910 protein-coding genes, 16 tRNA genes, 3 rRNA genes, 1 other RNA gene and 15 pseudogenes (2 of these 945 running past the window's edge) are annotated in these 896,699 nt (G+C 65.4%); 480 read left to right on the top strand and 465 right to left on the bottom strand.

What is annotated here, in order from left to right; translation table 11 throughout:
- Positions 1-2,114, bottom strand: the 5' portion of a protein-coding gene (locus P1L41_RS06175; protein ID WP_276297989.1) for a cation-translocating P-type ATPase. 601 nt of this gene lie to the left of the window's left edge; only the first 2,114 of its 2,715 coding nucleotides appear in the window; the start codon lies at positions 2,112-2,114; its stop codon lies off the left edge, out of view.
- 1,161 nt (positions 2,115-3,275) lie between these two features.
- Positions 3,276-4,160, bottom strand: a complete 885-nt coding sequence (locus P1L41_RS06170) for an alpha/beta fold hydrolase (RefSeq protein WP_276297988.1) — start codon at positions 4,158-4,160, stop codon at positions 3,276-3,278.
- A 110-nt stretch (positions 4,161-4,270) separates the two neighbouring features.
- On the opposite strand from P1L41_RS06170, the gene P1L41_RS06165 reads away from it, so the two are divergent.
- A complete protein-coding gene (locus tag P1L41_RS06165) occupies positions 4,271-5,011 on the top strand; it encodes a helix-turn-helix transcriptional regulator (RefSeq protein WP_276297987.1) in 741 nt (246 codons plus the stop codon).
- Positions 5,012-5,570: 559 nt separating this feature from the next.
- Here the strand turns inward: P1L41_RS06165 and P1L41_RS06160 are convergent.
- The gene (locus tag P1L41_RS06160) at positions 5,571-6,092 is read right to left on the bottom strand and encodes a hypothetical protein (protein WP_276297986.1); all 522 of its coding nucleotides are present in this window, start codon (positions 6,090-6,092) and stop codon (positions 5,571-5,573) included.
- Positions 6,093-6,419: 327 nt separating this feature from the next.
- On the opposite strand from P1L41_RS06160, the gene P1L41_RS06155 reads away from it, so the two are divergent.
- Positions 6,420-7,253, top strand: a complete 834-nt coding sequence (locus P1L41_RS06155) for a cupredoxin domain-containing protein (protein ID WP_276297985.1) — start codon at positions 6,420-6,422, stop codon at positions 7,251-7,253.
- A 341-nt stretch (positions 7,254-7,594) separates the two neighbouring features.
- Here P1L41_RS06155 and P1L41_RS06150 read toward each other — a convergent pair whose 3' ends face one another.
- From P1L41_RS06150 to P1L41_RS18615, 8 genes and pseudogenes are all read right to left on the bottom strand, one after another.
- Positions 7,595-9,310 carry a hypothetical protein gene (locus P1L41_RS06150; RefSeq protein ID WP_276297984.1) on the bottom strand — a complete coding sequence of 572 codons (1,716 nt, stop codon included), beginning with the start codon at positions 9,308-9,310 and terminating at the stop codon, positions 7,595-7,597.
- A gap of 745 nt (positions 9,311-10,055) precedes the next feature.
- Positions 10,056-10,340: a type II toxin-antitoxin system RelE family toxin gene (locus tag P1L41_RS06145; RefSeq protein WP_276297983.1), complete on the bottom strand. Its 285-nt coding sequence runs from the start codon at positions 10,338-10,340 to the stop codon at positions 10,056-10,058.
- Entirely contained in the window at positions 10,330-10,626 is a 297-nt protein-coding gene (locus P1L41_RS06140) for a ribbon-helix-helix domain-containing protein (protein WP_276297982.1), read from the bottom strand. The genes P1L41_RS06145 and P1L41_RS06140 overlap by 11 nt, the downstream gene beginning before the upstream one ends.
- 361 nt (positions 10,627-10,987) lie before the next feature.
- Positions 10,988-11,332, bottom strand: coding sequence for a DUF5615 family PIN-like protein (locus P1L41_RS06135; protein ID WP_276297981.1), 345 nt, complete (start codon positions 11,330-11,332; stop codon positions 10,988-10,990).
- Between the two features lies 1 nt (position 11,333).
- A complete protein-coding gene (locus tag P1L41_RS06130; protein ID WP_276297980.1) occupies positions 11,334-11,627 on the bottom strand; it encodes a DUF433 domain-containing protein in 294 nt (97 codons plus the stop codon).
- A gap of 390 nt (positions 11,628-12,017) precedes the next feature.
- Positions 12,018-12,398: a cupin domain-containing protein gene (locus tag P1L41_RS06125; protein WP_276297979.1), complete on the bottom strand. Its 381-nt coding sequence runs from the start codon at positions 12,396-12,398 to the stop codon at positions 12,018-12,020.
- Positions 12,399-12,592: 194 nt separating this feature from the next.
- Positions 12,593-13,846: an inorganic phosphate transporter gene (locus P1L41_RS06120; RefSeq protein WP_276297978.1), complete on the bottom strand. Its 1,254-nt coding sequence runs from the start codon at positions 13,844-13,846 to the stop codon at positions 12,593-12,595.
- An 80-nt stretch (positions 13,847-13,926) separates the two neighbouring features.
- Positions 13,927-14,146: pseudogene (locus P1L41_RS18615) on the bottom strand (DUF1328 domain-containing protein).
- Positions 14,147-14,319: 173 nt separating this feature from the next.
- Between P1L41_RS18615 and P1L41_RS06110 the strand changes: the two are divergent.
- Complete coding sequence (locus P1L41_RS06110; protein WP_276297976.1) at positions 14,320-14,814, top strand: amphi-Trp domain-containing protein; 495 nt, start codon at positions 14,320-14,322, stop codon at positions 14,812-14,814.
- A 280-nt stretch (positions 14,815-15,094) separates the two neighbouring features.
- Entirely contained in the window at positions 15,095-15,295 is a 201-nt protein-coding gene (locus P1L41_RS18610; protein WP_419181089.1) for a DUF7501 family protein, read from the top strand.
- 375 nt (positions 15,296-15,670) lie between these two features.
- Here the strand turns inward: P1L41_RS18610 and P1L41_RS06105 are convergent, their stop codons facing one another.
- Positions 15,671-16,477: an HpcH/HpaI aldolase family protein gene (locus P1L41_RS06105; protein ID WP_276297975.1), complete on the bottom strand. Its 807-nt coding sequence runs from the start codon at positions 16,475-16,477 to the stop codon at positions 15,671-15,673.
- 646 nt (positions 16,478-17,123) lie between these two features.
- Between P1L41_RS06105 and P1L41_RS06100 the strand changes: the two genes are divergently transcribed.
- Complete coding sequence (locus P1L41_RS06100; protein ID WP_276297974.1) at positions 17,124-18,131, top strand: tyrosine-type recombinase/integrase; 1,008 nt, start codon at positions 17,124-17,126, stop codon at positions 18,129-18,131.
- A 653-nt stretch (positions 18,132-18,784) separates the two neighbouring features.
- Here the strand turns inward: P1L41_RS06100 and P1L41_RS06095 are convergent.
- Positions 18,785-19,060 carry a hypothetical protein gene (locus P1L41_RS06095; protein WP_276297973.1) on the bottom strand — a complete coding sequence of 92 codons (276 nt, stop codon included), beginning with the start codon at positions 19,058-19,060 and terminating at the stop codon, positions 18,785-18,787.
- 334 nt (positions 19,061-19,394) lie between these two features.
- On the opposite strand from P1L41_RS06095, the gene P1L41_RS06090 reads away from it, so the two are divergent.
- Complete coding sequence (locus tag P1L41_RS06090; RefSeq protein ID WP_276297972.1) at positions 19,395-20,303, top strand: DpnII family type II restriction endonuclease; 909 nt, start codon at positions 19,395-19,397, stop codon at positions 20,301-20,303.
- Between the two features lie 9 nt (positions 20,304-20,312).
- On the opposite strand, the gene P1L41_RS06085 is transcribed toward P1L41_RS06090, so the two are convergent.
- On the bottom strand, positions 20,313-21,233 hold the full coding sequence (locus P1L41_RS06085) for a DNA adenine methylase (protein WP_276297971.1): 921 nt from the start codon (positions 21,231-21,233) through the stop codon (positions 20,313-20,315).
- A gap of 106 nt (positions 21,234-21,339) precedes the next feature.
- Between P1L41_RS06085 and P1L41_RS06080 the strand changes: the two genes are divergently transcribed.
- Positions 21,340-21,561, top strand: coding sequence for a transcriptional regulator (locus tag P1L41_RS06080; protein ID WP_276297970.1), 222 nt, complete (start codon positions 21,340-21,342; stop codon positions 21,559-21,561).
- 13 nt (positions 21,562-21,574) lie between these two features.
- Here P1L41_RS06080 and P1L41_RS06075 read toward each other — a convergent pair whose 3' ends face one another.
- Both P1L41_RS06075 and P1L41_RS06070 read right to left on the bottom strand, forming a co-directional pair.
- Positions 21,575-22,132, bottom strand: coding sequence for a hypothetical protein (locus P1L41_RS06075; RefSeq protein WP_276297969.1), 558 nt, complete (start codon positions 22,130-22,132; stop codon positions 21,575-21,577).
- 1,742 nt (positions 22,133-23,874) lie between these two features.
- A complete protein-coding gene (locus tag P1L41_RS06070) occupies positions 23,875-24,105 on the bottom strand; it encodes a hypothetical protein (RefSeq protein ID WP_276297968.1) in 231 nt (76 codons plus the stop codon).
- Between the two features lie 169 nt (positions 24,106-24,274).
- Here P1L41_RS06070 and P1L41_RS06065 point away from each other — a divergent pair, with 169 nt between their 5' ends.
- Complete coding sequence (locus P1L41_RS06065) at positions 24,275-24,811, top strand: SWIM zinc finger family protein (protein ID WP_276297967.1); 537 nt, start codon at positions 24,275-24,277, stop codon at positions 24,809-24,811.
- 207 nt (positions 24,812-25,018) lie between these two features.
- Positions 25,019-25,705, top strand: coding sequence for an SHOCT domain-containing protein (locus P1L41_RS06060; protein WP_276297966.1), 687 nt, complete (start codon positions 25,019-25,021; stop codon positions 25,703-25,705).
- A gap of 265 nt (positions 25,706-25,970) precedes the next feature.
- On the opposite strand, the gene P1L41_RS06055 is transcribed toward P1L41_RS06060, so the two are convergent.
- From P1L41_RS06055 to P1L41_RS06030, 6 genes are all read right to left on the bottom strand, one after another.
- Positions 25,971-26,042: transfer RNA gene (locus P1L41_RS06055), tRNA-Ala, on the bottom strand.
- 140 nt (positions 26,043-26,182) lie between these two features.
- Positions 26,183-26,494, bottom strand: a complete 312-nt coding sequence (gene rpsJ / locus P1L41_RS06050) for a 30S ribosomal protein S10 (RefSeq protein ID WP_276297965.1) — start codon at positions 26,492-26,494, stop codon at positions 26,183-26,185.
- Positions 26,495-26,497: 3 nt separating this feature from the next.
- A complete protein-coding gene (gene tuf / locus P1L41_RS06045) occupies positions 26,498-27,763 on the bottom strand; it encodes a translation elongation factor EF-1 subunit alpha (RefSeq protein WP_276297964.1) in 1,266 nt (421 codons plus the stop codon).
- 231 nt (positions 27,764-27,994) lie between these two features.
- Positions 27,995-28,942 (bottom strand): homoserine dehydrogenase, encoded by a 948-nt coding sequence (locus tag P1L41_RS06040; RefSeq protein WP_276297963.1) that lies wholly within the window; start codon positions 28,940-28,942, stop codon positions 27,995-27,997.
- Positions 28,939-29,472: an amino acid-binding protein gene (locus P1L41_RS06035; protein ID WP_276297962.1), complete on the bottom strand. Its 534-nt coding sequence runs from the start codon at positions 29,470-29,472 to the stop codon at positions 28,939-28,941. Before P1L41_RS06035 ends, P1L41_RS06040 begins: the two co-directional genes overlap by 4 nt.
- A gap of 399 nt (positions 29,473-29,871) precedes the next feature.
- Positions 29,872-32,058: an elongation factor EF-2 gene (locus tag P1L41_RS06030; RefSeq protein WP_276297961.1), complete on the bottom strand. Its 2,187-nt coding sequence runs from the start codon at positions 32,056-32,058 to the stop codon at positions 29,872-29,874.
- 207 nt (positions 32,059-32,265) lie between these two features.
- On the opposite strand from P1L41_RS06030, the gene P1L41_RS06025 reads away from it, so the two are divergent.
- On the top strand, positions 32,266-33,219 hold the full coding sequence (locus tag P1L41_RS06025) for a hypothetical protein (RefSeq protein WP_276297960.1): 954 nt from the start codon (positions 32,266-32,268) through the stop codon (positions 33,217-33,219).
- Positions 33,220-33,274: 55 nt separating this feature from the next.
- Entirely contained in the window at positions 33,275-34,075 is an 801-nt protein-coding gene (locus P1L41_RS06020; RefSeq protein ID WP_276297959.1) for a DUF5781 family protein, read from the top strand.
- A gap of 16 nt (positions 34,076-34,091) precedes the next feature.
- Here the strand turns inward: P1L41_RS06020 and P1L41_RS06015 are convergent, their stop codons facing one another.
- The 11 genes from P1L41_RS06015 to P1L41_RS05965 form a co-directional block, all read right to left on the bottom strand.
- The gene (locus P1L41_RS06015) at positions 34,092-34,796 is read right to left on the bottom strand and encodes an energy-coupling factor transporter transmembrane component T family protein (protein WP_276297958.1); all 705 of its coding nucleotides are present in this window, start codon (positions 34,794-34,796) and stop codon (positions 34,092-34,094) included.
- Positions 34,790-35,494, bottom strand: coding sequence for an energy-coupling factor ABC transporter ATP-binding protein (locus tag P1L41_RS06010; protein WP_276297957.1), 705 nt, complete (start codon positions 35,492-35,494; stop codon positions 34,790-34,792). The genes P1L41_RS06015 and P1L41_RS06010 overlap by 7 nt, the downstream gene beginning before the upstream one ends.
- Positions 35,491-36,075 (bottom strand): biotin transporter BioY, encoded by a 585-nt coding sequence (locus P1L41_RS06005; RefSeq protein ID WP_276297956.1) that lies wholly within the window; start codon positions 36,073-36,075, stop codon positions 35,491-35,493. The genes P1L41_RS06010 and P1L41_RS06005 overlap by 4 nt, the downstream gene beginning before the upstream one ends.
- Positions 36,076-36,186: 111 nt before the next feature.
- Complete coding sequence (locus P1L41_RS06000) at positions 36,187-36,801, bottom strand: 30S ribosomal protein S7 (RefSeq protein WP_276297955.1); 615 nt, start codon at positions 36,799-36,801, stop codon at positions 36,187-36,189.
- 2 nt (positions 36,802-36,803) lie between these two features.
- Positions 36,804-37,232, bottom strand: a complete 429-nt coding sequence (locus tag P1L41_RS05995) for a 30S ribosomal protein S12 (RefSeq protein ID WP_276276341.1) — start codon at positions 37,230-37,232, stop codon at positions 36,804-36,806.
- Between the two features lie 142 nt (positions 37,233-37,374).
- On the bottom strand, positions 37,375-37,800 hold the full coding sequence (locus tag P1L41_RS05990; RefSeq protein WP_276297954.1) for a NusA-like transcription termination signal-binding factor: 426 nt from the start codon (positions 37,798-37,800) through the stop codon (positions 37,375-37,377).
- Positions 37,800-38,990, bottom strand: a complete 1,191-nt coding sequence (gene rpoA2, locus P1L41_RS05985; RefSeq protein ID WP_276297953.1) for a DNA-directed RNA polymerase subunit A'' — start codon at positions 38,988-38,990, stop codon at positions 37,800-37,802. Before rpoA2 ends, P1L41_RS05990 begins: the two co-directional genes overlap by 1 nt.
- Positions 38,991-38,992: 2 nt before the next feature.
- Positions 38,993-41,902 carry a DNA-directed RNA polymerase subunit A' gene (locus tag P1L41_RS05980; protein ID WP_276297952.1) on the bottom strand — a complete coding sequence of 970 codons (2,910 nt, stop codon included), beginning with the start codon at positions 41,900-41,902 and terminating at the stop codon, positions 38,993-38,995.
- Complete coding sequence (rpoB, locus tag P1L41_RS05975) at positions 41,899-43,725, bottom strand: DNA-directed RNA polymerase subunit B (protein WP_276297951.1); 1,827 nt, start codon at positions 43,723-43,725, stop codon at positions 41,899-41,901. The genes P1L41_RS05980 and rpoB overlap by 4 nt, the downstream gene beginning before the upstream one ends.
- Before the next feature lie 3 nt (positions 43,726-43,728).
- The gene (locus tag P1L41_RS05970; RefSeq protein WP_276297950.1) at positions 43,729-45,294 is read right to left on the bottom strand and encodes a DNA-directed RNA polymerase subunit B''; all 1,566 of its coding nucleotides are present in this window, start codon (positions 45,292-45,294) and stop codon (positions 43,729-43,731) included.
- Complete coding sequence (locus tag P1L41_RS05965) at positions 45,294-45,521, bottom strand: DNA-directed RNA polymerase subunit H (RefSeq protein WP_276297949.1); 228 nt, start codon at positions 45,519-45,521, stop codon at positions 45,294-45,296. Before P1L41_RS05965 ends, P1L41_RS05970 begins: the two co-directional genes overlap by 1 nt.
- A 288-nt stretch (positions 45,522-45,809) precedes the next feature.
- Here P1L41_RS05965 and P1L41_RS05960 point away from each other — a divergent pair.
- The 6 genes from P1L41_RS05960 (at position 45,810) to P1L41_RS05935 (ending at position 49,877) form a co-directional block, all read left to right on the top strand.
- Positions 45,810-45,882, top strand: a tRNA-Asp gene (locus P1L41_RS05960).
- Between the two features lie 573 nt (positions 45,883-46,455).
- On the top strand, positions 46,456-47,109 hold the full coding sequence (locus tag P1L41_RS05955; RefSeq protein ID WP_276297948.1) for a hypothetical protein: 654 nt from the start codon (positions 46,456-46,458) through the stop codon (positions 47,107-47,109).
- 104 nt (positions 47,110-47,213) lie between these two features.
- Complete coding sequence (locus P1L41_RS05950) at positions 47,214-47,525, top strand: winged helix-turn-helix transcriptional regulator (RefSeq protein ID WP_276297947.1); 312 nt, start codon at positions 47,214-47,216, stop codon at positions 47,523-47,525.
- 36 nt (positions 47,526-47,561) lie between these two features.
- A complete protein-coding gene (locus P1L41_RS05945) occupies positions 47,562-48,050 on the top strand; it encodes a metallophosphoesterase family protein (RefSeq protein WP_276297946.1) in 489 nt (162 codons plus the stop codon).
- Between the two features lie 89 nt (positions 48,051-48,139).
- Positions 48,140-48,913: a coenzyme F420-0:L-glutamate ligase gene (locus tag P1L41_RS05940; protein ID WP_276297945.1), complete on the top strand. Its 774-nt coding sequence runs from the start codon at positions 48,140-48,142 to the stop codon at positions 48,911-48,913.
- Positions 48,900-49,877, top strand: a complete 978-nt coding sequence (locus tag P1L41_RS05935) for a 5,10-methylenetetrahydromethanopterin reductase (RefSeq protein WP_276297944.1) — start codon at positions 48,900-48,902, stop codon at positions 49,875-49,877. Before P1L41_RS05940 ends, P1L41_RS05935 begins: the two co-directional genes overlap by 14 nt.
- On the opposite strand, the gene P1L41_RS05930 is transcribed toward P1L41_RS05935, so the two are convergent.
- The gene (locus P1L41_RS05930) at positions 49,837-50,052 is read right to left on the bottom strand and encodes a DUF8024 family protein (protein ID WP_276297943.1); all 216 of its coding nucleotides are present in this window, start codon (positions 50,050-50,052) and stop codon (positions 49,837-49,839) included. The two genes, P1L41_RS05935 and P1L41_RS05930, sit on opposite strands and share 41 nt — an antisense overlap.
- A 317-nt stretch (positions 50,053-50,369) precedes the next feature.
- On the opposite strand from P1L41_RS05930, the gene P1L41_RS05925 reads away from it, so the two are divergent.
- The 6 genes from P1L41_RS05925 (at position 50,370) to yciH (P1L41_RS05900) (ending at position 55,415) form a co-directional block, all read left to right on the top strand.
- The gene (locus P1L41_RS05925) at positions 50,370-50,723 is read left to right on the top strand and encodes a DUF7573 domain-containing protein (protein ID WP_276297942.1); all 354 of its coding nucleotides are present in this window, start codon (positions 50,370-50,372) and stop codon (positions 50,721-50,723) included.
- A 163-nt stretch (positions 50,724-50,886) separates the two neighbouring features.
- Complete coding sequence (locus P1L41_RS05920; protein WP_276297941.1) at positions 50,887-51,846, top strand: AAA family ATPase; 960 nt, start codon at positions 50,887-50,889, stop codon at positions 51,844-51,846.
- The gene (locus tag P1L41_RS05915) at positions 51,843-52,664 is read left to right on the top strand and encodes a DUF58 domain-containing protein (protein WP_276297940.1); all 822 of its coding nucleotides are present in this window, start codon (positions 51,843-51,845) and stop codon (positions 52,662-52,664) included. Before P1L41_RS05920 ends, P1L41_RS05915 begins: the two co-directional genes overlap by 4 nt.
- The gene (locus tag P1L41_RS05910) at positions 52,661-52,819 is read left to right on the top strand and encodes a hypothetical protein (RefSeq protein WP_276297939.1); all 159 of its coding nucleotides are present in this window, start codon (positions 52,661-52,663) and stop codon (positions 52,817-52,819) included. The genes P1L41_RS05915 and P1L41_RS05910 overlap by 4 nt, the downstream gene beginning before the upstream one ends.
- The gene (locus P1L41_RS05905) at positions 52,816-55,056 is read left to right on the top strand and encodes a transglutaminase TgpA family protein (RefSeq protein ID WP_276297938.1); all 2,241 of its coding nucleotides are present in this window, start codon (positions 52,816-52,818) and stop codon (positions 55,054-55,056) included. The genes P1L41_RS05910 and P1L41_RS05905 overlap by 4 nt, the downstream gene beginning before the upstream one ends.
- Positions 55,057-55,121: 65 nt before the next feature.
- A complete protein-coding gene (gene yciH / locus P1L41_RS05900; RefSeq protein ID WP_276276325.1) occupies positions 55,122-55,415 on the top strand; it encodes a stress response translation initiation inhibitor YciH in 294 nt (97 codons plus the stop codon).
- A gap of 226 nt (positions 55,416-55,641) precedes the next feature.
- Here yciH (P1L41_RS05900) and engB read toward each other — a convergent pair whose 3' ends face one another.
- A complete protein-coding gene (gene engB, locus P1L41_RS05895) occupies positions 55,642-56,259 on the bottom strand; it encodes a GTP-binding protein EngB (protein WP_276297937.1) in 618 nt (205 codons plus the stop codon).
- 91 nt (positions 56,260-56,350) lie between these two features.
- On the opposite strand from engB, the gene P1L41_RS05890 reads away from it, so the two are divergent.
- Together P1L41_RS05890 and P1L41_RS05885 are read left to right on the top strand one after the other, a co-directional pair.
- Positions 56,351-57,628, top strand: coding sequence for a TIGR00341 family protein (locus tag P1L41_RS05890; protein ID WP_276297936.1), 1,278 nt, complete (start codon positions 56,351-56,353; stop codon positions 57,626-57,628).
- 61 nt (positions 57,629-57,689) lie between these two features.
- Positions 57,690-58,403, top strand: coding sequence for an SIMPL domain-containing protein (locus tag P1L41_RS05885; RefSeq protein WP_276297935.1), 714 nt, complete (start codon positions 57,690-57,692; stop codon positions 58,401-58,403).
- A gap of 25 nt (positions 58,404-58,428) precedes the next feature.
- Here the strand turns inward: P1L41_RS05885 and P1L41_RS05880 are convergent, their stop codons facing one another.
- Positions 58,429-59,427 carry an NOG1 family protein gene (locus tag P1L41_RS05880; RefSeq protein WP_276297934.1) on the bottom strand — a complete coding sequence of 333 codons (999 nt, stop codon included), beginning with the start codon at positions 59,425-59,427 and terminating at the stop codon, positions 58,429-58,431.
- Between the two features lie 91 nt (positions 59,428-59,518).
- Here P1L41_RS05880 and P1L41_RS05875 point away from each other — a divergent pair, with 91 nt between their 5' ends.
- Positions 59,519-59,836 (top strand): ASCH domain-containing protein, encoded by a 318-nt coding sequence (locus P1L41_RS05875; protein ID WP_276297933.1) that lies wholly within the window; start codon positions 59,519-59,521, stop codon positions 59,834-59,836.
- A gap of 78 nt (positions 59,837-59,914) precedes the next feature.
- Here the strand turns inward: P1L41_RS05875 and P1L41_RS05870 are convergent, their stop codons facing one another.
- Complete coding sequence (locus P1L41_RS05870; protein WP_276297932.1) at positions 59,915-60,643, bottom strand: DUF7345 domain-containing protein; 729 nt, start codon at positions 60,641-60,643, stop codon at positions 59,915-59,917.
- Positions 60,640-62,355 carry a hypothetical protein gene (locus P1L41_RS05865; protein WP_276297931.1) on the bottom strand — a complete coding sequence of 572 codons (1,716 nt, stop codon included), beginning with the start codon at positions 62,353-62,355 and terminating at the stop codon, positions 60,640-60,642. The genes P1L41_RS05870 and P1L41_RS05865 overlap by 4 nt, the downstream gene beginning before the upstream one ends.
- Positions 62,356-62,546: 191 nt before the next feature.
- Between P1L41_RS05865 and P1L41_RS05860 the strand changes: the two genes are divergently transcribed.
- A complete protein-coding gene (locus P1L41_RS05860) occupies positions 62,547-63,527 on the top strand; it encodes a helix-turn-helix transcriptional regulator (RefSeq protein ID WP_276297930.1) in 981 nt (326 codons plus the stop codon).
- 2 nt (positions 63,528-63,529) lie between these two features.
- Here P1L41_RS05860 and hisE read toward each other — a convergent pair whose 3' ends face one another.
- Together hisE and pdxT are read right to left on the bottom strand one after the other, a co-directional pair.
- Positions 63,530-63,817: a phosphoribosyl-ATP diphosphatase gene (gene hisE, locus P1L41_RS05855; protein ID WP_276297929.1), complete on the bottom strand. Its 288-nt coding sequence runs from the start codon at positions 63,815-63,817 to the stop codon at positions 63,530-63,532.
- 36 nt (positions 63,818-63,853) lie between these two features.
- Positions 63,854-64,447, bottom strand: a complete 594-nt coding sequence (pdxT, locus tag P1L41_RS05850) for a pyridoxal 5'-phosphate synthase glutaminase subunit PdxT (RefSeq protein ID WP_276297928.1) — start codon at positions 64,445-64,447, stop codon at positions 63,854-63,856.
- A 144-nt stretch (positions 64,448-64,591) separates the two neighbouring features.
- Between pdxT and P1L41_RS05845 the strand changes: the two genes are divergently transcribed.
- A complete protein-coding gene (locus P1L41_RS05845; protein WP_276297927.1) occupies positions 64,592-65,623 on the top strand; it encodes a PrsW family intramembrane metalloprotease in 1,032 nt (343 codons plus the stop codon).
- On the opposite strand, the gene P1L41_RS05840 is transcribed toward P1L41_RS05845, so the two are convergent.
- Both P1L41_RS05840 and P1L41_RS05835 read right to left on the bottom strand, forming a co-directional pair.
- On the bottom strand, positions 65,620-66,198 hold the full coding sequence (locus P1L41_RS05840) for a riboflavin synthase (protein ID WP_276297926.1): 579 nt from the start codon (positions 66,196-66,198) through the stop codon (positions 65,620-65,622). The genes P1L41_RS05845 and P1L41_RS05840 overlap by 4 nt on opposite strands.
- 54 nt (positions 66,199-66,252) lie before the next feature.
- Entirely contained in the window at positions 66,253-67,461 is a 1,209-nt protein-coding gene (locus tag P1L41_RS05835; protein ID WP_276297925.1) for a phosphoglycerate kinase, read from the bottom strand.
- Between the two features lie 160 nt (positions 67,462-67,621).
- Between P1L41_RS05835 and yciH (P1L41_RS05830) the strand changes: the two genes are divergently transcribed.
- Positions 67,622-67,921, top strand: a complete 300-nt coding sequence (yciH, locus tag P1L41_RS05830) for a stress response translation initiation inhibitor YciH (RefSeq protein WP_379788545.1) — start codon at positions 67,622-67,624, stop codon at positions 67,919-67,921.
- Between the two features lie 75 nt (positions 67,922-67,996).
- Here yciH (P1L41_RS05830) and gap read toward each other — a convergent pair whose 3' ends face one another.
- On the bottom strand, positions 67,997-69,004 hold the full coding sequence (gene gap / locus P1L41_RS05825) for a type I glyceraldehyde-3-phosphate dehydrogenase (protein WP_276297924.1): 1,008 nt from the start codon (positions 69,002-69,004) through the stop codon (positions 67,997-67,999).
- A gap of 172 nt (positions 69,005-69,176) precedes the next feature.
- On the opposite strand from gap, the gene P1L41_RS05820 reads away from it, so the two are divergent.
- Positions 69,177-69,563 carry an Hsp20/alpha crystallin family protein gene (locus tag P1L41_RS05820; RefSeq protein ID WP_276297923.1) on the top strand — a complete coding sequence of 129 codons (387 nt, stop codon included), beginning with the start codon at positions 69,177-69,179 and terminating at the stop codon, positions 69,561-69,563.
- Positions 69,564-69,735: 172 nt separating this feature from the next.
- Here P1L41_RS05820 and P1L41_RS05815 read toward each other — a convergent pair whose 3' ends face one another.
- Positions 69,736-70,599, bottom strand: a complete 864-nt coding sequence (locus P1L41_RS05815) for an ATP-grasp domain-containing protein (RefSeq protein ID WP_276297922.1) — start codon at positions 70,597-70,599, stop codon at positions 69,736-69,738.
- 185 nt (positions 70,600-70,784) lie between these two features.
- Between P1L41_RS05815 and P1L41_RS18505 the strand changes: the two genes are divergently transcribed.
- Together P1L41_RS18505 and P1L41_RS05805 are read left to right on the top strand one after the other, a co-directional pair.
- Positions 70,785-71,081, top strand: a complete 297-nt coding sequence (locus tag P1L41_RS18505) for a DUF3303 domain-containing protein (protein ID WP_336399826.1) — start codon at positions 70,785-70,787, stop codon at positions 71,079-71,081.
- Positions 71,082-71,186: 105 nt separating this feature from the next.
- Positions 71,187-72,023, top strand: a complete 837-nt coding sequence (locus P1L41_RS05805) for an alpha/beta fold hydrolase (protein ID WP_276297920.1) — start codon at positions 71,187-71,189, stop codon at positions 72,021-72,023.
- Positions 72,024-72,447: 424 nt separating this feature from the next.
- Here P1L41_RS05805 and P1L41_RS05800 read toward each other — a convergent pair whose 3' ends face one another.
- On the bottom strand, positions 72,448-72,702 hold the full coding sequence (locus P1L41_RS05800) for a DUF4242 domain-containing protein (protein WP_276297919.1): 255 nt from the start codon (positions 72,700-72,702) through the stop codon (positions 72,448-72,450).
- A gap of 437 nt (positions 72,703-73,139) precedes the next feature.
- Entirely contained in the window at positions 73,140-73,673 is a 534-nt protein-coding gene (locus P1L41_RS05795) for a 50S ribosomal protein L16 (RefSeq protein ID WP_276297918.1), read from the bottom strand.
- 185 nt (positions 73,674-73,858) lie between these two features.
- On the opposite strand from P1L41_RS05795, the gene P1L41_RS05790 reads away from it, so the two are divergent.
- Positions 73,859-74,857 (top strand): glutathione S-transferase family protein, encoded by a 999-nt coding sequence (locus P1L41_RS05790; protein ID WP_276297917.1) that lies wholly within the window; start codon positions 73,859-73,861, stop codon positions 74,855-74,857.
- 66 nt (positions 74,858-74,923) lie between these two features.
- Positions 74,924-75,424 (top strand): type IV pilin N-terminal domain-containing protein, encoded by a 501-nt coding sequence (locus P1L41_RS05785; protein ID WP_276297916.1) that lies wholly within the window; start codon positions 74,924-74,926, stop codon positions 75,422-75,424.
- A gap of 30 nt (positions 75,425-75,454) precedes the next feature.
- Here P1L41_RS05785 and P1L41_RS05780 read toward each other — a convergent pair whose 3' ends face one another.
- Positions 75,455-76,135, bottom strand: a complete 681-nt coding sequence (locus tag P1L41_RS05780) for a DUF4864 domain-containing protein (protein WP_276297915.1) — start codon at positions 76,133-76,135, stop codon at positions 75,455-75,457.
- Between the two features lie 83 nt (positions 76,136-76,218).
- Here P1L41_RS05780 and P1L41_RS05775 point away from each other — a divergent pair.
- Positions 76,219-76,896: pseudogene (locus P1L41_RS05775) on the top strand (IS6 family transposase).
- A gap of 27 nt (positions 76,897-76,923) precedes the next feature.
- Here P1L41_RS05775 and P1L41_RS05770 read toward each other — a convergent pair.
- The gene (locus tag P1L41_RS05770; RefSeq protein WP_276297914.1) at positions 76,924-77,631 is read right to left on the bottom strand and encodes a nucleotidyltransferase family protein; all 708 of its coding nucleotides are present in this window, start codon (positions 77,629-77,631) and stop codon (positions 76,924-76,926) included.
- A gap of 76 nt (positions 77,632-77,707) precedes the next feature.
- On the opposite strand from P1L41_RS05770, the gene P1L41_RS05765 reads away from it, so the two are divergent.
- From P1L41_RS05765 to P1L41_RS05755, 3 genes are all read left to right on the top strand, one after another.
- Positions 77,708-77,866 (top strand): hypothetical protein, encoded by a 159-nt coding sequence (locus P1L41_RS05765; protein WP_276297913.1) that lies wholly within the window; start codon positions 77,708-77,710, stop codon positions 77,864-77,866.
- A gap of 30 nt (positions 77,867-77,896) precedes the next feature.
- On the top strand, positions 77,897-78,097 hold the full coding sequence (locus tag P1L41_RS05760; protein ID WP_379788540.1) for a hypothetical protein: 201 nt from the start codon (positions 77,897-77,899) through the stop codon (positions 78,095-78,097).
- A gap of 63 nt (positions 78,098-78,160) precedes the next feature.
- A complete protein-coding gene (locus P1L41_RS05755) occupies positions 78,161-78,904 on the top strand; it encodes a DUF429 domain-containing protein (protein ID WP_276297912.1) in 744 nt (247 codons plus the stop codon).
- A gap of 65 nt (positions 78,905-78,969) precedes the next feature.
- Here P1L41_RS05755 and P1L41_RS05750 read toward each other — a convergent pair whose 3' ends face one another.
- The 3 genes from P1L41_RS05750 to P1L41_RS05740 are packed head-to-tail and all read right to left on the bottom strand — an operon-like array spanning position 78,970 to position 79,558.
- A complete protein-coding gene (locus tag P1L41_RS05750; protein ID WP_276297911.1) occupies positions 78,970-79,164 on the bottom strand; it encodes a cold-shock protein in 195 nt (64 codons plus the stop codon).
- A gap of 2 nt (positions 79,165-79,166) precedes the next feature.
- Entirely contained in the window at positions 79,167-79,361 is a 195-nt protein-coding gene (locus P1L41_RS05745) for a cold-shock protein (protein ID WP_276276289.1), read from the bottom strand.
- A 2-nt stretch (positions 79,362-79,363) separates the two neighbouring features.
- Positions 79,364-79,558, bottom strand: a complete 195-nt coding sequence (locus P1L41_RS05740) for a cold-shock protein (RefSeq protein ID WP_276276288.1) — start codon at positions 79,556-79,558, stop codon at positions 79,364-79,366.
- Between the two features lie 151 nt (positions 79,559-79,709).
- Between P1L41_RS05740 and P1L41_RS05735 the strand changes: the two genes are divergently transcribed.
- On the top strand, positions 79,710-80,222 hold the full coding sequence (locus tag P1L41_RS05735) for a hypothetical protein (RefSeq protein ID WP_276297910.1): 513 nt from the start codon (positions 79,710-79,712) through the stop codon (positions 80,220-80,222).
- A 212-nt stretch (positions 80,223-80,434) separates the two neighbouring features.
- Positions 80,435-81,064, top strand: a complete 630-nt coding sequence (locus P1L41_RS05730; protein ID WP_276297909.1) for a DUF3179 domain-containing (seleno)protein — start codon at positions 80,435-80,437, stop codon at positions 81,062-81,064.
- A gap of 42 nt (positions 81,065-81,106) precedes the next feature.
- On the opposite strand, the gene P1L41_RS05725 is transcribed toward P1L41_RS05730, so the two are convergent.
- Together P1L41_RS05725 and P1L41_RS05720 are read right to left on the bottom strand one after the other, a co-directional pair.
- Entirely contained in the window at positions 81,107-82,189 is a 1,083-nt protein-coding gene (locus tag P1L41_RS05725) for a DUF4352 domain-containing protein (RefSeq protein ID WP_276297908.1), read from the bottom strand.
- A 278-nt stretch (positions 82,190-82,467) separates the two neighbouring features.
- Positions 82,468-82,541 (bottom strand) — tRNA-Phe (locus P1L41_RS05720).
- Between the two features lie 319 nt (positions 82,542-82,860).
- Between P1L41_RS05720 and P1L41_RS05715 the strand changes: the two genes are divergently transcribed.
- Positions 82,861-83,574, top strand: a complete 714-nt coding sequence (locus tag P1L41_RS05715) for a creatininase family protein (RefSeq protein WP_276297907.1) — start codon at positions 82,861-82,863, stop codon at positions 83,572-83,574.
- 6 nt (positions 83,575-83,580) lie between these two features.
- On the opposite strand, the gene P1L41_RS05710 is transcribed toward P1L41_RS05715, so the two are convergent.
- The 3 genes from P1L41_RS05710 to P1L41_RS05700 all read right to left on the bottom strand — a co-directional run bounded on the left by P1L41_RS05710 (position 83,581) and on the right by P1L41_RS05700 (position 85,696).
- Positions 83,581-84,024: a DUF5790 family protein gene (locus P1L41_RS05710; RefSeq protein ID WP_276297906.1), complete on the bottom strand. Its 444-nt coding sequence runs from the start codon at positions 84,022-84,024 to the stop codon at positions 83,581-83,583.
- A 113-nt stretch (positions 84,025-84,137) separates the two neighbouring features.
- Positions 84,138-85,247 (bottom strand): DUF7544 domain-containing protein, encoded by a 1,110-nt coding sequence (locus P1L41_RS05705; protein ID WP_276297905.1) that lies wholly within the window; start codon positions 85,245-85,247, stop codon positions 84,138-84,140.
- Positions 85,248-85,348: 101 nt separating this feature from the next.
- Positions 85,349-85,696 (bottom strand): dihydroneopterin aldolase family protein, encoded by a 348-nt coding sequence (locus P1L41_RS05700; RefSeq protein ID WP_276297904.1) that lies wholly within the window; start codon positions 85,694-85,696, stop codon positions 85,349-85,351.
- A gap of 148 nt (positions 85,697-85,844) precedes the next feature.
- Between P1L41_RS05700 and azf the strand changes: the two genes are divergently transcribed.
- The gene (gene azf / locus P1L41_RS05695) at positions 85,845-86,627 is read left to right on the top strand and encodes an NAD-dependent glucose-6-phosphate dehydrogenase Azf (RefSeq protein ID WP_276297903.1); all 783 of its coding nucleotides are present in this window, start codon (positions 85,845-85,847) and stop codon (positions 86,625-86,627) included.
- A 63-nt stretch (positions 86,628-86,690) separates the two neighbouring features.
- Here azf and P1L41_RS05690 read toward each other — a convergent pair whose 3' ends face one another.
- Complete coding sequence (locus tag P1L41_RS05690) at positions 86,691-87,302, bottom strand: DUF309 domain-containing protein (protein ID WP_276297902.1); 612 nt, start codon at positions 87,300-87,302, stop codon at positions 86,691-86,693.
- Between the two features lie 156 nt (positions 87,303-87,458).
- On the opposite strand from P1L41_RS05690, the gene P1L41_RS05685 reads away from it, so the two are divergent.
- The 3 genes from P1L41_RS05685 (at position 87,459) to P1L41_RS05675 (ending at position 90,499) form a co-directional block, all read left to right on the top strand.
- Positions 87,459-88,490, top strand: coding sequence for a PAS domain-containing sensor histidine kinase (locus tag P1L41_RS05685; protein WP_276297901.1), 1,032 nt, complete (start codon positions 87,459-87,461; stop codon positions 88,488-88,490).
- Between the two features lie 72 nt (positions 88,491-88,562).
- Positions 88,563-90,257 carry a sugar-transfer associated ATP-grasp domain-containing protein gene (locus tag P1L41_RS05680; RefSeq protein WP_276297900.1) on the top strand — a complete coding sequence of 565 codons (1,695 nt, stop codon included), beginning with the start codon at positions 88,563-88,565 and terminating at the stop codon, positions 90,255-90,257.
- Complete coding sequence (locus P1L41_RS05675; RefSeq protein WP_276297899.1) at positions 90,254-90,499, top strand: hypothetical protein; 246 nt, start codon at positions 90,254-90,256, stop codon at positions 90,497-90,499. Before P1L41_RS05680 ends, P1L41_RS05675 begins: the two co-directional genes overlap by 4 nt.
- A 343-nt stretch (positions 90,500-90,842) precedes the next feature.
- On the opposite strand, the gene P1L41_RS05670 is transcribed toward P1L41_RS05675, so the two are convergent.
- Positions 90,843-90,915 (bottom strand) — tRNA-Arg (locus tag P1L41_RS05670).
- 135 nt (positions 90,916-91,050) lie between these two features.
- Between P1L41_RS05670 and P1L41_RS05665 the strand changes: the two genes are divergently transcribed.
- From P1L41_RS05665 to P1L41_RS05650, 4 genes are all read left to right on the top strand, one after another.
- Positions 91,051-91,539: a hypothetical protein gene (locus P1L41_RS05665; protein ID WP_276297898.1), complete on the top strand. Its 489-nt coding sequence runs from the start codon at positions 91,051-91,053 to the stop codon at positions 91,537-91,539.
- A 152-nt stretch (positions 91,540-91,691) separates the two neighbouring features.
- Positions 91,692-93,149 (top strand): single-stranded DNA binding protein, encoded by a 1,458-nt coding sequence (locus tag P1L41_RS05660; protein WP_276297897.1) that lies wholly within the window; start codon positions 91,692-91,694, stop codon positions 93,147-93,149.
- Positions 93,150-93,204: 55 nt separating this feature from the next.
- Positions 93,205-93,642: a histone gene (locus tag P1L41_RS05655; RefSeq protein ID WP_276297896.1), complete on the top strand. Its 438-nt coding sequence runs from the start codon at positions 93,205-93,207 to the stop codon at positions 93,640-93,642.
- The gene (locus P1L41_RS05650) at positions 93,643-94,650 is read left to right on the top strand and encodes a histone deacetylase family protein (RefSeq protein ID WP_276297895.1); all 1,008 of its coding nucleotides are present in this window, start codon (positions 93,643-93,645) and stop codon (positions 94,648-94,650) included.
- Here P1L41_RS05650 and cca read toward each other — a convergent pair.
- Positions 94,629-96,035, bottom strand: coding sequence for a CCA tRNA nucleotidyltransferase (gene cca / locus P1L41_RS05645; protein WP_276297894.1), 1,407 nt, complete (start codon positions 96,033-96,035; stop codon positions 94,629-94,631). The two genes, P1L41_RS05650 and cca, sit on opposite strands and share 22 nt — an antisense overlap.
- A 95-nt stretch (positions 96,036-96,130) precedes the next feature.
- Between cca and P1L41_RS05640 the strand changes: the two genes are divergently transcribed.
- The 3 genes from P1L41_RS05640 (at position 96,131) to P1L41_RS05630 (ending at position 98,111) form a co-directional block, all read left to right on the top strand.
- Positions 96,131-96,233, top strand: a tRNA-Asn gene (locus P1L41_RS05640).
- A gap of 164 nt (positions 96,234-96,397) precedes the next feature.
- Positions 96,398-96,472: transfer RNA gene (locus P1L41_RS05635), tRNA-Ile, on the top strand.
- A 268-nt stretch (positions 96,473-96,740) separates the two neighbouring features.
- Positions 96,741-98,111: a tyrosine-type recombinase/integrase gene (locus P1L41_RS05630; RefSeq protein WP_276297893.1), complete on the top strand. Its 1,371-nt coding sequence runs from the start codon at positions 96,741-96,743 to the stop codon at positions 98,109-98,111.
- 596 nt (positions 98,112-98,707) lie between these two features.
- Here the strand turns inward: P1L41_RS05630 and P1L41_RS05625 are convergent.
- From P1L41_RS05625 to P1L41_RS05610, 4 genes and pseudogenes are all read right to left on the bottom strand, one after another.
- Entirely contained in the window at positions 98,708-99,616 is a 909-nt protein-coding gene (locus P1L41_RS05625; protein ID WP_276297892.1) for a hypothetical protein, read from the bottom strand.
- 415 nt (positions 99,617-100,031) lie between these two features.
- Complete coding sequence (locus P1L41_RS05620; protein ID WP_276297891.1) at positions 100,032-100,706, bottom strand: hypothetical protein; 675 nt, start codon at positions 100,704-100,706, stop codon at positions 100,032-100,034.
- Positions 100,702-102,738 (bottom strand): annotated as a pseudogene (locus P1L41_RS05615) (hypothetical protein); the annotation flags it as partial. The gene P1L41_RS05620 and the pseudogene P1L41_RS05615, both read right to left, overlap by 5 nt.
- Entirely contained in the window at positions 102,738-103,577 is an 840-nt protein-coding gene (locus P1L41_RS05610) for a BrxA family protein (RefSeq protein WP_276297889.1), read from the bottom strand. The pseudogene P1L41_RS05615 and the gene P1L41_RS05610, both read right to left, overlap by 1 nt.
- 402 nt (positions 103,578-103,979) lie before the next feature.
- Here P1L41_RS05610 and P1L41_RS05605 point away from each other — a divergent pair, with 402 nt between their 5' ends.
- Complete coding sequence (locus P1L41_RS05605; protein ID WP_276297888.1) at positions 103,980-105,815, top strand: DUF262 domain-containing protein; 1,836 nt, start codon at positions 103,980-103,982, stop codon at positions 105,813-105,815.
- Positions 105,816-105,982: 167 nt separating this feature from the next.
- On the opposite strand, the gene P1L41_RS05600 is transcribed toward P1L41_RS05605, so the two are convergent.
- Entirely contained in the window at positions 105,983-108,406 is a 2,424-nt protein-coding gene (locus P1L41_RS05600) for a DEAD/DEAH box helicase (protein WP_276297887.1), read from the bottom strand.
- 369 nt (positions 108,407-108,775) lie between these two features.
- Here P1L41_RS05600 and P1L41_RS05595 point away from each other — a divergent pair, with 369 nt between their 5' ends.
- A complete protein-coding gene (locus tag P1L41_RS05595) occupies positions 108,776-110,032 on the top strand; it encodes a metallophosphoesterase family protein (protein WP_276297886.1) in 1,257 nt (418 codons plus the stop codon).
- 89 nt (positions 110,033-110,121) lie between these two features.
- Here the strand turns inward: P1L41_RS05595 and P1L41_RS05590 are convergent, their stop codons facing one another.
- Together P1L41_RS05590 and P1L41_RS05585 are read right to left on the bottom strand one after the other, a co-directional pair.
- Positions 110,122-111,141: a hypothetical protein gene (locus P1L41_RS05590; protein ID WP_276297885.1), complete on the bottom strand. Its 1,020-nt coding sequence runs from the start codon at positions 111,139-111,141 to the stop codon at positions 110,122-110,124.
- A 110-nt stretch (positions 111,142-111,251) separates the two neighbouring features.
- A complete protein-coding gene (locus tag P1L41_RS05585) occupies positions 111,252-111,656 on the bottom strand; it encodes a hypothetical protein (protein ID WP_276297884.1) in 405 nt (134 codons plus the stop codon).
- A 190-nt stretch (positions 111,657-111,846) separates the two neighbouring features.
- Here P1L41_RS05585 and P1L41_RS05580 point away from each other — a divergent pair, with 190 nt between their 5' ends.
- The gene (locus P1L41_RS05580; protein WP_465260856.1) at positions 111,847-113,052 is read left to right on the top strand and encodes a competence protein CoiA family protein; all 1,206 of its coding nucleotides are present in this window, start codon (positions 111,847-111,849) and stop codon (positions 113,050-113,052) included.
- Between the two features lie 35 nt (positions 113,053-113,087).
- Here P1L41_RS05580 and P1L41_RS05575 read toward each other — a convergent pair whose 3' ends face one another.
- On the bottom strand, positions 113,088-114,359 hold the full coding sequence (locus P1L41_RS05575; protein ID WP_276297882.1) for a GTPase family protein: 1,272 nt from the start codon (positions 114,357-114,359) through the stop codon (positions 113,088-113,090).
- 224 nt (positions 114,360-114,583) lie between these two features.
- Between P1L41_RS05575 and P1L41_RS05570 the strand changes: the two genes are divergently transcribed.
- From P1L41_RS05570 to P1L41_RS05545, 6 genes are all read left to right on the top strand, one after another.
- Positions 114,584-115,036: a hypothetical protein gene (locus P1L41_RS05570; protein WP_276297881.1), complete on the top strand. Its 453-nt coding sequence runs from the start codon at positions 114,584-114,586 to the stop codon at positions 115,034-115,036.
- 42 nt (positions 115,037-115,078) lie between these two features.
- The gene (locus P1L41_RS05565; protein WP_276297880.1) at positions 115,079-115,777 is read left to right on the top strand and encodes a rhomboid family intramembrane serine protease; all 699 of its coding nucleotides are present in this window, start codon (positions 115,079-115,081) and stop codon (positions 115,775-115,777) included.
- Between the two features lie 74 nt (positions 115,778-115,851).
- A complete protein-coding gene (locus tag P1L41_RS05560) occupies positions 115,852-118,533 on the top strand; it encodes an McrB family protein (RefSeq protein ID WP_276297879.1) in 2,682 nt (893 codons plus the stop codon).
- Positions 118,526-119,815, top strand: coding sequence for an McrC family protein (locus P1L41_RS05555; protein ID WP_276297878.1), 1,290 nt, complete (start codon positions 118,526-118,528; stop codon positions 119,813-119,815). Before P1L41_RS05560 ends, P1L41_RS05555 begins: the two co-directional genes overlap by 8 nt.
- 78 nt (positions 119,816-119,893) lie before the next feature.
- On the top strand, positions 119,894-120,139 hold the full coding sequence (locus P1L41_RS05550; protein ID WP_276297877.1) for an antitoxin VapB family protein: 246 nt from the start codon (positions 119,894-119,896) through the stop codon (positions 120,137-120,139).
- Positions 120,136-120,531, top strand: coding sequence for a PIN domain-containing protein (locus P1L41_RS05545; protein WP_276297876.1), 396 nt, complete (start codon positions 120,136-120,138; stop codon positions 120,529-120,531). Before P1L41_RS05550 ends, P1L41_RS05545 begins: the two co-directional genes overlap by 4 nt.
- Before the next feature lie 122 nt (positions 120,532-120,653).
- Here P1L41_RS05545 and P1L41_RS05540 read toward each other — a convergent pair whose 3' ends face one another.
- Positions 120,654-121,580 carry an ADP-ribosylglycohydrolase family protein gene (locus tag P1L41_RS05540; protein WP_276297875.1) on the bottom strand — a complete coding sequence of 309 codons (927 nt, stop codon included), beginning with the start codon at positions 121,578-121,580 and terminating at the stop codon, positions 120,654-120,656.
- 123 nt (positions 121,581-121,703) lie between these two features.
- Here P1L41_RS05540 and P1L41_RS05535 point away from each other — a divergent pair, with 123 nt between their 5' ends.
- The 5 genes from P1L41_RS05535 (at position 121,704) to P1L41_RS05515 (ending at position 129,247) form a co-directional block, all read left to right on the top strand.
- Complete coding sequence (locus P1L41_RS05535) at positions 121,704-122,108, top strand: MarR family transcriptional regulator (protein ID WP_276297874.1); 405 nt, start codon at positions 121,704-121,706, stop codon at positions 122,106-122,108.
- A gap of 312 nt (positions 122,109-122,420) precedes the next feature.
- The gene (locus P1L41_RS05530) at positions 122,421-124,337 is read left to right on the top strand and encodes a PD-(D/E)XK nuclease family protein (RefSeq protein ID WP_276297873.1); all 1,917 of its coding nucleotides are present in this window, start codon (positions 122,421-122,423) and stop codon (positions 124,335-124,337) included.
- Entirely contained in the window at positions 124,330-125,238 is a 909-nt protein-coding gene (locus tag P1L41_RS05525; RefSeq protein ID WP_276297872.1) for a PD-(D/E)XK nuclease family protein, read from the top strand. The genes P1L41_RS05530 and P1L41_RS05525 overlap by 8 nt, the downstream gene beginning before the upstream one ends.
- Positions 125,235-128,672 carry an ATP-dependent helicase gene (locus P1L41_RS05520; protein WP_276297871.1) on the top strand — a complete coding sequence of 1,146 codons (3,438 nt, stop codon included), beginning with the start codon at positions 125,235-125,237 and terminating at the stop codon, positions 128,670-128,672. The genes P1L41_RS05525 and P1L41_RS05520 overlap by 4 nt, the downstream gene beginning before the upstream one ends.
- A 113-nt stretch (positions 128,673-128,785) precedes the next feature.
- Positions 128,786-129,247: a hypothetical protein gene (locus tag P1L41_RS05515; protein WP_276297870.1), complete on the top strand. Its 462-nt coding sequence runs from the start codon at positions 128,786-128,788 to the stop codon at positions 129,245-129,247.
- 21 nt (positions 129,248-129,268) lie between these two features.
- Here the strand turns inward: P1L41_RS05515 and P1L41_RS05510 are convergent, their stop codons facing one another.
- Genes P1L41_RS05510 through P1L41_RS05495 form a run of 4 tightly spaced genes read right to left on the bottom strand, consistent with a single transcriptional unit; the run spans position 129,269 to position 134,719 of the window.
- On the bottom strand, positions 129,269-130,324 hold the full coding sequence (locus P1L41_RS05510) for a hypothetical protein (protein WP_276297869.1): 1,056 nt from the start codon (positions 130,322-130,324) through the stop codon (positions 129,269-129,271).
- On the bottom strand, positions 130,324-130,812 hold the full coding sequence (locus P1L41_RS05505) for a hypothetical protein (protein ID WP_276297868.1): 489 nt from the start codon (positions 130,810-130,812) through the stop codon (positions 130,324-130,326). Before P1L41_RS05505 ends, P1L41_RS05510 begins: the two co-directional genes overlap by 1 nt.
- Positions 130,813-130,856: 44 nt before the next feature.
- A complete protein-coding gene (locus P1L41_RS05500) occupies positions 130,857-132,641 on the bottom strand; it encodes a HEAT repeat domain-containing protein (RefSeq protein ID WP_276297867.1) in 1,785 nt (594 codons plus the stop codon).
- Positions 132,638-134,719, bottom strand: a complete 2,082-nt coding sequence (locus tag P1L41_RS05495; protein ID WP_276297866.1) for a vWA domain-containing protein — start codon at positions 134,717-134,719, stop codon at positions 132,638-132,640. Before P1L41_RS05495 ends, P1L41_RS05500 begins: the two co-directional genes overlap by 4 nt.
- A 336-nt stretch (positions 134,720-135,055) precedes the next feature.
- On the opposite strand from P1L41_RS05495, the gene P1L41_RS05490 reads away from it, so the two are divergent.
- A complete protein-coding gene (locus P1L41_RS05490; RefSeq protein WP_276297865.1) occupies positions 135,056-136,621 on the top strand; it encodes an ATP-binding protein in 1,566 nt (521 codons plus the stop codon).
- 149 nt (positions 136,622-136,770) lie between these two features.
- On the opposite strand, the gene P1L41_RS05485 is transcribed toward P1L41_RS05490, so the two are convergent.
- Complete coding sequence (locus tag P1L41_RS05485) at positions 136,771-137,136, bottom strand: hypothetical protein (RefSeq protein ID WP_276297864.1); 366 nt, start codon at positions 137,134-137,136, stop codon at positions 136,771-136,773.
- Between the two features lie 260 nt (positions 137,137-137,396).
- On the opposite strand from P1L41_RS05485, the gene P1L41_RS05480 reads away from it, so the two are divergent.
- Genes P1L41_RS05480 through P1L41_RS05470 form a run of 3 tightly spaced genes read left to right on the top strand, consistent with a single transcriptional unit; the run spans position 137,397 to position 139,175 of the window.
- Positions 137,397-137,705, top strand: coding sequence for a DUF8065 family protein (locus tag P1L41_RS05480; protein WP_276297863.1), 309 nt, complete (start codon positions 137,397-137,399; stop codon positions 137,703-137,705).
- Between the two features lie 3 nt (positions 137,706-137,708).
- Positions 137,709-138,317, top strand: coding sequence for a hypothetical protein (locus tag P1L41_RS05475; RefSeq protein WP_276297862.1), 609 nt, complete (start codon positions 137,709-137,711; stop codon positions 138,315-138,317).
- A gap of 60 nt (positions 138,318-138,377) precedes the next feature.
- Positions 138,378-139,175, top strand: coding sequence for an SWIM zinc finger family protein (locus tag P1L41_RS05470; protein WP_276297861.1), 798 nt, complete (start codon positions 138,378-138,380; stop codon positions 139,173-139,175).
- Positions 139,176-139,294: 119 nt separating this feature from the next.
- On the opposite strand, the gene P1L41_RS05465 is transcribed toward P1L41_RS05470, so the two are convergent.
- The 4 genes from P1L41_RS05465 to P1L41_RS05450 all read right to left on the bottom strand — a co-directional run bounded on the left by P1L41_RS05465 (position 139,295) and on the right by P1L41_RS05450 (position 143,063).
- On the bottom strand, positions 139,295-139,957 hold the full coding sequence (locus tag P1L41_RS05465) for a recombinase family protein (RefSeq protein ID WP_276297860.1): 663 nt from the start codon (positions 139,955-139,957) through the stop codon (positions 139,295-139,297).
- 395 nt (positions 139,958-140,352) lie between these two features.
- Positions 140,353-140,877: a hypothetical protein gene (locus P1L41_RS05460; RefSeq protein WP_276297859.1), complete on the bottom strand. Its 525-nt coding sequence runs from the start codon at positions 140,875-140,877 to the stop codon at positions 140,353-140,355.
- Positions 140,878-140,901: 24 nt separating this feature from the next.
- Positions 140,902-141,921: a methyltransferase gene (locus P1L41_RS05455; protein WP_276297858.1), complete on the bottom strand. Its 1,020-nt coding sequence runs from the start codon at positions 141,919-141,921 to the stop codon at positions 140,902-140,904.
- Positions 141,922-142,058: 137 nt separating this feature from the next.
- The gene (locus tag P1L41_RS05450) at positions 142,059-143,063 is read right to left on the bottom strand and encodes an ArsR/SmtB family transcription factor (protein WP_276297857.1); all 1,005 of its coding nucleotides are present in this window, start codon (positions 143,061-143,063) and stop codon (positions 142,059-142,061) included.
- A gap of 398 nt (positions 143,064-143,461) precedes the next feature.
- Here P1L41_RS05450 and P1L41_RS05445 point away from each other — a divergent pair, with 398 nt between their 5' ends.
- Entirely contained in the window at positions 143,462-144,259 is a 798-nt protein-coding gene (locus P1L41_RS05445; RefSeq protein WP_276297856.1) for an alpha/beta fold hydrolase, read from the top strand.
- Positions 144,260-144,397: 138 nt separating this feature from the next.
- On the opposite strand, the gene P1L41_RS05440 is transcribed toward P1L41_RS05445, so the two are convergent.
- A complete protein-coding gene (locus tag P1L41_RS05440; protein WP_276297855.1) occupies positions 144,398-144,937 on the bottom strand; it encodes a cupin domain-containing protein in 540 nt (179 codons plus the stop codon).
- 135 nt (positions 144,938-145,072) lie between these two features.
- Between P1L41_RS05440 and P1L41_RS05435 the strand changes: the two genes are divergently transcribed.
- Entirely contained in the window at positions 145,073-145,759 is a 687-nt protein-coding gene (locus P1L41_RS05435; protein WP_276297854.1) for a cupin domain-containing protein, read from the top strand.
- Between the two features lie 291 nt (positions 145,760-146,050).
- Here the strand turns inward: P1L41_RS05435 and P1L41_RS05430 are convergent, their stop codons facing one another.
- Positions 146,051-147,052 carry a tyrosine-type recombinase/integrase gene (locus tag P1L41_RS05430; RefSeq protein ID WP_276297853.1) on the bottom strand — a complete coding sequence of 334 codons (1,002 nt, stop codon included), beginning with the start codon at positions 147,050-147,052 and terminating at the stop codon, positions 146,051-146,053.
- A 326-nt stretch (positions 147,053-147,378) separates the two neighbouring features.
- On the opposite strand from P1L41_RS05430, the gene P1L41_RS05425 reads away from it, so the two are divergent.
- From P1L41_RS05425 to P1L41_RS05400, 6 genes are all read left to right on the top strand, one after another.
- Positions 147,379-147,597, top strand: a complete 219-nt coding sequence (locus tag P1L41_RS05425) for a hypothetical protein (protein WP_276297852.1) — start codon at positions 147,379-147,381, stop codon at positions 147,595-147,597.
- A gap of 213 nt (positions 147,598-147,810) precedes the next feature.
- Positions 147,811-148,011, top strand: a complete 201-nt coding sequence (locus P1L41_RS05420) for a hypothetical protein (RefSeq protein WP_276297851.1) — start codon at positions 147,811-147,813, stop codon at positions 148,009-148,011.
- 272 nt (positions 148,012-148,283) lie between these two features.
- Positions 148,284-149,099 (top strand): DUF7839 domain-containing protein, encoded by an 816-nt coding sequence (locus P1L41_RS05415; RefSeq protein ID WP_276297850.1) that lies wholly within the window; start codon positions 148,284-148,286, stop codon positions 149,097-149,099.
- A 172-nt stretch (positions 149,100-149,271) separates the two neighbouring features.
- Positions 149,272-150,726 carry an amidase gene (locus P1L41_RS05410; protein WP_276297849.1) on the top strand — a complete coding sequence of 485 codons (1,455 nt, stop codon included), beginning with the start codon at positions 149,272-149,274 and terminating at the stop codon, positions 150,724-150,726.
- 134 nt (positions 150,727-150,860) lie between these two features.
- A complete protein-coding gene (locus tag P1L41_RS05405; protein WP_276297848.1) occupies positions 150,861-151,706 on the top strand; it encodes a cysteine hydrolase family protein in 846 nt (281 codons plus the stop codon).
- A gap of 156 nt (positions 151,707-151,862) precedes the next feature.
- The gene (locus tag P1L41_RS05400; protein ID WP_276297847.1) at positions 151,863-153,242 is read left to right on the top strand and encodes a dihydroorotase; all 1,380 of its coding nucleotides are present in this window, start codon (positions 151,863-151,865) and stop codon (positions 153,240-153,242) included.
- A 154-nt stretch (positions 153,243-153,396) separates the two neighbouring features.
- On the opposite strand, the gene P1L41_RS05395 is transcribed toward P1L41_RS05400, so the two are convergent.
- The 9 genes from P1L41_RS05395 to P1L41_RS05355 all read right to left on the bottom strand — a co-directional run bounded on the left by P1L41_RS05395 (position 153,397) and on the right by P1L41_RS05355 (position 163,707).
- Positions 153,397-154,710, bottom strand: a complete 1,314-nt coding sequence (locus tag P1L41_RS05395) for an urea ABC transporter substrate-binding protein (protein ID WP_276297846.1) — start codon at positions 154,708-154,710, stop codon at positions 153,397-153,399.
- 257 nt (positions 154,711-154,967) lie between these two features.
- Positions 154,968-156,344, bottom strand: a complete 1,377-nt coding sequence (atzF, locus tag P1L41_RS05390) for an allophanate hydrolase (RefSeq protein ID WP_276297845.1) — start codon at positions 156,342-156,344, stop codon at positions 154,968-154,970.
- Positions 156,344-157,843, bottom strand: coding sequence for an amidase (locus P1L41_RS05385; RefSeq protein ID WP_276297844.1), 1,500 nt, complete (start codon positions 157,841-157,843; stop codon positions 156,344-156,346). The genes atzF and P1L41_RS05385 overlap by 1 nt, the downstream gene beginning before the upstream one ends.
- 7 nt (positions 157,844-157,850) lie before the next feature.
- Positions 157,851-158,546, bottom strand: coding sequence for an ABC transporter ATP-binding protein (locus P1L41_RS05380; RefSeq protein ID WP_276297843.1), 696 nt, complete (start codon positions 158,544-158,546; stop codon positions 157,851-157,853).
- A 1-nt stretch (position 158,547) separates the two neighbouring features.
- Positions 158,548-159,351, bottom strand: a complete 804-nt coding sequence (locus P1L41_RS05375) for an ABC transporter ATP-binding protein (protein ID WP_276297842.1) — start codon at positions 159,349-159,351, stop codon at positions 158,548-158,550.
- Positions 159,348-160,442 (bottom strand): ABC transporter permease subunit, encoded by a 1,095-nt coding sequence (locus P1L41_RS05370; protein WP_276297841.1) that lies wholly within the window; start codon positions 160,440-160,442, stop codon positions 159,348-159,350. The genes P1L41_RS05375 and P1L41_RS05370 overlap by 4 nt, the downstream gene beginning before the upstream one ends.
- The gene (gene urtB / locus P1L41_RS05365) at positions 160,442-161,323 is read right to left on the bottom strand and encodes an urea ABC transporter, permease protein UrtB (RefSeq protein ID WP_276297840.1); all 882 of its coding nucleotides are present in this window, start codon (positions 161,321-161,323) and stop codon (positions 160,442-160,444) included. The genes P1L41_RS05370 and urtB overlap by 1 nt, the downstream gene beginning before the upstream one ends.
- 1 nt (position 161,324) lies before the next feature.
- Complete coding sequence (locus P1L41_RS05360; protein WP_276297839.1) at positions 161,325-162,611, bottom strand: urea ABC transporter substrate-binding protein; 1,287 nt, start codon at positions 162,609-162,611, stop codon at positions 161,325-161,327.
- Positions 162,612-162,987: 376 nt separating this feature from the next.
- Positions 162,988-163,707 carry a HoxN/HupN/NixA family nickel/cobalt transporter gene (locus P1L41_RS05355; RefSeq protein WP_276297838.1) on the bottom strand — a complete coding sequence of 240 codons (720 nt, stop codon included), beginning with the start codon at positions 163,705-163,707 and terminating at the stop codon, positions 162,988-162,990.
- Positions 163,708-163,932: 225 nt separating this feature from the next.
- Between P1L41_RS05355 and P1L41_RS05350 the strand changes: the two genes are divergently transcribed.
- From P1L41_RS05350 to P1L41_RS05310, 9 genes are all read left to right on the top strand, one after another.
- Complete coding sequence (locus P1L41_RS05350; RefSeq protein ID WP_276297837.1) at positions 163,933-164,325, top strand: urease subunit beta; 393 nt, start codon at positions 163,933-163,935, stop codon at positions 164,323-164,325.
- On the top strand, positions 164,322-166,028 hold the full coding sequence (gene ureC, locus P1L41_RS05345; RefSeq protein WP_276297836.1) for an urease subunit alpha: 1,707 nt from the start codon (positions 164,322-164,324) through the stop codon (positions 166,026-166,028). The genes P1L41_RS05350 and ureC (P1L41_RS05345) overlap by 4 nt, the downstream gene beginning before the upstream one ends.
- A 158-nt stretch (positions 166,029-166,186) precedes the next feature.
- Complete coding sequence (locus P1L41_RS05340; RefSeq protein WP_276297835.1) at positions 166,187-166,564, top strand: urease subunit beta; 378 nt, start codon at positions 166,187-166,189, stop codon at positions 166,562-166,564.
- Positions 166,565-168,277: an urease subunit alpha gene (ureC, locus tag P1L41_RS05335; protein WP_276297834.1), complete on the top strand. Its 1,713-nt coding sequence runs from the start codon at positions 166,565-166,567 to the stop codon at positions 168,275-168,277.
- Positions 168,274-168,654, top strand: a complete 381-nt coding sequence (locus tag P1L41_RS05330) for an urease subunit gamma (RefSeq protein WP_276297833.1) — start codon at positions 168,274-168,276, stop codon at positions 168,652-168,654. The genes ureC (P1L41_RS05335) and P1L41_RS05330 overlap by 4 nt, the downstream gene beginning before the upstream one ends.
- Positions 168,651-169,274, top strand: coding sequence for an urease accessory protein UreG (gene ureG / locus P1L41_RS05325; protein ID WP_276297832.1), 624 nt, complete (start codon positions 168,651-168,653; stop codon positions 169,272-169,274). The genes P1L41_RS05330 and ureG overlap by 4 nt, the downstream gene beginning before the upstream one ends.
- Positions 169,274-170,233 carry an urease accessory protein UreD gene (gene ureD, locus P1L41_RS05320; RefSeq protein WP_276297831.1) on the top strand — a complete coding sequence of 320 codons (960 nt, stop codon included), beginning with the start codon at positions 169,274-169,276 and terminating at the stop codon, positions 170,231-170,233. Before ureG ends, ureD begins: the two co-directional genes overlap by 1 nt.
- Positions 170,233-170,865, top strand: coding sequence for an urease accessory protein UreE (locus P1L41_RS05315; protein WP_276297830.1), 633 nt, complete (start codon positions 170,233-170,235; stop codon positions 170,863-170,865). The genes ureD and P1L41_RS05315 overlap by 1 nt, the downstream gene beginning before the upstream one ends.
- Positions 170,862-171,551, top strand: coding sequence for an urease accessory protein UreF (locus P1L41_RS05310; RefSeq protein ID WP_276297829.1), 690 nt, complete (start codon positions 170,862-170,864; stop codon positions 171,549-171,551). The genes P1L41_RS05315 and P1L41_RS05310 overlap by 4 nt, the downstream gene beginning before the upstream one ends.
- Before the next feature lie 56 nt (positions 171,552-171,607).
- Here P1L41_RS05310 and P1L41_RS05305 read toward each other — a convergent pair whose 3' ends face one another.
- The 7 genes from P1L41_RS05305 to P1L41_RS05275 form a co-directional block, all read right to left on the bottom strand.
- Positions 171,608-172,801: an MFS transporter gene (locus P1L41_RS05305; RefSeq protein WP_276297828.1), complete on the bottom strand. Its 1,194-nt coding sequence runs from the start codon at positions 172,799-172,801 to the stop codon at positions 171,608-171,610.
- Between the two features lie 412 nt (positions 172,802-173,213).
- On the bottom strand, positions 173,214-174,218 hold the full coding sequence (locus tag P1L41_RS05300; protein WP_276297827.1) for an Ldh family oxidoreductase: 1,005 nt from the start codon (positions 174,216-174,218) through the stop codon (positions 173,214-173,216).
- Complete coding sequence (locus tag P1L41_RS05295) at positions 174,218-175,384, bottom strand: UxaA family hydrolase (protein WP_276297826.1); 1,167 nt, start codon at positions 175,382-175,384, stop codon at positions 174,218-174,220. Before P1L41_RS05295 ends, P1L41_RS05300 begins: the two co-directional genes overlap by 1 nt.
- A gap of 2 nt (positions 175,385-175,386) precedes the next feature.
- Complete coding sequence (locus P1L41_RS05290; RefSeq protein WP_276297825.1) at positions 175,387-175,710, bottom strand: UxaA family hydrolase; 324 nt, start codon at positions 175,708-175,710, stop codon at positions 175,387-175,389.
- Positions 175,711-175,789: 79 nt separating this feature from the next.
- Complete coding sequence (locus P1L41_RS05285; protein ID WP_276297824.1) at positions 175,790-176,788, bottom strand: YeiH family protein; 999 nt, start codon at positions 176,786-176,788, stop codon at positions 175,790-175,792.
- 2 nt (positions 176,789-176,790) lie between these two features.
- On the bottom strand, positions 176,791-176,925 hold the full coding sequence (locus tag P1L41_RS05280) for a hypothetical protein (protein ID WP_276297823.1): 135 nt from the start codon (positions 176,923-176,925) through the stop codon (positions 176,791-176,793).
- Between the two features lie 294 nt (positions 176,926-177,219).
- Positions 177,220-178,485, bottom strand: a complete 1,266-nt coding sequence (locus P1L41_RS05275) for a mandelate racemase/muconate lactonizing enzyme family protein (RefSeq protein ID WP_276297822.1) — start codon at positions 178,483-178,485, stop codon at positions 177,220-177,222.
- Between the two features lie 858 nt (positions 178,486-179,343).
- On the opposite strand from P1L41_RS05275, the gene P1L41_RS05270 reads away from it, so the two are divergent.
- Entirely contained in the window at positions 179,344-179,718 is a 375-nt protein-coding gene (locus P1L41_RS05270; protein WP_276297821.1) for a group I truncated hemoglobin, read from the top strand.
- On the opposite strand, the gene P1L41_RS05265 is transcribed toward P1L41_RS05270, so the two are convergent.
- The gene (locus tag P1L41_RS05265; RefSeq protein WP_276297820.1) at positions 179,715-180,425 is read right to left on the bottom strand and encodes a class I SAM-dependent methyltransferase; all 711 of its coding nucleotides are present in this window, start codon (positions 180,423-180,425) and stop codon (positions 179,715-179,717) included. The two genes, P1L41_RS05270 and P1L41_RS05265, sit on opposite strands and share 4 nt — an antisense overlap.
- A 116-nt stretch (positions 180,426-180,541) precedes the next feature.
- Between P1L41_RS05265 and P1L41_RS05260 the strand changes: the two genes are divergently transcribed.
- The 10 genes from P1L41_RS05260 to P1L41_RS05215 all read left to right on the top strand — a co-directional run bounded on the left by P1L41_RS05260 (position 180,542) and on the right by P1L41_RS05215 (position 192,196).
- The gene (locus tag P1L41_RS05260) at positions 180,542-182,020 is read left to right on the top strand and encodes an AMP phosphorylase (protein ID WP_276297819.1); all 1,479 of its coding nucleotides are present in this window, start codon (positions 180,542-180,544) and stop codon (positions 182,018-182,020) included.
- A gap of 45 nt (positions 182,021-182,065) precedes the next feature.
- Positions 182,066-182,593, top strand: coding sequence for a phosphopantetheine adenylyltransferase (locus tag P1L41_RS05255; RefSeq protein ID WP_276297818.1), 528 nt, complete (start codon positions 182,066-182,068; stop codon positions 182,591-182,593).
- Between the two features lie 381 nt (positions 182,594-182,974).
- Positions 182,975-184,858, top strand: coding sequence for a type II/IV secretion system ATPase subunit (locus P1L41_RS05250; RefSeq protein ID WP_276297817.1), 1,884 nt, complete (start codon positions 182,975-182,977; stop codon positions 184,856-184,858).
- A gap of 1 nt (position 184,859) precedes the next feature.
- A complete protein-coding gene (locus P1L41_RS05245; protein WP_276297816.1) occupies positions 184,860-187,001 on the top strand; it encodes a type II secretion system F family protein in 2,142 nt (713 codons plus the stop codon).
- A 6-nt stretch (positions 187,002-187,007) separates the two neighbouring features.
- The gene (locus tag P1L41_RS05240; RefSeq protein ID WP_276297815.1) at positions 187,008-188,690 is read left to right on the top strand and encodes a hypothetical protein; all 1,683 of its coding nucleotides are present in this window, start codon (positions 187,008-187,010) and stop codon (positions 188,688-188,690) included.
- A gap of 101 nt (positions 188,691-188,791) precedes the next feature.
- Positions 188,792-188,971 (top strand): HVO_0416 family zinc finger protein, encoded by a 180-nt coding sequence (locus P1L41_RS05235; protein ID WP_276297814.1) that lies wholly within the window; start codon positions 188,792-188,794, stop codon positions 188,969-188,971.
- A gap of 394 nt (positions 188,972-189,365) precedes the next feature.
- Positions 189,366-189,716 (top strand): ArsR/SmtB family transcription factor, encoded by a 351-nt coding sequence (locus tag P1L41_RS05230; RefSeq protein WP_276297813.1) that lies wholly within the window; start codon positions 189,366-189,368, stop codon positions 189,714-189,716.
- A gap of 75 nt (positions 189,717-189,791) precedes the next feature.
- Positions 189,792-190,049 (top strand): DUF7521 family protein, encoded by a 258-nt coding sequence (locus P1L41_RS05225; RefSeq protein WP_379789143.1) that lies wholly within the window; start codon positions 189,792-189,794, stop codon positions 190,047-190,049.
- Positions 190,050-190,116: 67 nt separating this feature from the next.
- Positions 190,117-190,275, top strand: coding sequence for a DUF7563 family protein (locus tag P1L41_RS05220; RefSeq protein WP_276297811.1), 159 nt, complete (start codon positions 190,117-190,119; stop codon positions 190,273-190,275).
- A 76-nt stretch (positions 190,276-190,351) separates the two neighbouring features.
- Positions 190,352-192,196 (top strand): UvrD-helicase domain-containing protein, encoded by a 1,845-nt coding sequence (locus P1L41_RS05215; protein WP_276297810.1) that lies wholly within the window; start codon positions 190,352-190,354, stop codon positions 192,194-192,196.
- A gap of 6 nt (positions 192,197-192,202) precedes the next feature.
- Here P1L41_RS05215 and P1L41_RS05210 read toward each other — a convergent pair whose 3' ends face one another.
- Positions 192,203-193,318 (bottom strand): RNA ligase, encoded by a 1,116-nt coding sequence (locus tag P1L41_RS05210; RefSeq protein WP_276297809.1) that lies wholly within the window; start codon positions 193,316-193,318, stop codon positions 192,203-192,205.
- Between the two features lie 91 nt (positions 193,319-193,409).
- On the opposite strand from P1L41_RS05210, the gene P1L41_RS05205 reads away from it, so the two are divergent.
- The gene (locus tag P1L41_RS05205; protein WP_276297808.1) at positions 193,410-194,084 is read left to right on the top strand and encodes an RNA ligase partner protein; all 675 of its coding nucleotides are present in this window, start codon (positions 193,410-193,412) and stop codon (positions 194,082-194,084) included.
- Here P1L41_RS05205 and P1L41_RS05200 read toward each other — a convergent pair.
- The gene (locus P1L41_RS05200) at positions 194,081-194,329 is read right to left on the bottom strand and encodes a DUF7533 family protein (RefSeq protein WP_276297807.1); all 249 of its coding nucleotides are present in this window, start codon (positions 194,327-194,329) and stop codon (positions 194,081-194,083) included. The two genes, P1L41_RS05205 and P1L41_RS05200, sit on opposite strands and share 4 nt — an antisense overlap.
- 317 nt (positions 194,330-194,646) lie before the next feature.
- Complete coding sequence (locus P1L41_RS05195; protein WP_276297806.1) at positions 194,647-195,180, bottom strand: hypothetical protein; 534 nt, start codon at positions 195,178-195,180, stop codon at positions 194,647-194,649.
- A gap of 291 nt (positions 195,181-195,471) precedes the next feature.
- Here P1L41_RS05195 and P1L41_RS05190 point away from each other — a divergent pair, with 291 nt between their 5' ends.
- The gene (locus P1L41_RS05190; RefSeq protein WP_276297805.1) at positions 195,472-195,963 is read left to right on the top strand and encodes a metallophosphoesterase; all 492 of its coding nucleotides are present in this window, start codon (positions 195,472-195,474) and stop codon (positions 195,961-195,963) included.
- A 120-nt stretch (positions 195,964-196,083) separates the two neighbouring features.
- Here P1L41_RS05190 and P1L41_RS05185 read toward each other — a convergent pair whose 3' ends face one another.
- Complete coding sequence (locus tag P1L41_RS05185) at positions 196,084-197,154, bottom strand: type II glyceraldehyde-3-phosphate dehydrogenase (protein WP_276297804.1); 1,071 nt, start codon at positions 197,152-197,154, stop codon at positions 196,084-196,086.
- A 166-nt stretch (positions 197,155-197,320) separates the two neighbouring features.
- Here P1L41_RS05185 and P1L41_RS05180 point away from each other — a divergent pair, with 166 nt between their 5' ends.
- The 4 genes from P1L41_RS05180 (at position 197,321) to P1L41_RS05165 (ending at position 200,460) form a co-directional block, all read left to right on the top strand.
- Positions 197,321-198,274: an aminopeptidase gene (locus P1L41_RS05180; protein WP_276297803.1), complete on the top strand. Its 954-nt coding sequence runs from the start codon at positions 197,321-197,323 to the stop codon at positions 198,272-198,274.
- A 129-nt stretch (positions 198,275-198,403) separates the two neighbouring features.
- The gene (locus tag P1L41_RS05175) at positions 198,404-199,057 is read left to right on the top strand and encodes an HVO_0476 family zinc finger protein (RefSeq protein ID WP_276297802.1); all 654 of its coding nucleotides are present in this window, start codon (positions 198,404-198,406) and stop codon (positions 199,055-199,057) included.
- Between the two features lies 1 nt (position 199,058).
- Entirely contained in the window at positions 199,059-199,685 is a 627-nt protein-coding gene (locus P1L41_RS05170) for a protein-L-isoaspartate(D-aspartate) O-methyltransferase (RefSeq protein WP_276297801.1), read from the top strand.
- A gap of 43 nt (positions 199,686-199,728) precedes the next feature.
- Positions 199,729-200,460, top strand: coding sequence for a protein-L-isoaspartate O-methyltransferase family protein (locus P1L41_RS05165; protein WP_276297800.1), 732 nt, complete (start codon positions 199,729-199,731; stop codon positions 200,458-200,460).
- A 30-nt stretch (positions 200,461-200,490) separates the two neighbouring features.
- Here P1L41_RS05165 and P1L41_RS05160 read toward each other — a convergent pair whose 3' ends face one another.
- A complete protein-coding gene (locus P1L41_RS05160; RefSeq protein ID WP_276297799.1) occupies positions 200,491-200,934 on the bottom strand; it encodes a DUF7382 domain-containing protein in 444 nt (147 codons plus the stop codon).
- A 75-nt stretch (positions 200,935-201,009) separates the two neighbouring features.
- Between P1L41_RS05160 and P1L41_RS05155 the strand changes: the two genes are divergently transcribed.
- From P1L41_RS05155 to P1L41_RS05145, 3 genes are read left to right on the top strand one after another with little or no spacing between them, the layout of a single operon-like run.
- Positions 201,010-202,089 carry an ATP-binding protein gene (locus tag P1L41_RS05155; RefSeq protein WP_276297798.1) on the top strand — a complete coding sequence of 360 codons (1,080 nt, stop codon included), beginning with the start codon at positions 201,010-201,012 and terminating at the stop codon, positions 202,087-202,089.
- Positions 202,090-202,117: 28 nt separating this feature from the next.
- On the top strand, positions 202,118-202,513 hold the full coding sequence (locus P1L41_RS05150; protein ID WP_276297797.1) for a fluoride efflux transporter FluC: 396 nt from the start codon (positions 202,118-202,120) through the stop codon (positions 202,511-202,513).
- Positions 202,510-202,857 (top strand): fluoride efflux transporter FluC, encoded by a 348-nt coding sequence (locus tag P1L41_RS05145; protein ID WP_276297796.1) that lies wholly within the window; start codon positions 202,510-202,512, stop codon positions 202,855-202,857. The genes P1L41_RS05150 and P1L41_RS05145 overlap by 4 nt, the downstream gene beginning before the upstream one ends.
- 9 nt (positions 202,858-202,866) lie before the next feature.
- Here the strand turns inward: P1L41_RS05145 and P1L41_RS05140 are convergent, their stop codons facing one another.
- Genes P1L41_RS05140 through P1L41_RS05130 form a run of 3 tightly spaced genes read right to left on the bottom strand, consistent with a single transcriptional unit; the run spans position 202,867 to position 205,717 of the window.
- Positions 202,867-203,874: a metal ABC transporter permease gene (locus tag P1L41_RS05140; protein ID WP_276297795.1), complete on the bottom strand. Its 1,008-nt coding sequence runs from the start codon at positions 203,872-203,874 to the stop codon at positions 202,867-202,869.
- The gene (locus P1L41_RS05135) at positions 203,874-204,641 is read right to left on the bottom strand and encodes a metal ABC transporter ATP-binding protein (protein ID WP_276297794.1); all 768 of its coding nucleotides are present in this window, start codon (positions 204,639-204,641) and stop codon (positions 203,874-203,876) included. Before P1L41_RS05135 ends, P1L41_RS05140 begins: the two co-directional genes overlap by 1 nt.
- Positions 204,638-205,717, bottom strand: a complete 1,080-nt coding sequence (locus P1L41_RS05130; RefSeq protein ID WP_276297793.1) for a metal ABC transporter substrate-binding protein — start codon at positions 205,715-205,717, stop codon at positions 204,638-204,640. Before P1L41_RS05130 ends, P1L41_RS05135 begins: the two co-directional genes overlap by 4 nt.
- Before the next feature lie 136 nt (positions 205,718-205,853).
- Here P1L41_RS05130 and P1L41_RS05125 point away from each other — a divergent pair, with 136 nt between their 5' ends.
- On the top strand, positions 205,854-206,957 hold the full coding sequence (locus P1L41_RS05125; RefSeq protein WP_276298438.1) for an aminotransferase class V-fold PLP-dependent enzyme: 1,104 nt from the start codon (positions 205,854-205,856) through the stop codon (positions 206,955-206,957).
- Positions 206,958-206,994: 37 nt separating this feature from the next.
- Positions 206,995-208,290 carry an eIF2B alpha/beta/delta subunit family protein gene (locus P1L41_RS05120; protein WP_276297792.1) on the top strand — a complete coding sequence of 432 codons (1,296 nt, stop codon included), beginning with the start codon at positions 206,995-206,997 and terminating at the stop codon, positions 208,288-208,290.
- Positions 208,291-208,342: 52 nt separating this feature from the next.
- Here the strand turns inward: P1L41_RS05120 and phoU are convergent, their stop codons facing one another.
- From phoU to P1L41_RS05095, 5 genes are all read right to left on the bottom strand, one after another.
- Positions 208,343-209,017: a phosphate signaling complex protein PhoU gene (gene phoU, locus P1L41_RS05115; protein ID WP_276297791.1), complete on the bottom strand. Its 675-nt coding sequence runs from the start codon at positions 209,015-209,017 to the stop codon at positions 208,343-208,345.
- 6 nt (positions 209,018-209,023) lie between these two features.
- Positions 209,024-209,935, bottom strand: coding sequence for a phosphate ABC transporter ATP-binding protein PstB (gene pstB, locus P1L41_RS05110; protein ID WP_276297790.1), 912 nt, complete (start codon positions 209,933-209,935; stop codon positions 209,024-209,026).
- On the bottom strand, positions 209,928-212,579 hold the full coding sequence (gene pstA, locus P1L41_RS05105) for a phosphate ABC transporter permease PstA (protein WP_276297789.1): 2,652 nt from the start codon (positions 212,577-212,579) through the stop codon (positions 209,928-209,930). The genes pstB and pstA overlap by 8 nt, the downstream gene beginning before the upstream one ends.
- Complete coding sequence (gene pstC / locus P1L41_RS05100) at positions 212,576-213,694, bottom strand: phosphate ABC transporter permease subunit PstC (protein WP_276297788.1); 1,119 nt, start codon at positions 213,692-213,694, stop codon at positions 212,576-212,578. The genes pstA and pstC overlap by 4 nt, the downstream gene beginning before the upstream one ends.
- Positions 213,695-213,817: 123 nt before the next feature.
- Positions 213,818-214,996 (bottom strand): PstS family phosphate ABC transporter substrate-binding protein, encoded by a 1,179-nt coding sequence (locus P1L41_RS05095; protein ID WP_276297787.1) that lies wholly within the window; start codon positions 214,994-214,996, stop codon positions 213,818-213,820.
- Between the two features lie 1,024 nt (positions 214,997-216,020).
- Between P1L41_RS05095 and P1L41_RS05090 the strand changes: the two genes are divergently transcribed.
- Positions 216,021-217,154 carry a PfkB family carbohydrate kinase gene (locus P1L41_RS05090; protein WP_276297786.1) on the top strand — a complete coding sequence of 378 codons (1,134 nt, stop codon included), beginning with the start codon at positions 216,021-216,023 and terminating at the stop codon, positions 217,152-217,154.
- A gap of 61 nt (positions 217,155-217,215) precedes the next feature.
- On the opposite strand, the gene P1L41_RS05085 is transcribed toward P1L41_RS05090, so the two are convergent.
- Complete coding sequence (locus P1L41_RS05085; RefSeq protein ID WP_276297785.1) at positions 217,216-218,529, bottom strand: nickel pincer cofactor-dependent isomerase, group 22; 1,314 nt, start codon at positions 218,527-218,529, stop codon at positions 217,216-217,218.
- Positions 218,530-219,022: 493 nt separating this feature from the next.
- On the opposite strand from P1L41_RS05085, the gene P1L41_RS05080 reads away from it, so the two are divergent.
- Together P1L41_RS05080 and pdxA are read left to right on the top strand one after the other, a co-directional pair.
- Positions 219,023-220,294, top strand: coding sequence for a four-carbon acid sugar kinase family protein (locus P1L41_RS05080; protein ID WP_276297784.1), 1,272 nt, complete (start codon positions 219,023-219,025; stop codon positions 220,292-220,294).
- Positions 220,284-221,282, top strand: a complete 999-nt coding sequence (gene pdxA, locus P1L41_RS05075) for a 4-hydroxythreonine-4-phosphate dehydrogenase PdxA (protein ID WP_379788490.1) — start codon at positions 220,284-220,286, stop codon at positions 221,280-221,282. The genes P1L41_RS05080 and pdxA overlap by 11 nt, the downstream gene beginning before the upstream one ends.
- 56 nt (positions 221,283-221,338) lie before the next feature.
- On the opposite strand, the gene P1L41_RS05070 is transcribed toward pdxA, so the two are convergent.
- From P1L41_RS05070 to P1L41_RS05030, 9 genes are all read right to left on the bottom strand, one after another.
- Complete coding sequence (locus P1L41_RS05070; RefSeq protein WP_276297782.1) at positions 221,339-222,037, bottom strand: cyclase family protein; 699 nt, start codon at positions 222,035-222,037, stop codon at positions 221,339-221,341.
- Between the two features lie 136 nt (positions 222,038-222,173).
- Entirely contained in the window at positions 222,174-222,953 is a 780-nt protein-coding gene (glpR, locus tag P1L41_RS05065) for an HTH-type transcriptional regulator GlpR (RefSeq protein ID WP_276297781.1), read from the bottom strand.
- A gap of 75 nt (positions 222,954-223,028) precedes the next feature.
- Positions 223,029-223,868, bottom strand: a complete 840-nt coding sequence (locus P1L41_RS05060; RefSeq protein ID WP_276297780.1) for a class I fructose-bisphosphate aldolase — start codon at positions 223,866-223,868, stop codon at positions 223,029-223,031.
- A gap of 63 nt (positions 223,869-223,931) precedes the next feature.
- Entirely contained in the window at positions 223,932-224,714 is a 783-nt protein-coding gene (locus P1L41_RS05055; RefSeq protein ID WP_276297779.1) for an SDR family NAD(P)-dependent oxidoreductase, read from the bottom strand.
- A 727-nt stretch (positions 224,715-225,441) separates the two neighbouring features.
- Positions 225,442-227,034 (bottom strand): DUF3604 domain-containing protein, encoded by a 1,593-nt coding sequence (locus P1L41_RS05050; RefSeq protein ID WP_276297778.1) that lies wholly within the window; start codon positions 227,032-227,034, stop codon positions 225,442-225,444.
- Between the two features lie 267 nt (positions 227,035-227,301).
- A complete protein-coding gene (locus P1L41_RS05045; RefSeq protein ID WP_276297777.1) occupies positions 227,302-228,294 on the bottom strand; it encodes a formylglycine-generating enzyme family protein in 993 nt (330 codons plus the stop codon).
- 90 nt (positions 228,295-228,384) lie between these two features.
- Positions 228,385-229,902 carry a sulfatase family protein gene (locus P1L41_RS05040; RefSeq protein WP_276297776.1) on the bottom strand — a complete coding sequence of 506 codons (1,518 nt, stop codon included), beginning with the start codon at positions 229,900-229,902 and terminating at the stop codon, positions 228,385-228,387.
- On the bottom strand, positions 229,902-230,114 hold the full coding sequence (locus P1L41_RS05035) for a DUF1450 domain-containing protein (RefSeq protein ID WP_276297775.1): 213 nt from the start codon (positions 230,112-230,114) through the stop codon (positions 229,902-229,904). The genes P1L41_RS05040 and P1L41_RS05035 overlap by 1 nt, the downstream gene beginning before the upstream one ends.
- A gap of 59 nt (positions 230,115-230,173) precedes the next feature.
- Positions 230,174-231,742: an oligosaccharide flippase family protein gene (locus P1L41_RS05030; protein ID WP_276297774.1), complete on the bottom strand. Its 1,569-nt coding sequence runs from the start codon at positions 231,740-231,742 to the stop codon at positions 230,174-230,176.
- A 257-nt stretch (positions 231,743-231,999) separates the two neighbouring features.
- Between P1L41_RS05030 and P1L41_RS05025 the strand changes: the two genes are divergently transcribed.
- On the top strand, positions 232,000-233,415 hold the full coding sequence (locus P1L41_RS05025; protein WP_276297773.1) for a sulfatase family protein: 1,416 nt from the start codon (positions 232,000-232,002) through the stop codon (positions 233,413-233,415).
- Between the two features lie 51 nt (positions 233,416-233,466).
- Here P1L41_RS05025 and P1L41_RS05020 read toward each other — a convergent pair whose 3' ends face one another.
- From P1L41_RS05020 to P1L41_RS04975, 10 genes are all read right to left on the bottom strand, one after another.
- The gene (locus tag P1L41_RS05020) at positions 233,467-234,936 is read right to left on the bottom strand and encodes a sulfatase-like hydrolase/transferase (RefSeq protein ID WP_276297772.1); all 1,470 of its coding nucleotides are present in this window, start codon (positions 234,934-234,936) and stop codon (positions 233,467-233,469) included.
- A gap of 51 nt (positions 234,937-234,987) precedes the next feature.
- The gene (locus P1L41_RS05015) at positions 234,988-235,983 is read right to left on the bottom strand and encodes an aldo/keto reductase (RefSeq protein WP_276297771.1); all 996 of its coding nucleotides are present in this window, start codon (positions 235,981-235,983) and stop codon (positions 234,988-234,990) included.
- A gap of 115 nt (positions 235,984-236,098) precedes the next feature.
- Positions 236,099-237,655 (bottom strand): sulfatase family protein, encoded by a 1,557-nt coding sequence (locus tag P1L41_RS05010; protein WP_276297770.1) that lies wholly within the window; start codon positions 237,653-237,655, stop codon positions 236,099-236,101.
- 78 nt (positions 237,656-237,733) lie between these two features.
- The gene (locus tag P1L41_RS05005; protein ID WP_276297769.1) at positions 237,734-238,849 is read right to left on the bottom strand and encodes an ABC transporter ATP-binding protein; all 1,116 of its coding nucleotides are present in this window, start codon (positions 238,847-238,849) and stop codon (positions 237,734-237,736) included.
- A gap of 148 nt (positions 238,850-238,997) precedes the next feature.
- Positions 238,998-239,846, bottom strand: a complete 849-nt coding sequence (locus P1L41_RS05000) for a carbohydrate ABC transporter permease (RefSeq protein WP_276297768.1) — start codon at positions 239,844-239,846, stop codon at positions 238,998-239,000.
- Positions 239,843-240,760, bottom strand: coding sequence for a carbohydrate ABC transporter permease (locus P1L41_RS04995; protein ID WP_276297767.1), 918 nt, complete (start codon positions 240,758-240,760; stop codon positions 239,843-239,845). The genes P1L41_RS05000 and P1L41_RS04995 overlap by 4 nt, the downstream gene beginning before the upstream one ends.
- A gap of 88 nt (positions 240,761-240,848) precedes the next feature.
- Positions 240,849-242,270, bottom strand: coding sequence for an ABC transporter substrate-binding protein (locus P1L41_RS04990; protein WP_276297766.1), 1,422 nt, complete (start codon positions 242,268-242,270; stop codon positions 240,849-240,851).
- Positions 242,271-242,372: 102 nt separating this feature from the next.
- Positions 242,373-243,446, bottom strand: coding sequence for a TrmB family transcriptional regulator (locus P1L41_RS04985; RefSeq protein ID WP_276297765.1), 1,074 nt, complete (start codon positions 243,444-243,446; stop codon positions 242,373-242,375).
- A 79-nt stretch (positions 243,447-243,525) separates the two neighbouring features.
- Positions 243,526-245,064: a sulfatase-like hydrolase/transferase gene (locus P1L41_RS04980; protein WP_276297764.1), complete on the bottom strand. Its 1,539-nt coding sequence runs from the start codon at positions 245,062-245,064 to the stop codon at positions 243,526-243,528.
- Positions 245,065-245,277: 213 nt separating this feature from the next.
- Positions 245,278-246,033, bottom strand: coding sequence for an IclR family transcriptional regulator (locus P1L41_RS04975; protein ID WP_276297763.1), 756 nt, complete (start codon positions 246,031-246,033; stop codon positions 245,278-245,280).
- 353 nt (positions 246,034-246,386) lie between these two features.
- Between P1L41_RS04975 and P1L41_RS04970 the strand changes: the two genes are divergently transcribed.
- The gene (locus P1L41_RS04970; RefSeq protein WP_276297762.1) at positions 246,387-247,784 is read left to right on the top strand and encodes a sulfatase family protein; all 1,398 of its coding nucleotides are present in this window, start codon (positions 246,387-246,389) and stop codon (positions 247,782-247,784) included.
- Between the two features lie 687 nt (positions 247,785-248,471).
- Here P1L41_RS04970 and P1L41_RS04965 read toward each other — a convergent pair.
- The 10 genes from P1L41_RS04965 to P1L41_RS04920 form a co-directional block, all read right to left on the bottom strand.
- Entirely contained in the window at positions 248,472-249,263 is a 792-nt protein-coding gene (locus P1L41_RS04965; RefSeq protein ID WP_276297761.1) for an IclR family transcriptional regulator, read from the bottom strand.
- A gap of 53 nt (positions 249,264-249,316) precedes the next feature.
- Positions 249,317-250,399 carry a Gfo/Idh/MocA family protein gene (locus tag P1L41_RS04960; RefSeq protein ID WP_276297760.1) on the bottom strand — a complete coding sequence of 361 codons (1,083 nt, stop codon included), beginning with the start codon at positions 250,397-250,399 and terminating at the stop codon, positions 249,317-249,319.
- Positions 250,400-250,537: 138 nt separating this feature from the next.
- Positions 250,538-251,551 carry an aldo/keto reductase gene (locus P1L41_RS04955; protein ID WP_276297759.1) on the bottom strand — a complete coding sequence of 338 codons (1,014 nt, stop codon included), beginning with the start codon at positions 251,549-251,551 and terminating at the stop codon, positions 250,538-250,540.
- 473 nt (positions 251,552-252,024) lie between these two features.
- Complete coding sequence (locus P1L41_RS04950; RefSeq protein WP_276297758.1) at positions 252,025-252,375, bottom strand: rhodanese-like domain-containing protein; 351 nt, start codon at positions 252,373-252,375, stop codon at positions 252,025-252,027.
- Positions 252,376-252,481: 106 nt separating this feature from the next.
- Positions 252,482-253,024 (bottom strand): NUDIX hydrolase, encoded by a 543-nt coding sequence (locus P1L41_RS04945; RefSeq protein WP_276297757.1) that lies wholly within the window; start codon positions 253,022-253,024, stop codon positions 252,482-252,484.
- Positions 253,021-253,425: a hypothetical protein gene (locus tag P1L41_RS04940; RefSeq protein WP_276297756.1), complete on the bottom strand. Its 405-nt coding sequence runs from the start codon at positions 253,423-253,425 to the stop codon at positions 253,021-253,023. The genes P1L41_RS04945 and P1L41_RS04940 overlap by 4 nt, the downstream gene beginning before the upstream one ends.
- Complete coding sequence (locus P1L41_RS04935; RefSeq protein WP_276297755.1) at positions 253,425-253,838, bottom strand: DUF5809 family protein; 414 nt, start codon at positions 253,836-253,838, stop codon at positions 253,425-253,427. Before P1L41_RS04935 ends, P1L41_RS04940 begins: the two co-directional genes overlap by 1 nt.
- A 24-nt stretch (positions 253,839-253,862) precedes the next feature.
- Positions 253,863-254,276 carry a DUF5810 domain-containing protein gene (locus P1L41_RS04930; RefSeq protein WP_276297754.1) on the bottom strand — a complete coding sequence of 138 codons (414 nt, stop codon included), beginning with the start codon at positions 254,274-254,276 and terminating at the stop codon, positions 253,863-253,865.
- Positions 254,277-254,334: 58 nt separating this feature from the next.
- A complete protein-coding gene (gene rimI, locus P1L41_RS04925; RefSeq protein ID WP_276297753.1) occupies positions 254,335-254,826 on the bottom strand; it encodes a ribosomal protein S18-alanine N-acetyltransferase in 492 nt (163 codons plus the stop codon).
- A gap of 396 nt (positions 254,827-255,222) precedes the next feature.
- Complete coding sequence (locus P1L41_RS04920) at positions 255,223-257,196, bottom strand: aconitate hydratase (protein WP_276297752.1); 1,974 nt, start codon at positions 257,194-257,196, stop codon at positions 255,223-255,225.
- A gap of 142 nt (positions 257,197-257,338) precedes the next feature.
- On the opposite strand from P1L41_RS04920, the gene P1L41_RS04915 reads away from it, so the two are divergent.
- The 4 genes from P1L41_RS04915 to P1L41_RS04900 all read left to right on the top strand — a co-directional run bounded on the left by P1L41_RS04915 (position 257,339) and on the right by P1L41_RS04900 (position 259,759).
- A complete protein-coding gene (locus P1L41_RS04915) occupies positions 257,339-257,803 on the top strand; it encodes a deoxyuridine 5'-triphosphate nucleotidohydrolase (protein WP_276297751.1) in 465 nt (154 codons plus the stop codon).
- Positions 257,804-257,897: 94 nt separating this feature from the next.
- Positions 257,898-258,557, top strand: coding sequence for a helix-turn-helix domain-containing protein (locus P1L41_RS04910; protein WP_276297750.1), 660 nt, complete (start codon positions 257,898-257,900; stop codon positions 258,555-258,557).
- An 86-nt stretch (positions 258,558-258,643) separates the two neighbouring features.
- Positions 258,644-259,024, top strand: a complete 381-nt coding sequence (locus P1L41_RS04905) for a methylglyoxal synthase (RefSeq protein WP_276297749.1) — start codon at positions 258,644-258,646, stop codon at positions 259,022-259,024.
- A gap of 60 nt (positions 259,025-259,084) precedes the next feature.
- Positions 259,085-259,759, top strand: a complete 675-nt coding sequence (locus P1L41_RS04900) for a hypothetical protein (RefSeq protein ID WP_276297748.1) — start codon at positions 259,085-259,087, stop codon at positions 259,757-259,759.
- Positions 259,760-260,252: 493 nt separating this feature from the next.
- On the opposite strand, the gene P1L41_RS04895 is transcribed toward P1L41_RS04900, so the two are convergent.
- The 3 genes from P1L41_RS04895 to P1L41_RS04885 are packed head-to-tail and all read right to left on the bottom strand — an operon-like array spanning position 260,253 to position 261,894.
- Entirely contained in the window at positions 260,253-260,963 is a 711-nt protein-coding gene (locus P1L41_RS04895) for a DICT sensory domain-containing protein (protein WP_276297747.1), read from the bottom strand.
- 21 nt (positions 260,964-260,984) lie between these two features.
- The gene (locus P1L41_RS04890; RefSeq protein ID WP_276297746.1) at positions 260,985-261,401 is read right to left on the bottom strand and encodes a DUF7344 domain-containing protein; all 417 of its coding nucleotides are present in this window, start codon (positions 261,399-261,401) and stop codon (positions 260,985-260,987) included.
- Between the two features lie 52 nt (positions 261,402-261,453).
- A complete protein-coding gene (locus P1L41_RS04885) occupies positions 261,454-261,894 on the bottom strand; it encodes a DUF302 domain-containing protein (RefSeq protein WP_276297745.1) in 441 nt (146 codons plus the stop codon).
- Positions 261,895-262,100: 206 nt separating this feature from the next.
- Here P1L41_RS04885 and P1L41_RS04880 point away from each other — a divergent pair, with 206 nt between their 5' ends.
- Positions 262,101-263,252, top strand: coding sequence for an MBL fold metallo-hydrolase (locus P1L41_RS04880; protein WP_276297744.1), 1,152 nt, complete (start codon positions 262,101-262,103; stop codon positions 263,250-263,252).
- Between the two features lie 63 nt (positions 263,253-263,315).
- A complete protein-coding gene (locus P1L41_RS04875; protein ID WP_276297743.1) occupies positions 263,316-264,029 on the top strand; it encodes a DUF2270 domain-containing protein in 714 nt (237 codons plus the stop codon).
- Positions 264,030-264,066: 37 nt separating this feature from the next.
- Here P1L41_RS04875 and P1L41_RS04870 read toward each other — a convergent pair whose 3' ends face one another.
- From P1L41_RS04870 to P1L41_RS04850, 5 genes are all read right to left on the bottom strand, one after another.
- On the bottom strand, positions 264,067-265,107 hold the full coding sequence (locus P1L41_RS04870; RefSeq protein ID WP_276297742.1) for a YihY/virulence factor BrkB family protein: 1,041 nt from the start codon (positions 265,105-265,107) through the stop codon (positions 264,067-264,069).
- Positions 265,108-265,208: 101 nt separating this feature from the next.
- Positions 265,209-266,030 carry a hypothetical protein gene (locus P1L41_RS04865; protein ID WP_276297741.1) on the bottom strand — a complete coding sequence of 274 codons (822 nt, stop codon included), beginning with the start codon at positions 266,028-266,030 and terminating at the stop codon, positions 265,209-265,211.
- A gap of 58 nt (positions 266,031-266,088) precedes the next feature.
- Positions 266,089-266,859: a DUF7260 family protein gene (locus P1L41_RS04860; RefSeq protein ID WP_276297740.1), complete on the bottom strand. Its 771-nt coding sequence runs from the start codon at positions 266,857-266,859 to the stop codon at positions 266,089-266,091.
- A 156-nt stretch (positions 266,860-267,015) separates the two neighbouring features.
- The gene (locus P1L41_RS04855; RefSeq protein WP_276297739.1) at positions 267,016-267,435 is read right to left on the bottom strand and encodes a universal stress protein; all 420 of its coding nucleotides are present in this window, start codon (positions 267,433-267,435) and stop codon (positions 267,016-267,018) included.
- An 86-nt stretch (positions 267,436-267,521) separates the two neighbouring features.
- Positions 267,522-268,997 carry a methyl-accepting chemotaxis protein gene (locus P1L41_RS04850; protein WP_276297738.1) on the bottom strand — a complete coding sequence of 492 codons (1,476 nt, stop codon included), beginning with the start codon at positions 268,995-268,997 and terminating at the stop codon, positions 267,522-267,524.
- A gap of 189 nt (positions 268,998-269,186) precedes the next feature.
- Here P1L41_RS04850 and P1L41_RS04845 point away from each other — a divergent pair, with 189 nt between their 5' ends.
- The 4 genes from P1L41_RS04845 (at position 269,187) to P1L41_RS04830 (ending at position 273,974) form a co-directional block, all read left to right on the top strand.
- A complete protein-coding gene (locus tag P1L41_RS04845; protein WP_276297737.1) occupies positions 269,187-269,639 on the top strand; it encodes a hypothetical protein in 453 nt (150 codons plus the stop codon).
- Between the two features lie 275 nt (positions 269,640-269,914).
- Positions 269,915-271,468: a high affinity choline transporter 1 gene (locus tag P1L41_RS04840; protein WP_276297736.1), complete on the top strand. Its 1,554-nt coding sequence runs from the start codon at positions 269,915-269,917 to the stop codon at positions 271,466-271,468.
- A 156-nt stretch (positions 271,469-271,624) separates the two neighbouring features.
- On the top strand, positions 271,625-272,644 hold the full coding sequence (locus P1L41_RS04835; protein ID WP_379789140.1) for an AbrB/MazE/SpoVT family DNA-binding domain-containing protein: 1,020 nt from the start codon (positions 271,625-271,627) through the stop codon (positions 272,642-272,644).
- A gap of 220 nt (positions 272,645-272,864) precedes the next feature.
- Positions 272,865-273,974, top strand: coding sequence for an agmatinase family protein (locus P1L41_RS04830; RefSeq protein ID WP_276297734.1), 1,110 nt, complete (start codon positions 272,865-272,867; stop codon positions 273,972-273,974).
- 221 nt (positions 273,975-274,195) lie between these two features.
- Here the strand turns inward: P1L41_RS04830 and P1L41_RS04825 are convergent.
- From P1L41_RS04825 to gnd, 3 genes are all read right to left on the bottom strand, one after another.
- Positions 274,196-274,268: transfer RNA gene (locus tag P1L41_RS04825), tRNA-Arg, on the bottom strand.
- Between the two features lie 49 nt (positions 274,269-274,317).
- A complete protein-coding gene (locus P1L41_RS04820; protein ID WP_276297733.1) occupies positions 274,318-274,902 on the bottom strand; it encodes a 2Fe-2S iron-sulfur cluster-binding protein in 585 nt (194 codons plus the stop codon).
- A 257-nt stretch (positions 274,903-275,159) separates the two neighbouring features.
- Complete coding sequence (gene gnd / locus P1L41_RS04815; protein WP_276297732.1) at positions 275,160-276,056, bottom strand: phosphogluconate dehydrogenase (NAD(+)-dependent, decarboxylating); 897 nt, start codon at positions 276,054-276,056, stop codon at positions 275,160-275,162.
- 86 nt (positions 276,057-276,142) lie between these two features.
- Between gnd and P1L41_RS04810 the strand changes: the two genes are divergently transcribed.
- Entirely contained in the window at positions 276,143-277,225 is a 1,083-nt protein-coding gene (locus tag P1L41_RS04810) for an aminopeptidase (RefSeq protein WP_276297731.1), read from the top strand.
- 34 nt (positions 277,226-277,259) lie between these two features.
- On the opposite strand, the gene P1L41_RS04805 is transcribed toward P1L41_RS04810, so the two are convergent.
- From P1L41_RS04805 to P1L41_RS04720, 18 genes are all read right to left on the bottom strand, one after another.
- Positions 277,260-277,496, bottom strand: coding sequence for a hypothetical protein (locus P1L41_RS04805; RefSeq protein ID WP_276297730.1), 237 nt, complete (start codon positions 277,494-277,496; stop codon positions 277,260-277,262).
- A 105-nt stretch (positions 277,497-277,601) separates the two neighbouring features.
- On the bottom strand, positions 277,602-279,350 hold the full coding sequence (flaJ, locus tag P1L41_RS04800) for an archaellar assembly protein FlaJ (protein ID WP_276297729.1): 1,749 nt from the start codon (positions 279,348-279,350) through the stop codon (positions 277,602-277,604).
- Positions 279,351-279,352: 2 nt separating this feature from the next.
- Positions 279,353-281,023, bottom strand: a complete 1,671-nt coding sequence (locus P1L41_RS04795; protein WP_276297728.1) for a type II/IV secretion system ATPase subunit — start codon at positions 281,021-281,023, stop codon at positions 279,353-279,355.
- Between the two features lie 14 nt (positions 281,024-281,037).
- Complete coding sequence (gene arlH / locus P1L41_RS04790; protein ID WP_276297727.1) at positions 281,038-281,799, bottom strand: archaellum protein ArlH; 762 nt, start codon at positions 281,797-281,799, stop codon at positions 281,038-281,040.
- Complete coding sequence (arlG, locus tag P1L41_RS04785) at positions 281,796-282,251, bottom strand: archaellum stator protein ArlG (RefSeq protein WP_276297726.1); 456 nt, start codon at positions 282,249-282,251, stop codon at positions 281,796-281,798. Before arlG ends, arlH begins: the two co-directional genes overlap by 4 nt.
- A 1-nt stretch (position 282,252) precedes the next feature.
- Positions 282,253-282,687 carry an archaellum stator protein ArlF gene (gene arlF / locus P1L41_RS04780; RefSeq protein ID WP_276297725.1) on the bottom strand — a complete coding sequence of 145 codons (435 nt, stop codon included), beginning with the start codon at positions 282,685-282,687 and terminating at the stop codon, positions 282,253-282,255.
- Positions 282,671-284,287 carry a FlaD/FlaE family flagellar protein gene (locus tag P1L41_RS04775; RefSeq protein WP_276297724.1) on the bottom strand — a complete coding sequence of 539 codons (1,617 nt, stop codon included), beginning with the start codon at positions 284,285-284,287 and terminating at the stop codon, positions 282,671-282,673. The genes arlF and P1L41_RS04775 overlap by 17 nt, the downstream gene beginning before the upstream one ends.
- A gap of 250 nt (positions 284,288-284,537) precedes the next feature.
- Complete coding sequence (locus P1L41_RS04770) at positions 284,538-285,062, bottom strand: chemotaxis protein CheD (RefSeq protein ID WP_276297723.1); 525 nt, start codon at positions 285,060-285,062, stop codon at positions 284,538-284,540.
- The gene (locus P1L41_RS04765) at positions 285,062-286,279 is read right to left on the bottom strand and encodes a chemotaxis protein CheC (protein WP_276297722.1); all 1,218 of its coding nucleotides are present in this window, start codon (positions 286,277-286,279) and stop codon (positions 285,062-285,064) included. The genes P1L41_RS04770 and P1L41_RS04765 overlap by 1 nt, the downstream gene beginning before the upstream one ends.
- Complete coding sequence (gene cheY / locus P1L41_RS04760) at positions 286,280-286,639, bottom strand: chemotaxis protein CheY (RefSeq protein ID WP_276297721.1); 360 nt, start codon at positions 286,637-286,639, stop codon at positions 286,280-286,282.
- Positions 286,640-286,746: 107 nt separating this feature from the next.
- A complete protein-coding gene (locus tag P1L41_RS04755) occupies positions 286,747-288,873 on the bottom strand; it encodes a hypothetical protein (RefSeq protein WP_276297720.1) in 2,127 nt (708 codons plus the stop codon).
- The gene (locus P1L41_RS04750) at positions 288,873-289,349 is read right to left on the bottom strand and encodes a hypothetical protein (RefSeq protein ID WP_276297719.1); all 477 of its coding nucleotides are present in this window, start codon (positions 289,347-289,349) and stop codon (positions 288,873-288,875) included. The genes P1L41_RS04755 and P1L41_RS04750 overlap by 1 nt, the downstream gene beginning before the upstream one ends.
- A gap of 42 nt (positions 289,350-289,391) precedes the next feature.
- Positions 289,392-289,955: a DUF7500 family protein gene (locus P1L41_RS04745; RefSeq protein ID WP_276297718.1), complete on the bottom strand. Its 564-nt coding sequence runs from the start codon at positions 289,953-289,955 to the stop codon at positions 289,392-289,394.
- A 78-nt stretch (positions 289,956-290,033) separates the two neighbouring features.
- Positions 290,034-290,636: an archaellin/type IV pilin N-terminal domain-containing protein gene (locus P1L41_RS04740; RefSeq protein WP_276297717.1), complete on the bottom strand. Its 603-nt coding sequence runs from the start codon at positions 290,634-290,636 to the stop codon at positions 290,034-290,036.
- 264 nt (positions 290,637-290,900) lie between these two features.
- Complete coding sequence (locus tag P1L41_RS04735; protein ID WP_276298437.1) at positions 290,901-291,176, bottom strand: DUF7521 family protein; 276 nt, start codon at positions 291,174-291,176, stop codon at positions 290,901-290,903.
- Between the two features lie 132 nt (positions 291,177-291,308).
- On the bottom strand, positions 291,309-291,644 hold the full coding sequence (locus P1L41_RS04730; RefSeq protein ID WP_276297716.1) for an ArsR/SmtB family transcription factor: 336 nt from the start codon (positions 291,642-291,644) through the stop codon (positions 291,309-291,311).
- Positions 291,645-291,799: 155 nt separating this feature from the next.
- Positions 291,800-292,525 carry an RAD55 family ATPase gene (locus tag P1L41_RS04725; protein WP_336399761.1) on the bottom strand — a complete coding sequence of 242 codons (726 nt, stop codon included), beginning with the start codon at positions 292,523-292,525 and terminating at the stop codon, positions 291,800-291,802.
- Positions 292,526-292,630: 105 nt separating this feature from the next.
- Positions 292,631-293,065: a chemotaxis protein CheW gene (locus P1L41_RS04720; RefSeq protein WP_276297715.1), complete on the bottom strand. Its 435-nt coding sequence runs from the start codon at positions 293,063-293,065 to the stop codon at positions 292,631-292,633.
- Positions 293,066-293,242: 177 nt separating this feature from the next.
- Here P1L41_RS04720 and cheB point away from each other — a divergent pair, with 177 nt between their 5' ends.
- The 5 genes from cheB to P1L41_RS04695 all read left to right on the top strand — a co-directional run bounded on the left by cheB (position 293,243) and on the right by P1L41_RS04695 (position 299,358).
- The gene (gene cheB, locus P1L41_RS04715) at positions 293,243-294,376 is read left to right on the top strand and encodes a chemotaxis-specific protein-glutamate methyltransferase CheB (RefSeq protein WP_276297714.1); all 1,134 of its coding nucleotides are present in this window, start codon (positions 293,243-293,245) and stop codon (positions 294,374-294,376) included.
- The gene (gene cheA / locus P1L41_RS04710; RefSeq protein WP_276297713.1) at positions 294,376-296,352 is read left to right on the top strand and encodes a chemotaxis protein CheA; all 1,977 of its coding nucleotides are present in this window, start codon (positions 294,376-294,378) and stop codon (positions 296,350-296,352) included. Before cheB ends, cheA begins: the two co-directional genes overlap by 1 nt.
- Positions 296,349-297,158: a CheR family methyltransferase gene (locus tag P1L41_RS04705; RefSeq protein WP_276297712.1), complete on the top strand. Its 810-nt coding sequence runs from the start codon at positions 296,349-296,351 to the stop codon at positions 297,156-297,158. The genes cheA and P1L41_RS04705 overlap by 4 nt, the downstream gene beginning before the upstream one ends.
- A 4-nt stretch (positions 297,159-297,162) precedes the next feature.
- Positions 297,163-298,395, top strand: coding sequence for a HEAT repeat domain-containing protein (locus tag P1L41_RS04700; protein WP_276297711.1), 1,233 nt, complete (start codon positions 297,163-297,165; stop codon positions 298,393-298,395).
- Between the two features lie 99 nt (positions 298,396-298,494).
- Positions 298,495-299,358 (top strand): CheF family chemotaxis protein, encoded by an 864-nt coding sequence (locus tag P1L41_RS04695; protein ID WP_276297710.1) that lies wholly within the window; start codon positions 298,495-298,497, stop codon positions 299,356-299,358.
- Positions 299,359-299,364: 6 nt separating this feature from the next.
- Here the strand turns inward: P1L41_RS04695 and tenA are convergent, their stop codons facing one another.
- The 5 genes from tenA to P1L41_RS04670 form a co-directional block, all read right to left on the bottom strand.
- Positions 299,365-300,030 carry a thiaminase II gene (gene tenA, locus P1L41_RS04690; protein WP_276297709.1) on the bottom strand — a complete coding sequence of 222 codons (666 nt, stop codon included), beginning with the start codon at positions 300,028-300,030 and terminating at the stop codon, positions 299,365-299,367.
- A 68-nt stretch (positions 300,031-300,098) separates the two neighbouring features.
- Complete coding sequence (locus P1L41_RS04685; protein WP_276297708.1) at positions 300,099-300,977, bottom strand: CheF family chemotaxis protein; 879 nt, start codon at positions 300,975-300,977, stop codon at positions 300,099-300,101.
- Positions 300,978-301,074: 97 nt separating this feature from the next.
- Complete coding sequence (locus tag P1L41_RS04680; RefSeq protein WP_276297707.1) at positions 301,075-301,503, bottom strand: DUF7112 family protein; 429 nt, start codon at positions 301,501-301,503, stop codon at positions 301,075-301,077.
- A 6-nt stretch (positions 301,504-301,509) separates the two neighbouring features.
- Positions 301,510-301,905 carry a 30S ribosomal protein S6e gene (locus P1L41_RS04675; protein ID WP_276297706.1) on the bottom strand — a complete coding sequence of 132 codons (396 nt, stop codon included), beginning with the start codon at positions 301,903-301,905 and terminating at the stop codon, positions 301,510-301,512.
- 83 nt (positions 301,906-301,988) lie between these two features.
- Positions 301,989-302,411 carry a dCTP deaminase/dUTPase family protein gene (locus P1L41_RS04670; RefSeq protein WP_276297705.1) on the bottom strand — a complete coding sequence of 141 codons (423 nt, stop codon included), beginning with the start codon at positions 302,409-302,411 and terminating at the stop codon, positions 301,989-301,991.
- Positions 302,412-302,499: 88 nt separating this feature from the next.
- On the opposite strand from P1L41_RS04670, the gene P1L41_RS04665 reads away from it, so the two are divergent.
- Positions 302,500-302,931: a DUF5807 family protein gene (locus P1L41_RS04665; protein ID WP_276297704.1), complete on the top strand. Its 432-nt coding sequence runs from the start codon at positions 302,500-302,502 to the stop codon at positions 302,929-302,931.
- 115 nt (positions 302,932-303,046) lie between these two features.
- On the opposite strand, the gene P1L41_RS04660 is transcribed toward P1L41_RS04665, so the two are convergent.
- The 4 genes from P1L41_RS04660 to P1L41_RS04645 all read right to left on the bottom strand — a co-directional run bounded on the left by P1L41_RS04660 (position 303,047) and on the right by P1L41_RS04645 (position 305,853).
- Positions 303,047-303,310 (bottom strand): HalOD1 output domain-containing protein, encoded by a 264-nt coding sequence (locus tag P1L41_RS04660; RefSeq protein ID WP_276297703.1) that lies wholly within the window; start codon positions 303,308-303,310, stop codon positions 303,047-303,049.
- A gap of 154 nt (positions 303,311-303,464) precedes the next feature.
- The gene (locus tag P1L41_RS04655; RefSeq protein ID WP_276297702.1) at positions 303,465-304,103 is read right to left on the bottom strand and encodes a helix-turn-helix domain-containing protein; all 639 of its coding nucleotides are present in this window, start codon (positions 304,101-304,103) and stop codon (positions 303,465-303,467) included.
- A gap of 156 nt (positions 304,104-304,259) precedes the next feature.
- Positions 304,260-305,351 (bottom strand): DHH family phosphoesterase, encoded by a 1,092-nt coding sequence (locus P1L41_RS04650; RefSeq protein WP_276297701.1) that lies wholly within the window; start codon positions 305,349-305,351, stop codon positions 304,260-304,262.
- Between the two features lie 37 nt (positions 305,352-305,388).
- Positions 305,389-305,853 (bottom strand): universal stress protein, encoded by a 465-nt coding sequence (locus P1L41_RS04645; protein WP_276297700.1) that lies wholly within the window; start codon positions 305,851-305,853, stop codon positions 305,389-305,391.
- A 92-nt stretch (positions 305,854-305,945) separates the two neighbouring features.
- Between P1L41_RS04645 and P1L41_RS04640 the strand changes: the two genes are divergently transcribed.
- Complete coding sequence (locus P1L41_RS04640) at positions 305,946-306,380, top strand: universal stress protein (protein ID WP_276297699.1); 435 nt, start codon at positions 305,946-305,948, stop codon at positions 306,378-306,380.
- Here the strand turns inward: P1L41_RS04640 and P1L41_RS04635 are convergent.
- Together P1L41_RS04635 and P1L41_RS04630 are read right to left on the bottom strand one after the other, a co-directional pair.
- Positions 306,377-306,898: a GNAT family N-acetyltransferase gene (locus P1L41_RS04635; RefSeq protein ID WP_276297698.1), complete on the bottom strand. Its 522-nt coding sequence runs from the start codon at positions 306,896-306,898 to the stop codon at positions 306,377-306,379. The genes P1L41_RS04640 and P1L41_RS04635 overlap by 4 nt on opposite strands.
- Entirely contained in the window at positions 306,895-307,266 is a 372-nt protein-coding gene (locus P1L41_RS04630; protein ID WP_276297697.1) for a universal stress protein, read from the bottom strand. Before P1L41_RS04630 ends, P1L41_RS04635 begins: the two co-directional genes overlap by 4 nt.
- A 120-nt stretch (positions 307,267-307,386) precedes the next feature.
- Here P1L41_RS04630 and P1L41_RS04625 point away from each other — a divergent pair, with 120 nt between their 5' ends.
- Both P1L41_RS04625 and P1L41_RS04620 read left to right on the top strand, forming a co-directional pair.
- Positions 307,387-308,073 (top strand): DUF5806 family protein, encoded by a 687-nt coding sequence (locus P1L41_RS04625; RefSeq protein ID WP_276297696.1) that lies wholly within the window; start codon positions 307,387-307,389, stop codon positions 308,071-308,073.
- 51 nt (positions 308,074-308,124) lie between these two features.
- Entirely contained in the window at positions 308,125-308,514 is a 390-nt protein-coding gene (locus P1L41_RS04620; RefSeq protein ID WP_276297695.1) for a hypothetical protein, read from the top strand.
- 18 nt (positions 308,515-308,532) lie between these two features.
- Here P1L41_RS04620 and P1L41_RS04615 read toward each other — a convergent pair whose 3' ends face one another.
- Positions 308,533-309,834, bottom strand: coding sequence for a dihydroorotase (locus tag P1L41_RS04615; RefSeq protein WP_276297694.1), 1,302 nt, complete (start codon positions 309,832-309,834; stop codon positions 308,533-308,535).
- A gap of 25 nt (positions 309,835-309,859) precedes the next feature.
- Positions 309,860-310,543, bottom strand: coding sequence for a lipoyl protein ligase domain-containing protein (locus P1L41_RS04610; protein ID WP_276297693.1), 684 nt, complete (start codon positions 310,541-310,543; stop codon positions 309,860-309,862).
- Between the two features lie 332 nt (positions 310,544-310,875).
- On the opposite strand from P1L41_RS04610, the gene P1L41_RS04605 reads away from it, so the two are divergent.
- Positions 310,876-311,718 carry a DUF8155 domain-containing protein gene (locus P1L41_RS04605; RefSeq protein WP_276297692.1) on the top strand — a complete coding sequence of 281 codons (843 nt, stop codon included), beginning with the start codon at positions 310,876-310,878 and terminating at the stop codon, positions 311,716-311,718.
- A 21-nt stretch (positions 311,719-311,739) separates the two neighbouring features.
- Here P1L41_RS04605 and P1L41_RS04600 read toward each other — a convergent pair whose 3' ends face one another.
- Positions 311,740-312,312, bottom strand: coding sequence for a cysteine hydrolase family protein (locus P1L41_RS04600; RefSeq protein WP_276297691.1), 573 nt, complete (start codon positions 312,310-312,312; stop codon positions 311,740-311,742).
- A 76-nt stretch (positions 312,313-312,388) separates the two neighbouring features.
- On the opposite strand from P1L41_RS04600, the gene P1L41_RS04595 reads away from it, so the two are divergent.
- The 8 genes from P1L41_RS04595 to P1L41_RS04560 all read left to right on the top strand — a co-directional run bounded on the left by P1L41_RS04595 (position 312,389) and on the right by P1L41_RS04560 (position 318,497).
- Positions 312,389-313,510, top strand: coding sequence for an Hvo_1808 family surface protein (locus tag P1L41_RS04595; protein ID WP_276297690.1), 1,122 nt, complete (start codon positions 312,389-312,391; stop codon positions 313,508-313,510).
- Positions 313,507-313,899 (top strand): hypothetical protein, encoded by a 393-nt coding sequence (locus P1L41_RS04590; protein ID WP_276297689.1) that lies wholly within the window; start codon positions 313,507-313,509, stop codon positions 313,897-313,899. Before P1L41_RS04595 ends, P1L41_RS04590 begins: the two co-directional genes overlap by 4 nt.
- Complete coding sequence (locus P1L41_RS04585; RefSeq protein ID WP_276297688.1) at positions 313,892-315,235, top strand: Hvo_1808 family surface protein; 1,344 nt, start codon at positions 313,892-313,894, stop codon at positions 315,233-315,235. Before P1L41_RS04590 ends, P1L41_RS04585 begins: the two co-directional genes overlap by 8 nt.
- Before the next feature lie 190 nt (positions 315,236-315,425).
- Positions 315,426-315,602, top strand: a complete 177-nt coding sequence (locus P1L41_RS04580; RefSeq protein ID WP_276297687.1) for a hypothetical protein — start codon at positions 315,426-315,428, stop codon at positions 315,600-315,602.
- An 80-nt stretch (positions 315,603-315,682) separates the two neighbouring features.
- On the top strand, positions 315,683-316,837 hold the full coding sequence (locus P1L41_RS04575) for a nicotinate phosphoribosyltransferase (protein WP_276297686.1): 1,155 nt from the start codon (positions 315,683-315,685) through the stop codon (positions 316,835-316,837).
- A gap of 94 nt (positions 316,838-316,931) precedes the next feature.
- Entirely contained in the window at positions 316,932-317,756 is an 825-nt protein-coding gene (locus P1L41_RS04570; RefSeq protein WP_276297685.1) for a M48 family metallopeptidase, read from the top strand.
- 100 nt (positions 317,757-317,856) lie between these two features.
- The gene (locus P1L41_RS04565; RefSeq protein WP_276297684.1) at positions 317,857-318,141 is read left to right on the top strand and encodes a DUF6360 family protein; all 285 of its coding nucleotides are present in this window, start codon (positions 317,857-317,859) and stop codon (positions 318,139-318,141) included.
- A gap of 56 nt (positions 318,142-318,197) precedes the next feature.
- Positions 318,198-318,497: a CPCC family cysteine-rich protein gene (locus tag P1L41_RS04560; protein ID WP_276297683.1), complete on the top strand. Its 300-nt coding sequence runs from the start codon at positions 318,198-318,200 to the stop codon at positions 318,495-318,497.
- Here the strand turns inward: P1L41_RS04560 and P1L41_RS04555 are convergent.
- Complete coding sequence (locus P1L41_RS04555) at positions 318,494-319,345, bottom strand: ZIP family metal transporter (protein ID WP_276297682.1); 852 nt, start codon at positions 319,343-319,345, stop codon at positions 318,494-318,496. The genes P1L41_RS04560 and P1L41_RS04555 overlap by 4 nt on opposite strands.
- An 85-nt stretch (positions 319,346-319,430) precedes the next feature.
- Between P1L41_RS04555 and P1L41_RS04550 the strand changes: the two genes are divergently transcribed.
- Complete coding sequence (locus P1L41_RS04550) at positions 319,431-320,786, top strand: arylsulfotransferase family protein (protein ID WP_276297681.1); 1,356 nt, start codon at positions 319,431-319,433, stop codon at positions 320,784-320,786.
- On the opposite strand, the gene P1L41_RS04545 is transcribed toward P1L41_RS04550, so the two are convergent.
- A complete protein-coding gene (locus P1L41_RS04545) occupies positions 320,783-321,919 on the bottom strand; it encodes a site-2 protease family protein (protein ID WP_276297680.1) in 1,137 nt (378 codons plus the stop codon). The two genes, P1L41_RS04550 and P1L41_RS04545, sit on opposite strands and share 4 nt — an antisense overlap.
- A 103-nt stretch (positions 321,920-322,022) precedes the next feature.
- Between P1L41_RS04545 and P1L41_RS04540 the strand changes: the two genes are divergently transcribed.
- Together P1L41_RS04540 and thiE are read left to right on the top strand one after the other, a co-directional pair.
- Positions 322,023-322,898 (top strand): DUF502 domain-containing protein, encoded by an 876-nt coding sequence (locus tag P1L41_RS04540; RefSeq protein ID WP_276297679.1) that lies wholly within the window; start codon positions 322,023-322,025, stop codon positions 322,896-322,898.
- A gap of 45 nt (positions 322,899-322,943) precedes the next feature.
- A pseudogene (thiE, locus tag P1L41_RS04535) lies at positions 322,944-323,587 on the top strand (thiamine phosphate synthase).
- Here the strand turns inward: thiE and P1L41_RS04530 are convergent.
- Positions 323,584-323,832, bottom strand: coding sequence for a glutaredoxin family protein (locus P1L41_RS04530; RefSeq protein ID WP_276297678.1), 249 nt, complete (start codon positions 323,830-323,832; stop codon positions 323,584-323,586). The pseudogene thiE and the gene P1L41_RS04530 overlap by 4 nt on opposite strands.
- A gap of 81 nt (positions 323,833-323,913) precedes the next feature.
- Here P1L41_RS04530 and P1L41_RS04525 point away from each other — a divergent pair, with 81 nt between their 5' ends.
- Positions 323,914-324,852: an oxidoreductase gene (locus P1L41_RS04525; RefSeq protein ID WP_276297677.1), complete on the top strand. Its 939-nt coding sequence runs from the start codon at positions 323,914-323,916 to the stop codon at positions 324,850-324,852.
- A gap of 38 nt (positions 324,853-324,890) precedes the next feature.
- Positions 324,891-325,967, top strand: a complete 1,077-nt coding sequence (locus P1L41_RS04520; RefSeq protein ID WP_276297676.1) for a CNNM domain-containing protein — start codon at positions 324,891-324,893, stop codon at positions 325,965-325,967.
- Between the two features lie 93 nt (positions 325,968-326,060).
- On the opposite strand, the gene P1L41_RS04515 is transcribed toward P1L41_RS04520, so the two are convergent.
- Positions 326,061-326,363, bottom strand: a complete 303-nt coding sequence (locus tag P1L41_RS04515; protein WP_276297675.1) for a cupin domain-containing protein — start codon at positions 326,361-326,363, stop codon at positions 326,061-326,063.
- Between the two features lie 142 nt (positions 326,364-326,505).
- Here P1L41_RS04515 and P1L41_RS04510 point away from each other — a divergent pair, with 142 nt between their 5' ends.
- Entirely contained in the window at positions 326,506-326,673 is a 168-nt protein-coding gene (locus tag P1L41_RS04510; RefSeq protein ID WP_276297674.1) for a ribbon-helix-helix protein, CopG family, read from the top strand.
- Between the two features lie 47 nt (positions 326,674-326,720).
- Here the strand turns inward: P1L41_RS04510 and P1L41_RS04505 are convergent, their stop codons facing one another.
- Entirely contained in the window at positions 326,721-327,227 is a 507-nt protein-coding gene (locus P1L41_RS04505) for a hypothetical protein (protein ID WP_276297673.1), read from the bottom strand.
- 81 nt (positions 327,228-327,308) lie between these two features.
- Here P1L41_RS04505 and P1L41_RS04500 point away from each other — a divergent pair, with 81 nt between their 5' ends.
- Positions 327,309-327,803 (top strand): HPP family protein, encoded by a 495-nt coding sequence (locus P1L41_RS04500; protein WP_276297672.1) that lies wholly within the window; start codon positions 327,309-327,311, stop codon positions 327,801-327,803.
- Between the two features lie 18 nt (positions 327,804-327,821).
- Here the strand turns inward: P1L41_RS04500 and P1L41_RS04495 are convergent, their stop codons facing one another.
- Together P1L41_RS04495 and P1L41_RS04490 are read right to left on the bottom strand one after the other, a co-directional pair.
- Positions 327,822-328,562 (bottom strand): type 1 glutamine amidotransferase, encoded by a 741-nt coding sequence (locus P1L41_RS04495; RefSeq protein WP_276297671.1) that lies wholly within the window; start codon positions 328,560-328,562, stop codon positions 327,822-327,824.
- A 281-nt stretch (positions 328,563-328,843) separates the two neighbouring features.
- Entirely contained in the window at positions 328,844-329,614 is a 771-nt protein-coding gene (locus P1L41_RS04490) for an alpha/beta fold hydrolase (RefSeq protein ID WP_276297670.1), read from the bottom strand.
- Positions 329,615-329,704: 90 nt separating this feature from the next.
- Between P1L41_RS04490 and P1L41_RS04485 the strand changes: the two genes are divergently transcribed.
- On the top strand, positions 329,705-331,567 hold the full coding sequence (locus tag P1L41_RS04485; protein ID WP_276297669.1) for a cation:proton antiporter domain-containing protein: 1,863 nt from the start codon (positions 329,705-329,707) through the stop codon (positions 331,565-331,567).
- A 111-nt stretch (positions 331,568-331,678) separates the two neighbouring features.
- Here the strand turns inward: P1L41_RS04485 and P1L41_RS04480 are convergent, their stop codons facing one another.
- The 4 genes from P1L41_RS04480 to P1L41_RS04465 form a co-directional block, all read right to left on the bottom strand.
- Positions 331,679-332,065 carry a hypothetical protein gene (locus tag P1L41_RS04480; RefSeq protein ID WP_276297668.1) on the bottom strand — a complete coding sequence of 129 codons (387 nt, stop codon included), beginning with the start codon at positions 332,063-332,065 and terminating at the stop codon, positions 331,679-331,681.
- A gap of 117 nt (positions 332,066-332,182) precedes the next feature.
- A complete protein-coding gene (gene alaS, locus P1L41_RS04475; protein ID WP_276297667.1) occupies positions 332,183-334,966 on the bottom strand; it encodes an alanine--tRNA ligase in 2,784 nt (927 codons plus the stop codon).
- A 51-nt stretch (positions 334,967-335,017) separates the two neighbouring features.
- Positions 335,018-335,653 (bottom strand): archaellin/type IV pilin N-terminal domain-containing protein, encoded by a 636-nt coding sequence (locus tag P1L41_RS04470; protein WP_417376041.1) that lies wholly within the window; start codon positions 335,651-335,653, stop codon positions 335,018-335,020.
- Between the two features lie 88 nt (positions 335,654-335,741).
- Positions 335,742-336,719: a replication factor C small subunit gene (locus tag P1L41_RS04465; RefSeq protein ID WP_276297665.1), complete on the bottom strand. Its 978-nt coding sequence runs from the start codon at positions 336,717-336,719 to the stop codon at positions 335,742-335,744.
- A 115-nt stretch (positions 336,720-336,834) separates the two neighbouring features.
- Here P1L41_RS04465 and samp2 point away from each other — a divergent pair, with 115 nt between their 5' ends.
- Together samp2 and P1L41_RS04455 are read left to right on the top strand one after the other, a co-directional pair.
- A complete protein-coding gene (gene samp2, locus P1L41_RS04460) occupies positions 336,835-337,035 on the top strand; it encodes a ubiquitin-like small modifier protein SAMP2 (protein ID WP_276297664.1) in 201 nt (66 codons plus the stop codon).
- A 4-nt stretch (positions 337,036-337,039) separates the two neighbouring features.
- The gene (locus P1L41_RS04455) at positions 337,040-337,408 is read left to right on the top strand and encodes a GNAT family N-acetyltransferase (RefSeq protein ID WP_276297663.1); all 369 of its coding nucleotides are present in this window, start codon (positions 337,040-337,042) and stop codon (positions 337,406-337,408) included.
- On the opposite strand, the gene P1L41_RS04450 is transcribed toward P1L41_RS04455, so the two are convergent.
- From P1L41_RS04450 to larB, 5 genes are all read right to left on the bottom strand, one after another.
- Positions 337,405-337,857 (bottom strand): pyridoxamine 5'-phosphate oxidase family protein, encoded by a 453-nt coding sequence (locus P1L41_RS04450; RefSeq protein ID WP_276297662.1) that lies wholly within the window; start codon positions 337,855-337,857, stop codon positions 337,405-337,407. The two genes, P1L41_RS04455 and P1L41_RS04450, sit on opposite strands and share 4 nt — an antisense overlap.
- Before the next feature lie 24 nt (positions 337,858-337,881).
- Positions 337,882-339,282 (bottom strand): phosphohexomutase domain-containing protein, encoded by a 1,401-nt coding sequence (locus P1L41_RS04445; RefSeq protein ID WP_276297661.1) that lies wholly within the window; start codon positions 339,280-339,282, stop codon positions 337,882-337,884.
- Positions 339,283-339,325: 43 nt separating this feature from the next.
- On the bottom strand, positions 339,326-339,586 hold the full coding sequence (locus P1L41_RS04440) for a GIY-YIG nuclease family protein (protein ID WP_276297660.1): 261 nt from the start codon (positions 339,584-339,586) through the stop codon (positions 339,326-339,328).
- Positions 339,587-339,613: 27 nt separating this feature from the next.
- The gene (locus P1L41_RS04435; RefSeq protein ID WP_276275997.1) at positions 339,614-339,763 is read right to left on the bottom strand and encodes a DUF7563 family protein; all 150 of its coding nucleotides are present in this window, start codon (positions 339,761-339,763) and stop codon (positions 339,614-339,616) included.
- Between the two features lie 93 nt (positions 339,764-339,856).
- Positions 339,857-340,618, bottom strand: a complete 762-nt coding sequence (gene larB / locus P1L41_RS04430) for a nickel pincer cofactor biosynthesis protein LarB (RefSeq protein WP_276297659.1) — start codon at positions 340,616-340,618, stop codon at positions 339,857-339,859.
- 267 nt (positions 340,619-340,885) lie between these two features.
- On the opposite strand from larB, the gene P1L41_RS04425 reads away from it, so the two are divergent.
- Positions 340,886-341,053 (top strand): DUF1931 domain-containing protein, encoded by a 168-nt coding sequence (locus P1L41_RS04425; protein ID WP_276297658.1) that lies wholly within the window; start codon positions 340,886-340,888, stop codon positions 341,051-341,053.
- A 59-nt stretch (positions 341,054-341,112) separates the two neighbouring features.
- On the opposite strand, the gene rpiA is transcribed toward P1L41_RS04425, so the two are convergent.
- On the bottom strand, positions 341,113-341,793 hold the full coding sequence (gene rpiA, locus P1L41_RS04420; RefSeq protein WP_276297657.1) for a ribose-5-phosphate isomerase RpiA: 681 nt from the start codon (positions 341,791-341,793) through the stop codon (positions 341,113-341,115).
- A 59-nt stretch (positions 341,794-341,852) separates the two neighbouring features.
- On the opposite strand from rpiA, the gene P1L41_RS04415 reads away from it, so the two are divergent.
- Both P1L41_RS04415 and glmM (P1L41_RS04410) read left to right on the top strand, forming a co-directional pair.
- On the top strand, positions 341,853-342,029 hold the full coding sequence (locus P1L41_RS04415; protein WP_276297656.1) for a hypothetical protein: 177 nt from the start codon (positions 341,853-341,855) through the stop codon (positions 342,027-342,029).
- A gap of 51 nt (positions 342,030-342,080) precedes the next feature.
- The gene (gene glmM / locus P1L41_RS04410; protein ID WP_276297655.1) at positions 342,081-343,397 is read left to right on the top strand and encodes a phosphoglucosamine mutase; all 1,317 of its coding nucleotides are present in this window, start codon (positions 342,081-342,083) and stop codon (positions 343,395-343,397) included.
- Positions 343,398-343,483: 86 nt separating this feature from the next.
- Here glmM (P1L41_RS04410) and P1L41_RS18605 read toward each other — a convergent pair whose 3' ends face one another.
- The 3 genes from P1L41_RS18605 to P1L41_RS04400 form a co-directional block, all read right to left on the bottom strand.
- Positions 343,484-343,642, bottom strand: a complete 159-nt coding sequence (locus P1L41_RS18605; protein ID WP_419181080.1) for a DUF7563 family protein — start codon at positions 343,640-343,642, stop codon at positions 343,484-343,486.
- 64 nt (positions 343,643-343,706) lie between these two features.
- Positions 343,707-344,285: a DUF7090 family protein gene (locus P1L41_RS04405; protein WP_276297654.1), complete on the bottom strand. Its 579-nt coding sequence runs from the start codon at positions 344,283-344,285 to the stop codon at positions 343,707-343,709.
- A gap of 342 nt (positions 344,286-344,627) precedes the next feature.
- Entirely contained in the window at positions 344,628-345,068 is a 441-nt protein-coding gene (locus P1L41_RS04400) for a DUF2391 domain-containing protein (protein WP_276297653.1), read from the bottom strand.
- A gap of 83 nt (positions 345,069-345,151) precedes the next feature.
- Here P1L41_RS04400 and P1L41_RS04395 point away from each other — a divergent pair, with 83 nt between their 5' ends.
- Positions 345,152-345,832, top strand: a complete 681-nt coding sequence (locus P1L41_RS04395; RefSeq protein ID WP_276297652.1) for a class I SAM-dependent methyltransferase — start codon at positions 345,152-345,154, stop codon at positions 345,830-345,832.
- A gap of 52 nt (positions 345,833-345,884) precedes the next feature.
- On the top strand, positions 345,885-346,892 hold the full coding sequence (locus tag P1L41_RS04390) for an AI-2E family transporter (RefSeq protein WP_379788455.1): 1,008 nt from the start codon (positions 345,885-345,887) through the stop codon (positions 346,890-346,892).
- 6 nt (positions 346,893-346,898) lie between these two features.
- Here the strand turns inward: P1L41_RS04390 and P1L41_RS04385 are convergent, their stop codons facing one another.
- Positions 346,899-347,681, bottom strand: a complete 783-nt coding sequence (locus P1L41_RS04385) for a sulfurtransferase (protein WP_276297651.1) — start codon at positions 347,679-347,681, stop codon at positions 346,899-346,901.
- A gap of 246 nt (positions 347,682-347,927) precedes the next feature.
- Between P1L41_RS04385 and P1L41_RS04380 the strand changes: the two genes are divergently transcribed.
- Complete coding sequence (locus P1L41_RS04380) at positions 347,928-348,782, top strand: sulfurtransferase (RefSeq protein ID WP_276297650.1); 855 nt, start codon at positions 347,928-347,930, stop codon at positions 348,780-348,782.
- An 88-nt stretch (positions 348,783-348,870) separates the two neighbouring features.
- Positions 348,871-349,185 (top strand): WNWW family protein, encoded by a 315-nt coding sequence (locus tag P1L41_RS04375; protein ID WP_465260860.1) that lies wholly within the window; start codon positions 348,871-348,873, stop codon positions 349,183-349,185.
- Positions 349,186-349,259: 74 nt separating this feature from the next.
- Here the strand turns inward: P1L41_RS04375 and P1L41_RS04370 are convergent, their stop codons facing one another.
- Complete coding sequence (locus tag P1L41_RS04370) at positions 349,260-349,382, bottom strand: hypothetical protein (RefSeq protein ID WP_276297648.1); 123 nt, start codon at positions 349,380-349,382, stop codon at positions 349,260-349,262.
- A 255-nt stretch (positions 349,383-349,637) separates the two neighbouring features.
- Here P1L41_RS04370 and fba point away from each other — a divergent pair, with 255 nt between their 5' ends.
- Positions 349,638-350,630, top strand: coding sequence for a class II fructose-bisphosphate aldolase (gene fba, locus P1L41_RS04365; RefSeq protein ID WP_276297647.1), 993 nt, complete (start codon positions 349,638-349,640; stop codon positions 350,628-350,630).
- 151 nt (positions 350,631-350,781) lie between these two features.
- Positions 350,782-352,014, top strand: a complete 1,233-nt coding sequence (locus tag P1L41_RS04360) for an MBL fold metallo-hydrolase (protein WP_276297646.1) — start codon at positions 350,782-350,784, stop codon at positions 352,012-352,014.
- Positions 352,015-352,042: 28 nt separating this feature from the next.
- Here the strand turns inward: P1L41_RS04360 and P1L41_RS04355 are convergent, their stop codons facing one another.
- From P1L41_RS04355 to P1L41_RS04345, 3 genes are read right to left on the bottom strand one after another with little or no spacing between them, the layout of a single operon-like run.
- Positions 352,043-352,510 carry a cupin domain-containing protein gene (locus P1L41_RS04355; protein ID WP_276297645.1) on the bottom strand — a complete coding sequence of 156 codons (468 nt, stop codon included), beginning with the start codon at positions 352,508-352,510 and terminating at the stop codon, positions 352,043-352,045.
- A gap of 49 nt (positions 352,511-352,559) precedes the next feature.
- Positions 352,560-352,724, bottom strand: a complete 165-nt coding sequence (locus tag P1L41_RS04350; RefSeq protein ID WP_276297644.1) for a DUF6757 family protein — start codon at positions 352,722-352,724, stop codon at positions 352,560-352,562.
- A gap of 54 nt (positions 352,725-352,778) precedes the next feature.
- A complete protein-coding gene (locus tag P1L41_RS04345) occupies positions 352,779-353,555 on the bottom strand; it encodes a PHP domain-containing protein (RefSeq protein ID WP_276297643.1) in 777 nt (258 codons plus the stop codon).
- 136 nt (positions 353,556-353,691) lie between these two features.
- Here P1L41_RS04345 and P1L41_RS04340 point away from each other — a divergent pair, with 136 nt between their 5' ends.
- Complete coding sequence (locus tag P1L41_RS04340; RefSeq protein WP_276297642.1) at positions 353,692-353,979, top strand: DUF5789 family protein; 288 nt, start codon at positions 353,692-353,694, stop codon at positions 353,977-353,979.
- Positions 353,980-354,060: 81 nt separating this feature from the next.
- On the opposite strand, the gene P1L41_RS04335 is transcribed toward P1L41_RS04340, so the two are convergent.
- From P1L41_RS04335 to P1L41_RS04315, 5 genes are all read right to left on the bottom strand, one after another.
- Positions 354,061-354,471, bottom strand: coding sequence for a DUF8057 family protein (locus tag P1L41_RS04335; protein WP_276297641.1), 411 nt, complete (start codon positions 354,469-354,471; stop codon positions 354,061-354,063).
- Positions 354,472-354,476: 5 nt separating this feature from the next.
- Positions 354,477-355,160, bottom strand: coding sequence for an RAD55 family ATPase (locus tag P1L41_RS04330; RefSeq protein WP_276297640.1), 684 nt, complete (start codon positions 355,158-355,160; stop codon positions 354,477-354,479).
- Positions 355,161-355,220: 60 nt separating this feature from the next.
- Positions 355,221-355,931, bottom strand: a complete 711-nt coding sequence (locus tag P1L41_RS04325; protein WP_276297639.1) for an Nmad3 family putative nucleotide modification protein — start codon at positions 355,929-355,931, stop codon at positions 355,221-355,223.
- Positions 355,932-355,960: 29 nt separating this feature from the next.
- The gene (locus P1L41_RS04320) at positions 355,961-356,200 is read right to left on the bottom strand and encodes a DUF7577 domain-containing protein (protein WP_276297638.1); all 240 of its coding nucleotides are present in this window, start codon (positions 356,198-356,200) and stop codon (positions 355,961-355,963) included.
- Between the two features lie 64 nt (positions 356,201-356,264).
- A complete protein-coding gene (locus P1L41_RS04315) occupies positions 356,265-357,167 on the bottom strand; it encodes an acyltransferase (protein WP_276297637.1) in 903 nt (300 codons plus the stop codon).
- 136 nt (positions 357,168-357,303) lie between these two features.
- Here P1L41_RS04315 and P1L41_RS04310 point away from each other — a divergent pair, with 136 nt between their 5' ends.
- Positions 357,304-358,335 carry a CPBP family intramembrane glutamic endopeptidase gene (locus P1L41_RS04310; RefSeq protein ID WP_276297636.1) on the top strand — a complete coding sequence of 344 codons (1,032 nt, stop codon included), beginning with the start codon at positions 357,304-357,306 and terminating at the stop codon, positions 358,333-358,335.
- A gap of 24 nt (positions 358,336-358,359) precedes the next feature.
- Positions 358,360-359,412 carry an aldo/keto reductase gene (locus tag P1L41_RS04305; protein WP_276297635.1) on the top strand — a complete coding sequence of 351 codons (1,053 nt, stop codon included), beginning with the start codon at positions 358,360-358,362 and terminating at the stop codon, positions 359,410-359,412.
- A gap of 290 nt (positions 359,413-359,702) precedes the next feature.
- Here the strand turns inward: P1L41_RS04305 and P1L41_RS04300 are convergent, their stop codons facing one another.
- Together P1L41_RS04300 and radA are read right to left on the bottom strand one after the other, a co-directional pair.
- Positions 359,703-360,746 carry a sensor histidine kinase gene (locus P1L41_RS04300; protein ID WP_276297634.1) on the bottom strand — a complete coding sequence of 348 codons (1,044 nt, stop codon included), beginning with the start codon at positions 360,744-360,746 and terminating at the stop codon, positions 359,703-359,705.
- Positions 360,747-360,809: 63 nt separating this feature from the next.
- Entirely contained in the window at positions 360,810-361,856 is a 1,047-nt protein-coding gene (gene radA / locus P1L41_RS04295; protein ID WP_276297633.1) for a DNA repair and recombination protein RadA, read from the bottom strand.
- A 173-nt stretch (positions 361,857-362,029) separates the two neighbouring features.
- On the opposite strand from radA, the gene hisA reads away from it, so the two are divergent.
- The 5 genes and pseudogenes from hisA to P1L41_RS04270 all read left to right on the top strand — a co-directional run bounded on the left by hisA (position 362,030) and on the right by P1L41_RS04270 (position 365,868).
- Positions 362,030-362,767, top strand: coding sequence for a 1-(5-phosphoribosyl)-5-[(5-phosphoribosylamino)methylideneamino]imidazole-4-carboxamide isomerase (hisA, locus tag P1L41_RS04290; protein WP_276297632.1), 738 nt, complete (start codon positions 362,030-362,032; stop codon positions 362,765-362,767).
- A gap of 79 nt (positions 362,768-362,846) precedes the next feature.
- The gene (locus P1L41_RS04285; protein ID WP_276297631.1) at positions 362,847-363,533 is read left to right on the top strand and encodes a HalOD1 output domain-containing protein; all 687 of its coding nucleotides are present in this window, start codon (positions 362,847-362,849) and stop codon (positions 363,531-363,533) included.
- A 57-nt stretch (positions 363,534-363,590) separates the two neighbouring features.
- Positions 363,591-364,703 (top strand): annotated as a pseudogene (locus tag P1L41_RS18600) (GAF domain-containing protein); the annotation flags it as partial.
- Positions 364,600-364,854 (top strand): annotated as a pseudogene (locus P1L41_RS18595) (PAS domain S-box protein); the annotation flags it as partial. The pseudogenes P1L41_RS18600 and P1L41_RS18595, both read left to right, overlap by 104 nt.
- Complete coding sequence (locus tag P1L41_RS04270; protein ID WP_379788449.1) at positions 364,834-365,868, top strand: sensor histidine kinase; 1,035 nt, start codon at positions 364,834-364,836, stop codon at positions 365,866-365,868. The pseudogene P1L41_RS18595 and the gene P1L41_RS04270, both read left to right, overlap by 21 nt.
- A gap of 5 nt (positions 365,869-365,873) precedes the next feature.
- Here P1L41_RS04270 and P1L41_RS04265 read toward each other — a convergent pair whose 3' ends face one another.
- A complete protein-coding gene (locus P1L41_RS04265; RefSeq protein ID WP_276297630.1) occupies positions 365,874-366,938 on the bottom strand; it encodes a TrmB family transcriptional regulator in 1,065 nt (354 codons plus the stop codon).
- A gap of 60 nt (positions 366,939-366,998) precedes the next feature.
- Here P1L41_RS04265 and P1L41_RS04260 point away from each other — a divergent pair, with 60 nt between their 5' ends.
- Positions 366,999-368,192 (top strand): MFS transporter, encoded by a 1,194-nt coding sequence (locus P1L41_RS04260; protein WP_276297629.1) that lies wholly within the window; start codon positions 366,999-367,001, stop codon positions 368,190-368,192.
- Between the two features lie 215 nt (positions 368,193-368,407).
- On the top strand, positions 368,408-368,995 hold the full coding sequence (gene hisB, locus P1L41_RS04255; RefSeq protein ID WP_276297628.1) for an imidazoleglycerol-phosphate dehydratase HisB: 588 nt from the start codon (positions 368,408-368,410) through the stop codon (positions 368,993-368,995).
- A 1-nt stretch (position 368,996) separates the two neighbouring features.
- Here hisB and P1L41_RS04250 read toward each other — a convergent pair whose 3' ends face one another.
- Complete coding sequence (locus P1L41_RS04250; RefSeq protein ID WP_276297627.1) at positions 368,997-369,212, bottom strand: hypothetical protein; 216 nt, start codon at positions 369,210-369,212, stop codon at positions 368,997-368,999.
- A gap of 117 nt (positions 369,213-369,329) precedes the next feature.
- Between P1L41_RS04250 and P1L41_RS04245 the strand changes: the two genes are divergently transcribed.
- Positions 369,330-370,124 carry a hypothetical protein gene (locus tag P1L41_RS04245; protein WP_276297626.1) on the top strand — a complete coding sequence of 265 codons (795 nt, stop codon included), beginning with the start codon at positions 369,330-369,332 and terminating at the stop codon, positions 370,122-370,124.
- Positions 370,125-370,142: 18 nt separating this feature from the next.
- Here P1L41_RS04245 and P1L41_RS18590 read toward each other — a convergent pair whose 3' ends face one another.
- Both P1L41_RS18590 and P1L41_RS04240 read right to left on the bottom strand, forming a co-directional pair.
- Complete coding sequence (locus tag P1L41_RS18590) at positions 370,143-370,553, bottom strand: DUF7344 domain-containing protein (protein WP_419181088.1); 411 nt, start codon at positions 370,551-370,553, stop codon at positions 370,143-370,145.
- An 80-nt stretch (positions 370,554-370,633) separates the two neighbouring features.
- The gene (locus tag P1L41_RS04240; RefSeq protein ID WP_276297625.1) at positions 370,634-371,377 is read right to left on the bottom strand and encodes a helix-turn-helix domain-containing protein; all 744 of its coding nucleotides are present in this window, start codon (positions 371,375-371,377) and stop codon (positions 370,634-370,636) included.
- A gap of 353 nt (positions 371,378-371,730) precedes the next feature.
- Here P1L41_RS04240 and P1L41_RS04235 point away from each other — a divergent pair, with 353 nt between their 5' ends.
- From P1L41_RS04235 to P1L41_RS04225, 3 genes are read left to right on the top strand one after another with little or no spacing between them, the layout of a single operon-like run.
- On the top strand, positions 371,731-372,234 hold the full coding sequence (locus P1L41_RS04235) for a TrpY family transcription regulator (protein ID WP_276297624.1): 504 nt from the start codon (positions 371,731-371,733) through the stop codon (positions 372,232-372,234).
- Between the two features lie 32 nt (positions 372,235-372,266).
- Complete coding sequence (locus P1L41_RS04230) at positions 372,267-372,614, top strand: 2Fe-2S iron-sulfur cluster-binding protein (protein WP_276297623.1); 348 nt, start codon at positions 372,267-372,269, stop codon at positions 372,612-372,614.
- 32 nt (positions 372,615-372,646) lie between these two features.
- Entirely contained in the window at positions 372,647-373,249 is a 603-nt protein-coding gene (locus P1L41_RS04225) for an IMPACT family protein (RefSeq protein WP_276297622.1), read from the top strand.
- Between the two features lie 219 nt (positions 373,250-373,468).
- On the opposite strand, the gene upp is transcribed toward P1L41_RS04225, so the two are convergent.
- From upp to P1L41_RS04200, 5 genes are all read right to left on the bottom strand, one after another.
- Entirely contained in the window at positions 373,469-374,146 is a 678-nt protein-coding gene (gene upp, locus P1L41_RS04220) for a uracil phosphoribosyltransferase (RefSeq protein WP_276297621.1), read from the bottom strand.
- Positions 374,147-374,184: 38 nt separating this feature from the next.
- Positions 374,185-376,899 carry a TRAP transporter permease gene (locus P1L41_RS04215; protein WP_276297620.1) on the bottom strand — a complete coding sequence of 905 codons (2,715 nt, stop codon included), beginning with the start codon at positions 376,897-376,899 and terminating at the stop codon, positions 374,185-374,187.
- A complete protein-coding gene (locus tag P1L41_RS04210; protein ID WP_276297619.1) occupies positions 376,892-377,386 on the bottom strand; it encodes a DUF1850 domain-containing protein in 495 nt (164 codons plus the stop codon). The genes P1L41_RS04215 and P1L41_RS04210 overlap by 8 nt, the downstream gene beginning before the upstream one ends.
- A gap of 72 nt (positions 377,387-377,458) precedes the next feature.
- Positions 377,459-378,550: a TAXI family TRAP transporter solute-binding subunit gene (locus tag P1L41_RS04205; protein WP_276297618.1), complete on the bottom strand. Its 1,092-nt coding sequence runs from the start codon at positions 378,548-378,550 to the stop codon at positions 377,459-377,461.
- Positions 378,551-378,713: 163 nt separating this feature from the next.
- On the bottom strand, positions 378,714-379,406 hold the full coding sequence (locus tag P1L41_RS04200) for a type 1 glutamine amidotransferase domain-containing protein (protein ID WP_276297617.1): 693 nt from the start codon (positions 379,404-379,406) through the stop codon (positions 378,714-378,716).
- Between the two features lie 147 nt (positions 379,407-379,553).
- On the opposite strand from P1L41_RS04200, the gene P1L41_RS04195 reads away from it, so the two are divergent.
- A complete protein-coding gene (locus P1L41_RS04195) occupies positions 379,554-380,264 on the top strand; it encodes a DUF5828 family protein (protein WP_276297616.1) in 711 nt (236 codons plus the stop codon).
- A 183-nt stretch (positions 380,265-380,447) separates the two neighbouring features.
- The gene (locus P1L41_RS04190) at positions 380,448-381,647 is read left to right on the top strand and encodes an inorganic phosphate transporter (protein ID WP_276297615.1); all 1,200 of its coding nucleotides are present in this window, start codon (positions 380,448-380,450) and stop codon (positions 381,645-381,647) included.
- On the opposite strand, the gene P1L41_RS04185 is transcribed toward P1L41_RS04190, so the two are convergent.
- Positions 381,644-381,823: a DUF8107 family protein gene (locus tag P1L41_RS04185; RefSeq protein WP_276297614.1), complete on the bottom strand. Its 180-nt coding sequence runs from the start codon at positions 381,821-381,823 to the stop codon at positions 381,644-381,646. The two genes, P1L41_RS04190 and P1L41_RS04185, sit on opposite strands and share 4 nt — an antisense overlap.
- Before the next feature lie 83 nt (positions 381,824-381,906).
- Between P1L41_RS04185 and P1L41_RS04180 the strand changes: the two genes are divergently transcribed.
- The 6 genes from P1L41_RS04180 to P1L41_RS04155 all read left to right on the top strand — a co-directional run bounded on the left by P1L41_RS04180 (position 381,907) and on the right by P1L41_RS04155 (position 386,211).
- A complete protein-coding gene (locus P1L41_RS04180; RefSeq protein ID WP_276297613.1) occupies positions 381,907-382,224 on the top strand; it encodes a hypothetical protein in 318 nt (105 codons plus the stop codon).
- 137 nt (positions 382,225-382,361) lie between these two features.
- On the top strand, positions 382,362-382,673 hold the full coding sequence (locus tag P1L41_RS04175) for an SRPBCC family protein (protein ID WP_276297612.1): 312 nt from the start codon (positions 382,362-382,364) through the stop codon (positions 382,671-382,673).
- A 75-nt stretch (positions 382,674-382,748) separates the two neighbouring features.
- Positions 382,749-382,973, top strand: a complete 225-nt coding sequence (locus tag P1L41_RS04170) for a hypothetical protein (RefSeq protein ID WP_276297611.1) — start codon at positions 382,749-382,751, stop codon at positions 382,971-382,973.
- Between the two features lie 6 nt (positions 382,974-382,979).
- Positions 382,980-383,276 carry a DUF7990 family protein gene (locus P1L41_RS04165; protein WP_276297610.1) on the top strand — a complete coding sequence of 99 codons (297 nt, stop codon included), beginning with the start codon at positions 382,980-382,982 and terminating at the stop codon, positions 383,274-383,276.
- 1 nt (position 383,277) lies between these two features.
- Positions 383,278-384,249 carry an ArsA family ATPase gene (locus P1L41_RS04160; protein ID WP_276297609.1) on the top strand — a complete coding sequence of 324 codons (972 nt, stop codon included), beginning with the start codon at positions 383,278-383,280 and terminating at the stop codon, positions 384,247-384,249.
- Positions 384,250-384,363: 114 nt separating this feature from the next.
- Positions 384,364-386,211 (top strand): carbon starvation CstA family protein, encoded by a 1,848-nt coding sequence (locus P1L41_RS04155; RefSeq protein WP_276297608.1) that lies wholly within the window; start codon positions 384,364-384,366, stop codon positions 386,209-386,211.
- A 114-nt stretch (positions 386,212-386,325) separates the two neighbouring features.
- Here the strand turns inward: P1L41_RS04155 and P1L41_RS04150 are convergent, their stop codons facing one another.
- Complete coding sequence (locus P1L41_RS04150) at positions 386,326-386,985, bottom strand: DUF8052 family protein (protein WP_336399723.1); 660 nt, start codon at positions 386,983-386,985, stop codon at positions 386,326-386,328.
- 5 nt (positions 386,986-386,990) lie between these two features.
- Positions 386,991-387,362 (bottom strand): cupin domain-containing protein, encoded by a 372-nt coding sequence (locus P1L41_RS04145; RefSeq protein WP_276297607.1) that lies wholly within the window; start codon positions 387,360-387,362, stop codon positions 386,991-386,993.
- Between the two features lie 93 nt (positions 387,363-387,455).
- Here P1L41_RS04145 and P1L41_RS04140 point away from each other — a divergent pair, with 93 nt between their 5' ends.
- Positions 387,456-387,662, top strand: coding sequence for a DUF8007 family protein (locus P1L41_RS04140; protein ID WP_276297606.1), 207 nt, complete (start codon positions 387,456-387,458; stop codon positions 387,660-387,662).
- An 82-nt stretch (positions 387,663-387,744) separates the two neighbouring features.
- Here the strand turns inward: P1L41_RS04140 and P1L41_RS04135 are convergent, their stop codons facing one another.
- A complete protein-coding gene (locus tag P1L41_RS04135; protein WP_276297605.1) occupies positions 387,745-389,154 on the bottom strand; it encodes a hemolysin family protein in 1,410 nt (469 codons plus the stop codon).
- A 95-nt stretch (positions 389,155-389,249) separates the two neighbouring features.
- Here P1L41_RS04135 and P1L41_RS04130 point away from each other — a divergent pair, with 95 nt between their 5' ends.
- The 3 genes from P1L41_RS04130 to P1L41_RS04120 are packed head-to-tail and all read left to right on the top strand — an operon-like array spanning position 389,250 to position 390,609.
- Positions 389,250-389,513: a glutathione S-transferase N-terminal domain-containing protein gene (locus P1L41_RS04130; RefSeq protein WP_276297604.1), complete on the top strand. Its 264-nt coding sequence runs from the start codon at positions 389,250-389,252 to the stop codon at positions 389,511-389,513.
- Positions 389,513-390,025 (top strand): redoxin domain-containing protein, encoded by a 513-nt coding sequence (locus P1L41_RS04125; protein ID WP_276297603.1) that lies wholly within the window; start codon positions 389,513-389,515, stop codon positions 390,023-390,025. The genes P1L41_RS04130 and P1L41_RS04125 overlap by 1 nt, the downstream gene beginning before the upstream one ends.
- The gene (locus P1L41_RS04120) at positions 390,022-390,609 is read left to right on the top strand and encodes an L-threonylcarbamoyladenylate synthase (protein WP_276297602.1); all 588 of its coding nucleotides are present in this window, start codon (positions 390,022-390,024) and stop codon (positions 390,607-390,609) included. The genes P1L41_RS04125 and P1L41_RS04120 overlap by 4 nt, the downstream gene beginning before the upstream one ends.
- A gap of 17 nt (positions 390,610-390,626) precedes the next feature.
- Here the strand turns inward: P1L41_RS04120 and P1L41_RS04115 are convergent, their stop codons facing one another.
- Complete coding sequence (locus P1L41_RS04115) at positions 390,627-391,289, bottom strand: CRISPR-associated protein Cas4 (protein ID WP_276297601.1); 663 nt, start codon at positions 391,287-391,289, stop codon at positions 390,627-390,629.
- 44 nt (positions 391,290-391,333) lie between these two features.
- Positions 391,334-391,951: a conditioned medium-induced protein 4 gene (locus P1L41_RS04110; RefSeq protein WP_276297600.1), complete on the bottom strand. Its 618-nt coding sequence runs from the start codon at positions 391,949-391,951 to the stop codon at positions 391,334-391,336.
- 145 nt (positions 391,952-392,096) lie between these two features.
- On the opposite strand from P1L41_RS04110, the gene P1L41_RS04105 reads away from it, so the two are divergent.
- Together P1L41_RS04105 and P1L41_RS04100 are read left to right on the top strand one after the other, a co-directional pair.
- On the top strand, positions 392,097-394,169 hold the full coding sequence (locus tag P1L41_RS04105) for a (Fe-S)-binding protein (protein ID WP_276297599.1): 2,073 nt from the start codon (positions 392,097-392,099) through the stop codon (positions 394,167-394,169).
- Between the two features lie 53 nt (positions 394,170-394,222).
- Positions 394,223-394,954 (top strand): competence/damage-inducible protein A, encoded by a 732-nt coding sequence (locus P1L41_RS04100; RefSeq protein ID WP_276297598.1) that lies wholly within the window; start codon positions 394,223-394,225, stop codon positions 394,952-394,954.
- Here the strand turns inward: P1L41_RS04100 and P1L41_RS04095 are convergent.
- The 3 genes from P1L41_RS04095 to P1L41_RS04085 all read right to left on the bottom strand — a co-directional run bounded on the left by P1L41_RS04095 (position 394,951) and on the right by P1L41_RS04085 (position 396,258).
- Entirely contained in the window at positions 394,951-395,271 is a 321-nt protein-coding gene (locus P1L41_RS04095) for a hypothetical protein (protein WP_276297597.1), read from the bottom strand. The two genes, P1L41_RS04100 and P1L41_RS04095, sit on opposite strands and share 4 nt — an antisense overlap.
- Positions 395,268-395,558, bottom strand: a complete 291-nt coding sequence (locus P1L41_RS04090; RefSeq protein WP_276297596.1) for a hypothetical protein — start codon at positions 395,556-395,558, stop codon at positions 395,268-395,270. Before P1L41_RS04090 ends, P1L41_RS04095 begins: the two co-directional genes overlap by 4 nt.
- 61 nt (positions 395,559-395,619) lie before the next feature.
- Positions 395,620-396,258, bottom strand: a complete 639-nt coding sequence (locus P1L41_RS04085) for a DedA family protein (RefSeq protein ID WP_276297595.1) — start codon at positions 396,256-396,258, stop codon at positions 395,620-395,622.
- Between the two features lie 89 nt (positions 396,259-396,347).
- On the opposite strand from P1L41_RS04085, the gene hemB reads away from it, so the two are divergent.
- Positions 396,348-397,328: a porphobilinogen synthase gene (gene hemB, locus P1L41_RS04080; protein WP_276297594.1), complete on the top strand. Its 981-nt coding sequence runs from the start codon at positions 396,348-396,350 to the stop codon at positions 397,326-397,328.
- A gap of 6 nt (positions 397,329-397,334) precedes the next feature.
- Here the strand turns inward: hemB and P1L41_RS04075 are convergent, their stop codons facing one another.
- The gene (locus tag P1L41_RS04075) at positions 397,335-398,681 is read right to left on the bottom strand and encodes a PAS domain-containing sensor histidine kinase (protein ID WP_276297593.1); all 1,347 of its coding nucleotides are present in this window, start codon (positions 398,679-398,681) and stop codon (positions 397,335-397,337) included.
- Positions 398,681-399,970 (bottom strand): methyl-accepting chemotaxis protein, encoded by a 1,290-nt coding sequence (locus P1L41_RS04070; protein ID WP_276297592.1) that lies wholly within the window; start codon positions 399,968-399,970, stop codon positions 398,681-398,683. Before P1L41_RS04070 ends, P1L41_RS04075 begins: the two co-directional genes overlap by 1 nt.
- Positions 399,971-400,422: 452 nt before the next feature.
- Here P1L41_RS04070 and P1L41_RS04065 point away from each other — a divergent pair, with 452 nt between their 5' ends.
- The 6 genes from P1L41_RS04065 to prs all read left to right on the top strand — a co-directional run bounded on the left by P1L41_RS04065 (position 400,423) and on the right by prs (position 405,896).
- Positions 400,423-401,757 carry an ammonium transporter gene (locus P1L41_RS04065; protein WP_276297591.1) on the top strand — a complete coding sequence of 445 codons (1,335 nt, stop codon included), beginning with the start codon at positions 400,423-400,425 and terminating at the stop codon, positions 401,755-401,757.
- Positions 401,750-402,106: a nitrogen regulatory protein GlnK1 gene (locus tag P1L41_RS04060; protein WP_276297590.1), complete on the top strand. Its 357-nt coding sequence runs from the start codon at positions 401,750-401,752 to the stop codon at positions 402,104-402,106. The genes P1L41_RS04065 and P1L41_RS04060 overlap by 8 nt, the downstream gene beginning before the upstream one ends.
- 8 nt (positions 402,107-402,114) lie before the next feature.
- On the top strand, positions 402,115-402,573 hold the full coding sequence (gene lrp, locus P1L41_RS04055; RefSeq protein ID WP_276297589.1) for an HTH-type transcriptional regulator Lrp: 459 nt from the start codon (positions 402,115-402,117) through the stop codon (positions 402,571-402,573).
- A gap of 167 nt (positions 402,574-402,740) precedes the next feature.
- Positions 402,741-404,078: a glutamate-1-semialdehyde 2,1-aminomutase gene (gene hemL, locus P1L41_RS04050; protein ID WP_276297588.1), complete on the top strand. Its 1,338-nt coding sequence runs from the start codon at positions 402,741-402,743 to the stop codon at positions 404,076-404,078.
- Complete coding sequence (locus P1L41_RS04045) at positions 404,075-404,878, top strand: HVO_0234 family beta-propeller protein (protein ID WP_276297587.1); 804 nt, start codon at positions 404,075-404,077, stop codon at positions 404,876-404,878. The genes hemL and P1L41_RS04045 overlap by 4 nt, the downstream gene beginning before the upstream one ends.
- Positions 404,879-405,041: 163 nt before the next feature.
- The gene (gene prs, locus P1L41_RS04040) at positions 405,042-405,896 is read left to right on the top strand and encodes a ribose-phosphate diphosphokinase (protein WP_276297586.1); all 855 of its coding nucleotides are present in this window, start codon (positions 405,042-405,044) and stop codon (positions 405,894-405,896) included.
- On the opposite strand, the gene P1L41_RS04035 is transcribed toward prs, so the two are convergent.
- The 3 genes from P1L41_RS04035 to ileS all read right to left on the bottom strand — a co-directional run bounded on the left by P1L41_RS04035 (position 405,897) and on the right by ileS (position 411,155).
- Positions 405,897-407,153, bottom strand: coding sequence for an MFS transporter (locus tag P1L41_RS04035; RefSeq protein ID WP_276298432.1), 1,257 nt, complete (start codon positions 407,151-407,153; stop codon positions 405,897-405,899).
- Positions 407,154-407,263: 110 nt separating this feature from the next.
- On the bottom strand, positions 407,264-407,698 hold the full coding sequence (locus tag P1L41_RS04030) for an ester cyclase (protein ID WP_276297585.1): 435 nt from the start codon (positions 407,696-407,698) through the stop codon (positions 407,264-407,266).
- A gap of 205 nt (positions 407,699-407,903) precedes the next feature.
- On the bottom strand, positions 407,904-411,155 hold the full coding sequence (gene ileS / locus P1L41_RS04025) for an isoleucine--tRNA ligase (protein ID WP_276297584.1): 3,252 nt from the start codon (positions 411,153-411,155) through the stop codon (positions 407,904-407,906).
- A 200-nt stretch (positions 411,156-411,355) separates the two neighbouring features.
- On the opposite strand from ileS, the gene P1L41_RS04020 reads away from it, so the two are divergent.
- Together P1L41_RS04020 and P1L41_RS04015 are read left to right on the top strand one after the other, a co-directional pair.
- Complete coding sequence (locus tag P1L41_RS04020) at positions 411,356-414,001, top strand: PAS domain S-box protein (protein WP_276297583.1); 2,646 nt, start codon at positions 411,356-411,358, stop codon at positions 413,999-414,001.
- A gap of 47 nt (positions 414,002-414,048) precedes the next feature.
- Positions 414,049-414,417, top strand: a complete 369-nt coding sequence (locus P1L41_RS04015) for a DUF7344 domain-containing protein (protein WP_276297582.1) — start codon at positions 414,049-414,051, stop codon at positions 414,415-414,417.
- Here P1L41_RS04015 and P1L41_RS04010 read toward each other — a convergent pair.
- Positions 414,392-414,604, bottom strand: coding sequence for a DUF4177 domain-containing protein (locus P1L41_RS04010; protein ID WP_276297581.1), 213 nt, complete (start codon positions 414,602-414,604; stop codon positions 414,392-414,394). The genes P1L41_RS04015 and P1L41_RS04010 overlap by 26 nt on opposite strands.
- Before the next feature lie 106 nt (positions 414,605-414,710).
- Between P1L41_RS04010 and proC the strand changes: the two genes are divergently transcribed.
- From proC to P1L41_RS03970, 8 genes are all read left to right on the top strand, one after another.
- On the top strand, positions 414,711-415,484 hold the full coding sequence (proC, locus tag P1L41_RS04005; RefSeq protein ID WP_276297580.1) for a pyrroline-5-carboxylate reductase: 774 nt from the start codon (positions 414,711-414,713) through the stop codon (positions 415,482-415,484).
- Entirely contained in the window at positions 415,477-416,310 is an 834-nt protein-coding gene (proB, locus tag P1L41_RS04000; protein WP_276297579.1) for a glutamate 5-kinase, read from the top strand. The genes proC and proB overlap by 8 nt, the downstream gene beginning before the upstream one ends.
- Entirely contained in the window at positions 416,303-417,631 is a 1,329-nt protein-coding gene (locus tag P1L41_RS03995; protein ID WP_276297578.1) for a glutamate-5-semialdehyde dehydrogenase, read from the top strand. Before proB ends, P1L41_RS03995 begins: the two co-directional genes overlap by 8 nt.
- Before the next feature lie 6 nt (positions 417,632-417,637).
- Positions 417,638-418,258 carry a uracil-DNA glycosylase gene (locus P1L41_RS03990; RefSeq protein WP_276297577.1) on the top strand — a complete coding sequence of 207 codons (621 nt, stop codon included), beginning with the start codon at positions 417,638-417,640 and terminating at the stop codon, positions 418,256-418,258.
- A 155-nt stretch (positions 418,259-418,413) separates the two neighbouring features.
- A complete protein-coding gene (locus P1L41_RS03985; protein WP_276297576.1) occupies positions 418,414-418,770 on the top strand; it encodes a helix-turn-helix domain-containing protein in 357 nt (118 codons plus the stop codon).
- Entirely contained in the window at positions 418,770-419,393 is a 624-nt protein-coding gene (locus tag P1L41_RS03980) for a restriction endonuclease (protein ID WP_276297575.1), read from the top strand. The genes P1L41_RS03985 and P1L41_RS03980 overlap by 1 nt, the downstream gene beginning before the upstream one ends.
- A 296-nt stretch (positions 419,394-419,689) precedes the next feature.
- On the top strand, positions 419,690-420,109 hold the full coding sequence (locus P1L41_RS03975; protein ID WP_276297574.1) for an HIT family protein: 420 nt from the start codon (positions 419,690-419,692) through the stop codon (positions 420,107-420,109).
- Positions 420,110-420,174: 65 nt separating this feature from the next.
- Positions 420,175-420,897, top strand: coding sequence for a ParA family protein (locus P1L41_RS03970; RefSeq protein WP_276297573.1), 723 nt, complete (start codon positions 420,175-420,177; stop codon positions 420,895-420,897).
- On the opposite strand, the gene P1L41_RS03965 is transcribed toward P1L41_RS03970, so the two are convergent.
- Positions 420,894-421,271 (bottom strand): universal stress protein, encoded by a 378-nt coding sequence (locus tag P1L41_RS03965; protein WP_276297572.1) that lies wholly within the window; start codon positions 421,269-421,271, stop codon positions 420,894-420,896. The two genes, P1L41_RS03970 and P1L41_RS03965, sit on opposite strands and share 4 nt — an antisense overlap.
- A 144-nt stretch (positions 421,272-421,415) precedes the next feature.
- Here P1L41_RS03965 and P1L41_RS03960 point away from each other — a divergent pair, with 144 nt between their 5' ends.
- Both P1L41_RS03960 and P1L41_RS03955 read left to right on the top strand, forming a co-directional pair.
- Complete coding sequence (locus tag P1L41_RS03960; protein ID WP_276297571.1) at positions 421,416-421,577, top strand: hypothetical protein; 162 nt, start codon at positions 421,416-421,418, stop codon at positions 421,575-421,577.
- A 63-nt stretch (positions 421,578-421,640) separates the two neighbouring features.
- Positions 421,641-422,378 carry a ribonuclease H-like domain-containing protein gene (locus P1L41_RS03955; RefSeq protein WP_276297570.1) on the top strand — a complete coding sequence of 246 codons (738 nt, stop codon included), beginning with the start codon at positions 421,641-421,643 and terminating at the stop codon, positions 422,376-422,378.
- A 77-nt stretch (positions 422,379-422,455) separates the two neighbouring features.
- On the opposite strand, the gene P1L41_RS03950 is transcribed toward P1L41_RS03955, so the two are convergent.
- Positions 422,456-423,058, bottom strand: a complete 603-nt coding sequence (locus tag P1L41_RS03950; RefSeq protein ID WP_276297569.1) for a rhomboid family intramembrane serine protease — start codon at positions 423,056-423,058, stop codon at positions 422,456-422,458.
- A 134-nt stretch (positions 423,059-423,192) separates the two neighbouring features.
- Here P1L41_RS03950 and P1L41_RS03945 point away from each other — a divergent pair, with 134 nt between their 5' ends.
- A complete protein-coding gene (locus P1L41_RS03945; RefSeq protein WP_276298431.1) occupies positions 423,193-423,624 on the top strand; it encodes a GIY-YIG nuclease family protein in 432 nt (143 codons plus the stop codon).
- Here the strand turns inward: P1L41_RS03945 and P1L41_RS03940 are convergent, their stop codons facing one another.
- Complete coding sequence (locus tag P1L41_RS03940) at positions 423,625-423,831, bottom strand: heavy-metal-associated domain-containing protein (RefSeq protein WP_276297568.1); 207 nt, start codon at positions 423,829-423,831, stop codon at positions 423,625-423,627.
- Positions 423,832-423,922: 91 nt separating this feature from the next.
- Between P1L41_RS03940 and P1L41_RS03935 the strand changes: the two genes are divergently transcribed.
- Complete coding sequence (locus P1L41_RS03935; RefSeq protein ID WP_276297567.1) at positions 423,923-424,366, top strand: acyl-CoA thioesterase; 444 nt, start codon at positions 423,923-423,925, stop codon at positions 424,364-424,366.
- 48 nt (positions 424,367-424,414) lie between these two features.
- On the top strand, positions 424,415-424,849 hold the full coding sequence (locus tag P1L41_RS03930) for a universal stress protein (RefSeq protein ID WP_276297566.1): 435 nt from the start codon (positions 424,415-424,417) through the stop codon (positions 424,847-424,849).
- Positions 424,850-424,862: 13 nt separating this feature from the next.
- Here the strand turns inward: P1L41_RS03930 and P1L41_RS03925 are convergent, their stop codons facing one another.
- The 4 genes from P1L41_RS03925 to P1L41_RS03910 form a co-directional block, all read right to left on the bottom strand.
- Positions 424,863-425,861, bottom strand: coding sequence for a hypothetical protein (locus tag P1L41_RS03925; protein WP_276297565.1), 999 nt, complete (start codon positions 425,859-425,861; stop codon positions 424,863-424,865).
- Between the two features lie 85 nt (positions 425,862-425,946).
- The gene (locus tag P1L41_RS03920; RefSeq protein ID WP_276297564.1) at positions 425,947-426,678 is read right to left on the bottom strand and encodes a hypothetical protein; all 732 of its coding nucleotides are present in this window, start codon (positions 426,676-426,678) and stop codon (positions 425,947-425,949) included.
- Positions 426,679-426,907: 229 nt separating this feature from the next.
- Positions 426,908-426,979 (bottom strand) — tRNA-Thr (locus P1L41_RS03915).
- A gap of 65 nt (positions 426,980-427,044) precedes the next feature.
- Positions 427,045-427,698 carry a DUF7114 family protein gene (locus P1L41_RS03910; protein ID WP_276297563.1) on the bottom strand — a complete coding sequence of 218 codons (654 nt, stop codon included), beginning with the start codon at positions 427,696-427,698 and terminating at the stop codon, positions 427,045-427,047.
- Between the two features lie 61 nt (positions 427,699-427,759).
- Here P1L41_RS03910 and P1L41_RS03905 point away from each other — a divergent pair, with 61 nt between their 5' ends.
- Positions 427,760-428,437: an enoyl-CoA hydratase/isomerase family protein gene (locus P1L41_RS03905; protein WP_276297562.1), complete on the top strand. Its 678-nt coding sequence runs from the start codon at positions 427,760-427,762 to the stop codon at positions 428,435-428,437.
- 49 nt (positions 428,438-428,486) lie between these two features.
- Positions 428,487-429,197 (top strand): DUF3105 domain-containing protein, encoded by a 711-nt coding sequence (locus tag P1L41_RS03900; protein WP_276297561.1) that lies wholly within the window; start codon positions 428,487-428,489, stop codon positions 429,195-429,197.
- Position 429,198: 1 nt separating this feature from the next.
- Here P1L41_RS03900 and P1L41_RS03895 read toward each other — a convergent pair whose 3' ends face one another.
- Positions 429,199-430,032 (bottom strand): NAD+ synthase, encoded by an 834-nt coding sequence (locus tag P1L41_RS03895; protein WP_276297560.1) that lies wholly within the window; start codon positions 430,030-430,032, stop codon positions 429,199-429,201.
- Positions 430,033-430,195: 163 nt separating this feature from the next.
- Between P1L41_RS03895 and P1L41_RS03890 the strand changes: the two genes are divergently transcribed.
- The 9 genes from P1L41_RS03890 (at position 430,196) to P1L41_RS03850 (ending at position 438,058) form a co-directional block, all read left to right on the top strand.
- Positions 430,196-430,266, top strand: a tRNA-Gly gene (locus tag P1L41_RS03890).
- Between the two features lie 131 nt (positions 430,267-430,397).
- Positions 430,398-430,553 carry a hypothetical protein gene (locus P1L41_RS03885; protein ID WP_276297559.1) on the top strand — a complete coding sequence of 52 codons (156 nt, stop codon included), beginning with the start codon at positions 430,398-430,400 and terminating at the stop codon, positions 430,551-430,553.
- Positions 430,554-430,746: 193 nt separating this feature from the next.
- Positions 430,747-430,896 carry a hypothetical protein gene (locus tag P1L41_RS03880; protein ID WP_276297558.1) on the top strand — a complete coding sequence of 50 codons (150 nt, stop codon included), beginning with the start codon at positions 430,747-430,749 and terminating at the stop codon, positions 430,894-430,896.
- 50 nt (positions 430,897-430,946) lie between these two features.
- Positions 430,947-433,349 carry a bacterio-opsin activator domain-containing protein gene (locus P1L41_RS03875; RefSeq protein WP_276297557.1) on the top strand — a complete coding sequence of 801 codons (2,403 nt, stop codon included), beginning with the start codon at positions 430,947-430,949 and terminating at the stop codon, positions 433,347-433,349.
- 54 nt (positions 433,350-433,403) lie between these two features.
- Positions 433,404-434,594 (top strand): sensor histidine kinase, encoded by a 1,191-nt coding sequence (locus P1L41_RS03870; protein WP_276297556.1) that lies wholly within the window; start codon positions 433,404-433,406, stop codon positions 434,592-434,594.
- A 55-nt stretch (positions 434,595-434,649) separates the two neighbouring features.
- A complete protein-coding gene (locus P1L41_RS03865; RefSeq protein WP_276297555.1) occupies positions 434,650-435,660 on the top strand; it encodes an AAA family ATPase in 1,011 nt (336 codons plus the stop codon).
- Between the two features lie 133 nt (positions 435,661-435,793).
- A complete protein-coding gene (locus P1L41_RS03860) occupies positions 435,794-436,108 on the top strand; it encodes a 30S ribosomal protein S24e (protein ID WP_276297554.1) in 315 nt (104 codons plus the stop codon).
- Between the two features lies 1 nt (position 436,109).
- Complete coding sequence (locus tag P1L41_RS03855) at positions 436,110-436,241, top strand: 30S ribosomal protein S27ae (protein WP_276297553.1); 132 nt, start codon at positions 436,110-436,112, stop codon at positions 436,239-436,241.
- 8 nt (positions 436,242-436,249) lie between these two features.
- The gene (locus P1L41_RS03850) at positions 436,250-438,058 is read left to right on the top strand and encodes a bifunctional N(6)-L-threonylcarbamoyladenine synthase/serine/threonine protein kinase (RefSeq protein ID WP_276297552.1); all 1,809 of its coding nucleotides are present in this window, start codon (positions 436,250-436,252) and stop codon (positions 438,056-438,058) included.
- 494 nt (positions 438,059-438,552) lie between these two features.
- Here the strand turns inward: P1L41_RS03850 and P1L41_RS03845 are convergent.
- Positions 438,553-438,625: transfer RNA gene (locus P1L41_RS03845), tRNA-Gln, on the bottom strand.
- A gap of 135 nt (positions 438,626-438,760) precedes the next feature.
- Here P1L41_RS03845 and P1L41_RS03840 point away from each other — a divergent pair.
- From P1L41_RS03840 to P1L41_RS03825, 4 genes are all read left to right on the top strand, one after another.
- A complete protein-coding gene (locus P1L41_RS03840) occupies positions 438,761-439,369 on the top strand; it encodes an IMP cyclohydrolase (protein WP_276297551.1) in 609 nt (202 codons plus the stop codon).
- A gap of 51 nt (positions 439,370-439,420) precedes the next feature.
- Complete coding sequence (locus P1L41_RS03835) at positions 439,421-440,119, top strand: metallophosphoesterase family protein (protein WP_276297550.1); 699 nt, start codon at positions 439,421-439,423, stop codon at positions 440,117-440,119.
- Between the two features lie 203 nt (positions 440,120-440,322).
- Entirely contained in the window at positions 440,323-440,778 is a 456-nt protein-coding gene (locus tag P1L41_RS03830) for a DUF7344 domain-containing protein (RefSeq protein WP_276297549.1), read from the top strand.
- Positions 440,762-441,103: a HalOD1 output domain-containing protein gene (locus P1L41_RS03825; RefSeq protein WP_276297548.1), complete on the top strand. Its 342-nt coding sequence runs from the start codon at positions 440,762-440,764 to the stop codon at positions 441,101-441,103. Before P1L41_RS03830 ends, P1L41_RS03825 begins: the two co-directional genes overlap by 17 nt.
- Here P1L41_RS03825 and P1L41_RS03820 read toward each other — a convergent pair.
- Positions 441,100-442,275: an aspartate kinase gene (locus tag P1L41_RS03820; protein ID WP_276297547.1), complete on the bottom strand. Its 1,176-nt coding sequence runs from the start codon at positions 442,273-442,275 to the stop codon at positions 441,100-441,102. The genes P1L41_RS03825 and P1L41_RS03820 overlap by 4 nt on opposite strands.
- Before the next feature lie 139 nt (positions 442,276-442,414).
- Between P1L41_RS03820 and P1L41_RS03815 the strand changes: the two genes are divergently transcribed.
- Both P1L41_RS03815 and P1L41_RS03810 read left to right on the top strand, forming a co-directional pair.
- Positions 442,415-442,831: a hypothetical protein gene (locus P1L41_RS03815; RefSeq protein WP_276297546.1), complete on the top strand. Its 417-nt coding sequence runs from the start codon at positions 442,415-442,417 to the stop codon at positions 442,829-442,831.
- A 47-nt stretch (positions 442,832-442,878) separates the two neighbouring features.
- On the top strand, positions 442,879-443,139 hold the full coding sequence (locus tag P1L41_RS03810) for a zinc ribbon domain-containing protein (RefSeq protein ID WP_276297545.1): 261 nt from the start codon (positions 442,879-442,881) through the stop codon (positions 443,137-443,139).
- A gap of 81 nt (positions 443,140-443,220) precedes the next feature.
- On the opposite strand, the gene P1L41_RS03805 is transcribed toward P1L41_RS03810, so the two are convergent.
- The 4 genes from P1L41_RS03805 to P1L41_RS03790 form a co-directional block, all read right to left on the bottom strand.
- Positions 443,221-443,886, bottom strand: coding sequence for a DUF4166 domain-containing protein (locus P1L41_RS03805; protein ID WP_276297544.1), 666 nt, complete (start codon positions 443,884-443,886; stop codon positions 443,221-443,223).
- A 129-nt stretch (positions 443,887-444,015) separates the two neighbouring features.
- Entirely contained in the window at positions 444,016-445,395 is a 1,380-nt protein-coding gene (gene thrC, locus P1L41_RS03800; protein ID WP_276297543.1) for a threonine synthase, read from the bottom strand.
- Between the two features lie 313 nt (positions 445,396-445,708).
- Complete coding sequence (locus tag P1L41_RS03795) at positions 445,709-446,089, bottom strand: helix-turn-helix domain-containing protein (RefSeq protein WP_276297542.1); 381 nt, start codon at positions 446,087-446,089, stop codon at positions 445,709-445,711.
- A gap of 74 nt (positions 446,090-446,163) precedes the next feature.
- Entirely contained in the window at positions 446,164-446,394 is a 231-nt protein-coding gene (locus tag P1L41_RS03790) for a DUF8001 family protein (protein ID WP_276297541.1), read from the bottom strand.
- A gap of 244 nt (positions 446,395-446,638) precedes the next feature.
- Between P1L41_RS03790 and P1L41_RS18585 the strand changes: the two are divergent.
- Positions 446,639-447,121, top strand: a pseudogene (locus P1L41_RS18585) (halocyanin domain-containing protein); the annotation flags it as partial.
- Between the two features lie 1,676 nt (positions 447,122-448,797).
- Here the strand turns inward: P1L41_RS18585 and P1L41_RS03780 are convergent.
- Positions 448,798-449,775 carry an NAD-dependent epimerase/dehydratase family protein gene (locus P1L41_RS03780; protein ID WP_276297539.1) on the bottom strand — a complete coding sequence of 326 codons (978 nt, stop codon included), beginning with the start codon at positions 449,773-449,775 and terminating at the stop codon, positions 448,798-448,800.
- A 93-nt stretch (positions 449,776-449,868) separates the two neighbouring features.
- Here P1L41_RS03780 and P1L41_RS03775 point away from each other — a divergent pair, with 93 nt between their 5' ends.
- The 3 genes from P1L41_RS03775 (at position 449,869) to P1L41_RS03765 (ending at position 451,285) form a co-directional block, all read left to right on the top strand.
- Positions 449,869-450,147 carry a hypothetical protein gene (locus P1L41_RS03775; protein ID WP_276297538.1) on the top strand — a complete coding sequence of 93 codons (279 nt, stop codon included), beginning with the start codon at positions 449,869-449,871 and terminating at the stop codon, positions 450,145-450,147.
- Positions 450,148-450,217: 70 nt separating this feature from the next.
- Positions 450,218-450,961 carry an SDR family oxidoreductase gene (locus P1L41_RS03770; RefSeq protein ID WP_276297537.1) on the top strand — a complete coding sequence of 248 codons (744 nt, stop codon included), beginning with the start codon at positions 450,218-450,220 and terminating at the stop codon, positions 450,959-450,961.
- Positions 450,962-451,105: 144 nt separating this feature from the next.
- Positions 451,106-451,285, top strand: coding sequence for a DUF7317 family protein (locus tag P1L41_RS03765; RefSeq protein WP_276297536.1), 180 nt, complete (start codon positions 451,106-451,108; stop codon positions 451,283-451,285).
- A gap of 442 nt (positions 451,286-451,727) precedes the next feature.
- Here the strand turns inward: P1L41_RS03765 and argF are convergent, their stop codons facing one another.
- From argF to P1L41_RS03715, 10 genes are all read right to left on the bottom strand, one after another.
- Complete coding sequence (gene argF, locus P1L41_RS03760) at positions 451,728-452,621, bottom strand: ornithine carbamoyltransferase (RefSeq protein WP_276297535.1); 894 nt, start codon at positions 452,619-452,621, stop codon at positions 451,728-451,730.
- An 8-nt stretch (positions 452,622-452,629) separates the two neighbouring features.
- A complete protein-coding gene (locus tag P1L41_RS03755; protein WP_276297534.1) occupies positions 452,630-453,691 on the bottom strand; it encodes a [LysW]-lysine hydrolase in 1,062 nt (353 codons plus the stop codon).
- Positions 453,688-454,815 carry an aspartate aminotransferase family protein gene (locus P1L41_RS03750; protein WP_276297533.1) on the bottom strand — a complete coding sequence of 376 codons (1,128 nt, stop codon included), beginning with the start codon at positions 454,813-454,815 and terminating at the stop codon, positions 453,688-453,690. The genes P1L41_RS03755 and P1L41_RS03750 overlap by 4 nt, the downstream gene beginning before the upstream one ends.
- The gene (locus P1L41_RS03745; protein ID WP_276297532.1) at positions 454,812-455,651 is read right to left on the bottom strand and encodes an acetylglutamate/acetylaminoadipate kinase; all 840 of its coding nucleotides are present in this window, start codon (positions 455,649-455,651) and stop codon (positions 454,812-454,814) included. Before P1L41_RS03745 ends, P1L41_RS03750 begins: the two co-directional genes overlap by 4 nt.
- Before the next feature lie 19 nt (positions 455,652-455,670).
- On the bottom strand, positions 455,671-456,708 hold the full coding sequence (argC, locus tag P1L41_RS03740) for an N-acetyl-gamma-glutamyl-phosphate reductase (RefSeq protein WP_276297531.1): 1,038 nt from the start codon (positions 456,706-456,708) through the stop codon (positions 455,671-455,673).
- Positions 456,705-457,601, bottom strand: coding sequence for a lysine biosynthesis protein LysX (gene lysX, locus P1L41_RS03735; protein WP_276297530.1), 897 nt, complete (start codon positions 457,599-457,601; stop codon positions 456,705-456,707). The genes argC and lysX overlap by 4 nt, the downstream gene beginning before the upstream one ends.
- 63 nt (positions 457,602-457,664) lie before the next feature.
- Positions 457,665-457,829: a lysine biosynthesis protein LysW gene (gene lysW, locus P1L41_RS03730; protein WP_276297529.1), complete on the bottom strand. Its 165-nt coding sequence runs from the start codon at positions 457,827-457,829 to the stop codon at positions 457,665-457,667.
- 165 nt (positions 457,830-457,994) lie between these two features.
- Positions 457,995-459,494: an argininosuccinate lyase gene (gene argH / locus P1L41_RS03725; RefSeq protein WP_276297528.1), complete on the bottom strand. Its 1,500-nt coding sequence runs from the start codon at positions 459,492-459,494 to the stop codon at positions 457,995-457,997.
- A 6-nt stretch (positions 459,495-459,500) separates the two neighbouring features.
- Positions 459,501-460,724: an argininosuccinate synthase gene (locus P1L41_RS03720; RefSeq protein WP_276297527.1), complete on the bottom strand. Its 1,224-nt coding sequence runs from the start codon at positions 460,722-460,724 to the stop codon at positions 459,501-459,503.
- Between the two features lie 308 nt (positions 460,725-461,032).
- On the bottom strand, positions 461,033-461,776 hold the full coding sequence (locus P1L41_RS03715) for a hypothetical protein (RefSeq protein ID WP_276297526.1): 744 nt from the start codon (positions 461,774-461,776) through the stop codon (positions 461,033-461,035).
- Between the two features lie 312 nt (positions 461,777-462,088).
- On the opposite strand from P1L41_RS03715, the gene P1L41_RS03710 reads away from it, so the two are divergent.
- A complete protein-coding gene (locus P1L41_RS03710) occupies positions 462,089-462,511 on the top strand; it encodes a DUF2391 family protein (protein WP_276298430.1) in 423 nt (140 codons plus the stop codon).
- A gap of 3 nt (positions 462,512-462,514) precedes the next feature.
- Here P1L41_RS03710 and P1L41_RS03705 read toward each other — a convergent pair whose 3' ends face one another.
- Positions 462,515-463,588 (bottom strand): helix-turn-helix transcriptional regulator, encoded by a 1,074-nt coding sequence (locus P1L41_RS03705; RefSeq protein WP_276297525.1) that lies wholly within the window; start codon positions 463,586-463,588, stop codon positions 462,515-462,517.
- A gap of 89 nt (positions 463,589-463,677) precedes the next feature.
- On the opposite strand from P1L41_RS03705, the gene P1L41_RS03700 reads away from it, so the two are divergent.
- From P1L41_RS03700 to P1L41_RS03680, 5 genes are all read left to right on the top strand, one after another.
- Positions 463,678-463,866 carry a DUF7554 family protein gene (locus P1L41_RS03700; protein ID WP_276297524.1) on the top strand — a complete coding sequence of 63 codons (189 nt, stop codon included), beginning with the start codon at positions 463,678-463,680 and terminating at the stop codon, positions 463,864-463,866.
- A 45-nt stretch (positions 463,867-463,911) separates the two neighbouring features.
- Positions 463,912-464,421, top strand: a complete 510-nt coding sequence (locus tag P1L41_RS03695) for a 2'-5' RNA ligase family protein (protein WP_276297523.1) — start codon at positions 463,912-463,914, stop codon at positions 464,419-464,421.
- 160 nt (positions 464,422-464,581) lie between these two features.
- Entirely contained in the window at positions 464,582-465,004 is a 423-nt protein-coding gene (locus tag P1L41_RS03690) for a PPC domain-containing DNA-binding protein (RefSeq protein WP_276297522.1), read from the top strand.
- Position 465,005: 1 nt separating this feature from the next.
- Positions 465,006-469,112 carry a DNA-directed DNA polymerase II large subunit gene (locus tag P1L41_RS03685; protein ID WP_276297521.1) on the top strand — a complete coding sequence of 1,369 codons (4,107 nt, stop codon included), beginning with the start codon at positions 465,006-465,008 and terminating at the stop codon, positions 469,110-469,112.
- 123 nt (positions 469,113-469,235) lie between these two features.
- On the top strand, positions 469,236-469,457 hold the full coding sequence (locus P1L41_RS03680) for a hypothetical protein (RefSeq protein ID WP_276297520.1): 222 nt from the start codon (positions 469,236-469,238) through the stop codon (positions 469,455-469,457).
- 17 nt (positions 469,458-469,474) lie between these two features.
- Here the strand turns inward: P1L41_RS03680 and serA are convergent, their stop codons facing one another.
- Positions 469,475-471,061 carry a phosphoglycerate dehydrogenase gene (gene serA, locus P1L41_RS03675; protein ID WP_276297519.1) on the bottom strand — a complete coding sequence of 529 codons (1,587 nt, stop codon included), beginning with the start codon at positions 471,059-471,061 and terminating at the stop codon, positions 469,475-469,477.
- Positions 471,062-471,298: 237 nt separating this feature from the next.
- The gene (locus P1L41_RS03670; RefSeq protein ID WP_276297518.1) at positions 471,299-471,466 is read right to left on the bottom strand and encodes a DUF7556 family protein; all 168 of its coding nucleotides are present in this window, start codon (positions 471,464-471,466) and stop codon (positions 471,299-471,301) included.
- A 358-nt stretch (positions 471,467-471,824) separates the two neighbouring features.
- On the opposite strand from P1L41_RS03670, the gene P1L41_RS03665 reads away from it, so the two are divergent.
- The 4 genes from P1L41_RS03665 (at position 471,825) to P1L41_RS03650 (ending at position 477,519) form a co-directional block, all read left to right on the top strand.
- On the top strand, positions 471,825-472,670 hold the full coding sequence (locus P1L41_RS03665) for a CBS domain-containing protein (protein WP_276297517.1): 846 nt from the start codon (positions 471,825-471,827) through the stop codon (positions 472,668-472,670).
- Positions 472,667-474,403, top strand: coding sequence for a glycine--tRNA ligase (gene glyS / locus P1L41_RS03660; protein ID WP_276297516.1), 1,737 nt, complete (start codon positions 472,667-472,669; stop codon positions 474,401-474,403). The genes P1L41_RS03665 and glyS overlap by 4 nt, the downstream gene beginning before the upstream one ends.
- 1 nt (position 474,404) lies before the next feature.
- On the top strand, positions 474,405-474,995 hold the full coding sequence (locus tag P1L41_RS03655; RefSeq protein WP_276297515.1) for a dolichol kinase: 591 nt from the start codon (positions 474,405-474,407) through the stop codon (positions 474,993-474,995).
- A gap of 64 nt (positions 474,996-475,059) precedes the next feature.
- Positions 475,060-477,519: a DEAD/DEAH box helicase gene (locus tag P1L41_RS03650; RefSeq protein ID WP_276297514.1), complete on the top strand. Its 2,460-nt coding sequence runs from the start codon at positions 475,060-475,062 to the stop codon at positions 477,517-477,519.
- Here the strand turns inward: P1L41_RS03650 and P1L41_RS03645 are convergent.
- A complete protein-coding gene (locus P1L41_RS03645; RefSeq protein ID WP_276297513.1) occupies positions 477,516-478,238 on the bottom strand; it encodes an Sjogren's syndrome/scleroderma autoantigen 1 family protein in 723 nt (240 codons plus the stop codon). The two genes, P1L41_RS03650 and P1L41_RS03645, sit on opposite strands and share 4 nt — an antisense overlap.
- A 173-nt stretch (positions 478,239-478,411) precedes the next feature.
- Between P1L41_RS03645 and mdh the strand changes: the two genes are divergently transcribed.
- The 3 genes from mdh (at position 478,412) to P1L41_RS03630 (ending at position 480,265) form a co-directional block, all read left to right on the top strand.
- Positions 478,412-479,326 carry a malate dehydrogenase gene (mdh, locus tag P1L41_RS03640; protein ID WP_276297512.1) on the top strand — a complete coding sequence of 305 codons (915 nt, stop codon included), beginning with the start codon at positions 478,412-478,414 and terminating at the stop codon, positions 479,324-479,326.
- A 270-nt stretch (positions 479,327-479,596) separates the two neighbouring features.
- A complete protein-coding gene (locus tag P1L41_RS03635; protein WP_379789137.1) occupies positions 479,597-480,016 on the top strand; it encodes a CBS domain-containing protein in 420 nt (139 codons plus the stop codon).
- 6 nt (positions 480,017-480,022) lie between these two features.
- A complete protein-coding gene (locus P1L41_RS03630) occupies positions 480,023-480,265 on the top strand; it encodes an amphi-Trp domain-containing protein (protein ID WP_276297510.1) in 243 nt (80 codons plus the stop codon).
- A gap of 149 nt (positions 480,266-480,414) precedes the next feature.
- Here the strand turns inward: P1L41_RS03630 and P1L41_RS03625 are convergent, their stop codons facing one another.
- Genes P1L41_RS03625 through P1L41_RS03615 form a run of 3 tightly spaced genes read right to left on the bottom strand, consistent with a single transcriptional unit; the run spans position 480,415 to position 482,130 of the window.
- Entirely contained in the window at positions 480,415-481,101 is a 687-nt protein-coding gene (locus P1L41_RS03625; protein WP_276297509.1) for an OapC/ArvC family zinc-ribbon domain-containing protein, read from the bottom strand.
- Positions 481,101-481,484, bottom strand: coding sequence for a DUF2073 domain-containing protein (locus P1L41_RS03620; RefSeq protein ID WP_276297508.1), 384 nt, complete (start codon positions 481,482-481,484; stop codon positions 481,101-481,103). Before P1L41_RS03620 ends, P1L41_RS03625 begins: the two co-directional genes overlap by 1 nt.
- 4 nt (positions 481,485-481,488) lie before the next feature.
- On the bottom strand, positions 481,489-482,130 hold the full coding sequence (locus P1L41_RS03615; protein WP_276297507.1) for an Era-like GTP-binding protein: 642 nt from the start codon (positions 482,128-482,130) through the stop codon (positions 481,489-481,491).
- 1,073 nt (positions 482,131-483,203) lie between these two features.
- Here P1L41_RS03615 and P1L41_RS03610 point away from each other — a divergent pair.
- On the top strand, positions 483,204-484,781 hold the full coding sequence (locus P1L41_RS03610; protein WP_276297506.1) for a Cdc6/Cdc18 family protein: 1,578 nt from the start codon (positions 483,204-483,206) through the stop codon (positions 484,779-484,781).
- 7 nt (positions 484,782-484,788) lie between these two features.
- On the opposite strand, the gene P1L41_RS03605 is transcribed toward P1L41_RS03610, so the two are convergent.
- Positions 484,789-485,439 carry a S26 family signal peptidase gene (locus P1L41_RS03605; RefSeq protein ID WP_276298429.1) on the bottom strand — a complete coding sequence of 217 codons (651 nt, stop codon included), beginning with the start codon at positions 485,437-485,439 and terminating at the stop codon, positions 484,789-484,791.
- 104 nt (positions 485,440-485,543) lie between these two features.
- Positions 485,544-486,254, bottom strand: a complete 711-nt coding sequence (locus P1L41_RS03600) for a S26 family signal peptidase (protein ID WP_276297505.1) — start codon at positions 486,252-486,254, stop codon at positions 485,544-485,546.
- Between the two features lie 78 nt (positions 486,255-486,332).
- Here P1L41_RS03600 and P1L41_RS03595 point away from each other — a divergent pair, with 78 nt between their 5' ends.
- Together P1L41_RS03595 and P1L41_RS03590 are read left to right on the top strand one after the other, a co-directional pair.
- On the top strand, positions 486,333-487,901 hold the full coding sequence (locus P1L41_RS03595) for a DNA-directed DNA polymerase II small subunit (RefSeq protein ID WP_276297504.1): 1,569 nt from the start codon (positions 486,333-486,335) through the stop codon (positions 487,899-487,901).
- Between the two features lie 268 nt (positions 487,902-488,169).
- On the top strand, positions 488,170-489,468 hold the full coding sequence (locus P1L41_RS03590; protein WP_276297503.1) for an O-acetylhomoserine aminocarboxypropyltransferase/cysteine synthase family protein: 1,299 nt from the start codon (positions 488,170-488,172) through the stop codon (positions 489,466-489,468).
- A gap of 379 nt (positions 489,469-489,847) precedes the next feature.
- On the opposite strand, the gene serB is transcribed toward P1L41_RS03590, so the two are convergent.
- The 4 genes from serB to P1L41_RS03570 form a co-directional block, all read right to left on the bottom strand.
- Positions 489,848-490,480 (bottom strand): phosphoserine phosphatase SerB, encoded by a 633-nt coding sequence (serB, locus tag P1L41_RS03585; protein ID WP_276297502.1) that lies wholly within the window; start codon positions 490,478-490,480, stop codon positions 489,848-489,850.
- A gap of 76 nt (positions 490,481-490,556) precedes the next feature.
- Positions 490,557-492,734: an ATP-dependent DNA helicase gene (locus tag P1L41_RS03580; RefSeq protein ID WP_276297501.1), complete on the bottom strand. Its 2,178-nt coding sequence runs from the start codon at positions 492,732-492,734 to the stop codon at positions 490,557-490,559.
- 60 nt (positions 492,735-492,794) lie between these two features.
- Positions 492,795-494,726, bottom strand: coding sequence for an acetate--CoA ligase (locus P1L41_RS03575; protein ID WP_276297500.1), 1,932 nt, complete (start codon positions 494,724-494,726; stop codon positions 492,795-492,797).
- A gap of 122 nt (positions 494,727-494,848) precedes the next feature.
- The gene (locus P1L41_RS03570; RefSeq protein WP_276297499.1) at positions 494,849-495,814 is read right to left on the bottom strand and encodes a cation diffusion facilitator family transporter; all 966 of its coding nucleotides are present in this window, start codon (positions 495,812-495,814) and stop codon (positions 494,849-494,851) included.
- Positions 495,815-495,880: 66 nt separating this feature from the next.
- On the opposite strand from P1L41_RS03570, the gene P1L41_RS03565 reads away from it, so the two are divergent.
- Entirely contained in the window at positions 495,881-496,390 is a 510-nt protein-coding gene (locus tag P1L41_RS03565) for a metallophosphoesterase (protein ID WP_276297498.1), read from the top strand.
- 30 nt (positions 496,391-496,420) lie between these two features.
- Here the strand turns inward: P1L41_RS03565 and P1L41_RS03560 are convergent, their stop codons facing one another.
- Positions 496,421-497,089, bottom strand: a complete 669-nt coding sequence (locus tag P1L41_RS03560) for an ArsR/SmtB family transcription factor (protein WP_276297497.1) — start codon at positions 497,087-497,089, stop codon at positions 496,421-496,423.
- A 160-nt stretch (positions 497,090-497,249) separates the two neighbouring features.
- Between P1L41_RS03560 and P1L41_RS03555 the strand changes: the two genes are divergently transcribed.
- The 3 genes from P1L41_RS03555 to P1L41_RS03545 all read left to right on the top strand — a co-directional run bounded on the left by P1L41_RS03555 (position 497,250) and on the right by P1L41_RS03545 (position 499,013).
- A complete protein-coding gene (locus tag P1L41_RS03555) occupies positions 497,250-497,372 on the top strand; it encodes a DUF7859 family protein (protein ID WP_276297496.1) in 123 nt (40 codons plus the stop codon).
- Between the two features lie 43 nt (positions 497,373-497,415).
- Positions 497,416-498,495 carry an aminopeptidase gene (locus P1L41_RS03550; RefSeq protein ID WP_276297495.1) on the top strand — a complete coding sequence of 360 codons (1,080 nt, stop codon included), beginning with the start codon at positions 497,416-497,418 and terminating at the stop codon, positions 498,493-498,495.
- Positions 498,496-498,638: 143 nt separating this feature from the next.
- Complete coding sequence (locus P1L41_RS03545) at positions 498,639-499,013, top strand: YccF domain-containing protein (protein WP_276297494.1); 375 nt, start codon at positions 498,639-498,641, stop codon at positions 499,011-499,013.
- A gap of 39 nt (positions 499,014-499,052) precedes the next feature.
- On the opposite strand, the gene P1L41_RS03540 is transcribed toward P1L41_RS03545, so the two are convergent.
- The 3 genes from P1L41_RS03540 to P1L41_RS03530 form a co-directional block, all read right to left on the bottom strand.
- Positions 499,053-499,889 (bottom strand): DUF1109 domain-containing protein, encoded by an 837-nt coding sequence (locus P1L41_RS03540; protein ID WP_276297493.1) that lies wholly within the window; start codon positions 499,887-499,889, stop codon positions 499,053-499,055.
- Between the two features lie 115 nt (positions 499,890-500,004).
- Positions 500,005-500,298: a DUF7967 family protein gene (locus tag P1L41_RS03535; RefSeq protein WP_276297492.1), complete on the bottom strand. Its 294-nt coding sequence runs from the start codon at positions 500,296-500,298 to the stop codon at positions 500,005-500,007.
- Positions 500,299-500,413: 115 nt separating this feature from the next.
- Positions 500,414-501,442, bottom strand: a complete 1,029-nt coding sequence (locus P1L41_RS03530; protein ID WP_276297491.1) for a radical SAM protein — start codon at positions 501,440-501,442, stop codon at positions 500,414-500,416.
- Positions 501,443-501,560: 118 nt separating this feature from the next.
- Here P1L41_RS03530 and P1L41_RS03525 point away from each other — a divergent pair, with 118 nt between their 5' ends.
- The 5 genes from P1L41_RS03525 (at position 501,561) to P1L41_RS03505 (ending at position 505,000) form a co-directional block, all read left to right on the top strand.
- On the top strand, positions 501,561-502,907 hold the full coding sequence (locus P1L41_RS03525) for an MFS transporter (RefSeq protein WP_276297490.1): 1,347 nt from the start codon (positions 501,561-501,563) through the stop codon (positions 502,905-502,907).
- Positions 502,908-502,944: 37 nt separating this feature from the next.
- Complete coding sequence (locus tag P1L41_RS03520; protein WP_276297489.1) at positions 502,945-503,463, top strand: phosphate-starvation-inducible PsiE family protein; 519 nt, start codon at positions 502,945-502,947, stop codon at positions 503,461-503,463.
- Between the two features lie 23 nt (positions 503,464-503,486).
- On the top strand, positions 503,487-504,587 hold the full coding sequence (locus P1L41_RS03515; RefSeq protein ID WP_276297488.1) for a DUF373 family protein: 1,101 nt from the start codon (positions 503,487-503,489) through the stop codon (positions 504,585-504,587).
- On the top strand, positions 504,587-504,883 hold the full coding sequence (locus P1L41_RS03510) for a hypothetical protein (RefSeq protein WP_276297487.1): 297 nt from the start codon (positions 504,587-504,589) through the stop codon (positions 504,881-504,883). Before P1L41_RS03515 ends, P1L41_RS03510 begins: the two co-directional genes overlap by 1 nt.
- 42 nt (positions 504,884-504,925) lie before the next feature.
- A tRNA-Arg gene (locus P1L41_RS03505) sits at positions 504,926-505,000 on the top strand.
- A gap of 271 nt (positions 505,001-505,271) precedes the next feature.
- On the opposite strand, the gene P1L41_RS03500 is transcribed toward P1L41_RS03505, so the two are convergent.
- Positions 505,272-505,568, bottom strand: a complete 297-nt coding sequence (locus P1L41_RS03500; RefSeq protein ID WP_276297486.1) for a type II toxin-antitoxin system RelE family toxin — start codon at positions 505,566-505,568, stop codon at positions 505,272-505,274.
- Positions 505,558-505,755 (bottom strand): hypothetical protein, encoded by a 198-nt coding sequence (locus tag P1L41_RS03495; protein WP_276297485.1) that lies wholly within the window; start codon positions 505,753-505,755, stop codon positions 505,558-505,560. The genes P1L41_RS03500 and P1L41_RS03495 overlap by 11 nt, the downstream gene beginning before the upstream one ends.
- 324 nt (positions 505,756-506,079) lie before the next feature.
- Here P1L41_RS03495 and P1L41_RS03490 point away from each other — a divergent pair, with 324 nt between their 5' ends.
- A complete protein-coding gene (locus tag P1L41_RS03490) occupies positions 506,080-506,571 on the top strand; it encodes a redoxin domain-containing protein (protein WP_276297484.1) in 492 nt (163 codons plus the stop codon).
- Positions 506,572-506,638: 67 nt separating this feature from the next.
- Here the strand turns inward: P1L41_RS03490 and P1L41_RS03485 are convergent, their stop codons facing one another.
- Entirely contained in the window at positions 506,639-507,793 is a 1,155-nt protein-coding gene (locus P1L41_RS03485; RefSeq protein ID WP_276297483.1) for a signal peptidase I, read from the bottom strand.
- A gap of 165 nt (positions 507,794-507,958) precedes the next feature.
- Complete coding sequence (locus tag P1L41_RS03480; protein WP_276297482.1) at positions 507,959-508,528, bottom strand: hypothetical protein; 570 nt, start codon at positions 508,526-508,528, stop codon at positions 507,959-507,961.
- A 397-nt stretch (positions 508,529-508,925) separates the two neighbouring features.
- On the opposite strand from P1L41_RS03480, the gene P1L41_RS03475 reads away from it, so the two are divergent.
- The 5 genes from P1L41_RS03475 to P1L41_RS03455 all read left to right on the top strand — a co-directional run bounded on the left by P1L41_RS03475 (position 508,926) and on the right by P1L41_RS03455 (position 512,751).
- Positions 508,926-509,432: a DUF7344 domain-containing protein gene (locus P1L41_RS03475; RefSeq protein ID WP_276297481.1), complete on the top strand. Its 507-nt coding sequence runs from the start codon at positions 508,926-508,928 to the stop codon at positions 509,430-509,432.
- 1 nt (position 509,433) lies between these two features.
- Positions 509,434-509,838: a hypothetical protein gene (locus P1L41_RS03470; protein WP_276297480.1), complete on the top strand. Its 405-nt coding sequence runs from the start codon at positions 509,434-509,436 to the stop codon at positions 509,836-509,838.
- A 113-nt stretch (positions 509,839-509,951) separates the two neighbouring features.
- Positions 509,952-511,052 (top strand): DUF5305 family protein, encoded by a 1,101-nt coding sequence (locus tag P1L41_RS03465; RefSeq protein ID WP_276297479.1) that lies wholly within the window; start codon positions 509,952-509,954, stop codon positions 511,050-511,052.
- Between the two features lie 113 nt (positions 511,053-511,165).
- A complete protein-coding gene (locus P1L41_RS03460; protein WP_276297478.1) occupies positions 511,166-511,615 on the top strand; it encodes a TRAM domain-containing protein in 450 nt (149 codons plus the stop codon).
- A gap of 353 nt (positions 511,616-511,968) precedes the next feature.
- Complete coding sequence (locus P1L41_RS03455; protein WP_276297477.1) at positions 511,969-512,751, top strand: SDR family oxidoreductase; 783 nt, start codon at positions 511,969-511,971, stop codon at positions 512,749-512,751.
- Here P1L41_RS03455 and P1L41_RS03450 read toward each other — a convergent pair.
- The 3 genes from P1L41_RS03450 to P1L41_RS03440 are packed head-to-tail and all read right to left on the bottom strand — an operon-like array spanning position 512,748 to position 514,348.
- Positions 512,748-512,981 carry a hypothetical protein gene (locus tag P1L41_RS03450; protein ID WP_276297476.1) on the bottom strand — a complete coding sequence of 78 codons (234 nt, stop codon included), beginning with the start codon at positions 512,979-512,981 and terminating at the stop codon, positions 512,748-512,750. The genes P1L41_RS03455 and P1L41_RS03450 overlap by 4 nt on opposite strands.
- 40 nt (positions 512,982-513,021) lie before the next feature.
- Entirely contained in the window at positions 513,022-514,014 is a 993-nt protein-coding gene (locus P1L41_RS03445; protein ID WP_276297475.1) for a mannose-1-phosphate guanylyltransferase, read from the bottom strand.
- 49 nt (positions 514,015-514,063) lie between these two features.
- Positions 514,064-514,348 (bottom strand): DUF7091 family protein, encoded by a 285-nt coding sequence (locus P1L41_RS03440; protein WP_276297474.1) that lies wholly within the window; start codon positions 514,346-514,348, stop codon positions 514,064-514,066.
- 199 nt (positions 514,349-514,547) lie between these two features.
- Here P1L41_RS03440 and P1L41_RS03435 point away from each other — a divergent pair, with 199 nt between their 5' ends.
- Positions 514,548-515,489 carry a replication factor A gene (locus P1L41_RS03435; RefSeq protein ID WP_276297473.1) on the top strand — a complete coding sequence of 314 codons (942 nt, stop codon included), beginning with the start codon at positions 514,548-514,550 and terminating at the stop codon, positions 515,487-515,489.
- The gene (locus P1L41_RS03430; RefSeq protein WP_276297472.1) at positions 515,490-516,095 is read left to right on the top strand and encodes an RPA family protein; all 606 of its coding nucleotides are present in this window, start codon (positions 515,490-515,492) and stop codon (positions 516,093-516,095) included.
- Here P1L41_RS03430 and P1L41_RS03425 read toward each other — a convergent pair.
- Positions 516,092-516,508, bottom strand: coding sequence for a VOC family protein (locus tag P1L41_RS03425; protein WP_276297471.1), 417 nt, complete (start codon positions 516,506-516,508; stop codon positions 516,092-516,094). The two genes, P1L41_RS03430 and P1L41_RS03425, sit on opposite strands and share 4 nt — an antisense overlap.
- A gap of 123 nt (positions 516,509-516,631) precedes the next feature.
- On the opposite strand from P1L41_RS03425, the gene P1L41_RS03420 reads away from it, so the two are divergent.
- Both P1L41_RS03420 and P1L41_RS03415 read left to right on the top strand, forming a co-directional pair.
- The gene (locus P1L41_RS03420; RefSeq protein ID WP_276297470.1) at positions 516,632-517,063 is read left to right on the top strand and encodes a DUF8146 domain-containing protein; all 432 of its coding nucleotides are present in this window, start codon (positions 516,632-516,634) and stop codon (positions 517,061-517,063) included.
- A 97-nt stretch (positions 517,064-517,160) separates the two neighbouring features.
- Positions 517,161-517,337 carry a hypothetical protein gene (locus P1L41_RS03415; protein WP_276297469.1) on the top strand — a complete coding sequence of 59 codons (177 nt, stop codon included), beginning with the start codon at positions 517,161-517,163 and terminating at the stop codon, positions 517,335-517,337.
- A 36-nt stretch (positions 517,338-517,373) separates the two neighbouring features.
- Here P1L41_RS03415 and P1L41_RS03410 read toward each other — a convergent pair whose 3' ends face one another.
- The 4 genes from P1L41_RS03410 to P1L41_RS03395 all read right to left on the bottom strand — a co-directional run bounded on the left by P1L41_RS03410 (position 517,374) and on the right by P1L41_RS03395 (position 521,799).
- Complete coding sequence (locus P1L41_RS03410) at positions 517,374-517,826, bottom strand: DUF5814 domain-containing protein (RefSeq protein ID WP_276297468.1); 453 nt, start codon at positions 517,824-517,826, stop codon at positions 517,374-517,376.
- An 841-nt stretch (positions 517,827-518,667) separates the two neighbouring features.
- The gene (locus P1L41_RS03405; protein ID WP_276297467.1) at positions 518,668-519,438 is read right to left on the bottom strand and encodes an IclR family transcriptional regulator; all 771 of its coding nucleotides are present in this window, start codon (positions 519,436-519,438) and stop codon (positions 518,668-518,670) included.
- 163 nt (positions 519,439-519,601) lie between these two features.
- Entirely contained in the window at positions 519,602-520,606 is a 1,005-nt protein-coding gene (locus P1L41_RS03400; protein ID WP_276297466.1) for a Gfo/Idh/MocA family protein, read from the bottom strand.
- Positions 520,606-521,799: a pyridoxal phosphate-dependent aminotransferase gene (locus P1L41_RS03395; protein WP_276297465.1), complete on the bottom strand. Its 1,194-nt coding sequence runs from the start codon at positions 521,797-521,799 to the stop codon at positions 520,606-520,608. Before P1L41_RS03395 ends, P1L41_RS03400 begins: the two co-directional genes overlap by 1 nt.
- A gap of 82 nt (positions 521,800-521,881) precedes the next feature.
- Between P1L41_RS03395 and P1L41_RS03390 the strand changes: the two genes are divergently transcribed.
- Complete coding sequence (locus P1L41_RS03390; protein ID WP_276297464.1) at positions 521,882-522,607, top strand: MBL fold metallo-hydrolase; 726 nt, start codon at positions 521,882-521,884, stop codon at positions 522,605-522,607.
- Between the two features lie 13 nt (positions 522,608-522,620).
- Here the strand turns inward: P1L41_RS03390 and P1L41_RS03385 are convergent, their stop codons facing one another.
- From P1L41_RS03385 to P1L41_RS03375, 3 genes are all read right to left on the bottom strand, one after another.
- Entirely contained in the window at positions 522,621-523,775 is a 1,155-nt protein-coding gene (locus P1L41_RS03385) for a M20 family metallopeptidase (RefSeq protein WP_276297463.1), read from the bottom strand.
- Positions 523,772-524,881: a mandelate racemase/muconate lactonizing enzyme family protein gene (locus tag P1L41_RS03380; protein WP_276297462.1), complete on the bottom strand. Its 1,110-nt coding sequence runs from the start codon at positions 524,879-524,881 to the stop codon at positions 523,772-523,774. The genes P1L41_RS03385 and P1L41_RS03380 overlap by 4 nt, the downstream gene beginning before the upstream one ends.
- Before the next feature lie 91 nt (positions 524,882-524,972).
- Entirely contained in the window at positions 524,973-525,926 is a 954-nt protein-coding gene (locus tag P1L41_RS03375) for an LLM class flavin-dependent oxidoreductase (RefSeq protein WP_276297461.1), read from the bottom strand.
- 101 nt (positions 525,927-526,027) lie between these two features.
- On the opposite strand from P1L41_RS03375, the gene P1L41_RS03370 reads away from it, so the two are divergent.
- Genes P1L41_RS03370 through thrC (P1L41_RS03350) form a run of 5 tightly spaced genes read left to right on the top strand, consistent with a single transcriptional unit; the run spans position 526,028 to position 531,469 of the window.
- On the top strand, positions 526,028-527,461 hold the full coding sequence (locus P1L41_RS03370; RefSeq protein ID WP_276297460.1) for an ABC transporter substrate-binding protein: 1,434 nt from the start codon (positions 526,028-526,030) through the stop codon (positions 527,459-527,461).
- Between the two features lie 2 nt (positions 527,462-527,463).
- Positions 527,464-528,378 (top strand): carbohydrate ABC transporter permease, encoded by a 915-nt coding sequence (locus P1L41_RS03365; protein ID WP_276297459.1) that lies wholly within the window; start codon positions 527,464-527,466, stop codon positions 528,376-528,378.
- Positions 528,375-529,211: a carbohydrate ABC transporter permease gene (locus P1L41_RS03360; RefSeq protein ID WP_276297458.1), complete on the top strand. Its 837-nt coding sequence runs from the start codon at positions 528,375-528,377 to the stop codon at positions 529,209-529,211. Before P1L41_RS03365 ends, P1L41_RS03360 begins: the two co-directional genes overlap by 4 nt.
- A gap of 1 nt (position 529,212) precedes the next feature.
- Positions 529,213-530,307: an ABC transporter ATP-binding protein gene (locus P1L41_RS03355; RefSeq protein WP_276297457.1), complete on the top strand. Its 1,095-nt coding sequence runs from the start codon at positions 529,213-529,215 to the stop codon at positions 530,305-530,307.
- Positions 530,308-530,311: 4 nt separating this feature from the next.
- Positions 530,312-531,469, top strand: a complete 1,158-nt coding sequence (thrC, locus tag P1L41_RS03350) for a threonine synthase (protein ID WP_276297456.1) — start codon at positions 530,312-530,314, stop codon at positions 531,467-531,469.
- A gap of 52 nt (positions 531,470-531,521) precedes the next feature.
- Here the strand turns inward: thrC (P1L41_RS03350) and P1L41_RS03345 are convergent, their stop codons facing one another.
- Complete coding sequence (locus P1L41_RS03345; RefSeq protein WP_276297455.1) at positions 531,522-532,496, bottom strand: LLM class flavin-dependent oxidoreductase; 975 nt, start codon at positions 532,494-532,496, stop codon at positions 531,522-531,524.
- A 98-nt stretch (positions 532,497-532,594) separates the two neighbouring features.
- On the opposite strand from P1L41_RS03345, the gene P1L41_RS03340 reads away from it, so the two are divergent.
- The 3 genes from P1L41_RS03340 to P1L41_RS03330 are packed head-to-tail and all read left to right on the top strand — an operon-like array spanning position 532,595 to position 536,246.
- Positions 532,595-533,653 carry a Gfo/Idh/MocA family protein gene (locus P1L41_RS03340; RefSeq protein ID WP_276297454.1) on the top strand — a complete coding sequence of 353 codons (1,059 nt, stop codon included), beginning with the start codon at positions 532,595-532,597 and terminating at the stop codon, positions 533,651-533,653.
- Between the two features lie 43 nt (positions 533,654-533,696).
- Positions 533,697-535,043: a 7,8-didemethyl-8-hydroxy-5-deazariboflavin synthase subunit CofH gene (gene cofH, locus P1L41_RS03335; RefSeq protein ID WP_276297453.1), complete on the top strand. Its 1,347-nt coding sequence runs from the start codon at positions 533,697-533,699 to the stop codon at positions 535,041-535,043.
- A gap of 39 nt (positions 535,044-535,082) precedes the next feature.
- Positions 535,083-536,246, top strand: coding sequence for a hypothetical protein (locus P1L41_RS03330; protein WP_276297452.1), 1,164 nt, complete (start codon positions 535,083-535,085; stop codon positions 536,244-536,246).
- A gap of 208 nt (positions 536,247-536,454) precedes the next feature.
- On the opposite strand, the pseudogene P1L41_RS03325 reads toward P1L41_RS03330, so the two are convergent.
- The 3 genes and pseudogenes from P1L41_RS03325 to P1L41_RS03315 all read right to left on the bottom strand — a co-directional run bounded on the left by P1L41_RS03325 (position 536,455) and on the right by P1L41_RS03315 (position 539,954).
- Positions 536,455-537,792, bottom strand: a pseudogene (locus P1L41_RS03325) (purine-cytosine permease family protein).
- Positions 537,793-537,999: 207 nt separating this feature from the next.
- Positions 538,000-538,374 carry a Rid family detoxifying hydrolase gene (locus tag P1L41_RS03320; RefSeq protein WP_276297451.1) on the bottom strand — a complete coding sequence of 125 codons (375 nt, stop codon included), beginning with the start codon at positions 538,372-538,374 and terminating at the stop codon, positions 538,000-538,002.
- 386 nt (positions 538,375-538,760) lie between these two features.
- Complete coding sequence (locus P1L41_RS03315; RefSeq protein WP_276297450.1) at positions 538,761-539,954, bottom strand: site-2 protease family protein; 1,194 nt, start codon at positions 539,952-539,954, stop codon at positions 538,761-538,763.
- 88 nt (positions 539,955-540,042) lie between these two features.
- On the opposite strand from P1L41_RS03315, the gene P1L41_RS03310 reads away from it, so the two are divergent.
- The 10 genes from P1L41_RS03310 (at position 540,043) to P1L41_RS03265 (ending at position 552,908) form a co-directional block, all read left to right on the top strand.
- A complete protein-coding gene (locus tag P1L41_RS03310; RefSeq protein WP_276297449.1) occupies positions 540,043-542,088 on the top strand; it encodes a DEAD/DEAH box helicase in 2,046 nt (681 codons plus the stop codon).
- A gap of 62 nt (positions 542,089-542,150) precedes the next feature.
- On the top strand, positions 542,151-543,488 hold the full coding sequence (locus P1L41_RS03305; protein ID WP_276297448.1) for an ICP22 family protein: 1,338 nt from the start codon (positions 542,151-542,153) through the stop codon (positions 543,486-543,488).
- An 83-nt stretch (positions 543,489-543,571) separates the two neighbouring features.
- Positions 543,572-545,431, top strand: a complete 1,860-nt coding sequence (locus P1L41_RS03300) for an SLC13 family permease (RefSeq protein ID WP_276298428.1) — start codon at positions 543,572-543,574, stop codon at positions 545,429-545,431.
- A gap of 56 nt (positions 545,432-545,487) precedes the next feature.
- Positions 545,488-545,558: transfer RNA gene (locus P1L41_RS03295), tRNA-Pro, on the top strand.
- Positions 545,559-546,496: 938 nt separating this feature from the next.
- Complete coding sequence (locus P1L41_RS03290; RefSeq protein WP_276297447.1) at positions 546,497-550,024, top strand: LAGLIDADG family homing endonuclease; 3,528 nt, start codon at positions 546,497-546,499, stop codon at positions 550,022-550,024.
- Positions 550,024-550,296, top strand: a complete 273-nt coding sequence (locus tag P1L41_RS03285) for a DUF7854 family protein (protein WP_276297446.1) — start codon at positions 550,024-550,026, stop codon at positions 550,294-550,296. Before P1L41_RS03290 ends, P1L41_RS03285 begins: the two co-directional genes overlap by 1 nt.
- An 80-nt stretch (positions 550,297-550,376) precedes the next feature.
- Positions 550,377-550,712 (top strand): DUF7855 family protein, encoded by a 336-nt coding sequence (locus tag P1L41_RS03280; RefSeq protein ID WP_276297445.1) that lies wholly within the window; start codon positions 550,377-550,379, stop codon positions 550,710-550,712.
- Positions 550,709-551,521: a DUF7856 family protein gene (locus P1L41_RS03275; RefSeq protein WP_276297444.1), complete on the top strand. Its 813-nt coding sequence runs from the start codon at positions 550,709-550,711 to the stop codon at positions 551,519-551,521. The genes P1L41_RS03280 and P1L41_RS03275 overlap by 4 nt, the downstream gene beginning before the upstream one ends.
- A 32-nt stretch (positions 551,522-551,553) precedes the next feature.
- On the top strand, positions 551,554-552,246 hold the full coding sequence (locus tag P1L41_RS03270; protein WP_276297443.1) for a DUF7857 domain-containing protein: 693 nt from the start codon (positions 551,554-551,556) through the stop codon (positions 552,244-552,246).
- On the top strand, positions 552,243-552,908 hold the full coding sequence (locus P1L41_RS03265; protein ID WP_276297442.1) for a MinD/ParA family ATP-binding protein: 666 nt from the start codon (positions 552,243-552,245) through the stop codon (positions 552,906-552,908). The genes P1L41_RS03270 and P1L41_RS03265 overlap by 4 nt, the downstream gene beginning before the upstream one ends.
- Here P1L41_RS03265 and P1L41_RS03260 read toward each other — a convergent pair.
- Positions 552,887-553,588, bottom strand: a pseudogene (locus tag P1L41_RS03260) (transcription initiation factor IIB); the annotation flags it as partial. The gene P1L41_RS03265 and the pseudogene P1L41_RS03260 overlap by 22 nt on opposite strands.
- A 210-nt stretch (positions 553,589-553,798) precedes the next feature.
- Here P1L41_RS03260 and P1L41_RS03255 point away from each other — a divergent pair.
- Both P1L41_RS03255 and P1L41_RS03250 read left to right on the top strand, forming a co-directional pair.
- The gene (locus tag P1L41_RS03255) at positions 553,799-554,815 is read left to right on the top strand and encodes a tyrosine-type recombinase/integrase (protein WP_276297440.1); all 1,017 of its coding nucleotides are present in this window, start codon (positions 553,799-553,801) and stop codon (positions 554,813-554,815) included.
- Positions 554,816-554,882: 67 nt separating this feature from the next.
- Entirely contained in the window at positions 554,883-555,926 is a 1,044-nt protein-coding gene (locus P1L41_RS03250) for a hypothetical protein (protein ID WP_276297439.1), read from the top strand.
- Between the two features lie 16 nt (positions 555,927-555,942).
- Here P1L41_RS03250 and P1L41_RS03245 read toward each other — a convergent pair whose 3' ends face one another.
- Complete coding sequence (locus P1L41_RS03245; RefSeq protein WP_276297438.1) at positions 555,943-556,500, bottom strand: hypothetical protein; 558 nt, start codon at positions 556,498-556,500, stop codon at positions 555,943-555,945.
- A 333-nt stretch (positions 556,501-556,833) separates the two neighbouring features.
- On the bottom strand, positions 556,834-557,535 hold the full coding sequence (locus tag P1L41_RS03240) for a hypothetical protein (RefSeq protein WP_276297437.1): 702 nt from the start codon (positions 557,533-557,535) through the stop codon (positions 556,834-556,836).
- A 766-nt stretch (positions 557,536-558,301) separates the two neighbouring features.
- Here P1L41_RS03240 and P1L41_RS03235 point away from each other — a divergent pair.
- From P1L41_RS03235 to P1L41_RS03220, 4 genes are all read left to right on the top strand, one after another.
- A complete protein-coding gene (locus P1L41_RS03235) occupies positions 558,302-558,589 on the top strand; it encodes a hypothetical protein (protein WP_276297435.1) in 288 nt (95 codons plus the stop codon).
- Positions 558,590-558,591: 2 nt separating this feature from the next.
- Complete coding sequence (locus P1L41_RS03230) at positions 558,592-559,323, top strand: hypothetical protein (RefSeq protein ID WP_276297434.1); 732 nt, start codon at positions 558,592-558,594, stop codon at positions 559,321-559,323.
- Positions 559,324-559,424: 101 nt separating this feature from the next.
- Positions 559,425-560,147, top strand: a complete 723-nt coding sequence (locus P1L41_RS03225) for a hypothetical protein (protein WP_276297433.1) — start codon at positions 559,425-559,427, stop codon at positions 560,145-560,147.
- Positions 560,140-560,460, top strand: coding sequence for a MarR family transcriptional regulator (locus P1L41_RS03220; protein ID WP_276297432.1), 321 nt, complete (start codon positions 560,140-560,142; stop codon positions 560,458-560,460). The genes P1L41_RS03225 and P1L41_RS03220 overlap by 8 nt, the downstream gene beginning before the upstream one ends.
- A 400-nt stretch (positions 560,461-560,860) precedes the next feature.
- Here the strand turns inward: P1L41_RS03220 and P1L41_RS03215 are convergent, their stop codons facing one another.
- Positions 560,861-561,661 carry a hypothetical protein gene (locus tag P1L41_RS03215; RefSeq protein ID WP_276297431.1) on the bottom strand — a complete coding sequence of 267 codons (801 nt, stop codon included), beginning with the start codon at positions 561,659-561,661 and terminating at the stop codon, positions 560,861-560,863.
- Between the two features lie 181 nt (positions 561,662-561,842).
- A complete protein-coding gene (locus P1L41_RS03210; RefSeq protein WP_276297430.1) occupies positions 561,843-562,073 on the bottom strand; it encodes a TFIIB-type zinc ribbon-containing protein in 231 nt (76 codons plus the stop codon).
- Positions 562,074-562,246: 173 nt separating this feature from the next.
- Between P1L41_RS03210 and P1L41_RS03205 the strand changes: the two genes are divergently transcribed.
- Positions 562,247-562,744, top strand: a complete 498-nt coding sequence (locus P1L41_RS03205) for a DUF7858 family protein (RefSeq protein WP_276297429.1) — start codon at positions 562,247-562,249, stop codon at positions 562,742-562,744.
- A 63-nt stretch (positions 562,745-562,807) separates the two neighbouring features.
- Entirely contained in the window at positions 562,808-564,328 is a 1,521-nt protein-coding gene (locus P1L41_RS03200) for a glutamate-cysteine ligase family protein (RefSeq protein WP_276297428.1), read from the top strand.
- Positions 564,329-564,333: 5 nt separating this feature from the next.
- On the opposite strand, the gene P1L41_RS03195 is transcribed toward P1L41_RS03200, so the two are convergent.
- Complete coding sequence (locus P1L41_RS03195) at positions 564,334-564,909, bottom strand: NADPH-dependent FMN reductase (RefSeq protein ID WP_276297427.1); 576 nt, start codon at positions 564,907-564,909, stop codon at positions 564,334-564,336.
- Between the two features lie 126 nt (positions 564,910-565,035).
- On the opposite strand from P1L41_RS03195, the gene P1L41_RS03190 reads away from it, so the two are divergent.
- Positions 565,036-565,953, top strand: coding sequence for a DUF7351 domain-containing protein (locus tag P1L41_RS03190; RefSeq protein WP_276297426.1), 918 nt, complete (start codon positions 565,036-565,038; stop codon positions 565,951-565,953).
- Positions 565,954-565,975: 22 nt separating this feature from the next.
- Here the strand turns inward: P1L41_RS03190 and P1L41_RS03185 are convergent, their stop codons facing one another.
- The 5 genes and pseudogenes from P1L41_RS03185 to P1L41_RS03165 form a co-directional block, all read right to left on the bottom strand.
- Entirely contained in the window at positions 565,976-566,425 is a 450-nt protein-coding gene (locus tag P1L41_RS03185) for a TIGR00725 family protein (protein ID WP_276297425.1), read from the bottom strand.
- Between the two features lie 41 nt (positions 566,426-566,466).
- Positions 566,467-567,891, bottom strand: a pseudogene (gene phaC, locus P1L41_RS03180) (class III poly(R)-hydroxyalkanoic acid synthase subunit PhaC); the annotation flags it as partial.
- On the bottom strand, positions 567,863-568,405 hold the full coding sequence (locus tag P1L41_RS03175; protein ID WP_276297424.1) for a poly(R)-hydroxyalkanoic acid synthase subunit PhaE: 543 nt from the start codon (positions 568,403-568,405) through the stop codon (positions 567,863-567,865). The pseudogene phaC and the gene P1L41_RS03175, both read right to left, overlap by 29 nt.
- A 46-nt stretch (positions 568,406-568,451) precedes the next feature.
- Positions 568,452-569,009, bottom strand: coding sequence for a hypothetical protein (locus P1L41_RS03170; RefSeq protein ID WP_276297423.1), 558 nt, complete (start codon positions 569,007-569,009; stop codon positions 568,452-568,454).
- A gap of 7 nt (positions 569,010-569,016) precedes the next feature.
- Complete coding sequence (locus tag P1L41_RS03165; RefSeq protein WP_276297422.1) at positions 569,017-569,316, bottom strand: AbrB/MazE/SpoVT family DNA-binding domain-containing protein; 300 nt, start codon at positions 569,314-569,316, stop codon at positions 569,017-569,019.
- A 307-nt stretch (positions 569,317-569,623) separates the two neighbouring features.
- On the opposite strand from P1L41_RS03165, the gene P1L41_RS03160 reads away from it, so the two are divergent.
- A complete protein-coding gene (locus P1L41_RS03160) occupies positions 569,624-570,169 on the top strand; it encodes a MaoC family dehydratase (RefSeq protein WP_276298427.1) in 546 nt (181 codons plus the stop codon).
- On the opposite strand, the gene P1L41_RS03155 is transcribed toward P1L41_RS03160, so the two are convergent.
- Positions 570,166-571,008 (bottom strand): alpha/beta fold hydrolase, encoded by an 843-nt coding sequence (locus P1L41_RS03155; protein ID WP_276297421.1) that lies wholly within the window; start codon positions 571,006-571,008, stop codon positions 570,166-570,168. The genes P1L41_RS03160 and P1L41_RS03155 overlap by 4 nt on opposite strands.
- Before the next feature lie 112 nt (positions 571,009-571,120).
- The gene (locus tag P1L41_RS03150; protein ID WP_276297420.1) at positions 571,121-572,431 is read right to left on the bottom strand and encodes an oxidoreductase; all 1,311 of its coding nucleotides are present in this window, start codon (positions 572,429-572,431) and stop codon (positions 571,121-571,123) included.
- A gap of 205 nt (positions 572,432-572,636) precedes the next feature.
- On the opposite strand from P1L41_RS03150, the gene P1L41_RS03145 reads away from it, so the two are divergent.
- Positions 572,637-574,574 carry a cation:proton antiporter domain-containing protein gene (locus tag P1L41_RS03145; protein WP_276297419.1) on the top strand — a complete coding sequence of 646 codons (1,938 nt, stop codon included), beginning with the start codon at positions 572,637-572,639 and terminating at the stop codon, positions 574,572-574,574.
- Position 574,575: 1 nt separating this feature from the next.
- Here the strand turns inward: P1L41_RS03145 and P1L41_RS03140 are convergent, their stop codons facing one another.
- The 4 genes from P1L41_RS03140 to P1L41_RS03125 form a co-directional block, all read right to left on the bottom strand.
- Positions 574,576-575,028 carry a PaaI family thioesterase gene (locus P1L41_RS03140; protein ID WP_276297418.1) on the bottom strand — a complete coding sequence of 151 codons (453 nt, stop codon included), beginning with the start codon at positions 575,026-575,028 and terminating at the stop codon, positions 574,576-574,578.
- 67 nt (positions 575,029-575,095) lie between these two features.
- Entirely contained in the window at positions 575,096-578,401 is a 3,306-nt protein-coding gene (locus P1L41_RS03135) for a glycoside hydrolase family 97 N-terminal domain-containing protein (protein ID WP_276297417.1), read from the bottom strand.
- 334 nt (positions 578,402-578,735) lie between these two features.
- A complete protein-coding gene (locus P1L41_RS03130) occupies positions 578,736-580,001 on the bottom strand; it encodes a tRNA(Ile)(2)-agmatinylcytidine synthase (protein ID WP_276297416.1) in 1,266 nt (421 codons plus the stop codon).
- Between the two features lie 41 nt (positions 580,002-580,042).
- Complete coding sequence (locus tag P1L41_RS03125) at positions 580,043-580,258, bottom strand: DUF7561 family protein (protein WP_276297415.1); 216 nt, start codon at positions 580,256-580,258, stop codon at positions 580,043-580,045.
- Between the two features lie 66 nt (positions 580,259-580,324).
- On the opposite strand from P1L41_RS03125, the gene P1L41_RS03120 reads away from it, so the two are divergent.
- The 3 genes from P1L41_RS03120 (at position 580,325) to P1L41_RS03110 (ending at position 582,216) form a co-directional block, all read left to right on the top strand.
- Positions 580,325-581,185 (top strand): YkgJ family cysteine cluster protein, encoded by an 861-nt coding sequence (locus P1L41_RS03120; RefSeq protein ID WP_276297414.1) that lies wholly within the window; start codon positions 580,325-580,327, stop codon positions 581,183-581,185.
- Between the two features lie 75 nt (positions 581,186-581,260).
- The gene (locus P1L41_RS03115) at positions 581,261-581,485 is read left to right on the top strand and encodes a hypothetical protein (protein WP_276297413.1); all 225 of its coding nucleotides are present in this window, start codon (positions 581,261-581,263) and stop codon (positions 581,483-581,485) included.
- Positions 581,482-582,216 carry a DUF7530 family protein gene (locus tag P1L41_RS03110; RefSeq protein ID WP_276297412.1) on the top strand — a complete coding sequence of 245 codons (735 nt, stop codon included), beginning with the start codon at positions 581,482-581,484 and terminating at the stop codon, positions 582,214-582,216. The genes P1L41_RS03115 and P1L41_RS03110 overlap by 4 nt, the downstream gene beginning before the upstream one ends.
- On the opposite strand, the gene P1L41_RS03105 is transcribed toward P1L41_RS03110, so the two are convergent.
- Complete coding sequence (locus P1L41_RS03105) at positions 582,200-582,376, bottom strand: DUF5786 family protein (RefSeq protein ID WP_276297411.1); 177 nt, start codon at positions 582,374-582,376, stop codon at positions 582,200-582,202. The genes P1L41_RS03110 and P1L41_RS03105 overlap by 17 nt on opposite strands.
- A gap of 153 nt (positions 582,377-582,529) precedes the next feature.
- On the opposite strand from P1L41_RS03105, the gene P1L41_RS03100 reads away from it, so the two are divergent.
- Positions 582,530-583,504 carry a DUF5784 family protein gene (locus P1L41_RS03100; RefSeq protein WP_276297410.1) on the top strand — a complete coding sequence of 325 codons (975 nt, stop codon included), beginning with the start codon at positions 582,530-582,532 and terminating at the stop codon, positions 583,502-583,504.
- Here P1L41_RS03100 and leuS (P1L41_RS03095) read toward each other — a convergent pair.
- Positions 583,501-586,230 carry a leucine--tRNA ligase gene (gene leuS, locus P1L41_RS03095; protein ID WP_276297409.1) on the bottom strand — a complete coding sequence of 910 codons (2,730 nt, stop codon included), beginning with the start codon at positions 586,228-586,230 and terminating at the stop codon, positions 583,501-583,503. The genes P1L41_RS03100 and leuS (P1L41_RS03095) overlap by 4 nt on opposite strands.
- Before the next feature lie 365 nt (positions 586,231-586,595).
- Between leuS (P1L41_RS03095) and P1L41_RS03090 the strand changes: the two genes are divergently transcribed.
- Positions 586,596-587,804, top strand: coding sequence for an inorganic phosphate transporter (locus P1L41_RS03090; protein WP_276297408.1), 1,209 nt, complete (start codon positions 586,596-586,598; stop codon positions 587,802-587,804).
- A gap of 7 nt (positions 587,805-587,811) precedes the next feature.
- Here P1L41_RS03090 and P1L41_RS03085 read toward each other — a convergent pair whose 3' ends face one another.
- Positions 587,812-588,243, bottom strand: a complete 432-nt coding sequence (locus P1L41_RS03085) for a universal stress protein (protein WP_276297407.1) — start codon at positions 588,241-588,243, stop codon at positions 587,812-587,814.
- Between the two features lie 215 nt (positions 588,244-588,458).
- Between P1L41_RS03085 and hisI the strand changes: the two genes are divergently transcribed.
- Complete coding sequence (gene hisI / locus P1L41_RS03080; protein ID WP_276297406.1) at positions 588,459-588,821, top strand: phosphoribosyl-AMP cyclohydrolase; 363 nt, start codon at positions 588,459-588,461, stop codon at positions 588,819-588,821.
- Between the two features lie 4 nt (positions 588,822-588,825).
- Complete coding sequence (locus P1L41_RS03075) at positions 588,826-589,944, top strand: DUF7118 family protein (RefSeq protein WP_276297405.1); 1,119 nt, start codon at positions 588,826-588,828, stop codon at positions 589,942-589,944.
- Between the two features lie 26 nt (positions 589,945-589,970).
- On the opposite strand, the gene glmM (P1L41_RS03070) is transcribed toward P1L41_RS03075, so the two are convergent.
- Positions 589,971-591,323 carry a phosphoglucosamine mutase gene (glmM, locus tag P1L41_RS03070; protein WP_276298426.1) on the bottom strand — a complete coding sequence of 451 codons (1,353 nt, stop codon included), beginning with the start codon at positions 591,321-591,323 and terminating at the stop codon, positions 589,971-589,973.
- A gap of 109 nt (positions 591,324-591,432) precedes the next feature.
- Between glmM (P1L41_RS03070) and pyrE the strand changes: the two genes are divergently transcribed.
- From pyrE to P1L41_RS03050, 4 genes are all read left to right on the top strand, one after another.
- Positions 591,433-591,978 (top strand): orotate phosphoribosyltransferase, encoded by a 546-nt coding sequence (gene pyrE / locus P1L41_RS03065; RefSeq protein ID WP_276297404.1) that lies wholly within the window; start codon positions 591,433-591,435, stop codon positions 591,976-591,978.
- A gap of 100 nt (positions 591,979-592,078) precedes the next feature.
- Entirely contained in the window at positions 592,079-593,515 is a 1,437-nt protein-coding gene (locus tag P1L41_RS03060) for an NCS2 family permease (protein ID WP_276297403.1), read from the top strand.
- A gap of 65 nt (positions 593,516-593,580) precedes the next feature.
- Entirely contained in the window at positions 593,581-593,838 is a 258-nt protein-coding gene (locus P1L41_RS03055; protein WP_276297402.1) for a glutathione S-transferase N-terminal domain-containing protein, read from the top strand.
- Between the two features lie 101 nt (positions 593,839-593,939).
- Positions 593,940-594,923, top strand: coding sequence for a calcium/sodium antiporter (locus tag P1L41_RS03050; RefSeq protein WP_276297401.1), 984 nt, complete (start codon positions 593,940-593,942; stop codon positions 594,921-594,923).
- An 18-nt stretch (positions 594,924-594,941) separates the two neighbouring features.
- Here P1L41_RS03050 and P1L41_RS03045 read toward each other — a convergent pair whose 3' ends face one another.
- On the bottom strand, positions 594,942-595,829 hold the full coding sequence (locus tag P1L41_RS03045) for an EamA family transporter (protein WP_276297400.1): 888 nt from the start codon (positions 595,827-595,829) through the stop codon (positions 594,942-594,944).
- Positions 595,830-595,937: 108 nt separating this feature from the next.
- The gene (locus P1L41_RS03040; protein WP_276297399.1) at positions 595,938-596,906 is read right to left on the bottom strand and encodes a transcriptional regulator; all 969 of its coding nucleotides are present in this window, start codon (positions 596,904-596,906) and stop codon (positions 595,938-595,940) included.
- A gap of 169 nt (positions 596,907-597,075) precedes the next feature.
- Between P1L41_RS03040 and P1L41_RS03035 the strand changes: the two are divergent.
- Both P1L41_RS03035 and P1L41_RS03030 read left to right on the top strand, forming a co-directional pair.
- A pseudogene (locus P1L41_RS03035) lies at positions 597,076-598,795 on the top strand (helicase C-terminal domain-containing protein).
- Between the two features lie 286 nt (positions 598,796-599,081).
- Positions 599,082-600,059, top strand: coding sequence for an AAA family ATPase (locus P1L41_RS03030; RefSeq protein ID WP_276297398.1), 978 nt, complete (start codon positions 599,082-599,084; stop codon positions 600,057-600,059).
- Positions 600,060-600,095: 36 nt separating this feature from the next.
- Here the strand turns inward: P1L41_RS03030 and P1L41_RS03025 are convergent, their stop codons facing one another.
- The 4 genes from P1L41_RS03025 to P1L41_RS03010 are packed head-to-tail and all read right to left on the bottom strand — an operon-like array spanning position 600,096 to position 603,497.
- On the bottom strand, positions 600,096-600,833 hold the full coding sequence (locus tag P1L41_RS03025) for a DUF7519 family protein (RefSeq protein WP_276297397.1): 738 nt from the start codon (positions 600,831-600,833) through the stop codon (positions 600,096-600,098).
- A complete protein-coding gene (locus tag P1L41_RS03020; RefSeq protein WP_276297396.1) occupies positions 600,830-602,101 on the bottom strand; it encodes a DUF58 domain-containing protein in 1,272 nt (423 codons plus the stop codon). The genes P1L41_RS03025 and P1L41_RS03020 overlap by 4 nt, the downstream gene beginning before the upstream one ends.
- Positions 602,098-602,754, bottom strand: a complete 657-nt coding sequence (locus tag P1L41_RS03015; RefSeq protein ID WP_276297395.1) for a DUF7269 family protein — start codon at positions 602,752-602,754, stop codon at positions 602,098-602,100. Before P1L41_RS03015 ends, P1L41_RS03020 begins: the two co-directional genes overlap by 4 nt.
- Complete coding sequence (locus P1L41_RS03010) at positions 602,751-603,497, bottom strand: DUF4129 domain-containing protein (RefSeq protein WP_276297394.1); 747 nt, start codon at positions 603,495-603,497, stop codon at positions 602,751-602,753. Before P1L41_RS03010 ends, P1L41_RS03015 begins: the two co-directional genes overlap by 4 nt.
- Before the next feature lie 259 nt (positions 603,498-603,756).
- Here P1L41_RS03010 and aglM point away from each other — a divergent pair, with 259 nt between their 5' ends.
- Complete coding sequence (gene aglM, locus P1L41_RS03005) at positions 603,757-605,058, top strand: UDP-glucose 6-dehydrogenase AglM (protein ID WP_276297393.1); 1,302 nt, start codon at positions 603,757-603,759, stop codon at positions 605,056-605,058.
- Between the two features lie 73 nt (positions 605,059-605,131).
- On the opposite strand, the gene P1L41_RS03000 is transcribed toward aglM, so the two are convergent.
- Together P1L41_RS03000 and P1L41_RS02995 are read right to left on the bottom strand one after the other, a co-directional pair.
- Positions 605,132-606,166, bottom strand: coding sequence for a class I SAM-dependent methyltransferase (locus P1L41_RS03000; RefSeq protein ID WP_276297392.1), 1,035 nt, complete (start codon positions 606,164-606,166; stop codon positions 605,132-605,134).
- On the bottom strand, positions 606,159-607,301 hold the full coding sequence (locus P1L41_RS02995) for a 60S ribosomal export protein NMD3 (RefSeq protein ID WP_276297391.1): 1,143 nt from the start codon (positions 607,299-607,301) through the stop codon (positions 606,159-606,161). The genes P1L41_RS03000 and P1L41_RS02995 overlap by 8 nt, the downstream gene beginning before the upstream one ends.
- Before the next feature lie 126 nt (positions 607,302-607,427).
- On the opposite strand from P1L41_RS02995, the gene htpX reads away from it, so the two are divergent.
- The 11 genes from htpX (at position 607,428) to P1L41_RS02945 (ending at position 617,111) form a co-directional block, all read left to right on the top strand.
- On the top strand, positions 607,428-608,312 hold the full coding sequence (gene htpX / locus P1L41_RS02990) for a zinc metalloprotease HtpX (RefSeq protein ID WP_276297390.1): 885 nt from the start codon (positions 607,428-607,430) through the stop codon (positions 608,310-608,312).
- Positions 608,313-608,483: 171 nt separating this feature from the next.
- The gene (locus P1L41_RS18580) at positions 608,484-609,458 is read left to right on the top strand and encodes a homing endonuclease associated repeat-containing protein (protein WP_379788386.1); all 975 of its coding nucleotides are present in this window, start codon (positions 608,484-608,486) and stop codon (positions 609,456-609,458) included.
- A gap of 329 nt (positions 609,459-609,787) precedes the next feature.
- Entirely contained in the window at positions 609,788-610,405 is a 618-nt protein-coding gene (gene pspAB, locus P1L41_RS02985; RefSeq protein WP_276297389.1) for a PspA-associated protein PspAB, read from the top strand.
- 1 nt (position 610,406) lies between these two features.
- Positions 610,407-610,640: a hypothetical protein gene (locus tag P1L41_RS02980; protein ID WP_276297388.1), complete on the top strand. Its 234-nt coding sequence runs from the start codon at positions 610,407-610,409 to the stop codon at positions 610,638-610,640.
- An 84-nt stretch (positions 610,641-610,724) separates the two neighbouring features.
- Positions 610,725-611,915, top strand: a complete 1,191-nt coding sequence (locus P1L41_RS02975) for an inorganic phosphate transporter (protein WP_276297387.1) — start codon at positions 610,725-610,727, stop codon at positions 611,913-611,915.
- A gap of 71 nt (positions 611,916-611,986) precedes the next feature.
- Positions 611,987-612,376: a ferredoxin Fer gene (gene fer / locus P1L41_RS02970; protein ID WP_276297386.1), complete on the top strand. Its 390-nt coding sequence runs from the start codon at positions 611,987-611,989 to the stop codon at positions 612,374-612,376.
- Positions 612,377-612,473: 97 nt separating this feature from the next.
- Positions 612,474-613,445 (top strand): A24 family peptidase, encoded by a 972-nt coding sequence (locus P1L41_RS02965; protein ID WP_276297385.1) that lies wholly within the window; start codon positions 612,474-612,476, stop codon positions 613,443-613,445.
- A 58-nt stretch (positions 613,446-613,503) separates the two neighbouring features.
- Positions 613,504-613,776 carry a DUF5808 domain-containing protein gene (locus tag P1L41_RS02960; RefSeq protein ID WP_276297384.1) on the top strand — a complete coding sequence of 91 codons (273 nt, stop codon included), beginning with the start codon at positions 613,504-613,506 and terminating at the stop codon, positions 613,774-613,776.
- A gap of 43 nt (positions 613,777-613,819) precedes the next feature.
- The gene (locus tag P1L41_RS02955; RefSeq protein ID WP_276297383.1) at positions 613,820-614,494 is read left to right on the top strand and encodes a non-canonical purine NTP pyrophosphatase; all 675 of its coding nucleotides are present in this window, start codon (positions 613,820-613,822) and stop codon (positions 614,492-614,494) included.
- Positions 614,494-615,264: an SDR family NAD(P)-dependent oxidoreductase gene (locus P1L41_RS02950; RefSeq protein WP_276297382.1), complete on the top strand. Its 771-nt coding sequence runs from the start codon at positions 614,494-614,496 to the stop codon at positions 615,262-615,264. Before P1L41_RS02955 ends, P1L41_RS02950 begins: the two co-directional genes overlap by 1 nt.
- Before the next feature lie 131 nt (positions 615,265-615,395).
- Positions 615,396-617,111, top strand: coding sequence for a methyl-accepting chemotaxis protein (locus P1L41_RS02945; RefSeq protein ID WP_276297381.1), 1,716 nt, complete (start codon positions 615,396-615,398; stop codon positions 617,109-617,111).
- Here P1L41_RS02945 and P1L41_RS02940 read toward each other — a convergent pair.
- The 3 genes from P1L41_RS02940 to P1L41_RS02930 all read right to left on the bottom strand — a co-directional run bounded on the left by P1L41_RS02940 (position 617,108) and on the right by P1L41_RS02930 (position 619,487).
- A complete protein-coding gene (locus P1L41_RS02940; RefSeq protein WP_276297380.1) occupies positions 617,108-617,590 on the bottom strand; it encodes a DUF7384 family protein in 483 nt (160 codons plus the stop codon). The genes P1L41_RS02945 and P1L41_RS02940 overlap by 4 nt on opposite strands.
- Before the next feature lie 291 nt (positions 617,591-617,881).
- Positions 617,882-618,547 (bottom strand): potassium channel family protein, encoded by a 666-nt coding sequence (locus tag P1L41_RS02935; RefSeq protein WP_276297379.1) that lies wholly within the window; start codon positions 618,545-618,547, stop codon positions 617,882-617,884.
- Between the two features lie 82 nt (positions 618,548-618,629).
- Positions 618,630-619,487, bottom strand: coding sequence for a hypothetical protein (locus P1L41_RS02930; RefSeq protein ID WP_276297378.1), 858 nt, complete (start codon positions 619,485-619,487; stop codon positions 618,630-618,632).
- 327 nt (positions 619,488-619,814) lie between these two features.
- On the opposite strand from P1L41_RS02930, the gene rnz reads away from it, so the two are divergent.
- Complete coding sequence (gene rnz / locus P1L41_RS02925; protein ID WP_276297377.1) at positions 619,815-620,738, top strand: ribonuclease Z; 924 nt, start codon at positions 619,815-619,817, stop codon at positions 620,736-620,738.
- Between the two features lie 9 nt (positions 620,739-620,747).
- On the opposite strand, the gene P1L41_RS02920 is transcribed toward rnz, so the two are convergent.
- Both P1L41_RS02920 and P1L41_RS02915 read right to left on the bottom strand, forming a co-directional pair.
- The gene (locus P1L41_RS02920; protein WP_276297376.1) at positions 620,748-621,152 is read right to left on the bottom strand and encodes an ATP-binding protein; all 405 of its coding nucleotides are present in this window, start codon (positions 621,150-621,152) and stop codon (positions 620,748-620,750) included.
- Positions 621,153-621,443, bottom strand: a complete 291-nt coding sequence (locus P1L41_RS02915; RefSeq protein WP_276297375.1) for a PAS domain-containing protein — start codon at positions 621,441-621,443, stop codon at positions 621,153-621,155. It lies immediately after the preceding gene.
- Between the two features lie 101 nt (positions 621,444-621,544).
- Between P1L41_RS02915 and P1L41_RS02910 the strand changes: the two genes are divergently transcribed.
- From P1L41_RS02910 to P1L41_RS02900, 3 genes are all read left to right on the top strand, one after another.
- A complete protein-coding gene (locus P1L41_RS02910) occupies positions 621,545-621,922 on the top strand; it encodes a VOC family protein (RefSeq protein ID WP_276297374.1) in 378 nt (125 codons plus the stop codon).
- A 48-nt stretch (positions 621,923-621,970) separates the two neighbouring features.
- A complete protein-coding gene (locus P1L41_RS02905) occupies positions 621,971-622,234 on the top strand; it encodes a DUF7577 domain-containing protein (protein ID WP_276297373.1) in 264 nt (87 codons plus the stop codon).
- A gap of 68 nt (positions 622,235-622,302) precedes the next feature.
- A complete protein-coding gene (locus P1L41_RS02900; protein ID WP_276297372.1) occupies positions 622,303-622,686 on the top strand; it encodes an ACT domain-containing protein in 384 nt (127 codons plus the stop codon).
- A gap of 190 nt (positions 622,687-622,876) precedes the next feature.
- Here the strand turns inward: P1L41_RS02900 and P1L41_RS02895 are convergent, their stop codons facing one another.
- The 5 genes from P1L41_RS02895 to ilvA all read right to left on the bottom strand — a co-directional run bounded on the left by P1L41_RS02895 (position 622,877) and on the right by ilvA (position 625,808).
- Complete coding sequence (locus P1L41_RS02895) at positions 622,877-623,713, bottom strand: hypothetical protein (protein WP_276297371.1); 837 nt, start codon at positions 623,711-623,713, stop codon at positions 622,877-622,879.
- 146 nt (positions 623,714-623,859) lie between these two features.
- A tRNA-Ser gene (locus P1L41_RS02890) sits at positions 623,860-623,941 on the bottom strand.
- 28 nt (positions 623,942-623,969) lie between these two features.
- Positions 623,970-624,173 carry a DUF7981 family protein gene (locus P1L41_RS02885; protein ID WP_276297370.1) on the bottom strand — a complete coding sequence of 68 codons (204 nt, stop codon included), beginning with the start codon at positions 624,171-624,173 and terminating at the stop codon, positions 623,970-623,972.
- Entirely contained in the window at positions 624,174-624,551 is a 378-nt protein-coding gene (locus P1L41_RS02880) for a Rid family detoxifying hydrolase (RefSeq protein WP_276297369.1), read from the bottom strand.
- A gap of 45 nt (positions 624,552-624,596) precedes the next feature.
- On the bottom strand, positions 624,597-625,808 hold the full coding sequence (gene ilvA, locus P1L41_RS02875; protein ID WP_276297368.1) for a threonine ammonia-lyase: 1,212 nt from the start codon (positions 625,806-625,808) through the stop codon (positions 624,597-624,599).
- A 114-nt stretch (positions 625,809-625,922) separates the two neighbouring features.
- Here ilvA and P1L41_RS02870 point away from each other — a divergent pair, with 114 nt between their 5' ends.
- Positions 625,923-627,557 (top strand): potassium channel family protein, encoded by a 1,635-nt coding sequence (locus tag P1L41_RS02870; protein WP_276297367.1) that lies wholly within the window; start codon positions 625,923-625,925, stop codon positions 627,555-627,557.
- A gap of 12 nt (positions 627,558-627,569) precedes the next feature.
- On the opposite strand, the gene P1L41_RS02865 is transcribed toward P1L41_RS02870, so the two are convergent.
- Positions 627,570-627,743 carry a hypothetical protein gene (locus P1L41_RS02865; protein ID WP_276297366.1) on the bottom strand — a complete coding sequence of 58 codons (174 nt, stop codon included), beginning with the start codon at positions 627,741-627,743 and terminating at the stop codon, positions 627,570-627,572.
- A 168-nt stretch (positions 627,744-627,911) separates the two neighbouring features.
- Complete coding sequence (gene citZ, locus P1L41_RS02860; RefSeq protein WP_276297365.1) at positions 627,912-629,057, bottom strand: citrate synthase; 1,146 nt, start codon at positions 629,055-629,057, stop codon at positions 627,912-627,914.
- A 200-nt stretch (positions 629,058-629,257) separates the two neighbouring features.
- Between citZ and P1L41_RS02855 the strand changes: the two genes are divergently transcribed.
- Positions 629,258-630,475 carry a potassium channel family protein gene (locus P1L41_RS02855; protein ID WP_276297364.1) on the top strand — a complete coding sequence of 406 codons (1,218 nt, stop codon included), beginning with the start codon at positions 629,258-629,260 and terminating at the stop codon, positions 630,473-630,475.
- A 3-nt stretch (positions 630,476-630,478) separates the two neighbouring features.
- Here P1L41_RS02855 and P1L41_RS02850 read toward each other — a convergent pair whose 3' ends face one another.
- A complete protein-coding gene (locus P1L41_RS02850; RefSeq protein WP_417375460.1) occupies positions 630,479-630,742 on the bottom strand; it encodes a DUF7536 family protein in 264 nt (87 codons plus the stop codon).
- A gap of 102 nt (positions 630,743-630,844) precedes the next feature.
- Between P1L41_RS02850 and P1L41_RS02845 the strand changes: the two genes are divergently transcribed.
- The gene (locus P1L41_RS02845; RefSeq protein ID WP_276297363.1) at positions 630,845-631,801 is read left to right on the top strand and encodes a succinylglutamate desuccinylase/aspartoacylase family protein; all 957 of its coding nucleotides are present in this window, start codon (positions 630,845-630,847) and stop codon (positions 631,799-631,801) included.
- Positions 631,802-631,894: 93 nt separating this feature from the next.
- On the opposite strand, the gene P1L41_RS02840 is transcribed toward P1L41_RS02845, so the two are convergent.
- From P1L41_RS02840 to P1L41_RS02820, 5 genes are all read right to left on the bottom strand, one after another.
- A complete protein-coding gene (locus tag P1L41_RS02840; RefSeq protein WP_276297362.1) occupies positions 631,895-632,098 on the bottom strand; it encodes a hypothetical protein in 204 nt (67 codons plus the stop codon).
- 56 nt (positions 632,099-632,154) lie between these two features.
- Entirely contained in the window at positions 632,155-632,379 is a 225-nt protein-coding gene (locus tag P1L41_RS02835; protein ID WP_276297361.1) for a DUF7511 domain-containing protein, read from the bottom strand.
- A gap of 186 nt (positions 632,380-632,565) precedes the next feature.
- The gene (locus P1L41_RS02830) at positions 632,566-633,699 is read right to left on the bottom strand and encodes a thiolase family protein (protein ID WP_276297360.1); all 1,134 of its coding nucleotides are present in this window, start codon (positions 633,697-633,699) and stop codon (positions 632,566-632,568) included.
- Positions 633,700-633,775: 76 nt separating this feature from the next.
- Entirely contained in the window at positions 633,776-634,243 is a 468-nt protein-coding gene (locus P1L41_RS02825; protein WP_276297359.1) for a pyridoxamine 5'-phosphate oxidase family protein, read from the bottom strand.
- A gap of 55 nt (positions 634,244-634,298) precedes the next feature.
- On the bottom strand, positions 634,299-635,906 hold the full coding sequence (locus P1L41_RS02820) for a DUF1508 domain-containing protein (RefSeq protein WP_276297358.1): 1,608 nt from the start codon (positions 635,904-635,906) through the stop codon (positions 634,299-634,301).
- 123 nt (positions 635,907-636,029) lie between these two features.
- On the opposite strand from P1L41_RS02820, the gene P1L41_RS02815 reads away from it, so the two are divergent.
- On the top strand, positions 636,030-637,388 hold the full coding sequence (locus tag P1L41_RS02815) for an ATP-binding protein (RefSeq protein WP_276297357.1): 1,359 nt from the start codon (positions 636,030-636,032) through the stop codon (positions 637,386-637,388).
- 19 nt (positions 637,389-637,407) lie between these two features.
- On the opposite strand, the gene P1L41_RS02810 is transcribed toward P1L41_RS02815, so the two are convergent.
- Entirely contained in the window at positions 637,408-637,851 is a 444-nt protein-coding gene (locus tag P1L41_RS02810) for a universal stress protein (RefSeq protein WP_276297356.1), read from the bottom strand.
- A gap of 81 nt (positions 637,852-637,932) precedes the next feature.
- Between P1L41_RS02810 and P1L41_RS02805 the strand changes: the two genes are divergently transcribed.
- From P1L41_RS02805 to P1L41_RS02795, 3 genes are read left to right on the top strand one after another with little or no spacing between them, the layout of a single operon-like run.
- A complete protein-coding gene (locus P1L41_RS02805) occupies positions 637,933-638,202 on the top strand; it encodes a hypothetical protein (RefSeq protein ID WP_276297355.1) in 270 nt (89 codons plus the stop codon).
- A 49-nt stretch (positions 638,203-638,251) separates the two neighbouring features.
- Positions 638,252-639,133, top strand: a complete 882-nt coding sequence (locus tag P1L41_RS02800; protein WP_276297354.1) for an MBL fold metallo-hydrolase — start codon at positions 638,252-638,254, stop codon at positions 639,131-639,133.
- Positions 639,134-639,188: 55 nt separating this feature from the next.
- On the top strand, positions 639,189-639,533 hold the full coding sequence (locus P1L41_RS02795; protein WP_276297353.1) for a hypothetical protein: 345 nt from the start codon (positions 639,189-639,191) through the stop codon (positions 639,531-639,533).
- 2 nt (positions 639,534-639,535) lie between these two features.
- Here P1L41_RS02795 and P1L41_RS02790 read toward each other — a convergent pair whose 3' ends face one another.
- Positions 639,536-640,486, bottom strand: a complete 951-nt coding sequence (locus tag P1L41_RS02790; protein ID WP_276297352.1) for a DUF5787 family protein — start codon at positions 640,484-640,486, stop codon at positions 639,536-639,538.
- 132 nt (positions 640,487-640,618) lie between these two features.
- Between P1L41_RS02790 and P1L41_RS02785 the strand changes: the two are divergent.
- The 7 genes and pseudogenes from P1L41_RS02785 to P1L41_RS02755 all read left to right on the top strand — a co-directional run bounded on the left by P1L41_RS02785 (position 640,619) and on the right by P1L41_RS02755 (position 645,711).
- A pseudogene (locus P1L41_RS02785) lies at positions 640,619-642,013 on the top strand (APC family permease).
- 3 nt (positions 642,014-642,016) lie between these two features.
- On the top strand, positions 642,017-642,667 hold the full coding sequence (locus P1L41_RS02780; RefSeq protein WP_276297351.1) for a potassium channel family protein: 651 nt from the start codon (positions 642,017-642,019) through the stop codon (positions 642,665-642,667).
- Positions 642,668-642,788: 121 nt separating this feature from the next.
- Positions 642,789-644,021 carry a translation initiation factor IF-2 subunit gamma gene (locus tag P1L41_RS02775; RefSeq protein ID WP_276297350.1) on the top strand — a complete coding sequence of 411 codons (1,233 nt, stop codon included), beginning with the start codon at positions 642,789-642,791 and terminating at the stop codon, positions 644,019-644,021.
- A complete protein-coding gene (locus tag P1L41_RS02770; RefSeq protein WP_276297349.1) occupies positions 644,018-644,392 on the top strand; it encodes a twitching motility protein PilT in 375 nt (124 codons plus the stop codon). Before P1L41_RS02775 ends, P1L41_RS02770 begins: the two co-directional genes overlap by 4 nt.
- 1 nt (position 644,393) lies before the next feature.
- Positions 644,394-644,972, top strand: coding sequence for a DNA-directed RNA polymerase (locus P1L41_RS02765; protein WP_276297348.1), 579 nt, complete (start codon positions 644,394-644,396; stop codon positions 644,970-644,972).
- Positions 644,972-645,169, top strand: coding sequence for a transcription elongation factor subunit Spt4 (spt4, locus tag P1L41_RS02760; protein ID WP_276297347.1), 198 nt, complete (start codon positions 644,972-644,974; stop codon positions 645,167-645,169). The genes P1L41_RS02765 and spt4 overlap by 1 nt, the downstream gene beginning before the upstream one ends.
- A 2-nt stretch (positions 645,170-645,171) precedes the next feature.
- Positions 645,172-645,711 carry a GTP-dependent dephospho-CoA kinase family protein gene (locus P1L41_RS02755; protein ID WP_276297346.1) on the top strand — a complete coding sequence of 180 codons (540 nt, stop codon included), beginning with the start codon at positions 645,172-645,174 and terminating at the stop codon, positions 645,709-645,711.
- Between the two features lies 1 nt (position 645,712).
- Here P1L41_RS02755 and P1L41_RS02750 read toward each other — a convergent pair whose 3' ends face one another.
- A complete protein-coding gene (locus tag P1L41_RS02750) occupies positions 645,713-645,868 on the bottom strand; it encodes a rubrerythrin-like domain-containing protein (RefSeq protein WP_276297345.1) in 156 nt (51 codons plus the stop codon).
- A gap of 88 nt (positions 645,869-645,956) precedes the next feature.
- Positions 645,957-646,985 carry a methyltransferase domain-containing protein gene (locus P1L41_RS02745; RefSeq protein ID WP_276298424.1) on the bottom strand — a complete coding sequence of 343 codons (1,029 nt, stop codon included), beginning with the start codon at positions 646,983-646,985 and terminating at the stop codon, positions 645,957-645,959.
- A 160-nt stretch (positions 646,986-647,145) separates the two neighbouring features.
- On the opposite strand from P1L41_RS02745, the gene P1L41_RS02740 reads away from it, so the two are divergent.
- From P1L41_RS02740 to P1L41_RS02730, 3 genes are all read left to right on the top strand, one after another.
- Positions 647,146-647,706: a TATA-box-binding protein gene (locus tag P1L41_RS02740; protein WP_276297344.1), complete on the top strand. Its 561-nt coding sequence runs from the start codon at positions 647,146-647,148 to the stop codon at positions 647,704-647,706.
- 161 nt (positions 647,707-647,867) lie between these two features.
- Positions 647,868-648,257, top strand: coding sequence for a DUF7473 family protein (locus tag P1L41_RS02735; RefSeq protein WP_276297343.1), 390 nt, complete (start codon positions 647,868-647,870; stop codon positions 648,255-648,257).
- Position 648,258: 1 nt separating this feature from the next.
- Positions 648,259-649,497: an MFS transporter gene (locus tag P1L41_RS02730; protein WP_276297342.1), complete on the top strand. Its 1,239-nt coding sequence runs from the start codon at positions 648,259-648,261 to the stop codon at positions 649,495-649,497.
- Between the two features lie 609 nt (positions 649,498-650,106).
- Here the strand turns inward: P1L41_RS02730 and hisG are convergent.
- Positions 650,107-650,955 (bottom strand): ATP phosphoribosyltransferase, encoded by an 849-nt coding sequence (hisG, locus tag P1L41_RS02725; protein WP_276297341.1) that lies wholly within the window; start codon positions 650,953-650,955, stop codon positions 650,107-650,109.
- A 40-nt stretch (positions 650,956-650,995) separates the two neighbouring features.
- The gene (locus P1L41_RS02720) at positions 650,996-652,195 is read right to left on the bottom strand and encodes an MFS transporter (protein WP_276297340.1); all 1,200 of its coding nucleotides are present in this window, start codon (positions 652,193-652,195) and stop codon (positions 650,996-650,998) included.
- A 96-nt stretch (positions 652,196-652,291) separates the two neighbouring features.
- Between P1L41_RS02720 and P1L41_RS02715 the strand changes: the two genes are divergently transcribed.
- From P1L41_RS02715 to priL, 5 genes are all read left to right on the top strand, one after another.
- A complete protein-coding gene (locus P1L41_RS02715) occupies positions 652,292-653,593 on the top strand; it encodes an amidohydrolase (RefSeq protein ID WP_276297339.1) in 1,302 nt (433 codons plus the stop codon).
- A gap of 129 nt (positions 653,594-653,722) precedes the next feature.
- Entirely contained in the window at positions 653,723-654,634 is a 912-nt protein-coding gene (locus tag P1L41_RS02710) for a hypothetical protein (protein ID WP_276297338.1), read from the top strand.
- Positions 654,635-654,688: 54 nt separating this feature from the next.
- On the top strand, positions 654,689-655,966 hold the full coding sequence (locus tag P1L41_RS02705; RefSeq protein ID WP_276297337.1) for an adenosylhomocysteinase: 1,278 nt from the start codon (positions 654,689-654,691) through the stop codon (positions 655,964-655,966).
- Positions 655,967-656,137: 171 nt separating this feature from the next.
- A complete protein-coding gene (locus tag P1L41_RS02700; protein ID WP_276297336.1) occupies positions 656,138-656,287 on the top strand; it encodes a hypothetical protein in 150 nt (49 codons plus the stop codon).
- 81 nt (positions 656,288-656,368) lie between these two features.
- On the top strand, positions 656,369-657,451 hold the full coding sequence (priL, locus tag P1L41_RS02695) for a DNA primase regulatory subunit PriL (protein WP_276297335.1): 1,083 nt from the start codon (positions 656,369-656,371) through the stop codon (positions 657,449-657,451).
- On the opposite strand, the gene P1L41_RS02690 is transcribed toward priL, so the two are convergent.
- Positions 657,448-657,657: a DUF7472 family protein gene (locus tag P1L41_RS02690; RefSeq protein WP_276297334.1), complete on the bottom strand. Its 210-nt coding sequence runs from the start codon at positions 657,655-657,657 to the stop codon at positions 657,448-657,450. The two genes, priL and P1L41_RS02690, sit on opposite strands and share 4 nt — an antisense overlap.
- Before the next feature lie 145 nt (positions 657,658-657,802).
- On the opposite strand from P1L41_RS02690, the gene P1L41_RS02685 reads away from it, so the two are divergent.
- A complete protein-coding gene (locus P1L41_RS02685; protein WP_276297333.1) occupies positions 657,803-658,408 on the top strand; it encodes an SWIM zinc finger family protein in 606 nt (201 codons plus the stop codon).
- Between the two features lie 58 nt (positions 658,409-658,466).
- Here the strand turns inward: P1L41_RS02685 and P1L41_RS02680 are convergent, their stop codons facing one another.
- Positions 658,467-658,628, bottom strand: a complete 162-nt coding sequence (locus P1L41_RS02680; protein ID WP_276297332.1) for a hypothetical protein — start codon at positions 658,626-658,628, stop codon at positions 658,467-658,469.
- Between the two features lie 115 nt (positions 658,629-658,743).
- Complete coding sequence (hjc, locus tag P1L41_RS02675; RefSeq protein ID WP_276297331.1) at positions 658,744-659,262, bottom strand: Holliday junction resolvase Hjc; 519 nt, start codon at positions 659,260-659,262, stop codon at positions 658,744-658,746.
- 120 nt (positions 659,263-659,382) lie between these two features.
- Between hjc and P1L41_RS02670 the strand changes: the two genes are divergently transcribed.
- Positions 659,383-660,354, top strand: a complete 972-nt coding sequence (locus P1L41_RS02670) for a DUF4382 domain-containing protein (protein WP_276297330.1) — start codon at positions 659,383-659,385, stop codon at positions 660,352-660,354.
- Here P1L41_RS02670 and P1L41_RS02665 read toward each other — a convergent pair.
- Genes P1L41_RS02665 through P1L41_RS02655 form a run of 3 tightly spaced genes read right to left on the bottom strand, consistent with a single transcriptional unit; the run spans position 660,351 to position 662,616 of the window.
- Positions 660,351-660,962: a cell division protein CdpA domain-containing protein gene (locus tag P1L41_RS02665; protein ID WP_276297329.1), complete on the bottom strand. Its 612-nt coding sequence runs from the start codon at positions 660,960-660,962 to the stop codon at positions 660,351-660,353. The two genes, P1L41_RS02670 and P1L41_RS02665, sit on opposite strands and share 4 nt — an antisense overlap.
- A 36-nt stretch (positions 660,963-660,998) precedes the next feature.
- Positions 660,999-661,862 (bottom strand): alpha/beta fold hydrolase, encoded by an 864-nt coding sequence (locus P1L41_RS02660; protein ID WP_276297328.1) that lies wholly within the window; start codon positions 661,860-661,862, stop codon positions 660,999-661,001.
- Positions 661,863-661,872: 10 nt separating this feature from the next.
- Positions 661,873-662,616, bottom strand: a complete 744-nt coding sequence (locus P1L41_RS02655) for a DNA polymerase sliding clamp (RefSeq protein ID WP_276297327.1) — start codon at positions 662,614-662,616, stop codon at positions 661,873-661,875.
- Between the two features lie 347 nt (positions 662,617-662,963).
- On the opposite strand from P1L41_RS02655, the gene P1L41_RS02650 reads away from it, so the two are divergent.
- On the top strand, positions 662,964-663,761 hold the full coding sequence (locus P1L41_RS02650; RefSeq protein WP_276297326.1) for an RlmE family RNA methyltransferase: 798 nt from the start codon (positions 662,964-662,966) through the stop codon (positions 663,759-663,761).
- A gap of 2 nt (positions 663,762-663,763) precedes the next feature.
- Here P1L41_RS02650 and P1L41_RS02645 read toward each other — a convergent pair whose 3' ends face one another.
- The 3 genes from P1L41_RS02645 to tatC (P1L41_RS02635) form a co-directional block, all read right to left on the bottom strand.
- Complete coding sequence (locus tag P1L41_RS02645) at positions 663,764-664,462, bottom strand: queuosine precursor transporter (RefSeq protein ID WP_276297325.1); 699 nt, start codon at positions 664,460-664,462, stop codon at positions 663,764-663,766.
- Positions 664,455-664,628, bottom strand: coding sequence for a ribbon-helix-helix domain-containing protein (locus P1L41_RS02640; RefSeq protein WP_276297324.1), 174 nt, complete (start codon positions 664,626-664,628; stop codon positions 664,455-664,457). Before P1L41_RS02640 ends, P1L41_RS02645 begins: the two co-directional genes overlap by 8 nt.
- A 75-nt stretch (positions 664,629-664,703) precedes the next feature.
- The gene (tatC, locus tag P1L41_RS02635) at positions 664,704-666,902 is read right to left on the bottom strand and encodes a twin-arginine translocase subunit TatC (protein ID WP_276297323.1); all 2,199 of its coding nucleotides are present in this window, start codon (positions 666,900-666,902) and stop codon (positions 664,704-664,706) included.
- Between the two features lie 211 nt (positions 666,903-667,113).
- On the opposite strand from tatC (P1L41_RS02635), the gene P1L41_RS18575 reads away from it, so the two are divergent.
- Genes P1L41_RS18575 through P1L41_RS02625 form a run of 3 tightly spaced genes read left to right on the top strand, consistent with a single transcriptional unit; the run spans position 667,114 to position 669,537 of the window.
- A complete protein-coding gene (locus P1L41_RS18575; protein WP_379788368.1) occupies positions 667,114-667,746 on the top strand; it encodes a hypothetical protein in 633 nt (210 codons plus the stop codon).
- A complete protein-coding gene (gene tatC / locus P1L41_RS02630; protein ID WP_379788366.1) occupies positions 667,686-668,900 on the top strand; it encodes a twin-arginine translocase subunit TatC in 1,215 nt (404 codons plus the stop codon). The genes P1L41_RS18575 and tatC (P1L41_RS02630) overlap by 61 nt, the downstream gene beginning before the upstream one ends.
- Positions 668,901-668,904: 4 nt before the next feature.
- On the top strand, positions 668,905-669,537 hold the full coding sequence (locus tag P1L41_RS02625; RefSeq protein WP_276297322.1) for a histidine phosphatase family protein: 633 nt from the start codon (positions 668,905-668,907) through the stop codon (positions 669,535-669,537).
- A 30-nt stretch (positions 669,538-669,567) separates the two neighbouring features.
- Here the strand turns inward: P1L41_RS02625 and larE are convergent, their stop codons facing one another.
- Positions 669,568-670,437, bottom strand: a complete 870-nt coding sequence (gene larE, locus P1L41_RS02620; protein ID WP_276297321.1) for an ATP-dependent sacrificial sulfur transferase LarE — start codon at positions 670,435-670,437, stop codon at positions 669,568-669,570.
- Positions 670,438-670,680: 243 nt separating this feature from the next.
- On the opposite strand from larE, the gene P1L41_RS02615 reads away from it, so the two are divergent.
- The gene (locus tag P1L41_RS02615) at positions 670,681-672,714 is read left to right on the top strand and encodes a helix-hairpin-helix domain-containing protein (RefSeq protein ID WP_276297320.1); all 2,034 of its coding nucleotides are present in this window, start codon (positions 670,681-670,683) and stop codon (positions 672,712-672,714) included.
- A gap of 118 nt (positions 672,715-672,832) precedes the next feature.
- Complete coding sequence (locus P1L41_RS02610; protein ID WP_276297319.1) at positions 672,833-673,960, top strand: ORC1-type DNA replication protein; 1,128 nt, start codon at positions 672,833-672,835, stop codon at positions 673,958-673,960.
- Between the two features lie 22 nt (positions 673,961-673,982).
- Here P1L41_RS02610 and P1L41_RS02605 read toward each other — a convergent pair whose 3' ends face one another.
- From P1L41_RS02605 to P1L41_RS02595, 4 genes are all read right to left on the bottom strand, one after another.
- Positions 673,983-674,768, bottom strand: coding sequence for a DUF7089 family protein (locus P1L41_RS02605; RefSeq protein WP_276297318.1), 786 nt, complete (start codon positions 674,766-674,768; stop codon positions 673,983-673,985).
- On the bottom strand, positions 674,769-674,864 hold the full coding sequence (locus P1L41_RS18570; protein WP_419181087.1) for a hypothetical protein: 96 nt from the start codon (positions 674,862-674,864) through the stop codon (positions 674,769-674,771). It lies immediately after the preceding gene.
- Positions 674,865-674,934: 70 nt separating this feature from the next.
- On the bottom strand, positions 674,935-676,401 hold the full coding sequence (locus P1L41_RS02600) for an MATE family efflux transporter (RefSeq protein WP_276297317.1): 1,467 nt from the start codon (positions 676,399-676,401) through the stop codon (positions 674,935-674,937).
- Between the two features lie 48 nt (positions 676,402-676,449).
- Positions 676,450-676,692, bottom strand: a complete 243-nt coding sequence (locus tag P1L41_RS02595; protein WP_276297316.1) for a ferredoxin — start codon at positions 676,690-676,692, stop codon at positions 676,450-676,452.
- Positions 676,693-676,879: 187 nt separating this feature from the next.
- Between P1L41_RS02595 and P1L41_RS02590 the strand changes: the two genes are divergently transcribed.
- Positions 676,880-679,288, top strand: a complete 2,409-nt coding sequence (locus P1L41_RS02590) for an ATP-dependent DNA helicase (protein WP_276297315.1) — start codon at positions 676,880-676,882, stop codon at positions 679,286-679,288.
- Positions 679,288-679,785 (top strand): KEOPS complex subunit Cgi121, encoded by a 498-nt coding sequence (gene cgi121 / locus P1L41_RS02585; protein ID WP_276297314.1) that lies wholly within the window; start codon positions 679,288-679,290, stop codon positions 679,783-679,785. Before P1L41_RS02590 ends, cgi121 begins: the two co-directional genes overlap by 1 nt.
- On the opposite strand, the gene P1L41_RS02580 is transcribed toward cgi121, so the two are convergent.
- From P1L41_RS02580 to P1L41_RS02570, 3 genes are all read right to left on the bottom strand, one after another.
- Positions 679,786-680,694, bottom strand: coding sequence for an MBL fold metallo-hydrolase (locus P1L41_RS02580; RefSeq protein ID WP_276297313.1), 909 nt, complete (start codon positions 680,692-680,694; stop codon positions 679,786-679,788).
- 47 nt (positions 680,695-680,741) lie between these two features.
- The gene (locus P1L41_RS02575; RefSeq protein WP_276297312.1) at positions 680,742-681,764 is read right to left on the bottom strand and encodes a methyltransferase; all 1,023 of its coding nucleotides are present in this window, start codon (positions 681,762-681,764) and stop codon (positions 680,742-680,744) included.
- Between the two features lie 120 nt (positions 681,765-681,884).
- Positions 681,885-682,262 (bottom strand): winged helix-turn-helix transcriptional regulator, encoded by a 378-nt coding sequence (locus P1L41_RS02570; RefSeq protein ID WP_276297311.1) that lies wholly within the window; start codon positions 682,260-682,262, stop codon positions 681,885-681,887.
- Between the two features lie 124 nt (positions 682,263-682,386).
- Between P1L41_RS02570 and serS the strand changes: the two genes are divergently transcribed.
- Positions 682,387-683,769 carry a serine--tRNA ligase gene (gene serS, locus P1L41_RS02565; RefSeq protein ID WP_276297310.1) on the top strand — a complete coding sequence of 461 codons (1,383 nt, stop codon included), beginning with the start codon at positions 682,387-682,389 and terminating at the stop codon, positions 683,767-683,769.
- Here serS and P1L41_RS02560 read toward each other — a convergent pair whose 3' ends face one another.
- The 3 genes from P1L41_RS02560 to P1L41_RS02550 all read right to left on the bottom strand — a co-directional run bounded on the left by P1L41_RS02560 (position 683,770) and on the right by P1L41_RS02550 (position 686,009).
- Complete coding sequence (locus P1L41_RS02560) at positions 683,770-684,249, bottom strand: NUDIX hydrolase (protein WP_276297309.1); 480 nt, start codon at positions 684,247-684,249, stop codon at positions 683,770-683,772.
- Positions 684,250-684,427: 178 nt separating this feature from the next.
- On the bottom strand, positions 684,428-684,766 hold the full coding sequence (locus P1L41_RS02555; RefSeq protein ID WP_276297308.1) for a nuclear transport factor 2 family protein: 339 nt from the start codon (positions 684,764-684,766) through the stop codon (positions 684,428-684,430).
- A 34-nt stretch (positions 684,767-684,800) separates the two neighbouring features.
- A complete protein-coding gene (locus P1L41_RS02550; protein WP_336399630.1) occupies positions 684,801-686,009 on the bottom strand; it encodes a peroxiredoxin in 1,209 nt (402 codons plus the stop codon).
- 97 nt (positions 686,010-686,106) lie between these two features.
- Here P1L41_RS02550 and P1L41_RS02545 point away from each other — a divergent pair, with 97 nt between their 5' ends.
- Positions 686,107-686,622: a DUF367 family protein gene (locus P1L41_RS02545; protein ID WP_276297307.1), complete on the top strand. Its 516-nt coding sequence runs from the start codon at positions 686,107-686,109 to the stop codon at positions 686,620-686,622.
- Positions 686,623-686,780: 158 nt separating this feature from the next.
- Here the strand turns inward: P1L41_RS02545 and P1L41_RS02540 are convergent, their stop codons facing one another.
- Entirely contained in the window at positions 686,781-687,845 is a 1,065-nt protein-coding gene (locus P1L41_RS02540; protein WP_276297306.1) for an enolase-like domain-containing protein, read from the bottom strand.
- Between the two features lie 115 nt (positions 687,846-687,960).
- Here P1L41_RS02540 and P1L41_RS02535 point away from each other — a divergent pair, with 115 nt between their 5' ends.
- Positions 687,961-688,110: a 50S ribosomal protein L40e gene (locus P1L41_RS02535; RefSeq protein WP_276297305.1), complete on the top strand. Its 150-nt coding sequence runs from the start codon at positions 687,961-687,963 to the stop codon at positions 688,108-688,110.
- A gap of 60 nt (positions 688,111-688,170) precedes the next feature.
- Here P1L41_RS02535 and P1L41_RS02530 read toward each other — a convergent pair whose 3' ends face one another.
- On the bottom strand, positions 688,171-688,782 hold the full coding sequence (locus P1L41_RS02530; RefSeq protein ID WP_276297304.1) for an MBL fold metallo-hydrolase: 612 nt from the start codon (positions 688,780-688,782) through the stop codon (positions 688,171-688,173).
- A gap of 81 nt (positions 688,783-688,863) precedes the next feature.
- Here P1L41_RS02530 and P1L41_RS02525 point away from each other — a divergent pair, with 81 nt between their 5' ends.
- The 5 genes from P1L41_RS02525 (at position 688,864) to hisH (ending at position 692,102) form a co-directional block, all read left to right on the top strand.
- Complete coding sequence (locus P1L41_RS02525) at positions 688,864-689,583, top strand: ThuA domain-containing protein (RefSeq protein WP_276297303.1); 720 nt, start codon at positions 688,864-688,866, stop codon at positions 689,581-689,583.
- A 92-nt stretch (positions 689,584-689,675) separates the two neighbouring features.
- A complete protein-coding gene (locus P1L41_RS02520) occupies positions 689,676-689,879 on the top strand; it encodes a DUF5786 family protein (RefSeq protein WP_276297302.1) in 204 nt (67 codons plus the stop codon).
- Positions 689,876-690,427, top strand: a complete 552-nt coding sequence (locus tag P1L41_RS02515) for an endonuclease dU (protein WP_276297301.1) — start codon at positions 689,876-689,878, stop codon at positions 690,425-690,427. Before P1L41_RS02520 ends, P1L41_RS02515 begins: the two co-directional genes overlap by 4 nt.
- A 57-nt stretch (positions 690,428-690,484) precedes the next feature.
- The gene (locus P1L41_RS02510; protein ID WP_276297300.1) at positions 690,485-691,072 is read left to right on the top strand and encodes a uracil-DNA glycosylase; all 588 of its coding nucleotides are present in this window, start codon (positions 690,485-690,487) and stop codon (positions 691,070-691,072) included.
- 379 nt (positions 691,073-691,451) lie between these two features.
- Positions 691,452-692,102 carry an imidazole glycerol phosphate synthase subunit HisH gene (gene hisH, locus P1L41_RS02505; protein WP_276297299.1) on the top strand — a complete coding sequence of 217 codons (651 nt, stop codon included), beginning with the start codon at positions 691,452-691,454 and terminating at the stop codon, positions 692,100-692,102.
- Between the two features lie 203 nt (positions 692,103-692,305).
- Here hisH and P1L41_RS02500 read toward each other — a convergent pair whose 3' ends face one another.
- Positions 692,306-692,653 carry a hypothetical protein gene (locus P1L41_RS02500; protein ID WP_276297298.1) on the bottom strand — a complete coding sequence of 116 codons (348 nt, stop codon included), beginning with the start codon at positions 692,651-692,653 and terminating at the stop codon, positions 692,306-692,308.
- A gap of 374 nt (positions 692,654-693,027) precedes the next feature.
- Here P1L41_RS02500 and P1L41_RS02495 point away from each other — a divergent pair, with 374 nt between their 5' ends.
- Entirely contained in the window at positions 693,028-694,701 is a 1,674-nt protein-coding gene (locus tag P1L41_RS02495; protein WP_276297297.1) for a histidine kinase N-terminal 7TM domain-containing protein, read from the top strand.
- A gap of 39 nt (positions 694,702-694,740) precedes the next feature.
- Here the strand turns inward: P1L41_RS02495 and P1L41_RS02490 are convergent, their stop codons facing one another.
- Positions 694,741-695,295, bottom strand: a complete 555-nt coding sequence (locus tag P1L41_RS02490) for a diadenylate cyclase (RefSeq protein WP_276297296.1) — start codon at positions 695,293-695,295, stop codon at positions 694,741-694,743.
- Positions 695,296-695,456: 161 nt separating this feature from the next.
- Between P1L41_RS02490 and P1L41_RS02485 the strand changes: the two genes are divergently transcribed.
- Positions 695,457-696,560, top strand: coding sequence for a tRNA (guanine(26)-N(2))-dimethyltransferase (locus P1L41_RS02485; RefSeq protein WP_276297295.1), 1,104 nt, complete (start codon positions 695,457-695,459; stop codon positions 696,558-696,560).
- Position 696,561: 1 nt separating this feature from the next.
- Here the strand turns inward: P1L41_RS02485 and P1L41_RS02480 are convergent, their stop codons facing one another.
- On the bottom strand, positions 696,562-696,981 hold the full coding sequence (locus P1L41_RS02480; RefSeq protein ID WP_276297294.1) for a hypothetical protein: 420 nt from the start codon (positions 696,979-696,981) through the stop codon (positions 696,562-696,564).
- A 450-nt stretch (positions 696,982-697,431) separates the two neighbouring features.
- Between P1L41_RS02480 and P1L41_RS02475 the strand changes: the two genes are divergently transcribed.
- Positions 697,432-698,874, top strand: a complete 1,443-nt coding sequence (locus tag P1L41_RS02475) for an MATE family efflux transporter (protein ID WP_276298423.1) — start codon at positions 697,432-697,434, stop codon at positions 698,872-698,874.
- 34 nt (positions 698,875-698,908) lie between these two features.
- On the opposite strand, the gene P1L41_RS02470 is transcribed toward P1L41_RS02475, so the two are convergent.
- Positions 698,909-699,376 carry an NUDIX hydrolase gene (locus tag P1L41_RS02470; RefSeq protein ID WP_276297293.1) on the bottom strand — a complete coding sequence of 156 codons (468 nt, stop codon included), beginning with the start codon at positions 699,374-699,376 and terminating at the stop codon, positions 698,909-698,911.
- Positions 699,377-699,613: 237 nt separating this feature from the next.
- On the opposite strand from P1L41_RS02470, the gene P1L41_RS02465 reads away from it, so the two are divergent.
- Positions 699,614-700,867 (top strand): YihY/virulence factor BrkB family protein, encoded by a 1,254-nt coding sequence (locus P1L41_RS02465; protein ID WP_276297292.1) that lies wholly within the window; start codon positions 699,614-699,616, stop codon positions 700,865-700,867.
- Entirely contained in the window at positions 700,864-701,751 is an 888-nt protein-coding gene (locus P1L41_RS02460; protein WP_276297291.1) for a phosphatase PAP2 family protein, read from the top strand. Before P1L41_RS02465 ends, P1L41_RS02460 begins: the two co-directional genes overlap by 4 nt.
- Before the next feature lie 13 nt (positions 701,752-701,764).
- On the opposite strand, the gene glnA is transcribed toward P1L41_RS02460, so the two are convergent.
- Positions 701,765-703,120 (bottom strand): type I glutamate--ammonia ligase, encoded by a 1,356-nt coding sequence (glnA, locus tag P1L41_RS02455; protein ID WP_276297290.1) that lies wholly within the window; start codon positions 703,118-703,120, stop codon positions 701,765-701,767.
- Positions 703,121-703,246: 126 nt separating this feature from the next.
- On the opposite strand from glnA, the gene lrp (P1L41_RS02450) reads away from it, so the two are divergent.
- From lrp (P1L41_RS02450) to P1L41_RS02435, 4 genes are all read left to right on the top strand, one after another.
- Entirely contained in the window at positions 703,247-703,705 is a 459-nt protein-coding gene (lrp, locus tag P1L41_RS02450) for an HTH-type transcriptional regulator Lrp (RefSeq protein ID WP_276297289.1), read from the top strand.
- 78 nt (positions 703,706-703,783) lie between these two features.
- Positions 703,784-704,380 (top strand): TetR/AcrR family transcriptional regulator, encoded by a 597-nt coding sequence (locus tag P1L41_RS02445; RefSeq protein WP_276297288.1) that lies wholly within the window; start codon positions 703,784-703,786, stop codon positions 704,378-704,380.
- Entirely contained in the window at positions 704,377-705,864 is a 1,488-nt protein-coding gene (locus tag P1L41_RS02440) for an MATE family efflux transporter (protein ID WP_276297287.1), read from the top strand. The genes P1L41_RS02445 and P1L41_RS02440 overlap by 4 nt, the downstream gene beginning before the upstream one ends.
- Positions 705,865-706,701: 837 nt before the next feature.
- Complete coding sequence (locus P1L41_RS02435; RefSeq protein ID WP_336399620.1) at positions 706,702-707,337, top strand: protein kinase domain-containing protein; 636 nt, start codon at positions 706,702-706,704, stop codon at positions 707,335-707,337.
- Position 707,338: 1 nt separating this feature from the next.
- On the opposite strand, the gene P1L41_RS02430 is transcribed toward P1L41_RS02435, so the two are convergent.
- The gene (locus tag P1L41_RS02430) at positions 707,339-708,289 is read right to left on the bottom strand and encodes an AEC family transporter (RefSeq protein WP_276297285.1); all 951 of its coding nucleotides are present in this window, start codon (positions 708,287-708,289) and stop codon (positions 707,339-707,341) included.
- An 81-nt stretch (positions 708,290-708,370) separates the two neighbouring features.
- On the opposite strand from P1L41_RS02430, the gene P1L41_RS02425 reads away from it, so the two are divergent.
- The 3 genes from P1L41_RS02425 (at position 708,371) to P1L41_RS02415 (ending at position 710,325) form a co-directional block, all read left to right on the top strand.
- Positions 708,371-709,549, top strand: coding sequence for a thiolase family protein (locus tag P1L41_RS02425; RefSeq protein ID WP_276297284.1), 1,179 nt, complete (start codon positions 708,371-708,373; stop codon positions 709,547-709,549).
- Positions 709,550-709,586: 37 nt separating this feature from the next.
- Positions 709,587-710,120, top strand: a complete 534-nt coding sequence (locus P1L41_RS02420) for a DUF1349 domain-containing protein (RefSeq protein ID WP_276297283.1) — start codon at positions 709,587-709,589, stop codon at positions 710,118-710,120.
- A gap of 67 nt (positions 710,121-710,187) precedes the next feature.
- The gene (locus tag P1L41_RS02415) at positions 710,188-710,325 is read left to right on the top strand and encodes a hypothetical protein (RefSeq protein ID WP_276297272.1); all 138 of its coding nucleotides are present in this window, start codon (positions 710,188-710,190) and stop codon (positions 710,323-710,325) included.
- 16 nt (positions 710,326-710,341) lie between these two features.
- Here the strand turns inward: P1L41_RS02415 and thsA are convergent, their stop codons facing one another.
- The 6 genes from thsA to eif1A form a co-directional block, all read right to left on the bottom strand.
- On the bottom strand, positions 710,342-712,030 hold the full coding sequence (gene thsA / locus P1L41_RS02410; protein WP_276298422.1) for a thermosome subunit alpha: 1,689 nt from the start codon (positions 712,028-712,030) through the stop codon (positions 710,342-710,344).
- A 188-nt stretch (positions 712,031-712,218) separates the two neighbouring features.
- Entirely contained in the window at positions 712,219-713,214 is a 996-nt protein-coding gene (locus P1L41_RS02405; protein WP_336399940.1) for an ATP-binding protein, read from the bottom strand.
- Between the two features lie 165 nt (positions 713,215-713,379).
- On the bottom strand, positions 713,380-713,928 hold the full coding sequence (locus tag P1L41_RS02400; RefSeq protein WP_276297281.1) for a KH domain-containing protein: 549 nt from the start codon (positions 713,926-713,928) through the stop codon (positions 713,380-713,382).
- Positions 713,929-713,999: 71 nt separating this feature from the next.
- On the bottom strand, positions 714,000-715,517 hold the full coding sequence (locus P1L41_RS02395) for an HTTM domain-containing protein (protein WP_276297280.1): 1,518 nt from the start codon (positions 715,515-715,517) through the stop codon (positions 714,000-714,002).
- A gap of 38 nt (positions 715,518-715,555) precedes the next feature.
- Positions 715,556-716,494 (bottom strand): serine/threonine-protein kinase Rio1, encoded by a 939-nt coding sequence (gene rio1, locus P1L41_RS02390; protein WP_276297279.1) that lies wholly within the window; start codon positions 716,492-716,494, stop codon positions 715,556-715,558.
- A gap of 43 nt (positions 716,495-716,537) precedes the next feature.
- Positions 716,538-716,825 (bottom strand): translation initiation factor eIF-1A, encoded by a 288-nt coding sequence (eif1A, locus tag P1L41_RS02385; protein ID WP_276297278.1) that lies wholly within the window; start codon positions 716,823-716,825, stop codon positions 716,538-716,540.
- A gap of 142 nt (positions 716,826-716,967) precedes the next feature.
- On the opposite strand from eif1A, the gene P1L41_RS02380 reads away from it, so the two are divergent.
- Together P1L41_RS02380 and P1L41_RS02375 are read left to right on the top strand one after the other, a co-directional pair.
- Entirely contained in the window at positions 716,968-717,381 is a 414-nt protein-coding gene (locus tag P1L41_RS02380) for an SCP2 sterol-binding domain-containing protein (protein ID WP_276297277.1), read from the top strand.
- A 45-nt stretch (positions 717,382-717,426) separates the two neighbouring features.
- On the top strand, positions 717,427-717,666 hold the full coding sequence (locus P1L41_RS02375) for a DUF7470 family protein (protein ID WP_276297276.1): 240 nt from the start codon (positions 717,427-717,429) through the stop codon (positions 717,664-717,666).
- Positions 717,667-717,736: 70 nt separating this feature from the next.
- Here P1L41_RS02375 and P1L41_RS02370 read toward each other — a convergent pair whose 3' ends face one another.
- Positions 717,737-719,716 carry a DUF460 domain-containing protein gene (locus tag P1L41_RS02370; protein ID WP_276297275.1) on the bottom strand — a complete coding sequence of 660 codons (1,980 nt, stop codon included), beginning with the start codon at positions 719,714-719,716 and terminating at the stop codon, positions 717,737-717,739.
- 135 nt (positions 719,717-719,851) lie between these two features.
- Here P1L41_RS02370 and P1L41_RS02365 point away from each other — a divergent pair, with 135 nt between their 5' ends.
- The 3 genes from P1L41_RS02365 to thsB all read left to right on the top strand — a co-directional run bounded on the left by P1L41_RS02365 (position 719,852) and on the right by thsB (position 722,468).
- Positions 719,852-720,163 carry a hypothetical protein gene (locus P1L41_RS02365; RefSeq protein ID WP_276297274.1) on the top strand — a complete coding sequence of 104 codons (312 nt, stop codon included), beginning with the start codon at positions 719,852-719,854 and terminating at the stop codon, positions 720,161-720,163.
- A 62-nt stretch (positions 720,164-720,225) separates the two neighbouring features.
- A complete protein-coding gene (locus P1L41_RS02360; RefSeq protein WP_276297273.1) occupies positions 720,226-720,615 on the top strand; it encodes a DUF7383 domain-containing protein in 390 nt (129 codons plus the stop codon).
- 176 nt (positions 720,616-720,791) lie between these two features.
- The gene (gene thsB / locus P1L41_RS02355; protein WP_379788350.1) at positions 720,792-722,468 is read left to right on the top strand and encodes a thermosome subunit beta; all 1,677 of its coding nucleotides are present in this window, start codon (positions 720,792-720,794) and stop codon (positions 722,466-722,468) included.
- Between the two features lie 16 nt (positions 722,469-722,484).
- Here the strand turns inward: thsB and P1L41_RS02350 are convergent, their stop codons facing one another.
- From P1L41_RS02350 to P1L41_RS02340, 3 genes are all read right to left on the bottom strand, one after another.
- On the bottom strand, positions 722,485-722,622 hold the full coding sequence (locus P1L41_RS02350; RefSeq protein ID WP_276297272.1) for a hypothetical protein: 138 nt from the start codon (positions 722,620-722,622) through the stop codon (positions 722,485-722,487).
- A 113-nt stretch (positions 722,623-722,735) separates the two neighbouring features.
- Positions 722,736-722,948, bottom strand: a complete 213-nt coding sequence (locus P1L41_RS02345) for a HalOD1 output domain-containing protein (RefSeq protein WP_276297271.1) — start codon at positions 722,946-722,948, stop codon at positions 722,736-722,738.
- Positions 722,949-723,199: 251 nt separating this feature from the next.
- A complete protein-coding gene (locus P1L41_RS02340) occupies positions 723,200-724,048 on the bottom strand; it encodes a hypothetical protein (protein ID WP_276297270.1) in 849 nt (282 codons plus the stop codon).
- 76 nt (positions 724,049-724,124) lie between these two features.
- Here P1L41_RS02340 and P1L41_RS02335 point away from each other — a divergent pair, with 76 nt between their 5' ends.
- On the top strand, positions 724,125-725,132 hold the full coding sequence (locus tag P1L41_RS02335; protein ID WP_276297269.1) for an ornithine cyclodeaminase family protein: 1,008 nt from the start codon (positions 724,125-724,127) through the stop codon (positions 725,130-725,132).
- A 64-nt stretch (positions 725,133-725,196) separates the two neighbouring features.
- Here the strand turns inward: P1L41_RS02335 and P1L41_RS02330 are convergent, their stop codons facing one another.
- Positions 725,197-725,406: a DUF7535 family protein gene (locus P1L41_RS02330; protein ID WP_276297268.1), complete on the bottom strand. Its 210-nt coding sequence runs from the start codon at positions 725,404-725,406 to the stop codon at positions 725,197-725,199.
- A 152-nt stretch (positions 725,407-725,558) separates the two neighbouring features.
- Between P1L41_RS02330 and leuS (P1L41_RS02325) the strand changes: the two genes are divergently transcribed.
- Positions 725,559-728,240, top strand: a complete 2,682-nt coding sequence (gene leuS / locus P1L41_RS02325; protein WP_276297267.1) for a leucine--tRNA ligase — start codon at positions 725,559-725,561, stop codon at positions 728,238-728,240.
- Here leuS (P1L41_RS02325) and P1L41_RS02320 read toward each other — a convergent pair whose 3' ends face one another.
- From P1L41_RS02320 to lpdA, 7 genes are all read right to left on the bottom strand, one after another.
- Complete coding sequence (locus P1L41_RS02320) at positions 728,241-728,699, bottom strand: peroxiredoxin (RefSeq protein WP_276297266.1); 459 nt, start codon at positions 728,697-728,699, stop codon at positions 728,241-728,243.
- Positions 728,700-728,701: 2 nt separating this feature from the next.
- Positions 728,702-729,106, bottom strand: a complete 405-nt coding sequence (locus tag P1L41_RS02315; RefSeq protein ID WP_276297265.1) for an Hsp20/alpha crystallin family protein — start codon at positions 729,104-729,106, stop codon at positions 728,702-728,704.
- Between the two features lie 87 nt (positions 729,107-729,193).
- Positions 729,194-730,009: a prephenate dehydratase gene (pheA, locus tag P1L41_RS02310; protein ID WP_276297264.1), complete on the bottom strand. Its 816-nt coding sequence runs from the start codon at positions 730,007-730,009 to the stop codon at positions 729,194-729,196.
- Between the two features lie 61 nt (positions 730,010-730,070).
- Positions 730,071-730,553, bottom strand: a complete 483-nt coding sequence (locus tag P1L41_RS02305; RefSeq protein WP_276297263.1) for a hypothetical protein — start codon at positions 730,551-730,553, stop codon at positions 730,071-730,073.
- A 42-nt stretch (positions 730,554-730,595) separates the two neighbouring features.
- Positions 730,596-731,435 (bottom strand): aldo/keto reductase, encoded by an 840-nt coding sequence (locus P1L41_RS02300; RefSeq protein ID WP_276297262.1) that lies wholly within the window; start codon positions 731,433-731,435, stop codon positions 730,596-730,598.
- A 48-nt stretch (positions 731,436-731,483) separates the two neighbouring features.
- Positions 731,484-732,107 carry a hypothetical protein gene (locus P1L41_RS02295; protein WP_276297261.1) on the bottom strand — a complete coding sequence of 208 codons (624 nt, stop codon included), beginning with the start codon at positions 732,105-732,107 and terminating at the stop codon, positions 731,484-731,486.
- Positions 732,108-732,180: 73 nt separating this feature from the next.
- Positions 732,181-733,599: a dihydrolipoyl dehydrogenase gene (gene lpdA / locus P1L41_RS02290; protein WP_276297260.1), complete on the bottom strand. Its 1,419-nt coding sequence runs from the start codon at positions 733,597-733,599 to the stop codon at positions 732,181-732,183.
- 110 nt (positions 733,600-733,709) lie between these two features.
- Here lpdA and P1L41_RS02285 point away from each other — a divergent pair, with 110 nt between their 5' ends.
- Positions 733,710-734,582 (top strand): CheF family chemotaxis protein, encoded by an 873-nt coding sequence (locus P1L41_RS02285; RefSeq protein ID WP_276297259.1) that lies wholly within the window; start codon positions 733,710-733,712, stop codon positions 734,580-734,582.
- 24 nt (positions 734,583-734,606) lie between these two features.
- Here P1L41_RS02285 and P1L41_RS02280 read toward each other — a convergent pair whose 3' ends face one another.
- The 5 genes from P1L41_RS02280 to P1L41_RS02260 all read right to left on the bottom strand — a co-directional run bounded on the left by P1L41_RS02280 (position 734,607) and on the right by P1L41_RS02260 (position 740,416).
- Positions 734,607-736,121 (bottom strand): 2-oxo acid dehydrogenase subunit E2, encoded by a 1,515-nt coding sequence (locus P1L41_RS02280; RefSeq protein ID WP_276297258.1) that lies wholly within the window; start codon positions 736,119-736,121, stop codon positions 734,607-734,609.
- A gap of 73 nt (positions 736,122-736,194) precedes the next feature.
- Positions 736,195-737,184: an alpha-ketoacid dehydrogenase subunit beta gene (locus P1L41_RS02275; protein ID WP_276297257.1), complete on the bottom strand. Its 990-nt coding sequence runs from the start codon at positions 737,182-737,184 to the stop codon at positions 736,195-736,197.
- A complete protein-coding gene (gene pdhA, locus P1L41_RS02270; protein ID WP_276298420.1) occupies positions 737,181-738,287 on the bottom strand; it encodes a pyruvate dehydrogenase (acetyl-transferring) E1 component subunit alpha in 1,107 nt (368 codons plus the stop codon). Before pdhA ends, P1L41_RS02275 begins: the two co-directional genes overlap by 4 nt.
- 128 nt (positions 738,288-738,415) lie before the next feature.
- A complete protein-coding gene (gene lipA, locus P1L41_RS02265) occupies positions 738,416-739,336 on the bottom strand; it encodes a lipoyl synthase (protein ID WP_276297256.1) in 921 nt (306 codons plus the stop codon).
- Positions 739,337-739,543: 207 nt separating this feature from the next.
- Positions 739,544-740,416, bottom strand: a complete 873-nt coding sequence (locus P1L41_RS02260) for an NmrA/HSCARG family protein (protein ID WP_276297255.1) — start codon at positions 740,414-740,416, stop codon at positions 739,544-739,546.
- A gap of 158 nt (positions 740,417-740,574) precedes the next feature.
- Here P1L41_RS02260 and P1L41_RS02255 point away from each other — a divergent pair, with 158 nt between their 5' ends.
- Both P1L41_RS02255 and P1L41_RS02250 read left to right on the top strand, forming a co-directional pair.
- Positions 740,575-742,971, top strand: coding sequence for a DEAD/DEAH box helicase (locus tag P1L41_RS02255; protein ID WP_336399608.1), 2,397 nt, complete (start codon positions 740,575-740,577; stop codon positions 742,969-742,971).
- 170 nt (positions 742,972-743,141) lie between these two features.
- Positions 743,142-743,387 (top strand): DUF8028 family protein, encoded by a 246-nt coding sequence (locus P1L41_RS02250; protein WP_276297253.1) that lies wholly within the window; start codon positions 743,142-743,144, stop codon positions 743,385-743,387.
- On the opposite strand, the gene P1L41_RS02245 is transcribed toward P1L41_RS02250, so the two are convergent.
- Positions 743,369-744,043 (bottom strand): HAD family hydrolase, encoded by a 675-nt coding sequence (locus tag P1L41_RS02245; RefSeq protein WP_276297252.1) that lies wholly within the window; start codon positions 744,041-744,043, stop codon positions 743,369-743,371. The genes P1L41_RS02250 and P1L41_RS02245 overlap by 19 nt on opposite strands.
- Positions 744,044-744,176: 133 nt before the next feature.
- Between P1L41_RS02245 and P1L41_RS02240 the strand changes: the two genes are divergently transcribed.
- From P1L41_RS02240 to pheT, 5 genes are all read left to right on the top strand, one after another.
- Positions 744,177-744,899, top strand: a complete 723-nt coding sequence (locus tag P1L41_RS02240; RefSeq protein WP_276297251.1) for a PDDEXK family nuclease — start codon at positions 744,177-744,179, stop codon at positions 744,897-744,899.
- Between the two features lie 63 nt (positions 744,900-744,962).
- Complete coding sequence (gene endA / locus P1L41_RS02235) at positions 744,963-745,961, top strand: tRNA-intron lyase (RefSeq protein ID WP_276297250.1); 999 nt, start codon at positions 744,963-744,965, stop codon at positions 745,959-745,961.
- Positions 745,958-747,628 (top strand): tryptophan--tRNA ligase, encoded by a 1,671-nt coding sequence (locus tag P1L41_RS02230; RefSeq protein ID WP_276297249.1) that lies wholly within the window; start codon positions 745,958-745,960, stop codon positions 747,626-747,628. Before endA ends, P1L41_RS02230 begins: the two co-directional genes overlap by 4 nt.
- Positions 747,629-748,096: 468 nt before the next feature.
- Entirely contained in the window at positions 748,097-749,608 is a 1,512-nt protein-coding gene (gene pheS / locus P1L41_RS02225; protein WP_276297248.1) for a phenylalanine--tRNA ligase subunit alpha, read from the top strand.
- Complete coding sequence (gene pheT, locus P1L41_RS02220) at positions 749,608-751,362, top strand: phenylalanine--tRNA ligase subunit beta (RefSeq protein WP_276297247.1); 1,755 nt, start codon at positions 749,608-749,610, stop codon at positions 751,360-751,362. Before pheS ends, pheT begins: the two co-directional genes overlap by 1 nt.
- 34 nt (positions 751,363-751,396) lie before the next feature.
- Here the strand turns inward: pheT and P1L41_RS02215 are convergent, their stop codons facing one another.
- Genes P1L41_RS02215 through P1L41_RS02205 form a run of 3 tightly spaced genes read right to left on the bottom strand, consistent with a single transcriptional unit; the run spans position 751,397 to position 753,208 of the window.
- A complete protein-coding gene (locus P1L41_RS02215) occupies positions 751,397-751,876 on the bottom strand; it encodes an RDD family protein (RefSeq protein WP_276297246.1) in 480 nt (159 codons plus the stop codon).
- Positions 751,877-751,916: 40 nt separating this feature from the next.
- Positions 751,917-752,969 (bottom strand): quinone-dependent dihydroorotate dehydrogenase, encoded by a 1,053-nt coding sequence (locus P1L41_RS02210; RefSeq protein ID WP_276297245.1) that lies wholly within the window; start codon positions 752,967-752,969, stop codon positions 751,917-751,919.
- A 41-nt stretch (positions 752,970-753,010) separates the two neighbouring features.
- Positions 753,011-753,208 carry a hypothetical protein gene (locus tag P1L41_RS02205; protein ID WP_135303304.1) on the bottom strand — a complete coding sequence of 66 codons (198 nt, stop codon included), beginning with the start codon at positions 753,206-753,208 and terminating at the stop codon, positions 753,011-753,013.
- Between the two features lie 250 nt (positions 753,209-753,458).
- Between P1L41_RS02205 and P1L41_RS02200 the strand changes: the two genes are divergently transcribed.
- The 7 genes from P1L41_RS02200 to P1L41_RS02170 all read left to right on the top strand — a co-directional run bounded on the left by P1L41_RS02200 (position 753,459) and on the right by P1L41_RS02170 (position 760,167).
- Complete coding sequence (locus P1L41_RS02200; protein WP_276297244.1) at positions 753,459-753,767, top strand: non-histone chromosomal MC1 family protein; 309 nt, start codon at positions 753,459-753,461, stop codon at positions 753,765-753,767.
- Between the two features lie 824 nt (positions 753,768-754,591).
- Positions 754,592-756,062 (top strand): 16S ribosomal RNA (locus tag P1L41_RS02195).
- 104 nt (positions 756,063-756,166) lie between these two features.
- Positions 756,167-756,238, top strand: a tRNA-Ala gene (locus P1L41_RS02190).
- A 207-nt stretch (positions 756,239-756,445) separates the two neighbouring features.
- A 23S ribosomal RNA gene (locus P1L41_RS02185) occupies positions 756,446-759,372 on the top strand.
- 146 nt (positions 759,373-759,518) lie between these two features.
- Positions 759,519-759,641: ribosomal RNA gene (gene rrf / locus P1L41_RS02180) — 5S ribosomal RNA — on the top strand.
- The 16S, 23S and 5S rRNA genes sit together here with 1 tRNA gene alongside, the layout of an rRNA operon.
- Before the next feature lie 146 nt (positions 759,642-759,787).
- On the top strand, positions 759,788-760,045 hold the full coding sequence (locus tag P1L41_RS02175; protein ID WP_276297243.1) for a DUF2795 domain-containing protein: 258 nt from the start codon (positions 759,788-759,790) through the stop codon (positions 760,043-760,045).
- Between the two features lie 46 nt (positions 760,046-760,091).
- A tRNA-Cys gene (locus P1L41_RS02170) sits at positions 760,092-760,167 on the top strand.
- A gap of 208 nt (positions 760,168-760,375) precedes the next feature.
- Here P1L41_RS02170 and P1L41_RS02165 read toward each other — a convergent pair.
- Positions 760,376-761,140 (bottom strand): pirin family protein, encoded by a 765-nt coding sequence (locus tag P1L41_RS02165; protein ID WP_276297242.1) that lies wholly within the window; start codon positions 761,138-761,140, stop codon positions 760,376-760,378.
- 212 nt (positions 761,141-761,352) lie between these two features.
- Positions 761,353-761,706, bottom strand: a complete 354-nt coding sequence (locus P1L41_RS18565) for a type IV pilin N-terminal domain-containing protein (RefSeq protein ID WP_276297241.1) — start codon at positions 761,704-761,706, stop codon at positions 761,353-761,355.
- Positions 761,707-761,995: 289 nt separating this feature from the next.
- Here P1L41_RS18565 and P1L41_RS02155 point away from each other — a divergent pair, with 289 nt between their 5' ends.
- Positions 761,996-762,856, top strand: coding sequence for a hypothetical protein (locus P1L41_RS02155; protein WP_276297240.1), 861 nt, complete (start codon positions 761,996-761,998; stop codon positions 762,854-762,856).
- A 75-nt stretch (positions 762,857-762,931) separates the two neighbouring features.
- Here the strand turns inward: P1L41_RS02155 and P1L41_RS02150 are convergent, their stop codons facing one another.
- The 4 genes from P1L41_RS02150 to P1L41_RS02135 form a co-directional block, all read right to left on the bottom strand.
- Positions 762,932-763,147 (bottom strand): DUF8123 family protein, encoded by a 216-nt coding sequence (locus P1L41_RS02150; protein WP_276297239.1) that lies wholly within the window; start codon positions 763,145-763,147, stop codon positions 762,932-762,934.
- Positions 763,148-763,328: 181 nt separating this feature from the next.
- Positions 763,329-763,402: transfer RNA gene (locus tag P1L41_RS02145), tRNA-Lys, on the bottom strand.
- Positions 763,403-763,436: 34 nt separating this feature from the next.
- Complete coding sequence (locus P1L41_RS02140) at positions 763,437-764,114, bottom strand: DUF7119 family protein (RefSeq protein ID WP_276297238.1); 678 nt, start codon at positions 764,112-764,114, stop codon at positions 763,437-763,439.
- A 38-nt stretch (positions 764,115-764,152) separates the two neighbouring features.
- Positions 764,153-764,314, bottom strand: a complete 162-nt coding sequence (locus P1L41_RS02135) for a hypothetical protein (protein ID WP_276297237.1) — start codon at positions 764,312-764,314, stop codon at positions 764,153-764,155.
- 268 nt (positions 764,315-764,582) lie between these two features.
- Here P1L41_RS02135 and P1L41_RS02130 point away from each other — a divergent pair, with 268 nt between their 5' ends.
- The 13 genes from P1L41_RS02130 (at position 764,583) to P1L41_RS02070 (ending at position 777,580) form a co-directional block, all read left to right on the top strand.
- Complete coding sequence (locus tag P1L41_RS02130) at positions 764,583-764,924, top strand: DUF8134 family protein (RefSeq protein ID WP_276297236.1); 342 nt, start codon at positions 764,583-764,585, stop codon at positions 764,922-764,924.
- A gap of 94 nt (positions 764,925-765,018) precedes the next feature.
- On the top strand, positions 765,019-766,782 hold the full coding sequence (locus P1L41_RS02125; protein WP_276297235.1) for a nitrite/sulfite reductase: 1,764 nt from the start codon (positions 765,019-765,021) through the stop codon (positions 766,780-766,782).
- 75 nt (positions 766,783-766,857) lie between these two features.
- Entirely contained in the window at positions 766,858-767,490 is a 633-nt protein-coding gene (locus P1L41_RS02120) for a hypothetical protein (RefSeq protein ID WP_276297234.1), read from the top strand.
- Positions 767,491-767,556: 66 nt separating this feature from the next.
- Positions 767,557-767,835, top strand: coding sequence for a DdfA family disk-determining factor (locus P1L41_RS02115; protein ID WP_276297233.1), 279 nt, complete (start codon positions 767,557-767,559; stop codon positions 767,833-767,835).
- 70 nt (positions 767,836-767,905) lie between these two features.
- Positions 767,906-768,310 carry a hypothetical protein gene (locus P1L41_RS02110; RefSeq protein ID WP_276297232.1) on the top strand — a complete coding sequence of 135 codons (405 nt, stop codon included), beginning with the start codon at positions 767,906-767,908 and terminating at the stop codon, positions 768,308-768,310.
- A 234-nt stretch (positions 768,311-768,544) separates the two neighbouring features.
- Positions 768,545-768,967: RNase P RNA component (gene rnpB / locus P1L41_RS02105), an RNA gene on the top strand.
- A gap of 93 nt (positions 768,968-769,060) precedes the next feature.
- Entirely contained in the window at positions 769,061-769,675 is a 615-nt protein-coding gene (locus tag P1L41_RS02100; RefSeq protein WP_276297231.1) for a rubrerythrin family protein, read from the top strand.
- A 51-nt stretch (positions 769,676-769,726) separates the two neighbouring features.
- The gene (gene uvrB, locus P1L41_RS02095) at positions 769,727-771,787 is read left to right on the top strand and encodes an excinuclease ABC subunit UvrB (protein ID WP_276297230.1); all 2,061 of its coding nucleotides are present in this window, start codon (positions 769,727-769,729) and stop codon (positions 771,785-771,787) included.
- 149 nt (positions 771,788-771,936) lie between these two features.
- Complete coding sequence (locus tag P1L41_RS02090) at positions 771,937-773,484, top strand: ATP-binding protein (protein WP_276297229.1); 1,548 nt, start codon at positions 771,937-771,939, stop codon at positions 773,482-773,484.
- 49 nt (positions 773,485-773,533) lie between these two features.
- Positions 773,534-773,995 carry an FKBP-type peptidyl-prolyl cis-trans isomerase gene (locus tag P1L41_RS02085; RefSeq protein ID WP_276297228.1) on the top strand — a complete coding sequence of 154 codons (462 nt, stop codon included), beginning with the start codon at positions 773,534-773,536 and terminating at the stop codon, positions 773,993-773,995.
- A gap of 43 nt (positions 773,996-774,038) precedes the next feature.
- Entirely contained in the window at positions 774,039-774,527 is a 489-nt protein-coding gene (locus P1L41_RS02080) for a cation:proton antiporter regulatory subunit (RefSeq protein WP_276297227.1), read from the top strand.
- Positions 774,527-775,723 carry a cation:proton antiporter gene (locus P1L41_RS02075; protein ID WP_276297226.1) on the top strand — a complete coding sequence of 399 codons (1,197 nt, stop codon included), beginning with the start codon at positions 774,527-774,529 and terminating at the stop codon, positions 775,721-775,723. The genes P1L41_RS02080 and P1L41_RS02075 overlap by 1 nt, the downstream gene beginning before the upstream one ends.
- A gap of 930 nt (positions 775,724-776,653) precedes the next feature.
- Positions 776,654-777,580 (top strand): hypothetical protein, encoded by a 927-nt coding sequence (locus P1L41_RS02070; protein WP_276297225.1) that lies wholly within the window; start codon positions 776,654-776,656, stop codon positions 777,578-777,580.
- Here P1L41_RS02070 and P1L41_RS02065 read toward each other — a convergent pair whose 3' ends face one another.
- From P1L41_RS02065 to P1L41_RS02055, 3 genes are all read right to left on the bottom strand, one after another.
- Positions 777,581-778,519: a M48 family metallopeptidase gene (locus P1L41_RS02065; protein WP_276297224.1), complete on the bottom strand. Its 939-nt coding sequence runs from the start codon at positions 778,517-778,519 to the stop codon at positions 777,581-777,583. It lies immediately after the preceding gene.
- Between the two features lie 708 nt (positions 778,520-779,227).
- Positions 779,228-780,964: an excinuclease ABC subunit C gene (locus tag P1L41_RS02060; RefSeq protein WP_276297223.1), complete on the bottom strand. Its 1,737-nt coding sequence runs from the start codon at positions 780,962-780,964 to the stop codon at positions 779,228-779,230.
- A gap of 33 nt (positions 780,965-780,997) precedes the next feature.
- Positions 780,998-781,618 carry a hypothetical protein gene (locus P1L41_RS02055; RefSeq protein WP_276297222.1) on the bottom strand — a complete coding sequence of 207 codons (621 nt, stop codon included), beginning with the start codon at positions 781,616-781,618 and terminating at the stop codon, positions 780,998-781,000.
- Between the two features lie 630 nt (positions 781,619-782,248).
- On the opposite strand from P1L41_RS02055, the gene P1L41_RS02050 reads away from it, so the two are divergent.
- The 4 genes from P1L41_RS02050 to ligA all read left to right on the top strand — a co-directional run bounded on the left by P1L41_RS02050 (position 782,249) and on the right by ligA (position 786,487).
- Positions 782,249-782,740, top strand: coding sequence for a zinc ribbon domain-containing protein (locus P1L41_RS02050; protein WP_276297221.1), 492 nt, complete (start codon positions 782,249-782,251; stop codon positions 782,738-782,740).
- 65 nt (positions 782,741-782,805) lie between these two features.
- A complete protein-coding gene (locus P1L41_RS02045; protein ID WP_276298485.1) occupies positions 782,806-783,915 on the top strand; it encodes a pyridoxal-phosphate-dependent aminotransferase family protein in 1,110 nt (369 codons plus the stop codon).
- 106 nt (positions 783,916-784,021) lie between these two features.
- Positions 784,022-784,333 (top strand): HalOD1 output domain-containing protein, encoded by a 312-nt coding sequence (locus P1L41_RS02040; protein ID WP_276297220.1) that lies wholly within the window; start codon positions 784,022-784,024, stop codon positions 784,331-784,333.
- A 60-nt stretch (positions 784,334-784,393) separates the two neighbouring features.
- The gene (ligA, locus tag P1L41_RS02035; protein ID WP_276297219.1) at positions 784,394-786,487 is read left to right on the top strand and encodes an NAD-dependent DNA ligase LigA; all 2,094 of its coding nucleotides are present in this window, start codon (positions 784,394-784,396) and stop codon (positions 786,485-786,487) included.
- Between the two features lie 11 nt (positions 786,488-786,498).
- Here the strand turns inward: ligA and P1L41_RS02030 are convergent, their stop codons facing one another.
- The 3 genes from P1L41_RS02030 to P1L41_RS02020 form a co-directional block, all read right to left on the bottom strand.
- Entirely contained in the window at positions 786,499-787,536 is a 1,038-nt protein-coding gene (locus P1L41_RS02030) for an ABC transporter permease subunit (RefSeq protein ID WP_276297218.1), read from the bottom strand.
- Positions 787,533-788,447 carry an ABC transporter ATP-binding protein gene (locus P1L41_RS02025; RefSeq protein ID WP_276297217.1) on the bottom strand — a complete coding sequence of 305 codons (915 nt, stop codon included), beginning with the start codon at positions 788,445-788,447 and terminating at the stop codon, positions 787,533-787,535. The genes P1L41_RS02030 and P1L41_RS02025 overlap by 4 nt, the downstream gene beginning before the upstream one ends.
- Positions 788,448-788,510: 63 nt before the next feature.
- Positions 788,511-788,786, bottom strand: coding sequence for a DUF7967 family protein (locus P1L41_RS02020; RefSeq protein ID WP_276297216.1), 276 nt, complete (start codon positions 788,784-788,786; stop codon positions 788,511-788,513).
- 457 nt (positions 788,787-789,243) lie between these two features.
- Between P1L41_RS02020 and P1L41_RS02015 the strand changes: the two genes are divergently transcribed.
- The 5 genes from P1L41_RS02015 to P1L41_RS01995 all read left to right on the top strand — a co-directional run bounded on the left by P1L41_RS02015 (position 789,244) and on the right by P1L41_RS01995 (position 795,706).
- Complete coding sequence (locus P1L41_RS02015) at positions 789,244-791,733, top strand: ribonucleoside-diphosphate reductase subunit alpha (RefSeq protein ID WP_276297215.1); 2,490 nt, start codon at positions 789,244-789,246, stop codon at positions 791,731-791,733.
- 19 nt (positions 791,734-791,752) lie between these two features.
- Positions 791,753-792,745: a ribonucleotide-diphosphate reductase subunit beta gene (locus P1L41_RS02010; RefSeq protein ID WP_276297214.1), complete on the top strand. Its 993-nt coding sequence runs from the start codon at positions 791,753-791,755 to the stop codon at positions 792,743-792,745.
- Positions 792,746-792,877: 132 nt separating this feature from the next.
- Complete coding sequence (locus P1L41_RS02005; protein WP_276297213.1) at positions 792,878-794,164, top strand: O-acetylhomoserine aminocarboxypropyltransferase/cysteine synthase family protein; 1,287 nt, start codon at positions 792,878-792,880, stop codon at positions 794,162-794,164.
- Complete coding sequence (gene metX, locus P1L41_RS02000; RefSeq protein WP_276297212.1) at positions 794,161-795,369, top strand: homoserine O-acetyltransferase MetX; 1,209 nt, start codon at positions 794,161-794,163, stop codon at positions 795,367-795,369. Before P1L41_RS02005 ends, metX begins: the two co-directional genes overlap by 4 nt.
- A gap of 34 nt (positions 795,370-795,403) precedes the next feature.
- Positions 795,404-795,706 carry a DUF7130 family rubredoxin-like protein gene (locus P1L41_RS01995; RefSeq protein ID WP_276297211.1) on the top strand — a complete coding sequence of 101 codons (303 nt, stop codon included), beginning with the start codon at positions 795,404-795,406 and terminating at the stop codon, positions 795,704-795,706.
- Here P1L41_RS01995 and P1L41_RS01990 read toward each other — a convergent pair.
- Entirely contained in the window at positions 795,703-796,251 is a 549-nt protein-coding gene (locus P1L41_RS01990; RefSeq protein ID WP_276297210.1) for a hypothetical protein, read from the bottom strand. The two genes, P1L41_RS01995 and P1L41_RS01990, sit on opposite strands and share 4 nt — an antisense overlap.
- Positions 796,252-796,336: 85 nt before the next feature.
- On the opposite strand from P1L41_RS01990, the gene P1L41_RS01985 reads away from it, so the two are divergent.
- Entirely contained in the window at positions 796,337-797,236 is a 900-nt protein-coding gene (locus P1L41_RS01985; RefSeq protein WP_276297209.1) for a ketopantoate reductase family protein, read from the top strand.
- A 65-nt stretch (positions 797,237-797,301) separates the two neighbouring features.
- Here the strand turns inward: P1L41_RS01985 and P1L41_RS01980 are convergent, their stop codons facing one another.
- Together P1L41_RS01980 and P1L41_RS01975 are read right to left on the bottom strand one after the other, a co-directional pair.
- The gene (locus P1L41_RS01980) at positions 797,302-798,327 is read right to left on the bottom strand and encodes a lysylphosphatidylglycerol synthase transmembrane domain-containing protein (RefSeq protein ID WP_276297208.1); all 1,026 of its coding nucleotides are present in this window, start codon (positions 798,325-798,327) and stop codon (positions 797,302-797,304) included.
- Between the two features lies 1 nt (position 798,328).
- Positions 798,329-799,831 (bottom strand): sulfatase family protein, encoded by a 1,503-nt coding sequence (locus P1L41_RS01975; protein WP_276297207.1) that lies wholly within the window; start codon positions 799,829-799,831, stop codon positions 798,329-798,331.
- 377 nt (positions 799,832-800,208) lie between these two features.
- Here P1L41_RS01975 and dgoD point away from each other — a divergent pair, with 377 nt between their 5' ends.
- Positions 800,209-801,381: a galactonate dehydratase gene (dgoD, locus tag P1L41_RS01970; RefSeq protein ID WP_276297206.1), complete on the top strand. Its 1,173-nt coding sequence runs from the start codon at positions 800,209-800,211 to the stop codon at positions 801,379-801,381.
- A 15-nt stretch (positions 801,382-801,396) separates the two neighbouring features.
- On the opposite strand, the gene P1L41_RS01965 is transcribed toward dgoD, so the two are convergent.
- Complete coding sequence (locus tag P1L41_RS01965; protein WP_276297205.1) at positions 801,397-802,173, bottom strand: SDR family NAD(P)-dependent oxidoreductase; 777 nt, start codon at positions 802,171-802,173, stop codon at positions 801,397-801,399.
- A 420-nt stretch (positions 802,174-802,593) separates the two neighbouring features.
- Positions 802,594-802,962, bottom strand: coding sequence for a NifU family protein (locus P1L41_RS01960; protein ID WP_276297204.1), 369 nt, complete (start codon positions 802,960-802,962; stop codon positions 802,594-802,596).
- A gap of 1,008 nt (positions 802,963-803,970) precedes the next feature.
- Here P1L41_RS01960 and P1L41_RS01955 point away from each other — a divergent pair.
- The 9 genes and pseudogenes from P1L41_RS01955 to P1L41_RS01920 all read left to right on the top strand — a co-directional run bounded on the left by P1L41_RS01955 (position 803,971) and on the right by P1L41_RS01920 (position 812,085).
- Positions 803,971-805,206: a mandelate racemase/muconate lactonizing enzyme family protein gene (locus P1L41_RS01955; RefSeq protein ID WP_276297203.1), complete on the top strand. Its 1,236-nt coding sequence runs from the start codon at positions 803,971-803,973 to the stop codon at positions 805,204-805,206.
- A gap of 18 nt (positions 805,207-805,224) precedes the next feature.
- Positions 805,225-805,346: pseudogene (locus P1L41_RS18560) on the top strand (alcohol dehydrogenase); the annotation flags it as partial.
- Between the two features lie 75 nt (positions 805,347-805,421).
- On the top strand, positions 805,422-806,492 hold the full coding sequence (gene gfo6, locus P1L41_RS01950) for a D-xylose 1-dehydrogenase Gfo6 (RefSeq protein WP_276297202.1): 1,071 nt from the start codon (positions 805,422-805,424) through the stop codon (positions 806,490-806,492).
- A gap of 129 nt (positions 806,493-806,621) precedes the next feature.
- On the top strand, positions 806,622-807,599 hold the full coding sequence (locus tag P1L41_RS01945) for a Gfo/Idh/MocA family protein (protein ID WP_276297201.1): 978 nt from the start codon (positions 806,622-806,624) through the stop codon (positions 807,597-807,599).
- A gap of 566 nt (positions 807,600-808,165) precedes the next feature.
- Positions 808,166-809,143 (top strand): 4-demethylwyosine synthase TYW1, encoded by a 978-nt coding sequence (twy1, locus tag P1L41_RS01940; RefSeq protein ID WP_276297200.1) that lies wholly within the window; start codon positions 808,166-808,168, stop codon positions 809,141-809,143.
- 90 nt (positions 809,144-809,233) lie between these two features.
- Complete coding sequence (locus tag P1L41_RS01935; RefSeq protein WP_276297199.1) at positions 809,234-809,932, top strand: CTP-dependent riboflavin kinase; 699 nt, start codon at positions 809,234-809,236, stop codon at positions 809,930-809,932.
- Complete coding sequence (ribB, locus tag P1L41_RS01930) at positions 809,919-810,590, top strand: 3,4-dihydroxy-2-butanone-4-phosphate synthase (protein ID WP_276297198.1); 672 nt, start codon at positions 809,919-809,921, stop codon at positions 810,588-810,590. Before P1L41_RS01935 ends, ribB begins: the two co-directional genes overlap by 14 nt.
- Before the next feature lie 112 nt (positions 810,591-810,702).
- Positions 810,703-810,996 (top strand): stress response translation initiation inhibitor YciH, encoded by a 294-nt coding sequence (gene yciH, locus P1L41_RS01925; protein WP_276297197.1) that lies wholly within the window; start codon positions 810,703-810,705, stop codon positions 810,994-810,996.
- Between the two features lie 174 nt (positions 810,997-811,170).
- A complete protein-coding gene (locus P1L41_RS01920) occupies positions 811,171-812,085 on the top strand; it encodes a branched-chain amino acid transaminase (RefSeq protein WP_379789132.1) in 915 nt (304 codons plus the stop codon).
- 51 nt (positions 812,086-812,136) lie between these two features.
- Here the strand turns inward: P1L41_RS01920 and P1L41_RS01915 are convergent, their stop codons facing one another.
- Positions 812,137-812,781, bottom strand: coding sequence for a DUF502 domain-containing protein (locus P1L41_RS01915; protein ID WP_276297195.1), 645 nt, complete (start codon positions 812,779-812,781; stop codon positions 812,137-812,139).
- A 122-nt stretch (positions 812,782-812,903) separates the two neighbouring features.
- Here P1L41_RS01915 and P1L41_RS01910 point away from each other — a divergent pair, with 122 nt between their 5' ends.
- The 4 genes from P1L41_RS01910 to P1L41_RS01895 all read left to right on the top strand — a co-directional run bounded on the left by P1L41_RS01910 (position 812,904) and on the right by P1L41_RS01895 (position 816,168).
- Entirely contained in the window at positions 812,904-813,449 is a 546-nt protein-coding gene (locus tag P1L41_RS01910; RefSeq protein WP_276297194.1) for a CDP-2,3-bis-(O-geranylgeranyl)-sn-glycerol synthase, read from the top strand.
- A 66-nt stretch (positions 813,450-813,515) separates the two neighbouring features.
- Entirely contained in the window at positions 813,516-814,658 is a 1,143-nt protein-coding gene (hemC, locus tag P1L41_RS01905) for a hydroxymethylbilane synthase (RefSeq protein WP_276297193.1), read from the top strand.
- Complete coding sequence (cobA, locus tag P1L41_RS01900) at positions 814,655-815,416, top strand: uroporphyrinogen-III C-methyltransferase (protein ID WP_276297192.1); 762 nt, start codon at positions 814,655-814,657, stop codon at positions 815,414-815,416. Before hemC ends, cobA begins: the two co-directional genes overlap by 4 nt.
- The gene (locus P1L41_RS01895) at positions 815,416-816,168 is read left to right on the top strand and encodes a uroporphyrinogen-III synthase (RefSeq protein ID WP_276297191.1); all 753 of its coding nucleotides are present in this window, start codon (positions 815,416-815,418) and stop codon (positions 816,166-816,168) included. Before cobA ends, P1L41_RS01895 begins: the two co-directional genes overlap by 1 nt.
- 6 nt (positions 816,169-816,174) lie before the next feature.
- Here the strand turns inward: P1L41_RS01895 and P1L41_RS01890 are convergent, their stop codons facing one another.
- Positions 816,175-816,903 carry a PspA/IM30 family protein gene (locus P1L41_RS01890; RefSeq protein WP_276297190.1) on the bottom strand — a complete coding sequence of 243 codons (729 nt, stop codon included), beginning with the start codon at positions 816,901-816,903 and terminating at the stop codon, positions 816,175-816,177.
- A gap of 450 nt (positions 816,904-817,353) precedes the next feature.
- Here P1L41_RS01890 and P1L41_RS01885 point away from each other — a divergent pair, with 450 nt between their 5' ends.
- The 7 genes from P1L41_RS01885 (at position 817,354) to P1L41_RS01855 (ending at position 824,816) form a co-directional block, all read left to right on the top strand.
- The gene (locus P1L41_RS01885; RefSeq protein ID WP_276297189.1) at positions 817,354-817,893 is read left to right on the top strand and encodes a hypothetical protein; all 540 of its coding nucleotides are present in this window, start codon (positions 817,354-817,356) and stop codon (positions 817,891-817,893) included.
- Between the two features lie 245 nt (positions 817,894-818,138).
- Entirely contained in the window at positions 818,139-818,615 is a 477-nt protein-coding gene (locus P1L41_RS01880; RefSeq protein ID WP_276297188.1) for a hypothetical protein, read from the top strand.
- Between the two features lie 43 nt (positions 818,616-818,658).
- A complete protein-coding gene (locus P1L41_RS01875; RefSeq protein ID WP_276297187.1) occupies positions 818,659-820,140 on the top strand; it encodes a RecJ family nuclease in 1,482 nt (493 codons plus the stop codon).
- A gap of 76 nt (positions 820,141-820,216) precedes the next feature.
- Complete coding sequence (locus P1L41_RS01870) at positions 820,217-820,450, top strand: hypothetical protein (RefSeq protein ID WP_276297186.1); 234 nt, start codon at positions 820,217-820,219, stop codon at positions 820,448-820,450.
- Between the two features lie 46 nt (positions 820,451-820,496).
- A complete protein-coding gene (locus tag P1L41_RS01865) occupies positions 820,497-820,817 on the top strand; it encodes a DUF5783 family protein (protein ID WP_276297185.1) in 321 nt (106 codons plus the stop codon).
- Between the two features lie 62 nt (positions 820,818-820,879).
- A complete protein-coding gene (locus P1L41_RS01860; protein WP_276297184.1) occupies positions 820,880-822,847 on the top strand; it encodes a heme-binding protein in 1,968 nt (655 codons plus the stop codon).
- Positions 822,848-823,091: 244 nt separating this feature from the next.
- On the top strand, positions 823,092-824,816 hold the full coding sequence (locus P1L41_RS01855; RefSeq protein WP_276297183.1) for a sensor histidine kinase: 1,725 nt from the start codon (positions 823,092-823,094) through the stop codon (positions 824,814-824,816).
- A 126-nt stretch (positions 824,817-824,942) separates the two neighbouring features.
- On the opposite strand, the gene P1L41_RS01850 is transcribed toward P1L41_RS01855, so the two are convergent.
- The 7 genes from P1L41_RS01850 to P1L41_RS01820 form a co-directional block, all read right to left on the bottom strand.
- Positions 824,943-825,707 carry a methyltransferase domain-containing protein gene (locus P1L41_RS01850; RefSeq protein ID WP_276297182.1) on the bottom strand — a complete coding sequence of 255 codons (765 nt, stop codon included), beginning with the start codon at positions 825,705-825,707 and terminating at the stop codon, positions 824,943-824,945.
- 30 nt (positions 825,708-825,737) lie between these two features.
- Positions 825,738-826,166 (bottom strand): Fe-S cluster assembly sulfur transfer protein SufU, encoded by a 429-nt coding sequence (gene sufU / locus P1L41_RS01845; RefSeq protein WP_276297181.1) that lies wholly within the window; start codon positions 826,164-826,166, stop codon positions 825,738-825,740.
- A 120-nt stretch (positions 826,167-826,286) separates the two neighbouring features.
- Positions 826,287-827,534, bottom strand: coding sequence for an aminotransferase class V-fold PLP-dependent enzyme (locus tag P1L41_RS01840; protein ID WP_276297180.1), 1,248 nt, complete (start codon positions 827,532-827,534; stop codon positions 826,287-826,289).
- 64 nt (positions 827,535-827,598) lie between these two features.
- On the bottom strand, positions 827,599-828,051 hold the full coding sequence (locus tag P1L41_RS01835) for a hypothetical protein (RefSeq protein WP_276297179.1): 453 nt from the start codon (positions 828,049-828,051) through the stop codon (positions 827,599-827,601).
- A gap of 125 nt (positions 828,052-828,176) precedes the next feature.
- Positions 828,177-828,467, bottom strand: coding sequence for a DUF424 domain-containing protein (locus tag P1L41_RS01830; RefSeq protein WP_276297178.1), 291 nt, complete (start codon positions 828,465-828,467; stop codon positions 828,177-828,179).
- On the bottom strand, positions 828,464-829,195 hold the full coding sequence (locus P1L41_RS01825) for a tetratricopeptide repeat protein (protein ID WP_276297177.1): 732 nt from the start codon (positions 829,193-829,195) through the stop codon (positions 828,464-828,466). Before P1L41_RS01825 ends, P1L41_RS01830 begins: the two co-directional genes overlap by 4 nt.
- Before the next feature lie 45 nt (positions 829,196-829,240).
- Positions 829,241-829,459, bottom strand: a complete 219-nt coding sequence (locus tag P1L41_RS01820; RefSeq protein ID WP_276297176.1) for a hypothetical protein — start codon at positions 829,457-829,459, stop codon at positions 829,241-829,243.
- Positions 829,460-829,540: 81 nt separating this feature from the next.
- Here P1L41_RS01820 and thpR point away from each other — a divergent pair, with 81 nt between their 5' ends.
- Positions 829,541-830,104 carry an RNA 2',3'-cyclic phosphodiesterase gene (gene thpR, locus P1L41_RS01815; RefSeq protein ID WP_276297175.1) on the top strand — a complete coding sequence of 188 codons (564 nt, stop codon included), beginning with the start codon at positions 829,541-829,543 and terminating at the stop codon, positions 830,102-830,104.
- Here the strand turns inward: thpR and P1L41_RS01810 are convergent.
- Entirely contained in the window at positions 830,101-830,379 is a 279-nt protein-coding gene (locus tag P1L41_RS01810; protein WP_276297174.1) for a DUF7999 family protein, read from the bottom strand. The two genes, thpR and P1L41_RS01810, sit on opposite strands and share 4 nt — an antisense overlap.
- Positions 830,380-830,542: 163 nt before the next feature.
- Here P1L41_RS01810 and P1L41_RS01805 point away from each other — a divergent pair, with 163 nt between their 5' ends.
- From P1L41_RS01805 to P1L41_RS01780, 6 genes are all read left to right on the top strand, one after another.
- Positions 830,543-831,355, top strand: coding sequence for a ZIP family metal transporter (locus tag P1L41_RS01805; RefSeq protein WP_276297173.1), 813 nt, complete (start codon positions 830,543-830,545; stop codon positions 831,353-831,355).
- A 92-nt stretch (positions 831,356-831,447) separates the two neighbouring features.
- On the top strand, positions 831,448-831,645 hold the full coding sequence (locus tag P1L41_RS01800) for a hypothetical protein (protein ID WP_276297172.1): 198 nt from the start codon (positions 831,448-831,450) through the stop codon (positions 831,643-831,645).
- A 357-nt stretch (positions 831,646-832,002) separates the two neighbouring features.
- Positions 832,003-832,155 (top strand): 50S ribosomal protein L39e, encoded by a 153-nt coding sequence (locus P1L41_RS01795; protein ID WP_276275507.1) that lies wholly within the window; start codon positions 832,003-832,005, stop codon positions 832,153-832,155.
- Entirely contained in the window at positions 832,155-832,433 is a 279-nt protein-coding gene (locus P1L41_RS01790) for a 50S ribosomal protein L31e (RefSeq protein ID WP_276297171.1), read from the top strand. Before P1L41_RS01795 ends, P1L41_RS01790 begins: the two co-directional genes overlap by 1 nt.
- Before the next feature lie 2 nt (positions 832,434-832,435).
- Positions 832,436-833,098 (top strand): translation initiation factor IF-6, encoded by a 663-nt coding sequence (locus P1L41_RS01785; RefSeq protein WP_276297170.1) that lies wholly within the window; start codon positions 832,436-832,438, stop codon positions 833,096-833,098.
- Positions 833,099-833,185: 87 nt separating this feature from the next.
- Positions 833,186-834,625 carry a PAS domain-containing sensor histidine kinase gene (locus tag P1L41_RS01780; protein ID WP_276297169.1) on the top strand — a complete coding sequence of 480 codons (1,440 nt, stop codon included), beginning with the start codon at positions 833,186-833,188 and terminating at the stop codon, positions 834,623-834,625.
- A 6-nt stretch (positions 834,626-834,631) separates the two neighbouring features.
- Here P1L41_RS01780 and P1L41_RS01775 read toward each other — a convergent pair whose 3' ends face one another.
- Positions 834,632-834,796 (bottom strand): hypothetical protein, encoded by a 165-nt coding sequence (locus tag P1L41_RS01775; RefSeq protein ID WP_276297168.1) that lies wholly within the window; start codon positions 834,794-834,796, stop codon positions 834,632-834,634.
- 43 nt (positions 834,797-834,839) lie between these two features.
- The gene (locus tag P1L41_RS01770; RefSeq protein WP_276297167.1) at positions 834,840-835,199 is read right to left on the bottom strand and encodes a DUF5658 family protein; all 360 of its coding nucleotides are present in this window, start codon (positions 835,197-835,199) and stop codon (positions 834,840-834,842) included.
- Positions 835,200-835,327: 128 nt separating this feature from the next.
- Between P1L41_RS01770 and rpl18a the strand changes: the two genes are divergently transcribed.
- From rpl18a to ftsY, 3 genes are read left to right on the top strand one after another with little or no spacing between them, the layout of a single operon-like run.
- Entirely contained in the window at positions 835,328-835,501 is a 174-nt protein-coding gene (gene rpl18a / locus P1L41_RS01765) for a 50S ribosomal protein L18Ae (RefSeq protein WP_276275502.1), read from the top strand.
- Positions 835,498-835,965 carry a prefoldin subunit alpha gene (gene pfdA / locus P1L41_RS01760; protein ID WP_276297166.1) on the top strand — a complete coding sequence of 156 codons (468 nt, stop codon included), beginning with the start codon at positions 835,498-835,500 and terminating at the stop codon, positions 835,963-835,965. The genes rpl18a and pfdA overlap by 4 nt, the downstream gene beginning before the upstream one ends.
- A 10-nt stretch (positions 835,966-835,975) precedes the next feature.
- Positions 835,976-837,115, top strand: coding sequence for a signal recognition particle-docking protein FtsY (gene ftsY / locus P1L41_RS01755; protein ID WP_276297165.1), 1,140 nt, complete (start codon positions 835,976-835,978; stop codon positions 837,113-837,115).
- A gap of 17 nt (positions 837,116-837,132) precedes the next feature.
- On the opposite strand, the gene P1L41_RS01750 is transcribed toward ftsY, so the two are convergent.
- The 4 genes from P1L41_RS01750 to P1L41_RS01735 are packed head-to-tail and all read right to left on the bottom strand — an operon-like array spanning position 837,133 to position 839,471.
- Entirely contained in the window at positions 837,133-837,783 is a 651-nt protein-coding gene (locus P1L41_RS01750) for a bifunctional 4-hydroxy-2-oxoglutarate aldolase/2-dehydro-3-deoxy-phosphogluconate aldolase (protein WP_276297164.1), read from the bottom strand.
- Positions 837,784-837,830: 47 nt separating this feature from the next.
- Entirely contained in the window at positions 837,831-838,103 is a 273-nt protein-coding gene (locus P1L41_RS01745) for a hypothetical protein (protein ID WP_276297163.1), read from the bottom strand.
- Positions 838,104-838,151: 48 nt separating this feature from the next.
- Entirely contained in the window at positions 838,152-838,526 is a 375-nt protein-coding gene (locus tag P1L41_RS01740) for a cupin domain-containing protein (protein ID WP_276297162.1), read from the bottom strand.
- A gap of 36 nt (positions 838,527-838,562) precedes the next feature.
- On the bottom strand, positions 838,563-839,471 hold the full coding sequence (locus P1L41_RS01735) for an AEC family transporter (RefSeq protein WP_276297161.1): 909 nt from the start codon (positions 839,469-839,471) through the stop codon (positions 838,563-838,565).
- Positions 839,472-839,895: 424 nt separating this feature from the next.
- On the opposite strand from P1L41_RS01735, the gene P1L41_RS01730 reads away from it, so the two are divergent.
- The 6 genes and pseudogenes from P1L41_RS01730 (at position 839,896) to P1L41_RS01700 (ending at position 846,236) form a co-directional block, all read left to right on the top strand.
- Positions 839,896-841,293, top strand: coding sequence for a signal recognition particle protein Srp54 (locus tag P1L41_RS01730; protein WP_276297160.1), 1,398 nt, complete (start codon positions 839,896-839,898; stop codon positions 841,291-841,293).
- Positions 841,294-841,411: 118 nt separating this feature from the next.
- Positions 841,412-843,253, top strand: coding sequence for a bacteriohemerythrin (locus P1L41_RS01725; RefSeq protein WP_276297159.1), 1,842 nt, complete (start codon positions 841,412-841,414; stop codon positions 843,251-843,253).
- A 190-nt stretch (positions 843,254-843,443) separates the two neighbouring features.
- Positions 843,444-843,844, top strand: a pseudogene (locus P1L41_RS18555) (universal stress protein).
- A gap of 126 nt (positions 843,845-843,970) precedes the next feature.
- On the top strand, positions 843,971-844,549 hold the full coding sequence (locus P1L41_RS01710) for a magnesium transporter (protein ID WP_276297157.1): 579 nt from the start codon (positions 843,971-843,973) through the stop codon (positions 844,547-844,549).
- Positions 844,550-844,589: 40 nt separating this feature from the next.
- Complete coding sequence (locus tag P1L41_RS01705) at positions 844,590-845,117, top strand: magnesium transporter (protein ID WP_379789130.1); 528 nt, start codon at positions 844,590-844,592, stop codon at positions 845,115-845,117.
- A 63-nt stretch (positions 845,118-845,180) separates the two neighbouring features.
- Complete coding sequence (locus tag P1L41_RS01700; RefSeq protein WP_276297156.1) at positions 845,181-846,236, top strand: nucleoside recognition protein; 1,056 nt, start codon at positions 845,181-845,183, stop codon at positions 846,234-846,236.
- Between the two features lies 1 nt (position 846,237).
- Here the strand turns inward: P1L41_RS01700 and P1L41_RS01695 are convergent, their stop codons facing one another.
- On the bottom strand, positions 846,238-847,131 hold the full coding sequence (locus tag P1L41_RS01695; protein ID WP_276297155.1) for a CBS domain-containing protein: 894 nt from the start codon (positions 847,129-847,131) through the stop codon (positions 846,238-846,240).
- Positions 847,132-847,209: 78 nt separating this feature from the next.
- On the opposite strand from P1L41_RS01695, the gene P1L41_RS01690 reads away from it, so the two are divergent.
- A complete protein-coding gene (locus P1L41_RS01690; protein ID WP_276297154.1) occupies positions 847,210-848,169 on the top strand; it encodes a lamin tail domain-containing protein in 960 nt (319 codons plus the stop codon).
- 9 nt (positions 848,170-848,178) lie between these two features.
- Here the strand turns inward: P1L41_RS01690 and P1L41_RS01685 are convergent, their stop codons facing one another.
- On the bottom strand, positions 848,179-848,394 hold the full coding sequence (locus tag P1L41_RS01685) for a hypothetical protein (RefSeq protein WP_276297153.1): 216 nt from the start codon (positions 848,392-848,394) through the stop codon (positions 848,179-848,181).
- Positions 848,395-848,520: 126 nt separating this feature from the next.
- On the opposite strand from P1L41_RS01685, the gene P1L41_RS01680 reads away from it, so the two are divergent.
- Positions 848,521-849,576, top strand: a complete 1,056-nt coding sequence (locus P1L41_RS01680) for a molybdopterin-dependent oxidoreductase (protein WP_276297152.1) — start codon at positions 848,521-848,523, stop codon at positions 849,574-849,576.
- Position 849,577: 1 nt separating this feature from the next.
- On the opposite strand, the gene P1L41_RS01675 is transcribed toward P1L41_RS01680, so the two are convergent.
- From P1L41_RS01675 to P1L41_RS01645, 7 genes are all read right to left on the bottom strand, one after another.
- Positions 849,578-850,195 carry an HAD family hydrolase gene (locus P1L41_RS01675; RefSeq protein WP_276297151.1) on the bottom strand — a complete coding sequence of 206 codons (618 nt, stop codon included), beginning with the start codon at positions 850,193-850,195 and terminating at the stop codon, positions 849,578-849,580.
- Complete coding sequence (locus tag P1L41_RS01670; RefSeq protein ID WP_276297150.1) at positions 850,192-850,611, bottom strand: RNA-binding domain-containing protein; 420 nt, start codon at positions 850,609-850,611, stop codon at positions 850,192-850,194. The genes P1L41_RS01675 and P1L41_RS01670 overlap by 4 nt, the downstream gene beginning before the upstream one ends.
- Positions 850,608-851,168: an AAA family ATPase gene (locus P1L41_RS01665; RefSeq protein ID WP_276297149.1), complete on the bottom strand. Its 561-nt coding sequence runs from the start codon at positions 851,166-851,168 to the stop codon at positions 850,608-850,610. The genes P1L41_RS01670 and P1L41_RS01665 overlap by 4 nt, the downstream gene beginning before the upstream one ends.
- Positions 851,169-851,200: 32 nt before the next feature.
- Positions 851,201-852,043, bottom strand: coding sequence for a polyprenyl synthetase family protein (locus P1L41_RS01660; protein ID WP_276297148.1), 843 nt, complete (start codon positions 852,041-852,043; stop codon positions 851,201-851,203).
- 293 nt (positions 852,044-852,336) lie between these two features.
- Complete coding sequence (locus tag P1L41_RS01655; protein ID WP_276297147.1) at positions 852,337-853,290, bottom strand: electron transfer flavoprotein subunit alpha/FixB family protein; 954 nt, start codon at positions 853,288-853,290, stop codon at positions 852,337-852,339.
- A complete protein-coding gene (locus P1L41_RS01650; RefSeq protein ID WP_276297146.1) occupies positions 853,290-854,084 on the bottom strand; it encodes an electron transfer flavoprotein subunit beta/FixA family protein in 795 nt (264 codons plus the stop codon). The genes P1L41_RS01655 and P1L41_RS01650 overlap by 1 nt, the downstream gene beginning before the upstream one ends.
- Positions 854,085-854,346: 262 nt before the next feature.
- Positions 854,347-855,321, bottom strand: a complete 975-nt coding sequence (locus P1L41_RS01645; protein WP_276297145.1) for a formyltetrahydrofolate deformylase — start codon at positions 855,319-855,321, stop codon at positions 854,347-854,349.
- Positions 855,322-855,443: 122 nt separating this feature from the next.
- On the opposite strand from P1L41_RS01645, the gene P1L41_RS01640 reads away from it, so the two are divergent.
- The 5 genes from P1L41_RS01640 (at position 855,444) to P1L41_RS01620 (ending at position 858,519) form a co-directional block, all read left to right on the top strand.
- On the top strand, positions 855,444-856,325 hold the full coding sequence (locus tag P1L41_RS01640) for a GAF domain-containing protein (protein ID WP_276297144.1): 882 nt from the start codon (positions 855,444-855,446) through the stop codon (positions 856,323-856,325).
- 1 nt (position 856,326) lies between these two features.
- On the top strand, positions 856,327-856,980 hold the full coding sequence (locus P1L41_RS01635) for a DUF7504 family protein (RefSeq protein ID WP_276297143.1): 654 nt from the start codon (positions 856,327-856,329) through the stop codon (positions 856,978-856,980).
- A gap of 38 nt (positions 856,981-857,018) precedes the next feature.
- Positions 857,019-857,273, top strand: coding sequence for a phosphoribosylformylglycinamidine synthase subunit PurS (gene purS, locus P1L41_RS01630; RefSeq protein WP_276297142.1), 255 nt, complete (start codon positions 857,019-857,021; stop codon positions 857,271-857,273).
- Positions 857,270-857,947, top strand: coding sequence for a phosphoribosylformylglycinamidine synthase I (gene purQ, locus P1L41_RS01625; RefSeq protein ID WP_276297141.1), 678 nt, complete (start codon positions 857,270-857,272; stop codon positions 857,945-857,947). The genes purS and purQ overlap by 4 nt, the downstream gene beginning before the upstream one ends.
- Before the next feature lie 275 nt (positions 857,948-858,222).
- Complete coding sequence (locus P1L41_RS01620; protein ID WP_276297140.1) at positions 858,223-858,519, top strand: DUF7967 family protein; 297 nt, start codon at positions 858,223-858,225, stop codon at positions 858,517-858,519.
- Positions 858,520-858,539: 20 nt separating this feature from the next.
- Here the strand turns inward: P1L41_RS01620 and P1L41_RS01615 are convergent, their stop codons facing one another.
- Genes P1L41_RS01615 through P1L41_RS01605 form a run of 3 tightly spaced genes read right to left on the bottom strand, consistent with a single transcriptional unit; the run spans position 858,540 to position 861,511 of the window.
- Positions 858,540-859,655, bottom strand: coding sequence for an archaeosine biosynthesis radical SAM protein RaSEA (locus tag P1L41_RS01615; RefSeq protein ID WP_276297139.1), 1,116 nt, complete (start codon positions 859,653-859,655; stop codon positions 858,540-858,542).
- A gap of 48 nt (positions 859,656-859,703) precedes the next feature.
- The gene (locus tag P1L41_RS01610) at positions 859,704-861,092 is read right to left on the bottom strand and encodes a PQQ-binding-like beta-propeller repeat protein (RefSeq protein ID WP_276297138.1); all 1,389 of its coding nucleotides are present in this window, start codon (positions 861,090-861,092) and stop codon (positions 859,704-859,706) included.
- A gap of 41 nt (positions 861,093-861,133) precedes the next feature.
- On the bottom strand, positions 861,134-861,511 hold the full coding sequence (locus P1L41_RS01605) for a VanZ family protein (protein ID WP_276297137.1): 378 nt from the start codon (positions 861,509-861,511) through the stop codon (positions 861,134-861,136).
- Positions 861,512-861,683: 172 nt separating this feature from the next.
- On the opposite strand from P1L41_RS01605, the gene P1L41_RS01600 reads away from it, so the two are divergent.
- Complete coding sequence (locus tag P1L41_RS01600; RefSeq protein ID WP_276297136.1) at positions 861,684-864,023, top strand: STT3 domain-containing protein; 2,340 nt, start codon at positions 861,684-861,686, stop codon at positions 864,021-864,023.
- A gap of 7 nt (positions 864,024-864,030) precedes the next feature.
- Here P1L41_RS01600 and arcS read toward each other — a convergent pair whose 3' ends face one another.
- Positions 864,031-865,818, bottom strand: coding sequence for an archaeosine synthase subunit alpha (arcS, locus tag P1L41_RS01595; protein ID WP_276297135.1), 1,788 nt, complete (start codon positions 865,816-865,818; stop codon positions 864,031-864,033).
- Between the two features lie 92 nt (positions 865,819-865,910).
- Here arcS and P1L41_RS01590 point away from each other — a divergent pair, with 92 nt between their 5' ends.
- The gene (locus tag P1L41_RS01590) at positions 865,911-866,282 is read left to right on the top strand and encodes a CBS domain-containing protein (protein WP_276297134.1); all 372 of its coding nucleotides are present in this window, start codon (positions 865,911-865,913) and stop codon (positions 866,280-866,282) included.
- A gap of 7 nt (positions 866,283-866,289) precedes the next feature.
- On the opposite strand, the pseudogene P1L41_RS01585 reads toward P1L41_RS01590, so the two are convergent.
- Positions 866,290-866,903, bottom strand: a pseudogene (locus P1L41_RS01585) (class I SAM-dependent methyltransferase).
- Positions 866,904-867,103: 200 nt separating this feature from the next.
- Here P1L41_RS01585 and P1L41_RS01580 point away from each other — a divergent pair.
- The 3 genes from P1L41_RS01580 to P1L41_RS01570 are packed head-to-tail and all read left to right on the top strand — an operon-like array spanning position 867,104 to position 871,593.
- A complete protein-coding gene (locus P1L41_RS01580) occupies positions 867,104-868,288 on the top strand; it encodes a poly-gamma-glutamate biosynthesis protein PgsC/CapC (RefSeq protein ID WP_276297133.1) in 1,185 nt (394 codons plus the stop codon).
- On the top strand, positions 868,285-869,469 hold the full coding sequence (locus P1L41_RS01575; RefSeq protein ID WP_276297132.1) for a Mur ligase family protein: 1,185 nt from the start codon (positions 868,285-868,287) through the stop codon (positions 869,467-869,469). The genes P1L41_RS01580 and P1L41_RS01575 overlap by 4 nt, the downstream gene beginning before the upstream one ends.
- A 6-nt stretch (positions 869,470-869,475) precedes the next feature.
- Positions 869,476-871,593: a CapA family protein gene (locus P1L41_RS01570; protein WP_276297131.1), complete on the top strand. Its 2,118-nt coding sequence runs from the start codon at positions 869,476-869,478 to the stop codon at positions 871,591-871,593.
- Positions 871,594-871,626: 33 nt separating this feature from the next.
- On the opposite strand, the gene tgtA is transcribed toward P1L41_RS01570, so the two are convergent.
- The 7 genes from tgtA to P1L41_RS01535 all read right to left on the bottom strand — a co-directional run bounded on the left by tgtA (position 871,627) and on the right by P1L41_RS01535 (position 880,453).
- The gene (gene tgtA, locus P1L41_RS01565; protein ID WP_276297130.1) at positions 871,627-873,099 is read right to left on the bottom strand and encodes a tRNA guanosine(15) transglycosylase TgtA; all 1,473 of its coding nucleotides are present in this window, start codon (positions 873,097-873,099) and stop codon (positions 871,627-871,629) included.
- A 196-nt stretch (positions 873,100-873,295) separates the two neighbouring features.
- Positions 873,296-873,841: an NUDIX hydrolase gene (locus tag P1L41_RS01560; RefSeq protein ID WP_276297129.1), complete on the bottom strand. Its 546-nt coding sequence runs from the start codon at positions 873,839-873,841 to the stop codon at positions 873,296-873,298.
- A 57-nt stretch (positions 873,842-873,898) separates the two neighbouring features.
- On the bottom strand, positions 873,899-876,025 hold the full coding sequence (locus P1L41_RS01555) for a hypothetical protein (protein WP_276297128.1): 2,127 nt from the start codon (positions 876,023-876,025) through the stop codon (positions 873,899-873,901).
- Between the two features lie 129 nt (positions 876,026-876,154).
- On the bottom strand, positions 876,155-876,610 hold the full coding sequence (locus P1L41_RS01550) for a VanZ family protein (RefSeq protein WP_276297127.1): 456 nt from the start codon (positions 876,608-876,610) through the stop codon (positions 876,155-876,157).
- Positions 876,611-876,696: 86 nt separating this feature from the next.
- On the bottom strand, positions 876,697-877,293 hold the full coding sequence (gene trmY, locus P1L41_RS01545; RefSeq protein WP_276297126.1) for a tRNA (pseudouridine(54)-N(1))-methyltransferase TrmY: 597 nt from the start codon (positions 877,291-877,293) through the stop codon (positions 876,697-876,699).
- A 71-nt stretch (positions 877,294-877,364) separates the two neighbouring features.
- On the bottom strand, positions 877,365-878,636 hold the full coding sequence (locus P1L41_RS01540; protein WP_276297125.1) for a glycosyltransferase family 2 protein: 1,272 nt from the start codon (positions 878,634-878,636) through the stop codon (positions 877,365-877,367).
- Between the two features lie 578 nt (positions 878,637-879,214).
- A complete protein-coding gene (locus P1L41_RS01535) occupies positions 879,215-880,453 on the bottom strand; it encodes a glycosyltransferase family 4 protein (RefSeq protein WP_276297124.1) in 1,239 nt (412 codons plus the stop codon).
- Positions 880,454-880,726: 273 nt separating this feature from the next.
- Between P1L41_RS01535 and P1L41_RS01530 the strand changes: the two genes are divergently transcribed.
- The gene (locus P1L41_RS01530; protein WP_276297123.1) at positions 880,727-882,703 is read left to right on the top strand and encodes a hypothetical protein; all 1,977 of its coding nucleotides are present in this window, start codon (positions 880,727-880,729) and stop codon (positions 882,701-882,703) included.
- Between the two features lie 161 nt (positions 882,704-882,864).
- On the opposite strand, the gene P1L41_RS01525 is transcribed toward P1L41_RS01530, so the two are convergent.
- Positions 882,865-883,890, bottom strand: a complete 1,026-nt coding sequence (locus P1L41_RS01525; RefSeq protein WP_276297122.1) for a DUF1616 domain-containing protein — start codon at positions 883,888-883,890, stop codon at positions 882,865-882,867.
- A gap of 333 nt (positions 883,891-884,223) precedes the next feature.
- Between P1L41_RS01525 and P1L41_RS01520 the strand changes: the two genes are divergently transcribed.
- Both P1L41_RS01520 and P1L41_RS01515 read left to right on the top strand, forming a co-directional pair.
- Positions 884,224-885,159 (top strand): glycosyltransferase family 2 protein, encoded by a 936-nt coding sequence (locus tag P1L41_RS01520; RefSeq protein WP_276297121.1) that lies wholly within the window; start codon positions 884,224-884,226, stop codon positions 885,157-885,159.
- Positions 885,160-885,329: 170 nt separating this feature from the next.
- Positions 885,330-886,262, top strand: a complete 933-nt coding sequence (locus tag P1L41_RS01515; protein ID WP_276297120.1) for an alkaline phosphatase family protein — start codon at positions 885,330-885,332, stop codon at positions 886,260-886,262.
- Positions 886,263-886,277: 15 nt separating this feature from the next.
- On the opposite strand, the gene P1L41_RS01510 is transcribed toward P1L41_RS01515, so the two are convergent.
- A complete protein-coding gene (locus P1L41_RS01510; protein WP_276297119.1) occupies positions 886,278-887,327 on the bottom strand; it encodes a glycosyl hydrolase in 1,050 nt (349 codons plus the stop codon).
- Between the two features lie 1,282 nt (positions 887,328-888,609).
- On the opposite strand from P1L41_RS01510, the gene P1L41_RS01505 reads away from it, so the two are divergent.
- From P1L41_RS01505 to P1L41_RS01490, 3 genes are all read left to right on the top strand, one after another.
- Positions 888,610-889,734 (top strand): hypothetical protein, encoded by a 1,125-nt coding sequence (locus P1L41_RS01505; RefSeq protein ID WP_276297118.1) that lies wholly within the window; start codon positions 888,610-888,612, stop codon positions 889,732-889,734.
- 846 nt (positions 889,735-890,580) lie between these two features.
- On the top strand, positions 890,581-892,038 hold the full coding sequence (locus P1L41_RS01495; protein ID WP_276297117.1) for an oligosaccharide flippase family protein: 1,458 nt from the start codon (positions 890,581-890,583) through the stop codon (positions 892,036-892,038).
- A 135-nt stretch (positions 892,039-892,173) separates the two neighbouring features.
- The gene (locus P1L41_RS01490) at positions 892,174-893,787 is read left to right on the top strand and encodes an alkaline phosphatase family protein (RefSeq protein WP_276297116.1); all 1,614 of its coding nucleotides are present in this window, start codon (positions 892,174-892,176) and stop codon (positions 893,785-893,787) included.
- Between the two features lie 51 nt (positions 893,788-893,838).
- Here P1L41_RS01490 and P1L41_RS01485 read toward each other — a convergent pair whose 3' ends face one another.
- Both P1L41_RS01485 and P1L41_RS01480 read right to left on the bottom strand, forming a co-directional pair.
- Positions 893,839-895,551 (bottom strand): carbamoyltransferase family protein, encoded by a 1,713-nt coding sequence (locus tag P1L41_RS01485; protein ID WP_276297115.1) that lies wholly within the window; start codon positions 895,549-895,551, stop codon positions 893,839-893,841.
- 3 nt (positions 895,552-895,554) lie between these two features.
- A protein-coding gene (locus P1L41_RS01480) for a protoporphyrinogen/coproporphyrinogen oxidase (protein ID WP_276297114.1) crosses the window boundary here: on the bottom strand, positions 895,555-896,699 show its 3' portion. It continues 97 nt past the right edge of the window; the window shows 1,145 of its 1,242 coding nt (coding positions 98-1,242); its start codon lies off the right edge, out of view; it ends in the stop codon at positions 895,555-895,557.

Genomic DNA, 896,699 nt, shown 5'->3' with positions numbered 1-896,699 from the left:
ACGTTACACGACATGAGATACAGCACGAACTTCCGAATGTTACTGAAAATGATCCGTCCCTCTCTGACGGCGTGATAGATGCTCTCGAAGTTGTCGTCCTGTAGAATCATGTCCGACGCTTCTTGGGCGACTTGCGTCCCGCGCTGACCCATCGCCACGCCGATGTCGGCCCGCTTGAGTGCCGGTGCGTCGTTGACACCGTCGCCAGTCATTGCGACGATAGAACCGGTTGCCTGGTGAACGTCGATCAAATCGAGTTTGTTCGCGGGATTGACTCGCGCGAAGACGGAGGCGTTCACGAACCGGTCCCGCTCCGCCTGGGTGAGGTTTTCGACGTCGTCGAGTTCGCGGCCCGCGATGACCTCGGTGTCGTCCGGGTCTACCAGCCCGACGCTCCGGGCGATGTTACTGGCCGTTCCTGCGTGATCGCCGGTCACCATGACGACACGTATTCCTGCGTCCTGACACCGCTGGATAGTCGATCTGACTTCTTCGCGCGGTGGATCGATCAGCCCAACGAGCCCGATCAGCGACAAGTCCTCGTACGGCGAGCCCTCTGTATTATCCACGTTTTTCCGAGCGAGTCCGAGAACGCGCAACCCGTCCTCGGCCATTCGTTCGCTCTTTTCGATCCACTCGTCCTTCTCGGTCGCCGATAACTCCCGGGAGTCCTCTCCCGTCACCACCCGGGAAGACGCGTCGATGACCGCCTCCGGAGCCCCCTTTACGGCTACCGTGTACCGTCCGTCGAAGTCGTGGTACGTTGCCATCATCTTGACGGCCGGGTCGAACGACACCTCCCGGGCTTCCGGCAACGATCCGAGGAGATCGTCCCGGTCGAGCCCTCCCTTCACCCCGGCGATCAGGAGGGCAACTTCCATCGGATCGCCCGTCACGTTCACCTCGCCGTCTTCCTCGGTAACGGAGGCGTTGTTACAGAGGACACCCACTTTGAGTGCCTCCTGCATAGCGGGATCCTGTGGCTCGTCTCGCTCTTGGCCGCCGTGCTGAAACGTCCCGTCGGTGTCGAGTCCAGTCCCCGTGACCTCCACCGAGCCATTCGCCAGCTCGTAGGCGGCCACAGTCATCTTGTTCTCCGTCAACGTCCCCGTTTTATCAGTGCAGATGATGGTTGTGGAGCCGAGCGTCTCGACGGAGGCGAGGTTGCTGATGAGTGCGTTGCGGTCGGCCATCCGCCACATCCCCCTCGCCAACACGAGTGTGGCGACAATGGGGAGCCCTTCCGGCACGGTCGCAACCGCTAGCGCGATGGCCGTTTCAACCATCAAGAAGAGGTCCTGCCCCCTGAGCCATCCGGACACGAGGACGATAGCCGCCACCACGAGGAGTAATGGAACGAGCTTCTGTCCCAGCTCGTCGAGCTTCTCCTGGAGTGGCGTCTTCTTCTCACCTGTCTCTTGGAGCGATGCCGATATCTGCCCCAGTTCCGTGTCCGGTCCCGTGGCGACAACGACTGCTTCTGCGGTCCCGCGGGTCAGGTACGTCCCCTTGTAGAGCATGTTCTCCCGCTCGGCAAGGGGTACGTCCTCGTCAAGGTGGGCGCTCGTCTTGCCGACGGGGACCGATTCGCCAGTGAGAGCCGACTCGTCTACCTGGAGTTTAGACGGATCTATCACCCGCAGATCGGCTGGGACAATATCCCCAGCATCGAGAATGACGATATCGCCCGGCACCAGATCTGCTGCCGAGATTTCTTGATCGTCACCGGCTCGACGGACTCTGGTTGCGACCTCCGTCATCTCCTGCAGGCTCTCCATCGAACGGATGGCGCGCATCTCGGTGACGAAGCCGATAGCGCCGTTGATGACGAGCACAGCGAGAACCGCGGTTCCTTCGATAACATCCCCCATCACGAACGCCGCCACGGCCGCGACTGCGAGCAGAAGGACGATGACACTCGTAAATTGGCTTATCAGAACCGCTAGCCAACGTCGCTGTTCGACTTCGTGCAGCTCGTTGAGACCGAACCGTTCTCGTCTGCTCTCGACTTCCTCTTCCGTCAGTCCCTCGTCTTTGGATACGTCGAGTCGCTCCAGAACGTCGCTAACCGACCGCGACCACGGTGACGGAGTATCGTCCTTGTTTCGTACCATTACTTAACGAGGGTGCCGTATTTCTTACAGAACATATCGACTGCGACGCCTTGTGTAGCTTCGGTACGTATCGCCGAGAGAGTCAAGCGTCGTTCGCCTGTCCTCGCCTCCATCGTTCAATCAGCTATTGATCTATTGACGTCACCGCCGAGTCTACTAGTAGTTTCTGAGTGTGGAACACCGTTTCCCGGAGAGTCTCTCTACAATTGTGAGGTCACGACACCTGAGAACCACTGGTAGGCCACCACCGGCGAACATCAGAGACGTATTGAATCTCAGACAGGAACAGCGTGCGAGATACAGAGGCTGTAGTCAGCAAACGTCCACTCTTTGTTTCGCCACAGATTCACTGAATGAGTTGATGAGTTCAGACTGGGAGCTTATTGCTGGGGTCTGGAAGCCGTGGGAGTATACTGATTGCGAAGTTCAGAAACCAGTCCGACGATTCCTGCGAGGATGAACAACCCCGCAAGAAGGAGCCAGTCGCCGTCAAGATACTGGAGGACACCAATTGCCATAAAACCGCCATACATAAGGGGTTGGTAGAGGTAGTGGCTCCGGACACCATCCACTGTCGTAGAGAACAACAGTGGAACGACGATTATCCAGAGAGCAACTGAATACAGACTTGCTGGCCCAGAATATACGAACTCAAAGTAGGTAGCGCCCCCAACGAACACTGTAATAAACAACAACGCTCTCGGACGGATTCGGTCTCTGAGGGAGGGACTGGAACGCATGCGCTGTCTTGTCTCTGTGGCAGCATCATCTTACTGTTCGTCACTCAATGGCCCATAGACGCCGACACTCAGCATCAAGACCGGCAGGGCCGAGTGACCGACTCGCGACCTCTATTCAGCACACCCGCAGAAACCTCACCGAACGCTGTCAGAAGTGGTGTGCAACACTCAAAGCGTCTATGCATCACCCCATCACGGTTTAGTTCAAGCCGCTACCTATGAATCAACTCCTCAGTCTTCGTACATAGTAATCATTCTCCAACCGTTCTTCTACGCGCTGTATCTCCGGCATTAGGGCTTCCTTCTCGATTTTGCCAGGGCTTTGCCTAACTCTATTGCGGCGGTGGCGACTTCAATTTGCCCTGTAGATTATTCGGCGGCCGTAACGCCCGCTCCGTCGCCACACGCCCGACAGCCGCGCTCAGGCTGGCACCCGCATTCCGAGGAACGCGTCGAGCAGTTCCACGAGGCGCTCGGACTGGTCCTCCGGGACCAACGCGTACGCATCCGCGACCCGCTCAAGCCGCGCGTTCGGGAACTCGGTGACCAGTCGCTCGGCGTCCGCGACGGGGAAAATGGGGTCGTCGGTCCCCCAGACGACGAGGACGGGCCGCTCGAAATCGGGGAACGACGCAGCCGCCTCGTTGGTGTAGCGCGGTTCGACGCCGAGCAGCGCCCTCCGGAGGTCACGCCGCACCTCCGGCTCACGGGTGAGCGAGTCGACGTAGCCCGCGAGGACGCTGTCCTCGACGGGGTGTTTCGTCAACAGGCGGAAGGCGAGTCGTCGGACCGTCGCCGACCGGAGCGACCGGGCGAACAGGCCGAGGACACCCGGCACCCGTGCGCCGATGGTGAACGGCTTGGCCGCCAGCGGCGGGAAGTTGTCGTACGCATCGCAGTTCACCAGCACCAGCCGCTCGACCCGTTCGGGGTGTCGAGCGAGGAACACCTGACAAATCGCGCCGCCGGTGTCGTTGCCGACGAGCGTCACCCGGTCGACTTCGAGGGCGTCGAGGAACGCCGCGAGCAGGTCGGCCAGCCCCACGGGCGTGAGGTCGGCGTCCGCGTCCATCGGCAGTCGGTGGCCACCGAGTGGGAGCGTCGGGACGAGACAGCGGTGGGACTTGGCGAGCGGCCCGGCCACGTTCCGCCACAGATCGCCGTTCACGAACGCGCCGTGGACGAAAAGGATCGGGTCCCCGCTCCCGACATCCACGTACTCAAGAGTGCCACCGGTCAGGTCGACCCGCGACCTCTCGTTCACCGCGCCTGGCCAGGCCGCCCCGTCTGTCTCCGGTCGTGTCATACCGGGAGGAGGCGTCGTACGGGCCTCAAGACACCGGCCGGGAAATTCCGAGCCGCTCGGAATCGGCTCGCGATGGTAGGACTGATGTACCGTTGACGTGACGGGATGGTATGGACGGGTCGGATCTCACTGAGTTGCTGGGCCTCCGGCACGAAATCCTTCGGGCCATCGTCGACAAGCCACGCCCACGTCACGAACTCGTTGACGCGCTCTCGGACTCGAAGTCGACGGTCTACAAGGGCCTCACACAGCTGGCGGAGGCGGGGCTAATCGAACGAACCGACGGGGGATTCACCCCGACGCTGTTCGGCGTGGCTGCACTCTCGCGGTTCGAGTCACTTGCGGACACGGCCGGCTACGGAGACCTGCTCGTGGACCTGCCGGGGGACGCAGTGGACCCGGCGGCGCTCGTGGGCGCGACAGTCGTCCGGCCCGACGACTCCGACGCCGAGCGGCACCTCGAAGCCGTCTGGGACCTGCTCGCGGGCGCCGACCGGGTCCGAGGCATCGCACCTGTCGTCTCGCCGGGATATGTCGATCGGTTCCGGGCGATACTCGACGCCGGACTGGACGCCGAACTTGTGTTACCGGCGGGCGTCGTTGAGACGCTCCGCCGGGACCACGGCGATGCGCTCGCGGACGTGGCCGAGCGTGCGGCCCTCTACGAGACGGCCGACCCCGTCCCGTACGGCGTCATCGTCACTGACGGCTCGCCGGCACGGATGGCCATCGAACTCCGCGAGGGGGCGCTCATCACCGGCCTGATAACGAACGAGACGCCGGCCGCGGCGGCGTGGGCGCGGGAGACGGTCGACCGATACCGCGAGGGCGCGACCCCAGTAGAAGTGTAGACACGACTCACTCGACCAGCACGCTCTCGCCGGCCCGCACCTTCTCATCACGCTCACGCGGCTGTCGGCGGGCGAGCGGTAGCCGTCGGCGTCGACGTGCGTCAGTTGTCAGCGTAGCGGTCCGCGGAAATCCTACATCGACACCCTAGGGTAAGCGATTCAACAGCTTACCGAGGTACTGACAGAAACCTCGCTGATCGGGAGTTCCACGCTGCGGATATTATTTCGGCACTCGAACCCGGGATCTCAACTACGTAATTCTGGCAGTGAACAACATACAAATCCGTGTATCAATGATTTTCACCAACTGCCTTGCGAGATACGCGCCCTGTACTGATTACTCCAACCACCCGTAATTGGGGGACAACTGCCTGCGAGATATGCGCGCTGTATGCAGCAGTGAATTTTCGAACTACACAGGGTCTGTCAATATATAGGTAACCGATACAGAGGGTGGGTCTACCACTCCTTGTGCTTACGTTGCACGGTCTCTGTGTGCGACACCCAGGTACGGGTATCAGCTCGTCACGGACTGCCCACTTAGATGGTTAGTACTGAGTTAGGCTTCGATGTCGGCCATGGCGTCATCCAGTGCATCCAGGAGTTGGGTATTGCTTGGAAGGTCGCTCCACGAATACCGGTATGTCGTAGCAGTCGTTCCAGCTGCTGCGGCAACGAGCAGATGTGGTTCGGGAGTCGCTTCACTCTGCCCTTTCGATTGGAACGTCTCGCGGTAGACATCGCTCTGCGTCCATTCTATCCACGTACTCTGGGCACTGTCTCCGAGGAGGGCGACAGCGCGTTCGTCTGCAAGCCACGTCACCGCCTGTTCGGCGTCGACTGCAGGGTTCCCATGTATCACAATGAGATCTGCATTGGTTGGTGCCTCGACTGTCGGGAGTCGATCTGGGATTCGAAGTCCGACATCGTCACTCCGATAGACCGGGGTATTTCTGAGGTGGTTGTAGGAGGGAGTCGGCGTGGGAGTGGAGGTACTATCGGAAAGGGCCGAACAGCCGGCAAGCACCACGGCGGGGAGGGTGGTCATGGTTTCGAGGAGCCGGCGGCGGGGGAGCTCCATGGCTACCCCGACGCACGAACGGAGAAAGAAGGTTGCGAAGACTAAAAGCTACAGTTGAGCGTCCGACCAGTGGCCCACGTCAGTCGACGCGATATGCACCGCCACGATATCTCTGAGAGCAATTCGACCCGAATGCTGACTATGCGTGCTGTATACAGCAGCGTCTGGACGAACTGCTCAGTGCCTGTCAGTAACGGTGTTACCGATACATCGGTTGCTTGTAACACTCGTCCAACGCAAACGCATGTTTAGAGGCCGTCCAGACTCTGCTTTTCCAGACGGTATCTCCCCCAACAAATATTGCTCGATGGGGTCGAATTCACCGTAATGGCGCGGTGGACACGACGGTCGCTCCTCCGAACAGTGGGTGTCGCCGGACTCGTCGGGACCACAGGCTGTTCCACATCGCTCCCTGGAGTGCCCCCATCAGAGCCCCGTGTCGATGTCCAGCCCAACTGGTTCGAACCCGGTCGGCTCGTCATCGACCCCGGTGAGACGGTCACGTGGTGGAACATCGAAACCCTAGAGCACACTGTTACAGCCTACGAAGGTCGAATCCCCGACGATGCGGACTACTTCGCAAGTGGTGGATTTGACTCCGAAATCGCTGCTCGAGCCGAACAGTCGGATGCCGGACTCCTTGGTCCGGGCGATCGCTTCGAGCACCGGTTCACTGTCCCCGGACACTATCATTACTGTTGCCTGCCCCACGAGGATTTCGACACGATGGCCGGCAAAATCGTCGTTCGAACGCCGGCAGGCGATATCCCACCACCTCCCGAGGTCGTCCAGCCCGATACCGACCACGTCGTCCAGATGGGCCCGATAGCCTACTACCCGGAGTCATTGACAGTTCGACCGGGTGACAGCGTCGGCTGGGTGAACGGGACGGGAATCGCCCACTCAGTCACCGGCGAGGACGGCGGACAGGCGATCCCCGAAGGAGACGATAGAGAGTTCCCGGAGAACGGCGAGTACTTTGCCAGTGGGGGATTCGATTCGGCGGAGGCCGCGGTCGAGGACTGGCTGACGGCTCGGAAGGGTGATGTCCTCCCTGAGGAGCCATTCGTTCATACGTTTGAGGAAGCTGGTACGTACCCGTATCTGTGCCTCTTGCATGCCCTCAATATGGTAGGAACCGTGACTGTACGTAATGTGTGAACTGCCGACTCCACAGACCACCATTCTTTCCGTCGATGTGGCCCGGCATGTGCTGCATACGCGCGCCGTATTCAGCACGGCCGATAGAATCCACTCGATTTCTCTCGGGAGCGGCGTGACCGATACAGCGAATGTAATCAGCAGCTCGGTTCTCTGTGAGTTCGTTCTAAACAATCGCTTGGCAAATGCGCTGGGACTCTCTTCGTCCTCTATCAGCGGAAGGTGGTGCTCATCCAATCGATCTGAGACACAGGATAGCACCGACGTTCGATACCGATGGATGAACTCTTGAAACGGGACGCTGAGCGTCGCGAATGGTACACCAGAGAACACCGAGGCTCTCAGTTGATCGATTTCGACAGCTCTGCCCCTGCTTTGAACTTCACGTCTTTCGATGCGTCGGCAGCCCCGACGAAGTGCAGTACTGGGGCATCGAGCGCCGTTATGACGGCTGACGGGTGGATGTCGGGATCTTGGTCGTCACAGTCTTTCGTGTCGTGATTGGCGAGTGCTTCGCGAGACTGGACTCCCCAACAGTATAGGTCGCCGTCGTCTCTGCACACTGAGTGGGCATCCGCCGGCAAGTACTCGGCGTCCAGATCATACTGGCCCTTTAGCGTGATGTTCGAGTATTTCGTCCGCCCAGGCTTTTTCCGAGTGCCGCTATCGCTGGCCATCTTCGCGAGGTCAAGACCGCCGTCATCGATGTCCGAGCGCGTGACGCCGGTGACGACGTTCGGGCCGTCGGCGACCAGCAGTGTCGCAGCGTTCTCGTAGAGTGCACCGTCGTCTATGTGCCAGCCGCCGACGTAGAGCAGCTGGTCGTCATGGCGGATCCGGCGCACGTGGAATAGCGCGGGCATCGGAGACGGGCAGTCCGGCGGCGTCGCTGCCACGGGAACGACGAACGTCTCGGACACGGTGGCCTCCCCGGAAGTGGTCTCATCGCCCCAGGACTCCAACTCCTGTATGATTACCGGAGTCGACTGCCCATTTCCACAGCATCCGGCCGTGACGCGTGTAATCGGCTCGGACCCGTCGACATCCGGCGACGCACCGGTGACGACGACGCCGCCCGAGGTACCGAAGGCGGCGACGTTGCGAGACGTCATTCCCCGACGGATGTCCTTCTTGTCGATGCCACGAAGCTGTGACCCGACGGCGTCACCGACTTCGAGCGTCGACGTGAGGAGAGTCCGGCACGCGAGGTCCCGATGGACCGCGACCGCCCGGTCGCTCTCGCCGCAGCTATCGGCGCCGCGTTTGCCGAAGAAGTACGCGAGGACGCGCTCGAGCGTGAGTTCCTCCGCAAGCGCCGGCCCGCCGCCCCGGACGCGGGCGTCCGGGAGGCTGACGACGAAATGCTCGCCGATCGTCGGCTCCGCGTCGAGGTAGTCGTAGAGCGATTCCGTGCCGTCCAGGAGTCCGTCGTCGTCGCTGTCGAGGTCGTCGAAGATGTCGTCGACGTCGCCCTGGACGATGCGGCGGGCCTGCTGGAGGGACCGCTTCGCGCTGTCCCACTCGCCTGCGTCCATGGCGTCGCTCGCTTCTCCGGCGAGCTGTTGAGCAGTCTCTATGTTCTCTCGAATCGTCCCGCAGCGGTCGGTGGAGCAACGGTTGATTCGATCCCCTTTCTTCAGCGCCTTCGTGGTCGCGTTGATGAACGCGTCGAGCGTGGCCTTCGCGTCGTCGGTCGTCCGGTCGTCCACGGCCTCGATGGCAGCGTCGGCATAGACCAGTAGCGCCCGCTCGATGTCGAGGAGCGTCAGGAGGTCGTCGATACCGTCGCCATCGACGTCGGGACCGGGCCACCAGATGCTGGTCGGTTTGTTCGACCGCGTGGCGTTGTAGTCCTGTGCCTTCGTCGTCGTGCTGGTACTCCAGCCGTCGATTTCGATCCGCTGGCCCTCGGCCTGCAACGTTGGCGGAATGAATCGCACGTCGACCGGCCCGCTCCGGTAGAGATCACCGGAGGTGTCGAGCGTCTCCGATCCTGTGTAGAATCCCGCCGGCGACGCCGTCCTGTTCTGTACTATCTGGTCGCTGGCGCTGTCCAACAGCCCCTCAAGCGCACTACAGCCAGCTAATCCGCTCAGTGCGCCTGCTCCGCACGCGGCGAGAATCGCTCGTCTCGTCGTTCCGGGTTCGTCAGTACTTTTCCCGGCCTGGCGTCTCAGGTCGCTCGATATACGATACATAAAACGAGTACACAAACAACTTATAAGTATATAAATTAGTAGTATATGATAATAAATAGCGTATCAAATCCTGTTCGGTGTCAGCCGCACTGATCGGGGAAACAGCGGACAGAGCGATGGTCCGGATTCGTCTCCTTCCAGAGACACGCACTGTATCCCGCACTCGCTGCCAGATGTTTCTCGAATCTACCAGAAGCGGACCACGGTCAGTCCGCGGTGAGTCCGCAAACGGGTGTACTGTATCGCACCGGTTCGGTCGTGATCACACCGAGCGGACTCGATACTGCATACACGCTCTGTATTCAGCACAGCCGTCGAAATGGATCAGGGCTCAAGACGATTAAATGCAGCAAATCACACGACTGTGAGGGGTACATCACGAACCGTGACGGAATCGATTTGATATTTGTCGGCAAAACAGCCGTATCAGGCCATCTAATCGCCGAATGTTCGATAGAGACTGAGTGGACTCGCCGGGATTGAGCGAACGCGTCGCGTTCGCGATGTGCGAGAGACGCCGGTGGCGTCTCTCGGGATACGATGACGCTGCGTGAAAGAATCGATTATATCGGTCCGTCGTCCGGTGATTTCGCGTGTGGGGAATCTAATCGTCGTCAGCAGTGTAGGCACCGCTTCGGTGTTCGATGCGATGAACTTCCAGTACCGATCCGCTCCGGTCGAGTGTACAGGCGAGTCGATACTGCCCGACTCGGAGTTTCGAGAATGGACCACCAGTTAGCGGTTCGAGAAAATCGTCGGGTTCGCGCCATTCTGACTCGACGATCTCATCTAACTTCGAGACAATTCGGTCCTGTACGTGCGGGTCGAGGGAATCGAACTGGTCGGCCGCCCTCGTCGTGAACTTCCACGTCCACTCGTCACTCGTCATCTTCGTCTCGATCCATCATCTCGACGACTTCCTCACGCGACACTAACTCTGCGTCGCCAGACCGCAGCTCGTGTTCACTGGCAGCAATCTGTTTCCATCCCTCGCGAGAAAATTCGGGGTGCTTCACCGCGTCGCGTGCTGCGTATCGGAGGAACTCATTCCGAGAGTTGAATCCTTCCTCTTTCCACGTCGTGTCGATATCTTCGAGAAACGCCTTGCTCAACCGGAGGTTGATTTGGACCATCTCTGGCCCGTCGTCGCCAGCCGTGGTATCTGCATCAGACATATACAATTGCTTTACGAGCGCATATACAAAATCTTGCCGCTGGACTGAACACGAGAGCGGCGTCTGGTGAGGTGTGACTCATTAAATAGCCTCTGTCATAGAGCGTGATGGATTCACGAGGAGTTGATCACGCCCTCGAAGATCGGCCACAGAGCACTCCTAACGGGAGTATAAGTAGGAATGGACTCGCCGAGATTGAGCGAACGCGTCACGTTCGCGATGTGCGAGAGACGCCAGTGGCGTCTCTCGGGATACGATGACACCGCGTGAAAGAATCGAGTATGTCAGACTGCCTTCTGGTGGTTCCGGAAATACTCACTGCACCGCTTGCGGCAAAGCTGTATCAGTCTTCATGGGCGTGTCACACCCACGCGTCTAGTTCTTCACGACCAGTGAACGCGTCTCGGTCTGGATACGCATCGACAAGTGCAATGAGTGCTGCTGCGACTCTGTAGGCTGGCATCGTATCGTCGTACAGAAGAATGATTCCAGCGTGAGAATCTGATGGTAGTGCGCCGAAATCGTTCACATCGCTCGTTACGATGATGCGGTCCTGTTCACGAGCGTAGGGAAGTACGTCAGCTTCGTCGTCGGCACCTTGTCCAAGCGTATCCCGAACGTGGGTTGCATCCAGCGCTTCTTTCTCCAGATACGTCGCTACTTTCGGGTCGATATTTTCGTCGAGCAGAAATACCCACTCGGACATCTCAGGCTGTGTCGGGTTCGACACCCTCGGGGCGGTCGATCGACTCTCGGAACGATTCGATAGCCTCCTCACGCTCGGCTTCGACGTCGCTCATCTCCCGTGGGTGATCGTGGTAGTACGCAAGGGCGTGGTAGACGTCAGCCACGTCGAGGTCGTACCGGTCGGCGACAGCTTCAGGATCGACATCTCGTTCCTCGACGAGCGCGTACACCTGGCGGACGCTGATACGCCGCCCGGTGATGTGGGGTTCGCTCAGTAACTCGTGGGCGATCCGCCGCGACTCGCGCTCGGCCATACCGGTTTCTATCGCCCGCTATCGCAAAAACGTTCGCACAACCAGAGAGAACAGTAGTCCAAATCGAGCTGCGTTTAAATCGAATCCATCACGCTCTGTGACGAATGCTATTCGATTTCATAACGACCCCGAGAAAGAACGGACAGAAGCGTTGTAACGAGGATACAGCGAAGAATGGACTCGACGGGATACGATGACGGGACGTGAAAGAATCGATTAAACCGGGCCGTCTTCCGGCGGTTTCGAGAATCGTCTCACCACCAGCGTTGAGTCAATGATCAATCCCACAGATCAAGAGTGTATCCCGTATCTGTCAGTACCGGCGTGCGAGATACAGAGGGTGGATTCGGCACCCATCCCGTGTCAGTCGAGGTTGCTCTCAATCGTCATTCACATAGCGGGTGGGAGCGGGCCAAGTCTCTTCATCTCATATTTCGGGCTGGCGGCCATCATGCGTTCGAGGTCCTCTTCTGTCGGGCCGCGATACTTGGGGATCTCTCTCGTCTCAACGGAGGTTCCGACCTCCCGGAAGAAGTCCCCCATTCCGGCGGGTACAAAGATAGCGAGGACGTGGAGAGGGTCATCACCGGTGACGCGAAACCCGTGCGGCTGATTGGCTGGAACGAATCCGGTTTCACCCGGCGTCAACTGATGCGACTGCCCGTCTACATACAGCGTCATCGTTCCCTCAAGGACGTAAAACAGTTCATTCGGCGGGTGCGTGTGGAGGTTGTGCTCTGTACTGAGCGATTCGTCGGAACACTCGTTCATCGCGGGCAGGACTCTCTCGCTATATGAAGATAGAGCCGGGGATGAGGTGTTGGTCACGGGAGCGACGAGGGATACAGCGGTTCGAGCGAACCGTAGATACTTCTCGAGAACCGAACCAAATCGATTGACGCTCTGTGCCGTGGGTAGCACAGGAGACCGGCCGGAGACGTGGACGTACTGAACTCAGGGTAGGCCTACAGTACCAAGGCAAAGAGGAGATAGGAGCTGACGACCGAGAGCGATGGCGCGAGAATCCAGAGGATGACGATTCGGCGTGTGGCAGCTCGATCGAACAAACTCTCTGCGCTGAGTTCATCGACGTGTTCCTCCCCGATCGGGGGAACCGCTGTGTCTCTGTCCCGTCGACCCGGTCGCTCGCCAGCCATACTGCTCGCCAAGTCGCCGACTGTCGGGCTCAACGGTGGGTCATCCGAATCCGTCGACGCGGCCAGCGCACCCGTGGTGAGGCCTGCACCCAGATCACCCTCGACAGATGGGGTTGCGATCTCTGCGAGCGTGACAGCACGACTCGCTCGGCCCCAGCCGAGTCCGATAATACAGCAGGTCGTGCTCACCGCGAGGCTCGCCGGAATACCGAGATACGAGAGAACAGTGATGATAGTCGCTCCGATGCTCGAGACGACGAGTGCGGCCAAGATGGGGAGATCGGTGATGCCGTCACTGACCGTCGCGAGCGTCCGTCGGGCGATCGTGAACCCTCCGAGGCCGATGGCAGCGACGGCGAGCACGATGCCTTGCTCGAGGGTAATCGACCCATTCCCGACGAGCGGTGCGACCGCATTCGCGGCGTTCGACGCCCCTGCACTGAACCCCATGTAGCACGCGATTACGATGACCAGAAGCGAACCGACGAGGTCGCGTGGGGCAGCGTTCGTATTGAGCCGTAGGCGCGGAACCCTGCCCGATCGGTCGAGTTGGACAAGGTGCCGCTCGAAGCGCGTAAACGACAGGCGAACTTCTAACTGAGGGTACAGATACCGCCCGACGATGGCACCAGCCACGAACCCGAGCAGTGGCGCAACGATCCATGCGGAGATAATTGTGAACATCAACGCCTCGTTGAGCGAATCCGTCGCGAGACCGAGCCCGACGATGGCACCGACTGCAGTCATCGATGTCGAGGCGGGAACCCCGTAGAGGTTCGAGACCAAGAGCGACAGACCAGTGAAAAACAGGACACCGACGGCAGCAGTCGGCGAGAACTGCGCCGCCGGAATGATGCCGTCACTCATGGTGGCAATGACGTTCCGACCGACCGTCCACGCACCCAGAAACGCGAACAGTGAGAACAGGGCTGCGGCAGTGACTTTCCTGAGGAGACGACTCCCGACGGCCGGCCCGAAGGCCACCCCGGTCGACGACCCACCGATATTGAACCCGACGAACGCAGCCACGAGCAACCCTACGACAACCAGTGTCGATACCATGTCACCTGGGCCTCATCATACTGGTTCCAAGTCGCCGGTTCACGCGTTGTGCGTCTCATCGAGGGCAGTTGGGGGTGAGTCTACAGAACGAACGTCACGATAGCGAGGACGATGAAGATGATAACAAGCCATTTTGCGATATCCATGCTGAGTCCGGCGACTCCTCGGACGCCGAGCACCGCCGCGACGATCGCGAGTAGCAAAAAGAGGACTGCAAGCTCGATGAACCCACCCCCCGAACTGCAACAGCACCGCCTGGACTGAGACAGCACTATCTAGAGCTCCGTGTGAAGCTATCATAGCATATCTACGGCTCCCGAATATGTTAACCCCTGACATATTCATCTCCATCCTGTTTTTGATTAACCGGGTGACTCTGTCTGGGCGGCATCGATTCATCCGATTAATCAGAACACAGTCTCAGTCGGAAATTCGGGGCTACTATTCTCTCGCCAACCGTATTGGACTGTACTGTGTCCCGAGACGACTACGGAAATGAACTGACAGCCGGTCGGGAGGAGATTGCATCCATACTAAGCGGTGTGGCGGAGGGAATTCGCACAGGAACCGTTCGGTTAGGCGATAGCCCGGATGCCGTGACTGTCGAGACGCCAGACGAACTCACGCTGGAAATCGAACTCGAAACCGAAGACGACGAGATGAGTCTGGAACTGGAGCTGGAGTGGACCGTATCGAGTGACGTGTCTCCTGTTTCGTCCCCCGACGTTACTCCCGAGGGTGAGGACGAGGAGACCTCCCGTTTGGGAGCTACCGATGTAGCACAATCACTGGCTCGATTCGAAGTCTACCGGGCCCGAGATGAGGAATGGCGCTGGCGACTCCGCCATCGAAACGGGAACATCATTGCGACCAGTGGCCAGGGGTACACCCGAAAACACAACGCCCTGAAGGGCTTCCGGAGTGTGATAGCGAATTCGGCAGACGCAACAATAGTTGAAGAGACATGATAGGGAAAATCAAGACCTTACTTGGTCGACTGAACACGAGGTCCGCCGACGGTGTCGCTAACGCCTGGTCACATGGTCGAACGTTGGTCAGCGAGGATGGCGAGATGGCGGACGAAACCACCACGGGCGGTTCTGACACCGTCTCATCACCGCACCTCTACGAGTGCCCATCGTGTAATCGAGTCTATGTTGCCACCGACAAACGCACGTGCTCTTCGTGCGACATTGCCCTCGATCGCGCCGCATAGACTGACGACAGTACTCTGTTCAGAAATAAAATATGAAATCAGACAACTCACACCCACCGCGAGATTCCACGGAGTGGGATACCCCCGACCTCTGTCCGTTCTGTGGCACGGCCTTGCGAGACGGGGGAGCCGGATTCATGGAACACATCGAGACAGCGGATACGTGTCGGGAACGGTTTGGGGCGTGGTTGGAGAACATCAGTGGCGATATGGGGAGTACGTGGACGGGATAATCCCAGGTCAATCACGATCTCTGTCATCCCGGGAGACCTCAGTCTGTAATGACGCCGCCACTGCTTCGGCGTGCGCTCGCGCATCTTCCAGACGACGTACCCACAGGGACGGCCTGAATTGGCATCGCTATCTGTCGCTTCGGACGTCAGAGTCGGTCGGGAGACAGTGACTTCGTTCAATGGTTCTCATCGTATATCGTCCCGGTAAGAGATATCTCGCCGTTTGTACGCGGTGACTTCTCCGAGCCATTCGACGGAGTTCTTGAAAATCTCCATGCCACCGAGGAGCAATGCACCCGCCCCGATGAGGACTCCGAGGTTCAACAGCGGAATCGAAAATATCTCGACCGAGTGAGGCCTAGCTGCGTGTTCAATTCAAGCGTCGTTCCCTTCGTAGGCATCGAACCAGCCTGTGACGACCTGCTTGAGCGCCCCGGTCGTGCTCCCGAGGTTCAGCATCTGGTAGCCGTTCGTCACTTTCTCGTTGACATCATCCATCCCGAATCCGAGGCCTGCAACGGGGACGCCCGCACCGACGGCCGTCGATCGAACCGTCTCGACGGCTTCCTGCACTTTCGGGTGATCGATTTCACCGGGATAACCGAGCGACACCGAGAGATCAAGCGGGCCGATGAAGACAAACCCCAGCTCCGGGACAGCGAGGATGTCATCCAGATTCCCGATTGATGCCTTGGTCTCGATGGTCACACCGACGAGGGTTTCCCTGTCTTCGGTCGCAATGTAATCGTCAGCGAGACCCCAGCGAGACGCCCGTGGCGAGGACAGTCCCCGATCACCGGGGCCGTCGTCGTAACGGAACCGTGCGGACCGAACCGCATCGCGGACTTCGTCGGCGCTTTCCACGCGGGGGAGGAACACGTTTCTCACACCGAGGTCCAGCGCTTTCCGGACGAGCGTTGGATCCGTATCGGGAAGTCGGAGAAGTACTTCCACATCCGTTCGTTCGGCTGCGCGGAGCAGGTCTTCCAACTGACGTGCATCCCACGGGTTCGGTCCACCGTGTTCGAGGTCCAACCAGACGAAATCAATACCGAGTTCACCGTAGAACTCCACGAGCGTCGGGCTGTACGTATTGTCGAGTACGCCGAGAGCGACACCTCCGTCGTTCAGGGTAGCGGCGAGATCGTTGGCTGGCTGTGAAGCTTTCTTTTCGTTACTCATCGCAAGCGGGGTATTCGGTAGCCACGTATAAAACACATTACAGTTTTCATCGCACACGGGATTGTGATTAATCGAGAGATAGGTGGTAGTCGGACGATCGCTGAGTGGGTACGGCTCACTTCCATCGAGGATCTATCGTGGAATCGTGAGTAGTACAACTCATGGTCCTCGGACGTTGGTGTCGGTGAAGGCAGAGCCCTCAACGGTGCATTTCGTGAGGCTCCGGACGGGACATCTGATGCGGGCGCAGCATACGTGTTTTCCACGTAGAAAAGCAGACTCAGTAGACTCAACTTTGCACGATTCGCGCTGTGTATTCAGCACAACCGTTGAAACACTTCAGGGCTCGAGACGATTGAATGCGGCGAACCACACGACGACAGAGGGTGCGTCATGAATCGTGACAGAATCGAGTTAATTGAATTCGACAAAATGACCGTTTTAGGCCCTATAACCGCCGAACAGCCGATAGAGAATGAGTGGACTCGCCGGGATTTGAACCCGGGGCCTCTACCGCCTCGGGCAAGATGGCCCCATAACCGCAAGATGGGGCCGCCCTCGGCGGCCGTGGCGAAGGCACGCAATGCACTATCCTGCGTGCCCGCATCCAACTGCGTGGACTCGTTCGGTGATACGAGGTACGAGAATGAACGCAATCCCACCGCACGAAGCGAAGAACCGATACCTGAAAGACAAATCTACCGACGTAACCGACTCGACGCTGTCGAACTACCGCACTACGTTGAACGGATTCTGTGATTGGCTATGCGATGAGGCGGGAGTGAAGATGCTCAACACCCTGACGAGTGACGAGATTCAGCAGTTCAAGGAATGGCGGCTGGAACGTGTGAAGACCATCACGCTCAAAACCGATATGACCTGCATAAAGGGATTCATCCACTTCTGCGAACACATTGACGCTGTCCCTGAAGGGATGCATCAGTTGGTTCGCGTCCCAAAGCCGAACCGTGAGGACGAGGTTGCTGATAGCATTCTGACGAGCGATGAGGCAACCGAGATTCTGGCCTACCTCGAAAAGCACGAGTACGCGAGCCTGCGCCACGTCATCTTCTCGATTCTGTGGAAGACTGGAATGCGACGGAGTTCGCTTTACGGACTCGACAAACGTGACTTCGAGGACGGGGCGAACCCATACCTCCGCGTTCGTCATCGGCCAGAAACCGAAACGCCACTCAAGAACAAGAGTCGGGGAGAACGTGACGTGCGTATAAGCGATGAGGCCGCCAGTGTGCTACGTGACTATCTCCGGTTCAACCATCCCGATGATGAGGATGAACACGGACGCACGCCGCTACTCACGTCGTCTCACGGGAAACGATGCGAGCCGTCTACCATCCAGCGGAACATCTACACGGTGACTCGCCCCTGTCACTACACGGGGAAGTGTCCGATGGGACGCGACCTCGATGAGTGCGAAGCGACCTCGTACAATACCGCGAGCAAGTGTCCTGGCTCTGTGAGTCCTCACGCACTCCGACGTGGCTACGTCACCGAGGCGCTGAACGCAGGTCAACCAAAGGACGTGACTGCCGACCGTGTGGATATGAGCCACGAGGTGATGGATAAGCACTACGACAAGGCGACGAAGAACGAGCAAATGGAACGGCGGGAGGACTATCTCGTGGACGTGTAGAGCACTATCAATTCACATCGAGGCGCTTCGCAATCCACACGACGAAGTTCGGATTTGGGTATAGTAACCATCGGACAGTGCGCCCAATGACACCCCTATCTGTGTGCTTGGTCATTTGTGCATGACGACGTTGGTAAGTAGCCACTCCGAGTTTTGAGACAGCGAAAAGTTCCGCATATCCCTCATCCAACCACCAAATTAGGACTATCGGGATAGTTAGGAGTAGAACCGAAATTAGTGTAGTCACGGTGAAAGTCGTCAATTGTCCCAATTCAGGTACAGAGAGAGCGAATCCAAGCCATCTGCCAATCAGCACGGGAACACCTATGATTGCTAAAAATGTCAAAGGAATCCTTAGAATGATACTCGCTACACTCAGGATTGTAGGGGTCTTCGTATGGCCCACTTCATGCAAGAAGACATAATCTTTCACACTATCGGGAACGTTACTCAATCGGTCTTCGTTCAGTAGTATCGTCCCGAACGGGGTACACTGCCCCGCCGCAGACCAATCCTCAGCATCTATCCAGAACACTTTCTGTTCTTCATTATGGCTCTGGTATGTTTCCTCTCTGCTAACCCCACTGAAATCAAGCGCCCTCGCATAGCCCCGGGTGAGCCATCTTGAAAGTCGGTCGTGAACCCGCATGGTGCTAATCAAATTTGCTTCCGAGATACCACAGAATGGTCATTAATGCGAGGCCTGTCACAGCGAGTTTAGCGAACTCCGAGGGCGTGGTGATGAAGATACTCAAAAAGCCCCGCAGTATCTCCTTAGGGTTATTCAGGTTTCTGAGGATGTGAGCGAATCCGAGGATGTAGTCCATTGGATGAAGTAATCCATCCATGTAGAGATACGCAGTGATTAGCCCCCAACCACTGGTCAGCATCCCGAAGAAGTACTTGACTGCACCAGTTTCGTACCCCATGTTTGCTTAATCGCCGCCAAGTGTCAAAAAGATAGGCTGACCGTAGTGAAAGTAAACGGGCTAATATTCTTTTCTCACTAATTCCTTGGAAGTTCGTTCTGTTTCGCTTAATTGAGTCGGTACGCGAGGACGCCGCGCGTTTTGACCTGGTACACTACTCGCTTAGACCCACGTATGCCGAACCAAGACCAGTCTGTTTCGCTAATTAGAGTGGTGAAAAGAAGGCTCCACGCGATGAGGCGGTGATGTTGGGATATTTAGAGACGTATCTTAGCCGACCCATTCAATTCGGATGTAAAGGACGCCTTTCTATCAATTCTGTTTTTTATCAACTATGCCTATTCGTCAGCATCGTCCCCAAACGGACGAGTTCGTAGATGAGTTTCAAGAAACTATTGTCCCCTCCGCTATCCCTTCGACAGAGTTCATTGACTGGAGCGGGATTGAGGACGAAATCGAAAACTACGAAGTTCAGATTGATGCGATTCTTGACCTCGAAGATGTTTCCGAAGATAAGTTTGTGGAAGGGCTTGCAGATGCTTTGATGGCCGCCGATGATACTCGAAAATGGATTGATTTCTACTTCGAGATTCTCGGGGAGCGAGGCAACAAATACAGCGCCCTCGAAGGTGTCTGGAAGTTCTACGATATTCAACGCGCTATCGACTCCGGTGACAGACAAGCCGCTCGTGACTTGGCTGACATACTCCAAGAAATTGGCCTCCAATACGTCGTGGACAAAGCAGATGTTCGTGACCACTATCGGGGGATGCTCGTGGGGATGGAATCTCACGCCCGGAAAAACCGGCAGGGAGAGTGCTTCGAGGATTTAGTGGGTGAGCAGATAGCCGAAATTGCTGACCGACTCAATAACGCCGGATACTCCGTCGAAATGGACGATGAATACACGACCGAGTACAACGACGAATCAGGGCAGAAGAAGACCGTGGACTTCGCGCTGTTCGAGGACGGTAATCTCCGGCTCGTCGTGGAAGCGAACGCCTACAAAGTCGGTGGAAGCAAGCCCTCCGAGATACGCCGTTCGTACAACCACGTCGCTCAACGGATGCGAAACGACGACGTGGCGTTCGTCTGGATTACCGATGGACAGGGATGGGAGAAGTCACTCACCAACGTACTGCGCGAGAGTTATAACGATATAACCGACCTCTACAACCTCCATCAAGCAGAAACCCAACTTCCCGAAGACGTGGAAAGGTTCTTAGAGACGAAAGAAGTGTAGGGCGACTCCTTAGAAGTCTGCGAGTCCCTGCTGTCCTGCTCGACGCCGCTCTTTTGGCGGAACGTTCGTGGCGATGACTTCATCTACCTCATCTCGATTCTCCGCGTCACTATTGATGGCCCGTGTCGCGCCTTCCACTTCCACGTAGAATCCTGCTTCATCGTACATCTCGTACATCACCCCGCTGTTGCTGAGGATGACGTTCACGCCCCTTTCATCGAGTTTCTGAGCAACATCGCGGAGTTGTTCTTGGTCTTCTTTCCCGAACCCTTCGGCGCTGTAATCTGTGAAGTAGGCCGTCGGACTCATCGGCTCATACGGCGGGTCAAAGTACACCAAGTCGTCTTCCTCAGCCACCTCTAAGATGTACTCGAATCCGGTATTCCGAATTTCTGTATCTTCGAGGACGTGGCTGGCCTTTCGGATTTCTTCGGCTCGAACCCAATCCGGATTACTGTATCGCCCGATGGGTACGTTGAAGCCTCCACTACTATTCTCACGGTAAAGCCCGTTGTAGCACGTCCGGTTCAGGTAGAGGAGTAGGGCCGCTTCTTCGAGTTCATCGTAATCGTCGTCGTAGGGGCGGTTATTGAATAACTCTCGTTGCTGGTAGTAGTAGTTCTTAATCTCCTTTCCTTTCCGGTTGGTATCCGAAAATCGACGGTCAGGGTCGGGGTCAGATTCAGGGTCGTCGAAAGAACGGAGAGTGTCGATTAGTTCCTCTGGTCGGTCGCGTACGTGTTCGTAGAAGTTGATGAGCCGGTCGTTCGTGTCGTTGATTGAGCCATTGGACGGCTCAAGGTCGAAGAATAGTGCCCCACCTCCGAAGAAGGGTTCGTGATAATGCGCGTAGGAGTTAGGGAACCGGCTGTATAGTTCATCGAGGAGTTGCCGTTTTCCACCGGCCCACTTCAGAATTGGGCTGACCATCTTGTTAGCGATTGTTGCGGCTTCAGGTTTAAACATACCCTTTCAATATATGTTGAACGGTAGTCGGTTCTGCACGTTTAAGCCATTTCCTTCTCAACCATCATCTGTGACTGCTGACCGCGATGAGGACTCGGGAAAGTTCACGGAGCAATATCCCCGCGAGGCGTTTCTTCAAGCGGTCAATTCACTTGATAATGCAACGACGGCACGGGTGGCAGATGAAGTCGGTTGCTCGTATGATTTGGCCTACAGACGGTTGAAAGATTTAGAAAAAGAAGGAGATGTGACCCGAACGGAAATTGGGTCGTCTTTCGTCTGGTCGCAATAATTTATTCCGCCCTCTAAATCCGAAGGTTCACCCGGTAAAATGCCTCAACCGGGTGAGTGCCGTTCGAAATATCACAAAATAGAGAGATAGCAAGTTCACTCCCTTTGCGCCCCTCAGGAGTGTTTACACCTTGTTGCTGAAGGATTTCATCAATCTCACGTTGCTTGGAGGCGTCACGGCCATCCGGCTCGTAATTAATATCCTCTTGTTCCAGAATCCAAGCCATTGCGTAGAAGATGTAATCAAGGTTGTACCCCGGTAGCCCCTCTTGATAGGAGGACTCTCGCCACTCATCGAGTTCCTCCTCTACATCATTTCCGTGCCAAATATCCACGAGTGACTGGAGAACTCGGCCCCCTATCTCGCGGTCGTACTGGAGTTTACCAAAGAAATCGATAGCGAAATGAGCGTGTTTGACTGTGACGCCTCGAGGGTGGTGTTCGTTGATTAATTTGACCCGGAAATCTTCTTCTGAAAGTGTTCCTTCCGTCCGAATCAACGTTTGATTATCTGAAAGTTCTTTAACCTCAAGAATTTCGTCACCATTGCTGGTATCTCCTACTTCCACCATTACTAAGAAGAAGACATTTCACAGAAATAATACACCATTACAGATGTATTGAATGGTATTAGTCAACAATCAAAGCCACGATGAGCGGACTGTCTCCCATTCATTCACTTGCCAAAAAGTTAAATCATTTGCGAGATGAAAGACAAATGACTCGGAAAAATATAAGTAAATAGTGTATAGTGGCAAACCTACCAGATAAATTTAGTAAATTGTTGCCCTGTATTTCACGAATCCGGGCCTTGGGTTCCTACTGAGAGTCTCCGAAACGCAGAGCAGGCTCGTAGAGCGGTTTATTTTCTTAATACGATGTGTCCCTCTCGGAGTTATCAGAAACGCCCTCACGGGTCGTATGTAGCCACGGGTGGCTTCTCTCACTCCACTCAGTCGGTGGCTCTCGGTGGTGTTCCTGATTCACCCCGAAATTGGCTTGAAATCACTCTGTCATAGGACGCTCCGTGCGGCTCCCTACGCGGTTTCATTTTTCTTTGATGAAAGGTACTCGACCGTCCACGAAAGCCGTCCACCGGCTTATCAGAGTGCTTAGGATTGACGAGAAGATAGGTGGAGAGTCAGGGTGTCGAACTACACATCGCCCTCACCCCAAGCGTCTCGCTAAGAATCCCTCCAGATGGTACTGTGTCGTTCCTGAGACAACCGTTCGACTGAGAGGATACTTCCCCCTTCCTCGGTGCCTCGAACATCCACAGCCACTCGTCGTATGGCTGAGTGGGCTTAGAAGCGATTGTGCCACGTCTCGTTCTGCGGCGTGCCCCACGCGGGCGCACTGCTGTAGCGGCACATCTATGGGCACTACTGGGTGAGGCTACATGCACTACCATATCACTATTCCATATTCAATTCAAAGAGAATTAACGCGATGAGGGGGAGTGTATGTAACAGAACTTGGCGGTAGAATTTAACCTCATGTATTGAAGTTCATCGAATTGAATTAGAATTGTCCATAGTACCAGTCTAATAGTCGTTCTAATCTATACTTCAGAGAACTGCAGTTATTGAGTTGCTATACTTCTTGTATGGCCCACCTGGAGTTAGAACTGTATGGCATTCGTTGAGTGGCAACGCGAACTATCGGCTTGACCTCCGCGCCGCCTCATCGCATATCTCCTCGTGGTCGTGAGCGCGACGAGAGCGAGTAGGCGAATAACTATCAGAAAAAACTGTATTAGTAGAAACTGATACTAATCCAGTCCCAATGCTCGCGCGACTTCCTCGGGTGGCTCCGGAGTGAACTCCCATCCCCAATAGACGTAGGGACACTCCTCTTTAAGATATTCTCGATACTCCTCATCGCTGTCTTCCAGTCGCTCCTTGATTTCGAGGCGACCGTCAGCGAGCCAGTCGTCGTGGTCAGAGATGGACGTTCTTCTCGACGTGGGGATAAGAAAATCAGTGTTCACAAAATTGCATACTCTCCATACACTCACCTTTCCATTTCTCTCGTTGTCGAAAATTCGACGGACTGGCGAGCCACACAGCCCGCGAGGTCACATTCCCGTCGAAAGCCATCGACATATCGCAATCGCTCCGAAATTGCTTCGAGAATCGAGATATTTCTCGCACGGGGTTACGTAAGTCCGCGCCCGCGCTCACCCGTCGTGTGCTAACCGGGCAGTCGGCTTCCCACGGGCAGACTCATACACACAGCCGTCGAGCCTACTGTAGTGCTGTTCATAAGTTGGAGTGCGATGACGGGGCGGTGAGTTACCACGAATTAATTCAGATTACTTTTCTGAAATCCACCAGATTGAGTTTCGCCCGCCAATCTTCTTGCTGTCCAGCCGGCCCTCATCGCGTAGCGACACGAGACGGTTATACACGGAACGCCGTTCGAGTGGTATCTGCTCGGCCACCTCCGCAGTCGAAAGGACGGGGTCGCTCGTCGCGTGAAAGACCTCCAAAATCTCCTCGTCGGTTACGCTTGGTTTTGGTCCCGGAGTAGATTTTTCGCCCATATGGGACAGTCTCGCTCTGTCTACTAATCACTTCCCTCTAAGGAATAGACTTAATACACTTCCCTCTAAGGTAGTAATACGGAGGTCGCTCTCCCTCGGGGCGTAGTCGTTCGGAAAACGCCCGGTGCTGGAACACCGGACGAGTGGCCTTCTGTGGAGCAGAACGCCAATGCAAGATAGCACGACTACGGCTGATAAACGCATCGTTGAGGAACTAAACTACGGCTCGAAGACTGCGAAACGCGTTGGATGGGAAGCGTGGGAGTTCAGCGTAGAAGCGCCCCATCTCGTTCGGGTGACGAATGCGAGTTACGGGTGTGAGAAAGACGACCACTCGTACCTCGTTGGTGTCGAAGACCGCGACGGACTTCTCGTTCCTGCCGAATGTGAGTGTCCGGCTGACAAGTATAACGAGGAGTACGACTGCAAGCACAAGGTCGCGCTCGCTACAATCGGCGGCCCGGTCGTTCTGCAAACGGCTGTGGACTGTCCAACCCCCACCGTGGACGGCGAAGGAGCGGACTCCAAGACGCTTGTGGAGCGCTTGCGTGCTGACGGCGGTGTGATTGTCGAGGAACAACGCGAGGACGGCGCGGGCGTCATCGAAGCCGAACACGGGTGTCCGAACGGCGAGAAGTGGTGTTCGGGGCCGGGTGCTGATTCACTCCCCTGCTTTGCGTGCTTCCAGTCCACGGAGGGCGAATAATGGCGCTCCAATGTGACCCACCCCACCTCGGGGATATTGGTGACGGCGAGCCGGAAGCGGAACCCAACCCCGACCGGGTCTATGAGCGGGAGATTGGAAGAAAGGGGCGAGAGGTGAGGGAGGAAGACTAACTCAACCCGCCCCTCATCGCGTTAAAATATATGGAATAAATACATATACTTTGGTTGTAATTTGCCGATAGTGTCTGTGGGCGAGTCGGATAACGATGATTCAGAGGATGGGTATAGTGAAATGGAAAATGTCGCAGGAGTGGACTTAGAGAATGCGCGCCCTATCGGGATACTTGGGTTAATACTCACAGTCCCACTCACGTTTTATCTCTTGGTGTTTGGACTGATAGAATTGAATCTTGGATTGATTGCCTTTGCTGGGATTCCTGCAATCGGGATGGGGCTTTCATATATGTATAGTGTATCGGAAAAGCGCTGGATGGATTCGTGGATTATGACTGCAGGGGCAGACGCAGAGGAGTTAGAACACGCAGGCGAAGGCAGTACCACGGAAGATAACGTGAAATCTATCTGCCGAGAGTGCCGTACAGAAATCTCACCAAATGTGAAGCGGTGTCCAAACTGCGGATGGAAACCCAAGAAGCGCGGAGGGTTGTGGTGGGGAACAACGGCTGTGATGAGCCTCAATCCGATTGGGTGGGCTATGGGAGCGAAAGGTGCCTCCGACAATATCAAGGCATCAAAGGGAGTCTCAAAGGAGGTTCCAGCAAACGAGACGGATGGTACAGAGGAAGAAGTCGAAGTATCCTCTGAATCCGACCCTACAGATACGCTTGAACGACTGAACGAACTCCGAAACCAGGGTGCGATTACGGAGGCCGAATTTGAGAGGAAAAAGAAAGAACTGCTTGACCGAATCTGACTGACGCTAAGGTACTACCAGATTTGTTCTACCGCGCTGTTACGCGTCTCGGTTTCAAGATGGTGGTATATGATACTGGCTGAGTCGGACATTGAAAATCTTCATTCTGGAAAACCGCCACTCGGCGCACGGTGGACTCGGAGAAATCACGAAAACATAACCGGCAAGCCGTGCCTCGTGACGGAGCGAACACACGGCTCAACGGTGTATGGGTTTTATAAAGAATGACCGCCTTGGGGCGATTACCGAACGAGCGAAATTCGCATGGACTCGCCGGGATTTGAACCCGGGGCCTCTTCCTTGCGAAGGAAGCGATCTGCCACTGATCTACGAGCCCGCACCTGCCTCTCTAACGCGGGGTGGTAAAAACCCTGCGCGTGAGGGCGACCTTCGATAGCGATGCACACAGCGTGTGGAGTGTGTCCCGGCCTGCGATTCGGATGGAAGCCAGGTGCGACCGAGCGGTCGCGACCCGTCTCAGTCCTCGAGGACGATCTCGATGGAGACGTCGTTGGGAACCTGGATGCGCATCAGCTGGCGCAGCGCCCGTTCGTCGGCGTCGATGTCGATGAGGCGCTTGTGGACGCGCATCTCCCAGTGTTCCCACGTCGCGGTCCCCTCACCGTCGGGGGACTTGCGGGTGGGGACTTCCAGCGTCTTCGTGGGGAGCGGGACGGGGCCGGACAGTTCGACGCCCGTCTTGCTCGCGATCTCCCGCACGTCGGCGCAGATGTCGTCGAGGTCCTCGGGGCTGGTCCCCGCGAGCCGAACGCGTGCCTGCTGGGCCATGCGTTATCGCTCGTTGACGCTGAGGACCTTGCCGGCGGCGATGGTCTGACCCATGTCGCGGATGGCGAAGGAACCCAGCTCCGGAATCTCGCCGGACGGCTCGATGCTGAGCGGCTTCTGCGGGCGGATGGTGACGACCGCTGCGTCGCCGTTCTGGATGAAGTCCGGGTTCTCCTCGGCGACCTCGCCGGAGGACGGGTCGATCTTCTTGTCGATGGACTCGACGGTACACGCGACCTGTGCGGTGTGCGCGTGGAAGACCGGGGTGTAGCCCTCGGTGATGACCGACGGGTGCTGCATCACGACGATCTGGGCCTGGAACGTCTCGGCGACCGACGGCGGGTCGTCGGCGGGGCCACAGACGTCGCCGCGGCGGATGTCGTCCTTGCCGACGCCACGGACGTTGAACCCGACGTTGTCACCGGGCTCGGCCTTCGGGACTTCCTCGTGGTGCATCTCGACGGTCTTGACCTCACCAGCGACGTCGGACGGCTGGAAGCTGACGTTGTCGCCGGTGTTGAGGATGCCCGTCTCGACGCGGCCGACGGGGACCGTCCCGATGCCGGAGATTGTGTAGACGTCCTGGATCGGCAGGCGGAGCGGCGCGTCCGTCGGCGGCTCCGGAGCCGGCAGGTTGTTGAGTGCCTCGAGGAGGATCTCGCCGTCGTACCAACCGGTGTTGTCGGACGCTTCGGCGATGTTGTCGCCCTCGAAGGCCGAGATCGGGATGAACTCGGCGTCGTCGGTGTTGAAGCGGACCTGGTTGAGGAGCTCTTTGACCTCCTCGACGGTCTGCTTGTAGTCGGATTCGTTGTAGTCGACGAGGTCCATCTTGTTGACGGCGACGATGAGTTCGCCGATGCCCAGGGTGCGGGCCAGGAAGACGTGCTCCTGGGTCTGCGGCTGGACACCGTCGTCGGCGGCGACGACGAGGACGGCGTTGTCGGCCTGGCTCGCGCCCGTGATCATGTTCTTCACGAAGTCGCGGTGGCCGGGACAGTCGACGATGGTGAAGTCGTAGGTGTCCGTGGTGAACTCCTGGTGGGCGATGTCGATGGTGACACCGCGCTCTCGCTCTTCGGCGAGGTTGTCCATGACGTAGGCGAACTCGAAGCCGCCCTTGCCCTTCTCCTCGGCCTCTTCCTTGTGCTGTTCGATGACGTGCTCCGGTACCGATCCTGTCTCGTACAGGAGTCGGCCGACGAGCGTGCTCTTCCCGTGGTCGACGTGGCCGATGATGGCCAGGTTCTGGTGTTGTTCGTCGCTCATTGATTATCTCACGCGCAGGGGCGCTATGTGAGTGTCTTTACTTTGTAGTTCATAAAACGATTTCGATAGCGAGCAAGCGTCAGGCCCGCGCTTTCGTGCGATTTGCCACATAGTGTCATGGGGCCGGCGCGCACGGTCTCCCCGCGACGGCGACGGTGCCAGCCGGCTGACGGCTCGAAGCGCCACGGCTAGCCGGGGAACGACGACGGGAGAACAGCCGCAGGCGTATGACTACTCCAGTCGGCCGACGTCGGCGAGCACCGCACTCGCCGTCTCCGGACCGCCCGCACCCCGGCCCGAGATGTTGAGCCGGCCGGCGTGTTCGGTCTCTAACTGGACGATGTTGCGCGTGCCCGTGGGTGCGAGCGCCGCGTGTTCGTGGACGAGCCGCGGCCCGACACGCACGTCGCCCTCGGTGACTTCAGCGATGAGCCGGACCGTCTGGCCGTCTTCCTGGGCGAGTTCGAGCGCACTCCCCGAGATGTCCTGGATACCCTCGACGTCGGCGTCCGCGAGCGTATACTCCTCGCCGTCGTCGGCCAGGACGTTCGCGACGATGACGCCTTTCAGCGCGGCGTCGGTGCCATCGACGTCGAAGGTCGGGTCGGCCTCGGCGACGCCGAGGTCCTGGGCTTCGGCCAGCACGTGCTCGTAGCCCAGTCCCTCGGCGGACATCCGCGAGAGGATGAAGTTCGCCGTCCCGTTGAGGACGCCGCGAACCGCCGAGATGTGGTCGGGGTCGAAGTCGGCGATGGTCGAGAGGACCGGCATCGCGCCGCCGACGGTCGCCTCGAACAGGACCGTGCCCTCGCTGTCGGCCTCCAGTGCGCGGACCTCGGCGAACCGCTCTGCGACGGGGCCCTTGTTGGCCAGCACGACGTGGCGGTCGAGTTCCAGAGCGGTCTCGACGTGGCCGAAGCCGGGCTGGGCGTCGCCCAGCGTCGTCGGCGTCGCCTCGACGAGCACGTCGTAGTCGGCGGTCAGCGCGTCCTCGGGGCCGGCGTCGCCGACGATGCCGTCCCGCGCTTTCCGGTCGAGTGCGCCCTGCGGGTCGATGCCGTCGGTGTCGACGACGGCGCTCTGGGAGTCCGCGAAGGCGGTCACGGTGTGGCCGTAGTCCGCGGCGAGGTCGACGACCGACCCGCCGACGGCGCCGGCGCCCAGCACGGCGAGCCTCATGTGTCACCACCCACCGTGAGCGGCTCGATGAGACGCAGGTCCTTCTCCGTGGCCACCTCGCGGACCGCGGCCAGCGCCTCCTCGACGGCGCCCTCCTCGGTCGCCAGCCGGAGGCGTGCGCTGGAAGCGTCCTCGGTTCCCTCGGGGGCGGACAGCGAGAGGTCGGTGACGGTGGCGCTGGTCGACTCCTGGATGTGCGAGAGTGTATCCGAGAGGTCGGTGTCGACCAGGTGACCCGAGAGGACGATGGTGAGCGCCTCGCTGTAGCGCTCGGCGCCGGCCTGGATGACGTTGATGCCCGCATCGCGCAGAGCGTCGACGATGCCGTCGAACCGGTCGGGCGTCGCCTCCAGGTCGACCTCCACGGGGATGTGGCCACGCGGGGTGACGTTCCCCCGCTCGTGGAAGATAGAGAGGAGGTTCCCGCCGTTGTTGGCGATGGGCTCGAGCGCCCGCAGCAGTTCGCCCGGTTCGTCGACCAGTTCGAGCCGAACTGTGTACGCACGAACCTCTTCGGTCGAGTCGCTCATCGCCCGCTCACCTCCTGTGGAGTGAATCCGCTCATTGTCGGATACTCAGCAGAGGTGGCTATAAGAATCCCGTCCTTTCGGCCCGAGGGCTGCACGACGATGATGGGCGGGTCGGGGCGGTCGGCGGTCTGATGCACTCAAAACCGCCCCTGAGATAGCGACGACGGCGGCCCACCCCAAGCGCAGGGGAATTCACTGCAAGCAGACCGCGCCGAACGAAGTGAGGCGCGGTTTCACGGGACCGAGCGAAGCGAGGTCCCGCCTTTTCTCCAAGTTTTTGCAAGTCGAGCGGGACTTTCGGTCCCGCTGACTATGCGAACGGGCGCTGCACGCCCGTGAGCAGAGAGGTTCGAGCGCGCCGAAGGCGCGACTCGAACGCGACGCAGCAAAAAGTGGGTTCTAGAAGTAGTCGATGGCCTCGGGCAGTTCGAGCTTCATGCCCTTGCGCTCGCGGATCTCGGTGATCTTCTCCGGCTGGAGGTTGTCGGCCATGACCTGGAAACCGGCGTTCTCCGTGTTCCAGGAGGCACGACCCTCCGTCGCGGAGCGGATGTCCGAGGAGAAGCCGATCATCTCGTCGACGGGGGCGATGCCCTCGACGACCATCAGGTCGCCTTCCTGGTACATGTCGTCGACGCGGCCACGGCGACCCTGGATCTCACCGGACGCGGCGCCCATGTGGTCGTTGGGCACGTCGATGCGGACCTGCTGAATCGGCTCGAGCAGCTTGATACGCGCGTCGATGAGCGCGTTGTGGACCGCGTTCCGGACCGCGGGGATGACCTGGGCCGGACCGCGGTGGATGGCGTCCTCGTGGAGGCGGGCGTCGTGGAGACGCAGGAGCGAGCCCTGAACCGGCTCCTTCGCCAGCGGCCCCTCGTCGAGGGCTTCCTCGAGCCCCTCGATGACGAGTTCCATCGTCTCGTTGAGGTGCTGAATCCCCTTCGTGTCGTCGATGAGGATGTTGGTGCCGTGGATGTGCTCGACGTTCTGGGACGTGTCCTTGTCGAGGCCGGCCTCCTGCAGCGCCTCACGGCGCTCGAGTTCCGGCATGTCCATCGACGCTTCGCCCATCTTGATGGTCTCGACGATGTCCTCGGCGAGCGGGTGGACGGAGATGTAGAACCGGTTGTGGCGGTTCGGTGAGATGCCCTCGACCTCGCGGGACTCCTGCTGCGGGGCCTCGCGGTAGACGACGATGGGCTCACCGGTGTTGATGGGGATGCCCTGGTTGCGCTCGATACGCTGGCCGATGACCTCCAGGTGGAGCTCACCCTGGCCGGAGATGAGGTGCTCGCCGGTGTCCTCGTTGATCTCGACCTGGATGGTCGGGTCCTCCTTCGCGACCTGCTGGAGCGTCTTGATGAGCTTCGGCAGGTCGTCCATGTTCTGGGCCTCGACGGATTTCGTGATGACCGGCTCCGAGATGTGCTCGATGGACTCGAAGGGCGTCATCTCGACACTGGAGACGGTGGAGCCGGCGATGGCGTCTTTCAGACCGGTGACGGCGGCGATGTTCCCGGCGGGAACCTCTTCGACTTCCTCGCGCTCGCCGCCCATGTAGATGCCGACGCTCTGGATGCGGTTCTTGCCCGCGGTCCCGGAGACGTACAGTTCCTGGCCCTTCTCCAGCGTCCCGGAGAAGACACGCCCGGCGGCGATCTCGCCGGCGTGGGGGTCGATACCGATGTCGGTGACCATCAGGACGACCTCGCCGTCCTCGTCGACCAGGCGCATCTGCTCGGCGAGTTCGGAGGTGTCGTCGCCGCGCCAGATGCGCGGGATACGCATCGGTTGGGCGGCGTTGGGGTTCGGGAAGTGCTCACAGACCATGTCGAGCACGACGTTCGACAGCGGCGTCCGCTCGTGGAGTTCCTGGCGCTTGTCGGCGCGCTCCAGTTCCATGATGTCGCCGAAGTCCATCCCGGTGCGCTGCATCGAGGGCATCGAGACGCCCCACTTGTACAGCGCCGAACCGAAGCCGACGGTCCCCTCCTCGACGGAGACGGTCCAGTCGTCGATGTCGTCCATCTCCTCGGTCATGCCGCGGATGAGGTCGTTGACGTCGCTGATGACCGAGAGGAGCCGCTTTTGCATCTCTTCGGGCCCTTCCTGCAGTTCGGAGATGAGGCGGTCGACCTTGTTGATGAAGAGGGTCGGCTTGACGCCCTCGCGCAGCGCCTGGCGAAGCACCGTCTCGGTCTGGGGCATCGCGCCCTCGACGGCGTCGACGACGACGAGCGCACCGTCGACGGCACGCATCGCACGGGTCACGTCGCCACCGAAGTCGACGTGGCCAGGCGTGTCGATGAGGTTGATGAGGTGGTTGGTGTCCTCGTACTCGTGGGTCATCGAGACGTTGGCCGCGTCGATGGTGATGCCACGTTCCTGCTCGTCTTCCTCCGTGTCCATGGCGAGCTGCTGGCCGGCCGTGTCGTCGGAGATCATGCCCGCACCGGCGAGCAGGTTGTCTGTCAGCGTCGTCTTCCCGTGGTCGACGTGAGCCGCGATGGCGATGTTCCGGATGTTCTCCGGGTCGTGCATCAGGGACTCACATTCCTGAACGATTTTCTTGCGTCGGCCCATTATACAGAAGCGTATCAACAGGAGGGTCAAAAGGATAGTGTTTCCGCCTGAGCGTGTCAGAGACACCCGAACGCGGAAGCCCGGCGGGGAGCGACCCTGTCGAGCGGCCTGTCGGTGTTTCGGCGGACGTATGTGAGCGGCCCACAGGCCGCGGGCGAATCGAGGGAGGCCAAGAGTTACCAGGGTAGCAGTATCAAACCGGAGGCAATGGTTGCGCTGGTCGATATCTTCGTGGCCGTCTTCGTCCTCGTCTTCCTCGTCCCGGTTCTCGCAATGCTCGCGGTGCTGTGGTACTACTTCCGGCTGGGGCGGTCGCTCACGCACGTCGGCCGTCGCCTGGGAGTCAGGTGGTGGGACGCCGCCGGACCGGTGATCGCCGGGACCGGGCTCCTCGCACTGGTCGCGCTCCCGGGTGACGTGCCCGCCGAAGGCGAGCCCGGGTCGCTCCCCTTCGCGGTCGGGTTCGGATTGGTCGTCGTCGGCACGGTCGGCGCGGCCGTCGCCATCGGAAATCTCGACGAGTACCGGCAGGTCAGGCGCGGAACCGACGCGATGGCCGGGCTCGACGAGGGGCCGACGATCGTCTCCGGGACGGGCGAGGTGGACGAGGACGCCGTGACCGCGCCGCTGTCGGGCGAGCAGTCGCTGTGGTACTCGCTCAGAGTCACCGAAGATCGGGGCATCGCACACCGGACGGCCCCCGCTGAGTGTCATTACGAGCGGACAGACGCGCGCTTCGTCGTCGACGACGGAAGCGGAGCCGTCGTAGTCGACCCCTCCGGCGGGTCAGTCCGGCTCTGGGGGCGACCGCTCATGGGTGGCGAAGACGTCCGAGTACGAGGAGGGACAGGGAGCACCGACGCACCCGACCTGGCGGCCGTCCGCGAGCAGGCGGGACTCGACGCCGACCCCGACCAGGCGTTCGTCGAGCACCGACTCGAACCGGAGTGTGCGGTGACGGTACTGGGGACGGTCACCCGCGACCCCGAGACGCGGTATCCGCTGGTGAGCGACGGAGAGCGACGGCTCGTCGTGTTCGAGGGCGAGGCCGAGGCAGTCAGGCGGCGACTCCGGCGCTGGGTCCGGGCCGGTGCGGTCATCGGCGTCGTGGGGTTCGCCGTCGGAGCGGCCGTGGTGCTCTCGGTCGGGGGCGTGGTGTAGTTCGGCCGCCGACCCCGCAAGAACCATACAGCCTCGGCCCGTGTGAACAATATACATGGACGTTCACGTGCGGGGCGGCCCGGCCGAACCGTTTCTCGGAGCGCGCGACCTCTTCTCGACGGAGTACGACCTCGACCGTCCGGTGACAGTCCGCGTGCGCACGGACCCGGACGAGCGCACGCGCGTCAGCCACGACGAGGAGAGTCACCTCCTCATCATCTCCCGGCAGGCCGCGACGAGCGCGCTGGCCCGCGAGCTCGCGCTGCACGAGTACGCCCACATGCACCACTACGAGCGGGGTCACCCCTCACACACCCAGTCGACGGAGGAGGCTATCTTCCTCGCGATAGCGGGCCGGTCGGTCGAGCGCCGGAAGCTCGTCCACTGCTACCAGATCGCGAACCACATGAAAGACGTCTACGCGGACGACGTCTGGATGCAGATGGTGCCGGGCGACAAGGTGGTCGACTTCCTCGAGGCGAGTCTCGCGGCGGCCGTCGCCGACCGCCCGGTCGACCCGCCGGCGTGGGACGGCGTGGGGACGCGGGTGGCACCGCGGGACGGCACGCCCGAACCGTCGAGCCGTCGCACGCCGGCCGCCGACCCGGACATCACGGCGGTCAACGCCGCGTTCGCGCTGGCGCTCTGTGAGCGACACGACCTGCTCGAGTCGGACCATCGGCTGTACGACCTCGCGCACGCGGCCGCGTCGGACGCTCCGGACCTCGATTTCGGCGCGTTCAAGCGCCAGTTCGCGGCGTTGTCACCGGACCCCGACGAGTCCGAGTTCCGCAAGGCCCTGGTCGACGCGACGAAGGCCTACCTCACGAGCGGGTCGAGCCAGGCGGCCGACTGAGTCACGCGAGCGGTGGTCACAACAGCGGCGACAGCGTCAGCGCGAGCCCCAGTGCCAGGACCGGGTAGTCACGCCCCTCGAATGCCAGCGCCGGGAGCGTCGGGTTCCAGGCGAAACACCGGGCCCGGAGCGCGACCCCCAGGCGGTCCGAGCGGGCGAGCGTCCGGTCCAGCGACCGGACGACCAGTACCCGAGCCCGCTCCCACGGCGACCGCCGCTCCCCGCCGCGGGCCCGAATCGCGTCCCGCACTTCCCGGACGTCGCTGAGTACGAGGGGGAAGAGTCGCACGACCAGCGCCATCCCGACGCCGAGCAACTGACCGGGCTTGCCGGGGACGACTCGCTGGACGGCGGCCCGGGTCTCACGGACCGACGTCGTCCGGAGGTAAGCGGCGCTCACGAAGAGGATGGGAACCACCCGCGCGACGGCGCGAAGCGAGTCGAGCGCCGGGTCGACCCGAAACCAGGGTGGACCGAGGGCCACGCCGGCCAGCAGCGGGGCGACGGCCAGCACTGCGAAGACGACCCAGTACGCCCGGAACACGGTGAGCGGGGAGAGCCGTGCGGCCGCCAGCGCGGCCAAGCCGAGCAGCGTCGCGCCGACGAGCCACGGGACAGTCGGGTGCGCGACGACGGCGATGGCCAGGCCGAACTGCACGAGGAGTTTCCCCCGCGGGTCGAGGCGGTGGAGCGCCGTCGCCCCCGACTGGTAGGTCAGCATCGCGGGTCCCGGACGCCGAGGGGTTCGACGCGGTCCAGTGCCGCCGCGGGCGCGTCGTCGAGGACGACCTGCCCGCCGTCGAGTCCCACGATCCGGTCGGCCCGCTCGTGGAGGTCGCGCAGGTCGTGGGTCACGACCAGCAGACCAGTGCCCGCGTCGTTGAGTGCCGAGAGGTGTTCGAGCACGGACTCGCGGGCCGGCCAGTCGAGGCCGACGAGCGGTTCGTCCAGCACGAGGTAGTCGGGCTCCATCGCCAGCGCCCCGGCGATGGCCGCCCGCGCCTGCTCGCCGCCCGACAGCGAGTCCAGCCGGGCGTCGACCCGGTCGGCCAGTCCCACGGCCGACAGCGCGTCGTCGACCCGGCGGTCGATTTCGTCCCGCTCGAGCCCGAGGTTCTCCGGCCCGAACGCCACGTCGGCCCCGACGGTGGCGGCGACGAACTGGTCGCGTGGGTGCTGGAACACCATCCCGACCGTGGTCCGGGCGACCACCGGGGACTCGCTCACGTCGACGCCGTCGACGGTGACGGTCCCTGCCTCGGGCGTCAACAGCGCGTTCAGGTGCCGGACGAGCGTCGTCTTCCCGCTCCCGTTGGGGCCGACCAGCAGGCAGAACTCCCCGTCGGGAACCGACAGCGAGAGCCCGTCGAGGACGCGGGTATCGTCGTAGCGGAAGGTGACGTCCTCGAGCGTTATCATCGCGTCGCGAGGTAGCCACCCTCGACGATGGCGACGGCGATGCCGAGCTTCACCACGTCGAAGGGGACGTACGGGAGCATCACGGTGGCCGCCCGGACGAGCGGGAGGCCGGTGACGGCCGAGAGCCACGGGACGCCGATGGCGTAGACGACGACGAGCGCGGCGGCGAGACCCACCACCTGGACGAGCACCGACACCGTCGAGAGGTCACGCGGGTCGATGTCACGGTGGACGATAGCGCCGGCGACGACCGCGCCGGCGAGGAAGCCCACGAGGAAGCCACCGGTGCCCTGGCCCACGAGGACGTAGCCGAGGCCGGCGTTCCCGTTGGAGAACACCGGGACACCGGCGACGCCGACCAGGATGTACAGCGCCAGTGCCAGCCCGCCCCACAGCGGGCCGAGCAGCAGGCCGGCGAAGAACATCCCGAACGGCTGGAGCGAAAAGGGCGGGAGCGACCCCGGCAGCGGAATCGAGATCTGCGAGAGCGCCGCCGTCAGCGCCGCCACGAGCACCGCCATCGTGAAGTGCTTGACCGTCTCGTCACCGACCAGCTCGACCGAGCTGTACTCCTGTGACATGGACGAACGTCTATCGTCAACCCCAATATAATCGTGGGTTAACGGCAGGGCCGACCGACTCTCGGCGTCGTCACTGGGCAGCGAGTGAAGACGAAAAGACAGTCCCGCAGATTATCGAGCGGCCGCCGCGACGCGCTCTTTCTCCTCTTTCTGGTTGACCGCGTAGGTCTGGACGTCGGCGTTCGCCGCGCCGATGAGCTGCTGGGCGAGGGCCTCCTCGGCGCTGGTGGTCGTCTTGAACGAGCTGCCGTAGACGCCCTCGGCGAGGAACTTCAGGGCCTGGTCGACGCGGCGCTGGGGCGCGACGTCGACGGCCTTCGGGACGCTGATGCCCCCGTACTTCAGGCGGACGGTCTCCTCCCGGGGCGCGCTGTTCTCGACGGCGCGGACGAGCACCTGGATCGGGTTCTCGTCGGTGCGGTCGTGGACGATGTCGAAGGCGTCGGTGACGATAGACGTCGCCAGCTGCTTCTTGCCCGTGTTCTCGTCGGTCTGCATCAGGCGGTTGATGAGCCGCTCGACGACGCTGATGTCGGACTTCTTGAACTGCTTCTCGGCGTGGCGCCCCATCGTGTGGGCGATGGGCGTGACGTTGATGTAGCGCTCGGTGGAGGGGTCCGTGTACTCGATGTCGGAGATGTCCCACTCGCCAAAGAGCTTGGCGCGGGTGGTCTCTTCCTCGACGTCTTCGGGCTCCTCGCCTTCGGGTGTGTCTTCGGCACTCATGGTTATCGGACCGGTTTCTCCGCGTTCCCGCGAACGAGCTCGATCATGGAGACGCCGTTGACCTTCTCGACCTTGTAGTTGACACCGGAGAGGTCCCCCATCGCACGACCCTTCGCCCCACCGATACCGGCGATGGTGACCTCGTCGTGCTCGTCGATGAAGGAGATGGCACCGTCACCGGGACAGAACGCGGTGACCTGCTTCCCGTTCTTGATGAGCTGAACGCGGACGCACTTCCGGATGGCGGAGTTGGGCTGCTTGGCCTCGATGCCCACTTTCTCCAGTACGATGCCTCGGCCCTGGGGCGCGCCCTCGAGCGGGTCGGACTTCTTGCCCAGGCCTCGCTCGCGGCGCGCGTAGTCGGAGTCGGACCACCGGTGCTTCTGGCGGTCCTTCTTGAGTTTGCGCGCGGCGTATTTGCCGTTCGTCATAGTACGCGTTCGTAGCCTGCCGAGATACTTAAGACTCCTCTTTTGTTTCCGGGCGAGAGCAGGCGTGTGTGGCGTTCTGTCCCACAATCGTGTCCCACAGCCATCGCTCTCGGTGTAGCGAACGACCGGAGAGCGCCCGGTCTCAGGTGAGTTCGATGCCGTCGATGTCGAAGTGGCGCTTCGCCAGGTCCCGTGCGGCGTCGATGTTGCGGCCGTCGCGGCCGATGGCGGCCCCGCGGTCCTCCTGGGCCACCTCGACGTAGGCGACGGTGTCGTCGTTCTCGGAGATGGTGACGTTGTACACCGCCGCCGGGGCCAGCGCGTTGGCGACGAAGTCCGCCGCCGTCTCGGCCCCCTCGACGAGTTTCACGTCGCGGCCGAGCTGCTCTTCGACGCGCTGGACGGTCTGGCCACCGGGGCCGATTGCGTCGGCCATGTCACCACGTTTGACGAGATAGACCACCTGGTCGTGGTCCTCGTCGACCACGCAGTCCCGGACGGTGATGGACGCCTCGTTCTCGAAGAGGGCGACCAGTTGTCGGGCCTCGTCCGAGAGCTCGACCCGCATCAGTCGGCGTTACGACTGACGCCCATCCGGAGGTCGACGTCTCCGGTGCCGAGCTTGATGGGTTTGCCGACGATGACGTTCTCCGTGACGCCGTCGAGCTGGTCGACCTCGCCGTGGATGGCGGCGTCAAGCAGGTGGTTGACCGTCACCTCGAACGCGGCGCGGGCGAGCACCGAGTCCTTCGACCCGGAGATACCGTGGCGACCGATGGACTCGATGGTCCCCTCGTTGGTCATGATGTCCGCGACCAGCATCAGGTGGCGGACGTTCACGTCGTCCAGCCCCTGCTCTTCGAGGGTGTTCATCGTCTCGTTGATCAGCGTTTCGCGGGCGGCCTCGACGCCCAGTTCGCGGTAGATCTCGTGGATGTTGTTACACGTGGTCCGCGAGGCGTCGACGCCCTCGATACCGAGGACGTCGCCGAAGTCCGACCCCTCGGTGTAGAGGACAAACTCCTCGCCGTCCTCGAGGTCTTCCTTGCGGATGACGACGCGGGAGACCTCCTCGATGCCCTTGAAGATGATGTCGCGCAGCTCCTCGACCAGCTGCAGCAGGTCGCGGTAGCTGGGCTCCTCGGGGCCGAACTCGATGACGGTTCCGACCTGGCGGGCCTCGACGCCGAGGTTCGACTCGATGGTCTCGGCGATCTCCTCGGCGATGGCGTCGACGTCGTCGACGGTCGGCCACCGCTCGAGCAGGGTGTCGTCGTTGAGGTCGATCTCGACGAGCATGTCCGCGACGTTCGTCGAGATGTCACCCAGCGCGAGGATGCGGGTGGCCTCGATCTTCCAGACGACCTCGTGGGCCTTCTCGCGGTCGGTCGCGTACTCGTCGTCGAGGTGGACGGTCATCATCGGCGTGTCCGGCGTCTTCCGGGCGTCGACGAGCTCGATGAGGCGCGGGAGCCCCTGGGTGACGTCGATCTCCGCCACGCCGGCGTAGTGGAACGTGTTCATCGTCATCTGCGTGCCCGGCTCCCCGATGGACTGGGCCGAGACGGTCCCGACCGGGTCCAGCGGGTCGACCCGCGTCTCCATGTAGCGCGACTCGACGGCCTGTGCGATGCGGTCGGCGTCCTCGACGCCGAGGTCGCGGTCTTCGATGGTGCTGTACACCTCGTCTTTCAGCCGTCGCGGGAGCTCCGTGTCCTCGACGACCGCTTCGATGTCTGCGGAGACGTTTGCTGTCATTGTTAGTCGTCACCCTCGGCCATCCACCAGTCGTCGGCCTGTTCCGAGAGGTTGGTGTGTTCGGTCCGCTGTCCCAGGAACGACTCCTTCTCGCGCTCGGAGCCGAACTCCTCGTTGAGGACGCTGTCGGCGATCTGCTCGACGTCGACGGCGGCCTCGTCCTGGCTGGAAGAGACGTTGACCGGCGAGGTGCCGTCCTCGCCGAACTCGAACTGGACGATGGTGTCCGAGGTGTCCCGGACGGTACCGTCGTACTGCGTCTCCAGTTCGGACAGGGCGTTGATGAGCCGGCGCTGGAGGTAGCCGGACTTCGACGTCCGGACTGCCGTGTCGACCAGGCCCTCGCGGCCACCCATCGCGTGGAAGAAGAACTCCTTGGGCGAGAGCCCCGAGCGATAGGAGGCCTCGACGAAGCCGTGGGCGTCCGCCGAGAGGTCGCCCTCCTCGAAGTGCGAGAGGGTTCGGCCCTCGTAGCCACGGTTGATGCGCTCGCCACGGACCGCCTGCTGGCCGACACAGCCGGCCATCTGGGTCAGGTTCAGCATCGACCCACGCGCGCCGGACTCGGCCATGACCACGGCCGGGTTGTCGTCGTCGAAGTGGTCTTCGGCGATGTCACCGGCGGAGTCACGCGCCTTGCCCAGCGTCTGCATTATCTTCATCTCCAGCGTCTCGTCGACGGTTCGACCGGGCAGGGACTCGAGGTCGCCCTGCTCGTAGGTCTCGATGAGCTCCTCGACGCGGTCGTACGCGGAGTCGATGGCGTCGTTGATCTGCTCTTCGGCCGCTCGCGGGATGGACTCGTCGTCGATTCCGATGGAGAACCCGAAGTGCATGATGGAGCGCATCGCCAGCGCCGATACCTCGTTGACGAGGATGCGGGCGCGGGTCCGCGAGTACTCCTTGGCGATGGTGTCGACGACCTCGCCGCCGAACGCGCCGACGGCGTCCTCGTCGATGGTGCCATCGTGCATCTGGCCGTCCTCGATGAGGACGGTGTCGCCGGCTGATGACATGAACTCGAGGTTCAGGTCGTCGGGCAGCAGTTCGGAGAACAGCGACCGTCCGGTCCAGTAGGCGTCGCCGTTCTCGTCTTCGCCGTCGGGGTCGGGCAGTTCGTCGATGCGCGTCGCCCGAAGCAGGTCCAGGGCCTGCGTCTCGTTGAACTGCGGGTTGGTGTGGGTCAACAGGTACGTCCCGCTGATGTGGTCCTGGATGGCGCCGATGATGTTCTCGCCGAAGCGCGGCGAGAGCATCTGTTCCTGCACGCGCATGAGGACGCGCGCTTCGGCCCGTGCCTCCTCGTTTTGCAGCGCGTGCATGTTCATCTCGTCGCCGTCGAAGTCGGCGTTGTACGGCGGGCAGACGACGGTGTTGAGCCGGAACGTCTTGTACGGCATCACGACGACCTCGTGAGCCATGATGGACATCCGGTGCAGCGAGGGCTGCCGGTTGAAGATGATGATGTCGCCGTCCACGAGATGTCGGGAGACCTCCCAGCCGGGTTCGACCTTCTCGGCCAGTTCCTCGCAGTTCTTCTCGGTCACCTTCAGGCGGCGGCCGTCCGGTCGTCGGACGTAGTTCGCGCCGGGGTGGCCTTCGGGCCCGTTGGCGACGTAGCGCCGGGCCTTCTCGAGATTGCGCTCGTTGGCGTTCATCGTCTGGGTCATCTCACGCGCGACGCGCTCGGGGACACCGACCTCGTTCAGGCTGAGCGTCGGGTCCGGCGAGATGACGGTTCGCGCCGAGAAGTTGACGCGCTTCCCGGACAGCGAGCCACGGAATCGCCCCTCCTTGCCCTTGAGGCGCTGGGAGAGGGTCTTCAGCGGGCGACCGGAGCGGTGTCGCGCCGGCGGCGTGCCCGAGATCTCGTTGTCCATGAACGTCGTGACGTGGTACTGCAACAGTTCCCAGAGGTCCTCGATGATGAGCTGGGGCGCACCGGCCTCGCGGTTCTCCATGAACCGCTGGTTGATGCGGATGATGTCCACGAGCTTGTGGGTCAGGTCGTCCTCGGAGCGCTGGCCGTTGTCCAGCGTGATGGAGGGACGGGCGGTGACCGGCGGCACCGGCAGCACGGTGAGAATCATCCACTCGGGTCGCGAGCGGTCGGGGTTCATGCCCAGAACCTCGATGTCCTCGTCCGGGATGTCCTCGAACCAGTCGCGGATGTCCGAGGGCATCAGCTTGTTGTGGTCCTCCTCGGTCAGGTCGACGTTCAGCGCCTTCTCTAAGGCGCGGCGGTCCTCCTTCCGGGGGCGGAACTCGCCGCTGAGGATCTCCTGGACGCGGCTCTGGTCGATGCCGGTCTCTTCGGCGAGGTCGACGGGCGAGATTGGGTCGTCGGCCTCCTCCATCGCGGCGGCGATGAGCGAGGGGTACTCCGAGGAGAGGACGTCCTGGACCTCGTAGTACGTGGTCGGCTTCTCGTGTTTGATGTCGTACTGCTTCTCCCCACAGAACGGACAGCGGTCCTTCTTGCGGGCCTGCCGGATGGCGGCCTTCGTGACGTCGTTCAGGTCGCGGCCCAGGTCGCGGGTCCGCTGGAGCTGACCGGCGAACTCCTCGCGTTCGGCTTCGTCGAGACAGAGCCGCGAGCACTCGCGACAGGTCCCGCGCAGCAGCCGTCGGATGAGCTTCGAGAACCCGACGTGGATGACCGGCGCGGCCAGTTCGATGTGGCCGAAGTGGCCGTTACACGACCCGCTGTGTTTCCCGCAGGTCTTGCACTCCAGGCCGGGGTCGATGACGCCCAGGCGCGGGTCCATCAGGCCCATGTCGATGGGGAAGCCGTCGTCGTCGTAGGTGTCGGCGGTGATGACCTTCGTCGCCGACATGTCGCGGTACTCCTCGGGGTTCATCAGCCCGAAGCTGATCTGGCCGATCTCTTTCGGTGTCTGTTGGGAACTCATACTGCGTCCTCCAGTTCGATCCGCGGGGCGATTCCGAGCGCCTTCATCTCGTCTAAGAGGAGCTTGAACGCGTAGGACATCTCGACCTCGTGGATGTCGGTCTCCTCCTCACAGTTCGGACAGTAGACGCGCCGTTGCTCGACGTTCTCGACGGCGGTCATGCCACACTGGCCACAGACGTTGATGAACTCCCGGTCAGACTCGTCGAGGAGTCGTTCCTTGAGTGCCATCGCCGCCCCGTGGCCGATGAGCACGTCCCGTTCCATCTCACCCACGCGCAGGCCACCTTCGCGGGCTCGCCCTTCGGTGGGCTGGCGGGTGAGCACCTGCACCGGCCCGCGCGAACGGGCGTGCAGCTTGTTCGAGACCATGTGGTAGAGTTTCTGGTAGAAGATGTCGCCGACGAAGATGTCGGCTTCAATCTTCTCGCCGGTGACCCCGGAGTACATCGTCTCCTTGCCACTGGAGTCGAAGCCGTGCTCCTCCAGGGAGCCACGGAGTCGCTCCTCGTCCTCGCCGGTAAAGGCGGTGCCGTCGACGCGCCGACCTTCCAGCGCACCGACCTTCCCGCCGATCATCTCTAAGATGTGGCCGACGGTCATCCGCGACGGCAGCGCGTGCGGGTTGATGACCAGGTCCGGGACGACGCCCTCCTCGGTGAAGGGCATGTCCTCCTGGGGGGCGATGTGGCCGACGACGCCCTTCTGGCCGTGCCGGCTGGCGAACTTGTCGCCGAGCTCTGGGATTCGCTCGTCACGCACGGAGACCTTCGAGAGTTTCGAGCCGTCCTCACCCTCCATCAGCGTGACCGTGTCCACGACGCCGGATTCGCCCGAGCGCATCGTGACGCTGGTTTCACGTCGTTTCTGGGGCGAGAGGCCGCCCATGTCGTCCGGTTCCTCGAGGAACCGGGGCGGGCTGGTCTTCCCGAGCAGGACGGCGTTCTCGCCGACCTTCGTCTCGGGGTTCACGAGGCCGTCGTCGTCGAGGTGCGTGTAGGCGTCCTCGCCGCGGGCGCCCCGGACCTCGTCGTCCGGAATCTCGAAGCGGTCCTCCTGCCCACCGGGGTAGCGCCGTTCCTCGCCCTCGTAGGTCCGGAAGAAATGGGAGCGGGCGAGCGCGCGGTCGACCGACCCCTGGTTCATCACTAAAGCGTCTTCGATGTTGAACCCCTCGTAGGACATGACGGCGACGACGAAGTTCTGGGCCGCCGGGCGGTCGTCGTAGCCGATCTGCTCGGTGGTCTGGGTCTTGACCATCGAGAGCTGCGGGTAGTGCAGCAGGTGCTGGCGGGTGTCCGGGCGGATGCGGTAGTTCGCGCTCGGGAGCCCCAGCGACTGCTTGATCATCCCCGACCCCATCGTAATCCGGGGCGAGGCGTTGTGTTCGGGGTACGGAATCATCCCCGCGCCGATACCGAACATCAGCTGCGGATCGACCTCGAGGTGGGTGTGGTTCTCGGTGAGTTCCGTCTCGTCGACGCCGACGAGGATGTCCTCCTCTTCTTCGGCGTCGATGAACTCGACGAGACCCCGCTCGACGAGTTCGTCGAACCCGAGGTCGCCGTCCTTGACGGCCTCGATCTCCTCGTCCGTGATGAGTGGGTCGCCGTCCTCGACGACCAGGAGCGGGCGGCGGGCCCGGCCGGCGTCGGCGTTGATGATGACCTCGTCGGTGCGGTCCTTGACCGACACGTTGACCATCTGGGAGACGTCTCCCCGTCGTCGCGCCTGTCGGACCTGTTGTGCGAGCTGTTCGGGGTCGGGGTGTGTTCCGACCAGACTACCGTTTACGTAAACTTTGGCTTCGCGTCCCTGGCTCATGGTTTAGTCGTCCGCGGGCTGTGTTTCGATCGATTCGATTCCGGGGATGCCCTGGACCCCCATCTCTGCGAGTTCCTGTTTCAGTCCCTGTGCGTCCTCGACGTCCTGCGAGAGTTCCATGGCCTGGGCGAAGTTCTTCACCAGTCCACAGTTCGGTCCCTCCGGCGTCTCGGAAGGACAGATGCGACCCCACTGGGTCGCGTGCAGGTCACGCGCCTCGAAGTGGGGCTGCGAGCGGGAGAGCGGCGATCGCAGGCGGCGGAGGTGTGACAGCACGCCCATGAAGTCGGTCCGGTCGACCAGCTGGGAGACACCCGAGCGTCCGCCCACCCAGTTGCCCGTCGCGATGGGATGTTCGAGCCGCTCGGTCAGCACGTCCGAGCGAACCACGGTGGAGACAGAGAGCTGGCGGTTCCGCATGTTGGCTCGTTCGAGCTGGTATTTCACGTCCCGGGCGAGCTTGTTCAGCGCCGTCCGGAACAGGTCGGTCATCAGGTCGCCGCTGACCTTCAGTCGCTTGTTCGCGTAGTGGTCCTTGTCGTCGGACTCGCGGCGGTTGAGTGCGAGTTCGAAGCACGCCTCGGCCATCCGGCAGAGGTAGAACGCCTTGTTGATACGGACCTCCTCCTCGTCGACGCCCTCCTCGTGGAGGTGCGGCAGGAGGTAGCGGTCGATGACGTAGTTGGCCCGCTTGAGCTGGTAGTTCTTGCCCTGGCCGGAGGCGACGCGCTTCCCGAGCGCCTCGATGGCGCCCTCGGTCGTCTGGACTTCGGCTTCCTCCAGATTCTCGAGCATGAACTTCACGATCTCGGGGTCCTCCGAGACGCGGTGGACGATCTCCTCGTCGGATTCGAGGCCGAGCGCCCGGACCAGCGTCACGAAGTCGATGCTGCCCGAGACCGAGGGGAACGAGACTTCGAGCAGTCCGTCACGGGTCCGCTCACAGAGCACGAGGGCACGGTAGCCACGGCGCTGGGAGAAGGTCTTTGCGACCTGGACCTCGTCGCCGTACTTGGTGTCGTACTCGGCCAGAATCTTGTTCGGGGCGAGGTCCTCGCTGGTCATCAGCACCCGCTCGGAGCCGTTGACACAGAAGTAGCCGCCGGGGTCGGCGGGGTCCTCGCCGATGTCGATGAGCTCCTCGCGGGTGAAGCCCGCGATGTTGCACTTGTTCGAGCCGACCATGATGGGCATGCGCCCGATCTTGGTCTCGGTCCGGTCGACGACTTCCTCGGGTTCCTCTTCGCCGCCCCGGACGATGGCCATCTCCATGAACACCGGCGCGGAGTACGTGATGTTGCGCAGTCGGGCTTCCTGGGGATAGAGCAGTTCCTCGCTCCCGTCGGCCTCGCGGACGCGGGGGGTGACGACCCGGACGTCGCCGAGTTCGACCCACACCGGTTCCTGTCCTTCCTTGTCGCCGATGTCGGTGTCGATGGTCTCTTTCTCGTCGACCACCTGCTGCATCCCTCTGTCGAGGAAGGCATTGAAGGAGCGGAAGTGATGTTCTGCGAGCCGTTCTTTCGCGAAGTACTCACGCGAGATTGCGCGTCGGTCCTGTGTGTTCATTATTCCACCACCAGTCGGTATACGATGGCCTCGTCGGTCGTCCGTGAGTCACGAACGATTCGAATCACGTCACCTTCCTCGGCGTCGTCGGGCAACGCCGGGTCGGCACGTTTGATCTTCGGGAGGTCCGTCCGCTTGATGTCGTACTCGTCGAGCACTGCTTCGAGGTCGTCCTCGTCGACGACGCTGTGGTCGGGGACGAGGTCGTGTTGACTTACATCTACCATGTGTGTGTGCGTGCGTGGGGCCTGCTGCTAGAGAAGGTGGCTGTCACGAGATACTACAGGTCAGTATTGTCGGGACGCATATAACACTTGCCAACTCAGCCTGCCGTGGCTACTCGACCCCGGTCGGCGACGCCACACGCCGGCCATGGGATGTCCTTGCGTGCCAGTCCGTTGGCCGAGGGCCGACATAGAAGTTTGGGTCCGCTACGGGGTACCGTCACAGGGCGTCCTTGTTTGGAAAGTCTTAATACCAGCACCGGGATACCACGAAGTGCAGCAAGGCAGCGTGCCCGGATGGTGTAGTGGCCCATCATACAACCCTGTCACGGTTGTGACGCGGGTTCAAATCCCGCTCCGGGCGTCTTCTATTGCGAACAACTTCGACGAGCGCCGCGTAGCGTGTGCTCGTCACCGTGAGCAAGGAACCGCCGAAAGGGATTTGAATCACGCAAACGCGAGCGACAGCGACGCGTTTGCCCGGGTTCAAATCCCGCTCCGGGCGTACTTTTGTCGAACTTAATTCCCAGCGAGACGTCTCGTCGCCGAGCAACTGCGAGTTCGACGAATACGGCGACGGGCGGATATGAACCCTGCCAGTCGCGCACAGCGAACGGAGTGAGCGAGCACGTCTGGCTCGGTTCAAATCCCCTCGACCACACTGCTGTCGAATACGATCGGTCCGTCTCGTCGCCGTGGCAATACCGGGTCACGACGGGCAGAGCGGGAGAAGTCGGCGCATAACCAAGCGACGCTCACGGGAACTGGCGGCACGCGAGGGGGAAAACCCCCCTCACCCTGTCATAGCCGTCCGTCCCACCTCGGGGAGCGGACGTGTTAGTCCTTACAGCGATATGGCATATGTTTTGTGTTACCGGGAACCGTGGGACGGGCGTGGGCAACAAACTGTTTAGTGACCACACCTGAAGGAGAGAACATGGACGACGTGGACGGCGAAGAGATGCCGGGGGCAATCGTCGAGTCGTTTCTCGAGCGCGAACGGGGGGTCAGGACGCTGCTCGACGAGCTCGAACGCCAGACCATCGAAGGCCATCACGAGGAGGTCCGCGAGCGGGTCCGGAACCTGGCAGACAGCGACGAATCGGTCTTCTACACGGTGGCGTTCAGCCTCACCAACTCCCGACAGTTCTTCGGCGACGTGGAGGCTCAGCTCGACGTGACGGCCGCGGACCAGCTGCGGGACCTGGCCGACACCTACGCGTCGCTCGCAGAGCCGTTCAACATCGTTCGGACCGAGCGGGCCGAGGACCGACACAACCCGGTCACGGACACCAGCTACACGGTGACGTACCATCGCGAGATCGAGTCGCCGATGGTGACCTACCGACCGCTGTCGGGCGACGTCGAGCTGTACGAGTCGCGGGGGACGCCGAGCGAGGTGCTGCGCGTCTCGACGGACCTCGCCGCGGCGACCACGGATGCCCTGGACGTCGCCCTGGAGAACGACTACTCGGTCAACACCGAGGAGTTGAGCACGCTCATCGACCGGCGCGAGGAGCTCGAGACGGAGCTGAGCCGCCTCCGGGACCAGCTCGACGAACTCCGTCGGAAACCGGTCGGGAACGAGTGAACGGGCGGCTCGCCGGCGGACGGCGACGCACGCAGCGCCTGGCACTGGACTCGAAACCGCCGGCGTTTATATAGCGTCGAACGGTATCCTGTCGTACGATTTCAATGGGAACGGACCGACTTATCAATCAGGTAGACAAGGAGAGCCGCGACCTCGCCATTCTCGAGGCGGTCATCACTGACGGCCCCATCGGCATCGTCAGGCTCTCCGAAGAGACCGGGATTCCCGAACACAAGGTACGGTACTCGCTGCGGATGCTGGAAGACGACGAACTGGTCGAGCCGACGCCACAGGGGGCGATTCCGGCCGACGACATCGAGGCGCGCGTCGACACCATCAACGAGGGCATCGACCACCTGGTCGCCCGCATGGAGGAACTCAGGGACGTCCTGCCGTCCATCGAAGCCGTCGAGTAGCGACAGACAGTTTTGTTCGGCGGCCGATGTGTGGGTATGGACGTCGCAGTCATCGGCGATACTCACATCCCGTCGCGGGCGCACGCCATCCCGGCCCCGTTCCGGGAACGCATCGAGGCGGCCGACCACGTCATCCACACCGGCGACTTCGACGCCGAGGGGACGCTCGCGGACATCAGAGCGATGGCGTCGCGACTCACCGCCGTGGCCGGGAACGTCGACCGGCGGATGGGATTGCCGGACGTGGCGACCGTGGAACTCGGCGACGTCACGTTCGTCGTCACGCACGGCGCCGGGTCACACCGGGGCTACGAGCGTCGCGTGGCGAACATCGTCCGCGAGGAAGCGGGGCCAAACGCCGTCGGCGTCGCCGGCCACACCCACGAGGTCCTCGACACGGTCCACGACGGCGTCAGACTGCTGAACCCCGGGAGCGCCACGGGCGCGCCGTCGGCCGACCGGGCGACGATGCTGACCCTTGGGGTACGGGACGGGGAGCTGGACGTGACGGTCCACGAGGCCTGACCAGGCCACCGGAATCAGCAACGATTGCCACCGTTGGCCGGGCTTGCACGTATCAAGGGGCTTTTTCGGGTGCACCACGCAGAGGGGGTATGGAGGTATTCGCGGTCGAGGGACTGCCGGAGGTCAGACCCGGCGACGACGTCGGGCAGCTCGTCGCCGAGCGGGTCGACCTGCAGGACGACGACGTGGTCTGTGTCGCCAGCACCATCGTCTCGAAGGCCGAGGGACGACAGGCTAACCTCTCGTCGTTCCCGCCCGGTGACCGCGCACGGGACATCGCCGCCGCCATCGAGGCCGCGGTGGACGAGGAGAAAGACCCCCGTTTCGCGCAGGCGGTCGTCGAGGAGAGCGAGGAGATACTGACAGACGCCCCGTTCATCCTGGCGGTCACGCGCTTCGGGCACATTACGGTCAACGCGGGCATCGACCGTTCGAACGTGCCCGACGCTGACCTGCTCTTGCTCCCCGAGGACCCGACCTCGAGCGCCGAGAGAATCCGAGACAGCATCCAGGACCACGCCGGCGTCGCCCCAGCGGTGGTCGTGACCGATACGTCGGGTCGCCCGTTCCGACACGGCCAGCGCGGCGTCGCGCTCGGCTGGGCTGGTATCCACGCCTCTCGGGACTGGCGCGGCGAGCACGACAGAGAGGGCCGCGAACTCGCTGCGACGGTCCAGTCGGTCGTGGACGAACTCGCCGGCGCGGCCAACCTCGTCACCGGCGAGGGCGACGGCGGCACGCCCGTGGCCGTCGTCCGGGACTTCGACTTTGGCGACCACGCGGGTAGCGACAACCTCTTTCGGGACGACGAGAACGATATCGTCCGACAGGCGCTCAGGGAGTGGACACATGTACGCGATTGAACTCACGCCGGAACACCCAGTGGCACAGCTCGCCGACTTCGCCGGCCATGCCGAGGCCGAGGGCTTCGACGCGGTGTTCGCCAGCCACCACTACAACAACCGCGACCAGTTCATGGCCCTGGCCCAGATGGCCGCCCGAACGGACGAGGTGGCACTTGGCCCCGGCATCGCCAACCCCTACGAGACGCATCCGGTGACGCTGGCCTCGCGGGTCGCGACGCTCGACGAGCTGAGCGACGGGCGCGCCATGTTCGGCGTCGGCCCCGGCGACAAGTCCACCATTCGGAACCTGGGCTTCGACCACGACGACGCGCTGCGGCGCGTCCTGGAGACGTTCACGGTCGCCAGGCGGCTGTGGGCCGGCGAGCGCGTCGACCACGACGGCACCTTCCAGGCCGAGGACGCGGGCCTGAACTACGACGTCGGCGACGTCCCGGTGTACGTCGGCGCACAGGGGCCACACATGACCCGGATGGCCGCGAAACACGCCGATGGCGCGCTGTACAACGGCGCGCATCCGGCGGACCTCGCATGGGCCCGCGAGCAGGTCGAGGCCATGGCCGACGAGCGCCCCGACTCGCGAGGCGAGTTCGACCTGGCAGCCTACGCCAGCGTGTCGGTCGCAGAAGACGCCGACGCAGCCCGCGAGGCCGCCCGGCCCCCCGTCGCGTTCGTCACCGCCGGGTCACCGCCGCCGGTGCTCGACCGGCACGGCCTGGACCAGTCGCTCGCGAGCGACATCGGTGAGGCCATCTCGGCCGGCGAGTTCGAGCGGGCGTTCGGGCTGGTCACCGACGAGATGATAGACGCGTTCTGTATCGCCGGCACGCCCGACGCAGTCGCCGAACGGACCGACGAGCTGCTGGAACACGCCGACAGCGTCGTCTACGCCTCGCCGCTCGGGCCGGACGTCGAGACGGCGATTACTCTGCTCGGGGCGGTTGTTTCCCGCCGGACGGGTTGAACAACGAGAGCGCAGCCCCCAGCGAGAGGTATCCGAAGACGGCGACGGACAGCGTCGTGATGACGGCACCCACCAGCAGCATCACTGCGGCGAGCGGGTCGTTGAGCGCGACGGTGAGGAACCGGCCCGGCATCTCCAGGACGCTCGTGACGAGTTCCGTGAGGAGTCCTTGCATGGGCGGCCGTTAGCAGGGGGCCTACTTTGCGCTTCTGTTCGAGTCGGCGGTGTTTACTTTAGCTAGTATTGAGTTAGAGAGCCAGAAAGCCCCCGCGTTCTCAGCTTTGGTTCGCGGGCCGATAGCCCGCTCGCCAAGACGTGGGACCTCCGGTCCCACGCGACCCGCGGCTCGCTGAGAACGCGGCCCCTTTCAGTCCCACCCGAAGCCGGGTGGCCAGCCGGGGCTTTCTGGCTCTCTGTACTCCTACTTTCGTAACTAACCACTACCGAACCAACGCGGGACAGGTATTTGCCGCGCCCGGCCTGAGAGGGGACATGGTCGAAGACGCATCGCTGGACGACTTCCTCGGGAGCGGGGACGACGATGCCGACGAGGAGCGGGACACGGGGTCGACTGACGCGGATGGAAGCGAGACGGAGCGAGGCGACGACCCAGCGACCGACGCCGGGACGGCGGAAACCGAGGCCGGCGCATCGGACGAAGAAGCCGACAGTACAGACGGCGACGATGGCGAGACCGCACCCGAAGACGGCCGGGATGTCGCGCCGGCGACGACCACCTACGCCTGGTCGGACGAGGGGACCACCTGCGAGGAGTGTGGCGCGCCCGCCGAGCGCCGCTGGCAGCAGGACGGGGCGCTCGTCTGTCCGGACTGCAAGGTCTGGTGAGGGCGGCGTGTGGGACTGGGTCGCACCCAGCAAAGTTACCTGTATTCGCTCCCAAGGCGGGGGTACGACCGACCCGCACAGGACATGCGAAGGAACGACACCTCGCTGGGGGGACGAGGCGCTGTCGACCCATCGGGCGCGTTCCGCGGACTGACACGGACCTATGACAGACACGGACACCTCACGAGGGCAGCAGTCGGACAGCGCGCTTCCAGACGCCACACGGGTAGCGACGGACGTCATCGAGAACGTCGAAGAGGTCATCGTCGGCCACCACGACGAGATCGAGCACCTGGTGGTCGCCATCCTCGGCCGCGGCCACGTCCTCCTCGAGGACGTCCCCGGCGTCGGCAAGACGATGCTGGCCCGGGCCGTGGCCGCGTCCGTCGACGGCGTCTTCAAACGCATCCAGTTCACGCCGGACCTGCTGCCGACGGACGTGACCGGTGTCAACGTCTTCAACCAGAAGTCCCAGGAGTTCGAGTTCCGGCCCGGACCCATCTTCGGTAACGTGGTGCTCGGCGACGAGATCAACCGCGCCCCGCCGAAGACCCAGTCGGCGCTGCTCGAGGCGATGGAGGAAGGGCAGGTCACCACCGACGGAACCACCCACGCCGTCCCGCAGCCGTTCACCGTCATCGCGACGCAGAACACGGTCGAGCAGAACCGGGCCTACGACCTGCCGATGGCCGAGCTCGACCGCTTCATGACGAAACTCCACCTCGGCTACCCCGACGAAGCCGAGGAGGCCGCGATGCTTGGAAGCGTGGTAGGCCACCACCCCATCGAGGAGCTGTCGCCCGTCGCCAGCATCGACGCGCTCGCGACCGCCCGGAACACCGTCGCCGAGGTGACCGTCGAGGAGGCGATACGCGAGTACGCGACCCGGCTGGCGCGGTACACCCGGGAGCGGGCACAGCTCGGTGTGAGCCCCCGGGGAAGTCTCTCGCTGCTCCGTGCCGCCCAGGGCCGGGCCGTCCTCGAGGGGCGCCCCTACGTCGTCCCGGACGACGTCCAGCAGGAGGCCCCCGTGGTGCTCCCTCACCGGGTTCAGACCGACAGTAGCGAACAGACCGCCGAGGCGCTGGTCGCCGAGGCGTTAGAGACCGTCGCCGTCGAATGAGACCGACCCGTCGCGGCGTCGGGGTGCTCGTCGTCGCCCTCGCGGCCGTCGCGATGGGTGCACGGTACGGTCAGGCGGGCCTGAACGCCGTCGCCGGCCCGCTCCTGGTCGCGCTCCTCGCGGCCGCCGTCCAGGTCCGCCTCGCGGGCACGCCGACCGTCGAGCGCGACCCGCCGCGACGCGGGTTCCCCGATGACCGTCGCCAGGTCGAGCTCACCGTCGAGGGCAGCGGCATCGCGACGCTGACGGACCGCCTGCCCGAGGGAGTCGCCGGAACAGCCAGTGCCAGGCGCTCGCTGCCGACGACCGTCACCTACGACCTCACCTACGAGCGGCGCGGCGAGCACCGTCTCGGCCCCGTCGACGTCGTCCTGACCGACGTGCTGGGCCTGGTCCGGCGGTCGGCGACCGTCGAGGCCGTCGACGACGTGCTCGTCTACCCGCCGGTGTACCGGATGGGCGGCCCGGACGCCTTCGCCCGGACGCTGGCGCCCGAGCCAGAGGACCGGCAGGCGTTCGACCGCCTGCGCGAGTACGTCCCCGGCGACTCCCTTCGGGACGTCCACTGGAAGTCGAGCGCGAAGCGCGACGAGCTTACTCGTCAAGGAGTACGACGACCGCCGGAGCGACGACGGGGTCCTCGTCGTCGGCGAGGCGACGCCGGGCACCGACGACGCGATGGCGGCGGCCGTCGCGACGGTGGCGATGGCGGCCCTCGACAGCGGCATCGCCGTCGAACTGGCCGTCCCCGGCGGGACCGTCCCCCCCTGGATTCGGCGACACCCACCGGACCCGACTCCTCGAGGTGCTCGCCGTGACACCCGACGGGAAGACAGACCGAGCCGACGACGCCGACGTACTGGTACAGGCCGACGACGACGGCGTCACCATCGCCACCGACGGTCGCCAGCATCCCTTCAGCGACGTGACCACCGACCAGCCGACGCCGCTAGCGGGGGAGGGCGAGCCGTGAGTCCGACGCTGTCCGAACGCCTCGGCGACCGGGTGCCCGTGAGTCGGACGCGGGGCGTCGCACTGCTCGCCGTCGCGCTCGCGCTCGGCGCGCCGCTGCGGACGCTGTATCACCTGACGGACGTCGTCGGGTCGCCAACGCTCTTTCTCGTCGTCGTCGCCCTCTCGCTGGTCGTCGGGACCGCGATGGCCCGAGTCGTCCGCCCCGCGCTCGCTATCGTCGTCGGCGCAGTGTTGCTCGCCGGCGGACTGGTGTGGTACATCTCGACCCTCGCGATCCAGCCCCCGGTGTCGGCGCTGCTCGCGGACACCGTCGCGCTCCTGACCGGGCGGTCGCTGTTGCAGATCGAGAACGTCCGGCTGTGGGCACTCGCCATCGCGCCGGCACCGGTGGTGCTGACCTGGTACTTCGCCCTCAGGCGGTGGTACGTCACGGCGACGGTCACCGCGGCGACCACCCTCGGTTTCCTGGTGCTGACGACGGACGCGGCCCTGATTACGGCACTGCTCGGCGTCGTCGGGGGCGTCGCGACCATCGGCTTCGGAACGCTCGATACGGTCGCACCGGCAGACCCGGTAGACGACGAGCGCCGCCTCGACGCCCCGCTGTTCGGCGAGCGACGCACACAGGCGGACGGCGTGGACACCGGCCGTCGGGCCGTCCTCGAACAGCTGGCGGCCATCATCGTGCTGCCGGCCGTCCTGTCCCGCGTCCCGTCGGTCGGCGGGCAGTCGCTGTCGTTCACCGAGGACGGCGAGCAGGCGACGATGGAGGGGAGCCTGCTGAGCGCCGACGAGTCCATCGACGTCCTGGGCTCGATCACGCTCTCGCCGGAGGTCCGGTTCACCGTCGAGAGCCCGGAGGCCCGCTACTGGCGAGTGGCGACCTACGACCGCTACACCGGCCAGGGGTGGGTCCGGACCGGAAGCACGGGGGCCTACGGCGGCGGACGGCTCGGCGCACCGCCGGGGAACACCCGGACCCTGCGCCAGTCCTTCGAGGCGGAATCGACCGTCAGGACGGTCCCGGCGGCCTGGAAACCGGTCCGGTACGACGGCGACGTCGACGTCGAGGTGACGACCCACGACGGGTTCCAGCCGACGACGTCGCTGTTCTCCGGCGACCGGTACAGCGTGGAGAGCGAGGTGCTCGTCGCGACGCCACAGCAACTGCGCGAGGCCGGCGACGACTACCCCGAGGACATCGTCGACCGGTACACGCGGGTCCCGGAGAGTACGCCGGCCCGAGTCGCCGAGCGAACCGCCATCCTGACTTCGAACGCCGAGACCCCCTACGAGGTGGCGCTCGTCGTCGAGCGGTGGCTCCAGAACAACAAGGACTACTCGCTCGACGTGAGCCGGCCGGACCGGGACGTCGCGGACACGTTCCTCTTTCAGATGGACGAAGGGTACTGTGTCTACTTCGCGACGACGATGGTGACCATGCTGCGCACGCAGGGCATCCCGGCCCGGTTCGCCGTCGGCTACACGCCCGGCCAGCGGGTCGACGACGACCGCTGGGTCGTCCGGGGGCTGAACTCCCACGCCTGGGTCGAGGTGTACGTCCCCGACCAGGGCTGGATTCAGTTCGACCCGACCCCGAGCGGCCCCCGCGAGACGGCCGAACAGAGCCGAATCGACGAGGCGCGCGACGACTCCGAGTCGGGCGTCGACACCAGCGAGACGAACAACGACACCGAGTTCACCCCGACACCGACGCCGACGCCACCGCCCCTGACCGAGACACCCGAGACCGCCACCCCGACCGAGACGCCAGAGACCGCCACCCCGACGCCCCAGGACTTCGAGACGCCGACCGCGGTCGGCGGCAGTGGCGCAGCCGGAAGCGGGGGCGGTGGGTTCCAACTCCCCGACCTGCCGTCACGGGAAGAGACGGCGCTCGGCCTCGTCGCGTTACTTGGCGTGGCCGCTGGCGCCAGACGGGCGGGAGTCGTCGACCACCTCCAGCGGGAGCTGTGGCTCCGCTACCAGCGCCGCGAGGACCCAGAGACGGACGTCGAAGTCGCCTTCCAGCGGGCGATGTACGTCCTCGGGACCGAGACCCGCCAGCGCGACCCCGGCGAGACGGTCCGGGCCTACCTCCAGGCGGTCGACGCCGACGAGCGAGTCCGTCGGCTGGCGAGCCTCCGAGAACGGACCCGGTACGCCGGCGAGGTCGACGAATCGGTGGCGGCGGAAGCGGTCGAACTGGCCGACAGTGTCGTCGCAGAACGGTAGCGTCGCCTGCCGGTGTTCGCCTTCCCGACAGTGTTTAATATGACCCTTTCGTACGTCTGGGTGTAATGTCGGAAGTCTGCTCGACGTGCGGGCTCCCTGAGGAACTCTGCGTCTGTGAAGACGTCGCCAAAGAGTCCCAGGAGATCAACATCCGCATCGACGAGCGCCGCTACGGTAAGGAGGTAACGATCATCGAGGGGTTCGACCCGAAGGACGTCGACATGGACTCGCTGTCCTCCGACCTCAAGTCCAAGTTCGCCTGCGGGGGCACCGTCGAGGACGGGCAAATCGAGCTCCAGGGCAACCACACCGGTCGCGTCGAGGACTTCCTCCGCGACAAAGGCTACAGCGTCGCCTGACCTCCCGACAATCGGTCGGTTCTGTGGGAAGCGACTCGCGAGTGACTACGCCGTCGATTGAGCCGTTTTATAGGCTCAAACAGCCATCCGTCGGAGCATCCGCCGAGCGAAGCGAGGCGGTTCACGGAATCGCCGCGGTGCGGCGATTCCGCCTTTTCGCCCACGTTTTTGGGCGGGGGTTGAGCGCTCGCCCCCGGCGAGCGCGAACCCCGTGGAAAAAGGTGGTTTAGAAGAACTGAAACAGGTCGTCGCGCTGGGCCTCGTGCAGATGGTGTCGAACGGCCTCGTTGAGCGGGCCGATGCTGCCGCGCTTGGCGCTGATGGGGGCGATAGTCTCTTGCCACTGTTGCCAGGGCGGGTGCAGCCCCAGGCGCTCACAGAGGTCGTTCAGCCGCTCGTCCGTATCGTCGACCTTGTCCATCTTGTTGACGGCGACGACGGGTTCGACGCCGACCTCCCGGAGGAAGTGGAACATCTCGACGTCGTGGGGGATCTCGTCCGGCCCCGAATGACGGTCGATGATGTCGATGACCGATTTCCCGTCGACGACGAGGACCCCGACGAGAATCTTGTCGGCGTTCTCTTCGACGTAGCGGACCACGTCGGTCTTAATCTGCTCGCGGACCTCGTCGGGGACGCCCTTCATGAAGCCGAAGCCGGGCAGGTCCGTGATGACGAAGTCCTGTGGCGCCCAGTCGTAGTGGTTGGGCTTGCGGGTGACGCCGGGGCGCTGGCCGGTCGAGAACGTGTGGCCGGTGAGTTCGCGCATCAGCGTCGACTTGCCGACGTTCGAGCGGCCGACCAGCACCACCTCGGCGTCTCGGTCGGGGCGTGAGTCGAACATACCCGGCGTAGACGGCCGGCAGGGAAAAGCGCGTCAGTTCGCGGGCGGCGGCACCCACGGGTTTTTGCCCCCTCGCTTCGGACCGGAAGCCGTGCGGTTCGTCCAGATCACGATTCCGAAAGGCAAACACGACGCGGTGCTCGGCGTCCTCGACGACGAGGGCATCGACTACGTCGTGACCGACGAGACGAGCAACCGGGAGTTCACCGGCGTCGTCGAGTTCCCGCTGCCGACGAACGCGCTGGAGCCCGTCCTCGAATCGCTGCGCAGCGTGGGCATCGACGAGGACGCCCACACGGTCGTGATGGACGCCAACACGGTCATCTCGCGGAAGTTCGACGAACTGGAGGAGCGGTACGCCGAGACGGAAGACGAGGACCGCATCGCCCGGGAGGAACTGACCTCGAAGGCGGAGGACCTCGCGCCCAACGTCGTCATCTACACCGCGATGACGGTCATCAGCGCCGTCATCGCCACCGCCGGCCTCCTGTTGAACTCGCCGGCCGTCGTCGTCGGGTCGATGGTCATCGCGCCGCTCATCGGGCCGGCGATGTCCGCCAACGTCGGCACCGTCGTCGACGACCACGACCTGTTCGTCCGCGGCGTCAAGCTCCAGGCGTTTGGCCTCCTGCTGGCTATCGGAAGCGCCACCGTCTTCGCGCTGGTCGTCCGGTACGCCAACGTCGTCCCGCCGCTCACGGACGTCACCACCGTCGACCAGGTCCGCGAGCGGGTCGCGCCGGACTTCCTCTCGCTCGTGGTGGCGCTGGGCGCCGGTGCGGCGGGCGTGCTGAGTCTCACTTCGGGCGTCTCGACGGCGCTGGTGGGGGTGATGATCGCGGTCGCGCTCATCCCGCCGGCGGCGACGGTCGGCATCGGTATCGCCTGGGGCCAACCCCTCGTCAGCCTCGGGTCGGGCGTGCTCGTGCTGGTGAACGTCCTCTCGATAAACCTCGCGGTGCTGGTCGGCCTCTGGTACCAGGGCTACCGGCCGGAACACTGGTTTCGCGAGGGGAACGCCCGAACGGCGACTATCAAACGAATCGGCGTACTCATCGCGGCTATCGTCGTCCTCTCGGCGTTCCTCGGCGGGGTCACGCTCGACTCGTTCCAGCGGGCGACCACCGAGACGGAGATTCGGACCCAGGTGACAGACAGCGTCGACCCGCCGCTGCGCATCCTCGACGTCGAGATCAGACTGACCAACACCGTCATCTTCCAGGAGCCGCGTCGGGTGGTGGTCACCGTCGGCATCCCGCCCGGGACCCCACCCCCCGACCTCGTCGGGCGCATCGACACGGTCGCCGACGGCGCCGCCGGGCTGGACGTCGAGACGGAGGTCCGGTACATCGTCTCCGAGACCGCGTGACGCTCAAAACCGGGTTTGAGCGTACGACGAGGTCATTATGTCGCGTAGCGATATATGGAGTATGGCATCGAAACTACTCCCGGTCGTCGCGGTCGTGGCCCTCCTCGTGGCCGGCGGCGTCGGCTTCGCGGTCGCACAGACCGGCGACACGCAGGTCGCCGAGAACGCCACTGTCAGCGTCAGCGCGGACGCGAGCGTCGAACGCAGCCCCGACCGCGCGACCGTCACCGTCGCGGCCATCGGTCGCGGTGACACTGCCGAGGCTGCTCGCAACGCCGTGAGCGGTGACGCGGACGCCGTCCAGCAGGCGCTCGCAGACGAGGGCGCGTCGGTCACCTCCTCGCGGTTCAGCATCCACCCGGAGTACGAGCGCACCGAGGATGGGCGTGAACAGGTCGGCTACGTCGCGGTCCACACCATCGAGGCCGAGACCGACGACGTCGAGAACGTCGGCGCACTCATCGACGCGGCGGTCGACGCCGGCGCCGACCGAGTCGACGGCATCCGCTACGAGCTGAGCGAGGAGACCCAGCAGGAAGCGCGTGAAGAAGCCCTGACGACGGCGATGGACCGAGCGCGGGCCGACGCCGAGACCGTCGCCGCCGCCGAGGAACTGACCGTCGACGGCGTGGTCACCATCCAGACCAGCCAGAGCGGGCGGCCCGTGGTGTACGCGGAGATGGCCGCAGGCGGTGACGGCGGCGCCCGGACGAACATCTCGCCCGGCCCGGTCACTGTCGACGCGACGGTCAGCGTCACCTACGAACTGGCCTGAAGAGAACAGCAGTCTGGTTTTCCAGTTACTCGTCGTCGAACGGCAGTTCGAGTTCGTAGCCGACGGCGTCGACCGCGGCCTGCAGGACGCCGTCGACGTTGTCGTCCTCGGTGACGCTCATGTAGTGGTCGGCCTCGACGTCGGTCGAGCGGTCGCTCTTGTTGGCGATAGTCAGGACCGGCGCGTCGAAGCGCGACTCGATGTCGTCCCGGAGGTCGAGCTGCTGGGCCAGCGGGTAGCCACACTCCTCGCTCGGGTCGACGAGCACGAGCACGGCGTCGGCGAGGTGTTCCAGCGCGCTGACGGCCTGTGACTCGATCTCGTTTCGGTCCTCCGGCGGGCGGTCGAGCAGGCCCGGCGTGTCGACCAGCTGGTAGCGGATGCGCTGGTCCTCGAAGTGACCGACGCGAATCTGCGTCGTCGTGAAGGGGTAGGAGGCAATCTTGTTGTCCGCGCGGGTCACCCGGTTGACGAACGAGGACTTGCCGACGTTGGGGTAGCCGGCGACGACGATGGCCGGTTCGTCGGGGCGGATGTCGGGCAGGACTTTCAGCGCGTCGCGGGCCTTCGAGACGGCCACGAGGTCGTCCTCGACCTCCTCGACCACGTCGGCCATGCGGGCGAAGGCCTGCTTGCGGAGTTTCCGGGCGGTGTCCTTGTCGCCCCGGACCAGCCGACCCTCGTACTCCTGGCGGATCTCCTTGGCCTTGCGGCCGGCCCAGGAGATCTCCGAGAGGTGCTGTTTCAGCGCGTCGATGCCGTCGTCGTCGTCCGCGGGGTCGGTCTCGCTGATGACGGCGTCGGCCAGTTCGACGTAGAACGGGTCCAGGTCGTCGATGGTCGGCCACGACTGGGCGACGTTCTGGAGATTGTCGGAGATGATGTTCGAGGCCGTCATCAGCATCGACTGCTGGGCCTCCACGCCGTCTTTCGCGCCGCCGGCCCGCGTCGCCCGCGAGAAGGCCTGGTCGATGACCTCCTCGGCGGTCGGTGTCGTCGGGAGATTCTCGAAGGGATGGCTCATTGCGCCGAAGTAGACGACCAGCGCGTAAAAGCGCGTTCAATCGGGCCTGAGAGCGAGCCACGCTTTTGCCCGTCGAGGCCCCAGACCCGCTATGGCACACATCGACGCCAGCGAAATCCTCCCGAACGAGCACGTCCAGCAGCAGGCGGCCGAGGGGCGCGTCACCCAGTTGCATCGCGGCCACCAGTACGCCGACGAGGGCGACACCTTCGACATCGACGGACAGCGCTTCGAGGTGACGGACGTGACCCACCGGACGCTCGGCGACCTCACCGACGAGGACGCGCGGAGAGAAGGGTCCGAAGACCTCGAATCCTATCGGGACCGACTGGCTCGCGTCCACGACTCCTTCGAGTGGGACGACGACAGTGAGGTGGTCCGTCACCGGTTTACACCCGCAGAGGAGTAGCGCGACGGGTTCGCTCCGCCGCCGAGCCAGTTCGTCGCGCAGGAATCGGGTCTGGAGGGCCGACTCGTCAGCAGGGAGTCACTGCAGGCGGCGGTGGGCCAGCACGCCGGCCGAGAACAGGGCGCCGAGCGCGACAGCAACGCCGAACCCGGGCCCCGAGGACCCGGTCGAGGATTCGGAAGGGGGCGTCTGCTGACTGGCCGGCGTGGCGACCACGCGGAAGTCGTCGAGACCGGTGTCCGGTGCCCAGTTCGCGACGGTCCCCTCGGTGCCGGCGACGTCGGGCCGTGGCGTCACCGTCGAGAGGACGAACCCGTCGGGCGCGGTGACGACGAACTGTCGCTCGGGGTCGAACGAGGACGCGAACGGTTCGGTGAGCGTGACCTGGTCGCCGTCGACGGCGGCGAGTCCGACCCACGTCGCCGAGAGCGAGACGGTCCCGACCGTGTCGGTGGCTTCGACGGTCACCGTCGCGTTCTCGACGGCCATCGAGCGCCCGGTCGATTCGGCCGTCGCCGCCGCCACCGCTCGGAGTCGCTCGGAGAACCCGTCGCGGAGCGCGGTCGTCTTCGTCTCGTTGTCACGCAGTTCGCGGAACGCCGTTCGCTGACTCTCGGTGGTCAGGTCGAACGTCGACCGGAGCGTCACCGTCGCGGAGCCGTCCGCCTCGAGGGCAACGACGAACGCGTCCCCCGAGTGGTCGGCCCCGCTCGCGGTCCCCACGGGGCCCACCAGGCTCACGACGACCAGAGCGGCGAGGGCGAACGCTGCGACGGGGCGTCGCGTCGGTCCACCTGTCCCGCTCATCTGTCGTCCTCGTCGGACTCCTCGTCGTCGGACTCCTCGGTCTCGTCGTCTTCAGGTTCCTCCGTCTCATCCTCTTCAGGTTCCTCCGTCTCGTCTTCCTCAGATTCCTCCGTCTCGTCTTCCTCAGATTCCTCCGTCTCGCCTTCCTCAGATTCCTCCGTCTCATCCTCGTCGGATTCGTCCGCCTCGTCGTCCTCGGACTCCGCGTCCTCGCGCTCGACCTCGCCGTCGGGGCCGTCGGTCAGGACCAGCGAGCCGTCGCGGAGTTCGTACTCGAACTCGGCCTCGAACTCGCCTTTCACGATTTCGACGTCGAGTTCCTCGGTCCCTTGGGGCACGTCGAACGCGACCGTCCCGTCGCCGTCGGTGGTTCCGACCTGCCGGTCGTTGGCGTAGACGACGGCGTCCGCGACGCCGCGGTCCTGGTACGTGAGGGTCACGGTGACCGTGCCGTCCGCGAGCGCGGTGTCGGCACGGAGGTCACGGAAGACCTCGTTCTCGTCTTCGCCGAGTTCGAACTCGAGTTCACCCTCGCCCGCAGTGAGTTCGGCGTCGCCGCCAGCGGGGAGCGTCACCGAGACGAGCCCATCAGCATCGGTCGTCCCGACCGGCTCGCCGTTCAGCGAGACGGTGACGTCGGCGGCGGGCTGTCCGTTCTCGAGGGCCTGGACAGTGATCGTCTCGGAGGCGGCGACGGTACCGTCCGCGACGACCAGCGCCAGTTCGCGGTCCTCGTCGTCCTCGCGCTCGTCGTCTTCTTCACGCTCGTCGTCGTCCTCACGGTCTTCTTCGCGCTCTTCGGCTTCTTCGCTCGGTTCGATCTCCTCCTCGATGCGGAAGACCTCGCCGGAGGACCCGTCGACGCGGATCTCCGCCTCGCCGGTCCGGTTCGCCGTGGCGAAACCGAACTCGAACCTGTAGTAGCCGCTGTCCTCGTGGACGCTGGCCGACTGCAGCCGCCACGTCGCGCCGGCCTGTGTCGAGAGGGCACCTCGTGCGGTCTCGAGCGCATCGGCCTGACTGGTCGTCAGCGAGGAGTCACCGTCGGTCGGGCGGGTGATCTCACGCGAGAACTCGCCGTCCTCGCCCTCGACTTCGATCGAGAGGCCACCGGTGGTCTCGAGCTCTATCTCGCCCTCGCTCGTCCCGGTGAACCGCTGGAGGAGCGCCGCCGCGCCGACCCCACGGACTCTGTCGAGGTCGGTTACCGCGGCTCGAAGTTCGGTCTGGTTGAACCCGGCGGCGCGGAGTTCGAGTTTCGAGACGTCACCGAGCCGGTCCTGGAGCCGGTCGTGGCTCTCGACGAGGTTCTCCGCTCGCGCGTTGAGCGTCGCGATGCGCTGGGCGTACGCCGAGCGGCTGAGTTCGCCGGCCTCGTAGGCCTCGGTGGCGTTCTCGTAATCGTCGCGGATGGCTTCGGCCCGTTCAATAAGTCGGGTGCCCCGCTCGGCGACGACCTCGGCGCGTCGCTCGTCCGAGCGGTTCTCGTACTCGACCTCGAACTCGGTCTCGTCGACCTCGCTCTGGACGTCGTCGCTCGTCGCCGACAGCACAGTCGAGAGCTGCTGGCCGGTCGTGACGTCCACGGTACTGTTGCCCGCGGACTGCGCTTGCATGCCCGACCCGTCGAGGAGTGCAGCCGCACCCGCCGGGACGCCGGCGGCCACGACGAGCACTGCCACGAGGGCGGCGGTGAATCTGGTCCATTCCATACCTGTCCCATGTATCCAGCCCACTATCAACCCGGAAGTCCGTTGCACTCGTTCCCACCGGTTTCCGGACGATTGCAGACGTTTGCAGACGCTTGCATCGGACCGCAGTCGTGTGGTTTTCGAAAATATCGTTTGTTTGTCACTTGGAGCGTCGGAAACATACTTGCTTGGGCTGGGACTACCCCTACTCGATGGATGGCACGCGGGTCGTGGGAATCGTGCTGCTGGCACTCCTGGTCACGCAGGCGGGTGCGGGCCAGACAGTCCCGGACACGGACAACACGGTGACACGCATCTCGGTCGCGGCCGACGGCGACGCCGAGTGGACGGTCACCGTCCGGACCCGACTCCACGACGAGTCCGACGTCCGGGCCTACCGTGCCTTCGAGGACCGGGTCCGGGAGAACCGGTCGCAGTATCTGGACCCGTTCCGTGACCGCCTCACCGGCGTCGTCGCGACGGCGGCCGACCGGACCGGGCGGTCGATGACCGCCGAGAACTTCGCCATCTCGACGACCGTCCAGCAGGTGCCCCGGCGCTGGGGCGTCGTCGAGTACACGTTCACCTGGACGGCGTTCGCCCGCTCGGACGGTGACGCGCTGGTCGTCGGCGACGTGTTCGACGGCGGGTTGTTCATCGCGCGCAACGACACGCTCGTCGTGACGGGCCCGTCGTCCTACGAGGTCACGCAGGTGACGCCCAACCCCGAGACACGCGACGACGGGACGGTCAGCTGGCTCGGTCCGCGGGAGTTCGCCGACGACCGGCCAAAGGTTCGGTACGTGCCAGCGCCAGCGACCGACGAGACGGGGACGGCCCAGCCCGGAGCGCCTCGCCAGGACGCTCTCCCGTTCGTCCTCGGGATAATCGGCCTCGCTGTCGCTCTCGCGGGTGCAATCGTGTATCGGCGCCAGCGCAGGCGTGGCGACCCCGGGGACGGAGAACAGCCGGGAACGACAGCGGCGGCGATACAGACGGACGGTGACCGCGTGGTCCAGTTGCTCGGGGACAGCGGCGGGCAGATGAAGCAGTCGGCCATCGCGGAGCAGTTCGACTGGTCGGCCTCGAAGACGTCGCGGGTGGTCTCGGCCCTGACCGACGACGGTCGGGTGGAGAAACTCCGCATCGGCCGCGAGAACGTCGTCTCGCTCCCCGACGAGCGCGAGGAGTGAGGCTACCGCCGCTTCGCCAGCTCTTCGCGCAGATCTCCCACGTCCATGTCTTTCATCGCCAACAGGACCAGCATGTGGTAGACGATGTCGGCGGCCTCGTGGGCCAGTTCGTCGTGATCGTCGTCCTTCGCCGCGAGGATGAGTTCGGTCGTCTCCTCGCCGAGTTTCTCTAAGACGGCGTTCTCGCCTTTCTCGTGGGTGAACAGCGAGGCCGTATAGGAGTCTTCGGGCAGCGTCTCCTTGCGGTCCTCGATGACGGCGAACAGCTCGTCGATGACGTCGTCGCTCATACCCGGAGGTCGGCGGGTGGCCCCTTCAGGCCGTCGCTACGCCTCGACTGTCTCGAAGAAGGCAAGGTCGTGGATGCGGGAGTCGGGCGTGAGTTCGGGGTGAAAGGAGGTCCCGACGACAGGGCCGTCTCGAATCGCGACCGGGCGGCCGTCCCACGAGGCGAGCACCTCGACGTCGTCGCCGACGCTGTCGATGACCGGCGCTCGGATGAACACGCCGGGGAACGGGTCGTCGAGTCCGGTGACGTCGAGCGGGGCCTCGAAGCTGTCCTTCTGCCGGCCGAAGGCGTTGCGCTGGACGGTCGCGTCGACCAGCCCCAGCGTCTCGACGCGGTCGTCCTGGGCGTCGCTCGCGGCGACGATGAGGCCGGCACACGTCGCCAGCACCGGCTTGCCGGCCGCGACGTGGGCCCGAATCTCGCTGGCGATGCCCTCACGCTGGACGTGCCGGGAGATGGTCGTCGACTCGCCGCCCGGCAGCAGTAACACGTCACAGTCGGGAACCAGGCCCGACGTCCGGATCTCGACGACCTCGGCGTCCTCACCGTGGGCCTCGGCCGCCCGCTCGATGGCCGCTGCGTGCTCCGAGACGTCGCCCTGGACGGCGAGTACGCCAGCCCGTATGGTCATGGGGAGGGGTAGGAAATCGAACGCGAAAAGCGCCTCGGTGTCCTCGCGTTAGTCACTGTCCACCTCATACGCGGTCGAACGACGCACGGCTCGCCGAACGAGGAAGGGCCAAACCGTTAGGTGCCGCCGACCCCAGGTCCGACTATGGCGAAGCGACGACAGGACCCCGTCGAGGCGAACGCCGGGTCCTCGGTCGACCTCTACGAGATAACGGAGTGGGAGCCCCGGTCGACGCTCGACCGGTTGCTCCACTGGCTCTATCACGCGGCGCTGTGGGCGGTCCGGAGCCTGGTCATCGTGCTCGCAGTGGCGATTCTCGTCCTCCAGCTCGCGTTCGGGAGCCTCGGCGCTATCGGGAACCAGCCGGTGTTCGCGGGGATGGCGGTGCTCTCGGCCGTCCCGGCGCTACTGCTTGCGGGCTACGTCTGGTACGCCGACGTGACGACCGCAGAGCCGCTGACGCTGCTGGTGGGGACGTTCTGCCTCGGGGTGCTGTTCGCAGGCTTCGCCGGCCTGCTCAACGTCTTCCTGGGCGGCCCGGTACAGGCCATCGGCTCCGGGTTCGGACTGCTCCCCTACGTCGGGCAGGTGGTCTTCTTCTTCGTCGTTGTTGGACCGGTCGAGGAGAGCGTGAAGCTGCTCGCAGTGCGGCTCTACGCCTTCCGCGACGACCGCTTCGACGCGGTCATCGACGGCGCGGTGTACGGCGCGGCGGCGGGGCTGGGCTTTGCGACCATCGAGAACGCCCTGTTCATCACGCAGAACACGGAGATGGTCGCCGGGTCGCTCCAGGCGTTCAACGAGAGCGGCGACATCGCGGCCGTCCGCGCACTGGCGGGCCCCGGACACGTCATCTACTCGGCGTTCGCGGGCTACTACCTGGGCCTGGCGAAGTTCAACCCCGAGAACGCCGGCCCCATCGTCATGAAGGGGTTGCTCATCGCGGCGCTCATCCACGGGACGTACAACTCGCTCGTCGGGCCCGCCTCGTTCGTCCTCTCGAACGTCTACAACCTCAACCCGTTCGTCGCGTTCTTCGGCTTCGTCATCGTCTTCGACGCCATCTTCGGCCTCCTGTTGCTACGGAAACTCGACGCCTACCGGCAGGCCTACGAGCGCGCCCACGAGACCGACGAGGTCGGCCCGCCCTCCGAGCAGGTCGAGTTCGACCCCTAGCAGAGCTGTTCGACGTACTTCGCGACGACGTCGACCTCCAGGTGGACGGGGTCGCCGACCGACTTCTCGGAGAGCGTCGTCTCGCGGTACGTCGTCGGGATGATGGCTACGTCGAAGGCGTCCTCGCGCCGGTCGGCGACGGTGAGGCTGATGCCGTCGACCGTTATCGACCCCTTCTGGACGAGGTAGTTCTGCTGGGCCTCGGGCAGCGAGAAGGTGTAGGTCCAGTCTTCCCCCTCCGCTTCGATTGCCAGGACCTCGGCGGTGGCGTCGACGTGGCCCTGGACGACGTGGCCGTCGAAGCGTCCGTCGGCGGGCATCGCCCGTTCGAGGTTGACCACGTCGCCCGCAGCGAGGTCGTCGAAGTACGTCCGGGCGAGCGTCTCGCGAGCGAGGAACACCTCGAAGTACTCGGCGTCGACGGCGTCCTCGACAGTGAGACACGCCCCACTCACGCTGATTGACTGGCCGTCCGAGAGGTCCGAGAACGGCGTCCCGATGCGGACCCGACGGCCGCCCTCGTCGTCTACGACTGCCTGCACCTCGCCGGTGGCCTCGACGATGCCGGTGAACATACCCGACGTTGGTGGGCGGGCGCCCAAAGGGCTTCGTTTGACTCGTCGGGAACCTTACTGCTGGAGGGCTTCGACGCCGACGAGGTCGGCCCCGGTGAGCGCGCGGATGTAGGCGCCGCCGGCGATAGAGACGTGGTCGAAGTCGGCCTCGTCCAGCCCGTACATCCCGATAGCGCGCGAGGTGTCGCCGCCGCCGACGACGGAGAAGCAGTCGGTGTCGGCGATGGCCTCGAGGACGCCGACGGTCCCGACCGAGAACGCCTCGACCTCGAAGACGCCGAGTGCCCCTTTCAGGAAGACGGCCTCCGACTCGCGGATGACCGGCGAGTACTCCATGACGGTCTCGGAGCCGACGTCGAGGAAGGCGATGTCCTCGTCTTCCGGGACGTCCTCGACAGCCATCTCCTCGCGGTGGCCGTCCTCGCCCTCGTAGGCCATATCGACGGGGAGCGTAATCTGGTCGCCGTACTCCTCGAGCATCCGCACGATCGTGTCCTCGTTCGCCTCGTACTGCTCGTCGAAGAGCGCTGCGTCCCCGACGTCGTACCCGAGCGGGTGCCCCTGGGCCCGGAGGAACAGCTGGGCAGCGACCCCGCCCAGCAGGAAGTCGTCGACCTTCTCGCCGAGGTGGGACATCACGTCGATGACGTCGGTGGCCTTCGTCCCGCCGACGACCATCGTCACCTGGCCGTCGAACTCGCGTTCGGCGATGGCGGTGTTGGCCTCGTACTCGGTCTCCATGACGCGGCCGGCGTAGGCGTCCATCACGACGGGGAAACCCACGAGCGAGGCGTGCGAGCGGTGGGCTGCCGAGTAGGCGTCGTTGACGTAGGCGTCGAAGTGCGGCGCGAGCGCCTGGACGAACTCGGTCTCGGCCTTCACGTCGGGGGCTTCCTCGGGGAGTTCGTCGTCGCACATCCGGGTGTTCTCCAGGACGAGAACGTCGCCGCCCTCCAAGGCGTCGATGGCCGTCAGCGCGTCCTCGCCGTACGTGTCGGCGACGAAGTCGACGGCGTGCCCGACGTGGTCGGCGAGAATCCGGGCGTGCTGTTCGAGCGAGACGAAGTCCTCACCGCCCGGACGGCCCTGGTGGGCCATGACGGCGACGGCGAAGTCGCGGTCGACGAGTTCGCGGATCGTCTTCGCGTGCCTGGAAAAGCGGCGGTTGTCCTGTACCTCGCCGTCCTCGACCGGCGAGTTGAGGTCGAGACGGACGAGGACGCGCTGTCCGTCCTCGAGGTCGTCGAGCGTCTGGAAGGTCATGTGTGCGGACCCACGATTGGGGGACGTTTAGAGATTGTGTCATCGGCCGAGACGTGCCAGGACGGCCCGAACTGGACCGCTATCGTGGTCCACGTCGACGCGGCGTGTTGCCGTCCGCCACGCACACCTTTTGTCCGTGCAGCACCTACTCAGACAGGTATTGAGTAAAGATATACTCGACATCGCAGGGCTCCCCGAGGAGCTCGGTATCGGAGACGACCTCGACCGCGCACAGCAACGCGTCTCGATTACCGTCGACACCCGCCGCTACGGGAAAGCGGTGACCGTCGTCGACGGCCTGGACCCGAAGGCGGTCGACCTCGACGACCTCGCGTCGACGCTGAAGCGCACGCTCGCGGTCGGTGGAAGCGTCTCGGACGGACGAATCGAACTCCAAGGGAGACACGACGCCCGGCTTCGAGCAGCGCTCGCCGACGAAGGGTTCGACGTCGAGACCTGACGGCCCGGTTTTTTCGCGGTCTCCCCGTGTGAGCCGTACGCACGACCCGGAGAGTGCGAGACCAGTGGTCGTGACTTACTGTTCGGTGATGTACTCGGCGACGTCGAGCATCCGGCACGAGAAGCCGTACTCGTTGTCGTACCAGGTGAGAATCTTCGTCATCCCGTTGACGACGTTGGTCGACTGGAGGTCGACCTGCGTCGAGTAGGGGTCGCCGAGGATATCGGAGGAGACGACGTGCTCGTTGGTGACGCCCAGAACGCCCTCGAGCTCGCCCGCGGCGGCGTCCTGGAACGCGGCGTTGACGTCTTCCTCGGTCACGTCGTCCTGGAGGTCGACGACGAACTCCGTGATAGAGCCGTTCGGGACCGGGACGCGGATGGCCATCCCGTCGAGCTTGCCGTCGAGTTCGGGCAGGACCTCGGTGGTCGCCTGGGCGGCACCCGTCGAGGTGGGGATGATGTTCTCGGCGGCCGCGCGGCGGCGACGGGGCTTGCCGTTCGGCCCGTCGATGAGGTTCTGCGAGCCGGTGTAGGCGTGGACCGTCGTCAGCTGGCCCGCCTCGATGCCGAACTCGTCGTCGAGTACCTTCGCGACCGGCGTGATGGAGTTGGTCGTACAGGAGGCGTTCGAGACGACGTCCTCGCCGTCGTACTCGTCCTGGTTGACACCGTAGACGATCTGCTTGACCGCTTTCTCGCCTTTCGGCGGGGCCGAGATGAGCACCTTGTCCGCACCGGCTTCGAGGTGCTGGCTGGCGTCCTCGTAGGTGCGGAAGATGCCGGTCGCCTCGAGGGCGACGTCGACGTCGAGGTCGTCCCACGGGAGCTGTGTCGGGTCGGTCTCGTGGAAGACGCCCGCCTCGAAGTCGGTGCCCTCGACAGTCAGGACGCCGTCCTCGACGCTCGCACCCTCGAGTTTCCCCATGACGGTGTCGTACTTGGCGAAGTAATCCATCTCCTCGTCGTCGATGACGTCGTTGATGCCGACGAGCTCGACGTCGTCGTTCTCCAGCGAGGCACGGAATACGTTGCGGCCGATGCGGCCGAAGCCGTTGAGGCCGACGCGAACTGGATCGCTCATATCGTGTAAAATACATCAGGTCCGGAGTAAAGTATTTTCGAAGTTGAACTCGGATGTGTGTAAATGATTGATTTCGTGCAAATCGTATCATCGACACCGAAAGTTCACTCGGTCTCCAGTTTCGAGCGCGTCAGAAGGCTTTTGAGACGGTCGCTCGTACTCACAGGCACTGATGAGACGTGACGACAGAGACGACCCCTTCGACGAGTTCTTCCGCGAGATCGAACGGATGATGGACGAGATGATGGGGACAGAGGGGAACGTCCACATCGACCGGAACGCGAGCGCCGACGGAGGGAACTTGCACGTCGACGTCCACGAGACCGACGACGAGATCCGTGTCGTCGCCGACGTCCCGGGGGTAGACAAGGACGCCATCGACCTCAAGTGCGACGGGAGCGCGCTGACCATCGACGCGACCAGCGACCAGCGGGAGTACCACGAACGCCTCACCCTGCCCGCCCGCGTGGACGAACACTCCGCGTCGGCCACCTACAACAACGGTATCCTCGAGGTCACGTTCGACCGCGAGGAAGACTCTGCGGACATCGAGCTCTAGAAACCACTTTTTAGTTCGGGGGGTGTCCTCGCTCGCTGCGGGCACCGCTCTCTGCTCACGGGCGCTGCGCGCCCGTTCGCTTACGAGGTCACGAAGTGACCTCGCTGTTCGCGACCGGTGAAACGACTCGCATCGCTCGCCGTATGCTACTGCGACGTAGAACCGCACTGCCCTATCGCTCGGCCGTCTTCTCGATCAGGTCGGCCAGCCGGTCCCAGAACCCGTCTTCGTACTTCGTCGCGCTGTCGATGGTCGGCCGGGCGTTCGTCTCGTTGACGACGGCGCGGTCCTCGCTCACGAGCAGGTCGACGCCCAGATAGGGTATATCGAGCACCTCGGCCGCACGCTCGGCCAGTTCTCGAAGGTCGTCCGGCAAGGCGACTCCCTCGGCAACCGCCCCGCGGTGAACGTTGTGCTTCCAGCGGCCGCGCTCGCGGGCGTCAGCAGGGAGTCGCCGTTCGACGGCTCCGACGTACTCGCCGTCGACGACCATCGCCCGGTAGTCCCTCGCGTCGACGATGACCTCCTGGACCAGAAACGACCGGTCGCCAGTCGCTCGGTAGTCGTGGACCAGCGAGAGGTAATCACAGATGCCCAGGAAAGAGTCCAGGTCGTGGGCCTTCGCGACGCCGACGCCCCGCGTTGTCGAGTTCGGTTTGACCACCACCGGCGGGTCGAGGCGCTCGAACGCGGCCACGAGGTCGGCCTCGTCAGCGGGGTTCGACACCATCACGGTCTCGGGGACTGGAACGTCAGCCCGGCCCAAACGGGTGAGCACGTCGGCCTTGTTGCGCGACCGGAGAATCGCCTCACGGTCGTTGACCCACGGGACGTCGAGGAAGGCGTCGACGACGGCCCCCTCCATGAGGCGGGTCGGGTAGACGAAGCCCACGTCGAAGTCGTCGAAGGGGGTCTCGGTGAGCGGAATCGCTCGCTCTTTGGCCCGGACGTGGCCCACATCGATACCCCGCTCGGCGAGCGGATCCTGCATCCGCTCGTAGGTCTCGGCCTCCGTCGCGACAGCGAGGTCCAGCATCGCTCGCCGGTTGGGCCGGTCGGTACAAAGGCCTGTCTCAGGGCGTCGGGATTCGAGGAGTCCATTGTAACTCTCGCCCTCTGTCAATACTGGCGTGCTGAATATAGAGGGCGTATTCCTCGGGTTAGTAATCTATAAGTATCTTTTTCGCCTTCACTCCGGAAAATCCTTGTCAAGAGTTACCAATGCACTATATCGCCACTTTAGAGCACAGCCCAGATAATTGCTGGGGACGCGAGGAAAACCAGGAGACAGCACTGGAGTTGATACCCCAGTTAGACCAGCGAGCGGAGGAACACGGCGTGGAACTGCACGGAGCGTACGGCACCCCGAACGAACACAAGTTTTATTTCATTATGGAAGCCGATAGTTTCGAGGCCGTCACTGGCTTCCTTGGCCCGCCTATTCTCGAAGACCACGACGGGCACATCGCGCCCGTCCTCACATTACAGGAGTCTATCGACGTGGTCGTTGAAGAGTGACTGTATGCCACGAATATTGTCCGCGTATTGGCGAAGAGTACGTGCGCAGCGAAGCCGTGTTGGGGTCAAGACCCGTCGAGTGAGGCGCTGGAACGGAGACACTACATGACTAACGGCACAAAGCCAGCTCAAGAAACGGAGATAGAAACAGTTAGGTCCGCAGATGGGACTGAAATCGCCTACGCACGGTCGGGTAGTGGGCCGCCGCTCGTACTCGTCCACGGGGCGATATTTGATCGTTCGATATGGGAAATCGGTGGCGTCCGTTCTACGCTCGCGGAACATACTACGGTCTACGCCATGGACCGACGGAATCACGGCGATAGCGCGTCTTCTGACGATTGCCGTCCGGACGCACAGATTGCCGACGTGGTCGCGGTCGTCGAGTCGATCGACGAGCCAGTCCACCTGCTCGGTCATTCCTCAGGAGCCAACTATGCGTTATGGGCGGCCCTGCGAACCGACAATCTCCGTAGCGTTATCCCGCACGAGCCTGCTGCCCCGCCCGAAGAGGACGTGAGAGCCATCCTCAAAGAGACGATGGAAAAGACGATTGCGTTGATAGAGAAGGGGCAGAGCGAGGAGGCGCTCACGATGGTCGTCAACGATTTCGTGGAAATCGCGTCGGCTGAACTTACCGAGCTTCGCTCATCACCGGTATGGGACGCCCACGTGGATACGTTCCATCAGACCCTCCTGCCCGAAGCGAAAGTTGCTGGGGAGTTCGACTGGTGGGATCTCGAACCGTTCGGAGCGCTCTCCACCCCGACGTTACTGCTCGTCGGGAGTGAGAGCCCCCACAAAAGCATGGCCGAACGACTCCACGGAATGCTGCCGAACAGTCGGCTCGATACCGTGGAGGGATACGGACACTTTGTGCATCTCGTCGCCCCAGACCGCTACACCGACGAGGTGCTGTCCTTCATCAGCGAAGTAGACTAAGGGATAGTTTTCCTACACACGACCCTTGTGGTGCATTCGAGTCTTCCGAAACGTGAATGTCCCATGTGTTGAGAGTTAGTTGGTGTTCCGATGGCTGGGCCCGCAACAACGTCACCTCGCCCGAGGACTCACCACTTTCGTAGGTTGAGCCGGATCTCGTGCTGTATTCGCACTCTGTCTGCAGCAGACCGTTCCCACCTCCCCCATCGCCTGCCATGACCGGCGTGACCGATACAGAGCGCGTAGTCAGCACAGCACCGTTGTTTCATTCAACGACTCGTCGCTGAATCAGTCGGTCAGTGTGCGCGCGGATGGACCGCTGGGAATTTCGGCAGCGAGAAACCGGCTTCGAAGAATTGTTCGAATAGCGGTTGTAACTCTCACATCACGGTCCCAGTTACTACGAATCGTGGTTCTTAGCGGTTTAGTTCGCCTCGCCCTGTTCGACTTCGAAGATTTCGTCTGCGGTTAGACCGTGGGCTTCACGATGGACCTTCTCGCCCGCTTCTTTGCTTGGGCCTTCGAACAGGCAGAAGACGGCACCTTCGTCCTCGTCAACCCAGTAATTTAGGTATTTGACACCGTGTTTATCTTGTGTTTCGACGTCTTTCTTGTGAGCCTCTACGACGTCTTCGACACTGGCGTCAACATCTCTGTGGACGTCCAGGTATAGTGGCATGGTATATCCTGTTAGGATATCGAAACGTATAAAGTTAATTAATAATAATTATATTAGTTTATTGGTATTCGATCGATTCTCATCTACTATCGCTCAACGACAGTAGCATCACAGATATTCTACGTTATCAGTTCGCCTGCCTGCAAGCGGGACGTAACTCCGTGCGAGCTACGCACCAGTATTCAGCATGGTTACTGAAACCAGTCACTGACTGAGCGTTACAACAAGGCCGATTAGCGGAACCCCTGAAACGAGCATACGGCGAGCGGAGCGAGTCGCGATTTTTCCACACGTTTTTACAAGTCGAGCGGGACCGACGGTCCCGCTGACCATGCGAACGGGCGCGCAGCGCCCGTGAGCAGAGAGCGGTGCCCGTAGCGAGCGAAGCGAGCGCGCGAGGACACCCGACGCAGCAAAAAGTGGTCGGTGAGAAGTGGTTATGCGATCAGCAGCTCTTCGCCGCGCTCGACCTTGATGCGACAGGAGGGCGTGATCTTGTTGTACGCGCGGCGGAACGCCTCCTTGACGTGGGCGGCGTCCTCGACGTTGCAGTAGGCGGTGAACAGCTGCTCGCCGGACTGGATGCGGGCGGCGGTCCCGACGATCTTCCCGAACGCCTGGCGCATCCCGTCGGAGACACGGTCGGCCCCGGCACCGGTCGCCTGCTTGTTCTCGCGCAGGACCTGGTGGGGGAACTTCCGCAGGGTCATCTTGTAGTCGCCCTCCTCGCCGAGCGTCTTGATGAGGTGGCGGTTGGCCGACAGGCGCGAGGCCTCCAGCGAGCCGTGACGGAGCTGGCAGGACTCCTCGACGATGAGGCTGATCTGGACGGGGTAGTCGTCCGCGTCCTTCTGCTTGCGTCCCATCTTGTGCTGTGCGATCTTCGAACCGGGAATGCCCGTGATGTACTCCCGTCGGGTGTACGAGGGCTTGTCGATATCCCGATACATCGAGGCGGGTTTGTCAGACATGGGTACTCTTGAGTTATCACTCGCCCAGCGCCCCAATAAGCGCTTCGAAGGGCGCGCGCGCGGCGCTGTATGGCCGTGTTTGACACACGCACGGCACGACCTGGCTCGGTTCCCGCCGGCTCACGTGGTGACACTGGGGTAACTTCGCTAGGGTGTTTATGCCCGTCAAGCCCCTTCCTGCGACCATGAACATGCTCGTCGACGGCGAGTGGCGAACCGACGCGTACGAGAGCACGAACGACGACGGCGAGTTCGACCGGCAGGACACGACGTTCCGGGACCGGATTCGCGACGACCCCGACGCGCGATTCCAGCCGGAGGCCGGTCGCTACCACCTCTACGTCTCGCTGGCCTGCCCGTGGGCACACCGGACGCTGCTCGTCCGGGCGCTCAAAGGCCTGGAAGACGCCATCAGTGTCGACGTCGTCGACCCGTACCGCGCGGACGACGGCTGGCAGTTCACCCCCGAGAAGGACGGCTGTACGGTCGACTCCCAGTACGGTTCGGACTATCTCCGCGAGCTGTACGTGAAGGCCGACCCCGACGCGACCTGTCGCGTGACCGTCCCGGTCCTCTGGGACACACAGGAAGAGACCATCGTCAACAACGAGTCGGAGGAGATCCTCCGGATGCTGGACACCGAGTTCGACGCCATCGCCGAGAACGACGTCGACCTGTACCCCGATGGCTACCAGGACGACGTGGACGACGTCATCGAATCTATCTACGAACCAATCAACAACGGCGTGTACAAGTGCGGGTTCGCCGACACCCAGGAGGCGTACGACCGCGCCGCCGAGGCGCTGTTCGACGCGCTCGACCACTGGGACTCGGTACTCGACGACCAGCGCTACCTCGCCGGCGACCGCCTGACGGAGGCGGACCTCTGCATGTTCACGACGCTGATCAGGTTCGACGAGGTGTATCACACCCACTTCATGTGCAACCACCAGTTGATTCGGGAGTACGACAACCTCTGGCCGTATCTCCGTGACCTCTACCAGACGCCCGGCGTGGCGGAGACGGTGAACATGGCCCACATCACGGAACACTACTACACGACGCACCCGGGCGTCAGCCCCAAGCGCATCGTCCCGATGGGGCCCCACCCGGACTTCGATGCCGCCCACGACCGGGACGACCTCCCGGGAGACCTGCCGGACGACCTCGTCGCCACGGTCTGACCGGCCGTTTTCTCTCCGTGAAAGGGGTGGGGTAGTTATATCAGACAGTACCACCGACACTCGCTAATGAGTAGTGTGCGGGACGCGACGCGCGGTGTGGGCCCGGTCATCGGCGTGGTGCTCATGGTCGCCATCGTCGTCGTCCTCGGGACGGTCATCGGGGCGTACTTCGTCTCGTTCAGCGAGCAGGAACCGACGCAGGCCCCACAGGTCGCCATCGTCGCGGACTACAGCCAGCGCACCGGCGGCAACGGCGAGTACCTCAACCTGAGTTTCGAGAGCGGCGACACGATCGAACGCGACGACCTCTCGCTCGTCATGCGCGACGCGCGGAGCTCCGGCGGCGGGGCGGCGACGTTGACCGGCGACCCGGTCCAGGCACAGGCACCGACGCGCATCACGGCCGGGACCGAGGTATCAATCCACGCCGGCCAGTTCAGCGGTGTCGGGACCGGCGAGCATCTGGACCTGGGCGAGGCGACGCTGCGACTCGTCTGGCAGACGGACGCCCACGAGGAGACGGAGACCTACGTCATCTACCGGTGGCCGGCGCCGAGTCAGCGGTAGCGGCGACGAGGAGAGCAGCCCGAGGACGGGCTACTGACTCGTCACTGGAACCACGCCCGTCGTCATCCAGCACCCCTCGTAGGCGGCCGCGGTCTGGTTCTCGACGCGCCAGGTGTAGCTCGTCGTCGCGCCATCCGGCCCCAGCACGCTGACCCGCTGGGTTGCGACGTCGCCGTCCAGCGTGAGCGGGCCGTACGCGACGGCCCGGGCGGTGAACAGCGGCCGGTACTGGACGATGAAGGTGTCGGTGAACCCGGTGTAGGAGCCGAACGACTGGCGGTAGGACGGGGCGAAGAAGCGCCAGGTGGCGTTGAGTCCCTCGTCGGTGGTCGGGTCGTTGTTACCGAGCGCGGCCACCTGGATGTGGACGACCTGCCCCGGCGGGCGCTCGCAGGTCGGTTCGAGGGCGAGGTATCGCGGCTGAGTAACGGCCGTCCCGTTTTCGTCGGCGGTGATACCGGCCCAGTAGTCGCGAGGGGGCGCCGTCCCGCCGAGGGCGCGACCGTTGGGCGGTGACGTCGACAGGGTCGGCGTGGCCGTCCCGGTGTCGGCGGGCGGCGTGTTGCGCCCGGCGTCCTCGGGCACCGGGGCTGGCGTCACCGTCGGCTCTGGTGTCTCGGTGTCCTCGCCGGCGAAGAGACCGGCACAGCCGGACAACACCACGAGGGCCGCGACGGCCGAAGTGGCGAGCCGCGGACGCGAGGGAGCCATACGCTAGCGAGGGGCGCGAGCCTCTTCGCGGCACTGTCTAGTTGAGGGATTGAGAAGTGAGCAGGCCGTAGCGAGAAGTGTTCATGCAACTCGCAGACCTGCTCAGAGAAACGTTGGAAACGGACAGTCAAGACGTTTGGGAGAACGAGCGCACCCCGACACCCGTCCGGCGATTTGGGGTGCGTCTCCACACGGCAGGGTTGTCGATCAGGGAGACGGTCGTTATCTTAGAATCATTGGGTGTCGACCGTTCTCACGGCGCGGTCTGGAATTGGGTGCATAAGCGTCCGAAGCCAGAGCGACCCGCCGACGGCGGAGCCGTCGCGGGTCGCGGTCGACGAGAAACAAATCAAAGTTGACGGCGAAAAGAAGTGGTTATACGCCGCTGTCGACGTTGATTCGAAGCTGTTGCAGATATCGACGTATTCAGCCGCCGTGGGACTGACCCCGCGGCGGCGTTCCTGCATCGACTCACTCAGAAACACGATGTCGCCGATACAGAGTTTCTCGTCGATGCTGGCGGCTATTTGACTGCCCTCTCACGCCACGATCTGAGCGGTCGGCTCGACTATCGACTCCGGAACCACATCGAAAAATGGTTCCAGACTGTGACCATGCGAATCGACCGCTTTCACACGTTTTGGAGGGGCAGTCAATCCAGCGCGAAACAGTGGCTCAGACGCTTCAGACATCACTATAACCACGAACGGCCGAACCAAGCACTCGATGGACGAACGCCAGCTGAGGTCATCCAGAACTAGACAGTGCCCTCTTCGCTGTTGTGTCGGTCAGTCTAGTCGACCCTCGACGTGCGTCCGGTCGGCCGGTTCGTTCACGTTGTGACACCAGCCGTCGAGTTCGACGGCCTCGACGCGGTGCCCGGCGGTACACAGCAGGTCGATGGCGGCGGGGAGTTCGTACTCGCCGCGAGCGCTGGGCGTGACGAGCCGGCATGCGGGGTCGATGGCCGGTCCGAAGACGTAGAACCCGCGGCTGACCAGTGTCGACGGCGGGTCGTCAGGTTTCTCGACCAGGCCGGTCACGCGGCCGTCGGGGCCCGTCTCGACGACGCCAGTCTCCTTGGCCTGCGCACGGGAGACGCGTTCGACGAGCAGTGTCGCGGCAGCGTCCGTCTCGCGGTGTCGGTCGAGGACGGCCGCGAGGTCCGCCCGGCAGACGTTGTCACCGTTCATCGCGACGAACGTGCCCTCGACAGCCGGGAGCGCCTGTCGGAGCGCGTGGGCGAGGCCGAGTCGCTCGTCCTGCCGGACGTACTCGATTGGTGTCCCCTCGTAGGCGTCGCCGTAGTAGTCGACGATGTCGTCGCCACGGTACCCCACCACGACGACGAGCCGCTCGATACCGACCGACAGCAGGGTATCGAAGCAGTGTGAGAGCAGCCGCCGCCCGGCGACGGTGACGAGTCCCTTCGGTCGGTCGGCGGTGAGCGGGCGCATCCGGGTCCCCTCGCCCGCCGCGAGTACCACGCCGTCCATACGCGTGGCGTGGGAGCCGATGCCGAAGGCTCTGTCGGCCAACGCGTTTTTCCGTCAGAAATCCTGACAGACGGCTATGGGTCGCTCTGTCTTCGAATGTGGAACCTGTGACCGGACGGTCCAACCGGATGCGGCCATCCGCTCGAGCACGTTCGGGGGCCTCGACGACGACCGGTGGGAGACGATGTGCTGCCCGCACTGCGGCGAGCGACTGAAGACCGTCTTCGTCGGGTGAGTCGGGGGGAAAGAACCGGGTGGCCAGCATATGTCACCACATCACATGGAAAGCGGGGCGTGGCAGTCGGTGGACGTCAACCGGAACAACGAGGGCGTGCCACACGTCCTAAAGCAGAACGTCGCGGTGGACACGAGCGGGCCCACCGAGGCGTCGTCGGGGTACACGAAGCCGACCATCGAGCACCGACTGGTGCCGCTGACCGAGTTCACGAAGTTCGGCACCGAGTGAACGGCCCGGCGGGAGTACCGTCGACGGGTCAGACTTTTGTTCTCAGGTATCCGATATCGAACAATGGCCACGGAGCTGTACGTCGGCGTCGTCTGGAGCGGAGAGACGTGGCTCGGCGTCGGCTTCACGAAGTCCGGCTTCGACCACACCGCCGCGTTCGACGGCATCGGCGACTGCTGGGCCCGGTACGAGGAGACGGCGCGGTCGATCCTGGTCTCGCTCCCCGTCGGCCTCGTCGAGTCCGGCGACCCGACCCGGGAGTGTGACGCGCTCGCCCGGTCGGTCCTCGGCCCGCGCGACGTCGCCGTGCTGACGCCGCCGGTCCGTGAGGCGACGCGCAAGCGACGCTACTCGACGGGGAACCGGGTCCACGAGCGAAAGAGCGGCGAACCGCTCTCCGAGGCGGCCTTCGGGCTCAGCGACGGTATCGCCATGCTCGACGAGTTGCTCCAGGAGATTCCCGAGGCGGCGGCGGTGGTCCGGTCGGCCCATCCCGAGCTGTGCTTCCGGGCCTTCGCCGACGAGCCGCTAGAACACTCGCGGGAGACGGCAGCGGGCTACGCCGAGCGGATGCGGACGCTGGCACACTACGACCGCGACGCCGCGCCGACCGTCCAGAAGGCCGCCGAGGCGACCGACGGCGCGCCCGTCACCATCGCCGACGTCCTCGACGCGGTGGTGCTCGCCTACACCGCACAGCCCGGGTCGGGAACGCTCCGGACCCTGCCAGCCGACCCCCCGACAGACCGGAAAGGGCTCCCGATGGAGCTGGTGTACCGCGCGGACGCGCCGCTCGGCGAGTCCTGACGCCCGGCGGCGGCGACTGCTGGTGCTCGCGGTCGTTTTGGATAGTGCTGGCTGCAGAAACCGCCTTACAGCCGCGTGAGGTTGCTCGCGCGCGGACCCTTGTCCGCTTGCTCGATGTCGAACTCGACTTCCTGCCCCTCCTCGAGGTCAGGACCGCCGACGTCCTCCATGTGGAAGAAGACGTCGTCGTCCTCTTCCTCGGTGTCGATGAACCCGTAACCACCCGTGTCGTTGAAGAAGTCTACTTTACCAGTAGCCATCGTTAGAGTCGGGTGACGTTGGTCGCGCGCGGACCCTTGTCCGCTTGTTCAATGTCGAACTCGACTTCCTGCCCCTCTTCGAGGTCAGGGCCGCCGACGTCTTCCATGTGGAAGAAGACGTCCTCGTCGGAGTCCTCAGTGTCTATGAAACCGTAACCGCCCGTGTCGTTGAAGAAGTCTACTTTGCCTGTTGCCATCGTTAGAGCCGGGTGACGTTGGTCGCGCGCGGACCCTTGTCCGCTTGTTCGATGTCGAATTCGAGTTCCTGTCCCTCTTCGAGGTCAGGGCCGCCAACGTCCTCCATGTGGAAGAAAACGTCCTCGTCCGCGTCCTCAGTCTCGATGAAACCGTAACCGCCAGTGTCGTTGAAGAAATCAACCGTTCCTTTCGCCATTGCAACTGGATAGAGGCCAGTACCACGGATAACAGTGTCGGTACGCGTATCTGCCGCGAATCGGCGGACAACGGCGATATCCTGGTAGAGAGTCTCACACTCTCTGTCGCTATCCCGACCGTTCTTGTCGGTCGACGACGAGACGTCGACCATGCTCCGCCGACTCCGCGAGAACGGCCCGGTCGTCCTGGTGCCACTGGCGTGGACGTTCGTGACCGCCGCGCACCTCGACCTGGTGGCGCTCAGAACCGTCCTCATCGCGCACCTCGTGATGGACGCCATCATCGTCGCGTTCACCGTCGTCTCCTGGCGGGACATGACCCAGGGGGTGTTGCGTGCGTGGAAACTCGTCTTGCTCGCCGGTCTGGGCGCGACGCTCGCGGGGACGGCCGGCCTGCTGGCCTCGCCCCCGGTCGACCCGCTCCTGTCGCTGACCGTCGTCGCCTGGATGCTGATTCCGGCCGCCGGCCTCGCGTACACCGGCCAGCACGTCGCCGAGGCTCCCTGGGTGTACAGTGTGGGGGCGCTACTGAGCGGCGCGGGCGCCGTCGTCTACGCCGGGACGCTCCTCGTCGGCCTGCCTGCACCGGGCCTGCTCGCCGGACTGACGCTCGCGAACGTCGGTCAGACCGCCGGAATCGTCAACGCCGTCTACCAGTACTGAACGTCGTCGAGGAGCTGGGCGCGCGCTGCGAGCAGCGTGTGTCCACTGGCGTGGTTGCTGTGGGTCGGCACCGACCGTCGTTGCGCGTGACGGACCCGGAAGAAAACCAGTCTGGACGACCGTTAGATCGGATTAAGTCGCTCGAAATCGGTGGAGAGACGGGTTGTACGTCGGGCTGCCTGAAGTGGGTAGGGTCTCTGGGCGCAAGTGAGATGAAACCCGAGCGCATCACCCTGGCCGGAGTCAGTGCGGTCCTGCTGGCGACTGGGCTCGCGGTCGTCGCCCCGTCGCTGACACCCGGACTGGTCGACTGGTACTGGCTGTTCGAACTGCTCCTCGTCGGCACGGCGACGCTGTTCGCCCTCACCGCACTCGCGTGGGGCGTCCTGACCTACGTCGTCGGAGCTGACTACGAACCGCCCGAGGCAGTCCACGGCGGCGACGATATCCAGGTCCGCATCCTTACCGTCGACGCCGCCGACGTCGTCCAGGCGACCGTCGACTCGCTCCCGAGTGAACTCGACGACGTCCACGTGGTCGCCGAGACCGACTTCGACGTCGGCGTCGTGAACGACTGTCTGAACGGCCTCCCGGTCGTGGTCGCGAGTCGGTCCGGGGTGGAACCGGTCGCCTACGTCCGCGGCGTCGACGGCCGGACGGTCCAGTTCGAGCGTGACGGCGAGTACCTCGTCGCCGGTGGCTCCCAGTGGGATATCACGTCGGGGCGCGCCGTAGACGGCTCCTACGAGGGGGCGAAGTTGATACAGGCCAACGACCGCTCGCCGATGTTCTGGTTCGCCTGGGCGCAGTTCTACCCCGAGACCGATATCTGGGGCTCCTGAGATGGGCGAATCGAGTCGAGACGGCCGCTCCCGCCAGGCGCTTCAGCGGGCCTGCCAGAAGAACTTGTGCTCAGGGACGTCGTCCGCGTTCGCGTAGAGTGCCGGCGGCGGCGTGAACGTCAGATACAGCGGCTCGGTGCCCTGTGGTATCCCAGCGGCGATGATCCCCTCGACGGCCTCTCCGGGTTGAATCCCGTTCGGGAGGTCGATGATCTCCCGCTCGCCAACGCTGCCCTCGGCACCACGGTTCGAGGTGTACCTCGTCCCGACGTCGTCCTGGAACCCGAAGCCACCGAACCCGATGCCCGCAGCGACCGGCAACCGGGTGCCGTTGTCGATGCGGACGTCGCCGAGCCCGAACTCCTCGCCTTCACGGAGGCGACCACGACCCGCCTCGTCGGCGAAGAATATCTCCCGGACGGTCACGTCCAGTCCGCCGACGCCGACCGTCTCGTCGAGCCCCCGGAAGGGGATGTCGAGTGTCTGTGTGATCGGTGGCAGGCCGGCGTCCTGTGCGAAGTCGACCAGTATTGGGTCGACGGGGAAGAACTCGGTGCCGGGCAGGGTCTTGACCTCGAACCGGCCGGCGACACCGTAGCGTGACGCCCCGTCGGGAACCTCGAAGGAGATATCGTAGGTCCGGAGTTCGCCAGGTGCGAGCGCGACGCCGCCGAACGACGTCGAGGTCAACTCACCGAACTTCTGGTTGTCGACGACCTGCTCGGCGTCTGCGAGCATCGCGAAGCCGTCGGTTGCGAAGGAGACGTACGCGTCCGAGGCGTTCTTGAACGCGAGGGTCACGGCGTAGCCGACCATCCCCTCCTCGACCTGCATCTCGATGCCGAACGTATCGACCGTGTCGACCTCGGTGGCGTGCTGGACCTGGATCTCGAGCGGTGTCCGGAGCAAGACCTCGCTGACGGCGCCGATAGCGACCTGGTCGCTCTGCGACCCGGATGCACCGGACCCGCTAGCACTGTCCGGTTCGGGTCCGGACCCGGAATTCGACTCCGACGACTCGCCGTCGCTGTCGTCGTCGCCGCCGGTCGAGCAGCCAGCGAGCGCCAGCGCTGCGCCGAGGCCGCCCATTCGAACGACATCTCTCCGGGTGAATCCGGGTGTCATCCGTCCAGATACGCCGTCCGAGGATATCATGTTATCTGAGAATGCAGATACCCCATCAGTTCTGTCTCGTCGGCGCATACGAGGGATAACGGATGCCGTCTCGACAGACCAACGACATTCACTACCGTACCGGAGTCTGGCCAGTGGTCGCTTCGAATCCACCGAGGCACCGAGCGGGACCAATTCGTCCGGCACCCAATGCAAATCTGGGCGGAAAATAGCGAAAACCGAGCAAAACGGGCCGCTGTGCAGTCAATGTAGATCGTGTAGAAGCCGTATGCCGCCTCCCGGATTTGAACCGGGGACAGCTCGATCTTCAGTCGAGTGCTCTCCCAGTCTGAGCTAAGGCGGCGCGCACTTCAAGCGATGACGAGGGTATCAAAAAGGATTTCGATAGCCGGCGCGCCATCGGTCGAATCACGGGAGACGTCACCGTGCCACTACGGCAGGAAGAGGTCGGCGGTGTCGAAGTTCCGGCCGCAGTCGTCACACTCGTAGTCGGTGCCGTTGTCCGTCGAGACGTGGCCGCTGCAGACCGGACACGTCGACCCGTCGATCATATCCCCTGGTACCGGATGTCGTGGTATAGCGCTTTCGTCACCTGTAGACCGAGCGAGCAGTCCGCCCGGTGTGACCGCTAGGCTTGTACTGCCGGGGCCACATCGGCCCGTATGGACCTCTCCGAGGCGACGTGGCCCGACGCGGCCGCGGTCGACACCGACCTGGCGGTGCTGCCGGTCGGAAGCACGGAACAGCACGGCCCGCACGCGCCGCTGGGGACGGACGTGCTGACGGCCGAAGCGGTCGCCAGGGCGGGCGCGGACGCGTACGAGGACGAGGTGGTCGTCGCGCCGGCGGTTCCCGTCGGCGTCGCCGAAGAGCACCGGCAGTTCGCCGGAACGCTGTGGGTCAGCGAGGACACCTTCCGGGACTACGTCCGCGAGACGGTCGCGAGTCTGGCCCACCACGGCTGGGACCGGGTGGTCGTCGTCAACGGGCACGGCGGCAACGTCGATGCACTACGCGAGGTCTGTGGCCAAATTACTCGGCACGACGACGCCTACGCGGTCCCGTTTACCTGGTTCGACGCGGTCGACGCACACGACATGGGTCACGGCGGGCCAGTCGAGACCAGTCTCCTGTGGCACACCGACCCCGACAGTGTCGACGAGTCGCGCCTCGAAGCGGCCGCCGAGGACGGTGCCGACGGCTGGGGCGAGTGGGTCGAAGGCGTCAACCTGACCTACGATACGGTAGAGTTCAGCGAGAACGGCGTTGTGGGTGACCCCCGCGAGGCGAGTGCCGAGCGCGGGGACGCACTGCTGGACGAAGCGAGCGAAGCGCTTGCTACGGTGCTTTCACGGGTCGCGACGCGCGAACGATAGGGCGGGTCAGGCGCCGGCCTCGGCCTCGGCGTCACCGTCCGCGTCGGCCTGTTCGTCGTCGGCCGCGAACTCCTCGAGCGTGCTGCGCAGCTGTGGAATCGTCGCGGTGAGGTCCCCGACCTGTTCGCGGGCGTCCTCGACGGTCTCGACGAGTTCCTCGACGGTCTCGATATCCTCGGCGAGGTCCTCGGCGTCCTCGAAGGCGTCGGCGCGCTCGCCCATGGTGTACCACTTCTTGGCGTCGCGCAGGTGGTCCTCGGCGTCGCCGACGTCGAGGGCGGTCTTCAGGGCGTTGAGCACGCCGAGCGTGTTGTCGGCCTCGACGTCCCAGACGGCGTCGGCGTCGGGGAGCGCCGCACGGGCCTCGTCGAGCGACGCCTCGACGTCGGAGCGCATCTCCGAGGCCGCTTCGCCGAACAGTTCGTCGTCGTCCAGACTGGTCTGTGTCATAGTGTACGATTGACACCCGGAGGGATTAAAAGCCCGCCTGAAAGTGAAAGTGTAATCGCCGGACTCGAGCGTTCCGATATTCGGAAAACCGAAAGTGGCCTACCGAATCCGACCTACGCCTCGTCGCGAATCGAAGCCCGGACCTCGGGGATGGGGTCCAGGTCGGCGTCGATATCGCCCAGCACCAGCATCGCGTAGTACCGGAGGAACGACTGGAGCGGGGCCTTGATGAGGTTCGCGACCACGAGCAGGGCCAGCACGAACAGCAAGGCGACGATACCGACGAGGACGCCCGACGCGAGACCCTCGCCCAGCGCGAACCAGAACAGCGCCCCGACGATGCCGAAGGGGATGGCGAGGACGACGAAGGCGATGGCGCCCAGCACGGCGCCGACGATGCCGACGCCGATGCCCAGGACCACCGAGAGAAAGAGGTACGCGAGGTACTGTTTGGGTTCGGCGGTTATCGACGACCAGAGCCGGCCCCAGCCGGCGAGGATGCCCTCGTCGCCCTGAACCATCAACGGGACGACGAAGACGTTCGTGAAGCCCGAGATGGTCCCGAGGACGAGCGCCGCCGCCGCGATGACGACGACGACGAGGCCGATGGATCCGAGCATCACCGAGGTCCCGAGGTTCGCGAGGTCGGCACCCACGACCAGGGCGAACAGGCCGAGCAAGATGCTGCCGAACACCAGCAGCCCCAGGATGCCCAGGACGATGCGGAAGCCGAGGAGCCAGAGGCCGTCGCCGAGGTGCTTGCGGAACGACCGGCGGACGTGCACCTCCTGGGTGATGAGCGACTTGGTGAAGACGAACTCCATGACCGCGCCGACGACGGCAAAGACCAGGGCGATGGCCAGGATGACGATGACAGCGATAGCGACCACTGCCACGCCGAGCCCGCCCAGCGCACCGCTCGGGTCGGCCGGAACGTCGGGGCCCGGGACCTGGAACAGGACGTCGGAGAGAGCGGGGAGCGTCTCGACCGGTGCGGTCAGCGAGAAGCCGCCGGTCGCACCACCGCCGGGACCACCGGGACCGCCGCCGTCGCCGATGTTCCCGAGATTACCGATGTTCTGGATACCGCCGGTGCCACCGCCGCCACCGAGGAAGAAGACGACGAACGCCAGTTTGAGCCACCGTCGTAACTCGAACGGTAACACGAACGCCTTGGTCGCGTCGATCGCGTCGTCGATGTTTCCGACTGCGTGGAGGGCCATACTGACCGCTGCACAAGGAACGAGCCTAAAATTTTCGGAGGAATGACACGGTTATAGCCAGGAACGCCGCCGGTGAAGCCGTCCTCACCCAGCGTGCCGGGTCACTCGGCGACGTCGTCCACCTGCATCAGCGGGTAGCCGTCGACCATCGCCATGCTCGTCTCGACGGTGGTCCCCTCGTAGTCGATGACCATCTCGACCTCGACGAGTCGGCCGGTGAGTTCGGTGTAGTCCGCGCCGCCCTCGTCGATGGCCGCCCGGAGCGCCTCGTCGTCGAAGTCGACGGTCACCGACTCACAGTGGGGCTGGTTCTCGATGGCCTCCGCCATCGCCGTCGCGAGTGAGTCCGCGCTCGCGGGGCTCACTGGCGTCCCGGCGAACTGGTGGTACAGCGACCCGAACTTGACGCCGGCCTCGAAGCAGGCCAGCTGGGCGGTCGTGGGGTCCATACGGGGACGTCGGGGTGGCCGGATAAATACTGTGGGTCGGCTCGCGAAAGCAGACGGTTAGCGCCCCGTCGACAGTCGCTGCTCCCCGTTGGACCACTCAGAATCGAACCGCAAGTTACCTATTGCATGCTCACTTCCCATTACTCGAATGGACGACCCGGTTCTGCTCACAGGTGCTGGCGGCGCTGTCGGGGAGGCCATCCTCGAGGGCATCGGGGACGAGTACTACTGGCGGCTCATGTATCACAACCCGCCGGCGGAGAACCCCGGTCACGAGTACCTCGTCGGCGACGTCGTCGACACTGACGACATCAGGGAGGCGATGGACGGCGTCGGCGCGGTCATCCACCTCGCCGGCGACCCGCGGCCGGAGGCCCCATGGAACTCCGTGCTGTCGAACAACATCGACGGCACCCAGAAGATGTACCAGATTGCTGTCGAGGAGGGCGTCGAGAAGTTCGTCTTCGCCTCCTCGAACCACGCCGTCGGGTCCTTCGAGACCGACACGCGCACGCCCGAGATGTACCGCACGCACGACGACTTCCGCCTCGACGGCACCGAACTGCCCCGCCCGGGCAACCTCTACGGCGTCTCGAAGGCGACCGGCGAGGTGCTGGGCCGGTACTACCACGACGAGTACGGCATCAACGTGTGTAACATCCGCATCGGGAACCTCACCCGCAATCACCCGCCCGTCGAGTACGAGCGCGGACAGGCGATGTGGCTCTCCTACCCGGACTGTGCCCACATCCACCAGTGTGCGCTCGAGGCCGACTACGAGTACGAGATCGTCTACGGTATCTCTGACAACGACCGCAAGTACTACTCCATCGAACGCGCGAAGGAGGTGCTGGGCTACGACCCACAGGACAACTCCGCCGAGTACACCTTCGACGGCGAACCCATCGAGGGCGCGGGCCCGACGAACTGACGGCACCACCCCGACAGCCGAACGAGTAGTCGAGAGCGACACACCACCGCGCTTCGTACGTGCTTACTCGAACAGGTTCTCGACGTCCGCGTCTTTGCCTCGCTCCCGCTCGACGTGCTGGACGAGTCGCTGAGCCACGACGGGCCGTTTCTCGTCTTCGCGGACGAACGAGAACAGCAACCCGACGAACCTGCCTTCGCCACGCTCGGCCAGTTCCTCGCGGGCGTATCCGATCGCATCCTCGATCGCCTCCTCGTCGTAGCCGTCGGCCTCCGCGAGAACCTGTGCGGCGACGGCCGTCGCGTCGAAATCCAGCGCCTCGTAGTCGAGTGCGACGCCCTCGTGGGTGAGCAGCGGGACGGCGACCCGCTCGGCGTGTTCGGGATCCGCGGCCACCCGCGCGAGGAACGGCCGGACGACGTTGAGGTTCACGCCCCGGTAGTCGTCCGAGAGTTCCGCGAGGTACTCGCCGGCGCTCTCGGCCAGCCCCTGTGCGCCCGACCAGTTGCCGGTGTGGGCGTGATGGACGACGGCGGTGAACTGGATGAGTCCGTGGAGGAACCGCTCGTCGTCGCCCGCCTCAAGATCCAGCCAGTAGTCCTCCCAGGCGTCGTGGGCGGCGTGGTACCGGCCGGCGTTGTAGACGGCGATACCGGCCCGGAGGTGTGAGTCCATAGCCGTAGTACGGGCGGAACGAGCAAAAACGGCGGGGCGAAGGCGTCGGGCACCGAGGCCGGAGACGTGCGGGCTCGATACCGCTCCCGAGCAGGAGGGAGCGATATATACCCGTCATAGTAACCACGTTGTAGGTCAAGACGAGAGCTCTCATCGATGTCGGTCCAGTTTGACGAGCGATTGCCTGCGCGATTCGAGCAGTTACACGTCGGCATCGTGTTGTACGATTCCGAGACCGGTGCCGTGCTCGACGCGAACGACCGAATCGAGGCGATATTCGGCTACGACGTCGCGGCCTTGCGTGAGATGGCCATCGACGAGTACAGCGCGAACACGCAGACCGACGGTGGAACACAGCTCCGCAAGTGGATGCGGGCGGCCGCTGACGGCGAGCCCCAGCAGTGCCAGTGGCGGGTCAAGCGCGCCGACGGCGAACTGATATGGACCGAGATACGGCTCTCGCATTACGGGCCCCAGGGCGAGGGGTGCGTACTCGCCGAAGTGTTCGACATCACGGACCACTACACGGCCACGCGCCGGGTCGGTCTGTTCTCCCGTGTCCTCCGACACAACCTCCGAAACGACGTCACCGTCATCGCCGGGCGGGCCGAGCACATCGGCGACGAGGCCGACGAGCAACGCGTTCGGACCGACGCCGAGACCATCCGACGCAAGGCTGGCGAGGTCGCCCGGTTGACCGAGGCGGTGAAGCAGATCGACCGGGCGATGGCCGAGACGGTCGCCGACCGGACGCTCGAGAACGCGACGGACGCGGTGGCCGAGGTGGTCGAGCCCCTTCGCGAGCGGTATCCGGACGCGACCGTCACCGTCGCAGAACGGGACGAGATGTGGATTCACATCGACGACACGTTCGACCACGCACTGACCCACGCCGTCGACAACGCCATCCGACACGACGACGGCGACCCGACGGTCGAGATCACCGTCGGGGCCTCGCCCAACACCGGCCGCGTCGAGATCAGCGTCGCCGACACCGCCCCGCCGATTCCGGACACCGAGCTCGACGCCATCGACGACCTGACACAGACCACGACCACCGCACACGGGTCCGGGACGGGCCTGTTCGTATTGAAGTGGTGCGTCGAGTCACTCGGCGGCGAACTCCGGTTCGACCGCCGCGACGGCGGCAACGTCGTCAGGATCTATCTCCCGCCGAAGACACCCTGAGTCACGTGTCATCGAGTGGTACATATATTGAATTTAAATGGTGTTTATATATTCGCGGCGCGTATAATGCATATGAATATTCGGGGGCAATACGGACCGGCGGTACTGTTGTTGGCCGGACTGGCCAGCGTCGCACTCTATCTCCGGGTGAACGCAACCGCGTTCGTCCCCGCGTCCGAAGGGCTCCGGTTCGCGTTCCAGCTGATGCTCGCGGGGACCGTCATCGCCGTCCTCCGCAACGAGGTCGGCCTGTCGACGTTCGGGGTGTTCGGACCGGTCATCCTGGCGTTCGCGTGGCTCGACATCGGACCGCTGTGGGGCTTTCTCTTCGTCGCCTACGTGTTCGTCGCCACCGTCTCGGCCCGTGTCGCGCTGTCGAACCTGGACCTTGGGACGGCCCACCGCGTCGCGACGTTGCTGGTCGTCGCCATCGTCGCAGTGTACGTCATGGTGTCGGTCGGTCGGCTCCAGGGAGTTCCGCCGTTCAGTGCGGTCCTGCTGTTCCCCGTCATCCTGACGACCTGGTACGCAGAGCGGTTCGTCCAGGGCGTCACCGCGTCCGGGTGGGGGCCGTCGGCGCGACGGCTCGGGTACACGCTCTTCGCGATCGGGGCGGCGTATCTCGTCGCCGGGTACGACCCGCTGGTCACGGCCGTCGTCGAGAACCCCGAACTGTGGGTCGTGCTCGCCGGGGTCAACATCGCGCTGGGTGCGAGCACTGACGTCCGCCTCGGGGAGTACCTCCGGTTCCAGACGCTCAGACAAGCGCTCACCACAGAGCGCTCGGCCGACGTCCTCACTATGCGTGTCCGCAACCGGGAGTTCATCAGCCGGTACAACCCGGCCCCGCTGATGGGGCGCTACGACAAGGTGGGGATGAAACAGCGCCTCCACGGCCTCGGCATCCCGACCCCGGAGACGCTCATGGTCGTCGACGGCGACGAGGACCTGGCCGCGCTCCGTGAACTCGTCGAGACGCGGGACCTGTTCGTCGTCAAGCCCGTCGACGGCAGCGGCGGCGACCGCATCCTCGTCGTCAGCGGGCGCGACGCCCCCAGCGGCCACTTCACCACCAACCGCGGCCAGCTGACGGCCGACGAAATCGTCTCACACGCGCGGGACATCTGCTTCGGGAGCGTCACGAACTACGGGGACCGGACCCGCGCGCTCGTCGAGGAGCTGGTCGTTCCGGACGGTCTGCTGGCGGACCGCGCACCCGGTGGCGTCCCCGACCTGCGAGTCATCACGCTACACGGCTACCCCGTGATGGCGATGGTCCGCCTCCCGACTGCGGAGTCGCGGGGGACCGCCAACATCCACGTGGGCGCCGTCGGCGTCGCCGTCGACATCGCGACGGGCGTCGCGTCCGGCGGCTACCAGCAGACCCGGCAGACGTTCGTGGACACGCACCCGGACACGGGCGCGTCCCTCGCGTTCGAGATTCCCGACTGGTCGACCGTCCTCACTATCGTGTCCGAGGCGGCGATTTCGACCGGCCTCGGCTACACCGGCGTCGACATCGTCTTCGACGCGGACCGCGGCCCCATGGTACTCGAGGTGAACCGCCGGCCCGGGCTCGGGATACAGAACGCCAACATGGCGGGGCTCCTCGGCCGCCTCCGGTTCGTCGAGGCGCAGGGCGAGGCCAGCCAGTTCGTCACCGCCGACGAACGGGTCCGTCGAGCACGCGAGTGGGCACGGAACGGCTGGCAGTCCCCGGCGGTCGACTCACCACGGACAGCGGCCACCGTTGAGGTGCAGCAATGACCCTGCTGCGGAGGTATAGCCAGCTGTCGGCCGCGCTCGCGACCGGCGTCCTCCTGTTCGTCCCGCTGGTGCTCGCAGGCTATCCCCTGTTCCAGCAGAACGGGTTCCCCGGCCCCTACACGCGGACCGACGCCATCCTCGTGTTCTTCGTCGCCGTCGTCGTCCTGTTCGCCGCGTTGACGGCCTACGAGGTCGCGCGGTACCACGGCGTCGTCGGCGGTGGCGACGGCGGACAGCAGTAACGCGGTGCGTACATGGAGTGGGGTGCTTCGCTTGCGGATTTGTTGGCGGAACTGTAGCGTCCGGACGGAGATTTGAACGCGTGAGGACGTGCCGGGTCGCTCACTTCGTTCGCTTCCCGGGCTGCGACTTCGCTGCTCAAATCTCCGTGGCTCCGCATAACCGCTCACGAGAGCGAGCGAGACGGCAGTCGCTCGCGAAGTTGTTCCCGGAAGTGTAACGTCCGGACGGAGATTTGAACCGAGGCGAGACGTTCCGGGCGTGCGGCCTCACACGGTTCGGCCGTTCCGGGTCTGCGACTCGCGTGTTCAAATCTCCTCGTATCCGTGTCGTGCTGCAGAGAAACGTCCGGACGGAGATTTGAACTCCGGTCCCTGGCTCCGCAAGCCAAGAGGATAGTCCACTACCCTACCCGGACTCATATCGAGGGAGGCGGGTCCTGCTCAAAAGGGTGACGGTTCGGCGACCGCCACGCGACGGGGCGACACACCACGGTCAAGGCCGGGTTTGAGCGAACACAAACGCCGTATCCAGGGGGCACGTCAGGAGCAGTATGAACCGGAGAACGCTCCTGAATGGGCTGGCGGCGACCGGCGCGGCACTCCTGGCGGGGTGTTCGTCGTCGGGCGGCGACGGCGAGGACCCGGGCACGGACGAGACCACGGAACCGGGCTCGAGTCAGTCGCCGACGCTCCAGGACACCGAGTTCGTCGTCGACGACCGGACGAGCGGGGGTGAGCGCGACGAGGCGACGGTCCGTTTCGAGGAGTCACGCGTCGTCGTCGAGGGCGTCATCTGGGGGAGCGACGGGTGCAAGACCGCGACGCTGCTGGGCAGCGACTACGACCGAGAGTCGAACACCCAGACTGTGACTGTCGGGACGACCGACCGCGAGGGGACCGAAGACCAGGCGTGCACGGAAGCCATCGTCGAGATCGAGTACACGGCGACGGCCACGTTCGAAGGCGGGCTTCCCGACCGGGTCGTCGTCGAGCACGACCACGGCAACGAACCGGTGCAGGTGACCGAAGCCGAGTTGTAGCCAGCGTGGCGTCGGCGACACGGAGGTTTATACCACAGGGGGCGACCAGTGCGTCGTGATGACCGACCACCAGCAGAAACCGACAGACTGCACCGGGTCGCTCGGCCAACGACAACGCTTAAGCGGAGCCCATCCCTGCCTCCCATAGATAGATGGGCGCGATAGAAGAGGTCTACGAGGAGGACGTCGAGGCGGACGTCTCCGAGGAGGAGTTCCGCGAGGCCGTCGAGGCGAAGGTAGAGCAGATGGGGGGCCTCGCAGACGAGGAGACGGCCGCGATGCTCATCGCCCACGAGCTCAGCGAGGGCGAGGTCAACGCCGTCGCCGACATCGAGTCGGGGATGGAGGAAGTGAAGTTCCTGGCGAAGGTGATGGCGGTCGGCGACCTCCGCACCTTCGAGCGTGACGGTGAGGACGCGGACGGCCGGGTCATCAACGTCGAGGTGGCGGACGAGACCGGCCACGTCCGACTCGCGTTCTGGGACGAGCAGGCCGCCGACATCGACGACGGGGCGCTGGACGTGGGCGAGGTCCTGCGCATCAAGGGCCGGCCCAAGGAGGGGTACAACGGGCTGGAGGTTTCGGTCGACAAGGCCGAACCGGACGACGACGCCACCATCGACGTCGAGCCAGGCGACGGCTCGACCATCGAGTCGCTGACGATGGGACAATCCGACGTCACGCTCCGCGGGCTCGTGCTCGGGACCGACTCGATTCGGACCTTCGACCGCGACGACGGTAGCGAGGGCCGCGTCGCGAACCTCACGCTGGGCGACGAGACCGGGCGTGTGCGCGTGACGCTGTGGGACGACCAGGCCGACCGAGCCGAGGAGCTCTCGGCCGGCGCGGCCGTGGAAGTGGTCGACGGCTACGTCCGCGAGCGGGACGGCGCGCTGGAACTGCACGTCGGCGACCAGGGTGCCGTCGACGAGATAGACGAGGAGGTCGCCTTCGAACCGGACGCCGACGCCATCGAAACCGTCGAAATCGACGAGACGGTCGACATCGCCGGCGTCGTCCTCGAAGCGGACCCGAAACGGACCTTCGACCGCGACGACGGCAGCGAGGGGCAGGTCCGGAACATCCGCCTGCGGGACGCCACCGGCGACATCAGGGTGGCGCTCTGGGGCGAGAAGGCCGACGAGGACATCGCGCCCGGCGACGAGGTGCTGGCCGCCGACGTCGAGATTCAGGACGGCTGGCAGGACGACAAGGAGGCATCCGCCGGCTGGCAGTCGACCGTCGTCGTCTTCGACGACAGCGTGGACGTCTCGCCCGCCGCGGCGCCCAAGCCGGCGACCGGCGACGACGAACACGCCGGGCTCTCGTCGTTCGCCGACGGGGCCCCGGACACCGGAAGCACCGAGGACTCGACGAGTGGCGGCACGGCGGGCGACACGATGGGTCAAGACGGGGAGACCGGCGCCCAGGCAGACGGCGAGGACGTCGAGTTCACCGGCACGGTCGTCCAGACCGGCGACCCAGTGGTACTCGACGACGGCGAGCAGACGATGACCGTCGAGACGAGCGACCACGTCCAGCTCGGCCAGGAAGTGACGGTTCGGGGCGTCATGCGGGACGAGCGGCTCCACGCCGAGGACGTGTTCTGAGACGGCAAGCGGCGCTACGGAAACTCTTAAGACGGCAACACTCCGGACTGTTGGTATGAGCGTCGAGCTTCCGTTCGCCCCGGTGGACGCAGTCATCCGGCGCAACGCAGACGGGTTACGAGTGAGTGCCGGCTCCGCGGAAGAGCTGGCCCGTCGAATCCAGACCCACGGGGCGTCGCTGGCGGTGGCGGCGGCCGAGGATGCGACGGCCGACGGTCGGAAGACGCTGATGCCGTCGGACTTCGGCGTCACGCACGTCTCCGACAAGGACCAGCTCGAACTCCCGGTCGCACCGGTCGACCGCATCGCCCGCCTCGACATCGACGACAGCTACCGGGTGGCGATGGACGCCAGGGTCGCGCTCGCCGAGATTCTGGAGGCCTACGCCGACGACGTGGCCGCCGCGGCCGCGACGCTGGCCCGCCACGCCGACCGACGGACCGTCAAAGCAGAGGACATCGAGATGTACTTCCAACTCGCGCAGTACTACTGAATGAACTTCGGCTATCGCGAGGTCTGTCTGGACCACGACACCGGCCCGCGACATCCAGAGAGTCCCGACCGTCTCCGCGCCGTCAGGCGCGCGCTGAAGGAGAAACACGGGGTCGAGTACGTCGACGCCCCCGACGTCGACCTCGACCTGCTCCGCTCGGTCCACGACCCCGACTACGTCGAGTCGTTCCGCGAGTTCTGTGCCGACGGGGGCGGCGACTGGGACGCCGACACCGTCGCCGTCGAGGGGACGTGGAACGCGACGCTGGCCGCGGCCGGCGTCGCCGTCTGGGCCGCCGAGACCGCCCTCGAGGACCCCGTCGCCCGCGACACCCCGTTCGCGCTCGGCCGCCCGCCGGGTCACCACGCCCTCGAAGACGACGCCATGGGCTTTTGCTTCGTCAACAACGTGGCCGTCGCCGCACAGGCGGCTCTCGACGGGGCGGCCGACACCGTCGCCATCTTCGACTGGGACGTCCACCACGGCAACGGGACCCAGGAGATATTCTACGACCACGAGGACGTCTTCTACGCCTCGATCCACGAGGACGGCCTGTTCCCGGGCACCGGCGCGATAGCCGAGACGGGCGATACCGGCGCCGACGGGACGAACCTCAACGTCAAGTACCAGCCCGGCGCCGACACCGCCGACTACCTCGCGGCCCTCGACGAGTACATCGCCCCCGCAATCGTCGACTACGACCCCGACCTGCTGCTCATCAGCGCCGGCTTCGACGCCCACCAGCACGACCCCATCTCACGGATGCGCGTCTCGACGGAGGGCTACGGTGCGATGACAGCCCGGGTCCGTGAGACTGCGGCGGCCTGCGACGCCGGCCTCGGGTTCGTTCTGGAGGGCGGCTACGGACTCGACACGCTGTCCGACTCGGTCACGATGGTCCACGAAGTGTTCGACGGGTACACGCCGATGGAACCGGACGACGATGTCAGCGACGAGGCGCGCGACGTCCTGGACGAGGTCGAGGCTCAGGGTTTCGGTTCGAAGTAACCGGCCAGCTCGACGCCGAACGATTCTGTCAGCGCCGTGAGTTCGGCACCGACGAGCACCTCGTAGCCCGTCTCGAGCGACGACTCGACGTGCGGGCCGAGGCGCACGTCGAAGACGCCGTCACTGCGGAGGAACGCGACAGCCGACGTGAACGTCCGCGGCCGTTCGACGACGTAGCGGTCGCCGTCGACGTAGGGGCCCGTCACGTCCGGGTCGTCGGCGTACGCCTCGCAGAACCCGGTCGCGTGCTCGCGGACGTGGACCGGTGGCCCCTCGTGACGCTCGACGGCCGGCCGCTCGGTCACGGCGAGTTCGACGAGGAAGACGGCCTCGCCGGCCACGGACTGTGTCGGGTCGGCATCGCCGTCCCTGGAGTCGTCGCCATCGATAGCGAACGCGGCCGACCGAAACACGTCGAAGCCCTGCCGGTCGAGCGCATCGGTGAGGCCGCCGAGCGATTTCCGCAGCTGGGGCCACAGCTGGTCCTCGACGACGTCGGGTGCGTCGAACCACAGCGCCACCGGCGTCGTTCCCCGACGGTCGATAGCCGATAGGACGTCGTCGGGGCCGTAAGGGGCCGGCCGTTCGGCCTCGAAGAAGTCCTCGTCCGGGTCCGCGAGCATCGCACGGGCGTAGTGCTGGAACCGCGCGACGTTCTCGGCCGAACAGACGGCAGCGACGTTGCGCTCGGGGTCTGTCGGGTCGATGACCACGAGCGGGTCGTCGAACGACGCCTGCCCGTGGCCTTCCGGGTCGAGTTCGACGGGGGGCTGCCAGTCTGCCACGGCCGAGAGCAGGGGCCGGAACCCGTCGTATTCGAGGACCAGCAGTTCCGTCAGGTACCCGGAGAACCCCCTGGTCCGGAGGTCGCTCCCATAGACGCCGATGCCCTTCATGAACTGCTTTGTCACTCGGACGTCGCCGGCGACCTCCGAGTCGAGGCGAGCCTCGAGATAGCGGGTGTGGAACGGCGTCCGGTCGACGGCCGAGCGGATGTCGGTCGCCGACGCGACGTCGTAGCACGGCACCAGGTCGACGCCGTAGCCCTCGCGCTCGCCGACGACGTACGGGTGTTCGGCGAACTCCTCGCGGCCCTCGGGCAACACTGCGTGCCCGACCTCGAGCCCGTAGCGCTCGAGCGTCTCGCGGTCGAGGTCGGTCGGGAACGAGACGAAGACGTCGATGTCGCGGTCGCCGGCCGTCCAGGTATCCCGGGCCGTCGACCCGACCTGGAGCACCGACGCCTCGACGGGGAGGTCGGCGACGGCGTCGCGAGCGCGGTCCATCACCTCGTCTGCGACCCGCTGGAGCCGCTCGCGCTCGTCGGCACTGGGCGAGACGCGCTCGCGCACCCGCTCGACGACCGCGTCGAACTCGTCGCTCATACCGCGTCGTTCTGTGAGAGTGCGTGAAAGCGTGTCGATGCGGGTCGGAAGCGAAAGCCCTATTTAACAACTCCAACTACCCAGCAGTGCAGCAAGCCGCCGTAGCTCAGTTGGTAGAGCACCACGCTGTTAAGGCGCGCAGTTTCTCTGTGTGCCGCAGACACGTGGTTGTCCCAGGTTCGAGCCCTGGCGGTGGCGTCGTCTTCTGTGAACACGATGGTGAGCGGAGCGAGCAAAACCGTGACCAGCGTTGCTCCGATGCACCAGACTCGAATACACGAGCCGTCTCCGGTTCGTCGCTCGCAGACCTGCCGGCTGAGACCCGACAGGCTAAAGACGTGGACTCAAGAATACGACGACGAGGGCCCTTAGCTTAGTCTGGTTAAAGCGATCGGCTCATAACCGATTGAGCGCTGGTTCAAATCCGGCAGGGCCCATTCACCTTCTGAACGCTTCTTAGCCGGCCGAAATCCGCCGTTTGAGGCACCGAGGCGCCCACACTCGGCAGTCGATGGTTTTGCTGCCCCCGCAATTTCGCGTGTGAGTCCATTCATACTTTGACAGGGGGTCGCCGCCGTCCGGGATTCTCTATAGCCGAACTATTGAGTGAGTAATAAAAGTTTGGCTTCTTGCCACCCTGATATTGACAGATATTTGAGGTCAAGGTTTTAAAAGGGGCTATTTCATTTAGTTCGGTGTCGAAAAATGACTGCTAAACAAAACTTACCGAAAAAGATTGTAACACGAGTTGAAGACCTTGACGAGGAACTGAAAGACGGAGAGAAAATCGTTGGCAACGGGGATATCGAATTAAACAGTACAAATCCAGTGAGTGTTGTCGAATATTTTCTCGGTATCCATGCCGACGAGTGGGCGAAAGCGACCTACCAAGATTACTCGTATGACTGCACTCGGTTCTTGGAATATATCGAATTCACTGACCTCGATGACCTCTCCAGTCTGTCTTCGAGCAATCTAGAAGAACTAAAGCAATGGAGAAAGCGAGACGAGAATATCGGATTGGCAACCCTCCACGGACAGTTGATGAACATTCGATCCTTCATCAGGTGGTGTGAGAGTAACGAAATAATTGAGCAAGGGGTTGCGGACAAGCTTGATATGCCTGATCTTGACGATAGTGATATTGTCTCGTATGAGCGCCTCGAAACAGAAGCCGCTGAAGCGATACTGGAGTATAACAAACAGTTCGACTACGTGACGCGGGAATTCGCAGAATTTGCTATGATTTGGGGCCTGCTTCTCCGTCTTGGCGATGTGCGTTCCTTGGACTTAGACGATTATGACCGCGAAGAAGGGTACATCACGTTATCTCACGATCCAGAAGAAGATACGCCATTAAAGAATGGAGAAGGTGAATACGAACATCAAGGCGGGGAACGGCAACTTAATGTTCCAGATTGGCTCTGTGAGATTCTGAATGTGTACATTGATGGAACCGATGATCCGCGCGGACCACAACGCATAGACAGTGTGGATGATTTCGGCCGGAAACCGTTGTTTACAACCCAATATGGTCGGGTCTCAAGGACAACTCTCCGACGAGACCTCTACCGGGTTACTCAACCGTGTCAATACGGGGAAAGCTGTCCTCATAATATGGACCCGGGGAAGTGTGACTCTGCGACCAAGAACAACCTCTTGAGCAAGTGCTTATCAAACGTGTCACCTCATCCAGTTCGCCGAGGTGCAATTTGTCATCAACTGAATGAAGGTGTGCCGAAAGACACAATTTGTGACCGGGCAGATGTCACCCGAAAAGTACTGAATAGACACTATGACCTCAGAACGAATGAAGAAGCTCGAAAAGACCGCAGAGAGGTACTTAAACAACATCTGGAAGGATATGGCGACTCTCCACAGGAGTCCAATAAGTATCAGTCACCTCTGATTCAAATGCTCCCGACATTCCGTGATGTTATCCGAGACAAAGATGATTACCTGACTTCACTCGGGAACACACCATCACGTGCTCGCATGGTGCATGGGTCCACATTGTACGCGATTTTTGTAGCTCTGCTTGGAGTCGACTTTGCCCTCATGGGTCTCCAAGTATAGTGCAATTAGATTCGGTCCTGAGGCTGGTGAGTTCGAAGATGCTAGGATCTCCAGCGAGCAGATTAAATCGTAGAAAGGACGAATCAAGACCATTGGTTCGATTATCCAAAGCCCCGAAGGACAATAGGTGGTACGCCTACTGAGCCGGTAAGTGAACGTGGTGAAGAGCCAAGCATAGATGGGGAAAGTTCGACCACGAGATTGAGAAGGTGAAACAGAGAGAGGAGAGCGATGAATCTCGAACCGAACAAATGCGATATAGGTAAAGCGAGAAAACAAGAGCGGGACCATCGCCCAACCAGGAACCCAACTGGCAACAGGATGGCAGGCTGAAAGTCGGCAGGACGGACTGACAGCACGACCATTTTGTCCCCGCCACGTGAGTGAATATTGACACAAACCCGCGTAAAGGGGGTCAGATTAACCAGACTGTTCTCTACGCAGGGGGTCAATTACTCCGTTACGCAGTTACAGAGCCGCGAGAGTGTCTGAGACGCCTGTCTGAAAAGCCGCAAATCCTGCGTAACGGTACAGACTGTTGTGTACCCCATGGGGTGGTGCGGGATTTACCCGCCAGGGCGCTCTTATTGACTATATCAGTTTTTTGAGTGGTATTCTTCGAATAGTTCTTGGATGGTATCCCTGTCACCCTCCAGGAGACCGGTCACGGTGTGAACGAGGTCGCCGGCTGGCTCCTCGCGGTATTTATCCGAGGACCGCCAGATTTTGCGATTGATTGCCTTCGCACTCCAGTTGGAGTGATGATTGAATCGGCCGTCGAGGTAGAAATGGCTGCGGGAGTCGAGTGCATTCCACAGCTGGCATGCTGTCTCTCGGGTGTCGAAGATCCAGAAGGTGAGTCGGTCTTCATCTTGGTATCGACTCCACTTCGAAACGAGGTGGTCGAGGTTGTTGCTGGAGGTGATGACCTCGACGCCGACATCGTCCATCCACTCGTTCGTATCGACGTGGAGGTCGTGACAGGCCTCGCCTCGGTTATCATTGGGGTACCACTCAACACCGTACGGCTCGCTTGGATGCTCGATATCGAAAGCCCACGCCATCCAGGGAAGGACCGTGCCGGCAATCTCGACACCCTTCCGGTGCAACAACCCCTCGTTCGGGTCGCCATATAGCGGTCCGCTGTCCCTCTCGTCAGCCCATTCGGGGCGGACGTAGTCTCCCCACGGCTTCAGGCAGTCTCGGATAGCCTGGCGTCCCTGCTCGGTCGGTGACCAGTCGATCTTTCGGCGCGCCACGTACTCTTCCTGGAGGAGATCGTTGTTGAGCAGGCGCTGGTGGGCGTCTGCGTGCGATTCGTAGTCCCACTGAGACGCTCGGAACAAGCCTTCGAGCGAGGGTTCGTGGTGTGTGGCGAGTTTGCGTTTCTCGCCGCGTATGGTGACCGGACGCCCGTTGAACCAGGATGTGATGACCAGGAGGACGCGGATTTCTGGCTTTCTAATCCCCCAAAACGTGGCCTGCGATGGTACTTTGTCTGTCATGGAGAATTAAGTTTGATGGTCACGGAAAAACGTTAGTAATGCAGCACTGTCGTCTTTTCAGCTGCCCGAATTCGGGCGATTCAGTTTCGCGGGACTCGCCGTGTGGGGTGCGTAGCCGCAGGTGATTATGGGCGCAGTATGGCAGTTCCGAAGAATCCATTGTTCCGTACTCTGCAGACGGCGCTATGACCGCGCCCTCTCTCCCGTGTGGTCTTAGGCTATCACCAGAGAGACGGGAGACGGCGCTCTCTGCAGTTCGTCTGGTTCGGCGTCCGGATGGCCCTTTGACTATCCTTCCACGTGCAGGGCCGGCGTGTACGCCCGTTACTCCGCCGCGTACGCCGCCGTGTGTGGTTCCTGTCTTCTCAACTAACGCACGTGGTCACGCAATGCTTCATCGGCTATCCACCGGTGGTCACAGCGAGACGTCTTCTTCGATCGTCTCCGTATATGCTCGGTCAATTATTTCAACCAGATCGGGATTAGTGAGCGCTGCTTCCGTGACGGCTTGCGCTAACGTGTGAATGTACGCGTCGAAGAAACTCTCGTGCGCGTCAACCGAAATGTCGTACTCGCCGCGTAACACGTTCGATTTGTTCCCCGTCATGGTGTAGTTTGTGTCGGCGATCGCAGGCCGGACTTCGGATGCTGCTTCAGCAAACCGGTTCGCAAATCCATCGTAGAACGTGTCGTGACCAGACGGAGCGTTCCGCAGATATACGATGAGCGTCTGATCGCGGACCGCCTCGTCTCGGTGCCAGTCTAGCCGGTGGACGAACCCGACTCTCGCGTTCGGTTTCGTCGCATCCGATACCGGACGCCGCTCGTCCAGTTGCGTCCACCACTCTCGCGGGAACACCCACGACCAATCAGACTTCCCCTGTCGGAACGTCCACTGCCGCTGCTCATCACCTACCGGTAGCGACACAGCGACGTACTCGTTCGGTATCTCCGTGTCCTCGATACGCGTCGCATCGTCAAGTTCCTGTGCTAATCGCGTGCCCCACGAATCTTCGAACGACGCCCACTCCTCGTCGAACGCGTCCTCCAGTTCCGTGATGACATCGTAATTCTCGATAAACAGTTCCACCATCTGCTTCAGTTGTCGTCTCGAACCCGACTCCGTCGACGCTGAATTCATACGCAACCGGATACTCGTCCCCGGAGTCGCTGTAGGGAACTGACTCAGGAAGTGGAAGGTCTTGTACGATATCGTCCCACAGATGCTCGTCTAGTGTCTGCAGAATGGCGTCCCATTCGGGTGCCTCCTCTTTTGCCTCGGCTTTCGTGTAGATGATGCGTTCTTCGACCGTTGCGAAGCGATACCGAGCACCGCTTTCGTCTTCATTCGGTCGAATGAATTTCTGCATCCGTTCGAGTGATTTTTCCACTCGGTTCTGAGTGCTGATCCAGGAAGGACCGTTCAAATCAGACATCACGGAGACCGCGATGTTGCCTTCAGTAAGCGGGGCTATTTCGTGGACATGCTGTAGCAGTAGTACTGCTTTCGCCACTTTGAGATCGAACTCTGTCAGCTCGCCCTTCTTCACTTCATCCGCGATGCCACGACTCGCTTCCAATTCACCAATGACTGAATCATCGTCCAGTTCCTCCGGGAGTTCCGACTCCTCTGTCCCTTCGATAACACGCATGTCCTGCGTGAGTATTTCCCGGAGCTCCGGCTTGACAAGTTCGTAGAAGTCAACGAGAGTGATGACATGATCAGGTTCCCCTTCTTCGATCCAGTTCTGCAACAGACTGTGCATAAGCGCCAGAATAGCTCTGGCAGTTCCCGAGAAAATCGATTTCGCCGGGTCATTCGCCTCTTGCCGGAGATTAAACAGGATTTCGAGAAACAGCGGTGCGTGGTACGGGAGGAAGGGATAGTATTTGACGAGCTCTTCGTAGTCAATACTGTCGAGTGGTGGCTTCGTATTCTGTCGGATATCGCTGTAGACCAGCGACTCGGTCGGTTTGACCGTCGCCTCATTGAGCACGTTCCGAACGCGAGTATCTCCGTTTTCCGACTTCTTGAACAGTCGGCGTTTCGCAATGTCGCCGACGTGCTTGCTCGGAAGCTGGTAGCGGTGCGGGAACCGGTCCTTGAGGATGGTAAAGTCTGCCCCGTGGGCTGCGAACTGTGGTTGGACATCCTCGATATCGGCCTGCGCAGTCACGACCATCTGGATGTCACCGCTGTCAATCTCGTCAATATTTTCAGCCAGCGTCTGTAGCTCGGTCAGACGTCCGAAATCAGTGCCAATAAAAAGGCTGACCTCGTCCAAGAGGAGGACTAACTTTACCGGCTTTTCCAGTTCAGCTTCTCTTTCGCTCCGAAGTTCTTCCAGTCGGCTGATGACCTCGTCAGGGTCGATATCGGACGGTTGGAGATCTTCGTAACCGTCACGAATCCCGTTGATTTCCTCGAAAAGCCTCGGGAGTACGACGTTTGCCAGTGTGCCGTATTTTTGAATATCCTTCCAGAGTTCTCCGGACTCCCAATCATATCCGCTCTCAGGAGTTGTGATGTCCTCCAAGATATCCGCTGCATGGGCTTCTCTATCGGACCAGGCGTCTGTCGTCCGAAGCCACTTCTCGAAGTAGGCGACCTCAAGCTGTGACGAGAGTCCGTCGGAGACACCGGTGAGCTGACTGTTTGTGTGGGCATGGTTGAGTATAATCTCGCTAAAACTCCGCTGCTTCTGTCCCTGGTACTTCAGGAGGTTGACCGAGACAGGAATGACACAGTATTCCTCGTGTATTGTTCGCCACTCGTCCTGCAATTGCGCTAATTCATCGTCTTCAGAATCTTCGACGAGGTCTGACCAGACATCCCCGTGCTTGTCAGCTAGCCAGTTAGAGTCGATTAACCCGTCCAGGACAGTCAGGAGGTGGCTTTTCCCGCTCCCGTAGTACCCGTACAGCCAGTAGTTCGAACCGGTTCGCATGTCGTCTGCTTGGCCGAGCATCCGGTCGCCGAAGTCCGTAATGAACCGCTGTGAATCGACAGTGAGGTGGTATGACTGGATAGCTGTCGTGCGATGGTCATCCTGATCGCGGTCGATACGGACGGATTCTTCGAAATCGTCAGGCAGATCTTCAAACCAGTCTTCGTCTCGCATCAGATATCGACCTCCTGGTCAACCCACGAGTAAGGACTGTCGGTAGGTTGCAACTGCAACTCTCCATGAAGGTCAAGATACTCCCATGCACCAGTGTTGGCAGTGCGGTCGTAGAGTTCCTGCCACCGGTCCTCCGGTTGGAGGAGATAGAGGAGACCAGTCGGTGATTCGAGCCAGTTGTCCTCGTCTTCTTCGTACGAATATCCTATTGAGATCAGTAGCGGGACCTTCCCTATCGAGGGCGGTTCTCCAGCGACTGCCTGTTGATTCTCCAAAACGCCGATTTTACGCATGACAGCTCTGAATCCCTCACACCAACGTTCTGTTGTCGAATCAGCGTAGTCGAACGCTGACCCATCTGCATACTCGAACTGGCTCAGTATCGATGTGAGTGTCTCGTTCGAGAAATCCAGCGCATTGGGCCGATTTTCCAAGAGCTGCTCGACGTACGTGTGTACGGTATAGCGAACAAGAGGGTCATCGGCAATGAGATACAAGTAGAGTACTTGCGCTTTGTCCTGTATTGTCGAACATTTATCGAACACCAAAGGCAGGTCACGAGGGTTTGGAAGGCTAGACGGAGCGTTTTTGAATCGGGATGTGAGAACGCGATATATTTTCTGCGAACTCCCCCTTGTACTGCGGTTTGAGAGCCGTTCCTCGAACCACACGTTTCTAACTTCATTCCAGTTTCCGTGCTCACGATACAGCTGAGCAAGTTCTTCAGCTCGCTCAACCAGGAGCCCACACATTGTGAGATCCATGTTCACTTCTGCGGAAGATAACCGCTGAGAGACAGGCGGCAAAGAAATCTTTCCACCATCCGGAGCAGGATCCATACAACTCTTGAGTCAAGCGACCCACTTTACTATTTGTCATCAGGGTGAGTGAGCAACTACCAGACCGGACTCATCGCACCGAAGCTGTTCTGAAGCCATACCAGTCTGTGTGTAATATTCCTATACTTCGTTGAAATGTTTGAAGCAGACAATTCTAGATACGCCGCCAATTGCGTTCGAGTCGCTTCTGGCGGAGCTGTAGCGTGAGTATAGGGATCTGGTGGATAAATCCGAACTCAAAGAGATCTCGAATCACCTTGGAAGCATTGACTGGTCGACCACATTCTTTAGATGATGAACAAGGAGTCCTGAACCCGTATTATTCTCACAGCAACGCAGTCTTCGATCTTGGTTAATCGTGTGTACCATTTATACCTAAGTCACAGAAAGAGTGACTCATCGATGAAAGCGGACACACTGGATCTGAAGGACATCTTCCGGAAGGACACTCGGTATGTCGTCCCGAGGTTTCAGCGGCCGTACGTCTGGAATCAGGACGAGCATTGGCAGCTACTGTGGGAGGATCTCCGGCTTGTTGTCGACGAGCTGATGGAGCGCCAGGCTGAGGCCACCGACCAGTTTGAACGGGATGAAGCTCAACTGGAGACTTCGCCGCATTTCCTCGGCGCAATCGTCCTCGATCAGCAGTCGACGCCGACGCAGAAGTTGGAGACGCGTGAAATTATCGACGGGCAACAGCGCCTCATAACGCTCCAGGTACTTCTCTCGGCTGCACACTCAGTTGCCACGGAGTTCGGGGACGAGGAGTCGGCATCGATGTTTGAGAAGCTGATGTATAACGATGCGGACCTAATTCGGGATGATCGTCACCGACTGAAGGTGTGGCCCATCGAAGCTGACCAGGAAGCGTTCACGGACGTAATGTCTCTTTCTGATCCCGAGTCAAAAGTGACTGAGCTCGACGGCGGTGAGATTCTCCACGAGTGTTTTGAGTTCTTCAGCGATCAGATACGTGATTGGGCCGAGGACGGACCGGAGTCACCGGCAGACCATCTTGATGCCTTGGTGACGACGATGTGGAAGTTGCTTCGCGTTGTTGTTATCGACCTCGAATCGAACGACGACGCGCAGGTCATCTTCGAGACGCTGAACGCTCGCGGGACGCCGTTGCTCGCTGCAGATCTGATCAAGAACTACTTGTTCCGGGAGGCGACGCTCGAAGAGAACGATCCTGGTGAACTCCACGACGAGTACTGGAGGCAGTTCGATGAGGACGAGTGGCGCGTCGAAGTCTCGCAGGGTCGACTGGAACGCCCGAAGATAGACGTGTTCATTATGCATTGGCTCACGATGCAGATGGGCCAGCAGGTCCGCGCGAAGAAACTGTTCCCGGCGTTCCGGAAGTTCCTCGACCGCACAGACCTTTCGACCGAGGAGATCCTGCAGAACTTCGACTACTACGCGTCAATCTACGAGGAACTGACCGAACCGGACCAGCAGTCCCGGCAAGGCGTGTTCCTCCAGCGGCTGGACGTGCTCGATACGACGACGCCGTTCCCGGTGCTCTTGTACCTCTTCGGGCAGGAGGCCGTGCCGGACGAACAGCGGGTCAAGGCCGTCGAAGCTATCGAGAGTTGGCTGATGCGGCGGATGCTTTGCCGGCTGACCTCGAAGAACTACAACAAGATATTCATCGAACTGCTGGAAGAACTGAAGGTAGCCGACGATGAACATATCGGCGACGCTGTTGTGGACTTCCTCCAGAGTCGGGACGGACAGAGCGACTACTGGCCCACCGACGATGACCTCTCTAACGCGATGGTGAATCAGCAGTACTGGTCGAGAATCAATCAACGCCGGCTGAAGATGGTTTTCTCCGCGATCGAGCGTGAACTCCGCGATACGGGGTACAGTGAAACGCTGGAAATAACGCAAGACCTCGAAATCGAGCACATCCTGCCACAGGATTGGGAACTCCACTGGTCGCTGCCGGGGGAGCAGCCTGCGGAGGTCGAGCGGATCGAGCGTGACGAAATCAAGAACACCATCGGGAATCTGACTATCCTGACAGACAAACTCAACCCCTCTATTTCGAATGCAGCGTGGGAGGACAAGCGCGAGGCGATTCAAGATCACACTGTATTGCTGCTTAACCGGTATCTCGTCGACACGTGGCCCGAAGAGTGGAACGAAGAGACCATAGCCGAGCGCGGTGCGTGGCTCGCAGAACAAGCGAGCGATGTCTGGCTTGAACCTGACGCACCACGGTGGTCCTGAGAGGAACATCTGGCACGCCGTGGTCAGTCCGACGAGTTATCGTATAAATACGGTTTGATGCACTGCGTGATGCAACACCAATGGCATAACGAATGTAGTGCGCGGCTCGTTACTGAGGAGGGTGATTTCTCGTTCAGATGTGGTTTCGCCGACTGATTTGTAATCGGCTACGCGTGCTTCCCGGTGGTCCAGATACTTGTTTGCCAGTCGAAGATTGCGCCGTGTTGTTCGGTGTAGCGGATGAATTTCGTGAGCATGTTTCCCATTGGTGCGTTCGCTTTGATTTCATCGCGGTTCCCGAGCATGATGAAGCGTTGTTTCGGGCGGGTGGTGGCGACGTTGAATCGGTTTTTGTTTCCGGCGAATCGCATACCGCTCGTTTCGGTGTTGACGGTGCTGAAGATGATTGTGTCGCGTTCGCGGCCTTGGAACCCGTCGACGGTTGAGACTTCGAGGTCGCTGTATTCGGGGAGTGCGTCGTCGATCAGACTTCGCTGTCCGCGGTATGGGGTGATGACGCCGAGTTCTGCCTCGGGGACCACGTCTTGCCGAATGAAGTGCGTGACTAGATCTTCAACAGCGTCGATTTCGGCTTCATTTATTGTGCCGCTGAAGCGTCGTCGCCACGCTTCTTCGCCTGGCACGTTGACGAAGACGACTGGTGGGCCGTCGGCGATTGCGGCTGGTTTTGAATCGATTTCTGTTGGCGGGGTCCAATCAGTGTGTTCCGGGTATGAACTGTCGGTTTTGATGTTGTCGTTGTAGACGTGGGTTTGTGCGAAGCCGATGATGTCTTCGTGGCTTCGGTAGTGGTGTTGGAGCCAGCGTTCGATGTCGTACCGGTCTCTGAGGAATGTGAAGAGGGATGCGCCGCGTGGTGGGCTGCCGTCGGATGTGGATGCGGTTTTGATGACTGGTTGGAGTTGGTTGTGGTCGCCGACGATGACCCATTTCTTCGCGTTGACCATGCCGAGCAGGCCTAATGGAACGGAGATTTGACTGGCTTCGTCGATGACGACGGTGTCGAAGTTGATGTCTGCGAGGCCGCCGAGTTGTGAGCGGATGATTGTGGCACCGGTTATGTCGGCGTTTTGTATGGAGATGGCTTCGGCACTGTCCTGCAGATCTTGGATATTCCGTTGGATTTCGGTCAGTTGTGCTTGTTTCGCGTCCACCTGCGCGCCGTTTTTGAGATTGCTGATGCTGTCCTTGAGTTCCTCCACTTTTTCCAGGACTCTGTTGACAGTGTCATTGTTGCTGTTTTCCAGTGCCTTCGAGAGCATCAGCTCCATGGATCCTTTGGAGAGTTTCTCTGGCCGGCCGACGCGAACGACCTGGTGGTCGCCGTTGCTGGCGAGTTTTTCAATGACGTTGTCGACCGCGATGTTGGTGTGAGAGGTCACTAGCACTCGTTCGCCAGTGGCGGCGAGTTCTTCTGCTGCTTTGGCGATGACTTCTGTTTTTCCTGAGCCCGGGGGTCCGACGACAAGCGAGAGATCTCCTTCAGTAAGTCCGAGAATCTTGGCAATGACTTTCTTCTGTGAGTCATCTAACTCGAATCCTTCGAGGCTCTGCCACGTGGTTGGGCGTTCTGGTTCTGGCTCGTCGATGGTCTGTTGATCTAAGGTTTCGATTAGACGCGGGGCGTTCGAAGCGAGTTTCGAGACCGTGCGGTCATCACTGGAGGTCTCCCAATTGCGGAATCCGCGGCGGGTTTCGAGGAGGAATCCGGCCTGTTGCGTGGTGGCGATACTGGACTCTGAACTGCAGATCGTGATTGTCTGTCCTTCAGCCAGTCCAGTCGCCGATGAGTGTCCGTAATCGATGTGGATGTCTTTGTGGTCTGTGTTGACGATGCGCCCGAGGCTGTCGAGTCCTGAGTTCGTAATCGACCCGACGCGACTCCCCGCTTCAACCCATCCAGGGAGCGACGTGTCTGCCCGCACGATCAGGAAATTGCTGGCTCTGTTCTGGCGAAGGACTGTCACATCCATTTGCTGCCGCCATCTGGCATTCCCCTCTTCTTCACCTTCAGCGTAGACGAGTGCTGGCCACCCTGGAAACCGTGCGTCACACGCATCACACCGGTACTGGAACGGCTCGTCTAGCTCGGCCCCGCAACTATCGCAGTGCGTGTAGGTGGGTGTGTCCGCAGTATGTGCCTTTTCGATACGTTTCAGCTCCATTTTGTGCGCAGCGAAATACGACGCAACGCGATCGACTTCCGATGAAATTGCGGGGGTATGGACAGTGTCAACCAGATAATCTCGAATATGCGAAGCCAGAAGGGCGAAACCAGTCTTGGTATCGGTGTCAGTACGTTCGACAACCTCGTGGCCAACACATCTGATAGTCGCTGCAATAGCTGCATCTGATCCATATGTTTCCTTGCAGAATTCAATGCCTTCCGTAGGGTAGTTCTTGAGCCATGTACGCCGTGTTCCGACCTCATCCAGGATCTCGACATCTAGATACGGCGGCTGATTCGCAACGAGATACCCACCGTCGGCGAGAATATTAATCAGATGCATCGTCTCGCTCGGAACATCTAACTCTCGACCAATCTCCTGATAGACTCTCCAAGGAACCATACACATCTCCTCCCCGCTATACGTAAATAACTCATCAGCCGCTTGTTATCGTTGATAACCCCACGCAATGTTGCCTACCACAACACAAAGTCGATTCGCAAGACTTGACAGATTGGTACTGACAAGTGCGAGATGAACAAACACCTGTGCGAAGCGGTAAAGCGTCGTTGACACTGCAATCGAAGTCTTGTCCCTGTGGAGCCGGTCTGGCCGAATAAACTGCGAGTTCCGAATAAGGTCAATAGCGGGCAGTTATGTGGTGAGTTTGGTGGGAAACCCTGTGTGTTGATGAGGTTGCGTACGGTTGTGGGCGTGAGAGTTGGTTTCTACGTGGGCAATGAATTAGTTGAATTATACGATAGCCTCTCAGTGGTGTACAAATCGGTACCGTCGAATGCGGCGTCGGAATGGAAGGAGGCGTTGAAATCGGTGCTGTATGGTGGGACATTGTTGGCTGCTGATGCAGTGTGCTACGCGGAACAGCAACGTGATCGGAATGATGTGACGCGGAAAGAGTACGCGCGGTTGCACGGGGAGCATGACCGCGTGACGGAGTTTTCCGGAATTACTGTGGCTGAACCACGCACAGAAGACGAACAGTACCTGCCGTCTGGTGCGGTGGTACCGGTCGCACCAGAATCGGGTACGGTGCTGCCGGTTGCGGTATCGGCGGATGAGGTGGAGTGGACGATTTCGCTGCTGGCTGAGTTCCCGGTTGAACCGGCGGCTGACACTCCGGGGACGGGCGCAACTGCGTTACTGGAGCCGTCCAGAGTGGCGGCAGCGAAGCGTGCGTTGGCGGCGGATTCCGAGGATGTGACGGTGTTGTTTGTGAGTGATACGCATCTTGGGTTTGAAAACCGAGCAGACAATGAGAGCGGGAAGGAAGTCCCGTGGATTGAGGAAATTACGAGTCGAATGACGTTTTCGCGGATTGCAGACATCGCGCTGGCTCAGGATGTGGATGCGGTTATTCACACGGGGGATATCCTGGACCATGAGGTGGGGGAGATTACGCTCGACGCCGCCGAGGCGGCGTTGCACACACTGTCTATGGAGGGGATTCCAGTGTACTGTATTATCGGGTCCCATGATCACGGATCGAAGCACCCGTCTAATCCCGGGTCTGTTGATGGTGTGGCGTGGTTGCAACGGCAAGTTGAGCAGGGGTATTTGGCGGAGTTAACGATGAGTCCAACGCGAGTTGCTGACAGTCCGGTTGATGCGTACGGTATCTCTGCGAGTAACGTCGGTATTGACGATGTCGGGAAAGGACTTGACTGGAGTTTCGCAGAGATCGCGTTCGGTGCCGCTACGCCGGGGCCGAATATCTTGTGCCTGCACGAATCAACGTCGCTGTATCGAGGGCAAGATGGTGACGTTGATGTCGATGAACTACTCGCCCAATCACGCGTGCAGTTCGACTGCGTCCTCATCGGAGACGAGCACAGCCCGAAAGACGACGATTTCGAGACCGGGTACGCGTTCGAAACTGCCGACGGAACACCGGTCCACTACACTGGCCCGGCAATCCGTCTGAATGAAGCGTACGAAAACCACGACGCGTTCGTGACTGAACTCACGATTTCTTCTGATAGTATTACCACGGCGCGTCACAGCGTATAATGGGTGCTGGCGGAGCAAGAGGGGAGAAATTGGATACTGTCGTGTCGCGTATCAGGAGCAGGGGGGTGAGTAGCGATGATTGGTGCTGTTCAGAGCTTCTTGCCCGATAGTAAGTCGTTTTTTGTGCCTGCGGGGCCGCCAGATACTTTCGGGATTCCGCCGGAGTTTGAGGTTGACCCGGTACTGGTTCCGGATTTTCGTCGTGATGTTCGTTTTGATTTTGGGTTCGGTTTGAATGTCTTGCTGTTCCGCGAGCTGGTTAAGGAGGTTGACTGGTCTTCGAGTTGTCCAACGGCTGTGTTCGTCTTGACGTCGGTAATCTCTAGCAGGACAGTAGCGCCATCCTTAATTTCGTCGTCAAGCTTGATTGCTTGCAGATCGTACCCATCGATGTAGACAAACCCCTCTTCTTTCGAGGCGTCGTGAACTTGGATGTGCTGGCCTTCGGTCAACGGGATGGCATCGTCACGCTGGAGTGTCCTTTGTCCGTTCTCATCGGACTCATAGGGGAACGTGTAGGGCTTGTCCGTGCCCCCTTTCGAGCACAAGTTTCCATCGGCGTAGTACGCTACTGCGGTTTCTCCGACGGTCCCGTTCTGGACGTGGATGTGATTGGGCTCCGCGTCGACTGGTTCAGCGATAATATTCCCTGAACCGCTAATTCGGTCCACGGTTACCTTCATCAGATTTTCCTTGGGGATACTGTTCTCTTCCGTTGACGAGTCGCTGGAAGCTGACGCTTGATCGTCCTCATCAGTAGGATTTGAATCAGCGTCAGTGTATAGCGGTGTGTCGTATGAGTCAATCTCTGCGGCGGCCATGCTGGTTAAAATACGGACGACGTCTTGGATGGCTTCGGCGTGCAGTTCTAGGTCCCCTGGTGCAGCGCCGGTCTGAGCGAACGTCTCGATATCTTCGCTGAGAGCTTGTAACGAATCTAATGCGACGCCGAGTCCCCCTGCAGTTCCAGCTTTACTCGTGGCGAAGTCAGCAAACTCGATTAAATCGATATCCTGCCCATTGGCGAGGCCTCGTTCCTCATCCGCCATCGAGATCGGTGGGACACAAACCTCAACAACATCGTCAATTTCTCCATCCTCGCTAGACATTGTGCTTACATATCAGGCTCGCCGGTTATAATCATACACGTCGCGTCAATCTATCACATGGAAATGAGAGGACCACTAAGTCAATGGTTCCGAGACGTGATGGGAATTACTCATCTGTCTGTTCGGAGGAATTTTCGCTTGGGTTTTTCTTTGGAGGTTTTGGGTGCGCCGTGGGTTTTCGGGTCGAATTTCCTGTCGTCGACGGATTGCGTGGCGGATTTTTCGCTGCGGGAGGCGGTTGCTGAGTTGCCGTCGTGGTGGATCGGAATGTTCGGTGTCGAGTCGTGATTGTGATGGGTCCCGTCCGGGGCGTGGCTGAGGAGATTAGCTAAATGATGGTCTCGATTTGTGGATTGGATACTAAATTTCAGATTATCACCCTCGTCGATTTGCTTCCCGTCGCGCGCTTTGACAACGATTCGTTTCGTTGCCTGCGGTAGCATCACGATCGGGTTCCCGGAATTCGTAAAGTCAGAAACAGTGCCAGTGTGTGTTCCGTTTACTGAGATACCCACGATAACCAATATACTCACGTAACCGTCATATGTTTTTGGGTACCAATAACATGCGAGTGAAAACTACTTTTGACGTGCCGTTTGATTAGGTGACCTGATGCCGTTTATTGGGGTCCGTGGTAACCGACCGGTGTTACCGTTGGAAGTGGCTGATGATGGGTTTGTGTGGTGCCCAAGTTGTGAGGCAAAAATGAAGGTTCGGGAGGGTGAGGCGGTTGCGCGGCATTTCTATCATGTCCCGGTTGATGCGGAGTGTGGTGGTGAATCGGCGATGCACATTGAGATGAAGCATATTGCGGCGCAGAAGTTGCTTGAGCAGTATCCTGACGCGGAAGTGTCGTTTGAACATTCGATGGTGGATGGGCAGCGACGGGCTGATATTCGCGTATTGTTTGTGGAGCCAGATTCACAGCTTGGTCGCGGGATTGCTGTCGAAGTGCAACATCACCATCAGCGGAAGTCTGTAAAGGACGTGACTGAGGATTATCTGAGTGCAGGGTTCAGCGTGTTGTGGTTGTCTAAGGCGGATTACGAGGGGAGTCATCCCGGGTATGAGGATGTGACGTTGACAGACCCGGTACCAGTGTGGTTGTATGCTGTGCCGCAACCGATAGAAGAGGATTCTCGACCGGGTGAAACGGCTGACTGGTCTGTGCAGGTGACTGAGCAAGAATTGGCGGTATACTTAGAGGATACGCAAATTGGGCAACAGGCACTTACGGACTATGGAGATGATGCAGACACCGACGCATCTGAATCACGAGAGCCGACGTGGTCGTTGGAAAGAGAAGTATCGCTTTCGCTCGCTCCGGAAGACAATGCAACAGGACGGTTAGTGAACGAGATTTTTCGGCGAGTACTGTCCGAGTGGGTGTGCGAATCCGATCTGAACGAGGTTGCGCATGAGTATCAAGAGTCGGCGAGAGCTGCCGAGAGGCACTGCTATCTTGACGAGTGGTTTTCGGGTGGGGACCGAGACTCGTTCACCATAGAACTCCTTGTTACGCCGACCGGTGAGCCCGTGAACTTGTCAGTTGAAACGAGACGGATCGGTGAGGCACTTACCGTACCTATTGAACCTGGATTCCACGAAGTATTCACGGAACTCGTACTCACATTGTGTACTGAGATAGCGTTTGTTTCAGAGCGAATCCCGCCAGGTTCCGGGGGGCAGGATATCTGGTCGCACAAAGTAGCCACAGGTGCACAACCAGTCACGTGTTCGATTACGAGAATGCATGATGAATCAGTAGTTCTGTCTCTTCATCAGTCTCGAACACAATCCGAGCTTGAGACAAGGGTGTCCGTACAGTTTCTCCCGGCGGATATTCAGGGGCTTCTTGAATTATGTTCCCGGCTACGAGTCCATACTGATACCGCTGGTGCATTGCCGTAACACCGGTATCGCACCGCTCTGTGGGGCAATGGTTCTCACTTCGATTTGAATTCTCCGCTGAACTGTTTCTTTCCTTTGGTGAAGAATTCGGAGGGTTTGACGACGTTGTCGTTGAAGAAGTATTCTTCGGCGGAGCGGCCGATGGCCCATGTGGTCCCGGCGGCGACACCGCCTGAGACTATTTGCCCGGCTACGGGGAGGAATTGCGCGAGTGAGCGAGCGAGTTCGCGGGCGGCGAGGCCAGTGACTGTGGTGCTGCCCATCGCAGTTAAGTAATCCTGAACGGTGGCGAACTCGAATTTGCGGCAGGAGAACCCGCCGATGACGCCGACGAGGAGGAGTTGCAGTGGAGTGAGAACTGCGATGTCTGCGATGGGTGAGGGTGTCCCGCCAATGTTGCCGGCGATGAGTGAAAATCTGTTCGTGTAGTCGCGTGACATGCGTCGCATTAGCTGGTCGCGCTGTTGGGCTTGCATGAACTGCAGGCGCGCGTCATCTGGTAAAAAATCGCCGATCAACCAGGACAATGTGTCGACGTTCCAATATGTGTCTTCCCGCAGGCACAGCGGAATAACGCCGATGTGAGTGTCGGAGTCGAATTCATACCCGTGAAATGGGAGTTTGTCTGCAAGCGTCGATTTGTGTTCGATATCTAATACTCGGGCGACGAAATCCAGGTTGTCTTTGATGTCGTGTGCCAGCGCGTTGTTCTTGTCTGGTGGCCACAGCCCGCCAGGGGACATGTGCATATCGACTTTATTGAGGCAGTAGACAACGGGTGGGAACGCGTCACCGAGTTCGTCTCGAAGCTGTTGGACGGCTTTGAAGTCTTCTTGCCCTGCGCGGACTTGGTCCGGAGTGACGACGTGCAGGAGAATATCTGGTCGGTACTCCTGCAAGTCGTCTTTCATTAGAGACACTGTGTCAGCCGGGACGTCGCCATCGGGCGAGACGGTTTCAAACAGGCCGCGTGAGTCAACGACTTCCCATGTCGCGTGTTGCTCGGGGAAAGAAATGTTGTACAGCTCAGAATCTATTGTCGTCGGCTCGACAGTTCCGACGTCAGCAACCGGGTCGTCCTTGTTGGCGAGTGCGTTGATGAGTGAGGATTTTCCGGCTCCGGACCGGCCAAATAAGTATAATCGCGGTGAGCGAGAGTCCTCAACTAAATCTTCTATTTCACCGAAGGCTTCACCAAAGACTTGGTTGATGACGTACTGTCGGTTCTCGTCTTTGAGCGGTGCCCATTCGATAATATCGTCGACAATTTTGCGGTAGTGAGTAATCTTCTCTGGATCGATCGCCATTATCAGTAATGGCATATCAAACATTAATAAATTACCTGTGATGGCATGGTCTGCTTTCCGAACGATTTGTTTTTCTCGACTAGTATCCGCTTCGGGATTAAGAATATTATAAGCGCAAATTCACCGACTAAATCTTCTCGCTGATCGTTTCAAGTACGCGCGGGCTTGTCCTCTGGTAACCTACAGCCTTGGTGTTTATGAGGGAGCTATACCGTGGGTTATGAGTGTACGAGTCGGATGCGCAGGAACGGGTGGCTGACATCGTTATTACTGAAAATCCAGCGGATGTGACGGCTGCGATTTCCGATAGTGAGCTTGCGGTGATTCTCCAGGCAGGGGAGTATGATGCTGCGTACACTGCTGAGGAGGCGCGTGAGTTCACGAGGAGTATGTTGAGTATTTATCATCAGCGCGGATGGGGGGAGGACATGATTCCGGCGGCAGATTACATCCAGGACCTTGCTGACGTGGTAGACGACGAACTGACACTTGACGCTGTTGAGGAGAAGTGGGATTACGAGGGAGAGATGGGATCTGGCAGTACGTTTGGTGTTTTCGATGAGTATGATGGCGGGCCATACATGTCGTTTGCAAAGCGAGAAGTTGCAAAGCGATTTTGTGCAGACTGGAATGAGTTACCCGACCCAATCAGATATCACGTCGAAAATCTTTCGTGAGTAATACGCATATCAGGTGACAGTTTTATTTCACCCGCGTTTATGCGGTATCAGTACATACATTGGGGTATCGTTGATAGTCTCCTCGGTGCACTTCGCCGGCTGCTGACTGTTGAGAACATTGTTTCGGAATTACGGGAGCACGTCGTGACGACTGGTCTCTTGGCTGTTTTCTTCCTAATGGTGATGATCGAGACGGTTGTTGCGTTTGGGGCTGGTGGGGCTGCGTATCAGTACTGGTTTGCTGCGACTACCGAGTTGACGCCGGGGCTCTTATCGGTGATTGTGAGTCACAGCGTGGTTCCAGGGTATCGTCTGCACGTGGTTGGGAATGGCGTGTTGTTATTTGTATTCGGGCGCGTTGTGGAAGAGCAGTGCTCTCGTGCGAGGTACGTGCTTCTTTTTGTGGTGTTCGGGTACGTCACGACAATCGCTCAGTTGGGATTTCTCGTCGTGACCGGTAGCAATAATCCGTCTGTGTTAGGGGCAAGTGGGAGTATCACTGCATTCGCAGCAATTACTGCTGTCTGGACGGGTGCCGGTCTATACAGGGACAATGTTAGCGACGCTGAAGCCAGTATTCTCTTATTGGCGACCGCACTCGGATTCATTTTGTGGTGGCTGCTTGAGTTGCTGATTCCCGAATTTGGCGGTCCGCAAACAGGGTCAGTATCGCATACGGTGGGGATTTTGCTCGGAGTCCTGTATGGGGTAGCGACGGTCCGAGACGTGTTGCGTTGAGTGGTAGTTCCTGAACTAATACTTGGTTTGCAGGAGTAGTTTTATCAGCGACTGTAAGGGTGTATAGTGGTACGATGGTTGATTCGTCAAGTGAGGAGTTAGTTGCGGCGTATCTTGCGGATCGGGAGTGGGATGAGCAACGAGTGCCGGTGGTGAAGACGGCCGGGATTGTACAGGATCTTGCGGCAGTGCTGCTTGAGGCGGGGGAGCTTGGGCAGCAGGAGTTGACGGCGTTGTATCGGGTGTGTATGAATAATAGTACGTACCCGGTGTCGAGCAAGCGCGGTGAGATTGATGAGTTAGATATTCCAGGCGAGGTGAAGAGGGATTTGAAAGAACGTCTTGCTGAGGAGGTTGGGACCGTCGGGGGGTTGTTGTTCCCGATCGAGGTGCCGGCTGAGCAAACCGAAGCGGTGACAGAGTGTTTTGACACGCTTGTGACGTCGGAGGACCCGGAGGCGTGGGATGATGCGGTTCGCCGGTTGGCTGAGCTTGACCTGCCGAATGTGAAGTGTGGGAAACTCTCGCCGATTCTCTCGTATCTGCATCCGGAGTATTACCCGGTCGTGAATACGATGTCACGGACTGGTCTGGCGGAGTACTTCGATGAAGACGTGTCGAATGCAGTTTCTGAGTTCCCGGAGACGGCTGCAAGGTACCGGTCAGTTCGAGATGATTACGGATTCGAGGCGAACTTCCGTGACTTGGATTACTTTTTCGTGTGGGCGAACGATCGAGAGGGAGAACGGGGTGGCGTAACGCTGGAGGGTGAGCGGTCGTATTTTTGGGTGAATCAGTCGAACCAATCTGAAATTGAGGACGAGTATCTACGGGCGAAAGTGGACGATGTGTGGCATCACGAGCTTGGGGAATTGGCCGACGGTGATGTGGTGTTCCACAATTTTAACGATGAGTTGGTCGGCCTCTCGACGGTAACGGGGACACCGACCCGGTACGAGTTCAGAGATGAGGAGTATCATCGCGTCCCGGTTGATTTCGAGTGGTTCGCTGATTCAGTGCCTGTCGATACGGAGTTAAAGCAATCGCTGGATACGCCGGAGTGGCATCAGAAGTACTACCCGATCGATTCGAACGGGAATCTGAAGCAAGCATACCTGTCACAGTTGTCGTTAGCGGCTGCAGAGTACCTGCTGGATACCGGTGAAGCGTGGAATCTAATCAAATCGCCTAAGCCCGATGAGCCGGGTGAAGAGATTCCCGAAGCACCTGATCAGGCGGCTGAGATTGAACGGCAGTTACTGGAAAAGAAGCAAGTCGTGTTCTACGGGCCGCCAGGGACGGGGAAGACGTACACGGCGGAGCGCTTCGCCAAGTGGTGGGTAGGGCAGCAGGACGGTGGTGACGCGGTGTCTGACCGGGTTGCGACGGTGACGTTCCACCCGTCGTTCACGTACGAGGATTTCGTCGAAGGGTTGAGTGCGAAGACGGACGACGATGGGCAGGTAGCGTATGAGGTGCAGGACGGCGCGTTGAAGCGGATGCAGACGGTGGCGATGGCTGCGTACGAACGGGCGGTCGAAGCCGGCACAGAACCGGACCGGTACGTGCTAATTATCGACGAGATCAACCGCGGGAACCTCGCACAGATCTTCGGTGAAGTCATCACGTTGTTAGAGGCCGATAAGCGCGGGTCGTTCGACGTGGAGTTGGCACACTCAGGTGAGACGTTTACGCTCCCGCCGAATCTGTACGTGATTGGAACGATGAACACGGCGGATCAATCGATCGCGCTGGTGGATACGGCGCTTCGCCGCCGGTTCCGGTTCGTAGACTTCCCACCGGACCTCGATATCGTGTGGGAAGAAGACGGCATGGTCGCTGCGGATCCGCGCTCAGCGGTCATGCAACCGAACGAAGACGTGTCGCGCCGAGAGCAATTACTCGGGGTGAGCGTCTTAGCAGTTGAAACGCTGAACGAACGGATTTTACGCGCACCGGAACTCGGGAAAGGGAAGCAACTCGGGCACACGTACTTGCTCGGGCACGACTCGGCGACGGACGTCGTGGACGCATGGCGGTACGATATCCTCCCGCAACTGGAGGAGTATTATTTCGGGCAGTTTGACCGACTGCGAGATGAATTGTTGACTGAGACCGGGGAGCGACTCGTCCAGTGGGACGCCGAGAAGATCCAGTCGTTTGACGCGGCAGACCTGTACACTGCGCTCTGCCAGTTGGCTGGTATCGAAGATCCAGTCCCGCTGGCTGCGGCACCTGTCGAAACGATCGCTGATGGGACCGGTGTTTCACGGGGTATCGAAGCGTGGCGGGAAAGCAACAAGTCGGTGGAAGCGTTTCGTGAACTTATCACGTCCACGTTAGACGAGACAGAGCATGCCCGTGCAGAACGGTTATTGACGGCTGGTGAAGAGATTGGACGGCTCGATACGGGCGGTGGGGATCACAATGTGACTGCTCAATTGAAAACGGATCTCATAGACCCTGGTGTTGGTCTCATACAGCTCAACCAAGATGGGAAACTGAAGTTCAGGTTGGATTGGATCGCTGGTCGAGACGAGAACGGGCTGACGGCTGAGTTCGTCGACGAAGCAGCGAGAGTCTTCGACGAGATCGACGCGTACTCGTACGAGCGACGCCCCGACCCGGGCGACGGCGAGAAGGAATTCGTTGTGTCGAATATCCAGATTGCCGATCTCTCTGAGGATGAAATGGATATCTTAGTGGAGGGATACGAGACATTCGCACAGCGAGCAGACGAGTTCCAGCATGGCTGAGTTATCACAGATCAGTTTCGTCGGGTCGCCGGTGCAGACGAGCGGGGCGGTTGAGACGGTGCCGCCGTCGAATCCGCTGGTGTTAGCGGAACACGAGGAGTCCGACCCGTTCGAGATTAGTGCGGACGACGCGGCGTTTCTCGACCGGCTCGGTGAGGTACACGAGTCCAGTCCGCTCGACGTCTCGTACACGAGTGACGGGCAAGCGATTGTGAGTAGCGGCTCGTACGTTGGTGTTCTGACGTTGCCGAGCGGGGTGCAGATTGAGGTGTCGCCGAAGCAGTCGGTGACGCGGTTACTGTGGGCACTACAGTATGCGTTTGACACGCCGGTCGATTCGGTGGGGCAGGAAACGGAGTTCGCTACAGCATCGTCGTTTTTCGATGCGATCGGCGTCTTGTTCCTGACGGAGCTCAAGACTGTCCTTGATCAGGGACTGCACCGGGATTACGTGCGAACGCAGGCTGTCCAAGACAATGTTCGTGGGCGGATTAACGTGCAACGCCAGTTACAGCGGCCGGATCCGACACCGACTGATTTCGCCGTCGAGTACGACGAATTCACCACGGACACCGTGTTGAATCGCGCTGTGCTTGCCGCTGTCCGCGTGCTGACCGGGTTAGTCCGTGATAGTGAGTTAGCAGGGCAACTCCGACATCAAGAACAACGGCTTCGGCAGTTTACGACCGTAGAACCAGTGCCGCTTGAGGCCGTCGAGCGAATCGAGTTGTCGCGGTTGAACGAGCATTACGAGGTCCTGTTAGATCTGACGCGAACAGTGCTGGCGCGGGAGTTCTTCGAGGATATTAGTGCGGGGACGAACCGTTCACTGGCATTGTTCGTGAATATGAACGAGGTCTTCGAGCGGCTCGTCGAGCGGGCGTTCCGAGCTGCCGCGAAAGACATCGGCGGGCTCACTGTCGAAGGGCAGGCATCGATTCAGAATATCATCGACGGACCACACGCTGTCTCGATGCAGCCCGACGTGCTCGTCAGGCATGATGACGGCACGCCGGCGACTGTTATTGACGCCAAGTGGAAGACCGGGGCGAGGTCCTCCGGCGACGTGTACCAACTCACATCGTATATTCTCGCGCTGGACACGTGCGGTGCACTCGTGTATCCCGGCCATAGTGAGCACGGCGGTGAAGAATCGACGGTGATGAACGAGTACTTGCTTCGCTCTGTCGAGTTAGCTACGAACGCGGAGGCTCCGTCGTATAGCGACTATGTCGACGTGTTAGAGGACAGCGCACACCGTTACCTAACTGAAATCCTTTAGCAACGGGGACACGGTGATTACATCGGTCATTTGAGTATCGGGGAAAGATTCAAACTCGTTGTATACGACTGTATACATATGGGGACGAAATCTATTCGACTTGACGAAGATGTCTATGAGCGTATAAAGGCTCACAAGCGGGAGAATGAGACCTTTTCTGAGGCTATCGATCGTCTCACGAGCGAGTACTCGCTGTTAGATTTTGTGGGCGGGTACTCGGATGAGGATGCGACCCGACATCGTGAGCTGCTTGACGATGCAGAGGAGGAAGCAGTAGCGGAACGACGTGAGCGGTTAGAACGAATGGGCATCTCGTCTGAATGATTCTCGATACGGAGTTTCTTATTTCCTTGCGAGCTGAGGAACCCGACGCAGTTGAACTTGCAGCAGAGTTGGAAGCAACTGGTGTTCCGACACGTATCCCTACAATCGTCATTCAGGAACTGTACGTCGGAGTCGGCGCTGGTGCAGACGAAAATGAGAACGTCCGTGCGTATGAGGCACTCATTGCGAATAAGCCAGTTGTCGAGCTCGACGAAAATATTTCACGGCGGGCCGGCGTTCTCGAAGGACAGCACCTCACTAGCGACACGAAACCATCGCTTGGCCCTGGAGATGCAATCGTCGCGGCCACTGGTCTTGTGCATAACGAACCCGTCGTGACTAACGATGACGACTTCGACAGTGTCGACGGCTTAACCGTCGAATTATACTAAATCAGTCTTCCTCCTGTTTCTGGAGGATCCCTACCAATAGGCTCTATATTTACTAGCATCTGTGCGTATACCGAGCTAGTGTTGGTTAATACGATTGCGAATCCACCCAAGACTACCAGAAATCATGCATTAGAACCCATCTCTGTCATGGCGAGTGCTTGCGCAAGCAGCTCCAAATCATCTCGGTATTCCAGTGTGTCGAGCCACTGGTCGGGAAGTGCGTCGGCTCCGAAACGCGCTCCCGCTATCGCGCCTGTGACTGCGCCGAGAGTGTCCGTGTCACCGCCGCGGTTCACAGACGCGGTGATGGCTTCCGCTGCATTGTCAGCTGTGAGGGCCTCGTACAGCGATGTCTGGAGCGTGTGGACGACGTATCCGGTGTTCTCTAACTGATTTTCGTCGACGACGTCGGGCACGAGGCGGATTGTTTCGACGAGTTCGTCCGGTGCAGCGCCGTCGATGCGTGCGATCGCGTCGGTCACCGGGTCGTCGGTACCGTTGAGATACCCGGCGATGGTGTGGTTGAGGAGAACGCAGCCGTACTGACATCGCGGATCGTGATGCGTGATAGCGGAGGATTGCTTGCTGACGCGTTCGAGTGTGTCCGACTCGTCAGCGAACGCGATAGCGTGTGGGGCACACCGCATGATGCTGCCGTTACCAGCATTTGAGCCTTCGGCGCGACGCTGCCAGACTTCGCGGCCGGCGTCGCGCCACGATGTCCCGGTCTTGTATTCGCTGATGGCGTCGGCGGTCATGAGGCCGACATCGAACGGCCCGTCGTCGTACCACTCGGCGAACCGGTCGGCGATATCTTCCCCGTCGAATGCGGCCTGCTCGGCGAGACTGCGAGCGATGCATAGAGCAAGGTCCGTGTCGTCAGTCACTGTCCCGGCGGGTTTGCCGTGCGTTCCGTGCCCAACCATGTCGGTGAGCGTGCCGTGCTGCTCCGTGATCTGCTCGGGGGAGCGAAACTCGACGGGCCGGCCTAACGCATCCCCGCAAGCAAGGCCGAGCAGCGTTCCTTTCGCAGCATCTGCGGAAACCATTGGATGTCTCCTGCGTTACGTTGGCAGCTACTTGTACCCCGGTGCAGGAACAAGCGACCAGATATTGTCGGTTGAGGATTGCCACTGGATTATTGAAGTTTCGGTGAGAAGCCGAGGGTACTCATGCCGATTCGTCTCGATATGCGCAACCCCGATATTGACGTCGAACCGGGAACAGCGAAATCGGAGATTGTGGTTTTCCTCTACACAAACTTGGAATACGGGTACAAACCCGAAGAGATTGCCGCTGAGCTCGATCTCACAGATGAGACGACGACAGGTATTCTAAACGAACTGTGCGAAGTGGACTACGTTGGACAAACTGAGAACGGCTACTATCATGGCCTGCGGAGCCAGACGCCGCTTCGCCGATATACGTCGAGCGTTGCACAGACTAAGCGTATGTTTGATCAACCTGCTGAGGTCGATACCCAACCGGAATTCAATGTAGAGAGTGTCAACGAAGCGAAGTTGGACGCTGAAGTCGAGAGATTAGAGCAGGAACTGGAAGACGAGCTGAAGCGCTGATCTGAGATCCGCTCTGAACGGCTTTCTTGCGGGTGTTCCTCACCAGGGCGCGTTATCAGAAATAGTTCAGTAGCCGACGGTTTAATCATCAAGTTGGACTCACACTGCGTATGGACGTTTGTCTGCCGCGTAACTCCCGTATTTTTCTGCGAGGGCACGTTGATGAGTGAGCAAGCAACACTGGACGGGGAACTTGTTACAGTCCCGTTCGGGCAGTCAGAGACGGAATCAGCAGTTCGGGATCGGTTTCGAGCGTTGCGTGACGAGTACGGGCCTGAGAACGTGCTTGTGCTGACTGGTTCGCCGACCAGTATGGGGACGTTCGAGGACCTTCTGCGTGATGAGGTCCCGGGGGCGGGTGTCCCGCGTGTCTCGTCGCTGGTCGTGCACGCGACGGATGTCGTGAACATGGTGACTGATGAGACGATCCTGTCGGACACGTTGCGTCGGGAACTCGTCCACCGATTTCTCGCGGACACAGAGTGGCAAACGGAGTATTTTCAGCGCGCAGCGGAACTTGATTCGTTCGCGGGTGATATCGCTCAGCTCATGGAAACAGCGACGTGGCAAGATGTCGATCTTGACCGGACGCCTGAACTCATAGAGGTGCAGTCAGTAATCGACGAGTTCCACGCGTGGTTGGCCGAACACGACCATATCGAACGCGGGCAACTCATCTCGACAGCGCTCGACCACTTGGCTGATCCCGATGACCGGGACGTTGTCGTCGATGTCGACGCCGTGCTGGCCGTTGAATTCGAGGAGTTCTTTCCACTCGACCGGCGGTATTTGGCGGCGCTGACTGCGGAACTCGATCTGGTCTGTGTGCGTGAGCAGGATAGCAGCGTCCGCCGGACAGGTATCGAGACTGGCCCTGTGACGGAGCACGTGTCGCTAACGGCACGCGAAGGAGAAGCATCATCGTCACCGTCGTCTCGGCCAGAAGCAACAGCGCAGTACCTAGCGACCGGGAGAGTCCCTATCGACCCGGGTGCAGGGGATGTGACAGTGTTACACGCCGAGTCCGGCGAAGCACAGTTAGACGAGATTGCAGATGAAATCGAGCGGTTACGGGAGACACAGGGGTGGCAGTACAGCGACTTCGCGGTGGCGCTCGGTCACGGTGGCGAGGCTGTTTCGGAGACGATTCACGCGCTCACGCAGGCTGGTGTGCCGACAGAGTCAACAACTGTCACCGGGTTCGGTGACGATCCGGCGATCCGTGAGTTACTGCAAGTCACGAAATACTACGCAGTTCGGGCCGAGACGGAAACGGAGTTCACCGTCGACAGTGGCGCTGTCGATGAGGGGTTGCTCTCGACGATTCAGGCTGAAGAAGACACGATCGCGGATGTGTTGCGGCGGTGGGCGACTGCGTCGGGGTTGAAGGACCGGATTGCGTCGCGGGCGTCGCCACTGGACGCGCGGTCGCAGTTCGGGAACGTTCGCAGAGCGTTTGCGATGGCGGAGTTCCTCGAAGACACGGCGTTCATCGACGCGTCGTGGCCGGTGTACGCGGAGATGCTGGAACGCGCCCACGAGCACGCGGAGTCAGAGACCCGAACGAGCGCCACGGACTTAGACGGCGGTGTACGTGTCGACCACGTCCAAGCGGTGAAAAACGGGTCGTGGCGGGCCGTGTTCATCCCTGACGTTATCGACCAAGCGTATCCAGGAAACCCGTTCTTAACCCGGTTGTTCCCACAGGAACGCGTGTTGCAGATGCCTGATTTCCCGGGTGTGACTGACGTGACCGCGAGTGAAGTCCAGGATACGTTCCGGACGAACTCGACGGCGTCCAGTCAACCGATAACGCAGTATCACGTCGAACAATCCCGGCGGCGATTAGCAATCGGGGCGAATGCCGCGTCACAGCGCCTGTATTTTTGCTTGTACGAGCACGAGGACGGCGCGCTCGACGAGAAGGTACAGCCATCGCGGTTCCTTACTGACGCATACCGGCAGTTGCCGTGGGTTCAAGATGAGTCTGAGAACGCGATTCGCAGCGAGCGACGCGCCGAGGAATTTGTCCTGTCCCGAGTCGACCGAGCGTTAGCTGACGTGCGGCGAACGCAGAGCCGCGACATGACGGTGTCCCTCGACGACCTGTCGGGTGATCTCGGTGAGATTCACCGCGTACTTGGCGAGAGCGGGGAGCGCGGTGAGGCAATGCGGGAGGCGTTGCAGGCTCGCGTCGACTTTGCAGCCGGGAGGGTCCGCCGTGAGTGACGTCGTGTCCGTGTCGCCGACGCGGCTAGCCACGTATGCCACGTGTCCGCGGCAGTACGAGTACAGTTATGTTCAGGATGTTTCTTCGCCAGACGAGACGAAGCTGTATCTCAACCAGGGGAAGGCGTACCACGAGATGATCGAGCGCGTCTGTGACGCCGCGGCTCGTGACGATGACCCGGCCGTGATTTACGAGCGCGCAATGGACGTGTTCGGTGACACGTGGGCCAAGCACATCGATCCGGATGACTACGCGTCGAAGGCCCACCAGGAGTATCAGCGCCGGGAGACGCTCGCTGGCCTCAAATCGTTCTTCGACCCCGAGGATGGTGACGGGATCGAACACGCACAGCACTCCGTGACGACGGAGAAGCGAATCCAGTGCGAACGCGACGGCATCGGGCTGCACGGGTACACTGACAACGTGCTTCGTGATGGTGACACGCTGCATCTCATCGACTACAAACGGAATGTGAGGGGAGTGCTCGGGTCCTGGAGTGCTGACAGGCTCGAAGAGCACCTGAACGAGGAAGCTCACGAAGCTCAACGCGTCAAGAACGCGTTCCAGACCGCTGCGTACACGGAAGGCATCAAAGACTCGTCACTGTACGAACCGGGGATGTCCGTTCGCTTCAGCTTCTACGGATTGTTGCACTCGACGGAAACACAGAGCACGCCGGACGGCTACACCGTGACGGCGAGTGGGCGGGCCCGGGAAACGACGGAAGCGTACGAAGAGTACTACGACACGATTTGGGACCTCATTGGAGCCGCGCACGAAGGAATCACGACCGAACGGTTCGCCCCGGACCCGTTTGACCTCATCCAGGCGGAAGCCTGTGAGGACTGTGACTACCAGTCGATGTGTGCCGAGTACATCACCACGGAGGTCCAGCAATGACCAGCGAAAACGGCGACCTGCCGGCGTGGCTCCCTACTATCGAGGAGGACGTTGACCCGAAGGACCAGCAAAAGAAGATTATCAGGTCGGACGAGTACCCGATGCGAGTGTTGGCGGGTGCGGGGACCGGGAAGACGTTCACGATGGTCCGGAAAATCGAGCACCTCATTGACGAGGAAGGCGTGTCCCCGGACCGGATTCTTGCGTTGACGTTCACGAACAACGCGGCCGATTCGATGCAGGAGAAACTGCAGGAGAAACTCGGGACCGCCGGCTACGACATCGACGCGTACACGTACCACTCGATCTGTAACGCGATTCTGAAGGATTACGCGTACACGGCCGGGATCGACCCGGATTTCGACGTGGCAACGGACGCCGAAAAGTACGCTGTTGCACTGGAGGTACTCGACGAAATCGAGTACCGGGCAGTCAAGCCGAACGTCTACGGCCCGAACTCACACGGGAGCGGTGCAGCTGACGCACTCACCGGCTTCATCAGCTCGATGAAACGCAGCGGCATCGACCCGGACGCTATCGACGCATACCTCGGCTCGGCTGACCGACTATACGATCTCGCGGACATCCCCGCGACCATCGAAGACGCCGCGAGCGAGAACCTCGGTGGGCGGTCCGTCTCTACGGTACTCGACGGTCTGCCGGCAGTCAGGGAAGCGCTGGTTGAGGCACGTAAATATATCGGCGAAGACGGCGTTGAGGCTAGCATATCGGTTTTCCTCGATGGTGCCATCGCGGTGTGTGACTCGCTTATCGCGGCGTTCGAAGCCGCCGAGTCTGGCGACCGTGACCTGCCGGAGAACGCGCACAAGATTCCGAAATACCTGTTCGGCGGGTACGCCAGTGGCGCGCCGAAGGGTATCCCGGACGTCGGGCTCGAACTCCCTGAGTATCTCGCTGACTTCCTTGACGATTGCTTGCACGCTCGTGACCTCGTCGCCGGGTACGCCGCGTACGAACAGGAGCTGGTCGATCGTGGACTGCTCGATTACGACGACCTGGTCGTCGAGACGGTCAAACTCTCACAAACTGATGCGGTCGACGACATCGCGGGCCGGTGGGACTACGTGTTTTGCGACGAGTTCCAAGACACCGACCGGCTGCAGTTCGACCTCGTCACGTCGCTTGTCACCGACGAGAACCTGTTCGTCGTCGGTGATGACGACCAGGCAATCTACGAGTGGCGCGGGGCGAACGTCGCCAACATCACGAACGAACTCGACCGTGAGTTCGGTGACGCACTTGCGGACGAACCACTTGAACAGAACTTCCGGTCCCGACAGCCAATTTTGGACCTCGCAAATGCTGCGCTTGACGAACTCGACGAGCGGAAAAGCGACAAGACGCTGACGCGCGTCGACGAGCCGGCGTACGACGGCGACAGTGTCGTCACTGTTGAAGAAGCTGAAGACGACGCTGACCGAGCGGACCAGTTCGTCACCGTCGTGCAGAACCTGCTGTCAGGGACTGCCAGTGAGATTGACCGGGCGTACGATCCTGGAGAGATCGCGTTGCTCGTTAGGAAGAACAAGCACGCTGAGCCACTCGTCGAGCGGTTCGAGGACCTCGGGATTCCGTACGAGGTAGCCGGCGATCTGGCGACGGAGTCGGTCGGTGTCGGTACGGTCATTGCATATCTTAAAGCGCTTGCTCGACCGGCCGAGGATGAGGTCAGCTGGAACCGCGTGTTGACGATGCGGTACCGGCTCTGTGACGCGGACCTGCGTCACCTCAACACGCGTGACGAGATGCTCCTCACAGCCCTGCTGGAAGCGCCGTTGTCGGAGTTCGACGAGCCTGACCGGGTCGAAACCGCCAGAACCCACATATCGCACCTGCTCGAACTGCTGGACAGTGCATCACTTGCGCGGCTCTACCGCGAGATAAAGGACGTAACCGACATCGAGTGGTATCTCAGCGAGCAGGACCGCCGAAGCCTCGATCAGTTAGAAGACGTCATCGAGCAGTTCGGTGACGACGCGGTTCAGCCGTCACTGACCGGGGAATTCGTCGAGGCGCTCAGACATCACGACGAGGTGTTCGCCGAGAACGGTGGGACGCCGACAGACCAGCCGGAGTTAGCTGACGACGCGGTGAACGTCATGACGATTCACAAGAGCAAGGGCTTGGATTTTCCTGTAATTCTCATGCCGCGCTTGACGGCCGACGAGTGGGGGCCGCGTGGCCGATCGTACGACGCGCTGGAAGCCTCACTGACTGACGGCCCTGAAGCGGCGTTCGCACAGGACTTCGTCGCCAATGATGCCCGGGAAACGCGACGTGTTCTCCACGTCGGCCTGACACGTGCCGAAGACGTGCTCGTCCTGCAAGGATCGAGCGAGGACGATGACGCGAGTGACGAGTCGATGCAAGACTTCCTGCGGGAAACACTCACACCGGGACTGCCGTGGGAACCGGATGCCGACCACCTCCCTATCTGGCAGGACATCCAGAACTGTCTTCCGCCAGAAGCCGCCGACTGGACCGAATCACTGGCTGACACCGTTCTCGGAGACCTCGGGGGGACGGTAACCCACGACGGCAACATCATCACCCTCGAATCTGCACGAGACGAAGTCCTCACACTCGGTTCCGACCTGGCAGCAGGAGCTGTGGAACCTACTGCACCGTCTCGACTCACGCTTGAGTCGCTTAGCGGCCCGCCCGAAGTTGCTCCGGAGATCCAGCACAGCTATACGTCGCTCAAATCGTTCGAAGACTGCCCGAGGCAACACTACCTCGATTACGTCGTCAATGCGTTCCGTGATTACACGCCAAGCGATGCGGCGTGGACAGAGAACGACACCGGCCCGTCACAGCAAACCGTCGGGATACTGTTCCACGACACGGCCGAAATTGCGGCCGACGAGAACGCATCGTCACCGGCCGAGTGGTACGAGATTTGTGAGCGACTCGCTAATCAAAAGCGGGCCCACGACGCACTCCCCGACGCGAAGGCGTGTATTGATCGGTACTTCGAGCTCGACCTCAGCGAGTGGGACGTCGTTGACGCGGAACGCGAGTTTGGCATGGACATCGATGGCGAGGAAATCGTCGGGTACATTGACGCCGTCTATCGCAGACCCGACGACGAACTCGTCGTTATCGACTACAAGGCCACGCAACGCGAACGCGACATCGAAGGCAACAGGCAGCTACCACTGTACCTGCTCGCGTGCCGTGACCTGTACGACGAACCAATCCACAGAGGCGGCTACGCGTACGTCGGACCGCTCGGTCCGAAGGTCGAGACCAAAACGTTCTCCGAGAGTGACTTGCAGGACATCCAGCATGAAATCGAAGGCTTGCTTTCGACTATTAGTGATCTCACATACGACGAGTTCGTTGCAGACACGCACTGCCAGTGGTGCACCCACAACGAGCTACCGTGTGCAGCGTCCCTCCCGACAGAATGAGCATAGCAGTGTCTCGCCCATCGCTTCAAAACCACGGAGGGGTGACGATATGACAGTTGTGTAACCGCGATCTACAGATAACACTCTTATTATTGGCTTTAGAAGGGACTGGTATGTTTGACTCGTCTACTTCGCCGATAACGGTTTTCGAGATTGCTCCGAACGGGAGTGGGGGTGAAATATTCTGGATTTACGACATAGAGAAGCCCGATGAATTTTTCGCAGGGTGTGAAACAGTAGATGACGCATCAGAACGTTTGATTGAGTCTGATAGAAGTCCTGATGAGCAGATTGAAACATGCGGCTACACCCTCGTTTTGGATCACCCTGAAGATCCACCGTCGACCAGCTCACTCACGATTCCAGAGGGGCCGCTCGTTTTTGAGGCAGTGAAAAGTGATGGTCAACATGAGCGGTACGAGTTCTACAGAATCGAAGATCCGGAGGATACGTTCGGAGATTCCTATGGAGACACGCAAAAAATGTTTGACTCGATTGTGGACGCAGGTATCGAACCAATGTTAGAGTATGGTGATGTTTCACTAACATTCCAACGGCCATACGGAGCGTTGTAATTGGCTGTCCCCTAACCGAGTTTACTGACGCAGAGCGTGAGCTTGGACAATTGGCTGGTCTCGTTCTAAAATAGCAGCCAACTTCTCACTTCGCGTGTCGATATCAATTTCCTCGTTTTTCCAGTTACGCTCGCTCTTCCCATCCCACACGCCGTAGAGCGTTGCCCGTGGAAGAACGAGAACACCAAAGAGCACGGCGAGTTGGTACAGCAGCGTCGCAATCTGACCCCATGTTCCGGTGAGTCGCCGTGGGAAATCAATGCTAAAGTCGACGTGGACGGCCGGGACTTTCCGTTCGCGTGCTTCGTCAACGAACCCGTAATCGTTCGAGAAGAGGATTTCGCCAGTGGGTTTGTCGGCATAGTACTCGGCACATCCGTCGATGATGTTGGTATCGCCGGTCCCGGTCGAGATAATGTCGTGTGGTCGCGTCTCCCGTAATCGGCGGTATTCTCGCAGTCCGAGTCGTGTCTCACGATTGTCTTCGGTCGGCTGTCCCGCGAGGCGCTCGTATTCAGGACCGAACGCGTCCGCTAACGCTGAGGCTGGCATGGCGTTCGTGCCATACCGGTAGCTGATGCTCAACTCCGAATCGACGCCTTCGAGCAGTGCGTATCCGTTGACTGGTGCCCGGCCACCCGGTTTCGTGTGTAACACCGGGTCGATACCGAGGACGTCGTGCATCCGCCATGGCAAGAGATTCGTGTCGAAGCCAGCGTACCGCGGCGGGTGGCCTTCTTGTAGATCCTGGTACCCGTACCGAGTGATGAATTTATCGAGCTCCTCACGATTCTGAATATCGAATATGCCGCTGGCAGTGACAGCTTTGACGTACGCCGCTTCATTCGGGAGTTCTTTCCTAACTGTCGGGCCGTGTTCGCGTTCAATCTCGTCGAGTGCGTCTTCGTACGTCACCGCACCGGTAGTCATGCTGACGGTACTGTCCGTAGCGTCGCCGAGGTCGATTCGCAACAGCTCACCGATTTCCTCTGCCGGGTGAACGACTGAGAACGATTCCTCGCCAAGCTCGTACAGCCCGTTCAACAGAAGCATCAGGTCCTCGTGTGCGAGTTCCATCAGAGGATCTCCGTGAAATCGTACAGTTTCGCCGCTGTGCGTGGAATCTCGGGGTAGATGCGGCTGAAGTAATCGCTCGATTCCAAGTAGAAGTAGAAGATGTGGTCGACATCGTACGTCATGCCGGCGTTGAACGCGATGACGGACATGAATTTCCGCCCGGGCGTGACGTCGACGGCAACGTTCGCAGCCGCGTCGTGTGCCTCAGCGATCGCGTCCTGGAAGTGTGTGGCGATTCCCTGGAAATCCGTCTCGTGACCGATGTGTCCCGTTTCAATCGTCGGACTTTCGACGCCGTACTGCTCAAGCAGTGTCCGAGTGAGCACTTTCGTATCCGAGAGTGCATCCCCGAGCCCGGGATTATCAAGAAAGTACACTGTGTCAGGGATGAACTTGGAGTCGAGCCCATCCCCGGCACACGCCGCTGCAATCGGATTCACCATCGCCTCTACGGTGGTACTGCCAGAACTCACCCACACATTATCCATCACACCCATCACCAAGCCAAAGTATCATAAGGGTTCCCCACACGTCACTCCTCGATCCGTGAGAGCGCCCACGACGCCCGTTCCCGGACCGCTTTATCATCGTCTTTTTCCAGTCGCGCTTCCAGCGCGGGCTTCTTCTCCGCGGCGCGAAGGTACCCGAGCGCCCAACACGCGTTCTCCCGAACCGCCGACTCGTCATCAGTCAGCAACTCGACAAACGTCGGCGTGACGCGCTCGACAGCATCCGGGAAGTCCTCGGCCACGCGCGCAAGTGTCCCACTCGCATTGACCCGCGTGTACGCATCATCGACTGTGAGGAGATCGGCGATATCGTCGACATATGGTTCGATGACATCAGTATGGATCGCTGCGACCTCGAACAGTAACGCAACCGCGTTATTCCGGAGCCGGTGGTTCTCAGCGGTCAACAAGTGTGCAACATCATCAACGATATCCACGGCGAGACTCGGTAATACCTCAACACACCGACCAAGAGCCGCGATCGCACTCATTCGAACAGCATCTGATTGTGACTCGTCGAGGACGACCGTCCCGAGCAGTTCCACAACCGGGGTGACAGCGTCCGGGTGCTCGCGTGCAACAGCTGCAAGCGCAGTCACGGCGTCGGCGATCCCGTCAGCACGATCCTCGATAACTGTCGCTAGCCCCGGAACAGCATCGACAGCATCACTCGGATCCGCCGACGCGATGTGTGCAACACACGCAGCAGCCTCTCGACGCGCGGATACACGCGTAGAATCCAGATACGACGTGATCTCGTTTACCGCGGGTGCAATGTCATCCGGGTGCTGATCCCCAATCGCGCTGAGCGTCGCTAACGCATCGGCCGGTGAGACCAACTGCGAGTCGTGCATCAACGATCGGAGAATCGGGATCGCTGGCGTGCAGTCGCCGGGACGCACAGTTGCGATGGACCGCAGCGCTCGCACGGCCTCTCGCTGCTGAAGCGAACTCATCTCCTCACAATCGATGAGAGACAGCACAGCAGACACACGGACTGCGTCAGGGTTGGCCGACGCCGCTCGTCGAAGCAGCGTTGCCTCTTCGGCCAGCGAGTCCGCCTGCATCGTGAGCGTCGCCACTGTCTCAGCCGTGATGTCTACCAGCGAGACCTGTTCAATCGCGTCCATCGACACGATGAACTTGTCAGTGCCTGGTTCGAACGGTGTACAAAGCGCACCAGGCGCTTGCGACGGTTCCTCTAAAAACACTGCATCGACCGAGATATTCGATAGCAGTGCTGTAGCCGTGTTGTCGTCGTTCGTGTACGTGAGTTCGAAGGCTGGTGCCTCACGGTTCTCGCTGAGCCATGAGGAGAGATGTGACGCATCAACTGGTACCACACCAGCCGACGTTGGCCGGCCACCGTCTGTCACGGGCTCGTTGACCCACGGCAACGCCGGGTCGATATCGCCACGCGTGACCGCCGGCACGAAGTCCCACGCGTGATAGTGCGTCCATCCATCGACATCGCTCAAGTCGAGATCATCGATGGCGATGTACTCGTCAGCATCCGGGTGCAGGTCAGCGATCAGTGAGAGTCGTTCACGTCGCGTTGGGAACTGTTCGTAATACCCGTCGGGTTGCTTCGAACCGAGCCACTCGTCCCACGCATCGCTGTGCCGACCGACGATATCGACGACGCCGGGAATCGCTGCTTCATCCGCAAGCGACTGGTTCCCGATCGCGTACACCGCGTGATCGGTTTCGTGTGCGAGGTGCCGAACCCACGCTAACGGCACCGCTTCGTGCCGCGGGTGAGCGTTCACATCAACGGTCCAGTCACGGTCGAACGCGAAGACGATCATGACTCGTGAACCTCAGTGGGAGCGTCCGCGTGTTCCCACAGCGTGTCGAGGAGTTCCAGTTCCTGCTGCAGCGACGCGTCGTCTACTGCGTCCATCTCGCCTGCGAGGTACTCACGGAGGTCAGCGAACCCACGGGCGTACTCATCAGGGACAACCAGCGGGACGGATTCGCGCTCGTGTTGCCCGCGCTCATCGTGGAGCAACCAGTCGTCGACACCGGTTGCGCCATCAGCACGGTCGTGGACGTCTTGAGCCCACGCTCGAAGTTCCCGAGCGTACCGAGCCAGCGACACGGCCTTCCGCACGCCGGTGTGCGCGAACGTTTCAGGCTCGTCAGGCATCGTGACGGACACGCGTTCTGTCTGCTTACTCCCATCCCGTTCCGTCCATGACGCAGTGAGCTCGACATCACCATCTGGCCGCGTTTCCGACAAGCGAACTAGGATGACACCACCACGGGCTTTCCCATCTGCCTTGGCCGAGGGAAACAGCGTTGAGACATGCATCAGCTGGTCGCTCGCATCGTCCGCCGACGGTGACCCGTGAACGGCTTCAATCTCGTAGCCGTCTGCATCGAGCTCCAGGTCGAGATCGTACACCAGCGGCGTCACCATATAATCGAACTCGTCGCCGAGGCGCTGCTCGAACTCATCGGCCGAATGGATGAAGTAATGATTCGCCCCGCGAATCCCTGACAACGCATCAGCCAGTTCAGCGTTCGTATCCAACCCCATCCCGACGAACGTCGTGTGGATACCGTCCGCAGCAGCAGCTTCGAACAGTTCCGTCAGGCCACTTTCACCAGTCTCACCGGTATTCGGCATCATGTCGGTCATGAACACCACGCGGCGCTCGACGCCTCGACTGGATTCCCCATCCACCAGCATATCCATCGCTGCTTCAAACCCATCTTCCATGTTCGTACTGCCACCCGCTGCGATCTCACGGATGTGTCGTCGAATAGCAGGCATGTCTGTCGCCCCGACATCCCGAAGCGGCTTCGCAACGTGCGCCCGGTGATTATAAAGGACGACACCGAGTCGATCCTCGGCGTGCAGTTGCTGCGTGAGTGCGCACAGCGACTGCGTTGCCGCCGCCAGTTTCGTCTCACCAGCGGTGTCGGCCTCCTTTTTGCGGCCCTGCTCGTCGTAATAGTACTCATTGAACGGACTGGACATCGAACCCGACACATCCAGCACGGCAACGAGATCGAGCCGCGGCCGGTCGAACTCGGACACGGACAGCGTCGAATCGAGGCCAACTGAGAGGTACTGTTCGGTGTCACCGGTCAGTGGATGCGTGCTCACCGCAGCGGCGTATCGTGGCGCGAACAACGCGTCCGATGCAGTCCGTTCACCGGTCTCGAAGCAGTAGTCATAGAACAGCCCCTCGTCGCTGATGGCCTCGGGTTCAGGCGTGAACCCGTTCGCAACGTTCTCGCGGAAATTCACCACGTCTTTCGCACCACCAGCAGCAAGCCCGACCGTTTCAGACGCCATGTCGTTCATCGCCGGAGCGGACTGCACGGACTCGTTCACGATTGGCTGTGATTCGGAGCGGAGATCGACCTCGTCGAGATGCCGGTCACACGACCGGCACACGTAGTCGGGTGTATCGATCGTCTCCGTCGGCCGCTCTTGCTCCATTGTCTGCCAGTCATCAACGAATTCGGCCTTGACGTCAACTGCCTCGACAGACGAGGCAGCATCGATGATACCGAACACATCGTCGATTCCAAGCTCTGTAACGGCTGCCACGACAGCACTGCCGACGGTATCGATGACTTGCCCTGGTCGAAGCTCACCGCCGCATGCAGGGCACTCACCGATCGGTGCGTGGGTCCCGTCGATCGGTGCCCCACCGAGTAACTCCGAGAGATGGTACGTTGCCCCCGTTTCGAGATGACAAAGAGAGTCGCTGTCCGGCGTTGCAATCACTGAGAACTGTTCGCCGGACTGGTCAGCAACGAGTACCCGCGTAACATCCGTGCCGTCGGCGTTGATCGTTCGCTTGGTTATGAACTCGACTTCGATGTCGATTCGCGCGCCGGGCCGTACATCCGTGTATATTCCATCCATAGTTTTGCTTGACTGCCTGTCACCCGGACAGCCTGCGGGTTTCCGACGACGATACACTCGCCCCCCGTGCCTGCAAGCAAATTACCACCATCGCAGTGGTGCTTTTGCGTTATCTACACCCAACAATATGCCCTTTATTGCTATAAACCCTTCGACAAAAAGCAATATAGGGAACCAATCACATCCAATAGATACATTCCAGTGCCGATTAACCCAAGTGCCTGCGGCCAATAGTACAGTCAGACACGACTAACATGCAGACAACCACCACTGTGACGTCGAGAAGACAAGCGGAACAATCATTGCGACGCCACTCCACGACAAAACAACTGTATTATGCCTATTGACGCTGGTGACGCCTTGGTCGAAGCACTTCACGACCACAACCCGTGGTGGGACCAAGGAACCGATGTATTCGACCTGCCAACCCGGCAGAAAAGCGACTTCTATCATCTCGCCAGACCAGAGCAGCAAGGCAGTCAGTTTGAAGATCAATCCATACTCGCGCTTGTCGGTCGACGTGGCGTCGGCAAAACTACGCTGCTCCATCAATTCACCCATCACAGAATCGCAGACGGCGACGCACCGGAGCAATTCCTCTACCTTCCATTCGACGCCAACCCACTCTACCAACTCCAATCAGACGAACAGCTCCGACGCGCCGTTCGATACTACGAAAGCCGCATCCACGGCCGAACCGCAGACAACAACCCACACTTCATCCTCATAGACGATATCCACCAAATCGAACACAGCAACAAACCAACAATCGACGGATGGGGCACCGGAATCCCAAATCTACTCGAAGACACACCGGACCGTCATCTCGTCATGACCGCAAGCGCCGGCGTTCAAATCAAACGGGAACTCGCCAACACAACCCTCGAAGCGGACCAATACCAGATCCAACCCGTTCTCCCGGAGAAATTCCGCGATTACCTCTTCACTCTGTATCCAGACTTAGAAAACGAGGAAACCCGCGTGAGTCCCACCTCGCTGCGACGCGGTGAACACAGTCTCCCCGCCGCACTCCAAAGCGGTGACATTGACCCACTTATCGAGGAGTTCCGACGGAAATACGACCAAGTGGCAGACGTCGAACGCCGCATCCAATCACAAGTCGTCGACTACCTCTCGATGGGCGGCACCATCAGTTACGAACACGATGGCGTTGTCGAATCAGCAACCGACCTCACCGCCGACGACTACACGCGCCTCCGCGAAAACGTCCAAAACGCACTGTACCAGGACGTCCCCGGCTTCGAATCAATTCAAACAATTGCAGACCTCGAACGGTTATGCGCGTTGGCCGCTCGCAACCGTGCGGCCGAATCCTTCCGATATCAAGACCTCGTCGAACTATTCGACGTCGACCGCCGCACCATCGCCGACAGTTACCTCCCCGCCTTAGCCGAACTGTACCTCCTCACCGGCGTTACGGAGTACGATAACAGCCGCCCGCGCGGTGTCAGACTCTACCTCCGCGATACCGGCCTCGTCACCGCACTCGCTGACGGCAACGCATCCGCCGTTCGAAACGATTTCCAGCGAGAGGCAGAACTCGCCCGCGTCGCAGCATTCGACCACACGATGCGATTCGCCTACGGAATCAACGCTGCACAGGGGAACGACCCTACACCGAGTGTCCAGTACTGGCGCGGCCGGCAAGGCGAAGTCGACTTTGTCTTCGAGATCGGGGAGACGCCAATCCCAATTGGGCTCGCATATCGCTCGCGCGACCGGGATGAAGCGCTTGCTGCTATCCAGGAGTTCCAAAATGAATACGACACGCCAGTCGGCTTCCTCCTCGCAGGCGATACTGTCCGAGGCTCGAAACCAGTCCAACAAGTAGACGATAATATCCTTCAGTTGCCGTACTGGTTGTATCTTCTACTCTGTTAGATGCACAACCACAGTCAGAGGATTCCATACCGCGATTCATATACTCACTCTTCGCACTCTCTATCGATCATTACAGGTGAATCACTGAACAAACCACGTACCAAGCATCGGGTGACTGATCGCCTCAAGGGACCCGTAGGTCGCCCGGTTCACTCGCTATAGTCGGATTCGTTGGTAGCCGTCGATTCGACCGGGAAGACCTGCGTGTCAGGTGCGTCGAGTGGGCTGTCCGAGCCGGTCAGCCACACGGTGAGGTAGACGACGCAGGCCGCGATGACAGCAATGGGAAGCTGGAGAGTGAAAACGCCGTAAATGAGTGTGACGATGATCGTTGCGCGAGTGGCCGTCTTTCGGTTGGTACCTCCGTAGTACGTGAATATTGCGACGACGAAGGACGCGATCGCAACGCCCGTGCCGAGAAGGAGTTGATAGGTGACAATCACCGAGTAAAGGAACGCAGTGACACCAAGCAGGACGAACGCTGCTACAATGTGGACACGTTTCAGGGAGGGCATGCAACTGATGTTCTCCACGATATGCTAAAAAATGCGTGTTCTCAATTTGGATAGAGACTGAACACCGCAACTGCAGTACTAAATACGCACGAACACTGAGCAGTCGATTCATCAGAAGTAGCGTTGAAACCAACCACCGTTGAGAGCAGTCCGGATATTACACGCTAATTACACCATTTCTAATTTCGTCGATGCTGTTGTCATGACAAGGATGGCTAGTCACAACAGTTATTCTATCGCGCTCCCAATATCTCTTCACAATGGCGACGGGGAACGACAAAATCCAGTTTCGGGGGGAAACAGAGAAGCAGGCAAGCCAAATCGTTGATCAGATGCGGCTTGGGGGTGTCAATCTTAGTGAACTCGCTCGGCGGGGACTTCGTGAAAAACTGCGTGAGACGCTGTCGGATGAAGAGAAGATTCAGATCCACCAGCAGTACAGAGAGGGAGAGATCTCTGAAGATGTCGCTCGTATCCTCATCGGAGATGGGATTGAAGAAATCGAGCGAGAACGTGCAGCATTCGAAGAGGCAACTGAACTGGATACCGACGGCGTGTACCAATCCTAACCGATGGGGAGTGGGACACGCCATCCAGTCCTCGTTGATACGGATGCGCTCATTGCTGTCGCAAACACAGCACTCTGGCCGAAAATCACTGAGACACTGAATCTGACGACGACGAACGTCTGCGTACAGGAACTCAAACGACACGTTCAGGAGACCCCAAAGTACCCATTGGATGGGAGTCGTGAACAGTGGATTCGGAACGGGAGCGAAAACGCCCTGGTCCCGTTCGAAGATGACGCCAACTCGTCGTTCACTGTTGTCTCTAGCGTCCCCCGACCACATGGTGAAGATGCAGGAGAGAAATCATTGCAACAAGAAGTGTCTCAACAGCCAGGTGCGTACACGTTCGCTGTACTGATGGACCGAGCGGGTCGAACGGCTATCAACCGTGAATTCGACCAGTTGGACACGGAGGGAAGGGCCGTCGCACCACCGTTCCTCCTCTATCTCCTGTTTGATGCGGATGCATGTACGAAAGAGGAGTTCTGCCAGGCTTGCGGAGAGCTACTGAAAGGAGAGGGGTGGACAGGATATCAAGCAGTGCAGGCTGCTTGGGAAGCAATTCCTGTCGATTGTAGCGAGTTCCTTCCGGATGACGTTCTACCCACCTGAGTCGGCTCACCACCACCCGACATCAAAATCGAATTCTACGTCCGCGTCGAAAGACGAGATATGAACGTTGAGAGGGAAGCGATTGAGAACAGGAGTACGGATGCAGTCCTCGAACGCGGGAAAAACTACCGTGACGAGGGACGTATTCAGCAACTGGATCGGTTCGATAATCTCGTTACGGCGACCGTCTGCGGCTCGAATCTGTACGACGTGACTGTCGAATTCGACGAGCAACATATCGACACTCAGTGTACCTGTCCGTACGACGGGAGCGGCGACTGCAAGCACGTCGTCGCAGTGTTACTGGACATTGCCGCCAATCCACCACAGGATGAGAGTGACCGTGTCGAGGCAGTTTTGGACGACCTGTCGGCCGACGACCTGCGTGACTTCGTCCGGGATGCACTCGCCGAACACCCCGAGTTACGCGACCAATTTCTTGCGCGATTCGGCGACGACCACAAATCGGTCGACGAGTATCGTGAAGAAATCGCGCAATTGTTGGAACAGCATGCCGACCCGGTCTTGTTCGAGGCTATCGACTTCTCACGGTTTTTCGAGATTGCTGAGCAGTACCGGGACCGCGACCGGCATTTGGCCGCTGCGACCGTCTATCGAGCGGTGTTTGAGGAGATCGACGAGAAGTACAACTTGATCGACGGTGCTTACGACCACTACGCACGGACCATACAGACCGCAATCGATGGATACGCCGACTGTATTCTTGCGACGAATCCAACTCCCGAGGAATTCGACACGTACGCCGGCGTGTTAGAAGAGCGGGCAACGACAGAGCCCCGAATCAACGACGAACAGTTCTGGCGCGCACTCGACGATCTTGAAGAGCGATACGAATGAGCGAGCTATCGGATTGATTCATAATTGAGAGCGGAAGCGGAACAGTAGCACTACCAGATACGGAAGCTAACCAGGCGGAGATCGACTTTCCCCTCTTGTCCGGTGTTTATTTCGCTACCTCAGAGATCATAGAGTTCACTCCGTTCGTCTAATGCACGACGAATCGTTTTTCGACCACAGTCGAGTTCTTTGGATGCCTGTCGCTGACTCATTTCTTCACGAGCCACTTGCTCCAGCGTTTCACAGACTCGATGATAGTTGCCAGCCTGAACGAGCTCCCCATTGTCTTTCTCGAACCCAAGTGGAGCTGGCCCGTGCCGATAGTCCTCACTTTCTTGTCGAGCCGCGATTCCCTGACGGATATTCTGACGCTTGATTTTTGCATCCAGTTCGGCGAACACACCGAGCATCTGAAACAGCGCACGCTGGTACGGATCCTCGTCTTCCTGATCAGGTCGTAATACCATTCGCTCCGACACTATGTGTACCGCGACGCCGGCGTCCCGCAGTTGCTTGACTGTGCGTTCAAGATCGGAAATGCTTCGAGCAATGCGGGAGACTTCATGCACTACGACTGCATCCAGTCGTCCCGCCTCTGCATCGCTCAGGAGAGCTTGGTACCCGGAACGTTCGATATCGGTCCCGGTTGATTTGTCCCGATACACTTCCAAGGTAGACGGATCGCACCCGAGTTCGTCGACTGCGTAGTTATGTGTCGCTTCCAATTGTCGATCCAAGTTCTGGTCGGCAGTCGAGACCCGAACATACGCGGCGACGGTCATACACTCGCCCATGCTCCATAGTCATTTAAAAAACGGTGTTTCTGCCCATATGGGCGGATAGTACAGTATATACCCATACCAAACTTCTGAACCAGATTAGAAATCCTCACAGAGTCATTGTATATACCGGTCGGGAAAACCTGGCTGATGAATGCCGTTTCCGCAGAAGTCCCTCTACTGCTGTGCGGTTACCACACCAAAGGACTACTAGTAGCGCTCGGAATCCGGTGAGTGATGGATTCGCCGGGATCTCAAAGAATCAGATTAATACCCGTGTTGTCCTGCGATTATCCTAGCAACAGGCCACGGTGATACCGCTGACTTCACTAGTGGCCTTAAACATACAAGAATTGATAGAATAGTATATCGAATATAAAAATGTACTTAACAGGCTGTTATTCGGGACATTCCACTCGTGGATTGAAGTCAGCAAAGAGGCCGTTTGGATTGTCTTTCCACGCCCACACGTGGAGTGCCCAATTAGCAAAGGGTTCGTGGAACGGATGCATTTCGTGTCCGAGAACCACTGGTGGTTCTCCGCCATCTGCTTTGGATGTAGCTGTGGATAAGAATTCCACCGCAACTAGATGTCGTTTATTTCCTCGCTCTTCGTAGAGCAAGACCTCGGGCTCGGTGTGATCCAGAGTTTCGTCCAATCGACCAAGGTGGACGTAGTGGAAACCCATTGCTCCGACATCAGGATCGCCCGAAGAGACACAGTGGTCCTCAGGAAGAACGAATCCGTCAGTCAGGGCGTTCTCCAGATCGTGATACTTTGCTGTCGCTTCGCGCAGTTCGTTCAACTGCTGTGGATCAACGTCGTCTCTATGAGCCGACGTTACTCCAGTTCCTACGACAATCACTCCGCCAACGCCAACTAATTTCAACGCCTTTCGTCGGGATATCTCGTTCAAGTTCATTGGTTTCTCTGTTTTTGGATGGTGTCACGTTGCTATCTCTTCGACGATGGCCATCGGAATCTCGTCGGTCTGATGTGTTTCGGCGTGCTCGAACCCGGCTTTCTCGAAGAGTTCGGCATATTCGGCCTCGGTGCGTTCCTTGCCGGTCCCCGACACCATCATGTGGATGTCGAACAGTTTCGAGAGGTGGGACTGATCAGGTCCGGGAACGACGAGTTCGCAGACGAACAAACGGGCGTCGTCCGGCGCTGCCTCCCGTACCGTCGAGAGGATTTCGACGCACTCCGCATCGCTCCAGTCGTGAAGGATGTGTTTCATCAGGTAAGCGTCGGCCGTCGGGACTTCCTCGAAGAAATCTCCGGCGACGAAATCGACGCGGTTCGAGAGTCCCATCGACTCGTGGTAATGCTGGTCCTCATCTTTGACGACGCTTGGCAGTTCGAGTACCGTACCCTCGACACGAGGTGCGTCCTGAAGTAAGGTACACAGCAGGTGACCATGACCTCCACCGACGTCGCAGATGTGGCCAAATTCGGATACATCGACGGTACGGAGCAGGAGCTTGACCCAATCTGATTCCAATTGCGAGAGACTGCTCATCGATTCGTTGAATCGGGCCGCATAGTCGGGGTTTTCCTCAAGATGGTCGAAAACGGAGTGTCCGAACTCGCGCTGGAATCCATCAGGTTCCCCCTCGCGGACGATAGCCGGAAGGTGTGACCAGGTCGCGTAATGTGTCGGTCCCTCTTCAAGAAGGGCAATCCCTTGTAGACTGTCCGGGTGGTCCTCCTGGAGTAGTTCACCCGCGGGGGTTATCGAGAAGCGGCGATCTGAGGACTCCTGGAGCAGGTCCAGCGAGGCAAGCGCTCGGAAGAGCCGGTACCCCTGTTCGCGGTTGATGTCCAACTGATCGGCGATCTCGACGGCGTGTTTGGGGTAATCCCCGATGATGTCGAAGACGCCGAGTTCGACCCCGGCGTACAACGTCTGGCTACGCCATCGGCCGAAGATGAGATCGATCACATGGGCTTTCGCGTCTGTCATGGGTGTGAGTGCCACCCACAAAGGAGCAGGATTTGGAGGGTGAAAAGTATAATCTGGACGACATTCCAGTAATCGGGATTACTGGACGGTAAACCAGTATGCAGGTTGATGTTTTTTATCGAGCGTCGGCGTGGCCCTCAGTTGTTCGACTCGGTCACGTCAATTACGTTTAGATTTTCGTTCAAGGTCAAATATAGCTCCTCACCGCCACACGGTACCGTGACGCGAATCCGAACGGGATCCTCCGATACAAGCGTTTGCTCGCGTGCAAGGCGATCCCACGCCCGAGCACACGTCTCGGCGTCATCAAGATCAAACGTCATCTGGAACCCGTGGTCGTAGTAGAATGCGACGATTGCTGGATGGTCGAAGGCAGCTACCCACGCCGGATAGGAGCCACCATACTTACAGACAGAGCAGACGTACCTGACCCGGGCCTCGTTCCAGGTGCCACACGTCGAGCAAACTTCTCCCGGCGGTGACTCGTGAGAGTCACAGATGTGCAGTGACTCTTCGACTGGCCCCGAGCACTCGGGACACACGCCTCTGATGAGCAACGTCACCGCTCTGTGGTATTCGATCGTGCTCGCCACGAATACGTCCGCAGGAGCCCGATGCGTCAGACCGGCGGGGTTGAAATTGTCGTACACCATGAGTGTCCCCGTCGGGGCGCGTTCGCTGGAATCGGGCCCAACGTTGGCCTCGCATTCCGTACAGATCTGATAGAGTCTGTCGTCTTTGTAGCTGAGCTCCACAGAAGCGCCGCAGTGGTAACACGACCGGGGGATTTCGGTCGGCGTGAGTCGAGCGTCTTCGAGTCCCGTGCCGGCGATGATTGCCCGAACGATGGTGAGTCCTGAGTTCCGGAGTTGATAGCCGTCGCTGGTCTTTTCGACAAAGGTATCGACCAGTTTGTCGAGGTGGTAAGTAAAGGTGCCACTGTCGCCCATATTGACACGGTCGTACAACGTTGAGAACGGGACGGAGTTATCCTCGGCGTGCGGGTCGTAGTGCTCCCAAAGAGCCAGTAAAATGGCCAGACGCGTCTCATCGCTCAGTAATTTGAACGCCTCGACTGCGTGAGGGCCAGCGGTGCCAGCGGCCGCTTCGAGTGGTGACTCGGATACAGTCGAATCGGTCATGTGGGTAGTTACCACACAGTGAGACAAAAGGGATGGGGCGAGTACCGGTAGTTCACCTCGTGTGCAGGACGTATCGGATAGTGTGCTCAGAATTCAGGAGTTCGGCCGATATTCAAACCCCCGAATTCGGCCGCCTCACGCCTGAAATGACAAGTCGTTCGACAGTCGAACTGGAGCCTGCAGCGCCACTGCTGCATCTATTAGTAGTTTCTGAACGTGGAACGCCTTTTCCGCAGAAGTGCCTCTGAGCGCATGCAGTCACGCTACCTGAGAACTGCTAGTAGTTCACCACCAGTGGTCCAGTCAATGTCTACAGTATCTGTCAGAAACGGCGTGCGAGATATTGAGACGAAGTTCAGCACGAATGATTATCGGTATTCAGGGCGAAGTATGGTGTTATGCCAGTTATCGAATGCAATGGAGCTACCCTCTATTATGAAGAGTACGGAGAGGGACAACCGCTCGTGTTTCTCCATGGGGCGTGGATGGGGCTCAGGTTTTTCGAGCCACAACTGACGGATCTTTCGGACGGGTATCAAACGATAGCTCTCGATTTCAGAGGCCACGGTCGGTCGGAGAAGACCGAGCACGGCCATACTGTCCGCCAGTATGCCCGTGATGTAAATGAATTCCTCGCCCGCCGGAATCTGGACGACGTTGTACTGGTCGGGTGGTCTATGGGTGCGGGTGTCACATGGGAGTATGTAGATCAGTTCGGAACAGATCGGATACAAGCACTGGTAAATGTAGACGCCGAGCCATCCCCGTTCCAGCAGGAGGACTACGAATTCGGACGGATGGGGCTGGAAGACCTCAGCGATGTCTTCGTCGGAATCCAGACTGATCATCTGAATCTCGTCGAACAGGAGAACGAATTACTGCTCAAAGATTCACCTCCGCGGGAACTTGAAACCATGATGTTCGACGAGGCATCACGTACACCACCCCCGATCAAGAGCGCAATTTACGCCGATATCTTGCGCAAACCACCAAACGTCTTCCCTGACATCGACGTTCCGATGTTAGTGTGCGCCGGAGCAGACGAGAAGTGGCGGAGCGTCGAATCGGTCAAAGCAGTCGCAGAACTCGTCCCGGACAGCAGATTTGAACTATTCGAAGAAAGCGGTCATTGTATTACCATCGAGGAACCCGAACGATTCAATGAGATTCTGAGCGATTTCGCCGACTCACTTTGATGGATATACACCCTGTCTCTCGCACAGTCGCATCTGTTCTTCCCATGTCCTGTCAGTAACAGTATGACCGACTCAGAGGCTGAGTTCAGCACACCCTGGCGACGACATCTACTTCGCCCTTCGATACGTCTCGCGCAGTTACTCCGGAAGCCGGAAGCCGAGCAGGTGGCCAAGCCGCGCCAGCAGTTTGAACGACCAATGTGGGGGACTGACCACGCGCTGTTCATCTTCGTACTCCACGACCAGCATGGCCAGCAAGATCGCTGCCTTGAGCCCATCCGGCGGCATCGCCACCCCACGTTCGGTTTTCAACCGGTGGAACCCCCGAAAGAACTCCTCGAACTCCATCGCGGGTTGATGGATATTGATCACCTCGGCGGGCCCCGTGTTCTTGAACGCGTGTTCCGTGTCGGGCGGAATGACGACTGTCTCGCCAGCCTCAACCGTCGACCAGTCCCCATCGACCTGTACCTCCAGTTCGCCAGCGATGATCTCGTAACTTTCCTCTGCGGTCGGGTGGAGATGGGGCGGTAACTCGCCTTGTTCTTCCAGTTCCATACGCGTCTTGAACCGTTCCCCACCGGTTTCGTCGGCCGTTTCGAGAATTTCCCACCTGCCTGGAAATCCCTCGTGATCGAGTACCCGACGTGACCCTGTATGATCGACGTGATTTGACATACGTTATCATACGACAATTACCATCAAATTGGTTTGGGTGGCCAAAACGGACTCACCGCCAGAATTCGGGCAGAATGGGTGTGCCATGCCCGTTCACTCCCGAATATTAATAATCCGTACGTGCTAGTGTCTAGCATGGGCACCACGTCTGTGGGGAGAACGCTCGACGAGAACGGTGACCCCATTCCGGGAAGTGGTTTCGAGGTCGATCTCGACGGGGAACTTGCAGAGAACCTCCGGGAGAGAACCGGACCCCTCGTTTCTAATCCCGTGTCTCAAGAGTGGGTCGCCGATCTTGACCCACCCGAGAACACGGGTGGCGAGTATCACAGTGCGCTCTACCTGAGTGCTGGCGAGGGGCCGCCGGAACACTATCACGTCGGGTACGAGGAGACCTTCGAGGTCCTTTCGGGAGAACTGACGGTCGTCGTCGAAGGCACTCCCCGCCGTGTTTCAGCGGGGGAATCGCACACTGTTCCGGCCGGGACGGTTCACAAACCGCGCTACGATGGCGATACATTCACCGCGGCAATCGGCACGGTACGGCCGCCAGGAAAGACGCTCCAGTTGATCAAGACGCTATTTGGTCTCGCCCACGAGGGTAAATTAGACGATTCGGGACAGCCGGGTTTTCTCCAGGGCATGGTATTGACCGAGGAATTAGCGGACGATACGGTGTTCGTGTCGCCTCCTCCCACCGTGACCCGTCCACTGGCAACTGTCCTCGCGCCAGTTGGCCGCCGGCTCGGCTATCAAACGACGTATTCGAAATACGAGGACCCGGGATTTTGGGAACAGCACGTGGAACAACCCTCCTTCTGACGGCTCCGATTCAGAGATCGGATCAGCCACGACCAGTCCAATATCAACTTGGCAGAGATAATATTCCCGGCTATCGATTGCTGACAAAGCGCCCTGTATTCAGCAGACTTGCAGAATCACATAATACATCTATAACTTCGAACGGCCAGCCTGTTCCTGGCTGCCGATTCTCGAAACACTAGCGACTACTAGTAGTTTCTGAACGTGGAACGCCAATATCTTCAAACTACTAGTAATTTGATACTGATGATCCCCCAATCAGATATGGCGGTAAGAGTCGATTAGGAGGTGTTATATATTATCGAGATATCGCCGCCGCTGTTCAACTTTCACCTCCTCTGACCTCTGGTCGTAGTGCTTATCAATTACCTTACGGCTCACATCCATTCGATCACTCACTATTTCAACTGGAACATCTCGGGTCAGAAAGTGCGTGATACTGCCACGTCGGATCGCGTGGGGATTGACCGCTTCTGGACATTTCTTTGTCGACCCATCGTTGCAGTCCGGGCACGATTTGTCGAGGTAACATGGTGCTGTGAGGGTGTAGACGATTCGGCGCATCGATGGCCTACTGATTCGTCCTCGGTGCGTCGACAGCAACGGACTTCGATCATGGTCATCAGTTATCTCGATTCGGGTGTCCTCGATATAATTCTCTAAAAGCTCAAGAAGCTCCCGAGAGACAGCGACAAGCCGTTCGCCACCCTGCCCATTCTTGAGATTTGTTTCCGTCTCAGGCCGATGGACTAAGTCGAGACACTCATCCTCACTCTCGACATCACGGACGTCTAATGACCGTGCAGCACCAATTCGCATACCCGTTTCCCACAGCAACGCGAACAACACGTGTTCCTTCGAGGCATAGTGGTACCGCGAAAGGTGGCTAAGAATCTCTTCAGCGCGGTCAGGCTCTAACATTGTATCTTGCTGCCCTTCTTCCCGGCTCAACTGCGGGATAAGGAGTTTGTCGTAGAGATTGGGAGTGACAGCTTCGATTGAGCCGCAGTATTTCAGGAAGACTCGAAGCGTACACATCTGTGTCTCCAGAGAAACCTTGTTTAGATCTCCATCCTCCTCACGCCAGAGACGGAACTCGTGAAGATCCCGGCCACTTACCTCGTTCAGATTGTCGATGCCATTCTCCTTGCACCACCTCACAAAGTGGTTCGTCCGGTACTTGTGACTCTGGATCGTGACCTCTCGGCACTCACTCGCCTTGTGGTCGAGGTACAGTTCTTGCGCGCGCTCCGGTTTGATCGGTTCGAGATCGCTTGGATCGTTGGTTGTCATAGGGTGGATTTCCCGAATCCCGGACGGCGGGAAATCACCAGACTGCGTGGGGGTGGCAGAAGCGTTCAGTGGCGGAATGATTTCCGGCAGGGCCCACTTGCCCTGTGAACGATAGTGAGCAGTGACAAGTACCCCGAAGGATTCGAACCCCGGCAGGCGAGCGAAGCGAGTCTGCAGTCGGTTCATAGTCCGGCAGGGCCCATCCACTCCCCGGTCGAGTTGTGACTGACGGGTCGTTCGCCTTCTGGACCACCCGTGTGACCACGAGCGACGACACCCACCATGGTCGACGCCACCTTTTTCGTCCGTCCATCCGTCTCCAGACTATGAGCGACGAACTCCCGGCGGAGCTCGACCCGGAAGACCTGCCCGACGACCCGGACGTACTGAAGCAACTGGTCTGTGACCTCTACGCGACGGTGATGGCCTCGGACGAGCTCATCGAGGCCATGGAGGGTGGCCCCGCGACGGACGACACGAATCTCGGGTGGCTCTCAGAGTACCTCGAGGCCGGCGGCCCGGCCGGACACGAGCCCCGGGAGTAGCGTGCGGGGTTGAATCCCCAGCAGACGAACGGTGCCTGGTTCGAGTAAGAGAGAACGACGGTGCGGACGGCGAAGCCGTGAGCACGGTGCGTCTACAGCCGGTTCGAAATCCAGCAGTGCCATCCAGCGCTCGACGATTACCGCTCGCGGCGGGTCTCCCGAACGGGACTCCGCTCCCGGGCAGCGGCGAGGGTGTCGGCCTCGACCGGTTCGGTGACCGTCGCCGACTTCATCGGGGGCGGTGGCCCCGGCGTTTGGGTCATCGGCGGCATCAACCTCTTCCAGATGGAGAAGGTCCTCGCCAGCGCGATTCCCGGCGCACTCCTGGCGATTACGATGGACACGATGTTCGCCCTGATAGAACGGCGACTCGGCGGCGAGGCAGGGATCAATCAGCAGGCGACGACCGCGTGAGGCCCGAACCGGCGAGCGAACGGTAACGGGCCGGCTGGCGCGGAGCCGAGACGCGACAGGTTTGGAGGGAGTGCGTGACGCGTGTTCTCGGGCAGTCCAGACGCTCCAAGCGGACCGTGTGCCAGCACGGGACCAACTCAAGTGGGCTGTAGAACAACGAGTGTTGTTCCAAGACAATCCAGATTGCCTTCTCGGCGGCAGATACCGCGTACGGGTAAACTCTGGTCGCAGTAGGAACAAACTATTTTAGCCTCAGAGACGGAGTGTGGACAATGACCACGTCGCCCACCGACCAGGACGACTACGGCGTCCTCCGGAGCAAGCGGGACGCCACCAGATACCAGATTCTGGTCGAGATTGCCGAACGACAACCAGCGGTGAGTCAGCGGGAGATCGCCGACGAGATCGGCATCACGTCACAGGCCGTGAGCAACTACCTGCAGGACCTGGTCGAGCTGGAGCACGTCGACAAGCAGGGCCGCGGTCGCTACGAGGTGACCAAGGAGGGCGTCGACTGGCTCATCTCACAGACCGACCGCCTCCGGAGCTTCGTCGAGCACGTCTCGGAAGACGTCGTCGGGCAGGTCGACGTCGAGACGGTGCTCGCGACGACGGACATCAGCGAGGGCGAGACCGTGTCGCTGACCATGCAAGACGGGACCCTCCGTGCGATGGCCGGCGCGACGGGGAGTGCAACTGCAGTTGCAGTCACGGACGGGGTCGCCGGCACCGACGTCGGCGTCACGAACGTCGAGGGCGTCGTCGACTACGAACTCGGAGACGTGACGGTCGTCTCCATCCCGAAGGTGCAGGACGGCGGCAGCAGCGCGGTCGACCCCGAGCGGGTCGCCGCGCTGGCCGAGTCCCACGACCTCGTCGCGGTCGCCGGCGTCGAAGCCCTCGCTGCGGCCACCGGCGCGGCTGTCGAGGTAGACATCCGGTTCGGGAGCGCCACGGCAGTCCAGGAAGCAGCGACGAAGGGGCTCGACGTGCTCCTGCTGGCCGCAGCGGACCACGTGTCGAGTCACACGGACACGCTCGGCGACCAGAACATCAACTACGAGGTCATCGATGCGGCAGAGGAGTGACCGGCGTGTCTCCCGTGTGTGCGCCCGGTAGGTGAGGGGGATTGCCGGTGTCGTGAGCCCCCCGCTGGTCGCGCAGACGGAATCCGCAGTGACTGAACACCGAACAGAGGCGGTGGGAGGAAAGAGTTGCGCGTGACCCAACGTTAACTACGACGGATATCCTCGGTAACGTGTGACAGACCCACTCTGTTTCCGTTCAGTCCCGGAGCTCGCACTGGAGATGCGGCGTGACACCGTCTCCGCTGTGGACGTCGTCGAAGCCCATCTCGAACGTATCGAGGACAGGGACGAGCGGACGAACGCCTTCGTGGAGGTGTTCGAGAGGGATGCGTTGGCGGCCGCCCGGGAGGCTGACCGGGCACGCCGTGAGGGTGAGGAGCTCGGGCCGCTCCATGGCCTACCGGTAGCGGTGAAGGACAACTACGCAGTCGGCGGCAAACGGTTTACCAACGGGTGTGTCCCGCTCTCTGAAAACGTCGCCGAAGAGGACGACCTGACAGTTCGCCAGCTACGGGAGGCCGGTGCCGTCGTCATCGGGAAGACGAACACCCCGGAGTTCGCGACGAAGGGGGTCACAGACAACGACCTGTTCGGAGCGACCGGGACACCGTTCGACCGGACGCGGATGGCCGGTGGGTCCTCTGGCGGGAGCGCCGCGGCCGCCGGTGACGGGATGGCCCCTATCGGACTCGGGACCGACGGCGGTGGCTCCCTCCGTATCCCGGCGAGTGCGTGTGGCGTCTTCGGCATGAAGCCGTCCTTCGGGCGTGTCCCGATTCCACTCCGCCCCGACGGCTTCGCGCATCACACGCCGATGCGCGGACGGGGCGCGTTAACGCGGACCGTCGAGGGCGCCGCGATGGTTCTCGACGTGCTGTCGGGATACCACCCGTCTGACCCGTTCACCGTCGAGACCGGCGAGAGCGACTTCGTGGCGGCGACCCGTCGCCCCATCTCGGATATGACTATCGCCTACTCGGTGGACCTCGGTGGGACCTTCCCAGTCGACGAGCGTGTCCGCCGACGGTTCCACGAGGCGGTCGACGCGTTCAAGTCCGGACCGGCGGAGTTCGTAGAAGTTGACCCGGAGCTACCCCGTTCGCGGACGGAAATGTACCGCTGCTGGAAGACCGGATTCTCGGTCGTACTTGCAGAGGCACTGGAGCACATGAAACAGGACGGCACGGACCTCCTGGGCGAGCACCGCGAAGCGCTGGACGCCCAGAACGTCGCCGACGCCGAGGCGGCGATGGAACTCGGTGCCGTCGAGTACCGACGGACAGACGTGGTCCGGACGGAGGTTTTCGAAGCGTTCCAGTCGCTGTTCGCGGAGTACGACCTGCTACTGCTCCCGACAATCGCTGTCCCCCCGTTCGAGCACGGGAAGTGGGGGCCCGAAGAAGTCGAGGGCGAGTCCGTCGACCCGGTGCTCGAGTGGGCCCTGACCTGGTTGTTTAACTTGACGGGGCACCCGGCGGCTTCGGTCCCGGCTGGGGTCACCCGAGGCGGGCTCCCGGTCGGGATGCAAATCGTCGGGCCGCGGTTCGCCGACCAGCGAGTCCTGGCGGCCAGCGGAGCGTTCGAGCGAATCAAGCCGTGGCACGACACGTACGACGAACTGCGTTGACGGCGCGACAGGCTGGCGGGGCCGGCCCCTAGCCAGGAGACCATTTGTTTACGTAGGTAGAGGAATATGCGTAATTTCTGTCTATGAGACCAGGATTAATACGCTTGAGTCGGTAAATGTACACAGCACCACTCATGAGCAAGAGTAGTTACATTTCGGAGCACGGGCGGGAAGCGTATCTGGAGCGGGTGCAGGAGGCGTACGAGGAGTTCCAGGAGACCGACGTCTTCCGGTATCCCGAGTGGCTCTACGGGCCACCGAAGGGGGACCTGTTCGAGGTCGAAGTGGAAGATTGCCCCGACTTCGGCGACACCGCCTTCGTCGAGCTCGACTCGGGTCGGACCGCGTTCCTCTCGGTCGACATGCAGACCGACTTCTGTGGACCCGACGGCTACGTGGATGCGATGGGGTACGACCTGTCGCTGACACGTCGGGCCGTCGAGCCCATCGCAGACGTGCTCGAGACGGTCAGAAAAACCGACGTCGACGTCGTCCACACACGGGAAGGACACCAACCTGACCTCGCGGATGCGCCGTTCAACAAGCTGGTCCGAAGCAAGGCCGCGGGTGACGGTGTCGGAATCGGCGAAACGCCACCCGATGGCATGGGGCCGCTGCTCACCCGTGGGAACGAGAATTGGGACATCATCGACGAGCTGGCGCCAGTGTCGGGCGAGCCAGTCGTGGACAAACCAACGAAGGGTGCGTTCGGAAACACGAACATCGAGATGATTCTAAACCGGCAGGGCACCTCGTACCTTGTCATCGCGGGGATTACGACGGACGTCTGCGTCCATACGATTATGCGAGAGGCCAACGACCGCGGCTACTGGTGCATCCTACTGAAAGATGCGACCGGCGCGACCGACGTCGGAAACCGTGAGGCCGCCATCAAGCAGATCAAGATGCAAGGTGGCGTCTTCGGATGGGTATCCGACTCCGAGCGGTTCATCGAGGCGGTCGAGTCGAAGGGAGACTAGTACACCGACATCGATCGACGGGAGTGGGCGCTTCGCGATGATTGTTAAATTCAATTTCTATCTCGAGTTTAACCATTCTTTGTTCAGTTCTGAATCTGTAATACCATTATTTGCGTAATCAAAAGCCATTTTATATTAATATCGCGTTCTCATCGTGTGGCAGTAGATACGATAATCGCCGGTGGGACGCTGGTCCAACCGGACGGTACGTACGACGCAAGCATCGCGATGGACGAAGGGACGATTGTGGCTGTGGGGAAGCAGTCCGAGCTCCCCGACGCCGAGCACACAGTCGATGCGGCGGGGAAACTCGTCATGCCGGGCGCAGTTGACGTCCATGTTCATCTGGACGACATGTTCAGCAATGATACATACGACACCGCCTCACGAGCTGCGGCGCTGGGTGGGACGACGACGTTCGTCGACTTCGCCTGGCAAGCGTGGGTGAGCGAGTCGAGCATCTTCGAAGAGGAGAGTACGCTCCTCGAGGGCATCGAGCGAAAGCAGGAGAAGGCCGAAGGGTCCCTGATAGACTACAGTCTCCACGGGGCCATCACACGGGAAGACCCGACCGTGTTCGACGAACTGCCGGCGATAATCGAGGAGGGGGTGACGTCGATAAAGATGTTCACCGCCTACGAGCACGGCCTCCCGAACGGGTTCATCAACGAGGTGCTCCAGGAGGCGGCCGGTCACGACCTCGTGGCCGTCCTGCACACGGAGGACTCGTCGGTGTGTGAAGTCATCACCGAGGTGTTCAAACAGGAAGGGAACGGCGAACCGGAGTACTATCCCATGTCCCGTCCGGACTACGCCGAGGCGATGGCGGCGGACGACGCGCTCACGATGGCGATGGAGGCCGGCTGTCGCTACTACGGCATCCACACGACCTGTCGGAAAGCCGCGGAAGTCATCGAGGACCACCGCGACGACTACCACGACCGGGTCCGTGCCGAGACCTGTACTCAGTACACGGTCGCCGACGATTCGCTGTTCTCCGAGGTCGGATTGCTCCCCATGGCCGCGCCGCCGCTGCGGAAACCCGACGACAACGAGGCGATGTTCGAGCATCTGGACCAGGGAACGCTCGACGTCGTCTCCACGGACCACTGTGGCTACACCCGCGACCAGAAGCAGGTCGACCCGTGGTGGGAGGGGACCTTCGGGATGAACTCGCTCCAGCGGAGTCTCCCGGTATTCTTCGACGAGGCCGTCGAAGAGCGCGGGTTCAGCCCGTCGTTCGTGGTCGCGAAACTCGCGTCGAACCCCGCCCGGATATTCGGGATGCCAGAGAAGGGGACCCTCGAACCGGGGACCGACGCCGACATCGTCGTGTTCGACCCCGACGACACGTCGCCGATTACGCCGGAGGACAACGAATCCATGGCAGACTTCTCCGTGTACGAGGGCCGAGAGGTCGGACACGTCGAGAAGACGTACGTCCGCGGCGAACTACTCGCTGACGACGGGGACGTCGTCGGTGAGTCAGGACACGGAGAGTTCATCCAACGGGAAATCCCGGACTGGGAACAGTAGTCCGCTCGCCGGGCCGGTTTCCCGACTTGTCCGGAGAAACCGATAGCCGATGGACGAGTGTGGGATCCACTGCGGATTTCGACCGAAAGTGAAAAATCGACTTGGCGTATTTCCGTGTCGATGGGCGCGATGTCAGGCGTCTGAATCGCCGTGTCTAGAGATCAGCCGGAGTGTACTGGGTCGTCTCGACTTCCTCGGTCAGGTCACAGCCGACGTCCTGCAGGAACGAGGGCTCGATGAGATCGCCTTCTTGGCCGTTCAGGACCTCGATGTTGTGGTTCTCGTCGGCGCGAGCGATTCGCATGTGGTGTGACATGTGATGGGTCGGGCCATTCAGGGTGATGTCGCCCTCAGGCGCCTCCACCTCCATTCCTTCCTCAAGCGTCGCGATGACCTCGTCCTGATTGGTCGTCCCAGCTTCCTCGACGGCGTTCTTGTACAAGTGCATCGAGAAGTAGTTGTTGTGCGCACTCTGGTTGAGGTACCGGGCGTCCGGATGCATCTCGTAGTACCGGTCGACGAAATCGTTGTTACGCTCGGTGTCGAACTCCTGCATGTAGTTTGCACCGACGTGGACGTTCTGCAGGGCCGGCGGGTCAAGTCGAATGTGCTCGAACGGGAGCGCCATGACCGTCGAGGTGCCCATGGGGACGTCGAGCCCGGCGGCGGCCCGCTCCTCGTAGAAGGAGGCGTGGTTCGCGCCGACGAGAATCGACATCACGAAGTCGGGGTCGGCCTCCTGGATGTTGTTTATCGAGGAGCTGAACTGACTCTGCGAGAGCGGGACGAACTCCTCCCCGATCACGGTCGCACCCATGTCCTCAGCCAGGATTTCGACCCAATCGGCGCTCAGCTGACCGAAGTTGTAGTCTGCCGCGATTGTGTAGATGTCCGACCCGAACTCATTGGTCATATGCTCCATGACCGGTCTAAGCTGCTGCCGTGCGGTCGCTCCCATCGGGAAGGTGTACTTGTCGCAGACACCACCCTCGTACTGGGTCGTGTAGAAGTACAGCTGTTCGTTCCGGTCCATTATCGGACGGACGGCCTCGCGGACTGAACTTCGGATGCCACACCAGATGGCGTCGGCCTCGTCCTCGTTTATCAACCGGCGGACGTGCTGCTGGAAGGTGTTGATGTCGGATTCGGGGTCGGGTGTGAGCAGCTCGACTTCGCGGCCCATGATTCCTCCCTCGTCGTTTATCTCCGAAACCGCGAGTTCGCTGGCGAGGACTTTCGGAGTGCCGGTCAGCGCTGCGTTGCCGGACTGTGCGTCGACGACACCGACCGTAATTGGGTCTTCGTCACTTCCACTGGACCCAGTCGATCCGCCGTCGCCGCCATCGCCACCACCGGCGCTACCGCCCGAACAGCCTGCGAGTGACGTCGCCGCGGCGAGGGCTGCACCGCTGGTGCGGAGGTAGTTGCGCCGAGAGAGGCCGCTCCCGGAGCGCTGGTCGTCAGACATCCGCGACCACCGCACCCGCCGAACTTAATTTTATATTCATGAACTTTTTCTGCTTGTTGCTCTCTGTATTTCCACTCATCTGCTCATCTTACGGTAACTACAAACACGTAATAAGACTTTTGGTGGTCATTTGTATATTGTTAAAATACAGTCTGTGGCCTATAACACATTATATGTCGGCTACCGGAGCGGAATCAGTCGCAGTCGCGAGAGCACGGGAGACAGACCAGTCTGAGAGACTGAGGGCTCGAGTGTTCTCAGGCATCGGTCCTCGTGGGAACCGCTCGTTCGGTGTCGGGGACGATGCGTTCGGCAAACGAGAGCAGCGGGGCGTCGCCGTCGGCAGTACCGACCAGTGTCACGCCCAGATGAGCACCGTCAGGTCGGGTCCCTGCCGGCACGGAAACCGCCGACAGGTCGAGGAGGTTGACGTAGTCTGTGTAGTGCCCGAGGTTCCCGTTCGTCTCACGGGGCGCGTCTCGCACGGCCTCGACGGTGTACGTGGTACCGGTCGTCGGCGTCAGGAGGAAGTCGATATCAGCGAATACCTCTCGAACCCGGCCGCGATGTTCCTGCAGCCGATACATGGCCTCGAAGGTGTCGACGGCGGAGTAGTCCGCGCCCTCCGAGATGATGTCACGAGTGATATCGAGCACAGCGTCGGGGTCGTCCTCGAGGAGGTCGCCGACGACCGAGAAGCGCTCGGCGACCCAGGGCCCACCGTACAGTAGTTTCGCGGTCTCCCGGAACGGTTCTTCGGGGACAGTGACGACCGCCGCGCCAGCGTCTTCGGTCCGCTCGACGGCAGTGTCGAACAGCGCCGCAGCGGCATCGTCCCCGAAGTGCTCGGTGTGTTCGAAGACCCCGACACGCGGCGTGTCCGGTGCAGGACCAGTCAGGGAGCACTCGTCGGCGACGGGGCGCGAGTACGGGTCTGCGGTGTCGTGGCCGACGAGCAAGTCGCCGACCTGCCTGGCATCGTCGACAGTTGTCGCGAAGACCGCCACACAGTCGAGCGTCCGGCACGCGGGGACGACGCCCTCGGTGCTTATGAGTCCGCGCGTCGGCTTGTAGCCGACGACCCCGTTCAGCGCAGCCGGGACGCGCCCTGACCCAGCCGTGTCGGTCCCAAGAGCGAACGACACGTGTCCCCGGGCGACCGCGACGCCTGAGCCGGAGCTGGACCCGCCCGAGATGAGCGACCGGTCGTGTGCGTTCCGGCAGGCGCCGTACGGACTCCGTGTGCCGACCAGTCCAGTAGCGAACTGGTCCATATTCGTCTTGCCGAGCAGAATCGCCCCGGCCTCGAGCAGGCGTTCGACGACCGTCGCGCTAGCCTCGGGAACGTACTCGTAGTCCGGACAGGCAGCGGTCGTCGGCCGACCAGCCACGTCGACGTTGTCTTTGAGCGCGAACGGGACGCCGTACAGCGGGTAGGCGGACGGATCCACCGAGGCGAGTTCGTCGGCACGCTCGCGAGCCCGTCTGTCGTACCGGTCGATCCAGACGTTTCGCGGTTCGTCGCTGTCAGCGCGGGACAGCGCCGTCTCGACGACTGCACGCGGCGTGAGGTCGCGCTCTCGATAGGCGCGCTGGAGTGTCCCGACGTCGAATGCCGCAGGCACGTCGGTCATCAGTCGTCGGACAGGACAGTTGCCGGCGGCTCGCGGGTGTCCGCGACCTGGTCGTAGGCACTGGCAAGCGCAACCAAAGCGTGGTCGTCATAGGGGACGCCCATCAGCTCGAGGCCGACCGGAACGCCGTCGTCGGTGAGCCCCCCGGGAACCGAGACAGCCGGACAACCGGACTGAGAGGCGATGACCGTGTTCGTCGGGAACCCCATCGTCGAGTAGGTCCCGTCCCTGAGTTGCTGTTCGGTCGGGGGCAACACCGGCGCGTCGGGGAACACGATGGCGTCGAGGTCGTGTTCGGCGTGGACCTGCAGGATGTCTCGCTGCAGTCGCCCCTGTGCGCCGACGCCCTCCCAGTACTCGGGGACCGCAGACGGGTCTGCCGGCCCGTCGAGCATCGCCGTGAACAGGTCAGAGACGAGTTCGTGACAACCACCGGCAGCCGCGATATCCGCGACGGAGTCCGCCGGAACGTTCGCCCGCCCGTCGAGGAACTCGTTGATATCGTGTTTGCTCTGCAGGACGTAGAGTGACGTGTCGTCCAGCTGCTGGTCGAGGTCCGGGATGCTGACCGGGTCGACGAGCGTAGCCCCCGCGTCCTCGAGCGTCGAGAGCGCATCCTCGAAGACGGCGGTTACCGGGGCTGACTCGGGGTTGCTCTCGTCGCCGAGTGCCTGCCGGAGCACGCCGATACGCGCACCGTCGAGCGCGTCCGGGTCGAGCGCCTCGGTGAACGACTGGTCCGCCACGCCGGCGTTTGCGCCCGTCCAGCCGTCAGTGTCGTCGTAGCCGGTGATAGTATCGAGCAAGCGAGCGAGGTCCGCTGCCGTCCGGGTCATCGGTCCGGGGGTGTCTTGGCGGGTCACGAGCGGAGAAAAGCCGGTCCGACTCACGAGGCCGGTCGTGACACGCATGCCAAAGAGGTTGCAGTAGCCGGCGGGCAGCCGGACCGACCCCCCGGTGTCCTCGCCGATACCGACCACGCCGAGGTTGGCCGCGACCCCGGCACCGGTCCCGGCGCTGGAACCGCCGGGGTCCCGGTCGAGCACGTAGGGGTTCTTCGTGCGACCGATGGCCGACGAGTAGCCGAACCAGGACGCAGCCCAGTCACAGAGGTTCGTCTTCGCCAGCACGATAGCGCCAGCTTCCTTGAGCTCTTTCACCACCGTCGCGTCTGTCTCGGGCACGTAGTCGTCGAACACCGCAGACCCGAACGTCGTCCGTAGGCCGGCCGTCTCGGCCTGGTCCTTGACGAGTACGGGGATGCCGTGGAGCGGACCGACGAGCCCGCGGTCCGCGAGTGCCTCGTCGAGCTCTGCCGCGCGAGCCCGCGCATCTTCGTTGACGGTGACGACACTGTTGAGCGTCGGTCCGTCGCGGTCGTAGGCGTCGATGCGGTCGAGGTACCAGTCGACGAGTTCGCGACTCGTAACTTCGCCGTCCTGCATGGCCTCGTGGATCTCTGCAACGGTCGTCTCTAACGGGTCGAATGATGGAGTCATGAATATCTTAGACCGCCAGGAACTGGGCGAGCGTGTCGTCGGTCAAGTCACCGGAACCGAGTTCGTCGACGATGGTCCCCCGTTCGATCGCGTAGCATCGTTCGGACATCGACTGAATGACACCCAGGTTCTGTTCGACGAACAGGACGGTCATTCCGAGCTCGTCACTGATTTCGGGAATGTCACGCTGTATCTGCTGAACAATCGACGGCTGGATTCCCTCGCTGGGCTCGTCGAGCAGCAAGAGGTCCGGGTTACCGACCAGTGCGCGCCCGATAGCGAGCATCTGCTGTTCGCCGCCACTCATCGAACCGGCCGCCTGGTCTGCGCGCTCTTCGAGGATCGGGAAGTACTCGTAGACGATATCGTAGAGCAGTTCGTCGACGTCCTCGTTGACTGTCTCGCCGACGAGGAGGTTCTGTCTGACGGTCAGATCTGGGAAGACGTCCCGGCTCTGCGGGATGTAGCCGATGCCGGCTTTGGCGCGTTCGTCTGTCGGCCAGTCCGTGATGTCGGTTCCGTCGTACTCGACGGAGCCGGTATCGGGGTCGAGCAGCCCGACAATAGCTTTCATCAGCGTCGTCTTCCCGACGCCGTTTTTTCCGATGACGCCGACGACCTCGCCCTCTTCGACGTGTAGGTCGACATCCCGGAGAATCGGGGTGGAACCGTACCCGACGGTGAGGTTGGTACACGTAAGCATCTCAGGCATCTCCTAAGTAGATTCGGCGCACTTCTTCGTTCGACCGTATCTCGTCGATACTCCCCTCCTGGAAGATCTCTCCCTGGTTCAGCACCGTTACCTGGTCGGCGATACGGTCGACGAAATCGATGTCGTGTTCGATAACGATGAGCGTGAGGCCGTCGTCGTTGAGGGTGCGGACCAGGTCCGCGATTTCCTCGCGCTCCTCCATCGAGAGGCCAGCGACGGGTTCGTCGAGCAACAGCAGCGAGGGGGAGAGTGCGATCGTCATCCCGATCTCGAGCCGTTGCTGCTGGCCGTGTGAGAGATCCGAGGCGAGGACGTCGCCCTTATCGGCTAATCCGACGCGTTCGAGCGTCGAACGGATGCTGTCAGAGAAGTCGCCGTCCTCAGTTCGCTGGATCGCCATGCGGATGTTCTCCGAGGAGGTGAGCGAGTCGAAGACCGCTGGCGACTGGAACTTGATTCCGATGCCTCGTCGAACGCGTTCGTGAGGGCTGAACTCAGTCACGTCGGCCCCATCGTAATAGATGCGACCTTCGGTCGCGTCGTGGCGGCCGGTGATGAGTTTCAACAGGGTCGATTTTCCGGCGCCGTTGGGACCGATGAGACACCGGAGTTCCCCCTCCTCGATGGCGAAGTCGACGCTGTCGATAGCGGTGAGGCCACCGAAGCGTTTGGTCAGCCCTTCGGTCTGCAGGAGCGTCGACGTGTCGACGCCGGTCGAGTCGGCGGCTGGTGTCTTTCGAACGTTCGGCCCAGTGCCGGAGCCGGACTGTTCTGTCGTTTCGGTATCTGGGGTCATTCTGCTATTTCCTCCTGTGGAGCGTCGCGCGTCCGTTCGTCGTCGGTGCCAGTGTACTGCCGGTAGGCCGCGGTGCCTTTCTTGTGGACGTACGGGATGATGCCGTCCGGAAGGACGAGTACGATGAAGAGCAACAGCAAGCCGACGACGACGAGAGCGAACTCGCTGCCGGTGATAGAGAGCTGCTGACGGAACCACTCAAGAGAGACGGTCGCGATGACCGCCCCCAGCAGCGACTCTCGGCCGCCGACAGTCACCCAAATCACGGGTAGCGTCGCGAACGTCAGCGTGAACACCGACGGGTCGATGTAGTTCCCCCACGAGGCGTAAAGCACGCCCGAGAGCCCCGACATCGCCCCTCCGAGAGTGAACACGGTGAGTTTGACGCGCCGGACGTCGTACCCGAGCATCTCGATGCGGTCTTCGTCCTCTCGGACGCCGACCATCGCGTAGCCGAACCGTCCGTTCACGAGCGCACGCGATCCCAGGTAGGTGAGCACGAGCAGGGCGAGCACGAGCCAGTAGAACAGCACACCGCTGAACGACACTGACGCGCCTTCGACACCCAGAGCGATATTGGGGATTCCAGGCATCCCGTTGAATCCGCCGAGTTTGACAGCGCCGATCGCCCACTCGGCGCCGGCCGTCTGGGCCATGAACGTCTGCATGACGACTGTCGTGACGAGGGTAATGATAGCCACGAAGACCCCGGTGACACGACCGTAGAACATGAAATAGCCGAGGACGAACGCGACTACCGTGGCGACGGCAATCGCCACCGGGATTGCGACAGTGATACCCAGCGTGCTACCGAGGTTCAGGCTCACGATGCCGAACGTGTAGCCAGCGAACCCGAAGAACACGACCTGGCCGAAGCTCAACACACCGGTGTAGCCCCACACCACTGACAGCGATAACGCGAGGATACCGTACAACAGGAACAGGGCTGTGTTACCGGCCTGATAACCACCGACCAACAGCGGATAGACGAGCGCGCCGGCTAGCGCGACCGCGAACCCGATCCAGAATCCCCGTGAGTTTCCGATCGTGTTGGGCCCCTCGAATCGGCTGAGCAGGCTGCTGTCGCTCATCAATTGTCACCCCGAAGCTGTTCTCGGAGGCCCTCCAGCGCACCGGAGAGGCCGGTCGGGAGGAACCGAAGGATGCTGATGGCGACGATGAGCATCGCGACCTGCCCGATGAAGGTACCGTAGAGGTTGGTGAACAGGGCGTCGGCTGAACCCAGCACGCCTGCGGCCAGCGTCGTCCCGAGCAGGACAGAGGTCCCGCCGGTGACGACGGCCACGAACGCCTCGACCAGGAACGTCGACCCCATCCCGGGAACGATCGAGAGCGCCGGGGCGTACAGCGCTCCGGTGAGTCCGGCCAGCGCGCAACCGATGACGAAGGTCGACGTGTACATTCGGTCGGTGTCGACTCCCATCGCACGCGCAGTGTCAGCATCCTGGATAGTCGCACGGGCTCTGATACCGAACTCGGTGCGAGTGAACACGAGGTAGGCACCGACGAGGAGGGCCAACGCGACGACCGACAGCACCGTCCGGTACATCGAGTAAGAGAACGCGCCGAAGCGGATTGCCCCGAACGGGAGTCCGATACTTGACAGCGAGTTCCCGAAGATTATACGGACGACCTGTGTGAGCGCCAGCCCCAAGGCCCACGTCGCGACCATCGAGTCAAGTGGTCGATGATAGAGCCGCTTGACGATGAGCCGCTCGATGATGAATCCGGCAACGGCTGCTGCGAGCACACCAGCAGCCATCGCGAGTACGAGTGGCGCGCCCGCATTAGCCACGAGGGTGGTCCCGTACGCGCCGATCATGATCAGTTCTCCGTGTGCGAGGTTGATGACACCCATCATGCCGAAGATAACTGCCAGACCGATGGCAGCCAGCACGATGAAGCCGAAGCTGTCGAGGAACTGGAAAAACAGGTTTACCCCATTTACCATGCTATTGGGCCTCCTCGAAGTAGTCGACCGGCGTGTACTGCGTGGTCTCGGTCTCCTCCCGGAGGTCACAGCCGACCGTGTTCGAGAGGAACTGTTCGGGGATCTTGCGGTTCTCCATGGCTTCGGTGTTGTGCTGGTCGTCGGCCCGCATGACCCACATGTGGTGGTCGACGTGGTGGGTCGCCCCGTCCAGCTCGATGGTCTCGCCCTCGGGGGCCTCCGGCGCGCGCTCGGACCCCAGCGAGATACCCGATTCGAGGGCGTCGATGACCTCCGGCTGCTCGACGGTGCCGGCCTGTTCGACGGCCTGCTTGTACATGTACGTCGAGAAGTAGTTGGTCTCTGCCTCCTCGTTGAGGTACGGGGCGTCGGGGTACATCTCGTAGTACCGGTCGACGAACCCGCCGTCGCCGGTGTTGCTTTCGGTCGGGACCTCCTCCATGTAGTTGACACCGGCGTAGATGTTCGCCATCGCTGGGGGGTCGAGCCGCCGGTGCTCGTACCCCTGTGCCATCGCCGTCGAGGTCCCAATCGGTACGTCGAGCCCGGCCGAGGCCTTCTGTTCGTAGAAGGAGGTGTGGTTCGCGCCGACGAGCATCGACATCACGAAGTCGGGGTCGGCCTCCTGGATGTTATTGATCGTCGAACTGAAGTCCGTCTCCGAGAGCGGGATGAACTCCTCACCGAGGACGTTGGCGTCGTTCTCGTTGGCCAGAACCTTCACCCAGTCCGCGCTCAGCTGGCCGAAGTTGTAGTCGGCTGCAATGGTGTAGATGTCCGGCCCGAATTCCTCGCGCAGGTATGGAAGGACGCTGCCGAGTTGTTGCCGGGCCGTCGGCCCGACTGCGAACGTGTACTTGTCACAGACGCCGCCCTCGTACTGGGTCGTGTAGAAGTATAGCTGTTCGTTGCGGTCGATGGTCGGGCGGATGGCCTCTCGGGTGGCCGACGAATAGCCTGCCCAGAGGACGTCGACTTCCTCCTCCCGTATCGCCCGGGAGGTCAGTTCCTGGTATCGCTGGTTGTCGGACTGTGGGTCGGGGTCGAACACCTCAATCTGTTTGCCGTCGATCCCGCCATTGTTGTTGATCTCCTCGATAGCCAGCAGCGACGCCTTGTGTTTCGGATCGCCGACCAGTGCGAAATTGCCCGAGCGGTCTTCAATGACGCCAATCTTGATGGTGTCGTCGCTGGAGGCGGACCCACCGGAACACCCAGCGAGGGCCGTCCCCGCGAGAACCGCCGACGACGAGAGGAATCCACGGCGACTGACGAGGCGGTCACTCATGCGGCCACCCCAGGAAGAGATTCACATTTATCAGTAATTTCCACACTATTACTGTACGTATCGTTGGTTTCGTTCGAATCTCCAGGACATTCGTCCACGATTTCGTTCACATCCGTGGCCTTCAGGTGGACAAATATAAGACTTGCGAGTAAAATATTATGTTATCCTTCAGATACCGGGTTGTGTTTAAGGAAATTAAAGGGTAGCCGGAGAAAACCAAACGTCAGGATGATTCCCCGGGAAAATAGTTCGATTCGTCAGTTTTCAGCCATCGGCGACGGGCGAGGCGGCAATCCATGCTGGTTGCTGGGCGGGTCGGCGCGCTGGTCGGGCCTCGTCGAACGAGCACTCGAGAAGTCGTGGGCGACGGACCCCGCTACAGCAGCACGGGAACCGCGTCGACGAGCAGCGTCGCGGCGAGCGCGGCTATCGCGACGCCGGCGACGGTCTGGGCCGCGCCGTGGAACGTCTCGCTCCACGCTTCGGTGAATCCGAACAGCGCGCCCGCGCCGGCACCGAGGAGGCTCATCGTCACAGTGATGGTGACGCCGTAGGTCACGACGGCGAGCGAGACGACGGTCGTCCCGAAGTCCGGCAGGAGCGTCGAGGCGAAGACGAGCATCGAGACAGGCGGCGAGAGCGTGAAGAGCGCGCCGACGAGGCCGGTCTTGAGATACGAGATCGTGTCGTGGCCGTGGTCGTGGTCGTCGAACCCCGGCAACGGGAGGTGGAGGTGCGGGTGGCTGTGGGTCACCGTCTCGTGGTCGTGTTCGGTCGTGCGGACGGTCCGGCGGAGGCCCGTGACGGCCATCACGGCCCCGAGCAGGCCGAGCAGAACGCCGGCACCGGCCGTGCCGGCCGCCTCGAAGACGGCCGGGAACGCCGTGCGACCGAGGACCACGTAGCCGACGCCGAGCCACGCGACCACGAGCGCGACGTGCCCGAGGCTGAAACACGCGCCGGCCAGCGCCGACAGCCGCGAGTCGGCGTACTCGCTGGTCAACGACGAGATGCCGGCGACGTGGTCCGGTTCGAGCGCGTGCGTGACCCCGAGGAGTCCCGCGGTCAGGAGGGCGGTCAGTTCCGTGGTAGCCATCAGGTCGTCTCCTCCCGCCGACGCTCAATGACGGTTCCGATTACGGGCCCGGGCGATGCCGTGTTCGTTTGCATGGTCTTCGATTAGACGAATGTGTGTCAAACCAGTTCGCAACCGCGCAAATATTGTGCCACTGCGCCCTTTTATGACGAGACTCGTCAAACGCCTCCATAGGATGCTTGCCTTTACAATTACTCGCGGGCGGGCCGGAGGTGGCGAGTCGCGATGACCGACGGACTCGTCCCCGGTGAGACCGTCCCCGGCGACGGTACCGTGACACTGAACGAGGGGCGCGAGACGGCCGAGGTCACCGTCGGCAACACCGGCGATAGGCCAGTGCAGGTCGGCTCGCACTTCCACTTTTTCGAGGCCAACGCCGCCCTCGAGTTCGACCGGAAGGCCGCCTACGGGATGCGACTGAACATCCCCGCCGGGACGGCCATCCGGTTCGAACCCGGCGACGAACAGACCGTCGACCTGGTCGCCATCGGGGGCAAGCGCGTCGCCCACGGGATGAACGGGATGGTCGACGGGAGCGTCGACGGTGACCCGAGCGAGGCGCTGGAGCGCCTCCGGGCAGCGGGCTTCGGGGACACCGGCACAGCGGGGGACGAATGACCCGCGACATCGACCGACAGAACTACGCCGAACTGTACGGTCCGACCGTCGGTGACAAGGTCCGACTCGGCGATACGGAGCTGTTCGCCGAGGTCGAAGAGGACTACCGGACCCACGGCGACGAGGCGGTCTTCGGCGGCGGGAAGACGCTGCGGGACGGCCTGGGGATGGCCCCGGGCGTCACCCAGGAAGAGGGTGCACTGGACTGGGTCATCACGAACGCGACGGTCATCGACCCCGTGCTGGGAATCGTCACCGGCGACATCGGCATCCGGAACGGCGAGATCGTCGGCGTCGGCAAAGCGGGCAATCCCGACACGATGGACGGCGTCGACATGGTCGTCGGCCCGTCGACCGACGCCTACCCCGCCGAGGGGAAGATTGCCACCGCGGGCGGCCTGGACATCCACATCCACTGGAACTCAGCCCAGCTGCACGAACACGCCCTCGCCTCCGGCATCACGACGATGCTCGGCGGCGGCTACGGCGGCGGCGCGACCACCTGCACGACCGGCCCGGAGAACATCAAGCGCTTCCTGCAGGCCGCCGAGGAGTGGCCGGTCAACGTCGGCTTCTACGGCAAGGGCAACGCCTCGGACCCCGCCCCCCTGCGCGAGCAGGTCGAAGCCGGAGCCTGTGCGCTGAAACTCCACGAGGACTGGGGGTCGATGCCGGCGGCTATCGACACCGCGCTCGACGTCGCCGAGGACGAGGACGTCCAGGTCTGTATGCACACGGACACGCTCAACGAGGCCGGCTTCGTGGAGAACACCTTCGCGGCGGTCGACGGCCGGACGATGCACCTGTTCCACATCGAGGGCGCCGGCGGGGGCCACGCACCGGACATCATGGAGATGGTCGGCGAGCCCAACATGCTGCCCTCGTCGACAAATCCCTCGATGCCATACACCGACAACACGTTCGACGAGCACCTGGACATGGTGATGGTGTGTCACCACCTCAATCCGGACGTCCCCGAAGACGTGGCCTTCGCCGAGTCCCGCGTGCGAGCCGAGACCATCGCCGCCGAGGACGTCCTGCACGACATGGGGGCTATCTCGATGATGACGTCGGACTCCCAGGCGATGGGGCGGATGGCCGAGGTCATCTCCCGGACGTGGCAGACCGCCTCGAAGATGAAGTCACAGCGCGGCCCGCTCCCCGAGGACGAGGGCAGCGAGGCGGACAACCACCGTATCAAGCGCTACATCGCGAAGTACACCATCAACCCGGCCATCGCGGCGGGCATCGACGATTACGTCGGGACGCTCGAACCGGGCAAGATGGCCGACATCTGCCTGTGGGACCCGGCGTTCTTCGGGGTCAAGCCCGCGATGACGTTCAAGGGCGGCTTCCCGGTCCACTCGGAGATGGGCGAGGCCAACGGGTCGCTGATGACCTGCGAGCCCATCCTCCAGCGCGAACGCGCCGGCGCGGTCGGCAAGGCCAAACACGGTCTCTCGCTCTCGTTCGTCTCCCCGGCGGCCGCCGAGGCCGGCGTCGGCGAGGAGTACGGGCTCGACACGCCGGTCGTCCCGGTCAAGGGCACTCGAACGCCGGGCAAGGACGACATGGTGTACAACAGCTACTGTCCGGACGACATCGAGGTCGACGCCGAGACGTTCGCCGTCGAAGTCGACGGCGAGACCGTCACCTGCGAACCGTCGTCCGAACTGCCACTCGCACAGCGATACATGCTATGACGAACTGTCAGTTGTGCACCCCGAATACTCATATTTGCACCATTCACAACCGGTTTACCACAAATACATAAAGAATTACGCAGAATGTCTAAACGTTCGACGGACAGCCGATACGCGAAACCGAGCGGCGAGCCGCGACACCACACGGAGGAGTGCCGGTGAGCGAGCCACGGGTTCCCGGTGAAGTGTATCCGCGCGGCGACGGCGTCACGATCAACGAGGGCCGCGAGACAGCCGAGGTGACCGTCAGTAACACCGGTGACAGGCCGGTGCAGGTCGGCTCGCACTTCCACTTCTTCGAGGCCAACGCCGCCCTCGAGTTCGACCGCGAGGCCGCCTTCGGGATGCGACTGGACGTCCCCGCCGGGACCGCGGTCCGGTTCGAACCCGGCGACGAGCGCTCGGTCGACCTGGTCGCCGTCGGCGGCAACCGTGTGATGTCGGGGATGAACGCGCTGGTCGACGGCCCGCTGGACGAGTCGACGAAGGCGGCGGCACTCGAACGCGCCCGCGAGGGCGGCTACGGGGGGCTCTGAATGGCCCGCGACCTCTCGGCCGACGAGTACGCCTCGCTGTACGGGCCCAGCGAGGGCGACCGACTCCGGCTGGCCGACACCGAACTCGTCGCCGAGGTCGAGACCGACCACATCACGCACGGCGACGAGACCGTCTTCGGCGGCGGCAAGACCATGCGCGACGGAATGGGGCTGAAGCCCGGCTTCACCGCCGAGGAGGGCGCACTCGACTGGGTGCTGACGAACCTGGTGATTCTCGACCCCGTGATGGGCATCCAGAAGGGCGACATCGGCATCAAGGACGGCTACATCGCCGGCATCGGCAACGCCGGCAACCCCGAGACGATGGACGACGTCGACGAAGACCTCGTCGTCAGCGCGAACACGGAGGTCGTCTCCGCGGAGGGGATGATAGCGACGCCGGGCGCCATCGACGTCCACGTCCACTTCAACTCGGCGCAGCTGCCGACCCACGCCATCGCGTCGGGCGTCACGACGATGCTCGGCGGCGGCGTCGGTCCCTCGACGGTCGGCATCATCACCAGCGGCAAGTGGAACTTAGAGATGATGATGCGGGCCGCCGAGGCCTGGCCGGTCAACGTCGGCTTCTACGGCAAGGGGAACTCCTCGCGCCCGGAGGTCATCCACGAACAGGTCGAAGCCGGGGCCGTCGCGCTCAAGATCCACGAAGACTGGGGCGCGACTGCGGGCGTCATCGACACCTGTCTCGACGTGGCCGACGAGACCGGCGTGCAGGTGGCCATCCACACGGACACGCTCAACGAGGGCGGGTTCGTCGAGAACACGTTCGACGCCATCGACGGCCGGACGCTCCACGCCTACCACGTCGAAGGCGCCGGCGGCGGCCACGCACCCGACATCATCGAACTCGTCGGGAAGAAACACATGCTGCCGTCGTCGACGAATCCCACCATGCCCTACACGGACAACACGTTCGAGGAGCATCTGGACATGGTGATGGTGTGTCACCACCTGAACCCGGACGTCCCCGAGGACGTCGCGTTCGCCGAATCGAGAGTCCGCGCCGAGACCATCGCCGCCGAGGACGTCCTGCACGACATCGGGGCGGTCTCGATGATGGCGACGGACTCACAGGCGATGGGGCGGATGGGTGAGCTGATAGCCCGAACGTGGCAGACCGCCTCGAAGATGAAGACCCAGCGCGGCCCGCTGCCACAGGACGATGGCTCCGGAGCAGACAACCACCGCATCAAACGGTACCTGGCGAAGTACACCATCAACCCCGCCATCACGGCGGGCATCGACAACTACGTCGGGTCGCTCGAACCCGGGAAGCTGGCCGACATCGTCCTGTGGGACCCCGCCTTCTTCGGCATCAAGCCCGAGACCGTCATCAAGGGCGGGTTCCCGGCGTACGCCGCGATGGGCGAGGCCAACGGGTCGCTGATGACCTGCGAACCCATCGAGATGCGTCCGCAGTACGGCGCCTTCGGCTCTGCACCGGACGTGACCAGCGTCCAGTTCGTCAGCCAGCAGGCCTACGACGACGACATCGGGTCGAAGTACGACCTCTCGAAGATGGTCATGCCCATCAGCGACACCCGCGACCTGACGACCGACGACTTCGTGTTGAACACGTACAGTCCGACCGTCGACGTCGACCCGGAGACGTTCACGGTCGAGATGGACGGCGAGCGAGTCACGTCAGACGCAGCGAGCGAGATTCCACTCGCACAACGATACATCCTATGAAACTCACACCCAAAGAGCAGGAACGACTCACGGTCTTCACCGCAGCAGAAGTCGCGCGACGCCGCAAGGAGCGAGGCGTCCCGCTGAACCACCCCGAAGCCGTCGCCTACATCAGCGACTGGTGCATCGAGCGGGGCCGCGACGGCCAGTCGGTCGCCGAGATTCGCTCGGGCGCCTCCCAGCTACTCGGCCGCGACGACGTGATGGAGGGCGTCCCGGAGATGATAGACATGATCCAGGTCGAACCGGTCTTCCCCGACGGGACGAAACTGGTGACGGTCCACGACCCGATTCGCTCCGACAGCGTGGGCGCCGCCGACGCCGAGAGCGAGGAAGCTGCCGCCGACGGGGGCGAGGAGCCCGGGACGGACACATGAGCCTCACACACCGAGACGTGGCGACGGTCGGCGTCGGCGGGCCCGTCGGCTCGGGCAAGACCTCGCTGCTGACCGAACTGGTCCCCCGACTCCGCGAGGCGGGCCTCGACGTCGGCGTCATCGCCAACGACATCCTCACCCAGGAGGACGCCGACCGCCTGCGGGAGCGGTTCGCGGGCGTCGTCCCCGAGGACCTCGTCGCCGGCGTCGAGACCGGTGCCTGTCCCCACACGGGCATCCGCGAGGACCCGTCGATGAACCTCCAGCAGATAGACGCCTTCCTCGCCGAGCATCCCGACCTCGACATCGTGCTCATCGAGAGCGGCGGCGACAACCTCGCGGCGACGTTCAACCCCGAACTCGCCGACTACTCGCTGTACGTCATCAGCGTCGCCGAGGGCGACGACATCCCCCGCAAGCGCGGGCCCGGCGTCGTCGACTGCGACCTGCTGGTGGTGAACAAGACCGACCTCGCACCCTACGTCGGCGCGGACCTCGACGTGATGGAACGGGACGCCCGCGAGGTTCGGGACGGTCCGTACGTCTTCACCGACTGCAAGGCGAAAGAGGGCATCGACGAGGTGCTGCAGCACGTTCGAGAGGGGGTCCTGTTCGCCTGATGGCGACGGACGCGCGAGCGGACCGAGAGCCCGAAGAAAGGGGAGAATCGGAGGACGAGAAGCCGACCGACGCACCACACCCGGCCTTCGAGGGCTACGCTGCCGAGGTGCCGCCCCAGGCCGCCGTGGGTGCACCGGGCAAGGACGGCGTCCTCGAACTCAGGTTCGCGCCGAGCGAGGGCGGAACGCGGCTCGTCTACGACTACGCGACGGTGCCGTTCCACATCTCGGGGACGCTGGGACACGACCCGCATCCGGACGTCGAGACGGTCTTCCTCCAGTCACCGACCGGCGGCATCGCGCAGGGCGACCGCCACGACGTGACGATAGACGTCGAGGACGGTGCACTCGCGCACGTCTCGACACAGAGCTCGACGAAGGTCCAGTCGATGGACCACAACTACGCGGGCGCCGAGACGACCCTGTCCGTGGGCCGAAACGCCCACCTCGACTACGTTCCCGAACCGACGATACTGCACGCGGACTCCCGGTACGTCCAGGACCTGGATGTCTCGCTCGCACCCGGCGCGACGGCCGTCGTCAGTGACATCGTCGTCCCCGGCCGCCTCGCACGGGGCGAGGCGTTCGCGTTCGAACGCTACCTCTCGCGAGTTCGTGCGACGGGGCCAGGTGAGCTGCTGTTCGAGGATACGACGCACCTCGTGCCCGACGAGTCCGACCCCCACGCGCCGGGCGTCCTCGGGGAATACACCGTCTACGGCACGACGTTCGTCCTGGCGCCGGACAGAGACGCGGCCGGCCTGAGCGACCGGCTCCACGAGGCGGTCGCCGAGGGCGAGGCGCGGGCCGGCGCCAGCGCGCTCCCGAACGGCGCCGGTGTCGGCATCCGGGCGCTCGGCGACCGGGCCGAGACCGTCCAGGCCACGCTCCAGGCGGGCTGGGACTGCGCGCGGCGGGAACTGATAGACGCACCGGCTCCGTCGGGGAGGAAGTACTGATGCTGGTCGCCGAGACACGCCTCGGGACCCGCGACGACCCCGACGTCGCCGAGCGACTCGCCGAGACCGACCCACACCACGTGGTCCTCTCGGACACGGACCGGCGGCGGTCGCGCGTCCGGACGACGACCGAGGACGGGACCGACCTGGGCATCGTCGTCGCCGACGACCTCTCGGACGGGGACGTCCTCGAGACAGCGGACGGCGGGCTGGTCGTCGTCTCGCTCGCCGAGGTCGACGCGCTGGTCCTGGACTTCGCCGAGGCCGACGTGAGCGTGACCGCCGCCGTCGAGCTCGGCCACGCGCTGGGGAACCGCCACTGGGACCTCGCGGTCCGGGAGACGGCGGCGCTGTTTCCGGTGACCGACTCCCGCGAGCGGATGGAAGCGGCGCTGGACGGCCTGCTGCCCGACGGCGTCACCGTGGGCTACGAGACGGTCCCGCCGACGACGTTCGACGACGCGACGCCGGACCACGACCACGACGAGGGAGGCCACGGGACCCACGGTCACACGCACGACGGGCACGACCACGGCCACAGCGACGGCGGACACGACCACGGCCACACGCACGACAAACACGAACACGGACACACCCACAGCGTCCGCCCGATCGACGGAGGCGAGCGATGAGCGACGACGCGACTCTCGAGTCGTTCCGCCTGGCGGACTCCTTTCTCCCCGTCGGCACGTACTCGGTCTCCTACGGGCTCGAACAGTTCGTCGCCGACGGCCGTGTCGAGGACGCAGCGGACCTCGAAGCACTGCTGGAGACCTATCTCCGCCGGCAGGTCGGCCCGGCCGACCTCGTGGCGCTGCGGGCCGCCCACAGCGCGGCCTGTCGTGGCGACCTCGACGCGGTCTGTCGCGCCGACCGCCGTCTCTCGGCCGTGACGCTGGCCGCGGAGTTCCGCGAGAGCGCCCAGCAGTCCGGCGACCGGCTGCTCTCGCTCCAGTGTGAGATTCGCGACGAGCAGTTCCTCGAGACGTACGCCGAGCGGGTCGGCGACGGCGACGCGCCCGGGAACTACGCCGTCGTCCTGGGCGTCGCCACCGCCATCGCCGGCATCGACGAACGCGAGGCCTGTCTGCTGTCGTGTCACGGCTTCGTCACCGGACTGCTCGGGGCAGCACAACGCCTCCTCTCGCTCGGGCATACCGACGCCCAGCGGATTCTAGACGCGCTCAAGCCGGTGATGACGGCGGCTATCGACGACAGCGCCGACCGGGCCGTCGACGAGATGACCCCGTTCGCGCCACTGGTCGACGTCCTGGCTGCAGAACACGAACGCGCCGAGCGGCGGCTGTTCGCGAGCTAGCGTCCAGTCTTACCCCGGCGCTCGCGACGGTTCGAGATTGGGGCAACGTGCCCACGTCACCGCGTGAACACTGCCTTTCGGTCGGCGTCGAGGCGGAGGAACACCGGGACGGTCATGAGCGCCAGGCCGAGTTCCAGCAGGCCGATGACGACGAACGCCGTGAGGTAGCCGAACGTCCCGGCGACGGTGCCGCCCAGCAGGATACCGACGAGGAATCCGAGACTGCCGAAGGCGTTGAAACCGGCCATCGCCACCCCACGGCCGGAGGGTGACGCGAGGTCGGTGACCAGCGCCATCGTCGCCGGGGCCATCAGCGCCCCGAGGACGCCGACGGCGACCATCGCGACGGCCACGAGTTCGACGGTCGGCGCGTACCCGACCGCGACCACGCCGAGGCCGTAGAGCGCCGAGCCGGCGACGATGGGAACTGTCCGACCGATGCGGTCCGACAGGACGCCGAACGGGTACTGTAACAGCCCGAACGGGGCGAAAAAGAGGGCGAGCAACAACCCGGTGGCCGCCGGGCTCAGTTCGAAGACGGTCCGAAAGTAGAGGGTCCCGACGAGCGCGAAGAAGCCCGCAGTCAACCGGTCGATGAATCCGAACGCGTACGGCAGCGTGAGGGCCGGCGTCTCGCGCACCCCGGCAGAGACCGCGCGAGTGACAGAATCGCGGTTCTGTGCCGGGGCGCCGTCCGGAACGGTCCACGCCACGAGCGCGACGAACAACAGCAGGAGCGCAGCGGCGTACAGGGGAACGAACGGCCCCAGGCCGAAGAGCTGGCCGCCGACGGGCGCACCCAGTGCGGTGCCGGCACCGATGGCGATACCCGCCGCACCCATGTTCCGGCCGTGACCGCCCTCGAGGTCCATCAGCATAGTCATCGCGAGCGAGAACGCACCGATGGTCGTCGCACCCTGGAAAGCCCGCAGGAAGAGGATAGCCTCGAACGGGAGGGCGAACTGCGCGGGCAGCGTTGCGAGGGCGACGTAGCCGACGACCCCGCCCAGCGCCGCCGCGATGACGAAGGGGACGCGTCGCCCGGCCGCGTCGCTCGCCGCGCCCCAGACGCCGGCGAAGGCGACGAACGCCCCGAACTCCGCGGCGAGGAACCACATGCTCGCGTTCAGCGGCGTGTCGGCGCCGAAGGCCGTGACGAGGACGTCGACGCCGGGGTAGAGGAGCACCTGCGCAAAGAGGACGGTGAAGACGATTCCGGCCAGAGAGAGTCTGGTGCGTGTAGTGGACATCTCGCCGCAGTCACCACCACTAGCGGTCGCTGCGGCTAATACTGTTGTGGACCGCGGTGTTCTGACTCGGCTGCCACGCGCCGGTCGCTGTGAGTCCCTCTGGCGTTCCCGGTCGTGCGTGGGCCGTCGCGGACAGCAAATCAGACTGGAGAGCATGGAAACAAAAACGTCGTAGTATGACTCGATTCTCGACCTTTCTCCTTTCGAGTTTTAAGTATAGATACGTATGCGAATATAGCAGCATAGAACCAGTCCTGTTCGAACCTAGAGGCGTATTTTAGAACTAGAATCCGAGTAAATAGAGATATTCTAATGCAAATGACCGGATTACATCTGTGTGTCGCGATACTCGGTCGAATCGCGGTGGAGAGTCACAGGTGCGCGACAGTGGGAGCACCGACATCGAAAGGTGTCAGTCGTCGGTAGCGAGTGCTTGGGCTTCGGCCCAGAGGTCGTCCGCAACCGTCACAGTGGTCGCGTTCCGGTCGCGCTCGACTGAGCGCTGTCCGGGGAGGCGGATCTCGTCAGCGTGTGCGGCGGGTGCACCGTTCGTCAACGTGGTGAGGAACGAGCTCGCCCGGTCGGCGAAGTCCGACACGCCCAGTGCGTCGGGGTCGATGGCGAGAAAGAGGTCGCCCTTGGTGCAAGGGTCTTCGGTATGGTAGGTGCCGGTGACGGCCTCGCCCATCGACGCACCGACGAGGCCGCCGGCCAGGACCTCCACAGCGACGGCCAGGCCCGACCCCTTCGGGCCGCCGAAGGGGAGCATCGTCCCGTCCAGGGCGGCCGCCGGGTCGGTCGTCGGCTGTCCGTCGGCGTCGAGCGCGACGCCCTCGGGGAGCTCGCCGCCGGTCTCCTGCTCTTGGAAGACCGTCCCACGAGCGATGGCCGACGTGGACATGTCGAGGTTGAACACCGGGTCGGTCGGCAGGCCGATGGCGATGGGATTGGTCCCCAGCACTGGTTCGGCGCCGCCGTAGGGGGGCATCGCCGGTTCGGTGTTCGTCATCGCGATGCCGACATAGCCCGCCTGCTGGAGCTGGTCGGTGTAGTAGCCCAGCATCCCGAGATGGTTCGAGTCGCGGACGCCGACCGCGCCGACGCCGTGATTCTCGGCGCGGTCCATCGCCTCGGCCGTCGCTGTGCTCGCGACGGCCGGCCCCAGGCGCGACCCGCCGCTGATGGTCGCCGCCCCGCCGCGCTCGCTCGCGACGGCGATGGTACCGTCGGGGTCGACGTTCCCGTGCTCGATGCCACGGACGAACCGGGGGAGCCGGAGCAAGCCGTGGGAGTGTTTGCCCCTGGCGTCGGCACTCACAAGGACCTCGGCCGTCTGAACCGCGTCGGGCGCAGTGATCCCGTGTGCGCGAAACGCCTGCGTGGCAACGTCGACGGCCCGTTGCCGGCCGATCTCCATTACGTCGAGGGGCCGATGCGGTGGATGGCGAACTGACTCTCGCCCATCGCCTCGCTCAGCGTCACCTGACCGTTGACGACCTTCTCGATCTCGTCCCACAGCTGGTCGCCGGCCCAGTCGAAGGTCTCGTCACCGACGAGCGCCTCGCTGACGTCGACGTCGGTCTGTTCGGGGACGCGCTCGGCGCTGCCGGGGTTCCCGGTGATCTTGATGGTCGGCATGATGGCGTTCGACAGCGTGTGGCCCTGGCCCGTCGAGATGACCATGAAGTGGGCGCCGCCCGCGCCGATGCCGGTCACGGACTCGGCACCGTGGCCCGGCGTGTCCATGATGTACATCCCCGAGTCGTCAGGGATCTTCGCGCCGTAGTCGATGATGTCCTGAATCGGACCGTCGCCGGATTTCACCAGCGCACCCAGCGACTTCTCCTCGATGGTGGTGAGTCCGCCGTCCATGTTGTCCGGCGTCGGCTGGGCACCGCGGACGTCGTAACCCGTCGCCTGCAGTCGCTTGTCCCAGTTGTCGACGCGTTCGAGAATCTCGTCTCGAACCTCGTCGTTGACCGCCCGCTCGGAGAGCTCGTTCTCGCCGCCGAAGAACTCCGGCGTCTCGGCGAAACAGCCCCGGCCGCCGTGCTCGTCGATGAGCCGCCAGACCGCTCGGGCCGTCGCCTTGTGCTGACAGAGACCGCTCGTCGTGTCCGACGTCGCGCAGTTGATACCGAAGGTGAGGTTCGACATGTCCGCGGGGACGCGGCGCTGGGCGCTGGCTTCCTGAACCATGTCACGCGCGGAGTCCACGGTGCGCTTCAGTGCGTTCATGACGCCTTTCTCGGCGTGGATGTTGACCGAGTCGCTCGGGCGACCGGTCTCGGCGACGTCCGCGGCCAGCTCGTCACCGTCGACGATCTCGCCGGCGTGGGCGACGACGACGGTGCCGTAGACGTTCGGGTGTGTCCCGTAGCCCAGCAGCGTCCGGTAGGTCTGGAACACGTCGGGCTTGGTCTGACAGCGGCCCAGCGGATGGGTGATGGGGACCGCCCCGTCGATGATATCCGCAGCGCGCTTGACCGTGTCGTTGGCGTAGGGTGCTGTGGAGATAATCGCAACGTGGTTTCGAATGCCGACACTCCCATCGTCCCGTTCGTATCCAAGGAATTCGCTCATGATTACTCACTCACTGCCGCTGTTTCTTTGTCGCCGGCGAGGTCGCCCCGGCCGTAGTTGCTCTCGACGTTCTGGACGTGGACCCACGTGCCAGCTGGGATGTCCTCGGTCGCGTTGCCGATGCTCTTCCCGTACTTCGTGATGGTCTCGCCCGACGCGATGTCCTCGACGGCGATCTTGTGTCCGAAGATGACGTCCTCCTGTACCTCGATTGTTCGTTCCTCGTCGCCGACGGCGACCGTGACTGTCTCGCCTGCCTCCAGTTCACGGAGCGCCGTCGCGACGTTGTCCGACGGTTCGACGACTTGTAGGTATCTGTCTGCCATACAGGTGGGGGAATGAGCCCCCAATATTAATGCTTTCCCCCCTGCCCTCGGAGGCGTGACACGTCGGGACCCCGACGAGTCAGAACAGGAGCGTGACCGCGGTGTAGGTCAGGACGCTGACCGTCGTCAGGTGGACGAGGACGAGGGCGACCGGGCGGAGGCCCGCCGCGCGGAGCCGGTGGAACTCGATGTCGAACCCGAGGCCGACGAAGGCGATGATGAACAGCCAGTCGGTCGTGCGCTCGATCGAGGACAGCGCCCCCTGCGAGAGGACGCCGAGGTTCGCGACGACGAGCACGACCAGGAACCCGATGAGGAACTTGGGGAACCGCGTCCAGACCTCGGTGGGCGAGACGGAGTCGGCATCGGCCGTCGCGTTCCGAAGCGCGTAGCCGATGGCCAGGACGCCGATGAAGCAGTTGCGGACGAGTTTCGTCAGCGTGGCCCAGCGACCGGCCGTCTCGGAGACGGCGAAGCCCACGGCGGCCGTCGGGCCGGTGCTGAACAGACTGAGGCCCGCCCAGATACCGAACTGCTGTCCGGTGAGGCCGAGCAGCGGTTCCACGGCGGGGAACACGACGAGCGTGACGGCGTCGAACAGCAGGATGGTCGCCACGGCGTAGGTCACGGCCGACTCCTTGACGTCGACGGTCCCGGAGACGGCGAGTACCGCCGAGACACCGCAGACGCTCGCCCCGGCCGCGAGCACCGCGCGGGCCCCGCCGTCGATGCCGAAGACGAACCGCGCCAGCAGTTCCAGGTAGAGGACGCCAAAGAGGACGACGAGCGTGGCGAGCACCACGACGGTCCCCCCGGCCTCGACGATGGCGTCGAGCGTCAACTGCGCGCCCAGCAGGACGATGGCGGTCTCCAGCAGCAGTTTGTGCCGGTTGGCTCCGGGCGCGGCGACCTCGGGGAGCCCGACAGAGTTCGCGATGACGACGCCGATAGCGATAGCGACGATGAGGGGGCTGAGCGCCGGGACGGCATCGCCGACGACACGGGCGATGACGGCGAGGGCGACCAGCAGCGCGAGCCCCGGGACTACTCGGCCAAGCGAACGGGACAACTGCCTCATCGTCACAGCGCGTGGCCCGCGACGATGAGGACACCGAAGGCTGCCGCTTTCCAGCCCCGGTCCAGAGCCGCCCAGCGCTCCAGCAGCTGTTCGGTCGACACCCCACCACGAGGCCACGTGTTCGAGCGGTCTGTCATACGTATTCGTGTGAGTGTGTGCATACCACCCGGATAAAACCTCCGCTATCTATGACGCCGCCGCCCACTCCGCACGGCGGGTTCGATTCGACGTCCCGTCGCGAACTCAGGTAGGTCCTCCCTACGGACGCCGAGGGCGTGTCCAGTCGCCGTCGGCGGGAAAATCGATGATGTTTAGTTATGGGAATTCGGAGGGACTCAATCAGGAAGCCCCGGCTGTGGTCGACCCGCGAGGTCTCGGCTCTCGCACCACCTTCGTCCTCGAACCGCAGGCGAACCGACGCGGACAGCGTCTCAGACGATGAGGTCGTAGCCGTCGACCAGGTACTCCTCGCAGATGTCAGGGTTCAGTTCGACGCCCAGGCCGGGGCCCTCGGGCACGTCGATGGAGCCGTCCTCGAGGACGGGGCCCGAACCGTCGACGCGCTCGGCCATCTCGTTCCACCACGGGACGTCCCGGGCGTGCCACTCCAGGCAAAGGAAGTTCGGGATGGCCGCGGAGACGTGGGCACCGGCGACGGTCCCCAGCGGGCTGGAGATATTGTGCGAGGCGATGGGGATGCCGTAGAGGTCACAGACGGTGGCGATGTCGACGTACTCGCCCAGGCCGCCGCACTTGTTGACGTCGGGCGCGGCGATGTCCATCATCCCCTCCCGGGCGGCGTCGTTGAACTGCGAGACGGTGACGAGGTTCTCGCCGGTGAGCACCGGCACGTCGAGCGCCTCGGTCACCCGGCGCTGGGACTCGGTCTTCTCCGGCGGGACCGGGTCCTCGAGCCAGGCGAGGTCGAACCGTTCGAGTTTCTTGCCCAGGCGGATGGCCGTCTCGGTCGTGAAGTTCCAGTGGAGGTCCATCCCGAGGTCGACGTCGTAGCCGATCTCGTCGCGGACGGCCTCGACGAGGCTGACCTTGTGCTCGAGCGCCTCGTTGCCCATCCGCCGGCTGGCCTCGTCGTACTCGGCGTGGGTCGGCACGTCGAGGTCGAACTTCAGCGCCTCGAACCCCTCGTCGACGACCTCGCGGGCGGCGCGAGCGTACGCCTCGGGCGTGTAGACGTCCCGTGGGTCGTGGTCGGCAGCCTCGCCCAGCGACTCGCCGCCGTGGGTGTCACAGTAAATCTTGATATCGTCCCGGTACTTCCCGCCCAGCAGTTCGTAGACGGGGACGTCGAACAGCTTGCCCTTGATGTCGTAACAGGCCGTCTCGATGGCCGTGAACGCGGCCTGCCCGATAGCGCCCGCGCCAGTGTAGCGCTGCTCGAGCAGTTCGCGCACGCGGGAGGTATCGAGCGGGTTCTCGCCGACGAGGTCGACCGCCAGCCGGCCGGCCATATCGAGCGCCGCCTCGGCGCGGAAGGTCTCGCCCAGGCCGTAGACGCCGGCGTCGGTCTCGACCTTAACGATGCCCCACGTGAAGTTGCCCGCGATGGCCATCGTCTCGATGCCGGTTATCTCGACGTCGCGTTCCGGCGGCCGGTGCGTCTCCTCCATTCCCATGTCCCGCCACGGCACGCCGCCGCCTGGGGGTATGCGATAGTCCGGTTCGTCTTCTCTCGCCATGGTCTCTGGAGACTCGGAATGTAGGGTTAAAGATTGTGGTACGCAGTATCGTAGCGAAGAGAGCGGGTCCGGGAGCGAACAGTCAGATGGGGCATGCCGACTCGCCGAATCGAGTCGTGCTACACACGGCTGAGCCGCAGGCGTGCGACAGCGAACAGGATACGTTGACGGCGATCACGAACCTCGGGGCCGTCAGCTCCCCCGCCGACACCGGGTTTTATCATGGGTGGTGTCAAACAGTGCCACGATATAGTGGCATCCCAGTCGAACCCTCGAGACAGAGTCGCTCGTCCGAACAGGACCGTCCGCGGGCAGCCGACGGCGTCGTACTGGAGCGGACTGCACAGAATCCATATTTCTATCAGACGTACATATGTTATTCTCAGAGAGCAGGGCCCAGTGGAGTCGGATGCCCGTCCGCTGGCCCGAACGCGCGATAGCGGCCGAGAACCGCGAGAGTGAAGATATCCGATAGAAGTGTAGTCACAGACAGGACTACTGAGAGGGTTTGCACACTGATTGGTAATTTCGAACTCATCTTACCCATTTTTGTTGACTAATATCCTTCTTCGAAATTTTAAATCCGAGTTTATTCGTGTTTTAGAGATATAATTCTTATATATGGTATAGTTTGGCCCTTTTGGGTACAAGGTGAGTCCATAATCCAGGATTTTGTAGATTTTCTCGTCAGTTCGGATGGTTCGAGACTAGACCACTAGCACTTCGAAGGGCGCGACAGGTCGAAGGGGGCCATCGAGGTAGACAGCTGGCGGCAACGGGGCCGTCGTCTCGTCGCGAGCCACCGGTCGGACGGCGCGACGGCGAAACAATATTGGTCGAAACCACCGTGGGACCCGTATGGCGGAGCAAACGTTGTACGAACGTTTGGGGGAACAAGCGGGCATCCGAGCGGTCGTCGACGACTTCTACGACAGACTTGTGGAAGACGAGGAGCTGGGTCCGTTCTTCGAGAACGCGGACATGGAGATGCTGCGGCGGACACAGACCGACTTTCTCTGTGAGGCCGCAGGAGGACCGGAGACGTACGACGCGGCGCCGGTCCGGGAGGCCCACCTCCACGTCCCGTTCACACCGGCGCACATCGAGCGTGCCGTCGAGTTACTCGAGGCGAGCCTCGACGAGTTCGATGTGCCAGCGGACGACGCGGCGTCGGTCGTCGGCGCCGTCGCGGCCTACGAAGAGGAACTGCTGGCTCGGCCGGACGAAGACTAGCGCTCCGTCCCGTTCCGTCCGGTGAGTACGTAGATGGAACCGCCCTGGAAGGTCCGGAGCGTCGTGTCGGCGAACCGTTCGTCGACCGCGCCGACGATGTCGGCGTCGGGATACCAGTTGGTGAGGTAGGCAGCGGCACGCTCGATGAACGGGTTCAACCACCGGGCGTACGCAGCCTCGAAGGGACGGGCGTCGAGTACCGCGAGCCGACCGCCCGGTCGGAGGACGCGAGCGAGCTGGTCGACGACGGCCGGGATATCGGGCATGGCACTGAGCGAGAGCGTCGCACACGCCGCGTCGACAGACGCGTCTCGCAGCGGCAGTCGGGCGGCGTCGGCCTGGAGTACGGTGGCCGAACAGTCGAGCGTCGTACCCCGTGCTGTCGCTCGCTCGACCATCCCCTCGCTCGCGTCGACACCGACGAGAGCCCCCGTCGGACCGACGGCGTCCGCGAGCACGTCGAAGTTCGGCCCGGGGCCACAGCCGACGTCGAGGACCCAGTCGCCGGGGTCGAGACCGAGCGACTCGACCGTCCGTGTCCGGAAGGCTCCCTCGCGTCCGAGCAGGTAGCCGTTGACGAAGGCCCGGTAGGCCCAGTCGTGTCTCCCCCACCAGTCGTACACCCGCTTGCTGTGTTCGGGCCCGCGGCGGTCGAACGCCCACTCGCCGAGCGGCGGTGTCACGATGGGCACCGAACCTGTCGACACGTACCGGGTCGGCGGGGGGCGGCCGTAACACTGGACATGCAATCGGTACCGCAGGCAAGTGAGAAGAGGGTACCGGTGGGGGTCGCGCTATTACCGCGGGGGTGTGAAGTGGGCACATGGAACTCACCGGACTCGATATCGACATCGGCACGCGGACGCCGACTGTCCTGCTGAACTCGGCCGACGCGAGCGACCTCGGGGCCCATCCGCTCGACCGGGTCCATATCACCCACGACGACCGGGTCACGACGGGCATCGTGGAGGTCACCGACGAGCTGGTCGGGGCTGGGGAACTCGGCGTCACGCGGCCGCTGGGACACATCACCGGGACCGTGGACGTGACGCTGGCGACGAGGCCCGACTCGGTGGCCTATCTGAAGAAGAAGCTCGACGGCATCGAGCTCGAACTCTCGGAGCTGCGTGCCATCGTCCGCGACATCAACCGCGACCGGCTGAACGACGTGGAGTTGAGCGCCTTCGTCGCGGGCGTCTACACCAACGGCATGTCCAGACAGGAGATGATCGCACTCACCGAGTGTATGGTGGCAGTCGGCGAGACTATGCGGTGGGACAGCACGCCTGTCGTCGACAAGCATTCCATCGGCGGCGTGGCCGGGAACCGGGTCACGCCCATCATCGTCCCGATTCTCGCCGCAGCGGGGCTCACAATCCCGAAGACGTCGTCGCGGGCCGTGACCTCCGCGGCGGGCACCGCCGACACCGTTGAGGTGTTCTGTGACGTCGACTTCTCGCTCGCGGAGATCGAGGAGATCGTCGCCGAGACGAACGGTTGTATGGTCTGGGGCGGGGCGGTGAACCTCTCGCCGGTCGACGACAAGATCATCCGCGCGGAGACGCCGCTGTCGCTGGACCCGCCGGGGCAGGTCATCGCCTCGGTGCTCTCGAAGAAGAAGAGCGCCGGCGCGACCAACGTCGTCATCGACATCCCCTACGGTGAGGGCGCGAAAGTAGAGAGCCTGTCCGAAGCCCGCGAGATGGCAGAGGACTGTCGCCACGTCGGCGAGCGCCTCGGGATGGCGGTCGACTGTGCGATAACGCGCGGGGAACAGCCAATCGGGCAGGGCATCGGGCCGGTCCTCGAGGCCCGGGACGTGCTCGCCGTCTTGCAGGGCGGCGGGCCGGCGTCCCTCCGCCAGAAGAGCGAACGGCTCTCGCAGATACTCCTCGACGGTGCGGGCGTCACCGAGGCGGCGTCGGACATTCTCGACAGCGGGCGAGCAGAGGCGAAGTTCCGCGAGATCGTCGCAGCCCAGGGCGGCGACCCGGACGTCACCGTCGCGGACCTCGACCCCGGTCCCGTCGACACGACGGTCACGGCCGACCGGGACGGCGTCGTCACCCACGTCGACAACGCGCTCGTGAACGAACTGGCGCGGCGGGCGGGCGCACCCAAAGACCATCGGGCCGGCATCCTGCTCCACTGTCGGACGGGTGACGAGGTGGGCGTCGGCGACGACCTCCTGACGCTGTACGCGGAGAAGGCCGAGAAACTCGACCAGGCCCGGTCCTTGCTCGAAGAGACGGCGCCGATTCGCGTCCTCAGGTCCGGCGACGTCCTGGTCGAGCGATGGTAGGTCACCGGGCCCGGGATATACGGCACTCCCGCGGCAACGTCGGGTATGGCTGACCCCGACCGAACGGCGATTCTCGGCGGTACGTTCACACCCATCCACAACGGGCACCGTGCCCTGTTGCACAAAGCGTTCCAGACGGCGAGTCACGACGGGCCGGGGGACGGCCACGTCGTCGTCGCGCTCACGAGCACCGAACTGGCTGCAGAGACACGAAGTGACCCCGAACACGTAGAGATGCTGGGGCCGTACGCGGACCGGCGGGACGCGCTCGACGACGAGCTCGCCCGACTCGCAGGGGCGTACACGGCGTCCTACGAGGTCCACCGGCTCGAGGACACACTGGGCCCCGCCGCGACACGGGACGACGTGGACGCGCTGGTCGTCTCGCCCGAGGCGAAAGCCCAGCACCGCGCTTACCAGCTCAACGAGCGTCGTCGCGAGAACGGCCTCCGACCGCTGGAGGTCCACACGCCGCCGTTCGTCACCGCCGAGGACGGCAGGCGAATCAGCAGCACCCGGATTCGGGACGGTGAGATCGACGTCCACGGTCGACTCATCGACGACGCCCACTGACAGGCCCGCCCGGGTACACCAGACGCGAGGGCGCGGCGGGATATCTGTTCACAGGGAACGAACGCCGACAAAACGTGGCGAATGAACGTTCTTGTATTATTAGTAGATGGTATATAAATTACAGATTTATTTATATAGGTTGGTAACGTTCCTATATTAAATACAGTGTAACTAGCTGTAAACTGGTAACAATCGATACCATCTGTGGGTGCTGCAGTTTGCGACTACCAGGGGCGGGCATCAGAAGTGGGGGACCGCGTCGCCAACGCCGACGTGGTCTTGACCGATAGCGTAACGGCGCTTCTTCCCCGTCGAGACGACCGGATTCCGGAGAACCGCAGCACGGTATCAGCGGCCTACCGGGAACTGCAGGAGACACAAATGGATGATACGAACACGGGAGTGACAGGGGATTCGAAACGGGCAGCGAGGCTGCTCGAGAGCACGGCTGACGAGACGGACGGCGTCTCGGACCGACGCGAAGAGCGGTCGGAGGACGACAGGGCGCTCACCGAGGTGCTCGACATCGACCTCGTCGACCTCGAGGAAGAACAAGCGGAGTTGGCGCTGTGGGAGGACCCGACGGTCACGAACATCCTCGCGGACGTAAGCGAGTACTTCGCGACGGCCACCGACAAACTGTTCACCGAGCCGCCGACGGACGAGTTCATCGCGACGCGGTTCTTCGACTTCTCGTTTCTCGACCACTACGAGCTGGTGGAGTACCGCTGGGTGAACAAGCCGTACGCGTTCATCGCCGTCGTCTACGACAAACACGACCGGGAACACAGATACCTCGTCGAGGAGGTGCTGATGAACAACTTCGAGCGGTACGTCCGACAGGACCTCGTCGAGCTGCTGCGCAACCAGCTCATGTACAAGGAGTTCGACGACGAGACCGAGCGCCGCGAGCTGTTCGTCAGCGAGGCGACGGAGATGATCCTGGAGAACGCGGCCACGGTCGAGAACGGGACGCTGTACAAGTTGCTGTACTACCTGGTTCGGGACTTCATCGACTACGGGGCCATCGACCCCATCATGCGCGACCCGGCCGTCGAGGACGTCTCCTGTGACGGGACGAACGTCCCCGTGTTCGTCTACCACCGCGAGTACCGCGACCTGAAGACGAACATCGCGTTCGACCGCGAGTCGCTGGACACCTTCATCTTCCGGACGGCCCAGCGGGCCGGGAAACAGCTCACCGTCTCGAACCCGCTGGTCGACGCCTCGCTCCCGAACGGGTCGCGCGTCCAGATGACCCTCGGGGGCGACATCAGCACCCGCGGGTCGAACTTCACCATCCGGAAGTTCGCGGACATCCCGTTCACGCCCGTCGACCTCGTCCGCTGGAACACGTTCTCCGCCGAGCAGATGGCGTACTACTGGGTCGCCATCCAGAACAACAAGTCGCTCATCTTCGCCGGCGGGACGGGGTCGGGCAAGACCTCGAGCATGAACGCCATCTCGTTTTTCATCCCGCCGCGCAGCAAGATCGTCTCCATCGAGGACACCCGGGAGATCGACCTGCCACACGAGAACTGGATCCAGAGCGTCACCCGGACGCCGCTGACCTCGGAGGGACGGGGCGAGGTCAGCATGTACAACCTGCTGAACGCCGCGCTCCGCCAGCGCCCGGAGTACCTCCTCGTGGGCGAGATTCGAACCGAAGAGCGGGTCGCACTGACCTTCTTCCAGGCGATGTCGACCGGCCACACGGCCTACACGACGTTCCACGCCGACTCGGTCGATACGGTCATCTCGCGGTTGCAGAACGCGCCGCTCAACGTGCCCGTCCAGATGCTCCAGGACCTGGATATCGTCTCCATCCAGCGACAGACCTACATCGGCGAGAAACGCGTCCGCCGGAACGCGGAGACCGCCGAAATCCTCCCGCAGGAGTACGACATGGACGAGGTCCGTTCGAAGCGCATCTTCGAGCGGGACGCGACCACGGACACCCACGAGCAGGTCGGGAAGTCCGAGCTGATGCGTGAGATCGCCGCGGAGCGTGGCTGGGACGAGGACGAGCTCCAGGCGCAACTCGACGACCGGGCGCAGCTCCTGCAGTATCTCGCCGACGAGGGCATCAACGGCTACGTCGAGGTGACGGCGGCGATTCAGCTGTTCGATAAGGACCGCGATCGGACGATGGACGACTTGGCGGCGGGACGCATCACGGCGTCGTACCTCCGGGACTACGGGCCGGACGTCGAGGACCTGAAGTCCCAGGGCGTCGACCTGCGGACGCTCATCGAGGAGGACTGAGATGGGGGGCGACGAATACAGGCGGTCGAACCGGGACAGCGGCGCGCCCGAACCCAGCATCAGCCACCACCAGGACCCGGACCCGATTCGGCCCGAAGACAGCGACGAGTTCCGCGAGCAGTACGGGTACGTCCGGAGCTACTACCGGCTACGCCCGGAGAAACACACGGACCTCCAGCGCTGGCTGAACCAGGCACGGTTCGGCCAGAACTACGACGCGTACCTCGAACGGACCGCGATATACGCGATTCTCGCGGCCGTCATCGGCGTGCTCGCTGGCGTGGGGCTGACCTACGCTCTCCTCGAACAGGGCGTCATCGCGTCGCTGTCGAACCCGCTCGCGTATCGGGGCGACCTCACGGTGTACCTCGGCGAGAACCGGGCGCTGTTCAGCGGGATGGCATTGGCCATCGGCACGGCGGTCGCCCTGGCGGCTGGCGTATGGTTCGGCCGGTACTACTACCCGAGGTCGGTCGTCGGGACGCGGCGCCGGAACATCAACGTCACCCTCCCGCACGCGATCACGTTCATGTACGCGCTGTCGTACGGCGGGATGGACCTGCTCGAGATCATCCGCGTCCTCGGCTCCGCACAGGACACCTACGGCGAGGTCGCAAACGAGTTCCAGACGGTCGTCCGCGACGTCGAGCTGTTCGGCAACGACCTCTACTCCGGGCTGCAGAACGCCCGGAACCTCACGCCGAGCGACAACTTCGAGCAGTTCTTCGACGACCTGCTGAGCGTCCTCGACTCCGGCGGTGACGTGACGGTGTTCCTCGAGAACCAGACCGACACCTACCTCGAGGACGCGCGCGACGAACAGACCGGGTTCCTGGAGACGCTGTCGCTGCTGAGCGAGATATTCGTGGTGCTGTTCGTCGCGGCCCCGCTCTTCCTCATCGTCATCCTCATCGTCATGAGCCTGCTCGGGGCCCAGACGGTGGGCCAGATCACGCTCCTCGTGTACGCGGTGATGCCGCTGGCGATGGGGCTGTTCCTCGTGTTGCTCGACACGCTGTCCTCGCCGTTCACGCAGGCCGAGGTCAGACTCGACGAGGAACACCACGTCACGAGCGAGAGCATCGGCCGCCTGTCGGTGCTCGTCGGTCGCGACGTGTTGCTGAGCGCCACTGAGTCACTGCGTGCGGCCGTCGATGGCGTCTTCGGCGAGGAGAAGACGCTGTCGGAGGACGAGTGGGAGGCGACCCAGCAGACGGCCTACCTCCGACAGCGCCGGCGCCGGTATCTCCGCGAATCGCTCGAGACGCCGTTCGCCGTCTTCGAGCGAGCGCCCCTGTACACGCTCCTGATAACGGGGCCGCTGGCGGCGCTCTGGGTCGGCGGCGTCGTCACCACCGGGACGGCCGAGCTGAGCTGGCAGGGCTTCCTTGACGCCCCCCGCTTCGCGACGGTGGTTCTCGTCGTCGCGCCACTCCTCGTCACGATGGTCCCGCTCACGCTGTTCGCCGAGCGCAAGTTCCGCCGCGAGAAGCGCATCTCGAGCCAGTTCCCCGACACGATGAACGCGCTGTCGAGCGCGAACAAGATGGGGGTGCCGACGACTGAGGCACTCGGGCTCGTCGCCAAGTGGTCGAGCGGCCCCATCGAGACGGAGCTCCAGAAGGTCCGCAACGACATCGAGTGGAACCACGACACGTCGCGGGCGCTCCGGGCGTTCGCCGACCGCCTGCGCGTGCCCCAGCTCTCGCGGGCCATCAAACTCATCGCGGAGGGGATGCGCTCGTCGAGCGACCTCGCGCGCGTCCTCAGTATCGCCGCCGACGACACGCGGAACCGCTTCAAGATCGAGCAACAGCGGCGTCGCGAACTCAGTTCGTACGTCGCCGTCGTCGTCATCGGGTTCCTCGTCTACCTGCTCGTGGTGGCGCTGTTGACCACGGCGTACCTCGAACCCATCTCGGCGGTGTCGACCGAACCGACTGGCACCGACGTCGAGTCCCCCGTGAGCATCTCGAACCTTCCGGTGGCGGCCTACGAGACGCTGTTCTTCCACTCGGCGATTATCCAGGGCTTTGGCTCGGGCCTGCTCGCCGGGAAGCTCGTCGACAACAAGGCGCTCAGCGGCCTGAAGTACAGTATCGGACTCGTCCTGCTCTCGACTGCGGCCTTCCTGTTCATCTGACCGACCATGCAACCAGACTCACCACACGACGACCGAAGTTCGCTCCCGGGTTCGAACCCGGTGTCCCGTCTCGCCGACCGGGTTACCCGGCGGTTCGGTGCCGACAGCCGTGGGGCAGCGGAGGTCATCGGCGCGATTCTGATGTTCGGCCTGGTCATGTCGCTGCTCGTGCTGATACAGGTCAACGCCGTGCCGGCCCAGAACCAGCAGGTGGAGTTCGAGCACAACCAGCGCGTCCAGCAGGACATGCTCGACTTCGACCGGGCCATCCTCCAGTCGGGGACCGAGAACGTCCCGACGTCGACGCAGGTCGAGCTGGCGGCGCGCTACCCCTCGCGGTTCTTCCTCCTGAACCCCGGGGTGGGATCGGGGACCATCGAGACGCTGGGGCCGGGAACGGTCACGGTCTCGAACGCGCAAGCGGCGTCCGCGTCGTCGTACTGGGACGGGAGTGACCGGACGTTCGAGACGACGGCCGTCCGCTACCGGCCGAGCTACAACGAGTACGCGAACGCTCCGTCGATGGTGTACGAACACACCACGCTCGTGAAGACCTTCGAGAGCGGGACGGCACTGCCGGCCGACACGGGCAGCTTCATCGAGGGCGACCAGGTGCTGCTACTGCTGGTCGACGGGCAGCTGTCGACCGCGAGCACGGGCGACGTCGCGGTCGACGCCGTCCCGCTGTCGGCCCCGGCCCGGACCACGACCATCACGAACGCGGACGCCGACGGCATCACGCTCACGCTCCCGACGACGCTCGGCGAGGAACAGTGGGCGTCGCTACTCGAGGGCGAGATGGTCGCCAACGGCGGCCGGATCTCTGACATCGCAGTCACCAGCGGCGACCCGTACAACACGTTGACGGTGACGCTCGAACCGGGCAGCTACACGCTCCGGATGGCCCGCGTGGGCGTCGGCAGCGACGTCGACGAGAGCGTTCTGGGCCCGTACTACCTGACGAGGGCGGGCGAAGAGACGACCGAGAGCATCCGAACCGGCGAGACGAAGCGGGTGCGCGTCCAGGTCAACGACCGGTACAACAACCCCGCGGCGGGCGACGTGACGTTCACGGCGACGGACGGCCAGGTGCAAGGGACCGACGGGACCTGGGCAGAGTCGGTCACGAAACCGAGCAACGAGAGTGGGACCGTGTCTGTCCTCTACCGGCCCGACAGCAGCTTCGTCGGGACCGGGAGCGTCACGGCCGAGCAGGACTTCGACGGCGATAGCACGGTCGACGCCAGGGAGCGGACCTCGTTCGACATCCCCGTCGAGAGTGCCACGGGCGGCGACGGGACCGGGGGCGGCTCCGTCTCCCAGATCAACCCGGCGGGCGCCAACAACGTCGAACTGGAGAGCGTCGAGCTGGTCAAGGGCCAGCAGAACTCGGTGGCGGTGACCTTCCGCAACACGGGAGCTACAGACCGGGAGATAGACCGGATGCGCCTCCTGTTTTTCATGGCGAACAGCGGCGACATCGCGCAGTCGGCAACGGTGAACGGCGACGCAAGAGACACCATCCAGCTGTTCGGCGACTACGACGACATCGACCAGGAGATCGTGGTTCCTGCAGGCAGCACGGAGACGATTACATTCACGTTCACCGACGCGGGGAACAAGGACCTGTTCGGGCTAACCATCGACTACAACGAGTACTCGGCGAACTACTTCATCCAGGTCCCCTGACCTCGAGTTCGGGTCAGTTCCCGAACAGTGCTACAGCGTACCGTGGCAATGAGAGACAGTACCAGTAGCTTGAAATACTGTCGTGGTATAGCATACCATGTATGGCGAGCGCACCGAGTCCCGACGACATGTTCGACGAGTTTCTCACCCAGCGCGGACACGACGTTGAGGAAACAGGTTGGGAAGACAACTATAACAAGAAACAGTGTCCGGACTGTGGCGGCCTGCACGGGTCGGCCGCGAGCGAGTGCTCGGTGTGTGGCTGGACACCGGTAAACTGACGCCGCCGCGGTAGCGGCCTTCTCCGTCGACGACGCGACCTGAACAGCCCTGTCTCTCGGTCGGCGTGACGATACATCGAAAGAACGCAGCGTCGCCGGCCGACGGGGGTCAGTCGTCGGCCGGCGAAGCCAGGTCAGGCGCTGGGTCACGAGGCCGACGTCGCGGGGATATCGACCGACGGCGACGGCCTCACACCTGACCAGCAACTGCAAGCGTCCCGATGGTGGCCGCCGGCATATAGCCACGTGAGCGTTTTCTGAGCGTGAAGACACATCCCGCTCGTTCGTCGGCTGTGAGTCGTCGGCCGAAGCGCCGCGACGCGCCGGGGCATCCGGCCGTACTGTCGACGCGCTCTCACGAACGCTTATGTGAGACGAGGAGTAGTCTGAACCAGTGTCCGAGGACAAGAGCATCGAGGAGATCCTGGACACGATCGGCGATTCCCACGCCCGTCGTGTCCTGGCCGCTATCAGCCGAGAGCCCCGGTCAGCGAAGGAGCTCGCCGACGAGTGCGACCTGTCGCTCCCGACGGTGTACCGTCGCATCGAGCTGTTAGACGAGTACGACCTGGTCACCGACCAGACGCTGGTGGCCGACGACGGCAACCACTACAAGGTCTACGAGTCGAACTTCGATTCGACGGTCATCTCGCTGGAAGACGAAGAGTACAAGGTCCGCATCTACCGCGAGGAGAACCTCCCGGACCGGTTCAGTCAGCTCTGGGACGAGCTGAATCCGGAATGAACCGGGCACAGCCGGGGAGGGGGTGGTGACGCCGTGGTCGAAGGCGTCGTTCTCGCCAGAGGCCTCCTCGTCCTGATGCGGATGGCCGTGTTCGGTCTGACGCTCGGTATCACACTCATCAGTTTCCAGGCCTACCGCAAGCGCCCCTCTGAACGCCTACAGTACGCATTCCTCGGCTTCGCGTTCATCAGCATGGGTGTCGCCGTCGGCAGCGTCATCACGCAGCTGGGGGCCGGAAACGTCGACCCGCTGGTGAACGTCTTCTTCCAGATGTCCGAGACCATCCCGTTCATCATCGGGTTCGCGATGCTGTACGTCTCGCTGTACAGATAGTCAAATAACCTGACGTTCAGTTTCAACGATAAGTATATGTGACTTGGTAACAATGTGAGAAGTATCCATGCCCGAATGCCAGAACTGCGGTGGATTCGTGACGAAGGACTACGTGCGCGTCTTCACCCCACCGGAGGTCAGCGACCCCAGAATCTGCCCGGCCTGCGAAGACAAGATTCGAGACGGCTCGGAGGTCAGAGACGCGCGCTCACCGCGACATCCGTAGACCGGGCCACGTGAGGGTGACACACTCGTTTTCCAAAGCACGTCGTTTATAGTTGCGGGGCCTTAGTCTAGGCCCAATGACCGATTCGACCACCGAGGTCGTCCGCCTGTTCGGTGGGCCCGGCAGTGGGAAGACGACAGCGCTCCTGGACCGCGTCGAAGAGATACTCGAAGACGACGACGTCGAGTTCCGGGACGTCCTCGTGGTCTCCTACACGCGTGCCGCGGCGGCCGAGATCCGCGAACGACTGGCCGAACGACTGGACCTCTCGCCCCGGGCGCTCCGTGGCAACGTCTCGACGATGCACGCGAAGGCCTACGAACTGCTCAACCTCTCACGGGGCGACGTCGTCGGCGAGAAGGACAAGGAGGAGTTCTGCGAGAACTACGGCCTCGAGTTCGAAGACGAGTACGAGGGCTCGCGACGCCGGTCGGCACGCTCGACGACGCTGGGTAACAAGATCATCGCGACGAGCCAGTGGCTCCAGCGGACCCGCCGGGACGTCGCCGACTGGTACGACGTCCCGTTCAAGTGGGACGAGGAGGAGGTCCGGCTCCCCCCCGAAATCGACGACCGGGCACAGACGGGTAACAAGTACACCCCGACGTGGCCGACCGACGACGACCGGGTGGACGTCCCGAACGCCATCCGTGCCTGGCGGACCCACAAGGGCGACAACGGCCTGACCGGCTTCGCCGACATGCTCGAACGGGTCGCCCAGCGCTCCCTGCTCCCGAACGTCGACTACCTCATCATCGACGAGTTCCAGGACATCACGACCCTGCAGTACGACGTCTACGAGGAGTGGAAACCCCACATGAAGCGGGTGCTCATCGCCGGCGACGACGACCAGGTCGTCTACGCCTGGCAGGGCGCCGACCCCGACCTGCTCTTAGAAGAGGAGGTCACGCAGGACGAGATTCTGCCCAACTCCTACCGGCTCCCCTCGCGCATCCTCAACGTGGTCAACCGCGAGGTGCGCCACATCGAGAAGCGCCAGGAGAAAGACCTCAACCCGCGCAAGGAGGGCGGCCGCGTCGAGGCGGTCCAGAACCCCTCGATGTTCGACCTCTCGCGGAACGTCACCAAGACCGTCGAGCAATCCGACGAGACGGTGATGGTGCTGTTCCGGGCGCGCTACCAGATGTTCCAGTTCATGGACGAGTTCATCGGCAACGGGATCCCCTTCTCCTGTCTGACCGACCAGCGGATGTGGACCGACCGGCTGACCCAGTACGTCCGCGCAGTCGAGGCGATGGAGAACGACGAGCAGCTGACGGTCCTGCAGGGCCGTCGCCTGGCCGACATGCTCGCCGACTCCGCGTTCGGGACCGGTGAGCGCGACGACTTCTTCGACGCGCTGGAGGAGGTCGCAGACGACCACGGCGAGGACGCGGACATCGCCGAGATAGCGATATCGCCCGACCTGGTGCGCGAGCACGTCCCGTTCGTCCCCGATCCGGCCTCGGCCTCGGACATGCTCCGGAAGGTGACCAACTTCCAGGAGCGCTCCGTCGACGCCTACTTCAAGGGCGACTATCGGGGTCTGGACCCCGACCGCGTCCGGCTCGGGACGATTCACTCCGCGAAGGGGCGGGAGGCCGACCACGTGTTCGTGGGGACGGACCTCACCGAGAAAGTCGTCGAACAGATGGCCGCGACGGTCGACCAGCAGGGCATCGAGGTGCCCGGGGTCGACGAGTTCACGAAACACACCAGCCCAGTCCCGGTCCTGACGGACAACGAGCGCCGGGTGTTCTACGTCGGGATGTCGCGGGCGCGTGAACGGCTGGTCCTGATGGAGAACCTCGTCGACGGCGCGCCCACGCTCCCGATCGGCGTCCTGCTCGAGAACCATCTGACCGACCGCGACATCGAAGACCTGCTCGACGAGGCCGGCGAGGCCGTCGCCGCCGACTGAGGCCGGCTACTCGTCGACTGTCCCGCCCTCCAGGTAGTACGCTGTCTTGTCCTGTGTCGCCCGTGCCACCTTGGTGAACTCGACGACCCGCTCGCCGTCGGTCCGTTCGTCACGGTCGACGACCACCTGGAGGCCCTGGTCCCGGAAGTACGAGAGCAGCGCGTCGAGAACGGCCGGGTCGCCCCGGACGGTGTGTGCCTCGCCGACGAGCTCGTCGGCGGCGACGGCCCGGATGGTCTCGACGGCCGGCGCGAGAATCGCCTCGCCCAGGTCGCGGCCGCGGTCCCGGACAGTCGACGGGTCCTCGTCGCGCTCGACGGCCTGGAACGCCTCGCGGACGACGCGGGTGAACAGGAAGTCACGACCGTAGTCGAAGGGGAGCGAGAAGGCGTGTGCGAGGTCGGTGCGGTGGATAGTGCTCGTGGTGTACTTCAGCGCCCGACGACCGTCGGCCGACTTGAGGACGACGCCTTCACGGCCGCGAGCGTCCAGGTCGGCGAGCACGTCGTGAACCGCCGAGGCGGCCGCTTCCGGGTCGAACGTCCCGAAGTACGGCACGGCGTCGAGGTCGTACTGGGTACACACGTCCCGGCGGCGTTCGGGGACCAGCGGGTCGCCGGTCGCCCGGTCCCGGACGCCGAACACGTAGAACGCCGCAGACTCGACCTCCGCGTAGTCGTGGGTCGTGTAGGGGTTGTCGGGGCCGACGAGCTCGCCACAGAGCATCCAGTCGGGGTGGTCGTCGAAGAACGCGGTCGGCTCGAACCGGTCTTCCAGCGCGGCCGTCGTGTACGGGCAGATGTAGCCCCGACGAGTGAACGCGAGTAAGTCACCGTCGATTCGCGCGACACGGACGTTGTAGCCGTTGAGTTTCTCCTCGACGATGACCGGCCCGTCGAACTGCGCCGGGACGGCCGTCTCGAGGACGAGGGCGCGAGGAATCGACGGGAACCCGCGGACGACGGCGTCACCCACGAGTGCGGTGCCCAGCTCGACGCCGTGGCGGGCGTCCGTGAGGTGCCGGTACTCCCGACCCCGGAACCACGCCCGGTCGAAGTGTTCGAGCAGGTCCTCGGGGTCGACGTCCGCCAGTTCCAACACGGTCGCCCAGTCGTCGTCCATGTGGGCGGTAGGTTCGCACGCGAGTAAAGTGTTGTCGAGACAACTACTCTTCGCCCATGGTTCTATCTCCTCGGAGGCCGAAAGGGCCGGTATGGCCGAGCGCCCGCTCAAACAACGCTTCGTGCTCGATACGTCGCTGTTTCTCACGACGGAGATACGCGGCCCGGACGGCGACCTCGAGACGGCCTGTCTCGACCTGCTCGAGCTCATCGCCTCGGCGAAGCAGATCCACAACATCTCCTGTTACATGCCGCCCTCTATCAAGGACGAGCTGACGACGATGCTGGACGACCGGGCGGTCAGCGACGAGGTGCTGACGAAACTCGACACGTGGGTCATCACGAAGTCGCCCGCGCACTACGAGGTGATGATTCCCGCCGAACTCGTCTACAAGTTCATCGACGAGATGTCCGACCGTGTCAATCGCGGTCTTCGCGTCTCGGAGAAGGCCGTCCGAAAGGCCGAGGAGTCGAGAGCCGAGACGGTCGAGGACCACGACCACATGACGCAGGTCGATGCGGTCATCTCGGAGCTACGCGACGAGTACCGCGACACCCTCCGGCAGGGCGTGCTGGACTCACGGGAGGACTTCGACCTGCTGATACTGGCCCGCGAGCTCGACGCCGGCGTCGTCACGGAGGACAAGGGCATCATCAATTGGGCCGAGGACTTCGGCCTGCGATATCTGAAAGGGCGGGCGTTCCCGTCGCTCCTGCGTGAGTACCTCGCGGCCGACGACCCGGACCGCTGGCGCGACGAGACCTAGTCCTCCTCGTCCCCGTCGTCGGTCTTCACGACGGCCCCGACGGTCTTCTCGGCGACCATCCCGGGGACGTCCGTCGGCGTCGTCAGGTACTGCTCGATAGCGACCATCAGCCCGGCGATACCGACGAAGACGAGTCCCGCGAGAATCTCGCCGCGGACGAGGTGTTCGGCCCCGAACAGCGCGACGGGGATGGCGAAGACCAGCACCGTCAGCAGGCCGATGGTATCGAGAATACCCTGGGGCATGCACAGGGGTTGGCGGTACCCGGATAAAAGGCGTGCGGGACGGCGTAAGGCAGGAGCGTCGTGGAACAATGACCATGACAACCAGAACGCCACGGTCAACTACGCTGCCCTACTCGCACAACCGACCACCCCGGTCAGTTCACCCGAGTGGTCAGTCCACGGCGGGGCGTTCTGACTCTGCGAACCGGGGAGTCTCGTCTCGGCAAAACCATCCATCGGTACCAGTTCCAGGGGACCGTGCTGGATACAGGGTGTATATCGCGCAGTGACTGCCGCGAGATGGATACGCAGCTACCCTGGTAGGGTTCTTCGGACGTCTACCGTCCAGTTCCAGCGGCAGAGATCGATTCGATGAGGTCCATCTGCATCTCCATCTTCCGTCGCTTGTAGTCTACGTCCACTGTCCGTATCTCACCGATTTCTTCGGGCCGAAAGACGATCTCGATATCGTCGAAGTAGAAGTCACCGATAACTGCGTCAGCATCGAAGTCGAGTTCGGACGGACTGTCGTCGTCGAGAATCGTCCGTTTCGAGATGACACCCATCGAGTCCTGCTGTCCGACGACGAAGAAGTCGGCTAACTCCTCCGGATCTATCTGGGTTTTTTCTCCGAGGTTATTAATCAGCCGTAGATTCGGGTTCCGGGGGTTCTGGCGGACGTTAGTAAACAACACGTTCTGTTCGTACTTGAACTCGATGTCCCATCCCAGCACTGTATCGACGAAATCTCGTTTGACGTCGTCGACCCACTGCAGCCGCCCGTCGCTGTACACTTCGAGGCACCGTTCGATGATATCGGACTTATCGAACCGGTCCTTTCTGCCGTTCAACTGGTCGCCAACAGACTGCACCAAGGTGGCGTAACGCTGTTTGTCGATCGATTCGGCCAACTCGCTCGCATACCGTTCTGTGGTTGGCAAATCCCGAGCCATTGCAAAATCGTCTTGCAAGCGGATTATATTAATCCTTATGCTATCGGATTATTAACCCGCTGCGTTCCGACCGTCGATATTCACGCTCTGTCTGCCACACTGAGTTTGCTATGGGCCTGTGGAGACTTCGACAGGACCCGGGGCTCCGAAACCGAGCACTCCTGTCGCCAGAGCCATACGTTCTTGGGGCCGCCAGCGGAACACACACGCATGGATATCGGCATCGTTTCTGACACACACGACAACCTGGAGCAAGTCGAGGCGGCCGTCGAGACGTTCGAGCGCGAGGACTGCGAGACGGTCGTCCACTGTGGCGACTTCGTCGCGCCCTTCTCGGTGACGCCGTTCGACGGTGACTGGGACTTCTACGCGGTCCGGGGTAACAACGACGGCGAGTGGGCCGTCGAGAGTACCGTCGAGTCGTTCGGCACCTACCTCGGCGAGATGGGCGAACTGCGCCTCGACGGAGCCGAGCTAGCTGTCTACCACGGAACCAGCGGGGCCATCGTCGACGCGCTGATGGAGTGTGGCACCTACGACTACGTGGTCCACGGCCACACCCACGAGGCAGGGACCGAGGAAGAAGAGGGGACCGTGCGAATCAATCCCGGCGGCATCGCCATCCCGCCGGCACCGGACCCCTTCTCCGTGGCGACGCTCGACACCGAGCGCGGCGCGGTGACGTTCCACGATATGGGGTGAGCCAGCAGCGTGACGGGGTATGGCCGTCGCTCGCGAGTGACACTGCACTGAGAAACAAGGCGGTCGACGCTACTGCGCGGGTCGGTATCGGACGCGGCTCCGGTGAGGCAGGTCGTGGGCTCAGTCGTCGGCGAGACTATCGGCCCGTTGGGGCATCCCCTCGTGTTTGACCAACCCGCGGCCGATGCCCAGCGCGTCGTCCGTCCGCATCATGCTCTGTTCGGCGCTGGCCGTCCGTCGGGAGAGCGCCCGAACGGCGTCGATGTTCTCCGGGACCACGTCGGACTCCTGGTGGATGGCCTGGAACAGATAGAGGTCACGGCCCTGGACGGTGACCGACTCGGCCCAGATGCAGTTCTCCCAGACGTCGCCGCGAGAGCGGCCGGCGTCGCGCGTGTACTCCTTGATCTTCCCCGTGCCGTCGATACCGAGGGACTCGGGGATGAGGAAGAGCCGGGACTCGCGAGCGAGGAGGTCCTTGACGGCCTCGGCTGTCGGTTCGGACTCGAGTGTGACGTTGACCGAGTGGGTGTGCATCTGCGTCGTGGGCACCTTCATCCCCATCGTGTCGATGTCGAGGTCGGGGAAGACCGTCTGGACGTCCGGGCCGTGGTGGGAGGGAATCTCGACGGGGTCCGGGAGCGTGTCGTTGATGGGCCCGCGGCTGGTGTCGCCCGGGTCGCCGCCACGGCGGACGAGCGTCACGCGGGCTTTCTCGATGCCGTAAGCCTCCTCGATGGGGGCGAACAGGCGCGAGAGACCGGTCGTGTTACAGGAGACGACGCGGGCGGAGTCGGCACCGACGGCGGCGTCGTAGTTCGCCCGAGCGTTGAAACTCACGTCGGCGACGTCGGCGTCCTCGCCGCCCTGGAAGATAGCCGGTGTGTCGTACTCGGCGTAGAGCGCCGCGTTCTCGGCGCCGACGCCGCTCGGGGTCGCATCGACGACGACGTCACTGGCGGCGACGAGGTCGTGAACCGTCCCGGCGGTCGGGAGGCCGGCGGCTTCGAAGGGGTCGCGACCGTCGGGACCGGCAGCATAGAGTTTGTAGCCCCGGTCGGTCGCGATGGTGGCCTCGAAGTTCGGCGAGCGCTTCGCGACGCCCGCGACTGTCATATCCGGTTGGGCACGCACCGCGTCAGCGACGCGCTTGCCGATCGTGCCGAATCCGTTGATGCCCACGTGAAGCATGTACTGTCGTACTCGTGACACCACGATATTCTTTTCGGTAATTTTCGTAGAGAAATTAACTCGGATTGTTGTACTAACGGCGGATGGGAGCACCGGACTGGTCCGGAACGGAGCGTCTCGGGCCCGTCGTATCAAGAGTTAATTCGACGGCGGGCAACTGGGTCGTATGGACAACTCCTCGCTCCGCAAGCCAGCGGAGACTGCCATCCACCAGTGTCTGAACCTCCAGGCCAGCGAATCGTGTGCCGTCGTCACCGACGACAAGCGCAAGGCCATCGGCGAGGCGCTGTACCGCGTCGCGAGCGAGACGACCGACGACAGCGTCTTCGTCCGCTACCCGCCGGGCGACCAGCACGGCGAGGAGCCGCCGGCACCGGTCGCCGGCGCGATGGAGACGGCGGACGTGGTGCTCGCACCCACCACGAAGAGCCTGACCCACACCGAGGCTCGCAGCGAGGCCAACGCGGCCGGGGCCCGGGTCGCGACGCTGCCGGGCATCACCGAGGGCGTGTTCCTGATGGGACTGGACGCCGACTACGAAGCCATCGCCCAGCACTGCCGGGACGTCCTCGACCAGGTCGGCGACGCCGACGAAATGAGGGTCACGACGCCGAAGGGGACCGACATCACCTTCGGCCTCGGCTCGCGGGAGTGGCACCTCGACACCGGTATCGTCCACGAACCAGGCGAGATGTCGAACCTCCCGGCCGGCGAGGTGTTCGTCTCGCCGGAGACGGCCGACGGCACCTTCGTCGTCGACGGGACGATGCGCCCCCACGGGAAACTCGACGGGGAACTGCTCTCCTTTGCGGTCGAAGACGGCCAGGTGACCGACATCTCCGACCCGGAGATTCGCGGGCAGGTCGAAGACGCCGCCGAGGAGGTCGGCGATGACGCCTACAACCTCGCGGAGCTCGGCATCGGAACCAACGTCGCCGTCACCGAACTGGTCGGGTCGGTCCTGCTAGACGAGAAGGCCGCCGGCACGGTCCACATCGCCATCGGCGACGACCACGCCATCGGTGGGGACGTCCACGCGCCGCTGCATCTCGACGGTATCCTGATGGAGCCGACCGTGTATGCGGACGGCGAGGAAGTGGAACTTCCTCGTGGTGAGTGAGCGGCGACCCTGCCCACGTCCGGCACCCCTCGGCCAGTGAGCGAGGGCGTCACCGGTCGGCATGGGAGTGCAGACCACGGATAGCGCCGGTGCGACGACCATTTACGCCAGGGCGCTAGAACGGTGGATATGACTGACGCTACACCGGGCGACCGCATCGCGTTGCCGTGCCCGGCCTGTTCACCCGACCTGGAGACCGTCCACGAGGTGCTCAAACCCGGGGGGCAGGTCACGGTCCGCTGCACCGCCTGTGACCACGTCCACAAGGAACGACTGCCCGAGGAACGGACCGTCCAGACCGACGTCGTCGTCTCGCAGGACGGCGACTCCTTCTCGGCACAGGTCGACGTCCCCGAAGACGAGGACCTGAAGGTCGGCGAGGAGTTCCTCCTAGAGACCGAGGAGGCGGTCATGACCGTCCGCATCACGAGTCTGGAGACCACCGACGGACGCACCGAGGAAGCGCCCGTCACCGACGTCGAGACCGTCTGGTCACGGGCCGTCGGGAACGTGGCCATCAACGTCACGATGCACCCGAAAGACGGGCGGCACGACGAGACCGAGAGCTCCAAGCTCCAGGTCCCCGGCGACTTCGAGTTCGTCGTCGGCGAGACCGAGCAGTTCGGCGACGAGGAGTTCACCGTCGAGGGCATCCACGTCCGCGACGATGCCCACGGTTACCAGCACGAGAAACTGGACTTCGACGGCGACATGGCCTTCGCGAAGGACATCACCCGACTGCTGGTCCGCGACGAGTCGACCACGGCCTGGTCGGCCTGGTAGCATGCCCGACTGGGGGCGACAGCGAGCGGCGCTCGCCGAGCGCCTCGGCCGGAGCGGCCAGTTCGACGAGGCCGTCGTCGACGCGCTCGCTGCGGTTCCGCGACACCGCTTCGTCCCCGAATCACGTCGTGAGGCTTCGTACAAGGACCACCCGCTCCCCATCGGCGAGGGCCAGACCATCTCGGCGCCCCACATGGTCGTCAGGATGCTCGACCTGCTGGACCTCCAGCACGGCGACACCGTCCTCGAAATCGGTACCGGCTGTGGGTACCACGCCGCCGTCGCCGCCGAACTCGTCGGCCCGGAGCACGTCTACAGCGTCGAGTACCGGGCGTCGCTCGCCGAGCGTGCCCGCGAGACGCTCTCGTCGCTCGGCTACGGCGACGTCTCGATACGCGTCGGCGACGGGAAACGCGGCTGGCCCGAACACGCCCCGTACGAGCGCACCTACCTGACCTGTGCGGCGCCGTCGTTACCGCAGCCCGTCGTCGAGCAGACCCAGCCCGGCGGGCTGGTGCTCGCGCCGGTCGGCCGCGACCGACAGCGACTCGTCAGCGCTCGGCGCCATCCCGATGGCTCGCTGTCGACCGATACCCACGGCGCCGTGCGGTTCGTCCGGTTGCAGTAGCGCCGGGCGCGTCATTGATATACCTCCGGTCGAACACTCACCTATGGACCCGGCGGTACTGCGGGACGATATGGTCGCGAGCCTGGAACACGACAGCAAGAGCGTCGTGCACAGCGACTGGCTCTCGACTGCGATGCGAGCAGTGCCGCGCGAGGCGTTCGTCGGCGACGAGCAGGCCTACTCCGACCGGCCGTTCGAGCGCCTCGGGACCCGCGTACTCGCGCCCAACACCGCCGCCAGGCTGCTCGAAGCGCTCGACCCCAACGCTGACGACTCGGTGCTCGTCGTCGGCGCGGGCGTGGGCTACACCGCCGCCGTGCTCGCCGAACACGTCGGCGCCGCAAACGTACAGGCCATCGACATCACCCGCCGGCTGGTCATCGAAGCACGGTCGAACCTCGCGGAAGCGGGCTACAAGGCCGTCCTCGTCGACTGTCGGGACGGCGCCGGCGGCCTCCCGGAGTACGCCCCCTACGACCGCATTCTCGTCGAGGCGGCGGCCATCGAACCCCCGCGTGCGCTGGTCGAGCAGCTGGCGCCGGACGGCCAGCTCGTGATGCCGCTCGGTGCCAGCCAGCAGACGCTCGCCATCGTGACGCCCGACGGCGTCAGCCAGCGCCTGGGGAGCGTCGCCTTCCAGCCGATGCTCGTCGACGGCGAGCAGGCCGACACCGTCGAGCGCAACCGGACGCGCCGGGAGGACCGTGAACACGCCCGGCGGTCGGCGCAGTCCCGGAACGGCTGGGAGCAAGAGTGGATCGACTGGGACCGGTAGCCGCCGGGCTTTCTGAGAGGGGTTCCGCGGTCACGACCCGACCACCAGCAGGGCCGTGTTCGACCGGTCGTCCCGGTAGTTGCTCCCGGCGGGCGGTTTCACGTCGAACGTGACGGTCCCCTCCCGCTGGTTCGGCCCGAGCGAGGGCGAGAGCGAGAACGTGGCGTTCCCGCGGGCGTTCGTCTCGGCCGTCGCCACCCCCGAGAGGGTCGCCGTTCCGCCCATCGCGACGACCGTCGCCCCCGCGACCGGCCCACCATCGGGGTCGACGACGGTGACGGTCACGTTCTGTGGCCCTGGGGCCGTCACCTCCGGCTCGGGTTCGACGTCGACCTCGGTGACCTGTAGCGTCTCCATCCCCGAAATCGTACTCATCATCACGCTCAAGCAGGCGACGCCCACGACGAGCGCGATGACCAGTCGAATCGGCAGTCCCTCGATGGCGCGGTCGTCGCGCCGCAGTGCCTCGAACATGGGCCGGTCTGGGCCCGGGTTCGCACTTGAACCCTCGGACGGAGGTTCAAATAGGAGGAGGGGTCCAGCCCCGCCATGGTCGTCATCGGACGCGAGTCGGGGCCCGACGACGGGCCGGTCGCGACGCTGGGACGCTACCGAGCACGGGACGGGAGCCACGGCACGAGCGTGGCGCTCGACGTCGACCGGCCACACGTCGGCCTGGTCGTGGGGAAACGCGGCAGCGGGAAGACCTACACATTTGGCGTCCTCCTCGAAGGACTGGCGGACGCGGCGGGCGTGACGCCGGTGGTCGCGGACCCGATGGGCGCGTTCGGGCCACTCACCGGGCCAGCGAGTCGTATCGAGGCACGCCGGGTCGACCCGACGGTCCGGGCGGACAGCCTCGGACCTCGCCAGTGGTGTACCGTCCTGGACCTGCCGCCCGAGAGCGGCGCGGGCGCGCTCGTCTGGCAGGCGGCACAGGAACACTCGACGCTCGACGGGATGCGCGAGTGGACGGGAGATGCTGACGCCGACGACGCCGCACAGCGCGCGGCCACGAACCACCTCGACCTCGCGGCGTCCTGGGACGTCTTCGACCCCGACGGCCTGGGCGCCTGGCGCCTCTGTGCCGACGGGGTGACCGTCCTCGACCTGGCCGGCCTCGACGCCGGACCCGCCGGCGCCGTGCTCGCGGCAGTTTCGAACGTGCTCTACGAAGCACGGGTCGAGGACGCCACCGACCGGCTGCCCTGGCTGCTCGTCGACGAGGCCCACGCGTTCACCGACGGCGTGGCAGCCCGCCCGCTCCGGCGACTCGTCACCAGAGGTCGCCAGCCCGGTGTGAGTTGCTGGCTCGCGACGCAGCGACCCAGTGCGCTCCCGGCCGTCACCGTCTCGCAAGCCGACCTGCTCGTCGCCCATCGACTGACGAGCCGGGCGGACGTCGACGCGCTGACGGCCGCCCGGCCGACCTACCTCGGCGACGGCCTCGAACGGGGCCTGCCCAACGAGACGGGGACGGCGTTCGTCGTCGACGACGCCACCGAAGCGAGCCACACCGTCCGGGTTCGAGAGCGACGGACGCCCCACGGGGGTGAGAGTCCACGGGCGTCGGCGGTCAGCAGGGGAGGTGAGACAGCAGTCGACTCCCCCACCGCCAACCACAACTGACGAATAGCCCCGAACTGTGTCCCCACCAATGAGCGACGGACACGCCCTCTCGCGGGCCGAGCCACTCCTGCTCGTCGCGGTCGGGGGCTTCGTCGGGGCCGTCCTGCGCCACTCCATCTCCCTCTCGACGCCCGCACTCGCGTCCCTGGACGGTGCCGTGGTCGGGACCCTGGTGGTCAATGTCCTGGGGAGTTTCGCGCTGGGCGTCCTGCTGTACGAGGCTCACCTCGCCGACGTGCTCTCGGCGGAGACGCGCCTCGTGCTCGGGACGGGATTCCTCTCCTCGTTTACCACCTACAGCACCTTCGCTGTCCAGACCAGCGACCTCGCGCCGATGCTGGCGGTGGGGAACGTCGCCGCGAACTACGCGCTCGCCTTCATCGCCGTCGTCCTCGGCCGACTCGTCGCGAGGTGGGTCTCGTGAACCCCCTGCTCCTCGTCGGACTTGGCGGCGTCGCGGGTGCGCTCGGTCGCCACCTCGTGGGCACGCGCCTCGAGCGCGACCGGGCCGACACGCTGGCGGTGAACGTCCTCGGGAGCGTCCTGCTGGGCGCGCTGGTCGCGGCTCCCGTCGGCGAGAGTGTCCTCCTCGTGGCCGGGACGGGGTTCTGTGGCGCGTTCACGACGTTCTCGTCGTTCGCGTTCGAGACCGTGCGCCTGGCCGAACTCGGCCACCCGCGAGCGGCAGGGTTGTACGCCGGCGGGACCCTCTTCTCGGCATTAGCCGGCGTCGGAATCGGCGGAATCGTCGGTGCCGCCCTGGTGTAACAGTACGCCTCAGTCGGAGGGCGAGTCGACGTCGTCGGGGGCGATACTCCCGACGTCGGCGACCGTGTCGTCGCCCATGGCCGTCTGCACCTTCCCGAGCGCGACGGCGGCGACGTAGATGGTGACGGCCACGAGGACGATGACGCCGCCCGCCGTCGCCCCGCCGTAGTACGAGACGCCGATGCCGAGCAGGACGGCGAGTTCGGCGAGCACGACCGAGACGACCAGCGACTCGGTGAAGCTCCGGGAGACCTGCGCCGCGCCCGCGACGGGGACGACGAGCATCGCGGCGACCAGGATGACGCCCATGATCTGCATCGCGCCGACGACGACGAGCGCGGTGAGCATCACCATGATGCGGTTGTACCAGTCGACCGAGAGCCCGGAGACGGCGGCGGCCGTCTCGTCGAAGGTGACGTAGAGCAGCTGGTTTCGCGTGACCGCGACGGTCACGACGATGATGGTGAAGAGCACGAGCAGGATGGCGGCGTTCTCCATCGACACCGTCGAGAGGTTGCCAAAGAGGAACTGGTTGATGCCGACCGCGAGGCCGCCGGCGTTGAGGCTGATGAGGACCGTCCCCAGCGCGAACCCGGTCGAGAGGACGATGGCCATCGACACGTCGTTGTAGGCGTCGGTCGCCTCGGAGATGAGTTCGATGAGCAGCGCCGCCACCATGGCGACGACCACGGCGGTCAGATACGGCGAGACGCCGAGGCTGAAGACGCCGTTGAGGAAGAGCCCGATAGCGACGCCGGCGAAGGCGGTGTGGGCGAGCGCGTCACCGATGAGCGCGAGCTGTCGGTGGACGAGGAAGGTCCCGATGAGCGGCGCCATCACGCCGATACAGAGCCCGACGAGGATGGCGCGGTGCATGAAGCGGTACTCGAGCAGTTCCAGACCCGTCACTGCGGCGACCCAGAACAGCAGGTCCGTCCACAGCTCCAGCAACAGGTACAGCGGCCAGAGTACCACGTCGAGCGAGCTCGACTGGAGGGCGACGAGCAGCAGGTCCATCAGGCGTCACCCCCGACGGGCATCGCCGTGCCGAACGCACGCGCCAGCGCGTCGCTGTCGACGAACTCCGCGGTGGGCCCGTCGAAGTACACCTCGCGGTTGAGACAGACCACTCGCTCGGCGTGCTCGGTGACCGCACGGAGGTCGTGTTCGATGAGCAGTATCGTGATGCCGTCGCCGTGCAGCGAGTCGAGGAGTTCGTAGAACGCCTCGACCGACTCGGCGTCGACACCGACAGTTGGCTCGTCGAGGACGAGCAGGTCCGCCTCGCCGGCGAGCGCCCGGGCGATGAACGTCCGCTGGCGCTGCCCGCCCGACAGCTGGGTCACCCGGCGGTCCGCGAAGGCGGTCATCCCGACGGTGTCGAGCGCCCGGTCGACGATCTGCCAGTCGCGCTGGGAGAGGCGACCGAAGCCGACGTGCGGGAATCGACCCATCTTCACGACCTCCCGGACCGTGATGGGCATCTCCTTCGAGGCGCTCGCGTGCTGGGCGACGTAGCCGATGCGCGACCCGTCGTCGAACCGGTGGGATGGGGCGCCGAACAGGCGCGCCTGGCCGGAGTCGGGCCGGTTCAGCCCGAGCATCAGCCGCAGCAGCGTCGACTTGCCAGAGCCGTTCGGGCCGACGACGGCGACGTACTCGCCCCTGTCGATGCGAAGCGATATGTCCTCGACGACGGGCGTGGCCGTGTAGCCGAACGCGACGTCTTCGAGTTCGATGACCGGGTCGGCCCCCGTCGGCTCCCGAGTGTCGTCCGAAGTCATTCGAAGTTCCTCCAGCGCTCGTTCCAGCCATCGATGGCGACGTCCTCGGGGGCCGTGTTCCCGAGCACGACCTCGAAGGTCGGCATGTTGATGTTGTCGGCGATCTCCTCGTAGCCCCAGCCCTGTTCGACCCAGTCTTCGCGGACGCCCGCGTAGGGCGTGACGGGGTAGTAGGCCTCGACGGCGGTCTCGGAGAGTAGCTGCTGGGCCGGGCGGCGCGTCTCGAAGACGGCCGCGCCGATGTACCGGATGTCGTTCTCGTCGATGACCCGCTTCGCCTCGGTGATGTCCGACGGCCGGACGTCACCGCTCGCGGCGAGGTTCACGACCAGCGGTCGCATCTGGATGCCGTATCTGACGCCGACGTACTGGAAGGCGTTGTGGGCCGCGAGCTGGACGACGTCGCGGTCGGCGGCCTCGAAGATGCGCTGGTAGTCGGCGTCGATGCGGTCGAGTACGTCCGTCTTGTAGGCCGTAGCGTTCTCGCGGAGCGTCGACTCGTGGTCGGGTGCGAGGGCGACCAGTCCCTCGGCGATGTTGTCGACGGACTGTTTCGCCCGAAGGGGGTCCAGCCAGAAGTGCGGGTCCTGGGCTCGACCCTCGCCGACGCCCTCCTCCTCGGGGTCGAGACTCGCCGCGAGGTCGACCAGTTCGACGCCCTCGCGGACGTTGATGAGTTGCGTGTCGGCGTCGTCGTCCTCGAGCGTCTGGATGGTGCGGTCGGCCCACGGCTGGAAGTCCTCGCCGACGTGGATGAACGCGTCCGCGTCGAGTACCTCCCGCGTGATGCTCGCGTTCGGTTCCCAGCCGTGCCCGTGCAGCCCGGTCGGGACGAGGTTGCGCACCTCGATGGGCGTCCCGCGCGCGATCTTCCGGGCGAAGTCGTAGAAGCTGAAAAACGAGGCGACGGCCACGGGACCGTCGTCGTCCGTCGTGTCGCCGGTCGTCTGTCCGCCGCCGGCACCGTCACCGATACAGCCGGCGAACGCACCGGCGAGCAGCGACCCGCCGGCGGCCAGCGCCTGTCGGCGAGAGAGTGGTCTGTCAGGTTCGGACTGCGTGTCACGAGTAGTCATTACTGGGAGAGAGTCACCCGAACCAATTAATAGTTCCGTTCAAAGTCTTTAATTAGACGAGTCTAATCCTTGGCCGAGATGGTGTCGGCCCCGGCGGTGGCACAGTCCTCAAGACGGCGGTGGCCGTATGCCGACTATGAACCCAGCGGACCTCCGCGCGTCGATTCCGGCGCTGGAACGGTGTACGTACTTCAACACGGGCGCGAGCGGTCCGAGCCCACGGAACGTCGTTAGTGCCGCGACGGGGTTCCTGGAGCGCCACGCCTTCGAAGCGCCGGCAGGGGAGGGACCCTACAAAGTCGCCTGGAGCGCGCTGGCCGCCGCCCGCGAGGTCGTGGCGGGCCACGTCGGTGCCGCCCCCGACGACGTCGCGTTCACCCGCAGCACGGCCGACGGCGTCAACCTCGTCGCGGGCGCCATCGACTGGCAGCCGGGCGACGTGGTGGTCAGGACCGACCTGGAACACCCCGCCGGGACGCTGCCGTGGGACCGCCTGGTCGACACACACGACGTCGAGGTCCGCGTTCTCGAGACCGAGCAGGGACGGCTGGACATGGCGGAGGTGAAAGCGACGGTCGCGGACGCGCGGCTCGTGTCGCTGAGTTCGCTCACGTGGACCCACGGGACCCGGCTCCCGGTCGGCGAGGTAGTCGATATCGCCCACGACGCCGGTGCGCAGGTGCTCGTCGACGCGGTCCAGTCGGTGGGCCAGCACCCGGTCGACGTCACGGAGTGGGGGGCCGACTTCGTCGCGATGGCGGGCCACAAGTGGCTACTGGGCGTGTGGGGGAGCGGCTTCCTCTACGTCGACCCCGAAGCCCACGACCGACTGCGACAGACCCGCATCGGCTACCGGAGCGTCACCGACCCCACGGCCGCCGACTACACCTACCACGAGGGGGGCCGCCGCTTCGAGGTCGGGACGACGTCGCCGGCCCCCTACGTCGCGCTGGCCGAGGCCGTCGAGACGATGGAGGCCGTCGGCCTCGACACCGTCCAGTCACACGTCGAAACGCTCACCGACCGCCTCAAGGCCGGACTGGGCGACCGGGTGTTGAGTCCCGCCGAGTACGAATCCGGGCTGGTGACGTTCGCCGCCGACGACCCCGAAGCGACGGTCGAGCGTCTCGCCGACGAGGGCATCGTCGTCCGCTCGCTCCCCCACCCGGACGCCGTCAGGGCCTCGGTCCACGTGTTCAACACCCGCGAGGACGTCGACGCGCTGCTCGACGCGCTGTAGCCCCCAGCCTCATTGCCCGGGCGCGCGACAGTCCCGTATGGACGAGCGCCACGTCGTCACCTGCTTCCTGCGCAACGAGGGGGAGATACTACTCCTGCGTCGGAGCGACGCCGTCGGGTCGTATCAGGGCCAGTGGGGCGGCGTCGCGGGCCACGTCGCCGACGACGAAGGCGAAGAGCGCGACCCGGAGACGGCCGCCCGGGCCGAGATAGACGAGGAAGTCGCCCTGGCCGACGCGGTGACGCTCGTCGAGACCGGCGCATCCTTCCCCGTCGAAGACGCGGAGCACGGGACCCGGTGGGTCGTCCACCCGTTCCTCTTCGACTGTGACTCGCGGTCGGTGGCGACCAACGAGGAGACGACCGAGTTCGCGTGGGTCGCCCCGCCAGAGATACTCCGTCGGGAGACGGTCCCGCGCCTGTGGACGTCCTACGACCGGGTACGTCCTCGGGTCGGGACCGTCGCCGAGGACACCGTCCACGGGTCGGCCTGGCTCTCGCTGCGGGCGCTCGACGTCCTGCGCGACGAGGCCGCGCTGGCTGCATCGGGCCGGTGGGACGACCTGGAGACCGCCGAGCGGGGCGGCGACGACTGGGACGACCTGGCCGACCTGGCCGAGCGGCTGCTGGACACTCGCCCCTCGATGGCCGTCGTCGCGAACCGCGTGAACCGCGTCATGGTCGCGGCGAGCGGCGACGGGACGGCTGTTGCCGTCGAACGAGCCGCGACGGGCGCCGTCGAACAATCGGTGGATGCCGACGGAGCGGCCGCTTCGCTGGCTGCCGAGCGACTCCCCGACAGGGTGGCGACGCTCTCGCGGTCGGGGACGGTCGAGGCGGCGATACGGGAAGCCGCTGCCGAGAACGTCCTCGTCGCCGAGTCCCGGCCAGGCGGTGAGGGCGTCGGCGTCGCCGAGTCACTGGCCGCCGACCACGACGTGACGCTGACGACCGACGCCGCGTTCGCGTTCGAACTCGTCGACTGGGACGCTGGCGCGGTGCTCGTCGGGGCCGACCGTGTCCTCCCGGACGGCCGCGTGGTCAACAAGGCAGGGACGCGGGCGGCCGCGATTGCTGCGGCCCGCGACGGCATCGACGTGTTCGTCGTGGCCGCCAGCGACAAGGTGGCGACCGGCGACGGCTACGACCTCGAACCGCGCGACGCGAGCGAGGTGTACGACGGTGAGAAGTCCGTCGCGGTTGCGAACCCGACGTTCGACGTGACGCCGGCCGACGCGGTGACGGCAGTCCTCACGGAACAGGGGGCGCTGCGCGGCGCGGAGATCGCCAGCGTCGCCGAGGCCCACCGAGAGTGGGCGGCCTGGCGGGAGTGAGACCACGTCGGCGGGCCCGGTTGTGTCAGTTGCAGCCCGGGTCGGCAGTCGGTCAGTAGATGAGTTCGGTGCTGGTGTCGACCATGTACAGCGTCCGCGCGGCGATGTTCACCGCGTGGTCACCGACGCGTTCGAGGTCACGGATGATGAGCAGGACCCGCGAGACGTCGTCGAGCAGCTGTTCGACGCCCCACAGGTCCTCGTCGGCCTCGCGCTGGATGAGGTCGCGGACGACCGTCTCGCTCGCGTGCTGACAGAGCGCGTCGATGTCGTCGTCTGCGTCCGCGATGGCCCGGCACGCATCGGCGTCCTCGCTCTCGTAGGCCGCCAGACTCCGCTCTAAGAGGGCGAGGGCGTCACGACCGATGTCGTCGATGGCCACCTCCGGCGTGAGGTCGTCGCTCGCCGCCAGGGCGTAGCCGGCCAGGTTCGAGGCCAGGTCGCCGATGCGTTCGAGGTCGGTGAGAATCTTGAACGAGGCGGCCACCAGCCGGAGGTCGCCGGCGACCGGTTGCTGGAGGGCGATGAGGTCCACACAGCGGTCCTCGAGCGAGAGATACAGGTCGTTGACCTCGTCGTCGCCCTCGACGACCGTCCGGGCGAGGTCCTCGTCGCCGGTCTCGAGGGCGTCGAGCGCCATCTCGAGGCGGTCGCCGACGAGTTCACCCATCGCGAGCACGTCGTTCCGGAGGTCCGAAAGGGCCTCCTGGTAGGGCTCACGGGCCACGGGGGATCACCCGAACTTGCCGGTGACGTAGTCCTCGACGCGCTGGCTCTCGGGGTTCTCGAAGATCTTGTCGGTGTCGTCGTACTCGACGAGTTCACCGCCCGTGAGGAAGACGGCGGTCTGGTCGGAGATGCGGGCCGCCTGCTGCATGTTGTGCGTGACGATGACGACGGTGTAGTCCTTCGAGAGCTCGGCCACGAGGTCCTCGATCTTCGAGGTGGCGATGGGGTCCAGCGCGGAGGCCGGTTCGTCCATCAGGATGACCTCGGGGTCGGTCGCCAGCGCGCGGGCGATGCAGAGGCGCTGTTGCTGGCCGCCCGAGAGGCCCAGCGCGTTGTCGTCCAGGCGGTCGCTAACCTCGTCCCAGAGCGCGGCCTGCTTGAGCGCGCGCTCGACGAGTTCCGTCTCCGCGGCGGTGTCGTCGCGGCCGAAGAGGCGCGCGAGCAGGCCCTTGTTGATGTCGCCGTGTTTGCGCGGGCCGTAGGAGATGTTGTCCCGGATGGACTTCGGGAACGGGTTGGGCGACTGGAACACCATCCCGATGCGCTTTCGCAGTTCGACGAGGTTCGCGTTGGGATTGTAGATCTCCATCCCGTCCAGTTCGACCGAGCCCTCGATGCGGGCGATCTTGATGCGGTCGTTCATCCGGTTGAGACACCGGAGGAAGGTGGACTTCCCACAGCCCGAGGGGCCGATGAGCGCCGTGACGCTGTTCTCGGGGATGTCCATCGAGACGTCCTTGATGGCGTGGTCGTCCCCGTACCAGACGTTGAGGTCCTCGACGGAGAGTTTCGCCGGGCCGTCGAAGCGGTAGTCGGTCCACTCCTCGCGGACCCGCTCGTCGGTCTCGCCGGCGGTCGTGGTCGTCGTCTGGCTCGTGGTGCGCTCGGGTTCTGTCTCTGTCATTGAATCACTCATAGTTCAGTTTCCTCCTGAAGTAGGTCCGGGCGATGATACCGACGGCGTAGAACGTCAGCACCACCATCAGCAGGATGAAGGCCGTCGCCCACCCCATCGACGGCGACCCGCTGACGCCGGCGGCGATGACGGCCCACACCTGGGTCGGCAGCGAGGCGGACGCGGAGAGCAACGCCTCGTTGGCGACGAACGGCGGTTCGGCCATGAACCGGAAGCCCTGGATGACCTCGGCCGACTCCGTGGCGTTCAGCGTCGACCCCAGCACCAGGATGAGCGGGGCCGTCTCGCCGGCGATGCGGCCGACGCCGAGGATGACGCCGGTGATGACGCCGGGCATCGCGGCCGGGACGACGACGCTCCGGATGGTCTCCCACTGGGTCACGCCCAGCGCGGCGCTCGCGTCCCGGTACTCGTCGGGGACGGCCTTGATGGCCTCCCGCGAAGTGATGAGCACCAGCGGGAGGAGCATGAAGCCCAGCACGAGCATCCCGGCGAGCAGCGACTCGTCGCCGCCGATGCGCGGGATGAGGAACGCCGCGCCGAAGAGGCCGAAGACGATGCTCGGCGTGGACCACAGCGCATTGGTCGCGATCTCGACGATGGCCGTGAACCGACCCTGTTCGGCGTACTCGGTCAGGAAGACCGCGGCACCGAGGCCCAGCGGGACGGCGAAGAGGGTCGCGCCGACGACCAGCCACACCGTGCCGACGATGGCCGGCATGATACCGCCGGGTTCCGCGCCCAGCGGGATGTACGCCTGCATCACCATCGGCCAGGAGAACGTCCCGGCGTTGGCGACGGCGAAGCCGACCACAAACAGCGGGACGCCGGTGACGGCCACGTGCAGGCCCACCAGCGCGAGGAAGCCGGCCGCGCCGGCGAGCGCGAGGCGCGTCTCCTCTGCGAGGAGTCGCTGGGGGAGCGTCTCATCGGTCCCCCGCCGAGCGACCGTCGTGAGCGCGGCCGTCGAGAGCGACCCGACGGCGCCCAGCAGCCCCATCGCGGCCACGGCGTTGACCGGACCGAGACTCGGCGTCACCTGGGCGACCGGCTGGAGGAAGAGGACAGTGGTCAGCAGCGCGAGCCCGCCGAAGACGCCGAGCGTGAACAGCTGCGCCCGGTCCTGGGCCCGCTCGCTCAGGTCACCGTCGCCGGTGAGGGCACTGGCCAGCGGGAGGAGTGCCAGGCCGGCGGCCGCAAGCGAGCCGAGGTAGACGACGGCCACACCGAGCGTCCCCCCGAGCGGGAGGCCGAGCGGCGTCGGACCACCGACCAGGAAGACGAAGATGAGCGCCGCGATACCCAGCACCGCCAGCGGAACGACCTGCCTGAAGATTTCGGCGCGCTCGAAGCGACTGCCGACGCCCCGCAGCGAGCCGTAGCGACGGAAGAAGTATACGAAGAGGACGAGCGCCGGGCCGACGAGCACCAGCGCGCCGACGGTCGTCTCGGGCGTCACCGAGACGGCGGTGTCCAGCGGTTGCTCGGCCCGATTGACCAGCACGAAGTAGGTGAACTCGTACGCGAGCGCGTTGCCCGTCGCGAGCACCGAGAGGAGAACGGCGGCGACGGAACCGACCGCCGCGAGCGGGAGGACGCGCAGGACCTGCCGGGCCCCGCTGTGCCACTCGTTGGTCCCCGCGGGCGTGCGAGCAATCTGGAGTGCCCCGACGAGCAGCGGCGAGAGGAGGACGAGCGCGGCCAGCGCGCCGATAGAGAGGCCGTGGAACGCGAAGCCGACGCCCTTCACCGTCACGAACACCACGATGGTGGCCATCACCGAGAGCATCAGGAACGCGTTCAGGTTGATGACGAGGAACGCACCGTACTCCCGGCCACGGGCACCGAAACCCGCGCGGGCCTTCGCGGCCGACCAGGCCGCGAGCACCGAGGAGAACAGCACGAAGACCGGAATCATCGCAGTCCCGGTGAACCCCCCGGAGAGGGTCTGGGGGTTCCACTGCCAGGAGACGCCAAGCACAGACGTGGCGATGACTGCGCCGAGCAGGCCGACGACGAGGGCCGTCGGGAGCGTCGACCCGAGGTCCTCGCGTGGGAAGATGGCGAGTGCCGCCATCCCCGCTCCAGCGGCAAGCGAGACGACCGGCCAGAGCAGCGACTCGAAGCCGACGAACGTCCCGCCGAGCGCCGCGCCGATGGCGAGGCCGATGACGCCGTAAGCGCCCCCGGCCAGCAGGCCGGCGCTCATGTTCGGTTCCGTGTCGACGAGATCCATCCGAGAGACGACGCCGGCGGTCGCGACGGACAGGGCCTCGAACAGGAGGACGAGTCCGAGGAGTGTCGCCAGCGAGACGCCCAGTCCGAAGGCGAGGACTGTCAGCACCAGCGTCGTGACGAGCAGTCCGAAGCCGATGCCACGGACGCGCTGTGAGGTGACGGGGGCGACGTTCGTGTAGGACGCGAGGCCGACGATGCCGACGCCGCCGACGACGACGGCGAGCAGCGTCAGGAAGAACTGGCCGAGAGCGGTCCCGCTCGCGTCGAGCGCGACGATGTTGACCAGCGAGATCAGGGCGACGGCGAAGCCGACGATGGTGAGTGAGATGGCGGCGTCGACGCCCCTGTCGTAGACGTTCGATTCGGCACTGACCAGCGCGTTCTCGTTGGCGTATGCGTCGCTCATTGTTGCCCCTTCAGTTTCGCTTCCATCTGCTGTTCGATGTACTGGGAGACGATGCTCATGCCGGCGACGATGACGAACAGCATCACGCCAGCGACGAAGAGCACGTCGATTGTGCTCTCGGAGGCGCTGCCGTACTGGGTCGCGATGAGGCTAGTCAGGGTCGCGTTCGCGTCGAAGATGTCGAAGAGCGGGTCGGCGAACGTGGTCCCCGACGCCATGATGGCGGCGACGGCCATCGTCTCGCCGATGGCCCGGCCGAGTCCCAGGATGATTCCCGCGGAGATGCCGGAGAAGGCGGCGGGGATGGAGATGCTCTTCATCGTCTGCCACTCGGTCGCGCCCATGGCGACCGAGCCGTCACCCATCGCGCTCGGGACGCTCGACAACGCGTCTTCACCGACCGAGACGACGGTCGGGAGCGCCATGACGCCGACGACGAGCCCCGCGATGAGAAAGCTCGCACCGTCGTCGAGGAAGTTCACCTGGATGAAGCTGTTGAGCACCTGGAAGCCGATGAAGCCGTAGACGATGGAGGGGATACCGGCGAGAATCTCGACGCCGGGCTTGACGACCTCGCGCAGGCCGTCGCTGGCGACTTCGGCGATGAAGAGCGCGCCGAAGATACCGAGCGGCCCCGCGACGGCCCCGGCGATAATAGTGACCAGGACGGTCCCCCAAATCATCGGAATCAACGAGTAGGCCCCACTGAGGGGGTTCCAGAACGTCGAGTCGCTCGGGAGAACCGCCTCGAGCCAGAAGAACCAGCGCGCCTGCCCGTTCTTCTCGGGGATGAGCACGAGCCCGAAGCCGTGTTCGAGGAACGCGGGCAGGGCACTCGAAAAGAGGAAGATGGTGATAAACGCCACCGTCAGGACCGTCAGTACGGTCGCGAGCAGTGTGAGCAGTCGGGCGATTTCAGCCTGATACGTCGTCCAGCCGATGGCAGTCACGAAGACGAACGCCCCGAAAACGGGGAGGGCGAAGACCGGTCGGAAGAGAAAGACCAGAAGCAACGCGACCAGCGTCACCGCAGAGGCACCGACGGCCAGTAACGACCCCTCGGTGGCGTCTCCGCCAAGTATCGTTTCACGTGCCGTTACCCTGACATCGTCCATCATTTCGTGTAGTACCAAAAGTTCACGGTATCAAAAGTTCACTGTATTTCGTTCGGCGGGAGTTCGTCTTCCGGGCACTGGCCGACGTGCGAACGACCCGGGGTAGGGCCGAAGCGGTGGGGATTAGACCTGGTCGGGGAGCTTCGCCATCTGTTCTTCCTGTCGGCGGGCACCGAGCGTGAAGTAGTTGTTCGGGGCGACGAAGATGTCCTGTCCGAAGTCGTTGAGGACCATGTTGATGACGGCGGCCTCCTTCTCGGAGGTGCCCTGCCACGTGTAGCAGTGCAGGTCACGCGAGAGCGGGTACGCCGTGGAGTCTAGGCCGTTCTCGTCGTCCTGGTAGGCGTAGGTCGTACCTTCCCACTCGAGGGCGATGGGCGCGATCCCCTGCGTGTTGATGAACGCGAGCGCGAGGTAGCTGATCGCGTTGTCGGCCTGGGCGATGGCCTGCGCGAGGCGCTGGTTCTGGCCGTAGCGGTTTGCAACTGTGGTGTCCTCCTCGGGGTTGCCGAAGACGTTGCTCACGAAGGAGGTTCGAGTGCCGGAGCCCTTGACGCGGCCCAGCACCTGGATTTCGCGGTCCGGACCGCCGAGTTCGCTCCAGTTGGTGATTCGGCCCTTATATAGGCCCTTGAGTTCGTCGCCAGTAATCTGTTCGACGCCGGCGTCGGCGATTTCCTGGGAGACGACGAGCGGCTGGCCGTCAACACCGACGACGTGGTCGACGAAGTCGTCGTAGGAGTCACGGTCCGGGAGCTCGTCCTCGACGTTCCCCGAGGAGTTGCCAATGTCGTGCTGGCCGTTCATGACCTTCTCGACGCCGGTCCCGGAGTGAGAGAGGCCGACCGTGAAATTAAACGGTGGGTCGCCGTCCTCGCCCGGCTCGAAGCCGTAGAGGCTGCCCCAGTAGTCGGCGAGGTTCAGGTCTGTATCAATGTCGTACTCGCCGTGTGGCCAGTACTCGCTGTCACTGGCCGGTCGGTTCGCGTTCCAGTACGACGCGGCCGAGTTCATGATTGGGTAGACCGTCGACGAACCACCCGATTCGAGCGGCGAGATGCTCCCGGAGGAGCTGCCCGAATCGTCGGAGCTGTCGGCCGATTCGTCCATTTCCGCCTCTGTCTCCTCTGAACTGCCCCCGTCGGAACTACCGCCATCGGAACTGCTGCCGTCGGAGCTGCCACCGGAGCCGCCGTCACCGCTAGAACAACCTGCAACAGTTGCGACGCCGGCCGCACCAGTCGTCGCGATGAACTTGCGCCGCGATACGCGGTCCGAGAGACGGTTTGAGTCGTGCGCCATCACCTGATGAAGGGGGACGGAGTATTAAACGGGTTTATATTATTGGTACGGTCCAGTATATTGTCTATATAGATGGGGAGAAGATATGTAGTTTGGAGTGGAATTAGGCCGTCGAATTCGCCCCAGTGGTCGATCGCTAACGAGACAGCGGCCGTCTGTCTCGAGACTTGTCCATAAATTACTGGTCAAACTACGACAAATCTGGGGATTCGACTCATTTATCTCACCGAAAATCCACTAATAGTTCTACTAGACCACTTCTATGTGCATCTTCGAAATTTCGAGTTTATATTGTCAGATTTTAACTCTTATATTGCCTTATTTGAGTCTGTTCTCTCGCAAAGTGGTTTCATACTTGCCCTTTTAGACGTCTATTTCGGTTAGCGGAGTCCTCTTCAGCTTGTTCCGGGAATATATAGTTACAGCGGCCCGCCGCTGCGTCCCACAGAGCCACCACGCGGTTGGTCCCCAGCCAGCCGACTGGTTGCCGGACAGAGAACAGAACCGGTGTCCTGGTCCACAGATTTAATAATGATGTTGTCGAAGCGTGAACTACCCTGGAGCGAACAGCTGCAGGGAACGCCGATGTGCGTTCGGGTACCACAGCGGCGCGACTCGGAGGCGACAGTTCGTCTGTCATGATTACCATACCGCGCGCACTGCGCCCGTCGCCTCCGATTCAGTTCCGTGGCCCACGTCGAGAGTGCGTGACTGACCGTCACGAGAGACGTCGATGCTGGGGCAGGCGATGGGTACGCAGGTGAGACGGTGGCGAACAGACGGCGTACGGCCACTCAATCGTGCGAAACGCTACCAGGCCACTGTGACCCGGTTTTTTATACCACGAAAGATGTAACGCCATATATGCGACCGCGAAACGTTCGGGCACCGACGGCCCTGGAAACGAGATTGAGGGATAGCCCTGCACGCGCTGGCGAGTGTCGAGCGAGTGTAGCAGAGAGACACGCTGTCGACGCGTCCGCCACAGTCGGGCGGGCAGCGGTTCCCAACGGGTTCGAGGGGAATGGCGCCGACTGACTACCCGGATGCCCAGACGCGGGACGCGGTGGTCGCGTGTCAGGAGCAGCTGCCGCCCGAGTCCAGCGGCGGCGACGTGGTCTTTGGCTTCGACGGGTACGTCGACAACGTCCGACAGGCCGGGACGAACGCCGGTTCCTCAGAGAGCGAACGGATAACCACGCTGAGCGAGCTCGGCGAGGAGATCGTGGAGTCGGCGGCGGCCGACAGCTCCCTGGCCATCTCGTGGGAGCGCCACGGGCAGCGGACGGGCGGCCACGTCAGCCATCTCTCGCGCGCCTACCAGACCCTCGGGTTCGACCCGACGATGGTCGGGATGTGTGGCGACCCGGTGCGCGACATCTTCGCCGAGGAGTTCGACGGGTGTACCATGTACTCGCTGGGCGACCCCGGCATCACCGACGCCATCGAGTTCAACGACGGGAAGCTCATGCTGATGGAGAGCGGCGGTGCGGCGACGCTCGACTGGGAGACCATCGAGTCACGCGTCGGCGTCGAGACGCTTGCCGACGAACTCGACGGCGCGAAGCTGCTCGGGATGGGCTACTGGGCGATGATTCCCGAGCTGGCGGGCATCCTCGACAGCCTTCGCGAGACGGTGTTGCCGAAACTGACGGACCCGCCGGAGCGCGTCCTGCTCGACCCGGCGAACATCCGCGAGACCGACCCCGAGATACTCGAAGCGACCGTCGCGGCGACGGGACGGCTCGCCGCCGAGGTCGACGTGACGGTCTCGGCGAACCGCTACGAGACGAAAGAACTCGCGTCCGTCCTCGGCGGCCACACGGGCGAAGACCTCGTCGAGGACGCGCAGGTCGCGTACGACGCCCTCGACGTCGACCGGTTCGTCGGCCACAGCGTCAGCCAGTCGGTCGTCGTGAGCGAGGACGGAACGAAGAGCGTCGACGTCACCCCCGTCGAGTCGCCGGCCCTGACGACGAGCGCCGGCGACCACTTCAACGCGGGGCTGTCCCTCGGGCTCGTCGAGGGCGTTCCGGAGCACGCCGCCGTCGCACTGGGCAACGCCCTCGCCCGTGAGTTCGTGCGGACCGGTGAGACGCCATCGTACGACGACGTCGTCGCGGCCATCGAGTCCTACGACGAGCAGTTCGCGGAATAATCCGGCCTGGTCTGTTTTTCAGTCATCGGTTCGGCGGCGAGCAGCCCGTGAACCGCCGCTATCAGTCCCACTCCATCGCGAGTTCGCCGTCCTCGTCGAACCGCCACGGACCGTCGTCGTGGACCTCGATGTCCTCGCGGTCGTCGAGTTCCTCGGCGACCGGTTCGGAGACCCACAGCTCGCCGGGTTCCATCGTGCTCTCGATGCGGGCGATGCGGAGGTCGCTCGCGCTCGCGACGCCGGTCATCGACGCCGAGAGGACGAAGGCCGTCGCGTCGCTCGGGACGACGAAGGGGAGTTTCGCCCGGTTGGTCTCGCCGCTGGTCACGATGTTGACGTACGTGTCCTCGAAGTCGATCTCCGACGCGAGGTCCTGGTGGACGAGGTCGGCGAGGCCCACCCCCAGGGCGTTCCCGTGGGACGCTGGTGTCAGCGACCGCACGTAGATGCGGGTAATCCTGGGCTCGTCGACCTCGACCTGGTTGTGGAACCGGACCCGGCCGATGACGTTGGTGTCGAGACCGGTCCCGCTTATCTCCTTGCCCATCGCGTCGACGACGAGCAGGTCCAGGTCGTCGACCGGGAGTTCGGGGAAGTGCTCTTTCGAGCGTTCGAGCAGTTCGGGCTCGCGCTCCAGCAGCTCCGACGCGGCGACGCCGTGGATCTCGGCGGCCTCCTCGGCGGCGTTCTCGATGATGCCCACGCCGCCCACGATGGGCGTCTCCTCGACGAGGATGCCGGCCCACTCCGGGATGACCTCGTGGAACCCGCGGTCGAGCGCGGCGTTGTGCATGTTGTCGGCGCCGCGTTGCTTGCCCAGTCCGACGACGGCCATCTTGCAGAGCCCGCTCTCGACGTCGCCCTCGAAGTCCGTGTGCAGTTTGATACGGTTGACGAGCAAGACAGCGTCAGCGTCGAGCGCGTCCTCGGCGGCGAAGACGGGCCGACCGGTCGAGTCGCTGCCCACCTGTTCGACGTCGAGCGACGAGCGAATCTCACAGCCGACGGACTCGGCCGTGACGCCGAGCGTCTCGAGCGTCTCGCGCTGGCCCTCGGGCGTCGCGCCGCCGTGACTGCCCATCGCGGGGAAGATGAACGGTTCGAGCTCGCGGGACTGCAGTTCAGAGACAATCGCTTCGAGGACCTCGGGCATGACTTCGATGCCTCTGCTACCCGCGGTGATACCGACGCTGCTCCCCGGTTCGAGGTCGTCGAGTTCGGGAATATCGGCCAGCGCGTCGACCGAGGCGGCGGTGACGTCGTCCACCGTGGGATGGTCCCGGACACAACTCACGCGGTAGGCGCGGGGGAGGTCGGACAGTTCGGCGTCGTTGGCCCCCTCCAAACGGGCGCGGTCTGGAAACTCGAACTCCATGTTGTACGTACCAAGTCGGATGTGACGCTTAGGTTTTACCCCTCACCGACGGGTCGTATTTAGCTACGGTGTTTCGTGAGTGACCAGCCAGAAAGCCCCGGCTGGCTACGCTCCCGGGCCTCGCTGCGCGCTTCACTCACTTCGTTCGTTGCAGTGCTTGTGTCGGCCAGGTTCGCGTAGCCAGCCGCCCCTTTCAGTCCCATCCGAAGCCGGTTGGTCAGCCAGCCTGGGCGGGACTGAAAGGGGCCGCGTTCTCAGCGAACCCCGGCGATGCAAGCACTGGACTGAGCGAACATCGTGAGCGAAGGAAGCGCACAGCGAGCCGCGGGAGCTGAGAACGCGGGGGCTTTCTGATTCTCTGAATCAATAGCTGCTAAGACACTGCTGGGCGGCGCGCGTGCGAATGTTTCTTTACGGAGTCTCTCACCATACGAGCTATGAACGGGCACATGCCAGTGGAGCGGACTCGAGACTATCAGTCGAGGGAGGGGCGATGAGCCGGTGTGTCGTCGTCGCGGACGACCTGACCGGGAGCTGTGACGCCGGCCACGAGTTCGCGACGCGTGACTACGACACCAGCGTCGTGCTCGGCACCCAAACAGACGCGGAACCGCGGTCCGACGTCGCCGTGTACAACACGGAGTCGCGCTACGCGGACCCTGAAGAAGCCGCCGACCGCGTTCGGACGGTGCTCGAAGACAGCGACCCCGCCGTCGCCTACAAGAAGGTCGATTCGACCCTCCGTGGGAACGTCCGCGCGGAGGTCGACGCCGCCACGCGGGCGGTCGACCCCGCCCTCGTCGTCGTCGCGCCGGCGTTTCCGGACAACGGGCGCGTGACGGCGTGTGGCTGTCACCTCGTCGACGGCCAGCTCGTGACCGAGTCACCGCCCGGCCAGGACGAGGAACGACCGCCGACGCACGACTCGCTCCCCGAGGTCTTCGCGTCGAGCGAGTACCCGGTCGAACACGTCGGCGTCGAAACCGTCGCGAGCGGCACAGCCGCCGTCGGCGACACCTTCGAGTCGCTGGCCACGGCAGCGGACGGCCCGGTCGTCGTCACCTGCGACGCCGTCACGGACAGTCACCTCGCGACGCTCGCCACAGCGGCCGACGACCTCGACGAGCGATGTCTCTACGTCGGAAGCGGTGGGCTCGCCCGCCACATCGCCGTTCCCGGAACCCCGTCCGGCGCGGGCGTCGACGTCGACCGCTCCCGGTCGGTCGTGGGCGTCTCGGGGAGCGTCGCCCCGGAGACGCTCGCACAGGTCGTGGCGGTGGCGAGCGACCAGCGGCGACAGCTCGACCTCGAGACGGCGGTCACCGACCCATCGGAAGCGAGGGCCGACCTGGCGGCTCGCGGGCGCGAGAGCGTCGACGAACACGGCGGCGTGCTCCTCCATAGTGCCGACGACCCGAGCGACGTCGACCGGGCGCTGGCGGCCGGCGAGCGGGCGGGCGTCGACAGTGCGGCAGTTCGGCGGCGAGTCACGGACGCGCTCGCCGTCGGGGCCGCGGGCGTCGTCGGTGACGGGCGAGCGTCGAACCTCTTTCTCACCGGCGGTGAGACCGCTCGAGCGGTCTTCGACAGCCTCGACGCGACGGCGCTGCGCATGGCTGGCGAGGCCGTCGCGCCGGGCATCCCGCTCGCGACCGTCGAGGGGGGTGTCGCGGACGGGGCGGCGGTCGTCACGAAAGCCGGCGGGTTCGGCGACGAGCAAGCAATAATTAAGTCCCTCGCTCGTCTGGGTCTTCGTGATGAGTGATCGAACTCCGACCGTAGGCGTCACTATGGGTGACCCCGCGGGCATCGGCAGCGAAGTGATCGTCAAATCGTACCCGACGCTCGTCGAGTCGGCGACCGTCGTCGTCATCGGTGACGCGTCGGTCCTGGAGGACGCGGCTGACCGGTTCGCGTCCGACCTGACGGTCCGTCCCGTCGACTCGCCGCTCGACGCGGCGGGCGACCCGGACGTCCTCCCCGTCATCGACCTCGACAACGTCACCGACCACGTGTACGGTGAGCTCTCGAAGGCGAACGGCGAGGCGAGTCTCGAGTACATCGAGCGGGCCATCGAACTCGCACAGGCGGACGAGATCGACGCGATGGCCACCGCGCCCATCAACAAGCAGGCGACCAAGATGGCCGGCAGCGAGTACGCGGGCCACACGGGGATGCTCGCTGACTACACCGACACCGACGACTACTCGATGATGCTCATCGAGGACGACCTGACGGTGACACACGTCAGTACGCACATCCCGCTGCGGGAGGCCTGTGACCTCGACGTCGACGACGTCGCCTCGACCATCGCCGTCACGGACGAGGCGCTTCGGGACCTCGGCATCGACGAGCCGTCGGTGGCCGTCGCGGGACTGAACCCCCACGCGAGCGACGGCGGCCTCCTCGGCGACGAGGAAGCCGAGACCATCGAACCGGCCGTCGAGCAGGTCACCGAAACCGGCGTCGACGTGACCGGGCCGCTCCCGCCGGACACGGTGTACGTCCGGGCCGCCTCGGGCGAGTTCGACTGCGTCGTCTCGATGTACCACGACCAGGGCCACATCCCCATCAAGATGCTCGGCTTCACCGGCGACGGGGACGCCGTCTCCGGCGTCAACGTCACCATCGGCCTCCCCATCATCCGGACGAGCGTCGACCACGGCACGGCGTTCGACATCGCTGGCGAGGGCATCGCCTCCGAACAGAGCATGATCGACGCGGTGTCGACGGCCGTCAAGCTCGCACGATAGTCACGGAAGCCGTCTGTGCGTCCGACGGAGAACCGCGCGGCCGTCTTCTCGACGCGTTACACCATCGCGAAGGCACGCACCGAACAGCCGCCGGTCCCCTGAACGTTGAGCGGCGTGAAGAAGAAGTCCGCGCGCCTGCTCTCCGCGCCGTCAAGGACCTGGTCGAGGTTCCGCAGCTCCTCGATGGGGATGATGTCGTTCTCGAGCAGCGGGAGATGCGAGTCCGCGGGGTGGACGTCGGTCGAGGGGCCGTGCGCGTCGACCTCGCCGTACCAGCCGCCGACACTCGCGCCCTCGGTTCCGACTGCCTTCGGTTCGAGCGAGGCGATGTACTCCGCGGCCTCGCCGGTCAGGTAGGGGAACTCGAAGAGGTACTCCGGCGTCTGCCCGTAGTACTCGTCCCAGCCGGTGTGGAGCATGAGGACGTCGCCGGGCTGGATTTCGGCCTCGTAGGCCTCGATGTCTTCACGCGTAATCGCCTCCTCCGGCTCCTTCGGCGTCAGGTCGATGACCACGCCCTCGCCCATGAACCGGTCGATGGAGAAGTCGTCGAGCGTCTTCCCCTCGGGGATGAAGTGCGCCGGGGCGTCGATGTGTGTCGCCGTGTGACTGCGCATCTCCAGTCGCTCCATCGTGAAGCCGTCGCGCGCGGCGATCGAGGTCTGTTCGAGTTCGACGGGTGGGAAACTCGGCCAGACGGGAATCTGCTCGCGGATGGGGTTGGTCAGGTCGATGACGTCGTTCGAATCGAACATAATAGAGGCGTCAGTCCACGGAAAAATAAATATTGTGCCCCCAGGGACGAGGGTGGGAACCGGGACACCACCGACAGTCTATTGAAGGTATCGCGTCCCCGAGCGCTACCGGGGATGCGAAACGGGAGACGGTCCCTCAGTCGTGCGTCCTGGCCTCGAAGACGCCCTCGACCAGCTCCGTGTCCTCGAACAGGTCGCGATAGTCGTCGGGCACGGTCTCGTCGGTGATGAGGAGGTCGATATCGTCGATCGACCCGAAGCGGCGGAAGCTCTGCTCGCCGAACTTCTCACCGACAGTGACGACGACGGTCCGTGCCGAGTGCTCGACGACGAGCCGTTTGATCTTCGCTTCGGATTCGTTCGGGGCCGACAGCATCCCGTCGGGTTCGATGCCGTTGACGCCGATGAAGGCGAGGTCGAAGTTGGAGTTCCGGATGTAGTCCTCGGTCGTCGGTCCGACCAGCGCTTTCGTCTCTGGTCGATACTCCCCGCCGGTCATCTTCACTGTCCCGTCCGATTTCGACAGCTCGAGTAACAGCAGGGGCGAGCTCGTGACGGCGATGGTCGAGTCGTCGCCCGGGGCCGCCTTGGCGACCTGCATCGTCGTCGTCCCGGCGTCGAAGTAGACGACGTGTCCCTCGGAGATCTCCTCGACGGCGCGGTCGGCGATCGCCTGTTTGCGCTCTAAGTGCTGGATGAGCCGGCGGTTGAACGAGTGTTCGATACCGACGTTCGTCACCGGAACGACGCCCCCGTGCGTTCGCTCGACGAGGTTCCGGTCGGCGAGGTTCCGGAGGTCGCGTCTGATGGTCGACTCCGAGACGTCGAGGCGGCTCGCCAACTCCTCGACGGAGAGCCCGCCGTGTTTCGTGACTAGCTCGGTGATGGACCGACGACGCGTCTCCGGCGTCGTCACGGGACGCCACCCCAGGGCTCGTTCGTCCGGCAGGCCGGTGCGGCTGGCATGCTACCCGGTAACGGCGAGGCCTACTTAGTCTTCTCGCCCGCTCGCGACGGCCTGTGGCTCTTGTTCGTCCCAGACCTCTTCGACCGAAGCGCCCTCGTGGACGATCTCGTTGAGCGCGGCGACCGTCTTCTCCGGGTCCTCGGACTTCCAGATGGTGCGGCCGATCATCAGGCCGCGTGCGCCGGAGTCCATGGCACCCTCGACGGATTCGAGCATCGCCCGGGTGGTTCCGGTGGCCGGACCGCCCAGAATCATCACGGGGACCGGGGAATTCTCGACGAGCGGCTCGAACGTCTCGACGCTACCCGTGTAGGGCGCCTTGAGGATGTCCGCGCCGAACTCCCAGCCCATCCGCATCGCGTCTTCGACGAAGTCGACGTCCGTCTCCAGCTGCTCCGGAACGCGTCGACCCCACATGACCGGCTCGACGACCAGCGGGATGCCGGTGCCACGCAGGTCTTCGGCGAGCTCGGCGATGTACTCGACGTTCCGGCGGAACACCTCGGTGTCGTCGCGGCCGAACACGAGGACGGTCTTGACGCCGACGGGGTCGAGTTCCGCGAGGAACTCCGCGTCGAACGCCGGCGTCCAGAGGTCCTTGTCGTGGTCCCGACCGGGGCTGGTCGACCACGTCACGACGTCGGCGGTGACGACGATGTCGACGTCGGCCTCCTCGAAGCGGTCCTGGTAGTGACGGGCCATGTGCGGTCCGACGAGGACGCCGTCCGGCTCTCCCGCCAGGACCTTGTCGATGGTCTCTACCGGGTTCTTGAACCCGTCCGGTGCACCGAGGCTGAGTCCGTGGTCGAGCGCTACGACGACTGCGTTACCCGACGGTGTGTCGAGAAGCTGTTGCGTGCTCATTGGTTCCGGTTAATCTGTCTGAATCCACATACAAAACAGTTTCTCATGACGGCCGCCGGGGGCTCAGATCGTTAGCCAGCCGCCGTCGACCATCAGCACCTCGCCGGTCACGTAGTCGGCGTCGTCGCTGGCGAGATAGAGCGCGGCCCCGGCGATATCGTCCGGAGTCCCCGCCCGCCCCGCTGGCACCGGCTTGATGAGGCCGTCGGTCGACGCCTTCTCCGGTGCCTCCTCCGACCAGCCGTCGATGAACTCGGTCGCGATCTGTCCGGGACCGATGGCGTTGACCCGGATGTCGTGGTCCGCAAGTTCCAGGGCTGCTCCGCGGGTTATCATCTTCACCGCCGCCTTCGTCGAGTCGTACTGAATCTGGTCCCGCTGGGCGACAAAGGAGCTTATCGAGGCCATGTTGACGATGGACCCCTCCACCCCGCGGTCGATCATGTCCTCGGCCGCGGCCTGACAGCCGAAGAACACGCCCTTCGCGTTGACCTCGTGGATCTGCTCGAACTCCTCCTCGCTGATGTCGAAGAGGCTCCCGCCGATGAACAGGCCCGCGTTGTTCACCATCACGTCGACGCCGCCGTACTCCCGGGCCTTCTCGACGACCGCGCGAATGTCGTCGGCGTCCGAGACGTCCGTCTGGACGAACTCGGCCGTGCCGCCCTGGTCACGGATGTACTCGGCCGTCGGGACATCTGCGTCCTTCGGCTCCGACTCGATGTCCGCGATGAGCACGGTAGCCCCCGCCTCCGCGAACCGAATGGCGATTGCTCGTCCGATACCTGAGGTCGCGCCTGTGACCACGACGGTGTCCCCGTCGAAGTCTGAGCTGTAGTCCGGCATCGTTACATGCTCCATCAGGATGGAGGTTAAACATTTGGGAGAACGCCAGCGCTGAGTGCCCCTGCGTCTCGGCTCCCGCACGGGTTCTTATTTCTCCCCGAGTTGTATAAATTCTCTATCTAAATGGGTAGAATAAATATCGTTCGAGTGTCCTGGTAACACGTGTCAACCATTGGATTAGCGGCATCTACCGACTTACTCAGCGACAGGTCCCGGAGGTTGTAGAAGTTTTTGACTGTTTTTATTCTAAATTAATGAAGACTGTGCAGAATTATGTACACCTGTCGCCGCCAGTCAGCCCTGGTCCAGTCGAAACAGAACAGACGCTCCCGTAGGACCACGCTCGAAGTGGTCGACGGGGTGTGGCGTTCTCCGTCACATATCCTAACAAGCGTACGGCCGTTATTTCGTACGACAGTCGCCAACTAAGTGGACGGTCGGGTTCCGTGGCTCCAGCTCTATCTTTGGAGATAGGGATAAATCGGTGCAGACTGACAGATTAATTTCGTATTTCAATCCAGAAAGGTGTATTAAGAATTCGAATATCTCAACTCGTTCTCATATTCTGTTATCTACTCGTTGGTATCGACATTTACTCGTCAAATTCGCAAGTCTATCTTATAGACCGTGGATGATATCGGAAGCACAGCCAGGATTCAGTTTGAGTTCATCGATCGTGAGTGGGTATACGAGAGAACGACAGACTGCCAGAGATTCGTGAGTCGGATTACGTTTCGATCCAGATGGGGGAAGACCAGGCTCGCTGATTGTCGGTCTGAACAACCCGCAAATAGTAATGACTGCCATCATCGCCAACCGGGAGGTCTTCGAACACAACGCTTGCCCGGCACGCAGAGCGGGGGTTCGACCGGTGAATACGCACCTTGCGAGCATTATGATAGATAACGTCCTCATTCTTGATCTCCTCTGGGGAGAGGCCGAACTCGGTCTCGAACCTCTCCCATGATTCGTCGACGAATGGAAAGAGGTGTGTGCGCTCAATGAGTGAAGTGTGCGTAACTTCGAGGGCGTTATGACCATCCAGGTCAACGACCAGATCTGTGTTAGGCCCTCCACTGTACTCCACAACGAGTCCCTGGCGGTACGACCTGGCTTGCTCTTCCGGAAGGAACCCCTCGCGTTCGGCATCCCGAGATGTGACAAGGTCAAAGTGACAGACATCGCCACGATGCTCGAATGACTGTCCGAAACCTACGAACCTGGGCCAAACGCGCCGAATCGTCCCGTTTTTAGCCCGCAACGTCCCGGTCCACTCGTGGGTCAGGTCCTCGAAATCGCCGTATGCCAACGACGGCCCCCACCCGAACTCTACGGCCGTCCGAAACGTTCCGTCATTGGACGGATTTTCCGCTGTGGAGTGGGTGTAGGTTCGCTCAACGTCGCCGTTGCGGACGAGTTCGACGCGAGTCAGCGGCCGTGGACAGTCGACGCTGACGTGTGCCGAGGGGGCAACGGCCCCGTCAAGTGTCGATCCGATAGGCTTCCCGTCGATGTCCCACCACAGTGCGATACGATCGCCGGTCACCCCGTATGTCCGGCGCTCATGTATTGCGTCCCAGATGGCGTCACGAGTCAGGTCCGTCGCCCAGACGCCAGCGAGACCTTTGTTCCACGTGCCCGGAAGCCCCGGGCCATCGTTCGAAGCGACAACTCCCACATGTCGGCCGCGATCGAGAGCCTCTTGGTAGGTTCCGCCGCTGGTTCGTGGGCCCATATCGACGTTGTCATTCATTGGGACCGGTGTTTCGATTCCCTCACTAGAGCCATGACTGGAGTAGATTTCGGCGACGGGTGACAGCGACGAGTCGTGCACGTCCCAGTCCTTGCCCCGTTCGCCGACCAGATAGCCGGTGTGGTGAGGTATGACGAACGCATCTCGGTCACACATATTCTCGTACAATTGCGGGAGGTCCCACTCGTCGTCGAGTGGTTGCCCCTCGTCGCGGTAGATGATATGGTGATCGCCCCACTGGCGACGATTTCCGTTCCACTCGTAAGCGGGAAACGTGACGAACTCGCCGGTGTCGAGACACTCTGCGGAGGTTGCCTGGATTCGTTCCCACCATTCGTGTACCCCAGAAACGTTCTGGACAGATTCCTCGCGAACTCCCCCTTCTCGTCCCTTCCGATACCACTTGAACGGATAACAAAAGACAGAGACGAAATCGAGATGTTCGCGGGCGTGCTCAACCACCTGCTTGAGCCGGGTGACCTCGGCACCCGGTCCAGTCATGTGTTTGTGGAGGTCTCCCCAGTATAACTTGTAGTTATTCGGTGGTGAAAATTCTCTATCCGTCATGCAGTAACATATCCAAACTGGAATGAAAGATGTTCCGGTCACACCGTTGTAGTCCGGTGAAACCGGCAAAAGCGACCGAACTACGGAGATTACGTTAGTTCCGACCGACGATTTGAGCTGAGTTGACAGGGGCGATACGGGTGAATTTGACAGCCAATACGCGGACTGCCCACAACCGCAAGCAATAGTCACATCAAGGGTAGCAACCAGAGGATGCAATCAGTCACGGGGTTGAGGAAGGCATTTTGCATCCACAGACCGACCGTCTCACTCGGAGGCGGGGACAACACAGCGAAATCCGATATTGCTGGTGGAGCTGTCCGGCGTGTTCTTCGAACGGGCGGCCACTCGATACCGATTGCACCACGACCGATGGCACAAATGGGAACCGCCTCGCATCACACGCGCCTCGCCCGTCGGTGGGCCCGTCGGGTTATCAGCGTTATACTCGCCGGTCGTATGATACGTCGGGCTGAACCAATCATGACACCACTCCCAGACATTGCCCGCGACGTTATACAGTCCGTAGTCGTTTGGCTCATATGCATTGACCGGCGCTGTCGCCATGTGACCGTCCTCCCCAGTATTGTGCTCGGGGAACTCACCCTGCCAGATGTTGCATCGATGATCTCCCTCAGGCTTCAATTCGTCACCCCAGGGAAATCGACAGCCTTCGAGACCACCACGGGCGGCACATTCCCACTCAGCCTCCGTCGGTAAGCGTTTCTCTGCCCACTCGGCGTAGGCTGTGGCATCCCGCCAGGAGATATGCGTGACCGGATGATCCAGTAGGTTTGCTTCGATGATACTGGAGCCAGGACCGTACGGCCGGAACCAGTTCGCACCGTTGACGGCCACCCACCACGGTGCCGCATCGACATTACTGATGACATGTTCGGAGCCTTCCTCGGTAAGGTGGTTCTGGAAGACGAACGACCAGCCGTATCGCTCCGCGTCGGTCGTGTAGTCCGTCTCACGAACGAACTCGAGATACTGGGCGTTTGTTACTGCGTACTTATCCATATAGAAGGGGTCGACGGTCACCTCCCGGGCCGGACCCTCGCCGTCCTGGGGGAATCCGACATCGGAGTCTGTTCCCATAATAAAGGGGCCGCCATCGATACGGACCATGGCCGTCGTCCGGCCATCCTCGGGCGCTGCAGGGGCCGTCGAGTCAGTACCGTTGTGTTCAGGTCGGCCAGCCGACGCTGCATCGTCGCTCCGGGTAGCGGCACAACAGGCAGGATCTTTGTCGGCCATATCAACGATTCCATCGAGTGGGCAATGAACGTTACGCCGATCCGGAGACTCGCCAAGGCAGTGGGTTACGCGCTTCACACGGCCGTTCGTTCACAGGCCAAGGCGAGTCCACTGTGAGTCGGGGGCATCGTACGCCGCCAGCCTGTCGTTGAGTAGAGAGCGCAGCCTAGCAACGGATTCGCTGTCGTCATCAACCAGATTGTTCGTCTGGCCAGGATCTGTCTCGGTGTCGTAGAGTCGTTCGTCGCGGTGCTGGAACCACCCATCAGCCGGGTACCGCCACACTGAGGACGAGGTGTAAGGGAGATACTCCCCGGCATCGACCCCAGATCGCGCTGTCGGCGGCGTGAACCACGAGTGGGGGTTCTGCATCATCGTCGAGTGATACATCGCCTCGGAATCGGACTCGGGGGGGCGATGATACGTATACTCACCGTCAGTGACGTTGACAGACGTTCCCCAGTAGCCATAGAGGACACTATCCCGGTGGTCCGTTTCCATCCCTCTGATCAGGGGCATGAGCGACTGACTGTGTGTCCCGGAAGGCGCGTCAATCCCCATGGCCTCCAGCATTGTTGCATAGAGGTCAACGGCAGAGGTAAGAGCCGAGACCCGCTTCTCGGTGGCCCCTGGATGCCAGACCATAAGAGGTGTGTGAGCAATGACATCATAGACGGTGAAGTCGTTCTTACCAATCCAACCGTGGTCGCCGAGTGCGAACCCATGATCGGAGGTGACGATGACCATCGTCTCATCCCACAGCCCCGTCTCGTCGAGCGTATCGAGCACACGTCCAAACCATCGGTCGACCATCGTCACGCTCCCAGCAAACTGCGAACGGACGAAGTCCAGCTCACGGTCAGTCAGTTCGCTCTGGCCCTTGTTGACCGGCCCATAGTACGGCCACACGGGGAGGTCCGGGTCGGTTGGATCCTCGTCAGTATACATCGAGGCGTAAGGCTCAGGCACATCGAAGGGCTCGTGGACATCGAAACTGTCGGCATAGCAAAACCACTGATCCCAGTTCTGGTTTTCCCGAATCCACTCCGCAGTCCGCGAGAACACCTTTGGGGCGAAATAATCAGCCTCTTGTTCGAAGTCGACCGCATTACGTGCATAGGCGCTCCGGTTGAGGTATTGGGTCGATTCAGGTGGGTCAGCATCTCTGTTGAGCAACTGGTCGAGGAAATCCTCATCGGGTACCCTTGGGCTGGTCTGCCAAGCATCGTATTCGTTCCCTCGCACGAACTCGAAGCCGTTGAAGTCCTCGTAATATCCGCTGCTCCCGTGCTGGAAGTAGTGAAAGTGGTCTGTGACCAGCTGGGTGAGGATGCCCTCATCCCGGGAGAGTTTAGCAATCGGATCGTCGAACGGCTCCATAGGTCCCCACGACCGCCAGAGGAACTCCTTGACACCAGCGAGCCATTCGCGGCGGGCTGGCATACACGGGAGGCTCCCAGCATAGTGGGAATTAAAAACCGTTGCCCGTTCTGCAAACTGGTCCAAGTTGTCTGTCTCGACATCGTAATCCACTACATCCGGCCGATCGCTGTAGGCTCCCAGGAAATCCCGTCTAAGGCTATCGATAGAAATCAGCAGGACGTTCATCAGTCTCCCTCCGAGCCGACGAGGTCAGCGAGTACTGCTGAGAGTTCTGTCCCTGAAACCGGCCGCCCATCTACAACAGCGAACTGTCTGTCCCGACAGATACCACACTGTTCCAGACACCGACGTTCACAGATATCGAGCTCATCAACATCGATGTCGCTTATTACCGCGGACTCACGACTACTAAGACAGTACTCGACTGTCGATGGCATGATATACGTGTTGTTGTAGTCCAATATAAAGACTGGGTCGAGCAGGCTCGTTCTACGCGTTACTGGGTTACTCGTCGAATCATCGTAAGTGTACGAGACAGCAGAATGTCGTCTTCAGGAGAGATGCTGCTGGTGAGTGGGAAACTTGCGAGGAGGATGACGGCGGTCGCGGTGAAAACACAGAGTAACATCGCCCAGGAGACAGTTCCGAGAACGAGCGAAAGACAGCCCGCTGCCGCCGTGGTCAGAAATAGGGGCCAGTAAATTGCACTCCGAAGGGCATGGATGCGCCCCCTTCGGTAAAGCATGGCAAGCCGTAGGAGATTGCGGAGGACAACAGCGATGGCGGTGGCGATGGCGGCACCGATCAGGTCATACTCAGGAATCAGCGCGATATTCAATCCGAAATTAACAATCGCAGAGACGAGATTGATGCCCATAACCACACGAGTGTGCCCCATAGCGATGAGAGTCGCCCCTGTCGGCCCGAGGAGGTTTCCAGCACAGAATGCGACTGCGAGCAATTGCAGAGCAGGGGCTGCGACGGTGAATGTGGACCCGAACACCACGCGGAGAGTGCTTGCCGGAAAGAACAGAAAGAGCAGTACGAGGGGGACTGTGGCCGAGGCGAACCATTTAGTCAGCACGAAGTATACGCGCCTGATGGCATTGAGATTGTCCCTGGCATACATGCCAGACACAAGCGGAATGTACATGAATATCATCCCCTGCCAGACAATCGGGATGATGCGCACTAACGGTCGAACACCGTCGTAGAGCCCGACCGCACGCGACGTAGAAAAGTACCCGAGCATCAGGATGTCCATCCAGGTCATCAGTTGCAACAACAGCGTCGCAACCATCAACGGGGCCGAGAATCTAATCAGTGACACCGGGACCGCCATCTGACTGAGTCGATCTACGACATCGTCCCTAAACCGGCCCGGATTGTCACGATACAAATAGCCAAAGTAGAGAGCTACAGTAAGACCGAGAGACAGCGGGAGCATCTGTATCGCTGCCAGATGGTCCAACTCCACACTGACGACCACCACTAAGAGGGCGAGAAACGAGCCGTTCCGTAGTAGCCCTTGGAAGAGCACCCGCTCCCTCGGCTTGCTGTAGCCTCGAAATACTGCTGAGATAACGCGAATCACCGTAAACAGAGGGATTGCAAGGGCAACGAGTGCGAGTGGGCGGGCATATCCGCTGTCACCGAACACGTGAACCGAAATGTCGCGGTTGAACTGGAGGAGCACGGCACCAGTCGCGACGGCGACAGAACCACCTAAGACCAGTGCCCAGAGAGTCAGAGTTCCAGCGTCCCCGGCTTGCCGGGTGCTATCTCGCCGACGGTCGCTGTTGTCACCGCCGCTCTCGTCATCGGCCTCGACAAATGCTATCTGTCTCGGTAAACCGTTCTGAAGCCCCAAGCAGGCGGCTAGCGAGAAAATAAGGAGAATAGCGAAACTCAGCGAGAAGATACCGTACTCTCCGGGGCTGTAGGTCCGGGCGAACACAGATCGGGCGACCACGTTGATTCCAACACTCAGAAGGGTGCCAACGGCGACGAGAACTGCCCCGCCGAGTATGCCCTCGAGTTCGTCCCGGACGTGGTCCTCCGACATTATGATCGAGTGGTGAAATGTCTCCGCTGACCAACGCTGCGGCTGTCTAAAGTCGGTAGTAGACGAGTTGCTATACGCATCCGTTTTTTAACGACAGCGACGATGGATACAAATCTTATGGAAACCCCACATGGCAGACCTGTCTCTTTTAGAGCGGAGACGCGATGGGACCAGCTCCATCGAGAGACAGTGGCGACATGAGTCGCGGGTGGTGACCGAACACAATTATTTACCATGGCGCAGCGAACGTCTCTGCTGTGTCATCCATCGAGAACGTACTGTTGATCCTCTCGGACGAGCACCGCCCGGACGCTCTCGGTTGTGCCGGCCATCCACACGTCGAGACGCCGAATCTCGACGCACTGGCCGCCGAGGGGACACGCTTCACGGACGCGTACTGTTCGAGCCCACTCTGTGTTCCTTCGAGGGCGAGTTTCGCCACCGGCCGGTATGTCCACGAGATTGGGGCTTGGGACAATGCCGCACCCTATGATGGGGCTCCCTCTTCATGGGGACATCACCTCACCGAACACGGTGTCCAGCATGCAACCGTCGGCAAACTGCATTTCGAACCCGATGTCGACGACGGATTCGACGACCAGTACCTTACTGAACACATGGAAACGCTGGACACGTTCGGTCTCTATCGTGACCCGCCGGGGGTCAGGCCAAACGGCCGGAACCGCATTGAGCGAGCTGGGCCGGTCCCTGATGGGCAGGCCTGGTACAACACCAACGGCGCCAACGAGGTGTGTGATCAAAACCGCTTCGAGCGGGCCGTAGAGTGGATCGAGGACCGCAGTAAGAGCGAGGAGCCATGGCTGCTCTCGGTCAACTCTCTCATACCTCACTTCCCGCTCGAGGTAGAGCAGTCATATTACGACCGGTATCCTCCCGAGGAGATGGATCTTCCTGTCGACTACCCGCCCTCGGACGATCATCCGGTACTCAATCAACTCCGCGAGCACTTCGATGGTTTGGACCTCCGCAAGGAGACGCTTCGTCGGACCCGGAGTGCATACTTCGGGCTAATCACAGCACTGGACGATTACATCGGCGACCTACTCGATGCGCTGGAGCGGACAGGGCAGGCCGACGAGACGCTGGTGGTATACACCAGCGACCACGGGGAGGTGCTGGGGGACCACGGTCTCTGGTGGAAGTGCAACATGTACGAGCAGTCGGTCGGTGTCCCACTGGTTATGCGCGGACCCGGCATAGAACGCGGGCAGACCGTTGAGGGGCCTGTCTCTCTGCTTGACGTGGTGCCGACAATGACCGACGCACTAGACGTACCGGCCGATCCAGCTTGGCAGGGGCGATCCCTGCTCCCTATTGCCACTGGAAGGGGAGAGCAGGACCCGAGCCGAACTGTGTTCAGCGAATATCACGCTCACGGGACCAGTCACGGTATCTATATGATTCGACGGGGCTCACACAAGTACGTCCACTACGTCGACGGCCCCGACCAGTTGTTCGACCTGGAGACCGATCCCGATGAGTTGACGAACCGTGCCGGGGCCCCCAAATACCAGGATATCGGGACATCCTTGAAAGCTGAACTCCGAGAGATTGTCGATCCCGAGGCGGTCGACGAGCGAGCGCGGCGGAACCAGCGCCGACGGCGTAACGAGCTCGGGATTGACGGCCCATCGAACGTCGACCCACGGTAAGCGCAGGGATATACCTGACCGGCCAGACAATCCACTCCAGAAGTGTTTTCGTCACCCCTCGTCGTCCGCAGTCGGATAGTACATCGGCGTCAGCGCTGGGTAGAGCCATTCGTCCTCGGGCAGTTCCGGATCGCCGCGGTCGCGGAGAATCTCTGAAAGTTTGGCATTGAGATGGTCTTCCACAGCAACGTACTCGGGATCGGAGCAACGATTGGTGAGCTCGTTGGGGTCGCGGTCGAGATCGTAGAGTTCGCTCGTATCTCCTGCGTTCATGACGTACTTGTAGCGGTCCGTGCGCAACATGCGCTGTTCGTAGGGGAAGTTCAGTCCGTGGAACTCAGCGACGATGTGGTCGCGCCAGTCGTCCGAATCGTGTCCGAGAGTGAGGAGGCTCCGGCCCTCGTAGACGTCGGGAATATCGACACCGGCGAGGTCGACGAACGTCGGGGCGAGGTCTAACAGCGAGGCGAAGGCCGACGTCGACTCGTCATCGATGCCGAGACCGCGGGTGATGAACGGGACATTGTAGATGTCCTCGTACATCAAGGGCCCTTTGTCGAGATTCTTGTGGGCCGTTACGAACGACCCGTGATCAGCCGTGAAGAGGACTGCCGTGTCCTGGTCCACGCCCTCTCGTTCGAGAGCGTCCAGTATGCGCCCGACCTGGTCGTCGATGAATGTCACATAGCCCCAGTAAATAGCGATGATTTTTCGCCACTGTCTGACCGACAGGTTCTCGAGGTCAGTCTTGCGATAGCGCTGACGCTGGACCGTAGGCTTGTTCTCGAAGCGCTCTTTGACCGCTGATTCTGGGAGGTGGACATCTTCGGGGTCATACATCTCGAAGTACCGCTCGGGAATGAAGTACGGTCGATGGGGACCGAAGAAATGACTCCCGACGTAAAAGGGCGTCTGGGGGTATTCGTCGCCGTAAGATTCGATGCGCTCGATGGTCCGTTCGGCGATGAAGTACGTGAAGGAAGCATCGACAGGCCGCTCGTCGATGCCACCAATGACGTATTCGGCGTCGGCGGATGGATACTGGTCCACGACGTCCTCAGACCAACGCTCGAACCCGTGCTCGTCCAAGTAGGACACGTAGTCGTCATGCTCCATCGGGTGCATGAACCCGGGGTAATGCTCGCCGTCGAAGCCGAACTCTCGCGGGTGTTTTCCGACGTGCCACTTCCCGTCGAGGCCGACGTTGTACCCTTCTTCACGGAGCAGTTGCGGGTAGCAGGGATACTCCTCGTTGATCGTCGTCCCCGAACGAATGTTGCGGGTAACCCCGTGTGTCGTCGGGGATACGCCGGTCACGATTGAGGCGCGGGCGGGCGAGCAGATCGCCGTTGGGGTGTACGCGCGGTCGAAGCGAGTCCCCTCGGCGGCCAGTGCGTCGAGATTCGGCGTCTCAACGATGTCGTTGCCGTACGCGCCGATACTGTCCTGACGTTGCTGGTCGGTGACGATACAGAGGATGTTGCTAGGGGGGCCGTCCCCAGGCTCGTCACTAGGTGACATACAGGCACACTCACGAGGGGGTCCGATAAGTAGCTGTGGTCGGCCCCGTTCTCAGTATGGGGGTGAGACTTCGACAGTCTCGTACGGCTCCTCGAGGTACTCGACATCACTCGTCGAAAGGTCGATGTCGAGGGCTGCCACGGCCTCTCGCAGGTGTTCAACGCTCGTCGTGCCGATGATAGGTGCGTCAACGTACTCATTGTGATTTAGCCAAGCGATGGCGATCTGCGCCATCGACGCGTCGTACTCGTCTGCGAGCTCTTCGACCCGAGCATTGATCTCCGGCCCCCCACCCTCGCGATAAGGATGTTCGTACATACTCGTGCCGCCAGCCTGAGTTTTCTCCGACTCGCCACGGACTGTTTCGTCGATTCGCTCGTCCGGGCGCGTCAGATACCCCCGCGCCAGTGGGCTCCACGGGATGACAGCCACGTCCTCACGCGCACAGAGAGGCAACATCTCGCGCTCTTCCTCGCGGTAGACCAAGTTGTAGTGGTTCTGCATCGTCCGGAACCGCTCTAAGCCCAATCGCTCACTTTCCGTGAGCAGGTCTTCGAACTGGTGGGCCCACATCGAACTCGCGCCGGGATATCGAATGTCGCCGCGTCGAACGGCATCGTCGAGTGTCCGGAGGATGTCTTCGACCGCGACGGTGTCATCGAGGCGGTGAATCTGATAGAGATCGATGGTATCGAGGCCAAGACGGTCTAAACTCCCTTGCAACTGGATGTCAATGGCCTTCCGAGACAGGCCGACACCGTTGGGGTTGTTGGTCCCCGAACCAAAGTGTCCCTTCGTCGCGACGACGAACTCCTCGTGGTCATGTCCCTCTAGGGCTGTTCCGAGCACGCGCTCGCTCTCGCCGTTCGAGTAGACATTGGCGGTGTCGAAGAAGTTGACGCCCAGATCGATGGCCTCCTCTATGATCGCAACGCTCTCGTCCTCGTCAAGGACCCAATCGCGCCACGAACTCGTCCCGAAGCCCATGCAACCCAGACAGACTTTACTAACTGTTACGCCCGTATCGCCGAGTGTCGTGTACTCCATCTGCGTGAGGGATATCGAAACTCCAGCAATTAAATTTTGGCACCCATTCACAAGAGGTGTGAGCACAGTACGGTAGATTGGGGCGGCTACAGACAGGCCCGGTGTGCAAGAGGGGTTACGGTTCGAGGTCTAGCCTCTCGTACTGCCAGCCTGGGGCCTCCAGCACCGCCATTGCGTCTGTGAGCAACGAACGCATTTGACCAGCCAATTCTGGACGCTCGTTGGCGAGGTTGTGGTCCTGGTTCGGGTCCGCGTCAGTGTCGAACAGGAGTGGGTCCTCATGCCTGCTGTGCGAGGGGCCGGGGTACTGCCATACAGGGCTGTCGGTGTAGGGCAGCGAGGACGACTCGGCGTCAGTGTGGGGTTCGGGTGTTTCCATCCATTCGACAGTGTTCATCATTCCAGCCGAATAACACTGGGAATTCATCGACTCGTCACAGGGGTGATGGTACGTGTACTGGCCGTCTGTGATGTTGATAGAGGACCCCCAGTAGCCATAGACGGCCCAGTCACGGTGCTCGTCGCTCTCCCCAGTGAGATACGGGACGAGACTCTTACTGTGTCGGTGTGAAACGTTTTCGATTCCCATCGCGTCCAGAACAGTCCCATACACGTCGACCGCGGCGGTGACCTCTTCGACCCGTTCACCCGCGCGAGGACTGTCTGGGTGCCACACCATAAGTGGGGTGTGGGCCAGCACGTCGTATAGGGGGGCGGGTGGTTTGCCGACCCAACCGTGGTCGCCGAGATAGTGACCGTGATCGGACGTGACAATGACCATCGTCTCGTCCCACAGCCCCGCCTCGTCGAGCGTATCGAGCACACGCCCGAACCACCGGTCAACCATGGTGGTCTTGCCGGCGAACTGGGAGCGAACGAACTCCTGTTCCCGTTCCGATAGTTCGGAGTCGCCTGATTCGGTCGGCCCCGCCCCACCGTCGCCACTGCTACCGTCGACCGGACCGTAGTCGGGCCAGAACGTCAGCTCAGGATCGGTGGGGTCCTCGTCGGTGTACATCGACGCGTATGGCTCGGGGAGATGGAACGGTTCGTGCACGTCGAAACTATCCACGTAACAGAACCACTGCCCCCATTCTTGATTAGCCGCAAGCCACTCGGCCGTTCGGGAAAACACCTTCGGCGCGAAGAAGTCTTCTTCGTCCTCGAAGTCGGCGACATTCCGCGCGTAGTTGGTATTATTTTTCTTCTTGCCGTTGTAGGGGTCGTCGTCGCCCTTAAGTTGCCTGAGGAAGTCCGGGTCGAGGTCGTAAGGTGTCGTTTTCCAGGCATCGGTTTCGTGACCGCGAATTTGCTCGTAGGCCCTGAAATCCTCGTGATACCCCCGAGCACCGTGCTCAAAGAGGTGGTAATGGTCGGTGATAAGCTTCGAGATTGTGTCGTAGCCGTTTATTGCCGAGGGGAGCGTTTCGTCGAACGGTTCGATCGGCCCCCAGGGCCGCCAGAGAAACTCCTGGGTTCCAGTCAACCACTCTCGGCGGGCGGGCATGCACGGAAGACTCCCTGCGTAATGCGAGTCAAAGACCGTCGCCCGCTCTGCAAAGCGGTCCAGGTTGTCTGTCTCGACGTCGATACTAAACGATTCGTCGTATGCGCCGAGACAGTCCACGCGGAGACTGTCCATCGACACGAGAAGTACGTTGAGGTCGCTCATGTGGGTCTATGTAGTTGATGTTCAACCAGTAGTGGTTCCGAAGGCGATATCGATCCCAGACCGGCAACAGGCTACCATTCAGACGTTCCGGTTCAGACGTTGTGCACCCTCTTCCTTTATATTTCGGTGCTTGAACGTCTCGCCGTTTTCGTCGAACAGGTAGACCTGTTCGATGGGAAAGTCAATGCCGATATCCTCACCCTCAGACGGGAAGATGCTTTCCCCGACTCGGGCGACGATGTCCTGTCCCATGAACTTCAGGTGGAGGAGGTTTTCGTCGCCGAGACGTTCGACGACGGTCACTTTCGCTGTGGTGAGTCCCTCATCCGGATCGATGGAGGCAGCGATATCTTCGGGCCGGATACCGAACCGGATCTTCTCACCGTCGCGACGGTCACTTACGTCGTCGAGCGAGAGAATGAACTCGTCGGTCTGTACCGTCCCGCCCTCGACGGTAGCGTCGAAGACGTTCATACTCGGTGACCCGATGAACTGCGCGACGAACTCGTTCTCGGGCTGGTTGTACACTTCCGAGGGGGTTCCGACCTGCTGTACGTGACCATCGTCGAGAATGGCGATTCGGTCACCCATTGTCATCGCCTCCGTTTGGTCGTGCGTGACGTATATCATCGTCACGTCGAGTTGGTCCTGGAGGCGCTGGAGTTCGGCCCGCATCTGAGTCCGAAGTTTCGCGTCCAGGTTCGAGAGTGGCTCGTCGAGCAGTGATACCTCGGGGTCCCGGACGATTGCACGACCAAGCGCGACCCGCTGTTGTTGCCCTCCGGATAGCTGGTCCGGCTTCTGGTCGAGAAGATCGGAAATTCCGAGGAGTTCTGCTGCTTCTTCGACTTTCTGCCGTTGTTCCTCCTTAGTGAGATCGGTAGAGTACTTCAGGCCAAACATCATGTTCCCACGGACAGTCTTGTGGGGGTACAGGGCGTAGTCCTGAAACACCATCGCGAGGTCCCGTTCCTGGGGTGGTACCTCATTCATTACCTCACCATCGATCAGGACTTGCCCACCCGTGGGCTTTTGCAGACCCGCGATCATCTCCAAGGTCGTCGTCTTCCCACAACCGGAGGGACCGACGAGAATCAGGAACTCGCCATCTTGGATACTGAGGTTTACGTCTTCCGCGCCAATCACGCCATCGGCATACTGTTTCGTTGCATCCTTCAGAGTAACGTCAGCCATGATAGCTCCTCCCCGCAGAATTATTGCTATTCATTGTGGGAATTCTGTAGGAATTTTCTAATTGATGATTATTAAATGTTCTGGTTAGGCAGGCGTCCTTGGACGCTAAGGGGACGATAAAGCGCTCAGCGGACGGATTAGCAGGCTTCTATTCCGCCGCCCCGCCAGTGATGCCCTTGATGAAGTAGTTCTGAGTCAGGAGGAACAACACCGCAACTGGGAGCATGAATGCGAACGACGAAGCCATCATGAGCCCCCACTGGATATCGTACTGGTTCGTGAGGCCGACGAGAGCAACGGGCATCGTGTAGAGCTCGTCATCCTGGAGGAATGTGAGCGCGAAGACGAGCTCCTGCCAGGCAATGACGACCGAGAACAACGCAGTGGCGATGATTCCAGGCCGCACCATCGGGAGCACAATCTCAAGGAAGATACGGAATTCTGAGAATCCGTCAACCCGCGCTGCGCGAATGACGTTGTCCGGGATGTTCTCGAAGAATCCCTTGAGCATCCAGGCCGTCAACGGGAGCGTGTACACGAAATACGAGAGTACCAGTCCCGGATGCGAGTTTAGTGCACCAATCGAACGCAGGATTTGGAACATGGGGACGAGGATGACGACGATGGGAAAGATGCGGCTGAGAATGACAAACGTGGACGTGAAGCGAGACCCACGGAATTCAAACTTTGCCCAGCCGTACCCGGCAAAGACAGCGAGGATGACCGACGTAACCATCGTCGTGAGCGTGACGATGACGCTGTTAAGGAAATAATCCGGCATCTGACCGTCAAGTACGGCCTGGTAGTGCTGTAGCGTCAGCGTGTCCAGGGCTGGAACGAGGGAGGGCGAGACAGTGACAATCGCGTTCGGAGATTTGAGTGATGAGGTAAGAATCCAGTAGATGGGGAACAGCGCCATGACGAGCAAAGTGTACGCTGCCAAGTATCGAAGGTACTGTCGGCCCTTGGATTCATATTCACTCCTCGTGGAACTCATAGCTCCACCCCCTGGCTACGAAGCGTGCGCATGTACGCAATCATGAATAGCACCATGATACCGAACATGATGACCGACAGCGCCGTGGCCAGGCCGGAATTGAACTGCTGGAACCCGAGTTCGTACACCTTCACCGGGAAAATCATCGTCGAGCCGATCGGTCCGCCTCCGGTCGCGGCGAAGATAATGGCGAACTGGTTGAAACACCAGATGACCGAGAGGAGCACGACAATCTTCAGCACCGGCATCAACTGTGGGAGTGTCACGTGACGCATCCGCGCAAAATACGGTGCGCCGTCGATTATCGCAGCATTTGTGAGCTGGTCATCGATGTCTTGCAGCCCCGCCAAGAGCATAATCATCACAAAGGGGAACCGCTTCCAGACGCCTGCAATGATGAGAGAAAACAGCGCGATGTCTGGGTTCGAGAGCCACTGGATGGGCGAGCCGAGGACACCAACTTGCATCAAGAGGTGGTTGAGGATACCGAACTGCGGATGGTACATCCATTTAAACACGAGTGCAACGACGACGGCTGGAGTAATCCAGGGAAGCAAGAAGAGTCCACGAAGATACTTTTTTTTCGGCAGTGGTGTGTTCAACAGGAGCGCCAGTCCGAAACCGACGACGATCTGCAGAAAGGCCCCCAAGATCACCCACACTGCGCTGTTCCGAACGACACGACCGAACCAGTTCGCGGTGAACAACGTCTCGTAGAAGGACAAAGTAAACCCGCCCTCGGTGAGGCCCACGCTGAGCAACAAGGTGTTCACCATCGGGTAGAGCAGGAGACCGGCGATAAGCAGGAATGTCGGCAGGATGAACGCAACACCGGCGTTCACCCCACTCTCCCGGAGGCGTTCTTTGAGGCGATTTAAGCTCGATATCGACTGTGTTACGTTGGTTTCAGACATGGTATCATCTGCTCAGGGCCGTGTTCGTCAGGGACAATGATGCAAAAGTAGAAAAGCGTTTGGGACCGAGAATGGCAGCCTCAGCGGCTCACAGCAACTCGGTTATGGCGCTGTCTAGGTCGTTCATCGCCTGTTCAGCGTTCTTTCTGCCGAGGAGAAGCTGCTGGAGCTCCTCTCGCTGTGCCGACCACATCCGTCCCTGGTTGGGGTGGATTGTCGGGAACGAGGCGTTCAGGATCTCCTCCACGAAGATGTCACCGACATCGCGACCGAGGCCGTCCTGGAACCCTTCGAAGACGTTCTCGAGACCGTCAGTGAGGATCGGAGGCAGCCCCGCGTAGGCACTGAGATTGTCAACCTGCATGAGGTGTTCGATTAACTGCCACGACTCGTCGACGTTTTCGGCCCCACGCGGGATGACGAAGAACCATCCGCCGGAGAAACCAGATGCTTGCCCGTCAGGTGCCTGGGGGTTGTAGGTAATCCCATAATTGATGTCCGACTCGTCGAGAGCAGCTTTCTCCCAGCTCCCGGTCTGGTAGGCGAAGAGTTGCTCAGACCTGAATAGCTCACGGAAGTCTAGCGCGTTCTGGTTCACCACGCCATCGGGGAGGAGGTTGTCGTCAACGCCTTGCTGTGTGAACTGAGCCGTGGAGATACCGGGATCCTCGTTGAGCACTGTGCTCGACTGGTCCTCGTTGAGCCACGAACCGGTACCGGTGGTGGCGAAAAACCCGTGCCACTGCACCGTCGAATGGATGTGGTCAGCACCCGAGAATCCGACTGGTTGAATTCCCACTTCCTCTTTGACATCGTTAGCAACCTCCATGAACTCCGGCCACGTCCGGAAGTTCGGCTCCATCGGATCGTAACCTGCCTGCTCCAGCATGTCTCCGTTGTAGTACAGCGACCCCCAATGACCGGACATGAACGGTATGCCGTAGAGGGTATCGCCGTTGAGAGAGCCGATGTCGAACTTCCGCTCGCGGGTGAAGTCCGACCGGCTTAGTTGATCGGAGCTATCGAGTCGGTCGCCGACCGGTTCGAGTAGGTCGTTATCGATCATCCCCAGGATGCCGCCGGCCGGAACCGCGGCAACATTCGGCGGGTTCCCTCCCTCGACGGCCGTTCGTGTCTGGTTGATGATCTGCCCAGCTTGTGCGATGCCGGACATGTCGACCGAGTGTCCGGTCTGTTCCTCGAAGCTCGAGATCGTGGAATCGAGCGCCGCGAGGTTCTCATCTGTCGTCTGTCCGGTGAACATGAGCATACTCAGTTCTATGCTCTCATCGCCGTTCGATCCGGAGCTGCCGCCGTCGCCGCTACCGCCGTCGCCACTGCCACCGTCGCCACCCGAACCGCCGTCGCCGCTACCGCCGTCGCCACTGCCACCGTCGCCGCCACCGTTCCCGCCACAGCCGGCGAGCAAGGTGACCCCTGCTGCGCCAGTACTTGCAATGAATGAGCGTCGTTTCAGCTTGTCGGTACTGCCACTATTCCGTGATGGCATATGTTGTCAATGTCACTCCCCGTATATAAAAGTGGGGAGTTTTTACATCAATATTCATCGACTATTCGCTATCCAGAGGCACAGTGCGAGCCAGAGACTCGCTCACTCGATGGAGCGGATCGTGATCCGAACCGCTCGGATATCCTCTAGAATCGCGCCGTACCCGCCAATGGTGTACTCGTCCTCGTCGTCAGAGACAACGATTGCGGCCTGGATGAACAACTGACTAAAAGGTTGGTCGTCGGCAATCCCTGAGTCCGTGTAAACAATATCATCAACCGTCCCCGTGATTTTCACCGGCTCGCCGGAGAACGTCTCGATGCCCTCAACGCGGACAACGACCTGTTCGTTGGTCTTGCGGATCGACTCTATGTCCCGGATAAACTCCCGAATGCTGGTATAAGTAGTCTCGTCAGTCTCTTCGGAAGAGTAGATCGTATTCCAGGGCTCCCACAGCTGAATCTGAAAGTACCAGTGTAGGATAGAAGAGTGGATATGATCGTCGATAACCATCCCGTATTCGTTGCCGTGTCTGCTCTGGACGCCGAAGACGGTTAAGTCGCCGTCGATCATCGCCAGAAACGGCAATACCGAACTACAGAACCGAACCTCACTGGCCACCGCCGAGTACTGGATATCCAGCTCTGCAGGGTCGTCGATCTCGCGATACCCCTCATGGAGTGCGATGCGGACGATAACATCTCGGTCGCGCAACGTTGCGAGCGTGTCTTGTAGCTGTTCGAGTTCGTCCGGTGAGACGGCCAGGTGGACAATCGTATCCGCATCATGTAACCGTTCCCGGGCCTCGTCTATCGTCCTAGTGTGGTTCTGGAAGACTCGAACATTGTGTTGTCTGAGTGGTGGCTGTTCCCACATATTCTCGATATCCGCCGCCGTCTCCGCGAATCGTCGTGATTTCTCGTACAGTTCGTCCGCCACTGTCGAAGGGTCAGTAATCCGGGCCCGGAGTGAATCCGCCTCATAGGTCTCTAGGTAACCCTGCGTTTCGAGGTCACGGAGTACGTCGTACACCCGGGAACGTGGAACGGTCGAGATTTCCGCGATATCTGCAGCGCTCGCGTCAGTGAGTTCCAGTACAGAGAGGTAGACCTCCGCCTCATACTTCGAGAAGTCAGCATCGGTGAGAACGTCGGTGAACGCCTCGTGGGATTCCATACCGTGGACAGATGGGAAGTCACAATAAACATTGGTGTGACCCCGACGCTGAGCCGGTCATCGAGGACTGTTCGAGCGCCTATGTTCGGTCCCGGCCGTTGGGGCCGACCGGGGCGAACCGGTGCATACCGTAGTGCAGTTCTGAGATCTGGTAGTCTCCGGTCTCGCGAGCAATCTCCCACATCCGTTCGGCGAGTGCTCGCTTGTCGTCTTCGTACTCTGGGTCGTCGGCGACGTTGACCAGTTCGTGTGGGTCTGCGGCCAAGTCGTATAGTTCGTCCTCGTCGAACGTGTTGAACACGTACTTCAGGTCATCCCGCCAGTGGATACGCTGTGCCCAGGGGAAGTCCTGACCGTGGAATTCGGCAAATGCCTCGTTTCGGTGGCCCTCAGGGACCTCGTTGTGTAGGAATGGGACCAGAGACGTCGCTGTGAAGGAGGGGTCTCCCTCCAGTTCAGCGATGTTCTCGCCACCGCGTGCGTGCGTACTCTTCGGAGAGAGTCGCGAATTGGGCGGGAACTCGTCTCCAGTGGCGAGGTCGACGATCGTGGACGACAGATCCTGCAGCTGGACAATGTCGTCCTCCACGATGCCATCGGGATACCCGTCAGGAGTCCTAACAAGACATGGGACGCGATAGGCCTCCTCAAACGCGGGCGCCCCTTTGAGAAACAGCCCATGGGCACCGGCGTAGTCACCGTGGTCCGAGGTGTAGATGATAATCGTATCCTCAAGTTGCCCGGTCTCTTGTAGCGTCTCGATAACGCGTTCGACCTGTTGATCAAGAAAGGAACAGTATGCCCAGTAAGAGACCATTGCCTCCAAACACTCTTCACGTGAAAGTTCCGACCATACCGCTCTCTGGCGCCGATAGAGCGAGGGACGGTCGGTCAGTGGGTCGTCAAAGCTCTCGGGTAGGTCGATGTCGTCGATATCATAGAGCTCCCGAAATTCCGTAGGTGGGAGATAAGGGTCGTGTGGAGCGTAAGTGCTTATTACAGTGCTCCATGGACCATCGGATTCGGCGGCTTCACGAATGAACTCCAACCCTTGCGAGTAGACGAAGTGATCGACCATCCCCTCAACCGATTCCTCGATTCGACCACTGAGGAGGAAGTCTTCGTAGCCCTCGTGTTCAACGGTGATGGGGTCGGATACCCCCTCCGGTGAACGGTCGGGTTCAGGCGGAAGGCCAAGTGAGGAGCGGTGCTCATGAAATATAGATTGGAAGTCGTCCGAGCGGAGGATACCGTAGTTATCGAACCCGAATTTATCGAGGTCGCCGCTGCGTTCGACATGCCACTTTCCGAAGTACCCGTTCGTGTAGCCCGCGTCACTGAGGCGCTCGCTCCAGGTATCCAACTCCGATTGAAATTGTGCCCCGTACGGTTCGACACCGTGTGTGACGTTTATCATCCCGTGCACATGGGGCAGTACACCGGTCATGAAACTGGCCCGGGACGGAGAACAGATCGGGTTCGGCGAGTAACACCGGTCAAATCGTGTCCCCGACTCACTGAACGTATCGAGAGTTGGCGTCCGACACGAGGATTCCGGGTGGACTGATGCTGCCTGTTGCTGATCAGTAAATAAGACTACGATGTTTGGGCTCGCCATCGTCTTACATCGTAGATTACGACACCAATATAAATAAGTTCGTACCCGATATGCCAGCAGTCGGGTACGCCAACATCAATGAGGACCCATGGGACTCCACTTGAAGAGCAACATTACGCGGCAACGAATGCACTGGGCAAATCCATTGCAGGGACGGTACGCCGACCGAAATCAGGGAATCGACTACTACCCCTCTCTGGGTTCGGCCCGTTATCACGCCTCAGAGCCGCGTCGGAGATGCATCCGCTTCGAGAGGGTCTTCCCCATTTTTTTCACGATTTGACCGTAGTTGGGGCCGATCCGGTCGCTCGAATCGTTGGTGCTGTCAATCAACAAGCCGATCGAACCTACGGGATCCTCTTCGACAGTAATCGGGGCGGCGATTTCACAGAGGTCCGAGTCCCACGGTAGCGTTGCGACCGTGATACCGTCTTTGTCAATCCGGTCGACGTTCTCGGTCAACGTCTGTTGTTCATTATCCGCAAGAGTTTCGGGGAGCAGTTTTTCACGTTTCTCCGGGCCATAGCACGCTAGAATCGCCTGTCCTGACGCAGTCTCGTGGAGACGGCATCGAGTCCCCTCTACGCTCCCAGGGGTGCTACGATCGTCTGGGTTAATCGATTGGATGTAGATTCCCATGCGTTGGTTGGGTACCAACAGGGCCGCAGACTCATTCGTGACATCAGCGAGTTCCTGGACGTTCGCTGCGGCCTCACGGTAAAGAGGATGGCGACGACGAGCCAACGATCCCATCTCGAAAGGGCGGAGCCCCAGTCGGAATTTGTTCCCATCACGAACTACCAAACCGTGCTCACAGAGCGTTATCATGTGTTTGTAGACGTTCGATTTAGACTTATCCAGCTCTCTGGCCAATTCCGTAACGCCCGCAACCTCTCTCTGCTGGACCGTTTCGAGGATGGAGAACATCGTGTCGACGGCCCGGACGGATTGTCGTTCGCTATTTGCCATATTTTCGTCTAATGAGCCAGTCCGGTAAAACTGTTCGCTAATTACGAACGCCCCAATGCCCACATCTTGTTTCGCTGACGACCTAATATAGCACTGCAGACCTCAACAAGAGGATTCGAGGCGGTCTAGTCGATAATCAGGTGACTTGAGGCGAACACGGGGAAAAGCACAGCTTAGCCGGAGCGGTCAAAACGCGGGTACGGGATACAAGCGTCAGGATTTCGTCTTCATGGGATGTGTTGTCACTCCAATCGCACACTTAAACATCATAACCGGGGTTGATCATGTTGTCCGAAAGCCGACTCTCTGCCCTACCTACATTTTTATACGGACTGGTTCACCATTGTAGATTGATGCGCACGCTCTACATAGACATTGATTCCCTCCGCGCCGACCACGTTGGCGCATACGGGTATGATGCCGAAACTACCCCGAATCTAGATTCGTTCGCCCAGGACGCAGTCGCATTCGACAGGGCATACGTCGCCAACTCGCCATGTCTCCCCTCCCGGGCGGCGCTCCTCACGGGCCGCTATGGCCTCCGAAACGGGATCGAGACACACGGCCCCCAGTCCCAGCTCCTCAACCATCCCGCGAACGAGGTCGAGTGGGCCGGAACCTGGAGTGACCACGTCCCAGGCCGTGAATGGTGGAGTCTTCCCCGGCTGTTCTATGAAGAACGGGTCCCGACCGTGGCCGTCACGTCGTTTCCCCGACACCCGGCCCCGTGGTTCAACGACACCTGGCACGAGATTTATCAGATACAGGAGCCGGTCGGAAATCGAGAGTCCTTCCAGACCCCGCGGGCTGAATCAGTCGTCGACACAGCAATCGACGCGCTATCGGAGTATGACGACGACCTGTTTATGTACGTCCAGCTGTGGGATCCACACGGGCCGTATCGGCGGTCCGACGACGAGGTCGCGGAGTTCGCGGATGGACCGGCACCACCGTACCCGACGGTTGAGCAGATAGCTAACCACCAGACATGGGACGCGTGGCGCTCTGCGACGCATATGGAGATCGAGAACCGGGCGGACCTCCGGCGAATGATTGCGAACTACGACGCCGAGATACACTATGCAGATCGACATCTCGGCAGACTCTTCGAGCGTCTCAAGCAGAGAGGACTGTACGAAGAGACGCTCATCATCGTCACCGGCGACCACGGCGAGGAATTCGGAGAACACGGTCTGTATCGAGAGCATTGGAGCACTCACGATGGAACACAGCGCGTTCCTCTGCTGGTCAAGCCACCCGCAGACGCAGCTGCTGAGACCGGCCACCGATCGCAACTCGTGACGAACGTTGATATGGCACCCACGGTGGCAGAGTTCGCGGGTCTCGAGGCCCCAGCACGGTGGCAGGGTCGTTCACTTTGTCCCGTCATCGAGTCAGGTGACGTGGACTGGCGGGACGCGGTATTCGTGGATCACGGTCTGTATACCGCCCAGCGAGCGCTCCGTACCGACCAGTGGAAGCTCATCAGAACATATCACGCTGGGATGTGGGACGACGCCATTCCAGAGCTGCAACTCTACGATATGGAGACGGACCCGTGGGAACAGACAAACCTGGCCGAGGAGAACCCTGAAGTCGTTTCCCGTCTTGAATCCCGCTTAGCGACACTTGTTGAGAGCCGACAAGGCCCATACCGGGATGCCCTCCGCGAGGTCGCCGAACGCGGACCGGCCGGCTATCGGGCTTTCCAGGAGGACTTCAACGGAGTATCCACATCCGGAAGAGACTGAAAGTGACACAAGGGACCCACATCAACGGGCTGTGTCGGTACCCTCTATGATTCACGAACAGACACCAAGTATCTCAGATTGAGGCGCCTGCGACCACCTAGCCGATTCCATGGAGAGAATTGGCGTAACTAACGGACCAACTGATTAGCAACCGATTCTGGGATTACAGTACCACTTAATCAAATATTTCGCCAGTCTGTATCCACGTACCGGTTGTCACTACTCTCGTAACAAATCAGCCAACGGTTGCTCACCGGGTCCTCAACTTTGATGGTCTGTGATCGAAACAGCCACCGACGGCGTTTGTAATCGACACCACAATTATTTCAAATAATTAAACGCCTCCACTCGATTTGACCCTTTCTCTGATCCTATTGCCCGGATACCCCCCAAAGCAGGAAGGACGAATAAATCGAGGAGGACGATTTTTAACAATATGAAACAAACCATTCCAGCCATCGGATACTCGAACATCCCGTGACATACGTACACCTGTTATCCCAGTTGGGATGAGGCATTACCACCTTTTTGATAGTAGAACAGACACAGCGCTTCAGATTCTAAAAAACAGGTGTACAGATGTGATATAGGTTGATAACTTCTTCAAGTAGTACCGTCTGAGGGGCAAAATGGCTTGCTCGTCTATTCAGAGCCCGATCGCCTCACATGAGACTAGGTTGATCCCGGTCACTCTTGTTGCATCCACTCGGAATACGTCGTATTAATTTCAACCACAGTAACGGCATTTTGTATTTTATTTGGTATTTCAGTTCGGAACCGGTGCTCTGACATTCTTTCGGTCGGAGCAGAGACGCTGAATGTGCCAAGAAGGGTACCGTCGCTGAGCTTTATCGGTGCTGCTACGCATCGGATGTCGTCATAGCGTTCCCGATCGTCAAATGCGACCCCTGTTGTTTGTATTTGTTCGAGTTCCGATCGAAGATCCAGTTCGTCTGTGATTGTATGCTCCGTATATGGTTCAAGTTTTTTGTTCGATAAGTACTTATTCAGCTCGTCATCGGGTATTTCGGCCAGAAAAGCTTTTCCTGCCGCAGTACAATACAGTTCTTCGGTGCTTCCTACGTGAGTATAGGTATTTTCGACATCATCTCCCTCTTCTTGATATAAAGTAATCCCATACCCGTCACGTTCAACTATCAGGCGGACTTTTTCACCGATATCTTGGGATAATTTGTCTGCATCACTCTTTCCAAGTCGAAATAACCGTTCTCTCTCACGGGCGGTACCTCCAAGTGTTAGAAATCTCAGTCCTAACTGGTATCCATCATCCACCCGGTCAAGATAGCCCCTGTCGGTTAGCGTCGCTAAGTAATGGAATGTGCTGCTCTTAGATCGACCTGTCGCTTCTGAGACTTCAGTTACACCTACCGGCTCTCGTTTCTGAATATACTCTATGATATCAAATGCATTTTCGACAGAACCGATAGTTTGTCTACCTGTACTGGTGCGTTCATTCATTGGTTTCTGATGCTTGATATGGTAGCAATTGATCCTTCCCGATTGTCGACGGCTCAATCATACAGTCCACCCGCTTGATACATTTGTTCTAGCATCCGTTGGATTCGAAGCGCTTGATCAATGTCGTTTGTTTGCGCTCGTTCGTTCTGATCTACGGCAGAGAGGAAGGTATCGAGTTCCTCTTCATATGGATCGTTCGCGGGGACTTTCAAGGTAGAGTCGATGAAGTGGTCGACTGGTTCAGAGCGGGTTTCGTATAGTTCCAAGCCCGTCTTCGAAGATGTTTCTGTTCTGGTATCTTCATACCGATTTGGCATAGTAAGTCGGGCACCTGCCTCGGTACCCTGTATTTCGTAGAAATGATTCGACTCCGTATTAGCAGCCCACGCAACCTCGATAGTCGCAGATATATCATTTTCAAATTCACAAAAAGCAACTACGGAATCTTCGACATCATACAATTTTCCATCGTCATCTTCCCCCCACATGGATAAATAGCTGTAATCAGAACGGTTTCCAAATTCAGACCGGGTCACCGATTTTATTTCTTTAATTTCTTCCCAGTCCAATAACGACAACAATAACGAAACAAGACTTGCACCGGTATCCATCAGTACTCCGCCACCGGCGATTTCTTGTGAGGTATACCATGTTCCCCTGCCAGGTATTCCTCTCCGTCGGGTGTGTCGCGCATTGATGTGAGAGATATCTCCAAAATACCCAGATTGAACATATTCTTCGGCTATTTGGAACGTATTTAGGAATCGATTCGAGTATCCGGTCATACAGATGTTTTCTGTTTTTTGTGCAACCGATGCAATCCGTTGAGCACTTTCCAGATCGTGCGCCAGCGGTTTTTCGATTAACACATCGAATCCGTTTTCCATGGCATCTACGGCCGCAGTTTCATGGAATTTGTTGGGCGTGGATACAATGATTGCATCGAGATCTCGGCGGTACAGACCATCGGGAGAAGTAACTGTGTCCACACCGAGTTCTTGCTCAAATTTCTCACAGTAATCAAGGTTTGCGTCGGCTCCAAATACATTGTGCCCCATTTTCTGCAGTAATTCGGCATGGTTGGTACCATGTGGCCCCAAACCTACGATACCAACATTCATAGACTCGGTTTTCATAATAAATAGTGTAGGTATATTTTCATTAGTCTTTCGCCCGGAGGCAGGTATCCAATTGAGCGGAAAGGTGGTTCAATCATGACATCTGCTTTCGATGGTCGATTACACGTCTAACCGTTCACGGGTAATCGATATCACTCAGACATTTGTTTCGTAGAGAGTTCCATTCTCATCGTAGCGTGCCTCAAAGATGGCATCAAACTGTTCATCAGTCAGGCTGATATCGATAGCTCCCAGATTATCATCGAGCTGGTCGATAGTCCGTGCTCCGATAATCGGCACACACGTGAAGTCGGGTTGGTCAATCAACCACCGCAGCGCGACTTGTGCAGGGGTGGCGTCGAGATCCGTGGCGATCTGACGAATTTTGTCGAGAACGTGCCAACCACGTTCAGAGACGTAGAAGTCCAAGAAGCGATCGTCAAGCTGTGCGCGAGTATTCTCTGGTGCGTCGAGATCATACGACCCGTCTCCCACGCGTTCGTATTTCCCTGTAAGGAAACCACCAGCCAACGGAGAATACGGACAGACAGAAAGATTCTGATCAGAACAGACCGTGAGATACTCCGCAACGTCCTCGTAGTACGCAGCGTGGAATAACGGCTGAGTGACGGTAAATCGCTCAAAATTGTTGAGGTCCGCAGTCAAGACTCCCTTCATGAGTTTCCAGGCGTCTGCAGTCGAAAGTCCAATATGCTGGATCTTCCCCTCAGTTATCAGATCGTCGAGGGTCCGCAGCGTGCGCTCGATCGGTGTGTCGTCGTCAAAGCGATGCAAGTACAGGATGTCGAGGTAGTCGGTGTTCAGTCGCTCTAGCGACCCTTCGACTTCGGCACGGACGTTTTTCCGTGAGAGATTCTCCTGGAAACGCGATTCCTTCGACCAGTAGCACTTGGAAGCGACGACGTAATCTTCACGTTCGCGCTCAGTGAGCCAATCGCCAATCCACCGTTCCGAGTCCCCATCACCGTACCCATTTGCCGTGTCGATGAAGTTACCTTCTCGTTCAGCGTATGCGTCTAACATCTCGTGTGCTTCATTTTTCCCGGTTTCTACCACGCCAGTCTCCTCGTGTTCCATGCCGAACCGCCACGTCCCCAACGCAATCGTCGAGACTTCTAGCCCTGTCTCTCCTAATCGAACGTAATCCATGAATCCTCGGTCGGATACTACTTTCATAATAGTATCGACCGTCACGAGAATCATCAGAGAGCCATGTCGGCTGGTTCGAATCAACGGGGCCGCCGTGTATTTTGCATTGCGACAGATGGGAATTACACCGAACACGACTACTGTGTGGTGGACCTCGATCAAACACTGTTTAGCCAGTAGAGCATAGTAAATGCAGCAACAGCTGGTACGGTACAAATCTAACTGCTAGGACAGTGTGGGGCGCTTCAGAAATAGTGTGGACCGAACCGGGTTAATCAGTCGATGAACGAGTTTTTCACCACCGACAGGCTACTCAGTGTTGGTGGCGATGACGAGCAGTTACCCCCGCTCAGCCCCGTGTGATGAGAGCGTTTTCGACCGAGCCACCACGATTCACGTCCCCGGAACAACCGTCCCCTGAGCAGCGGGGCTCACGTGCAGTGTGACTTGTCGTCTCGACGGCCAGTGGCTACTCAGAAGGGGGCGTCAGGGCCCTCGTCGTTCCCAGTCGCGTCGGCCGTCTCGAGCGGACCGTCCCAGCCGGTGAGCCCCGGGCCGAAGCTCTCGACGTCGCCGTCGAACCCCTCGTAGGACGCGATGAGGCGGGCGGCCTGGACGCTCGACTCGCCGTGGGGACAGACAGTCACGATTCGGTCGGCACCCGCGAAGCGCTCGACGGACCCGACGAGCGCCGGGAGCGGGACGTTCTCGCTGCCCGGGATGTGGCCACGCTGGAACGCGCCCGGCGAACGGATGTCTACGACCCGGACCCCGTCGTTCCCGAGCAGTGACTTCATCTCCTCGACACCGATTTCGCCGTCCATGTCGCGGGAAAAGCCGTCGATGCGTAAACGGGCTTCGGACTACGCCAGCACGTCGGTTCGGATGCGAATGTGCGGTCGCCGCCGTCGGAGTGTCGTCACGCCCTCGTCACAGAAGCCCCTCCGCGCGTGCGAGGAGGATGCCTTCGATAGTGGCGTCGTTAGCGGGTTCGCGCCGGGCGACATCCAGTGCGTCCTCGATAGGGACCGTGGTCACCGAGAGGAACTCGTTGTCGTCCAGGTTCGCGTCGGTGGGTTCCAGGCCCTCGGCGAAGACGATGCCGCGGCGATGGCGCAACACGCCCGTCGAACAGTAGAACTCCTCGAGCAGCGAGACGCCGGCAGGGTCGAAACCGGTCTCCTCGCGGAGTTCGCGCGCGCCGGCGGTCGTGTAGGACTCGCCGTCCTCGACGATGCCCGCGGGGAGTTCCAGACACTGCTCGCGGATGGTCGGGCGGAACTGGTCGACCATCACCAGCTCGTCGCCGGTGGTGGCGACGACGACGGCGGCGTCGGGCAGCTCCGCCCAGTAGTAGTCCTTCTCGGAGCCGTCGGGTTGCCGGACGCGGTCGTAGCCGCCGGTGTACCAGCCGGTCTCGTACTCGGTCTCGGACTCGACGACGGGCCACTCGTGGGACGGGTCGCGGCTCATACCGTCTGTGTGACCGCGACGTGGTAAAGCGTGCCGTTGTGACGAACGCGGACCCGGTCGCCGTCGGCCGCGCTCGGATACTGCTGGGTCAGCGCCGCCCGCTCGTCGAACGGCGAGTGGGTGAACGCGCCCTTGACACCGACCGGACCGCGCCAGTACGGGTCCGACCGGCCACTGTCGGTCGCCGTCGCGTTCGAGAGCGCCGCCGTCGTGAACGGGTAGAACTGGGCCTCGATAGCGGTGCTGTTGACCGCCGTGGCGTTGGCCCCGTCTTCGGCGGGGGTCGCGACGACGTAGAACGGGTCGCCGGACTTCAGCAGGCTCGGGAGCGCACCCAGTGCGAGCAGCAGGACGAGCACCACCACCAGTCCGAGGACGACGTTGCGCGTGATCCGACGCATCAGACGACCTCGTCGTAGAGGCGACCGAACGCCTGTCGGCGGAGTGTCCCGACGGCCGCGTCGCGTTCGCTCTGGTAGGTCGCGGCGACGGCCTGTCCGGTGAACGGCGCGGCGTGCCAGACCACGTTGTCGACGTTGTCGGCACCCATGACTGTCACCTCGAGGTCGGTGTCGGCCGCCCAGTCGTCGAACTCCTCGCGCGTGCCGACAGTGACCGCGAGCGACTCGGCGAACAGGACATCGCGGGCGGTCTCGACGACCGCACCGGTGACGCGCTCGCGATACTCCTCGGCGTCGAGGCCCATGGCCTTCGCGACCTCCTTGACGACCACCTGTGCGGTCGGACCGAGAGTCTCGTAGCGGTCGCGTGCCGCCTCGGCCGTCGTCGGCGAGAACTGCCCCTCTGTCTCCATGGACGTCGTTAGGGCCTCGCGGGACTACTGGGTTTCGTCTTCGGACGCGTCCGTGTCGTCGGCGTCGGCCGTTTCGTCGTCAGCGTCGAGCATCGCTTCGGTCAGGTCGCGGGCCTCTTCGAGCACGTCCCGGTCGGCCGCCGAGAGCGACCGCTGGTCGGGTGCGTGGTCGGCCCCACCGGCGTGGTCGTGGCCGTGGGAGTGTCGCTCGTGGCCGCCGGTCGTGTCCTCGAACACCTGCGGGTAGTCGGCCTCGCTGGCGTGGTCGACGACAATCTCGGCGAGACCGGACTCGCCCAGCTGCCCCCAGTCGGGGACGTGCTCGTCGAGCCAGGCCTCGTGGTCGTCCCCGCCGGTCAGAGCGGTGAACGCGAGGTGGTTGGCGAGATGCTCGGCGTCGGCCTGTGGCTGGTCACACACTGGGCAAGCGTACCCCATCGTACCGTAGTCGTCGCGCCCGAGCCCTAAATCTGGACGGGTCTCGTCGCGGCCCGGCTCAGAGCAGTCGCACCATCACGAGCGCGTCGTTCCCGTTGCTGTAGTAGTTCGGGATGGTCTTGCGGTGTTCGAAGTCGAACTGGCGGTAGAGGCGGAGCGCCCCGTGGTTGTCGGCACGGACCTCGAGTTTGACCGAGCCGGCGCCGGCCGCGGAGAGGACGGCCAGCGCCCGGCGAAGCAGTGCCGTCGCGACGCCAGTTCGGCGATACTCCGGCGTGACCGCGATGTCCTTGACGTGTCCGAGCGGTGTGCCGTGGTTCGGAATCGTGTCGGCGATGACGTAGCCCGCGACCGACGGGACGCCGTCCCGGTCCGCTTCGGCGACCAGGAACCCGGGTTCGCCGAGATAGCTCTCGAGCGCCGAGAACGGCCAGGGCTGGGGGAAGGCGTTCTGCTCGAGGCGGTAGATCTCGAGCAGGTCCGCCCGCGTGGCTTCCCGGATGGGAGGGCCCTCGACGGAGTCGTCCGGTCCGGGAGCGGTCGTCGTCACGTCCCGACGTAGGAACGGTGCCTACATAGATGTTGTCGCCGGCCGAACGACCGACCACAGGTGCAGTCCAACAGCGTCTCGTTCTCAATTGTGAGATTCGAGTACTCGGATTGAACCGGGGCACGGCGGGCCGCAAGATTCATACGTATCACCGACGAAATTCAGGATGCACCCACTTTGGGTGCCACCACCCCCACCCCCACCCCTCTTTCGATTATTCGTCCTTCCGAGCGACGGGTTCGTGAGCCCTCCGACTGCACTGTCGAGCCGTCTCCCAGCCAGGCACACCTCGTAAGCGACTCAACCAGTAGCAGCGGGACCGGTCGCTCGGAGCGGTGGCTTCGCAGTCGCTCGGTCAGCGGGCGCGAAAAAAGACGGGTCGGTCGAGCGGCGAGTTCAGTCGTCGGCGGGTGCCGCGCCGCCGTCCTCGTGTTGCATCTTCGTGTGGGGCAGCTTGCCACCGTCGGCGAGGATTTCACGTTCGCGCGGCGAGGCGTCCAGCGTCGCGGTCGCCTCCCAGTCGTCGTTGATTCGGATGGTGAACTCCTCCTGTCCGTCGCGGACGGCGTCGGCGACGTCGTCGACGATCTCGATGTCGTCGCCCTGCTCGATGGCCTCGTAGGTCTCGGAGTCGATCTCGAGGGGCACGATGCCGAAGTTGAACAGGTTCGCCTTGTGGATGCGGGCGAAGCTCTGGGCGAAGACGGCCTCGATGCCGAGGTACATCGGACAGAGGGCCGCGTGCTCACGCGAGGAGCCCTGCCCGTAGTTCTCGCCGGCGACGAGGACGCCGCCGGGGGAATCGAGTGCGCGCTGCGCGAAGGTGTCGTCGACGCGCGAGAGCGTGAACTCAGACAGCTTCGGGACGTTCGACCGGTACATCAGGATGTCCTGGGTGGCCGGGATGATGTGGTCCGTGGTGATGTTGTCCTCCATCTTCAGGAGGGCCTCACCGCCGACCTCGTGCTCGAGGGGGTCCTTCAGCGGCACGTCGCCGATGTTCGGGCCCTTGATGAGCTCGTCGTCGACGGCCTCGTCGGGCGCGATGAGGTCGGACTCGGAGTTGCCGATGTAGGAGTCGGGCATCTCCAGGCCGGGGGCCTCCAGGTCGCCCAGTTCGTCGGCGAGGTTGCGCGGGTCGACGATCTCGCCGGTCAGCGCGGCCGCGGTGGCCACCTCGGGCGAACAGAGGTAGACGTTGTCGTCCTCGATACCCGAGCGACCCTCGAAGTTGCGGTTGAAGGTCCGCAGCGAGACCGAATCCGAGGCCGGAACGTGGCCGATGCCGATACAGGCACCACACGTCGCCTCGGAGAAGTTGACGCCGGCGGCCATCATCTCCGCGGTCCAGCCCTCGCGGGCCAGCATCTCGGAGGCCTGCTTGGAACCGGGCGCGACGATCATCTCGGTCTTCTTGTCGATGTTTCGGCCTTCGAGCATCTTGGCCGACGGGAGGATATCCTCGTAGGCACCGTTCGTACAGGAGCCGATGATGACCTGCTCGACGTCGACGCCCTCGACCTCGCTGACCGGGACGACGTTGTCCGGCATCGACGGCGTGGCGATGAGCGGTTCGAGGTCCGAGAGGTCGACGACGATCTCGTCGTGGTACTCGGCGTCGTCGTCCGGGACGACTTCCTCGTAGACGTCCTCGCGGCCGAGCCGTGAGAGGTAGTCCTTGGTGTTCTCGTCGGTCGGGAAGATAGAGGAGGTGGCACCGAGCTCGGTCCCCATGTTGGTGATGGTCGTCCGCTCGGGCACCGAGAGCGTCTCGACGCCGGGGCCGGTGTATTCGAGCACCTTGCCGACGCCGCCCTTGACGCTCAGGCGACGGAGCAGCTCTAAGATGACGTCCTTCGCGGTTGCCCACTCGGGGAGCTCGCCCTCGAGTCGGACGTTGACGACTTCGGGCATCTCGATGTAGTAGGCGCCGCCGCCCATCGCGACGGCGACGTCCAGGCCACCCGAACCGATGGCGAGTTCGCCGAGGCCGCCGGGGGTCGGGGTGTGGGAGTCCGAGCCGAGCATCGTCTTGCCGGGCGCGGCGAAGTTCTCCTTGTGGACGTTGTGGCAGATACCGTTGCCGGGTCGCGAGAAGTGGGCACCGAACGTGCCAGCCGCAGAGCGCAGGAAGCGGTGGTCGTCGGTGTTCTTGAAGTCGAACTGGTAGGTCTGGTGGTCGCAGTACTGGGCGGCCAGTTCCGTCTGGACCTCCTCGAGACCCAGCGCCTCGAACTGCAGCCAGACGAGTGTTCCCGTCGTGTCCTGTGTCAGCACCTGGTCGATCTCGATTCCGATTTCCTCACCGGGTGTGAGGTCACCTTCGACGAGGTGTTCGTCGAGGATTTTTTCCGTGAGTGTCTGTCCCATAACAGTCCGAATGTCGACGGCGCGAACCTATAAATCCCGCGTATTCTTCCTTATTTTGCGTGCTGTTTCTTCCCAAGCCGTCCGGCGATTCGGACGAAGCGGGACCCACAAACCTTTCGGTCGGCCGGTCACAGAGCCAGGTATGTTCAAGAGTGGGCAGTTCGTCGCGTCGAAACTCGACGGACTTCGAGAGACGCAGGTCCAGCCCAACGGCGTCGACCTCACCCTCGGGGCGGTGTACGAACAGGTCGAACCGGGTCGTATCGAACGGGGCGGGAAGACCATCGGCGAGCGCGAGGAGTGTGTGGCCGAGGACGGCGTCTACCACATCGACCCCGGCGGCTACGTCGTCGAGTACGCCGACCGCGTCGTCATCCCGGAGGGCCACGTCGGCTTCCTCTATCCCCGCTCGTCGCTGCTGCGGAACTCGTGTATGCTGGATACGGCCGTCTGGGACGCGGGCTACGAGGGCCGGGGCGAGGGACTGCTCGAGGTCCACCATCCCATCGAACTCGAAACGGGGGCGCGAATCGCGCAGCTCGTCCTCGCCGAGGCGGCCCACGAGGGGACCTACGAGGGGTCCTACCAGCACGAGAACCTGGACTGAGACGACAGCGGGGGGACAGGGCCGGCTGCCGGAGCCGGAAGACGTGTTATTTCGTTGACGGGGATTTATCACCGTTCACCGCGCACAGCAAGACATGATAGTCGAATTTCACGTCGGTGCGTCGTTTCTCCACGAGACGGCCACCGACGTCCCGGAGGCAACCATCCGAGTCCAGCAGCTCCACTGTGCCAGCAACGGCTGCCGGACGGTAATGGCCTTCGAGTCAGTCGACCGGGGACCTATCGACGCGGCGCTGGCCGGCGACGAGAGCGTCGACGCGTCGACCCACGTCTCGACGACCCGGAGAGGGCACCTGTACTCACTGGACACACAGGACCACGTCCTGACGACGGTGGGCCGCAGCCTCGTCGGCGGGAACAGCGTCCTCGAGGGCGCAACGCGGGACGGCGACGTCTGGGTGGTCAGGGCCCGATTCCCGAACAAGGGGACGGTGCTGGCGTTCAGAGACGAGCTGGCCGACAGCGGCGTCGATATCGACATCCAGTCGTTCACCGAGGACGACGAGGTGCAGCCACAGTACGGCATCACCGACCCCCAGCAGGAGGTCCTGTTGCTGGCACTCGAACGGGGGTACTTCACCGTCCCCCGGGAGGCGTCGCTCTCGGACCTCGCTGCCGCCCTGGATATCTCGAGTCAGGCGGCCTCCGAGCGCATCCGACGGGGAACGCGGTCGCTGCTCGAGAACACGCTCGGGGACAGCGACAGCCGACTCGTCGAGTCGTCGCCGCAGTAGGCGAGGGGCGACGGAGAGACGGCCGTCCCACTCTCGCCGGCCGGTCAGGGCCCACACTTTACTCCCGTCGGGCCGCAGCTCACTCCATGACGCGCGTCGCACTCATCGCTCACGACGACGAGAAGCCCGAGATGATATCGCTGGTACAGGACTACGAGGAGCTCCTCTCGACGTTCGACCTGGTCGGAACCGGGACGACCGGCCAGCGCATCATAGACGAGACGGGACTGGACGTCGAGCGGAAACAGAGCGGGCCTATCGGCGGCGACGCCCAGGTGGGGGCCGAAGTCGCCGACGGGGCGATAGACGCCATCGTCTTCCTGCGCGACCCGTTGACCGCCCAGCCACACGAGCCGGACATCACGGCGCTGTTGCGTATCTGTGACGTCCACGACGTGCCGATGGCGACCACGAGGACGTCGGCCGAGTTCGTCCTCGACGGACTCGACCGCCGCGAAGCGGAGTGACGGAACGCCACAAGGGCTACTATCGTCCAGTCCTCAAAGGCGAATGTGACACGACGTGCTATGGAACGCGGGTTCGAACGCTACCTCGCGGACCTCGTCGAGGAGACGTACACGGCCTTCGACGTGGCCGCCGTCCTCCGCGGGTCGCGAAGCGGGGGGAGCAGGGTGGTGAGCAAACTGCTGAAAAACAGCCGACCGCTGGAACGGCACGTCGTCCGGCCGAAACTGACCGAGTACGAGCGGACCATCGGTCGACAGTTCGAGACGGTCCTGGACTACGCCGCCGGCGACGCGCCGTTCGACCGGTACACCGACGAGATTCTGGCACGCGACATCTACTGGGACGCCCTGCGCAACGGCGTCCGCGGCGAGCGTCGAGAGGCGATTCGCGACCGACTGCTGGCCCGTCAACGGGCCTTCGGAGACGACATCGCCCCCATCGTCGACGCCGAGAGCGACGAGTTCGTCCCGGCCGTGGCCGAGGCGTACGACCGGGAGGACGCCGTCGCGCTCGTCGAGGAGCACCTGGCGTTCAGCGCGCCCCTCCACGAGGAGCGCAGCGCCTTCGCGTTCGAGCTCGACATTGACCCCGGGGACATCCTCGGTGGGCTCGCGCGGGCGCTCCCGTCGATTTCGGTGGAGTTCACCGACGAGGCGCTCCGGGCGATGCGCCGCGCCGAACAGCAGGTCATCCCGCAGGCCACCTCGGAGATCGAACGGGCCTACCAGTCGTGACTCGGCGGCGGTACCGAAAGCGGGAACGAAGCCGGCCCCGCGCTGGCACGGCGCGGGACCGGCGAAAGACGCGATAGCGGACGAGACGGGTGGCCCCGTCTCCTGCTGACTGCCTCTGACTGACACGGCAGGCGCAGTTCGGTCCGGACGGAGCCCGATTTCGACTCCGGACTGACATGTATCATGACAGCGGCCGCCACGAGCGCGCGTGGCCGGTGGTGCCATCGGCCCGACCTCCTGCCGGCCAGCACCTACCGAGCCGAGCGGCAAATAACCTACGGAAAATGTTACTTCGAATCCGAGTCAATTTATTCTCTATTCGTTAGCCCCCAAAGCGACCAGAGACAGCAGGTCCCCGATGGCAGGTAATCACATGATAGTTGATACGTTCGCCCAGCGTGCGATGCTCGGCGGCATGCTATCAGCCAGGGGTCCAGGTCGGAGTCGCCGTGCGCGCGTGTCGTGTGACGGGGTACCGATACTCGACCCGTCGTCAGGAGAGCGACTCGGCGGCGAGGGCGACGGTCTCCGGGTCGTAGGTCCAGAGCCCCCGGTACCGGCCCGGTTCGGTCTCCTCGGCGATGAGGGCGCAGGCCTGCCATTCGTTCCCGCCACCGTCGAACAGGAGGAACCAGTACCGGCCGACCGTCTCGGCCGGCCCGGTGTGGACGGTCAGCGGGCCCGGGTCGAACGCCTCGGGCACCGTGTCCTCGCGCAGGTAGACGTGGACGTCGAGGTCGGTCGTCGCCGCCAGGCGGCGATAAGTCTCTCGCTGGGCCTCGAAGGCCGCCCGTCGCTGGAACCCAACCCGGAGCGTCCCCCGTCCCACCCGCCAGGCACGGTCCTCTATCTCCCGGGAGGTCGCGAGCAGCTGTCGCCGGTCGAGGGAGACGAACAGCGTGTCGTCGAGCAGGTCGACGACCGGCCGGTAGCCGGGGTCGACGTCGTCCAGCTCCCACGGGAGGAACTCCGTCGGGGAGAGGAAGGAAAGCAGGTCCTCCAGCGCGAGGGCACCGAGGAACTGGTCGTCGTCGCGGACGACGAGGAAGCCGCCGGGCGCCGAAAGCGGCAGCGCTCGCTGTTCGACGGTCGCGTTACGCGCCGACAGTCGCTCGGCGAGGTCGAGTCCGGCGTCGGTCGGTGCGTAGACGACGATGGTCTTGCGAGCGTCGTCCACGGCGTCGAAGAGCCTGTGGAACTGCATCGTCGGGACTCGTCGGGTCGGTTACTCCGAGGGGCGACCGCTGCGGTCGAGCACTCGCTCGTACTCCTCGGCGAAGCGGATGACGTCCTGGACGGGATCGGCGAGTGGTTCGAGCCGGACCTCTCCGGCCTGGTCGTCGAACTCAACGAGTCCGATGTCGTCCAGGAGCGGCAGGTGAGCGTGCACGAGTTCGATCTTTATCTGTGCCCACTCGTCGGGGCCGGCGGGGCCGTCGATGGTGGTCTGCCACCCGACGATGATATCGGTGAGGTCGTCGACGGCGATCTCCGGCCGGTCGAGGAGCACCGAGAGGACGTGACACCGGCGTGGCCCCGCCAGTGCCTTGAACAGCGCTGTCGGCGGGGGGGCCACGTCGTCCGCGAGCTCCCACGAATCCGCGGTGGTGAAGAGGTCGGGGCGGTCGGTGTCTCGGTCCATCGGAACAGATGGAGATTCGTGAACGAGCGGTTTATAATTTCCCCCGACCACCTCACAGATTCGCGAACGCTTCCTCGACGTATTCGCCGGTCTCTGCGACGATATCGGCCATCGCCTCGTCGTCGGGAGCCATGCCGACGAGCCGGGCGATGCGCATGATGCTGACGTGGTAGACCGTCTGGACACCCGGCTCGGCCTCCCAGATGACCACGTTACACGGGAACAGGCCGCCGATGCGATTGTCGGAGGCGGAAAGTGCCTTGTCGGCGACCGCCGGGTTGCACGCGCCCAGCACGTAGTACGGGTCACGGTCGGCGTCGACCTTCTCGTTGAGCAGGTCCGAGGGCGAGAACTCGACGGGGAAGCCGAAACCGGCGTCGGCGAAGGCTTCGCGGACGTGTTCGATAGCGTCCTCGTGGTCCATCTCCAGCGTGGTGCGTTTCTCGCCGATGGCGTCGGCGTCGAGCGCAGTCGGGTCGATTGGGAGTGTCATCGTCGGTATATTGTTCGAACGACTCAAAACTGTTGTGCACGCATGCGAGATACCGACGCGTCGGGTCGGGCCAGCGAGCAACGGTGGCCGACGGGAGACGGGCGGCGACACCCACCAGCGACTGCCGGCCGGACACCCGGCGCTCGGTCCTCGTCCGAGTCAGTGGTGTAGACACGTACAAAACTGTGCACTGCGTAGGGTGGGCCGTGTTCGAAGTCATCACTGCTCGCCAGCTCGCAGCGATGTTGGACGACGGAGCGGCGTTCACACTCGTCGATACGCGGCCACGCGAGAGTTACGAGGCGTGGCACGTCCCGGGCGCGGTCAGCTTCCCCTTCGGCCCGACGGAGGAGCTCACCGAGAGCCGCTTGCCCGAGGTCACCGAGCTGGTCGGCGACTATGACGAGCCGGTCGTGACCATCTGCGGGAAGGGCGTCACGTCGGCGAACCTGGCGGTGAACCTCGACAGACAGGGGTACGACGAGGTGTTCGCCGTCGGCGGGGGGATGCGCGAGTGGAACGAACTGTACGAGACGGCGACCCACGAGCCGGACGACGACCTCGTCGTCGTCCAGCTCCAGCGCCGCGCGAAGGGCTGCCTCTCCTACCTCGTCGGGTCCCGTCGGGCTGGCGACGCCGTCGTCGTCGACGCCGGCCGCCACACCGACCAGTACATCGTCCGCGCGGCGGAGCTCGGCCTCGGTATCACCCGGACGCTCGATACACACGTCCACGCGGACCACGTCAGCGGCGGCCGGGAGCTGGCCGACCGGCTCGGGATTCACTACCACCTGGGGGCCGGCGCGAGCGACCGCGACGTCGACGTCGACTACGTCCCGCTCTCCGACGGCGAGTCGGTCAGCGTTGGCGAGGTCCCGCTGACGGCGCTGTCGACCCCGGGCCACACCTCCGAGATGACGAGCTACCGGCTGGGTGACCTGGCGCTCTTCTCGGGCGACGCGCTGTTCGTCGACTCGCTGGGCCGAACCGAGCTCCAGTTCGGCGACGAAGGGGCCGCCGAGGGGGCCAGGATGGCCTACGAGACGCTCCACGAGGTGTTCGCCGGCCTGTCGGAGGACCTGCTCGTGCTCCCGGGCCACGTCGACGTCTCCGCGGCCGGCCACTACAGCGTCGGGGCACCGGGCGTCCTGGTCGGGGAGCGACTGGAAGCGGTTATCGACGGTCTCGAGCAGTTCGGCCTCGACGAGGCGGCGTTCGTCGACCGGATGACGACGAACCTCTCGGAGAAACCCGCGAACTACGAGCGCGTCATCCGCATCAACCGGGGCGTCGAGGCACTCACCGACCCCATCGAGGCAATCGATGTCGAGACGGGCCGCAACAACTGCGCGGTGTGATAGTCGTGGTAGAAGTGCAGCATATTCACAAGACTTTTCGGCCGTGACCGACGAACAGAGAGCATGACATCACAGCGGGGCGAGCAGGCGTCGGAGGACGCCCGGTCGCTCGACCCGAGGGTCGGTGAGGGGCTGCTCGACGTCGACATGGGGCCGAGCTCCGCGCTGGCACACCTCTACCGTGGCGAGATTCACCGGATGAAACTGTGGCGCGAGCGCCTCGACAGGACGACCAACTGGGCGGTCATCCTGATGGCGGCCGTGCTCACCTGGGCGTTCACCAACGAGACGAACCCCCACTACGTCATCCTCATCGGGAACGCCGCCGTCGTCCTCTTCCTGGTCATCGAGGCCCGCCGCTACCGCGCGTACGACATCTGGCGGAGCCGGGTGCGCTCGCTGCAGCAGAACGTCTGGGCCCGCGGCCTCGACCCGGGCCGCGACCTCGGCGACGAGGGCTGGCGGGAGTCCCTGGCCAGGGACTACGACCGACCCACGCTGAAGATCAGCGCCGAGGAAGCCATCGCGCACCGCCTCCGCCGGGTCTACCTGCCCATGTTCGCCATCCTGAACGGCGCGTGGCTCCTCCGCGTGACGGCCTTCGACGGGACGGCCTGGCCGAACAGCGCCGCCGTCGGGATGATTCCAGGCGTCGTCGTCACCGGACTGGTCGGCCTGTTCATGCTCCTGACCGTCGGTATCGCCTGTCGCCCGCGGACCTGGCACGCGACCGGCGAGCTGCGGGCCGAGGACCTGCGTGAGGCGGCCGACGACTGACGGGGCCGTACCGTGACAGGTGGGCGTGTGGGACGCGTCACTCCTCCTCGTTTGGCCACCACCGCAGGGTGAGCGCGACGGAGGTATCCAGGCCGAACACGCCGGTCGCCTGCTCTATCTTCGCCCGCTGTGGCCCGTCGAGGACGAACCGCTCGCCGTCCAGCTCCACCGTCATCGTCCCGCTCTTCTCGTCGACGGCAGTCGAGAGCGCCTCGAGGTCCGCGACCAGTTCGGCCCGGTCGATAGTCGCGATACTGGCGCCTTTCCGTCGCGGGACCCCGCCGAAGACGGGCGTGATGTCCACGTCGTTCGACCGGTTCGAGAGGACGGCGTTGATGGCCGCGCCCAGCAGGACGACCAGCCCGATGACGTAGAGCCAGGTCAACAGGACGAGGATACTGGCGATGAGGTTCCCGCCCGTCCCGCCGGACTTGAACGTCGTGAACAGCGCCTGGGCGACGGTGATGCCGACGGCGGCGAACGCCGCGCCGGGGACGACCTCGACGAAGCCGACGTCCAGGTCCGGGAAGATGTAGTACATCGGGTAGAAGACGAGAAAGAGGCCGAAGACGGTGGCCACGCCCCGCAGCAGCGCGACGAGCATCCCGCCACCGTCGAAGGCGAACAGTCGCCCGAGCAGACTGGTCGCGACGACGGCGACCGCGACGGTCACGAGCAACAGCAGGCCGTCGCCGATCTGGTCGGTGAAGGAGTTCTTCGCCTCGCTCTCGTAGATGTCCGAGAAGGCGGTGTCGAGACCCCGGAAGATGCGGAGCGCCCCCCAGACGAGGAAGACGATGCCGAGCACCGACACCGACGTGTCGGCCTCCGCCAGCCCCTGCTGGATGACGCCGCTGGCCTGTTCGGTCAGCACGGCCTCCATGATGCGGACGATAGAGTCCGCGAGCGCGACGTTCTCCGTGCGCTGGACGATAGTGAGCAAGAGGAGGAGCAAGGGGAGAATCGAGAGGAAGGCGTGGTAGGCGATGGAGCCGGCGAGGAACGTGATCTTCTCCGTCCTGACCTCGTGCACGATTGCCCGGAGTATCTCTGCGACGCGGGCATTGCGACCTGACATGCTGGTGACGTTAGCGTGGAGGGGTCAAATAGACGAGGGCGGGACGACATCGCGACGTCCGCGACAGACCGACAGCGACTGGCGCAGGTATCTACGGCGGGTCAACCGCCAGCCTCGGAGCGGAGCGCCGACTGGTTAGCCTCGACCCACGCTGGCTGGAACACCGTCGTCTCGTTCACCGCCGAGACCCGCTGGCGGACAGTGACCAGGACCGGGTCCGGACCCGCAGTCGCCTCGTAGCGGTAGACCAGTGCCACGACGAGGCCGTCCTCCCTGACGGTCACCCGAGCGGTCTCGTTGCGCCGGTCGGCAAAGGAGACGGGGATGACCGGCCCGGAGAGACGAACTGGGGTCGTCGACCGGAGCACGACGCCGTCGTCGGTCACTCGCTGGACCCGGTAGTCGGCCGCGGCGAGGAGCCGACCGGGCAGCTCGGTGCCGAGCAGGTGGAACGACGGCGGGTCCGGGTGGCGGCGGCTCACGACGGTGCTCCCGTCGGAGAACCGGGTCCGGGTCCAGAACGCCGACCCGTCCGTCCAGACCTCGCTCTCGACCACGCCCGGCGAGAAGAGACCCGTAGACGACGCCGTGAACTGCTCGATGGCGGCCCCATCCGGCCGGTTCCGCCGGTCGCGCTCGATTCGGACCTGGCCGTCGGCCCCCTCGATGACGGTGGTACGCTGGAGGCGGTACGACGACGTGTTACGGACTCGTCGGTCGGCCCGGCGGAGGCGGACGGTGTCGAGTCGTCGGGTGTCGGCGTCGGCCGTCGCCGCCGGGACGCCGGGCGCGAGCGGCGGTTCGAATTCGGGGACGTCGACCGGCGTCACCGTGGCGTCGCCCGCGGCGTCGTCGAACAGTCCCGAACAACCGGCGGTCACGGCGAGCAGGAGTACCAGCACGTGGACGAGTGACCGCCTCATCCTCAGTGTCTTGTGACGGCAGGAGTAAAAGCGAGTGGGCGCATCCGAACGCCGACCGTCATCGGAGACACCGCTGCCGGATGGCCTGAATCGACGCGAGGCAGTCGGTGATGGCCGCCAGTCCCGGACAGGTTGCCTCGAACTCCCCATAGAGGAAGTCGACGAGGCTGTCGCCCTCGATACCGGAGAACGAACCGACCGTCCGCTTGTGGAGGCGTGTCTGGCGCGCTCCGGCCAGGTCCGTGCATTCGCGTTTCAGCGTGGTCAGTCGGTCGTCGATCCGGCCCAGTTCGACGCTGTCGTCCGCGTCCGTCACAGCCTGGCTGAGTTCGTGGGCCTCGCGCTCGCACTCGTCGAGCGCCTCGCGGATCGCACACAGCGACTCGCGCTCCCGGTCCAGGACCCGCAGGAACTCGGTCCGCTCCTGGGCAGCCTGTTGGCTCCCCGTCTCCAGCGACTCGTGGAGGATTGGCGTGAGCCGGTGACCGTCGACAATCTGTGTGGCCACGTCGGCGCCGAATTCGGCCGTCACGTTCTGCCGGAGCGTCTCGTCGTACTCGCTGTCGAAGTGGCGGGTGGCCATCACCGTCTCACGGTAGGCGGTCCGGACGGCCCGGAGACCGTCCGACGGCGTCGGTTCGCCGGTGCTGAGCGCGACCGTCTCACCGCCGGACGCGACGGCCAACGGCGACGACGGTGGCGACGGTTCGATGGTCGCCAGCCGCCGCTGGAACCGACGGAAGGCCCGTCGCTCGTCGGTCAGGAGCCGTCTCTCGCGGTCCAGAACGTCGAGCGCGCGCTCGATGCGAGGGTGGGTTGTTTCGGGCATGACTTGTGTCGCGCTCCGCCTCGCCCGACGAGTGGGCCAGGCGGACGACGTGAGTCAATCCACCGTGGCCGACAGTTAGGCAGTTGCTATGACGGATATATATCCCACCCGCCCGAACGGAGCGGTCTATATCGCTCGGTAGCCTACCGGGGACGGCTACCGGACGACGGTCACGGGGACCGGACACCGCTGGAAGACCGTCTTCGCGACGTTGCCGACGAACAGCCGGTCGACGAACTTCCCGGCGTGGCTGCCGATGATGACCGTATCGAAGTCCTCGGCCCGGGTGACGATAGCTCGCCCCGGCCGACCGGTTCGGACCTCGGTCTCGATGTCGGCGTCGTACTCGGCGGCGACGGCTTCGGCGTGGTCGAGCACGTCGCGGGCGTACTCGCGGGCGGTGGCCTCGACGTCGTCGGACAGCGCGAGACTGGTCGCCTGGCCGAGCATCGCGGACGGCTCGCCGACCACGTGCAGGACAGTGACCGCGGCGTCGGGGTGGGCTTCGAGCGCGTACCGGAGCGCCCGTTCGCCCATCTTCGGGTCGGCCATGGGAACGAGAACGCGCGAAATCATACGTCACCTACGCTCGTCTGGCCTATAACCGCTGGGGGAACCCAGGTCGGACGGGTCGCCTGCCCGTGTATCTCGGGCGGCGGGCGCTATCCGGTGGTCGACGTGTCGGTGCGCAGCTGCCGGACCCGGGCTTCCAGTTCGGCGATGGCTTCGGACTGGTCGTCCGTCGTCGCCACGATGTTGGCCGCGGCGTCCTCGGTGTCCGACGCGTGTTCGAGCGACTGCTCCAGCGTCGAGGTCAGCTCCTCGACCGTCGCCGCCTGGTCGTCGGTCGCGCGCGAGACGTCGCTGATGCCGTCGGCCGCCTCGTCGATGGCCTCGGCGATGTCTTCGAACGCCGTGAGCACGTCGTCGATCTGGTCGCTCGCCGTCTCGATCTGCTGGTGTGACTGCTCGGCCGCGTCGACGGTCGAATCGGTCTGGGCCTGCAGTCGCTCGATGTTGTCGGTTATCTCCTCCGTGTGCTGGCGCGTCTCGTCGGCGAGCGTCTTCACCTCGTCGGCGACGACGGCGAAGCCGCTGCCGGCCTCCCCGGCGCGGGCCGCCTCGATGTTGGCGTTCAGCGCGAGCATGTTGGTCTGTTCGGCGACGTCCGAGATGACCCCGACGACGTCCTCGATGTCGTCCATCCGGTCGCCGAGGTCGGTGACCGACTCGACGAGGTCCTCGCCGATGTCGGTGACTTCGTCGGTGGCGGCGTGGGCGTCCTCGGAGGCCTCGAGACCCTCGTTTGCGGCCTCTCGTGCCGTCGTTGCCGCGTTCTCGACCTCCTCAGAGGTCGCGGCGACCTCCTCCATGCTGGCCGAGAACGAGTGCATCTCATCGACGCTCTCGCCGAGCAGCTCGTTTTGCTCGTCGACGTTGCGGGCGATGGCGTCCGCGGCCGTGACCGCTCGCTCGACCGAGTCGCCGAGCTGGCTCGTCTGCTCGTCGACGCGGGCGACGATATCCTGGAGGTCGGCGGCCATCTCGTTGACCTCGTCGACCACGCCGAGCAGCTGTGAGTCGATGGCCTCGCTGTCCGAGAAGGAGGCGCGAGCGTCGAGGTTCCCGGCCATCAGCGCCCGGAGTGTCGCCGACACCTCGTCGACCAGCGCCTCGATGGCCTCCTGTCGTTGCCGCTCCTCTGTCAGGTCGTGGACCATCTCGATGGCGCCCTGCAGTTCGCCGTCCTCGTACACCGGCATCACGGTGACTCGGGCGTAGTGCTCGACGTTCCCGCTGTGGTCGGCGACCCGGTCCTCTTTGACGTAGAGGTGGCGCGACGCGTCTTCGACTGTCAGCCCGTAGACGTCGTCGGCCGTCTTCGGCGCGGCGAGCACCTGCTCGATCATCGTCTCGTCGCTGCTGTCGTAGAGGAGCATCCCGATGTCGGTCCGTCCGCACGCGTCGGCAGCGGAGATACCGGTGAGTGCTTCCATGTCGTGGTTCCACGCCTGAATCGTCCCGTCGGTCGAGATGACGAAGGCGGCCTGGGGAATCCCGCTGAGCAGCGCCTGTTCGCTCATCCCGAACTCGGGGGTAGTAGCGTCCTCAGAGGACGAATCGATAGTTTTCGACATGGCCACTAGTTATTGGGTGAGCGATGAAAAGTTATGCCCAATAACGTGTCAACTGGTGTGTCTTTGGTCACGGAATCGGCGGTACTCGCCACTGCACAGCTCCGCCCGCGGGGAGGGCGCGGACTGCGTCGTGATCCGGCCCCAGCTAGCCGAAAACGTGGTATGTCCGTACCACGTACGCAAACCAACGTGCTTCCCGCCAGCCGCTGTCGTTCGTTAGTCCTCCCTGACGGAATCCAACGGGCGATAGCCGAGAGCATCGAGGCCAGCCATCCCGACGAGGCCGGCGGGTATCTCGCCTGCGACCGGCGCGGAAACCGACTGTTCGCCGTCGACCACGTACCCCTGGAGAACGAGTCAGAGACGCCACGCACCCGGTTTGTCTCGACTGCGGCCAGCGTCCCCGACCGACCACGCGTGTTCTACCACTCGCACACCTCGTCGTCCTCCCAGTCGGGGCTGACCAGCGTCGACCGGAGCAACATTCCGGACCGGTACGCACTCGTGGTGTTCGCCCCCCACGGCGAGCCCTTCAGCTACCGGTTCTTCCGCCGCGGTGTGTTCAACTGGCGAGAGGTGCCGGTGCGGGCTCCCGTCGACGGTCAGCTGGATGAGATGGAACGCCTGCCTCGGCTCATCTGAGACGGACTCGACTCCTTATATTTGTTAAACGCTCGAAGGAGACTCCTATCTCCTCAATCTGTAGGTTCTTCCTCCTATCTGGTTGAACAGTGGGAGTTCGTTCGAGTCTCACTATAGGGAGTAAACAATGACAGGATAAGGCCTTTTTAGAGTGAGTATTTTTCAACTTTCGTGCGACCTATCATGTCGAAGTCCGATGCGTACCGCGGTAAGAGTGGTGAAAACTGCATTATTCGGCGTATCGAGTGGACGAACGGTCAGGCGGAGGTGGCGCGATGAGCCTGATTCTCTACGGGCTAGCGGGGATGATACTGCTCACGATGGGTGTCGGGCTCTTCGTCGCCAAGAAGATTCAGGGCGACAGCGTCAACTACATCGTCGCCGGCCGGGGGCTCATCTTACCGCTGGCAGCGGCGACGTTGATGGCCCAGTCGCTCGACGCGAACGCGACGCTCGGTAACACGGACCTCACTGCCAGCTTCGGGTTCTGGGCCGGGGCCGCGTTGCCCATCGGCCTCGCGGGGTGTCTGTTCCTCACGGGGCTGTTCTTCGCCAAGCCGATGAACAGGATGGACCTGATGACGCTGCCGGACTTCTACCGGCGCAAGTACGGGCGCACGGTCGAGGTCGTCGCCTCGCTCATCATGGTCCTGTCGTTCTCGCTCCTGTTGGGCGGGAACCTCGTCGCCGGCGGCTTCCTCTTCCAGACGTTCATGGGGACCACGTTCGTCGAGGGCGTCCTGATTATCTCGGCCGTCGTCTTCGTCTACACCATCGCTGGCGGGCTGTTCGCGGTGGCCTACACCGACGTCATCCAGGCGTTCGTCGCGCTCGCCGGCTCCATGGCGCTCATCGTCTACATCGCGATGAACTACGGCATCACCATCCCCGAGGGGATGGGGCCGACCGCCGTCGTCCAGATCAACCCCTTCGACAACTCGGCGGGGTCGTGGATCAACCTCGCGACCATCTTCGCGCTGGCGCTGGGTGACATCGTCGCCATCGACTTCATGGAGCGCGTGTTCGCCGCCGACAGCCCAGAGACGGCACAGAAGGCCTGTTTCGCGGGCTCGGCCGGGACGCTCATCATCGGGATTCCGTTCTCCATCGTCGCCCTGTCGGCGAACAGCATCCTCTCGTCGATCGGTGTCGAAGCCGGCGAGCAGGCCGTGCTCTACGTCCTCCTGCAGGAGGCGGTCCCGCCGTGGCTGGCCGTGCTCGTCCTCGCCGGCATCGTCGCCGCGTCGCTCTCTACGGGAGACGGCGCTATCCTCGGCACGTCGGCGGCGCTCGCCCGGAACGTCCTCGGGATTCGCGACCCGGACTCGCCGGGCGAGGGCGTCAAGGCGGACGGCTCGGGCATTCTCAGCAAGGGGTCGGACAAACTCCTCGCCGCGACGCGCGTCATGGCCGTCCCCATCACCATCCTCGGTGCGTTCTTCGCGATACAGGTGAGCGCGACCGGGATGTTACTGGTGCTCGCGTTCGACGTGGCCTTCGCCGGGTTGCTGGTCCCGCTCGTCTTCGGCATCTACAAACCGGAAATCGCGACCGGGCCCGCAGCGCTCGCCGGGATGCTCTCGGGTTCGTTGACGCGGCTGTTCTTCTTCGTCACCATCCCGACGACCTACGCCATCCAGAACAACCTCCTGTACATCGAGAACAGTCTGGTCCCTGCGGGCTGGGACGGGCTGGTGACGTTCATCGCACCGGTGGTCGGACTCACGGTGTTCCTCACCGTCGCCTTCCTGACGAAGGACGACTACCCGACCTACGAGGTCACCGGACGGGGCCGCCGGACCATCGTGGCTGGCGGTGAGGACGACTAGAACCGACCGTTCGCCCAACGATTCCAGTTCTGCAGGTATTGTGTCAACCGGTATCGGTATACGACTATAGAAGTCTCGTTTATCCATGCTCGCTCTCGAACGTCTGTCACGTCGGGTTGCGGGGGCGTACCCGTGAGGCGGAACGACCCCGTCCGGATGAAACGGAAGGTCCAGCAGCTCGGCTCTTCGACGCTTGCAGTGACCGTCCCGGCCGACTGGGCGCGCTATCACAGTATCGAGAAGGGCGACGAGGTCATCGTCCAGCGCGACGAGAACGGCGGGTCGCTGTTGCTGGTGCCGGAACAACCCAAAGTCGAGGACATCGAGACCACCATCGACGCCGACCGGCTGACCGCGGCGGCGCTCGAACGAGCCATCGTCACCCAGTACGTCCTGGGTCGACAGCTCATCCGCATCGAATCGACGGCGCCGATGAGCCTGGAGTGTACGAACGCCATCCTGGACGCCGAACGGCGGCTGATGGGGCTGGGAATCGTCGAGCAGGCCGAGACGACCGTGACCGTCCGCTGCTCCGTCGCCCCCGGGGATTTCGAGCTCCCGACGCTGCTCGGCCGGCTGAGCCGGACCGAGGCCATGATTCGTCACGACGCGGTCTCGGCGCTGCTGGAGGGCGACGCCGACGCCACACAGCGGGTCGAGAGTCGAAGCGAGCAACTCGAGAAGCTGTACTACCTCTTCCTGCGGCTGGTGTTCGCCACGTACCGGAACCCCCGACTCAACAGGGCCGTCGGCCTGGAAACCGGGTTCCCGCTCATCGGCTACCGGTCGGTCGCCCAGGACGTCTCACTGATGGCCGATACGGCCGTCGAAATCGGCACGCTGGCAGCGGACGTCGACCAGGCCCCGGACGAGACGACGGCGTCCATGTTCCGGGACCTCGCCGACGCGCTGGACGAGGCGGCCAGCGCGACCCGCGACGCCGTGACGACGCCGGACTACGACGCGACGGAGGCGGCGCGCGAGGCGTTCGACCGCGTCGACGAGCGGGCCGCGGCGCTGAACGACCATCTGATGGCCGAACGGCCCGAGCCGCTGCTCGCCCTCCAGCGTGCCGTCGTCCTGCTGGAGCGGAGCGCCAGGCACTCGCGGGACAGTCTCACCGTGGCGACGCACCTGGCGTTCCGGGCCGACTCCTCGCTCGTCAGCGAGGAGTGAATTTTCGCGAGGGGGACTCACCGAACGGCGATCGCCAGCACCGCCCGCGCGCTCGTCCTTAAATTCCTCTAGGAGGCACGTACGGTACATGCGTACACCGGGTCATCAGGGTGGCTATTACACATCCGAAGGAAAGTTTTTCAGTATGACTCGGTCACGAACACACGTCGAAGTAATCTGCCGAAACGCGCACTGATAGCGCTAAAAAGACTACAAACCAATGACCGAAGACCGAAACGGCGAAGATATCTACGGCGAGAAGCACAAGGAAGCGAACGAACCCATCTTTAGTGGCATCCCGACGTTTCTCAAACTCCCCGAGGTAGATCGGGACGAACTCGACGAGGAGGACGTCGACATCGGTATCGTCGGGGCGCCGCTCGACACGGCGACGACCATCCGCCCGGGCACCCGCTACGGTCCGCGGGCGGTCCGCGCCGCTTCGACGGTCCCGTCCCCGCCCTACGAGCACTTCAACATCGAGACCGGGGTCGACCCGTTCGACAACTTCAGCGTCGCCGACACCGGCGACGCACAGGTCTCACCCGGCGACACCCGCCAGAGCCAGCTGAACATCGAAGACGCCGTCTACGAAATCAGCGAGCAGGCGACGCCCATCGTCATCGGCGGCGACCACTCCATCTCCTACCCCGACATCAAGGGGTGGGCCGAGGCCAACGGCTACGAGGACATCGGCCTCATCCACTTCGACTGCCACGCCGACACCGGCGAGGACGGCCTCACCGGCTTCGAGTACGACCACGGCGCGTGGGTCAAGCGGGTCTACGACGAGGACATCATGGCCGGTGAGAACTACACGCTCATCGGGCCCCGCGGGTTCTGGCCGGGCCCGGACACCTACGAGGACATGCGCGACGCCGGCATGAAGTGGTACACGGCGATGGAAGTCGGCCGGATGGACCTAGACGACATCGTGAAAGACGCCGTCCAGCGAGCGACCGACGGGACCGACGCCGTCTGGGTCTCCTTCGACGTCGACGTGATGGAACCGGCCTACGCACCGGGTACCGGCGAACCCGAACCCGGCGGCCTCATCCCGCGCGAGGCCATCTACATGGTCCGCGAGGTCGTCAAGGCGCTCGACCCCGAGGACTTCGGCTTCGACGTCGTCGAGGTCTCGCCCGCATACGACGTCAGCGACTCGAACTCCTACAACGGCGGCATCACCAGCGGGTTCGCCAACCGGCTCATCATCGAGGTGATGGGGAGTATGGCACTGGCGGAGCAGGGCCTCGAATCCGGTGACCCCATCAAGCCCAAGCAACCACTCGGTCCGACCGAAGAGGCCGAAACGCCGGCCGACGACTGAGACGCCGTCTTCTTTTGCTGGTGGCCGGGCGTTGGGGGCTCCGTGCCGTCCCGACGGTCCACCATTGCGGTTTGCTCCCGGTTCGTTCACGGCAGTTCACACGAAAAGCGGACGGCGAGGGATTCGAACCCGATGCGAGACATCGCTTCGCTCGTCTCGCGTGGTTCGAACCGCTCTTCGGTTCGCTATTCGCTCGTCACGTCCGTTCCTCGCAGAGATAGCGGGCGGCGAGGGATTCGAACCCCCGACCATCTGGTCCGGAACCAGGCGTTCTGTCCGCTGAACTAGCCGCCCACAGAAAGCAGTATTGGAGTGGTCGTCTTAACGGTTGGGAACCCGGGCGTCAGGGCGACTCGCCGGTCTCGATGGTGAAGTCCGAGACGGGGTAGGCGACACAGGTCAGGCAGTAGCCGTCCTCCATGTCGTCGTCGAACAGCGAGTCGTTCTGGCTGTGGCGGATGAAGTCCTCGGCCGGGCCGTCCTGAATCTGGCCGGAACAGGAGATACACTGGCCCTGCCGGCAGGCGTAGGGGAGGTCCCAGCCCTCCTCCTCGCCGGCGTCGAGCAGGTTCTCGTTGTTCGCGACCTCGATCGTCGTGCCCTCCTTCGCGAACTCGATCTCGTAGTACTCGACCTCGTCGTCGGCGATGGCGTCGGGGTCGAAGCCGACCTCCTCCTCGGCTTCCTCGCCCTCTTCGAGTTCGCCCTCGGCCCCGCCGGCTGGGATGGCGCCGGCGGGAGCGCCGCCACCGATAGAGCGGTTGTATGGCTCGGGGAAGTCCGTCTCGGGTACCGTCGCGGCGCGCTGTTCGAGCACCTGCTGGGAGATGTCCTCCGGTGCGTCCCACCCGGTGCCCTTCGCGTAGTGGAGCGCCACTGCGACGAGCGTGAGCGTGGCCCCGGCGGCGATGCCAACGAGTTCAACCATATGCGCGGCTATGGAGTACTGGGTTAACTAACCTTTGGATTCCTCGCGGCCGCAGGCTGGCGGTTTCCACCGACTCGCTGCATTCCGTAGTCGGCACCGGCTCCGTCGGCGACCGCTCTCCGTTCCGGTTCGAAGGCCCTCCTTTCAGTCGGGCCCCTCGCTACTCGCGGTTCCCGTCGGTCACCGCTAGTGTTCCGAGCCCCCTCGCTGCGCTCGGGCGCTCGCTTTCGAGGCCTCGAACGAAGTGAGAAGCCTCGCTACCGCCGCGGGACCTCGTGTCGCCCGAACCCGTAGCGCAGTCGGTTCGCCAGCCGTCGCGAGAACCGGCCGTCGTCGGCCCGCGAGCCGAATCGCTCGGCGAGCGCCTGATAGATGAGCGGCACCGGTACCTCCTGTTCGAGCGCCTCCTGGACCGTCCAGGTACCCGTCGACCCGCCCTCGACGCGGTCGGCGACGTCGCCCAGGTCGGTGCCCTCCTCGCGGAACGCCTCCTCGCAGAGTTCGAGCAGCCACGAGCGGATGACCGCGCCGTTGTTCCAGGTCCGCGAGACGGCCTCCAGGTCCAGGTCGTAGCGACCCTCGGCAAGCAGTTCGAACCCCTCGCCGTAGGCCTGCATCAGGGCGTACTCGACACCGTTGTGGACCATCTTCACGTAGTGGCCCGACCCAGCCGGGCCCATCCGGTCGTGGCCCGCCGGGCCGGTGGCGACGGCGTCGAACACCGGCGTGAGTTCGTCGTAGGCCCACTCTGGACCGCCGACCATCAGCGAGAACCCCAGTTCCGCGCCGGCGGGACCGCCGGAGGTCCCGCAGTCGAGATACGCCGCGTCGGTCGACTCGGCGCGACGGACCGAGTCCTCGAAGTAGGAGTTCCCGCCGTCGACGACCACGTCGTCACCGTCCACGAGGCCGTCGAGTTCGTCCAGCGCCGCGTCGACGGGGTCGCCAGCGGGCACCATCAGCCAGATGCGTTTCTCCGCGCCCAGCTCGTCGGCCAGGTCGGCGATGGAGTCCGCCGGGGTCGCACCGGCGTCGGCCGCCCCGGCGACGGCTTCCTCGTCGATGTCGAAGACCACCACGTCGTGGCCCGCGTCCAGCACGCGGTCGACGACGATACGGCCCATGCGTCCCAGTCCGATGACGCCAAGTTCCATACTCGCAGGTCAGCGACCGGGCAGGTAGGGGTTGCGATTCCCGCGAGCGACCGAGGTGTTTTCTCCCTCGCAGGCGACCAGCGGACATGGACGAACGGATTCACGAACACGCACGGACGCTCGTGGAGTGGAGCGCCCGCATCGAGGCCGGGGACGACGTCGTCGTGCAGGTAGAAGAGGGCGCACACGACCTCGCGGTGGCCGTCGCCGAACAACTCGGCGAGAAGGGGGCGAACCTCGTCGCGACCTACAGTTCCGACGAGGTAACGCGGGCGTACCTGCGGGCGTTCGACGGCGAGTTCGAGGCCGACCCGGACTACGAGCTCGCGCTGTACGAGCAGGCCGACAGCGTCCTCGTGTTGAAGGGGTCGAACAACACGGCCGGGAGCGTCGACGTCCCCGGCGACCGACGGCAGGCCTACGCCACGGCCCGCCAGGACATTCGCGAGGCCCGCCTCGACACGGACTGGGTCTCGACGCAGCACCCGACGCGAGCGATGGCCCAGCAGGCCGGGATGGCCTACGAGGCCTACAAAGACTTCATCTACGACGCCACCCTCCGAGACTGGGCGGCGCTCGCCGAGGAGCAGGCGCGGCTGAAGGACATCCTCGACGCGGGCGAGACGGTCCGTATCGTCGCCGAGGGGACGGACCTCACCCTCGACATCACCGACCGCATCGCCGTCAACTCAGCCGCGAGCGTGGCCTACGACTCGCACAACCTCCCCTCGGGCGAGGTGTTCACCGCACCCGCTGACACCGCCGGCGTCGTCACCTTCGACGTGCCGATGACGGTCCAGGGCCGCCGGGTCAGCGGCGCGAAACTGACGTTCAAGGACGGCGTCGTCGTCGACTGGGAGGCCGACCAGGGCATGGACGTCCTCACGGAGGTCATCGAGACGGACGGCGGGTCGCGGCGGCTCGGCGAGCTTGGCATCGGCATGAACCGCGGCGTCGACCGTATCACCGACAACATCCTCTTCGACGAGAAGATGGGCGGCACCGTCCACCTCGCGCTCGGGCGCGCCTACGACGCCTGTCTGCCCGAGGGGGAGACCGGTACCGAGAGCGCCGTCCACGAAGACCTCATCACGACGATGGGCGAGGGGTCACGACTCGAAGTCGACGGCGAAGTCGTGCAGGCAGACGGGACGTTCACGTGGGAGTGACTGGCGGCAGCGGACGCTAGAGGCGCTGGACCGGTCAGTCCTCGGACTCGACCGCGGCGGTGTGTGCCGGCTGTGACCCGGCCTTGATGGCGGCGGTGTACGCCCGCTCCGTCTCGACGAGCGCCGCGATGACCATGTCGGCGAACTCCTGGTCGCGTTCCAGGTCCACCTCCTCGAGGACGGTCGAGAGTGCGTCGTACGCCACCGCGAGCTGCGCCTTGTGTGACTGTCTGGTCTGCCGGCCGTGCCGGTCGGATGAACCCGTAGCCATACGAGTCACTGGGCCCACAGACGTGTTAGTAAACCACAGTTTAACACCCCGTGACTGGCACCAAGCGCCCCTGAGACGCTGGGTTCGGCGCGGCCCACGGGGCCGTCATATCTGGAGGAACTGCGTCACCAACCACTTGGTGAAAGTCCCGGTGAGCGCGCCGATCCACGAGAGGATGACGAAGTGCATGTAGGTGTTGGCCTTGTGGCCGCCGTCGACGGTCCGGATCATCAGCGCCGACAGCATCGCCGAGAACATGATGATGATGATGAGCAGGAACTCGATAAGCGGGATGTTGTAGACGCCGGTGTTGATGAGCGAGCCGACGTCGAGCTGGCTCCCGGCGTCGAGGTCGAGCGACATCTGGGCCAGGATGTTGACGACCTGCAGACCGATGAAGAAGGCGAACGTCGAGGCGGCCGTAATCCCGTACAGAAGTCCGACCAGCGTCGTCGCGGCCTGTTTCCGTTGCTGGCGCAACTGGAGGACCTCGTTCATGTTCGCGGCGATGAGTTCGCCCAGTTGCTTCGGCGAGCCACCCATCTCCCTGCCGACGAGGTACATCTCGGAGAACGTCTGGATGAGGTAGGACCGACAGTCCGCGGTGAAGTGCCGCCAGGCGGCCGTCGGTTCGATGCGCATGTTGAGTCGCTTGTAGAGGTCGTTGATGTTCTCCGTCAGCGGACCGAAGTCTTTCTTGCGGAGCGTCCGGAGGACCATCCCGGTCGTCGACTGCTTTGCCCCCTCGGTCGCCCCGAGCGCGCGGATGAAACTCGGAAACTCGTTGTCCCGCCCCTTGATCTTCTGCTCTTCCTGCCGGAAGACGATACCGGGGTACATCATCGGCGTGATGGGGACGACGGCGTAGAACGGGAGCGGCACCGACTCGAACATGAACAGGACGTCGTTCAACGTGAGGGGAGTCACCCCCAGCAGACTCGCGAGGACGAAGCCGACGAGGGCCACCGAGAGGCCCACACCGAGGTACATCGACCGGTCGAGGCGCTCCTCGACGGGCGAGGGGTACTCCTCTGGGTGGAACCACACCGGGTCGTACGGTGCCATCGACCGGATGGCCAGGAAGAAGCCGCTCTGGACGAAGACGAACATCACGATGACGGCGCTGACGGTCATCGTGGGGTTCGTCCCGGTCAACACCGGCAGGACCACGGCGAAGACGAGCGCGAACGTCATCGACAGAATCATCGACAGGTAGAGGTCCTTCATCACCTCGAGGCTGTCGAGCGAGCTCTCGTAGACCGTCGAGTAGTGCTGGATGATCTGGTCCTGTTCGGACAGCAGGTAGTCTTCCAGTGACTGTCCGGCCCCGAGCGTGTAGGCCAATCGGTCGAGGAAGTCCGAGAAGGCGTCGCTCGGAACCTCCTTCGCGCGCCGCCGGCAGGCGTCGTCGAGACTCTGGTTCCAGGTGTCGACCAGCTGGACGATGCGGTGCATCTCCAGGGAGAGCTCGCCGTACTCGTCTTCCTGTGCGAGGGTTCGAAACACCTCCATCCGATCGATCTTCGTCGTCGCCAGCACCGTCATGTGGGTGATGAGCAGGTGAAACCGGTTGTTGAGCTCGCGTTTGCGCTGGCTCAGCAGGATTTTGGGGTAGAAGACCGCCGAGACCATCGCGAGAAAGCCCAGCAGCGGGATGGGCGCCTTGATGGCCAGCGGCAGGTCGAGCGCGAGCGCGGCGACCACCGAGAGGAGGAAGAAGCCGGCCGACGGTCCGAGGATGAAAAGGAGGTACCGCTCGACGGGAATCGTCATCTGCCGGTAGGACTCGGCCAGTCCCTGGACCGTCTCGGAGATGGTCAGATCGAGGCCGTTCTCCGCTTCACCCTGTGCCATCGTTACTCCGGCCGGGCGACGTTGAACGGGATGCCCTCGATACCGTCGCGCTGGAAGTCGGAGATGAAGTCGTTGACCTCGTGGTACCCCAGGATGCCCTCCTGGATAGCGCGTTCGATGAGGTTCGCGCGGAACTGCAGGTCGTCGTAGATGTCACGCGTGTCCTCGTAGCCGAGCAGCGTCGCGATCTGCTCCTCTAAGACGTAGGAGTTGTTCATCCCCTGGAAGACGATCTCGTCCTCGACGGGGTCCCAGTTGAACGCCTGGCGGGTGACGACCCCGTCCATCTCCTTGGAGTAGCCCTCTATCTCCTGGACGCTCGTGACCCGGCGCAGGACCTGGTCGCCCTGCTTGACCCGGTTCTGGAACAGCGCCACGTCGGCGACGTCCATGAACGTCTCGGGGACGTTGATGGGTTCGCCGGTGAAGCGCTGGATCATCGAGACGATGTCGCTCGCGTGGAAGGTCAGCATCACCGGGTGCCCGGTCTGGGCGGCCTGGAAGGCCATCCGCCCCTCCTCGCCACGGACCTCGCCCACGATGATGTAGTCGGGGCGCGACCGCAGTGCCGCGGCGACCAGGTCGAACATGTCGATGCTCGTCCCCTCTTCGCCCTCTCTGGTGAGCAGTTGCTGCCAGGTGTTGTGCGGGGGCAGCACCTCGGCGGTGTCCTCCGCGGTGTAGATCTTCGAGTCGTCGGGGATGAACGAGGTGATGGCGTTCAGCGTCGTCGTCTTCCCTGACGCCGTCTCCCCGACGACGAAGACGGTCTGTTCGTTCTCCAGACAGAGCCAGAGGTACGCCGCCAGTTCCGGCGACAGCGTCGCCCACTTCGTGATCTGGAAGATGGAGAGCGGAATCTCGTCGCCCTGCCGGATGGTCAGCGAGGGGCCCTTGAGGCTCACGTCGTCGGAGTAGATGAGGTTGAGCCGCGACCCGTCGGGCAGCGTCGAGTCGACGATTGGGTCGGAGTCGGAGACCGGGTCGCCGATGCGTTCGCCCATGTTGCGCAGCCACTGGTCGAACGCCTGCTCGGACTCCCACTCGACGGTGGTCTCTAGCATCCCGTAGACGCCGTGGTCGACGTGACACTCGCTGCGACCGATGACGTGGATGTCCTCGTTGGCCGGGTCGCGCATGACCGGTTCGAGCGGGCCCAGGCCGACGATGTCGCGATTGAGGCGATAGAGGATGTTCTCGTAGGTCTCCTGGGTCACCTCGACGCTGGTGACGTCGGTCAGGTTCGACAGGCGAGTCAGCACCCCGCTGTCGGCGTCCTCGTCGCGGACCTTCGTGGTCTCCTGGAGGAGCTCCTCGATGCGGTCGTCGTACTCGGCCTCGCTCTCCGGGGCGGGCTTGTTGACGCTCTTCTGGAGGAGGCGGTTACGGACCTTGTCGAAGACGACGCCCTCGTCCTGGTCGAGCTCCGGTTCGATGGCGTAGTACTTCATGTCCTGGCCGACGTCGCCGTAGATGTGACAGAAGATGGGGCCGCCGACCGGGTAGAGGACGTTCGGGCGGTCGGACTCGTAGTCGTCGTCGGCCTCCTCGATGAGCATCGGGAACTCCCCAGTGATCTGCTTGAACTTCTTCAGGTGGTCCCGCAGGTGTGGGCGCCGGGCGGCCATCTGTCGCAGTTCGTCGGAGGGTTTCGCACGACCGTGGTCTGTCATATCTTAAGTCACCTCTAGGCAACGCTCCGTGATTCGATGACGATGCCAGTCCCCGAACGAACGGAAAAGCCGATCGTGTCGCCGACCTGTTCACCCATCCCGGCAAAGCGCAGGACGTTGATCTGGCGGCGGACGTCGTTGCCCACCTCGATCATCTCCAGTTCGATGAAGACGTCCGCGATGGCCCGGAACGGCCCGATGGCCTCCTCGTCGAGCGTCGAGGGGTCCACCGTCAGCATGATGCACTTGCCCTGGGAGATGACGTCCCTGAAAAAGGAGATGATCTCCAGAGCGGCCTGGCGCTCGTCGTTCTGCCTGACGAGCGCCTCGAACTTGGGGTCGTTCCGGAGGATGGCGTCGAACGTGTCGATGACGACGACGTCGCTGTTCCACATCACCTCCGCCTCCATCAGCCGGCGGAGCAGTTCCTTGCGGTCCTCCTCGTCGTTGCTGCCCGAGAACGTGTTCGAGTCCCCGATGTCGGCGTGCAGGAAGAGCACCTGCTCGTCTAAGATGTGGTCGACCATGTCGTAGGACAGCGAGTGCATCTGGTCCAGGAAGCTCCCCACCGTCAGCTCGGTCGAGAGGTAGGTCACCTCGTGGCCCTCCTCACACAGGCCGTAGGAGAAGCGCTGGCTCAGGGCCGACTTCCCGGCCCCGTAGTCGCCCTCGACGAGGATGATGCTGCCGGGCGGGATACCGCCGCCAAGTTCCTTGTTCAGCCGGTCGTGGTCGTCCAGGCCCAGCGAGAACAGGTCCGTGCTTGCGAGGCTCATCGGTTGAACTCGAACACCTCCTCGTCGCCGTTGACGATGACCTTGACGCGGTGGTCACCGGTCGACAGCCCCGGCACTGATATCTCGACGCGGACCACGTCACCCGGGTTCCAGGCGTTCCCGCCGTTGGGCTCCAGCGTCACCTCGTAGGCGGTGACGAAGGTCCCGTTGACGAAGAGATCCATCTGGTCGGGTACCGGTGCGAGCCGTTCTGTTCCGGTGTTCTTGATGTGTATCGTGATGTTCTCCGTGCCGCTGTCGTATATCTCCGAACTGCCGGCGTCGGAGATGACCTCGACGTCGGTCCGGACGTCGCTGCTGACGTCTAACCCCTGTTCGGACAGGGCGTTGCTCAACTGGCCGACGCTGTCGGTGAACACGCCCGCGACGCTGGCGGCGATCATCATCGACGCGATGAAGATGATGAGGTGGGAGGCCGAGACGCTCGCCATCTCAGGGCACCTCCTGCGTCGATTCGATGCCGGGCCCCGTGACGAGTTTCACGCGGTCAGGCTGCGCGGTGAGGCCGGTCACGGTTATCTCGAGCGTCGTCTGGGCCACCCAGAGGTCCGTCTCGGTGTCGCCGTCGACGGCCGTCTGGTAGCCCGACTGGTACTCGTTGTCCACGAGGACGTCCACATCGCTGACCGCGAGTTCGGTCGAGCCCGTGTTCTCGACGGTGAGATCGAGCGTGTCGGTGTCAGGGTCGTAGGCCACGTCGGTCACGGTGATGTCGGTGTTCTGCTGTTCGAGCAGCGTGTCTCGCTGGTCGTCGCGGGCGTCGGATATCTGTTCGAGGCTGTTGGCCGACGCCGAGTAGAACATCCCGAAGCCGATGAACGCGGCGAGGAAGATGATGGCCGCCGAGCCACTAACGCTGAAGCCCATCGGCACCACCCCCGCCCACCAGTTTCGAGAGCGCGACGGCCTCCGGGCCGCTGTCCTCGTCGAGCTGCGAGATGTAGTGGAGGCTCTCGGTGTGGTGATCGATGGTGAGTCCGCCGCCGGTGTCGTCGATGTCGTCGAACCCGCGGAGGTAGTCTTTGAGCTGGTCGGCGACGGACTCGTCGATCCACCCGATCGTCTCGTAGTAGTCGAGGGCCCGGGCCGTCTCACGGTACCCCGTCTGCTGGACGAGGTACTCGAGCCACTCGACGATTATCAGGTCGGCAGCGAAGTCCTCCGGCATCGACGCCAGGTAGGGCTTGCCCTCGCCGGCGTCCGCCGACGCATCGGCCTCGGTGTCCGTCGACGCCGTCGGTTCCGGGTCGGCGGTTGTCTCGGGTTCCGAGTCAGTCGTCGGCGCCGGTTCGGCGACGGTTTCCGGCTCCGGTTGTGCGGTCGGCTCGGGTTCCGGGTCGGTGGTCGGTTCCGGTTCGAGGCCAGTCTCGTCGGATTCGGCGCCCGCGTCGGCGTCGTCCTCGATGACCTCGTCGAAGAGGTCGTCGTCTTCGAGGCCGTCGCCGCTCTCGTCGAACGCGTCGTCGCCATCGTCGAAGAGGTCGTCCTCGTCGTCCTCGACCGTCTCGCCGGCGTCGGCCGACGATTCCTCGTCCTCGTCGGCCCACTCGGCGTCGCCGGACTCGTACTCGTCTTTCAGTTCGGCGAACGACTTGCCACCGTCGCTGTCGTCGCCGTCGTCGTCCATGCTCATGCCGTCGTCCATACTCATGCCATCGTCCTCCAGATCGTCGTCGAAGTCGCCCTCGAAGTCCTCGTCGAACGACCCGCCGTCGTCCTCGAAACCGCCGCCGCTGTCGCCGTCGTCCGGGAATACGTCATCGACACCCCCGTCGTCCATCGACATGCCGCCGCCGGAGCCCTCGGACAGGTCCTCGTCGAAGAAGCCCTCGGCGTCGGCGTTGGCGACATCCTCGTCGAGGTCGTCGCCACCGTCGTCGCCGCCGTCGTCGTCGAACAGGCCGAACGACCCGCCGCCACCGCCCATACCGCCGCCACCCATGCCGCCGTCGACGTCGTCGGCGAAGGGGTTGACGCCGCGCGTGACCATCTCGTAGATGTCGAGCAGTTTCCTGACGTTCTCCTCGACCTCCTCGACGGACTCGGAGATGCTCTCGTTCTCGGTCCGGACGGTGTTGACCGTCGAGGACAGCGAGCCGACCTCGTTCTCCAGTTCGTCCAGGCGGTGTTCCAGTTCGTCGGTGTCGGGGCCGGTGGCGTCTTCCATCTCCCCGAACTCGTCGTCGCCGAACCCGCCCATGTCGTCGCCATCGTCGAGGCCACCGAGGCCGCCGAGGTCGTCACCTCCGCCGCCTTCTTCGGCCATCAGGCCGCCACCGTCTGCCATCCCACCGCCGTCTCCGTCGTTGTCGTCCTCGCTCTCGTCGCCCGACATAATCGAGTCGAACATGTTCTTGATGCTCATGCCGACGAGCCCACCCGAGAGCAACACTAGCAGCGCGGGTGCGAGTGCAACCACCTCCGTCGGGACGGTTGCGAGGGCCGGGACGAGAGCGAGACTACTCATCGTTTGTAAGTGATGGCTTCAGACACCCTTGAATGTTCCCTCTAGCGTATCACAGTTGATAATAAAACATAGTTTTCTCCGTTTTTTGGGTTGATTTTACGCTACCAGCATGAATTTTCCGGCCCAAATATAATTCCAGAGAACTACAGTAGAAATTTGTCTCAGGAGTCCGCGTGGCCGGCAGACGCCCGACTGCCGTCCGTCAGACGGCCACCGTGACAGCCAGGGCTTCGTGGATGTGTCGGGGCCGTCACAGCGTAGTCGATTCCGCGTTCGCGCTCTTGACCACGAGGTCGCCGGTACCTGCGTCGAGTTTGAGCGAGCGGCCATGGTCGCCGCCGACGTCCTCGCCCTCCAGCGGGATGCCGAACTCCTCGAGGGTCGCTCTGACCTGTTTCGCGTTGCGGGCGCCGATAGAGGAGCCGCTCTCCGAGAAGTCGAGCATGTCGCTACCGCCCGCGATTTTCGCCCGCATCGACCGCCTGCTCCCGCCGGCAGCTTCGAGCGCCTCGACCAGCGCCTCGACGCCGGAATCCGCGAACTTCGCCCGGTTGCCGTCGTCGATGTCGTCGGCCGTCGGCAGCATCACGTGGACGAGGCCGGCGACACCCGAGACCTCGTCGTAGATGCCGACGCCGATGCACGAGCCGAGGCCGCTGGTCGTCAGGACGGCGTCGTCGGTCGTCGTCTTGTACTCGGCGATGCCGACCTTGATGCGTTCGGGCTCCGCCGTCTGCTCGTCGTCGGTCGACTGACTCCCGTCGTAGACCTTCATTATTCGAAGATTTGCTCGACGTTCGCGTCGGTCTCGTCCGCTCGGTCGACGTCCAGGTCGTCGAGTGCCTGTCGCAGTTCCTGCTCGTTTGGCAGCGCGTGAATCTCGGCCTCGAACTCGATGTCGTCGGTCTTCATCTTCGAGTCGATGATGAAGGCGTGTTCCTGGTACTGGCCGACCTGCGCAGCCAGCGGGTCCATGATGGACCGGCCCATGTCGTGGACCAGCCGCGGCGGGGTGTGGTCCACCGACGTCTGCAGCACGTTCGCCCAGCCGTCGACGAAACCGCTGGTCATGATGTTCCCGAGTTCTTCGATCGCCGATTCGTGCTGGGCGGTCAGCTCGTCGCCGTCCATCTCGATGGGCATCATCGCCTCGGCGACGTTGATAGCAGACATCTCGTCGAACAGCACCAGCAGATATCCGCTCGGCACGCCGGTGAACTCGACGACGGTCCCGACGTAGGTGTCGGTGCCGACCTGTTTGGGGACGTCGGTGATGGGCGCGAAACTGATCTGGCTCACCTCGGCCTCGGTCGGGATACCGGTCATCATCTCGACGTTGTCGGCGGCCTTCTGGGTCCCGCTGGTCGTCATCTCGTTGAACGTGTGCAGCTTGTCGATGGGGATGGCGTCGCCCTCGGTGTCGGCGTGTTCGGTCATCACCTCCGCGAACGCCTCGTACTCCGGGAGCATGTAGATGTAGAAGTTGACCGACTCACCGACCCACTCTATCTCCGACTTGAAGACGAACACTTGCTGGTGGTCGTCCGGGTGGCGTGCCTCCGGGAGCACGTCCTTGCCGGCCTTCTCGATGTACGTCGGCGGCGAGTGCTCGATGGCGGCCTCCAGGTAGTCGGCCCACCCGTCGATGAAGCCGCTCATCATGATGTTGCCGACCTCCTCGACGCCGCTCCGGGCCATCGCCTCGTCGTCGCTCCCGCCGGGCATCAGCGCCTCGACCAGCGTGTCCGCGGAGTCGGTATCGAAGACCAGCACGGTGTCGCCCTCGAGGACCCCGTCGAAGTCGAACTGGACGCCGACGAACTCCTGGCCGACGAGCGACTCGCCGACGTCCGTCCGGTCGACGAGCGTTATCTTGGTCACGTCGACGGACGCGTCGATACCCGTCATCTGCGCCAGCGACTGCGTCGCCTGCTGGGCGCCCTCGTGAGCCAGCTGGTTGAACGTGCCCAGCGACTGGATGTCGACGTTCATCTATGACGGGACGACGTCCTCGATAGCCTCGATGACACTCGGCTTCTGGAACGGTTTGGTGATGTACCCGTCGGCTCCCGCCTTGACCGCCTCTTTCATCTTCTCCTCCTGCCCGACGCTGGTGCACATGATGACGTTGGCGTTCGGGTTCGCGGACTTGATCTCGTCGGTCGCCTCGATGCCGTCCCGGATGGGCATCACGATGTCCATCATCACGAGGTCCGGCGTCTCTTCTTTGTACACCTCGACGGCTTCCACGCCGTTCTCGACCTCCCCCACGATAGTGTGGTCTTCCTCGAGAATCTCTCGAAGCAGGTTACGCATAAACTCGGAGTCGTCGGCTATCAGTACGTCGGGCATGACCTATCAATCCGAAGGTAGCCAGATTAGATAGATAAAACTGACCCGTAAATTATCGTGCGTGATACCGTACGACGGCGCGGGGATTGAGGTCCTGGAGACCACCCTCAGAGCGAGGGGAGCGAGCCGGCGAGCACTCGGACGAGGTCGAAGGCGTACGTCCCGTACCGGAAGTACACGAGCGCGCCGAGGAAGACGTACGCGGTGGTGAATCCGGCGGGGAGAGCCAGGCCGAGGGCAGTCGTCCGTTCGGAGACACGCTCCGGAACGACCGTCCGCCCGACGACGGCGCTCGCGCCGAGCGCTGCCGTCGCGAGATTCGCCAGCGCGTGGAACTGGACCGCCTCACCGACCGCCAAATCGAGAGCGAGAACCCCGCCGAGGACGACCAGCAGTCCCAGCCCGACGCTGCAGAGGTACGACCCGGCAAGCCAGCGCGGGGCGTCGGTCGCCGCGCCCCTGACGGCCGGGATTCGTGCAACACCGTACGCCGCCAGCGGGACCACCGGGTGGATGTAGCGCACGGTGAGCATACTGTGGAGCGGCAACCGAGAGAGGTAGATGACGGTCATGACGACGGCCAGCGCAGCGACCAGCAGGTCGGTCTGTCGGGTCGGAGAGAGTGTGCTGGGGGAGAGTGATTGGAGCGTCGGTTGTTCCGAAGCCGCCCTCGCGTCGCCCAGCCTCCGCTGTAATCGTCGGCCGAGGAGAACGGGGAAGACGGCGAAAGCACCTAGGAGCGGCATAGCTTCGGTGAGCGCGAGGTCGATGGTCTCGTAGTCGTTCGCAGCGTTGTTGACGCCCGGCAGATTTCCGCTCCGGACGAAGATAGCGGCCAGTCGCTCGGGGTCGTCGAGCACGCCGACACCGTCGGCGACGGCACCCACGGTGAACCCGGAGATGGTATCGGCTTTCGAGAGTGCGGCCGTTACAGCCCCGATGGCTGGCGTTATCAGCGGGAGTTGCCCATCCGTCGCGCTGTCGGCGGCGGACGAGCCCTCACCGCTACCCGCTGCGCTGCTGCTCGTGCCGCCGCTGGACTCCGTTCCGCTGCCGTCCGTCGCCTCATCGCCCCCACCACTATCAGCGCCTGCTCCGTCGCTCTCACCACCCGGTCCGCCAGCGCTCTCGCCTCCAGCGTCCCCAGTCGCCTCACCTCCAGCCCCCGGGAAGTTATCGGGGACGAATTCGACGTCACCACCGCCGACATTGGGCAGCAACCGGGGCGGTTCGGCCGGGTTCCCCGAGATGGCGTAGTTCGTCGCCAGCATCGGCGTCGAGGCGACGAGCAAGGCGAGTCCGATAACAACCAACCGACGCGGGCTGTTCGACCGCGCGGTCAGCACGTCGACGAGCGCCAGCGTCGCCACGAGGAAGAGCGCCTCGAAGGCGTGCGTCCAGGTCACGAACCCGGCGAGCGCGTAGGCACCGGCGCGTGCCCTGAGTGCCCCGCGACCGTCGGTCCGGTGGCGGCTCACCGCGAAGGCGTAGACCGTCGCGAGAGTCAGCATCGCGACGAACGTGTGGCGCTTCGGAAGCGTCGCCCAGAACCCCACGGGCGTCGCCACGCCGAGGGCGACACCACCCGCGAGTCCGACTCGGCGCCCGTGCAGCAGCGAGAGGAGGCGATAGAACACCAGTCCAGCGGTCGCTGCGGCGACGAGCGTCGAGAGCTGGTAGGCGGCGAGGGCGAGCTGGTCCCGGGGGAGGTCAGTCGCGGTGAGGAGCGTCCCGGTGAAGAGGACAGCGACGGCGAGACTCCCAGCAGTCAGCGTCCGGGTGCGGTCGAAGTGGGGCAGCCGACTCGTCTGGTCGACAAGCACCAGCCCGAGCCCGGACCACAGTCCCGCGAGGAGCAACCGGGGGTCCGCGAGCACCGAGAGCCCTTCGAGCAGCCAGACGAACGGCACCGCGACGGCTAGTTGCCCGTAGTTCCGGCCGTAGAGGAGTCCCTCGAACCGGTGAAGACCCGGTTGTGAACCCAGCGTCAGCGAGTAACGGATCTCGGTCACCGCGAGGCTCCCCTGCGAGAGGGCGACTAGCGTGTTCGCCGTCGCGTAGGTGTCGGTGATGAACACGCCGATGCGCCACGTCCCCCCGAGCGTGACCAGGAGCGCGAGCCAGAGGACCAGTCCGTACCGGTCGCCGAACAGCCAGCGGCCGAACGCCCGGAGTCGAGTGCGGAGGACTTCTCGCCCGAAGGCGTCGCTACTGAAAACCGACGACAGTGGCATCAGGACTGCACCTCGACGCTGACGTTCGCTCGATAGACAGTCTTCGACTCGGTGAAGCTCTGGACGCGAACGGTCAGCGTCGCGTCGTACGATTCGTTCCCGAGCTGTCCCCGCTCGAACGCCTGATCGTCCGGATCGAGACGGGTGGTCGACGCAGAGGTGAGCACCGCCTGGTCGGTGAGCGAGCGGTCGAGCGCCGGCACCTCGACGACGTAGATGAGTCGCGGACGGCCCGAGACGGAATCGACTTGCACGACAGCCGTGGGAACGCGGAGATAGTCGACGTCGGTCCCGAACCGACCGGGCGTGACGACGAGCTCGGTTGTGTCGATAGCCACGTCCCCGACCGACGCCGTCCCGTCGCCGAACTCGGTAGCCGGCGGCCCCGTCGCGTCGACGCCGACCAGTGGACCGGTGGCGACAAGTGACACCACGATGACCACAGCAATCAACAAATGAGGGTGCCGTCCGGCCATTACCTCCTCAACGAGGACGCCGGGATTTAAACCTCCCGCCGCTCAGAGTTCAAGGCCGTCCTCGTCGTCGACGGCCTCGATGAGGTCCGCGATGGTGTCGTCCGGGCCGAGGTTCGTGGATTTGACGAGGTCCTGGACGGTCGAGGACGGGTAGCGGACGGGGACGTTGGACTGCGAGAGAAGAATCCCGAGCACCTCCTCGACTGGCGTCGACCCGTCGAGTTGCCGGGCGTACCAGAGCAGCAGGCTTTCGAAGACGGTGACGATGTCGTTGGAGACGAGTTTCTGCTGGTCGACGCCGCCGTCGAACTTCGCCGTCACGTCGAAGCCGTAGCGCGCGTTCGACTCGTCCATCTGAGTTGCGAGCCATTCGTGGACGTTCGCGTCGGTGAACTCCGGGGTCTCGGGTTCCGGTTTCGGCTCGGGTTCGGGGTCCGGTGTCGGCGTCGCCTGTGTGCCCGGGCTGTCGTCGGTCCGAACGTCGGAGGAGACGACGTACCGGCTCTCGTCGATCTGCGTCACGTGCTCGTCGTCGGCGATGTCGAGCTCTTCAGGGGAGAGAATCTTGCCGTCTTCCGGGTTACCGTCGTCGGACCCCTGTGCCATACGCTATAGTGTGTGCAGGAGTGGTATAATTCCGTCGCTGGCGGGGGTTCGAGAGAAATCGAAAGAGAGTGCGCCGAGTTACAGCGTGACGGCGGAGTTTCCAGACAGGGTCTCCGGGACGACCAGGCGGACGGTCGTGGTACCACCGGACTGGGTGTTCATTCGAATAGTTGCCGTGCCACCTTCGCCAAGCCCAGTTCCGCCACGAACTTCCGCAGTGCTAATGACAATTCGTGCCCGGTCAGATGGATCATTAAGCACCTGACTTGACGAAATTGAGTTGTCATTGGTGTCCTGAACAGTTTGGACGCTGAATTCACTGCCGCCGTTGCTGGAGTGATCTCCCTCAGTCAAGTCTTCCGAGCCAGATGAGTCGACATACTGGAGAATGGTCGCGCTGAGGTCGATATTTCCGGCACCCGGTGCCTTTTTAACCGTGATTTCAACAGTATCGACGGTATCACCGGTAATGCCAGTCCCAACTGCACTTACCACTTCAAGCCGGTTCGTCACTTGGTCGCTGCTCTGTTGTCCGGTCTCCTCGGCACTGCTCTGCAGGAAGCCGGCCGTGTTGATCAGGACGCCCGCGGCGATCGCGGCGACAAGCACCATCGCGATGAACACGATGAGCGTGCCGATACCGACCTGCCCGCGGTCGTCGTCGTTGTGTTCCGTGAACATTGATATTCCGGGTCTGTCTGACCCTACCAGAATCGTTTGAGTCGTCAGTAATAATACCTCCCCCCAAAATATCTGTACTGATAACGCCTTTGTCAGCCCACAAGGTCCGCAAAATCGATATTAACGGTGCTCAATACTTGGTCAGTTTCAAGTGGAAGTATACGAGTTCGCATCAGTGCTGAAATCGTCGTTTGACTCGGAATCACGCGTGAAAACAATTTGCACAGTGCATCTACAGGCCGATTCGTCGTCTCGCACGCGCGGTCAGTCGTACGTGATGAGACTGTACATCACGAACAGGTAACCGAAGGTCGTGAGGCCGCTGTTGACGAGCAACAGCGATTTCACGCCTTCGAAGTCGTTGATGAAGGCGCTGATCATGGTGGCGGCCGCGCCCGCGACAGCGAGCGAGAAGCCGAGCGAGAGGTGAAGCATCGCCTCCCGCGATGTCTGGACGTACGCCCGCATCGCCATCCCGACCATGGTGAGTCCGGCGACGACGAACACGAGCGTCGTGATGGCGTAGAGAAGTTCAATCACCGGCATTACTCTGGGGTACAGGAGAACCGGTCTTAAATCCACGCACTAAAATATCTCTCGTGATAACCGATAAGAACGTCGGAGAATCGAGTAGAGCGGTTGTAGAACCCTCAGAACACTGTATTCTGGTCGCTATCCGTCGGAGAGGGTCCGCCAGGCTTCGTCGAGCTTGTTCGTCACTTCCGAGCGTTCCTCGACGTTGACCGACAGCTCCTCCTCGAAGTCGACACACACCTCGTCGACGTTCCGGCGGTACACCTTGATGCGCCGGCGGTCGTCCGAGAGGATGTTGTCGTGGAGTTCGAGCAGGTCGTGTTCTGTCAGTTCGTCGATGCGACGGTAGCAGGTCGCGATCGGAATCCCGAGCTCGTCGCTCAGCTCCTGAGCCGACACCGGCTCGTCGGTCGCGTCGAGTATCTCGGCGCTGTATTTGTTCCCCAGAGTCTGGAGAATATCCGCTGAGGACATCGTTATCAAAACATGAATTTTTCCGATAATAAAACTATCGCTGCTGATAGGCGGGTGAAATGATTGATTTTGTAGAGCCCGGCTTACTTCTCGATTTCGGACGACAGTAGGCCTAAAACCGCCATTTCAACCGTCAATAATAACGAAACATCCCGTTAAATTGGGGGATCCTGCTCGCCCATCATCGAGAACGCGCTGGCGTTCGGGTGGATCTGGATGCCACCCCAGTCGATCTCCATCGGGAAGATGTCGGTCTCGATGTTCTGCTTGCGCATCTTCGCGACCCAGACGTACCGGTTCACTCCGGACTCGGTCGGCGTCTGGATGAGATAGATGTTGCCGTCCGTCAGGTAGTTGGCCAGCCCGATGTCGGTGTCCGGGAAGGTGGCGCCCTGCTCGTTGGTGATGAGCGACGTCAGCCCGTTCTCGCGGAGGATGTCGGTGAACTTCAGCAGGTACGTCCGTTTCTCCATCTCGTTGTCGAAGAAGAGCTCGAACATGGCCAGCGAGTCGAGGACCAGACGGTCGTACTGGTCGTCCTCGAGGTCGTCGAGGAGCAGGTCCAGCGACGAGGAGAAGTCGTTCTCACGCAGGAGGACCTGCTTGTCGTACACCTTGATGTCCCCGTTGTCGACGTACTCGGGCCACTTGTCGAAGCCGAGCGACTCAGCCGCCTCCCGGAGGTCGGACGCGTTCTCCTCGAACGTGAGGTAGATGCCGCTCTCGCCGAACTCGTCGACGCCGTTGTAGATGTACTGGAGACAGAGTATCGACTTCCCGGCCCCCGGGTTACCGCTGACCAGTGTCGTCGAGTTGGTCACGATGCCGCCGTTCAAGATATCGTCGAGCCCGTCGATGCCCGTTTTTGTGAGTTGAATCATTGTATCGTTCGAATCGTACAGTTGTGTGAGTGTTCGTCAGTGGTGTCGAGAATCCTGTCCGAACTGTGCGGTGGCTCGATGGCGACCAGACTGGCGCATGCTGACTCAGTCACGGGCGTGGACGACCCCGGGGTCCACCCAGATGACGAACTCCTCGTCGCGTTTGACGACACCGCGGATCGCACCGGTGTCGTCCGCCGGCGACTGGTCGACCTGGTCGGGGTCGACCTGGACGACCTGGAACACCTCGTCGACCAGCCAGCCGACGGCGCTCTGGTCCTCGACGATGTCCGGGTCGAAGACGATGATGCGCCGTCCCTCCCCCTCCTCGTCGAGACCGAAGACCGCCTTCGGGTCGACGATGGATGTCGTGCGCCCTCGCAGGTCCATCACGCCCTCGACGTACGGCGGTGCGTTGGGGACCTTGGTCAGCTCCCCGACGTCGACGATCTCGGTCACGTAGTCGATACTCACGCTGTACGTCTCGGTCCCGAGTTTGAATTCGAGGACTTGGCCGGTCGTGCCTGACTGTGCTGACATGGATGCTCGGCTATGTATCAGAACGTAGGGAAACAGGCCCGTATAAAACTGCCTGCTGGATTATCGACTTTGATTACGTGGGCGGAGTCTTTATTTCGGGGCCGAACTCGACTTCAACGTAGGTATGCGAAGGTCCCGCGCTTCGAAAGCGTTCAGGCTACGGGAGCGGCGGTGACGATGGTCGATGGTTCCACGAGTGCCGTTGTCGCCGACGATTCTCACTTCATGCGGAGTGTCATCTCTGACATCCTCGAGGAGGGCGGCATCGAGGTGGCGACACAGGCCCGAGACGGGGCCGAAGCCGTCGAGGCCGTCCGCACACACGACCCGGACGTCGTGACGATGGACGTCGAGATGCCCGAGATGAACGGCATCGAGGCCACCGAGCGGATCATGGCCGAGCACCCGACGCCGGTGGTGATGCTGTCGGCACACACCGACGAGAACGCCGACGTCACCTTCGAGGCGCTCGATAAGGGCGCCGTCGACTTCTTCACCAAGCCCGGTGGCGAGGTGTCGATGGAGATGTCACGGCTGAAAGACCAGCTGGTCGACATCGTCACGTCCGTCGCCGACGTGGACGTCACGGGCGGGGCGGCGAAGAACGGTGCGGGTGGGTCAACTGCGACGGCCGGGACCGGTACGGTATCAAGGAAATCCACGAGCACGCGGTCGGACGCCGCCTCCGATTCCACTGGGGTGCACGACGAACGTGAATTCGTCGACAACCCAACACTGCTTATCGGGTCCTCCACCGGCGGCCCCAAGATGGTCGAGACGGTGATGGAAGAACTCCCGACGGCGGCCGACTTCCGGGTCCTCATCGTCCAGCACATGCCCGAGGGGTTCACTGGCCGGTTCGCCGAGCGAATCGACGCCCGCAGCGACTACGAGGTCCGGGAGGCCCGCGACGGGGCTCGACTCGCCGGTGGGGAAGCGGTGGTCGCCGCCGGCGACTACCACATGGCGGTCAAGAACTACCGGAACGGCCGGCTCCGGGTGAAACTGAACCAGGACCCGCCGGTCAACAGCGTCCGACCGGCCGTCGACGTGACGATGGAGACGGCGGCGGAAACCATCGACGACCCCCTCGTCGGGGTCATCCTCACTGGGATGGGCGGCGACGGGGCCGACGGCATCCGCGCAATAAAGGGCGTCGGGGGCCACACCATCGCACAGGACGAGGCGACGTCGGCCGTCTACGGGATGCCGAAACGCGCCGTCGAAACGGGCTGTGTGGACGACGTGCTTCCCATCGAGGGGATCGCAGGCGGCATTCTCGATACGATTACCACTGAGGTGACCAGATAATGGAGGACCAGTATCTCGACGCGTTCATCCGCGAGAGCGAAGAGGCGATAACGGAACTGAACAACTCGTTGCTCGATCTGGAGTCCGACCCGTCGGACCGGGAGGCGATGGACTCGATATTCCGGACGGCCCACACGCTGAAGGGGAACTTCGGCGCGATGGGATTCGACGACGCCGCGAACTTAGCCCACGCGGTCGAGGACCTCCTGGACGCGATGCGGCAGGGGGAGATGGACGTGACGCCCGACGTGATGGACCTCGTGTTCGCCGGCGTCGACCAGATAGAGGTCATCGTCAACGAGATCGAAGCCGAGGGCGAGTCACAGACGGACACCGACGAGATGGTCGAGCAGTTGCGGACCGTCCTCGGAGAGGGGGCCGCCGCGGCGGGTTCGACCGGCGGTGGCGGTGAGCGCAGTGGTGACAAGGCGGTTTCGAACGGCGACGCGCCCGGTGGGGACGTCTCGGTCGACACTGATATCGAAGTCGCCGACGCCGACGAGCGCGTCGTCCACGTGACTGTCGACGTCGGCGAGTCGGACATGCTCGGGGTCGACGCGATGCTCGCGATGGAGGCCATCGAGGAGCCGTTCGACGTGCTCGGCTTCGAACCGGAGCGGGCGGCCATCGAGGACGGGGAGTTCGACGAGACGTTCGTCCTCTACCTCGACGCCGTCGACGCCGCCACGGTCGACGCCGAGCTCGGCTCTATCGGGAAGGTGGACGCCTTCGAGGCGACCGACGTGACCGACGCCCTCTCGGACGAGGGGGAAGACGACGAGGCCAACGTCGCGGATTCCGGCGGCACAGACGCGACGAAAGAGGACGAACACAGCGTCGACGAGATAAAATCCGTCCGCGTCGACGTCGACCAGCTGGACGACCTCCACGGGCTGGTCGAACAGCTGGTCACCAGCCGTATCAAGCTCCGCCGGGCCGTCGAACAGGACGACGTCGACTCGGCCGGCGAGACGCTGAACGAGCTGGACAAGATAACCGCGAACCTCCAGAACACGGTGATGGACATGCGGCTCATCCCGTTGAAGAAGGTCGTCGGGAAGTTCCCGCGGCTGGTCCGTGACCTCTCGCGCGAACTGGAGAAGGACGTCGACTTCGAGATCGAGGGCGAGGACATCGAGCTCGACCGGACCATCCTCACCGAGATCTCGGACCCGCTGATGCACATCCTGCGCAACTCCGTGGATCACGGCATCGAGAGCCCCGCGGAGCGCGAGGCCGCCGGGAAAGACCCGACGGGCCACATCACGCTGCGGGCCTCCCGCGAGCGCGACCACGTCATCATCGAGGTCGAGGACGACGGCGCTGGCCTCGACGTCGAGGGTATCAAGCAGAAGGCCATCGAGAAGGGCGTCCGCTCGCCCGAGGAGCTGGAGGCGATGGACGATTCGGCCATCTACGACCTCATCTTCCACCCGGGGTTCTCGACGGCCGACGAGGTGACCGACACCAGTGGCCGCGGCGTCGGGATGGACGTCGTCCACGACACCGTCACCCAGCTTGACGGTTCGGTGGACGTCGACTCGACGCCCGGCGAGGGGACCACGGTGGCGCTTCGCCTCCCGGTGACGATGGCCATCGTGAAGGTGCTGTTCGTCGAGGTGGGCGACGAGGAGTACGGCATCCCCATCAAGAACGTCGACGAGATCACCGCGACGAACGCCGTCAAACAGGTCAACGGGACGGAGGTCATCAAACACAACGACGACATCTACCCGGTCATCCACTTAGACGAGACGTTCGACGTCGAGGGCGCACACACGAACGGCGACGGGATGCTCGTGCGCATCCGGGAGTCGGAACGACAGGTCGCCCTGCACTGTGACTCGGTCAACTCCCAGGAGGAGGTGGTGGTCAAACCGCTCGAGGGCATCCTCTCGGGGACGCCCGGCCTCTCGGGGACCGCGGTACTGGGCGACGGGAACATCGTCCACATCTTAGACGTGGTGACGCTATGAGCAAGGGCAGCGACCGGCAGTTCCAGCAGCTGGTGGAGTTCATCGGCGCGGAGATGGACTTCGAGTCCGGGTTCTACAACGATTCGTATCTCGACCGCCGTATCAGTGCCCGGATGCGCCGGACAGACACCGACTCGTACCGTCAGTACCGGCGGCTGCTCGAACGAGAGACCGAGGAGCGCGAGCTGCTGCTCGACTCGCTTTCGATCAACGTCACCGGGTTCTTCCGGAACCCCGAAGCGTGGGAGTCGCTGCGGCCAGTCCTGCGGGACCTGACCGAGAACAACCGGTCGGTGCGGCTCTGGTCGGCCCCGAGCGCCGACGGACGCGAACCGTACTCGGCGGCGATGCTGGCCCTCGACGATCCCGAAATCGACGCGCGGCGTATCGAGATCACTGGGACCGACATCAACGCCGACATCTTAGAGGAAGCCCGCGCGGCTACCTACGAGACGTCACAGACGACCGACATTGCGGAGGAGCTCGCGCCGCTGGACGATTACTCCGAGTACATCGACCAGGACGGGAACACCTTCCGCGTTCGCAAGCGGGTGCGGGATATGATCACCTTCGAGCAACACGACCTCATCCGCGGCGACCCCAAGCGGGACTTCGACCTGGTGTTCTGTCGGAACCTGCTCATCTACATCGACTCGGAGTTCAAGGTCCCCATCTTCGAGACCATCCGGAACTCGCTGCGCGAGGGCGGCTACCTGATGATAGGCATGACCGAGACGCTCCCGGCCGCGTGTCGCGACGACTTCGAACCGGTCCACAAACAGCACCGCATCTACCGCCGGGTGTGAGCCGATGAGCCTCTACGAACTCGAACGGAGCGGCGACGTCCAGGAGCTCGTCAGGGTGCTTCGGGAGAGCGAGAACGAGCGCGTACAGCGACGCGCAGCGGAGCTGTTGGGGAACTTCCCCGACCACGACGACCGACGCGACGTCGTCAACGCGCTTGTCAGGGCCGCACAGAGTGACAGCGACGCGGTCACTGCCACCGCTATCGACTCGCTGGAGGAACTCGGCGGCGACGCCATCGAGCAGCTCATCGGGAGCATGGCGGGCATCGACCTCGAGGACGACGCCGCCGACTGGGTGAAAGCCAAGGCGTTCATCCAGGCACTGGACGCGGATATCCCGGAGTTGCGGATGGCCGCCGCGAACGGGCTGGGGAACCTGGGACAGACCGATGCCGTGCCGAAGCTCGCCGAGCGCTTTTCCGACCCCGACCCGCGAGTGCGGGCCCGCGCGGCCCGGTCGGCCGGGAAGATCGGCGACTCGCGGGCGACCAACCCGCTGGAATCGATGCTGACCGACCCGAAGGCCGCCGTCCGGCGGGAAGCCGCCGAAGCGCTGGGGAACATCGGGAACCGGCAGGCGCTCCAGGCCCTGTTGCCGATGTACGAAGACGACAACGAGCGCGTCCGGCGCATCGCCGTCGGCGCCTTCGGCAACTTCGGGAACGACAAGCCGGTCGACTACCTCGTCGAGTCGCTGTCGGACGACTCGCCGGCGGTCCGGCGGGCCGGGGTCTACTCGCTCATCGAACTGCTGGCGAACGTCCCGACCGAGCAGAGCCACACCATCCGTGAGACGGTCGTCGAGAAACTCTCGAGTACGGACGACCGGAGCGTGGTCGTCCCCCTCGTCGAAATCTTAGAAGAGAGCACCCAGGCGGCACAGAGACGCAACACCGCCTGGCTGCTCGGCCGGGTCACCAGCGACGCGGAGCGCGACCGGGTCATCGACGCGCTGGTCGAGGCCCTGCGGGCGGACGACCAGATGCTCCGACAGTTCGCGGCCACCAGTCTGGCCGAGCTGGGCGGCGAGGACAACATGGTCGAGCGCCGGCTGCTCGACATCGTCACCGACGGCAGCGTCGCCCCCGACGTCCGCGGGCAGGCGATATTCACCCTCGGGAAGGTCGGCGGGGAACGCTCGCGCAAGGAGCTCGACCGTCTCGTCGACGAGACGGACCACGACGTGGTCCGCAAGAAGGCGTTCTCGGCGCTCTCGAAGCTCGGTGGCCGTGGATGAGCCGACGACTGGTGGGTCGGCACAGTCCGTTGGGCACGACCGGAGGGGGACCCGTTAAGTCCCGCAGGATCGTAACCCAGGACAGCACGGAGTAGCACGATGAGCGACGGAGAACGGAAGCTGGTCGACACCCAGGGCAAGTTCGTCCAGGTCATCAGCGACGGCCGGAAACAGAACGACATCGAGTGGACGCCGGGCCGCATCCTGCTGTCGAACAAGCGACTCGTGCTCGCGACCAACGACGGCAAGCGGACCATCCCCCTGTCGTCGCTCACCAGCGTGGCGGCCAGTCAGATGAACCAGCCGCTGGCACAGGTCGACGGGTACATCAAACTCCAGGCCGGCCGCGACGTCTTTCTCGTCTCGGCAGAGGACGACGAGGCGTTCGAGGAACACCTCTACAGCTCGCTTCTGGACCAGGTGGTCGTGCTCGTCGACCACCCCGCAGTGAAAGGCGGCGTCGTCCAGGAGACCGAGTGGGAGAAGGCGCGGCTCAAGATGGACGGGGACTGCGTCGACCTGGCGATTCAGAGCGGCACCTTCGTCCAGCTGGAACTCGACGACGTCGGCACCGTCGAGGCCAAACAGAAGGCGATTCGCGGGTCGGAACGCCCGGTGCTCGAGGTGGAACACACCGTCGACGGGACGAGCGTCGAGACGCACATCACCGGGACCCCCCGGCACGTCTCGCTGCTCGAAGGCCTCCTCCGGCAGGGCGAGCAGCGGAACAACACCGACGACGTGGACCTCTCTCCGGAGGAGACGCAGGTGCTGATGGCGCTGTACTCCGGCATCTCGCCGTTCAAGATACCCGACTTCGTGGACATGGACGTCGAGGAGGTCGAGGCGGTGTACGACCGGCTCATCGAGGCCGACATCCTCGAACCCGTCCGGACGCGCCGCGAGGTGCACCTCGAGGCCCGCGGGCGGTCTATCGCCGGCGACGCCATCGCCGACCAGTGAGCGGGCTCACACCGACCACGTCTCCTGGCGCCACGCGGCGTCCCAGAAGCGGTACTCGTAGCGAGTGGAGGTTCTGAACAGGTCGCGGTAGCGCTCGCGGTCGGCGTCGGTGGCGTCAGCCGCGACGTCGGCCATCAGGTCCTTGCACCACTGCGCGAGGTCGGCGAACTCCTCGTCCGAGTAGGTCCGAATCCACTCGGCGTAGCGGTCCTCGTCGGGCAACCCGTCGGCCCGGAGCCGGACGGCCGTCTCGTGGAACCCCCACATACAGGGCAACAGCGCGGCGACGAGGTCGCCGAAGGTCCCGGTCGCCGCGACGCGAACGAGGAAGTCCGTGTAGGCGCGCGTCGTCGGCGAGGGGTCGGTGGCTTCGAGGTCGGCCTCGGAGATGCCAAAGTCGGCGGCGTACTCCCGGTGGAGGTCCATCTCGGTGTCGAGCGTCGAGTGCAACAGCCTCGCGAAGGTCGTCATCCGGTCGAGGTCGGGTGCCTTCGAGGCCCCCAGCGCGAAGACGCGGCTGTACGCTACCAGGTAGACGTAGTCCTGCCGGACCCAGTAGCGAAACGGGGCCTCGTCGAGCGTCCCGTCGCCGAGCTGTGCGACCATCGGGTGGTCGAGCGTCGCCGCCCAGATGGGTTCGGCCACGTCTGCCAGGTCGTCGATGACGGACATACGGACAGGGTTGCCGCTCGCGGGGCTATAACGTACCGATATTCGTCGGTGGTACCGTGTCGTCCGACTCAGGCGTTGACGTCTTCGAGGTGGCGACTGGCGACGACCTTTCCTTTCGGCGTCAGCGAGGGGCCGTCGTCGGACGCTTGGACGAGATTGTCGGCTTCCAGGTCCTGCATGAGCATCGAGACCTGTGCGGCGTCGACGCCGAGGATGCTGGCCAGCGGCATCCCGTCCAAGCCGCCGGTGGAGTACAGCGCGACCAGCACCTCCTTCTTGTCCCGTGTGAGGTCGACGTCCTTGAGTTCCTCCATGAGCCCGGAGTACTCGCGGCGGAGGTACCGCCCGAGGACGGCCATCTTCCGCGGCGAGGGCAGGGCCGCCAGCGTCGTCACGGCCTTGCCCCCCTCCATGTGGCGGACCTCGAGTACCGGCCGCGTCGAGCCGGCGATCTCGCGCTCGGTGCGGCCGAAGTCGGAGACCGTCTCGAGGTCGACGGTGAACGTCGAGTCCTCGCGCCGGAACTCGACCGAGCCCTGTGTCAGGAAGAGCCGGGCGGTCACGAACGACTCGTCGGTGACGCGCCCGCCGACCCTGGCGCGCCGGGTGACCGTCGTCTCGGTCCCGTTGAGGATGGCCTTGAACAGGAGCGTCCCGAACTTCTCGATCTTCTCGTCGTCTGCCTCGACGGCCGCCGCGAGTCGTCGCCCGCCTTTCTCGAAGGCGACGGTCACCGTGGAGTTGAAGAAGTCGCCGAGGTCGTCGGGCACCTGGCCGATGGCCACGTCGAAAATCGAGTCGAGCGGGATGGTCAGTTTGTCGTCCTGGTTGGCGATGAGGACCAGGCGCTTCTGGGAGAGCACGATGCGGCCGTTGATGGGGTCCGACCGGGCGGCGACCTCCGAGTTGAATTTGCCCACGAAATCCGCGATAACTGATTCGGACATGGGCGGGTTGGTAGCAGGGTTGTACGCCCCCGATATTGAGCGTTTCGAGCCACTATCAGTCGAGAGAATGGCTTCTATCGGTGAGAATCGGCCGCCCTCAGCCGTCGAGCCCCTCGGCGATGTCGGAGAGCGACCCCTTCGGTCGTTCGGTCGTGGTGTAGACGACCCGCGTCCCGGGCGTCCGGAGCCCGTACTCGTGGTCGGCGGTAATCACGTCGAGGTGTGCGCTCCCGCCCAGCGAGACGGTGGCATCCGCGACCCACTCGGCCAGTCGGTTCTCGCCGTCGCGCTCGCGGGCGAGGCGGGCGTTGTCCGCGGCGTGGGTGACGACGAGGTTCCCGTCGAGGTCACGCTCGACCGCCGCGTGGTACTGCGTGCCGTCGAGCGCGAGCCGAACGACCTGCCCGTCCTCGAGGCCCAGGTCGTCGGGGAGGCCGACCCTGGGCCGGTCGGTCCGGCCGACACGCTCGAGCGAGACGCGACGGGTCTCGACGGCGTCGTGGTCGCTCGGAACGCGGTCGGTCACGGGTCGTTACTCGTCGTCGTCGTCCTCGCCCAGCAGGTCGTCGACGGCCTCGCTGCCGCGGGCGGAGATCTTGGCGTTGATCTGACGCGTGTCCTCGCCGACCTCACGGCCGCGGATGGTGATGCGCTTGCGCTCGCCGTCAGCCGTCGGCTTGAAGCCGACGCCGCCGTCGGACATGATGGCCTTCGTGGCGGTCCCGCGGACGTCGGGCCGCATCGGTCGGCCCGCCGTGTCCGAGCCGCCGGTGAGTTCGAGCGAGTAGCCGGTCAGGCCGACGGCGGCACCGTCGACCTCCTCGCCGAGTTCGCGGCCGATGAACCGGTTCGCGTCCTGTCCGTCCACGTCGATCTGGTAGGTGTGGCCGCTCTCCGGGTCGGAGACGGCGACCGTGAATTCTGCCATACCCGTGTCCAGTCAACGGCGAGGCAAAAGCGCATCGAACCGTCCTCGCGGTCACGATGGGCGTTGACACGGCCCGAGAAGCGTCACTCCTGGGCGGCGACGACGGTGCTGACCCGCGCGTTCTCCTTGAGTTTCAGTCCCGCGCCACCCACGGACAGGGGGACCCGTGGCAGTGCGTCGACGTGTAGCGTCGGGTGCGACCCGCCGCGTTCGAGCAGTTCCGTCCGTGGCTGCAGTGTGACCGTCGCCTCGCCGGTCAGTCCCTCGTTGTACTCGATGAGGTACTGACCCTCGCGGAGCGTCCACCACTCGTAGTCGTCGTCGGGATCTCGCTTGTGTGTCTCGTGGAGCGCCGTCGTGGCCGCTTCGAGCTCGCCGCCGCCGAAGTCGATGCGGCCGGGGTCCGTAATCTCGTAGACGGCGGCCACGGTGAGGTCGAAGCCGGGGCCCTCCGTCTGTGTCGCTTCGTGGACGACGTCGGTGACGTACTGGCGGAATTCTGCCATGCGTGACAGGTCGAGCGGGAGGGACAAAACGGTAGGTGCTGGATTCCGGAGCGCGTCACTTTTGGGCCGGCGGCGACTCGGAGCCAGCATGAGCAACCACAGCGAGTTCCTCGCCGGCGAGCGACCGGACGACGTCCTCTTTTTCCTCCACGAGGACGCCGTCTCGAACCCCGGAGCGCTGGCGGAGTACGCCGAGTCGGTGGACGACGGGCTCGTGCTCGTCCTGTCCGGTGACGACGGCCGGAGCGCCTTCCAGTCGGCGACCGGCATCGACCCGATGCGCCTCGCCCAGGAGGCGATGGGCACCGACGGGGTCGTCCACGACGACCTGACGGACGCGAACTGCCCCGTCGCCGAGGAGGAGCCCGACGAAGACCACACGACGCGGTTCGTCTTCGCGTTCGCCGAGGAACAGAACGAGGAGGTCGGCGGGCTCTACGCCGAGGGCGACGTCATCCACGCCTACGCGGTGTGTGCCTGTGGCGAGCGCTACTCAGATAAGTGGGTCGTCGACGCCTAGGCCGGGGCGAACGGCGACGGGCAGCATCGTGTGCGGTCGTCCTGCGCTCCACGACGAGGTCGACGAGACGGTACAGTAAGACCGCTTGGCGGCGGCGTCACTCCCGGACGGCCCGTCACGCGGGAGCCGTGACCGTGATGCTGCCCTCGTGTTCGATTCGGACCCGACAGTCTGCGTATCGAAACGTGAGGGCGAGGAGCCCGGCTCGGCCGACCGGACGCCCCCAGAGCTGTGCGACGCTCTCGACGTCGACGGCCCCCTGGAGCGGGGGAAGGTCGAGCGGGTCGCTGTCGAGGGTCGAGGCCACGGCGGCGACGACGGCCTCTGTGACGCCGCGGCCGGCGAGTTCGAACCGCTGACTGGCGGGTTCGTCGGTCATCGTGGTATGGGTTGACAGCCAGGTATATTAGTTCTACCTTCATAGGTACGCCGAGAGGTGATACACCAATATGCACCGGTGGCACGACCACTCCGTGTCGTCGCCGCTCCCTTCGAGAATCGTGGCCCGCGGTACGGGTCCCGGTACACCGGGGTTAGCTGTCGAATATCAGGCCGTCGACGACAGTGTTCATCGCGCGCCGGAGCCGCTGTGAGATGGCCTGTTCGCTGACGCCGAAGTGGTCTCCGAGGTCCGTCAGCGTCGCCGTCCGTGGCACCTCGAAGTACCCCAGCTCGTAGGCCGTCACCAGCGTCTGCCACTGGGTCTGGGTGAGCCGGTCCTCGATTGCGGGCGCGTGGGGGTTGTAGATACCGTTGACCTCGAGCGAGATGTCGTTCTCCATGCAGATCTCGTTGAACTCGTGGAGGGCGTCGCGGTCGGGGAACCGCAACCTGAGCTCCCACTGGCCGGTGATTCCCTTGCCCTCGAGGATGGCGCCGTCGGTCTGCATCAGCGCGTCGACGATCCCGTTCACCTCGGGCGTCCAGGTCACCTGATACAGGTGTCGGTCGTCGACGGTGGTCAGGCGCTCGACCGACTCGACGATGTCCTGTGCCACCAGCTCCGCCTCGATGTGTTCGGTCGAGCCGTTGGACACCCAGAAGAACGGCAGCAACCGGTCGCCCAGGGGGACCAGCCGCTCGATCTCGACGTGCATCTCGGGATTGTTCGTCAGCAGCGCCCCGAGCGCAAAGGAGTCCCCCGCGAGCGTCAAGTCGGTTATCGTTGCCATAGGTCGACCTTCGTATTTTAATGTAAAGCGTATATATAAATAGTCCTGTCCCCTCGCTGTCGAAGTCACGCCGATGCGTTGCCTGCTGCGTCAGACGTGCTCGAGCTGCCGGGCCGACTGCCCCCGCCATCAGACCCGCCGCTTCGCTCCGAGGGCTTAGCGCTCGGTGTCGACGCCCTCGCCGTCTTCCTCGGGCAGGCGCTTGAACGCGTCGACGATGGCCTGTTTCGCGACCGCGCCCTGTGTCGTCCAGTGGTGCGCGTAGTCCAGCATGTCGTCGTAGATGTCCGGCTTGCAGCCCGCCGCCTTCGGATGGCCACCGCCGTTGACCTGCTGGGCGACCTCGTGGGCGCGCTCGAAGGTCTCGGTCCCGCGGATGGACGCGGAGCCGGCGGGTTTGACGATGACGGCGGCGTCGGCGCCTTGCTCGCGGAGTGCCTCGGCGACCTCGTTCTGTGAACAGCGGCCGTAGGTGACGCCGACAGTCCACTCGCCGACCTCGCGCAGCTCCGCGCGGTCGACGGCCTTCGTGACGAGCGCCTCCTTCTCGACGCGCTTCTCGGCGATGAACTCGTGGACCGCCTCGGAGAGGTCGGGGCCGTGTTCGTCGATGGTCTCGATGTACTCCTCGGGTTCCGACCAGTAGGAGTAGTCCGCGAGGTCGTCGCTCCGCGGGTCCTCGCGAATCCAGAGGTCGTGGTCCCGCGTCACGGCCGCGAGGTCGGCGTACTGCTCGTCGAACTCGTGGTCGAGCTCGGCCAGCGCGACGTCGGCCGTGCAGACCTCCTCCGAGTCCCCCACTGTCCGCTCGACACCGGCGCGGTCGACCAGCGCCGCCAGCTCGTCGGTCCACTGGTGGTGGTCGAACCAGACGACGCGCTCGACGTGGTCGGTGAGGTCCTCGAGTGCCCCCAGGTCGGATTCGCTGTCCGGGCAGAGGTCACAGACGAACACGGTCGCGTCCGGTTCGGCGTAGTCGGCGGTCCAGGCCAGCGCCTCCTGGAGTTCGTGTGGGCCGGCCGGCAGCAGGGCGCCTTCGCCGTGGGCCTCGCGAATCAGCGCGGTGCAGGCCAGGCCGTCGGCGTCGGGGTCTGCGATGACCACCACGCCGGCGTCCGTGAGAATGTCGCGGGCCTCGGCCTCCGCCTGCTCGGCCTCGAATGAGTCGGGGAAGAAGAATCCCTCACCGGGAAGGACGGACTTGCGTCCGAGAGAGAGTCTATCGTCGTCGATGAGCCAATCGTCCATGCTCGGACAACCACCGGCACCGGCAAGAATCCGTCGCCTACGCCTCGTCGCGCTCGGCGTTCGGTTCGCCGTCGAGCTGACGGACGGTGAGGACCGGCATCGGCGCCCGTCGAACGATCTGCTCGGCGACGCTCCCCAGCAGGAAGGCGTGTTCGCCGTGCCGGCCCCGGGTCCCGGTGGCGACGACGTCGGCGTCGTGTTCCTCGGCGTAGGCGACGATCTCGGTCGCGGGGTCGCCCTGCCGGACGGCCGTGACGAGTTCCTCGTCGGTCCCGTCTTCGGCCGCCTCGAGGACAAAGGAGAGGGCGCGCCCGCCGGTCGTCGCCAGCGCCCGTTCGAGCGCTTCGCGGACCTCCTCGGGCGTGGTTTCGACCTCTTGCTCGTCGACGACGTACAGCGCGTGGACGGTCGCGTCGAACCGCGCGGCGAGGTCGAGTGCGGCCTCGACGGCCCGCTGGGCGCTTCCCGAGCCGTCGGTCGCGATGACCACCGTGTCGAACATACGCCGGGCTACCGGGGGAACGAATAAAAAGCCGCCCGGTCCGGACTCGCGGCTCGGTGGCTTTTTGAGCGGGGCCGTCCGAGACGTTGGTGATGGACATCGACCTCGTGCTCGTCCCGGTCGACGGCAGCGAGCAGTCGGAGCGAGCGGCCGAGTACGCCATTGCGGTCGCGGAGCGCTACGGCGCCGACCTGCACGTGCTGTTCGTCCTCGACGAGCGCCTGCGCCGGGATATCGACGCCGGCCGGGTGGACCCCAAAGAGATCGCCGAGGACCACAGAACGTTCACGGACAGCGTGCTCGAGGCGTTCGACCACGGCGAGGAGCGAACGCTGTGTACGTCGACGGCGACGGCGTTCTCGGAGGGGCGACTGTTACAGACCCCCGGAAGCGTCGTGCTGGACGTCGCCGAGGACATCGGCGCCGACTTCGTCGTCGTCCCGCGTGAGCGGGGCGGCGAGGAGGCCATCGGCCGGGCCGCCCAGTACGTCCTCGAGTACGCCAGCCAGCCCGTCCTGTCGGTCTAGATCCGGATCGTCATCTCGAGCTCGAACCGCTCCGAGTTGTTCGTCTGGAACCCGACCTTCCGGTACAGCGCGATTGCGGGGTCGTTCCAGCGCTCGACGGTGAGCCACACCTCCTCGACACCGTTGTCCTGCCCCAGCCCCAGGAGCGTCTGGACCAGTTCGGTGCCGATGCCGGCGCCCTGGTAGTCCTGGTGGACGAAGATGGCCAGTTCGTTGTGACCGTGACGGTCCGGGACGAGCGTCGTGTGGCCGACGGCGGCGCCTTCGTGGCGAGCGACGACGTTGAAACAGTCCTCGCTGAGGATCGAATCGAGCCAGTCGGCGATGGCGGGCTCCTGAACCGGGGGAATCCCCTGGGCCCGGTCGGCCGGGTCGAAGTTGAGGTACATCTCCATCAACGCCCCGCGGTCGGCCTCGTCCGCGGCCTCGTAGGTTATTTCGCGACCCGTCCGGTCCGCGAGCGTCCGTGGAGGCGCCGGGAAGTCGCCCGCCGGCTCCTCTGGATAGTCGACCGTCATCGAATCAACGTCACCGGAGTCTGTGCGTTCAGGAGGACGAACTCCACGATGGAGCCGAGTTGGATCTTCCCGAGCGGCGAGCGTTTCCCACCCCCGAGGACGATGCGGTCGAATCCCCCGTTCTCGGCCAGTTCGACCAGTTCGCCGCCGGGCTGGTCGCCCTCGACGTAGCAGATGTCCGCCTCGAAGCCGGACTCTGCCAGGCGTGCCTCGACGCGCTCTCTGATCTCGTCGCGGGTCGCCTCGGCCTCCTCGCTGCTGAATATCGCGACCGTCAGATCGTCGCCGGCCTCGTCGGCCCGCGAGATGGTCTCGCTGAGGGCGTAGTAGGACAGCTCGCTGCCGCCTACCCCGAGTAGTATGTTCATACCCGTCGTATGGCCACGGCCGCTCAAAAACCCACCTGACCGGGCGTCCGGTCCGGGCGGCGTTCACACGGCGCTCCGGGCGGCGACACGTTTTACCGGCACCGGTGCGCACACTCGCCCATGACCGAGGGCGCACCGACCGACGAGCCGGAGACAGACGCGACGAGCGAGGAGCCCACACGAGTGGTCGAGCCACACGACCCCGACGAGCAGACGCCCGACGTGGCCGAGGACGGTGCGGCCGACACGGGGGAGCAAGCCGTTGCAGGGCCCGACCTGCCGCCGGACGTCCGGAAGTACGACCGCTTCAAGAAGATCGAGGGTGGGACCTACGACCGCGCCAACGAGTTCCTCCGCGAGCGAACGTACGTCACCGCCCGCGAGTGGGCCATCGCGCGCCTCTGTGCGGACTTCCGGACCGAGACGGGCGTCGAGATGACCAAAATCGGCGAGAACCTCCCCGAGCTGGTCCCCTTCATGACCGACACGTACACGCCACAGGCGGTCAACCAGGCCCGGGCGGCCTTCGAGGAGAAGGTCCGGAAGGCCGGTGCCACCTTCCTCTACGGCGCGATGTGTGACTTCTTCACCGCCGAGGAGCTCGACGACGTGATGTACGAGGCGACGGAGGTCGCGAAGTTCCTGCTCGAGGTCGAGGGCGTCGACCTCGCCGTCGAAGACGAGATGGACGCCGAGGACCGCATCTCGACGGTGATGCGCGAGGTGCGCGAACACTCCGCGGCGCTGCGCCACGACGAGGTGTCGTGTCCCGAGTGCGGCCACGAGTTCGGCGTCGACGAGAAGTGACCCACCGATAGCCTCGCCACCGTTATCTGTCGGCCGTCTGAACTCCGGTCGATGGACCCCCGCACGAAAGTCCTCCTCACCGATGGGTTCGTCGCCGTGCTCGGCCTCGCGCAGGTGTGGCTGAACGTCGACGACGGCGTGGCGTGGCCGCTCGCGGTCCTGTTCGCGGCCGTGACCGTCGTCGCCGCCTACGCCGGCGAACACGGCTTCGTGGACCGACTCCCGGGCTCCGGATTCGGACGGACCGTCGCGCTCGTCGTCGTCGGAGGAGCAGCGATACTGGCCGGCGGCTTCGTCTTCGGTCCGGACCCAGTCACCTCGGTGCTGTTGGCGGCGCTGGCCGGGCTCGGCGCCGGCATACTCTGCTACCGGACCTATTTCGGCGTCGTTCGGCCGGTTCCGGCCGCCCGTCTCGAACGGGCGCGACGGCGGCAGGCGTAGTTAGCTCGCGCCGAGAACCTACTCCAGCAGTTCCGCGTCGGCGTCGCGAACGTTCGCCCCCTGGTGGTTGTAGAAGACGTCCTCGTCCGGGTCGCGCTCGTAGACGACGGTGCCCCGAACCATCGTCCACTCGGGGAACACCGCGTCGAAGCCCTCGAAGGGCGTCCACCCGCAGTCTGTGTGGCGCTCGGCGGCCCGGATTTCGGTCGTCTCGGTGGTGTCGACCAGCACGAGGTCGGCGTCTTTGCCCGGCTCGATGGCGCCCTTCTGGGGAACGTCGAACACCGCCGCTGGGTTCGCGGCCGTGAGGTCCCGCACTCGCTCGTAGGTGAGCGCAGTGTCCGGGTCCGCCGCCTCGGCGAGCAAGAGGGGGAACGCCGTCTCGACGCCGGGCACGCCCGACGGAGCGTCCCAGATGCTGGCGTCTTTCTCCTCGCGGGTGTGGGGCGCGTGGTCCGTCGCGATCATGTCGACGGTGCCGTCGGCGACCCGGTCGTAGACCTGCTGGCGGCGCTTCTCCCGGCGCAGCGGCGGGTTCATCCGGCCGAACGTTCCCAGCTCCGAGAGGTCGCGCCGCGAGAGCAGGAGGTGGTGTGGCGTCACCTCGGTGGTCATCCCAGCGTCGGCCGCGATGTCGATACCTTCCGGCGTCGACGTGTGGGCGATGTGGATGGTCGCGTCGTGCGCCGTGGCGACCCGACAGGCCCGTTCGACGGCCTTGGCCTCGGCCTCGGCGGTTCGGTAGGCGCTCCAGGCGTCGGCGTCGTCGCGGGCCGTCGCGTCCTCGTTGAAGTAGTCGGCGTCCTCCGCGTGGACCGTGACGGTGACGTCCCGCTCGGTCGCGGCCTGCAGTGCGTCCTCGAACAGGTCGGCCTCGATACCCATGTCGCCGGTCGAGTCCGCGAGGAACACCTCGCCGAGGGCGAAGAGCTGCCGACCCAGGAGGTCGTCGGGCACCCAGTCGGCGGTGACGCCGCCGTTTATCCCCCAGTCGACCAGCGAGTCGGCCGCGAACTCGGCTTTCCGGTCGAAGGCCGCGCCGTCGATGGTCGGCGGGTCGGTGTTGGGCTGGTCGACGACGGTCGTCACGCCGCCGGCCGCGGCCGCTCGCGAACCGAATGCCCAGGTCTCCTTGTGCGGGTACCCGGGCTGTCGGAAGTGGACGTGCGCGTCAATCATCCCGGGGAACAGGCGCTTGCCGTTCGCCGCGACGACCTCGTCGGCGGGCGAGAGGTCGCGACCGACCTCGGCGATAGTCTCGCCACGCACCCGGACGTCGCGCTGGCGGCCGTCGGGGAGCGTCGCGTTGCGGATGAGCATACCAGGGGGTCGGCCGGGGTGGCTCCTAAGTCTCCCGGATGCGTTCGACGCGGGTGTCCGACCCGTCGGCGAGGGCGCGTTCGAGCGCGCGACAGACGGCCTCGGGGTCGTCGTCGCCGCCGGCGCGGCCGACGCTCCCCACCGAGTTCGGGTCGAACGGGACCCCCAGCGCCTCGTATATCGGGTCGAGCACGCTGGCGAACAGCTCGTGGTCGCTGACGACGACGATGCCAGCGGTGAGGGCGACGGACTCCCGGACCCGCTGGGCGAGGCCGACTATCTTGCCCTCGGCCTGGAGCGAATGGGTGCCCGGGCAGAACGAGTCTGGCGGCTCACCTTCGCGTGCGTCGACGCCGACGTCAGCGAGTGCGCGCTGGACAGCCTCGGTCATCTGGTCGTAACGAGTGTGGATGCCGCCCCGACCGTCCGCGGTCGGTTCGGCGAGCGCGAACGCGACCGTCGTCCCGGTGTAGGCGACGGCCCGACCCCCCACCTCACGTTCGAGGACGGCGTAGCCCCAGTCGGTGGCAATCGCACAGGCGCGGTCGTAGTCGTCGGCGCGACGGTCGCGGCGGCCGAACGCGACCTGTCGGTGCGGCGTCCAGGCCCGGAGAGCCGGCTCGCGGTCCTCGGCCACGCGAGCGACCATCTCCCGGGTCCGGGCGTAGTCCTGTTCGTAGTCGGCGGCCCGTCCGCGGAGGAGACGCATACCGCTCGTAGGGGCCGGACGGACAAAACCCCCCTGACAGTCTCAGCGGTCGTGTTTACTTTAGCAGTTATGCGTTCACAGAGCCAGAAAGCCCAGGCCCGCAGGTCATCCGGCTTCGGGTGGGACTTTCTGGCTGTTCACTCCCGAGGTCCCTTAGCTAAACACTCCCGTCCCAGATAGCGAACAGGCGACACACGGCGACCGCGACGGGACGTGTCGCACACCCGCGTCCCCCGCCGCGGTGACGGTCAGCGCACGGTGGTGCTGGTCGCCCGACCGCACTTGAACCCTCGGCCGACAGCCACATGCTGATTCGGGCCGAACGGCCGTCAATGGTCACGGTTCCCCGGGACGTACTCCACCGGTACTACCGGTTCTCGCTGTACAACTCGCCGTTCGACGCCCACGACGAAGGCTGTGCGATAGACCTGTACCCGTCGGGGAAGCGAGCGCCCTCACCCGTCGCCGGCGAGGTGCTCGATACGAAGCAGGTCAAGGCGCCGCCGAAGCCCTACGCCGCGGAACACGACTACCTGCTTCTGGTCGACACCGGCGACTACGTCGCGCGCCTGCTGCACGTGAACCCGAGCGTCGAAGCCGGCGAACGAGTGGCCGTCGGCGACGACCTCGGCGAACTGGTTCGGGCGGGCTTCTTCGCGCCGTGGGTCCCGAACCACGTTCACCTGGGCTTTCGCGAACGGGACGCGAACCCCTACCGTGCGGCGGGGTCGCTCCCGGTCGACGTTGGCGTCGACGTCGATCCGCTCCGGTGGGACGGCACGGGACGGGTCGTCGAGGCCGGGGAGACCTGGGCGCGACTCGACCGCCCCGTCCATCCTGCCCCCGGCGAGCGGTTCGTCGGCATCGCGAACGACGCGGGCGGTGGTGTGGTCGACGGCGGGTTACCGCACTACGACCGCGGCGGGCTGCTGGGCGTCGGGGAGAATAGACCAGGGCAGCCGGTCAGTGTGGCCGGGACCCTGGTCGGTGTCGCCGACGGCCGGACGGTCGCGTGGGACGACGTCACCGTCCGTGCCAACGGCGAGCCTGTGGTAGGGCTGGCGCTGTGCTGCTCGCGCGATATCGCGGGCGTGAAACTCGTCGGCGAGGGCATCGACCTCGCGGTGGGCGAGTCGGTGACCGTGACGGTCGACCGCGAGGACTCGTTACCGTAGCGCTCGCGGTGGGCGACCGGTTCAGTCGAACGTGACGGCCTCGCGCTCGGTCACTTCGCCGAACAGCCAGTCGGCGTGTTCGACGGCGTACTCGCGGTGGTCAGGTTCGATGAAGCCGACGGCGTCCTCGACGAGCACCGGCCGGAAGTCCCGGAGGCCGGCGCTGGAGGCGGTGTGCAGGACACAGACGTTTGCGAGCGTCCCGCAGATGACCAGGTCGTCGATGCCGTGGGCGTCGAGCCACCCTTCCAGTTGGGTCCGGTAGAAGGCGTCGTAGGTGTGTTTCTCGACGACCAGGTCGGCCTCGCGGGGGTCGAGTTCGTCGACGAGTTCCGCTTCCCAGGAGCCCTCGACGACGTGCTCGCCCCAGCGCTCGAACTCGTCGTAGTAGTGGGCGTCCTCGAACTGGTCGGGCGGGTGGACGTCGCGGGTGAAGACGACCGACGCGCCCGCCTCGCGGGTTCGCTCGACGAGCGCGGCGACCGGGTCGATGGCGTCCTCGCTGGGCGGGGCGTAGAGGCTGCCGTCGGGGTGACAGAATCCGTTCTGCATGTCGACGATGACCAGTGCGGTGCTGTCCGGGTCGAACTTCATGTGGCACCGTAGGGTGGGGAGCCCTACCAAGGTTGTCCCGTGTGACTTTTGCCCGTGCTTCCCCTGGGATGGGTAGATGCGCCGCCTGTCGCTCATGTCTCTCCTCTGTGCGCTCGCCCTGGTGCTCGCCGGGTGCCAGGCGCCCGGGTCGTCCGCGGCCAGCGACGGCACCGACGACCGGACCGCGCCGGAGACGGCGACGACCCCAACACCGGAGACGGTCGTCCTCGAGGTGGCGACCGAGACGCCCGCAGCGCCGGCGACCGAAGCCGAGACGGCGACGCCGGGCGACGAGCCGCGGCCGGACCCCGAGACGGACCGCCTGGGGTGGGAAGACGGGTACTGGGCCAACGAGTCGCTGTCGATAACGACAGCCGACGGCCTCGACGAGCGCGAACGCGACGCCGTCGTCGCCCGGGCGATGGCCCGCGTCGAGACGGTTCGGGGACTGGAGTTCGAGGCGTCGGTGCCGGTGCGACTCGTCTCGCGCGCCGAGTTCCGCAATCGCTCGGGCGGCGACTACGGCGAGTCGCTCCGTCGGTTCGACGACGCGAAGTTCGAGGCGCTGTTCCTGATAGGCGAAGACGAGGACTCGATTGCCGCCCAGGACCAGCAGCTGGGCGCCAGCGTGCTCGGGTACTACAGCAGTTCGGCGGACGCCATCGTCCTCGTCTCGGAGACGGAGACGCCCCGGCTCAGCGAGCGGACGCTGGCCCACGAGCTCGTCCACGCCCTGCAGGACCAGCAGTTCGGCCTCGCGAGCGACGCGCGGACCCGCGACGCGGTCCAGGGCCGGAACGGCCTCGTCGAGGGCGACGCCACGGCGGTCGAACAGGCCTACCGCGAGCGCTGTGCCGGGGCGTGGGACTGCGTCGAACGGCCGGCGAGTGACAGCGGCGGGGGCGACCAGCACTTCGGGCTGAACTTCCTGCAGTACTTCCCGTACAGCGACGGCCCGGGACTGGTCGCGGCGCTCCGCGAGCGCGGCGGCTGGGCGGCGGTGAACGCCGCCTACGCCGACTCCCCGAGAGCGCCGCCGAGGTCATCGACCCGAGCCAGTATCCGGAGTGGCAACCCGAATCGGTCGCACTGGCCGACCGGTCGAGTGCCGACTGGGAGCGGGTCCGCCCCGACGGCCGCCCGAACTACGCCGTCGTGGGCCCCTCGGCTATCGCCGCGTCGGTCGCCTACACGGTGACCGACGACTACAACGGGAGCGCCGTCGTCCGGGCCACGGACGTAGTGAACTTCGTCAACGGCGAGGTCGACGACGGCGACCCGTACAACTACGACCTGCCGGCGACAGACGGGTGGCGCGGCGGCCGAATGTACGTCTACGAGAGCGGGACCGAGACGGCCTACGTCTGGAAGACAGCCTGGGCCACCGAGGCGGACGCTCGCGAGTTCGCCGCCATCTGGGCACAGGTCGTCGTCCACTGGGGCGGGCGGGAGACGGCCGAGGGGACCTGGGTCATCGAACCGTCGAGCCCCTTCGCGGACGCCGTCTCGATACGCGTCGACGGCCGGACGGTGACCGTCGTCAACGCGCCCGACGAGGCGGCGCTCCGGGAGGTCCACGATGCGTAGGGCCGTGCTGGTGGCGCTCGTCGTGGTCCTCGCGGGATGTAGCGCGCCGGTGTTCGACGGCGGGCCGGTGTTCGGCGGGAGCGACCACCCCGAGGCCCCGCCCGGCGGCGACACGATCGGCTGGGAGTCCGGCTACTGGTACGACGACCCGGTGTCGGTGACGACCGAGGACGGCCTCAACGAGAGCGAGCGCGACGCCGTCGTCGCCCGGACGATGGCCCGCGTCGAGCAGATTCGCGAACGGGAGTTCACCGAGCCCGTCCCGGTCGAGATCATCTCGCGGGCGGCGTACCGCAACCGCTCGCGCGGGAACGGGAGCGCCGCCGGCCCGCCCGAGGACCCCTGGAACGACCAGGTGTGGGAGGCGCTGGTCCTCATCGGCGAGGACGCGGGGAGCAGCGAGGCCATCGACGACACCTTCTCGACGACGGTCCAGGGCTTCTACTCGCCCAGCGAGGACCGCATCGTCATCGTCAGTCCCACGGAGACGCCACAGATAGACCGGGCGACGCTGGCCCACGAGCTCGTCCACGCCCTGCAGGACCAGCAGTTCGGCCTGAGCGGCTCCCCGGAGACCCAGGACACCCAGCTCGCTCGGCAGGGCGTCGTCGAGGGCGAGGCGAACTACATCCGGGCCCTCTACGAGCGGCGGTGTGAGGACGGGTGGGACTGCATCGACCGACCCGAGCGGAGCGGCGGTGGCGGCGGCGGGAGCGTCAACGCCGGCCTCTTCACCGTCGTCTTCCAGCCGTACGCCACCGGGCCGACGTTCGTCTACCAGGTCCGCCAGCGGGGCGGCTGGGACGCCGTCGACGCCCTCCACGAGAACGTCCCGGACAGCAGCGAGCAGGTGCTCCACCCCGAGAAGTACCCGGACGAGAAGCCGGTCGACGTGACGGTCCGCGACCGCTCGACAGACGAGTGGGAGCGCTTCGACCACGACCCCGTGGGCGACACCGTCGGGGAGGCCTCCATCTTCGCGACGATGTACCACAACAACCAGACGCAGAGCGACAGGTACAGCTACGACAGCGAGATATCGGCCGGCTGGGGCGGTGACACCGTGGTCCCGTACCGGAACGGGGACGGCGAGTTCGGCTACGTCTGGCAGACGACGTGGGACACCGAGGCGGACGCCCGCGAGTTCGCCGCCGCCTACCGGGCCATCCTCGTCGAGGAACGGGGCGCCACGAACCCGCGGGCGAACGTCTACGTCGTCCCCGAGGACGACCCCTTCGCCGACGCCTTCCGTGTGGTCCGCCGGGGAGAGACCGTCCGTATCGTCAACGGGCCGGCGGTGGCCGACCTGGACGCGATTCACCGTCCCGTCGGGTGAGGACGGGCGATATAGAGCAGTACGGACCGGACCGTAGCGATACGTTCAATTCATAGGTAGGTTCTTGTATTTGAGACTACAAGAGGGTCGTGTCGGTACGCAGCCGTCCGGTGGAAGCGCCGGGTTCGGGAGGCCACGCCGCCGAGCACACGCCAGCGGACGGTAGCCCACCAGCGACCGGTTACAACACATGACAAAAAGTGACACACCCCCCGGCTACACCTGTCCCCTCTGTGGGGCGGCCGCATCGTCCAGGAACGACGTCTACGTGCACCTCCAGGTCGACCACCGCAAGAGCGCCATCTGCGAGGCGCTGGTCGAGGCGACCGACGTGAAGCGGTCGGAGCCCGTCGTCGCCGGCAACTGAGCCACCGGGAGCGGTGTGACGACGGTCGGACCGCGAGAGCCGACCGGGCGGCTTTTTGAATCCCCGGCCGAAGAGCGCCTATGAGCGAGGAGTTCGACATCGTCTCACCAGAGACGATTCGCGAGGGGCGGGCGACGGACGCGTACTTCGACCGGACGATGGAGGCCCTGGAGTACGCCGGCAAGAACCCGGACGTCGTGGCGGAGGTGACCGCGGACCAGTTCCCGACGGGGACCTGGAACCTGCTCGCGGGCCTGCCCGACGCCGCGTCGCTGCTCGAAGGGCGTGCGGTCGACGTCGACGCGCTGCCGGAGGGACAGCTGTTCGACGGCGGCCCCGTCCTCCGCATCGAGGGGCCCTACCGCGAGTTCTGTCGCCTCGAGACGGCGCTGCTCGGCCTGCTCTCACACCCGACGGCAGTGGCGACGCGGGCGCTCGAGGTCCGCCACGCCGCGCCGAACTCGACGGTGCTGAGCTTCGGCTCGCGACACCTCCACCCCTCGCTTGGCGCGATGGTCGAGCGGGCGGCCCTGCTGGGCGGGCTGGACGGCTTCTCGAACGTCGCCGCGGAGGACACCGTCGGCCGACGCGCCGGCGGAACTATGCCCCACGCGCTGATGATATGTTTCGGCCGCGGCGAGCAGGAGGCCGCCTGGCGGGCCTTCGACGAGGCCGTCCCCGACGACACGCCCCGCATCGCGCTGGTCGACACCTACTCAGACGAGGTCGACGAGGCGCTCCGGGCCGCCGAGGCCGTCGACGACCTGACCGGCGTCCGCCTGGACACGACCGGGTCCCGCCGGGGCGACTTCCGGCACATCGTCCGCGAGGTCCGCTGGACGCTTGACGCCCACGGCCACGAGGACATCGACATCTTCGTCTCGGGCGGCCTGGGCCCCGAGCAACTCCGGGCGCTTCGCGACGTGGCCGACGGCTTCGGCGTCGGGAGTTTCGTCTCGAACGCCGACCCCCTGGACTTCGCGCTGGACATCGTCGAAGTGGACGGCGAACCAGCCGCCAAGCGCGGGAAGCTCACGGGGAAGAAGGCCGTCTACCGCACCGCGGACGGCGGTCACCACATCGGCCTGGCCGACCGGAACGCGCCCGACGACGCCGCCGAACTGATGGAGCCACTCGTCCGCGACGGCGAGGTGGTCCGCGAGTTCGATTACGAGACCGCCATCGACCTGGCCGCCGCCGACGCCGAAGAAGTCGGGTTCGGCGACGACGCGTAGGGTTCCCCGGTCGACCCGCCGGCGGTCGCGGGCGTTGGGCCCACACGCGGCGAAAGCCAGGAGACTTACAACCTTCCACCGGTGAGCCATGGGTATGACTGACTTCGGACTACGACTGCGGATGCTCGTCGTCGGGGCGATACTGTTCGCCTTCTATCTGTTCGCCGGGACCGCACTGTCGGTCCTGCTGAACCTGCCGCTGGTGCCGGTGTTGCTCGTCGGCATCCTCGTCGTGCCGGCCGTCCAGTACAAACTCGGGAAGTGGATGGCACTCAGAGGGGCTTCGGACATGCCCGACGACGCGCAGTACGGGCACGTCCACCAGAAGGTCAGGCGGCTCTGTCGCGACATGAATCTCGAGGAACCCCGGCTGATGGTGATGGATATGGGCGTCCCCAACGCCTTCGCCGTCGGGCGGAAGGGCGCCGGCGTCGTCGTCGTCTCGAGTGAACTGATGCAGCTGCTCGACGACGACGAACTGGAGGGCGTCCTCGCCCACGAGCTCGCCCACATCAAGAACCGCGACGTCATCACGATGGTCGTCGGACAGTCCATCGGGATGCTCGTCGGCTACGTCGCCTACTTCGCGGTGCTGTTCGGCGGCGAGCGGAACATGGGGTCCTGGATACTGGCGATGGTCGCCTCGTCGCTCGCGAACATGCTCGTGATGGTGTTCGTCCTGGCCATCTCGCGGTACCGTGAGTACGTCGCCGACGCCGACGCGCGCGAGGCCATCGGGAGCGGCGACCCCCTGGCCCGTGCGCTCCAGAAGATCTCCCGCGGCGCGTCGGGACGCGAGTCGAAGGTCGACGACAACCTGAACGCGCTCTGTATCTTCAACGCCGACGAGGGACTGCTCCAGCGACTGTTCTCGACGCACCCACCGATGGAGAAGCGAATCGAGCGGCTCCGGTCGTAGCGCGGGCGACCCGCTTCACGAGACTCGTTGTCCGTTCGGGTAGGCTATCGGCACGCCGACGAACGCAGACGTTTATTGCCCGAGTCCCGAACCCCTGAGTATGGTAGACCGCATCATGAAGGTCAACGCGTACACCACGTTCGACCTGCTGGACGGCCGGGTCGAGGGCCACGGCTTCGAGGAGGAGGCGCTCGCGGTGCTCAACGTCACCGCGCCGCGGACGAACCCCGACCACGTCGAGCTCCAGGTGGAGCTGGACAACACCGACATCGAACACGTCGAGCCGCACGCCGACACGGTGACGCTCTCGGCGGCCCAGGCCCGCGAACTCGCCGACGAACTCGAGAAGTACGCCGCGAAGGTCGAGGCCGCACAGTCCGAGTGACCGCGACACGTCACCGACCGAACCATTCATTGGTGTGGCCACGCATACCACAGCCGATGGCCACCCAAACACCCGGGAACCCGGCGGCACGGGAACTGGGCTACTGCCCGTGCTGTGGTTACCAGACGTTACCGGAGGGGGCACCGGGGTCCTACGAGGTCTGTCCGGTCTGTCACTGGATGGACGACCCCATCCAGTTCGGCGACGACGACTACGTGAGCGACACGAACCACGTCTCGCTGGCGACCGCTCGCGAGAACTTCGAGGAGTACGGCGGCTGTACCCCCGACGAGGCCGACAGCTGTGCCGACCCCGACGGGTTCGACCGGGACCCGAACTGGCCCTACGACGCCTAGCCGAGCGAGATGTCCAGGTACAGCATGACGATAGCGCCGAGCATCAGCCCCAGCGTCGCCACCCGCTCGTGGCCGTGGCGGTGGGTCTCCGGGACTATCTCGTCGGAGATGACGAAGAGCATCGCGCCAGCGGCAAAACCCATCGCGTAGGGGAGCAAGGGTTCGACGAGCGTGACGGCGACGGCGCCGAGGATAGCCAGCGGAATCTCGACGACGCCCGCCCGGACGCCGGCGACGACGGCGTACAGGCGACGGTCCAGCCCGGCGTTGATGGCCGCGACCGACACCGCCAGTCCCTCGGGGATGTTCTGGATACCGATGGCGAGCATCAAGGAGAGCGCACCGCCCAGGCGGGCCGGGTCACCGGCGGCCGCCCCAAACCCTACCCCGACGGCCAGCCCCTCGGGCATGTTGTGTAAGGTTATCGCGAGGATGAACAGGACGACGCCGGCCAGTCGCTCGTCGTCGACCGCGAGCGTCTCAGAGGGGTTGGCCGCGTCGGGTCGCTTGCGCCCCGACAGCAGGTAGTGGGCGTGCGGGAGGAAGCGGTCGGCCTGGTCCAAGAAGAGCGCGCCCAGGGCGACACCGAGCAGCGTCGGAACCGGGTTCCCGCCGGAGTACTCCTCGATGCCGGGGAGGATGAGACTCGTGAACGCCGCCGCGAGCATCACGCCCGCCGCGAAGCCGAGCGCGGCGTCCAGGGCGCGCTCGGACGGGTCGCGCCAGACCAGCACCAGCGACGCACCCAGGAGGTTCAGCGAGGCGATGACCAGCCCACCGGCCAGTCCCTGGACCAGCGGGTCGGTCCCCACCAGCGAGACGAACACGTCGACGAGTCCCGACTGCATCGTCGGGGACTGCGACGGCCCGCGGTTTGTAACTACCGCCGGGCCGTCGGAACGCTTTTTTCTGCGGTCCACCGAGACCAGGCCAATGGAGCGTGCCACGCGCGGCGTTGCCCTGGTCGCCCTCAGCCTCTTCGTGCTCGGGCTGACGCTCGGTATCGGGGCTGCGACGGCCCCGGACCGCGGCGTCGCCACCGCCGGCGACGGCACCACCGGGACCCTCGTGGGCTCCCAGGGCGGCGGCCCCGGGTGGCACGAGAAGGGCAGCGTCTACCTCGTCGAGAACGGGTCGATAGCCTGGCGCGAGGACAGCGCCGACAGCTACTTCGACGTGACGATGCTGCCCGACGGCACCGTCATGGCGGGGTTCATGCACTCGGGCTACGACTCCGACTGCGGGCCCTACGAGACGCCGTGCACCAAGACCGGCTTCCGCATCATCGACCCGGACGCCGCGGGCGGCCCGGCGGTCGTCGGGGAGTACGCGTTCCCGGTCCGGACCGCGAAGAACAGCGAGACCCACGACGTCGAGCGCTTAGCCTCGGGCGAGTACCTCCTCTCGGACATGGAACACGAGCGGATATTCACCGTCCGCGGCGTCGAGTCCGACGACCCCGAGATAACCTGGCAGTGGAACGCCTCGTCGTTCTACGACGCGCCGCCGGACCCGACCCGCCGGGACTGGCTCCACATCAACGACGTGGACGCCGTCAACCAGACCCACTATCTCGTCTCGGTCCGCAACGCCAACCAGCTCCTCCTCGTCGAGCGCGGCGCGGGCGTCGTCGAGGTCGTCAACGCGGACCACGGCGGCGACGACGGCAGCTGTCAGGTCCGCGGCGAACAGCTGGCCGACTTCGACGGTGACGGCGACGTCCGGTGTGGGAACCCCGAGGTGCTCGACCACCAGCACAACCCCCAGTGGCTCGGCGACGGGGCGGTCCTCGTGGCCGACTCGGACAACGACCGCGTGGTCGAGCTCCACCGGGCCGACGACGGCCGCTGGGAACCCGCCTGGACGCTCACCCGCGCGGGCGGTATCGACATCCGCTGGCCGCGCGACGCCGACCGGCTCGACAACGGCAACACGCTCGTCACGGACACGCTGAACAAGCGCGTCTTCGAGGTGACACCCGACGGGACCGTCGTCTGGAGCACCGAGACACCGAGCGACTCGCCCATCCCCTACGAGGCCGAACGGCTCCCGGAGGGCGAGCGCGTCGGCGGCGTGCTGTACGGACCCGGCGACGAGAGCGGGGCCGAAAGCTCCACGAGCACGCCAGCCCCGACCCCCGAGAGCGTCCCGGGCCTGTCGCTCGCGCTGGTCGGCCTCCAGGCCGTCGCCCCGTGGACCCCGTTCTGGTTCGGCGAGCTCCACCTGGCGCTCGCAGTGCTATCGGTGCTCGGTGTCGTTATCGGGACCGGCACGTGGTATCGGGGCTAGAACGGCGACGGTGACCCGACGAGCCGGCGCATCTCCATCGCCGAGGCGAAGTCGGCTCGCGAGACGACGCGTGTGCCGTCGATACCCTCGACCAGCGCCGCACTCGACCTGGCCCCGTCGAGCGCGACCAGCGCGTCGAAGGCGGTCATGTCGGCCGCGAAGCGCGGGAGGTCCGTCTCCATCAGGTCGGCGACGGTGTCGGCCTCGCGTTCGGCCTTGGAGAGCGCCTGGAAGTCGCTGATGGTGACGACGCCGACGGCCTCGCCGTCACGGACGACGGTGAACTCCGTCGAGCGCGTGGCGAACATCTTGTCGACCAGCTCCTCGACGCTGGCGTCGGCCTCGACGGTGTCCGTCGCGGGCCGGGCGACGTCGCTGACGGTGAGGCCGTCCAGTAGGTCCGACAGCGCCACCGTCCGCGACTCGCCGGAGGCCGCGCTGTAGACGAACAGCGCGAGCAGGAGCAACATCGGCGAGAAGGAGAGGACGCCGACGACGGCGAAGAGGACGGCGAAGGCGGTCCCGATGCGGGCGGCCAGCCGGGTCGCCGAGGCGTACGGCCGGTTGCGCGCCAGTAGCGCCCGCAGGACCCGGCCGCCGTCCATCGGGAACGCCGGGAGCATGTTGAACACCGCGAGGAGGAGGTTCGTGACGGCGAGCCAACCGACGACGAACGTCGTCACCTGCGCGCTGGCGGGGAGCACCAGCAGCGCGATGTAACAGACCAAGGCGACCAGAATCGAGGTCACCGGCCCGGCGACGGCGATCCAGAACTCTCGGTTCCACTCGCGGGGCATCGTCTTCAGGCTCGCGAGGCCGCCCAGAATCCACAGGGTGATGGACTCGACCTCGAGGTCGTAGCGCATCGCCATCCACGAGTGGCCGAGTTCGTGGACGGCGACGCTGGCGAACAGCCCGACGGCGGCCGCGGTGCCGATGAGCCACGGGGTCTGCCCCGCCATCAGCCGACCCATGTCGAACGTGACGCCGGCGAGCGCGCCCACAAGTCCAGCGTACACTTCGATCTGTGCACCGCTCCCGATAATCCAGGCCAGTATCGGTAGAAAGACCAGCAGCGAGATGTTCACCCGGATGGGGATGCCCCAGACCGTCGTGAGATGGTAGTTTCGCACACCGGACCAGAGGGGTGGCGGGCAGTAATATGTTCGGACACTGGGGTCGCGGCAGGCCGGCCAGCGCCACAATGCTTTCCCGAAATCGACTATATGGGTCTGCATGACCGACCGACTCAGCAATCAGATGGGAGACGGGACCGACGCGGTCAGGGAGTTCGTGCGTCGGGCGTTGGTCACGGGCACCGCGGTGACGATGCCGCTCATCGTGACGCTCATCGTCCTCGGATTCGTCGTCGACTTCGTCTCACAGCAGCTCGACCCGGTCGTCGGGTTCGTCACCGCGACCATCGGGTTCGCACCGGCGTCCGACTTCGTCCTGAAGCTCGCGGCGGTCGTCTCGCTGGTCTCGCTGGTCTTCCTCATCGGCGTGGCGGCGGAGTACCGGTCGAGCGCGTCCGACCTGGGCCTCCTCCTCGAGACGGTCCTCTCCCGCATCCCCGGCGTCGGGTCGCTGTACCGGAGCCTCGACGAAATGAGCGAGCTGCTGCTGGACAGCGACACCGACAGCTTCCAGGAGGTGAAACTGGTCGAGTTCCCCGTCGAGGGGTCCTACTCCATCGCGTTCCTCACCGCGGAGACGCCGGACGTCGTCGCCGACGCGGCGGCCGAAAAGGGGATGGTCACGCTGTTCCTCCCGATGGCGCCGAACCCGGTGATGGGCGGGTACGTGCTGCACGTCGCCGAGCACCGCGTCCGCGACATCGACATGACCGTCGAGGAGGGCGTCCAGTCCATCGTCTCGAGCGGCGTCGCCACGGGCAACCGAGAGCAGCGCGACCTCCCCGAGGACATGTCGGTCCGCATCAACCGTCGGCTCGACGCGGCGAACATCGTCGCCCACGTCGAGGACATCGAACAGTACGCCGCGGACGCCTCGGCCAAGATCGAGGAGACCGCCCGGGAGACGATGCCCTCGGCGGACGCCATCACCGAGCGCGACGCGGCGGAGAACGGGGAGAACGACGAACGCGAGTGAGCGCGCGAGCGTAAGAATCAGGACGCGAGCGGACCGACGGCCGGTATGGTCGACTTGGACGTGTATCTCGTGACACAGGAATCGCTCTCCGCGGGGCGGTCGACGCGGGCGGTCGTCGAGGCGGCCATCGAGGGCGGCGTCGGCGTCGTGCAACTCCGGGAGAAAGACCGGAGCGCGCGGGAGCGCTACGAGCTGGGCCTGGACCTGCGCGAGGTGACCCGCGAGGCCGGCGTCACCTTCGTCGTCAACGACCGGGTGGACCTCGCGCAGGCGGTCGACGCCGACGGCGTCCACCTCGGCGACGACGACCTGCCGGTGTCGGTCGCTCGCGAACTACTGGGCGATGGGGCCGTCGTCGGCCGGTCGGTCTCGACAGTCGCGGGCGCGGAGGCTGCCGCGGCCGCGGGCGCCGACTACCTGGGCGTCGGCGCGGTGTACCGGACCGACTCGAAGGACGACGTCGACGAGGACGAACACGGCATCGGCCCGGCGCGGGTGGCAGCCATCGCCGACGCCGTCGACGTCCCGCTCGTGGGCATCGGCGGCATCACGGCGGCGAACGCGGCCGACGTCGCCGCGGCGGGGCCGACGGCGTCGCGGTCATCAGCGCCATCACCGGGGCGGCGGACCCGACCGCCGCGACGCGGGACCTTCGGGAGGCGGTCGAACGGGGTCGTCGGGAGCGCTAGTCGGACAGTTTCTCGCGCAGGCGCGCCTCGTCGACGTGGTACTTGAACGCCGGCTGACCGTCGACGAGGACGTACGGCACCCGCTCGCCGTACGCCTCGCGGAGGTCGGGGTCGGTGTCGACGTCGACCAGGTCGAGGTCCAGCGTGACCCCCTCGTCGTCGGCGACCCGACGGATGGTCTCGACGGCGTCGTCACAGAGGTGGCAGTCCGCGCGCGTGTACACCGTGACAGAGACGTCGCTCATCGTCGTCGCTTGGGGCGCGAGCGACAAATGCCCTACTGGTATGGCGGAGGCCTTGAGTGGGCAGGGGCGCTACCGGTGGGTATGACCGGCTGGACAGCCGACGAGATGCCGACACTCGAGGACGAGACAGTCGTCGTGACCGGCGCGAACAGCGGCCTCGGACGCGAGGGGACCGAGGCGTTCGCGCGGAAGGGCGCGACCGTCGTGATGGCCTGCCGGAGCGTCGAGCGCGGCGAGCGGGCGGCGGCGGAGACACGCGAGGCGGTGCCCGACGCCGACCTCGAGGTCAGACGGTGCGACCTCGCCGACCTCGAGAGCGTCGAGACGTTCGCCGAGGGCGTCCGCGAGGACTACGACGCCGTCGACGTCCTCTGTAACAACGCCGGCGTGATGGCGATTCCCCGCCAGGAGACCGCCGACGGCTTCGAGATGCAGCTGGGCGTGAACCACCTCGGCCACTACGCACTCACCGGCCACCTCCTGCCGGCGCTACGGGCCAGTGCCGGCGAGGCGCGCGTCGTCACGCAGTCAAGCGGCGCCCACGAGATGGGGACGATGGACTTCGAGGACCTGCACAGAGAGCAGTCCTACGGGAAGTGGTCCGCCTACGGCCAGAGCAAGCTGGCGAACCTCCTCTTCACCTACGAGCTCGAGCGACGGCTCGATTCGGCGGACGTCGGCGACGTGACCGCCGTGGCGTGTCACCCGGGCTACGCGGCCACGAACCTCCAGTATCGCGGCCCCCGCGAGTCGGGGTCGGCGCTCAGGTTGGCCGGGATGAAAGTCGCCAACGCGGTGCTCGGACAGTCGGCGGCCAAGGGGGCGCTCCCGATGCTGTTCGCGGCGACGGCGGACCGCGTGAGCGGCGGCGAGTACGTCGGCCCCGGCGGGCTGCTGGACATGCGCGGCCATCCGGAGTTCCAGCGCTCGAACGACGAGTCCTACGACCGCGAGACGGCACGGCGGCTCTGGTCGGTCTCCGAGGACGAGACCGGGGTCGAATACGGTCTGAGCGCGTAACGCCACTTTTTCCGGCCCTGGGGGCGAACCAGGTCCCGATGCAATCGGTGGAACTCGCCGCCAGACTGGTCGCTGGCCTCGGTCTCATCCTCGCGAACGGCTTCTTCGTCGCCATCGAGTTCGCGCTGACACGCGCCAGACAGTACCCCGAATCGGAGTTCGACGAACCGGGCCTGCGCCGGGCCTGGGAGATGACCGACGCCCTCGAGATATACCTGACGAGCTGCCAGGTCGGCATCACCGCCTCCTCCATCGCGGTGGGAATCGTCGCCGAACCGGCGCTCGCTGCCATCTTCGAACCGTACTTCGCCGGGTCCCGCCTCGCGGGTATCGGCGTCGGCGCAGCCATCGCCTTCATCATCATCAACCTCGTCCACCTGACCCACGGCGAGCAGACGCCGACCTACCTCGGCGTCGAGCGCGCGAAGTTCGTCTGCCGGCACGGCGCGACGCCGCTGTACTACTTCGCGAAGCTCATCTCGCCGCTCATCGCCATCGGGGACCGGGTCGCGAAGTGGACGCTGTCGCTGTTCGGCGTCGAGATGTCCGGCGCGTGGCTCGAGACCGAGGAGGAGGTCATCGAGACGCGGGGCGACCTCCGCCGGAAACTGGGCACGGTCCTCGAAGAGGGCGACCTCTCCGAGGAGCGCCGCGAGGAGGTTCTGGCGGCGCTGCACGTCGGCGACCAGCAGGTGCGTGACGTGATGGTTCCCATCGCGGACGTGGTCGCGCTGTCGACGACCGACGACGACGCGACCAACGCCCGGCGGGTCGCCGAGACGCCACACACCCGCTACCCACTGTTCGGTGCGTCGACCGAGGCGTTCCTGGGCATCGTCTACGTCCCCGAACTGGTCCGCGAGCAGGGCGAGGAGCCACTCGACGGGAGCCTGCTGGACGGCGTCGACCTGGAGTCGGTCGCCGCCCCGCCGATGACGATAACCGCCGATACGAGCGTCAGCGACGCCATCGACCGGTTCCAGGCCGAGAGCCAGGAGCTCGCGCTCGTCATGGAGGACGGCGAGGTGCTCGGACTGGTCACGGTGACCGACGCACTCGAAGCGGTCGTCGGTGACATCCGCGACCCGATGGACGAGCAGGCCGGCGTGGCGTAGCGCGGGCCGCTACGCGGACCGCGAGAGCGTGGGCCGCGCCGTGGCACGGGCCGCGGAAATAGCGCGGGCGGTGAAAAGACACAGGCCGCGAAACTATCGCGGCGGCGTGTAGAAGTTCACCGTCTCCAGTTGCTCGTCGTCGTCGTTCTCGATACCGTGGCGCTCGCCGGCCTCGATACGCAGCAGGTCGCCCGCCTCGACGCGCTGGGTGTCGCCGTCGACGGTGACGAGTCCCGACCCGTGCACGACGAAGAGCCACTGGTCGCTCTCGGAGTGGTAGTTGTCGGGCCCGCCGACGGTTCGTCCGGGGGCCACGGTCATCTCGGCAGCCTGTGCCTCGTCGGTCTCCATGACGACCTCGAAGTAGCGGTCGAAGTCGAGGCGCGTGCGCTCCATATCCGCACCTCGACCGGCGTGACCGAGTGACTTTCGACCCCGACGGCGCGTGAAACCGACCGGCAGCGGCGGGGCCGTCAGGCAGACGGACGACAGTCGTCTGACGAGGATATATGTCCGCGGGACTGTGAGTGGATAGCCGATGGACGAGACGTTCCTCGAACTCGAGACGGTCGATATCGAACTCGACGAGGCGCTGCTGGAGGCGCTCGACGAGAAGGCGTTCAAGGACCACCGCGACAACCGCGACGCGGCGGCCAGTGACCTGCTCGACGAGTGGCTCAAGACCCGCGCGACAGACGAGGACTGAGGCTGGGCCCCGTATTTCCGAGGGTCGTCACCACTGCGTCGGGGGCCCTACGGCGATTCACACACCGTCCCGAGGCCGATGCTCCCGTCACTCGCGACGTCGAGGTCCGCGACGACGACAGCCGTCTCGGGGCTGCAACTGGACCGGGTCCAGGAGCGCACCTGTGACCGATCGTCCGTGGTCCAGACGAGCAACCAGACCGACGACCCCGGTTCGAGGCCCCGGACGGTTGTGCCGACTCCGCTGTTGGCCGGCACTTCGTATGCCTCGCTGCGGGTCGCGCCGACGAACTGCACGTCGGTCACGGTGCCCAGTTGCGTCGGGGAACTGCCGACCAGCGAGTCGGTGGACCGCGTGACGTTCGTCCCGTTGGCGAACGTGAGTTCGACCGTCGTCGGCCCGTCAGGGACGACGGCGACCTGGACCACGTAGTCCTGGTCGTGGGCGTTGTCTATCGACACCTGGAGTTCCTGGGTCGGGTCGGGCTGTGGGTCGCCGAGGCCGAGACAGCCGGCGGTGAGACAGAGCGTGCCGACGAGGATGAGCAGTCGCATACGGGGGCGTACGCTCGATGACTCGAAAAGGCTGTCCTCGACCGTCACCGTTTTCTCGGGCGAAACTGACCCACAGCCACGGTGAGACGGACACAGCAGCGCCGCGCCTGGCTCCGGGAGAGCGGGCGGGTCGGCGCCCTGCTGTCGGTGCTGGGCGCGCTCGTCTGGTTCAGCGGCCTCCCCTTTCTCTTCCCGAGTCTCGGCCCGACGGCGTACCTCTATGCCACACGGCCGTCGGCCCCGACCAGCGCGGCCCGGCGCGTGGTCGGCGGCCACGCCGTCGGCGTCGTCGCCGGCCTCCTCGCCTACCACGCCGTCGCCGGTGGCGTCGTCTTCACCGCCGCGATGACACCCACGACAGTGGGGACGCTCCGCCTTGCCGCCAGCGGCGTCGTCGCCGTCGTGCTGACGACGGCCGGGATGATCGCGACCGACACCGGCCACGCCCCGGCCTGTGCCACGACGCTCATCGTGGGCCTGGGCATCCTCTCGAAGCCGATGGAGGGAGCCATCGTCCTGCTAGCGGTCGGTGTGCTCACGGCAGAGCACGAGCTGCTCGGTCACCTCCGCGGCTGAAAATCGACCGCCGCCCGTTCAGTCGTCGTCGCTGGCGACGACCCCGTCCGCCGCTCCGGCGGTCAGTTCGTCGCCGACGCCGCGCTGGGTGGTCCGGACGTACTCAGTGAAGTTCTCGAAGAGGCGTTTTGCCTCACAGGCCGCCCGGTAGTTCGCCTCGGTGATGTCGGCGAGGACGCGCTCGACCCGCTCGTCGGCCAGCTGGTCCTTGCTCGCGGCGATTTCGCGAGCCGTCTCGGCGTCGTACTCGGGGTGGAACTGCACGGCGAAGACGTGGCCCTTTCGGAAGCCGTGGACGCCGTAGTCGTTCTCGGCGAACTGGGTCGCGTCCGGCGGCAGTTCGGCGACGGTGTCCGAGTGGGTGGTGAAGACGGTAAACTCGTCGTCGACACCGGCCAGCAGCTCGTTCTCGCCGTCGTGTTCGACGGTCCGATAGCCGATCTCGTAGTCGTCCATCGGCTCGACGCGACCGCCCAGCGCGTGCGCGAGGAGCTGGTGGCCGAAACACACGCCCAGGAACGGTAGCCCGCGGTCGATGGCGTCGCGGACCCACTCGGTCAGGGCCGCGATCCACGGCTCGTCCCAGTAGACCGACGCCCGCGAGCCCGTCACCAGACACGCGTCGAACGCGACGGTGTCGGGCAGTTCGCGTTCGGTGACGTCGTATTCCACGAGGTCGGCGTCGAGTTCCCGCCGGAAGTTCCGGCGGTTCTCCTCGCCGTCGTGGGCTGCGTTCAGCAGGGCGATGCGGAGACTCATCGTCTGTGCTCTATCGCCCGACGCCGAAAAACCCACGTACCACTGGCAGTTCCTGCCGGTCCTCGTGACGGACGAGTTACCTCAAGTGAACGGTTCGACTGGCGCAGAGAACAACCAGAAAGCCCCCGGGCGCTCGGGGCCGCTGGGCGGGATATCCTCGCTCACTGCCGTTCGCTCGGATAGTGACCCGCCCAGCGACTGCCCTTCGGCCCGAGCGCCCGGCCCCTTTCAGTCCCGCCCGCTTCCAAGTACGAGACGGCCGAAACTCGGTTGTCGGTCCGTCATTCTCGATCCGTGTGTTCGTCCAGGAACGACACGAGTCGGTCGGTGACGACGGTCGCGTGCTCGACGTAACAGCAGTGGCGGCCCTCGACGGCGGTGGCGGTCCCCCGGGGGAGGTCCGCGCCCAGGGCCTCGGCAGCACTCGCCGGCACCACCGGGTCGTCGACGCCGTAGTACACCTCGGTCGGTAGCGTGACCTCGTACAGCGGCGGTGCGTCGAACTCCGTCATCGAGGCGGCCTGGGCCTCGAAGGCGTCGCCCGTGGCGTCGTCCGCGCGTCGCCACTCCGAGATTCGGTCCAGCAGGTCGGGGTCAGCGGTCCGGAACGCCTCGGAGAACGCGCCCTCGAGCGAGGCGTCCGAACCGTTGTCCAACGACAGGTCGGCGAGCGCGTCGGCGTCCACGTCGCTTCCAGACGCGGCGGTACAGTACAGCGTCAGCGTCCGCGCGCGGTTGTACCGGTGAGCGTACTGGAGGGCAACCATCCCGCCGAGTCCCGCACCGACGAGGTGGACCGAACCGACCCCGTGGTCCGAGAGGACCGCTTCGAGGTCGGCCGCCAGCGTCCCGACGGTGTAGGGACCCGCCGGCGCGTCCGAGTCGCCGGTCCCGCGCAGGTCCCAGACGAGCGTCTCGAACGCCGGCAGGGCGTCGTAGTGCCAGCCCCACAGCCAGGCGCCGTACCCGACGTCACCCACGAAGGCAACACATGGCCCGTCGCCCTCAGCTTCGTAGTGCAGTGAGACGCCGCGGTTCGTGGTGGTCGGCATTGCTCTCTCGGTCCTCCTTCCTCCGGCGACCGCCTGACTCTTTCGATGGGCTACACCTATGGACCTGGCTGTCGAACGGCCGACAACGCCGTGTCGGGCGCTACATCACTCATCGGGGCGGTCGTCATCGTCGCGGCTATCGGTGTCGGCGCGCAGCTGCTCGCCGACCGCCTCAAGGTCCCGAGCGTCGCGTTCCTGCTGCTCGGTGGCGTCCTCGTCGGGCCACAGGTCCTGGGCCTCGTCAGCCCGTCGGTGTTCGGACAGGCCGGCCTCCAGGCCATCGTCGGTCTCAGCGTCGGTATCATCGTCTTCGAGGGGGCGTTCCACCTGACGACTGAACGCGTCAGAGAGGCCTCACGGGAGGCGCTGGGCCTGGTCACCGTCGGCGCACTCGTCTCGCTCGTCGGCACTGCCCTCGCGGTCCGGTTCGTGTTCGGGACGACGTGGCCGGTGGCCGTCCTCGTCGGCTCGCTGCTCATCGCGACCGGGCCGACCGTCATCACACCCATCATGAACGTCGTCCCGGTCCGCGAGCGAGTCGCGGCGGCCCTGGAGACGGAAGGCATCATCAACGACGTCAACGCCGCGATTCTCGCGGTCGCGACCTTCGAGTTCGTCGTCGCCGACTCGTCGTCCCCGCTGGTCGTCGTCGAGGCGTTCGTCGCCCGCCTGGCCGCCGGCGTATTCGTCGGCGTCGTCGTCGGCGGCGGGGTCGCGCTCCTGTTGCGCCGGGTCACGCTCTCTGAGGACAACGCGCCGGAAAACGCCCGGCTGGTGGTCCTCGTCGGCGCGCTCGTCGCCTACGCGCTCGGCAGCACGCTCCTCTCTGAGGCGGGCATCGCCGCCGTCGCCGCCGCCGGCGTCGTCCTCGGCAACGCCGACATCCCCCACGAGGACACCGTCGCGGAGTTCAAGGGCGGCATCACGCTGCTCGTCCTCTCCTTTGTCTTCGTCGTGCTCGCAGCGCTGCTCTCGCTCGAAGATCTCCAGACGCTCGGACTCGGCGGCCTCGTCGCGGTCGTGACCGTCGTCGCGCTCGTTCGACTGCTGGGCGTGTTCCTCTCGACGGTCGGCGGCACGCTGTCGGTCCGCGAGCGGCTCTTCGTCGGCGCACTCGGACCACGCGGTATCATCCCGGCCAGCGTGGCGACCCTGTTCGCGATCGAACTGCGGCCGACGAACCCGACCGCCGCGACGACGCTCGTCGGCACCGTCTTCTTCGTCATCTTCGCGACCGTCATCTTTCAAGGGGGTCTGGCAAGACACATTGCACAGCGGCTCGACATCCTCCCCATGCAGACGCTCATCGTCGGTGCTGGACGAGTCGGCCTGGAGCTGGCCGACCGCTTCGAGGCCCGCGGCGAGGAGGTGGTCCTGATAGATTCCGACCCAGAGACGGTCGAGCGGGTCCGCACGGCGGGCCACCGCGTCGTCGACGGCGACGCCACCGCAGCGGCGGTCCTGGAACGAGCCGGCGCCGACCGGGCGGGCGTGGTCGTCGCCGCGACCGCCGACGACGACGTGAACCTGCTCGTCGCACAGCTCGCGACGACCCGCTTTGGCGTCGACACCGTCGTCGCCCGGGCGAACCAGCCCGACAACGTCGAAGCCTTCGAGGACCTCGACGTCGAGACCATCTCGGCGGGCTTCGCCGTCGCGGACGCCATGGACGACGCCATCGAGCGACCGGCGCTCGCCCACTGGCTGTCCGACGCCGCCAAGACCGGCGACGTCCTCGAAGTCGAACTGGGGAACGACGTGCTCACCGACCGCCCCCTCTCGTCGGTGACCGAGGACCTGCCCCAGGGCTGTCTGGTCGCGATGGTGAGTCGCAGCGGGACCGACACGGTGCCGGACGGCGATTTCGTCCTCCAGAAGGGGGACCACCTGACGCTCGTCTGTGAGACCAACGAGGCGATGCGGACCGTGCGACGGCTCTGTCAGTCCGGGTGAGGGCGTGAACAGGCGGTCGCGAAACGGCCGGTGGGTCGTGGACCGTCGCTTCTTCCCTGTCCTGGCGACGCGTCGCTCTCTCTGACGGACACAGCGCTCGGGGAGCGGTACTCACCGCCGCGTTACAGCGCCCGTCTCCTGGATGTCGAAGGTCAGGCTATCCGTACCGTTCTCCGACGGGATGTAATGAACGTGGCCCTCGTCGGTCAGTCTTGAGTTGTCCTCGTAGACGCTGTAGCGAACCAGCCACCGCCCGGGATCGACGACGGCCGCACGCGTTTCCCGGCTCTCCCCTTCGATGTCGAGACTCGTGGCGTAGGCTCTCGCGTCCTCCCGTGAATCGCCGTCCCCGAAGAAGGCAATCTCCATGGTATAGGCTGTCTCCACCTGATTGAAGACTGTCAAGTCCAGTCCGCCGTCACGGGACTGGCGGCCCGAACACCCCGTCACCCCGGCGGACAAGCCGACGATTGCGAGAATCGCCTGACGCCGTTTCATACGCCGTAATATCGAACGAGGAACAAGTGTTTTCCCCCGGCGAGAGAACGAGAAACAGTAGTCCGGACGGAGAAGCCAGTACCCAGCGGTCCACGATCGAGGGACAGCAGGTCGCCCTCAGACGTTCGCGACCGACCGCAGAATCTCGGGGGCGGCCGCGAGCGCGTCGTCCAGCGCGTCGGCGTCGGGACCGCCGCCCTGTGCGAAGTCCGGCGGCCCGCCACCGCCACCGCCGACGCGGCCGGCGAGTTCGCCGACCACTTCGCCGGCGTCGACGTCGACGCCCTCGGGCACCGAGACGACGAACTGCGCGCCGTCCAGTCCCGAACCCAGCACTGCGATGTCGCCCTGCTCGGTGACGGCGTTGGCCTGGGCCCGCAGTTCGTCCATGTCGGCGTCGATGCGCTGGACGACCGCCGTCGCGTCGCCGACCTCGACCTCCTCGGCGTCGGCGCCCCCGGAGGCACGGGCCTCGGCGAGTTGCTCCTTGAGCGTCTCGATCTCCTTGCCGCGGGCCTTCCACTCGTCGAAGAAGCGCGCCGCGGTCTCCGGGACCTCCGGCGGCGCGACGTCGAGCACGTCGGCGGCCTCGTACAGCGCGTCCTCGGTCGTCTGGGTGGCTTCCAGGGCCGCGTTGCCGGCCGCGAACGTGATGCGGATGACGCCGTCTTGGACCCGCTCGGTCCCGAGCACTTTGATGGTCCCGATGTCGCCGGTCCGGGCGACGTGGGTCCCCCCACAGGCCTGGATGTCGTCGGCGACCTGGATGAGGCGTATCTGCTCGCCGGCGGGGATACCACCCTGGTAGAGGTCGAAGCCGTGTTTCTCCTCTGCCTCGTTGCGGTCGGGCCACTGCTGGCTCACCGTGACGTTGTCCTGGACGAGGTCGTTGGCCAGCCGCTCGATCTCCTTGACCTGCTCGCGGGTCACCGAGGCGTAGTGGCTGACGTCGATTCGCGAGGAGTCGACGCCCTTCTGGGCCCCGGCCTGCCGGACGTGCTCGCCCAGCACCTGGCGGGCGCTGTGGATGACGATGTGGGTCGCCGTGTGATGTTGCATCAGGCGCTTGCGCCGCTGGGCGTCGACCTGCCCGCGGGCGAACTCGCCCTTGCCGGGGTCCGTGTCGCAGGTGTGGACGATGACGCCGTCGTAGCGCTGGACGTCGGACACCTCGGCAGTGACGTCGTCGGTCGAGAGCGTCCCGTGGTCCGGCGGCTGGCCACCGCCCTCGGGGTAGAACATCGTCTGGTCGAGGACCACGTCGAAGTCGCCGTCCTCGCGGTCGAACACCTCCAGGACGACGGCCTCGAACTCGGTGCGCTGCTGGTCGTCGTAGTACAGCCGGTCGGTCTCGGGCAGCTCGACGATGCGGTCGGCGTAGGGGACCCCCTGTTCCTCGCCGGGGAAGTCGCCGCCGCCGTGGCGCTCGGCGACCACCGAGTAGAAGTTGTCCGGGACGTCGACGTCGACCCCCTTCTCGGCGGCGATGTCCTCGACCATGTTCGGCTGGATGCCGTGGGAGTCGTACAGCTCGACCAGCTCCTCGAGCGGAATCGCCTCGCCGCGCTGGGCGTACTCGTCGGCCAGCTGGCGGACGCGGCGACCACCCCGGTCGAGCGTCTCGCGGTACTTCTCGACCTCCGTCCGGACGATGTCGCGGATGGTGTCGCGGTTCTCGTAGTCCAGGCGGTCGGCCTGCATGTCGACGAGCTCGTCCAGCGGCGCGTCGACGCCGACGCCGTCGACCAGGCGCTTGGTTCGCCGGAGCACCATCCGGGCCAGGTAGCCCGTGCCGACGTTCGAGGGGACGATGCCGTCGCCGAGCATGTAGGCGAGGGTGCGGCAGTGGTCGGCGATAGCGTAGATGTCCTCCAGCGGCTCCATCAACTCGACCAGTTCGTCGGTGTCGACGCCGACGGTCTCGGCGATGGTGCCCCGCTCCTGTTCGATGTCCTCGGCCTCGTCGATGTCCATCCGGCCGGCCAGTTTCGCGGCCTGGTGGACGATGGCCTCCTCCTCGTCGGTGAGTTCGATGCCGGCGTTGTCCTTGAGGAAGGCGATGGTGTCGGGGTAGACGGCCTCGTACACCGTCGGTGTACCCTGAGACATCCAGGTCCACCGCTCCAGCCCGTAGCCGGTGTCGACGATGTAGGTGTCCATCTCGGAGTACCGGTTGCCGTCTTTCATCTCGTACTCCCCGTCGGGGTCCTGCTCTAAGGACATGAAGACGAGCGTCGCCAGCTCCGCGCCGCGGTAGATGACCTCGAAGGCGGGGCCCGCGTTGCCGCCGCCCACCCACGGGTCCTCGATAAGGGTCAGGTCCGAGATGTCCGCGTCCAGTTCCTCGAACAGCTCGACGCAGTACTGTACCGTCTCGTCCTTCCAGTACACCTCACCTTCGTAGGCGTACTGCTCGGGGTCCTCGATGTCTTCCTTGGCGTTGAACGCGTGGTGGGCCATCATCTCGAAGGCCATCGTGTGCCGGCCGGTCTTGCCCACGTTGTCGATGTCCTGCATCCGGATGCAGGGCTGGCTGATACACAGCGGGTTCGCCGGCGGCGGCGTCGTCCCGGAGGTAACCAGGGGCTGGAAGTCGTAGATAGAGGCCTGCGTCAACAGGACGTCGTCACGCCAGCGGTTCGCCGCGACGGGGTAGGGGTCGATACGGGTGTGGTCGCGCTCCTCGAAAAACGAGAGGAACACCTCGCGCATCTCCGAGAGGGAAAAGGCCTCGTCGAACCCGGGGTTGTCGATGAACCCGTACTCCTCGCAGGGTGGTTCGCCGCAGGTGTCGCGCTCGACGCGCGCCCAGAACATATCCCCACAGGAGACACACTCCTGTCGGGTGAATCCGGCCTCGTCGAAGTAGTCGAGGCGGTAGGCTTCCTCGAGGTCGCTCATTGGCGTATCCTTGGCTCACGTTCGCGTAAAACTGTTCCGAAGGGGGCCTGTCTACAGCAGGACCGACGATTCCCCGGAGAGGGTCTGTGGGACGACGATGCGCTTCTCGGTGGTCGCCCCGGACGCCGTCGTGATGCGGATGGTCGCCGTCTCGCCCCCCGAGATGGCTTCTCCGAAGGTGTCCTCGTTGTCGTCCGTCTGATCGAGGTCGCTATCCCCGATGTCGAGCGTTATTTTGAAGCGGTCTTCGGGGTCGTTGAGCACCGGCTGGGACCCGTCGTCGTCCTGGATGGTCGAGACCAGGAACCGGCCGTCGGGGTTCCCGGAGGCACCGCCCGACGCGAGCTGGTAGTAGGAGCCGGTCGGGCCGACCCACTGGACCGTCGCCGTGTCCAGGTCGACGTTCCCCGACCCCGGGCCGGCCTTCACCGTGACGTTGACCACGCCGACCTCGTCGTCGGTCGTGAAGTGGTCGGCCGTCGTACTGACGACCTGAACCCGGTTCGTCGTCGAGTCGCTGGCCTCCTGTCCCGTCGCCTGCGCCGAACTCTGGAGGAAGCCGGCGGTGTTGATGAGCACCCCGGCAGCGATGGCCGCGACGAGTACCATCGCGATAAACACGATGAGCGTCCCGATGCCGACCTGCCCGCGGTCGTCGCGCCCGTCGGCCGAGTGCTCACGATATATTTCAGTTGTTGATATCTTGGTCACACTGCCTATGTAAAACTCATCCCCCGAGTATCAGCGGTGAAAACAGCAGTGTAAGCGAGTCTCGCTACTGGTCGGGTGCCAGCGACGCGAGCATCGCCTCGAGCTGGATGCGCTCGTTCGCGCCGCGTGTAATCCGGTAGTCGGTCTCGCCGACCCGTTCGAGCACCGCCACCGCGTCCCGGTCCTCGATGTCGAACTCCCAGATGGAGCGGTGGAGCTGGTCGATGATGTCGCCGCCGGCGATACCCTCGTCGGTCAGCAGACGGTCGAGCGTCGCCCGAGAAGCGGTGAAGTCGCCGTCGAGCGCCGACTGGACCATGTCGTGAATCTCCTCCGGGCGCGCAGTCGAGGTGATAGCGTACACCGCCTCCTCGTCGACCACGTCGCCGCTAACAGAGGCCGCCTGGAGGCCGTTGATGGCCTTTCGCATGTCGCCGCCGGCCGCGTAAACGAGTGCGTCGAGACCGTCGTCGGTGATTTCGATGTCCTCTTCGGCGGCGATGTGGCGAATCTCGCTCTCGACGGCGTCGTCCGCGAGCGGCGAGAAGCGGAAGACCGCACACCGCGACTGGATGGGGTCGATGATCTGACTGGAGTAGTTACACGAGAGGATAAAGCGGACGTTGTTCGAGAACTGCTCCATCGTCCGGCGGAGTGCTGACTGGGCGTCAGAAGTGAGGGCGTCTGCCTCGTCGAGGAAGATGATCCGGTACTCGTGGCCGCCGAAGCTCGTCCGCGCGAAGTTCTTGATTCGGTCCCGGACCACGTCGATGCCGCGCTCGTCGGAGGCGTTGAGTTCGAGGAAGTGCTCGCGCCAGTCCTCGCCGTACAGTTCGCGGGCGATGGCGGTCGCACAGGTGGTCTTCCCGGTGCCGGCCGGCCCCGAGAAGAGCATGTGGCTCAGGTCGTTGCGCGACACGTAGCTCTGCAGTCGCCCGACGATGTTCTCGTGGCCCATCACGTCGTCGAGGGTCTGCGGGCGGTACTTCTCGATCCAGACTTCCTCGCGTCCCGCCCGCGACTGGCCGTCGGCCTCGCTCATATCGAGGTGCAGGCGTGGCCGATTCATAAACCCCGCGAGAGTCCGCGCTCGACGCTGGCGACTGCGAGAGAACCGTAGTCGACAGACTCAGGTGCGGCGGTCGGCAATCCCGGGTATGCACGTCACGGTCGAGGTGGCCGGCGAGGACACCCACGAGGTCGACGTCGCTGAGGACGCCACCTACGCCGACCTGCTGGCACCCATCGACCTCTCGCCCCACGAGGTGTCGGTGCTGGTCGAGGACCGTCCCGTCCCCACCGACCAGCCGGTCGAGACCGACCACGTCAGAGTGGTTCGGCTCATCAAAGGCGGGTAGGGAGATGCAGATACGCGAGGCGACCGCCGACGAGTTGCCCGCCGTGATGAACGTCCTCGACGGCGCGATGCTCGAGGTCGGCGTCGAGACGGTCCGGGCAGGTATCGAGGGCGACGGGACGCTGGTCGCCGTCCCGGAGGACGGCGACCGAATCCTCGGGGCAGTAGTCCTGGACGGCGATCAGGTCGTCGCCGTGGCCGTCCGGCGCGGGCGTCGGAGCCAGGGCATCGGGGGTACACTCCTCGAGGCTGCCGCCGACCGTCGCACGCGACTCATCGCCGAGTTCGACGCCGACCTGCGGGAGTTCTACGAGGGGCTCGGTTTCGACACCGAGCGACTGGGCGAATCGGGTCGCTGGCGCGGGACGCGCTAGTTCTGCCGGCCGGTCAGTTCCTCGATGCGGAGTTCGTACAGCGTCACGTCGACGTCGTCGAGGCTCTCGTCGAAGATGCGGATGGGCGCGTAGCGGTCGTTGATCTCGACGGCCTCGTAGGTCGGGTCGTCGTGGGGGACCTCCTGGATAGGGCCACGGGCGACGACGCTCCAGCCGGTGTTCTCCTCCGGGTCGGCCGTCGGTTCGGTCGCGTAGGCGACGTAGGTCGCCGTCGCCGTCGAGTCGAGGAAGGCCCGCTTCTCGCTGTCGGGTGTCACGCCGAGCCGGAAGTACAGCGAGCCGTCCTCGTAGTGGTGGAAGACGGGGAACGCGTAGGCCTCGTCGCCCTCGGCCAGCGAGAGGACGCCGTGATGGCGCTCCGTGAGGCAGTCCGCGACCTCCGATTCCTCCATCCCGTAGGTGTAGGCGAACTCGACGTCGGGGTCCATACCGGACCTACGCTCGCTCGGGGCTTAAACGAGGGGTTCGACCAGTTCGCGGCCGCTGGCGAGCAGCTCCTCGACGCGGTCGGTGCTCCCCGCTTCGGCGTACACCCGGAGCTTCGGTTCGGTGCCAGACGGACGGACAAGGAGCCAGGTCCCGTCCTCGAGCCGGAGCTTGAAGCCGTCGATGGTGTTGACGCCGTCGACGGGTTCGCCGGCCACCGAGTCGGGAATCTGCTCTTCCAGGGCACCGAGCACCGGGTCCTTGCGGTCGTCCGGGCAATCGACGCTGATGCGACCCTGGTGAATCTCGCCGTGTTCGGCGAGGAGTCGGTCCACGCGGGCGTCCAGCGACTCCTCGTGTTCGGCCGCGGCGGCCAGCAGCGAGAGGAGGACGCCGTCCTTGTTCCGGACGTGGTCGGTCAGCCCGAAGCCGCCGGACTCCTCGCCGCCGAACAGCGCGTCGTGTTCGGCAAGCGCCTGTGCGACCCACTTGAACCCGACCGCGGTCTCGAAGACCTCCTCGTCGTGGGCCTCGGCGACCCGGTCGACGATGCTCGAGGTCGAGACGGTCCGGACCACGGGGCCAGTGCGGGACTCGAGCAGGAAGTCGTACATCGCGGCGAGGAAGAGGTTCGGGTCGAGGAAGCCCCGCTCGGGCGTGACGACGCCGATGCGGTCGGAGTCGCCGTCGTTGACGAACCCGACGCTCGCCTCGCCGCTGGCGACCAGCTCGATGAGTTCCTCGACGTTCTCGGCCTCCGGTTCGGGCGCGCCGCCACCGAACTCGGGGTCGAGCTCGTCGCGTAGCGTCACCGTCTCGGCGCCGGCCCGGCGCAGCAGTTCGTCGGTGACCCCGCGGCCGCTGCCGTGCATCGCGTCGTGTGCGACGGTGAGGCCCTCGAGGTCGGCGTCGGCGTACTCCAGCGCGTGGTCGAGGTAGGGTTCGATGAGGTCCGTCTCGGTGACCGTGCCGTGCTCGTCCTCGGGGAGCGAGTCGGGTTCGGCGAGGTTCGCTTCGATCTGCTCGGTGACCTCGGGGAGCGTCGGCGCGCCGTCGCCGGCGAGGAACTTCACGCCGTTGTACTCGGGGGGGTTGTGACTCGCGGTGATCTGGAGGGCGGCGGCGTACCCCTCGTTGCGGGCCGTCCAGGCGACGACCGGCGTGGGCGTGTCCCGCGTGGGGAGCGTGACGTCGAAGCCGTTCGCGGTCAGGACGTCCGCGAGCGCCTCGGCGAATCCCCGGGAGGTGTCCCGGGCGTCGTAGCCGACGAGGACCGGGCCGGTCTCGCCCTCGTCGCGGAGATACGATGCAGCGGCCTGCCCGACCATCCGAACCCGGGGTTCGGTAAAGAGATCGAGCGTCGCGCGCCAGCCGTCGGTGCCGAACTCGATAGCGGCAGCGTCGTCTGCGTGGGTGTCGTGAGCCATTGGTAGGCGAAGCAACACCCGCGAGGTGGAAAAAACCTCGCGGTTACGACTCGACCAGTCGCTCCTTCTGGGCCCGGGAGAGCTGTTTTATCTCGTACTCCCGGCGCATGGCCGCAGAGCGGCTCTCGTAGGACTCGACGTGGACGAGTTCGACTGGGGTCCGGCCGCGGGTGTACTTCGCGCCCTCGCCGGCGTCGTGTTCGCCGACGCGCCGCTCGACGTCGGTGGTGTAGCCGGTGTAAAACGTGTCGTCACTGCACCGCAAGACGTAGACGTGGTGGTGGGGGCTCCGCGTGGTGGTCATCGCGCTGTACGGGCGGCCCAGAGGGCCTCACACTTGGTGGGCGCGCTGTCTCGACACCTCGGCGATGCCAGCGTTCGCCGAGCAGTTCGGGCACGCCCTGATGGAGCCGGTCTCGTCGGCGAATACGCGGGCGAACTGGTCCGAGACGTGTGCGCCGCAGTGGTTACATTCAGGCATCGTATACGTCGGCCGTTGGCGTGCCGACATGTGTACATAGACTTGCGGGTAAGAATCCGGTGTACCCACTTGGTTAGGTATCCCGTCACGGGGTCACCGGGCGTCGTCGAGCTGTCGTGCGATTAGGCCCGCCTGTGCGCCGGCCGTGAACCCGGCGTCGACGTTGACGACGGAGAGCGCCGTACAGGACTGGAGCATCCCTGAGAGCGCCGCCTCGCCGTCGCCGCCGTGACCGTACCCCGTCGACACCGGGAGGCCGACGACGGGGACGTCGACGAGGCCGGCGATGACCGTCGGCAGCGCCCCCTCGCGGCCCGCGGCCACGACGAGGACGTCCTGGTCGCGCAGCCGGTCGACCGCGTCGATAGTGCGGGCGATGCTCGCGACGCCCACGTCGTCGATGCGACTCACGCTCGCGCCCATCTCGTGGGCGACCATCGCCGCCTCGCCGGCCGGGACGGCGTCGGAGGTTCCGGCGGTCACGACACCGACCGAGGCCGATAGGTCGGGTCGCTCGAAGTCGGGCGTGGTCGCCACGACCCAGTTCGAGCGGTCGTTCCACCGGCTCGTCGCGTCCGGAGCGACGTCCGAGAGCCGCTCGCGGACGGCCGCCACGTCGGCGTCGTCGACCCGGGTCGCGATAGCCCGGCCCGTCGTCTCCACTGCCGTCGCCGCGAGCGTCGCTATCTCGGCCGGCTCTTTCCCGTCGCCGAGTATCGCCTCCGGGACGCCCGACCGGTCGGTCCGCGCAGCGTCGAACCGCCCCGCGCCGTTGGTCGCGTACCCCGCGAGCTCCACTTCGGCCTCGGCGGGCGAGAGGTCCCCCGCCGCGACCGCTTCGAGTAGGTCGCGCATGCCACCCTCTCGGAGCGGCGGCTACTCCTATCCGTCGGTCTCGAGTGGCGGCCCCGAGAGCGCGCGCGAGACGCGACAGGCGCGGTTCTCGTCGCCAGAGACCTCCGTTTCCGGTCGAACCACCCATTGTGACCTAATGGATTAGGTCACAATCCGTGGTTTATAACCCGCCAGTGGGAAGAAACCGGCTCAGACTGCCGCGAATAGCGACGAGAGGGCCCATCTTGGGGAAAGTATATAAGCCAGCCATACGGATGGGAATCCTGTATGGCAGACCTAATCGTCAAAGCCGCGGTGAAGGAAGCGCTCGATGATATGAACGTCTCCTCGGACTTCTACGATGCCCTCGACGCAGAGGTCGGAGAGCTGCTCGACGACGCAGCCCGTCGAGCCGACGAGAACGACCGCAAGACGGTCCAGCCGCGCGACCTGTAACGCGGTCAGTACCCGTTTTATTTTTTCACAGTTCGACCAGCGGCCGCGCTGGACACCGCCTACAGGTCCTGGACTGTGACGCCGTCCTCGGTGCCCACGTGGAGTTCGTCGGCCAGCCCGATGAACAGACCGTGTTCGACGGCGCCGGGCGTGCCCGCGAGCGCCCGGCCGAGGGGCGCCGGCTCTTCGACGGTCCCGAAGTCGCAGTCGAGGACGAGATTGCCGTTGTCGGTCACCACGGGGCCGTCCTTCCGCTCGGCGCGGCGGAGCGACGGGGCACCACCCAGGTCACGGACGGCGTCGGCGACGGTCGTCCGGGCCACGGGCAGTACCTCGACCGGCACCGGATGCGACAGCGCGTCGGCCAGCTTCGTCGGGTCCGCGACCACGAGGAAGCGGTCGGCGCTGGCGTCGACAACCTTCTCGCGTGCGTGGGCCGCGCCGCCCCCCTTGACGAGGTCACCGCCGGCCACCTCGTCGGCCCCGTCGATGGCGAGGTCGACCGAGGCCGCGTCCAGGTCCACGAGCGGAATCCCGCACTCGCGGGCCAGCTCGCGCGACTGGAACGACGTGGGAACGCCGGTGATATCCAGCCCGGCGTCGACCGCTCGCCCGAGGGCCCGGATGGCGTGGGCCGCGGTACTTCCGGTGCCGAGGCCGACGACCATCCCGTCCTCGACTACCTCGGCCGCCGACTCGCCGGCCGCCCGCTTCGCCGCCTCGGAGCCGCCCTGTTTCATGTGCGAGGGGTCGAGAGACGTGGACAAAACGTTTGTTCTCCGACCTGCTCTGTGCAGCTATGGTCGCGTGTACGTACTGCGGGTGCGCCATCGAGAACCAGGACCCGCTCTTCCTGTCGAAGACCCCCGGTGGGGAACCGGCGGCACAGTACTGTAACTACGGCTGCCTTGCGGCCCACATCGACGACGCAGAGTTGACTACGGGCACGTCGTGCGAGTGGACGCCGGCCGAGTAGTCGCGCTGCCGAGGCCCGAGCCTTCTTTTCGCCCCCGGCCGAGTCACCGGTATGACACTGTTCGGAACGAGCGGTATCCGTGGGCCGGTCGGCGAGACGGTGACGGCGGACCTGGCGCTCTCGGTCGGTCGGGCGCTGGGCGTCGACTGTGAGCGCGTCGTCGTCGGCCGGGACCCCCGCGAGAGCGGCGAGTTCCTGCAGGCGGCGCTGGTCGCCGGCCTCCGCGAGAGCGGCACCGACGTGGTCGACCTCGGGCTGGCGGCGACGCCGACGGTCGCCCGGGCGGTCGGCTGGCGCGACGCCGATGCCGGCGTCTCCGTCACGGCGAGTCACAATCCGCCCGAGGACAACGGCATCAAGCTCTGGCAGCCCAGCGGTCAGGCGTTCGACGCGGCGAAGCGCGAGCGTATCGAGGAACGCATCGCCGACGGGGCGTTCGACCCCGCCGGCTGGGACGCGAGCGGTCGGCTCGACAGCTGGGACGCCCGCGAGCGCCACGCCGACGCCATCCGCGACGCACTCGACCGCGACACGCTGGACAGTCACGTCGTCGTCGACGTCGGCAACGGGGCTGGCGGAGTCAGCGTCGAGGCGTTGCAGTCGCTCGGCTGCCACGTCGAGACGCTCAACGCCCAGCCGGACGGCTCGTTCCCCGGCCGCCCCTCCGAACCGAAAGCCGAGAACTGCCGGTCGCTCGCGACGCTCGTCGCCGAGTCGGACGCCGACCTTGGCGTCGCCCACGACGGCGACGCCGACCGGATGCGGGCAGTCGCGGGTGACGGGACGTACCTCTCCGGGGACGTCCTGCTGGCCATCTTCGCCCGCGCGGCGGCCGACCCCGGCCAGCGGGTCGCCGTCCCCGTCGACACGAGTCTCGCGGTGGCGGATTACCTCGCGGAACGGGACGTCGGCGTCGAGTACACGCCGGTCGGCGACGTCTACGTCGCCGAGGCCGCGAGCGAGGACGGCGTCGCCTTCGGCGGCGAACCCAGCGGGTCGTGGATATGGCCCGACCGGACGCTGTGTCCCGACGGCCCGCTGGCCGCGGCCACCGTCGCCGCGCTCGACGCCGCCCGGGCGCTTTCCGAGCGGGCGGCCGAGGTCCCGGACTACCCCATCCGCCGGGACAGTATCGAGGTCGACGGGAAGCGAGCGGTGATGGATAGCGTGCGCGAGACGGTGCTCGAGACCTACGACGACGTGACGACGCTGGACGGCGTCCGCGTCGACCTGGGCGACGCCTGGTTCCTGCTGCGGGCCAGTGGCACCCAGCCGCTGGTGCGAGTCACCGCGGAAGCGCGTGAGGCGAGTCGGGCCGACAGCGTCTTCCAGGAGGCCCGGGCGCTCGTGGCCGACGCCAGGGAGTGAGGTCACGCTCGGGAGGAAGTGAAGTTCGTGACCGAAACGCGGTCACGAAGTGAGAGAGTGAGGGGCACGGAGCGCCCAGTAGTCGCCTATCCGCGTCGCGTCGACCGCGCCTCGCGGACGTCGGCACCGTCGCGAATCTTGTCCTCGCACTGGGGGCAGACCCGTGGCTTCTCGACCCCGTTCGGTGTGAAGACACGCGCATAGGCAGCCGTTACAAAATTACCGCAGTTCTGGCATTCCGGCATACAGGCTGTCCTGATGGCCTATACCCTCTTAATGATTAGTGATTAGCCGTCGTTGACAGGTTGCTCAGAACTCGCTGCTTATCGTCCCGTCCTCCGTGAGCTCGATGACGCCGTCGAACTCCTCGCGGAAGCGTTCGACCGTCTCGGCGTCGTGGACGCCCTGGGCCAGGTGGAACATCCCCACGGCGTCGTACTCCTCGAGCAGGTCGAGGATGTCGGCGACGGCCGACAGGGCGCGCTCCTCGTCGGCGTAGTAGATGAGCTCGGTGACGGAGTCGAAGCTGATCCGCAGCTTCCCCTCGTGGTTCTCGAGGAAGGTCCGGGTGCTCTCGACGATACCCTCGAGGTCGTCGGGCGCCGAGACGTACTTCACCCCGTCCGATTGCCGGCGGGTGTAGCCTCGTTCGACCGAGAGCGTGTCGAGGATGGTCGCCTTCGACTCGTCGACCTCGTAGTACTCCAGTTTCTGTTCGACCTCGCGTGCGGTCGTCCGCGTCGAGATGACCAGCATCGCGTCGGTGTCGGTCGAGAGGAAGTCGGTGTCCAGTCGGTCCGTCGCGCCGGTACTCGGATGCAAGAGGAGAATCCCCGTCCCGCCCTCGACAGTGTCGGGCGTGTTGTCGATGGCCAGCGTGTACTCCATATGTCCCGGAAAGCGGGGCGACGGACATTAAGTATACGGGTCCGTCCAGACGGGCAGCGTTTAGGTTACGGTTGTTGGTTCACAGAGCCAGAAATCCCCCGCGCTCTCGGCTTTGGTTCGCGGGCCGCGAGGCGGTTTCATCGCCTTGATTTCGCGGCGCGCAGCGCCGCGCAAGGCCCGCTCACCAAGACGTGGGACCGAAGGTCCCACGCGACCCGCGGCTCGCTGTCGTTCGAAAGACGGCATTGCCGTCTTTCGGACCACCCCGACCGGAGCCAACCGGGGCGTTCTGGCTGTTTGCACTCATAATCTCCTAATCAAACACCACTTCTAAACAGGGCCTCAGAAGACGCTGTCTGCGGTTGCGGCGCCGACGACGCTGAAGATAGCGCCCACGGCGACGGCCTTCAGCGTCGTCAGTGCCACGTCGGTCCGCGTTGGGTCGGTCAGGACCCCGCCCTTGACGAGGAAGGCGTTCGGGGCGGTGAACACCAGCGCGAGCACCGCGACGGACCCGAAAGAGACCACCATCAGCGAGATGAACCGGATGGGAATCCCGGCGACCTCCGCTTCCGCCTCCACCTCGCGGTCCTCGTCGGCCTCGTAGAGGGCGCCGTAGCCGATGGCGAAGACGATGCCGGCGACGAGCAGCGCGTGGTAGAAGCGCATGTTCGCCGCCAGCACCCACACCTCCTCGGTGACGACGAAGGGGCCGGCCAGCAGGAACCCGCCGACCACCTGCTGGGCGGTGTTGGAGACGCGGTAGCGGCGACGGCGTGCCATGTGCATGGTTCGATTGCCCGGCCGGATAACAGGCGTGGAATCGAGTCGAAGGGTGTTTGGCCGCCCCGCTCCCGACTCCGGACATGAGCGTCAGCGACGAGTTCGACGAGTGGGCGGCCGCCGGCAAGGACCGCGGGATGGAGGACCGCCACTGGCACACGGCCAAGCACGTGCTGGCCCGGATGCCCGTCGAGGAAGGCGACACCGTCCTCGACCTTGGGTGTGGCAGCGGCTACGCCGGCCGTGCACTCAAGCAGACGAAAGGCGCCGGCCGGGCCTACGGCATCGACGCCTCGCCCGCGATGGCCGAGAACGCCCGCTCGTACACCGACGACCCCGACGTGGGCTTCCTGGTGGGGGACTTCGAACACCTGCCCTTTGCCGACGACAGCGTCGACCACTGCTTCTCGATGGAGGCGTTCTACTACGCGGGCGACCCACACGCCGTCCTCGCGGAGGTCGCGCGGGTCCTGCGCCCCGGCGGCACGTTCCACTGTGCGGTCAACTACTACGAGGAGAACGTCCACTCGCACCACTGGGACGAACTGGTCGAGGTGCCGATGACCCGTTGGAGCACCGCCGAGTACCGCGCGGCCTTCGCGGACGCGGGGCTGGCCGTGGCCGTCCAGGACAACGTCCCCGACCGAGAGATAGCGATTCCGCCGGCCGACGCCTTCCCCACGGAGGAGTGGGACACGCGCGAGGCGATGGTCGAGCGCTACCGCGAGTACGGCACCCTCGTCACCGTCGGCGTGAACCGCTAGACCGGGTCGAACCGGCGGGAACGCTTTTCTCCCACCCGGCTGAACGTCGCCTGTGCGCGAATCCCGACGACCAGTCGTGCTGGCGGTGTTGCTCGCCGGCGCGGTACTGCTGGCGATGGCGATGCTCTCGAGCGTGCTGGCGACCATCTTCTTCGCCATCACCGTCGCCTACGTCCTCTATCCGCTGTCGGGGTGGCTGGTCGGCATGGGCCTCTCGAAGCGAGTCGCGGCCGCGGTGACGACGGTCGTGGCCTTCGGCGCCGGAACGGCGATCGCCGTCCCGCTCGGGGCGGTGGTCTATCTGCGTCGCCGGGACCTGTTCCGATTCTTCCAGCAGTTGCCCGACACCCTGACGTTCGAGGTCAGCGGGATGGCCTACACCCTCGAAGTCAACGCCGCGCTGACCAGCGCCCGGGTCGCGCTGACCGACGCCGCCGTCGGCCTCGCGGGCGAGACGCCGGTGCTCGCGCTGAAGGTCGTCCTCTTTACCATCCTCGTCTACGCCATCCTCTGGCGGCCGACGGCGCCGCGCGGAGAGATATTCCGGATGGTCCCGCCGACGTACCACGACGTGTTGCGGCGGCTCCACGAGCGGTTGCGCGCGACGCTGTACGCCATCTACGTCCTGCAGGCGGCCACCGCCTTCGGGACCTTCCTCGTCGCCTGGGTGTTCTTCGCGGTGCTCGGCATCCCGGGCGCGTTCGCCCTGGCGGTGCTGGCGGGCATCCTCCAGTTCGTCCCCATCGTGGGCCCGAGTATCGTCGTCGTGGCTATCGGCGTCGCCCAGGCCGTCACCGGCGACGTGGTCGGCGGCATCCTGGTCACCGTCTTCGGGCTGGTCGTCATCGGGTTCATGCCGGACGCGGTCATCCGCCCGCGCCTGGCGCGATACACCACGGGGATGCCGACCAGTCTCTACTTCGTCGGGTTCGTCGGCGGGCTGCTCTCGCTCGGTGCCATCGGGTTCATCGCCGGCCCCGTCATCATCGGCCTGCTGGTGGAACTGCTCCACCTCGTCACCGACGAGCAGTCCACGACACAGCAACAGCAGCTCTCCTGACGGTGGTCACTCGGCGACGACCGGGCGGTCCTGGGCCTCCCACTCGGTGAGGCTGCCCTCGTAGAACGCGACGGCCTCGAAGCCCAGGTGTCGGAGGACGACGTAGGTGTGGCTGATGCGCCGGGCGGTGTTGCAGTAGAGGACCACGCGCTTCTCGGGGACAAGGCCGGCCGATTCGAGCACCGCGAGGGCGTCATCGCGCGGCAGGACGCCGCGGGTCTCGTCGTCGACCAGGTCGCGCCAGTCCAGCAGGACGGCCCCGGGGATGTGGCCCGCGTCGTACTCGGCCTCGTCACGGGTGTCGACCAGCACGGCGTCTGGGTCGTCGATAGCCGCAGCGACGTCGTCGGCCCCCACGAGCGGCGTCTCGGCGGGCCGTTCGACGACGTACTCCGTCGGGTCGACGTCGGGGACCTCGCCCGTCGTCGCGTGGGCCTGCTGCCAGCTGGAGAAGTCGCCGTCGAGCAGGTGGAGGCGGTCGGGGTCGTGGCCCAGCAACTCCGCCGTGACGAGGAAGCGCGCGGCGAAGACGCCGTGGTGGTCGTCGTAGGCGAGCACCTCGCTCTCACGGTCGATACCGGCCGCAGAGAGGAGGGCCGTCCACGTCGCCTCGGTCGGCAACATCCCCTCGCTCCCCCCGTGTTCGGCCGCGCGGAACTCGTCGAACGGGACGTTCACTGCGCCCGGCAGGTGGCCGAGGCCGTCGTACTCCCAGGCGTCGCGGACGTCGACGACCCGGAGGTCGTCGAGGTGCCGCGCAGCCCACTCGGCGGAGACGATATCGGTCATAGACCCGTCTATCCGCTCGCACCGCTTGAAAACTCGCATCGCTGGCGGTCGAAGGCAGTGGCAATATTCACTGGTACTTCCGTCTCGCGCGGGACCCGACGGCCCCTCGTCTGTGACTGCCCTGTGACGGTGTGACACGAATCTGTCGGCCAGTCGAGGCAATATCTGCCGTCAGGGGGTACGAGTGGCCGAACCTGCCGTAAGTCGTAGTAATATATGACCGGGAATCTAATACTCGGATGCATTATGACTGATTACGCCAACGACGTGCTTGTCTCGGCCGACTGGGTCAGCGAGCACCTAGCGGAGTTCCAGAGCGACGACCCCGCCCACCGCCTGGTCGAGGTGGACGTCGACACGGAGCTGTACGACGAGAGCCACGCGCCCGGTGCCATCGGCTGGAACTGGGAGACGGACCTGCAGGACCAGACCACCCGCGACATCCTCTCGAAAGAGGACTTCGAGGCCCTGCTGGGCGAGGCCGGCATCACCGAGGACTCCACCGTAGTCCTCTACGGCGACAACTCCAACTGGTTCGCCGCCTACACCTACTGGCAGTTCAAGTACTACGGCCACGACGACGTCAAGCTCCTCGACGGCGGCCGCGAGTACTGGCACGAGAACGACTACGAGCTCACCGACGAGGTTCCGGAGTTCTCCACGCAGGAGTACCACGCCTCCGGCCCGCGCGAGTCCATCCGCGCCTACCGCGAGGACGTCGAGAACGCCATCGAGCGCGACGTCCCGCTCGTCGACGTCCGCTCGCCCGAGGAGTTCTCCGGCGAGATCCTCGCACCCCCCGGACTGCAGGAGACCGCCCAGCGCGGCGGCCACATCCCCGGCGCGCGCAACATCTCCTGGGCGGCCGTCACCAACGACGACGGCACGTTCAAGAGCTACGACGAACTGGAAGCGCTCTACGGCGAAGAGGGAATCACCGGCGACCAGACGACCGTCGCCTACTGCCGCATCGGCGAGCGCTCGTCGGTCGCCTGGTTCGCGCTCCACGAGCTGCTCGGGTACGACGACACCATCAACTACGACGGGTCCTGGACCGAGTGGGGGAACCTGGTCGGTGCGCCCATCGAGAAGGGTAACTGAACAGCTGAGCGGCTTCGCGCGAGGCCGTGGGTAACTGAACGACCACTGCGTCTGTCCCCTTTTGCGGTTCCGCGTGCCTTCGAGACACATTCAAGTCCGGCGAGGCCGACACACGGACGTGAACCGGAGGACACTCGAAGACGAGCTGGCGGAGACCTTCGACGCCGAGGACGACGTCGTCACCGCCGTCGCCCGACAGGCGCGTGACCTGGCCGACGCGGGCCGGTTCGACGCGGACTTCGACGCCGAACTGACCGTCGAGACCGTCGTCGAGAACCTCGGGGACGCCCCCGACGGGTACAGCCTCGCCGAGCGGTGGAACTGGTGGCTCGGCGCGCTGGACGTCTCTCACGGGGGGTACACGGAGTTCGGCGTCCGTCAGGACCTCGGGACGCGCTCCTGACGGTCGCGAGCGACAGTCCAAAAAATGTTCGTCGGTCCGGCTCCTGCCGGAATCGACACAGTCGACGCCAGCCCCTACAGTACGGTGAGTCGGTGCGACTCCCGTGCGTGTTCGAGAAGCGCCTCCGTCGTCTCGAACTGCTCACCACAGGTGCACGTGTGATACGTAGTCGTCGGAGTCTGCTGGCGTGTCGCCATACGTACTAGTGTTTTTCGTGGAGTATAATAATTGTTTGTGGAAGTACGGTACCAAGACACAACCGGCGTGGTACCGAACCGCGAACGGTGGCGCGAAACCGCCCGTCAGGCCCGGACGACGGCCTATAGGCCCGAACGGAGAACGGACCGCGCGTCGACAGCCCAGCCGTGGCCCGGCGCGTTCGAATCCCCGTTTTGCGGTGCAAGAGTGGGTTTAATGTCGGGGGCGGTCAAATCCCGACGCGGTGACAACAGATGCCATTCAAGGGCGGTTCTGAGCTTTCGGACGTATACGACGACGCGCTCGAGGAGGGCTTCGGCCTGGTCGCGAGCAACATCGCGGAGCCGAACACGATGATGGGGCTGATGGAGGGCGCCTCGCGGGTCGGGTCCGACCTGCTCCTGCAGATGAGCAACGGTGCCTGCACGTTCGCCGGCAACGGCGACCCCATCGCGGGGCTGCAGGCGATGGGCAACTACATCGACCTCATCGCCGAGCAGTACGACATCGGGGTGTTCCTCAACATGGACCACCAGACGAACTTAGAGACCATCGAGAAGCAGGTCGAACTCGACATCCCCTCCTCCATCATGATCGACGCCTCCCACGAACCATTCGAGGAGAACGTCGCGACGAGCAAGGAGGTCGTCGAGATGGCCGAGGCGGGCGACGGCGACATCCTGGTCGAGGCCGAACTCGGCCAGATCAAGGGCGTCGAGGACGAGATCGAGTCCGAGGACGCCTTCTACACCGACCCCGAACAGGCCGTCGAGTTCGTCGACCGGACGGGCTGTGACCTGCTGGCCATCTCCGTGGGCACCCAGCACGGCGTCGCGAAGGGCAAGGACCTCGAACTCCGCCCCGACCTGGCACGGGACATCCGCGAGGCGCTGAACGACCACGGCCTGGACACGCCGCTGGTGTTGCACGGCTCCTCGGGCGTCCAGCCCGACCAGCTCCAGCAGATGCTCCAGCACGGCATCTGCAAGGTGAACAAGGACACGCGCTACCAGTACGAGTACACCCGCACCGCCTTCGACCTCTACAACGAGGCCCCGACGGACATCGTCCCCCCGACGGACGTCGACGGGGACCGGGACACCTTCTTCAACGACGTCGACTGGTCGCCCAACAAGGACCGCTTCGACCCGCGGGTCGCCGGGCGACAGATCCGCGAGCGCATCGCGGACGTCCACGCCGACCTGGCCGAGATGTCGGGCAGCGCCGGACATAGTCGGTACGCCTGAGTCGCCGACCGCAGCCACTCGCGTCCCGTTATTCTGGACATTCGAGCGGTGGCCGCGTCCGTGGTCGACGGAGTTACCCGTCGCGCGCCGACGACGCCGTTCCGGTGACGAACCGACGGAGGGAAGCATCCGCGGGCGGTACGAACGGGCGATGGAGGTCCAGTTCCTCGGCGGGGCCGGCGAAATCGGACGGAGTGCCGTCCTGGTCGACGACCGGTTGTTGCTCGACTACGGGATGGCCAGCGAGTCGCCGCCCCAGTACCCCGTCGGCGACGTCGACCCCGACGCGGTGGTCGTCAGCCACGGCCACCTCGACCACGTCGGGGCCGTCCCCGCGCTGATGGGCGCGGGTGACCTGCCGCCGGTCCACTGGACGCCGCCGACGCGCGACCTGGCGCTGACGCTCGCCGAGGACACGCTGAAACTGCACGGCTCGACGCCGCGCTGTCCGTTCACCGGGACGGACGTCCACCGACTCACCCAGGCGTCCGTGCCCCACGGCTACGGGGAGTCCTTCGAGGCCGCCGGCTACGAGGTGACACTGTACGAGGCCGGCCACATCCCCGGGAGCGCCCACGTCCTCGTGGACGACGGAGAGACGCGCCTTCTCTACTCCGGCGACTTCCACACCGGCCGCCAGCGACTCGTCGACGCGACGACGGCCCGCCCCGAAGCGGACGCCGTCATCTGCGAGTCGACGTACTCGGACGCGAGCCACGAGGACCGTGACAGCGTCGAACGGCGGTTCGTCGAGAGCCTGCGACAGACGGTGTGGCAGGGCGGGACCGTCGTCGTCCCCGCTTTCGCCATCGGCCGCACGCAAGAAGCGATGCTCGTCTGTGCCGCTCACGACGTGGACTGCTACGTCGACGGGATGGGCCAGCGGGTGACCGATACCCTGGTCGACCACCCCGAGTTCCTCCGGGACGCCGAGGCGCTGCGCGGTGCCCGGTCGAACGCGCGGTACGTCGACGGCCGGAACGGGCAGCGCGAGCGCATCGCCCAGCAGAACACCGTGATAATCACCACCTCCGGGATGCTCAACGGTGGCCCGGCGATGACGTACGTGCCCGCCATCCGCGGCCACCCGACGAATACGGTGGCGCTCACCGGCTACCAGGTCCAGGGAACCCCCGGTCGGGAACTGCTGGAGACCGGGCGCGCCGAGTTCGACGGGCGGATGCTGTCGGTGAGCGCGACGGTCGAACTCCACGACTTCTCCGCACACGCCGACCGCGAGGGGCTCCGCGAGTTTCTGGCGGCCTACCGCGACAAAGAAGTGCTGGTCAATCACGGCGACCGGTGTGGGCCGTTCGCGGCGACGCTCCGTGAGGACGGGTACGACGCGAGCGCGCCGGAGCTCGGCGAGACGGTCCAGCTGTAACGGGAGTCGCGATGCCCTCGTGCGAGAGTCAGGTGTAGCGGCCGGTCTCTGTGCCACACGTCGTACAGACAGTCAGGAGCGCGTCACGGTCCCCGGCCAGCTCAATCGAGTGGCGGGTGCGCTCCTCGCACTCGGGACAGTCGCGGTGCATCTCCGTGTCGCCCGTGGTCTGTGGCGCGCCCAGGGCCAGCGCGACGACGCGTTCCTCGCCGGCGTTACGACCCAGTTGCCACTCGCCGGGCGCGAATCGAACCGCCTCACCCGCCGCGACGGTCACGTCGCCGTCCTCGGTCTCGAAGGTCGCGGTCCCCGACTGGACGTAGAACAGCTCCTCCTGGTCCGAATGACGGTGATAGCCCAGGCCGAAGGTCTCACCCGGTGCGAGTTCGTAGTAGTTCAGCGAGACGTGCTCGGCACCGAGTGCCGGCGAGAGCGGGCGCTTGACGTCGGCGGGACCCATGCGTGACTCGAGGTCGGAGAGCCGTACTTTCTCCATGGGTGGCGGTTGGGAGGGGTATGCTAAAGTGGTAGCTGGGGCGGGGCGACTACTCTCGACGGTCGATGTCGAGTTGCTCGTCGAGCTCCTCGATCCAGTCGGCGTCCTCGAGTTCGGCCATCTGCTCGCGGAAGTGGTCCGTACAGACCCCGACCTTGACTCCGTCTTTCTCGACGGCGACGTCGGCATCACGGTCGCAGTAGTGACACTGCATACCTGAGTAGAGGGGCTGGCCGACATTGAACCCTCTGATTCCGCATGCCGAGTGTCAGACGTCGAGGGCCTCGCGGACCAGGTTCCAGGCCCGTTCGTCGAGGCCGGTCTCACCGACGGACTCGCCGTGGGCGTCGCTCCCGCCGGTGGGGACCAGGTCGTAGTCTTCGATTGCGTCATCGAGCATCGTGTCGTCGACGGCACGGCCGTAGGGGTACCAGTATTCGACGGCGTCGAGCGACGCGCAGTGGTCGAGCGCGGCCGGGGTGTCGGGATAACGGAACGGGTGTGCGAGGCCGACGAGGCCACAGGCGTCGGCGAGCAGGTCGCGGCCCCGCTCGAAGCGGGGGACGTCGCGCTCGACGTAACAGGGGCAGTCGTCCCCGATGAGGTCGTCGAACGCACCCTGGAACGTGTAGTCGGTCGCGTCGGCGATGGCCCGGGCGATGTGCGGACGGCCCAGCCCGTCGCGGGGTTCGAGGTCCAGCGAGACGCCGAGGCGGTCCTCGACGCGGTCGATGATTCGCTGGCCCCGCTCGCGGCGGTCGCGCTGGATGCGGGCGCACTCGGCTGTGAGCGCGTCGGTCGGGTCGACGCCGTACCCAAGCAGGTCGAGTCGCTGGTCGCCGGTGTCGACCCGCAGCTCGACGCCGCTGACGACGGTCAGGCCGTCGTGGGTCGTGAGCGGCGCCTCGAGGTCGGGGTGGAGTCGATCGTGGTCGGTGACGGCGACCGCGTCGACCCCCGCGCGGCTCGCGGCGGCCGGGAGCGACGAGAGCGTCAGCGTCCCGTCCGAGCGCGTCGTGTGGACGTGTAAATCGGCGGCGACCATACCGCCGAGAGGGGTCCCCAGGGCGAAGAATCTTCGGTCGGATTCGCCACACGGCACCATGGTCCTTATACACATTGTACGACATTATAATAATCAATAGTTAAGGTTTATTATCGACCGTTAACTTTCTCCGGCCATGAGGCTACTGACAGAGGTTCAGACCGCGTTCGAATCGCACACGTACCCGATGACCACCGACGAGCTCGTCGAAGCGAACGGCGACATGGTCCTCGAGTTGCCCAACGGCACAGAGACGCTGGCCGACGCGCTGGAACGGTCGGGTCCCGAGACGTTCGAGACGGCCGAAGACGCGATGCTGACGGCGTGCTCGGGCATGTCGAGCAAGGCCATCGGCCGCGTCGGCTACTCCGACCGCGACCCAATCGCGATGGGCGAGCACGGTCCCGAACAGGTCTCGTTCTGAGCCGATAGGGCCGAGGGCACCCGGCAGTACGACTCGTTTTTCGACGCCACACCGTGAGCGGAGCGGTCGGGTGCGGCGCGACTACCGGTCGAGAAAGCCCGGGCGGGAGGTCGCTTCGGTGCTATCGACGTCCTGCCTGTCGAGCAGCTCAGTCGGTTCGAGCGCCTTCGGGAGGCCGTCGCGCCCGCCGGTCGGGGCGTCGTCGACGTGGACGTACGTCTTCTCGCCCTCGACCAGCTCGGCCCAGACGGCTTCCTTGTCGGGGTCACCTGCCGTGGCGGCCTCCTTGGCCTCGTTTCGCCCCTCGTCGTAGGCGAGTTCCACCATGCTCCGGTGGTACGCCGAGTCCATCTCGTGGTAGATGGCTTCCAGTTCCTCGCGGTTGTACTCGCCGAAGCGCTCGGCGACGCCGATGGCGTAGGCGCGGTCGGTCGCCTCGTCCTTCTCGAGGGCGTCCCACCCGGTGTCGTACTTGCGCTCGTAGAGGCTCATGGTGGCTACGTCTGGACCTTCTCGTCCGAGACGTTCAGGCCCTGGTCGGTGAACTCGATCTTGCGGATGTCACAGTCGATGGCTGTCCCGCGCATCTTGATGACCTGGACCCCGCGAGTCATGCTCCCCTTCTCGAGGAAATTGTGGAAGAAGACGACGCCGTGGGCCAGATAGTGCTCGTCGCTGTAGGAGGAGGGGTCGGTCATCTCGGAGATGAGCAGCGTCGTCGCTTCGGTCTGCTTGAGCGCCGAGAGGAAGCCGGTTATCTCGCTGTCGACGTCCTGCATGAAGTGCTGCAGCAGCATCGTCGAGTCGATGACGACCCGCTGGATGTCGTTGTGCTCGATGAACGCGACCAGCCGGTTCGTCAGGCCGCCGTCGCTGCCGAACTGCGTGATGGTCCGCTTGCCGCTCTCGGTGACGAGGTTGAGAAACTGGATGGCGTCGGACTGCATCGCCCGGTCGAAGCCGAAGTCGTAGCCGGCCATGTCCTGCATGAGTTCCGACTTGGTCTCGTGCATGGTGACGTAGAGACAGGACTCCCCCTCCTTGGCCCCCTGCGTGATGAACTGCGAGCAGAACGTAGTCTTCCCGCTCCCGGGTGGCCCGCTGACGACGTAGAGCCGATTCGAGAGGAGGCCACCTTCGACGAGAGTATCGAATCCGGGAACACCGGTCGAGAGACGCATACCACCAGCATGTGCGCGTCTGGACATATGCTTTCGTACTCTGTTTTCACCCCTGATAACTCATTTTGATTGGTCGATTACAGGAGCGGCATCGACGGCGGCGAGCAGCCGCTCGGTGCCCGTCTCGTCGAAGCGCATCGGGCGGCGCCACCACGGGCCCTTCCCCGAATCGACCGAGCAGTCGGTCACCAGCCAGTTGGCCTCGGTGCCGGCGTCGGGCGTCGATAGCGGGACGGCGGTGTCGTAGAGCCGAGACGCGTCTGGGTCGCCGAGGACCAGCACGCGGGCGTCGAACGGGTCGCGCTTGACGTGGGCGTTCGAGTCGAAGGTCACCCGCTCCGCTGGTGAGAGGCCGGCGTAGTCCGCACCGGTGACCGGCGGCCGGGCCAGGCGAAAGTGACCGATGACGAACGCGCCCCACCGGGGCGGCGCCCAGTCGGGCGGGTCCGACGGCGTCGAGAGCGTCGCGTAGAAGACGAGGTAGTCACCGGTCGAGAGTGACGCTATCGGCCCGGCCTTCACGCCGTGTTCGTCGCCGTAGGTGTAGCGCTCGCCGCCGGCCTCGGGGAACTCGGGGTCGAAGTGGACGGGTCGGTCGGCGACGCTGCTGACGTCCGTCGTCAGGTCGAGGTCGGCGTACGTCGGCACCGGGTCGCTCGTGGGCTCGGACTCCGGGATGGGGATGTACTCGAACGAGCCGTCCGGAAAGAGCGGGGCGCGGAACCCCGGCTCGTTGGTGTTGGCGCCGACGTTGATAGCCAGACTTCGCATGGTGGGTGGATGGGCTCCGGGACCAAAGGTTAGTCGAGGGGCTCGACACAGGCCTGACAGTATCGGACGGTCCGGACGGCCTCGTTTCGCGCGCCGCAGTGGCGGCACTCGACGACCGACGACGCCGACGGACCGAGCGACCCCGATGGGGCGGCCGACTGCGAGTTCCCGCGCGGTGTCGACTCACGGCGGCCGAAGCGTCGGTAGAGCAGTAGCTGTACGAGTCCGAACCCGACGAGGTACACCAGAAGCCAGCCCCAGACCTGCATAGGGAGCGTTGGCACTCGGCGTATTTTTGTGTTGCTCTCCGATTCCCGAAGGCGATAGCGAGGGCTACTGGTCCGGCGGCGAGAGGTCGCGCTGGAACTCGTCGAACTGGTTCAGGTTGTCGGGCAGCTCGGAGGGGATGTGGCGCTCCTCCCGGCGGTCGACGTTCGCGTCCTCGAGCGGGTCGGCGACGGACGCCCAGCCGTCCTTGACCGCGATGGACTTCGCGGGCGTCCCGGCGGCGATGTGGTGGGCGGGGACGTCCTTGCTCGCGATGGACTTCGCCGCGAGGATGGCGTTCTCGCCGACGCGGACGCCGGCACGGACCATCGAGTCGTACGTGACGCGGGCGTCGTCCTCGATTATCGTGTGGTAGTTCTCGACGTGTGTCTGGTCGACGGCGTCGTGGTCGTGGCTGTAGATGTGGGCGTCGTCAGAGATGGAGACGCGGTCGCCGATGGTCAGCTTCCCGCGGTCGTCCAGGTGGACGTCGTCGTGGACGACGACGTTGTCGCCGACCTCGATGTTGTGGCCGTAGGTGACGCTGATGTTCTTGAAGAAACGGCAGTGGTCCCCGCACTCGGCGAAGAGGTGGTCGGCCAGCATCCGTCGGAAGCGCAGGGCGAACTCGACGTTGTCGGCCATCGGCGTCGCGTCGAACTGTCGCCAGAGCCACTGGAGGTGTTTGGAGTGTTTGAACTGCTCCTCGTCTTTCTCGGCGTAGTACTCGCTCTCCAGGGTCGTGTTGCAGGGGTCGTACCCCTGCAGGCGGACCCGTTCGGCTGGCGAGACGTCGCCGCCGGACTGCCAGCGCTCGTAGGCCTCCCGGTCGCCGTGGAGGTCCACGAGGACGTCGGTCACCACGTCGCAGGTCTCTTCGGGACCCGACAGTCGTTCGTCGACCTCGTCGATGAACGCCCGGAGACCCTCCTCGGCGATGGGCGGGAGCGACACGTGGCGTTTGGTCATGTGCCGTACCTGGATTCCAGGGCAGATAGTGGTTTCCGTTACGTGGGCACTACCCGGTAACACCGACGCCACGACAAACGGTGTCACGGGCCGTCCGTGGCGTATCTGTTAAGACGCCGCCGGGTGACTGGCCGCCATGGCCAGGTCGGACTTCGCAACGGAGCTCCGGGGGTACATCGTCAATCCGACCGAGCGACGCCTGCGGTCGCCGTGGCGGGTCACCATCTGGGTGGTCGGGACCCTCTTCTTGACGGTGGTGTTCGCCGGGCTCGCCGCTTCGGTGCTCCCCCCGGGGAACGGGACCGGTCTCGGGGCAGCCCTGCGAAACCTCGCCCGCACCACCTGGGTGTGGGTCGCCGCGCTGGGCAGTGGCCTCGGTGTGGGGTATCTGCTCGACCGCCGCCGACTGGTGGACTTCGGACTGGAGCTGGACCGCCAGTGGTGGCGCGACGCCGCCTTCGGGCTCGCGCTCGGGGTCGCCCTGCCGACGGTCGTCCTGGTCGTCGAACTCACCGCCGGACTGGTGACGATTACCGGCGTGCTCGTGACCGAGTCCGGCGGTCCAATCGGATTCGGCGGGACCGGCGCGGCGACCCGCCTGGTCCTGCTGGCGGTGTTCTTCCTCGTCCAGGCCACCACCGAGGAGGTCCTCGTCCGGGGGTACCTGCTGACCAACGCCGCCGAAGGACTCGCCGGCGCGTTCGGGAAGTGGCGCGCCACCGTCGTCGCGACGGTCCTGACGGGAGCGCTCTTCGGCGTCCTGCACGCGACCAACCCCAGCGCGTCGCTGCTCAGCGTCACCAACATCACCCTGTACGGCGTCCTGTTGGGCGCGTGTTACGTCCTCACCGGTCGCCTGGGCATCGCCGCCGGCTTCCACGTCGCCTGGAACTACACCCTCGGGCTGTACGGCTTCCCGGTCAGCGGCATCCCGACTGGCGCGGCGCTGCTCGGCACAGAGACGACGGGCCTCCCGCTGGTGACCGGCGGGTCGTTCGGCCCCGAGGGTGGGCTCGTCGCCCTTCCGCTGCTGGTGGTCGGGTCGGGCGCGCTCGCCTGGTGGGTCCGCCGCGAGTACGGCGCTGTCGCGGTGCTCGAAGCCGTCGCGACGCCGACGCTCCGGCGCACCGCCGACGCGAGCGACCGGCCCGAGAACCAAGATGGCTAAGTGCGCAGCGCCGTAACTGGGGGTATGAACTACCGGACACTCGGAAACACGGACGTGGAGGTCTCCGAAGTGGGCTTCGGGGCCTGGGTCGTCGGGACCGACTGGTGGGGCGACCGGACGCGCGAGGACGCCGTCGAGATGGTCGAGCACGCGGTCGACCAGGGCGTGACGTTCTTCGACACGGGCGACGTCTACGGCCACGGCGACAGCGAGGAGATCATCGGCGAGGCACTCGCCGACCGCCGCGACGAGGTCACCGTCTCCACGAAGGTGGGCTACGATTTCTACAACAACCCGCAGGCCGGCCACGGCGAGTTGCCCAAGAAGGTCACGCCCGAGTGGATCGAGACGGCGCTCGACCGCTCGCTCGACCGCCTCGACATGGACCACGTCGACCTGCTGATGCTCCACAACGCCAACGTCGACGAGGTCGACGAGGACGTCCTGGCGACGCTCGACGACCTTCGCGATGCGGGGAAAGTCGACGCCGTCGGCTGGGCGCTCGGCCCATCCATCGGCTGGCTCGCGGAGGGGGACGCCGCCGTCGCCGAGGAGTTCGACGTCGTCCAGACCGTCTTCAACCTCTTCGAGCAGACCCCCGGCCAGCACTTCCTCGACACCATCCGCGAGCACGAGGCCGACACCTCCGTCATCGCTCGCGTGCCCCACTCCTCGGGCCTGCTCAACGAGCAGGTCACGCCCGAGACCGAGCTGGGCAAGGGTGACCACCGCGCGCACCGCCCGAGCGAGTGGTACGAGACCGGGTGGGAGAAGGTGGAATCCATCAGATTCCTTGAACGCGACGGCGAGCGTACGCTGGGCCAGGCGGCCATCCAGTGGCTCCTCTACCACGACGAGATGGCCTCGGTGACGCCGACGTTCCGGACGACAGACGATATCGACGAGTGGGCGGCGGCCCCCGACACGCCGCCGCTCAGCGACGAGGAGTACGACCGCGTCCAGGCGCTGTACGCCGACAACTTCGGTATCGACCGGGACGACGGCATGGACGCCCTGCGGTCGTCGGTGGGCGGTGCGGACCTGGACGGCACGGGCATGAAGTCCGCCGGCGACTGACCCGGCAGGGAAAGCCCCGAATCTGCAGGCGACGCGCTAGCCCCCGGTCACGGGTCGAATCTCACCCACGTCTCGCGGTTTTCACGCCGAACCCCTCCGTTTCACCAGGAGATGTTCCGCCGTCTTGCGGTTCGGTATCATCCACACCACTTTCACTCCGGTTCGTCAGACGGGTGAAAGACGCCGGACGGCGCGGTGGTGGACACGAAACGAAGGGGTTAGACACGGCCCTGAGCGACCCGGTCACAGGTAGCGAAGACTAGCGTCGGTGACGTCCGACGCGGGAGAACTCATACATTGACGGCGAACATCGCGCCGCCGTCCGGCGCGGCCTCCGCACGGACGGTCCAGCCGTGGGCGTCGGCGATTCGCTTGACGATGGGCAGGCCGAGTCCGGTGCCGCCGTCGTCCTTGTTCGTCGAGAACCCGGGCTCGAACACCTGGTCGAGTTTCGCGTCGGGGATGCCCTGCCCGTCGTCGGCGACGGCGAATCCGTCGTCGCGGGGTTCGACAGTCACCGTCAGGTCGTCGGCCCCACGCTCGGCCGTCGCGCCGTGTTCCACGGCGTTTCGAAAGAGGTTCTCGAACAGCTGGGCCAGGAGGCTCTCGTCGGCCCCGACCAGCATCGTCCCCGTGACGGTGAGTTGCGCACCATCGGTCGACACCTGGTCCCAGGCGTCCCGGGCCGTCGATTCGAGGTCCACGTCGTCCAGCTCGGTGGGTTCGGTCCCACGGGCGAGCATGAGCGCGTCGTCGATGATGTCGTTCATCCGCTGGAGCGACTCCAGGACGTCGGCCGCGTGGTCCTCGTCGGGTGCTTCGCCGCTCACGGCCATCTCGGCGTGTGCGAGCGCCACCGACAACGGGTTGCGGAGGTCGTGGCTGAGAATCCCGGCGACCTGTTCCAGCAGTTCGTTGCGCTCGGTGACGCTCGCCTCGGCCAGGTGCCGCTCGGTGACGTCGGTGTGGACGACGAGGACGAGTGACTCGCCGTCCAGTTCGAACGGGGTCACACGAACGGTGAACCAGCGCCGCTCGTCGGGCGTATGACACGGGTACTCCAGCGAGAACTCCTCGGCGTCTCCCTCGATGACCGACTCAATCCCGTCGGCGACGTCCGTCGACATCTCGTCGGGCGAGTCGCGACAGACCGTCAGGTAGTTCTGGCCGACCATATCGACGTCGCCGTCGACGCCGTTCTCGAACCCGAAGGTGTCCCACGAGTGGTTCGTCAGCCGGATTACTCCCTCGGCGTCGAGAACGGCGACCTGGTCTGGAAGCTCGTCGAACGCCGCCTCGACGAGGCGGGTCCGGTCGGTCGGAACGTCGGTCACTTGCCCACCGTTAGGAGTGTGGGGATAAAAAGTGACGCATGTCGCCAATGGCCGGTCGCGGGCCTACTCGTCCATCAGGCCGCCTTCCTCGACGCGCATGACGGCCTCGCCGTCGGGGAGGTTCGGCGCGTCGACGAGCTTGACGATGCGCTTGTTACCCTTGGACTTGCGGAGGTACATCCGGAACGTGGAGGTGTGACCGAGGATGTTGCCGCCGATGGGCTGGGTCGGGTCGCCGAAGAAGGAGTCGGGGTTCGACGCCACCTGGTTCGTGACGACGACGGCGGTGTTGTTGAGGTCGCCCACGCGCATCAGGTCGTGGAGGTGCTTGTTGAGCTTCTGCTGGCGGTCGGCCAGCTCACCACGGCCGACGTACTCGGCGCGGAAGTGAGCGGTCAACGAGTCGACCGCGAGCAGGCGGACGGGGAACTCCTCGTCCTGGGACTGGCTGGCGATCTCCTGGGCCTTCTCGGCCAGCAGAATCTGGTGGTTGGAGTTGAACGCCTTCGCGACGTGGATCTTGTCGAGCATCGACTCGACGAGCGCGTCGAACAGCGCCTCGTCGGTGGCGTCGGCCTCGCCCTCCTCGGCGATGCCGTGCAGGACCATCGTGTCCTCCATGACCTCGTCGTCGAGGCCGCGGACCATCTGCTCGATTCGCTCGGGGCGGAACGTGTCCTCGGAGTCGATGAAGATGGCACTCCCTTCGAGGCCGCCGTGCTCGGCCGGCGTCTGGACCGTGACGGCGATCTGGTGTGTCACCTGGGACTTGCCGGCCCCGAACTCGCCGTACACCTCGGTGATGGACTGGGTCTCGATGCCACCACCGAGCAGTTCGTCGACCTCCTCGACGCCCCAGGTCAACTTGCCGATCTGCTCGCGGCGTTCGAGCACGGTCGAACCGGTCTCGAAGCCACCGATGTCGGCGGCCTCGCGGGCGGCGTTGATGATGTCGGCGGCCGACGACTCGCCGATGTCGGCCGTGTTCGACAGCTCGCCGGGTGAGGCGACTGCGATTCCCTGGTAGGAGTCGAACCCGTTCTCTTTGAGCTTCTCTGCCGTCGCCGGACCGACGCCCGGCAGGTCTTCGAGGTCCTCACTTGCGGACATGGACGTGGCTTGTGCGTCCGGGGTGATAAAGGCTCGTTAACAGGAGGGTGAAAGTGAAAGTGGCAGACTGCAGTCGGACGGGTCGGAGACACACCACGGGGGTTTAGGTGAGAAGAGCGCGGCGACGGCCTGGGACCGACACGCTTTCGACGCGCCCGGTCGGACGGTCGCGCATGTTCCCCGAATTCGAGGTCGTCCCCGCCGTCGACATGCAAGACGGGCAGGTCGTCCAGCTGGTCGGCGGCGAGCGTGGCACCGGGAAGACGTACGGCGACCCCGTCGAGGCGGCACAGCGGTGGGTCGACGCGGGCGCGCGGACGCTGCATCTCGTCGACCTCGACGGGGCGTTCGAGGGCGAGCGACAGAACGCCGACGCGATAGACGCCGTCCTCGACGCGGTCGGGGCGGACGTCGACGTGCAACTCGGCGGTGGCATCCGCACCGTCGAGGACGCCGTCTCGCTGCTGGACCGCGGCGTCGACCGCGTCATCCTCGGGACCGCCGCCATCGAGAACCCCGACATCGTCGAAGCGATCAGTGCCGAACACCCCGGGAGTGTGCTGGTGAGCCTGGACGCGAAAGACGGCGAGGTCGTCGTCGCCGGCTGGACCGAAGGCACCGGACTGGACCCCGCCAGGGCCGCCCAGCGGTACGCGGAGCTGGGGGCCGGCGGCATCCTCTTTACCGACGTCGACGTCGAAGGCCAGCTCGAAGGCGTGCGGACCGAGCCGGTCCGGAACGTGGTCGAAGCCGTCGACATCCCGGTGGTGGCGAGCGGGGGCGTCGCGACTATCGACGACGTGCTCGAACTGGCAGACACCGGCGCCGCCGCCGTCGTCGTCGGCAGCGCGCTGTACCAGGGGGCGTTCACGCTCGAAGCCGCGGCGGACGCCGTCGAAGAACACCGCTAACGGCGCCGTATCACCGCCAGATAGAGCGTAACTGGGACGTAACGCAAAGAGTTATCTCAGTGACTATCGAACCGGTCGTATGGAACAGGGTAGATCAACGACGGTGCTTTTCGTCGACGACGAACCGCTTGAGTTGGAGCTGTACGTCGATTTCTTCGGTCGTAGCGCGGAGGTTACACCGGTGGGCGCGGGGTCGGCAGAGGAAGCGCTCGAGACGCTGATGTCGACGCCGGTCGACTGTCTCGTCAGCGACGGCATCAGGACCGAGGACGGGCGGTCGTTCGTGTCGGTGGCCAAGGAGAGGTACCCCGAGCTGCGGACGATTCTGTACTCGGGGAGCGAGCGCGACGCCCTCCCGGTCAAGAAGGTCGAGCGGTACCTCCGGAAGGGGGACCAGGGCAACGCCGGCGCGTCGCTCGAGACGCTCGCGGCCGCGGTTCGAGAGGTGACGACGACCAGCAGGACACTCGAGGCGGACGGCGCGGGCGAGGAGTGGAACGTGCTCGGCAACTTCTCGTGGGACCACGAGACGGACGTGGGGAGCGCCATCGTCCGGGCGCTCGCGGAACACGCCGACCGCGACGTGCTCGAGTTCCCGCCGCTGTACGACGTCGTCGACTCGGACGCGCTCTCGCGACTCCTCACCGGGTCGTTCGACCGGAACACCGACCAGTCCGTCCAGGTCCAGTTCTCCTACGACGACTACCAGCTCAGAATCACCGCCGACGGCATCCTCACCTGTCGGTCCATGGTGACCGGTCGGTAACGACGGCGGCGATACACGGCGGCTCGCGCTGTGGGCCGCCACGCCACGAGACGCTCTATGCCCCCCCACACTACCGTTCTCCACGTCGACGACGACCCCGCACTCCTCGAGACGAGCGAGCCCCTGCTGCAGCGAGCGTTCGACTGTTCGGTCCTGACGGCGACCAGCGCCAGCGAGGGCCACGAGGTCCTGGCGAGCGTCCCCGTCGACTGCGTCGTCAGCGACTACGACATGCCCGGGTCGGACGGTATCGAGTTCCTCGAGGCCGTTCGGGCGGAGTTCCCGGACCTCCCGTTCATCCTGTTTACCGGCCGCGGGTCCGAGGCCGTCGCCAGCGAGGCCATCGCGACCGGCGTGACCGATTACGTCCAGAAGACGGTCGGGGCCGACCAGTACACCGTGCTCGCCAACCGCATCAAGAACGCCGTAGCACGATATCAGACGTCCAGGGACCTGGCGCGGCGGACGCGCCAGCACGAGGCCATCGCACAGCTGGGATACCGCGCGCTCGAGAGCGGCGACAGGGCGGCGCTACTCGAGGAGGCGATAGCGCTCGTCGCCGACCGACTCGACTGCGAGTCGGGCTGGGTCTTCGAGCAGCGGTCGCGAGATGGCGGACTCAGCGCCGTCACGAGCGCCCACGGTACTCCGACGGCTGCCCCGGCGGTGGACGAGGCACGAGCCGCCACACTGGCGCGGTCCGCACTGGAGCAGGGCCACGCCGTCTTCCTCGACGACCTCCCGGTCGACACCGCCGGCACGCTCCAACGACAGGTCGCCAGCAGCGACACCAGGGGTATCGGTGTCGTCGTAGGGCCCACCGACCAACGATGGGGAGCCCTGACTGCGTTCGGACCGGCCGACCGTCCGTTCACCGACCAGGACGTCACCTTCGTCGAGAACGTCGCGGCCATCCTCGGGACCGCGATTCAGCGCCAGGCGGCCGAGGGGCGGGAACGCGAGCGCGACCAGCAGTTCCGCGAGATGGCCGAGCTCAGCCCGGACGGCATCTTCCGGACGGATACCGACGGCCGGTTCACCTACGTCTCGCCGGTCAGCGAAGAGCTGTTACGGACGCCGGGGGGGAGCACTGCTCGGAACCTCCTTCGAGACGCTCGTCACGCCGGAGAGCATGGCCGACGCCGTCGAGGGGTTCGCCGGCGTCGTCGCCGGCGAGACGGTCCGCGGGCTGGAGCTCAGACTCGTCGACGGCGACGGGGAGGAGTTCGACGTGGCGGTGAGCGCGACACCCATCCGAGAGGACGGCGAGACGGTCGTCGTCCAGGGGTTCGCTCGCGACGTGACCGAACGCAAGCAGCGCGAACGCGACCTCCAGCGGAGCCGCGAGCTGTTCGACGGCCTCGTCGAGCACTTCCCGAACGGCGGCGTGTTCCTGTTCGACGAAGCCCTCCGGTTCACCGTCGTCGGCGGGGACGAACTCGAGAACGGCGGGCTGTCGGCCGAGGAGATGGTCGGCAAGCGTCCGGCCGACGTCTTCCCACCGGCGAACGCCGCAGTGCTCGAAGACGCCTACCGGGCCGCGCTGGCCGGCGAGGAGCAGTCCTTCGAGGACAGCTACCAGGGCAGAGACTACCACGTCCAGGTGCTCCCCATCCATGACGAGGACGGCGCAGTCGCCGCCGGCATGGCCGTCGCCCAGAACATCACCGACCGAAACCAAACGCGAGAGGTGCTCGAACAGCAGAACCGCCAGCTCGAAGAGTTCGCCGCCGTGGTCTCCCACGACCTGCGTGGCCCGCTGAACGTCGCGACCGGGCGCCTCGCGCTCGCGCGCCAGACGGGCGAGAACGAGCACTTGGACGAGGTCGAGCGCGCACACGAGCGGATGTCGGAGCTGGTCGAGAGCCTGCTAGCGCTGGCCAGGGCGGGCCAGGCCGTCGGCGAGACGGCCCACGTGTCCCTCCAGGCGGTGTCCGAGGCGTGCTGGGCCACCGTCGAGACGGGGACGGCCCGCCTCCGCGTCGACGGTGACTGCCGGTTCCAGGCCGACGACTCGCGGCTCCGACAGGTGCTCGAGAATCTGTTCCGGAACGCCGTCGAACACGGGACCGACAGCGAGCGGGCCGATTCCTCGGTGACAGTCCGCGTCGGGCCGCTGGCCGACGGCTTCTACGTCGAGGACGACGGGGTGGGCCTCGACGACGTCCCGGCGGCCGACATCTTCGAACGCGCGGTCACGACCAAGCCGGAGGGAACCGGGTTCGGGCTCGCGACGGTCAGGGAGGTCGTGGAGGCCCACGGGTGGTCGGTCGCCGCGAGCGACAGCCCCGAGGGTGGCCTCCGGTTCGAGATCACCGGCGTCGGCCCCGAGTGAGGGGCCTACGACCCGCCGTACAGCGTCACCGTCTCGGCGGCGTAGCCCTCGTAGAACGGGATGATACCGCCGCCACCGTCGCCGGCCGCGACCCGACCGTCCGGCGTCTCGAACGCCATGCCGTTCTCGATGGGGAAGTCGTTGGTCGCCTCGCCGACCAGGTTCTGCCGGACGGCGACGACCGGGACGCGCTCGTAGGCGGCCCGGTCGCCGGTCTCGACGTCGCGGACGGTGACGTCGGCAAGCAGGTCACGGCCCGTCGCCCGGTGGAGCGCCGCGTTGGTCACGGCGGTCCGGAAGTGCTCGTAGGACGCCGGGAGCGGGTCGGGGTCGGCGACGTGTTGGGTCGTCGCCATCGGCCAGAAGTTGCTCACCGCGTTGCCGTAGAACGCCTCGCCGATGTCCCGCTGGGCGAACCCGAGCGCATACTCCGAGCCGTGTCGGCCCGAGAGGACCCCGTGTGGGCCCATCAGTCCCCGCGTCCCGTCGGTGATGGCGTAGACGGGGGCGGGCACCTCCCACGTCCGGACGACGTCCGCGTAGCGGTGCCAGTCGACGGCAGCGTCCCCGAGCGGCGAGATGGCGAGCAGGTAGACGAAGACGCCGCGCTCGCGGGCGGCCGACAGCGTATCGCGCACCTGCTCGACCTCCGGGAACGGGAGGACGAGGAACGCCTCGTGACTGGCGTCTTCGAGCGCGCGTCGGGCGCGCTTGCGGACCGTCGTCCGCGAGTGGAGCACCTCGACGGCGGCCTCGGGTTCGGTGGGCTCGTCGTACAGCGTCTCGATGCGCTCCCCAATCTGGTCGAGACGTGCCGACAGCGACCCGACGGCCTCCTCGGGCGGCCGCGCTCGCAATACCGTGGGGCTGGCCGTCTCGTCGACGGTCACCAGGCCCCGCTCGGTGAGCGACCCGGCGAGCTCGTAGACGTACCCCTGCGAGACGTCTGCGGCGCGCGAGACCTCCTTCGTGGTCGCCTCGCCCGCGCGCAACACGGCGAGGTAGGCGGCGATCTCCTTCTCGGAGAGGCCGAACGTCGACAGGTGGTCACGGAGTAGGTCGGAGGTCATGCGAAATAGTTGTGTAACTATATACAAAATATTTTTCCAGAAGCCCTTGGAGGGTCGAGTATGAACGAGACGGCGAACAGCGAGTCCGGCACCGGGCGCGACACTCGGCGGTGGTGGACTGCCGCCGTCTTCGCCTACGTCCTCCTCGAGGGCGCCGGCCTCCAGATGCGCGGGGCCGTCGTCCCGGAACTCCGCCGGACGTTCCCCGTCACCGACTGGCAACTGGGCCTCGTCGCGCCCGCGGGCACCGTGGGGTTCCTGGTCGTGGTGGTCCTCGTCGGTGCGGTCGCCGGGCGGTTCGAGACCCGGAAACTGCTCGTGCTCGGCGTCGTCGGCACCGGCGCCGGCATCCTCCTGATGGGGGTCGCGCCGTCGTTCACGCTCTTCCTGGCGGCGCTCCTGGGCCGCGGGATGCTGACCGGCGTCGGCCGGGGGACCGACCGGCCGCTGTTGAGCCACCTCTACCCCGACGAGCGCGGGCGAATCTTCGGGTACTACGATATGATGTGGGCCGTCGGCGCGACGATAGGGCCGGTGCTGGTCGCCGTAGCCGTCGCGCTGGGGAACTGGCGGCTGGCCTACTTCACGCTCGCACTGGCGTTCGTCCCCGTCGCGGCGCTCGTCTGGTGGCTCCCGGCCCCCGAGGAGAACGGCGGTGACGACCCGCTCGACCTCTCGGAACTGCGCCGCATCGCCCGCCGCCCCGAGGTGGTGGCGATGGCACTCGCGGTGTTCTGCTCGACGGCCGTCGAGGGCGGCCTGTTCACCTGGCTGACGACCTTCGCCGAGGGGCGACTCGCCGGGCCGCTCTCGACGGCCTCGCTGAGCGTCATGCTCGTCGCGTACATCCCCGGCCGCCTGGCCTCCAGCCAGCTCTCCGAGCGGTTCGGGTACGTCGGCCTGAGTATCGGCCTGGCCGCCGTGCTGATTCCCACGCTGGCGTTCACCTTCTTCGTCGCCGAGGGGCTATGGCTGCTGGTCGGCTTCTTCGCCGTCGGGCTGACCGTGTCGGGGCTCTACCCCACGTTGCTCGCCTACGGCACCGAGGCGGTCCCGGAACACAGCGCCCCGGTCAACTCGATGGCCGCCGTCGCCTCCGCGCTGGGCATCGCCACCACGCCGGCCGTGATGGGCTTCGTCATCGGCGGTTCGGGCGTCGCATTCGCCATGCAACTGCTCCTCGTCCCGGCCGGCCTGTTGCTCGCGCTCGTCGTCGGTACCGAACTGCTCGCCGGGCGCGCGAGCGAGCGGTGACGCTGCCCCTCTCTGACGGTCCTCACCACGCGCTGGGTGCGGGATGTGCCGAGAACCGCCCGGACACTCGTCTCCGCTGGCGTGTCGCCACGTGACCAACCGCCGTGGGTGGGACTGAAAGGGGGCTTTCGCACTCTCCACCAGAGTCGGGATACTGACCATCTCATCTGCTAGCGGGCGCAACCCCCAAATACGCGGCCCGTGACGTATCGCGTATGACCGACCGGACGGCGGCCGTGACACGCGAGACGGCCGAAACGGACATCGACGTAACGCTCGACATCGACGGGGCCGGCGAGGCCACCGTCGACACCGGCGTGGGCTTCTTCGACCACATGCTGGGCGCCTTCGCCACCCACGGCCTGTTCGACCTCACCGTCCAGTGCGACGGCGACCTGGAGATCGACGCCCACCACACCGTCGAGGACGTCGCCATCACCGTCGGCCAGGCGTTCGACGAGGCACTGGGCGAGAAGCGCGGCATCCAGCGCTTCGCCGACCGGAAGGTCCCGCTGGACGAGGCCGTCGCCAGCGTCGTCGTCGACGTCTCGGGCCGGCCGTACTTCTCCTTCGACGGCGAGTTCTCCCAGCGCGAGGTCGGCGGGATGACGAGCCACATGGCCCAGCACTTCTGTCGCTCGCTTTCGACGAACGCCGGCCTGACCCTGCACTGTGGCGTCGAGGGCGAGAACGCCCACCACGAGGTCGAGGCGCTGTTCAAGGGGCTGGCGCGGGCGCTCGACGACGCGACCCGCATCGACGAGCGGCGGTCGGACGTGGCGAGCACGAAGGGCGAACTGTAGCTCAGTCCTCGCTCTCGCCGCCGTCCCAGGACCGGTCGACGAGGACGACGCCGACGGCCAGCAGGAGGACGCTCACGACGAGCGCGACGGTCCCGTCGCCGAGGCCGAGGAGGGCCGCGACTGGGGAGGGCCGCCCGTGGCGGGTGCCAAACGCGAGGATACCGGCGAGGCCGACCGTCCCGACCACTCCACCGACCTTCGCCAGTGCGTTGGGCATAGCGGTGACTGTCTCCGGCGTCGAGCAAATAGGTTCGGCCGCTGCCGCCGCGCCGTGACTCAAGGCCGGATTTGAGCCAGGCCCACCTATTACCGAACGGGGGGCGTCGGCCGAAGTATGGAACGCCGCTCTCTCGTCGTTGTCCTCGTCGGACTCCTCGCGCTAGTCGCGGCCGCCGCCGTCCTTACGGTCCCCGGCTCCTCGCCGGCGGGCCCACTCGACGGGGACCAGTCCTATCCCGAGGGGGCGGGACCGGACCACGTCAACCTCTCGGCGCTGGAAGCGGACGGGACGAACGTCTCGAACGCGCCCCGGTCACACTGGGACACCTACGCCATCGTCTACAGCGCCCCCGAAGAGCGCCGACTCGTCGAGGGTAACTACTACATCGACGCCACCACGGGGGCCATCGTCGGCCAGCGCTGGCACGACGGCAAGGTGTACATCAACGGGTCGACCTACGCGTTCGTCCAACCGGCCGACAGTCTCCCGGCCCACCAGCGAGAGCAGTTCACCTCGGACCCACAGTTCGTCTACGACAACGCCACCGACGCCTACTACCGGTACGACCCACACTACGGGCAGGTCGCACCGACGAACATCGGCCGGCACCCCGACATCCTCGACGGGTACACGTGGACGGCCGTCAACACGACGACGCACCACGGCGTCCCCGTCATCACCTACCGCGTCACCGGCGTCCGGTCGACCGCCGCCGACATCCCGCCGCCGCGCAATGGCACGCTCCGCCTCGGGCTGGACGACGGGGTCGTCTACGCGTTCGGCCTCACGCTGGACGCGGACGGGGACACCTACCGGTACACCTACGACGTGCGTCCTGCGCCCTTCCCGGACACCGACTGGGTCGAGACGGCTCAGGCGGTCACCGCCGCCAACGAGTCTGCAGAGTGATACTGCCGGCTGTACCGTTTAGAAAATACTCGGTACCCCGGGGTGCCGAGAGTCTTTCCGAACGTACAGCCGGCAGTACGAGGCGCAAGGGTCGAGCCCACCACGCGACCGACACAGGGAGATTACTCCTCGCCCAGTATCTGTTCCAACGCTGGATGGTGCCTGTACCGGACCGTCTCGGTCCGCTCGTCGAACTCGACGAGCCCTTCCTGCCAGCATTGGCAGATGGGTGTGGTAGAGGTTAGTGAGGACGCTGTCCCGGCTCGGCGTTGGCGAGTTCGTCTCCTGTTCGACGACGTAGTCGGCGAGGTCCCCCACCGATGCGATGCCGTCGTCGACTTCCTGGAGGTATCTGAGAACGTCTCTCCGACGCGTATTGGCGAGACATTGATAGATGGCGTCTAGCGTCGAGCGGTCGCCCTCAGTCATTACCAAATAGTCACCACCGTACCGTAAATCGGCGGGGCTTCACCAACTGATTGTTTTATACCGATAGCGGCTGGTCGGCCCTACTGCTCGCCGAGGCCGACGCCAGTAGGTCGTCCGACCATGAGCGTGTTGCTGACGAGCGCCATCTGCCCGCGTCGAAGTCGCTCGGACAGGGCCCGCGCGGAGATGTCGAGTGAGTCGGCGACGTCTTCGAGGGTCGCCTCGCGGGGAATGGCGAAATGTCCCATCTCGAGCGCCGTGAGAAGGGCTTCGCGCTGTTTCGCCGTGATGTCGTACTGGCCTATCATGTGGTCTGTGAGGTCGTACAGACGGATGGGGCGCAGGTCGATGTCCTGGGCTTCGTAGAACGTTCGGAACTCGGACAGCCGTTCCCGGTCGGGAAACCGGAGCTGGAGTATCCACTCGTCGTCGTGTCCCCGCGCTCGGAGGACGGCAGTTTCCTCGTGCTGGGTCTCGATCCAGTCGAACAGCCCGTCGGCGTCGTCGGCCCACTCGATACCGTACAGGACACCCTCCTCGAACGTCGCAACCTTCCGGATGCGGTCGACGTGCGGGTCGTCTGCCACGGCCGTTCGAAACGCGGGACGCTGTTCCTCGTTCGTCCAGAGATAGGGCAACGGACTGTTGTTGGTCGGGACCAACTGCTCGAGTTCGACGACGACGTCCGGGAACGCCGCGAGGGGCTGCTCCAGTGCCAGCGTCTCGGCCGGCACGGCAAACTCGAAGATTACCATCGGCTCGTCGTCGGGTTGGTGGTCGTCATGCTGTCGGTCGTCGATCTCGGATGGGTCTGGCTCAGTCACGGGCGTGGTGGTCGCTGTTGCGGAACGCGCGTGCTGTATCGTGCGTCCCACGTGACCGCCACGTGAGGAGAACAAGGCAGACTGCCTGCTCGACCGGGCATCCCGGCTCAAACGGCCCCTTCATCGTCGGGGCGCAAACGCATAGGTTTGCAGTAGTAGTTCCGTGGCTTGAAAATTCAAGGAGAACACAGATAAAGGGTGTCGTGCCTGCGACTGACTCAGACTGTGCGTGACGGATGCGAGACGACACAGGTCCGACAGCGCCTCGCTCCTCGAATCGGCCACCGGCGCTGTGCAGTTCGAACGGCACCACAAGCGGTGAAATATTACCCCCGGGCCCCGTGCCTCCGACCATGTTCGACGAGATCATGCAGAAGTTCGAGGACTCGCCGGGCCAGCAGGACGTCATCCGCCTCCTGCTGGAGCGGGGGTTCTCGGTCAACGACGAGGGGCGGGTGGTCTCGGGAGGCATCGAGATTCCCAACACCGGCATCGCCCGGGAGGCCGGCGTCGACCGCCGGGTGGTCAACGCCACCACGGACGCCATCCTCGCAGACGACGAACTGCGGCGTATCTTCGGGAACATCTCGGCCGTCCCGAGCCTGCTGGACCTCGCACCGGTGCTCGATTTGACGGCCATCACCGTCCACGTCCGGGAGGCCGAGGAAGCGGGCATCGTCGCGACCGTCACCAGCGCCATCGCCGACCACGGCATCAGCATCCGGCAGGTGCTCACCGAGGACCCTGAGTTCACCGACGAGGCGGTCCTCTACGTCATCACCGACGAGGCGCTGCCCGGCGACCTCATCAACGAGATTCGCGCGCTACCCTTCGTGCGGACCATCGAGCTGGCCTGAGTCTTTTGCCCCGGCGCCCCCAACTACGTTCGATGGCGACCATCACCGTCCGGACGCCCGACGACGAGACACACGAGGTGACCGCCGAGCCGGGTGCCGTCCTGCGCGACGTCCTGCTCGATGCGGCCCTCTCGCCTCACGGCCGGTACGCCAGGCGTCTCAACTGCGGCGGGCGCGGCATCTGTGCGACCTGCGGCGTCCGGCTGGCCGACGCCCCGAAGCCCGACCACTGGCACGACGACCTCGCCGACCGCTTTGGCTACCCGCGGCTCTCCTGTCAGCTCCGCGTCCGCGACGGAATGGTCGTCGAACTGCTGGACAAGCGGGTCTGGGGCGGTCGCGAGTCACAGTCGGACGGGGCGTCGTCGACGGAAGGATAAGCGCTATTCGCCTCCCCCCGCTACCGGGGTACGTGGCAGACACGTATCGAACGGTGGCCGACCGGGGCGAGGCGCGCTTCGAGGTGCAGGGCTCGGAGTTCATCGGCCACGTCGCGCCCGCCACCACCGTCGCGGACGCGGAGGCCTTCGTCGCGTCCATCCGCGAGGCGTACGCCGACGCGACCCACAACGTCCCGGCCTACCGCGTCCGTGCCGACCCCTTCCGGGAGTATTCGAGCGACGACGACGAACCGACCGGGAGTGCCGGCAAACCCGGGCTGAACGTCCTCCAGCAGCGCGATATCGAGAACGTCGTCGCCGTCGTCACCCGCTACTACGGCGGGACGAACCTGGGCGTGGGCGGTCTGGCCCGCGCCTATTCGAAGGCCGTCAAGGACGGCGTCGACGCCGCCGGCGTGGTCGAAGAAGTGCCACACGAGACGTTCAGCGTCACCGTCGAGTACGACGACTCGGGCAGCGTGCGTGGCCTGCTCGAGTCCGCCGGCGTCGAGTTCGACGCCACCTACGAGGCCGACGTGGCCTTCGACGTGCGGGTCCCGACGGCCGAGGGCGCCGCGCTCCGTGACCGCCTCCGGAGCGCGACCAGTGGCCGAGCCGACATCGACGTCGACTGAGTTCGCCTTCGACGACTGTTGACAACAGCGGCGAAATTGTGGTTCCCTGACCCGTCATGCACACGTCTGACGCGAGTTCAGGTGGAGATATGATTCCGCCGCCGTTTATCGGTTTTGCAGCCGAAGAAAGGGGGTTCGACAGCCGACGAACAGACGGGACGAACCGCCGAGTGCTCCTCCGTTCGCCCATTCCAGTAAAAAGGCTGTCGCCTCGCAGGTTCAATCGGTCCGGAAGGCGCGGTCGCCGGCGTCGCCCAGGCCGGGGACGATGAACCCGTCCTCGTCGAGCTCGTCGTCGATGGCGACCGTCAGGAGGTCGGCGTCTGGGAACGCCTCGGAGAGCCGGACGATACCGGGCGGCGCGGCCACCGCCGAGAGGACGACGAGGGTGTCGGGCGTCGGCCCGTCCTCCGTTATCTCCTCGAGGACGGTGCACATCGTCGACCCCGTCGCGAGCATCGGGTCGGCGACGATGACAGTGTCCTCTGGTTTTATCTCCGGCAGCTTCACGTAGTCGACGGCGATGGGGAACTGGCCGTCCTCGTCCATCCCGGCCGACTCGTCGCGGCTGGCGGAGATGACACCCTGTCGGGCCCGTGGGAACGCCTTCAGGAGGCCCTCCACGAGAGGCGTGGCCGCCCGGAGGACGTTGACGATGACGACGTCGTCGAGGCCGACGACCCGCTCGCCCATCGTCGTGGTCAGGGGCGTCTGAATCTCGACGTACTCCGTCTCCATGCGGCCGTCGATGATCTCGTACCCACAGATTCGGCCCAGGCGGACGAGCCCCTTGCGGAACGAGACCTGTTCGGTCTCGACGTCGCGAATCCGCGAGAGTTCGTCCTTCGCGAGCGCGTGGGTGACGAGAAAGGCGTCGCCGCGCTGTTCGATTGGCATACCCGGGCCGTCGGCCGGCAGGGAGTTAAGTCGTTCTCTCAGGCGGATTCCGGCGACTGTCGCTGGTCGACCAGCGCCCGCCCGGCCCGCCGGTTCTTCGTCAGCAGCGCGACGAACAGCACGAGGCCGACGGCACGCAGTGTGAGGTCCATCGCCAGCGTCATCCCACCGCCGCCCAGTCCGAGCAGGCCGGAGATGTCGAAGACCGTCGAGACGACCAGGCCGGGCGCCATCAGCAGGACCGAACTGAGCGCGAAGGCGGTCCGTTCGGCCCGCGAGACCGGCGCTGAGACGTAGCCGATGACCGTCGCGGCCAGCGCGATGACGCCGAGGAACACCCCGACGACCGGAATCAGCACGTCGAAGATGGCGAACGCCGGGTCGGCGAAGTCCGCCAGTTCGACGACGCGGAACTGGTCGCCGACCGGCAGGTCACCCGGATTCCGCCGCAGCAGGACGATGCCCGGCGAGAGGATGAAGGCGAACGGGACGATGGCCTTGTTGAGCGACAGCGAGAACGCCTCGATGCCGGTCTGGAACGCGTCGGACTTTGCCACCCCCGCGGCCGCGTACGCCGCGACCGCCACCGGTGGAGTGATGTCTGCGATCACCCCGAAGTAGAGGATGAAGAGGTGGGCCGCCAGCAGCGGGACGCCGAAGGAGGTCAGCGCCGGCGCGAGCAGCGACACCAGGATGATGTAGGTGACCGTCGTCGGCATCCCCATCCCGAGGATGATGGAGGCGATGGCGGTGACGAGCAACAGCAACAGGAGCGACCCGCCGGCGATGGCCCGGATGAGCGCTACGAGGTTCGGCCCGAGGCCGGAGACGCTGATGACGCCGGGGATGATACCGGCGGCGGCGACGGCGATGACGACCGGGACGGCGGTCCGCGCACCGCCCTCCATGGACTTCCCGAGGAAGACCCCGAGTTTGTAGACGCCGTTACTGGCCCACTCCGAGCGGCCGATGGCGCCCGCGGTGTTCTCCGCGGCGTCGTCGACCGCTTTGTCGAACTCCAGTAAGTGTGCCTCCGCGAAGGGGTGGGTCAGCAGCGTGATGACCCCGGAGATGATGGCGATGCCACCGAGGCCCCCGACCGTGGCCGCGAAGGCCGCACCGACCGACTGCGGGCCGGTCCCGGTTCCGGCGATGGCCCCGATGATGTTCGCGCCGGCGAGCAACTGGCCGAGGAAGTTCCCGACGAACAGCAGACCGAAGATGGCCGCGAGTCGGCCACGCGTCTCGTCGCTGTAGGCCGCGACCAGCGCGATGAGCGCGCCGATGGCAATGAGCGTGAACCACGCCGACCGGGCGACCGAGAGCCGCTCGACCAGCAGGTAGTACAGCAACAGGCCGATGGGGACGAGGTAGAACCAGCCCGACCGCATGTGGGTCCGGATGTCGACGAGTTCCGAGGGGTCGAGTCCCCCGATGTCCCGCTTGCTCGCCTCGAAGTGGACCATCACCCAGACGCCAAAGAAGAAGACGATGGCGGGTATCGTGGCCGCGATGATGACCTCACGGAACGGCGTCGCCGTGTACTGGACGATGAGGAACGCCGCCGCGCCCATCACGGGCGGCAGAATCTGCCCGCCGGAGGACGCCGAGGCTTCGACCCCGCCGGCGAACTCGGGCCGGTAGCCCGAGCGTTTCATCAGCGGAATCGTGAACGCACCGGTCGTCACCGTGTTGGCGATGGAGGACCCGGAGATGGTGCCCATGAAGCCGCTCGCGAGGATGCTCGCCTTCGCCGGGCCGCCCCGGCGGGTCCCCGTCGCGGCGTAGGCCAGGTCGATGAACCACTGGCCCGCCCCGGACATCTCCAGGAACGCGCCAAATAGGATGAAGATGTAGATGAACTGCACGGAGACGGTGACCGGGATGCCGAACACACCGTTCTCGGTGTTGTACCAGAGGTTCTGGATGATGGAGGGCCACTCCAGGGGCGGGATGGAGAGCACGCCGACGTACGCCGCGTTCTGCGGGATGAGAAAGCCCCAGCGGGCGTAGACGATGAACGCCGCGACGATGAGCATCAGGTAGAGGCTGATGGCCCGGCGGGTCGCCTCGAGTACGAGGATGACGCCGATGACCCCAAGCAGGAACGCGTAGGAGACGTCGGTGATGGGGCCGAGCGCGCCGGCGACGGGCTCGAGCCAGGAGAACAGCAGCGTCTCCTGGATGGGACGGCCCGACTCCAGGCCGAGCGCGCGCATCCGCTGGATCTCGGCGAAGTCCGTGATGAAGTACGCCGCGGTCATCACCGAGATGACCATGAACACCGCGTCGATTGGCGTGATTCGGTCGAACTCGGGGTCGACGAACAGCCACCGCAGACCGTCACCGACGCGGCGGACGGCGCGTGTGACCGGGTGTGTCGCGCCGAGTTGTTCATCGAGCCACGCGGCGAACGCCGCCGCGCGCGTCGCGAAGAGTCCGTCGCCCGTGCTCGGCGGATAGAGCATGAACGCCAGTACCAGCCCGAAGGCGACGTGGATCGCGTTGATCTGGAGCAACTGGAGCGACGCGAACTGTATCTCGCCGACGAGAGGGAGGTCGATAGAGAGGACGAACCCCTTCGCCGCCAGCCACATCTGGAAGATAGAAAAGGAGATGCCGACGATGGCGACGGCGACGGCCGCCCAGCCCTGAAGCGAGCGTTTCCGCTCGATCTCCTGCAGCATCTCGTCTACTTCCTCGTCCGATACTCGGTCCTCGGTCGGGTCGTCCGGTGGTTGCTCGTCAGCCATGGATAATCAGTCCGAGAGTGGAGGTGTCGAGTGGGGAGCGGTGGGTCACGTAGATGTCGACGGCGTTGCCGTCCGAGAGCGCGACCAGGTCGTAGGTCTCGTCGCCCACGTGGAGCGTGTGGCCGGCGATGTCTCCGGGAGAGACAGTGATGCGTTCGAACTGTCCGGGCGGGTCGAAGACGAAGGTGCCGTTCTCACGAGTGACGTTCTCGCGGGCCGGCAGCCCCCAGCCGTAGGATTCGAACTCCATCCGCGTCATCTCGAGTTCGTCGCCACGAACCGTGTACCCGTCGTAGACGCGGGTCTTCTCGACGGAGTGCATGTACTCGAGCCCGACGGACGTCCCGTTCGAGACGGGCGCCGTCAGATACGTCTCGCCGGTGTCGGTGTCTGCGACGACGAGAACCGTCCCAGGCATCGCTGCGGCAGCACTGCCCAACACGAGCAGGCCGACGAACACGACGAGGACAACGGTTCTCCGACGCATGTCGTTCACTGGGTCCGGGTGGTTTGAAAACGATGCGGTTGGTTTGAAAAGCGATACAGTCGGAAGCGGTGCCTACATACCGAAGTAGGCAGCTGCGCCGGGATGGAGCTCGATGGACATCCCGTCCTGCGCCGAGTCCGCGCTGATGAAGTCCGTCTTGATGCTCAGGGAGTCGACGTTGTCGAAGATGGCCGCCGTGACCGTCTCGACCGTCGCCTCGGGCTGTTCGGCGTTGGTCGCGATCATCGCCTGCACGGCGACGGTCTCGGTCGCCTGGTCGACGCCACTGTAGGTGCCCGCTGGGATGGTGTCGTCGGCGAACCAGGACGCCGCCTCCTTGACGGCCTCGCGGTTGTCGCCCTCGATGGGCACGATGTTTGCGTTGTTGGTCGTCGCGAGGTCCTCGATGGCGCCGACGGGCCACCCGCCGACGACGAACGCCGCGTCGATGTCGCCGTTCCGGAGCTGGTCGGCCGCCTGCGAGAAGGAGGCGTTCTGCTCGGTGTACTCCGTGATGCCGACCGCCTCGAGGATCTGGTTGGCGTTGACCTGCGTCCCGGACCCGAGGTCACCGGTATTGATGGTCGCGCCCGAGAGGTCCGAGAGCGACTCGATGCCGGTGTCCTGGAGCGTCACGATGGTGATGGTCTCCGGGTAGAGCGTCGCGACGCCACGGAGGTTCTCGATCGCGTTCCCGTCGAACGCATCGATACCGGTGCCGTTCTTCGCGAAGTACGCGACGTCGTTCTGGATGAGCGCGAAGTCCGCGTCGCCGCTCGCGAGGCTCCCGACGTTCTCGACGGACGCCCCGGTCGACTGGACGTTCAGCGTGAACTCGGTGTTGTCCTCGACGACCGCCTTGAACTCGTTCGAGAGCGGGAAGTACGTCCCGCCGGTCCCGCCGGCGTGCCACGAGAGGCGCGTCTCGGTATCGCCACCGTCGCCGCCGTCGCCACCGTCGCTGCCGCCGTCGCTGCCGCCGTCGCCGCCATCGCTACCGCCGTCACCGCCACTGCCGCCGTCGCCGCCGTCACTGCCGCCGTCGCTACCACCGTCGCCACCGTCGCCGCCACTTCCGCCGTCGCCGCCGCACCCGGCGAGGGCGACTACACCAGCTACTCCTGCAGTCTGTAGGAACCGCCGTCGAGTCGATTTTTCTGTCATACGTCCTACCTATTTGCACCGGGGACACATTAACCCTGTTGTATGTTCTAAATCGGTATGACTCATAACTCGTAGAGAGAGCGGCAGTTACGCTCGAATACGTAGAAATTCAGATAAAAGATTAGGCACAAACTGGACCACGCTCGACGTGCGTCCGGGGTCCCTACGCGGGCGCTTCGACACCCAGTTCGTCGAGCAGCGTCCGCGCGGCCTCGGCAGAGGACGGAGGACCGCGAGCGGTCACCAGGTCGCCGTCGACGGTCACGCTGGTGTCGGCGTCGAGGTCGGCGTCCCAGTCCGCGCCGGCGGCGTTCACCTCGTCTTCGACCCAGTACGGGAGTTTCCGACCGTCGGGCATCAGGTCGTCGTCGTCGACGATACCCTCCTCCCAGGCGTTCGGGAAGCCGGTGACCGACCGGCCGGCGACGAGGAACTCGCCGTCGCTGTCGCGTGCGAAGGCGAGGATACCGACGGCGTGACAGACGACGAGTGCCGTCCCGTCCTCGCCCTCGACGGTGTCACGCAGGAGCCGGCGAGCATCGCTGTCCTGGTTGACGTCCCACTCGGTGCCGTGCCCGCCGGGGAAGACGACGGCGTCGTAGTCGTCGGCCTCGGCCCGTGCGACGGGAATCGGGTCGTTGAGCCGCTCGTCGGTCTCGTGGACCTCGCGGACGTGCTCGGCGAGGTCGGGGTCCACGTTCTCGGGGTCGACCGAGCGCTCGTCGAGGACCGGCGGTGACCCGGACGGCGTCGCGACGGTGACGTCGACGCCCGCGTCGGTTAGCGTGGTCAACGGCTCGATACACTCTTCTCCCCAGTACCCGTGCTCGCTGACGACGAACAGTGCGGATGTCATCGGCCCCTGTTTTGGCCTCCAGCCTGAAAGACGCCACGTCTGGCCGATGGCGGAAACGTTATTCGGCCCGACCCCGAAGGATGCCGGTACAGATGGACGGTCACGACGAAGCGACGCCGCGGCTGTCCACGGGTCGTCTATTCTACCATGGCTGACATCGAAGAGAGCGTTTCAGGATTCAAGATGCGGGGCGGCTGGGTCGACGTCGTCGAGCACGGCGAGCGGATCACCCAGGCGCTGAAGGACTTGCTGACGAACGAGGAGGTGGCCACCGCCATCGACGGCGATGCCCTCTCGGAGTTCGACGAGTGGCGACCCAAGAGCCACGAACGGCTCGACGAGGACGTCAACGAGAAGACCGCCGAACAGGCCAGCGTCGACGAGGGCAAGGGAGAGCAGGCGGGCAAGGAGCCAGACGAGGACCTCCAGACGGCCGGCGAGAAGCTGAGCGAGTCCTACGAGAACTTAGACGAACCGAGCGAGGCGATGAACAAGTGGGGCGAGTCCGTCGACTACGTCACCCGCGCGGCCGACTCCGCCGGACGAAAGGCGCTTCGCAGGGTCGAAGACGCCGTCTACAAGAACGTGATGACCCAGATCGCGCCGTACTACTTCGACAACGCGCTGGTCAGCGCGAACCTCCGGCGGATCAACGGCGACGACCGACCGGAGTACGTCTTCGAGGTCAACGTCAACGACGACGACCTGAAGATGCGCGTCTCGAACACGCTCGCGGACTTCGAGCAGTCGGTCGACCGCTGGCACGTCGACACCGAGAAGGCGACCGAGGCGGTGGAGGCCGCGGAGGGTGTGGAGGCGACGGAGCCGGGCGAGGAGACCGACGCGAAGACGAACTGAGCACGGGGCCGGCCGCGCGGCGTCGGCTGCCAGCGTCGCCGATGCGAAGACGAACTAAGCGCGGGTCGGTACCGGGAATCAGGGCGACACGATGGTATCCCCTGTCAACCCCCCATACTTCGAGTGGAGATAGTCGACGGCGAGCGGTAGTCTCATTGCGCGTGAGTGGAAACGCCGGGGTAGATGGTAGCGACGAGTGTGCTGGCGACGCTGGTGGTGGCGTCCGTAGCGAGTCTGTTCATGGCGTGGGCCATCGGTGCGGGCTCGTCCGGTTCGACACCCTTCGCGCCGGCCGTCGGCGCGAACGCGATATCCGTGATGCGCGCGGGCTTCTTCGTCGGGATTCTCGGGCTCGCCGGCGCGGTGTTACAGGGGGCGAACGTCACCGAGACGGTCGGCAGCGGCCTCGTCCTCTTCCCGGACGGAGGGAGCCTCTCCGCGGTGGCGTCTATCGTGGCGCTGATCACCGCGGCGGTGCTGGTCGCCATCGGCATCTTCACCGGCTACCCCATCGCGACGGCCTTCACGGTCACGGGGGCCGTCGTCGGCGTCGGCCTGGCGATGGGTGGACAGCCGGCCATGGCGAAGTACACGCAGATCGCGGCGCTGTGGGTCGCCGTCCCGTTTGTCGGGAGCGGGATGTCCTTCGGGCTGGCGTGGTCGCTGCGCCACGACCGCGTCCCCGAGCGGCTGCTGGTCCCCGGGCTGGCGGGCCTCGTCGGCGCGGTGCTCGCGAACATCGAGTTCGTGTTGCTCGCTCCCGGCGACGAGCAGGCGTCGGTCGCACGAGCGGTGACCCGCGAGCTGGGGACGGCGACGACGCCGACGATGGTGGCAATCACGCTCGTCGTCGGGGTGGTCGCCGCGGGTCTGCTGTATCGCGACGTGGCTGCCGACGAGGCTGCCGGCCAGCGGCACTTCCTGCTCGTGCTGGGCGGGCTGGTCGCCTTCTCTGCTGGCGGGAGCCAGGTCGGCCTGGCACTCGGGCCGTTGCTCCCGCTGCTGGGGCAGGGGCCCACGGCGGCCATCCCCATCACCGGCGTCCTGCTGTTCGGCGGCTTCGGCCTGCTCATCGGGTCGTGGACCGGCGCGCCACGGATGATAAAGACGCTCTCACAGGACTACTCCTCGCTCGGGCCCCGGCGGTCTATCGCGGCGCTCATCCCGAGTTTCGTCGTCGCCCAGACCGCCGTCTTCTTCGGCATCCCCGTCTCGTTCAACGAGATTATCGTCTCGGCCATCATCGGGTCCGGCGCGGCCGCCGGTGACGGCGAGGTCAGTGGGGCGAAGATGGGCAAGACGGTGCTGGCCTGGATCGGGTCGCTGGTGCTCGCCTTCGCGCTGAGCTTCGGCGTCTTCCTCGCCGTCGACGGCCTCCTCTAGCGCAGGACGACGAGATAGGTCAGCACCGCGAGGAACAGCGTCGCGATGGCGACTGACCGCAGCGTGAGCGACGCGAGGCCCACGAACGACAGCCCCCACAGGACCACGGTACTGAACACGGCCGACAACACCAGATCGAGTACGAGCAGGACCCGGATGTCTCCGTCGGAAGCCATACGTCCCGTGGCGCGCGCAGGGGACTTAGTTCGTATGTGGTAGCGAGAGTATATTTTTATTCGTCCGACACGTAGTCGGCGGCGTGAAACTCACCAATAGCCAGGGAACGTCCGTGGACCCCGTCCCCTTCCTCGTCGTCGCCACGACGGGCGTGCTCGTGAGCTACGTCTTTCTGCCACCGTACTTGCTGTCGTTCGGCGCGTCGTTACCGCTCGCCGTGGCCGGGTCGACGGGTATCGCTGCCCTCGTGTGTATCTGGTCGTTCTACCGGTACTGCTGGTCGATGCGACCGGAACTCCGTCGGGAGGTCCCGAGCCAGCAGCGGTTCCAGCGACTGGTCTACGGGATGGCCATCTTCGCGGGACTGCTGGTGTTGCTTTCGCTCCCCTTCTTCCTCTAAGGGATTTTTCCCAGGGGCGGTCGACGTGGGCGCTATGCGTACAGTCGAGGTCACACGGGCAGTCCCGGCGACGGTCGTCGCCGTCGATCGGGGGGCTCTCGCCCGAAACCATCATCGAGAGCGAGGGGACCTTCAGCGTGGTCGACGTCGCGGAGCACGACGACGGGCGGACGACGGTGACCGCGCGGGCGAGCGGCCTCCAGGCGACGTTCACCTTCGAACCGCTCGAGGACGGCTACCGGTACCGCCAGGAGGGGGACGCCGGCCCGTTCGAGACGATGGAGACGACGCTGACCCGGGAACGGGCCGACAGCGGGGCGCGCCTGACAGCACGGTCCTCGGTGAGTCTCGGCCTGCCGCTGCCGGGAGTGACAGACCGGCTCGCGGGGTGGAAGCGGCGGGGCGAACTGAAGCGCCTGCTGGAGACGCTGGCCGTGGAACTCCGGTAGGGCGCCGGGACGGTCCTGCGCCCGTAGCGCAATTGCCCACGAATATTTATGTGAGACCGGGATACAATCACACGTATGAGCATTCTGGGCACCGTACGAGACGTGCTGAAGGCATCGACGGAGTCCGCCAACCGCGGCGACGTCACGGGGGAGACGTCGAAAGGGGCCTACTGGTGTGACGACTGTAGCGAGCGTATCAGAGACGTCGACGTCGCGGGCGAGGAGGCACCGAACTGCCCGTCGTGTGGCGACGAGATGCGGTTCGAACGGTCCCAGACGTCGACCGGGTGTGCGTGTTAAGCCAGCATGAACGTCGCTGACCGCATCGACGCGTACCTCGACGTCCTCGAAGAGTGGCTTCACGGGCTCTACCACGGGATGATAGAGCATCCCTCCGTCGAGAAGATAGAGAAGGAAGCCGAGGACACGACCGACGTGTTCATGTTCGCGTGTTTCGCGGACGCCTTCGGCATCCCGAGCCCCGTCTCCTACTACACGGCCGAGCTCCTGCCGTACCTCGGCGAGGAGTTCGTCGCCTGGGAGCGGCGGATGTGGGACCGAGAATCGCTGGTCGAACGCAAGGGGCAACAGTATCACTTCTAACATGGACAAGTTCGTCTTCTTCGGTGGCAAGGGTGGCGTCGGCAAAACGACCGTCTCGAGCGCGTACGGGCTGCGGTGCGCCCGCGAAGGCGTCGATACGCTCATCGTCTCGACGGACCCGGCACACAGCACCTCGGACGTCTTCGACCAGCAGTTCGACGACGACCCGAAGCCGGTCGAGGGCTACGACCACCTCTGGGCGATGGAGCTGGACCCCGACGAGGAGGTCGAGCGCCACATGCAGGAGATTCGGTCGGAGATGAGCGACCAGGTGAGTCCCGCCATCGTCAACGAGATCGACCGGCAGATCGAACTCGCCCACCGAACCCCCGGCGCCTACGAGGCGGCGATGTTCGACCGCTTCATCGACGTGATGCGAAACAGCGAGGACTACGACCGCGTCGTGTTCGACACCTCGCCGACCGGCGGGACGTTGCGCCTGCTCGCGCTGCCGGAGTTCCTGGAGTCGTGGATCGACCGCCTCGCCGACAAGCGCCGCGAGAGCGTCGACCTCTTCGAGAAGGCGGCCATCGGCGACAAGGAGGCGCGAGCGAAACTCAGGGACGACCCCATCATCAAGCGCCTGGCCGAACGCAAGGAGCAGTTCGAGTTCGCCGGTCGGACGCTACGGAACGAGGCCGCGTTCTACCTCGTGTTGAACCCCGACGAGCTCTCTATCGAGGAGTCCCAGCGCGCGATCACGGAGTTGACCGAGGCCGGGCTGGAGATAGGCGGGCTGGTGGTCAACAAGGTCGCCCCGGAGCCGGACCCCGAGGAGACCGGGACCGGCGCGACGTACTTGCGCGAGCGGCACCAGACCGAGCAAGAACGCCTCGAACGCATCCGCGAGGAGTTCAGCCAGCCGATCGTCGCGACCATCGAACAGCGGGTCTCGGAAGTGAAAGACGACCTGCTGTCGGACGTCGCGGACGAGATCGACATCAGCGTCGGCGTCGGGGCGGCACACACGTAGGAAACTTTCCGGGTATTTTTCGCCTATCAGCAGTTTCAAGTGGCAAGTTCACGAACAATCATCACCAATAATTAAGTATCTTGTGCTCACACGCGCTATTTGGGGAACCATACCATGGTACAAGTAATCTGGCTCGTGTTGGCGACAATGATAACGTTCACCGCCGGGTACATCGGTTATTCACGGTATCTGGCGCGCTTCGTCGAGCTAGACGACAGCAACGAGACACCGGCACACAAGTACGAGGACGGCCAGGAGTACGTCCCGGCGAAGAAACCAGTCTTACTGGGGCACCACTACTCCAGCATCGCCGGCGGGGCACCCATCGTGGGCCCAATCACCGCCGGCGTCGTCTGGGGCTGGTTGCCGGCGCTCCTGTGGATCGCCATCGGCAACCCGCTGCTGGGGAGCGTCCACGACTTCGTCTCGCTGTCGGGCAGCCTCCGACACGAGGGGAAGTCGATCGGGTACATCATCGGGGAGTACGTGGGCGACCGGGGGAAGAACATGCTCCTCTGGTTCGCGTTCCTGACCATCATCCTCGTGGTGGCGGTGTTCGCACTGGTCGTCGCCATCGTGTTCAACGCCTATCCACAGGCCGCGACGGCGAGTACGGTGTACATCGCACTGGCGTTGCTGTTCGGCGTGTACCTCTACCAGCTCGACCTGCCGTTCCTGCCGGGGACCGCGGCGTTCGTCCTCGCGGTGTTCGGCGGCGTATTCGTCGGCATCGAGTTCCCGGTCGCGCTGTTCCCGGCCGCAGAGGCGGGCGCCTATCCCGAGGGCACCATCGTCCTGCTGGGTTCGGGACTGAGCTCGATAGTGCCCGCTGCGGGCACGCTCGGCGCGAACACCGCCGGCTGGATTCCGGTCATCCTGCTGTACGCGGCCATCGCGTCGGTGCTGCCGGTGTGGATGCTGCTCCAGCCGCGTGACTTCCTGTCGTCGTTCCTGCTGTACGCGGGGGTCGGCGGGGCGCTGCTGGCGGTCATCGTCGGCACCATCCTGGGGACGTCCAGCGAACCGCTGGTCATCAACTTAGACGCGTACTACGGCTTCATGGGGACCGCGGGCCTGCCGCTGTTCCCGCTGCTGTTCGTGACCATCGCCTGCGGGACCATCAGTGGGTTCCACTCGCTGGTCTCCTCGGGCACGACCGCGAAACAGCTCAACAAGGAGAGTGACGCACGTACCATCGGCTACGGTGGCATGCTCGGCGAGGGGCTGCTCGCGACGGTCGCACTCGGGACGGTCGCCATCGCGGGCGTCACCGCCGGTGGCGGTATCGGGCGCGCGCTCCCGAACTTCGCCTCCGGTGGCTCCGTCATGCTCACCAGCTTCGGCATTCCGACGGCTGTCGGCGCGCCGTTCATGGCGCTCGTCCTGGTGAGTTTCCTGCTCACCTCGACTGACACGGCCGTCCGACTCGGGCGCTACATGGCCGAGGAGATCGTCGGCACGCCCGACGCCAGTTCGAGCGCCATGCGCTCGATTCAGAACGTCGGCATCAACCGCTACTCCAACGCCGTCATCCAGTGTCTCATCGCGTACGCACTCGTCGCGAGTGGGTCGTGGGCGAGTCTCTGGCCGCTGTTCGGCGGTGCGAACCAGCTGCTGGCCGCACTCGCATTGCTGACCGCGACGGTGTGGCTGGCGAACTGGGACGACGACAAGCAGCTCATCAGTACGGGCGTCCCGATGGCGCTGATGACGGCCATCACCGTCGTCGCCCTGCTGTACCTGGCGCTGTACCAGAACCTGTATCAGCAGTTCATCCTGGGCGGCTTCGCCGAGGGTGCGGGCATCGTCGCTCGCATCTCCGTCGGCGTCCAGATCATCCTGGCGCTGGTGCTGGTCGGCCTGGCACTGGCGCTGGTCAAGATCGGCTACGACAACATCCAGAACGTCCGGAGCGGCCCCGGTGCGGTGGCCGCAGACGGCGGCGAACCGACCGACGACTGATTCGACTACGAGTCCCGTTTTTTCGGTGTGTCACGCCGCCCACGAGCCGTGCGCATCGCTCCCACGGTCAGCGACTGACGAGTACAGCCCCACAGCCGAGACCGCGGCAGTCACTCAGCCCAGCAGCCGCCGGAGTCGCCCCAGCAGCCCGGTCTGCTCGGCCTCGATGTCGCGCCACAGCTGGAAGGCCGCGGCGACGTCGGCCTCCTTGCTCGCCACAGCGTCCTCCCGGTCGGGCGCGACGACCGCGAGGTTCACCTCGTAACTACCGTAGTAACCGAAGCGCAGTAACGTCCGGTCGCGGAACCCGGCGACGAACGAACGCACGTCATCGGGGATAGACGGGACGACGAGCACGAACGTGAGCTCGGTCTCGCGGTGCTCCTCGTCGGCCTGGATGTACTCGTCGGCCAGGTCGTGTCCCAGGTCGACGAGGGCCTCGAGGTCCGCCCGGGAGACGCCGTCGGCCCGGCGGGCAAAGAGGTGTTCGTTGGTCTCGTAGTTCGCCCAGTTGAGCGACTGGTGGAGCACCTGCTTCTGGCTCTCGATGTGGAGCCGGCCGTACAGGTCGAAACGCTCGCCGTCGATTACGTAGTCACGCTCCAGGTCGTAACTGAACTTCAGCTGGTCGCCCACCCGGTCGAGGTACTCGTCGTCCCAGTCGGGGACCGACTCGCCGGCCACCGTCCGTGCCGGGTCGTCGGTCTCCGAGTCGTCGGCCCCCATCGCCTGGTCCGTGCCCGGCCCGGGCGGCGTGTCCTCCGAATCGCTCATCTCGGTCACTCCCCGTCGTAGGCGTGGGCGTCGTCGACGGCCGGTGCGCCGACCACGAGGATTCGTGCCGGTCCGTCGGCGGACTCGGGGACTGACGCCCGCTGTGGGCTCTCGGGCTCGACGGCGAACGCCTCGTCGGTGCCGACGCTGAACGTCTCGTCGGGCGTCTCGACCGCGATAGTGCCGGACATGACGTAGAACAGCTCTTCCTGCTGGTCGTGGTAGTGGTAGGCGAGCGGGATCTGCTCGCCGGGCGCGACCTCGTAGACGTGTGCCCCGAGCTGAGTCAGCCCCGCCGCGTCGCTGAGCGAGCGCTGGGTACAGGGTCGCTCGGGCGTCGGCTCAATCGCCTCGACGTCGATGTGATGGTATGCCATGTCCTACCCCTGGACACCCGTCTACCTAAAACGTCGGTGTGGGCCGGACCACCAAGGTTTATTCCCATCAGTCACCAACTAGCACGATACATCATGAGCAAGGACACCGAGGCGTGTGGCCGGTGTAGCATGACCACCGTCGTCGACGCCACGGCGGACGGGGAGCGCACCGACCCGCTGGGCGGGGACCGCATCGAGGTCTCCGACAGCGAGGCCCGGCTCGTCTCGCCGGCCGCCTGGCTCTCGGGCGTGAAACGCCGCATCGACGACGTCGCGACGCGCCTCACCTACGGGCGATAGGTCACCCGCGAGACGCCGCGGCCACAGTGGCAGCGCTGGTTTTACAGTACTGTCAGTGGCGTGTAGAACTTCGGGCCAGTACTCAGTCGGTCGAGACCTCTTCGGGGTTCGACTGCTCCTCGTCGGTGTCGTCGTCCCCCTCGTCGTCCGGGTCGAGCCGGACGACGCGGGCCTTCATGATACGGGTGTTCTCGACCTGTTCGACCCGAATCTCGACACCCTCGTAGGTGATGACCTCGCCGGCCTCGACCAGGCGGCCCGCGAGGTTGAAGATGAAGCCCGCGATGGTCTCGAACTCCTCGCCCTCCGGAATCTCCAGGTCGAGCGCCTCGTTGACCTCCTCGATGTTGACCTCGCCTTTGACGACGACCGTGTCGTCGCCGATGTACTCGATGGGCTCTTCCTCCTCGCCTTCGAGAATCTCGCCGACGATTTCCTCGGTGAGGTCCTCCATCGTCACCAGGCCCTCGGTGGTACCGAACTCGTCGATGACGATGACCATGTGGAGGCGCTCGGCGCGCATCTCGGTCAGCAGGTCGTCGACGTTCTTCGACTCGGGGACGTGGAGGGTGGGTTCGATGAGGTCCTCGAGCATCATGTCCTCGGGGACGGCCTCGCCGTAGTTGAGGTCGCGAACGAGGTCGCGGATGTGGACGACGCCGATGACGTTGTCCAGACTGCCCTCGTAGACGGGGACGCGGGCGTGACCGCTGTGGATACAGGTCTCCAGCGCTTCCTCGACGGTGTCCTCCTTCGCGACGGCGGTCATGTCCAATCGGGGCGTCATCACCTCTTTGGCGATGGTATCGTTGAAACGCAGGGTGCGCTGGAGCATCTGGCGCTCCTCTTCGTCCAGGACGCCCTCGCGTTCGCCCGTCTCGATGATGTCCTGAATCTCCTCGCGGGTGACGTAGGAGGTCTCGATAGCCGACCGGCCCCCGGTGACCTTGTTCACCAGGCGCGTGAGGTAGTCGAAGAGGAGGATGAGCGGGAGGAGGACTTTCTCGGCGAACTTCAGCGGTTGGGCGATGGTCAGCGCCCACGACTCCGTGTTCTCGACCGCGTAGCTCTTCGGCGCGCTCTCCCCGAACAGCAGGACGATAGCAGTGATGGCGAAGGTGGCGATGGCGACGGCCTCGCCCTGTGAGAGGTACATCGCGAGCAGCCCCGTCGCAATCGAGGACATCGCGATGTTGACCAGGTTGTTCCCGACCAGGATGGTGACCAGGAGCCGGTGCGGGTCGGCTTTCAGCGCTTTGAGCGTCTGTGCGCCGGGGACGCCGTCCTCGACGAGTGCCTCGGCGCGGTGGGCCGGCAGGGAGAACATCGCGATCTCCGAGGAGGAGAAGAAGGCCGAAAGCAGGATGAGCACGACGATCGTGGCGGAGCCCACCGCCATTATGAGGCTCCGGGAGAGGGTGACGCCGCCGAACTCGACGGATTGAAGCATCGCTGCAGTAAGCATCGTCACCGTGGGTGGGTCCAGAGCCATCGACGGTTTGAGTTGTAATGGACGCGGATTAAGGCTTGTCATAGGCAGACAGGTGGCGAAGCCCTTACCAGCGCCTCCCACGTACGCGCAGCCGTATGAGCGAGCCCGACATCACACTGTACCGACTGCAGGCCTGTCCGTATTGTGAGCGCGTCGTCCGGCGCCTGAACCAGTACGACCTCGACTACCGCTCGCGGTTCATCGAGCCGATGCACTCGGACCGGGACGTCGTCAAGCGACTCTCAGGGAAGCGGACGGTCCCGGCCATCGTCGACGAGAACACCGGTGTCACGATGAGCGAGAGCGCCAACATCGTCGAGTACCTTGACAACACGTACGGCGAGGAGGGGGCCGCCTGATGGACCTCGACTTCGAGGTCGTCGAGCTCGGCGAGGCGAACCATCCCGAGGCGGGCGACACCGCACCCGACTTCACCCGGCCGCTCGTCAACGACGAGTTCTGGGAGGACGTCTCGCTGTCGGCGCTGTGTGCCGAGAGCGACGGGCCCGTTGTCCTGGTCTTCCACGCGATGGACGGGGCGTTCCCCGCCACCTACGTCTGGAACGAGATCCGCGACCGCGGGTGGCACCAGGACGCCACCGTGGTCGGCGTCTCCATCTCGTCGCCCTACGAGCACAAGACGCTCTTAGAGGAGCGCGACATCGAGGGGGACCACCAGCTGTACTCGGACCCCGCCAACGACGTCGCCGAGTCGTACGGCATCGCCATGGAGTTAGACGGGATGGCCGGCATCGCCGAGCCGCGGCCCGCGGTGTTCGTCCTCGACGGGGAGCGGACCGTCGAGTACGCCTGGGTCGCCCAGCAGTGGCCGGACTTCCCCGACTACGACACCGTCGAAGCCCAGCTGTGAGCGACGGCGACGTCGCAGCGGCTGTCGACGCGATTAGCCGGGGCGAGCTCGTCGTCTACCCGACCGAGACGGTGTACGGTCTGGGCGCGGACGCCACCGACCCCGACGCGGTCGAGCGCGTCTACGCGGCGAAGGGGCGCGACCGGGACGACCCCATCTCGATCGCGGTGCCAGACGTAGAGGCGGCGCTCGCGTACACCCGGCCGACCGAGCGCGAACGGCGGTTCATGCGCGAGTTCCTCCCCGGCCCGGTGACCGTCGTGGTCGAACGGCGGGCCAGCGTGCCGGACGAACTGACCGCCGGTGGCGACCGCGTCGGCGTCCGCATCCCCGACCATCCGATGGCGCTGGACCTCCTGGGGGCGGTCGCGCCGCTGACCGCGACGAGCGCGAACGTCTCGGGGTCGCCCAGCGCCCGGGCCGTCGCTGAACTGGACGCCATCCGCGACCGCGTCGCGGTCGTCCTGGACGGTGGCGAGACCGGTGGGACCGGGTCGACAGTGGTCGACGTCGAGGCAGGGACCGTCCACCGCCGGGGGGCACAGGCCGACGCCGTCGAGCAGTGGCTCGCCGGAACAGACTAACTCGGGTTCGCACGCCGCTACAGTATCGAGCGCAGCGAGCGGGTCTGTACCCCACAGTTCTCGCGGTAGTCACAGGGGGAACACTTCGCGTCGGTAGCGGCGCGTGCTGGCGGGCCGTCGACGCTGTCGGCGGTCCGGACGGCCCGTCGATACTGCCCGGTCCGGCGCACCGAGAGGTCGACGCACCGTATCGTGCCGTAGGCCGGATACTCGGCGTAGGCCCGCTCGACCTCGCACTCGTGTTCCCAGGCGAGGGCCTTCGCGGCCGCGACCAGGCGGACGCTCTGGGGCTCCCAGACGCCCTGATCCGGCGGCGCGCCGGCGAAGACGAGCGACGGTCGTGGCCCCGCGTCGGGGAGTGCGAGCACCTTGTGTGCGACGCCACGGGCGTCCTTTCCCGAGAGGAAGACGTCGCGGCCGGCCGGGTCGACCAACCGGTCCCAGTGGTCGAGTCGCCGTCGCGCGGCCCGGACCCGGTCGCGGAACGTCCCCGGCGCCACCTCGACGGGGGCGGCGAGCAGCGCCGCGTCGTCCGACAGCAGTCGCTCGTAATCGAAGGCGAGGTCGCGTACCTGGCCCACGTCGTCGGGGACGTCGGGCGGCCCGTCCCGACGGCGGTAGTAGAGCTTGCGCGGGCAGTACGCGGCCGTCTCCAGGTCCCGGAAGGTGTGTGGCGGCATAGGGGCGAGTGGCCCCGTCCCCGTTCAAAAACGTTCGCCGCAGGTCACATCGAGATGTCGGCGTCGGAGTCCAGCGAGTCGATGTCCTCGGTGGCCTCGTCCAGGCCGTCTTCGCGGAGAGCGGCGGTGTGTCGCGTCGCGAGGCCGGCGTCGGTCAGCACGTCCTCGAACTCGCTCTGGAACCGGTGGCTGACCCGGCGTGCAGCCGTCTGTGCCGCGACGACGCGGCGGTAGTGGGCCACCGTCTCTCCGTCCCTGTCGAAGGTCGCAGCCAGGGCGGCGTCGTCAGCGCCCTCGCTCACGCGGCGGCGGAACGCGGCGACGTCGAAGGGCGCGTCGTCGTCAGACTCGCGAAAGAGGTGGAGGTCCAGGCGGGCCTCGAGCACGGCCGACGCAGCGACGTCGAGGTCGGCCGCGATGTCGTCGTCACCGTGGCCTTCGTAGAACGCTCTAACGAGCGCGACGAGCGACGCGTCGTCGAGGTCGGTGTGGAACTCGTAGCGGTCGCGCATCCGGGCGACGACGTCGCCGAGCCGCTCGTCGACCGTGGCCTCGTCGACGTCGGTCAGCGACCCGCGGCCCGCCTCTTGCGATTCCGTGACCGAGTCCTCGCCGGCGACGTCCACGAAGATGTCACGGAGTGATTCGGTCTTCTCGTCCATCCGACCGGACAGAACCAGGTCCGTACGTATATAGTTGTCGGCTATCCGACGTTATCGGTCATGAATTTTCAACTGCAGAGAGATTCTCGCCGGACGGCGCGAGACCGTGACAAGGTTTATGCACAATCCCGACCCGCGATAACATATGTCACTGGCCCTCCAGACGACCACGCGGCCGACGTTCTGGCGCATCGGGGACGTCGGCAAGGCCGTCTTCTACTACCTCGCGGCCGTCGCCATCCTCGTGTTCCTGTTCGGGACCTACGAGCGGGTCCGCCGGTACACGCAGGGGAGCGAGGACCCGTTCGAGCGGCTCGACGACCTGCCGGGCCGGACGCTCGCAGCCGCCCGACTGGCGCTGTCGAACCGCAAGCAGCTGGACCGCGACGTCGTCGCTGGCGTGATGCACGCGTTCGTCGTCTGGGGCTTTCTGACGCTGCTCATCGGCACGACGATACTGGGCATCGACATGGACCTCTACCGCCCGCTGACTGGCGACTCCTTTTTCGTCGGGGACTTCTACCTCTCGTACTCCGTCGTGATGGACGCGATGGGGCTCCTCTTTGTGGTGGGCGTCGGCGTCGCGCTCTGGCGGCGTTACGGCCGCCGACTGGACCGGCTCCACGGCCGGCACACCTCGCGCGAGGACGACCTCTTCCTGGGCGCGCTGTTCGTGCTCGGCGTCGGCGGCTACCTCACCGAGGGTGTCCGGATTCTGGGAACGTCGGCGACTCGGGACGTGAGCTTCGAGACGGTGAGTTTCGTCGGCTGGTTCGTCAAAGACCTGCTTTCCTTCGCGGGTGTGACACCCGAGATGGCCGCCGGAGCGTACCCCGCAATCTGGTGGAGCCACGCGCTCGTCGCCCTGTGGTTCGTCGCCTGGATCCCCTACGCCAAGCCGTTCCACATGCTCTCCTCCTTCGCCAACCTCGTCACCCGCGACGAGCAGGCTGGCGTCCGGCTGCCGGGTGTGCCCGCCGACGCCGCTCCCGAAGACATCGGCCCGAGCGAGATAGACGACTTCTCGTGGAAGCAGCTGCTCGACCACGACGCCTGCACGAAGTGCGGTCGCTGTTCGTCGGTCTGCCCCGCGAAGGCCTCGGGCCGGCCACTCGACCCCCGGGACGTCATCCTGGACCTGAAGCGCTATCGGGAGGAACGCGACGCCGGCGGGGAGGACATCCCGATAATCGCGGACGGTGGCACGTCGGTCATCGACGCCCGGACGATGGAGTCGTGCATGTCCTGCATGGCCTGCATGGACGCCTGCCCGGTGGACATCGAGCACGTCACGCAGTTCACCGAGATGAACCGCCGGCTCACCGAGTCCGGCGAGATGAACGAACACGTCCAGGACGCGATGATGAACGTCTTCCAGCACGGCAACACCTTCGGCGACCCCGAGCGCAAGCGCCCCGACTGGACCGACGACCTGGACTTCGAGGTGCCCGACGCCCGCGACCAGCCGGTCGAGTACCTCTGGTACGTCGGCGACTACCCGAGTTACGACGAGCGAAACCAGCGCGTCGCCCGGGCGCTCGCTCGCGTCTTCGAGTCGGCGGGCGTGGACTACGGCATCCTCTACGAGGCCGAACGGACCGACGGCAACGACGTCCGCCGCGTCGGCGAGGAGGGCCTCTACGAGATGCTCGTCGAGGACAACGCCGGCGCCATCGGAGACTGCGAGTTCGAGTCCATCGTCTGTACCGACCCCCACTCGTACAACACCTTCAAGAACGAGTACCCCGAGTTCGAGGCCTGCGAGTGGGAGTCAAGAGACGTGTTCCACTACACGCAGGTCGTCGCCGACCTCGCCGAATCCGGCGCGCTCGGACTACAGGGGACCGAACTCGACGACACGGTGACCTACCACGACCCCTGTCACCTCGGACGGTTCAACGACGTCTTCGAGGCCCCCCGGGACCTCGTCCGGGCGACCGGCGCCGACCTCCACGAGATGCCGCGCAACCGCGCCGACTCCTTCTGCTGTGGCGGCGGCGGTGGCGGTCTCTGGATGGACCTCGAAGAAGACACCAAACCCAGCGAGGAGCGCCTGCGCGAGGCCCTGGAGGACACCGACGCCCCGGTCGAGCGGTTCGTCGTCGCCTGCCCGATGTGCATGACGATGTACGAGGACGGCCGCAAGACCGGCGGGTTCGAAGACGACCTCGAGGTCGTGGGGCTGACCGAACTGCTGGCCGAGGCCCTCGAGGCCTGAAGCGGCGCTCGACGGAGACCAACCCTTATCCTCGCTACGGACCTTCAGTCGGTATGAACGTAGCGCTGCTCACCGTCGGCGACGAACTGCTGTCGGGCGATACGGCGAACACGAACGCGACGTGGCTGGCTCGACGCCTCTCCGAGGCCGGGGCGACCGTCCCGCGAATCCTCACCGTCCCGGACGACGAGGCCGTCATCGCCGAATCCGTCCGCGAGTTCCACGAGGCCTTCGACGCCGTGCTCGTCACCGGCGGCATCGGCGGGACGCCCGACGACGTGACGAAGGCGGGCGTCGCGGCTGCGTTCGACCGCGAGCTCGTCGTGCCCGGAGACGTGCGGGCCCACCTCGAGGCGAAGGCCGAACGATTCGCTGCCGACAACCCCGAGATGGTCGACCGGTACGACATGGACCTTGACCTCGACGCCTGGGCGTCGGTTCCCGAGGGCGGCGAGCCGCTGCTCACCGACGAGAGCTTCGCGGCCGGCTGCGTCGTCGAATCGGTGTACGTCCTGCCGGGTATCCCCGACGAGCTGAAGGCGATGTTCGCCACCGTCGCCGAGGACTTCGGCGGCGACCGGACGACCGAGACGCTCCACACCCCGGCCCCGGAGGGCGCCGTCGTGACCACGATCACGGAGGCCCGCGAGCGCTTCGGCGTCGCCGTCGGGTCCTATCCCCGCAGCGACGACACCCCCGGTCGGGTGAAGGTCACTGGCGACGACGCGACGGTCGTGACCGAGGCGGCGGCGTGGCTCCGCGAGCGCATCGAGACGGTCGACTAGAACGTGGCCGGGTCCAGACGGTCGACGAGTCCGTCGAAGTCGTCGAAGAACTGTTCACTACCGACGAAGAGCAGCGAAATGACGTCCGGAAATGCACCGCGGCCGAGAATTCGGTTCCCGGCCGTGGTCGCTTCCGCGGGGTCGGCAAACCGGGCGAGCGCCAGCGTGACAGTCTCGTCGAAGACGTAGTCGCTCGTCGTGGGCCGACCGAACCGTCCGGTCGCGATAGTCTGCATGGCTTCTTTGGCACGGGAATGGCGTGGTGCATCCTCGTCGTGGTGAGCGTAGAAGACCCCCGTGTCGACGAAGACCGTCACTCGTCGAGGACCTCGCGTGCGAGAACGTCGTCGATGTCGTCCTCCTCGACCGGCCGGCCGGACGCTGCCGTCCCAGCGAGCCACGTCTCGGTCTCTGCCGGCGAGAGCCCGTCCCACTCGGCGTCGAAGGAGTCGATGAGCTCGGCTTTCGACTCGAACTCGCGGCGGACGATGCGGTCGAGCAACTCCTGTTGCGTGACGCTGGTCCCCGTCTCGAGTTTGATTTCGGCCTGTAACCGCTCGAGCAAGTCTTTCGTCTCCTCGTCGATCTTCACGGAGGTCGCCATAGTGGGGCGTAGTAGACGCGACCCCGTAAACACTTCTACGGCCGTGTGACGGCTCGGACCCTCAAAGCAACTCGAGGACGCCCATCGCCGCCGCGGCCAGCAGAATCTCGAAGGAGAGCGTCCCGAGCGCCGACAGCAGGACGAACCGCCGGGTCGACATCCCCGCGACCCCGGCCGGCACCGTCAGCATCCCGCGGGTAAACAACAAGGTGTTGCTGAGCGGTAGGGCCAGCACGCCGAAGCGGTCGAACATGTGCCCGAAGCGGTCGAGGCGGTCCTCGTCGACCCGGAACCAGGGCCGCGCGAGGAGCCACTCGCGCCCGCCGCGTTTCGCCAGCAGGAACAGACAGGTCTGGCCGAGGGTCGCGCCGGCGACGGCGACGGCGAGGATAGCGACGACGACGGGCAGTTCGTACCCCCCGGCCGTCCGGGCGAGCACCGCGACGGCGGCCGGGACGAGCGCCTCGCTGGGGGCGAAGTAGAGCAGCATCGCGCCCTCGAGGATGAAGACGAAGAAGAGCGCCACAAGCCCGTAGCGGTCCAGCAGCGTCCGGGCGTAGGCGGTGTCGCCGAAGACGTACAGGGCGACGCCGGCGAGGCCAAGCACCGCGAACAGGCCGGCGACCACGAGCAGGCCGTAGTCCTCGGCGAACGTCCGGACCGGGCCGCGGGCCGTGGCCTCGGAGGCGTCGGTTGCCATCTGTTCGTCACACCGTCCAACGCGGCTATATGTTTTCTGCATCCCGCCGAGAGCGGAGGCTTGATTGCGCCGAGTACCCACACCCCGGTATGGACATGTCACGCCGACCACGGCGGTTGCGCGGCGACGGCGTGCGACCGCTGGTGCGCGAGACGGACCTCTCGGCGTCGGACCTCATCGCGCCGGTGTTCGTGGACGCGACGACCGACGAGCGGGTCCCCATCGAGACGATGCCGGGTCACGAGCGGGTCCCGGTCGACGAGGCCGTCGCCCGCGTCGAGGAGATCCTCGAGACGGGCGTCGAGGCCGTCATCCTCTTCGGCGTCCCCGAGTCGAAAGACCCCGAGGGGAGCCGTGCCTGGGCCGACGACGGCGTCGTCCAGGAGGCCACCCGGCGCATCACCGACGAGACGGACGCCTACGTCGTCACGGACGTCTGTCTCTGTGAGTACACCGACCACGGCCACTGTGGGGTGCTCGAACCCGACGCCGAGGCCGACCCGCGGCTCACGGTCCGCAACGACGAGACGCTCGAGTTGCTGGGCGAGGTTGCGGCCTCCCACGCACGCGCGGGGGCGGACATGGTCGCGCCCTCTGGCATGATGGACGGGATGGTCGGGGCCATCCGCGAGGCGCTCGACGGCGAGGGGTACACCGAGGTGCCCATCATGAGCTACGCCGCGAAGTACGAGTCGGCGTTCTACGGCCCCTTCCGCGACGCTGCGGACGGCGCGCCGGCCTTCGGCGACCGGCGGCACTACCAGATGGACCCCGCGAACGCACGCGAGGCCCGGCGGGAGGTCGGCCTGGACGTCGAGCAGGGTGCGGACGTGCTGATGGTCAAGCCGGCACTGCCGTACCTCGATATCGTCCGCCAGGTCCGCGAGGCCCACGACCACCCGGTCGCCGCGTACAACGTCTCCGGGGAGTACGCCATGCTCCACGCCGCCGCCGAGAAGGGGTGGCTGGACCTCGAGGCGGTGGCCTACGAGTCGCTGCTCTCCATCAAGCGCGCCGGCGCGGACCTGATTCTCACCTACTTCGCAGAGGACGTCGCCGACCGGCTCTGAGCGGGCTCACTTGCCCGCAGAGGGGACGCCCGGCTGCGAGGAATCGGCGTCGGGGACGAACACGTCGTCGGCCTCGGAGGTTCGCAGCCGCATCGAGACCGTCGTCCAGCCGTCGCGGCGCTCGTACTCGATGCCGCCGCCGGCCGTCTCGGCGACCCAGCGGGCCAGCCAGATACCGAGGCCGCTGCCGTGTTGCAGCGAGGTGATGTCGGCGTCGTCGAAGACGACGGCGCGTTCGGTCTCCGGGATGCCGTCGCCACCGTCGGCGACGCGGAGGTACGTGTCGTCGCCCTCGACGTCGACGCTGAGTCTGACCGGCGTCCCCGGCGGCGTGTGCTCGACGGCGTTCTCGACGAGGTTGGCCAGCGCGATGTAGAGGCTCGTGCTGCCCGAGACCGGTGCCGTGTCCGGGATGGCCGTCTCGACCGAGACCTTGTCACGGAAGTCAGTCGCGACCATGCGGGCGATGGCCGCCGCGTCGACGGGCCGGTTCGACACGCCGTCGAGCGCCGTCTCCACCTCGCGGGCCTGTTCGCTGACGGACGCGAGCCGGTCGGCGGCCGAGAGGATTCGCTCGAGGGCCGTCCCGACGTCGGGGTCGGTCGTCGTCGCCATGGCGTGCTCGGTCATCCCGAACACCACGGAGAGTTCGTTCCGGAGGTTGTGTCGCAACACGCGGTGGAGGACGTGGAGCTGTCGTTTCCGCCGTCGGTTCTCGGTGACGTCGGTGTAGATGGCGAACCCGTACTTCCGACCGTCGTCGGTCTCGTAGGGCACGCCGCGATAGATGAACTCCCGGGGGCCGTGGATCGTATCGCGGGAGACGACTGCGTAGTTGACCTTCCCGCGGGCGGTCCGTTCGTCCAGGTCGGCGGCCTCGCTGGTCTGCCCCGCGGGGACGATGAAGTCGTTGAGCGACTCGCCGAGGACCTCCGTCGCGCTGTACCCGAACGTCTCCTCGAACGCGGGGTTGACCGCACGGACGACCGGGACCATGTCGACGATTTCGAACCGGACGGCGGCGTCGTGGATGAGGTCGAAGAGGTGGCGGAACCGGTCGTTCGGCGACGAGAGGTGGACGGACCCCACGACGCGGCCCACACCCGTGGACGTGAGCTCGACCGTCACCGGGACGTGTTCGCCGTCCCCGACGATGGCGGCCCGGCAGGCGCGCGTGGTCGCCTCGGGTTCGTCACGGACGGCCCTCGCGGCCGCCTGGACCCGCGTCGCGGCCGCTGGTTCGATCACCGTCTCGAGGGCCGCACCGCGCAGCGCATCGGGCGGCCGCGAGAGCATCGACGCGAGCTCCTCGGTGACGAAGGTGAGACGCCCCTGGTCGTCGATTCCGAACATCAGTTCGTGGCCACACGGAGGAACGGCGGCCGTTCGAGCGATGTGACTGACCGCTCGACGCCGGTGGTCCCGGTCGGTGCGCTTCTGAGTTCGATGGACGGGCCGGTCGCGCTCGCTTCGAGGACCAGCTCCTGATCGGCGGCGCCGGCGTAGAAGGCCGCGAGGGTCTCTGGCACTGCACCGGTGGCGACGACGTTGAGGACGGTGTCGGTCGCCTCGAACACGCCGTCGTCGTTCTCGTAGCGCGCCTCCCGCGCCGCCTGCTCGCCGGCGGTCTCGACCTCGCCCTCGATGTTGCCGACGACGAGCAACGGGACCTCCCGGCGAGCGTCGGTCGTCTCGTTGGCCGCCGATAGACTGGTCCGACCGATGTCGAAGACGTTGCGCTCCTCGCGCCAGGTGCCGAACATGTCGAGGACGAACAGGCGGTCGTCGGCCATCGCCCGACGGAGTGGGACGTCGGTGGCGTCGAACGCCGCCGCGAGTCGCTCGCGGTCGAGCGTCGGCGTCGGCGTCAGCGAGACGGCCAGGCCGCTCGCGACCGCGCTGGCACACAACTGCGAGAGGAAGTGGTCGACGGGCGTCCCCGCTCCGTACTGGAGGACCGCCTGACCGCCGACGACCAGGCCGCCGTCACAGAGGGTGTCGAGCCCCGCGATGCCCGTCTCGAGGGTCGGCGCGTCGGCCAGGCGGGCACGCCGGTCGACGTCGGCCGCGGCGAGCACGTCGTCGATGTCGTCGGCCTGGGCCTGGGACTCCTCGGCGAGTTGCTTGATCTCGTCGGCGACCACGGCGAACCCGTCACTGCCATCGCCCGCGCGGGCGGCCTCGATGGAGGCGTTCAGCGCCAGCATGTTCGTCTGGTCGGTGATGCGGTCGATGCCCTCGAGCGCCGAGGCGATGTGGTCGATGCGGTCCTCGAGGGCGTCGACCTCCTCGAGCACCGCCTGGCCGACCGAGCGGACCTCGTCCATCGTCTCGATGGCGTCCTGGGCGGCGCCGCGGCCGTCGCTGACCTCGTCGGCCGCGCGGTCGCTCTGCTCGTCGACCTCGGCAGTGGTGGCCGCGATCTCCTCGATGGTCGCCGAGAGCGCCGAGATCTCCTCGACGACCCACTGTGCGTCGGTCACCTGTTCGTCCGCCCGCCGGTCGATTGCAGCCAGCTGGTCGTCGACGTCACTGGCCGCCGCCTCCACGACTGCCAGTGCCCCCTGTGCGTTCGCGACGGTGCGTTCTTCGCCCGCTGCGGTCGCAGCGTCGGCGACGGTATCTGATTCGTGGAGAGTCATTCTTGGAGTTGAATTCCGATTTGCACTAATAACTTCGGTATTTTTGGATAATAGTTGAACAGATACTGCAGTCTTGTGGTGAGTTCTAACTAATGCAGCAACTTTTATCGAGTAACATAACTCTGTCGGCGCTGTCAATTTCCATCCTGAGCGGCGCGCGCGAGTGATATCGGTCGATTCGCGGCCGAATCGGTTCGGGGCCGGTCGACGTTCGTCCAAAATCCGGGTGAGCAGATACGTCCTTTCTTGACGGAGAACAACCTTATATCCATAATATCATACCATAATTTGGACAGTCGTCTACCACACACCCCCTAATGTGCGATATCATAAAGCGAATCTTTATGTAGGGAAAGGTGGTGAGATTTTCCGTGAACGACTTGACGAAGTTGGCACACACGACGATAAAGTTGGACATTCAAACGCAATAAAAACGGAAACTGAAACAAATCATGGTACTCTCACCACTCCAAGCAACGCCGGAAACGCTCGAAACGCTAGTCACGGGAGTCAACCTCCTGTGGGTACTCGTCGTAACGTTCCTCATCTTCTTCATGCACGCTGGCTTCGCGATGCTCGAAGCCGGCCAGGTGCGCTCGAAGAACGTAGCGAACCAGCTCACGAAGAACCTCCTGACCTGGTCGGTCGGGGTCGCAGTGTTCTTCCTCATCGGCGCGGGGGTCTCCTCCCTCGTCGGTGGCAGCGGCTTTTCGCCGGCATTCGCCGCCGAGAGCGCGAACGACTGGGTCGGCTGGTTGTTCGGTGCAGTGTTCGCGATGACCGCCGCGACCATCGTCTCCGGGGCGGTGGCCGGTCGCGCGAAGCTCCGCGCGTACGTCATCTACACGTTCCTGCTGGCCGCGGTCATCTACCCGGTCGTCACCGGAATCACGTGGGCCGGCGGCTACATCGCCTTCGGCGGTGAGCCGTACCACGACTTCGCGGGCGGCATGATCGTCCACGGCATGGGCGGTATCGCCGGCCTCACCGCAGCCTACGTCCTCGGCCCGCGCATGGGTCGGTACAACGAGGACGGCTCCGTGAACGTCATCCCCGGTCACTCGCTGACCTTCGCCGTCCTGGGGACGCTCGTGCTCGCCTTCGGCTGGTACGGCTTCAACGTCGGGACCGCCGCGAGCGTGTTCGTGTTCACCGACGGTGGCATCGAACTCGGCGCCTTCAGCTACGTCGGTCGCGTCGCCATGACGACGACCATCGCCATGGCTTGCGGTGCCATGGGTGCCGGCCTCGTCGCCTGGGCGAAGACCGGTAAAGTCGACACGCTCTATGTCGCGAACGGTCTGCTTGCCGGCCTCGTGGGCATCACCGCGATTCCGGACAGCACCACCTGGTGGGGCGCGTTCGTTGTCGGCGGCCTCGCCGGTGCCCAGCTCCCGATCGTCTTCTCGTTCATCGAGAAGCGACTGAAGATCGACGACGTCTGTGCGGTCTTCCCGGTCCACGGGAGCGCCGGCGTGCTCGGTGCACTCCTGTTCCCGTTCGTCGCGACCCCCGGCACGGTCGGCTCGGTGGTCAACGCGTTCATCGCGCAGGTCATCCTCGTCGCCGTCATCGCCGGCTGGACGATCCTCTCGACCGGCCTCATCTGGTACGCGCTCAAGGCCGTTGGACAGGCCCGCGTCACCCCCGAACACGAGCAGGAAGGCCTGGACGTCAGCGAACACGGCGTCGAGACCTACCCCGAGTTCGGCTCCGACGGCGTCGTCGCCGACGGCGGTACGGTGAACGACACGGTCCGCACTGACGGAGGTGTCGACGATGAGTGACGACAGCGAGATCAAGATGGTCGTCGCGATGGTCCGCCCGGACAAGCTCGGTGACGTCAAGCAGGCGCTGGCAGAGGTCGGCGCCCCGTCGCTCACCGTCACGAACGTCTCCGGCCGCGGCTCACAGCCCGCGAAGAAGGGGCAGTGGCGCGGCGAGGAGTACGTCGTCGACCTCCATCAGAAGGTCAAAGTCGAGACAGTCGTCGCAGACATCCCCGCGGACGACGTTGTCGAAGCCATCGCCGAAGGCGCCCACACGGGCGAGAAGGGCGACGGCAAGATATTCGTCCTCCCGGTCGACGACGCCTACCAGGTCCGTACCGGCAAGACCGGAACCGAGGCTGTCTGAAGCGGGCGATGGTCGACGACATCGACAGACAGGTCGTCAACGCACTCCTCCGGGACGGCCGGGCCAGCGCCCGTGACGTCGCTACCGAAACCGGCGTCGCGGCGACGACCGTCTCACGACGGATGGACGAACTGGTCGAATCCGGTGTCATAGAGGGGTACGCCCCACAGGTCGACTACGGCTCGCTCGGGTACGAAGTCACCGCGGTGTTCCAACTCTCGGTCGAGGGCAGCGGGCTCAAGGCGGTGACCGAACGGTTGCAGAACGCGGCGAACATGATCGCCGTCTACGAGGTGACCGGGAGCCACGACATCGTGGCTATCGGGAAGTTTCAGGACACCGTGTCGCTGAACGCCGCCATCAAGGAGCTGCTCACCGACGACGAGATCCGCTCGGCGTCGACGTCGGTCGTGCTCAACACGGTCCGCGAGTACGAGCAGTTCCCGGTCGAGGAATCGGTCGGTTGAGGTCGGCTCCCAGTCCAGCGTAACTCCCCGAGCGGGCCGGGTGGGGGAGGTAACGCGACTGCAGGCGGTTTTTCGACCACTCTCAATTCGAGTAGCGGTGTGTCTATCGAACGGGAAGGGACGCGACGAACAACAGATTCTTTCTACGACCGACCGAAGCCCGTGGCATGAACCACGAGCAGTCGCGGACGCTGTACGACCGGGCGCTGTCGGTCATGCCGGGCGGGGTCAACTCCTCGGTGCGGGCGGTGCGCCCGTACCCCTTCTTCGTCCAGTCGGGCGACGGTGGCCACGTCGTCGACGCCGACGGGAACCGTTACCTCGACTTCGTGATGGGCTACGGCCCACTCTTGCTGGGCCACGACCTGCCCGAGCAGGTCCAGTCGGCCGTCCAGCAGCGAGCGGCCGAGGGACCGATGTACGGCGCGCCCACCGAAGTCGAGGTCGAGCTCGCCGAGTTCGTCACCCGCCACGTCCCCAGCGTGGAGATGATTCGCTTCGTCAACAGCGGGACCGAGGCGACGGTGTCGGCGGTCAGGCTCGCCCGAGGGTATACCGGGCGCGACAAGATCGTCGTGATGCAGGGCGGCTACCACGGCGCCCAGGAGTCGACGCTGGTCGAGGGCGAGCGCGACCACACCGCACCGTCGAGTCCGGGCATCCCGGAGAGTTTCGCGGAGCACACGCTGACGGTGCCGTTCAACGACCCCGAGGCCGCCCGCGAGGTGTTCGAGGAACACGGCGACGACATCGCCGCAGTCCTCACCGAACCAATCCTCGGGAACTACGGCATCGTCCACCCGGTCGAGGGGTACCACGACACGCTGCGCGAGCTCTGTGACGAGCACGGCTCGCTGCTCGTCTTCGACGAGGTCATCACCGGCTTCCGGGTCGGCGGCCTCCAGTGTGCCCAGGGGAAGTTCGATATCGACCCGGACATCACGACGTTCGGGAAGATCGTCGGCGGCGGGTTCCCGGTGGGTGCCATCGGCGGCAAGAGCGAGATCATCGAGCAGTTCACGCCCGCCGGCGACGTCTTCCAGTCGGGCACCTTCTCGGGCCACCCGGTGACGATGGCCGCCGGCCTCGAGACGCTGCGCTACGCCGCCGAGAACGACGTCTACGACCACGTGAACCGGCTGGGCGACCGCATCCGCTCGGGCCTGCAGGACCTCGTCGAGGACCGCGCCCCCGAGTACACCGTCGTCGGCACCGACTCGATGTTCAAACTCGTGTTCACGCGCGACGCCCCCGACTCCTTCGAGGGCCACTGTGAGGCAGGGTGTACCCAGCGCGAGTCCTGTTCCCGGTTCGACCACTGTCCGAAGACGGGCGGCGACATCACGCGGGCCGAGACCGAGCGCTGGGAGCGCCTGTTCTGGCCGGCGATGAAAGAGCAGGGCGTCTTCCTCACGGTCAACCAGTTCGAGTCCCAGTTCGTCTGTGACGCCCACACCGAGGCGGACATCGACGAGGCGCTGGAGGCGTACAAGCAGGCGATATGAGCGACGACGATATCGCCCTCTCCGAGAAGCGCATGTACGGGCAGAAACGCCCTGAGACCCACGCCTACGTCGCGTCGGGGCTGGGCGTGACCCGCGTCGAGACGGCCGGCGGGCAGGTGGGCCGGTTCAGTCTCGTAAAGCGCTGTACGGCCCGCGACGTCGCCGGGTCGAACGGCGAAATCGCGGTCGCCGCCGGCGACGACGTGCTGGTCTCGACCGACGAGGGGTTCGCACCCACGGAATTCGGCCCGGCGACCGCCGTGGGGTACGACAGCGACGGCCTGCTCGCCGCCGGCGAGGACGGCACCGTCGCCCGCTACGCCGCCGGGGAGTGGGCGACGCTCGGACAGGTCGCGGCCGTCCGGGCCATCGACGGCGACCTGCTCGGGGCCGAGGGCGGGGTCTACGGCCTCCCCTCGCTGGACCGGTTCGGCCTCGCGGACGTCACGGACGTGGCTCCCGACTACGCCGCGACGACCGCCGGGCTCTACGAGCGGGACGGGGACGAGTGGACCGAGGTCAGGTCGGGCCCCTACAGCGCGGTCGCCAGCGACGGCGAGCGCGTCCACGCCGCAGCCGACGACGGCCTGTTCGAGCTGGTCGACGGGGCGTGGGAACGCTGTCCGCTACCCGTCGACGAGCACGTGGTCGACGTCGTCCACGGCGCGGACGTCTACGCGGTCACGGAGGCCGGCACGTTCCTCGTCGAGACCGAGGCCGAGGCGACCGCCGACGGACGCGGTGGGTGGCGCCAGCGGTCGCTCGGCGTGCCCGACGTCGTCGGCGTCGCGGTGGCCTGACCGCGCGGTTCGGCCGGTGGCACGACCACGGCTTTTCGGCCCGTGACACACTCGACTGGGTGGGGCTTTCTGGCTGTCCACTCACTCCTCGACCGAACCGGTCGCTCCAGCGACGAACGCTAGAATCGAAAAGTGGTTTAGCCCGGCCGGAGACCCATCGCACATGATTATCCCCGGCGCGGAGACACAGGCGTTCGCGGCGGCGCTGGCCGACGCCACCGGCGAACGACTGGGACGGGTCGAGTACGAACAGTTCGCCGACGGCGAACACGTGGTCCGGGTGCCCGAAGCGGTCGAAGGGGAGCGAGCGGTCGTCGTCGCCTCCACGGTGAGCAGCGACGCGCTCGTCCAGGTGCTCCAGTTGCAGGACGCGGTGCGGGAGGTCGGCGCCAGCGAGGTCGTCACCGTCCTGCCGTACATGGGCTACGCGCGCCAGGACGAGGCGTTCCGCGCGGGCGAACCGGTCTCCTCACGGGCGATGGCCCGGGCCATCTCGTCGGGCACCGGCCGCGTGGTGACGGTCAACCCCCACGAACCGACCGTCTGCGACTTCTTCGACGTGCCTGCCACACACGTCGACGCCGCGAGCGTGCTGGCCGACCCGCTGCCCGAGACGCTCGGGGACCCACTCTTTCTCTCCCCGGACTCGGGCGCTATCGACCTGGCGGTCACGGTCAGAGACGCCTACGGCGAGGGCGAGACGGACTACTTCGAGAAGGACCGGGACTACGATACCGGCGACATCGAGATTCGCCCGAGCGACGCGCCGGTCGAGGGCCGGGACGTGGTGCTGGTCGACGACATCATCGCCACCGGGTCGACGATGAGCGAGTCCGTCGCCGTGTTGAACGAACGGGACGCTCAGCACGTCTACGTCACCTGCGTGCACCCGATGCTCGCGAGCAACGCGCTGACGAAACTCTCGGCGGCGGGCGTCGAGGCCGTCTACGGCACTGACACGCTCGAACGGGCCGCAAGCGCGGTCAGTGCTGCGCCCGTCGTCGCCGAGCAGCTGTAGTCACCACTGTGCGAGGCCGGCCCGGCCGTGCTGGTAGGTCAGGATGCCCAGGAAGACGATGACGCCGCTGAACGCCGCCGCCGCGCCGAGGTAGAACACCCACTCCATCCCGACGTTGGTCGTGAGCCAGCCGCCGGCCAGCGGCGCGAGGACCGACCCCGGCCGCCAGACCAGCGCCCGGACGCCGAAACTGGAGGTGACGCCCGTCCCGGTGCCCTCGTCCGCGAACAGCGCCATGCTCGCCGGTTCGCGGAGGGAGTCGGCGACACCGAGCAAAGCGTTGAGCGCCACCAGGGGCAGGAACGCCGCGGTGAGCGTCCCGAGGAAGGGGAACGTCGCTGGCAGGGACAGCGCCGTCCCGATGGCGGGCGTGAGGGGGACGACCAGCGCCACCAGCCCGTAACAGAGGCCGCCGGCGAAGACGAACCGCGCGCGCCCGAAGCGGTCCGAGAGGCCGCCCATGTAGGGCTGGGCGAGCATGTTGGTGAACTTCTCGGCGGCCAGGACGATGGCGACGGCCGTCGCGCCGTTGATCGCGGCGTTGAACCCGAGGCCACCACGGGCGGCGGCGACGCCGGCGAAGATGGGGACCCAGGTCCTGACGAGCACCACCGCGACGGCGTACTGGGCGCGGAAGCTCGTGATGGTGAGGATACGGCGGTTCATCGCCAGGTCGGCGAAAGCAAAGCCCTCGCTCGTCGTCTCGTCGGGCTCGACCCAGCGCCAGACGGCCAGGAAGGCGATGCCGGTGATACACATCAGCAGGCCGAAGACGGCGTCGAAGCCGAACTGGTCGTACAGCAGGCCCGCGGAGAGCGACCCGCCGATGGCCGCCGCGAACCGCCAGGCGTTCGACGTGCCGATAGTGGTGCCCCGCTCGCTCTCGCGGGCCAGCTGGCCCACCAGCGCCAGGCTGAGCAGGCTGGCGACGGTGACGGCGACGCCCTGGAGGCCGCGGACGAAGACGAACCCCCAGCTCGAATCGACCAGCGGGAAGAGCCCGTAGACGGCGGTCGCGAGCCCCAGTCCACCGAGCAAGAGCAGTCGCTTGTCGAAGCGGTCGCCGAGGTATGAGACGGGGACGACGGCGCCGGTCTGAGCCAGCGTCAGCCCGGTGGCGAACATGCCCAGGACGAATCCCTGCGGGTCGAGCAGGTCGATGTACGTCGGCAGGAGCGTCAGCAGCGTCACGAGGCCGAAAGCGTTGGCGAACCGGGTGAGATACAGGGCGTAGAGTTCGCGGGAGGTGCTCACTATCTCGGGCGAAGAGTGACCCTCTCTAACCAGTTTCGACTCAGCGGTCGTGCAATCGGGGAGACCGAGCGTGCCGGTCTCCCGTCAGATGCTGTGAAAACGAGACCGTGGCGCTACCGCTCGGGGACGTCGACGGCGCCCACCTGCTGCATCATGCCGAGCATGTCCGGGAGCACCCAGCGCTCCGCGATCTTCCCGTCTTCGATGCGTGTGAACACCATGTTCCCGACTTCGAACGCCTCACCGGTCGGTTCGATGCCCATGAACTCCCCGGTGTGCGTTCCGCGAAGGGTCACACGCATGGCGACGGTGTCCCCTTCGGCGATGACGTCGTCGACGGTCGCCGAGAAGTCGTCGAACGCCGCTCTGATACCCTCCATCTGCTGTCTGAACGCCTCGCGGCCCTCCACCTCGCCGAGCGGGCTGTGGTCGGCGAAGTCCACCGTGCAGATGGTGTCGATGAGGTCGAGGTCGCCCGCCGTCGCGACGGCCTCGGGGATCTGTCGCGCGATTCGCTTGTTGTCTGTGCGTGGTTCTGCTGATGCCATTGGCTCCTCCTCTCGAGACGCTCCCTTCGACGTGTCGCACCACACAACGTGACAGCGTGAGGGAGCGCTTCGTCGGAGATACGCCGTGGTAAACGTTAACGATACTCACAGAGAACGTTCCGTTCACGGTACAGATAATTCCCGGAACTGCGCGACAAACGGGCTCTCGCTTCGCCGATTCCGCTCCGGGTCCTCGCGAACGGTGTCAATCGGACGCTTCAGCAGTGGTGACCGGTGCGATGGCGATGTCCATCTCGGTCTCTTCGACGTCCCAGGTCTTACGATGACCATCCTCGATGGTACGGAACTCGTCGGCGCGGACCTCCTCCTTGATGAGGTCCTCGTGAGCGCGAACGAGGTCGTCGACGCGTTCGTCCGAAACCTCGAGGTCGACGACGATGCGCGCCTCGATGTCCAGTTCGAGGTCTTTCCGCATCTCCTGGACGCGGCGGATGACCTCGCGAGCGTAGCCCTCGCTCTCGATGTCCTCGGTGAGCGCAGTGTCGACGTAGACGATGCCGCCACCGTCCAGCGCGCTGAACTCGGTACCGGTGACACCCTCGGGCGTCTCCCGGCGGAAGGTCATCATCTCCTCTGTGAGATCGACGGCCTCGCCCAGCGTCTCCTCGACGGAGCCCTCGAGGGTTTCGAGTGACGGCTCGTCGATTCGAGCCTCGTTGAACGCCTGCATGACGCGGCCGGCGTCGTCGCCGAACGCGGGACCGAGTTCGCTCATGTCGGCCTCGGCGGAGTAGTGGAGTTCCCCCCACGTCTCGTCGGGCCCGACGACCTCGACCGCGCGTGAATTCAGTCGGTCGCCGATGATCCCTTCCTGTGAACGAACCGCGTCGGCGACGGCCTCGCTGTCGACGTCGACGACGACGCGAGTGACCGGCCAGCGCAGTTTCCGCTCGGCCTGCTGGCGGGCGTTCGAGCCCGCTTCCTCGACCTCACGGACGACCTCGATCTCCTCCTCCAACTGCGGGTCGCGCAGGTCTTCGTCGGCCTCGGGCCAGTCGCACATGTGGACCGTCGGGTGACCCGCGTCGCCAGTGAGCGCGCTGTACACTTCTTCGGCGACGAACGGCGTGAACGGGGCGAAGAGGGCAGCCACTTCTTCGAGCACCCGGTAGAGCGTCGCGTAGGCGGCCTGCTTGGAGTCGCTGTCCTCCTCCTCCCACATCCGCTCGCGGACGACCTGGATGTAGAAGCGCGAGACGTCCTCGACGACGAAGTCCAGCAGCTCGCCGGCGGCCTTGTCGTTCTCGAAGTCGTCCATGTGCTCGGTCATGGCCGCCTCGACGCTCTGGAGTCGGGAGAGGACCCACTCGTCGGCGAGTTCGAGGTCGTCCTGGACGTCTTCCACAGTGGTCTCCTCGGGGTCGAAGTCGTCGGCCCGCATGTAGGGGAGCGGGAACCGCGCGACGTTCCAGAGGATGTTGAGCCGCCGTTGCATCTCCTGGGTCTCCTCCCAGGAGAAGTTCATATCCTGGCCCTGGGCGCTGACCGAGAGCAGGAAGAGGCGCATCGGGTCCCGGCCGTGCTTCTCGATGACCTCGTGGGGGTCCACGAGGATGCCCTTCGACTTGGACATCCCGCGGCCGTCTGGCATGTTGGCGTAGCCGTGCATCAGCACCTGCTTGTAGGGACTCTCGCCCATCGCCGCGGTGCTCATGCCGAGTTGCGACCAGAACCAGCCCCGCGTCTGGTCGTGGGCCTCCATGATGAGGTCGGCAGGCCACAGTTCCTCGAAGGCCTCGCTTTCCTGGGGGTAGTCGAGGGTGCCCCAGGTGGCCACGGAGGAGTCGAGCCAGACGTCGAAGACGTCGCCGACCCGCGAGTAGGTCGTCCCGTCCTCGGTTATCGTCAACTCGTCGACGGTCCCCTTGTGCAGGTCGACCGTCTCGGGGTCGATATCCTGGTCGGCGCGCTCGGCGAGCTCCTCGCGGTCGCCGACGACGATAGCGTCCTCCATGTCGCCGTCCCAGCCTCCGGCGGCGTCGCCGCCTCCGTTCGCGGACGAGTCCGCGCTACCCTCGGGAAGCCAGATGGGGATAGGGATGCCCCAGTAGCGCTGCCGGGAGACGTTCCAGTCAGGGGCGTCCTCGACGAAGTCCCGGAAGCGGTTGTCGCGGGCCCACTGCGGGTACCACTCGCTGTCCTCGATGTTCGCGAGCAGTTCCTCTTTGATGTCGGTGACCGTGATGAACCACTGGTCGGTGACGATGCGGACGATGCCCGTGTCACAGCGCCAGCAGTGGCCCTCGTTGACGGTGTAGCCCGACTCGCTGGCGAGCAAGTGGCCGTGGTCCTCTAAGTCCGCGATGACGTCGTCGTTGGCGTCCCGGACGAACGTGCCCTCGTAGGTGCCGCCTTCCTCGGTGTAGACGCCGTCGCTGCCGACCGGACAGAAGATCTCGAGGCCGAGTTCCTGGCCGCGCTCGAAGTCCTCCTCACCGTGGCCCGGTGCGGAGTGGACGAGCCCGGTCTGGTCCTCGGCGTCGACGTAGTCGGCGGTGTAGACCTGCAGTGAGCCTTCGCCACTGGCGTGGGCCGGAACCTCCTCGGCGAGTGGGTGGTCGTACTGCCACCCAGTCATCTCCTCGCCGGTGACCTCTTCGACGACCTCGTAGTCGTCGTAGCGCCCGGTCTTCAGGACCTCCTCGACGCGCGGTTCGGCGACGTAGAGGACCTCCTCCTCGCCGTCTTTCTGGGCGCGGACGCCCTGGTAGGTCACGTCGCCGTCGACGGCGACGAAGGTGTTGGCGGGGATGGTCCACGGCGTCGTGGTCCAGATGACCAGCGAACCCTCGCGCTCCGCGAGGGGGAACTTCACGTAGATAGACGGCTTGCCGACCTCGCTGCGCTCGACCTCGTTGTTGGCGATTGCGGTCTCACAGCGGGGACACTGATTGATAGAGCGCATCCCCTGTTCGACCAGCCCCCGCTCGTGGGCGCGCTGGAAGCCCCACCAGGCGGCCTCCATGTACTCCGGGTTCACCGTCTTGTAGGGGTCGTCCCAGTCCATCCAGACGCCGAAGTCCTGGAAGTCAGACTGGAGTCCCTCGAGTTGCTCCTCGGCGAAGTCCTTGCACTCGTCGATGAAGTTCTCCTCGCCGAACGCCTCGATGTCCTTCTTGTTCTCGAAGTCCAGGCGTTCCTCGACCTTGGTCTCGATGGGCAGGCCGTGCATGTCGTAGCCCGGCCGGTCGGTGACGTCGTAGCCCCGCATCCGAAGGTAGCGGATGTAGAGGTCCTTCAGCGTCTTGTTCCACGTCGTCCCCATGTGGGCGGCCCCGGACGTGTAGGGCGGCCCGTCGACGAAGAAGTACGTCTCCCCGTCCGCGCGGTGGGCTTTCGTCTGCTCGTAGGCGTCGACGTCGTCCCAGTACTCGAAGACCCGTTCCTCGACGCCCTCGGGGTCGTACTGGTCGTCGACCGCGGCGAACCGTTCCATACCCGGGGTAATCCGCGCCGGCAATAAAGGACAATCGGTTAGTCCTGCGAGCAGGCGGGCGGATCTCAGTCGTTTCAACACGACTATGCGTTCAGCAACGATTATGTCGTGTCGATTAGTCTATACTATTACTGAAATTATATGGGACCGAGTCGAACTGACCAGCGAACCCGGTGGATACGACCCCCCGGCGAGGGGCGATGACCCTCGACAGTGACGCCACGACGGGGTCGAGCCACACACCCGAGTGTGTACTGGTCAGCGACGGGGACGGGTCGGTCGTCTGGGCCTCGCCCGGGTCCGAACTCGTCTTCGGGATGCGACCGACCGCCTTCTCCGACGACGTGACCGTCCAGCAGATTCTGGGCCTGGCCGTCGACGAGACGGTCCCGGCCAGTGGGGAACCGGTGGAACACGACGTGCGTGTCTCGGGGGCCGACGGGACGGCCTACGACGTGTCGATCCGGGCGACGCCAATCGACCACGACGGCGGGTGGACCGTCTATCACTGTCGCCGGACCGACACCGATGCGGTGGAACTGCGGACGGTCCTCTCGCGGGTCTCCGACGGGTTCGTCTCGCTGAACACCGACTGGGAGTACACCTTCCTCAACGACGCCGCCGAGGAACTGCTCGGCCGGACCCGGGCGGAACTGCTCGGTGAGACGATCTGGGAGCAGTTTCCCTCGGCGGCGGCCTCGAAACTCAGAGACACCTTCGAACGGGCCATGGAAACCCAGGACCCGGTCAGCATCGAGTGGTACGGCATGGAGACCGAAGCGTGGTTCGAGGTCCGGGCGTACCCGTCGCCGACGGGCCTGTCCGTCTACTTCCAGGACGTGACCGAACGCGAGGAACGGGAGGCGGAACTCAACCGCGAACGGGACCTGAACGAGCGACTGCTCCAGGTGAGTCCGATCGGCATCGCCGTCCACACGCCCGACGGCGAGTTCGTCCGTGTGAACGAACGGGCCGGGGAGATCCTCGGCGTCGACCGGCAGGACCTCCTGGGCGAAGTCCTCGACGAGTCGATGTGGGACGCGACCGCCCCCGACGGGACCGAGTTCCCCGCCGAAGCCTTCCCGTTCAACGTCGTGGTCGAGACGGGCGACCAGGTTCTCGGGACCGAGATGTCGCTGGTCCGGGGCGACGGGACGCGGATCTGGCTCTCGGTCAGCGCCGCGCCACTGCTTGACGATGACGGCGAGATCGCCCGTGTCGTGGTCATCTTCGACGACGTCACCGAACAGAAACGGTCCGAACGGGATCTCCGCGAGAGCGAGCAACTCTTCCGGAGCGTCTTCGAGGGGACGCTCGACGCGCTCATCCTCGCCGACGACGAGGGCACGTACCACGAGGTCAACCGGGCGGCCTGTGAGCTGTTCGGCCGCGACCGGACGGAACTCGTGGGGACCAACGTCGCCGACATCGCGCCGCCGGGGTACGACGTCGAGGCCGCCTGGCAGGCGTTCCTCGAGCAGGGCGAACTCCGCGCCGAGTTCCCGGTCGTCAGGCCCGACGGCGAGACGCGCACCGCCGATTTCGTGGCGACGGCGAACGTCAGTCCAGGCCGCCACCTCTCGGCGCTCCGGGACGTCACCGAGCGAAAGGAGGCGAAGGCGCAACTCGAAGCCCAGCGGGACGAACTCGAACGGCTGAACCGCATCAACGAACTCATCCGGGATGTCAACCGGGTCGTCGTCGCCGCGACGGACCGGGCGACGATCGAGGAGGCTGTCTGTGACATCCTGGCCCAATCCGAGAGCTTCCCCATCGCCGCGACGACCCAGGTCGCTACGGACGGTTCGGTGAGCGTCGAAGCGGTCGCGGGCCTCTCGTCGTTGGAACTCGAACCGCTGTTCAACCTCGGCGACGAACGCATCGAGACGGCAATTCAGACCGCGGCCGACAGCGCAGCACCGACCGTCGTCACCGACGTCCCCGAAGGCGAGCCTCGCGACTCGTCGGTGGCCCAGCTCGCCGAACGCTACGGCGTCACGGCCGTCGCGAACATCCCCATCGAGTACGACGGCATCGTCCACGGCGTGCTGTCGGTCGCGGCCACCGACGAGGCGGCGTTCAGCGACCGGGAACTGGAGGTGTTCGGCGAACTCGGGCAGATCCTCGGGGCTGCTATCGACGCCATCCAGACGAAGAAGCTCCTCTACGCCGACTCCTTCCTCGAACTGGAACTGGCGGTCACTGCCGAGGACGCCCCGCTGATACTGGCCAACGAGCGCGTCGGCGGGACGTGGACGCTCGACGGCGTCGTCCCGGTCGACGACGGGCAGTACCTGCTCTACGTCGACGTGGGGACGACGGATCCCGCGGCCGTCGAGGATGCCGCCGACATCGACAGCATCGACGCGATACGCGTCCTCGGCGAAGGCACAACCCACCTCCTCGAAGTCCGGGTGAGTCGGGCCGCGCCGATCACGGCGCTACTCGACGCCGGGGGATTCGTGCGAGGTGCGACGTTCGAGAACGGCGTCGGCCGGTTCGTCGTCGACGTCACCCTCGACACCGACGTCCGGTCGTACCTCGACCGGGTCGGGCGGGCCGCCGTCGAGATCGACCTGCTCGCCAAGCGAGAGGTCGAGCGCGGGCCGACCGAGATACAGGACGGCCGCGACACCCTCACCGACCGCCAGCGCGCGGTCCTCGAGGCGGCGTTCCGCTCCGGGTACTTCGACTGGCCCCGGCGGAAGACGACGGGCGAGGAACTCGCCGACTCGCTTGGCATCTCCTCGTCGACGCTCCACCAGCACCTCCGTATCGCGACGGCGAAGCTCACCGAACAGTACTTTTCAACGGACGTGCCGCCGTCGGCGCGACGCGATACCTGAACCTTCCGGTAGCGAGTTGATGATAGTCGGCGCGCAACCTTTCGTGTATGAACGCACGCAAGCACCAGCCCCGGTCGTCACGGGGTGATGCGTGGGACATCCTCGGAAGCCGCCGTCGTCGTGTGGTCCTCGCTGTCGTCAGCGAGACGGACGGTGCAGTCGAACGGGCACAGCTTGCGCGGCGCGTCGCCGCACTCGAGGAGGGGACGCGGGCCGTCGAGGTCAATCACGACGTCGAGCGCGCCACGGAGATCAGACTCCACCACGTCGACCTGCCACGGCTTGCGGCTGCCGATCTCGTCCACTACGACCCGGACCTCGGGATCGTCGAGAACGACGAGTTACCGCTCGAGGGGGAGGAGTGGCTCGAGATGCCGGTCGTGGAAGCGCTCAGGACGTGGAACGGCTACCGATAGGTAGCGACGACGGCGACTCCGCCTCGCGCTTGCCGACGAGCGCGCTCGTCTGGCCGCGTTTCTCCGTAATCGGTGCGACGACCTCCCAGCCGTCGGCGCCCAGTTCGTTCAGCCGGTTCTCGGGGACGCTACTCGACCCGAGCATCCCCGTGTCGACCTCGAGGGCGCGGTACTCGAAGGAGGGCATACAGTCGCCGCTGTCGGCGTCGCCGGCGAAGATTCTTGGGGCGGCCCGCGCGAGCGCGAGATGAAAACACAGTTAGTCCTTGCATCTCGTGGGATGGACTAAGAACATGGTACGCACGAGCGTTATCGGCGCCGGGAACATGGGCAGTGCGCTTATCAGAGGGCTCTACAAGGCGGGCGGCCACACGGTCACCGCCATCGACCTGGACCCGGACGCGCTGGCCGCCGTCGCCGACTACTGCGAGGAGACGACCGACGACATCGCTCGGGCGGCCGAGGCGGACGTGGTGTTCGTCGCGGTCAAGCCCGACATCGTCGAGGCCGTGCTGGACGAACTCGACCTCTCGGCCGACCAGACGCTGGTCACTATCGCTGCCGGCGTCCCCACGGACTTCGTCGAGGAACGGACCGACGCCACCGTGGTCCGTATCATGCCGAACCTGGCCGCCGAGACCCGGGACATGGCGACCGCCGCGACGGGCGACGTGACCGACGAGGTCCGCGAGCTGCTCGACGACGTCGGCGAGTTCGCCGAGGTCGAGGAGGCACAGATGGACATCGCGACCGCCGTCAACGGGAGTGGGCCCGCCTTCGTCTTCTACTTCATCAAGGCCATGACCGAGGCGGGCATCGCCGGCGGCCTGGACCACGAGGAAGCCCAGTTACTGTCGGCACAGACGTTCAAGGGGGCCGCCGAGACCGTCGTGCAGGACGACCGGACCGCCGACGAGCTCATCGACGCGGTCTGCTCGCCCAACGGGACGACCATCGAGGGGATGGAAGTCCTCTGGGACAGCGACGCGGCCGATGCCCTGAAAGACGCCGTCGCCGCGGCCGAACGGCGCTCGGAGGAACTGGCGGCCGACTTCGACGATGACTGAGTCTGCCGACGCCGATGCGGTGTCGAACGCCCGGCGACTCGCCGCCGACGCCGAGCGCGTCATCGTCAAGGCCGGGACGAACTCGCTGACAGACGACGAGTCGAACCTGGACGACGAGAAGCTCGACAAGCTCGTCGACGACATCGAGGACCTGCTCTCCCGGGGCAAGGAGGTGCTGCTGGTCTCCTCGGGAGCCGTCGGGGCCGGTATCGGCCGGGTCGACCACCCGACGGGGACCCTCGAGGAGTCCCAGGCGCTCTCGACGGTGGGCCAGAGCCACCTGATGCACCGCTATACGGAGAGCTTCGCCCGCTACGACCGCAAGGTGGCCCAGATACTCATCACCGAACACGACCTGGACAACTCAGAGCGGTTCACCAACTTCCGCAACACGGTCGAGACGCTGCTGGAGTGGGGCATCGTCCCCATCATCAACGAGAACGACGCCGTCGCCACCGAGGAGCTACAGATCGGCGACAACGACATGATATCGGCCTCTATCGCCATCGGCGTCGAGGTGGACCTGCTCGTGACGCTGACCGACGTCGCCGGAGTCTACACCGACAACCCGAAGGAGAACCCCAACGCCGAGCAGATATCGGTCGTCGGCCGCAACTACGACGAGGTCGAGGACATCGTCTCCGAGAGCGCGGCGGCGACCTTCGGCGGCATCCGGACAAAAGTCAGCGGGGCGCGGGACGTCAGCGAACACGGCATCCCCGCGATCATCGCCGAGTCGACGGAGCCGGACGTCCTGCGGAAGGTCGCCGACGCGGAATCGGTGGGCACAATATTCGTCCCGATAAACGGTGAGACAGATGACTGAGACGACCGAACAGCAGGTCGAGGCCGCACAGGCTGCAGCCTTACGGCTCGCCAACGTCGACGCCGCCGAGCGCGACGCGGCGCTCGGGGCCATCGCCGACGCCATCCGCGAGAACAGCGAGGCCATCCTCGAAGCCAACGACGAGGACGTCGCGGCCGCCGAGGAGCTGCTCGCCGAGGGCGAGTACACGCAGGCGCTGGTCGACCGGCTCAAGCTCGACGAGGGGAAACTCGAGAGCATCGCCGAGATGGTCGAGTCCGTCGCCGAGCAGACCGACCCGCTGGGCGAGACGCTCGCCGCCCGCGAACTCGACGAGGACCTCGAACTGTACAAGGTCGCGGTCCCCATCGGCGTCGTCGGGACCATCTTCGAGTCCCGGCCCGACGCCCTGGTCCAGATCGCCGCCCTCGCGCTGAAGTCGGGTAACGCCGTCATCCTCAAGGGCGGCAGCGAGGCCAGCGAGTCCAACCGCGTGCTCTACGAGACCATCATGGAGGCCACCGGGGCTCTCCCCGACGGCTGGGCGACGCTCATCGAGGCTCACGAGGAAGTGGACCGCCTGCTGGAGATGGACGACAAGGTGGACCTGGTGATGCCGCGTGGCTCCTCGGAGTTCGTCTCCTACATCCAGGACAACACCCAGATTCCGGTGCTTGGTCACACGGAAGGGGTCTGTCACGTCTACGTCGACGACGAGGCCGACCTCGAGATGGCCGAGGACGTCGCCTTCGACGCGAAGGTGCAGTACCCAGCCGTCTGTAATGCCGTCGAGACGCTCCTCGTGAACGAGGCCGTCGCCGACGCGTTCCTCCCGGGCATGGTCGACCGGTACGAAGACGCCGGCGTGACCCTCCGTGGCGACGCCACCACCCGCGAGGTGGTCGACATCGACCCCGCGACCGACGAGGACTGGGCGACGGAGTACGGCGACCTGGAACTGTCCATCAAGGTCGTCTCGGACGTCTACGAGGCTGTCGAGCACGCCAACACCTTCGGCTCGAAGCACACCGAGTCCATCCTCACGGAGAACCCCGACCACGCCGAGACGTTCATGACCGGCATCGACGCCGCCAGCGTCTTCCACAACGCCTCGACGCGCTTCGCCGACGGCTACCGCTACGGGCTGGGTGCCGAGGTCGGCATCTCGACGGGCAAGATCCACGCCCGCGGCCCCGTCGGCCTCGAAGGCCTGACCACCTACAAGTACTACCTGGAGGGCGACGGCCAGCTCGTGGCCTCCTACGCCGGGGAGGACGCCCTGCCGTTCACGCACCAGGAGTTCGACGGCGAGTGGCACCCCGGCCACCTGGCCGACGAGTAGGGCTGGATGGAGGTTCCCGACCTCGACAGTCGCAACGCACTCGCCGACGACTGTCGTCGCTGTCCCGAACTTCACGAGAGCCGTCAGTGCATCTCCTGGGGGAACGGCCCGCTTTCCGCCGACGTGGTCGTAGTCGGCGAGGCCCCGGCTGAGGGCAACCCCGACGCCGACAAATGGCGGGGCGGCAACCTGACCGGGATGGCTTACACCTCCCGCCAGTCGGGCCGGAAGATTCGGCAGGTACTCGCCGACGCCGGGTTCGGGCCCAGCCGGGCCTACTACACGAACGCGGTGAAGTGCCATCCGCCGGAGAACCGGGACCCGACCGACGAGGAACTGACGAACTGCCGGCCCTACCTGGTCGAGGAGGTCGGGACCGTGGCACCGATGGCGGTGCTCACGACCGGGAAACACGCGACCAGGACGGTGCTCGCGCTGGACGACGAGTCGCTGGACGGCTTTCTCGACAGCGTGCTCGAACCACGCCGGAGCGAGGCGCTGGGCGTGCCTGTGGTGCCGCTGTTGCACCCGAGTTACCAGAAGGTCTGGCTGTCTCGTCTCGGCTATTCCTACGAGGGATACGTCAGAGCTATCATCGAGACAGTTACCGATAGAGCAGACGAGTAAGATCGGGTCACGAGAGTGAATATCGTTTCGTCACCAGAGTAGTGAAGAGACACTAAGCACTCAGAAAACTATTGAGGAGTGTATAAAAAGACGATAATGATAAATTTTTGAGATTCATCATTTGATTTATTTTGTTCCCTAATAACATACCAAATATGTCCGATATGACAGAGTTGCAGCGCGAAATAATACTCACCGCAAGAGACCATCCGCGAGCGACACAGAAGGAGATTGCACAGATGTGTGATTGCTCCTCATCATATGTCAGTAATGTCCTGAACCGATACGATTCGGTCGACGCGTTCCACGCAGAATTGAACACCATGACAGGAATCGAACCTATCCAACCGACTCAAGACATGAAACCCCCTGTTTGGCTCGAAGAATCGGAACCGCTAGTCAATGACGAAGAATTTGACGAAGCGGTAGAGCAGGGAATGGTAATTCTCGGACAATCACTCAAGCGCGGGTACAAGGGTCTGAAGACGCTGATTCGGAAAGTTAGCAACTAATGACTGCGGACCGAACTCAAGGAGTCAAGCAATCACTATCTTCTATAGATCCATACCAATTCGAAAATTTCGTTGCTGACCTGTGGGAGCACCGGGGCTGGGATTCAGAAGTTACCTCGAAGTCACAAGATGCAGGGATTGACGTACTTGTAGAGAAATCAGAACCGTTCAATCAGACCCAGGTAATTCAGGCGAAAAGAAACGCACCAGATAACAAGGTGTCTTCGTCAGACATCCAACAGTATGCGTCACTCCAGCATCAAGTCCCTGAGGCCGATACAGTAATTGTCGTTACGACGAGTGAGTTCTCCGCTCCCGCCAACAACCGGGCTTCGGTGCTTAACGTCAAGTTAGTCAACGGAGACACGCTATTACGGATAATTGATGAACTTGACGCCTACGACCTTGTAGAGGATTACACGGGTAACACTGCAGAAGGAACAGTGCAAGAACAAGAGACCGAGGAAGATATCGAATCTGTAGATGTTGTTGATAACAGTGAAGTACAAGCAGACGACGAAATGTCTACGTCCGAAGCGATTTTTGCAGTCCTTCAAGGATTAGTTGCTCTCGGAATTGTCCTCTTTATTGTATTTTTAATTATTAGAACGCTTTTCCTCTAACTGCTTGGGATGATACCCTGTTGGTAACATTTTAGTCGAATCGAGAAACAGCAGGCCGGCCAGCAGATGGATTGTAGCAATCTGAACCATCTGTGTTGGTGGGAATGAAAGGGGCGGCTGGCTGAACGACGGCGGAAGACGCAAGGACCGCAACGAACGCAGTGAGTGAGGACCGCAGCGAGGCCCCCGAGTTCAGCCAGCCGGGGCTTTCTGGTCTCCTGTGTCGACACGAACGATGCAGAACAGTTTCGCAGTACGGGCCAACCTTGATGTAATCGCCGTCCGACGCCCCGAACATGGACGACTGCATCTTCTGTAAAATCGTCGACGGCGACATCCCCAGCCGCACGGTCTACGAGGACGACGACGTGCTCGCCTTCCTGGACGCCAACCCGCTCGCGCCGGGCCACACGCTCGTCATCCCGAAGGCCCACCACGAGCGGCTGAACGACCTGCCGGCGGATATCGGCAGCAACGTCTTCGCCGCACTCCACGATCTCACGCCGGCCGTCGAGGACGCCGTCGACGCCCCCGCGAGCACCGTCGCGTTCAACAACGGCGAGGCGGCGGGCCAGGAGGTCCCCCACGTCCACGGCCACATCGTCCCACGCTTCGAGTCCGACGGTGGCCGCCCCATCCACGCGCTCGTCAGCGACCGGCCGGACCTGAGCGACGAGGAACTCGACGACATCGCTGCTACCATCGCCGGCGAGTAGTTTCTCGACTTTATTTCGAGAAATAATCCATACTTTTTTGTCCGAAGCCGGGCCCCACGTCGCCTATGGGGGTTTCGACACTCGCACTCGTTGGCGCGACGGGCGGTGCAGGGACGACTACGGTCGCAGTGGAGCTGGCGGCGACGCTGGCCCGAGCCGGCCGGTCGGTCACCGTGGTCGACGCCGCGTTCGCCACGCAGGGGCTCTCGACGTACGTCTCGGGGCGAATCGACGGTGACGTGACGGCCGTGGCCACGGGAGAGATACCGGTCGAAGAGGCGCTGTACGACCTGGGCCTCGGGACGGACGGGCAGGTCCTCGCCGTGCCGGCTCACGCACCCTTCGAGCGTCTGGCCCGCGCGAAGGCACCCGAGCACGCACAGCGACTCGAATCGATGGTCGCGGACCTCGGGGACAGGGTCGACCACGTCCTGCTGGACGTCCCGCCGGTAGCCGCGAACCAGGCCGTGGCCGCGGTCACGACGGCGGACCGACGAGCGCTGGTCGCTCCGGCAACGCAGCGGGGGGCCGACCTGCTCCCGCGACAGCGGGGTCGCCTGCACGACCTCGACGCGCCGGCAGACCACGTGGTCTCGACGCGGACCGACGCCGACGGCGCAGTCACTGTCGAAGACGCTGACCACGACCTGCCGGTCGCCACCGACCGGGGGGACGGACCGGCCGCGCTGAACCCGGAGACCGCCTTCGCGCCAGCCGTGGCCGAACTGGCCGAGGCGACGCTTGACGTGTCGCTCTCGCTCGAGTTCCCGGACGGGGGGTGGCTCTAGAGGGTCGGGAGCGGGACGACGACGACCGGTCGGTCGACCCGCGCGAGCAGCGCCTGGGCCGTCGCTCCGACGCCGTCGCTGTCGGCGGTGCCACGGTGGGCGCCCACGAGGACCTCGTCGGGGTCGTGTTCCTCGATGGCGGCGAGCAGTTCTTCGAGGGGGTCGCCGTCGCGTAGCTCCGTCGCGGGCACCAGTGTCGCAAGTCGGGAGCGGGCGACGTTGACGGCGTCGCCGGCGTCGCGTGCAGGGGCGTCCGGTTCGCGGACGCCCACGACGACGACGGAATCCTCCTCGGGGTCGGCGCGCTCCGCCAGGTAGTCGGCCGCCGCCGCGGTCACGTGGACCGACGACGTGGCGACGAGAAAGTCGGTCATACCCGTGGGAGGTGGGCCAGCGGCTTCGTGGTTTCGGCGACTCGATGCCACGGACCAGGGACAGGTATACAGATAGCAGCGGCGCCGAGACGCGCGAATACACGTAGCGAGGAGGGTCATGGGCGCAGCGGCCCAGGCTGACGTATGTCTACGACAGCGACCCGCCGCACGCGGTACGTCTGCCCGCTCTGTGAACGGACCTTCGATCGACCCCACGCGTCGTGTGCCCACTGCGACAGCACGCTCGTCGTGCCCCTCGAGAACCAGTCGGTGTACGCGAGCGTGCTGCCGATGTGTGGGAAGTAACGGCGAGCCCGCGGGCCCTGTCCACCGACGAGCTTACATACGACGCCGCCGGTACCGGAGAGCGTGCGCGTCGAGAACAGTTTCATCGGAGTGGACGGCGTCGGCGAGCAGACCGAGCGGTCCATCTGGGAGCAGGGCGTCACCCACTGGGACGACTTCGAACCGCGCGTCGTCGGCGGCAAGCGTGGCGACCGCATCGCGTCGTTCATCGACGAGGGCCGTGACCGCCTCGCGACGGCGGACGTCGGCTTCTTCAACGGCGCCTTCCCCAGCGGGGAGCGGTGGCGGCTCTACCAGACGTTCCCGGACCAGACCTGCTTTTTCGACATCGAGACGACGGGGCTGGACCAGCATCGCAACCAGGTCACGACAGTGAGCCTGCACCAAGACGGCGACACCCGAACGCTCGTGGCCGGGGACGACCTCACGGCGGCGAACCTCCGGGCGGCCTTCGCCGACGCCGACCTCCTGGTGACGTTCAACGGCAAGCGCTTCGACGTCCCGTTCCTGGAGGCGAACTTCGACGTCGACCTCCAGCGACCCCACCTCGACCTGATGTACACGTGCAAGCAGCTCGGCCTCTCGGGCGGGTTGAAGCAGGTCGAGCAGGACGTCGGCATCGAGCGCGACCGACCGGACATCTCCGGGCGCGACGCCGTCCGTCTCTGGCGGGAGCACGAACAGGGCCGGGACGGCGCGCTCGACACGCTCGTCTCCTACAACCGCGAGGACACGGTGAACCTCCGGACGCTCGCCGACGAAGTGACCCGACAGCTCGACGACGAGCGGTTCGTCAACTGACGCCCCCTCCCTTCGACTGCAGATACACCCGACAGCGCTGCTACTGGCCGGAACGTAAAGGTAGTTCGAGATACATATCAGGGTGGGCGGAGCAGATGCCCGCGGCCGGAGAGCACGCCCAGCAACAGTCCGGTGAAGTGTGCGATGAGGGCGACGCCCGGCGTCGCCGTCGCGAGCGTTATCCCGACCGCGAACAGGCCGGCCAGCGCCAGCTGGGTCCGCGGGGCGAGTTCGAACCCCGCGACGACCGTCTCAGTGAGTCGGTTCGAGGCGAGCAGGTAGCCAAAGAGCGCGAATATCGCGCCGCTGGCGCCGATGACGCTGCCGTTCGCCGACATCCAGGGGACTATCGGTGCGAGGACAGCAGCGACCGTGACCTGCGAGACGCCCGAGAGCATCCCGGTACCGAGGAAGAAGAGGTGGAACCGGCCACGGGTCGTCTGGCGCTCCACGAGCAGCCCGACCAGCGCGAGCATGAGTGCGTTGGCCACCAGGTGTGACAGGCTCGTGTGGGCGTAGACGCTGGTGACGAGCGTCCAGGGCTGGACCAGCAGCGGATTCGAGAGGGCGAGCAGCGCGCGCTGGCGGACGAACAGGCCAAGCGCCTGCTGGCCGGCGAAGACGGCGACGAGCACCGACAGCGTGACCAGCGTGGGACTGTCGGAGAGACGACGACGCATTGGACGCGGTAGGGTCGCCAACGGGAAGAATCGAACGGGCGACATTGATTCCCAAGGCCTACGGGACCGCCGTCCCTGGACCAGTCCATGAAGCGAACGGCGAGTCGACGGGGGCCGTCGCACTGGAGGCCGGTGTGACCGGGGGGACGTACACGCTCGTGCTCCAGCGCTCACGCGAGGCCGTCGTCGAGGTCGGCGCGCTCGGCGAGCACCGGTTCCCGTCGGGGTGGTACGCCTACACCGGGAGCGCACTGGGGACCGGCGGGTTCAGCCGCGTCGACCGACACCGGGCGGTCGCCACCGGCGAGAACGATACCCGCCACTGGCACGTCGACTACCTGCTGGGTGAGGCGGCGACCCGGGTCGTGACGGTCGTGACGACGGCGGCCGACGTCGAGTGTGCGGTCGCCCGGCGCATCGACGAGGCGCTCGGAGCCGGGGGACAGTTCGACGGCTTCGGCTGTTCGGACTGTGGCTGTCGCTCGCATCTAGCGTTCGACGGCGACGAAGAGACCGTGCTGACGGCCGTGCGACAGAGCCACGATGCGGTCGGCGAGACGACCTAGTCAGGCGACGAGTTCGTAGCCCGCCTCGGCGATGGCCTCGGCCAGTGCGTGCTCGTCGACGTCGCCGCTCGTCTCGACGACGACCTCGTCGACGCTTTCGTCGGCGGTCGCCGCGTCGACGCCCTCCAGCTGTTCGAGCGCGTCTTCGACGGCCGCCTCACAGCCGTCACAGGCCATTCCCTCGACCGAGAGCGTTCGCGTTCCCATACGGGTCGGTAGGAGTGGGCGAGACAAAGATGCTCTGCTCCCGGCAGGCGCCCACCACACCGTTATTCCACGGGCCGGCGTACCGGCACCCATGCCGAGTATCTCACATACGCACATCGTCAACCGGATGCGCGTCCAGCCGACCCACGCCAACAACTACGACAGCGCTCACGGAGGTATCGTGATGAAGTGGATGGACGAGATCGGCGCGATGGCGGCGATGCGGGCCGCCCGCGAGTCCTGTGTCACCGCCCAGATGTCCCGGGTCGACTTCGAGCGCCCCATCCCCATCGGCGACAACGCGCTGGTCGACGCCTACGCCTACGAGACGGGACGGACGAGCGTCAAGGTCCACATCCAGGTCGAACGCGAACACCCCCACACCGGCGAGACGGAGGCGACGACGAGCGCGTACGCGACGTTCGTCGCCATCGAAGACGGGAAACCGACGCCGGTGCCCGACCTCACCGTCGAAACCGACGAATGCGAGCGACTGCGTGCGATGGCGCTGGACGACGAGCCCGACGAACAGTAGCGCCGCCCCCGACAGTGTACTTATGTCGACCGGGCGATGTGTATCCGCATGGCACACCACGTCCTCGTTCCCGTCGACGGGTCACAACAGGCGGAGACGGCGTTCCGGTACGCCCTCGACGAACACCCGGAGTCGACGCTGACGCTCCTGCACGTCTGCAATCCAGTCGCCATGCTGGCCTACAGCGACGACGACTACTTCGACGTGGACAGTTACCAGGCTGATTTGCGACGACAGCGCGAGCGGGGCGACCGGATTCTCGAGGAACTCGCCGCCGACGCGGCCGAACGCGGTATCGAGGTCGAAACGGTCGTCAGGTCCGGCAAGCCCGCCAGGCAGATTCTGGAAGTGGCTGACGAGCGAGCCGTCGACCACGTCGTGATGGGGAGCCACGGCCGCTCCGGCGTTGGCCGGGTGGTCTTCGGAAGCGTCGCCGAGGCGGTGACCCGACGGGCGACCGTCCCGGTGACGATTATCCGATAGTTCCGACCATCGCTTACCCGTCGACGAACCGACCCGGGAGCAGCGCCACCGCGACCAACAGCACAGGGCCGACGATGTACCCGGCCCAGGTGAGCAGGCTCAGCACGGCCGCGGCGGCGAGGCCGACACGGGTGAGCGTCGACAGCGTGCCCTCCTCTCTGCCGGCGACTCTGAGTGCCCACACGCCGCTGACCAGCGGGAGGACGAGGAAGATAGCCGTCACGACCGCACCGGCCGTCGGCCCGGTCCGTGACAGCGCGATGGCGGTCTGGACGAGCGTCCCGGCGGTCGTCCCGAGTAGCAGGAGCGCCCCGAGACCGAGTGCGTACCGGCCGACCGGCGTCGAGCGGTGCGCTTCTCGCCGTCGCCACCCGATTGCGATTCCGCCCAGCACCGTCGCCGCGAACGGCCCCACGACGACGAGTGGATGTTGTCCCTCCCAGAGGTGGACGCCCACGAGGTCGAACGGGACGGTCACGTACTCCGTCGGGGAGAACTCCTCCCGGTAGCCGATGGCGACGCCGGCCTGCCCGCTTCGCTCGTCGGTTTCGTAGACGGCGACCAGATACGTCGTCTCTCGCTCGACCGGCCGATCGAGGCTGGCCGTCTCGTAGTTGGCCGACGGCGCGAACGGTTCGTAGGACGGTCGGTCGGGACGGTCACCCTCTACGACGACCGCGCCCATGCCATCGGGGACCGTCACCTGGTCGGGCACGCCATCTGTTCCTTCGAATGACTCGCTCATCACGACGAACGACGGCGCGAACGACCCGCCCGTCGGTGTGAACGTACTCACGCGGAGTTCCTCGCCGGGTGACAGCGAGAAGCGGTAGTACGCGGCCTCGCCCGGGTCAAGGTGGTCGTAGAACGACCACGACTTGGCGGCGTCCGGCACTTCGACGGCGTTATCGGGCGTCGTGTTGTCCGTCGGGAAACTGGGGACGTGCGCGAGGGCGGGCGTTGCGAGGAGGGCGATAGCGAAGACTAGGAGGAGGGGGCGAACACGGTTCATAGGCTCCGTTCGGGATGCGTGCTTACGGAGATACCGGTCAGTTCGTGAACTCGGAGAAGACCCCTACGAACAGAGGGGGCGAACGTCAGACCGTGAGTCGGCCGGCCAGGCCTGCCGCGTCGTCGGTCGCCGCGTGGAGCCGGGATACCTCGTCGAACGAAAAAAATTCGACGCGGTCACGAATCGGGCCGAAACCCGATTGCGACAATCGCTTCTCAAACTTCGATTCCTGCGCAGCGGCGGCGGCGACGACGAAGTTCGTGTGGTAGTCCCGCAAGTCGAGGAACTTGTGCAGCGAGTTCTGGAAATCCGTCGAGAACTCGACCTCAATGAGGCTGTCAGGCATCAGGCGGTCGTTGAACCAGACGACATCGACGGTACTGGCACGCTGGACCATCTCTTCGTACCCAAACGCCGGAAGCGAGTCGAGACTGCGCAGGTCGCCAAGCGTTGTCTCTAGAAACGCCCGGTTCTTGTCCTGTGATGGCACCCACGTATCCGCCCGACGTGCGTTGCCGACCTCTGTCAGGAGACCCTGGAAGTACCAGTGACTGTATCGGTCCTGGTCGGCGGTGGGCAGCGAGTCGTCGTAGATGCTCTGTGGGAGGTCGTCACGCGCGGATTCAAGCGCCCAGAGGCCTGGTCGAATCTTTACGAATTGGTTCCGTCGCTGGACGATACGTCGAATGCTGGCATTAGGCGTCTTCGTCCCCCACTCGCAGCCCTCGACCCCGGTCGCGTGCTCGTACAGGTGTTTGAGCGTCGCGTACCCACCGTTCTCGCGCATCACCTGTTCGACGGCCTCGTACTGGTACACGATACCAGCGAGTGTGGACGCAGGCGCAAAAATGTGTGTGTCGAAAGCTCGTTGGGTACCCAGCCGCACTGCAGGTCGTCTCCCAGAAGAACCTAGGCCGGAATTTGAACCAGAGTCAGACGTGCTCGCTTCGTTGCACGCGACTGACAGGGATTCAAATCCCGGTATCGGTTCACCGATTTCAGCAGTCGCTCGGTGACGGAGCGCCTCGCAGTGAGAAACCGGATGAAGCCTAGGCCGGAATTTGAATCCGGGGTCTCGTCCTTACCAAGGACGCGCTTTACCGCTAAGCTACCCAGGCGCACCTGAGTCTTTCCGGCAAATGTCTTTAGGCGTTTCGATTCGGCCCCGGTATGGCGGTCCGTCTCAGTGGTCGGCGGCGGCCTCGGTGCTGTCGGGACCGTAGTCCGGGTTGGTCCGGGTGCCGAGTGCGTCGCCGACCTCCTCGCCGAGAATCCAGGCGTTCTCGGGGAGGCCGTCGGCGGCGAGCCGACTCGCGTACTCACGGAGCGATGGGGTGGGGGTGACCCCGGCGGCGGTGACGCCAGCGACGACGGCCAGTTCGCAGATGTCCGTCTCCAGGTTCTCGTCGAGGGAGGCGTCGCCGGTGGACTCCCGGACGGTCTGGTCGTGGCCGAACGACCGGACGACGTCGACGGCGGCCTCGGCGGCCTCGCTCCGGGCGAGGAGGTAGAAACCACGCGAGACGAGCACGTCGGCGACGAGGATATCCAGGTCGGCGGCGTCGCGGTCGCCACCGTCCCAGGGGTCGTCCTGTGCCAGGCGGCGGGTGAGGGTGAGCCCCTCGTAGATGAGCTGGACGCCGGCGGCACGGCCGGTGAGACCGTCGTCGAAATCGGCCGGCCCGTCGCGGGCGGCCCGCGCGCTGACCAGGGTCAGCACGCCGGGCGTGAGCGGGGCATCGGAGAGGCGGTCGGTAATCCGGTCGCGGAACCGGTCGGGCTCGACGTCGTCCACCGCGGCCAGGGCTGCTCGGCGAACCGCCGCGACTTCCTGCATTAGCCGCTTCTAGCGGCGGGAAGGGCAAAGACCTTTGGAAACAGCAAGGACAGGGAGAGGCATGATACGGACGACGAGCGACGGGGACGTCTGTGAGATACGCCTCGACCGCCCCGAGCAGCGCAATGCGCTCACCCGAGCGGGGCTGACAGCCCTGGAGACGGCCGTCGAGGACGCCACCGCTCCCGTGCTCTACCTCTCCGGGGCCGGACCGGCGTTCTGTGCCGGAGCGGACCTTGACGTCGTCCGGTCGCTCGACGCGAAGGAGGCGGACGCGTTCGCTGCGCTCGGCCAGCGGGTGGCACGCACACTGGCGACCTACGACGGGGCCGTCGTCGCGGGCATCGACGGCGCCGCCCGCGGCGGCGGCGTCGAGCTGGCGCTGGCCTGTGACCTCCGCGTCGCCACGCCCGACGCGACGTTGGCGGAGACGGGCGTGAAACTCGGCCTGTTCGGAGCCTGGGGCGGAACGGCGCGCCTCCCGGCGGTCGTCGGCCAAGGCGAGGCGCTCGACCTCGCGCTCTCCGGGCGTACCGTCGACGCCGAGACGGCACTGCGGATGGGGCTGGTCTCCCGGGTGACCGACGACCCGCGGGAGGTCGCCGACGAACTGGCGAGCGTCGACCACGCCGCGCTCAAGCGGGTGAAAACGCTGGTCCGCGACGACGCGCCGATGGCGACCACCGAACAACGCGAGCGAGAGGCCTTCGCCGACCTCGTGGGCGACGCCGACCTGTGACGCCCGAGCGACCGCACGTTGAAAACCCCCGGCCACCTACTGGCGGCCGATGGTCGATTGCGACTACTGCTCGGAGGCTTTCGAAGACGAAGACGGCTACCTCTCTCATCTGGCGGCCGAACACGAGGGGGAGCTGGGGTCGATAGACAAGCGCCGGGTCGCACAGCACACGAGCGACGACGGCGACGGCTTCCCGGTGGTCCTGGTCGCCGTCGGCGTCGTGGTGGCACTCGGAGCGGCGCTGGCGGTGTATCTCACCGTCAGCAGCGACGGCCCGGCGGTCAGCGGCATCGAGGGCCAGTCACTCGACGAGCGGGGCGACAGCGACCTGCTCACCGACGTCGAGTCGTTCCCGAACCAGGGTAACGAACACGTCCAGCGGGGCACCGACGTCCAGTACGCCCAGATGCCGCCGCTGTCGGGCCCACACTACACCGGGACGGTCGATGCGGGGTTCTACGCGGAAGAACAGGCCCTCGGCGACCTCGTCCACACGCTCGAACACGGCGCGGTCATCGTCTACTACGACCCGGCGGCGCTGACCAACGAGTCCGAGGAGAGCCTGGAGACGTTCGCCTCGATCCACACCGGGACGTGGCGCAGCGTCGTCGTCGTCCCGAACCCCACCGACGACCCCGAGGCCGACTACGTGCTGACGGCCTGGCGTCACCGCCTGTACGTGGACCAGTACGACGCCGAGACGGTCCACGCCTTCCTCTCTGAGTACCTCGGTCGCGGCCCCGAAAATCCGGTTCGGTAAGTCAGTACAGCGGTTCGGGCCCCGGCGGCATCGCGCGTTTGTGCGCGCTCGACTCGTACATCCCGACGACCTGCTCGACGAGCGACGCGTCGACGCCGATGTGCTCGGCCGTCGCTGCCTTCGGGACGCCGCCGTCGACGTGGAGTGCGAGAATCGCGTCGAGCGTGTCGTAGTCCATCCCCATCTCGTCGGCGTCGGTCTGGCCGGCCCACATCTCGGCGCTGGCCGTCTTTGCCGCGAGGTCGTCGGGGACCCCGACGTGGCGCGCGAGTTGCCGGACCTGCTGTTTGTACAGGCCGGCGATGGGATGGCAGTCGACGGCGCCGTCGCCGTACTTCGTGTAGTAGCCCACCAGCGCCTCGCTGCGGTTGCCGGTCCCCAGCACCAGCGCGTCCTCGTGGTTGGCGACGAGGTAGTTCAGGACCGCCCGACAGCGCACCCGCAGGTTGCCGACGGCCAGCTGGTCACCCGCAGCGTCGGGGTAGGCGTCGAGGAACGCGTCGACAAGGGGGTTGATCTCGACGACGTCGTACTCGATGCCGAGCAGTTCCTCGGCCACCCGTTCGGCGTCGCTCATGTTCTCCGCGCGGTTGACCTCGCTGGGCATGACGAGGCCGTGAACGGCGTCGGCGCCGAGCGCCTCGACCGCCAGGTGGGAGACCAGCGTGCTGTCGATACCGCCCGAGAGACCCATGACCGCACGCTCGACGCCCGCCGCGTCGAGCTGCCCGCGGATGAACTCGGTGATGTGCTCGCGGTGCGCCTCGAGCTCGGCCTCGGAGAACGTCAGGTCCAGTGGTCTGTCGGCCCGGACGACCGAATCGGCTTCTGCCATACCGGCACCTAGGCCGGTGCGAACTAATACCCACTCATCCTGGCGACATTTTCGAACGCACGTCCACTCTCTACGCCCCCGGCGAGTCGGAAAGCGCGCACGGAAGCGCTACGTTGAAGTGCGACCGACGTGGATTCTCGGGTGCGCGACGCGAGTGCGACGGGCGCCGGTGGTCCAGTGGTAGGACATTGGCTTCCCAAGCCAATAGCCCGGGTTCAATTCCCGGCCGGCGCATTTTGCTGCGAACATCTCGTGGAGAGTGCGCTATCGTCGGCCGTTCCCTGACCCTCAAAGCCCCGCCTCACGGTCACAAGAGTGTAAATACGCAAACAACTTTCTCGGTGGACGGAGTAGCGTCGAACGTGATGCTCGACACGAAAGAGGTCTCACAGCTAACGTGTCTCGAGTGCGGGTTCGAGGCGCCGGCCGGCGAGACGTGGAACAGGGTCACTGCACCGCCGTTCGGACTGCTCACGCAGTGCCCCGAGTGTGGGAGTACGAACATCCACAGCCATAGCTAGGCAACGGTCACTCCCGAATTCCGAGGGGTACGCGTCCGGATAGCGTCGCCTGGAGCGCCGGTGTTGCCGGACGGGGCGAATCGAACGACTGGAAAGAGGCCTCTGCCAGAGTTATAGAATTACTAGTTTTTACTCCTTAAATTGAATAATACTAGTGTTTTATTGCGTATTGTGAGATAGACATGGAGTACAGATGGCAGAATGTGACCACTGCGAAATCGACGTACTGCACGTCTGGAAACACCGCCGGCCGGCCGAGACGATGACCTACCGAACCACGGAGTGGCTCTGTTCGAGATGTCACCCGGAGATGAGCGACGTGTTCGTGAGCGGCCACTGCTGAAGAGCGACCGACCCCTACCTTCATATATACTGGTTGCTAACCAGTAAGGCATGGGTAGCGGACCGTGCGTGTTGGTATGCGGTGACGACGAGGCGCAGGTCTCGCAGGCGGCAGCGGCACTCGAACGGGTCGGTGAGGGGTTCGACGTGCGGACCGCGGGGGCCGACGCGCCGGCAGCGGGCCTCGACGACGTCGCCTGCGTGGTGAGCACGCAGGTCGAGCCACCGCCGTTCGTGGCCGACCTGCGGTCGGAGCGCGCGTCACTGCCGGTGATTATCTTCGGGCACGACGACGCGAGTATCGTCCGGCGGGTGCTGCGCGACAGGGGCCTCGAGTACGTCCAGCGCGGCCCCAGCGAGCAGTACGCCGTCCTGGCCGACCGCATCGAGCGGACGCTCGAGACACCGGAGAACGACCCGGCGGCGTTCGACCGACATGTCGAGGTCATCGAGGCGCTCGACGACGGCGTCTACGCGCTCGACGACGAGGGACAGTTCGTCTTCGTCAACAGCGCGATGACCGAGCTGACCGGCTACACCGAGGCGGAACTGCTCGGCGAGCACACGCGCATCATCAAGGACCGGGCGACGGTCGAGCTGGCCGAGGACCGACTCCGTGAGCTGCTGTCAGGCGACGGGCGCGACGACGTCGGGACGACCTTCGAACTGGACATCCACCACAAGAACGGCGAGCGGATCGCCTGCGAGGACCACATGACGGTGCTGTACGGCGAGCGCGGCGAGTTCCGCGGGACCGCCGGGGTCATCCGGGATATCTCGGAGCGCAAGCGCCGCGAGGAGATGCTGTCGGGGCTCCAGGAGACCTCGCGAGCGTTGATGCAGGCACCGACCCGGGAGGAGGTCGCTAGCATCGTCTCGGGGGCGGCCCAGCGCACGCTGGGGCTCGACCTGAACGTCGTCCGCCTGTACGACGCCGAAGCGCAGGTCCTGCGGCCGGCCGCAACGACCGAAGCGACCACCGAACGGCTGGGCGAGCGGCCGGTCTACAGCCTCGACGAAGGGTACCCCGGCGAGGTGTTCGCGAGCGGCGAGCCGGTCTTTTTCGCCGACGAGGACGGGCTCGACCTGGGCGGGGACGAGCGCATCCGGTCGGGGATGTTCTTCCCCATCGGCGTCCACGGGACGCTGAGCGTCCTCTCGACGGACCCCGACGCGTTCGACGACCTCGACCGGCAGGTGGCGAGCCTGCTCGTGACCAACGCCGCGGCGGCCTGCAACCGCGCGAAACGGGAACAGGAGGTCCGCGAGACCCGCGAGCGCATCGCCACCATCCTCGAGCGGATAAACGGCCTCATCGAGAACACCGTCGAGGTGCTGGTCGAGGTGACGACCCGGGAGGCCGTCGAATCGGGCGTCTGCGAGGAGGTCGTCGCGACCGACCCCTACGTCTTCGCGTGGGTCGGTCGACCGGACGTCCGCGACGAGCGCCTGGAGGTCACCAGCTGGGCCGGCGACGTCGACGTCGATATAGCGAACGTCACCGTCGACCTCGAGGAGGGGACGGTGGGCGCGCAGGCGCTGGCCGACCACGAGCCGGAGATACACACCGACCTCGAGGGAAGCGAGACCGACTGGGTCCGGGACGCGCACGCGGCCGGCGTCGAGTCGGTGATGGCCATCCCGCTGTCGTACACCGACTCGACGTACGGGGTGCTCTTCGTCTGTGCGGACCAGGTCGACGCGTTCGACGACCGGGAGCAGGTCGTCCTCGAGGCGCTGGGGCGGGCCGTCGCCAACGCCATCAACGCCATCGAGAGCGGGAAGATCCTCTCGGCGAACAAGGTCGTCGAGCTGGAGTTCACCGTCGACGACCGGCGCCTGCTCCTGAGTCGCCTCTCGGCGAGCACCGGCGCGACGCTCACCTCAGAGGGGACCGTCATCAACGACGACGGCTCGCTGCGCCTGTATCTGACCGCGGAAGGCGCCGACTCCGACACAGTCCTCGAGGCGCTCGAGGGCGACGAGTCCGTCGCGAAGGTCCGGCGGGTGGCCGAACACGAGGGCGATACGCTGTTCGACGTCACGGTCACCGGGTCGCTGCTGGCCAGGCTCGTCGACCACGGGGCCGTCCCGAGGGCCGCCGGCGGCGAGAACGGTGTCGCCCGCTACACCGTCGAACTGCCCTACCAGGCCGACGCCCGCGAGGTGTTCAGCATCGTCGAGAACGACTACGACGGCGTCGACCTGGCGAGCTACCACGAGCACGAGCGGCCGGTCCGGACCCAGCAGGAGTTCCGGGCCTCGCTGGCCGAGCAGTTCACCGACCGCCAGGAGACGGCGCTCCGGACGGCCTACCTCGGGGGCTTTTTCGCCTGGCCACGGGAGGTCGACGGCGACGAGCTGGCCTCGGCGATGGACATCTCCCGACCGACCTACCACCAGCACCTCCGGGCGGCCCAGCAGAAGGTGTTCAGGGAACTGTTCGAGAACTGACCCACCGACCTCGGAGTAAGGTATTTATTCAAGTAGTTTGGTACTTACTACAGGATGTCATCCGAGGTGGGGATGGACCGCCGGTGGGACCAGATACTCGAATGGTGGGTCCCGACGGTGAGTCTGATGGCGATCGGGGTGCTCACAGTGGTCGTCTGGGTACAGGTCCAGGGTCCGACGTTCGCACTGCTAGATATCGCGTTGCCGACGGTCTTCGCGAGCGTCGCAATCTGGCAGGGGCTCCGCCTGCGTCGGGCCGAGTCGTTCGACGACACCGAGACAGTCGTCCGTTGGTTCACCGTCGGACTGATCGTCATGGCCGGGCTCGGCCTGTGGCCCGTCGTCCTTCGCGCCACCGGCCAGCCCTCGGTGCCGGTCGGCGTCAGGTTGCTGACCGAGATAATCGCCGGGGGCCTCTTTGGCCTCATGGTCGGCGTCTACAGCGTCACGGCCCGTGAGTCGACCCAGCGAGCCACCGAAGCGGAGGTGAGACGGGAGTTCCTCGAGCGACAGCGCGAGGCCAACGACCTGCTGAACCGGACGCTGCGCCACCAGTTGCTCAACGGCCTGACGGTCGTCCGCGGCCGGGGCGAACTGCTCGCCGCACGGGGCAACAGCGACCAGGAACGGTGGGCGACGACCGTCGTCGACAAGAGCGACCAGCTGGCCGAGACAGTCGAGAAGATCGCCGACATCACCGAGGCGATGACCGCAGACACCGACCTCGAGGCCGTCGGGCTGTCGACAGTCGTGACCGCACAGGCCGACGCCGTCGACCGCGCGTTCCCCGACGCGTCGGTCACCGTCAGGTCGCTTCCCGACTGTTCGGTCCGGGCCGACGACCTGCTGGAGCGGGCGGTGTACAACGTCCTCGAGAACGCCGTCGAACACAACCACGGGGCCCGGCCGACGGTCGTCGTCGAGGCGACGGTCGCCGACGGCGCGGCCCACGTCCGGGTCGCCGACGACGGGGGCGGGATTCCGGAGGGGGCCCGCGAGCGGGTGCTCGAAGCCAACGAGCGCGGTCTGGAGAGCGACGGTGACGGCCTCGGGCTGTTCCTGACGGCGTCGATACTCGAACAGTACGGCGGCGACATCGAGGTGGGCGAGAGCGCCCTCGGGGGTGCACAGGTCGAGCTGTCGCTGCCGCTCGCCGCCGCCGAACGGCCGACGGTGACGCCGGAGGAAGGAGCCGACAGGGTCGCCGGGCTAGCAGACGGCGGCGGCTTGCAGGCCCTGCTGTGACCCGCGCCAGGACCGCCGATTACTTGTCGGGTGGTGCCCTACCCGCGGTTGACCAATGGACGCGCCGCTGTGGACCGAAATCCACGCCCCGAAACTGGCGGACATCCCCCAGCCCGAGGCCCGCGACCACTTGCAGGGAGCCATCGAGGAGCCGATGAACCTGCTGGTCCACGGGCCGAAAGGGGCGGGCAAGACAGCCGCCGTCCGCGCCTACGCCCGGGAGGTCCACGCGAACTCCGACGCCGACTTCACCGAGCTCAACGTCGCCGACGTCTTCGACATGACCAAGAAGGAGGTCGCGAACGACCCGCGGTTCTCGTCGTTCATCGACAGCAAGCGCCGCCGCGAGTCCTCGAAGGCCGACCTCATCAACCACGTCCTGAAGGAGTCGGCCAGTTACGCCCCCGTCTCGGGGACCTACAAGACCATCCTCCTGGACAACGCCGAGAGCATCCGCGAGGACTTCCAGCAGGCGCTGCGTCGCGTGATGGAGCAATATTACGAGGCCACCCAGTTCGTCATCGCGACGCGCCAGCCCTCCGCCCTCATCCCCCCGATCCGCTCGCGCTGTTTCCCGGTCGTCATGCGCGCACCGAACCACGAGGAGACCGTCGCGGTCCTCCGGGACGTCGTCACCGCCGAGGGCGTCGCCCACGACGACGACGGCCTCGAGTACGTCGCCGGCTACGCCGAGGGCGACCTCCGGACCGCTATCCTGGCGGCCCAGACTACCGCCGAGGAAGAGGGCGAGCTGACGATGGACACCGCCTACGAGACGCTGCACGCACTCGAGGCCGACGGGCAGGTCGAGGCGATGGTCGAGGCCGCCGAAGACGGCCGGTTCACCGACGCTCGCTCGACGCTGGACGACCTGCTGGTCGACGAGGGGTACGGCGCGTCAGACATCTTGGAGGACCTGCTGTCCGTCGCCCGGTCGCGCTACTCCGGGCGGCGGCTGGCCGAGGTCCACCGCCTGGCCGGCCAGACCGACATGGCGCTGGTGGACGCGGCCAACGAGCGGGTCCATCTCGCACACCTCCTCGCGCAGCTGGGCGAGAGACAGTAGGGCCAGCTGCCCGACGGGAGCGCCGTACCGACGACGAGAGCGACCCAGAGACAGCCGCCGAAACACCGGTCTCGCGGCCCCACGGCTTCGAAATCCTTTTAGGCGCTTCGGCGGGAAATAGAGGCAACGAACCATGGACATCGACATCATCGAGGAAGACGACAATCCGATGTTGCACAGGACGGACGTCCGTTTCGAGGTCGTCCACGACGAAGCCACGCCCTCGCGGCTCTCCGTGCGCGACTCGCTCGCGGCGAAGCTGAACAAGGACGCCGAGGAGGTCGTCGTTCACAAACTGGACACGAAGTTCGGCATGCGCAAGACCATCGGCTACGCGAAGGTCTACGACAGCCCGGAGGACGCCCGTGACGTCGAGCAGGACCACATGCTCGAGCGCAACAAGATCGTCGCCGACGGCGAGGTCGACGAAGAGGCCGAGGAGGCATAAGATGGCCCGCAACGAGTACTACGAGGACGGCGAACTCACGCGCGAGACCTGCCCCCGGTGTGGTGACACGCTGCTGGCGGAACACGAGGACCGCCAGACCTGCGGGAAGTGCGGCTACACCAACTGGAAGTAAGGCCCGACATGCGCGTTCTCGGTATCGAGGGTACCGCCTGGGCAGCCAGTGCTGCGCTCTTTGCGACCGACGACCCGACGAGCGCGAGCGACGCCGACCACGTCTTCATCGAGACCGACGCCTACCAGCCCGAGAGCGGCGGCATCCACCCGCGCGAGGCCGCCGAGCACATGGGCGAGGCGATTCCGCAGGTCGTCGAGACGGTCCTCGACCACGCCCGCGAGCGGGCTCGGACGACCAGTGAGGACGGGGGTGCCCCTATCGACGCCGACGAGGGTCCCCCGTCGAACCAATCGGCGTCGCCGATTGACGCCGTCGCCTTCGCCCGCGGCCCCGGCCTCGGCCCCTGCCTGCGCATCGTGGGAACCGCCGCCCGAGCCGTCGCACAACGCTTCGACGTCCCGCTGGTGGGCGTCAACCACATGGTCGCCCACCTCGAGGTCGGCCGCCATCAGTCCGGTTTCTCGTCGCCGGTCTGCCTGAACGCGTCGGGGGCCAACGCCCACCTGCTGGGCTACCGAAACGGCCGCTACCGCGTGCTCGGCGAGACGATGGACACCGGCGTCGGCAACGCCATCGACAAGTTCACCCGCCACCTCGACTGGTCCCATCCCGGCGGGCCGAAGGTCGAACAGCACGCGAAGGACGGCGATTTCCACCCGCTGCCCTACGTCGTCAAGGGGATGGACTTCTCCTTCTCGGGCATCATGAGCGCGGCCAAGCAGGCCGTCGACGGCGGGGCCTCCGCGAGCAATGCGAGCGGAGGCTCGTCGGACGAACGACGTGCGTCCGACGGTGTTCCGGTCGACGACGTCTGTCGCGGCCTGGAGGAGACCATCTTCGCGATGCTCACCGAGGTATCCGAACGCGCGCTGTCGCTGACCGACGCCGACGAACTCGTCCTGGGCGGCGGCGTCGGCCAGAACGAACGCCTCCAGGGGATGCTCCGAGAGATGTGCGAGCAGCGCGGTGCAGAGTTCTACGCGCCAGAGGACCGCTTCCTCCGCGACAACGCCGGCATGATAGCCATGCTCGGCGCGAAGATGTACACCGCCGGCGACACGCTCGCTATCGAGGACTCGGGCATCGACTCGGACTTCCGGCCCGACGAAGTGGCGGTCACGTGGCGCGATGACGAGACCGTCGGTGCTGGACACCGCGGCGCGGCCGAGGGTGACACCGCGGTACAGGGCGCGGAAGCGACTGTTACCTTCGAGGGAGATTCGGTCGTCAAGGACCGTGTCCCGCGGACCTACCGCCATCCACAACTCGACGAGCGGCTGCGTATCGAGCGCACCCGGCAGGAGGTCCGGCTCACGGCCGACGCGCGGCGCCACGGTGTCCCGACGCCGCTGGTCCGGGACGTCGACCCGCAGGAGGCCCGCATCGTCTTCCAGCGCGTCGGCGACTGCGACCTTCGGGAGGCGCTGACCGTCGACCGCGTCCGCGACGTGGGCCGCCACCTCGCGCGCATCCACGACGCCGGCTTCGTCCACGGCGACCCGACGACGCGGAACGTGCGGGTCGCGCCGAGAGATAAGCCCCGGAGTTCCGAGCGGGGAGCGAACGCGGTCCGCGAAGCGAGCGACGCCGACCGACGGATCTTCCTCATCGACTTCGGCCTGGGGTACTACACCCAGGAGGCCGAGGACCACGCGATGGACCTCCACGTCCTCTCGCAGTCGCTGGCGGGGACGGCCGACGACGCCGAGCCGCTGCTCGCGGCCGCCGAAGCCGCCTACCGCGAGGCCAGTGACCACGCCGACGACGTGTTCCGGAGCCTCGAGGACATCGAGGGACGGGGCCGCTATCAGTAGGTCGGGCTCAGGTGGCGTTCGACTCTGACTCGAGGTCCTGTACCTCGACAGTGACCTGGCCGTTGCCCCAGAGCACGACGATGGCGCCGTGGGTCGCGAACTCCACCTTTATGCTGTCGCCCTCGCTGTCCTGGCGGAAGATGCTGTGAGGCCGTCCGGGTCGATGGTGTCGTAGAGGCGCAGTCGTCGCGGGAGAGGTCTCTACCCTTGGCCTCCGAGAGCGCCGAGACGATGGCTGTGCTCAGCGATTCGTCCTCGTCCGGGGACCGCCGTACGATTGAATCGGAGCTCACGTGGGCGCGTTCTGTGGGATTGCAAAAAGTAGTGTCGGCGGATTTGCAGGGCGCGAGCATATTCCATGCGGTGCTCGCCAGTTTGCTCGCGAGAACATAGTCCCAGAAGGATTCGAACCGACTGAAGACTCGTTTCACTCGTCTTCCGGGGTTCGAACCTCGTCGCGATATCTCTCGCTCACGAGATTGTTCGCGAGAACATAGTCCCAGAAGGATTCGAACCTTCGTCGAAGCCCCCAGAAGGCTTCAGGATTGGCCACTACCCCATGGGACTGCTGCATCCGTCTCTATCCCGTGGTCCCTTGTAAGCGTTGCGCGATTGAACCGGGCGTGTCATTCGCCAGCAGACGGCGTATCGGCCGGTCGGACATCGACACCGCTTTGCCACGCTGGGCGCCAGACTTCGCGTATGTACGTCGGACGCTTCGTCGTCGTCGCTCCCGAGGTTGGCGCGTACCGCGTCTCCTCGCGCTCGTTCCCGAACCGTCAGGCCGTCGACCGCGACGGCACCGTCACCGTCGAGCCCACGCCGGACGCCCCGGCGACCGACAACCCCTACATCTCCTACAACGGCGTCCGCGTGACCGAGCGCGGCGCCGTGGTCGGAAACGGGTCGCACGTCGACCCCATCGCCGAGAAACTCGAACTGGGCTATCCCGCCCGCGACGCGCTGGCCGAACCGCTGCTGGCGCTTGACTTCGAGAAGGACGACTACGACACGCCGCGCATCGCCGGTATCGTCGGGCTGGACGAGTCGGACCCGACGACGAACGCCGAGGGGCCGGGTGCGGTCGTCGGCACCGTCCGCCGCGACGCGCTGCTCGTCGAGGAGGTCACCGAGCCGACGCTGGTCGCCACCTACGAGGAAGACAGCCCGACGGCGTTCGACCTCGACGCGACGGACGCCGAGGCGGCGGCCCGCGAGGTGTACGACCACGAGTTCGAACACGCCGTCTGTGCCGCCGGGGTCAGCGGGACGGCCGGCGCGTTCGACGTCAGCGTCTACAACGGCGAGTGAGAGGCCGTCGAGCACCGACACTCAAGACGTTCGAGTGGCTAGCATCGGGGCATGAAGGTCGGCGTGCTCTCGGACATCCACGGGAATCGCGTGGCGCTCGAAGCCGTGCTCGAAGACATGCCCTCGGTCGACCGCCTCGTCTGTGCCGGTGACGTCGTCGGCTACAACCCCTGGCACGCCGACTGCGTCGACGCGATGCGCGGCGAGTCTGGGGGCCTCCTCGACGACGTGCCGTGGCCCGAGTCGCCGGTACCGACGGTGATGGGCAACCACGACCGGGCGGTGGCCAGCGAGACGCCGTTCGCGTTCAACAGCATGGCCGCTGCCGGCGTCAAGCACGCCCGCGAGCAACTCGACGACGAGCAGCTGGCCTGGCTCGACGGGCTCCCCGACGAGCGCCGCGTCTGTGACGACCGGGTGAAACTCGTCCACGGGCACCCGGCGGACCCGGACCACTACACCTACCCCAGCGAGTTCGGCCCCGACCTGCTGGGCGAGGAGAACGTCCTCGTGATGGGGCACACCCACCACCAGCACCACGAGGTCTACGACGCGGGCATCGTGATGAACCCCGGGAGCGTCGGCCAGCCCCGCGACGGCGACCCCCGGGCGGCCTACGCGGTGGTGAACCTCGATTCGATGACCGTCGAGGACCGGCGCGTCGAGTACGACGTCGACGCCGTCGCCGAGGCCGTCGCGGACGCAGGCCTCCCTCGCGAAATCGGCTCGCGACTGTCAGGGGGGCGCTAGACCCGGCGCGCGGCGGGGCACGTCACCGCTGGCCGGGCCGTCGACGCCCGACGCCCGCGAGGACAGCGTGGTTCGTAACTGAGTGCGACTGGAACCTTCCTGGCTCGTTGTCGGTGCTTGAATTGGGCTAATCAGAAGGTAGAGGTGTCAAAACAGGTGATATTAGCGGAACTGTTTTGCTTGGTTCCAGCGAGGAAGTCTCCATGGGGAACACTTTCAGTGGGGACGCGACACCAGGAATCGGGTCGAAGCCGACGGTCTCGAACCCGGATGCCATCTCGAACGCGGTCCTGAAGCTGGACCACGTCCACGACGCGCTCGGCCATCCACGACGGCGATACCTGTGTTACACACTCTTAGAGCAGACCGAGTGGTCGCTGACCGACCTGGCGACGAAGATCGCCGCCTGGGAGGCCGACGTCCCCGAACACGAGGTCGGCGACGACCAGCGGACGGCCGTCTACGTCTCGCTGTATCACACCCACGTTCCCAACCTTGTCGAACGCGAGGTCGTCTCCTACGACCCCGAGACGGAGACGCTCTCGACGGCGGCGAACACCCAGCAGATCATTTCTGCCCTCGAAGGAATCGGGGCGTCCCTCAACGGGACGCTAGAAACTCACGCACGGAGTGAGATGGATGATGAGTCAGGAAGATAGGCACAGTACAGGGGGGAAGCACCTCGACGACAGGGAGAGCCAGTGGACGCAGGCGGCCCAGCGTCACTACGACGGCGAGTTCGAACTCTCGACGGAGATCGTCTACACCATCGCGGAAGCCAAGGGCGTCTCACCGACCGAAGTTCGGTCACCGCCGCTCTACGAGTGTGTCGACGCGGCGTGTCTCGAGAACGCGTTCTTCGGGGAGTCGGCAGGCGGAGACAGTCCCCGAACCAACGGCAGTGTCCAGTTTACCTACGCGGAGTTTCTCGTGAACGTAGGGAACGACGGCTGGATTCAGGTCTACGAACCGGACGACCGTTAGAAGACGTCTTGAATCAGGCTGAGTGCCTGCTCGCGGTCGTCCCACGGGATGAACACGGAGACGGAGGTCGCCGAAGTCAGGACGTCGTAGATGTGGATGTGGGCGTCGGAGATGGGGTCGATGACCCGGAACGCCAGGTTCGGCTTGCTCGGGTCGCCGGCAGTGACCCGGATGACGCCGATGTCGTCCTGGACGGTCACCGAGGAGAGCGTCTCGTCGTCGACGATGCGGTCGTGGAGCAGCGCCTCGACCTCCTGGGCGTCCTCCTCGTCGACGTAGAAGGTAAGCGAGTCCATCCCCGAGGAGTTGGCCTCGATGTTGATGCCCGCGTCGCCGATGGCGGAGGACAGCTCCCCGAGGATGCCCGGACTGTTGCGGATGGCGCGGCCGGCGACGGTGAGACAGGCCACCGGGTTCTCCTGCAGGTCGATGAGGCTCTGGAACTCGCCCTCGATGGAGGTGCCACCGGTCAGTAGGTCGCCGTGCTGGTAGTGCGCGACCCGGACCGCGAGGTCGGCGTCCTTGTAGGCCAGCGCCGACGGGGCGACGACTTCGGCGCCGCGGAACGACAGCGACCGCAGCTCGTCGACGGTGATCTCGCCGACGTTGCGGGCGCCCTCGACGACCCGCGGGTCGCCGGTCATGACGCCCTCGACGTCGGTGACGATGACGACCTCGTCGGCGTCCATGTAGTTGCCCATCATGACCGCGGAGGTGTCGGAGCCGCCGCGGCCCAGCGTCGTGACGTTGCCCTCGTGGTCCTGTGCCAGAAAGCCCGTGATGACCGGGACGACGTCCTTCAGCTGCCCGGCCAGCGCGTGGGCGCGCTTCCTGGTCTCCTCGACGTCGACCTCGCCGTACTCGTCGGTGATGATGGGCCACTCGTCGCTGCCCGGTTCGAGGAAGACGGCGTCGATGCCGCGGGCCGAGAGCGCTCCCTTGAGCATCCGGACGGAGGTCCGCTCGCCCATCGAGACGATCTCGGCGCGGTCGGCGTCGTCGGCTTCGTACTCGATTTCGTCGAGCAGCTCGTCCGTGGTGTTACCCATCGCCGAGGCGACGACAGCCACCTCGTGGCCCTGTTCTACCGCGGCAGCGATGGAGTCTGCGGCCCGGTTGATCCGGTCACCGCTCCCGAGACTCGTCCCGCCGAACTTCGCGACTACCCGCATACGACCACCCGCACGATGTGAGTGTGAGTCATTGGCAGCGCGTTCGCTGTCGTTCCGGTTAACTGTGTTCATCTGCCCCGGTTTCCGGAGTGGTAGCGACCGACACACCGTTTATCTGGATGGAACCCGGAGTGCGTGTATGGAGATTCGTGACGCCGTCGAGGCCGACGCGGGGCGTCTCGCCGAACTCGCCGACAGCCCGCCGGACGTGATGCGGAACCTGGTCCACGACCGGACCGTACGCGTGGCGACGGCCGCCGCGGACGACGCGGACGAGGCCACTGTCCTCGGATTCGTCAGTTACGACGCCGGTCGCGGGACCGTCCACGTGACACAACTGGCCGGGTCGAGCGACGTGTGTGAGCGGCTGCTCGAGGAGCCCATCGCCTTCGCCGGGCGCGAGGGGATGGCCGTCGAACTGCTCGTGCCCGACGGGTCCGAAGCCGTCGAGGCGGCCGTCGAAGCCGTCGGCTTCGCCGACACCGGGTCGGGGCCGCAGTTCGACGGTCGGCCGACGGTCCGCTACCGGCTCGAGGCAGAGCGCGTCGAACAGTGACGGAGCGCGCGGGAACAGAATGTATCGTTGCACGGGAACCCCTACCCATGGTCGACCCTGACAGCGTCGTCGTCTGGACCCTCCTCGGTCTCGCCGCCGTCGCCGCCGTCGGACTGCTGTTCCTCGGCCCCATCGGCTGGCTGGTGGCGGGCGGCATCGTCGTCACGACGCTTGCTCTCGCGGGATACAGCGGGGTCTTCGACGACGAGACGCAGGCAGAGCGGCGCAACTGCGAGCACTGCGGCGCCCCGAACCCGGTCGACAGCGACGACTGTGGCCACTGTGGCGCGACGCTCGACGGGGCGTAGCCGACACTCAGGAGGGGGCAAGACGAGAGAAATCCGGGCCGACAGGCGTCAAGGGGTGTCGGCCGGGTGTCGCCTGCGCGCTCACCGCGGCGGCAGGCGCTCGAGGCGACGAATCGGTCGCAGGTCGCCGACCTCCTCCCGTTCGGTCAGTGCCTGCGTGAACGAGCCCCGATAGCTGAGGACGTGGCCGGCCAGTGGGTTCTCGACGCTCGCGAGGACGTGGTAGCGCTCGCCGGTCTCGTCATAGCGGTCGCTGACTTCGACACCGGCGACGAGTGGGGCCGGCAGTTCGACGTAGCGGTCGCCGAGGTGGACCCACTGGCGGCCCGCTTCGACGACGAGCGCGCCGTCCTCGACGCGTGGATGGAGTTCGGTCGCGACGAGGCCACCGCGACCCAGGAAATCGAGCAGGCGCTCGCCAGCGCTGTCCCACACCGTCACCGTGTCGAAGCGGCGGGTCCGGTGGTCGAAGTGGAACTCCCGACGGGTCGTCATCGCCTCGTGACCGTCGAGTTCGTAGCCGACGGTCGTCACGGTGAACGGGACGTCGTGGCCCGCCTCGGGAAAGAGCATGTCGCGGGCCGTCATCGCATAGAGCACCGGCAGGACGTGGGTCCCTCGCAGGATGTCCATCTCGCCGCGGCCCACGGTGACGCCGTCCTCGGGGCCGATACTGTAGCGCTCGCGGACCTTCGGATGCAGGTCGGCGGTCACGTCACCGAGCGCGCGCTCGTAGACGCCGGTCATCGGTCCCACCGCCGGCGGATAGTCGACGGACCGAGCGGGACGGCCGTTCGGTCCGGGAGAGCAGGGTTCATCTGCACGAGTCTTCTCGTGGAGATGACAAAAAGTTCTCGTCGGCGCCGCCCGCTGGCCCTACTCCTTCGAGCGGAGCTTCCGGTAGAGGTACGCGAGGCCGAGCCCACCGGCAATCAGTACGGGTAACGACGGCGAGTCGGCAGCCTTCGACGCCTGTCGCCGGACCGTGTCCGCGACTGACGACCCCTCGTCGATGAGTTCCAGGATGGCGTCGGTGTCGTTGGGCACCGGTTCGGGGTCGTTGCCCGCTTCGGCGGCCGCATCGGGATCCTTCAGCAGGTGGCCGGTCGTGAGACAGACCACGGATTCGTCGTCCTCGACGTCGCCGCGGTCGCGGAGTTTCCGGAGCGCCGCGACGGAGGCGGCGGAGGCGGGTTCGACGCCCACGCCCTCGCCGGCGAGCGCGCGCTGGGCCTCGGTGATCTCCTCGTCGGAGACGGCGACGGCGGTGCCGCCGGTCTCGCGAATGCCGGGCAGGGCCTTCGGTGCGTTGACCGGGTTGCCGATGCGGATAGCCGTCGCGCGGGTCTCGACGTCCTCCCAGCGGCGGGTCTCCTCTAACCCTTCCTCGATGGCCTCGACCATCGGGGCGGCCCCCTCGGCCTGGGCGCCGGTGAGTTTCGGCACCTGGTCTTCGGTGATGGCGCCCGCCTTGACCAGTTCGCGGAAGCACTTGTACAACGCGGCGGTGTTGCCGGCGTTGCCGACCGGGAGGATAATGCGGTCCGGGTACTCGCCGTAGTCGGCGTAGTGTTCCTCCATTATCTCGAGGCCGATGGTCTTCTGACCCTCCAGGCGGAACGGGTTCAGCGAGTTCAGGAGGTACGCCTCGCCCCGGGCCGCGAGGTCCTGTACCCGGTCGAGACACTGGTCGAAGTTGCCGTCGACCTCGAGGATACGAGCCTGGTGGAGGGCTGCCTGGGCGATCTTCCCCGCGGCGACCTTGCCGGCGGGCAGGAGCACGAGCGTCTCCATCCCGCCGCGGCTGCCGTAGGCCGCCAGCGCCGCCGACGTGTTCCCGGTCGAGGCACAGGCCAGTCGGTCGACGCCGACCTCCTTGGCGACGCGGACACCGACGGTCATCCCGCGGTCCTTGAACGACCCGGTCGGGTTCATGCCCTCGTGTTTCACGCGGAGGCTCTCGACGCCGACCTCGTCCTCGAGGCGGGGGACGCGGTGCAGCGGCGTGTGACCCTCGGGCAGCGAGACGCCCTCGTCGAACGGCAGGGCTGCGCTGTAGCGCCAGACACCCTGACCCTCGAAGTCCTCGAAGGTCGGGAGGTCGGCGTAGCGAGCCTCGAGCAATCCGTCACACTCCTCGCAGGTGTAGATGACGTCGTCGAAGGGGGCAAAAGTCTCGCCACACTCGATACAGGCGAGCCAGACGCCGTCGTCGGCTTCCGGAGGTACCTCGTCGGTGAGTTGCAGGTCGGCCATTGTCGGTGCCACGGCGTGGGGAGGCAAAAGTCGGACGGTTGGCGGCGCAGTCGTGTTTAGTTACGCGATTGTGCGTGCGAACAGCCTGAAAGGGGCCGGTCGCTCGGCGTTCGAGACGACGCAAGCACTGGACCGAGCGAACGGAGTGAGCGAGGGAAGCGCGTCGTTCGAAAGACCGGCGGTCTTTCGTGATCACGAAAATCTTCGATGTTCGGACGACAGCGAGTCGCAGGAGCCGAGCGTCCGGGGGCTTTCTGGTGCTCTACACCGAGAACTGCGCAAGTAAACACCGGCGACAACTCTGACAGAGCGCTTACTCGGCGTCGAAGGCGTCTATCTGCTCGTGGACGGCCTCGGCCCACTGGTCCAAGGTCTCGTGCATCAGCTCGCGGGTCTCGTCGAGCGGCATCGCGGTGTACTGGTAGACGTGGCCGCCGCCGTCGAGCAGGCGACGCTGTCGCTTCGCGAGTGACTTCTCCCGGAGCGTCGACAGCGACCGGTTGACGTTCGACCGGTCCCGGTCGAGCTCGTTCGCGAGCTCCTCGACGGTGCTGCTCGGGTTCTCGAGCAGCGTCCGGTAGGTCCGCACCTCGTGGGACTGGACGCCGAAGACACACGCCATCACCTCGTCGAGGGCGGGCTCGTCGTCGACCATCAGTTCGCGGAACCGGTTGGGTGAGGAGTTGACTGCCATGTACGCCACAGTAGCATCGCATTGCGCATAAACGGGGTCGTTACCCCGAGCTCACCTGGGTGCCGGTCCCAGGGTCACGCCCGAGCGTACCCCTGGCGTTCGAGGCAGGTCCGCATCTCGTCGCGACTCTCGTGCTTGTGGAGTCGCGTGGGCGTATCGCAGTACCAGACGTCGTCGTACCGGAGCGTGACCTCGTGGGAACCACCGAGGAACTCCGTCGTGACGACGACCCGGCGACCGCTCTCGAGTACGTCGAGTATCTCCTCGATGTCGGCCTCGCCGGCCTCTATCTCGAGCGGGTCCATCGACTGCGTGTAGCCGCGCCAGTCTCTTAGTACTCACCCACGTGGTCAGGGTTCGGGTGTGTGCGTTGGGGACACGGGCGCATCAGCACACAGCACTCATCACGGAGGACTCGCGTCGCTATTTAGTGGTTCGTGGTGAGTGTCCCGGCCTCACCCGGTCGAGGTAGCGGTATACGACCGACCTCTGAACCGGCAGGTACCGATGTACGACAGACGAACGGTCCTCGCGGCGACGGTTGGCACACTGGCGAGCCTCGCGGGCTGTCAATCCACGAGCAGTCCGGGAAGCCAGGAGACACAGACGGAGACGGACGGGGGAAGGACGGCGACATCGACCGGAACTGCGACGCCAGCCGAGTTCGACTACGGCGACTGGTTCGCCGACACGGACAACTTCGACGGGACGGTCGACCGGACCGGACAGTCCTCGGTCACCGTCTCGGTCGGGGCGTCGGGCAACGGCGGGGCCTTCGCGTTCGACCCGCCGGCCGTCCACGTCGACCCCGGGACGACAGTCACCTGGGAGTGGACCGGGAACGGCGGCGGTCACAACGTGGTGGCACAGGACGACTCGTTCACGAGCGGCGACCCGGTCAGCGACGGCGGGACGACCTTCGAGCAGACGTTCGACAGCGCGGGCATGACGAAGTACGTCTGTTCGCCCCACGAGTCGCTCGGAATGAAAGGGGCCGTCGTGGCCGGCGACCCATCCGGCGGCTCGGGTGGCAACCAAGCCGCCGCCTACGACTTCGCGACGGCGACGTTCGACGCCTACTGGTACTCGCTGTACAACATGTCGACGAACATCGCCATGAGCGCCAATGGGGTCCCGTTCCCGCTGAACGACCAGATGGCACAGCTCCGGGACCAGCGCCTCCCGGCGATGCTCGAGACCGCCGGCGACGAGGCGCCGCCGATTCAGAACCCGAACCTCTCGTTCGCGGCGTTCACCGAGGGCGACCCCCACTTCACACAGCGACCGGACCTCGGTGGCGAGTCCGGGCGGCCGAACGCCGAGACGCTGGCGTGGGACCCAGAGCAGTCCTCCGGCATCGTCAGCCCGTCCTCGCTCGCCTGGACCCACCTGAAAGGCGTCACGTGGGCGAAGAACTTCCAGGCGCACTTCGATCTGTTGCCCGACGAGATACAGCCGAAGTTCCGCGCGCAACTGCTGTCGACGCTGGCCCAGGTCGGCATCAACGCCGCGATTCTGGTCGGTGGCTCCCGGGGCAACGGCGCGCTGACCCACGGCGACACCTTCGAGTTCCTCTCGGAGTACCGGCCGGCCGCGGGCGAAATCGTCGACGAGACCAGACGGCCCCACCACCACGCGGCGATGCTGTGGTTCCTCTCGGACATGACCAGCCTCGCCCAGAACGGGTGGTTCGGCTACGAGAACCCGCGCCCGCTGCTCCCGCGTGAGGCCGGGGCCGACGCCGTCTTCGACCCGCCGGTCGGCATCCAGGAGATCGCGGACGGCGTCGCCGAGACGACCATGGGCCTGTTCAGCCCGGCGGACGTGGCACAACAGGAGTCGACCCGCTCGGTCGGACTGCTACTCGGTGCAGTCGGGTACTACGGCCCGCAAGCCGGAAGTGGCGAACTGCGGTCGGCCGCCGCTGACTACGCGAACGGCCTCGCCGAGGTCGTCGAGTCGAACCTCGGGGCCAACGGTCTGGTCGAGAACGGCGCCGTCAACCAGGCCGCCACGCAGGGCATCGTCGCGCAGGGTCTGCTGTGGGCCTCTCAGCTCGACGGCGTGGACCACGAGAGCACCGCGAGCGACGCCCTCGGCTACATGGTCGACGAGCTGTGGGACGCCGACGCCGGTACGTTCGCCTCCGGTACGGATGACTCGACGTACACCATCACGGCGAGGGACGCGGGCGACATCACTGGCGGGCTGAACGCCGCCGACGCCGTGCTCGGGAACAGGGAGGTGCGACCGCTGTTCGCGGAGTTCTTCGACGAGACGTTCAACCGTGGCCGCCTCCAGCGCGCCCAGCGCCCGCCGTCGGTGAGCCAGTCGAATCCCGCCGAACCGCCGCTCCCACCGAACGCCGGCGGCGAATTCGGGCAGGCTGCCGTCTACAACGGCGAAATCGAGTACGACACCGACGCCGGCGAGTGGTCGGTCACCGACGACCGGTTCTACACCGCCGACGCGCTCTACCTGGCCAACCAGGACATCTGGGTCGGCAACTGGGGCGGGGACTTCTATCAGGGCCGGGGCGTCCCGGGGACCAGCGACGAACCGCCGAACTGACGCCGACACACGGCGTTCGGTTCGTTCTGCGACGGGCGACAAACCAGGCGGTAGGCAGGCAGGACCCGCCGAACCACCGACAGGCCCTGTGAAACGTTGCCAAACGTATCGAAAAGGGTGCCGTTTCGGGTGGAACCTCACGCTTCGAGCCGTGCCAGTTCGTGCTCGACGGTCGCTCGCAGTCCCTCACGGAGGGGGCGGTGTTCGAGCCCGAGTTCGGCCTTCGCCTTCGAGTTGTCGCCGAGGTAGGTGGCGCCGGCGAGGACGCGCAGGCTCTCGGCGCGGTAGTCCTTCGGGAGGGTCACGACACTCTCGAGAAGGCCGGCCACCGGCGCGAGCACCCGAAACAGCCACGGCGGGACGGCTCGTGGCGGGTCCCGTCCGCTCAGTTCGGCAACCGTCTCGAACAGCTCGACGAGCGTCACCGGGTCGCCGCCGACGATGTAGTCCTCGCCGGGCGTCCCGCGCTCCATCGCCAGGACGTGGGCGCGCGCGACGTCCTCGACGTGGCCGGGACAGTAGGCCACCTCGCGCGGGACGACCGGAAACTCCCCACGAAGGAAATCCCGGAGCGCGTCGCCGAAGACGCTGGTGTCGCCCGGGCCGTACACCAGTCCGGGCATGACCGTCACCAGCGGGAGTCCGTCGCGGACCATCGGCTCGGCCATCTCGCGGTGGGCCGCCCATTTCGTCCGGTCGTACTCGGTCAAGTGGGTGCCGGCATAGGTGTACGATTCGTCGACCAGCTGGCCGTTCGTGTCGGAGTTGACCGCCAACGTGCTCGTGTAGACGCCCTTCGGGACGTCCAGTTCGGCCATCAGTTCGAGGACGGTGCGGGTGCCCTCGACGTTGATTCGCTCGCCGAGCGTCGGGTCGGCGGCGCCGACGTCGTACCAGCCGGCGACGTGGAAGAGGCCGTCGACGCCCGTCATCGGCTCGCGCATGCTCTCCCTGTCAGTGATGTCCCCTTCGACGACCCGAGCGCCTGCCGCTTCGAGATCGGTCGCCGTCGACGGCGTCCGGGCGAGGGCGACCACCTCGTGCCCGTCCGCGAGCAACTGCCGTGCGACGTGGCCGCCGACGAACCCCGTCGCGCCCGTGATGAAATACTCCATGGCTGACAGTCGCCGGGCGGACAGATGAAGGTGCGTGCCACCGGCGAGCGCCGAACCACAAACCCCACAACGGACCGCACCGGCACTCCCGGTATGGCCGAGACCGTCCACGACCTGCGAAACGAGATTCGGACCGCGGTGGGTCGCTTCGAGCGCGAGGTGTCCTCGGGATTCACCAAGGAGACGCTCGCGGCCGTCTGCGAAGCCGTCGGCTACGACATCGACACGGCGCGACTCCCGTCGAAGCCACAGATGCGGGCCGGCATCCTCTGGAAGATCGGCGAACTGGAGTCAGACGACCCCGAGGAGGCTGAAGGACAGTTCCGGAAGGCCCAGCTCCAGGCCATCGCGTCGGCACTGCGCGAAGAGTGACCACCGGGACGCGTCCGGAGCGCGGTCGTCCGGCACAACTTCTATATCGGACTCGCGCGCGGTGGGAGCTATGCCAACCGACTCACTCGACGGCACAGTCGTTCTGGTCACGGGCGCGAGCGCAGGCATCGGCGAGGCGACAGTTCGACGGGTAGCCGCCGACGGGGCCGACGTAGCCCTCCTGGCCCGCAGCGAGGGCCGTCTCAGAGACATCGCCGACGAGGTCGCCGAGGCGTTCGGCGTCGAGACACACGTCGTACCGGCCGACGTGAGCGACCCGGCGGCGGTGGCGGCCGCCGTCGAATCGACCGTCGAGACGCTGGGCTCGCTCGACGGCGTCGTCGTCAACGCCGGCCTCGCGCTGGGGAGCGACGTCGAGGCGATGACCGACGAGGACTACCGGACGATGACCGACGTCAACGTCGACGGCGCGTTCTACACCGCCCGCGAGACCCTGCCCCACCTCCGGGACGGCGCGGGGAACATCGTGTTCATCGGGAGTTTCGCCGGCCAGTACCCCCGCCCGTTCAACCCAGTCTACGCCGCGACGAAGTGGTGGGTCCGCGGCTTCGCGATGAGTCTCGCCGGCCAGGTCGGTGGCGACGACGTGGGCGTCACCGTCGTCAACCCGACGGAGGTCCGTTCGGAGTTCGGGAGCGAGGAGGGCGAGCCGTTCGAGGAGCGGTTCGACCCCGGCGAGGTCACCGAGCCCGAGGAGGTGGCCGACGCCGCGGCGTTCGCCCTGGCCCAGACGCCGCCGACGACGGTCAACGAACTCGACGTCTATCGGCGGGACAAGTTCGGCGGATTCTGAGAGTGTTAGAATAGGAGATTGTCCAAAATGACGGTTTGTTTTGGTCTGTTTGTTTCTATTTCACCAGTTATACTGTGTTAGTCCGTGTCAAAATCAGCCTATAGATTTAATATCTAGTAGGCGCTGTCGATAGACGTTGGACGAATGTCACGCAAATCATTCACCGCCGCACTGACGCTGTACCGGAACCGGACACTCACGCTGAAGCAAGCGGCAGCGCACGGCGGCGTCTCGCCGGCGAAACTCGAATCCGCCCTCCGCTCGCGGGGCATCCCGGTTCGCGAGACGGACGGCGACGTCCCCACCGCGCACACGGCCAAATAGGCGGGCCCGCAGGGCCGGCCGCCCTCGGTTCCGAGTCCCCGCTGTCGCTCACCACTCGCGCCCTCCGTCCTCTCCGGCACCCGCAGTTCTGCGCTGGATGCACTCAGTCCGTCAGAACAGCAGTCGCACAAACCCTGAGAAAACCGCTCGTTCCGTTCGCGGTGCGACTCTTGCTCGGCCAGCCACACCAGCAGTCCCGGTCCGGTCCGAGACCCCTCGCTTCCCTCGGACTCTCGCTATTGCTCACTCAACCAGACAAGCAGCCCCTTCTGGGCGTGCAACCGGTTCTCCGCCTGGTCCGGCAGCCACTTTTTACTTCGTCGGGTCGTTCGCTCCGCTCACGACCACTCCTCGCAAAAACGTGGGGAAAAACTGCCGGACCCTCACTTCGTTCGGGCCCGGGGAAACGGCTCGCTGCGTTCGCTGTATGCTGGTGGTTCCCCTATGCCTGCTCACTCAACCAGACTAACAGCCCCTTCTGGGCGTGCAACCGGTTCTCCGCCTGGTCCCACACGATGGCGTTGTCGCTCTCGACGACGTCGTCGGTGACCTCCTCGCCGCGGTGGGCGGGCAGGCAGTGCATCAGCACCCGGTCGCCCAGCAGCTCCGTGGTGATCTGGAACCCGTCGAACTCCGCGAGCTTCTCCTCGCGGCGGTCCTCCTGGCCCATACTCACGAAGACGTCGGTGTAGACCGCGTCGGCATCTTCGACGGCCGCCTCGGGGTCGTGGGTCGTCTCGGGGGCCTCGCCGAGTTCCGCCGCACGGTCGAGCACCGCGTCGTCGACCTCGTAGCCCTCGGGCGTGGCGACGGTGAGGTCGAGGCCGGTCATCGCCGCGCCGAGCACGAACGACTGACAGACGTTGTTGCCGTCGCCGACCCACGCGACGGAGGCGTCGAAGCCGCCGAACTGTTCGCGGATTGTCAGCAGGTCCGCGAGCGTCTGGCACGGGTGGGCGTCGTCGGTCAGCGCGTTGATGACCGGGACGTCCGCGTACGCCGCGAGTTGCTCGACGTCCGCGTGGTCGTAGACGCGGGCCATGATGAAATCGGTGTAGCGGGCCAGCGCCCGCGCGGTGTCCTTGACCGGTTCGCCGTGGCCCAGGTGGATGTCGTCGGGGCCGAGGAAGATGGCGTGGCCGCCAAGTTGTGTCATCCCCGTCTCGAAGGAGACGCGGGTCCGCGTCGAGGGTTTCTCGAATATCATGCCCAGCGTCTGCTGGTCGAGCAGGTCGTTGCGCGTTCCCTCCGCCCGGCCGGCCTTGAGTTCTGCGGCGCGGTCCAGGACGGCGTGCAGTTCGTCGGTCGTGAGGTCGTCGACGTCGAGTAGGTGCATCGTCACTGTCAGTCCTCCAAGAGGCGGTCGGTGACGTCCATGAGGACGCTGACCGCGCGGTCGTACTCCGCGAGGTGGATGTGTTCGTCCGGCGCGTGGTCGAGGTCCGAGTCCCCGGGGCCGTAGGTCACCATCGGACAGTCCCAGGCTTTCGCGTAGACGTTCATGTCGCTGGTGCCGGTCTTCCGGAGCATGTGGGGTTCGCCGCCGTGCTGGCGGATGGTCGCCCGGAAGGCCCGTGCGACCGGCGTCCGGGGGCTCTGCATCACGGGTTCGACCTGGTCGTTCCAGTTGACGGTCCCGTTGGTGAGGTAGCCACTAGCGATCTCGCGAATCTCATCGGTGGTGTACTCCGGCGGCACCCGGAGCTGGACCTCCATCGTCGTCTCCACCGAGAGCCCGTCGTCGGAGATCCCGCCGTCGATGTCCACGGGCTTGCAGGTGACCCGCTCGAAGACGGGCATCCACTCGTCGGGGTCGAACTCGGCCTCGACGGCCGACCACCAGTCGATGGCGTCCTGGATGGCGTTGTTCTCCGGGCGCGAGGAGTGGCCCGACTCGCTGGTGGCGACGTAGGTCCCACCGAGCAGGCCCCGGTAGCCCAGCGTGATACCCTCCCAGCCGGAGGGCTCGCCGTTGATGACGGCGTCGGGCGCCGACTCGCGGTCCTCGACGAGGTAGCGCCCGCCCGTCGAGTCGACCTCCTCCATGACGACGCCGACGAACGACGCGCCGGTGCGGACGGCCGCGACGGCCATCGCACACAGCGGCCCCTTCGCGTCCACGGAGCCACGGCCCCAGAGCACGTCGCCGTCGTCACCCTCCTCGACGCGCACCGGGATGTCACCCGGCACGGTGTCGATGTGTGAGGTCAGGAGGACGCCGTCGTCGGCCGGCGCGCGGACGTTGCCCACCTCGTCGATCCACACCTCGCGGTCGTGGGCCTCGAAGAACGCCGCGAGGGACGTTGCTGCGTCGCCCTCGCTGCGCGAGACGGAGGGGATGCGCACGACGTCTTCGAGGAGCTCGCGGGCCTCGCTGTCGACCTCGCGGGCCTGGACCTCGCTCATGTGAGCACCTCCGTCAGCGCGTCGACGACCTCGTCGACGTGGGACTCGTCGATGGTCAGCGGCGGGAGGAGGCGAACCACCGTGCGACCCGCCGGCAGCGCGAGCACCTGGTGGTTCAGGGCGAGTTGCTTGAGCGCCTTGTTGGCGCCGCGGCCGACCTCGACGCCGACCATCAGGCCCTCGCCGCGGATGTCACGCACCTCGTCGCCGATGGCCGCTTCGAGTTCGGTCTGGAGGTACTCGCCCATCACGGCGGCGTTACCGGGCACCGACTCCTCGATGAGCGCCGAGACGGTCGCGCCCGCCGCGGCGGAGATGACCGGGCCACCGGAGAACGTTGAGGCGTGCGAGCCGTAGTCCTCGGCGATCCAGTCCCGACAGAGCGTCGCGCCGACGGGGAAGCCGTTGCCCAGCCCCTTCGCCGACGTGATCATGTCGGGCGTGACGGCCGCTCGCGTGGAGTTCCAGAGCGCGCCGGTCCGGCCCATCCCGGTCTGGACCTCGTCGAAGACGAGCGCCGCGCCGGCGTCCTCGGTTAGCTCGCGGGCTGTCTGGAGATACTCTTTGGAGGCGGGGTTGATGCCCCCCTCGCCCTGGACGGGTTCGACGATGAACGCCGCCGTCTCGTCGTCGATGGCCTCCGCGAGCGCCTCGGCGTCGTCGTAGGGCACGAACTCCACGTCGCCGACGAGCGGTTCGTAGGGCTTCTTGTACTTGTTTTTCCACGTCGTGGCGAGCGAGCCCATCGTGCGGCCGTGGAAGCCCTGCATCGTGGCGACGATTTTCGAATTTCCAGTCGCCGAGCGGGCGAACTTCAGGGCCGCTTCGTTGGCCTCCGTCCCCGAGTTACAGAGCCACGTCTTGTCGATGGGGTCCGGCGCGGTGTCGGCCAGCAGTTCGTACAGCGCCGTCCGCGCGGCGTTGGGGTACGACGCCTGCACGTAGGTGAGTTTCTCGAACTGCTCGGTGACGGCCTCCTGAACCGCAGGGTGGCCGTGGCCCAGCGGGACGCAGGCGTAAGAGGCCCCCATGTCGAGGTACTCGGTACCGCTGTCGTCGGAGACGTACGCGCCGTCGCCGCGTTCGATCTGGATGGGTTTCTCGTTGAAGACGAATCCGGTCATTGTGTGTCCTCCTGAAGTGCGCTCGCGTGGACGTGCGTTCCGCCGCCGGAAAGCGCCGAGAGAATCGGTTCGTCGGCGTTGGCGTCGGCCACGACGACCTCGGGGGAGCCGCCGTCGAGCGCCTCCTCGGCCGCCATAATCTTCCGCCCCATGAAGCCCTCGGCGGCCGCTTCGAGCGCGGCCCAGTCGTCGCTCGTCTCGACGGACTCGATGAGCGTCCCGGGGTCGTCGGGGTCCGCGTAGACGCCCTCGACGTCGGTCAGCAGGACGAGCGTCGCGTCGAGTTCGCCGGCGATGGCCGCTGCCGAGCGGTCGGCGTCGGTGTTCACGGGGATAATCTCGCCGTCGTCGTCGCCCGCCATCGGCGGGGCGGCGACGGGGGTGTAGCCGTCCGAAAGGAGCGATTCGAGCAGGTCGCCGTTGACCTGCTTGATCGTCCCCGAGTGGTCACCACGGCGTATCTTCTTTGTGCCGTCCTCGACGACCCGCACGGCGGACTTGCGGGGGCCGTACAGCAACTTGCCGTCGACGCCGTTGAGACCCACGGCGTCCACGTCCAGGCTCTGGAGCCCGGCGACCAGTTGCGTGTTGAGGTGGCCGAACGCCATCTCGAACACCTCCATCGTCGTCTCGTCGGTGAACCGGCCGACGACGCCGGAGGGGGTCTCGACGTACTCCGGTTCGACGCCGAGTCGTTCGAGCGTCTCGTCGACTTTGGTGGAGCCCCCGTGAACCACGACGACGTCCTCGTTGTCTGCGACCAGTGCTGCGACGTCCGCAAGCGCCCCCGCGGGGTCGACCGCGCGAGCGCCACCGACTTTGATTACTACAGTCATTGAAAAGCCTCTCCAGGTGTTACGGTGCGCCGACGGGGTGGAGCCCCTGGAACTCCAGGCCCGCCGTCTCCTCGATACCGAGCGCGACGTTCGCGGCGTGGACGGCCTGGCCGGCCGACCCCTTCATCATGTTGTCGATGGCCGAGAAGACCACGACGCGCTTGTTGCCGGGGTCGAGTTCGAAGCCGACCTCGGCCTTGTTCGTCCCGGCGACGGCCTTCGGTTCGGGGTAGCGGTAGACGCCACCGCCGCCCGCGACGAGTTCGACGAACGGTTCGTCCTCGTACTCCCCGCGGTACGCGCCCCAGAGGTCGCCCTTCGAGACGGGGCCGTCGGGGAAGACGTGACAGGTCGCGCTCGCGCCCCGGACCATGTCCACCGCGTGGACGGTGAAGGAGACGTCCAGCCCCAGGAACTCCTGAATCTCGGCCTCGTGGCGGTGGCCCGTCGGGGCGTAGGGGCGGACGACGCCCGAGCGCTCGGGATGCGAGGAGGCCTCGCCGCCGCCGGCCCCACCTTCACTCGAACCGACCTTCACGTCGACGACGACCTGCTCGTCACCGCTGAGGACGTCGTGTTCGAAGAGCGGCAAGAGTCCGAGAATCGTCGCCGTGGCGTTACAGCCGCCGGAGGCGATGAGGTCCGCGCCCGCCAGGTTCTCGCGGTTGAGTTCGGGCAGGGCGTACTCGCTTTGCTCCAGCAGTTCCGGGCGCGTGTGCCCGTCGTACCACTCGTCGTACTGCGCCTCGGTCGAGAGGCGGAAGTCCGCCGAGAGGTCGACGACCGTGTCGGCGGCGTCCTGGAATTCGTCGATCTGCTCCATCGAGACGCCGTGTGGCGTCGCGGCGAACAGGACGTCGACCGAGGCTAAGTCCTCGGGCGAGGAGAAACGCAGGTCCGAGTGGCGCAGGTTCGGGTGCTGGTGGCCGATGGTCTTGTTCTCCTTCGACCGGCTCGTGGCCTGTGCGAGTTCGAACTCGGGGTGGCCGTCGAGCAGGCGGAGGAGTTCGCCGCCGGTGAAGCCGGAGCCGCCGACGACGCTCGCGGAGTACGTCACGACAGCACCTCCGCGCCGCTCTCGTTTTCGACCGTCGATTCGAGCCAGTCGACCACCTTCGAGGGCACGTCGACGTCGGCGACCTCGTTCAGCGCCTTGAACTCGACGGTGTGGTTGGCCTCGTGGACGGTGTAGTCCTCGAAGTCCCCGGTCTCCTCGTCGTAGCCGACCTCCATCAGGTCGATACCGAGCAGGCCGCCACCGACAGCGTCGGACGCTTGCTCGACCAGTTCGAGCGCGCGGTCGTCCAGTTCGAAGGTGTCGGTCTCCGCGCCCTTCGCGGCGTTGGTGAGCCAGTGGTCCGACGAGCGGACCATCGCGGCGACGGGTTCGCCGTCGGTCGCCAGCACGCGGATGTCGCGGCCGGGCTTGTCGACGAACTCCTGGACGTAGAATATCTTGTGCTCGTAGTGCCCCAGGGTCGCCTTGTGTTCGAGGACGGCCTCGGCGGCCGAACGGGAGTCGATTTTGGCCATCAGGCGGCCCCAGGACCCGACGACGGGCTTGAGCACACACGGGTACCCGAAGTCCTCGATGGACTCCAGTGCGGCGTCTTTCGTGAACGCCACGTCCGTATCGGGCGTCGGGACGCCGGCCTCGACCAGCGCGAGGCTGTTCTTGACCTTGTCCGCGCAGGTCTCTGCGACCTCGGGGCCGTTGACCACGGGCACGCCGTAGGCCTTCGCGAATTTCGTCGCGTAGACGCTGCGAGAGGTCGCCAGACAGCGGTCGACGACGATGTCGAGGTCCGTGAACGCCTCTGGCGCTTCGCTGATGTTGAACTGCTGTTTGCGGACGTCGATCTTCTCGACCTCGTGGTCGCGCTCGCGCAGTTCCGAGAGCAGGAGCTTCTCGTCCTTGCGGATGCGGGAGTAGAGGAGGCCGACCTTCATGCTGCCACCTCGACGCGGCCCACGGTGTGTGCTGACACGTCACGCCGTGCCGCCGCAGCCACCTCACTCACCCCAGTCCTCTTCGAGCTCGGGGGCGCTGTCGAGCTCGACCGGGTCCGTGCCGACGACTTCGAGTTCGGCACCGCAGGTGGTACAGTCGACGATCTCTCCGACTTCCAGGTCGTCGTGCAGGGACACTTCGGCCCCACACTCGATGCAGTCTGCCATTGTACCTCACTCTCACGTAGCGACCCACTTAAAGACTTCGAACTTGTCAAAAGAAAATAGTGAACCGTACTACCGTCTCACCGAGCAACGCGGACGATTGCGGCACGTGACCGATTCGTATATCAGAATTATGGTAGTAATGCCCCTCGCGGGGGTCGCCGTCGCTCACGCAAAGCGGTTCACCTCCGTCTGTCTGCGGTCGTGGGCCGTCTCGACGGCAGTTTGCCGGTCGGTGAGCGCTTCACGGTCCGTCGCGAGCGTCTCTTCGGCGACTGACACCTGCGCGGCGACGGCCTCGGGCGCGGGGCCACCGCGCGAGTCGCGCATCGCGACGCTCTCGGCCGGGTCCAGCGCCTGCTCGACGGCCTCGCGCTCGACGTACTCGGCGAGCGGAGCGCCCAGCACGTCCTCGGCGACGGCCGAAAGCGCCTCGTAGTCAGGGGCGTCCTCGTCCGGGCCCAGCTGTGCGGCGGCCTCGGCGACCACCTCGTGGGCCGTGCGGAAGGGGACGCCGGCCATCGCGAGCAGGTCTGCGACGCCGGTGGCGGTGGCGAACCCCTCGCAGGCGGCGGCCGCCAGCGTTTCCTCGGGCCAGTCTGCCGTCGCGACGGCCCCCGCCGCCACCTCGACGCTCTCGGCGACGCTGTCGATGGCGTCCCAGGCGTGGCGACCCGCGCGCTGGAGGTCGCGGTTGTACGCACGGGGCTGGCCCTTCAGGTTGGTCAGCAGGCCGTTCAGCCCCGCTGTGGCGTCGCCGGTCCGCCCGCGGACCAGTTCCAGGGTGTCCGGGTTCTTCTTCTGGGGCATGATGGAACTCGTCGAAGAATAGTCGTCGTCGAGGTCGACGTGGCCCTTGCTGGCCATCACGACGACGTCCTCCGCGAGCCCCGACAGCGTCGTCGCCAGCGTGGCGACGGCGCTCGTGACCTCCACGAGGAAGTCACGGGACGCCGAGGCGTCCATCGAGTTCTCCGCGACCGCGTCGAACCCGAGCAGGTCGGCGGTGCGTTTGCGGTCGACGTCGAAGGGCGTCCCTGCGAAGGCGGCCGACCCGAGCGGGCTGCGGTTGACGCGCTCGTAGGCGTCGAGCAGGCGGGCGGTGTCGCGCTGCAGGGCCTGCTCGTAGGACAGCACCCAGTGGGCCACCGTGGTCGGCTGGGCCGGTTGCAGGTGCGTGTAGCCCGGCATCACCGTCTCGTCGTGCTCGCGGGCCACCTCGAGCAGTTGTTCGCGAGCGCCGACAAGCGTCTCGACGAGGGCGAGCACGTCCGCACGCAGGCGATAGCGGATGCAAGCAGCCACCTCGTCGTTACGCGAACGGGCGGTGTGCATCTTGCCGCCGTCGGGACCGACGCGCTCGATGACAGCGCTCTCGATGGCCTCGTGGACGTCCTCGCCGTCGGGCAGGGCGTCGTGGCCCGCGGCTTCGATGTCGTCCAGTGCTGCGAGAATCTCGCCGGCGACGTCGGCCTCGATCACGTCCTGCTCGACGAGCATCACGACGTGCGCGCGGTCGACGGCGAGGTCCGCGGCGAAGATGCGCTCGTCGTCGGCGAGCGACGAGAGGAACTCGCGTGCGGGCCCGCCGGCGAAGCGGTCGCGGCGGACGACCGTCTCCTCGTCGCTGTCCGGCGAATCACCGCCGTGATCCTCGCCGTCGGTCATCGCTGGTTACTCCTGGTCGGCCGAACCCTGCTTGACGTTCTCCAGGATGTCGTTGGCCAGACGGGACTGGAAACCGTGGTACTTCGCGACGCCGGTGGCGTCCTGCTGGGTGATGCCGCCGGTGATGGTCTCCTCGTCGAAGGAGGCCGCCGACTCGCTGTAGACGGCGTACTCCGATTCGCGCGAGACCGGGCGTGCGTGGCCCCCTTCGAGCTTTATCGTCACTGTGCCGGTGACGCGTTCGTTGGTGTCGTCGATGAACGCCTCCAGCGCGCTAACCAGCGGCGCGTCGACGAGACCCTCGTAGGCCTTCTGCGACCACTGCTGGTCGACCTGATTCTTGAACTGGCGCTCCTCGTAGGTGAGCACGAGCCCTTCTAGTGCCTCGTGGGCCGTCAGCAGCACCGTCGCGGCGGGGTGCTCGTAGTTCTCGCGCACCTTCAGGCCGAGCATCCGGTCTTCCATCATGTCCGTGCGGCCGATACCGAAGGAGCCGGCCTGCTCGTTGAGCTGTTCGATGAGTTCCACGGTCCCGAGCTGCACGCCGTCGAGCGCGACGGCCTCACCCTCGTCGAACGTGATCTCGACGAGTTCGGCGTCCTTCCCGGAGGGGTTGGCGGTCCACTTGTAGATGTCGTCCTCGGGAATCGTCGACGGGTCCTCGAGTTCCGAGCCCTCGATGGAGCGGCTCCAGAGGTTCGTGTCGATGGAGTAGCGGCCGCCGTCGCCGCCCTCGACGGGCAGGCCCTGCTCCTTGGCGTACTCGTTCTCCCACTCGCGGGTGAGGCCGAGTTCGCGCACGGGCGCGACAACGTCGAGGTCCGAGTCGCGCCAGATGGCCTCGAAGCGCAGCTGGTCGTTGCCCTTGCCGGTACAGCCGTGGGCGATGCCGGTACAGCCCTCCTGCTCAGCGATTTCGAGGATGGCCTTCGCGATGACCGGGCGGGCCAGCGCCGTCCCGAGCGGGTAGCCCTGGTAGTCGGCGTTGGCCTTCACGGCATCCATACAGAGGTCGGCGAACTCCTCGCGGGCGTCGACGACGTACTGCTCGACACCCAGCGCCTCGGCGGTCTCTTCTGCCTCCGCGAACTCGTAGGTGGGCTGGCCGACGTCGACAGTGACGCCGATGACGTCGTCGTAGCCGTACTCCTCTTTCAGCAGCGATACACAGACTGTCGTGTCGAGTCCGCCCGAGAAGGCGAGCGCGACGGTGCCGTTTCCGTCTGTCATTGGTAGGTCGTGGATGGGTTCCGTGGTGTGACTGTCGATTTACGATGCCCTGCCGGACAGTCGGCGGCAGTGGTCGGCGACGAACGAACCGTGAACGGAAGTGATAGTAGTGGGCCTAACGGAGGGCCCGTCGTCGCAGTCGCAGAAGGGTGGCGGACCTCTCGGTGGCGTCGGCCGCCGGCGGTTGAGAGGTCGGGGTCATGTATCTGGACGTACTGAGAGTCGGCTACAAATAACTTCCGTGTTCGAGAAGGGATGGTTGCCGTTGCCACGAGACGAGGTCGCACACCGAGTCCGGGGCGCGAGGACTACGTTCCGTCGGTGGTCGTCGTCCGATTCGCTGCCGTCTCGCTACCGTCGGGCTGGTTCGCGGTGTCGCCCATCCGCGGGCCACGGTCGTCGGCGGCGTTCGGACCACGGTCCGTACGTGGCCCGGCGTCACCGGCCATCGGCCCAGCCTGGGCGCGGTCGGGCCGCGGCGGGTCACCGGCGCGAGGGCCGGCGATCTGTCGAGCGATTTCGGCCACTTCGGGGCCGGTCATCTCGACCGAGCGCTCGACGAGCATCCGTAGGGCCTCGACGTCGACACCGTTCTCCCGGAGCGTCTGCGCGGGAAGCCGGTCCGCCGTCGTCGCGGTCTGATTGGCCAGCCGGCTGGTGGCGCGAGTCTGGGCGTGTAGCTGGGCCACCCGGGCACGGTACTCGCCGTCGCTCATCGACCCGTTGGCCCGGGCCTGGTCCAGGTCGGTCTTGCGCTGTTCGAGCCGGTCGAGTCGGCGCTCGACGGCACCGGCCTGGCCGGCGACGACAGACGCGCGGGCGGCGTCGGAGTTCGCCCTGGCGACGCTGATACCGTAGGCGCGGGCCTCGACGTCACCGCCCAGTTCGGCGCCCTGGACGCCGACGGCGCCGGCGAACTGTGCACCCGGCGCGACGCTCGCTGGCTCGTTCGTCTCGGTTGCCGTCTCCTGTGCCATCGTCGCGGCCGGAACCCCGACCAGTGCAGCGACGACGAGCACGGCGACGGCGATCGCGGGAGTGGCTCGTCTCATCGTACGCTATTCAAGGTGCCACACCCACGTATAAACGGCAGACGCTCAGGCCGGATTTGCCCCGATTAAGCCGGATTAACGGATGGAAGGCAGAGACTTCCACCCGAATCCCTGGCTTGTGTCTCGGGGCCGGAACAGAACTGAGGTACTGTTTTACCGACCGGTCTGTTACGGTCGGTCGTGACCGACGACCGGCACGGCGTCGACGAGGACGAACCCGACCAGCGGGAGGTCGAGGAGCTACTGGAAGACCTCGAAGAGCTCGAAGACGTCGTCGATTCGCCGGTCGAACGGCGGGTCATCGCCCGGACCATCAACACGCTCACGCGTCTCACCGACGGTCGCATCTTCGGCCTCGACGACGTGGCCCAGCAGGTCGTGGGCGGGTTCATCCTGTCGGCTCCCTTCGTCGTCACCGAGGAGGTCTGGAGCCTCGCCACGACGATGAACTGGGTGCAGTGGGCGATCACCGTGCTGATGGTCCTGGGCATCGGCTACGGGACACTGTATCGGGCGAACGACGACCGTGACCCCGATGCGGAGCGGTCGGTCCTCGGCATCCCGCTGCGCTTCGTCTCGCTGATCCTCATCGCGTATCTCTCGGTGACGGTCCTCGCGTTCGTCTTCAACGCGCCCGAGACGTTCGATGCGGCGCCGGCGACGACGCTGAAAGCCATCTCCATCGGCGCCATCTTCGGCGTCGTCGGTGCCGCCACGGCGGACTCGCTGTTCTGAGCTTCACCCGGTTTCGTCGTCGGTATCAGTCACGTCCACGTCGGGGAGCGTGACGACGTTCTCCCGGCCGATGCGGAACGTCTCGACCTCGTCCTCGTCCCGCAGGCCACCGATGACCTGGCTCGTCTTGGCGTCGGTCCACTCCAGTCGACTGGCGACCGCCTGTTGCTTGATGCGGCCGCCGTGCTGGTCGAGCAGTTGCAGCACCTGTTCCTCGTTGCTGAGCAGGTCGTCGGGCGGTGCCGCCGCGGTGTCCTGGTCGCCCGCATCGGACTCGGCGGTGTCGTCGCTTGCGGCGTCACTCGCCTCCGAGGTGGGCTCGTCGGTCGCCGGCTCGTCGTCGCCATCAGCGAGCGCCCGGCGAGCGACGTACGCCGCGGCCGCGAGCACCACGAGGGCGAGGACCGTCCCGCCGACCAGCAGCGGGTCGAGGCCGCCGCCGGTACTGGCGGCGCTCTGAGTGGCGACGACGCGCGGTTCGCCCGACGCGAACTGCTGTTGCCCGCGCCAGGTCACCGACGAGTTCGACCGGTCGTCGGGCTGCGGGGAGACCGACTGCGCCTCGTACGCTGCGGGCCAGCGGACCGTCAACGTCGTCTCGCCGTCGAGGAAGAGCCCCGCGAGCGCATCACCGATTTCGAGGCTCCCGTCGCCAGTCACGGCGAAGCCGGTCCAGCGGAACCGGTAGGTGATGACCCCGTAGGACTGGCCGAACGTCTCCTGTCGTGCGGTGACCGAGACGTTCTCGACGGCCATCTGCCGGCCGGTCGCGTTCTCAGCCGTCGCGGCTGTCCGGCGCATCCGGTCACCGAACCGGTCGGTGTAGGCCGTCTCGTTCGACTCGATGTCGGCCCGGAGGTCCTCGAAGGCCTGCGTGTCGTTGTCGTCGTCGAGGCGGATTCGGTAGGCGACCGACCACTGGGCGTCGCCGTCCGACTCGACGTCGGCGGTCATCACGACCACGTCCGGGTCGACCGATTGCTGGGGGAGTGCCCCGAAGGTGCCGGCGGACGCAGTCGGGGCGACGAGCACCGTCGTAACGAGCACGAACGCCACGACACAACCAGTTCGTCGCATCTGCGCCTCCGTTCTGGCGCTCGGAGCAAATACCTTGCCACCGAGGAGCGGCCACAAGGGATATCTCCGCTCGTCGACAGCCACCTGCTATGGACCGCGCGAAACTCGAGGTCGACACGCTGCTGAAGATACTGCTCGTCCTCGCCGTCATCTGGGTCGGGCTCGAGGTCGTCGGCGAAGTGCTCGATATCTTGGGCGGGCTCTTGGGCCCGCTCCGGCCGCTTCTGGGACTCGCGATCATCGTCCTCATCGTGCTCTACCTGACCGACCGACTGTAACGCCCGACCGCGCTCCTTTTGCCGCCGGACCGACTTCACGGCACCGTGTACAGTCTGAACGTCGCGATTCCAGCGACGGTCGCGGCGCTGGCGGGCGACCTGGCGATGGAGCTACCGCGCGCCCGCGCTCGGCCCCGCGGTGAACACACGCTGGTCGTCAAGCGCCTCGGCGGCGGCGACCACGCGGCCTACGCCCGCATCGAGGGGCGAATGCGGGACGTGCTCCGCGGGACGGCCCCGTTCGCGATTCGGGTGACGGGCGTCGAGCAGTTCGAGACGGCCGTCACCGGGCCGTCGCCGGTGGTGTACCTCGCCGTCGAGAGTCCGGGGCTGCGGACGCTCCACGAGCGACTGTGCGAGGAGTTCGACCTCGTCGACGGCGTCGAGGGCGACGACTACACCCCACACGTCACCGTCGCGCGAGGGGGCACGCGCGCGGCAGCCGACCGGCTCGTCGAGCGCGAGCTGGACCCAATCGAGTGGACCGTCGAGGAGCTGGTCTTCCACGACGCGGAGCGGGGACAGTCGGTCTCGCGGGTGTCGCTCCCGGCATAGGGCGAGCAGGTGGCACTCACAGACCCGGAGCGGCGTGCCACGCTATCGCGGAACGCCCCGGGGCAGTCCTCAGCGCACACGAGGCCTGGACCCGGCATCACATATGAACCTCCGGAGTGGGTGACAACGTTTTTGCCGTCGCCTGCCGTGGCTATCGCGTATGGATTATCGGGAAGTCGACACCGCCTCGGAGTTCGTCTGTCGACTGGACCACGGCGCGGACTGGCGAGCGGAGGTCGAGGGCCTCGCCGACGACGAGGACCTCGACGCGGCCTTCTTCTACGGCCTCGGCGCGGTGCAGGACGCCGAGGTATGGTTCTACGACCAGGACCGCACGGAGTACGACGCCGTCACGTTCGACGAACCGCTCGAGGTGGCCGCCTGTATGGGCAACGTCTCGTGGCTGGACGGCGAGCGCTTCGCCCACACCCACGCCGTGCTCTCACGACCCGACGGGACGGCCCTCGCGGGCCACCTGAACAGCGCGACAGTCTGGGCCGGCGAGGTGTACGTCCGCGGGTTCGACACTCACCTCGAACGCACTCACGACGGCTCGACCGACCTGGACCTCTGGGAGCTCTGAGATGCGCGAGGCCGACAAACAGTACTTCGAGACGCTGGAGACGCAGCTCGACGACGCGATGGACGTCGCCCAGCGCGCGAAGAAGCGGGGTGGCGACCCCAAGCCGGAGGTCGAGATTCCCACGGCCAGAGACATGGCCGACCGCGTCGAGAACATCCTCGGCATCGACGGCGTCGCCGAACGCGTCCGCGAGCTCGAAGGCCAGATGTCCCGGGAGGAGGCCGCGCTGGAACTCGTCGACGACTTCGTCGAGGGGACCGTCGGCGACTACGACACCCGTGAGGGGAAAGTCGAGGGCGCGGTCCGTACTGCCGTCGCTCTGCTGACCGAGGGCGTGGTCGCGGCCCCCATCGAGGGCATCGACCGCGTCGAGCTGCTGGAGAACGACGACGGGACGGAGTTCATCAACGTCTACTACGCCGGCCCCATCCGCTCGGCGGGTGGGACCGCCCAGGCGCTCTCGGTGCTCGTCGCCGACTACGCCCGCGCCCTGCTGGGCATCGACCAGTACAGGGCCCGCGAGGAGGAGATCGGCCGCTACGCCGAGGAGGTCGACCTCTACGACAAGGACACCGGCCTCCAGTACTCCCCGAAGGAGAAGGAGACGAAGTTCATCGCGGAGCACATGCCCATCATGCTCGACGGCGAGGCCACCGGGGACGAGGAGGTCTCTGGCTTCCGCGACCTCGAGCGCGTGGACTCGAACTCGGCGCGCGGTGGGATGTGTCTCGTGCTCGCGGAGGGCATCGCGCTCAAGGCGCCGAAGATCCAGCGCTACACGCGGAATCTGGAGGAGGTGGACTGGCCGTGGCTCCAGGACCTCATCGACGGGACCATCGGGGAGAGCGAGGCCGACCAGGGGGAGGCCTCGGACGACGCGAGCAGTGAAACCGCGAGCGAAAGCGACAGAGACGAGGAAAGCGACGAATCCGAAGAGCAGTCTGGCCCGCCACGCGTCGAACCCGCCAAGAAGTACCTGCGGGACCTCATCGCCGGCCGCCCCGTCTTCTCCCATCCCTCGAAACCCGGCGGGTTCCGCCTGCGCTACGGCCGGGCGCGCAACCACGGGTTCGCAACGGCGGGCGTCCACCCGGCGACGATGCACCTCGTCGACGATTTCCTCGCGACCGGGACCCAAATCAAGACCGAACGGCCCGGTAAGGCCGCCGGGGTGGTCCCCGTCGACACCATCGAGGGGCCCACGGTCCGCCTCGCGAACGGCGAGGTCCGGCGCATCGACGACGCCGAAGAGGCCCTGGAGGTGCGAAACGGCGTCACGAAGATCCTGGACCTGGGCGAGTACCTGGTCAACTACGGCGAGTTCGTCGAGAACAACCACCCGCTCGCGCCGGCCTCCTACACCGTCGAGTGGTGGGAGCAGGACTTCGAGGCGGCCGGCGCGGACGTCCAGGCGATGCGCGACGACCCCCGGGTCGACCTCGCCGAGCCCAGCGCCGAGGACGCGCTCACGTGGGCCAGCGACTACGACGCGCCGCTCCACCCGAAGTACACCTACCTCTGGCACGACGTGAGCGTCGACCAGGTAACGGCACTCGCCGACGCCGTCGACGAGGCGCGCGTCGCACAGACCGACGGCGCAGCGATGGAACGCGAGGCGGCCGCCGACGGGGCACTCGTGCTCCCGAAGTCCGAACCCGTCCGCGAGACGCTCGAACACCTGCTGGTCGAACACACCCAGGACGAGGACTCCCTCCTCGTCGAGGACTGGGTGCCGCTGATCCGGACGCTGGGCTTCTCGCGGTCGCTGGAACGCGAGTGGACCCCTGGAGACCTCTCCGAGCGCGCCTGCACGTACGACGACGGCGAGAACGCCATCGAGGCAATCGGCGAGATTGCCCCCTTCGAGGTCCGCGAGCGCGCCCCCACCCGCATCGGCAACCGGATGGGACGCCCCGAGAAGTCGGAGCGTCGCGACCTCTCGCCGGCGGTCCACACGCTCTTCCCCATCGGCGAGGCCGGCGGCGCCCAGCGGGACGTCGCGACGGCGGCGAAACACGCCGACTCGATGAGCGACACACCGGGCCGCGTCGAGGTCCAGGTGGCCCGGCGGCGCTGCCTGGAGTGTGGCGCCGAGACCCACATGGCCCGCTGCCCGGAGTGTTCCGGCGCGGCCGAGACGGTCTACGAGTGTCGCGACTGCGGCCAGGAGGTCGACCCCGACGAGTCTGGCCGCGCCGAGTGCCCGCGCTGTGAGACGCTGGCCTCGCCGGTCCAGACGAAGGAACTGGACATCCACGCGGCCTACCGCGACGCCCTCGAATCCGTCGGCGAGCGTGAGACGGCCTTCGAGCAGCTGAAAGGCGTCAAGGGGCTCTCCTCGGCGGAGAAGATCCCCGAGCCGATGGAGAAGGGCATCCTCCGGTCGAAACACGACGTCTCGTCGTTCAAGGACGGGACCGTCCGCTACGACATGACCGACCTGCCGGTGACCGCCGTGCGCCCAGCAGAACTCGACGTGGCGGCCGACCGGCTGCGGTCGCTGGGCTACGAGTACGACATCCACGGCGAGCCACTGACCCACGAGGAACAGCTGGTCGAACTGAAGGTCCAGGACATCGTCCTCTCCAACGGCGCGGCCGAGCACATGCTCCAGACCGCCGCGTTCGTCGACGACCTGCTGGAGCAGTACTACGGGCTCGACCGGTACTACGAGTTCGACGACCGCGAGGACCTCGTGGGCGAACTCGTCTTCGGGATGGCCCCCCACACGAGTGCGGCGACGGTGGGGCGGGTCGTCGGGTTCACGTCGGCGGCCGTCGGGTACGCGCATCCGTACTTTCACGCCGCTAAGCGCCGCAACTGCTTCCATCCGGAGACGAAGGTGTGGTACGAGGACGAGAACGACGAGTGGCACTACGGGAACATCAAGGACCTCGTCGAGAAGCGACTCGAGGACCCCCGTGAGGACGACTTCGGGACGCTCGTACAGGACCTCGATGGTGATCTCGTCGTTCCCTCGCTCGGTGAGGACGGCCCCTGTCGAAAGCCGGTCGAAGCCGTCTCGAAACATCCCGCCCCCGACCACATGGTCAGAATCAACGTCGGCGACCGGACGCTCCGCGTGACGCCGGATCACACGATGCTGCGAGCCGAGGAGGACGGCGTCACGGAGGTTCCGGCAGCAGAAGTGGAGACGGGTGACCGGCTGCCAGCCTACGATGGCGGGGACACGACGATGACCGCCGCTGGAGAGGCGGTCGCAACCGACGGGATCGGAACCCCCACCGATACGGTCGAGTCGGTCGGGTACGTCCAGAGCGAGGTAGAGTACGTCTACTGTCTCACGGTCAGCGAAACCCACACAGTTGCCGTTGAGGGTATATACGCAGCGCAGTGTGACGGTGACGAAGATTGCGTCATGCTCCTCATGGACGGCCTGCTGAACTTCTCGCGGTCCTATCTCCCCGACAAGCGTGGCGGTCGGATGGACGCCCCGCTAGTGATGTCCTCGCGCATCGACCCCAGCGAGATCGACGACGAGGCCCACAACATGGACATCATGGACTCGTACCCCCGGGAGTTCTACGAGGCCACCCGCGAGATGGCCGACCCGGCCGACGTCGAGGACGTCATGAAGATCGCCGAGGCGACGCTGGACACCGACCGGGAGTACACGGACTTCCGGCACACGCACGATACCACGAACATCGCGGCGGGACCGGCGCTGTCGGCGTACAAGACGCTGGGGTCGATGGAGGACAAGATGGACGCCCAGCTCGCCATCTCGCGGAAACTCCGGTCGGTCGTCGAGTCGGACGTCGCCGAGCGCATCATCGAGTACCACTTCCTGCCGGACCTCATCGGGAACCTCCGGGCGTTCTCCCGCCAGAAGACCCGCTGTCTGGACTGTGGCGAGGACTATCGGCGGATGCCGCTATCGGGCGACTGCCGGGAGTGTGGCGGCCGGGTGAACCTCACCGTCCACGAGGGCTCTGTCACGAAGTACATCGACACGGCCATCCGCGTCGCAGACGAGTTCGGTGCGCGAGACTACACGAAACAGCGCCTGAAGATACTCGAACGCTCCATCGAGTCGGTGTTCGAGGACGACCACAACAAGCAGTCGGGCATCGCCGACTTCATGTGACTCCGGTGGTCGTCTCCGGCGACTGCACTATCGACGGGGCAGACACGACACACATAGCTCGTGCGACGACCGTGTGACGTCCGTCCGATGGGTGCTTTTGACCCGCTGGTCCGTGCTTGTGATATGGTCACACGCCCTGAGCAAGGGGCGACGCCCCAGTCGCCGTCGGCGCACAGCATCCAGGTACCCGAACGGAGCCGGAAGTACTCGCCGAGCACGCTCTACCAGCTAGAGATAGCCGTGTTGCAGCATCACGTGGCCTCGCTCGAGGCGGAACTGGAGCGCAAAGAAGCACGACATCAGGCGGTGGTCGACCGGTACGAACGACTGTTACAGCGGCGCTAGATGACCCGGGGAGGAGGTTACTCGTGGCCCAGCGCGACGTAGGTGGTCTCGATGATGCGGTCGTCGGCGTTCAGTTTCTCCAGCAGTTCGTTGGTCGGCTTCTCGTCTAAGTTGTAGACGGAGAGCGCCTGCCCACCGATGGTCCGGCGGCCGTTGAACATCCCGGCGATGTTGATGTCGGACTCGCCCAGCGCCGTCCCGATGAAGCCGATGGTGCCGGGTTCGTCCTTGTTCCGGACGACCAGCATGTGGCCGTGGGGGACCGCCTCGATGCGGTGGCCGTCGATGCGGACGATACGGGACTCCTCGCCGCCGAAGCGGGTCCCACAGACGGAGACGGAGTCCTCGCCGTCGGAGACGGTGACGGTGATGAGGCTCTGGTAGTCCTCGGCGGAGCTCGTCTTGGACTCGGTGACGTCGATGCCGCGCTCCTTGGCAATCTGGGGGGCGTTGACCGCGTTGACCTGGAGGTCGGAGGGCTCGAAGACGCCCTTCAGCGCGCTCGCCGTGACGTACTCGACGTCCTGGTCGGCGATGTCACCGGCGTAGGTGACCTCGACGGTCGACATGTGTTTGTCGAACAGCTGGACGGCGATGCGGCCGGCGGTGTCGGCCAGGTCCAGGTACGGCTTGACCTGTTCGAACGTCGTCGCGTCGATAGAGGGGGCGTTCAGCGCGTTCGCCACCGGCTCTTCGTTGAACGCCGCGACGACCTGGTCGGCGGTGGAGGTGGCGACGTTCTCCTGGGCGGCCTCCGTCGAGGCGCCCAGATGGGGCGTGACGATGATGTCCTCGACGTCGAGCAGCGGGCTGTCGTCGCTGAGCGGTTCCTCGCCGAAGACGTCGAGCGCCGCGCCCTTCAGGACGCCGTCCTCGACGGCCTCGGCCAGCGCAGCCTCGTCGATGATGCCGCCGCGGGCGCAGTTGACGACGTAGCCGCCCTCGAGCTGGGCGAGTTCCTCCTCGCCGATCATGTTCTCGGTCTCGGGGGTCAGCGGCGTGTGGATGGTGACGAAGTCGGCGGCCGCGAGACACTCGTCCAGTTCGTCGACGAGTTCGGCGCCGAACTGCTTTGCGCGTTCCTCGCTGATGTAGGGGTCGAACGTGACGATGTCCATCCCGAGGTGGCCCAGTCGCTTCGCGACCTCCTGGCCGACGCGGCCGAAGCCGACGACGCCCAGTGTCTTGTTGTTGACCTCGGTGCCGAGGAACTCGCCTTTGGCCCACTCGCCGTCTTTCAGGCGGTCGTGGGCCTGCGGAATCGAGCGAGCGGTCGCGAAGGCCATCGCGACGGAGTGTTCGGCGGCGGCGCGGACGTTGCCCTCGGGGGCGTTCGCGACGATGACGCCGTGGTCGGTGGCCGCGTCGATGTCGATGTTGTCGACGCCGATACCGGCCCGCCCGACGATGACGAGTTTCGGGGCCGCCTGGAACAGTTCCTCGGAGACGTCCGTACCCGAGCGGACGATGAGCGCGTGGGCGTCAGACACTGCGTCGAACAGCGCGTCACCCTCGACGTCGTAGGCCGTTTCGACCTCGTGGCCCGCTTCGCGGAGGCGTTCGAGCCCGGCGTCCGCGATCGGGTCCGTGACAAGTACCTTCATATCGAGTCGGACTTACTGGGGCGGCATAACGCTTGTTTTCTCGTCGCGTGTGCACTGTCCGCGTGGACGACAACGTGGGCGGAACTCGGTCCGATAGCGAACACGAGTGCGGGGCCCTGATAGCATCGAGCGCTGCCGAACGAGCGACATCCAGCGGGTCGAGCAACCGATAATCGGCCGTTACCGGCAGTGAAAAGGGTCGAACGGGGCTCGGGAGGGCGACTCGAAAACCGACGCTTACCGCCAGGCTGGGAGGGCAGCTGCGTCGTCGAGCGGAAGTGTGAGATAGGCGTCGTCCTTGGAGATGTCCGCGATGATGAGCGTGTCGGCCGCGCCTTCCTCGACGGAAGCCATGACCTCCGCGTCCTCAGCAACTTCCACTGCGGCAACCGTGTCCGGCTCCATGCATGATAATATGTAACAACAGTATTTAAGCATAGCGGAACCAACGCACGGCGCCCCGGTGCTATCAGATTGTCCGGATTTCTAAGAGAGGAGTTATCAGCCCTGAAAAATTAGTTCTGTTGGTTCCCAGTGACCACCGAATTCGAGGGTTTTAGCCGGTAATTGGCACGGACCGATAGTAAGCGTTCGTTATCATGAATCGAGTCTTCGGTGACATATCGAAGCGTCGGCGGCGACGAGGTCCGGTCGTCTTACCGGAGTCGCGTCCGGGGCAGTCGCCTCCGGCGACGGCAGCGCTGGCGGCGAAACGCGGCGGATGTTAAGGACTTAGTAGGTGCGGGGCGGACACTTTGGCAGTATGAACGTTGCAGACGTCATGACGCCTCGCTCGGAGGTCGTCACCGTCGAGATTCCCGGCACCCGTGACGACGTCCTCGAGTATCTCCAGGAGCGAGCGTTCTCGTCCGTCCCCGTTATCAAAGCGACCGACGACGGCGAGGAGTTTCGCGGCATCGTCACCCGGGACGCCCTCATCGACCAGCCAGACGAGGACCAGCTGGCCCTGCTCGTCGAAGAGGTCGAGACCATCACCGCGGACGCCACCATCGAGGCGGCAGCCCGGCTGATGGTCGAGAAAGGCGAGCGCCGACTCCCCGTCGTCGACGGCGGGCTCGAGGGCATCGTCACCGTCACCGACGTCATCCGCGCCATCGCCAACGGCGACATCGACGGCACGACGGAGGTCGGTGACCTGGCGAGCCGCGAGATCAACTGCATCTACGCCGGGACGCCGCTGCCCGTCGCCGAGCGAGAGCTCGCTCACGCCGGTGTCCCCTACGGTGTCGTCCTCGACGACGACGGCGACACGACGGGGATGCTGACCGAGGTGGACATCATCGAGGTGGCCCGCGTCGTCGAGGGCGAGGACGACACCGGCGACTCCATCGCCAGCCAGGACGACGAGTGGGCCTGGGAGGGCATCAAGGCCGTCAGCGGCCGCTACATGCCCACCCGGAACGTCGAGATTCCGGTCGAACCCGTCCGGGAGTTCATGACCAAGGACCTCGTCACCGTCAACAAACGCCGGACAGCGACCGAGGCGGCCCAGCTGCTCATCGAACACGAGATCGAACAGATTCCGCTGGTCTCCGGCTCCGACCTCGTGGGCATCGTCCGCGACATCGACCTGTTGAGGGCCCTATGAGCGAGGGCGAACGCCTCACCGAACTGGCCAAGCGCCGGGGCTTCTTCTTCCCGGCCGCCGGGGTCTACGGCGGTGCCGCCGGCTTCTGGACCTACGGTCCCCAGGGCGCGGCCCTGAAGTCGAACGTCGAGGACGCCTGGCGCGACCGCTTCGTCGTCCGCGAGGGGCACCAGGAGATTTCGGCCCCGGACGTGATGCCCGAGCCCGTCTTCGAGGCGTCGGGCCACCTGGACGGCTTCGACGACATGATAATCGAGTGCGCCGAGTGTGGGGCGACCCACCGGGCCGACCACGTCGTCGAGGACAACACCGACATCGAGGAGGCCGAGTCGCTGCCCAACGAGGAGGTCATGGACATCATCGCCGAGCACGACATCGCCTGTCCCTCCTGTGGCGCCTCGCTGGCCGGCGAGCCGGTCGACAACTTCAACCTGATGTTCGAGACGAACATCGGCCCCGGCACCTCCTCGCCGGGCTACCTGCGCCCCGAGACGGCCCAGGGCATCTTCGTCGAGTTCCCGCAGCTCTCGGAGTACGCCCGCAACCAGCTGCCCTTCGGCGTCGCGCAGATCGGCAAGGCCTACCGGAACGAGATCTCCCCGCGGAAGTCCCTCGTGCGAGTGCGGGAGTTCACGCAGGCCGAACTGGAGCACTTCGTCGACCCCGAGGAAGACGAGCCACCGCTCGAGACCGTCGAGGACGTCGTCCTCCCCCTCTATTCGGGCGAGAACCAGCAGGCCGACGACGGCGGCCAGGTCGAGCTGACCGTCGGCGAGGCCGTCGCCGAGGACGTCATCGCCAGCGACTGGGTGGCGTACTACCTGGGCGTCGCGAAAGACTGGTACGAGCGGGTCGGTATCGACATGGACCGGTTCCGGTTCCGCCAGCACCTCCCGGGCGAGCTGGCCCACTACGCCTCTGACTGCTGGGACGCCGAGGCCGAGATCGACGGCGACTGGATCGAGATCACCGGCTTCGCCTACCGGGGCAGCTACGACCTCGACAAGCACGCCGAGCACTCCGGCGAGGACTTCACCGTCTTCAAGCAGTACGACGATCCCGTCACGGTCGAGCGGCCGACCGTCGACCCCGACATGAGCTACCTGGGGCCGGAGTTCGGCGGCGCGGCCGGAGACGTGGCCGACGCACTTGAAATGCTGGCCGAGCGCGACCCCGACGCCTTCGACGGCGACGACGTGACCGTCGAAGTCGATGGGGAATCCTACACCGTGCCCGTCGCCGAGACGAACTTCAGCGTCGAGGAAGTGACCGAGAGCGGCGAACACGTCACGCCTCACGTCGTCGAACCCTCCTTCGGTGTCGGCCGCATCGTCTACACCGTCCTCGCCCACGCGTACGCGACCGACGAGGTGGACGGCGAGGAACGGACCTACCTCGACCTCCCGCCCGAACAGGCCCCGACCACCGTCGGCGTCTTCCCGCTGATGGACAAGGACGGGCTGGACGACTACGCCCACGAGATAGCCGGCGCGCTCCGGGCGGCGGGCCACTCGGTCACCTACGACGACTCGGGCGCTATCGGGCGGCGCTACCGTCGGCAGGACGAAGTCGGCACCCCGTACTGCGTGACCGTCGACTACGAGTCACTGGAGGAAGACACCGTCACGCTGCGCGAACGGGACTCGACCGAACAGCAGCGCGTCCCCATCGACGGGTTGGCCGAGGTGCTCGAACAGCTGACCACCGGCGAGGCGACCTTCGGCGACCTGTAAGATGGCCGACGAGGTCGCGCGACGACTCGTCCACGCCTCGGGGTCGACGGTCCCGCTGGCCCACCTGTTCGTCCCCGACCTCGTCACCTGGACCGTCGTGAAGGTGTTCCTGGCGCTCGCGGTGGCGGTCGTGGTCGTCCTCGAGTACGTGCGTCTCTCCATCGGCCTCGACTGGGCCATCTACGACCGGCTGACCCGCGAGTACGAACAAGACAACCCGGCCGGCTACGCGCTGTACGTGGTGGGGATGGCGGCCGTCGCCTGGGCCGTCGGATTCGCGGGGATGACCACCGCCGTCGCCGTCCCCGCGATGCTGATGCTCACCGTGGGCGACCCCATCAGCGGCCTGCTCGGCTCCGCGGACGCGAGCAACGTCAAGCAGGCGTGGGTCCTGCTGGTGATGTTCGGCGTCTGTACCCTCCTCGCGGCGCCGTTCGTCCGGCCCGTCGCAGCCGTCCTGGGTGGGGCCGCCGCCACCTTCGCCGACGGCGTCAAGCCACGCATCGCCGGCTACGTCGTCGACGACAATCTCTCGATTCCCGTTCTGGGGGCTGCGGCGATGTGGGCCGGCGTGGTGCTGGTCCCCGTCTGAGTAGGGCTATACTTTCACCGCGCTACCTGAACCCTTAACCGCCGCCGGGGCCAACGCCCGGGCAATGGCGACCACCGATGCCGAGTCCGGTGCCGAGCACCTCGACCGGCCGCTCGTGACCCCGGGGTTCCTCGAGAACCGCCGGTACCAGGTCGAACTAGCCGAGACGGCCAGCCGCGACCACGCCCTGGTCTGTCTCCCGACCGGACTCGGCAAGACCACCGTCTCGCTGCTGGTGACCGCCGACCGGCTGGCCACCGTCGGCGGGAAGTCACTCATGCTGGCCCCGACCAAGCCGCTGGTCCAGCAACACGCCGAGTTCTACCGCGAAGCCCTCGAAGTGGCCGACGACGACATCGTCGTCTTCACCGGCGAGGTCAGCCCCGCCGACCGCGCCGCGCTGTGGGAGGACGCCCGCGTCGTCATCGCCACGCCGCAAGTCGTCGAGAACGACCTGGTGGGCAACCGTATCTCACTCGCTCCGGTCACGCACTGCACGTTCGACGAGTGTCACCGCGCGACCGGCGACTACGCCTACAACTACATCGCCGAGCGCTACCACACCGACGCCGAGAACCCGCTGGTGACCGGGATGAGCGCCTCGCCCGGCGACGACGAGGAGGCAATCCTCGAGGTGTGTGAGAACCTCGGGCTCTCCGAGGTCGCGGTGATGACCGAGGACGACGCCGACGTCGACGAGTACACCCACGACACGAGCGTCGAGTGGAAGCGCATCGAGTTGCCCGAGGTCGTCCGCGAGATTCGCGACGCCATCAACGAGGTCGTCGCGGACCGCCTGGAGAAACTTCGGGAGCTGGGCGTCACCCGGAAGACCTCGCCCGACATCTCCGAGCGCGAGATACAGGGGATGCAAGCCGAGTTGCGGACGCTGATGAACAACGACCAGAGCGAGGGGTACCAGGGGATGAGCTTCCTCGCGGAGATACGGAAACTGCGGACCGCCGTCACCTACGTCGAGACCCAGAGCGTCGAGTCGCTGGTCCGGTACTTCGAGCGCCTCAAGGAAGCGGCCCGCTCCTCGGGTGCGTCGAAGGCCGACCAGCGCCTGGTCAACGAGCCCAAGATACGCGAGGCGATGCGCAAAGCGAACGGGTACGACGACCTCCACCCGAAGTTCCGCCAGACGCGGATGTTGCTGGCCGAGACGCTGGGTATCGAGAACGGCGAGCGCATCATCGTCTTCACCGAGTCCCGGGACACCGCCGAGACGCTCGTCGAGTTCCTCTCGGCGCACTTCGAGACCGAGAAGTTCGTCGGCCAGAGCGACACCGACGGCAGCGAGGGGATGACACAGAACGAGCAGCAGGAGACGCTCGACCGCTTCCGAGCGGGGGAGTTCGAGGTGCTGGTCTCGACCTCCGTCGCCGAAGAGGGGCTGGATGTCCCCGAAGTCGACCTCGTGCTCTTCTACGAACCGGTCCCGACAGCGATTCGGGCCATCCAGCGCAAGGGCCGGACCGGACGGCAGGCCGAGGGACGCGTCGTCGTCCTGCTCGCCGAGGACACCCGCGACGAGGCGTACTTCTGGAAGGCCCGGAACGACCAGAAGCGGATGGAGAACGAACTGAACGAGCTGAAAGGCGTCGCCGGGGAACTCGAAGCACAGCTGGACCAGACGGCCCTCGACGAGTACGAGGACAGCGAGGGGGACGGGACCGGTGATAACGGGACTGACGGCGCTCGAAGTGAAACAGGGGGCGAGTCGGAACGTACTGGGAGCGACGGCCAGGCGGACCTCGGTGCGTTCGCGCCCGAGCCGGGCGAGGCAGGCGATACCGAGGAGACCGACGAGAAATCAGAGAGTGACGCCGATGGGACCGTCGCGAAACCCGAGGGCGACGACGACGCGGTGCAGATCGTGGCCGACCAGCGCGAACTCGACTCGACCATCGCCCGGGACCTCTCGACGCGCGAGGGCATCGAGACGCGCCTGGAGACCCTGGCCGTCGGTGACTACGTGCTCTCGGACCGGGTGGTCGTCGAGCGCAAGACCGTCTCTGACTTCCTCGATACGCTCACCGGCGGCGACCGCTCGATGTTCGAGCAGGTGGGGGACGCTTCGCGCCACTACGCCCGCCCGGTGGTCGTCATCGAGGGCGAGGACCTCTACGGGGCCCGGAACGTCCACCACCGGGCCATCCAGGGGGCGCTGGCCTCGCTCGCGGTCGACTTCGGCGCGTCTATCCTCCGGACCAGCGACGAACAGGAGACGGCGGACCTGCTCGCCGTCGTCGCGGAGCGCGAACAGGACGTCTCCGAACGGGAGGTGAGCGTTCACGGCGAGAAACAGTCACGGACGCTACCCGAGCAACAGGAGTACGTCGTCGCCGCCATCGGCGAGGTCGGCCCAGTCACCGCCCGGAGCCTGCTGGAGCACTTCGGGAGCGTCGAAGCCGTGATGACCGCCGCCAAGGAGGACCTGCTCGAGGTGGCGGGCGTCGGCGAGGTGACCGCCGACCGCATCCGCGACGTGGTCGGCGGCGAGTACGGCGAACGCGACTAGAACTGGAGCGCGTCGAGCGCCTCGGCCGCCTCGCGCGCCGCCTCGAGGTGTTCGCGAGCCCGTCGGGGGTTGTCGGTGTTGGCCGCCCGTTCGGAGTACTGCCGGAGTGTCTGTGCGAGGAGTCGCTCTGCTGCGGCGACGTCTCCCTGGACACCGTCGTTCTCGTCAATCGTTCTAGATGAAACGGAGGGGTCGGCGGACGGAATCGACTGGGACCCCTCGGCTGCGGATTCGGTGGTTGTGCCGTTCGTCTGCACCTCCGCCGGCTGGTCGGCGGGATTCGCCACGCCGGAATCGGCCACCGTTTCACGTGGACCGGTGGCCGACCCGGGCTGCGGGTGGCTCTCGTCGGCCTGAGGTGGTTCCTCGGTGCGCTCGGCGGGCTGGTCGGGTCCCTCGTTCCCCGATTCCGCCTGGTTGCCGAACTGGACGCGGGCCTCGTCGCCCGGGTTCGCGACCTCGATGCGGTCGCCCCCGTCGTCGCCCTCGGAACCCTCCTCGGCGGGTTCTCTGGTGATGGGTTTCTGGCAGGTCGGACAGAACTCCTGGCCGTCGTAGCGGAACACCGGGTCGCCACAGTCGCTGCAGTGGGCGTTGGTCATCGTCGCCCCCTTCAACAGCAGCTCGCTCATCTGCTCGGTGGCCTGGCGCTTCTCCTCCTCGGCCTCGAACTTCTCGCGGAGTTTCTCGCGTTCGGCTTCCTTGTCGAAGTCGCTCATACACGGTCGAACGTGACGGTGCTGAAAACCCTTTACGGCTCCCGACAGCCACAGCGAGTTCGGGGACAGGGGTCAGAGCACCCCAGATGGTCGGTCGCGGCGCACCTCGTCGGCTCGCGCTCCAGCGGGGGTTCGACACGTTTAACCTGTGCGACCGTGGGGATTCGAATGGTATGACAAAGGTAAGCGTAGTCGGAGCCGCGGGCACCGTCGGTGCCGCTGCGGGCTACAACATCGCGCTTCGGGACATCGCAGACGAAGTCGTGCTGGTAGACATTCCGGACAAGGAAGAGGACACCATCGGGCAGGCGGCCGACACCAACCACGGCATCGCCTACGACTCGAACACGACGGTCCGACAGGGCGGCTACGAGGACACCGCCGGCTCGGACGTCGTCGTCATCACGGCCGGCATCCCGCGCCAGCCGGGCCAGACGCGCATCGACCTCGCGGGCGACAACGCCCCAATCATGGAGGACATCCAGTCCTCGCTCGACGAGCACAACGACGACTACATCTCGCTGACGACGTCGAACCCCGTCGACCTGCTCAACCGGCACCTCTACGAGGCCGGCGACCGACCGCGAGAGCACGTCATCGGCTTCGGCGGTCGACTCGACTCGGCGCGCTTCCGCTACGTGCTCTCGGAGCGCTTCGACACCCCCGTCGGGAACGTCGAGGCGACCATCCTGGGCGAACACGGCGACGCGCAGGTCCCGGTCTTCTCGAAGGTCCGTGTCGACGGCGCCGACCCCGACTTCTCGGCCGAGGAGCGCGAGGAGATTCTCGCCGACCTCCAGGCATCCGCGATGGACGTCATCGAGCGCAAGGGCGCCACCGAGTGGGGCCCGGCCCGCGGCGTCGCCCACATGGTCGAGGCCATCGTCAACGACACCGGCGAAGTCCTGCCGGCGTCGGTCAAACTGCAGGGCGAGTTCGGCCACGAGGACACCGCCTTCGGCGTCCCGGTCAAACTCGGCAGCGACGGCGTCGAAGAGGTCGTCGAGTGGGACCTCGAGGACTACGAGGAAGAGCTGATGACCGACGCGGCCGACAAGCTCGCAGAGCAGTACGCCAAGATCGAGTAAGGCAGTCGCGGGGCGGTCGAGTCGTCCTCGAGAGTACCGGATTCAATCTGTGGACGCACGGTCGTCGAAATTCTCGCACAGTGCACGTGCGGGAGTGTCGAACACTGGGCGCGATCTTGCAAAGTTGGTTCTCGACAGTCCCGGTATGAGTTCGTTCAGTCCGCGGTGCACGGTTAGCACGGTCCCGGAAGTAGGGATTCCCACCAGCCGAGAATAATGTCAATCAATTAAGTATTATTCCTCCCTCTGTTTTGGATGGGTGACTCGCAAATGCCAATCGAAGACCTCGCTCGAAGCGACACCGTCACAGCTGATCCTGAAACCCCTGTTGTCGACCTCGCAGCGACGATGGCCGAAGAGAACGTCGGGAGCGTCGTAATCACGACTGACGGGACGCCCGTCGGGATCGTCACGGATCGAGATCTGACCGTTCGCGTCCTCGGCGAAGGGAGCGACCCGACTGAGCAGACCGCCAAAGACGTGATGACCGACGACCTGCACACAATCGAACCCAGAGCCGGGTTCTACGAGGCGGCCGAGCTAATGGCCGAGCAGGGAATTCGACGCCTCCCCGTCTCTGATGGTGATACCCTCACCGGAATCATCACTGTTGACGATATCTCCGAGCTGCTCGCCGACGAACAACAACATCTCGGCGACATCATCCGTGCCCAGCGGCCCGAGTACTGACTACCCATGCCAGAAGAAGAACTATTCAAGACCGAGAAACAGATGATGCGAACAGACATCGCCCGGGCGTTGCGTGATGCCGCGGACGAGATTGAATCGGGCGATGTCCATCTGGTGAGCGACACCGACGAACGGAGCGTTACCGTTCCCGAGCGTCCTCGATTCGAAGTCGAACTTGAACGGCTCACGGATTCGGAGACCGGAGAACAACGGTACGAACTCGAGTACGAGATAAGGTGGACGAAGTAGCACGACTGCCGTGCTGACCTCGTCCTCTGTCTGGGTCACGTCGTTCCTGACACGAATTCGGTACCTGTCCAGCCGGGTGGTGGGTCGCTTCGCTCACCCGCCGGCGAATCGACAGCCCGGCAGAATCAGGTCTCGACAGCCGAAGCCGACTACTCCGACTTCGAGTTCCGAATGGCGTCGGGGACCTGGATGGAATAGCGGCCGTCCTCCTGCAGCGCGACGATGTACTCCTCGCGGTCGTACAGCTCCATCAGGTTGAGCTCGTACTGGCCGGGTTCGAGCACCTTGATGGACTCGAACTGGTCGTTGAGCTCCTTCCGGAGCTCCTGGAGGTCCGGTCGGTCCGGTTCCGGGTCGGATTCTTCGGAGTCCGGGTCGGCTCCAACGGGCTGGAAGCGGTGTTCCTCGCCCGATTCGGCCGCTGGCTCCGACGGGAGTTCGTCGGGCGAGACGACGTCCCCGCGGGCGCTCGCCTGTGCGGCGTCCTCGCTATCGACGTCACCGGCCGTCGAGGCAGCGGGTGCGGCGGTGTCGTCTGTCGCCTGGCTGTCTCCGGTCGACGATGTATCTGGCGAGGTACGCCCGGCCGCCCCCTCCGGGCCGGACCCGCCCACGAAGTCCTGGACCCGTGCAGCCGTCTTGCCGACGGTACGAGCGACGGAGCTATCCGGACCCGGCGGTTCGGGGGGCTCTGCGTCGGTGTCCGGTGGCGACGAGTCGTCGACGCCGCTGGGCCGGAACTGGAACTTGTTCCCGCCACAGTCCGGACAGCCCGACAGCATCTCCTTCGAGCCGTCCTCGAACACGCGAGCACAGTTCGTACACTGGTGGGGCATTATTTCCGGGAGACGAGCGCGCTGATGAGGGTTTCGTCCTTGTGGAGCGTCTCGATTTGGTTGGCCGGGCCGATGACGGTGAGCTTCTTGGCCGACTGCTTGCCCATGATGCGGTCCAGGATGCTCGCGTCGGCGGCCTCGGATTTCGGGTAGGTCTCTATCTCGATACCGTTGAACTCGTCGGGGCTGATCTCGGTCATCGTCACCTCGATGAGTCGCGACTCCTCGTCGGGCGAGAGCCCCTCTTCGAGGATGACGATGTTGCCGTCACGGACGCCGTCGAGGATGGTCCGTATCTTCTCCATCGACGTGAGCCCGTCCATCCGCTCGCCGCTGATGAGGTCGATCTGCACGCCGTCGCCTGGGTCTTTGACTTCTGCCATTATATCACCCGAAGTACTCCGCGATTTTGTCGTAGACCTCGTCCATGTTGTCGCCCTCGAGGGCCGACAGCGGGATGGTCTCGTGCTGTGGGTAGGCGTTGGCGATACGCTGGACCGACGAGTCCTCCAGGTCGATCTTGTTCGCCAGGATGAGCACCGGGAGGTCCTGGCTCTCGATGATGCCGATGAGCATCGTGTTGACCTGGGTGAACGGGTCGGTCGCCGAGTCGAGCACGTAGATGACGCCGTCGACGTCCTCGCGGAGCCAGTGCATGGCTTCGGCGACACCTTCGGTGGCCTCGCGGGAACGCCGAACGGCGTCCTCCTTCTCCATGTCGTGTTCGAGGAACTCGGTGTAGTCGACCTTCGTCGTCACGCCCGGCGTGTCGACGATGTCGATGGTGACCTTCTTGCCGTCGCGTTCGATCTCGACGTTCTCCTTCCGGCGCGCGCGGCGGGTCTCGTGTGGGACGTGGCTCTCTGGGCCGACCGCGTCGCCAGTCCAGTCGCGAGCGATGCGGTTCGCGAGCGTCGTCTTCCCCGCGTTTGGCGGGCCGTAGATGCCGATTCGCTTCGGATCTTCCTCGGAGAACAGCGTCGATGCTGCCCGTGAAATGCTATCTTTGAGGTTTGTGAGTATTCCCATCCTATCCTCCCGCCGCGCGGTACGACCGGTTTGGCGGCTTCTGCCCGTAGAAGCCAGTCGAATTCACTTAAGCCTACGTCAGACAATTGTAATTTCCATGACACACCTTCCCGAGGGAACCGAAAGAGAGTATGTGTGCACGTGCGATGGCCGTTGGGACCTGTGCAGGCTGGGATGTGCACGGCTCGGATTGTGATTCGGTGGGAGTGGGTATCTGACTCTGGACCCGAAGCAACACGGGGATAGAATGCCCCCCACCCCTTCGTTTCGACTGGAACGGGAACCACCCCCGTCGACTGGCCGGCGCGTTCGACGGGAAACGGGCGGGTCCGGGACGGCGCCGCGAGAGAGCGCGCAGGCGGAACTGGCGGATTCACTTCGGAGGAGCCTCTAGACACTAGTATAGAACAACTAGCCGAGCTGTACTATTTCTTATTCTCTAGTGCGGTTTTGGTTTAACGGTATGTAGTATAAATCTTTCCTAGTCTAGCGTGGGACCACTGAAACCACGCGCCCACCCCCGTCCCTCTTTGCCGTTCCAGGCGAAACGAAGGGGTGGGGGGGTCCACCGGATACGGCACTCGCTCAGCACGCCGGATGGTCGTGTCACACGTGGCTCATCTCACCTGGGTGGTGTGGGCCTCCGCGCTCCATCTCTCGTGAGCCATCCATGCCGATGCGTACCGGGCTCACTCACCTCACACCCCTCGAGTTCGCGTCGAACCGCATTGAGACATGCCGACTTGACCCGGACGGGCGCCCCTGCGCTTCTGCTCGAACCCCACACCACGCTGGACTCACTCGTCCAGAATCCGCCGTTCGGTCTCGCTATCGGGCCCTGTGACCCGTCTCCAGCGTCGAGAGCGGTGTGTCTGTTCCCTGATATCGTGGCCTCGCGATGACCGCCTGTACCGAAATATTTAATATCGAATCACCCACGGGTTCACGTGGTTCATCTGGACGCACCACGAGAGACAAAATCCGCTATCCCCGGCGATTCCGGGCCTGTCGAGTCGTCTCCCGCCGTGCGTCCTTCGGTTTCCACATGAAACGAGGGGGTTACGGGACAGAACATGACTGACGAATCCAACGAACGTGACGCCGACGACGACTCCACCAGTGGCGCGACGTCCGGGGATCTCGGCCAGCTACGTGCGGATGACGAATCGCCGAGTTTCGGCTCTGCTGACCGGGCGGACGCGCCGGACCTCGATGACATCGTGCTCGACAACCTCGAGACAGGTGGCGAGGACACCTCTGACGAGGCCTCCCGCGGACTGTTCGACGACCTGCTCGAGGGCGAGCCCATCTTCGAGAACAAGGAGGTGCTCCGTCCGTCCTACACCCCGCACAAGCTCCCGCACCGCGAGGAGCAGATCAACAACATGGCGACGATCCTCGTCACGGCCCTCCGGGGCGATACGCCGTCGAACATCCTCATCTACGGGAAGACCGGGACGGGCAAGACGGCCAGTGCGAAGTTCGTCAGCGAGGAACTGGAGACCACGTCCCAGAAGTACGAGGTCCCCTGTGAGGTCGAGTACATCAACTGCGAGGTGACCGACACCCAGTACCGGGTGCTCGCCCAGCTCGCGAACAAGTTCATCAACAAGAACTTAGATGTCATCGACGACAAGCTCGAGGACCTCACCGACCTCCGCTCCCATGCGCGAGACGACCCCTCGGCGCTCGCCGACACCGCTTTCGGGTCGGTCGAGGCGCTCGAGGACGAGATCGCGTCGCTCGAAGCGGACCGCGACGAGTTCGAGGAGGTACCGATGACCGGGTGGCCGACCGACCGGGTGTACTCCTCTTTCTTCGACGCCGTCGACTACCACGAACGCGTGGTCGTCATCATGCTCGACGAGATCGACAAGCTCGTCGAGAAGTCCGGAGACGACACGCTGTACAACCTCTCGCGCATGAACTCCGAACTGGAGAAGTCCCGGGTCTCCATCATGGGCATCTCGAACGACCTGAAGTTCACCGACTTCCTGGACCCTCGCGTCAAGTCGAGTCTCGGCGAGGAGGAGATTGTCTTCCCGCCCTACGATGCCAACCAGTTGCGGGACATCCTCCAGGCGCGTGCCGACGTCGCGTTCAAGGGTGACGCGCTCTCCGACGACGTCATCCCGCTGTGTGCGGCCTTCGCCGCACAGGAACACGGGGACGCTCGTCGGGCGCTCGACCTGCTCCGGACGGCCGGCGAACTCGCCGAACGCGACCAGACCGACGACGTCGAGGAGGACCACGTCCGGCAGGCCCAGGAGAAGATCGAGCTCGACCGCGTCGTCGAGGTCGTCAGGACGCTCCCGACCCAGTCGAAGATCGTCCTCTTTGCCATCATCCTCCTGGAGAAGAACGGCGTCCGGAATATCAACACCGGCGAGGTGTTCAACATCTACAAGAACCTCTGTGAGGAGATCGACGCCGACGTGCTGACCCAGCGCCGCGTGACGGACCTCATCTCCGAACTCGACATGCTGGGCATCGTCAACGCTGTCGTCGTCTCGAAGGGGCGCTACGGCCGGACGAAGGAAATCTCGCTGTCGGTCCCGACCGACGAGACCGAAGCCGTGTTGCTCTCTGACTCCAGACTCGGCGACATCGAGGACGTCCAGCCGTTCGTCCAGGCTCGCTTCGACAACTGAGGTGAGGTCAGGCCCCGGCTTCGAGTGCGCCTGCGCGCCCGTTCGTCACGTTTTCGACGCTCCCGCTCCCGGCATCCGAAAACTGCTGACCGGCCGCCTGGTTCCACCGGAGCCGAATCTGGCCCAGGAACGGCACCCGCAGTTCCGCGGTGCCGACGACCCACTGGGGTTTCACCGGCGCGCTGATGACCGCCGACCCGACCTGGTCGTAGCGAGCGTTGTTGTCGCCTTTCGTGATGAATCCGCTGTGGGGAGCCGGGCAGTTCGTCAGGTCGGCACAGCTCTGTGCGCTCCCCCTATCCTGCGGGTCCGCGCGGTCGTACCAGTTCTCCCCTTCGTCGACCCACAGCATCGCCCGGTGGATGATGGGCGTCGTCCGCCTGTTCCCGTCCGGTGCGTAGACGATGACGTCGCCGGTCTCCTGGAACCGAACGTACGAACGCGAACCGGCCGCGGTCGTCACGCCGTGGCGCGCGTTCGGGCCGGGAAACCGGTCTTCCTCCATGACGAACACGAGGTCACCCGTGTCGATGTGCGGTTCCATGCTGGGGCTCTCGATAGCCACGAGCGGGGGCCAGACCCCGCTGACGGCGAACAGCAGCAGGCCGACCAGGAGGACGGCGCTGGCGCTGCTGACGACGTCGGCCACGTACACCATCGCACCGCTGCGCCCGTCGTCGGCGCTCGACGGGTCTTGGTCCCCGACCGTCGGACGGCGCTCGTCCTCCGACATTCCTATCGCGCCTTGTCAGAGACGCGGTATCAACTTTCCGCTGTCCGACCCGCGACGGTGTGATTTACCGAGCCAGACGCCGTCGACTCCGCCGTTTCGCCCGCGGTCGGCTGGCCCCCGGTCACCACCTGCGAGCGCAGGCGGAGCCACCCCAGGCCGGGGAGGCGGACTTCGCCGGTCCCGACCACCCACGACGGCCGGACCACGGTGCTGGTGGTGCCGACCTGGTCGTACTCGGTGTTGAAGTCTCCCTGTGTCACGAAGCCGCTGTGGGGGGCCGGGCAGTTCCGGAGGGCGTCGCAATCGCCGGCCGTGCCGACGGCGTTCGGGTCCGCGCGGTCGTACCAGTTCTCCCCCACGTCGACCCACAGCATCGCCCGGTGGATGATGGGCGTCGCCTGCCTGTCGCCGTCGGGTCTGAAGACGATGACGTCGCCAGATCGGCCGAACGCGACGTAGCCGGTCGCGTCACCGGCGGCCGCGGTCACGACGCCGTGCCGTGCGTCCGGTCCGGCGAACCGTTCGGGCTCCATCACGAACACCATGTCTCCCGTCTCGATGTTGGGCGTCATGCTGGGGCTCTCGATAGCCACGAGCGGGGGCCAGACCCCGCTGACGGCGAAGAGGAACAGGCCGACGAGTGCGACGGCGACGACCGCGTTGCCCACGTCGGTGACCAGGTGACCGACCGCTCCCCCAGCGCGGTCGTCGCGTTCGGCGGTCCGCCCCTCGTCGTCCATCTGTGGTCGGCGTAGTCGTGACCGAGATATCAATGTTGGGTCCGCTATCCTTTTGCCTGCCCCCATCGAGTAGCGAATGTGCCCCTGGAGACGCCGGCACGCATTGTCAGAGAACTGGCCAGCCGCGGCTACAACGCCGAGCGGGAGGCGGTGACGCGACTCGCGGACGCACCCGACCCGTCGGCCGCGCTCGACCGTGCACTGGAAACGATGCCGGCGGACGCGCTGAAACTGACGACCGACCACGTCGAATCCGCCCTCGGACCCGACACAGAGCGGCGCGAGTCCCACCTCGCGCCGTCGGCGGGTGCCGAAACCGCAGACGACTCTACGGCCGAATCAGACCCCTCTGTTTCGACTGGAATCGAGGCCCCGAACCCGCCGAAGGGCAGTGGGGACGTTCCACACGAAACGAGGGGGTCTCGCGACGTCGACCTCACGCTCCGGGCCATCGAGGTCGCCAACGACATGACCGGGAACTCGACGGGAACCGGCGAGTACTCGGACTTCGTCGCCGTCTTCCGCGACCGGTACGAGAAGCTCGCCAGTAAACTCCGCGGGCGGGTCAACCACCGGCCGACCGACGCCATCCAGGCGATGGGGGGCGGCAGCGAGGCGGCGCTCATCGGGATGGTCTCGGACATCCGCTCGACGGCCAGCGGTCACTGGCTGGTCGAACTCGAGGACACCACCGGCACGTTCCCGTGTCTCGTGATGAAAGACCGCCCCATCGCCGACCTGGTCCAGCAGCTGCTGTTCGACGAGGTCATCGCCGTCGAGGGGACCTTAGCTGACGACGGCGGCATCCTCTTCGTCGACTCGCTGTACTTCCCCGACGTCCCCCGGACCCACAAGCCCTCGACGGCCGACCGGCCGGTTCAGGCCGCGCTCATCTCCGACATCCACGTCGGCAGCCAGGAGTTCATGGCCGACGCCTGGCACCGCTTCACCGATTGGCTCCACACGCCAGAAGCGGAACACGTGGAGTACCTCCTCATCGCCGGCGACATGGTCGAGGGCGTCGGCATCTACCCCGACCAGGACGAGGAACTCGACATCATCGATATCTACGACCAGTACGAGCGGTTCTCCGAGTACCTCAAGGAGGTCCCCGGCGACATGGAGATCCGGATGATACCGGGGAACCACGACGCGGTCCGCCTGGCCGAACCCCAGCCGGGCTTCGACGAGGAACTCCGAGATATCATGACCGCCCACGACGCACAGGTCCACTCGAACCCCGCGCTGGTCACCGTCGAGGGCGTCACGATTCTCATGTACCACGGCGTCTCGCTGGACGAGGTCATCGCCGAACTCCCCGACGAGGAGGCCAGTTACGAGGAACCCCACAAAGCCATGTACCAGCTCCTGAAGAAGCGCCACGTCGCCCCGCAGTACGGCGGCCACACCCGCCTGGCCCCCGAGAAGAAAGACTACCTCGTGATGGAAGACGTGCCGGACGTGTTCCACACCGGGCACGTCCACAAGCTCGGGTGGGGCGAGTACCACAACGTGCTGGCGCTGAACTCCGGCTGCTGGCAGGCCCAGACCGACTTCCAGAAGTCCGTCAACATCGATCCCGACTCGGGGTACGCCCCGATTCTCGACCTCGACACGCTGGAGATGACTGTTCGCAAATTCACCTAACCCACGTTTTTCCCGCTCGGGTGGCCTGCGGCCACCACTCGCGGCAAAAACGTGGGCGAAAAAGCGAAATCGCCGTGCTCACGGCTTCGCCGTTCGCATTCGAGGTCGCTCGCCGACCTCGCCCGCGGCGATTCCGTGAAACGGCTCGCTTCGCTCGCCGTATGCTTGGCCAACTACCGTCCGTTATTGCCGGCGTCGCGGGGCACTGGCGTAGTTCTCCGGTGTAGGGAATCTTTATTCCTCAGGGGATGAAGATGGGTACCACACTATGAGCGACGACGATTCACACGGATTCGAGACAGACGCCCTCCACGTCGGCCAGGAGGACCCCGGCACGGGCGCCCGGTCGCGAGCCCCGCCTATCCACCAGACCACCTCGTACGTCTTCGAGGACGCCGACGACGCGGCGGCGCAGTTCGCCCTTGAGAAGCCCGGTCACATCTACTCGCGGCTGATGAACCCCACCGTCGCGATGCTGCAGGAGCGACTTGCCGCACTCGAAGGCGGGGTCGGTGCCGTCGCGACGGCCTCCGGGATGGCCTCGCTGAACCTCGCGACCTTCCTGCTGGCCGACGTCGGCGACAACATCGTCACGGCGTCGTCGCTCTACGGCGGGACCTACACCTACTACACCCACACCGCGCCGCGCAACGGCGTCGAGGCCCGCTTCGTCGACACGCTCGATTACGAGGCCTACGAGGAGGCTATCGACGAGGACACCGCCTACGTCCACTTCGAGACCATCGGCAACCCGGCGCTGGTCACCCCCGACATCGAGCGACTGGCCGACATCGCCCACGACAACGGCGCTCCGCTGTTCGTCGACAACACGTTCGCGACGCCGTACCTGTGCAACCCCATCGAACACGGCGCCGACCTGGTCTGGAACTCCACGACGAAGTGGATCCACGGCCACGGAACGACGGTGGGCGGGGTTCTCGTCGACGGCGGGTCGTTCCCGTGGGACGAGTACGCCGAGAAGTACCCCGAGATCGGCGGCGACAACCCTGCCTATCACGGCGTCAACTTCCGCGAGCGGTTCGGCGACGCCGCGTTCACCTACGCCGCTATCGCCCGCGGCCTTCGCGACCTCGGGTGCCAGCAGTCGCCGTTCGACGCGTGGCAGACCCAGCAGGGCCTGGAGACCCTGCCCTCGCGGATGGACCGCCACTGTGCGAACGCGATGGCTGTCGCCGAACACCTCGACGACCACCCCGAGGTGTCGTGGGTCACCTACCCCGGACTCGAGGGCCACGAGACCCACGACATGGCCTCGAAGTACCTCGACGGCGGGTACGGCGGGATGATAACGTTCGGTCTCGAGGACGGCTACGACGCCGCCCGGACGACGGTCGAATCCACGGAGGTCGCCTCGCTCCTGGCGAACGTCGGCGACGCGAAGACGCTCATCATCCACCCGGCGTCGACCACCCACCAGCAACTCACTGACGAGGAGAAGGCCACCGCCGGCGTCACCGACGACCTGGTACGCCTCTCGGTCGGCACCGAAGCCGTCGACGACATCATCGCCGACCTCGACCAGGCCATCGCGCAGGCGACGAACTGAACGACGCCCCGGTACCCGCCCTCCGGCTCCGATTTTTCTGTGCTCGTCACTGGAGCGCCAGCTGTCCAGGTCTCCGACCTCGTTTTACGATTCTGTCCACTCCAGAGATGCATTCAAATACATATCGGGTACGGTTGCGGTAATACTGAAACAATCGGAAGAAATAAGTGGAGGCAGGTGGATGTTTGGCACGTACCGGACCCTACTCGGTGACCAATCAATCACCCATGTCAGTGTTCAGCGCACTCAAGAACCTCGTCAGTCGTTACAGGTCGAGCTACGCCTGCCGGTTCTGTCGGCTCACGTTCGACCGGGAGCTCTCGAACTGTCCCGCGTGTGGCTGTAGCTACGTCGAGTAGCCAACGCGTCCGGCGACCGGTTACAGGACGCCCTCGGCTTCCAGCAGGTCCAGCAGTTCCGCCATGGTCGAGACGGTGACGTCACACGCCGGTTCGACGGCCGGTTTCGGGTTGAACCCGACGGCGAGCCCTGCGACCTCGAGCATCGGCAGGTCGTTGGCGCCGTCCCCGACGGCGACGGTGTCCCCGCGGTCCTCGCCCGCGACGGCCGTCGCGACCTCCAGCGCGTCGTCTTTCGTCCCCTCGATGAGCGGGCCCTCGACCTCGCCGGTGAGCGCTCCCTCGGCGACGGGGAGTCGGTTTGCCACGATGGCGTCGACCTCGACCCTCTCTGCTTCGAGTGCGGCCTCGACGCCGCGCTCGAACCCGCCGGTGAGGATAGCGACGTAGACGCCCGCCTCGCGCAGTGCCTCGATGACTTCGGCCGCGCCGGGGCGCAGCTCGACCGCGTCGAAGGCCGCCTGGGCCTTCTCCTCCGGCAGGTCCTCCAAGAGCGCGCAGCGCTGGCGGAGGCTCTCGGCGTACTCGATCTCGTCGTTCATCGCTCGCTCGGTGATCGACGCCATGTCCTCGGCGGTGCCGTTCTGCTCGCCCAGCAGGACGGTCATCTCCGAGTCCGACAGCGTCCCGTCGAAGTCGAACGCGACTAGCATTACCGGGTGCTACCGTGGCCGGGGTTTCAAAGTATCCGGTTTCGAGTCGCGCCCGCCCGGTCGGAAAGGGTGGCCGCTACGGCTTCGGCGGCGGCCCGTCGTAGGCCGACATGTCCTGATAGAAGTTCAGCATCGCGAACTTCAGTTTCTCGGGGTCGATGTCGACCATCTCCTTTCGCTCCTCGGGTGGGAACGTGCCCCGGACCGCGTAGTCGTGCATCTCCATCTCGGCGGCCTGGGTGTAGCGCTTGTCCAGCAGGATGCGCGCGCCGAAGTCCTCGGGCGAGCGGACCACGCGGCCCAGTGCCTGACGCGTCTTCCGGACCGTGGGAATCTCGACGGCGTAGCGCCACCCGGCGTCCCCGTCGCCGTCGCCGAACGCCGCCTCGTAGGCGTCCTGGACGGCGTCCATCCGGTCGTCGAGGTGCGGGTACGGGACGCCGACGACGGCGACGGTCCGGGCGTCGTCGCCGTCGTAGCTCACGCCCTCCGCGAGGGTCCCCCACAGCGAGGTGAAGAGGACGCCGTCGTCGTCGGCCGTGAAGGCGTTACGGAGGTCCCGAGCCTGTTTCCCGGGCTCGTCGAGGTACCGGGTCCCGTTGACCGCGACCATGTCGTGGTAGCGCTTCGCCTCGCTGTAGGAGGGGAAGAAGACGAGCGTGTTGCCCGGGGTGAAGCGGATGGCGTCCTCCAGCGTGCGGGCGATGGTCCGCTGGGTCTGTGGGTCGTCGCGCTTGCTCGCGAACAGGGCGGGGCCGTCGACGGCGTAGGTCCGTCGGCGCGCTTCGGGGAACTGCGCCCCGTAGGCCATCGTCACCGGGTCGGAGAGACCGACGACGTCCTCGGTGACCTCGAAGGGGCGAAGCGTCGCGCTCATCAGGACCGCCGCGTGCAGGTCGTCGAACAGCGTCCGGGTGACCTGCTCGGGGATGCACGTGTAGAGTTCGGCGCGGCCGTACACCTCGCCGGTCGAGTCGTCACGCCGGACGCTCGCCACTGGGTACTGGCCGGCGTCGTTCGACTCGGCCAGCCAGTCGGCGAGGAAGGTCGCCGCCCGGAGGGTCTGACACTCCTTGCGGGTGTCCAGTTCCCCCTCCTTGAACTGTTCGAGGTACTGCTCGTCGAGCTCGCGGCCCAGGTCGACTGCCTCGTCGACCTCCGTGTGGAACCCCGGGCCGGTGTAGCCCTGGAGGAAGGCGAGTGTCAGGTCGTCCCTGCGGTCCGGGTTGGCGATGGTGACGTCCTCCCAGTGGTCGTCGATCGATTCTCTGTCACCAAATCCTAGCGCGTCATCGTAGGTCTCGACCAGCGCGTCCCGGAACGTCTCGAGGACGTTCCGTCCCGCCTCGACCCGCGGGTCCTCGACGCCCTCGAGTTCGTCCAGCGCCTGGTCGAGCGTGTTCTCGGTCAGGGTACGTCGGGCGTGGTCCCGCGCGGCGGACTCGACGTTGTGGGCCTCGTCGAAGACGGCGACGACGTCCTCGGGGTCCCGGCCGAGCCAGCGGAAGAACTGCTCGCGGATGGTGGGGTCAAGCAGGTGGTGGTAGTTACAGACGACGAGGTCGACGCCGTCCATCCCCTCCTTCAGCAGCTCGTAGCCGCACATGCCCTGTTCGTGGGCGTACTCGTAGACGTCGTCGGGCGTGCGGACGTCGTCGTAGAGCCAGGCGTAGAACTCGTCGGTGTCGACGGTGAGGTTCCGGTAGTAGTGGTCGCATATCGACCGTTCCTCGCGGATCTCGTCGCGCTCGTCCTGGAGGCTGCGCAGCTCGTCGACGACGGCGCTCCGGGCCTCCATGGCCTGGGCGTTCCCGGACTGCCCCTCTTCTAAGAGGTCCCCCTCGCGCCGTTCGAGGTCGGCGATGTCGCCTTCGACGTCAACCAGGTCGCGGGTCGTATCCCGCAGCGCCTGGCACTCCTCGTAGTCGACGTCGATGTGGCACATCGACCCCTTGCCACGGAAGACCACTGCTCGCAGGCGTTCTTGCTGGGTGATGGCACGGGCGTCCTCGACGAACTGGCGCATCTGCTGGTGGACGTTGGTCGTGATGACGACGGTCTTGTTCGTCTCGCGGGCGTGTTCCAGCGCCGGCACCAGCGATGCCAGTGTCTTGCCGGTGCCACAGGCCCCCTCGAACAGCACGTCCCGACCCTCGCCCAGCGCCTCGTAGATGGTACCCATCGCTTCGCGCTGGTGGTCGTACGGCTCGTCGTACGGGAAGAACCGGAGGTAGCCGTCGTCCGTGGTCGCCACTGCCTGCTAGTGGCTCCTCTCGAGATAAAAGACTTCGCCGGGGACCGGAACTGACCGCGGTTACTCGTCGGGGGCCTCCACCTCGATGTCGTCGGTCGCGTACTGGACGGTCTCGACGGCGTCGGGGTCCTCGATGGTCGAGAGGTCGCCCAGGTCCTCGTCGAGCATGATGTCGCGGATGGTCCGGCGCATGATCTTCCCCGAGCGGGTCTTTGGCAGCTGGTCGACGAACTTCAGGTCGCCGACGACGGCGAACGCGCCGACCTGCTCGCGGACGTTCCCGACGAGTTCGTCGCGGAGGTCGTCGCTGGGCGTCGCCGACTCGCGGGTGACGACGAAGGCGGCCGCCACCTCGGTCTTCTCGGGGTCCGGCTTGCCGACGACGGCGGCCTCGACGACTGCGTCGTGACTGACCAGTGCGTCCTCGATGTCGGTCGGCCCCACTCGGTGGCCGGCGATGGTGATGACCTCGTCGGCCCGGCCGCTGAACCAGAAGTAGCCGTCTTCGTCCATCGAGACGGCGTCGCCGACCCAGTACTTCCCGTCGACGGCGCGCCAGTACTCGTCGAGGTAGCGGTCGTGGCCCTCCCAGAGCGTCGGCGTGAGCCCGGGGAACGGCTGTTCGACGACCAGCGCGCCCTCGGTGCCCGGGTCGACCGGGTCGCCGTCGAAGTCCGTCACTGACACCTGGATGCCCGGGAGCGCGACCCCCGCAGAGCCGGGACGGATGGGCACGAGGTCGATGCCGTAGGGGTTCCCGATGATGGGGCCTGCGGTCTCGGTCTGCCACATGTGGTCGATGACGGGCACCTCGTCGTCGAGGACCTCCTGCTGGAGCCACTCCCAGGCGGGCGGGTTGAGCGGTTCGCCCGCGGAGAAGACGGCCTCCAGCGTCGAGAGGTCGGCCCGCTCGTGGAACGCGTCGTCGAAGCCCGATAGCGCGCGGATGGCAGTCGGGGCGGTGAATATCTCCGTGACGCCGTGGCGCTCGACGATATCCCACCAGACGCCGGCGTCCGGGTAGGTCGGGACACCCTCGTAGACGACGGTGGTACACCCCACCAGCAGCGGGGCGTAGACGATGTAGGAGTGGCCGACGATCCAGCCGATGTCGGAGGTGGCGAACCACGTATCGGCGGGGTCTAAGTCGAACATCCACTGGGCCATCGCGTAGACGTGGACCTGGTAGCCACCGTGCTGGTGGACGGTCCCCTTGGGCTTGCCCGTCGTCCCCGAGGTGGGCAGGATGAAGGCCGGGTCGGTCGCCGCCGTCTCGACGTGGCTCGTGTCCTCGTCGCGTCCCTGGTCGATGGCGTCTGTCCAGGCAGTGTCGCGCTCGTGGAGCGCCGTGTCGTCGCCCCGCTGGAGGACCACCACGTCCTCGATACGGTCGCCGGCCGCCTCGTACTCGTCGAGCGAGCGGTCGACGATTGCTTTCAGGTCGACCTCGTCGCCGTTCCGGTAGCCGACGTCCGCCGTCAGGAGCAACTCCGCGTCGGCCAGCTCGATGCGGTCCGCCAGGGCGGCGGCCCCGAACCCGCCGAAGACCACCGAGTGGATGGCCCCGATGCGGGCACAGGCCAGCATCGCGAAGACGGCCTCGGGGCACATCGGCATGTAGATGGTCACGGTATCGCCCCGTTCGACGTCGAACGCGCGGAGCATCCCCGCGACGCGTTCAACCTCGTGCTGGAGCTCGGTGTACGTGTACACCTCGTTGCCCTCGCGTTCGCCGGTCTCGAAGACCAGCGCCGCCCGATTCCCGTCGCCGTCCTCGACGTGCCGGTCGACGGCGTTGTAGCTCATGTTCGTCTTGCCGCCGGTGAACCACTCGAACTGACCCGGTCCGTCGTCTTCGAGGACGCTGTCCCAGCGTTCGAACCAGTCGAGGCCCGATGCGACGTCTGCCCACAGCCTCTCCGGGTCCTCGCGCCCTCGTCGCTGGAGGGCTCTGAGTTCCGGTGCGCGAACGTCGTGCCTGTCTCCTGTCATACTCGGCCGTTCGCCACAACATCATAAAAAATTATGTGGGTTACGTGGTACCGTCTCGCAAGTACCCCACTCCTGCTTCGGGACGGGCACCGTCGGACGGCCGGGTCGCCGCCGATGCGTTCCTACGCTTCGGGTTCGATGTAGACTTTCTTGATGTCGCTGTTTACCGACTTCAACGCGGCCTCTATCTCTGTGATGTCCTCGTCCAGCAGCTCGGTGTCGAGGTCGGGGTCGAAGGCGATGTCCGCCGAGACGATGACCTCGTTCGGCCCGAAGTACACCGTCCGGAAGTCGATAATCTCGACGACGCTCTCGTGGCCCAGGATGGCCTCGCGCAGTCGCGCCCCCTCGTCGGCCGGGAGACTCTCGCCCAGCAGGAGGCGCTTGTTCTCCCAGGCCAGCGCCAGCGCGAAGCCCATCAGCATGATGCCGATGAGCAGCGCCGAGACCTGGTCGAAGACGGGGTTGCCGGTCTGCTGTTCCAGAAAGAGCCCCACGAGTGCGATGGTGATGCCGGCCAGCGCGATGGTGTCCTCCGTCAGCGCCGTCAGCGTCGTCACGTCGCTGGTCTTCCGGAAGGCCTCGCGGTAGCCGCTCCAGCTGTTGCGTTTCATCTGCCGTCGCATCTCGGCGCGGGCCTTCACGAGGGCGTACGTCTCGAAGGCGAAGGCGGCCAGCAGGACGGAGTAGTTGACCCACAGGGGGTCGAGCCACGCGGGCGGCTGATAGCTGATAAAGAGGAACTCGATGCTGCCGGAGTGACCGCCGCCGTGACCGGCCGCGGTGAGCTCGCTCCATCCGTGTTTCAGGCTCTCCCAGCCGGCGATGCCGAAGAGGAAGACGGAGACGAGGAAGCTGTAGAAGAACTGTGCCTTCCCGTAGCCGAAGGGGTGTGTTCGGTCGCTGTCCCGGCCGCTGTAGCGGATGCCGATGAGGAGGAACACCTGGTTGCCGGTGTCGGAGATGCTGTGGTACGTCTCCGAGAGCATGGCGGCGCTCCCGGTCAGGAGGAACCCGACGAACTTCAGAATCGCGATGGCGCCGTTGGCGAAGAGGGCGGCGAGGACGACTGACTTGCTTCCTGCCATTACCACAGGGTCGTGAGCGGGCCTGAAAGTGGTTCTGGATTTATACCACCACCACGTAGGGGCGGTGTGCTCACCGTCGTCTCCGACACCCACGGCATCGACAGCCACCGACTCGAGGGCCGGACGCTCGCGGCAGTCCGTGGCGCCGAGGCAGTCGTCCACGCGGGTGACTTCACGACCGAGCGCGTCCTCGACGCCGTCGAGCATGAGGCGCGGTCGCTCACAGCCGTGTACGGCAACAACGACACTTCGGGGGTCCGGGACCGCCTCACCGACGTCGCGACACTCCCGTGGCGCGGCCTCCGGGTGCTCGTCGTCCACGGGCACGAGCACTCGGAGACGGCCCTGGGCCTGCTCGCCCGACAGGAAGCCGCTGACGTCGTCGTCGTGGGTCACTCACACCGACCCACGCTCTCGGACCTCGGCGGCCGACTGCTGGTGAATCCGGGGTCCTACGCCGACCCGCGGCGCTACCGGCCCGCACACGCCGAACTCGCCGTCGAGCGCGGGCTCCTCCGGGCGAAACTGCGCGCCCCGGACGGCACGACGTACTCAGAAGTCACGCGCGAGGTCTGAGCGGGCCGCTAAACACTCGAGCCACTGTGATTATCGGACGTACCAGATGGCGACGAGCGCGACGAGGACGAACGCGCCGCCGGCGAAGAACGCCAGGCCCGGGGAGAGTCCGCTCACGGCCGCCGTGCCGCCCTGTGTGGCGGCGTCTATCGCGCCGACTGCGGTCTCGGTCCCGCCGTCGGCGACGGCCCCGTCGTCCAGGTAGAAACTCGGGTTCTGACTGACCGTGTCCGCACTCCCGCTCTGGACCGTCGGGCCACCGAACAGGCTGGCCCCGAAGACCTGCTGGACGAGCAGGCTCGCGAACCCGACGATGGCGAGGCCGCCGAGGAAGTTCGCCAGCGCGGCCCGCAGCCCCGAAGTCTCCTGTTCGTCGCCGGCACAGATGACGAGCGGCTGATTCGCCGGCGCGTAGACGTCCATCTCTCTGCCTTTCTCGGAGTACGCGGTGTCGACGATCTCGACGGCACCGGCCTTCTTGAGCTTCTTCAGGTGGTACTGCGCGTTCTGCAGCGAGGTGTCGACGCGGTCGGCCAGCTCGCCCGGCGGTGCGGGTTCGCGGTTGAGCTCCGACAGTAGCTTCCGCGCAGTCCCTGCCGAGAGGGCCGACAACACGTCGTCTGCATCTTCGCTGTCGACCCCGATGACTCTGGGCTCGGCGTCCGGTATCGCCGGGTCCCGAGAGGGCAGCAACGACATGCTTCTGCATATGTACTATGTGCATATGAGTGTTGTCCAAACTACGACGGCTCTTACACATATCACTCAAAGTCCGATTTTACCTATCGAATTCGGGCGTTTCAGCCCTGCTATCACGAACTGCCGAAACTTCTTTGCCCCGCCGCCGACAACGGTGCGTATGGCCGAACTCATGACCTACGCCATCCTCGCCGCCGTGCTCGGGTTCTTTTTCTTCATGTATCTGATGCTCCGGCGCACGGTCACCGGCTTCAAGGAGGGCCTGGACGGCAGCAGAAAGTAGCCGCGGACGAAAGCTGTTTGGGGCCGTCGGCGATGTATGTCGTATGGACTCGCGTATCCGCGAACACGCTTCTGTCGTCGTCGACCACTCGCTGGACCTGAGCGAGGGCGACAACCTCGTCATCGACGCCCACCCGGTCTCCGAGGACCTCGTGGTCGCGCTCCACGAACTGGCCGCCGACCGCGGGGTCAACCCGCTGGTCGTCCAGGACCGGCTCGGCGAGCGCTACACCCGCGCGTACCTGCGCAACCGGGAGGAGTTCGAGACGCCCAGCCACGTCATGGCCCTCTACGAGGAGATGGACGCGTACATCGCCATCCGGGGCAGCGCCAACGTCACGGAGACCAGCGACGTCGACCCCGAGACCAACGCGGCCTACTCGCAGGCCCAGCGCCCGCTGCTGGACGAACGCCTCTCGAAGCCGTGGTGTCTCACCCAGTACCCCGCGGCCGCGAACGCGCAACTGGCCCAGATGTCCACCGAGGGCTACGAGAACTTCGTCTGGGACGCCGTCAACAAAGACTGGGACGCCGTGAAGGAACACCAGTCCCAGATGGTCGACATCCTCGACCCGGCCGACGAGGTCCACATCGTCTCCGGTGACACCACCGACGTGCGGATGTCCGTCGCGGGCAACCCGACGCTCAACGACTACGGCGAGCGCAACCTCCCCGGTGGCGAGGTCTTCACCGCCCCCGTCGCCGACAGCGTCGAGGGCGAGGTGCTGTTCGACAAGCCGCTGTACCACCAGGGCCGCGAGATCACCGGCGTCTCGCTGCGGTTCGAGAACGGGCAGGTCGTCTCCCACAGCGCCGAGAAGAACGAAGCCCTGTTGACCGAGGTGCTGGACACCGACGAGGGCGCTCGCTACCTGGGCGAGCTGGGTATCGGGATGAACCGTGACATCGACCGCTTCACGTACAACATGCTGTTCGACGAGAAGATGGGCGACACCGTCCACATGGCGGTCGGTCGCGCGTACGAGGACACGGTGGGCGAGGAGAACGAACAGAACGAGTCGGCCGTCCACGTCGACATGATCGTCGACATGAGCGAGGACTCGTACATCGAGGTCGACGGCGAACGCGTCCAGGAGGACGGGACGTTTATTTTCGAGGAGTAGCGAGGGGCGCGACCGGAGGGAGCGGCCCTCGTCCCGGAACGGCGACCAGCGGGAGCCCTGGAGGAGTAGCGAGCGGTCTCGCTGATAATCTGACCTCGTTCTGCGGACAGAAGGCTGATGCCGACCGACCGACTACTTCAGCCATGAGCGACCAACCCTCCCTTGTCGTCCGCGCGGTGTGGTTCCTGCTGGTCGGCTGGTGGGCGACCGGCATCTGGCTCTCCGTCGCGTGGCTGTTGAACGTCACTATCATCGGCATTCCGCTGGGCATCATGATGATAAACAAGGTCCCGCTGGTCCTGACGCTCAAGCGGCGCGACCCACTGGTCGTCGAGAGCGGGCGCGGGGCCCAGTACCCACTGCTCGTCCGGGCGGTGTGGTTCGTCTTCGTCGGCTGGTGGGCCAGCGGTGTCTGGATGGGCGTCGCCTACACCCTCTCGCTGACTATCGTGGGCCTCCCGCTGGCTATCTGGATGTACAACAAACTGCCGTACATCGTCTCGCTGTACGCGTACTGACCGGAGCCAGCGTCGTCCCGGCTGCACGCTCGCGCTGACTCAGTTCCGGTCGTCTACGACCCATACCACGAGCGTCGGTGACGACCGCTCGCCCTCGCAGTCTGCATCCCGTTCGACCGCGTAGGTCACCGGTTCGGTCTGGTTGGCGTCGACCAGCACGTCAGCCCGGACGTCGAAGGTACGTGTCGTCTGCCCGCGGATGATGCTCCCCTGATCGAAGGCCGCGGACTCGTACCCGACCCAGAACTCCCGGTTCGGCGGGTCCTCGACGCCGAGCAGACACCCGCGCAACGACGGGAGGTCGAAGGCTCTCGTGAACACGAACTCGTTGCTCGCGGTGACCGTGCCGACGGTGACTTCCGTCGACACGTACCCCCGGTCCGGGACTCGCGTCGGCGGCTCGACGGTGACCGACGATTCCGTCTCGAGGTCGTAGGTCACGCCACCACCGACGGCGTCGACGCCGACGAACACCGTACCCAGGACCACGAGGGCGGCGACGACGGCGGTGGCTGTCCGGCGTGATACCGTCAGCTCGCGCATCCGGAGGACGTAGCCGAGGCCGAGGAACACGGCGGCCGAAGCGGCGAGCAGGAGGAAGGTACCGGTCTCCCCGGGGTCGTACCGGACGACGACGTAGCCGACGAAGACGACGTAGGCGATGCCCGACAGCGCGAACCCGACCACGTCGAGCACGTCGCGCTGGACCGCCACGCCGGCCACGAAGAAGCCGACGAACGCCAGCAACAGCAAGACGGCTTTGACCGTAATCGAGAGCCCGAACACTACGTCGCGGACGAAGTAGAGGAACGCCGCGGCGGCGAAGAGCACGCCCAGCGCGTACAGGAGTTTGCCGCTGTCGATGTCGAAATCCATGGGGACCAGCTGGATAGACTCGACACTCTCCTATCAAATTGACGACGAGTACGCGCTCGGCACGGCTTCCTGTGGGCTGTCCAAGTGCGACGGCAGAGCTACAGGCTCCGGTCGTTCATACCGCGGTGTCTGGCTCGTGGCGGGTACGCATCCGCTCGGCTTCCGTCGCGTAGCGTTCCCGTCGGTCAGCCGTCTCGACCGGCCGCAGGTCGTCCGGGGCGACGTCGATGGCGGCGGTGACCTCCGGAGCGCTGCCGCCGAACCGGTTGAACGCGCGCTCTTTCTGGAGGTAGCGCGCCCCGTCGAGCGTCGCGTACACGATGACGAGGATGTGCGGGGAGTCCGCGGAGAAGGTCCGCTCGACCATCCAGACCTGTTCGGCTTCAGCGGTCGTCTCTGTCTGGCTCATACAGAGAGATGCGACGGCGAACAGGTTCAGTACCGCTGTCTGTTCCCGTCCGGTGAGAACCGGGAGTCAAACCTCCAGGTCGTCGTCTACTCCGTTGTCGGCGACAACCGCACGCTCAGTCGTCCGCAGTTACCCGCGACCCAGTGCCAGGCCCCGATAACGGCGTCCGCTCGACGACCGTCCCGTCGTAGGTCGGGTACTGCTCGACGATTTCACCCTTCGGCACGTCGCCCTCCTCGACCATCTCCTCTAAGAGCCACCAGGCCAGTTCGACGTGATCGGACTTGACGGCGTAGAACTCCTCGGGGACGCCCAGCTCTTCGAGTCGTGCCTCGGAGACCCACGCTTTCCCGTAGACGAGGGTGCCGTCCTCCGTGACGTCGTCGAACTCCCGGCAGATGTTGCGGGCCATCCGCTTGAGCCGCGAGCGGTGCTGGGCGGCGTCCTTGAAGACGCTCGTACAGAAGTAGACCTTCTCGTGGTCGCCCATGGTCTCCAGGATGTCGTGGGAGCCCTCGACGGCGCTCATGTGGTCCTCCTTGAGCTCGAACCCTTCCTCCTGCATCCGGCGGTAGTTGCCGTCGGACATCTCGAACTCGTTGATGTTACAGAAGTCAGCGGCGCCCTCGTCTAAGAACTCCAGGAACTCCGTCTCGGCGCGGATGCCGGGAATCTCGAAGGCCGGTGTGAGCCCTTCCTCGCGAGCGACGTAGAGGATGTCTTCCCACTCGGTGCCGTGGAGGTCGCCCCACAGTTCCAGTGGCGGGTGGAAGCGAATCTCGTCCAGGCCGGCTTCCGAGAGGCGGCGCATGTTCTCCCGACCGCCGGTGATGCCGGTGTAGAGGTGCGTGTGGTGGTCCTCGCCGAACTCGTCTTTCAGCAGTTCCAGGTAGCGACAGGTCCGGTCGAGGGCCTCCTGCGGTTCGCCACCCGTGATGGATGTCCCCAGCGCGCTCATGCGTTTGGCCTCCTCGATGACGTCCGCGTCGGCCTCGACGGGCCGCTCGTTGGCGTACACCTGGGTGACGTTCTTCCGGTTCTCCCCGAGCGGACAGTAGAAGCAGTCCCGCTGGTCGCAGTAGCCGTAGACGAACAGCACCATCTTGCCGCCTTTGGCGCACTGTTCGCAGCCCTCGGAGATCATCGTGTACGCACTACCAGTCTCCCGAGTGGCAAAAAGCGTGCGCATCACGGTCGGTGTGGTGTGGGTCGACGTGGACCGGCCCGCGGGGCTTATCCCGCGTCCGGTCGCACGTCGGGTAATGGCCGACTCCGCGCGGACGCTCCCCGACGCCGCCCGCCGCCGGGGCCTCGCCATCGTGCTGGCCGTCGTCTTCCTCGATCTCCTGGGCTTTGGCATCATCATCCCTATCCTCCCCTTCTACACGCGGTCGTTCCCCGGCGGAACAGAGTTCGTCATCGGCCTGCTCGCGGCGTCCTACTCGGCGATGCAGTTCGGCTTCGCACCCATCCTGGGGTCGCTCTCGGACCGCGTCGGTCGCCGTCCCATCCTCATCGTCTCGCTTACCGGGTCGGTACTGGCCTGGACCATCTTCGGCCTGGCCGACGCCCTCTGGTTGCTCTTTGCCTCGCGGATGCTCGCCGGCGCGATGGGTGGGAACATCTCGACGGCGCAGGCCTACGTCGCCGACGTGACGCCGCCCGAACGCCGGGCCGCGGCGCTGGGCTACATCGGCGCGGCGTTCGGCGTCGGCTTCATCTTCGGGCCGGGTATCGGCGCTGTCCTCTCGTTCGACGCCACCGTCGCGGCCGTCGACGCGGCGCTCCCCGCCGTCGTCCCCATCACGAAGTTCTCGCTGCCGAGTTTCGCGGCGGCGTTCGCCAGCCTCTGTGGCGTCGTCGTCGCGCTGCTCTTCCTCCCGGAGTCCCGGACGCCCGCAACGCCGGACGACGAGCAGGCCGCCCGGTCCTCGGCCATCGCCCAGCTCCGGGCTGCCGTCGCCGCCCCGGGCCTGCGTGAACTGCTCGTCGCCTTCTTCCTCGTCTCCTTCGCGTTCTCCGGCGTCCAGATAATGTTCATCCCGTACGTCGCCGACGTCTACGGCTACACGGCGGCCCAGAGCGCGCTCCTGTTGACCTACATCGGCGTGCTCGCGGTCCTCACGCAGGGTATCCTCATCGGTCGACTGACTGCGCGCTACGGCCCGATACCGCTCTCGGTGGCCGGCACGGCGATACTGGTCGTCAGCGTCGGCCTCCTCCCGTTCTCGAAGTCCATCGGTGCGGTGCTCCCGGACCTCACCAGGCTGGTCCCGTTTCTCACCGCGGACCTGCTCGGATTGCTGGTGATTCTCACCTTCCTTCCGGTCGGTAACGGCGTGCTGTCGGTGACACTCACGGCGCTCGTCTCCCAGCGCGCCGGCGCTGACGTGCAGGGAAGCGCGTTCGGCATCACGCAGGGGGCGGGGAGCCTCGCCCGCACCGTCGGCCCGCCGGTGATGGGCGGGCTCTACGCCGCCATCGGGTTCTGGTCGCCGTTCGTCGTCGGGAGCGTCCTGCTCGCTCCGGTCGCCCTGCTCGTCCTCCGAGTCGGCCGGACGGACGAGTCGCCCGACGCACGACCAGCCGACCCCGGCCACATCAGATAGGTACCGCGTTGATGTGTGTCGAACGACACGTACCGGTATGGCCGACGACGATACGGGGCCGGTCGGCGGTTCGATCTCGTCCGGCGAGCGCCTCGACGAACGCGTCCTCGCCCGGAGTGAGGACGTCATGCGCTACGTCGAGGTGGTCGCTGCGGTGGTGCTGGTCATCCTCTTCGCGATCGGCGTCTTCGACCTGGGGCTCCAAATCTTCCGGACCGCGCTCGGCGGGAGCATCACCGACCCGCTGGTGGTTGTCGGGTTCATCGACACCGCCCTGCTGCTCTTTATCATCGTCGAAGTGTATCAGACCGTGGTCGCCTACACGCAGGAGAGCCAGACCAGACGCATCGTCCGCCTGGTCATCTACACGGGCGTCATCGCGATGGTCCGGAAAGCCATCATCTTCCGGACCGGAGAGTACGCCTCCGAACAGGCCGCGCTGCTCGCGGCGGCCTCCTACACCCTCATCATCCTCGGCCTGGCGGCGCTGCTCGTCGTCGAGCGCCGCACCCGCGAGGAGACGTCGGACACCGGCGCGCCGCCCGAAGACAGTTAAACGGCGACGGCATACCCTCCCCCATGTTGCTGGTGCTGTGTGTCGACCTCGACGACGACCTCGGTCGCAAGACCGGCATCTCCACGCCCGTCATCGGCCGGGACGCCGTGGAGGACGCCGCCGTCGCGCTGGCCGAGGTCGACCCCGAGGACTCCGACGTCAACGTCCTCTTCGAGGGCATCCACATCTACGACGGCGTCGAGGACGAAGCCGTCGAGGTGGCCGCAGTCACCGGCGTCGACGGGAGCGACGTGGCGGCGAACCGCGCCGTCGGCGAGGAGGTCGATACGGTGCTCGCGTCGCTGGTCACCAGCGAGGACGTCACGGCGCTCGTCGTCACCGACGGCGCGCAGGACGAGTCCGTGGTGCCGGTCATCCGCTCGCGGGTCCCCATCGACGGCGTCCGCCGTGTCGTCGTCCGCCAGGCCCAGGACTTAGAGTCGATGTACTACACCATCAAGCAGGTCCTCGACGACCCGGAGACGCGGGGGACCATCCTCGTGCCGCTCGGCATCCTCCTGCTCATCTACCCGCTGACCATCGCCGTCGAGTCGCTGGGGCTGCCGGGGTCGGCGCTGGGCATCATCTCCGGGCTGCTGGGGCTGTACGTCCTCGCCCGGGGACTCGGCGCCGAAGACGTGATCGACAGCACGGCCGAACGCATCACCTCCGGGGTGTACGCTGGACGCATCACCATCATCACCTACGTCGTCGCCGCGGCGCTGCTGGTCATCGGCGGCGTCAGCGGCCTGCAGACGCTCGAGGCCCAGCCCCAGCCGCGTTCGGCTGTCGAGGTCATCGCCGCGCTCGTCTTCGGCTCGCTCCAGTGGTTCGCCGCCGCCGGCGTCACCTCCAGTCTGGGCCGGGTCACCGACGAGTACCTCCACGACACGTTCCGCTGGCGCTACCTCAACGCGCCGTTCTACGTGGTGGCCATCGCCGCGGTCCTCCACGGGGTCAGCGCCTTCTTCCTCGGCCTGCAGGACCTCGAGTACCTCGCCATCGTCCTCACCGGCGGGACGCTGCTGGGCCTGGCGAGCACCCTCGCCTTCGCCGTCGCCGAGACCCGCTTCGAACCGCCGGACCAGCGCAGTCAAGGCCCCGGCGGCCATTCCTCGGAGTGATGTACGTCTCCCGCGCCGTCGAGAGCATCCGTGCCGATCCGATTCCGGACGAATCCGTCGCGCTGGCACTGACGACGGCCGACGACGCCGACCCCGAGGCCGTCGCCCGCGCCGTCGCGGATTGCGGCGGCACCATCGAGCGCCGCCTCCAGTTCGACGACCTCGCCGTCTCGGTCCCCCACGAGCGCGTCGACGACGTCTGTGCAATCGCCGGACTCACCGCCGTCGAGACGACCGACGCCATCGCCATCACGACCGCCGAGGCCACCGACGAGGACGTCGAGTTCGAGGGCTGATTTCGCACCCCTTTTGTCGCTACCCTCTGTACGACTGGCTGAGGGCACGTAGCTCAGTCTGGATAGAGCGTCGGACTTCTAATCCGACGGTCGTGGGTTCGAATCCCATCGTGCCCGTCCACCTTTTTCTGCGTCGGGTGCGCTTCGCGCACCGCTCCTTGAAAAACGTGGGCGAAAAGGGCCGGCACCTCGCTGCGCTCGGTGCCGGTGAACCGCGCTCACTTCGTTCGCGCGGATAAGCCACACTCTGGAGGCACGCTACCGAGCAGATTCGAACCCTGGAAGTCGCGCACAGCGAACGCAGTGAGCGAGCACGTCTTCCTTCGGTGAGAATCCCATCGTACCCGTGCCAATACAACTGAATTGACAGATGCGGCCGCGCGCTCGTTCAATCGAACCCGTAGCGCTTGTGTGCCTCGTCGATATCCAGAATCTCGATTACACGGACTTCCTCGTCCGCTTCGAGAATATGATAAAACGCGGTGTGAGTACGACCGATATGTAACCGGTATAGTTCTTCGCCGTCGACCACCAGTTTCTCTTTGTCACCGGAGCCAGAACCTGGTCTGGGATGTGGATCGTCCGCTAACTTTCGAAGGTTGTCCTTCACGATACGGGTACTCTTCTCGTCTAACGCGGCGACGTACTCGCGGGCTTCTTCGGCGAGGAGTACCTCATAACTCATCGAGTGACGTTAGCTCCTCACTGTCTGCCTCGCGGACTTCCTTCGTCCGTTCGGCGAGTCGCCGCCGCTGGTGTTCCTGTATCAACTCCGCGAGCAGGTCGTCGTATGTTTCGCCCGCCTCCTTGAGTTCGTTCAGTTCCTTCCACCGTTCTTCCGTGACTGGGATTCGCTTGCTGGCGTTCGACATCTGTCTCGTTCCCCGTGTTCAATCCTTACAACACTTACAGTCAAAAACCTTTGCTGGGTGGATCGCGTTCGGTGATATCGGAGTAGCAGTTCCCCGGAGAATCAGACCCCATCGTGCCCGTGAAGCGTGCTGAATCGCAGCACGCAGGGGATTCGAAGTACGGCAGACCGAGCGAAGCGAGGTCTGGCATCGGGTGAGAATCCCATCGTGCCCGTCTCAGAACCGTCAGTCCTGTTTTCGGGTGCGGAATCGCTACGTGAGTAACCCCCGACCCCGAAAATATCGGTATGGGGTATTTATACTCACACAAGGTATAGCTCGACAGTGGTTCAGCTTACGGATGCAGTCGACGATTTTCTATTACCTGGTACAGACGGTGACGGTTTCTCGAAATATCGATTGAGCGACTTTACCGACGAAGGGTCTGTCGTGTTGGTTACCTACCCGTTCGATTTCAGTCCTGTCTGCACGGAGGTGATGTGCAAGTTCCGTGATGCCGAGTTCCTGGCCTTCACAGAGGACGTCGACGTGTTCGGCCTCTCTCTCGACAGTTGTTACGCGCACGAGAAATTCATCGAGGAGTACGACATTCCGTTCCCGCTGTTGAGTGATACGACGGGAACCGTTACAGAGCAACTCGGACTCGCCTACGACGAGTGGGAACATCACGAAGGGGTCCCTAAGCGTGCACTCGTCACCATCGACGACGCCCAGACAGTGCAGTACAAGTGGTCGACGGAGAGTGCGTACGAGAGTCCGACTCTAGACGACGAGCTTCACGAGGCAGTAATGCAAGGGAACGACGACGAGACATAGCGGCACTCCACACCTGCCAGCCGCAGCCGTTTGTAGAGCTCTCTGACCCGTTTTCGACCGCAACCCGTCAGTAGCGCCGCCGGAGCCATCGACGGAGTCGGAGCTGGTACGGGACATCCCGTGACCGGAGCCGAACGCGGCCGGTCTCGGCAACGCCGACGCCGAGCGCGTAGAAGACTATCGCGAGGAGTCCGTCGATGACGACGACCGGGGCCCAGGGATGGTACTCGTGTAGCCCTCGAATGACTGGCTGGGGGAGAATAGCGAAGTACCGGTGTTCGACCATGTAGTAGCTGTAGTAGCCGATGTCCGGTGGGGCGGTCAAGGTCACGGTGGCGTTGGCCCCGCTCCGGCCGCCGATGTACACCTCCTCTGGAGAGACGTCGATACCCGGGTTGGCCGGCTCCAGAAAGACCACCATCGGAACGGGACCGCCGTTACCCATCGGGTGGACCGTCGTCTCGGAGGTCCCGCTCTCGAGGACACGCGTCCCGTCCGAGTCATAGTGGGCGCTCACGAAGTCGTACTGCGTCTTGCCCGCCGGGCCGGCCATCCCCACCGTCGCGGCGACGACGACGACGATGACGAGCGTACCGACGATCAGGTGCACGCTCTGGCCCGTGTCTCGCGACGTCGAGCGCCGTCGGGCCCGTCCGGTTCGCTCCTGCCAGAGCCCGAGTCCGTACCAGAGGACCGACCCGGCGAAAAAGAGGTACGCGAGGCCGCTCGTCCCGAGGACCGCGCGTGTTCCGGTCGTCCGCGCGATGGTGGACTGCACCGACCCGAGGGCGTCGTTGACAGCGCCGAACGCCGTCCCGAGATGTGGGATGGCGACGACGGAGCCGCGGTACTGGACTGCGACGCCCACGACCTGCGCGGATTTGACCGGCGGCTCACCGTCCCCCTGGTCGATAAACGCGTTCGCGTCGCCTTTCGTGATGAACCCGCGCTCGGTCTCGTCGACGACACGGTGGGTCACCAGGCCGCCGTTGTGGAGCCGCTCGGCATCGTAGACGATGACGTCGCCCGGTCCGACCGGGCCGGCGACCGCTTTCGGCACGACCACGAATCCGTCGCCGGGCGTCAGACTGGGCTCCATGCTCCCGCTGGTGACGAAACTCACCAGGAGGGGCTGTCCGAATATCGCACCCAGGACGACGACCGCGACGAGTACCGCGACGAGCAGCGTCCCGAGGTGACCAGCGAGCGAGCGCGGATTCATTGTTCCTTCGCGTGGTGGGTCCGTGGACGGGGAGGGTTACAAGTACACGCTTGCTAATGCCCGTTCGAGTGGCGTTGTGCCAGCTCCGCTCCGAGCGCGGCCGGGTCCGAAAAAGCGGTGATGTGAAAGCGAGGTGTGACGGTCGTGCCGCCCGAGTGAATTCGCTCAGGCGCTGGAGTCGGTTCCGTCGGCGGTGAACGTCAGCGTATCCGGTTTGGTATGCCCGTTCGGGTTGCCGCTGTTGGGTCCAGTGGCGAGGAGGACGACCACGTTGATCTCGACGTAGTCACCCGCGGCGAGCGTAATCGACCCGCCGTCGTCGAGTCGGACGGGGGAGCCGCCACCGGACGGCTGGGCGAAGATCTTGAGCGTGTCCTCGTAGCCACCGTTCCAGTCGGGCCCATCTCCGATCGCCAGCTCCACTTCGGAGCCGGTCGTGTTCTGCACGCGGAAGATGTCGTCGAACCGCGAGTCCATGTTGGGGTTCAGCCGGTCGATCGTGACCGTGAGCTGGCTGACGCCCTGGCCGCCTTCCCAGCCTCCACTGACACTCTCGTAGGAGGAGTATTGGCTCGTGGAGATCAGCTTGAGGTACGCGTTGTTGTCACTCTCGACGTCCAGTTCGAGCGAGCGGTCACCGTTGATGTACGCGCCTTCGAAGGCGCTCGTTCCGAGCGTCGCGGCACTTCCTGCAGTGAGTGCCCCGACGGCGGTAAGGAATTTTCGTCGTCTCATTGTTGGATGTTCCAGTGTTTGTGTACCTGCGCCGACGCACGTCCGTCGTCGCCGTCCGAATCGTCACGGCAGGTCACGTCTCTCCGTTGGGAACAGACCTACATTGGAAAATACCCTCAGCGGGGTTCGCATACACTCTATCCGGGAATCGTTCTCGACACCCTACCGGAGTAACATGTCAGCTCCGCTCGACCCAATCACTCTATACGTGTATTAGATCCCGTGTACTTCTGTCGTAGACGGCGTATACTATTCGTCCATCTACGAATTGTAGCACATCTAACCGGTGGTGTGTGTGAAACTTGCAACACAAACGCGGTCCGTTTCGACGGACCAGGGTGGGTCGAGTGGGACAGACGAGACGAACCCGTTCTCTCACGATACGGTACTGAAAGTCTTGAGCAACCAACGGCGGCGATTCGTCCTCCACTTTCTCAAGCGGCGAGGGAAGCGGTCGGTCGAGGTCGGCGACCTCGCCGGCCAGATCGCCGGCTGGGAGAACGAGAAACCGCCGGACCTCCTCTCCTACAAGGAGCGCAAACGCGTCCAGAACGCGCTTCACCAGTTTCACCTCCCGAAACTGGACGACCACGGACTCATCGAGTACGACTCGCAGCGCAAAACTGTCACCCTCACGGACGCCGCGGCCGACCAGGACTTCTACATCGACGTCGTCCCGAAGCGCGACATCCCGTGGAGTCTCTACTACCTGGGCTACGCACTGCTCAGCGGCCTCGTCCTCGTCGGCGGCTGGGCCCAGGTGTGGCCGGTCACGCTCTTAGAGACCGAACTGTGGGGGGTGTTTTTCGTGACCATCATCCTGTTCTCGTCGCTCGTCCACGTCCACGACAGTAAACGACACATGCGCCTGGGCGCACGCGAGACACCCCCGGAGGTGAAGTGACGTGGCGCCCCATCGCCTCCTCCTCGTGCTGGTCGCGACGGTCGCCATCGTCGGCGTCACCGTGGCCTCGGCCGGGAACGTCACGATGTCCGCGGACCGTTCGTTCGTGGTCTCCACCACCGACGACCAGACCGCCTATCTCGGCTTCCAGCAAACGGTCGACACCACCGGCACGGCGACCAACCTCACCGTCGACGTGACGAATCAGTACCCGCCGGGGACGACGCTCACGACGCTGATCGTGACCGTCGGCAGCGAGACGCAGACCCCGGCACTGAACGGGGGATTCGACCCGGGTGAACGTCTCACCGTGGAATTCACCGACGTCGACTGCACAGCGGACATCACCGTCGACGTGAGCGGCTCGAACGAATCGGGGACGCTCGTCCGCCCGGTGGACTGTTGAACGATGGCGCGTGCTCGTAGTCGGTCGCTACTCGCTTCGCCGGTTCGCAGTAGCGACCGGCTTATCCGGCGAGCGACCGCGTATCAAAGTAGCATTCCATCGAGGAGCCGGCAATGACGCTGGACTCGCTTCGACTCCGTCACCTGGCCAGCACGTGGTTTCCGCTCATCGTGGGACTGCTCCTCCTGGTCGGCACTGCGAGCGCCTGGGTGACCTACACGTCGACCGTCGCTCCATCGACGACCACCGAGGAACGGGTCGTCTCCTCGTGGGAGACGAACGGCTCGTTCACCCACGCCGCGACCGTCCAGAAGTCGAACCCGATGTTCCCCGTCGGACAGACGCTGGACGGCCGGAACCCGTATTTCCTGCGTGTCACACCGGTTCTCGACGGGGTCTTCAGCTTCGAATACGGCGCGAGCGAGCGCGGCGAGCTCGACGTGAACACCACCGTCTTCCTGGAGACGCGGCGCGTTGTCGACGACCGGGACACCGAGACGGTGCTGTGGTCCCAGCGAGAGGCGCTGGCCACCGAGTCGAGTGCCTCGCTCGGTCCCGACGCTCGCGTCCGGGTGCCGTTCTCGCTCAACGTGAGTGACGTGCGACACCAGTCCGGACAGACCGAAGCGGCCTTCGGTGACCTCCCCGGGTCGACCGAGATGACCATCGTCGCTGTCGTGGCGCTGAACGGCGAGGTCAACGGCCAGCCACGGACAACGACCGAGCGGTACACGCTCGCTATCGAACCGACCGAGAGTGTCTACTACGTCACCCCGAACGGGAGTCACGAGACCTACCAGACGACGCGGGCAGTCCCGGTCGAAACGTCATCCGGTGGCCCGTGGTCGGTCGTCGGCCCGCTGCTGCTCGGCATGTCGGGCCTGGGGCTCGCACTCGTCGCCAGAGGCCGCGGGGACGGGTATCTCTCACTCTCGGACGCCGACCGAACCTATCTCGAGTACCGCGACGACCGGTCGGATTACGACGACTGGATTGTCCGAATGCGCCTCCCAGAATCGGCCTTCGACCGACCTCGTGTGGTGGCCGATTCGCTACAGGACCTGGTCGACTTCGCCATCGACACGGACAACAGCGTCATCGAGGACCCCGACGGTGACGCGTACTTCGTGCTCCACGACGAGCACCTCTACGTCTACGAGCCACCCCGGTCCGGGGACGCGGATCTGGACGCGGACCGGGACCCGGACACCTGAGCAGCTGCCTGGAGAGCGTGGGTGACGACCCGAGCCACTCGGGGGCGGCGACGCTCGCTGTGCGGGTCCGTCAGGTCGCAAGCGTTTTGCCATCAGCCAATCTACGCCACGCTATGCCCGACTGTCCGCTCGCAGACGAATGCCCCAACTTCACCGAACGCATCGAGGGGATGGGCTGTACGCACTACGGCGACCGGGGTGGTGCGGAGTGGTGCAACCACTACAGCCAGCCCATCTCGGACCTCAAGAGTCAGCCGGTGAAGATCGGCGAGGAGGTGGAGGTGACGGTCGAGGACATCCACGAGAGCGGTGCCGGCGTCGGCCGAACCGAGGACGGCTTCATCATCATGGTCGACGGCGTCCTGCCGCCGGCCAGGTCGCTGGTGAAGGTGACCAAGGTGCGCTCGAACCACGCGCGAGCGGACGAGATCGAGCGGCTGGAACTCGACGAAGACGAGGCAGCCGACGCCGACGACGAGGACGACGGGGCGACGGCAGACGACACCAGCGAAGACGACGACCGGCGTCGACTCGGCAGTCGCGACAACTTCTGGGGCAGCTAACGCAGCTCGACGGGTCGTGTTTAGTTGTGAGTGTCTGAGTGCAAACAGCCAGAAAGCCCCCGCGTTCTCGAGCTTTGGTTCGCGGGCTGCGAGGCGGTGAAACCGCCTCGACTTCGCGGCGCGCAGCGCCGCGCACGGCCCGCTCACCAAGACGTGGAACCGGAGGTCCCACGCGACCCGCGGCTCGCTGTGCGCTGCCTTCGATCACTCCGTTCGCTCAGTCCAGTGTTGCTTCGCCCGCCTTCCCGGAGCCAGCCGGGGCTTTCTGGCTCTCTGCATCAATCACCGCTAAACTCAACACTACCGCTGAGCGGCACCGTGACTTTTTGACCCGCAGCGCCGTGGCGACTGGTATGGACCTCGAACTCGACGGGAACGTAGCACTGTGTACCGCTGCGACGAGTGGACTCGGTCTCGCGAGCGCCGAGGCACTGGCTCGCGAGGGAGCCCACGTCGCCGTCTGTGGCACGACGCCCGACCACGTCGATTCGGCGCGCGACCGACTCGCGGCGGTCGGCGACGGCGACGTCCTGGCGGTCGAGGCCGACATCACCGACCGCGCCCAGGTCGAGGCGTTCGTCGAGGAGACCGTCGAGACGCTCGGCGGCCTCGACCACGTCGTCACCAGCGCCGGCGGGCCCGGGCCCGGCCCCTTCCTCGAGACGACCGAACGCGAGTGGTACACGGCCTTCGACCTGCTGGTGATGAGCGTCGTCTGGACCACCCGCTTTGCCTACCCGTACCTGCGGGACTCCGAGGCCGGCACTGTCGTCAACATCACCTCCCGGTCGGTCGCCGAGGTCATCGACGACCTGGTCCTCTCGAACGCGGTGCGCCGGGCGGTCATCGGCCTGATGAAGACCCAGGCCCGCGAGTTCGGCCCCGAGGTCCGTGTCAACGCCGTCCTCCCGGGCGCTCACGAGACCCCGCGCATCGAGGAACTCGTCGAGGCCGCCGTCGAACGCGGCGAGTACGACTCCTACGAGGCGGGACTTGCTGAGTGGTCGGACGCGCCGCTGGGCCGTGTCGGTCGTCCCCAAGAACTCGGTGACGTCGTCGCCTTCCTCTCGTCGGCCCGCGCGTCGTACGTCACCGGGACCGCGCTCCCCATCGACGGCGGGTCGATGCGCAGCTAACGGCCCGGCCGGTCGAGCGACTCGCTGGCGGAGCCGTTCGGCGTCGCCAGCTGCCAGACGAGCAGTCCCAGCGAGACCAGTGCGGCCGCCGCCGTCGCGATGTAGGCCTCGCTCTCGACCGGGAACAGCTGGTCCGGGAAGAGCGCCGCGAACACGAGCAACCCGACGGCCGAGAACCCCACGAGCAGCGGGACGACGGTCAGCCAGAACTGGCGAGCAGCCCCTTCCATACCCGCTTTTCTCGCTCAATCCTCCTGTGTGTTTCCCTCGCTAAAACTCACCGGTCGCTCGCAACTCGCTGACCACTTCGCGGACCCGCTGAGCCTGGGCTTTCGGGAGGACGAGCGTCCGGTCGTCGAACGAGGCGACGACGAGGTCCGAGACGCTGACGACGCTGACGTGGCCGTCCGAGGCCAGGACGTTCCCCTCGCTGTCGATGCTGACGTGGTCGCCAAGCACGGCGTTACCGTCCTCGCTATCGAGCACCCGCTCCAGCGCGTCCCACGACCCCAGGTCGTCCCACTCGACGTCGGCCGGCACGACGTAGACGTTATCCGCCCGCTCGAGGACGGCGTAGTCGACGCTCACCGGGTCGACCGCCGCGAACGCGTCGGCCGGGCTCTCCTCGAAGCCCTCGACCAGCTCCTCCAGGGGCGTCCCCTCGGTGGCCGCGAGGAAGGCTTCGGGCGTCCACGCGAACATCCCGGCGTTCCAGTAGAAACCGTCCTCGACGTACTCCGTGGCCGTCTCCCGGTCGGGTTTCTCGTGGAACGCGTCGACACGATTGTAGCCGTCCTCGGCCGCTCCAGGCTTGATGTACCCGTAACCGGTCGCCGGGCGATCGGGTTCGATGCCGAGCGTCACAACCCCCTCTGTTTCCACTGCAGCGTCCGTGGCGGTCCGGGCGACATCCTCGAAGTCACCCTCGATACGGTGGTCGCTGGGCAGGACGAGTAGCACGCAGTCGCCGACCTGCTCGCGGATCTTGTACGCCGCGTAGGCCAGTGCCGGGCCGGTGTCTTTCGGCTCCGGCTCGGTCAGTATCGCGGCGCCGGGTGCGCGGTCCCGGACGCCCTCGACGTAGTCCTCGCGGGTGAGGACGTACGTCTCGTCGGCGAATCCGGCGCGTTCGACCGTCTCGGCGAGCAATGACCGGTCGCGGCCGAACGACTGGAACTGCTTTGGGCGGTCCGACCGGCTCGCGGGATACAGTCGCGTCCCGGTGCCGCCGGCGAGAATCAGCGCGACGAGTGGTCTGTCCATAACGTCACGTTGCTCGCCGGACGATTCAAAGGTACGGTCCCGGCTCAGGTCAGAACGTCTCGACGGTGCCGTCCCGGATGTCCTCCAGACACCCCTGGCAGTCGGGGTGGTCGGCGTCGTAACACACCGGGCGCAGCTGCTCGTCGAGCGAGGCTGCGCGGCGCTCGGCGTAGCGCCGACAGACGATGCGGGCCCGCCCCTCGTCGTCCGAGGGGAGCCCCGCCAGCGCGGCTCGTTTGCCGTTGCTGTAGGCGCGTTTCGCGTCCGAGAGCTGACGGCCGGCGGACCGGAGGCTGTTCCGGATGAACCGCCCCAACCGGTCGTCGTCGCTCATACCCCGTCGTAGCGGGCCCCGACAAATCAATCTTCTCGCGTAACCCGGCCGCGCGAACGCCGCTCTTTCGCCGGCGTTTGTGGCGACCGACTGCCGGCTTCGGGATTCACTTTCACCGTGCTAAACGAGCGTTTATAGGCGATGCCGACCAACGGTCTAGTGTCTCCCGACGAAAACAAGGTGGAGACAGTGAACGCCAATGAGTGAGTCAGATTTGCGTACCAACGCAGTAGAGATACACGAGCAGTTTTCCGACCAGCTGGACATCGAGGTGGAGGACGTCGTTTCGCGCCTCGAGACCCTGGTCGACGACTACCAGGTCCCGCTGACCGAGGCCCGCCGGAGCGTCGTCAACACGTACCTGGACGAGGCCGGCATGGACCGCGAGCAGCTGGGCGGCGGTGGCGGCGGCAACGACCAGGTCCAGGTGTCGGACGTCGACGCCCCCGAGGAGTGGGTCGACATGCGCGTCACCGTCGTCGAACTGTGGGAACCGCGCGCCGACGCCGTCGCGCAGGTCGGCCTGCTCGGCGACGAGACGGGCACCATCAAGTTCACCAAGTGGTCGAAATCCGACCTCCCGGAACTGGAGGAGGGAACCTCCTACGCCCTGCGCAACGTCGTCACCGACGAGTACCAGGGCCAGTTCTCGGTGAAGCTCAACCGGACGACGGTCATCGAGGAGCTCGACGAGGCAATCGAGGTCGGCGACGACAGCGTCGAGGTCGAGGGCGCGCTGGTGGACATCCAGTCGGGCTCGGGCCTCATCAAGCGCTGTCCCGAGGACGACTGTACGCGGGTCCTCCAGAACGGCCGCTGTAGCGAACACGGCGAGGTCGAAGGCGAGTTCGACCTCCGCATCAAGGGCGTCCTGGACGACGGTGAGGAGGTCACCGAGGTCATCTTCGACGAGGAAGCAACCGAGTCGCTCACCGGCATCACCCTCGCGGAAGCGAAGGAGATGGCGATGGACGCGCTCGACACCACCGTCGTCGCCGACGAGATGCGCCAGAAGATTCTGGGACGCTATTACCGGGTCACCGGCCCGACGTTCCGCCGCTACGTCCTCGCGGACGAGCAGGAGCGACTGACCGGGACCGTGGATGCGGAAGGTGCCCTCATCAAAGCGAGGTCGATCTAGATGTCGAGTACCCCCACCCGCGAAGTCGCCCGCCGCGTCTTCGCACGCGAGTTCAACGACGCGAGTTACACGTTCAAGGAATCCGAGGACGACCGGGCGCCGGTGTACGTCCTGCTCCCGACCGGGCAGCGGGCCAACCGCGTGTTCATCGTCGGCACGCTCACCGAGACCGAGGACGTCGGCGAGGACAGCGAGTACTGGCAGGGCCGCGTCGTCGACCCCAACGGCGACACGTTCTTTATGTACGCCGGGCAGTACCAGCCCGACGCCGCGTCGATGCTCCGGGACCTGGAACCGCCCGCGTACGTCGCCGTCGTCGGCAAGCCCCGGACCTACGAGACCGACGAGGGCGAGGTGAACGTCTCGGTTCGCCCCGAGTCCATCTCCGAGGTGGACGAGGCGACCCGTGACCGCTGGGTCGTCGAGACGGCCGAGCGGACCTTGGAGCGCGTCCAGCGCTTCACCGACGCCGACGAGGCCGACGCCGACGAGTACGTCGCGATGGCTCGCGAGGAGTACGGCGACGACGTCGACGCCTACCGCCGCTCGGCGGTCGGCGCCCTCGAGAGCCTGCAGGACGAGCAGGCCGAAGCCAGCGCGGACTAACCCTCGAGCAGTTCGACCAGGTTCCCCTCGGGGTCCCTGACGAACATAATCCGGGTCCCGCTCTCTGTCGTCTGCGGTTCGCTCACCGTCTCGACGTCCTCGGGCAGTCCCGCGTAGACGGCGTCGAGGTCGTCGACGGACAGTCCGGGGTGTGTCGCACCGGGCTGGTTGAGTCCGGGCGTCTCGCGCGGTTCGCCCTCGGGCGTGTACTCGACGAGTTCGAGGCGCGCGCCCCCAGCGTCGAGATGCGCGAAGTCGGCCCTCGCGTCCTCGATACCGACGCCGGTGGCGAACGCCTCGCCGCCGACGGAGAACCGCGTGAGCACCTCTAAGCCGAGGACGTCGCGGTAGAACTCGACGGCTCGGTCGAGGTCGGTGACGGTCACGCCGAAGTGGTGTGCAGTCGCGTCCATACCGGGTAGCCTGCACGCCCCGGCTAAACGACTTCGTTCTCCGCCGGTTTCTTTCACCGGCTCGACGGACGTGTCATCGTCTGACAAACGATTAAATACGAGGAGCGACCATTGGGAGCTAATATGGGCAACAAAAACAAGACGATCTCCTTCCGCGTCAGCGAGGACAAGTTCGAGACGCTCCGTGAGATCGCCGAGGAGCGCGACATCTCACTGTCCGCGGTGTTCCGAGACTACGTCGACACGCTCGTCGCCCACGACGGCCAGGTGAAGGTCGCGCCGGAACACGAGCTCGAGGACGCCGCTCAGGAGAGCAATTCGGAGAGCTTCCCGCCGAAAGTCGAGGTCCCGAAGAGCTTCATCCGCGAACACGAACGCCTCGAACTGGAGGCCGAGCACCTCCGCGAACAGCTCGAAGAGCACAAGCGCTACGTCACGAAACTCCGCCAGCAGCTCGACGAGATGGACCAGGACGAGGTCATCCACCTCGAAGACCTGGATGAAGGCGAGGAGGAGGACGCCTCCTACCGCATCGGTAGCTTCGACGACCTCTGAGCCCGGCTCCGCTGTCTCTGCTCGTGTGGGTCGGTTTCTCTCTGTCCCAGCGCTCGCGCTCGAAGGCTTATGCCGCTCCGGCGACTACCGCCACGGTATGAGTCTGTTCAACCGGCTCGGCAAGAAGGTCGAGGAGTTCAAACAGGAGGCCGAGTCGGCGTCGAGAGACGAAGCGACACATCGCTGTCCAGCGTGTGAGACGGGTTTCTATACCGCGCACGAGGTGTGCCCGGAGTGTGGCCACGACGTCGTCGAGGCCCTCGATACGGCGTAAGTCCGGTGTTGCCCCCAGCCCGACCGACGTCCCCCGTCACAGCAGCCGGTTTCGCCGCTCTTGGACTTCGTCGGCGACCTCTCGCTGCCCGTCGACGTCCGCCAGCGTCTCCACCGCTTCCAGCGTCCTGACCGAGTCGTCCAGGAAAGAGAGGACGTCACCCGGGTACGCGTACAGCATGTAGTCGTCGCTCATCACGTCGACGATGGCGTCCGGGCCGAGCCCCTGTTCTCGCAGCTCGAGCAGGTAGGCCACGAACTTCCGCTCTGGACAGCCACAGTGGGGACTGGCCTCGCAGTCACAGTCCAGAAAGTCCTCCGCGAAGTCCAGCACCCGCTCCCGGGATGCCTCGTCGAGTTTCGCCAGCCCCTCGCCCTGGAAGAGGATGTCCAGCGTCGCTCCCTTGAACGCCCCCTTCGGGAAGCTCGTCTCGAGTTGCGAGCGGAGCTGCTGGTGGTTCTTGACGTAGATCTTGTCCGTGATGGCCACGCGTACGAATCGGTACGCCGCGACCGTGTAAAAGCGTCTCGAAGCCACCCCGGAGTCGTAACGTATTTCTGTGACAGCGAGGTATCTACGGTTGCTTCAGCAGGCGTGTCCGGGCTGGGGTAGTGGCATCCTTTAGCCTTGTGGTGGCTAAGAGGCGGGTTCAATTCCCGCGCCCGGACCTCGTATTTCTCCCGTGACGTGGCGTACAGAGCGCCGCTCATCGTTGCCTCGTTCCGGTGTTCGTCTTGTTCGTGAGAGACGTATGGTATCCCTCATTGACTGCCAAGTGCGCAGTTTTGATTCTGAAAACCGTCACTATACTAGAAAAGACCATCTATGCAGGTATAAAATCAGAGTTCACTTACTGAATGGGTTTTATATAACTAAAAACTCGTTTAGTATAGCAAATTAGCGAGACATGTAAATATATACCTTTTCTGAGTCCCTCTAACGAATTTTTAACTATATACTCTCTAAATTCGAATACATCTTTCGAATTTCCTCTCCGGCTGTGACCCTGTGGTCGCTGTTTCAGACTGGTCTGCCACCCGTCTCGCCAGCCGATGACGAATCTGGCCCAGTCGACCTCCGAACGACGTCGCTCATATCATTGGTCTTCGAAGCCATCAGAGAGCGATTCGGCGTTTCAATAATGTTGGAACAGCCACTTCTGCACATCAATGTTGGATTCTGGCGCTGTCGCGAATCTTCAGCAAAATATATCGAGTGTACGCCTGTTATTATACCCGGCAGGTATTCCTCACGATTATTTACTCGGTTTCGACGTAGTACTTCGACGGGCGTTTGCGTTTCAACAGTGCCGGAACAAGGGGCTGAGCGGTCAGTAGTTCCGCAGCTTTATCTCGATGACATTGACTGAGTCGTGTATCTGTTGTTGTAACTCGTCGATACGTGCGTCGCTCAGCTTACTCATCGGGCCGGATATCGAGATAGCACTCGGGATTGTGTTCTCGAGGTCGATGGGGACACCGACGGCTCTGATGCCTTCGCGGCGCTCCTGGGCCTCGACAGAATAGCCACGATCCCGGATTTGTTCGAGGTCGGCGTAGAGGTCCTCCCGGTTGTCGATGGTGTACTGCGTCGCTTTCGGGAGGCCACAGTCGTCGACGATGGCGTCGACACGTGGCCTGTCGAACGTCGAGAGCATGGCCTTCCCGAGGGCGGTCATATGCATGTGTGCGTAATCGCCGGTTACGGGCTTCTGCGTGACGACGTCCGGCCCTTCTGACTTGTAGGCTAACACGCGCTTGTTGTTCTCTTCGATGCCGAAGTCGACGGCTTCGCCAGTGCGACGGGCGAGCGCGTCGACCTCGGATTTCGCAGCCTGGTATATCTGCAGGCGGTGCCGGACGTAGCCGCCGTGTTTCAGAAATCTAAGCCCGAGGTGGTACTCGTTCTCGTCGCGGACGATGTACCCGGTGTTCGCCAGCGTTTTGAGATAGATGTGGGCTGTGCTCGGCGGGATGTCGAACTCGTCTGCGAGCTCCGACATCGTCATCCCCTCGTTGGTCTCAAGCGCTTCGACGATCCGGAACGCCCGGATAACCGATTGCAACTGGTCTGTATCCGTGTCCGCGTTTGGGTCGGTCATTTGGTGTTTCGTACCAACAACGTCGAGTGTTTTATCCTTTTTGCACACCTAACCAACACTCTTGAAACTGACTTCACTTTATCCGGAGAAATCAGGGTTAGGCATCATTTCGGGCGGGAATATTGCGAAGTTTCAACAGTGTTGGAAACCGCCCGTGGAAGTCTCACTCCGCTGTCTCGACGGCTACCGACGTGCCTGTCTCGGTCGCGGTGTAGATCGCGTCGGCGACGGCCTGTGCGTGTGCTCCGTCGCGAATCGTCGCGAGCGGTTCGGCCTCGCGCTCGCCGCCGATTGCACGCGCGAACGCGTCGATTTGTCGTTTGACGGCGCCATCCATGTGGTCGTTGACGACCGGCCAGTGGCGGACGTCCGGTCGGTCGTAGCCGGATGCGCCGTTGACCGTCAGGGTCGTTCCGGGTGTGTCGGCGGTCGCGGTCCCGTCCGTGCCGACGAGTTCGAGCGCCGCATCGATTCCGCCGGGCGTCTCGTCGGGGAGGACACCGTATCCGGTGAGCGTACCGACGGCCCCGTTCTCGAACGAGAGCGTCGCGTGCATCACGTCGGGCACGTCCACGGACGCGAGTTCGCCCCGTCGCTCGATGCCGGTCACCTCGCGGATCTCGCTGCCGACGACCCACCGCATCGCGTCGATATCGTGGACGTTCATGTAGTACAGGGGGTGGCCGCGGCCGCCGATTCGCTCGGACTCACCGCGGGTGATGCCGCGCTTGGCCCTGACCGAAATCGGGTCACCGACTGTTCCCTCGGTGACCGTCTCGCGGAGGCCGGCGTAGCCAGTGTCGTACCGGAGGATGAAGCTCACGCCCGTCACCGTGTTCGTCTCCTCGGCGAGGTCGGCCAACGCCCACGCCTCGTCTGTGTCGACCGTCACCGGCTTTTCGAGCAACAGGTGTCTGTCGTGTTCGAGGACGGTCCGCGCCTGGTCGGCGTGGAGCGTCTCCGGCGTCGCGACGACGACTGCATCGGCGTCCTCGACGGCGCGGTCGAACTCCGTTTCGGCCGTGGCCCCGTGCTCGGCCGCGACGGCCGCTGCGGTTTCTTCGTCCACGTCGACGACGCTGGTCAGCCGGAGGGTCGGATGGTCGGCGACCGCGTGTGCGTGGTTCCGTCCCATGAAGCCACAGCCGACGACGGTAACGTCGGTCATCAGACGCCCTCCGCCTCGAGGAACTGGCCGATACGCTCGAACCCCTCGGTAAGTCGGTCCTCGTCGGTGGCGAAACTGACGCGAAGGTGGTCGTCGACGTCCGCGCCGAACCCGACGCCCGGTGCGGTGACGACGCCGTGTTCGTCGAGCAGCCGCTTCGAGATTGTCATACTGTCTGCATCGACCGACGAGACGTCGAGGAACGCGTAAAACGCTCCTTCGGGCCGGGGACAGGTGACCGTCGGGAGAGCATCGACTAAGTCTACGAGGAGGTCACGTCGCCGGCGGAACGCCTCGTACATCTCCTCAATTGGCGCCTGGTCACCGGTCAGGGCGGCCAGCGCGGCGTGCTGGGAGACGCTCGGTGCGCACGCGACGACGCTCTCGTGGAACTTCGTCGCGGCGTCGACGACCGGTTCCGGCGCGGCGAACCAGCCGACCCGCCACCCCGTCATGGCGTAGGTCTTCGAACAGGACCCGAGCGTGACGACGTGCTCCGGATGGTCGGTCGCGTCGGCGACGGCGGTGGCCGTCGTATCGTAGACGAGGTCCTTGTACACTTCGTCGGCGACAACGACGGCGTCGTGTGCTGCTGCGGTCGAGACGATTCGCGCGATCGCGTCGCGGTCGTACACCTGTCCGGTCGGGTTCGACGGCGTGGTGAGCAATACGAGCGCCGTGTCGTCGTTAATCGACGCGGCGAGTCGCTCCGTATCAAGCGCGAATCCCTGTTCCCGGTCGAGCGGGACCTCGACGTACTCCCCGCCGACCATCGCTGTCTGTGTGCGGTAGTTCGGCCATGCAGGTGTCGGCACGATGACTTCGTCTCCGGGGTCGACGAGCGTGAGAAACGCCAGCGAGAGCGCTTCCATCGCCCCGGCAGTGACGATGACGTTCGCGTCGGGGTCGTACCGGTGCTCGCTGGTGATGTCGTCGGCGATGGCCGCCCGCAGTTCCGGGAGTCCCGCGTTCGACGTGTAGTGAGTCGCGCCGCCCTCCGCGGCGGTGGTGGCTGCCTCGGTGATGTGGGCGGGCGTATCGAAGTCCGGCTCGCCGATCTCCAGGTGTACCAGGTCGTCGTCGTCGTACTGCTGTGCAAGATCGAACATCTCCCGGATGGCGGAACGTTCGAGCCCGAACGTTCGTTTCGCCAGCCGCGTCTCCGGATGCTGCTCGCTGCCTTGTGGACACATGAACGGTGATTGTGTTCCGACTCTTCTTATACTTTCCCTGTCGACCATCGAAGTTAGGTGTCCCGCCCGCGAACGCGGTCCTATGCAGCTATCGAAGGACCTGGCACTGGTCGGCTCCGGCGACGCACGCCTCAGCAGCCAGTACGACTGCAACGTCTACGCGATTGCCGCCCCCGATGGGACGGTACTCGTCGATACCGGCGCCGGCGAGTCGGTCCCGGAACTGCTCGACCGTGCGGAGACGGCGTTTGGTGAGGTGACACACGCGTTGTTGACACACGCCCACGCCGACCACTCGCAGGGCGGCCCGGCGTGCCAGCGACGCGATATCGATATCGTTGCGAGCGAGGCGACCGCACGACTGGTCGGCGACGGGAACGAACGGGAACTCGGCGTCGACGTGGCCCGTGACGAGGGCATCTACCCGGCCGACTACGAGTACGAGAACTACGCGGTCGACCGAACGTTCGCTGCCGGCGCGGCTATCAACGTTGCGGGTCGTCGATTCGAGACGGCTCGCGTGCGTGGCCACGCGAGCGACCACGTGGTCTTTCTCACCGAGACCGCCGACGGGACGACGACGTGCTTCGTCGGCGACGCGGTGTATCCCGACGGGTCGATCAGCCTCCTCAACGTCCCTGGCTCGTCGCTCGCCGACTACCGCGCCGACATCGACACCCTCGCCGACCGGGGCGTCGACCGCCTGTTACCCGGGCACGGATTACCGTTGCTGGCCGACGGGCAGGACGCGATCGACGAGGCGAGACGCGCCCTCTCGGGCATGTCGACGCCGCCGTCCCGGACGTAAGCGAGAGGAGAGGTTACACCAACCGGTGCAACGCTTCCTCGTACACTTCGGCGGCCGTGACGAGGTCCTCGACGGCGACGGACTCGTCGACGGTGTGGGCGTCCTCGGTGAGGCTCCCCGGACCGAAGTGTGCCGTCGGAATCTCCGCGTCGTGAATGAGGAACCGAGCGTCGGTCGCCGCGTCGAAGCCGACGAGTTCGCTCGCCGCGCCAGCCGCTTGCCCGACGTCGAGCAGCGCCGAGACGAGCTCGTGGTCGTTGCGAATCTCGCCGGCTCGGGCGAACACCGTTCGTTCGAGATCGAGGTCGAGCGATCCGCCGTCGACGCTGAGCTCGCCGACCGCGTCTCGGAGCCGCTCGTCGAACGGGTCGGGTTCGGTCGTCCCCGGGAGGAACCGCCAGTCGATGGTCGCCTCGGCGCGGTCGGCGACCACGTTCGGGGCGATGCCACCTTCGACTTCGGTCACGGTGACGTCTTCGTGTGAGAGTACCGGGTGCGAGGTGGATTCGAGTTCGTCGTCGAGTGACTGGACGCGTCCGAGCAACGCGTCGAGGCCTTTGATGGCGTCGCGTCCTTCGTCGGGTTGCCCGGAGTGACAGCTCTCACCGTGGACGACGGCTTCGTAGCGGGCGACGCCTTTGATTGCCGTACAGACGTTCATCTCGGTCGGTTCGCCGACGATGGCGACGTCGGCGTCGAGCCCGCTCTCGACGAGTGCGCGCATCCCCGACCCGCCGTGCTCCTCGTCGACGACGAACGCCAGGACGACCTCGCCCGGGTCGTCGGCGCGTTCGACGTACCGTTCCGTGGCGACGACCATCGCGGCGAGCGCGCCTTTCATGTCGGCGGCCCCGCGGCCGAACAGCCGACCATCGCGTACCGTGGGCTCGTAAGGCCCGCTCGTCCAGTCCGCCTCGCTGGCCGGGACGACGTCGGTGTGGCCGTTCAGTACCACGCTCCCGTTCGCCGGGTCGCCGACGCGGGCAACGACGTTCGGCCGGTCCGGGAGTACCTCGGTCGTCTCGACGGTGAACGGCGTGGGCGACTCCTCGAGGCGCGTTTCGAGCCACTCGGCGACCGCGCGCTCGTCACCGGGCGGGTTCTCGCTCGGGCGGGCGATGAGCTCGCTCGCCAGCTGCACGACCGGGTCGTCCGAACCGACCGTCATTGTTCGATCACTGTCTGCTCGGTGCGCAGGGTGGCCAGCGCGTCGCGGTCGAGTTCGACGCCGAGTCCGGGGCCGTCGACGGAAATCTCAGGGAGGTCGGTCGCGAGGTCGGTCACGCCCGTCTCGGTCATGAACGGCCCGACCATCTCGTTCCAGATGACGTTCTCCTGTGAGAGGACGAAGTGGACGCCGGCCGCCGTCCCGATTCCGCCTTCCACCATCGACCCGAGCTGGGTCGGGCGCTGCGCGGCCTCCGCGACGGCGTTGAGGCGGACGGCCTCGGAAATCCCGCCGGTCTTCATCAGCTTGATGTTGAACATGTCGCCGGCGTCTCGCTCGATGAGGTCGAGGACGTCCGCAGGGCTCTCGACGCTCTCGTCGGGCATCACCGGGATGTCGACGCGCCGTCGGAGTTCGTGCAGGTCGGCCACGTTGTCGTTGTCGACCGGCTGTTCTATCACGTCGATTCGGTCACCGATATCCGAGAGGGCGGCCAACGCCGTCTTCGCGTCGTCCCAGCCCTGGTTCGCGTCCGCTTTGAGGCTCACGTCGTCGGGGACGACCCGGTCGATCGCCGCGACACGCTCGGCGTCGGTCGCCGGCGCTTCGCCGACCTTGATCTTGATCTGGCGGTAGCCCTCGTCGACGGCGGCTGCGGCGTCGTCGGCCATCGCCGACGGCGACTTGATGCTCAGTACTTTCGGCACGTCCAGTACTGGCTCGGTCGCGTTACCGCCGAGGAGGCGATACAGCGGCATCTCGGCGGCTTTTCCCCGGATGTCCTGCAGCGCGATTTCCATTGCGGCGTGTGCAGAGGGCGCCCCGTCGACCAGGCGCCACATCTGTCCACGGACGCGCTCGATGTCGAGCGGGTTCTCCCCGACGACGAGCGGGGCCAGGACGTCTTCGATGACGGCGGCAGTCGACCGCTGTGTCTCGCCGGTCACCTCGTAGGCCGGCGCGCCCTCACCGAGTCCGACGATGCCGCTGTCGGTCTCGATCTCGACGATGACCCGTTCGAGTTCGGGAATCGGTTTCAGGGCCGTGACGAACGGTTCGTACAGCGGAATGTCGTACTGGTGGACGGTGACACGTTCGATCTCCATGGTTCGGTTTCTGACGAGCGAGAACTTGAAACTTCGCGTCGGAGGCCCCCGTCACGTCTGGCCTCGGCCCGTCGGCGGCCGGCCCTGTCTCTCAGAGCGACGGCAGAATCTCCTCGCCCGCGATGCGGTAGAACTCGTCCTGTTCGTAACTCACGTCCGTGATGACGACGTGGTCCACGCCCTTCTGTTCCTGTGTCGTCACCCAGTCGAGGACGTCGGCCGGCGTCTCCGCGAGTAGGAAGGCCTCCTGTATCTCTTCGTCTGTCGCGCCCTCGGCAGATTCCTGGAGGACCCGTGGGTCGGTCTCGTCGAAGTTCTCGGGGTACAGGGTCGAGGCGAACGAGTTGCGTACCCGCTCGGTGAGCCGTTCGCGGTCGCCAAAGCCCCCGACGGTCTGCATGATTACGTCGCCGTCGCCACCGTTGTCCCGGTAGGTGTCGATGACGCGCGCCTTCACGTCGGGGACGTTCGCCAGGGTGATGAGGTGGTCCGCGTGGTCGGCAGCGAGCCGAGCGCTACTCGGACCGGTGGCCGAACAGTAGACGTCGAGTTCAGTCGACGGTTGCTGGTAGGGGTACACCGGGTCGAACTGGAAATACCGGCCGTCGTAGTCGAAGAACTCGTCGCTCTCCCAGTAGGTCCGCATGATGTCCAGCGATTCGACCAGCGCGCCCGCGCGGTCGCTCCAGTCGGGCCACTCGTCGACGAAGGGGTGTTCGTTCATCAGCTCGCCCGTGCCGACGCCCAGTCTGAATCGACCGGGGAACAGGTCGTCGATGGTTGCCACGGCGTTGGCGACGACCAGCGGATGGTACCGGTACATCGGTGGCGTGACGAACACGCCGGTCGGGATCGACGTCGTTCGTTCGAGCGCGAGCGGGAGCCACGACCACGCGAACGGGGCGTGACCGTCCTTGTGAAACCACGGCTGGATGTGGTCGCCGAACCAGACCGCGTCGAATCCGGCCCGCTCGACGGATTCGGCGCGGTCGAGATAGTAGCCCGGAGAGCGATACATCCCACCGAGGTCGATGCTCATCTCCATACGCGACGTTCGGTCGAATGGGAGATAATCGTTGTGAAGGGCGCACCGACGCACAGACCTCAGAAACACTTATATAGTTGTATGGTGACCACGCACATGTTATGCCAAAGCACAGTAGCAACGGTCCAGTTTCGCGTCGGCGTTTCATCAAGACCACAGCGGTGGGGTCAGCGGTGGCCCTCGCCGGGTGTTCCGGTGGCGACGGCGGTTCGGGTGACGGCGGCGGTGGCTCTGGTGGTGACGGCGGCTCTGACGGTTCGAGCAGTGACGGCGGCTCGAGCGGTGGCGGCAGCCCGACCGAGATCACGTTCTGGCACCAGGAGGGCGTGCCACACCGCAAAGAACAGTTCCAGCGGTTCACCGACCGGTTCAACGAGGAACACGACGAGGTGCAGGTCACCGTCGAAGGCCAGACGTGGGGGAGCGTCTTCAGCAAGCTGACGAGCGCCATCGAGGCCGGCAACCCGCCGGACTTCATGTTCTCGCTGCCGGCGTTCACGATGACCTTCCAGTCCCGCGGCGACCTCGTTGACGTCAGCGACATCGTCTCGGACCTCCAAGAGGAACACGACATGTACGAGAACACCATCAGCCCCTTCCAGTACGACGGCGGCACGTGGGGGATTCCGATGTGGGACATGGTGTTCCTGAACCACTTCCGTACGGACACGCTCGGCCAGACCGACGCCTGGCCGCCCCAGAACTGGGACGAGTGGCTCCAGGCCGCGAGCAGTATGACCGACGGGGACAACTACGGCATCGTCCTCCCGGCCGCGAGCAACCTCTGGACGACGGAGAACCTGTACAACCTGATGATCAACAAGGACTCGTACGTCTATGGCCCCGACGGGAACGTCATGTTCGACACGCCCGAGACGGTCGAGGTCCTCGACTTCTACAAGCAGATGTTCAACCAGGCCAGCCCGCCGGGCGCGACCGGTTGGGGCTGGGGACAGTGGGAGACGTCGCTTCTGCAGGGAACCGCGCACTCGACGACCGGCTTCTCGTCGTGGATGCGCCGCCTGACCGAGACGCAGTACTCGGACGACTTCGGGGCGATGCAACAGCCCTACCCGGACGACGGCCAGGCCGGGAGTATCCACTACGTCAACGACATCATGGTGTTCAACGAAGAGAAGAAAGACGCCATCGGCACCTTCGTCAAGTGGCTCCACAGCGCGGGCACCTACGGCGAGTGGCTGGCCAACACCGAACCGACGCTGTACCTGCCCGTGACCGCCACCGGCGAGAACTCGGACGACTTCTGGAACCACGAGGTCGTCAGCCAGTACGAGTCGTCGGTCCAGGCGCAGTTCGAGGCGCTCCCCGACGCGCGGCTCTACGGCTTCCGCGACATCCACGTCGAGAACGACCTCTACATCCCGAGCGTCGGGACCCTCGAATCGTCGAACGTGCTCGCGGACGTCGTCCAGCAGCTCGTCGTCTCGGATCGGTCGCCCGAGGAGGCCGCAAGCTGGGGGCAGTCCAAACTCGAGGAGGCGCTCGGCGTCGGCCCGAGTAGCCAACTCAACTAACGATGTCGACCCAGTCGAATATCGAGGCAATACAACGGGCCGTCGGGGACCTCGACCGAGAGACATCGCTCGGCATCCTCCTCGTCGTCCCAGCAGTGTTCGTTATCTTCGTTGCACTGGTCATCCCGTTTGTCAACGCCATCTGGATCAGCTTCCTCGACCGGGCGAACGACACGTTCGTCGGGCTCGCACACTACCAGTGGTTGTTCAGCGAGAGCTCGTTCTTCGCGACGCTGGGCCGGAGCCTCGGGTGGACCGTCGGCAACATGGTTCTCCAGGGCGCTGCAGGAATCGGTCTCGCGCTGCTGCTCCACCGCCGGTTCACCGGGCGGGACGTGATTCGGACGGTCATGCTGGTCCCGTTCGTCATCCCGACGGCTGTGACCGCCATCATGTGGCGGTGGATACTCAACACGTCGTACGGCCCGCTCAACACGTGGCTGACCGACGCTGGCCTTCTCTCACAGCCCGTCAATCCACTCAACGACCCGTCGACAGCGCTGGCCGCCGTGACGCTCATCAACACGTGGCGGTGGACGCCGTTGGTCGCGCTCGTCGTCTTCGCGGTTCTCCAGACGATTCCGCGTGAGGAGTACGAGGCTGCTCGCGTCGAGGGCGCGGGTATCGTCGACGAGTTCGTTCACGTCACGTATCCGCACCTGCAGAACTCGATGACGATTCTCGGACTGCTCGGGTTCCTCCTCACGTTCAACATCTTCGATATGATCTGGCTCCTGACGAACGGCGGCCCGGTACAGACGACGACAACGCTCGCCGTCCTCATCTACGATACGGCCTTCGAGATGCAGAACATCGGACGCGGGACGGCGGTCAGTGTCGTCCTGTTCATCCTGCTGAGCGTGTTCGTGTTCCTGTACTTCCGCCAGGAGGAGTTCCAGGAGGGTGATTTCGCATGACGGACTACGCGACCCGTCGGCGCGCGGCCAACGCCGCCCGGTTCGTCCTGCTCGCCGCTGCACTCGTGGTCTTCCTGTTCCCGTTCTACTGGATTCTGCGAACGTCGATTCTGCCGACGCAGACGATCTATGAGAGTATCAGTCCCATCCCGACCGACTTCACGCTCGCGCACTACCAGGCTGCGATCGACAACGGGTTCCTGAACGCGATCGTCAACAGCCTCATCGCCGGCGTCGGGACGACCCTCCTGACGACGGTCGTGGCGCTCTTCGGAGCGTACAGCATCCTCCGGTACACCTACCCGGCCCGGCAGAAAGTGGCGAAGATGGTGTTGCTGACGTACATGTTCCCACACGTCGCGCTGATCGTCCCGATGTATCAGCTCGCGGCCGACCTGGGCATGCTCGGCAACCCGGTGACGCTCGTCATCGTCCACACGATGCTCGCGCTCCCGTTCTGTATGTGGATTCTCCAGTCGTTCCTCTCGGACATCCCGCGCGAACTCGAAGAGGCCGCGCTCGTCGAGGGGGCGACGCAGTTCGGCGCGTTCGTCCGTATCACCGTCCCGCAGGCAATGCCGGGTATCATCGCCGCCGGTACGTTCGCCTACATCATGTCGTGGGGGGAGTACATGTTCGCGTACGTCCTCCTCACGACCGAGAGTAGCCAGACCGTGCCGGTCGCGCTGCAACAGCTGCTCGGCTCGTACGCCATCGACTGGGGGCTGCTGGCCGCCGCGTGCGTCCTCTCGACGCTACCGGTGTTGGCCCTGTTCTGGTTGATGGCGAAGTACCTCGGCGAAGGTATCGCCAAAGGCGCAGGTGTCGTCTAACATGGGAACTATCGAACTCAACACGCTTCGGAAGGAATTTGGAAGTCTCGTGGCGGTCAACGACCTCGATCTGACGATTACCGAGGGGTCGTATACGATGATCCTCGGTCCGTCCGGGTGCGGGAAATCGACCACGCTCCGGATGATTGCGGGCCTCGAACGGCCGACCTCCGGGGATATCTTCATCGACGGGAATCGAGTCACTGACTACCCGCCCCGAGAGCGAAACCTGAGTATGGTGTTCCAGTCCCTGGCACTGTGGGACCACAAGACCGTCCGGGAGAACATCGCGTTCGGCCTGAAGATGGACGACGTGCCGAAGGCCGAACGCGAGGCGGCGGTCGACGAAGTCGCCGAGATTCTCCACATCGAAGACAAACTCGACCAGTCGCCGGCCTCGCTCTCCGGCGGCCAGCAGCAGCGCGTGGCGCTCGGACGGAGTCTCGTGCGCGAACCGGACGTAATCCTCCTCGACGAACCCCTGTCGAGTCTGGACGCCAAGCTCCGTCTGGAGATGCGCGCCGAACTCTCGCGCATCCAGCAACGCATCGGGACGACCTTCGTCCACGTGACCCACAACCAGGAGGACGCGATGTCCATCGCGGACGAGATCATCCTCCTGAACGACGGGGAGCTCCAGCAGTTCGGCAACCCCCTCGAACTGTTCGAGGCGCCGAACAACGAGTTCGTCGCCAACTTCATCGGGACGCCGAGCATGAACCTCATGGACGCCACCGTCGACGCCGGGAACGCTACTATCACGACCGACGGGTTCGCCCTGTCCGTCCCCGACGCCATCTGCGCACGGGCGGGCGCCGACCGGGTCCGACTCGGGATGCGCCCGAGCAACATCCGGCCCGTGACGAACGGTGAGGCCGACGACGGCCCGTCGTTCGAGGCGACGGTCTCGATGGTCGAGACGTTCGGTGACGCGAACTGGTACTACCTCGATACGGGGACCGACGCCGAACTCGTGATGAAGAGCGCAGACGAGGAGCACGTCCGCTCGATCAGCGCCGGCGACGAACTGACGGTCGGCGTCCGACCGGACGCGATCCACCTCTTCGACACCGACTCCGGCGAGGCCTACAGCTGACCCTATGGCCTTTCGTTGCCAAGCGTGCGGGACAGTCGTAACCGACGTGCGCGCGACGTGTGACCGTTGCGGTGGCTTCGTCTGTTACACGGCGTCCGACGAGCGTGACCTCGAACGGGCCATCGACGGTGACCCGACCGCGGCGCTCCCGTCGTTCGAGACGTCGCTCTCGATGGGCGAAGGGGAGACGCCCCTCGTCCCCCTCACACACCTGGACGTCGGGCCGACGGTCTCCGCGAAACTGGAGTCGCTGAACCCCACCTGTTCGTTCAAAGACCGCGGCAGTTCGCTCGCCGTCGCCGCGGTAGCAGACCCCGAGACGTCGTGGGAGTCAATCGTCGTCGCCAGCACGGGCAATACCGCCCCGAGCGTCGCGGCCTACGCGGCCCGGGCGGACATCCCGTGTGCCGTTCTCGTCCCCGACGGCACCTCGCTGTCGAAACTCACGCAGGTCGCGGCGCACGGCGTCGAGATCTACACGCTCGACGGGACCTTCAGTGACTGCTTCCAGGCCGCACAGCAGATCAGCGACGACCTGATTCTCAACGCGACAGCGGTCTACTCGGCAAATCCCTTCGTCGCGAGCGCGAACCGAACGGTCGCCTTCGAGCTCGTCGAGCAACTGGAGTCGGTCCCCGACTGGGTTACGGTACCGGTCGGCGCCGGCCCACTTCTCGGCGGGGCGCACCGCGGCTTCGTCGAACTGTTCGAGGCCGGCCTCATCCCGTCGGTGCCCAAGATGCTGTGTGTCCAGGCCCGCGGCTGTCACCCGATTACGCGGGCCATCAAACGAGACGAAGCGGTTCGGCCGTGGATCGGCGAGATAACGACCGAAATCGGTGCCATCGCCGACCCGCTCCAAGGGTACCCCGAAGACGGCGAGCGGACACGCCGTTCGGTCGTCGAAAGCGATGGTGACGCGGTCGCCCTCGACGACGAGACAGTCCACGAGTGGACGGCGCGGCTGGCCGGCCGTGAGGGCATCTACGCCGAACCGGCAAGCGCCGCCAGCGTTGCGGCCGCCGCCACAGCGCCCGTCGCCGACGACGAGACCGTCGTGGCGCTGGTGACCGGACACGGGCTGAAAGAATCGGTCGATTCGACCCTCGAAACGACGAAACTCGACGACTTCGCGTCGCTCCGATCGGCACTCCTCGGGTGACGTGGGAGCACCGCCCGCAGCGAGATGCGGGCGTCTCGTCTTCTATACGGTGCTACTGGAACTGTGGGGCCACGTCCTCACCGAACCGACGGATGCTGTTGAGGGCGGTCTCCTGGTCCATGCCGCCGAACTGCGTCCGGAAGATGAAGTGGTCGACACCCATCTCTTCGAACTGCTCGACCTTCTCGGCGACCTGTTCTGCCGTGCCGATGACACACTGGTCCTCCACGTCCTCGAAGGTCGGGCGTTCCTGGAACTCCGGATTACCCCACTTGATGTACTGTTCGTGCAGGTCGAGCATGTACGGGTCGAGCGCCTCGTAGGCCGCTTCTTCGGTCTCGGCGACGTAGCCGTCGACCATGATCGTCACGTCCGCGTCGTCGGGGTCTTTGCCGGCCTCCTCGACGGACTCCTTGTACAGCTCGATGTCGGCCTCCAGCTCTTCGGGGACGGTCACCGCGGCGGTGAACCCGTCACACCGGTAGGCCGCGCGCTTGATGGCCACGTCGGCGTTCCCACCGCCGTACAGTTCCGGCCGTGGCTCCTGTGTCGGCTCCGGGCGGACGAACCCGTCGTCGAACGAGAAGAAGTCGCCGTCGTGGTCGAACCGGTCGCCCTCGAGCAGTCGCTTGAGGACGTGAATCGATTCCATGTAGCGACCGACCCGGTCGTCCATATCGACGCCGAAGTTCACGAGCTCACTCTCCCGATAGCCCAGTGAGAGGCCCCACCGCGTGTCGCCGCCGTTCATCACGTCGATGTTCGAGATCTGCTCCGCGAGGTGGATGGGGTGGTACGCCGGGAGGATGAGGATGTTCGCCATCAGCCCGAGCGAATCGGTCCGAGCGGCGAGCGCCGACAGACAGGTGAACGGGTCGTAGAACCCGTCGTCGTAGAAGTGACGCTCACCCACCGCGGCCGTATCGTATCCCAGTTCCTCCATGACTTCGACCTGTTCGAACAGGTCGTCGAACGTCGTCTGGTACCGCTCGTCACCGTACTGGTTGAGATACACTCCGAATTCCATGGGACGATATATCATGACGCGCACGCTCATATAACGCTTGTTGTCCGTTCCCCGGGTTTTTTGCTGCTGTCGCCCGCGTCGTGATTCGTGACCGTCTCGTGACACTCGATGTCGGAATCATCGGACTCGCATCGTTCTACGGGCCCGCGTTCGCCAGTCGCGCCGCCGACAGACCCGACTGCTCGGTGGTGGCGGCGACTGCCGGTGACGTCGACGACGAGGCCCTCTCGTCGCTCTCCCGACCGACCCCGTCGGCGTTCGCCGCGACCTACGACTGCGACATCTACGACGCTATCGAGCCCGTCCTCGAGGCGTCGGACGTCGTCGTCGTCGCCACGCCGACCTCGCGTCGCGCGGCCGACGTCTGCCGGGCACTCACAGCGGGCGTCCCGACCCTCGTCGCGAAGCCGGCGGCCGACGGCTACGACGGTGCCCGTCGAATCGCCGAGGCCGCCGACGGGGACGTCCCGGTCGCTTTCACGACACCTGCGCGGTACGACGACGCGGTCATGGGTCTCGCCCGACGCGTCGAAGGGGGCGCCGTCGGCGACGTGGTCGCGATCCGGGCACAGATTCGCCACGACCGGGTTCCGGCGGCCGGACTCGAGGCGAACGCCGAACACGCCCCCGGTGAGGCCGGGAGCGTGTACGCGATGGCCGTCTACACCGCCGATGCGCTCCTGTGGCTGGCTGGCGCAGACCCCGAGCACGTGACTGCGACGTACACGAACCGGAATTCGCCCCACAGTACGCACCCGGACATCGGGACCGGGACGGTGCGATTCGCCGACGGGACGCTCGGGACGATGACGATGACCTACAGCACCGACTGCCGCGAGCAGTGGGGGAACTGGGAGGTGGAGGTCGTCGGGACGGACGGCATCGTCCGGACGGGCCATCACGGGTACGAGGGGATACACTGGCACGGCGGCGACCCCGACGACCGCAGCGCGACCGCCTTCGCCCGGACGACCAGTCCCGTCCTGGAGCGGACGTTCGACGCCTTCGTCGAGACGGTCGACGGGTCGCGCCCCTGGAACACGCCGACGCCGGACGAGATGGCTGCCGCGCTGGGCCTCTGCCAGGCCTGGGAATCTGCCGACGCCACGGGGCCGATGTCGTTCGAGACGTGGCCGCCGACCGCATTCGACGGGTGATAAAAGGTTATGAGTACGTCGACCGGTGTTCGTAGCAAGGCGCATGACCACAGTCCCTACCGGTGTCCCCCGTGATTCGTTCGACTTTCGACACCGCCCCGAGACCGACCAGTCCTTCGAGAACGCCCTGGCGAAGGCGCGTGACGGGGCGCGGCTCACTGTCGACGACGCGATCGAGCTGTTGACGACTGGCTCGGAACGGGAGGGAATCGACCCGCGACGGAAGGAACGGGTTCTGGAGGCGGCCGACCGCCGTCGCGCCGAGGTGGTCGGTGAAGAGGTGACGTTCGTCGCGAACCTCAACAACAACGTGACGACGGCCTGCAACACGGGCTGTCTGTTCTGTAACTTCAAGGACCGTTCCGAGCAGTTCCGCACCGAATACCAGGAGTCCCACGGCGGCTTTACGAAGACGCCCGCCGAGTCGCGCGACATCGTCGCCGACGCCGTCGAGCGCGGTATCTACGAGGTCTGCTCGGTGTCGGGGCTGCATCCGGCGCTGGCGCTGGACGCCGAGCACCGCGAGATTCTGGAAGCCAGCGAGCGGGGCGACCTGAACTACCGCTCGCCCAGCGAGTACGATGTCGACCCGGGCACGTACTGCGAGCAGATTCGAGCGATGGACGTCGGCGGGGTCCACGTTCACTCGATGACGCCCGAGGAGGCCTACCACGCCCGGCGCGGCACCGACTGGGCCTACGAGGAGGTGTTTCGCCGACTGAAAGCCGCAGGACTCGACAGCGTGCCGGGGACGGCCGCCGAGATTCTCGTCGACGAGGTGCGGGAGGTCATCTGCCCGGGGAAAATCGGGACCGACGAGTGGCTCGAAGCGATGGAGGCCGCCGCGAACGTCGGGCTGGGTCTGACGGCCACGATAATGTACGGGCACGTCGAGAATGAGGCCCACCGGGCCATGCACTTAGAGCGCGTCCGTGAACTGCAGGACCGAACCGGTGCCATCACTGAATTCGTCCCGCTATCGTTCGTGCACGAGGCGACGCCGCTGTACGAGCGGGGGATGGTCGAGGGCGGGGCCAGCACCGCCGAGGACGAGTTGCTGATCGCCGTCTCGCGGCTCTTCCTGGACAATATTGAGCACATCCAGTCGTCGTGGGTGAAGTACGGCGACAGCCAGGGGCTGAAGATGTTGACCTGCGGGGCCGACGACTTCATGGGAACCATCCTCTCGGAGGAGATAACGAAGCGGGCGGGCGGCGACTACGGCGAGTTCCGGTCGGTCCGCGAGTACGCGGACATGATACGGGCCATCGGCCGGACACCGGTCGAGCGCTCGACGGACTACGAACACCGGCGGGTGGTCGACCCCGACGCGGACGTGGTCGGGCCCCAGCTCGGGCCCAGGGCAGACGGCACGCCGCTGCTTGAGTGACGGCACAATTTCTTTATCGCCCGCGTGAGAGCTGTCCCCATGGACTTCGCACTCTGGGCGTATCCGTGGGACCTGCTGGACGAGGGCGTCGAGAACGTGGCTACTCGCCTCGAGGAGATCGGTGTCGACGAGATCTCCCTGGCGACGAACTACCACTCGGTACAACCGTTCTTACCACACAACCCGGAACGGAAGACGTTCTTCGCACACGCGAGTTCGTACTTCCAGCCCGACGAGTCACGATACGGCCGCCTCGAACCCGTCTCCAACGAGACGATGGGGGAGGCCGACTGGCTCGCGGAGATCGCCGACGCGATCGCGGATACGCATCTCTCGTTGAACTCCTGGACGATCGGCTGTCACAACTCCCGGCTCGGGATGGCGAACCCCGACCTCACGCTCACTTCCCCGTTCGGCGACTCGCTCGCCTACGGTCTCTGCCCGTCCCAACCGGCCGTCCAGGAGTTCCTCTGTGGGCTCCTGTCCGACCTGAGCGAGCGCGCACCGTTCGACCGCATCGAACTGGAGACGTTCGATTACTTCTATGGGACCGGCTTCGGCTGGCACCACGACAAGTACCACGTCGACCTCGGGACGCTCGGGGAGTTCCTGTTCGGGCTGTGTTTCTGCGAGGAGTGTCAGGCCACCGCCGCCGACGCCGGCATCGACGTCGAAGCCGCCCGAGACGCGGCCCGTGACGGGCTCTCGGCGTGTATCGACGGGGACCTGCCGGCCGACGCGAGCGTCGCGGGGTGGCTCCAGATGCATCCCGAGCTCGCCGACTACATCGCTGTCAGGACCGAGACGCTGACCGAACTGTACGCGGACCTCAGCGCAGCGGTCGGAGACGATATCGACCTCGGACGGTACGCGGGCTTCTTCGAGGTCGAAGACGCGTGGATGCACGGCGCTGACCTCGACGCCCTGGCCGAGCATCTGGACTACTACACCGTCATCGACTACGAATCGAGCCGCAAGGCCGCCGTCCAGCGCATGCGGACGGCAAATCGCCTCACACCTGATATCCCGCTCCACGCTGGCGTCCTCCCGGGACACCCCGCGATAGACGACTCGGCGACCGTCGTCGATATCGTCGATGGACTCGCCGACGCCGGCGCCGAACGCGTTTCGTTCTATAACTACGGACTGTTGCCCGAACGAAACCTCGACTGGATCGGTGCCGCGACGCAACCGTACCGATAACCGCTCGCGCGGGTCGACTTCTTCGTTCTGTTCGGCGGTGTGGCCCTCGTTCTCTGGGTTACCGTGGCCCCACTGGACACGCACGCGTCTCACCCAGGGCCGACAGAACTTGGTCTGTTCTCAATGCGACGATTCGCTGCCGCCGCTCTCGGATGCGTACAGCGACACACTGGCAGAAAACAGAGGAGCGATATCCGTCTAGAAGCGGTTAGTCCGCCGTCCGGGCGCTTCCGGACGAGCGGCTACTGATCCAGTTCTCGACGGGGTTCTTCAGGCCGAAGTAGATTACGCCAGCGACGAGTGCGGACGACAGCGCGGGGACTAGGTATGCCGCCCCCGAGAGGCCCGGAATCCAGCCGTTGGCCCAGATTGCGTACGTGGCTCCGATTACCCACGCGATAACCGCTGCGGGGTGCCAGCCGCTAAGGTACCAGTACTTGCCGCTGCGCTGGAACAGCGCGTCCCTGTCGAATCCCTTCTCGAAGAGGAAGTAATGCACCAACAAGACGCCCGTCGTCGGCACCAGCGTGATGGTGAGGGCGCTGAGGAATGCGGTTATCCCACCGAAACTGAAGATACCGCCGATGGCGAGAACCGTTCCGATGATACCGGTGAGCGTCGTCATCTGTACGCGCTCCAGCCCGGTGAGCTATGACAGCGCGATGCCGCCGACGTAGACGTTCGTGACGTTCGTCGTCCACGAACCGGCGACGAGCAACAGGAGCCCGACCCAGCCGAGACCGAGTTCGACCATGATGTTCACCGGGTTCCAATCGCCCGCGGCCAGCGCCGCGAGGATACCGATCGCCGCGAGGACGGTGCCGAAGACGACCCACGCGAGGGTGGCCGCCGCCGAGACCGATCGAAGTTTCTCAACCGAGCCGTACCGACCGTAGTCCATCGCGACGATGAGGAAGGCGGCCGTCGCCGCGGGGATGACGTTCATCGCCGCCCAGAACGACATACCGCTTCCGCCTGCGCCCGAGAAATCGACGCCGAACTGCGTGACGATCTGGTAGACGACCAGTGCGAGCAGGACGGTCATAATCGGCACGGCGATCTTGTTCAGTACCTCGATCCACTCGTAGCCGAAGATCGCGACCGAGGCCATCAGCAGTCCGAGGACGAGCGCCAGTATCTCGAACATGTACGGGAACTCGATACCGAAATTCGTGAGGATGCCGGCGGTGCTGGAGGCGACGATTCCCGTCTGGACGCCGAACCAGCCGACCGTGGCCAGGACGGTCGCGAGAGCTGGAATGACGCGGCCGTTGATGCCGAACGCCGACCGCATCGCTGTCGTCCCGGCCGTGCCCTCATTCGCCGCGATATAGGTCCCGAGATATACGATTACCCCGACCAACACGACACTGATGACCACGGCTGCGATACCTGTCACCAGTCCTGCGCCGACGGTCAGCGACCCAAGCAGGAAGTTGGTGATGACGATGCTGAATCCGGCCCAGATGGTGAATATCTGTAAGAATCCACGCGTCCGCTCTGATTCCGGAATTACATCTACCCCTTCGGTTTCGATTAGCGCCATTGCAGTTATCACACTCTCGACATCGCTCAAAAAGCTTGTGCTAGACACTTTCACACAGGTTCGCCACACAGCGGGGGACGGGCGGCTGCTACCGCACTTCTCGTACAGGTGGACTCTCCTACGGTGTGGTCGCGCCGACCAGCTGTGACACTACGGGAATCGATGAATGTGCGGTCTCCGCGAGAACACCACGATGACGTTACGTGGTTATCTCTCCGCGACGACTTCTATCTCGACGTCGATATCGACGGGCAGCTTTACGACCTCGACAGCACTCCTGGCCGGATAGGGCGGCGACATGAGGGTTCCGTACACTTCGTTGACCTCGTCGTAATATCGCATGTCCTTGACGAACACTGTCGATTTGACGACGTCGTCGAGTGACGCGCCGCCGGCTTGCAGGACGGCTTCGACGTTCTCCAGCGTCCGCCGCGTCTGTTCTCCGGGCGTACCGGGGACGACTTCGCCCGTCTCGGGGTCGACCGGTCCCTGGCCGGAGACGTAGATGCGGTCGCCTGTCGCGATTCCCTGTGAGAACGGTCCGATGCTATCCGGTGCGTCGTCGGTCGTGAGTTCTTCCATGGGCACGTGATTTCACTGCTACGTACTCATCCGCTTCGGTTCGGGCTGAGACTCGATACGGAGTCGGCCCGGGAACAGAGCGCTAGTGGCACCGGATACGAAACGATATAGTGGCCATACATATTCGCTTTCAGTATTTTGGGAGCACTACCTCCGACATATTGGAACTATACTACCCGAAACTCTCTCTCGAACACAAAACTCCGTCAAAGAGAATTTTATCTCTACTATATGGGGACACTCTCGCGTCATTTATGATATCTGTTTCTGAAACTCGCCTTTCGTTTTATTTACTCACTCCCTCTGGATGTCGATCTTCAGATATCGGCAGTACGCAACGATTCAGTGACCGGAGCGAGACATGCTCCTGGGAGCGCCATCCGACCTCAGGGCTCGGGCCGAATCGTCTGTGAGTCGGACGAGTTCAGCGCGCCGTACTCGCTGCTGGATTTGATGATCGAGAGTGCCGTCATGATGTCCGAGCGCGTCAGCAGCCCCAGGAACTCCCCCGCCTCGTCGGTGACGAGCAGTCGGCCGACGGAGTTCGCCTGGAGTTCGGTCAGCGCGTCCATCACGGGGCGGTCGGGCCCGATAGTGAGTATCTCGGTGGTCATCACGTCGCCGACGGTGTAGGCGTCGCGCTCGACGTCTCGGACGGCGCGAGCGTCTTCGAGGGCGACCAGGCCGACGACCTCGCCGTCCTTCTCGACCGGGTAGCCGGTGTGGCGCTCCCGGAACATCGTCTGGATGAGCTCGCGGACGGACATCTCGGGGGTGACCGAGGTGACGCGGTCGGCCGGCGTCATCACGTCCTGGACGGTGACGCCCTCGAAGGCGGCGCGCATCGAGGTCTGTCGGGCCTCGCCGGACGCCCCGATGTAGATGAAGAAGGCCAGGCCGGCCAGGAAGATGTTGCCGACGACGAACAGGCCAAAGAGGCCAAGGAAGACGGCGAACAGCTTCCCGACCTCGGCGGCGATTTTCGTCGCCCGGGCGTAGGGCCGCCGGCGGGCAAGCAGGGCGCGGAGGACCCGCCCGCCGTCCATCGGGAAGCCCGGAAGCATGTTGAACACGGCCAGGGCGATGTTCATGAGCGCGAGATACGCGAGGACGAAGCGCAGTGCCTCGAGAACGACCGACTGGGTCCCCGGGATGAGGGCGAACGCGACGTACGACAGCACCCCCAGTACGACGCTCACGATGGGGCCGGCGATGGCGATGGCGAGCTCCTGTTTCCAGTTCTCGGGCATCTCGGTGAGCTGGGCGATGCCGCCGAACAGCCAGAGCGTGATGGAGTCGATGGGGTAGCCAAAGCGGATGGCCACCAGCGAGTGGCCCAGTTCGTGGAGGACGACGCCGCTGAATAGGCCGACGGCGGCCGTAATTCCGAGCACCCAGACGAGGTTGCCGTTCGCCAGCATCGCCGGGTCGAGCCCGGCGGCAAGCACCTCGTTCAGGAACCCGGTGGTCTGCTCGACCTGCGTCCCGATGATCCAGGCGAACAGGGGCAACACTAGCAGGAACGTCAGGTCGAGCTGGATGGGAATCCCGAACACGCTCCCGATACGGAACCGGCGCATACCTGCAGTTGTCGGGGAGGCGACTTAAACGCGCTGTGGCCGGCCCGTGTCGAGTGACTGAAGTAGGGCCCGCGCCCTACATACGGACGTGTCACAGCAGGCTGCACAGGTCGATACCCTCTTTCTCCACGAGCGCGGCGAGGAGTTCCGCGTCGTCGGACAGCGCGACGGCGGGCGGCTGTTCTACGGTATCTTGGAGCTCAAAGAGACCGACGCAGGCCCCCGCCCGCGCCGGCTCCGTATCAAAGACGGCACGAGCGAGGACCTCCGCGCGCCCGACCAGTTCGTCGATATCGCCCGCCGTGCAGCCCGCATCCGCATCTCCGAACAGACCACGCCCAGAGCGCGCGAACGCGCCAGGGAGATGCTCGACGCCTACCAGCTCGACGCCAAGGTCGTCCGGACCTGTCGGTTCTGCGCCGATGCCGGCCGTTACGCCCCGATAACGAGCGAGACGGCCATCCAGGCCGACGGCGAGACAATCTGCCCCGACTGCGCGAAAGAGGAGCTCGACCGGGAGCTGGCGTTCAACGGCGCGATAACCAGCGACGCCAGGGACCGGCTGGAGGACCTCCTGCTGGAGGTCCAGGACCTAGAGCGCATCACGAACCTGCTGTCGGGGAACTTAGACCCCGACCTCACGAAGTTCGACGAGATATCCGCGACGGTCGACGACATCGACCTCGTGCCGACGGACTCGCTGTCCCTGCATCCGGGCATCCAGCAACACCTCGAGTCCCGATTCGACACGCTGCTCCCGGTCCAGAGCCTCGCGGTCGAACACGGCGCGACCGACGGCGAGGACCAGCTCATCGTCTCGGCGACGGCGACCGGCAAGACGCTCGTCGGCGAGATGGCCGGTCTGGACCGCGTGCTCAACAACAAGGGCAAGATGCTGTTCCTGGTCCCGCTCGTCGCGCTCGCGAACCAGAAGTACGAGTCGTTCAACGAACGGTACGGCGATATGGTCGACGTCTCGCTGCGCGTGGGTGCGAGTCGCATCGCCGACGAGGGCGGGCGGTTCGACCCCGACGCCGACGTCATCGTCGGCACCTACGAGGGTATCGACCACGCGCTCCGGACCGGCAAGGACCTCGGCACCGTCGGGACGGTCGTCATCGACGAGGTCCACACGCTGGGCGAGGAGGAACGGGGCCACCGCCTCGACGGCCTCATCTCGCGGTTGAAGTACTACTGCGAGACCGGCGGCGCACCGGACAGCGACGACACCCAGTGGATTTACCTCTCGGCGACCGTCGGCAACCCCCGGCAACTGGCCGAGAAGCTGCGCGCGAACCTCGTCGAGTTCGAGGAACGCCCCATCCCCATCGAGCGCCACGTCACCTTCGCCGACGGCCGGGAGAAGATCGACACCGAGAACAAGCTCGTCCGGCGGGCGTTCGACGCGAAATCGAGCAAGGGGTACCGCGGCCAGACAATCATCTTCACCAACTCGCGGCGACGCTGCCACCAGATCTCTCGGAAACTGGAGTACAGCTCGGCGCCGTACCACGCCGGCCTGGACAACCGCAAGCGCCAGCAGGTCGAACGGCAGTTCGCCGACCAGGACATCGCGGCGGTGGTCACGACGGCGGCGCTGGCCGCCGGCGTCGACTTCCCGGCCTCCCAGGTCGTCTTCGACTCGCTGGCGATGGGTATCGAGTGGCTCACCGTCCAGGAGTTCGAGCAGATGCTCGGGCGGGCCGGCCGACCCGACTACCACGACAAGGGGACCGTCTACCTGCTGGTCGAACCGGACTGCTCCTATCACAACAGTATGGAGATGACCGAGGACGAGGTGGCGTTCAAACTGCTGAAAGGGGAGATGGAGCCGGTCGTCACCCGGTACGACGAGAGCGCGGCTATCGAGGAGACGCTGGCGAACGTCACCGTCGCGGGCAAGCGGGCGAAGGCGCTCAATGACCGGATGGTCGGCGAGGTGCCGACGAAACACGCCATCGGCAAACTGCTGGAGTACGAGTTCATCGACGGTCTGGCCCCGACGCCGCTCGGCCGGGCGGTCACCCGGCACTTCCTCGCGCCCGACGAGGCGTTCCAGCTGCTCGACGGTATCCGCAAGGGCCTGGACCCCTACGACATCGTCGCCGAGATGGAACTGCGCGAGGAGTACTGAACCTGACGCCCGGGTGACCCGTCGGCCGTACCTTCTTGTAGGGTCGTCTCCTTCCCGGTCCCATGGGGCTGTTCGACAGTATCAGGAACGCCGTCGGTGGGTCGGACGACGGCACGGACGACGACGCGTCGACGCTGCTGGACAGCACCACGCTCGACCCGACGGACTTCCGCCAGCGGGCCGACGCGGTCGCCGACGCCGACGGCCTCGACTTCTCGCCCGGCTCGCTGGCCGACCTCGAGGCGCTCGTCGAGTCCCTCGACGACCCCGAGACGGCCGACGACGCGGCTGCGGCGACGACGTACGCGGACCCGGCGCTCAGGTACGGCAGTTACCTCGGCGAGGTGCTCGTCCGCGCGTACGACGGTACCTGGACGCGCGACGACGGCTGGGGTGTCACCGTCGCCGGCCCCGACGACGAGGTGACCGTCGCCGTCTTCGAGGTCGCGGGCCGCTCGCTCGAGGGCGACCCGGTGTTCACGGCTGTCGTCGACCACCTCGAAGCCGAGCTTTCGCTCGGCGACGTCGCGCCAGGACCCGAGGAGCAACCCGACGTCGAGGGCTCCCCATCCGTAAACCGCGAGCGCCAGCCCGAGACCGCTGCACCGCCGGACGGTGAACCGCTGACTGACGTGGACGGGGCCCCCTCGCAAGGCGACGACTCGGCGGCCGAAACGGGTGTCGCGACACCCGACGCCGACCTTGCCGACGAGCCCGCGAGCGATACAGCGGGGGAGTCGCCGACGGACCTCATCGGGGAGGCCGAGCCCGACGCGGGTCCGGCGCCGGTGCCCGACGCCGACAGAGACGATTCGGCCGCCGAGCCAATGGAGTCGGCTGCGTCGTCGGACCCGGTTGGCGAGCCCGCGCGCGTCGGGACCGAGACGGATGACGCACAGCCGACCGACGACGGTCCCGAACCCGACACGGAGACGCCGTCCGACGCGAAGACGAACGACCCCGACCCGACCGAGGGCGACGGCATCCGGGCCGAGTACGCCGAGACGGCCCAGGAGTTCGCCGCGTTCTGGGGCGAACACGACCTCGATTTCGGTCCCGGCTCGCTCTCGCGACTCGACGCGCTCGTCGACGCCGAGTGGGACGCCGACCGGTTCCGGGACGCCACGTTCGGTGCGGACGACGACTTCGACGACCGCGCGTTCACGAGCATCGCGACGGAGCTCGGGAGTTACTTCGGGGAGGTACTGTGCCGGGAGCTCGACGCCGAGTGGACCGACGAGACCGACCACGTCGCGGCCGTCGTCGTCGCCACTGACGACGGGCCGCTGGCCGTGCCGGTGTTCCAGGTCGCAGTGAACTCGCTCCGGCAGTCGGCCGTCTTCGAGCGGAGCTACCGTGCGCTGCTCGAAGATATCGGCCGGGACGGGTCGGACTCGTAGGCCGACACCGATTCCCTACCCGTATCCTTTTGCTACTGGCATCGTTCGTACCCGGTGTGGTACTTGGACCCGTCACACCGGGCATGGCGTTCGTGTTCGTCGTCATTCTGGCCGCGCTGGCGCTGTTCGCGACGGAGGCGTTACCGGTCGACGTGACCGCAATCTGTGTCATGGTCGCGCTGATGCTGGTCGAACCAGTGACGACTATCGTCGCAGACGCCGGCCTGCTTTCCGACCCGATACTCGTCCTCCACCAGCCCGGTGACGGCGTCTCCCCGCTCGCCCGCGGCCTCTCCGGGTTCGCATCGACGGCGACGATAACCGTCCTCGCGATGTTCATCCTCTCTGACGGCGTCCAGCGGACCGGTATCGTCCAGATACTCGGGCGACGACTCGCGTCGCTGACCGGCGAGAGCGAGTCCAGACAGCTGGGGGCCACCGTCGGTCTCGTGGCGCCCATCTCCGGCTTTATCAACAACACTGCCGCCGTCGCCATCCTCCTGCCGATGGTGACCGACATCGCCCACTCTGGGAAGATATCGCCGTCGAAACTCCTCCTCCCGCTCTCCTACGCCTCGATGTTCGGCGGGATGCTGACGCTCATCGGCACGTCGACGAACATCCTCGCCTCGCAGATCTCGGCGGAGCTGCTCGACCACCCGTTCGGCATGTTCGAGTTCACGCAGCTCGGACTCGTCGTCACTGTGGTCGGCGTCGTCTACCTGCTGACCGTCGGACGCTACCTCGTTCCCGCACGTATCGACGTCCAGGACGACCTCACGGCGGAGTTCCAGATGGGCGAGTACCTCACCGAGGTCGTCGTCCGCGAGGACTCCCCGCTCGTCGGCGAGACGGTCCAGGAGGCGCTCGCCGAGACGGACTTCGACGTCGACGTCATCCAGCTCGTGCGGGGTGACCGGACCTTCCTCGAACCGCTCGGCCCGAAGACCATCCAGGCGGGCGACGTCTTCGCGGTCCGGACCGACCGCGACACGCTGGTCGACCTGCTCGACGCCGAGGGGCTCGACCTCATCCCCGAAGTCGAGGTCGACGACGAGGAACTCGAGGCCGCGAGCGAGCGCCAGAACCTCGTCGAGGTGGTCGTCGCGCCCGGCTCGTCGCTCATCGGCCAGACGCTCGTCACCTCGAACTTCCGGTCGCGCTACGACGCGACGGTGCTGGCGATGCGCCACGGCCAGGAACTCTACCGCCGCCGGATGGACCGCGTCCGCCTGCGCATCGGTGATACGCTCCTCGTCCAGGCCACCCCCGAGAGCATCGACCGCCTCAACATCAACCGGGACTTCATCGTCGCCCAGGAGGTCGAACGCCCCGACTTCCGGCGCAAGAAGATCCCCGTCGCCGTCGGTATCGTCGCCGCCGTCGTCGGGCTCGCCGCACTGACCCCCATCCACATCGTCGTCTCCGCGCTCGCGGGCGCCGTCGCGATGGTCGTCACGCGCTGTCTCGAACCCCAGGAACTGTACGACGCCGTCCAGTGGGACGTCATCTTCCTGCTCGCGGGCGTCATCCCCCTCGGGGTCGCCCTCCAGGAGACCGGCGGCGCGGACCTGCTTGCGGACCTCTTCGTCCTCGCGGCCCCCGGCCTCCCGGCTATCGTGGTGCTCGGCCTGATGTACGTCGTCACCGCGCTGCTGACCAACGTCATCTCGAACAACGCCTCGGTGGTGCTGATGATTCCCGTCGCCGTCGAGGCCGGCCAGCAGCTCGGCGCGAATCCCTTCGCGTTCGTCCTCGCGGTGACCTTCGCCGCCTCGACGGCGTTCATGACGCCCGTCGGCTACCAGACGAACCTGCTGGTCTACGGGCCCGGTGGCTACCGCTTTACCGACTATCTGAAGGTCGGCGCCCCCCTCCAGGCGATCTTCGCCGTCGTCACGACCCTCGGTATCGCCTTCTTCTGGGGCCTCGCGCCCGCGTGACACGGGCGGCCCGGCAACGAAACCCTTTACTCCGTCACCACTGCATACTCAGATGCGGGACCATGGGTTAGTGGTATACTCCGAGCCTTGGGTGCTCGTGACCCCGGTTCGAATCCGGGTGGTCCCACTTCTACGCGACCGAACCGCCGAGCACCGCGTAGCGTGTGCGAGGCCCGCTCCGGTCGCGGTGCGTGGGTCACGACGCGGATTCGAACCCTGGAAGACGAGCGAAGCGAGTCTTCATATGGTTCGAATCCGGGTGGTCCCATGCCACTTTTTGCTGCGTCGGGTTTCCTCGCTCGCTTCGCTCGCTCCGCGAACCGCTCCTTGCAAAAACTTGGGGAAAAGGCCGGACGCTCGGCCTCCGGCCTCGCGTCCGGTGTCCTGTGTGAGTGACAACGAACACAGGGCTCGAAAGACGAGCAATGCGAGTCTTTCGTGAAACCGCTCGCTCCGCTCGCGGTAGATCAGCTAGCCCTTGAACTCCTCAGTAGCGCATCTCGCATCTCTCGAGGTCACCTACAACAAATCGCCTGGGAGTCTCAGCACTTCTGGAACTGGTGCGGACAGAGTGTGCACGGCGTATCCACTACCGAGTCTCACATCGTGCGGTCCGCACAGTTAGGTGGCGGTGCCGAGAAAATATCCGCCGATCAGTAGGACGCCAACGAAAGCGAGTCCACCACCTATAATCCGATTGTAGGTTCGTCCGGCCGAACTCAATTGTGTAGGAGACTCACAGAGTGGACTCACCCGGCACGTGAAGTCGAGTACCGCCTGCGGCCAGACCACCGAGGGAAGTCCAGCAGCCACCGCGAAGAGTCCGATCAGTAGCGCTCCCGGATTCATCATCTCGGGATGTGTCACGGCCGAACTAATTCGTTCGGGTGGGTTTCTGTGGCACGCAGTCACTCGGACCGAACGATCGAAGACTGACGGAGCGACCCACCCCATTGTTTCACGGCCGACCCGCTCACCGCCCCCGAGTTCGACTGGAACGAAATCCACTTTCGCTCCGGCTTGCGAACCTTCTTAGGCTATCGGGCACAACCTCTGTGCACTCAGATGGCGACCGCCGAGAACACCGAACTCATCGACCGCTTCGAGGAGTTCTACCGCGACTACTACCGCAACGAGATCGGTGAACTCGCACAGAAGTATCCGAACGACCAGAAGTCGCTCTACATCGACTGGCAGGACCTCTACCGGTTCGACCCGGACCTGGCAGACGACTACCGGACCAAGCCGACCCAGCTCCAGGAGTACGCCGAGGAGGCCCTGCGGCTCTACGACCTCCCGGTCGACGTCTCGCTCGGACAGGCCCACGTCCGCGTGCGCAACCTCCCGCAGTCCGAGGACATCCGGGAGATCCGCCACCAGCACCACGGGAACCTCATCAGCGTCCAGGGTATCGTCCGCAAGGCGACGGACGTCCGGCCGAAAGTCGTGGAGGCGGCTTTCGAGTGCCAGCGCTGCGGCACCCTCACCCGCATCCCGCAGGCCGCCGGCGACTTCCAGGAACCCCACGAGTGCCAGGGCTGTGAACGACAGGGCCCGTTCCGCCTCAACACCGACCAGTCGCAGTTCATCGACGCCCAGAAGATTCGGGTCCAGGAATCCCCCGAAGGCCTGCGTGGCGGGGAGACGCCCCAGTCTATCGACGTCAACATCGAGGACGACATCACCGGGAAGGTGACGGCCGGCGACCACGTCCGCGTCGTCGGGGTCCTCAAGCTCGACCAGCAGGGCAACGACCGCGAGAAGTCCCCGATGTTCGACATCTACATGGACGGCGTCAGCGTCGAGATCGAGGACGAGCAGTTCGAGGAGATGGAGATCACGGAGGCGGACAAGAAGGAGATCGTCGAGCTCTCGAACGAACCCGACCTCTACGAGAAGATGGTCGGGGCCATCGCGCCCTCCATCTACGGCTACGAGAAGGAGAAGCTCGCGATGATGATCCAGCTCTTCTCGGGGGTCACGAAGAGTCTCCCCGACGGGTCGCGAATCCGTGGCGACCTGCACATGCTCCTTATCGGTGACCCTGGTACGGGGAAGTGCGTCACCGGCGACACTCGGGTCACGCTGGCCGACGGACGCCGGATTCCGATTCGCGACCTCGTCGAGTCGAACCTCCAGGACCCGAAACCGGTCGACGATGGCGTGTGGGACGACGTCGACTTCGAGGTCCCCTCCCTCCAGCCCGACGGGGCCATCGCGACCCAGCGGGCGACGAAAGTCTGGAAACGCGAAGCACCGGACGAGCTCTACCGGATTCGGACCGCGACGGGACGTGAACTCGACGTGACGCCGTCCCACCCGCTGTTCGTTCAGTCCGACGGCTCGTATCAGGCGAAGACAGCCGAGGACCTGACCGAAGGCGCCTTCGTCGCAGTCCCGCGTCACGTCCCGACCGACGGCACCGACGAGCTGTCCGTCGAGTACCGGACGTCGAAAGCGCACAACCGAATCGACCTCGACCTACCGGAGACGTGGACACCCGCACTCGCCCGTCTCGTCGGGTATCTCGTCGCCGAGGGCTACGTCGAACAGCGCGACGACAACACCGGTTTCGTCTCCATTACCAACAACGACCGCGAAGTCATCGACGACGCGACCAGCACACTGGCGTCGTTGAACCTCAACGTCACCGAGCGAGCCCCTCACGAGGGCAAGGACGCGACAGAACTGATGTGCTCGGCCGGCGAGCTCGTGAGTTTCCTCGGCGCTCTCGACGAGTCGCTCCTGTCGCCGTCGGCCGACCGCCGTGTCCCACCGGCGGTGATGGGGGCGAGTGACCGGATTACGACCGCGTTCCTGAAGGCCTACATCGAGGGCGAGGGGCACGTCTCTGCCACCCAGCGGGAGATTACGGTCGCGTCGATGAGCGAGGAACTCCTCGAAGACGTCCGGTCGATGCTTCTGTCGCTGGGTATCGTCTCACAGTTACAGCCGCGTGCCAACGGGAGCTATCGACTGCGAATTTCCGGGGACTCGTTCGCCAGATACGTCGAACGTATCGGATTCGTCACGGAGCGAAAGGCGAATGCAGCCGGCCAGTTCGAGCGCGCGTCCGGGAACACTAATCTCGACGTTATCCCGGACGTCGGTCGGGAACTGAGACGAATCCGGGAAGCGCTGGGACTCACGCAGGCAGCGTGTGGGCTCCCACGCTCCACGTACCAGCATTACGAGCGCAGTCGTCGAAACCCCGGCCGTGAGAGCCTCGAAGCCGTCGTCGACGCGTTCGAAACGAGACTGAACGGACTCGAAGCATCTGACGTCGACGGCGAGGTCGCTGTTACCGATGGTGGTGGGCTCGATGCACTTCGGCAGGACGTCAGTGCGCTCCGTTCGCTCGTCGAGAGTGACGTCGCCTGGGACCGAATCGAGTCTATCGAGGCCGTCGAGCCCGACGAGGAGTGGGTCTATGACCTCGAAGTCGAGGGTACGCACAACTACCTCACGAACGGGGTCGTCTCCCACAACTCGCAAATGCTATCCTACATCCGACAGATTGCGCCCCGCTCCGTCTACACCTCCGGGAAGGGCTCCTCCAGCGCGGGACTCACCGCAGCGGCGGTCCGCGACGACTTCGGCGACGGCCAGCAGTGGACGCTGGAGGCCGGCGCCCTCGTGCTGGCCGACCAGGGTATCGCCGCCGTCGACGAGCTCGACAAGATGAGCCCGGAGGACCGCTCGGCGATGCACCAGGCGCTCGAACAGCAGGAGATTAGCGTCTCGAAGGCCGGTATCAACGCCACGCTCAAGTCCCGCTGCTCGCTGCTCGGGGCCGCGAACCCCAAGTACGGTCGGTTCGACCAGTACGAACCCATCGGCGAGCAGATCGACTTGGAGCCGGCGCTCATCTCCCGGTTCGACCTCATCTTCACGGTCACCGACCAGCCCGACGAGGAGACCGACCGGAACCTCGCCTCCCATATCATCCAGACGAACTACGCGGGCGAACTCCACACTCACCGGACCGAGACCGCAACCTCGAACTTCACCGAGGAGGAGGTGGCGACGGTCACCGACGAGGTCGCACCGACCATCGAGCCGGACCTCCTGCGGAAGTACATCGCTTACGCGAAGCGCAACTGCTTCCCGACGATGACCGAGGAAGCCAAAGAGCGCATCGAGGACTTCTACGTCGACCTCCGTCTGAAGGGACAGGACGAGGACGCGCCGGTCCCGGTGACTGCCCGGAAACTCGAAGCGCTGGTCCGCCTGGCCGAGGCCTCTGCGCGGATTCGTCTCTCGGACTCCGTCGAAGAGGACGACGCCGAGCGCGCGGTCGACGTCGCGCTCTACTGTATGAAACAGATCGGTATCGACCCCGAGACCGGCGAGTTCGACGCCGACGTCGTCGAGACTGGCACCTCGAAGAGCCAGCGCGACCGCATCCAGAACATCAAGGGCATCATCGCCGACATCGAGGACGAGTACGACGAGGGCGCACCCATCGACGTGGTGGTCGACCGCGCCGAGGAGGTCGGTATCGAGGAGTCCAAGGCCGAACACGAGATCGAGAAGCTCAAGCAGAAAGGCGAGGTGTACGAGCCCCGCACCGACCACCTCCGGACGACGTAATGGACCGTATCTCCGCGCTTCGGAACGTCGAGGAGGCGCTGAGTCGCTTCGAGGACGGCGAGTGCTCGCTCTCGGACCTCGAACGCGACGTCCGGGGCGTTCTCCGGACCTACGCCACCGACTTCGAGGGTGACCTCGGTGCGTACCGGGCCGACGGTACCGGTTCCGCCGACGGACTGGTCGTTCTCGCACCCTCGGCGTCCGCCGCGCGCGAGCGCGTCCGGGGGCTCGTCGACGACCCCGGTGAGTTCTCCGTTGACCGGATCGAGTAATCGAATCCCCAGTGCCGTATCGGGTATAATTCAAATCCAAACAGAATAATTTTAGTCCATCGACTATCTGCAACCGACCGATGCTGCTGGTGGTCACGTACTCACGGGCCGCCCGCCGCGACCTGCGCAACGTCTGCCGGCGTCACGAGACGTGCGTGGCCCAGGAACTGGGTCGGGCGGCGCTGTTCGAGGGTACCGAGTTCGCGGCGTTCCAGGCGCTCCGGCTGCGGGAGAAACACGACCTGGCGGTCCAGGTCGAACAGCTCGACCCGTTCGAGCCCTGTGACGCACCAGCCCGGGTCGCCGACGCCGCTCGTGCGTACGAACATCGCGCTGAACCGGCGACGCCGTACGAGCGGTTCGCGGCCGGCCGGGACCTGCCGGCGCCCGAGTCGATGCGGGAGGAGCCACTGTGAGGCTCTGGGTCGACGGCACCCACTACGAGGGACGGGCGATCGACCTCCGGGCGACTGACGTCGACGGCGCTGCCGTCGCACGGGCAGTGCGCGGCGAGGCGCTGACGCCGACGGTCACGCCTACGGCTGCGTCGGCGGTGTACGGGTACGTGGGCCACGTTCGACCGGGTATGGGTCTGCGGACGAAGACGGCGTTGGCCGCCGCAGCCCGGTCACGCGGCATGACGACGCCCTACGACGACGAGATTACCGGATGCCGCGAGCGACTCGCCGACCTCGACCCGGAGCGCCCCGAACTGCCAACGCAGGTCGACCCGGTGGCTGACCGGACCGTGCGGGAGGCCGCAGAGGCGGTGGCGGCCCATCGCGGGCGAGTCAGAGTCCACGAAGGACTCGCTGACAGGGACGCCAGTGAGGCACGTTCGGACCTGCGAGCGGCCGCACGGCGACTCGCCGAACGAGAGACCGAGCGGGAGGCCGCGAAGCAGGCACGGGCCCGGCGACGGGACGCAGCACGCGAGTTCCGGGACCGGCTGGTAGCGCGCCGGCGGCTGGCCGACAGAGTCGCGAACCTGGAGCGGGATGCGCGGGCCTCTCTGGTCGATGCGCTCGAAGGAAGGTTCTCGGCGGCGCTCGACTCGCTCCCCGGTCCGTCTCCCGACGACCCGTTCGACGCGCCACCGGTCGCCGCCGCGCTGTCGGTCCTTCGCCTGGCCGACGCGGAGGCGCCGGTCGTGCTCGAAGTCGACCGGTTCGGCGACCCGGCGACCGCTGCGACGTGGTTGTCGGCACCGGTCGTCCGGTGCTGAGATTTAAATCCGAACGGGCGACCACCCGGCGTATGGTCACACTGTCCAGCGAGTGGACGACAGGCGAGGGGATTACGCTGGTCACCGCCGCGCTCACGGACGTGGCGGAACCGACCCGCGTCACCCTGGTGAACCGACTCGACGGCCCGGTCTGGCCGCCACGCCGCCAAGGCGTCCCGGCGTGTGGGTGGTCCGATACGGGGTTTGAGGCCGTCGTCGCGCCGGGCCGGCACGCCTTCGGGTACGCCACGCCGGCCCCCGCGGCGGACCCGGCGGTGGAACTGGTCGAGGCGACGCCAGTTCCGGATGCCGACCCGACCCGCGAAGCCGCGTCGACGGCCGACGCGGTCTGTCGTGACTTCGGAGATCCGTCACCGCCGCCGGACGCGCTCCCTGCGACGGAGCGAGACGACGGTGAGTGGCCGGTCGGTACGATCGACGACGCCAGCCCTCCTCCCAGTGACCTCCCGGACTCGGTCGTGCCTTTCTTCGAGGAGATTCGGGGCCGCATCCGGCGGGCTGAAGCGCTCGCTGCCGTCGAGACGCTCGACGAGGCCACCGAAGCAGTGCAGGACGCGGGCGGACTCGACGGCCTGCGCCGCCTGGAAGACAGGCAGCGCGACGACGTCCGGCTGCTCCGGACCGTCGCGGATCGGGCCGAGACACTCGCGGAGCGACGGGACGCGGCGACGATTCCGACCGAGACGCTTGAACGCCTCGCATGATTCTGACCGTCACCGGCGGCAAGGGCGGGGTAGGTAAGTCGACGGTGGCCTACAACCTCGCCGCGGAACTGGACGGCGTCGTCGTCGACGGCGACCTCGGCATGGCCGACCTCCCGGCGGGCCGGGGCCCGGACCTGCACGACGTCCTCGCGGGTCGGGCGGCACCGCTCGAGGCCGTCTCGGAGGGCGATCCGGTCGCTATCGTCCCGTGCGGTCGCTCACTCGCCGGGGCCCGTGCGGCCGACGTCACCGAACTCGAGGGCACCCTCGATACGCTCGACCGGACCTACCGCTGGGTCGTCGTCGACTCGCCGGCCGGACTCCACGCCGACGTCGGCGTCCCGCTGGCCGCCGCCGACGCCGCCGTGCTCGTGACGACGCCCGACACCGCGGCGCTGGCCGACGCGCTCCGCGTCCGCGAACTCGCGCGAGAACTCGAGACGGGGCTCTGCCGGGTGGTCCTCAACCGGACCGGTCCCGACCCGGCGACGACGGCCGTCGCGAACCGCTTCGGCGCGCCCGTCGTCACCGTCCCCGAGAGCGAGGCGGTCGCGGCCGCACACCGGGCCGGACACCCCGTCCGACGGACGGCACCCGATGCACCGGCCACGGTGGCGTTCGAATCCCTCGCCGCCGCCGCTCACTCCTGTAAGTCGGTGTAGGTCCCTCTGAGCGTGACCGGCGTCACGCCGGCCACGTCGGCCGCTTCGGCCTGTGTCAGGTCGACGTCCAGTTCGATCGCCGCAGTGTAGAGGCAGGCCGCCGCCACGCCCGCCGGGTTCCGTCCACCGACGATGCCCCGGTCGCGTGCCTCGTCGACCAGTTCCTCCGCGCGCTTTCTCACTTCCGTGGACACGTCCAGCTCCGTCGCGAATCGGGGGACGTACTCCCGGGGGTCTATCGGTCCCGTCGGGAGGCCCAGGTCGCGGTTGAGCGCGTCGTACGCGGCTCTGAGCTCCGCTTCGTCTGCCCGTGCGGCCGAGCACAGCTCGTCGACGGTCCGGGCGAGTCCCTCGGTCCGGCACGTCGCGTAGACGGCGGCCGCGGCGAACCCCTCCAGCGAGCGACCGCGCAGCAGGTCCGCCTCTTGAGCCGACTCGAACAGCACGCAGGCTCGGTCGCGAACCGCGTCCGAAAGGTCTAGCGACCCGACGATGCGGCGTATCTCGGTGAACGCGTACACCTGGTTGCGCTCGCGCTTGGAGCTGACCTGAGCGCGGTTGTGCTCACGGCGGAGCCGGGCCAGCTGGCGGCGCTTCCGGCCCTTGACCCTGGTCGACCGGCCGATTTCGGTCGAGAGCCCGCGGTCGTGGCGAGACCGGGTCAGCGGTGAACCCATGCGGTCTAGAGGATTATGTTGCCTCGACATGAAGATTGAACATAATTCGACTCGTAGTTATTACTACGACTCACCCGCTACCGACGGGTATGGAATTGCTCCGTTGAGTATCCAAACCAATAGCCGTGACCATGACACTATATGGCAAATACCCACGCCGCAAGAAACCAGACCGCGAATCGGCGCGTCTCACGGGCTTTGCAGAATCCAACCATGTCGGACCTAAAGCCCATCGCGCCAGCAGAAGCGAAAGCACAGTACCTTGAAGCAATCGAAACCGAGAAGGCCGATACCACGGTGCAAACCCGCGAGTACCAACTACGCCACTTCGTTCGGTGGTGCGGAGAGGAGAACATCGAGAACATGAACGTCCTCGATGGCCGCGACTTGATGAATTATCGCAAGTGGCGGCGGGAGGACGGGGACCTGAATAATGTCACTCTCCGCTCGCAGATGTCCAACATCCGCCACTTCATCGACTTTTGCGGGAAGATTGATGCGGTCCGCTCGAACCTTCACGAGAAGGTCCTACTCCCGTCCCTCGATAAGTACGAGAATCGGCGGGACGAATCCCTCTCCGCCGAACGCGCCCGTTCCATCCTCGATTTCTTGGAACAGTTCGAGTACGCCTCACGCGACCATGTGGCGTTCCTCATCCTCTGGAAAACGGGGGTGCGGACGGGCGGCCTCCGCGCCCTCGATGTTGAGGACTACTACCCACGGAAAGGGGCGTTGGAGTTGGTCCACCGCCCCGAGACGGGGACCCCGCTCAAGAATAAGGAGGCGGGGGAGCGCATGATAGCCCTCGGTGAGGCGGAGTGCGAGGTGGTAGATGATTACCTCGAACGCAAGCGGGATAACACGACCGATGAGCATGGCCGCGACCCCCTCATTACGACCAAGAACGGGCGGATGGGGAAGGTCACGATTCGGCGGACTGCATACCGCCTCACTCGCCCCTGCATCTATGCAGGGGAGTGCCCCCACGATAAGGACCCGATGGACTGCGAGGCGCGGACGGACTACGATAAGGCCTCTCAGTGCCCCGATGCGGTGAGCGCACATCCTATCCGCCGTGGCTCAATCACGCATCACCTCGATAGCGACGTTCCGAAGGTTGCAGTGAGCGACCGCATGGACGTGTCTCCCGATGTGATTGATGCGCATTACGATGCGGCCTCAAAGGAGGGCAAGATGAACCGCCGTCGGGAGTACGTAGAGAATATCTGATTTGGACTTTGGAGAAGTAGATTTCGCCGCAGAACGCTTTTGTGCGCTTTTCTCGTATCTATCTAACATGACTGGCGACGGACCATCTTTAGACCCTCCATATGAGATGCAGGAGGTGACACATCCTGAGAAATACGTCGTTGAGTTCACTGGCCCGTACTCATTCAGAGTTCCCACGTCGATGGATGAGGAACACCGAGATGCCGCATATTCAGTAGTTCTGGATGAAATTGAAGCCGAACTCCGCTTAGGAGAATCAGAAGGAGGAAGAAGCGCGTTCGAAGGTGATGGAGCGGCTAGTTTTCCTCGGGACCGACACGGTTTATTATTGAATCAGAAAGTACAGATTCACTTCTCAGAAGACTATATTTCCTCCCTGCCCGACGATATAGAGGAACCAGTGTACGAGGCCGTGATGTTTGGGTCAAAATCAGCAGGATTGCACAAACGTCTGATTGAGGATTCTATTGATTTTTATAACCGATTTATTGAGTGTTATAAAGTGGTGACTGAAAGTTATTGGATGCGCGCGGTCATTCCGAACGAAATAGTGAATTTCACGATTAGGAAGGTCGAAGGGGGTGAGGTTATTGATGAGACGAGTATTGGCCTCACAGGGGGGATGTTGCAGATGGGAACTATCAGTCCGCATGAGGACGGACAGTTGAGAAAAAGCCTCCAGGAGGAGAATGACGTGACGATTTCTCGTCAACTCGACCTTGATATACGGGATAAAATGGACCTGGGAGAGTATACTATTGCCGTATATAATTCCAATCAGTTGTTTGAGTTTTGGACCCGCAGAGAATATACCAAGATGCTGAGAGCGCAGGGAAAGACGGAACGAGAAGCCGAGGACAGAATGTGGCACTCAGGCAATGACCAATATCATCATATCAAAGGAATATACGACATGATTGAGTCAGATGTTGGCGTAGATATAAAAGATACTCCAGAATGGGACCTATGGTATACCCACTGCCGAGATACGCGCAATGAGTTGATACACGAAGGGCGGCGAGCAACTGAACTTGATGCGATATACGCATACTACTATACTCAGAAAGCAATGAAGGAGTTTAAGAGAAGATTCGTTGATGCGTTTAACTGACTTTTTAAGGGAGGTGCTACTCGACATCAAACCAATGGTCTAACCGTCGCCACTGGGTAAAGCGGCCTTCACCAAGATTGAATCTGATTTCAGGACTATTTACGATAAATTTGTTGACTCTATAGTCACGTGCGAGTTGGTAATGAAGTCGGTCTTCTTTATCCAATAATGCGAGGTTGATGAGCCATATTATACCTACCACTACTATCGTGGGAAGAAAACCGTCTCCGAGAATAGCAGAGAAAATCCACTTGATATGCGGGTATAGGATAATCGCCCCCACGACGATGGATGAGTAGAAAATATGTGATATTTGATAGTAGTCCCTGCTGAGGCTTTCTTGCTTCATGTAATGGAGGAAACCCCACGCCCCGAGGGCCAAACCAAGGTCAGCATATAGCCCAAGCCATAGCCCCGACTCTCCGATAGTGAGGAAATGGACGTTAAGGGCCAGTACGTTCGTGAAGCACGTCACACGACTCACGTAGTGCTTCTCAACCACGTACCCGATGAGGAGTAAGGAGAGTTCGGGAATGAGAGCCGCGAGCGACGTGGGAAGTAAGTCGATTAGCATATAATATTAATTCACTATTCAGACACCATTAGATTACTCACTGGATAAATTTGATTCACCTGGCGGGCGTGAATCCACCCCAACCAAACCCGCGTATGGGACCCGTCCGCTCGCTAATCTTGACGGGGTACGGTGCGGGGAGTACGACCGAGTTCCGATGCAACTCGTTCGGTTACGCGGATGATGTTGCCGCATCTGTGGGGCCTGCATTACCTTGAGACATATCACCCTCCTCGATTCGCCACGTTCGAGGAGCCGAACGACCCGCCTCTAATCGGGATTCTGACCGCCTCAACCCTGCTATCCGTGATTCTGCCTTCGATGCAGGAGGGACTATGCAACGACGTGGTTCCGTTGGTCCTCTGCGGGCGTGATGTCGATGCCGAACACGTCTCGCAGTTGGTCGATGCCCTTCTTGGGGACCGAGACGACCCCCTCACGGTGCGACGGGACGAAAAACGGCCCGTCGTCGCCCTCAGTGAGCCGCCCCGTTTGAATCCCGTAATCGTGTAAGAGGCAGCGGAGATGGTCCCCGCTCACTCCCGTATCCCTCGTATCGAGGTGGAGCGACGGGAGAATAGCGGAGCCGTGATAGCCGCCGTGGAACTCGATAAGCCACGCCACGACGTTGGGGGTCAACTCCGTAACGTCATCCCCACCCTCGTAGGCATCGAGACGGGGATGCGGCATGGTACGGAGCGCGTATAGGTCGGAACACTGCTCCGCCGTGATGTCCATGTCGGGGTACTTAGCCACCAGGTGCTCTGCCTGCTCCGCCGCCGTCGCTTCGAGACGGAGACTCGTAACCAGGTCCCCGAGACGGGCCGCCGCCGCTTTCAGAAACTCCACGTCGGTCGAATAGGCCGCTAATGCGTGATGTGACCCGTCCGCATCGACGTTGGCCCCATCGAGAAGGAGGAACCGCACCGCATCGAGTTGGTCATCACTCAACGTGGGGCGGTGGTCCTCGTTGAAAGCGTAGTGCTGAGCGATTCGTTCGTATTCCTTACCGCACGTCGGACATTCAGTGGTCATGTTTGGTCAATAAGTGGATTAATTCGCCGTTCTAACGGGGTGTGAGGGTCGTTGCGGGCCGATTTCGTCACACGTCTCCCCCCATCCATCGTGATACGAGTTTCGCCCGAACCACCACGGACTGGGGAGTTGAATCTTGAGCGCGGGGATTTCGGTCATTCTCTCGTGTAACGTCACGTCGATGACCACGGATAAACGACTCTGGCCCGCATCAACGGCCCTCAGTCTCCCGCTCCGCCGCCACACGGCACTACCTCACCGCCCCGCCTGGTCCTTACTTATCTACACATCTATTACGACTAATAAACACCCTCCCCCACCGCCTACGAGTCGTGACGGAGTAGCGGGCAGTCAAATCAATTTGAGCCGAGAGCAATCCTGCTGATTCTCTTTAAATGCCTCACTCTGACTACGATGGAAATAGAGGGGAAGCGTTGAACGCGAGTGGAATTAGGACCACTCGCCAAGACGCCCGAAATTGGCCGTCTCTCACTCTAATTACGCAGTAAGTAGGGGGTGCGGTGAACGGGCGTGGTACTTATAAGCCGTGTTCGACGTGACCTCAACTGAAGAGATTACTACTAGTTATGACACGAAAAAAGCGTGTCCGTCTGAGTACGGACGAACTGGCGACGGCAAAGGCTACGAGAAACGCGGTATTCGGCGACGAGTCGGTGGCATTGGGCCACGTCATTGAGGTAGCGTGCCGCAACCTCGTTGCGGAGGAGGTTGGCGAATCGCACGATGATGGCGGGGTGAATTTCTGATGAGTGAGATTCGAGCGGTCCCCATCGAGATGCCCGAGGAGGGCGACGTGGTGGAGTTGCCCGAGACGGTCGGGCGCGTTGATTCCTGGCACGACTATCGAGGAGCGGCAAGCGGAACTCGATTCGAGATGACCGTGGTCGGGAGTGGCGAACTCGCAGAGTACGTCCTCCTCTCCACGAGCATCGGCGCGAGCGAAATCGAGGACGGGGCGCAAGTCTTGGCGGCGGACGTGGAGCACGCGGCAGTGTGGTACGCCGTCCCGCGTTCCGCATACGGAGGTAACTGAGCATGACCACGCATATGGACACTGAGGCGATTCGAGAGGCAAAGGCTACGAGAGACGGCGGTCCTCTCGTGGCCCGCCCCGAGGAGGTGGATGCGTTCCTCGAACCCGAGGAGGCGGTCGGATTCGAGGAGGGCCTACCGCTCCTCGATAAGGAGTACGGTGAGTATCCCGATGACCCCCTCACGCCCGATTCGGGGGCGGACGTGGCGGCACTGGCGGACCACGAACTCGTTGGGTCCGTGGAGGACCTTGCGGCGGAACTCGATGCGGATGCGGGCAAGGTCCGCACGGCCCTCGAACTCCACGACTTGGAGGAGCCGAACGCGGGCGGTTCGTTCGATGCCCCTGCAGTGGAGCATGAGGGGGTAATCGAGGTCCCCCTTCACGGGGTCATCGAGGTGGAGCACCTACGCTCCCCCGTCTACACGGATGCACGGCTCCTTGAGCACCTTTATATCCGATGTGGATGCGGAATCTCGGAAATTAAGGAAATCCTTGAGGACGGCATGAACGCGGGACGGAGCGGGGATAAGTCCCCGTGGCGAGTCACTGAGCGGGAGATTCGCACCGCGTTGGAGGATGTCGCCCTTATCAGTAGTGCGGACCCCGAAGGCATCGACCCGATGAACTCAAAGGACGTGCGGCTCGGCGGTGCGACCTTCTCGCAACTCGATGAGGAGGACCGCAGTAGTTCGGGCGGCCTCAACGTCGCGGTCGAAGATTTCGGCGGGTAGAAAACTAACTCGGTGTGGTTTGGCTCTTGGCGGAGCATTAGCGGTCCCAAGCGCGAGCGTAGCGAACCCCCGCCCCAACGGGGGAGGACGGAACCTGAACTATGAGTACGCAAAGTTATCATTCCGAGGAGTACCGACTATCGAGAGAACCCGAGGATACCGACCGTGGTTGGTCGGATGGGCAGTGGGACGCGCAAGCGTTCGACCTACGCCGAGACGACCCCGAGGATGACGGATTAGGCGGGCAGATAGCCGCCAAAGACTGCAATACGTCGAAGTGGCGGCGGCTCCGCAAGGTCGATGAAGGCTGGATAAAGTACGACGGACGCGAGTATAACGATGAGGAAGCGCGGAAAATCCGCAACCGTGCCTGCGATACGGATGGACGCACGGAGCACATATTCAAGATGCACCGTGCGGACACGGTGTGCGACCGCCTCAACGTCCGCAGTGCGACCCGCAACGAGGCGCGAAAACTCGTTGCATCGACCGATTGCACGGGCCACTCTCTGGAGAAGGTCATCACTGGAGCGGCAATCGTGGCCCGTGATGCACACGTCGCAACGCGGTTAGTGCAAGCGAGTGAGGCGGTCGATGAGCCGCTCAGTGGCGCACTGCGCCGTCTCGATGCGCTCGATGACCCCGAGGACGTAGGGCGCACGCTCGATAACCTGGCGGCACTGGTGGACGATGACGGCCCCGTGGCGACGATTCTTGAGCGGCGGTTAGTCGATGACCCCGCAGTGGTCGAACTCGCGGAGGAGTACAGATTCTCCGTGGATAACGCCCGTGCGGTTCACTGGGGCGGTGATGACGATGAGTGAGCCGTACACCAACGAAGACCACCGTTGGAATATCCGAATCGCTCACGACGAAATCTTACGTCGCCTGGTCGAACTGGATAAGCCGTGGTGGGACCCCGCAGTATTGCACTTTCTCCACCACGAAAAGAAGATGTCGCAGGCAGAGATAGGACGAGCGTTCCGCATCACTCAGCAATCCGTGCAAGAGGCTATGGACCGCAAAGACGTGGAGGTGCGAGTTGGTCGGGAGAAATCGACCGCCGTCGGTCGCAATCAGACACTCCTCGCGGACTATGAGGAGGAGGCCCCCGCAGGACTAGAGGACTTCATCTGAGGCGGCGGGGGATAGCCTCTTACTTCATTTAAGTACCATAGTAGACGTGTTACTATCATAGGGGGGCGGTGCGGTGAGGTAGTGCCGTGTGGCGGCGGAGCGGTGGATTACTGCGGTGAGAGTGAGGGCCATTGATGGGTCACGAAGGTGGATGGTTTTCATGCATTCAAAACGTGATAGCCGTTGCTCCGTCGATTGAAGTTGAAAAATCCGTCGCGAGAAAAGTGTGTGCGGGCGGACGGAACCATGAGATTGCAACTGCGAACTCAGACATGAGCACGGAACGCCCCAACACGTCCCGAGGATGCCGAATGACGGCGGGCGCAGTCATCGGCCTCAAACATACCTCCCGCGCCCTCAGTGGTCATCACGTCTAGCACCACGGATAAAGGGGGTGCGTCTATTCTTCCTCCTCCTCCAGAGACTCCCGATGTTCCTTGATGACGGATAGGAACTCCTCTGCATCCTCCTCATTGAAATCAAACTCTCTTTCATCTACATCACCGCGAGGGTCAACGTAACTGGCGGAGAATCGGTATTTGCCCTTGAGTTGGTTGAATACGTCGTATAGGTCGGGATTCCCTATTCCCATGTTAACCAGGTCGGAATATCGGGCTTGCACGTCCCCGTGCCCCTCGGCGGACCACCCCATGAAAATCACGTCAATCTTCATCATGCGCTCCGCCGCGTGGAAGGCGTTTTCAACGAACGCACGCCATTTTTCGTTCTCTTTGGCATACTCTGCTGTGTCGATGAACTCATCTGCGGCATCAGTTAACGGCGCTTGATACGAGCGATTATATCTAAGGTCGAAGTTGAAATACCAACCGAACCCTTCCATTTTAGCCACCGTTACGTGGCCGTAGTCCTCTTTGTCCTCATCTAGTAGGACCTCCTCAAAGCCCTCTATTTCCTCTGCATAGATTGGGTCCCCTTCCTCGATATAGTCTCTATCCGTGTCTATCTCGGCTATTAACTTCACCTCTGCATCATCGTTAATCCGCACCTCAACGTCTGAGTCGTCTGATTCCAGGTCCTCGAACTGCGAAAGTGCAAAGGGACTTTTCAAGAACACTTGCCCCTTTCTGAAATCCTCACGGCCTAGCCCTTTCTCCTCAAGAGCATCGTCAAACCATAGGTCAAAGACGTTCTCTAGAAAGTTCTCCACGAACTCGTCTGAGAACTCGATGTCATCCGACATAGCAGGTCATTCATATTTCGGTTGCTTATCAATTTCGACGGACTCTGAGCGGGAGAAGATATTTATCTAGGAAACTAGAATTAGTTATTGCAAAGCCCATGACGGCGCGCCCCCGCGTTCACGCCGCGACCGAACTCAGTTTCCCCGTTCGATATTTACCCGTATCTAGCGGTGAAAACTGCTATACGGCACGGCATCGGGGCGTGGTTACGAACCGTTCACTGCATGGTCGAATAAGCGGCGCACCGGTTCGTGCGCGCTCGGTCTCGTCGTCCTCGAAGGACCGCCACTCCGGACCGCGGTCGATGGCGTCCTCGCTCACCACCAGGCCGCACTCGGCACAGACTGCCTCGTGACCGTCCTGTTCGACCCTGCACTGACACTCCGGGCAACGTCCTGTCGTTGCGCTCATCGTACCTCGACCTACGCTCCGAGGGAGGGTTAAAAAACCGACGCAGCGCCGCGTCTCCGGCCCGAACCGGCTGAATCTACCGACCGGTTACCGGTCGGTTCTCGTGCCGCCCGTTCCCAATTTCTATTCGCAGTCCACCACGTTTAAATTCGAAGAGAGAAAAACTGGGAATAATGGGGTTAGCCGACATCGCCGCGGGCCTCGAGGTGACCGAGTCACAGCGCGAGACCGGCGTCGCCACCGTCGACGAGACGGACACGCCGCTCGAAGCGCGACTCGCTCCGTTCGCGGAGCGACTTCCCTGCTCGCCGGGCGAGGCTGCGGCGGTCGTCGAGGCCTACGCCGCCGGCAAGAGCGTCGGGGCGAGCGGGCACGCGGCCGGCCTCCCGCCGGTCACCGCCGCGAAGACGCTCCATCTGCTGGGCGAACAGGTCTGTCCGCTTGGCCCCCGCGGGCGCGAGGTCGTCGCTGACTGGCTGGCCGGGGACCTCGCCCGGAGCGACGCGCTGACGCTCTCCGGTGCGACCGACTCGGAGTTCGCGCTCGCGGCCTACGTCGAGACCCACGACCCGGTGCCCGAGGCGCGCGACGCCGTCGAGGGCGCGCTGGCGGCCGACCGGGAGTGCGACCCGCTCGCGGAGACGCGCAGTGACGTCGGGGAGCTGTTGTGACCCCCCAGACTCGACTGTCACCGCTGGACCACGTTTAACTCCCCCGCCCGCAAACCGACGGCTATGTCGGCCTCTGAACTGGCAGAGAAAGTCGCCGCCGCACTCGAGATCAGCGGCGACGAGTTCCGCGACCGGGCCCGGACGGAAGCCGAGCAGCTCAAGACGGAGGTCCGGTCGGGGACGTTCGACAACTCCGAGGCCATCGTCGGGCTCGAACTGGAGCTCTACGCCGTCGACGACACGACCAACGCCCTGCGGCGGGTGCCCCGCCAGTTGCTGGAGCTCATCGGCTTCGAGAAGGAGCTCGGGCTGCACAACGCGGAGATGCAGACCAGCCCGCAGCCGCTGAACTCCCACGGGCTGGCGGCCCAGGAGAACGAGCTGAAGGCGTCGCTGAAACCGGCCCAGCGCCGCCTCCAGCGCGACGGTATCCGGATGGTCTCCGACGGAATGTGGACGGTCCCGCCACAGGGCGAGACCGGCCGCGACTACCTCTGTGACTGCGTCGAGAAGGACGGTATCCGCATCGGGACGAACATGTCGCACTCGGTGCGGTACCACACGATGGCCAACACCGAGTACCCCTCCGCGTTCGAGGTCCAGGCGCCCCACGTCTCGCTGGAAGCCGAGACGGTGATGCCCGAGTCGCTCATCACTTCGATGCAGCCACACTACCAGATTCCCCACGCGCCGGACCTCCCGGAGTACTTCAGCTACGCTATCCGGGTCGCCGCGCCGCTGCTGGCGATGGCGGTCAACGCCCCCTTCTTCCCGCCGGACCTCTACGACGACGCGCCCGACACCGAGATCGTCGCCGACGCGCACATGGAGAACCGAATCGCCGTCTTCGAGTCGGTGTTGAACCCCCACGAGGACGACCCGAAACAGCCCAAGGTGTGTTTCCCGCCGGACTACGAGAGCGTCGAGGCCGCCATCGACGACATCGTCGAGGACGACACCATCGTCCCGCGGAAACTGCAGGCCGGCACGCGCTTCGACGACGCGTTCGCCCACTTCCAGCACAAGCGAAGCTCCTACTGGCGGTGGGTCCGCCCGGTCTTCGAGGGGGCCACGCGCTCGGCGGCCAACGCCCGCATCGAGTTCCGCCCGCTGCCGGCCCAGCCGACCGTCGACGACGCCGTCGGCTGCATGGCCGTCTTCGCGGGCCTGATGGAGAGCCTCCCGCGGCTCGAACATCCGATACAGTCTCAGGACTGGGAGACGGCCCGGGAGAACTTCTACGCGGCCGCCCGGGAGGGCCTGCGGGCCGACATCGAGTGGATCACTGCCGACGGCACGACGACGACGGCCACCGACGAGCTGTACGGCGAACTGTTCGAACACGCCCGCGAGGGGCTCGAACAGCGCGGGCTCTCGACGGAGGAGGCCCACGGCTACATCGCCCCGCTCCGCGAGCGGGTCGACAGGCGGCTCACCCCGGCGCGCTGGAAGCACGACTTCGTCCGCCGCCGCGTCGAGGAGAACGTCCCCCTCGCGGAGGCCATCTGGGGGATGCAGGCGGCGTACATCCGCAACCAGCGCGAGACGCTGCTCGACGGGAGCTTCGTCGACTGGTTCGAGTGAGCGTTTCAGTCGTCCGCTGGCGTCACAGTTTCGGCGACGCGCCGGCCCGCTTCGCCGGATATCTCCGCCGTGACCGCCTCACCCAGCATCGCGAGCCGGTCGGCGACGTCGTCGTCGACGACCTGGCCGTCCTCGAACTGCTTCCATGAGTCAGGAATCGCGACCTGTGTCGGCAGCGGCCGGGCCTTCAGCGCGAGGAGGCTCGCACGGAGGTGTTCGAGCGCCGGCGTTGGAAACCCGCCACCGGCGACGGCAACCAGTCCGACGGCGGTACCCTCGACGTCGTCGATGCTGCAGTAATCCAGCGCCGTCTTCAGTGGCGACGCGACGGTCCCGTGGTACATCGGCGTCCCGACGACGGCAGCGTCCGCCTCGCGGATGCGTGTGGCCAGCGCCGGCCCGTCGCCCGCCTCGTTCGCGTCGGCGTCGTACAGCGGCAGGTCCCACTCTCTGAGATCGATGTGTTCTGTCGTCGCACCGGCCTCGTCGGCAGCCGCGAGGGCGCGGTCGACGGCGATTCGCGTACCACTGTCGTCGCGCAGGCTCCCGCTCAGCCCCACGACGGTCGGTGGTTCTGTCATTGGTACATTCGAGTGGGAGGGCCCGATTTATTGTAAATATTCTGAGAACTGTGTTTAAGTAGAACTTCTGATATGTTCTTCCCTGTCGCCCCAGCAATTTTCCACGAAGCGGTCGAATCCCGTCGCATGTCCTCCGACGAGGGCGGTGGGCCCGACCACGACTCCCCACCAGCAGCAGCGTTCGCCCTGTTCAGCCACGAACTCCGCGTGGAGATCCTGTTCAGTCTCTGGGCTGCTGAGGGCCACGCGCTGTCGTTTTCGGCGCTGCAGGACCGCGTCGACGAGCGAGACAGTGGCAAGTTCAACTATCACCTCTCGAAACTGGTGGGCCGGTTCGTCGGGCGGACCGACGACGAGTACGAACTGCTCTACCCCGGTCACCGGGTCATCGACGCCATCCGTAGCGGCATCCTCCACCAGAACGCCACCGTCGACCCGGTCGCGCTCGAGACCTCCTGTGTCCACTGTGGTGACCCGCTGACCTTCACCCACGAGGACCACCTGGGTCGCGTCGGCTGTCTCGACTGTGAGGACGTCGTGCTGGCGTTCCCGTTTGACCCTGGTGGCACCGAAGGCCGCTCCGACGAGGCGGTGGTCGCCGCCTTCGACCGTCGGACCCGGTTGTTCTGGCGGTTCGCGCTCGCGGGTGTCTGTCCGGTCTGTGCCGGCGTCGTCCGGGCCGGCCTTGCCCGGGCGACCGGCCCCGAACTCTCGACTCATTACACCGACGACCACCCCGTCACCGTCGCTATTGACTGCGAGCAGTGCAGTTTCTACAACTACCCGCCAGTGGGCGTCGTCCCGTTGTCCCACCCGGCCGTCGTCGGCTGGCTCTACGACCACGGGGTCGACCCCCGGACGACGCCGGCATGGGCGTTCGAGGCCGTCAGTGACCCGAGTGCCCTCACGGTCTGCAGCGAGGATCCCTGGGACGTTGTCGTGCCGTTCTCGGCCGGTAGGGAACGCCTGCGCGTCTCCCTCGACGGCGCGCTCGACCTGACCGCGCTCGAACGACGACCGGCCGCGAGCAACGGTCACGGATGAACTCAGTTTCACCCACCCGGATTCAGACGCTCGACTCGACGTACTCCAGGGCCGCTTCGGGTGTCTCGACGTGCTCGATACCGGTCAGTCCCTCGACGTGGTGGGTTCCGAGTCCGGCGACCGGGCGTCCGTAGTCGAGCGCGTGTCCGAGTTCCGACAGCGTCCCGCTCTTTCCGTCGACGGCGATAACCGCGTCACCGTTCAGCACCACGAGGACGTTCCGGGCGTTCCCCATCCCCGTGGCGATGGTCGTCTGGACGTAGTCGTTGGCACCGTGGCGGTCGTCGCCCGGCACGATGCCGATGGTGTGGCCGCCGGCCTCGCTGGCCCCCTCGCAGACGGCTTCCATCACGCCCGAGAGACCGCCACAGACGACTTCGTGGCCACGTTCGCCGATGAGTTGGCCGACCCGACGTGCCTGTTCGTACTGTGCTTCGGTGACCACGGACCCGCCGATGACCGAGAGACGCATGGCTGGGCTTCGACTGACGACGAGAAAAAGATAGTCCGCAGTCAGACCTGTTCGAGCCACTCCTCGACCCGCGCGGGCGAGGCGTTCGTGATCTCGGCCAGTTCGGTGGCGTCGCGTTCCGCGAGGTCCGCGACGGTTTCGATGCCGGCGTCGCGGAGTCGGTCGGCGTACGTCGGGCCGATACCGTTGACGCTCTCGACGTCGGCCGGTTCGTCGGCGTCCGCTTCGTCGGCTGTCTCGACGTCCTCGGCGACCTCTTCGACGGCCGCTTCGGCGGCGTCCCCGGGCGACTGGACCTCGATGTCGACCTCGCTCTGGTCGTTGCGGTCGCTGTACCACTGGGCGACCTCCGGCCAGAGGTCGGCGTGCGTCGAGGAGGACACCGACAGGCCGATGTGGCCGGTCGAGAACTCGATGGTCCGCGTGTCCTCGCTCGGGATGACGTCGGTGAAGGGCTTCGAGGCCGCCGGCGGGATGAGGTGGTCGTACTCGCCCATGAGCTGGAGCACCGGCATCGTGAGATTCTCGAGGTCGACGTGCTTACCGTCGAGCTCCAGCTCGTTCTTGTAGAGCTTGTTGTCCTGGTAGACGTCCTCTAAGAACTGGACGTAGGCCTCGCCGGCGACGTCGATGCCGTCACCGAGCCACTTCTCCATCCGGCCGAAGTTCTCGACGAAGTCCTCGTTCTCCATGTTCTCGGCGAACCGGATGTACTTCGTGACGTAGTTGTCGACGGGGTCCATCAGCGCGAAGCCGATGTCCAGCATCTCGGCGGGGACGTTGCCGAACGTCTCGGTGACGTCGCGCGGCGAGTAGTACTCGTCGGAGCCCCACTCTTCTAGGACGCCGCCGGTATGGTCGAAGCAGAGCCCGGCGGCCATCAGGCCGAGCGTGTTGACCTTCTCGGGGTGGAGCGCCGAGTACATCACCGACATGGTCCCGCCCATGCAGTACCCGAGGATGTTGATGGCGTCCTGGCCCGAGCGCTCGCGGACGACGTCCACGCAGTTGTCCATGTACCGGCTGACGTAGTCGTCGAGCGTCAGGTGCTGGTCGAGTCGGGAGGGCTCGTTCCAGTCGATGAGATAGACGTCGTGGCCGCCCTCCAGGAGGCGCCGTACCACGGACCGTTCCTCCTGTAGGTCGAGGATGTACGGCCGGTTGATGAGCGCGTAGACGATGAGGATGGGGACATCCTCCTTCTCGTCGTCGTCGAGCTCGATACCGGCGGCCTCGGCGTCGTAGTGGAGGAGTTCCAGCTTGTTCTCCTCGTAGACGACCTCGGAGGGCGTCTGACCGACCTCGACGGACTCCATCAGTTCGAGGCGCTCGTCGGCGATCTGGCTGGTTTCGACGGCATCGCGCATCGCGTCGAGCGACTTGGACTGCCAGTCGAGCGCCGCCGCGAAGGGGTTGGTTGGGTCACTCGACATGATGCTACTCCAGGTGCTCGAGTATCTGGTCGAGCTTCTGTTCGACGGCGTGCTGGCGCCGTTCCAGTTCGACGAGGCGTTCTGCGACCTCGTCGACGTCCTCGCGGGTCGAGAAGCCCAGCTGCGAGATTGTGTCCTGACTCAGCTCGTCGGCCTGCTGTTGCATCTCCATCATCGACTCGACGAGCTGGCCGTTGGCCGCGGCGAACGCGGACGTGCTCATCACGTGCTTGAAGGCCTCGTTGGCCGACTGGAGCCAGATGTCGCGGAACTCCGCGGGGTCGACGTCCTCGCCCTGGGCCGCGTCGGCCGAGCGCTCGACCATCCGGTCGGCGGCGTCCATCCACTCCTCGTAGGCCCGGTTGTACCCCTCGAGCCCCTCGCTGACCTCGTTCTGTTCGGGCATGCTCTCCTCGACGGCGTCGGCCCAGGACTCGACGAACGCGGCCTGTGCCTTCATGTTCTGCTCCATCGAATCGACGACCGCGTCGTTCATCTCTTCGACCATCGCACTCCACTCGTCTTGCATCTGATTTGTGTCACTCATTGTTTAGATTTGGCGCGTACGCGCACAAAAAACGGCTGGTTCGTCGTTACGCCTCGACGTCGACGGCGTCGGCGGCCTTGGCTTGGACCTCTTCGACCTGGGCCTGGACTTCCTGGACCTGCTCCTGGACCTCTTCGAGCTGGTCGCCGAACTGCTCGGCGGCCTCGACCGACTGGCTCTCGAGTTCCTCGTGGGCCTCGACGAGCATCTCGACCTGCTCGGAGACGGCGTTGACGTACTCTTCTGTCATCTCGTCGTAGGCCTCGACGCCTTCGACCATCTCGCTCTCGACGTTGTCGAAGAGCTCGGCGTGGTTCTCGAGCAGGAAGTCGTACTGCTCGTCGACGGCGCTGCGCATCTCCTCGAGCGTGCCGCCCATGCCGGGCATGGTCGCCTCGATGGCGTCGAGGTAGCTGTGGAAGGCGGTCTTCGAGAGCTCGACACCGCGGCGCTGGGCCGACTCCTGGGTGTCGAGGCTGTCGATGACGGCCTCGCTGACGTTGTGCTGGAAGGCGACGCTCTGTTCGAGGGCCTTCTGGCTCTGGCTGATAGTCGCGCGCTGCATCTCGAACGCTGTCGTGACGGGGGTGGTGTAGTCTACCATTGGTGTATTACTCCTGTGAAGTTCGCTTGACCGGGAGGACGACTGCCTGGACGATATCTCCCTCTTCGATGTCGAGGGCCTCGCGCTCGGCGTCGGGGATGCTGATGCGACCGCCGCTCTGCACGCGGGTCTTGAAGGTCGCCATCTGGCTCATCGCGCCGAGCTGATTCATATCGAAGCTCGGCATCCCACCGCCAGCGAACAACTGCTTCATCATCTCCTGCTGCTGTTCCATCGCCTGCTCGCTGGCCTGTTGCATCCCCCGGAACATCGGGGGCCACGCCAGACCGTCGTCCTCGTCGGCCATCGGTACTACCATCTATACCCCTCAGGAACTTAAAACTTCCGCTGAATACCATCTGAAACCATTCGTTACCATCAGACGGCGGAAGGTCTGAACGGTCGATCTTACGGCGCTCGCCCGGCTAAGACTCGATTTCGTGTCTACCGGGAGAACGGTAAACAACCGTTTCCACGGGATAGACGGCTTGTATCAGCCGAGGACGATGAACCATCACCAAGGTTTAATAGCCCGACCCCTAACTTATCGGCCAATGAGTTCTGAATCTCATCGGAACCCGCTGCTGGACACCTGGACTGAGACGTCCTCACACATGTTCAACAGCGTCGTCGCGGCGAATCGGGCAGCCTTCGCCGCGTTCGGGGTCCAGCACGGGGAGGGAGAGGACGTAGCACCTGTCGACCGAATCGAACCCAACGAGGACCTGCCGGAGTGGCACGTCTCGCTGTCGGCGGACCACCCGGACCGCCTCGGCGTCGGCGACCAGTCTGAGTTCACCAAGACGCTCTCGGAGAACGACATCCGCCAGTTCGCCGCCGCCAGCGGCGACACGAACCCGCTCCACCTCGACGACGAGTTCGCGGAGCAGACCCGGTTCCGCGGGCGCATCGCCCACGGGACCCTCGTCGGGAGCCTCATCAGCGCCGCGCTGGCCCGGCTGCCCGGCCTCACCATCTACCTCTCACAGGACCTCGAGTTCCACAACCCGGTCCGCATCGGTGACCGGCTCACCGCCGAGTGTGAGATCGTCGAGGACCTCGGCGACGACCAGTACCGCCTGACGACGCGCGTCGTCAAGGAAGACACGGTGGTCATCGACGGGGAAGCCGTCGTCCTCATCGACGACCTGCCGAACTAACAGAACGACCGCACTGCCCGGTTGAACCGCTCGGGGCGCTCACGGGGTGGGCAGTGACCGCAGTTCTCGAATATCTCGACCTGAGCGTCGCTGAGCGCCTCGCCCGCCTGTCGCGACCAGCGCGTCGGCAACAGGGGGTCCGCGCGCCCGTGGACCATCAGCGTCGGGACGCCGATCTCGTCTAACCGGTCCGAGTAGTCGGTCCTGAACCCGCTGTGCTGGAACTCGTGGCGCTGCCAGCGGCGCATCGCCCGGACGGTTCGGGCGTCGACGGCCGAGTCGACGTCCTCGACCAGCTGCTGGGAGGGCTCGGTGGCGCCCATGCTCCGCAGGCTCGTCCGGATGGCGGGCTTCGAGGCGCTCAGGCCCTGCCAGAGCATGGTCCCGAAGAACGGCGTCTGGAGGACGCCGCTGGCCGCCTGCCGCCAGTAGGCGTCCCGACCGAGGCCGTAGCTGCCCACGAGGACGAGCCGTTCGACCGGGCCGCCGTCGAGCGCGTGGCCCAGTGCGAGCGCGCCACCCATCGAGAGGCCTGCCATCGCCGGCCGCTCGACGTCGAGGGCGTCGAGGAACGCGTCGACCGCTTCGAGGTAGTAATCGGTGGTGTACGCCCGGTCGGGCTTGTCGCTCTCGCCGTGGCCAGGGAGGTCGGGCGCGTAGACGGTCCGGTCTTCGGCAAGTGCCGGGAGCGCGTGTCGCCACGACACCGTGGCGGCGTCGAGCCCGATACCGTGCAGAAAGACCAGTGGCGGCCCCTCGCCGCCGGTCCGGTAGTGGATGTCGACGTCTGCCCCGTCGACGGTCACCGCGACGCGGTCCGACTGTATCTCGCCACTCATTTGCCGACGCTCGGTGGCCGAACCGTATCAGCCTTTCTCTCAGGCTCTCAGTCGATGAAACTACGTGTTGGCCGTCCAACTATTCTGCGCTGGCGGGGTGTGACACGCTGTCTCAGTCGGTTTTCGTTCGCTCGTAGGCATCTTCCTGTTCGAGCCGGGCTTGCTCTCGGACGACCGAGGGGGTCCGGCACCGGCCCGGTTCGCCGGTCACCTGGGGGACGGTGCAGTTGTTACAGCTCGCACAGAGGGCGTCGTGGCCATCGAGCAGCCGAGCGCCGAGCCGCGGCTCGGCGTAGAAGGGCCGGGCCATACCGACCATGTCCGCGGCGGGCGGGTCGTCACCCGCGCCCAGGAACCGGTCGCAGTCTGCCCGCGTCCGCACGCCACCCTCGAGCAACACCGGGACGTCGACGCGTTCGCGGACCTCGCGACAGAACTCGGCGTTCCAGCCAGCCCGGGGCCCGAACCGCCGGGCCTGTAGTCGATTCAGCAGCTCGACCGCTCGCGCGCGGACCGGGCCCCCGAACGCGGCCGCGTAGTCGTCCTGCAGGTCGCTTGCCGCCCAGGCTCGGTCGGGGAACGCCCCGCGGACGATGCTCATGTCCCAGAACGTCGAGACCTCGACCGGCACGAGCGCGTCGTAGCCGACGTCGGCGAGGCGCTCGGCGATACGGACGGCCTCCGGGCGCGAGATATACCGCCGAACGAAACTGGGCGCGACGGTCTCGGCCGGCACCTTCGTCACCAGCGGGACGTCGCCCGCGTGCTCGCGGACGGCGTCGTGGATGGCCTCCAGGAACCGGACGCCGTCGGCGAACTCGTCGTCCCGTCGGTTGTAGAAGGGCGAGAGGAACTGCTGGACGATGCTCATGTTCGCCGCCGAGAGATGGATGCCGTCGTAGCCGGCGTCGGCCACGGACCCGGCCACGCGACCGAACTGCTCGGCCAGGTCCCACACCTCGGCCGTCGAGAGCACGTCGGGTTTCAGCGAGATGATTCCCGCGCTGTCCAGCGCCCGCAGTTGCCACGGCGGCTCCGAGACCGCTAGTTGGCGCTGGTCGGGGTGGCGCTCGCGGTACTCGGCGTGCCAGGTGCTCATGCTCCGGAGGCCGCCGTGGGCCAGCTGGACGAAGATTGTCCCGCCGGCGTCGTGGACCGCGTCGGTCAGCCGCGAGAGGTCGGCGACGAACGACGGGTCGTGGACCCGGGTCATGTTCGGCGCGGCACAGCCGCCCCGGTCGGTGACGATGCTCGCCCCCTGAAAGACGAGGCCAACACCCGACTGGGCGGACGGTTCGAGCTCCCGCACGAGCGTCTCGACGGCGTCCGGGCCGTTGCCAGCACATTCGAGGACGGGAGCGCGATACAGCCGGTTCGGGAGGGACAGCCCGCCGAGGCTCACTGGGTCGGTGAGGGTCGTCACGGCACTGCCCACCCGTCGGCTGCGGCGTCTCGAACCGCGCGTCTGTCCATGTCGACACGTAGGACAGGCCGGAGAAAAAACCTCTCGGCGAGTCATCAGGCCTGTCGCACCGGTCTCTGCCCCGCCTCGGACCCGACGTCAACTGGGCGCAGTAGACGCGTTTATCAACAACGGGGTCGTTGGCCCGCACACATGGAGGACACCAGTGGCCGGTAGCTCGCAACTGCTCATCCCACTCGTCGCCGGTATCATCGGGCTGGGCGTGCTCGCCCAGCTGCTCGCCGCCAGGCTCCGGGTGCCGAGCATCATCTTCTACCTGCTCGTCGGCGTCCTCATCGGCCAGCCCGGCCTCGGCCTCGTCACCGACACCACGTTCGGCGGCGCGCTGTCGGCCATCGTCGGCCTGGCCGTGGCCATCATCGTCTTCGAGGGGGCCTACCACCTCCGCTTCGAGCGCATCCGCGAGGCACCGACTGCGACGTTCCGCCTGGTGACGCTGGGGGCGGCCATCGCCCTCGTCGGCACGGCGACTGCGGTCAAGTTCGCCTTCGGTGTCGACTGGAACCTCGCCGTCCTCATCGGTGCGCTGCTGGTCGCCACGGGGCCGACGGTCATCACGCCCATCCTGAACGTGGTACCGGTCCGGGACCGGGTCGCGACGGCCTTAGAGACGGAGGGCATCGTCAACGACGTCACCGCGGCTATCATCGCCGTCGTCGTCTTCGAGACGGTCAACCCCGTCGCGTCGAGCGAGGGGCTGCTCCAGGCGTTCGCGCTCCGACTGGGCACCGGTCTGCTGGTCGGGCTCGTCCTCGCCGGCGTCCTCTACTACCTGCTGCAGTACGTCGACCTCTCGCCGGGCGACGCCCCGCGGAACGCGCGACTGCTGGTGCTGGCCGGGGCGCTCGTCGCGTACGCGGCGGCCAACACCATCGCGACGGAGGCCGGCGTCGCCGCCGCCGCGACGGCCGGGATCGCGCTGGGGAACATCGACCACCCATACGAGGAGGACATCGAGTCGTTCAAGGGCGACATCACGCTGTTGGTGCTCTCTTTCGTCTTCATCGCGCTGGCGGCCCAGCTCGACCTGGCGGCGCTGATGCGGGTCGGCATCCCCGGCCTCGTCGTCGTCTTCGCCGTCGCGCTGGTCATCCGGCCGTTCCTGGTGTTCGTCTCGACGGTCGGCGACCGTTTTACTACCAACGAGAAGCTCTTCGTCAGCTTCGTCGGCCCGAGGGGTATCATCCCGGCGTCGGTCGCGACGCTCTTCGCCGTCGAGCTGAACAACGTGGCGGCGGAACTGCGGACGGAGGCGGCCAACGCGAGCGGCGAGGAGGCCACGCAACTGCTCGCCGAGGCCGCGGCGCTGAGCACGCAGGCGGAGATTCTGCTGGGGACCGTCTTCCTGGTCATCTTCGCCACGGCGCTCTTCGAGGGCGGCCTCGCGCGATTCCTCGCGGAACAACTGGACGTGATACCAATGCGACTCATCATCGTCGGCGGCGGCAAGGTGGGCCGAGCGCTCGCCGAGCGCCTCGAAGACCGAGGCGAGAACGTCGTCATCATCGAACAGGACGAACAGGTCGTCGAACGAGCGCGGAACGAGGGGTACACCGTCGAGATCGGTGACGGGACCGACACGGACGTGTTGCGGTCGGCGGGCGCCGAGAACGCCAAGACCGTCATCGCCGCCACTGGTGACGACGACGTGAACTTGCTGGTCTCGCAGCTGGCGAGCTCGAAGTTCGGCGTCGACCGCGTCATCGCCCGCGCGAACAACCCCGACAACGTCGAGGCCTTCGAGGACCTCGGCGTGCGGACCATCTCCTCGGCGATGGCGACGGCGTGGGCCATCGACAACCAGATCGAGCGGCCCGCCATCGCCCACTGGATGACCGACGTCGGTCGCGTCGGCGACGTCCAGGAGGTGGCGGTGACCAACCCCGACATCGTCGGGAAGTCGATCCGTGAAGTCGGGCCGATGCTCCCCGAGGCGTGTCTCGTCGCGCTGGTCAGCGGCGAGGGCCACGACAACGCGGACGTCCCGACGGCGGACTACGTCATCCAGGAGGGCGATATGGTGACCCTACTGGGGCGGCGCGACTCGGTCAGAGACGGGATGGAGCTCGTCGGAACCGGCTGACTCAGTCGTTCTGTAACGTCGCCATCTCGGCCTCGTCGACCCCCTCGGTCCAGGGCGACTCGCCGCGCTCGCCGTCTGTCTTGTACGTCCCGCGAGCGCTGGCCACGTGGTGCCCGTCGTCGTCGTACACCTCGACGTCGACGACGGCGACGCTCCCCCCGTTCCTGACGACGTCGGCCTCGGCCCGCAGGTCGTCGGTCGCCGGCGCGAGGTAGTCCATGCGCATGTCGACCGTCGGCGAGATGGTCCCCGAGACGGAGACGACGGCCGCCCCACCGACGGTGTCGGCCAGCGAGTACGTGACGCCGCCGTGGGCGATTCGCGAGTAGGGGTTCGAGGAGTGCTCGTCGCGCAGCGGGAGGTGTGCCTCGGCGTGGCCGTCCGCTGCGGCGGTCATCTCTATGCCCAGCTCCTCGACGAACGGAATCTCGTTGAACATCGCGCGAACGCTCATCGACGGGAGGTGGCACCACGTCGTGATAAGTCCACGAAAACTGCGATAAACCGGCGCGGCGTGGTCGCTACCCGACGGTGAACTCGTCGAACTCGGCGATGCCCTTCGAGTTGGTGTGCGAGCAGGTGAACACGGCCGCGTCCTGGCGCGGGTCGGCGTCCGTCAGTTCGACGCTGCCCAGGGCCGTCCAGTCTTCGCCGTCCTTGCTGTACGACCCGGTGAACGTGGCCCCGTCGCGCTCGATGCGGAGCCAGAGCGGCGCGTACGTCTCGGCGTCGCGTTCGTCGCTGTCGAGGTAGCCGTCGCCGTCAGCGTCCCAGGCGAACTGGAGGCCGTTGAACGGCGTCACCGACAGCGCGGCGTATCCGCCGGAGCGCCCGGCGTCCGTCGCGTCGTTGCGGACCATGATACCGGCTTTGGCCCAGTCGTGACTGTCCTCCTGGCCGGTCACCCTGGCGACGACCGACCCGCCGTCAGCGAGGCTGTCGGGGTCGACGATGGCACCGTACTCGTCGTCGTCGGTCCAGACGTCGCGGCCGGCGGCGTTGATATGGAGCGTCTCGCCGTTCTGGTCGAGGCCGAACTCCGCGCCGCTGGTGTCGAATGCCGTCAGCCCGTCGGGGAGCGGCCGGGTCATCGGGATGCGGTCGTCGACCCGGAAGTCGTCGAACGTCGCTCGCCCGCCCTCCGCCGTACTGGCGCTGTGGACGAGCGCGGCGTCCTGTCGCTCGGCGGCCGACTCGACGGTACAGGTCCCGACCGAGTCCCAGGTGGTGCCGCCGTCGGTGCTGTACAGCCCCTCGAAGGTCGCCCCGTCGCGCTCCAGGCGGAGGCGCACCGGCGTCGACCCGAACGCACCGACCGCGCGGTCGATGTGGCCGTCGTCGTTCCCGTCCCACTGCAGGTGGACGCCGAGGTCCGGCGTCACGACGAGCGCGACGTAGCCCAGCGACTCGCCGGTCCCGGTGACGTCGTTGCGCAGGACGACGCCCGACCGGGCGGCCGGGTCGGTCCCGGCCTGGCTCGTAACGGCGGCTTCGACCCGACCGTCGGGCCCCACCGCGTCGGGTTCGTAGACGACGGTGTAGTCGTCGGTGCCGCCCCACAACCCCTCGCCGGCCGTCTCGATGGTGAACTCGGCGGCGTCGTAGGCCACGTCGTGCTCTGGGGCCGACGAGAACGTCTCGTAGTGGCCCGGGATGGGGCGCAGGTCGCCCGTCGCCGGCGTCAGGTGGACCGCCTGGCCGCCGCCGTGGGGGAGCGGTGCCCACAGGGTGTCGCCGCCCTCGATCTCGAAGTGCTGGACGTCGACCGCCGACTCGTAGCCGTAGGTCGTCGCCTTGTAGCCGTCCTGGTAGACGTGGGCGTCGTAGGTGCCAGAGAGGAAGTCCAGTTCGATGGGGACCCACTCGGGGTCGGCGACGGCAGTGCCGAGCCACCAGTCCTCGCCCGAGCGGCGGGCGATGGTGACGTGCTGGCCGATGTCGCCGGTCAGCACCCGTGTCTCGTCCCAGTCGACCGGGACCGCTTTCACGAACTCGAAGGCCTCGCGGTCGAAGTCGTAGTTCTCCGGCCGGTCGGTCACCATCTGGAGGCCGCTGTGGAAGATGACCAGCTGGGCGAGTTCCCGGGCCCGGGTGTTGTTGACCCGCGTTCCGGTGTACTCCCGGTAGGTCAGGTTGAAGATACCGGTGTTGTAGTCGACGGGGCCGGCGAGCATCCGGGTGAAGGCCAGACTCGGCGTGTGGCTCGGCGGGTTCCCGCCGCCCCGGAAGTTCTGGTACTCCATCCCGGAGACCCCTTCGCGGGTCATGAAGTTCGGGTAGGTGCGGCGCTTGCCCGTCGGCTTGACCGGCTCGTGGTTGTTTATCATCAGGTGGTACTTCGCGGCCGTCCGGACGACGTGGTCGTAGTGGTTGATGACCGGCTGGGAGTGGTGGTGGTACCTGACCCCGGAGTCGTCCATGTACACGCCGTCCTCGTTGACGTAGCCGGTCTTCACCGCTCGGATGCCGGCCTCGGCGTACAGCTGGAAGGCGTCTTCGAGCTGGGACTCGTAGGAGAAGCGGTCGAGGCCGGCGACGTTCGACCCCGTCTCGTTGTGGGCCATGAAGCTGACGCCCTGCTCCGTTGCGTACTCGGTGACCCCTTCGAAGTCGAAGCGGTCGTGGGTCTCGGTAAACAGCATGTCCTCCCAGCCGAAGGGGCCGTCGTCGGGCTTGTTGTCGCCGTCTCCCCACCCGGAGTTCCACCCCTCGGCGAACACGTTCTCGATGCCGTGTTCGGCGGCGAAATCGATGTACTCCTTGACGTTCTCGGTGGTCGCGCCGACGTTCGGGCCGGGCTCCCAGGTGGTCTTCCCGATGTGGATCTCCCACCAGACGCCGCAGTACTTCTGGGGCTCGATCCAGTCGGTGTCCTCGTAGGCACAGGGCTCGTTGAGGTTCAGGGTCAGGGTCGATTCGAGCAGGTCGCCCGGCCGCTCGCCGAAGGTGAACGTCCGCCACGGCGAGGCGTGGGGCGCGACGCCGACGACCCGGCGCACGTAGTCGGGGTACGGGACCAGGTCGGACTCGAACCGCGTGGGCTGGTCGTGGTACCGCGTCAGCGTCATCTCGGCCCAGTCGGTCAGCGCCGCCTCGTGGATGGCCATGTAGCAGTCGTCGTCGACGCGCATCGTCAGCGGCGTGTTCATGCCGTCGACGTCGGAGGTCTTGTCGTGGTTGCCGTAGTCGTAGCCGGCCTCCGAGAGCGGCGTGTTCTGATAGACGTACTCGTAGTTGTTCCAGTTGTTCGGAATCCACCAGGTGCTGAAGTCGCCGGCGAAGTCGAAGCCCGTCCGCTCGGCGGTGACGGTGAACCCGTCCATCCCGGCGTCGGAAGGAATCACGTACCGGAACGCGACCCCGTCGTCGTAGGCCCGGAACGTGAGGTTGAGGTGCTGGCCGGAGGCGTGTTCGAGGCCGACGGTCAGCTCGTTGTAGTGGTCGCGAATCGACGCGTGTTCGCCCCAGACGGGCTCCCAGATGGTGTCGCTCGTGGTCCGCTCGGCACCCGTCACCTCGAACCCCTCGAGGAGGTCCGGCTGGTGGGCGAACTCGAACCCGAGCGTGGAGGGTGCGACGGGTGTGCGACCGCGATACGAGACGCTGTAGAACGGTCGGCCGTCGACGAGCTCGAACGTGATCGTGGCGTCACCGCTGGGGGACGAGACGGACTGCTCGCTGGCCGTCGACCCGTCGACGACCAGCTCGGTAACCGCGCTCGTGGGGACAGGGGTGGACGCGTGCCGCGCCAGCGACTGGTGGCGGCTCGTCCCGTCGGTCAACGGGGCCGAGCCGGCGTCGGCGCCACCCTTGTCATCGTCGGACATGGATGGCCTTACCTACGAGTGTTGTTAATTCTGTCCCTTCATAATGTAGGCTGAGCGGACGGTTCTCGGGCGATTGGCGTCTCGGTTCCGGTCCCGGGCTCGTCTGTCGGCGTGTTCCTGTTGTTGTCACTGATCGGATTCGTGTGTGCGAACTGGCGGACTCCGGGGCGCCGCGCGTCCGGCCTCACGCGCGCTGATTCGCCCCCGCCGCTCGCGTCGCCGGAGCTGTCACGGTGGTAGTACTCGTCGAAGGGTTACTGTAACAGACTCGTTATCGCGGTAAGTGGTACCAAACGTACTCGCACCCGCGTAACTTTGTTCGGCCCTGCGTCCCTCAGCGTTCGGGGTGGGTCGCTCCGTCGAACCCGCCGCGGACGAGCGGTTTGGCGATGTGTCGGCGGGCCACCGGCGGCACCTCGTACCACCCGCGTTCGACGTCGCGCTCGAGCGGACGCTCGACTCTCCCGTCGGCGCGGGTCGAACAGTCCCGACACCGGTACCCCTGGTCGCGCCCGGCCGAGGACATCGACCGGCCACACTCGGGACACGTGGGCGTGACGAGTTCGGTCGTCACCAGTCCGCGGACCGCGACCTTCTCCAGTTTCAGCGTCCCGTCGCTCACCTCGCCACAGGCGGTGATACGGTCGCCGACCCGGAGCGCCCGGACCCGGTCGCGGAATCCCTTGGTCGGCTCGAACGCGGCGCAGTGGAGCCGCTCCCCGCCGTCGGCGATTTCGACGAAGACGTGCCCCCCCTCACGCGTCTCGGGGACGGTCACCACCTCGCCGGTGACGCGATAGGCCCGGTCGTCGACGACGTCTGCGACGGCGGCGTCCTGGAGGTGGACGTCGGTCCCCTGGTTGGTGACGAACGTCCTCGCCTCGGCGACGGGTTCGCTCTCGATGGTCGCGGCGACCTGCCGGCAGGCCTCGGGGTCGTCGCCACGGATGCCGTAGAGGACGGGACAGGGCGTCCGCGGCACGCAGACCGGGTAGCCCGACGCGTGGTCGACGGTGTCCCAGACTGCCGGATAGGCCTCGTCGGCGGCCTGGAAGACGCTCTCGGTGTCGACAGCGCGTTCGGTCCCCCAGCGCTCGCGCTCGCGGTAGGCGATGTGTTCGTAGGTCCAGTCGTCGAAGGCCGCCCAGGCACCGACGGCGGCCAGCGCCCCGACGAGTCCCCGGCCGTTGCCGCGCTCGATGCGGGCGTAGCCCATCGTGTCCGCGAGCGTCATCGCCGTCGTCGGGTCCTGTATCGTCCGGACGGTGTCGCGGGCGAACTGCGCCACCGCCTCGGGGACGGCGGCTGGTTTGCAGTCGGCGACTACCGCCCCCGGATTCGTCTGTGGGTCGTCCGTCTCGGCGAGGTCTAACACGTCGACGGCGAGGCGACGCGCCTGGTTGGGGTCGAGGTCCGTGTGGACCGCCAGCGCGGCGTTCCCGCGTGTCTTGTGCTCGACGGCGGGATTGAGTCGCACGAGGAGCACGCGCTCGACGCGCCCGCCCGCTCCCCGAATCTCGTCGGCCAGTCGGCTGGCGGCGTAGGTGGTACACATCCCGCGCTCGCGGGAGTCCGTGTCGTCGATGCCGACCAGGGTCACGCGTGCGGCTAGCCGACTGGCGGGCAAACCAGTTTCTATCGCTACTCGGCGCTCGGGAGGTCGGCCACGTCGCCCTCGGTGACCTCGCGGTCGTCGGGTAGCTGGTCGATGCAGTCGTAACAGAGGAAGTGCTCGGTGCCGTCGGCGAGCTCGAGGATGATGCCCTCGGTGGGGTCCTTGGTGAGCGACCAGAGGTTGGCGATGCCGCCGCCGATGGACACCGACGTCCCACACCCGTCACAGGGCTGTTTGGCCATGGTCTCTCTAGCGGAGACCGCGGCTAAGGCCTTTCCTTTTTGTCATTCGCTACCGAACAACATGCCATGGAGGTCGACTGTGAGGGCTGTGCCGGTTGTTGCGTCGACTGGCGCTCGCTCACCGACGCCGACATCGACCACGAGCGCCGCGGCCCGTTCGACCCGCTGGACGACACGTACAACCTGGTCCCGCTGACTCGCGACGAGGTCCGCGCGTTCGTCGCGGCGGGCTACGGCGACGCGCTCCGACCCCGACTCTGGCGGGCCACCGACGACCGGAGTGTCACGCTCGGCGGCGTCGACGTCGCGGCCATCCAGGGCCGCCCCGTCTTCTTCGTCGGCCTGCGGAAACCGCCCAAACCCGTCGCGCCGTTCGACGCCGACTCGACGTGGCTCCCCGCCTGCGTGTTCCTCGACCCCGCGACCCTGCAGTGTCGCATCCACGGCGACGACCTGTATCCACAGACCTGCTCCCAGTATCCCGGCGAGAACCTCCTGCTCGACGTCGAGACGGAGTGCGAGCGGGTCGAACGCGTCCACGGCGGCCACCGGCTCCTCGACGACACCGCGCCCGACGTCGAACCGCGCTTCGGCCCGGGGGCTATCGGGAGCAAGGTGTTCGCCCACCCCGACCCGGACCGGGTGGCCGACAGCGTCGCGCGGTTCCGGGACAGCGAGCCGACGGCCGCCGACCGCGCGGAGTTCGTCGGCGTCGCGGCGGCCGCCAGCCCGGGGACGCTCGCGGTCAACGACGCCCGGTACGAGGAAATCCGGACGGCCGTGCTCGAGGCCGACTCCTGGGCTGGCCGCGCGATCGACACGTGGACAGCCGAGGCGGGTGCCCGTGGAACCAGCGCACCGCCTCCGACCGTCGCCGCGGACGTCGAGGACGCGGCCGGTGCACCGTCGACCCCCGGGTGGGAGTGAGCGCTCTCTCGGGCGGTCTGTCGCCCGTGCGGTAGAGGGGAGTGTTTTAACACCGTGCCGCCGTCCATGGTAGATATGCACGCGCTGGTCACCGGTGCGACGGGGTCCGCCGAGCGCACTCGCCGCTCCACGCTTCTCGCTGCGGGCCGCGACCGCCGCCACCCGGTGTGGCACGACCCCGTCCGGGATCTCGTGCCGGCCGACCCGACGCCGTTCGAGACGGCAATCGAACGAGCCACTGCCGAGCGGCGTCCCCCCCACAGCCCCCAGCCATCCGGGGACGACGGGACGGAACGATGAGCGGCGACGCGCCCCGCCCCGACTACGGCGAGACGTGGGTGTACGAGAGCATCGTCGGCGCGCTGCCCGGCATCCGACTACCCACGTGGGCGGCGGTCGCCATCCAGCTGTTCGTCTTCGAGACCGCCATCATCGGGCTGTCGTGGTACTACGACACCTGGAACGCCGCCATCGCGGCGACGGTGGTGGTGTTCGTCGCCACCGTCGGCAGCGTCGAGATGCTCCGTATCAGCACGCTCATCCGCCGCATCGACGTCCCACAGACCTACCGCGCGCTCCTCTTCTCCTCGAACATGGAGGTGGTCCTCTCGGTGCTGGCCTACGTCGCCATCATCTCGCACCTGTTCGTCTTCGACCCACAGACCAGCAGTTCGCCGCTGGTGACCACGCTGTTCGGCGAGGAACCGCCGGTGCTGGTCGTCTACCTCCTCCTGCTGGTGCTCTGGGACGTCAGTTACCGCATCGGAACCGGATGGTGGGCCACCGTCACCGGCCTCTGGCGGTCGTTCCGCTATCGGTTCGACCCGGAGACGGCCCGCGTCTTCCAGCGTGCCGACATCGAGACCTGGGGCTTCGGCGTCCTGCAGCTCGTCCTCGTCCCGTTCGTGCTCGACCAGCCGGTCTTGCTCGCGGCACTCCTCGCCCACGTCGCCGCCGTGACGGTCGTCACGGCCGCCTCGGTGGCGTTGTTGCGGCTCAGGTCGAGAACGGCCGCTACTGCTCCGAGTTGATCTGCTTGAACTGGTCTAACAGCTCCTCGGTGGACTCGTCGCCGTCGTAGGTCACGGTTCCGTGATACGCTGTCCGGTCGTCGTCCTCCGAGAGGTCGACCTCGTTGTTCTTGCGCTCACGGCGTTCGTGTTCGTCGTCGTCGTACGCTCCCATCGACATAGGTTACCACACCCCAACTAGCGTGGTACGCGGTATCAATGTAACGGTCGTTCCAATCGCGCCACGAGACGCGCCCGCGGGCACGTGGCGACCCAGTCACGGCGTGTCACGCGGTGCGGAACGCACAAAAGCGCTGACCGACTACCCTCTATCGTGGCTGGTCCCTTACGATTCCGACACTCGACCGAACGCTGGAGCGAAGACCGCGTCCAGCGTGACCTCCTCTCACCCCTGCAAGACCGGTTCGGCGCGACGATGAACGGCCCGTGGTTCGCCCCGCCGGAGGGGTGGGCCGCCTGCCGGCTGGAGATGGACAACGGCGACCTCGCCCTGTTCGCCTGGAACGGCCAGGAGGCCTACTGGATGGGCAACACCGAGACCCCCGAGACGCTGTGGCGCACCGAGAAGTACACCTTCGAGGAGACGAGCGACCCCATCGCGGAGTGGGGCGAACGGGAGCTGCTCGCGCAGCTGGAAGTCGAAGACCCGTGGCTGACCGACTACGAACACGTCGCGCACTTCTTCCTCCCCGTCTTCCTCTCGAAGGACGGCCGGGACTCGACCCGGACCTTCTTCGACGACCACGCCGGTGGCTTCCCCGACGCGACGCGCGACGAGGGACTCCGGTTCTACGACGACTTCCTCGGGACGGGCGTCTTAGACGACTACCGCTACACGATGGCGAGCAAGCTCGGGACCAGCCAGGGGTTCGACCTCTCGCGGATGCAGGCGACGATGGGCGAGTTCAACGTCGCCAAACTGCTCGCCGACGCCGGCAATGACTTCGAGCCCGAGGTCCAGCTTGGCTCGGGCCACGCCATCGACTTCCGGGTCGAGGACACGCTCGTCGAGGTGACCCGGCCCCGGCCTCCGGCGCGCCGACAGGTCAACACCGCCGTCGCCGCGGTGAAAGCCTCCGGCGACGCCAAGACCCGCGACCAGCTCGCGGCCCACCCCGGTGCCGTCCTGGTGGTCGACGCCACCTCCTTCGCGGACGACGAGTGGCGACGGCTCGCCGGCGAGCGACCCGAGGTCGGCTACCAGCCGCTCGTGGTCTTCCGGTACCGCCCCGACGGCCGCGTCGAGGGCTACACCCACGGCTCGATTCCGTTCCCGCTCCCCTTCTAGGAGATGTGGATGGCGGGCTTGTTCGGCCGGGCCTTCGCGGCCAGGTCGTCGCCCTCGCTCGCCCGCCGCACGGACACCTCGGCGCCGAACTCCTCGGTGAACAGCCAGGCCGCCTGCTCTAACACGTCGAGCTCGCGCTCGCCGTCGACGATGGGCTCGAGCCCCGCGCCGTCCTCGGCCAGCGAGCCGGCGTAGTCGGCGGCCGCGTCGCCGTGGGCCTTGATATCCTCCTCGGCCATGATTTCGCCGACGATGGCGCTGTCGGGGTCGGAAGCGCGGCTCGCGGTTTCACCGCTCGCTCGGTCCGCGGCCTCATTCCCTTCGGCCGCGCGGGCGATCTCGTAGGCCCGGTACTTCCAGTCCTCGGCGACGACCACCTCGATCTGCTCGGGGTCGTCGATGTCGACAACTTCGGTGATGTCCCGGACGTCCCCGAGCGTCCGGCGGACGAGTTCACGCTCGATGCGGTACTCGGAGACGTCGCGCAGCGCCTCGGGCCAGCGCGCCGTCGACACCAGCCCCTCCTCGTCGAGCAGGTGCCACAGCTCCTCGCCGAGGTAGGGCGCGATGGGCGCGACCAGCGCGGCGATGGTCCGCAGCGCGCGGCTGTAGGCGAACCGATAGGGCGTGTCGTAGCTCGCGTATCTCCGGAGGAGGCTGGCGAAGCGCTGCAGTTCGCCGACGACGCGGTGGAACCGGAACCGCTCGTACTCGTCGGTGACGGCGGCGATGGTGCGGTCGATCTCGCGTTCGAGGTACGCGTCGTGGGGCTCGCTCTCGGTGCGGGCCTCGATGCCGTCGGCGTACTCGCTGACGAGGTCGTACAGCGTCTGCTGGAAGTCGTACACTGCAGAGACGTCCTTGACCGTCCACTCGAAGTCCTGGTTGGGGTGGGCCGCCGAGAGGACGAACAACCGGGTCGTCTCGGCGCCGTACTCGTGTGGTGCGATGTCGTTGCCCTTCGACTTGGACATCTTCTCGCCGCTGTGGAGCACCGTCCCCTGGTTGATGAGCCGCTCGACGGGCTCGCGGCGGGAGAGCAGACCGATGTCGGCCAGCGCACGGGTGAAAAAGCGGATATAGAGGAGGTGAAGCACGGCGTGTTCCTCCCCGCCGACGTAGACGTCCACCGGGAGCCACTCGTCGGCCACCGTCTGGTCGAAGGGGGCGTCCTCGAAGTGGGGGCTGAGGTACCGCAGGAAGTACCACGAGGAGTCGACGAACGTGTCCATCGTGTCCGTCTCGCGCTCGGCGGGCGCGCCGCAGTCGGGACACTCCGTCTGTTTCCACTCCTCGGCGGAGTCCAGGGGGTTCCCCGTCGTCTGGACGTACTCGGGCAGCTCGACGGGCAGGTCCTCGTCGGGGACCGGCACGTGTCCACAGTCCTCGCAGTGGACGACCGGAATCGGCGTCCCCCAGTAGCGCTGCCGGGAGATGAGCCAGTCCCGCAGGCGGTAGGTCGTCGCCGACTCGGCGGCGTCGTGGTCCAGCAGGCGCTCGCGGGCGGCCGTGCTCGCCAGGCCGTCGTACGCGCCGCTGTCGGTCAACATTCCGTCGTCGGTGAAGGGGTCGTCGGGCAGACCGGTCCCGCTGCCGTCGACGGGTTCGACGACCTGTTCGACCGGCAGGCCGTGCTCGGTGGCGAAGGCGTGGTCCCGCTCGTTGTGCGCGGGCACGCCCATGACCGCGCCCGTGCCCACGTCGTCTAAGACGTAGGCGGCGACGTACACCGGCAGCGTCTCGCCGGTGAACGGGTGGGTCGCGGTGAGGTCCGTCTCGACGCCGCTGCGTCCCGCGTCGTCGGTGGCGGCGACCGACTCGACGTACTCGGCCACCCCGTCGTCGGCCGCCGCGGCCTCGCGTGCGAGGTCGTGGCCGGGCGAGAGCGCCAGGTAGGTCGCGCCGTACACCGTATCGAGTCGCGTCGTGAACGCCTCGACGGACGCGTCGACGCCGTCACCGGTCACGTCGAAGGCGACCCGCGACCCCGTCGTGCGCCCGATCCAGTTGCGCTGGCTGTCCCTGACTCCCTCGGGCCACCCCTCGAGGTCGTCGAGCCCGTCGTACAGCTCCTCGGCGTAGTCGGTGATGGTGAAGAACCACTGGTCCAAGTCGCGCTGCTCGACGTCGGTGCCACAGCGCCAGCAGACGCCCTGGACGTGGGCGTGCGAGTGGTCGTGCCGGCGGTCGTGGCTCCCGTCGTCCGTGCTCGTCTCGACCTGCGCGTCGGCCAGCACCGTCTCGCAGTCCGGACACCAGTTGACCGTCGCCGCGCCGTACTCGACGAGCCCCTCGTCGTAGAAGCGGGTGAACAGCCACTGGTTCCACCGGTAGTACTCCGGGTCGCAGGTCGTTATCTCCCGCGACCAGTCGTACCCGAAGCCCATCTCCCGGAGGTCCGCGCGCATCCGGCTGATGCAACTGCGAGTCCACGACTCGGGGTCCGTGTCGCGCTCGTAGGCCGCGTTCTCCGCCGGGAGGCCGAAGGCGTCCCAGCCCATCGGGTGCAGGACGTCGTCGCCGGCCATCCGCCGGTAGCGAGCGTAGGCGTCCGTGATGGCGTAGTTCCGGATGTGGCCCATGTGCAGCGACCCCGACGTGTAGGGGAACATCCCCAGGACGTAGGTCGGGTCCGTGGCGTCGTCGGGACAGTCGTAGACGCCCTCGCGCTCCCAGACGTGCTGCCAGTACTCCTGGACCTGTGCGTGGTCGTACCGTCGGGACATTCGATAGCTCGGTGTGCGTCGCCGTCGCACATGAGTGTTCGGCTAGCCCTGAGCGCCGTAGTCGAGTGCGCGTGTGGCTGTGAGCGCTTCAGGTCGCACAACGACCCGCTTGTTCGAGTGACTCACCAGCCCGCACGCAGACGACGAACTCGACGCGGCCGTCGAGAACCCCCGGTTTGTCCCCGGCACGAACAAGGTCGTCGACGACCTGGACGCCGCGCTGGTCCTCGTTCGCGACCCGCTTGGCTACTGAGTGGCGAAATCCAGAGCGCGGACGCCGTCCCGCGCGCGAACCCTTATCCCTGCCGCGCGTGAACCGCCGGCAATGACCGAGACCGGACCACGCGGGGAGGCCTGACCCGACGGTGGTCGACGTCGTCTTCTGGGTGCTCGTGGCCCTCGCGACAGTCACCGGACTGGTGACGGCGTGGGCGCTGGGTGCCAACAGCAACTCGCCGCCGTTCGCCCCCGCTATCGGTGCGAACGCCATCTCGACGATGCGGGCCGCCTTCCTCATCGGTATCCTCGCGGCCGCCGGCGCGCTCACGCAGGGCGGCAGCATCTCCGAGACGGTGGGTGCGGGGCTCATCGGCGACGCCACGATTACGTCGCTCGCGGCGACCGCCGGTCTGTTGACGGCGACGCTGTTCATGGCCTTCGGCGTCTACACCGGCTATCCCGTACCGGCGGCGTTCGCGACGACCGGCGCGATGGTCGGCGTCGGCCTCTCGCTGGGCGGCACGCCGGTCTACGAGACGTACCAGCGCATCGGGCTGTTCTGGGTGCTGGTGCCCCCCGTCTCTGGTGGACTGGCCTACCTCACTGCGACGCTCCTGCGCCGCGACGACATCCCGGAGACCGTCGGCGTCCCCCTGTTGGCGGCCGTCGTCGGCGGTATCGTCGCGAACGTCCAGCTGAGCGTCATCCCCTCGCCACCGGGGGCCACGCAGAACTCGCTGGCCGGCGCTGCGACGATGGTGCTGCCCGCCCCCTCCGTCGGGGGCGTCGAACCCGTCGTCGTCGCCGCGACGCTCCTGCTCGCGGCCGCCAGCTTCGTGTTCATCCGCCGGCGGACCCAGGACTCGGTCGACCGCGGCATCAAGACGTTCCTGGTCGTGCTTGGCAGCGTCGTCGCCTTCTCCAGCGGCGGGAGCCAGGTCGGCCTGGCGACCGGTCCCCTCGAGAACCTCTACCGGGCCGAACTGGGCGCGCCGGCGCTCGTGCTGCTGGGAATCGGTGCCGCCGGCATCCTCGGCGGTGCGTGGATGGGCGCGCCGCGCCTCCTCCAGGCCACTTCCCGGGAGTACGCACAGCTCGGCGTCCGGCGCTCCATCGCCGCACTCGTGCCCGGCTTCATCATCGCGCAGCTGGCCATCGCGCTGGGCATCCCTATCTCGTTCAACAACATCATCATCTCCGGCGTCATCGGCGGCGGCCTCGCCGGCGGGTCGGCGGGCGTCTCGCGGCGGAAGATAGGCGTGACGCTGGGCTTTTGGGTCATCACACTGGTCACGAGCGTCGCCGTCGGATTCGGCCTCTACCGCGTGTTCTCGACGGTCCTGGGCATATCTTGAGCCGGCGTCAGCGGACCACCGTCACCGTCACCGGCGCCTCGCTGACGACGCTGGTCGCGACGGTCCCGAGGAGTCGCCGCGCTATCTCGTGGCGCTCCCCGCCGTGGCCGCCCATCACGACCTGGTCGACGTCGTTTGCGTCGACGAACTCGAGGATGGTCTCGGCGGGGTCGCCGGTCTCGACGGCCGTCTCGACGCTCCGGTCGGCGTCGGCCGCCTGTCGTTCGGCGCGCTCGACGAGTCTGTCCGCCCGGGCGCGTGCGCTCTCTTCGCGACTCTCGTCGGCACCGAGGACGCCGCCCTCGCTCATCCCCCCGTCCAGCGGCGTGACCACGTTCAGTACCGTCACGCGACAGTCGAACGTCTCGAGTGCGTGGACGAGCGCCTCGTCGGCCAGCGGCGACCCGTCCAGCGGGACGAGGACGTGCGATGGGGCCATACCCGTAGTCGTGAGCGGAGGTACAAGTAGCCACGCCCATCGCAGGACTGTTTCGTGTAGCAGCTATCGGTTCGGAGAGCCAGAAAGCCCCCAGTCCGGCTGACCACCCAGCTTCGGGTGGGGCTTTCTGGCTGTTCACATTCAAGTTAGCTGAATCTCACACCCCTCCTGTCCCTGTCACAAGACCTATCTTCCGGACGGGCTTCCGACCGAGTATGACCGACGTGGACCTCGCGTTCGACGAGCAGGAGTACATCCCCGCCGTCGCCCAGGACGCCGACTCCGGCGAGGTGCTGATGCTCGCCTACGTCACCGAGGAGGCGCTCGAACGGACCCGTGAGACCGGCTACGCGCACTACTACTCGCGGAGCCGCGACGAACTCTGGAAGAAGGGCGGCACGAGCGGTCACACCCAGGAGATAGCGGAGGTCCGCGTCGACTGCGACGGCGACGCCCTGCTCTATCTCGTCGACCAGTCCGGCGGCGCCTGTCACACCGGCTACGAGTCGTGTTTCTACCGGACCGTCGACGGTGCGACCGTCGGCGAACGGGTGTTCGACCCCGACGACGTCTACTGAACCGATGAGTGAGCCCGACGCCGTCCGCGACCTGGCGGCCGCCGCACGCGAGTACGAGACGGCCAGCGAACGCGTCGACGACGTCGGCCAGGAGCGCCTGGAGGCCTGTCGTGACGCCTATCGGCGGTTCCGAGACCTGCTCGACCGCTACGAGGACACCGCGACGGGGAGCGGGAACTTCCAGGCGTTCACGGAGTTCCAGGGCGCCGTCGCCACGCTGACGACCGACCTGGACGACGACGTCCCGAAGCGCGAGACGTTCGAGGCCGTCGACGACGACCTCCAGCAGCGCCGGCTCACGGACTCCGACTTCGAGCGCGCGCGACGTGACCTCGAACCGGTCGGCGACCTCGTCTCGCGACTCGACGACCTTGAGGCGGCCCGCGAGGCCTACATCGCGGCGCGGCGGGACGCGCGGCGGCGGCTGGACGACGTCGAGTCGCGAATCGCGGACCTCGAACGACTCGTGCGACTAGGCGACGCCGACCTGGACGCCCCGGTCGAGGAGCTGCAGGGGCCCATCGAGACGTACAACGAGGCCGTCGGTGAGGCGTTCCGGACGTTCCGCAGCGAGCAGTCGGCCCGCGAGGTCCTGGAGCGGATTCAGCGTGCCGACGCCTACCCGCTGGTCTCGTTCCAGTCGCCGCCCGACGAGCTGCTCGAGTACGTCCGGACCCACGAGGCCGGCGAGGCACCCATCCCGAAACTGCTCGAGTACGCCGACTACTCGGCGTCGAAACTCGACCACTACGTCGCGGACACGGCCGCGCTCAAGCGAGCGGTGGCGACCCGCCAGACGTACCTCGAACGGCTCGACGCCGGGCCGGTGACTGTCGAGTGGCCGCCGCCACCGGCCGACCACCTCGCCTGGACCACCCGGGCCTACCAGTCGGTCGTCGTCGGCTTCGCCGACGAATCGGTCGTCGCCCGCCTCCGTGCGGTCCGTGCACTCACCCGCCGGGACGACTACGCGACTCTCCGGGACAGCGCGCTCGCCCGCGACCAGCTCTCAGAGACCGAGCGCGAGCGCGTCGCCAGCGGGGCCGTCGAGCGCGACCTGGCGGCCGCTCGCGAGGAGCGCGACGCTATCGAGCGGGCGCTGGAGGAGTACGGCGGGCTGTGACCGGCGGCCGGACGACCGGGTGCCGGTTACGACCGAGCCACGTCGACGAGCTCGTCCGCCAGCGACGCGGCCCGGTCGACGTCCCGGGCCTCGGCGTACACCCGGACGATGGGTTCGGTCCCCGAGGGGCGGGCCAGCACCCAGGCGTCGCCGTAGTCCAGTCGCCACCCGTCGGTCGTATCGATGTCGGCGTCGGCGTCGGTGGCGTAGGCCTCGACGCGGTCGAGCATCGCCTCGCGCTCGGCCTCGTCGTCGTACTCGAGGCCGCGTCTGACGGTGTGGTAGTCGCTGTACGGTTCGACCAGTTCGCTCGCGGGCGTCACGGCGACCAGCTCGCAGAACCGGGCGGCGGTGTACGCGCCGTCCCGTGCGATGCGATACCGCGGGAAGAACAGCCCGCCGTTCCCCTCGCCGGCGACGGGGACCGTCTCGCCGGCCTCCTCGAGCGCCCGGATGCGACTGACGATGTTGGTCGACCCGATGGGCGACAGCGAGAGGTCGGCGTCGGCGGCCTCCGCGGCGTCGACGAGGCGCTGTGAGGCGTTGACCGCGGACACCACGGTGTCGCCCGGTTCGAGCTCGGCCGCCGCGAGCGCCGCGAGCGAGCTCTCCCCGGGGACGTGAGTCCCGGTCTCGTCGACGAACATCGCGCGGTCGGCGTCCCCGTCGTGGGCGATGCCGAGGTCCGCGCCCGTCGACTCGACGTACGCCCGCAGGTCCGCCAGGTTCTCCGGGACCGGTTCGGGGTTCCGCCCCGGGAAGTGGCCATCCGGCTGGGCGTGGACGGTGTGGACCGTACAGCCCAGTTCGCGAAAGAGGTCTGGACTGACCAGCGACCCCGCGCCGTGGCCGGGGTCGACGACGACGGTGAGGTCGGCGGCGGCGATGCGCTCGGCATCGACGGCCGCGACGACCGCCTCGCGGTAGGTCCGCCGGGCCGATTCGACGGTCCGGTCCGTCCCGGTCTCGGCCCAGCCGACGTGGGCCACCGCGTCGTCGAGCGCCGTCTCGATGCGGTTCAGCGCGTCGCGCGTGAGGCCGACGCCGTCGGCGCCGACGACCTTGACGCCGTTGTAGGCCGGCGGGTTGTGACTCGCGGTCACCATCAGTCCCGGGACCTCGTTTCGACTGCAGTAGGCCTGCAGGCCGGGCGTCGGGACGACGCCGACCCGGTCGACGTCGAGCCCGAGGCTGGTCAGCCCGCTGACGGCGGCGTTGGCCAAGGTCCGCCCCGTCGTCCGCGTGTCCCGACCGACGGCGACCCGGTCGTAGTCGTCGGCCCAGACGCTGCCGGTCGCCTGTGCGATCTGCAGGACGAACCCGGGCGTCATGGTCTCCCCAGCGACCCCCCGAACGCCGCTCGAACCGAAGACGTGCATTCGAGCAGTCATCTATCGCCGACCGGCTTATGAATGTCGCCATCCCGCCGGGCCGCCGGGCGTCGACGATTCCAATGGCTATTTGCCCCGGGGTCGACGACTGGCGTGTATGGCAAACGACGAACTCATCGAGGCGCTCCGGGACGCAGACGCCGTGAAGTTCGGCGAGTTCGAGCTCTCCCACGGCGGCACCTCGAACTACTACGTCGACAAGTACGTCTTCGAGACGGACCCACGGTGCCTGGAACTCATCGCCGAGGCGTTCGCCGACCGGGTCGGGGAGACGAAACTCGCGGGCGTCGCGCTCGGGGCCGTCCCGCTCGTCGCCGTCACCAGCGTCGAGACCGGGCTGCCATACGTCATCGCGCGCAAGCAGGCCAAGGAGTACGGCACCGGTAACCGGATCGAGGGTGAACTGCACGAGGGCGAGGCGGTCGTGATCATCGAGGACATCGCCACCACCGGGCAGAGCGCCGTCGACGCCGCCGAGGCGCTCCGGGAGGCCGGCGCCGTCGTCGACCGCGTCCTCGTCGTCGTCGACCGCCAGGAGGGCGCCCAGGCGAACCTCGCGGCGCACGACCTCGAACTCGAATCCCTGGTGACCGCCGCCGACCTGCTCGCCGACGCCCCGGCGGACGTCGACGTCGACGCGTAATCGACGGACTGCGGACACGACGTTCCGAAACCGTCGGTGAGGCGACTATTTTCGCTCGGTCTCGCCACGTTTATGCCCCATTACTGTGAGTCTCGGGCAAATGGCGAGTACACTGGAGGAGTTGTTCAAGTTAGCCGAGCACGACACCGACGTCAGGACCGAGGTCCTGGCCGGGGTGACGACGTTCCTGACGATGAGCTACATCGTCTTCCTCAACCCGGTCATCCTGACGGCGTTCCCCGAAGACAACACCCCAGGCGGCATCGCTATCGAGGGCTTCTCGCCGCCGGAGGTCCTGCAGATGCTGGCCGTCGTCACCATCCTCTCGTCGGCGGTGGCGATGCTGGTGATGGCCTTCTATGCGAACCGGCCATTCGGTCTGGCACCTGGCCTGGGCCTGAACGCCTTCTTCGCCATCACCGTCATCGGCGTGCTCGGCGTGCCGTGGCAGACGGCCCTCGCGGCCATCGTCGTCGAGGGGATTATCTTCATCATCCTCACGGCGGTCGGTGCCCGGGAGTACATCATCCAGCTGTTCCCCGAACCGGTGAAGTTCGCCGTCGGGGCCGGTATCGGCCTCTTCCTCGCGATTATCGGCTTAGAGGCGATGGGCATCGTCGTCGACGACCCGGCGACGCTCGTGGGGCTGGGCAACATCGCTAGCGACCCCGTCGCCATCCTCTCGGTGCTCGGGCTCTTTTTGACGTTCGTCCTCTACGCCGCCGGTATCCGTGGGTCCATCATCGCCGGCATCCTCCTGACGACGATTCTGGGCGCTGTCGCGACGTTCGTCGGCCTCGCGCAACCCGGCGTCCTGGCGACCGCCGCCGTCCAGAACGGCGGGTTCGACGCCTCGCAGCTCGCGAGCGCACAGTACGACATCACGCCGCTCGCCGGCGCGTTCCTCGCCGGCTTCGGCCAGGTCGAGGCGTTCTCCTTCGCGCTCATCGTCTTCACGTTCTTCTTCGTGGACTTCTTCGACACCGCCGGCACGCTGGTCGGCGTCGGCCAGGCCGGTGACTTCCTCGACGAGGACGGCGACTTCCCGGACATCGACAAGCCCCTGATGGCCGACGCCGTCGGGACCACCATCGGCGGGATGCTCGGCACCTCGACGGTGACGACCTACATCGAGTCCGCGACGGGTGTCGAGGAGGGCGGGCGAACCGGCCTCACCGCACTCGTCATCGCCGGCCTCTTCCTCGCCTCGCTGGCTATCGTCCCGCTGGCGACGGCGATTCCGCTCTACGCCTCGCACATCGCGCTGGTCGTCGTTGCCGTCCTGCTGATGCGCAACATCGTCGACATCCAGTGGGACAACTTCGCCCACGCCGTCCCGGCCGGCCTCACCATCATGGTGATGCCGTTCACCTACTCCATCGCCTACGGTATCGCGGCCGGCATCGTCTCGTACCCCATCGTCAAGACCGCCCAGGGCGAGTTCGACGACGTGCTCGTCGGCCAGTGGGTGCTGGCCGCGGCCTTCGTGCTGTACTTCGTCGTCCGCACCGGCGGCGTCCTCACGAGCGCGGTCTGACGGGGCTGCACGGACCGAACACACCACCGACGCGCTTTTTCGGCTGGCCCCGCTACGTCGAGCCGATGGCAAACCTCGAACTCTACGAACTGGAGGGCTGTCCGTACTGCGCGAAAGTGAAGACGAAACTCGACGAACTGGGTCTCGAATACGAGTCCCACATGGTCCCGCGCTCGCACTCCGAGCGCACCGAGGTCGAGGCGGTCTCCGGCCAGACCGGCGTCCCGGTGCTGGTCGACCCCGACCACGACATCGAGGGGATGCCCGAGTCCGACGACATCGTCGAGTATCTGGAAGCGACGTACGGTTCGAGCGCGGCGTAACGTCGCCATTCTTCAGTGCATGGTCCGGGGGGTGACTCTCGCAGCCCGTGCCCGCCGGCACAACGTTGATTTCGGAGCCGGCAGTGTGGTCGAATCGAGTGATGGCTCACGGTAGCCCGTTCGCGCATCTCGCCGTCGTCGCGCTCTCCGTCATCGGCCTGTGGGTCGGTGCCCGACTACTCGTCGATACTGTGGTCCGAATCGCCCGGCGATTCGGGCTCTCCGACCTCGTCATCGGCCTGACGGTCGTCTCGATGGGTACCTCTATGCCGGAGCTGGCGGTCTCGACCGACGCCGCCGTCAAGAGTCTGGGCGACATCGCGGTCGCCAACGTCTTAGGCTCGAACGTCTACAACCTCGCGTTCATCCTCGGCGTCGTCGCGCTGATACACGTCCTCCCTGTCACGGACTCACTTCTGCGGCGTGATGGACTGGCGTTGCTCGCGAGCACCGCCGTCGGTGGTCTCGCACTCCTCGACCTCTCGATATCCCGGCTCGAAGGGGCGCTCCTCGTCGGTCTGTTCGTTGCCTACACCGGCTACCTGCTCCGGGCCACCCCGACCGAACCGGCGGCCGAGCCCGACAGCGAAGCTGACCATCCGGCGACGACGTCGCTCGCTGGACGGTTCTCGTTCCCGGGGCGGGACCCACTGGCGGTCGTCGTCGCCCTGGGAATCGTCCTCGTCAGCGGCGACGCGATGGTCGGCGCGGCTTCGGCGCTCGCCAGCGGGGCCGGTCTCTCCGACTGGGTCATCGGCGGCACCATCGTCGCCGCGGGCACCTCGACGCCGGAGTTCGCCGTCTCGCTGGTCGCCGTCCGTCGCGGTAGTCTCGGCGTCTCCGTGGGCAACGTCGTCGGTAGCAACATCTTCAACCTGCTGGGGATACTGGGACTGGCCGCACTCGTCCGCCCGCTTGGCGTCAGCCCCGTCTCGCTGGAGACGCTCGCGTGGCTGGTGGCGGTGACCGTCCTCGCGGTCGCGGCCCTCTGGACCGGCCGTTCGCTGACGCGACCGGAGGGGGCCGCGTTCGCGGCGTCGGAGCTCGGTCGGTGGGTCCTGGGACTGCTCGGAATCGTCGGCTGAGCGACCGCCGACTGCACGTCAGCCACTGACGATGAGCACGACGCCGGCGACGAGCACCGCCACCGCGATTCCGAGACGGGCGGTCAGCTGCTCGTCGTCTCGGGCGAACAGCGCCGACCCGAGCAGTACCAGCAAGGGGCTCGCCCCGAGAATCGGCGCGACGACGTTCACCGGCTCCCGGCTCAGCGCCCACAGGTATGCACTGAGGTACGTCGTGTTGGCGATACCGACGACGACCGTCCATCGACCCGGGCGCGACGGCCACGAGGCGTCGTGGCGCACCCGCCGCCAGCCGAGATACAGCCCGAAGCCACAGGCGGCGGCCAGCACGCGGACGGTGGCGCCGACCAGTGCCGGCGTCTCGCCCGCCAGGCCGACCTTGGTGAACACCGGGTCGACACCGAGACAGACCGCTGCCGCCAGCGGGAACCCGACGTGGGTCCACACCTCGCGCCCGCTCGCGGTGACCGGGCTGGCCCGGGCATCCCACGAGACGGCGGCCGCGCCAGCGACCAGCAACACCACGCCGGCCGCCACTGTCGGCGTGATTCCCTCGCCCAGCGCCACGACGGCCGCGACGACCGCGACCAGCGGGAACGTCGACTTCAGCGCTTCGGCCCGGCTCGCACCGAGCCGTTCGATGCCCACGAATAGCGCGGCACGCGCCAGCAGTGACCCGAGCAGGCCCCCAATCGCGAGGGCGGCGAGCGACCGCGGCGTGAGCCCGTACGGCGGGCGGTAGCTCGCCACGGACAGGGGGACCAGCACGACGAGGTTGACGAGGAAGACGCCGGCGACGACGTCGCTCACGGAGTGGCTGGCGGTACTCCGCCGGACGGCGAGACTCTGCGCCGCCAGCGCGACCGCCGCGAGAACCGCGACGCCGACACCGACGGACACGTTCACGGTCGGGAGCCACGGCTCTGTGGGGTTTGAATCTGTGCATAGCGAGACCGTCCGGACAGCCACTCGGGCGGCAACGGGTGTCGGGACGCCAGAACCGAACTACGGCGTTCAGGCCACTTCTTCGGGCTCTTCGCCGCGTTCCATGATGAGGTCACGGAGGTCGTCGGCGTCCTCGATGTTCTCCATCTCGTCCTCGGCGATGAGCGCCGTGCCGTCGACCGACTCGCGGCTGAGTTCGTCGACGACGTACACCGAGCGAGTGCCGGTGACCTCGCCGACCGAAGACATGATGCGGGCGCGCTTCTCGGCCGTCTCGGTGAACGCCGAGTGGCCGGTCAGGACCTGTTCGCGCCGCTTGGCGTTCTCGTTGACCGTCTTGAACGGTGCGCGGTCCGTGGGGTGGACGGTGAAGCCGATGCGCGTAAAGACCGTCGCGATGGGTTCGTCCTCGGGGGCGACGTCTGGGTCTTCCGGCGTCGGTTCCTCGTCGCGGATGTCCTCGGTCCCCTCGAGGACGTTCACGGGCGACGTCAGCGGCGCGTCGAACAGGTCCTCGAGCTCGGCCGCCACGTCGACGGAGGCGTCCATGCCGTCCTCGTACTTCGAGACGGTCCGCCGCGAGACGCCTAGCTCCTTCGCGAGGCGACCCAGCGACCACTCTTTCTCCTCGCGGGCGTCGGCGAGCACCTCCGAATCGATGTTGACGTACAGGCCGCCCGGAGCGGCGTAGATGAGCGGCGGGACCTCTTCGACGAACAGGTCGACCGCGGTGTCCGGCGAGAGGACGGGGACGCCGTGGCGGAAGTACACCACACCCGGTTTGAGTTCCTCGTCGCGGGTCCGTAGCCCCAGGACGATGGGCGTCGCGTTCAGGTACGTTCCGAGCCGGCGCATCTCGGCGCCGGTGTAGGCGTCGAAGGCGTCGATGTTCCCCAGGATCTTCACCAGCAGCACGTCCTCGCCGCGTCGCGCCGCGATGTCGAAGCTCTTGGGCCGGATCGCACAGCGGTCGCTCACGAGGAACCCCGCGTCCTCGAGCATCGCCGTGACGTTGCCCACGAGTGCTGACCGTGACATGGTGCGCTATTCCTCTACGGAAAGTAAGCCATTCACCGCATATATGCGTTGTGTTGGTATCAGGGGCGCTCTACCGTTTGTTTATCACGCCCACGGCAGCCACAGCCCGCCCGCACTCGGGCCCGGGTGACAGGAAAGGTTTACCCCCGGCCGTCCGTCACCCTCACTCGTGTACCCGGCGCGGATTCACGACGAGTTCCCCGCACCCGCCTACCGTGGGAACCAGAAAGACGCCCTCTCGGACATCCGCTCGGCCTTCGAGAGCGGGAAGGACGTCGTCCTCGTGCGCGCTCCGACCGGCAGCGGGAAGTCCCTCCTGGCCAGAGCAATCGCCGGCTGTGCCCGGACCGCCGGCGAGGCCGCCGCAGAGCAGGTCATCGACGCGTACTACACGACGCCGCAGGTCTCGCAACTCGACGACGTGGCGAGCGACGACCTGCTCTCGGACCTCTCGGTCATCCGCGGGAAGAACAACTACGACTGCATCCTCCCGGGCGAGACGGACACCCCGGTCAACCAGGCGCCCTGCGTCCGCGAACGGGAGTTCGACTGCCAGGTCAAACACCGGTGTCCCTACTTCTCGGACCGCGCCATCGCCTCGAACCGCCGCATCGCCGCGATGACGCTGGCGTACTTCATGCAGACCGCCGGCAGCGACGTCTTCGGCAAGCGCGACGTCGTCGTCATCGACGAGGCCCACGGCCTGGGCGAGTGGGCCGAGATGTACGCGACCATCGACCTCTCGCCCGAGACCATCCCGATGTGGTCGGAACTCGACGTCCCCGACATCGACGGACTGGACGACGCCGTCGCGTTCACCGAGCGGGTCGAACACCTCGCGGAACGGCGCGTGAAGGAACTGCGGGGCAACGCCGAACTCACCGGCGAGGAGGTGGCCGAACGCGACTCGCTGAACCAGCTGCGGGGCGACCTCCAGTGGTTCCGCGAGGACTACCACGACGCCGAGAGCGTCACGACGTGGGTCGTCGACCAGACGGAGTCGGCGGTGACGGTCAAGCCGATGAACCCCGAGCGCTACCTGAAACACACCGTCTGGGACCGCGGCAACCGCTTCGCCCTGCTGTCGGCGACCATCCTGAACAAGGAGGCGTTCTGTGCCAACGTCGGCCTCCGGCCGGAGAACGTCGCCCTCGTCGAGGTGGGCCACACCTTCCCCGTCGAGAACCGCCCGCTCTACGACGTCACGCAGGGGAAGATGACCTTCGAGCACCGCGAGGAGACGCTGCCGGCCATCGCCCGCGAGACGGTCCGCATCATGGCCCAGCACCCCGACGAGAAGGGGCTGGTCCACTGTCACTCCTACGCCATCAAGGAGCAGCTGAACGAGCTCCTCGACGATTTCGGCGTCGGCGCTCGCGTCCGCGACCACGACAAGGCGGGCCGCGACGCCGCCCTGGCCGCCTGGAAGCGCAGCGACAACCCCGACGTCTTCCTCTCGGTGAAGATGGAGGAAGCGCTCGATTTAGAGGGGGACCTCTGTCGCTGGCAGGTCATCTGCAAGGCCCCGTATCCGAACACCCGGGACTCGCGGGTCGCCCGCCGCCTGGAGGACGACCAGTGGGGCTGGTACTACCGCACCGCGCTGCGAACCGTCATCCAGGCCTGTGGTCGCGTGGTCAGAGCGCCGGACGACTACGGCGCGACCTACCTCGCTGATTCGTCCTTGCTCGACCTCTTCGACCGGGCGAGCCACGACACGCCCGACTGGTTCGCCGCACAGGTCACCCGGATGAGCGAGCCCGACCTCCCCCCGGTTCTCGCCGGACGCGGCGCTCACGGGCGTCAGCGCGCGCACCCGCCGCCAGCGCGACCGGTCGCGCTCCCGGTCCGGCAGCGACTCCCACCCGCTCTCCGACGTGTGGGACTAGAAGACGACGAAAGAGAGCCCGTAGACGATTCCCGACCCGACCATCAGCAGCGTCAGGAAGATGGCCATAATCTGCTGTCTGTCCATGGTCCTCCTTTGCCAGACGCGCTGTTAGGTGTTACGCCACTAGACCTGGGACGCTGTCGCTTCGGCGCACTCGCGCTGTGACACCGCTCGAAGTGGCGGTCGAACACCGGTTCCCGGAACGGCCGAACGACGCCCGGATTCGCCATCCTCCGGGAGGTAGGTCGGCGATAACAAAGCCGGTCTGGAGACCTCTCTTGCACATGTCAACGGACCCGTCGATAGACGACGTCGCCGACCACTGTAAGATTATCCTCGACGACGTCGGCGACGCGGTTATCGCCGAACGGGAGACGCTCGAGACCGTCCTGACCGGGTTTCTCGCCCGCGGTCACGTCCTGCTAGAGGACGTTCCGGGGACGGGGAAGACTCTGACAGCCCGCTCGCTGGCCGGTGCGCTGGGCCTCTCCTTTACGCGCATCCAGTTCACGCCGGACCTGCTCCCCGCGGACGTCACCGGGAGTTACGTGTTCAACGAGAAGGCCCAGGAGTTCGAGTTCCGCCCCGGACCGATATTCGGGAACGTCGTCCTCGCCGACGAGATCAACCGCGCGTCGCCGAAGACACAGGCCGCGCTGCTCGAGGCGATGGCCGAGGGCCAGGTCAGTATCGACGGGACGACCCACGAACTGCCCGAGCCGTTCTTCGTCATCGCGACGCAGAACCCCATCGAGCAGGAGGGGACCTTCCCGCTCCCCGAGGCGCAGGTCGACCGCTTCATCGTCAAGACCAGCTTCGGGTACCCCTCTGCCAGCGGCGAGTTGGAGATTCTCAACCGCCGGGCGGACCGGACCGACCGGACGCCGTCGGTCACGTCACGGCTATCGCTGGCACCTGCGACGCTCCGGAAGGCTCCCGAGACGGTCCACGTCGACGGGGAAGTCCGGGAGTACATCGTCTCGCTCTCGCGGGCGAGTCGGGACGACTCACGCGTCCAGACGGGTGTCTCGCCACGTGGGACACAGCGGCTCTTCGAGGCCACCCGAGCCTACGCCGCGCTCCGGGGTCGGTCGTACGTCACCCCAGACCACGTCGCGCGCATCGCCCCGGCCGTCATGGCCCACCGTCTCGTGCTGACGCCCGACGCGCGGGTCGACAGCGTCGACAAGCGTGCGGTCGTCGCCGACGTCCTCGACTCGGTGCCGGTCCCGACGGTCACGTACGCGAACCAGTCCGACTAACTGCGACAGTCCCCGTTTTTCCAGAAATTCAGAAACTCACCGATACAGCGCCGCCATCGACACGACGGCCGCGGCCACGAGTGCGACCAGGACTGCGAGCGGGAGCTCCGTCGTCCCGTTCTCGAAGAGCACCGTCGCCCCGAGGACCAGCAGGGCGCCGAACCCCGCGCTGGCACCGGCGTGGAGGAGCTCGACCGATTCGGTGCCGGCGTCGCTCCGGAGCTGCTCCCCGAGGCTGATGCCGTTTTCGGCGACGTCCCAGGCGACGATTGCACCGGCGGTCGCGACGAGCAACGTCCCCGTGTCGGCCCGCTCGAAGACGCCGACGAGGACCACGCCGACGACCAGCGCCGCCAGCCCGGCCGAGACGAACCGCCGGGCGAGGTCCTCGCGCACCGGTCGCAGGCCGAGCCCGAGCAGGACTATCCCAAGGATGCCGGGGCCAAGCTGGGCCCATCCGACGCTCCCGGAGAGTGTGAGGACACCGTGGAGCAGCGAGAGGGAGACGATGGCGGCGCCGACCACCGTGACCTCGCTGGCTCCGAAGCGGTCGAGCGGGACCCGCGTGCTCCTGCGGGTCACCTCGTCCGGCACCGCACGCTCCACGTCCGGCAATCGTGCGCCCGCGAGTACGACCGCGACGCCGACCGCCGTCCCGATGACGGCGAGGCGCTGGTTCGCCGACCCAGCGAGCAGGAGCGCGACGCTCGCCGAAAGCAGGAGCGCGAGCGCGCTCGAGAGCGACGTCGGTCGGTGGGAGACGGCGGTGCTCATGCGCTCCTCCGTCGGCGCCCCTCGTTCAACAGGACGGTCCCGAGGGCCGTCGCGGGGTCCCAGTCGACGACCGGGATGTCGGTCTGGCGGAGCGCGTGGAGCCGGTTCTGCCGTTCCAGTTGCGCCATGCGCTGGCCGAGCGTCTCCGCCGCGGTGACGTCCGGGCTGATGACGGTCGTCGCGTGGCCGCCCGCCTCCAGGCGCCGGATCGTCTGCAGTATCCACTCGTCGGTCAGCGGCGAGAGGACCACGACCTGCGTCGACGTCCCTAGCTGGGCGTACAGTCGCTCGCGTTGTCGCTCGAGGTCGCCGTCTTCACCCGGTTTCGACGGGGTCGAGGACAGCGTCGGATGCGACGAGAGGAGCTGGCGGAGCCGAGTCAGGTGGTCGGCCCCGCCCCCCGGACCCTCCCAGCAGAACTCGCGGCCGAACGCAGCCAGACCGACCTGGTTCTGGGCGCCATCGAGGGCGGTGAGCAGCTGCTCGGCGGCCGCGATGCTGTGGGCGACGGCGTTCGGGTCCTCGTCGCTGGCCGACCGGTAGGCCTTCTCCCGTGCGTCGAGGAGCAGCAGGACCGAACTGCGCCGCTCCTCGCGGAACTCGATGGTGGTGAGCTCGCCGGTCTTGGCCCACCGTTTCGAGTCGATCCGCCGTATCGAGTCGCCACGGTTGTACTCCCGGATCGTGTGGAACTCGGTGCCACTGCCACCGCCGTCGGTGGTCAGCTGCCCGGCGAAGTTGTCCGTCTGGCGCCGGAGTGGGACCTCCGGGACCGTCTCGGAGCAGTGGAGCTCGCCCTCGGCCGAGACGGTCGTCTCTATCTCGTGGGCCCCGGTGATGTCCCGGGCGATGACCGTCGCTGGGTCGAACGTGTGGTGGCCGTGGTCGGCGTCGAGCGCGTACGTGAACGTCGTGCTCTGGCCGGGGCGCAGCACGGCCGCGTGTCGGGGACTCCCCGACGCGACGGTGAGCATCGGTGGGACGCCGTCGACGATACGGACGTCGGTCAGCGTCCGCTCGCCGACGTTGGTCAGGTGGGCCGTCACGGTGACGGGGTCGCCGCGCTTCGGGTGGCGGTCGTCGAGTCGCCGTTCCAGCTCGACCTCGACGGTCGGCGGTCCCGAGAGCCGCGGGTACGCCGCGAAGCCCGCGCCGACGATGCCGAGCAGGAGGACCGCCGGTCGGTCGAGGAGGACACCGGCCGCGACGGCGAGCAGCGCGACGGCGACGATGCCCCGCCAGCGTCCGGTGGCGCGAACGGTCGTCATCGCCGCTCACCGTCCAGTTCGAACCGCTCCAGTACCGCTTCGGTGGCTTCGCGGACCTCGTGCTGGTTCCAGCGCTCGCCGTGGAGCGCGAGCGCCGCTTCCTCGTGGAGCCCCGGCGGGGTCGGACGGCCCGAACTGAGGAACGCCGCGACGACGGGGTCGTCGATCCACTCGCCCTCGTCGATCCGTTCGCGGGCCGTCTCGGCGGGGACCCGCTCCGTCCGGACCATCGCACTCACCGCCGCCGTGCGGAGCCGTTCACGGAGCGCCTCGTTCGCCGCCCGGCCGTTCGACAGCGACCACGACTGGAGGTACTGGTCGAGCTCGTCGCCCGGCTGGTGGGCGTCCCGGATTGTCTCCGGGTCCGGTGGCGCGGCCTGCTTGACGTGGCCGGCGGCCCGGCGGACGACCATCACCGAGAGGACGGCGAGCGCGAGCGTTCCGAACGCCCCGAGCAGGAAGTAGTCGTTCCCGGCCAGTGCGACCAGTCCGTCCACGGGGATGAGCCCGGCCGTACCCGGTACCGTGGCGACGACGGCGACGACGAACGCGACGAGCCCGCAGCCGACGAGCACCAGCCACCCCGCTCGCCGCAGCCCTCGCAGGTCGCCCACGGCGACCGGACCCAGGCGTTCGATGTCGTCGACGCTCACCGCAGTTCACCGTCCAGCCGCTCTAACACGTCTCTGGCGCGCTGTTCCTGGGCGGCTATCGACGAGACGGCACCGTACTGGACGTCCTCGAACAGCCGACGTAACTGTTCGACGGTGTCCGTGTCGTACCCGCTCTCGATGGCCAATCGGGCGCAGATTCGGGGGGTGTACTGCTGTGGCTGGTCGACGCCGGCCCGGCGCAACAGCTCTGCCCAGGCCCGCTGGACGTCGTTCTCCGGCATCGCGATGGGGCCCTGTTCGGTCCCGTCGTCGATGTCGACGTAGGCCCCGCTCAGCGTGGCGAGGATCGGGTCCAGCCGCCGCCGGTAGCGGTAGACGACGACGGCGCTCCCGAGCCACAACAGACCGCCGACGAGCAGCGAGACGACGTCGAGTCCGGGGTCGGCCGGGCCCGTCCCGGTCCCCTCGCTCTGGCTCTGCCCTAGCTCGTCGGTGGTACCGCCCGCCGGAACCGCTGCGCTCACGCCGGTGTCGCTCGCGCGCATCTCGGTCGCACTCGCCTCGTCCTGGTCTGTCGGGTCGGTGTACTCGTCGTGGAGGCGCTGCGTGGCTGCCTGTATCTGTTCGCCGCGCTCGGCACCGAGTGGGAAGGCCTCGTTGTCGAGGTCGATAGCGTCCTCTGGTTCCGTGCTCATCGACGACTCGAGTGTCGAGGCCGAGAGGCCGATCGCCAGCACGACGACGGCGACGACTGCGAGTGAGACGATGCGTTCGGTGTTCATGCTGCCTGCCTGTGAGAGAGTGCCATCAGCTACTTGCCCGTAGTCGGGCGGCTTCGGGCCTTGTAATTGAGCCGTTATTCACGGGTAGGCAACGCGGACGAGGCCGTGGCGGCGACCCACCGTCACACGGCGAGCGCGAGTCGAGTCTCTGTGGTCCGTCGGCGCCGAGTAGGCGCTGTCTAGACCGCCGCTGTCGCGGGGTCTGGGCCGGCGGGTAGGACCCGAATTCTCAAGGGTTACCCTCGCCAAGCCACGGCTGATGAACGTCAGCATCGTCGGCAGCGGGTACGTCGGTACCACTGTCGCAGCGTGTCTCGCCGACCTCGGTCACCAGGTCACGACGGTCGACATCGACGAGGACATCGTCGCTGCCGTCAACGCCGGTGAGTCCCCCATCCACGAACCCGGGCTCGACGAACTGGTCGCCGAGCACGGTGGCGACCGTCTCCGGGCGACGACCGACTACGGCATCGTCCCCGAGACGGACCTGACGATGCTGGCCCTGCCGACCCCCTCGAACGAGGACGGCAGTATCGACCTCCGCTTCATGGAGGCCGGGGCGGAGGCCGTCGGGGAGGCGCTGGCCGCGGCCGACCGCGACGGCCCGCACCTCGTGGTCACGAAATCCACCGTCGTCCCGACGACCACCGAGGAGGTACTCGCGGCCCGCATCGCCGCGGCCGGCCTCGTCCGCGGCGAGGACTTCCTGGTCGCCTCGAACCCCGAGTTCCAGCGCGAGGGCACTGCCGTCGCGGACTTCCTGAACCCCGACAAACTCGTCTTCGGGGCCGACGACCAGCGGGCCTACGACCTGCTCCACGACCTCTATGCCCCGCTCCGAGAGGCCGCCGACGGCGAGGTGCCCGTCGTCGAGACCGGCATCGCCGAGGCCGAGATGATAAAGTACGCCAACAACACCTTCCTCGCGGCGAAGGTGAGCCTCATCAACGACATCGGGAACATCTGCAAGGAGTTCGGCGTCGACGCCTACGAGGTGGCCGACGCCATCGGCCTCGACGACCGTATCGGCGCGCAGTTCCTGCGCAGCGGGGTCGGCTGGGGCGGGAGCTGCTTCCCGAAGGACACCGACGCCATCATCGCCGCCGCCCGGGAGCGGGGCTACGACCCGACGGTGCTCTCGGCGGCCGTCGAACTCAACGACGACCAGCCGGAGCGACTGCTTTCCTTGCTCGACAAGCACGTCGACGCCACCGGCAAGCGCATCGCCGTGCTGGGTCTGGCGTTCAAGCCCGGCACGGACGACATCCGCAGCACCCGCGCGGTCCCGGTCATCGAGGGCCTGCAAGCCCGCGGCGCGGACGTCGTCGCCTACGACCCAGTCGCCACCGACAATATGCGCGAGAAGTATCCGGACATCGCGTACGCCGACTCCGCAGCCGAGGCGCTCGACGGGGCTTCGGGCGCCGTCGTCGTCACCGACTGGGACGAGTTTGCGGCGCTCGACGACGAGTTCGACGCGATGGCCGACCCGGTCGTGATCGACGGTCGGCGCATCGTCGCCCCCCGCGAGGGCATCACCTACGAGGGACTGACGTGGTAGCGGACTCCTCCCGTGGTACGATGGTCCTGACGCGGTAAGGTGTGTCTTCTACGGCCCTCACTGCTGGCGCTCGTCAGTCGATTCTGGCGTCCACGACGACGTGCGCGACGCCCTCGCTGTAGCTCTTGACTCGACGGGTGTCCAGGACATCGACCGAGCGCCCGGCCTCGGCTGCCGCAGCCTCGAGGCGCTCGATGGGGCGCTCGAAGACCAGCGCCTCTGGTGTGGCCTCGTGCAGGTGCAGGACGCCGCCCGGTTTCAGGGCCGCAAGCCCCGATTCGAGGTACTCGTGGGCTTCGTAGTACCCCATCACGACCCGGTCGACCGTCTCCGTCTCGTCCAGGCCCGCTATCACGTCCCTACAATCGGCACGATAGGGCTGCACGCGGTCGTCGACGCCGTTTCGCATCGCGTTCTCGACCAGGTAGCGAAAGGCCGTGGGATTGCGCTCCACGGCGGTCACCTGCGCCCCAGCGCGGGCCATCGGGAGCGTGAAGTAGCCGATGCCGGCGAACATGTCGAGCACGGACTCGCCGTCGGACACGATTTCCCCCATCCTCACCCGCTCGGCCTTGTTCCCCGGCGAGAACATCACTTCGGCGAGGTCCAGGGCGTACTGGGTCCCGTGTTCGGTGTGGACCGTCTCCGTGTCGCCCTCGCCGGCGACGACCTCGCCGTCGGGCTCGCGGTGGGCACCCGAGATGCCGCCCCTGGCGAGTACCGTGTCGGCCTCGCCGTGGAGCGCGAGCAGCGCCTGGCCGACCTCTTCTGGCCGTGGACTGTCGCCGACGTCGACGAGGACGACGCTGCCGACGACGGCCCACGACGAGGGGGCCGCGTCGAGTTCGTCGTCGCTCCAGCCGCGCTCCCGGAGGTGGTCCTCGAGCGTTCTGAGTCGCGGGTCGCCGACCTGCTCGACGACCTCCCGAACCTCGACCGTCGACGGCGGGTCGGTCACCGGAACGGCGACGCTGTCGGTGTCCCACGAGCGGACGCTCCGGTCGGCGTCGTAGACGCCCTCCGTTTCGAGTGCGTCGATCACCGACTCGGCGCGGGGCTTGCCCACGACGACGGCGAGCCGTCGGTCCGGTTCGGCGTCCTCAGGCATCGCGCTCGCTGTCGTCGGCGTCGCGTTCGGGCAGGACGTGTAGCCCTGCCTGGCTCTTCAGCACCGGGACCTCGTCGGCGTCGGTGTCGAGGTAGTCCGGGCGGGGGACCGTGACGCTCTCGAACGTCTCGGGGTCGAGCACCTGGACGGCGTTGGCGTCCTCGACAGCGACCAGCGTCGTGAGCTGGCCGTCCTCGCGGAAGCCGAGGCGGGTGGCGTCCGGAGCGTCCTCGTCTTCGAAACTCGCCTCGAAGTGGTCGCCGGTCGCCAGCCTGACGCCCTTGAGATTTCCCTGGACCGAGCGGACCAGTACGGGTCCGTCGCCGTCCTCGGGGTCGATGACCTCGCCCTGGCGGTAGCGCGGCAGGCGGACGGCGTAGGACATCCGGTAGACGGGTTGGCCGTCCTCGTCCTCGGTGATGAGGCGCTTGGAGTCCGAGTACGAGCCGCCCAGCTGGGCCGTGATGCGCTTCGCGATACCGTGGCCCATCTGGTTCGTCGATATCTTCATGTTCAGCCCCTCAGGGATCTCCTTTTTCTCGGTGATGAAGGCGTTTCGGTCCCCGGTGGCCTCGCGCTCGGCGACGTACGCCTCGGCGATGGTCTTCGCCCGCTCGACTTCCTCGTCGGTTGGGTCCCGCTCGTCGGCCCGCACCTGGACGATGCTGGCGAAGGAACCACCGGCGATTTTCCCGCAGCGCTTGCAGGTCTGGCGGGATATCTTGACCGGAACCGCGACCTCCTCGGTCACCGGCGTCTCGCGGACGACGCCGGAGAACTCGGCGTGCATCCGGATGTTGTTCTGGTCTAGGTGCTCGGGCGCGACCTGCCAGGCGACCGACTGGGCGTCGACGTGGATACCCAGCGCCTCGCTGACCTGCTCGACGGCGATGTCCGTGTAGTCGTCGGCGCCGACGTCGACCCAGCGGTTCCCCTTGTGGACTGCGCCACAGTGGGCACACACGCGGACCTGAATCTCCTCGGGCGCGTCGACGAGGTCGAACGCCTCGAAGTAGCAGGCGTCACACAGCACCCGCTCGGAGTCCCGGCGCGCGCCCGGAAGGTCGGGACGGTCGTCGGGCACGGCCGACATCTCGTCGCCACACCGCGGGCAGAAGGCTCCAGACCGGCTCATTACCACCTCGTACTCGACTCACTCGGTTACGTATTGCGTTCCGCGGCCGCCGGTGACGGCGTCGGCATCGTGCGCTTCCGGCACACGATAGCGAGGTTTTAGAGGCTCCGTCCCCTAGTCTGGGCTATGGAGTGGCAAACCGACTGGGGGCTCCGTGGGCGCATGGCGTTCACGATGTTCCTCCTGTTCGCCCTGTACATCGTCTTCATCGGCGCGCTGACGCTGTACTTCCAGAATCTGGCGCTCATCGTCGTCGTGATGGGCGGGTTCCTGTTCGCGCAGTTCTTCTTCAGCGACAAGCTCGCCCTGTACTCGATGGGGGCCAAGGAGGTCAGCGAGCAGGAGTATCCGGAGCTCCACCGCACCATCGACCGGCTCGCCCAGCAAGCGGATCTCCCCAAGCCCAGGGTCGCCGTCGCGGACTCGCGGGTACCAAACGCCTTTGCGACCGGCCGCTCGAAGAAGAACGCCGCGGTCTGTGTCACGACGGGCATCATGAACACGCTCGACCAGGACGAACTGGAGGGCGTCATCGCCCACGAACTGGCCCACATCAAGAACCGCGACGTGGCGGTGATGACCATCGCCTCCTTCCTCTCGACCATCGCCTTCCTCATCGTCCGCTGGGGCTGGCTGTTCTCGGGCGGGCGGAATCGCGGCGGCGGCCAGCAGCAGGTGCCGGTGTTCGTCGCCATCCTCATCTCGCTGGCCGTCTGGATCGTCTCGTTCCTGCTCATCCGGGCGCTCAGCCGCTACCGCGAGTACGCCGCCGACCGCGGCGGGGCGGTCATCACGGGCAAACCGGCCGCGCTGGCCAACGCCCTGATGAAGATCGACGGCCGGATGGACAAGGTGCCCAAGGAGGACCTCCGCTCCGAGGCGGAGATGAACGCCTTCTTCATCATCCCCATCAGGACGGGATGGCTCGGGCGGCTGTTCAGTACCCACCCGTCGACGGAGAAGCGGGTCGACCGGCTGCGTGACCTAGAGCGGGAACTGGAAGGCTTCTAGTTAACTCTGATTTTCGGACGGTGTGGTTCCTGATATGGGAGGTATTCACTCCGAGAATTCCCTGATGACTGAACTGGTTAGTTGACTCGTAGGACTACTACCGTGTATGAAATAACGAAAAACTGACCTTTGACTAGCGGGAAAAAACTCACAACTCTGGGAACCTGTCTCATGAAACGAGTTACGCGGGAGGCTCTCATCGAAGATTATCAGCGGGTCAGTGACGAGTTAGACTCGCGCCCAACTTTGGCCGAGTACAACGAGCACGGGAGTTACAGCAGTACTCCAATCTACAAACGGTTTGAATCGTTCGAAGAACTAAAACGGGCCGCTGGCTTCGAGACTGGCGAGGAAAAAATATCAGACGAAACGCTGCTTGATGACCTCCGAAGGGTGGCCGATGAAATAGGCCGTTCTCCACCCGTGATGGTGTACGATGAACACGGTGACCACAACTCCAAGACGTTGAAAAACCGGTTCGGTAACTGGAATTCCGTTCTGCAATCTGCGGAACTAGACCCGACCGACCATTCGGAACACTGGAAAGATAACGAACCCGAGCAGGCTGGGAAAAACTACGGAACAGTGTCAGTAGACTGCTCGTATTGTGGTCAAACAAACCAACGAACCCCATTCGAGGTTAGGGAACGGAGCCGATTTTTCTGCGACTACGACTGCAAGGGATCTTTCATGTCTCAACAGACAGGAGAAGAATCTCGAGTCTGGCAAGGAGGGAGGGTCTCTATACAATGTGAAACCTGCGGAGATACAAGACAGGTGAGGCCAGCCGAGGTCGACGAGAGTCGATTTTGCTCACAGGAGTGTATGATCGAATGGCGTTCAGCACAGTTCTCTGGCGAGAACCATCCTCGCTATAGAGGTGGATATGATCGCTATTACGGGCCAAACTGGAGGAAACAGCGTCGGCGAGCCAGGGAACGTGATAATTACCGATGTCAATCCTGCCTCATGAGCAGACAAGAGCATGAGCAAGAGTACGGTTGTGTCCCCGTAGTCCATCACAAGACTCGGTTCGGCGACTTTGACAGTTACGAAAACGCGAACGAGTTAGAGAACCTTATTACGCTCTGTAAGCGCTGTCACGGATTGGTTGAAGGTGGCCAGATGGCACTGCTCACTGGGTAGATCTTCTGTACCGAATGCCCTGGTTGGCGTGTGGTGAATCTTGTTACGGTCGCATGGTCTGCTCGTCTCGCTGCATCCAACGTCGACAACCAGAAAGCCCCGACACGCTGGACTCGGGGGACTCGCTGCGCGCTTCACTCACTGCGTTCGTTCCAGTGCTTGCGTCGTCCGCCTTCGTCCAGCGTGTCGCCCCTTTTAGTCCTGCCAGTGTCGGATGGGGACCTACTGCCGGCTGGGACTTTCTGGTTCTTGAAACCGGTCGCCACTGACGTGTAATCTCCTCAATCTAGGAGCGAAACCACTTGAGGGACGCCCCCCTTCACACCTGTATGGGACTGTTCGACGGGCTCAAGAGCGCACTCGGAATGAAGGCCGAGGCCGACGCCACCCGGGACGCCGACCCCGACGACCTCTTCGGGATGAGCACCGCCTACATCACGATGGAGGCGGAACTGGGCTACGAACCGACCGGCGAGGCGGCGCTGTGTTTCGCCGACGTGGACAACACGGACTTCCGGGACGCGATGGAGGAGGTCGAGTCCATCCTCGACGCCGGGCAGGTCGAGACTGGCACGGAGGCCACCTTCGAGACCGACGACCACGGCTATCAGTGGATCGTCTTCGAGGACCCGGACTTCGAGGACCTGCTGACCGCGATCCACTTCGCGGCCGACACGCTCGTCGAGCGACGGTACGGCTCGCGCCTGCTCGCGGCGCTGTTCTCGTTCGAGCGCGAGCACGACGGCCAGCCGGCCTACTGGGTCTACTCGTTCCGCCGGGGGGCGTACTACCCGTTCGCGCCCGACACCCGCGAGAGCCACGAGCGCGACTCGACGGCCGAGTTCAAACTGGAGAGCAACCTCGACGGCGAGATAACGCTCGAAGGGGACAAGGAGTACTGGTACCCGCTGTGGCCCGACAAACCGGGGTGGCACCCGTGGGAGTGAGATGAGCGACGGCGACAGCGGTCCGAGCCGCGCGGTGGCGAACTTCCGTCGCTCGGCCCGCCAGTTCTGGCGCTCGCTGGCTGCCCGGCCGGTCTGGAGCGGCGCGGCCTTCGCCGTCTTCGCGCTCGGCGAGGTCGGCGGCCGGTTCCTCACGGGTCTGGAGCTCCTCTCGGGGGTGCTCATCGTCGTGGGCGGCCTCGCGCTGGTCTATCTCGGCAGCCTCGACATGGACTGATTCGCCCGGCCGTCGCCGTGCCACGCGACAGCATAGCCGGACGTGTTCGGTACCCTTTAGCCTGCGGCGGCGTTGCATCTGGACATGGTCGAGGTTCTCTTCGCTATCGGCGTCATAGTGGCTATCTTCGTCGGGTTCAACATCGGTGGGTCCTCGACGGGGGTCGCCTTCGGCCCCGCCGTCGGGAGCAACACGCTCACGAAGCTCTCGGCCGCGGCGCTGATGACCGTCTTCGCGCTGGCGGGCGGCCTTATCGTCGGCCCTGCTGTCGTCCGGAGCCTCGGCAGCGACCTCGTGGCCACGTCGTTCTCGCCGCTCATCAGTATCATCGTCCTCTTCTTCATCGGCTTCGCCCTCTTCCTCTCGAACGTCGCCGGGGTGCCCGCCTCGACGTCGATGACGGCCGTCGGCGCGATCGCTGGCCTCGGCCTCGCTCGGGAGACGCTGAACGCCGGGCTGATGCTCGAGATCGTCTCCTGGTGGCTCGTCTCGCCCATCATCGCCTTCTGGATCAGCGGCGTCATCGGGCGATACTTCTACCCCCGCCTGGTGGAGCTGTTCGCCATCTCCCAGAGCGAGGGCTCGCTGGTCGACATCGATCGCTCGGGGACCATCCCCCGCGTGGAACTGGGCGAGAACACCACCCGGCGGGAGTTCGTCGGGACGATGGTCGTCATCGGCATCGGCTGTTACATGGGCTTCTCGGCGGGCGCGTCGAACGTCGCCAACGCCGTCGCCCCGCTCGTTGGGAACGGCTCGCTGGAGATGACGCCGGCCATCCTGCTGGGCGGCGGGGCCATCGGCCTCGGCGCGTTCACCATCGCCCGGCGGACGATGGACACGGTCGGCAACGACCTCACGGACCTCCCGCTGGTCGCGGCCATCGTCGTCGCCGCGGTCGCCTCGACCATCGTCACCTTCCTCTCGGCGCTGGGCATCCCGGCGAGTTTCGTCATCATCGCGACGATGAGCATCGTCGGCCTGGGCTGGGGCCGGGCGACCCGGACGACCCGGCTCACCGATACGGTGAAGGGTGAGGTGCCGGTCGCCTCCGTAGGGTCGCTGACCGCCGACGACGCACCGACCGTCGGCGACCGGACCGAGACGCCAAAACACCCGGAACCCATCGGTGAAGAGTCCCGCGACGATATCCCGTCTGCCTCGGACCTCTTCGAGCCCGGAACGACCGCTCGCGTCATCTTCCTCCAGAACATCGTCCCCTCCATCGCGACGGTCGCCGCCTACCTCGTCTTCCGGTTTCTGCCGGTCGCCTGACTGTCACGAACGATGGTGATTCGGGCCTGAAGGGCAAAGTCTAACAACTCGGGGTCCGAACCCGCCAGGTGATGCCAACCGTTGAGTACCTTAACTACGAAGTAGTGGACGATCAGGGCTGGGACCTGTACGACGACGACCTCTTCAGCAAGGCCGGCGACGCCGGCCTCGACGAAGAGGACCACGGCAGTATCGAGGTCAACGAAGGCGAGTACATCCTCGAGGCCGCGGAGGCACAGGGCTACGACTGGCCCTTCTCGTGTCGCGCCGGTGCCTGTGCGAACTGCGCCGCCATCGTCCTCGAGGGCGACATCGACATGGACATGCAGCAGATTCTCTCCGACGAGGAGGTCGAGGAGAAGAACGTCCGCCTGACCTGCATCGGCAGCCCCGAGGCCGACGAGGTCAAGATCGTCTACAACGCCAAACATCTCGACTACCTGCAGAACCGCGTCATATAAACAGCGCCTGCGTTTTCCGCTTCGCTCGTATCGACCGACAGCGGTCGCCACGCCGCCACCGGAAGGGTTAGGGTCGTTCCCACGGGACCTGACAGTCGTGCTCGGGTCGATACCGGACCTGTTGCGACTGGTCGCCGTCCCCGTCTTCGCGTGGGCGGCCTACCGCGACGTGAAGACGCGTCGGGTCCCCAACCGGACGTGGCTCCCACTGGCCGTCCTCGCCGTCGTCCTGCTGGCGTGGGACGCCTACACCGTCTGGACCTCGCCCGTCGGTGGCCAGCGGCTGTTCTTCCTGCGCGTGGCCATCAGCCTGGGCTTCGTCGCCCCGCTGTCCTACGGCTTCTGGTACATCGGCGGCTTCGGTGGGGCCGACGCCAAGGCGTTCATACTGGTCGCCGTGCTCTTTCCGGTCTACCCTACCTACCTCCTCTCGGCCCCCTCCGTCGCTCTGCCGCTCCAGCAGACGCCCATCGGCGTCTTCTCGCTGACCATCCTCTCGAACACGGTACTCGCGGGCGTCGCCTACCCGCTCGCGGTGGCTGCGGGGAACCTCGCCCGCGGGCGCCTCTCGATGGCGATGTTCATCGGTCGGCCGGTGTCGGTCAGCGACGTGCCCGGCGAGTACGGGCGGCTCCTCTCCGCGCCGGACGGGTTCACGCGCAGTGGGCTGGACCTCGACGCCCTGCGGATGTACCTGCAGTGGCGCGGCCTCTCGCTCGCCGACGTCCGTGCGAAGCCAGACCTCTACCGCGACCCCGAGACGCTCCCTGAAGCGCCGAATCCACCCGGCGACGGAGGGCTCGTCACCGACGGCGGCGGGCCCGAGTGGGGCGCCGCAGGGGGACCCGACCCATGGGGCGCCGAGGCGTTCCTCGACGACATCGACCACTCGGCCTACGGGACCACGCCAGCGCAGCTGCGCGAGGGACTGGAGGTGCTCGCCCGAAGCGAGGCGGTGTGGATATCGCCCGGCATCCCGTTCCTCGTCCCGATGTTCGTCGGACTGGTCGTCTCGCTGACCTACGGTGACGTGCTCTTTACCCTCCTCCGGTCGGTGGGGCTCGCCTGACACTGTCAGGCTTGCAGAGTGGACAACTGATTTACCCTCGCGGGGAGTAGGGGGAAACATGGCAGATAAACCACAGTCCGGCTCCATCTTCGGCGTGCCGTACAACTTCGAGCGACCGAGCTTCAAGCGGCTGGTCTCGTCGTACTGGCAACCGGGCGACGGGATGCTGGTCGAGAAGCCGTTCGGTATCGGCTACACGCTGAACCTGGCGAACTGGCGCTCGTGGGTCGTCCTCGTCGTCGCCGGCGTGATGCTGTATCTCGAACGCGGCGCCGGCGAGGAGGCCGACGCCGAGGCGGACGACGAACCGGTCGAAGTCATCGTCGATTAAGGCGTTTCGACGGCTCTTTGACGCCCGGCGACCCGTTGCCGGTATGCTGCATTTCGTGACGACGAACCCCGGGAAGGTCCGGGAGGCGACAGAGTACCTCGACGACGAGGTACGCCAGTTCGACTTCGACTACCCGGAGGTGCAGGCCGACGACCTGGGGACGGTGGCCGCACAGGGCGCTCGCGACGCCTACCGGACGGCCGGCGGTCCGGTCATCGTCGACGACGCGGGGCTGTTCATCGACGCCTTCGACGGCTTCCCCGGCCCGTACTCCTCGTACGTCGAGGACACCGTCGGCGTCGAGCGCGTCTGGCGCATGACGAAACCGGAGGCCGACCACTCGGCGGCGTTCAAGACGGTCATCGCCTACTGCGACGGCGAGTCGTTCGACGCCACGCCAGACCCGGGCGGCGTCGACCGTGGGGAGCGCCGCGGCCAGGACCTCGCGGCCGCCGAGCGCGACACGGCGACCACCGACGAGCAGGTCCGTGAGGGCGACGGCGAGTCGGTGCCGGTGAAACTGTTCGAGGGGTGGGTCCCCGGCGATATCGTCGCCCCGCGTGGCGACGGTGGCTTCGGTTTCGACCCCATCTTCGAGCACGACGGCCGGACGTTCGCGGAGATGAGCACCGAGGCGAAGAACGCCGTCTCCCATCGGGGCCGGGCGCTGGCGAAGTTCGCCGAGTGGTACGCCGGGCGCGACACGGGCACCGAATGATGGACGGCGGGACTGCGCTCGTCACCGGCGCGTCGGCCGGCATCGGCGCGGCGCTGGCCCGCGAGTTCGCGAGCCACGGCCACGACGTCGTCCCCGTCGCCCGGCGGACCGAGCGCCTCGAGTCGCTGGCCGCCGACCTCGAATCGCAGGGCGTGACGGCGACGCCCATCGCGATGGACCTCGACCGCGACGGGGCCGCCGCCGACCTCTACGAGACAGTCGCCGCGCGGGACCTGGACGTCGATATCCTCGTCAACAACGTCGGCGTCGGGACCTACGGCCCGTTCCGCGAGAGCGACCTGGACGCCGAGCGCACCCAGTTACAGCTGAACGTCGTCCTGCCGGTCGAACTCACGCGCCTGTTCCTCGACGACCTCTCGGATGGCGGGGCGGTGCTCAACGTGGGTTCGGTCGCGGGGTTCCAGCCCGGCCCGCAGATGGCGGGCTACTACGCCAGCAAGGCCTACGTCAACAGCTTCACCGAGGCGCTCGCCGAGGAGCTGCGCGAGACACCGGTGGCCGTGACGCTGCTGTGTCCCGGTCCCGTCGACACCGAGTTCCAGGCCCGCGCCGGGATGGCCGACTCCAGCGTCGGCGCGCTCAGTTCTAACACCCCCGAGGCCGTCGCCGAAGCCGCCTACGAGGGACTGATGGGCGGCGAGACGGTCGTCGTCCCGAGCACGTCGATGCGCGTCGTCGACCTGCTCGGCCGCCTGGCGCCGCGCTCGGTCGTCCGCCGCGTCGCGCACTGGGTCAACGGGGACCGGTGAGCACGGACTGAGCGCCGACGTAGCCGTCCCCTCCGCCCCGAATCCACGGCATCCACGGCCGACGGGGCTGGTTATCAGTTTCTGGAAAGAGCCCGAGTCATTGAAAGGGGAGTCCGTGGTACCGTTCTGGTATGTCACTCGACCCGCTCGACACCTACAAACGACTGATACGGGCGTCACTGGACCTCACCGGCGTCTCCGGCTCCATCGAGCGGAAGGTGCTCGCCGCCGTGGGTATCCAGTTCGGCGTCTCGATTGCGCTGGCAGTCGTCGCGTTCACACTGCAGGGGACACCCCAGTTCGTCTTCACCGCACTCCTGTTGACGGGCGCGGCCGTGGCGTTCGCCAACACGGTGTTCATCACCCGCGAGGACCTCGTCCACCCCGTCGTGGCGCTCGACGAGACGGCGGCCCAGATTGCCGCCGGCGAGGTCGACGTCAGCGTCCCCGACAGCGACCGCGACGACGAGGTGGCGAACCTGCTGTCCTCCTTTGGTTCGATGCAGGCCCACCTCGAGACGGTCTCTCGGCAGGCCGACGCCCTCGCACACCAGGAGTTCGACGCGGACGTCCTAGACGAGGACGTCCCGGGGGCGTTCGGGGACTCGCTCGACCGAATGGCCGCGAGCCTCGACGACTACACGACCGAGCTCCAGGTGATGACCGAGGACCTAGAGGAGCGCTCGCAGGCGCTTCGCGACCTCGTGTCGTCCTTCGGCGACGCGGCCGAACAGGCGAAAGACGGCGACCTCACCGCCACGCTCGACGCCGACTTCGACGACGACGTCGACGACGAGCTGTTCCGGGCGGTCGTCGAGAACTACAACGACCTCGTGACGACGCTGGGCGAGATGGTCGGCGAGGTCACGGCCTTCGCCGAGGACGTCTCCGAGACCAGCGACCGGTTCGCCGAGAGCGTCGACGAGATCGACCGCGCCAGCGACGAGGTCGCCCGGTCGATTCAGGACATCTCCGCGGGTGCGAGCAAGCAGTCCGAGCGCCACGACGACGTCGCCTCGGAGATGAACACGCTCTCGGCGACCGTCGAGGAGATCGCGGCCACGGCCGACGACGCCGCCCAGACCGCCCAGGAAGCCGCCGAACGGGGTCGGACCGGACGCGAGGAGGCCGCCGTCGCCATCGACGAACTCGACGAGATGGAGGCCCGAATCGAGGAAATCGCCACCGCGGTCGAGGGACTGGTCGACGAGGTCGGCGAGATCGACGAGATCGTCGACGTCATCACCGAGGTCGCAGAGCAGACGAACATGCTGGCGCTGAACGCCTCCATCGAGGCGGCCCGCGCCGACGCCTCCGGGGACGGCTTCGCGGTCGTCGCGGACGAGGTGAAGGCCCTGGCCGAAGAGACGCGCGACGCCGCCGCCGATATCTCCGACCGCATCCAGGCCGTCCAGGACGAGGCCAGTCAGACGGTCACCGACGTCGAGGACATGAACGAGCGGGTCTCCGAGAGCACGGGCACCATCGAGGGGGCGCTCCGTGACTTCGAGGACATCGTCGACGTGCTGGGCGAGGTCAACGACGCCATCCAGGAGATCTCGGGCGCGACCAGCGACCAGGCCGAGACGACCCAGGAGGTCGTCGGGATGGTCGACGAGGTCGCGACGGTGAGCGAACAGACCAGCCAGGAGGCAGAGGCGGTCGCGGCCGCCACCGAAGAACAGACGGCGACCATCACCGAGGTCTCTGAGGAGGTGTCGTCGGTGGCGCGCCGCACCGACGAACTCCAGGACCTGCTCTCGCAGTTCGAGGTCGACGCGAGCGGGGCGGACGGGCCGACGGCAGACACGGCGGACCCGACCGCCACACCCGGCATATCGGACTAGGCCCGCGGGTCGCGGTCGGGGCCGGGGTACGAGCCGCCCTCGACCGCCTCGTACAGCGATTCGGGGTCGAACAGCCGGGCGAACGCGTCGGGTGCGCGCACGCTCACGCTCATGTGTGACCGCAGCGAGGCGCCCGTGCTGGCACTTCTGAGCCCTTCGTCGTAGGTGAGCAGGTGGGCGGCCCCGCCGCGGTAGGCAGACGCGAGCGCCGGGTGGTCGCCGTCGGGGTGGTCGACAGCTGTTCGCTCGCGCTCGATGCGCTCGCGCCAGCCGGCCGCCAGCGACTCGTCGGCCAGCGATTCGATGACTGCCTGGGCGTCGTCGAGCAACGGGTCGCTGGCGACCAGGGACACCCAGGAGTGCTGCCGGACGTGGTCCAGCGCCACCCGCGCAGCGTTTCCGGAGACGTCGCCACACAGCAGGTCAGCCGCCAGCACGTCGGCGTCCGCGACGATGCGGGCCGGCGACGCCTCAGGCATCGTCACGGGTGGCGGCCAGCGCCTCGCGGACGGCCGCGACGCTCGTCTCGTACTCGTCCGCACGCTCGAACAGGTCGCGCCAGGTCATACCCCACAGACGGTCCGGGTCGACAAAAAGCCGCGCGATACCCCGTCGGCCGTCCGTCGGTCGCACGTCTGACGGGTGTTTATGTCCAGCCGTGGTCTCGCCTCAGTACGGGCGCGCTCCGACGGCCTCGATTTCCCATCCTCCCGCTGGGCGCGCCCGGATACCGAAACCCATCCCCCCCTTTCTGGGTTCCGGTCTCTCGCTCAGGCAGACGCCTCGCCGCGCAGCGACGCGCGGACCGCCTCGAGCTCGTCGGGGTCGCTCATGATGGCGACGCTGTCGCCCGCCTCGATGACGGTCTGTGGCAGCGGGATGCTCATCGGTTCGTGACTGCGGCCGTGGGCGTAGATGTGTGCCTCGCCGGGCAGCTCGACCTCGACGACGCGCTTGCCGATGACCGGCGACTCCTCGGGGACCTGCACGCTCGCGACCGAGAGCTGTTCGGTGAGGTCGGCGAGCACGTTGAAGTCACCGCCCAGCAGTGCGGTCTTCGCGCCGGCGGCGCCGAGCCGCTCGGGGTAGATGATCTCGTCGACGTCCGCGGCGTACTTCTCGTAGATCTCCTCGCGGTAGTCGGCGTCGATGCGAAGCACCGTTCGACAGCCGTACTCGCGCCCGACCATGCAGGCGGTGAAGTTGATGTTCAGGTCGCCCGTGAGGCCACCGATGGCGTCGGCTGTCTCGATGCCCGCCTTGACGAGCAGCGATTCGTCGCTACCGTCGCCCTGGAACGCCTCGAACCCGGCCTCTCTGGCCCGGTCGACCTTCTCGTGGTCGCGCTCGACGATGGTGACGTCGTGCCCTTCGCTATCGAGGATTCGTGCGGTCCGGGTTCCGACGCGGCCGTAGCCGACGATGACGAACTCCATGGACGCGGCTACGACGGGCACAGTTAAAAATGTGAACGGGTGGCAGGGCTCGACGGACGACGGTTGCGTCGTCGATGCCCCGTCAGGTTTCAGTCGCAGTTTCGGTTTCGGTGTCAGTCGGCGTCTCGGTGGGCGACTCAGTTTCCGTTTCGGTTGTAGTCTCGGTCTCAGTTTCAGTCGGCGTCTCAGTGGGTGTCTCCGTTTCGGTCGGCGTCTCAGTGGGTGTCTCCGTTTCGGTCGGCGTCTCGGTCGCCGGTTCCTCGATCACTTCGAGTTCGGCGAACGCGCCACCGTCGCGCGTGAACACGCTGTGGACGTACGTCCCGGGTTCGACCGCGTCGGTCGGGACCTCGAAGGTCACGGTGGTGCTCTCACTGCCGTTGAGCGTCACCGACTCGGACGCGACGAGGGCGCCCTCCAGTCGGAACTCGACGGATTGCGTGGTCTCGAACTCGTTCGGGTTGGTCACCGTGGCGTTGACGACGACGGTCTCGCCCTGCTCGACGGTCGACGGTGCGTCGAGCGCATCGAGCGTGTACGATTCAGCGAGCGTGATGGTCGCGATCTGGCCGTCGGTCTCCGTGAAGACGCCGTGGCGGTACGTGCCCGGCTCGACACCCGCCGTGGCGGCCGAGAACTGGACCATCTGGGTCTCGTTCGCGGGGACCGAGACGAGCTGGCGGTCGATGACGTCCCCTTCAAAGCGGAACGTCACGGACTCCGTCTGGCGTTCGTCGGTCGGGTTCGAGACCATCGCGAGCACGGTCACGTTATCGCCCGGCGTGGCGCTCGCCGGTGCGTTCAGTTCCGCGACTGTGAGTCCTGTGGCTGTCGGTTGGTTCCCGCCAGCGTCCTGCTGTGCCGCAACGCCACCCACCTGGAAGGCGATGGCGCCGACGGCGACGACGGCGAGCGATAGCGCGAGTAACTTTCGATTCATGATATAGTTGTCACTGCCCGGGGGTAGCGCTCCAGGCAGTTCGAGAGACCTGTCGGACGAACAACTGATAAAGCGGGGCTACCGTTCACCCGGGAAAGCCCGTCGAACTACGGACAAACGTCGTCCCAGCTCGCACAAAGCCGAGGTTTGTCGTCGGTTGGATGAGATTTCCGGCGGCGGTTCCGCCGGGTCGACGCTCACAGAGTCGCGTGACTGGCCGGGCACGGCAAGCCGGGCCCGTGACACAGACCCTCACCGAGACAAGCGCGGCTTTCGGCGCACGCATTCGACACGCGTTTACCCGTCGGTGGCGCAGAACCCAACGAGATGCGCGTGACGTTCCTCGGGACGAGTGGGGCGATTCCGACGACCCAGCGAAACACCAGCAGCGTGTTCGTCAACAGAGAGGGCGACTACTTGCTGTTCGACTGTGGGGAGGGCACCCAGCGCCAGATGATGCGCTACGGGACCGGCTTCGCTATCGACCACCTGTTCGTCTCGCACCTCCACGGCGACCACGTCCTGGGGATTCCCGGCCTCCTGCAGACGTGGGACTTCAACGAACGTGACGCGCCGATCGCCATCCACACCCCGGCAGGGACGCGGGGGGACCTCCGACAGCTCATCGAGGCCAACGGCACCTCGCCGTCCTATCCCGTCCGCATCAACGAGGTGTCGACCGGCGACGTGGCCCTCTCCCGCGAGGAGTACGAGGTACGGGTCATCGGGACCCAGCACCGCTGTCCGTCGGTCGGGTACGTCCTCGCCGAGGCCGACCGCAAGGGCCGGTTCGACCGCGAGAAGGCCGAGGCGGAACTGGGCATGTCGCCGGGCCCCAAGTACTCGAAGCTCCACCGCGGCGAACCGGTCGAACACGACGGCCGGACCGTCCAGCCCGAGGAGGTCGTCGGGCCGCCGCGACCCGGCCGGACGCTCGTCTACACCGGCGATACGCTCCCGACCGACAGCGTCGTCGACGCCAGCGAGGACGCCGACCTCCTGATTCACGACGCCACCTTCGCGCAGGACCGTGCCGACCGAGCGCAGGCGACGGCCCACTCGACGGCCGCGGAGGCCGCCGACGTCGCCCGACAGGCCGGCGTCACGTCGCTGGCGCTGACACACATCTCGACGCGCTACGCCGGCCAGGCCGACCGCCTCGAGGCCGAGGCCAGCGAGGTGTTCGACGGCGAGGTGTTCGTCGCCAAGGACGGGCTCAAGCGGGCGGTCGAGTTCCCCGACGCCGATTAAGGTGCCCGTTCAGTCCGCGCGCTGCAGGGTGAGCGTGACCGTGTTTCCGTGCTCGTCGAACTCGTAGTCGATGCTCCCGTTCGCGATGTCGACGACCCAATAGACGAGCCAGAGCCCGACGCCGCGGCTGTGGTCGACCGTCGTCATCTCGTGGTCGCCCAGGAAGACCCGCCGGTCGGCCGCTGGTATCGGCGGCCCGTTGTCGGCGACCACGAGGTCCACGTGGTCCCCGCGCGTCCGGACCGAGACCTCGACGGTGGGCTCGGTACCGTGGGTGTGGCAGATGGCGTTCTCGACGAGTTCGGCCAGCCTGTCACGGCTCTCACGGCGCTCGCGCTCGGCCACCTCGCGGTCGGTGACGTCCCGCGAGCTGACGATGTACCCGCCGAGTTCCGAACCCCGAAGGTTCGACATCTAGCTCTCGAGCCAGACCCAGCCCCCGTCGCTCGTCTGGTAGCGGTACGTCGCCGTGTCTGCTTCGAAGCTGTCCGTGTCGGCCAGTGCCTCGAACTGCTCGCGGACCGCCGCCTGGTCGTCGGGGTGGATGTACTCGAAGGCGTTCTCGCCGACCAGTTGCTCGGGTTCGTAGCCCAGAATGTGCTTTGCGGCCGCGTTGACGTAGGTGTACGTCCCGGATGGCTCGACGATCGCGATTTTGTCCTGCGTGTACTCGAGCAGGAGCGCCGTCGGCTCCACCTGGTCCATCTGCGTCGGACGTGTATTTCGAGCGGCAAATAAGCGGCAGCCCAGCTGCGCGGCGGTGTGTGACCGGTACTGTCTTTCCGGACGCCGCCGAACGGCCGGGCATGGACCTTGCACACGTCGCACTCTGTGTCTCGGACCTCGACCGCGCGATGGAGTTCTACGGGGAACTGGGCTTCGAAGAGACCAACCGGTTCACCGTCGACGGTGTCGAGAACGTCTACCTGGCCGAAGACGGCGAGGGCGACGGCGACATCCAGCTGCGCCACGAACCCGACCGAACCACGCCTATCGCCCCCACGCGGGCCGACGTCGACCACGTCGCCTTCACCGTCGACGACGTCGACGCGACCTTCGAGCAGGCCCTGGACGCCGGCGCCGCGCCGGTCCTCGAACCCACCGAGAGCGAGGGGACCGACGCCTACATCTCGTTCGTCGAGGACCCCGACGGCTACACGCTCGAAATCCTCAGCCAGGGCTGAGCAGACTGCGACCACAGGAACTACTGCCTCCCGGCACGTACCCGCTACATGGTCCAGTTCGGGGATGTCTACGTCGTCGTCCTCACCGCGATGGCGCTCGTCGCCCTCGCAGCGGCGCTACCGGTCCTCGTGAGCATCCTCATCGAGGGCCGCGAGCGCTGGCGCGACGGGGCCCCCGACACGCCCGAGCGACCCGCCGGCGAGGCTGAGATGCGTGGCCCGCTGCCGTCTGGTGGCTTCCGCTGTGGCCGCTGCGGGACGGTCAACGAACGCGGCTTCCGGTACTGTCGTGAGTGCGTCGAGACGCTGTAGACCTCCCGACCCGAGTCGGCCCGTTAGCAGGCGGAGGACGTTTCGGCCCCGGCCGCGAATCGACTCGTATGGACGCAGCCGACGTTCTGGCGGAGGCCACCGTCACCGTCTCCGACGAGCGCTACGCCGTCGTCAAGACCGACCGGCCGGACCCGGACGCCTTCGCCTGTATTCAGGACGGACGCGAGACGACCGTCGTCGCCGTGGAGGGAACCTACGACCCCGAGCGAACCATCGACGTCGAACCCGGCTGGAAGGTCCTCACCTTCGAGGCGGTGCTCCCGTTCGACCTCGTCGGGTTCCTGGCGAGCGTCGCGACGGCACTCGCCGATGCTGACGTCTCGATGTTCGCGCTGTCGGCGTTCTCGACGGACCACGTGCTGGTCAAGGCTGCGGACGTCGACCGGGCGCTCGTGACACTCGATGACTTGGGCTGTGACGTTCCGCTGTGACGGTCACAGCAGTCTTCTTCTGAATACCGGGCTTCTCTGAGCCCCTCAATCGGTGATCGGTTTCAGGAACCGTGCTGGATCTAGGGCGCGTATCGGCTGCGCCGGGCACCCTGTCACAAGAGAGCGAGACGGCCGCGACGACGGGGAGCGGCGGCGTGTGGTGTGGAACTAACGTGTGTGTTCAGTACGTCTATTTGCGTACCGCTTTCTGACTGTTGGTGCTGATCTTCATCGTGCTAATGCTGAGTTCGAGCTCGTCTTCGATCGTGATGTCTCCGAGGCTGTCAGCGTCTGCGTCGCCACCGTCACTGAGATTCCTGTCGCCACCTCGACTTGCAATCACAGAACGCAGGGCTTCGCCGTCTGTTCGGATTTGTCTCACTTCGTACGTGCCGGCTGGTTGTATCCAGAGCGACCCTCTGAGGTTGGTACTGGCCTCAGGACTCCTCCCGAGTTCGAATCCGCACCGCATCTCGATGGGCGGGATCGCTTCGAGCGCTTCGTCGTCTACGTCGTCGTGTTGGAATACGTCTCCGACAGCGACGACGCCGCGATATTCTCGTGTGGTTGGCTCGTCTGTCTCTTGTCGGGCGATTTCGGTGATGCCGTAGTTTCGCATCTCTTCTTGGAGTGCGGTCTCTACTTGCTCTCGGAGTTGCTCGGCTGCTCTGTCGATGAATCTGGAGCCGACCCCGTCGGTTTGGACGTAGATCGTCCCGAGGATGCGGGCCGGTGAGTGGGTGAAGCCGCCGTCTGTTCGTTCTCTGAGTGTCTGTTCGAGGCCGATATCGTTGTAGAGGAGGATGTTGGTCCGGTAGCTGACGGTGGCTATCCTTCCGTCGATCGTTCTGGTATCGTATTCTTCGACGCTTGGGTGGTCGAGCGGGAGCCAGAGTCGCGCGCCGGTCTTGATGTCTTCGTTCGTACCGCCATCGGTCGCGGCACATCCCGCAAGCGAAGCGACAGCGAGGGTCGACGAGATAGCAAGTACGTCCCGGCGGGTGACTGGTAGACGACCGTTGCTCATCCATCTGGTACGTTTCAGGAGACATTAACTGTTTGTTTTATATACTTGCCCTTCTCCCAGCACGGTCGTTTCCGTGTGGAGCAGGCCGCTCACGTGCCATCAGGCGCTGGGCGCGGAGCGCGAACCCGACGCGGAAAAAGGTGGTACGCCAGGACTGGGATTTGAACCCAGAATCCCGAAAGGGAACACGCTTTCCAGGCGTGCGCCTTACCGTTCGGCCATCCTGGCACGCATTCGAGAGTGAGTCGGCGGGTGGTTAAGGACTTTCGCTTCCGGGTAGGCGGCCGTGGGCGGCGTACGTCAGGGTCGCCGCGCCGGCCGTCACGAGGACGGCGACGCCGAACTTCACACCGAGGTCGACCGGTTGCGCCGCGAGCAGTTCGTAACCCTGGAGCAAGACCAGGAAGGCGAGGCCGCCCACGGCGCCCCACAGCAGGCTGGATTTCGTTCGCAGGCGCATCTACCGGGCGGCGACGGCCTCGATTTCGACGGCGACGCCCTTCGGGAGGTCCTTGACGGCGACGGCCGAGCGGGCGGGCGGTTCGTCGTCGAAGAACGTCTCGTAGGTATCGTTCATCGCCTCGAAGTCGTCGATGTCGGCCAGGAACACCGTCACCTTCAGCACGCTGTCCATGTCGGTGTCCGCCGCGTCGAGGATGGCCGCGACGTTCTCTAGGGCCTGTTCGGTCTGGACGTCGACGGCGGCCCCGTCCAGCAGGTCGCCGTCGGGTGTCAGCGGAATCTGGCCGGCGGTGAACACGAGGTCGTCGGTGGTGGTCGCCTGGCTGTACGCGCCGACGGCGGCGGGTGCGTCGTCGGTGCTGACGATGTCTTTCATATCGGAGCGGGGACCGCCTGGCTAATAAATCCCGAGTCGGCGGCGTCAGACCAGCACGTCGACCTCGTACCCGCGCTCGCGCAACGCCGAGAGCAGTGCTTCGACGTGCTCGGGACCGCGGGTCTCCAAATCCAGTTCGACCTCGGCGTCGTTCATCGCCACGTCGCGGCTGGTCCGGTCGTGCTCGATGGCGTAGATGTTGGCCCGCTGGGCCGAGAGAATCCCGACCAGTTCCTCTAGCGCGCCGGGGCGGTCCTTGAGGACGGTCCGGAGTTTGAGGTAGCGCCCCGTCTCGACCAGGCCTCGCATGACGACGTTCGTCAGCATGTTCAGGTCGATGTTGCCGCCACACAGCGCCGGGACGACGGTTTCGCCCTCGTCGCAGTCGAATTTCCCTTCGAGCACCGCGGCGAGCGCGACAGCGCCGGCCCCCTCGGCGAGGGTCTTCGAGCGTTCGAGCAGGGTCGTCAGCGCCACCGCGATCTCCGGGTCGGTGACGGTCACCACCTCGTCGACGCGCTCCTGGATTATCTCGAAGGTCCGCTCGCCGACGGTCCGAGTCGCGATACCGTCGGCGATGGTCTCGACGGAGTTGCGTTCGATTCGCCGGCCCTTCCGCAGCGACTCGGCGACGCTGGAGGCCCCTTCGGCCTGGACGCCGACGACGCGGATGTCCTCGTTCTTGCCCTTCAGCGCGGTGGCGATGCCGCTGATGAGGCCGCCGCCGCCGATGGGGACGACCACCGTCTCGACCTCGGGCAGGTCGTCGTAAATCTCCAGACCGATGGTCCCCTGGCCGGCCATCACCTGCTCGTCGTCGAAGGCGTGGATGTAGGTCCGGCCCTCTTCGCGTTCGATCTCGTGGGCGCGCTCGGCGGCGGCGTCGTAGTCGCGGCCGGAGAGGACGACCTCGCCGCCGTAACTCCGGGTTGCCTTGACCTTCGAGACGGGCGCGTGTTCGGGCATCACGATCTTCGAGTCCACGCCGATGCGCGTCGCGGCGAGTGCGACGCCCTGCGCGTGGTTGCCCGCGCTCGCGGTGACGACGCCGTTCTCGCGCTCCTCGGTCGAGAGCGTCGCGATGCGGTTGGTCGCACCCCGTATCTTGAACGACCCGGTGCGCTGGAACAGTTCGAGCTTGAGGTGGACGTCCGCGCCGGTCATCGAAGAGAAGGTGTGTGAGTAGTCGAGCGGGGTGTGGCGCGCCGTCTGGCTGACCCGGTCCTGGGCCGCCAGCACGTCCTCGAACGAGAGCATGCACCCCCCTATTCGCCGCTGGGTGTTAGACCTGCGGGAACGGGCGCTGTGTGGCCCCGACACCGCGTGACGGCGGCAGAACTGTTTTACCGCCGCTGGGCCACGTTTCGGTAGATGGACACCTGGATGCGGCGGACCGCCTACTACGTCGCGGCGCTGGCGGCTGTCGTTCTCTGCTATGCCGTCGCATACGACTACGGGATGACGGCCTGGGAGTCCGACCCGCGGGACTTCCTCCACTCGCTGCAGGTCGTCGTCGAGACGTTCACCACGACGGGCTTTGGCTCCGATTCCCCCTGGGAGAGCACGGGGATGCGCCTGCTCGTCATCGTGATGGACATCACCGGCGTCATCCTCATCTTCCTGGCCCTGCCGGTGTTGCTGTTCCCGCTGTTCGAGGAGGCGATGGCCACGTCCGCGCCGACGCACGTCGAGCGAGACGTCTCGGACCACGTCGTCATCTGCCGGTTCACGCCCCGGGGTGAGACGCTGGTGACCGAACTCGAGACCTGGGACGTCCCCTACGTCGTCGTCGAGGCCGACCGCGAGCGGGCCAACGAGCTGTACGCCGAGGGGTACCACGTCATCCACGCCGACCCGCAGTCCGTCGAGGGCTTAGAGAAGGCCAACCTCTCGTCGGCGCGCTCGCTGGTCGCAGACGCCTCCGACCAGGTCAACACGAGCATCATCCTCACCGCCCGCGAGGTCGACGAATCGGTCCAGACCGTCAGCGTCGTCGAGGAACCGAACCGCGCGAAGTACCACGACCTGGCCGGGGCCGACGCCGTCGTCTCGCCGCGACAAGTCCTCGGCGAGAGCCTCGCGGGCAAGGTCACGACGGGCGTCTCGACGACGCTGGGGGACTCTATCGAGGTGGGCAAGGACTTCGACATCGCCGAGCTCCCCCTCCACCGCGGGAGCGACCTGGTGGGGACCACGCTCGAAGAGAGCGGCATCCGGGAGCGGACGGGCGTCAACGTCATCGGCGCCTGGTTCCGCGGGCAGTTCGTCAGTCCCCCCTCACCAGACGCGGAACTCGACGGGAGTACGGTGCTGCTCGCCGCCGGGACCGAGCGCCAGCTCGAACAGCTGAAGGAGATGACGATGTCGTCGGTCCGCGGGTTCCGGCGAGGCAAGACCGTCGTCGTCGGCTACGGCGAGGTCGGTCAGACCATCACCGCGGCGCTCACGACAGCCGGCGTCCCCCACACCGTCCTCGACCGGGAGGACATGTCCGGCGTCGACGTGGTCGGCGACGCGACCGAACCGGAGGTGCTGCAGGCCGCCCGTGTCGACGAGGCCCGGACCGTCATCCTCGCTATCTCGGCGGACACGGAGACGGAGTTCGCGACGCTCGTCGTCCGGGACTTAGATCCCGAGGTGGAGGTCATCGCTCGGGCCGAGGAGACGAACAACGTCAAGAAGATGTACCGCGCGGGGGCCGACTACGTCCTCTCGCTGGCGACGGTCAGCGGGCGGATGCTCGCCTCGACTATCTTAGAGGAGGAGGATGTCATCTCGATGGACCAGCAGGTCGAAATCGTCAGGGTGTCACCGGAGGGGCTCGGTGCCACGACGCTCGGCGATGCCGACATCCGCTCGCGGACGGGGTGTACGGTCATCGCCGTCGAGCGGAACGGCGACGTGCTGACCGACCTCGGCCCCGACGTCGCCATCGAGACTGACGACAAACTCGTCATCGCGGGGACCGACGAGGGCGTCGACCGCTTCACCGAGCTGTTCGGGTGAGCCGCAGCCGGTTCAGCCGCCGCCGCCGGCGACGCCGCTGCCGATGGCCGCGCCGCAGTCGTTGCACGCGACCACGTAGAACCGCTTCGAGGACCGGAACAGCCCCGCCATCTTCGCGTCGAGGTCGATGAACTCGACGTCCGATTCTTCCGCTATCGTACCGTCACACTCTGGACAGTGGACCATGCACCCAGCACTCCTCGCGGGCGGGTGAAAGGCCCTGTCGTCGCTCAAACCGGTGTTGTAGCCACGCCGGCGAGGTCGGTCTCACCGGTCAGGGCTTGACGGAGCGCGAACAGGGCCGTCGCGACGCTCGGGCCGACGAACGCACGAAAAAACCGTCCGGGACGTAGTCTACCGTTCGCCGATCTCGACGAACTCCGTCTCGTCCGTGTCGGGGCCGGTGTAGCGGGCCCGCGGGCGGATGAGGCGGTTGTCCTCGATGTACTCGAGCACGTGCGCGACCCAGCCGCCGACGCGGGACATCGCGAAGATGGGGGTGTAGATGTCGATGGGAATGCCCATCTGGTAGTACGTCGAGGCGGAGTAGAAGTCGACGTTAGGGGCCAGTCCCTTCTCCTCCATGAGGTAGTCCTCGATGGTGGTGGACATCTCGTACCACTTCAGCGAGCCGGCGGCCTCGCCCAGTTCCTTCGAGCGCTCGCCGAGAATCTTCGCTCGCGGGTCCTTGACGTTGTAGACGCGGTGGCCGAAGCCGGAGACGCGCCGCCCCTCGTCCAGTGCGGTCCGGACCCACTCCAGGGGGTCCATCTCGGCGTCGTCGACCTCCTTGAGCATCTCCATGACGTCCTGGTTCGCGCCGCCGTGGAGCGGCCCCTTCAGCGTCCCGATGGCGGCGGTGACGGAGCTGTGGACGTCCGACAGCGTCGAGGCCGTGACCATCGCCGAGAACGTCGACGCGTTGATACCGTGGTCGGCGTGGAGGACGAGCGCCTGGTCGAAGACGTCGGCCAGCACGTCGTCGGGCTCCTCGCCGTTGAGCATGTACAGGAAGTTCGCGGCGTGGCCCAGGTCCGTCCGGGGGTCGACCGGTTCCGCACCGTTCCTGATGCGGGAGAACGCCGCCAGGATGGTCGGAATCTTGGCGGTGATGCGCCGCCCTTTCGCGAGGTTGACCGTCTCGTCTGTCGGCTCGGCGTCCGCCGGTGCGGGGTCGTACGCCGAAAGCATCGAGACGGCGGTCCGGAGCGCGGCCATCGGCTCCTCGCCGGCCTCTGCGAGCTCGCGGACCGTCTCCAGCAGCCCGTCGTCGATGGTGCGCTCGTCCACCATCGCCGCTTCGAAGTCGGCCAGCTCGTCCTCGTCGGGGAGGTGCCCGTGCCAAAGCAGATACAGCACCTCTTCGTAGCTGGCGCCGTTCGCGAGGTCTTCGATGGTGTACCCCCGGTAGACGAGCTTGCCTACGTCGCCGTCGATCATGCTCAGACCGGATTCGGCGACAAGAACGCCTTCGAGGCCCTTTTTTAGGTCGTCGGACATACCCGGACGCTACCGTACCGGCCGGGAAAAACATTTTCTTTCATCGCGACTGTCTCACATACCTCACGGAGGGCTCCCGGGTCCGCTGTTACATTGGCCACTACTCGGCGACGACGGCAGGCGAACGTCCAGGCCCCGCGGAGCGGTCGCCGACCCACACGTGAGGAACGTTTTTCCTCGATGCCGTCGAATCTCGGGTCATGGACCCGACGGTATCCGTCGAGTACGAACCGGTCAGCGTCAAGACGGTGCTGGCCGAGATGAAAGACACCGCGGAGCTGCTCATCGACCTCTCGTACTCGGCGGTGCTGCTCGGGAGCGACGACGTGGCCGCCGAGGTGCTGGAACTGGAGTCGAAGATGGACGTCCTCCAGATGCGGGCCCGGATGAGCCTGCTGATGGCGTGTCGCTCGACCGACGACGCGGAGGCGCTGGCCCCGGTGCTGGGGATGGTCGGCGCGGCGGAGAAGATCAGCGACGCCGCCGGCGACATCGCGAAGGTGGTGTTAGAGGACATCGGCCTGCCCGAGTCGATGCGCGCCGCGCTACCGGAGGCCGTCGAGACGCTGGTCCGGGCCACCCTCGCGGCCGACTCGCCGCTGGCCGGCCAGACGCTGGGGGCGCTGAACCTCGAGACGGACACGGGCGTCCGGTCTATCGCCATCCGGCGACAGGGGACCTGGCTGCTCAGCCCGGACCGCGAGACGACCCTCGAGGCCGACGACGTCGTGCTCTTCCGGGGCCCCGAGGCGGCCGTCGCCGACGTCTACCGCGACGCGACCGGTGCGGCCTACGAACCGCCGGCACCGCCGACGGGTAGCCTTCGGGACCTCGAACGCGCCGTCGACTCCATCGTCGTGATGAAGGACATGGGCGAGCTCGCCGTCGACCTGGCCTACGGCGCGGTGCTGTTCGACAGCCAGGAGGTCGCAGCGGAGGTCATGGAACTGGAGGCCGAGGTCGACGCCCTGCAGTCCCGCTTCGAGGTGTGGGTGCTCCGGGCCGCCGCCGACATCGAGGACCCGGTCTCACTGCGGGGACTGGTCCATCTGGCCCGGTCGACGGAGGTCATCTCCGACGCCGCCCAGGAGATCAGCGAGGGCGTCATGCGTGGTCTCTCGACGCACCCCGTCGTCGCCGAGGCCGTCCAGGAATCCGACGAGATAATCGTCCGGACGACGGTCACGGCCGACAGCGACCTCGCGGGGACCACCATCGGCGACGCCGCCGTGAACACGGCGACCGGGATGCGCATCATCGCCATCCGACGGGCCGGCGAGAGCGCGCGGACCGGTCGCGAGGACGCCGACTGGGTCGTCTCGCCGGGCCCGGAGACGTCGCTGCGGGCGGGGGACGTCCTCATCGCGAAGGGGACTCGGTCGGGCTCCGAGCGCCTCACCGATCTGGCCGGCCAGTGACCCTCACTCCGGCGTGTCGGCCCGGGCGAGTCTGACCGCCGAGACGACGGTCAACAGCGCCGTCAGCAGCCCGCCCAGCGAGACCGTGAGGACGAACGCCAGTGCGAGATAGAGGTACATCGGTCGCTGGGTCCCCGGCAGGACGAACAGCGCGAACACCGCGGCGGTCACCGCCAGCGCCCCCGCGAAGCCGACCGTCGCGTTCCGGGGGACGTGCAGCGCTTCGACCATCGCGGCTTTCCCACTCTGTCGGTCGGAATCGGACACGCGCGAGGGTACGCGAGCCAGTCAAATGACGCCGTCGGTCTGTCTCGCCCGCGGTGAGTGAAATCCGAACCAGTAAAAACGCGCATCCCGAAGGTGGCCCCAATGGTAACTTTCGGCACGGCAAGTGCTGCGCCCGGCGAGGTGGACACGGGGCGCCTGGCGGTCGGCGAGACCCGCGACGGGAGTCCGTTCGGTCTTCCGGTCGCCGTGGTCAACGGCGCCGCCGACGGGAAGACGCTCTACATGCAGGCCGCGAGCGACGGCGACGAGCTGAACGGCGTCGGCGTCATCAGGCGGGTGATGCCACAGCTCGACCCCGCCGACGTCTCGGGGACGATTCTCGTCTGTGGCATCGTCAACTACCACGCGTTCCAGGTCGCACAGCACCGCAACCCCATCGACGACACGAAGATGAACCGGGCGTATCCCGGCGACGAGAACGGGACGTCCAGCGAGCGCATCGCCGCGGCCACCTACGAGGCGGCCGTCGGTGCCGACCTGGTCGTGGACCTCCACCAGGGCTCGACCTCCCGGATGATCGACGAGTGTCGCGTCCGCTGTGGGTCGCGCCACCACCTACACGAGGAGTGCCTCGAACTCGCGCGGGTGTTCGGCTGTGGCTACATCTTGGACCAGAAGGGCCCCGACGGCCAGCTCGCCCGCACCGCGCCCGACGACGGTGTCCCCACCATCGACCCGGAGCTGGGCGGCGCCGTCGGGTTCGACGAGACCTCTGTCCAGGCGGGCACCGAGGGCGTGTTCAACGTCCTGAACTACTACGGGTTCCTCGACGGGCAGTGTCGCCCACGGCCACAGACCCGCGCCAGCGGCTTCGAGCAGTACGGGTCGCCCGTCGGCGGCCTCGTCGACTTCCACGTCGACCTTGCCGACCGCGTCTCCCGCGGCCAGACCCTCTTCGAGGTCACCGACGTCTTCGGCGGGACGAAAGCCGAGGTTACTGCCGACTCCGCCGGTATCTTCTGGCGGTCGCGACGGCTCCCACAGGTCGCGACCGGCGAGTACGTCTGTTCGGTCGGGACGGATATCGATACGTACTGAGACTGACTGCAGGCGGTCGCTCTCGCCTCGACCACACGACGTCGTCCGGTCGAGCGGACAGGCCGTTCCGACGAGTACCGACGCGGACTCGCCTCAGCGCCAGTCGAGCAACGACACGGCCGACTCGACGTTGACCGAGAGCCACGCCGTGTCGGCGGCCGCCGCGGTCCCGGCGTCGTCGTAACAGATGAACCGGTCGGTCCCGTCGGACCGCGTCCGAATCACGGCCGGGAGGACGCCTTCGGACGGGTCGTCCGTCGGTTCGCCGTCACCCGTCTGCCAGTGAGTCGTTCCCATGCACGATACCATCGCGAACGGGCGGTATTGTTACCACGCCGTTACCCGCCTCTGCCTCACCGTGCGTCGTCGAGGTCGACGAGCGCGGTCACCCCGACTGCCAGCCACTGGTCGGCGACACGATGGGCCGGCGCGTCGTTCGGGTAGACGAGTGCCCGACGCGGTCCGTTGGCCGTCGGTTCCACCTCTGCGACGAGGACCTCGTCGGCGAAGTCATCCTGGGGGAGCGGGTCTCTGGCGGCGGCCTCGTCCCCGACCGGTGAGTGCCAGTTGGTGCTCATTACTTCCCGATAGACGCCCCGTAGTGATTGTTATGTGTAGTGTAATCGACGCTCGACGCCGCTACCCGCCGAGTCGCCGTCGAGGGTGGCCCAGACCCTGGACCGGCGCAGTCCGTCGCGGTCGCTCGGCGGCTACCACGTCGGGTAAGGCCCGCGAACTACCGGGAAAGCCGCGGCAACCGGCCGTCAGGGTGCGTGGAACTCGATAGCCGCGCCCTGGCCGAAGCCGACACATTCCGTCGCAAGTCCCAGGTTGGCGTCCCGTCGGTTCATCTCGTGGACGAGCGTCACCGGGAGCCGCGCCCCGGAGGCTCCGAGCGGGTGGCCGATGGCGATGGCGCCGCCGTTGACGTTGAAGATGTCGTCGTCGAAGCCCAGCTCGTCCTTGCAGTAGAGACACTGGGAGGCGAACGCCTCGTTCAGTTCGACGAGGTCGTACTCGTCTGGGTCCCGTCCAGTGCGCTCGCTCAGCTGACGGACCGCGGGGACGGGACCGATGCCCATCACGGTGGGGTCGACGCCGGCCACCTCGTGAGCGCCGACTTCGGCGAGCACGTCGAGGTCGCGCTCTTCGGCGAACGCACGGGAGGTGACCATGAGGCCGGCCGCGCCGTCGGAGACCTGCGAGGCGTTACCGGGGGTGACCGTCCCGTCGGACTTGAACACGGTCGGGAGCGAGGCGAGTTTCTCCAGCGTCGTGTCCCGGCGGATGCCCTCGTCCTCGCTGACTTCGCCGGCCTCGGTCTCGATGGGGACGACCTCCTCGGCGAAGCGGCCCGAGTCCGTCGCGTCGGCGGCCCGTTCGTGACTGCGCAGGGCGTACTCGTCCTGTCGCTGTCTGTCGACGTCCATCTGGTCGGCGACCTTCTCGGCGGTCATCCCCATGCTGAGCTCGCCGATGTTGTAGTGTTCGGCGATACGCGGGTGGACGTTGTGGGTGTTCTCGCCCATCTTCACCCGGGACATCGACTCGACGCCGCCGGCGACGAGCACCTCTCGCTGACCGGCCGCGATGGCGTCGGCCGCCCGCATCAGCGCCTCCGCTGAGGAGGCACACCAGCGGTTGACGGTCGACCCGGGGACGTCCTCGCCCAGTTCGGAAAGTAGGGCGACGACCCGGGCCAGGTTGTTGCCCTGCTCGCCGCGCTGCTGGGCACACCCCCACAGCAGGTCGTCTACGTCGCTCGGTTCGACGCCCGTGCGGGCCAGCAACTCGTCGACGAGGGGTATCGAGAGGTCCTCGCTGCGGACGTCCGCGAACGCGCCGTCCTCTTTGCCCTGTGGCGTCCGAACTGCACCGACGATGACCGGTGTTGGCATGGGTGGTGCAAGGGCACCGGTCCTGTTAAACCCTCACAAACTCCCGACCGCGGGCGACGCGTTGTCCCGCTCCTGCTTACAGGTTCCGGAACCCCTCGGGGAGTCCGGTGTGTCTGATGCCGTTGCGCTCCTCGACGTCGAACCGGAAGATGACGATGTCCTCTGATTCGAGCGCGTCCTCGAACACCTCCGGTCGCCAGACGCCCCCGAGGACGTCGGCCAGTTCGTCCCACTCCGATTCGGGGACCCGCTCGGGCGTCCCCGTCAGGACGACGCTCTCCCAGTTGAACATCGAACTGACGTCCGTGACGAGGAACGTGGCCGTGTCGGACGCCCGGATCAGCGTCCGTTTCTGACTCTCCGGGCCGCCGATGAACGTGAAGTACAGCGCGTCCCCGTCGTAGCCAAAGGAGATCGGCACCAGATAGGGTGCGCCGTCGGCCGGCAGGCCGAGGATGCCGAAGCGCTGACTGCGCAGGAAATCCTCGATGGCGGCGTCGTCCATCTGTGCAAGGCCGGCCGTCTCGAGATCCTCAACTGTCATATGGGTGTAACTTCGTCACTCTGAAACATAAGCGTTCGCCGAACGGGGGACCGGTCTACGCTTCCTGCTGGTCTGCGCCCGGCGCGTGGCGCTTGACCCGTTCGATGGCCGCGACTGCCCCGCTTCGCTTGGGGTAGCCTTCACCGCTGTCGGCGATGATCTCGCCGTTGCGGTGACGGAGGCGCCAGCGCCACTCTTCGGCGCGGTCCTCGTATATCTCGAAGGCCGCGCTCCCGATCGTCAGTAGGTCGGCGTCGGCCGCGTACGATTGGACGCGTTCGACCGCGCGGACCGCCTTGTTGCGTTCGGTGTAGCCCTCGCCACTGTCGGCGATGATGTCCTCGCCGTCGAACAGGCGCCAGCGGAACTCGCCGGCGTTGTCCTCGTACACCTCGAACGCCTCGCCCACCTCGCCGCTGGCTGCGACGGACTGGACCTGTTCGGCCGCTTTCCGGGCCTTCGCCCGGGTCGAGTAGCCCTCGCCACTGTCCCCCAGAATCTCGCCGTTCCTGTGGAGAAGTCGCCAGCGGTACTGTCCGGCCCTGTCGGCGTACACCTCGAAGGCGACGGGGTCGACCTTGAGGTAGGCCGCACCGGGAACGTGCGCTCGGACGCTCTTGAGTGCCCGACGGACGTTGGACTTCGAGACGTACCCCTCTCCACCGTCGGCCATGATGTTCCCGTTGTCGTGACGGAGGCGCCAGCGGAACTCGCCGGCGTTGTCCTCGAACAGTTCGAACGTCCCCTGACTCTCGGGGGCCGGGACCTCGGGGACGTCCTCGACCGTGTCGTCCTCGGTGGCCGACTCCAGGAACACCACAGCGCCGCCAGCGGCGTTCGTCTGGACGCTTCGGAGCCCCTGCATCGCTTTCTGTCGGGAGGCGTACCCTTGCGCGCTGTCGGCGATGACGTTGCCGTTGCGGTGGCGGAGCCGCCAGCGATACTTGCCGCCCTTGTCGGCGTACAGCTCGAAGGTCCCCTTGCTGTCCATCGCCGCGGCGATGGTCGCCTGCGCGACACTCAGCTCGGCCTCGGTGGCCTCGAGCGCTGTCGAGAGGTCTTCGCGGGCGGACTCGCTTGCCACCAGTTCGTCGGCCAGCGAGTCGCGCTCGGCGGCCGTCCGTTCGGCCGTCTCGGTCGCCCGCTGGGCCGTCTCGTTCGCCCGTTCTGCCGTCTCGCTCGATCGTTCGGCCGCTTCGGTAGCGGCCGCGGCCTCCTCGTGGACCCGATCGTACTCTTCCTGTCGCCCGGTCAACAGCGGTGCGAGCACCGCGCCGATGGCCGCCAGCGCGAGGCCGACGACGTACAGCGTGACCGCCGGGTTGCCCTCCGGTCCGTTCCACGCCGACGGGTAGATGGTCGTGAACCATATTGTCGCGACTAAGCAGACGAGCGCGCCGGCGTACGAGACGAACAGCGCGCGTCGTGAGAGCGGGAGCCGGAGCGTCGGGCCGACGAACAGCGACGCGAACCCGAGCGCCCCGAGGACGTAGCCGACTTCACGAAGCCCAGAGCGCGGGGCTGCGGCGTAGAACAGCGCGAGTCCGAGCGTCCCGAGAACCAATCCGACCACGAACAGCCAGTAACCGTACACTTCGTCGTCTGTCGTCGGCGTACCGATATGATCTCGATACCACCGTGTAAACACACCATCCATTGCCATAGGCGCTTATACACATATCCATCATATATACCTTCAGACTGCCGCGGGTAGCCGTACCACGACCGCTCCACTGCCACGGCGCTTCGAGTCACTTATTGCCCTCGCGTTGCAACTACGGTGGGAATGAGCAACCCGGAACTGGACGTCGTCGAGTTCTTGCTGACGACGACACTCTACAGCGAGCGACGGTCGCTCGACCCCGACGACCTGCCCGCGGCCTACCGGACTGTGTTCTGGAGCGACGGGACCATCGAACGACCGCTCTCGGCGACCACCACGACCGCGAGCGAAGCCACCGGCGTCGAGCGGCCCTGGGAGGCCGTCTCGGGGCTGATGTTCACCGACCGCGACGACTTCTCGGGGAGCATCTCCTTTACCGACCGTGACATGGCCGAACAGTGGTTCCTCGACCGGGTCGACGCCGACCACCTCATGCGGAACCCGGTGCTGGCCTCGGTCTACGAGGACGAGGTCGACGGCGTCGACTACGAGACCGCTCGCGCCCACAACCGTCCGTCCCGGGCCGACCGCGCGTTCATCGACGCGATGCTCGAGGAGGCGTTCGACACCGACGACGAGGACGACGAGTCGATGCTCGACCTCGTCGACGTGCGCGCTCCCGAGGAGGTCGAGATGACGCTGAACGACCTGGTGCTCACGGCCGACCAGGAGGGCGAGATACAGAAGATCGTCAAAGCCATCGAACACCGCGACTACCTCGCACGCATCGGTCTGCGCGAGATCGGGAAACTCCTGTTCGTCGGCCCGCCGGGCACCGGCAAGACGAGCGTCGCCCGCGCGTTGGCCCACGACCTGGACCTCCCGTTCGTCGAGGTCAAGCTCTCGATGATAACCAGCCAGTACCTCGGCGAGACGGCCAAGAACGTCGAGAAGGTCTTCGAGGTGGCCAAACGGCTCTCCCCGTGTATCCTCTTCATGGACGAGTTCGACTTCGTCGCGAAGACCCGCTCCTCGGACGAGCACGCCGCCATCAAGCGTGCGGTCAACACCCTGCTGAAGAGCATCGACGAGATATCGCTCATCCAGGACGAGGTGCTGCTCATCGGCGCGACCAACCACCCCGACCAGCTCGACGCCGCCGCCTGGCGGCGCTTCGACGAGATTGTCAACTTCCCCAAGCCCGACCGCGGGATGCGCTCGGACATCCTTCGCATCGTCACCCGCGAGATGGATATCCTCGATTTCGACCCCGACACTCTCGCGGAGATGACCGAGGGGCTCACGGGGAGCGACCTCCGCCTGGTTCTGCGCGAGGCCGTCCTCGAGGCGCTGACCGAGGAGCGGACGACGCTCACCCAGCAGGACCTGGAGGACGCCATCGTGGACTTCGAGGAGCGTGACAACCTCAAGAACATGGACATGATCGACGGCGACCACGACGCCCTCGTTGCAGGCGGCGACTTCTCCGGCGAGGCCGACGCGGCCTCCGACGGCGGGCACAGTCACGACCACGACCACTGACGGGGGTCGCTCGCGAGGACTACGCCGACCGCTGTTGCCTGACGATGACAACGTCGTACGACTGGTCGGTACTGATTCGGTCGCCGACGCTGCTGAGACTGGTCGTCAGTCGGCCGGTGTTGTTCGAGCCGATGAACACCATCGACGCACCGTTGTCTCTGGCGAACCGTCGAATCGGCTTCGCGATGCTGTTGCCCGAGACATCCCTCGATGACTCGAGGTGCTCGAACGTGGCGTCGGGCGCCGCCGCCATCACCTGGTCGGTCAGTCGTGCGACGATTGCCTCGCTGTCGAACGATTCGGCGGCGTCGAGCCACCCCTTCGACCGGGCGTAGTCGGTGTTGCCGGTCGGGACGACCGTCACCGCGACGACTGTCTCACCCATCGCCTCGCCAATCTCGCAGGCACGGACCAACGCGGCTTCGCTGCCAGTCGACCCGTCGAACGGAACGACGAACGTCATGTCTGGTGGATATCCGCGTCCGATAATAAATCGACCCCACGAGAGGCGAGCGCTTATCTCGGGGCACGACTTCACCTGCGTATGGACGAAGACGTGTTCACAACTCCGGACGACACGGCCGACGAGTGGGTCGACGTCCGCATGACCGACCCCGACGCCGGCGAGTGGGATATCGATCTGGTCGTCGCCGACGGCACGGTCGAGTTCGTCGACCTGCGCATCAAACCCTCGCTCCTCGCTGGCTTCATCGACTGTCTCGTCGACGACGTCGCCGACGAGCGCGCTCGGGCGATTCTCGCCAAGGCCGCCCGCATGCAGGGGCTCGACCTCTCTGACCTCTCCGAGGAGTGACCGGGCGAAAGCGCGGGACTTACCCACGTGCCGCTCGGAGGCGACGGCAATGGAGGTCACGCTACTGGGGACGGGCGACACGACGGGGACGCCGACGGTCTGCTGTGACTGTGACACCTGCGAGCGGGCGCGCGACCCCGACGCCGACCTGCGCGAACGGGTCCGCCAGCGGGGTATCGACCCCGACGGCATCGAGCGCTCCCGGTTCTCCGTCTACGTCGAGAACGAGACGACCGGCGAGTCGCTGCTGGTCGACGTCAGCCCCGACTTCCGTCAGCAGTTCCTCCGCGAGGGCGTCCCCCTCCCCGACGCGGCCATCGTCACGCACGTCCACTTCGACCACCTGGACGGCCTCGGCAACGCCTACCGCCTGTTCGACGACCTCCCGGTGTACGCCGCCGACGAGACCGACCCCGTCACCGGCGAGAGCGTCGCCGAGGGCGTCCGCAACCGGTACGACTATCTGGACAAGATCTCGGTCTACCCGCAGCCGCCGCACGAGCCGTTCACCGCCGCCGGGTTCGAGGTGACGCTCGTCCCCGTCGAGCACCCGCCGCTGCTGTGTTACGGCCTCCGAATCGAGGAGCCGGAGACCGGGGCGGTCCTCGCCATCTCCGGTGACACCTGCTACGAGATTCCCGACCGCTCTCGTGAGGCGCTGACCGGTGCGGACCTCGCGCTCGTCGAGGGCCTGGTCCACCCCGAAGCCTGCGAGAAGCACCCACTCGGTGGCGCGCACCACGACGACGAGGGCGTCCCGCGGACCTTCGGGACGAAACACATGACGCTGCGGGGGTCGCGGGACTTCGTCGCGGCCATCGAACCAGACGACTACCGCATCGTCCACACCGCACACTACGTCCCCGCCGACCGGGCGTTCGCCGACGACATCGCGCTCGACGGCGAGCGCTTCTCGCTGGGCGTCGAGTAGGAATTCCCCCCTCACCGACCGCGACTTTTTGTACGATGGGGGGATGACTGCTGACATGGACCCCCGCGGCATCGCAGAGACGGTCGGAGCAGGGCTGGTCAGCAGCGCGCTCGCCGCCGTCGGCCTGTGGCTGTTCGCGGGTCGAATCAGCTGGGCGCTCGTCGTCGGTATCGGCGTTGTCGTCGCCGTCGCCTCGGCGGTGTCCTACCGGACCCGGCCCACCCACGCGGACCTGGTGGACGAGCCGTCCGCGGAGCACGCAGGCGAGCGCGCGACCGGGACCGACGCCGAGGCACGAACAGCTGTCCGCGGGCGACCACGAGACGAGGGGGCGCACACGAGCGGCCGCGCCCCCGCCGGTGACGACACACCGGCCTCGCCGTCCGACAGCGACCGCTGAACTCAGCCGAAGCGGTCTAGACCGCTCTGGCGGCGCGAGCGCCCTGCTGGGTCTGGCTCCCAGGGCGTCCGGTCGGCGCGACGCGCGTCGCCGTCGAACGTCGGGGCCTCGGTGTGGTCGTAGCCGCCGCAGTCGGGGCCACACTCCTCGCTCGCTCGCACCGGCCGCCCCTTCCACGCACAGTGCGGCAGTCCGTCGTCGTCGACGTTGCACTGCGCACAATCGGGGTAGTCGAAACTCCGCCACCCCTTCGCGTAGGCTCGTTCGGCCAGCCGTCGGCGTGACCGGGCCTTCTCGGCGGCCGAGACGACCCGGACGTCGGTCCGGAGCGGCGCTTCCTCGATGAGCTCGACGCCGCCCTCCCCCGTCGACAGCGCCGCCGCCTCGCGGACGACCTCGCGCTCGCCGCTGTCGGGGTCGAACCGCCAGACACCGACCGCCTCGGGGATGCGGTTGAGGTGCGCACCGGTGACGTAATCCGCCGTCGCCAACACGACCCTGTCCACGAGGCCCAGCGAGACGTCGGTCCGCAACTGGGCTTCGAGGTCGCCCGGCCGGTCGAGGTCGGGCTTGTTCTCGATGGCAGTGATGGACCCGACCCAGTCGGGATAGCGCGCGGTCTGACGGACGTAGGTCCGGCCGCCGCGGCGCTCGCGCTCGAAGAAGCCCCGTTCGACCGCGAGTTCGACGGCGCGCTCGGCCCGGTCCGGGTGGCAGTCGAAGGCGTCTTTCCAGTAGCGGGCGCGCCCCGGACCGACGTCGCTCTCGATGGCCGCCGCCGGGATGCGCTCGGGCGTGATGGCCGCCCGTTCGGCGAACTCGGGACCGGGCTCGACGACGACGGTGTCGAGCACGCGCCGGCCGTGGACGTGACCGCCGAGCTGGCGGCTCACGAGGTGGCCCTCGCGCTCTAAGTAGGCACATAACGCCAGTTCGAACCCGAATTCTCGCACGGAGAGTGCCAGGGGCGGCAGCGACAAAAGCGGCGCGCCCGCGGGGGGATTTATGTCGGTGGTCCGAAAAGACTCTGGTAGGTGTGCACACGTGACAGGTAGTGCCCGCCGTCGGGGACGGGAGGCCGACTCGTGAGTCACGCTGGCGACCGCTCCCCCGCTGCGACCCTGGCCCTGCTGGACGCGACGATGGTCGGCATCGGCGCGATGATCGGCGCGGGTATCTTCGTGCTGACGGGGCTGGCCGTCGAGACGGCCGGGCCGGCCGCCATCTTGGTGTTCGCGCTCAACGGCGGCGTCACGACGTTCACGGCGCTGTCGTACGCCGAACTGGCGTCGTCGATTCCACGCAACGGCGGCGGCTACGCCTACGTCCGGGAGGTCTTTTCGGCGCCCGTCGCTTTCGTCATGGGCTGGACCCGCTGGTTCACGTACATGATTGCGGGGGCGCTGTACGCGCTTGGCTTCTCGTCGAACTTCATCGAGTTCGGCCACATCTTCGGCGTGGACCTGCCCGGCGGCGTCCTGTTCTGGGCGGCGACGGTGGTCGTCGTCTTCGTGACGCTGAACGCCGTCTCGACGGCCGTCAGCGGAAGCGCAGAGACGCTCATCACGCTGGTGAAGATCCTCATCCTCGTCGTGTTCGTCGCCTTCGGCCTGCAGTTCGTCGACCTGGGCGAGTTCCAGCCCTTCTTCCGCCGGGGCGACCCGCTTACCATCCTGCCGGCGATGGGCCTGACGTTCATCGCCTTCCAGGGGTAAGACCTCATCGCGACGGTCACCGAGGAGGTCGAGAACCCCGAGCGCAACATCCCACGGGCCATCATCCTCTCGGTCGTGACGACCGTCGTCGTCTACCTACTGGTCGTCTTCGTCGCGCTGGGGACCCTGGGGGCCGACGGGCTCTCGGGGGCCGGCGAGACGGCCATCGCCCAGGCTGCCGAGGGGTTCATGCCCGTCTTCCCGGTCATCGGGACGGGGGCGGCGCTCATCGCCTTCGGTGCGGTGTTCTCGACGATCAGCGCGCTCAACGCCGTCGTCATCGGCTCCAGTCGGGTGGCGTTCGCGATGGGGCGGGAGGCAGAGCTCCCCCGGCGGCTCGGCCGGCTGCACCACCGCTTCGGGACGCCGTTCGTCGCCATCGTCGCCTCGGCCGTGGTGATGCTCATCGCCGTCGCCGTCGTCCCCATCCGCGTCGTCGGCAACCTCGCCAGCCTCTTCTCGCTGCTTGGCTTCACCATCGTGAACCTCAGCGTCATCCGCCTGCGCCGCCAGCAACCCGACCTCCGGCGGCCCTTCGAGGTCCCCTTCTACCCCGCGACGCCGATACTCGGCATCGTTCTGAACCTCCTCTTGGCGGCCTTTATCGACCTGACGACGTGGCTGCTGGCGATGGGGTGGCTCGTCGTCGGCGCGGCCATCTACCTCGCGCTCGCCCGGCGGAAGGCCGGCGAGATGCCGGGGCCACCCGAGACGGGCGACGCGGAGATCAGCGAACCAGAGGTCACCATCTCCACGGAGGACTAACCCATGAAAGAGACACTACGCGTCATCGTCGCCGGCGGCGGCGACGTCGGACTACGGACGGCGGAACTGCTAGACGACCGGGGCCACGACGTGGTCCTCATCGAGCGCGACCCCGACCAGAGCGAACGGGTCGCCGCCGAGTACGTCGCGAGCATCATCGAGGGCGACGCGGCCCGGCCGGCCGTGTTGCGCCAGGCCCAGCCCGACAAGTGCGACGCTATCGCGGCGCTGACCGACGCCGAGCCGACGAACTTCGCCATCTGCATGGCCGCCCAGCGCATGGCCGACCTCCACACGGTGATGCGCATCGACGGCGACCCCGACGAACTCTACTCGCAGTACGTCGACGGTATCGTCTCGACGGCGAGTCTCACCGCTCGCGTCGCCGTCAACGAGGTGGTCGGCGGTGGCGTCCGGAGCATCGAGGAGGTCGGCGGCAAGGTCGAGATTCTGGAGGTGGAAATCGCCGAGGACGCCCCCGCCGCGGGCAAGACGCTCGCCGAGGTCCGCCTCCCGCGGGGATCACTCATCATCGTCGACGCCGCCGGCGAGCGCATCGGCGGCCCCGAGACCGAGCTGACGCCCGGCGAGCGCTTCCTCGTCGCCGTCGAAGGGACGGTCACCGACGAGGTGATGAACCTCCTGCGGGGCTGACGCTGCCGGTTCACCGTGTGAACCAGAGACACGAAGACGGCGGCCAGAGGCCCCCGCTCCGGGCGCAAACAGTAGGTTTATCAGGCGCACGTGGCGAAACTGAACCAAGATTACTCCCGAAATGACATCGAACAAACAACCGGAGGTGAACATCGGACTCGTCGGCCACGTCGACCACGGCAAGACGACGCTCGTCCAGGCCCTGTCCGGCGAGTGGACCGACCAGCACTCCGAGGAGATGAAGCGCGGGATCTCTATTCGGCTCGGTTACGCCGACGCCACGTTCCGTCGCTGTCCCGAGGCCGAGGAGCCCGAGGCGTTCACCGTCGAGGAGCACTGCGAGGAGCACGACGTGGACACCGAGCACCTCCGGACGGTGTCGTTCGTCGACGCCCCAGGCCACGAGACGCTGATGGCGACGATGCTCTCCGGGGCGGCCATCATGGACGGCGCGGTCCTGGTCATCTCGGCCACGGAGCCCGTCCCGCAGGCCCAGACCGAGGAGCACCTCAGCGCGCTCGACATCATCGGCATCGACAACATCGTCATCGCCCAGAACAAGGTCGACCTCGTCGACAACGAACGGGCGCGACAGAACTACGAGCAGATCCAGGAGTTCGTCGAGGGCACCGTCGCGGAGGACGCCCCCGTCGTCCCCATCAGCGCGGGTCAGGAGGCGAACATCGACCTGCTCATCGACGCCATCGAGCGCGAGATTCCCACGCCCGAGCGGGACCCGGACGCCGACGCCCGCATGATGGTCGCCCGGTCGTTCGACATCAACCGACCCGGCACGACGTGGGACGACCTGCTCGGCGGCGTCCTCGGCGGCTCGCTCGTCCGCGGGCAACTGGAGGCCGACGACGACATCGAACTCCGTCCCGGCCGGGAGGTCGAAGAGGGCGGCCAGACCGAGTGGCGGCCCGTCACCACGACGGTCCGGTCGCTCCAGTCGGGCGGCGAGTTCGTCGATAGGGTCACGCCCGGTGGGTTGCTGGGCGTCGGGACCGGACTCGACCCCTCTATCACGAAGGGCGACGCGCTGGCCGGCCAGGTCGCCGGCCCGCCCGGTAGCCTGCCGCCGACCCACGAGCAGTTCACGATGGACGTCGACCTGCTCGAGCGCATCGTCGGCGACGACGGCGGCGAGGTCGAGGAGATCTCGACCGGCGAGCCGCTGATGCTCACCATCGGCACCGCGACAACGGTCGGCGCGGTCACCAGCGCCCGTGACGGGGAGTGTGAACTCTCGCTGAAACGCCCGGTCTGTGCGGAGGCCGGCGCGAAAATCGCCATCAACCGTCGCGTCGGCGCGCGCTGGCGGCTCATCGGCGTCGGCACACTGCGTGAATGATCGTGTTGGACACGAACGCCCTGATGATGCCGGTCGAATGCGACGTCCGACTGTTCGATGAACTCGACCGACTGCTGCCGGACGCAGACTGTGTCGCCCCCGAGGCGGTCCGCGAGGAACTGGCGAAACTGGCCGACGGCGCGGGTGCCGAGGCCACCGCCGCGGCGGTCGGCCAGGACCTGCTCGACCGGGTGTCGGTTCACGATACCGACGCCGACTACGCGGACGACGCGGTGCTGGAACTCGCGACGCGAGACGAGGCGACACACGCGGTGACGAACGACAAGCCCCTCAAACGGCGCCTGCTCGACGCGGGCGTTCCAGTAATTAGTTTAAGGGGTCGGAACAAACTGGGTATCACTCAACCATAACATGTACAAACGGGTACGCTTACGCGACACGGTGGAAGTCCCGCCACGACACCTGGCGGACGTCGGCCCGGAGCTGGTCAAACGGCTCCTGCAGGACAAACTAGAGGGACGGATGGACGAGGACGTCGGCAGCGTCGTCACCGTCATCGACGTCAAAGACATCGGTGACGGCGCGGTGCTGCCGAACAAGCCCGGCGTCTACTACGAGGCCGAGTTCGACGCGCTGACCTTCGACCCACAGATGCAGGAAGTGGTCGACGGGGAGGTCGTCGAGGTCGTCAACTTCGGGGCGTTCGTCGGTATCGGGCCGGTCGACGGCCTGCTGCACGTCTCGCAGATCTCCGACGAGTATCTGGCCTACGACGAGGAGAACCAGCAACTCGCCTCCCGGGAGTCCAACCGGACGCTCGGCGTCGGCGACGCGGTCCGCGCACGCATCGTCACCAAGAGCATCGACGAGCGCAACCCGCGGGACTCCAAGATCGGCCTGACGGCGAAACAGGTCGGCCTGGGCAAGCACGGCTGGCTCCAGGAGGACCGCGAGAAACGCGAGAGTCCGGCCGAAGCCGGTGATTCCTGATGGCTGACCGACTTGTCTGTCGCGACTGCCACCGCGTGCAGGGCGCCGAGATCGAGAGTCAGTGCGAGGCCTGTGGCGGCACCTCGCTGACCGAAGACTGGGCGGGCTACGTCGTCATCGCTCACCCCGAGGAGTCCGAGATCGCCCGCGAGATGGAGGTCACGGAACCCGGGCAGTACGCGCTGAAGGTCCGGTAAGCGTGGCCGACGTCGTCCTCGAACTTCCGGACGACCTGCGAGGCGAACTCAAAGAGCCCTTCGGCTCGCTATACACCGACGCAGAGACACTTCTGGCCGATGCGGGCGACCCGCTCGTGGCCGTCGGCGACATCGTCACGTACCACCTCCTGGAGGCCGGGCGCGTCCCCGACGTCGCGCTCGTCGACGAGCGCACTAAACGCACCGCGGTGGACGAGGAAGTGCGAGCCGCCGTCCGTGGGTTCGACCGCCGCATCGAGGTCGAGAACCCGCCCGCGACGGTCACAGCGGAGCTGTTGACGGCGCTGGTCACCGCGCTCGAATCCGCGGGGACGACGCTCATCGACGTCGACGGCGAGGAGGACCTGGCGGCGCTCCCGGCGATTCTCGCCCTTCCGGAGGGCGGCTGCGTGGTCTACGGCCAACCCGACGAGGGGATGGTGTTGGTCGACGGCGACGCCGCGACCCGGAACAGAGTGCGGTCGCTCGTCGAACGGATGGACGGGACGCCGGAACGGGCGCTCGCCGTCCTCTCTGACTGACCTATTCGGGTCGCGGGACGCTCAGGTTCTGCATCTCGGCGCCACACTTCTCACAGGTCACCGCAGAGAGCTCGCTACAGAGTCGCGTTCCACAGCCCGGACACTCGAAGAGTCGCTCGCCGTCGTCGCACGGTGCTGGGTCTGACCAGGTAGGCATCGTTGTGTGTATTCGTTTTCGGGTCTGCTTAAATCTTGGCACGCTCACACATATCATGGACGTTCGTCCAGTAAAACTGGACGGACGGTCACTCCAGCAGGTGGACGTGACGGACCAGCGACCGGTGGACGCGCCGCTCGAACCGGTCGGTGAGTGTCCAGCCCGCGGCGGCCGCCGCCGCAGTCCACTCGCGGTCCGCGACCAGGACACAGCGGTCGGCGACCCGGGCGGCCTCGCTGAGCGCACCGGAAACCAGGGGGTCGAGGTCGCCCTCGATGCGGGACTGTCGACCGTAGGGCGCGTCGAACACGACGGCGTCGACGGCGTCGTCCGCGAGGGGCAGTCTGGCGGCGTCGGCCCGGACGAGGTCCCAGCGGCCGGGTCGCGGGCCCGCGTCAGGTTCCTGCTCGGCGTCGTCGAGCCCGTCGCGGAGGTTCTCGCGCGTCCCGCGAACCATCTTCTCCTGTGCGTCGCTCCCGACGAGCCGGGCACCGACGAGGCCGGCCTCCAGGAGGATGCCGCCGGTGCCACACATCGGGTCCAGCACCGTCGCGCCGGGGCGGGCGCCGGCGAGGTTGACCAGCGCGCGCGCCTCCAGCGGGTCCATGCTTCCGGGCTGGAAGAACGGCCGGTCGGTCGGCTGGCGATCGCCGAAGTCCCGCCGGCTCTCGACGGCGAGCCAGCCGAGCGCACAGCAGGCCTCGCCAGCGCTCGACTCCTCGTCGCCCGCGGGGTCCGAGAAGTAGGCGCACAGTGTGTGGTCTGGGGTCTCCAGGTCGACGGCGAACCCGCGGTCGGTGAGGACGCCCCCAAGCGCCCGTTCGGCCGCCTGCGTGTCGACGTCGGTGCTCCCCCTGACGTCGACGGCCCGAACCGCGACGGTTCCCGAGCGCTCGACGCTCGCGGCCGCTAGCACCGCCTGCGCGCTGTCGATGTCGGGGTCGCCGGTGCCGACGAGCTCGCAAGCCCGGTGCGTGTAGGCGAGCGTCCGCACGCGGTCTGTCACGCCGCGGGCGGTCGCCAGGCCGGGCGCGAGCGGCGAGACGGCGCTGGCCGCACTCGCGGCCTCCCGGGCCGCGAAGGCGTCGTCCTGCCCGCCGAGTTCGAGCACGTACACGCCACTACCGTCCGTCCCGACGGCCATCAGCGTGCCGGTCCACGCCGTCCAGGCGCAAATATAAACCGTTCTTCTCAGCGACTTGACTGGTGTAGCAGTCGACGTGTCAGCCGACGCCATGAACCTTTATAAGCCTTAAATACATGATTTAAATTGAGACATGGTTGACCCCAAGGAGACCATCAACATCGAAAACGTCGTCGCCTCGACTGGAATCGGGCAGGAACTCGACCTTCAGAGCGTGGCGATGGACCTCGAGGGTGCCGACTACGACCCCGAGCAGTTCCCCGGCCTCGTCTATCGAACCCAGGACCCGAAATCTGCGGCGCTGATCTTCCGGTCCGGCAAGATCGTCTGCACCGGCGCGAAGTCCACCGACGACGTCCACCAGAGTCTGCGCATCGTCTTCGACAAGCTCCGCGACCTCAACATCGAGGTCGACGACGACCCCGAGATCGTCGTCCAGAACATCGTAACCTCTGCGGACCTCGGTCGAAACCTCAACCTGAACGCCATCGCCATCGGCCTGGGACTCGAGAACATCGAGTACGAGCCCGAGCAGTTCCCCGGCCTGGTCTACCGCCTCGACGAACCCGACGTCGTCGCGCTCCTGTTCGGGTCGGGCAAACTCGTCATCACCGGCGGGAAGAAACCTGACGACGCCAAGGAGGCCGTCGACAAGATCGTCTCCCGACTCGAGGAGCTGGGCCTGCTCGAGTAGGGGTCACCGCCGCGCGGCGTTCGTCGCGTGACAGCCACTGCTCCGTAACTGGTGTCGCCGTCCTGCTCGATATTCGCCGCGTGACAGCGACCGTGCCGTGACCTGTGTTGGTCACTGCCGCAGAACAAAACGCACAAACGACCCCCCGTCGAACCACGGGTATGCTCCAGGGCGCGACGCCGAGTCTGACCGGTGGCGGGATTCTGGCCGTCGTCGTGACGCTGCTCGTCACCTGGCTGTTCTACGCGGTGACGCTGCACCTGGCGGCGACGTTCTTCATCGGGGAGGTGCCGAGCCAGCTGGCCGCCAAGGCGGCCCTGCTGCCGGCGGTGGTCTCCCTGCTGCTACAGCGCTTCGGCGTCGAAGCCGGCGTCGTCTCGCCGAGCCTCGGCGTCCTGGTGGTCGTCGTCCTCACGGTCATCGCCGACGGCATCGCCGTCAGCGCCGTCTATCGGCTCTCGACACGGTCGACGGCCCCGCTCGTTGCCCTCCACCTCGCGTTCGCGGCGGTCCTGGGCGTCGCGTTCGTCAACATATTCGGATTGATTTGAAATGAATGGCAACGACCGCGCTATCGTCACGTTCACCGGCATCGCCCACGCGCTCGTCCACACCTACGAGCTCTCGATCCCCATCTTCGTCGTCGTCTGGCTCACCGAGTTCCCGGTGACGACCGCGCTCCTGGGGACGGTGGTCGCCGTCGGCTACGCCCTCTTCGGGCTGGGGGCGCTCCCCGGCGGCGTCCTCGTCGACCGCTTCGGGTCGAATCGCCTCGTCACGCTCTGTCTGGCCGGGATGGGCGGCTCTTTCCTCCTGTTGAGCGTCGCACCGGGCATCCCGACCATCGCGCTCGCGCTCGGCCTGTGGGGCGTCGCCGCAAGCACCTACCACCCCGCGGGACTCGCGCTCATCTCGACTGGCGTCGAGGACCGCGGCGCGGGGTTCGCCTACCACGGGATGGCCGGCAACACCGGCATCGCGCTCGGCCCCCTCCTCACCGCCCTCCTCTTGCTGGCGTTCGACTGGCGGCTCGTCGCGGCCATGCTCGTCGTGCCTGCATTCCTCGCCGTCGCGTACGCGGTGACCGCCGAGTTCGACGCGACGGCGGCCGTCAGCACCGACGGCGGCGATTCGAGCGAGCCGCCGGCGTCCCTGGGCCAGTTCTTCACGGACTCCCGAGCGCTGTTCACTGCGGGCTTCACCGTCGCTATCCTCGTCGTCATGATGAACGGGCTGTTCTACCGCGGGTTCCTCACCTTCCTCCCGGACGTCCTCGGCGGCTTCCTCCCGCCGGTCACAGACTACGTCCGGCTGTTCGAGCCCGGGAGCCCGCTGGCCGAGGAGTTCGACCTCGCGTCGTACCTCTACGCTGGCCTGCTAACCGTCGGTATCGGCGGTCAGTACGTCGGCGGCAAGCTCACCGACCGGATTCCGGTCGAGCTGGGACTGCTCGCGATGTTCGCCGGTCTCGCGGTCGTCTCGGTCTTGTTCATCCCCGCCGCCGGAGCCGGCCTCGGCCCGCTGCTCGCGGTCAGCGTCGCGCTTGGCTTCCTCCTCTTTGCCATCCAGCCGCTCTACCAGGCGACCATCGCCGAGTACAGCCCGCCCGGGGACCGCGGGCTCTCCTATGGCTACACCTACCTGGCGAACTTCGGCGTCGGCGCCGCGGGTGCTGCCCTGGCTGGCTACCTCCTGACCGTCGTCGACGTCCAGGGGACCTTCCTCGCGCTCGCCGTGCTTCCGGCCGTCGGTATCGGATTCGCGGCGCTGCTGTGGCGGCTCAAGGAGTGAACATCGGCGCTGCTGGGAACTTAGTCAGTGGGAGGTTCCGGCGTCTGTGCTGGATAGAGGGCGCATATCTTACAACCGCAATATAATTTTAAAGTTCAGACTGAGCATAGGTATCTCTGTTATCGATTAATTTTCTTGTCTCACCTCAGCTTGCGCTCCTTGGTTCGTTGTGAAATTGAGATCTCTGTCGAGCAGAGTGTCACAGAGGTGTCCTTCAATCTCGTGTTCAGAAATATCTGATTGAGCCTCATCGTATGCTAATTCAATTAATTTCGCTATGAGGTGAGTAGGCACTATACAATCAAATAAACTGACGGAACAACTCAATAGAGGTGGTTGACATATATCGACTCGTAAATTGCCTTGGTGAACTAACCCTCTGTCTCTCGCAAGAGGGGCTTGTCAGTGGGCGATGGTTTCAACCGAGTGTAAGCGTCCCGGCCCTCGGACTATAGTGTACTGCGCCGAGTGGCGCGAGGCGCAGTCTCACGGCACGTGACCGAGCGTAGCGAGGGATCGTGCCGCATTTTTTAGCGTAGATTTTTACGAGCCCTCTCGCCGCAGCGCGCTCGCAGAGCGCGCGAGGAGATGGGGTGAAGTAAAACGGTACTATTCCACCAACCGCTCGATTTCGGTCACCAGGACGTCGCTGGCGCCGACCCCCTTGAGGTCGTTGATGGTCTCGAAGACGTCGCTGTCGTCGACCACGGCGTGGACGGCCACGTCGTCCTTGCCGGCGATATCCATCACCGTCGGGCCGCCCATCCCCGGCAACACGTCTTTCACGTCGTCGAGTGCGTCCTCGGGGACGTTCATCATCAGGTAGCGCTTGCCTTCGGCCGACAGCACTGAGTGCAGTGCCGTCCGGACCTGCTTTACCTTCTCGTCGTTGGCGACGTCCTCGCGGGCGAACAGGCGGACCGAGGAGTCGAGCACCTCGTCGATTATCTCGAGGCGGTTCATCCTGAGCGTGGTTCCTGTCGACGTGATGTCGATGATGCCGTCGGCGATGTCGACGTGGGGGGTCAGTTCCGTCGCGCCCGAGACCTCGGCGATGTCGACCTCGACGTCGAGGTCGGCGAAGTAGTTCCGGGCGATATTCGGGAACTCCGTGGCGACGGTGCCACCGTCCAGGTCGGAGACGGTCTCGATGTCGCCGTCTTCCGGGACAGCGAGCACCAGCCGGCAGCCGCCGAACTCGAGGTCGAGCAGTTCTTCGAGATTCCCTGTCTCGGCCTCCGTCACCTGGTCGAGGCCGGTGATACCCACGTCGGCAGCCCCGTCGGAGACGTACTCGGGGATGTCGGCGGCGCGGGCGTACAGTACCGTCACGTCCGGGTCGACGGTGTCGGCGTACAGCTGTCGGTCGGCCCCGTCGACGATGTGGAGGCCGGCCCGTTCGAGCAGGCTCTCGGCGGGGTCGTGCAAGCGGCCCTTGTTGGGGACGGCGATGCGCATACGCCGACTGAGGACGCGGGGGACAATTGGTGTTCCGGACTCAGGCGCGTTCGGGGAGCCGGGTGTAGACGAGCCCGGCGACGACGGTCAGCGCCGCCATCGCGTAGAACGCGGTCTCGAACAGCCCGTAGTCGGCGAGGACGCCGACCGCCGTCGACCCCAGCGACCCCATGCCGAAGAAGCACGTCCGCAGGAGGCCCCAGCCGGTCCCCTCGACGGCGTCGGGGAGCACGTCGACGATGTAGGCGTTCGAGAGCGGTCCGGCGCTCATCCGCAGCCCGATGGCGCCCGAACCGACGGCGAGCGCGACGGTTCCAGAGAGCTGTGGCACCAGCGCCAGCGGGACGGCGCTCAGGAGGGCGACGCCGACGAGGACGCGCGGCGACCCGTAGCGGTCGGCGAGGCGGCCGGTGACGGGCTGCGCGAGTGCGCCGACGACGAACAGCCCTGCCAGCATAGCGCCGGCGGTCCCCTGCGAGCGTTCCGCGACGGTCACCAGATACGTCGTCAGGAAGGCGGTCACGCCCTGGAAGACGAACAGCATGAGCGTCGCGCCGGTGACTGCCAGCAGGAGGCGGCGGCTCCGGAACCCCGAGAGCGCGGCCCGGAGGTCTGCCCGAAGTCTCCGGTCGGTCGGGGTAGTAGCGCGGTCGGAGACGGTCAACCAGAGGAGCACCGCGACGAAGACGAACAGCGGGGCGGCGCTCGCCAGCGCGAGTCGCCAGCCGAAGCGGGCGGTCACGAGCGTCGCGACGAACGGGAGCGCCGCGGCTCCGAGCGACCCGGCGGCCATGACGGCGCCGAACGCGACCCCCTCGCTGGCGTCGAACGTCCGGGAGAGGAGGGTCCCTCGAGCGGGACCGTAGAGCCCGGTTCCGAGGCCGAACCCGGCGGTCGCCAGCACGAACAGCGAAAAGATCGGCGCGACGACGTACCCCAGCAGTGCGACACCCGAGAGCAGTGCGGCCCCACAGAGGAGGACGCGCTCGCCGACGCGGTCGACGAGCGCCCCAGCCGGGAACTGCATCGCGGCGTAGGTCATCCACAGCACCGTCACGGCGAGCCCGGCGTCCGCGTTCGAGATGCCGAACTCCGCGCGGATCGTCGGTAGGACGGCGGGGACGACGAAACGCATCCCGAGGACGAGGAACCAGCCACTCGCCACCGCGACGAGTAGCCCCCTCGGAGAGTCGCGGCGGTAGGCCTCGACGGCGCGACGGATTCGGCGAACGGTCGCCATCTACTACCCGCTCGATGCGCTTCGAAAAGAGACTGACGAACCCGTTCCCCAGCGCGACCCGGCCGAACTAAGAGCGGGGCCCGCTAACCCGAGCACATGACAGACCTCCTCGTCAGCGGCGGACAGGTGCTCCGACCGGACATGTCCATCGAACGCGCGGACGTGCTGGTCGACCAGGACAGCGGCGACATCACCGCCATCGAGGCCCCCGGCGAACTCGCGGGCGACGACGAACTCGACGCCAGCGGCGGCCTGGCGGTGCCGGGGTTGGTCAACGCCCACACGCACGTCGCGATGACGCTCCTGCGTGGCTACGCCGACGACAAGCCCCTCGACGCCTGGTTACAGGAGGACATCTGGCCGGTCGAGGCCGAACTGACCCCGGAGGACGTCCGCGTGGGCGCGGAACTCGGCCTGGTCGAGATGATTCGCTCGGGGACGACGGCGCTCTCGGACATGTACTTCCACGTCGACGAGATCGCCGACGCGGTCGAACAGGCCGGGATGCGGGCCGTCCTCGGCTTCACCGCCGTCACGGTCGCCAAGGACGAGGAGGGGGCCCACGCGGACATGCAGGAGAGCCTGGACACCGCCCGGCGACTCGACGGCGCGGCCGACGGACGCATCACGACGACGTTCCAGCCCCACAGCCTGACGACCGTCGGCGAGGACTACCTCCGCGAGTACGTCCCCGAGGCCGTCGAGGCGGGCCTGGGCATCCACCTGCACGCCAACGAGACGACCGACGAGGTCGACCCCATCGTCGACGAACAGGGCGTTCGACCGCTCGAGTACGCCGACGACGTGGGCCTGCTCGGGCCCGACACCTTCCTCGCCCACTGCGTCCACGTCGACCAGGCCGAGATCGACCTGCTGGCCGAGACCGAGACAGGCGTCGTGCACTGCCCGGCATCAAACATGAAGCTGGCGAGCGGGATGGCACCGGTCCAGGACCTGCTCGATGCGGGCGTCACCGTGGGCATCGGCACCGACGGCCCGGCGTCGAACAACGACCTCGACATGTTCGACGAGATGCGCGACGCCGCGATGGTCGGCAAGCTCGCCACCGACGACGCGAGCGCCGTCGACGCCGCGACGGTGGTCCAGATGGCGACGGCTAACGGGGCCGACGCGCTGGGATTCGACAGCGGTCGACTCGAGGTCGGCCGGAACGCCGACCTCGCTGTCCTCGACCTCGAAGCACCGCATCTCACCCCTGCCCACGACCTCGTCTCGCACCTCGCGTACGCCGCCCGCGGCAGCGACGTGCGCCACACGGTGTGCGACGGCGCAGTTCTCATGCGTGATAGCGAGGTTCAAGTGTTCGACGAAGCGGCCGTTCGAACCCGGGCCAGCGAGCACGCGACGGCGCTCGTCGAGCGTGCCACCGAGCGATAGTTAAACACTCAGAACCGTCTTTGAACGCTTTCGACGCTTCTGAGAGATTAATATGCTCGGTGGACCGTCGTTGAACGGCGTGAACGAGAGGGGGGGTTTAACCCCAATCCTGACTCAGATACTGGCGAGATGAATACCAGACTGTTCGCACTGATGGCGACCGTCGGGCTGCTGCTGTTCGCGCTCGGTCCGGGCGCGGCCACCGCGGTCGCCGAGACAGGCAACGAGGCAGGCAACGACGGCACGACCGTCGGCAACGACGCTCTCGCCGTCTCCGTCGCGCAAGCGGGGAACGACGGCGCGACGGTGACCGTCACTCACGACGGTGACCCCGTTGAGGGCGCCGACGTGTCCGTCGACGGGGCCGAAGACGCCGCCTACGTCGGTGAGGGCGACTACACGACCACCGCCGACGGGACGGTCGCCATTCCCGAACCCTACTACGACGTCGCCGTCGACGTGACCGCGACGTACGACGGCGAGACGGCGACCACGACGACGACGCTGACGACCGAGGAAGCGGAGTCCTTCGGCATGAGCGTCATGGGCTTCGTCCAGGACATGCTCGACCGGTCGACCATGGAGAGTGGTATCGGCTTCCAGGTCGCGAGCTTTGTCACGCAGAACAACCCCGGGAACGCTCCCGCCCACGCTGGTCCGCCCGCGGACACTGACGCCCAGGACGACGAGCCCGGCCCGCCCGAGGACCGCGGCAACGACGAGGCACAGGCCCAGGGGCCGCCCGACGACGACCGTCGCGGCCCGCCGGAAGACAGAGGGCCGAACGGGGACGAAGACACTGAGGACGCGGACGACGTCGAGTCCGAGGAGACCGACGACGGAGACGACGAGGGAGACGCGGACGAGGAAGCCGATGATGGCGATGACGAGGCAGACGCAGAAGAGGAAGCCGACGAGGAAGACGATGACGCAGACGACGACGGGGCTGATGCAGATGAAGACGACGAGGAAGACGACGAGGAAGACGATGAGGAAGACGGCGACAGGGGCCCGCCGGACCACGCGAACAACGACCGCTAAGCGCTATCGGGCGGCTTCGGTAGCGTTTTAGGAGTTCTGTTCTTCCCTTTCGGTATGACTTCACCCATTTCGGAGCGACTTGCAGACCTCGAGTCGGCCCGCGAGTCCGGCCGGCGGAAGATGGACTGGGCGGCCCAGCACATGCCCATCTGTGGCGCGTTGCGCGAGGAGTTCGAGGCCGACCAGCCCTTCGCCGGCGAGCGCATCGGGATGGCGATGCACGTCGAGGCCAAGACGGCGATTCTGGCGGAACTGCTGGCGGTCGGCGGCGCGGAGGTCGCCATCACCGGCTGTAACCCGCTCTCGACACACGACGACGTGAGCGCCGCCCTGGACGCCGTCGACGGCGTTACCTCCTACGCCGAGCGCGGTGTCGACGACGCGGCGTACTACGACGCTATCGAGGCCGTTATCGGCCACAAGCCGACCATCACCGTCGACGACGGGATGGACCTGGTCGCCGCCATCCACGAGGACTACCCCGAACTCATCGACACCATCGTCGGCGGGGCTGAGGAGACGACGACCGGCGTCCACCGACTGCGCGCGATGGACGACGACGGCGAACTCGACTACCCGGTCTTCGCGGTCAACGACACGCCGATGAAGCGGTTGTTCGACAACGTCCACGGCACGGGCGAGTCCTCCCTGGCGAGCATCGCCATGACGACGAACCTCTCGTGGGCCGGCAAGACCGTCGTCGTCGCCGGCTACGGCCACTGCGGGAAGGGCGTCGCGATGAAGGCCAGCGGGCAGAACGCCGACGTGGTCGTCACCGAGGTCGAGCCCCGCCGCGCGCTGGAGGCCCACATGGAGGGCTACGACGTCATGCCGATGGCCGAGGCCGCCGCGGAAGGCGACGTGTTCATCACGACGACGGGCAACCGCGACGTCGTCGTCCGCGAGCACTTCGAGGCCATGCAGGACGGCGTCCTGCTGGCCAACGCCGGCCACTTCGACGTCGAGGTCGACCTCGACGCGCTCTCGGACCTCGCCGTCGACACCTACGAGGCCCGCGAGGGCGTCCAGGCTTACGAGATGGCCGATGGCCGGCGCCTGAACGTGCTGGCCGAGGGCCGCCTGGTGAACCTCGCGACGCCCATCGCACTGGGCCACCCCGTCGAGGTGATGGACCAGAGCTTCGGGATTCAGGCCGTCTGCGTGCGTGAGATGGTCGAGAACGGCGACGCGTACGACGCTGGCGTCCACGACGTTCCTGATAGATTGGACAAGGAGGTCGCCGAGATCAAACTGGAGGCCGAGGGCGTCGCGTTCGACTCGTTGACGGAGACCCAGGCCGAGTATATGGGCTCCTGGCAGCACGGGACGTAGGGTGGGGCGCGAACGAATTGAGCGGCCCACCTAACCGCGCAGCGGGGAGCGAAGGGAACCGCGAGCAGTAGAGGCCGTCGAACAGAGGTGCCCGTCCCAACCGACGTCGACTAACGAGGCCGTCGTTCACAGTCCGATGCAGATTTGCGTTACCGCTCCCTATCCGGTAGTGTGCTGGGCCTCCGCTTCTTTACGTGCCAGGGCTGTGGGACCGCGTACGCGGACGTCGAGCCGCCGCTCCGGTGCAATCGGTGCGACGATGCGTCGTTCACCGAACTCGGTCCCGGGACCCAGGCCGAGACCTACTTCGCCGGCCAGTGACGGAACTGTCGGCGATCACCGCTGGTACCGGCCCACGTCGGGACGGCAATTTTATTCGCCCCCGCGCGCAACACCGAGGCGATGCAGCCGCTCCACGCACGCTACCCGTTCCTCCAGGCCTCGCGCGACGCCGTCGAGGCGGCCGCCGTCGACCTGGGGGAGGTCGTCGCGACCGACGAGACGGTCACCCAGCGGGCCGTGGAGCGGGTCGAACACGCTATCCTCGACGGAACCGTGGGCGAGCCACACCGACGCACCCGCGTCGAACTGCTCTCGTACCCGGTCGCTCGCGTGCTGGTCTCGCTCGTCGACGAGCACGTCTGTACCCGCAAGTACGCCCGCGCCGAGGCCGAGACGGCCCGCGAGCGCTTTAGTGCCGAGTTCGAGGCGACGACCGAGTTCAAGTCGACCCAGTCCGAGCGCGTCGCTCTGGCGGACCTGCTCTCGGAGTTCGACCTCGCTCGTTCGGTCCACGAGGACGAGACGGGCTACCGCGTCGACGTCGGGGCCTACCTCGACCTCGCCGCCGACCAGCGCGGCGACCGCTGGCGGCTGGTCAACCGGCCGCTCGCCGCCGGGCAGGTCCGCATCCCGGCCGACGACCTCCACGTCCTGCTGAAACAGGCCATCCGCCACCGCGTCGAGGACGGCTTGCCGTTCGACGTGCCCGACGCCATCGCCGACGAACTCGACGACGAGGTCGACTCCCTCCGCGAGGTGCTCGCTGACCTCGACCTGACCCGCGAGATAGATACCGTCGTCCCCGAACTGTTCCCGCCGTGCATGCAGCACCTGCTCGACCAGGTCCAGAAGGGCGCCCACCTCGAACACCACTCGCGGTTCGCCATCGCGGCGTTCCTGTCGGGCATCGGGATGACGACCGACGAGATCGTCGACATCTTCCAGGTCAACCCCGGGTTCGGCGAGGAGGCCACGCGCTACCAGGTCGACCACATCCGCGGGGATACCAGCCCTACGGAGTACTCGACGCCGGCGTGTTCGACGATGCAGTCATACGGCGACTGCGTCAACAAGGACGACCTCTGTGCGACCATCTCGCACCCGATGGCCTACTACGAGAAGAAACTGGACGACAGCGACGAGGACGAACTGGTCGACTGGCGGGAACAAGACGACGACGGCGACGCGGAGGCAGACGCCTAGAAGTCCTGGCGTTCGAGCCACAGGCCCGCGATGAGCATGACGACGAGGAACACGCCGATTGCGCCGACCACGGCGATGCCGCCCTGGGGCGTCAGGTTCCCGTCGACCGAGTAGGTCGACGCCACGTAGACCGCCGCAGCGATAAAGGCGACCACGCCGACCGTCGAAACCACGATCTGCAGCGCAGTCTCCCGCTCGATATCCATACGCCGCGGTTTCACCGGCCCGGCAAAAAGGGTGTCGAAGCGCCAGTTCCGGGGGCTGGCGCTCGGGTCCGCCGAGCGATTTAGGTCCGTCGAGCACCTACGTTTCACCTGGACACACCGACGAACACAGCCGTGTCCGCCCGCTATGACACTCATCGAACCCACCGACGACCGGGGGCCCACTGCACTCGCACCGGACCTCCGGGACATGGACGACCGCGCGGCCCGCGCGTGGGCCGAGCCCATGGCAGTCCGCCCCCGCGAGGACGACACGTACGCCGTCGCGACCGCCAGTGGCCACACCTACGTCGTCGACCTCACCGATCGAACCTGTACCTGCCCCGACCACCGGATTCGCGGCGAGCACTGCAAGCACCTCCGCCGCGTCGCCATCGAGATAACCGCCAGACGGGTCGCACCGCCCGGCAAGCAGCGAGCGCGGTGTGACGCCTGCGACGCCGTAACGTTCGTCCCAGTGGACGCTGTGGAGCCCCATCTCTGCCCGACCTGCCGCCTCGTCCCCGGCGACATCGTCGTCGTGGGCGTCGCCGCCGAGCGTGCCGACGAGTGGCTTGTCGAGGCCGTCGGCAAGACGGTCGCCGAGTTCGAGACGAACGACGGCTACCCGACCGACGACATCGTGGTCGAAGCGACGTATCTGACCGACGCACTGCGCTCGGACCGCCCGCGTCGATACTCGTTCCCCCACTCACGACTGCGCCGGGCCGACGACACGGCGCTGGTCGACTAGCGTCACAAGTGAGGCTGCAGGTCGGTTGCTGCCGCCTCTCCGCTGTTCCGTGCCGACACTATTGGTCGGTCGTCGGCTCGGGCGACAGCTCGACTGCCAGGTCTCGGAGCGCGAGCTCCCGTTCCCGGCTGCGTTCGTCGACGACCCTGAGGACCTGCCAGTTGATCGCTTCCGTACTCAACTCGAGTACCCGTTCGGTCCACTGGAGACGCTGTCTCATACCTCCACAGACAGACCGGTGACGTACAAATACCTGTCTTATATAACAGGCATATTAATACGCTAGGCCTACTCCGCTGCTGTCACGCTCGAACCGCGCATCGCTCGGGTTCTCGCTACGACAACATCTCGGCTGCGTCTTCTTTCGTCAGGTCGCCGCGCTCGAACGCCGAGAGGACGTCGAGCACCGTCTGGTCGGGGTCGTCGTCGGCCACGTCGTCCAGCGTCACCTTCTCGGAGTGCCCGACGAACTCCTCGAAGTCGATGCCCTCGGAGAGCGCAGTCTCCTTCTTGACTCGGTAGTTGCCACCGTCGGTCGTGTAGAGGTCGCCGGGGTGGAAGAAGTACCAGTCCTCGCGGTCGAAACGCACCGCGATACGCGGTTTCGCGCCGAAGTTCCGCGCGAAGAAGAGCAGCGCCTCGACCTCCTCGCCGGTGAGGTAGATGGGGTCCCCGGCGCTCGATTTCGCCTCGATGGCGTAGAACGTCTCGCCGTCACCGGTCAGCACGTCGGGGAGCTCCCGCTCGGTGGCGCTGCCGCTGGCGGGCGCGCGCATCACCGCGAAGCCGGCCTCGTCGAGCGCGTTGACCAGTTCGCGCTCGCGCCGGTCCCCCTTCGCGTTCGAGTTTGCCATTGGCGGATGGTCGGCCCTCACCCGTAAAACCGTTCAGGTCCAGCGTTCACACTGTTCAAGTGACAATGAAATGGTAAACAAACTGGCCCTTATATCCCGCTCGTCTCCTGTAAGACGCGTATGGACAGACGCAGATTCCTCACCACGACCACGGCAGTCGGCGCGACGCTGTTCGCGGGCTGTGGCGGTTCGAGCGGCGACGGGGCCACAGACGGCGGCAGCACGACGGACGGCGAGGCGTCGGGCGGCGACTCCGACGGCGGCGCCACCGCGTCGACGGGCGCGTTCCGGCTCCTCATCAGCGACCGGCCGGCGGCCATCGACGACTTCGACTCGCTGGACGTCACGTTCGACAGCGCCCGCGTGTTCCGGGCGACGGCAGACGAGGACGACGAGGAGGCCGAAGCCAGCTCGGACGACACCGACGGCGAGACAGAGACGAGCACGCCGTCCACCGAGATAGACACAGAAACAGAGACCGAGACTGAGACCACCGAAACCGACGAGTCGGAGACAGCGACCGAAGACGACGATGGGGACGTGGCGGCGGAGTCCGACGACGGCGAGGACGACGACAGCGAAGCCGGCTTCCAGACGTTCGACCTCGACAGTCCGACGGTCGACCTCACCGAAGTGGTCGGTGACAAGGCCATCGGTGTCCTCGACGGGGAGCTCGAGACCGGCCGGTACGCCAAGATAGAACTGTCAGTCTCGGACGTCGAAGGTATCGTCGACGACGAGGCAGTCCCGGTGAAGGTCCCGAGCAACAAGCTGCAGATAACCAAGTCCTTCGAGGTGACGGCCGAGGGGACCGTCGAGTTCGTCTTCGACATCAACGTCGTCAAGCGGGGGTCGAACGGCTACAACCTCCTGCCGGTCATCAGCAAGAGCGGGGTCGCCGGGCGGGACGTCGAAGTCGACGAGGTCGAGTCGTCTGGCGCGTCGGCACAGTCCTCGTCGTCGACGGAGACAGCGACGGACGACGACTCGTCGACGACCACGGAGACCACGACAGAGACTGAGACCGATGACGAAGGAAACCCGAACAACGAGAACAGTGGGTCGGGCGGCCCCGGTCAGTCGAGCGCCTAATCCTCGAGTCGCGACTCGAGCTCCCGGATGACCTGTTCGGTCTCGCCGCCGTCGCTGCGGACCGCGTCGGCGTAGCGCCGGTACTCCTCGGGGGAGACGTGGACCGTCTTCGACTCGCCCTTGTGCTTGAGTTCCAGCCGCACTGTGCCCTGTGGGTTGTTCCGAAGCCGGAAGCTCGCCATCGCGGTGAAGACGAACCAGAACGCCAGGCAGGCGCCGAGGAAGTACAGAATCGTCGTCTCGAAGGCGAGCGTCCGCGGGCCGGTCGTCCAGTCGTAGGGGTAGGCCACCTGGAACAGCGCCAGCCCGGCCAGACAGAGGCCGGCTCCCGCCGCCACGCCGACCTGTTCGCCTCGACTCGACGGCAGGACGGCGACGACGCCGAGGAACATCGCCGGGATACCCAGGCCACCGACGGTCCCGGCGAGTTTCTCTGCGGCGCGGATGTCTGTCGCGCCGAAGAAATCCGCAAGCGGCGTGGTGGCGATGAGTATCGCGAGGACGACGGCCAGCGCACCGACGACCGAGAGTGCGACCCCGGCGACCACTCGCCGGCGGTCACGGCCCTCCCAGCGGCGGCCATCGTAGGCGTCCCCGAGGTTCTCCATGGGGGTCGGTTCGTGGCCGACCCACAAAACGCTACGTCAGACGTGCGTCGGACTGGCGTGGAGGTACTGGACGCTGGCCAGCAGCGACCCGAGGTGGTCCGCCTCGACAGGCCGGTGCGTGGCATCGGGGAGGTGCTCGACGAGCGCCGGGCCCGTCTCCGGCGGGACGTTCCCGTCGCGCCGGCCCTGGACGACGGTGACCGGCACTTCAACGTCGCCGAGGGCGAACGGCCACGGCCGCCCGAGCGTCGCGAACGCTTCGACCAGCGTCGCGGTGCCCTGGGCCGTGGCTGCCAGCAGGTCCGCCTTGACCAGTCCCGCGACCTCCGCGTCGGTCAGCCTCCGATGGTCGGGCGGCCGTGCGGCGAGGAGATCCAGAGCCGCCGAGGGGTCGCGGCGGGCGAGGACCAGTCGCTGCAGTCGGAGCAGCGGCCCGAGCAACCAGGGCGTCGTCCTGGCGAGGGACTCCAGTACGCGCTGTGTCCGCCCCACGTCGCCGACGGCGGGTGGGCCGACGCCGCCGGCCAGCGTCACGTGGTCGACGGCCGGCAACCGATGGCAGGCGAGCGCGTATGGCGCGCCGCCGGAGAACCCGAGGACTTCGGCGCTGTCGATACCGAGGTGTGAGAAGAGCGCACGCACGTCGTCCGTCCAGGCCTCGATACCGCCGTCCGACGGGTCGGACGCGCCGATACCCGGCCGGTCAGGGGCGACGAGGCGGAGGCCGAGTTCGGCGGCGGGACCTTCGAGGAGGCGGACGAGCAGGCGCGACCCCGGCGTGCCGTGACAGAAGAGGACGGGCCGCCCGGTCGGATCACCGCCCGTCTCGTAGGCGACCTGCCGCTCCCCGATTCGACAGACTTCGGGGTCGTCCGTCCCGCCCGGTGGCGTCACCCCCATCGGTGACCGACTACTCGCTCTGGATGCGCGGGGCGAGCATGTAGGTGACGCGGCCCTGGCCCTCGGCGAAGCTGAAGTGCATCTTGACGGGGAACTCCTCGCCCAGTTCCATCTCGACCTCCGCGTCCTTCGGGATGGCCTTGTTCATGTTCTTCAGGTAATCGAGCGAGAACAGCGAGTGGGCGTCCCCAGGTGTGAGGTCGATGAGGTCGTCCTTGGTGAGCTCGAGGTGGACGTCGTCGGTGTCGCCCTCGGCGTCGACGTAGAACAGTTCCTCGGCGGTGTCGACACCCAGCGCGATGTGGTCCGAGACCATGTCGGCGGCCTTGACCGCGCGGTTGATGTCTTTGCCCTCGATGACGATGTGCGCGGCGAGGTCGAGGTCCGGCAGGTCCGGCTCCTGTCGGATGGAGTCGGGGTCGATGAGCGCCAGCGTGTACTCCAGGCCGTCGATGGCGATGTGGAGCTTGCGCGTCTTCTCGTCGAGTTCCAGGTGGACGACCTGACCGGCGTCGGCCATCCCAGCGATATCTTCCAGTCGCGAGAGGTTGACGCCGATGAGGCCGCCGTCGGTCTCGTAAGACTCGAAGGCCGCCGCCTCGAGACGCAGGTCCACCATCCCCACGTTGGCGGGGTCCACCGCCCGAATCTCCAGCCCGTCTTCTTCCAGGTGGATCTTGCACTCGTCCACCAGCACGCTCACCGAGTCGAGAGCCGCCTGGAGCGTGTCCGCGCTCACGATGGCGTTGAACATCTTGGGCCGGGCTACGCCCCCATCCGTTAAAAAGTCCCTCATTGAATACGCGCACGCGCGCTTCGAGGGAGCACTGCGACCGAGAAGCGCGCGGTTGAACGAGCGGTGAACGAAGTGAGCCGCGAGTCGCACGCGTGTGGTGTCACGATGGGGACAACCGAACACTGCGACCGAGAAGCGCGCGGTTGAACGAGCGGTGAACGAAGTGAGCCGCGAGTCGCACGCGTGTGGTGGAAATTTGGGGAGCACCACGACCGAGAGGCACGCTACTCGCCGTCTCGCGGCATCCGGCGACCGTGCCCGGCGAAACAACACCCATAACCACGTCGACGGACTACTCCGGTCAAATGAGCGGGAAAGACGACTACTACAACCGGGCCAAGCAGGAGGGCTACCGCGCCCGGTCGGCGTACAAACTCAAGCAACTCGACGAGACGGCCGGGTTGCTCGGCGAGGGTCGGACCGTCGTCGACCTGGGCGCGGCACCCGGCGGCTGGCTGCAGGTCGCCGCCGAGGGCGTCGGCGAGCGCGGGACCGTCGTCGGCGTCGACCGACAGCGCATCGAGGCCCTCGAGGACTCCGAGCCCACGGTCCACTACGTCCGCGGGGACATGACCGACGACAGCACCAAGGCCGAGATCCGCGAGGTGCTCGGCGTCGAGGCCGACGATTCGCTGGGCGGCCCCGTCGACGTGGTCCTCTCGGACATGGCACCGAACATGACCGGCGAGTACGACCTCGACCACGCCCGGTCGGTCCACCTCGTCCAGCAGGCCTTCGAGGTCGCGACCGACCTGCTCGCCTCGGAGGGGGACTTCTGTGCGAAGGTGTTCGACGGCCAGGACTTAGACGACCTCATCGCCGACATCGAACCGGAGTTCGAGTACGTCCGCGAGGTCCGGCCCGACGCCTCGCGGGACTCCTCTTCGGAGCTCTATCTCGTCGCGAAGAACCGCCTGACTGCACCGGTCCGTGAGGGAGACGTCGTCGAGGTGACCATCGAGGACATCGGCGAGGAGGGCGACGGTATCGCGAAGGTGGAGAACTTTACCGTCTTCGTCAGCGACGTCGCAGAGGGCGAGACGCTCGACGTGCGCATCGACGACGTGAAACCGCGGTACGCGTTCGCGGCACCCGCGGAGTAAGATTACTGAACTGCTGGCGCAGCAGGCTCCTCTCGCTGGCCGCGTGCGAATCTGACGACGGCGTAGACGAAGGGCGTATCGAGCAGCGCGATGAGCAGCTTCAGGACGTACTGGCCGACTACGAGCGACAGCGCCGCACCGAGCGGGACGCCCTGGAAGAGGACGAAGCCGACGCCGATAAAGATGACCGTGTCGAGCAACTGGCTGGAGGCCGTCGAGCCGATGTTGCGCAGCCAGAGGTACTCGCCGTCGGTGTACTCGCGGATGCGGTGGAAGACGAACACGTCCCAGTTCTGGCTGACGAGGTAGGCCGCGAGGCTGGCGACGACGATGCCGGTACTGGCCGCCAGCACCGAACGGAACGCTTCGGGGTCGACGGGCTGGGCCGCCGGCGGCAGGCCGGGCGCGAGGATGGTGCTCCAGACCAGCGCCAGCAGCACGAAGTTCATCGCGAAGCCGACGTTGACGACGACCGTCGCCGCCCGACGGCCGTACAGTTCGGCGTAGCAATCGGAAGCGAAGAAGGTCAGCGCGTAGGCCAGCGCCGCGCCCGGCATCACGAGCGTGTCGCCGGCCAGCGGCAGCGAGAACGGCAGCCCGAACGCTAGGAGTTTCGAGGCGGTCACCTGGGCGACGACGAGCGAGGTGACGAACAGGGCGACGAGGGCGACCCGAATGCCGCCGTCCCAGTCGCTACTCATCGTCGAGTCGTCCCTGCCGCTGGTCGATGTCGTCGAGCTGGTCGAGCGTCTTCCTGATGGAGGCTCTGATGGCTTCACTCCGGTTGACGAACTTCCGCTCCGAACCGACGTGTTCGTCGAGGTCGTCGAGCAGCTCGGCGGGCACCTCGACGCTTATCTTTGGCATATTACGTAGGTATTCTTGGGGTATTATAATAGTCCAGCGTTCCCGGGCTTCCGGGCGTCATAACGGGAACCGCCGTCAGTCGGCGGGCTCGCTCCGCCGTTTCGGCGTCCGTCGCCCGCCGAGCGTGTACACCCACAGGATACCGAGTCCCAGCAGGTACGCGAGCGCGGTGGGGATGCCGACGATGAACATCGTGAAGATGCCGTTCGGCGAGACGATGGCGGAGATGGTGACGATGGCGATGACCACCTCGCGCCAGCGGCTGTACATCAACTCGAACGGGATGATGCCGCCGCGGTGGAACAGGAACATCGTCACCGGAATCTCGGCCAGCAGGCCGATACCGATGGTGAGGAAGAAGACGAGCCAGCCGAAGTCGCTCACCCGGTAGGAGATGACCATGTTGGCCTGCAGCTGGTCGTAGGCGATGGCGGAGATGGTCATCGGGGCGACGTAGAGGAAACCCACGAGACTGCCGCCCACGAGCGCGGCGAACAGCGTCCCGCCCCAGACGAGCAGGACGTTCCGGTTTCCGACGACGAGCCCCCGGTCGCGCATCGCCGGCCAGGCGAAGTACGCCACCAGCGGAATCACCGAGACGGCCCCGAGGATGGTCGAGAACTTGACAATGAACACGAGGTGCTCGACGGGGTGTAACGTGACGATGTTGACCTCCTGGGCCATCTCCGGCGGGAGCCGGCTGACGAACGTCCGCTGTATCTCGCCGATGCCGCCCTGGTAGAGAAAGAGGAAGGCCCCGGCCAGGACGGCGCCGAAGATGCCCAGAATCCAGAACGCCTTGGAGGCGAGGGAGTCCAGGATGAAGCGGATGTCGTAGTAGTAGCCGCCGATGTCGTCCTCGGTGGTCTCGTCCTCGGTGAACGCGTTGAACACCCCGGCGGTGGTCGACGTGAGGACGTCCTGGTCCTCGGCGTCGTCCTCGTTCCCTGCCACACCGGCGCCGCCCTCACCGCCCTCGCCGTCGTCCTCGTGGGCCATGTCCCAGCGGTCGAGTATCATCTGGGCCTTGTCCCGGTCGTCGGCAGAGAGCGCCGTGTCGGCGTGCGCCAGCGCCTCCTCCTCGGTCATCTCCTCGAAGACCTCCGGGGGTGCGACTTCGACTGCAGACGCGTTCAACTCGCCGATGTCGATGGCCGCCGGGTCGCCGATAGGCCCCCTGCCGGCGTTGGCCGACAGCGCGCCCAGCACGTGGTAGTAGAGGACGACGACGGCGCCGACGAGGCCGAAGAGTGCGGCGATGACGATGGCCGTCGTCTCGGCCGGGAGGCCGAACAACTGCGGGGGCTGGACGTTCCCCGTCAGTCGCGAGGAGTACTGTGCGGCGACCGCTTCGACCGCCTGGACGTACTGGAAGGCGGGCGTCGCGAGCAGGTAGTACACCGCGCCGCCGGCGAGCACGGCGCCGCCCAGGACGGTGTTCCAGTGCTCGCGGGCAACGGTCCGCGTGCTCACGAGGTCGCTGGACCGACGGAGGAGCATCGCCAGCTTCGCCAGCGCGAGGCTGATGCCGTAGAGGCCACACAGCGGTGCTGCCCACATAATCTGCGTGAACGGGTCCGGCGGGGAGAACAGGGCGCCGAACGCGAAGATGCCCAGCACCGAGAGGCGCCACTTGTCGCGGAAGGTCTCGTAGGGGACGATCTCGGTGTACGAGAGGACGGTCATCACCAGCGGGAGCTGGGCCGCCAGGCCGAACGAGATCGCCAGCATGAACACGAACTGGAACCACTTGACGATGGAGTACTGCGGCGTGAACCCGGCCTTGAACGCGTCGCCGGCCAGGAAGTCGAACATCAGGGGGAAGAACAGCTCGTAGGCGTAGGCGACCCCGCCGAAGAAGAGCGCCAGGCTGACCACGGTGAAGACGGCCCCCTTCCAGACCGGAATCTTGTCTGCGGGCCACCAACCGCGCTCGCGGAGCCCGTCGCGACCGAAGTAGATCAGCAACGGCAGCGACATGAGGATGCCGATGACGGCACCGATCTTCACCTGTAACAGGATGACGTCGAACGGCGTGACGGCGACGATGCTCGTCGCTTCGCGGGTCGTCAGGTCCATCTGCGAGTACAGCAGGTCGTTCCGGAGGCGGTCCCAGGCCCCGTACTGCAGGGCCATGATGGTCCCGATCATCCCGACGACGAAGACGATAAACACCTTCTGGAGGTGCGTCTGTGCGCTGCGGAGCATCGACCCCAGCGTGGCACGGCCGTTCTGGACCGTCCTGACGGTGTCCTCGTCGAGCGGGCTCGCCATTTCCTCTGAAAATAGTCTACTCGGCGTTATCAATTTGTTCATCGCGCAGGCCCGACGCGTGCCCGAGGCTGAGGTTGAGAAAGGCCCGGAATCCGGCGACTAGAGGGCTGTCTTGGCGGTCACACGTTGCGAGCCAGCAGGCAGTCTCCGGACGGCCGGTGACGACTGCGAAAAGAAAGTTTACAACGACCAACCGCCAAACCCGGGACAGATGCCCGACGGGAACGCGGACGACGACGCGAGCCCACCGCGTGCGGACCAGGGGGGTGACGACTCGATGCCCCCTTCGGACGAGGGGGGCGACGAGCCGCCGCACCCGCCAGCGGACGGGAGTGACGACTCACCGCGTGCCGACGGGCCCGACGAGTCGGAGGAGCGCCCCGAAGATTCGCCGACAGACGGAGCGGACCAGGAAGCCAGCGAGGACACCGGGGACACCTCCAGCGACGACACCGAGGACGCGTCCGTCGACGAGGCCGATGACCAGACCGAGACGGACGACCCCGCTGCTACCGACGAACAGTCGAGCGACGAGTCGGCGACCGACGAGCCGGAGCCCCGGACCGTCAAAGGCCCATACGGGTTGCCTGTCGAGCAGCAGCCGCCGTTGTTCGAGCGCGATCCGCGCAAGATCACCGCCGCGATTCCCGCCGACATCCCGTCCGACTGGGGATTCCCCAGCCGACGGGCGTCGGCGACGCCGGCGGCGCTGCGCCGGCCCCGCCGGAACACGACTACGACGTCGACGAGATCGTCGACCAGGGGGCTCCCGACGACCAGGAGATGCCGCTGGCCGACCACGTCGAGGAGATGGCCATCCGCCTGTTCACCGTCGTCGGCGTGATGGCTGCTATCTCTATCATCGCGCTGCCGGCCTCGGACGAGCTCATCCAGTTCCTCTGGTTCTCGTTCCTCGACGGTCCGGCGGAGGCGTGTGGTTCCTTCGCCGTCGGCGCCGGGGACACCGTCTCGGCGGCCGGCCCCGACTGCCCGCACGTCTACAGCCCGCTCGCGCTCATCCTCGCGCGCCTGAAGGTCGCCTCGCTGGTGGGTTTCATCGCCGCGCTCCCCGTCTTCGTCTACCAGACGTACCTGTTCATGCGACCGGGGCTCTACCCCCGCGAGCGCCGCTACTACCTCGCGGCGGTCCCGACGAGCCTCGTGCTCGCGGCCATCGGCGTCGGCTTCGCGTACTTCGCCGTGCTGCGGGCGATGTTCGACTACTTCATCACCTACTCCGACCGGGCCGCCGACCTCGCGTTCGGCCTGGGCGACACCTTCAACCTCATCATCCTGATGCTGGGCTTCTTCGCGCTCATCTTCCAGATTCCTCTCTTCGTGATGCTGGCCATCATGATGGGCGTCACGACCCGCCAGTGGCTCCAGGACCGCCGGCTGTACTTCTGGGGTGCCTTCGCCGCCATCGCCTTCGTCTTCAGCCCCGACCCGACCGGGATGGCGCCGCTGATGGTCGCCGTGACGATGATTGCCCTGTTCGAGGGGACACTGCTCCTGTTGCGCTGGACCGGGGAGAGCTCGCCGATTCCGACGGCCGAGGAGGCCGCGGCCCGCCGGCCGTTCGTCTGGCTCGTCGCTGCCCTCGCCGGCTACCTCGTGAGCCCCGCGCCGGTGCCGACCGGCTACTACACCCAGCTCCCGCCCGTGGTCACCGAGTCGCTGGCCTCGGTCGGGCTGGGCAACGCGACGCCGATGCTGCTGGGCGGGAGTATCATCGTCGCCTTCGAACTGCTGGCGTACCTCAACAAGAACTACTACGGCAGCGTCCAGGTCTGGCGCACGCTCCGACGGGCCCGCCTTCCCGTCTGGGCGGTGGGCATCGTCGTGGGCTACCTGGCAAGCCCGGACCCGACGCTGTTCCGCCTGGTGAACCAGGTCAGCCTGGAGGCCACCGCCGCCGCCGCGGTCGCCGGGGTGCTCATCGCCTTCTTCGAGGGCGGATTGCTCGTCGCCCGCCTGCGCAACCGGAGCGAGGGCTGACCTGATGTCGCGGATTCTCCTCACCCGGCACGGCGAGACGCCCTGGAACCGCGAGGGGCGCATCCAGGGATGGGCCGCGACCGGCCTCACCGAACGCGGCCGGCGCGAGGCGAGTGCGATGGGCGCCTGGGTCGACGACACCTACGACGTCGACCGGATTCTCGCCTCAGATAGCGAGCGCACCCGCCGAACGACCGCGAACCTCCGCGATGCGGCCGGTCCGCTCCCCGAACCCGCCTTCGACGCTACCCTGCGAGAACGGGGCTTCGGCGTCTACCAGGGGTTCCTTGTCGAGGACCTCTTCGAGCGCTACCCCGAGCACGACCCGAGCCACAGCGTCTCCGCGCTGCCGGCCGATCCGGACCACGGCGAGTCCGTCGCTGCCTTCTGCGAGCGCGTCACGTCGGCCTGGGACTCGGTGCGGGCGGCGACCGACCCCGGCGAGACGACGCTGGTCGTCACCCACGGCGGCGTCATCAAGGTGCTCCTGGCCGAACTGACCGACCGCGACCGGGACGCGGCGCTGGCGGCCCACTCGCACGACAACTGCGCCGTCACCGAGATTCGGCTCGACGGTGCGGACTCGACGCTCGTCGCCGAAGAACAGACCGACTGGCGCGAGACAGTCGACTGGTAACTACCGAGCGTCGGCCAGCCCCTTCTTCCGTCAGTCGCCGCTCGGGTATTCGGCGTCGAAGACGTCGGCGACGACCGGTTCGCTGTCTTCTTCGCTCTCTGGGCTGACGCTCCCGGTCTGGTAGCCGTGGAGGTCCAGCGTCACGTGGTCGAACCCACAGTCCTCGACGTGGTCGCGGGCCGCCCGGACGAAGTCGGGGTCCAGCGCCGTCTCCAGTTCGGCCTCGCCGACCTCGATGCGGGCCAGGCCGTCGTGGTCGCGCACGCGGAACTGCTCGAAGCCCCACGTTCGGAGCAGGCGCTCGGCTTTCTCGACTCGCGAGAGACGCTCTTCGGTGACCTCCAGTCCAGTGGGGATGCGCGAGGAGAGACAGGCCATCGAGGGCTTGTCGGCCACCGAGAGGTCGTACTCGCGGGCGATTTCGCGCACCTCCGATTTCTCGACGTCGTGTTCCAGCAGCGGCGAGTAGGCGTCGAGTTCCTCGACGGCTCGCAGGCCGGGGCGGTGGCCCTCGCCCACGTCGGAGGCGTTGGTCCCGTCACACACCACGTCGATACCCAGTTCCATCGCGCGGTCGTACATCGCGCCGAGGCGTAGCGAGCGGCAGTGATAACAGCGCATGTCGTCGTTCTGGATGAACTCCGGGCTGTCGAGTTCGGAGAACTCCACGATCTCGTGGCGGATACCGATCTCCTCGGCGACGCGCACGGCGTCTTCGAGTTCGGCCTCCGGGAGCGTCTCTGATTTCGCGGTGCAGGCGACGGCGTCGTCGCCGAGGGCGTCGTGGGCGATTGCAGCGACGACACTCGAGTCGACGCCGCCGGAGAACGCGACCAGCACGCCGTCCCGCGCGGCGAGGTCCTCCCGGGCAGCAGCGAGTTTCTCGGCGACAGCGGTCATTGGTTTGCGTTCTCGCTGGACGGGCAAAACGCCTTCGCGTTCTGCATCTGTAGTGTTCTCTGCAGTTGCCATCGAGGCAAATCGCCAGAAAGCCCCGACACGCTGGGCTCGGGGGGCTCGCTGTCGTCGAGCGGGAGGGGGCTTTCTGGCTGTTGGCACTCGAAGTTGTAGCAGTACACACTCGCGCTCACCTTTTTGCCTAGGCGGCGGGTTTTATCTCGCTGGCGGCGAACGGTCGGGCAGATGGAGTTCGAATCGGTGCCGGGCGTGGGGGCGAAGACGGCCGAGGCGCTCCGCCAGCTCGACGACCCCGAGCGAGCACTGCGGGAGGGCGACGTCGCGGCGCTCGCCCGGGCCCCGGGCATCAGCGACGGGCGGGCCGCGCGCATCGCACGCGGGGCCATCCGGGCCGAACACGACGACCCCGGGGGGTTCGCGGCGACGCCGCGAGCCCGGACGGTGTTCCGCGACGCGCTGGGGCTGGTCCAGGAGCGGACCGTCACCGACTACGCCGCCAGCCGACTGGAGACGCTGTATCCCAGCGGGGTCCGAAGCCGAATCGAGGAGGTCCGTGAGTTCAGCGAGCGGGCGATGGCCCGTGACCCGGACCCCGAGGTCCTCGCCGCGCTCGAAGCCGTCGAACCGCTCTCCGAACCCGGCGACGTCCGGGTCCGCGACCGCTGTCTGGCGACGAGCGACGCCGAGCGCTACGCCGAGGCCAAGGAAGCCATCCCGGAGGTGAGCGTCGAGGTGGTCGACGACGCCCGTCAACTTGCAGAACTCGCCCGGTCGTACTCGACGGTCGTCGCGCTGGACGAGTCCTTTGCCGGCGTCGACGTCGAGGGGGACGTCCGCGTCGACCCGAACGCGCTCGACAATCCCGAGTCGGTCGTCCCCGAGCGCGTGCTGACCTTCTTCGCCCGGAACCGCGACCGGGTGCGGGCGGCCACCGAAGTCCACCGGGCCGCCGGCCTCGAGGCTCCGTGTGACCTGGATACCCTCGACTCGGCGCTCGAACAGCTCGACCCCGACGGGAACGTCCGGGGCGACGACGAACTCGACCGCCTCTCCACCGCGGTCGACGACCTGGACGCCGCCGTCTCGACGGCCGAGAGCGCCGCCAACGACCACCTGCGCGAGGCCATCGAGGAGCGCGACGTCACCATCGAGGGCACCGACCTGCTCTCGCTGGTCGAACGGGGCGCCGGCGTCGACTCCCTCCTGCAGCGCGAACTGGCCGACGAGTACGCCGCGGCCGTCGAGAAGGCCCGCGACCACCTCGTCGACGCCCTGGGACTCGTCGATACAGAGGACATGGCCCGCCGTGCGTTCCCGGACGAACCGGCCTACCCCGTCGAGCACGAGGAGCGCGTCGTCAGCCGACTGCGAGAGGAATTGACCGCCGCGCGGGACCGCCGGGCGACCCGCCGGAAACAGGAGCTGGCCGACGACCTCGCCGAGCTGCGCGCCGACGCCGACGCGCTCGTCGACGCCGCGCTGGAACTCGACGTGGAACTCGCCGTGTCCCGCTTCGCCGCCGACTTCGAGTGCACCATGCCCGAGGTGACCGAGGAACCCGGCTTCGACATCCGGGGCGGCCGCTCGCCGCTGCTCGACGTTCCCTTCGACGAGGTAGACCCGGTCGACTACGCCGTCTCGGGCGTGACGGTGCTCTCGGGAGTCAACAGCGGCGGGAAGACCTCGACGCTGGACCTGGTGGCGCTCGTGACGACGCTTGCCCACATGGGGCTGCCCGTACCCGCAGAATCGGCCCGCATCGGCCGCATCGGCGAACTCCACTACCACGCGAAGACCCAGGGGACGCTCGACGCCGGCGCGTTCGAGGCGACCTTGCGGGAGTTCGGCGACCTGGTGAGCGAGGTCGACGGCCAGTCGACCGCGAACGGGACCGGCGGTGACGCCGCGAGCAGCGACGGGGGCACCGACCGCCGGGTCATGGTGCTGGTCGACGAGCTCGAGTCCATCACCGAACCCGGCGCGAGCGCGAAGATTATGGCCGGCATCCTCGAGGCGCTCAGCGACAGTCGGGCGACGGCCGTCTTCGTCTCGCACCTCGCCCGCGACATCCGCGAGGCCGCCGCCATCGACGTGAGCATCGACGGCATCGAGGCCATCGGCCTGGCGGACGGGGAGCTGCGGGTCGAGCGCTCGCCGGTGAAGGGGAAACTCGCACGCTCGACGCCGGAACTCATCGTCGAGAAACTCGCCGACGACGGCGAGGGATTCTACGCCGACCTGCTGGAGAAGTTCGACTAGCCCGAGTCGAACTCGACGGACTCGAACAGGTCGCCCGTCGCCTCTTGTCTCGCTTCAGTTTCACTTTCACCGTCGGGGTGGCAAATGGTTAAGTGCGCAGCGGAGGTCGGTGAAAGTGATGAGCGACGACCCCGAGGAGGGGATGCTCGGCTGGGACGAGTCCGTCTTCCGGGACGAGTCCGTCTTCGAGATCGACTGGCTCCCGGAGACGTTCAAGCACCGGGAGACGCAGATGGAGACGCTGAAGTACGCGCTCCGCCCGGCAGTCCGTGGCTCCCGGCCCCTGAACGTCATCGCGCGCGGTCCGCCCGGTACTGGGAAGACGACCGCGACCCAGATTCTGTTCGACGAGTTGACCGCCCAGACCGACGTGCAGGCGGTGCGGGTCAACTGCCAGGTCGAATCCACCCGCTACGCCGTATTCTCCCGCCTGTTCGCCGAGATATTCGAGTACGAGCCCCCCTCCTCGGGCATCTCTTTCAAGAAGCTCTTCTCCCAGATTACCGACCGGCTGGTCGAGCGCGACCAGGTGCTCGTCGTCGCCCTGGACGACGTGAACTACCTCTTCTACGAGAACGAGGCCAGCGACACGCTGTACTCGCTGTTGCGCGCCCACGAAGCTCACAGCGGGGCGCGGATCGGCGTCATCTGCGTCTCCTCGGACCTGGACCTGGACGTCATCGATGCGCTCGATACCCGCGTCCAGTCGGTCTTCCGGCCCGAAGAGGTCTACTTCAACAAGTACGGGCAGGCCGAGATCGTCGACATCCTCGACGAGCGCGTCGACCGGGGCTTCCACGACGGTGCGGTCGGCCCGCAGGTCCTCGACAGAGTCGCGGTACTCACCGAGGAGCAGGGCGGCGACCTCCGGGTGGGCATCGACCTCCTGCGCCGGGCGGGGATGAACGCCGAGATGCGCGCCTCTCGAACGGTCGAGCGCGAGGACGTCGAGGAGGCCTACGACAAGTCGAAGTACGTCCACCTCTCGCGGCGACTCCGGGAGCTCTCGGACTCGGAGGCCGCGCTCGTCGAGGTCATCGCCGACCACGACGGCAAGCGGGCCGGCGACATCTACGACGTGTTCCACGGGGCGACCGACCTGGGGTACACCCGCTACTCCGAGATAATCAACAAGCTCGACCAGCTCGGTATCATCGACGCCGAGTACACCAACGTCGACGGCCGGGGCCGCTCCCGCGAGCTGACGCTCAACTACGACGCCGACGCGGTGCTGGACCGGCTCTGACCGGGCCGAGCACTCGTTTTCTTCACTCCAGTTTCTCGAAGGTCGTCTCGGTCCACTGAATCGCGTAGTCGGGACCGTGGTCGCCGTAGGCGTCCGTATCCAGCGCGGCGAAGGGGGCCGGCAGGTCGAGACCGTGTTTCAGGGCGCTACAGGCCAGTTCGGCCGCCGGGGCGAACCCCGTCTGGCCCCTGGCAACTTCGCCGACGAGGTCGTCCAGCCGGGGTTCGAGCCGCTCGCCGGCGTCGACCCAGGCGTCGAACAGCCGCGGATACTCGTCGTCCCAGTCGGCGAAGACGGGGCGGGTCTGCAACCCGATGTAGGCGTCGTACAGCGCGGCGGCCAGCTGGTAGGTGTCCGCGGGGCCCATGTGCGGCCGGGCGACGTCCGCGAACGCCGGATACTCGGCCTCGAAGAAGCCCAGGAAGTGCTCCGGCTCGCCGAGGCCGGCCTGGACCAGCGCCTCGGCCAGCAGGAAGTCGACGAAGTCGTCGGGCGACCCTGCGAGCCGCGGTTTGACGAACACGCAGGGCGGGTCCGTCTGGTGGGTCCAGGCGATGCCGCCGTCGCCGGGCATCCCGATGGTGAAGTCACTGCCTGCGAACCGGTGGAGTTCCTCGGGCGAGTCTGTCGGGACCCAGGACGGGTCGTAGGAGAGTGGGTCGACTCTGTCGGTCAGCAGGAGGAGGTCCTCCGCGACCGCAGGGTCGAGCGTCTCGAAGTCCTGCTCGCAGTCGACGACGAGCGCGCCGGGCGCGTGCGTCTCCCGGACGCCGGCCAGTTCGCCCGACAGCGAGCGTTCGGTGAACATCTACGCCGACAGCAGGGCCATCCCGGCGATGACGAGAACCGCGAGGAGGGCCGACGCGCCGACGGTTCCGAGGACGATCTTCGTTGCCTTGCTCATGTGATGGCGTCTCCGGGCCGGGCATTAAACCTTGAGAAACGGCGCTCGGCTTGCCGCACTCCGTCTGCCGTCAGTCCCCGCTCGCACCGACGCCGGCGCGAGCGGCCACGTCTCGCCACTTCCCCGACCAGAAGCGGCCGGTGTTGACCGCCGCCTTCAGGTAGAAGTCCCCGACGAGCGCCACGAAGATGGCCGGCAGCCCGAGCCCGAGGCCGGGTGACACCGCGACGCCGACCACCGGGACGGTCAGGACGAACGCCGTCGGCAGCGCCAGTATCGCCACCGGGATTCGAAAGCCGTACGCGCCCAGAATCGTCCCGTAGAGCGGCCAGCGCGTGTCCCCTGCCCCCCGAAGGCTCCCGCGCATCGTCCGCGAGATGGAGAAGCCGGCGACGATCAGGCCGAACACGCGGACGAACTGCGCCGCGAGGTCGGGGTACGCGGTCCCGAACAGGCCGACGATGGGGCGGGCGAGGACGACCAGCACCGCGCCGACGGCGAGCTGTACCGCCAGCGCCACCCGCAGCGTCTGCCAGCCGTAGTCCGTCGCCGACTCGGCGTCGTCCGCGCCGAGGTGCTGGCCCACGAGCGTCGAGGCCGCCGTCGAGTACCCCCACGCGGGCATCAGTGCCAGCAGCATCACGCGCCGGCCGATGGCGTAGGCCGCGAGCGTCGGCGTCCCCAGCACCCCGAGCACGAACAGGAACGGGAAGCGTGCGAACGTCTGGAGCAGGCGCATCCCCGAGAGCGGCAGCGCGACGCGGATAATCTCCTTGAGCAGTCCGGCGTCGAACTGCGGTCCCTCCAGCGGCAGGCGGACGGCGTAGCGCCCCGAGGCCAGCAGCGCGAAGAAGATGACCGCCGCCAGCGTGTTCGCGATGGCGGTCCCCCACGCCGCTCCGGCGATGCCGAGCTCGGGGAACGGTCCCAGGCCGAAGATGAGCACGGCGTTGAGCGCGACGTTCGTCGGGAGGCTCAACAGCCGGACGTACATCGGCGTCCGGGTGTCGGCGCTGCCGGCCAGCGCGCGGGCGGCGACCATGCTCCAGAACCGCGGGGCCATCGACAGCATCACGATAGAGAGGTACGTCGCCCCGAGGTCGATGGTCGTGGGGTCGTCGGTCAGCACGCCGATCAGCAGGTCCGGTGCGAGCCACGAGATGGCGGTCAGCGGCGCGGAGAGCGCCAGCGCCAGCCACAAGGACTGCTTGACGGCGAGGTCGGCCCGGGCGGACTCACCGCTGCCCTGGAGCCGCGAGACGACGCTGATGGTCCCCGACGAGACGGCCAGCGAGAGGCCGAAGCCGACGAAGTAGTACTGGAAGCCGATCTCCAGGCCGGCGATGGCGGTGTCGCCCAGCGCGATGCCGACCATCAGGAAGTCCGCCAGCCGGAGCAGGACCCGGAGCCCGCCGGTGACCATCACCGGCGCCGCCAGGTCCGTCGCGGCTGTGGCCTTCTCGCGGTCGACCAGCCCGGCCCGCGAGAGCAGCGCCGGAACGCCCCGGACCAGGCGCGTCAACGAGCGACGGAGCATCTACTCCTCCCTGTGGCCCGCAGTGTAGTGTGGGTTTCGCTGCACTGTTCAGACGACCTGCTCGCCGTCGTCGTCGTAGACCGCGATGGCGTCGACCGGACAGGCCCGCGCGGCGAACTTCGCGTCCAGTTCGACGTCCTCGGGAATCTCGCGGACGAACAGGTCGTCCTCGCACTCTTCGCTGTCGGTCAGCACTGCCTTGCCGGCGTCCTCGTCCTTCTCGAAGGCGTCCCACTCCGCGACGCACTGGAACATCCCGATACAGGTGTCCCAGTCGTACTCGATGCGCATACCCGGCGTTTGTCGGTGACGGCCAAAGGCGTTCCCCTCGACTGGCTCTGTGGCGGTACTCCGTTTCGTAGTCATGGATTCAGAGAGCCGGCCGGGGCTTTCTGGGTCTCTACAATCCCAACTACACGAAACACTTCCACTCCGGAGTGCGACAGTTTAAATCGCGGGACGGTCCTAACGGCTGGTAATGGACGTCGCGGACCTCCCCGGTGTGCCCGACTGGTTGCCCGAGCACCTTCGTGCGGACGGAATCGAGGCGCTGTACCCACCACAGGCCGAGGCCGTCGAGGCGGGCGTCACCGAGGGCGAGAACATCGTCGCCGCCATCCCGACGGCGAGCGGCAAGACCCTCGTGGCGGAACTCGCGATGCTCTCGTCGGTCGCTCGGGGTGGGAAGGCACTCTACATCGTCCCGCTCCGGGCACTCGCCAGCGAGAAGCAGGCCGAGTTCGAGCAGTTCGAGCAGTACGGCCTCGACGTGGGCGTCTCGACGGGCAACTACGAGTCCAACGGAGGGTGGCTCGCCGACAAGGACATCGTCGTCGCCACCAGCGAGAAGGTGGACTCGCTCGTGCGGAACGACGCGCCGTGGATCGAGGAACTCACCTGCGTCGTCAGCGACGAGGTCCACCTCGTCGACGACGGGAACCGTGGGCCGACGCTGGAAGTCACGCTGGCGAAACTCCGCCGGCTCAACCCCGACCTGCAGACCGTGGCGCTGTCGGCGACCATCGGGAACGCCGGCGAACTTGCCGAGTGGCTCGATGCCGAACTCGTCGACTCGGACTGGCGCCCCATCGAGTTACAGAAGGGCGTCCACTACGGCCAGGCGCTCCACCTGGAGGACGGCAGCCAGCGACGACTCGCGGTGCAGAACAACGAGAAACCGACGGCCGCCATCGTCCGCGATACCCTGCAGGACGAGTACGACGAGGACGGCGACCTCGTCGAGGAAGGCGGGTCGACGCTCGTGTTCGTCAACTCCCGCCGGAACGCCGAGGCCGCCGCCGGCCGACTGGGGAGTACCGTCAGCCCGCACCTCTCGGCTGACGAGCAGGCCCAACTCGCCGAGGTGGCCGACGAGATTCGGGACGTGAGCGACACCGAGACCAGCGACGACCTGGCCGACGCCGTCGCCCAGGGCGCGGCCTTCCACCACGCCGGGCTCGCCCGCGGGCACCGCGAACTGGTCGAGAAAGCGTTCAGAGACCGCCTCGTGAAGGTCGTCTGTGCCACGCCGACGCTGGCGGCGGGCGTCAACACCCCCTCGCGGCGCGTCGTCGTCCGCGACTGGCGGCGCTACGACGGCACAGCCGGCGGGATGCAACCCCTCTCGGTATTGGAGGTCCACCAGATGATGGGGCGGGCCGGCCGACCGGGGCTAGACCCCTACGGCGAGGCCGTGCTCATCGCCAACAGCCACGACGAACTCGACGAGCTGTTCGAGCGCTACGTCTGGGCCGACCCCGAACCCGTCCGGTCGAAACTCGCCGCCGAACCCGCCCTGCGGACCCACATCCTCGCCACCGTCGCCTCGGGGTTCGCTCGCTCCAGAACTGGCCTGCTGGAGTTCCTCGAAGAGACGCTGTACGCTAGCCAGACCGACGAGAGCGGCCGCCTCGAGCGGGTGACCGACGACGTGCTGACGTACCTCGAACGGAACGGTTTTCTGGAAATCGAAGCCGACGAACTGGGTGCGACGTCGCTCGGCCACACCGTCTCCTCGCTGTACCTCGACCCGATGAGCGCTGCCGAGATAATCGACGGGCTGCGCGACTGGAAGCGGTCGGCGGGGACGGCGGGGACGGCGAGCACGAGAGAGGCGGACCCCGAGGGCGGGTTCACGACCGCCAGCGAACTCGCCGAGGAACAGGCGGACGCGGCTGACGCCGACCCCGGCGAGATTTCGGCGCTCGGGCTCTACCACCTGGTCTCGCGCACGCCGGACATGTACGAACTGTACCTCCGGTCGGGCGACCGCGAGGAGTACGAGATGGAGCTGTACGAGCGCGAGGACGAGCTGCTCGGCCCGACCCCATCGGAGTTCGAGGACGAGCGCTTCGAGGACTGGCTCGCGGCGCTGAAGACTGCCCGCATGCTCGAGGACTGGGCGACCGAGGTCGACGAGGAGACCATCACCGAACGCTACGGCATCGGCCCGGGCGACATCCGGGGGAAAGTCGAGACGGCCCAGTGGCTCCTGGGAGCGGCCGAATCGCTCGCCAGCGAGGTCGACCTGGACGCCGCTCGGGCCATCAGTGAGGCCCGCATCCGCGTCGAGCACGGCGTCCGCGAGGAACTGGTCGACCTGGCAGGGGTCCGTGGCGTCGGTCGCAAGCGCGCCCGGCGGCTCTTCGAGGCCGGTATCGACGACCGTGCCACACTCCGGGACGCGGAGAAACCGGTCGTCCTGGCGGCGCTGCGCGGCCGGCGACAGACCGCCGAGAACGTGCTCGAGAACGCGGGGCACCGCGACCCGTCGATGGACGGTATCGAACCGGACCCCGACGTGACCGTGATCGACACTGGGCGAGCGGACGACCCCGATGACCCAGAGGAGACCGCCGAGGACCAGTCCAGCCTGGGTGATTTCTGATGGAGGTCGCCGAGGGCGTCGCCGACGTCGAAGACGTCGGGTCGTTCGTCGGGAGGCTGACCGATATCGGCGACCGACACGACGTGACCGTCCAGGCGTTCGACGCTCGCTACGTGGTCGACCGCGCACACCTCGAACGAGCGGTCGAACTCGCTCGGCGCGCCCGCGACCGGGACGACGCCATCGCCGACGACTTCGGCGTCGAGATTCTGCTCTACGCCGCGGGTCGGAGACAGATAGACCGCGCGCTCCGGATGGGCGTCAGCGAGGGCGAGTGTCGCGTGGTGGTCGTCGCGGTGGGCGAGTCGCCGGACGACGAGGTGGCGGCCGCCGCGGACCTCCGTGACCTGCTCTCGCCGGGTGAGACGCTCGGCGAATACGACGAGGCGCTAGTCCGGGACTTCTTCGACGTGACCGACACCGAACTCGAAGCGACAGAGGGGACGCTGGCCGATGCCGTCCGTGAGCGGGTGGCGATGCTCGCCGTCGAGAAGTGACTACTCCTCGCGGTCGAGCGCGACCAGCACGCCCCGGACGTTCATCGCCACCTCGGCGCTGGCCTTCCGCTCGCCCCATATCTCCGGCGTCTCGACTGTCTCGACGAAGTGCTCGATGACGGCGTCGTCGTCGCCGAGCTCGGCGCGCTTCTCTTCGATGGCCTCGACCCACTCCGGTAGGATGTCGGCGTAGGTCTCGAGGCGGTCCCCGGTCGGTGCCGGGCCGAAGTGAGCATAGCAGAGCGTTCCGGGGTCGAGCGACTGGAGCATCTCGACGTCTTCGAGTGCCTGCGCCAGGTCGAAGTTCACGGGCGGACTCGTGACGTTGACCTCGTCGATCGAGGGCGTGTAGAGCCCGGCCGCGTCGGCGGTGAAGACGGCGTCGACGGCCGCGTCGTAGAAGACGACCTGGTGTGGGGCGTGGCCCGGTGCGTGGTGGGCCTCGAGCGTCTGGTCGCCCAGGTCGATGACGTCGCCGTCGGTGAACTCGACGATGCGCTCTTCGGGCACCGGTTTCGGTTCGGCGTAGAACTGAATCTGGTCGCCGACCGCCCCTTTCGTCCCTTCCCAGAGCCGCTCGGGGTCGACGAGGTGGCGCGCGCCGTACTCGTGGACGTACACCGTCGCGTTCGGACACGCTTCGGCGAGGTAGCCCGCGCCGCCGGCGTGGTCGAGGTGGACGTGCGTGACCGCGATAACCTCCAGGTCCGCGGGCTCGATGCCGACCTCGGCCATCGCGTCCAGGATGCGCTCGTAGTTCGCCCCGATGCCGGTGTCGACGAGTGCGGGCCGCTCGGTATCGAGGATGTACACCGCCCCGTACTCAGGGACGTCGTACATCCCCGTGTCGACGTAGTAGATGTCGGTACAGTCGCCGACCGTCGCCTCGTAGACGTCGCCGATTGCCATACGGGAGAGGCGAGTGGTGGACGCAAAACGGTTGTGCCCGGCGACGACTACCGTCGGGCGACGACCATCGTCTCGGGCCCGGGTAACTCGCGGGCCTCCCCGCCCTCGAAGCCGGCGTCGTGGAGCCACTCGAGACATTGACTCGGCGTGTAGTCGAACCCTTCGGGCGTCTCGATGAGCATGTTCAGGCTCATCAACAGGCCGGTCGCGTTCTCCCGGCGCTCCTCGTCTATCATCGTCCCGTAGACGATGACCGCGCCACCTGGCCGGACCGCGTCGGCCACCTTCGCTAGAATCTCGCGTCTATCTTCGAGCCCCCAGTCGTGGAGGATGTGGCCGAGGACGTAGACGTCCGCCGGCGGCAGCGGGTCGTCGCCGAAGAAGTCGCCGGTCTCGAACGCGATGCGGTCGGCGGCCGGGCTCTCGCTCGCGAACGCCCGGAAGTACGGTTCGACCCGCGGCAGGTCCAACCCGGTCGCCTCGATGTGCTCGTTCGCCTCGGCGATGGTCTTCGGAACCACGCCCTCGCTGGTCCCCAGGTCGACGACCGTCTCGTGGTCGTCCCACGGGAACTCGTGGGCCAGCGCCGTCGCGACGCCCAGACTCAGCCCGGTCATCGCGTCGACGAACTGCTCGAGAATCGCGTCGTCGTGATAGATGACGCCCTCGAAGGGGTGCGTGTCGGGGTCCGCGAGTTCGTTCTGCGTCTCGCCCGTCTGTAGCGCGGTCTCGAGGTCGTCCCAGAACGGGTAGAGCCGGTCGTTGGCCATCTGCAGGAACCCGCCGAGGTACGACGGCTTCCCGGGGACGAGGAACGCGTCTGCCGCCGGGGCGTTTCGGTACCGCCCGTCCTCGCGTTCGAGGAGGTCGAGCGCGACGAGCGCGTCGAGGAAGTCGCGCGAGCCGCGTGGATGGAGGCCGAGTTCCCGTTCGAGTTCCTCACACGTTCTGGGACCGTCGGCGAGACTGTCGAACACGCCGAGGTTCACCGCCGCAAGTGTCGTCTTCGATGCCTGGAAGCCGAGCCCGAGTTCCATGACGTGGTCGGGTGTGGGGCCGTCTGAGTGCATTGGTCTCAGTGGTCGGACTGACCACGTCGATGCTATCGTAGCAGGCCTTAATGAAAGGATTGTGACACGTGTGCGAGTTGGTTGCACGGTCACAACAGAGTTACCGACCGTAACCGTCGGTCACTTCGCCGGGTCGCCCGGTGGCTCCTCGGCCGCCGTCCAGTCGAAGGCCCACTCCTCGAACGCGTCGAAGACGTCTGCGAGCGCCTCGCCGCGCTCCGTGAGGCTGTAGTACGTCGCTATCGGCCGGTCCTCCAGGCGTCGATCGACGAGGTTCCGCTCCTCGAGGTCGCCCAGAACCCGCGAGAGCGTGGCCGAGTCGGCGGTCGACGTCTCCTGGAGCTCGCTGAACTGTTGTTCGCCCCAGAGATGCAGGCAGCGCAGAATCGTCAGCCGCCACTTCGACCCGGTGATTTCGAACGCTCGAGCGACGGGACAGACCTCGAAGACGTCTTGCTCGACACCTGGTTTCGGGGGCAGTGTGTCGTTGCAGTTCATAGGCTAGTGTTGTGCTACTCGTTGCCACACCAAAACTGTACTCCCCTCGTCCCCAGGGTCGGACCGCCTCCGCCCCTCGCCGGGGACCGACACGCCTAATTTCCGCCATCGAGAACCGACGCCCATGTTATCGAGACAGTTCGTCCGGGAGCACCCCGAGACGGTCCGGGACGCCATCGAGCGAAAGGGCGTCACCGGTGTCGACCTCGACGAGATTCTGGCCATCGACGAGGAGTGGCGCGACCTGAAGGCGAGAGGCGACGGCCTGCGCCAGGAGCGCAACGAGGTCTCGACGAAGATTGGCAAACTCAAGCAAGAGGGCGAGGAGGAGGCCGCCCAGGAAGCAATCGACCGCTCCCAGGAACTCAAGGCCGAACTGCAGGACGTCGAGGAGCAGGCCGACGAACTGGAGTCGAAACTGGAGCAGGCCCTCCTGGAACTGCCCAACGTCCCCCACGAGTCGGTGCCCACGGGCGAGGACGAGGGCGACAACGTCGAGCGCTCCCGCGAGGGCTTCGAGGACCTGCGGGACCTGCCCGACGAGGTGATTCCCCACTACGACCTCGGCGAGGACCTGGACATCCTCGACTTCGAGCGCGGCGCGAAGGTCACCGGTGGCGGCTACCAGTTCGTCAAGGGCGAGGGGGCGATGCTCGAACACGCCCTCGTCCAGTTCATGCTCGACGTCCACCGCGAGCAGGGCTACTCCGATATCCTCCCGCCCATCCCCGTCAACTCCGCGTCCATGGAGGGGACCGGCCAGCTCCCGAAGTTCGACGAGGACGCCTACCGCGTCGGCGCGCGCCAGGACGACGACTACGACGAGGACGACCTGTGGCTGCTGCCGACCGCGGAGGTGCCGGTCACCAACATGTACCGCGACGAGATCATGCTCGACGACGACCTCCCCATCAAGCACCAGGCGTTCTCGCCGAACTTCCGGCGTGAGGCCGGCGAACACGGCACCGAGACGCGGGGCTACGTCCGCGTCCACCAGTTCCACAAGGTCGAACTCGTCAACTTCGTGCGCCCCGAGGACAGCTACGACCGCCTCGAATCCTTGCTCGACGAGGCCGCCGAGGTACTCGACCGCCTCGAACTCCCCTACCGCGTCCTGGACATGTGCACCGGCGACATGGGCTTCACGCAGGCCAAGAAGTACGACATCGAGGTGTGGGCGCCCGGCGACGACATGGACGAGGGCCCCGAGGTCGGCGGCCGCTGGCTCGAGGTCTCGTCGGTCTCGAACTTCGAGGACTTCCAGGCGCGCCGCGCCGGCCTGCGCTACCGGCCCGAGCGCCACGAGTCCGCTCAGTACCTCCACACGCTCAACGGCTCCGGGCTGGCCGTCCCGCGGGTACTCGTGGCGATTCTGGAGTACTACCAGAACGACGACGGCACCGTCACCGTCCCCGAGGCGCTGCGGCCGTACATGAACGGTACGGAGCGAATCGAGGGGCAAGAACCCGTCGGCGAGAGCGCCGTCGGTGCGGGCGAGAAGGAGTAATCAGTCGTCGGCGACGGCCCGCTGCTCCGGGAGGTCCGCGACCTGGTGGCAGATGTGTGTGACCTGCGGTAGCGTCGTGGCCGGTAGCGATGCCGGGCCGAACCACCCGAAGTCGTCGATTCCCTCTCCCGTGTCGGGTATCGGGTCCGACAACAGCGCGCAGTCGAACACCGTGTACAGCGACACCGTCGACTCCAGGCTCTCGTGGACGTAACAGAACTGCGCGCACGGACTGCCGACGTGTGACTGACAGTGTAACTCCTCGCGGAGCTCCCGGGTCAGTCCATCCTCGGGGGCCTCGTGTGGATGGACGCCGCCGCCGGGGAGCGTCCAGAACGGCTGGCCGTCCGCGTGGCGTTCCCTGACCAGGAGGACCTTCGACGCGGACGTCACCAGCGCCTTCGCGCCGGTCCGGTACCGGAACTGCCCGGAATCACGCGCCGTCTCGCCGTTTCGGAGGGGGGCCGACGGGTTCGTCATGCACTACATCGTGGCTCTCAGATACGATAAATAGACACCGGCTAAACCGGTAATTCCCGCCTTCGACGCAGGTTCGGACCCGAGCAGTCGTGGGTCGAACCTGGTTCGAGATGGCATCGTCCGCAATCCCTCTCGCGACCGGCTACGACTGCTCGTCAGCCAGGGCCTACCCGGATTCTCAGGCGGTGTACGTCTCGACTCGCCGGATTCGGTCGCCGTCGAACTCGAAGACGTCGACGAAGCGCGCGAGCGGGTCGCCGTCGGCGTCGAGCAGTCTGCCCCGAGCCACGATTTCGTCGGCGTCGCCCTCGCTCGGTTCGTAGACGCCGTCTATTGGGTGGGTCGTGTCGGTCTGCGGGCGCTCCGCGCGCATGAACCGGACGAAGCGGTCCCGACCGTCAATGGTCCGGTCGGGCCGGTCGTGGACGAAGTCCGCGGTGAGCAGATCCGACAGCGCCTGGTAGTCGTGGCCGTCTATCGCCCGGTAGTACGCCCGGGCGCGGTCGTCTATCCCCACGTTTCCCCCCGTCGACCGACCGCGTCACTCGCGGTCATCGCTCGGCCCGGTCCGGCGACTCGTCGGCGGTCCGGTCTCCCGATGAGCCGTCCGCCGGGTCGGTGTCGTCGCCCGGATTGCTCGCTTCCACTTCGGCGTGTATCGCCGCCAGCTCCTCGTCGTCGATGTCCTCGTCGCCCGCCGGCTGCTGTTCGGCCGCACCGGCGGTCCGCTCACGCTCATCTGGTTCCGCCTCGCCGGCTGTGGATGCTGCGTCCGCTTCAGGTTCGACTTCGGCGTCGATGTCGACGTCGAGGGCCGCCGTTTCGCTCTCCGCTCCGGGGAGCAGATCGCCTGCGGCTCCACGGTCACCGTCGCGTCGCAGGTCCACGACGTCCGGCGGCCACTGGTCGGGATCCGGGGGGTCACGGTAGTCACGGGCCGCCTCGAGGCGGCGTTCCGCGTCCTCGCGGAGCGTCCGTCCCGCGACGCCGTTGCCACTGGAGTACTGGTTGGCCGACTTCGCGAGCCACGCTGCGGCCTGCCACAGCGCGTTGGTCTTCGTCTGTGCTCCCTCGTAGACGGTGGCGACGGTCGGGTCGTCGACGAACCGGGCGGCCGTGTCGAACTGGTCTTCGGCGGCCTCGAACTCCTCGCGGGCCTGCTGGAAGTCTCCTTGGGCCAGCATCCACTCTGACTCGTTGAACGACTCCATCGCGGCGGTGAACGCCCGCCGTCCTTCGGTGTAGTGGGCGTGGCCGACCCGGTAGCAGGCGAAGGCGGTGTCGTCGCCGCCCGTCTCGCCGATGGCGTCTTTCACGGGCTCGACGTCCGGGCGCCGGTCCGGGTCGGTCGTGCTCCAGGTGTACTGGACGACGCCGTCGTGGTCGATGACGACGACGGCGCGCTCGACGAGACGCTGGCCGAGGTCGTCGACGAACTCGACGTCGTACTGCCGGGCGACCTCGTGGTCCGTGTCGGCGAGGAGCGGAATCGTGAGGTCGTAGGTGTCGGCGAACGCCCGGTGGCTGTACACCGAATCGGGACTGATGCCGAGGACGGTGACGTCCTTCTGCATCGTAAAGAGGTCGAGCTCCTCGAGGTCACAGGACTGCTCGTCACAGGCCGGGTTGAAGTCGCCGGGGATGAACGCGAGCACGACCACGTCCTCGCCGAGGAACTCCTCGAGCGCCACCTGGCGGTACGACTCATCGACGAACGCCGGTAGCTCGAACCGCGGTGCGGTCGCCCCCACTGCTAACACAGACGATTGTTGCCGCCTTGGTACTTAAGGGTAGGTGTCAGATGGGGCAGTCGGCCCGTGCCGAGGCGCTTTTGCCCGCCGCGACAGTAGTCCGGGCGTGGAACTCCACGTCCGCTACGAAGGTGACGACGACCCGAAGAAGTGCAGCGCCCGCAAACTCGCCAGGTTCGACCTGGCCGAGCTGCACCGCGCGACGCGCTCGACGCCGCCGGGTATCGTCCTCAACCCCTTCGCGGACCAGGCGCTGTCGCCGGCCGACCGCCCCCGCCACGGCGACGGCGCTCGACACGGCCGACTGGTCGCACTCGACTGCTCCTGGGAGACCGCCGAGCGCGAGGCGTTCGACCTCCAGGGTATCCACCGGTCGCTACCCTTCCTGGTCGCCGGGAACCCGGTCAACTACGGGACGCCGTTCCAGCTGAACACCGTCGAGGCCTTCGCCGGCGCGCTCTGTATCCTCGGCGAACGCGACCAGGCCGAGGAGATTCTCTCGAAGTTCACCTGGGGCCACACCTTCCTCGAGCTGAACGAGGAACCACTGGCGCGCTACGCCGACTGCGCGGACTCGACCGACGTCGTCGCGGTCCAGGACGACTACCTCGCCGACGAGTAGTCGCCTCAACGCAGTGGGACCTTCTCGTTGAGCGGCGCTTCACAGTACGGACAGGCCTTGCGGGCATACGCCTCGAACGCGTCCTCTATGTGCTCACCGCAGTTGGGACACCGCATGATACATGTTACCGCACGCGAGTTCTTGTAGGTTCGCCGTTACTACTCAGGGTCGCCGAAGCCGACGCCGATGCCCGTGGGGTCTGCGGGCGGGGCGAGCGGACTCGCGGGCAGGTCCGGCGAGAGGGCCGGCTCGTTGTAGCTGCCCGGCGCGACGTCGTTGGGTGAGTCCGGGTAGCACAGCGACGCCAGCGCCTGGATGTGGTCGCGGCCGACGTCGAGTTCGAACTGGCCGCCCCCGTACAGGTCGATGTCCTCGCGCTCGCAGTACGCGATGGTCTCGAGCACCGATTCGACGGTGCCACAGCGCGAGGGCTTCATGTTCAGCCACTCGGGCTCGAACGGCAGGGACTCGATGCTCTCGACGCCGGTTATCGGGAGGTCCCACGAGACCCGGTCCTCGTGGCCGTCGAAGATGGGGCGGATGCCGCGGGTCAGGTTCGGGTCCTCGACGAGTGCGGACGGGAACCCGTCGACGACCCGGCGGTAGAACACCGGGTCCGGGTCGCTGGCCACGCGCTCGTCCTCGTACAGCCCCTTCATGTCCACGATGCGGACGTCGTACTCCGCGAGTTCGGCGATGAGGATGTCGTCCCAGTCGGGCGTCGGGTCGAGCTTGAACGCGACGTCCGCGTGGATGGACTGCAGAGCGGCGAGGCGGTCGGCCGACGGCGACTCGTCGCTCTCGGGGTCCGACAGCCGGGTCGACGCGACGAACGTGACGGGGTCGTAGGTCCGCCCGAGCGCCGCTCCCAGGGAGGTGCCGGCCTGCTTCAGCGCCAGGTCGAGGGCCGCACTCTCGAAGCCCCAGCGTCGGTAGTGGCGGAACCGCTCTTCCTCGGGCGGGTCGGGCCACAGTTCCACGTCCTCAAGGTGCGCCGAGAACGAATCGAGCGTGTACTCCCCGGCTAGGTCGACCTCGTGGGCCGCGAGCGAGTAGTGCGACTCGTTGGTGTAGGTGACATCCTCGCCGCGTCCCGTCTCGCCCGCCCCCGAGAGGGCGATGGTCGTCGACGCCCGGTCGAAGCCACTGGAGGTCGACCGCTCCTGAACGTCGACGCGACAGGTCTCGACGGTCAGCGGCAGGTCGGCTACGCGTTCGTACATACCTCCTCGGACGGCCCGACGCCCCAAAACACCGCGGGTCGCGTGGGACATCGGTCCCACGTCTCGGCGAGCGGGAAACTCAAAACTTAAACGCACGCACGGGCAACCGGCATCTATGGCTAGTTTCGAGGCTGCATCAGACCGACTTCTGAACAAACAGATCTGCATGCGCTGTAACGCCCGCAACCCGCAGCGCGCCGAGCAGTGTCGCAAGTGTGGCTACGGCAACCTCCGCCCGAAGGCGAAGGAAGTCCGCAACGCGTAATCCGGCCGTTCGCGTTCTGCGTTCCGCGCTACACCGGCGAGCGACTGCTCCACTCGCCGCTCACTCGTCGGGATACTTCGGCTCGCGCCGCTCGGCCCGTTCGAGCGCCCGCTCGACGATTGCTCGCACGTCACCGTGGAAGACGCCGCCGTGGCCCGAGTACATGTCCTCGACGCTGTCGGGCAGCCGGTCGAGCAGGTCCTGGATGCTCTCGATGAGTCGCTCTCGAGACTGGCCGGGCCGGTCAGTGCGGCCGAACGACCCGCCCTCGAACGCGCCGTCGTCGTGGACGACCACGTCGCCCGAGAACAGCGACCGCTCTGAGACGAGCGAGACGTGGTCGTCGGCGTGGCCCGGCGTATACACCACCTCGCAGTCCTCGTCGCCGACCTGGACCGTGTCGCCGTCGGCCAGTTCGTGTGTCCGACGCGGATGCGCGGCGTAGGCGTACAGGTCGGCGTCGAACGCGTCGAGGACGGCGTCGAGCTGCTGGACGTGGTCGCCGTGCTGGTGGGTCAGGACGACGGCGTCGAGCGCATCGGTGTGCTCGAGAATCACGTCGACGACGCCGTCCATCGCACCCGCGTCGACGAGCACCGTCCGGTCCCCGAGCGCGAGATAGGCGTTACAGGTGAACGTCTCGGCGTCGGCAGTGACGTTGTGGACTTCCATGTCGGGTGCGTGGGCGGGCGACCGTTTCAGTGTATCCCCGGCCGGCGCCAGATTTAGGCCGAATCCCCTCGCACCACGTGCATGGTCTCCGTCACCGTCTGGAACGAGTTCGTCCACGAGCAGGAAGACGACGCCGTCGCCGAGGTGTACCCAGATGGCATCCACGCTGTCATCGCCGACGGGCTGGCCGAGCGCGGCCACGAGACTCGGACAGCCACGCTCGAGGAACCCGAGCACGGCCTCACCGAGACCGCGCTCGACGACACCGACGTCCTGGTGTGGTGGGGCCACGTCGCGCACCACGAGGTCGCCGACGACGTGGTCGACCGGGTCGCCGAGCGCGTCAACGACGGGATGGGTCTCATCGTCCTTCACTCGGCTCACGCCTCGAAGCCGTTCCAGCGCCTCTTGGGCACGCCCTGTGACCTCACCTGGCGCGAGGCCGACGAGCGCGAGCGCCTGTGGGTCGTCGATCCCGGCCACCCCATCGCCGACGACCTGGACGACGCGCTGGTCTTCGACGAGGCCGAGACGTACGGCGAACCCTTCGGTATCCCCGAGCCCGACCGCCTCGTCTTCACCTCCTGGTTCGAGGGCGGCGAGGTGTTCCGCAGCGGCTGTTGTTTCCGTCGCGGCCGCGGGCGAATCTTCTACTTCCGACCCGGGCACGAGACGTATCCCATCTACCACCGCGACGACGTCCAGCAGGTGCTCGACAACGCCGTCCGGTGGGCGACGCCGACCGAAGGGGCCGACGCCTACGCCGGCAACCGCAACGTCGACGCCCCGGAGTCGCGCTGAGCCAGCGCTCGACGTCGCAGAATCCGTGCGAATCAATCGTGATACCCGGGCGATTCCTTTTTGGGCGTGAACGACATAGTTTCACACGTATCATGGGGTTTGGGAGCTACGACGAGTCGGAACAGGAAAACCAGGAGTACGACACCGACTTCGACGACGAGGACGGACTCGACGCCGCGGAGAACACCCACGAGGGTGACGTCGAGTACGAGTTCACCGCATCGAACGACGAACTTCTCGACCGGCTGAAAGACATCAAAGAAGACGAAGACGTCAACGAAGACCGAAACACGTGAAAGCGGGGGTCCGTGCGCTCGGTATCGCCGAGTCCTACCGGGACACGACCAGCCACCTCGCGGGCGTCGTCGTGCGTGCCAGCCGCGTCGTCGACGGGTTCGTCTTCGACACCTGTACCGTCGGCGGGAGCGATGCGACCACGGTCGTCCGTGCGATGGTCGACCGACTGGACCGCGAGGACGTCCGCTACCTCCTCCTCTCGGGCATCGCCCTGGCGTGGTTCAACGTCCTCGACCTGCACCGCATCCACGACGAGACTGATCTACCCGTCGTCTCGGTGACCTTCGAGGCCTCGCCGGGACTCGAATCAGCCATCCAGGAGGCCTTCGACGACCCCGACGTCGTCGCCGACCGCCTGTCGACCTACCGCGCCCAGCCCGACCGCCACCCCGTCACGGTGAACGACGAGACGGTGTACGTCCGCGCGGTGGGTCTTCCCGACGCCGAGGCCGCCGACGTCGTCCGCGCGTTCACGCCCGAGGGCGGCCGGCCAGAACCGCTCCGGGTCGCCCGACTGGCCGCGCGGGGACTGGTCGACGCCGACTGACCGTCGACCGCTCGCCGGGACCGCCGCGTTTGATACCCCCGCACGCCAACGACCGGTATGACTCAGATGGACGGCCTCGACGTCGTCGACTGCGAGCGCTGCGAGGAACTCTGTGAATCGCGCTCGCGGATCGTCAACGGCGTCGGCCCCGCGGACGCCGACCTCCTGTTCGTCGGGGAGGCCCCAGGCGCGAACGAGGACGAACAGGGCGAACCGTTCGTCGGCCGCAGCGGCGACGTCCTCGACGAGACGCTCAGGGACGTCGGCCTGGACCGCGCCGACGTCCGCATCACGAACTGCGTGCGCTGCCGGCCGCCGGACAACCGCGACCCCCACGCCGACGAACTCGCGAACTGCCGTGAGTACTTAGAGACCGAAATCGACCGCGTCGACCCCGAGGTGGTCGTCACGCTCGGGAAGGTGCCCGCCCAGCACCTGCTGGACCGGGACGTCGCGGTGACCGGCGAGGCGGGTACGGTCCACGACGTCACCGTCGCCGGAACGCCCCGGCCAGTGCTGGTCTGTGTCCACCCCGCCGCAACCCTGTACGACCCCAGCCAGAAAGAGACGTTCGCCGACACGCTCGCGAAAGCCGCCGACTTCACCGACGACGAGAGCGGGCAGCGACGCATCGGCGATTTCTGAACCACCACTTTTTACCGACCACTTTTTGCTGCGTCGGGTTCGCGCTTCGCGCGAACCACTCTCTGCTCACGGGCGCTGCGCGCCCGTTCGCATGGTCAGCGGGACCTTCGGTCCCGCTCGACTTGCAAAAACGTGGGGAAAAACTGCCGGACGCTCACTCGCTCACGGCGCTTCTCGCCGTTCGCTTGCGAGGTCACTCCGTGACCTCGCTGTTCGCGTCCGGTGAAACGGCCCGCGTTGCTCGCCGTATGCTCGTGCTGCGGGCCTGCCCTTCCCCGCCGGCGCGCCACGGAGGGCGCGCCCGGCCACCGCATCACCACCACTCGCGAAATCTGTCCGAAGGGGAAGCGACTTAGCCTCCGTTTTCGTATCCCCTCCCATGAACGCCAGACAGACCGCCGCGGAGGTGGTCGTCGTCGACTACGGACTGGGGAACCTCCGGAGCGTCACGCGCGGCCTGGAGCGCGCCGGCGCGGACGTGACCCTCTCCGAGGACCCGGCAGAGTTCGCGCGGGCCGACGGCGTCGTCCTCCCCGGCGTTGGCGCCTTCTCCGAGGGGATGGAGAACGCCGGCCCGTTCCGCGAGACGCTGGTCGAACAGGCCGAGGCAGGCACGCCGCTCTTCGGCATCTGTCTCGGGATGCAGATGCTGCTGACCACAAGCGAGGAAGCCGACCACGCCGGCCAGGGCGACGCCGAGGGCCTGGACCTCGTCCCTGGAAAGAACGTCCGCTTCAGCCGTGACCAGACGGTCCCGCACATGGGCTGGAACGAACTCGACGTCCAGCGCGACCACCCGCTCGTGGAGGGCATCGACGGCCAGTACGCCTACTTCGTCCACTCGTACTACGCCGTCCCCGACGACGAGGGCGCGGTCGTCGCCACCACCGACTACGGCGTCGACTTCGCCTCTATCGTCGCCAACGAGGCCGGCAACGTCTTCGGGACCCAGTTCCACCCCGAGAAGTCCGGCGAGACGGGCCTGCACATCCTCCGGAACTTCGTCGACTACTGCGTCGAAAAGCGGTAGCGGCGCAGTTAGCCAGGCGCGCCCTCTGTTGCGCGCCGACGGGGAAGGGCAGGCTTCCAGTCGCATACGCCGAGCGGAGCGAGGCGTTTCACCGGACGCGAGGGCGAAGCCCGAGCGTCCGGCAGTTTTTCCCCACGTTTTTGCAACGGGGGTTCCCGCAGCGAGCGGAGCGAGCGAGGAAACCCCCCGCAGCAAAAAGTGGTCTAGAGGAAATCTCTGACATCCGAGTACCACATGTCGTGGTGGTCGACGGCGTCGATGGCCTCGGCGACGTGGGCGGCGATGACGTGCCAGCACAGCTGGTCGGGGTCGTCGGCGTCGAGGTTGTACTCGCTGTCGGCACAGGTACAGCCGCCGTCCTCGACGATGTACTCGTCGTCGTGGCCGACGACGACGGTGAAATCCCGGTAGCCTTTCACCCGGCTCTCGCCGACGGCTTCGATGGCGCGCTGGCCGCGGTCGCCGTGGGCGTCGACGAGACGCGACACTGCTTCGGGGGTGAGTTCCCCCGCTTCGGCGAGCAGTGCCGTCCACTCGTCGACTGCGGTCACACCACGGCTACGGAGAGGCCCGACAAAACAGCGTCGGCTCTCTGTGTCTGCAGTCGTGTTCGTGAGTACTGACACGAAGAGCCAGAAAGCCCCCGCGCTCACGACTCGGGGGGCTCGCTGCGCTCCTTGCCCTCCGGGCTGCGGTGCTTACGTCGCCCACCGTCCTCAGAAATCAAAGATTTCTGATGGGCTGCACAAGAGCTTCGCTCTTGTGAACGTCGTCCTGAGCGCGGCCCCTTTCAGTCCCGCCCCTGTCGGCTGAACAACCGGCTTTGGCCGGGGCTTTCTGGCTCCCTGAACAGATACCTGTAGAAGTACACACGGCGGGGTCTGGTGCCGGAAACGTCAACACGGAGGGCACGAAGGTTGGACCAATGGCTGTCAGCGTCCCCTGGCTCGCCGTCGGGTCGGTCGCCTCGGGGCTGGGCTCGCTCTACCTGCTCGCCCAGCTGCGCGAGCATCGGGGGAAACCCGGCGCGGATTGGTTCGTCGCCACCATCGCGACCATCACGGTGTGGTGTGTCGCCTACGGCGTCGCCACGCTGGTGGCCGACCCGACGGTCCACCTCGCCCTGGAGATGGTCGTCTGGCTCTGTCTGACCTGGATCGGCTTCTTCTTCCTGGCCTTCGCGCTGGGGTACACCGGTCGGACGGCGCTGCTGGAGGGATGGGTCTTTCGAGCCGGACTGGCGGTCCCGGTGGCGACGTCGGCGCTGGTGCTCACGAACCCGCTGCACGGGCTGGTCTGGCAGGAGTTCCGCGTCGTCGAATCGCTGGGCGGTGCGGCGGCCGAGTACGCTATCCTGCCCGTCGGCAACGTCGCCGTCCTCGTCGCGATGCTGTTCGTCAGTTTCGGGACGCTGCTCGTCTTTGACACCGTGGTCAGTTACGGGCCGCTTTACCGGCGTGAGGCCATCGCCGTCGGGTTGAGCCCCATCCCGCCGGGCTTCGCGCTGCTGGCGTGGGCCGGCGGCGTCGGGCCGGTGGCCAGCCTGACGACGGTCATGTTCCTGCCCCACATCGCGCTGGACACGTACGCGTTCGTCCGCAGCGACATGTTCGAGTTCCACCCGGCGACGCGACGGGCGGGCGAGCGGGCGGCCATCGACGACATCGCGACGCCGGTGGCCATCGTCGACGTCGACGGCCGGGTCGTCAACCTCAACCCCGCCGCCGAGCGGATGCTCGCCGTGGACAAGCAGCCGGCGCTGACCACGCCACTCGGCGACCTGCTGGTCGGCGACAGCGTCAGCGCCGACGGCCAGCCAGCCCAGGTGACCGTCGAGAACGGCGGGTCGCCCCGCGAGTACAAGGTCCGCCAGACCGAACTGCGCGACGAGTCCGGGACCCAACTGGGCTACACCGTGGTGTTCCAGGACGTCACCGACGAGATCCGCCGCGAGCGACGGCTCGAAGTGCTCAACCGCTTTCTCCGGCACAACGTCCGCAACGAGGGCGTCGTCATCCAGGCGCGGGCAGAACTGCTCGCCGAGGACCTGACCGGCGAGCACGCCGACTACGCCGCGACCATCGGGGCCGCGGTGGACCGTCTCGTCGAGTCGGGGACGAAGGCGCGGACGCTCTCGGAGGTCGGTGCCGACGACGAGGCGCTGGTGTCGGTGGACCTCCGTCGGGCGGTCACCGCTGCGGTCGACGGGCTCACCGACGTGCACGGAGGTGAGGTGACCGTGTCGGTGCCCGAGACCCTCGCGCTGACGACCCAGCCCGAACTGCTCGACGTCCTGGTCGAGAACCTCGTCGAGAACGGGCTGGAACACGCCGACGACGCGACCGTCGACGTCACGGCGGCGACCGACGGCGAGGACGTCGTCCTCACGGTCAGCGACGACGGTCCCGGGGTGCCGGAGCACGAGCTCGCGGTCCTCGAGCGCGGCCGCGAGACGGACCTGGACCACGGCAGCGGGATGGGGCTGTGGCTGGTCCGCTGGGCGGCCACCGCGCTGGGCGGGACGCTCTCGTTCGACACGAGCGACGGGACGACGGCCACGGTCAGACTGCCGCGGGACCGGACCGCCAGCGGACCGTAGCCATCGCGTCGGGCGCCTGTCGACCGGCGTCCGGTACGATCATTCGAGTCGCCACCGCCCGCCGAGTTCGCCGTGCTCGTAATCCCGGTACTCGCCGTCCAGAAAGGTCGTGACGCGTCCGTCCTCCTCGCTCAGCGTGATGGCCCACAGCACCTGCTGGCGGGTCGACGCCTCCAGTGCACTCAGGTGTTTGGTCCCCATCCAGCCAGCGGGACTGACGCCGTCGGTTCGTTCGCGTTCGGACACACTGAGGTTCCGGACCCGAACCATCTGCTCCTGTATCGTTCCGTCGCCGGCGACGACGATGGCCCCGTCGCGGCTGAAGGCCACGTCGCGGGCGACCTCGATGAACGCGTCCGACTCCCGCTGGACCACCTGGCACTCGTCGACCGGCCACGTGTTCAGCCCCAGCGGGTCGGTGTAGTTCCCGAAGTCGATGTCCGCGACGATAAGCACGTAGAGGCTCGGCCCGGTCACGTGGCGCTCGTCCCACCGGTCGAACTCGACGCTCAGCGTCTCTGCGGCGTATCTGATGACGTCCATGAGCTCGTGGCTCGTCGCGTACTTCGCTCGCAGGTTGCTCCGGTCTGTCATGGCTTCGATTGGATAGCGACCTCTACGGGACGAGGTCGCTTGTATGTATGTCTCTACTGACAACTCGACCAGAGTCGAACGGCCGAGGGTTTGCCGGACGGTTGCGGCACACGCCGGACGTCGGTCGAACGACTTAACGCCGCCTGTCTGCAGGCTACGGTATGCGCGTCAGCGAGGGACAGGTGACGGTCGAGGTGCCCGAACAGCCCGACGCGGGCAAGGGGGCCGACGTCTTCTTCAACCCCGTCCAGGAGCTGAATCGGGACGTGACGGTGGCGACGCTGCGGGCCTACCGAGAGCGAGACGAGAGCGCCGAGTCGTATCTCGACGCCACCGCGGCGAGCGGCATCCGCGGGGTCCGCGCGGCCGCCGACGGCTGGGAGACGACGCTGTGTGACATCGACGACGAGGCGACGGCGCTCTGTGAACGGAATCTGGAGCGCAACGACCTCGCCGCCGCGGTCCACCGGGAGAACGCCAACGTCCTGATGCACGCCGACGCCTTCGACGTGGTCGACGTCGACCCCTTCGGGACGCCCATCCCCTTCGCCGACGCGGCCATCCAGGGGACGAAACGCCTGCTCTGTGTCACCGCCACCGACACCGCGCCGCTCTGTGGGGCACACTTCGAGAGCGGCGTCCGCTCGTACGGCGCAGTCCCGCGAAACACCGAGTTCCACGCCGAGATGGGGATGCGCGTCCTCCTCTCGGCGATGATTCGGACCGCCGCCCGCTACGACATCGCCGCCCGCCCCGTCCTGAGTCACGCGACGAAACACTACGCCCGGACCTACCTGGAGTTCGACCACGGTGCCCGTGTCGCCAACGACTGCATCGACGACCTGGGCTACGTCTACCACTGCCAGCGCTGCCTCTGGCGGGACCACGACTTCGGCCTCATCGCCGACGCACCAGCCGAGTGCCCCAACTGCGGCGAGCACCTCCAGACGGCCGGCCCCATCTGGCTCGCCCGGACCTGCGAGCCCGCCTTCGCCGACGCGGTCAGCGAGCACCTGAGCGAGGACATGGGCACCGCCGAGAAGGCTGCCGAATTGCTGGCGACGCTCGGGGGCGAACTGGACACGCCGACACACTACGACCAGCACCGCCTCTGTAAGCGCTGGAATCGCGGGGCCGAGGCGATGGACACCTTCGTAGAGAAACTGCACGACTCCGGGTTCGAGGCCTCCCGAACGCACTACGGTGGGACGACGTTCAAGACCGACGCCGACGTGGTCGAGATTCGAGACGCGACCGCCGAGTGATTTAGCGACCGTTGGCGCGTCCTTCTCCGGTCCCGAGCAACGACGAGACCAGGTCGTAGGCCAGCAGGTACAGCGGCCGGACGAAGTAGTTCACCATGCCCGCGAGGCCGAGCAGGCCGCCCAGCGCCTGCACCTCCTCGGGCGTGGCTGACAGCTCGAACACCAGCGGCAGGGTCGCGACGACGACGGCGAGCCACAGCGACCCGAGCAGGTGGTCGACGTTCAGGCCCCCGATGCGCCCGACTGTGGGCTCCGTCGACCGCGTCGCGTACAGGACGACGGCCAGCGCGAGCAGCAGGCCGACCAGCGGCAGCGACGCCCCGACACCGGCGACGCCGAGCACCAGCAGGACGCTGGCGGCGACGAGCAACAGCGCCGTCACCTGTATCGACCCCTCGCGGATGGCCGCTTCCGTCTCCATACCCGCGAGGTCGGCGGGGCCGTGCATAAACCCTGTGAGCCCCCTCCCGGTCGTGTTTCGGTGAGCAATCCCGGGAGTGTACGGCCAGAAAGCCCCCGCTCACCAAGACGTGGGACCGCCGGTCCCACGCGACCCGCGACTCGCTGCGCGCGCTTCGCGTGCTTGCATCGTCCTCAGAAATCGAAGATTTCTGATGGGCTGCGCAAGAGCTCTGCTCTTGCGAACGTCGGGGTTCGCCGATAGCACGGCCCCTTTCAGCCCCGCCCATGCCGGCTGGTCACCCGGCTTCGGGTAGGATTCTCTGGCTCTGTGAACCGACCGCTGTTGAAATACACACGGCCCGCCTCGCCGCAGTGCTGCCCACCACGCCCGTTCTTCGGACACACTCCCAACTGAACCCGGCCCGTTTCTCAAGGGCTTTCAGGGCTCGCTCCGAAGCCAGCGCAAGTGGTGCGCTCCGCTCTCAACCCCGTCCGTGCCGTCCTGCTGGTCGTCGCCGCCGTGCTCACACGACTGGGGCTGGCCGACCGCGACAGGCTGGAGCGAGCGACGGCCCTCTCCTGGCCCCGCATCGTCACCGGCCTCGCCCGGATGTCGAAGTCGACGGCCGACGTCGCCATGGTCGGTATCGCGCTCGGGCCGGCGGCAATCGCCGGCGTGGGGTTCGCGACGCCGTTCTGGGAACTGGCCTTCGCGCTCGGCGGGGGCCTCGCCGGGGCGACTATCGGGATGGTCTCCCAGCGTTACGGTGCCGACGCCCGCGAGGAGCTGGGGCTGACGGTCACGACCAGCGCCGCCGTCGCGCTGGCCCTGACGCTCCCGCTGTCGGCCGCCTACTGGTGGCTCCCCGGGCTCCTCGTCGACCTCGTCGGGTCCGGATCGGGCGCACAGGCCGTCGGCTACGGCGCTCGGTACCTCCAGGTCGTCGGCCTCGGGGTCCCGTTCGCCGCGCTGAACCTCGTCGCGAGCCGCACACTCGTCGGAGTCGACGACGCCTACGTGCCGATGGTCCTCCGGGGGAGCGGCGCGGTCATCAACGTCGGGCTCAACGCCGTGCTCATCTTCGGCTTCGGGCTGGGTGTCGTCGGCGCCGCCATCGGGACGGTGGTCGCCAACGCGCTCGTCACCGTGACGTTCGCCGTCGGCCTCGCCCGCGGTGGGCTGCCCGGGCTCCCGTTCCCAATCCGGATTCCGCTCTCGCGGCCCTACTTCGACCGGGCGCTCGCCGACGACCTCGTCGAGGTCGGCCTCCCGCTCGTCGGGACGCACCTCGCCCGGACCGGCGCGCAGTTCCCGCGGCTGTTCGTCGTCGGCCTGTTCGGCCCCGGTGTCGTCTCGGCGTACGTCGTCGCGCTCCGGGTTCGCGCCCTGCTCGATACGCCCAACTGGGGGCTGAGTCTCGCCTCCAGCAGCCTCGTCGGCCAGGCCCTCGGAAAGAACGACGAGGCCGACGCCACCGCCTGGGCGAGCGACGTCTTCCGGCTGAGCGTCGGCGTCTACCTGCTCGTCGCTGCGACGACCGTCCTGTTCTCCCGGCAGATCGCCGGGGTATTCGTCGACGACCCCACCGTCGTCGGCCAGGTCACCGTCTTCGTCGCCGTCGCGTGTCTCAGCGTCGTCTTCCGCGGCGTCGACGGCGGTGCCACTGGCCCACTCAGAGCCAGTGGGGACACGCGCTGGCCGCTGTACTCCCAGCTCGCCGGGATGTACCTCTTCGCGCTGCCGGTGGCCGTGCTCGGCGTCCTCCTCCCGTCGGTCGGCGTGTTCGCACTCTACGCGTCGCTGCTAGTCGAGACGGCCGTCCCGGCGAGCATCACCTACCACCGCTTCCGGTCGGGCGCCTGGCAGGTCGTCAGTCGCTCATACCGGCCAGACGCAGCGCTGGACGACTAGCTATCGCTCGGCACGTTCGGCCGGAGGAACGTCCTCAGTCGGCGGCGACGCGCGGGGCCGACTGCGCGTCGGTCCCGGTCGAGAGGGCGTGGAGGTAGTCGTCGAGGTCGAGTGCGAAGGCGTCCTCCGCGGGGAGCTCGATCCAGGAGAACTCGAACTCGACGCCCTGTTCCGCTCCGTCGCCGGTGACAGTGTGTGTCCAGGAGTCGCGGGACTCGTGGACCGTCGCGTGGTAGAAGTTCCGGACGTACCGCTTGGGCGGGGACTCCCTCCGGGTCCAGACGTCGGTGACGACGTGACGGAGGTCCTCGATGGTCGCGAGCCCGCTCTCCTCGATGACCTCCCGGTACAGCGCTTCGCGAGGCACTTCGCCCGACTCGACGGTCCCCTTCGGTATCTGTAGCCCGTCGTGGCCCGGTCCCTCGAACACCAGTAGTTCCGACCCGTTTCTGGTGACGTAGGCACAGGCTTTGGTGACATGTTCAATTTTCCGCGCTGACATAGGTCCGAGTTATCGCCTATCCCGTATAATAGTGGTCAAATATGGGCCTAATATAATAATATGTGGTTGGATGGCCACAATGGTGGGGAAGATTCGCCAAACGAGCGGTCTGCTGACCTGGATACCTGTGCGGAGCTGGCGCCGGCGCAGGAGGCCAGGACCGTGTTCGACGGCGATGTGAAGCCCGTCGGACCGGGAGACGGGTATCTATAAACAACAGCCACCCGACATCCCGCCGTGAACACCGCCCGGGTGCAGTCCGTCGTTCGCGACCTCGTCGACACTGTCCGGACCGAGCAGGTCTCCTTCCTCGCCGCCAGCATCGCGTACTACATGTTCGTCTCGGTGATTCCGCTGCTGTTGCTGGCGCTGGTCGTCGGATCGCTGCTGGGCGGCGAGGCGTTCGCGGCGCGGGTCGTCGGTGCGGCGGCGTCGGCGCTCACCCCGGCCGCCCAGGGCGTCCTGCTGAACGCGCTGACGAGTGCCGTCGGGCGGAGCGGCGCGACGGTGCTCGGCCTCGTGGTGATGCTGTGGGGGGCCCTGAAGCTGTTCCGCGGCCTCGACCTGGCGTTCGCCCGTATCTACGGCAGCGCCGAGAGCGAGTCGCTACTGGACCAGTTTCGTGACGCGCTGTCGGCGCTGCTGGGAATCGGCCTGGCGCTCGCCGGCCTCGGCGTCGTCGCGGGGATCGGGACGGTCCTCGGCGTCGAGTTCGCCGTCGGCGGCCTCCTGCTGATACCCGTCCTCACGGTGGCGTTCTTCCCGCTGTACTACGTCTTCCCCGACGAGGCGATGACCGTCCGGGCGGCGGCACCGGGCGCCGTCTTCGCCGCCGCCGGCTGGACCGTGCTCGGGACCGCGTTCGGCATCTACGCCGCCCAGGCGGACAGTTTCCAGCTGTACGGCGTCGTCGGCGGCGTGCTCCTGCTCGTGACGTGGTTCTACTTCGCCGGGCAGATTCTGCTGGTCGGCGCCGCGCTCAACGCGGTGCTCGCGGGTGTCCGGGACCGGCAATTACAACACGAACCGCTTCGAGAGCTCGGCAAAGCGATGAGCGAGGACGCAGATGCACGCGCCGGTGACACGCCGCCGCCCGACGACGGCGACGCCAGCGTCGGCGGGTCGCCGGACGACCTGACCGACGAGGAACTCGCAGCGCTCCGCGAGGAGTTCGAGTCGTTCCGCGAGGACGTCGACGACCGGACGCTCCACCGCGAGGACGTCGAGCAGGACCTCAAGCGGTACGTCCGCCGGCGGATGCGCCGGGGCCACGCCCGCGGCTGGGGGCCCTACGTGGTCTTGCTGTACGGGACGCTGATGACGCTGGGCGCGTTCTACTATCTGGATGGCGTCTGGGCTGTGCTGTCGATGCTGGTGGTCTGGCTGTCGGTGCTCGGCCTGTACGTCGTGATGCTGGTCGTCGGCGTCACGTTCACCGCCGCCGGCGTCCCCAGTCGGGTCGCCGACCGGGTCCGCGATTGGCGCGAATGAGCCGCGCTGTCGGCGTCACCGACCTCCTCTCGGACCTCCCGGCGCTCGTCGTCGTCGCGTTCGCACTCGTCACGCAGCTCGGTGACCTCTGGTTCGTCGGGACGGCGACCGTCCTCGCGTACCTCCTGGGCTCGCGGCTCCCGCGTCTCGGCCGGGGACTGACCCGCGACCGCGCGGCGATGCTGGTCGCGTTGCTCGCCGCCGCCATCGCGGTCACGGTCTCGCTGAAAGCGCTGTTCGCGCTCCCTCGACCGCCCGGTGCGGGGACGGCGGCCTACGCCGACCGGCTCCCGGCGGCCGTTCGCGACCTCTATGCTTCGATGGCGACCGGTGACGGCTTTGGCTTCCCCAGCGGCCACGCCATCGCCACGACGCTCGTCTGGGGTGGGTTCGCGTGGGCGCTGCGAGTCGGCACCGAACGCCAGCGGTGGACCGTCGCCGGCGTCGTCGTCGCGCTGGTCTCGCTCTCCCGGCTGGTGCTCGGCGTCCACTATCTCGTCGACGTGGTGGCCGGCGTCGCCGTCGCCGCGGCCGTACTCTGGGCCGCCGTGCGGCTGTTGGGACGACCCGACCGCGTGTTCGCCCTCGTCACCGGGCTCGGACTCGTCGCGCTCCTGGCCGGCGGCGTCACCTACGAGACGGCAGGTGTCGTGGGGATGGGGGTCGGCGGCGTCGTGGCCTCGGGTGCACTGGACCCCGTGCCCGAGTCGACCCCACAGGGCGCGGCCACGACGCTGGCACTCGGCGGACTGTTCGGCGCTGCCGGCGGCGGGGTCGTTCTGACGTTCGGTCCGGTGGCGCCGCTCGTCGCCCTCCTTGCAGCCGTCGGGACCGGCGGGCTGCTGGCGCTGCCGCTGGTCGGTGAGCGCGTCGCGAAAAAATAGCGGTGATGACCGGTTAGAACTTCTCGAGGTACTGGTCGAGCTCCCACTGGGAGACGTCGACGAGGTACTCCTTGTGCTCCTGGCGCTTGGCCTCGACGAAGTTCTCGAAGACGTGCTCGCCGAGCGCGTCGGAGATGACTTCGTCGCTCTCGAGTTCGTCGACGGCTTCGCCGAGGTTCTCGGGCAGCGTGGTGATGCCGTACTCCTCGCGCTTGGCCTCGTCGAACTCGTAGATGTTCTCGCGGACCGGGTCGTCGCACTCGAGGTCGCGTTCGATGCCGTCCAGACCGGCGTGGATGAGCGCGGCGAAGGCGAGATACGGGTTACACGACGGGTCGGGGAAGCGGGCCTCGATACGCGAGGCGGCCGGGACGCGGGCGGCCGGCTTGCGGATGAGCGCCGAGCGGTTCCGGTCGGACCAGGCGACGTAGACGGGTGCCTCGTAGCCCGGGACCAGGCGCTTGTAGGAGTTCACGGTCGGGTTGGTGACGGCCGTGATGGCGGGCGCGTGGTCGAGGATACCGGCGACGAAGCTCTTCGCCGTGTCGCTCAGGTTGAACTCGTCGTTCTCGTCGTGGAACGCGTTCTCGCCGTCCTCGGTGAACAGCGAGATGTGGGTGTGCATCCCCGAGCCGTTGATGCGCGGAATCGGCTTGGGCATGAACGTCGCGTGCAGGTCGTGTTCGGCCGCGATGGCGCGGACGACGGACCGGAACGTGGCGACGTTGTCGGCCGTCGACAGGGCGTCGTCGTACGTGAAGTTGATCTCGTGTTGACCCTCGGCGACCTCGTGGTGGGAGGCTTCGATGTTGAAGCCCATGTCCTCGAGTCCGTAGATAATCTCACGGCGGACGTCGCTCGCGAGGTCCTTCGGTGCGAGGTCGAAGTAGCCACCGGCGTCGTTGGTCTTCGTGGTGGCACGGCCGTCCTCGTCCTCCTCGAACAGGAAGAACTCCGGCTCGGGGGCGGCGTTGACCTCGTAGCCCATGTCCTCGGCACGCGCGATGGCGCGCTTCAGAACGCCACGCGGGTCGCCGGAGAACGGCTTGCCGGTCGACGTATCGATGACGTTACAGATGAGTCGAGCGCTGGAGCCGCCCTCGACGTTCTCTCGCCACGGGAGGATGGAGAAGGTCGTGGGGTCGGGGTCCAGACGCATGTCGGACTCCTGAATCCGTACGAAGCCGTCGATAGACGACCCGTCGAAGTAGATGCCTTCGGTGAACGCCTTCTCGGCCTGGTCGGCCGTGATGGAGACGTTCTTCACTGTTCCGAGGATGTCGGTGAACTGCAGGCGCAGGAAGTCGACGTTCTTCTCGTCGATTTCGTCGAGGACGTCCTGGGCCTCGTCCGAGAGTTCGCTTGTCATATTGGGACACCAGATAGGAACGTCGCTACTACTAAAACCCTGCTGTTTTGCGCAAACATTCCGCCGTTCCCGACTGCATCTGGACATTCGTAAAATTCTAATCCCTGGGGGGCGTGTCGGGATGTAATGACGTACGAAAATCTCGACCGGAAGTTAGTGAATGCACTCCTCGGCGATGGCCGAGCGAGCCTCCGAAGCCTCGGAGAGGACCTGAACGTCTCGGTGACGACCGTCTCGAATCACCTCTCTGCCCTCGAAGACGAGGGGGTCATCAACGGGTACACACCGAAGCTTGATTACGACGCCCTGGGGTACGACGTCACGGCCATCATCCAGCTGAAAGTCGAGGGGTCGGCGCTGCCGACGGTCACCGAGAACCTCAAAGAGCACGAGCAGATGATCTCGGTCTACGAGGTCACCGGCGACTACGACATCATCGCCGTCGGGAAGTTCACGGACACCGACGGGATGAACGCCCAGATCAAGAAACTGCTCACGGACCCCGAGATCAAGGAGTCCAACACCTCGGTCGTGCTCAACGCCGCCGCCGAGAACGAGCAGTTCGAGCTCGAAATCGACGAGTAATCAGTTCCTTCGGTTCATCGAACCCGCCAGCGCCGCGAAACGACACCCTCTTGACTGACCAGTCAGTCAGTTCTAGCAATGAGTGACGGCGACCCCGCCGACGACATCATGACGGCGACGTACCGCGCCCTCTGTACCCACGGGTACGCCGACCTGACGATGCAGGACATCGCCGACGAGTCATCGAAGAGCAAGGCGGCCCTCCACTACCACTACGACAGCAAACACGACCTGCTGTGTGCCTTCCTCGAGTACCTCTACGACCGGTTCGTCGAACGCACGAGCGACCCGGCCGGGGCTGACCCCGCCGCGCAGCTGCGCTCGCTCGTCCAGACGGTGCTCGACAAGCCGGAAGACGACCGTGAGGCCTTCGAGACGGCCGTCCTCGAGATCCGCGCCCAGGCCCCCTACGAGCCGGGCTTCCGCGAGCGGCTCACTCGGTTCGACGACTACCTGGCTGGCGAGTTCGAGCGGCTGCTGGAGGCCGGCATCGACGACGGCGTCGTCGACCCGGCCGTCGACCCTGCGGACACCGCGACGTTCCTCGTCACGATGTTGACCGGCGCGGCGACCGAGCGCGTCACGGCCGGCCGGTCGGTCGAGTGCACCAGGCGGATGCTCGCGGAGTACGTCGAATCGCACCTCTTGACCGACGCCACGGAGGCCCAGCTGTGAGTCTCAGGGACCGACTGGAACGCGTCGGCGAGCGCGTGAGTGGGCTGTTCAAGGGCCAGGAGGACCTGGATCTGACGAGCGGTGACATCGGCAGGCCCCTGCTCTTCCTCTCGATGCCGATCGTCGTCACCAACCTCCTCCAGGTCGCCTACAACCTCGCCGACACGTTCTGGCTGGGCCAGTACTCGACGACGGCGCTGGCGGCCATCTCCTTCGCGTTCCCGATGATATTCCTGCTCATCTCGCTGGGGATGGGTCTCTCCGTGGCCGGTAGCGTGCTGGTCGCCCAGCACACCGGCGCCCAGGAGCACCGCGAGGCCGAGTACGCGGCCTCACAGACGGTCACCTTCGCGCTCATCGCGTCGATACTGCTCGGCGTTGCCGGCTTCTTCTTCGTCGGGGACTTCCTGGCGCTGCTGGGGGCGTCCGACCAGGTGCTGCCGGGGGCGACCGGCTACCTCCAGGTCGTCTCGCTGGGCCTGACGGCCATGTTCGGCTTCTTCGTGTTCATCTCGCTGATGCGGGGGGCCGGCGACACCGTCACGCCGATGCTCGTCATGCTCGGAACAGTGATTCTGAACATCGTCCTCGACCCGTTCCTCATCTTCGGCTGGGGGCCGTTTCCCGAGATGGGGGTCGTCGGGGCGGCCGTCGCGACGATATTCTCCCGCGGCGTGGCGCTTGCGGTCGGCGTGAGCATCATGCTCCGCGGGAACCACGGCGTCCAGATTCGCCCGCGTGACATGGTCCCCGACCGCGAGTACCTGGTGAAGCTCCTCCGGCTGGGCGTGCCCGCCTCGCTCGAAGGCACCGGCCGTGCGCTGTCGGTCAACGCCATGCTGTTCATCGTCGGGACCTTCTCGGTGACGGTGGTCGCGGCCTTCGGCGTCGGCATCCGCGTCTTCTCGCTGGTGTTCATGCCCGCTATCGCGATGGACCGCGGCGTCGAGACGATGACCGGCCAGAATCTCGGGGCGGGCCGGCCCGACCGGGCCGCGACGGCCAACCACTTCGCGGCGAAGGTGTCGTTCGTCCTGTTGACGGCCCTGGGTCTCGTGACCATCTTCGCCGCCCCGACCGTCGTCAGCGTGTTCAGCGACGACCCCGAGGTGGTCCGCATCGGCGCGGAGTTCCTCCAGTGGGTCGCGCCGACGTTCGGCTTCATCGGCATCGTTCGGGCCTACTCTGGGGGCTTCCGGGGCGCCGGTAAGACCCTGACTGCGGCGGCCCTGGCGGTCACGATGCTGGGGATCATCCGTCTCCCGGTCGCCTGGGTCGCCTCCCGACCCGTCGACGTGCCGGCGTGGCTCGGCCCGGCGGTCGTCGACCTCTTCGCGCGTTCGCTCGCCGAACAGGGCATCTGGCTGGCGTTCGGCGTCTCGAACGTGTTGGCGGCGGGCATCGCCGCCGCGTGGTTCCTCCGGGGGACCTGGCGCACCGCCGACCCGCGCGGGGAGGCCGACCCCGCGGTGGCCGACGACTGACGCCGACTCGGCGGGACCTCTTGAGTCCGGCCGTGTGACAGCCGTCTGACGTACGTTCTTGGGGGACGACGTGCATGCAGCTCCCATGCACGCCGACACCGACCCGGACGACGACGTCGGTGAGGGACTCCTCTCGGTGTTCGGTGCCCCGTTGCTCGACGCCCTCGACGGCGACAGCGACCGGCAGGCCGCCCGGGCGCTCGCGCTGCTGGCCGACGCGGACCCCGACCTGGTCGAACCGCTCGCCGGTCGACTGCTCGACCGCCTGCCAGACGCAACCGACCGCGAGTCGCTGGTCCGGACGCTCTCGACGCTCGCTCAGGACCACACCGACGCGGTCCGAACGGCCCTGGACGAGCGCGGCGTCCGCCGGTCGGTCAGAGCCGCCATCGCCGACACTGATGGATGGACCTTCGCCGAACGCGCCGACGGTGGCACCGACGTCGCCGGCGCGGTCCGCCAGGTCGTCGAGACGGACGACCCGCGCCCATCAGGCCCCGGTGTCGTCGAACGTACCGGGACGACGGAGGGTCGCGAGGCCGACGCCGACCGGGGCGCCGAACGCCAACACCGCGGCGACCCGGCGGCCGTCGACCGGCGTGACCGCATCGAACGCGCCGAGAACTCCCGTGCCTTCCGCGCTATCGACATGCTGGGCGCGTTCGACGACCTCTCCGTCGTCGAACCCGAGCAGGCGGTCCGCTACGGGTCGGTCCTGCGGACCCAGGCGACGCTCTCCGGCGACGTGCTCGGGGTCGCCCTGCGACTGTTCGACCTGCCCGACGACGCCGACGACCGCCGGACCTTCGCCGCACGGGTCGCCGAGGCGCTGGCGCAGTGGGCGGCCGTCGCCGACCACGAGGGCGTCGCCTCCGTCCACGACTGGGGCGACTACCCCCGCCCGTGGGTCGCGACCCCTTCCTCGACGGCTCGCTGGCCGACCGCGGCCGCCCGAGTCCCGAACGCGGCCTCCGCGAGGCGGCCCACCTCGCGGGCGCCGTCGCCCACTGCCACCGCAACGGCGTCGTCCACGGCGGCCTCGACCCGGAGTCGGTCGTCTACCCCGAGAGCTCGCTGGAGGGCCTCCCGGCCCCCAGGCTGGACAACGTTGGCCTGATGGCCCCCGTCCGGGACGTCTTCGAGCCGTCCTCCTACTTAGACCCTCGCTACGCCGCGCCGGAGTACTTCTCGCGTGAGTACGGAGCCGTCGACAGCGCGTCGGACGTCTACGCGCTCGGGACGGTCTGCTTCCGCCTGCTGACCGGGCGGCCGCCGTTCACCGGCGACTACGAGACCGTCCGGGAGCACGTCCTGCACGGGACGGTTCCCAGCCCGACCGACGTGAATCCGCAGCTCCCCGACGCCGTGGACCACGTCGTCGCGAAAGCGACCGCGACGGACAAACTCACCCGCTACGAGACCGCTGCGGCCATCAGGCGGGACTGCTGGCGACTGGTCCAGTCGCTCGAGTGAGTCAGACGACCGCGCCCGACTGCAGGATGGAGATGAGCACCGTCACCGTCAGCACACTCAGGAGCGTCGTCACCAGTACCGTCGCGCTGACGAACTCGCCCGGCGCGAACCCGTTTCGCTCGCTACTGAACGCGCCGATGAGGATGATTGGCGTCACGCCCGTCGGCGTCGCGAGCAACAGGACGACGATACGCGCGACCGTCGGGTCCTGGAACCCGAGGAGGAGGACGGCGACGACGGCGACGACGGGGGCCAACACCAGCTTCAGCCCGCTCGCGATGCCGACCGGCAGGAGCGTCCCGCCCATGTCGACGTCCGACAGCTGGATGCCGAGGATGAGCAGCATGATGGGTATCGAGGCGTTCCCCAGTATCTCCAGGGTCTGCATGAGCGTCGAATCGGCCGGCGGCGCGACGCCGAGCCAGCGGACCGCGAGCGAGAGCACCACGGCGTACACCAGCGGCACGCCGAACACCCGTTTCATGTCCGCGACGGGGTCGCTGTCGGCACCCCTGGCGGCGATGTAGATGCCGAGCGTGTAGAGCATCACACCCTGCAGGGCGGTCACGAGAACCGCCAGGCTCCGACCTGTCGGGCCGAAGACGAAGTCCGCGAGCGGGATGCCGTAGTTGCCGGTGTTCGGGAAGACGGCCACGAGGACGAACGCACCGAGCAGCGGCTCGGTCTGGCCGAACAGCCGCCCGGTCGCCTCGGCGATGGCGAGCATCGCGGCCGTGAACGCCGCGACGGCGACGACCACCTTGAGAATCGTCCCGCCGGTCACCGTCGACGTCGTCAGGCTGTGGATGACCAGCGCCGGGGCGAGCACGTAGACGGTCACCGTGTTCAGCGCATCCGGCTGGACGCCCTTGAAGCGCCCCAGCCCGAACCCAACCGCGGAGACCGCCACGACCGGGAGGATGGCCGTCGCGAAGATACTGAGCAGCGACACGGGTTGGGGTCCACCGGCGACCGGGAGAATTCTTTCGACTCCGGCCCAACAGTCATGGCGCGCCACCGAGTACCGCCAGACATGCAGGAGGCCTATCTCGTCGACGCGGTCCGCACCCCGTTCGGGGCCCACGAGGGGCAGTTCCGCGACACCCACCCGCAGGACCTCGCGGCCGCGCCGCTCCAGGCGCTCGAAGCACGGAACGGCTTCGCCGGACCCGACGTCGAGGACGTCGTCTACGGCTGCGTGGTCCCCGTCGGCGAACAGGGACTGAATATCGGCCGCATCGCCCCGATGGTCGCCGGCTGGGGCGAGACGGTGCCGGGCGTCCAGCTCAACCGGATGTGTGGCTCCGGCCAGCAGGCCGTCGCCTTCGCCGCCGGCCAGGTTCGTGGCGGGATGGCCGACCTCCTCGTCGCGGGCGGCGTCGAACACATGACCCGGGTCCCGATGGGCAGCGACACGCCCGGCGAGACCCACAGTTACGCCGACCCCGGCGGCGTCACGGACACCTACTTCGAGCACTTCGAGGAGCTGACCACGCAGGGCGAGGGGGCCGAGCGAATCGCCGAGCAGTGGGGCTTCGCGCGGACGGCACTCGACGAACTCGCCGTCGACTCGCAGCGACGGTGGGGCGAGGCCGCTGCCGCGGGCAAGTACGACGACCAGGTCGTCCCGGTCGAGACGACGCTCGACGGCGAGGCGGTCGAGGTCACCGAAGACGGGCACCCCCGGCCCGACACCGATGTCGAGACCCTCGTCGACCTGCCGCTGGTCTTCCGGGAGGAGGGCGACGGCGTCGTCCACGCCGGCAACGCTTCGGGCATCGTCGACGGGGCGGCCGCCACGCTGGTCGCCTCCGAGACGGTCTGCGAGACGCACGGCTGGGACCCAATCGCTCGTATCGTGGACTCGGTCGTCGTCGGCGTCGACCCCACGACGATGCTCACCGGTCCCATCCCGGCGACCGAGCAACTGCTGGCACGCAACGACCTCGCTGTCGCCGATATCGACCGCTTCGAGGTCAACGAGGCGTTCGCGCCGGTGGTCGCCGCCTGGCTCGAGGAGACCGGTGCGGACTGGGCGAAGACGAACGTCTGGGGTGGGGCCATCGCCCACGGTCACCCGCTCGGGGCGACCGGCGCGGCCCTCCTCGGGAAACTCCCCTACCAGCTCGCGGACTGCGACGGTCGCTACGGCGTCTCGGCGATGTGCATCGGCTTCGGCCAGGGCATCGCGACGCTCGTCGAGCGGGTGTGACCCCAGCGCTCTTGCCCCGGCCGGGTGACCGACCTCCATGCAGTGGTACAACGAACCCGAGACGTGGGCAGCGACCGACGACGAGGTCCGGATGAGCGTCCCCGCTGACACCGACTTCTGGCGCCTGACGCGAACTGACCCCGTCGACGACGACGCCCCCTTCTACTACCGCGAGGTCGACGGCGACTTCACCGCGACGGTGAATGTCTCTGGAGACTACGGCGCCCAGTACGACCAGGTGGGGTTGATGGTCCGCGAGAGCGAGACGCACTGGCTGAAGTGCGGTGTCGAGGTCCTCGACGGCAACCAGACGGCCGGTGCCGTCATCACGCGGGAGTTCTCCGATTGGTCGTTCGTCCCACTCGATTCGGACCCCGACTCGACGTGGGTTCGCGTCGAGCGAACCGGTACGACCGTCGAAGTGTACTATTCCGTCGACGGCGACGAGTTCACGATGATCCGACGGGGCTACTTGAGCGACGCTGACCAGATACAGGTTGGACTGATGGCCGCAGCGCCCGAAGGCGACGGGTTCGAAGCCGTCTTCGAGGAGTTCACCGTCGAACAGTAGGGACTCGCGGTGTCGAAACGAAGAGAGAGAAGTTAGTTCGCGAGCGGTGCGGGGCGTTGGTCTGCAGATGGAAGCATCCGGCGACGGCGTCGCCGGTTCGACCGCGGCGAGCGACCACCGCGCCGCGAAGCGGCGCGACGGGAGCGAAGCCGCGATTTTTCCCCAGGTTTTTGCCCGAACGAGCGCCGCGGAGCGGCGCGAGTGAGGTGCAAAAAGTGGGTTTACATCATGCCGCCCATGCCGCCGCCCATGCCGCCCATGCCGCCGCCCATACCGCCGGGCGCGCCGCCTGGGCCGCCGGGACCGCCGGCACCGCCTTCGTCGTCGTCGTCGCCCTGGCCACCCTTGAGGTCACCAGCAGCGATGACGTCGTCGATGCGCAGGATCATGACGGCCGCCTCGGTCGCGGACTCGATGGCCTGCGTCTTGACGCGCAGCGGTTCGACGACACCGTCTTCTTCCATGTCGACGACTTCGCCGGAGTAGGCGTCGAGGCCGGAGGTGACCGCGCCGCCGTCGTGCTTGCTGCGGAGGTCGACCAGCGAGTCGATGGGGTCGTGACCCGCGTTCTCGGCGAGGGTGCGCGGGATGACGTCGATGGCGTCGGCGAAGGCCTCGACGGCGAGCTGCTCGCGCCCACCGACGGAGTCGGCGTAGTCACGCAGGCCCAGCGCGAGCTGGGTCTCGGGCGCACCGCCGCCGGGCAGGACCTTGCCGTCCTCCAGCGTGGCGGCGACGACGCCGAGCGAGTCCTCGATGGCGCGCTCGACCTCGTCGACGACGTGTTCGGTGCCGCCGCGGAGGATCATCGTGACGGCCTTCGCGTCCTCGACGTCCTCGACGAAGATGCGCTCGTCGCCCGCGATGTCCTTCTGGGCGACGGAGCCGGCGAAGCCGAGGTCGTCGGCTTCGATGTCCTTGATGTTCGAGATGATGCGCGCGCCGGTCGAGCGCGAGAGCGCCTCGATCTCGGACTTCTTGGCGCGGCGGACGGCCAGGATACCTTCCTGTGCGAGGTAGTGCTGGGCCATGTCGTCGATGCCCTTCTGGCAGAAGACGACGTCGGCGCCGGCGTCGACGAGGTAGTCGACGTACTCCTTGAGCTGGGCTTCTTCCTGGTCGAGGAACTGCTGGAGCTGGTCGGGGTCGGTGACGTTGACCTCGGTGTCCAGTTCGGTCTCGGGGACCTCGATGGGCGTGTCCAGCAGGGCGATGTTGGCGTCCTCGACGGCGAAGGGCATGTTGTCGTGGACGCGCTCCTTGTCCACGATGACGCCCTCGACGAGCTCGGACTCGTCGGTGGCGCCACCGACGACGGTCTCGATCTGGATGTTGTCGGTGTCGACGGTGCCGTCGTCGTCGGCGACAGCCTGGACCGCGCGGACGACGAGTTCGGCGAGCACGTCCTTCGAGGACTCGGCGCCCTTGCCGGTCATCGCGGTGCCGGCGACCTTCTCGAGGGTCTGGGTGTCCTCGGGGTCGACGTCGATGGCGTTCTCCTCGAGGATCTCCTTTGCCTTCTCCGCGGCCTGGCGGTACCCCTGGGCCAGGATGGTGGCGTGGATGTCCTGGTCGAGGAGTTCCTCGGCCTTCGAGAGCAGTTCACCGGCGATGACGACGGCCGTCGTCGTGCCGTCCCCGACCTCGTCCTCCTGGGTCTGGGCGACCTCGACGATCATGTTGGCCGCTGGGTGCTCGATGTCCATCTCGTCTAAGATGGTGACGCCGTCGTTCGTGACGACGACGGACCCGGAGTTGTCGACGAGCATCTTGTCCATCCCCTTCGGCCCGAGGGTGGTCCGGACGGCCTCCGCGACGGCCGTCCCGGCAGTGATGTTCATCGACTGTGCGTCTTTCCCGGATGTCCGCTGGGACTCCTCGGAAAGTACGATCATGGGCTGGTTGCCCATCTGCTGTTGAGCCATAGTCAGGACGATGATTGAATGTGATTCTATATAAACGTTTTGGTGGCGGGCGAGGGAACCGGCGGTAGTCCCCTACTCGCAGAGGTGTGGCACTCCGTGACGTGGTGGGTTTATATACGCGCTTTACCGCCCAGACCGCCGGTCGAGCGGTCTCAGCGGGGAATCGGCCGGGGTCAGCGCCCCATCCCGAACCGACGGTTCCGCAACTCGGGGGTTATCTTGATCCGGTCGACGTCCTGTCCGGTCCGATACCAGACGAACGCCGCGCGCGTGAACAGTTCCCGACAGTCGATGCGGACCTCGCGCGGGTTCCCCTCGGTGTGCTCGTGGATGTCCTCGATGGCCGCCCGGGTGAACAGGTCCGGCGTCTCGCCCCGGTAGGGTTCGTCGCGGAAGTACGCGAGCGAGCGCGCGACGTACTCCTCGATGTCGTCCGGGCCGAAGGGGGCGATGTTCTCGTAGTAGCGGAGCCGCGAGTCGAGCGTCCCCCTGATTTCGGCGACCCGTCGCTTGCCCTCGGGGGTCCCGGTCAGGAACAGTCTGACGCCGGCGTCCCCCGCGACCTGCAGCGGCGAGAGGAGGTCCACCTCCAGGACCTCTATCTCGTCGACGACGAGCAACAGCGTCTTGTCGTCCCGCCGGATGCGCCCCATCACCTCGTGGACGGCCTGCTTGGTGTCGGCAGTGGCCCACGGGATGCCGTTTCGGACCTGCGAGTAGTGCTTCGGGTCGACCGAGTAGCCCGCCGAGTACGCCGCCGTCAGCACCGTCTGGTACAGCTGTCTGGCCGTCGTCTCGCGGGGGTTGTCGAGGTGCGTAACCACGAAGTCGTCGTGTTTCGAGAGGTCGCGAAGGACGATCTCGCGAAACGCCGATTTACCCGACCCGTAGGGGCTCACCAGGCCGATGTGCTGGTCCTGGAGCAGCCAGGAGGTCACCTGGTTCAGCATCTCCGTGTCGTGGCGGACGTACAGCGGCTCGGGCATGTGGTCGAGGCCCGCCTCCTCGGTGAAGGGGAGGTCGGTGACGTCGTCGATGTCGCCGCCCAGTGCCTCGCCGAAGGCGAGCAGCCGCTCTTCGACTTCCTGTAACTGGTCAAGCAAGACGCCGTCGGTGGGTGCCTCGGCCCGCTCGCGCTCCGCCGCACGGACCTCCTCGAGCCGGTCCATCACCTCGTTGACGGTCTGGCTCGTCTCCCTGTCGGTGTCCGCCGGCCCGTCGGTTTCGTTGGACACGGTTGTACTCCAGCGTAGTTGACCGTCTGCAGCGTTATATGTTACGGCGGTCAGAACTGCCGGGCCGACGACAGTGCCGGGGGCCTACTGACTACGCGGTCACCCGGTGAACTGGTGATACTCGAGCTCTTTGTGCTTCATCTCGTTGTGCTTGCGCTCCAGGAACGAGTAGACTGAGCCGTGTGGGGCGCCGTCGAGCAGCATCTCGACGGCCTCGCGGACGGCGTCGACCTGTTCGGGGCCGCCGATGATCGCGAGTGTCGACCCGTAGATGACGACGGCCGCGCCGGTCAGCTCCTGCATCAGTTCCCGGGTACGCCCGCCCTCGCCGATGAGGCGCCCCTTGTGCCGCCGGAGGTCGTTCTTGTTGCGCGAGGCCGCCTCGATATCGATCATCTCGAACATCATCAGGTCGTGGTCGAGCAGCCGCATGGCGTCTTCGGGGGCGAAGCCACGGCCGATGGCCTTCACGATGTCCGGCCCCTTCAGCGCCGTCACGGGGTCGCCGACCGACTCGACTTTGACCGACCCGTCCTCGGAGTCGATGTCGAGACGCACCTCCGCTCGCTCCTCTATCTCGCGCATCGTCTCACCGCCCTCGCCGATGAGCACACCGATGCGGTCCTGCGGAATCTTCACGTGTTGCATAAGTATACCTGCTCGTAGGGCGTTCAGCGTGTTTAAAACTTCGGCGATGGACCTTGTCACGAGACCGGGTCTCACGCACCACACTGATGGCTGGCCAGCCGGCTCGTCCCCTGCCGGACGGTCCCGTTCTTGGTCGTCCGGAGCGTGACGTACTCGAACGCCACGCGCTCGAGCGCGACCTCGTGATTCCGGTCCCACCGCTCGCAGTGGTACTCGAGGAACAGCTGCCGTTCGTCGCGGTAGCCCGACTCGCGCAGGTTGCTCGTGTACTTGCGCCAGCGCTGGTTGGGGTACTGGACCGCCAGGTCGTCGGACAGCTCTTCGGGCCGCCCTTCGGTGACCGGACCGCCACGGGCGACGTCGACGGTGGTCCCGTTCGCCAGGCGGCCGGGCAGGCGGTACCAGCCGGTCTGCCGCAGCGGGTCCGGCGCGAACATCGTCCAGTGCTGGGTCAAGAACGCCCGCTCGCCGTAGGTCTCCAGTGGCTCGGGGACCGTGTCCTGCGGGCCGACGTCCGCCCGATTGGTCAGCACCTGGGCGTTGTAGAGCCCGACGAACAGCACCGACACCACGACGACGACGGCAGCGAGGACCCGTAGCGTCCGGCGCACGTCGTCGAACCGGTCGGGGGGCGACGCCGTCGGGTACAGTCCGCGGGCCCACGCCAGGATGCCAGTGGTCTGCACCCACTCCCGCACACGCTCGACCCGGTTCGCCGGCAGCAGGCGGTCCCACACCGTCGGCGGGAGGAAGAGGAGCAACGTCGTGACGACGACGAACGGGAACAGTCCGAGGTGCATCGAGAGCGCCATCCCGACGTGCATCGCCATGAACGCCGCCGTGAGCGCTGCTCGCCGCCATCCAGTCAGCAGGAGCAAGCCCGGCGACAGCGTCCAGAGGACGTACACGGCGTAGCCCAGCGCCGTCGTCACCAGTGGGAGCGTGCTCAGGAACTCACCGAAGGGGGTGATGAAGTGCCCGAGCTGGAGGGTGTAGGTCAGCCCGTCGCCCGCCCGCCAGATGACCCCCATGTGCTTCAACGCGACGTTGGTGCCGTACATGAACAGGACCTGGCCCAGCAGCGCGGCGGTCCCGAGCGAACTGACCGTCTCGGGCGGGGCCTCGCGATGGAGGGCGTCGACGGAGAACCGCGCGCCCAGTGGGACGAACAGCGACCAGAACAGTGACAGGCGAAGCAGGGTGTCGCCGCCGTTGAGCACGAGCGGGAAGCGAGCGTGTAAGGAGAGCCAGAGTACCCAGGTCGCGAGCGTCGCCAAGCGCGTCCGGTAGCCGACGAGGAAGACGACGGCCACGAGCGCCTGGAGGGCGAAGAGGACGGCGAGTTCCGGCACGTCGCCGGCCACCAGATGCAGCGAGAGCGGGTCGTACTGCTGGATGGCCGCCGACCGGGGGAACACGCCGCTGTCGCTGTAGTGCGCTCCGAGGTCACGCGCCCGCAGGAGGATATCGAGGACGAGCAACGACCCCAGCAGGACCCGGAAGACGCCCAGCGCCCGCGCGTCGATGGCGACCCGCTGTCGAATCCAGGAGCGGACCCGCGACGGGACGGGGTTTCGCCACGCGTCCATACACTCAGTCGAGAGGTCCGGGACTTAGGGTTTTGCCCCTACTCCTCGCGGCGGTCGGCGGGCGTCCCCTGTGGCACCGCGTCGTCGTCGCTGCCCGGTGCGGTGTCCTCGTCGTCCCGCGGCGTGGCGAACTCGCGGACGTACGCCAGCAGGTCCTCCGGCGTGGTGTCGACGCCCTGTCGGGCGAAGAAGTTCGCGACGTTCCGGCAGTCCCGCTCTAAGAACTCCTCGGCGTTCGGGTGGTAGACGGTGACGGCCTGCCCGAGGTCGATGATGTAGAGTTGCCCCTCGTGGAAGACGACGTTGTACTCCGAGAGGTCGCCGTGGACGAGGCCGGCGTCGTAGAGCCGCCGCATGTACTCCTTGACGACCTCGTAGGCGGTCTCGGGGTTCTCGATGTGGACCTCGTTGAGACGCTTGGCCCGCCCCTCCTCGGTGCCCAGGTACTCCATCACCAGGACGTTTCGCTCGACGGCGATAGGTTCGGGCGTCCGGACGCCCGCCCGGCGCGCCCGCTTGAGGTTCGAGGACTCCTTGCGGACCCAGGCGGTGACGACCTTCTTCTTGTCCGAGCCGATGCCCTCGAAGCGGGGGTCGCCGTCGAGGTAGCCCCGCATGTCCTTGAAATCGGAGGCGTTGATGCGGTAGACCTTCACCGCGACCTCGTGGTCGCCCGCCAGGGCGGTGTAGACGTTGGCCTCCTTGCCCGTCGAGATGGGGCCACCGAAGGCATCGATGTGGCCGTCCTGGACTAACTTGTAGAGCGCGCCGTAGGTGGCGTCGTCGAAGACGCTGGCCTCGACCTTGAACTGGTCTGCGTCCTTGATTCGCTTGCGGAACTCGTTGAACTTGCGGTCCCGCTTCCGGGCGATACGGTCGGCCTCCGTGTCGGAGACGTCGAGTTCCTCCCACTCGTCGCCCGGAGCGTCGGCCTCGTCGGTGTCGAGCAGGCCGAACTCGGCCTCGCCGTCGGTCACGTGTCCTCCTCTGTCGGCGCTGTGGCGGGGTCCATCAGTGGGACTACTCCTGGATGTGTCCCTCCTCGCGCAGCTGGTCTGCCTCCTGCTTCTCGTAGCGCCACGTGATGTCCGCTTTCTCGTCCTGCCAGTCCCACGGCTCGACGAGCACGACGTCGTCCTCGCGGATCCAGATGCGTTTCTGCATCTTGCCCGGGATGCGAGCGGTCCGCTCGACCCCGTCCATGCAGCGTACTTTGACGCGATTCGCACCGAGCATGTTGGTCACGACAGCGAACACCTCGCTGTCGTCGGGCATCCGCAGGTCCTTCCGGCCGTCGTTGTCGCTCATATCTCACCGTTCGACCCCGGGAGGTTTAGTTTCTGCGAGGTTCGTTCGGGCCGCAAGCCACCCCTGACGGGGTCGGCCTGGCTGTCTCGCCCCCCGATGAGAAGTGACAAAGCCCAAGGGCCGACCGGCCCACCCCCCGACAATGACGTACACGTTGCCGACCGACGCCGAGGAGTGGGTCGCCGCCTGGCGCGAGCGAATCAACGACCGCGAGCAGTTCGCCGCGGCCGCGGAGGGGTTCGATGCCGCCTTCCGCTTCGAGATTCGCGACGACGGGCGCGACGACGGTGACTTGCTCGCCTTCCACGTCGACATCGAGGACGGGACGTGCACGGCCGCGAGCCTGGCCGAGGCCGACGGCGGCTACGACTTCGTGCTCCGGGGCCCCTTCGACGCCTGGTCGGCGATGCTCAGCGGCACCCTCGACGTCTCGGAGGCCGTGATGGACGGGACCTTCGACATCGAGGGCAACACGATGACGCTGCTGCGCCGGCAGGACGCCGTCGCGGAGATGGTCGCGGCCGCGCAGAACGTCGACACCGAGTTCGCCCGCTGATTCGGGACCGAGGAGCTTTTGGTGCCACACGGACCGTTGAGAGACATGCTCGACAAACTCGGCACCGTGGGTCTCGCTGGCGTCGTCGTGCTGCTCGGCGGTATCAGTCTCGTCGCCTGGCAGAACCTCATCCTCGCCGCCGGCCTGGCGCTGGTCGTCGGCGGCGTCGGTCTCATCGTCTACGGCCTGGTCACGAGCCTCCTCGGGGCGTTCGGCCTCGGCGGGATGGGCGGTGGCGGCATGGGCGGCGGTGGTATGGGTGGCGGCGGTATGGGCGGGATGTAATCCGGACACGACTCTTAACGTCGCTCACCTGTCACCTCTGTAACTGTTACCGACCCGACCGGGCCGCCGGTCAGTTCTCGCCGCTCGCCGGCCGGTCGGCCCGGTGTTCGCTGATTATCTGGTCGACCATCTCGGTCTTCCGCTCCTTCTTGCGCTCCTCGGCGCGGCGCTCCCAGTCGGCGACGGCGTCCTCGACTTCGTGTTCGCGGGCGATGGCCAGTTCGTCGACCTCCTGGACGGTGACCAGGTCGGCGGGCGCGACGGGCACCTCGTTCTCGAACAGCACCTCGTCGGCCGCGTCCGAGAGGTTCCCGTTGCGCAGGACGACGCGGGGGTCGATGTCGGCCAGGCGCTGGGCGGTCGAACGCCCCGCGCCCGAGGCGTCGCGGAGCAGGACGATGTCGTCCCTGACGAGCCCGAATCGCTCGTCGGCGTCGTCGATGGCGTCACGCGTGAACTGGTCGACGACCTTCACCGGGACCAGCCCCTCCTGTTGCTCCGAGACGTCGGCGAAGTTCGAGTGGTCGAGCTTCCAGAGCGATTTCAGCCGCTCCAGTTTGTCCGCGAGCGCCTCGCGTTTCTCCCGCTCGGTCTCGACGTCGCGTTCGAGCGCCTCGTTGCGCCGCTGGAGCCGGGTGACCTCGCGGTCTTTCCGCACCTCCCGGCGGCCCTCGCTGCGGGCCTTCTCCAGTTGCTTGTCCTTCTCGGCGAGCTGGTCGTCCTTCCGCTTGATGGTCGTCTTGAGCTCCTCGACCTTCGACTCGAGGCGTTCGGTCCGGGCCTCCAGGCGCTTGATGCGCTTCTCCTCGGGGGACAGCTCCCGCGGCTCGTGGGCCGTCGTCTCTGACTCCTCCGCCTCGTCGCCGTCCAGGTCGCGGAGGACGCTCTCGACGGATTCCTCGCCGGCGACGACGCGGGCGACGACCCGACCGACCTCGTGACGGGGCGGGACCTTCTCGGCGACGCGTTCGAACTGGCTCTCGTGGGCGTCGAAGGCGTAGAGGGCGGCGGCCATCGCGTCCCGCTCGTGGTCGTTGTCGTAGGCCGCCTCGCGGGTCCGGTGTTTCTTCTCGTCGACCGGCAGGTCCCGTTCGGGCTCCCACCCGGCGGCGCTGAACGACCGCCGGAGTTTCTCGACGGTCTCTGGCATCGGCGTCACGTCCGCGGCGACGACGACCGGCCGGCCGTGTTCGATTATCCACTCGGTGACGTCGGCGGTGTCGTTGGTCCGCGAGGAGTAGACGTCGAGCACGCTGCCGTCCAGGCTGACGACGGCGACGGCGGTGGTAGTACCGGGGTCGACGCCGACGACGACGTGGTCGCGACGCTTCGCGAGCGGGCGGAACTCGATGCCGTCGCGGCGCATCCGTTCGATTTCGATGCGGACGTCGCCCGAGCGCTCGGTCGATACCGGGATATCCTGGGGGCGCGCTTCCACGCGGAAGATCGCGTTCGAGAAGCCGCCGTACTTCTCGGTCACGTCGCGCTCGTACTCCAGGCCGGCGGCGTCGAGTTCCGATTCGACCTCGCGGGCGCGCTTCTTCACCGACCCGTGGATGCGCCGGGTGTAGCGGTCCTCGGACCAGCCGCCCTTGCCGGTCGAGCGGCCGCGAGCGACCTTCACCTCGGTGGTGTCGGTGAAGGCCGACACCTCCTGGCCGACGCTTGCGGCGGCGAGGTGGGCGGCGGCTTCGGCCTCCTCCATCGGGTTCTTGCCGTAGGGGACGCCGTGGCGCTTCGCGACCCGCGAGAGCGGTTCGGGTCGCTCGTCGCCGGTCACCTGGACCAGCTTCGTCTCGTCCGGGAGCGAGCCCAGGAAGTGTATCAGCTGGTCCTTGTCGGCGGCCAGCTCGTACATGTTGTCCGTCGCGACGATGGCCGGTTCGTCGCTCTCGATCTGCCGTCGCAGTCGCCGTCGCGAGACGACGTCCCGCTCGATGCTCTCGCCGTCGAACACCACCAGCGCGTAGGACGGCGCGTCCCCGCGGACGTCACCGCTCTGGATGTCCACCCCGAAGACGACGGCGTCGAGCGCTGCCGTGCGGTTCACACCCGTGATAGGGAGTCAGCGATAATAAATCCGTTACCGCCACGCCGCTGCCGTGGCAGTCTCGACCGGAGCGACGCTCAAACTGTCGTGTGGGCGTCCGCCACGGTTTTTGTACCGGCTCGGCAACCGACGACCATGACGTCACACCCGCTCACCGGCACCGTCCCGGACCGGCTCCGCTGGGTGCTGGGCGAGGCGGCCGTCCTCGCCGGCATCTTCGGGTTCTGGCTGGTCCTGGCCCTCGCCGTGACCGTGTTGCTCTCCGCCCTGACCGTCCTGCTGCGCATCTTCGGCATCGAACAGTTGCAGCTGGTGTACGAACTCCTCGCGCGGGTCGAGTTCCTCTGGCCGCTCGTGGTCGGACTCACGTTCGTGACGGCGGCGCTCTACACCGCCGCCCGCGTCGGGACGCTGCTCATCGCCCGGTACCGACGCGAGGGGACCTAACTCGTCGCGCCGGAGGGTGGGACGGGGACCCGTTTATATATCTCCCGAGCGACAGGTCGAGTATGCCCCATCGCGCGAACTACGCACGCTGTACGTTCCAGCAACACCTCGGCCCGACGGTCGACTCACTCGACGTCCCCTGGGCCGAGTTCACCGGCGACGAGACGGACGTCCGGACCTTCGAGGTGCCGACGGCCGACCCCCGTGACCCCTACGTCGAGATGCAGGTGTTCGACGTCGGCGACTACGGGCACGAAATCCTCGTCAACGGGGCCTCGCTCTCTGGGTTCGACATCGCGACGGCCGACCGGTGGCAGTACTGGATGGACACGCTCGAGGCCGACCACCTCAGGGAGGGCGAGAACACCCTCCAGTTCCGCCGGAACGCCGCGGGCGACGACGCGTTCGTCGTGGGGACCGCCATCGTCCACTGGCGCGAACCGGTCGCGTAGCGTATATAAAGCGGCGCTCGGCTTCCCGCGGGAACGTGGTACGGCGTACCACACAACCGTCGAGGAGTCGTCGCAGTCCGGTGGTTCTCGCCGTTTTCTGCTCGCTTCCCGGTCGCCGATAGCTCGGCCAGAACCCCTACTTTTATATAGAACCACATACAATCTCTCGACTGATTATGAGTCAGCGCCAGATGCAGGGCCAGCCGATGATCATCCTGGGCGAAGACGCCCAGCGGATGAAGGACAAGTCTGCACAGGAACACAACATCTCGGCCGCCCGCGCGGTCGCCGAGTCGGTCCGCTCGACGCTCGGACCGAAGGGCATGGACAAGATGCTCGTCTCCTCGATGGGCGACGTAACCGTCACGAACGACGGCGTCACCATCCTCACGGAGATGGACATCGACAACCCGACGGCCTCGATGATCGTCGAGGTCGCCGAGACACAGGAGGACGAGGCCGGTGACGGGACGACATCGGCCGTCGCCATCGCGGGCGAGCTCCTGAAGAACGCCGAGGACCTCCTCGAACAGGACATCCACCCATCGGCCATCATCAGTGGCTTCGACATGGCCGCCGCCGAGGCCAAGTCCGCCCTCGCGGAGATCGCCACCGACGTCGACCGCGACGACGAGGAACTGCTGAAGAAAGTCGCCGAGACGTCGATGACCGGCAAGGGTGCCGAGGTCAACAAGGACCTGCTCGCCCAGCTCATCGTCGACGCGGTCCGGGCCGTCACCGTCGAAGCCGAGGACGGCAGCGTCGTCGCCGACCTCGAATACCTCGACATCGAGACCCAGACCGGTCGCTCGGCCGGCAACTCCGAACTCCTGAAGGGCGCCGTCGTCGACAAGGACGCCGTCCACGAGGAGATGCCGACCGACGTCGAGGACGCGAAGGTCCTCCTGATGGACACCGCCATCGAGCTCGAGGACACCGAGGTCGACGCCCAGCTCTCCGTCGACAGCCCCGACCAGCTCCAGACCTTCCTCGACCAGGAGGAAAAGCAGCTGCGCGACCTCGTCGACAAGGTCGAGGCCACCGGCGCCAACGTCCTGTTCTGCCAGAAGGGCATCGACGACATGGCCCAGCACTACCTGGCCCAGAAGGGTATCCTGGCCATCGAGCGCGGGAAGAAATCCGACATCGAGTTCCTCAAAGAGGTGCTCGGCGCCAGCGTCGTCTCGGACCTCGACTCCGCCAGCGAGGCCGACCTCGGCCACGGCACGGTCTCCCGGGACGAGAAGCAGAAGCTCTTCTACATCGAGGGCACCGGTGCGGACTCCCACGGCGTCACGCTCCTGCTGCGCGGGTCGACCGAGCACGTCGTCGACGAACTCGAACGCGGCGTCGAGGACGCGCTGGACGTCGTCTCCGCGACCGTCGCCAACGGGAAGGTTCTGGGCGGCGGCGGTGCGCCCGAAGTCGAGGTCGCCGCGCGACTGCGCGACTTCGCCGACTCCGTCGAGGGCCGCGAGCAGCTCGCCGTCGAGGCCTTCGCCGACGCACTCGAAATCATCCCCCGCACGCTCGCCGAGAACGCGGGCCTCAACAGCATCGACACGCTCGTCGACCTCCGCTCGGCCCACGAGCGCGGCGAGGTCAGCGCCGGTCTGAACGTCTTCTCCGGCGATGTCGAGAACACGCTCGAGGCTGGCGTCGTCGAGCCCGAGCACGCCAAGCGCCAGGCCATCTCCTCGGCTGCCGAGGCCGCGAACCTCGTGCTCAAGATCGACGACATCATCGCTGCCGGTGACCTCTCGACCGAGGGTGACGGCGACGAGGGCGGCGCGCCCGGCGGTATGGGCGGCGGCATGGGCGGCATGGGCGGCGGCATGGGCGGCATGATGTAAACCCACTTTTTGCACCTCACTCGCGCCGCTCCGCGGCGCTCGTTCGGGCAAAAACCTGGGGAAAAATCGCGGCTTCGCTCCCGTCGCGCCGCTTCGCGGCGCGGTGGTCGCTCGCCGCGGTCGAACCGGCGACGCCGTCGCCGGATGCTTCCATCTGCAGACCAACGCCCCGAACCGCTCGCTAACTGACTTCTCTCTTCGTTTCGATACCGCGAGTCGCCACGTCTCAGAACCCGGATTCGACTGTCCCCCGCGACGGCGCCGAGTTCAGTCTGTTACGGTGATGGTACAGTCCGCCTCGACGATGACACGGTGTCCGAGATACCGGAAACGAAGCATCTGCACGCCGGACTCCTCCGGCGGGCGCGAAAAGAGCGCATCGAGGGCTTCGGGGTTGATGACGGAGTACAGCGACTCGTCTAACTCCCGTGGGTCGACGCCCCTGTGGTCCGCGACCGCCTGAACCACCCGCTCGCTCATCGACCGACGTCGCTCATGTCTGTCGGAGTGTCCCATCCGGGCTCACTGACCTCCCGTCCCGGCCGATATGCTCGGACGCGATTCGACGGGTCGGTTGTCCTCTGGCCCTACGTCGAACGGAGGGGCCCGCCGCCGACTCTCTCCGACAGCGGCCGTGCTCGCTCGGCGTTCGACCATGATTCACCATTTTACCGGAACTGATAAAAACGTTTCATTCAGTATAGTCGTCAGTTCGTCCCGGACCGGTGGCCTCATCGGGCCGTGGTGTTCCGTCCCGCCTCGTCGGCGTCGACAGTCGTGACGCCGAGGTCCGTGTACCGGAGCGACTCGGTCACCCGGAGTCTGGTGCCGTTGCGGACGACGGTGTACTGGACCCCGTACGAGTGGACGACGCCAGCGGGCGACACTGTCGCCGTGAAACTGACGTCGCCGACCCGTTCGGCGGGGGTGACCGGGAACCGCGACCGATTTGCTGCGCCGTCGGCCCGGACGCGGAAGACGCGCGTGCCGTGTAGTTTGACGACCTCCGCGCGGGCCGGGACGACGGCGGTCACGTTCGCCCCGAGGAACAGCGCCCGCACCCGTTCGTGGTAGGTCGGCTCGAAGAACAGCGCGTCGCGGGGCGGGCGGGGCGGGCCCCCGATGCCCTGTCCGTCGGCGACGATCCTGCTGCTGTTGGTCCCGTCGCCCAGTATCCACTGGATGGCGCGGCGGTCCTCGGAGTGGGTTCGAATCACCTGGTCGGTGACCGACGGACCGGAAACCCGTCGGAACGCCGTGTACGACCGGTACCCGGCACTAATCTCGGCACGCGTCGTCTGCTGGACGCGCCGCGTCCCCCCCACGTCGTCGACCGCTCGCCGGTGTTCGACGGTGAACGACGTGTTCGAGAGACCGGCGACGTGCGCCCGAACGAGTGTGTCGGCGTCGGCGACGCCAGTCCCGGTGAGTCCCGGAGCGACCCGCGGTGGCGGTGAGTCCGGGACCGGTGCCGGGGTCATCGTCTCAGTCGACGCCGCCCCCTCGCTCCCGATGAATCCGGTGCACCCGGCCGTCACGAGACAGAGTGCCAGCACCGCGGTCCGGACGCCCGTGCCCATAGGTGACACAGGGTCCGCGGTGATAAAACGCCACTGGCGAGTGGGGTATAAGTTCGCCCGCGCCACATCGTCACGTATGCAGACGCTGTTGCTCGGTCCCGACGCGGTCGAAGCGCACGCCACCCTGCCGGCGGTCATCGAGGCCGTCGAGGCGGCCTTCGCGGCCGATGCGCGTGGGCACACCATCATGCCGGCCAAGTCCTACATCGACCTCCCGGAGTACAACGGCGACTTCCGGTCGATGCCCGCGTACGTCAACGCGGGCGACTGGGACGCCGCCGCGGTCAAGTGGGTCAACGTCCATCCGGACAACCCCCGCGACCACGACCTGCCGACGGTGCTGGGGACGCTCATCTACTCGGACCCGGAGACGGCGTTCCCGCTGGCGGTGATGGACGGGACGGACCTCACCCGGTTGCGGACCGGCGCGGCCGCCGCCGTCGCCACCGACCACCTCGCGGTCGCGGACGCCACCTCGCTCGGTCTCGTGGGGACCGGCGTCCAGTCGTACACCCAACTGGAGGCCATCGCCACCGTCAGGGACATCGACGAGGTAGTGGTCGCCGACCGGAGCGACGAGAAACAGCGGGCCTTCGTCGACCACTTCGCCGACCGGTTCGACGTACGCGCGGGAAGCATCGAAGACGCCGCCGGCTGTGACGTCCTCTCGACCATCACGCCCGTCGAGTCGCCCATCGTCGAGCGCGAATGGCTGGGCGAGCACACCCACGTCAACGCCATCGGGGCCGACGCGGCCGGCAAGCACGAACACGACGACCAGACGCTGCTCGCCGCCAAACTGGTCATCGACGACTACGAGCAGTGTACCCACTCCGGTGAGATAAACGTCCCCTGGAGCGCGGGCGTCCTCACGGACGACGACATCTACGGCGAGATCGGTGCTATCGCCGACGGTACCCTCCCGGGGCGAACCGACGAGGACGGCCTCACCCTCTTCGACTCGACGGGCCTGGCTATCCAGGACGTGGCGGCCGCGCACGTCGTCTACGAGAACGCCAGTGAGGCGGGCGACGGGCTCGATTTCTCCCTCGTAGGAACCGATATGGCCACTCGCACCCGTTGAAAGTCGATGCACACCCGACCGCACTACAGTCGTGCGGTTGGTGTCCGTCGGTTCAGCTGTTACGCTAGCTCGGCGTCAGTGCCTCGACGAGCTTCGAGATGAGCCAGACGACGATGATGAAGGGAAGCAGGGGCACCAGGAGGAGCATCAGGCCCAGGAAGATGCCCCAGCCGATGACGTCCATCTCGGCGTCGGGGTGCGGACCGGTCAGCGGCGTCACCGACCGGATCGGTTCTGGCAGTATCGAGTCACTCGCGTCGTCGCTTTCGGCCATACCCGTCCGTAGGACCGCTGCGCGCATAAGGTTAGCCTCGGTGCCACGAACCCGGGGCGTGAGCGGTTCGGCGAGGTCGTGGCCCCGGTCCTCGCTTGCCGGCCCCGTGAAGGGAAAGGTATAGCAATCTCGGTGTCCGAACTCACGATATCATGACCACGACTGGCGAGGAGCGCGAGCGTGGGTTCGACCACTCGGAGGTCGAACCTGCCTGGCAGGCCGCCTGGGAGGAGGCCGACGTGTTCCGCATCGCAGACGACGCCGAGGACCCCGAGTACGTGCTGGCGATGTTCCCGTACACCTCGGGGTCGCTGCACATGGGCCACGTTCGGAACTACACCATCACGGACGCATTCGCCCGCTTCGAGCGGATGCGCGGCGAGCACGTCCTGCACCCGATGGGGTGGGACTCCTTCGGCCTGCCGGCCGAGAACGCCGCCGAGGAGCGGGACACCAATCCCCGCGAGTGGACGATGCAGTGCATCGACTCGATGAAAGACCAGTTCGCCGAGATGGGCTTTGGCTACGACTGGGAGCGCGAAGTCACCACCTGCGAACCCGAGTACTACCGCTGGAACCAGTGGCTGTTCACGCAGTTCCGCGAGGCCGGTCTGGTCGAGCGCCAGGCGTCCGAACTGAACTGGTGTCCCTCCTGCGAGACCGTCCTCGCGGACGAGCAGGTCGAAGGCGAAGACGAGCTGTGCTGGCGGTGTGACACGCCCATCGAGCACCGCGAGATGGACCAGTGGTTCCTCACCATCACCGACTACGCCGAGGAACTGCTCGAAGCCCTGGACGACCTCGAGGGATGGCCCAACAACGTCCGGGAGATGCAGCGCAACTGGATCGGCAAGCAGGAGGGCGCGAGCGTCGCCTTCGAGGTCGGCGACTACGGCGACGTCGACATCTTCACGACTCGGCTGGACACCATCTACGGGGCCACCTTCTTCTCGCTTGCCCCGGGTCACCCCGTCGCCCAGGAAATCGCCGAGGACAACGACGAGGTCGCCGACTACATCCACATGGCCGAACACGCCGACGAGGACGACCTGGACGTCACCTCGGGCGTGTTCACCGGCGAGTACGCCGTCAACCCCGCCACCGGCGAGGAGATTCCGGTCTACGTCGCCGACTACGTCCTGACCGACGTGGGGACCGGCGCGCTCTACGCCGTGCCGGCCCACGACGAGCGCGACCACGAGTTCGCCGAGCACCACGACATCGACATCGTGCAGGCCGTCGAACCCACCGAGGACGCGGAGGCCGACCCCGAGGACGTCGACGTCCAGGCGGCCGCCTATCCCGAGGACGGCCTGCTCGTCAACAGCGGCGAGTTCGACGGCCTCCACTCGGAGGAGGCCCGCGACCGCTTCGTCGAGGCGTTCGACGGCGAACACCGAACCGAGTACAACCTGCGCGACTGGGGCATCTCCCGCCAGCGCTACTGGGGCACGCCGATCCCGATGGTCCACTGCGAGGACTGCGGGTACGTCCCGGTCCCCGACGAGGACCTGCCGGTCGAACTGCCGGAGTTCATCCACACGACCGGGAATCCCCTCGATGCGGCCGAGGAGTGGAAGCAGACCGAGTGTCCCGACTGTGGCAAGCCCGCCGAGCGCGAGACGGACACGATGGACACGTTCGTCGACTCCTCGTGGTACTTCCTGCGCTACACCTCGCCGGACCTCGATGACGCCCCGTTCGACGCCGAGCGGGCCACCGACTGGATGCCCGTCGACCAGTACGTCGGCGGCATCGAACACGCGGTGATGCACCTGCTGTACGCCCGCTTCTTCACGAAGGTGCTCGACGACATCGACCTGCTCGACGGGATCCGCGAGCCCTTCTCGAACCTCACGAACCAGGGGATGGTGCTGGGCGAGGACGGCCACAAGATGTCCAAGAGCCGCGGCAACGGCGTCTCGCCCCAGCGCATCGTCGACGAGTACGGCGCCGACACCGCCCGCCTGTTCATCATGGAGGCCGCCCAGCCGGAGAAGGAACTCGCCTGGAGCGCCGAAGAGGTCCAGGCCGCCCACGGCTTCCTCCAGAACGTCTACACGCTGGCCGAGGCGTTCGCCGAGGGCGAGATTGAAACGAGCGACGACGCCAGCGGGGACATCGCCGACTACGTGACGCGAGAAATCGACGCGACGGCCGCCCGCGCCACCACGGAGTACGAGCAGTTCCGGTTCAACCACGCGATGCAGGCGCTTCGCGAACTGGTCTCGCTGCTGCGCCGCTACCAGGACGCGACGACGCCGGACGCCGACACGCTCGAACGCGGGATTCGCGCGGCGGCGAAACTGCTCGCCCCGGTCGCCCCCCACGTCGCCGAAGAGGTGTGGGACGTGCTGGGCAACGACGGCCTACTCGCGGAGGCCGACTGGCCCGCCGGCGAGGTCCCCGACGACTACGACGTCGGCCGTCGCCTGGTCGAGAACACCCGCGAGGACGTCCGGGACATCGTCGACACCGTCGGTATCGAGGACCCCCAGCGCATCACGCTCGCCGTCGCGCCAGCGTGGAAGCATCGCGTGGTCGACCTCGCGAAGGCGGCCGACGGCAACGTCGTCGGGACCGTCATGCAAGACGAGGACCTGCGCCAGCACGGCGAGGCCGCCGCCGACTTCGCGAAGGACATCGCCGGTCGCGCCCAGTCGCTGGACGACCACCTCGACCCGGCCGGCGAACTCGAGGCGCTCCGCCGGGCCGTGTGGCTCATCGAGCGCGAGTTCGGCGCCGACGTCGTCGTCCAGTCGGCCGACGAAGCCACCGACGACCTCGTGCAGAAAGCCGCGCCGGGCCGACCGGCCATCGACATCGACGCCTGATTACTGCTCGCTCGTCGGCAGCAAGCCGACCTCTCTGAGGTCCCGAACGACCTCGGCCGCGTGGCCGTCTGGCCGCACGCCCTCGTAGACGGCGACGACCTGCCCGTCGGCGACGACGAACGTCGTCCGGCTCGCCCGGCCGTCGACCAGGTCGACGTCGAACGCCTCGGCGAGCTTCCCGTCGGGGTCCGCCAGCAGGTCGAAGGCGAGGCCGTGCTCCTCGGCGAAGTCACAGTGCGACTCGACGGTGTCGGTCGAGACGCCGTACACCGTGACGCCCGCTGACTCCTGCTCTTTGGCGTACTCGTTGAACTGCGTTGCCTCGATAGTGCAGCCGGACGTGTCGTCCTCCGGGTAGAAGTAGACGACCGTGGGCGCCTGGAACGCCGGTTCGACCGTCTCGCCCCACTGGTTCGTCGCGCGCAGCGTCGGGACCGACGTGCCGGGTTCGAGCACCATCGTCAGTTCACCGGGATCTCCGTCCCGTCGTCGTCGGAAAGCGCCGCCTTCGGCAGCCGGACGGTGAGGACGCCCTCCTCGTAGGCGGCGCTGGTCTCGCTCTCGTCGACGGGCTCGGGGAGGACGACGGTCCGACTGGCCGACTGCCGGTGGCGCTCGCGCTGGACGTACGTGCCGTCGTGTGTCTCGCGCTCCTCGCTCGCCGTCGCCGTGACGGTGAGTTTGCGGTCCTCGACGAGCTGGACTTCGATGTCGTCCGTGTCGAAGCCCGGGAGGTCGGCGTGGACGACGAACGTCTCGCCCTCGTCGACGACGTCCGTGGGGACGCTCGCCACGCCGGTCCCGAACTGGTCGTTGAACAGGTCGAACGCTCGCTCCAGCTCGCCGAACGGGTCTCTGTCGCTCATGCCTGACCGTACGTCGCCCGTGGACTTAACTTTCGGACGGACTGCCAGGAAAGAGGGATAGCAGCCGACCGCCCGGCTTCGGGGGGCTCAGTTCAGCACCGTCTGCGAATCGTAGGAGCCCAGGCGACGGACCCACCCCTTCTCGGCGATGACCTCGATGTCCTCGAGGGCGGCCTGCGTCCGCTCCTCGTAGAGGCCGGCCGCGATGTCGATGTGGAAGACGTAGTCGCCGAGACGCTCGCCGCTGGGCCGGGATTCGACCCGCGTGAGGTTGATGTCGCGGTCCGCAAAGGGGTTGAGCAGTTCCAGCAGCAGGCCGGGGTAGTCGGCGTTCGGGTAGACGATGAAGGAGGTCTTGCCGCCGGCGTCCGAACGCTCGCTGACGGGCGCGACGGCCAGGAAGCGCGTCGCGTTCGAGGACTTGTCCTGGATGTCCTCGGCCAGCAGTTCGAGCTCGGCCCCGTTCGAGGCGTTGGCCGGGTGCCCGATGGCCGCCACCGTCGGGTCATCACGGGCACGCTCGACGCCCCGGGCGGTGGAAGCGACCGCCTCGACGTCGATGTCGGGGTAGTGTTCGTCGAGCCACCCGCGACACTGGGCCAGCGCCTGGGCGTGACTGGCGACCAGGTCGAACGACTCGCCCTGGGCCAGGAGCGCGTGGCGGATGGGCGTGATAATCTCCTTGACGACGGCGACGTCGTACTCGGCGAAGGCGTCCAGCGATTCCGTCACGGAGCCCTCGATGCTGTTCTCGACGGGGACGACGCCCCGGTCGGCCTCCCCCTCGGCGACGGCCTCGACGATGGCGGTCATCGACTCGGCGAACTCGATGTCGCCGTCGTCGACCGCCTGTGCGGCCCGGTGAGAGTAGGTCCCCGCGGGCCCCAGCGTGATCGTGGTCATACCCGCCGGTAGACCGTTCGACATGAAAAGAACCCCGGTCGCTCCTCGACGCTCTGCCGTCTCACGACGTCGTCGCTCGACGGTAGCGATAGTACTCGGCCAGCGTCCGGAGGAGACTGCCGCCGAACGCGAGCAGGCCCATGCCGACGACGACGAAAAAGACCCACACGGCGCCCGGACCTGCCATCGGGCCCGACGGAATCCAGACGACGAGGGCCCCGAAGAGCGCCACCGCCAGCACGACGCTCAGCACTTCGACGGTTCTGACGGCGGTGTACCACGGTCGGGCCAAGAGGCGCTCGCCGACCGTGGTCTCGTCGCGGACCGTCCTGACGCCGGCGAGCAGTGTCTCGACGACGACGGCGATCGCGAGGCCGAGTCCGAGGAGCGGCACGACGAGCAGGGTCGTGATGCTCTCGGACGGCACGATGCCGACATAGACGCCGACAGCGTACCCGAGCGTGACCACTACCGCGGCGAGTTTCGCGGCCTGGAGGGGCTTCTCGCGCCGGAACGGGCGGGGCATCTGTACGACGAGCGTCACGTCGGCGCGGTAACCTTCTTGTGGTGGGCGTTGCCGTCTCGCTCAGCGCAGTTGCGCCATGTCCTCGTCGGTGAGGTCGATCGCGCTGGCGGCGACGTTCTGTTCCAGGTGGTCGAGGTCCGCCGTGCCGGGAATCGGCAGCGTCACGTCCGAGTGTTCGAGCAGCCACGCCAGGGCAATCTGGTGGCGGGTGGCGTCGTGGCGCTCGGCCACCGCGTCGATGCCCTCGACCTCGCCGACGCTCCCGGCCCCGAGCGGGAACCACGGGATGAAACCGACGCCGTACTCCTCACACGCTTCGAGGACCGCCTCGCTGTCCCGGTCGGTGATGTTGTAGCGGTTCTGGACCGTCGCGATGTCGACGATATCCCGCGCCCGGTCTAGCTGGTCGACCGAGACGTTCGAGAGGCCGACGTGGCGCACCAGCCCCTCGTCTTTCAGCTCCGCGAGCGTCTGTACCGACTCCTCGAACGGGGTGTCGGGGTCGGGCCGGTGGTACTGATAGAGGTCGATAGGGTCCATCCGGAGGCGGTCCCGCGAGCACAGCTGGGCGTTACGCAGGTAGTTCGGGTCGCCGTGGGGGAGCCAGTCCGTGTCGGTGTTGCGTAGCAGGCCCCCCTTCGTCGCGATGACGAGGTCCTCGCGCTCCGTGTCGAGCGTCTCCCCGATGAGTCGCTCCGAGACGCCGGGCCCGTAGGAGTCCGCGGTGTCGATGAAGTCCACACCGAGTTCGACCGCCCGCTCCAGGACCGCCCGGGCGTTCGCGACGTCGTCCGGTTCGCCGATGATACCGTCGCCGGTGATGCGCATCGCACCGAAGCCCAGTCGTTTGACCGTGAGGTCGCCGCCGATGTCGAATGTCCCGCTCTCGTTCGTGACCATGTTCACTTCGAGTGAGGGGCGCCTGGCCCAAAGGTGCGCGGGTCGCCGTCACTGCGTCGTCGGGAGGAGGCGGACCGAGAGGTAGCGGCCGACGAAAAACAGCAACACGCTGGCGGCGTACGCCACCAGTGCGAGCGTCTCGACAGAGAGCCCGGTCCCGGAGTCGACGAAGGGGTTGCGCCCCGTCGTCGCGACGTAGGTACCGATGGCGTCGCCGCCGCCGAGGCCGACGGCGAACAGACAGACCGACAGCAGGACCGCGAGCCCGCCGGTCCCGAGGCCGACGTACCTGGCGAAGTCCTCTGCGTCGATGACGCTGTGGGCCTGGGCCTCCGTCAGCGGTGAGATCCTGGCCCGATAGAGCCCGGTGGCGACGAGCAACGCGGCACTCAGCAGTATCATGCCGCCGCCGAACACCGCCAGCAGGACGGCCTTCGGCGAGGCGACTGCCGGGTCGGTCGCCGGGAGATACGTCGCCGCGCTCTCCGGGTAGAGGCCGTACATCGGCAGGGTGAGCGCGAGCAGCGCGAGTACGCCGCTCTGGGCGGTGAGCGTTCGGGGAACCGTCTGTCTGAAGAAGGAGTACCGCTCGTAGCGAACGCGGTCGTACGCCGACCCGGAGCACACTGCGCTCGCTATCCGGTCGTCCTGGTAACTGTCTTGGGGGGCCATCGTTCCGACACCTTTGGCTTTCAGTTTTCCAACACCTGTTATAACCTTTCTGTTGGTGTCGAAGGTTGCGCGGTCAGCGGGTGTGGATGGCCTCGCCCCGGGCGGCCTTCGCCGCCTCGTGGACGGCCTCCGAGAGCGTTGGGTGGACGTGCACCGTGGCGGCGATGTCTTCGAGTCGCGCACCCATCTCGATACCCAGGCCGAGCTCGGCGACGAGCTCGGAGGCCTCCGGGCCAACGATCTGCGCGCCCAGCAGGAACTCCGTGTCGGCGTCGGCGACGACACGCACGAACCCCTCTTTCTCGTCGAGCGTGAGCGCACGCCCGCTCGCTCGCATCGACATCCGGCCGACGACGGGGTCGAATCCCTCGGCCTCGGCCTCCGCTTCCGTCAGGCCTACGGTGCCGATTTCGGGGTCGGTGAACACCGCTGCGGGGATTGCCTGGTGGTCCAGCGCGGCGGGTTCGCCGGCGGCGACTTCGGCGGCGACTTCGCCCTCGGCCATGCCCTTGTGGGCCAGCATCGGTTCGCCGGCGACGTCGCCCACCGCGAAGACGCCCTCGACGTCGGTCCGGGCCTGCTCGTCGGTGGGGAGAAAACCGTCGTCGTCGGGTTCGAGCTCGATGGCCTCGAGACCGAGCGTGTCGGTGACCGGCTCGCGACCGACCGCGACCAGGCACTTCTCGGCGGCGTACTCGACCACTTCGTCGTCCTCGTCGGTGGTCTGGACGCGGATGCCGTCGTCCGTCGCCTCCCAGTCGCGAGCGGCCTCGCCGAAGCGGAAGTCGATACCCAGCGACTCGGCGCGCTCGCGGACGACCCGCGAGACGTCGTCCTCGTAGCCCGGCAGCACGTCATCGAGTACCTCGACGACGGTGACCGACGCGCCCAGTTTCGCGAACACCGTCGACAGTTCCATCCCGATGTAGCCCGCACCCACGACGACGAGTTCGTCGGGCACCGACTCCAGTGCCAGCGCCTCACGCGACGAGAGGATGGGCTCGTCCGTGAACGCGAAGCCCGGAATCTCGATGGGACGACTGCCCGTGGCGACGACGCACTGCTCGAAGGCGATGGATTCCGAGCCCTGCCCCTCGCCGCCGTGGGCGACCCGGACCGTCTCCTCGTCGACGAACGAGGCGGTCCCCGAAATCAGGTTGACGCCGGCGGCCGTACACAGCGACTCGACGCCCTTCGTCAGGCGGGTGACGATTCCGTCTTTCCAGGATCTCATGCCGGCCATGTCGACGACCGGGTCCGCGAACACGCCCATGTCCTCCGCGTGTCCGGCGCCGTGGGCGACGTCGGCGGCTGAGATGTACGCCTTCGAGGGGATACAGCCGTGGTTCAGACAGGACCCGCCGATGTCGGCTTTCTCGACCAGCGTGGTGTCCAGTCCGAGCTGTGCGGCCCGTATCGCGGCGACGTAGCCGCCCGGCCCGCCGCCGATTACGAGCAGTTCCGTCCCCGTTGTGACGTCTCCGACGACCATAGCTCCTGTCCGTCCGGGGACGGTTTAACTCTTGTATCGGTTCACGCGCCGAGCCGTGAAACGAAAGTTCAATATCCCGCCAGCAATCAGGTGTGGTATCTAACCGCCACATGTCATCGGTACTCGCGGATTTCACGGGGACGTTCGCCGCCGAGACCCCGGCGTGGGACGGCCCCGTCGACGGGCGGATTCTCCTCGGCAAGGGACAGCTCGTCCTGGCGGCGGGTGACGACGACACGGTACGCATCCCGCTCGACTCGGTGTTCGACGTCTCGGTCGGGAGCACGCCCAACTTCTTCGACCCGATGCCGGGCACGCCGGTGACCGTCGCCTATCGGGAGCGAGACAACCGTCTGGCCGTCGCTGTCGCCGCCGACGAGGGCACCATCGAGAAGTTCGTCACGGTGCTGTACAAGGCGATGCTGAACGGGACCGACGTGACGCTCAAGCACCCGGCGAAGGTCGGCGGCCGGGTCACCGACGCCGAGTTCAAGGGCGGCCTGCTCTCCTTGCAGACCGGCGCGGTCGAGTTCGACACCGACGAGGGGCCGGTGACGATTCCGCTCGACTCGGTCATCGACTTCGACCGGATGGAGCGGGCCGTCGATGGGACGACCCGGCCGGTGCTGGTCGTCAGCCACATGGACGGCGGGACGGCGCTGACGACGCTCGCGGCCATCGACTCCAACCGCAAGCTCTCGATACTCGGGCGGTACCTCCGTCGGGTCTACCAGCGCGTCATCGACTCGCTCTCGCAGCTGTCCCTCTCCGAAGCGGAGACGGAGGCGCTGGCGACCATCTACTCGACCGGCGACATGGACGTCTCGCTGTCGAGCGTGCTGGACACCGAGCCAAAACAGGTCAAACGCCTCTTGCACGCGCTCCACGAGAAGGGGCTCATCGAGTCGAAGGACGGCGGGCCGGTGCTGACCGCGAAGGGGCAGATCGTGGTCACGCACTACCTCGAACGGGTCAACACGTAATCGCCGGCCTGCTGCCGATTGTTCTCACTCCAGCAGCAACCGCGTCGGGTCCGCCAGGTATGTCTTGAGCGTGTTGACGAACCGCGCGGCGTCCGCGCCGTCGACGACGCGATGGTCGATGGCCAGCGAGAGCGGCAGCGTCGGCCGGGCGACCACCTCGCCGTCCTCGACGACGGGGCGCTCTTTCAGCGCGCCGACGCCGAGAATCGCCGTCTCGGGCACGTTGATGACCGGGTCGGCGTACTCGCCGCCGAGGGTCCCGAAGTTCGTCACGGTGAACGTCCCGCCCTGCATCTCCGACCGTTCGATGTCCCGCGAACGGGCCCGCGCCGTGAGGTCGTTCACGTCGCTCGCGAGCGCCAGCAGGCCCTTGCCGTCGACGTTCTCGACGACGGGGACCATCAGGCCGTGGTCAGTCGCCGTCGCGACGCCGATGTCGTAGTAGTCCTTGTAGACGACTTCCTCGGCGTCCGTGTCGAGTTCGGTGTTCAACACCGGGTGCTGTTCGAGCGCGGCGGCGACGCACTTCAGGACGAAGGGGGTGTAGGTCAGGTCGACGTCCCGTTCCTCAGCGAGCGGTTCGAGGCGCTCGCGGGCCTCGACCAGGGCCGACACCTCGACGCGGTCGTGGTGGGTCGCGTGGGGAACCTCCCGGCGGGAGCGGGCCATCTGTTCGCCGATGGTGCGTCGGACGCCGCGGTAGGGCTCGCGCCGCTCGGGTTTCGCGCCCGATGGCGTCGTCTCGGCCGCCGCGTCTGTGGCGTCCGCTTCCGTCGAGCGAGCCTCCGCGTACGCTTGCACCGTCGCCTGGTCGACGTACGGCTCGCCGTCGCGGGTCTGGTCGGTCGGCACGCTGTCGATGTCGACGCCGAGCTCGCGGGCGAGCCGGCGCGTCGCCGGCGTCGCCAGCGTCCGCTCGCGGCGCTCGCCGCCGCGAGGGGCGGCCTCGTCCGCCGACACCCGGCGGACGGCCGACTTCACGGCGGTCCCGTCGGCTGCCTCCGCGTCGGCGTCGTCCGAGACACGGCTGACTGCCGATTTCACCGCCTCGTCCTCGTCGGAGACGCGCGAGACGGCGGATTCCACCCCGCTGTCGCTCGCGTCCGCGGCCGCTTCCACGTCGGCTTCGGTGATTCGGCCGCCGGGGCCGGTCCCCTCGACGTCCGTGATGTCGACGTCCGACTCGCGGGCGAGGCGGCGGACACTCGGCGCGGCGAAGACCCGACCGCTCGTCTCGCCGTCGGTCGACGCCGTTCCCGAGTCGGGCTCGGGTGCCGGCTCCGTGGATTCGGCCTCGCCGTCGCCGTCCTCGTCGATGGTGACGATGACCTCGCCGACCGCGACGACGTCGCCCGGGTCGGCGCGGAGCTCGCGGACGACGCCGTCGACCGGCGAGGGCACGTCGACGGCGGCCTTGTCGGTCTCGACCTCGGCGAGCAGGTCGTCCTCGCTGACGCGGTCGCCCGGCGCGACGTGCCACTCGAGCACCTCGCCCTCGGCGACGCCCTCGCCGAGGTCGGGGAGTTTGAACTCGAACATGGCTCACACTGCTCGCCGAACCGCCCTAAAGATACTCGTCGTCTCGGCGGACCGAGACGGCTCGCGGCCCCGCTCAGAACTCGACCGCTTCTCTGATGCCGTCCTCGATGCGGGCGGGTTCGGGGAGGTAGTAGTCCTCCAGGGCGTAGAGCGGGTACGGCACGTCGAAGCCGGTAACTCGCGTGATGGGGGCCTCCTGGTAGAGCAGCGCCTCCTCCTGGATGGTCGCGATTATCTCGCCGGCCAGTCCACCGGTCTTGGGGGCCTCGTGGACCACCACCCCGCGGCCGGTCTTCTCGAACGACTCGACGATGGCGTCGGTGTCCATCGGCGAGAGCGTCCGCAGGTCGACCACCTCGACGTCGATGCCCTCCTCGGCCAGGTGCTCGGCGGCCTCCATCGTCGGTCGGATCATCGCGCCCCAGGTGAACACCGAGACGTCGGTGCCCGCCCGTTTCACGTCCGCCTCGCCGAGTTCGATGGTGTAGGGCTCGTCGGGGACCTCCTCGCGGAACGCTCGGTAGATGAGCTTCGGTTCGAGGAAGACGACGGGATCGGGGTCGCGGATGGACGCTGCGAGCAGCCCCTTGGTCTCGCGGGGCGTCGAGGGAACGACGACCTTCAGCCCCGGTTCGTGGACGTAGAACGCCTCCTTCGACTCGGAGTGGTGCTCGGGCGCGCGGATGCCGCCGCCGTAGGGGGCCCGAACCGTCAACGGACAGGTGTACCGCCCCCGGCTTCGGGTGCGCAGGCGTGCGGCGTGACTGACGAGCTGGTCGAAGGCGGGGTACATGAACCCGGAGAACTGTATCTCGGGGACCGGCCGCAGGCCGTAGGCCGCCATCCCGATGGCGGTGCCGACGATGCCGCCCTCGGCGAGCGGGGTGTCGACGACCCGGTCCTCGCCGAACTCCTCGTAGAGGCCCTGTGTCGCCCGGAAGACGCCGCCGTTGCGCCCGACGTCCTCGCCCAGCACGAGCACGTCCTCGTCGCGCTCCAGCTCGCCGTAGAGACCGTCTCGGACCGCCTGGACCAGCGTGAGGTTCTGGCTCCCGGCGCTCATTCCAGCACCTCCTCGTCGCCGTGACGCGCGCGCAGGTCCCGCAGGTAGTCGAGTTGCGCTTCGAGCCGCTGGGGCATCTCGGCGTAGACGTCGGCGAACATCTCCTCGGGGTCCGGCCGCGGGGTGGACTCGGCCGTGTCGATGGCCTCGGCGACCGCCGTCTTGACGGACTCGTCGATACTCGCGATTCGCTCGTCGTCGAGCAGGCCCCGGTCCCGGAGGAACCGCTCCATCCGCGGGATGGGGTCCTTGCGCTTCCAGCGCTCGACCTCCTCCTCGTCGCGGTACACCGAGGGGTCGTCCGCGGTGGTGTGGGCCCCGAAGCGGTACTGGACGGCCTCGATGAGCGTCGGGCGTAACTGCCCCGCTGGCGGATCGCGGGCCTTCTCAACGGCTTCGCGGGTCACCTGGTAGACGGCGAGTGGGTCCATCCCGTCGACCTGCACGCCGTCGAACCCGTATGCGGTCGCCTTCTGGGCCAGCGTCGCGCTCGCGGTCTGGTGCTCACGGGGCATCGAGATGGCCCACTGGTTGTTGTTACAGAAGAAGACCGCCGGCACGTCGAAGACGCCGGCGAAGTTCAGCCCCTCGTGGAAGTCCCCCTCGCTGGTCGCGCCGTCCCCGAAGTAGGTGAGGACGACCGTGTCGTCGCCGCGGAGCTTCGCCGCCCACGCCGCGCCGGTCGCGTGGGGAATCTGGGTCCCGATGGGCACCGCGAGCGAGAACACGTTGACCCCTTCCGGTGGCGCATTCCCCTGCTCGTTGCCCATCCAGTACAGCAGGGTATCGGACAGTGCCCAGCCGCGAACCGCCAGCGCCAGGTGCTCGCGATAGCTCGGGAACACCCAGTCGCCCTCGGCCAGGGCAGTGGCGCTGCCGACCTGTGAGGCCTCCTGGCCGGCCATCGGCGGGTAGGTCCCCATCCGCCCCTGTCGTTGCAGGCTCACCGCCCGCTGGTCGAAGTGCCGACCGAGTTTCAACTGGCGGTATATCGTCACCAGCGCGTCGTCCGAGAGGTCCGGCACCGTCGAGCCGTCCCGGACCTGGCCGTCCTCGTCGAGAATCTGTACCTGGTCCGCGGGGTCGCGCTGGAGCACGCTCAGAGGAACCACCTGCCTCGGGGTGACATATGTGTTACTAGTTCACGGGCGCTACGCTTAGGGTTTTCGCGGACTGACAGGTCGGTCGCCCGGGATAGTACCTACGTGAGAATCGGGCCGTTCGGTGCCGCTCAGTCGCTTCGTGCGAGCCGTCGCGCGTCCTCGACGCTCTGCCCCTCGAAGACGGCCTCGACGAACAGCTCCCCGGCCTTGTACGACGAGCGGACCATCGGGCCCGAGGCGCAGTACGCGAAGTCGAACTCCTCTTCGGCGACCCGCTGCCAGGTGTCGAAGACGTCCGGATGGACGTACTCGCTGACCTCGAGATGCGACCGGGAGGGCTGGAGGTACTGGCCGAAGGTCACCACGTCGACGCCCACCTGCCGGAGGTCCGAGAGGGTCTGGTACACCTCGTGGGCGTACTCGCCCAGCCCCAGCATCAGACTCGTCTTGGTGTAGACGCCGGCGTCGGCCGCCTGTTCGAGGACCGACAGCGACTGCTGGTAGCCCGCCCGCCGGTCGCGGACCGGCCACTGCAGGCGGTCGACCGTCTCGACGTTGTGCGCGAGGACGTCCGGACCGGCGTCGATAATCTGCTGGACGAGGGCCGGGTCGCCCCGGAAATCAGGAATGAGGCACTCGACCAGGATACCCGCGTCGCGCGCCTTGATGGCCCGGATGGTGTCGGCGAAGTGGCCCGCCCCCTGGTCAGGGAGGTCGTCGCGGTCGACGCTCGTCAGTACGACGTAGTCAAGACCGATGTCAGCGACGGCGTCGGCGACCTGCTCGGGCTCCTCCGGGTCGAGCGCCCCCATCCCGCCCGTCTCGACGTCACAGAAGTTACAGCCGCGCGAACACCGGTCGCCCATGAGCATGAACGTCGCCGTCCCCGGGCCGTCCCGCCCGCTCCAGCACTCGCCGAGATTGGGGCAGTTCGCCTCCTCGCAGACGGTGTTGAGGTTCCGCTCCCGGAGGCTCCGCTTGATGTCGGTGAACCGCTCGCCCGACGGCGGTCGCATCTTCAGCCAGTCGGGTTTCCGAGCGCGAGGCATTGGTCATCGGTAGGCGTGTCTGGGTAAAAGATGTTGGGTTCGACCCGACGCGGACGCGACGAACCGCTCCGCTCGCGAACATCACTCGAAACCAGGATAAAAAGCACCGCGAACACCGCACGGACGTGCCCGGCTCACTACACCGGACCCGATAGCATTTGTCGGCCCCGCACGAGACAGATACGGCTCGTCGGGGCCAGGGCCGAATCAGCGCGACGGCGTCGCCGCCGGGCGCCAGACCTCGCTTCCGTCGAGGTACGTTTCGAACGTCGCCGTCTCGATGCCCCACTCGGCCAGCGGGCTCTCGAGGTCGTAGCCCACGTCGTTGAACCACTGGAACATGTCGGCCATCTCGTCGCCGGCCATCTCGCGGTAGTCCTCGACGTCGACGTGGATGGGATCGATTTCGGTCCCGAGGTGCGAGCCGAACGCCTCGGCGAACGCCTCGAGCGTCAGGTCGTCGCCGGCCAGGGTGACAATCTGCCCGCCAAAGCGGTCGGGGTCGGAAAGCGCCGCGACGACTGTCTTGCCGATGTCGTCGGCGTCGACGACGGCCAGCGAGACACCGTGCTCCAGGGGCATCGCGAGTCGGCCGTTCTCGATGTCCTCGCGCATCATGTACTCGAAGTTCTGCATGAAGAACACGGGCCGGACGATGGTCGCCGGGAGGCCGAGTTCCTCGATGCGCTGTTCGACGGCGTACTTCGACTCGAAGTGCTCGAGACCGGTGTCGGCGTCGGCGCTGCCGACGGAGCTGTAGACGAAGTGCTCGACGCCCGCGTCGGCGGCCGCCTCGGCGAGGGTGATGCCCTGTTTGCTCTCTACTTCGGGGCCGTCCTCGAAGAACGTCGTCACGCAGTAGACGGCGTCCATGCCCTCACAGAGTTCGGCCATGCGGGCCGCGTCGGTCATGTCGCCCTCGACGGGTGTGACGCCGCGTGCCTCGAGATCCTCGGCGCCGGCGCTCGATGCGTCACGGGTCAGACCGTATATCTCCCAGTCCTGGCTGTCGGCCAGCAGGTGGTCGATGACTGCACCGCCCTGGGTCCCGGTTGCACCGGTGACGAGAATCTTCCTCATAACGTATAGGTATACTACGAATAACAATATAAAGACGTATGTAGCCGTGCTACCAGGGAACGCGGTCGGTTTCGGCGGTCCGCGCTCCTCGTCGCCCGAACGGTGGCCCGCTCCCGGTGATGGAAACGCCTTTGCCGCCGCGGCGCTCGCTCTCTGACGTGCCACCTCGAGCCGACAGCGAGCCGAGCGTCGCGGTCGTGGACGTGCTCCCCGACTTCGCCGACGCCTTCCCCTTCGAGCGGTTCAACGCCATGCAGGCCGAGGCGCTGCCCGCACTCTTGGAGCGCGACGACAACGTCGTGGTCAGCGCCCCGACTGCCAGCGGGAAGACCGCGCTGGCGGAACTGGCCATCTGCAAGACCCTCGCGGCGGGCGGGACCGCGCTCTTTCTCGCCCCCCTGCGCGCGCTCACCAACGAGAAAGAGCGCGAGTGGGAGCGCTTCGAGGACATGGGCTATTCGGTGTACGTCGTCACGGGCGAGCGCGACCTGAGTCCCCGCCGGGCCGAGCGCGCCGACATCCTGGTGATGACCCCCGAGAAGGCCGATTCGGCCACCAGGAAACACGACTCCCACCGGTACTCGTTCATCACGGACGTGGACTGCTGTGTCATCGACGAGGTCCACCTGCTCGACTCTGACCGGCGCGGCGCGGTGCTCGAGGTCACCGTCTCGCGCCTGCGCCGGCTCTGTGACCCCCGCGTGGTCGCCCTCTCGGCGACGATGCCCAACATCGACGACGTCGCCGACTGGCTGGACGCCCCCGCCGAGACCACCTTCGCCTTCGGCGACGACTACCGCCCGGTGCCGCTGAACGCAGAGGTGAAGACCTACTCGCACGGCGAGAACGCCTTCGCCGACAAGTACCGGCGGCTCTACCGGGCGCTGGACCTGACCGAACCCCACATCCGCGACGAGGGCCAGGCCCTCGTGTTCGTCTCCTCCCGGCAGGACACTGTCCAGGCCGCGAAGAAGGCTCGCGACGAACTCACCGAACGCGACGTGCCCATCGGTGCGCGGGGCGACTACGACTTCCACAACGACGCCGCCGACCTACAGAACGACACGCTGCGGCAGTCCGTGCTCGACGGCGTGGGCTTCCACCACGCCGGCCTCGCCCGTGAGGACAAGAACCGCGTCGAGGACTGGTTCAAACAGGGGAAGATACAACTGCTCTTCTCGACCTCGACGCTCGCGTGGGGGGTTAACCTCCCCGCACGCTGTGTCGTCATCAGAGATACGAAACTCCACGACCCCCTGGAAGGCGAGGTCGACATGAGCCCGCTCGACATCCTCCAGATGCTCGGCCGCGCCGGCCGCCCGGGCTACGACGACACGGGCTACGCCTGGGTCGTCTGTGACCGCTCGGACGCCGACAAGTACCGCACGCTCCTGCGTGACGGCAAGGAGATAGAGTCCCGACTGGCCGGCGAACTCGACGCCCACCTCAACGCCGAGATCGCCTTGGGGACCATCCGCGACGTCGACGACGTGATGGAGTGGCTCCGGACGACGTTCTACTTCGCCCGCGCCCAGTCGGCGCCCGACGAGTACGCCGCCGGCAGCGACCTGCGCGAGCGGGTCAGCCGGACGCTCTCGGAACTGGTCGCCGACGGCTTCGTCGAACAGGACGGCCTCCGCGTCGAACCGACCCGCCTGGGCCACCTCGCCTCGAAGTTCTACCTCCGACTCGACACCGCCCGGCGCTTCGCCGACCTCGCGGAGCGCTGTGACGAGCAGGCCGACGACGGCGCCACGGAACCCATCGACCCCGAGGACCTCCTCACCGCAGTCGCCGGTGCGACGGAGTTCGACAGCGTCAGCGCCCGCTCGGACGAGCAGGACGCGGTCGCCGCGGTGCTGGGGACCGCCGACACGGACTTAGATGCCGGCCAGCGGAAGGTATTGGCTATCCTCAAAGCAGGGATGACCGGGACGACGCCGACGGAGCTCAAGAGCGACGCCTGGGTCATCCGGCAGAACGCCCTGCGACTGCTCGCGGCCCTGCGGGCGTTCCTCGACGACCTCGCGCCGGCCCGCTTCGCCAACCTGGCCTGCCGCGTCGAGGCCCGCGTAGAACACGGCATCAGCGAGGACGCGGTAGGCCTGACGGCTATCGACGGCGTCGGGTCGGGTCGCGCGCGGAAACTGGCCGCCGAGGGACTCCAGACGCCCGCCGACGTCGTCGACGCGGGCGTCGACGGCCTCGTTCGTGCCGGGCTCTCGGCGGGCGTCGCCGAACAGGTGCTCGCGAACGCCCGCGACCTCCCGGTCCTCGACGTCGACTGGGGCGCGTTCCCCGACGCGATAGCGACTGGGAGCAACGAGATGCGGGAGGTGACCGTCGAGAATTCGGGCGGCGCCGCCCGCGCGGGGCTGCGCGTGACGGTCAACGGCCGCGAGATGACCGCCAAGCCGTCCTATCTGGGCGAGGCGACGCTTCCGGTGGCCGTCTTCGGGGCGGACGCCGACGAACTCACCTACACCGTCGAGGTGACGTTCCCCGACCTCCCGCTCCCCTCGGTGACCGAGCAGCGAACGGTCAGGGTCGACTAAGCCGGGCTTACCGGGTCGCGTGAACTGTTCACCGCCGCCCGGGGTGGCGAGACGAACCGGCCAGCCCGGTCCGTTTTGGCGGCCGATTCGACCGCTGAACGCTCTGAACGGTCCGGGAGCATCTCTCAGTTATACGGGTGTCTCGGGACTGTGGTCGGACGAGACGGACCATGTCACGCCCCGCTCCGCTCGGCTCGTTGCTCGACTCGCTCACCGGCGTTCGCTCGCTGGCCACGGCAGTGACACGTGGCCCGCTCCAGGGCGCGGCGTTCTGGACCGGCGTCGTCGCCCCGCTGGCGTACCCGCTGTTCCTCTTTGGCGAACTGGACAGCCAGTCGCTCGTCCTCCTGCTCGGTGTCGTCGTCCTCAACGTCGGCGGCCTCCTGCTCGGCCGAGGCTACGCCGACCGGTGTTGACTCCCCTCCGTATCGAACAGCAACGCCCTGAGCTCGGGCTCGCCGGCGACGACGTAGTCGGCCACGGAGAGGTCCGTCTCGTCCCCGTCGCCCCGGAACCCGACGGTGGTCAGGCCCGCAGCAACGGCCGCCTGTGCCCCTGCAGTCGAGTCTTCGACGGCCCACCCCTCGCTGGGGTCGACGCCCAGTTCGGCCGCGCCACGCTCGTAGATACCCGGTGCGGGTTTGCCCGGCCCCTCGATGTCGTCGGCGCTGACGACCGCGTCGAAGTGTTCAAGCAAGCCGAACCGCTCGTCGACGACGTCGATCCACTCCCACGGCGAGGAGGTGGTGAGTGCCAGCGAGACGCCCGCCGACCGGAGGTCCGCGAGCAGGTCGTGGACGCCGTCGAGCACCGTCGCGTGCTCGCGGTATATCTCGCGACCGGCCCTCTCGAACATCGCCTCGTACTCCTCGCGAGAGACCGCCATCTCGTACTCCTCGGCCAGCTCCGGATACACCTCCTTGTAACTCCGCCCGGTGGTGGCCGACAGGGGGATGTCGTCGTTCGGCGCCGCCGTCGGCAGGATGTGCCCGCGCTGTTTCTCGACCCAGTAGTCTTCGGACTGCACCAGGACGCCGTCCATGTCGAAACAGATGGCCTGCGGAGGGCTCATTACTCCCTCTCACACGCTCGACCGATTTGGGTTTTTGGGCCCTGGGCACCGAGTCGCGTTCGGTGTCTCCTGCTCAGCGACGCCCCTCGACACGCCCGAGGGTTTATATCCGAATCCGGGACCAGGCCGGCCCATGCACGACGGAACGCGCGTGATGGCCGGCCAGTGTACGACCGTCTTCGAAGGCTCGCGAGAGCGCGAACAGCGCGGCGACGTCCTCGTCGTCGTCAAGCCCGACAACACCGTCCTCGTCCACGACGCCGAGGGGTACCAGCCCGTAGCGTGGCTCACTCGCGCCGAGAGCGTCGCCGTCGAGGACGGCGTCGTCACCGCCCGGGACGGGGAGGAACTCCTGCGAGTGGTCGCCCACGAGGAACACGGAAGCGCTCGCTTCCCGGCGTCGAACGCCGGCGTCCCCGTGGCCGACTGTCCGCACTGTCCGGGGACCCTCGTCCGGACGCGGGGCGACGTCGACTGTACCGCCTGCGACGCCTCGTACGGCCTGCCGACGGACGCCACCGTCACCGGCGGTCGGTGTGACGACTGCGGCCTCCCGACGATGCGCGTCGAACGCGGCGCGGCCTTCGAGGTGTGTCTCGACCGGGGCTGTGACTCGCTCGACGACCGGGTGAACGCCGCCTTCGACCGCGAGTGGGACTGTCCCGACTGTGAGGGCGACCTGCGCATCATCCGCCGGGGCGGCCTGCTGGCGGGCTGTGATACCTACCCGGACTGCGACACGGCGTTCTCGGTGCCGTCGGGCCTGGTCGTCGACGACTGCGACTGCGGCCTGCCGGTGTTCGAGACGGCCGGCGGGCGGCGCTGTCTCGATAGCACGTGCGACCGGACAGGGTAGCCTCCTCGCCGACTGGCGCACGCGACCCGCAGGGGCTTTGTCCTCCCCCCGACAGTCCCCGCTATGGACCTCACGCTCGACGGCGACGTGGTCCGGGCCGGCCCCCGCGCCCGCGAGCAGTTCTACGACTCGCGTGGCTACGGCCGGGTCCGGAACGGCGACCTCGACCTCGCGCCCGTCGAGGCCGCCCACCTGCTGTACCGTGGCGACATCGAGTGCGTCGACGGGATGGACTTCCGGACGCTGCTCACCTCGCGGGCCGTCTCCGAGGTCGCCTTCCTCGTCTACAAGGACCTCCGGGACCGGGGGTTCTACCTCTCGCCCGCACGCGAGGGCTGGGTCGAGAACCCCGAGGGTGCCGACTTCGTGGTCTACCCCCGGGGCAACGGGCCGTGGGACGACGCCGTCGCCTACCGCATCCGGGTGGTCGGCGAACGGGACACCGTGCCGGCGGCCAGCCTCGGCGACTGCGTGCTCGCCGTCGTCGACGAGGAGAGCGAGATAACCTATCTGGCGACCGAGCGACCCGACGTCTCGGGGACCAGCGACGGCACCGTCCCCGCGACCGAGGGCGAACTGCTGGCCGAGCGGGTGCTGTGCTGGGACCCGCCGTCGGCACTCTACGAGCAGGCGTTCTACGGCCAGTTGCTCGACGACGCCGTCCAGCTGTCGCTCGTGGAGGCCGCCTATCTCGCTCGCGAGGGGATGCTCACCGTCGAGGGCGGTGCCGAGGCTGTCGTCGAGCGGGGCCGCGACGTCGAGGGCGACCGGTTCGACCGCCGGCTGGCCGTCTACTCGACGCTCCGCGAGGCCGGCGTCGCGCCCAAGACCGGCTTCAAGTTCGGCGCGGACTTCCGGACCTACGCCGACGTCGAGGACGTCGACAACCTGGGGCACTCCGAACTGCTGGTCCGGGTGCTCCCGGCTGACCACGCCTTCGAACCCCGCGACCTCGCGCTGGACGTGCGGCTGGCCCACGGCGTACGGAAGCGAATGGTTTTTGCGCTGACCGGGGCCAATGAGGAGGTACACTGGCTCGCCGTGAGCCGACTGACACCATGACCGACCACGACGCGCCCCACGACGACGCATCGCCCGACGAGGACCGCCGCCAGTCGGGGGACGCGTGGCGTGAGTCCGATGCGACGCTCCGCTCCGACGGCGGTGAACCGAGCGAGGCGAGGCGTGCCTCGTCGGAACTGCGTTCCGATGGCGGTGCCGCCGGCGCCGACGACGTGGCACTGGACCCCTGGGGCTCCTCGACGGTCGCCGACTACCGCAAACTGTTCGACCAGTTCGGCATCGACGTGTTCGACGACATCCTCCCCGGCGTGCCGAACCCCCACTACCTGATGCGCCGGAGCGTCATCTTCGGTCACCGCGACTACGACCGGGTCGCCAGCGCGATGCGCGCCGGCGACGACTTCGCCGCGCTCTCGGGGTTCATGCCCACCGGCGACCCCCACATCGGCCACAAGATGGTGTTCGACGAGATAATCTGGCACCAGCAGCAGGGTGGGGACGCCTACGGCCTCATCGCCGACTTGGAGGCCCACGCTGCACGCGACCTCTCGTGGGCGGAGATCGACGAACACACCCGGAGTTACGTCCTCTCGCTGCTGGCGCTCGGGTTCGACCCCGAAGCGGGCGAACTGTACCGCCAGTCGACCAATCGCGAGGTGCAGGACCTCGCCTTCGAACTCGGCGTCGAGGCCAACTTCTCGGAGCTGCAGGCCATCTACGACTTCGACGGCGAGACGGACGTCTCACACATGCAGTCGGTCGTCACCCAGATGGCCGACATCCTCTACCCGCAGCTCGACGAGCCGAAACCCACGGTCATCCCGGTCGGCCCCGACCAGGACCCCCACATGCGATTGGTCCGCGACCTCGCGGCACGGATGCGCTTCTTCGGCGTCACCGAGGCCTACGCGAGTTTCGAGGCCACGGCCACCGAGCGACCGCTGCTTCGGCAGGCGTACAACGCCCGCACCGACTACGCCGACAATCCCGACCGGCCCCGCTGTGTCGAGGCGGCCGGCTGGCTCCGCAGGACGAGACCCGACCCCTCCGAGGCTCGCGAGTCCGCCATCGAGAAACTCGAGAACGCCGGCCGAGAGCCCATCCGCCCGCGGACTCGCATCTTCGACCGCCGCGCGACCGAGGAGGCCTTCGATGCGCTCATCCAAGCCGTCGACGGCGACAAGCGTGTCTACGACGAACACGTCGACGCCTTCGACTTAGACCAGGAGGCAGCTGAGGAACTGGCCCGCCAGGTCGAACTCGACAACGGCGGCTACGGCTTCCTCCCGCCGTCCTCTATCTACCACCGGTTCATGACCGGCCTCACCGGCGGGAAGATGTCCTCCTCGATTCCGGCCTCGCACATCTCGCTGCTCGACGACCCCGAGGACGGCTACGACAAGGTCAAGTCCGCGACGACGGGCGGCCGCTCCACCGCCGAAGAACAGCGCGAGAAGGGCGGGAAGGCAGATGAGTGTCCCGTCTACGAACTGTACGCGTACCTGCTGTCGGGCGACGACGACGAGTTCGCCACCGAGGTATACGAGGAGTGTGTCGGCGGTGAGCGCCTCTGTGGCGGCTGCAAGGAGCAGGCCGCCGAACTGATGGCTGCGTTCCTCGAGGAGCACCAGGAGAAACGCGCCGAGTGGGAAGACAAACTGGACGAACTCGACATCGAACTCGAGTCGGACCGACGACGCGACTAGCAGTTGCTGTTGTTCGTCTTCTCTTCTCCACTGCTGTGACCGCGAACCGCTTGAAAGCCCCCGGGCGCTCGGGGCCGCTGGCCGGGATATCCTCGCTCACTCCGTTCGCTCGGATAGTGGCCCGCCCAGCGACTCCCCCTTCGGCCCGAACGCTCCGGGGCTTTCTGGCGAGTTTCGATTTTCGGCCCCGAAATAAACTTCCCGTTCGTCACGGTACGGTTGCTAGCCGGCGTCACAACGCTTTTTGCGAGCCGTCACGACCCTCTGCACATGGCATCCGAATCCCACCGTGCCGGTGTCGCGCGCCAGTCACCACACAGTCCGGGGTTCGGCTTCTTCTTCGCCGCCTGATGGGTGGTGGATTCCGGGCCGGGGAGACCGCCCTGGCCCGGATGAAACCCCTCGGCAGGAAGTGAGAACCGTTAACTGAGCGACCCGCAGTGATGTTCACAACGACCGACACACGCTATGAAACGACCACAGGCACAGGTGGCCGTCCTCGAGGCCGCCGACGCACAGGAGGAGCGACGAATCGACGACGTGGCCGCGGCGGCGGACCTCAAGCCCGAGGCGGCCACCCGCGCAGCGTTCGAACTGGAAGCCGACGGCCTGCTCGAGGTCACCGAGGAGACCGTCGAGCACTACGAACTGACCGAGGAGGGCGAGACCTACGTCCGCGAGAGCCTGCCCGAACAGGACCTCTACGCCGCGGCGATGGACGCCGGGGCCGGCGATGAACCGGTGTCGATGGGGCAGGTCATCGGTGCATCGGGCCTCGAAGGCGGGGCCGTCGACATCGCGCTCTCGAACTACGCCCGGAAGGGCTACGGCCAGATCGACAGCGGCGAGATAACCGCCGACCCTGACGCGGATACCGGTGCGGACCCGGAGATGGCAGCCCTCGAGGCTGTCGCCGACGGCCGCGTCGAGGACGCCGACGACGACGCACTCTCGCAACTGGAACGCCGCGGTCTCGTCGCGGTCACAGAGGAGACGGTCCGCTCGGTCGTGCTGACCGACGACGGCGTCACCCAGCTGATGGCCGGCATCGAGGTCGCCGAGACCGTCGACCAGGTGACGCCGGAACTGCTGACCAGCGGCGAGTGGGACGACGTCGAGTTCACCGAGTACAACGTCGAGGCCGACGCCGAACCGGCCTCCCACGGCAAGGAGCACATCCTGCGCCAGACCGCCAACCGGGTCAAGGACACGCTCGTCGGCATGGGCTTCCAGGAGATGCAGGGCCCCCACGTCGACGCGCAGTTCTGGATCAACGACTGCCTGTTCATGCCCCAGGACCACCCGGCTCGAACCCACTGGGACCAGTTCGCCCTGGAGCGACCGGACGAAATCAAAGAGCTCCCCGAGGACCTCGTCGAGCGGGTCAAGTCGGCCCACCTGGAAGGCGTCGGCCCCGACGGCGAGGGGTACCACTCGCCGTGGGAAGCGGAGGTCGCTCGCGGCCTGGACCTGCGCGGGCACACGACCTCGCTATCGATGCGCTACCTCTCGGGCCACGAGGTCGGCGAACTCGAACCGCCCGAGCGGTTCTTCTCCGTCGAGAAGGTGTACCGCAACGACACGCTCGACCCGACCCATCTCCTGGAGTTCTTCCAGATAGAGGGCTGGGTGATGGCCGAGGACCTCTCCGTACGCGACCTGATGGGGACGTTCACCGAGTTCTACGAGCAGTTCGGCATCACCGACCTGGAGTTCAAGCCCCACTACAACCCCTACACGGAGCCGAGTTTCGAGCTGTTCGGCACCCATCCCGAGACCGGCGACATCGTGGAGGTCGGCAACTCCGGCATCTTCCGCGACGAGGTCTTAGAGCCGCTGGGCGTCGACTGCGACGTGATGGCGTGGGGCCTCTCGCTGGAACGGTTGCTCATGTTGATGTATGGCTTCGAGGACATCCGCGACGTCCACGGGACGCTGTGTGACCTTGACCTCCTGCGGGAGACGGAGGTGATGCACTGATGCCCGTCGTCGACGTCGACCCTGACGAACTGCGGTATCTGACCGGACACGACGAGAAGGACGACGACCAGCTCAAGTCGGACCTCTTCGACCTCGGGCTGGAGTTCGAGGGCTGGACCGACGACGAGGAGTTCCAGCTGGAGTTCGCGCCCGACCGCCTGGACCGCCTCTCCGTCGAGGGGGTCGCCCGGTCGCTGCGCTACCACTACGGCGACGACCGCGGGGTGTACGTCCCGAACACGAACACCGCCGAGTGGACCATCGAGGTCGAAGACCAGCCAGAAGAGCGACCGTACATCACCGGCGCCATCGTTCGCGGTCTGGACATGAGCGAGAACGCGCTCGAGTCGCTGATTCAACTCCAGGAGAAACTGCACGCCACGATGGGGCGCAAGCGTGCGAAGGGCGCCATCGGCGTCCACGACCTGACGATGCTGAAGGGTGAGGCCGCTGTCGAGGGCTCCGGGAAGTCGATCCGGTACACCGGCGTCGACCCCGACGGGGAGACGTTCGTCCCCCTCGATTCGGATTCGGAGATGACGCCGGCCGAGGTCATCGCCGACCACGACACTGGGCAGAAATACGGTGACCTCGTCGCCGACTTCGAGCGCGTGCCCGCCATCTACGACTCCATCGGCCTGTTCTCGTTCCCGCCGGTCATCAACGGCCGCCGGACCGAGGTCAGCGAGGACTCCCGGGACCTCTTCATCGAGATGACCGGGACCGACCAGTGGACCATCGACCACATGTGCAACATCGTCTGCTACGCGCTGGCGGCGCGTGGCGGTCAGGTCGAGCGCGTCGAGGTCGAGTACGCCGAGGACGCCCCCGGTGAGAACGCTGGCCGGACGCTCGAGCGGCCCGACCTCTCGGTGCGCTCGAAAACCGTGACCCTCGACCGCATCGAGTCCATCATCGGTGTCGACCTCGACCCCGAGCAGGTAATCGACTACGCCGAGCGCGCCGGCCTCGATGCCGAACAGGTCGAGACCGACGCCGGCGACGTCGCCTTCGAGACAGCGATTCCGCCCTATCGCGTCGACGTCATCCACCCGCTGGACCTCGTCGACGACATCGGCCGCGCGCTCGGGTTCAACACGCTCGAACCGACCTACCCCGACGTCTCGACGGTCGGCGGCCGCCACGAGCGCTCGCGCCTGGAGGACGCCGCCCGCGACTCGCTCGTGGGCCTGGGCTTCGAGGACCTGCTGAACTTCCACATGACCAACGAGGTGGAGAACTTCGAGCGGATGGGGCTGTCGGTCCCTGAGACGGCCGACAACGCCGCCGATATCGTCGGCGCCGCCGCCCCCGTCACCATCCAGGAGCCCTACAGCGAGGACTACACCATCCTCCGGACGTGGGCGCTCCCCTCGCTCATGATGGTCCTGGAGAACAACACCCACCGGCGCTACCCACAGGACCTGGCCGAAATCGGGCTCGCAGCGGGGCTCGACGACTCGGAGAACACGGGGACCGAAGAACACCGGACCGTTGCGGGGGTACTCGCGCGGACCGACGCCTCCTACGAGGACGCGAAGGCCCGGCTGCAGGCGCTCGCCGAAGCCTTCGACAAGGACCTGGCGACCCCGCCGACCACCCACCCGTCGTTCATCGACGGGCGTGCCGCCGAGGTCGTCCTCGACGGCGAGTCCGTGGGTGTCGTCGGCGAGATTCACCCGCGCGTGCTCGTGGAACACGACCTGGAACTGCCGGTCGCCGCGTTCGAGTTCCGGCTGGCCGCGCTGTCGTAGGTGGGGCCCTGGGGGTCTGTACGACCGTTTCCGACTACCGCTCGCTCGGGTACACGTACTCGACGTCCTCGGGCTGACTGTCGTCGTCCGCGTCCGTCTCGACGACGATGGTCGAGGAGAGCTTGTTGAACAGCCGGAGTCCCTCCGCTTCGTAGGCGAGCCAGCCGATGAGTATGTCCAGCGGGAGCAAGAATGCCTTCCCGAAGCTCTCGATTGCCGCCGTCGTGTAGTCTATCGGGTCGCCGCGCTCGTCGGTCACGGCGATGTTCATGACCATCTTGCCGGCCGATTGGCCCTGGGAGCCTTCGAGCGCTGTCCAGTAGACGAAGAGTGCCAGACCGTTCAGTCCGGCGAACGGCGTCGACAGCGAGAGGCTGCCCGTCAGGAGTGCGAAGACGCCGGCGGCTTCACCGAGTCCAGCGAGGACGGCCCCGACCAGGATGACGTCGATTATCCAGGCGAGAAACCGGTCGTCCCACGATGCGATGTGTACCTGTCGGGGCGCGTCGGCCATGAAGGCGGTTCATCGACCGGCAACTTCAACGTTGGCTGCGTTACAGGTCCGCGCCGACGGCGGCTTCGATGGAGTCGAACCCGTCCTCTTCGAGCAGGTCCAGCAGCCCCTCGTTGATCTCCCGGGCGATGCTGGGGCCGCGATAGACGAGCCCGGTGTACAGCTGGACGAGCGACGCGCCGGCGCGAATCTTCCGGTAGGCGCCCTCGGCCGTCGAGATGCCACCGACGCCGACGACCGGGACGTCGACGCGCTCGGCGACGAAGCGGACCATGCTGGTCGCCTGCCCTTCGATGGGTTTCCCGGAGAGGCCACCCTGCTCGACTCGGTTCGGCGAGCGGAGGCTGGCCGGGCGATCCATCGTGGTGTTGGTCGCGACGACGCCGTCGAGGTCGAGTTCCCGCACGATGTCGAGCGCGTCCTCGGCGGCCGGCTCCGGAAGGTCCGGCGAGAGCTTCACCAGCAGCGGGGCCGCGCCGGCGTCCTGCAGTTCGCTGAAGATGGCCGCCATCGCGTCGCGGTTCTGGAGTTCCTCGAAGCCCTGGGAGTTGGGACAGGAGACGTTGACGACGAAGAAGTCGCCGCCCTCGGCGACCTGCTCGTACGTGTAGCGGTAGTCCTCGGGGGCCTCGTCGGTGCCGACGTGTTCGCTCTTGGCGATGTTGACGCCGACGGGGAACGGGGCGTCGGTGTTCGCGAGGCGCTCGCCGACGACGTCCGCGCCGTCGTTGTTCAGCCCCATCCGGTTGATGATGGCCTCGTCCTCGCGCAGGCGGAACATCCGCGGACGGGCGTTGCCCGACTGGGGCACCGCGGTCACGCCGCCGACCTCGGCGAAGCCAAAGCCGAGCGAGGCGAGCACCGCCGGGATGGTCGCGTTCTTGTCGAACCCGGCGGCGACGCCGACGGGATTGTCGAACGACTGGCCGAAGGCATCGACCGTGAGGCGGTCGTCGGTCACCGTGTAGCGACTCGCCAGCACGTCGGCCAGCGGCGTCCCGTCGACGGCCTCGAGCAGGCTGTGGACGCCGCTGTTGGCCGTCTCCGCCGGTAGCGAGAAGAGCAGCGGTCTGGCGATATCGTAGGGTCTCATGGGGGAATCGTCGTCAGGTCATTCGGAACTAGAACACCGCTTTAGAAGTCGTGCTCGACCTCGTCGGGGTCGGCTTTCTGTATGATGATCTTGTTGTCACGCACCCGGACGAACACTTCGTCGCCGATCTCCATGCCGGCGACTGCGAGTTCGTCTTCGTGGATGTTGATGTGTACGTTGTGGTACTCGCCGTCTTCGTCTTTGGCGCCACTCGGGCTGAGCTTCTTTTTTCGCACCATCGAGCTATCCTACTCGGTGCTTCGCCGCAGGATACACTTAAGTCTACCGTGCCTGTCGTCCCGCCGTCGCTCGACGTCGGATGCGCCCGCTTGCTTCGTTGTCCTTGCCTCCACGACGGGACGAGCCACGTCGCCGTCGGAATCGTTCCTGTCGGCTTCTAATATATAACAGTACCGCAGCAAGTCCGGCGAATCCGGGGGTATATTTATGGTCGGTCATGTGCTGAGTTGACATGGAGCGGTGAAAACCATGGCACGTGACAGTGATAAGCGCAACTTTGCGCTCCGTGAGGATGGAACCGAATCGAGCGTCTTCTCCGGGGGGACACCCCGACAGGCTGCCTTGAAGGCGGCCCGTCGACTCGACCCAGCCGGCAGCGAGGCAGAGGCCGAGCGCCAGGAGATCAGACTCAGAGAGAAGGGGACACACAAGGTCCACATCTACGAGGCGTGGGCCTGGGTCGAGGAGGCTCCCGCCGACAAGCCCGACTGGATGCCCGGTGACATCACCAAGGGCAACGTCTCGAAACAGGGGGTCGAACACCTCGACGACATCTAGACACGCCGACCCGACCGCCACTTCTGTCGACCCGTCCCCGTGAGCGGCTGTGCCGTCCTGGCAGTGAGTCGTTGTGACTCTCGCCGTGTTCAGCAACGCTCCGCGCTCAGTCTCTCAGTCTGCCCTCTCACGCACGCGCGACGCGAAACGTCCTATTGTTATCGTCCTCGGCAGTTCTGCGGCCCGGTCGACCGTGACAGCTCAGGGGCCCCGTGAGCGGCGCGGGCGTCCAGGGGTACCAGCCGCAGCTTATCGAGGGGCATCGATGGAGCAGTCCAGCAGTGCCAGTGTGAGACTCTCTCCCCCGTGTAATCGCGTGCCGAGGGCGGTTCGGTTCGACGGGGTTAAGTGTGGCACTGCCATCGGAATCAAATGCGAACGTGGCGCGGGGCGACGCCCCCCGCCAGGCCGGACGACATCCGTTGCCCTTAAGTGTAACAGGGCGTTCGGGTGCAAACGCGAAGGTGGTTCACGTCGGGCGGTTTCGACGCGAACCCGTTCCGATGCCCTTAAGTGTAACAGGGCACTCGGAATGAACGCGAACGAGGCCTGGACGGGGCCATCGAAACTCGTCCACAATCGGACCGCGGCGAGGTCGGCTCGTCGACGCGACTCGAAGCCTTTAAGATGGCTTCGAGGTAACAAACAGGTCCGGAGTACATGAGGATTCCACCCCTGCGGTCCGCCGTCAAGATGGGATCTGATGTTAGCCCTGATAGTTCGGTGACACTCGGTCGGCGAGTGTCCTCGAACACCCTTCGATAGCGACCACACCCCCATGTGGGGTGTGACCCGCCTAACCCCCCGGCCTTGTGCCGGGACCCATTCCGGTTGATCCTGCCGGAGGTCATTGCTATTGGAGTCCGATTTAGCCATGCTAGTCGCGCGGGTTAGACCCGCGGCGTATAGCTCAGTAACACGTGGCCAAACTACCCTATGGACAGGGACAACCTCGGGAAACTGAGGCTAATCCCTGATACAGCTCTCACGCTGGAGTGCCGAGAGCTGGAAACGCCCTGGCGCCATAGGATGTGGCTGCGGCCGATTAGGTAGATGGTGGGGTAACGGCCCACCATGCCAATAATCGGTACAGGTTGTGAGAGCAAGAGCCTGGAGACGGTATCTGAGACAAGATACCGGGCCCTACGGGGCGCAGCAGGCGCGAAACCTTTACACTGCACGACAGTGCGATAAGGGGACTCCAAGTGCGAGGGCATATAGTCCTCGCTTTTCTGTACCGTAGGGAGGTACAGGAACAAGTGCTGGGCAAGACCGGTGCCAGCCGCCGCGGTAATACCGGCAGCACGAGTGATGACCGATATTATTGGGCCTAAAGCGTCCGTAGCCGGCCAGACAAGTCCGTTGGGAAATCGACGTGCTCAACACGTCGGCGTCCAGCGGAAACTGTCTGGCTTGGGGCCGGAAGACCTGAGGGGTACGTCCGGGGTAGGAGTGAAATCCTGTAATCCTGGACGGACCACCAATGGCGAAAGCACCTCAGGAAGACGGACCCGACGGTGAGGGACGAAAGCTAGGGTCTCGAACCGGATTAGATACCCGGGTAGTCCTAGCTGTAAACGATGCTCGCTCGGTGTGCCGCAGGCTACGAGCCTGCGCTGCGCCCTAGGGAAGCCGAGAAGCGAGCCGCCTGGGAAGTACGTCTGCAAGGATGAAACTTAAAGGAATTGGCGGGGGAGCACCACAACCGGAGGAGCCTGCGGTTTAATTGGACTCAACGCCGGACATCTCACCGGCACCGACAGTAGTGATGACAGTCAGGTTGACGACTTTACTCGACGCTACTGAGAGGAGGTGCATGGCCGCCGTCAGCTCGTACCGTGAGGCGTCCTGTTAAGTCAGGCAACGAGCGAGACCCGCACTTCTAGTTGCCAGCAATACCCTTGAGGTAGTTGGGTACACTAGGAGGACTGCCGCTGTTAAAGCGGAGGAAGGAACGGGCAACGGTAGGTCAGTATGCCCCGAATGTGCCGGGCAACACGCGGGCTACAATGGCTGTGACAGTGGGATGCGACGCCGAGAGGCGAAGCTAATCTCCAAACGCAGTCGTAGTTCGGATTGCGGGCTGAAACTCGCCCGCATGAAGCTGGATTCGGTAGTAATCGCGTGTCAGAAGCGCGCGGTGAATACGTCCCTGCTCCTTGCACACACCGCCCGTCAAAGCACCCGAGTGGGGTCCGGATGAGGCCATCATGCGATGGTCGAATCTGGGCTCCGCAAGGGGGCTTAAGTCGTAACAAGGTAGCCGTAGAGGAATCTGTGGCTGGATCACCTCCTACTGATCGGGATTGGGGCTCTGCCCCAACCCACCTATGGGTATTCGAGGACTGTCGCCGACCGAGCACCTAAGAACTATCAGGGCTAACGAATGCGGATCTGCCGGGCCCATAGCTCAGCGGGAGAGCGCCGCCTTTGCAAGGCGGAGGCCCTGGGTTCGAATCCCAGTGGGTCCATACGACGTGCCAGCCCGGAACCGCGCCCCTTAAGTGTGGGACGGCGTTCGGACATGGTACGACGACTGATGCACCAATCCGGGTGAAACCGCGATTGGGAAGGGTCGACTCGCCCACCTCTCCCACCTTGGGGGCGAGTATGAAACCGTGTGTACGTGCGATCCAGGCGTCCACTGGACTCGTTCAGTGCAGTTTAGCGAGTCACAACGACGTTGGCTACTATGCCAGCTGGTGGATAGCTCGGCTCGAGAGCTGATGAAGGACGTGCCAAGCTGCGATAAGCCAAGGGGAGCCGCACGGAGGCGAAGAACCTTGGATTTCCGAATGAGAATCTCCTCAGCAATTGCCTCGCGCAATGAGGAACCCCGAGAACTGAAACATCTTAGTATCGGAAGGAAAAGAAAGCGCAATGCGATATCGTTAGTAACCGCGAGTGAACGCGATACAGCCCAAACCGAATCCCTCACGGGACATGTGGTGTCAGGGCTACCTCTCATCACTCGACCATCTCGACGAAGTCTCTTGGAACAGAGCGTGATACAGGGTGACAACCCCGTAATCGAGATCAGTACAGTGTGCGGTAGTTCCAGAGTAGCGGGGGTTGGATATCCCTCGCGAATGTTGCAGGCATCGACTGCAAAGGCTAAACACTCCTCGAGACCGATAGTGCACAAGTAGTGTGAACGAACGCTGCAAAGTACCCTCAGAAGGGAGGTGAAATAGAGCTTGAACTCAGTTGGCGATGGAGCGATAGGGCATACAAGGTCCCCTGACGAATGACCGACGCGCGAGCGTCCAGTAAGACTCACGGGAAGCCGATGTTCTATCGTACGTTTTGAAAAACGAGCCAGGGAGTGTGTCTACATGGCAAGTCTAACCCGAGCATCGGGGGAGGCATAGGGAAACCGACATGGCCGCAGGGCTTTGCCCGAGGGCCGCCGTCTTCAAGGGCGGGGAGCCACGTGGACACGACCCGAATCCGGACGATCTACGCATGGACAAGGTGAAGCGTGCCGAAAGGCACGTGGAGGCCTGTTAGAGTTGGTGTCCTACAATACCCTCTCGTGATCTATGTGTAGGGGTGAAAGGCCCATCGAGTCCGGCAACAGCTGGTTCCAATCGAAACATGTCGAAGCATGACCTCCGCCGAGGTAGTTCGTGGGGTAGAGCGACCGATTGGTGTGACCGCCTCCGAGAGGAGTCGGCACACCTGTCAAACTCCAAACCTACGAACGCCGTTTGACGCGGGGATTCCGGTGTGCGGGGTAAGCCTGTGCACCGTGAGGGGAACAACCCAGAGAAAGGTTAAGGTCCCCAAGTGTGGATTAAGTGTAATCCTCTGAAGGTGGTCTCGAGCCTAGACAGCCGGGAGGTGAGCTAGAAGCAGCTACCCTCTAAGAAAAGCGTAACAGCTTACCGGCCGAGGTTTGAGGCGCCCAAAATGATCGGGACTCAAATCCACCACCGAGACCTTTCCGTACCCGTTACAGGGTAATCGAGTAGATTGGCGCTCTCATTGGATGGAAGCAGGGGCGAGAGCTCCTGTGGACCGATGAGTGACGAAAATCCTGGCCATAGTAGCAGCGATAGTCGGGTGAGAACCCCGACGGCCTAATGGATAAGGGTTCCTCAGCACTGCTGATCAGCTGGGGGTTAGCCGGTCCTAAGTCATCCCGCAACTCGACGATGACGAAATGGGAAACGGGTTAATATTCCCGTGCCATCATACAGTGAAAGTTGACGCCCTGGGGTCGACCACGCCGGGCCTTCGCCCGGTCGAATCGTCAAACTCCGTGGAAGCCATAACGGCACGAAGCGGACGAACGGCGAGACAGGGAAACGTGGTTCAACCTGGGGCCCGTGAAAAGACGAGTATGATGTCCGTACCGAGAACCGACACAGGTGTCCATAGCGGCGAAAGCTAAGGCCTGTCGGGAGCAACCGACGTTAGGGAATTCGGCAAGTTAGTCCCGTAAGTTCGCGATAAGGGATGCCTGCTCAGGAAATGAGCAGGTCGCAGTGACTCGGAAGCTCGGACTGTCTAGTAACAACATAGGTGACCGCAAATCCGCAAGGACTCGTACGGTCACTGAATCCTGCCCAGTGCAGGTATCTGAACACCTCGTACAAGAGGACGAAGGACCTGTCAACGGCGGGGGTAACTATGACCCTCTTAAGGTAGCGTAGTACCTTGCCGCATCAGTAGCGGCTTGCATGAATGGATTAACCAGAGCTTCACTGTCCCAACGTTGGGCCCGGTGAACTGTACATTCCAGTGCGGAGTCTGGAGACACCCAGGGGGAAGCGAAGACCCTATGGAGCTTTACTGCAGGCTGTCGCTGAGACGTGGTCGCCGATGTGCAGCATAGGTAGGAGGCATTACACAGGTACCCGCGCTAGCGGGCCACCGAGCCATCAGTGAAATACTACCCGTCGGTGACTGCGACTCTCACTCCGGGAGGAGGACACCGGTAGCCGGGCAGTTTGACTGGGGCGGTACGCGCTCGAAAAGATATCGAGCGCGCCCTAAGGCTATCTCAGCCGGGACAGAGACCCGGCGAAGAGTGCAAGAGCAAAAGATAGCTTTGACAGTGATCTTCCCAACGAGGATCGCTGACGCGAAAGCGTGGTCTAGCGAACCAATTAGCCTGCTTGATGCGGGCAATTGATGACAGAAAAGCTACCCTAGGGATAACAGAGTCGTCACTCGCAAGAGCACATATCGACCGAGTGGCTTGCTACCTCGATGTCGGTTCCCTCCATCCTGCCCGTGCAGAAGCGGGCAAGGGTGAGGTTGTTCGCCTATTAAAGGAGGTCGTGAGCTGGGTTTAGACCGTCGTGAGACAGGTCGGCTGCTATCTACTGGGTGTGTTATGGTGTCTGACGGGAACGATCGTATAGTACGAGAGGAACTACGATTGGTCGCCACTGGTGTACCGGTTGTTCGAGAGAGCACGTGCCGGGTAGCCACGCGACACGGGGTAAGAGCTGAACGCATCTAAGCTCGAAACCCACCTGGAAAAGAGACACCGCAGAGAGTCCGCGTAGAAGACGCGGTCGATAGACTCGGGGTGTACGCACTGAGGTAACGAAGTGTTGAGCCCACGAGTACTAACAACTCAAAGCCACAATCATACGCACTGTGACTCGCATTCACCGACGAATTGCTCGTCGACTGAACTGAACGAGTCCAGGCGCAAACTGGATCGCACGTATCAGACGGTGACAGAAGACCACCGAGAGCGGTATCCCATCACGGTTCGACTCCGTGACTCGGCGTTAAGGCGGCCATAGCGGTGGGGTTGCCTCCCGTACCCATCCCGAACACGGAAGATAAGCCCACCAGCGTTCCGGCGAGTACTGGAGTGCGCGAGCCTCTGGGAAATCCGGTTCGCCGCCGACCACTCATACCTTACTTCCCCCACGCAGAGAGTCATCGCCGGCTCTCCGCGTGGGGGTTTTCGTATGTACACAGCGGCTGCAGTGAGCGGCAGCGCCGGGACCGGATAAGCGACGGGTAACCAAGCCGCTCCCGACCTGACACTGTGCATGACTCGTGAGGTCAAACTGAACGAACTCGACGCGTTGGTCGCGTCGGAGACGTTCCCGCTCCCGAAGGCGACCGTTCGGACGGCGTTCGCGGACGTCCGACTCCAGTACGCAGACGGTGACGAACCGCTCGTCGACGTGTTGGACCGCATCCCGGACGAACAGTTCGACTCCGTGGAAGACGTGCGGACGTCGATTCTCAACGCCGTCCCCGTCGGGGGCGTCGGCGAACCGGGCCAATCGGAGGGCGAAGGCTAGTCGAATTCGCTAGCCTTAAGCGAGCGACTCGACTACTCCTGAGTGCGCCAAGGTGGCAGAGTCTGGCCTAACGCAGCGGCCTGCAGAGCCGCCCATCGCCGGTTCAAATCCGGCCCTTGGCTTGTTTTCGAACCGTCTCAATCCTGCGTCGGTCAGGGTACCAGCTGCGTCCGTTTCGAACGGGACTCACGAGGGCCTGTGCCGCGTACGCGCAGACTGGACCAGCTGGCGGTCTGTGACCCCGGCCAGAACCCGCCATCTGAGGATGATTGCAGAGCCTTCGCTCCGTGCGCGATGAAACCGAACCCCCGTCCTAACGCAGTTCGCTCGTTAGCGACCGATAGTCCCCTGGCGCGTGACCGGCGCGTCGGGGTCGATGACGAAGGCGACGAGTGTCGAATCCTCGGCGCCGGTCACCGGGACGTCGGTCGCCTCAGTCACGAGTGCGCTCTCGGTGTACCCGACCGACTCACCGCCGATTTCTACCTCGCCCTCGAACACGTAACAGTAGGTATCTCGGCCCTGCCTGGCGGGGAGCGTGGTCGTGGCGCCGGCCTCGAGCCGGCAGTCGTAGCAGTCGACCTCGTTACGGACCGACAGCGGGGCGTCGGTGCCCTCCGCCCCGAACAGGTGACGCCACTCGTTTGGAACCGGGTCGGGAATCGGCTCGTGCTGGATGCCGGGCTCGAGATCGAGGCTGTGCGGGCGGACGAATATCTGGAGCATCCGCAGGGGCGGGTCGTCGGCCAGCGTCTCCTCGGCGTGCCAGAACCCGCTGCCGGCGTTCATCACCAGCAGGTGGCCGCTGTCGGTGACCAGGTCGTTCCCTTGGCGGTCGTCGTGGCGCATCACGTCCTCGGGGACCCACGAGATTATCTCTTCGTTCCGGTGCTGATGCATCCGGATGAGCGTCCCCGGGTCCATGAACGACTCGACGACGGTCGCGAGTGGGCCGTATCCGTGGTCGTCGTGCCCGGGGACGGCCCGGCCGGGGAAGTTGAAGTGGGTCCGGAACCGACCCTGGTCCTGCGAGATATCCGTTCGCGGCGCGGTGTGTATTCGTGACTGGGGCCGTGCCGAAGGAGACTCGTCCATCGACTGTCGGTACGCTCGCCACTGCTAAGTGTGCTGCGGGACCACAGCCTGCCCCCACGGCCGATGGGCTCGATAGTATCTTCCGCCACTCCGACACGGCATCACCTGCGGACACGTCCCCGATAGAGGGGCCCACTCGCTCTGACGACGCCGCGCGCCGTTGGGATGCGACACACGGCACGGTCCTCCGATGATGGCAGAGGCCGGACCGATTATGAACTTACACACCCCTCGAACAGCGTGGCGGACTGACTGCCATCGGCACTCTGCCACGTTACTCGCCCGGGCGCGAGCGGAGTGCCGGGGCTCAGCGTGCCGTACTGGTTCCCGTTCGCATCGATTACGACGCCGTCGAAGTTCGTCTCGCCTCCCTGCACGACGGGAACGCCACTCTCACAGTCGAAACTGATCTGTGGCGCAATCTCGTCGGCGCCCTGACCCAGGCCGAGCACGAAGGACGCGATCACTGCCGACAGAATCACCGTGATGGCGACCATCAGTATCACGGAGATTACTGGACTGACTCCCCGCTCGTCTCCATCGAGGAGCGTCGCAACTGTAGCCATGTGTTCAGTTACTATCTTGAATATTTAAACATATTTGGGATAGCGAATAATCTGCGTCGCGACGGTCGCAATCGGCTTTTCTCGAGAGACGGACACCGCAGAAGCTGGTTCCTCCCGCGTCTCTGTGGCTGAATTCGAACTCGATAGCCCCTCGGTCGGGGCGCTGATGTGTTGCCCACACGCGGACCCGGAGACGGAACCGAGCCGGCTCGCACCGGGTCGCTCGGCCGCTGCCGACCATCCAGCCGAAAAGTAATCATTAAACCGCGCGCCGACTGACCGTTCGGATATGCAACGACGAGCCGCGGCGGCATACTTCGTGTTCTTCCTCGTCGTCAGTGTCGCAGCCTACGCGTACATTGGCGTCGCGGAGAGCCAGCGGCCGGAGGTGAATCTCGACGAGACGGCTGAATTGACCAACGAGAGTACGTTCACCGTCGACGGGACGACGTACACTGCTTCGAATATCCACATGGCGGGCGGTGGCGGCGGTCACGGGGGCGGCGGGTCGATGGTCGCCGACCTGACCTGGACGAACGAGTCGGCACGGTTCAGTTCCTCCTTAGAGCACAACACCACGACGACCTACCAGAACGACAGCTACCTCGTGCTGGCCGACAACGAGACCGGGACCGTCACGCTGCGCGAGCAGTTCAACGTCTCCCGGCTGCTCCGCGAGGACCCGGCGGTGCGCAACTCGCTCGCGACCCAGAACGGCACCGACTTTGTCGTCTACAGCGAGAACAACACGCTGGTCCCCGTCGAGGAGTGGCTCCCGGAGCCACGGACCCGCGAGTTCTCCACGGGCGACACCTACGAGGTCACGACCGACAGCGGGACGTTCGACGCCACCGTCACGTCTGTTTCGGCCAGCGGTGCGACGCTCGAGTGGACCGCGCCCGAACAGCGGACGCGCGAACTCAGCGAGGGTGGGAACGTCACACTGAGCGGCCAGCAGTTCTTCGCACACTTCCCCGACCACAGCACGGTCCAGGTCGTCAGCAGCGACGAGTACCCGCAGTACCAGACGACGCTCGCAGAGCAGGACTACTTCCACGAGCGCACGAACGGCCTCTGGGGCGTCTCGATTCTGAGCGGTATCGCCGCAGTGCTGATGATCGGGATGGCCTACCTCCCCAACCGCGGCTGACGACTGGCGGTCGCACCGAGAGAATCACTTCTGGCGTCTCGCTTTCCGTTCGTTGCCAGTGCCGCCGCCCCGTGCTTACTCGCCGCCGGCCCAGCTGACGTAGATGAGTCCGAGCCCGAGGATGGCCATCAGTACCGACCCGAGCACCTGGACCACTGCGGAGGTGATGGCGGCGTGCGTGGCCCACGGCGCACCGGCGATAGTCCCCAGCGCGGCCAGGACCAGGAAGGCCCCGACACCGATACCGAGCGGTTCGAGCGTGTCCGTGACGTAGTCCGAGAGGATGTTCATATCGCCTCTGTACACGGACGCGGTGGTAAATGAACCGGTCTCGGCCGGCAGGTGGTCTGTCGGTGGCGGGCCGGGAGGGAGTTGAACCACCTGCACGTCGCTCACTCCGTTCGCTCGTGCCGTCGTTCAACTCCGTCCTGCCGTCGTTCGATACCGCTCGCTGTCGCTCGCGGGGTACTCACGGGCCGGGAGGGAGTTGAACCCCCGACCGTCTGGTTAAAAGCCAGACGCTCTGCCTAACTGAGCTACCGGCCCACGATATTCGCTGGGGGGAGTGGCGGCTAAGGCCTTACGGTCCGTCGCCGAGCGCCGATTCGAGCGCGTCGGTGATGACGGTGCTCGGGTCGGTAGCGTCCAGGGCAGCACGGCGGCGGAGCTTGCAGTAGGCGTCGCGGTCGATGCGAACGGTGAGTTCGCCCAGCGTGTATCCCGCCTCCGCGAGGGCGGCCTCGACCGACGCGCCGTCGTTGACGCTGCTGGCGACCGCTCGAATCTGGCGGACCGTGAGGTCGTGGTCGAGTGCGGCCCACGCGAGCAGGAGGCGGGCCTCGCCGGAGACGCGAGCGATGTGCTTGGCCGCCGTCGGGGCGATCTCGCCTTTCGCGACGTGGATGCGGATAGAGCGCGGGAGGTCGTGGACGCGGGACCACTTGCGGATGAACGAGACGGTGGCCTCGCCACCGGCACGGGCGGCGGCGTCCTTGTACGACCCTTCGCCACGGACCAGCGCCGCACACGCCGCGGCGCCCCGGAGCATGTAGACGTTGTCGTCGGCGCCGGCGGTGTTCTCGGAGAACCGGCGGACCGTCTCGGCCGCGAGCGAGAGGCTCTCGGGGTCGTCCGGGTCGAACTCGACGGCCTCTTTGGCCCGCTGGCCGGTGAGCGCCGGATCGCCACGGATGACCGGCTTCCCGACCGGCGACTTCCGGTCGGTCGACGGCTCGTGATCGTCGGGCCTCTCTGACATCAGTAGTGGATTAGCGACCGATTCATAAAAGCGTCCCGTCAGTCGTCGCCGGAGCGCTCGCGTTCCTCGCTCAGGTGCTCCCAGATCTCGGTACAGCCAGCGCCGTCCTCGACGTCCTCGAGGTGGTCGGCTGGGGTCGGTTCGGCGGCTGCGCTTGCTTCGGCGTCTCGCTCGTCGTGGGTCTGTCGTGCTTGGGTCATCGTGTCTCTTTGCGGCGACCGGGAGTGGCCCGGTCATGTCGTATCCAACCGTATCGCCCCTGCCCTCTTAACGACGCTCTCAGCTGTAACAACTACCAGCACTGCGACGTAGGGGCAACAGCCGCCGTTATCTCGTGCACGGTCTCACCGGTGCTCCGTCGCGCGGGTCTCTGATAGACACCGCCAAACGTGGCGGGAGCGTCCCGGACGCCGGTGAAACTTGCACTCGGCGACGGGCTAAGGTACGCCGGGATTCTACCGGGCTGTAATGCCGACCGACGTTCATCAGCTTGACGACGGGGCCTGGATATCCGTGAACGACTCCCGCGAGGTGAACGTCTCGGACCTGTGGCTGCTGGCACGAAGCGACTTCTGCGGGTGTGAACCGACCGATTTCCTCGCCGAGGGGTTCGTCGAAGTCAGCGTCGACCACCCGGACATCCAGGCGCGTATCGCCGGGCAGTGTATCGCCTGTGGGGCCAGCGGGGTCACGGACTGGCTGACCGTCGGTCGCGTCGTAGACCCGGAGTCGGGCGAGTTCTTCGGCGTCGTCCACGACAGCGTCCATTTTCCGGCGAAACGCACCCGACTCGCCCGCTCCGACGAGTAGGCAACTTTCTCCGTTTCCCGGGAGTGGAGGAGACGGTTGACGGCAAGCATTGTGGTATAACGGTGGCTCTCTAGAGGTTCGCGTACGACAATCCATGCCGACCAAGGTAGAGAACTGGAAGGACGAAGTCTACGGTAACGAAATCCGCGAGCACCTCTTCGAGTTCGCGGAGCAGGGGTGGGACGCCATCCCCGAGGACGAACACGACGCCTGGTTCGAGCGCTTCAAGTGGTGGGGCCTGTACCACCAGCGCTCCGGCCAGGAGTCGTACTTCATGATGCGCATCGGGACGCCGAACGGCGTCATCGAGCCGGGACAGCTGGAGGTCATCGGCGAGGTCGCAAAGGAGTACGCGACCGGCCCCGCCGAGAACCCCGAGTTCGGCGACGCCTACTGTGACTGGACGACGCGCCAGTCCATCCAACTGCACTGGATCAAACTCGAGGACATCCCCGAGATCTTCGACAAACTGGAGTCCGTCGGGCTGACGACCCAGCAGGCCTGTGGCGACTCCTGGCGCAACATTGTCGGCTGTCCCGTGGCCGGCAAGGACAAGCACGAGCACATCGACGCCTGGCCGGTCGCCGAGGACCTCCACGAGACGTTCAAGGGCAACGACGACTACGCGAACCTCCCCCGGAAGTGGAAAGTCGCCGTCACCGGCTGTGACGAGGGCTGTGGCCAGGGCGACATCAACGACCTCGCCTTCGAGCCTGCGGAAAAGGACGGCGAACTCGGGTTCAACGTCCGCGTCGGCGGCGGGCTCTCCCGGAAGGAGCCGCGACTCGCGCGCTCGCTGGACGTCTGGGTCCCGCCGGAACAGGCCGCCGACGTCGCCCACGGCATGTCCGCGCTCTTCCGCGAATACGGCGACCGCGAGGACCGCTTCAACGCCCGCATCAAGTTCCTCGTCGACGAGTGGGGCACCGAGAAGATGCGCGAGGTCCTCCAGGCCGAGTTCGTCGACTTCGAACTGCCCACCGCGGGCGAGGACATGCGCGACCAGTACACCTACAACACCGGCACGCAGGCCGGCCACAACGACCACGTCGGCGTCACCGAACAGCCCGACGGCAACTACTACGTCGGCCTGAACGTCCTCGTCGGTCGGATGGGTGCCGACGACACGCTGGCACTGGCCGACCTCGCCGACGAGTATGGCTCCGGCGAGGTACGCCTGACGCAGCGCCAGAACGTCGTCGTCACGGACATCCCCGAGGAGAACCTCGACGACTTCCTCGCCGCGGACCTGCTCGAGGACTACTCGCCCGACCCCTCGCCGTTCATGCGTGGCTCCATCGCCTGCACGGGCTCGGAGTTCTGCTCGCTCTCCATCGTGGAGACGAAGAACCGCCAGGTCCGCTACGCCCGCTGGCTCAAGGACAACGTCACGCTCCCCGCGGACCACGACGAGTTCCACATCCACCTCTCGGGCTGTACGGCCTCCTGCGCCCAGCCACAGATCGCCGACGTCTCCCTGCGAGGCATGAAGACCCGCAAGGACGGCGAACCGGTCGAGGCGCTGGACATCGGCCTGGGCGGCGGCCTGGGCGACGACCCGCGCTTCGCGGACTGGGTCGAGCTGCGCGTCCCCGCCGACGAGGTGCCCGGTGCCATCAAGAACCTCGTCGAGAACTTCAAATCGCATCGGGCAGACGACGAGACCTTCCGCGACTTCGTCGAGGCCCGCGACGAGGAGACGCTCGCCGACCTCGTCGAGCCCGAGGAGACCGACTACGAGGACCCGTTCATGCACAACACGAAGATGACGTGGTACCCCTACGCCGAGGACGATTCGATGGACGCCTCGCCCGCGCCGACGAACGGCAAGGGCGAGCCGCTCCCCTCCGACGACTGACGCCTGGTCGGCGACGGCTTCCCCGTCCCGCTGGGGGCGTCCAGCACTTAAGTATCAGCCGAGCGATTGGTCTGTATGCACAGACGACCCTTCCTCCGGACGGGCCTCGCGCTCGCGGCGGTCGGGACTGCCGGCTGTCTCGGCGAGTCCGAGGGCCCTGCCTTCACCGAGGGCTTCGAAGACGGCCTCGGTGAGTGGGAGACGGCGGCGGCCATCGGTCCGGAGGTCGACCTCGCCGACTTCGAGTGGACCATCGACGTCTCGGACGAGCAGGCCGCCGAGGGCGAGCAGAGCCTCCGCATCGTCAACGAGGGGGACCACGACGACGGCACCTGCTGGGCGGTCCACCCGATGTCGGCCGAGCAGAGGCAGGCCTACACCGCTACCGTGACCGCCGAGTTCTGGAGCGAATCGGAGTCGTTCAACTCCATCCGGGACGCCGTCGTTCGGCTCGGTCCGGAGCCGCCCGAGACGGAGCAGGACTTCCCGCAACCACAGCAGAACACCACCGGCCAGGGCGAGACGCCCTTCGGCGGCCTGCGCGAATCGCTGTGGCTCGCCGAGGGCTGGCGCACCTACGAGTTCGAGTGGGCCACCCCGGAACTGGCGACGGACACGCTCTGGCTGGCCGTCGGGACGAGCGTCATCTGGGAGACCACGGCGACCCACTACGTCGACGGAATCACGGTCGAACTGGCACCGCGGTGACGACCCGGGCGTCTGACTGGCGTCTGACGCGAATTTATACCTGATTGAACATAAGCAACACCTGTCATGTCTTCACAGGTGGGGACCGAGGCGGGAGAATCGCGAGCACAGACGCAACACAGAGCGGTCAGCGAGACGAGCCGTGCGGTCGTCGACGCGGTCGCCGAGGTGGCGGGGACGACTCCGACGGCGCTTCCCGGTCTGAACGATGTTGTCGACCCGGATGCGCTCGACGCTATCTTCGCGGGCGACCGCACGAACGGTCAGGTGACGTTCAACTACGCCGGCTACCGGGTGACCGTCGACGCTGACCGGCGGGTCTCCGTGGTCGAGTCCGTCGAGTGACGGGGCCGGGACGCGACTGTCCCCTCTAGCCACCACAAGACACTCCCACGACCCGTTCCGACCGCCAGCTATGCGTCACGTGCCCTCCCCGAACGCCGACGCCAGGGCGCTCCGCCCGCTGATTGCCGTCCTCCTGGGTGCCCTCCTCGTGGTCACGGGGTTCCTCTTTACCACCGGCGGAGCCGCCCCGTCAGACCAGCCGGTGTCGGTCACCGTGACCGCCGCCCCCGTCGACAGCGTCCCGGCGGACGCGACGGTCCACCGGCACGACGACTTCGAGTTCGCCTCGCCGGTCCACCGGGCTGTGACGAAGGCCGACGACGCCGGCCCGGTCACGATGAACGCCACCGTCGAAGCCCCGTCGGCGGTCCGGCTCCCCGACGGCGCCGACCGGACCCGGTACTACGTCCGCAGCGACCTGCAACTGACGCCCGCGGACGCGCTCTTCCGGGTCACCGTCGAGACGAGTGACTGACCGCGAGGCAGGCGTGGCCGCGCCGGCGTCTCGTCGCCGGCGCCGGGGACAGGCAGGCCAACGCAAGCATCCGGCGGCGAAGCCGCCGGTTCCCCGGTCGCGAGCGCAGCGAGCACCGGCTTTTTTGGTCCAGATTTTTGCGCGGGGGTTGAGCGGTCGCCGGCGGCGAGCGCGAGCCCCCGTGGAAAAAGGTGGGTGGCAAGCCTTATCGGCGCCAATCGTCTACGCTCAGGTGGCAGAGGGAGGCCGGCTCCCGTGCCGCGAGGCATGAGGAAAGTCCCCCCACCCGTCGAACAGGTGACCGGGCGCAAGCCCGGGGCGGGAGACCGTCGGCGATGGAACAGCAACGACACGTCGTCGCGAGACCGATGAGGTGCGCGAACCCCGACCGAGGCCGCCGTGGACCGTTGACGCGCCCCACGCTTTCGTGGGCCGTCTTCGACGCCCCACGCTGCCGAAGGAAGAGGGAGTTAACCCACCGAGGGCTACCCGTGGGCCGTCTTCGACGCCCCACGCTCGCGACGGACCGATGGAACGGCGAATCCTCTCCGGTGCAAGGCTGCGTCGACAGGTAGTTCGACACCGCGCGCGAGCGCTCGGACGTGGCCGCTGAGCCGAATGCCGGCCCGAACAGAAGGGGGCTTACTCCCCTCAGCCACGACGCGTTCGAGTGCCCACGCCGCGTGTTTTCACGGAGGTCTCGGACACGCCAACGATGGTTACAAGCACGGCCCGCCCGCAGTGGCACGTATGGATGCAGCGGCCCTCATCGACGACGTCACCGACGACCAGCAGACCGAACTCTCGCGTATCGGTTCCTCGAAGCTGCTCTACGCCGACACGCGCGGCGAGATGGACGAGGAGACCGTCTACGCGACGGCCGCCGCCCGCGAGGCCGCCGCCAGCGAGACGTTCGCGGCCTGGGCCGACGACGAGAACCACGCGGAGGCGGCAGCACTGTTCGCTGACGCGGCAGACGACGCCAGCGCCCGGCTCGACGCGCTCGACGCCGACCCCGCCGACTGGACGCCGGCGATGCACGACCCGCTCGACGACATCGACGGCACCGCCGCGCGCTTGGGCGGCTTGCTGGGCTGGACGCTCGTCGACAAGAAGGTCAAAGAACAGCTGACCGGCTTCTTCACCGGGCAGGCCGACCCACAGACCGCGAGCACGTTCCGCAGCGCCGGGAGCGACGTCCTCGACCTGCGCGAGGAGGTCACCGACCTGCTCGATATCGTCTGTGCGGACGACGCGGACTGGGAGCGCGCTCAGGAGAGTGCGAATGCGGTCATCGAGGCGGCCTACGACGAGTTCTTCTCGACGCTCGAGAACCTGGGCGTCAACCCCAAGCCGGTCTGCTGACCCGACCGGGAGAGCGTACTGCTCAAGACGTTCCAGCCCTACCCTCTGGTAATGACCGACGCCGGTGGCCCACTCTCCATCGACCGCCCGGACGCGGACACCGAGTTCCGGGTCGACGCACCGTTCGAGCCCGCTGGCGACCAGCCCGAGGCCATCGAGCAACTCGCCGCGGGCTATCGCGACGGGATGGACAAGCAGACCCTGCTGGGCGTGACGGGGTCGGGCAAGACCAACACCGTCTCGTGGGTCGTCGAGGAGCTGCAGGCGCCGACGCTCGTCATCGCTCACAACAAGACGCTCGCCGCGCAACTGTACGAGGAGTTCCGCAACCTCTTCCCGGACAACGCCGTCGAGTACTTCGTCTCCTATTACGACTACTACCAGCCCGAGGCCTACGTCGAGCAGACAGACACCTTCATCGACAAGGACGCCTCCATCAACGACGAGATCGACCGCCTGCGCCACTCCGCGACCCGCTCGCTGTTGACCCGCGACGACGTCATCGTGGTCGCCTCCGTCTCGGCTATCTACGGTCTGGGTGACCCGCGCAACTACGTCGACATGTCGCTGTCGCTGGAGGTCGGCCAGGAGATCGACCGCGACGAGTTGCTTGGCCACCTGGTCGACCTGAACTACGAGCGCAACGACGTCGACTTCACCCAGGGCACCTTCCGCGTGCGCGGTGACACGCTCGAAATCTACCCGATGTACGGCCGCTACGCGCTGCGCGTGGAGTTCTGGGGCGACGAGATCGACCGGATGCTGAAGGTCGACCCCCTGGAAGGGAAGGTCGTCCGCGAGGAACCCGCGGCGCTGGTCCACCCGGCGGAACACTACTCCATCCCAGAACAGCGCCTCGAACGCGCTATCGGGGAGATCGAGGAACTCTTAGAGCAGCGCATCCGCTACTTCGAGCGCCAGGGGAACGCCGTGGCCGCCCAGCGCATCGAGGAGCGCACCCGCTTCGACATCGAGATGATGCAGGAGACGGGCTACTGCTCGGGCATCGAGAACTACTCGGTCCACCTCTCGGACCGCGAGACCGGCGAGGCACCCTACACCCTGCTCGATTACTTCCCCGACGACTTCCTGACCGTCGTCGACGAGTCCCACCAGACCCTGCCCCAGATCCGCGGGCAGTTCGCGGGTGACAAGTCCCGCAAGGAGAGTCTCGTCGAGAACGGCTTCCGCCTTCCGACGGCATTCGACAACCGGCCACTCACCTTCGAGGAGTTCGAGGAGAAGACGGACCGGACGCTGTACGTCTCGGCGACGCCGGGCGACTACGAGCGCGAGGAGAGCGGGCAGATCGTCGAGCAGATCGTCCGGCCGACCTACCTCGTGGACCCCGCCGTCGAGGTGGCGTCGGCGACGGGCCAGGTCGACGACCTGCTTGCCCGCATCGACGACCGCATCGAGCGCGACGAGCGCGTGCTTGTGACGACGCTCACCAAGCGGATGGCCGAGGACCTCACGGAGTTCATCGAGGAGGCAGGCGTCGACGTCGCCTACATGCACGACGAGACCGACACGCTGGAGCGCCACGAGCTCATCCGCTCGCTCCGCCTGGGCGATATCGACGTGCTGGTGGGCATCAACCTCTTGCGCGAGGGCCTGGACATCCCCGAGGTGTCGCTCGTGGCCATCCTCGACGCCGACCAGCAGGGGTTCCTCCGGTCGGAGACGACGCTCGTCCAGACGATGGGTCGGGCGGCCCGGAACGTCAACGGCGAGGTCGTCCTCTACGCCGACGAGCGAAGCGACGCGATGAACGCCGCCATCGAGGAGACCCAGCGCCGGCGGCGCATCCAGCAGCAGTTCAACGAGGAACACGGCCACGAACCGACGACCATCGAGAAGGCCATCGGCGAGACGAACCTGCCGGGGAGCAAGACCGACACCAGCGGCGTCTCCAGCGACGGGGCCAGCGATGCCGACGAGGCGGCCGTCATGGTCGCCGACCTCGAAGAGCGGATGCAGGAGGCCGCCAACAACCTGGAGTTCGAACTCGCTGCCGACATCCGCGACCGCATCCGCGAGCTGCGCGAGGAGTTCGACCTCGACGGCGGCGGAGACGACGACGGCGTCCCGGCACCCCGGTCCGAGCGCTGACGCCGGGGTGTGGGTTCTCGACTCCGTTCTGCCCTCGTGACTCGGGCTGTCTCGGACGAGTGGAGCTAACTCCCGAAAAGCACTAGTAAGTCTACGGTAGATGGTAACAATATCGACGCTATCGGGTTACCGGAGACTGGAACGTAGCTATGACGACTGAATCGTTGGTCCGCGACAGGTTCGCGCTCAGTGGCCTCGTCGTCGCGGGACTCGGCTTCTTCCTCACGCGCTTTACCGTCACGCTCGCGGCCTACGACGACCCCACCTCGTTCGTCATCGCCGGTATCGTCCCGCTCGTCCTGGGGTTGGCGCTCGCGGCGTTCGGCGTCGCCCTCGTCGTCGGGGAGTTCGAGCGCTCGTTCGTTCGGACGGTCACACTCTGGTGTCTCGCCGGGACGACGGCGATGTTCCTCCTCGTCGTCCTGACCCTGCTTGGCAGCACGGGCCCCGGCGGGTTCATGTCCGCCCGGTCGCAGGCGTACCTCTCGAACTTCCTCATCGGCGGGAGCGTCGGCGGCGCGCTGACGGGCGTCTACGCCGCCAACACCGAGCGCCAGCGGTACGAACTCAGACAGGAGGCCAATCGGTCGGTGATGGTCAACCGCCTCCTCAGGGACGAAGTCCTCAACGCCCTGACCGTCATCCGAGGCCGCGTCGAGGTCGCGCGGGGCAACGAGGGCGAGCTCACGGACGCGACGCTCGACGCCATCGACCGGCGGTCGGGCGACGTGCGAACGACCGTCGAGAACGTCAAACACATCACGCGGGGCAGTCGGTCGGGCGACGGGCTCGAAGCCGTCGCCGTCGTGCCCTGTGTCGAGCAGGCGGTCGAGTCCGTCCGGCGGCAGTTCCCCGACGCACGGTACGTCGTCGAGACCGACTCGGCGGCCGACGTGACCGTCTGGGCCAATCCACTGCTCGAACACGTCGTCGCCGACCTGGTCGAGAACGCCGTCGCCTACAGCCACAGCGATACGCCGGTCGTCGAGGTCACCCTCTCGACCGACGCCGACCGGGTGACGCTCGACGTCACCGACGACGGGCCCGGACTCCCGCCGACGCAGCAGGCCCTCATCGAGCGGGGCGAGATCGCCGACTACAGCGACCGGTCGACCGGGTTCGGGCTGAACTTCGTCCGCCTGCTCGCTGATAGCTACGGGGCCGACGTCGACGCGACGGTCACCGACGACGGCACGACCATCTCGCTTGCCCTCCCGCGGGCCGACACCGACACGTCGGCCACCGACTCGACGGACACCACCTACGGCATCTCCTGGACCGAGACCGCCATCGCAGTCGGCGCGTCGCTGCTCGCCGGCGCGATGATGGCGATTCCGTTCTACGTCCTCGGTGGTGGCATCCCGATTATCGGCGCGCTCTACGGCGCGACCGACGCCTGGGTCGCGTGGATTACCCACCAGTTCCACAGCGTCGTCTTCGGTCTCGTCTACGCCGCCCTCGTCGCGGTCACTCCCCGACGGCACGGCGAGTACGTCCGGTACTACGGCGTCAGCCTCGCGTGGGCGACGGCGCTGTGGCTGGTCGCCTCCGGCGTAGTCATGCCGGTGTGGCTCCGACTGGTCGGCATCGACGCCGGGCTGCCGAACCTGACGGCACTCGCGTTCGTCGGGCACCTCCTCTGGGGGCTCTCCCTGGCGCTGTGCTACCGGCACGGCCGTCGGCTGTTCGGTCCGTGACTCGCTTCGCGACCAGACGGCTTATCCCTCGTCCCGATGTCCCGTCCGTATGCCAATCACAGCAGGTGACACCGTCACCATCGAGTACGTCGGCCGTCACGACGACGACACCGTCTTCGACACCTCACGCGAGGCGGTCGCCGAGGAGGCCGGCCTGGAGACGCGCCGCGAGTTCAGCCCGCTCACGTTCGAGGTCGGGGCTGGGAAGGTCATCGATGGGCTCGACGAGGCCCTCGAAGGGATGGACGAAGGCGACACCGACACGGTGACAATCCCGCCCGAAGCGGCCTACGGCGAGCGCAGCGACGACCGCGTCATCGACTACGACGCCGACGAGTTCGCGGCGATGGTCGAGGGCCACGAGCCCGAGGTCGGCATGCAGATTCAGACCGAACAGGGGCTCCCGGGGACCGTCTCGCATACCGACGACGAGGTCGTCCGCGTCGACTTCAACCACGACCTGGCCGGCGAGACGCTCACCTTCGAGGTCGAGGTTCTCTCGGTCGAGTGACCGGGGACCGGATGTTTATTTTCGTGCCGCGAGTTGCATCTGTATGACCGTCTACGAGACTGACGTGCCGGGCGTCGGCAAGAAGTTCGAAGTCGATCTCGACGGCGACGAGCGGCTCGTCCTGGTGATGCACCACGACGGCAAACGCGAGTTCTTCCACAAGACCAGTCCCGACGCGGACGCCGAGCGCCTCTTTACCCTCTCGGGGCAGCGCGCCCGCGAGGTCGGTGCCATCATCCAGGGCGCGTACTTCCAGCCGGTGGAACTGAGCGACGTCGAAGTCCCGCTCGGCGACGCCATCATCGAGTGGGTCGACGTCGAGGTGGGCTGTGGCCTGGAGGGCCAGACGCTCGCCGACGCGAACCTGCGAAAGCGGTCTGGTGCCTCCGTCATCGCCATCCAGCGGGAATCGGAGACGATTCCGAACCCCGACCCCGACGAGACGTTCCACGCGGGGGACATCCTCGTGGCGCTGGGCACGCGGGAGGAGCTCGACGCCCTGGAACGCCTGGTCGAGTCGGACGAAGACTGATGGCCGAGCTGCTGCTGGAGGTCGGCATCGCGCTCACCGGTATCGCTATCGCCGGTGGACTGGCGACCCGGAGCACCCTCTCGGTCATCCCGGCCTACATCGTCGTCGGCATCGTCCTCGGTCCGAACGAACCGACATCCATACTGGGGCTGCCTGTCGCCCTCGTCGGCGACAGAGAGTTCATCGACGTGCTGGCGGAGCTGGGCGTCGTCTTCCTCCTGTTCTTCCTCGGTCTGGAGTTCAGCGTGGACCAGCTCCTCCAGGACCGCAAGCGTATCACCGCCGTCGGCGGCATCGATTTCCTGATCAACTTCGGCGTCGGTGCGGCCATCGGCCTCGCCCTCGGCTGGCCCATCGTCGAGACGCTGTTCCTCGCCGGCATCGTCTACATCTCTTCGAGCGCCGTCATCACCAAGTCGCTCATCCAGGAAGGGTGGATCGCCAACGACGAGTCCAGCCCCATCCTCGGGACACTCGTCTTCGAAGACATCCTCATCGCGGTGTACCTCGCCCTGCTCGCAGCCATCACCGGTGGCGGTGGCCTCCGCCAGGCCGTCATCTCCGTCGGAACGGCGTTCCTCTTCCTCGGCGGTCTCGCCGCCATCGCGTGGTACGGCGCGGGGTGGCTCGACCGGGTCTTTTCGACCACCTCCGACGAGCTGTTCGTGCTCCGCATCGTCGGGCTGACGACGCTCGTCGCCGGCGCGGCGCTCGCACTTGGCGTTAGCGAGGCTGTCGCCGCGTTCTTCCTCGGCACTGGCCTGAGCCAGACCAGCCACGTCGAGCGCATCGAACACGTCGTCACGCCCGCCCGGGACATCTTCGCAGCGGTGTTCTTCTTCAGTATCGGGCTGACGACGGACGTCACACTCGTCGCCGGCGTCGCCGCCCTCGTCGGCGCGGCTGTGGTCCTGACGACTCTGGCCAAGTTCGTCAGTGGCACCCTCTCGGGTCGCGTCTACGACTTGACTCGACGGCGGTCGTTACGGGTCGGCCTGGGACTGGTCCCGCGGGGCGAGTTCTCGCTCGTCCTCGCGACGCTGGCCGCCAGCATCGGCACCGGCCGACTGGGAACCGTCATCCCCGCGTTCACCGTCGGCTACGTGCTCGTGATGAGTATCCTCGGCTCGGTGCTGATCCAGCGGGCCGACACCATCACGGACGCACTGCTCTCGCGGACGACCAGCGCGGAGTGACGGTCGCCCGACTTGCGCCTCTTCGTCTCGGTGACTCCCCCCAATGCAGAGGTGTCTGGGCTCCACGAGCGACGGAGTGCGAATGCACGGGACTCGAAGGACGTCAGCAGTAGCGGCTGAGATTTGATATAGCGATATCTGATATATAATGAATATCTCCCGGTCCACAGATTCACCGCTGAATTCGGTCGAAGCCTACCCTAAACTGTCGAATTGGGCTTTCTGGACGCAAGCTGCTCCGACGCGGACCGCTCGACGGGCAGCCGCATGCCTGTTTTATCCCCTGTGAGCAGCCGACCGACGAGCCGTTCCTCACGTCGTGGTGCCGGTCTTCGGGCTCCGCAGAGGGCCTCCGACAGTCCGTACCCGGTCTGGTGCTCCACCGCAACTGTCGCCGTGGGACCTCCCGACGAGCGGTGCCCGATGCTCGGCGTCCACTCGTTAGACTGATATCTAGCCACGGCAGCCGCCCTCGATTCTGGGACTACGACTCACTCTCATCCCTGTACACCCGTGGCTCGGGAGCAACCGGCCGGCCCTCCCTTGGACGCGCTCGCGGGCATCGCTGTCACAACCAAGTCCTGTTCTTCGCCGGAGTCGCCACTTCTCCGGAGAACTCTGGTGGTCTTGACCAGGTTCCGATGCGGCCACGGTAGCGACTCGACTCTGCCTGGGACGTCACCGTGACTGACGGCTGGGGCGACGTTCTGGCGAGGCTGGTAGCGGCGTCTGAAGACTGGATCTCAGCCGGCCGTTCAGTGCCGCTCTGCCGTCCTCAGGGCCGTCTTGCGGCGTTTCGTCCAGCTCGGGCTTTCCAGTCCATATACTGTTATCCGCTATATCGAATCGACTTCTGCGGTGCGCCCCGGCGCTTCGCTAGCGCTCTTCGTGGAGCAGCATCGTTTTGCCCGAGACGGTCGAAAGGCGCGCATGCCCGACCTTCCGCCCCATTGCCGACTCGAGGCGTCGCTTCCCGACGCCGCCGGCGACTACTTCGCGCCCGAACGCGAGTCGCTGGCGCAGTATCTCGACCTGGTGCCCGATTCGCTCGACCCGAGCGAGGGCGACGCCGCGGTCGGCCCCGTCTTCTCACTCCCCTGGATCTACGTCGCCGACCTGACCGGTTGGCGCGGCAGTTCGCTCGCTCGGCTCCTGGCTGCCGACGCCGGCTGTCCGTGCTATCAGCTGTCGACGAGCGCCCGGGATTCGGTGCCGACACTCTGGGCGATTCTCGACGAGAGCGCAGCCGGTCCGGTCGTTCTCCACGTCCAACTCCGGGGTGATACGGGGCCAGTCCCACCGACGCTGCGAGAAGCCGTCAATCGGGGGTTCGAGCGTCCAGGGACGGAGGACGAGGAGGCTATCTCCGGCGAACCCGCCAACGTCCTCGTCGTCTTCACAGACACCAGCCCCTCGAAACGTCTCGACGCCCCGCTGCCGGATTCGACCACGCCGCTGACCGGTGCTGTCCTCTCGTATGCCCCGCGTCGCGGGATGCTCCCGGAACTCCCCGACGGGACGACGTATCTCGACGACCCGCCGGCTATCCACGACCGCGAAGACGCCCTCGAGACACTCTTGGAGCAGGCACTCGCCGACGTCGGGTCCCCGGCTGACCGCGCGGCGTTCGTCTCCGCCGCCGTCGAGACGCTCTCGATAACCCACTCGCTCGTGGGAAAGCGCGACCTCCTGTTCGACGTCTCCCCACGGGCTGCGCTGAAGTACGGACGGTTGCTCGACGAAATCGAGCCCTCGAAGGCAATACGTCACCTGCAGACCGATGTCGTCCAGCAGGTGCCCCAGACGCCGGGGAGCGAGGACCTCCGGACGACGCTCCGAGACCTGTTCCCGTCGTAGTCAGCCCCGAAACCGTCCCGTCCGCTCGCGGTCGGCCCGCTCGACGAGTCGCTCGATTCTATCGTCCATCGGCGGGTGCGTCGAGAGCCACTGCGACAGGGGGCTGTCGTCCTCGCCGTGGACGTACAGCGGGGTCAACAGCCCCAGGTCCGGCGTCGAGGCGCGCTCTATCTTCCGCAGCGCGCGGGCGAGCGCGAGCGGGTTCCCGGTGACGGTCGCCGCCCGGTCGTCGGCGGCCCACTCCCGTCGTCGGGAGTACGCGAGCACGACCAGTGTCAGCGCCAACCCGACGAGGCTGACCACCCCCAGTGCGTTGCGCTGGACCCGTCCGAGCTGTGACTCCGACCACCGCTCGGGCGTGCCACGGATCAGCGCCAGCGCCCGTGCGACACCGCCAGCGAGGACGGCCACCGGGAGGACGAGGAGGACGAGGAGGCCGACGAGGTTCTGAAAGAGGCTGTAGGCGATGGTCTGGACCAGCGCGTCCCGATTCTCGAGGTGAGCGAGCTCGTGTGCCAGCAGCGCCTCCAGCTCCTCACCTGAGAGGAACCCGAACAGCCGCCTGTCGACGACGATGGCACCCTGGGACCCGCCGATCGCGAACGCGTTCGGGACCGGGAGGCGCGCGACGAGCAGGCTCGGCGGCTGGACGTCCATCCGCTCGGTGAGCCACGCCAATCGCTGATAGACACCCGGCGCACGGGCGTAGGGGAGTTCGACCGCGTCCAGCGACCGCTTGAGCTGTGCCGTTCCGGCCCAGTAACTCACCAGGCCGAAGATGACGGCACCCGACAGAATCGCCGCCGCTGCGACCGCCGGCGAGGGACGACGGGCCCACAGTTCGACGATCAGCCGATAGCCCACGATTGCCGCCAGCACGTAGACACAGAGTGACGCGACCCCGACGACTGCCATCGCGACCCGCCGTCCCGTGTGCATGGCCGAGCATAGGTGATGCCCGTAGAAATCGCTTCGGTGACCCCTCGCCCTCGGATGCCGTCGGTCAGCGACGTCGCCGAGCTGCCGGGTCGTTCTGTGTCGGGACGCTTCGGCGTGGAATCGATTTCGTATAGCGGCAGGCGATGTACAGCGTCAGACACTCGCCAGCGTCCGGCGAAACGATATCGGTACAGAGAGCCCTCAATACCGCCCAGAACCCCCTTCGAGTGATTTCCTCCGCCCACAATCAGTCATTGCCCGTTCCGATGTAACGCACCATGCCAGACCGGCAGGAGCTGGACGGTCGGCCCGTCCCAGTCGCTTCCTACGACTACCCGGTCGATGAGACCGACCGTGTCACCGACGTAGCGGTCTGCTCGTCTGCCTACAGCGAGCACAGCGTCGCCGGCGGCTGCCCCACTCCTCCCAGTCGGTAGTGTCGGTCGCAAACTGGTACCATACCGGTGTCGCCCAAGAATCAGCCAGTCCACCGACGAGCAGCGCGGGGGGTTCCGCCGGCCACCAGACGCCAAGCAGTACTTCGACACCGAACGAGAGCGCGACCAGCAGCACTGTCAGCGCGAGACCAGCGGAGTTCGTAGTTCACGTCTCGCCCGAAGACGGCTGTAACCCGATTATCCGGCGTTTTCGAGCAGTTGCCACAAGTTCGCTCGATCTCCGTGATGTATCGCTATCTGCTATACGAAATCAGTTCAGCCGCGTGCGAATCGTCTCCGCCGTGGCCTCGCCGACGCCGTCGACGGCGGTCAGCTCCGCCAGCGACGCCCCCCGGACGCCGTCGATGCTGCCGAAGCGGCGGAGCAGGCGAGTCCGCGTCTTCGGCCCGATACCGGGCACGTCGTCGAGTGCCGTCGAGACGTCGTCCCGGAGCGTCTGGTGGTACTGGACGGCGAAGCGGTGAGCCTCGTCCCGGACCCGCTGGAGCAGGTGGAGGTGGGGGGCGTCGTCTGGCCAGTCGTAGACGCCGTCGGCCGTGATGACGAGCTCTTCGTCTTTCGCGAGCGCGACGACCGGGACCTCCCACCCCGTCTCGGCCAGCGCGTCCCGGGCCGCCCCGAGCTGGCCGTCGCCGCCGTCGATGAGCAACAGGTCGGGGTCGACCCGGTCGTCCCTGCCTTCGAGGGAACGAACGGCTCGCCACCGGACCAGGTCGTGCATGTTCGCGTAGTCGTCGTTGCGCTCGGTGAGCTTCTTCCGGCGGTAGCCGGACTTCTGCGGGTGGCCGTCGACGAACGTGACGTTCGACCCGACGACGCTCCGCCCCTGAGCGTGGCTCACGTCGAACCCCTCGATTCGCTCCGGGCGGTCGATGCCCAGCGCGTCGGCGAGTCGACCCACGTCGTCGTCACTCCCGCCCCGCTGTCGGGCGTTCTTCAGTGCGAGGTCGACCAGCGTCGCCTCGCGGCCCGCGCCCGGGACTCGCAGGGCCACACCTTCGCTCGCCAGCCACCCCTCCAGCTCGGCGTCGGCGGGGTCCTCGGCACAGAGGATGGCGTCGGGCAGTTCGCGTTCGGCGTAGTACTGGGGGATGAAGGCCCGGTAGACGCCTGCCGCCCCCTCGCCGTCCGGTGCGTCGAGCGTGTGTCGGGAGCGGTCCACGAGTTTGCCGCTCTCTGCGTGTAGTCTGGCGACGATGGCCTTCTCGCCTTCGACGGCAACGCCCAGCACGTCGGTCGTCTCCGAGTACGTCGAGTCGCTGACTGCGCTGTCACCGCCACTGTGGAACGCCTCCACGGCGTCGAGTTTATCTCGCAGGTTCGCGGCCCGCTCGAACTCCTGGGCCGCGGCGGCGGCCTCCATCTCGCGACGGAGCGGGTCCGAGAGGATGCCCGTCTCGCCCTCGAAGAACCGCGTCACCGACTCGACGTCCTCGGCGTAGTCCGCTGCGTCGATTTCACCGGTACACGGAGCGGTGCAGATGCCCATCTCGTAGTCCAGGCACGGACGCTCGCGCGTGCTGTACTTGTGGTCCGTACAGCCCCGGAGGCCGTAGGTCTCGCGGAGCGCCTTGATGACCACTTCGACGCGCCCCTTGTCGGTGAACGGGCCGTACACCGTCGCGCCCTCCTCGGGGTCGCGGGTCACCTCGATGCGCGGGACGGCGTGGTCGGTCAGTTGCACCAGCGGATAGGACTTGTCGTCCTTCAGGCGGACGTTGTACGGCGGCCGGTGGCGCTTGATGAGGTTCGCCTCCAGCAGGAGCGCCTGGGTCTCCGTGTCGGTCACCGCGAAGTCGATGCGGTCGGCCCGTCCGACCATCTTCGCGATGCGCGTGCTCCGCGGGTCCGCGTACGAGCGGACGCGACTGCGCAAATCGACGGCCTTCCCGACGTAGAGCACCCGCTCCTCGCCGGTCTCGAACTGGTAGACGCCGGGCTCTCGCGGTAGTCCGCCCGCTCGCTCCCGGACCGCCTTCGCGTCCATCACTCCACGGTTGGCGCTCGGCGGAGTTGAACGTCACGGGAGCAGGTCGTCGACGGGTGTCGACCGGGCGGCGTCGGCGGGTGCGTCGCCGGGGAGGACGGCTGCTCTGACCTGGTCGACGACGTCCTCGTCGTCGGGGGCGGACAGTACGATGTCCTCGCCGCCGGCCACGCCGACCACGAGGACGCGCTCCCGACTCCACGCGTAGACGCCGAGGACGACGACGGACAGCGCCAGCGCCAGCCCGCCGAACAGCTGCATGAGGTCGTCGAGCTGGGCGAGCAGCGTGAGCAGCCCGCCGAGCAGCCCCATCATCTGTCCCAGACCGACGGCGCCGGCCGCCTCGCCCGAGCCAAGCGAGATTCCCTCGACCATGCTGTCGAGACTGACGACCTGCCCGGCCCCGACCAGTACTACGCCGACCACCAGCGCCTTGATACCCTGTTCGAGGAACTCCCCCTCCCCGCTGGTTCTCACATCGACGCCCTCCACGTTCGGTCGGTCGACCGTCCGGTAGTTCGGCCCCTCCCGGTCGGGCGTGAACGCGAGCAGGCGGTGGCTGGTCACCACGACGCCCCCCGACCCGACCCGGACCTCTGTCTCGATGGCCTCCCCGTCGTACAGGAGGTCCCCGGCCCGTTCGACCCAGTCCATATCTCTCCGTTGTTCGTACTCCGATTTGAATGTGCGCCCTCTTCGAGCCGTAGTGTTTAGTTAAGAAACCTCGGTAGTGAACAGCCAGAAAGCCCCGACCCGCTGGACTCGGGGGACTCGCTGCGCTCCTCGTCGTTCGCTCCGCTCACTCCTGCGGTGCTTGCGTCGTCCGCCGTCGTCCAGCGGGTCGCCCCTTTCAGTCCCACCCGAAACCGGGTGGTCAGCCAGCCTGGGCGGGACTGAAAGGGGCCGCGTTCTCAGCGAACCCCGGCGTTCGCAAGAGCAGCGCTCTTGCGCAGCCCACCAGAAACCCCCGATTTCTGAGGACGACGCAAGCACTGGACTGAGCGAACACCGTGAGCGAAGGAAGCGCACAGCGAGCCGCGGGTGGCGTGGGACCTCCGGTCCCACGTCCTGGTGAGCGGGCCCCTTGCCCGCGAACCAAAGCTGAGAACGCGGGGGCTTTCTGGCTGTCTGCACTCCTATTTTCGAAACTACACACTACCCTTCGAGCAAGGTCTGTAACCGAGACGGGTCGAACCCGAGAGCGCGTTCGATAGTCGCTACCCCACGATATATCCTACTCAGGGACCCAAACGGCTAACTTCACGACGGGCGACAGAAGATACAATGCGTTCCGACCCCCGCTGTCCCCACTGCAACGAGAAAGTGAGCGCGACGGCCTCCTGGTGTATGCACTGTGGCGCCGACTTCGCGGAGCCGGTCGACGCGAACGGGAACGACCTGGCGGCGGTCCTCGAACGGAGCGACTCGGACGACCTCATGGTCCTCGTCGGTGACAGCGAGTACGGCCAGCGGGCCGTCGGTATCGTGGTCGGTGCCATCGCCCTGTTCACGCTCCCAATCGTCTCACCGCCCGGGACGACGCTCCTCTATCTGGTCGCCGTCGTCGGCGTCGGCTACCTGACCGCCCAGCGCGAGACGGTCGCCGACGCCGTGGACCGCGGCGCCCAGCTGCTCGCGCTCGTCCCCTTCCTCCTCTGGCTGTTCGCCGCGTTTTCGGGTCGTGCCGTCGGTATCGGCGTCCTCGTCGGGCCGGTGGTGTACGCCGCGCTCGCGCTCTTTGTCGCCCGCCGCGTCCGCGAGCGACTCGAGGCCTGAGCCACGCCGGTATCAAAACTACCATACCACCGCACTACGAGGGGGGAGGTACCAAGGTGTCACCCGTGACCGAAAAACGCGAATATACCGACGACTATCCCGAGAAGACGCTGTACCTTCCCGGTCCCACCGAAGTCCGCGACGACGTCATCGAGGCGATGGCCCAGCCGATGTTCGGCCACCGGATGGACCGGATGACCGACCTCTATACGACCATCGTCGAGGACACCAAAGAGTTCCTCGGCACCGACAACGAGACCATCGTTCTCACTGCCTCGGGGACGGAGTTCTGGGAGGCCACGACGCTCAATCTCGTCGACGACAACATGCTCTGTGCGACCTCCGGCAGCTTCAGCGAGCGCCAGGCCAACGTCGCCGAGCGCCTGGGCAAAACCGTCGACCGCATCGAGTACGACTGGGGGCAGGCCGTCAAGCCCGCGGACATCCGCGACGCGCTCGAAGACGGCGAGACGGACTACGACGCCGTCGGCGTGGTGATGAACGAGACGTCGACCGGCGTCCGCAACCCCGTCGAGGAGATCGGCGACCTGCTCGGTGACTATCCGGACACCTACTTCGTCGTCGACGCCATCTCCTGTCTCGGCGGGGACTTCGTCGACATCGAGGCACACAACATCGACTGCATCTTCACCTCGACGCAGAAGGCCTTCGCGATGCCCCCCGGCCTCGCCGTCTGTACCGTCAGCGACGCCGCATACGAGCGCGAACTGGAGAAGGAGTCCGCATCGTGGTACGGTGGCTTCCAGCGCTGTCTGGACTACTACGACCGGAAGGGCCAGACCCACTCGACGCCCGCCATCCCCATCATGCTGGCCTACCGCAAGCAGATGAAACACATGCTCGAGGAGGGCCACGACGCCCGCGACCAGCGCCACCGCGAGATGGCCGAATACACCCGCGAGTGGGCCCGCGAGCACTTCGGGCTCTTCCCCGAGGACGGCTACGAGTCCCAGACGGTGACCTGCGTCGAGAACACGCAGGACATCGACGTGGCCGCAACCGTCGAGGGCGTTTCGGAACAGTACGACATGGTCTTCTCCAGTGGCTACGGCGACCTGAGCGAGGAGTCGTTCCGAATCGGTCACATGGGTGAACACACCGTCGAGAGCATCACAGAACTCACCGACGCCATCGAGGACGTCGCCGGCCTGTAGGCCGGAGAGCGTCTGTCGCTTCCGTTCCGGGGCTATTTCTCTCACTGATAATGTTGAGGTGAGTATATGTATATCCAGATACAAATGGTACGTAGGTGACGACAAGATGAGCGCAATTGAGACCATGGCTGACATCCACACGTCGGATTCTGTCGAGATCGCGAGACAGGAGTTCGACTGGTCGACGGTAGACCCGAGTACGGGTATCGCCGAAGTCCTGGCCGACGTCAGGGGCTGTGACCCGTCCGACATCGGGCCGTTGTACGACCTGCTCAACTCCGACGCGCTGGATTCGCTGGTTCGAAGTCCCAAGCAATCGGGTGGGTGTGCGGTCCTCTTCCCGTACGAGGACCTCACGGTCTCCGTCACAGGGGCCGGCGAGGTCGTGGTCTACGCTCAGGGGAGCGACGAGCCGTAGTCCCGCAGTCTCCTCCGCGTGACGTAGCGGCTTAGTACCCGGCACCCCCAGCCTCTGGCAATGGTAGCCGCCTTCGACTCCGATATCGCGGACAACCCGTACGTCGAAGCCCCGCCGACGTCGTTCGACGACGTCGAGACGCTCGATGAAGCGGCGGCCCGCAAGCAGGCCGAGCAGTTGCGCGAGGCCATCCGGTACCACGACCACCGGTACTACGTCGCCGACGACCCGGTCATCGGCGACCGGGCGTACGACGCGCTGTTCGCCCGTCTCCAGACGCTCGAAGGGGCCTTCAACATCGCGACGCCCGACAGCCCGACCCAGCGCGTCGGCGGTGAACCGCTGGACGAGCTCGGGGAGGTCGACCACGTCGCACCGATGCGGTCCATCGACCAGGGCGGGGAGGCCGACGACGCCCGCGAATTCGACGACCGTGTTCGCCGTGGGCTGGCCGACTTCGACGGCGACGTGGCCTACTTCTGCGAGCCGAAGTTCGACGGCCTCTCGGTCGAGGTGGTCTACGAGGACGGCGTCTTCCAGCGTGCGGCCACCCGCGGCGACGGCCAGGTCGGTGAGGACGTCACCGCGAACGTCCGGACCATCAGTAGCGTCCCCCAGCGCCTTCGCGGGGACTACCCTGACTTCCTCGCGGTCCGCGGCGAGGTGTACATGCCCCGGGACGCCTTCACCGAGTACAACCGCGAGCGGGTCGAGGCCGGCGACGACCCCTTCGCCAACCCGCGCAACGCCGCCGCCGGGACGCTCCGGCAGCTGGACCCGAGCGTCACCGCCCAGCGCCCCCTCTCCGTGTTCTTCTTCGGTGTCCTCGACTCCTCGGCCGAGTTCGAGCGCCACGACGAGATACACGACCGCCTGCCCGCGTGGGGCCTGCGCGTGTGTGACCGGACGCGCGTGGTCGACGACATCGAGGCGGCCATCGACTACCGCGACGCGCAGTTGGCGGCCCGCGACGACCTGGACTACGGGATAGACGGCGTCGTCCTCAAGGTGAACGACACCGACGCCTGCGAGACCCTGGGGACGACCAGTCGAGCGCCACGCTGGGCGTTCGCGTACAAGTTCCCCGCGCGCAAGGAGGCGACCACCGTCCGGGACATCGTCGTCCAGGTTGGGCGAACCGGACGGCTCACCCCGGTCGCGCTGATGGACCCAGTCGAGGTCGGCGGCGTCACGGTGACCCGCGCCTCGCTGCACAACCCCTCGCTCGTCGAGGAACTCGGCGTGGACATCGGCGACCGGGTCCGTATCAAGCGCGCCGGGGACGTCATCCCGGACGTCGTCGAGGTGGTCGAGAAAGACGGTGACGGCCACTTCCAGTTCCCCGACACCTGTCCGGTCTGTTCGAGTCCGGTCGAACGGGACGGGCCGATGGCCTTCTGTACCGGCGAGCTCTCCTGTCCCGCCCAACGCGAACGCGCCGTCGAACACTACGCCAGCCGCGACGCGCTGGACATCGAGGGGCTGGGCGAGAAAGCCGTCACACAGCTGCTCGAGGGCGGGTTAGTCGAGAGCCCCGCGGACCTCTATACCCTCTCGGTCGCGGACCTGGTCGACCTGGAGGGGTGGGGCGAGACGAGCGCCGAGAACCTCGTCCGCGAGGTCGAGGCAACCACCGAGCCGCCGCTCGCGGACTTCCTCGTCGCGCTGGGCATCCCGGACGTGGGTGGCGTCACCGCGCGGAACCTCGCCCGGGAGTTCGGGACCTTCGAGGCCGTCCTCGAGGCCGCCGAGGCCGGCGACACCGATGCCTTCGAAGCCGTCCCGGACGTCGGTCCCGAGGTCGCCGCCTCCGTGGTCGAGTTCTTCGGTCACGAGGGGAACCGCGCCGTCGTCGACCAGTTACTCGAACACGTCGACCCGGTGCCCGCCGAAGAGACCGGCGGCGACGCCCTCGACGGACTGACCTTCGTGTTCACCGGGTCGCTCGCCGACGTCACGCGCAGCGAGGCCCAGGACCTGGTAGAGCGACACGGCGGGTCGGCGACGTCGAGCGTCTCTGGCAACACGGACTACCTGGTCGTCGGCGACAGTCCGGGACAGCGGAAACGCGAGGACGCCGCGGAAAACGACGTCGAGCAACTGGACGAAGCGGCGTTCCACGACCTGCTCGAAGCGTACGGCGTCGAACCGTAGCCCCGCTCACCTCAGAGGTCCACGACGTTGAACGTGTAGTAGGCGAGGGCGGCCGCGACGCCGATCCAGGCGACCATGTAGACGAAGACGGCCGGGTCCGAGAAGTAGAACGGAATCGACCGGACGGTGTCGCCACAGACGGTCGTGTTGCCGAAGAGGCCGCGCTGGACCGTCGCGTTCCCGTTGAGGACGCCGGTACAGATCTCCTGCATCTGGGTGCTGTTCTGGCTGAACATCCGGTACCGCGAGGAACGCATCGCGTTCGACCCCTCGGTCAGCATCGAGTTCGTCAGCGTCTTGTACGCCTGATTGGGGTTGATGAGCTTGACGAACAGGACGACGTTCCAGCGCAGCGTCCCGGAGACGCCGAGATACTGCGAGAGGAGGTCGCCGATGCTGTTGGCCAGCGAGTTCCACCCGAAGGTGAAGTAGAAGTAGACGAAGAAGCTCGCGATGGCCGACCGGAAACTCGTCGAGAAGGCCCCGGAGATGCTGACGACGATGGCGACGAACACGACGGTAAACGCCAGCGTGTAGAGGACGAACAGCCCGAAGAGGTCGCCCTTGAACGTCAGTTCCGAAGCGACGAAGAACAACGCCGTCAGCGCCAGGGCGAACGCGAGGGTGACGCCGGCGACGACACAGCGGCCGACGACCTTCCCGACCAGCACGTCGCGCCGCGAGAACGGCAGCGACAGCAGGAGCTTCAGCGACCCGCTGGTCCGCTCTTTCGTGATGGCGGCGTAGCCCACGAACAGCGCGACGACGGGGACCAGCAGCGTCACCATGTTCAGGTACACCGAGGAGATGAGGAACTGCATCCCGATGTCCTGGCCCGACGGCCCGAAGTCGAAGAAGCCGAAGACGACGCTCGCCGGCGGCAGCATGAAGAAGACGGTGAAGAGCACCGAGAGCACGAGGAAGCCCCGCGAGCGGATAGCGTCCTTGAACTCCTTTTTCGCGACCGGGTACCAGTCGAACTGGTCGCGCAGCGCCGCGTCGACACCGCCCATGTCCGAGCGCATGTTGCGGTCGTCGCTTCCGCTCATCGCTCGCCTCCCGTGTAGGTGGCAAAGAGGTCCTCGAGCGAGGCCTCGGTCGTCTCGAAGTCCGCCACCTCGCTCCCTGCTTCCTCGATGGCGTTGAGGATGGTCATCTTCGCGTCGCTCTCGCAGTTGATGGCGAGGGTGCCGCCGTCGGCCGACACCGACGAGACCACGTCGAGTCCCGTGACGGCCTCGACTGCAGCGTCCACCTCGCCGTCGGCGAGCGTGACGTGGAGCGTCGTCCCGCCTTCGGTCCGGTCGCGCAACTCGTCGACGGAGTCCTTGGCGATGAGCCGCCCGTCCTGGAGGATGCCGACGGTGTCACAGACGGCCTCGACCTGGCCGAGGATGTGCGAGGAGAAGAAGACGGTCGCGCCCCGCTCGCTCTCCTCGCGGACGAGCTCGCGCATCATCCGGGCGCCGTTGGGGTCCAGGCCGGAGGAGGGCTCGTCCAAGATGAGCAGGTCCGGCTCGTCGACCAGCGCCATCGCGAGGACGAGTCGCTGGGTCATCCCCTTCGAGTAGCCGCCGGCGTTCCGGGCGGCGTCCTCGGCGTCTAAGCCGACCCGGTCGAGCAGTGCCATCGGGTCGTCGTCGGCGTCTTTCGCCTCGATGACGAACTGCAGGTGTTCACGGCCGGTGAGCCGCTCGTAGACGTCGTACCCCTCCGGGAGGACGCCCGTGCGGTCCCGGATGGCTTTCGACTCCGCGCGCGTGTCAACGCCGAGGACGGACGCCGACCCCTCGGTGGGCCGGACGAAGTCGAGGAGGATGTTGATGGTGGTCGACTTCCCGGCCCCGTTGGGCCCCAGGAACCCGAACACCTCCCCCTCCTCGACGGTCAGGTCGACCTCTTCGAGGGCGGTGACGTCGCCGAATCGCTTCGTGACGCCGTCTAGTTCGATAGCGGCCATACGGCCGCGTTGTGACGGCATCGGATATAGTCTTTCGTCTCGGAGTTGGCGGGCGGCGGCGGCTCAGACTTCCTCCTCGGGGTCGTGTTGCTCGGCCATCCGCGTCGCCTCGGCCGCGTACCGCTCGCGCGTCTCGGCGTCCCCCACGGGTTCGAGTCGCGCCGGTTCCACGTCGGTAGCGGCCGTGACGGTCTTCCGCATCAGGAGGTTCGTCGAGAGCTGTTTGGTCAGCTGCCGGTCGCCGTCGGGCGTCGCGTAGACCAGCGTCACCACGCGTTCGTCGCCGTAACTCGACCGCTCGACCAGCCAGCACTGGACCGTGTCCTCAGACTCGCTCATTGCGCTGTGTTGTGGGGCCGGCGGTTTGGCTCTGTTGAAACGGGCCGCAACTGGCTATCCTCGCTCCGAGAAGTGCGGCCATCGGGTCTCTGCGAAGGGCCGTCTACTGCGTCTGCACCACCTACAATACAACTAAATTTGCACTATCTAAAATACAATAGTAGATTTTAACACGGTGGACTCCGACACCAGGTATTGCAGCGCGAGAATCACCACCCACCGATACGGGTGAGGAGAAGTGAGGAGTGCCAATAGTGACAACTACGAACTGGAGCGACGACGGGACCGACCGGAGATACCCCCGCGACGTGGGAACGCGCCCAGCGATTCGCGAGGGCGCACCGCGACACAGCTGGCGCGTGCAAGTCGGTTCTGAGATATGTCCAACTGGCGCTGCTCTTGATGCCGGATTCGACGAGTCCGGTGCTGATTCTCGACGGCCGCACTCTCGTAACTCATGAGCCAGCAACAGTCTACATCGACGCCAGACGTTCGGTCAGTTCTCGACCGAGCACGCACCGACCACGAAACGACACTCTCCGCGGCGGACTACGACGACCTCGTCGAAGAGGTCGAACGGAACTGCTACGACGGAGCCTCCGCAGACGAGGTCTACCAGGCGATTCTCCAGGCCCTCACCGCCCGCATCGAACGTGACCCGACGTTCAAACGCATCGCAGCGGCGGTCTTCCGGCAGCGGTACTATCGCGAGATACTCGACGCGGACCTGACTGGGTTCGAACTCGACCGCGCCTATCGGGACGCGTTCGTCGAGAACCTGGAACGCGCCGTCGACATCGACCTGCTCGACGAACGATTGCTCGACCGGTTCGACCTCGACGAGCTGGCGGCGTACCTCGAACTCGAGCGAGACGAGCAGTTCGAGTACATGGCGATGGAGACGCTCTACCAGCGGTACTTCCTCAAGACCGAAGAGAACGGGGAGCACCTCGAACTCCCGCAGGCCTTCTGGATGCGCGTCGCGATGGGCCTCGCAATCGAGGAAGACGACCCACAGGCCCGGGCCAAGGAGTTCTACGACGTGCTCTCGAAACTCGAGTTCACGCCGTCGTCACCGACGCTGTTCCACAGCGGGTCGACACACCCACAGCTCTCGTCGTGTTACCTGACGACCGTCGAGGACGACCTCGAAGACATCTTCGACGCGTACAAACACCACGCACAGCTCTCGAAGTGGAGCGGCGGCCTCGGCAACGACTGGACGAACCTCCGCTCTGCGGGCGCACTCATCGAGAGCACGGGCGTGGAGTCGACCGGCGTGGTGCCGTTCCTGCGAATCAGCAACGACGTGACCGCTGCGATAAACCGCTCGGGGAAACGGCGGGGCGCGGCCTGTGCGTACCTGGCCTGCTGGCATCTCGACTTCCCGGCGTTCATCGACCTGAAGCGCAACACCGGCGACGAGCGTCGACGGACGCCGGACATGAACACGGCCGCGTGGATTCCGGACCTGTTCATGAAGCGCGTCGAGAACGGCGACCACTGGACGCTGTTCAGCCCCGACGAGGTGTCCGACCTGCACGACCGCTCCGGTAGCGAGTTCGAGGACCAGTACCGCGAGTACGAACGCCAGGCCGAAGCGGGCGAACTGCGACAGTACGAACGCGTCGAGGCCGAGGAACTCTGGCGGCAGATGCTCACCCGACTGTTCGAGACCGGGCATCCGTGGCTGACGTTCAAGGACCCCTGCAACGTCCGGTCGCCACAGGACCACGTCGGGACGGTCCACTCCTCGAATCTCTGTACGGAGATCACGCTCAACACGAGCGCCGAGGAACACGCCGTCTGTAACCTCGGGAGCGTGAACTTCGCGACACACGTCACCGACGGAGACGGCACGGAACGCAGTGCCGCGGAGACCGAGCGGTCGGATTCGACCGCGAGGCTCGACCGGGAGCACCTCGCCGAGACCATCGAGACGGCGATGCGGATGCTGGACAACGTCGTCGACCTGTGTTTCTACCCGACCGACGAAGCCGAGCACTCGAATATGCGACATCGACCGGTCGGCCTCGGGACAATGGGGTTCCACGACGCGCTGATGCGACTCGACGTGCCGATGGCCTCGGAGGAAGCCGTCGAGAAAGCGAACCGATGGCAGGAGTTCGTCTCCTATCACGCGATTCGCAACTCCTCGAAACTGGCCGCCGAACGCGGATCTTACCCCTCCTACGACGGGTCGAAGTGGGACCGTGGACTGCTGCCACAGGATACCGTCGATCGGCTGGAGGAAGAACGAGGGCGCGAGATTCCGACCGACCGGACCGAGACACTCGACTGGTACGCCGTCCGCGAACACGTCGAGGAACACGGGATGCGAAACTCGAACACGATGGCTATCGCGCCGACTGCCACCGTCTCGACCATCAACGGGACGACCCCGTCCATCGAACCGCTGTACTCTAACCTCTACGTGAAATCGAACATGTCCGGCGATTTCACCGTTATCAACGACCAGCTCGTCGCGGACCTCCGGGACCGTGACTGCTGGGACGACGAGCTGGTGGACCGACTCAAGTATCACGACGGGTCCATCCAGGAAATCGAGGCCATCCCGGACGACCTGAAAGAGCTGTATCGTGGGGCGTTCGAAATCGACCCGCGCCACCAGCTCCGGCTCACTGCCCATCGACAGACGTGGATCGACCAATCTGTCTCGCACAACGTGTTCTTCCCGTCGACCGACGGCTCGCTGCTGGACGACGTGTACAAGACGGCGTGGGACCTCGGCCTGAAGACCACCTACTACCTGCGGACGCTCGGCGCGTCACAGATAGAGAAATCCACGCTGGACATGTCCGAGTACGGGAAGACCCAGCATCGCGACGGGGCCACGGACGCAGAGATGGCGTCGGACGGCGGACGGTCGACCGACGATCAGGACCTCTGTACCGTGGAAGACCCCACCTGCGACGCCTGTCAGTAATCACTCTCACGACTCACCAATGCCGATACTCAACACCGACGCGGAACACGACCCGAACAAGATTCTCCCGATGGACTACGACTGGGCCCGCGAGTACTACGAGGCGGGGGTGAACAACAACTGGGTCCCCGAGGAGATTCCGATGCAAGACGACGTCTCGCAGTGGAACGGCGACGCGCTCTCGGACGCCGAGCGCCAGCTCGTCGAGTGGAACCTCGGCTTCTTCTCGACGGCCGAGTCGCTCACGGCGAACAACATCGTCCTCGCCGTCTACGACTACGTCACGGCCCCTGAGTGTCGCCAGTACCTGCTCCGGCAGGCCTACGAGGAGGCGATTCACACGGACACGTTCATCTACTGTTGTGATTCGCTGGGCTTCGACCCGGAGCACCTCTACGGAATGTACGACCGCGTCCCCTCTATCGAGGAGAAAGACGAGTTCGTCGTCGACCTGACGCGGGTCATCGACAGGGACGATTTCACCATCGAATCGGACGCCGACATCCGCGAGCTCGTCCGTGACCTCATCGGCTTCTATGTCATCATGGAGGGCATCTTCTTTTATGCCGGATTCGCCATGATGCTCGCACTGAAACGGCAGAACAAGATGGTCGGCATCGGCCAGCAGTTCGAGTATATCATGCGCGATGAGTCGCTCCACCTCGGGTTCGGCGTCGACCTGATTAACCAGATTCGCACCGAGAATCCGGGCGTCTGGACCGACGAGTTCGGAGCGGAAGTCATCGACCTGATCACCGAGGCCGTCGAGCTGGAGAAAATATACGCCTACGAGGCGTGCCCGGACGACATACTCGGGATGAGTGCCGCGCAGTTCGCCGAGTACGTCGAACACGTCGCCGACAGGCGACTCGGTCAGCTGGACCTCCCGGCGCAGTACGACACCGACAATCCGTTCCCGTGGATGTCCGAGCAGGTCGACCTCAACAAGGAGAAGAACTTCTTCGAGACGCAGGTGACCGAGTACCAGAGCGGTGGGAGTCTAGACTGGTAGAGCCAGCGGACGGGTCCTGCCACCTGCCGCGGTGCAGGGTGGTGGCCGCGTCTCCAGGTGTCCTCACCCGTCGGGGGAGAGTTTTGCCGTAACTCGTGGTTATAGAAGCCTGGGGATATATGAGTGTGATACATGACCGACGACTACGGATTCGGGACCCGCTGTGTCCACGCGGGCCAGGAGGAACCGGACCCGGCGACGGGCGCACGCGCACCGCCCATCTACCAGACGTCCTCGTACGTCTTCGAGGACGCCGGGACGGCCGCCGAGCGCTACGCGCTGGAGGACGACGGCAACGTCTACTCGCGGTTCGACAACCCGACGGTACGGATGCTCGAGAAGCGCCTCGCGTCGCTCGAGAACGGCGTCGACGCCGTCGCCACCGGGTCCGGGATGGCCGCGCTCGACGCCGCCACGCTCGTGCTGGCCGAGGCCGGCGACAACGTCGTCTCCGCTTCCTCTATCTACGGCGGGACGCACGGCTATCTCACCCACACGGCCGGCCGCCGGGGCATCGAGGCCCGGTTCGTGGACACGCTCGACCCCGAGGCGTACGCGGAGGCCATCGACGAGCACACCGCCTGCGTCCACTGTGAGACCATCGGGAACCCCTCGCTCGTGGTCCCTCCCTTCGAGGACATCGCGGAGGTGGCGCACGACCACGGCGTCCCGCTGTTCGTCGACAACACGTTCGGCACGCCCGCGCTCTGTAACCCGCTCGACCACGGCGTCGACCTCGTCTGGGAGTCGACGACGAAGTGGATCCACGGCTCCGGAACGACTGTCGGTGGCGTGCTCGTCGACGGCGGCTCGTTCCCGTGGGGCGAGTACCCCGAGAAGTTCCCCGAGCTCGGCGCGCCAAACCCGGCCTTCGACGGCACCGTCTTCGCCGAGGAGTTCGGCGACCGCGCCTTCTCCGTCGCGGCCCGCCACCGAAGTCTCCGCACGCTGGGCGACGGCCAGAAGCCCTTCGACGCCTGGGCCACGCTGCAGGGGACCGAGACCCTCTCGTTGCGGATGGAACGCCACTGCGAGAACGCGATGACGGTGGCCGAACACCTCCAGGACCACCCCGAGGTCGAGTGGGTCACCTACCCCGGTCTCGAGAGCCACGAGACCCACGACCTCGCCGAGCAGTACCTCTCCGGTGGCTTCGGCGGTATCGTCACCTTCGGTCTGGGCGAGTACGCGGCCAGCCAGCGCTTCTGCGAGGAGACCGACCTCGCGCAGTTCCTCGCGAACATCGGCGACGCGAAGACGCTGGTCATCCACCCCGCGAGCACGACTCACGCCCGGCTCGACGAGGACGAACAGCGCGCCAGTGGCGTCCGCCCCGACCTCGTGCGGATGAGCGTCGGCATCGAGGACCCGGCGGACATCGTCAGCGATATCGACGCGGCTATCGACCGAGTCACATGAACGTCGAACACGACACCGTCTCCGTCGGTGCGTTCGAGTTCGAGTGCGGCGAGACCGTCCCGGACCTCGAACTGGCCTACGAGGCCTACGGCGAATTCGAGGGGGACAACGCGGTGCTGGTCTGTCACGCCCTGACCGGCAGCGCCCACGTCGCCGGCCGCGACCGGGTCGACAGCGCCGACCAGGCCCGCGCCTGGTGGGACGACATCGTCGGCCCGGGCAAAGCCATCGACACGACCGAGTACTTCGTGGTCTGTGTCAACGTCCCCGGCTCGTGCTACGGGTCGACCGGCCCGCAGAGCGTCGACCCAGAGACCGGCGAGCACTACGGTACCGACTTCCCGCCGGTGACGGTCGGCGACTGGACGGAGGCCCAGCGCGCCGTGCTGGACGAACTCGGCGTCCCGGCCCTGCACGCCGTCGTCGGCGGGAGCGTCGGCGGGATGAACGTCCTCGAATGGGCCAAGCGCCACCCGGACCACGTCGAGCGCATCGCCCCCATCGCCGCCGCCGCCAGGCTGGACCCGCAGTGTCTCGCGCTCGACGCCATCGCCCGCCGGGCCATCACTACCGACCCGAACTGGAACCGGGGCCACTACTACGGCGACGACCACGAGGAACCCAGCGACGGCCTCGCTCTGGCCCGCCAGCTGGGCCACGTGATGTACCTCTCGAAGGCGTCGATGGAGCGCAAGTTCGGTCGCCGCGCCGCCGGCCGGGACGCCGTCCGGTCGTTCCCGACCGACCAGGCGGGCGCGTTCTTCCCGTACCGGGACGTCGAGTCGTACCTCGACTACAACGCCGAGAAGTTCACCGAGCGCTTCGACGCCAACAGTTACCTCTATCTCACGCGCGCGATGGACAACTACGACCTGGCGGCCGGGTTCGAGTCGGACGCCGACGCGCTCGCGGCCTTCGACGGGGGCGCCCTGGTGATGTCCTTCACCGCGGACTGGCACTTCACCAGCGAACAGGCCGAGTCCGTCGCGGAGGCGCTGCGCGAGGCCGACAGCGAGGTGGCCCACCACGTCGTCGACTCCGACCACGGCCACGACGCGTTCCTCGTCGAACCGGACAACGTCGGCCCGCCACTGGCTGACTTCCTCGCAGACGGCGTGAGCGGCAAGGCCGTCTCCGATACTGTCGTCGACGACAGCGAAGAGAGCGACTTCGCGCCCGTCCACACCAGCCTCTTCTCACGCTAGTCTTTATCACTGTTCAACAAATCTATATGTACGTATGAGTGACGCATCAACGGAGGAGGAACACACTCGGGTCTCCTTCGGACAGACAGTGTACGACGACGAGGGCGAGGAACTCGGCTCCATCCGCGGGTTCGACGAGCACGGGTTCTACGTGACGACGCTGGACGGTATCGAGTCGCTCTCCAGCGAACACGTCTCGACGGGCGTCGCCGGCGAGGCCGAACTGATGTGGCGCTGCTGGGAGTGTGGCGAGATGGGCGACATCCAGGAGATTCCCGAGTCCTGTCCCGCCTGCGGGGCGGCGAAGGAGAACATCTACTACTGGCAGGAGGACTAGGTCCGCCGCGCGACTTGGTCCCGGACCGCCTCGGGGAGCCCCGACCGGACCTCGCTGATGCTCGCCGCCGGCAGCGAGAACTCCACGCGCCCGTCGAGCGACTCCAGTATCGCCAGCCCCGACTCGTCGAGGACGGTGACCCGTCGCAGCGCCGCGCCGTAGAGACGGAACACCGCGTCGAGCGCCTCGGGCGTCGCCGGCGCCGTCCCGGCGGTGTCGGTGGCAAGCGCCGTCACGTCGGGGTAGCCCGCCAGTCGCTCGAGCGCCCCCCGGCGGTCGCCGACGGTGTCGTCGCGACGCCCCAGCTCGACGTGGACCGCCAGCGTCGCCGGGTCCCGCGGCGTGGCGTCCAACACCGCCGCGAGTACGTCCAGGCCCGCCTCGTCGGGCCCGGCCGCCAGGTCGACGCCGAACTGCGCTTCGTCGGCCGGCCAGGACCAGCGCCCGTCGCTGTCGAGGCCCGCCTCGGTCCAGGTCCGGAGGATGCGCTCCGTGAGCCGGTCGGCGCCCCGCACGTCGACGCGCTCGCCGTCCTCGTCGTCCATACCCCGCGTTGGCCGGCGCGAGGCAAGTGACTGGTGATTCCGGCCGCGGCGAGCCTTTATATTCCATCCCGCGCGAGCGGGGCGTATGGACGTCCTCGTCGTCGGCGCCGGCAGCCTCGGGAGCCTCTTGGGGGGGTTGCTCGCCCGTGAGCACGACGTCACGCTCGTCGGCAGGGAGCCACACGTCGGGGCGGTCCGCGAGGCCGGTCTAGACGTCGTCGGGACCGAGGCCTTCACCGTCTCCCCGGCCGCGCGGACAGACGTCCCCGACGCCACCGACCTCGCGCTGGTGACCGTCAAGACCTACGACACCGCCGACGCCGCCGCGGCGCTCGCCGACTGCTCGCTCGACGCGTGTCTCTCGCTGCAGAACGGGATGGGCAACGAGGCACAGCTGGCCGCCGGCGTCGACTGTCCGGTGCTCGCGGGCACCTGCACCTACGGCGCACGCCTCGTCGAACCGGGCCGGGTCGACTTCACCGGCCGCGGCGAGGTAGTGCTCGGGGACCGCGAAGGCGGCGCGTCGGCGCTCGCCGACGAGGTGGCCGACGCCTTCCGCCTCGGGGGCGTCGAGGCACGCGTCGATGCGGACATGCCGACCCGCCTGTGGGAGAAACTCGCGGTCAACGCTGCCGTCAACGCCGCGACGGCGCTCGCCCGCGTCGAGAACGGCGCGCTCGCCGACTCGCCGGGCGACGAACTGCTGGCTGCGGCTGCACGGGAGACAGCACGTGTCGCTCGCGAGCACGACGTCGGGCTGTCGGACGAGCGTGCCGTCTCGCTGGCGGCCGACGTCGTCCGCAAGACCGCCCCCAACCACTCCTCGATGTACCAGGACGTCGAGCGCGGGACGCGGACGGAGGTCGACGCCATCAACGGCTACGTCGTCGACCACGCCGACGGAGCCGTTCCGGTCAACGAGACGCTGACGCGACTCGTCAGGACGTGGGAGACCGGACGGAACCTCCGCTGCAGTACCAATTGAAACGGGTTTCACACCGACCGCACTGGTGTCGTGCGGTCGGGTGTGCACTGAGCTCCGATGGCTACTCAGTTCCGCTTGATGACGTACAGCGCCGCCGCCCCGCCGAGCACGAGCGCGAAGACGTAGCTCGCGACCCGGTAGAGGATGGCGATGGCCGTCGCGCCGACGGGGTCGACCGGCGTCAGCGTCACCACGAGCAGCCCCAGCGCCGCCTCGACGGCCCCGGAGCCACCGGGCGAGGGGACGAGCCCCGCCAGCGTCGAGGCGGGGACGATGAAGAAGACCAGCAGCAACGGAATCGACTCGCCGACGGCCATCGCGGCGGCGTACAGCGGCAGCGCGAAGAACACCCAGCCCACGTAGGAGTAGGTCAGCGCCGTCGCCAGCGCCCGGCGGTCCCGGGCGATGCGTTCGAACGCCGCCTCCGTCTCGTGGAGGCGTTCCCGGAGCCCGTCGAGGGTGAACAGCGGCGTCCGACGCGCCACCGGTGCCGACAGTCGGACGATGGCCTCCCTGAGCCGGTCGCGAAAGCGCCAGCCGATGGCCGCCACGAGCGGGACGCCGACCGAGAGGACGACGAGCCCGCCGGCCAGCGGTTCGATGGCCTCGGGGAGCGACGCCTGGTACAGCAGCGCCGCGAAGCCGACGCCCGCGAAGGTGACAAAGGGGAAGAGATTGAGCAGGTCCGCCGTGACGACGCTGGCGAGGCTGTCCTGATAACTGGCCTCCGTGTCCCGCGAGAGGACGTAGGCGATGAAGGGCTCGCCGCCGGCCTGGCCCAGCGGGGTGACGTAGTTTGCGAACGTCGCGGCGTAGTAGGTCACGACGAGGCGCGAGAAGCGCTCTTCGATGCCCGCGACTTCGAGCACGAGCTGCCAGGCCTTCCCCCAGGCGGTCAGACACAGCGCGGTCGAGAGACAGCCGAGCGCGACCCACCCGAGGTCGGCCGTCTCCAGCCGCGCCCGGACGTCCGCGGTGCCGACGAAGTCAACGAGCAGGGCGAGGACGATGCCCGCGACGGCGAATCCCAGGAGTATCTGCGCGACGGTCCGACGATTGACGAAGTCGAGCGCGGGCGTGTCCGAGGTCACGCTAGTCGATGTAGCCGAGGTCCTGCAGGCGGTCCTTGGTGTCTTCGTCCATCTCCCCCAGCACGTCGCCGTCGGCGCCGTCGGCCTCGTCGGGCCATGTCGCGTCGACCGCGTCGACGAACGCGAACAGCGCCTCTTTCAGGTGCGTCGGTTCGTCGGCGGTCCCGGCCAGGTCCGCCGTCTCGCCGGGGTCGGACTCGACGTCGTAGGCCTCGTCCGGGATACGCGTGCAGTGGATGTACTTCGCGTCGGGCGTGCGGGCCGCGCCCATCCGCGAGTAGAAGCGTGACTGCTCGTCTAAGTCGATGCCCGCACTGGCGGCTTTCCCCTCCAACTGGCGCAGCTCGACGACCGGCTGGTGGTACTCGACGAAGCCGACGTCGCCGCGGTCGGTGCCGCCGATGTCGTCGGCGAACTCGCGGTAGTCTGCAGAGAGGAGCGAGCGGGCGTCGCTGAGGGGCTTGCCCCGGCCGGTGGCCCCCGCCGCGTCGAGCACCGTATGATAGAGGTCGACCAGTTCGACGGTGGTCTCGTCGTCGCGCCCCGGTTCGACGTCCGGGTGCTTGACCATCAGGGGGACGTTCACGAGCGGGTCGTAGATGCCGAACTCGTGGCCGTAGAGGTCGTGCTCCCCGTGCAGTTCGCCGTGGTCCGCACAGACAATCACGGTGGTGTCCTCCCACTGGCCGGTCTCTTTGAGGTGCGAGAATAGGCGGTTCAGCTGGTCGTCGATGTGGGCGAGTTCGGCGTCGTAGAGGCCCCGAATCGCCGCCCACTCCTCGTCGTCGATGTCACGTGCGCCGCAGTTGAACTCCTTGGAGTTCTGGCAGACCTCGGTGGAGTCGACGCCCGGGGCGAACCGCTCGGCGTACTCCTCTGGCGGGTGGTAGGGCAGGTGGGCGTCCATCAGGTTGATGAAGGCGAAGAAGTCATCCGAGTCGTCGACGAAGTCGATGGTCTTGTCGATGACCTGTGGGGTCTTCGTGTCCCCGCCGCCGCCCTCGGCGAGGTGTTCGTGGAGCTTGTTACCGACCTGGACGAGTCGGTCGGCGACCCCCCGGAGGGTGTCGTTGTCGTTCATCGTCTTCCAGAGGCTCGCGAGCGGCCCCGACAGCAACTCGCTGGGCATAATCTGGAAGAAGTTGTCGTGGTCGCCGAACCCCGCGGTGAGGTTCGTGTAACTGGTTATCCAGGCGTTCGAGGAGTAACAGGCGGTGTCGTAGCCCGCTGCCGAGAGCGATTCGGCGAGCGTCGTCGCGCCCTCGAGGTAGGGGTCCTCCTGGGTCGCCCCGTGCTCGCTGGGGTAGAGGCCGGTGAACATCGAGGCGTGGACGGGCAGCGTCCAGGGCGCCGGCGCGACGGCCTGCTCGAAGACGGCGGCCTCCTCGGCGAAGTCGGCGAGGTGTGGCGTCGTGTCCCGGTCGGCGTCGTACACCGACAGCCGGTCCTTCCGGACCGTATCCAACACGACGAACAGGACGTTCGAGCCGTCCGTGTCGGTCATAGTTGAGGCAATCTTTCCGCGAGGGTAAAACCCCCCGATTTGCGTCGCGCCCGCGTAGTCGTGGGGTGTGACCGTCTCAAGCGACTGAGTCGTCTATTCGTATCCAAAACGGATTGAACGAAACATCCTACGGCTGTAATAGCCCGAGACCTGTAGCGAAGCGACGGCCGAACAGTTCGGTAGTCACATGCCGTTCGCACTGTGTGAACAACCGCTGTCCGGCCCCGCACAAAATGATTAAATAACGCGTTCGCAAACGTTCGTCCGATGACTTCCCGTACGCGTGCGTCTCGAGGGCAAACAGGTATCTGCCCGACGCTCACCGTCGAGCCGTGTGACTCCGAGACAGCGACGGCGTTCCGTCCGAGGGCCGGACGATGAGTTCGGACACGGGCGCCAATCGAATCGTCGACTACGAGCTGTTCGAGGTCCCGCCACGCTGGCTCTTCCTGCGTGTCGAGACCGCCGACGGCACGGTCGGCTGGGGCGAACCGGTCGTCGAGGGTCGGGCGCACACCGTCCGTGCGGCCGTCGAGGAGCTCATGGAGAACTACCTGCTGGGCGAGAATCCGGCGAACATCGAAGACCACTGGCAGACGATGTACCGCGGCGGCTTCTACCGCGGCGGTCCCATCCTGATGTCGGCCATCGCCGGCATCGACCAGGCGCTCTGGGACATCAAGGGCAAGCAACTCGGCGCGTCGGTCCACCAACTGCTCGGCGGGGCCGCGCGGGACCGCATCCGCGTCTATCAGTGGATCGGCGGCGACCGTCCCTCCGAGGTCGCCGACCAGGCCGAGCAGCAGGTCGACGCCGGCTTCTCCGCGCTGAAGATGAACGGGACCGCCGAGATGGAGCGCGTCGACGACCCGGCGACGGTCGCGGCCGCGGTCGACCGCCTGCGCGAGGTCCGCGAGGCCGTCGGTGACGAGGTCGACATCGGCGTCGACTTCCACGGCCGCGTCTCGAAGCCGATGGCAAAACGGCTCGCGAAGGCGCTGGAACCGTACGAGCCGATGTTCATCGAGGAGCCCGTCCTCCCGGAACACAACGACGCGCTCCCGGACATCGCCAGCCACACGACGATCCCCATCGCGACTGGCGAGCGGATGTTCTCGCGCTGGGACTACAAGGAGATCTTCGAGGACGGCTCGGTCGACGTCATCCAGCCCGACCTCTCGCACGCCGGCGGCATCACCGAGGTCAAGAAGATCGCGTCGATGGCCGAAGCATACGACGTGGCGCTCGCGCCGCACTGTCCGCTCGGCCCCATCGCCCTGGCCTCCTGTATCCAGGTCGACGCCTGCTCGCCCAACGCGCTCATCCAGGAGCAGAGCCTGAACATCCACTACAACGAGACGACCGACGTACTCGACTACCTCGCCGACCCGTCGGTGTTCGAGTACCAGGACGGGTTCGTCGCCATCCCGGACGAGCCGGGCCTGGGCATCGACATCGACGAGGACTACGTCCGCGAGCAGTCCGGGGAATCAGTCAACTGGCACAATCCGGTCTGGCGCCACGACGACGGCAGCGTCGCCGAGTGGTGAGCCGCCGTCGGCCGGCTAGCGGGTATCCAGTCGCCAGCTGTCGATGGGGACCTGGCCGCCGTCGACGCGCAGCTCGTGGCCGTTGACGTAGTCGCTGGCCGGCGACGCCAGGAAGAGGACGGCGTTGGCGACTTCCTCTGGCTCCGCGAACGCACCCAGCGGGTTGTTGTCGAGGATCTGCTGGGTGACGGCGTCGCTGAAGCCCTCGATCATCCGGGTGTTCGCCCAGCCCGGCGCGACGGCGTTGACTCTGACCCCTTCGCGACCGAGTTCCAGCGCGAGGCTCTTGGTCAGGCCCAGCAGGCTGTACTTCCCCACGTCGTAGGCGGGCGACATCCCCACGCCGTTCTTCGTGTGGATGGAGGTGAAGTTGACAATCTTCCCGTAACCGTTTTCGACCATCCCGTCGACGACCTCGCGACAGGTGTTCAGCGACCCGTGGAGGTGGACATCGAGGTTCAACTCGAACGTGTCGTCGTAGGACTCGTCGAGGAAGGGCCCGGCGTCGCCGACGCCGGCGTTGTTGACGAGGATGTCGATCTGTCCGAGCTCGGCCGTCCCGTGCTCGACCATCGCGGCCACCTCGGCCGCGTCGCTGACGTCGGCACCGATGCCGACGGCGTCGACGCCGTGCTCGCGGGCGTCCGCCGCGGTCTCTTCGGCGACCGGCTCGTCGAGGTCGTTGACCAGGACGTCGGCCCCGTTCTCGGCGAGCGTGAGTGCAGTCTCTCGTCCCATGCCTCTCCCTGCACCCGTCACGAGCGCAGTCTTGTCGGTGAGATCGGTTTCCATGGCTGGGTGGTCCTCCGCCGAGAAAAAATAAGTTCGGATTGTGTCGGCTGATACGGAATTCGACAGCGACGCTGCCCTCGACATCGTGCTGTCGGCTTCGACGAGCGCGCTCGTCGTCGCACCGCCCGCTGTCACTGCCCGGGAGATAGCTGCAGTTGGTCGCCGCTACACCGGGCCCATCTCGAATCACGTCTCAGGGTAGCCGCGTCCAGTTGGTTCACGTCTGGACTCGAAAACTGAGACCGATTACTCCCGTGCACTTGCTGCTATTTCGGCACTATCGGGAGTTTACACGCGAACGCCCCGTCTGAACCCAGCGAGACACGCTCACGTCTCTTGGAACAGCACTCTTCTCGGCAGCGACGGCTACCGACCGAGTGTAATCGCGACAGAACGTGGAACACGAAGAGGAATTCGGACTCAGAACGGCGCTTCGGGGCCTTCGTCGTCGCCGACGTCGCCGCCGCGGGACTCGCCGGGGAACGACGGGCTCATACCGTCCGCGCCGCCGGACATCCCCTCGCCGCCGTCCATTCCGGTGCGGGCGACGACCTCGTTGATCTCGGGGATCTCCTTGGTCATACGGGTCTTGATGGCCTGGATGGTCATCGGCGAGATACCACAGCCCGAACAGGCGCCACCCAGCTGGATGGTGACGCTGCCCGCCTCGCGGTCGAGCTCCTGGATGGCCGCGCTGCCGCCGTGCATCTGAATCTGCGGGAAGTTCCGGCGCAGGAAGTTCGTGATGCGCTCGCGAAGGTCGTCTCCGCCCTCAGTTTCCGTGCTCATTGTGTATTCAATTCAGTCCTGCGAGTGCTTAGACCTTTGGACTCTCACCCGCCAGTCACGTCTCGTTAGGGCTCCGTCGCTGTGGTGAGTTGCGCCCCCGTCCCGTTCTGCCTCGCTTCGTGATTCGACTCTGCTCCCCCGTTCTCACTGTCGCGCGATATCCCGGCATGAACTGAGACACTGTAGCGCGGAACGACGAGCAGTGTTCGAGACCGTACCAGATACTTCGAAAGGTCTCTAGAACTGGAATGATAACGCTCCAAGACGGCTGTATAGAAAAGAAAACACCCCGATGTAAATATAACGACCAGTTCTAAAACGAAATACCCTTAGATAGTACTAGAAGTGCGATTATATATAACAAAAAGTCGAAATAGACAATAGAGATGGCTACTTTGGAACTACTCTCCGCCCGTCTCGTTTCCGTGTACACTCCTCGGTCAGCGATCGAACTGCGTTGCGACGGGTGATGCGCTCCTGCTGGTCTCGAATTTGCCCGTCAGGCGGACGATGAGTGTCCTCTGACCGGCAACTCGTTCAATAATAGTGAACAAAGGGGGGTAGCCTATTGATATTGTTTACCAAACACTTCGTCCGCCTCTCAGATATTCACAAGTAGCGGACGTATCGGTCGGGTTTCGAATGCCACTCCAATGAACTAACAGATGTACCTTTGTCATCCAAACTTGTTCAGCATTGGTGAACGATAGTCGGTCTACGGAGTCAATGTAATCAGCATCGAACGACCGATTCTCAGGGGCTCACTGTCTTCCTGTCCGGGTCTACACTTCAAAAACACTCTGTACTGATTACTCAGTCGTAGCCAACATGGGGTATTACCAACTTCCCAGCGGCGACGGTGGCCGACTCGTCGTGTCGACGGTCTGAGTCGCGGCATCCACTGCGGTCTGGCCCGCCGACCAGGGCTCGGTTGCTGTCTCGCCCGTGCCGAATCTGCTCTCGAATCACCAAAAAGTTTTATAGTGGGTTGACATTTGTCGGGGACGTATGCACTACGGTAACTTGCGAGACCCCAACGCGGAGTACACGATGCGGGACCTCTCGTCGGAGACGATGGGCCTCACCGCCGACCGGGGCCAGCGACGCGACGTGGAGATAACTGACGTCCAGTCGGTCATCGTCGACGGGAACTACCCGTGGACGCTGGTCCGCGTCTACACCGACGCGGGTCCCGTCGGTAACGGAGAGGCGTACTGGGGCGGTGCGTTGCCCGAGATAATCGAGCGCCTGACGCCGTTCGTCGTCGGGGAGAACCCGCTGGACATCGACCGCCTGTACGAGCACATGGTCCAGAAGATGTCCGGCGAGGGCTCCATCGGCGGGAAGGACATCGCCGCCATCTCCGGCATCGAGCTCGCCCTGCACGACGTCGCCGGCAAGATTCTCGACGTCCCCGCCTATCAGCTACTGGGCGGGAAGTACCGTGACGAAGTCCGGACGTACTGTGACTGCCACACCGAGGACGAAGCAGACCCCGAGGCCTGTGCCGACGAGGCCGAACGCGTCGTCGACGAACTGGGGTACGACGCCCTGAAGTTCGACCTCGACGTGCCGTCGGGCCACGAGAAGGACCGGGCGAACCGCCACCTCCGGAAACCGGAGATCGACCACAAGGCCGAAATCGTCCGGCAGGTCACCGAACGCGTCGGTGACAAGGCAGACGCCGCCTTCGACTGCCACTGGGCGTTCGCCAGCGGGAGCGCGAAGCGCCTCGCCCGCGAACTGGAGCAGTACGACGTCTGGTGGCTCGAGGACCCGGTCCCGCCGGAGAACCACGACGTGCAGCGCGAGGTCACGCAGTCGACCGGGACGCCGATCGCCGTCGGCGAGAACGTCTACCGCACTCACGGCCAGCGCCGACTCATCACCGAGCAAGCCGTCGACATCGTCGCGCCGGACGTCCCGAAGGTCGGCGGGATGCGCGAGACGATGAAGATCGCGACGCTCGCCGACATGTTCTACGTCCCGCTGGCGATGCACAACGTCTCCTCACCGATCGGGACGATGGCCTCCGCACAGGTCGGCGCCGCTATCCCGAACTCCCTGGCCGTCGAGTACCACTCCTACGAACTGGGCTGGTGGGAGGGCCTGGTCGAAGAGGACGACCTCATCGTCGACGGCTACATGGAGATTCCCGAGAGGCCCGGACTCGGCCTGACGCTGGATTTCGACGCGGTCGAGGAACACCTGGCCGACGGCCAGGAACTGTTCGACGAAGCCTGAGGCGAGCTCCCGTCGGCCGTCGACGCGGCGACGTTCCTCGACGACCGGTTCTCGCTGCTGGAGGCCGACGCGGCGTTCGAAGCCTTCTCGCCGGCGAGACGGTCAAACCTGTCTTCGACGTCTCTGAACTGTACGATTGACCGCCGCCACGTTGCGGGGTCAGAAGTCCGACATCTACCGAAGGTTTTACTCCTCGTCCTGGGAACCACTGAGTGATGAAAGACTGGCTCGACGGTTACGACGAACGGGACTGGCAGACGACTACCGAGGGCACGGTCAGATACGCGCTGCTCGGCCTCGGGTGGTGGAGTATCGACGTGGCGTTGCCCGCTATCGAGAACTCCGACCTCGGCGAGGTGACCACCCTCGTCAGCAGCTCGACGGAGAAGGCCGAGCGGCTGGCCGACGAGCACGGGGTCGCCCACGGCATCAGCTACGACGAGTTCCACGACGGTGCCGCGACCGACGCCTACGACGCCGTCTACGTGGGCACGCCGAACGCCTACCACCTCGAATACGTCGAGAGCGCGGCGGCCATGGGGAAGGCCGTCATCTGCGAGAAACCGATGGAGTCGACCGTCGACCGGGCCGAGCGGATGGTCGAGGTCGCCGAGAGCGAGGCCATCCCGCTGATGATCGCCTACCGGATGCAGACCGACCCGACGGTCCGGCGCGCGAAAGAGCTCGTGGAGGCCGGGTTCGTCGGCGACCCCGTCTCGGTGTACGGGAACAACAGCCAGCCGTTGCTGGAGATGATTCCCGACGAGGACCAGTGGCGACTCGACCCCGACCTCTCGGGGTACGGCACCTCCGTGATGGACCTGGGTATCTACTCGCTGAACACGGCGCGGTTCATCCTCGACCGGGACCCGGTGTCGGTCCAGTCACAGATGCGCTCCGACCACGAGGCGTTCAGCGAGGTGCCCGACGAGCGCTCCGGGTCGCTGCTCGTCCTCGAAGACGGCGTTCGGATGGTCACCACAGCCAGCCAGCACGCCCACGAGGACACCCAGCTCAAGATAACGGGCACGGAGGGCCAGATAGACCTCCGACCGGCGTTCCACGGGGAGTGCAAGATGCATCTCTCGCGGGGCGAGATGACGGCGTCCGTCGCGCACGAGGGGTTCGACTCCCAGCGGGAGATGCGCGAGGAGTTCGACTTCTTCGCCGACCGGCTCCTCACTGACGGCGACATCCCCGCCGACGGGCGCCACGGGCTGCAGGACATGCGTATCATCCGTGCCGTCCACCAGGCCGCCGAAAGCGGCGACGTCGTCACGCTCTAGGGACGAGCCGATTTCGCCTCGGACCCACTCGCGGAACGTGCCGTGGCCCCTCGCCCCGTGGGGGGAGGACTGCCCGTCGCCGACCGGGACGACCACCACATTTATTCGCCAGTCACTCGCTATCCGAGTATGCGCTTTGGCATCATCAGTACGGCCGATATCGGCGTCCAGTCAGTCCTTCCGGGTATCGCCGCGAGCGAGCACGAAATCGCCGCTGTCGCCTCCCGAGACGGCGCGCGGGCCGAAGACGTAGCCGAACAGTTCGACGCCCCGTCCGCATACGACGGCTACGATGCGATGCTGGACGACGACACCCTCGACGCGGTGTACATCCCGCTGCCGAACGGCCTCCACGCCGAGTGGATTCGCCGGGCGGCCGACGCCGGGCTGCACGTCCTCTGTGAGAAACCACTCACCGGGAACGCCGCGGAGACCGAGGCAGTGTTCGACTACTGCGAGGCACGCGACGTCGTGCTCATGGAGGCGTTCATGTACCGCTTCCACCCGCTGACCGAGCGCGCGCTCGAGATTGTCGAGACGGAGCTGGGCGAGGTCCGATCGGTCACCTCGACGTTCACGTTCCGGATACCCGACGACGCCGAGGACATCCGACTCGACCCGGACCTCGCGGGCGGGAGCATCATGGACGTCGGGTGCTACGCCATCAGCGCCGCACGCCTGTTCCTCGGCAACCCCGACCGGGTGTACGGCGAGACCACGGACCGCCGGGACTGCGGTGTCGATACCGAGATGACGGGTGTCCTCTCGTACGACGACGGCGCCACGGCCAGCGTCCAGTCCGGCTTCGAGACGCCGCTCACCCAGTACTACCGCGTCAGGACCACGGACGGCTGGCTCCGGGCCGACCCCACCTTCGACATCGGCGTCGAGAATTCAACTTCGCTGACCTACTCTGTCGACGGTGAGACGACGACCGAGCAGTTCGACCCGACGGACCACTACCGGCTGGAGGTCGAACACTTCGCGGACTGCGTCGAGCGCGACGTGACACCACGGGTCGACCGGACCGAGAGCGTCGAAATCATGCGCATCATCGACGCTATCAAGGAGAGCGCTGACCTGGGCGGCCCGGTGGCGTTGGAGTGAACGGGTCGACGGGGGTTCGCCGACTGCGGACTCAGAAGTACGAGATCTTGTCGTAGCGGTCCAGCGACGTTACCGAGCTCGCCGACGGCGAGCCCGGCGTTGCACACCGCGATGTCCAGGCCCCCGAAGCGCCTCGGGTCCGACACGGGTCGACGCTGGCGTTTCTGACGGGGCGACTGTGATGTCGGCTACGCCTTCGGAACCTCCGCTCAGTTACCAAGTCAAGAAAACCCTCCAGATACACATCAAAATCAATAATATGACTACACCTTCGTATTTTTGGGGTCATATACGTCTTATAAAACCAAATAGCATCCAAGACCTCTCAAATCTCTCAGTATCACGTCCAAATCTCGGATTTACTCACTCAGATACGTACTACCTGGGTTGTAGTAGAGCATTCCAGAGTCTACTCCTCCGTCCGACGCACACAGCGGTACGCAGGGCGAGTGCCAACGATACGACGGGTCCTGCCGTCGCCAACGTCGGTGACGTCACCGGCGACAGTCACGGGCTCACTTCGACGACCGCACGCCTTTTGGGTATCCGTGCGAACTACACGAGCGATGAGCGAATCGGACGGTCCCATGCAGGTAGACGACCCGAACTACCACAGCGAGAACCACACCGCCGCCCAGTCGTGTGGCTGGACGAAGAACGCCCTGCGCGGCGAGGGCAAATGTTACAAGTACGCCTTCTATGGCATCGAGTCACACCGCTGCATCCAGATGACCCCCGTCGTCAAGTGCAACGAGCGCTGCGTCTTCTGCTGGCGGGACCACGCCGGCCACGCCTACGAACTGGGCGACGTCGAGTGGGACGACCCAGCGGCCGTCGCCGACGCCTCGCTTTCTCTCCAGAAACGGCTCCTCTCGGGCTTCGGCGGTCACGACGAGGTGCCCCGCGAGCGCTTCGAGGAGGCGATGGAGCCCCGCCACGTCGCCATCTCGCTCGACGGCGAACCGACGCTCTACCCCTACCTGCCCGAACTCGTCGACGAGTTCCACGCCAGAGACATCACCACGTTCCTCGTCTCGAACGGGACCAACCCCGAGATGCTCGCTCGCTGTGACCCCACGCAGCTGTACGTCTCCGTGGACGCCCCGGACCGCAAGACGTTCGACGAGACGGTGAAGGCCGTCGAAGACGACGCCTGGGACACCCTTATCGACACGCTGGACGTGCTGGCGGGGAAAGACGAGACGCGGACCGTCATCCGAACAACGCTCGTGAAGGGCCACAACATGCACCATCCGGCCTGGTACGCGGCGATGTGTGACCGGGCCGACGCCGACTTCGTCGAGCTGAAAGCGTACATGCACGTCGGCCACTCGCGGGGCCGACTCGACCGGGATTCGATGCCCGACCACGACGAGGTCCGCGACTTCACCGAGCAGGTCGGCGCGTTCCTCCCGGACCACGACACGATCAAAGAGGTCGAGCCCTCCCGCGTCGCGATGCTCGCACGCGAGGCGGACACCTGGGTGCCGAAACTCGACAAGGGAAGCGAGTTCTGGGCCCGGGACCCGGTCGCCGAGTACTGAGACAACGCGCGACGAGTTCATCGCTGTTCCACATCTGGAACGCATCCCACGTTCGGTATCCTTATCGGGAACGGGTCCTAATCTCGGACCATGGCCGAATCAACGGGACGAGTCGTGGGCCGCGACGAGCTCGCGACGTTGAAGCTGCTCGCGCTCGACGGCGCGCTCGACGAGCGGACCAAAGTCTCCTGTGCGGACCTGGCGGGTCGGCTCGACGCCTCCAACCAGACGGCGTCGCGGCGACTCCAGCGCCTGGAGGACGGCGGCTTGCTCGACCGGGATATCGTCAGCGACGGGCAGAACGTCCGTATCACCTCTGCCGGCGAGGGACGCCTCCAGTCCGAGTACGCCGACTACCGGCGCATCTTCGAGGCCGACGTCAGCGTCGACCTGACCGGCATCGTCACCTCCGGGATGGGTGAGGGCCGCCACTACATCACCCTGCCGGGCTACATGGAACAGTTCATCGAGAAGCTGGGCTACGAGCCGTTCGCCGGGACGCTCAATGTCGAACTCGGAGATGAGAGCGTCCGCAAGCGCGCCCGTCTGAGCGCCCTCGAACCGGTCACCATCGAGGGCTGGGAGGACGACGAGCGGACCTACGGGCCGGCGTACTGCTACGCGGCCTCCGTCGAGGGCGGCGACGGCGAGTACGAACCGGCACACGTCATCGCGCCCGAGCGGACCCACCACGGCGAGGAGCAACTCGAACTCATCGCGCCCGAGAAGCTCCGGGACGTGCTGGAACTGGCCGACGGCGACGAGGTGATCGTCCATGTCTCGGAGTGAGGACGCCCGAACCGCCGACAGCGCCGCCGACGCCGTCGCTGCCTTCGCCCGCGGCGACCCGGTGTTGATTCACGACGCCGCCGACCGCGAGGGCGAGACGGACCTCGTCTACCCGGCCGGCGTGGTCACCCACGACGACGTCGCGCGGATGCGAAACGACGCCGGCGGACTGGTCTGTGTCGCGCTCTCCGACGCGGTCAGTGACGCGCTCGACCTCCCGTTCATGCAGTCCGTGCTCGACCACCCGACGTCGGCCGACCACGACCTGGGCTACGACGAGCGCTCGTCGTTCTCCATCACGGTGAACCACCGCGACACGTACACCGGTATCACCGACGAGGACCGATCGCTGACCATCCGGGAACTCGCCGCCGCCGCGAGCGACCCGGACCCCGCGGCATTCTCCGAGACGTTCCGTTCGCCGGGACACGTCCACCTCCTGCGAGCGGCGCCGGACCTGCTGGCCGACCGGGAGGGCCACACCGAACTGGGCGTCGCGCTCGCCGACGCGGCCGACCAGCCACCCGCGGTCGTCGTCTGTGAGATGCTCGACGACGAGACTGGCACGGCGCTCTCCCCGACTGCCGCCCGGTCCTACGCCGAGCGCGAGGGCCTGGTCTACGTCGAGGCCGCCAGCCTTCTGGAGCGGCTCGCCTAACCGGCGCCCGGTAATCCTGAGATTTCTGGCTCTGACCCACTAGCTGATAACGTACCCATTGCCGGCGCTCGGTGGCGAGCAGTAATATGTGTGGGACCCGTACACACACCCGATGGCAGCGACCTGCCCGACGTGTGGACTCCCGGAAGAGCTCTGCATCTGTGAGGACGTCGCAAAGGAGTCACAGGAGCTGTCGGTCCGCATCGACGAGCGCCGCTACGGCAAGGAGATGACGATAATCGAGGGGTTCGACGCCGGCGACGTCGACCTCGCGGAGCTCGCCTCGACGCTGAAATCGCGACTCGCGTGTGGGGGGACAGTGCGAGACGATCACATCGAACTGCAGGGGAACCACGAGGAACGCGTCGTCTCGCTCCTGCGTGACGAGGGGTTCACCGTCACGTAGGAGCCGGTCGACAGCGTCGGTACCGGACGGGGGTGCGTGCCCCGCGCGTGGACCGTCAACACTCTTAACGAAGGGATTCAATGGGGTAGGTATGACACACGACGAGCTATCGGCCGGTACCGGGGACAGGCATCACGCGGCCCGGGGGTGGTCGCAGTGAGCGACCGACCGGAGATGTTCGAGGGCACGGACCGGGTCTGGATGGACGGCGAGTTCGTCGATTTCGAGGACGCCAACGTCCACGTCCTCACCCACGCGCTGCACTACGGGACCGGCGTCTTCGAAGGGGTGCGCTGTTACGACACCGAGCAGGGCCCCGCCATCTTCCGATGGGAGGAACACCTCGACCGGCTGTACGCGTCGGCCAAACCCTACGACCTCGACATCGAGTTCACCAAGGAGGAACTCACCGACGCCACCGTCGAGCTCATCCGCAGCGAGGGGTTCGAGTCATGCTATATCCGCCCCATCGTCTTCTACGGGTTCGACTCGCTCGGCGTGAGCCCGCGCACCTGTCCGACGGAGACGGTCATCGCGGCCTGGCCGTGGGGGGCGTACCTCGGTGAGGAGGCCCTCGAAGAGGGCGTCGACGTGATGGTCTCCTCGTGGCGGAAACACGCCTCCAGCCAGATTCCGACCAACATCAAGACGACCGGCCTGTACGTCAACAGCATGCTCGCCGGCGAGGAGGCCCGCAGCAACGGCTACACCGAGGCCATCGTCCTCAACAAGGAGGGCAACGTCGCCGAGGGCCCCGGCGAGAACATCTTCCTCGTCCGGGACGACGAGATCTACACGCCCGGCATGGCCGAGTCCATCCTCGGTGGCATCACCCGCCAGACCGCCATCACGCTGGCCGAGGAGCTGGGCTACACCGTCCACGACGAGGCGACCATCTCCCGGGGCGAACTGTACACGGCCGACGAACTCTTCTTTACCGGCACCGCCGCCGAGGTGACGCCCATCCGGAGCGTCGACGACAACGAGATCGGCGAGGGGACGAAGGGGCCGGTCACCGACGACATCCAGAGCGCCTTCTTCGACGTCATCGACGCGGGCGAGCGCGAGGAATGGTTCAAGTACGTCTGAGCGGCGCTCAGGCTCGGCTGTCCGCCTGATTCACTGTCTACCCACGTCGACTCAATCGTCGTCGTCGACGACCGGAATCGGCCGGTTTCGCTCGGCCGTGTCGCCGAACCCGGCGCTCAGTATGCGCGTCAGCGCGTCTTCGACGCGCTCGTCGGTCTCCTCGTACTCGTGTGATTCGACCTCGATGACGAAGCCTGTCGTGATGTTCGGGGCCGTCGGCAGGAAGATGACGTCGCGGCCGTCCTCTGTCGTCTTGCCTGTCTTGAACGCCGTCATCCGCATCCCGTCCCACACCTCTATCTTCACCGGACTCTGGAGCTCTTCGGTGCCGCCGACGGCCGTCTCGATGGCCATCTTCGAGGCGTTGTACACCACTCGGAGCCCCGGGATGTGGTTCATCGAGTCGTCAAGCAGTCCTTCGACGATGTCGCCGAAGGCCGTCCGCATCAGGTAGCCCGTCGAGAAGACGATGAGGACGAAGATGACCAGCGTGGTGAACACCCGGGCCAGTTCCACGGCCGTCGCACCGGCCGGCAGGCCGAGCGCGAGCAGGAGTTCGGAGTCGATAGCGGGGATGACCGCAGCGGAGGCGAGGATGTTGTAGAGGTAGACGATGACGTACGTCGTGACGAGGAAGGGCAGCAGGACGATGAGCCCACTCGCGAAGTCGCGCTTCCACGACGTGCCGGAGTCCATATCGGTACGTGTCGGTGACGCAATATCAGCCCTTCCCTTCCTGCCGACGCCCGCTCACAGACGCCCGGTGGGGTCCGCGTGCAGTCACACGGATTATTACCCCGGGCCGTGACGCCCGGAACATGGACACACTCGGGGTCGTCGCGACGGCGCTGTGGGCGATGTTGCCCGCCTACGTGCCAAACAACGCAGCCGTGCTGGCTGGTGGGGGGAGACCGATAGACGGCGGACGAACGATGGGTGACAGCCGACTGCTCGGCGACGGGAAGACCTGGCGGGGGACCGCCGCCGGGACGCTCGCCGGGACGCTGGTCGCGCTGGGGCTCAACGCGGCCGGACCGGCCGTGAGCGAACTCGTCGGCCACTCGCTCCCGAGTTTCCCGCTGCTGGCCGGCGTCGGCCTCGCGCTGGGGGCGATGCTGGGCGACATCGGGGCCTCGTTCCTCAAGCGCCGGAGCGGACGGAAACGCGGCGCGGCGTTCCCCGGCCTCGACCAGCTCGACTTCGTCGTCGGCGCGCTGGCCTGCGCGTTCGTGCTCGCTCCCGTCTGGTTCGGGACCACGTTCACGCTTCCCGTCCTGGTCGTGGTCGTCGTCGCGACGCCCGTCCTGCACGTCGTGACCAACGGCATCGCGTACCTGCTCGGGCTCAAGAACGAGCCCTGGTGACCCGGCGCACCCGTCGCGGGGCCGAAGTGGATGTGCTTTTACGCGCTGGCGAACGACCAGCTGCATATGACTACACGCGGGGAGACAGTACGGCTGGCGACGCGGGGGTCGGACCTCGCGTTGCGACAGGCCGCGACGGTGCAGGAGGCGCTGGGCGGGCGCCGCCGCTCGGTCGAACTCGTGGAGGTCGAGACCACGGGCGACCAGATTCGCGACGAGCTCATCCACCGGCTGGGCAAGACCGGCGCGTTCGTCCGGAGCCTGGATGAACGGGTCATCGCCGGGGACCTCGACGCCGCCGTCCACTCGATGAAGGACATGCCGACCGAAGGTGCCGACGACCTCGTCGTCGCCGGGGTCCCCGAGCGGGCCTCGGCCGGCGACGTTCTCGTAACCCCCGATGGCCGCGGACTCGATGACCTACCCGAAAATGCCGTCGTGGGCACGTCGAGTCTCCGCCGGCGAGCGCAGCTACTGGCCGAGCGCCCCGACCTGCAGATCGAACCCCTGCGCGGCAACGTCGACACCCGCCTCGAGAAACTGCTCGCCCCCTCGCTCCAGGCCGAACACCAGGCCCGCCACGAGGCCGAACAGGAGCGCAAGGGCAGCGTCGACGACGACGAGTACGAGCACCCCTACGACCGGACCGTCGAGGAGTGGTTCGACGACCTCTCGGAGCTGCAGCGCCGCGCGATGGAACGCGACGCCGAGACCGAGTACGACGCCATCGTCCTGGCGAGAGCCGGGCTCGAACGGGCCGGCCTCAGCCACCACGTCGAACTGACCGACCTCGACCCGGACCGCTTCGTCCCCGCACCGGGCCAGGGCGCCCTCGCGGTGACGGCGCTCGACGGCGAGTTGGCGACGACCATCAAGTCCAGCATCGACCACCCGCGGACCCGCGTCGAGACGACTGTCGAGCGGACCATCCTCGAGGAACTCGGCGGTGGCTGTGTGGCTCCGCTGGGCGTCTACGCAACGTTGCAGGGCGGCGTCGTCCACACCAACGTCCGCGTCCTCGCGCGCGATGGCGACGAGGAGATCCGTTCCAGTCGCGACCTGCCCGCCGAACGCCACGTCGAAGCGGCCCAGGACTACGCCGCCGAACTCGCGGGCCAGGGTGCCGCCGACCTCATCGCGGCGGCGAAACGCGACTCGGGCGGTGCCGACGACGACGCCGCGACTGCCACCGAGGAGGACGACGAATGAGCGAGGACGACGTCGGGAAGGTGTACCTCGTCGGCTCCGGTCCCGGCGACCCGGACCTGCTGACGGTGAAGGCCAGGGACCTCCTGGAGACGGCCGACGTGGTCCTCCACGACAAGCTCCCCGGCCCGGAGATTCTGGGCATGATTCCCGACGAGAAACGCGAGGACGTCGGTAAGCGGGCGGGCGGCGAGTGGACGCCCCAGGAGTACACGAACGCGCGCCTCGTCGAACTCGCCCAGGAGGGAAAGACGGTGGTCCGACTCAAGGGTGGCGACCCGACGGTGTTCGGCCGGGGCGGCGAGGAGATGGTTCACCTGGCCGAGCACGGGATTCCGTTCGAGGTCGTGCCGGGCATCACGAGCGCTATCGCCGGCCCGCAGGCCGCGGGCATCCCGGTGACCCACCGCGACCACACCTCTTCGGTCTCCTTCGTCACCGGCCACGAGGACCCGACCAAGGCGGAGTCGATGGTCGACTGGCAGGCCCTTGCCGACACCGGGGGGACGATCGTCGTCCTGATGGGCGTCGGGAAACTGCCCGACTACACGGCCGCACTCCTGGACGCGGGGATGGCCCCCGAGACGCCGGTCGCACTGGTCGAGCGGGCGACATGGCCCGACCAGCGCGTCGCGACGGGCACCCTCGAGACCATCGTCGACGTGCGTGACGCCGAGGGCATCGAACCGCCGGCCATCACGGTCATCGGCGATGTCGCCGGACAGCGGGAGGCGGTCGTGGAGTTCCTGGAGGGGTACTGATGCGCGAGTCGCCTCGCCTCCGCGTGGCCGTCTTCCGGCCCGACGACGAGCGTATCGCCGACGCCGTCGAACTGCTGGAGTCGCTGGGAGCCGACCCGGTCCCCGACCCGATGCTGGCCGTCGAGCCGACCGACTACACGCCCCGCGAGGACGCCGACTACGTCATCCTGACGAGCAAGACAGGCGTGGAACTCGCGGCCGACGCGGGGTGGGACCCCGGTGCGGCGACGGTGTGTGCCATCGGCTCGGCCACCGCCGACGCCCTCAAAGAGGCAGGCTACGATGTCGACGTCGTGCCCGAGGAGTACTCCTCGGCCGGGCTGGTCGAACGCCTCGCCGACGAGGTGGCGGGTTCGCGTGTCGAAGTCGCCCGCTCGGACCACGGTTCGGCGGTCCTGACCGAGGGCCTGGAGGACGCCGGCGCGTACGTCCACGAGACGATACTCTACCGGCTCGTCCGGCCGGCCGGTGCTGGCGAGTCGACCGAACTGGCCGCCGAAGGAAAACTCGACGCGGCGCTGTTCACGTCCTCGCTGACCGTCCAGCACTTCCTCGATGCGGCCACGGAGCGCGGCATTCGAGAGGCAGTCGTCGACGGGCTGCACGAGGCGACGGTCGGCGCTATCGGCGACCCGACGAGGGACACGGCCGAGCACGCCGGGCTCTCCGTCGACGTCGTCCCGGAGACGGCGGACTTCGAGACGCTCGCGTGTGCCGTCGTCGAGGACGCGGCCCCGACGCACCACGAGTAAGCCCGCTCAGTCGGCCGATTCGACGGTCCGCTCCTCGTCGCCTTCGACCTCCGCGCGCAGCGTCTCGAGCTCGTACTCGACGGCCCGCTCGTTCGAGAGCCGGTCGAGCTCCGCGTCGATGGAGTCGCCCTCGTCGAGGACGGACTCGAGCGCGCCGCTCTCCTCGAGTTCCTCGAGCGCGGCGGCCCGGGCCTCCATCTGTTCGGTGCGTTCGGTGGCGCGTTCGAGCGACCGCGAGACGTCCTCCATCGTGTCGCCGACGCCGGTGAAGGCTTCGGCGACACGCGCCGACGCTTCGGCGGCCTCGTAGCGAGCCTTCATACTCTCTTTCCTGGTGCGGAACTGCTCGATCTGACTGCTGAGCTCCGCACGCTTGCCGACCAGCCGGTCCTGGGTCTCCTGGAGCGAGTCTATCTGGCCGCTCAACTCCGTAATCTGGGTCACGTGGGCCTGCTTCTTCTCCAGCGCGCGACGCGCCAGGTCTTCGCGGCCCTGCTGGAGGGCGCTTCGGGCCTGTCCGTCGTGTTTCTCGACGTTCTCACGGAGCCGTCGGCGGTGAATCTCGAGCCGTTTCTTCTGGGTGGTGACGTCAGCGATGCCCCGGGTCACCTTCTGGAGCTCGTCGCGCAACTGCTCGTAGGAGTAATCGAGCTCCGACGCGGGGTCGGACGCCCGGTTCAGCAGCGCGTTGAGCTTCGACCGGATGAAAAAGGAGATGCGACCGAAGAGTCCCATCAACGCGCCTCCGCCGTGTGGGTCGTCTGTGCGTCGGTCCTGTGGCTTGCGTCTGCGCTCATACGTCCGCGTACGATTGACAACGAAATAACACCATCGGCGCAGCGCGTGAATCGGCCCGCCCGTCCTCGCTCTGCCAGTCGCCCGGACGAGCGGCTCCCGAACCGAGCCGAGCTAACTCGACAAAAACGGAACTAACAGGCGGCACTTCGACGACACGGATTCCCCCTTTGATGTACTCGGCGACCAAACGGACACCTACCGATGACCCGACGACTGCTCCGAACGACCGGCACGTTCGTGCCGGTGCTGAGAATCCCGCCCGGTCCCGCTGCCGCAGCGCCCGCCGCGTCGCTCAGCGACGGCGCTCCCGAAACCACCGAGCCATCCGGCGGTCTGACCGACCTGATACCAGACTCGGACGCGACCGCAGGGTTGGGTAGGTGACCGATGGACGAACATCCGGTCGCGTTCGTGGGCGTCCTGCTGCTGGTTCTGGTCGGCATCGTCGGCGCGCTCGTGACTGGGTTCGGCCCACTCCCGGGCGATGACAGCGGGGGCGACGTCGGGTCGTTCCCGACGGCGACGCCAGCGCCGACGACCGACGCCGGCGCCGAGCAACCGACGACGACCACGCCGACGGAGACACCGCCGTTCACGTTCGTCATCGACTCCATCGAAGAGTGTGGCCAGACCTGCCGGGACGTGACCTCGACGGTGACGAACCAGCAGGACGCGACGGCGCGGAACACCACCGTCTACACGCGCCTCTACGTCGGGAACGGCACCGACGGCGACGTCGCGTGGCAGGGCAGCGAACGGGTCGGGACGCTGGCGGCCGGCGAGTCGGCCACCGCGACCAAGCGCGTCGAGCTCTCCTACAGCGAGGCGCTGGCGGTCCAGCGCAACGACGGCTGGATCACTGTCCGGACGACCGTCCAGACGGCCGACCGGACCGAGACATTCATCGAGCGCCGACAGGTCACCTGAGCCGAATCCAGGTCGGCAACATCGGCGAGCAGGTGCCGGGAAACCGGTCAGGGCGTGCTGGCTGACCGGCACGTTGTCACGCCAACGACCAGGCGTTGTCCCCGAGACGACTGACAACTTTATTTTCTGGCGCGTCTTGGTGACCGTATGTCAGTGGTATCCGGACCGATGTCCAACCCGGCCTGTCTGGCCCCGTCTCGTCGTCAACCACCGAGGAACTTGCCGTGAGGGACAGACGGCGATGGATGGCGGTCGCAGTGGTCCTCGTGGGTGTCGCCGGCGTGGCCGTCTTCGGAATCGGGCTGCTGGGCCCTGACAGGGCCCCGACGAACTCGTCGACGGCCGACGGTCCGCGGGCGGCGACGCCGACACCGGGGCCGCCACCGTTCGCACTCAAGATAGACGAGATACGCGACTGTGGCCGGACCTGTCGGGACGTCACCTCGACGCTCCGGAACGAGCAGCAGACCTCAGCCACCGACATCGGTGTCACGGCCACCATCTACGCCGGGCGGGGGACCGGGGGGACCGCGGTCTGGGATGGGTACGAGTGGGTCGGTGACCTCGACGCCGGTGGCACCTACACCACGACACAGCAGGTCAGCCTCTCGCTCGGCGATGCCTTGGCCGTCGAGAGGGCCGATGGCTGGATAACCATCCAGACCACCGTCGAGTACGACAACCGGGTCGTGACGTTCACCCGCGAGCGTCGCGTGGCGTAGGCGACTGAAGCCTTTTATCGGAGGGCGCACCTACCCTGGCACAATGAGTTCCGCCGGTCCCGTCTCCGAACTCGCCGCCCGCGCCGACGCCTGCGCAGACCGGTTGCAGGCCGCCGACCGCGTCCTGCTGGCCTCTCACATCGACGCCGACGGCCTGACCAGCGCGGCCGTCGCGACGTCGGCGCTCGAACGGGCCGGCATCCCCGTCGAGACCGTGTTCAAGAAGCAACTCGACGCGACCGAGATCGAGAGCATCGCCGCCCGCGAGCACGACACCGTCCTCTTTACGGACTTCGGGTCGGGGCAACTCGACGTTATCTCCGACCACGTCGCAGCGGGCGACTTCGAGGCGCTCGTCGCCGACCACCACCAGCCCTCGGCCCCCGAGGAGTGTCACCCCGACGTCGTGACCGCGACCGACGGCTACGCCGACTTCGCCTGGCACCTCAACCCGCTGCTCGAGGGCATCAACGGCGCGTCGGAGCTCTCCGGGGCGGGCGCGGCCTACGTCCTCGCGCGCGCCCTCGATCGAGCCGGTGACGACGACACCGCGACGGACAACCGCGATCTGGCGGCCCTCGCGGTGGTCGGCGCTGTGGGCGACATGCAAGCGGTCGGCGGCGAACTCGTCGGCGCGAACGCCGGCATCGTCGCGGAGGGCATCGAGGCCGATGTGCTGGAAGAGGGCACCGACCTCTCGCTCTATGGCAAGCAGACCCGCCCGCTCCCGAAACTGCTGGAGTACGCCACAGAGGTCCCGATTCCCGGCATCTCTAACGACCAGGCTGGCGCGACGCGGTTCCTGAACGATCTGGGCTTGGACCTGAAACGCGACGGCGAGTGGCGCACCTGGGCTGACCTTTCGGACGACGAGCGCCAGACCATCGCCAGCGCGCTGGTCAAGCGAGCGGTAACGCGTGGCGTCCCGGCCAGCAAGATCGACACGCTCGTCGGCACCACCTACACGTTGACGGCCGAACCCCCGGGCACCGAACTCCGTGACGCCAGCGAGTTCTCGACGCTGTTGAACGCGACCGCTCGTTACGAACGGGCCGACGTCGGCCTCGCGGTCTGTCTCGGCGACCGCGAGGGCCCGCTCGAACGCGCCCGGACCCTGCTCGCGAACCACCGACGCAACCTCTCGGAGGGGCTCGACCTCGTGAAACGGCAGGGCGTCACCCAGGCCGGGTCGGTCCAGTGGTTCGACGCCGGCGACGAGATCCGCGAGACCATCGTCGGCATCGTCGCGGGGATGGCCCTCGGCACGGACGGCGTCGACGCCGACAAACCCATCCTCGCCTTTGCCAGCACCGGCGAGGGCGAGACGAAGGTATCCTCGCGAGCGACTGGCCCCCTCGTGGGCCGGGGCGTCGACCTCTCGGTCGTGATGCGCGAGGCGTCCCAGTCGGTCGGTGGCGACGGCGGCGGCCACGACATCGCCGCCGGTGCGACCATCCCCGAGGGCCAGGAGGACGCCTTCGTCGCGGCCGCCGACGATATCACCGCTGACCAACTGGGCGGTTGAGGCCCGACGAACGCGGGCCGGGGTGTCCGTGGAGTGGCAACAAGAGTTATCCCGTCTGATAACCGACCTCCCGGCAATGGACTCCCGGGACACGTTCGACCTGCTGCTGGTCGTCCTCGCCGGTCTCCTCGCGTACACGGAGACGTTCGGGTTTGTCGACCCGCGAGCGACCATCTCGGAACTGGTCGCCGTCCTCCTGAACCTCGACGTCCGCGTCTATCTGCTCGTCGGCGGCATCTTCGGGGCCGCGTTCGTCACCTATCTGGTCGTCTACCTCCCACAGAAGGACGCCCGCGCGGTCAAGCCGTAGGGCGGAGTCGGGCCATCTTTATTCCCGGCCGCCCTTCCCCCGGCCGATGACCGACTTCGACCCCGAGAAGTTCGAAGACAAGTACGCGAACTACTTCCCGGAGCTGCAGAGGGCGTACAAGCAGGCCTTCGAGCGGATGAACGACACCTACGACTCGGAGCTCGTCCACGCCATCGACCAGCAGATTCTCAACGAGTCCGAGCCCTTCTACGACGACGGCGAGTTCCGTATCGAACTCCCCGAAGCCCCGCTGGACCGGCTGACGGCGGTCGTCGTCGACGACGAGAAAGCCGAGGCGGTTCTCGAACGGTACGTCGAGGCCATCGAGGGGGAACTCCGGTCCGTCTTCGGTCTCGACGAGGCGTAGGCCGGTTCCCGGCGGGCGAGAATATGAGAAGGTTCCTTACCGTTCGCCCGTAACCCCGGCACATGGAACAACGCAAGCCCCCGGCCACGGAGGAGGGGTGGTACGTGCTGCACGACTGCCGGAGTATCGACTGGGACGCCTGGCGGGAGGCCCCCTCGCGGGTCCGTGACCGCGCGCTCTCCGAGGGCATCGACTTCCTCTCGGCCTACGAGGCCGTCGAGGACGCCGACGAGGGCCAGACGGCCGTCTACACCGTCCTGGGCCACAAGGCGGACATCATGATCCTCCACCTGCGGCCGACGATGAGCGACCTGGACGCCGCCGAGCGCCACTTCGAACAGACGGAGTTCGCTGCGTTCACCGAACAGGAGTTCTCCTACGTCTCGGTCACCGAGGCGTCGGGCTACACGGAGAAGTCCCGGGAGTACTTCGAGGGCGAGATCGACGACGATTCGGGACTGGCGCAGTACATCCAGGCCCGGCTGCACCCCGACGTCCCGGACGAGGAGTTCGTCTGTTTCTACCCGATGAGCAAGCGCCGCCAGCCCGACCAGAACTGGTACGACACCGCTTTCGAGGAGCGGGCGGCCCACATCAAGCGCCACGGCGACATCGGACGGGGCTACGGCAGCGACGTGAACCAGATGATCTGTGGCTCCATCGCCTTCGACGACTGGGAGTGGGGCATCACGCTGTGGAGCGACGACATGACCAGCATCAAGGAGCTGCTGACCGAGATGCGATTCGACCCCTCGACCTCGAAGTTCGCCGAGTTCGGGCCGTTCTACGTCGGCCGGAAGTTCGCGCCGACGGACCTGCCGGCCGTGCTGGCCGGCCAGCGCGTCCCGACCGAGGAGGCCCACGACCGTCCGGACGCAGTCAGTGAGCACGCCCACGACGAGGCGCCCGGGCAGCCCGACGCGACGGCGACCCAGGCCGGACACGCTGGCGGCGACGCGGACACGCACGGTGGCGCGCACCCTGGCAGCGCGGGTGAGGGCGACCACCCACACGGCGAGGGGGGCGACGCCGACCATCCGACAGACGACGATTCGGACTCGGGCGGCGGCCGTCCCGACGTCTCGGGCGACTTCGAGCGGGTCGACGACGCCGTCCAGCGCGTGGGTCGACTCGGCCTGATGGAAGGGGAGGACTACGACGCCGGCGACTTCGCGCTCGTCTTCCACTCCGAGACGGACGCCGAGGACCTCGTCGACGACGTCGAGGACCTCGAGTCGAGCTTCGACCACTACGACCGCCACGTCGACACCATGGTCCGCGCACAGAGCGGCCAGACGTACGTCGTCAGCATCTGGACGGCCGAGGAAGCGGCCGAGACCGCGGCCGGGTTCCTCAGTGACCTCGACGGCGTCACCGAGCAGTTCGGCGGGCCGCTGGGCGAGGCCGACGATAGCGCGGACCAGGAGCAGGCGGCCGCCGCTTCCTCGCAGTCCATCCGCGAACAGCTCGAGGCCGAGGGCGTCTACGCCGGCCAGCCCCACGGCGAGGACGTCTACGCGCTCGTGGTCTACTCGACGGCCGACCCCGAGACGCTCGACGCCGAGGTCGACGACCTGCGGAGCGCGTTCGACCGCTACGACACGCACGTCCGGACGACGGTGTACGAGGGGCCCGACGCCGACACCGTAGCCGTCGCCTCGCTGTGGGACACCGAGGACGCCGCCCAGACCGCGAGCGGCTACCTGACGGACCTCCCGGACGTCGAGGGCCGCCACGGCGAGGGCGACGGCTTCGGGACGATGGGGATGTTCTACACGGTCAAGCCCGAGCACCGCGAGGACTTCGTCGAGAAGTTCGCGACCGTCGGCGGCCTGCTCGACGACATGGACGGCCACCGCGAGACGGCGCTGCTGGCAAATCGGGCCGACGAGAACGACATGTTCATCGCCAGTCAGTGGGACTCGAAGGAGGACGCGATGGCGTTCTTCCGCTCCGATGCCTTCTCCGACACCGTCGATTGGGGGCGTGACGTACTGGCTGACCGGCCGCGCCACGTCTTCCTGGCCTGAAGCGCCGTTTCACACGTGACCGGTCAGACTGGTCACCCACACCGCGCCGCTACGGGCGTTTTCACGGCTGATACTCTCTCTGTGAGAGACTTTCCAGGGCTGTGATTCCGTTTCCGGGCGTGCGGTTGTTCCGAGGCCGGCTAGCTGCGGCCGACGCACCCGCTCCAACGCGTGTCGCGTTCTGTTTTCTCAGGTGATAACCGGTACCCAACAGTATTATCGGTGCTATCAGTACGGGGAGTTGATGGAGCCGGCCGTGTTCGTGAGTGTCCTCCTCGCAGTGCTTGTCGGGGGCGCTGCCCTCGCGAGCTACGGGTTCGCGTGGTACTCGTGGCAGCGGACGAGCCACCCCGTCTCGAACCGGTTCGCGGTGCTCATGGTCGCCGACGGGACGTGGGCTCTGTTGGCTTTCCTGGAGATGGTCAGCCCGACGGACGCGCTGGCGTTGCTGTGGAGCGCGCCGGTGGCACTGGTCGCGACGCTCGCTGCGGTGTTCTGGTTCCGCTTCGTCGTCAAGTACACCGGTGACAGTGCGTGGATTCCCGACGTGGTGGCGCCACTGTTCGTCGGCGAGGCCGTCCTCTACGCCGCCGTCTACGCCATCAATCCGTTCGACGTGGCCTACTCAGGGGTCGGCGTCGACCAGTACGGCGCCATCCGCGTCCCCTTTATCGACCTCGGTCCGCTCGTCGTCGCCCAGGTACTGTTCATCTACGCGCTGTTGTTCGCGTCGTTCGTCCTCCTCGGTCGGTTCTTCGTCCGGACGCGAAACCTCTACCGGAAGCAGACGGGCATCATCTTCGGGGTGACGCTGCTGGTGGCCCTGGCGAACGTCGCCTTCCTGGCCGGCCTGACGCCCCACCCCAGACTCGACCTGACGCCGATGTTCTTCTTCGTGCAGGCCGTCGGTGCCGGGGCCGCGCTGTACCACTACGACTTCCTCGACGTCGCGCCGATGGCGACCAACGTCCTCCTCGAAGAGATGGGCGACCCGGTCTTCGTCATCGACCTGGACGGGAACCTCGTCGACTGGAACGAGGCCGCAGCCCGCTACGTGCCGGACGTGAAGCAGCCGACGCTGTCCGCGGTCGCGAGCGACGACTCGATGGTCTGGTCGGCCGCAATCGACAGGCTCGACGAAGCAATCGTCACCGAGAGCTCCGGGACGACTGTGGCCCACCCCGAGGTGACCACGACCCGCCGCGACGGGGAGACGCTGCGTTCGGTCACGTACGACGTCCGGACGACCGACATCACCGACCGGTACGGCATCGTCCGCGGGGCCGTGGTGGTACTGCGGGACGTGACCGAGCGCAAGCAGCGAGCGCACGCGCTCGAATCCCAGAACGAGCGCCTCGAGGAGTTTACGGGTATCGTCAGTCACGACCTCCGGAACCCGTTACAGATAATCGACGGACGACTCACGCTCGCTCGCGAGACGGGCGACCTCTCGCACCTCGAGGACGCTGCCGACGCGGTCGACCGGATGGAGACGATGATCGACGACCTCCTTCGCCTCGCCAGGGAGGGCGAGAGCATCGACGAGAAACGGCCGGTCGCCCTCGAAGCGTGCAGCCGGGACGCGTGGGACCGACTGGACACGCGCGCGGCGACGCTGCGAGTCGAGACGGACCTGTCGGTCGCCGCCGACCGGGACCGCCTCACCCAGGCGCTCGAGAACCTCTTTCGGAACGCCATCGAACACGGCGGCGAGGCGGTCACGGTCTCAGTCGGCGAGTTCCAGGACGGTATCTACGTCGCCGACGACGGGCCGGGCATCCCCGAGGACGAACGCGAGGCGGTCTTCGAGTACGGGACGACACACGCCGACGACGGGACCGGCATCGGCCTGGCTATCGTCGACCGTATCGTCGAGGCACACAACTGGACCATCGCCGTCCGCGAGAGCGCACAGGGCGGCGCCCGCTTCGACATCACGCCGACCCGAACGGGGCTGCTGAAGCGGTAGTCGTACCTCCTCGTCGCGGCTCGGTCCCGGTCACGACACGCCCCTGTGGTCGGTCGCTTCACCGGTAGCCCCCCTGTTACGAGGCGTCCACCCACTCGGGCCACCCGGCCGCCCCGGTGGTCGTCGTCAGCGCCGATGGGCGACGACCCGCAGTCGGCGGTAGTCGACGGTCCACGTCCCAGTCTCCCCGTCCCAGAGCCGGTCAGCGACGCGTCGCTCGACGCCGTCCAGCATCTCCGCCTTCGTCTCGGGTGGTACGGACGCGAAGAACGCGTCGCCGAACATCTCGACCCAGTTGCGCAGGCCCGCCTCGCCGTCGCCCAGCTCGGTCGGCCGGTCGAACAGTCGCGCGAACCCGACTTCGAGCCCCTGTGCCTCGATTCGCGACGCGTACTCGCCGACGCTCGGGAAGTACCAGGGGTCGGGAACCGCGTAGCCGCGCTCGCGGCATTCGGCACCGAGCGCGTCGCTGATGGCCGCGACGTTCCCGCGGCCGCCGAGCTCGGCGACGAACCGCCCGCCCCCGGTCAGCGATTCGGCCACCGTCGCCAGCACCGCGTCCTGGTCGGCGTCGGGAATCCAGTGTAACGCCGCGTTCGAGAACACGGCGTCGAACGGTTCGTCGGGCACGTAATCGCGAGCGTCCGCCCGTTCGATAGTGAGGTCCGGATAGGTGCGGCGGGCCTGTTCGACCATCTCCGACGAGGCGTCGATACCGACGACTGACGCCCCTGTCTCGGCGATGTCGGCGGTCAGGTGGCCGGTGCCACAGCCCAGGTCGAGGACGCGCTCGTCGGGCTGTGGGTCCAGCACGTCCAGCACGTCGCGGCCGTACTCGTGGACGAAGCTGTGGCCGTCGTCGTAGTCGTTGGCGTCCCAGTCGTTGGTCATCCGAGGCTCCGAACAATCAGGTCTCAGGGGTTACTCGTCGTCTTCGGTGCTCGTCCGGTCGAGGTCTTTCTCGCCGAAGTAGATGTCCGCGCCGTCCTGGGCGACCTTCTCGGCCAGCACGGCACACTTGATTCGCATCGGCGAGATGTCGACGCCGAGCATGTCGACGACGTCGTCGCGGTCCATCGCCGCGAGGTCGTCGACGGACATTCCCTGGAGCTGCTGGGTCAGCATCGAGGCCGACGCCTGGGAGATGGCACAGCCGTCGCCCCGGAAGGCGACCTGCTCGATGGTCTCCTCGTCGTCGTCGAGCACGACGTCCATCGTAATCTCGTCGCCACACATCGGATTCTCGCCCACGTGGGTGAACGTCGCGTTCTCGAGTTCGCCGTAGTTGCGCGGGTTCTTGTAGTGGTCGAGAATCTGCTGCCTGTACATGTCTGAGCCGCCGATACCCATAATTGCTCTACCGTACGGTCGTGGCTCGGAAAAGCGTTCCGAGGCAGCGCTTCGCACGCGTTTTGTGTGCAGAGGCTCGCGGTCGTCAGGCGAACAACTGTCGCGCCTGGCGAGACTCGCTTACGCGAACAGCTGTCTCGCGTCGTCGATGGCCGCGACGAGCTTGTCTATCTCCTCGCGGGTGTTGTAGACGTAGAACGACGCTCGGGCGGAGGCAGCGACCCCGAGTTTGTCGTGCAGCGGCTGGGTGCAGTGGTCGCCGGCCCGGATGGCGACCGCCGAGTCGTTCAGGATAGAGGAGAGGTCGTGGGCGTGGACGGATTCGAGGTTGAACGCGACGAGGCCGCCCCGTTCGGTGCCGGCCGGCGGGCCGTACGTCTCGACGTCGCCCGTCGCTTCGAGCTGTTCGAGGGCGTACTGGGCCAGCTCGTTCTCGTGGCGCTGGACCCGCTCCATCCCGATGTCGTCCAGGTAGTCACACGCTTCAGCGAGCGCGATGCCCTGACAGATGGGCGGCGTCCCGGCCTCGAACTTCCAGGGGAGGTCGTTCCAGGTGGCGTCCTCGTAGGTGACCTTCTTGATCATCTCGCCGCCGTAGAGGTACGGCTCCATCTCCTCTAAGATGTGCTTCTTGCCGTAGAGGACGCCGATGCCGGTCGGCCCCATCATCTTGTGGCCCGAGAAGGCGAGGAAGTCGGCGTCGATGGCCTCGACGTCGACCGGGCGGGTCGGGACCGACTGCGCGGCGTCGACGAACATGTAGGCGTCGTGGTCGTGCGCGATGTCGGCGAGTTCCGAGACCGGGTTGATTGTCCCCAGCGTGTTCGAGACGTGGACGGCGCTGACCATCGCCGTGTCGTCCGTGATTATCTCGCGGGCGTGGTCCATGTCGAGCGTCCCGTCGTCGTCGATGCGGATGTACCTGCACGTCGCGCCGGTGCGCTTTGCGATCTGCTGCCAGGTCACGAGCGAGGCGTGGTGTTCCATCTCGGTGAGCACGACCTCGTCATCGGGCCCGAGTTCGTTGAGCCCCCAGGCGTAGGCGACGAGGTTCTCGCTCTCGGTGGTGTTCTTCGTGAAGATTATCTCCTCGCGTTCGCCCGACGCCCCGATGAACTCGGCGACGCGGTCGTGGGCGTCCTCGTAGGCGATGGAGGCCTCCTGGCTCAGCTGGTGGAGGCCGCGATGGACGTTGGCGTTGGTGGTCCGGTAGTAGTCCGCGATGGTCTCGACGACCGGCTCGGGCGTCTGGCTCGTGGCCGCGTTGTCGAGGTAGACGACCTGGTGGCCGCCGAACTCCCGCTGGAGGATGGGGAAGTCCTCCCTGATGCGCTCGACGTCGAGCAGTTCGGATTCGGAGTGTCCCATTGGCTCAACAGTGGGGCCGGACGGGCAACTTTCCTTCGGTTCGTCCACTCGATGACGGACCGGGCTACCGTGTCGCGTCGTCCGCCGTGACCTGTTCGGCGGCCTCGCGGTGGTACTGCTCCAGCAGGCTGTTGTCCCAGACCAGGTCCGAGAGGACGTGGGCGTACAGCACCAGCGCGGTGAACAGGGCGAGCGGCTCGCTGACGAGCCAGAGCCCGCCGACCAGGGCGCCGCCGATGACGTGGTGGCTCAACAGGCGCTGGAGCGGATAGAGATCACCGGCGTCGAAGATCTCGTCCTGGGCGACGAAGACGAGTCGCGGGTTCCGGAGGCAGCGCTTCGCTGCGGTCCACTCACCCGTCGTGAGTCGGGCCACGACGAAGTGGTCGACGTCGATGGCCACGCCGACGACGACGGCGTATCCCACCGCCGCCCACCAGGGGACCGGGACCGAGAACGCGAGGCTCCCGAGGACGCCGACGACGACCGAGAGGAATGCGTGGTCGCGCGAGTACATACGCCCACCTGGGGGCGGGAGGTGGATAAGTATCGGTAGGCTACGCCCCGGTGGTTCGCGCCATCCCTCCATCGACCGTCTCGAACGAGAACCACACGGCGACGGTCGGAACCGGGTACCCGAACTCAGAGCCAGAGCAGCTGGGCGTGGCGGGTCCCGGCCACGTCCAGCACGTTCTCCTCGTCGACGAAGCCGTGCTCGACGGCGACGTCGACGGCCTCCTCGCCGACGATGTTGGCGACGGCACAGCGCGCGAGGCTGTCGACGACGGTCTGCTCGTCGACCTCGTCGCCGCCGTAGAACGACTCGTCGACGGTCAGCGACACGGGCCCGTCCTCGAACGTCTCGCCCATGACGTCCGGGTCACAGACGGAGACGAGCAGGCCCTCGTTGGTCTCCCGTTCGTTGAGAATCATTCAAGCAGTTGTTCTTCGGCGTTCTGGCGCATCTCGTCGACCTCGTCGGCCAGCTCCTCGGCCTTGTCGTACTCGCCCAGTTCCTCCAGGGCACGGGCCTTCTCCTCTAAGATTTCGGCGTTCCGGAAGCCCAGTCGGATGGCGTTGTCGAAGGCCTCGACGGCGTCCTCCGCGAGGCCGCGCTCGAGCAGGAAGAAGCCCCGGTTGTACCAGGCCTGACCGAAGCGCGGGTCGATTTCGACGGCGCGCTCGGCGTGTTCGAGCGCCTGCTCGGAGCGACCGGACTCCCACAGGGCGTACGCGAGGTTCGTCTCGGCCGTCGCCGCGTGGTCGGACCGCTCGTCCGTCGAGAGCGCCTCCTGGAACGCGCCGATGGCGGCGTCCCACTCCTCCAGTTCGGCGTGGGCGACGCCCTTGTTGGTCCAGGCCTCCTGTTCGAGGCGCTCCTCGTCGGTGTAGCGCGCGACGCGCTCGAAGGTCTCGGCGGCCTGTTCATGGCGGTTGATCTGCATGTACTCCAGGCCGACCTCCAGCAGCTGGTCGGCGTCGACCTCGTCGGACGGGACGTTGCGCCGGTCGAGCAGGTCGGTGAGGACCCGCGAATCGACCGGGTCGACCTTGTCCGTGTCGACCTCGAACTCCGGTGGCTCCAGGTCGAACCCCTCGTAGGGGTCGCCAAAGCCCTGGCCCTCGGAGAACTTGTGGTCGTCGGGGTCGTTGTCGGTCATACGAACCGGTTGTCGGCCAGCGGGGTTAAGGGCTACGTCACGGGCTCAGTGGTCCGCCGCGGCGTCGTCGCCGTCCGAGTCGGCCGCCCACTCGGGGACGAAGACGAAGCTGGCGGCGAGATACAGCAGCGCGCCGACGGAGAGCGCAGCGCCGACCGGCGACATCGTCGACCCGGCGAGGGCGGCAAGCACCAGTCCGAGCGCGGTCACGACCACGGCGGTACAGCGTCGGACGGTACGGCGGAGGCGAGCAACGTCGTCCATATCGGCCGGTGGGCCGCCACCAGAGTAAAGGCTGGGGCATCACCACCCACGACGAAGTGCCAGGCTCACGTACTGGTTCGCATGAGCAAGCGACTGTTCGTCAGCGTCGACCTCGACGGCCTCGAAGACGCCGTCGCGGGTGTCCAGGACCGCTTCGCGGACGCGAGTGGCCTCCGCCTGACCGACCCCGAACAGACGCACGTCACGGTGAAGTTCCTCGGCGACACCGACCCGGCCCGGGTCGACGACCTCGTGGCCGAACTCGAAGACGCCGTGGCCGACAGCGGCGTCGGGCCGTTCGAGGCCCGCTTCGGCGGCCTCGGCGTCTTCCCCTCGCTCGAGTACATCAGCGTCGTCTGGGTCGGCGTCCGCGAGGGTCACGGTGACGCCGAACTGACGGCGCTCCACGAGGCCGTCGAGAGTCGGACGGTCGCGATGGGCTTCGACCCGGAGAACCACGAGTTCACGCCTCACGCCACCATCGCCCGGATGGACCACGCAGGCGGGAAAGAACTGGTGCAGAACACCGTCCGCAACGAGGACCCGGACGTCGGCCGACTGGCCGTCGAGGAACTGCGCCTGACCGAGAGCGTCCGCACCGACGCAGGGCCGGAGTATCGGACGCTCGCTGCGATTCCGCTCTAGCGCCCGAGTCCGAGGCCCGGACTCGGCGGCGCACCGGGGCGCAGGCGGGTGACCTGCCACTCCTCGCCGTCCTCGTCGACGGGGGCCACGTCAGCCCGCACGACGCTCCCGGGCCCACGGGACTGGAGTTTCTCGCGGAGCAATTCGTCCGCGAAGTCGACGACGTGGTGGATCTCCCCGGTCGTGTTGTCGATGAGGGTCAGTTTGACATCCGGGTCCCCAGACGAGTCGATTATGTACGTTTCGGTGGATTGTGGCGCTTTTGCACTCGACATATGGTGAAAAACCAGATTTCGATGCATAAACGTTTTCGTCTAGTTGGGGTAACAGGACTGGATTGTATAAGGTGTTTAATGACTCTCGGAGCGTCGTTTAGGGCCGCCAAAAACAGTCGGGAATGTGACAATTCTTATGTCCTCCAGTATCTTAACCCCGGCCATGGTCGCCTTCGAGAACGTCGCCTTCGTCTTCGTCGCCGGGCTGTTGACCGCGCTGGCGACGGGCTTGGGGGCCATCCCGTTCTTCCTGGTCGACGAGTTCTCCGACCGGTGGAACGTCCTGCTGTGGGGGCTCGCCTCGGGAATCATGGTCGCCGCGTCGCTGTTCGGCCTCGTGCGCGAGGGGCTGGCCTACGGGTCGTCGGTCCTCCTCGTCCCCGGGGTTCTCGCCGGTGTCCTGCTTGTCGTGGTGGGCCACCGACTCATCGACGGCGTCGACCACGGGCCCAAGAAGTACGAGCAGGCGGACTTCAAGAAGCTCCTGCTCATCCTCGGCGTGCTGACCATCCACAGCTTCCCGGAGGGCGTGGCCGTCGGCGTCTCCTTCGCGGAACTCGGTCTCGAGACGACGTCGCCCGACACGACGCTCACTATCGTCGGGGCGACGGTGCCCCTGCTCGCGGTGTTCATGACTGTCGCCATCTCCATCCACAACATTCCCGAAGGAACGGCTATCGCCATCCCGCTTCGCTCGCTGGGGGTCAGCGAGTGGCGGATGGTCTGGTGGGCCGTCTTCTCCTCGCTCCCGCAACCGCTGGGCGCGGTCATCGCGTACTACTTCGTGACGCTTGCCAGGGAGTTCCTCCCCTTCGGCTTCGGCTTCGCCGCCGGCGCGATGGTGTACCTCGTGCTCACCGAGTTCGTCCCCGAGGCCCTGGAGTACGGCGCCGACCTGCCGAGCGGCGGCTGGCGTGAACTGACCGCCGGGGCGACGGTGGGCGTCGTCGCGATGGTGCCCCTGGCGTTCGTCTAGAAGGGGCGTTTCTCCTGGATGACGGTGAGGTCGACGAACGCCGTCAGGGCCTCGTCGAACGCCTCGACGCGCGTCTCCAGCCGGTAGTTCGAGTGATCGACGGCGAAGTAGTACAGCTCGACGGCGTCGAGCGGTTCGCGAGCGCCACCGTCCCTGGTCGCCGCCTCGTAGAGGCCGTCTTCCGCCCGGAGAGCGCCGTCCGGCTGTATTCGGAGTTCGCCGGCGGCGTGTCCTGTGGCTCTCGGCCCTGTACGTGCGCCCCGTACTGGGCGAACCCGACTCGTCGGTGAAGAAGTAGACGCCGAACGGTGTCTCCGACCGGACGATGTACTGGATGGCCCCGCCCGGGTCGGAGACGTCCGGGATGGCCCGCTCCATCCAGGCCCACTCCGGTTCGACGTGGACGTCCCATGTGACGCTCACGACGACTTCGCCCCCGCCGAGACACCCGCTCCCGACGGCTGCCAGCCCTGCTCTCATCGTCCGTAACACCGACCGGCGGTACATCGACTCGTACTGCCACAGTATCGAACGTCACTCAACGTCCGAGATTACAGGCCCTGATAGCGGGGCTGTGGGGGCCGAGCCTCCGACCCGCCCCCGAAAAGGAAGGAATTTAAGTCACGGTGCGAAAGGGACAGGATACCATGAGTAAGAAGTCGAAAGCCAAGAAGAAGCGACTGGCGAAACTGGAGAACCAGAACAGTCGCGTCCCGGCCTGGGTCATGCTCAAGACGGACCGCGAGGTGCAGCGCAACCCCAAGCGACGCCACTGGCGGCGCAGCGACACTGACGAATAATGAGCGCGAGTGATTTCGAGGAGCGCGTCATCACGATTCCGCTCCGTGACGTCAGAGCCGAACCGAAGCACAAGCGCGCCGACAAGGCGATGCGGCTCATCCGCGCCCACCTCGCGAAGCACTTCTCGGTCGACGAGAGTGCCGTCCGCATCGACGCCTCGATCAACGAGGCCACCTGGGCACGCGGCCGAGCGAGCGTGCCGAGCAAGCTCCGCGTCCGAGCGGCCCGCTTCGAAGAGGACGGCGAGGCCACCGTCGAAGCCGAGACGGCAGAGTAACGTTGCTCCGCGCGGCTTTCTCCGGGTCGTCGTACGTCGGCGTCTTCGCCCGAGCGACCGATGACTGCGTGCTGGTCCGCCCCGACCTAGACGAGTCGCTGTGCGAGGACCTCGCCGAGGAACTCGAGGTCCCGGTCGTCCAGACGACCATCGGCCAATCGGGCACCGTCGGCGCGCTGGCGACGGGCAACGGGAACGGCCTGCTGGTCACCTCTCGCGTCCGCGAGCGCGAGGTCGAGCGCATCCAGGACGTCGTCGACGTCCCGGTGACGCGACTCCCCGGGCGCATCAACGCGGCCGGCAACGTCGTCTGCTGTAACGACACCGGCGCGTACGTCCACCCGGACCTCTCACGTGAGGCGGTTCAGACCATCCGCGACGGCCTCGACGTCGAGGTCGAACAGGGCGTCCTCGGCGGCGTCACCACCGTCGGCACCGCCGCCGTCGCCACCAACAACGGCGTCCTCTGCCACCCGAAGGCCACCGACGGCGAGCTCGACGCGCTCGAAGACGTGCTGGGCGTCCCGGCCGACATCGGCACCGTCAACTACGGCGGCCCGCTCGTCGGCTCGGGCCTCGTCGCCAACGACTTCGGCTACGTCTGTGGGTCCGACACCTCCGGCCCGGAGCTGGGTCGTATCGACGCGGCGCTGGGCTACATCTAGCATGGCCGCCCGCTCCTCGCTATCCCTGAGCAGTAGGGCGATTGACACACCTGCACACCTATATCCCCTGTTCTCGAACCCCCGGCCATGACGGCCACGGACGACGCGCAGAGGTTCGGCAAACTCGTCGACGAGATGCCGGTCGGGGTGTTCGTGACCGACGAAACCGGCGCGTACGTCCACGTGAACGACGCCGCCTGCGAGATGCTGGGGTACACGCCGGACGAGCTTCGCTCGCTGTCTATCGGCGAGCTGGCCGTGGCGGACGGCGCAGAACCGGAGCTGACGGCGTTCGAGGAGCTCAAGGCGCACGGCTCGGTGCGCACCGAGGCGCAACTGCGACACCGGGACGGTCACTCCGTCGACGTCGTCCTCGACGCGACGGCGCTCGACGACGGTCGGTACATCGCGTACTGCCAGGACGTCTCCGAGCGCATGGAGTTCGAGCGGCGACTCGCCGAGAGCGAGGCGCGGTACCGCTCGATGACCCGCGCGCTCGACACCTCCAGTGTGGGGACGTTCGTCCTCGACGAGGAGTTCCGCGTGGTCTGGCTGAGCGAGGCCGTCGAGCGGTTCTTCGGCGTCAGCCGCGAGGACCTCGTCGGTGCCGACAAGGCCGAGAAGATCCACTCCGACATCAAACACATCTTCGAAGACCCCGACCGCTTCGCCGGGACGGTCATCGCCAGCTACGAGGACAACCAGTACGTCGAGTCGTTCCAGTGCCACGTTCTGCCGGGTGACGGCCGTGAGGAACGCTGGCTGCAGCACTGGAGTTCGCCCATCGAGGACGGCGAGTACGCCGGCGGTCGCATCGAGCACTACACCGACGTCTCCGAATCGGTCCGGTACGAACAGCAGCTCGAGGAGCAGCGGGACAACCTCTCCCTGCTCAACCAGGTGATGCGCCACGATATCCGGAACGACCTCCAGCAGGTGCTCGCCCACGCGGACATGCTGGCCGAGGTCGTCGACGAGGCGCACCGCGACCACGTCGAGATGATTCTCGAGAACGCCGAGGAGGCCGTGGACCTCACCAAGACGGCGGGTGAGGCCGCCGAACTGATGCTCCGGCGGACGGCCGACACCGTCCCCGTCGCCGTCCAGCAGACGCTCCGGGGCGAGCTGGACGACCTCCGGGCCACCCATCAGCAGGCCGTCGTCACCGACGAGACGGACCTCGACGGGGTGACCGTCCAGGCGACGGAGATGCTGTCGTCCGTGTTCCGCAACCTCCTGAAGAACGCCGTCCAGCACAACCGTGGGGCGACCCCGTCGGTCACCGTCACGTCGACGACCGGCCCGGACGCCGTCGTGATTCGCGTCGCCGACGACGGGCCGGGCATCCCCGACGACCGGAAGGAAGACATCTTCGCCAAGGGCGAGCGGGGCCTCGAGAGCGTGGGGACCGGCATCGGGCTCTACCTGGTCCGGACGCTCGTCGAGCAGTACGGCGGTTCGGTGTGGGTCGAGGACAACGACCCGACGGGCGCGGTCTTCGCCGTCGAACTCCCACGGGCCGACTGAGAGCGGTCAGGACGGGTGCTGGTGGCTGAGTCGCTCGCCGACGACCCCGGGGACCGGCGTCCCGCAGTCGGTGCACTTCCAGGTCCTGGACGTGCCGTTCGACTCCTTGGTGAGGTCCTGTCTGAACCGGAGCGTCGCGCCACAGACACAGCGGTGGGTGGCCGGGCTCATACTCGCCCTACGACCGACGGGGGCAAAACGTTCGCGCCGGGGGTCAGAACGTCGCCAGCGTCACGGCGTTCAGCGCCACCACGAGCAGCGTGACCCACGCGAACGTCGCCAGCACCACCGTCGCATACCGGTCGGGGAGGACGGCCCACAGCACCACGACGAGCACGAGCGCGCTGAACTTCAGCAGGCCGATACCAGGCGTCCCGTAGGTCACGATGAACGCACGGGCGACCTCGTTACCCTCCTCGAGTCCCCGTGCCAGTCCCACGATGGTCGTCACCACGTCGAACACCGACGCGCAGATGACGACGGTCCAGAGGACCGCGTGGGACTCGGAGAGCCGCCGCTCGACCGCCCAGAGGGCGTCCCAGTCGAACACGTCGGGGACGGCGTCCGATGACACGGCTGTGTGACTCGATGACGTACCGCCTCCTGATAAACCTCACCGACACTACAGCGGACCGGGACGAATCGCCCGTCGAGAGCAGCGGAAGGGGAAGATACTTCCCTATCGTGCACCCACCGGTGGGTATGAGCACGTACACTGTTCGCGGACGATTCCCGGCCCGCGACGGGCCCCAGGAGTTCGAGACGGAGGTCGACGCGCCCAACGAGAACGTCGCCGAGGAGCGCATCTTCAGCCTGCTTGGCTCCCAGCACAACCTCAAGCGCACACAGATCGAGATCGACGAGGTGGCAGCATGATGGGCGGCGGTGGCGGCGGTGGCGGCGGCCAGATGCAGCAGGTCGCACAGGAGATCGAGCAGATGGAGCAGGAAGTCGAGGCCATCGACAACGAGATCGAGAACCTCCGACAGAAGCAGTCCGACATCGACGAGGCCGTCGAGGCCATCGAGACGCTCGAGTCCGGCTCGACGGTCCAGGTCCCGGTCGGCGGCGACGCCTACATCCGTGCGACCATCGAGGACATCGACGAGGTCGTCGTCTCGCTGGGTGGCGGCTACTCCGCCGAGCGCGAGCAGGACGGCGCCATCAGCACGCTCGAGACGAAACGGGAGACGCTCGACGACCACATCAGCGACCTGCAGTCCGAGAAGGCCGAAGTCGAGACCGAGATGGAGGAGCTCGAACAGCAGGCCCAGCAGATGCAACAGCAGCAGATGCAGCAGATGATGCAACAGCAGGAAGAGCAGCAGGGCGACGAGTAAGCCAGCGCCGATGTTCGACGGACTGAAAGACAAACTCAGCGGGTTCACCAAGGACGTCGAGGACGACGTCGACGAGGACGCCGTCGAGGAAGCGTCGGAGACGCCTGCTGAGGACGAAGAACCAACTGATTCGGAGGGCGTCGCCGAGGACGCCGAGACGACCGCTCCCGGCACGGCGGCCGACGACGCGCCCGTCGCCGAAACGACGGCCGACACCGACGCGGCTAGCGACGCCGACGAGGCGGCGGATACGGACGAGTCGGGCGGCCGGAGTCTCACCCAGAAGGCCAAGATCATGGCCACCGGGAAGACGGTCATCGAGGAAGAGGACCTCCAGAAACATCTCGACGACCTGGAGCTCGCCTTGCTGTCGAGCGACGTCGAGATGGGCGTCGCCCAGGAGATCCTCGAGGGCGTCAAGGAGAACCTCACCGGCCAGACCCGCCGCCGACTCTCCAGTACGGGCAACCTCGTCCGGGACGCGCTGCGCGAGGCGCTGTACGACGTCATCAGCGTCGGTCAGTTCGACTTCGACGAGCGGGTCGCCGAGGCCGACAAGCCCGTCGTCATCGTCTTCACCGGCGTCAACGGCGTCGGGAAGACGACGACCATCGCCAAACTGGCCCAGTACTTCGAGGACCGCGGGCTCTCGACAGTGCTCGCCAACGGCGACACCTTCCGCGCCGGCGCGAACGAGCAGCTCCAGAAGCACGCCGACAACCTCGAGAAGAAGCTCATCTCCCACGAGCAGGGGTCGGACCCGACGGCCGTGATATACGACGCCGTCGAGTACGCGAAAGCCAACGACGTCGACGTGGTGCTGGGCGATACGGCCGGCCGGCTCCACACCAACGACGGACTGATGGACCAGCTGGAGAAGATCGACCGCAACATCGACCCCGACATGACCCTGTTCGTCGACGAGGCCGTCGCCGGACAGGACGCGGTCAACCGCGCCCGCGAGTTCAACGACGCGGCCGCCATCGACGGGGCCGTCTTGACGAAGGCCGACGCCGACCCGCAGGGCGGCGCGGCCATCTCGGTGGCCCACGTCACCGGGAAGCCGATTCTCTTCCTGGGGACCGGACAGGACTACGACGACCTCGCGGCGTTCGACCCCGAGGCAATCGTCGACAGCCTGTTCGACTGACCGCTCGGCGCCGCCAACTACTCGCGAGCCGCTTCCACTGCTTCGACGAACTCGGCGGCGCTCTCGCGCACGCCGTCCATGTCGTCGTTCTCGATGGCCTCGTAGTCGACGAGCGCCGAACCCGCCCCGACCGCGACGGCACCGGCCTCGAAGTAGTCCGCGACGTTGTCCACCGAGACGCCGCCGGTCGGCATGATGGGGATGTCACCCAGCGGCCCCTGTAGCGCGCCGATATGGCTCGGGCCCACCGTCTTCGCGGGGAACATCTTCAGGATATCAGCGCCGGCCTCCATCGCCTCGGCGGCCTCCGTCGGCGTCATCACGCCGGGGACGCAGACGACGCCCTCGCGGTTGCAGACGTCGACGACCCCGGTGTTGAGGTTCGGCGCGAGGACGAACTCCGCGCCGGCCTCGATGACGTTGCGCGCGGCGGCGGCGTCCATCACGGTGCCCGCGCCGATGACGGCGTCCGTGTCCTCCAGTTCTCTATCGACGGCCGCGATCATCTCGGAGCAGCGCTTTGCGTCGGCGGTGAGCTCCAGTGCGGTGACCCCGCCCTCGTGGACGGCGCTGGCCACGTCGACCATCTGGTCTTCGGGGATGCCCCGGAGGACCGCGGTGACGCCGCTGTCGATGAGTGCCTGGTAGACCTCGTGTTTCCTCGTCATGGCGAGTCGTGCGACCGGTGGGGAGAAAAAACGTGCTACTCCGCTCGTCAGGTGTCGTCACCGGAGGGGCGTGAGGCGTCCTCGGCTCCCGGTGCGGACGACTCCGGCAGCAGGTCGAGGAGGAGCGTCACCGCCGCCGTGAGTGCGACCACGCCACCGGCGACGCCGGTCACTGCGAACAGGAGGTTGTCCTGGTAGTTCGTGACGACGTTTCCGATGTCAGCGACCGCGACGAGGCCGATACCGAGCGCGAACGCGATGACGCGGAGCCACCGGCGGAGCGAGCGGTACACCGCCTCACCGTCTGTGTCGGAGGGCATGTCCGCTGCTTCCGGGCCGTCTCACATCAGTCCACTGGCTGGTGAGGGTCACGCCTCGGGCTCGTAGGGGTGAGCGATGTCTGTCTTCGGCGCGCCGACGCCGAGAACCGTCGTCGGGCCGTCGGCATCCGCTGGATTGTGTGCCAAGTGCGGGCTCTCCGGTTCCGCGACGAACACCTCGCCGGCGGGGACGACGAACGCCTCGTCGGGCGTCTCGACGTGGAGCGTCCCCGAGAGCACGTAGAACAGCTCCTCGCGCACGTCGTGGTAGTGGTACGTTCGGGGCAGTTGCTCGCCGGGGGCCATCTCGTAGGTCGCGGCGTGGAGGGCGGCGAGTCCGGCGGCGTCCGAGATGCCACGGCGGTCACACGGGTAGTCCGGCGTCTCGGGGAGGGCCTCGGGGTCGATGTGGTGGTAGGCCATACCGGTGTGGGGCCGGCCGGGGAGAAAAGCGTGGGGCTAGCCGAACAGCACCGCCAGCGCCGAGAGCGTCCCCAGGGAGACCAGCGTCGTGGCGAAGACGTTCAGCGAGGCGAACGCCGCGTCGCCGCCGAGCTCGGTCGCGTAGACGTACGTCGAGACGGCCGTCGGCGCCCCGAGCATCAGGACGCTCGCGCCGAGCGCCGTGGGGCCGACGCCGAGCGCCGAGAAGACGAGCCACGCGACGGCCGGCATCCAGACCACCTTCAGCGCGACGACGCTGGAGGCGTCCCGCAGTCGCGACAGCTCGACGCCGGTGTCGAGCGTCGCGCCGATGCTCAGGAGCGCGAGCGGGAGCGCGAGCGTCGAGAGGCCATTGAGCGCGGTATCGACGACGGCTGGAACGCTCAGCGAGAGCACCGACGCGAGGATGCCGGCGCCGAGCGACGCCAGGATGGGGTTGCGAGCGACGCTCCGAAGTTCGCCGACGACCGAGGCCGCCGCGCCGTTGGCACGGACCAGCGTCAGGACGGTGATGGGGATGTGGGTCAGCGTCCCGAGGCCGAGGATGAGACTCGCGACCGCGGTCGCCTCTCCGCCCAGCGTCGCAGCGACCACTGGGAGTCCCAGGAACCCGAGGTTGCCGTGGTACGACTGAATGATGGCGACGCTCCGTCGAGCGTCGGTCTCCTTGCGGCTGTGGACCACCCACCCGAGGAGCACCGTCAGGCCGATGACGACCCAGTAGCCGGCGACGAGTGCCGGCGAGACGAGGTCGCCCAGCCGCTGGTCGTACGTCGAGGAGAAGATGAGCGCCGGGAGCGCGACGTAGAAGGCGGCCGCAGTCAGGCGACCGGTCCAGCGTTCGTCGAGGACGCCCACGCGACGCGCGCCGACCCCGACGGCGAGCAGCGCCAGCATGTACGTGAGCTGCCCGAGAACGCTCATACGCCAGCCAGACGGCAGGCGGGTATGTCGCTTTCGGCATCGGCTGGCGCGGTCGTGTTTAGTTACGGAATCTTGAGAGTGAACAGCCAGAAAGCCCCCGCGTTCTCAGCTCCCGCGGCTCGCTGCGCTCCAGTAGGTGCTTGCTTCGCCGGGGTTCGCTGAGAACGCGGCCCCTTTCAGTCCCGCCTAGGCTGGCTGGTTTCCCTGCTTTGGGTGGGATTGAAAGGGGCGGCCTGCTACACGACGGCGGACGACGCAAGCACTGGACTGAGCGAACACCGTGAGCGAAGGAAGCGCGCAGCGAGTCCCCCGAGTGTAGCAGGCCGGGGCTTTCTGGCTCTCTAGGTCAACCACCGCTAAACTAAACACTACTACTGGCGCCGACGACAAGCCTTTACCGCCGCGGCCGCGTACCGACTGGCAAATGGTACTCGACGATCTCGGGAGTTCGCTCCGCGGGACGCTCGACAATCTCCGGGGGAAGTCCCGCATCTCCGAGGAGGACGTCGAGGACGTCGTCCGGGAGATTCAGCGCTCCTTGCTCCAGGCCGACGTCGACGTCTCGCTCGTACAGGACCTGTCGAAGAGCATCAAATCACGCGCGTTGGACGAGGACCCGCCGGCCGGTACCTCGCCGCGCGACTGGGTCCTCCGTATCGTCTACGAGGAGCTGGTCGACCTGGTCGGGGAGTCGACGGACCTGCCGCTGGAGGAGCAGACCATCATGCTCGCCGGCCTCTACGGGTCGGGGAAGACCACGACGGCCGCGAAGATGGCGTGGTGGTTCTCGACGAAGGGGCTCCACCCCGCTATCATCCAGACCGACACGGACCGGCCCGGCGCCTACGACCAGGCCAAGCAGATGGCCGAGAACGCCGAGGTCGACTTCTACGGCGACCCTGACGCCGACGACCCCGTGAAGATTGCCCGTGAGGGCCTGGAGGCGACCGAGGAGGCCGACGTCCGCATCGTCGACACCGCCGGTCGCGACGGGCTCAACGAGGAGCTCATCCAGCAGATAGAGCGCATCGAGGCCGAGGTGAACCCGGACCGGAACCTGCTGGTGCTCGACGCCGCGATGGGCCAGAGCGCCAAGAGCCAGGCCGCCGACTTCGAGTCGGCCATCGGCATCGACGGCGTCATCATCACCAAGCTCGACGGGACGGCGAAAGGTGGGGGCGCGCTGGCCGCGGTCAACGAGACGGACTCGACCATCGCCTTCCTCGGGTCGGGGGAGACGGTCAAGGACATCGAGCGCTTCGAGCCCTCGGGGTTCATCTCCCGTCTGCTGGGGATGGGCGACCTGAAGCAACTCACCGAACGGGTCGAGCGCGCGATGACCGAGACCCAAGAGGAAGACGAGGACTGGGACCCCGAGGACATGATGGACGGCCCGTTCACCCTGCACGACATGCGAAAGCAGATGCAGACGATGAACAAGATGGGCCCGCTCGACCAGGTACTCGACATGATTCCCGGCATGGGCGGCGGCCTGATGGACCAGCTGCCCGACGACGCGATGGACGTCACCCAGGAGCGGATGGTCGACTTCGAGGTCATCATGGACTCGATGACCGACGAGGAACTGGAGAACCCCCGCGTGGTCGGCCAGTCCCGCACCGAACGCATCGCCCGGGGGTCGGGGAAACCCGAGGAGCGGGTCCGCGAACTGCTCCAGCAACACAAGCAGATGGAACAGATGCTCAAGCAGTTCCAGGGCGTCGGCGACGGCGACATGGAGCGGATGATGAAGCAGATGCAGCAAGGCGGTGGCGGCGGCATGGGTGGTCTCGGCGGTGGCGGCGGCCCCTTCGGCGACTGACCGCAGCGCCACGGCGGCCCGCTGTATCGCTCGGTGCGCGGGGCGTCGCGAACGGTAGTTTTCACCCGCTGAGAATCGATTCGGCGTTTTTTGTACCGAACGGCGAGAGCACACGCGTATGGACTCTCGGTCGGGGGACACGCTCATCGAGTGGGTCGACGAGCGCTACAGCACGGACATCGACAGGTTCGACGAACAGCACAAACACCTCTTTGGCCTGCTGAACGACCTCTACGTCGCCGTCGACGAGGGCCACTCCGAGGACGCCGTCGGCGACATCCTCCGGGAACTGGAGCGCTACACCGAGTACCACTTCGGCGACGAGGAGGAGTTCATGCAGGACTGCGGATACGCGATGGACTGTGCGGACTGCTTCTACGACCATCGCGAGATGCACGCGGAGTTCGCCGACCAGGTCCGCGAGTTCCGCGAGAAACACGAGGCCGGCGAACCCATCACCGTCGACGTCCTCGAGTTCGCGAGGGACTGGCTTGACGCCCACATCGCGGGGAGCGACGTCGATCAGAACTACGGCGAGTACTACGCCGAGTCGGTCCCCGAGGACTACGCCTACTGCCCCGGGAAACTGAACAAGTCCCGCGACGACGACCGGACGTACGACGCACCCGAGGAGACGGTCAGGCTGGGGAGCGACGTCCACGTCGGCGGCGCCGTCTCGATTCCGCACGGGTCGATGGCCGACTGGATACGGGGGCTGGCCGACCGACACGGCGACCGGACCGCCGCCTACGCCTTCGAGGACGGGCAGTTCGAGACGCGAACGTTCGAGGAACTCTATCAGGACGCCCGGGCCGTCGCCGCCGGCTTCCTCGACGCCGGCGTCGAACCGGGGACGACGCTCGGGATTCGCGCTCGCCCGTCCTACGAGTGGGCCGTCGTCGACCTGGCCTGTCACCTGGCCGGCGTCGTCTCGGTCCCCGTCTACTCGGGGTTCGACGAGGAACGGGCGGTCGCGACGGAGACGACGGCCGGCATCGACGCGCTGGTGACCGACGACGACCCGAGCGAGGCCGTGGCCGATGCCGCCGGCACTGTCTTCGACGTCGAGGACCTCCCGACCGGCGACCGGCCCGCCCTCCCCGGGTTCGAGGCCGACCCCGACGACGTCGCAACGGTCGTCCACCGCCTCGGGACCGAGACGGACCCGCTGGGCGTCGGACTCTCCCACCAGAACCTGCTCGCGGCGGTGGCGATGCTGGGCGACCAGTTCCCCGTCTCGCCGGGTCAGACCGGCACCTGTTCGCTCCCGCTGTCGCACGTCTTCCAGCGGGTGGTGACGTACTACCTCTGGGACGGCGGCGCGGCGGCCGCGTACGTCCCGAACGACGACCTGCTGGCGGGACTACGGCTGCTCAGCCCCGAGGTTCTCGTCGGCGTGCCGCGGGTCTACGAGCACCTCGCGGACTCGCTCGAGTCGCATCTCGACGCCCTCGGCGGCGTGAAGGGCCGTCTCGCCGACGGCACGGCAGTAGAGCGGGGTCAGCAGCTGGCAGCTGGCGCCAGCGGCTCGCTCACCGACACGGCGGCCGAACGCCTCGTCTTCGCGCCCCTCCGCGAGGAGTTCGGGCTGGAGAACCTCGAGTACGGGCTCTCCGGGGGCGACGGGCTCGACGCCGACCGCCTCCAGCGCCTCTGGGGCTGTGGCGTCCCGGTGAGCGAGGTGTACGGGACGCCCGAGCTCGCGGGCGTCGGCTGTGTGACGCCGTCAGGGTCCGAGGCTCCCGCAGCGCTCGGGTCGCCGCTGCCCGGGACGGAGGTGGCGCTGGCAGACGACGGCGAGATACTGTTCCGTGGCGACCACGTCGCCGACCGGTACTGGGAGACACGCGACGTCTCGGCCAGCACCACCCGGGGCGAGTGGTACCCGACAGGGGACTACGGCGAGTTCGACGCCGAGGGACGGCTTCACCGCGCCGACCGTCACTATAGTAACAATTGAAACGGTTTACACACCGATCGCACTGCTGTCGTGCGATCGGGTGTGCACTGACTTTCAATGGCTACTATAGCGACCACGAGTCCGACCGCGCTGCCGACACCTCCGACCGGGTGCGTGGCGTCGTCCTCGCGGTTCTCATCGGCTGGGATTGCCCGGCAGTGTTTTGCCCCGCTCGGGCGAACTATCGTGTATGTACGAGATCGTCGTCGGCATCGACCGCGATGAGGCACGTGCGCGAGCGCAGGCAACCGAGCTTCACGACCATGCCCCTCGACACCGAGTCGGTCCACGTTACGCTGGTCCACGACTTCGAGGAGAACCGCGAAGGGGCGTCGGTCACGCAGGTCGCTGCCGTCCGCCGAGCACGGGAACTACTCGAGGAGGCCGGCGTAGAGGTCTCCCCTCGAAGGGACCAGCGGGAAACCGGCGTCGGCCATCCTCGAAGTCGCCGACGCCCGCGATGCGAACCTCGTCGTGCTCGGCGGGCGCAAGCGGTCACCGGCCGGTAAGGCGCTGTTCGGGAGCGTCACGCAGGACGTCATCCTCGGGACCGACCGCTCGGTACTCGTGGTCACCGCCGACGGGAACTGAGACACCGGACCGACAGGGGCTCGGATGGCTCCCGCGTGCGTCGTCCGGTGACGGACGTTCCACCAGGGATGGCTCGGCGTCGGGCCTCCGGTCCCTTTTTGCGACTGCGCCCGGATGCTCTCGGTAATGACCGTCCGCGAGGTCGCCGCCGAGGCCTATCGGGAATCCGTTCCGGTGCTGGTCCTCAGCGCGGTCGGTGGCCTCTTCGCGGGCGTCGTCCTCGGGGGGATGGACGCCGAGTTAGAACAGGTCGCCGGCCTGCTCGTGCTCGTCCCCGCGCTGCTCGCCACGCGGGGCAACGTCTACGGCTCGCTGGGAGGCCGCCTCGGGTCGGCGCTCCACCAGGGGCTCGTCGACCCGACCCTCTCGCTGGAAGACGAACGCGTCAACGTGGCCGTCGCGGCGTCGCTGGCCAACGGCGTGCTGGTCAGCGTGCTGTCGGCTGTCCTCGCTGTCGGCCTACTCACCGCCATCGGTCGCCCGTCGGCCCCGCTCGCGACGCTGGTCGCCATCGCGCTGCTCGCCGGCGTCGTCTCGGGCCTCGTGTTGACCGTCGCCGTCGTCTCCGTCGTCTTCGTCGGCTACCGGCGCGGGCTGAACCCCGACACCCTCGCGGGGCCGGTGGTGACGACGACGGGCGACGTGGTCGGCGTCGCGACGCTGCTGGTCGCGACCCGCATCGTCCTCGCGCTGGGTGGTGGCTGACGTGTCGGCCTACGAGGTCCAGTGGTCGGTCCGTGGTATCATGCGGCGCATGCTCCCGGTGCTGGTGGTGTTGACGTCCATCGAACTCGGGAGCGGCCTCGTCCTCGATACGTTCGAGTCGACGCTGCTGCGGTACCCCACGCTGCTGGTCCTCGTTCCCGTCACCATCGGGATGGCCGGTAATCTCGGGAGCATCCTGGCCGCGCGGCTCTCGACGGCGGTCCACCTGGGTATCGTCTCGTTCGAACCGACGGACGACCGCCTCGCCGGCAACGCGCTGGCGACCGTCGCGCTGGCGCTGACGGTGTTCCCGCTGGTGGGCGCCGGCGCGTGGGCGCTCCAGGCGCTGCTCGGGACCGTCCGGCTCCCCTTCCTGACCGTCGTCGTCGTCGCGACGACGAGCGGCGTCGTGCTCGCGGCGCTCGCCGTGGTCGTCACCACGGCGACGGCCTACGCGGCCTACCGGTTCGAGCTGGATCCGGACGACGTCGTCATCCCGGTCGTCACCAACGTCTGCGACGTGTTCGGGGTGCTGGTGCTGTTCGGCGCCGTTCGGGTGCTCGTCTGAGTGCGGTCCGCTCCGCGCGACGCCATCGACGGACATTTGCCGGCCACGGACCGACTCCCACACGTGCAGTCGGCCACCAGCGTCGTCCTCGCGACACCGGTCACCGACGTCCTCGCGACGGTCGCCTACCGGGTGCTGCGCATCACCGTCTTCCTCTCGCTGGGGGTGTTCCTCGCGAACCTCGCGGTGGCGTTCGGCCTCGTCGAGAAGATCGCCGCGGTCTCGCGCTATCTGACCGGCCCGGCGAACCTCCCAGACGAGGTCGGGACCGCCATCCTGACGACGACGGCCTCGACCACGGCCGGCTACGGCATGCTCGCGGACTTCCGCGAGTCGGGCGTGCTGGACGACCGTGCGACGCTCGTCGCGGTGACGATAAACACCTTCTTCGGCTTCGCTCAGCACATCGTGACCTTCTACGCGCCCATCCTCATCCCCATCCTCGGCTTCGAGGTCGGGGTGCTCTACGTCACGACCCGGGGGCTGGTCGCGCTGGCGATAACGCTGACCGGTATCGTCGCCGGCGCGCTCCTGCTCGACGGGGCGTCGGGGACAGCGGCCGACGTCGACGCCACTACCGACGGCGGCAGGGCCGACGCCGCGTCCGCACACGGCACGGAGCGCGACGACGGGCCCGAAACCCGCGAGGCAGCAGTCCGCGAGGCCTTCGCCGAGACGGTCGACCGCGTGGGTGACATCCTCCCCCGCCTGGTGGTCATCTACGTCGTCGTCTCGCTGCTGGTCGCCTACTCCGAGGAACTGCTGGCGCTCCTGGGCCCGGGCGGGGCGAGCGTCACCGCCACCGCCGACGCGCTCGCCGGCTCGCTGGGGCTCCCCGGCGCGGCCGCGCCCGTCGTCGCCGCCTACGCGCTCGACACGACGTCGGGAGCCGTGGTCATCGCGCCGCTCATCGAGAACGGTACGTTCACGGCGCGGACCGCCGTCGCGACGATGCTCGTCGGCGGCATCGTCTCTTTCGCCGTCTCGACGTTCAAGCGCTCCATCCCGTTCCAGTACGGTATCTGGGGCCGCGAGTTCGGGACGAAGGTCATCGTCGTCAACACGGGCCTGAAAATCGTCTGGATAGCCGTGGCGCTCGTCCTCCTGCTGGGGACCTGACTCACCCCGTCTCGGGGATGGGGTCCGAGATGACCACGGCCTCGCCCTCGATCACGGCTTCGCCGTCGGCGTCGTCGACGGCCGTCGTCAGCCGGAACCGGTCGTCCTTGATGCGCTCGACGACCTCGCAGTGGGCGGTGACACGCTCCCCGATGTCGACCGGCCCGCGGTAACTGAGCTCCTGTGAGATGTAGATGATGAGCCCCGGCAGCCGGGCGAGCGCGGCGCTGATGAGGCCCGAGACCAGCGTCCCGTGGACGATGCGGCGGCCGAATCGCGTCCCCTCGGCGAACTCGGAATCGAGGTGGAGGCGGTTGGTGTCACCGCTGACCTCGGCGAACTGCTCGACGTCGTTCTCCGAGAGCGTCTTGCTGAACCGGACGTGGTCACCGACGTCGATGCCGTCCTCGACGCCGTAGCTCTCGAAGGTCCAGTCGTCGTCCTCGTAGAGCGTGTCGGGGCGCGTGAACCGCCTGCGCTGGTGCCGGAGGTCCGGTGGCGGCGTCGGGTGTGAGAGCTGTGGGATGTAGTTCGAGAGGTCGGTCGTGGTGACGATACCGAGCAGGACGCCGTCCTCGACGACTGGCAGCTTCTTGATGCCGCGCGACCGAAGGCGCTCGACGGCGTCCTCGATGCTCGCCTCAGGGCGTATCGTCACGAGCGTCGACGACATCACGTCGCCGACGGTGAGCGCCGTCGTGTCGCCACCCTCGGCGGTGACGGCGACGACGTCGCTCTCGGTGAGGATGCCGACGGCCTCGCCGTCCGACTCGACGACGAGCGAGCCGATGGACTCGTCGCGGAGCCGGCTCGCGGCGGCGGCGATGGTCGTGTCTCTCGTGACGGTTCGTGCGGGGGCGGTCATCACCTCGCGGACTGGGAGTGGGACGAGCATCGCACGCCGACCTATTCCTCCCAGTGACATAACCGTCCCCCCGCCAGGTTTGTAGTCTCGGCCGCCCTCTCTCCGGCGATGCGTCGTCGCTCGCTCGTCGCCGTCGCGCTCCTGGTCACGCTAGCCGGCTGTAGTGCGTTCTCTGCCCCCGTCCAGGAGGCGTCCACGCCGACCGCCACCGGGTCGGACGCACCACTCCCACAGGTGACCCTCGAGGTGCGCGTCACCGCCGTCGTCGACGGTGACACCATCCGCATCGCGTACCCGAACGGGACGGCCGACACCGTTCGACTCGTCGGCGTCGACACTCCAGAGGTCAACGTCGAGAACGACCCCACCGAGTTCGAGGGCGTCCCCGACACCGATGCCGGGCGGGCGTGTCTCCGCGACGCCGGCACCGACGCCTCGAACGTCGCCAAGGACGCGCTGCTGGGACGGACGGTCGGCCTCGCCTTCGACCCGGGGACCGACCGACGGGGCTACTACGACCGCCTGCTCGCGTACGTCGTCGTCGAGGACCGGCTGTTCAACTACCGCCTCCTCGCCGCGGGCCACGCCCGCGTCTACGACAGCGAGTTCTCCCGAGCGGAGCGCTTCTACAGCGCCGAGACGACCGCTCGCGAGGACCGTCGCGGCCTCTGGCGCTGTGTCGACCCCGCGGCGACGGGGACGCCGGTGGCCGACGGCGGGACGGTCACGCCCAGCGAGTCGGCTCTGGTCGTCTCGACGGTCCACGCGGACGCCGCTGGCAACGACAACGAGAACCTGAACGACGAGTACGTGGTCTTCGAGAACCGCGGCGAGTCGAGCCTCGACCTCACGGGCTGGATGGTCAGCGACGAGGCCGGGCGCGTGTACACCTTCGACGCATTGACACTCGCTCCGGGCGAGCGGGTGACGCTCCACACCGGCAGCGGCACGGACACCGAGACGGACCGCTACTGGGGACAGAGCGGTGCCGTCTGGAACAACGACGGCGATACGGTCACCGTCCGCGACGCCGGCGGACGGCTCGTCGCCCACCGGCCCTATGGGTGAACGCCCCGGTCAGCGGTCGGTTCGACGCGAGGACGGGCCGCGAATCCGTTCGAGGACGCCCGACGCGCGCTCGCTCGCCCACGTGACCAGCGACATCGCCAGCACGACGAAGAAGATGGCGACGCCGAGCGTGGTCACGACCCGCGAGCCGGCGACCTCACCGACGATAGCGATGGCCAGGGCCAGCAGCTGGACGCCGAGCAGCCGGGTCTGGAGGCACGTCATGGTGGCCCACTTGCGGCGAGCGAATATAAGTGGCCCGTCAGACGTATTTAAGTGAATAACATGTAGACGGGACGCTGGGACGGCTACCGACCGGCAATATATGCCCGTCCGGTGCCAAGAGCGGCTATGGACGTCCGCCGGCTCGTCCCCTCGCCACGCGCCGTCGACTGGAGCCTCTTCGTCGCCGTCGCCACCCTTCTCGCGACCGGTGTGGCGACCATCTGGGCCGGCACGCCGCGCGGCGCGTGGATTATCGACCTCCACGCCATCGCGGGCGTGGTGCTCGTGGCGCTCCTGCCGGTGAAACTGTGGCGGGTCACCCACCGCGTCTCGCCGTCGCGTCTCACGGCCCGTCGCGTCCTCTCGCTGCTGCTCGCGGCCGACGCGACGGCGGCGCTCGCGACCGGCGTCTGGTGGATCTTCGGCGGGTCGCTGGACCTGGGACCGTGGGGACTGTTTCACCTCCACGTCGGCCTCGGGCTGCTGGTCCCCGTGCTCCTGGCCGCCCACCTGCGCTATCGCTACCACCGACCGACCCGGCGGACTGTTGGCAGTCGTCGCGACGTCCTCCGCTACGCCGGCGTCGTCACGGCCGGCGCGCTCGTCTGGCGGCTTCAGCGACCGGTCAACGACCTGCTCGACACCGCCGGGGCCGACCGTCGCTACACGGGGTCGCGTGAGGAAGGCAGCGACGATGGCAACCGCTTCCCCGTCACCAGCTGGGTCGCCGACGACCCCGACCCGGTCGACCCGGGCTCGTGGTCGCTCTCGGTCGTGGGCCGTGTCTCGACATCCGCCGAATACGGTGTCGCCGACCTCTCGGCAGACGCGACACAGCAGGGCCTGCTCGACTGCACCAGCGGCTGGTACTCCGACCACGAGTGGCAAGGCGTCCGCGTAGGTGACCTGCTTGACGCCGCGGACCCGGACGACCCCGCTGCCTGGGTCCAGTTCCGGTCGGTCACCGGCTACCGGTGGAGCCTCCCTATCGACGAGGCCCGCGACGCCGTCCTGGCGACGCACGTCGACGGCGAGCGCCTCTCGCACGGTCACGGCTTCCCGCTCAGGCTGGTCGCGCCCGGCCGCCGGGGCTTCCAGTGGGTGAAGTGGGTCGAGGAGGTCAGAGTGACCAAACGCCGCGAGGTGGGCGAGTGGCTCGCCATCTTCGTCAGCGGCTTCTGAGTTACAGGAGCGCCTGAATCGTCGCCCAGAGGTCCGGGCCACCGTCCCGTTCGTAGTGAATCGGAACGAACCCGGCCGCCCGTGCGCCCTCCACATCGGCCGCGTAGTCGTCGCCGACCATCACGTACTCGTCGGCCGGGAGGCGCTCTCGCAGGCAGTCGAACGGGGCCGAATCGGGCTTGTGCGCGCCGGCCTCGTAGGAGGCGACGACGACGTCGAAGAAGTCGGCCAGGCCGTGGTACGCGAGTTTGCCCAGCTGCCACTCGCGGACGCCGTTGGTGACGACCGCCAGCGAGTCGTCGGCACCGAGCGAGTCCAGGCTCTCGCGGGCGCCGTCGGGCACCGTCGTCGCCTCGTAGGTCCGTTCGCGGAGCGTCTCGACCATCGCTGCCGGGTCACCGTCGGCGTCGGCCGCGTCGAGGGCCGTCTCCATCGACTGGTGGAACGGACTGGGTTCCATAGCCTCGAAGGCAGTCCGGAACGACTCCCGTGTCGTCGTCACGAGGGCGTCGTCGGCGTCGAGGCCGTGCGCTTCGAGCGTCGTTCGGGTCACGTCCTCGTCGGGGCTGGTCCGGTGGACGAGCGTCCCGTCGAGGGCGAAACAGAGTGCGGTCGTCATGCGTCGGGGTCGACGGGTGTCCCCTCTTCTGTCGGCGGCGCGACGTAGTCGATGTACGCTTCGGCGTCGGGCTCGCGGACCCGCACGCGAACGTGGATGTCGCCGAGCTCCGAGGGGTCGCCGACGGCGAAGTTGATTCGGCCCTCGAAGGCGGCCTGCTTCTTCACGTCGAACGCGAAGGTGTCGCCAGAGAGCGAGTCGAAGAACACCGAGCGGGCGGTGTCCAGAATCTCGAGGCGGTGGAGCAGCTCGGAGAACTCGTCCATGGAGTGGACCTCGGCGCGCAGTTCACCGTGGCCGTGTTCGGGGTCGGCCTCCGGGAACAGGTTCCGGACGGCGTCGGCCACCCGGTCGGTCACCTCCGTGTCGTTGACCGGCGCGGTGATCTGGACGTCGACGCTGTAGACGGCGCTCATTCCAAGGCCTCCGGCCCCTCTCGCAGGAGCGTGCGGACCTTGCGCTGGAAGGCCGGCAGCGTCGCCGTGTTCTCGATGGTGTAGTCGGCCATCGCCATCGCCTCGCCCATCCCGAAGCCGAGCTCGCGCTCGTCGCGGTCCTCGAGGGACTCGCCACCGTCTTCGGCGCTGGCGTCCCGGCCACGCAGGTCCAGTCGCTCGGCGCGGATCTCGAAGGGAGCGTCGACCTCGACCAGCAGGAACGACTCGCCGAACGTCTCGCGGAACGTCTCGACCTCCGTGTCCGAGCGGATGCCGTCGACGACGACCGTCTCGCTGTCCTCGCGGTGGGACTCGATAATCGGTAGCGAGCGCTCGGCGATGGCCGCGGGGCCGTTCTCTTCGCGCAGCGCCTTCGCCACGTTCCCGTGGTCCGTCGCCGGGTCGAGTCCCCGGTCGCGACACTCCTCGCGGATGACGTCACCCATCGTCACGACCGGAACCCCCACGTCGACGGCGACGTTGGCCGCCTCGCTCTTGCCGCTTCCCGGGAGTCCGACGATACCGATAACTGTCATTGGCGCTGATTTGTCGACAGCGGCCAAAAGCCCTACCGTTCGCGGACGACGACGAACTCCGCTAAGTCCCGCAGGTAGTCCATCGACTGGGACTCGGGGGCGTCGATAGTCGCGAGCGCTTCCAGGGCCGAATCGGCCTCCTCGCGGGCCCGTTCGTCGGCCTCCTCGGCCGTGAGGTCGGTCACCTCGACGATAGACGGGCGCTCCATCTCGGCGTCGTGCCCGGTCGGCTTCCCCAGGGTCTCTGCGTCCGCCGTCGCGTCGAGCACGTCGTCGCGCATCTGGAAGGCGACGCCGACCCGTTCGGCGTACTGGCCGACTGTCTCGACGGTGTAGGCGTCGGCGTCGGCCGCGATGGCGCCCAGTTCCGCCGCCGCGCGGAACAGCGCCCCGGTCTTCCGGCGGGCCAGCTCCATGTACTCCGTCTCGTTGGTCGGCTGGGCGATGAGCTCGGTCGCCTCCCCCTCGCCGAGTTCGACCATCGATTCGCTGACGGTCTGCATCGCCCGCTCGTCGGCCGAGAACAGGGCGAAGGCCTCTCCCAGGAGCCCGTCCGAGGCGATGATGGCCGGACCGTGACCGTATTCCGCCCACGCCGACGGCGTCCCGCGGCGGAGCTCGGACTCGTCGATGATGTCGTCGATGACCAGCGACGCGTTGTGGACCAGCTCGATGCCCACTGCGAAGTCGACGGCGTCGTCCGGGTCCCCGCCCAGCGCCTCACAGACCAGCACCGTCACCGTCGGGCGCACCCGCTTGCCCCCCGAGAGCGCGACGTGACGCACCTGGTCGGCGAGCGCCGACGGCTCGACGTCGTCGAGGACGTCCTCCAGTCGCTCCTCGACGCGGTCACGACGCCGGTGGAGATACTCCATTACCGACTCGTTAGGCCCAGGCGAAAAAGTACCTGACGACCCACCTTTTTCGGCGTCGGGTCGCCTGCGGCGACCACGCCTCGAAAAACGTGGTCTTGCTGAGCGAAGCGAAGCAAGGCTCAGAAGACGAGCGAAGCGAGTCTTCTGGTGGCGAAAAAGGCCGGATTCTCGGCCTTCGGCCCCGAGTCCGTGAACCGGCGGCAGAGCCGCCGGATGCTTGTTCTGAACCAGCCCTCCCCCGCGTTCGCGCGATGGAACACGCTCACGGCCAACCGCACAGCGGTTCTGAGTGGTTAACTTCCAAACTCCTCGATGAGCGCCGGCACCACGTCGAAGAGGTCGTCGACGATGCCGTAATCCGCGATGTCGAAGATAGGGGCGTTCGGGTCGGTGTTGATGGCGACGATGGTGTCGGCCCCCTTCATCCCGGCGACGTGCTGCACCGCGCCTGAGATGCCGATGGCGATGTACACGTCGGGGGTGACGACCTTCCCGGACTGGCCGACCTGCCGGTCCTTCTCGAGCCAGCCGTTGTCGATGAGCGGGCGCGAGGCAGACACCGTCGCATCGAGCGCGTCGGCCAACTCGAACGCGAGGTCCAGGTTCTCCTCCTCGCCGATGCCACGCCCGACCGAGACTAGCACGTCGGCGTCGCCGATGTCCACGTCGCCGCTACCGACCTCCTCGAATCCAGTGACCGTCGAGCGCACCGCCGACTCGTCGATGTCGACCGCGAAGGGCTCGACGGATGCCCCGTTGACCCCTTCCGCGGCGGGCCACTCGCCCGGCCGGACCGTCAGCGCGGCCGCCTCGGCGTTGACGTCGATGGTCGTCTCCGCTTTCGAACCGTACAGCTCGCGGGTCACGGTCAGCCCCTCCTCGTAGTCGATGTCGACGACGTCGGTGACGAGCGGCCGGTCGAGTCGGCCGGCGACGGCGGGCGCGTAGTCCAGGCCGTTGACGGTGTTGGGCATCAGCAACAGCGACGGGTCGACGGCGTCGGCCAGTTGTGACACCGCCTGGACGTAGACGTCGTGGTTGAACTCCTCGCCGTAGTCGACGGTGTGGACGGCGTCGACGCCTTCGCGGTCGAGTTTCTCGCCGAACGCTTCGACGTCGCCCCCCACGACGACGGTGTGGTGCTCGCTGTCCGTCTCATCGGCGACCAAGTGGCCGACGCTGAGCAGCTCGAGGCTCACCGGCCGGAGCTCGCCGCGGCGGTGCTCGGCGACGGACAGTATCGTCATCAGTTCGCCACCCCCGCGTCACGGAGCACTTCCGCCAGTTCGGCGGCCGCCTCCTCGGCGCTCCCCTCGAACACCGTCGCGTCGCTCTCGCTCGTGGGCTCGTACAGCGAGGTCTGCTCGAGCGGGCTCTCGATGTCCGCCGGCGACAACCCGACGTCCTCCAGCGACCTGACGTCGAGCTCCTTCGTCTGTGCCTGGCGGATTCCTCTGAGGCTGGCGTAACGCGGCTCGTTGATACCGGTCTGGATGGTCAGCACCGCCGGCAGCTGGACGTCGGTCAGCTCCTCGATGCTGCCCTCGAGCTCGCGGTGGACGGACGCGACGCCCGCCTCGCGGTCCAGTTCGAGGTCGTTGACGACGGCCGCCCACTCGAAGCCGAGCCGTTCGGCCAGCGTCACGCCGGTCGCGCCGAACCCGTCGTCGGCCGACTGCACCCCTGTGAGCACGAGGTCGGGGTCCTCCTCGCTTGCCACGGCTTCGACCACCCGGGCCTTCGTCGTCGGGTCCAGCAATCCGGCCTCGGCGAGCGTGTCGTCCCAGACTCGGACCGCGCGATCGGCCCCCTTCGCCAGCGCCTGGCGAATCGTCTCCTCGGTGTCTTCGGGCCCGATTGTCACCGTCACGACCTCCACGTCCTCGTCGGCGGCCTCCTGCAGCTGGACGGCCTCCTCGACGGCATACTCGTCCCACTCGTTGAGGTCGTGCGTGATGTACCGGTCGTCGATGCCGAGTCCGTCGATCTCGAACTCGTCGTCGACGACTGCGACCTGCTTGACCGTGACAAGAATTTTCATACCACGATTTGGAACCGGGCGGCGAATAAACGTTTCCGAACCAGAAACCACCGGCGAGACGTTTACACGCTGGACCGGTGGGTACAGGCCTGTCGTCTTTCGGTCTCCCCTGTTCTCCCGCCGCGTATTGGTGCTCGAATCCGGGCCTAATCGTCCGCTTCAACGAACCGACCGCTTACGTGTCCGAACACGCTACGCGGTTCGGACTGGCTCGCGGTTCCACCGCTCGCCCGAATCGAGTGTCCGCTGGACACTCGCGGGCCTAATCGTCCGCTTCGGCCTCCGGCTCGTCGCCGGCCACGAACGCCCCGAGGCCGTCGATGGGCCGGTCGGGGTTGAGGTCGTCGAGGTCCTCCGGCGCGCCGAGTTGCGCTTCGGTCTCTTCCGGGTTCCGGAGTTTCGTCCGGCCGCGGTGGACGGTCACCTCGTCGTCGAGGTGGAGCCTGATGGCCTCGAGCAGGGCATCGGCCTCGAGCGGTTGGCCGAGCTGCTGGAGTTCCTCTTCGGTGGCGTCGTCGGGGACGTTGAAGGCCCGCTGGGTGATGATGGGGCCCTGGTCCAGGTCCGTCGTGACGTAGTGCGCGGTGACGCCGGCGATGCGGACGCCCTCCTCGATGGCCTGCATGTACGCCGAGGCCCCTGGGAACGCCGGGAGCAGGCTCGGGTGGACGTTGATGATGCGGCTCTCGTAGCGGAAGACGACGTCCGGTGAGAGGATGCGCATGTACCGCGCGAGGACGATGAGGTCGGCGTCGTACTCGGCCAGTAGGTCCAGCAGTTCGCCCTCGTCGGGCGTGCCCTTCTCGTCGCCGATGTCGTGGAACGGCACGTCGTACTTCTCGGCCAGCGGCTGGAGGTCGCTGTGGTTGCCGATGACCACCTCGATGTCCGCGCCGAGGTCGCCGTTGGCCCAGGACTCGAAGAGGGCTTCGAGGCAGTGGGACTCCTTGGTGACGAGGACGGCGATGGACTGGGTCTCGCGGTCCGCGGGGAACCGGACCTGGATGTCGACGTCGAGTTCCTCGCCGAGCTCGGTCAGGTCCTCGCGGAGTTTCTCCTCCGTCGTCACCATCTCGGCGGCGTCGACGTGCATCGTCATCCGGAAGACGCCCTCGCGGACGGCCTGGTCCAGGTCCTCGATGTTGATGCCGCGTTCGAAGAGGAGGGAGGTTACCTCGGCGATGAGTCCCGTCTCGTCGTCGCCGATGACGGTAATCTCGGTCAGGTTCCTGGTCACGCCAACCACGTCCGGTGCTCGATATCGTTCATTTGCGGTCTGTTCGTCCGGCGCGAAGCAAAAACCTTCGTTTTCCTGCAGGTGGCAGCACAACTATTAGGTTCGGGGACTTCCCGTAGGGTGTGCCCGAGGAACACCCGACCGTCGTCTGTGCCGACCCCGACGAGACGGAACGGACGGCGACGGTCGACGCGTTGACCGCCGCAGCCCTCGACGCCGTCGGTGCGACCTCCGTCGCCGACGTCGAAGCGCTCGTCGACGAGTCAGTCGACTGCGTCGTCACCACCTTGGGCTTCCCCGACGGGAATGCCTTCGACGTCGTCGACGCGGTTCGACTGGCCCACAACGACTGCGTCTGCATTCTCTTTACCGACGAATCGCCCGCCGACCTGCCACGGGGCCGACCCGACCAGGTCGTCGAGTACGTCCCGCGGTCGGTCCCCGACGCCCGTGAGCGACTCGTGGACGTCGTCTCGCTCGCGGCCGCCGAGGCGACACAGGCCGCCTTCCCGGTTCCGGAGGGGGAAGACGACCGGCTCGCCGCCGTCCGTGAGTACGACGTCGACGCCCTGGCCGCAGAGGAGACGTTCGGCCGGCTCACCGCGCTCATCGCCTCGCACTTCGACATCGACGTCGCCTTCGTGGGGCTCGTCGACGAGCACGACGAGCAGTTCGTCGCCTGCGAGGGGGCGAACTGGCGGACGCTCGCCCGCGAGGACTCCATCTGCACGCACACGATTCTCAGCGACGAGGTGATGGTCGTCGAAGACACGAGAGAGGACCCGCGCTTCAGCGCCAACGACCGCCTGGTCGAACTCGGCATCCGCTCGTACGCGGGGGCCAGAATCACCGACGAGGCGGGCCACTCGCTGGGCGCGGTCTGCTGCATCGACGACGAACCTCGCTCGTACACCCGGGCGGAACGCGAGGACCTCCGACGGTTCGCCGACGAAGTCGAAGAGCAGCTCTCGCTCCGGCGCCGAGTCGGCGCCGGAGCGGATTGAGATGAGCCAGCGCCACGACAGCCGGTACACGTTTCCGGGGACGCCGCTGAATCCCGTCGACCAGGGGACGAACCTCCTGGTCACCGGGCCGATTCTCGACGGGACCCGCGAGACGGCGCTCCGACTGCTCGCTGCCGACCCGAACGACGGCGTCGTCGTCGTCGCGGCCGACACCAGCGCCCGGGAGATACTGGAGGGGTTCGACTCGCTGGACTGTGACGTCTCCGGCGGCCGCGTCCGCATCGTCGACTGCGGGCAGAACAGCGACGAGGAACTCGGCGAGTTCGTCACGTCGGTGTCGACGCCCGCCGACCTCACCGGGATCGGCATCGAGTACTCGGCACAGTACGAGCAGGTGTACGCCCGCGGCTACGACGCCGTCAGGACGGGCATCTACACGCTGACGCCGCTGTTGGTGTTCAGCGACGACGTTCGCTCGGTCTTCCGATTCGTCAACATCGTCACCAGCCGCATCCGGACTGCAGACGGCCTCGGGGTCTGTGTCCTCGACCCGGACGCCCACGACGACCGGGTCGTCGGCAGCATCGCCCAGTCGTTCGACGGCCGTATCGACGTCCGCGCGGGCGACGACGGCCCCGAAATCCGGGTCAAGGGGCTCCCCGACCAACCACGCGAGTGGACGCCGATGGGATAACACAAGCGTTTTCTCCGCCCCACGCTCGCTTGCCAGTAATGACCGTCTACACCGCCACGGTGACCGTCCGACTCAAGCGGGGCGTCCTCGACCCCGAGGCCGAGACGACCCAGCGCTCGCTCGAACGGCTCGGCTTCGAGCTCGAGGACCTCCGGTCTGCGGACGTGTTCGAACTCGACATCGACGCCGCGTCGGCCGACGAAGCCACCGACCGGGCCGACGAGATGGCCGAACGCCTGCTGGCGAACCCGACCATCCACGACTACGACGTGGAGGTCGACCAGGTCGAATGACGATTGCAGTGATACAGTTTGGCGGCTCGAACTGCGACCGCGACTCGGTCCAGGCCCTCGAGTCGCTGGGCTTCGACGCGGAACTCGTCTGGCACGAGGACGGGCTCCCGGATGCCGTCGAGGGTATCATGCTCCCCGGTGGCTTCTCCTACGGTGACTACCTCCGTGCCGGTGCGATGGCCGCCCGCTCGCCTATCATGCAGGCGGTCAGGGACGCTGCCGACGAAGGTATCCCAGTCCTTGGCGTCTGTAACGGCGCCCAAATCGGCTGTGAGTCGTCGCTGACGCCCGGCGTGTTCACCACCAACGAGAGTGCCCGGTTCCGGTGTGAGCACGTCCATCTCCGCGTGGAGAACGCCGACACGCCGTGGACCAACCACTACGAGGAAGGCGACGTCGTCGAACTCCCCATCGCCCACGGCGAGGGCCGCTACGAGATTACCGACGAGCGCCTCGAGGAGCTCGAAGCGGAGAACCGCATCCTCTTTCGGTACTGCGACGCGGACGGCAACGTCACGCCCGAGGCGAACCCCAACGGGTCGAAACACGCCGTCGCCGGCATCACCGGCGCGGGCGACCACGTCGCGGTCATGATGCCCCACCCCGAGCGCGCGTCGCTCGAAGACCTCGGCCGGACGGACGGGCAGGGCGCGCTAGAAGGGTTCGCGGAGTAATCTCGCGTTTTGCGACCAGGTTACGATACGGCGGTGCCACCGACCAGCAGCGTCGCTACTCCCGCTCACTGCTGGCGCTCGGTGCGTCTGGAATCCAAAGGGAGATGGATGGGAACGGGGCCATCTGGAGCGTGTGACATTCCCGGCGGCCCCTACGACACGTTACAGACCCTGATGACAAAAGGCCCACCCTACCGGAGTGAAAGTGAAAGTGGTCCGCTCGCGCAACGAGTATCGCCGACATCCCTTTGTCTCTGTTCACCGTAGTGACATCTATGGACGACCAACAGGCGACCACACAGGAGACCGTCCGGGTCTGGCTCGTCGAACGGACCTACTCCGACGACGAGCAGAACCTCATCATCCTCACCTACGCGACGCCGGACGGCCGGCGGGACTTCCGCAAGGAGCGGGCGCTGACCTCCTACACCGGCGACCATCGCGAGACGCCGGTCTCGATGGCCGTCTCACCGGACAATCTCGGAACCGTCGACGACGCCGAGACGCGCGAGCGGTACGCCGGCGAGGTCGAACGGATGCAATCGACCCACGAACCCGACGACGTGCTCTGAATCGGTCCGAACCGCCTGTGTTAGCGTGCGAGCGGCAGTGAGTACCCTTTCTCCCGTTCCAGCACGGCCTCCCACGTCGCCTCGCACTCGCAGGACACCTGCTCGAAGACGCTCGGGTCCTGGCGCAGGTCGAAGTCCTTGATCGCCCGCTGGACGCGGTCGTCGCACTCGCCGCAGTTGTGGGGTCCGCGGTCGCTCCCGTGGCCGACGGGGTCCGAGACGACGATGACGTCCTCACCGTCAGACGAGCCTCCGGTCGCTCCGCTTCCGGAGACGTCGGCGGTCGACTCGAGCACGTCAGCGACCGACCAGAGCCACGGCGGGCGGTAGCCACCGTCGTGGTACAGCTCCTCGACCATCGTGTAGCGCTGGACGTTACAGGGGTTCATCGAGACGGTGTGACACCCCTCGACGGCGGCACACCGGCGCACCGACCGCTTCATGTCTTCGACGGCCTCCGACTCGGTGAGGAAGGGGGGCTTCATCAGGAGGTAGGCCTTCACGCCGGCACCGGCCTCCCGAGCGGCCGCGCAGGCCGCCTCGAAGTCCGCGAAGTCGAAGTACTTGTTCACCGAGTCGTGGCGCACGCGGTCCGTGGCGGTCTCCAGTCCCACGGCGACGTCGGTTTCGAGCCCCACGTCGACGAAGTCGCTGACCCGGTCGTCCTGCACGAAGTCGGGCAGCGACTCGACGACGATGCGCTCGCGGTCGGCGAACGTCTCGGCGATGGCCTGCCGAGTTTCGGCGGGGACCTCGCGCTCGTCGAGGAAGCTCCCGGAGGTGTAGATCTTGATGAGGCCCGACGGCTCTTCCGCGTTCTCGGCCTCGTGGTCCAGGCAGTGTTGAATCTGGGCCATCAGGTCCTCGTGGGCGACGCTGCCGCCCTCGACGCTCTCGGCGACGTAGCCACACATCGTACACCCGCCCGCACGGGCCCACCGGCAGCCGCCGGTGTTGAGGATGATGGTCAGGCTCTGGTAGACGCCGTCGGGCGTGTTGTCCTCGTCGAGCCAGACTCTGGTCGGTTCGCGCGGGTCGTACGTCGAGTCGTTGCGCGATCGGATGTCGCGCATCACCGCGTTGTGGGCGTCCATGCCCTTGCCCTGCTCGTAGACGTCGGGACTGGGCTTGCTCATTACGCCGGGATAACCGACCGGCGCGTAAAGCGGCTTCGTTAGCCGCCGTCAGCCCGGGCCCTCGAAGGCGAGCAGTCGCCCGCCGATACCGGCGTAGGCGGTGTCGCCCACGCCGGCGACGTCGAAGACGGTGTCCGCGGGCCGAAAGACGGCCATCGGCTCCCCGGACCGCTCGTCGACGGCGAACAGGCTCGTGAAGTCTGCCTCCTCGGGCGTGATGGCCTCGGCGACGACGAACGAGTCGGTCGCGCCGGCCGGCCAGCCGTTGTTCGACGGCGTCTCGTAGCGGAACCGACGCCCGCCCTCTGGCAGCGAGAAGGCGTCGACGGCGTCGGCACCTACGGCGGCGCGTGTGTACAGTGTGTCGCCGTCGGGTGCGAGCAGTGGCCACTGACTGTAGCCGTCGACCTGCCAGGCCACGGTGCCGTCGGCCTCGACGGCGACCGTTTCCTCGCCGAGTCCGTACAGCACGTCGCCGTCGACCAGGAACTCCTCGACCGGCCGCCGGTCCTGCCAGCGCTCGGTCCCCTCGGGGCCGAACGCACGGAGGCTCGACCCGTCGCCGTCCGCGAGCGCGGCCACGGTGCTGTCCCCGACTGCGACCACTGTCCGCGCCGTACCCGTCGACTCCGACCACCGCTCCCCGCCGTCGAGGTCGAGCGCCGTCACGCCGGACGCCGACGCGACGGCCAGGCCATCGGTCGCCGTCGTCGCTGCTTGGACGGCGGTGAACTCCCGGGTCCAGCGCACGTCGCCACTCGCGGCGTCGATACCGTAGAGCACCGTCGTCAGCGGCTCTTCGGTCGGTTCGTGTGTCGAATCCGGGAAGAAGAACTCCAGGCCACCGACCACGACGGTACCGTCGCGGACGCCGGCGACCGCCAGCTCTCTCTCGCGGGGGACCGACCACCGTTCCTGGCCCGTCTCGGAGTCGAGCGCGTGCAGTGCCGTCCAGGCGTCGTCCTCCGCGATGTTCCCGGTCAGGACGTACAGCGCCCCGTCGGCGACGGTGAGACTCCACTTGTCCCTGGCGTTCGTCTGCCGGAGGTGGGTGCTGGTGACCACCTCCCCGGGGAACTCGGTTTCCCACGCCAGGCGTTGTCCGGCCCGGTCGACCCTCGCGACGGCCGACCGGCCCGCGTCGTCGCTCAGCGTCGCGTAGAGGTCGGTGCCGTCGGCAGTCAGTGCCAGGACGTTCCCGAACTCGACGTCGAACGACCAGGTCGGCTCCCACGCGCGGGAACCGTCGGACTCGCTCGTGTCCGTCTCTTTGGCGGTCGGTCGGTCGGTTCTCGACGTCGTCTCTCGGTCTGTCTCCGTGGGCGACCCGCTCGGCCCGTCGGTCGCCGTCCCGTCTCGCTCGCCGAGCCTCGCGCAGCCGGCGACCGAGGCGAGCGCGAGGCCGGCGACGCGGAGATAGTGTCTCCGGGAGACCATGTGGCGTATCTCGTCGCCGACACAAAGGCGATACCGGTGACTCAGTCTCGGTTTGAGCGACGCGACCAGCGCCACGCGACCCCGGCGAGGACCGCGCCGACGCCGTTGGCCAGCATATCGGCACCACTCGCCGACCGCGACGCCGTGAGGGCCTGGAGTCCCTCGATGCCCGCCCCGTAGGCGACGGCGAGCGCCACGAGCGCGGCGACCGAACGCGCGCGCTGCGCTCGCCGCCCGCTCGCCAGCAGCACGGTGAACGCGCCGTAACCGGCGGCGTGAGCCCACTTGTCCAGCGACACGCTCAGTAGCGCGGGCACCGTTCCGGCCCCGTTCTGGGGGAGTGGCACCAGTGACGTGACCAGCAGGAGGAGCGCGAACACGATGGCTGGACGCCACCGTCGCGTCGCCGACCGTTCCATGTGCCCGGTTCGTCGTCGCGGCGAATAAGCCACCCGGTGCTCGTCACGAGTCGCTCCCGCGGGACGCGAGAACGTCTGAGAGCGGGACGGTCGTCGTCCTCATCGCAGTCGCAGCTCCGGCTGGCTCCTGCGTCCCGATGGATTTATTCGCTCCTCAGCAACACACCGATACATGAACGACGAGCCCGGGGTCGACGTCCTCGAAGACCGCCCCGAGCTGAAATCCGCGGCTGAAGCCGTCCTCGCCGTCGACGAGGAGACGGACGGCTGGGACTTCGACGACGTTCCCGTCGACTCGGGCCAGTTCGGCGAACTCGTCTCGGAAGGTATCGTCGAGAAAACCGATGGGAAGTATCACGTCGCCGACCCCCGGGCGGTTCGAGCGGTGCTCGATGGTGGGACACCGAACGCAACCAGTCAGCAGGGCACCAGCTTCGCCAACTCGGTCTCTTCGCTCACCAGCGTCGAGTTCGAACCGCGGGCCGTCGGCTTGCTCGTCGCGGCGTTGGCCGTGGTGTTCGTTTCGCGAGTGTACGTCGTCGGCTCGATATACCGTGGTGACGACATCGTCCTCTCGGGGAACGACCCGTACTTCTACCGTTATCACGTGGAGCAGATCGCCGCTGAAGCCGGCGGCGCGGCCGACTTCGGGGCGCTCTCTACCATGGCCGGGGGACTCACCAACGGCGAACCGCTGATGGTCGCGACGCTCTGGTGGGTCGCCAGCCTCTTTGGCGGCAGTGTCGAGGCGATCGGGAACGTACTCGCGTGGTATCCCGTCGTCTCGGCACTCGTCTCTGCCGTCCTCCTCTATGCGTTGGCGCTCCGCGTGACCAACGACAGACGCGTTGGTCTGGCATCGATGCTCTTCCTGGCGTTCATCCCCGGCCACGCCTTCCGAACGAGTCTGGGCTTCGCCGACCACCACGCCTTCGACTACCCGTGGCTCGGTCTGACGGCGCTGGCGCTGGTTATCTTGCTGACGACCGACGTGGACAGAGCGTCGTTCCGCAGAGTGGAACTCTGGCTCGCGGCCGGGGGACTCGGACTCGGACTCGGCGGACAGGTGCTAGCCTGGGAGGCCGGTCCGTTGCTCATCCTCCCGGTGGGCCTCGCCGTGACTGGGAAGACGATTCTCGACGTCGCGGCCGATCGCTCGTCGCTGCTCACGAACGCGCCAGTCATCGCGGGGACGACCTTCGGGGCGGTCCTTGCTTGGGGGACCCACTCTGTCGCTGGCTGGCAGACCGCCCTCGTCGCGTCGACGCCGGCACTGTTGACCGCGGGTGTCCTCGGCGTCTCGCTGACTGCGGAGGCCGTCCGCAGTGTCGATGGCACTGCGAGGCAGCTGGCCGGACTCGACGTTGGCCTGGGACTGCTTGGCTTCCTCGTCCTCCGATTCGGCCTCCCCGAGCAGTGGGCGACCCTGCAGGGCCGACTCGATACGCTCTTTCGCTCCGACTCGATCGCCGAAGTGTACGGGCTGTTCAACGCCGAATCGTTCGGCTTTCTGCTCCTGTTCGGGTTCACGCTGATTCTCGCCCTCCCGGCGATGGGTTGGGGCGTCCAGCGAGCGCGCGAGGGATCTCCTGGCTGGCTGGTCGCCAGTAGCTACGCGTGGTTCCTCTTCGCGCTCGCGGCGATTCAGGTCCGGTTCGTCGGCGAACTGGCGACGTTCGCGGCGCTGTTTACCGGCGTCGCGTTCGTCTGGGTCGCCTCGTGGATCGACCTCGCTCGACCGCTTTCGGTCGACAGCGGTCGAGACGTCGTTGATGTCGCCCTCCCAGATGGCCGGACACTCGGCGCTTTGGTCGTCCTCTTTCTCCTGTTCGGTGGCTTCGGCATGTTGCAGGTTCCGGTCAAGACGAGCCAGGTCGTCACGGAGGACGGTACCTACGAAGCGGCGACTGCAATCGAGACGAACGCGGCCGAGCGTGAACTGGAGTACACGGAGAACTACGTCCTCAGCGCCTGGGGTCGCAACCGCGTGTACAACTACTTCGTCAACGGCGAGTCGGAAAGTTACGCATACGCGCGGAGCAACTTCCCCCAGTTCGTCAACTCGGAATCGCCCGAGAGCGTCTACGATCGATACTCGGACCGGGTCGGGTACGTGGTCACGACCGACGGACCCGACGTGCCGGCCGAGACACTGTACGGCCGACTCCACGACGCGATGGGTAGTAGAAACGGTGACCTCGATGGCCTCGGTCACTTCCAGCCCGTCTACGCCAGTGAGAGCGGGAGTCACAAAGCGTTCGCGCTGGTCCCGGGGGCGACCGTTCGCGGAACTGCGGCGGCGAACACTACCGTGACGGTCACGGCGGACGTCACCGTCTCGGGGACGTCGTTCGAATACGAGCGCCAGACCACGACGAACGCGACGGGGGCCTTCGCGGTGACAGTCGCGAATCCCGGAATCTACACGGTGGCAGCGCCGGGAAGTGAGAACCGTACAGTCGAGGTCTCGGAGACGGCCGTCTACGACGGCGCGAACGTGACGGCAGGATAACCCTCTGCTACTGCTCCTCGACGTGACGCATCTGCACGGCAATCCCACGCGACGAGTCGCGCATCTCCGGGCCACTCATCTGTGCGCGGCCGACGCCGAACGCAGCGTCACCGCGAATCACGACATCGTCACCGACGCGGATGTCGTCGCTTGCGTCGGTGATACCGGGTGCGAGCACCGACCCGTGCGGGACGAACGGTTCGATTTCGACCGTCTTCGACGGCACGTCGCTCTCGACCCATCGTCGGGCGCCGGCGAGTGTCAGCGAGAGGACGCCGTACTGTTGGGCGAGCGCCGCGAGCTGCTCGCCGTCGGCGCTGTCGGCGCGTAGTTGTGGGTACCGGCCCTGCGTTGCGATGTCGTCGAACAGTTCGTCGCCTGCCCCAGCGCCGAACTGGTAGTCGGCGACGGCGCGGATGGTGTTGGCCTCGCGGGTGGACTTCCGGTAGGTGTCCCACCCCTCGAGTTCGGCGGCGAGGTTCGCAAGTGAATCGGCCGTGGTCGGGTGGTCGGTGACGGTGTACGTGACGTCCAGTCCCAGCGACGCCTCGACACGCTCGCAGATGTCGCGGTACCCCCCGCCGGGGACGTGTGCGATGATCTCGGGGTAGTCTGCGTCCGCGAGGTACCGCTCCAGCACCGTGCTGACGAACTCGATCTCGTTCGCGCTCCACTCGCCGGTCACGACGGAGTCGTAGTGCTGGGCGGGGTAGGTCAGTTCGAGCTCCTGGGGGACGACGCCGATGGGCGACGTCATCGACACCATGTGGGCGCGCCAGTGGACGGCGTCGTGGTACTGCTTGTGGCTCTGGGAGTCGCTGTAGGGCTTGCGCGCCGAACACGGAATTAGGACGAGCGGGCGGTCGTCGAAGCGGGGGACGTAACGTTCGGTGACGCGCTCGGCGAAGCGCTGGATCTCGACGCGCCGGATGGCGTCCTCGGTGGCCGCCGAGAGCTGGGCGCGACGGATGAGCGGCGTGCGCTCCTCGACGTAGCCGTACTGCTGGTCCAACAGCCGGACCGTCGCCGTGAGCCAGTTGTCCTGTCGGGCCTGGCCCTCGATGTAATCGCGCAGGCGACCGTCGCGGATGCGCCGGCGGACCCGCCGGAGTTCCGCAGCCAGCGCGTTGACGTTGTGTTCGACGCAGTCCTCGCGGTCGAACTCCTCGCGCGGGACCTGGCAGGCCGGACACGCACAGGGGAGTTCCTCTAAGTCTTCGAGGAAGTACGCCTCGTCGGTGGTCAGATAGCGGCCTTCGGTCCCGCGGATGACCGCTCTGTCGGGGTCGACGAGGTCCACGCCGGCGTAGACGAGCGTCGCGACGTTCCGGGGGGTCGCGACGCCTGGGAGATACAGTGCAGTGTCCGTGGGGGTCACATCTCGGACGCTGGTGACGGCGTCGACGAAGGCTTGGGCGTGGCCAACGTAGCCCGGCGCGCCCGAGAGCACGGTGACGTCGGCCGGATGTTGTCCTGCGTTCTTGGGCGAGACCACCGCCGCGCTGGGAAAGTCGACGTCAGGGTAGTCGCCGGCGAACGCGTCGGCCACTTCGTCGGGGGTACCAGCGGGTAGTCCCCGATAGGGGAGGACCGTCACCGCACTGTCGTCGCCCTCGGGTTCGGGTTGGTCCTGGCCCCAGAGACTCCCACCGTCGCGAAGCAGGGGGTGGGCGGCACCCGGCGTATCCGCGTCCACGTCGTCCACCAGCGCCGGCGTCGTCACGGACTCGGCGAGGCGCAACTCGCCCAGTCGCGCGGCGGCGTCGCGCTCGTGGACCTCGAAGTAGTCGGTCATGCAGTAGCGTCGGCCACGGGCGAGTAACTATCTTGCTCTTCGGTGACCGCGGTGTGGAAAGACCAATATCCCCGGCGTGAAACTACTCCCCCATGAGCAACGACCGCACTCTGGTAGCGGACATCATGACGACGCCACTCGAGACGATTTCCCCGGACGCCGAGATCGTCGAGGCCGCGGCCGTCATGCGAGACAAGGACATCAGCGCGCTGCTCGTGACGACCGCGCCGCCGTCGATTATCACGAGCACGGACGTCCTCGACGCTGTCGCGCAAGGGATGGACACCAGCGACCTGCTGGTCTCGGACCTGATGACCGAGCACGTCGAGACGGTGCCGCCGGACCTCCCGCTGGGCGAGACGGCGGCGATGATGACGAACTTCGGTATCAACCACCTCCCGGTCGTCGACGACGACTACATCGGGATGGTCTCCTCGTCGGACATCACGAAGCAGCTGCACTGAACGGCACTCAGACCAACTTCTCGGCGACCAGCACGCCGACCTGCGCTGCGACCATCTCGACGGCCGTGATGGCGTAGCCGGCGTCGGTGAAGGCGTCCACGAGCACGCCGACCGTCGCCGGGTCGTCGACCTCGGGACTGTAGAACGGCTCGTCGGGGTCAGGATGGCCGAAGAACATCACGTCGCCGAGGACGATCTTCCGGGGTCCGAGGCCGGCGATCACGCCGATGGCTTCGCGCTTCTCCCCGTCGCCGAGGTGGTGCATCGCGAAGTTCGAGGTGAGATGTCCACGCTCACGCCGTCGGGGACCTGCGGGTCCCGGAAGCGCCCCTCACCGAAGGAAACGTTCTCGACGCCCTGGTCGGCGGCTTTCTCTCGGGCTTTCGCCAGCATCCCCTCGCTGATGTCCCGCCCGACGACCTCGCCGGCGGCGTCGGCGACGCCGAAGGCTATTGCACCTGTGCCGGTCCCCAGATCCAGTACCACGTCGTCAGATTGGGGGTCGGCGTGGGCGACCACGAGGTCGGCACAGGCCCGATACTCGGGGGAATCCTGGTTCTCGTCGTAGTCGGCGGCGTGCTCGGAGAAGCGGTCGGCGTGTTCCTCGAGTGACTTCTTCATTGGTTCTCACGAGGTGAGCCGTGGGTAAATGCGATGCGCCACGTGGTCGCGTCCCGGAGTGATCGGGGACGCCGTGCGTGTCTGGTGAGCAAACAATGTGATAGAAACAGTTAAATTACGATATCTATATTGGTTTTCGAAAGAACGACTCTGTCCGGGCTCCGGGTGCTCGCCGGCGTTCTTTGGGGTGGACCGACGACATGTTGATCGCGACGGCCATACTGCTGCTCGGCTTGCTCGCGGGAATCGGAGCGGCGCAACTGCGAGGGCTCAGACTCGGCGGTGTCATCGTCGTTCCGCTGGTCGCTGTGTACCTGCTGCGGAGTTTCAGCACCTTCCCCGTCTTCGTCTTGAGTACGGTCGCGGCGTACGTCTCGCTTCGCTTCGTGAAGGCGCGACTCCCGCTCTACGGGCGACAACTGTACGTCATCTCGATCGCTGTCGGCGCGCTCGTCCCGATCACGATCTTCGAGTTTCTCGCACTGGACCTGGGGCTCAGGCGGATGATCGCCGAGATCGAGTTCCTCGGGAGCATCCTGCCGGGCATCGCGGCGTACAACTTCCACCGGCTCTCGGTCGAAGACCGGGTGCTCGACGCCGTGGTGAGCCTCGCCGTGTTGCTGTTTCTCGTCGTGGTCGGTATCGGCCTGACGATCGCCGTCGGCCTGACGCCGCTCGCGCAGGCGACGCCGCCGCTGTTGTTGAGTCCCGAATCCGACATCGCTATCGCGTTCGGCCTGACCGTCGACCGGCCACCACTCCCGATTATCGCGTCGAACCGGCTCACTATCGGCGTGCTTGCGGTCGGCATGGTCATGGGCGAACTGGTTCGAGCCCGCTACGGACTCCGACTCGGCGGGGTTATCGCCGTCCCGCTCGTCGTCTTGCTCTCCTTTCGAAACGGCTGGATGCTCCCGCTGTGGCTCGTGACCGGCGTCCTCGTCTACGTGGCCGTCCAGGCGGTCCACCGGTGGACGCTGCTGTACGGCCGGGTCCTGCTCGCGACCAGCGTCATCTTCGGACTCTTGGCGGCGATCTCTTCTGTCGCCGTGATTCCCGCCACTCACGGCGTGCTCCCGTTTTTCATCGGCCTGCTCGCCGGGGTGACGGCGTACAACATGCACGTGAGTTCGCCGGCCGAACGCCCAGCGACGCTCGCGGCCATCCTCGCGCTCCTGGTCGTCATCACGTTCCTCGCTCGCCTCTTTGTCGTCCCTCCACCGGGTGGGATGCTCAGGACGGTACCAGTCGAGTCGCTCGTGGTCGGTGCGGCGCTGCTCGGGCCCGCCTGCTGGGCACTCTACCGGCTCGAACGGATCCAGCCGGCCCCGGCGGCGCTGTCGGGCATCGAACCCGACACGAAGCGGGGTGGCGAACGGCGATGACGACCGACGCCGCCGGTCGGCTGCGTGCGCTTCTGGGCAGACTCGGCAGCGAACTCGCCCACGCGCTCGGTGCCGGACCGGCCCACCGCCGGCACCTGCGGCAGATCGACTACCGGATCGTCGTCGCCGGCGTCCGTGGGAAATCGACGATGACCCGCTGGCTCCACGATGTGTTCACCGCTCGCGGGTACGACACGTTCGCAAAGATCACCGGCGACGTCCCCCAGGTCCTGTACAACGGCACCGTCCAGACGGTTACCCGTGAGGAGACGGTCCGACTCTACGAGAACGAACGCGAACTCGCCCGGTTCGACGACGTCGACGTGGCCATCGTCGAGAACCAGGGCATCAGGCAGTACACGACGCGACTCGTCAACGAGCAGTTCGTCGATCCGGACCTCCTCTTTCTCACCAACGTCCGCGAAGACCACCTCGATACCCTCGGCCGCGACCGGATCCAGATCGCTCGTGCGCTCGCCCGCGCTGTCCCGAGTGGCACGCCGGTCGTCTGTGGCGAGCAAGACGAGGCGCTCCGTCGCTACCTCCGGGCGGAACTCGACCGCCGCGACGCGCCGGTGATGTTCGTCGACATCGCGCCCGAGGACCGCTCGACGCCGGGGGCCGAGTGCGTCTACGGCCTGGACGCCGTCTTCGGGGCGCTCGGTGAACCGCCGCTCTCCGAGACCCGACGCGAGGGGTACCTCGACCGTCTCAGACCGACCTGGCGTCGGCTCCCCGGCGGGCGCGTGTTCAACGCGGCGCCGGTCAACGACGTCCAGAGTACGGAACTCGCCCGCCGGTCACTGGTCGGCGACACGGACACCGTCGTCGAACCGCTGCTGAACCTCAGGCGCGACCGCCGCGGCCGGACGGCGTCGTTCCTCCGCTACCTCGGCGAACTCGCCGATGCGAACGCCATCGAGCGTGCCCACGTGGTCGGTTATGACCGGACGCTGTTCGAGACGAACGCGACGTTCCCCGTCGTCTCTCACGGCACGGACAGCGAACCGGCGGCCGTCCTCGACGCCGCGCTGGAGGCTGGCAATCCCGTGATGCTGATGGGTAACACCGTCACGGAGTTCATGCGCTCGCTCCTCGCGGAAGTGGACGCCCGGGCCGAGCGTGTCGAATCGAGTCCGCCCGACCGGGTCGCTGACGGAAAACCGGTCGAGGGGCGCTGAGTACAGATGCCACCCACCGGACCACTGTCTCGGCGCACGCTGTTACGGAGCCTCGGACTGGGCGCGGCGAGCGGTCTCGCTGGCTGTTCGTCGGTGACTCGCGTCTTCCCCCAACCGGGGACGGGTGAGGGGAGTCAGCAATCGACCGCCGGGCCACTCTCGGGTCGCGTCCGGGACACGGCGGGCGAGGCGGTCACCGGTGCTACCGTCGAGGCGGTCGTCGGCAGCGAGGGGCGCGTGGGCGGGACGACGACGGACGACGCCGGCCGCTTTCGCCTTCGGACCGAGCGCCCGGTCTGGCTCCGCGTCACGGCTCCGGGGTACATCGAGCGGCTCGTGGCCGGGGCACCCGGCACGGCGACCGACGTGACGGTCGTCGGGGCCGCCGGCACTGCCGCGCTCGCCTTCGGCGGCGACGTGATGTTCGCTCGGCGGTTCTACGACCGCCCGACGGACCCGCTGAACCCACACGCTCACATTCGCGAGTCCGACCGGCGGGCCGACCACGACCGGATCCTCGCCGGCATCAAACCCCTGTTGCAGAGCGCCGACGTCACGTCGGTGAACCTCGAGACGCCGCTGACGCAATCGACGGTTCGGCACCCCGACAAACGGTACGAGTACGCCTCCCACCCTGTCGCCGGGCGGGCACTCGCCGACGCCGGCGTCGACTACGTGGCCCTCGGCAACAACCACGCTTTCGACGCACTCCAGGCGGGGCTCGCTGACACCACCAGAACGCTCGATGCAGCGGGGATCGAGCACTCGGGCGCTGGGCAGTCACCGTCTGCGGCGTGGCGGCCCGCGACGACCGACGTCGCCGGCGTCTCCATCGCGATGCTGTCCTGCACGACGCTCGTCGGCGACCGGTTTGCCCTGCACTGGTCGGCCGACCGAAGCGAGCGGGGGTCGGCGACCGACGACGGGACCACGACGACCGTCCCAGCCGGCGTCGGGGTCGCGGAGGCGACGCCCGACCGACTCGCTGACCACGTCGCCGCCGCGGCCGACCGCAACGACGTGGTGGTGGTTCAGATTCACGGTGGGGAGGCGTATCAGTCGACCCCGACGCCGACGATGCGTCGACTCACCGAGACAGCGGCTGCCGCGGGTGCCGACCTCGTCGTCAACCACCATCCACACGTCACCGGCGGGCTCGAAACGCTCGACGGAGCCGTCGTCGCGTGGTCGCTCGGCAACCTCGTGTTCGACCAGACGCTCTGGCAGACGCTGCCGTCGGCGCTCCTGACGGCTTACGTGACGGCCGACGGCGTCGAACGGGTCGTCGTCGACCCACTCTTGCTCGAGGGATTCGTGCCCCGGGGCGTCGTGGGGAAACCGAACCGAGCCCTCTCCTGGCGGACCGCGGGTCGCTCAGACGGAACCGTCTCGGTCACGCCGACCGGGCTCGCGGGCGGCACAGGCGTGGAACCGGCGACCACGACGGCGCTCGACTTCTCCGGGGACCGGACCTACGCCCGGAAGACGGGCCCGATTCGCGCCGTCGAACGTGGAGCCGTCCGCCTCGGCCGCGACCTGCTCCCGACCGGGACCTTCGAGAGCGTCGACGTCGACGGCTCCGGGTACGACGGCACGCTGTGGCGCTTCAGCCGCACTCCGCCTGCGACCGGCGCGTCGTTCGGATACGAGGGCAGCGGCGGGATCCGCCTGCAGCGCATCGCCGGCAACTCACAGAACGTCGTCCTCTCGAACGCCCACCGGATTCCGGTCGACGGCGACCTGACGCTCACGGCCCGCTACCGCACCGCGGTCGCGTCCGGCCTGACTGTCGAACTCGCCTGGTACGCCGACACCGACGGGTCGTCGATCCACCGCGACTCGTTCTCGCTCCCGCCGACTGGCGAGACGTGGGGCGTCCTCAGCCACGATTTCACCGTTCCCGACGACGCGACGCACCTCAACTGCCTCGTGATCCTCGCACCACCGAACGCCGGGACGAGAACGGCGTTCGTCGACGACGTGCGACTGGTGTCGTGGGCCGACAGGTCGGTCGACGGGGGTCGGGAGTTCGACCACGCCAGGGTCGAATCGGACGCGACGGTTCGCGTCGCAGTCCCCACCAGCGCCGACGGGGCAGCGTGGCGACACCTCGACGGAGTGTGAGCCCGGGGGGTCACGGATCCGTTCGTAGCCCGCTCAGTCCCGCTCGTGGAGGTCGCGAACTCGCACCTGGTCGGGCACTCGCGTGAGCGCCGTCTCCGGCCAGTCGTCGTGGACCAGCGTGAACGAGACCTTGGGATGACAGTCGACCAGTCGCGCCACGCCGTCGGCCGCTGCTTCACAAGCTGCCCGGTCGGTTCGCTCGGGCGTCTCGGCGTTCAGCGGATAGGTCTCCGAGAGTTCGCGCGGGTACGGACCGAAGGGCGGCAGGACGCCCCACGTCTCGTCGTAGCGGTCGTTCGACCCGCCCTCGGTCAGCAGCACTTCGTCACCTTCGAGGTCGAACCGGTCGAGACGCTCGTGGTGGCGCAGCACTTCGGGTCGACGCGCGCTCTCGTGTGAGGTGTAGAACATCGCGTGCTTCGAGGCGGGGTCCGACCGTTCGAGTTGCTCGGCGTGGTCCAGCAGGGTGCGGTAGCCGTCGACCATCGACGGGTGACCGCGAGCCCGCGAGTCGACCAGCTCCATGAGGTTCCCGCTGCGGATGGCCTGCCTGACGGTCCGAATCTCGCCGTAGGTGACGTGGAGGTTGTGTCGGGCGAGCAGGTCCTCGCGTGCGTCTTCGTCCAGCGAGTCGAGTTCGTCGGGTGTGTACTCCGTACAGACCGGGCAGTGACACGGGAAGTAGTCCAGGTCGTCGAGTTGCTGGGTTCCCCGCACCGTCAGGTACCGGTCGTCGCGAGCGTAGAGTGCGTACGCCGCCGAATCGAAGAGGTCACAGCCCAGCGCGGCGGCCATCGCGAACATCATCGGGTGGCCCGCGCCGAAGAGGTGGACCGGCCCCACCTCACCCAGACCACGCTTGCACGCCGCCACCACGTCCGCGAGGTCGGCGTAGCGGTACTCGTTCATCAGCGGGACGACGGCACCGAGGGGGAAGACGTCGAGGCCGGTCTCGACGGCGTGATGGCCCGCCTGCTCCCGGAGGTCCGGGTACGTCGAGCCCTGGACCGGGGCGCTGACGAGCATCTCGCCGGTGTCGACGCTCGCGGCGCGCTCCAGTCGGTCCTGGGTCGTCGCCAGCTCGTCTTCGGCCTGCTCGCGGTCGACATCCGGCGGTGTGGGGATGTCGACCGGCGTCCCGATGTCGCTCCCGATGTCGTGCTGGAACTCGAGAATCTCCTCGGTCGTCACCGATATCTCGCCGTACTCGGCCAGCTGGAACGAGCCCGAATCGGTCATGATGGCCCCCGAGAAGTCCAGCAGGTCGTGCAGGCCCTGTTCGAGCGCCGGCTCGCGGAGTTCGTCGGACTTGTGCAGGATGTAGCTGTTCGTGATGAGAATCTCGGCCCCGAACTCGGATTCCAGCGCCGCCGGGTCGATGGTCTGGACGTGCGGGTTCACGACCGGGAGGATGGTCGGCGTCTCGACGGTGACGCCGGCGCGTGGGACCTCGACTTTTCCCAGGCGGCCCGCGGCGTCGTACTGGCGGACCTCGAAGTTCGTCATTGTCCGTCGTCGGGCGGGGGCGCGCCTAAGGGTTGTGTTCCCGGGCTACCCGTAGCGAATCTCGTCGATGTCGTCTTCGTCCGATTCGACACCAGAGTTGCATCGGCCGCTGCGCATTCTAGTTTTCTCTGCCTCAGTCAGCGGGACTTCTCTTGGTTTTAGATATTTCGCGCATAGATAAAATGATTGACATCAATCACTGCTCGAACAGCGCGTAGTAGAGAATCCCGATCGCGGAGCGGCCGTCCCGCAGTTCACCCTCTCGAACCCTCTCCACGAGCGACTCGAACTCGGTCGTCTCCACGTGGATGGACTCGTTGAAATCCAGGTTCTGCTCGGCGGTCGGCTCACAGTCCTGGGCGACGAAGTAGTGGAACACCGAATCGGAGTAGCCGTTCGCGGGTTCGGCACTGTAGAGGTACTCGACTGATCCCGCCTCGTAGCCGGTCTCCTCGGCGAGTTCGCGGCCGACGGCCGTCTCGGGGTCGTCGTCGTGGTCCTCCATGCTTCCAGCGGGGAGGCCGTAGTTCACCCGTTTGACCGCCTGTCGCCACTCTTCGATGACGACCACCGCTCCCTCGGACGTGAACGGCAGGATGACCACGCTCTCGCCCTCGTGGAAGTAATCGAAGTCCGTCTCGGTACCGTCGGGCAGGCGCACGTCCTCGTGAACCACGTCGAAGCCCGGACAGGTGTAGGCGGTGTCGGCGGCGAGCGTCTCCCACGCGAGGTCGTCGGTCATGCCCGTGGCTGGGGGCGTCGAAGACTTACCGGTGATGGTCTCCAATCACATCTCTATTCAGAGTTTGTTCGCGTTCCTCGCTTGCTCAGAACGGCGCTGGGCTTGTTCGAGCCGACGCTCCGTCGCGTTCGCGAGTCCGCCGGGGAGGTCGGACTGGGCCTCGGCGAGTCGTCCAGCGACGCGTCCGAGCCGGTCGATGACCGTCTGCAGGCTCTCGTCGGCCCGGCCGCGCTCGCCGTTCTCGGCCCGTTCGGCTGCTCGCCGCGCTGCCTCGGCCACGGCACCGAGCGCCTGGGCGAGCCCCTGGACGGCGTTCGACTGCCCACCGCCGTCGGTCTGTCGCTGCTGCGACCCGGACGCTCCACTCTCGTCGCTATCGTCACTCTCGTCGTCGCCGTCGGCCACCGCGGCGACTTCGGCACGCGTCTCGTCGCTGATGTCGGCCAGGAACGTCGCCAGCGACGCCTTGCCGGTGTTCGGCCGGTCGATACGAACGCCCTCGCCGCCCTCGGGGTCGGGGTTCACCCGGAACGCGCCCACCTCGTCGTCGCTGTCGCGAACTTCTGTGGTGTAGGCACCGCCGCGATGGACGTAGACGGCGTCCGGCCCCGACAGCGGGGCGTCGTACAGTCGCCCCGCGAAGTCGTCTTCGACGGCGAGGTCGGTCAGGTCGCTGTCGGCTCCGTCGCTGTCGACCTCCAGCTTCGTCGCCGACTCGCGGGCGACCAGCGGGATCTCGCCGTCGACACCTGCTGTCGTGACCGAGTTCTCTCCCTCGTTCTCGCTGACCGACACCGCCTCGCTATGTGGCGCCTGTCCCGCACCGTTGACGGTGAGTCGGTGCTCACCTGCCGGGACGTCCTGAAGCGCCGCCACGCCGCCGAACGTCGGCGCGGCTTCCGGGTCGCTTTCGAGTACTACGAGCGCTTCGACGGGCGAGGATTCGGTCGTCAGCCCTTCGCCGTCGGGTGCCGCGTCGGTGGTGACTGCCGCGGTGACCTGCGCGACGACGCTGTTGACCGACGACGGCGCACCGATGGCCTCGTAGCGGTCGGCCAGCGCCCGTCGGTGGTTCGGCTCCGAGATATCGGCCGCCGGGTTCGCGTACCGGGGCTGGCCCCAGGGTGCCCCTGTTGTCGTGATGTGCCCGGCGATGGCGTCCTCGGCGAACTGCGGGACCGCGAACTCGAAACTCAACTGCGGGCCGGTGAAGTCCGTGATGTGCTCGATTTCACTCGTCGGCGCCAGCGCATATTCGACGTCGGCGTCGCCCTCACGCTCCTCGTGGTCGAAGACGAGCCCCGTCGACCGTCCCGGCAGGTCCGACGGTGGCGACGAGAGCGCGTCGAAGGACCGGATCGCCAGGCGCTGGTCGACGAGGTCGGACTCTTCGACCGAGGGCAAGCGGTCGTCCTCGTAGATGGGTGCGCCGTCGAGTTCCGGGACCACGTAGGGCAAGCGCCGGCCCTCGTCGCGCGGGAGGCCGTAGGCCAGCGGTATCGAGGCGATGTCCTCGATGGTCTCGATGGGGCTGTTCGTGATGTCGGCAAAGGAGTTGCCCGTCGGTAACCGCTGGAAGCGGTCCGGGATGTCGTTCAGCGAGAGCGCACTGGAGTGCGAGCCCAGTTCAGAGAGGATGCGCGGGACGCTGTCCGGCTCGGGGTCCAGAAATTCGTTGTTCGGGACCTTCCGGGAGTGCGAACTGGCGACGTAGAGCTGTGGCTCGCCGGAGTCGGTGTCGACGAAGACGTGCAGCACCTCCCAGTCGTGCCAGTGGAAGTTCGTCGTGAACTGGTCGAACGCGGAGTACATCCAGAACTGGACCGCCGCCAGCGGCGACTCCTCGTACTGGACGACGTTATAGAATACGGTCGGGTTCGGGGGCTGGTCGCCCGTGAATCGCTCGTGGTAGCCGTCGAAGGCGTCGAACCCGGTGACGATGGTCTCGCCGTCCTGTTCGCTGGTGTACGGTCGCGGGTCCGTCGGGAACCACGGCTCGTACTCGTCGAAGTAGACGACCGGCGCGAACTGCGCTGCGAGGTCGTGGGCACGGTCGTCCTCTACTTCCGTCGCTTCGCTGTCGCTCTCGCCCTGGAGTGCGCCACAGCCCGCGACCGCTCCGGCACCGGCGCTGGCGAGTGCGCCGAGGACTGTCCGGCGGTCTAGCCGGTCGTGCTCAGTCATCCGAATACTGTCGAGCGGGAGGCGGTGTGCTGGTTCCGAGCCGTACCGTTCGAGTGCTGTCGCAGGGACCCATCATACAGCCTCCAACGACTGACGCGGCAAAATTCTTCTGGCACGACTCCTCGACGGTTACTCCTGCTGGGTGTCCGTCGTCACCCTGAACTCTGAAATCCAGGTCCGCACCTCGGCGAACTCCACGTGTCGTCGGACGAGATACCACGGCGTGACGAGGAGTGTTCCCAGGAAATTGGCGTACGCGTCCAGCAGGGAGAAGTACCGGTTCGGAATCAGCGACTGGCCGAACTCGATACCGACACCGTAGACGAATGCGAGACCGACGACGAGTGAGACACTCCCGAGAACCGACACCTGCCTGTCCACGGTGGCATACAGTATCGCTCCCGCCAGCACACCGTACGCGAGGAAGTGACGCCACTTGTCTAGCGGAATGAGTTCGAACCTGAGTGTATCTATCGGCGAACTCGGTGGTGCGACGAGAATCGACGTGTAGAAGATGAACCCTGCGATACCGACGACGAAACTCCAGCGAAGCCAGCGCGGCAGCAGCGGCACTCGAATCTTCATTGCTCAGTGGTTGCTCGCCAGTTGGCAGAACTGGTATGTATAGCCTGTGACTCTGCGAGAGGAGGCTGTCTGTTCGAAGATGTGTTTCAGTACTGTGTGAACCCCTCGGTATCGAGGTAGTTGTGCGCGACCGTAATCGCGTGGTCGGCGTGGAGCGCCTTTGGACCGAGTGAGACACGTTCTTCGGCGTAATCCGCGAGCAGGTCGGCTTCGTTCGGCTCGAAGTCGTGGTGGTCCGAGAGGACGAACACCGGGTTCGACGGTGGGTCGGCGTCGACGACAGGGTCGCCGTCCTCGTGGAGTTGGACGACTGTCCCACGGGCGGCGACGTCTTCGACGGTCCCCTCGAACCCACGGCGCGTGAGCGAAACCCCGGGGGACGTCTCGACGGGGATGTGTCCGATGGCTTCCTCACGCTCTTCGAGGGCATTTCGGACGAGCGCGGCGGTCGAGCGCTCGTCTGGGTTGAGTCGCCGGAGGTCGCTCCCGTCGAAGGTGACCGTGTATTCGTCGGCGAGCACGAGGTGGGCGCGGACGTCCGTGCGGATGTCGTGGCTGAGGAAGAAGGCGCTGTTGACGCAGCGACAGAGGACGTCGAGCCGACCGGCTGCTCCGGCGAGGTCGTCGAGCGAGAAGTCCGGTGTCGTGGGTGCGTCGTGACCGACGACGACGAACTGGCGCATGGTCCTCGGTTTGCTCGGGTCGACTTATGTGCATCGACAGCGGTGTCGGGCGTATCGTCCCCGCCCTCGTCTCAGTCCTGCGTGCCCTGGGAGACCATGAGTTGATCCGATTCCTGTGTGGTGGTCTCGTACGTCGTGTTGCGGTCGTTGACCAGCATCGCCAGGAAAAATGAAAAGAATATCGTCTGCATCCCGACGAGCAACACGGTGAACGCGAGCAAGAGCCACATCAGCGGCGGTTCGGCCGTGTATCCACTCGAGACCCAGTCGACGGCCATGACCGTTGTGGCGACGCCACCGACAGTGAAGATTCCCAGTCCCAGCAGCGTCCCCTGTTCCAGGCTCATCGTCTCTCGCACCCAGTTCGTGACCGGGTCCGAGGGCTCCTGAATCGGATTCGACGCGACCGAACTGAACACTGCGAGACTACCGATCTGATACCCCATCACAGTGAGAAGGCTTCCGGCGACTAACGTGTAGGTGCCGAAATTTACGGTAGCGAACTCGATACGAAGTAACGACGCGAGCATGACGAGGACACCGACGCCGGTCGCGAGGATACTCGGGACGGTAAAGAGGTATCGCGGCGCGTTCAACAGCATGAACTTGACGTGTCGCCAGCCATCACTGAAACTATCCAGTGTCTCTTCGCCCTTCCGGCTGTGGTAGACTATGGGTACCTCCCGAATCCTGAGGTCGTTCTCCGCCGCGGACATAATCATCTCGCTGGCGAACTCCATCCCGTCTGAGCGGAGTTCGAGGTCGTCGAGGAGCTCGCGCCTGAAGATGCGAAAGCCGCTGTGTGCGTCGGTCACACCGGCGTCGTAGAAGGTGTTGAGGAATTTCGTGAGCAGTGGATTACCGACGTACTTGTGCAGCGGCGGCATCGAGTCCGACTCGATTCGTCCCTCGAACCGGCTGCCAAGGACGATATCCGCCTCGTCTCGCTCTAGCGGCGCGAGTAGTCTCGGGATGGACTCGAAGTCGTAGGTCGTGTCTGCGTCGCCCATGACGATGTACTCCCCGCGAGCGAACTGGAACCCGTACCGGTAGGCGTAGCCGTAGCCCTCCTTGTCGGGCTTGACGACGATGCCGCCGTTCTCGCGAGCTATCTCGGGCGTTCGGTCGGTCGAGCTGTCGCTGACGATGACCTCGCCGGGGACGTCCAGCTCTTCGAGCGCGGTCTCGATGCGCTCCATGCACTCGCCGATACCCGCTTCCTCGTTTAGCGTCGGGAGGACGACACTGACGACTGGTTGTTCTTCGCTGTCGTATGGGAGTAGTAATCGCTCGGCCCCCGGTGAAGTAGTAGTTCGTCTCGTGTGGTCCTTCTCAATGGCCATCTATGTGCTCCTCGCGATTCGAAACGATGGACTGAGATTCGAGACCGTGACACTATCTCGCAGTTCGCTTCCGCTCCTCAGGGTAACAGTAACTGGTGGTCCAGCCTCCGATTCGTCGCGTTCGGCGACCGAGGAGAGCGTGGGATAGCAGGTCATGATGTCTCCACGTTGTCACACGTAAACTGACCTTATAGTAAATCAGAGAATATCGGATCCAGACAGCCGACAGGTGTTGTTTCTGCCCCGAACTACACTGTCCGTCGACACCATCGCCAGTAATGCTTGGTATATCGAACTACCCTGTCCAGATACAGTCTCATTCGGAGTCTGCACGCTCCCGTTGGCCGCTCATTCCTATTGGGACGACTCTGTGGAGAATTCGACGTGGAGAGGTGACATCCGATACGAACCGGGATCGCTTCCCATCGAAGCCTTACCTGACTCATCGATGGACTATCTACGTAGTTGAGCAGTTGCGCGGTTTATTCAGCGACCCTTGGTTAATTATGCAGACGTTTTTTACTAATTAAGAACTTGCAAATCCAATGCCCGCTTACTTACAGTCGACAGACCACCAGTTAGGCTTGCTGCTTATGCAACCGGGCAAGGGATTCAGTTACTCGTTCGGCGTCGCGAGACCAGTTGTATCGGTTTTCGACGGCTTTCCGGCCGTTCATACCGACTGATTCGAGGTCTTCCGTCGTCAGCCGGCGTATCTGAACGGCGGCCTCTTCGGGGGTGACGTCGCTCGGTAGGATCCAGCCGCAGTTCTCCGCCTCGACGATCCGTCTAATTGGCGTCACATCCCGCGTCAACACCGGCAGTCCGGCGACCATGCAGTCGAAGAGCTTGTTCGGGACGGTCTGCTCCGTCAGTGGCGTTATTCGGTGGGGAATGGCGCCGAGGTCCCCGGATGCGAGGAACTCTGGAACGCGCTCTGCGTCTATCCAACCAGTAAACGTCACCTGGTCTTCGATACCGAGTGACCGACACCGGCGCTCCAGCTGCGCTCTGTGTGGGCCGTCACCCGCTATCGCGAAGTGGACTGGTTGGTCGCTGTCGTCGTGCTGTAGGTGCGCGATAGCCTCCACTATCAGGTCGAGTCCACGAAACTCGTTGAGGACGCCGACGTAGACGAGCGTGAATCCTGGCCAGTCGAACTCGTTCGACGGTACGGTCATTGTTTCCTCGAGTCCGTCGTCTGGCGATAGTTCCGGCGTGTTGCTGACGAGGACGAGCTTCGATGCCGGGACGCCCTCCTCGACTAACTGAGTTCGTCGTTCCTCGACGACGACCCATACGAGGTCGGCCAGTCGAATCGTCGATCGTTCGAGTGCCGCTATCAGCCGTTCGTTCTGGACGAGACGGTCGACTAGCGTCTCGGCCGGGAGACTCTTCGCGAGGCCGACGTAGTTCTCTCGGAGGTCAAGAACGACCGGGAGACCCAGTAATTTCGCCGCGATGCCCGCCGAAATCCCCGTTCGTAGATCACAGACAACCACGACATCGACGTCGTGGCGCGAGAAGACGAGCACCGACCAGAGTATCCACGCCGGGTTGAGCGGAATCGCTGCCGTCACGACGTTGAACAGGGGTGTCGACGAGAGCACGGAGAATCGTCGGACGAGTGCGTACGGGAGGCGCTCCGTCTTCGGACGCGTCTCTTCGTCGATGTCACCGCGGGCGGGATCGCTGCCTGTGTTTCGGGCGAAGACGACCACCTCTGATCCCTTATCGTCTAAGGTGCGCGCGATTCGCTTTGCGCGGACCTGCCTGTCAACCGGGAAGTTGTCTTGGACGACAATGCCGACGGTCACCCCTTCGAGCGTTCCTGTGTCTATTGTCTGCCGTGTTGAATGAGTTGTCTTGGACATTGATACTATCGAGTAACTAGCTACTGACACGGATTAGAGGAAATCGTATAATTATGCCGTGAAAAACCCTAGTTCATCGGTTCCTACTCCCTTCTGATAATTTCCTTCGAACGCCTATCGTCCCGGGGAAGAACGCGGGAGGGATGCCCGAGAAGAGTCGCCCTTTCTCGTTAATTGACGCATTATTATATCTTAGACCCTGATTCGTACAGTCGGATGGACTACGTGAAGCGATCGACACCCCAGCGATTGTTCATCGGAATTTCGCTGCTGACTGCGCTGCTGGCTTCTCTGCTGGCGTTCGAAGTATTAGGACCGGTGGTAGGGATTAAAAGTGGGTACGTCTTTTTCGGCATCGCCCTCGCGGCCGGAATATACTACGGAACCGATACGTTGAGCCCTCGTTCGCTCTTTTCCGGGGTCCAACAGCGAAGCCCCAGACTCTGGCCCAAGCTCGTTCTAACAGTCATCGCCCTTTCTATCGCTGTCGTCGCAGGTGCCCGACAAACGGCGCTGCTCGCGCCGTCAACCGCACGAGCAGGCGTCTTGCTACTGGCTCTGCCCATCGGATACGCACTGCTCGTCGTGGAAATCCACCAGCAGGTGTCGCCGAAGTGGTTGCTCGTTCAGGTTCTCGGACTTTTCGCGCTCTCACCGGTGACAAAATACCTTGCGACGGACTTCTACTTCGGGAAGGGCGATTCCCCCAAGCACGTTTATTACGTCGATTTAATCACCTCGAACGGCACGTGGCTGGCGATTCCCGAGGAATCGTTTTACCACTATTTCCCCGGCCTCCAGACGCTACTCGGGTCGGCGAGCATGCTCACTGGACTCTCAGCGTACGATTCGTTCATTCTCATCGGTATACTTACCTACGTTTTCACGCTCTGTACCGTCTATCTCATCGCTCGCTGGATATCTGGAGATACTACTATCGCGATTTTTGTCGCACTCGCAGCCTCCATACTCGCTCCGATTCACGTCCACAGCACATACTTCTTCCCTCAAGCGTTCGCGTTCGCGTCGGTGTTAATTCTCCTCTTTATCACGATTCGCTCGTCCGTCGTTGGTAACGAATACGGACTGCACGCACTGCTCGCCGCGCCGATCGTGGTGTCGATCTGGTTCACGCACCATCTCACGGTCGTTCTGTTCGTCCCGATAATCCTTGTCTTGGTGACCGTTCCGGTTCTCGCTACCCGCCTCTTCGGTGTCGAAGAAGCCGTCCGACCGCATGTGATACCACTCTTCGTCTGGGTGGTTGGAAGCTTCTTCTACTGGGTACTCGAAGGCCTATTCATCGAGCCGCTTATCTGGTCGATTCGGTCAGTAGTGAGCGGCGCCGGGGTGGTCAGCCAATCGGCTTCAGGCACGTCGATACAGGCTGTCGGACTGGCGATTCCGGAACCATCGGTAAGCGAGGCGATACTGAGCCTCTTTAGCTCGGGGGGTATCTACAACATCGGACTCGTGTGCGTTCTCGCTCTTGGTGTCGTGATGCTACTCTCGAAACCTGCTGAATACAAGCGACCGATGGCGTTTATACTGGTTGGGCTTCTGGGCTCAGTGGTACTGCTTCGAACGCCTATCGCGGCGGTCGGTATCAAACGCTTCCAGCTACCGCTGAGCGTCTTCGTCGCCTTCGTCGTCGGTATCGGGCTTACCAGGCTATTCTCGGTCACCAGTACCTCGACCCGCAAATTCGTTCCGGCAGTCCTCGTGTTCGTACTACTCGCGACGGCATCCCCTGTCGTCGCGGCTGACGACCTCTACGGACTTCACGCCGGCCCTGACCTCTGGGAGTCGCGGACCCTGCCCGAGCAGCAAAAGGAGTTCACCGACGTGGAGATGAGAAGCCTTGAACAGTCCGCCAGATTCATCGAACAAAGGGACGTGACGGTCGGAACTGACTGGCACTCGGATATCGGCCTCGGTCGATACGGCGTTGAGGCGACGGGGTTCACAAGCGAAGACGATCACATCGAAACGAGTGGTGACCTTCTCCTGTACCGACAACGGTGGCCCGATCACAGCCTCAGACTGATCCCGGAAAAATTCTCGCTCGTTACCTTCCTCGTCTCAGAGGACTGGATGCGGGACTTCGTCCAGACCGAGAATAAGGTATACACGACTGGGGAGGTTGGCATGGTCGCAGACAGGGAGGATGGAGAGGCGCTTCAAACTCGATGACACAACATTCGATATGCAACGTCGAAGCACGAGCTGTCCAGTGAGCGCTCTAGTGAAGAGGTGCTTTGATATGGCAGTCCTCCTTCAATAATCGACTGTCGCGTGGTCCGTCTCTTTCCCCACAAGTGTTGGCCTTGAACTATAACTCCAGTGAGTCTCCGTCAGCGATCGCTCTCGATTTCGACCCAGAGGTGGAGATTCCGGTATGAGTTCTCGGCAGTTGGTCTCTCCGGTGGCTCGTCGGCGTAGAGCAGGTAGACCACACGGTAGTTTTCGCCGGTGACCTTTGGAGTGACCGAGTGCTCGATCTGCCGGGTCTCGTTATCTTCGACCGTCGTCTCGAAACGGTGTAGTTCGGTCCTCGCAGTCACTTCGGCGCTTCCGTCACCTGTCTGCAGGCGTTGGAGGAGGACGACGGTCGTGTACTCCCGCTGTTCGCCCTCCTGATTGTTTATCGCTACGGCAAACGAGTGCCGTTCTCCGCGCGTGAGAGCGGAGGGGTACTCCGAAGCGACGAACTCGCCGTCTTCGTTCTCGGAGAGGAGATAGAACTCCGTAATCCCCGCCTCCTCCTGTTGGCCGAGTCCCACGCCGACGGTTATCACAGCGAGTAATACTGCTGAGACGAGTGCGACATTTACGACCGCTTCAACAGTGCTCCGGTGTTCGAACACCCCGGAATGAACTGCTTCGATTACTGGACCGAACGAGAGACGAAACCGCTCGTCCGACGGGACCCTCAGTCGCTGCCACATCACCACGAGGCTCCCGAGGAACGTGAACGCGGCGAGAACCACGAACAGCGTGACGCGGTTGAGTCTACCCGGTGTCAAACCGAGTACTAATCCGACGAGGATGACGAGCGAGACACTGGCCCCGAACGAGAGGACGAACCGTTCTAACCGACCGAGACTGGACTTTCGGCTCCCGATTAGGTAGCTGTCTATCTTCTCCTGGTCGCCCTTCGTCAACCGTTCCCGAGGGAACAGTGCCGAGACGACGACGTAGCCCGGTACAAAGAGGACAAAAACGAGTGTCAGTGCAGGTCTGAGCAGTGTTGAATTCAACGGTGGCACAAAAATGACCACCCCGGTTGTCACAACGAAGAGTGCGAGGACGACGAGGTCAGAAGGCGGCCGAAGCGGCCCTACTCGTGTCCATTTGCCATCCACTGCCATCAGAGCCATGATTGCATGGCCTCTCATAATAACAGTCAGTGATTAACCTCGCACTGTCGAGTGCCGGGGGAGCTGGCGGTCGGTTTCTCGGGGGTTTCACAGTGGCGTCTCGGCGGCCGAGTATATCCACCAAGAGGACCGTACTGTCGTCTGCTCAACCGTCCGTCATGCGTGAGTAAGTACATTCTACCTGGCAGCTGTGTCACCGTTCGGAGCCGCTTTCGGATACCGTCCCGACTTCGTCACAAGCGTCCGGCCGTTCACTTCGACGACCTCGACTCCGCTCAGATAATTAATATCCTACTTATACTTCTCCAAATTCTACTATATGATTACACTCACATGAGCGGCCACGGCGATGCACACGAGCTCTCTGATACCGAGCGAACCGACTGGCCAGCAGTTGATATTATCATCCTCAACTGGGAAAGCTACGACGACACCGCCGAGTGCCTCGCTTCCCTCGAGTCGATTGATTATCCGAATGCCAACGTGATCGTGGTCGACAACGGCTCGACCGATGGGTCCGGGGATCGACTCGCGAACGAATTCCCGTGGTGTGAGTTCATTTTCAACGATCGGAACCTCGGATTTGCGGCCGGAAACAACGTCGGCATCGAACGTGCACTCGAACGGGATACAGATTATGTGCTGCTGTTGAACAACGATACGGTCGTCACGGAGGACTTCCTTACTCCGCTCGTCAAGACGGCGGAGCGCAACGAACGGGTCGCCGCAGTCGGCGGCGTAAACTTGTACGCGACCTCCGGAGAAGTCCACAATGCAGGCGTCCGGTTCCCATTGGCACTTGGCGGGCGGACGATTCTCCGAGAGGTACCGAAGCGAGAGCATGTGTATGAAACTGATTATATTCCGAGCTGTCTGCTCCTCCTCTCACCGACATTTATCCGGGAACACGACGTCCTCAATGAAGACTACTTCATCGGGATGGAAGATATCGACCTCGCATGGCAAGCTCGGGAGCATGGGTGGAAAGTGCTCATCAACCCGGATTCTGTTATCTACCACAAGACCGGGATGACCTCCACGAACTCGCCGTTTCTGACGTACCACACGTACCGAAATCGGCTACGCTTCGCATCGAGCCGGCTCTCTTTTGCGGAACGATTGGTTTTCGTCTTCTCTCTTCTCGTTCAGACGGTTGGGTCACTGTTCCTCTGGGTGGCAAAGTCCGAGCGAGACATGATTCGCGCAACCGGAGCGGCAGTATTGGACCACGTGTACGACCGTGATTTTCGGTCGCACAGTCAACTCTGAGTTCGCCGAGAGGTGACCAGTTCAGCTCGAACCTTGTCTGTGGCCAACATGGTAGAAACCTCCTACCGAGCGGGTTAAGCTGCTCTCCCGGCAGGTGCCGCGATTTGGCTGTGACTAACCGGAAGTTCGTCCCGCATATATATGTCGGTGTAGGATGATTTATATCTGAGATGACAGATATTGACCGGGTGATACAAGGACTTGACAGAGCCAGAAAATATTATTCAAACGAAGATTACGTCACAGCGACGAAACGGGTTACGTACGACGGATACGCCGAATTTATTCGACTCCTCTTCGAGCACTTTCAGGATGATTACGGCGTCCCCATCTACGAACGTGAGTGGGAAGTGCTGGTCATTCTCGATGCATGTCGCACGGATCTGATGGACGAAGTCGCAGACGAGTATTCGTTTCTCGAGAAATATCGGACTCACAACTCTATCGGAAGTAACTCCGCAGAGTGGCTTGAGAAGAACTTCGTCGACGAGTACGCCGACGAAATGCGAAAAACGGCCGTCGTCACTGGGAATCCGCACACCGACATCTATCTAGACGAGAACGACTTCGCCGTACTCGACGAGGTCTGGCGCTACGCGTGGGAAGACGACGACGAACTATTCCGGCCGCAGTATCTCACCGACAGAGCGATTTCCGTCAAACGCGAGCACGACCCCGAGCGGATGATTGTCCACTACATGCAACCGCACCATCCGTTTATTCCGCACTTCGACGGCTTCGAAACCGAACTCCATGGTAAATGGTTGAACCAGTGGCGGGATATCCGAGTCGGTCACGTCTCCAAGGCGGAGAAGTGGAAGCAGTACCGGGATAACCTTCACTACGTCTTAGAATATGTCGAAATTTTACTCGACAGCATCGACGCCGATCCCGTGGTCATCAGTTCAGACCACGGCGAGGCGATCGGTGAGTGGGGAATCTACGGCCACTACGGGATTCCGCTTCGCGTACTTCGGGAGGTGCCGTGGATCGAAACCGTCGCCGAAGACACCGGCGAGTACACGCCCGAGTTCGAGCGGACGGGAGTCGACGACCCCAAACGCGACATCGACGACCAACTAGAAAAGCTCGGCTATCTCTAAACGGTAGGATCCATCCTAGCTGAACAACTGCCTAAACGCCTCGGAGGCGTCGTTCATATACGTGTACTCTTTTGTTTCGTACAACTCTTCCGGGCCGAGGTAGTGTGGTCCCGCGACCCAACCCCAGATGTTGTGCCAAGCCACGACGTCACTGTTTTCGCTCATCCAATCTGCGAACCATTCGAAAAATCTTGGATTGTCACCACCGCCTGCATTCTGCATTGTCCTCGACGAGACACCGTACTCTGGAAACACGAGTGGCTTTCCGTGGTTCCTGGCAAAGCTAGCCCAGTAGTTCAGTCCGTAGTACGTTTGCCGTCCTTCCAATATGTCTTGCCACGTTTGTCGTCTGCGCTCTGCGACGCAGTTCGAGTCACACTGCTCGGGATATGGGTAGTAGTCGCCCTTATCATACATCGTGAGCCCGATTTCAGTGACCCATTCGTCACCTGGATAGGCGTCCGTCGGCGCCATTTGTTTCCTCCAGATGTTCGGGGCCCAGATGAACGAGAACTCCGCACCGTCGACGCCTCGCATGGCGCTTACGACGTTTCTCCACGCGGCGGTGTAAATCTCTGGCCGTCCGACTGCCCCGTCGGCGGCCCACCGTCCGTTGAATTCCCAGCCAAATCGTATGTGTGCGTCTCCGATACCATGATCGACCATCTCTGATGCCAACTGACGGTATTTCGCTCTGTGCTGTCCGGTCGCTACTGCGGTCATCTCTGTCTGACTCGGGGGGAACATCTCGAAGGATAGAACGATCTCTCGGCCGTCCTGTAACCTTTCGATGGGCACCTCCAGCGGCCAGTTGTCGATTCTGTAATCCGCCCATGTGTCGTGGAACAGCGCAAACGAATAGTAGTCCACCTTCCGACCGAACCACTTTTCCCACTCGACAAGACTCTCGTCGCTCCCGAGAAATACGCCGACGTTCCGAACGGGTTCTGTCACCTGTTGCTCTGTCTCTGTCGTCTGCTGCCCTGTTTCTGTCTCCTGCTCTCTTCCTTCTGGGGAGTCGTCCGTGTTACATCCTGTAAGCGTTCCGAGCAGGAGCGAGCCCATTGCCGTCCCTCCGCGTCTGAGTGCAGTCCGCCGAGAGATTGGAATCGTGGTATCCGAATCTGTCATTATAGGTATCTCAACTTTCGTACGGGTCCTTGTCGACGGGTTATTCTTCGGTACCAGATTCGGTCCTGACACGCATGGAATCCGGCATAAACCGACTACTACCCCCGCTTCCACGCTTACTGGCCTCTGCGACCGGTATTGGCCTCACTGGACGAATCTCTGTGTCTTCGGTTGTTCCCGTTATAGGTCTGCGATTCTCGAGTTGAATCTTGGAATACGTACGCATCTTCTCTCTTCTTTTCAATGAGTTAATATGAACTTCAGAGTGAAAATCTTTGCGTCCCCCGGTGGCGGTGTTTACCAGATCGGGTGCAGAAATCTGATTTACAGCCTGAATCTGGCGAACCATCGAATCAAATCGCACTCGTCGAATCGGTGATTCGCATTAGCGACCAACAGTTCTGGCTGTAGGTCGCCAACCGTAGCCGACCGAACTGCTTTACGCCCAGTTCTTTTCGGGGACTACAACAGCTCTCACGGAAATCTTTCCTGCGCGAACTGCGGCAATACCACGATGTCGAACCCACTGTTCTCTCGCTGATGACGCTTAATTCTGCAATCTGTGCTTCCTTTAGTTCTCCCTCGATTTCAAATGCGCGCCACGGAAATCGGAACGCCGCCGACCAGATTGTTCGAGAACTGCACCCCCGACCCTCATCGTTCTCGAATTGCCGCAGCCACGTCAAACCTGACACCGCCGAAAATTGGTTGCAGACTTTCGCACTCTTGCATAATGCTCAACACTAAACACGACTCCCTCGGTAGACCGCCGCCCACTGCCGCGGAGAGAAAGCTCGCGTAGCGAGTTGCTCGGTAGATGCGTCAAGGGAGCGCCCAGTTGAGCTGAGGGTCGTACTTGGTGCGTGACTACGCTGTGCGTGTGACGTTTAAAAAAATATGTGACTGGTTCTTTACTAACCATATCGCAGTTGCTGAGTTGACATACTATGATAATAGACTCAATTCAGAAGGTATCCCTCCCGAACAAGGTGGTATGGGCGATCGGTCTACTACAAGTCGAGACACACGCCGATTCATCGGGTCCTGTCATCTCCGCGTGGACACGAGCGCCCATATCCTCGACGATACACACCGTGATGGAAGTCAAAAGCCGATTTCAGAACCAGACCATGACTGAACCTAACCACACCACACGCAACCTGGCGAACGCAGTGAGACAGCACAGCACGCAAACGAAACTCACGGGGCAGCCGTCATGAAACACGGACTTCTCACAATCACCGAGTCGGACCTCCTCGCAGCCGAAGAGTGGCTTGGCAACCAGGTCGACGTTGTGACAACGACGTATAGTCAAAATCTGTTCCACGATGGAATAGACGGCATCACCTGGGACGAAGCGAATCGACTTGACGTAATGGAGCGTCTCTTCGGGAACAGCTCGCGTCAGTTAGCAATCGCTTACGAGTTCGGTGGTCCGAACCGGAACGAATACGGGAGAGCCGCAAGTGGCGAGTTCGACGCGGATTATCGCAACTTCGCCCAGCAACTCGTCGACAGGGGCATGGGCGATTCGATTATCCGAATGAGCCACGAATTCAACCTCTCGTGGAATAGCAAGTACCCGTCGGACCCGCAGAACTACGCCGACGGATTTGCCCGCTGTGTCGACGTCATGCAGTCCGTTTCCGGCGCTAACTTCGACTTCTGCTTCTCTCCAGCCAGAAACCGCCTCGGCGTCGCGCCCGACGCCTGGCCTGTCGACTCCGCACAGTGGCCGAGTGGGGAGCCAGCACCGATTATTACGCCGTCTCTCTACGACTCGGAGGGCGGGACGTATCCTGACGATATCAGCGGCCTCTCTGACTCCGAATTGGAACAGCTCTGGCAGGACGCTTGGGTCGTAATCCTAGATAAAATCCAGATGTGGGAGAACTTCGGCGCCGAGCGTGGCGCGAATCGGTTCGGAACTGCCGAGTGGGGTGTCGCGACCAACGCGTATCCGAATCCAAGTGGCGGAGACAACCCCTACTTCGTTGAGAAGTTACTCGATTACGGGATCTCACAGGGCTGGGAGCTGCAGGCGTATTGGAACACCGCATCGGCATCTGGTGGGAGCCACCAGATTCACCCCGATAGCACTGCCCTCACAGACGCGTCGAACATGTACCAATCCATCGTAAGCCAACAGCTCACGAACACGTCGACCGACGACACGTCGTCCGATACAACGGACGACACGAGTACGTCGACTTACGGCGGCTACAATACGCCACAAGCCGGGTCCAACGACTGGCATATCCCGCTCAACGAGAACTTCGAGAGCATCGAAGCGGACATCCAGGACCTCGCCGACCGGATCAACAACTTGGAACAGACATAGCTCACGGAGTAACCGTTACAACATTTCAAGAGATTCACCTTTTCATTCTTCGTCGCTGTCTCCTCAATATCGGCGCGTAGCCGATACTTCTCTCCCATTTACCGCGGCTATACCTCGTGCGGGTATCGAGACTCCACGGTCGAGTTTAGTTACGGCCGAAATGCCCGGCGAACAACTTTGTTGATGTCTTTGGCAGAAATCGCCTACGTAGATAGCATGGCTGGATTGATTCGGATTTTGTGAGTGCGAGCGGATACGTACGCCCGCATGCCGGTGATCTATTCGAGCGCACGCTACGGAGCTACCGATGCCGAGTACTGTCGAAGTTCTCGATAATGTGTGTCTCCATCGGAGATGGAACGCTGACTTTCTGCTCGACTTCAGTAGGCCTCCGAATCAGATTGCGACCGACGAACCACTGAGTCGGAACAGCACCAGCAATTCTGGCTGTACGCTGCGGCTGGCCCGGAGACGAACCACTTGCTTCACCTCCGTCTCTTTTCGACGACTACCACCGCTCTTAGAGAACCATTTCTCGGCGAACTTCGTAAAAATACACGGGCGCAAATACCATCTTTCTCGCTGATGGGGCTTAACACCGATAGACTGCATCCCCTGAGCTGGATTTCGATTTCAGAGGCGCTGACACGGAAAACGGAACGCTGTCGAACTGATTGTTCGAGAGCTGAAACGTCGAACTCCGTCATTTTCGAATCGCTTCATCCTCGCGAACCGGAAACAGTCGAAGTGGTTGCAGAGATTCGCTCGCTGGCACGATACTCCACAGTAAACACTACCGATTCCACACACCATACTTTTTTGACAGCCTTGCGCAGGGCGAACTGGATGACCCACTTCGAATCAGAGGACAAAAACAGCGTTTTCAATCGCTTCGTCCGAGATTTCGGTCTCTATTCCATCGCGAAACTGGTTCCCGCCGTCGCGAGTCTCATCGCGCTCATGGTGTTCACGCGGTTCTTCCCGCCGGCAGCCTACGGTCGGTACGCGCTGGCGGCCAGTTTCATCGGAATCTTCAGCACACTGTGTTTCGATTGGGTCGGTAAATCCGTCTACCGGTTCGCGGCCGAGATGCGAGACGACGTCGTCGTTGGAAACGCTATCTCGATGGTCTCGCTTACGGCGTTATCTCTCGTCGCGTTAGGGACTGCTGGGTATGTGCTCTGGGGCGCTGAACTGGGTGACTTCCGTCCCTTCTACTTCGCTGTTCTAATCGTGATTGTCGTTCAGGGATTCTTTCAGACGTTCAAGTGGTTCTTCCAGACGACGCTGCAGTCGAAGAGCGTGATGGGATATCGAATATTCGAGTCGCTGCTCAAACTGGCGTTATCGCTTCTCCTTGCGATTCTTGTCTTGAATCACATTGTGGGCTGGATCTGGGGTGCTGTCGCCGCAACTGGGGTCACCGTCCTCTTGATGGCATATAAGCTGGGTCGAAGCAATCTTCGACCACGCCTCGACCCAAAGGTGGTTCGCAGATTCACCCGATATGGGGTCCCAATGCTCGGCTGGATGATTGGTGTGCCGCTCCTCAGTCAAGCTGACCGCGTGTTACTCGAACTATTACGTGGGAGTGCCGCTGTTGGAATCTACTCCTCGAACTACCAGATTACGGATAGTGGAATCCGGCTAGTGTTCTCTCCGATAATTACTGCGGCCTATCCGATAATCATGAACACACTGGAGGAATCGAACGAGCAAGAGGTGGCGGGACTCATCACTAGGTTTTCGAGGTATTTTGTCCTCATTGCCGTTCCCGCGTTCATCGGAGCAGCGTTTCTAAGTCGGACACTCAGCTCAGTTCTGCTTGACGATGCCTATTTGGAAGGATACATTGTCATCCCATTTGTCGCCGGTGGCGTTCTCTTTCTGACGCTTGCGAATATCGGGCAGATTACGATGGAGGTACGCGAACAGACGAAGCTCATCTCTGCCGCGGCGTTGACTGCCGTCGTAGTCAATCTGCTCTTGAATATCCCGCTTATTACGCTCTACGGGTACCTCGGTGCTGCCGTCGCCACCACTGTGAGTTACTCCACGTACGCGCTATTGGTGTACTACTTCTCGAAGCGGCATCTGGAGTGGACACTGCCAACATCCACCATCCGGAATGCGATAGTCGGTGGGGCGTTGATGGCGACCCCGCCGGCGGTACTCTACGTGTCGGACTCCTACACCGCACTCCGTGTCACAATTGCATTGCTCGTTGGGTTTGCCGGATACGTCGCGGTACTGTATTCGCTGGGAGAGGTCGACGAAGAGAAGATTTACTCATTAATCGAGTGAGTGGGTACGTGGCGAATCATGCTCGGACGGTAGTACTATTGCATCCCGTTCACCGGCTTAGTAGGCTCCTAACTCGGTTAATCAACACCTATCATTCAGAATATATTTACCACTGTCAGTACGATAACAGAGACGATGGATACACTAATCCTTGGGCTCGACGGGTTGGAACCCACGCTGGTCGAACAGTGGAGAGGCGATCTCCCGACCCTCGACCGCTTGATGGGGTCCGGCTCCTACGGCCGCCTTCGGTCGTCTGATCCACCGTTATCGTCGCCAGCGTGGCAGTGGATGTTCACCGGCAAGCAGGGTGGAAAACACGGTTGTTTCGGATTTACACGCCGGAAAGAGAACTCTTACGAGCGAGTTCCACTCAATCTGACCGATGTCCACGCAGAGACGCTCTGGGAGGCGTTGGACACAGCGGGCGTCGCCTGTGGCGTCGTCAACGTCCCCGAGACATACCCACCGACGGAACTCGACAACGGGTTTATGATATCCGGCTGGCCGATTCCGAACCGGACGAATCCAGCGGCTCCCTCGGACGTACTCACTGAGCTTGAAGCGGAGCTGGGGACGACGTACAAAGTGAAACCGACCTCAATGGGGCCGGAGTTGAAGCAGTTCTCGAACCAGAAGGTGTTCGAGGAGATGAAGTCAGCTATCCGGCACCGCAAGCGCGCGTTCGAGACGCTGCTCTCGATGTACGACCTCGACGTGTTCTTCGGCGTTTTCACCGCGACCGATATCGCCGGTCACTATCTCGTCGAGGACGAAGCACGACTTCGGAAAACCTACATCGAACAGGATGAGGCGCTCGGCGGACTGCTCGAACAGGTTCCCGACGAGACAAACATCATCCTGATGAGCGACCACGGTCACGGAGCCAAAGGGACACGGAGCTTCCACGTTGTCGAGTGGCTCCGCAAAGAGGGGTATCTCGCACTCGATAGCGACTCCGATATCGACCTTTCTCGGCGACTGCTCCGGAAAGGGGGATTCACGAGGGAAAACCTACTCCGGATGAAAAACCGACTGGGCGTCGGCGACGTTCGCGAACTTCTCCCACAACCCGTCTTCGATGTCGCGAAGCGAACCGTTCCGGCCGCCGACGAGCGGGAGCAAAAGGTCCTCTCCGAACAGATTCGGTGGGATCAGACGACCGCGTACGTCGGCTCGGAACAGAACGTCATCTTTCTCAACACCGAAGACGTCCATCCGAACGGCACAGTCCCCCCCGACCGTGTGCCAGAACTCCGGGACGAACTCAAGACAAAACTGGAATCGCTCCGACACCCCGACCGAGACGAACCGCTGGTCACGGAACTTAAGACCCGCGAAGAGGTGTTTTCCGGCCCGTATGAGGCGGAGGCTCCCGAAATCGTGTTCATCATGGATGAGATGCGTTGTAAAGTCCACACGGGACTCAACGGCGGCGAGCTTTTCAGCGACAACGGCATCGGCGAGCACCGACAGGACGGGATACTGATAACTACAGGTCCCTCGTTTGCGGAGCGCGACGAGGTCCGTCGCCGCTCTATCCTCGATGTCTTCCCTCTCGCGCTCTCGCTGTCCGATGTTGCCCTTCCGGAGAATGTCGACGGAGAGGTTCCGATGGAGCGACTCGACGTTCCGTTGGAACCGTCGTTTCGGGAGAGTCGGGACGAGGCCGGCGAGGTGGACACCTACTCTGCCGCCGACTCGGACGAAATTAAGGAGCAGCTACGGGGACTCGGATACCTCGATTGAGCAGTCGTCGCGCGCCGAGTGCGCACCTGGAATAAATTGAAACAGTTGGCCTCACTTTTCGACGACGAGGTCCTCGATAGCTAGCAGGTCCAGCCCCATCCCGAAGAAGTCCTTGATGCCCTCGCTGGGGCGGTTGACGATCGGTTCGCCGTGATCGTTGAACGACGTGTTCAAGACGACGGGAACGCCGGTTATCGATTCGAACTCCTCGATGAGTCGATGGTAACGCGGGTTCTGGTCCTCGCGGACGGTCTGTGGCCGCGTCGTGTCGTCGGCCGGGTGGAGCACCGCCGGGATGGTCTCTCTTGCGCTCTCGGTTACCTCGAAAGTCTTGATCATGTACGGAGCTGGCTCGGGGTCGACGACGAAGTCGCCCATCGCCCGTTCGAGCATCGAGGGCGCGAAGGGCCGCCACTCCTCGCGATGCTTGACGAATTCGTTGACACGGTCGAGTGACTCCTGCGTCCGGGGGTCGGCGAGAATGCTCCGGTTGCCGAGCGCCCGTGGCCCCATCTCGAGGCGCCCCTGGAACCATCCGACGAGTGCACCCTCGGCCAGTCGCTCGGCCACAGTCCGGGCCACGTCGTCCACCTTCCGGTAGTCGACCTTGTTCATCTGGAGTGTCTCTTCGATACCTGCTGTGTCGTAGGACGGCCCCCAGTAGACCGTGCTCATCGGGGCTATCTCTCCTGGTTCGTATTCGAGCATCCCAGCCCCGACCGCCCCACCGGCGTCGGCTGCGACCGGTTGTACGAACGTCCGGTCGACGCAGTCCAGCTCCATCACGCGCTTGTTCATCTTGCAGTTGAGCGCTACGCCTCCGGCGAGCGCGACGTTCCGCAGGTCGAGGTCGCGACAGTACTCCTCGACGACGTTCGTCGCGGTCTCTTCGAGGAGCATCTGAACGGTGTACGCGAGGTCTTTCTCCCACTGGGTGAACTCACCGGCTTCCTTCCGCCGCGAGCGGTCCAGTATCTTCTCCAACCGATCGATTGTGAACCTGACGTTGCCGTTGACGAGACTGGTGACGTCGTAGTTCGCGCTGGTGTCTATCTCTCGTCGAAGGCTGGACTCTATCTGGGAGTTTCGGCTCCCGTAGGGTGCCAGCCCCATTACCTTTCCCTCGCCGTTCCACGGGCGGAATCCGAGGAACTTCGTCACGGCAGCGTACAGGAAGCCCCAGCTGTTCGGGAACTCGTACTCACGGACGTGTTCGAGGCCGCCGTCGTAACCATACCAGACGTTCGTCGCGTCGTACTCGCCACGGCCGTCGATGGTGAGCACGAGGGCCTGATCGAACGGTGACGGGAAGAAGGCGCTGGCGGCATGCGAGCGGTGGTGCGGGTGTGTCACTATCGGCGGGACGGGTTCGCCTATCTCCCGTAGATGGTTCTCGATAGGGCTTGTCGAAGCGAGCCACGGCCCCAGCGAGTACCGCATCCCCCAGCCGGCGAGTCGAAACCGGGTCGGAATCGTATCCGGGAGGGAAATCGCTTCTCGCAGGGTCACTCCCAGTGCCTGTCTGAAAAGATCGGGTTCCCACGGGATTGTCACGCGTTCCACGTCGGCAAGATCGATGTCAGCGTAGTCGAGACAGGCTTCGATGGCTTCCGCGGGGAACTTCCCCGTGGCGTGTTTCTGCCGAATCAATCGCTCTTCTTCGATACCGTAGACGAGGTCTCCGTCTTCGAAGAGCACGGCGCTCGGATCATGCGAGCCGAGTGGATTGACACAGGGGTTGATAGAGAGGACGTAGTCGCTCATTGTTCAGGGATGAACCGGAGCTGTGAGCTCCTCGACAGTCTCGTAAGCCTGCTGGACGATGTCCTTGATCCAGATGTACTCGTAGGTACTGACGCGACCGAGGTTCGCGACGTTCTCGAAGGCGCTGAGCTGGCTGTTGATTCGTTCGAACCGTTCTATCTCTTCGGTGACCGGGAGCGGGTAGGCTCTCGGGGCACGCCGTATCTCGGAGGCGACGAGTGAGACGTCGATACCCTGGTTCTCGATGAACGACGTGAGCGCGTCGTCGAACCACGACCGCTGATTCGGCCAGACGTCGTCGCCGAGGAAACAGGGGAACTCCGTCGTCAGTAGGTACTCGCCGTCGGGGATGTCCTGGGGCGTGAAGTCGTAGTCGGTGATACGGGTGAAGTCGTGGTGGTTCGGGAAGTACGCCCAGTTGACGTGGTCCGGGAACAGGCGTTCGGAGGCCTCGATGTGGGCGCTGTGGATGACCATACTCCGGTAGTTCAGCGACTCGTCGGTGTCGACGAGGATGCTCGGGTCGATAGTGCTGACGAACAGGTCGCCGCCGATCCGGTCGCCGCTCTCGGTTGTGAGCGCTTCGACGTGGGCCCCATCTGTCTCCAGTCCGGTCACGCCGTCGATAATCACCTCGCAGTCCGCCAGCATCTCGTTGAGAACGTCGGTGTACTTCTTCGCCGGGTAGTACGCACCGCCGTCGAAGAAGGAGTCTTCGCCGTCCGGAAAATTGATCTTGAAATCGAACCAGTCGCCAGTGATGCGCGAGGGCTCGATACCCCAGTGCTTCGCGGTGTAACTGTCGTAATACCGGTCGAACAGCGTCGGACCGACCTGTCGGCGGACGAATTCGTCGAAGTAATCTACGTCGGCTTTCCCCGGAGCTTCGGCCAGCTCTTCGCGGATCTGATCGCTGTCGTCCCAGCGGTCTATGTTCGCTTTACTCACTGGATAGTCGTGCGGGTCGGTGAGGTCGTTCGTCGGGTAGGTCTTCGCGAAAAACGAGTGCGGGTCGAGATCGGTAAACTCCGAGAAGAGCTCGCCGACGATGGCCTCTTCATCTTCGTCGAAGAAGAGGAGGTGTGGTGCAGAATCTGTGTGATAGCCCGACGCCAGCTCGATCTCCCTGAGAAGCCCCCCGATCGCGT

It is taken from the genome of Haloarcula ordinaria, assembly GCF_029338275.1.
In the GTDB taxonomy this organism is placed as follows: domain Archaea; phylum Halobacteriota; class Halobacteria; order Halobacteriales; family Haloarculaceae; genus Haloarcula; species Haloarcula ordinaria.
The sequence above is the reverse complement of the archived record's forward strand: the minus strand, read 5'-3'. Positions and strand labels throughout refer to the sequence as shown.

Bases quoted from the DNA above. Each gene is read 5' to 3' on its own strand.
- P1L41_RS04145 (WP_276297607.1), bottom strand. From the start codon at position 387,362: ATGGCATACCATCACATCGACGTCGAGGCGATTGAGCCGACGCCCGAG.
- P1L41_RS03440 (WP_276297474.1), bottom strand. From the start codon at position 514,348: ATGAGCGACGACGACCGGTTGGGGCGGTTCATCCGGAACAGCCTCCGG.
- P1L41_RS03205 (WP_276297429.1), top strand. From the start codon at position 562,247: ATGGGGTTAGCCGACATCGCCGCGGGCCTCGAGGTGACCGAGTCACAG.
- P1L41_RS05270 (WP_276297821.1), top strand. From the start codon at position 179,344: ATGGCGGAGCAAACGTTGTACGAACGTTTGGGGGAACAAGCGGGCATC.
- hemC (WP_276297193.1), top strand. From the start codon at position 813,516: ATGACTACACGCGGGGAGACAGTACGGCTGGCGACGCGGGGGTCGGAC.
- P1L41_RS05795 (WP_276297918.1), bottom strand. From the start codon at position 73,673: ATGTCTGACAAACCCGCCTCGATGTATCGGGATATCGACAAGCCCTCG.
- P1L41_RS05465 (WP_276297860.1), bottom strand. From the start codon at position 139,957: ATGACCGTCGCCGCGTATGTTCGGGTCTCGACTGCCGACCAGAACTTG.
- eif1A (WP_276297278.1), bottom strand. From the start codon at position 716,825: ATGAGCGACAACGACGGCCGGAAGGACCTGCGGATGCCCGACGACAGC.
- P1L41_RS02130 (WP_276297236.1), top strand. From the start codon at position 764,583: ATGCCGACCGACGTTCATCAGCTTGACGACGGGGCCTGGATATCCGTG.
- P1L41_RS04875 (WP_276297743.1), top strand. From the start codon at position 263,316: ATGACATCACAGCGGGGCGAGCAGGCGTCGGAGGACGCCCGGTCGCTC.
- P1L41_RS05060 (WP_276297780.1), bottom strand. From the start codon at position 223,868: ATGAGCACGCAACAGCTTCTCGACACACCGTCGGGTAACGCAGTCGTC.
- P1L41_RS03290 (WP_276297447.1), top strand. From the start codon at position 546,497: ATGGCGACCGCCGAGAACACCGAACTCATCGACCGCTTCGAGGAGTTC.
- P1L41_RS03930 (WP_276297566.1), top strand. From the start codon at position 424,415: ATGGCACACCACGTCCTCGTTCCCGTCGACGGGTCACAACAGGCGGAG.
- P1L41_RS02880 (WP_276297369.1), bottom strand. From the start codon at position 624,551: ATGAAAGACATCGTCAGCACCGACGACGCACCCGCCGCCGTCGGCGCG.
- P1L41_RS04665 (WP_276297704.1), top strand. From the start codon at position 302,500: ATGAGCAACCACAGCGAGTTCCTCGCCGGCGAGCGACCGGACGACGTC.
- P1L41_RS03270 (WP_276297443.1), top strand. From the start codon at position 551,554: ATGGTCACACTGTCCAGCGAGTGGACGACAGGCGAGGGGATTACGCTG.
- P1L41_RS05385 (WP_276297844.1), bottom strand. From the start codon at position 157,843: ATGACTCCATCATTCGACCCGTTAGAGACGACCGTTGCAGAGATCCAC.
- P1L41_RS03830 (WP_276297549.1), top strand. From the start codon at position 440,323: ATGGGGAACACTTTCAGTGGGGACGCGACACCAGGAATCGGGTCGAAG.
- P1L41_RS02490 (WP_276297296.1), bottom strand. From the start codon at position 695,295: ATGACAGACCGGAGCAACCTGCGAGCGAAGTACGCGACGAGCCACGAG.
- P1L41_RS04215 (WP_276297620.1), bottom strand. From the start codon at position 376,899: ATGGCTGACGAGCAACCACCGGACGACCCGACCGAGGACCGAGTATCG.
- P1L41_RS04870 (WP_276297742.1), bottom strand. From the start codon at position 265,107: ATGTCAGGTCGCAATGCCCGCGTCGCAGAGATACTCCGGGCAATCGTG.
- P1L41_RS05885 (WP_276297935.1), top strand. From the start codon at position 57,690: ATGGCATCGAAACTACTCCCGGTCGTCGCGGTCGTGGCCCTCCTCGTG.
- P1L41_RS04335 (WP_276297641.1), bottom strand. From the start codon at position 354,471: ATGAGCCTCTACGAGCGCAAGTACGACACCGGGTGGGACGCCCTCGAG.
- P1L41_RS04450 (WP_276297662.1), bottom strand. From the start codon at position 337,857: ATGGACCCCGACGTCGAGTTCGCCTACACCTACGGGATGGAGGAATCG.
- P1L41_RS02260 (WP_276297255.1), bottom strand. From the start codon at position 740,416: ATGAGGAAGATTCTCGTCACCGGTGCAACCGGGACCCAGGGCGGTGCA.
- P1L41_RS01730 (WP_276297160.1), top strand. From the start codon at position 839,896: ATGGTACTCGACGATCTCGGGAGTTCGCTCCGCGGGACGCTCGACAAT.
- P1L41_RS03765 (WP_276297536.1), top strand. From the start codon at position 451,106: ATGTCACGCAAATCATTCACCGCCGCACTGACGCTGTACCGGAACCGG.
- P1L41_RS02165 (WP_276297242.1), bottom strand. From the start codon at position 761,140: ATGGACGAGTCTCCTTCGGCACGGCCCCAGTCACGAATACACACCGCG.
- hemL (WP_276297588.1), top strand. From the start codon at position 402,741: ATGAACCACGAGCAGTCGCGGACGCTGTACGACCGGGCGCTGTCGGTC.
- P1L41_RS02055 (WP_276297222.1), bottom strand. From the start codon at position 781,618: ATGGACTGGGTCGAACGGGCCGGGGACCTCCTGTACGACGGGGAGGCC.
- P1L41_RS05495 (WP_276297866.1), bottom strand. From the start codon at position 134,719: ATGGATGGAATATACACGGATGTACGGCCCGGCGCGCGAATCGACATC.
- serA (WP_276297519.1), bottom strand. From the start codon at position 471,061: ATGAAGGTACTTGTCACGGACCCGATCGCGGACGCCGGGCTCGAACGC.
- P1L41_RS04150 (WP_336399723.1), bottom strand. From the start codon at position 386,985: ATGAGCGATTCGGAGGACACGCCGCCCGGGCCGGGCACGGACCAGGCG.
- P1L41_RS05995 (WP_276276341.1), bottom strand. From the start codon at position 37,232: ATGACGAACGGCAAATACGCCGCGCGCAAACTCAAGAAGGACCGCCAG.
- P1L41_RS03770 (WP_276297537.1), top strand. From the start codon at position 450,218: ATGCCAACCGACTCACTCGACGGCACAGTCGTTCTGGTCACGGGCGCG.
- P1L41_RS01670 (WP_276297150.1), bottom strand. From the start codon at position 850,611: ATGAGCGCCGTCTACAGCGTCGACGTCCAGATCACCGCGCCGGTCAAC.
- P1L41_RS03185 (WP_276297425.1), bottom strand. From the start codon at position 566,425: ATGCGTCTCTCGGTCATCGGCGGGTCCGTGGTCACCGAAGCACAGTAC.
- P1L41_RS04765 (WP_276297722.1), bottom strand. From the start codon at position 286,279: ATGAACGTCGACATCCAGTCGCTGGGCACGTTCAACCAGCTGGCTCAC.
- P1L41_RS02750 (WP_276297345.1), bottom strand. From the start codon at position 645,868: ATGCCTACCTGGTCAGACCCAGCACCGTGCGACGACGGCGAGCGACTC.
- P1L41_RS01520 (WP_276297121.1), top strand. From the start codon at position 884,224: ATGAGCGGCCACGGCGATGCACACGAGCTCTCTGATACCGAGCGAACC.
- P1L41_RS04250 (WP_276297627.1), bottom strand. From the start codon at position 369,212: ATGCCCAACGCACTGGCGAAGGTCGGTGGAGTGGTCGGGACGGTCGGC.
- P1L41_RS01795 (WP_276275507.1), top strand. From the start codon at position 832,003: ATGAGTAAGAAGTCGAAAGCCAAGAAGAAGCGACTGGCGAAACTGGAG.
- P1L41_RS06135 (WP_276297981.1), bottom strand. From the start codon at position 11,332: ATGTCCGAGTGGGTATTTCTGCTCGACGAAAATATCGACCCGAAAGTA.
- P1L41_RS03825 (WP_276297548.1), top strand. From the start codon at position 440,762: ATGAGTCAGGAAGATAGGCACAGTACAGGGGGGAAGCACCTCGACGAC.
- P1L41_RS05705 (WP_276297905.1), bottom strand. From the start codon at position 85,247: ATGGCCCTCCACGCAGTCGGAAACATCGACGACGCGATCGACGCGACC.
- P1L41_RS02775 (WP_276297350.1), top strand. From the start codon at position 642,789: ATGACATCGAACAAACAACCGGAGGTGAACATCGGACTCGTCGGCCAC.
- P1L41_RS05005 (WP_276297769.1), bottom strand. From the start codon at position 238,849: ATGGCTGACGTTACTCTGAAGGATGCAACGAAACAGTATGCCGATGGC.
- P1L41_RS05980 (WP_276297952.1), bottom strand. From the start codon at position 41,902: ATGAGTTCCCAACAGACACCGAAAGAGATCGGCCAGATCAGCTTCGGG.
- P1L41_RS03990 (WP_276297577.1), top strand. From the start codon at position 417,638: ATGGAGGTTCCCGACCTCGACAGTCGCAACGCACTCGCCGACGACTGT.
- P1L41_RS04380 (WP_276297650.1), top strand. From the start codon at position 347,928: ATGACTGATTACGCCAACGACGTGCTTGTCTCGGCCGACTGGGTCAGC.
- P1L41_RS05730 (WP_276297909.1), top strand. From the start codon at position 80,435: ATGAAACCCGAGCGCATCACCCTGGCCGGAGTCAGTGCGGTCCTGCTG.
- P1L41_RS03625 (WP_276297509.1), bottom strand. From the start codon at position 481,101: ATGCCCCACCAGTGTACGAACTGTGCTCGCGTGTTCGAGGACGGCTCG.
- P1L41_RS03650 (WP_276297514.1), top strand. From the start codon at position 475,060: ATGGCGACCACCGATGCCGAGTCCGGTGCCGAGCACCTCGACCGGCCG.
- rnz (WP_276297377.1), top strand. From the start codon at position 619,815: ATGCGCGTGACGTTCCTCGGGACGAGTGGGGCGATTCCGACGACCCAG.
- P1L41_RS05035 (WP_276297775.1), bottom strand. From the start codon at position 230,114: ATGCCATCGACAGTCGAGTACTGTCTTAGTAGTCGTGAGTCCGCGGTA.
- P1L41_RS05655 (WP_276297896.1), top strand. From the start codon at position 93,205: ATGAGCGTCGAGCTTCCGTTCGCCCCGGTGGACGCAGTCATCCGGCGC.
- P1L41_RS05545 (WP_276297876.1), top strand. From the start codon at position 120,136: ATGATTCTCGATACGGAGTTTCTTATTTCCTTGCGAGCTGAGGAACCC.
- P1L41_RS02710 (WP_276297338.1), top strand. From the start codon at position 653,723: ATGAATACCAGACTGTTCGCACTGATGGCGACCGTCGGGCTGCTGCTG.
- P1L41_RS02575 (WP_276297312.1), bottom strand. From the start codon at position 681,764: ATGCACTCAGACGGCCCCACACCCGACCACGTCATGGAACTCGGGCTC.
- proC (WP_276297580.1), top strand. From the start codon at position 414,711: ATGGTACGCACGAGCGTTATCGGCGCCGGGAACATGGGCAGTGCGCTT.
- P1L41_RS04775 (WP_276297724.1), bottom strand. From the start codon at position 284,287: ATGAGTAGTCTCGCTCTCGTCCCGGCCCTCGCAACCGTCCCGACGGAG.
- P1L41_RS06025 (WP_276297960.1), top strand. From the start codon at position 32,266: ATGGTTGCGCTGGTCGATATCTTCGTGGCCGTCTTCGTCCTCGTCTTC.
- P1L41_RS03600 (WP_276297505.1), bottom strand. From the start codon at position 486,254: ATGGACGACGAGGGGCGGACCGCCGAACGCGACGACCGCGCTGGGGGA.
- hisH (WP_276297299.1), top strand. From the start codon at position 691,452: ATGAACGCCAGACAGACCGCCGCGGAGGTGGTCGTCGTCGACTACGGA.
- P1L41_RS05135 (WP_276297794.1), bottom strand. From the start codon at position 204,641: ATGACTTCGGACGACACTCGGGAGCCGACGGGGGCCGACCCGGTCATC.
- P1L41_RS02805 (WP_276297355.1), top strand. From the start codon at position 637,933: ATGGACGAAGACGTGTTCACAACTCCGGACGACACGGCCGACGAGTGG.
- P1L41_RS03405 (WP_276297467.1), bottom strand. From the start codon at position 519,438: ATGACCGACCCAAACGCGGACACGGATACAGACCAGTTGCAATCGGTT.
- P1L41_RS03040 (WP_276297399.1), bottom strand. From the start codon at position 596,906: ATGTCACGGTCAGCACTCGTGGGCAACGTCACGGCGATGCTCGAGGAC.
- P1L41_RS04635 (WP_276297698.1), bottom strand. From the start codon at position 306,898: ATGACGGTCGACTATCCAGAGGAGCCGGCGGGCGACTTCCCGGCGCCT.
- P1L41_RS05405 (WP_276297848.1), top strand. From the start codon at position 150,861: ATGAGCAAGAGTAGTTACATTTCGGAGCACGGGCGGGAAGCGTATCTG.
- P1L41_RS05935 (WP_276297944.1), top strand. From the start codon at position 48,900: ATGTACGCGATTGAACTCACGCCGGAACACCCAGTGGCACAGCTCGCC.
- P1L41_RS01675 (WP_276297151.1), bottom strand. From the start codon at position 850,195: ATGACGACCGCACTCTGTTTCGCCCTCGACGGGACGCTCGTCCACCGG.
- P1L41_RS01525 (WP_276297122.1), bottom strand. From the start codon at position 883,890: ATGGCTCTGATGGCAGTGGATGGCAAATGGACACGAGTAGGGCCGCTT.
- P1L41_RS02765 (WP_276297348.1), top strand. From the start codon at position 644,394: ATGTACAAACGGGTACGCTTACGCGACACGGTGGAAGTCCCGCCACGA.
- P1L41_RS02080 (WP_276297227.1), top strand. From the start codon at position 774,039: ATGACCGTCTACGAGACTGACGTGCCGGGCGTCGGCAAGAAGTTCGAA.
- hisG (WP_276297341.1), bottom strand. From the start codon at position 650,955: ATGCGCATCGCCGTCCCCAACAAGGGCCGCTTGCACGACCCCGCCGAG.
- P1L41_RS05350 (WP_276297837.1), top strand. From the start codon at position 163,933: ATGACCGACGGACTCGTCCCCGGTGAGACCGTCCCCGGCGACGGTACC.
- P1L41_RS02665 (WP_276297329.1), bottom strand. From the start codon at position 660,962: ATGGAGAACCTCGGGGACGCCTACGATGGCCGCCGCTGGGAGGGCCGT.
- P1L41_RS05200 (WP_276297807.1), bottom strand. From the start codon at position 194,329: ATGCCCCAGGGTATTCTCGATACCATCGGCCTGCTGACGGTGCTGGTC.
- P1L41_RS02285 (WP_276297259.1), top strand. From the start codon at position 733,710: ATGTCATCGGTACTCGCGGATTTCACGGGGACGTTCGCCGCCGAGACC.
- P1L41_RS03805 (WP_276297544.1), bottom strand. From the start codon at position 443,886: ATGACCGGCGTCTACGAGCGCGCGCTCGGTGACGTGACCGCCGACCTG.
- P1L41_RS03380 (WP_276297462.1), bottom strand. From the start codon at position 524,881: ATGGAGATCGAACGTGTCACCGTCCACCAGTACGACATTCCGCTGTAC.
- P1L41_RS05210 (WP_276297809.1), bottom strand. From the start codon at position 193,318: ATGGACGACGACTGGGCGACCGTGTTGGAACTGGCGGACGTCGACCCC.
- P1L41_RS03390 (WP_276297464.1), top strand. From the start codon at position 521,882: ATGCAGCTATCGAAGGACCTGGCACTGGTCGGCTCCGGCGACGCACGC.
- P1L41_RS04355 (WP_276297645.1), bottom strand. From the start codon at position 352,510: ATGGAGAAAGTACGGCTCTCCGACCTCGAGTCACGCATGGGTCCCGCC.
- P1L41_RS03960 (WP_276297571.1), top strand. From the start codon at position 421,416: ATGTCTACGACAGCGACCCGCCGCACGCGGTACGTCTGCCCGCTCTGT.
- P1L41_RS04510 (WP_276297674.1), top strand. From the start codon at position 326,506: ATGGACGAGACGTTCCTCGAACTCGAGACGGTCGATATCGAACTCGAC.
- argH (WP_276297528.1), bottom strand. From the start codon at position 459,494: ATGACCGACGGCGAGGATCACGGCGGTGATTCGCCGGACAGCGACGAG.
- hjc (WP_276297331.1), bottom strand. From the start codon at position 659,262: ATGGCAAACTCGAACGCGAAGGGGGACCGGCGCGAGCGCGAACTGGTC.
- P1L41_RS04305 (WP_276297635.1), top strand. From the start codon at position 358,360: ATGAACTACCGGACACTCGGAAACACGGACGTGGAGGTCTCCGAAGTG.
- arcS (WP_276297135.1), bottom strand. From the start codon at position 865,818: ATGACCGACTACTTCGAGGTCCACGAGCGCGACGCCGCCGCGCGACTG.
- P1L41_RS03925 (WP_276297565.1), bottom strand. From the start codon at position 425,861: ATGAACCGTGTTCGCCCCCTCCTCCTAGTCTTCGCTATCGCCCTCCTC.
- P1L41_RS03395 (WP_276297465.1), bottom strand. From the start codon at position 521,799: ATGTGTCCACAAGGCAGCGAGCAGCATCCGGAGACGCGGCTGGCGAAA.
- P1L41_RS03820 (WP_276297547.1), bottom strand. From the start codon at position 442,275: ATGCGGGTAGTCGCGAAGTTCGGCGGGACGAGTCTCGGGAGCGGTGAC.
- P1L41_RS03280 (WP_276297445.1), top strand. From the start codon at position 550,377: ATGCTGCTGGTGGTCACGTACTCACGGGCCGCCCGCCGCGACCTGCGC.
- P1L41_RS02085 (WP_276297228.1), top strand. From the start codon at position 773,534: ATGCCAATCACAGCAGGTGACACCGTCACCATCGAGTACGTCGGCCGT.
- P1L41_RS02140 (WP_276297238.1), bottom strand. From the start codon at position 764,114: ATGTCAGAGAGGCCCGACGATCACGAGCCGTCGACCGACCGGAAGTCG.
- P1L41_RS03545 (WP_276297494.1), top strand. From the start codon at position 498,639: ATGAGCGACCAACCCTCCCTTGTCGTCCGCGCGGTGTGGTTCCTGCTG.
- P1L41_RS02900 (WP_276297372.1), top strand. From the start codon at position 622,303: ATGGACGCAGCCGACGTTCTGGCGGAGGCCACCGTCACCGTCTCCGAC.
- P1L41_RS02125 (WP_276297235.1), top strand. From the start codon at position 765,019: ATGCCGACCAAGGTAGAGAACTGGAAGGACGAAGTCTACGGTAACGAA.
- P1L41_RS02520 (WP_276297302.1), top strand. From the start codon at position 689,676: ATGGGGTTTGGGAGCTACGACGAGTCGGAACAGGAAAACCAGGAGTAC.
- P1L41_RS03105 (WP_276297411.1), bottom strand. From the start codon at position 582,376: ATGTCGATGGGAGCGTACGACGACGACGAACACGAACGCCGTGAGCGC.
- arlF (WP_276297725.1), bottom strand. From the start codon at position 282,687: ATGGGCTTCAGCGTTAGTGGCTCGGCGGCCATCATCTTCCTCGCCGCG.
- P1L41_RS01575 (WP_276297132.1), top strand. From the start codon at position 868,285: ATGACGACCGACGCCGCCGGTCGGCTGCGTGCGCTTCTGGGCAGACTC.
- P1L41_RS03790 (WP_276297541.1), bottom strand. From the start codon at position 446,394: ATGGACCCGCTCGAGATAGAGGCCGGCGAGGCCGACATCGAGGAGATA.
- P1L41_RS06010 (WP_276297957.1), bottom strand. From the start codon at position 35,494: ATGATAACGCTCGAGGACGTCACCTTCCGCTACGACGATACCCGCGTC.
- P1L41_RS02375 (WP_276297276.1), top strand. From the start codon at position 717,427: ATGCTCGACAAACTCGGCACCGTGGGTCTCGCTGGCGTCGTCGTGCTG.
- P1L41_RS04720 (WP_276297715.1), bottom strand. From the start codon at position 293,065: ATGTCAGCACAGTCAGGCACGACCGGCCAAGTCCTCGAATTCAAACTC.
- P1L41_RS05275 (WP_276297822.1), bottom strand. From the start codon at position 178,485: ATGGCGAGAGAAGACGAACCGGACTATCGCATACCCCCAGGCGGCGGC.
- P1L41_RS04350 (WP_276297644.1), bottom strand. From the start codon at position 352,724: ATGCAGTGTCACTACTGCGACCGTGATGCCGACGTCGCCGTCGAGAAA.
- P1L41_RS02885 (WP_276297370.1), bottom strand. From the start codon at position 624,173: ATGCGCCTGCGAACGAAATCCAGCCTGCTGTGGGGCGCCGTGGGCGGC.
- P1L41_RS03265 (WP_276297442.1), top strand. From the start codon at position 552,243: ATGATTCTGACCGTCACCGGCGGCAAGGGCGGGGTAGGTAAGTCGACG.
- P1L41_RS01485 (WP_276297115.1), bottom strand. From the start codon at position 895,551: ATGAGCGACTACGTCCTCTCTATCAACCCCTGTGTCAATCCACTCGGC.
- P1L41_RS01745 (WP_276297163.1), bottom strand. From the start codon at position 838,103: ATGCCCTCCGACACAGACGGTGAGGCGGTGTACCGCTCGCTCCGCCGG.
- P1L41_RS05925 (WP_276297942.1), top strand. From the start codon at position 50,370: ATGGTCGAAGACGCATCGCTGGACGACTTCCTCGGGAGCGGGGACGAC.
- P1L41_RS01995 (WP_276297211.1), top strand. From the start codon at position 795,404: ATGAGTGACGCATCAACGGAGGAGGAACACACTCGGGTCTCCTTCGGA.
- glmM (WP_276298426.1), bottom strand. From the start codon at position 591,323: ATGCACGTCTTCGGTTCGAGCGGCGTTCGGGGGGTCGCTGGGGAGACC.
- P1L41_RS03445 (WP_276297475.1), bottom strand. From the start codon at position 514,014: ATGGACAGACCACTCGTCGCGCTGATTCTCGCCGGCGGCACCGGGACG.
- P1L41_RS02015 (WP_276297215.1), top strand. From the start codon at position 789,244: ATGAGCCAGCAACAGTCTACATCGACGCCAGACGTTCGGTCAGTTCTC.
- P1L41_RS04030 (WP_276297585.1), bottom strand. From the start codon at position 407,698: ATGGCATCAGCAGAACCACGCACAGACAACAAGCGAATCGCGCGACAG.
- P1L41_RS03195 (WP_276297427.1), bottom strand. From the start codon at position 564,909: ATGACAGAACCACCGACCGTCGTGGGGCTGAGCGGGAGCCTGCGCGAC.
- mdh (WP_276297512.1), top strand. From the start codon at position 478,412: ATGACAAAGGTAAGCGTAGTCGGAGCCGCGGGCACCGTCGGTGCCGCT.
- alaS (WP_276297667.1), bottom strand. From the start codon at position 334,966: ATGAGCGACCTCGAGGAAGCCTACCGCCTCGACTACTTCGACGAGGCC.
- P1L41_RS02655 (WP_276297327.1), bottom strand. From the start codon at position 662,616: ATGTTCAACGCCATCGTGAGCGCGGACACGCTCCAGGCGGCTCTCGAC.
- P1L41_RS03535 (WP_276297492.1), bottom strand. From the start codon at position 500,298: ATGAGCCAGACAGAGACGACCGCTGAAGCCGAACAGGTCTGGATGGTC.
- serS (WP_276297310.1), top strand. From the start codon at position 682,387: ATGTTATCGAGACAGTTCGTCCGGGAGCACCCCGAGACGGTCCGGGAC.
- P1L41_RS05690 (WP_276297902.1), bottom strand. From the start codon at position 87,302: ATGGACTCACACCTCCGGGCCGGTATCGCCGTCTACAACGCCGGCCGG.
- P1L41_RS01890 (WP_276297190.1), bottom strand. From the start codon at position 816,903: ATGGGACTCTTCGGTCGCATCTCCTTTTTCATCCGGTCGAAGCTCAAC.
- P1L41_RS01620 (WP_276297140.1), top strand. From the start codon at position 858,223: ATGGACGACCAACAGGCGACCACACAGGAGACCGTCCGGGTCTGGCTC.
- P1L41_RS02820 (WP_276297358.1), bottom strand. From the start codon at position 635,906: ATGGCAATGGATGGTGTGTTTACACGGTGGTATCGAGATCATATCGGT.
- P1L41_RS03060 (WP_276297403.1), top strand. From the start codon at position 592,079: ATGGCGAGTACACTGGAGGAGTTGTTCAAGTTAGCCGAGCACGACACC.
- P1L41_RS04660 (WP_276297703.1), bottom strand. From the start codon at position 303,310: ATGACCGACGAACCCGCCAGTCAGCGGTTCGAACTCGCCGGCCGCGGC.
- P1L41_RS04905 (WP_276297749.1), top strand. From the start codon at position 258,644: ATGACGCGCGTCGCACTCATCGCTCACGACGACGAGAAGCCCGAGATG.
- P1L41_RS02930 (WP_276297378.1), bottom strand. From the start codon at position 619,487: ATGAATCGAAAGTTACTCGCGCTATCGCTCGCCGTCGTCGCCGTCGGC.
- P1L41_RS03570 (WP_276297499.1), bottom strand. From the start codon at position 495,814: ATGGCAGGAAGCAAGTCAGTCGTCCTCGCCGCCCTCTTCGCCAACGGC.
- P1L41_RS01655 (WP_276297147.1), bottom strand. From the start codon at position 853,290: ATGACGATACTGTCCGTCGCCGAGCACCGCCGCGGCGAGCTCCGGCCG.
- P1L41_RS05040 (WP_276297776.1), bottom strand. From the start codon at position 229,902: ATGAACGTCCTGCTGATTTCTATCGATAGCCTTAGACGGGATTTCCTG.
- P1L41_RS04695 (WP_276297710.1), top strand. From the start codon at position 298,495: ATGAGCGACGGAGAACGGAAGCTGGTCGACACCCAGGGCAAGTTCGTC.
- P1L41_RS05800 (WP_276297919.1), bottom strand. From the start codon at position 72,702: ATGCCACTATACCTGGACGTCCACAGAGATGTTGACGCCAGTGTCGAA.
- cofH (WP_276297453.1), top strand. From the start codon at position 533,697: ATGACCACAGTCCCTACCGGTGTCCCCCGTGATTCGTTCGACTTTCGA.
- P1L41_RS05840 (WP_276297926.1), bottom strand. From the start codon at position 66,198: ATGTTCACCGGCATCGTCGAGGCCACCGGCGAGGTGCAGGCAGTCGTA.
- P1L41_RS04725 (WP_336399761.1), bottom strand. From the start codon at position 292,525: ATGATTCAACTCACAAAAACGGGCATCGACGGGCTCGACGATATCTTG.
- lrp (WP_276297289.1), top strand. From the start codon at position 703,247: ATGACGTACGAAAATCTCGACCGGAAGTTAGTGAATGCACTCCTCGGC.
- P1L41_RS02050 (WP_276297221.1), top strand. From the start codon at position 782,249: ATGCGTTCCGACCCCCGCTGTCCCCACTGCAACGAGAAAGTGAGCGCG.
- twy1 (WP_276297200.1), top strand. From the start codon at position 808,166: ATGAGCGAATCGGACGGTCCCATGCAGGTAGACGACCCGAACTACCAC.
- P1L41_RS04605 (WP_276297692.1), top strand. From the start codon at position 310,876: ATGGTCACGGTTCCCCGGGACGTACTCCACCGGTACTACCGGTTCTCG.
- P1L41_RS02625 (WP_276297322.1), top strand. From the start codon at position 668,905: ATGTCGCGGATTCTCCTCACCCGGCACGGCGAGACGCCCTGGAACCGC.
- P1L41_RS01685 (WP_276297153.1), bottom strand. From the start codon at position 848,394: ATGACGTGCCTCCAGACCCGGCTGCTCGGCGTCCAGCTGCTGGCCCTG.
- P1L41_RS05095 (WP_276297787.1), bottom strand. From the start codon at position 214,996: ATGGCGCACGACTCAAACCGTCTCTCGGACCGCGTATCGCGGCGCAAG.
- metX (WP_276297212.1), top strand. From the start codon at position 794,161: ATGAACGTCGAACACGACACCGTCTCCGTCGGTGCGTTCGAGTTCGAG.
- P1L41_RS02640 (WP_276297324.1), bottom strand. From the start codon at position 664,628: ATGCCAAAGATAAGCGTCGAGGTGCCCGCCGAGCTGCTCGACGACCTC.
- P1L41_RS03780 (WP_276297539.1), bottom strand. From the start codon at position 449,775: ATGGAGTATTTCATCACGGGCGCGACGGGGTTCGTCGGCGGCCACGTC.
- P1L41_RS04935 (WP_276297755.1), bottom strand. From the start codon at position 253,838: ATGGAGACAGAGGGGCAGTTCTCGCCGACGACGGCCGAGGCGGCACGC.
- P1L41_RS05835 (WP_276297925.1), bottom strand. From the start codon at position 67,461: ATGACCTTCCAGACGCTCGACGACCTCGAGGACGGACAGCGCGTCCTC.
- P1L41_RS05560 (WP_276297879.1), top strand. From the start codon at position 115,852: ATGGTTGATTCGTCAAGTGAGGAGTTAGTTGCGGCGTATCTTGCGGAT.
- P1L41_RS02540 (WP_276297306.1), bottom strand. From the start codon at position 687,845: ATGTACGAACGCGTAGCCGACCTGCCGCTGACCGTCGAGACCTGTCGC.
- P1L41_RS04320 (WP_276297638.1), bottom strand. From the start codon at position 356,200: ATGCAGGTCTGGGGCTGGCTTCTGGTGTACCTCGTCGGGTTCGGACTC.
- P1L41_RS05450 (WP_276297857.1), bottom strand. From the start codon at position 143,063: ATGACCGATTCGACTGTATCCGAGTCACCACTCGAAGCGGCCGCTGGC.
- P1L41_RS04010 (WP_276297581.1), bottom strand. From the start codon at position 414,604: ATGCCCTCCTTCGAGTACCGCGCCCTCGAGGTCGACACGGGGATGCTC.
- P1L41_RS01570 (WP_276297131.1), top strand. From the start codon at position 869,476: ATGCCACCCACCGGACCACTGTCTCGGCGCACGCTGTTACGGAGCCTC.
- P1L41_RS02250 (WP_276297253.1), top strand. From the start codon at position 743,142: ATGTCACGCCCCGCTCCGCTCGGCTCGTTGCTCGACTCGCTCACCGGC.
- P1L41_RS04065 (WP_276297591.1), top strand. From the start codon at position 400,423: ATGGTACTCTCACCACTCCAAGCAACGCCGGAAACGCTCGAAACGCTA.
- P1L41_RS05700 (WP_276297904.1), bottom strand. From the start codon at position 85,696: ATGGACCCCACGACCGCCCAGCTGGCCTGCTTCGAGGCCGGCGTCAAG.
- P1L41_RS02770 (WP_276297349.1), top strand. From the start codon at position 644,018: ATGATCGTGTTGGACACGAACGCCCTGATGATGCCGGTCGAATGCGAC.
- pspAB (WP_276297389.1), top strand. From the start codon at position 609,788: ATGGGACTGTTCGACGGGCTCAAGAGCGCACTCGGAATGAAGGCCGAG.
- P1L41_RS05190 (WP_276297805.1), top strand. From the start codon at position 195,472: ATGGATATCGGCATCGTTTCTGACACACACGACAACCTGGAGCAAGTC.
- P1L41_RS03940 (WP_276297568.1), bottom strand. From the start codon at position 423,831: ATGGGAACGCGAACGCTCTCGGTCGAGGGAATGGCCTGTGACGGCTGT.
- P1L41_RS02735 (WP_276297343.1), top strand. From the start codon at position 647,868: ATGCTCCAGGGCGCGACGCCGAGTCTGACCGGTGGCGGGATTCTGGCC.
- P1L41_RS04580 (WP_276297687.1), top strand. From the start codon at position 315,426: ATGACAAAAAGTGACACACCCCCCGGCTACACCTGTCCCCTCTGTGGG.
- P1L41_RS02155 (WP_276297240.1), top strand. From the start codon at position 761,996: ATGCAACGACGAGCCGCGGCGGCATACTTCGTGTTCTTCCTCGTCGTC.
- P1L41_RS01975 (WP_276297207.1), bottom strand. From the start codon at position 799,831: ATGACCGACACGGACGGCTCGAACGTCCTGTTCGTCGTGTTGGATACG.
- P1L41_RS05155 (WP_276297798.1), top strand. From the start codon at position 201,010: ATGGTCGTCATCGGACGCGAGTCGGGGCCCGACGACGGGCCGGTCGCG.
- P1L41_RS03870 (WP_276297556.1), top strand. From the start codon at position 433,404: ATGTCATCCGAGGTGGGGATGGACCGCCGGTGGGACCAGATACTCGAA.
- P1L41_RS05815 (WP_276297922.1), bottom strand. From the start codon at position 70,599: ATGCTGGACCTCGCTGTCGCGACGGAGGCCGAGACCTACGAGCGGATG.
- P1L41_RS02345 (WP_276297271.1), bottom strand. From the start codon at position 722,948: ATGAGCGAGCGGGTGGTTCAGGCGGTCGCGGACCACAGGGGCGTCGAC.
- P1L41_RS05170 (WP_276297801.1), top strand. From the start codon at position 199,059: ATGCCCGACTGGGGGCGACAGCGAGCGGCGCTCGCCGAGCGCCTCGGC.
- lpdA (WP_276297260.1), bottom strand. From the start codon at position 733,599: ATGGTCGTCGGAGACGTCACAACGGGGACGGAACTGCTCGTAATCGGC.
- P1L41_RS03155 (WP_276297421.1), bottom strand. From the start codon at position 571,008: ATGAGTGGCGAGATACAGTCGGACCGCGTCGCGGTGACCGTCGACGGG.
- P1L41_RS02720 (WP_276297340.1), bottom strand. From the start codon at position 652,195: ATGGCGACCGTTCGCCGAATCCGTCGCGCCGTCGAGGCCTACCGCCGC.
- cheY (WP_276297721.1), bottom strand. From the start codon at position 286,639: ATGCCCGACGTACTGATAGCCGACGACTCCGAGTTTATGCGTAACCTG.
- P1L41_RS01835 (WP_276297179.1), bottom strand. From the start codon at position 828,051: ATGTACTCGCGCGACCACGCATTCCTCTCGGTCGTCGTCGGCGTCCTC.
- P1L41_RS05360 (WP_276297839.1), bottom strand. From the start codon at position 162,611: ATGAGTGACCGCCTCGTCAGTCGCCGTGGATTCCTCTCGTCGTCGGCG.
- P1L41_RS02380 (WP_276297277.1), top strand. From the start codon at position 716,968: ATGACGTACACGTTGCCGACCGACGCCGAGGAGTGGGTCGCCGCCTGG.
- P1L41_RS03605 (WP_276298429.1), bottom strand. From the start codon at position 485,439: ATGGTGTACGTGGCCGACGTCGTCAGCAGCGCCAGCGCCGTCCTCCTG.
- P1L41_RS05310 (WP_276297829.1), top strand. From the start codon at position 170,862: ATGAGCGACGACGCGACTCTCGAGTCGTTCCGCCTGGCGGACTCCTTT.
- P1L41_RS04930 (WP_276297754.1), bottom strand. From the start codon at position 254,276: ATGGGGTACGCTTGCCCAGTGTGTGACCAGCCACAGGCCGACGCCGAG.
- P1L41_RS02350 (WP_276297272.1), bottom strand. From the start codon at position 722,622: ATGGAAGCATCCGGCGACGGCGTCGCCGGTTCGACCGCGGCGAGCGAC.
- P1L41_RS02525 (WP_276297303.1), top strand. From the start codon at position 688,864: ATGGTCTCCGTCACCGTCTGGAACGAGTTCGTCCACGAGCAGGAAGAC.
- P1L41_RS03840 (WP_276297551.1), top strand. From the start codon at position 438,761: ATGTACGTCGGACGCTTCGTCGTCGTCGCTCCCGAGGTTGGCGCGTAC.
- P1L41_RS06130 (WP_276297980.1), bottom strand. From the start codon at position 11,627: ATGGCCGAGCGCGAGTCGCGGCGGATCGCCCACGAGTTACTGAGCGAA.
- P1L41_RS05295 (WP_276297826.1), bottom strand. From the start codon at position 175,384: ATGAGCGAATTCCTTGGATACGAACGGGACGATGGGAGTGTCGGCATT.
- P1L41_RS04100 (WP_276297598.1), top strand. From the start codon at position 394,223: ATGAACGTAGCGCTGCTCACCGTCGGCGACGAACTGCTGTCGGGCGAT.
- lysW (WP_276297529.1), bottom strand. From the start codon at position 457,829: ATGGCAGACTGCATCGAGTGTGGGGCCGAAGTGTCCCTGCACGACGAC.
- ureD (WP_276297831.1), top strand. From the start codon at position 169,274: ATGGCGACGGACGCGCGAGCGGACCGAGAGCCCGAAGAAAGGGGAGAA.
- P1L41_RS05630 (WP_276297893.1), top strand. From the start codon at position 96,741: ATGACTGCTAAACAAAACTTACCGAAAAAGATTGTAACACGAGTTGAA.
- P1L41_RS01960 (WP_276297204.1), bottom strand. From the start codon at position 802,962: ATGAGCACGGAAACTGAGGGCGGAGACGACCTTCGCGAGCGCATCACG.
- P1L41_RS01875 (WP_276297187.1), top strand. From the start codon at position 818,659: ATGAGTTCCGCCGGTCCCGTCTCCGAACTCGCCGCCCGCGCCGACGCC.
- pyrE (WP_276297404.1), top strand. From the start codon at position 591,433: ATGGCAAACGACGAACTCATCGAGGCGCTCCGGGACGCAGACGCCGTG.
- P1L41_RS01555 (WP_276297128.1), bottom strand. From the start codon at position 876,025: ATGACTGAGCACGACCGGCTAGACCGCCGGACAGTCCTCGGCGCACTC.
- P1L41_RS05500 (WP_276297867.1), bottom strand. From the start codon at position 132,641: ATGATCGTCTTCGCGTTCGACCGTGACTGGACCGTTGATGTGAACGCT.
- P1L41_RS01860 (WP_276297184.1), top strand. From the start codon at position 820,880: ATGGAACAACGCAAGCCCCCGGCCACGGAGGAGGGGTGGTACGTGCTG.
- P1L41_RS03480 (WP_276297482.1), bottom strand. From the start codon at position 508,528: ATGAGACGACGAAAATTCCTTACCGCCGTCGGGGCACTCACTGCAGGA.
- P1L41_RS03775 (WP_276297538.1), top strand. From the start codon at position 449,869: ATGGCCGAGACCGTCCACGACCTGCGAAACGAGATTCGGACCGCGGTG.
- gnd (WP_276297732.1), bottom strand. From the start codon at position 276,056: ATGGAACTTGGCGTCATCGGACTGGGACGCATGGGCCGTATCGTCGTC.
- P1L41_RS03210 (WP_276297430.1), bottom strand. From the start codon at position 562,073: ATGAGCGCAACGACAGGACGTTGCCCGGAGTGTCAGTGCAGGGTCGAA.
- P1L41_RS04685 (WP_276297708.1), bottom strand. From the start codon at position 300,977: ATGTCCGAATCAGTTATCGCGGATTTCGTGGGCAAATTCAACTCGGAG.
- P1L41_RS04750 (WP_276297719.1), bottom strand. From the start codon at position 289,349: ATGGCCGGACGGCACCCTCATTTGTTGATTGCTGTGGTCATCGTGGTG.
- P1L41_RS06125 (WP_276297979.1), bottom strand. From the start codon at position 12,398: ATGAACGAGTGTTCCGACGAATCGCTCAGTACAGAGCACAACCTCCAC.
- P1L41_RS03345 (WP_276297455.1), bottom strand. From the start codon at position 532,496: ATGGAATTCGGAGTGTATCTCAACCAGTACGGTGACGAGCGGTACCAG.
- atzF (WP_276297845.1), bottom strand. From the start codon at position 156,344: ATGACCGACGTGCCTGCGGCATTCGACGTCGGGACACTCCAGCGCGCC.
- P1L41_RS04160 (WP_276297609.1), top strand. From the start codon at position 383,278: ATGGACAAGTTCGTCTTCTTCGGTGGCAAGGGTGGCGTCGGCAAAACG.
- P1L41_RS04090 (WP_276297596.1), bottom strand. From the start codon at position 395,558: ATGGCGACCTCCGTGAAGATCGACGAGGAGACGAAAGACTTGCTCGAG.
- P1L41_RS03025 (WP_276297397.1), bottom strand. From the start codon at position 600,833: ATGAGCACCGCCGTCTCCCACCGACCGACGTCGCTCTCGAGCGCGCTC.
- P1L41_RS04960 (WP_276297760.1), bottom strand. From the start codon at position 250,399: ATGAAAACCGAGTCTATGAATGTTGGTATCGTAGGTTTGGGGCCACAT.
- P1L41_RS05130 (WP_276297793.1), bottom strand. From the start codon at position 205,717: ATGACTACTCGTGACACGCAGTCCGAACCTGACAGACCACTCTCTCGC.
- P1L41_RS02100 (WP_276297231.1), top strand. From the start codon at position 769,061: ATGGATGCAGCGGCCCTCATCGACGACGTCACCGACGACCAGCAGACC.
- P1L41_RS04585 (WP_276297688.1), top strand. From the start codon at position 313,892: ATGCGTAGGGCCGTGCTGGTGGCGCTCGTCGTGGTCCTCGCGGGATGT.
- ftsY (WP_276297165.1), top strand. From the start codon at position 835,976: ATGTTCGACGGACTGAAAGACAAACTCAGCGGGTTCACCAAGGACGTC.
- P1L41_RS05505 (WP_276297868.1), bottom strand. From the start codon at position 130,812: ATGGATAATGTGTGGGTGAGTTCTGGCAGTACCACCGTAGAGGCGATG.
- P1L41_RS03175 (WP_276297424.1), bottom strand. From the start codon at position 568,405: ATGAGTGACACAAATCAGATGCAAGACGAGTGGAGTGCGATGGTCGAA.
- P1L41_RS05780 (WP_276297915.1), bottom strand. From the start codon at position 76,135: ATGGCTCCCTCGCGTCCGCGGCTCGCCACTTCGGCCGTCGCGGCCCTC.
- P1L41_RS03670 (WP_276297518.1), bottom strand. From the start codon at position 471,466: ATGGAGCCGGACACGGTTGCCGCAGTGGAAGTTGCTGAGGACGCGGAG.
- P1L41_RS02595 (WP_276297316.1), bottom strand. From the start codon at position 676,692: ATGCGCATCGAGTACGACTGGGACACCTGTATCGGGATGTTCCAGTGC.
- P1L41_RS05085 (WP_276297785.1), bottom strand. From the start codon at position 218,529: ATGGAGTTCGAGTTTCCAGACCGCGCCCGTTTGGAGGGGGCCAACGAC.
- P1L41_RS01965 (WP_276297205.1), bottom strand. From the start codon at position 802,173: ATGGAAACCGATCTCACCGACAAGACTGCGCTCGTGACGGGTGCAGGG.
- thrC (WP_276297543.1), bottom strand. From the start codon at position 445,395: ATGGCCGACCTGCAACTCACCGACGAGGTACCTCCGGAAGCCGACGAC.
- P1L41_RS03050 (WP_276297401.1), top strand. From the start codon at position 593,940: ATGGCTCACGGTAGCCCGTTCGCGCATCTCGCCGTCGTCGCGCTCTCC.
- P1L41_RS03995 (WP_276297578.1), top strand. From the start codon at position 416,303: ATGACTGAGACGACCGAACAGCAGGTCGAGGCCGCACAGGCTGCAGCC.
- P1L41_RS05540 (WP_276297875.1), bottom strand. From the start codon at position 121,580: ATGGTTTCCGCAGATGCTGCGAAAGGAACGCTGCTCGGCCTTGCTTGC.
- P1L41_RS01735 (WP_276297161.1), bottom strand. From the start codon at position 839,471: ATGAGCGTTCTCGGGCAGCTCACGTACATGCTGGCGCTGCTCGCCGTC.
- P1L41_RS05550 (WP_276297877.1), top strand. From the start codon at position 119,894: ATGGGGACGAAATCTATTCGACTTGACGAAGATGTCTATGAGCGTATA.
- P1L41_RS03235 (WP_276297435.1), top strand. From the start codon at position 558,302: ATGAGTGAGATTCGAGCGGTCCCCATCGAGATGCCCGAGGAGGGCGAC.
- P1L41_RS01710 (WP_276297157.1), top strand. From the start codon at position 843,971: ATGACCGTCCGCGAGGTCGCCGCCGAGGCCTATCGGGAATCCGTTCCG.
- P1L41_RS04505 (WP_276297673.1), bottom strand. From the start codon at position 327,227: ATGCGACTGCTCATCCTCGTCGGCACGCTCTGTCTCACCGCCGGCTGT.
- P1L41_RS03795 (WP_276297542.1), bottom strand. From the start codon at position 446,089: ATGGCAGTCAACTCCTCACCCAACCGGTTCCGCGAACTGATGGTCGAC.
- P1L41_RS02315 (WP_276297265.1), bottom strand. From the start codon at position 729,106: ATGAGCGACAGAGACCCGTTCGGCGAGCTGGAGCGAGCGTTCGACCTG.
- P1L41_RS04085 (WP_276297595.1), bottom strand. From the start codon at position 396,258: ATGGCAACCGACGCCTCCGAGGCCACGGCCCGCGGCCCGGTCCGGACG.
- P1L41_RS02610 (WP_276297319.1), top strand. From the start codon at position 672,833: ATGAGCGACGACCCCGAGGAGGGGATGCTCGGCTGGGACGAGTCCGTC.
- gap (WP_276297924.1), bottom strand. From the start codon at position 69,004: ATGAGCGATCCAGTTCGCGTCGGCCTCAACGGCTTCGGCCGCATCGGC.
- P1L41_RS04425 (WP_276297658.1), top strand. From the start codon at position 340,886: ATGGCAGACCTAATCGTCAAAGCCGCGGTGAAGGAAGCGCTCGATGAT.
- P1L41_RS05680 (WP_276297900.1), top strand. From the start codon at position 88,563: ATGAATATTCGGGGGCAATACGGACCGGCGGTACTGTTGTTGGCCGGA.
- P1L41_RS03075 (WP_276297405.1), top strand. From the start codon at position 588,826: ATGAGTGAGCCCGACGCCGTCCGCGACCTGGCGGCCGCCGCACGCGAG.
- P1L41_RS05715 (WP_276297907.1), top strand. From the start codon at position 82,861: ATGGACCTCTCCGAGGCGACGTGGCCCGACGCGGCCGCGGTCGACACC.
- P1L41_RS05565 (WP_276297880.1), top strand. From the start codon at position 115,079: ATGCGGTATCAGTACATACATTGGGGTATCGTTGATAGTCTCCTCGGT.
- fer (WP_276297386.1), top strand. From the start codon at position 611,987: ATGCCAACCGTTGAGTACCTTAACTACGAAGTAGTGGACGATCAGGGC.
- P1L41_RS02040 (WP_276297220.1), top strand. From the start codon at position 784,022: ATGAGCGCAATTGAGACCATGGCTGACATCCACACGTCGGATTCTGTC.
- P1L41_RS05470 (WP_276297861.1), top strand. From the start codon at position 138,378: ATGAACGTTGAGAGGGAAGCGATTGAGAACAGGAGTACGGATGCAGTC.
- P1L41_RS04555 (WP_276297682.1), bottom strand. From the start codon at position 319,345: ATGCAGTCGGGACTCGTCGACGTGTTCGTCTCGCTGGTGGGGACCGAC.
- pstC (WP_276297788.1), bottom strand. From the start codon at position 213,694: ATGGACGATGTCAGGGTAACGGCACGTGAAACGATACTTGGCGGAGAC.
- P1L41_RS03055 (WP_276297402.1), top strand. From the start codon at position 593,581: ATGGCAAACCTCGAACTCTACGAACTGGAGGGCTGTCCGTACTGCGCG.
- pheS (WP_276297248.1), top strand. From the start codon at position 748,097: ATGAAACGACCACAGGCACAGGTGGCCGTCCTCGAGGCCGCCGACGCA.
- P1L41_RS04975 (WP_276297763.1), bottom strand. From the start codon at position 246,033: ATGGCAAATAGCGAACGACAATCCGTCCGGGCCGTCGACACGATGTTC.
- P1L41_RS02830 (WP_276297360.1), bottom strand. From the start codon at position 633,699: ATGCCAACACCGGTCATCGTCGGTGCAGTTCGGACGCCACAGGGCAAA.
- P1L41_RS03520 (WP_276297489.1), top strand. From the start codon at position 502,945: ATGGCCGACGACGATACGGGGCCGGTCGGCGGTTCGATCTCGTCCGGC.
- P1L41_RS03555 (WP_276297496.1), top strand. From the start codon at position 497,250: ATGGCCGAACTCATGACCTACGCCATCCTCGCCGCCGTGCTCGGGTTC.
- P1L41_RS05600 (WP_276297887.1), bottom strand. From the start codon at position 108,406: ATGGTTCCTTGGAGAGTCTATCAGGAGATTGGTCGAGAGTTAGATGTT.
- P1L41_RS01515 (WP_276297120.1), top strand. From the start codon at position 885,330: ATGACAGATATTGACCGGGTGATACAAGGACTTGACAGAGCCAGAAAA.
- P1L41_RS04310 (WP_276297636.1), top strand. From the start codon at position 357,304: ATGGCCAGGTCGGACTTCGCAACGGAGCTCCGGGGGTACATCGTCAAT.
- P1L41_RS05020 (WP_276297772.1), bottom strand. From the start codon at position 234,936: ATGTCACCTAGTGACGAGCCTGGGGACGGCCCCCCTAGCAACATCCTC.
- P1L41_RS05990 (WP_276297954.1), bottom strand. From the start codon at position 37,800: ATGCGGGTCGAGCTCTCGGACGAGGCCCGACAACTGGTCGCCCTCTTC.
- P1L41_RS01725 (WP_276297159.1), top strand. From the start codon at position 841,412: ATGGACTCTCGGTCGGGGGACACGCTCATCGAGTGGGTCGACGAGCGC.
- P1L41_RS04495 (WP_276297671.1), bottom strand. From the start codon at position 328,562: ATGAGTCTCCGCATCGCCCTGCTGAACGCAGCCCACGACGGCGAGGAG.
- P1L41_RS02205 (WP_135303304.1), bottom strand. From the start codon at position 753,208: ATGGTGCGAAAAAAGAAGCTCAGCCCGAGTGGCGCCAAAGACGAAGAC.
- P1L41_RS04795 (WP_276297728.1), bottom strand. From the start codon at position 281,023: ATGACAGACCACGGTCGTGCGAAACCCTCCGACGAACTGCGACAGATG.
- P1L41_RS04565 (WP_276297684.1), top strand. From the start codon at position 317,857: ATGGTAGACCGCATCATGAAGGTCAACGCGTACACCACGTTCGACCTG.
- spt4 (WP_276297347.1), top strand. From the start codon at position 644,972: ATGGCTGACCGACTTGTCTGTCGCGACTGCCACCGCGTGCAGGGCGCC.
- P1L41_RS03855 (WP_276297553.1), top strand. From the start codon at position 436,110: ATGGCCCGCAACGAGTACTACGAGGACGGCGAACTCACGCGCGAGACC.
- P1L41_RS02510 (WP_276297300.1), top strand. From the start codon at position 690,485: ATGACTCAGATGGACGGCCTCGACGTCGTCGACTGCGAGCGCTGCGAG.
- P1L41_RS01695 (WP_276297155.1), bottom strand. From the start codon at position 847,131: ATGCTCGTCCCACTCCCAGTCCGCGAGGTGATGACCGCCCCCGCACGA.
- P1L41_RS01530 (WP_276297123.1), top strand. From the start codon at position 880,727: ATGGACTACGTGAAGCGATCGACACCCCAGCGATTGTTCATCGGAATT.
- P1L41_RS03430 (WP_276297472.1), top strand. From the start codon at position 515,490: ATGTCGAGTACCCCCACCCGCGAAGTCGCCCGCCGCGTCTTCGCACGC.
- P1L41_RS04285 (WP_276297631.1), top strand. From the start codon at position 362,847: ATGGAACAGGGTAGATCAACGACGGTGCTTTTCGTCGACGACGAACCG.
- P1L41_RS01780 (WP_276297169.1), top strand. From the start codon at position 833,186: ATGACGGCCACGGACGACGCGCAGAGGTTCGGCAAACTCGTCGACGAG.
- larE (WP_276297321.1), bottom strand. From the start codon at position 670,437: ATGACCGCTGTCGCCGAGAAACTCGCTGCTGCCCGGGAGGACCTCGCC.
- P1L41_RS05280 (WP_276297823.1), bottom strand. From the start codon at position 176,925: ATGACAGACCGCTCGAACACGTGGCCTCGTGGTGGGGTGTCGACCGAA.
- rpsJ (WP_276297965.1), bottom strand. From the start codon at position 26,494: ATGGCCCAGCAGGCACGCGTTCGGCTCGCGGGGACCAGCCCCGAGGAC.
- P1L41_RS03400 (WP_276297466.1), bottom strand. From the start codon at position 520,606: ATGACCGACGTTACCGTCGTCGGCTGTGGCTTCATGGGACGGAACCAC.
- glmM (WP_276297655.1), top strand. From the start codon at position 342,081: ATGACACTGTTCGGAACGAGCGGTATCCGTGGGCCGGTCGGCGAGACG.
- P1L41_RS05285 (WP_276297824.1), bottom strand. From the start codon at position 176,788: ATGAGGCAGTTGTCCCGTTCGCTTGGCCGAGTAGTCCCGGGGCTCGCG.
- yciH (WP_276297197.1), top strand. From the start codon at position 810,703: ATGGCAGCGACCTGCCCGACGTGTGGACTCCCGGAAGAGCTCTGCATC.
- P1L41_RS02605 (WP_276297318.1), bottom strand. From the start codon at position 674,768: ATGTTCACCGAACGCTCGCTGTCGGGCGAACTGGCCGGCGTCCGGGAG.
- P1L41_RS05220 (WP_276297811.1), top strand. From the start codon at position 190,117: ATGCCCGAATGCCAGAACTGCGGTGGATTCGTGACGAAGGACTACGTG.
- tuf (WP_276297964.1), bottom strand. From the start codon at position 27,763: ATGAGCGACGAACAACACCAGAACCTGGCCATCATCGGCCACGTCGAC.
- P1L41_RS01650 (WP_276297146.1), bottom strand. From the start codon at position 854,084: ATGAAAATTCTTGTCACGGTCAAGCAGGTCGCAGTCGTCGACGACGAG.
- P1L41_RS03375 (WP_276297461.1), bottom strand. From the start codon at position 525,926: ATGGAGATGAGCATCGACCTCGGTGGGATGTATCGCTCTCCGGGCTAC.
- P1L41_RS02360 (WP_276297273.1), top strand. From the start codon at position 720,226: ATGCCCCATCGCGCGAACTACGCACGCTGTACGTTCCAGCAACACCTC.
- ureG (WP_276297832.1), top strand. From the start codon at position 168,651: ATGAGCCTCACACACCGAGACGTGGCGACGGTCGGCGTCGGCGGGCCC.
- P1L41_RS03700 (WP_276297524.1), top strand. From the start codon at position 463,678: ATGGACCGCGCGAAACTCGAGGTCGACACGCTGCTGAAGATACTGCTC.
- pstA (WP_276297789.1), bottom strand. From the start codon at position 212,579: ATGAGCGACGCATACGCCAACGAGAACGCGCTGGTCAGTGCCGAATCG.
- thpR (WP_276297175.1), top strand. From the start codon at position 829,541: ATGAGCAAGCGACTGTTCGTCAGCGTCGACCTCGACGGCCTCGAAGAC.
- P1L41_RS02915 (WP_276297375.1), bottom strand. From the start codon at position 621,443: ATGGACCAGGTGGAGCCGACGGCGCTCCTGCTCGAGTACACGCAGGAC.
- P1L41_RS05445 (WP_276297856.1), top strand. From the start codon at position 143,462: ATGCCAGTTATCGAATGCAATGGAGCTACCCTCTATTATGAAGAGTAC.
- P1L41_RS01790 (WP_276297171.1), top strand. From the start codon at position 832,155: ATGAGCGCGAGTGATTTCGAGGAGCGCGTCATCACGATTCCGCTCCGT.
- P1L41_RS01635 (WP_276297143.1), top strand. From the start codon at position 856,327: ATGAGCCAGCGCCACGACAGCCGGTACACGTTTCCGGGGACGCCGCTG.
- P1L41_RS04325 (WP_276297639.1), bottom strand. From the start codon at position 355,931: ATGCGAAGTCTGGCTATCAACGTCGGCGCCAACACCAACGAGCCGGGG.
- P1L41_RS01600 (WP_276297136.1), top strand. From the start codon at position 861,684: ATGAACGACGAGCCCGGGGTCGACGTCCTCGAAGACCGCCCCGAGCTG.
- P1L41_RS04480 (WP_276297668.1), bottom strand. From the start codon at position 332,065: ATGAAACGGCGTCAGGCGATTCTCGCAATCGTCGGCTTGTCCGCCGGG.
- P1L41_RS04895 (WP_276297747.1), bottom strand. From the start codon at position 260,963: ATGCAGTTCCACAGGCTCTTCGACGCCGTGGACGACGCTCGCAAGACC.
- flaJ (WP_276297729.1), bottom strand. From the start codon at position 279,350: ATGGCACAGGGTGAAGCGGAGAACGGCCTCGATCTGACCATCTCCGAG.
- P1L41_RS05425 (WP_276297852.1), top strand. From the start codon at position 147,379: ATGAGCGACGAACTCCCGGCGGAGCTCGACCCGGAAGACCTGCCCGAC.
- lrp (WP_276297589.1), top strand. From the start codon at position 402,115: ATGGTCGACGACATCGACAGACAGGTCGTCAACGCACTCCTCCGGGAC.
- P1L41_RS02800 (WP_276297354.1), top strand. From the start codon at position 638,252: ATGGAGGTCACGCTACTGGGGACGGGCGACACGACGGGGACGCCGACG.
- P1L41_RS03530 (WP_276297491.1), bottom strand. From the start codon at position 501,442: ATGATCTCCGAGGGCTGCGAACAGTGCGCCAAAGGCGGCAAGATGGTG.
- P1L41_RS05290 (WP_276297825.1), bottom strand. From the start codon at position 175,710: ATGGCAGACAGATACCTACAAGTCGTCGAACCGTCGGACAACGTCGCG.
- P1L41_RS05880 (WP_276297934.1), bottom strand. From the start codon at position 59,427: ATGAGCCATCCCTTCGAGAATCTCCCGACGACACCGACCGCCGAGGAG.
- P1L41_RS04945 (WP_276297757.1), bottom strand. From the start codon at position 253,024: ATGAGCCGCGACCCGTCCCACGAGTGGCCCGTCGTCGAGTCCGAGACC.
- P1L41_RS03610 (WP_276297506.1), top strand. From the start codon at position 483,204: ATGACTGACGAATCCAACGAACGTGACGCCGACGACGACTCCACCAGT.
- P1L41_RS04370 (WP_276297648.1), bottom strand. From the start codon at position 349,382: ATGGCGACACGCCAGCAGACTCCGACGACTACGTATCACACGTGCACC.
- P1L41_RS03755 (WP_276297534.1), bottom strand. From the start codon at position 453,691: ATGAGCGAGGTCCAGGCCCGCGAGGTCGACAGCGAGGCCCGCGAGCTC.
- P1L41_RS05940 (WP_276297945.1), top strand. From the start codon at position 48,140: ATGGAGGTATTCGCGGTCGAGGGACTGCCGGAGGTCAGACCCGGCGAC.
- P1L41_RS04110 (WP_276297600.1), bottom strand. From the start codon at position 391,951: ATGGACGAGAAGACCGAATCACTCCGTGACATCTTCGTGGACGTCGCC.
- P1L41_RS02650 (WP_276297326.1), top strand. From the start codon at position 662,964: ATGAGCGGGAAAGACGACTACTACAACCGGGCCAAGCAGGAGGGCTAC.
- P1L41_RS05000 (WP_276297768.1), bottom strand. From the start codon at position 239,846: ATGAGTTCCACGAGGAGTGAATATGAATCCAAGGGCCGACAGTACCTT.
- P1L41_RS02840 (WP_276297362.1), bottom strand. From the start codon at position 632,098: ATGGGAACGACTCACTGGCAGACGGGTGACGGCGAACCGACGGACGAC.
- P1L41_RS01505 (WP_276297118.1), top strand. From the start codon at position 888,610: ATGAAACACGGACTTCTCACAATCACCGAGTCGGACCTCCTCGCAGCC.
- P1L41_RS01740 (WP_276297162.1), bottom strand. From the start codon at position 838,526: ATGGCCTACCACCACATCGACCCCGAGGCCCTCCCCGAGACGCCGGAC.
- aglM (WP_276297393.1), top strand. From the start codon at position 603,757: ATGAACGTCAGCATCGTCGGCAGCGGGTACGTCGGTACCACTGTCGCA.
- P1L41_RS04745 (WP_276297718.1), bottom strand. From the start codon at position 289,955: ATGGCACAGGGGTCCGACGACGGTAACCCGGAAGACGGCAAGATTCTC.
- P1L41_RS02110 (WP_276297232.1), top strand. From the start codon at position 767,906: ATGCGTCACGTGCCCTCCCCGAACGCCGACGCCAGGGCGCTCCGCCCG.
- P1L41_RS05475 (WP_276297862.1), top strand. From the start codon at position 137,709: ATGGGGAGTGGGACACGCCATCCAGTCCTCGTTGATACGGATGCGCTC.
- P1L41_RS05050 (WP_276297778.1), bottom strand. From the start codon at position 227,034: ATGACGGATAGAGAATTTTCACCACCGAATAACTACAAGTTATACTGG.
- leuS (WP_276297267.1), top strand. From the start codon at position 725,559: ATGACCACGACTGGCGAGGAGCGCGAGCGTGGGTTCGACCACTCGGAG.
- rpoA2 (WP_276297953.1), bottom strand. From the start codon at position 38,990: ATGACAGCAAACGTCTCCGCAGACATCGAAGCGGTCGTCGAGGACACG.
- P1L41_RS04740 (WP_276297717.1), bottom strand. From the start codon at position 290,636: ATGTTCACGGAACACAACGACGACGACCGCGGGCAGGTCGGTATCGGC.
- P1L41_RS05380 (WP_276297843.1), bottom strand. From the start codon at position 158,546: ATGCTTACGTGTACCAACCTCACCGTCGGGTACGGTTCCACCCCGATT.
- P1L41_RS04200 (WP_276297617.1), bottom strand. From the start codon at position 379,406: ATGACATCCGCACTGTTCGTCGTCAGCGAGCACGGGTACTGGGGAGAA.
- P1L41_RS04995 (WP_276297767.1), bottom strand. From the start codon at position 240,760: ATGTCTGAAACCAACGTAACACAGTCGATATCGAGCTTAAATCGCCTC.
- P1L41_RS04730 (WP_276297716.1), bottom strand. From the start codon at position 291,644: ATGTCCTCAGCGGATATTCTCCAGACTCTGGGGAACAAATACAGCGCC.
- P1L41_RS04915 (WP_276297751.1), top strand. From the start codon at position 257,339: ATGTTCAAGAGTGGGCAGTTCGTCGCGTCGAAACTCGACGGACTTCGA.
- P1L41_RS01990 (WP_276297210.1), bottom strand. From the start codon at position 796,251: ATGGACGACGAGGACGGCGAGCGCGTCGACGTGCGGGGCGCCGACCGG.
- P1L41_RS04520 (WP_276297676.1), top strand. From the start codon at position 324,891: ATGCAATCGGTGGAACTCGCCGCCAGACTGGTCGCTGGCCTCGGTCTC.
- P1L41_RS04230 (WP_276297623.1), top strand. From the start codon at position 372,267: ATGGCGACCATCACCGTCCGGACGCCCGACGACGAGACACACGAGGTG.
- urtB (WP_276297840.1), bottom strand. From the start codon at position 161,323: ATGGTAAATGGGGTAAACCTGTTTTTCCAGTTCCTCGACAGCTTCGGC.
- P1L41_RS02530 (WP_276297304.1), bottom strand. From the start codon at position 688,782: ATGGAAGTCCACAACGTCACTGCCGACGCCGAGACGTTCACCTGTAAC.
- P1L41_RS01775 (WP_276297168.1), bottom strand. From the start codon at position 834,796: ATGAGCCCGGCCACCCACCGCTGTGTCTGTGGCGCGACGCTCCGGTTC.
- tatC (WP_276297323.1), bottom strand. From the start codon at position 666,902: ATGGCGAGCCCGCTCGACGAGGACACCGTCAGGACGGTCCAGAACGGC.
- P1L41_RS05395 (WP_276297846.1), bottom strand. From the start codon at position 154,710: ATGTCTGACGACCAGCGCTCCGGGAGCGGCCTCTCTCGGCGCAACTAC.
- P1L41_RS05250 (WP_276297817.1), top strand. From the start codon at position 182,975: ATGGATGATACGAACACGGGAGTGACAGGGGATTCGAAACGGGCAGCG.
- P1L41_RS02120 (WP_276297234.1), top strand. From the start codon at position 766,858: ATGCACAGACGACCCTTCCTCCGGACGGGCCTCGCGCTCGCGGCGGTC.
- P1L41_RS05120 (WP_276297792.1), top strand. From the start codon at position 206,995: ATGGACGAGCGCCACGTCGTCACCTGCTTCCTGCGCAACGAGGGGGAG.
- P1L41_RS18580 (WP_379788386.1), top strand. From the start codon at position 608,484: ATGAAACGAGTTACGCGGGAGGCTCTCATCGAAGATTATCAGCGGGTC.
- P1L41_RS05865 (WP_276297931.1), bottom strand. From the start codon at position 62,355: ATGGAATGGACCAGATTCACCGCCGCCCTCGTGGCAGTGCTCGTCGTG.
- P1L41_RS02425 (WP_276297284.1), top strand. From the start codon at position 708,371: ATGCAGGAGGCCTATCTCGTCGACGCGGTCCGCACCCCGTTCGGGGCC.
- P1L41_RS03745 (WP_276297532.1), bottom strand. From the start codon at position 455,651: ATGACTGTAGTAATCAAAGTCGGTGGCGCTCGCGCGGTCGACCCCGCG.
- P1L41_RS04675 (WP_276297706.1), bottom strand. From the start codon at position 301,905: ATGGCAGAATTCACGGTCGCCGTCTCCGACCCGGAGAGCGGCCACACC.
- ileS (WP_276297584.1), bottom strand. From the start codon at position 411,155: ATGGAACGGTTCGCCGCGGTCGACGACCAGTACGACCCCGAGGGCGTC.
- P1L41_RS03320 (WP_276297451.1), bottom strand. From the start codon at position 538,374: ATGGAAGAACTCACGACCGACGACGCACCGGATAGCATCGGACCGTTC.
- P1L41_RS02020 (WP_276297216.1), bottom strand. From the start codon at position 788,786: ATGAGCGAGTCTGAGGACACGGTCCAGTGCTGGCTGGTCGAGCGGTCG.
- P1L41_RS05590 (WP_276297885.1), bottom strand. From the start codon at position 111,141: ATGTCTAGCGAGGATGGAGAAATTGACGATGTTGTTGAGGTTTGTGTC.
- P1L41_RS04330 (WP_276297640.1), bottom strand. From the start codon at position 355,160: ATGCGTCTCTCGACCGGTGTTCCCGGATTCGATACTCTCGTCGAAGGT.
- htpX (WP_276297390.1), top strand. From the start codon at position 607,428: ATGGAGTGGCAAACCGACTGGGGGCTCCGTGGGCGCATGGCGTTCACG.
- P1L41_RS03615 (WP_276297507.1), bottom strand. From the start codon at position 482,130: ATGGGAATACTCACAAACCTCAAAGATAGCATTTCACGGGCAGCATCG.
- P1L41_RS05030 (WP_276297774.1), bottom strand. From the start codon at position 231,742: ATGTCGGAGGACCACGTCCGGGACGAACTCGAGGGCATACTCGGCGGG.
- P1L41_RS02600 (WP_276297317.1), bottom strand. From the start codon at position 676,401: ATGCTCCGTCGCTCGTTGACGCGCCTGGTCCGGGGCGTTCCGGCGCTG.
- P1L41_RS04970 (WP_276297762.1), top strand. From the start codon at position 246,387: ATGCGCACGCTCTACATAGACATTGATTCCCTCCGCGCCGACCACGTT.
- P1L41_RS01805 (WP_276297173.1), top strand. From the start codon at position 830,543: ATGGTCGCCTTCGAGAACGTCGCCTTCGTCTTCGTCGCCGGGCTGTTG.
- P1L41_RS03220 (WP_276297432.1), top strand. From the start codon at position 560,140: ATGAGTGAGCCGTACACCAACGAAGACCACCGTTGGAATATCCGAATC.
- P1L41_RS04075 (WP_276297593.1), bottom strand. From the start codon at position 398,681: ATGTTCGGAATCGACGACCAGGGGCGTCTCACCTTCGTCACCGAGGAG.
- P1L41_RS03240 (WP_276297437.1), bottom strand. From the start codon at position 557,535: ATGACCACTGAATGTCCGACGTGCGGTAAGGAATACGAACGAATCGCT.
- P1L41_RS04865 (WP_276297741.1), bottom strand. From the start codon at position 266,030: ATGAGGCGGTCACTCGTCCACGTGCTGGTACTCCTGCTCGCCGTGACC.
- P1L41_RS03255 (WP_276297440.1), top strand. From the start codon at position 553,799: ATGTCGGACCTAAAGCCCATCGCGCCAGCAGAAGCGAAAGCACAGTAC.
- P1L41_RS04670 (WP_276297705.1), bottom strand. From the start codon at position 302,411: ATGGCAGAATTCCGCCAGTACGTCACCGACGTCGTCCACGAAGCGACA.
- P1L41_RS01985 (WP_276297209.1), top strand. From the start codon at position 796,337: ATGGACGTCCTCGTCGTCGGCGCCGGCAGCCTCGGGAGCCTCTTGGGG.
- P1L41_RS05710 (WP_276297906.1), bottom strand. From the start codon at position 84,024: ATGACACAGACCAGTCTGGACGACGACGAACTGTTCGGCGAAGCGGCC.
- prs (WP_276297586.1), top strand. From the start codon at position 405,042: ATGATTATCCCCGGCGCGGAGACACAGGCGTTCGCGGCGGCGCTGGCC.
- P1L41_RS04650 (WP_276297701.1), bottom strand. From the start codon at position 305,351: ATGGACGATTGGCTCATCGACGACGATAGACTCTCTCTCGGACGCAAG.
- P1L41_RS02060 (WP_276297223.1), bottom strand. From the start codon at position 780,964: ATGGACGCGAAGGCGGTCCGGGAGCGAGCGGGCGGACTACCGCGAGAG.
- cobA (WP_276297192.1), top strand. From the start codon at position 814,655: ATGAGCGAGGACGACGTCGGGAAGGTGTACCTCGTCGGCTCCGGTCCC.
- P1L41_RS02330 (WP_276297268.1), bottom strand. From the start codon at position 725,406: ATGGCCGAAAGCGACGACGCGAGTGACTCGATACTGCCAGAACCGATC.
- P1L41_RS03120 (WP_276297414.1), top strand. From the start codon at position 580,325: ATGGAGGTCGACTGTGAGGGCTGTGCCGGTTGTTGCGTCGACTGGCGC.
- P1L41_RS05755 (WP_276297912.1), top strand. From the start codon at position 78,161: ATGGCCACGGAGCTGTACGTCGGCGTCGTCTGGAGCGGAGAGACGTGG.
- thsA (WP_276298422.1), bottom strand. From the start codon at position 712,030: ATGGGCAACCAGCCCATGATCGTACTTTCCGAGGAGTCCCAGCGGACA.
- upp (WP_276297621.1), bottom strand. From the start codon at position 374,146: ATGCCAATCGAACAGCGCGGCGACGCCTTTCTCGTCACCCACGCGCTC.
- P1L41_RS01750 (WP_276297164.1), bottom strand. From the start codon at position 837,783: ATGACGAGGAAACACGAGGTCTACCAGGCACTCATCGACAGCGGCGTC.
- P1L41_RS04060 (WP_276297590.1), top strand. From the start codon at position 401,750: ATGAGTGACGACAGCGAGATCAAGATGGTCGTCGCGATGGTCCGCCCG.
- hemB (WP_276297594.1), top strand. From the start codon at position 396,348: ATGGACATGTCACGCCGACCACGGCGGTTGCGCGGCGACGGCGTGCGA.
- P1L41_RS05215 (WP_276297810.1), top strand. From the start codon at position 190,352: ATGACCGATTCGACCACCGAGGTCGTCCGCCTGTTCGGTGGGCCCGGC.
- arlH (WP_276297727.1), bottom strand. From the start codon at position 281,799: ATGAGCCTCGCAAGCACGGACCTGTTCTCGCTGGGCCTGGACGACCAC.
- P1L41_RS04980 (WP_276297764.1), bottom strand. From the start codon at position 245,064: ATGGCGAGCCCAAACATCGTAGTCTTATTTACTGATCAGCAACAGGCA.
- P1L41_RS01820 (WP_276297176.1), bottom strand. From the start codon at position 829,459: ATGGACGACGTTGCTCGCCTCCGCCGTACCGTCCGACGCTGTACCGCC.
- P1L41_RS04440 (WP_276297660.1), bottom strand. From the start codon at position 339,586: ATGACCACCACGCGGAGCCCCCACCACCACGTCTACGTCTTGCGGTGC.
- P1L41_RS04600 (WP_276297691.1), bottom strand. From the start codon at position 312,312: ATGAAGTTCGACCCGGACAGCACCGCACTGGTCATCGTCGACATGCAG.
- P1L41_RS02005 (WP_276297213.1), top strand. From the start codon at position 792,878: ATGACCGACGACTACGGATTCGGGACCCGCTGTGTCCACGCGGGCCAG.
- P1L41_RS05625 (WP_276297892.1), bottom strand. From the start codon at position 99,616: ATGACAGACAAAGTACCATCGCAGGCCACGTTTTGGGGGATTAGAAAG.
- P1L41_RS04950 (WP_276297758.1), bottom strand. From the start codon at position 252,375: ATGGACGGCGAAATCGGTGTCGAGGAGATGAAGTCACTGCTCGGGAAC.
- radA (WP_276297633.1), bottom strand. From the start codon at position 361,856: ATGTCCGCAAGTGAGGACCTCGAAGACCTGCCGGGCGTCGGTCCGGCG.
- glnA (WP_276297290.1), bottom strand. From the start codon at position 703,120: ATGACAAGCGAACTCTCGGACGAGGCCCAGGACGTCCTCGACGAAATC.
- P1L41_RS02975 (WP_276297387.1), top strand. From the start codon at position 610,725: ATGGTCGAGGTTCTCTTCGCTATCGGCGTCATAGTGGCTATCTTCGTC.
- P1L41_RS03495 (WP_276297485.1), bottom strand. From the start codon at position 505,755: ATGTCGAACGCCAGCAAGCGAATCCCAGTCACGGAAGAACGGTGGAAG.
- P1L41_RS02950 (WP_276297382.1), top strand. From the start codon at position 614,494: ATGGACGGCGGGACTGCGCTCGTCACCGGCGCGTCGGCCGGCATCGGC.
- P1L41_RS04315 (WP_276297637.1), bottom strand. From the start codon at position 357,167: ATGACCAAACGCCACGTGTCGCTCCCGCCCATCGCCGAGGAGGGTCTC.
- P1L41_RS05430 (WP_276297853.1), bottom strand. From the start codon at position 147,052: ATGACAACCAACGATCCAAGCGATCTCGAACCGATCAAACCGGAGCGC.
- P1L41_RS04360 (WP_276297646.1), top strand. From the start codon at position 350,782: ATGGAGGTCCAGTTCCTCGGCGGGGCCGGCGAAATCGGACGGAGTGCC.
- P1L41_RS03110 (WP_276297412.1), top strand. From the start codon at position 581,482: ATGAGCGGCGACGCGCCCCGCCCCGACTACGGCGAGACGTGGGTGTAC.
- P1L41_RS03230 (WP_276297434.1), top strand. From the start codon at position 558,592: ATGACCACGCATATGGACACTGAGGCGATTCGAGAGGCAAAGGCTACG.
- P1L41_RS03685 (WP_276297521.1), top strand. From the start codon at position 465,006: ATGCGCGAGGCCGACAAACAGTACTTCGAGACGCTGGAGACGCAGCTC.
- P1L41_RS03125 (WP_276297415.1), bottom strand. From the start codon at position 580,258: ATGGCCAAACAGCCCTGTGACGGGTGTGGGACGTCGGTGTCCATCGGC.
- P1L41_RS02395 (WP_276297280.1), bottom strand. From the start codon at position 715,517: ATGGACGCGTGGCGAAACCCCGTCCCGTCGCGGGTCCGCTCCTGGATT.
- P1L41_RS02460 (WP_276297291.1), top strand. From the start codon at position 700,864: ATGAGCCGCGCTGTCGGCGTCACCGACCTCCTCTCGGACCTCCCGGCG.
- P1L41_RS02960 (WP_276297384.1), top strand. From the start codon at position 613,504: ATGGCAGATAAACCACAGTCCGGCTCCATCTTCGGCGTGCCGTACAAC.
- P1L41_RS01560 (WP_276297129.1), bottom strand. From the start codon at position 873,841: ATGACCGACGACCTCGCGTGGGAGACGCTCGCCGCCGACACCGCCTAC.
- P1L41_RS03665 (WP_276297517.1), top strand. From the start codon at position 471,825: ATGAACGTTGCAGACGTCATGACGCCTCGCTCGGAGGTCGTCACCGTC.
- P1L41_RS05015 (WP_276297771.1), bottom strand. From the start codon at position 235,983: ATGGAGTACACGACACTCGGCGATACGGGCGTAACAGTTAGTAAAGTC.
- P1L41_RS05090 (WP_276297786.1), top strand. From the start codon at position 216,021: ATGGCGCCGACTGACTACCCGGATGCCCAGACGCGGGACGCGGTGGTC.
- P1L41_RS03465 (WP_276297479.1), top strand. From the start codon at position 509,952: ATGACGCTGGACTCGCTTCGACTCCGTCACCTGGCCAGCACGTGGTTT.
- P1L41_RS05970 (WP_276297950.1), bottom strand. From the start codon at position 45,294: ATGAACACACAGGACCGACGCGCAATCTCGCGTGAGTACTTCGCGAAA.
- P1L41_RS04805 (WP_276297730.1), bottom strand. From the start codon at position 277,496: ATGGCTACGGGTTCATCCGACCGGCACGGCCGGCAGACCAGACAGTCA.
- P1L41_RS06030 (WP_276297961.1), bottom strand. From the start codon at position 32,058: ATGGGCCGACGCAAGAAAATCGTTCAGGAATGTGAGTCCCTGATGCAC.
- P1L41_RS03415 (WP_276297469.1), top strand. From the start codon at position 517,161: ATGAGTCTGTTCAACCGGCTCGGCAAGAAGGTCGAGGAGTTCAAACAG.
- P1L41_RS05955 (WP_276297948.1), top strand. From the start codon at position 46,456: ATGGACGACGTGGACGGCGAAGAGATGCCGGGGGCAATCGTCGAGTCG.
- P1L41_RS02810 (WP_276297356.1), bottom strand. From the start codon at position 637,851: ATGACGTTCGTCGTTCCGTTCGACGGGTCGACTGGCAGCGAAGCCGCG.
- P1L41_RS05520 (WP_276297871.1), top strand. From the start codon at position 125,235: ATGACCAGCGAAAACGGCGACCTGCCGGCGTGGCTCCCTACTATCGAG.
- P1L41_RS05875 (WP_276297933.1), top strand. From the start codon at position 59,519: ATGGCACACATCGACGCCAGCGAAATCCTCCCGAACGAGCACGTCCAG.
- P1L41_RS04385 (WP_276297651.1), bottom strand. From the start codon at position 347,681: ATGACCGATATCGTCTCCGCCGAGTGGGCTGCGCGGCACCTCGACGAC.
- P1L41_RS01660 (WP_276297148.1), bottom strand. From the start codon at position 852,043: ATGGAGTATCTCCACCGGCGTCGTGACCGCGTCGAGGAGCGACTGGAG.
- P1L41_RS04195 (WP_276297616.1), top strand. From the start codon at position 379,554: ATGGCTGACATCGAAGAGAGCGTTTCAGGATTCAAGATGCGGGGCGGC.
- P1L41_RS05225 (WP_379789143.1), top strand. From the start codon at position 189,792: ATGCGGATGGCCGTGTTCGGTCTGACGCTCGGTATCACACTCATCAGT.
- P1L41_RS04415 (WP_276297656.1), top strand. From the start codon at position 341,853: ATGGTCGCGTGTACGTACTGCGGGTGCGCCATCGAGAACCAGGACCCG.
- P1L41_RS03620 (WP_276297508.1), bottom strand. From the start codon at position 481,484: ATGGCAGAAGTCAAAGACCCAGGCGACGGCGTGCAGATCGACCTCATC.
- P1L41_RS03560 (WP_276297497.1), bottom strand. From the start codon at position 497,089: ATGTCGTTGCTGCCCTCTCGGGACCCGGCGATACCGGACGCCGAGCCC.
- P1L41_RS05480 (WP_276297863.1), top strand. From the start codon at position 137,397: ATGGCGACGGGGAACGACAAAATCCAGTTTCGGGGGGAAACAGAGAAG.
- P1L41_RS02730 (WP_276297342.1), top strand. From the start codon at position 648,259: ATGAATGGCAACGACCGCGCTATCGTCACGTTCACCGGCATCGCCCAC.
- P1L41_RS01680 (WP_276297152.1), top strand. From the start codon at position 848,521: ATGGACGTCCGCCGGCTCGTCCCCTCGCCACGCGCCGTCGACTGGAGC.
- P1L41_RS04920 (WP_276297752.1), bottom strand. From the start codon at position 257,196: ATGGGACAGACACTCACGGAAAAAATCCTCGACGAACACCTCGTCGAA.
- P1L41_RS18575 (WP_379788368.1), top strand. From the start codon at position 667,114: ATGCCCGACGGGAACGCGGACGACGACGCGAGCCCACCGCGTGCGGAC.
- P1L41_RS04170 (WP_276297611.1), top strand. From the start codon at position 382,749: ATGAGCATTCTGGGCACCGTACGAGACGTGCTGAAGGCATCGACGGAG.
- ureC (WP_276297836.1), top strand. From the start codon at position 164,322: ATGACCCGCGACATCGACCGACAGAACTACGCCGAACTGTACGGTCCG.
- P1L41_RS02135 (WP_276297237.1), bottom strand. From the start codon at position 764,314: ATGACCCAAGCACGACAGACCCACGACGAGCGAGACGCCGAAGCAAGC.
- P1L41_RS05205 (WP_276297808.1), top strand. From the start codon at position 193,410: ATGGCCGAGCGCCCGCTCAAACAACGCTTCGTGCTCGATACGTCGCTG.
- P1L41_RS02240 (WP_276297251.1), top strand. From the start codon at position 744,177: ATGCACGACGGAACGCGCGTGATGGCCGGCCAGTGTACGACCGTCTTC.
- P1L41_RS02905 (WP_276297373.1), top strand. From the start codon at position 621,971: ATGGTCCAGTTCGGGGATGTCTACGTCGTCGTCCTCACCGCGATGGCG.
- P1L41_RS01705 (WP_379789130.1), top strand. From the start codon at position 844,590: ATGCGGCGCATGCTCCCGGTGCTGGTGGTGTTGACGTCCATCGAACTC.
- P1L41_RS06155 (WP_276297985.1), top strand. From the start codon at position 6,420: ATGGCGCGGTGGACACGACGGTCGCTCCTCCGAACAGTGGGTGTCGCC.
- P1L41_RS02715 (WP_276297339.1), top strand. From the start codon at position 652,292: ATGACAGACCTCCTCGTCAGCGGCGGACAGGTGCTCCGACCGGACATG.
- P1L41_RS03020 (WP_276297396.1), bottom strand. From the start codon at position 602,101: ATGACGACCGTTCGCGCCACCGGACGCTGGCGGGGCATCGTCGCCGTC.
- P1L41_RS04105 (WP_276297599.1), top strand. From the start codon at position 392,097: ATGTCACTGGCCCTCCAGACGACCACGCGGCCGACGTTCTGGCGCATC.
- P1L41_RS05765 (WP_276297913.1), top strand. From the start codon at position 77,708: ATGGGTCGCTCTGTCTTCGAATGTGGAACCTGTGACCGGACGGTCCAA.
- P1L41_RS05235 (WP_276297814.1), top strand. From the start codon at position 188,792: ATGGCGAGCGCACCGAGTCCCGACGACATGTTCGACGAGTTTCTCACC.
- P1L41_RS01510 (WP_276297119.1), bottom strand. From the start codon at position 887,327: ATGGGCTCGCTCCTGCTCGGAACGCTTACAGGATGTAACACGGACGAC.
- pdxT (WP_276297928.1), bottom strand. From the start codon at position 64,447: ATGACCATACGGGCTGGCGTACTCGCCGTCCAGGGCGACGTCTCGGAG.
- P1L41_RS06040 (WP_276297963.1), bottom strand. From the start codon at position 28,942: ATGAGGCTCGCCGTGCTGGGCGCCGGCGCCGTCGGCGGGTCGGTCGTC.
- ilvA (WP_276297368.1), bottom strand. From the start codon at position 625,808: ATGCTCTCGTTCGAGGACGTGCTGGCGGCCCAGGACCGGGTCAGCCAG.
- P1L41_RS03525 (WP_276297490.1), top strand. From the start codon at position 501,561: ATGGCCGACTCCGCGCGGACGCTCCCCGACGCCGCCCGCCGCCGGGGC.
- P1L41_RS02535 (WP_276297305.1), top strand. From the start codon at position 687,961: ATGGCTAGTTTCGAGGCTGCATCAGACCGACTTCTGAACAAACAGATC.
- pheT (WP_276297247.1), top strand. From the start codon at position 749,608: ATGCCCGTCGTCGACGTCGACCCTGACGAACTGCGGTATCTGACCGGA.
- P1L41_RS01810 (WP_276297174.1), bottom strand. From the start codon at position 830,379: ATGTCGAGTGCAAAAGCGCCACAATCCACCGAAACGTACATAATCGAC.
- fba (WP_276297647.1), top strand. From the start codon at position 349,638: ATGCCATTCAAGGGCGGTTCTGAGCTTTCGGACGTATACGACGACGCG.
- P1L41_RS02740 (WP_276297344.1), top strand. From the start codon at position 647,146: ATGGTTGACCCCAAGGAGACCATCAACATCGAAAACGTCGTCGCCTCG.
- P1L41_RS01590 (WP_276297134.1), top strand. From the start codon at position 865,911: ATGAGCAACGACCGCACTCTGGTAGCGGACATCATGACGACGCCACTC.
- P1L41_RS04625 (WP_276297696.1), top strand. From the start codon at position 307,387: ATGACCGAGGGCGCACCGACCGACGAGCCGGAGACAGACGCGACGAGC.
- P1L41_RS01610 (WP_276297138.1), bottom strand. From the start codon at position 861,092: ATGGTCTCCCGGAGACACTATCTCCGCGTCGCCGGCCTCGCGCTCGCC.
- P1L41_RS03165 (WP_276297422.1), bottom strand. From the start codon at position 569,316: ATGGCCGACGAGGACGACGGTCTGGCGTGGCCCCCGATGTTCCGGGGG.
- P1L41_RS05965 (WP_276297949.1), bottom strand. From the start codon at position 45,521: ATGGTAGATGTAAGTCAACACGACCTCGTCCCCGACCACAGCGTCGTC.
- P1L41_RS05515 (WP_276297870.1), top strand. From the start codon at position 128,786: ATGTTTGACTCGTCTACTTCGCCGATAACGGTTTTCGAGATTGCTCCG.
- P1L41_RS01540 (WP_276297125.1), bottom strand. From the start codon at position 878,636: ATGGCCATTGAGAAGGACCACACGAGACGAACTACTACTTCACCGGGG.
- P1L41_RS02215 (WP_276297246.1), bottom strand. From the start codon at position 751,876: ATGGCCGACGCGCCCCGACAGGTACACATCGCATCGTGGGACGACCGG.
- lysX (WP_276297530.1), bottom strand. From the start codon at position 457,601: ATGAAGGTCGGCCTCCTCTACTCCCGCATCCGCAAGGACGAGAAGCTC.
- P1L41_RS03980 (WP_276297575.1), top strand. From the start codon at position 418,770: ATGACTGCGGACCGAACTCAAGGAGTCAAGCAATCACTATCTTCTATA.
- P1L41_RS04570 (WP_276297685.1), top strand. From the start codon at position 316,932: ATGACTGACTTCGGACTACGACTGCGGATGCTCGTCGTCGGGGCGATA.
- P1L41_RS06000 (WP_276297955.1), bottom strand. From the start codon at position 36,801: ATGAGTGCCGAAGACACACCCGAAGGCGAGGAGCCCGAAGACGTCGAG.
- P1L41_RS18570 (WP_419181087.1), bottom strand. From the start codon at position 674,864: ATGAGCAAGGCAACGAAGATCGTCCTCGGAACCGTCGGCGCGTCGGCC.
- P1L41_RS05125 (WP_276298438.1), top strand. From the start codon at position 205,854: ATGAACCCAGCGGACCTCCGCGCGTCGATTCCGGCGCTGGAACGGTGT.
- P1L41_RS05685 (WP_276297901.1), top strand. From the start codon at position 87,459: ATGTCGGTCCAGTTTGACGAGCGATTGCCTGCGCGATTCGAGCAGTTA.
- P1L41_RS05305 (WP_276297828.1), bottom strand. From the start codon at position 172,801: ATGTCCACTACACGCACCAGACTCTCTCTGGCCGGAATCGTCTTCACC.
- P1L41_RS01880 (WP_276297188.1), top strand. From the start codon at position 818,139: ATGGCGGTCGCAGTGGTCCTCGTGGGTGTCGCCGGCGTGGCCGTCTTC.
- P1L41_RS03590 (WP_276297503.1), top strand. From the start codon at position 488,170: ATGAGCGACGACGATTCACACGGATTCGAGACAGACGCCCTCCACGTC.
- rpoB (WP_276297951.1), bottom strand. From the start codon at position 43,725: ATGAGCCAGGGACGCGAAGCCAAAGTTTACGTAAACGGTAGTCTGGTC.
- tenA (WP_276297709.1), bottom strand. From the start codon at position 300,030: ATGTCCGTCATCGACGACCTGGCAGACGTGGCCGAACCCATCTGGGCG.
- P1L41_RS04610 (WP_276297693.1), bottom strand. From the start codon at position 310,543: ATGCGTCTCCTCCGCGGACGGGCCGCCGACTACGAACAGGACTACGCC.
- P1L41_RS03250 (WP_276297439.1), top strand. From the start codon at position 554,883: ATGACTGGCGACGGACCATCTTTAGACCCTCCATATGAGATGCAGGAG.
- P1L41_RS04190 (WP_276297615.1), top strand. From the start codon at position 380,448: ATGGTAGCGACGAGTGTGCTGGCGACGCTGGTGGTGGCGTCCGTAGCG.
- P1L41_RS04210 (WP_276297619.1), bottom strand. From the start codon at position 377,386: ATGCGTCGGAGAACCGTTGTCCTCGTCGTGTTCGTCGGCCTGCTCGTG.
- P1L41_RS05010 (WP_276297770.1), bottom strand. From the start codon at position 237,655: ATGAGCGACCTCAACGTACTTCTCGTGTCGATGGACAGTCTCCGCGTG.
- P1L41_RS05610 (WP_276297889.1), bottom strand. From the start codon at position 103,577: ATGGATCCTGCTCCGGATGGTGGAAAGATTTCTTTGCCGCCTGTCTCT.
- P1L41_RS05785 (WP_276297916.1), top strand. From the start codon at position 74,924: ATGAGTAGTGTGCGGGACGCGACGCGCGGTGTGGGCCCGGTCATCGGC.
- P1L41_RS04985 (WP_276297765.1), bottom strand. From the start codon at position 243,446: ATGGAATCCCACGAGGCGTTCACCGACGTTCTCACCGATGCTGACTTC.
- P1L41_RS05490 (WP_276297865.1), top strand. From the start codon at position 135,056: ATGCCTATTGACGCTGGTGACGCCTTGGTCGAAGCACTTCACGACCAC.
- P1L41_RS05725 (WP_276297908.1), bottom strand. From the start codon at position 82,189: ATGACACCCGGATTCACCCGGAGAGATGTCGTTCGAATGGGCGGCCTC.
- P1L41_RS04840 (WP_276297736.1), top strand. From the start codon at position 269,915: ATGAGCCTGATTCTCTACGGGCTAGCGGGGATGATACTGCTCACGATG.
- P1L41_RS06140 (WP_276297982.1), bottom strand. From the start codon at position 10,626: ATGTCTGATGCAGATACCACGGCTGGCGACGACGGGCCAGAGATGGTC.
- P1L41_RS01495 (WP_276297117.1), top strand. From the start codon at position 890,581: ATGACCCACTTCGAATCAGAGGACAAAAACAGCGTTTTCAATCGCTTC.
- P1L41_RS04135 (WP_276297605.1), bottom strand. From the start codon at position 389,154: ATGGCTCTGGACCCACCCACGGTGACGATGCTTACTGCAGCGATGCTT.
- P1L41_RS02940 (WP_276297380.1), bottom strand. From the start codon at position 617,590: ATGCCTGAGGCGTCGCCGGCCCGCATCGTCGCGGACGCCGACGTGCTG.
- P1L41_RS02660 (WP_276297328.1), bottom strand. From the start codon at position 661,862: ATGGGGGTGACGCCACCGGGCGGGACGGACGACCCCGAAGTCTGTCGA.
- P1L41_RS04530 (WP_276297678.1), bottom strand. From the start codon at position 323,832: ATGAGCGACGTCTCTGTCACGGTGTACACGCGCGCGGACTGCCACCTC.
- leuS (WP_276297409.1), bottom strand. From the start codon at position 586,230: ATGTCCCGACGGTACGACCACGCACAGGTCCAGGAGTACTGGCAGCAC.
- P1L41_RS05185 (WP_276297804.1), bottom strand. From the start codon at position 197,154: ATGCTTCACGTGGGCATCAACGGATTCGGCACGATCGGCAAGCGCGTC.
- dgoD (WP_276297206.1), top strand. From the start codon at position 800,209: ATGAGTTCGGACACGGGCGCCAATCGAATCGTCGACTACGAGCTGTTC.
- P1L41_RS18565 (WP_276297241.1), bottom strand. From the start codon at position 761,706: ATGGCTACAGTTGCGACGCTCCTCGATGGAGACGAGCGGGGAGTCAGT.
- P1L41_RS05740 (WP_276276288.1), bottom strand. From the start codon at position 79,558: ATGGCGAAAGGAACGGTTGATTTCTTCAACGACACTGGCGGTTACGGT.
- P1L41_RS02780 (WP_276297351.1), top strand. From the start codon at position 642,017: ATGAAAGAGACACTACGCGTCATCGTCGCCGGCGGCGGCGACGTCGGA.
- P1L41_RS01840 (WP_276297180.1), bottom strand. From the start codon at position 827,534: ATGGGACACTCCGAATCCGAACTGCTCGACGTCGAGCGCATCAGGGAG.
- P1L41_RS03330 (WP_276297452.1), top strand. From the start codon at position 535,083: ATGGACTTCGCACTCTGGGCGTATCCGTGGGACCTGCTGGACGAGGGC.
- argF (WP_276297535.1), bottom strand. From the start codon at position 452,621: ATGCACCTACTCGACGTCGACGACCTCACGACCGACGAACTGCACGCC.
- P1L41_RS04115 (WP_276297601.1), bottom strand. From the start codon at position 391,289: ATGCCGCCACACACCTTCCGGGACCTGGAGACGGCCGCGTACTGCCCG.
- P1L41_RS06070 (WP_276297968.1), bottom strand. From the start codon at position 24,105: ATGGGCGAAAAATCTACTCCGGGACCAAAACCAAGCGTAACCGACGAG.
- P1L41_RS05650 (WP_276297895.1), top strand. From the start codon at position 93,643: ATGAACTTCGGCTATCGCGAGGTCTGTCTGGACCACGACACCGGCCCG.
- P1L41_RS05140 (WP_276297795.1), bottom strand. From the start codon at position 203,874: ATGGACCTGCTGCTCGTCGCCCTCCAGTCGAGCTCGCTCGACGTGGTA.
- P1L41_RS06005 (WP_276297956.1), bottom strand. From the start codon at position 36,075: ATGTCACAGGAGTACAGCTCGGTCGAGCTGGTCGGTGACGAGACGGTC.
- P1L41_RS05660 (WP_276297897.1), top strand. From the start codon at position 91,692: ATGGGCGCGATAGAAGAGGTCTACGAGGAGGACGTCGAGGCGGACGTC.
- P1L41_RS03810 (WP_276297545.1), top strand. From the start codon at position 442,879: ATGGTCGACCCTGACAGCGTCGTCGTCTGGACCCTCCTCGGTCTCGCC.
- P1L41_RS02815 (WP_276297357.1), top strand. From the start codon at position 636,030: ATGAGCAACCCGGAACTGGACGTCGTCGAGTTCTTGCTGACGACGACA.
- P1L41_RS05950 (WP_276297947.1), top strand. From the start codon at position 47,214: ATGGGAACGGACCGACTTATCAATCAGGTAGACAAGGAGAGCCGCGAC.
- P1L41_RS02865 (WP_276297366.1), bottom strand. From the start codon at position 627,743: ATGGTCCACTGTCCAGAGTGTGACGGTACGATAGCGGAAGAATCGGAC.
- P1L41_RS03385 (WP_276297463.1), bottom strand. From the start codon at position 523,775: ATGACGGTCGGTTCGGACGACCCGGTCGTGCAGCTGGCGAGCGAGCTC.
- P1L41_RS02825 (WP_276297359.1), bottom strand. From the start codon at position 634,243: ATGACAGTTGAGGATCTCGAGACGGCCGGCCTTGCACAGATGGACGAC.
- ligA (WP_276297219.1), top strand. From the start codon at position 784,394: ATGGTAGCCGCCTTCGACTCCGATATCGCGGACAACCCGTACGTCGAA.
- P1L41_RS04205 (WP_276297618.1), bottom strand. From the start codon at position 378,550: ATGACAGAAAAATCGACTCGACGGCGGTTCCTACAGACTGCAGGAGTA.
- P1L41_RS05315 (WP_276297830.1), top strand. From the start codon at position 170,233: ATGCTGGTCGCCGAGACACGCCTCGGGACCCGCGACGACCCCGACGTC.
- P1L41_RS02995 (WP_276297391.1), bottom strand. From the start codon at position 607,301: ATGAGCCGGTCTGGAGCCTTCTGCCCGCGGTGTGGCGACGAGATGTCG.
- P1L41_RS03245 (WP_276297438.1), bottom strand. From the start codon at position 556,500: ATGCTAATCGACTTACTTCCCACGTCGCTCGCGGCTCTCATTCCCGAA.
- P1L41_RS01830 (WP_276297178.1), bottom strand. From the start codon at position 828,467: ATGATTCTCAACGAACGGGAGACCAACGAGGGCCTGCTCGTCTCCGTC.
- ribB (WP_276297198.1), top strand. From the start codon at position 809,919: ATGTCTCGGAGTGAGGACGCCCGAACCGCCGACAGCGCCGCCGACGCC.
- P1L41_RS03965 (WP_276297572.1), bottom strand. From the start codon at position 421,271: ATGACCGACTTTCTCGTCGCCACGTCGTCGGTCCACGTGACCGCGGCG.
- P1L41_RS05485 (WP_276297864.1), bottom strand. From the start codon at position 137,136: ATGCCCTCCCTGAAACGTGTCCACATTGTAGCAGCGTTCGTCCTGCTT.
- P1L41_RS03515 (WP_276297488.1), top strand. From the start codon at position 503,487: ATGTTGCTGGTGCTGTGTGTCGACCTCGACGACGACCTCGGTCGCAAG.
- P1L41_RS03300 (WP_276298428.1), top strand. From the start codon at position 543,572: ATGGCGTTCGTGTTCGTCGTCATTCTGGCCGCGCTGGCGCTGTTCGCG.
- P1L41_RS04140 (WP_276297606.1), top strand. From the start codon at position 387,456: ATGAGCAAGGACACCGAGGCGTGTGGCCGGTGTAGCATGACCACCGTC.
- serB (WP_276297502.1), bottom strand. From the start codon at position 490,480: ATGCTAGTCGCGTTCGACTTCGACGGGACGCTGTCGGACTCGGAGATG.
- P1L41_RS02570 (WP_276297311.1), bottom strand. From the start codon at position 682,262: ATGAACTGCAACGACACACTGCCCCCGAAACCAGGTGTCGAGCAAGAC.
- P1L41_RS04645 (WP_276297700.1), bottom strand. From the start codon at position 305,853: ATGTTCGACACGGTGGTCATCGCGACCGACGGCTCGGGAAGCGCCCAG.
- P1L41_RS04965 (WP_276297761.1), bottom strand. From the start codon at position 249,263: ATGAATGAACGCACCAGTACAGGTAGACAAACTATCGGTTCTGTCGAA.
- P1L41_RS02855 (WP_276297364.1), top strand. From the start codon at position 629,258: ATGGACCCGACGGTATCCGTCGAGTACGAACCGGTCAGCGTCAAGACG.
- P1L41_RS04540 (WP_276297679.1), top strand. From the start codon at position 322,023: ATGACCGACCGACTCAGCAATCAGATGGGAGACGGGACCGACGCGGTC.
- P1L41_RS05750 (WP_276297911.1), bottom strand. From the start codon at position 79,164: ATGGCTACTGGTAAAGTAGACTTCTTCAACGACACGGGTGGTTACGGG.
- P1L41_RS06065 (WP_276297967.1), top strand. From the start codon at position 24,275: ATGCAAGATAGCACGACTACGGCTGATAAACGCATCGTTGAGGAACTA.
- P1L41_RS02920 (WP_276297376.1), bottom strand. From the start codon at position 621,152: ATGTCGAACCTTCGGGGTTCGGAACTCGGCGGGTACATCGTCAGCTCG.
- P1L41_RS03170 (WP_276297423.1), bottom strand. From the start codon at position 569,009: ATGGTAGACTACACCACCCCCGTCACGACAGCGTTCGAGATGCAGCGC.
- P1L41_RS03000 (WP_276297392.1), bottom strand. From the start codon at position 606,166: ATGCCTGAGGACGCCGAACCGGACCGACGGCTCGCCGTCGTCGTGGGC.
- P1L41_RS02795 (WP_276297353.1), top strand. From the start codon at position 639,189: ATGGACCCCCGCGGCATCGCAGAGACGGTCGGAGCAGGGCTGGTCAGC.
- P1L41_RS03510 (WP_276297487.1), top strand. From the start codon at position 504,587: ATGTACGTCTCCCGCGCCGTCGAGAGCATCCGTGCCGATCCGATTCCG.
- P1L41_RS05945 (WP_276297946.1), top strand. From the start codon at position 47,562: ATGGACGTCGCAGTCATCGGCGATACTCACATCCCGTCGCGGGCGCAC.
- P1L41_RS05605 (WP_276297888.1), top strand. From the start codon at position 103,980: ATGAAAGCGGACACACTGGATCTGAAGGACATCTTCCGGAAGGACACT.
- P1L41_RS04640 (WP_276297699.1), top strand. From the start codon at position 305,946: ATGGACATCGACCTCGTGCTCGTCCCGGTCGACGGCAGCGAGCAGTCG.
- P1L41_RS18605 (WP_419181080.1), bottom strand. From the start codon at position 343,642: ATGCCGGAATGCCAGAACTGCGGTAATTTTGTAACGGCTGCCTATGCG.
- P1L41_RS05915 (WP_276297940.1), top strand. From the start codon at position 51,843: ATGAGACCGACCCGTCGCGGCGTCGGGGTGCTCGTCGTCGCCCTCGCG.
- P1L41_RS04700 (WP_276297711.1), top strand. From the start codon at position 297,163: ATGAGCCTCTACGAACTCGAACGGAGCGGCGACGTCCAGGAGCTCGTC.
- P1L41_RS01690 (WP_276297154.1), top strand. From the start codon at position 847,210: ATGCGTCGTCGCTCGCTCGTCGCCGTCGCGCTCCTGGTCACGCTAGCC.
- P1L41_RS05930 (WP_276297943.1), bottom strand. From the start codon at position 50,052: ATGCAAGGACTCCTCACGGAACTCGTCACGAGCGTCCTGGAGATGCCG.
- P1L41_RS05260 (WP_276297819.1), top strand. From the start codon at position 180,542: ATGGAACTCACCGGACTCGATATCGACATCGGCACGCGGACGCCGACT.
- P1L41_RS05530 (WP_276297873.1), top strand. From the start codon at position 122,421: ATGGGGACGTTCGAGGACCTTCTGCGTGATGAGGTCCCGGGGGCGGGT.
- trmY (WP_276297126.1), bottom strand. From the start codon at position 877,293: ATGCGCCAGTTCGTCGTCGTCGGTCACGACGCACCCACGACACCGGAC.
- P1L41_RS01935 (WP_276297199.1), top strand. From the start codon at position 809,234: ATGGCCGAATCAACGGGACGAGTCGTGGGCCGCGACGAGCTCGCGACG.
- P1L41_RS05055 (WP_276297779.1), bottom strand. From the start codon at position 224,714: ATGCCGGACTACAGCTCAGACTTCGACGGGGACACCGTCGTGGTCACA.
- rpl18a (WP_276275502.1), top strand. From the start codon at position 835,328: ATGAGCACGTACACTGTTCGCGGACGATTCCCGGCCCGCGACGGGCCC.
- P1L41_RS02495 (WP_276297297.1), top strand. From the start codon at position 693,028: ATGGCTGTCAGCGTCCCCTGGCTCGCCGTCGGGTCGGTCGCCTCGGGG.
- tgtA (WP_276297130.1), bottom strand. From the start codon at position 873,099: ATGACGAACTTCGAGGTCCGCCAGTACGACGCCGCGGGCCGCCTGGGA.
- P1L41_RS02870 (WP_276297367.1), top strand. From the start codon at position 625,923: ATGGACACCTGGATGCGGCGGACCGCCTACTACGTCGCGGCGCTGGCG.
- P1L41_RS05330 (WP_276297833.1), top strand. From the start codon at position 168,274: ATGAAACTCACACCCAAAGAGCAGGAACGACTCACGGTCTTCACCGCA.
- P1L41_RS02690 (WP_276297334.1), bottom strand. From the start codon at position 657,657: ATGGATATCGAGCGGGAGACTGCGCTGCAGATCGTGGTTTCGACGGTC.
- P1L41_RS05745 (WP_276276289.1), bottom strand. From the start codon at position 79,361: ATGGCAACAGGCAAAGTAGACTTCTTCAACGACACGGGCGGTTACGGT.
- P1L41_RS02945 (WP_276297381.1), top strand. From the start codon at position 615,396: ATGTCACTCGACCCGCTCGACACCTACAAACGACTGATACGGGCGTCA.
- P1L41_RS06095 (WP_276297973.1), bottom strand. From the start codon at position 19,060: ATGGGGTACGAAACTGGTGCAGTCAAGTACTTCTTCGGGATGCTGACC.
- hisA (WP_276297632.1), top strand. From the start codon at position 362,030: ATGTTCCCCGAATTCGAGGTCGTCCCCGCCGTCGACATGCAAGACGGG.
- P1L41_RS03160 (WP_276298427.1), top strand. From the start codon at position 569,624: ATGTTCAACAGCGTCGTCGCGGCGAATCGGGCAGCCTTCGCCGCGTTC.
- P1L41_RS04070 (WP_276297592.1), bottom strand. From the start codon at position 399,970: ATGACTCTCCACGAATCAGATACCGTCGCCGACGCTGCGACCGCAGCG.
- P1L41_RS18505 (WP_336399826.1), top strand. From the start codon at position 70,785: ATGCACTATATCGCCACTTTAGAGCACAGCCCAGATAATTGCTGGGGA.
- P1L41_RS02150 (WP_276297239.1), bottom strand. From the start codon at position 763,147: ATGAACATCCTCTCGGACTACGTCACGGACACGCTCGAACCGCTCGGT.
- P1L41_RS02200 (WP_276297244.1), top strand. From the start codon at position 753,459: ATGGCACGTGACAGTGATAAGCGCAACTTTGCGCTCCGTGAGGATGGA.
- hisB (WP_276297628.1), top strand. From the start codon at position 368,408: ATGACCGACCGGACGGCGGCCGTGACACGCGAGACGGCCGAAACGGAC.
- P1L41_RS06075 (WP_276297969.1), bottom strand. From the start codon at position 22,132: ATGGTGGAAGTAGGAGATACCAGCAATGGTGACGAAATTCTTGAGGTT.
- P1L41_RS05415 (WP_276297850.1), top strand. From the start codon at position 148,284: ATGACCACGTCGCCCACCGACCAGGACGACTACGGCGTCCTCCGGAGC.
- P1L41_RS04860 (WP_276297740.1), bottom strand. From the start codon at position 266,859: ATGCCCGAAACAACCCACCCTCGCATCGAGCGCGCGCTCGACGTTCTG.
- P1L41_RS01910 (WP_276297194.1), top strand. From the start codon at position 812,904: ATGGACACACTCGGGGTCGTCGCGACGGCGCTGTGGGCGATGTTGCCC.
- P1L41_RS04770 (WP_276297723.1), bottom strand. From the start codon at position 285,062: ATGAAGGTCTACGACGGGAGTCAGTCGACCGACGACGAGCAGACGGCG.
- P1L41_RS05375 (WP_276297842.1), bottom strand. From the start codon at position 159,351: ATGACCCCAGATACCGAAACGACAGAACAGTCCGGCTCCGGCACTGGG.
- P1L41_RS02705 (WP_276297337.1), top strand. From the start codon at position 654,689: ATGACTTCACCCATTTCGGAGCGACTTGCAGACCTCGAGTCGGCCCGC.
- P1L41_RS05510 (WP_276297869.1), bottom strand. From the start codon at position 130,324: ATGGAACTCGCACACGAGGACCTGATGCTTCTGTTGAACGGGCTGTAC.
- P1L41_RS02405 (WP_336399940.1), bottom strand. From the start codon at position 713,214: ATGGACCGGCTCGAGGAGGTCCGTGCGGCGGAGCGCGAGCGGGCCGAG.
- P1L41_RS01955 (WP_276297203.1), top strand. From the start codon at position 803,971: ATGCACTACGGTAACTTGCGAGACCCCAACGCGGAGTACACGATGCGG.
- P1L41_RS02065 (WP_276297224.1), bottom strand. From the start codon at position 778,519: ATGCACACGGGACGGCGGGTCGCGATGGCAGTCGTCGGGGTCGCGTCA.
- P1L41_RS03680 (WP_276297520.1), top strand. From the start codon at position 469,236: ATGGTCACACGCCCTGAGCAAGGGGCGACGCCCCAGTCGCCGTCGGCG.
- larB (WP_276297659.1), bottom strand. From the start codon at position 340,618: ATGCGCGACCTACTCGAAGCGGTCGCGGCGGGGGACCTCTCGCCCGCC.
- P1L41_RS03500 (WP_276297486.1), bottom strand. From the start codon at position 505,568: ATGAGTTATGAGGTACTCCTCGCCGAAGAAGCCCGCGAGTACGTCGCC.
- P1L41_RS06035 (WP_276297962.1), bottom strand. From the start codon at position 29,472: ATGAGCGACTCGACCGAAGAGGTTCGTGCGTACACAGTTCGGCTCGAA.
- thrC (WP_276297456.1), top strand. From the start codon at position 530,312: ATGGCCTTTCGTTGCCAAGCGTGCGGGACAGTCGTAACCGACGTGCGC.
- P1L41_RS05355 (WP_276297838.1), bottom strand. From the start codon at position 163,707: ATGGCTACCACGGAACTGACCGCCCTCCTGACCGCGGGACTCCTCGGG.
- P1L41_RS03935 (WP_276297567.1), top strand. From the start codon at position 423,923: ATGCCGAGTATCTCACATACGCACATCGTCAACCGGATGCGCGTCCAG.
- P1L41_RS03715 (WP_276297526.1), bottom strand. From the start codon at position 461,776: ATGAGACGAGCCACTCCCGCGATCGCCGTCGCCGTGCTCGTCGTCGCT.
- P1L41_RS04490 (WP_276297670.1), bottom strand. From the start codon at position 329,614: ATGCCGACCACCACGAACCGCGGCGTCTCACTGCACTACGAAGCTGAG.
- P1L41_RS04245 (WP_276297626.1), top strand. From the start codon at position 369,330: ATGGAACGCCGCTCTCTCGTCGTTGTCCTCGTCGGACTCCTCGCGCTA.
- P1L41_RS04515 (WP_276297675.1), bottom strand. From the start codon at position 326,363: ATGGAGCGCACGCGCCTCGACTTCGACCGCTACTTCGAGGTCGTCATG.
- P1L41_RS02980 (WP_276297388.1), top strand. From the start codon at position 610,407: ATGAGCGACGGCGACAGCGGTCCGAGCCGCGCGGTGGCGAACTTCCGT.
- P1L41_RS05175 (WP_276297802.1), top strand. From the start codon at position 198,404: ATGACTGACGCTACACCGGGCGACCGCATCGCGTTGCCGTGCCCGGCC.
- P1L41_RS03835 (WP_276297550.1), top strand. From the start codon at position 439,421: ATGAAGGTCGGCGTGCTCTCGGACATCCACGGGAATCGCGTGGCGCTC.
- P1L41_RS01665 (WP_276297149.1), bottom strand. From the start codon at position 851,168: ATGACAGTTATCGGTATCGTCGGACTCCCGGGAAGCGGCAAGAGCGAG.
- P1L41_RS02070 (WP_276297225.1), top strand. From the start codon at position 776,654: ATGCCCGACCTTCCGCCCCATTGCCGACTCGAGGCGTCGCTTCCCGAC.
- P1L41_RS03115 (WP_276297413.1), top strand. From the start codon at position 581,261: ATGCACGCGCTGGTCACCGGTGCGACGGGGTCCGCCGAGCGCACTCGC.
- P1L41_RS03705 (WP_276297525.1), bottom strand. From the start codon at position 463,588: ATGCGACGAACTGGTTGTGTCGTGGCGTTCGTGCTCGTTACGACGGTG.
- P1L41_RS05240 (WP_276297815.1), top strand. From the start codon at position 187,008: ATGCAACCAGACTCACCACACGACGACCGAAGTTCGCTCCCGGGTTCG.
- P1L41_RS03225 (WP_276297433.1), top strand. From the start codon at position 559,425: ATGAGTACGCAAAGTTATCATTCCGAGGAGTACCGACTATCGAGAGAA.
- P1L41_RS05370 (WP_276297841.1), bottom strand. From the start codon at position 160,442: ATGAGCGACAGCAGCCTGCTCAGCCGATTCGAGGGGCCCAACACGATC.
- P1L41_RS03575 (WP_276297500.1), bottom strand. From the start codon at position 494,726: ATGACAGGAGACAGGCACGACGTTCGCGCACCGGAACTCAGAGCCCTC.
- P1L41_RS02845 (WP_276297363.1), top strand. From the start codon at position 630,845: ATGGTAACTTTCGGCACGGCAAGTGCTGCGCCCGGCGAGGTGGACACG.
- engB (WP_276297937.1), bottom strand. From the start codon at position 56,259: ATGTTCGACTCACGCCCCGACCGAGACGCCGAGGTGGTGCTGGTCGGC.
- P1L41_RS03355 (WP_276297457.1), top strand. From the start codon at position 529,213: ATGGGAACTATCGAACTCAACACGCTTCGGAAGGAATTTGGAAGTCTC.
- P1L41_RS01605 (WP_276297137.1), bottom strand. From the start codon at position 861,511: ATGGAACGGTCGGCGACGCGACGGTGGCGTCCAGCCATCGTGTTCGCG.
- P1L41_RS03135 (WP_276297417.1), bottom strand. From the start codon at position 578,401: ATGTCCGACGATGACAAGGGTGGCGCCGACGCCGGCTCGGCCCCGTTG.
- P1L41_RS04465 (WP_276297665.1), bottom strand. From the start codon at position 336,719: ATGAGCGAGGCCGACGGCCAGTCGCGGGCGGGACGCGAGGAAGTCTGG.
- P1L41_RS01920 (WP_379789132.1), top strand. From the start codon at position 811,171: ATGTTCGAGGGCACGGACCGGGTCTGGATGGACGGCGAGTTCGTCGAT.
- P1L41_RS04155 (WP_276297608.1), top strand. From the start codon at position 384,364: ATGGTACAAGTAATCTGGCTCGTGTTGGCGACAATGATAACGTTCACC.
- P1L41_RS03030 (WP_276297398.1), top strand. From the start codon at position 599,082: ATGTCAACGGACCCGTCGATAGACGACGTCGCCGACCACTGTAAGATT.
- P1L41_RS02580 (WP_276297313.1), bottom strand. From the start codon at position 680,694: ATGGCAATCGGCGACGTCTACGAGGCGACGGTCGGCGACTGTACCGAC.
- pstB (WP_276297790.1), bottom strand. From the start codon at position 209,935: ATGAGTGATTCAATGACAGAGACAGAACCCGAGCGCACCACGAGCCAG.
- P1L41_RS05870 (WP_276297932.1), bottom strand. From the start codon at position 60,643: ATGAGCGGGACAGGTGGACCGACGCGACGCCCCGTCGCAGCGTTCGCC.
- P1L41_RS02590 (WP_276297315.1), top strand. From the start codon at position 676,880: ATGGACGTCGCGGACCTCCCCGGTGTGCCCGACTGGTTGCCCGAGCAC.
- P1L41_RS02030 (WP_276297218.1), bottom strand. From the start codon at position 787,536: ATGAGCGGAAGCGACGACCGCAACATGCGCTCGGACATGGGCGGTGTC.
- P1L41_RS05760 (WP_379788540.1), top strand. From the start codon at position 77,897: ATGTCACCACATCACATGGAAAGCGGGGCGTGGCAGTCGGTGGACGTC.
- P1L41_RS03305 (WP_276297448.1), top strand. From the start codon at position 542,151: ATGGGGCTGTTCGACAGTATCAGGAACGCCGTCGGTGGGTCGGACGAC.
- P1L41_RS02115 (WP_276297233.1), top strand. From the start codon at position 767,557: ATGTCTTCACAGGTGGGGACCGAGGCGGGAGAATCGCGAGCACAGACG.
- P1L41_RS02090 (WP_276297229.1), top strand. From the start codon at position 771,937: ATGACGACTGAATCGTTGGTCCGCGACAGGTTCGCGCTCAGTGGCCTC.
- P1L41_RS05045 (WP_276297777.1), bottom strand. From the start codon at position 228,294: ATGGCCGACAAAGATCCTGCCTGTTGTGCCGCTACCCGGAGCGACGAT.
- P1L41_RS03880 (WP_276297558.1), top strand. From the start codon at position 430,747: ATGGCAGAATGTGACCACTGCGAAATCGACGTACTGCACGTCTGGAAA.
- P1L41_RS03450 (WP_276297476.1), bottom strand. From the start codon at position 512,981: ATGGAAGGGGCTGCTCGCCAGTTCTGGCTGACCGTCGTCCCGCTGCTC.
- samp2 (WP_276297664.1), top strand. From the start codon at position 336,835: ATGCACGTCACGGTCGAGGTGGCCGGCGAGGACACCCACGAGGTCGAC.
- P1L41_RS04185 (WP_276297614.1), bottom strand. From the start codon at position 381,823: ATGGCTTCCGACGGAGACATCCGGGTCCTGCTCGTACTCGATCTGGTG.
- P1L41_RS03875 (WP_276297557.1), top strand. From the start codon at position 430,947: ATGGGTAGCGGACCGTGCGTGTTGGTATGCGGTGACGACGAGGCGCAG.
- P1L41_RS04955 (WP_276297759.1), bottom strand. From the start codon at position 251,551: ATGGATTACGTTCGATTAGGAGAGACAGGGCTAGAAGTCTCGACGATT.
- P1L41_RS02210 (WP_276297245.1), bottom strand. From the start codon at position 752,969: ATGAGACCCTACGATATCGCCAGACCGCTGCTCTTCTCGCTACCGGCG.
- P1L41_RS05790 (WP_276297917.1), top strand. From the start codon at position 73,859: ATGAACATGCTCGTCGACGGCGAGTGGCGAACCGACGCGTACGAGAGC.
- pfdA (WP_276297166.1), top strand. From the start codon at position 835,498: ATGATGGGCGGCGGTGGCGGCGGTGGCGGCGGCCAGATGCAGCAGGTC.
- P1L41_RS03140 (WP_276297418.1), bottom strand. From the start codon at position 575,028: ATGAGCGTTCGCGCGATGTTCAACGAGATTCCGTTCGTCGAGGAGCTG.
- yciH (WP_276276325.1), top strand. From the start codon at position 55,122: ATGTCGGAAGTCTGCTCGACGTGCGGGCTCCCTGAGGAACTCTGCGTC.
- cheA (WP_276297713.1), top strand. From the start codon at position 294,376: ATGGAGGACCAGTATCTCGACGCGTTCATCCGCGAGAGCGAAGAGGCG.
- P1L41_RS02025 (WP_276297217.1), bottom strand. From the start codon at position 788,447: ATGGCCGCTATCGAACTAGACGGCGTCACGAAGCGATTCGGCGACGTC.
- P1L41_RS04910 (WP_276297750.1), top strand. From the start codon at position 257,898: ATGATAGTCGAATTTCACGTCGGTGCGTCGTTTCTCCACGAGACGGCC.
- P1L41_RS02275 (WP_276297257.1), bottom strand. From the start codon at position 737,184: ATGAGCGCCGGGAGCCAGAACCTCACGCTGGTCCAGGCGGTCCGAGAC.
- P1L41_RS04265 (WP_276297630.1), bottom strand. From the start codon at position 366,938: ATGACCTCCGACCTACTCCGTGACCACCTGTCGACGTTCGGCCTCTCC.
- P1L41_RS03200 (WP_276297428.1), top strand. From the start codon at position 562,808: ATGTCGGCCTCTGAACTGGCAGAGAAAGTCGCCGCCGCACTCGAGATC.
- P1L41_RS05805 (WP_276297920.1), top strand. From the start codon at position 71,187: ATGACTAACGGCACAAAGCCAGCTCAAGAAACGGAGATAGAAACAGTT.
- P1L41_RS04125 (WP_276297603.1), top strand. From the start codon at position 389,513: ATGGACCTCGACTTCGAGGTCGTCGAGCTCGGCGAGGCGAACCATCCC.
- P1L41_RS05845 (WP_276297927.1), top strand. From the start codon at position 64,592: ATGGCGAAGCGACGACAGGACCCCGTCGAGGCGAACGCCGGGTCCTCG.
- P1L41_RS04885 (WP_276297745.1), bottom strand. From the start codon at position 261,894: ATGACACTCCCAATCGACCCGACTGCGCTCGACGCCGACGCCATCGGC.
- P1L41_RS06085 (WP_276297971.1), bottom strand. From the start codon at position 21,233: ATGGTCAGCCCAATTCTGAAGTGGGCCGGTGGAAAACGGCAACTCCTC.
- P1L41_RS03885 (WP_276297559.1), top strand. From the start codon at position 430,398: ATGCTCGACACGAAAGAGGTCTCACAGCTAACGTGTCTCGAGTGCGGG.
- P1L41_RS04810 (WP_276297731.1), top strand. From the start codon at position 276,143: ATGGACGAACGGATTCACGAACACGCACGGACGCTCGTGGAGTGGAGC.
- P1L41_RS04990 (WP_276297766.1), bottom strand. From the start codon at position 242,270: ATGCCATCACGGAATAGTGGCAGTACCGACAAGCTGAAACGACGCTCA.
- P1L41_RS04130 (WP_276297604.1), top strand. From the start codon at position 389,250: ATGAGCGAGCCCGACATCACACTGTACCGACTGCAGGCCTGTCCGTAT.
- P1L41_RS04705 (WP_276297712.1), top strand. From the start codon at position 296,349: ATGAGCAAGGGCAGCGACCGGCAGTTCCAGCAGCTGGTGGAGTTCATC.
- P1L41_RS06020 (WP_276297959.1), top strand. From the start codon at position 33,275: ATGGACGTTCACGTGCGGGGCGGCCCGGCCGAACCGTTTCTCGGAGCG.
- P1L41_RS04455 (WP_276297663.1), top strand. From the start codon at position 337,040: ATGCAGATACGCGAGGCGACCGCCGACGAGTTGCCCGCCGTGATGAAC.
- P1L41_RS02420 (WP_276297283.1), top strand. From the start codon at position 709,587: ATGCAGTGGTACAACGAACCCGAGACGTGGGCAGCGACCGACGACGAG.
- P1L41_RS03905 (WP_276297562.1), top strand. From the start codon at position 427,760: ATGATACGGACGACGAGCGACGGGGACGTCTGTGAGATACGCCTCGAC.
- P1L41_RS05455 (WP_276297858.1), bottom strand. From the start codon at position 141,921: ATGACAGACGCGAAAGCCCATGTGATCGATCTCATCTTCGGCCGATGG.
- P1L41_RS06105 (WP_276297975.1), bottom strand. From the start codon at position 16,477: ATGAGTAACGAAAAGAAAGCTTCACAGCCAGCCAACGATCTCGCCGCT.
- P1L41_RS03910 (WP_276297563.1), bottom strand. From the start codon at position 427,698: ATGCAGGAAGTCGCGGCGGTTCGCCGAGCAGCCCTGGCCGCGGTGGAC.
- P1L41_RS02230 (WP_276297249.1), top strand. From the start codon at position 745,958: ATGACCGACCACGACGCGCCCCACGACGACGCATCGCCCGACGAGGAC.
- P1L41_RS04850 (WP_276297738.1), bottom strand. From the start codon at position 268,997: ATGTCGAAAACTATCGATTCGTCCTCTGAGGACGCTACTACCCCCGAG.
- P1L41_RS03365 (WP_276297459.1), top strand. From the start codon at position 527,464: ATGTCGACCCAGTCGAATATCGAGGCAATACAACGGGCCGTCGGGGAC.
- P1L41_RS06170 (WP_276297988.1), bottom strand. From the start codon at position 4,160: ATGACACGACCGGAGACAGACGGGGCGGCCTGGCCAGGCGCGGTGAAC.
- P1L41_RS06165 (WP_276297987.1), top strand. From the start codon at position 4,271: ATGGACGGGTCGGATCTCACTGAGTTGCTGGGCCTCCGGCACGAAATC.
- P1L41_RS03750 (WP_276297533.1), bottom strand. From the start codon at position 454,815: ATGACCGGATTCGTCTTCAACGAGAAACCCATCCAGATCGAACGCGGC.
- pheA (WP_276297264.1), bottom strand. From the start codon at position 730,009: ATGACCACGATCACGCTGGGGCCCGCGGGGACCTACTCTCACCGGGCC.
- P1L41_RS02680 (WP_276297332.1), bottom strand. From the start codon at position 658,628: ATGAGACAGCGTCTCCAGTGGACCGAACGGGTACTCGAGTTGAGTACG.
- P1L41_RS04260 (WP_276297629.1), top strand. From the start codon at position 366,999: ATGAACGAGACGGCGAACAGCGAGTCCGGCACCGGGCGCGACACTCGG.
- P1L41_RS04575 (WP_276297686.1), top strand. From the start codon at position 315,683: ATGAGCGAGGAGTTCGACATCGTCTCACCAGAGACGATTCGCGAGGGG.
- gfo6 (WP_276297202.1), top strand. From the start codon at position 805,422: ATGAAAGACTGGCTCGACGGTTACGACGAACGGGACTGGCAGACGACT.
- thsB (WP_379788350.1), top strand. From the start codon at position 720,792: ATGAGTCAGCGCCAGATGCAGGGCCAGCCGATGATCATCCTGGGCGAA.
- P1L41_RS05820 (WP_276297923.1), top strand. From the start codon at position 69,177: ATGAGACGTGACGACAGAGACGACCCCTTCGACGAGTTCTTCCGCGAG.
- hisI (WP_276297406.1), top strand. From the start codon at position 588,459: ATGACCGACGTGGACCTCGCGTTCGACGAGCAGGAGTACATCCCCGCC.
- P1L41_RS05160 (WP_276297799.1), bottom strand. From the start codon at position 200,934: ATGTTCGAGGCACTGCGGCGCGACGACCGCGCCATCGAGGGACTGCCG.
- P1L41_RS03190 (WP_276297426.1), top strand. From the start codon at position 565,036: ATGTCCTCCGACGAGGGCGGTGGGCCCGACCACGACTCCCCACCAGCA.
- glyS (WP_276297516.1), top strand. From the start codon at position 472,667: ATGAGCGAGGGCGAACGCCTCACCGAACTGGCCAAGCGCCGGGGCTTC.
- P1L41_RS05300 (WP_276297827.1), bottom strand. From the start codon at position 174,218: ATGGAGATCGGCCGGCAACGGGCCGTCGACGTTGCCACGCAGGCGTTT.
- P1L41_RS05580 (WP_465260856.1), top strand. From the start codon at position 111,847: ATGAAGGTTCGGGAGGGTGAGGCGGTTGCGCGGCATTTCTATCATGTC.
- priL (WP_276297335.1), top strand. From the start codon at position 656,369: ATGCAGCCGCTCCACGCACGCTACCCGTTCCTCCAGGCCTCGCGCGAC.
- P1L41_RS04595 (WP_276297690.1), top strand. From the start codon at position 312,389: ATGCGCCGCCTGTCGCTCATGTCTCTCCTCTGTGCGCTCGCCCTGGTG.
- P1L41_RS05675 (WP_276297899.1), top strand. From the start codon at position 90,254: ATGACCCTGCTGCGGAGGTATAGCCAGCTGTCGGCCGCGCTCGCGACC.
- endA (WP_276297250.1), top strand. From the start codon at position 744,963: ATGGACCTCACGCTCGACGGCGACGTGGTCCGGGCCGGCCCCCGCGCC.
- P1L41_RS04345 (WP_276297643.1), bottom strand. From the start codon at position 353,555: ATGGTCGCCGCCGATTTACACGTCCACACGACGCGCTCGGACGGGACG.
- P1L41_RS03425 (WP_276297471.1), bottom strand. From the start codon at position 516,508: ATGGACGCGACTGCACACCACTTCGGCGTGACCGTCACCGACCTCGAC.
- P1L41_RS05555 (WP_276297878.1), top strand. From the start codon at position 118,526: ATGGCTGAGTTATCACAGATCAGTTTCGTCGGGTCGCCGGTGCAGACG.
- P1L41_RS03645 (WP_276297513.1), bottom strand. From the start codon at position 478,238: ATGAGCGACTTCGACAAGGAAGCCGAACGCGAGAAACTCCGCGAGAAG.
- P1L41_RS05735 (WP_276297910.1), top strand. From the start codon at position 79,710: ATGCTCCGCCGACTCCGCGAGAACGGCCCGGTCGTCCTGGTGCCACTG.
- P1L41_RS03420 (WP_276297470.1), top strand. From the start codon at position 516,632: ATGGGCAACAAAAACAAGACGATCTCCTTCCGCGTCAGCGAGGACAAG.
- P1L41_RS03970 (WP_276297573.1), top strand. From the start codon at position 420,175: ATGGGGGTTTCGACACTCGCACTCGTTGGCGCGACGGGCGGTGCAGGG.
- P1L41_RS02485 (WP_276297295.1), top strand. From the start codon at position 695,457: ATGCGCGTCAGCGAGGGACAGGTGACGGTCGAGGTGCCCGAACAGCCC.
- P1L41_RS05245 (WP_276297816.1), top strand. From the start codon at position 184,860: ATGGGGGGCGACGAATACAGGCGGTCGAACCGGGACAGCGGCGCGCCC.
- P1L41_RS01915 (WP_276297195.1), bottom strand. From the start codon at position 812,781: ATGGACTCCGGCACGTCGTGGAAGCGCGACTTCGCGAGTGGGCTCATC.
- P1L41_RS02470 (WP_276297293.1), bottom strand. From the start codon at position 699,376: ATGTCAGCGCGGAAAATTGAACATGTCACCAAAGCCTGTGCCTACGTC.
- P1L41_RS02010 (WP_276297214.1), top strand. From the start codon at position 791,753: ATGCCGATACTCAACACCGACGCGGAACACGACCCGAACAAGATTCTC.
- sufU (WP_276297181.1), bottom strand. From the start codon at position 826,166: ATGGGTATCGGCGGCTCAGACATGTACAGGCAGCAGATTCTCGACCAC.
- P1L41_RS06160 (WP_276297986.1), bottom strand. From the start codon at position 6,092: ATGGAGCTCCCCCGCCGCCGGCTCCTCGAAACCATGACCACCCTCCCC.
- P1L41_RS05575 (WP_276297882.1), bottom strand. From the start codon at position 114,359: ATGGCGATCGATCCAGAGAAGATTACTCACTACCGCAAAATTGTCGAC.
- P1L41_RS04940 (WP_276297756.1), bottom strand. From the start codon at position 253,425: ATGCGTCGGATCACGCGCAACGTCGTCCTCGGACTGGTGGTGGTGCTC.
- P1L41_RS06145 (WP_276297983.1), bottom strand. From the start codon at position 10,340: ATGACGAGTGACGAGTGGACGTGGAAGTTCACGACGAGGGCGGCCGAC.
- cheB (WP_276297714.1), top strand. From the start codon at position 293,243: ATGGTCGATGGTTCCACGAGTGCCGTTGTCGCCGACGATTCTCACTTC.
- P1L41_RS05860 (WP_276297930.1), top strand. From the start codon at position 62,547: ATGGATGGCACGCGGGTCGTGGGAATCGTGCTGCTGGCACTCCTGGTC.
- P1L41_RS03815 (WP_276297546.1), top strand. From the start codon at position 442,415: ATGGAGATTCGTGACGCCGTCGAGGCCGACGCGGGGCGTCTCGCCGAA.
- P1L41_RS06015 (WP_276297958.1), bottom strand. From the start codon at position 34,796: ATGCTGACCTACCAGTCGGGGGCGACGGCGCTCCACCGCCTCGACCCG.
- P1L41_RS04755 (WP_276297720.1), bottom strand. From the start codon at position 288,873: ATGCCACTGTCGTCGGTTTTCAGTAGCGACGCCTTCGGGCGAGAAGTC.
- P1L41_RS02245 (WP_276297252.1), bottom strand. From the start codon at position 744,043: ATGAGCCCTCCGCAGGCCATCTGTTTCGACATGGACGGCGTCCTGGTG.
- P1L41_RS01865 (WP_276297185.1), top strand. From the start codon at position 820,497: ATGACCGACTTCGACCCCGAGAAGTTCGAAGACAAGTACGCGAACTAC.
- P1L41_RS01885 (WP_276297189.1), top strand. From the start codon at position 817,354: ATGGACGAACATCCGGTCGCGTTCGTGGGCGTCCTGCTGCTGGTTCTG.
- P1L41_RS03860 (WP_276297554.1), top strand. From the start codon at position 435,794: ATGGACATCGACATCATCGAGGAAGACGACAATCCGATGTTGCACAGG.
- P1L41_RS01855 (WP_276297183.1), top strand. From the start codon at position 823,092: ATGGAGCCGGCCGTGTTCGTGAGTGTCCTCCTCGCAGTGCTTGTCGGG.
- purQ (WP_276297141.1), top strand. From the start codon at position 857,270: ATGACGATTGCAGTGATACAGTTTGGCGGCTCGAACTGCGACCGCGAC.
- P1L41_RS05150 (WP_276297797.1), top strand. From the start codon at position 202,118: ATGAGCGACGGACACGCCCTCTCGCGGGCCGAGCCACTCCTGCTCGTC.
- P1L41_RS04830 (WP_276297734.1), top strand. From the start codon at position 272,865: ATGACCGAAGACCGAAACGGCGAAGATATCTACGGCGAGAAGCACAAG.
- P1L41_RS03635 (WP_379789137.1), top strand. From the start codon at position 479,597: ATGCCAATCGAAGACCTCGCTCGAAGCGACACCGTCACAGCTGATCCT.
- P1L41_RS03085 (WP_276297407.1), bottom strand. From the start codon at position 588,243: ATGGCCCCATCGCACGTCCTCGTCCCGCTGGACGGGTCGCCGCTGGCC.
- P1L41_RS02955 (WP_276297383.1), top strand. From the start codon at position 613,820: ATGCTGCATTTCGTGACGACGAACCCCGGGAAGGTCCGGGAGGCGACA.
- P1L41_RS03655 (WP_276297515.1), top strand. From the start codon at position 474,405: ATGGCCGACGAGGTCGCGCGACGACTCGTCCACGCCTCGGGGTCGACG.
- P1L41_RS02300 (WP_276297262.1), bottom strand. From the start codon at position 731,435: ATGGTCACGAACGAGAGCGGGACATTCGACATCGGCGGCGACCTCACG.
- P1L41_RS03720 (WP_276297527.1), bottom strand. From the start codon at position 460,724: ATGACAGACGGAAACGGCACCGTCGCGCTCGCCTTCTCGGGCGGACTC.
- P1L41_RS03950 (WP_276297569.1), bottom strand. From the start codon at position 423,058: ATGCGTCGTCGTCTCTCCGACAGTCCCACGCTGGTCACGCTGTCGGTG.
- P1L41_RS01870 (WP_276297186.1), top strand. From the start codon at position 820,217: ATGGACTCCCGGGACACGTTCGACCTGCTGCTGGTCGTCCTCGCCGGT.
- P1L41_RS02480 (WP_276297294.1), bottom strand. From the start codon at position 696,981: ATGGAGACGGAAGCGGCCATCCGCGAGGGGTCGATACAGGTGACGGCG.
- P1L41_RS05080 (WP_276297784.1), top strand. From the start codon at position 219,023: ATGAGCCGGTGTGTCGTCGTCGCGGACGACCTGACCGGGAGCTGTGAC.
- P1L41_RS05770 (WP_276297914.1), bottom strand. From the start codon at position 77,631: ATGGACGGCGTGGTACTCGCGGCGGGCGAGGGGACCCGGATGCGCCCG.
- P1L41_RS03690 (WP_276297522.1), top strand. From the start codon at position 464,582: ATGGATTATCGGGAAGTCGACACCGCCTCGGAGTTCGTCTGTCGACTG.
- P1L41_RS04235 (WP_276297624.1), top strand. From the start codon at position 371,731: ATGTTCGACGAGATCATGCAGAAGTTCGAGGACTCGCCGGGCCAGCAG.
- P1L41_RS02280 (WP_276297258.1), bottom strand. From the start codon at position 736,121: ATGTTCGAGTTCAAACTCCCCGACCTCGGCGAGGGCGTCGCCGAGGGC.
- P1L41_RS02670 (WP_276297330.1), top strand. From the start codon at position 659,383: ATGGACAGACGCAGATTCCTCACCACGACCACGGCAGTCGGCGCGACG.
- P1L41_RS05535 (WP_276297874.1), top strand. From the start codon at position 121,704: ATGCCGATTCGTCTCGATATGCGCAACCCCGATATTGACGTCGAACCG.
- P1L41_RS18590 (WP_419181088.1), bottom strand. From the start codon at position 370,553: ATGACTGAGGGCGACCGCTCGACGCTAGACGCCATCTATCAATGTCTC.
- P1L41_RS03435 (WP_276297473.1), top strand. From the start codon at position 514,548: ATGAGTGAGTCAGATTTGCGTACCAACGCAGTAGAGATACACGAGCAG.
- P1L41_RS02910 (WP_276297374.1), top strand. From the start codon at position 621,545: ATGGACCTTGCACACGTCGCACTCTGTGTCTCGGACCTCGACCGCGCG.
- hisE (WP_276297929.1), bottom strand. From the start codon at position 63,817: ATGAGCGACGACGTCATCGACGAGCTGTTCGCCGTCATCGAGGACCGC.
- P1L41_RS03460 (WP_276297478.1), top strand. From the start codon at position 511,166: ATGCCCGACTGTCCGCTCGCAGACGAATGCCCCAACTTCACCGAACGC.
- P1L41_RS05165 (WP_276297800.1), top strand. From the start codon at position 199,729: ATGGACCCGGCGGTACTGCGGGACGATATGGTCGCGAGCCTGGAACAC.
- P1L41_RS04560 (WP_276297683.1), top strand. From the start codon at position 318,198: ATGGCCACCCAAACACCCGGGAACCCGGCGGCACGGGAACTGGGCTAC.
- ureC (WP_276297834.1), top strand. From the start codon at position 166,565: ATGGCCCGCGACCTCTCGGCCGACGAGTACGCCTCGCTGTACGGGCCC.
- P1L41_RS03315 (WP_276297450.1), bottom strand. From the start codon at position 539,954: ATGCGCCGGTTCCGTATCGGGAGCGTGTTCGGGATTCCCATCCAGCTC.
- P1L41_RS04835 (WP_379789140.1), top strand. From the start codon at position 271,625: ATGAAACGGAAGGTCCAGCAGCTCGGCTCTTCGACGCTTGCAGTGACC.
- P1L41_RS01490 (WP_276297116.1), top strand. From the start codon at position 892,174: ATGGATACACTAATCCTTGGGCTCGACGGGTTGGAACCCACGCTGGTC.
- P1L41_RS02320 (WP_276297266.1), bottom strand. From the start codon at position 728,699: ATGGTGCTCGAACCCGGCACGTCGGTCCCGACGCTGCGCGCGACGAAC.
- P1L41_RS03455 (WP_276297477.1), top strand. From the start codon at position 511,969: ATGGACCTCGAACTCGACGGGAACGTAGCACTGTGTACCGCTGCGACG.
- P1L41_RS04615 (WP_276297694.1), bottom strand. From the start codon at position 309,834: ATGCTCATCCGCAACGCGACGCTCCCCGACGGCCGCCAGCGCGACGTC.
- P1L41_RS02685 (WP_276297333.1), top strand. From the start codon at position 657,803: ATGACACTCATCGAACCCACCGACGACCGGGGGCCCACTGCACTCGCA.
- P1L41_RS04400 (WP_276297653.1), bottom strand. From the start codon at position 345,068: ATGGCACGCCGTCGCCGCTACCGCGTCTCCAACACCGCCCAGCAGGTG.
- P1L41_RS01550 (WP_276297127.1), bottom strand. From the start codon at position 876,610: ATGAAGATTCGAGTGCCGCTGCTGCCGCGCTGGCTTCGCTGGAGTTTC.
- P1L41_RS03895 (WP_276297560.1), bottom strand. From the start codon at position 430,032: ATGGCAGAAGCCGATTCGGTCGTCCGGGCCGACAGACCACTGGACCTG.
- P1L41_RS01945 (WP_276297201.1), top strand. From the start codon at position 806,622: ATGCGCTTTGGCATCATCAGTACGGCCGATATCGGCGTCCAGTCAGTC.
- P1L41_RS04445 (WP_276297661.1), bottom strand. From the start codon at position 339,282: ATGGCTCACGACACCCACGCAGACGACGCTGCCGCTATCGAGTTCGGC.
- P1L41_RS02400 (WP_276297281.1), bottom strand. From the start codon at position 713,928: ATGCAACACGTGAAGATTCCGCAGGACCGCATCGGTGTGCTCATCGGC.
- P1L41_RS06100 (WP_276297974.1), top strand. From the start codon at position 17,124: ATGAACGCAATCCCACCGCACGAAGCGAAGAACCGATACCTGAAAGAC.
- tatC (WP_379788366.1), top strand. From the start codon at position 667,686: ATGCCGCTGGCCGACCACGTCGAGGAGATGGCCATCCGCCTGTTCACC.
- P1L41_RS03850 (WP_276297552.1), top strand. From the start codon at position 436,250: ATGCGCGTTCTCGGTATCGAGGGTACCGCCTGGGCAGCCAGTGCTGCG.
- P1L41_RS04020 (WP_276297583.1), top strand. From the start codon at position 411,356: ATGACCCTCGACAGTGACGCCACGACGGGGTCGAGCCACACACCCGAG.
- P1L41_RS04620 (WP_276297695.1), top strand. From the start codon at position 308,125: ATGGACCCCCGCACGAAAGTCCTCCTCACCGATGGGTTCGTCGCCGTG.
- P1L41_RS04165 (WP_276297610.1), top strand. From the start codon at position 382,980: ATGAACGTCGCTGACCGCATCGACGCGTACCTCGACGTCCTCGAAGAG.
- P1L41_RS02075 (WP_276297226.1), top strand. From the start codon at position 774,527: ATGGCCGAGCTGCTGCTGGAGGTCGGCATCGCGCTCACCGGTATCGCT.
- P1L41_RS04525 (WP_276297677.1), top strand. From the start codon at position 323,914: ATGACCGGCTGGACAGCCGACGAGATGCCGACACTCGAGGACGAGACA.
- P1L41_RS02175 (WP_276297243.1), top strand. From the start codon at position 759,788: ATGACTCGTGAGGTCAAACTGAACGAACTCGACGCGTTGGTCGCGTCG.
- P1L41_RS01850 (WP_276297182.1), bottom strand. From the start codon at position 825,707: ATGACCAACGACTGGGACGCCAACGACTACGACGACGGCCACAGCTTC.
- P1L41_RS03485 (WP_276297483.1), bottom strand. From the start codon at position 507,793: ATGAATCCGCGCTCGCTCGCTGGTCACCTCGGGACGCTGCTCGTCGCG.
- P1L41_RS03550 (WP_276297495.1), top strand. From the start codon at position 497,416: ATGGACTCGCGTATCCGCGAACACGCTTCTGTCGTCGTCGACCACTCG.
- P1L41_RS05255 (WP_276297818.1), top strand. From the start codon at position 182,066: ATGGCTGACCCCGACCGAACGGCGATTCTCGGCGGTACGTTCACACCC.
- P1L41_RS06090 (WP_276297972.1), top strand. From the start codon at position 19,395: ATGCCTATTCGTCAGCATCGTCCCCAAACGGACGAGTTCGTAGATGAG.
- P1L41_RS02835 (WP_276297361.1), bottom strand. From the start codon at position 632,379: ATGAGCACCAACTGGCACTCACCGGTCGGGGACGAGGCCGCCGCCAGA.
- P1L41_RS01580 (WP_276297133.1), top strand. From the start codon at position 867,104: ATGTTGATCGCGACGGCCATACTGCTGCTCGGCTTGCTCGCGGGAATC.
- P1L41_RS04855 (WP_276297739.1), bottom strand. From the start codon at position 267,435: ATGATTTCGCGCGTTCTCGTTCCCATGGCCGACCCGAAGATGGGCGAA.
- P1L41_RS01615 (WP_276297139.1), bottom strand. From the start codon at position 859,655: ATGAGCAAGCCCAGTCCCGACGTCTACGAGCAGGGCAAGGGCATGGAC.
- P1L41_RS04045 (WP_276297587.1), top strand. From the start codon at position 404,075: ATGAGCGACGACGATATCGCCCTCTCCGAGAAGCGCATGTACGGGCAG.
- P1L41_RS03975 (WP_276297574.1), top strand. From the start codon at position 419,690: ATGGACGACTGCATCTTCTGTAAAATCGTCGACGGCGACATCCCCAGC.
- P1L41_RS04395 (WP_276297652.1), top strand. From the start codon at position 345,152: ATGAGCGTCAGCGACGAGTTCGACGAGTGGGCGGCCGCCGGCAAGGAC.
- P1L41_RS03865 (WP_276297555.1), top strand. From the start codon at position 434,650: ATGGACGCGCCGCTGTGGACCGAAATCCACGCCCCGAAACTGGCGGAC.
- P1L41_RS04405 (WP_276297654.1), bottom strand. From the start codon at position 344,285: ATGGAGTACACGCTGGCCATCGACAACACGCCCGACACTGTCGAGGGC.
- P1L41_RS04550 (WP_276297681.1), top strand. From the start codon at position 319,431: ATGGAGCGTGCCACGCGCGGCGTTGCCCTGGTCGCCCTCAGCCTCTTC.
- azf (WP_276297903.1), top strand. From the start codon at position 85,845: ATGGACGACCCGGTTCTGCTCACAGGTGCTGGCGGCGCTGTCGGGGAG.
- P1L41_RS03215 (WP_276297431.1), bottom strand. From the start codon at position 561,661: ATGTCGGATGACATCGAGTTCTCAGACGAGTTCGTGGAGAACTTTCTA.
- P1L41_RS05460 (WP_276297859.1), bottom strand. From the start codon at position 140,877: ATGAACTTGAACGAGATATCCCGACGAAAGGCGTTGAAATTAGTTGGC.
- P1L41_RS06120 (WP_276297978.1), bottom strand. From the start codon at position 13,846: ATGGTATCGACACTGGTTGTCGTAGGGTTGCTCGTGGCTGCGTTCGTC.
- P1L41_RS02615 (WP_276297320.1), top strand. From the start codon at position 670,681: ATGGAGTTCGAATCGGTGCCGGGCGTGGGGGCGAAGACGGCCGAGGCG.
- P1L41_RS03900 (WP_276297561.1), top strand. From the start codon at position 428,487: ATGGTCGATTGCGACTACTGCTCGGAGGCTTTCGAAGACGAAGACGGC.
- P1L41_RS05070 (WP_276297782.1), bottom strand. From the start codon at position 222,037: ATGTTCGATTCGAACGACGTCATCGACCTGACCAACCCCATCCGCGAG.
- P1L41_RS02645 (WP_276297325.1), bottom strand. From the start codon at position 664,462: ATGAGTAGCGACTGGGACGGCGGCATTCGGGTCGCCCTCGTCGCCCTG.
- P1L41_RS02560 (WP_276297309.1), bottom strand. From the start codon at position 684,249: ATGACGAACCCGTCGGCCCCCCTCCGAAACGGCGAGACGGCGCGTGAT.
- P1L41_RS02295 (WP_276297261.1), bottom strand. From the start codon at position 732,107: ATGGCCCCCCAAGACAGTTACCAGGACGACCGGATAGCGAGCGCAGTG.
- P1L41_RS03285 (WP_276297446.1), top strand. From the start codon at position 550,024: ATGGACCGTATCTCCGCGCTTCGGAACGTCGAGGAGGCGCTGAGTCGC.
- P1L41_RS03540 (WP_276297493.1), bottom strand. From the start codon at position 499,889: ATGGATTTCGACATCGACAGCGGCAAACTCCTGTACGCGCTGGGCGTG.
- P1L41_RS04890 (WP_276297746.1), bottom strand. From the start codon at position 261,401: ATGGACCGAGACACCGACCGCCCCGACCTCTTCACCACCGCGGATTCG.
- P1L41_RS02415 (WP_276297272.1), top strand. From the start codon at position 710,188: ATGGAAGCATCCGGCGACGGCGTCGCCGGTTCGACCGCGGCGAGCGAC.
- P1L41_RS03360 (WP_276297458.1), top strand. From the start codon at position 528,375: ATGACGGACTACGCGACCCGTCGGCGCGCGGCCAACGCCGCCCGGTTC.
- P1L41_RS05180 (WP_276297803.1), top strand. From the start codon at position 197,321: ATGGACAACTCCTCGCTCCGCAAGCCAGCGGAGACTGCCATCCACCAG.
- rpiA (WP_276297657.1), bottom strand. From the start codon at position 341,793: ATGAAACAGGGCGGCTCCGAGGCGGCGAAGCGGGCGGCCGGCGAGTCG.
- P1L41_RS02935 (WP_276297379.1), bottom strand. From the start codon at position 618,547: ATGGAGTTCGTCATCGTCGGCTACGGCCGCGTCGGAACCCGGACCGCA.
- P1L41_RS02335 (WP_276297269.1), top strand. From the start codon at position 724,125: ATGCAGACGCTGTTGCTCGGTCCCGACGCGGTCGAAGCGCACGCCACC.
- arlG (WP_276297726.1), bottom strand. From the start codon at position 282,251: ATGGCGAGCGTCTCGGCCTCCCACCTCATCATCTTCATCGCGTCGATG.
- lipA (WP_276297256.1), bottom strand. From the start codon at position 739,336: ATGCCTCGCGCTCGGAAACCCGACTGGCTGAAGATGCGACCGCCGTCG.
- P1L41_RS02895 (WP_276297371.1), bottom strand. From the start codon at position 623,713: ATGAGCAACGGTCGTCTACCAGTCACCCGCCGGGACGTACTTGCTATC.
- uvrB (WP_276297230.1), top strand. From the start codon at position 769,727: ATGACCGACGCCGGTGGCCCACTCTCCATCGACCGCCCGGACGCGGAC.
- P1L41_RS03630 (WP_276297510.1), top strand. From the start codon at position 480,023: ATGCCAGAAGAAGAACTATTCAAGACCGAGAAACAGATGATGCGAACA.
- P1L41_RS18610 (WP_419181089.1), top strand. From the start codon at position 15,095: ATGAAATCAGACAACTCACACCCACCGCGAGATTCCACGGAGTGGGAT.
- P1L41_RS02445 (WP_276297288.1), top strand. From the start codon at position 703,784: ATGAGTGACGGCGACCCCGCCGACGACATCATGACGGCGACGTACCGC.
- P1L41_RS05920 (WP_276297941.1), top strand. From the start codon at position 50,887: ATGACAGACACGGACACCTCACGAGGGCAGCAGTCGGACAGCGCGCTT.
- purS (WP_276297142.1), top strand. From the start codon at position 857,019: ATGACCGTCTACACCGCCACGGTGACCGTCCGACTCAAGCGGGGCGTC.
- proB (WP_276297579.1), top strand. From the start codon at position 415,477: ATGACTGAGTCTGCCGACGCCGATGCGGTGTCGAACGCCCGGCGACTC.
- P1L41_RS05665 (WP_276297898.1), top strand. From the start codon at position 91,051: ATGAACCGGAGAACGCTCCTGAATGGGCTGGCGGCGACCGGCGCGGCA.
- P1L41_RS04340 (WP_276297642.1), top strand. From the start codon at position 353,692: ATGAGGCTACTGACAGAGGTTCAGACCGCGTTCGAATCGCACACGTAC.
- P1L41_RS05435 (WP_276297854.1), top strand. From the start codon at position 145,073: ATGGGCACCACGTCTGTGGGGAGAACGCTCGACGAGAACGGTGACCCC.
- P1L41_RS01895 (WP_276297191.1), top strand. From the start codon at position 815,416: ATGCGCGAGTCGCCTCGCCTCCGCGTGGCCGTCTTCCGGCCCGACGAC.
- P1L41_RS04630 (WP_276297697.1), bottom strand. From the start codon at position 307,266: ATGAACATACTACTCGGGGTAGGCGGCAGCGAGCTGTCCTACTACGCC.
- P1L41_RS04820 (WP_276297733.1), bottom strand. From the start codon at position 274,902: ATGGTTGAACTCGTTGGCATCGCCGCCGGGGCCACGCTCACGCTCGTC.
- cca (WP_276297894.1), bottom strand. From the start codon at position 96,035: ATGAGCGACGAGTTCGACGCGGTCGTCGAGCGGGTGCGCGAGCGCGTC.
- P1L41_RS04015 (WP_276297582.1), top strand. From the start codon at position 414,049: ATGAACGCACGCAAGCACCAGCCCCGGTCGTCACGGGGTGATGCGTGG.
- P1L41_RS03985 (WP_276297576.1), top strand. From the start codon at position 418,414: ATGTCCGATATGACAGAGTTGCAGCGCGAAATAATACTCACCGCAAGA.
- P1L41_RS02340 (WP_276297270.1), bottom strand. From the start codon at position 724,048: ATGGGCACGGGCGTCCGGACCGCGGTGCTGGCACTCTGTCTCGTGACG.
- P1L41_RS03010 (WP_276297394.1), bottom strand. From the start codon at position 603,497: ATGAACACCGAACGCATCGTCTCACTCGCAGTCGTCGCCGTCGTCGTG.
- P1L41_RS03370 (WP_276297460.1), top strand. From the start codon at position 526,028: ATGCCAAAGCACAGTAGCAACGGTCCAGTTTCGCGTCGGCGTTTCATC.
- P1L41_RS04435 (WP_276275997.1), bottom strand. From the start codon at position 339,763: ATGCCTGAATGTAACCACTGCGGCGCACACGTCTCGGACCAGTTCGCC.
- P1L41_RS04655 (WP_276297702.1), bottom strand. From the start codon at position 304,103: ATGGCAACGATAACCGACTTGACGCTCGCGGGGGACTCCTTTGCGCTC.
- P1L41_RS02365 (WP_276297274.1), top strand. From the start codon at position 719,852: ATGACGTCACACCCGCTCACCGGCACCGTCCCGGACCGGCTCCGCTGG.
- P1L41_RS04900 (WP_276297748.1), top strand. From the start codon at position 259,085: ATGGAACGCGGGTTCGAACGCTACCTCGCGGACCTCGTCGAGGAGACG.
- cgi121 (WP_276297314.1), top strand. From the start codon at position 679,288: ATGGAGGTCGCCGAGGGCGTCGCCGACGTCGAAGACGTCGGGTCGTTC.
- P1L41_RS01825 (WP_276297177.1), bottom strand. From the start codon at position 829,195: ATGACCGACAACGACCCCGACGACCACAAGTTCTCCGAGGGCCAGGGC.
- citZ (WP_276297365.1), bottom strand. From the start codon at position 629,057: ATGTCCGACGACCTAAAAAAGGGCCTCGAAGGCGTTCTTGTCGCCGAA.
- P1L41_RS05440 (WP_276297855.1), bottom strand. From the start codon at position 144,937: ATGTCAAATCACGTCGATCATACAGGGTCACGTCGGGTACTCGATCAC.